804 protein-coding genes, 5 tRNA genes, 3 rRNA genes, 1 other RNA gene, 7 pseudogenes, 1 CRISPR repeat array and 2 riboswitches (2 of these 823 running past the window's edge) are annotated in these 922,746 nt (G+C 43.1%); of the genes and pseudogenes, 453 read left to right on the top strand and 367 right to left on the bottom strand.

Annotated features, from left to right (window positions below):
- Positions 1 to 65, top strand: partial view of a hypothetical protein gene (locus JRG66_RS14625; RefSeq protein WP_265163501.1) — the end only. Its footprint begins 2,506 nt before the window's first position; 65 of the gene's 2,571 nt are visible here — the last part of the coding sequence; its start codon lies beyond the left edge, outside the window; the stop codon is at positions 63 to 65.
- Between the two features lie 100 nt (positions 66 to 165).
- Here JRG66_RS14625 and JRG66_RS14620 read toward each other — a convergent pair whose 3' ends face one another.
- The gene (locus tag JRG66_RS14620) at positions 166 to 678 is read right to left on the bottom strand and encodes a GreA/GreB family elongation factor (protein WP_265163500.1); all 513 of its coding nucleotides are present in this window, start codon (positions 676 to 678) and stop codon (positions 166 to 168) included.
- A gap of 74 nt (positions 679 to 752) precedes the next feature.
- Here JRG66_RS14620 and JRG66_RS14615 point away from each other — a divergent pair, with 74 nt between their 5' ends.
- Positions 753 to 1,997, top strand: coding sequence for a glycosyltransferase family 4 protein (locus JRG66_RS14615; protein ID WP_265163499.1), 1,245 nt, complete (start codon positions 753 to 755; stop codon positions 1,995 to 1,997).
- 47 nt (positions 1,998 to 2,044) lie between these two features.
- Here JRG66_RS14615 and JRG66_RS14610 read toward each other — a convergent pair whose 3' ends face one another.
- Positions 2,045 to 3,373: an aspartate kinase gene (locus JRG66_RS14610; protein WP_265163498.1), complete on the bottom strand. Its 1,329-nt coding sequence runs from the start codon at positions 3,371 to 3,373 to the stop codon at positions 2,045 to 2,047.
- Positions 3,374 to 3,471: 98 nt separating this feature from the next.
- Between JRG66_RS14610 and JRG66_RS14605 the strand changes: the two genes are divergently transcribed.
- Positions 3,472 to 4,119 carry a hypothetical protein gene (locus JRG66_RS14605; protein ID WP_265163497.1) on the top strand — a complete coding sequence of 216 codons (648 nt, stop codon included), beginning with the start codon at positions 3,472 to 3,474 and terminating at the stop codon, positions 4,117 to 4,119.
- Here JRG66_RS14605 and JRG66_RS14600 read toward each other — a convergent pair whose 3' ends face one another.
- The gene (locus JRG66_RS14600; RefSeq protein WP_265163496.1) at positions 4,120 to 4,941 is read right to left on the bottom strand and encodes an NHL repeat-containing protein; all 822 of its coding nucleotides are present in this window, start codon (positions 4,939 to 4,941) and stop codon (positions 4,120 to 4,122) included.
- A gap of 127 nt (positions 4,942 to 5,068) precedes the next feature.
- On the opposite strand from JRG66_RS14600, the gene JRG66_RS14595 reads away from it, so the two are divergent.
- On the top strand, positions 5,069 to 5,203 hold the full coding sequence (locus JRG66_RS14595; protein ID WP_265163495.1) for a hypothetical protein: 135 nt from the start codon (positions 5,069 to 5,071) through the stop codon (positions 5,201 to 5,203).
- Positions 5,204 to 5,214: 11 nt separating this feature from the next.
- On the opposite strand, the gene JRG66_RS14590 is transcribed toward JRG66_RS14595, so the two are convergent.
- The 4 genes from JRG66_RS14590 to JRG66_RS14575 all read right to left on the bottom strand — a co-directional run bounded on the left by JRG66_RS14590 (position 5,215) and on the right by JRG66_RS14575 (position 7,096).
- On the bottom strand, positions 5,215 to 5,847 hold the full coding sequence (locus tag JRG66_RS14590) for a CPBP family intramembrane glutamic endopeptidase (RefSeq protein ID WP_265163494.1): 633 nt from the start codon (positions 5,845 to 5,847) through the stop codon (positions 5,215 to 5,217).
- Between the two features lie 68 nt (positions 5,848 to 5,915).
- Positions 5,916 to 6,413, bottom strand: coding sequence for a phosphatase PAP2 family protein (locus JRG66_RS14585; RefSeq protein WP_265163493.1), 498 nt, complete (start codon positions 6,411 to 6,413; stop codon positions 5,916 to 5,918).
- The gene (locus JRG66_RS14580; protein WP_265163492.1) at positions 6,395 to 6,682 is read right to left on the bottom strand and encodes a hypothetical protein; all 288 of its coding nucleotides are present in this window, start codon (positions 6,680 to 6,682) and stop codon (positions 6,395 to 6,397) included. Before JRG66_RS14580 ends, JRG66_RS14585 begins: the two co-directional genes overlap by 19 nt.
- A 12-nt stretch (positions 6,683 to 6,694) precedes the next feature.
- A complete protein-coding gene (locus JRG66_RS14575) occupies positions 6,695 to 7,096 on the bottom strand; it encodes a 3D domain-containing protein (protein ID WP_265163491.1) in 402 nt (133 codons plus the stop codon).
- A gap of 334 nt (positions 7,097 to 7,430) precedes the next feature.
- Here JRG66_RS14575 and JRG66_RS14570 point away from each other — a divergent pair, with 334 nt between their 5' ends.
- Positions 7,431 to 7,859 (top strand): FKBP-type peptidyl-prolyl cis-trans isomerase, encoded by a 429-nt coding sequence (locus tag JRG66_RS14570; RefSeq protein WP_265163490.1) that lies wholly within the window; start codon positions 7,431 to 7,433, stop codon positions 7,857 to 7,859.
- Between the two features lie 99 nt (positions 7,860 to 7,958).
- Here JRG66_RS14570 and JRG66_RS14565 read toward each other — a convergent pair whose 3' ends face one another.
- Positions 7,959 to 8,309: a 4Fe-4S dicluster domain-containing protein gene (locus JRG66_RS14565; protein WP_265163489.1), complete on the bottom strand. Its 351-nt coding sequence runs from the start codon at positions 8,307 to 8,309 to the stop codon at positions 7,959 to 7,961.
- Positions 8,310 to 8,373: 64 nt separating this feature from the next.
- On the opposite strand from JRG66_RS14565, the gene JRG66_RS14560 reads away from it, so the two are divergent.
- The 8 genes from JRG66_RS14560 (at position 8,374) to JRG66_RS14525 (ending at position 15,776) form a co-directional block, all read left to right on the top strand.
- Positions 8,374 to 9,453 carry an acyl-CoA reductase gene (locus JRG66_RS14560; RefSeq protein ID WP_265163488.1) on the top strand — a complete coding sequence of 360 codons (1,080 nt, stop codon included), beginning with the start codon at positions 8,374 to 8,376 and terminating at the stop codon, positions 9,451 to 9,453.
- Between the two features lie 99 nt (positions 9,454 to 9,552).
- On the top strand, positions 9,553 to 10,617 hold the full coding sequence (gene serC / locus JRG66_RS14555; protein ID WP_265163487.1) for a 3-phosphoserine/phosphohydroxythreonine transaminase: 1,065 nt from the start codon (positions 9,553 to 9,555) through the stop codon (positions 10,615 to 10,617).
- A 16-nt stretch (positions 10,618 to 10,633) separates the two neighbouring features.
- Positions 10,634 to 11,584 carry a D-2-hydroxyacid dehydrogenase gene (locus JRG66_RS14550; RefSeq protein WP_265163486.1) on the top strand — a complete coding sequence of 317 codons (951 nt, stop codon included), beginning with the start codon at positions 10,634 to 10,636 and terminating at the stop codon, positions 11,582 to 11,584.
- A gap of 116 nt (positions 11,585 to 11,700) precedes the next feature.
- On the top strand, positions 11,701 to 12,312 hold the full coding sequence (locus JRG66_RS14545; RefSeq protein WP_265163485.1) for a DUF937 domain-containing protein: 612 nt from the start codon (positions 11,701 to 11,703) through the stop codon (positions 12,310 to 12,312).
- Positions 12,313 to 12,315: 3 nt separating this feature from the next.
- The gene (locus JRG66_RS14540) at positions 12,316 to 12,741 is read left to right on the top strand and encodes a DUF6146 family protein (protein WP_265163484.1); all 426 of its coding nucleotides are present in this window, start codon (positions 12,316 to 12,318) and stop codon (positions 12,739 to 12,741) included.
- Between the two features lie 63 nt (positions 12,742 to 12,804).
- Positions 12,805 to 13,122 (top strand): DUF6787 family protein, encoded by a 318-nt coding sequence (locus JRG66_RS14535; protein ID WP_265163483.1) that lies wholly within the window; start codon positions 12,805 to 12,807, stop codon positions 13,120 to 13,122.
- Between the two features lies 1 nt (position 13,123).
- Positions 13,124 to 13,441, top strand: coding sequence for a hypothetical protein (locus JRG66_RS14530; RefSeq protein WP_265163482.1), 318 nt, complete (start codon positions 13,124 to 13,126; stop codon positions 13,439 to 13,441).
- Positions 13,442 to 13,487: 46 nt separating this feature from the next.
- Positions 13,488 to 15,776: a TonB-dependent receptor gene (locus tag JRG66_RS14525; protein ID WP_265163481.1), complete on the top strand. Its 2,289-nt coding sequence runs from the start codon at positions 13,488 to 13,490 to the stop codon at positions 15,774 to 15,776.
- A gap of 69 nt (positions 15,777 to 15,845) precedes the next feature.
- On the opposite strand, the gene JRG66_RS14520 is transcribed toward JRG66_RS14525, so the two are convergent.
- Together JRG66_RS14520 and msrA are read right to left on the bottom strand one after the other, a co-directional pair.
- Complete coding sequence (locus JRG66_RS14520; protein WP_265163480.1) at positions 15,846 to 16,154, bottom strand: hypothetical protein; 309 nt, start codon at positions 16,152 to 16,154, stop codon at positions 15,846 to 15,848.
- A 44-nt stretch (positions 16,155 to 16,198) separates the two neighbouring features.
- Complete coding sequence (msrA, locus tag JRG66_RS14515; protein ID WP_265163479.1) at positions 16,199 to 16,750, bottom strand: peptide-methionine (S)-S-oxide reductase MsrA; 552 nt, start codon at positions 16,748 to 16,750, stop codon at positions 16,199 to 16,201.
- A gap of 108 nt (positions 16,751 to 16,858) precedes the next feature.
- Between msrA and JRG66_RS14510 the strand changes: the two genes are divergently transcribed.
- From JRG66_RS14510 to JRG66_RS14480, 7 genes are all read left to right on the top strand, one after another.
- Positions 16,859 to 19,294, top strand: coding sequence for a DUF5916 domain-containing protein (locus JRG66_RS14510; RefSeq protein ID WP_265163478.1), 2,436 nt, complete (start codon positions 16,859 to 16,861; stop codon positions 19,292 to 19,294).
- A 25-nt stretch (positions 19,295 to 19,319) separates the two neighbouring features.
- The gene (locus JRG66_RS14505; RefSeq protein WP_265163477.1) at positions 19,320 to 19,979 is read left to right on the top strand and encodes an ABC transporter ATP-binding protein; all 660 of its coding nucleotides are present in this window, start codon (positions 19,320 to 19,322) and stop codon (positions 19,977 to 19,979) included.
- Between the two features lie 92 nt (positions 19,980 to 20,071).
- Positions 20,072 to 20,836 (top strand): TIGR02757 family protein, encoded by a 765-nt coding sequence (locus JRG66_RS14500; protein ID WP_265163476.1) that lies wholly within the window; start codon positions 20,072 to 20,074, stop codon positions 20,834 to 20,836.
- 109 nt (positions 20,837 to 20,945) lie between these two features.
- Positions 20,946 to 22,871, top strand: coding sequence for a BatA domain-containing protein (locus JRG66_RS14495; protein ID WP_265163475.1), 1,926 nt, complete (start codon positions 20,946 to 20,948; stop codon positions 22,869 to 22,871).
- Positions 22,868 to 24,130: a dihydroorotase gene (locus JRG66_RS14490; RefSeq protein ID WP_265163474.1), complete on the top strand. Its 1,263-nt coding sequence runs from the start codon at positions 22,868 to 22,870 to the stop codon at positions 24,128 to 24,130. The genes JRG66_RS14495 and JRG66_RS14490 overlap by 4 nt, the downstream gene beginning before the upstream one ends.
- 42 nt (positions 24,131 to 24,172) lie before the next feature.
- Complete coding sequence (locus tag JRG66_RS14485; RefSeq protein WP_265163473.1) at positions 24,173 to 24,499, top strand: magnetosome magnetite crystal formation protein family; 327 nt, start codon at positions 24,173 to 24,175, stop codon at positions 24,497 to 24,499.
- The gene (locus JRG66_RS14480) at positions 24,499 to 25,161 is read left to right on the top strand and encodes an alpha/beta hydrolase (protein WP_265163472.1); all 663 of its coding nucleotides are present in this window, start codon (positions 24,499 to 24,501) and stop codon (positions 25,159 to 25,161) included. The genes JRG66_RS14485 and JRG66_RS14480 overlap by 1 nt, the downstream gene beginning before the upstream one ends.
- Here the strand turns inward: JRG66_RS14480 and JRG66_RS14475 are convergent.
- The gene (locus tag JRG66_RS14475; protein WP_265163471.1) at positions 25,158 to 25,652 is read right to left on the bottom strand and encodes a hypothetical protein; all 495 of its coding nucleotides are present in this window, start codon (positions 25,650 to 25,652) and stop codon (positions 25,158 to 25,160) included. The genes JRG66_RS14480 and JRG66_RS14475 overlap by 4 nt on opposite strands.
- Entirely contained in the window at positions 25,652 to 26,413 is a 762-nt protein-coding gene (locus JRG66_RS14470) for an MBL fold metallo-hydrolase (protein WP_265163470.1), read from the bottom strand. The genes JRG66_RS14475 and JRG66_RS14470 overlap by 1 nt, the downstream gene beginning before the upstream one ends.
- A gap of 119 nt (positions 26,414 to 26,532) precedes the next feature.
- Between JRG66_RS14470 and JRG66_RS14465 the strand changes: the two genes are divergently transcribed.
- Complete coding sequence (locus JRG66_RS14465; protein ID WP_265163469.1) at positions 26,533 to 27,993, top strand: TonB-dependent receptor; 1,461 nt, start codon at positions 26,533 to 26,535, stop codon at positions 27,991 to 27,993.
- A 77-nt stretch (positions 27,994 to 28,070) separates the two neighbouring features.
- Here the strand turns inward: JRG66_RS14465 and JRG66_RS14460 are convergent, their stop codons facing one another.
- Positions 28,071 to 28,547, bottom strand: coding sequence for an SRPBCC family protein (locus JRG66_RS14460; protein ID WP_265163468.1), 477 nt, complete (start codon positions 28,545 to 28,547; stop codon positions 28,071 to 28,073).
- Positions 28,548 to 28,845: 298 nt separating this feature from the next.
- Between JRG66_RS14460 and JRG66_RS14455 the strand changes: the two genes are divergently transcribed.
- Positions 28,846 to 29,691, top strand: coding sequence for a phosphatase PAP2 family protein (locus tag JRG66_RS14455; RefSeq protein WP_265163467.1), 846 nt, complete (start codon positions 28,846 to 28,848; stop codon positions 29,689 to 29,691).
- 52 nt (positions 29,692 to 29,743) lie between these two features.
- Positions 29,744 to 31,237 carry a S10 family peptidase gene (locus JRG66_RS14450; protein ID WP_265163466.1) on the top strand — a complete coding sequence of 498 codons (1,494 nt, stop codon included), beginning with the start codon at positions 29,744 to 29,746 and terminating at the stop codon, positions 31,235 to 31,237.
- Between the two features lie 174 nt (positions 31,238 to 31,411).
- On the opposite strand, the gene JRG66_RS14445 is transcribed toward JRG66_RS14450, so the two are convergent.
- Positions 31,412 to 32,227, bottom strand: coding sequence for an HAD family hydrolase (locus JRG66_RS14445; RefSeq protein ID WP_265163465.1), 816 nt, complete (start codon positions 32,225 to 32,227; stop codon positions 31,412 to 31,414).
- Positions 32,228 to 32,586: 359 nt separating this feature from the next.
- Between JRG66_RS14445 and JRG66_RS14440 the strand changes: the two genes are divergently transcribed.
- The gene (locus JRG66_RS14440) at positions 32,587 to 33,402 is read left to right on the top strand and encodes a universal stress protein (RefSeq protein WP_265163464.1); all 816 of its coding nucleotides are present in this window, start codon (positions 32,587 to 32,589) and stop codon (positions 33,400 to 33,402) included.
- 71 nt (positions 33,403 to 33,473) lie between these two features.
- Here the strand turns inward: JRG66_RS14440 and JRG66_RS14435 are convergent.
- Positions 33,474 to 33,547, bottom strand: a tRNA-Arg gene (locus JRG66_RS14435).
- Between the two features lie 345 nt (positions 33,548 to 33,892).
- Here JRG66_RS14435 and JRG66_RS14430 point away from each other — a divergent pair.
- From JRG66_RS14430 to JRG66_RS14415, 4 genes are read left to right on the top strand one after another with little or no spacing between them, the layout of a single operon-like run.
- The gene (locus JRG66_RS14430) at positions 33,893 to 35,776 is read left to right on the top strand and encodes a peptidase MATCAP family protein (protein ID WP_265163463.1); all 1,884 of its coding nucleotides are present in this window, start codon (positions 33,893 to 33,895) and stop codon (positions 35,774 to 35,776) included.
- Positions 35,773 to 36,822 (top strand): glutathione synthetase, encoded by a 1,050-nt coding sequence (locus JRG66_RS14425; RefSeq protein WP_265163462.1) that lies wholly within the window; start codon positions 35,773 to 35,775, stop codon positions 36,820 to 36,822. The genes JRG66_RS14430 and JRG66_RS14425 overlap by 4 nt, the downstream gene beginning before the upstream one ends.
- A 54-nt stretch (positions 36,823 to 36,876) precedes the next feature.
- The gene (locus JRG66_RS14420) at positions 36,877 to 37,926 is read left to right on the top strand and encodes a glutathione synthetase (protein ID WP_265163461.1); all 1,050 of its coding nucleotides are present in this window, start codon (positions 36,877 to 36,879) and stop codon (positions 37,924 to 37,926) included.
- An 11-nt stretch (positions 37,927 to 37,937) separates the two neighbouring features.
- Positions 37,938 to 38,834 (top strand): M14 family metallopeptidase, encoded by an 897-nt coding sequence (locus JRG66_RS14415; RefSeq protein WP_265163460.1) that lies wholly within the window; start codon positions 37,938 to 37,940, stop codon positions 38,832 to 38,834.
- A 69-nt stretch (positions 38,835 to 38,903) separates the two neighbouring features.
- On the opposite strand, the gene JRG66_RS14410 is transcribed toward JRG66_RS14415, so the two are convergent.
- Genes JRG66_RS14410 through JRG66_RS14375 form a run of 8 tightly spaced genes read right to left on the bottom strand, consistent with a single transcriptional unit; the run spans position 38,904 to position 47,143 of the window.
- Entirely contained in the window at positions 38,904 to 40,076 is a 1,173-nt protein-coding gene (locus tag JRG66_RS14410) for a lactonase family protein (protein WP_265163459.1), read from the bottom strand.
- A gap of 50 nt (positions 40,077 to 40,126) precedes the next feature.
- Positions 40,127 to 40,993, bottom strand: coding sequence for an EamA family transporter (locus JRG66_RS14405; protein ID WP_265163458.1), 867 nt, complete (start codon positions 40,991 to 40,993; stop codon positions 40,127 to 40,129).
- Between the two features lie 11 nt (positions 40,994 to 41,004).
- Positions 41,005 to 41,379, bottom strand: a complete 375-nt coding sequence (locus tag JRG66_RS14400; RefSeq protein ID WP_265163457.1) for a sensory rhodopsin transducer — start codon at positions 41,377 to 41,379, stop codon at positions 41,005 to 41,007.
- Entirely contained in the window at positions 41,376 to 42,563 is a 1,188-nt protein-coding gene (locus tag JRG66_RS14395) for a D-arabinono-1,4-lactone oxidase (protein WP_265163456.1), read from the bottom strand. Before JRG66_RS14395 ends, JRG66_RS14400 begins: the two co-directional genes overlap by 4 nt.
- A complete protein-coding gene (locus tag JRG66_RS14390) occupies positions 42,564 to 42,935 on the bottom strand; it encodes a sensory rhodopsin transducer (RefSeq protein WP_265163455.1) in 372 nt (123 codons plus the stop codon).
- Position 42,936: 1 nt separating this feature from the next.
- Entirely contained in the window at positions 42,937 to 44,532 is a 1,596-nt protein-coding gene (locus tag JRG66_RS14385; RefSeq protein ID WP_265163454.1) for an alpha-amylase family glycosyl hydrolase, read from the bottom strand.
- Positions 44,529 to 46,169, bottom strand: a complete 1,641-nt coding sequence (locus JRG66_RS14380; RefSeq protein ID WP_265163453.1) for an alpha-amylase family protein — start codon at positions 46,167 to 46,169, stop codon at positions 44,529 to 44,531. The genes JRG66_RS14385 and JRG66_RS14380 overlap by 4 nt, the downstream gene beginning before the upstream one ends.
- A gap of 8 nt (positions 46,170 to 46,177) precedes the next feature.
- On the bottom strand, positions 46,178 to 47,143 hold the full coding sequence (locus JRG66_RS14375) for a TIGR03885 family FMN-dependent LLM class oxidoreductase (protein ID WP_265163452.1): 966 nt from the start codon (positions 47,141 to 47,143) through the stop codon (positions 46,178 to 46,180).
- A 192-nt stretch (positions 47,144 to 47,335) separates the two neighbouring features.
- Between JRG66_RS14375 and JRG66_RS14370 the strand changes: the two genes are divergently transcribed.
- On the top strand, positions 47,336 to 47,818 hold the full coding sequence (locus JRG66_RS14370) for a hemerythrin domain-containing protein (RefSeq protein WP_265163451.1): 483 nt from the start codon (positions 47,336 to 47,338) through the stop codon (positions 47,816 to 47,818).
- Here the strand turns inward: JRG66_RS14370 and corA are convergent.
- Positions 47,815 to 48,897 carry a magnesium/cobalt transporter CorA gene (gene corA, locus JRG66_RS14365; RefSeq protein WP_265163450.1) on the bottom strand — a complete coding sequence of 361 codons (1,083 nt, stop codon included), beginning with the start codon at positions 48,895 to 48,897 and terminating at the stop codon, positions 47,815 to 47,817. The two genes, JRG66_RS14370 and corA, sit on opposite strands and share 4 nt — an antisense overlap.
- A 117-nt stretch (positions 48,898 to 49,014) precedes the next feature.
- Here corA and recQ point away from each other — a divergent pair, with 117 nt between their 5' ends.
- Entirely contained in the window at positions 49,015 to 51,117 is a 2,103-nt protein-coding gene (gene recQ / locus JRG66_RS14360; RefSeq protein ID WP_265163449.1) for a DNA helicase RecQ, read from the top strand.
- Positions 51,118 to 51,315: 198 nt separating this feature from the next.
- Here recQ and JRG66_RS14355 read toward each other — a convergent pair whose 3' ends face one another.
- Complete coding sequence (locus JRG66_RS14355; RefSeq protein WP_307726297.1) at positions 51,316 to 52,149, bottom strand: tRNA pseudouridine synthase A; 834 nt, start codon at positions 52,147 to 52,149, stop codon at positions 51,316 to 51,318.
- Positions 52,150 to 52,223: 74 nt separating this feature from the next.
- Between JRG66_RS14355 and JRG66_RS14350 the strand changes: the two genes are divergently transcribed.
- The 3 genes from JRG66_RS14350 to JRG66_RS14340 all read left to right on the top strand — a co-directional run bounded on the left by JRG66_RS14350 (position 52,224) and on the right by JRG66_RS14340 (position 55,469).
- Entirely contained in the window at positions 52,224 to 53,309 is a 1,086-nt protein-coding gene (locus JRG66_RS14350) for an AI-2E family transporter (RefSeq protein ID WP_265163448.1), read from the top strand.
- Positions 53,310 to 54,134 carry a DUF1853 family protein gene (locus JRG66_RS14345; RefSeq protein WP_265163447.1) on the top strand — a complete coding sequence of 275 codons (825 nt, stop codon included), beginning with the start codon at positions 53,310 to 53,312 and terminating at the stop codon, positions 54,132 to 54,134.
- A gap of 162 nt (positions 54,135 to 54,296) precedes the next feature.
- Complete coding sequence (locus JRG66_RS14340; protein ID WP_265163446.1) at positions 54,297 to 55,469, top strand: baeRF3 domain-containing protein; 1,173 nt, start codon at positions 54,297 to 54,299, stop codon at positions 55,467 to 55,469.
- Positions 55,470 to 55,533: 64 nt separating this feature from the next.
- Here JRG66_RS14340 and JRG66_RS15610 read toward each other — a convergent pair whose 3' ends face one another.
- The 3 genes from JRG66_RS15610 to JRG66_RS14330 are packed head-to-tail and all read right to left on the bottom strand — an operon-like array spanning position 55,534 to position 57,267.
- Complete coding sequence (locus JRG66_RS15610) at positions 55,534 to 55,854, bottom strand: lysophospholipid acyltransferase family protein (RefSeq protein WP_307726296.1); 321 nt, start codon at positions 55,852 to 55,854, stop codon at positions 55,534 to 55,536.
- Positions 55,806 to 56,036 carry a 1-acyl-sn-glycerol-3-phosphate acyltransferase gene (locus JRG66_RS15605; RefSeq protein ID WP_307726295.1) on the bottom strand — a complete coding sequence of 77 codons (231 nt, stop codon included), beginning with the start codon at positions 56,034 to 56,036 and terminating at the stop codon, positions 55,806 to 55,808. Before JRG66_RS15605 ends, JRG66_RS15610 begins: the two co-directional genes overlap by 49 nt.
- 19 nt (positions 56,037 to 56,055) lie before the next feature.
- A complete protein-coding gene (locus JRG66_RS14330) occupies positions 56,056 to 57,267 on the bottom strand; it encodes a proline dehydrogenase family protein (RefSeq protein ID WP_265163445.1) in 1,212 nt (403 codons plus the stop codon).
- 34 nt (positions 57,268 to 57,301) lie between these two features.
- On the opposite strand from JRG66_RS14330, the gene aroB reads away from it, so the two are divergent.
- The 4 genes from aroB to JRG66_RS15720 all read left to right on the top strand — a co-directional run bounded on the left by aroB (position 57,302) and on the right by JRG66_RS15720 (position 60,305).
- Positions 57,302 to 58,456 (top strand): 3-dehydroquinate synthase, encoded by a 1,155-nt coding sequence (gene aroB, locus JRG66_RS14325; RefSeq protein ID WP_307726294.1) that lies wholly within the window; start codon positions 57,302 to 57,304, stop codon positions 58,454 to 58,456.
- Between the two features lie 89 nt (positions 58,457 to 58,545).
- Positions 58,546 to 58,887, top strand: coding sequence for a hypothetical protein (locus JRG66_RS14320; RefSeq protein WP_265163444.1), 342 nt, complete (start codon positions 58,546 to 58,548; stop codon positions 58,885 to 58,887).
- Positions 58,888 to 58,968: 81 nt separating this feature from the next.
- The gene (locus tag JRG66_RS15725) at positions 58,969 to 59,487 is read left to right on the top strand and encodes a helix-turn-helix domain-containing protein (RefSeq protein WP_265163443.1); all 519 of its coding nucleotides are present in this window, start codon (positions 58,969 to 58,971) and stop codon (positions 59,485 to 59,487) included.
- Entirely contained in the window at positions 59,442 to 60,305 is an 864-nt protein-coding gene (locus tag JRG66_RS15720) for an IS3 family transposase (RefSeq protein ID WP_307726326.1), read from the top strand. The genes JRG66_RS15725 and JRG66_RS15720 overlap by 46 nt, the downstream gene beginning before the upstream one ends.
- A gap of 75 nt (positions 60,306 to 60,380) precedes the next feature.
- Here the strand turns inward: JRG66_RS15720 and JRG66_RS14305 are convergent, their stop codons facing one another.
- The 4 genes from JRG66_RS14305 to JRG66_RS14290 form a co-directional block, all read right to left on the bottom strand.
- On the bottom strand, positions 60,381 to 60,929 hold the full coding sequence (locus JRG66_RS14305; protein ID WP_265163442.1) for a type 1 glutamine amidotransferase domain-containing protein: 549 nt from the start codon (positions 60,927 to 60,929) through the stop codon (positions 60,381 to 60,383).
- 107 nt (positions 60,930 to 61,036) lie between these two features.
- Positions 61,037 to 62,074, bottom strand: a complete 1,038-nt coding sequence (locus JRG66_RS14300; protein WP_265163441.1) for a YihY/virulence factor BrkB family protein — start codon at positions 62,072 to 62,074, stop codon at positions 61,037 to 61,039.
- Positions 62,075 to 62,157: 83 nt separating this feature from the next.
- Positions 62,158 to 62,637, bottom strand: a complete 480-nt coding sequence (locus tag JRG66_RS14295) for an Lrp/AsnC family transcriptional regulator (protein ID WP_228914785.1) — start codon at positions 62,635 to 62,637, stop codon at positions 62,158 to 62,160.
- A gap of 78 nt (positions 62,638 to 62,715) precedes the next feature.
- Positions 62,716 to 63,879: a M14 family zinc carboxypeptidase gene (locus JRG66_RS14290; protein WP_265163440.1), complete on the bottom strand. Its 1,164-nt coding sequence runs from the start codon at positions 63,877 to 63,879 to the stop codon at positions 62,716 to 62,718.
- Between the two features lie 278 nt (positions 63,880 to 64,157).
- On the opposite strand from JRG66_RS14290, the gene JRG66_RS14285 reads away from it, so the two are divergent.
- Both JRG66_RS14285 and JRG66_RS14280 read left to right on the top strand, forming a co-directional pair.
- A complete protein-coding gene (locus JRG66_RS14285; RefSeq protein WP_265163439.1) occupies positions 64,158 to 64,568 on the top strand; it encodes a helix-turn-helix domain-containing protein in 411 nt (136 codons plus the stop codon).
- Positions 64,569 to 64,599: 31 nt separating this feature from the next.
- Positions 64,600 to 64,974 carry a DNA topoisomerase IV gene (locus JRG66_RS14280; RefSeq protein ID WP_265163438.1) on the top strand — a complete coding sequence of 125 codons (375 nt, stop codon included), beginning with the start codon at positions 64,600 to 64,602 and terminating at the stop codon, positions 64,972 to 64,974.
- A gap of 85 nt (positions 64,975 to 65,059) precedes the next feature.
- Here JRG66_RS14280 and mscL read toward each other — a convergent pair whose 3' ends face one another.
- The 6 genes from mscL to JRG66_RS14250 all read right to left on the bottom strand — a co-directional run bounded on the left by mscL (position 65,060) and on the right by JRG66_RS14250 (position 72,858).
- Positions 65,060 to 65,509 carry a large conductance mechanosensitive channel protein MscL gene (gene mscL, locus JRG66_RS14275; protein ID WP_265163437.1) on the bottom strand — a complete coding sequence of 150 codons (450 nt, stop codon included), beginning with the start codon at positions 65,507 to 65,509 and terminating at the stop codon, positions 65,060 to 65,062.
- A complete protein-coding gene (locus JRG66_RS14270; RefSeq protein WP_265163436.1) occupies positions 65,509 to 68,190 on the bottom strand; it encodes a DNA gyrase/topoisomerase IV subunit A in 2,682 nt (893 codons plus the stop codon). Before JRG66_RS14270 ends, mscL begins: the two co-directional genes overlap by 1 nt.
- Positions 68,191 to 68,673: a hypothetical protein gene (locus JRG66_RS14265; protein ID WP_265163435.1), complete on the bottom strand. Its 483-nt coding sequence runs from the start codon at positions 68,671 to 68,673 to the stop codon at positions 68,191 to 68,193.
- A 1-nt stretch (position 68,674) separates the two neighbouring features.
- The gene (locus tag JRG66_RS14260; protein ID WP_265163434.1) at positions 68,675 to 70,528 is read right to left on the bottom strand and encodes a DNA topoisomerase IV subunit B; all 1,854 of its coding nucleotides are present in this window, start codon (positions 70,526 to 70,528) and stop codon (positions 68,675 to 68,677) included.
- A 323-nt stretch (positions 70,529 to 70,851) separates the two neighbouring features.
- A complete protein-coding gene (gene ychF, locus JRG66_RS14255; RefSeq protein ID WP_265163433.1) occupies positions 70,852 to 71,946 on the bottom strand; it encodes a redox-regulated ATPase YchF in 1,095 nt (364 codons plus the stop codon).
- A gap of 177 nt (positions 71,947 to 72,123) precedes the next feature.
- Entirely contained in the window at positions 72,124 to 72,858 is a 735-nt protein-coding gene (locus JRG66_RS14250) for a class I SAM-dependent methyltransferase (protein WP_265163432.1), read from the bottom strand.
- Between the two features lie 240 nt (positions 72,859 to 73,098).
- On the opposite strand from JRG66_RS14250, the gene cas9 reads away from it, so the two are divergent.
- The 5 genes from cas9 (at position 73,099) to JRG66_RS14225 (ending at position 85,763) form a co-directional block, all read left to right on the top strand.
- Positions 73,099 to 77,262: a type II CRISPR RNA-guided endonuclease Cas9 gene (gene cas9, locus JRG66_RS14245; RefSeq protein WP_265163431.1), complete on the top strand. Its 4,164-nt coding sequence runs from the start codon at positions 73,099 to 73,101 to the stop codon at positions 77,260 to 77,262.
- Between the two features lie 3 nt (positions 77,263 to 77,265).
- Positions 77,266 to 78,162: a type II CRISPR-associated endonuclease Cas1 gene (gene cas1, locus JRG66_RS14240; RefSeq protein WP_265163430.1), complete on the top strand. Its 897-nt coding sequence runs from the start codon at positions 77,266 to 77,268 to the stop codon at positions 78,160 to 78,162.
- A 76-nt stretch (positions 78,163 to 78,238) separates the two neighbouring features.
- Positions 78,239 to 78,583, top strand: a complete 345-nt coding sequence (gene cas2, locus JRG66_RS14235) for a CRISPR-associated endonuclease Cas2 (RefSeq protein ID WP_265163429.1) — start codon at positions 78,239 to 78,241, stop codon at positions 78,581 to 78,583.
- A 118-nt stretch (positions 78,584 to 78,701) separates the two neighbouring features.
- Positions 78,702 to 81,785: a CRISPR direct-repeat array (repeat unit 46 nt; unit sequence CCTGTGAATCCTAAGTAAAAATACAATTCTGAAAGCAATTCACAAC).
- A 598-nt stretch (positions 81,786 to 82,383) separates the two neighbouring features.
- A complete protein-coding gene (gene pta, locus JRG66_RS14230; RefSeq protein WP_265163428.1) occupies positions 82,384 to 84,477 on the top strand; it encodes a phosphate acetyltransferase in 2,094 nt (697 codons plus the stop codon).
- A gap of 98 nt (positions 84,478 to 84,575) precedes the next feature.
- The gene (locus JRG66_RS14225; protein WP_265163427.1) at positions 84,576 to 85,763 is read left to right on the top strand and encodes an acetate/propionate family kinase; all 1,188 of its coding nucleotides are present in this window, start codon (positions 84,576 to 84,578) and stop codon (positions 85,761 to 85,763) included.
- Positions 85,764 to 85,799: 36 nt separating this feature from the next.
- Here JRG66_RS14225 and JRG66_RS14220 read toward each other — a convergent pair whose 3' ends face one another.
- Complete coding sequence (locus JRG66_RS14220) at positions 85,800 to 86,228, bottom strand: RrF2 family transcriptional regulator (RefSeq protein ID WP_265163426.1); 429 nt, start codon at positions 86,226 to 86,228, stop codon at positions 85,800 to 85,802.
- Positions 86,229 to 86,489: 261 nt separating this feature from the next.
- Between JRG66_RS14220 and JRG66_RS14215 the strand changes: the two genes are divergently transcribed.
- Positions 86,490 to 86,996, top strand: coding sequence for a c-type cytochrome (locus JRG66_RS14215; RefSeq protein ID WP_265163425.1), 507 nt, complete (start codon positions 86,490 to 86,492; stop codon positions 86,994 to 86,996).
- 181 nt (positions 86,997 to 87,177) lie between these two features.
- Positions 87,178 to 87,504 carry a four-helix bundle copper-binding protein gene (locus JRG66_RS14210; RefSeq protein ID WP_265163424.1) on the top strand — a complete coding sequence of 109 codons (327 nt, stop codon included), beginning with the start codon at positions 87,178 to 87,180 and terminating at the stop codon, positions 87,502 to 87,504.
- Positions 87,505 to 87,640: 136 nt separating this feature from the next.
- Here the strand turns inward: JRG66_RS14210 and malQ are convergent, their stop codons facing one another.
- From malQ to treZ, 4 genes are all read right to left on the bottom strand, one after another.
- Positions 87,641 to 89,146, bottom strand: coding sequence for a 4-alpha-glucanotransferase (gene malQ / locus JRG66_RS14205; RefSeq protein ID WP_265163423.1), 1,506 nt, complete (start codon positions 89,144 to 89,146; stop codon positions 87,641 to 87,643).
- Position 89,147: 1 nt separating this feature from the next.
- Positions 89,148 to 91,787 (bottom strand): malto-oligosyltrehalose synthase, encoded by a 2,640-nt coding sequence (treY, locus tag JRG66_RS14200; protein WP_265163422.1) that lies wholly within the window; start codon positions 91,785 to 91,787, stop codon positions 89,148 to 89,150.
- Positions 91,784 to 94,210, bottom strand: a complete 2,427-nt coding sequence (locus JRG66_RS14195) for a DUF3536 domain-containing protein (RefSeq protein WP_265163421.1) — start codon at positions 94,208 to 94,210, stop codon at positions 91,784 to 91,786. Before JRG66_RS14195 ends, treY begins: the two co-directional genes overlap by 4 nt.
- Before the next feature lie 70 nt (positions 94,211 to 94,280).
- Positions 94,281 to 96,101 carry a malto-oligosyltrehalose trehalohydrolase gene (gene treZ, locus JRG66_RS14190; RefSeq protein WP_265163420.1) on the bottom strand — a complete coding sequence of 607 codons (1,821 nt, stop codon included), beginning with the start codon at positions 96,099 to 96,101 and terminating at the stop codon, positions 94,281 to 94,283.
- A 192-nt stretch (positions 96,102 to 96,293) separates the two neighbouring features.
- Between treZ and JRG66_RS14185 the strand changes: the two genes are divergently transcribed.
- From JRG66_RS14185 to glgB, 3 genes are all read left to right on the top strand, one after another.
- The gene (locus JRG66_RS14185) at positions 96,294 to 98,273 is read left to right on the top strand and encodes an alpha-1,4-glucan--maltose-1-phosphate maltosyltransferase (RefSeq protein WP_265163419.1); all 1,980 of its coding nucleotides are present in this window, start codon (positions 96,294 to 96,296) and stop codon (positions 98,271 to 98,273) included.
- A gap of 13 nt (positions 98,274 to 98,286) precedes the next feature.
- Positions 98,287 to 101,586 (top strand): maltose alpha-D-glucosyltransferase, encoded by a 3,300-nt coding sequence (treS, locus tag JRG66_RS14180; RefSeq protein ID WP_265163418.1) that lies wholly within the window; start codon positions 98,287 to 98,289, stop codon positions 101,584 to 101,586.
- 939 nt (positions 101,587 to 102,525) lie between these two features.
- Positions 102,526 to 104,508: a 1,4-alpha-glucan branching protein GlgB gene (gene glgB, locus JRG66_RS14175; protein WP_265165460.1), complete on the top strand. Its 1,983-nt coding sequence runs from the start codon at positions 102,526 to 102,528 to the stop codon at positions 104,506 to 104,508.
- A gap of 72 nt (positions 104,509 to 104,580) precedes the next feature.
- Here glgB and JRG66_RS14170 read toward each other — a convergent pair whose 3' ends face one another.
- Entirely contained in the window at positions 104,581 to 105,165 is a 585-nt protein-coding gene (locus JRG66_RS14170; protein WP_265163417.1) for a T9SS type A sorting domain-containing protein, read from the bottom strand.
- Positions 105,166 to 105,384: 219 nt separating this feature from the next.
- Between JRG66_RS14170 and JRG66_RS14165 the strand changes: the two genes are divergently transcribed.
- Both JRG66_RS14165 and JRG66_RS14160 read left to right on the top strand, forming a co-directional pair.
- Positions 105,385 to 106,263, top strand: coding sequence for an AraC family transcriptional regulator (locus JRG66_RS14165; protein WP_265163416.1), 879 nt, complete (start codon positions 105,385 to 105,387; stop codon positions 106,261 to 106,263).
- Between the two features lie 174 nt (positions 106,264 to 106,437).
- Positions 106,438 to 106,851 (top strand): OsmC family protein, encoded by a 414-nt coding sequence (locus JRG66_RS14160; RefSeq protein ID WP_265163415.1) that lies wholly within the window; start codon positions 106,438 to 106,440, stop codon positions 106,849 to 106,851.
- 8 nt (positions 106,852 to 106,859) lie between these two features.
- Here JRG66_RS14160 and JRG66_RS14155 read toward each other — a convergent pair whose 3' ends face one another.
- The 3 genes from JRG66_RS14155 to JRG66_RS14145 are packed head-to-tail and all read right to left on the bottom strand — an operon-like array spanning position 106,860 to position 110,265.
- The gene (locus JRG66_RS14155) at positions 106,860 to 107,543 is read right to left on the bottom strand and encodes an N-formylglutamate amidohydrolase (RefSeq protein WP_265163414.1); all 684 of its coding nucleotides are present in this window, start codon (positions 107,541 to 107,543) and stop codon (positions 106,860 to 106,862) included.
- A 47-nt stretch (positions 107,544 to 107,590) separates the two neighbouring features.
- Positions 107,591 to 108,811 carry a carboxylate-amine ligase gene (locus tag JRG66_RS14150; protein WP_265163413.1) on the bottom strand — a complete coding sequence of 407 codons (1,221 nt, stop codon included), beginning with the start codon at positions 108,809 to 108,811 and terminating at the stop codon, positions 107,591 to 107,593.
- Positions 108,808 to 110,265, bottom strand: a complete 1,458-nt coding sequence (locus JRG66_RS14145; protein WP_265163412.1) for a RimK family ATP-grasp domain-containing protein — start codon at positions 110,263 to 110,265, stop codon at positions 108,808 to 108,810. Before JRG66_RS14145 ends, JRG66_RS14150 begins: the two co-directional genes overlap by 4 nt.
- Positions 110,266 to 110,487: 222 nt before the next feature.
- On the opposite strand from JRG66_RS14145, the gene JRG66_RS14140 reads away from it, so the two are divergent.
- Positions 110,488 to 110,931 (top strand): DUF2267 domain-containing protein, encoded by a 444-nt coding sequence (locus tag JRG66_RS14140; RefSeq protein ID WP_265163411.1) that lies wholly within the window; start codon positions 110,488 to 110,490, stop codon positions 110,929 to 110,931.
- Between the two features lie 61 nt (positions 110,932 to 110,992).
- On the opposite strand, the gene JRG66_RS14135 is transcribed toward JRG66_RS14140, so the two are convergent.
- The 10 genes from JRG66_RS14135 to JRG66_RS14090 all read right to left on the bottom strand — a co-directional run bounded on the left by JRG66_RS14135 (position 110,993) and on the right by JRG66_RS14090 (position 122,762).
- A complete protein-coding gene (locus JRG66_RS14135; protein WP_265163410.1) occupies positions 110,993 to 112,678 on the bottom strand; it encodes a formate--tetrahydrofolate ligase in 1,686 nt (561 codons plus the stop codon).
- 107 nt (positions 112,679 to 112,785) lie between these two features.
- The gene (locus tag JRG66_RS14130) at positions 112,786 to 114,765 is read right to left on the bottom strand and encodes a monovalent cation:proton antiporter family protein (protein WP_265163409.1); all 1,980 of its coding nucleotides are present in this window, start codon (positions 114,763 to 114,765) and stop codon (positions 112,786 to 112,788) included.
- Positions 114,766 to 114,899: 134 nt separating this feature from the next.
- On the bottom strand, positions 114,900 to 115,448 hold the full coding sequence (locus tag JRG66_RS14125; RefSeq protein ID WP_265163408.1) for a 2'-5' RNA ligase family protein: 549 nt from the start codon (positions 115,446 to 115,448) through the stop codon (positions 114,900 to 114,902).
- An 11-nt stretch (positions 115,449 to 115,459) separates the two neighbouring features.
- The gene (locus JRG66_RS14120) at positions 115,460 to 115,930 is read right to left on the bottom strand and encodes a hypothetical protein (protein ID WP_265163407.1); all 471 of its coding nucleotides are present in this window, start codon (positions 115,928 to 115,930) and stop codon (positions 115,460 to 115,462) included.
- Positions 115,931 to 116,074: 144 nt separating this feature from the next.
- Complete coding sequence (locus tag JRG66_RS14115) at positions 116,075 to 117,907, bottom strand: ABC transporter ATP-binding protein (protein WP_265163406.1); 1,833 nt, start codon at positions 117,905 to 117,907, stop codon at positions 116,075 to 116,077.
- Between the two features lie 536 nt (positions 117,908 to 118,443).
- Positions 118,444 to 118,920, bottom strand: a complete 477-nt coding sequence (locus tag JRG66_RS14110) for a hypothetical protein (RefSeq protein WP_265163405.1) — start codon at positions 118,918 to 118,920, stop codon at positions 118,444 to 118,446.
- A gap of 42 nt (positions 118,921 to 118,962) precedes the next feature.
- On the bottom strand, positions 118,963 to 119,307 hold the full coding sequence (locus JRG66_RS14105; RefSeq protein WP_265163404.1) for a hypothetical protein: 345 nt from the start codon (positions 119,305 to 119,307) through the stop codon (positions 118,963 to 118,965).
- A 389-nt stretch (positions 119,308 to 119,696) separates the two neighbouring features.
- A complete protein-coding gene (locus tag JRG66_RS14100; RefSeq protein ID WP_265163403.1) occupies positions 119,697 to 121,583 on the bottom strand; it encodes a S9 family peptidase in 1,887 nt (628 codons plus the stop codon).
- Between the two features lie 127 nt (positions 121,584 to 121,710).
- Positions 121,711 to 122,226, bottom strand: coding sequence for a GNAT family N-acetyltransferase (locus JRG66_RS14095; protein WP_265163402.1), 516 nt, complete (start codon positions 122,224 to 122,226; stop codon positions 121,711 to 121,713).
- Positions 122,227 to 122,363: 137 nt separating this feature from the next.
- Positions 122,364 to 122,762 carry a hypothetical protein gene (locus JRG66_RS14090; RefSeq protein ID WP_265163401.1) on the bottom strand — a complete coding sequence of 133 codons (399 nt, stop codon included), beginning with the start codon at positions 122,760 to 122,762 and terminating at the stop codon, positions 122,364 to 122,366.
- A gap of 433 nt (positions 122,763 to 123,195) precedes the next feature.
- Here JRG66_RS14090 and JRG66_RS14085 point away from each other — a divergent pair, with 433 nt between their 5' ends.
- Complete coding sequence (locus JRG66_RS14085; protein ID WP_265163400.1) at positions 123,196 to 124,479, top strand: dipeptidase; 1,284 nt, start codon at positions 123,196 to 123,198, stop codon at positions 124,477 to 124,479.
- A 234-nt stretch (positions 124,480 to 124,713) separates the two neighbouring features.
- Here JRG66_RS14085 and JRG66_RS14080 read toward each other — a convergent pair whose 3' ends face one another.
- Both JRG66_RS14080 and JRG66_RS14075 read right to left on the bottom strand, forming a co-directional pair.
- Positions 124,714 to 125,424, bottom strand: coding sequence for a TVP38/TMEM64 family protein (locus JRG66_RS14080; protein ID WP_265163399.1), 711 nt, complete (start codon positions 125,422 to 125,424; stop codon positions 124,714 to 124,716).
- Positions 125,425 to 125,427: 3 nt separating this feature from the next.
- Positions 125,428 to 126,294 (bottom strand): SdiA-regulated domain-containing protein, encoded by an 867-nt coding sequence (locus JRG66_RS14075; RefSeq protein WP_265163398.1) that lies wholly within the window; start codon positions 126,292 to 126,294, stop codon positions 125,428 to 125,430.
- Between the two features lie 155 nt (positions 126,295 to 126,449).
- Between JRG66_RS14075 and JRG66_RS14070 the strand changes: the two genes are divergently transcribed.
- The gene (locus tag JRG66_RS14070; protein WP_265163397.1) at positions 126,450 to 128,741 is read left to right on the top strand and encodes a transglycosylase domain-containing protein; all 2,292 of its coding nucleotides are present in this window, start codon (positions 126,450 to 126,452) and stop codon (positions 128,739 to 128,741) included.
- 235 nt (positions 128,742 to 128,976) lie between these two features.
- On the opposite strand, the gene JRG66_RS14065 is transcribed toward JRG66_RS14070, so the two are convergent.
- The 4 genes from JRG66_RS14065 to JRG66_RS14050 all read right to left on the bottom strand — a co-directional run bounded on the left by JRG66_RS14065 (position 128,977) and on the right by JRG66_RS14050 (position 135,148).
- Complete coding sequence (locus tag JRG66_RS14065; RefSeq protein WP_265163396.1) at positions 128,977 to 130,494, bottom strand: DEAD/DEAH box helicase; 1,518 nt, start codon at positions 130,492 to 130,494, stop codon at positions 128,977 to 128,979.
- Positions 130,495 to 130,926: 432 nt separating this feature from the next.
- Complete coding sequence (gene cysM / locus JRG66_RS14060) at positions 130,927 to 131,817, bottom strand: cysteine synthase CysM (RefSeq protein ID WP_265163395.1); 891 nt, start codon at positions 131,815 to 131,817, stop codon at positions 130,927 to 130,929.
- Positions 131,814 to 132,602, bottom strand: a complete 789-nt coding sequence (gene epsC / locus JRG66_RS14055; RefSeq protein WP_265163394.1) for a serine O-acetyltransferase EpsC — start codon at positions 132,600 to 132,602, stop codon at positions 131,814 to 131,816. The genes cysM and epsC overlap by 4 nt, the downstream gene beginning before the upstream one ends.
- A 326-nt stretch (positions 132,603 to 132,928) precedes the next feature.
- Positions 132,929 to 135,148 (bottom strand): FUSC family protein, encoded by a 2,220-nt coding sequence (locus tag JRG66_RS14050; protein ID WP_265163393.1) that lies wholly within the window; start codon positions 135,146 to 135,148, stop codon positions 132,929 to 132,931.
- Between the two features lie 200 nt (positions 135,149 to 135,348).
- Here JRG66_RS14050 and JRG66_RS14045 point away from each other — a divergent pair, with 200 nt between their 5' ends.
- Together JRG66_RS14045 and JRG66_RS14040 are read left to right on the top strand one after the other, a co-directional pair.
- Positions 135,349 to 136,026, top strand: a complete 678-nt coding sequence (locus JRG66_RS14045) for a type 1 glutamine amidotransferase domain-containing protein (RefSeq protein WP_265163392.1) — start codon at positions 135,349 to 135,351, stop codon at positions 136,024 to 136,026.
- Positions 136,027 to 136,035: 9 nt separating this feature from the next.
- Positions 136,036 to 136,944 (top strand): alpha/beta fold hydrolase, encoded by a 909-nt coding sequence (locus JRG66_RS14040; protein ID WP_265163391.1) that lies wholly within the window; start codon positions 136,036 to 136,038, stop codon positions 136,942 to 136,944.
- Between the two features lie 38 nt (positions 136,945 to 136,982).
- On the opposite strand, the gene JRG66_RS14035 is transcribed toward JRG66_RS14040, so the two are convergent.
- Positions 136,983 to 137,702 (bottom strand): SDR family oxidoreductase, encoded by a 720-nt coding sequence (locus JRG66_RS14035; RefSeq protein ID WP_265163390.1) that lies wholly within the window; start codon positions 137,700 to 137,702, stop codon positions 136,983 to 136,985.
- A 249-nt stretch (positions 137,703 to 137,951) separates the two neighbouring features.
- On the opposite strand from JRG66_RS14035, the gene JRG66_RS14030 reads away from it, so the two are divergent.
- From JRG66_RS14030 to JRG66_RS14020, 3 genes are all read left to right on the top strand, one after another.
- The gene (locus tag JRG66_RS14030; protein WP_265163389.1) at positions 137,952 to 138,329 is read left to right on the top strand and encodes a hypothetical protein; all 378 of its coding nucleotides are present in this window, start codon (positions 137,952 to 137,954) and stop codon (positions 138,327 to 138,329) included.
- A 74-nt stretch (positions 138,330 to 138,403) separates the two neighbouring features.
- On the top strand, positions 138,404 to 139,030 hold the full coding sequence (locus JRG66_RS14025; RefSeq protein WP_265163388.1) for a YqaA family protein: 627 nt from the start codon (positions 138,404 to 138,406) through the stop codon (positions 139,028 to 139,030).
- Between the two features lie 71 nt (positions 139,031 to 139,101).
- The gene (locus JRG66_RS14020) at positions 139,102 to 139,977 is read left to right on the top strand and encodes a cation diffusion facilitator family transporter (protein WP_265163387.1); all 876 of its coding nucleotides are present in this window, start codon (positions 139,102 to 139,104) and stop codon (positions 139,975 to 139,977) included.
- On the opposite strand, the gene JRG66_RS14015 is transcribed toward JRG66_RS14020, so the two are convergent.
- On the bottom strand, positions 139,978 to 141,090 hold the full coding sequence (locus JRG66_RS14015; protein WP_265163386.1) for a DEAD/DEAH box helicase: 1,113 nt from the start codon (positions 141,088 to 141,090) through the stop codon (positions 139,978 to 139,980).
- A 215-nt stretch (positions 141,091 to 141,305) separates the two neighbouring features.
- Between JRG66_RS14015 and JRG66_RS14010 the strand changes: the two genes are divergently transcribed.
- Complete coding sequence (locus tag JRG66_RS14010; RefSeq protein ID WP_093112854.1) at positions 141,306 to 141,449, top strand: YqaE/Pmp3 family membrane protein; 144 nt, start codon at positions 141,306 to 141,308, stop codon at positions 141,447 to 141,449.
- Positions 141,450 to 141,588: 139 nt separating this feature from the next.
- Here the strand turns inward: JRG66_RS14010 and galE are convergent.
- Positions 141,589 to 142,616 (bottom strand): annotated as a pseudogene (gene galE, locus JRG66_RS14005) (UDP-glucose 4-epimerase GalE).
- Positions 142,617 to 142,831: 215 nt separating this feature from the next.
- Here galE and JRG66_RS14000 point away from each other — a divergent pair.
- Both JRG66_RS14000 and JRG66_RS13995 read left to right on the top strand, forming a co-directional pair.
- The gene (locus JRG66_RS14000; RefSeq protein ID WP_265163385.1) at positions 142,832 to 143,116 is read left to right on the top strand and encodes a DUF3817 domain-containing protein; all 285 of its coding nucleotides are present in this window, start codon (positions 142,832 to 142,834) and stop codon (positions 143,114 to 143,116) included.
- Between the two features lie 3 nt (positions 143,117 to 143,119).
- Entirely contained in the window at positions 143,120 to 144,406 is a 1,287-nt protein-coding gene (locus tag JRG66_RS13995) for a mechanosensitive ion channel family protein (RefSeq protein WP_265163384.1), read from the top strand.
- 131 nt (positions 144,407 to 144,537) lie between these two features.
- Here JRG66_RS13995 and JRG66_RS13990 read toward each other — a convergent pair whose 3' ends face one another.
- Genes JRG66_RS13990 through JRG66_RS13980 form a run of 3 tightly spaced genes read right to left on the bottom strand, consistent with a single transcriptional unit; the run spans position 144,538 to position 146,742 of the window.
- Positions 144,538 to 144,927 (bottom strand): acyl-CoA thioesterase, encoded by a 390-nt coding sequence (locus JRG66_RS13990; protein ID WP_265163383.1) that lies wholly within the window; start codon positions 144,925 to 144,927, stop codon positions 144,538 to 144,540.
- A gap of 30 nt (positions 144,928 to 144,957) precedes the next feature.
- Positions 144,958 to 145,386 (bottom strand): NUDIX domain-containing protein, encoded by a 429-nt coding sequence (locus JRG66_RS13985; protein ID WP_265163382.1) that lies wholly within the window; start codon positions 145,384 to 145,386, stop codon positions 144,958 to 144,960.
- Between the two features lie 3 nt (positions 145,387 to 145,389).
- The gene (locus tag JRG66_RS13980; protein ID WP_265163381.1) at positions 145,390 to 146,742 is read right to left on the bottom strand and encodes an NAD-dependent succinate-semialdehyde dehydrogenase; all 1,353 of its coding nucleotides are present in this window, start codon (positions 146,740 to 146,742) and stop codon (positions 145,390 to 145,392) included.
- A 160-nt stretch (positions 146,743 to 146,902) separates the two neighbouring features.
- Here JRG66_RS13980 and JRG66_RS13975 point away from each other — a divergent pair, with 160 nt between their 5' ends.
- Positions 146,903 to 147,310, top strand: a complete 408-nt coding sequence (locus JRG66_RS13975) for a glyoxalase (protein WP_265163380.1) — start codon at positions 146,903 to 146,905, stop codon at positions 147,308 to 147,310.
- Between the two features lie 91 nt (positions 147,311 to 147,401).
- Positions 147,402 to 147,854, top strand: coding sequence for a GreA/GreB family elongation factor (locus tag JRG66_RS13970; RefSeq protein ID WP_265163379.1), 453 nt, complete (start codon positions 147,402 to 147,404; stop codon positions 147,852 to 147,854).
- A 3-nt stretch (positions 147,855 to 147,857) separates the two neighbouring features.
- Here JRG66_RS13970 and JRG66_RS13965 read toward each other — a convergent pair whose 3' ends face one another.
- A complete protein-coding gene (locus JRG66_RS13965; protein WP_265163378.1) occupies positions 147,858 to 149,903 on the bottom strand; it encodes an HD family phosphohydrolase in 2,046 nt (681 codons plus the stop codon).
- A gap of 114 nt (positions 149,904 to 150,017) precedes the next feature.
- Between JRG66_RS13965 and JRG66_RS13960 the strand changes: the two genes are divergently transcribed.
- Entirely contained in the window at positions 150,018 to 151,199 is a 1,182-nt protein-coding gene (locus JRG66_RS13960) for an acetyl-CoA C-acyltransferase (RefSeq protein WP_265163377.1), read from the top strand.
- 25 nt (positions 151,200 to 151,224) lie between these two features.
- Positions 151,225 to 151,971: a C40 family peptidase gene (locus tag JRG66_RS13955; protein ID WP_265163376.1), complete on the top strand. Its 747-nt coding sequence runs from the start codon at positions 151,225 to 151,227 to the stop codon at positions 151,969 to 151,971.
- 53 nt (positions 151,972 to 152,024) lie between these two features.
- Here JRG66_RS13955 and JRG66_RS13950 read toward each other — a convergent pair whose 3' ends face one another.
- The gene (locus tag JRG66_RS13950) at positions 152,025 to 153,299 is read right to left on the bottom strand and encodes a tetratricopeptide repeat protein (protein ID WP_265163375.1); all 1,275 of its coding nucleotides are present in this window, start codon (positions 153,297 to 153,299) and stop codon (positions 152,025 to 152,027) included.
- A 22-nt stretch (positions 153,300 to 153,321) separates the two neighbouring features.
- Entirely contained in the window at positions 153,322 to 155,877 is a 2,556-nt protein-coding gene (gene gyrA, locus JRG66_RS13945) for a DNA gyrase subunit A (RefSeq protein WP_265163374.1), read from the bottom strand.
- 259 nt (positions 155,878 to 156,136) lie between these two features.
- On the opposite strand from gyrA, the gene JRG66_RS13940 reads away from it, so the two are divergent.
- Complete coding sequence (locus JRG66_RS13940) at positions 156,137 to 158,698, top strand: ATP-dependent Clp protease ATP-binding subunit (RefSeq protein ID WP_265163373.1); 2,562 nt, start codon at positions 156,137 to 156,139, stop codon at positions 158,696 to 158,698.
- 53 nt (positions 158,699 to 158,751) lie between these two features.
- Here JRG66_RS13940 and hisIE read toward each other — a convergent pair whose 3' ends face one another.
- From hisIE to JRG66_RS13840, 20 genes are all read right to left on the bottom strand, one after another.
- Entirely contained in the window at positions 158,752 to 159,354 is a 603-nt protein-coding gene (hisIE, locus tag JRG66_RS13935) for a bifunctional phosphoribosyl-AMP cyclohydrolase/phosphoribosyl-ATP diphosphatase HisIE (protein ID WP_265163372.1), read from the bottom strand.
- 192 nt (positions 159,355 to 159,546) lie between these two features.
- Entirely contained in the window at positions 159,547 to 160,302 is a 756-nt protein-coding gene (gene hisF, locus JRG66_RS13930) for an imidazole glycerol phosphate synthase subunit HisF (RefSeq protein ID WP_265163371.1), read from the bottom strand.
- A gap of 154 nt (positions 160,303 to 160,456) precedes the next feature.
- Complete coding sequence (gene hisA / locus JRG66_RS13925; protein ID WP_265163370.1) at positions 160,457 to 161,176, bottom strand: 1-(5-phosphoribosyl)-5-[(5-phosphoribosylamino)methylideneamino]imidazole-4-carboxamide isomerase; 720 nt, start codon at positions 161,174 to 161,176, stop codon at positions 160,457 to 160,459.
- A gap of 36 nt (positions 161,177 to 161,212) precedes the next feature.
- Complete coding sequence (locus JRG66_RS13920) at positions 161,213 to 161,569, bottom strand: four helix bundle protein (RefSeq protein ID WP_265163369.1); 357 nt, start codon at positions 161,567 to 161,569, stop codon at positions 161,213 to 161,215.
- Between the two features lie 62 nt (positions 161,570 to 161,631).
- Positions 161,632 to 162,225 (bottom strand): imidazole glycerol phosphate synthase subunit HisH, encoded by a 594-nt coding sequence (gene hisH / locus JRG66_RS13915; RefSeq protein WP_265163367.1) that lies wholly within the window; start codon positions 162,223 to 162,225, stop codon positions 161,632 to 161,634.
- Between the two features lie 42 nt (positions 162,226 to 162,267).
- The gene (hisB, locus tag JRG66_RS13910; protein WP_265163366.1) at positions 162,268 to 163,404 is read right to left on the bottom strand and encodes a bifunctional histidinol-phosphatase/imidazoleglycerol-phosphate dehydratase HisB; all 1,137 of its coding nucleotides are present in this window, start codon (positions 163,402 to 163,404) and stop codon (positions 162,268 to 162,270) included.
- On the bottom strand, positions 163,401 to 164,453 hold the full coding sequence (gene hisC / locus JRG66_RS13905; protein WP_265163365.1) for a histidinol-phosphate transaminase: 1,053 nt from the start codon (positions 164,451 to 164,453) through the stop codon (positions 163,401 to 163,403). The genes hisB and hisC overlap by 4 nt, the downstream gene beginning before the upstream one ends.
- Positions 164,446 to 165,744 (bottom strand): histidinol dehydrogenase, encoded by a 1,299-nt coding sequence (gene hisD / locus JRG66_RS13900; RefSeq protein WP_265163364.1) that lies wholly within the window; start codon positions 165,742 to 165,744, stop codon positions 164,446 to 164,448. The genes hisC and hisD overlap by 8 nt, the downstream gene beginning before the upstream one ends.
- Before the next feature lie 11 nt (positions 165,745 to 165,755).
- The gene (gene hisG, locus JRG66_RS13895) at positions 165,756 to 166,613 is read right to left on the bottom strand and encodes an ATP phosphoribosyltransferase (protein ID WP_265163363.1); all 858 of its coding nucleotides are present in this window, start codon (positions 166,611 to 166,613) and stop codon (positions 165,756 to 165,758) included.
- 211 nt (positions 166,614 to 166,824) lie between these two features.
- Positions 166,825 to 167,640, bottom strand: coding sequence for a prohibitin family protein (locus JRG66_RS13890; RefSeq protein ID WP_265163362.1), 816 nt, complete (start codon positions 167,638 to 167,640; stop codon positions 166,825 to 166,827).
- Between the two features lie 20 nt (positions 167,641 to 167,660).
- Entirely contained in the window at positions 167,661 to 169,691 is a 2,031-nt protein-coding gene (locus JRG66_RS13885; RefSeq protein WP_265163361.1) for a VWA domain-containing protein, read from the bottom strand.
- A gap of 126 nt (positions 169,692 to 169,817) precedes the next feature.
- On the bottom strand, positions 169,818 to 170,564 hold the full coding sequence (gene fabG, locus JRG66_RS13880) for a 3-oxoacyl-[acyl-carrier-protein] reductase (protein ID WP_265163360.1): 747 nt from the start codon (positions 170,562 to 170,564) through the stop codon (positions 169,818 to 169,820).
- A gap of 138 nt (positions 170,565 to 170,702) precedes the next feature.
- Entirely contained in the window at positions 170,703 to 171,575 is an 873-nt protein-coding gene (sucD, locus tag JRG66_RS13875) for a succinate--CoA ligase subunit alpha (RefSeq protein ID WP_265163359.1), read from the bottom strand.
- 64 nt (positions 171,576 to 171,639) lie between these two features.
- Positions 171,640 to 172,050 carry a nuclear transport factor 2 family protein gene (locus JRG66_RS13870; protein WP_265163358.1) on the bottom strand — a complete coding sequence of 137 codons (411 nt, stop codon included), beginning with the start codon at positions 172,048 to 172,050 and terminating at the stop codon, positions 171,640 to 171,642.
- Between the two features lies 1 nt (position 172,051).
- Positions 172,052 to 172,984: a UDP-3-O-(3-hydroxymyristoyl)glucosamine N-acyltransferase gene (locus JRG66_RS13865; protein ID WP_265163357.1), complete on the bottom strand. Its 933-nt coding sequence runs from the start codon at positions 172,982 to 172,984 to the stop codon at positions 172,052 to 172,054.
- A 62-nt stretch (positions 172,985 to 173,046) separates the two neighbouring features.
- Positions 173,047 to 173,613 (bottom strand): elongation factor P, encoded by a 567-nt coding sequence (gene efp, locus JRG66_RS13860; protein ID WP_265163356.1) that lies wholly within the window; start codon positions 173,611 to 173,613, stop codon positions 173,047 to 173,049.
- 12 nt (positions 173,614 to 173,625) lie between these two features.
- Positions 173,626 to 174,411, bottom strand: coding sequence for an acyl-ACP--UDP-N-acetylglucosamine O-acyltransferase (gene lpxA, locus JRG66_RS13855; protein ID WP_265163355.1), 786 nt, complete (start codon positions 174,409 to 174,411; stop codon positions 173,626 to 173,628).
- Positions 174,412 to 174,416: 5 nt separating this feature from the next.
- Positions 174,417 to 175,805, bottom strand: coding sequence for a bifunctional UDP-3-O-[3-hydroxymyristoyl] N-acetylglucosamine deacetylase/3-hydroxyacyl-ACP dehydratase (locus JRG66_RS13850; protein ID WP_265163354.1), 1,389 nt, complete (start codon positions 175,803 to 175,805; stop codon positions 174,417 to 174,419).
- Positions 175,798 to 176,826: a UDP-3-O-(3-hydroxymyristoyl)glucosamine N-acyltransferase gene (gene lpxD / locus JRG66_RS13845; protein ID WP_265163353.1), complete on the bottom strand. Its 1,029-nt coding sequence runs from the start codon at positions 176,824 to 176,826 to the stop codon at positions 175,798 to 175,800. The genes JRG66_RS13850 and lpxD overlap by 8 nt, the downstream gene beginning before the upstream one ends.
- 24 nt (positions 176,827 to 176,850) lie before the next feature.
- Entirely contained in the window at positions 176,851 to 178,080 is a 1,230-nt protein-coding gene (locus JRG66_RS13840; protein ID WP_265163352.1) for an HD domain-containing protein, read from the bottom strand.
- A gap of 39 nt (positions 178,081 to 178,119) precedes the next feature.
- Here JRG66_RS13840 and porX point away from each other — a divergent pair, with 39 nt between their 5' ends.
- The 5 genes from porX to JRG66_RS13815 all read left to right on the top strand — a co-directional run bounded on the left by porX (position 178,120) and on the right by JRG66_RS13815 (position 182,709).
- Positions 178,120 to 179,670 (top strand): T9SS response regulator signal transducer PorX, encoded by a 1,551-nt coding sequence (porX, locus tag JRG66_RS13835; protein ID WP_265163351.1) that lies wholly within the window; start codon positions 178,120 to 178,122, stop codon positions 179,668 to 179,670.
- Positions 179,671 to 179,715: 45 nt separating this feature from the next.
- The gene (gene tsaE, locus JRG66_RS13830) at positions 179,716 to 180,120 is read left to right on the top strand and encodes a tRNA (adenosine(37)-N6)-threonylcarbamoyltransferase complex ATPase subunit type 1 TsaE (protein ID WP_265163350.1); all 405 of its coding nucleotides are present in this window, start codon (positions 179,716 to 179,718) and stop codon (positions 180,118 to 180,120) included.
- Positions 180,121 to 180,483: 363 nt separating this feature from the next.
- Positions 180,484 to 181,077 (top strand): hypothetical protein, encoded by a 594-nt coding sequence (locus JRG66_RS13825; protein WP_265163349.1) that lies wholly within the window; start codon positions 180,484 to 180,486, stop codon positions 181,075 to 181,077.
- Positions 181,078 to 181,128: 51 nt separating this feature from the next.
- A complete protein-coding gene (locus JRG66_RS13820; RefSeq protein WP_265163348.1) occupies positions 181,129 to 182,328 on the top strand; it encodes an alanine dehydrogenase in 1,200 nt (399 codons plus the stop codon).
- Between the two features lie 6 nt (positions 182,329 to 182,334).
- The gene (locus JRG66_RS13815) at positions 182,335 to 182,709 is read left to right on the top strand and encodes a hypothetical protein (RefSeq protein ID WP_265163347.1); all 375 of its coding nucleotides are present in this window, start codon (positions 182,335 to 182,337) and stop codon (positions 182,707 to 182,709) included.
- 40 nt (positions 182,710 to 182,749) lie between these two features.
- On the opposite strand, the gene bcp is transcribed toward JRG66_RS13815, so the two are convergent.
- Positions 182,750 to 183,199, bottom strand: coding sequence for a thioredoxin-dependent thiol peroxidase (gene bcp / locus JRG66_RS13810; protein WP_265163346.1), 450 nt, complete (start codon positions 183,197 to 183,199; stop codon positions 182,750 to 182,752).
- A gap of 32 nt (positions 183,200 to 183,231) precedes the next feature.
- On the opposite strand from bcp, the gene JRG66_RS13805 reads away from it, so the two are divergent.
- Positions 183,232 to 183,894 carry an endonuclease III domain-containing protein gene (locus JRG66_RS13805; RefSeq protein WP_265163345.1) on the top strand — a complete coding sequence of 221 codons (663 nt, stop codon included), beginning with the start codon at positions 183,232 to 183,234 and terminating at the stop codon, positions 183,892 to 183,894.
- A 213-nt stretch (positions 183,895 to 184,107) separates the two neighbouring features.
- Here JRG66_RS13805 and JRG66_RS13800 read toward each other — a convergent pair whose 3' ends face one another.
- Entirely contained in the window at positions 184,108 to 184,692 is a 585-nt protein-coding gene (locus JRG66_RS13800) for an RNA polymerase sigma factor (protein WP_265163344.1), read from the bottom strand.
- Between the two features lie 242 nt (positions 184,693 to 184,934).
- Here JRG66_RS13800 and uvrA point away from each other — a divergent pair, with 242 nt between their 5' ends.
- Both uvrA and JRG66_RS13790 read left to right on the top strand, forming a co-directional pair.
- A complete protein-coding gene (uvrA, locus tag JRG66_RS13795) occupies positions 184,935 to 187,721 on the top strand; it encodes an excinuclease ABC subunit UvrA (RefSeq protein ID WP_265163343.1) in 2,787 nt (928 codons plus the stop codon).
- Between the two features lie 251 nt (positions 187,722 to 187,972).
- On the top strand, positions 187,973 to 189,022 hold the full coding sequence (locus JRG66_RS13790; RefSeq protein ID WP_265163342.1) for a hypothetical protein: 1,050 nt from the start codon (positions 187,973 to 187,975) through the stop codon (positions 189,020 to 189,022).
- 95 nt (positions 189,023 to 189,117) lie between these two features.
- Here JRG66_RS13790 and JRG66_RS13785 read toward each other — a convergent pair whose 3' ends face one another.
- Genes JRG66_RS13785 through JRG66_RS13770 form a run of 4 tightly spaced genes read right to left on the bottom strand, consistent with a single transcriptional unit; the run spans position 189,118 to position 194,609 of the window.
- On the bottom strand, positions 189,118 to 190,581 hold the full coding sequence (locus tag JRG66_RS13785; RefSeq protein WP_265163341.1) for a lipopolysaccharide biosynthesis protein: 1,464 nt from the start codon (positions 190,579 to 190,581) through the stop codon (positions 189,118 to 189,120).
- Positions 190,581 to 191,864, bottom strand: a complete 1,284-nt coding sequence (locus JRG66_RS13780; RefSeq protein ID WP_265163340.1) for a glycosyltransferase family 4 protein — start codon at positions 191,862 to 191,864, stop codon at positions 190,581 to 190,583. The genes JRG66_RS13785 and JRG66_RS13780 overlap by 1 nt, the downstream gene beginning before the upstream one ends.
- A gap of 21 nt (positions 191,865 to 191,885) precedes the next feature.
- Positions 191,886 to 194,306 carry a YfhO family protein gene (locus tag JRG66_RS13775; protein WP_265163339.1) on the bottom strand — a complete coding sequence of 807 codons (2,421 nt, stop codon included), beginning with the start codon at positions 194,304 to 194,306 and terminating at the stop codon, positions 191,886 to 191,888.
- Positions 194,307 to 194,330: 24 nt separating this feature from the next.
- On the bottom strand, positions 194,331 to 194,609 hold the full coding sequence (locus JRG66_RS13770) for a DUF4834 family protein (protein WP_265163338.1): 279 nt from the start codon (positions 194,607 to 194,609) through the stop codon (positions 194,331 to 194,333).
- 105 nt (positions 194,610 to 194,714) lie between these two features.
- Here JRG66_RS13770 and JRG66_RS13765 point away from each other — a divergent pair, with 105 nt between their 5' ends.
- The 3 genes from JRG66_RS13765 to pncA are packed head-to-tail and all read left to right on the top strand — an operon-like array spanning position 194,715 to position 197,660.
- Complete coding sequence (locus tag JRG66_RS13765) at positions 194,715 to 195,611, top strand: transporter (protein ID WP_265163337.1); 897 nt, start codon at positions 194,715 to 194,717, stop codon at positions 195,609 to 195,611.
- A gap of 34 nt (positions 195,612 to 195,645) precedes the next feature.
- A complete protein-coding gene (locus tag JRG66_RS13760; protein WP_265163336.1) occupies positions 195,646 to 197,058 on the top strand; it encodes a nicotinate phosphoribosyltransferase in 1,413 nt (470 codons plus the stop codon).
- Entirely contained in the window at positions 197,055 to 197,660 is a 606-nt protein-coding gene (gene pncA, locus JRG66_RS13755) for a bifunctional nicotinamidase/pyrazinamidase (RefSeq protein ID WP_265163335.1), read from the top strand. The genes JRG66_RS13760 and pncA overlap by 4 nt, the downstream gene beginning before the upstream one ends.
- Before the next feature lie 45 nt (positions 197,661 to 197,705).
- On the opposite strand, the gene JRG66_RS13750 is transcribed toward pncA, so the two are convergent.
- The 5 genes from JRG66_RS13750 to JRG66_RS13730 all read right to left on the bottom strand — a co-directional run bounded on the left by JRG66_RS13750 (position 197,706) and on the right by JRG66_RS13730 (position 200,628).
- On the bottom strand, positions 197,706 to 198,134 hold the full coding sequence (locus tag JRG66_RS13750; RefSeq protein WP_265163334.1) for a hypothetical protein: 429 nt from the start codon (positions 198,132 to 198,134) through the stop codon (positions 197,706 to 197,708).
- A gap of 111 nt (positions 198,135 to 198,245) precedes the next feature.
- Positions 198,246 to 199,817 carry a ribonuclease Y gene (gene rny / locus JRG66_RS13745; protein ID WP_265163333.1) on the bottom strand — a complete coding sequence of 524 codons (1,572 nt, stop codon included), beginning with the start codon at positions 199,815 to 199,817 and terminating at the stop codon, positions 198,246 to 198,248.
- Between the two features lie 51 nt (positions 199,818 to 199,868).
- A non-coding RNA gene (gene ssrS / locus JRG66_RS13740) (6S RNA) lies at positions 199,869 to 199,975 on the bottom strand.
- A gap of 59 nt (positions 199,976 to 200,034) precedes the next feature.
- The gene (locus JRG66_RS13735; protein WP_265163332.1) at positions 200,035 to 200,325 is read right to left on the bottom strand and encodes a cell division protein ZapA; all 291 of its coding nucleotides are present in this window, start codon (positions 200,323 to 200,325) and stop codon (positions 200,035 to 200,037) included.
- Between the two features lie 12 nt (positions 200,326 to 200,337).
- Entirely contained in the window at positions 200,338 to 200,628 is a 291-nt protein-coding gene (locus JRG66_RS13730) for a hypothetical protein (RefSeq protein ID WP_265163331.1), read from the bottom strand.
- A gap of 180 nt (positions 200,629 to 200,808) precedes the next feature.
- On the opposite strand from JRG66_RS13730, the gene JRG66_RS13725 reads away from it, so the two are divergent.
- Entirely contained in the window at positions 200,809 to 202,500 is a 1,692-nt protein-coding gene (locus tag JRG66_RS13725) for a M23 family metallopeptidase (RefSeq protein ID WP_265163330.1), read from the top strand.
- Positions 202,501 to 202,876: 376 nt separating this feature from the next.
- Here the strand turns inward: JRG66_RS13725 and JRG66_RS13720 are convergent, their stop codons facing one another.
- The gene (locus JRG66_RS13720; RefSeq protein WP_265163329.1) at positions 202,877 to 204,025 is read right to left on the bottom strand and encodes a cysteine desulfurase family protein; all 1,149 of its coding nucleotides are present in this window, start codon (positions 204,023 to 204,025) and stop codon (positions 202,877 to 202,879) included.
- Between the two features lie 90 nt (positions 204,026 to 204,115).
- On the opposite strand from JRG66_RS13720, the gene JRG66_RS13715 reads away from it, so the two are divergent.
- Complete coding sequence (locus JRG66_RS13715) at positions 204,116 to 205,072, top strand: hypothetical protein (protein WP_265163328.1); 957 nt, start codon at positions 204,116 to 204,118, stop codon at positions 205,070 to 205,072.
- Here the strand turns inward: JRG66_RS13715 and JRG66_RS13710 are convergent.
- Both JRG66_RS13710 and JRG66_RS13705 read right to left on the bottom strand, forming a co-directional pair.
- Complete coding sequence (locus JRG66_RS13710) at positions 205,066 to 205,614, bottom strand: DUF8465 domain-containing protein (protein WP_265165458.1); 549 nt, start codon at positions 205,612 to 205,614, stop codon at positions 205,066 to 205,068. The genes JRG66_RS13715 and JRG66_RS13710 overlap by 7 nt on opposite strands.
- A gap of 8 nt (positions 205,615 to 205,622) precedes the next feature.
- The gene (locus JRG66_RS13705) at positions 205,623 to 205,835 is read right to left on the bottom strand and encodes a hypothetical protein (protein ID WP_265163327.1); all 213 of its coding nucleotides are present in this window, start codon (positions 205,833 to 205,835) and stop codon (positions 205,623 to 205,625) included.
- A 76-nt stretch (positions 205,836 to 205,911) separates the two neighbouring features.
- Between JRG66_RS13705 and JRG66_RS13700 the strand changes: the two genes are divergently transcribed.
- Genes JRG66_RS13700 through JRG66_RS13690 form a run of 3 tightly spaced genes read left to right on the top strand, consistent with a single transcriptional unit; the run spans position 205,912 to position 208,376 of the window.
- Positions 205,912 to 207,750, top strand: a complete 1,839-nt coding sequence (locus JRG66_RS13700; RefSeq protein ID WP_265163326.1) for a T9SS type A sorting domain-containing protein — start codon at positions 205,912 to 205,914, stop codon at positions 207,748 to 207,750.
- 5 nt (positions 207,751 to 207,755) lie between these two features.
- On the top strand, positions 207,756 to 208,040 hold the full coding sequence (locus tag JRG66_RS13695; protein ID WP_265163325.1) for a DUF2752 domain-containing protein: 285 nt from the start codon (positions 207,756 to 207,758) through the stop codon (positions 208,038 to 208,040).
- A 12-nt stretch (positions 208,041 to 208,052) separates the two neighbouring features.
- Positions 208,053 to 208,376: a CCC motif membrane protein gene (locus JRG66_RS13690; RefSeq protein ID WP_265163324.1), complete on the top strand. Its 324-nt coding sequence runs from the start codon at positions 208,053 to 208,055 to the stop codon at positions 208,374 to 208,376.
- A gap of 168 nt (positions 208,377 to 208,544) precedes the next feature.
- On the opposite strand, the gene rocD is transcribed toward JRG66_RS13690, so the two are convergent.
- Complete coding sequence (rocD, locus tag JRG66_RS13685; RefSeq protein ID WP_265163323.1) at positions 208,545 to 209,789, bottom strand: ornithine--oxo-acid transaminase; 1,245 nt, start codon at positions 209,787 to 209,789, stop codon at positions 208,545 to 208,547.
- Positions 209,790 to 209,966: 177 nt separating this feature from the next.
- On the opposite strand from rocD, the gene rlmD reads away from it, so the two are divergent.
- The 3 genes from rlmD to JRG66_RS13670 are packed head-to-tail and all read left to right on the top strand — an operon-like array spanning position 209,967 to position 212,525.
- Complete coding sequence (gene rlmD / locus JRG66_RS13680) at positions 209,967 to 211,379, top strand: 23S rRNA (uracil(1939)-C(5))-methyltransferase RlmD (protein ID WP_265163322.1); 1,413 nt, start codon at positions 209,967 to 209,969, stop codon at positions 211,377 to 211,379.
- Complete coding sequence (locus JRG66_RS13675; protein WP_265163321.1) at positions 211,376 to 211,864, top strand: DUF6452 family protein; 489 nt, start codon at positions 211,376 to 211,378, stop codon at positions 211,862 to 211,864. Before rlmD ends, JRG66_RS13675 begins: the two co-directional genes overlap by 4 nt.
- On the top strand, positions 211,830 to 212,525 hold the full coding sequence (locus tag JRG66_RS13670; protein ID WP_265163320.1) for a DUF6048 family protein: 696 nt from the start codon (positions 211,830 to 211,832) through the stop codon (positions 212,523 to 212,525). Before JRG66_RS13675 ends, JRG66_RS13670 begins: the two co-directional genes overlap by 35 nt.
- A 1-nt stretch (position 212,526) precedes the next feature.
- On the opposite strand, the gene JRG66_RS13665 is transcribed toward JRG66_RS13670, so the two are convergent.
- Positions 212,527 to 213,687, bottom strand: a complete 1,161-nt coding sequence (locus tag JRG66_RS13665) for a THUMP domain-containing class I SAM-dependent RNA methyltransferase (RefSeq protein WP_265163319.1) — start codon at positions 213,685 to 213,687, stop codon at positions 212,527 to 212,529.
- A gap of 45 nt (positions 213,688 to 213,732) precedes the next feature.
- Between JRG66_RS13665 and JRG66_RS13660 the strand changes: the two genes are divergently transcribed.
- From JRG66_RS13660 to JRG66_RS15680, 4 genes and pseudogenes are all read left to right on the top strand, one after another.
- On the top strand, positions 213,733 to 214,464 hold the full coding sequence (locus JRG66_RS13660) for a class I SAM-dependent methyltransferase (protein ID WP_265163318.1): 732 nt from the start codon (positions 213,733 to 213,735) through the stop codon (positions 214,462 to 214,464).
- Positions 214,464 to 215,132, top strand: a complete 669-nt coding sequence (locus JRG66_RS13655) for a ZIP family metal transporter (RefSeq protein ID WP_265163317.1) — start codon at positions 214,464 to 214,466, stop codon at positions 215,130 to 215,132. The genes JRG66_RS13660 and JRG66_RS13655 overlap by 1 nt, the downstream gene beginning before the upstream one ends.
- A 3-nt stretch (positions 215,133 to 215,135) precedes the next feature.
- Positions 215,136 to 215,564 carry a DUF4268 domain-containing protein gene (locus JRG66_RS13650; RefSeq protein ID WP_265163316.1) on the top strand — a complete coding sequence of 143 codons (429 nt, stop codon included), beginning with the start codon at positions 215,136 to 215,138 and terminating at the stop codon, positions 215,562 to 215,564.
- Positions 215,515 to 215,964: pseudogene (locus JRG66_RS15680) on the top strand (transposase). The gene JRG66_RS13650 and the pseudogene JRG66_RS15680 overlap by 50 nt, the downstream one beginning before the upstream one ends.
- 172 nt (positions 215,965 to 216,136) lie before the next feature.
- Here the strand turns inward: JRG66_RS15680 and rrf are convergent.
- The 6 genes from rrf to JRG66_RS13620 all read right to left on the bottom strand — a co-directional run bounded on the left by rrf (position 216,137) and on the right by JRG66_RS13620 (position 223,331).
- Positions 216,137 to 216,246: ribosomal RNA gene (rrf, locus tag JRG66_RS13645) — 5S ribosomal RNA — on the bottom strand.
- 177 nt (positions 216,247 to 216,423) lie between these two features.
- Positions 216,424 to 219,255 (bottom strand): 23S ribosomal RNA (locus JRG66_RS13640).
- A gap of 253 nt (positions 219,256 to 219,508) precedes the next feature.
- Positions 219,509 to 219,585 (bottom strand) — tRNA-Ala (locus JRG66_RS13635).
- Between the two features lie 242 nt (positions 219,586 to 219,827).
- Positions 219,828 to 219,901 (bottom strand) — tRNA-Ile (locus JRG66_RS13630).
- A gap of 208 nt (positions 219,902 to 220,109) precedes the next feature.
- Positions 220,110 to 221,632 (bottom strand): 16S ribosomal RNA (locus tag JRG66_RS13625).
- The 16S, 23S and 5S rRNA genes sit together here with 2 tRNA genes alongside, the layout of an rRNA operon.
- A gap of 1,045 nt (positions 221,633 to 222,677) precedes the next feature.
- Complete coding sequence (locus JRG66_RS13620) at positions 222,678 to 223,331, bottom strand: DUF4294 domain-containing protein (RefSeq protein ID WP_265163315.1); 654 nt, start codon at positions 223,329 to 223,331, stop codon at positions 222,678 to 222,680.
- A gap of 137 nt (positions 223,332 to 223,468) precedes the next feature.
- Between JRG66_RS13620 and JRG66_RS13615 the strand changes: the two genes are divergently transcribed.
- The 4 genes from JRG66_RS13615 to JRG66_RS13600 all read left to right on the top strand — a co-directional run bounded on the left by JRG66_RS13615 (position 223,469) and on the right by JRG66_RS13600 (position 228,448).
- Positions 223,469 to 224,557: a M42 family metallopeptidase gene (locus JRG66_RS13615; RefSeq protein ID WP_265163314.1), complete on the top strand. Its 1,089-nt coding sequence runs from the start codon at positions 223,469 to 223,471 to the stop codon at positions 224,555 to 224,557.
- 124 nt (positions 224,558 to 224,681) lie between these two features.
- Entirely contained in the window at positions 224,682 to 225,776 is a 1,095-nt protein-coding gene (locus JRG66_RS13610) for a DNA topoisomerase IB (protein ID WP_265163313.1), read from the top strand.
- A gap of 100 nt (positions 225,777 to 225,876) precedes the next feature.
- Positions 225,877 to 227,793: a DUF294 nucleotidyltransferase-like domain-containing protein gene (locus JRG66_RS13605; protein ID WP_265163312.1), complete on the top strand. Its 1,917-nt coding sequence runs from the start codon at positions 225,877 to 225,879 to the stop codon at positions 227,791 to 227,793.
- Positions 227,786 to 228,448 (top strand): 3'-5' exonuclease, encoded by a 663-nt coding sequence (locus JRG66_RS13600; RefSeq protein WP_265163311.1) that lies wholly within the window; start codon positions 227,786 to 227,788, stop codon positions 228,446 to 228,448. Before JRG66_RS13605 ends, JRG66_RS13600 begins: the two co-directional genes overlap by 8 nt.
- 47 nt (positions 228,449 to 228,495) lie before the next feature.
- Here JRG66_RS13600 and acs read toward each other — a convergent pair whose 3' ends face one another.
- A complete protein-coding gene (gene acs, locus JRG66_RS13595; protein WP_265163310.1) occupies positions 228,496 to 230,406 on the bottom strand; it encodes an acetate--CoA ligase in 1,911 nt (636 codons plus the stop codon).
- A 174-nt stretch (positions 230,407 to 230,580) separates the two neighbouring features.
- Here acs and JRG66_RS13590 point away from each other — a divergent pair, with 174 nt between their 5' ends.
- The 5 genes from JRG66_RS13590 to JRG66_RS13570 all read left to right on the top strand — a co-directional run bounded on the left by JRG66_RS13590 (position 230,581) and on the right by JRG66_RS13570 (position 233,340).
- Positions 230,581 to 231,516 (top strand): DnaJ C-terminal domain-containing protein, encoded by a 936-nt coding sequence (locus tag JRG66_RS13590; RefSeq protein ID WP_265163309.1) that lies wholly within the window; start codon positions 230,581 to 230,583, stop codon positions 231,514 to 231,516.
- Positions 231,509 to 231,799 carry a chaperone modulator CbpM gene (locus JRG66_RS13585; RefSeq protein ID WP_265163308.1) on the top strand — a complete coding sequence of 97 codons (291 nt, stop codon included), beginning with the start codon at positions 231,509 to 231,511 and terminating at the stop codon, positions 231,797 to 231,799. Before JRG66_RS13590 ends, JRG66_RS13585 begins: the two co-directional genes overlap by 8 nt.
- A gap of 15 nt (positions 231,800 to 231,814) precedes the next feature.
- Positions 231,815 to 232,150: a hypothetical protein gene (locus tag JRG66_RS13580; RefSeq protein ID WP_265163307.1), complete on the top strand. Its 336-nt coding sequence runs from the start codon at positions 231,815 to 231,817 to the stop codon at positions 232,148 to 232,150.
- 167 nt (positions 232,151 to 232,317) lie between these two features.
- Positions 232,318 to 232,941: an alpha/beta fold hydrolase gene (locus JRG66_RS13575; RefSeq protein WP_265163306.1), complete on the top strand. Its 624-nt coding sequence runs from the start codon at positions 232,318 to 232,320 to the stop codon at positions 232,939 to 232,941.
- Between the two features lie 108 nt (positions 232,942 to 233,049).
- The gene (locus JRG66_RS13570) at positions 233,050 to 233,340 is read left to right on the top strand and encodes a type I restriction enzyme endonuclease domain-containing protein (protein WP_371875315.1); all 291 of its coding nucleotides are present in this window, start codon (positions 233,050 to 233,052) and stop codon (positions 233,338 to 233,340) included.
- A 213-nt stretch (positions 233,341 to 233,553) separates the two neighbouring features.
- On the opposite strand, the gene JRG66_RS13565 is transcribed toward JRG66_RS13570, so the two are convergent.
- Positions 233,554 to 234,081 (bottom strand): porin family protein, encoded by a 528-nt coding sequence (locus JRG66_RS13565; RefSeq protein ID WP_265163305.1) that lies wholly within the window; start codon positions 234,079 to 234,081, stop codon positions 233,554 to 233,556.
- Between the two features lie 258 nt (positions 234,082 to 234,339).
- On the opposite strand from JRG66_RS13565, the gene JRG66_RS13560 reads away from it, so the two are divergent.
- The 6 genes from JRG66_RS13560 to JRG66_RS13535 all read left to right on the top strand — a co-directional run bounded on the left by JRG66_RS13560 (position 234,340) and on the right by JRG66_RS13535 (position 241,283).
- Positions 234,340 to 234,687, top strand: coding sequence for a hypothetical protein (locus JRG66_RS13560; protein WP_265163304.1), 348 nt, complete (start codon positions 234,340 to 234,342; stop codon positions 234,685 to 234,687).
- An 87-nt stretch (positions 234,688 to 234,774) separates the two neighbouring features.
- A complete protein-coding gene (locus JRG66_RS13555; protein WP_265163303.1) occupies positions 234,775 to 235,197 on the top strand; it encodes a DoxX family protein in 423 nt (140 codons plus the stop codon).
- Positions 235,178 to 235,597 (top strand): DsrE family protein, encoded by a 420-nt coding sequence (locus JRG66_RS13550; protein WP_265163302.1) that lies wholly within the window; start codon positions 235,178 to 235,180, stop codon positions 235,595 to 235,597. Before JRG66_RS13555 ends, JRG66_RS13550 begins: the two co-directional genes overlap by 20 nt.
- A 23-nt stretch (positions 235,598 to 235,620) precedes the next feature.
- The gene (locus JRG66_RS13545; protein WP_265163301.1) at positions 235,621 to 236,214 is read left to right on the top strand and encodes a TlpA family protein disulfide reductase; all 594 of its coding nucleotides are present in this window, start codon (positions 235,621 to 235,623) and stop codon (positions 236,212 to 236,214) included.
- Between the two features lie 50 nt (positions 236,215 to 236,264).
- Positions 236,265 to 238,313, top strand: coding sequence for a protein-disulfide reductase DsbD family protein (locus JRG66_RS13540; protein WP_265163300.1), 2,049 nt, complete (start codon positions 236,265 to 236,267; stop codon positions 238,311 to 238,313).
- Positions 238,314 to 239,057: 744 nt separating this feature from the next.
- The gene (locus JRG66_RS13535; RefSeq protein WP_265163299.1) at positions 239,058 to 241,283 is read left to right on the top strand and encodes a TonB-dependent receptor; all 2,226 of its coding nucleotides are present in this window, start codon (positions 239,058 to 239,060) and stop codon (positions 241,281 to 241,283) included.
- 166 nt (positions 241,284 to 241,449) lie between these two features.
- Here the strand turns inward: JRG66_RS13535 and JRG66_RS13530 are convergent, their stop codons facing one another.
- Positions 241,450 to 241,656, bottom strand: a complete 207-nt coding sequence (locus tag JRG66_RS13530; RefSeq protein WP_265163298.1) for a hypothetical protein — start codon at positions 241,654 to 241,656, stop codon at positions 241,450 to 241,452.
- A 274-nt stretch (positions 241,657 to 241,930) separates the two neighbouring features.
- Here JRG66_RS13530 and JRG66_RS13525 point away from each other — a divergent pair, with 274 nt between their 5' ends.
- The 3 genes from JRG66_RS13525 to JRG66_RS13515 are packed head-to-tail and all read left to right on the top strand — an operon-like array spanning position 241,931 to position 244,073.
- Positions 241,931 to 243,211: a Glu/Leu/Phe/Val family dehydrogenase gene (locus tag JRG66_RS13525; RefSeq protein ID WP_265165456.1), complete on the top strand. Its 1,281-nt coding sequence runs from the start codon at positions 241,931 to 241,933 to the stop codon at positions 243,209 to 243,211.
- Positions 243,212 to 243,222: 11 nt separating this feature from the next.
- Positions 243,223 to 243,639, top strand: a complete 417-nt coding sequence (locus JRG66_RS13520) for a GreA/GreB family elongation factor (RefSeq protein WP_265163297.1) — start codon at positions 243,223 to 243,225, stop codon at positions 243,637 to 243,639.
- Complete coding sequence (locus JRG66_RS13515) at positions 243,639 to 244,073, top strand: hypothetical protein (RefSeq protein WP_265163296.1); 435 nt, start codon at positions 243,639 to 243,641, stop codon at positions 244,071 to 244,073. The genes JRG66_RS13520 and JRG66_RS13515 overlap by 1 nt, the downstream gene beginning before the upstream one ends.
- A 413-nt stretch (positions 244,074 to 244,486) precedes the next feature.
- On the opposite strand, the gene JRG66_RS13510 is transcribed toward JRG66_RS13515, so the two are convergent.
- From JRG66_RS13510 to JRG66_RS13500, 3 genes are all read right to left on the bottom strand, one after another.
- Complete coding sequence (locus JRG66_RS13510; protein WP_265163295.1) at positions 244,487 to 245,812, bottom strand: sigma-54-dependent transcriptional regulator; 1,326 nt, start codon at positions 245,810 to 245,812, stop codon at positions 244,487 to 244,489.
- Positions 245,813 to 245,815: 3 nt separating this feature from the next.
- Entirely contained in the window at positions 245,816 to 246,913 is a 1,098-nt protein-coding gene (locus JRG66_RS13505; RefSeq protein ID WP_265163294.1) for a sensor histidine kinase, read from the bottom strand.
- 120 nt (positions 246,914 to 247,033) lie between these two features.
- On the bottom strand, positions 247,034 to 247,180 hold the full coding sequence (locus JRG66_RS13500; RefSeq protein ID WP_265163293.1) for a hypothetical protein: 147 nt from the start codon (positions 247,178 to 247,180) through the stop codon (positions 247,034 to 247,036).
- A gap of 20 nt (positions 247,181 to 247,200) precedes the next feature.
- Between JRG66_RS13500 and JRG66_RS13495 the strand changes: the two genes are divergently transcribed.
- From JRG66_RS13495 to JRG66_RS13470, 6 genes are all read left to right on the top strand, one after another.
- Positions 247,201 to 248,316: an NAD(P) transhydrogenase subunit alpha gene (locus JRG66_RS13495; protein WP_265163292.1), complete on the top strand. Its 1,116-nt coding sequence runs from the start codon at positions 247,201 to 247,203 to the stop codon at positions 248,314 to 248,316.
- A gap of 3 nt (positions 248,317 to 248,319) precedes the next feature.
- On the top strand, positions 248,320 to 248,613 hold the full coding sequence (locus JRG66_RS13490) for an NAD(P) transhydrogenase subunit alpha part 2 (RefSeq protein ID WP_265163291.1): 294 nt from the start codon (positions 248,320 to 248,322) through the stop codon (positions 248,611 to 248,613).
- Entirely contained in the window at positions 248,613 to 249,998 is a 1,386-nt protein-coding gene (locus JRG66_RS13485) for an NAD(P)(+) transhydrogenase (Re/Si-specific) subunit beta (RefSeq protein ID WP_265163290.1), read from the top strand. The genes JRG66_RS13490 and JRG66_RS13485 overlap by 1 nt, the downstream gene beginning before the upstream one ends.
- 389 nt (positions 249,999 to 250,387) lie before the next feature.
- Positions 250,388 to 250,484: riboswitch (adenosylcobalamin-variant (AdoCbl-variant) riboswitch) on the top strand.
- A gap of 132 nt (positions 250,485 to 250,616) precedes the next feature.
- Entirely contained in the window at positions 250,617 to 251,591 is a 975-nt protein-coding gene (locus tag JRG66_RS13480) for a ribonucleotide-diphosphate reductase subunit beta (protein ID WP_265163289.1), read from the top strand.
- A gap of 36 nt (positions 251,592 to 251,627) precedes the next feature.
- Positions 251,628 to 253,322: a ribonucleoside-diphosphate reductase subunit alpha gene (locus JRG66_RS13475; RefSeq protein ID WP_265163287.1), complete on the top strand. Its 1,695-nt coding sequence runs from the start codon at positions 251,628 to 251,630 to the stop codon at positions 253,320 to 253,322.
- 365 nt (positions 253,323 to 253,687) lie between these two features.
- Entirely contained in the window at positions 253,688 to 254,254 is a 567-nt protein-coding gene (locus JRG66_RS13470; protein WP_265163286.1) for a GNAT family N-acetyltransferase, read from the top strand.
- Between the two features lie 219 nt (positions 254,255 to 254,473).
- On the opposite strand, the gene JRG66_RS13465 is transcribed toward JRG66_RS13470, so the two are convergent.
- Positions 254,474 to 255,304 carry an IS3 family transposase gene (locus JRG66_RS13465; RefSeq protein ID WP_265163187.1) on the bottom strand — a complete coding sequence of 277 codons (831 nt, stop codon included), beginning with the start codon at positions 255,302 to 255,304 and terminating at the stop codon, positions 254,474 to 254,476.
- A gap of 8 nt (positions 255,305 to 255,312) precedes the next feature.
- Positions 255,313 to 255,711 carry a transposase gene (locus JRG66_RS13460; protein ID WP_265163188.1) on the bottom strand — a complete coding sequence of 133 codons (399 nt, stop codon included), beginning with the start codon at positions 255,709 to 255,711 and terminating at the stop codon, positions 255,313 to 255,315.
- Between the two features lie 624 nt (positions 255,712 to 256,335).
- On the opposite strand from JRG66_RS13460, the gene JRG66_RS13455 reads away from it, so the two are divergent.
- From JRG66_RS13455 to JRG66_RS13425, 7 genes are all read left to right on the top strand, one after another.
- Entirely contained in the window at positions 256,336 to 256,734 is a 399-nt protein-coding gene (locus tag JRG66_RS13455) for a PEGA domain-containing protein (RefSeq protein WP_265163285.1), read from the top strand.
- Positions 256,735 to 257,156: 422 nt separating this feature from the next.
- Complete coding sequence (locus JRG66_RS13450; protein WP_265163284.1) at positions 257,157 to 258,647, top strand: anti-phage protein; 1,491 nt, start codon at positions 257,157 to 257,159, stop codon at positions 258,645 to 258,647.
- A 274-nt stretch (positions 258,648 to 258,921) separates the two neighbouring features.
- The gene (locus tag JRG66_RS13445) at positions 258,922 to 260,238 is read left to right on the top strand and encodes a TolC family protein (protein ID WP_265163283.1); all 1,317 of its coding nucleotides are present in this window, start codon (positions 258,922 to 258,924) and stop codon (positions 260,236 to 260,238) included.
- Between the two features lie 262 nt (positions 260,239 to 260,500).
- A complete protein-coding gene (locus JRG66_RS13440) occupies positions 260,501 to 261,583 on the top strand; it encodes an efflux RND transporter periplasmic adaptor subunit (RefSeq protein ID WP_265163282.1) in 1,083 nt (360 codons plus the stop codon).
- Between the two features lie 100 nt (positions 261,584 to 261,683).
- Positions 261,684 to 264,941, top strand: coding sequence for an efflux RND transporter permease subunit (locus JRG66_RS13435; RefSeq protein WP_265163281.1), 3,258 nt, complete (start codon positions 261,684 to 261,686; stop codon positions 264,939 to 264,941).
- Positions 264,942 to 265,451: 510 nt separating this feature from the next.
- Entirely contained in the window at positions 265,452 to 265,757 is a 306-nt protein-coding gene (locus tag JRG66_RS13430) for a hypothetical protein (protein ID WP_265163280.1), read from the top strand.
- Positions 265,758 to 265,866: 109 nt separating this feature from the next.
- The gene (locus JRG66_RS13425) at positions 265,867 to 266,088 is read left to right on the top strand and encodes a YgaP family membrane protein (protein ID WP_265163279.1); all 222 of its coding nucleotides are present in this window, start codon (positions 265,867 to 265,869) and stop codon (positions 266,086 to 266,088) included.
- Between the two features lie 402 nt (positions 266,089 to 266,490).
- Here JRG66_RS13425 and JRG66_RS13420 read toward each other — a convergent pair whose 3' ends face one another.
- Positions 266,491 to 266,958 carry a hypothetical protein gene (locus JRG66_RS13420; protein ID WP_265163278.1) on the bottom strand — a complete coding sequence of 156 codons (468 nt, stop codon included), beginning with the start codon at positions 266,956 to 266,958 and terminating at the stop codon, positions 266,491 to 266,493.
- A 428-nt stretch (positions 266,959 to 267,386) separates the two neighbouring features.
- Between JRG66_RS13420 and JRG66_RS13415 the strand changes: the two genes are divergently transcribed.
- The gene (locus JRG66_RS13415) at positions 267,387 to 269,750 is read left to right on the top strand and encodes a GH92 family glycosyl hydrolase (RefSeq protein WP_265163277.1); all 2,364 of its coding nucleotides are present in this window, start codon (positions 267,387 to 267,389) and stop codon (positions 269,748 to 269,750) included.
- Between the two features lie 199 nt (positions 269,751 to 269,949).
- Here the strand turns inward: JRG66_RS13415 and JRG66_RS13410 are convergent, their stop codons facing one another.
- Positions 269,950 to 270,387 (bottom strand): CBS domain-containing protein, encoded by a 438-nt coding sequence (locus tag JRG66_RS13410; RefSeq protein ID WP_265163276.1) that lies wholly within the window; start codon positions 270,385 to 270,387, stop codon positions 269,950 to 269,952.
- A 167-nt stretch (positions 270,388 to 270,554) separates the two neighbouring features.
- Between JRG66_RS13410 and JRG66_RS13405 the strand changes: the two genes are divergently transcribed.
- Complete coding sequence (locus tag JRG66_RS13405; protein WP_265163275.1) at positions 270,555 to 271,583, top strand: M28 family metallopeptidase; 1,029 nt, start codon at positions 270,555 to 270,557, stop codon at positions 271,581 to 271,583.
- A gap of 166 nt (positions 271,584 to 271,749) precedes the next feature.
- On the opposite strand, the gene JRG66_RS13400 is transcribed toward JRG66_RS13405, so the two are convergent.
- The 5 genes from JRG66_RS13400 to JRG66_RS13380 all read right to left on the bottom strand — a co-directional run bounded on the left by JRG66_RS13400 (position 271,750) and on the right by JRG66_RS13380 (position 275,260).
- A tRNA-His gene (locus tag JRG66_RS13400) sits at positions 271,750 to 271,825 on the bottom strand.
- A gap of 63 nt (positions 271,826 to 271,888) precedes the next feature.
- Positions 271,889 to 272,605, bottom strand: coding sequence for a bacillithiol biosynthesis deacetylase BshB1 (gene bshB1, locus JRG66_RS13395; RefSeq protein ID WP_265163274.1), 717 nt, complete (start codon positions 272,603 to 272,605; stop codon positions 271,889 to 271,891).
- A 146-nt stretch (positions 272,606 to 272,751) separates the two neighbouring features.
- Positions 272,752 to 273,582, bottom strand: a complete 831-nt coding sequence (locus JRG66_RS13390; protein ID WP_265163273.1) for an IS3 family transposase — start codon at positions 273,580 to 273,582, stop codon at positions 272,752 to 272,754.
- 8 nt (positions 273,583 to 273,590) lie between these two features.
- Positions 273,591 to 273,989: a transposase gene (locus JRG66_RS13385; protein WP_265163188.1), complete on the bottom strand. Its 399-nt coding sequence runs from the start codon at positions 273,987 to 273,989 to the stop codon at positions 273,591 to 273,593.
- Between the two features lie 98 nt (positions 273,990 to 274,087).
- The gene (locus JRG66_RS13380) at positions 274,088 to 275,260 is read right to left on the bottom strand and encodes a trans-sulfuration enzyme family protein (protein ID WP_265163272.1); all 1,173 of its coding nucleotides are present in this window, start codon (positions 275,258 to 275,260) and stop codon (positions 274,088 to 274,090) included.
- A 129-nt stretch (positions 275,261 to 275,389) separates the two neighbouring features.
- Between JRG66_RS13380 and hutI the strand changes: the two genes are divergently transcribed.
- The 8 genes from hutI to JRG66_RS15675 all read left to right on the top strand — a co-directional run bounded on the left by hutI (position 275,390) and on the right by JRG66_RS15675 (position 283,200).
- Positions 275,390 to 276,625 carry an imidazolonepropionase gene (gene hutI / locus JRG66_RS13375; protein WP_265163271.1) on the top strand — a complete coding sequence of 412 codons (1,236 nt, stop codon included), beginning with the start codon at positions 275,390 to 275,392 and terminating at the stop codon, positions 276,623 to 276,625.
- Positions 276,626 to 277,621: a formimidoylglutamase gene (locus JRG66_RS13370; RefSeq protein ID WP_265163270.1), complete on the top strand. Its 996-nt coding sequence runs from the start codon at positions 276,626 to 276,628 to the stop codon at positions 277,619 to 277,621.
- Positions 277,614 to 277,964, top strand: a complete 351-nt coding sequence (locus tag JRG66_RS13365; protein ID WP_265163269.1) for a DUF1622 domain-containing protein — start codon at positions 277,614 to 277,616, stop codon at positions 277,962 to 277,964. Before JRG66_RS13370 ends, JRG66_RS13365 begins: the two co-directional genes overlap by 8 nt.
- Positions 277,965 to 278,423, top strand: coding sequence for a GNAT family N-acetyltransferase (locus JRG66_RS13360; protein WP_265163268.1), 459 nt, complete (start codon positions 277,965 to 277,967; stop codon positions 278,421 to 278,423).
- A gap of 63 nt (positions 278,424 to 278,486) precedes the next feature.
- Entirely contained in the window at positions 278,487 to 279,287 is an 801-nt protein-coding gene (locus tag JRG66_RS13355; protein ID WP_265163267.1) for an MBL fold metallo-hydrolase, read from the top strand.
- A gap of 227 nt (positions 279,288 to 279,514) precedes the next feature.
- Positions 279,515 to 282,583: a ligand-binding sensor domain-containing protein gene (locus JRG66_RS13350; protein ID WP_265163266.1), complete on the top strand. Its 3,069-nt coding sequence runs from the start codon at positions 279,515 to 279,517 to the stop codon at positions 282,581 to 282,583.
- Between the two features lie 30 nt (positions 282,584 to 282,613).
- Complete coding sequence (locus JRG66_RS13345) at positions 282,614 to 283,114, top strand: response regulator (RefSeq protein WP_265163265.1); 501 nt, start codon at positions 282,614 to 282,616, stop codon at positions 283,112 to 283,114.
- Positions 283,051 to 283,200 carry a response regulator transcription factor gene (locus JRG66_RS15675; RefSeq protein ID WP_371875349.1) on the top strand — a complete coding sequence of 50 codons (150 nt, stop codon included), beginning with the start codon at positions 283,051 to 283,053 and terminating at the stop codon, positions 283,198 to 283,200. Before JRG66_RS13345 ends, JRG66_RS15675 begins: the two co-directional genes overlap by 64 nt.
- A gap of 72 nt (positions 283,201 to 283,272) precedes the next feature.
- Here JRG66_RS15675 and ettA read toward each other — a convergent pair whose 3' ends face one another.
- Together ettA and JRG66_RS13335 are read right to left on the bottom strand one after the other, a co-directional pair.
- Entirely contained in the window at positions 283,273 to 284,961 is a 1,689-nt protein-coding gene (gene ettA, locus JRG66_RS13340; RefSeq protein WP_265163264.1) for an energy-dependent translational throttle protein EttA, read from the bottom strand.
- 113 nt (positions 284,962 to 285,074) lie between these two features.
- Positions 285,075 to 285,545, bottom strand: coding sequence for a DinB family protein (locus JRG66_RS13335; protein WP_265163263.1), 471 nt, complete (start codon positions 285,543 to 285,545; stop codon positions 285,075 to 285,077).
- 101 nt (positions 285,546 to 285,646) lie between these two features.
- Here JRG66_RS13335 and JRG66_RS13330 point away from each other — a divergent pair, with 101 nt between their 5' ends.
- The gene (locus JRG66_RS13330) at positions 285,647 to 286,315 is read left to right on the top strand and encodes a porin family protein (protein ID WP_265163262.1); all 669 of its coding nucleotides are present in this window, start codon (positions 285,647 to 285,649) and stop codon (positions 286,313 to 286,315) included.
- A gap of 156 nt (positions 286,316 to 286,471) precedes the next feature.
- On the opposite strand, the gene JRG66_RS13325 is transcribed toward JRG66_RS13330, so the two are convergent.
- Entirely contained in the window at positions 286,472 to 286,645 is a 174-nt protein-coding gene (locus JRG66_RS13325; protein WP_371875314.1) for a CAL67264 family membrane protein, read from the bottom strand.
- Positions 286,646 to 286,866: 221 nt separating this feature from the next.
- On the opposite strand from JRG66_RS13325, the gene JRG66_RS13320 reads away from it, so the two are divergent.
- Positions 286,867 to 288,495, top strand: a complete 1,629-nt coding sequence (locus JRG66_RS13320) for an acyl-CoA carboxylase subunit beta (RefSeq protein WP_265163260.1) — start codon at positions 286,867 to 286,869, stop codon at positions 288,493 to 288,495.
- Positions 288,496 to 288,507: 12 nt separating this feature from the next.
- Entirely contained in the window at positions 288,508 to 290,151 is a 1,644-nt protein-coding gene (locus JRG66_RS13315; protein ID WP_265163259.1) for a M1 family metallopeptidase, read from the top strand.
- An 81-nt stretch (positions 290,152 to 290,232) separates the two neighbouring features.
- Here the strand turns inward: JRG66_RS13315 and JRG66_RS13310 are convergent, their stop codons facing one another.
- The 6 genes from JRG66_RS13310 to holA form a co-directional block, all read right to left on the bottom strand.
- Positions 290,233 to 291,336 (bottom strand): AMP-binding protein, encoded by a 1,104-nt coding sequence (locus JRG66_RS13310; RefSeq protein ID WP_307726293.1) that lies wholly within the window; start codon positions 291,334 to 291,336, stop codon positions 290,233 to 290,235.
- Between the two features lie 51 nt (positions 291,337 to 291,387).
- Positions 291,388 to 292,332, bottom strand: a complete 945-nt coding sequence (locus tag JRG66_RS13305; protein ID WP_265163258.1) for a CPBP family intramembrane glutamic endopeptidase — start codon at positions 292,330 to 292,332, stop codon at positions 291,388 to 291,390.
- A gap of 8 nt (positions 292,333 to 292,340) precedes the next feature.
- Positions 292,341 to 293,375 (bottom strand): o-succinylbenzoate synthase, encoded by a 1,035-nt coding sequence (locus tag JRG66_RS13300; protein ID WP_265163257.1) that lies wholly within the window; start codon positions 293,373 to 293,375, stop codon positions 292,341 to 292,343.
- A gap of 9 nt (positions 293,376 to 293,384) precedes the next feature.
- Positions 293,385 to 294,065, bottom strand: a complete 681-nt coding sequence (locus tag JRG66_RS13295) for a metal-dependent hydrolase (RefSeq protein ID WP_265163256.1) — start codon at positions 294,063 to 294,065, stop codon at positions 293,385 to 293,387.
- Between the two features lie 70 nt (positions 294,066 to 294,135).
- Positions 294,136 to 295,038, bottom strand: coding sequence for a 1,4-dihydroxy-2-naphthoate octaprenyltransferase (gene menA / locus JRG66_RS13290; RefSeq protein ID WP_265163255.1), 903 nt, complete (start codon positions 295,036 to 295,038; stop codon positions 294,136 to 294,138).
- Between the two features lies 1 nt (position 295,039).
- Positions 295,040 to 296,044 (bottom strand): DNA polymerase III subunit delta, encoded by a 1,005-nt coding sequence (gene holA / locus JRG66_RS13285; protein ID WP_265163254.1) that lies wholly within the window; start codon positions 296,042 to 296,044, stop codon positions 295,040 to 295,042.
- A gap of 60 nt (positions 296,045 to 296,104) precedes the next feature.
- Here holA and JRG66_RS13280 point away from each other — a divergent pair, with 60 nt between their 5' ends.
- The 5 genes from JRG66_RS13280 (at position 296,105) to JRG66_RS13265 (ending at position 299,793) form a co-directional block, all read left to right on the top strand.
- Entirely contained in the window at positions 296,105 to 296,548 is a 444-nt protein-coding gene (locus JRG66_RS13280) for a type I restriction enzyme HsdR N-terminal domain-containing protein (RefSeq protein WP_265163253.1), read from the top strand.
- A gap of 61 nt (positions 296,549 to 296,609) precedes the next feature.
- A complete protein-coding gene (locus JRG66_RS15670; RefSeq protein ID WP_371875313.1) occupies positions 296,610 to 297,011 on the top strand; it encodes a glycosyltransferase in 402 nt (133 codons plus the stop codon).
- Positions 297,012 to 297,016: 5 nt separating this feature from the next.
- Entirely contained in the window at positions 297,017 to 297,601 is a 585-nt protein-coding gene (locus tag JRG66_RS15665) for a glycosyltransferase family 2 protein (protein ID WP_371875312.1), read from the top strand.
- Positions 297,602 to 297,691: 90 nt separating this feature from the next.
- Positions 297,692 to 298,525, top strand: a complete 834-nt coding sequence (locus JRG66_RS13270; protein ID WP_265163252.1) for an OmpA family protein — start codon at positions 297,692 to 297,694, stop codon at positions 298,523 to 298,525.
- Positions 298,526 to 298,668: 143 nt separating this feature from the next.
- Positions 298,669 to 299,793, top strand: coding sequence for a hypothetical protein (locus JRG66_RS13265; RefSeq protein ID WP_265163250.1), 1,125 nt, complete (start codon positions 298,669 to 298,671; stop codon positions 299,791 to 299,793).
- 105 nt (positions 299,794 to 299,898) lie between these two features.
- On the opposite strand, the gene JRG66_RS13260 is transcribed toward JRG66_RS13265, so the two are convergent.
- The 3 genes from JRG66_RS13260 to JRG66_RS13250 all read right to left on the bottom strand — a co-directional run bounded on the left by JRG66_RS13260 (position 299,899) and on the right by JRG66_RS13250 (position 303,187).
- Positions 299,899 to 300,519: an L-threonylcarbamoyladenylate synthase gene (locus JRG66_RS13260; protein WP_265163249.1), complete on the bottom strand. Its 621-nt coding sequence runs from the start codon at positions 300,517 to 300,519 to the stop codon at positions 299,899 to 299,901.
- Positions 300,520 to 300,589: 70 nt separating this feature from the next.
- Positions 300,590 to 300,802 carry a hypervirulence associated TUDOR domain-containing protein gene (locus JRG66_RS13255; RefSeq protein WP_265163248.1) on the bottom strand — a complete coding sequence of 71 codons (213 nt, stop codon included), beginning with the start codon at positions 300,800 to 300,802 and terminating at the stop codon, positions 300,590 to 300,592.
- A gap of 54 nt (positions 300,803 to 300,856) precedes the next feature.
- Positions 300,857 to 303,187 carry an ATP-dependent helicase gene (locus tag JRG66_RS13250; protein ID WP_265163247.1) on the bottom strand — a complete coding sequence of 777 codons (2,331 nt, stop codon included), beginning with the start codon at positions 303,185 to 303,187 and terminating at the stop codon, positions 300,857 to 300,859.
- 185 nt (positions 303,188 to 303,372) lie between these two features.
- Here JRG66_RS13250 and JRG66_RS13245 point away from each other — a divergent pair, with 185 nt between their 5' ends.
- The 3 genes from JRG66_RS13245 (at position 303,373) to JRG66_RS13235 (ending at position 306,132) form a co-directional block, all read left to right on the top strand.
- A complete protein-coding gene (locus JRG66_RS13245) occupies positions 303,373 to 304,992 on the top strand; it encodes an FMN-binding glutamate synthase family protein (RefSeq protein WP_265163246.1) in 1,620 nt (539 codons plus the stop codon).
- A 7-nt stretch (positions 304,993 to 304,999) separates the two neighbouring features.
- Positions 305,000 to 305,521, top strand: a complete 522-nt coding sequence (locus tag JRG66_RS13240; protein WP_265163245.1) for a DUF7935 family protein — start codon at positions 305,000 to 305,002, stop codon at positions 305,519 to 305,521.
- A 95-nt stretch (positions 305,522 to 305,616) separates the two neighbouring features.
- Positions 305,617 to 306,132 carry a rhodanese-like domain-containing protein gene (locus tag JRG66_RS13235; RefSeq protein ID WP_265163244.1) on the top strand — a complete coding sequence of 172 codons (516 nt, stop codon included), beginning with the start codon at positions 305,617 to 305,619 and terminating at the stop codon, positions 306,130 to 306,132.
- Here the strand turns inward: JRG66_RS13235 and JRG66_RS13230 are convergent.
- Entirely contained in the window at positions 306,129 to 306,629 is a 501-nt protein-coding gene (locus tag JRG66_RS13230; RefSeq protein WP_265163243.1) for a VOC family protein, read from the bottom strand. The genes JRG66_RS13235 and JRG66_RS13230 overlap by 4 nt on opposite strands.
- Before the next feature lie 190 nt (positions 306,630 to 306,819).
- Positions 306,820 to 307,959: an MFS transporter gene (locus tag JRG66_RS13225; protein WP_265163242.1), complete on the bottom strand. Its 1,140-nt coding sequence runs from the start codon at positions 307,957 to 307,959 to the stop codon at positions 306,820 to 306,822.
- Positions 307,960 to 308,143: 184 nt separating this feature from the next.
- Here JRG66_RS13225 and JRG66_RS13220 point away from each other — a divergent pair, with 184 nt between their 5' ends.
- Positions 308,144 to 308,503: a SpoIIAA family protein gene (locus JRG66_RS13220; RefSeq protein ID WP_265163241.1), complete on the top strand. Its 360-nt coding sequence runs from the start codon at positions 308,144 to 308,146 to the stop codon at positions 308,501 to 308,503.
- Positions 308,479 to 309,129, top strand: a complete 651-nt coding sequence (locus JRG66_RS13215) for a class I SAM-dependent methyltransferase (protein WP_265163240.1) — start codon at positions 308,479 to 308,481, stop codon at positions 309,127 to 309,129. The genes JRG66_RS13220 and JRG66_RS13215 overlap by 25 nt, the downstream gene beginning before the upstream one ends.
- Here JRG66_RS13215 and JRG66_RS13210 read toward each other — a convergent pair.
- Genes JRG66_RS13210 through JRG66_RS13195 form a run of 4 tightly spaced genes read right to left on the bottom strand, consistent with a single transcriptional unit; the run spans position 309,100 to position 316,098 of the window.
- Complete coding sequence (locus JRG66_RS13210) at positions 309,100 to 309,687, bottom strand: biliverdin-producing heme oxygenase (RefSeq protein ID WP_265163239.1); 588 nt, start codon at positions 309,685 to 309,687, stop codon at positions 309,100 to 309,102. The two genes, JRG66_RS13215 and JRG66_RS13210, sit on opposite strands and share 30 nt — an antisense overlap.
- Complete coding sequence (locus JRG66_RS13205; RefSeq protein ID WP_265163238.1) at positions 309,665 to 310,234, bottom strand: response regulator; 570 nt, start codon at positions 310,232 to 310,234, stop codon at positions 309,665 to 309,667. Before JRG66_RS13205 ends, JRG66_RS13210 begins: the two co-directional genes overlap by 23 nt.
- Positions 310,227 to 312,449 carry an ATP-binding protein gene (locus tag JRG66_RS13200; protein WP_265163237.1) on the bottom strand — a complete coding sequence of 741 codons (2,223 nt, stop codon included), beginning with the start codon at positions 312,447 to 312,449 and terminating at the stop codon, positions 310,227 to 310,229. Before JRG66_RS13200 ends, JRG66_RS13205 begins: the two co-directional genes overlap by 8 nt.
- Positions 312,450 to 312,453: 4 nt before the next feature.
- On the bottom strand, positions 312,454 to 316,098 hold the full coding sequence (locus tag JRG66_RS13195; RefSeq protein ID WP_265163236.1) for a chemotaxis protein CheB: 3,645 nt from the start codon (positions 316,096 to 316,098) through the stop codon (positions 312,454 to 312,456).
- A gap of 553 nt (positions 316,099 to 316,651) precedes the next feature.
- Here JRG66_RS13195 and JRG66_RS13190 point away from each other — a divergent pair.
- The 8 genes from JRG66_RS13190 to JRG66_RS13155 all read left to right on the top strand — a co-directional run bounded on the left by JRG66_RS13190 (position 316,652) and on the right by JRG66_RS13155 (position 325,759).
- On the top strand, positions 316,652 to 317,923 hold the full coding sequence (locus JRG66_RS13190) for a carboxypeptidase-like regulatory domain-containing protein (RefSeq protein WP_265163235.1): 1,272 nt from the start codon (positions 316,652 to 316,654) through the stop codon (positions 317,921 to 317,923).
- 135 nt (positions 317,924 to 318,058) lie between these two features.
- Positions 318,059 to 319,282 carry an exonuclease SbcCD subunit D C-terminal domain-containing protein gene (locus JRG66_RS13185; RefSeq protein ID WP_265163234.1) on the top strand — a complete coding sequence of 408 codons (1,224 nt, stop codon included), beginning with the start codon at positions 318,059 to 318,061 and terminating at the stop codon, positions 319,280 to 319,282.
- Positions 319,279 to 322,299, top strand: coding sequence for an AAA family ATPase (locus tag JRG66_RS13180; RefSeq protein WP_265163233.1), 3,021 nt, complete (start codon positions 319,279 to 319,281; stop codon positions 322,297 to 322,299). Before JRG66_RS13185 ends, JRG66_RS13180 begins: the two co-directional genes overlap by 4 nt.
- A 4-nt stretch (positions 322,300 to 322,303) precedes the next feature.
- Entirely contained in the window at positions 322,304 to 322,954 is a 651-nt protein-coding gene (locus JRG66_RS13175) for a helix-turn-helix transcriptional regulator (RefSeq protein ID WP_265163232.1), read from the top strand.
- A 95-nt stretch (positions 322,955 to 323,049) separates the two neighbouring features.
- Positions 323,050 to 323,718: a helix-turn-helix transcriptional regulator gene (locus JRG66_RS13170; protein ID WP_265163231.1), complete on the top strand. Its 669-nt coding sequence runs from the start codon at positions 323,050 to 323,052 to the stop codon at positions 323,716 to 323,718.
- Between the two features lie 228 nt (positions 323,719 to 323,946).
- On the top strand, positions 323,947 to 324,519 hold the full coding sequence (locus tag JRG66_RS13165; RefSeq protein ID WP_265163230.1) for a pseudouridine synthase: 573 nt from the start codon (positions 323,947 to 323,949) through the stop codon (positions 324,517 to 324,519).
- A 68-nt stretch (positions 324,520 to 324,587) separates the two neighbouring features.
- Complete coding sequence (locus JRG66_RS13160; protein ID WP_265163229.1) at positions 324,588 to 325,442, top strand: hypothetical protein; 855 nt, start codon at positions 324,588 to 324,590, stop codon at positions 325,440 to 325,442.
- Positions 325,439 to 325,759 carry a hypothetical protein gene (locus tag JRG66_RS13155; protein ID WP_265163228.1) on the top strand — a complete coding sequence of 107 codons (321 nt, stop codon included), beginning with the start codon at positions 325,439 to 325,441 and terminating at the stop codon, positions 325,757 to 325,759. Before JRG66_RS13160 ends, JRG66_RS13155 begins: the two co-directional genes overlap by 4 nt.
- A 26-nt stretch (positions 325,760 to 325,785) precedes the next feature.
- On the opposite strand, the gene JRG66_RS13150 is transcribed toward JRG66_RS13155, so the two are convergent.
- A complete protein-coding gene (locus JRG66_RS13150) occupies positions 325,786 to 328,503 on the bottom strand; it encodes a cation-translocating P-type ATPase (RefSeq protein ID WP_265163227.1) in 2,718 nt (905 codons plus the stop codon).
- Positions 328,504 to 328,630: 127 nt separating this feature from the next.
- Between JRG66_RS13150 and JRG66_RS13145 the strand changes: the two genes are divergently transcribed.
- The 15 genes from JRG66_RS13145 (at position 328,631) to JRG66_RS13075 (ending at position 343,131) form a co-directional block, all read left to right on the top strand.
- Positions 328,631 to 329,863, top strand: coding sequence for a M48 family metallopeptidase (locus JRG66_RS13145; RefSeq protein ID WP_265163225.1), 1,233 nt, complete (start codon positions 328,631 to 328,633; stop codon positions 329,861 to 329,863).
- A gap of 40 nt (positions 329,864 to 329,903) precedes the next feature.
- The gene (locus JRG66_RS13140) at positions 329,904 to 332,105 is read left to right on the top strand and encodes a RelA/SpoT family protein (protein ID WP_265163224.1); all 2,202 of its coding nucleotides are present in this window, start codon (positions 329,904 to 329,906) and stop codon (positions 332,103 to 332,105) included.
- 23 nt (positions 332,106 to 332,128) lie between these two features.
- Positions 332,129 to 332,584, top strand: coding sequence for a Fur family transcriptional regulator (locus tag JRG66_RS13135; RefSeq protein ID WP_265163223.1), 456 nt, complete (start codon positions 332,129 to 332,131; stop codon positions 332,582 to 332,584).
- Positions 332,585 to 332,595: 11 nt separating this feature from the next.
- Entirely contained in the window at positions 332,596 to 333,867 is a 1,272-nt protein-coding gene (locus tag JRG66_RS13130; protein ID WP_265163222.1) for an adenylosuccinate synthase, read from the top strand.
- Positions 333,868 to 334,063: 196 nt separating this feature from the next.
- Entirely contained in the window at positions 334,064 to 334,678 is a 615-nt protein-coding gene (locus JRG66_RS13125) for a hypothetical protein (RefSeq protein WP_265163221.1), read from the top strand.
- On the top strand, positions 334,675 to 334,974 hold the full coding sequence (locus tag JRG66_RS13120; protein WP_265163220.1) for a winged helix-turn-helix domain-containing protein: 300 nt from the start codon (positions 334,675 to 334,677) through the stop codon (positions 334,972 to 334,974). Before JRG66_RS13125 ends, JRG66_RS13120 begins: the two co-directional genes overlap by 4 nt.
- 118 nt (positions 334,975 to 335,092) lie before the next feature.
- Positions 335,093 to 335,377: a hypothetical protein gene (locus JRG66_RS13115; protein WP_265163219.1), complete on the top strand. Its 285-nt coding sequence runs from the start codon at positions 335,093 to 335,095 to the stop codon at positions 335,375 to 335,377.
- A gap of 314 nt (positions 335,378 to 335,691) precedes the next feature.
- Complete coding sequence (locus JRG66_RS13110) at positions 335,692 to 336,450, top strand: oxygenase MpaB family protein (protein WP_265163218.1); 759 nt, start codon at positions 335,692 to 335,694, stop codon at positions 336,448 to 336,450.
- Positions 336,451 to 338,102: 1,652 nt separating this feature from the next.
- A complete protein-coding gene (locus tag JRG66_RS13105; protein ID WP_265163217.1) occupies positions 338,103 to 338,915 on the top strand; it encodes a hypothetical protein in 813 nt (270 codons plus the stop codon).
- Positions 338,916 to 339,070: 155 nt separating this feature from the next.
- Positions 339,071 to 339,862 carry a cation efflux transmembrane domain-containing protein gene (locus tag JRG66_RS13100; protein ID WP_211065687.1) on the top strand — a complete coding sequence of 264 codons (792 nt, stop codon included), beginning with the start codon at positions 339,071 to 339,073 and terminating at the stop codon, positions 339,860 to 339,862.
- Positions 339,863 to 340,017: 155 nt separating this feature from the next.
- A complete protein-coding gene (locus JRG66_RS13095; protein ID WP_265163215.1) occupies positions 340,018 to 340,176 on the top strand; it encodes a hypothetical protein in 159 nt (52 codons plus the stop codon).
- A 305-nt stretch (positions 340,177 to 340,481) separates the two neighbouring features.
- Positions 340,482 to 340,676, top strand: coding sequence for a helix-turn-helix domain-containing protein (locus JRG66_RS13090; RefSeq protein WP_265163214.1), 195 nt, complete (start codon positions 340,482 to 340,484; stop codon positions 340,674 to 340,676).
- Between the two features lie 24 nt (positions 340,677 to 340,700).
- The gene (locus tag JRG66_RS13085; RefSeq protein WP_265165454.1) at positions 340,701 to 341,045 is read left to right on the top strand and encodes a DUF4870 domain-containing protein; all 345 of its coding nucleotides are present in this window, start codon (positions 340,701 to 340,703) and stop codon (positions 341,043 to 341,045) included.
- A gap of 205 nt (positions 341,046 to 341,250) precedes the next feature.
- Positions 341,251 to 341,613 carry a hypothetical protein gene (locus JRG66_RS13080; protein WP_265163213.1) on the top strand — a complete coding sequence of 121 codons (363 nt, stop codon included), beginning with the start codon at positions 341,251 to 341,253 and terminating at the stop codon, positions 341,611 to 341,613.
- 1,035 nt (positions 341,614 to 342,648) lie between these two features.
- Positions 342,649 to 343,131, top strand: a complete 483-nt coding sequence (locus tag JRG66_RS13075; RefSeq protein WP_265163212.1) for a hypothetical protein — start codon at positions 342,649 to 342,651, stop codon at positions 343,129 to 343,131.
- Between the two features lie 138 nt (positions 343,132 to 343,269).
- Here the strand turns inward: JRG66_RS13075 and JRG66_RS13070 are convergent, their stop codons facing one another.
- A complete protein-coding gene (locus JRG66_RS13070) occupies positions 343,270 to 344,787 on the bottom strand; it encodes an IS1182 family transposase (protein WP_265163211.1) in 1,518 nt (505 codons plus the stop codon).
- Between the two features lie 253 nt (positions 344,788 to 345,040).
- On the opposite strand from JRG66_RS13070, the gene JRG66_RS13065 reads away from it, so the two are divergent.
- The 8 genes from JRG66_RS13065 (at position 345,041) to JRG66_RS13030 (ending at position 357,453) form a co-directional block, all read left to right on the top strand.
- Entirely contained in the window at positions 345,041 to 346,219 is a 1,179-nt protein-coding gene (locus JRG66_RS13065; protein WP_265163210.1) for an ImmA/IrrE family metallo-endopeptidase, read from the top strand.
- A gap of 9 nt (positions 346,220 to 346,228) precedes the next feature.
- Positions 346,229 to 346,711: a hypothetical protein gene (locus JRG66_RS13060; protein ID WP_265163209.1), complete on the top strand. Its 483-nt coding sequence runs from the start codon at positions 346,229 to 346,231 to the stop codon at positions 346,709 to 346,711.
- 2,151 nt (positions 346,712 to 348,862) lie between these two features.
- Positions 348,863 to 351,157, top strand: a complete 2,295-nt coding sequence (locus tag JRG66_RS13055; protein WP_265163207.1) for an AAA family ATPase — start codon at positions 348,863 to 348,865, stop codon at positions 351,155 to 351,157.
- A 186-nt stretch (positions 351,158 to 351,343) separates the two neighbouring features.
- Positions 351,344 to 352,252: a putative phage abortive infection protein gene (locus JRG66_RS13050; RefSeq protein WP_265163206.1), complete on the top strand. Its 909-nt coding sequence runs from the start codon at positions 351,344 to 351,346 to the stop codon at positions 352,250 to 352,252.
- 155 nt (positions 352,253 to 352,407) lie between these two features.
- Positions 352,408 to 354,183: an RNA-directed DNA polymerase gene (locus JRG66_RS13045; protein ID WP_265163205.1), complete on the top strand. Its 1,776-nt coding sequence runs from the start codon at positions 352,408 to 352,410 to the stop codon at positions 354,181 to 354,183.
- A 147-nt stretch (positions 354,184 to 354,330) separates the two neighbouring features.
- Entirely contained in the window at positions 354,331 to 355,035 is a 705-nt protein-coding gene (locus JRG66_RS13040) for a hypothetical protein (RefSeq protein WP_265163204.1), read from the top strand.
- Complete coding sequence (locus tag JRG66_RS13035) at positions 355,036 to 355,827, top strand: DUF5677 domain-containing protein (protein WP_265163203.1); 792 nt, start codon at positions 355,036 to 355,038, stop codon at positions 355,825 to 355,827.
- Between the two features lie 162 nt (positions 355,828 to 355,989).
- The gene (locus tag JRG66_RS13030) at positions 355,990 to 357,453 is read left to right on the top strand and encodes a TIR domain-containing protein (protein WP_265163202.1); all 1,464 of its coding nucleotides are present in this window, start codon (positions 355,990 to 355,992) and stop codon (positions 357,451 to 357,453) included.
- A gap of 1,547 nt (positions 357,454 to 359,000) precedes the next feature.
- Here the strand turns inward: JRG66_RS13030 and JRG66_RS13025 are convergent.
- Positions 359,001 to 360,518, bottom strand: coding sequence for an IS1182 family transposase (locus JRG66_RS13025; RefSeq protein ID WP_265163127.1), 1,518 nt, complete (start codon positions 360,516 to 360,518; stop codon positions 359,001 to 359,003).
- Between the two features lie 786 nt (positions 360,519 to 361,304).
- Here JRG66_RS13025 and JRG66_RS13020 point away from each other — a divergent pair.
- The 4 genes and pseudogenes from JRG66_RS13020 to JRG66_RS13005 all read left to right on the top strand — a co-directional run.
- Entirely contained in the window at positions 361,305 to 362,675 is a 1,371-nt protein-coding gene (locus JRG66_RS13020; protein WP_265163201.1) for an IS110 family RNA-guided transposase, read from the top strand.
- Positions 362,676 to 362,732: 57 nt separating this feature from the next.
- Positions 362,733 to 363,449 (top strand): FRG domain-containing protein, encoded by a 717-nt coding sequence (locus tag JRG66_RS13015; RefSeq protein ID WP_265163200.1) that lies wholly within the window; start codon positions 362,733 to 362,735, stop codon positions 363,447 to 363,449.
- Between the two features lie 363 nt (positions 363,450 to 363,812).
- Positions 363,813 to 364,763 carry a Fic family protein gene (locus tag JRG66_RS13010; RefSeq protein WP_265163199.1) on the top strand — a complete coding sequence of 317 codons (951 nt, stop codon included), beginning with the start codon at positions 363,813 to 363,815 and terminating at the stop codon, positions 364,761 to 364,763.
- A gap of 106 nt (positions 364,764 to 364,869) precedes the next feature.
- Positions 364,870 to 365,895 (top strand): annotated as a pseudogene (locus tag JRG66_RS13005) (IS481 family transposase); the annotation flags it as partial.
- A 349-nt stretch (positions 365,896 to 366,244) separates the two neighbouring features.
- Here JRG66_RS13005 and JRG66_RS13000 read toward each other — a convergent pair.
- Positions 366,245 to 367,508 (bottom strand): annotated as a pseudogene (locus JRG66_RS13000) (IS256 family transposase).
- Positions 367,509 to 367,543: 35 nt separating this feature from the next.
- Positions 367,544 to 367,735 carry a GIY-YIG nuclease family protein gene (locus JRG66_RS12995; RefSeq protein ID WP_307726292.1) on the bottom strand — a complete coding sequence of 64 codons (192 nt, stop codon included), beginning with the start codon at positions 367,733 to 367,735 and terminating at the stop codon, positions 367,544 to 367,546.
- A 147-nt stretch (positions 367,736 to 367,882) separates the two neighbouring features.
- Between JRG66_RS12995 and neuC the strand changes: the two genes are divergently transcribed.
- The 4 genes from neuC to asnB all read left to right on the top strand — a co-directional run bounded on the left by neuC (position 367,883) and on the right by asnB (position 372,215).
- A complete protein-coding gene (gene neuC / locus JRG66_RS12990; protein WP_265163198.1) occupies positions 367,883 to 369,040 on the top strand; it encodes a UDP-N-acetylglucosamine 2-epimerase in 1,158 nt (385 codons plus the stop codon).
- A 71-nt stretch (positions 369,041 to 369,111) separates the two neighbouring features.
- Complete coding sequence (locus JRG66_RS12985) at positions 369,112 to 369,474, top strand: four helix bundle protein (protein WP_265163197.1); 363 nt, start codon at positions 369,112 to 369,114, stop codon at positions 369,472 to 369,474.
- Between the two features lie 99 nt (positions 369,475 to 369,573).
- Positions 369,574 to 370,278, top strand: coding sequence for an acylneuraminate cytidylyltransferase family protein (locus JRG66_RS12980; RefSeq protein ID WP_265163196.1), 705 nt, complete (start codon positions 369,574 to 369,576; stop codon positions 370,276 to 370,278).
- A gap of 236 nt (positions 370,279 to 370,514) precedes the next feature.
- On the top strand, positions 370,515 to 372,215 hold the full coding sequence (asnB, locus tag JRG66_RS12975; protein ID WP_265163195.1) for an asparagine synthase (glutamine-hydrolyzing): 1,701 nt from the start codon (positions 370,515 to 370,517) through the stop codon (positions 372,213 to 372,215).
- A 74-nt stretch (positions 372,216 to 372,289) separates the two neighbouring features.
- Here asnB and JRG66_RS12970 read toward each other — a convergent pair whose 3' ends face one another.
- From JRG66_RS12970 to JRG66_RS12950, 5 genes are all read right to left on the bottom strand, one after another.
- The gene (locus JRG66_RS12970) at positions 372,290 to 372,964 is read right to left on the bottom strand and encodes an outer membrane beta-barrel protein (protein WP_265163194.1); all 675 of its coding nucleotides are present in this window, start codon (positions 372,962 to 372,964) and stop codon (positions 372,290 to 372,292) included.
- Between the two features lie 402 nt (positions 372,965 to 373,366).
- Complete coding sequence (locus JRG66_RS12965) at positions 373,367 to 373,795, bottom strand: GDP-mannose 4,6-dehydratase (protein ID WP_265163193.1); 429 nt, start codon at positions 373,793 to 373,795, stop codon at positions 373,367 to 373,369.
- The gene (locus JRG66_RS12960; RefSeq protein WP_265163192.1) at positions 373,792 to 374,388 is read right to left on the bottom strand and encodes an NAD-dependent epimerase/dehydratase family protein; all 597 of its coding nucleotides are present in this window, start codon (positions 374,386 to 374,388) and stop codon (positions 373,792 to 373,794) included. The genes JRG66_RS12965 and JRG66_RS12960 overlap by 4 nt, the downstream gene beginning before the upstream one ends.
- A 474-nt stretch (positions 374,389 to 374,862) precedes the next feature.
- Positions 374,863 to 377,331, bottom strand: a complete 2,469-nt coding sequence (locus JRG66_RS12955) for an exopolysaccharide transport family protein (protein ID WP_265163191.1) — start codon at positions 377,329 to 377,331, stop codon at positions 374,863 to 374,865.
- 3 nt (positions 377,332 to 377,334) lie between these two features.
- Positions 377,335 to 378,123 (bottom strand): polysaccharide biosynthesis/export family protein, encoded by a 789-nt coding sequence (locus tag JRG66_RS12950; protein WP_265163190.1) that lies wholly within the window; start codon positions 378,121 to 378,123, stop codon positions 377,335 to 377,337.
- Positions 378,124 to 378,374: 251 nt separating this feature from the next.
- Here JRG66_RS12950 and JRG66_RS12945 point away from each other — a divergent pair, with 251 nt between their 5' ends.
- The 10 genes from JRG66_RS12945 to secA all read left to right on the top strand — a co-directional run bounded on the left by JRG66_RS12945 (position 378,375) and on the right by secA (position 388,688).
- Positions 378,375 to 380,243, top strand: coding sequence for an ABC-F family ATP-binding cassette domain-containing protein (locus tag JRG66_RS12945; protein ID WP_265163189.1), 1,869 nt, complete (start codon positions 378,375 to 378,377; stop codon positions 380,241 to 380,243).
- 110 nt (positions 380,244 to 380,353) lie between these two features.
- On the top strand, positions 380,354 to 380,752 hold the full coding sequence (locus tag JRG66_RS12940) for a transposase (RefSeq protein ID WP_265163188.1): 399 nt from the start codon (positions 380,354 to 380,356) through the stop codon (positions 380,750 to 380,752).
- An 8-nt stretch (positions 380,753 to 380,760) separates the two neighbouring features.
- Positions 380,761 to 381,591 carry an IS3 family transposase gene (locus tag JRG66_RS12935; protein WP_265163187.1) on the top strand — a complete coding sequence of 277 codons (831 nt, stop codon included), beginning with the start codon at positions 380,761 to 380,763 and terminating at the stop codon, positions 381,589 to 381,591.
- Between the two features lie 189 nt (positions 381,592 to 381,780).
- Entirely contained in the window at positions 381,781 to 382,683 is a 903-nt protein-coding gene (locus JRG66_RS12930; protein WP_265163186.1) for an O-methyltransferase, read from the top strand.
- Positions 382,684 to 382,893: 210 nt separating this feature from the next.
- Positions 382,894 to 383,592: an ABC transporter ATP-binding protein gene (locus JRG66_RS12925; RefSeq protein ID WP_265163185.1), complete on the top strand. Its 699-nt coding sequence runs from the start codon at positions 382,894 to 382,896 to the stop codon at positions 383,590 to 383,592.
- A 52-nt stretch (positions 383,593 to 383,644) separates the two neighbouring features.
- Complete coding sequence (locus tag JRG66_RS12920) at positions 383,645 to 383,806, top strand: preprotein translocase subunit YajC (RefSeq protein ID WP_265163184.1); 162 nt, start codon at positions 383,645 to 383,647, stop codon at positions 383,804 to 383,806.
- 82 nt (positions 383,807 to 383,888) lie between these two features.
- Positions 383,889 to 384,089 carry a hypothetical protein gene (locus tag JRG66_RS12915; RefSeq protein ID WP_265163183.1) on the top strand — a complete coding sequence of 67 codons (201 nt, stop codon included), beginning with the start codon at positions 383,889 to 383,891 and terminating at the stop codon, positions 384,087 to 384,089.
- A gap of 201 nt (positions 384,090 to 384,290) precedes the next feature.
- A complete protein-coding gene (locus JRG66_RS12910; RefSeq protein ID WP_265163182.1) occupies positions 384,291 to 384,866 on the top strand; it encodes a cob(I)yrinic acid a,c-diamide adenosyltransferase in 576 nt (191 codons plus the stop codon).
- Between the two features lie 152 nt (positions 384,867 to 385,018).
- Positions 385,019 to 385,240, top strand: a complete 222-nt coding sequence (locus tag JRG66_RS12905; RefSeq protein ID WP_008272287.1) for a DUF2795 domain-containing protein — start codon at positions 385,019 to 385,021, stop codon at positions 385,238 to 385,240.
- An 88-nt stretch (positions 385,241 to 385,328) separates the two neighbouring features.
- A complete protein-coding gene (secA, locus tag JRG66_RS12900; protein ID WP_265163180.1) occupies positions 385,329 to 388,688 on the top strand; it encodes a preprotein translocase subunit SecA in 3,360 nt (1,119 codons plus the stop codon).
- A 295-nt stretch (positions 388,689 to 388,983) separates the two neighbouring features.
- Here the strand turns inward: secA and mazG are convergent, their stop codons facing one another.
- From mazG to ruvX, 5 genes are all read right to left on the bottom strand, one after another.
- Complete coding sequence (gene mazG / locus JRG66_RS12895) at positions 388,984 to 389,757, bottom strand: nucleoside triphosphate pyrophosphohydrolase (protein WP_265163179.1); 774 nt, start codon at positions 389,755 to 389,757, stop codon at positions 388,984 to 388,986.
- Between the two features lie 87 nt (positions 389,758 to 389,844).
- Positions 389,845 to 390,306: a DUF5606 family protein gene (locus JRG66_RS12890; protein WP_265163178.1), complete on the bottom strand. Its 462-nt coding sequence runs from the start codon at positions 390,304 to 390,306 to the stop codon at positions 389,845 to 389,847.
- Between the two features lie 58 nt (positions 390,307 to 390,364).
- Positions 390,365 to 390,955, bottom strand: a complete 591-nt coding sequence (gene def / locus JRG66_RS12885; protein WP_265163177.1) for a peptide deformylase — start codon at positions 390,953 to 390,955, stop codon at positions 390,365 to 390,367.
- Between the two features lie 47 nt (positions 390,956 to 391,002).
- A complete protein-coding gene (locus JRG66_RS12880) occupies positions 391,003 to 391,386 on the bottom strand; it encodes a four helix bundle protein (protein WP_265163175.1) in 384 nt (127 codons plus the stop codon).
- A gap of 37 nt (positions 391,387 to 391,423) precedes the next feature.
- Positions 391,424 to 391,831 (bottom strand): Holliday junction resolvase RuvX, encoded by a 408-nt coding sequence (gene ruvX, locus JRG66_RS12875; protein WP_265163174.1) that lies wholly within the window; start codon positions 391,829 to 391,831, stop codon positions 391,424 to 391,426.
- A gap of 220 nt (positions 391,832 to 392,051) precedes the next feature.
- Between ruvX and JRG66_RS12870 the strand changes: the two genes are divergently transcribed.
- Entirely contained in the window at positions 392,052 to 392,867 is an 816-nt protein-coding gene (locus JRG66_RS12870; protein WP_265165453.1) for a 2,3,4,5-tetrahydropyridine-2,6-dicarboxylate N-succinyltransferase, read from the top strand.
- A 73-nt stretch (positions 392,868 to 392,940) separates the two neighbouring features.
- The gene (locus JRG66_RS12865; RefSeq protein WP_265163173.1) at positions 392,941 to 393,993 is read left to right on the top strand and encodes a glycosyltransferase family 9 protein; all 1,053 of its coding nucleotides are present in this window, start codon (positions 392,941 to 392,943) and stop codon (positions 393,991 to 393,993) included.
- Here JRG66_RS12865 and JRG66_RS12860 read toward each other — a convergent pair.
- Positions 393,990 to 394,811, bottom strand: a complete 822-nt coding sequence (locus JRG66_RS12860) for a glycosyltransferase family 2 protein (protein WP_265163172.1) — start codon at positions 394,809 to 394,811, stop codon at positions 393,990 to 393,992. The genes JRG66_RS12865 and JRG66_RS12860 overlap by 4 nt on opposite strands.
- 64 nt (positions 394,812 to 394,875) lie before the next feature.
- On the opposite strand from JRG66_RS12860, the gene JRG66_RS12855 reads away from it, so the two are divergent.
- Positions 394,876 to 395,883, top strand: a complete 1,008-nt coding sequence (locus JRG66_RS12855) for a glycosyltransferase family 2 protein (RefSeq protein WP_265163171.1) — start codon at positions 394,876 to 394,878, stop codon at positions 395,881 to 395,883.
- A 1-nt stretch (position 395,884) separates the two neighbouring features.
- On the opposite strand, the gene JRG66_RS12850 is transcribed toward JRG66_RS12855, so the two are convergent.
- Positions 395,885 to 396,634, bottom strand: a complete 750-nt coding sequence (locus JRG66_RS12850) for a lipopolysaccharide kinase InaA family protein (protein ID WP_265163170.1) — start codon at positions 396,632 to 396,634, stop codon at positions 395,885 to 395,887.
- 179 nt (positions 396,635 to 396,813) lie between these two features.
- Between JRG66_RS12850 and JRG66_RS12845 the strand changes: the two genes are divergently transcribed.
- Positions 396,814 to 397,950, top strand: coding sequence for a CDP-glycerol glycerophosphotransferase family protein (locus tag JRG66_RS12845; RefSeq protein WP_265163169.1), 1,137 nt, complete (start codon positions 396,814 to 396,816; stop codon positions 397,948 to 397,950).
- 4 nt (positions 397,951 to 397,954) lie between these two features.
- On the opposite strand, the gene JRG66_RS12840 is transcribed toward JRG66_RS12845, so the two are convergent.
- Complete coding sequence (locus tag JRG66_RS12840) at positions 397,955 to 398,737, bottom strand: glycosyltransferase family 2 protein (protein WP_265163168.1); 783 nt, start codon at positions 398,735 to 398,737, stop codon at positions 397,955 to 397,957.
- Positions 398,738 to 398,891: 154 nt separating this feature from the next.
- Here JRG66_RS12840 and JRG66_RS12835 point away from each other — a divergent pair, with 154 nt between their 5' ends.
- The 6 genes from JRG66_RS12835 (at position 398,892) to JRG66_RS12810 (ending at position 404,797) form a co-directional block, all read left to right on the top strand.
- Positions 398,892 to 400,007 (top strand): glycosyltransferase, encoded by a 1,116-nt coding sequence (locus tag JRG66_RS12835; protein WP_265163167.1) that lies wholly within the window; start codon positions 398,892 to 398,894, stop codon positions 400,005 to 400,007.
- Positions 399,991 to 400,560, top strand: coding sequence for an L-threonylcarbamoyladenylate synthase (locus tag JRG66_RS12830; protein ID WP_265163166.1), 570 nt, complete (start codon positions 399,991 to 399,993; stop codon positions 400,558 to 400,560). Before JRG66_RS12835 ends, JRG66_RS12830 begins: the two co-directional genes overlap by 17 nt.
- 99 nt (positions 400,561 to 400,659) lie before the next feature.
- Positions 400,660 to 402,075 carry a CCA tRNA nucleotidyltransferase gene (locus JRG66_RS12825; protein ID WP_265163165.1) on the top strand — a complete coding sequence of 472 codons (1,416 nt, stop codon included), beginning with the start codon at positions 400,660 to 400,662 and terminating at the stop codon, positions 402,073 to 402,075.
- Positions 402,076 to 402,103: 28 nt separating this feature from the next.
- Positions 402,104 to 403,117 (top strand): COX15/CtaA family protein, encoded by a 1,014-nt coding sequence (locus JRG66_RS12820; RefSeq protein ID WP_265163164.1) that lies wholly within the window; start codon positions 402,104 to 402,106, stop codon positions 403,115 to 403,117.
- Positions 403,118 to 403,167: 50 nt separating this feature from the next.
- On the top strand, positions 403,168 to 403,677 hold the full coding sequence (locus tag JRG66_RS12815; RefSeq protein WP_265163163.1) for an IS1096 element passenger TnpR family protein: 510 nt from the start codon (positions 403,168 to 403,170) through the stop codon (positions 403,675 to 403,677).
- Positions 403,678 to 403,738: 61 nt separating this feature from the next.
- The gene (locus JRG66_RS12810) at positions 403,739 to 404,797 is read left to right on the top strand and encodes a nucleoid-associated protein (RefSeq protein ID WP_265163162.1); all 1,059 of its coding nucleotides are present in this window, start codon (positions 403,739 to 403,741) and stop codon (positions 404,795 to 404,797) included.
- Between the two features lie 136 nt (positions 404,798 to 404,933).
- Here JRG66_RS12810 and JRG66_RS12805 read toward each other — a convergent pair whose 3' ends face one another.
- On the bottom strand, positions 404,934 to 405,995 hold the full coding sequence (locus JRG66_RS12805; RefSeq protein WP_265163161.1) for a hypothetical protein: 1,062 nt from the start codon (positions 405,993 to 405,995) through the stop codon (positions 404,934 to 404,936).
- A gap of 89 nt (positions 405,996 to 406,084) precedes the next feature.
- On the opposite strand from JRG66_RS12805, the gene JRG66_RS12800 reads away from it, so the two are divergent.
- The 4 genes from JRG66_RS12800 (at position 406,085) to JRG66_RS12785 (ending at position 411,210) form a co-directional block, all read left to right on the top strand.
- A complete protein-coding gene (locus JRG66_RS12800) occupies positions 406,085 to 406,987 on the top strand; it encodes an ABC transporter ATP-binding protein (RefSeq protein ID WP_265163160.1) in 903 nt (300 codons plus the stop codon).
- On the top strand, positions 406,987 to 407,823 hold the full coding sequence (locus JRG66_RS12795) for an ABC transporter permease (protein ID WP_265163159.1): 837 nt from the start codon (positions 406,987 to 406,989) through the stop codon (positions 407,821 to 407,823). The genes JRG66_RS12800 and JRG66_RS12795 overlap by 1 nt, the downstream gene beginning before the upstream one ends.
- Positions 407,824 to 407,909: 86 nt before the next feature.
- A complete protein-coding gene (uvrB, locus tag JRG66_RS12790; protein ID WP_265163158.1) occupies positions 407,910 to 409,913 on the top strand; it encodes an excinuclease ABC subunit UvrB in 2,004 nt (667 codons plus the stop codon).
- An 85-nt stretch (positions 409,914 to 409,998) separates the two neighbouring features.
- Positions 409,999 to 411,210, top strand: a complete 1,212-nt coding sequence (locus tag JRG66_RS12785) for a phage tail-like protein (RefSeq protein WP_265163157.1) — start codon at positions 409,999 to 410,001, stop codon at positions 411,208 to 411,210.
- A gap of 53 nt (positions 411,211 to 411,263) precedes the next feature.
- Here the strand turns inward: JRG66_RS12785 and JRG66_RS12780 are convergent, their stop codons facing one another.
- Positions 411,264 to 411,710 carry an Hsp20/alpha crystallin family protein gene (locus tag JRG66_RS12780; protein ID WP_265163156.1) on the bottom strand — a complete coding sequence of 149 codons (447 nt, stop codon included), beginning with the start codon at positions 411,708 to 411,710 and terminating at the stop codon, positions 411,264 to 411,266.
- A 221-nt stretch (positions 411,711 to 411,931) separates the two neighbouring features.
- Between JRG66_RS12780 and JRG66_RS12775 the strand changes: the two genes are divergently transcribed.
- Both JRG66_RS12775 and JRG66_RS12770 read left to right on the top strand, forming a co-directional pair.
- Positions 411,932 to 412,177, top strand: coding sequence for a DUF1456 family protein (locus tag JRG66_RS12775; protein WP_168136812.1), 246 nt, complete (start codon positions 411,932 to 411,934; stop codon positions 412,175 to 412,177).
- Positions 412,178 to 412,180: 3 nt separating this feature from the next.
- Positions 412,181 to 412,870 carry a phosphoadenylyl-sulfate reductase gene (locus JRG66_RS12770; protein WP_265163155.1) on the top strand — a complete coding sequence of 230 codons (690 nt, stop codon included), beginning with the start codon at positions 412,181 to 412,183 and terminating at the stop codon, positions 412,868 to 412,870.
- Positions 412,871 to 412,926: 56 nt separating this feature from the next.
- On the opposite strand, the gene JRG66_RS12765 is transcribed toward JRG66_RS12770, so the two are convergent.
- From JRG66_RS12765 to JRG66_RS12750, 4 genes are all read right to left on the bottom strand, one after another.
- Entirely contained in the window at positions 412,927 to 413,262 is a 336-nt protein-coding gene (locus JRG66_RS12765) for a hypothetical protein (RefSeq protein WP_265163154.1), read from the bottom strand.
- 199 nt (positions 413,263 to 413,461) lie between these two features.
- A complete protein-coding gene (locus JRG66_RS12760) occupies positions 413,462 to 413,809 on the bottom strand; it encodes a hypothetical protein (RefSeq protein ID WP_265163153.1) in 348 nt (115 codons plus the stop codon).
- A gap of 404 nt (positions 413,810 to 414,213) precedes the next feature.
- On the bottom strand, positions 414,214 to 415,407 hold the full coding sequence (gene sucC, locus JRG66_RS12755) for an ADP-forming succinate--CoA ligase subunit beta (RefSeq protein WP_265163152.1): 1,194 nt from the start codon (positions 415,405 to 415,407) through the stop codon (positions 414,214 to 414,216).
- Positions 415,408 to 415,510: 103 nt separating this feature from the next.
- The gene (locus JRG66_RS12750) at positions 415,511 to 416,167 is read right to left on the bottom strand and encodes an LON peptidase substrate-binding domain-containing protein (protein WP_265163151.1); all 657 of its coding nucleotides are present in this window, start codon (positions 416,165 to 416,167) and stop codon (positions 415,511 to 415,513) included.
- Between the two features lie 181 nt (positions 416,168 to 416,348).
- Between JRG66_RS12750 and lysA the strand changes: the two genes are divergently transcribed.
- Positions 416,349 to 417,581 carry a diaminopimelate decarboxylase gene (gene lysA / locus JRG66_RS12745; protein WP_265163150.1) on the top strand — a complete coding sequence of 411 codons (1,233 nt, stop codon included), beginning with the start codon at positions 416,349 to 416,351 and terminating at the stop codon, positions 417,579 to 417,581.
- A 139-nt stretch (positions 417,582 to 417,720) separates the two neighbouring features.
- On the top strand, positions 417,721 to 418,167 hold the full coding sequence (locus JRG66_RS12740) for a DUF4168 domain-containing protein (RefSeq protein ID WP_265163149.1): 447 nt from the start codon (positions 417,721 to 417,723) through the stop codon (positions 418,165 to 418,167).
- 59 nt (positions 418,168 to 418,226) lie between these two features.
- Here the strand turns inward: JRG66_RS12740 and JRG66_RS12735 are convergent, their stop codons facing one another.
- On the bottom strand, positions 418,227 to 419,201 hold the full coding sequence (locus JRG66_RS12735; protein ID WP_265163148.1) for a potassium channel family protein: 975 nt from the start codon (positions 419,199 to 419,201) through the stop codon (positions 418,227 to 418,229).
- 125 nt (positions 419,202 to 419,326) lie between these two features.
- On the opposite strand from JRG66_RS12735, the gene JRG66_RS12730 reads away from it, so the two are divergent.
- Together JRG66_RS12730 and JRG66_RS12725 are read left to right on the top strand one after the other, a co-directional pair.
- Entirely contained in the window at positions 419,327 to 420,613 is a 1,287-nt protein-coding gene (locus JRG66_RS12730; RefSeq protein ID WP_265163147.1) for an erythromycin esterase family protein, read from the top strand.
- Between the two features lie 9 nt (positions 420,614 to 420,622).
- Positions 420,623 to 421,309, top strand: a complete 687-nt coding sequence (locus JRG66_RS12725; RefSeq protein WP_265163146.1) for an MBL fold metallo-hydrolase — start codon at positions 420,623 to 420,625, stop codon at positions 421,307 to 421,309.
- Here the strand turns inward: JRG66_RS12725 and JRG66_RS12720 are convergent.
- Positions 421,306 to 422,031, bottom strand: coding sequence for a DUF72 domain-containing protein (locus tag JRG66_RS12720; RefSeq protein ID WP_265163145.1), 726 nt, complete (start codon positions 422,029 to 422,031; stop codon positions 421,306 to 421,308). The two genes, JRG66_RS12725 and JRG66_RS12720, sit on opposite strands and share 4 nt — an antisense overlap.
- Complete coding sequence (locus JRG66_RS12715) at positions 422,028 to 422,813, bottom strand: Fpg/Nei family DNA glycosylase (protein WP_265163144.1); 786 nt, start codon at positions 422,811 to 422,813, stop codon at positions 422,028 to 422,030. Before JRG66_RS12715 ends, JRG66_RS12720 begins: the two co-directional genes overlap by 4 nt.
- 127 nt (positions 422,814 to 422,940) lie before the next feature.
- On the opposite strand from JRG66_RS12715, the gene JRG66_RS12710 reads away from it, so the two are divergent.
- Positions 422,941 to 423,606 carry a hypothetical protein gene (locus tag JRG66_RS12710; RefSeq protein ID WP_307726291.1) on the top strand — a complete coding sequence of 222 codons (666 nt, stop codon included), beginning with the start codon at positions 422,941 to 422,943 and terminating at the stop codon, positions 423,604 to 423,606.
- Positions 423,607 to 423,670: 64 nt separating this feature from the next.
- On the opposite strand, the gene JRG66_RS12705 is transcribed toward JRG66_RS12710, so the two are convergent.
- On the bottom strand, positions 423,671 to 425,191 hold the full coding sequence (locus JRG66_RS12705; RefSeq protein ID WP_265163143.1) for a GH3 family acyl-acid amido synthetase: 1,521 nt from the start codon (positions 425,189 to 425,191) through the stop codon (positions 423,671 to 423,673).
- 168 nt (positions 425,192 to 425,359) lie between these two features.
- On the opposite strand from JRG66_RS12705, the gene JRG66_RS12700 reads away from it, so the two are divergent.
- The 3 genes from JRG66_RS12700 (at position 425,360) to yidC (ending at position 429,278) form a co-directional block, all read left to right on the top strand.
- The gene (locus tag JRG66_RS12700) at positions 425,360 to 425,593 is read left to right on the top strand and encodes a DUF3820 family protein (protein WP_265163142.1); all 234 of its coding nucleotides are present in this window, start codon (positions 425,360 to 425,362) and stop codon (positions 425,591 to 425,593) included.
- 137 nt (positions 425,594 to 425,730) lie between these two features.
- The gene (gene pyrG / locus JRG66_RS12695; RefSeq protein WP_265163141.1) at positions 425,731 to 427,368 is read left to right on the top strand and encodes a CTP synthase; all 1,638 of its coding nucleotides are present in this window, start codon (positions 425,731 to 425,733) and stop codon (positions 427,366 to 427,368) included.
- Between the two features lie 65 nt (positions 427,369 to 427,433).
- A complete protein-coding gene (yidC, locus tag JRG66_RS12690) occupies positions 427,434 to 429,278 on the top strand; it encodes a membrane protein insertase YidC (protein ID WP_265163140.1) in 1,845 nt (614 codons plus the stop codon).
- Positions 429,279 to 429,358: 80 nt separating this feature from the next.
- On the opposite strand, the gene JRG66_RS12685 is transcribed toward yidC, so the two are convergent.
- The gene (locus JRG66_RS12685) at positions 429,359 to 430,333 is read right to left on the bottom strand and encodes a fasciclin domain-containing protein (protein ID WP_265163139.1); all 975 of its coding nucleotides are present in this window, start codon (positions 430,331 to 430,333) and stop codon (positions 429,359 to 429,361) included.
- A gap of 90 nt (positions 430,334 to 430,423) precedes the next feature.
- On the opposite strand from JRG66_RS12685, the gene JRG66_RS12680 reads away from it, so the two are divergent.
- From JRG66_RS12680 to JRG66_RS12665, 4 genes are all read left to right on the top strand, one after another.
- A complete protein-coding gene (locus JRG66_RS12680) occupies positions 430,424 to 431,104 on the top strand; it encodes a toxin-antitoxin system YwqK family antitoxin (protein WP_265163138.1) in 681 nt (226 codons plus the stop codon).
- A 56-nt stretch (positions 431,105 to 431,160) separates the two neighbouring features.
- A complete protein-coding gene (locus JRG66_RS12675) occupies positions 431,161 to 431,547 on the top strand; it encodes a hypothetical protein (RefSeq protein ID WP_265163137.1) in 387 nt (128 codons plus the stop codon).
- 145 nt (positions 431,548 to 431,692) lie between these two features.
- Positions 431,693 to 432,880 (top strand): tRNA 2-thiouridine(34) synthase MnmA, encoded by a 1,188-nt coding sequence (gene mnmA / locus JRG66_RS12670; RefSeq protein ID WP_265163136.1) that lies wholly within the window; start codon positions 431,693 to 431,695, stop codon positions 432,878 to 432,880.
- Between the two features lie 95 nt (positions 432,881 to 432,975).
- Positions 432,976 to 433,920 carry an NAD(P)H-dependent flavin oxidoreductase gene (locus tag JRG66_RS12665; protein ID WP_265163135.1) on the top strand — a complete coding sequence of 315 codons (945 nt, stop codon included), beginning with the start codon at positions 432,976 to 432,978 and terminating at the stop codon, positions 433,918 to 433,920.
- Here JRG66_RS12665 and JRG66_RS12660 read toward each other — a convergent pair.
- The 4 genes from JRG66_RS12660 to guaA are packed head-to-tail and all read right to left on the bottom strand — an operon-like array spanning position 433,917 to position 438,330.
- A complete protein-coding gene (locus JRG66_RS12660) occupies positions 433,917 to 434,465 on the bottom strand; it encodes a DUF922 domain-containing protein (protein WP_265163134.1) in 549 nt (182 codons plus the stop codon). The two genes, JRG66_RS12665 and JRG66_RS12660, sit on opposite strands and share 4 nt — an antisense overlap.
- Positions 434,443 to 434,859, bottom strand: coding sequence for an OsmC family protein (locus tag JRG66_RS12655; RefSeq protein ID WP_265163133.1), 417 nt, complete (start codon positions 434,857 to 434,859; stop codon positions 434,443 to 434,445). The genes JRG66_RS12660 and JRG66_RS12655 overlap by 23 nt, the downstream gene beginning before the upstream one ends.
- Positions 434,859 to 436,790 (bottom strand): LysM peptidoglycan-binding domain-containing protein, encoded by a 1,932-nt coding sequence (locus JRG66_RS12650; RefSeq protein ID WP_265163132.1) that lies wholly within the window; start codon positions 436,788 to 436,790, stop codon positions 434,859 to 434,861. Before JRG66_RS12650 ends, JRG66_RS12655 begins: the two co-directional genes overlap by 1 nt.
- 10 nt (positions 436,791 to 436,800) lie before the next feature.
- Positions 436,801 to 438,330 (bottom strand): glutamine-hydrolyzing GMP synthase, encoded by a 1,530-nt coding sequence (gene guaA / locus JRG66_RS12645; RefSeq protein WP_265163131.1) that lies wholly within the window; start codon positions 438,328 to 438,330, stop codon positions 436,801 to 436,803.
- A gap of 87 nt (positions 438,331 to 438,417) precedes the next feature.
- On the opposite strand from guaA, the gene JRG66_RS12640 reads away from it, so the two are divergent.
- Positions 438,418 to 439,143, top strand: coding sequence for an SIMPL domain-containing protein (locus tag JRG66_RS12640; protein ID WP_265163130.1), 726 nt, complete (start codon positions 438,418 to 438,420; stop codon positions 439,141 to 439,143).
- Between the two features lie 70 nt (positions 439,144 to 439,213).
- Here the strand turns inward: JRG66_RS12640 and JRG66_RS12635 are convergent, their stop codons facing one another.
- Positions 439,214 to 439,369 carry a hypothetical protein gene (locus tag JRG66_RS12635; RefSeq protein WP_265163129.1) on the bottom strand — a complete coding sequence of 52 codons (156 nt, stop codon included), beginning with the start codon at positions 439,367 to 439,369 and terminating at the stop codon, positions 439,214 to 439,216.
- A gap of 62 nt (positions 439,370 to 439,431) precedes the next feature.
- A complete protein-coding gene (locus tag JRG66_RS12630; protein WP_265163128.1) occupies positions 439,432 to 440,559 on the bottom strand; it encodes a hypothetical protein in 1,128 nt (375 codons plus the stop codon).
- A gap of 181 nt (positions 440,560 to 440,740) precedes the next feature.
- On the opposite strand from JRG66_RS12630, the gene JRG66_RS12625 reads away from it, so the two are divergent.
- A complete protein-coding gene (locus tag JRG66_RS12625; RefSeq protein ID WP_265163127.1) occupies positions 440,741 to 442,258 on the top strand; it encodes an IS1182 family transposase in 1,518 nt (505 codons plus the stop codon).
- 123 nt (positions 442,259 to 442,381) lie between these two features.
- Here the strand turns inward: JRG66_RS12625 and JRG66_RS12620 are convergent, their stop codons facing one another.
- The 12 genes from JRG66_RS12620 to JRG66_RS12565 form a co-directional block, all read right to left on the bottom strand.
- Positions 442,382 to 443,878, bottom strand: coding sequence for a P-loop ATPase, Sll1717 family (locus JRG66_RS12620; protein WP_265163126.1), 1,497 nt, complete (start codon positions 443,876 to 443,878; stop codon positions 442,382 to 442,384).
- 514 nt (positions 443,879 to 444,392) lie between these two features.
- Entirely contained in the window at positions 444,393 to 444,677 is a 285-nt protein-coding gene (locus JRG66_RS12615; RefSeq protein ID WP_265163125.1) for a hypothetical protein, read from the bottom strand.
- A gap of 1 nt (position 444,678) precedes the next feature.
- Complete coding sequence (locus JRG66_RS12610; protein WP_265163124.1) at positions 444,679 to 446,346, bottom strand: amidase family protein; 1,668 nt, start codon at positions 446,344 to 446,346, stop codon at positions 444,679 to 444,681.
- A gap of 10 nt (positions 446,347 to 446,356) precedes the next feature.
- A complete protein-coding gene (ftsY, locus tag JRG66_RS12605; RefSeq protein ID WP_265163123.1) occupies positions 446,357 to 447,313 on the bottom strand; it encodes a signal recognition particle-docking protein FtsY in 957 nt (318 codons plus the stop codon).
- 128 nt (positions 447,314 to 447,441) lie between these two features.
- A complete protein-coding gene (locus JRG66_RS12600; RefSeq protein WP_265163122.1) occupies positions 447,442 to 447,594 on the bottom strand; it encodes a DUF4295 domain-containing protein in 153 nt (50 codons plus the stop codon).
- Between the two features lie 7 nt (positions 447,595 to 447,601).
- A complete protein-coding gene (gene rpmG, locus JRG66_RS12595; protein ID WP_093113661.1) occupies positions 447,602 to 447,784 on the bottom strand; it encodes a 50S ribosomal protein L33 in 183 nt (60 codons plus the stop codon).
- A gap of 25 nt (positions 447,785 to 447,809) precedes the next feature.
- Complete coding sequence (rpmB, locus tag JRG66_RS12590) at positions 447,810 to 448,049, bottom strand: 50S ribosomal protein L28 (RefSeq protein ID WP_265163121.1); 240 nt, start codon at positions 448,047 to 448,049, stop codon at positions 447,810 to 447,812.
- Positions 448,050 to 448,744: 695 nt separating this feature from the next.
- Entirely contained in the window at positions 448,745 to 450,004 is a 1,260-nt protein-coding gene (locus tag JRG66_RS12585) for a competence/damage-inducible protein A (protein ID WP_265163120.1), read from the bottom strand.
- Positions 450,004 to 450,342: an Hpt domain-containing protein gene (locus JRG66_RS12580; protein WP_265163119.1), complete on the bottom strand. Its 339-nt coding sequence runs from the start codon at positions 450,340 to 450,342 to the stop codon at positions 450,004 to 450,006. The genes JRG66_RS12585 and JRG66_RS12580 overlap by 1 nt, the downstream gene beginning before the upstream one ends.
- Entirely contained in the window at positions 450,339 to 450,953 is a 615-nt protein-coding gene (locus JRG66_RS12575) for a fumarylacetoacetate hydrolase family protein (RefSeq protein ID WP_265163118.1), read from the bottom strand. Before JRG66_RS12575 ends, JRG66_RS12580 begins: the two co-directional genes overlap by 4 nt.
- Positions 450,954 to 450,966: 13 nt before the next feature.
- On the bottom strand, positions 450,967 to 451,746 hold the full coding sequence (locus JRG66_RS12570; RefSeq protein WP_265163117.1) for a 3'-5' exonuclease: 780 nt from the start codon (positions 451,744 to 451,746) through the stop codon (positions 450,967 to 450,969).
- A gap of 112 nt (positions 451,747 to 451,858) precedes the next feature.
- On the bottom strand, positions 451,859 to 453,175 hold the full coding sequence (locus JRG66_RS12565; protein ID WP_265163116.1) for a dihydrolipoamide acetyltransferase family protein: 1,317 nt from the start codon (positions 453,173 to 453,175) through the stop codon (positions 451,859 to 451,861).
- A 397-nt stretch (positions 453,176 to 453,572) separates the two neighbouring features.
- Between JRG66_RS12565 and JRG66_RS12560 the strand changes: the two genes are divergently transcribed.
- The gene (locus JRG66_RS12560) at positions 453,573 to 454,490 is read left to right on the top strand and encodes an SDR family NAD(P)-dependent oxidoreductase (protein WP_265163115.1); all 918 of its coding nucleotides are present in this window, start codon (positions 453,573 to 453,575) and stop codon (positions 454,488 to 454,490) included.
- A gap of 66 nt (positions 454,491 to 454,556) precedes the next feature.
- Here JRG66_RS12560 and recR read toward each other — a convergent pair whose 3' ends face one another.
- Positions 454,557 to 455,174, bottom strand: coding sequence for a recombination mediator RecR (gene recR / locus JRG66_RS12555; protein ID WP_265163114.1), 618 nt, complete (start codon positions 455,172 to 455,174; stop codon positions 454,557 to 454,559).
- 99 nt (positions 455,175 to 455,273) lie between these two features.
- Between recR and JRG66_RS12550 the strand changes: the two genes are divergently transcribed.
- The gene (locus JRG66_RS12550) at positions 455,274 to 456,731 is read left to right on the top strand and encodes a sodium:solute symporter (protein WP_265163113.1); all 1,458 of its coding nucleotides are present in this window, start codon (positions 455,274 to 455,276) and stop codon (positions 456,729 to 456,731) included.
- On the opposite strand, the gene JRG66_RS12545 is transcribed toward JRG66_RS12550, so the two are convergent.
- Positions 456,708 to 457,070, bottom strand: a complete 363-nt coding sequence (locus tag JRG66_RS12545) for a CoA-binding protein (protein WP_265163112.1) — start codon at positions 457,068 to 457,070, stop codon at positions 456,708 to 456,710. The two genes, JRG66_RS12550 and JRG66_RS12545, sit on opposite strands and share 24 nt — an antisense overlap.
- 323 nt (positions 457,071 to 457,393) lie before the next feature.
- Here JRG66_RS12545 and JRG66_RS12540 point away from each other — a divergent pair, with 323 nt between their 5' ends.
- A complete protein-coding gene (locus tag JRG66_RS12540; protein ID WP_265163111.1) occupies positions 457,394 to 459,760 on the top strand; it encodes a TonB-dependent receptor in 2,367 nt (788 codons plus the stop codon).
- 143 nt (positions 459,761 to 459,903) lie between these two features.
- Here JRG66_RS12540 and JRG66_RS12535 read toward each other — a convergent pair whose 3' ends face one another.
- A complete protein-coding gene (locus tag JRG66_RS12535) occupies positions 459,904 to 460,914 on the bottom strand; it encodes a 3-oxoacyl-ACP synthase III family protein (RefSeq protein ID WP_265163110.1) in 1,011 nt (336 codons plus the stop codon).
- A gap of 130 nt (positions 460,915 to 461,044) precedes the next feature.
- Between JRG66_RS12535 and JRG66_RS12530 the strand changes: the two genes are divergently transcribed.
- Positions 461,045 to 463,510, top strand: coding sequence for a S9 family peptidase (locus JRG66_RS12530; protein ID WP_265163109.1), 2,466 nt, complete (start codon positions 461,045 to 461,047; stop codon positions 463,508 to 463,510).
- A gap of 124 nt (positions 463,511 to 463,634) precedes the next feature.
- Here the strand turns inward: JRG66_RS12530 and JRG66_RS12525 are convergent, their stop codons facing one another.
- From JRG66_RS12525 to JRG66_RS12515, 3 genes are all read right to left on the bottom strand, one after another.
- Positions 463,635 to 464,159: an EF-hand domain-containing protein gene (locus JRG66_RS12525; protein ID WP_265163108.1), complete on the bottom strand. Its 525-nt coding sequence runs from the start codon at positions 464,157 to 464,159 to the stop codon at positions 463,635 to 463,637.
- Between the two features lie 184 nt (positions 464,160 to 464,343).
- Positions 464,344 to 465,651: an ABC1 kinase family protein gene (locus JRG66_RS12520; protein WP_265163107.1), complete on the bottom strand. Its 1,308-nt coding sequence runs from the start codon at positions 465,649 to 465,651 to the stop codon at positions 464,344 to 464,346.
- An 81-nt stretch (positions 465,652 to 465,732) separates the two neighbouring features.
- Positions 465,733 to 466,404, bottom strand: coding sequence for a TetR/AcrR family transcriptional regulator (locus JRG66_RS12515; protein ID WP_265163106.1), 672 nt, complete (start codon positions 466,402 to 466,404; stop codon positions 465,733 to 465,735).
- 220 nt (positions 466,405 to 466,624) lie between these two features.
- On the opposite strand from JRG66_RS12515, the gene htpG reads away from it, so the two are divergent.
- Positions 466,625 to 468,511: a molecular chaperone HtpG gene (htpG, locus tag JRG66_RS12510; protein WP_265163105.1), complete on the top strand. Its 1,887-nt coding sequence runs from the start codon at positions 466,625 to 466,627 to the stop codon at positions 468,509 to 468,511.
- Positions 468,512 to 468,648: 137 nt separating this feature from the next.
- Here htpG and JRG66_RS12505 read toward each other — a convergent pair whose 3' ends face one another.
- A complete protein-coding gene (locus JRG66_RS12505; protein WP_265163104.1) occupies positions 468,649 to 470,856 on the bottom strand; it encodes a tetratricopeptide repeat-containing hybrid sensor histidine kinase/response regulator in 2,208 nt (735 codons plus the stop codon).
- Between the two features lie 270 nt (positions 470,857 to 471,126).
- Positions 471,127 to 471,906, bottom strand: a complete 780-nt coding sequence (locus JRG66_RS12500) for a S1/P1 nuclease (RefSeq protein ID WP_265163103.1) — start codon at positions 471,904 to 471,906, stop codon at positions 471,127 to 471,129.
- 171 nt (positions 471,907 to 472,077) lie between these two features.
- On the opposite strand from JRG66_RS12500, the gene JRG66_RS12495 reads away from it, so the two are divergent.
- The 3 genes from JRG66_RS12495 to JRG66_RS12485 all read left to right on the top strand — a co-directional run bounded on the left by JRG66_RS12495 (position 472,078) and on the right by JRG66_RS12485 (position 475,014).
- Positions 472,078 to 472,890 (top strand): Cof-type HAD-IIB family hydrolase, encoded by an 813-nt coding sequence (locus tag JRG66_RS12495; protein WP_265163102.1) that lies wholly within the window; start codon positions 472,078 to 472,080, stop codon positions 472,888 to 472,890.
- Between the two features lie 62 nt (positions 472,891 to 472,952).
- Positions 472,953 to 474,218 (top strand): DUF819 family protein, encoded by a 1,266-nt coding sequence (locus tag JRG66_RS12490; protein ID WP_265163101.1) that lies wholly within the window; start codon positions 472,953 to 472,955, stop codon positions 474,216 to 474,218.
- A gap of 55 nt (positions 474,219 to 474,273) precedes the next feature.
- A complete protein-coding gene (locus JRG66_RS12485) occupies positions 474,274 to 475,014 on the top strand; it encodes a DUF4369 domain-containing protein (protein ID WP_265163100.1) in 741 nt (246 codons plus the stop codon).
- A gap of 412 nt (positions 475,015 to 475,426) precedes the next feature.
- On the opposite strand, the gene yajC is transcribed toward JRG66_RS12485, so the two are convergent.
- The 4 genes from yajC to JRG66_RS12465 form a co-directional block, all read right to left on the bottom strand.
- A complete protein-coding gene (gene yajC, locus JRG66_RS12480) occupies positions 475,427 to 475,720 on the bottom strand; it encodes a preprotein translocase subunit YajC (RefSeq protein ID WP_265163099.1) in 294 nt (97 codons plus the stop codon).
- A gap of 27 nt (positions 475,721 to 475,747) precedes the next feature.
- Positions 475,748 to 476,200 carry a DUF1573 domain-containing protein gene (locus JRG66_RS12475; protein WP_265163098.1) on the bottom strand — a complete coding sequence of 151 codons (453 nt, stop codon included), beginning with the start codon at positions 476,198 to 476,200 and terminating at the stop codon, positions 475,748 to 475,750.
- Between the two features lie 49 nt (positions 476,201 to 476,249).
- Positions 476,250 to 477,188, bottom strand: coding sequence for a transcription antitermination factor NusB (gene nusB / locus JRG66_RS12470; RefSeq protein ID WP_265163097.1), 939 nt, complete (start codon positions 477,186 to 477,188; stop codon positions 476,250 to 476,252).
- Positions 477,189 to 477,275: 87 nt separating this feature from the next.
- Positions 477,276 to 478,373: a Glu/Leu/Phe/Val family dehydrogenase gene (locus JRG66_RS12465; protein WP_265163096.1), complete on the bottom strand. Its 1,098-nt coding sequence runs from the start codon at positions 478,371 to 478,373 to the stop codon at positions 477,276 to 477,278.
- Positions 478,374 to 478,501: 128 nt separating this feature from the next.
- Between JRG66_RS12465 and JRG66_RS12460 the strand changes: the two genes are divergently transcribed.
- The 3 genes from JRG66_RS12460 to JRG66_RS12450 all read left to right on the top strand — a co-directional run bounded on the left by JRG66_RS12460 (position 478,502) and on the right by JRG66_RS12450 (position 483,319).
- Positions 478,502 to 480,259, top strand: a complete 1,758-nt coding sequence (locus tag JRG66_RS12460) for an ABC transporter ATP-binding protein (RefSeq protein ID WP_265163095.1) — start codon at positions 478,502 to 478,504, stop codon at positions 480,257 to 480,259.
- Positions 480,260 to 480,334: 75 nt separating this feature from the next.
- On the top strand, positions 480,335 to 480,724 hold the full coding sequence (locus JRG66_RS12455; protein ID WP_265163094.1) for a PUR family DNA/RNA-binding protein: 390 nt from the start codon (positions 480,335 to 480,337) through the stop codon (positions 480,722 to 480,724).
- An 81-nt stretch (positions 480,725 to 480,805) separates the two neighbouring features.
- Positions 480,806 to 483,319 carry a M14 family metallopeptidase gene (locus tag JRG66_RS12450; RefSeq protein ID WP_265163093.1) on the top strand — a complete coding sequence of 838 codons (2,514 nt, stop codon included), beginning with the start codon at positions 480,806 to 480,808 and terminating at the stop codon, positions 483,317 to 483,319.
- Positions 483,320 to 483,606: 287 nt separating this feature from the next.
- Here the strand turns inward: JRG66_RS12450 and JRG66_RS12445 are convergent, their stop codons facing one another.
- The 4 genes from JRG66_RS12445 to JRG66_RS12430 all read right to left on the bottom strand — a co-directional run bounded on the left by JRG66_RS12445 (position 483,607) and on the right by JRG66_RS12430 (position 487,111).
- A complete protein-coding gene (locus tag JRG66_RS12445; protein ID WP_265163092.1) occupies positions 483,607 to 485,790 on the bottom strand; it encodes a TonB-dependent receptor in 2,184 nt (727 codons plus the stop codon).
- 54 nt (positions 485,791 to 485,844) lie between these two features.
- Entirely contained in the window at positions 485,845 to 486,141 is a 297-nt protein-coding gene (locus tag JRG66_RS12440; protein WP_265163091.1) for a hypothetical protein, read from the bottom strand.
- A gap of 28 nt (positions 486,142 to 486,169) precedes the next feature.
- On the bottom strand, positions 486,170 to 486,508 hold the full coding sequence (locus tag JRG66_RS12435) for a tRNA-binding protein (protein ID WP_265163090.1): 339 nt from the start codon (positions 486,506 to 486,508) through the stop codon (positions 486,170 to 486,172).
- Positions 486,509 to 486,652: 144 nt separating this feature from the next.
- Positions 486,653 to 487,111, bottom strand: coding sequence for an Mpo1 family 2-hydroxy fatty acid dioxygenase (locus tag JRG66_RS12430; protein ID WP_265163089.1), 459 nt, complete (start codon positions 487,109 to 487,111; stop codon positions 486,653 to 486,655).
- 89 nt (positions 487,112 to 487,200) lie between these two features.
- On the opposite strand from JRG66_RS12430, the gene JRG66_RS12425 reads away from it, so the two are divergent.
- Positions 487,201 to 487,770: a thioredoxin family protein gene (locus JRG66_RS12425; protein WP_265163088.1), complete on the top strand. Its 570-nt coding sequence runs from the start codon at positions 487,201 to 487,203 to the stop codon at positions 487,768 to 487,770.
- A 220-nt stretch (positions 487,771 to 487,990) separates the two neighbouring features.
- The gene (locus JRG66_RS12420) at positions 487,991 to 488,626 is read left to right on the top strand and encodes a peroxiredoxin (RefSeq protein ID WP_265163087.1); all 636 of its coding nucleotides are present in this window, start codon (positions 487,991 to 487,993) and stop codon (positions 488,624 to 488,626) included.
- 127 nt (positions 488,627 to 488,753) lie between these two features.
- On the opposite strand, the gene JRG66_RS12415 is transcribed toward JRG66_RS12420, so the two are convergent.
- Positions 488,754 to 489,686 (bottom strand): peptidylprolyl isomerase, encoded by a 933-nt coding sequence (locus JRG66_RS12415; protein ID WP_265163086.1) that lies wholly within the window; start codon positions 489,684 to 489,686, stop codon positions 488,754 to 488,756.
- A 239-nt stretch (positions 489,687 to 489,925) separates the two neighbouring features.
- On the bottom strand, positions 489,926 to 492,127 hold the full coding sequence (locus JRG66_RS12410) for a RecQ family ATP-dependent DNA helicase (protein WP_265163085.1): 2,202 nt from the start codon (positions 492,125 to 492,127) through the stop codon (positions 489,926 to 489,928).
- Between the two features lie 84 nt (positions 492,128 to 492,211).
- Between JRG66_RS12410 and JRG66_RS12405 the strand changes: the two genes are divergently transcribed.
- The 4 genes from JRG66_RS12405 to lptB all read left to right on the top strand — a co-directional run bounded on the left by JRG66_RS12405 (position 492,212) and on the right by lptB (position 495,263).
- Complete coding sequence (locus JRG66_RS12405; protein ID WP_265163084.1) at positions 492,212 to 493,177, top strand: KpsF/GutQ family sugar-phosphate isomerase; 966 nt, start codon at positions 492,212 to 492,214, stop codon at positions 493,175 to 493,177.
- Positions 493,178 to 494,011 carry a twin-arginine translocase subunit TatC gene (tatC, locus tag JRG66_RS12400; protein ID WP_265163083.1) on the top strand — a complete coding sequence of 278 codons (834 nt, stop codon included), beginning with the start codon at positions 493,178 to 493,180 and terminating at the stop codon, positions 494,009 to 494,011.
- Positions 494,008 to 494,355, top strand: a complete 348-nt coding sequence (locus JRG66_RS12395; protein ID WP_265163082.1) for a carboxymuconolactone decarboxylase family protein — start codon at positions 494,008 to 494,010, stop codon at positions 494,353 to 494,355. Before tatC ends, JRG66_RS12395 begins: the two co-directional genes overlap by 4 nt.
- A gap of 167 nt (positions 494,356 to 494,522) precedes the next feature.
- The gene (gene lptB / locus JRG66_RS12390) at positions 494,523 to 495,263 is read left to right on the top strand and encodes an LPS export ABC transporter ATP-binding protein (RefSeq protein ID WP_265163081.1); all 741 of its coding nucleotides are present in this window, start codon (positions 494,523 to 494,525) and stop codon (positions 495,261 to 495,263) included.
- 90 nt (positions 495,264 to 495,353) lie between these two features.
- On the opposite strand, the gene JRG66_RS12385 is transcribed toward lptB, so the two are convergent.
- Positions 495,354 to 496,127, bottom strand: a complete 774-nt coding sequence (locus JRG66_RS12385; protein WP_265163080.1) for a CDP-alcohol phosphatidyltransferase family protein — start codon at positions 496,125 to 496,127, stop codon at positions 495,354 to 495,356.
- Between the two features lie 246 nt (positions 496,128 to 496,373).
- On the opposite strand from JRG66_RS12385, the gene lnt reads away from it, so the two are divergent.
- Positions 496,374 to 497,963, top strand: a complete 1,590-nt coding sequence (gene lnt, locus JRG66_RS12380) for an apolipoprotein N-acyltransferase (RefSeq protein ID WP_265163079.1) — start codon at positions 496,374 to 496,376, stop codon at positions 497,961 to 497,963.
- A gap of 303 nt (positions 497,964 to 498,266) precedes the next feature.
- Here the strand turns inward: lnt and JRG66_RS12375 are convergent, their stop codons facing one another.
- Both JRG66_RS12375 and JRG66_RS12370 read right to left on the bottom strand, forming a co-directional pair.
- Positions 498,267 to 499,655, bottom strand: coding sequence for an exopolysaccharide biosynthesis polyprenyl glycosylphosphotransferase (locus tag JRG66_RS12375; RefSeq protein ID WP_265163078.1), 1,389 nt, complete (start codon positions 499,653 to 499,655; stop codon positions 498,267 to 498,269).
- A 176-nt stretch (positions 499,656 to 499,831) separates the two neighbouring features.
- Positions 499,832 to 500,845 carry a glycosyltransferase family 4 protein gene (locus JRG66_RS12370; protein WP_265163077.1) on the bottom strand — a complete coding sequence of 338 codons (1,014 nt, stop codon included), beginning with the start codon at positions 500,843 to 500,845 and terminating at the stop codon, positions 499,832 to 499,834.
- A 359-nt stretch (positions 500,846 to 501,204) separates the two neighbouring features.
- On the opposite strand from JRG66_RS12370, the gene JRG66_RS12365 reads away from it, so the two are divergent.
- The 7 genes from JRG66_RS12365 (at position 501,205) to JRG66_RS12335 (ending at position 507,454) form a co-directional block, all read left to right on the top strand.
- Positions 501,205 to 502,086: an SDR family oxidoreductase gene (locus JRG66_RS12365; RefSeq protein ID WP_265163076.1), complete on the top strand. Its 882-nt coding sequence runs from the start codon at positions 501,205 to 501,207 to the stop codon at positions 502,084 to 502,086.
- 171 nt (positions 502,087 to 502,257) lie between these two features.
- Positions 502,258 to 503,022: a ParA family protein gene (locus JRG66_RS12360; protein WP_265163075.1), complete on the top strand. Its 765-nt coding sequence runs from the start codon at positions 502,258 to 502,260 to the stop codon at positions 503,020 to 503,022.
- A gap of 6 nt (positions 503,023 to 503,028) precedes the next feature.
- On the top strand, positions 503,029 to 503,934 hold the full coding sequence (locus JRG66_RS12355; RefSeq protein ID WP_265163074.1) for a ParB/RepB/Spo0J family partition protein: 906 nt from the start codon (positions 503,029 to 503,031) through the stop codon (positions 503,932 to 503,934).
- Positions 503,924 to 504,508, top strand: a complete 585-nt coding sequence (locus tag JRG66_RS12350) for a DUF5683 domain-containing protein (RefSeq protein WP_265163073.1) — start codon at positions 503,924 to 503,926, stop codon at positions 504,506 to 504,508. Before JRG66_RS12355 ends, JRG66_RS12350 begins: the two co-directional genes overlap by 11 nt.
- Entirely contained in the window at positions 504,508 to 505,206 is a 699-nt protein-coding gene (dapB, locus tag JRG66_RS12345; protein WP_265163072.1) for a 4-hydroxy-tetrahydrodipicolinate reductase, read from the top strand. The genes JRG66_RS12350 and dapB overlap by 1 nt, the downstream gene beginning before the upstream one ends.
- A 40-nt stretch (positions 505,207 to 505,246) precedes the next feature.
- Positions 505,247 to 506,812, top strand: a complete 1,566-nt coding sequence (lepB, locus tag JRG66_RS12340) for a signal peptidase I (RefSeq protein WP_265163071.1) — start codon at positions 505,247 to 505,249, stop codon at positions 506,810 to 506,812.
- Positions 506,813 to 506,821: 9 nt separating this feature from the next.
- Entirely contained in the window at positions 506,822 to 507,454 is a 633-nt protein-coding gene (locus JRG66_RS12335; protein ID WP_265163070.1) for a WbqC family protein, read from the top strand.
- Here JRG66_RS12335 and JRG66_RS12330 read toward each other — a convergent pair.
- The 7 genes from JRG66_RS12330 to JRG66_RS12300 all read right to left on the bottom strand — a co-directional run bounded on the left by JRG66_RS12330 (position 507,443) and on the right by JRG66_RS12300 (position 513,708).
- Positions 507,443 to 508,480, bottom strand: coding sequence for an endonuclease/exonuclease/phosphatase family protein (locus JRG66_RS12330; RefSeq protein ID WP_265163069.1), 1,038 nt, complete (start codon positions 508,478 to 508,480; stop codon positions 507,443 to 507,445). The two genes, JRG66_RS12335 and JRG66_RS12330, sit on opposite strands and share 12 nt — an antisense overlap.
- On the bottom strand, positions 508,480 to 509,394 hold the full coding sequence (locus JRG66_RS12325) for a rhomboid family intramembrane serine protease (RefSeq protein WP_265163068.1): 915 nt from the start codon (positions 509,392 to 509,394) through the stop codon (positions 508,480 to 508,482). Before JRG66_RS12325 ends, JRG66_RS12330 begins: the two co-directional genes overlap by 1 nt.
- Entirely contained in the window at positions 509,394 to 510,161 is a 768-nt protein-coding gene (locus tag JRG66_RS12320) for a rhomboid family intramembrane serine protease (protein ID WP_265163067.1), read from the bottom strand. The genes JRG66_RS12325 and JRG66_RS12320 overlap by 1 nt, the downstream gene beginning before the upstream one ends.
- Complete coding sequence (mutL, locus tag JRG66_RS12315; RefSeq protein ID WP_265163066.1) at positions 510,162 to 512,018, bottom strand: DNA mismatch repair endonuclease MutL; 1,857 nt, start codon at positions 512,016 to 512,018, stop codon at positions 510,162 to 510,164.
- Positions 512,019 to 512,318, bottom strand: a complete 300-nt coding sequence (locus JRG66_RS12310) for a hypothetical protein (RefSeq protein WP_265163065.1) — start codon at positions 512,316 to 512,318, stop codon at positions 512,019 to 512,021. It lies immediately after the preceding gene.
- A 111-nt stretch (positions 512,319 to 512,429) separates the two neighbouring features.
- The gene (gene ribH, locus JRG66_RS12305; protein WP_265163064.1) at positions 512,430 to 512,927 is read right to left on the bottom strand and encodes a 6,7-dimethyl-8-ribityllumazine synthase; all 498 of its coding nucleotides are present in this window, start codon (positions 512,925 to 512,927) and stop codon (positions 512,430 to 512,432) included.
- A 7-nt stretch (positions 512,928 to 512,934) separates the two neighbouring features.
- Positions 512,935 to 513,708, bottom strand: coding sequence for a tetratricopeptide repeat protein (locus JRG66_RS12300; RefSeq protein WP_265163063.1), 774 nt, complete (start codon positions 513,706 to 513,708; stop codon positions 512,935 to 512,937).
- A 138-nt stretch (positions 513,709 to 513,846) separates the two neighbouring features.
- On the opposite strand from JRG66_RS12300, the gene recF reads away from it, so the two are divergent.
- The 4 genes from recF (at position 513,847) to JRG66_RS12280 (ending at position 516,658) form a co-directional block, all read left to right on the top strand.
- The gene (gene recF, locus JRG66_RS12295; RefSeq protein WP_265163062.1) at positions 513,847 to 514,926 is read left to right on the top strand and encodes a DNA replication/repair protein RecF; all 1,080 of its coding nucleotides are present in this window, start codon (positions 513,847 to 513,849) and stop codon (positions 514,924 to 514,926) included.
- Entirely contained in the window at positions 514,923 to 515,357 is a 435-nt protein-coding gene (locus JRG66_RS12290; RefSeq protein ID WP_265163061.1) for a lipocalin family protein, read from the top strand. The genes recF and JRG66_RS12290 overlap by 4 nt, the downstream gene beginning before the upstream one ends.
- Positions 515,341 to 515,637 (top strand): DciA family protein, encoded by a 297-nt coding sequence (locus tag JRG66_RS12285; protein WP_265163060.1) that lies wholly within the window; start codon positions 515,341 to 515,343, stop codon positions 515,635 to 515,637. Before JRG66_RS12290 ends, JRG66_RS12285 begins: the two co-directional genes overlap by 17 nt.
- 376 nt (positions 515,638 to 516,013) lie before the next feature.
- On the top strand, positions 516,014 to 516,658 hold the full coding sequence (locus JRG66_RS12280) for a protein-L-isoaspartate(D-aspartate) O-methyltransferase (protein WP_265163059.1): 645 nt from the start codon (positions 516,014 to 516,016) through the stop codon (positions 516,656 to 516,658).
- Positions 516,659 to 516,864: 206 nt separating this feature from the next.
- Here the strand turns inward: JRG66_RS12280 and JRG66_RS12275 are convergent, their stop codons facing one another.
- A complete protein-coding gene (locus JRG66_RS12275) occupies positions 516,865 to 517,284 on the bottom strand; it encodes a nucleoside-diphosphate kinase (protein WP_265163058.1) in 420 nt (139 codons plus the stop codon).
- 165 nt (positions 517,285 to 517,449) lie between these two features.
- Here JRG66_RS12275 and JRG66_RS12270 point away from each other — a divergent pair, with 165 nt between their 5' ends.
- Genes JRG66_RS12270 through JRG66_RS12260 form a run of 3 tightly spaced genes read left to right on the top strand, consistent with a single transcriptional unit; the run spans position 517,450 to position 520,160 of the window.
- Entirely contained in the window at positions 517,450 to 518,466 is a 1,017-nt protein-coding gene (locus tag JRG66_RS12270; RefSeq protein ID WP_265163057.1) for a DHH family phosphoesterase, read from the top strand.
- On the top strand, positions 518,463 to 519,026 hold the full coding sequence (gldI, locus tag JRG66_RS12265) for a gliding motility-associated peptidyl-prolyl isomerase GldI (RefSeq protein ID WP_265163056.1): 564 nt from the start codon (positions 518,463 to 518,465) through the stop codon (positions 519,024 to 519,026). The genes JRG66_RS12270 and gldI overlap by 4 nt, the downstream gene beginning before the upstream one ends.
- Positions 519,027 to 519,041: 15 nt before the next feature.
- A complete protein-coding gene (locus JRG66_RS12260) occupies positions 519,042 to 520,160 on the top strand; it encodes a peptidylprolyl isomerase (protein WP_265163055.1) in 1,119 nt (372 codons plus the stop codon).
- Positions 520,161 to 520,235: 75 nt separating this feature from the next.
- Here JRG66_RS12260 and JRG66_RS12255 read toward each other — a convergent pair.
- Positions 520,236 to 521,698 (bottom strand): annotated as a pseudogene (locus JRG66_RS12255) (aminoacyl-histidine dipeptidase).
- A 488-nt stretch (positions 521,699 to 522,186) separates the two neighbouring features.
- Between JRG66_RS12255 and JRG66_RS12250 the strand changes: the two are divergent.
- The 4 genes from JRG66_RS12250 (at position 522,187) to JRG66_RS12235 (ending at position 528,528) form a co-directional block, all read left to right on the top strand.
- The gene (locus JRG66_RS12250) at positions 522,187 to 522,678 is read left to right on the top strand and encodes an endonuclease domain-containing protein (RefSeq protein ID WP_265163054.1); all 492 of its coding nucleotides are present in this window, start codon (positions 522,187 to 522,189) and stop codon (positions 522,676 to 522,678) included.
- Positions 522,679 to 523,113: 435 nt separating this feature from the next.
- Entirely contained in the window at positions 523,114 to 524,184 is a 1,071-nt protein-coding gene (locus tag JRG66_RS12245; RefSeq protein WP_265163053.1) for a DUF3810 domain-containing protein, read from the top strand.
- A gap of 62 nt (positions 524,185 to 524,246) precedes the next feature.
- A complete protein-coding gene (locus JRG66_RS12240) occupies positions 524,247 to 527,204 on the top strand; it encodes an amidohydrolase family protein (protein WP_265163052.1) in 2,958 nt (985 codons plus the stop codon).
- 10 nt (positions 527,205 to 527,214) lie between these two features.
- Positions 527,215 to 528,528, top strand: a complete 1,314-nt coding sequence (locus tag JRG66_RS12235) for an amidohydrolase family protein (RefSeq protein ID WP_265163051.1) — start codon at positions 527,215 to 527,217, stop codon at positions 528,526 to 528,528.
- Between the two features lie 140 nt (positions 528,529 to 528,668).
- On the opposite strand, the gene JRG66_RS12230 is transcribed toward JRG66_RS12235, so the two are convergent.
- Positions 528,669 to 529,103, bottom strand: a complete 435-nt coding sequence (locus JRG66_RS12230) for a hypothetical protein (protein ID WP_265163050.1) — start codon at positions 529,101 to 529,103, stop codon at positions 528,669 to 528,671.
- A gap of 116 nt (positions 529,104 to 529,219) precedes the next feature.
- Between JRG66_RS12230 and JRG66_RS12225 the strand changes: the two genes are divergently transcribed.
- On the top strand, positions 529,220 to 530,020 hold the full coding sequence (locus JRG66_RS12225; RefSeq protein WP_265163049.1) for a TrmH family RNA methyltransferase: 801 nt from the start codon (positions 529,220 to 529,222) through the stop codon (positions 530,018 to 530,020).
- Between the two features lie 622 nt (positions 530,021 to 530,642).
- Here JRG66_RS12225 and JRG66_RS12220 read toward each other — a convergent pair.
- Entirely contained in the window at positions 530,643 to 531,596 is a 954-nt protein-coding gene (locus JRG66_RS12220) for a 1-phosphofructokinase family hexose kinase (protein WP_265163048.1), read from the bottom strand.
- A gap of 179 nt (positions 531,597 to 531,775) precedes the next feature.
- On the opposite strand from JRG66_RS12220, the gene JRG66_RS12215 reads away from it, so the two are divergent.
- From JRG66_RS12215 to JRG66_RS12205, 3 genes are read left to right on the top strand one after another with little or no spacing between them, the layout of a single operon-like run.
- A complete protein-coding gene (locus tag JRG66_RS12215) occupies positions 531,776 to 532,555 on the top strand; it encodes an MlaE family ABC transporter permease (protein WP_265163047.1) in 780 nt (259 codons plus the stop codon).
- On the top strand, positions 532,548 to 533,321 hold the full coding sequence (locus JRG66_RS12210) for an ABC transporter ATP-binding protein (protein ID WP_265163046.1): 774 nt from the start codon (positions 532,548 to 532,550) through the stop codon (positions 533,319 to 533,321). Before JRG66_RS12215 ends, JRG66_RS12210 begins: the two co-directional genes overlap by 8 nt.
- 5 nt (positions 533,322 to 533,326) lie before the next feature.
- Entirely contained in the window at positions 533,327 to 534,325 is a 999-nt protein-coding gene (locus JRG66_RS12205; protein ID WP_265163045.1) for an MlaD family protein, read from the top strand.
- Positions 534,326 to 534,457: 132 nt separating this feature from the next.
- On the opposite strand, the gene azu is transcribed toward JRG66_RS12205, so the two are convergent.
- Positions 534,458 to 535,015, bottom strand: coding sequence for an azurin (gene azu, locus JRG66_RS12200; protein ID WP_265163044.1), 558 nt, complete (start codon positions 535,013 to 535,015; stop codon positions 534,458 to 534,460).
- Between the two features lie 115 nt (positions 535,016 to 535,130).
- The gene (locus tag JRG66_RS12195) at positions 535,131 to 535,397 is read right to left on the bottom strand and encodes a zinc ribbon domain-containing protein (protein WP_265163043.1); all 267 of its coding nucleotides are present in this window, start codon (positions 535,395 to 535,397) and stop codon (positions 535,131 to 535,133) included.
- Positions 535,398 to 535,608: 211 nt separating this feature from the next.
- Here JRG66_RS12195 and JRG66_RS12190 point away from each other — a divergent pair, with 211 nt between their 5' ends.
- The 7 genes from JRG66_RS12190 (at position 535,609) to JRG66_RS12160 (ending at position 542,181) form a co-directional block, all read left to right on the top strand.
- Positions 535,609 to 536,643, top strand: a complete 1,035-nt coding sequence (locus JRG66_RS12190; protein ID WP_265163042.1) for a response regulator — start codon at positions 535,609 to 535,611, stop codon at positions 536,641 to 536,643.
- Positions 536,644 to 536,749: 106 nt separating this feature from the next.
- Positions 536,750 to 537,217, top strand: a complete 468-nt coding sequence (locus tag JRG66_RS12185) for an Hsp20/alpha crystallin family protein (RefSeq protein ID WP_265163041.1) — start codon at positions 536,750 to 536,752, stop codon at positions 537,215 to 537,217.
- Between the two features lie 180 nt (positions 537,218 to 537,397).
- Positions 537,398 to 538,246: a universal stress protein gene (locus JRG66_RS12180; protein WP_265163040.1), complete on the top strand. Its 849-nt coding sequence runs from the start codon at positions 537,398 to 537,400 to the stop codon at positions 538,244 to 538,246.
- A 19-nt stretch (positions 538,247 to 538,265) separates the two neighbouring features.
- Positions 538,266 to 539,111, top strand: coding sequence for a universal stress protein (locus JRG66_RS12175; protein ID WP_265163039.1), 846 nt, complete (start codon positions 538,266 to 538,268; stop codon positions 539,109 to 539,111).
- Position 539,112: 1 nt separating this feature from the next.
- Positions 539,113 to 539,961: a universal stress protein gene (locus tag JRG66_RS12170; protein WP_265163038.1), complete on the top strand. Its 849-nt coding sequence runs from the start codon at positions 539,113 to 539,115 to the stop codon at positions 539,959 to 539,961.
- Between the two features lie 10 nt (positions 539,962 to 539,971).
- Positions 539,972 to 540,811: a PDDEXK family nuclease gene (locus tag JRG66_RS12165; RefSeq protein WP_265163037.1), complete on the top strand. Its 840-nt coding sequence runs from the start codon at positions 539,972 to 539,974 to the stop codon at positions 540,809 to 540,811.
- Positions 540,808 to 542,181, top strand: a complete 1,374-nt coding sequence (locus tag JRG66_RS12160) for an MBL fold metallo-hydrolase RNA specificity domain-containing protein (RefSeq protein WP_265163036.1) — start codon at positions 540,808 to 540,810, stop codon at positions 542,179 to 542,181. Before JRG66_RS12165 ends, JRG66_RS12160 begins: the two co-directional genes overlap by 4 nt.
- Positions 542,182 to 542,253: 72 nt before the next feature.
- On the opposite strand, the gene JRG66_RS12155 is transcribed toward JRG66_RS12160, so the two are convergent.
- On the bottom strand, positions 542,254 to 542,511 hold the full coding sequence (locus tag JRG66_RS12155; protein WP_265163035.1) for a hypothetical protein: 258 nt from the start codon (positions 542,509 to 542,511) through the stop codon (positions 542,254 to 542,256).
- Between the two features lie 181 nt (positions 542,512 to 542,692).
- Here JRG66_RS12155 and JRG66_RS12150 point away from each other — a divergent pair, with 181 nt between their 5' ends.
- From JRG66_RS12150 to JRG66_RS12135, 4 genes are all read left to right on the top strand, one after another.
- A complete protein-coding gene (locus JRG66_RS12150; protein WP_265163034.1) occupies positions 542,693 to 543,124 on the top strand; it encodes a hypothetical protein in 432 nt (143 codons plus the stop codon).
- A 19-nt stretch (positions 543,125 to 543,143) separates the two neighbouring features.
- A complete protein-coding gene (locus JRG66_RS12145) occupies positions 543,144 to 543,587 on the top strand; it encodes a hypothetical protein (RefSeq protein ID WP_265163033.1) in 444 nt (147 codons plus the stop codon).
- A gap of 369 nt (positions 543,588 to 543,956) precedes the next feature.
- Positions 543,957 to 544,751, top strand: coding sequence for a HipA family kinase (locus JRG66_RS12140; RefSeq protein WP_265163032.1), 795 nt, complete (start codon positions 543,957 to 543,959; stop codon positions 544,749 to 544,751).
- Positions 544,729 to 545,112 (top strand): DUF3037 domain-containing protein, encoded by a 384-nt coding sequence (locus JRG66_RS12135; protein WP_265163031.1) that lies wholly within the window; start codon positions 544,729 to 544,731, stop codon positions 545,110 to 545,112. Before JRG66_RS12140 ends, JRG66_RS12135 begins: the two co-directional genes overlap by 23 nt.
- A 32-nt stretch (positions 545,113 to 545,144) precedes the next feature.
- Here JRG66_RS12135 and wrbA read toward each other — a convergent pair whose 3' ends face one another.
- The 4 genes from wrbA to JRG66_RS12115 form a co-directional block, all read right to left on the bottom strand.
- Complete coding sequence (gene wrbA / locus JRG66_RS12130; protein WP_265163030.1) at positions 545,145 to 545,753, bottom strand: NAD(P)H:quinone oxidoreductase; 609 nt, start codon at positions 545,751 to 545,753, stop codon at positions 545,145 to 545,147.
- Between the two features lie 153 nt (positions 545,754 to 545,906).
- On the bottom strand, positions 545,907 to 547,166 hold the full coding sequence (capB, locus tag JRG66_RS12125) for a cysteate-C-fatty acyltransferase (RefSeq protein WP_265163029.1): 1,260 nt from the start codon (positions 547,164 to 547,166) through the stop codon (positions 545,907 to 545,909).
- Between the two features lie 183 nt (positions 547,167 to 547,349).
- Positions 547,350 to 548,390 (bottom strand): cysteate synthase, encoded by a 1,041-nt coding sequence (capA, locus tag JRG66_RS12120; protein WP_265163028.1) that lies wholly within the window; start codon positions 548,388 to 548,390, stop codon positions 547,350 to 547,352.
- A gap of 87 nt (positions 548,391 to 548,477) precedes the next feature.
- Positions 548,478 to 550,547 (bottom strand): S9 family peptidase, encoded by a 2,070-nt coding sequence (locus JRG66_RS12115; protein ID WP_265163027.1) that lies wholly within the window; start codon positions 550,545 to 550,547, stop codon positions 548,478 to 548,480.
- A gap of 124 nt (positions 550,548 to 550,671) precedes the next feature.
- On the opposite strand from JRG66_RS12115, the gene JRG66_RS12110 reads away from it, so the two are divergent.
- The gene (locus JRG66_RS12110) at positions 550,672 to 551,001 is read left to right on the top strand and encodes a YbaB/EbfC family nucleoid-associated protein (RefSeq protein ID WP_265163026.1); all 330 of its coding nucleotides are present in this window, start codon (positions 550,672 to 550,674) and stop codon (positions 550,999 to 551,001) included.
- A gap of 134 nt (positions 551,002 to 551,135) precedes the next feature.
- Here the strand turns inward: JRG66_RS12110 and JRG66_RS12105 are convergent, their stop codons facing one another.
- Positions 551,136 to 552,164 (bottom strand): threonine aldolase family protein, encoded by a 1,029-nt coding sequence (locus tag JRG66_RS12105; RefSeq protein WP_265165450.1) that lies wholly within the window; start codon positions 552,162 to 552,164, stop codon positions 551,136 to 551,138.
- 136 nt (positions 552,165 to 552,300) lie between these two features.
- On the opposite strand from JRG66_RS12105, the gene prfB reads away from it, so the two are divergent.
- From prfB to JRG66_RS12090, 3 genes are all read left to right on the top strand, one after another.
- A protein-coding gene (gene prfB / locus JRG66_RS12100) for a peptide chain release factor 2 (protein ID WP_265163025.1) occupies positions 552,301 to 553,399 on the top strand; the annotation gives its coding sequence in 2 pieces (ribosomal slippage) (positions 552,301 to 552,363 and positions 552,365 to 553,399; 1,098 coding nt in all).
- An 88-nt stretch (positions 553,400 to 553,487) separates the two neighbouring features.
- Entirely contained in the window at positions 553,488 to 553,832 is a 345-nt protein-coding gene (arsC, locus tag JRG66_RS12095; protein WP_265163024.1) for an arsenate reductase (glutaredoxin), read from the top strand.
- A gap of 261 nt (positions 553,833 to 554,093) precedes the next feature.
- Positions 554,094 to 556,628: a TonB-dependent receptor gene (locus JRG66_RS12090; RefSeq protein ID WP_265163023.1), complete on the top strand. Its 2,535-nt coding sequence runs from the start codon at positions 554,094 to 554,096 to the stop codon at positions 556,626 to 556,628.
- A gap of 106 nt (positions 556,629 to 556,734) precedes the next feature.
- On the opposite strand, the gene JRG66_RS12085 is transcribed toward JRG66_RS12090, so the two are convergent.
- Positions 556,735 to 556,908, bottom strand: a complete 174-nt coding sequence (locus JRG66_RS12085; RefSeq protein ID WP_265163022.1) for a hypothetical protein — start codon at positions 556,906 to 556,908, stop codon at positions 556,735 to 556,737.
- Between the two features lie 194 nt (positions 556,909 to 557,102).
- Between JRG66_RS12085 and fumC the strand changes: the two genes are divergently transcribed.
- Both fumC and JRG66_RS12075 read left to right on the top strand, forming a co-directional pair.
- Complete coding sequence (gene fumC / locus JRG66_RS12080) at positions 557,103 to 558,500, top strand: class II fumarate hydratase (protein ID WP_265163021.1); 1,398 nt, start codon at positions 557,103 to 557,105, stop codon at positions 558,498 to 558,500.
- Between the two features lie 136 nt (positions 558,501 to 558,636).
- Positions 558,637 to 559,038 (top strand): hypothetical protein, encoded by a 402-nt coding sequence (locus JRG66_RS12075; RefSeq protein ID WP_265163020.1) that lies wholly within the window; start codon positions 558,637 to 558,639, stop codon positions 559,036 to 559,038.
- On the opposite strand, the gene hutH is transcribed toward JRG66_RS12075, so the two are convergent.
- Positions 559,008 to 560,513: a histidine ammonia-lyase gene (gene hutH, locus JRG66_RS12070; RefSeq protein WP_265163019.1), complete on the bottom strand. Its 1,506-nt coding sequence runs from the start codon at positions 560,511 to 560,513 to the stop codon at positions 559,008 to 559,010. The two genes, JRG66_RS12075 and hutH, sit on opposite strands and share 31 nt — an antisense overlap.
- Positions 560,513 to 562,042 carry an NAD(P)H-hydrate dehydratase gene (locus tag JRG66_RS12065; protein WP_265163018.1) on the bottom strand — a complete coding sequence of 510 codons (1,530 nt, stop codon included), beginning with the start codon at positions 562,040 to 562,042 and terminating at the stop codon, positions 560,513 to 560,515. Before JRG66_RS12065 ends, hutH begins: the two co-directional genes overlap by 1 nt.
- Positions 562,043 to 562,183: 141 nt before the next feature.
- On the opposite strand from JRG66_RS12065, the gene gcvT reads away from it, so the two are divergent.
- The 7 genes from gcvT (at position 562,184) to JRG66_RS12030 (ending at position 568,153) form a co-directional block, all read left to right on the top strand.
- Positions 562,184 to 563,266: a glycine cleavage system aminomethyltransferase GcvT gene (gcvT, locus tag JRG66_RS12060; protein ID WP_265163017.1), complete on the top strand. Its 1,083-nt coding sequence runs from the start codon at positions 562,184 to 562,186 to the stop codon at positions 563,264 to 563,266.
- Between the two features lie 3 nt (positions 563,267 to 563,269).
- Positions 563,270 to 564,088, top strand: a complete 819-nt coding sequence (locus tag JRG66_RS12055) for a sugar nucleotide-binding protein (protein ID WP_265163016.1) — start codon at positions 563,270 to 563,272, stop codon at positions 564,086 to 564,088.
- 74 nt (positions 564,089 to 564,162) lie between these two features.
- Complete coding sequence (locus JRG66_RS12050) at positions 564,163 to 564,453, top strand: 4a-hydroxytetrahydrobiopterin dehydratase (RefSeq protein WP_265163015.1); 291 nt, start codon at positions 564,163 to 564,165, stop codon at positions 564,451 to 564,453.
- 57 nt (positions 564,454 to 564,510) lie between these two features.
- Positions 564,511 to 565,239 (top strand): YebC/PmpR family DNA-binding transcriptional regulator, encoded by a 729-nt coding sequence (locus JRG66_RS12045; protein WP_265163014.1) that lies wholly within the window; start codon positions 564,511 to 564,513, stop codon positions 565,237 to 565,239.
- Positions 565,240 to 565,482: 243 nt separating this feature from the next.
- On the top strand, positions 565,483 to 566,370 hold the full coding sequence (locus JRG66_RS12040; RefSeq protein WP_265163013.1) for a cation diffusion facilitator family transporter: 888 nt from the start codon (positions 565,483 to 565,485) through the stop codon (positions 566,368 to 566,370).
- Positions 566,371 to 566,506: 136 nt separating this feature from the next.
- Entirely contained in the window at positions 566,507 to 567,235 is a 729-nt protein-coding gene (locus JRG66_RS12035) for an NYN domain-containing protein (RefSeq protein WP_265163012.1), read from the top strand.
- A 75-nt stretch (positions 567,236 to 567,310) separates the two neighbouring features.
- A complete protein-coding gene (locus JRG66_RS12030; protein WP_265163011.1) occupies positions 567,311 to 568,153 on the top strand; it encodes a pirin family protein in 843 nt (280 codons plus the stop codon).
- Between the two features lie 453 nt (positions 568,154 to 568,606).
- On the opposite strand, the gene JRG66_RS12025 is transcribed toward JRG66_RS12030, so the two are convergent.
- The 8 genes from JRG66_RS12025 to JRG66_RS11990 all read right to left on the bottom strand — a co-directional run bounded on the left by JRG66_RS12025 (position 568,607) and on the right by JRG66_RS11990 (position 580,493).
- Positions 568,607 to 570,283: a sodium/sugar symporter gene (locus JRG66_RS12025; RefSeq protein ID WP_265163010.1), complete on the bottom strand. Its 1,677-nt coding sequence runs from the start codon at positions 570,281 to 570,283 to the stop codon at positions 568,607 to 568,609.
- 112 nt (positions 570,284 to 570,395) lie between these two features.
- Positions 570,396 to 571,382: an aldose epimerase family protein gene (locus JRG66_RS12020; protein WP_265163009.1), complete on the bottom strand. Its 987-nt coding sequence runs from the start codon at positions 571,380 to 571,382 to the stop codon at positions 570,396 to 570,398.
- Complete coding sequence (locus JRG66_RS12015) at positions 571,379 to 573,211, bottom strand: DUF885 domain-containing protein (protein WP_265163008.1); 1,833 nt, start codon at positions 573,209 to 573,211, stop codon at positions 571,379 to 571,381. The genes JRG66_RS12020 and JRG66_RS12015 overlap by 4 nt, the downstream gene beginning before the upstream one ends.
- A 120-nt stretch (positions 573,212 to 573,331) precedes the next feature.
- The gene (locus JRG66_RS12010) at positions 573,332 to 575,200 is read right to left on the bottom strand and encodes a CocE/NonD family hydrolase (RefSeq protein ID WP_265163007.1); all 1,869 of its coding nucleotides are present in this window, start codon (positions 575,198 to 575,200) and stop codon (positions 573,332 to 573,334) included.
- A 65-nt stretch (positions 575,201 to 575,265) separates the two neighbouring features.
- Positions 575,266 to 577,275 (bottom strand): protein-disulfide reductase DsbD family protein, encoded by a 2,010-nt coding sequence (locus tag JRG66_RS12005; RefSeq protein ID WP_265163006.1) that lies wholly within the window; start codon positions 577,273 to 577,275, stop codon positions 575,266 to 575,268.
- Complete coding sequence (gene tilS, locus JRG66_RS12000) at positions 577,272 to 578,606, bottom strand: tRNA lysidine(34) synthetase TilS (protein ID WP_265163005.1); 1,335 nt, start codon at positions 578,604 to 578,606, stop codon at positions 577,272 to 577,274. The genes JRG66_RS12005 and tilS overlap by 4 nt, the downstream gene beginning before the upstream one ends.
- A 34-nt stretch (positions 578,607 to 578,640) precedes the next feature.
- Positions 578,641 to 579,951: an anthranilate synthase component I family protein gene (locus tag JRG66_RS11995; protein WP_265163004.1), complete on the bottom strand. Its 1,311-nt coding sequence runs from the start codon at positions 579,949 to 579,951 to the stop codon at positions 578,641 to 578,643.
- Positions 579,948 to 580,493 carry an NADPH-dependent FMN reductase gene (locus JRG66_RS11990; RefSeq protein WP_265163003.1) on the bottom strand — a complete coding sequence of 182 codons (546 nt, stop codon included), beginning with the start codon at positions 580,491 to 580,493 and terminating at the stop codon, positions 579,948 to 579,950. Before JRG66_RS11990 ends, JRG66_RS11995 begins: the two co-directional genes overlap by 4 nt.
- Before the next feature lie 126 nt (positions 580,494 to 580,619).
- Between JRG66_RS11990 and JRG66_RS11985 the strand changes: the two genes are divergently transcribed.
- From JRG66_RS11985 to JRG66_RS15750, 3 genes and pseudogenes are all read left to right on the top strand, one after another.
- Positions 580,620 to 581,969 carry a DEAD/DEAH box helicase gene (locus JRG66_RS11985; protein ID WP_265163002.1) on the top strand — a complete coding sequence of 450 codons (1,350 nt, stop codon included), beginning with the start codon at positions 580,620 to 580,622 and terminating at the stop codon, positions 581,967 to 581,969.
- Positions 581,970 to 582,385: 416 nt separating this feature from the next.
- A complete protein-coding gene (locus JRG66_RS11980; protein ID WP_265163001.1) occupies positions 582,386 to 584,758 on the top strand; it encodes an ATP-binding protein in 2,373 nt (790 codons plus the stop codon).
- A 111-nt stretch (positions 584,759 to 584,869) separates the two neighbouring features.
- A pseudogene (locus JRG66_RS15750) lies at positions 584,870 to 586,401 on the top strand (GH3 auxin-responsive promoter family protein).
- Here the strand turns inward: JRG66_RS15750 and JRG66_RS11970 are convergent.
- On the bottom strand, positions 586,398 to 586,961 hold the full coding sequence (locus JRG66_RS11970) for a TlpA family protein disulfide reductase (protein ID WP_265163000.1): 564 nt from the start codon (positions 586,959 to 586,961) through the stop codon (positions 586,398 to 586,400). The pseudogene JRG66_RS15750 and the gene JRG66_RS11970 overlap by 4 nt on opposite strands.
- 124 nt (positions 586,962 to 587,085) lie before the next feature.
- Here JRG66_RS11970 and JRG66_RS11965 point away from each other — a divergent pair, with 124 nt between their 5' ends.
- On the top strand, positions 587,086 to 589,272 hold the full coding sequence (locus tag JRG66_RS11965; protein ID WP_371875348.1) for a M3 family metallopeptidase: 2,187 nt from the start codon (positions 587,086 to 587,088) through the stop codon (positions 589,270 to 589,272).
- A 51-nt stretch (positions 589,273 to 589,323) separates the two neighbouring features.
- Here JRG66_RS11965 and JRG66_RS11960 read toward each other — a convergent pair whose 3' ends face one another.
- The 4 genes from JRG66_RS11960 to JRG66_RS11945 form a co-directional block, all read right to left on the bottom strand.
- Positions 589,324 to 590,757, bottom strand: coding sequence for a phytoene desaturase family protein (locus tag JRG66_RS11960; RefSeq protein ID WP_265162998.1), 1,434 nt, complete (start codon positions 590,755 to 590,757; stop codon positions 589,324 to 589,326).
- A complete protein-coding gene (locus tag JRG66_RS11955) occupies positions 590,757 to 591,626 on the bottom strand; it encodes an SDR family oxidoreductase (protein ID WP_265162997.1) in 870 nt (289 codons plus the stop codon). Before JRG66_RS11955 ends, JRG66_RS11960 begins: the two co-directional genes overlap by 1 nt.
- A gap of 74 nt (positions 591,627 to 591,700) precedes the next feature.
- The gene (locus JRG66_RS11950; RefSeq protein WP_265162996.1) at positions 591,701 to 591,919 is read right to left on the bottom strand and encodes a hypothetical protein; all 219 of its coding nucleotides are present in this window, start codon (positions 591,917 to 591,919) and stop codon (positions 591,701 to 591,703) included.
- A 180-nt stretch (positions 591,920 to 592,099) separates the two neighbouring features.
- Positions 592,100 to 592,243, bottom strand: coding sequence for a hypothetical protein (locus JRG66_RS11945; protein ID WP_265162995.1), 144 nt, complete (start codon positions 592,241 to 592,243; stop codon positions 592,100 to 592,102).
- Positions 592,244 to 592,457: 214 nt separating this feature from the next.
- On the opposite strand from JRG66_RS11945, the gene JRG66_RS11940 reads away from it, so the two are divergent.
- From JRG66_RS11940 to JRG66_RS11925, 4 genes are all read left to right on the top strand, one after another.
- Positions 592,458 to 593,822, top strand: coding sequence for an MATE family efflux transporter (locus tag JRG66_RS11940; protein WP_265162994.1), 1,365 nt, complete (start codon positions 592,458 to 592,460; stop codon positions 593,820 to 593,822).
- A 117-nt stretch (positions 593,823 to 593,939) separates the two neighbouring features.
- Positions 593,940 to 594,224: a hypothetical protein gene (locus JRG66_RS11935; RefSeq protein ID WP_265162993.1), complete on the top strand. Its 285-nt coding sequence runs from the start codon at positions 593,940 to 593,942 to the stop codon at positions 594,222 to 594,224.
- Positions 594,225 to 594,417: 193 nt separating this feature from the next.
- A complete protein-coding gene (locus JRG66_RS11930; protein WP_265162992.1) occupies positions 594,418 to 595,305 on the top strand; it encodes an aldose 1-epimerase family protein in 888 nt (295 codons plus the stop codon).
- A 420-nt stretch (positions 595,306 to 595,725) separates the two neighbouring features.
- The gene (locus JRG66_RS11925) at positions 595,726 to 596,370 is read left to right on the top strand and encodes a hypothetical protein (protein WP_265162991.1); all 645 of its coding nucleotides are present in this window, start codon (positions 595,726 to 595,728) and stop codon (positions 596,368 to 596,370) included.
- 781 nt (positions 596,371 to 597,151) lie between these two features.
- On the opposite strand, the gene JRG66_RS11920 is transcribed toward JRG66_RS11925, so the two are convergent.
- On the bottom strand, positions 597,152 to 597,628 hold the full coding sequence (locus JRG66_RS11920) for a UpxY family transcription antiterminator (protein WP_265162990.1): 477 nt from the start codon (positions 597,626 to 597,628) through the stop codon (positions 597,152 to 597,154).
- A gap of 1,061 nt (positions 597,629 to 598,689) precedes the next feature.
- Between JRG66_RS11920 and JRG66_RS11915 the strand changes: the two genes are divergently transcribed.
- The 26 genes from JRG66_RS11915 to JRG66_RS11790 all read left to right on the top strand — a co-directional run bounded on the left by JRG66_RS11915 (position 598,690) and on the right by JRG66_RS11790 (position 628,094).
- Positions 598,690 to 600,081 carry a nucleotide sugar dehydrogenase gene (locus tag JRG66_RS11915; protein WP_265162989.1) on the top strand — a complete coding sequence of 464 codons (1,392 nt, stop codon included), beginning with the start codon at positions 598,690 to 598,692 and terminating at the stop codon, positions 600,079 to 600,081.
- Positions 600,082 to 600,110: 29 nt separating this feature from the next.
- Positions 600,111 to 600,587: a hypothetical protein gene (locus tag JRG66_RS11910; protein ID WP_265162988.1), complete on the top strand. Its 477-nt coding sequence runs from the start codon at positions 600,111 to 600,113 to the stop codon at positions 600,585 to 600,587.
- Positions 600,588 to 600,605: 18 nt separating this feature from the next.
- The gene (locus JRG66_RS11905; RefSeq protein ID WP_265162987.1) at positions 600,606 to 600,818 is read left to right on the top strand and encodes a hypothetical protein; all 213 of its coding nucleotides are present in this window, start codon (positions 600,606 to 600,608) and stop codon (positions 600,816 to 600,818) included.
- Between the two features lie 11 nt (positions 600,819 to 600,829).
- Positions 600,830 to 602,119 (top strand): oligosaccharide flippase family protein, encoded by a 1,290-nt coding sequence (locus JRG66_RS11900; protein ID WP_265162986.1) that lies wholly within the window; start codon positions 600,830 to 600,832, stop codon positions 602,117 to 602,119.
- An 86-nt stretch (positions 602,120 to 602,205) separates the two neighbouring features.
- Complete coding sequence (locus JRG66_RS11895) at positions 602,206 to 603,531, top strand: O-antigen ligase family protein (RefSeq protein ID WP_265162985.1); 1,326 nt, start codon at positions 602,206 to 602,208, stop codon at positions 603,529 to 603,531.
- Positions 603,521 to 604,720 carry a glycosyltransferase family 4 protein gene (locus tag JRG66_RS11890; protein ID WP_265162984.1) on the top strand — a complete coding sequence of 400 codons (1,200 nt, stop codon included), beginning with the start codon at positions 603,521 to 603,523 and terminating at the stop codon, positions 604,718 to 604,720. Before JRG66_RS11895 ends, JRG66_RS11890 begins: the two co-directional genes overlap by 11 nt.
- Entirely contained in the window at positions 604,717 to 605,913 is a 1,197-nt protein-coding gene (locus JRG66_RS11885) for a glycosyltransferase family 4 protein (RefSeq protein ID WP_265162983.1), read from the top strand. The genes JRG66_RS11890 and JRG66_RS11885 overlap by 4 nt, the downstream gene beginning before the upstream one ends.
- Positions 605,897 to 606,388, top strand: a complete 492-nt coding sequence (locus tag JRG66_RS11880) for an acyltransferase (protein ID WP_265162982.1) — start codon at positions 605,897 to 605,899, stop codon at positions 606,386 to 606,388. The genes JRG66_RS11885 and JRG66_RS11880 overlap by 17 nt, the downstream gene beginning before the upstream one ends.
- Positions 606,385 to 607,275 carry an ATP-grasp fold amidoligase family protein gene (locus tag JRG66_RS11875; RefSeq protein WP_265162981.1) on the top strand — a complete coding sequence of 297 codons (891 nt, stop codon included), beginning with the start codon at positions 606,385 to 606,387 and terminating at the stop codon, positions 607,273 to 607,275. Before JRG66_RS11880 ends, JRG66_RS11875 begins: the two co-directional genes overlap by 4 nt.
- 5 nt (positions 607,276 to 607,280) lie before the next feature.
- Positions 607,281 to 608,447 carry a glycosyltransferase family 4 protein gene (locus JRG66_RS11870; protein ID WP_265162980.1) on the top strand — a complete coding sequence of 389 codons (1,167 nt, stop codon included), beginning with the start codon at positions 607,281 to 607,283 and terminating at the stop codon, positions 608,445 to 608,447.
- Positions 608,440 to 609,564: a Gfo/Idh/MocA family protein gene (locus JRG66_RS11865; RefSeq protein WP_265162979.1), complete on the top strand. Its 1,125-nt coding sequence runs from the start codon at positions 608,440 to 608,442 to the stop codon at positions 609,562 to 609,564. Before JRG66_RS11870 ends, JRG66_RS11865 begins: the two co-directional genes overlap by 8 nt.
- Positions 609,565 to 611,727 (top strand): bi-domain-containing oxidoreductase, encoded by a 2,163-nt coding sequence (locus JRG66_RS11860; protein ID WP_265162978.1) that lies wholly within the window; start codon positions 609,565 to 609,567, stop codon positions 611,725 to 611,727.
- 138 nt (positions 611,728 to 611,865) lie between these two features.
- A complete protein-coding gene (locus tag JRG66_RS11855) occupies positions 611,866 to 612,252 on the top strand; it encodes a GxxExxY protein (RefSeq protein ID WP_265162977.1) in 387 nt (128 codons plus the stop codon).
- A 149-nt stretch (positions 612,253 to 612,401) separates the two neighbouring features.
- A complete protein-coding gene (locus tag JRG66_RS11850; protein ID WP_265162976.1) occupies positions 612,402 to 612,839 on the top strand; it encodes a hypothetical protein in 438 nt (145 codons plus the stop codon).
- Positions 612,840 to 613,280 carry a hypothetical protein gene (locus JRG66_RS11845; RefSeq protein WP_265162975.1) on the top strand — a complete coding sequence of 147 codons (441 nt, stop codon included), beginning with the start codon at positions 612,840 to 612,842 and terminating at the stop codon, positions 613,278 to 613,280.
- A 109-nt stretch (positions 613,281 to 613,389) separates the two neighbouring features.
- Complete coding sequence (locus JRG66_RS11840) at positions 613,390 to 615,021, top strand: alginate lyase family protein (RefSeq protein WP_265162974.1); 1,632 nt, start codon at positions 613,390 to 613,392, stop codon at positions 615,019 to 615,021.
- An 88-nt stretch (positions 615,022 to 615,109) separates the two neighbouring features.
- Positions 615,110 to 616,327, top strand: coding sequence for a glycosyltransferase family 4 protein (locus JRG66_RS11835; protein ID WP_265162973.1), 1,218 nt, complete (start codon positions 615,110 to 615,112; stop codon positions 616,325 to 616,327).
- A gap of 62 nt (positions 616,328 to 616,389) precedes the next feature.
- Complete coding sequence (gene wecB, locus JRG66_RS11830) at positions 616,390 to 617,508, top strand: non-hydrolyzing UDP-N-acetylglucosamine 2-epimerase (protein WP_265162972.1); 1,119 nt, start codon at positions 616,390 to 616,392, stop codon at positions 617,506 to 617,508.
- A 201-nt stretch (positions 617,509 to 617,709) separates the two neighbouring features.
- On the top strand, positions 617,710 to 618,849 hold the full coding sequence (locus tag JRG66_RS11825; RefSeq protein ID WP_265162971.1) for an MraY family glycosyltransferase: 1,140 nt from the start codon (positions 617,710 to 617,712) through the stop codon (positions 618,847 to 618,849).
- Between the two features lie 166 nt (positions 618,850 to 619,015).
- Positions 619,016 to 619,792 (top strand): polysaccharide biosynthesis/export family protein, encoded by a 777-nt coding sequence (locus tag JRG66_RS11820; protein WP_265162969.1) that lies wholly within the window; start codon positions 619,016 to 619,018, stop codon positions 619,790 to 619,792.
- Positions 619,793 to 619,795: 3 nt separating this feature from the next.
- Positions 619,796 to 622,189, top strand: coding sequence for a GumC family protein (locus JRG66_RS11815; protein WP_265162968.1), 2,394 nt, complete (start codon positions 619,796 to 619,798; stop codon positions 622,187 to 622,189).
- Positions 622,190 to 622,384: 195 nt separating this feature from the next.
- Entirely contained in the window at positions 622,385 to 623,485 is a 1,101-nt protein-coding gene (locus tag JRG66_RS11810; RefSeq protein ID WP_265162967.1) for a hypothetical protein, read from the top strand.
- 23 nt (positions 623,486 to 623,508) lie between these two features.
- Positions 623,509 to 624,219, top strand: a complete 711-nt coding sequence (locus tag JRG66_RS11805; protein ID WP_265162966.1) for an outer membrane beta-barrel protein — start codon at positions 623,509 to 623,511, stop codon at positions 624,217 to 624,219.
- Between the two features lie 55 nt (positions 624,220 to 624,274).
- Entirely contained in the window at positions 624,275 to 625,009 is a 735-nt protein-coding gene (locus tag JRG66_RS11800; RefSeq protein ID WP_265162965.1) for a YjbH domain-containing protein, read from the top strand.
- A complete protein-coding gene (locus tag JRG66_RS11795) occupies positions 624,990 to 626,111 on the top strand; it encodes a YjbH domain-containing protein (RefSeq protein ID WP_265162964.1) in 1,122 nt (373 codons plus the stop codon). The genes JRG66_RS11800 and JRG66_RS11795 overlap by 20 nt, the downstream gene beginning before the upstream one ends.
- 807 nt (positions 626,112 to 626,918) lie before the next feature.
- Positions 626,919 to 628,094, top strand: a complete 1,176-nt coding sequence (locus JRG66_RS11790) for a capsule assembly Wzi family protein (RefSeq protein WP_265162963.1) — start codon at positions 626,919 to 626,921, stop codon at positions 628,092 to 628,094.
- A gap of 126 nt (positions 628,095 to 628,220) precedes the next feature.
- Here JRG66_RS11790 and kynU read toward each other — a convergent pair whose 3' ends face one another.
- From kynU to JRG66_RS11735, 11 genes are all read right to left on the bottom strand, one after another.
- Positions 628,221 to 629,486 (bottom strand): kynureninase, encoded by a 1,266-nt coding sequence (gene kynU, locus JRG66_RS11785; RefSeq protein ID WP_265162962.1) that lies wholly within the window; start codon positions 629,484 to 629,486, stop codon positions 628,221 to 628,223.
- A gap of 116 nt (positions 629,487 to 629,602) precedes the next feature.
- Positions 629,603 to 630,247, bottom strand: coding sequence for an O-methyltransferase (locus tag JRG66_RS11780; RefSeq protein ID WP_265162961.1), 645 nt, complete (start codon positions 630,245 to 630,247; stop codon positions 629,603 to 629,605).
- 246 nt (positions 630,248 to 630,493) lie between these two features.
- Positions 630,494 to 630,775 (bottom strand): Sec-independent protein translocase subunit TatA/TatB, encoded by a 282-nt coding sequence (locus JRG66_RS11775; RefSeq protein ID WP_265162960.1) that lies wholly within the window; start codon positions 630,773 to 630,775, stop codon positions 630,494 to 630,496.
- Between the two features lie 210 nt (positions 630,776 to 630,985).
- Complete coding sequence (locus tag JRG66_RS11770) at positions 630,986 to 633,295, bottom strand: M1 family metallopeptidase (RefSeq protein WP_265162959.1); 2,310 nt, start codon at positions 633,293 to 633,295, stop codon at positions 630,986 to 630,988.
- A 56-nt stretch (positions 633,296 to 633,351) separates the two neighbouring features.
- Positions 633,352 to 633,855 carry a DUF6702 family protein gene (locus JRG66_RS11765; RefSeq protein ID WP_265162958.1) on the bottom strand — a complete coding sequence of 168 codons (504 nt, stop codon included), beginning with the start codon at positions 633,853 to 633,855 and terminating at the stop codon, positions 633,352 to 633,354.
- A gap of 696 nt (positions 633,856 to 634,551) precedes the next feature.
- Complete coding sequence (locus tag JRG66_RS11760) at positions 634,552 to 635,715, bottom strand: sigma-54-dependent transcriptional regulator (RefSeq protein ID WP_265162957.1); 1,164 nt, start codon at positions 635,713 to 635,715, stop codon at positions 634,552 to 634,554.
- A gap of 4 nt (positions 635,716 to 635,719) precedes the next feature.
- Entirely contained in the window at positions 635,720 to 636,613 is an 894-nt protein-coding gene (locus JRG66_RS11755; RefSeq protein WP_265162956.1) for a DUF6268 family outer membrane beta-barrel protein, read from the bottom strand.
- A gap of 63 nt (positions 636,614 to 636,676) precedes the next feature.
- A complete protein-coding gene (locus JRG66_RS11750) occupies positions 636,677 to 637,969 on the bottom strand; it encodes an ABC transporter permease (RefSeq protein ID WP_265162955.1) in 1,293 nt (430 codons plus the stop codon).
- Positions 637,962 to 638,891 carry an ABC transporter ATP-binding protein gene (locus tag JRG66_RS11745; protein WP_265162954.1) on the bottom strand — a complete coding sequence of 310 codons (930 nt, stop codon included), beginning with the start codon at positions 638,889 to 638,891 and terminating at the stop codon, positions 637,962 to 637,964. Before JRG66_RS11745 ends, JRG66_RS11750 begins: the two co-directional genes overlap by 8 nt.
- Positions 638,892 to 639,111: 220 nt before the next feature.
- On the bottom strand, positions 639,112 to 640,233 hold the full coding sequence (dnaJ, locus tag JRG66_RS11740; RefSeq protein ID WP_265162953.1) for a molecular chaperone DnaJ: 1,122 nt from the start codon (positions 640,231 to 640,233) through the stop codon (positions 639,112 to 639,114).
- Positions 640,234 to 640,260: 27 nt separating this feature from the next.
- The gene (locus JRG66_RS11735) at positions 640,261 to 640,854 is read right to left on the bottom strand and encodes a nucleotide exchange factor GrpE (protein WP_265162952.1); all 594 of its coding nucleotides are present in this window, start codon (positions 640,852 to 640,854) and stop codon (positions 640,261 to 640,263) included.
- A gap of 150 nt (positions 640,855 to 641,004) precedes the next feature.
- Between JRG66_RS11735 and JRG66_RS11730 the strand changes: the two genes are divergently transcribed.
- Positions 641,005 to 641,685: a YceI family protein gene (locus JRG66_RS11730; RefSeq protein ID WP_265162951.1), complete on the top strand. Its 681-nt coding sequence runs from the start codon at positions 641,005 to 641,007 to the stop codon at positions 641,683 to 641,685.
- Between the two features lie 36 nt (positions 641,686 to 641,721).
- Here the strand turns inward: JRG66_RS11730 and JRG66_RS11725 are convergent, their stop codons facing one another.
- From JRG66_RS11725 to JRG66_RS11715, 3 genes are all read right to left on the bottom strand, one after another.
- Positions 641,722 to 642,639 carry a TIGR01777 family oxidoreductase gene (locus JRG66_RS11725; protein WP_265162949.1) on the bottom strand — a complete coding sequence of 306 codons (918 nt, stop codon included), beginning with the start codon at positions 642,637 to 642,639 and terminating at the stop codon, positions 641,722 to 641,724.
- 64 nt (positions 642,640 to 642,703) lie between these two features.
- Positions 642,704 to 643,381: a tRNA (5-methylaminomethyl-2-thiouridine)(34)-methyltransferase MnmC2 gene (gene mnmC2 / locus JRG66_RS11720; protein WP_265162948.1), complete on the bottom strand. Its 678-nt coding sequence runs from the start codon at positions 643,379 to 643,381 to the stop codon at positions 642,704 to 642,706.
- Between the two features lie 3 nt (positions 643,382 to 643,384).
- Positions 643,385 to 643,876, bottom strand: a complete 492-nt coding sequence (locus JRG66_RS11715) for a DUF4920 domain-containing protein (RefSeq protein WP_265162947.1) — start codon at positions 643,874 to 643,876, stop codon at positions 643,385 to 643,387.
- A 106-nt stretch (positions 643,877 to 643,982) separates the two neighbouring features.
- On the opposite strand from JRG66_RS11715, the gene JRG66_RS11710 reads away from it, so the two are divergent.
- Positions 643,983 to 645,056, top strand: a complete 1,074-nt coding sequence (locus JRG66_RS11710; protein WP_265162946.1) for a branched-chain amino acid aminotransferase — start codon at positions 643,983 to 643,985, stop codon at positions 645,054 to 645,056.
- Here JRG66_RS11710 and JRG66_RS11705 read toward each other — a convergent pair.
- Positions 645,053 to 646,072 carry a Gmad2 immunoglobulin-like domain-containing protein gene (locus JRG66_RS11705; protein WP_265162945.1) on the bottom strand — a complete coding sequence of 340 codons (1,020 nt, stop codon included), beginning with the start codon at positions 646,070 to 646,072 and terminating at the stop codon, positions 645,053 to 645,055. The two genes, JRG66_RS11710 and JRG66_RS11705, sit on opposite strands and share 4 nt — an antisense overlap.
- Positions 646,073 to 646,227: 155 nt before the next feature.
- Entirely contained in the window at positions 646,228 to 646,611 is a 384-nt protein-coding gene (locus tag JRG66_RS11700; protein ID WP_265162944.1) for a pyrophosphohydrolase domain-containing protein, read from the bottom strand.
- Between the two features lie 50 nt (positions 646,612 to 646,661).
- Here JRG66_RS11700 and JRG66_RS11695 point away from each other — a divergent pair, with 50 nt between their 5' ends.
- Positions 646,662 to 646,850 carry a hypothetical protein gene (locus JRG66_RS11695; RefSeq protein ID WP_265165448.1) on the top strand — a complete coding sequence of 63 codons (189 nt, stop codon included), beginning with the start codon at positions 646,662 to 646,664 and terminating at the stop codon, positions 646,848 to 646,850.
- 67 nt (positions 646,851 to 646,917) lie between these two features.
- Here JRG66_RS11695 and JRG66_RS11690 read toward each other — a convergent pair whose 3' ends face one another.
- Positions 646,918 to 648,957, bottom strand: a complete 2,040-nt coding sequence (locus JRG66_RS11690) for a dipeptidyl-peptidase 3 family protein (protein WP_265162943.1) — start codon at positions 648,955 to 648,957, stop codon at positions 646,918 to 646,920.
- A 164-nt stretch (positions 648,958 to 649,121) separates the two neighbouring features.
- Here JRG66_RS11690 and JRG66_RS11685 point away from each other — a divergent pair, with 164 nt between their 5' ends.
- Together JRG66_RS11685 and crcB are read left to right on the top strand one after the other, a co-directional pair.
- Positions 649,122 to 650,150, top strand: coding sequence for a GyrI-like domain-containing protein (locus tag JRG66_RS11685; RefSeq protein WP_265162941.1), 1,029 nt, complete (start codon positions 649,122 to 649,124; stop codon positions 650,148 to 650,150).
- Positions 650,147 to 650,518, top strand: a complete 372-nt coding sequence (gene crcB / locus JRG66_RS11680; protein WP_307726288.1) for a fluoride efflux transporter CrcB — start codon at positions 650,147 to 650,149, stop codon at positions 650,516 to 650,518. Before JRG66_RS11685 ends, crcB begins: the two co-directional genes overlap by 4 nt.
- On the opposite strand, the gene JRG66_RS11675 is transcribed toward crcB, so the two are convergent.
- From JRG66_RS11675 to JRG66_RS11660, 4 genes are all read right to left on the bottom strand, one after another.
- Entirely contained in the window at positions 650,515 to 651,111 is a 597-nt protein-coding gene (locus JRG66_RS11675) for a DUF1684 domain-containing protein (protein ID WP_265162940.1), read from the bottom strand. The two genes, crcB and JRG66_RS11675, sit on opposite strands and share 4 nt — an antisense overlap.
- Positions 651,108 to 652,511 (bottom strand): hypothetical protein, encoded by a 1,404-nt coding sequence (locus JRG66_RS11670; RefSeq protein WP_265162939.1) that lies wholly within the window; start codon positions 652,509 to 652,511, stop codon positions 651,108 to 651,110. Before JRG66_RS11670 ends, JRG66_RS11675 begins: the two co-directional genes overlap by 4 nt.
- A 119-nt stretch (positions 652,512 to 652,630) precedes the next feature.
- On the bottom strand, positions 652,631 to 652,822 hold the full coding sequence (locus JRG66_RS11665) for a cold-shock protein (RefSeq protein WP_029035283.1): 192 nt from the start codon (positions 652,820 to 652,822) through the stop codon (positions 652,631 to 652,633).
- A 325-nt stretch (positions 652,823 to 653,147) separates the two neighbouring features.
- On the bottom strand, positions 653,148 to 653,762 hold the full coding sequence (locus tag JRG66_RS11660) for a MarC family protein (protein WP_265162938.1): 615 nt from the start codon (positions 653,760 to 653,762) through the stop codon (positions 653,148 to 653,150).
- A 189-nt stretch (positions 653,763 to 653,951) separates the two neighbouring features.
- Between JRG66_RS11660 and JRG66_RS11655 the strand changes: the two genes are divergently transcribed.
- The 4 genes from JRG66_RS11655 to JRG66_RS11640 are packed head-to-tail and all read left to right on the top strand — an operon-like array spanning position 653,952 to position 656,297.
- Positions 653,952 to 654,551 (top strand): DNA polymerase ligase N-terminal domain-containing protein, encoded by a 600-nt coding sequence (locus JRG66_RS11655; protein WP_265162937.1) that lies wholly within the window; start codon positions 653,952 to 653,954, stop codon positions 654,549 to 654,551.
- Positions 654,548 to 655,366 (top strand): non-homologous end-joining DNA ligase, encoded by an 819-nt coding sequence (ligD, locus tag JRG66_RS11650; protein ID WP_265162936.1) that lies wholly within the window; start codon positions 654,548 to 654,550, stop codon positions 655,364 to 655,366. The genes JRG66_RS11655 and ligD overlap by 4 nt, the downstream gene beginning before the upstream one ends.
- Before the next feature lie 16 nt (positions 655,367 to 655,382).
- Entirely contained in the window at positions 655,383 to 655,811 is a 429-nt protein-coding gene (locus JRG66_RS11645; RefSeq protein WP_265162935.1) for a YkvA family protein, read from the top strand.
- 9 nt (positions 655,812 to 655,820) lie between these two features.
- Positions 655,821 to 656,297 carry a hypothetical protein gene (locus JRG66_RS11640; RefSeq protein ID WP_265162934.1) on the top strand — a complete coding sequence of 159 codons (477 nt, stop codon included), beginning with the start codon at positions 655,821 to 655,823 and terminating at the stop codon, positions 656,295 to 656,297.
- Positions 656,298 to 656,398: 101 nt separating this feature from the next.
- Here the strand turns inward: JRG66_RS11640 and JRG66_RS11635 are convergent, their stop codons facing one another.
- Complete coding sequence (locus JRG66_RS11635; RefSeq protein ID WP_265162933.1) at positions 656,399 to 656,863, bottom strand: DoxX family protein; 465 nt, start codon at positions 656,861 to 656,863, stop codon at positions 656,399 to 656,401.
- Positions 656,864 to 657,065: 202 nt separating this feature from the next.
- Complete coding sequence (locus JRG66_RS11630) at positions 657,066 to 660,497, bottom strand: methylmalonyl-CoA mutase family protein (protein WP_265162932.1); 3,432 nt, start codon at positions 660,495 to 660,497, stop codon at positions 657,066 to 657,068.
- Positions 660,498 to 660,638: 141 nt separating this feature from the next.
- Here JRG66_RS11630 and purU point away from each other — a divergent pair, with 141 nt between their 5' ends.
- The 3 genes from purU (at position 660,639) to JRG66_RS11615 (ending at position 662,951) form a co-directional block, all read left to right on the top strand.
- Positions 660,639 to 661,490, top strand: a complete 852-nt coding sequence (gene purU, locus JRG66_RS11625; RefSeq protein ID WP_265162931.1) for a formyltetrahydrofolate deformylase — start codon at positions 660,639 to 660,641, stop codon at positions 661,488 to 661,490.
- 62 nt (positions 661,491 to 661,552) lie between these two features.
- The gene (locus tag JRG66_RS11620; protein WP_265162930.1) at positions 661,553 to 662,257 is read left to right on the top strand and encodes a DUF4197 domain-containing protein; all 705 of its coding nucleotides are present in this window, start codon (positions 661,553 to 661,555) and stop codon (positions 662,255 to 662,257) included.
- Positions 662,258 to 662,765: 508 nt separating this feature from the next.
- Entirely contained in the window at positions 662,766 to 662,951 is a 186-nt protein-coding gene (locus JRG66_RS11615; RefSeq protein WP_265162929.1) for a Lacal_2735 family protein, read from the top strand.
- On the opposite strand, the gene JRG66_RS11610 is transcribed toward JRG66_RS11615, so the two are convergent.
- The 3 genes from JRG66_RS11610 to prfA are packed head-to-tail and all read right to left on the bottom strand — an operon-like array spanning position 662,933 to position 665,728.
- Entirely contained in the window at positions 662,933 to 663,730 is a 798-nt protein-coding gene (locus tag JRG66_RS11610; protein ID WP_265162927.1) for an ABC transporter substrate-binding protein, read from the bottom strand. The two genes, JRG66_RS11615 and JRG66_RS11610, sit on opposite strands and share 19 nt — an antisense overlap.
- Positions 663,731 to 663,790: 60 nt before the next feature.
- On the bottom strand, positions 663,791 to 664,600 hold the full coding sequence (pyrF, locus tag JRG66_RS11605) for an orotidine-5'-phosphate decarboxylase (protein WP_265162926.1): 810 nt from the start codon (positions 664,598 to 664,600) through the stop codon (positions 663,791 to 663,793).
- A gap of 51 nt (positions 664,601 to 664,651) precedes the next feature.
- The gene (gene prfA, locus JRG66_RS11600) at positions 664,652 to 665,728 is read right to left on the bottom strand and encodes a peptide chain release factor 1 (protein WP_265162925.1); all 1,077 of its coding nucleotides are present in this window, start codon (positions 665,726 to 665,728) and stop codon (positions 664,652 to 664,654) included.
- Positions 665,729 to 665,919: 191 nt separating this feature from the next.
- Between prfA and JRG66_RS11595 the strand changes: the two genes are divergently transcribed.
- Entirely contained in the window at positions 665,920 to 666,420 is a 501-nt protein-coding gene (locus JRG66_RS11595) for a peptide-methionine (S)-S-oxide reductase (protein WP_265162924.1), read from the top strand.
- An 18-nt stretch (positions 666,421 to 666,438) separates the two neighbouring features.
- Here JRG66_RS11595 and JRG66_RS11590 read toward each other — a convergent pair whose 3' ends face one another.
- The 4 genes from JRG66_RS11590 to JRG66_RS11575 all read right to left on the bottom strand — a co-directional run bounded on the left by JRG66_RS11590 (position 666,439) and on the right by JRG66_RS11575 (position 671,435).
- Positions 666,439 to 666,816, bottom strand: a complete 378-nt coding sequence (locus JRG66_RS11590) for a GxxExxY protein (RefSeq protein ID WP_265162923.1) — start codon at positions 666,814 to 666,816, stop codon at positions 666,439 to 666,441.
- A 65-nt stretch (positions 666,817 to 666,881) separates the two neighbouring features.
- Entirely contained in the window at positions 666,882 to 668,063 is a 1,182-nt protein-coding gene (locus JRG66_RS11585; protein WP_265162922.1) for an AIR synthase related protein, read from the bottom strand.
- A gap of 116 nt (positions 668,064 to 668,179) precedes the next feature.
- The gene (locus JRG66_RS11580; RefSeq protein ID WP_265162921.1) at positions 668,180 to 670,366 is read right to left on the bottom strand and encodes a glutamine synthetase III family protein; all 2,187 of its coding nucleotides are present in this window, start codon (positions 670,364 to 670,366) and stop codon (positions 668,180 to 668,182) included.
- A 121-nt stretch (positions 670,367 to 670,487) separates the two neighbouring features.
- Complete coding sequence (locus JRG66_RS11575; RefSeq protein ID WP_265162920.1) at positions 670,488 to 671,435, bottom strand: calcium/sodium antiporter; 948 nt, start codon at positions 671,433 to 671,435, stop codon at positions 670,488 to 670,490.
- A 207-nt stretch (positions 671,436 to 671,642) separates the two neighbouring features.
- On the opposite strand from JRG66_RS11575, the gene JRG66_RS11570 reads away from it, so the two are divergent.
- Complete coding sequence (locus JRG66_RS11570; RefSeq protein ID WP_265162919.1) at positions 671,643 to 671,792, top strand: SsrA-binding protein; 150 nt, start codon at positions 671,643 to 671,645, stop codon at positions 671,790 to 671,792.
- 114 nt (positions 671,793 to 671,906) lie between these two features.
- Here JRG66_RS11570 and JRG66_RS11565 read toward each other — a convergent pair whose 3' ends face one another.
- Positions 671,907 to 672,422 carry an adenine phosphoribosyltransferase gene (locus tag JRG66_RS11565; protein WP_265162918.1) on the bottom strand — a complete coding sequence of 172 codons (516 nt, stop codon included), beginning with the start codon at positions 672,420 to 672,422 and terminating at the stop codon, positions 671,907 to 671,909.
- Positions 672,423 to 672,579: 157 nt separating this feature from the next.
- Here JRG66_RS11565 and JRG66_RS11560 point away from each other — a divergent pair, with 157 nt between their 5' ends.
- The 7 genes from JRG66_RS11560 (at position 672,580) to JRG66_RS11530 (ending at position 681,430) form a co-directional block, all read left to right on the top strand.
- Positions 672,580 to 673,065 (top strand): YciE/YciF ferroxidase family protein, encoded by a 486-nt coding sequence (locus JRG66_RS11560; RefSeq protein WP_265162917.1) that lies wholly within the window; start codon positions 672,580 to 672,582, stop codon positions 673,063 to 673,065.
- Between the two features lie 219 nt (positions 673,066 to 673,284).
- Positions 673,285 to 673,761 (top strand): hypothetical protein, encoded by a 477-nt coding sequence (locus JRG66_RS11555; RefSeq protein ID WP_265162916.1) that lies wholly within the window; start codon positions 673,285 to 673,287, stop codon positions 673,759 to 673,761.
- A gap of 115 nt (positions 673,762 to 673,876) precedes the next feature.
- Positions 673,877 to 676,240 (top strand): S9 family peptidase, encoded by a 2,364-nt coding sequence (locus tag JRG66_RS11550; RefSeq protein ID WP_265162915.1) that lies wholly within the window; start codon positions 673,877 to 673,879, stop codon positions 676,238 to 676,240.
- Positions 676,241 to 676,464: 224 nt separating this feature from the next.
- Positions 676,465 to 676,917 carry a universal stress protein gene (locus JRG66_RS11545; RefSeq protein WP_265162914.1) on the top strand — a complete coding sequence of 151 codons (453 nt, stop codon included), beginning with the start codon at positions 676,465 to 676,467 and terminating at the stop codon, positions 676,915 to 676,917.
- Between the two features lie 211 nt (positions 676,918 to 677,128).
- Positions 677,129 to 679,882 carry a PAS domain-containing protein gene (locus tag JRG66_RS11540; RefSeq protein ID WP_265162913.1) on the top strand — a complete coding sequence of 918 codons (2,754 nt, stop codon included), beginning with the start codon at positions 677,129 to 677,131 and terminating at the stop codon, positions 679,880 to 679,882.
- Entirely contained in the window at positions 679,866 to 680,315 is a 450-nt protein-coding gene (locus JRG66_RS11535; RefSeq protein WP_265162912.1) for a response regulator, read from the top strand. Before JRG66_RS11540 ends, JRG66_RS11535 begins: the two co-directional genes overlap by 17 nt.
- Before the next feature lie 68 nt (positions 680,316 to 680,383).
- Positions 680,384 to 681,430: a Gfo/Idh/MocA family oxidoreductase gene (locus JRG66_RS11530; protein ID WP_265162911.1), complete on the top strand. Its 1,047-nt coding sequence runs from the start codon at positions 680,384 to 680,386 to the stop codon at positions 681,428 to 681,430.
- On the opposite strand, the gene JRG66_RS11525 is transcribed toward JRG66_RS11530, so the two are convergent.
- Complete coding sequence (locus JRG66_RS11525; protein ID WP_265162910.1) at positions 681,417 to 682,811, bottom strand: alanine/glycine:cation symporter family protein; 1,395 nt, start codon at positions 682,809 to 682,811, stop codon at positions 681,417 to 681,419. The genes JRG66_RS11530 and JRG66_RS11525 overlap by 14 nt on opposite strands.
- A gap of 222 nt (positions 682,812 to 683,033) precedes the next feature.
- On the opposite strand from JRG66_RS11525, the gene JRG66_RS11520 reads away from it, so the two are divergent.
- The 5 genes from JRG66_RS11520 to JRG66_RS11500 all read left to right on the top strand — a co-directional run bounded on the left by JRG66_RS11520 (position 683,034) and on the right by JRG66_RS11500 (position 687,402).
- Positions 683,034 to 683,107: transfer RNA gene (locus tag JRG66_RS11520), tRNA-Arg, on the top strand.
- Between the two features lie 237 nt (positions 683,108 to 683,344).
- On the top strand, positions 683,345 to 683,530 hold the full coding sequence (locus tag JRG66_RS11515) for a hypothetical protein (protein ID WP_265162909.1): 186 nt from the start codon (positions 683,345 to 683,347) through the stop codon (positions 683,528 to 683,530).
- 204 nt (positions 683,531 to 683,734) lie between these two features.
- A complete protein-coding gene (locus JRG66_RS11510) occupies positions 683,735 to 684,874 on the top strand; it encodes a putative porin (RefSeq protein WP_265162908.1) in 1,140 nt (379 codons plus the stop codon).
- A 39-nt stretch (positions 684,875 to 684,913) separates the two neighbouring features.
- On the top strand, positions 684,914 to 686,524 hold the full coding sequence (locus JRG66_RS11505; protein WP_265162907.1) for a BCCT family transporter: 1,611 nt from the start codon (positions 684,914 to 684,916) through the stop codon (positions 686,522 to 686,524).
- 17 nt (positions 686,525 to 686,541) lie between these two features.
- Positions 686,542 to 687,402, top strand: coding sequence for a universal stress protein (locus tag JRG66_RS11500; protein ID WP_265162906.1), 861 nt, complete (start codon positions 686,542 to 686,544; stop codon positions 687,400 to 687,402).
- A 4-nt stretch (positions 687,403 to 687,406) separates the two neighbouring features.
- Here the strand turns inward: JRG66_RS11500 and JRG66_RS11495 are convergent, their stop codons facing one another.
- Positions 687,407 to 688,090 (bottom strand): site-2 protease family protein, encoded by a 684-nt coding sequence (locus JRG66_RS11495; RefSeq protein WP_265162905.1) that lies wholly within the window; start codon positions 688,088 to 688,090, stop codon positions 687,407 to 687,409.
- Positions 688,091 to 688,352: 262 nt separating this feature from the next.
- On the opposite strand from JRG66_RS11495, the gene JRG66_RS11490 reads away from it, so the two are divergent.
- The 4 genes from JRG66_RS11490 (at position 688,353) to JRG66_RS11475 (ending at position 691,682) form a co-directional block, all read left to right on the top strand.
- Complete coding sequence (locus JRG66_RS11490; RefSeq protein ID WP_265162904.1) at positions 688,353 to 688,709, top strand: hypothetical protein; 357 nt, start codon at positions 688,353 to 688,355, stop codon at positions 688,707 to 688,709.
- A gap of 104 nt (positions 688,710 to 688,813) precedes the next feature.
- Positions 688,814 to 689,317 carry a hypothetical protein gene (locus JRG66_RS11485; RefSeq protein ID WP_265162903.1) on the top strand — a complete coding sequence of 168 codons (504 nt, stop codon included), beginning with the start codon at positions 688,814 to 688,816 and terminating at the stop codon, positions 689,315 to 689,317.
- A gap of 76 nt (positions 689,318 to 689,393) precedes the next feature.
- The gene (locus tag JRG66_RS11480; protein WP_265162902.1) at positions 689,394 to 690,350 is read left to right on the top strand and encodes a calcium/sodium antiporter; all 957 of its coding nucleotides are present in this window, start codon (positions 689,394 to 689,396) and stop codon (positions 690,348 to 690,350) included.
- Positions 690,351 to 690,380: 30 nt separating this feature from the next.
- A complete protein-coding gene (locus JRG66_RS11475; protein WP_265162901.1) occupies positions 690,381 to 691,682 on the top strand; it encodes a dicarboxylate/amino acid:cation symporter in 1,302 nt (433 codons plus the stop codon).
- A gap of 17 nt (positions 691,683 to 691,699) precedes the next feature.
- Here the strand turns inward: JRG66_RS11475 and JRG66_RS11470 are convergent, their stop codons facing one another.
- Complete coding sequence (locus tag JRG66_RS11470; protein WP_265162900.1) at positions 691,700 to 692,758, bottom strand: AI-2E family transporter; 1,059 nt, start codon at positions 692,756 to 692,758, stop codon at positions 691,700 to 691,702.
- Between the two features lie 336 nt (positions 692,759 to 693,094).
- Here JRG66_RS11470 and JRG66_RS11465 point away from each other — a divergent pair, with 336 nt between their 5' ends.
- The 4 genes from JRG66_RS11465 (at position 693,095) to hemG (ending at position 695,766) form a co-directional block, all read left to right on the top strand.
- A complete protein-coding gene (locus JRG66_RS11465; RefSeq protein WP_265162899.1) occupies positions 693,095 to 693,445 on the top strand; it encodes a hypothetical protein in 351 nt (116 codons plus the stop codon).
- 84 nt (positions 693,446 to 693,529) lie between these two features.
- Positions 693,530 to 693,928 (top strand): hypothetical protein, encoded by a 399-nt coding sequence (locus tag JRG66_RS11460; RefSeq protein WP_265162898.1) that lies wholly within the window; start codon positions 693,530 to 693,532, stop codon positions 693,926 to 693,928.
- Positions 693,929 to 693,984: 56 nt separating this feature from the next.
- Positions 693,985 to 695,004 carry an aldo/keto reductase gene (locus JRG66_RS11455; protein ID WP_307726287.1) on the top strand — a complete coding sequence of 340 codons (1,020 nt, stop codon included), beginning with the start codon at positions 693,985 to 693,987 and terminating at the stop codon, positions 695,002 to 695,004.
- Positions 695,005 to 695,214: 210 nt separating this feature from the next.
- Entirely contained in the window at positions 695,215 to 695,766 is a 552-nt protein-coding gene (gene hemG / locus JRG66_RS11450; RefSeq protein WP_265162897.1) for a menaquinone-dependent protoporphyrinogen IX dehydrogenase, read from the top strand.
- 102 nt (positions 695,767 to 695,868) lie between these two features.
- Here the strand turns inward: hemG and hisS are convergent, their stop codons facing one another.
- Entirely contained in the window at positions 695,869 to 697,608 is a 1,740-nt protein-coding gene (gene hisS, locus JRG66_RS11445; RefSeq protein WP_265162896.1) for a histidine--tRNA ligase, read from the bottom strand.
- 124 nt (positions 697,609 to 697,732) lie between these two features.
- On the opposite strand from hisS, the gene JRG66_RS11440 reads away from it, so the two are divergent.
- The gene (locus JRG66_RS11440) at positions 697,733 to 698,971 is read left to right on the top strand and encodes an ABC transporter permease (RefSeq protein ID WP_265162895.1); all 1,239 of its coding nucleotides are present in this window, start codon (positions 697,733 to 697,735) and stop codon (positions 698,969 to 698,971) included.
- Positions 698,972 to 699,039: 68 nt separating this feature from the next.
- Here the strand turns inward: JRG66_RS11440 and JRG66_RS11435 are convergent, their stop codons facing one another.
- The 4 genes from JRG66_RS11435 to rpsF all read right to left on the bottom strand — a co-directional run bounded on the left by JRG66_RS11435 (position 699,040) and on the right by rpsF (position 700,802).
- A complete protein-coding gene (locus tag JRG66_RS11435) occupies positions 699,040 to 699,516 on the bottom strand; it encodes a DUF6495 family protein (RefSeq protein ID WP_265162894.1) in 477 nt (158 codons plus the stop codon).
- 185 nt (positions 699,517 to 699,701) lie between these two features.
- Positions 699,702 to 700,151: a 50S ribosomal protein L9 gene (gene rplI, locus JRG66_RS11430; RefSeq protein ID WP_265162893.1), complete on the bottom strand. Its 450-nt coding sequence runs from the start codon at positions 700,149 to 700,151 to the stop codon at positions 699,702 to 699,704.
- Between the two features lie 12 nt (positions 700,152 to 700,163).
- Entirely contained in the window at positions 700,164 to 700,460 is a 297-nt protein-coding gene (gene rpsR, locus JRG66_RS11425) for a 30S ribosomal protein S18 (RefSeq protein WP_037324607.1), read from the bottom strand.
- Between the two features lie 3 nt (positions 700,461 to 700,463).
- Complete coding sequence (gene rpsF, locus JRG66_RS11420; protein WP_029036470.1) at positions 700,464 to 700,802, bottom strand: 30S ribosomal protein S6; 339 nt, start codon at positions 700,800 to 700,802, stop codon at positions 700,464 to 700,466.
- A gap of 163 nt (positions 700,803 to 700,965) precedes the next feature.
- On the opposite strand from rpsF, the gene JRG66_RS11415 reads away from it, so the two are divergent.
- The gene (locus JRG66_RS11415) at positions 700,966 to 701,676 is read left to right on the top strand and encodes a LytR/AlgR family response regulator transcription factor (RefSeq protein WP_265162892.1); all 711 of its coding nucleotides are present in this window, start codon (positions 700,966 to 700,968) and stop codon (positions 701,674 to 701,676) included.
- Here the strand turns inward: JRG66_RS11415 and priA are convergent.
- The 4 genes from priA to nadC all read right to left on the bottom strand — a co-directional run bounded on the left by priA (position 701,670) and on the right by nadC (position 706,658).
- A complete protein-coding gene (priA, locus tag JRG66_RS11410; RefSeq protein ID WP_265162891.1) occupies positions 701,670 to 704,132 on the bottom strand; it encodes a replication restart helicase PriA in 2,463 nt (820 codons plus the stop codon). The genes JRG66_RS11415 and priA overlap by 7 nt on opposite strands.
- Positions 704,133 to 704,284: 152 nt before the next feature.
- Entirely contained in the window at positions 704,285 to 704,848 is a 564-nt protein-coding gene (locus JRG66_RS11405) for a chalcone isomerase family protein (protein ID WP_265162890.1), read from the bottom strand.
- A gap of 22 nt (positions 704,849 to 704,870) precedes the next feature.
- Positions 704,871 to 705,797 (bottom strand): YihY/virulence factor BrkB family protein, encoded by a 927-nt coding sequence (locus JRG66_RS11400; RefSeq protein ID WP_265162889.1) that lies wholly within the window; start codon positions 705,795 to 705,797, stop codon positions 704,871 to 704,873.
- Positions 705,798 to 705,800: 3 nt separating this feature from the next.
- Entirely contained in the window at positions 705,801 to 706,658 is an 858-nt protein-coding gene (gene nadC, locus JRG66_RS11395) for a carboxylating nicotinate-nucleotide diphosphorylase (RefSeq protein ID WP_265162888.1), read from the bottom strand.
- A gap of 50 nt (positions 706,659 to 706,708) precedes the next feature.
- On the opposite strand from nadC, the gene rlmH reads away from it, so the two are divergent.
- From rlmH to JRG66_RS11375, 4 genes are read left to right on the top strand one after another with little or no spacing between them, the layout of a single operon-like run.
- Positions 706,709 to 707,182, top strand: coding sequence for a 23S rRNA (pseudouridine(1915)-N(3))-methyltransferase RlmH (gene rlmH / locus JRG66_RS11390; protein WP_265162887.1), 474 nt, complete (start codon positions 706,709 to 706,711; stop codon positions 707,180 to 707,182).
- A 6-nt stretch (positions 707,183 to 707,188) separates the two neighbouring features.
- Positions 707,189 to 707,770 (top strand): non-canonical purine NTP diphosphatase, encoded by a 582-nt coding sequence (locus JRG66_RS11385; RefSeq protein WP_265162886.1) that lies wholly within the window; start codon positions 707,189 to 707,191, stop codon positions 707,768 to 707,770.
- A gap of 56 nt (positions 707,771 to 707,826) precedes the next feature.
- Positions 707,827 to 709,653 (top strand): DEAD/DEAH box helicase, encoded by a 1,827-nt coding sequence (locus JRG66_RS11380; RefSeq protein ID WP_265162885.1) that lies wholly within the window; start codon positions 707,827 to 707,829, stop codon positions 709,651 to 709,653.
- 59 nt (positions 709,654 to 709,712) lie between these two features.
- Positions 709,713 to 710,468 carry a carboxypeptidase-like regulatory domain-containing protein gene (locus JRG66_RS11375; RefSeq protein ID WP_265162884.1) on the top strand — a complete coding sequence of 252 codons (756 nt, stop codon included), beginning with the start codon at positions 709,713 to 709,715 and terminating at the stop codon, positions 710,466 to 710,468.
- 117 nt (positions 710,469 to 710,585) lie between these two features.
- Here JRG66_RS11375 and JRG66_RS11370 read toward each other — a convergent pair whose 3' ends face one another.
- Together JRG66_RS11370 and JRG66_RS11365 are read right to left on the bottom strand one after the other, a co-directional pair.
- On the bottom strand, positions 710,586 to 711,116 hold the full coding sequence (locus JRG66_RS11370) for an SRPBCC family protein (RefSeq protein ID WP_265162883.1): 531 nt from the start codon (positions 711,114 to 711,116) through the stop codon (positions 710,586 to 710,588).
- 34 nt (positions 711,117 to 711,150) lie between these two features.
- The gene (locus JRG66_RS11365) at positions 711,151 to 711,807 is read right to left on the bottom strand and encodes a TrmH family RNA methyltransferase (protein ID WP_265162882.1); all 657 of its coding nucleotides are present in this window, start codon (positions 711,805 to 711,807) and stop codon (positions 711,151 to 711,153) included.
- Between the two features lie 122 nt (positions 711,808 to 711,929).
- On the opposite strand from JRG66_RS11365, the gene JRG66_RS11360 reads away from it, so the two are divergent.
- From JRG66_RS11360 to JRG66_RS11345, 4 genes are all read left to right on the top strand, one after another.
- Positions 711,930 to 712,622: an SIR2 family NAD-dependent protein deacylase gene (locus JRG66_RS11360; RefSeq protein WP_265162881.1), complete on the top strand. Its 693-nt coding sequence runs from the start codon at positions 711,930 to 711,932 to the stop codon at positions 712,620 to 712,622.
- A 68-nt stretch (positions 712,623 to 712,690) separates the two neighbouring features.
- A complete protein-coding gene (gene purB / locus JRG66_RS11355; RefSeq protein ID WP_371875311.1) occupies positions 712,691 to 714,028 on the top strand; it encodes an adenylosuccinate lyase in 1,338 nt (445 codons plus the stop codon).
- Between the two features lie 253 nt (positions 714,029 to 714,281).
- On the top strand, positions 714,282 to 714,683 hold the full coding sequence (locus JRG66_RS11350) for a helix-turn-helix domain-containing protein (RefSeq protein ID WP_265162560.1): 402 nt from the start codon (positions 714,282 to 714,284) through the stop codon (positions 714,681 to 714,683).
- A complete protein-coding gene (locus JRG66_RS11345) occupies positions 714,638 to 715,501 on the top strand; it encodes an IS3 family transposase (RefSeq protein ID WP_307726324.1) in 864 nt (287 codons plus the stop codon). Before JRG66_RS11350 ends, JRG66_RS11345 begins: the two co-directional genes overlap by 46 nt.
- A gap of 79 nt (positions 715,502 to 715,580) precedes the next feature.
- Here the strand turns inward: JRG66_RS11345 and JRG66_RS11340 are convergent, their stop codons facing one another.
- Genes JRG66_RS11340 through JRG66_RS11325 form a run of 4 tightly spaced genes read right to left on the bottom strand, consistent with a single transcriptional unit; the run spans position 715,581 to position 717,605 of the window.
- Entirely contained in the window at positions 715,581 to 716,114 is a 534-nt protein-coding gene (locus JRG66_RS11340) for a GFO_1091 family lipoprotein (RefSeq protein WP_265162880.1), read from the bottom strand.
- A gap of 1 nt (position 716,115) precedes the next feature.
- Positions 716,116 to 716,640 carry a GFO_1090 family protein gene (locus tag JRG66_RS11335; RefSeq protein WP_265162879.1) on the bottom strand — a complete coding sequence of 175 codons (525 nt, stop codon included), beginning with the start codon at positions 716,638 to 716,640 and terminating at the stop codon, positions 716,116 to 716,118.
- Between the two features lie 16 nt (positions 716,641 to 716,656).
- Positions 716,657 to 717,109 carry a PG0215 family putative anti-sigma factor gene (locus JRG66_RS11330; RefSeq protein WP_265162878.1) on the bottom strand — a complete coding sequence of 151 codons (453 nt, stop codon included), beginning with the start codon at positions 717,107 to 717,109 and terminating at the stop codon, positions 716,657 to 716,659.
- Positions 717,090 to 717,605: a GFO_1088 family ECF-type sigma factor gene (locus tag JRG66_RS11325; RefSeq protein WP_265162877.1), complete on the bottom strand. Its 516-nt coding sequence runs from the start codon at positions 717,603 to 717,605 to the stop codon at positions 717,090 to 717,092. The genes JRG66_RS11330 and JRG66_RS11325 overlap by 20 nt, the downstream gene beginning before the upstream one ends.
- Positions 717,606 to 717,736: 131 nt before the next feature.
- Between JRG66_RS11325 and JRG66_RS11320 the strand changes: the two genes are divergently transcribed.
- Positions 717,737 to 719,185, top strand: a complete 1,449-nt coding sequence (locus JRG66_RS11320) for a GFO_1087 family putative carboxy terminal peptidase (RefSeq protein ID WP_265162876.1) — start codon at positions 717,737 to 717,739, stop codon at positions 719,183 to 719,185.
- A gap of 72 nt (positions 719,186 to 719,257) precedes the next feature.
- The gene (locus JRG66_RS15745; protein ID WP_265162875.1) at positions 719,258 to 720,721 is read left to right on the top strand and encodes a GFO_1087 family putative carboxy terminal peptidase; all 1,464 of its coding nucleotides are present in this window, start codon (positions 719,258 to 719,260) and stop codon (positions 720,719 to 720,721) included.
- Between the two features lie 70 nt (positions 720,722 to 720,791).
- Here JRG66_RS15745 and JRG66_RS11310 read toward each other — a convergent pair whose 3' ends face one another.
- Together JRG66_RS11310 and JRG66_RS11305 are read right to left on the bottom strand one after the other, a co-directional pair.
- Positions 720,792 to 721,841 carry a YncE family protein gene (locus JRG66_RS11310; protein WP_265162874.1) on the bottom strand — a complete coding sequence of 350 codons (1,050 nt, stop codon included), beginning with the start codon at positions 721,839 to 721,841 and terminating at the stop codon, positions 720,792 to 720,794.
- 3 nt (positions 721,842 to 721,844) lie between these two features.
- The gene (locus tag JRG66_RS11305) at positions 721,845 to 723,683 is read right to left on the bottom strand and encodes a TonB-dependent receptor plug domain-containing protein (RefSeq protein ID WP_265162873.1); all 1,839 of its coding nucleotides are present in this window, start codon (positions 723,681 to 723,683) and stop codon (positions 721,845 to 721,847) included.
- A 31-nt stretch (positions 723,684 to 723,714) separates the two neighbouring features.
- Positions 723,715 to 724,060, bottom strand: a riboswitch (cobalamin riboswitch).
- 58 nt (positions 724,061 to 724,118) lie between these two features.
- Here JRG66_RS11305 and JRG66_RS11300 point away from each other — a divergent pair.
- The 7 genes from JRG66_RS11300 to tnpA all read left to right on the top strand — a co-directional run bounded on the left by JRG66_RS11300 (position 724,119) and on the right by tnpA (position 730,706).
- The gene (locus JRG66_RS11300) at positions 724,119 to 725,264 is read left to right on the top strand and encodes an ABC transporter substrate-binding protein (RefSeq protein WP_265162872.1); all 1,146 of its coding nucleotides are present in this window, start codon (positions 724,119 to 724,121) and stop codon (positions 725,262 to 725,264) included.
- Positions 725,265 to 726,296, top strand: coding sequence for an iron chelate uptake ABC transporter family permease subunit (locus tag JRG66_RS11295; protein WP_265162871.1), 1,032 nt, complete (start codon positions 725,265 to 725,267; stop codon positions 726,294 to 726,296).
- Between the two features lie 91 nt (positions 726,297 to 726,387).
- On the top strand, positions 726,388 to 727,101 hold the full coding sequence (locus JRG66_RS11290) for an ABC transporter ATP-binding protein (protein WP_307726286.1): 714 nt from the start codon (positions 726,388 to 726,390) through the stop codon (positions 727,099 to 727,101).
- Positions 727,102 to 727,129: 28 nt separating this feature from the next.
- Positions 727,130 to 728,530, top strand: a complete 1,401-nt coding sequence (locus JRG66_RS11285; RefSeq protein WP_265162870.1) for a DNA recombination protein RmuC — start codon at positions 727,130 to 727,132, stop codon at positions 728,528 to 728,530.
- A 65-nt stretch (positions 728,531 to 728,595) separates the two neighbouring features.
- Positions 728,596 to 729,141, top strand: a complete 546-nt coding sequence (locus JRG66_RS11280) for an acyl-CoA thioesterase (protein ID WP_265162869.1) — start codon at positions 728,596 to 728,598, stop codon at positions 729,139 to 729,141.
- The gene (locus JRG66_RS11275; protein WP_265162868.1) at positions 729,141 to 730,109 is read left to right on the top strand and encodes a bile acid:sodium symporter family protein; all 969 of its coding nucleotides are present in this window, start codon (positions 729,141 to 729,143) and stop codon (positions 730,107 to 730,109) included. The genes JRG66_RS11280 and JRG66_RS11275 overlap by 1 nt, the downstream gene beginning before the upstream one ends.
- A gap of 162 nt (positions 730,110 to 730,271) precedes the next feature.
- Positions 730,272 to 730,706: an IS200/IS605 family transposase gene (tnpA, locus tag JRG66_RS11270; RefSeq protein ID WP_265162867.1), complete on the top strand. Its 435-nt coding sequence runs from the start codon at positions 730,272 to 730,274 to the stop codon at positions 730,704 to 730,706.
- 129 nt (positions 730,707 to 730,835) lie between these two features.
- Here tnpA and JRG66_RS11265 read toward each other — a convergent pair whose 3' ends face one another.
- The 3 genes from JRG66_RS11265 to rpmH all read right to left on the bottom strand — a co-directional run bounded on the left by JRG66_RS11265 (position 730,836) and on the right by rpmH (position 734,421).
- Complete coding sequence (locus JRG66_RS11265; protein ID WP_265162866.1) at positions 730,836 to 731,228, bottom strand: DUF423 domain-containing protein; 393 nt, start codon at positions 731,226 to 731,228, stop codon at positions 730,836 to 730,838.
- A 78-nt stretch (positions 731,229 to 731,306) separates the two neighbouring features.
- A complete protein-coding gene (carB, locus tag JRG66_RS11260) occupies positions 731,307 to 734,159 on the bottom strand; it encodes a carbamoyl-phosphate synthase large subunit (RefSeq protein ID WP_265162865.1) in 2,853 nt (950 codons plus the stop codon).
- Positions 734,160 to 734,262: 103 nt separating this feature from the next.
- Positions 734,263 to 734,421: a 50S ribosomal protein L34 gene (gene rpmH, locus JRG66_RS11255; RefSeq protein WP_083961569.1), complete on the bottom strand. Its 159-nt coding sequence runs from the start codon at positions 734,419 to 734,421 to the stop codon at positions 734,263 to 734,265.
- 165 nt (positions 734,422 to 734,586) lie between these two features.
- Between rpmH and JRG66_RS11250 the strand changes: the two genes are divergently transcribed.
- Both JRG66_RS11250 and JRG66_RS11245 read left to right on the top strand, forming a co-directional pair.
- A complete protein-coding gene (locus tag JRG66_RS11250) occupies positions 734,587 to 735,102 on the top strand; it encodes a DUF2892 domain-containing protein (protein WP_265162864.1) in 516 nt (171 codons plus the stop codon).
- Between the two features lie 123 nt (positions 735,103 to 735,225).
- A complete protein-coding gene (locus JRG66_RS11245; protein WP_265162863.1) occupies positions 735,226 to 735,951 on the top strand; it encodes a TlpA family protein disulfide reductase in 726 nt (241 codons plus the stop codon).
- A gap of 55 nt (positions 735,952 to 736,006) precedes the next feature.
- Here JRG66_RS11245 and JRG66_RS11240 read toward each other — a convergent pair whose 3' ends face one another.
- Both JRG66_RS11240 and JRG66_RS11235 read right to left on the bottom strand, forming a co-directional pair.
- Positions 736,007 to 736,930 (bottom strand): lytic transglycosylase domain-containing protein, encoded by a 924-nt coding sequence (locus JRG66_RS11240; RefSeq protein ID WP_265162862.1) that lies wholly within the window; start codon positions 736,928 to 736,930, stop codon positions 736,007 to 736,009.
- Between the two features lies 1 nt (position 736,931).
- Positions 736,932 to 737,636 (bottom strand): alpha/beta fold hydrolase, encoded by a 705-nt coding sequence (locus tag JRG66_RS11235; protein WP_265162861.1) that lies wholly within the window; start codon positions 737,634 to 737,636, stop codon positions 736,932 to 736,934.
- 192 nt (positions 737,637 to 737,828) lie between these two features.
- Between JRG66_RS11235 and JRG66_RS11230 the strand changes: the two genes are divergently transcribed.
- Complete coding sequence (locus JRG66_RS11230) at positions 737,829 to 738,128, top strand: N-acetyltransferase (protein ID WP_265162860.1); 300 nt, start codon at positions 737,829 to 737,831, stop codon at positions 738,126 to 738,128.
- On the opposite strand, the gene mtaB is transcribed toward JRG66_RS11230, so the two are convergent.
- The 3 genes from mtaB to JRG66_RS11215 form a co-directional block, all read right to left on the bottom strand.
- Positions 738,125 to 739,459, bottom strand: a complete 1,335-nt coding sequence (gene mtaB / locus JRG66_RS11225) for a tRNA (N(6)-L-threonylcarbamoyladenosine(37)-C(2))-methylthiotransferase MtaB (RefSeq protein WP_265162859.1) — start codon at positions 739,457 to 739,459, stop codon at positions 738,125 to 738,127. The two genes, JRG66_RS11230 and mtaB, sit on opposite strands and share 4 nt — an antisense overlap.
- A gap of 217 nt (positions 739,460 to 739,676) precedes the next feature.
- A complete protein-coding gene (locus JRG66_RS11220) occupies positions 739,677 to 740,849 on the bottom strand; it encodes a GlmU family protein (RefSeq protein ID WP_265162858.1) in 1,173 nt (390 codons plus the stop codon).
- 121 nt (positions 740,850 to 740,970) lie between these two features.
- Positions 740,971 to 741,222, bottom strand: a complete 252-nt coding sequence (locus JRG66_RS11215) for a type B 50S ribosomal protein L31 (RefSeq protein ID WP_265162857.1) — start codon at positions 741,220 to 741,222, stop codon at positions 740,971 to 740,973.
- A gap of 171 nt (positions 741,223 to 741,393) precedes the next feature.
- Between JRG66_RS11215 and JRG66_RS11210 the strand changes: the two genes are divergently transcribed.
- The 7 genes from JRG66_RS11210 to JRG66_RS11180 all read left to right on the top strand — a co-directional run bounded on the left by JRG66_RS11210 (position 741,394) and on the right by JRG66_RS11180 (position 748,388).
- On the top strand, positions 741,394 to 741,924 hold the full coding sequence (locus JRG66_RS11210) for a DUF4199 domain-containing protein (protein WP_265162856.1): 531 nt from the start codon (positions 741,394 to 741,396) through the stop codon (positions 741,922 to 741,924).
- A 10-nt stretch (positions 741,925 to 741,934) separates the two neighbouring features.
- The gene (locus JRG66_RS11205; RefSeq protein WP_265162855.1) at positions 741,935 to 742,894 is read left to right on the top strand and encodes a glycosyltransferase family 2 protein; all 960 of its coding nucleotides are present in this window, start codon (positions 741,935 to 741,937) and stop codon (positions 742,892 to 742,894) included.
- Positions 742,895 to 742,946: 52 nt separating this feature from the next.
- Positions 742,947 to 744,677, top strand: coding sequence for a phospho-sugar mutase (locus tag JRG66_RS11200; protein WP_265162854.1), 1,731 nt, complete (start codon positions 742,947 to 742,949; stop codon positions 744,675 to 744,677).
- A gap of 10 nt (positions 744,678 to 744,687) precedes the next feature.
- Positions 744,688 to 746,511: an ABC transporter ATP-binding protein gene (locus tag JRG66_RS11195; protein WP_265162853.1), complete on the top strand. Its 1,824-nt coding sequence runs from the start codon at positions 744,688 to 744,690 to the stop codon at positions 746,509 to 746,511.
- A 353-nt stretch (positions 746,512 to 746,864) separates the two neighbouring features.
- The gene (locus JRG66_RS11190; RefSeq protein ID WP_265162852.1) at positions 746,865 to 747,410 is read left to right on the top strand and encodes an RNA polymerase sigma factor; all 546 of its coding nucleotides are present in this window, start codon (positions 746,865 to 746,867) and stop codon (positions 747,408 to 747,410) included.
- A gap of 32 nt (positions 747,411 to 747,442) precedes the next feature.
- A complete protein-coding gene (locus JRG66_RS11185) occupies positions 747,443 to 747,952 on the top strand; it encodes a hypothetical protein (RefSeq protein ID WP_265162851.1) in 510 nt (169 codons plus the stop codon).
- Position 747,953: 1 nt separating this feature from the next.
- Positions 747,954 to 748,388 carry a hypothetical protein gene (locus JRG66_RS11180; protein ID WP_265162850.1) on the top strand — a complete coding sequence of 145 codons (435 nt, stop codon included), beginning with the start codon at positions 747,954 to 747,956 and terminating at the stop codon, positions 748,386 to 748,388.
- Positions 748,389 to 748,452: 64 nt separating this feature from the next.
- Here the strand turns inward: JRG66_RS11180 and JRG66_RS11175 are convergent, their stop codons facing one another.
- Positions 748,453 to 749,514, bottom strand: a complete 1,062-nt coding sequence (locus tag JRG66_RS11175; protein ID WP_265162849.1) for a WD40/YVTN/BNR-like repeat-containing protein — start codon at positions 749,512 to 749,514, stop codon at positions 748,453 to 748,455.
- A 74-nt stretch (positions 749,515 to 749,588) separates the two neighbouring features.
- Between JRG66_RS11175 and JRG66_RS11170 the strand changes: the two genes are divergently transcribed.
- From JRG66_RS11170 to purL, 3 genes are all read left to right on the top strand, one after another.
- Positions 749,589 to 750,803, top strand: coding sequence for an RsmB/NOP family class I SAM-dependent RNA methyltransferase (locus JRG66_RS11170; protein ID WP_265162848.1), 1,215 nt, complete (start codon positions 749,589 to 749,591; stop codon positions 750,801 to 750,803).
- Positions 750,804 to 750,985: 182 nt separating this feature from the next.
- Positions 750,986 to 752,827: an endonuclease gene (locus tag JRG66_RS15650; RefSeq protein ID WP_371875310.1), complete on the top strand. Its 1,842-nt coding sequence runs from the start codon at positions 750,986 to 750,988 to the stop codon at positions 752,825 to 752,827.
- Positions 752,828 to 752,958: 131 nt separating this feature from the next.
- Complete coding sequence (gene purL, locus JRG66_RS11155; RefSeq protein ID WP_265162847.1) at positions 752,959 to 756,636, top strand: phosphoribosylformylglycinamidine synthase; 3,678 nt, start codon at positions 752,959 to 752,961, stop codon at positions 756,634 to 756,636.
- A gap of 60 nt (positions 756,637 to 756,696) precedes the next feature.
- Here purL and JRG66_RS11150 read toward each other — a convergent pair whose 3' ends face one another.
- Entirely contained in the window at positions 756,697 to 757,287 is a 591-nt protein-coding gene (locus tag JRG66_RS11150) for a DUF4136 domain-containing protein (protein ID WP_265162846.1), read from the bottom strand.
- A 209-nt stretch (positions 757,288 to 757,496) separates the two neighbouring features.
- Here JRG66_RS11150 and JRG66_RS11145 point away from each other — a divergent pair, with 209 nt between their 5' ends.
- The 7 genes and pseudogenes from JRG66_RS11145 (at position 757,497) to JRG66_RS11115 (ending at position 765,093) form a co-directional block, all read left to right on the top strand.
- A complete protein-coding gene (locus tag JRG66_RS11145; RefSeq protein ID WP_265162845.1) occupies positions 757,497 to 758,675 on the top strand; it encodes a class-III pyridoxal-phosphate-dependent aminotransferase in 1,179 nt (392 codons plus the stop codon).
- A 78-nt stretch (positions 758,676 to 758,753) separates the two neighbouring features.
- Positions 758,754 to 760,532, top strand: a complete 1,779-nt coding sequence (locus JRG66_RS11140) for an AMP-dependent synthetase/ligase (RefSeq protein ID WP_265162844.1) — start codon at positions 758,754 to 758,756, stop codon at positions 760,530 to 760,532.
- Between the two features lie 143 nt (positions 760,533 to 760,675).
- The gene (locus tag JRG66_RS11135) at positions 760,676 to 761,770 is read left to right on the top strand and encodes an SGNH/GDSL hydrolase family protein (protein ID WP_265162843.1); all 1,095 of its coding nucleotides are present in this window, start codon (positions 760,676 to 760,678) and stop codon (positions 761,768 to 761,770) included.
- A complete protein-coding gene (gene mgrA, locus JRG66_RS11130; protein ID WP_265162842.1) occupies positions 761,763 to 762,761 on the top strand; it encodes an L-glyceraldehyde 3-phosphate reductase in 999 nt (332 codons plus the stop codon). The genes JRG66_RS11135 and mgrA overlap by 8 nt, the downstream gene beginning before the upstream one ends.
- Before the next feature lies 1 nt (position 762,762).
- Positions 762,763 to 763,506 carry a sialate O-acetylesterase gene (locus JRG66_RS11125; protein WP_265162841.1) on the top strand — a complete coding sequence of 248 codons (744 nt, stop codon included), beginning with the start codon at positions 762,763 to 762,765 and terminating at the stop codon, positions 763,504 to 763,506.
- A 58-nt stretch (positions 763,507 to 763,564) separates the two neighbouring features.
- Positions 763,565 to 764,143: pseudogene (locus tag JRG66_RS11120) on the top strand (sialate O-acetylesterase); the annotation flags it as partial.
- A gap of 59 nt (positions 764,144 to 764,202) precedes the next feature.
- The gene (locus JRG66_RS11115) at positions 764,203 to 765,093 is read left to right on the top strand and encodes an SMP-30/gluconolactonase/LRE family protein (RefSeq protein ID WP_265162840.1); all 891 of its coding nucleotides are present in this window, start codon (positions 764,203 to 764,205) and stop codon (positions 765,091 to 765,093) included.
- 117 nt (positions 765,094 to 765,210) lie between these two features.
- Here the strand turns inward: JRG66_RS11115 and JRG66_RS11110 are convergent, their stop codons facing one another.
- From JRG66_RS11110 to JRG66_RS11095, 4 genes are all read right to left on the bottom strand, one after another.
- Positions 765,211 to 767,370: a thioredoxin domain-containing protein gene (locus JRG66_RS11110; protein ID WP_265162839.1), complete on the bottom strand. Its 2,160-nt coding sequence runs from the start codon at positions 767,368 to 767,370 to the stop codon at positions 765,211 to 765,213.
- Positions 767,371 to 767,514: 144 nt separating this feature from the next.
- The gene (locus JRG66_RS11105; protein ID WP_265162838.1) at positions 767,515 to 768,981 is read right to left on the bottom strand and encodes a RagB/SusD family nutrient uptake outer membrane protein; all 1,467 of its coding nucleotides are present in this window, start codon (positions 768,979 to 768,981) and stop codon (positions 767,515 to 767,517) included.
- Positions 768,982 to 768,993: 12 nt separating this feature from the next.
- Positions 768,994 to 772,026: a SusC/RagA family TonB-linked outer membrane protein gene (locus JRG66_RS11100; protein WP_265162837.1), complete on the bottom strand. Its 3,033-nt coding sequence runs from the start codon at positions 772,024 to 772,026 to the stop codon at positions 768,994 to 768,996.
- A 155-nt stretch (positions 772,027 to 772,181) separates the two neighbouring features.
- Positions 772,182 to 775,490, bottom strand: coding sequence for a CRTAC1 family protein (locus JRG66_RS11095; RefSeq protein ID WP_265162836.1), 3,309 nt, complete (start codon positions 775,488 to 775,490; stop codon positions 772,182 to 772,184).
- A gap of 342 nt (positions 775,491 to 775,832) precedes the next feature.
- On the opposite strand from JRG66_RS11095, the gene JRG66_RS11090 reads away from it, so the two are divergent.
- The 3 genes from JRG66_RS11090 (at position 775,833) to JRG66_RS11080 (ending at position 782,256) form a co-directional block, all read left to right on the top strand.
- On the top strand, positions 775,833 to 778,034 hold the full coding sequence (locus JRG66_RS11090; protein WP_265162835.1) for an FG-GAP-like repeat-containing protein: 2,202 nt from the start codon (positions 775,833 to 775,835) through the stop codon (positions 778,032 to 778,034).
- Positions 778,035 to 778,158: 124 nt separating this feature from the next.
- Entirely contained in the window at positions 778,159 to 780,645 is a 2,487-nt protein-coding gene (locus tag JRG66_RS11085) for a glycoside hydrolase family 9 protein (protein WP_265162834.1), read from the top strand.
- A gap of 132 nt (positions 780,646 to 780,777) precedes the next feature.
- Positions 780,778 to 782,256 (top strand): vanadium-dependent haloperoxidase, encoded by a 1,479-nt coding sequence (locus JRG66_RS11080; RefSeq protein WP_265162833.1) that lies wholly within the window; start codon positions 780,778 to 780,780, stop codon positions 782,254 to 782,256.
- Positions 782,257 to 782,376: 120 nt separating this feature from the next.
- Here the strand turns inward: JRG66_RS11080 and JRG66_RS11075 are convergent, their stop codons facing one another.
- From JRG66_RS11075 to JRG66_RS10930, 29 genes are all read right to left on the bottom strand, one after another.
- Positions 782,377 to 783,324, bottom strand: coding sequence for an alpha/beta hydrolase (locus JRG66_RS11075; protein WP_265162832.1), 948 nt, complete (start codon positions 783,322 to 783,324; stop codon positions 782,377 to 782,379).
- 147 nt (positions 783,325 to 783,471) lie between these two features.
- On the bottom strand, positions 783,472 to 785,091 hold the full coding sequence (locus JRG66_RS11070; protein ID WP_265162831.1) for a sodium:solute symporter: 1,620 nt from the start codon (positions 785,089 to 785,091) through the stop codon (positions 783,472 to 783,474).
- Position 785,092: 1 nt separating this feature from the next.
- Positions 785,093 to 786,268 (bottom strand): aldose epimerase family protein, encoded by a 1,176-nt coding sequence (locus tag JRG66_RS11065; protein ID WP_265162830.1) that lies wholly within the window; start codon positions 786,266 to 786,268, stop codon positions 785,093 to 785,095.
- Positions 786,269 to 786,287: 19 nt separating this feature from the next.
- A complete protein-coding gene (gene araA, locus JRG66_RS11060; protein ID WP_265162829.1) occupies positions 786,288 to 787,796 on the bottom strand; it encodes an L-arabinose isomerase in 1,509 nt (502 codons plus the stop codon).
- 75 nt (positions 787,797 to 787,871) lie between these two features.
- Positions 787,872 to 788,576, bottom strand: coding sequence for an L-ribulose-5-phosphate 4-epimerase (locus JRG66_RS11055; RefSeq protein WP_265162828.1), 705 nt, complete (start codon positions 788,574 to 788,576; stop codon positions 787,872 to 787,874).
- Positions 788,573 to 790,258 carry a ribulokinase gene (locus JRG66_RS11050; RefSeq protein ID WP_265162827.1) on the bottom strand — a complete coding sequence of 562 codons (1,686 nt, stop codon included), beginning with the start codon at positions 790,256 to 790,258 and terminating at the stop codon, positions 788,573 to 788,575. The genes JRG66_RS11055 and JRG66_RS11050 overlap by 4 nt, the downstream gene beginning before the upstream one ends.
- A gap of 184 nt (positions 790,259 to 790,442) precedes the next feature.
- Positions 790,443 to 792,836 (bottom strand): glycoside hydrolase family 127 protein, encoded by a 2,394-nt coding sequence (locus JRG66_RS11045; RefSeq protein ID WP_265162825.1) that lies wholly within the window; start codon positions 792,834 to 792,836, stop codon positions 790,443 to 790,445.
- Between the two features lie 24 nt (positions 792,837 to 792,860).
- Entirely contained in the window at positions 792,861 to 794,405 is a 1,545-nt protein-coding gene (locus JRG66_RS11040; RefSeq protein ID WP_265162824.1) for an alpha-N-arabinofuranosidase, read from the bottom strand.
- A 170-nt stretch (positions 794,406 to 794,575) separates the two neighbouring features.
- Entirely contained in the window at positions 794,576 to 798,595 is a 4,020-nt protein-coding gene (locus JRG66_RS15590) for a TIM-barrel domain-containing protein (RefSeq protein ID WP_307726285.1), read from the bottom strand.
- 44 nt (positions 798,596 to 798,639) lie between these two features.
- Positions 798,640 to 800,001 (bottom strand): glycoside hydrolase family 43 protein, encoded by a 1,362-nt coding sequence (locus tag JRG66_RS11025; RefSeq protein ID WP_265162823.1) that lies wholly within the window; start codon positions 799,999 to 800,001, stop codon positions 798,640 to 798,642.
- On the bottom strand, positions 799,998 to 802,592 hold the full coding sequence (locus JRG66_RS11020) for a glycoside hydrolase family 31 protein (protein ID WP_265162822.1): 2,595 nt from the start codon (positions 802,590 to 802,592) through the stop codon (positions 799,998 to 800,000). The genes JRG66_RS11025 and JRG66_RS11020 overlap by 4 nt, the downstream gene beginning before the upstream one ends.
- A gap of 19 nt (positions 802,593 to 802,611) precedes the next feature.
- Complete coding sequence (locus JRG66_RS11015; RefSeq protein WP_265162821.1) at positions 802,612 to 804,573, bottom strand: glycoside hydrolase family 97 protein; 1,962 nt, start codon at positions 804,571 to 804,573, stop codon at positions 802,612 to 802,614.
- Positions 804,574 to 804,657: 84 nt separating this feature from the next.
- Positions 804,658 to 805,617, bottom strand: a complete 960-nt coding sequence (locus tag JRG66_RS11010; RefSeq protein WP_265162820.1) for a glycoside hydrolase family 43 protein — start codon at positions 805,615 to 805,617, stop codon at positions 804,658 to 804,660.
- 78 nt (positions 805,618 to 805,695) lie between these two features.
- Positions 805,696 to 806,862 (bottom strand): alpha/beta hydrolase-fold protein, encoded by a 1,167-nt coding sequence (locus JRG66_RS11005; RefSeq protein WP_265162819.1) that lies wholly within the window; start codon positions 806,860 to 806,862, stop codon positions 805,696 to 805,698.
- 33 nt (positions 806,863 to 806,895) lie between these two features.
- On the bottom strand, positions 806,896 to 809,595 hold the full coding sequence (locus tag JRG66_RS11000) for an alpha/beta hydrolase-fold protein (protein WP_265162818.1): 2,700 nt from the start codon (positions 809,593 to 809,595) through the stop codon (positions 806,896 to 806,898).
- A gap of 11 nt (positions 809,596 to 809,606) precedes the next feature.
- Positions 809,607 to 812,105, bottom strand: coding sequence for a glycoside hydrolase family 95 protein (locus tag JRG66_RS10995; RefSeq protein ID WP_265162817.1), 2,499 nt, complete (start codon positions 812,103 to 812,105; stop codon positions 809,607 to 809,609).
- 5 nt (positions 812,106 to 812,110) lie between these two features.
- Positions 812,111 to 813,379: a family 43 glycosylhydrolase gene (locus JRG66_RS10990; protein WP_265162816.1), complete on the bottom strand. Its 1,269-nt coding sequence runs from the start codon at positions 813,377 to 813,379 to the stop codon at positions 812,111 to 812,113.
- Positions 813,380 to 813,470: 91 nt separating this feature from the next.
- Entirely contained in the window at positions 813,471 to 815,027 is a 1,557-nt protein-coding gene (locus JRG66_RS10985) for a glycoside hydrolase family 43 protein (RefSeq protein WP_265162815.1), read from the bottom strand.
- 5 nt (positions 815,028 to 815,032) lie between these two features.
- Positions 815,033 to 816,358 (bottom strand): glucuronyl esterase domain-containing protein, encoded by a 1,326-nt coding sequence (locus JRG66_RS10980; protein ID WP_265162814.1) that lies wholly within the window; start codon positions 816,356 to 816,358, stop codon positions 815,033 to 815,035.
- Between the two features lie 31 nt (positions 816,359 to 816,389).
- Entirely contained in the window at positions 816,390 to 818,324 is a 1,935-nt protein-coding gene (locus tag JRG66_RS10975) for a glycoside hydrolase family 97 protein (protein WP_265162813.1), read from the bottom strand.
- Between the two features lie 23 nt (positions 818,325 to 818,347).
- Positions 818,348 to 819,454 (bottom strand): endo-1,4-beta-xylanase, encoded by a 1,107-nt coding sequence (locus JRG66_RS10970; RefSeq protein ID WP_265162812.1) that lies wholly within the window; start codon positions 819,452 to 819,454, stop codon positions 818,348 to 818,350.
- 541 nt (positions 819,455 to 819,995) lie between these two features.
- Positions 819,996 to 821,234 carry a cellulase family glycosylhydrolase gene (locus JRG66_RS10965; protein ID WP_265162811.1) on the bottom strand — a complete coding sequence of 413 codons (1,239 nt, stop codon included), beginning with the start codon at positions 821,232 to 821,234 and terminating at the stop codon, positions 819,996 to 819,998.
- Positions 821,235 to 821,300: 66 nt separating this feature from the next.
- Entirely contained in the window at positions 821,301 to 823,424 is a 2,124-nt protein-coding gene (locus tag JRG66_RS10960) for an endo-1,4-beta-xylanase (RefSeq protein WP_265162810.1), read from the bottom strand.
- A gap of 27 nt (positions 823,425 to 823,451) precedes the next feature.
- Entirely contained in the window at positions 823,452 to 824,174 is a 723-nt protein-coding gene (locus JRG66_RS10955; RefSeq protein ID WP_265162809.1) for a DUF5627 domain-containing protein, read from the bottom strand.
- Positions 824,147 to 824,482 carry a DUF1735 domain-containing protein gene (locus JRG66_RS10950; protein WP_265162808.1) on the bottom strand — a complete coding sequence of 112 codons (336 nt, stop codon included), beginning with the start codon at positions 824,480 to 824,482 and terminating at the stop codon, positions 824,147 to 824,149. Before JRG66_RS10950 ends, JRG66_RS10955 begins: the two co-directional genes overlap by 28 nt.
- A gap of 54 nt (positions 824,483 to 824,536) precedes the next feature.
- Positions 824,537 to 826,300, bottom strand: coding sequence for a RagB/SusD family nutrient uptake outer membrane protein (locus JRG66_RS10945; protein WP_265162807.1), 1,764 nt, complete (start codon positions 826,298 to 826,300; stop codon positions 824,537 to 824,539).
- Between the two features lie 20 nt (positions 826,301 to 826,320).
- Positions 826,321 to 829,335 (bottom strand): SusC/RagA family TonB-linked outer membrane protein, encoded by a 3,015-nt coding sequence (locus JRG66_RS10940; protein WP_265162806.1) that lies wholly within the window; start codon positions 829,333 to 829,335, stop codon positions 826,321 to 826,323.
- A gap of 60 nt (positions 829,336 to 829,395) precedes the next feature.
- Entirely contained in the window at positions 829,396 to 831,294 is a 1,899-nt protein-coding gene (locus tag JRG66_RS10935) for a RagB/SusD family nutrient uptake outer membrane protein (RefSeq protein ID WP_265162805.1), read from the bottom strand.
- Positions 831,295 to 831,305: 11 nt separating this feature from the next.
- The gene (locus JRG66_RS10930) at positions 831,306 to 834,449 is read right to left on the bottom strand and encodes a SusC/RagA family TonB-linked outer membrane protein (protein ID WP_265162804.1); all 3,144 of its coding nucleotides are present in this window, start codon (positions 834,447 to 834,449) and stop codon (positions 831,306 to 831,308) included.
- A gap of 344 nt (positions 834,450 to 834,793) precedes the next feature.
- Between JRG66_RS10930 and JRG66_RS10925 the strand changes: the two genes are divergently transcribed.
- Positions 834,794 to 835,483, top strand: coding sequence for an NUDIX hydrolase (locus JRG66_RS10925; RefSeq protein ID WP_265162803.1), 690 nt, complete (start codon positions 834,794 to 834,796; stop codon positions 835,481 to 835,483).
- 304 nt (positions 835,484 to 835,787) lie between these two features.
- The gene (locus JRG66_RS10920; protein ID WP_265162802.1) at positions 835,788 to 838,307 is read left to right on the top strand and encodes a cellulase N-terminal Ig-like domain-containing protein; all 2,520 of its coding nucleotides are present in this window, start codon (positions 835,788 to 835,790) and stop codon (positions 838,305 to 838,307) included.
- 175 nt (positions 838,308 to 838,482) lie between these two features.
- Here the strand turns inward: JRG66_RS10920 and JRG66_RS10915 are convergent, their stop codons facing one another.
- The gene (locus JRG66_RS10915) at positions 838,483 to 839,454 is read right to left on the bottom strand and encodes a type I phosphomannose isomerase catalytic subunit (protein WP_265162801.1); all 972 of its coding nucleotides are present in this window, start codon (positions 839,452 to 839,454) and stop codon (positions 838,483 to 838,485) included.
- 174 nt (positions 839,455 to 839,628) lie between these two features.
- On the opposite strand from JRG66_RS10915, the gene JRG66_RS10910 reads away from it, so the two are divergent.
- The 8 genes from JRG66_RS10910 to JRG66_RS10875 all read left to right on the top strand — a co-directional run bounded on the left by JRG66_RS10910 (position 839,629) and on the right by JRG66_RS10875 (position 847,931).
- Positions 839,629 to 839,778, top strand: a complete 150-nt coding sequence (locus JRG66_RS10910) for a hypothetical protein (protein WP_265162800.1) — start codon at positions 839,629 to 839,631, stop codon at positions 839,776 to 839,778.
- Positions 839,779 to 839,945: 167 nt separating this feature from the next.
- Positions 839,946 to 840,386, top strand: a complete 441-nt coding sequence (locus tag JRG66_RS10905; RefSeq protein ID WP_265162799.1) for a MarR family winged helix-turn-helix transcriptional regulator — start codon at positions 839,946 to 839,948, stop codon at positions 840,384 to 840,386.
- A 36-nt stretch (positions 840,387 to 840,422) separates the two neighbouring features.
- A complete protein-coding gene (locus tag JRG66_RS10900) occupies positions 840,423 to 842,828 on the top strand; it encodes a 3-hydroxyacyl-CoA dehydrogenase/enoyl-CoA hydratase family protein (RefSeq protein ID WP_265162798.1) in 2,406 nt (801 codons plus the stop codon).
- A gap of 47 nt (positions 842,829 to 842,875) precedes the next feature.
- Entirely contained in the window at positions 842,876 to 843,223 is a 348-nt protein-coding gene (locus JRG66_RS10895; protein WP_265162797.1) for a four helix bundle protein, read from the top strand.
- Positions 843,224 to 843,267: 44 nt separating this feature from the next.
- Positions 843,268 to 844,461: an acetyl-CoA C-acyltransferase gene (locus tag JRG66_RS10890; RefSeq protein WP_265162796.1), complete on the top strand. Its 1,194-nt coding sequence runs from the start codon at positions 843,268 to 843,270 to the stop codon at positions 844,459 to 844,461.
- 62 nt (positions 844,462 to 844,523) lie between these two features.
- Positions 844,524 to 844,865, top strand: coding sequence for a four helix bundle protein (locus JRG66_RS10885; protein WP_265162795.1), 342 nt, complete (start codon positions 844,524 to 844,526; stop codon positions 844,863 to 844,865).
- A 59-nt stretch (positions 844,866 to 844,924) separates the two neighbouring features.
- Positions 844,925 to 846,745, top strand: coding sequence for an acyl-CoA dehydrogenase FadE (locus JRG66_RS10880; RefSeq protein ID WP_265162794.1), 1,821 nt, complete (start codon positions 844,925 to 844,927; stop codon positions 846,743 to 846,745).
- A gap of 118 nt (positions 846,746 to 846,863) precedes the next feature.
- Positions 846,864 to 847,931 (top strand): mechanosensitive ion channel family protein, encoded by a 1,068-nt coding sequence (locus JRG66_RS10875; protein WP_265162793.1) that lies wholly within the window; start codon positions 846,864 to 846,866, stop codon positions 847,929 to 847,931.
- Here the strand turns inward: JRG66_RS10875 and JRG66_RS10870 are convergent.
- Entirely contained in the window at positions 847,879 to 849,696 is a 1,818-nt protein-coding gene (locus JRG66_RS10870) for a glycoside hydrolase family 15 protein (protein ID WP_265162792.1), read from the bottom strand. The two genes, JRG66_RS10875 and JRG66_RS10870, sit on opposite strands and share 53 nt — an antisense overlap.
- A 95-nt stretch (positions 849,697 to 849,791) precedes the next feature.
- Here JRG66_RS10870 and JRG66_RS10865 point away from each other — a divergent pair, with 95 nt between their 5' ends.
- The 3 genes from JRG66_RS10865 to JRG66_RS10855 all read left to right on the top strand — a co-directional run bounded on the left by JRG66_RS10865 (position 849,792) and on the right by JRG66_RS10855 (position 853,978).
- Positions 849,792 to 852,008, top strand: coding sequence for a bifunctional alpha,alpha-trehalose-phosphate synthase (UDP-forming)/trehalose-phosphatase (locus JRG66_RS10865; protein WP_265162791.1), 2,217 nt, complete (start codon positions 849,792 to 849,794; stop codon positions 852,006 to 852,008).
- A 142-nt stretch (positions 852,009 to 852,150) separates the two neighbouring features.
- A complete protein-coding gene (locus JRG66_RS10860) occupies positions 852,151 to 852,417 on the top strand; it encodes a YtxH domain-containing protein (protein ID WP_265162790.1) in 267 nt (88 codons plus the stop codon).
- Between the two features lie 205 nt (positions 852,418 to 852,622).
- Positions 852,623 to 853,978, top strand: coding sequence for a M28 family peptidase (locus JRG66_RS10855; RefSeq protein WP_371875309.1), 1,356 nt, complete (start codon positions 852,623 to 852,625; stop codon positions 853,976 to 853,978).
- 37 nt (positions 853,979 to 854,015) lie between these two features.
- Here JRG66_RS10855 and JRG66_RS10850 read toward each other — a convergent pair whose 3' ends face one another.
- Positions 854,016 to 854,978 carry an App1 family protein phosphatidate phosphatase gene (locus tag JRG66_RS10850; protein WP_265162789.1) on the bottom strand — a complete coding sequence of 321 codons (963 nt, stop codon included), beginning with the start codon at positions 854,976 to 854,978 and terminating at the stop codon, positions 854,016 to 854,018.
- A gap of 64 nt (positions 854,979 to 855,042) precedes the next feature.
- Here JRG66_RS10850 and JRG66_RS10845 point away from each other — a divergent pair, with 64 nt between their 5' ends.
- The 5 genes from JRG66_RS10845 (at position 855,043) to JRG66_RS10825 (ending at position 859,662) form a co-directional block, all read left to right on the top strand.
- Positions 855,043 to 855,918, top strand: coding sequence for a diacylglycerol/lipid kinase family protein (locus JRG66_RS10845; RefSeq protein ID WP_265162788.1), 876 nt, complete (start codon positions 855,043 to 855,045; stop codon positions 855,916 to 855,918).
- A gap of 155 nt (positions 855,919 to 856,073) precedes the next feature.
- Positions 856,074 to 856,718 (top strand): hypothetical protein, encoded by a 645-nt coding sequence (locus JRG66_RS10840; protein ID WP_265162787.1) that lies wholly within the window; start codon positions 856,074 to 856,076, stop codon positions 856,716 to 856,718.
- A gap of 19 nt (positions 856,719 to 856,737) precedes the next feature.
- A complete protein-coding gene (locus JRG66_RS10835) occupies positions 856,738 to 857,478 on the top strand; it encodes a hypothetical protein (protein ID WP_265162786.1) in 741 nt (246 codons plus the stop codon).
- A 150-nt stretch (positions 857,479 to 857,628) separates the two neighbouring features.
- Positions 857,629 to 858,843 (top strand): bifunctional alpha/beta hydrolase/OsmC family protein, encoded by a 1,215-nt coding sequence (locus JRG66_RS10830; protein ID WP_265162785.1) that lies wholly within the window; start codon positions 857,629 to 857,631, stop codon positions 858,841 to 858,843.
- Positions 858,844 to 859,059: 216 nt separating this feature from the next.
- Complete coding sequence (locus tag JRG66_RS10825; protein ID WP_265162784.1) at positions 859,060 to 859,662, top strand: superoxide dismutase family protein; 603 nt, start codon at positions 859,060 to 859,062, stop codon at positions 859,660 to 859,662.
- 86 nt (positions 859,663 to 859,748) lie between these two features.
- Here JRG66_RS10825 and katG read toward each other — a convergent pair whose 3' ends face one another.
- Complete coding sequence (gene katG / locus JRG66_RS10820; protein WP_265162783.1) at positions 859,749 to 862,010, bottom strand: catalase/peroxidase HPI; 2,262 nt, start codon at positions 862,008 to 862,010, stop codon at positions 859,749 to 859,751.
- A 304-nt stretch (positions 862,011 to 862,314) separates the two neighbouring features.
- On the opposite strand from katG, the gene JRG66_RS10815 reads away from it, so the two are divergent.
- Both JRG66_RS10815 and JRG66_RS10810 read left to right on the top strand, forming a co-directional pair.
- Positions 862,315 to 863,076, top strand: a complete 762-nt coding sequence (locus tag JRG66_RS10815) for a DUF481 domain-containing protein (protein WP_265162782.1) — start codon at positions 862,315 to 862,317, stop codon at positions 863,074 to 863,076.
- A 564-nt stretch (positions 863,077 to 863,640) separates the two neighbouring features.
- Complete coding sequence (locus tag JRG66_RS10810; protein ID WP_307726284.1) at positions 863,641 to 863,901, top strand: GIY-YIG nuclease family protein; 261 nt, start codon at positions 863,641 to 863,643, stop codon at positions 863,899 to 863,901.
- 538 nt (positions 863,902 to 864,439) lie between these two features.
- On the opposite strand, the gene JRG66_RS10805 is transcribed toward JRG66_RS10810, so the two are convergent.
- Together JRG66_RS10805 and JRG66_RS10800 are read right to left on the bottom strand one after the other, a co-directional pair.
- Positions 864,440 to 865,195: a hypothetical protein gene (locus JRG66_RS10805; protein WP_265162780.1), complete on the bottom strand. Its 756-nt coding sequence runs from the start codon at positions 865,193 to 865,195 to the stop codon at positions 864,440 to 864,442.
- A 189-nt stretch (positions 865,196 to 865,384) separates the two neighbouring features.
- The gene (locus JRG66_RS10800; RefSeq protein ID WP_265162779.1) at positions 865,385 to 865,525 is read right to left on the bottom strand and encodes a hypothetical protein; all 141 of its coding nucleotides are present in this window, start codon (positions 865,523 to 865,525) and stop codon (positions 865,385 to 865,387) included.
- Between the two features lie 103 nt (positions 865,526 to 865,628).
- Between JRG66_RS10800 and JRG66_RS10795 the strand changes: the two genes are divergently transcribed.
- On the top strand, positions 865,629 to 866,720 hold the full coding sequence (locus JRG66_RS10795; RefSeq protein WP_265162778.1) for a glycoside hydrolase family 53 protein: 1,092 nt from the start codon (positions 865,629 to 865,631) through the stop codon (positions 866,718 to 866,720).
- A 146-nt stretch (positions 866,721 to 866,866) separates the two neighbouring features.
- Here the strand turns inward: JRG66_RS10795 and JRG66_RS10790 are convergent, their stop codons facing one another.
- Together JRG66_RS10790 and JRG66_RS10785 are read right to left on the bottom strand one after the other, a co-directional pair.
- Positions 866,867 to 867,037 (bottom strand): hypothetical protein, encoded by a 171-nt coding sequence (locus tag JRG66_RS10790; RefSeq protein ID WP_265162777.1) that lies wholly within the window; start codon positions 867,035 to 867,037, stop codon positions 866,867 to 866,869.
- Entirely contained in the window at positions 867,016 to 867,693 is a 678-nt protein-coding gene (locus JRG66_RS10785; protein WP_265162776.1) for a patatin-like phospholipase family protein, read from the bottom strand. Before JRG66_RS10785 ends, JRG66_RS10790 begins: the two co-directional genes overlap by 22 nt.
- A gap of 322 nt (positions 867,694 to 868,015) precedes the next feature.
- Here JRG66_RS10785 and JRG66_RS10780 point away from each other — a divergent pair, with 322 nt between their 5' ends.
- The 7 genes from JRG66_RS10780 to JRG66_RS10750 all read left to right on the top strand — a co-directional run bounded on the left by JRG66_RS10780 (position 868,016) and on the right by JRG66_RS10750 (position 879,141).
- Complete coding sequence (locus JRG66_RS10780) at positions 868,016 to 869,377, top strand: efflux transporter outer membrane subunit (RefSeq protein WP_307726322.1); 1,362 nt, start codon at positions 868,016 to 868,018, stop codon at positions 869,375 to 869,377.
- Between the two features lie 9 nt (positions 869,378 to 869,386).
- Complete coding sequence (locus tag JRG66_RS10775) at positions 869,387 to 870,592, top strand: efflux RND transporter periplasmic adaptor subunit (RefSeq protein ID WP_265162775.1); 1,206 nt, start codon at positions 869,387 to 869,389, stop codon at positions 870,590 to 870,592.
- Positions 870,592 to 873,717: an efflux RND transporter permease subunit gene (locus tag JRG66_RS10770; RefSeq protein WP_265162774.1), complete on the top strand. Its 3,126-nt coding sequence runs from the start codon at positions 870,592 to 870,594 to the stop codon at positions 873,715 to 873,717. Before JRG66_RS10775 ends, JRG66_RS10770 begins: the two co-directional genes overlap by 1 nt.
- 148 nt (positions 873,718 to 873,865) lie before the next feature.
- Positions 873,866 to 875,689 (top strand): mechanosensitive ion channel family protein, encoded by a 1,824-nt coding sequence (locus tag JRG66_RS10765; protein ID WP_265162773.1) that lies wholly within the window; start codon positions 873,866 to 873,868, stop codon positions 875,687 to 875,689.
- A 123-nt stretch (positions 875,690 to 875,812) separates the two neighbouring features.
- On the top strand, positions 875,813 to 877,603 hold the full coding sequence (locus JRG66_RS10760) for a vWA domain-containing protein (protein ID WP_265162772.1): 1,791 nt from the start codon (positions 875,813 to 875,815) through the stop codon (positions 877,601 to 877,603).
- A 141-nt stretch (positions 877,604 to 877,744) separates the two neighbouring features.
- Positions 877,745 to 878,206 (top strand): ankyrin repeat domain-containing protein, encoded by a 462-nt coding sequence (locus JRG66_RS10755; RefSeq protein ID WP_265162771.1) that lies wholly within the window; start codon positions 877,745 to 877,747, stop codon positions 878,204 to 878,206.
- 131 nt (positions 878,207 to 878,337) lie between these two features.
- On the top strand, positions 878,338 to 879,141 hold the full coding sequence (locus JRG66_RS10750; RefSeq protein WP_265162770.1) for a DUF1206 domain-containing protein: 804 nt from the start codon (positions 878,338 to 878,340) through the stop codon (positions 879,139 to 879,141).
- Between the two features lie 140 nt (positions 879,142 to 879,281).
- On the opposite strand, the gene JRG66_RS10745 is transcribed toward JRG66_RS10750, so the two are convergent.
- Positions 879,282 to 879,980 (bottom strand): aspartate/glutamate racemase family protein, encoded by a 699-nt coding sequence (locus JRG66_RS10745; protein ID WP_265162769.1) that lies wholly within the window; start codon positions 879,978 to 879,980, stop codon positions 879,282 to 879,284.
- A 193-nt stretch (positions 879,981 to 880,173) separates the two neighbouring features.
- Positions 880,174 to 880,485: a rhodanese-like domain-containing protein gene (locus tag JRG66_RS10740; protein WP_265162768.1), complete on the bottom strand. Its 312-nt coding sequence runs from the start codon at positions 880,483 to 880,485 to the stop codon at positions 880,174 to 880,176.
- 295 nt (positions 880,486 to 880,780) lie between these two features.
- Between JRG66_RS10740 and JRG66_RS10735 the strand changes: the two genes are divergently transcribed.
- The 8 genes from JRG66_RS10735 (at position 880,781) to JRG66_RS10700 (ending at position 887,666) form a co-directional block, all read left to right on the top strand.
- A complete protein-coding gene (locus JRG66_RS10735; RefSeq protein ID WP_265162767.1) occupies positions 880,781 to 882,175 on the top strand; it encodes an anthranilate synthase component I family protein in 1,395 nt (464 codons plus the stop codon).
- Positions 882,176 to 882,278: 103 nt separating this feature from the next.
- Positions 882,279 to 882,914: an anthranilate synthase component II gene (locus JRG66_RS10730; protein ID WP_265165436.1), complete on the top strand. Its 636-nt coding sequence runs from the start codon at positions 882,279 to 882,281 to the stop codon at positions 882,912 to 882,914.
- Between the two features lie 4 nt (positions 882,915 to 882,918).
- Complete coding sequence (gene trpD, locus JRG66_RS10725; protein WP_265162765.1) at positions 882,919 to 883,908, top strand: anthranilate phosphoribosyltransferase; 990 nt, start codon at positions 882,919 to 882,921, stop codon at positions 883,906 to 883,908.
- Between the two features lie 8 nt (positions 883,909 to 883,916).
- Complete coding sequence (gene trpC / locus JRG66_RS10720; protein ID WP_265162764.1) at positions 883,917 to 884,708, top strand: indole-3-glycerol phosphate synthase TrpC; 792 nt, start codon at positions 883,917 to 883,919, stop codon at positions 884,706 to 884,708.
- Complete coding sequence (locus JRG66_RS10715) at positions 884,708 to 885,355, top strand: phosphoribosylanthranilate isomerase (protein ID WP_265162763.1); 648 nt, start codon at positions 884,708 to 884,710, stop codon at positions 885,353 to 885,355. Before trpC ends, JRG66_RS10715 begins: the two co-directional genes overlap by 1 nt.
- Positions 885,356 to 885,360: 5 nt before the next feature.
- Positions 885,361 to 886,542: a tryptophan synthase subunit beta gene (gene trpB, locus JRG66_RS10710; protein WP_265162762.1), complete on the top strand. Its 1,182-nt coding sequence runs from the start codon at positions 885,361 to 885,363 to the stop codon at positions 886,540 to 886,542.
- A gap of 129 nt (positions 886,543 to 886,671) precedes the next feature.
- Complete coding sequence (gene trpA / locus JRG66_RS10705) at positions 886,672 to 887,439, top strand: tryptophan synthase subunit alpha (protein ID WP_265162761.1); 768 nt, start codon at positions 886,672 to 886,674, stop codon at positions 887,437 to 887,439.
- Positions 887,440 to 887,519: 80 nt separating this feature from the next.
- Positions 887,520 to 887,666: a hypothetical protein gene (locus JRG66_RS10700; RefSeq protein ID WP_265162760.1), complete on the top strand. Its 147-nt coding sequence runs from the start codon at positions 887,520 to 887,522 to the stop codon at positions 887,664 to 887,666.
- Between the two features lie 130 nt (positions 887,667 to 887,796).
- On the opposite strand, the gene JRG66_RS10695 is transcribed toward JRG66_RS10700, so the two are convergent.
- The 5 genes from JRG66_RS10695 to JRG66_RS10675 form a co-directional block, all read right to left on the bottom strand.
- Positions 887,797 to 888,468 (bottom strand): uracil-DNA glycosylase family protein, encoded by a 672-nt coding sequence (locus JRG66_RS10695; protein WP_265162759.1) that lies wholly within the window; start codon positions 888,466 to 888,468, stop codon positions 887,797 to 887,799.
- A gap of 202 nt (positions 888,469 to 888,670) precedes the next feature.
- The gene (locus tag JRG66_RS10690) at positions 888,671 to 892,120 is read right to left on the bottom strand and encodes a pyruvate carboxylase (RefSeq protein WP_265162758.1); all 3,450 of its coding nucleotides are present in this window, start codon (positions 892,118 to 892,120) and stop codon (positions 888,671 to 888,673) included.
- Positions 892,121 to 892,272: 152 nt separating this feature from the next.
- On the bottom strand, positions 892,273 to 893,034 hold the full coding sequence (gene yaaA / locus JRG66_RS10685) for a peroxide stress protein YaaA (RefSeq protein WP_265162757.1): 762 nt from the start codon (positions 893,032 to 893,034) through the stop codon (positions 892,273 to 892,275).
- A gap of 104 nt (positions 893,035 to 893,138) precedes the next feature.
- A complete protein-coding gene (locus JRG66_RS10680; RefSeq protein ID WP_265162756.1) occupies positions 893,139 to 894,194 on the bottom strand; it encodes an RluA family pseudouridine synthase in 1,056 nt (351 codons plus the stop codon).
- Positions 894,184 to 894,771 (bottom strand): PASTA domain-containing protein, encoded by a 588-nt coding sequence (locus JRG66_RS10675; protein ID WP_371875308.1) that lies wholly within the window; start codon positions 894,769 to 894,771, stop codon positions 894,184 to 894,186. Before JRG66_RS10675 ends, JRG66_RS10680 begins: the two co-directional genes overlap by 11 nt.
- Before the next feature lie 153 nt (positions 894,772 to 894,924).
- Between JRG66_RS10675 and JRG66_RS10670 the strand changes: the two genes are divergently transcribed.
- Together JRG66_RS10670 and coaD are read left to right on the top strand one after the other, a co-directional pair.
- Positions 894,925 to 895,902, top strand: a complete 978-nt coding sequence (locus tag JRG66_RS10670) for a D-alanine--D-alanine ligase (RefSeq protein ID WP_265162754.1) — start codon at positions 894,925 to 894,927, stop codon at positions 895,900 to 895,902.
- Positions 895,903 to 895,941: 39 nt separating this feature from the next.
- On the top strand, positions 895,942 to 896,403 hold the full coding sequence (coaD, locus tag JRG66_RS10665; RefSeq protein ID WP_265162753.1) for a pantetheine-phosphate adenylyltransferase: 462 nt from the start codon (positions 895,942 to 895,944) through the stop codon (positions 896,401 to 896,403).
- A 47-nt stretch (positions 896,404 to 896,450) separates the two neighbouring features.
- Here the strand turns inward: coaD and JRG66_RS10660 are convergent, their stop codons facing one another.
- Positions 896,451 to 898,760, bottom strand: coding sequence for a TonB-dependent receptor domain-containing protein (locus JRG66_RS10660; protein WP_265162752.1), 2,310 nt, complete (start codon positions 898,758 to 898,760; stop codon positions 896,451 to 896,453).
- 187 nt (positions 898,761 to 898,947) lie between these two features.
- Between JRG66_RS10660 and JRG66_RS10655 the strand changes: the two genes are divergently transcribed.
- The gene (locus JRG66_RS10655; protein WP_265162751.1) at positions 898,948 to 900,699 is read left to right on the top strand and encodes a M14 family metallopeptidase; all 1,752 of its coding nucleotides are present in this window, start codon (positions 898,948 to 898,950) and stop codon (positions 900,697 to 900,699) included.
- Here JRG66_RS10655 and JRG66_RS10650 read toward each other — a convergent pair.
- Complete coding sequence (locus JRG66_RS10650) at positions 900,661 to 901,290, bottom strand: NUDIX hydrolase (protein ID WP_265162750.1); 630 nt, start codon at positions 901,288 to 901,290, stop codon at positions 900,661 to 900,663. The genes JRG66_RS10655 and JRG66_RS10650 overlap by 39 nt on opposite strands.
- A gap of 7 nt (positions 901,291 to 901,297) precedes the next feature.
- On the opposite strand from JRG66_RS10650, the gene pyrE reads away from it, so the two are divergent.
- Entirely contained in the window at positions 901,298 to 901,939 is a 642-nt protein-coding gene (gene pyrE, locus JRG66_RS10645; RefSeq protein ID WP_265162749.1) for an orotate phosphoribosyltransferase, read from the top strand.
- Positions 901,940 to 901,942: 3 nt separating this feature from the next.
- Positions 901,943 to 902,335 (top strand): SRPBCC family protein, encoded by a 393-nt coding sequence (locus JRG66_RS10640; protein WP_265162748.1) that lies wholly within the window; start codon positions 901,943 to 901,945, stop codon positions 902,333 to 902,335.
- On the opposite strand, the gene JRG66_RS10635 is transcribed toward JRG66_RS10640, so the two are convergent.
- Entirely contained in the window at positions 902,332 to 903,066 is a 735-nt protein-coding gene (locus JRG66_RS10635) for a biotin--[acetyl-CoA-carboxylase] ligase (RefSeq protein WP_265162747.1), read from the bottom strand. The genes JRG66_RS10640 and JRG66_RS10635 overlap by 4 nt on opposite strands.
- A gap of 93 nt (positions 903,067 to 903,159) precedes the next feature.
- Between JRG66_RS10635 and rsfS the strand changes: the two genes are divergently transcribed.
- From rsfS to JRG66_RS10605, 6 genes are all read left to right on the top strand, one after another.
- Positions 903,160 to 903,531 (top strand): ribosome silencing factor, encoded by a 372-nt coding sequence (gene rsfS / locus JRG66_RS10630; protein WP_265162746.1) that lies wholly within the window; start codon positions 903,160 to 903,162, stop codon positions 903,529 to 903,531.
- Between the two features lie 17 nt (positions 903,532 to 903,548).
- Positions 903,549 to 905,600, top strand: a complete 2,052-nt coding sequence (gene ftsH / locus JRG66_RS10625; protein WP_265162745.1) for an ATP-dependent zinc metalloprotease FtsH — start codon at positions 903,549 to 903,551, stop codon at positions 905,598 to 905,600.
- A gap of 100 nt (positions 905,601 to 905,700) precedes the next feature.
- On the top strand, positions 905,701 to 906,312 hold the full coding sequence (locus tag JRG66_RS10620; protein ID WP_265162744.1) for an LUD domain-containing protein: 612 nt from the start codon (positions 905,701 to 905,703) through the stop codon (positions 906,310 to 906,312).
- Between the two features lies 1 nt (position 906,313).
- Positions 906,314 to 907,117 carry a phosphatidate cytidylyltransferase gene (locus tag JRG66_RS10615; RefSeq protein ID WP_265162743.1) on the top strand — a complete coding sequence of 268 codons (804 nt, stop codon included), beginning with the start codon at positions 906,314 to 906,316 and terminating at the stop codon, positions 907,115 to 907,117.
- Positions 907,107 to 907,760 (top strand): phosphatidylserine decarboxylase family protein, encoded by a 654-nt coding sequence (locus JRG66_RS10610; protein WP_265162742.1) that lies wholly within the window; start codon positions 907,107 to 907,109, stop codon positions 907,758 to 907,760. The genes JRG66_RS10615 and JRG66_RS10610 overlap by 11 nt, the downstream gene beginning before the upstream one ends.
- A complete protein-coding gene (locus tag JRG66_RS10605; protein WP_265162741.1) occupies positions 907,729 to 908,037 on the top strand; it encodes an acyl-CoA-binding protein in 309 nt (102 codons plus the stop codon). Before JRG66_RS10610 ends, JRG66_RS10605 begins: the two co-directional genes overlap by 32 nt.
- Before the next feature lie 133 nt (positions 908,038 to 908,170).
- On the opposite strand, the gene JRG66_RS10600 is transcribed toward JRG66_RS10605, so the two are convergent.
- Positions 908,171 to 910,801: a valine--tRNA ligase gene (locus JRG66_RS10600; RefSeq protein ID WP_265162740.1), complete on the bottom strand. Its 2,631-nt coding sequence runs from the start codon at positions 910,799 to 910,801 to the stop codon at positions 908,171 to 908,173.
- 141 nt (positions 910,802 to 910,942) lie between these two features.
- On the opposite strand from JRG66_RS10600, the gene JRG66_RS10595 reads away from it, so the two are divergent.
- The 3 genes from JRG66_RS10595 to murB all read left to right on the top strand — a co-directional run bounded on the left by JRG66_RS10595 (position 910,943) and on the right by murB (position 914,044).
- Positions 910,943 to 911,314, top strand: coding sequence for a DUF1573 domain-containing protein (locus JRG66_RS10595; protein WP_265162739.1), 372 nt, complete (start codon positions 910,943 to 910,945; stop codon positions 911,312 to 911,314).
- A 526-nt stretch (positions 911,315 to 911,840) separates the two neighbouring features.
- Positions 911,841 to 913,031: a pyridoxal phosphate-dependent aminotransferase gene (locus JRG66_RS10590; protein ID WP_265162738.1), complete on the top strand. Its 1,191-nt coding sequence runs from the start codon at positions 911,841 to 911,843 to the stop codon at positions 913,029 to 913,031.
- On the top strand, positions 913,031 to 914,044 hold the full coding sequence (gene murB / locus JRG66_RS10585; protein WP_265162737.1) for a UDP-N-acetylmuramate dehydrogenase: 1,014 nt from the start codon (positions 913,031 to 913,033) through the stop codon (positions 914,042 to 914,044). Before JRG66_RS10590 ends, murB begins: the two co-directional genes overlap by 1 nt.
- A 75-nt stretch (positions 914,045 to 914,119) precedes the next feature.
- Here murB and JRG66_RS10580 read toward each other — a convergent pair whose 3' ends face one another.
- Both JRG66_RS10580 and JRG66_RS10575 read right to left on the bottom strand, forming a co-directional pair.
- Positions 914,120 to 914,734: a fasciclin domain-containing protein gene (locus JRG66_RS10580; RefSeq protein ID WP_265162736.1), complete on the bottom strand. Its 615-nt coding sequence runs from the start codon at positions 914,732 to 914,734 to the stop codon at positions 914,120 to 914,122.
- Positions 914,735 to 914,880: 146 nt separating this feature from the next.
- Positions 914,881 to 915,492, bottom strand: a complete 612-nt coding sequence (locus tag JRG66_RS10575) for a fasciclin domain-containing protein (protein WP_265162734.1) — start codon at positions 915,490 to 915,492, stop codon at positions 914,881 to 914,883.
- Between the two features lie 166 nt (positions 915,493 to 915,658).
- On the opposite strand from JRG66_RS10575, the gene JRG66_RS10570 reads away from it, so the two are divergent.
- From JRG66_RS10570 to JRG66_RS10545, 6 genes are all read left to right on the top strand, one after another.
- Positions 915,659 to 915,865, top strand: a complete 207-nt coding sequence (locus JRG66_RS10570) for a membrane or secreted protein (RefSeq protein ID WP_265162733.1) — start codon at positions 915,659 to 915,661, stop codon at positions 915,863 to 915,865.
- Positions 915,866 to 915,879: 14 nt separating this feature from the next.
- On the top strand, positions 915,880 to 916,980 hold the full coding sequence (locus JRG66_RS10565) for a glycosyltransferase (RefSeq protein WP_265162732.1): 1,101 nt from the start codon (positions 915,880 to 915,882) through the stop codon (positions 916,978 to 916,980).
- A complete protein-coding gene (locus JRG66_RS10560) occupies positions 916,971 to 917,540 on the top strand; it encodes an RNA polymerase sigma factor (RefSeq protein WP_265162731.1) in 570 nt (189 codons plus the stop codon). The genes JRG66_RS10565 and JRG66_RS10560 overlap by 10 nt, the downstream gene beginning before the upstream one ends.
- 128 nt (positions 917,541 to 917,668) lie before the next feature.
- Positions 917,669 to 918,538 (top strand): lipoyl synthase, encoded by an 870-nt coding sequence (lipA, locus tag JRG66_RS10555; protein ID WP_265162730.1) that lies wholly within the window; start codon positions 917,669 to 917,671, stop codon positions 918,536 to 918,538.
- Complete coding sequence (gene gap / locus JRG66_RS10550; protein WP_265162729.1) at positions 918,538 to 919,572, top strand: type I glyceraldehyde-3-phosphate dehydrogenase; 1,035 nt, start codon at positions 918,538 to 918,540, stop codon at positions 919,570 to 919,572. The genes lipA and gap overlap by 1 nt, the downstream gene beginning before the upstream one ends.
- A gap of 29 nt (positions 919,573 to 919,601) precedes the next feature.
- Positions 919,602 to 921,827 carry a response regulator gene (locus JRG66_RS10545; RefSeq protein ID WP_265162728.1) on the top strand — a complete coding sequence of 742 codons (2,226 nt, stop codon included), beginning with the start codon at positions 919,602 to 919,604 and terminating at the stop codon, positions 921,825 to 921,827.
- 83 nt (positions 921,828 to 921,910) lie between these two features.
- On the opposite strand, the gene lpxK is transcribed toward JRG66_RS10545, so the two are convergent.
- Positions 921,911 to 922,746: the 3' portion of a tetraacyldisaccharide 4'-kinase gene (gene lpxK / locus JRG66_RS10540; protein WP_265162727.1), read on the bottom strand. 181 nt of this gene lie beyond the right edge of the window; only the last 836 of its 1,017 coding nucleotides appear in the window; its start codon lies beyond the right edge, outside the window; it ends in the stop codon at positions 921,911 to 921,913.

Raw genomic sequence — 922,746 nt, 5'->3', positions numbered from 1 at the left:
TCGAAATAGATGAATACGGCGATATTGAAGATACGCTCGAATTCACCCTCTCCCCGGCCGAATAATCAATTCTTCTGGAAAGCCGGATCTTCAGGTGACAAAAATGGCATTTTAGGAGGGGATTTTAGCGCCAGTTTTCTGGATAAACATTCCGAAAAAATTGAGTTACTCGTACCTGATGTTTATGATCTCAAGCTCCTGCATGGCGCCGCCCATTTGTACCCGGGCCGTCTCCCCTACTTTTTTCCCTGTAAGCGCTCGTGCAAGAGGTGCCAAAAATGCTATTTTTCGCTGTTTGATATCGGCTTCATCTACTCCCACAATGCTAAAGACCTGTTCTTTGGCCTTTAGCGGCCCAGAGAGCCCTTTAAAAGTAACTGTTGCACCAAACCTCACCTCGTTTTCAGGTTGATCTTTAGACTGCAGGATCCTGGCCGAAGCAAGCCGCTCGTTCAGCAGGTTTAATTTACCATCAAGTACCGCGATGGCGTGGCGTCGCTCTTTCTCGCTGCTTATATCCAGGTTTTTCCTGTCATTTTCAAGCATTTCCCGCTCGTCCAAAAGCTGTTTGTGGCCGGTTGGGGTCACATAATTGGTCACTCCTGTAGGCAAAGACGCCCGTGGCGGTATAAATGGTGCTTCTTCCTGGTCTTCTTCTTTTACAAATCCGCGGCTCATGCTTCAGTTTTTTTAAAGGTCACAAATTAGCGGCACAATTCAAAAAGTCTATTAAATCCTGTTAATTTTGGCACATGTCTCAAAAGAACCTTTTAGTCATTGGCTACGTTTGGCCCGAACCAAAATCTTCGGCTGCCGGCGCGAGAATGATGCAGCTGCTGGAATTCTTTCTTGCAGAAGGTTATGCTGTAACCTTTGCTACCACGGCCACAAAAACCGGATTTATGGCCGATCTTTCTTCCTTCGGAATTGCTTCGGAAAAGATCGAGCTCAACAACAAGAGCTTCGACGCATTTATTTCAAAAATATCTCCTAAAATTGTCATTTTTGACAGGTTTATGATGGAAGAACAGTTTGGCTGGCGGGTGGCCGAAGTATGCCCTGAAGCCATCAGGATCTTAGATACCGAAGATCTGCACTTTTTGCGCAAGGCAAGGCAGGAGGCTGTAAAAGCCGGAAAAGAACTCTCCACTTCAGCTTTGTTCACCGATCTGACAAAAAGGGAGGTCGCCAGTATCTACAGGTGTGATTTGAGCCTTATTATTTCTGAAGCCGAGGCAGAATTACTCAGCAGCAGCTTTGGTGTTCCTGAAAAGCTTCTGTTCTACCTCCCATTTATGCTGAAGAACATTTCCGAAGAAAAGAAAGCTGCACTCCGTACTTTTGAAGCACGAAAGGACTTTATAAGTATAGGGAATTTTTTACATGAACCTAACCGGGATGCCGTAATTCGTTTAAAAACCGTGATCTGGCCACTCATCAGGCAGGAAATGAAGGAGGCAAAAATCCACATTTTTGGGGCTTATATTCCGCAGCAAATCCTGGAATTCCACAATGAGCAGGAAGGTTTTATGGTACACGGGCGGGCAGCTTCAGCAAAGACAGAAATCGCCAAAGCACGGGTTCTTCTGGCTCCTATCAGGTTTGGGGCGGGTATTAAAGGGAAATTTACCGATGCCATGCAGGTGGGGACGCCTGCGGTAACCACCTCTGTTGGCGCAGAGAGCATGGCCCGAGATCTTCCCTGGAACGGATTTATAAGCGATGCCCCTTCAGAATTTGCCAGTGCGGCTGTAAGGCTTCATGATAACGAAGCTGTTTGGCAGGAAACGCAGGAAAATGGCTTCAGGATCCTGAAGGAGATCTTTTCCGAAGAAAAACACCGGAAAAGATTTCAGAATATACTTAAAACCTTGGACAGCGGACTTCAGCAACACAGAAATTCAAATTTCACCGGACTCATGTTACAGCACCATGCTTTGAACAGCACCAAATACCTGTCAAAATACATAGAGGCGAAAAATAGGAATCGCCCATAACAGGCGATTCCTTCCAAACAAATAAACTAACAACTCAAAGTGAGCAACTAGGTTACTTTCAATGTCTTTTCTTCAAAAAGTTTTTGGTGTAAAAGCTGCAGTGCCCTTACTTTATTTTGAGTGTCTACCAGCAGCGAAATATTGTTGCTGCTGCCACCGTAAGATATCATCCTTACGGGCAGGTCGTTAAGCAGCTCAAACAACCTGAAGGTCTCATGGTCATTGATCACGCCTTCGCCTACCACGCAAATAATCGTGTGGTTGGAATCTACCGTGATCTCGCCGTATTCATCTAGTTCGGCAAGAATTTTATCTAGGTTCCCGGTATTGTCTATAGTGAGGGAGATCGCAATCTCTGAGGTCGTGATCATATCTATAGAAGTCTCGTGTTTGTCAAAAACATCAAAGATCTTTCTAAGAAAACCATGGGCCATGAGCATGCGGTTCGACTTGATCTTGATAGCCGTGATACCGTCTTTTGCCGAAATAGCCTTGAGACCCTCTGTATGGTATTTATCTGATATACAGGTTCCGGGAGCATCTGGAGTAAAGGTGTTCTTCAGGTAGATAGGAATGCCTTTTTCCTTGACCGGCGACACGGTTTGCGGATGAAGTATTTTGGCGCCAAAGTAGGCCAGCTCGGCAGCTTCTTCAAAAGTGAGGTGCGTAAGCGCCGAAGTCTGGGCCACATAACGCGGATCGTTGTTGTGGAAGCCGTCAATATCGGTCCATATCTGCACTTCGGTGGCATTCACTGCCGCGCCAATGATGGTGGCCGTATAATCGCTTCCGCCGCGCTTAAGGGTGTTGATGTTTCGGTTGCGGTCAATCCGTATAAAGCCCTGCGTTACGTATACCTCATTGGTAACTTCCCTTTGCAGGCTGTGGTGAAGGAGTTTTTGGACACTGCCAACCTCAGGATTTTCAACATTTGAAACATGCATGAAATTCTTCGCGTCCAGCAGCGTGTTAGAAACGCCTTCCTGCTCTAGGAAATGCGAGAAAATCAGGCTCAGGAACGATTCTCCAAAGGTGATGATGACGGCTTCTGAAAGAGGTTTTTGCTGCAGTGCTTCTTCCAGCTGCTCATACAATTCGAGGAACTGGTTTTCGGCCATACGTTTGGCCTCAGGAGAAACAATTAGCTCTTCAATAAGCTGAAGGTGCTTCAGTTTTAATTCCAGCATCAGGCCATCTGCCTGTTGAGATTTCCCCAATCTTGCGGCCTCGTAGAGCTCCACGAGCTTATTGGTAACCCCAGACATGGCTGAGACCACCACGATCTTACGGTCTTTTTGACCCTGAATAATATTTTTTACATTGCGAATGCTTTCCGCAGAGCCGACAGATGTACCTCCAAATTTTAAAACTTTCATATCCCAAATTGAAGTTGCATAATTACAAGATGAAAAAGGCAGATTAAAAAAAATGACTTCTTTTTCATACCTTTGTACAAATTGTATATTATTTAACAATGAAAACGATAAGTACCTGCGTCCATGATATTATTAAACATCAGCCTTTCCTGGATGATGCCCTTGCCCGCAACATCATTAACTTTAGTTCCCTGGCGGCCGATTTGCAACCGCAGGTGGAAAAAGAAATGAGGAAGCCGGTAAAACAGGGATCTATTATTATGGCGCTGCGCCGGTACCATCCAAAAAGGAGCAAATTCACCTCCAAAAATTTCAGGGAACTGGGAGATATGATCGTGAGATCGGGTATTACCGAATACACCTATTTAAACTCTCAGAACATTATTGCCAGGAAAGCCGAACTTTTGCACGCCATAAAGTACCAGACCGGGATCTTCTTAAATTATTCCAGCAACTTCCAGGAGAGCAACTTCCTGGTCTCTACCAGCCTGCAACCCATGATTGAAAAGATCTTTAAAGAGGAACAACTGGTGAGTATTTCTGAAGAACTTTCGTCTATCACCATTGCCCTGCCCGAGAAAAACACCAAAACCGTCGGCCTCTATTTTTACATTTTTAAGCTGCTGGCCTATGAAGGCATCCCGGTCTACGAAATTATTTCAACCTCCAATTATTTCACGCTTTTCCTTGAGAAGGAGTATGTTAACCAGGCATTTTTGCTGATGAACGAGATCAAAACATCCTGATCATTTCAGGGTGTAGATCCAGACTTCGTTCTGTCGGTTCATGGGTACGTAAAGTTTTTGATCTTTGTTGTCATAGTAGATATCTCCAGAGCTTTTTGCGGTGGTAAGCACTTCTTCAAGCGTTCCCTCCAGGCTTATTTTGTAGATCTTTCCCGAGGCCCAGTCAGAAATATAGTACTCTCCCTCCTCTATTTGCTGAAGCCCGTCGAGGTTCCCTATACCTTTCGAGATTTGGCCGATCTCTTTGGTTTGCCTGTCTACCTGCAAAAAATGCCCGGGTTCTTCTTTTCCCCAGGCCGCAACCAGCAAGTAATCGCGGGTCATTAAAAGCCCGTTAGGATTTTCAAGTTGGTCGCTGTTCAGCCATTCTTCAATTTCTCCCGAAGGTTTCAGAACATAGATGCTGCTTTTGGCCAGGTCTGAAAAATATATGTTTCCGGCTTCGTCTTTTGTAAGGTCGTTCAGGGATTTTGAACCTTGTACAGGAATTTCAGAAATAATTTTTCCGCTTTCCATATCCATTTTCACCAGCCGGTTCACATCGCTAACATATAGGTGGTTACCCGCAATGAGGAGCCCTTTTGGATCGTTTAGCCCGGTAATCCAAGAATGGTCTGTTTTTTTGCCATTTTTGGATACCTTCGAGATAAAACCATCTCCTTCCTGTTTGTCGCCAATGTTGGAAACATAATATTCCTGCCTTTGCTCATCATAGACCACAGATTCGGGGTGACTGAAGCCCTCAAGTTTAAAATCGGGTTCTTTTTGTTGGGCATAGGAGACGCTTCCGAAGAAAATTAAAAGAATTAATACTGGTTTCATGGTTTTTGTTTTCAAGATACTCAAAAATGGCATTTTAATAAAGGTTTATGGGTTTTGATTAAACATATGCTAAACCTGATGGTGGTGGCCTGGCTTCCAATTATTTTTGAAGGAAAGAAAAATTGCTATGAAAAAGATCATTAGAGCACTTTTAGCGGGATGGGGAGCCAAGAAACTGGGAGGAAAAACCGGTTGTGGTTGCCTGGGCACCATCGTGGTTTTTATTATTTTATGGTGGCTCCTGTCAAACCTGGGGATCTAGTGATCTATTTTTCACTGAAAAAAGTAGCCAAAACCTATGGTAAACATAATGAGGCCATACAAATAATGCTCCAGGCTCACATTGAGCAGGCTCCTTGTTTGGTAATAATTGTAAATAAAGATCCAGCCGGCCAGGAAAGTGGCGATTGGCGCTACCCAGTTGGCGTAGATAAAATGTGCCAGGCCAAATACGATGGCGTTACTCAGCATTAAAAGATATTTTTCGGGGACTACCTCATGATACCTGTGAAAAAAATACACCCTGTAAATAATCTCCTGCGGAAAAACGGAAGCCAGCGGGTACAAAAAGAAAGTGACCAAATAACTTTGCAAATTCTCTACAGGATACATAAAAAACAGATCGGGGAATATCCAGAAGGTGAACCACACGAGCAGGATGGTAATTACGATCATTCGGCCTATACTCCTGCCAAGGTATTTCCTGTTAAACCTTGTGAGCACCTGCCGGTCAAAGGCAGGGTCTTTTAGCAGCAGAAAAAGGAAAAGTAGTGCGATGAGCACCAGGGGAATGATCTTGTACCAGCCGTCTAGAAAGGCGGTGGCCAAAAAAGGAAAAAAGACGTAAAAAAGAATGAATTCCACTACCATGTAGGTTGTAGAATTATATATGATCTTTGGGCTCATTTATTACTTTGGTAAAAGATAGAGAAACTGGGGCAGAGATTTTACGGCTCTAAAAAAATTTAAATTGATCAACCGGTTTCCAGGTTTTCTTCCTCTTCAGCTTGGTTCTTCCTCATCTTTTTTTGGCGCAGGAGGTCTATAATATTGAACAAAATGATACAGAAAGCTATCCAGATAAGTCCGGCAGCAAAGCCTCCAATCACATCGGAAGGGAAGTGAACCCCCAGGTAAATCCGGCTTAAGCCAATGAGGAAAATGAGGGATATGAAAACAAGGGTCAAAAAAGTGCGCAACAACCTGCTCATCTTAATCTGGAACACCAGGTAGGTAAGAAACCCGTAAAAGGCCATGGCACTCATGGCGTGGCCGCTGGGATAGCTTAAGGTTTCTACCACCACCAAATGATCTATGGTTGGGCGGGCACGGTTAAAAGCTTCTTTAAGGGCGAGGTTGGCCAGGGCCGAAAGAATTAATACCCCCAGCAGTTGCAGGATGAATTTCTTGTTGCGGAGTTTAAAAAAGAAGAAAATCGCGGCAAGAGTAGTGGCTACGATGTACGCATACACATCCCCAGGTCTGTAACAAACTGGAAAAAATGATTAAGGGCAGGTGTCCTGAAAGAGGTGACATAACTGGTCACACTGTCGTCAAAGGCCGTGATGGTATCTCCCTGAACTTCTTCGGTTAATTCAACGAAAAGGTTCATTCCCAGTGCAAAGACCAGAAAAGCAATAAAGATTAAAAGATAAAAAGGAAAATCAGGATGTTTTCTGGTAACATGGGTTTTAATAAATTCAACAAATTCATCAATGTACTTCTTTGTTACCTGTACCATTAGGTTTATTTTTTATCCTCCCGGCTCAATTTTGGCGGGAAAAGCTATTTCTACTTTTCTTCTACCCCATTTTAGGGCTTTCTCTTTGTTGGCTCCCATATAGATATCGATCTTGTTCTTCCATCTTGGGTGCATTTTGTCGTTCACTATAAACACTCCTTCAAAGCCTTCAATTTTCACAGGTGTCTGGTAGGTAAGTCCTTTTTTTAAAAGGTCTCGCGACACGGCTATAGATTGTACTTCAGGGTTTAAAGTGTCGCCCCAGGCAGTAATCAAAGGGTTACCTTCCCCCTGGTGCTTTGACGAATTGTAGGCCGAAGCGGTTACCGTAATCTTTTGCCAGTCTTCAAAATCCAGCTTTTCACCATCTGTTTCTTCACAACCTGTAAACGCAATTATCATGGTCACAGGCATAAATATAAACTTTAAAATAAGCTTTCCAGAGAACATAATTACCAACATAACAAAAATTAAGGCGTTTTACAATATTCAGCTTCAGTCTTAACCCTACTTTAAGAGAGTTTTAAAATTAGGGATGTAAACTCAATTTTTTGCTGATTATTTTCAGCTGTGCTACATTTTTTCCGAAGAAATAGACTAAAAGCCTGTTTCTTTGGTCGTCCATCTTATTAATGGTATCTTTGCACTTTCGAAATGAGTTATTACTCAGCGCTGTTAAGGTCCTTCCTTTTTATTTTCTGTTTAATTTCCATTTCCCGAATATTTAATTGATAAACAAACATTTATTATGAGTCAGGTTAAAGCAAATGACACTGTAAGAGTACACTACACCGGAAAACTTACCGATGGCCAGGTTTTCGACAGTTCTTTGGAAAGAGAACCAATCGAATTCACTATGGGACAGGGGCAGTTAATTCCCGGGTTTGAAAAAGGTTTGCTCTATATGAAAGTGAATGAAAAGAAAACTATTGAAATTCCTTCTGAAGAAGCCTATGGCGCCCCAAGGGAAGAATTGATACAGGAAGTTGACAAAAGCCAGTTGCCCGACGAAATTAAGCCGGAACCGGGAATGGGCCTTGTGTCTAAAAGCCCCGACGGTCGTGAAATGAACCTTGTGGTAAAAGAAGTAAAAGAGAACTCTATTGTTGTTGATGGTAATCATCCATTAGCAGGAAAAGATCTCATCTTTGATCTTGAAGTAGTAGAGATCAAATAGTTATATTTTCTATATAATAAAAAAAAGCCTGCAAATTTTGCAGGCTTTTTTTATTTGCGTGAAATAATCCAGAATCTTAGATCCCGGATACTGAATTCATTAATCGTGGTGCATAAATTTTTGCTTTGCCGTAAGCTGCTCCTGTGATTCTTCATTGGCAGGATCGGGTACACAACAATCTACCGGGCACACAGCCGCGCACTGGGGTTCATCGTGAAAACCAACACATTCGGTACATTTATCGGGTACTATATAATATATCTCATCGCTAAGCGGTTCATTTGCTTCGTTGGCGTTTGCTGCCTTACCGCTGGGTAATACCACGTCGCCGTTAAGATCTGTTCCGTCTGCATACCTCCAGTCATCTGCTCCTTCATAAATAGCCGTGTTTGGACATTCAGGTTCACAAGCGCCGCAGTTAATGCATTCGTCGGTTATAATAATTGCCATAGCTTATTTTTGTTCTAAATTTGCACAAATTTAAAGCCAAATCAGTTCTTAAACAAATAAGGAGATGACAATCGAGCAGCGTAGAGAAAAGTTGGAAAGCCTGGGACGTTTTTTAAGCCAGTTCAAGAGACAGGGAATTGAGAAAAATGAAAGCCTGCCACACAACGATCCTTATTTTGAAATCCTGAAAGAAAAAATAGAAAGTGCAGTGCACCACAACGGCTGGTTCAGCCTTGAAAATGTGCTTTTTAGCCTTGAGCAATGGAGCGGGGCACTCACTTCTGATAACCTTCAAAAATGGCTTTCGGGCTATGATTTTTCTGAAGTGGAACCAAAAACCGTGGGCATTATTATGGCCGGGAACATCCCGCTGGTAGGTTTTCACGATTTTATTTCGGTGCTGGTGAGTGGCCACAGGGTGCTGGTGAAGCAATCGTCTAACGATAAGCTGCTTTTGCCCGTAATAGCCGATTACCTAAAGGCAGTTGCTCCCGAGTGGCAAAATAAGATCGAACTCCTCCCCGATTCGACTGATGGGGCCTCAAAAATGACAAATTTCGATGCCGTTATTGCTACAGGAAGTAACAATACTGCCCGCTATTTCGAATATTATTTCTCCGGAAAGCCTTCCATCATCAGGAAGAACCGAAATTCGGTAGCTGTACTTACTGGAAATGAGACTTCCGAAGAACTTTTGGCCCTGGCTGAAGATATTTTCAGGTATTATGGCCTGGGCTGCAGAAATGTTTCCAAATTATATGTTCCAAAAAACTATGATTTTAATGCCTTTTTTGAGGCCGTATACCCCTGGAACCCTATTATAAATCAGGCGAAATACGCTAATAACTACGACTATAACAAGGCGGTGTATTTGATGAGCCAGTTTAAATTGCTGGAAAATGGCTTTCTCATTCTCAAAGAAGACAAATCGCTGAATTCCCCCATAGCGACCCTCTTTTATGAAACTTATGAAGATATGGACGCCCTTCAACAGGAGCTTGACAGCAGGAAAGAGGAAATACAGTGTGTGGTTGGGAAGCATGTTGTTGAAAATGAGGTGAGTTTTGGACAAACGCAGCATCCGCAACTCTGGGATTATGCAGATGATGTTGACACCCTTGCTTTTTTAAGCCAAAAAGTCTGAAAAACGGCATTTTTCCGCAGTAAAATTCCCTAAATTATCATTTCAATAACAAGAAAATGCTTTTGATTTTCTCATATTTGTAACTGTTAAAAAACAAGTATGAAAAAACATAATTATAGTGCCGGACCCTGCATACTTCCACAGGAAGTGTTTGAGGAGGCATCACAGGCAATATTAAATTTCAATAATTCAGGCTTATCTATCCTGGAGATCTCTCACCGCAGTAAAGATTTTGTAGATGTTATGGAAGAGGCCCGCAGCCTTGCCCTCGAACTGTTAGGGCTTGAAGGCAAAGGCTATAAAGCCCTTTTTCTGCAGGGCGGCGCAAGCACGCAGTTTCTCATGACGCCATACAACCTGCTCAAAACCAAAGCTGCTTACCTCAATACGGGTACCTGGAGCACAAAAGCCATTAAAGAAGCTAAGTTCTTTGGGGAGGTTGCCGAAGTGGCATCATCGGCCGACAGGGATTTTAAGTATATCCCCAAAGGTTATTTTATACCTTCAGATGTAGATTATTTTCATTGTACCAGCAACAACACGATCTACGGAACCCAAATAAAGGAATTTCCGAACACGCCCAAACCTATGGTGTGCGATATGAGTAGTGATATATTCTCTCGCCAGTTGGATTTTTCAAAATTTGACCTCATTTATGCCGGTGCCCAAAAGAACATGGGGCCTGCAGGTACTACTCTGGTGGTCATAAAAGAAGATATTTTAGGGAAAGTAGAGCGTTCGGTTCCTTCAATGATGGATTACCGCGTGCACCTCAATAAAGCCAGCATGTTCAACACCCCTGCTGTTTATGCCGTGTATGTGTCTATGCTCACTTTAAGGTGGCTTAAAAAGAACGGCGGGATTGCAGGAGTTGAAGAAAAAAATGAGAAAAAAGCCAACCTCCTTTATTCGGAAATTGATATAAACCCGCTTTTTGAAGGCTATGCAGATAAGGAAGATCGATCTACCATGAACGTTACTTTTAACCTGGTGAACGACGATCTTAAGGAAACTTTTGACACCATGTGGAAGGAAGCCGGAATTAATGGCCTTAACGGGCACCGCAGTGTGGGAGGTTATCGTGCTTCCATCTACAATGCCTTGCCGCTGGAAAGTGTTCAGGTGCTGGTAGACGTGATGAGCGAACTGGAAAGAAAAGCTTAAAAAACAGAACTTTTAAATGAAAATTTTAGCAAACGACGGTATTGCTTCGGGTGGAAAAAAACAACTCGAAGCAGCCGGATTTGAAGTGATAACTACCAAAGTAGCCCAGGAACAACTGGCTAATTTCCTCAAGGAGAATGAGATTTCGGGTTTAATAGTACGCAGTGGCACCAAAGTGCGCAAAGATATCATCAACGCCTGCCCTCAGTTAAAAATAATTGGTCGTGCTGGTGTGGGAATGGACAATATTGATGTGGAATATGCCCGCAGCAAAGGCATACATGTTTTTAATACGCCAGCAGCTTCATCGGCTTCTGTAGCCGAACTTGTTTTCGCCCACCTTTACGGCGGAGTGCGGTTTTTGCACGACTCTAACCGGAATATGCCTCTTGAAGGAGATTCCCGCTTTAAGGAACTAAAAAAGAGTTACGCAGGGGGCCGTGAATTGCGCGGAAAAACCCTTGGAATTATTGGCTTTGGGCGTATAGGCCGGGAGGTTGCAAAGATCGCCCTGGGAGTGGGCATGAAGGTGATTGCCAGCGACAGTACCGAAGGGGAAGCAGAGATCACTTTAGAATTTTATAACCATCAGGAAATAAAAATCCCCATAAAAACTGAGCCTGTAGAACAGCTGATAGAAGATTCCGATTTTATCACACTCCATGTGCCTGCTCAAAAAGAACCCATTTTAGGAAGGGAAGAAATTGAGAAGATGAAAGACGGGGTGGGAATCATTAATGCCTCCCGTGGCGGCGTAGTAGACGAAGTTGCCCTTGTGGAAGCATTAGACAGCGGGAAGGTTGCTTTTGCTGGCCTCGATACTTTTGAAGAGGAACCCAGCCCGGCAATTAAAGTACTCATGAACGGAAAGATCTCTTTAAGTCCTCACATTGGTGCGGCTACAAATGAAGCCCAGGAAAGGATTGGCTATGAACTGGCCGATGAGATCATAAAGGTGCTCAAGTAACTAATAATTAGGTGTAAATATTTAAAATGCTTCTGTTAAAGGAAGCATTTTTTTTGGTTAAAACTCAATTTCCGTTTAGGAGCGCATCTTATTTTTCGTAAATTAAAAAGAAAAAGATGGCTTCAATATTAGATTTTTTAGACACTGAAAAAGGAAAGGAATTTATTCAGAAATCAAGTGAAGAAGTAAACGAGTCGCCCAATAAGGTGAAATCGGTGCTGGGGATGGCACTTCCCATGATCATGGGGGCACTTAAAAAAAACACCGATTCTCCCGAAGGTGCCCAAAACCTGAAAAAGGAACTGGACAAAGATAAACATGACGGCTCTGTCCTCGAAAAGATTGGCAGTGGCAGACTTTCAGGTTTGTTGGGAGAAGGTTCGGGGATCTTAGGCCATGTTTTGGGCGGCAGCCAGTCAAAAATAGCGTCGGCAGTGGGTTCGGCAACAGGAATGGACCCGGCTAAAGTGAACAAACTTCTCCAGATGGCCGCACCCGTAGTTATGGGGCTGCTGGGCAGGCAAAAAAGAAAAGAAAACATTGAAAGCAGTAGCGGCATATCAAGCCTTGTAGGTTCTGTGCTGGGAACAAATTCTTCACATGATCAATCTATGCTCGAGACTTTTATGAATTCAGATAAAGGCGGAAAAATTGCAAAAGATGTAGCTGGCAAGATCTTTGGTGATAAAGATAAGCCTAAAGGATTAGGCGATTTCTTTAAAGGATAAGATATGAAAAACCTGCTGTACATAGTTTTTTTAGGACTGGCTATTTATAGCTGCTCTTCTACCAAAGAGCGGAATTTTGATACACAAGCAGCTACAGTTCAGAATGATACCGTTCGAATTGCCAATGACAGCCTTGAGTATGAGATCATTATAATTGATCCCGGCTATTCCTATTTTCTCAATGCCGTGGCACGGCCCGAAGGTTACCACTCGCTGAGTTACCTCGAAAATAAGAACCGGTTTCTGGTTACCGATTACAATAACAGGGTGAGGAGCCCCCAGCTTTACAACCCGAATATTTACGAGATGGAGATCAATTATGACCCCGACATCAACTACGGTTACGACGTGAATTACAAGCTGTACAATTACTTTGTTTACCTCTCCCAAAAATACAATCAGCGGTTTTCGGTACCTACGAGATTGTGAGTCAGAAATGTATAAACCTGAGAGCGGGACGTACTTATTAATATTCTTTTTTATATTTGCCGCATGAACAAATTGAAGCAACGCTGGGGGATTTCTTCCAACTGGCAAATTTTCATTATTTTCATCGTCTTCGGTCTTACAGGTTCCTCATCCCTGTTTGTGGCAAGGCCGGTGTTGGAGTTCATAGGGCTCAATCGCATGAGCTTTTCCGCAGACATTTTAGGGGCAATAAGTTATTACGCTTTACGCCTGCTCATGATATTCCCGGTCTACCAGGTTCTTCTGGTGCTGTATGGCTGGCTCTTTGGACAGTTCAGGTTTTTTTGGCAATTCGAAAAAAACATGCTTTCCCGAATGGGCTTAGGCAGAATTTTGAAGTAATATGAAGCTGTGGCAAAAAATAACCCTGGTGCTGTTTACAGGTTTGATCCTGTTTCCTTCGGCAGTAGACCTTGCGCATATTTTTGCGGGCCACAAACATTACACCTGTAACCATTACGCCGAATCTCATATACATCAGGATAGCGTAGACTGTGATATCTTTCACTTTCAGCAAAATCCTTTCTCATTTCCATCTCCAGCTTCGTGGTCTTTATATGAACCCGAAGTAAGAAGCCTTCACCTAAAGAAGGAATACCTCTATTTGAGTACGTTTCAAAAACTTCATTTTTCGCTGCGAGCACCCCCTGCCCTGGCTTAAAACCTATTGAAGACTTTTTGAATTATAAACGTATTTAAAAATACCCATGAAAAATATCATTTTTGGGCTGCTATTATTAGTGGCCACAACTACCTATAGCCAGTATTCAGCCAGCGGCACAGTCATAGATACCAACACAGGCGGACCCATTGTTGGAGCTGCCATTCAGCTTCAAAAGCCGGAACGCAGTACCATTACCGACCTCTCAGGAAATTTTTCCCTGGATAATTTATCTGAAGGCACTTATTCCATCGTCATCTCTTCGCTGGGTTACGGCACCCGAACCTTTAAGTTTCAACTTCCCGGGGCTACAGGGCTTCAAATCGAACTTGAGCCCACCGCCATAGAGATGGAAGAAATCATTGTCTCTACCCCTTTTCATCAACTGCAAAGCGAGAACGTCATGAAAGTGGAAAGAATGACTGTGGAAAGCCTGGAGCGCGGCGGAGTTAATGGCCTTACCGACGGTTTGAGCCAGATTGCAGGAGTAGAAAGCATAACCACAGGAACTTCTATCGGGAAACCCGTTATTAGGGGTTTAAGTTCTAATCGCGTGCTGGTATATGCCCAGGGTGTTCGTTTGGAGAACCAGCAGTTTGGAGACGAACACGGGCTGGGATTGAGCAGTTCTGGTGTAGAAAGCGTAGAAGTAATTAAAGGCCCTGCTTCCCTTCTCTACGGAAGCGATGCCCTGGGCGGGGTTTTATACCTTAACCCCGAACGTTTTGCACCAGGCGGTGAAACCATTGTTGATGCTCAAACTGCCTATTACTCCAATACTGAAGGTTTTGAAGCAAACGCCGGGGTGAAAACATCTGGCGAAAAATTCAAATACCTGCTTCGCGCTAACCTTGCCACGCACAGCGACTATGAGACCGGCGACGAAAGAAGAGTGACCAACACCCGCTTCACCGAATACGATCTTAAGGGCGGTATAGGATACCGGGATGAAAACTACAAAGGAGACCTGCGCTACAACCTTAACAGTAGCCGCTCGGGCATTCCGGAAGAAATTGGGGTACAGAGCACTTCCAAAAGTAAAATGCTGCCTTACCAGCAGGTAGACAATCATATTTTGAGCCTTGACAATTCTTTTTACTTCAATGAATCCAGCCTTGATGTAAAGATTGGTTACCTCTTTAACAACCGGAAAGAATTTGAAGATGCTCACCATGAAGAGCACGAAGAAGAACATGAGCAAGAAGAAGAGCATGAACATGAGGGGCATGATGAACACGAAGAGCACCCAGAAGGTGAGCCTGCTCTCGAAATGCACCTGGAAACCATAAATTATGATGTAAAATACCATTTTCCGGCCCGTGGTAAATTTTCTACGATTGTTGGAGTACAGGGAATGTTCCAGACTAATGAGAATATGGCCGAAGAGATCCTCATCCCCAATGCCCGCACCACCGATGCAGGTGTTTTGGCCACCACTCATTACCATCTTGACAAAATCGACTTTCAGGCCGGGCTGCGCTATGACTTCAGGAGAATTTCTTCGGAAGCTTATGAAAATCACGATACCGAAACTGAAGTTGCAGCTCTAGAAAGGGATTTTAACAGCTATAACGGTGCTTTAGGTGTAAAAGTTGACCTTACCCCCAACCTTACCTCCAGGCTTAACCTCGCTACCGGATTTAGGGCGCCTAACCTTGCCGAACTCACTTCTTACGGAAGTCACCATGGGACCAACAGGTTTGAAATTGGAAACCGCGATCTGGAAAATGAACAGAATTATCAGTTAGACCTGGCTCTCGAATACAGGAATCAGCATTTCGAGCTTTCTGCCAATGCGTTTTACAACTCCATAAACAATTATATCTTCCTTAATCCTACCGGGGAATTTATGGATGAAAATCCTGTTTTTGAGTACCTGCAAAATAATGCGAAGCTCTATGGTGGGGAAGTTGGATTGCATATACACCCTCATCCTTTAGACTGGTTACACTTTGAAAGCAACTATGAACTGGTTATTGGGGAACAGGACAATGGAGATTACCTTCCTTTAATCCCTGCACAATCTGTCCTGAACACTATTTGGGTGGAACTGGCTGACAAAGAAACATTAAAAGACACATATGTAAGCCTTAGCTTGAAATCGGTTTTTGATCAGAACAACACCGGATTTTTTGAAACCGAGACTCCCGGCTATTCCCTTTTAAACGCCGGAATAGGAACTTCTATAGCTATGGGTACAGCCCGGGTGCAAGTGAAACTTGCCGGAACCAACCTGCTCAACAAGACCTACATTTCACATCTTTCAAGATTAAAACCCGACGGAATTCCCAATATGGGAAGAAATATATCTTTTGGTTTGGGAGTGAAGTTCTAAATTGTGAAGCAAATACAAAAAAGCCGGTTGTTCAAAAACAACCGGCTTTTTCAATTTATAAAAATTCAACTACTTTACTCTAACTTCAATAGGACGCAGTTCTCCAAATTCCTCGTCATTTTGCCATAAGAAAGTATAAAGCCACATAAGTGTAAATGTGGGAATGATATCACTAAATGGCAGTATCTCTTCAATAAAAACCAGAGCAGAGGCTAATTTCCCCTTTTTGCCCGGGTACATGGCCGACATTTTCTTTGCGGCGTAAGGAGCCCACAAAAGATCAAGAAATCCTCCAACTAACGGCACTGCCCCACTTGCCATACCAATAGCGTCGTAAACCAGTCCTTTGATCAATAACTTCTTTTTATTGGTGTTCATCTGTATTTTGCTTTTTACGATCTAATACAAGAAAGGTGCCATTTTTAAGCCTCGGTTTTTACCTTTTGGGAAAAGGTATGCCTGAGTTTCTGCACTTTTGGGTCAATGATCACCCGGCAATAAGGCTGATTCCGGTTTTGGTTGTAATAATCGTGATGTTCCTGCTCGGCCACATAAAATTCTTTGGCGGGGGCGATTTCAGTTACTATGGGATCTTTAAAAGTTTCTTCTTCCTCCAGTTTTTTCACCACTTTTTCAGCAGTTTCTTTTTGAGCTTCAGAATGGTAAAAAATAGCGCTTCGGTAATGGGTGCCCACATCGTTCTGCTGCCGGTTTAAGGTGGTGGGATCATGTGTGGCAAAGAACATATACAGTAGTTCCTCAAAAGTGACAACTTCGGGATCAAATTTTATCTCTATAGATTCGGCGTGCCCGGTTCTTCCGGTAACCACTTCCCGGTATGGCGGGTTTTTAATATGCCCGCCGGTAAAGCCCGAAGTCACCTGTTTCACACCTTCTATCCTTTGAAAGACAGCTTCGGTACACCAAAAACATCCTCCGGCCAAAGTTGCCTTTTCCAATTGTTTTTCTTCCATGTTTTGTTTTTCCAAAAAATAGGGAAAAACAACGAACCTTACAATTATAAAATTTCAGGATTTCGTAACATTGCAATTGCGGTATAAATTTGCCTTTAATAACACCCTATGCTCTGTAAATATCTGCTGTTACCATTATTTCTTTTGATTACAGGCTCCCTTTTTGGCCAACAAACTGAACTTCCGAAGAAAAAAACCTACACCGCTACAAGAATTGCAACCAAACCTCAGGTTGATGGTATTTTGAATGATGAAGTCTGGGAAGATGTTCCCGGTGCGGGTAATTTTGTGATGTACGAACCTGGCGATGGCACACCCTCCCGCAGCACACATCCCACAAAGGTCAAAATAGCTTATACTAATGAAGCCATTTACCTGGCCGCTTTTCTCTACGACCATGAACCTGCAAAAATAAGGCGTGAATTTGCCCAGCGAGATAATTTGCCAACTGCCGATTATTTCTTTTTTGATCTCAACACCTATAATGATGGCGAGAACCAGACGCGCTTTTACGTGACTGCCGCCGGGACACTTGCCGATGCAAAAATGAAAAGGGAGAACGAAGATTTTGCCTTTAACGCGGTTTGGGAAGCCAGGGTATCTACAGATGCCAATGGCTGGTACGTAGAAATGCAGATCCCCTACTCGGCCATTCGGTTTCCGGGAGGTAAAGATCAGTTGTGGAGCATGCAGCTGGGAAGGCATATTAGCCACCTCAATGAGACCTACGTTTGGAATTACATCAACAAGTCGGTTGGCGAAAGCACCCACTATAATGGCATTTTAGAGGGGGTAGAAAATATAGATGCGCCCGTTAGGCTCAGTTTTTATCCCTACATTTCGGGAGAAGTAGACCATATTGACAATGAGACCAGCACGGCTTTTAATGCCGGGATGGACCTAAAATACGGAATTAACGATGCCTTTACCCTGGATGCCACTTTGATCCCCGATTTTGGCCAAACGGCTTATGATGAAGTGGAATTGAATCTTGGCCCCTTCGAGCAGACGTTTGGTGAGAACAGGGCCTTTTTTACTGAAGGAACAGAACTCTTTACCAAAGGAGATCTTTTTTATTCCCGCCGAATAGGCGACACGCCTTTGGGTTTTAATGATGCGCAGGATGCCCGTCTGGAAAATGAAGAAATCCTCGAAAATCCTGAAACCACCAACCTTCTCAACGCCCTGAAGATCTCCGGAAGAACTAAAGGCGGCCTGGGCATTGGATTTTTTAACGCCATCACCGAACGCCAGAAGGCAGTTTACTACAACCAGATTACCGGCGAACAAAGAGAACTAATTACCGAGCCCCTGGCCAACTACAATATTTTTGTGCTCGACCAGCAGTTTGACCAGAAATCTTCTGTTTCCCTCATCAATACCAACGTAATTCGCGAAGGCCATTTTAGGGATGCCAATGTGACCGGCTTTTTGTTTGATGTGTACAACCGCGGCAGTTCCTTTAATTTTTCGGGGGAAGCCAAGATGAGCCGCATCAATTATGCTGAAAGTAACAAGACAGGATTTGCCTCCCAACTGGCTTTTTCAAGGACAAAAGGAAAATTCAGGTATGGGATCTCTCACGAATTTGCCAATAAAACCTACGATATCAACGACCTTGGGGTGAATTTTGTGAACAACTACAGCAACTTCAACTGGGAAGCCTCTTACCGCATTTTTGAGCCCCGCGGGATATTTAACGAGTACAATATCCAGTTTTACGGCGACCACCAGCGCCGCTATGATCCCGATATTGCCGTTACCAATAATTTCGGATCAAGTTTCTTCGGAATGACCCGCGAAAGGTTTGCTTTTGGAGGAAATGTTAACTACAGCACTCCTTTTAAAGACTTTTTTGAACCCCGTCGCGATAATACTTTTATAAAATATCCTGAAAATGCTCTGGCTGAAGCCTGGATCTCTTCAGATTACCGAAAAAGGATCGCCATAGATTCCCGCCTTGGGTACAACAAGTACCTGGGAAGCCCGCACGGGCAGCTCAACTTCAGTTTTAGCCCCCGTTTGAGGATTAGCAACCGGTTTATGCTCATTTATTCCTTCGAGTTCATGGAAGAAAATAACCGGGAAAGTTTTGTAGGATTACTTCCCAAAAATGTCATTTTTGGCACCCGGGATATGAAGAGTATCGAAAATTCCCTGCAGGGCAGCTACAACTTCACCAACAGGCAGGCGTTGAACCTGAGCTTCAGGAACTTCTGGTCTTCAGCAAATTTTGCCGATGACAGTTTTAGTCGATTGCAGGATAACGGCGAATTGGTTTCTTACGATGGTAACCTGAGCGAAGAAAATAATCCCGATGCCAACTTCAACATCTGGAACCTCGATCTTAGCTACCAGTGGCGTTTTGCCCCCGGCAGCGAAATGATCCTGCTTTATAGAAATTCTCTATTTAATGTAGATAAACAGAGCGAACTGGCTTATTTAGAAAGTGTAGACAACCTGTTTAAACAACCCGCAAGACATAATCTTTCGTTAAGACTTGTATATTACCTGGATTACAATAGCATAAACAGTATAATTTAAACCTAATATTGTAACAACAAACACCATGATAGAAGCAAAAAACATCCATAAAAGTTACAATGACCTGCACGTGCTAAAAGGCGTGGATCTGCACATTCCAAAGAGCGAAATTGTCTCTATTGTAGGGGCCTCGGGCGCGGGAAAGACCACTTTGCTTCAAATTCTTGGAACCCTTGAAAAACCCGATCGCAACACCAGCAGTGTTCTTAAGGTAAATGGGGTTGATGTGTACTCGCTCAACGCAAAGGATTTGGCGAAGTTCAGAAATGAGAATATTGGGTTCATATTTCAGTTTCACCAGCTGCTGCCTGAATTCACAGCCCTTGAAAATGTTTGTATCCCGGCGTTTATAGGCAATAAAAATAAGGCTGAAACAGAAAAGAGGGCGAAAGAACTCCTTGGTTTTCTGGGGCTTTCCCAAAGGGCCGGTCACAAGCCGGCCGAAATGAGTGGCGGGGAGCAACAGCGCGTGGCGGTGGCCCGGTCGCTTATCAATAATCCGGGCGTGATCTTTGCCGATGAACCTTCCGGAAACCTCGACTCTGAGTCGGCTGAAAATTTACACCGGCTCTTCTTCGATCTTCGGGAAGAATTCGGGCAAACCTTTGTGATCGTTACCCACAATGAAGAGCTGGCCGACATGGCCGACAAAAAACTGACCATGGTAGACGGTAAGATCATTTAAGTTCAAGGTTCAATCCTCAAATCTCAAATCTTACGTCTCACGTCTCACATCTCACATCTCACGTCTAACATCTCACGTCTAACACCTGGCAAATGAATTCAACAGAACTTAAAGAATTTCTTGACTTCAAGGTTGACCAGTACAACACTTCAGAATTTATAGCAACAGATCCAGTACAAATCCCGCATATGTTCAGCAGGAAGGAAGACATGGAAATTTCGGGATTTTTGACTGCCACAATTTCCTGGGGCAACCGCAAGAGTATATTGAAAAATGCCAATTATTTGATGGAATTGCTGGAATTTGCGCCCTATGATTTTGTGCAGAATCATTCCGAAGCAGAACTGGAAAAGCTTCAAAAATTCGTACACCGTACCTTCAACGGCGGCGACCTTATCTATTTCATAAGGGCGTTTCAGCATATTTACAGGACGCACCAGGGGCTGGAAAATATCTTCAGTAAACATTCAGGTAAATACAGCTTACAGACTGCAATCCATGAGTTTAAGAAAATATTTTTTGAGCTGCCTCACGAGACAAGGACTGAAAAACACGTTAGCGATCCGTTGAAGAATTCCGCAGCAAAAAGGATCAATATGTTTTTGCGCTGGATGGTGAGAAAAGACAGCAGGAATGTTGATCTTGGAATTTGGAACAGCATTTCGCCGGCCCAATTGAGTTGCCCTTTAGACGTACATTCGGGCAACGTGGCCAGGAAACTCGGGCTTTTAAAACGCAAACAGAATGATGCCAAAGCCTTGCTGGAGCTTGATAACAGCCTTAAAAAATTAGACCCGCATGATCCCGTGAAGTACGATTTCGCGTTGTTTGGACTCGGGGTTTTTGAAAATTACTGACCAAAACAGCAGGAAATTCAAAAATCTGGTTCCCTTTGGAAGTTTTAAGGCATAAATAAAAAGCTCTTGCTGCAGCCTTTTTATATATTTGACAAAAGAATGCCTACGCATGTACTTTAAACACCCTGAACTGCTTTACGCCCTGGCTGTACTGGTGATCCCAATCCTGGTGCACCTGTTTCAGTTAAGAAAATTCAGGAGCACGCCTTTTACCAATGTGAGGTTTCTCAAAAAGGCCGTTTTACAGACCCGAAAAAGTTCACGCTTAAAGAAATTTCTGGTACTCTGTACGCGGCTGCTTATGCTCGCATGCCTGGTTCTGGCTTTTGCGCAGCCCTACTTCCCTCCTGCTTCGGGGGCCGTTGAGGAGACCAAAACCCTTATCTATCTCGATAATTCTTATAGCATGCAGGCGCGTGGCAGCAACGGAATCCTCTTAAAGCGAAGCGTGCAGGACCTGCTTGAGAATATTCCTGAAAACGAAGAGGTCACTTTGTTTACCAACACCGAAGAATATCGCGATATTACTGCAGGTTTGCTGCGCCAAAAACTTCAGGAAACCGAATTTTCCCCTTCAGAACTTTCATGGGAAGCGGTAAGTTTAAAAGCCCAAAACCTTTTGGGTGCCCGGAACAACCTTCAGAAAAATTTCATCGCAATTTCCGATTTTCAACATCTTCAGGATTCTGTTGTTCCTCTCAAAAATGGCATTTTGACGCATCTTGTTCAGCTAAGCCCTGAACAGATCGATAACGTGACCATCGACACTGCCTGGATTACCAATGCGGGACTCAACAAAACCAGCCTTGAAATTACTTTATCGGTCATTGGAGACAGGCAGGAAGAAGTTGCCGTGGGAATATACAATGCTAACCGCATGCTTGCACGGAAAACGGTGGATTTGCAGGGGGAAAATACCGGAAAGACCACATTCAACCTGGATACCGATGTAATTCCCTACGGAAGGATTGAAATTGAAGACAACGGCCTTCAGTTTGACAACCGGCTGTATTTCAGTATTAATGAAGTTGCGCCGGTAAAAGTAGTGGTAGTTGGAGATAAAGAAAGTGAGTACCTGCAAAGGATCTTTGGCCCTTCAGAATTTGAACTCAGTATACTTCCGGAAAATAATCTTGATTATAACGCCCTTTCCCGCGCAAACCTGGTTTTCCTGAATGAACCTGAAGAGCTCCCTTTTTCGCTGGTGAGCAGCCTGGAGCAGTTAATGGAAGATCGTGCAGTGATTGTGATCATCCCGCCTGCAGAAGGAGAAATCGAAGATTACAACCTGCTGTTGCGCAAGCTTGATCTACCCCTTTTTGGCAGCTTAAGTAAAGCTGAAAACCTCATTACAGATATTAGTTTTGAACATCCGCTTTACCGGAGTGTTTTCAATGAAAAAGTCTCTAATTTTGAATATCCGGCCGTTCAAACTTCTTATGATTTGAAGCGAAGCCTGCCCGGCATTCTGGAATATCAAAACGGAGCTGCTTTTTTGTTGCAGCAGGACAATATTTTTGTGTTCACGGCAGCCCTCAACCGCGAAAATTCCAATTTTAAGAATTCTCCGCTAATCGTTCCCACTTTTTACAACATTGGGAATACTGCCATTTCCCGCCCGCAACTCTACAACGAGCTGGGCAAACTTCAGAAGATTTCACTTCAGGCCGAACTTCAGAAAGATGAGATCCTGAAATTGTCTTCTTCTGAAAGTACTTTTATTCCGCAGCAGCAAAGCTTCAGCAATAAAGTTGAACTCAGGCTTGAAGAACTGCCGAAAAATCCCGGGCATTACGACCTGCTGCAGGACAAAAAAATTCTGAGAAGCCTTAGTTTCAACGTACCCAGAACAGAAAGCGACCTTGTAGATACAAGGCTGAAGGAACAGGAGGGCATTTTAGTTCACACCTCTGTTCCCAATGCAATTTCCTACATTAAATCGGTCAATGAAGTCAACAACCTTTGGAAATGGTTTGTTATTTTTACCCTTGTTTTCCTACTTGCTGAAATACTAATTCTAAAATTCCTCAAATGAAAATACTTATCAAATCTGCCCGGATCATTGATAATGAAAGTCCGTACAACAACAAAGTGATGGACCTCCTGGTAGAGAACGGGCTCATTGCAGAAATTGCGCCGGTGATCAAGGTCAAAAACCCAGATCTTGAGATAAAATTTGAAAACCTTCATGTTTCGCAAGGCTGGTTTGACAGTAGTGTATCTTTTGGGGAGCCGGGATTTGAAGAAAGGGAAAACCTGAAAAACGGGTTGAGAACGGCTGCTTTGAGCGGGTTTACTGCCATAGCCCTTAACCCCGGAAACGACCCCGTGACCGATAATACCGGGGCGGTAACTTACTTAAAGAACAAAGCTGAACAACAGCCGGTAAGTGTACTTCCCATTGGCGCTCTTACCCGTAAAAGTGAAGGCCGGGATATGGCCGAGCTTTACGATATGCAGCAGGCCGGCGCGGTAGCTTTCGGGGATTTCAAAAAAGCGGTTTCCAATCCCAATCTCTTAAAACTGGCGCTTCAGTATTCCCAGAATTTTGACGGACTGGTAATGTCTTTTCCGCAGGAAGACAGAATAGCACTTAACGGGCAGGTTAACGAGCACGAGAACAGTACGCAGCTGGGCCTTAAAGGAATTCCGGCACTGGCTGAAGAATTACAAATCACCCGCGATCTTTATATCCTCGAATACACGGGCGGGAAACTGCATATTCCTACCATTTCAACCGCAAGATCGGTAGAATTGATACGCGATGCCAAAGAAAGAGGCCTGGATGTGTCGTGCAGCGTGGCCATCCACAACCTTTTCTTTACAGATGACATGCTGCATGAATTTGACACCAATGCCAAGGTGCTGCCGCCTTTACGCACAAAAAACGACGTTAAAGCACTAATTGCAGGCTTAAAAGACGAGACCATAGATATGGTGACCTGCGACCACACCCCTATAGATTCTGAGCACAAAAAAGTGGAGTTTGATAATGCCCTTTTTGGCAGCCTGGGGCTGGAATCGGCTTTGGGAGCTTTGCTTCAGTTGTTCTCGGTGAAGACGGCAGTTAAGCTGCTTACATCGGGCAAATGGAGGTTTGGGCTTGGGGAAGGCGTTATAGATGAGGGCCAGCCGGCAAATTTCAGTTTCTTCAATCCCGAGGGAGAATACACCTTTCAAAAAGAGCATATTTTGAGCACCTCTAAAAACAGCCTGTTCCTGGGGAAACAGTTAAAAGGAAAGGTCTACGGGATCATGGTGGGCCAGGAATATTTGACCATTAAGGGCCTGTAAACAGGCGGGAAATTTGTAATTTTACACAATAAATTATCTCTTATGGACAGTGTAGCCAACCAGGGGAAAGCAGCAGCAATTTGGGCCTATCTTACCATTATAGGCACCATTATTGCATACTTTCTCAACAACGATTCAAAGAACCCGTTTGCCTCATTTCACATCAGGCAGGGGCTGGGAATTCATATTACCTTTTATTTACTCGGAATAATCGTTTCCTGGTTCGATACCTGGCTTATTTCGGCACCGTTTTACCTCTTTATCATCATTTTATGGGGATATGGCTTACTTGCTGCCATACAGGGCGAAAGAAACGAAGTTCCTATTCTGGGAAAGCAATTTCAAAAATGGTTTAGCACAATTAATTAATGGAAGCAGAAACATTCACTTTACATCACTTAGTCAGAAAACCCAAAAAACCTGTAGACAAGGCCCCTTTGCTTATCATGCTTCACGGCTACGGAAGCAATGAAGAAGATCTTTTCTCTTTTGCAGACGAATTGCCCGATGAGTTTTTTATCATTTCGGTGAGAGCACCTTATCCCCTGCCTCCCTACGGAAATGCATGGTATGCGATTCATTGGGATGGCAGTAACAACGGAAAGTTCAGTGATGATGACCAGGCGGTGATCTCAAGGGAAAAGATTGTCCAGTTTTTAAATGAAGTAACCGAAAATTACCCTGTAGATCCCAAAAATGTCACTTTGCTCGGCTTTAGCCAGGGGTGTATCCTCAGCTTTAGTGTGGCGCTTTCATATCCCGAAAAGATTAAAAATGTAGTTGGCCTTAGTGGATATATCAATCAGGAAATCCTGAAAAAAGGCTATGAAAACAATGATTTTTCAAATCTTTCAGTTTATAGTTCTCACGGCACGGCAGACCAGGTGATTCCGGTGGCATGGGCACGAAAGACAGCACCGTTCTTGGATGCATTAAATGTTGACAATACTTATTCAGAATTTCCAGTTGGGCATGGCGTTGCGCCACAAAATTTAATGGAAATTAAAGCATGGCTGAGCAAGCACCTCTAATTTTTGGGGTACAGCACAGCTTTTTCTGAAAACACCTCTACTGTCCCGGCCTCGTCAATTTCAAAACTAACAAAGAGGTCACCCCAGTAAAGACCATCGGTGAAACTTGCGATCGCCCATTTGTGGTTAAGCAGTTTCACCTTATTTATCCTGAAAGGCCCATTCATGCCTTCATAAGGTATGAGGTCATTATCGGCATCTGCAGCATTTCTGCTTATAAGTGCTTCTTCTACCCTGCTTATAACTTTTTGAGGCTCAAGTCCCCTTTCTTCAAGGTAAGAAAGGGCTTCCTCGTTTGAAACCAGCGAAAAGGCACTTTCCTGAGAGTGATTGGTGAGAGCTTCAGCATTAGCCTTTTGCTCTTCCAGCTCCTTTTGCAAGTGAGCAATCTCTTTTTCTTTAGCTGCCAAAACCTTAGAACCATTCATGTAAAAGACCACTGCGAGTAAAGCGGTGAAAACAAACAGGTACATTAAAAAACTCTTGCGCATTAAATTTCTATTTGAAGATTATCGTAGGCCAAAAATACGTTTTCAGGAAGTGTGGCCTGTACTTCTTCATGAAAGCCCAGCAGGTGACTTATATGGGTGAGGTAAGCTTTTTCGGGTTTTATTTTCTCAATGAAATCTAAGGCTTCCTGCAGGTTAAAATGTGAATGGTGAGGTTCCTTCCGCAGTGCATTTAGCACCAGCACATCTACTCCTTTGAGTTTTTCGGCTTCTTCATCTTCTATGGTCTTCGCATCGGTGATATAAGCGAAATCCCTGATCCTGAACCCAAAAACCTGCACGCGGTTATGCATCACATTAACAGGCACAACATTGACCCCTTGTACCGTGAAGGTTTTATTTTCAATAACATGCTCCTGCACACTGGGCGCGCCGGGGTATTTATTTTCTGAAGCAAAAATATATTCAAAGCGCTTGCTCAAAGAAGCCATTACCCTTTTATGGGCATAGATGGGAATGTCTCCCTGCCTGAAGAAATACGGCCTAATGTCATCGAGGCCTATAGTATGGTCACTGTGTTCGTGAGTGTAAAGTATGGCATCAATGCGCTGCACGTTGTTTGAAAGCATTTGCTGCCTAAAGTCGGGCCCGCAATCAATGAGAATATTACGCTGGTCTACCTCTACAAGAACCGATACCCGCAGCCTTTTATCTTTGGGATCTTCGCTTTTACAAACCGGGTGGTCACTGCCTATTACGGGCACTCCCTGCGATGTTCCAGTACCTAAAAAAGTAACTCTCAATGCTCTTAATTTTACCACAAAACTAAGTATTATTTTTTTGTTTAGCCCTCCATTTTAGTACCTTTGACTACAAACTGAGCCATTCCTAGACAGGAATTCATTTGTACAAAAAAACAGCTATGCCAATAACCATAATGGGTGACAGGGAATTTGAAAATGTCCCGTCAATTAAGAGTAAAGCTCTGCGCATCAACCTGAACGAAAATATCTACGGAACTTTTTCTGAAATAGGTGCCGGGCAGGAAACTGTCCGAAACTTCTTTAGGGCCGGTGGAGCCTCAGGAACTATTGCGAAAGCGATGAGTGCCTACGACAAAGACTTTAGTGATGCCATTTACGGTATTGAAGATGACAGAAGGTATGTTACCGAAGAGCGCCTTAAAAAAATGCTCACCCACGAAACCAATCTCATAGAGCAAAGAATATCCCGCGAAAAACACCCCAATAAATTATTTTTCACCTACGCCAATACCGTTGCCACCATAGATTTTGCAAAAAAATACAAAGGCCATGGCTGGGTAGGGATAAAATATCAGGTGCACCCGGAAGAAGATTACAATGAAATCATCCTTCATGTGCGTTTTCACGAAAACGATGCTCGCTTGCAGCAAAACACCCTAGGGATCCTGGGAGTGAACCTGATCTACGGCGCTTATTACAAATATGATAACCCAAAAAAGTTACTCCGCTATCTTTACGATCATATAGATAAAGATCAGATAGAAATTGACACCATAAATTTCTCCGGCCCAAGGTTTGAAAGGGTAGATAACCGCCTGATGAGTTTACAACTGGTTAAAAACGGAATGACCGAGGCGGTAATGTTTGCGCCCGACGGGAATAACGTGCTGCCGGCCAAGATCCTTTACAAAAAGAACATCCTTGCCCTGCGCGGTAGCTTTAGGCCTGTGACCAAGGTGAACATGGACATGTACAAACGCTCACTGGAGCTTTTCCTAAATGAGAACAGGGTTTCAGAAGAGAATACTGAAGTTATTTTCGAGATCACCCTTTCCAACCTTCGGGCCGAAGGGGAAATAGATGAAAGGGATTTTATGGACCGGGCAGAACTGCTTTGTTCCCTAGGCCAAACCGTGATGATCTCAAACTTCCAGGAATACTATAAAGTGGTGGAATATTTCTCTCGTTATACGAAAGAACGCATGGGTCTTGCCATGGGTGTAAACAACCTGGTAGACATATTTGACGAGAAGTACTACAGGCACCTTAGCGGCGGAATTCTTGAAGCTTTTGGTAAATTGTTCTTCAAGGACCTCAAGGTTTACCTGTATCCGTTTAAAGATCGCGAGACCGGAGAGATCACCACCAGTGACAACCTCAAAGTACATCCAAGAATGAAAGAGCTGTACAAGTTCTTCAAGTACAACGGAAAAGTTGTCGATATCACCAACTACGATCCCGAAATCCTTGATATTTTCTCCAGGGAAGTGCTGCAGTTAATTGCTGAAGGTAAAGGTGGATGGGAAGATATGTTGCCCGAAAAGACCACCGCTATGATCAAGGAGCACGATCTATTCAGCCATTATAAGCAGAAATCGGCTCAAAAGATCCAGTCTTAAATAAAGATTTAATAAACTGTAAAAGAACCGTTTAAAATGCGCATTACTTCTCGGGCAGAAGTGTTAAAAATGGCATTTTAGGCGGTTTCTTTTTTGTAGCTGCCAAAAAGTTCTACAAGTTTTTTTCTTCTGAAGTTGAAGATTTCCTCAAGTTTAGGCCTTACCATGAGAGGGTGCACCGCCTGCCCCAGTATTCCGAAGGGCAGCTTGTAATCTACAATATCTTCCATCTCTACGCCCCCTTCTATTTCCCTGAAGAAGTGTTTGTGGTGCCACAGAGCATAAGGTCCAAACCGCTGTTCATCCACAAAATAATAAGGTTCTTTTACATGGGTGATTTCCGTGACCCATTTGGTTTTAATTCCGGCTACAGGAGTTACCATATACTGAATAATTTGTCCGGCATACATGGGCTCATTTCCTCCCGAAGTGATGTCAAAGCCCATATAAGAAGGTGTGATCACTTTCAGGTTTGCAGGACTGGAAAAGAACTTCCAGGCTTCGTCTAAAGACACAGGCAATTTCTGAATGGTATGCAGCTGATATAATTTCATAGTTTTTTAATCAAAAATAATTATTTGTTTCAATTTTATAGCAATTATTTAAACAAATAATTTACCTGCAAATTTCAGAATGCAAGGAATTACATAAATAAAAAATTTGTTGATCAGAGCGGGGAATACCCCGGGAGCCGGAAAATTCAACAGTTGGCATACCGGGTTAAGACCTGCCATATTTTGAGTCATTTTTTCTCAAAATTTTCTGAAAAGCCTTGCTACCACTCTTATAATTGCGTTAATGCTTCAGGTTGTAAGGAGCAAAAATCCGAGATTTGATCAAAACTCCCAAAAGATGAAGAAATCAATTGTTGTCTTAATTTTACTTTTTTGTTTTACTTTTTCTACTTACTCCCAATCATATACAAATTATAATAACGACACCTCCAGATCTCCATACAAGATAAGCTGGAAGCTTGACGCTCCCTGGGTGGGCGTGGGTTTAGGCCTAAACGTACTGGGATTAAAACTGATTCAGGATAAAGATGACCTGAGCCTTGAAGAGTTAAACGACCTTTCTAAAGATGATGTGCCGGGAATAGACCGGTTTCTGGCAGGAAACTATAGTGAAAATGCCGATAAAGTAAGCTACTACCCTTTTTATGGTTCATTCGCTGTTCCTGTAATTATGATGGTAGCAGATAAAAATATGCGCTCCAACGCCGGCCAGATTTCTGTGATGTTTGTAGAAAGTATGGCTACCACCGGAGCTCTTTTTACCATCACTGCCGGTGTGGTAGACAGGGCAAGGCCTCTGGCTTATAACAGCTCTGTACCCGAAGGGGAACGCAGGGAAGCCGGGGCCCAGCGCTCCTTTTTTGCAGGCCATACTGCGGCTACTGCTTCAGCTTCCTTTTTTGCAGCGAAAATTTACCACGACTTTTATCCCGATTCTGCAGCAAAGCCCTACGTTTGGACTGCAGCGGCTTTAGTGCCCGCCTGGGTGGCATATTTAAGAGCCGAAGCCGGAAAACACTTTTTGACCGACAATATTGTAGGTTATGCTGTAGGAGCCGCAAGTGGAATACTCATTCCGGAACTGCACAAAAAGAAAGATCGCAGTATTGATGTAGCACCTACTATGGGAATAGATATAGAGGGCAATGAATACCAGGGACTTTCCCTCCAGTATTCTTTCTAAACCGCCATTCTGAAGGAAATTTTCTATTTTAGGCCTTTAATTATAACCTAAGATGAAAAAAATTTCTTTTTTGGCGGTTCTTCTCGCTTTATTACATGCTGAAGTTAATGCACAAAATGTAAAGATTCCGGTTGATACTACGGTAGTTACTTCCCACAGGGTCAATATTAAGGGGCAAAGAATTGACTATACTGCGACCACTGGAATGCAACCTGTTTGGAATAATGACGGGGAACCCATTGCAAGTCTTTTCTACACCTATTATCAAAGAGAAGGAATAAAGGATGTAAAAAATCGTCCCTTGGTGATCTCTTTTAATGGAGGACCGGGGTCTGCTTCGGTATGGATGCACATTGCCTACACCGGCCCCCGTGTTCTTGAAATTGATCCCGAAGGTTTTCCCATTCAGCCATATGGAACCAAGGAGAATCCACATTCCATTCTCGACATCGCCGATATTGTTTACGTGAACCCGGTAAACACTGGTTATTCCAGGATCATTGAGCCAAAAGGAGAAAAGAAAAGAGACAGGGATCAATTCTTTGGCGTGAATGCCGATGTAAGTTATCTCGCAAAATGGATCAACACCTTTGTTACCCGCAACAATAGGTGGTTATCACCAAAATATTTAATTGGAGAAAGTTATGGAACCACAAGAGTTTCTGGCTTGGCGCTGGAGCTTCAGAATTCCCAGTGGATGTATCTAAACGGGGTGATCCTGGTTTCTCCCACAGATATTGGGATAGATCGTGATGGCCCCGTAGAAGTTGCGAACCGTCTCCCCTATTTCACCGCCGCTGCCTGGTATCACAACCTTCTTCCGCAAGACCTTCAAAAAAGGGATTTGGAAGAGCTGCTTCCGGAAGTTGAGCAATACGCAATAAATGAATTGCTTCCTGCTCTTGCCAAAGGAGGATTCCTGGAGCAAGATAAAAAGGAAGAAGTAGCTTCAACCATGGCCCGTTATTCCGGGATTTCCAGGGAAGAAATCCTTCAGCATAATTTGGAAGTACCATACAGTTACTTCTGGAAAGATTTGCTGAGAGATCAAAAAGGGATGACCGTGGGAAGGCTCGATTCCCGCTATGTGGGCTTAGACCGAAAAGAAGCCGGAGATTCCCCCGATTACAACGCTGAACTTACCTCCTGGCTGCACTCCTTTACCCCGGCAATCAATCATTATCTTAGGAATGATCTTAATTTTAAAACCGATCTTACCTATTATATGTTCGGACCCGTACACCCATGGGACCGAAGCCGCGATAATACCGGAGAAAACCTGCGCCAGGCCATGGCTCAGAACCCTAATTTGGATGTGCTTATTCAGAGCGGGTATTTTGATGGGGCAACCACTTATTTTGATGCGAAATATACCATGTGGCAGCTTGACCCAAGCGGAAAAATGCGCGACAGGTTGAGCTTTAAAGGCTACCGCAGCGGGCACATGATGTATCTTCGAAATGAAGATCTTAAAAAGGCCAATGATGACCTGCGCCAATTTATTGAAAGCTCATTGCCAAAGCCGGGGGCACCCGCAACATATTAGCCGGTTTACTTCTGCTGAAAAGATCGCCTAAAAAGCCATTTTTGACACTCTGGAACACTTACCGGGTGTGCTAAAGCTTTTTAGGCGATTTTTTTATTCTGAAATAATACACAAAAAATAGCAGCAACAGCAATTTCTATTCTTATGAATAATAGCTGAAACTATCAGTAAAACCTATTTCGCAGCTTTGAGCCCATCGAGGAGCTCTTCCAGTACTTTTTCCACACCCAGCTCGTCATTGCTGCCGGCATGATGTGTAGCCACAGCTTTCACTTCTTTGTGAGCATTTTGCATGGCGTAACTGTAACCCGAATGTTCGAATAGCTCCAGGTCGTTCAAATAATCGCCAAAAGCCACAGTTTCTCCTTTTTGAATCTCCATTTGTTCCTGCACGGCAATTAGCGCATTGCCTTTTTGAGCCTCTTTGTGATTAAAATCTATCCAAATTTCTCCGGAAAGTTTCACCTGCAGGCGATCTTCAAAATGCTTTAAATGTGGCAGGGAGTTTTCTTCGGCCCCAGAAAGGTCACAAATCGTGAATTTGAGGAACAGGTCGTCTTCTACCTCCATCAGGTCATCAACTACTTTGTATTTTGCGTAATGATTGAGAAAGGGTTCCATAAATTCGGGCGCTGTACTTTCAATGTAGGCTTGTTCCCTTCCGCAGAGAATGAGGTACTTATTGTCAAGTTTTCGCACTTCGCGAATAAGTTCATGCACTACTTCTTTTTGCATGGGCACAACGTGCAATTCTTTCTCATGCTGCATTACAATTGCCCCGTTTTCGGCTATGTAAATAAGCTCATCCTTAATGGGGTCCATGCGTTCCCTGAGACTGTAGTATTGCCTGCCGCTGGCTACGGCAAATTTTATATCCTGTTCCCTGAGCTCTTTGAAAATTTTTAAAAACTGCGGACTCACCTCGTGTTTGCTGTTCAGCAAAGTCCCGTCCATGTCGCTCACCACGAGCTTTATCTTTGAATAATCCATATTTTACTTCTTGAAAAAGGCAAAAATAAGGGAAGTTTCAGCTAACGCAGAATACCACGCGTTAATTTGTGGTAAAGAGCTTCAGTTTTCTATGGAAATTGGACGGTAAGGCAGGTTTTTTGCCATTTTTAGCAGATTTTTTCAGCAGAAACACTTCCTGAAGAGTATTTTAAAGTCAGTTTCAACATACAAACAGCTTCGGAAATACGGAAAACAGACCGGTTTTTTCAGCGGAAATAAATGATCTCTAAAAGCACATTTTTGGGACCTGATTTTAAAGCCACTATATTTATAACCTGATAATAATCATACTTTATTGGTATCTATGGTCTTACCTTTAAACAGGTAAATTTAAGATCATGAAAAAGATAATCTACGCAACCGATTTTTCGAGCAACTCTGTGGCAGCCCTTAAGTATGCTGCCGAACTGGCCCGGATCATGGGAGACGACCTAATTGCTCTTCATGTTTATCCTTCTTATGAAGTAGATAGACCTAAAGGGGATTTTTTAAAAGATCACCAAAAAGAGCTTCAGGAGTTTTGCAAGCTGCATCTAAAAGAAAACTATCAGCCCCAAGCCATTTCCCCTGCTGTGGTTTCTGGCTCCAGTATAGCCGAAGAGATCCTGAAATTTACCAAAGACCTTCAGGTAAGAATGATCGTTATGGGGGCTTGTGGCGCCAGTAAACTAAAGGATAAACTTGTGGGCACCACCACCAGCGAAATGATTGGAAAATCTTCTTTGCCTGTGCTGGCCGTACCGCCACAATACCGTTTTAAACAGCCTCAAAAGATCCTTTTTGCCAGCACTTTAGACGATCAGGAACTTATTTATCTCAAGGAATTGATCCCTATGGCCCAATCTTTAGAGGCCAATATTGAAGTTGTTCACATTACCCACCGCAAGGAAGATGAGGCACTTCAAAAACTTCAGGATTTCCAGGAAAAAGTGGAACAGGAAATCCCCTATCCTAAAATTTCCTACAGAACGCTTTATTCTTCGGAAGTTTTTGACACCCTGCGAAAAGCCATAGAAAAAGAAGAGCCCGATATCGTCCTAATGCCCGAAAAACGGAATATGAACCTCTTTAAAAGAGGAATTGTAAGGGACAGGATTAAAAGAATGCAATCTTGCAGTCCTTCTCCCCTGCTCACATTCCCGGCCACCGTATAAAAATTATTTGAAATTGAGTTTAAAGGAAAAAGGGGTTAAACCAACAGGTTTAACCCCTTTTTTTGTCTTTGTGATCGCGAGAGGATTCGAACCTCTGACCGTCTGCTTAGAAGGCAGATGCTCTATCCAACTGAGCTACGCGACCATTAAAGCGGTGCAAATATAATGAGCTTTTTAAAAAACACAAGCAAAAATATTATTTAATTCTGCCTTTTTATTTAAGTAAAAGAGCTTCAGCATCTTATTTCAGAAGGTATTTTTTTGCTCCTTCTGTATTTTCCAATTATTTCTTTCAAAAATGGCATTTCAGAAGCTTTGTCCCCCTTTCAGGAATATCTAAAAGTACTACTAAATCTTTGCTAAACTTCAGCTAAACCAAAGGCTTTTATTCTTCAAAAACTCATGAATCGGTTAAATTTACCTGTAAGGCATTTTACCGGGAGATAGAGGACTCAATTTTTTTTGCTCCCAATAAAAGCAAACACAAATTATGGAAGTAAGCACATCTAAAGAAACACAAGCATTTGATGAAAACTCCATTCAAAAAATAATTCAGGAACTTGAGGAAGAATGCGAAATTGAGAAGCATTTACCCGGGGGCGGCTACCTTCATATGAGCGACGAACTTCCTTACCTGGTAATTTACCGGGATCTTGATAAGGATGACGGGGAAAGAGACCAGGCGACCGTTCGCTTAATTCTTAGTGAAGCTTCTTTTCTGGTTATTGGCAATAAAGATTTTGAAGGTTACCAGCGGCTCATGTTTAGCCTGAGTGAAGCTATGTCTTCAAAATTCAAGTCTTTCCTTCTCATTGAGATCTATGCAGGAGAATCTGGCAGCCGCGGATTCAAAATCAAGGGCCCTGCTCAAAAATTATCGACCACTATAAAAGAATTTAAAGAAGAACTGGATGAAATGAATGCGGGTTACCGCGCTTTGAATTTCACCGACACCCAGGTGGAGGATACCCTGGAGCGGCAACCTCCCGGGCAGCAACCTCTTTTGAGCCTGGAACAGTTAAAAGATGCCGGGTGTTTGCTCATAGGGCTTGAAGTGCCACCCGTGTACCGCAGTCGTGAAGGGGAAGAGTACCCCGTTTTCTTTAGAAGTTTTAAAGATAATTTTGTAGTGGCGCTTCATAAGACCATTTACCATTTTATCAGGATTCAAACTTCCAGTGGCGTGAAGAGCTACAGGGCACTGGGACAAAAAAACCTTCAGGAAAAAGTTATTGAAATTGATCGCGAGTTAGCCGAAATAGAATCTTCCTATCAATTTCTATGGCTGGTTTCCCCTTCCAACATCCGGAACATCAAAGACACTTTTTTTAAAAGCGACTATAAAAAAGTACTCAACTACCACTACAGGCTTTTACCTTTTGATCCCGACGTGCTCAAGAGAAAGCTCTACAACTTAAAAATAGAGGAAGTTGATGACCCTGCATTGTCTTATATCTTCCGGGAGAAACGCGAAGAACTCGACCTACAGATAAGCATGCTGACTGAAAGAGGCCTGGATAGCTTTTTCTACAACAGCATGATGCTTTACGGTAAAATAAGCAAAGAGCTGCAAAGGGAAGCTGAAACTATACTCAAAGATGTGCCCGAACAAGAGCAGCAGGATTTTGAAAGCATCCTTAGGGCGGAAGATTTTGAAGTGCTGGCCAATAAGGAATTTGACTATTTCCGGGGGCAGGATGAACATTTTTCCAGCAAGGTACATGTGCGTGATGATGTGAACATCCTCATGGTTTCCCGCGGCGAACTTTACCTGCCCAGTGATTATAAGCTCAATGCCAATGAGACCAAAGCTTTGATACAACACGAGATTGGCACACACGTACTCACCTACTATAACGGCAATACCCAACCTCTCAGGTTACTTTCCATTGGCCTTACAGATTATGACACCCTGCAGGAAGGCCTGGCAGTTTTATCTGAGTACCTGGTGGGTGGCCTTACTGGCAACAGGATGAGAACGCTGGCCGGGCGTGTTGTGGCTGCCTCTGCCAGAATGCACGGGGCCGATTTCCAGGAGATCTTCCGCCTGCTCTATAACGACTATAACTTTACGGCTCAAAGGGCATTTAATATCACCTCCCGAATCATGCAGGGTGGTGGATTCACAAAAGACATTTCGTACCTAAAAGGCCTGGTACAGCTAAAACAACATCTTGAAGAAGGCGGGGAACTGGCTCCCCTGCTCACCGGAAAATTTTCTCTTGAGCACATGCCAATAATCAAGGAATTACAGGAAAGACGGGTTCTTTCTCCTCAAAAACTTACGCCAAGATATTTACATACTGAAGAAACAAAAACCAAACTTGAACAAATCAGGAAGGGAATTCCTCTTTCACAATTGATCAATGCATGAAAATATGTTTTGTAGTAAATAGTGTTGAATCTGAAGGTGCCGGCACCACGGTCTACATGATGCATGAGGCCTGGAAAAGGAATCATGAGGTCTATTTAATGGGGGTGGGCGATTTTAGCTTTACCCAGACCGAAGCTCTAAGCATCATTACGAGATCGCTTCCAAAAAGTTCAAAGCCCGGAACTCCCGAAGAACACCTCGAAATGCTGCAGGGGGAAAAAGCCGCTACAAAAAAACTGGAAGCCAAACAGCTCGATGTATTATTTATTCGGAATAACCCAACTGAAGAAGATAAAGGCAGGCAGTGGGCCGAATCTGCCGGGGTGGCGTTTGGACGCATGGTTCAACAGGAAGGCGTGCTCGTGCTCAATGATGCCTTTGCCCTCTCCAATGCATTTATAGACAAACTGTATTTTGAAGAGTTGCCGGCGCATATTAAACCTGCATCCCTCATCACCCGTGATAAAAGCGAAATTTTAGAGTTTTTTGAAACCCATAAGAAAAAAATGATCCTAAAGCCCCTCGAAGGCTCAGGCGGGCGGGGGGTTTACCTTATAGATAAGAATGAGAAAAACCTAAACCAGATCATAGAAAACCTGTCAGCCCAGGGTTATATCATCGCTCAGCAATATTTACCTGCAGCAAAAGAAGGCGATGTACGCGTGCTTTTGCTTAACGGAAATATCCTTCAGAAAAACGGCAAATACGGGATCATTAAACGTGTGAGTGGCGAGGGGGATTTCCGGAGTAATATTTCCCAGGGCGGAAGGCCCGAAGCCAGTGAGTACACCCATGATATCAAAAAGATAATTGAGGTTATTGGCCCCAAACTGAAAAGGGACGGACATTTTTTTGTAGGTCTCGATGTAGTGAAGAATAAACTCATTGAGATCAATGTGCTAAGTCCAGGCGGCCTCGACGGACTCTCAAAAATTGGGGTAGAGAATTTTTCGGATGTCATTATTGAGGCCATCGAAAGAAAAATTGAATACAAGAAGCATTATGGTTCGGGGATTTCCAACCGCGAACTTGCAACCATGGAATAGAACCTTTTAAACACTTATAAATTAACCGGGAGTGATCCCTTAAATTAATCATGAATGAAAATATGTTTTGTAGTAAATAGTGTCGATACCGAAACCTGTGGTACCACAGTATACCTTATGCACGAAGCCCGCAAACGCAAACACGATGTGTATGCCATGGGCGTGGGAGATTTTTTCTTTGAACAAGACAAAGAATTGTGCATCGACTCTACATATCTTCCTAAGAAAATTGAAACTAAAAGCCCAAAAGAGTATATCGAGCTGTTGCAAAGCAATAAAGCTAAAAAAGAGCGGATTACGGCTACAGATCTTGATGTCCTTTTTATCAGAAACAACCCTACCGAAGAAGGTTCTTCCCGCCAGTGGGCAGAACAGGCAGGGGTAGCTTTTGGCCGTATGGTGCAGCAGGAAGGCGTGCTCGTGCTCAATGATGCCTATGCCCTTTCTAATGCCTTTATAGACAAATTGTATTTTGAGGAATTGCCGGCCAGTATTAAGCCCTACTCTATTATTACAAGGAAAAAGGAAGACGTTATGGAGTTCTTTGAGAACCACAAGAAAAAGATGGTGCTCAAACCTCTTGAAGGCTCGGGAGGCAGAGATGTTTACCTTATCGATAAGAATGAAAAGAACCTGAACCAGATTATAGAAAATCTCTCTAATCAGGGGTATATCATTGCCCAGGAATATCTTCCGGCAGCAAAAGAAGGTGATGTACGGGTTTTACTCCTGAATGGCCGGGTTATGGAAAAAGACGGAAAATACGGGATCATTAAAAGGGTCACCGGCGAAGGAGAATTCCGAAGTAATTTTAATCAGGGGGGTACAGGAGATAAAAGTCCGCTTACCGATGAGATGAAGCGAATCATAGAAATTACCGCTCCAAAACTGATAAGGGACGGATTGTTCTTTGTAGGGCTTGATATCGTAAAAGATAAACTTATCGAGATCAATGTGCTTAGCCCGGGTGGTATGGATCACTTTGAAGAAATAGGCCTGCCCGATTTTTCAGATGTGGTTATCGATGCCATCGAAAAGAAAGTGGAGTACAAAAAACTGTATAAAGGCCAGATATCCAACCAGGTATTGGCAACAATGGAATAAAAAAAGGAAAAATGAAAGAGAAAACCCGAATCATAGGAGAATACACCAGTAATAAAGAAGGGCCTTTACTGTTTGTAACTGCCGGGGTTCACGGTAATGAACCCAGCGGAGTAAAAGCTTTAAAAAAGGTATTTTCTGAACTTGAAAAAACCAAACCTGAAATTAAGGGAACTATTGTGGGTGTCATGGGAAATAAAGCCGCCCTCGATAAAGCGCAGCGATATATTGATGAAGATCTCAACCGCACCTGGACCGAAGAGAACGTGAAAAACCAGGATCCCGAAACTCAGGAACAGCGTGAAATGCACGAGATCATCAACATTCTTGAGGGGCATCCCAAAACTCATTACACAAAACGCTATTTTTTAGACTGTCACACCACCTCTTCAGACAGCCTGCCTTACATTTCGGTACAGGATGTAAACGATAATGTAGATTGGGCCCAGAGGTTCCCCACCTACATCGTGAAAGGCTTCAGCGATATTGTATATGGCGCCATAGACCACTATATGAGCCGAACGGGCTTAACCGGATTTGTCTTTGAGGCCGGCCAGCACACAAGCCAGGCTTCTGTAGACAACCACGAGGGAATGATCTGGCTGGCCTTAAAACATGCTAACGGGCTTGATGTCGAAAAAGTCTCCTGCTATCCCGAATGTGTAGAGCGATTCACCGAAAAGAATGCTCCTTCGCAAAAAACCTTTGAAATCGTTTACCGGCACGAGATCAAAAAAGGCGACAGCTTCAAAATGGAACCCGGCTTTAAAAATTTTCAGAAAATAAAAAAGGGGCAACTGCTGGCCACCAGTAATGGCGGCGAAATAAAAAGCGAGTGGGATGCCTACATCTTTATGCCCCTGTATCAATCACAGGGCAACGACGGATTCTTCATCATTGAAGAAGTATAAAAACACCTGCCAAAAATGCCATTTTTGACAGGGGATAAAAAAATAATTTATTTCAGAAGAGAGAGCCTGTTAGCGGTTCGAAAATTCCAGAGAAACCGGGGTTTTTGCAGCTACAGGCTCTCCTTTTTGTTCCAAAGTTCCATCCTCCCCAATTTTATATACTGAAATATTCCCCGAATCCTGGTTAGCTGCATACAAAAAGGCTCCATCAGGGGAAATGGCAAAATTTCGGGGGGTTTTTCCAAGGGTAGAAGTGAAATTTGGATTGCCAAGTTCTCCTGAAGCAGTATCTACTTCATAAGAAACAATACTATTATGGCCGCGGTTAGATGCGTAGAGGAATTTTCCTGAAGGATGCAAATGTATATCGGCACCCGAATTATTTTCTGAAAAACCTTCGGGAAGGGAAGAAATATTCTGGATGAGCTCCAGTCCCCCGTTTTCAAGCACCTTAAAAGCGCTTACACTGCTGTTAAGTTCATTAATTGAATAGGCAAAACGGCCTTTTTTGGAAAGTGTGAAATGCCTGGGGCCGGCGCCATTTTCCAGGTCCACAAAAGCCTGCTCTCCAGGAGTTAATTTTCCTTCGCTTTCATTGAAATCATAGATCCAGATCTTATCATTGCCAAGATCGGCAATGTAGGCGTGCTCATTATCGGCTGAAACTGTAATTGAATGTGCATGAGATCCTTCCGGATTTTCGAGATCTATTCGCTGCTGCTTTTTCAGAATACCGTTTTCAGCAAGCTTATAAAGCATCACCACCCCGCCTGAATAATTTGCGACCAACACATACTTACCCGATTCGTCTATAGTTACGTGGGCCGGTGCAAAACCTTCCGTAGAGATTCTGGAAAGCTCTTCTAACGAGTCATTTTCAGTGATCTTATAGGAATAAACAAAACCAGATTCGGCATCGCCCCCGGGGCCCAATTCACTCACGGCAAAAAGATATTTGCCGTCTTTGGATGTTTTCACAAACGAAGGGTTGGTAAGCTTTGCTACTGTTTTGCCATTTTTGAGCTCCCCGGTTTCCTGGTTCTGGTAGAGCGTGTAAATGCCTTCAGCCTTTCCGTCTACATGACCTTCTTTCCGGGTGTAGGAGCCTACAAAAATGACGTTCATGTTTTTGGTTTCAGGATCTTTGGGAGCAATATTCTCCGCCTGCTTTTTCCCCTCTTTACAAGAGGCAAAAGCAGCAAGCAGCCCCACAGCAAATAATCTGGTAATAGAAATTCTCATAATTAGGTTTGTTTAAAAATAAAACTTTTTGTGAGAACCCCAGCTTTTATTTAGGAAATGGCAATAATGAAAAGGCCGGTAAGGATGATGCTAATACCTATGATCCTGTTCCTGAAGTTCTTCTTTTCATTCAGAAAGAAAAAGGCATAGAGAATAATAAAAACCGCGCTCGACCTTTTAATAGTGACCACGTAAGGCACCAGGATAAGCTGAATTGCAAACATGTGGGCCAGCACACTGGTGGTCCTAAAAAAACCTACCATGAACAGCGGACCTTTGCGGTTCCTGATTTGTAGCCAGGGTTTCTTTGATTTCCAGAGCAAAATGGGCAGCAGGTAAAGCAGGATCGTAAAATCTTTAGTGAAGGCCCAGAAAACCGGTGAGGTCTCCTCCACTCCTATCTTATCGAGGTTTGCCGTGATACTCCAGATAAACGCCACCCCCAGCATGTATCTCGCACCCTGGTTCTTTAGCAGGGAAACGAAGGGCGCAAATACCTTTTTTGGGTCTTCGCTTAAATTTGAGATGTAAGTTCCCAGCACAATTAGCACAATCCCTATTAAGCCCAGGGTATTGGGGAATTCTCCCAGCATAATAGGGGAAGTAATGAGCATAAAAAGCGGGGTTAAAGTAATAAGCGGAAGCGTTACCGAAATTTCTGATCTCTTAATGGCTTTAAAATAGAGCAGGATCACCATTAACTGAAGCAAGGAACAACTCAGTAATGCCCACAAATAGCGTGTTGATACAGATTCAAATCCGAAGAAATAAACCACCGGGATCAAAAGAAGGCTTTGTACCAGGTGCATCGAAAAAGCCGCCGTGTATTCATCTATGTGATGAAGGTTGTGCTTACTGGTAATATCTTTTAAAGCTTCAGAAATAGCGGTTCCAAAAGCCAGTAAAAATCCTAGCATGCTGTCATTTTTTAATCGGCCGGGAAAGCCATGCTTCCCATGATGCCATTCGCTTGTTGACCGGTGGCCATTCTGCTGAATTGTACCACCACAGGGATGTTCGAACGAATATAGCAGCCATAATTCCTCTCCAGCGCCACTGCTTCGGGGTCTATAAGGTCGTTAATCCTGATCTTGCGGAGTCGTTTTGGCTCAACTTCAACTTCATAATTGCCCACCGGTGCCTGATCTTCATAAAATATAAAGATCCCGATCTTTGCTGCTTCTTCGGAAGTATTGAGCACCGAAATCTTATCGTGGCTGTTGAACTCAGGTTCCTCCCCTGTTGATTCAAACGGAATCCTTCCGCCGGAAAAAGCCCAGTCAAGTTTCCCTATTTTCCTCATTTCTCAAAGTTAAAGAGTTCATTCATATAAGGTGTCAAAAAGGTGCTTTCAGGATCAAATTTTTTCCTGATTTTTTGAAAGCGATCCCAGTGCGGGTAAAGCTCCTTAAGCGTACCGGCTTTTAGAGTGTGCTTTTTTCCCCAGTGGGGTCGGCCGCCGTACTTCAGAAAAAGGGGCTCTATGGCCTTAAAATAATCCCAGAACCTGAGGCCCGCGTTGTGATGAAGCGAAATAGTGACAGATTCCCTCCCACTCATTGGGCTTATAAGTGCGTCATCCTTTTTTATGGTGCGAATTAAGAGCCGCCAGGCTACAGTACGCCTCCATTTTTCCTTTACCTGTTTCCGCACTTCGTAAAAACATTCCATGGCTTTTTCCTGCGGAAGCACATACTCCATTTCATCAAATTTAAGGTCGCGGGAACGCGGCAGGATCTCGTGGCTTGGCCCTTCCCTTTCCAGTTCAGGGCTTCCATAAGAAATATGGGGCATCTTTTCTTTATCGGTATTCATGATCCTTATCTTGCAGAGATCTGTGCGCGGGTACCAGTAAAAATCAAAATTCCGGTTCTTTTTGAGCTCCTCAAAATTTTGCATGCAATCTTTAAATGAAACACAATATTCTTTCCTGTAGAGCTGGTAAGCGGGCTCGAGCTGAAGCCGCATTTTTAGGAAAATTCCGCAGGAACCCATAGAAACCTGCAGGGCCTGCATAGTTTCAGGATCATTTTCGCGGTTTATTTCCACAATTTCCCCTTTCCCGTTAATCATTCTCAGCCCATAAAGCATGGCCGAAAGGTTTGGCAGTTCCTTTCCCGTACCGTGCGTGCCGGTGCCTATGGCCCCGGCCAGGGTTTGAACATCTACATCCCCGGTGTTGTGCATGGCCAGCCCGTATCGATAAAGGTCTTTTCCGGCCTCTTTTACCGTCATGCCGGCGGGCACCGTGGCGCGCTTTGTTTTGAGATCGGGATCTTCTACGCCTCTAAAATGCTTCAGGGAAAGCAGGTAATCTTTTGTGTGCACCAATGGCGACGAGGAATGCCCGGCACCTGCAACCCGTACTTTTTTTCCTTCAGAAGTGGCTTTTTTGACCAGCTCGCAAAGCTGTTCTTCACTCTCGAGAGCAATAATTTGTCCCGGCTTAAAGCTCATACTGCCACTCCAATTCTTAAAGACCTCCATTTATTCTGAATAGGCTATAGTGGTCAAAAGTGCATTTTCTGCCTGCCTGGAATCAAGCCGGGTGTGCTGTACCACCACGGGAACCGAAGATTCGATCACACAGGCATAATCTGTCCCCAAAGGAACAGGCTCGGGATCTTTGAGGTCGTTGAAGCGTAAATGCTTTGTACGCTGCGCCTCAACGCTTACTCTGTATGGCCCCACAGGATCTTTATCTGCAAAGAAAATGGTGAGCTCAACTTCTGCATTTTCATTTGAAGTGTTTAAGATACAGGCCGTTTCATGGCTGGTGAATTCGGGTTCTTTCCCCGTGCCGTATTTGGGGATGTAGCCTTCGGCAATTACCCATGTCTTTTTTCCCAGTGTTCTCATCTCAGTCTATTTTAATTATAAGCCCCTGGTTGGCGGCTATATTCGTGCTTTGTTCAAGATGCACTCCCTCAAGTTCATTATGAGTGGCAATTTTTACTGTCCCTCTCCACTGAAGTTTGGGTGCAAAGGTTTCTTCGGAAGCGCCTAAATTCAGGATCATTAGAAATTTATCAGCATCAAACTCCCGCAGGTATGCCAGGATATTTCCGGTAGAAGGCACCGGAGTGTATTTTCCTATATACAGGGCGGGTTCTTTAGCCCGTAATTCCAGAAGCCTCTTGTGAAACTCGAGCATAGAACCTTTTGTGCCTCTCTGATTTTTCACGTTGATTTCGCGGTAGTTTTCCATAAGCGGCAGCCAGGGATCTCCTGTTGTAAACCCTCCATTTAAAGCGTCATTCCACTGCATGGGTGTGCGCTCGGGATCACGGCTGCGACCCACTCCGGGTTCGTTAAGCGCCTGCGGATCCTGAATTTTTTCCTCCGGAATATTGACGTCTTCCATTCCCAATTCGTCTCCGTAGTAAATAGTGGGTGTTCCGCGAAGGCTCAGCAAAAGCATGGCCGCAATTTTAGCCTGCTCCTTTCCTACCCGGCTGGCAATTCTTGAATTGTCGTGATTTCCCAGCACCCAATTGGGCCAACCATGTTCGGGCAGTGCTCCTTCATATTCGCTTATTGCAGCTTTAATTTTTGCGGCTTCCCAGGGCAACTGCAAAAGCTGAAAATTGAAAGGCAAATGCGCCCCGCGGTTATCTTCACCGTAATAGCGCACGAGCTTGCTAATGGGCAGGTATATTTCACCAATAAGCAGTCTCTCATCATAATCATCTATTACCCGGCGCATCTTATGTACAATCTCGTGCACCTCGTCCTGGTCTGTAGAATAAGCAGGGATTTGCCTGCTATAGGAATTCATGTTCTCATGATAATTGGGGTTGGGCGGGTCATCCCTAAACTGGTCATCTTTGATCATGTGCCACATCACATCTACCCTAAAACCATCTACCCCTTTCTCGAGCCAGAACCTCATCACATCGAGCATGGCTTTTTGTACCTCAAGATTGCGCCAGTTAAGATCGGGCTGTTCCTTCAAAAAAGAATGATAATAGTATTGTCCGGTAGTTTCATCATATTCCCAGCCCGGGCCGCCAAAAACACTCAGCCAGTTATTGGGAGGGCCACCGTCGGCAGCGGGATCTCTCCAGATATACCAGTCGCGCTTTGGGTTATCTTTTGAACTTCTGGATTCCCTGAACCATTGGTGTTCATTAGAGGAATGGTTGGGTACCAGGTCCAATATCAGCTTCATTTCCCGTTTATGGACCGCCTTTAAGAGGTCATCAAAGTCTTCCATATCCCCAAAGAGAGGGTGAATTCCGGTATAATTGCTCACATCATACCCAAAATCGGCCATGGGAGATGGATAGATTGGAGAGATCCATAACGCATCAACCCCTAGGTATTTTAGGTAATCTAGTTTCTCTGTAATTCCGCGCAGGTCTCCTACCCCATCGCCGTCACTATCTTTATAGGAACGCGGATAGATTTGATAAATCACTCCTTTATGCCACCACAAATAATCGCCGTATTTCATAAAAAGTTGTGTTTTTTATGCATCCACCTGTACCCGTATGGCGTTAATTTCACCTTTGGGTTCTTAGGATCAAATTGTTCATATCTTATATTTCCGAAGACATCAACTACATCTTTGAATTCATCCTCGTCTATCTCCAGTTTTACGGTTATTTCTTTTCCTGAAAAATTGTGGAAAGCTATCCCCATCCCTTTTTCCGATTTTGAAAAATGCCCCAGCACGTGAGGGCTCCCGGTATCTATAATTCGATTGCGGCCCCAGCCAAATTCGGGAAATTCTTTGCGGTAGTCTATAGCCTTAGAGATCCAGGTGAGAAAAGAGTCGGGATCGCGCAGCTGGTCACTCACGTTTATTTTCTCATAGCCGTATTCCCCTTCAGAAATGACATTTCTGATGAGGTTTTCAGTAGCCGCAGTAGAGAATCCACCGTTTTTTTCATTAGCCCACTGCATAACGGTACGAACGCTGGAGCGGCCTTCCATAGAAAGGTCCTCTCCCATTCCTATCTCTTCGCCATAGCGCAATACCGGAGTGCCGGGCAGGGTGAACAAGAGGCTGTGCGCCAGCTCCATTTTCTTCCGGTCATTACCCAAGATAGAAGCTAACCTTCGCCTTATACCGCGGCCAAAGATCTGCATGTTCTCCTGTGGTGCAAAGGCCTTAAACACTTCCTCTCTTTCGTTTCGGCTAAGCTTGTCGAGGTTGAGTTCATCATGATTCCGAAGAAAAGTGGCCAGCTGCTCTTTTTCAGTAATTTCTTCGGGCATTCGTTGTAAGGCCCGGGCAAGCGGTGTTGCTTCTTCCCGTGCAAAAGCCAGGAAAGTGAAGTTATTAACATAAAAATTGAAGAGCATGTGCATCTGGTCTTCATTTCCCAGGTATTTATTGTACTGGTTGGGATCAAGGTCAACTTCGGCCAGTAAAATGGCATCGGGTTTTTGAGTTTCAACAAATTCCCTGAAGTTGCGGAAGATCTGGTGCGGGTCACCTTCAAAATCCATCCTGCCTTTTTCCTTGAACATGTGGGGCGCAGCATCAATTCTGAAACCCGAAACCCCCATTTTTAACCAGAAATGCATGATCCTGAAGATCTCTTTTTGCACCTGCGGGTTGGCGATATTAAGGTCTGGCTGATGCGGATAGAAGGAGTGGAAATAATATGCCTTTGCAGTGCGATCGTACTTCCAGCTCGTGCTTTTTTCACCTTCTTCGGCCATCATATTTGGCGCAGGATCTTCGGGTTTTTCATCTACCCAAATATAATAGTCCCTGTATTTTGAGTTCCTGTTCTTTCGCGATTCCTGGAACCAGAAATGTTCAGAAGAAGTATGGTTTACCGCCAGATCTATCAACACCCGTATTCCCACTTCTTCGGCCGCGTCTATTAATTGGGCAAAATGGCCCAGATCTCCCAGGCGCGGGTCTATCTTGTAGTAATCTTTTACATCATAGCCGTTGTCGCGATTTGGAGTGTCAAAAATTGGCAGAAGCCAGATACAGGTTACCCCCAGGCTTGACAGGTAAGGAAGGGCATTCTTTAAGCCTTCAAAATCGCCGGTGCCATCTCCGTTAGCATCTTTAAAAGTTTCAACGTCCAGCGAATAGATCACCGCATTTTTATACCAGAATTTGTTCATCTTTTATACTAATTCTGGTTAAAATTGGGCAATACTTCTTTTTTAAAGAAGTCTATATAATCTTCCTGCTGTTTATTTACATTGTGGATCACAATTTTTTCGAATCCCAGGCTTTCATATTCTTTGATCTTTTCGATAAAAGTATCTGCATCACTCCCTACGATCACATGTTTCTCCACATCTTCTTTCCTGGTATTCTGCCCCATGGCATCAAATTTTTCGGGGCTGTCTATATCGGCAATCACCTTGCTTGGATAGATGTTGTTCTTCCATTGCTCCCATGCCCCATCAAGTGCTTTGTCCCTGTTTCTTGCATATGAGATCTGTACTTTTAACGCCATGGGTTTCTTTTTTCCTCCGCCATTCCTAAAGGCTTTAACCATTTTTTCAAGTTCCTCTTTAGGCTTGGAAATGGTAATCATGGCATCGGCCCATGTAGATAACCAGGCTGCAGTTTTTTCGGTAATGGCTGCGCCAAATACCGTTGGGATTTTAGCAGGTTTGGTGAAAAGTTTTGCACGTTCAACAGTGAACATTCCCTTGTGATTAAGATAATCGTCTTCCCGCCACAGGCGTTGCATCACCTCGACCGACTCTTGGAGCCTTTTATTCCTGTCTCTTTTTGCAGGCCATTTTTCACCTGTAATATTCTCATTGAGCAGCTGGCCGCTCCCCGAACACAAGAAAAACCTTCCCGGAAACATTTGATCTAGCGTAGCTACAGCCTGGGCAATAATCGCGGGATGATATCTCTGGCCCGGCGCATTAACAATTCCAAATTCAAGGTTGGTAGCCTGCATGGCTGCTCCAAGCCAGCTCCAGGCAAACCCGCTTTCCCCCTGGGTGTCACTCCACGGGTGAAAATGATCTGAAGACAACACGGCTTTAAAGCCAGCATCTTCGGCTTGTTGAACCAGTTTGAGCAAATGGCGGGGCGTAAATTGTTCATGGGAAGCGTGATATCCTATTTTCATGACATACGGGTTTGATTTAAGGAGAATTACTGCTTCCTCCTAAATTATAAAGCTTTACACGATATACAGGATTTTTGTTATTAAAAAAAAGATAAAATGTCAGTTAACCTTAACATCATCTAAAGAACATGACCTGCATCATAGCCTTCCGAAGATCATAGGCTTAGCTTTGTATCCTAATTTCAAGAAGCTATGGAAAAACCTACACCTATAAAAAGGCACGAAGCATTGAAGCCGTTAAGCCGCGACCACCACCACGGGTTGCTCTTGTGCTGGAAAATTAGAGAAGGATTAAAAAGAGGTGTTTCCCTGGAGCGCATTAAAAAATACACCGATTTTTTCTTTACTTCTCAACTAAGGCCCCACTTCAGGTTTGAAGAGGCAGAAATATTTCCCCTTTTAGGAGAAGATCACCCCATGGCGCAAAGGGCAATCAATGAACACTCCCGGCTTGAGTCTTTGTTCAAAGAAGAAGCTGGTGAAGCAGGCTTTCATTCCATAGAAAAGGAATTGAACCGGCACATAAGGTTTGAAGAGCGGGAGCTGTTCAGGGAGCTGCAGGAAACTGTTTCCGAAGAAAAGCTGCAGAACATCACCAATAAAGAGGAAGAGATTATCACCCCAGATCCAGACGATTGGGATGATAAATTCTGGCAGGAAACGTCAAAAGCTTAAAGCCACCGCTTTCGCCTAAAATACACCAGCATCGCAAGGATAAGAAACAACATGGCGATCAATAATACCGGGTAGCTGTATTTGTATTCCAGCTCGGGCATGTATTCAAAATTCATCCCGTAGATACCCGCAAGAAATGTAAGCGGAATGAATATGGAAGCCATTATGGTGAGCACCTTCATGACTTCGTTCATCTTATTGCTTATTGTGGTCATGTACATATCCATAAGGCCCCAGGTCATTTCCCTGTAGATCTCAATATTTTCCGAAACCTGCAGCATGTGGTCGTAAAGGTCTCTAATATAATTGAGGGTTTGCTCCTGCACCAGGTCGTGATCTAGTTTTTCAAGACGGCTCACCACTTCGCGCAGCGGGTTTACAGCCCGCCTTATTCTCAACATGGTGCGCTTTAATTCCTGGATCTCAAGTATGGTATCATCTTTTGGCTGCGCGTCAAAAAGCCGTTCTTCCATGGCTTCTATTTTATCGCTCATATCGTCTACCACCAAAAAATAGTGATCTACAATAGCATCTAAAAGTGCAAAAACCAGATAATCTGCCCCCCTGCTCCTTATACGGCCTTTTGCTTTGGAAAGCCTTTCGCGCACGCCGTCAAAGACATCCCCTCCGGCTTCCTGGAAGGTGAGCACATAATTTTTTCCCAGCACCATGCTGATGTGCTCATTTTCCAGCCGCCCATCCTCCCTAAAGTATAGCATTTTTGCCACTATAAAGAAGTAATCTTTGTATTCATCAATTTTTGGCCGCTGGTTGGTGTTTACAATATCTTCAATAATTAGGGGGTGCAGGTCGTAATACTTCCCAATCTTCTCAATTTCAGCCGTATTGCTTAATCCGTCAATATTGATCCAGGTGGTGCGGTCTTCTTCTTCAAACTGAAAAGCATCTCCGGGGTTCTTTGAAGTGATCCTTTCATAATTACCTGCATTATAATCTATTACTTCCAGCAGCGTTTCAACCTGCTCCTTTCGCCCCACGTAAGTGACGGTTCCAGGAGCCTGGTGCAAAGCTTTATTCGATTTTGGCCTTTTGGAGAGGTAGCGGGTTCTTTTAACCATAGAAGTATAATTTCTTTAAAAGTAAGAATTTATGCGTAGCTGGGGCTACTGGTAAAAATCTTGTATTTAACAAACTTCGGCCATTGAGCATTGGCCTGCTTTCATTTTATTTGTAGCATGGTTGAAGAGGCAAAATTACTAGGCACATTAAAGGAATATTTTGGTTATGACAGCTTCAGGCCGCTGCAAAAGCAAATTATAGAAGCTGTTTTTGAAGGTCGTGACAACCTTGTGATCATGCCCACAGGCGGCGGAAAATCAATTTGTTTCCAGCTACCGGCAATCCTGCTTCCGGGTATTACCATTGTGATTTCTCCGCTCATCGCCCTTATGAAAGATCAGGTAGACGGGCTTAGTGCTAACGGAATTTCGGCAGCATTCCTTAACAGCAGTCAGAAAGAAGAAGAGCAGCAGGAAATCTTCCGGAAGATCGGGAAAAATGAGATCAAGCTGCTTTACGTGGCGCCCGAGAGCCTTCAGTACATAGATGCGGTCTTTTCCGCAGGCAATATCAGCCTCATTGCCATAGATGAAGCGCATTGTATCTCAAGTTGGGGGCACGATTTCAGGCCGGCCTATACGCAGCTGGGGTATCTTAAGAACCGCCATCCCGAAACGCCCATCATCGCCCTCACCGCTACAGCCGATAAAGCCACGCGCCAGGATATTTGCGAACAGCTCAATATCCCCAATGCCATGCAGCACCTCTCTTCTTTTGACAGGAAGAACCTGAGCCTGGAAGTACGGCCCGGCACCAAAAAATTTGAACAGATTCTGGCATTTTTGAAAGGCAGGAAGTCTGAAAGCGGCATCATCTACTGTTTAAGCCGAAAGAATACCGAAGAACTGGCCGTAAAACTTCAGGCTAAGGGCTATAAGGCCGAAGCTTATCACGCCGGCCTGTCCCATGAGGAAAGGATCCAGATCCAGGAAGATTTCATCAATGACACCAAAGAGATCATCTGCGCTACGATTGCCTTTGGCATGGGCATAGACAAGTCGAATGTGCGCTGGGTGATTCATTACAACATGCCCAAGAACCTTGAAGGTTACTACCAGGAAATTGGCCGCGCCGGGCGTGACGGCCTGCCTTCCTCTACGCTCCTCTTTCACAGTTATGCCGATGTGGTGCAGCTGCAGAAGTTTGCTGAAGGCTCGGGAAACGCCGAAATTCAGCTGGCAAAACTCGACCGCATGAAGCAATATTCTGAAGCTTTGAGCTGCCGCCGAAAGATCCTGCTGAGTTACTTTGGAGAACTGATTTCTGAAGATTGCGGCAACTGCGATGTATGTAAGAATCCGCCTGAATTTTTTGACGGCACTATTTTAGCTCAAAAAGCCCTCTCTACGGTTTTCCGGCTCAGGGAACAGGAACCCATCTCTACGGTTATAGACGTGCTGCGGGGAGCCCAAAATGCGCAGGTGCTTGAAAAAGGCTACCAAAAGCTCTCTACCTATGGCATTGCCGGCGATGTGGCATGGCGGGACTGGCAGCAGTACATGATCCAGCTGATCAACCAGGGCTACCTTGAGATTGCCTTTCACGATCAAAACAAGATCAGGCTCACAAGCCTTGCCAAAAATGTGCTTTTTGAGCAGGAAAAAGTTTCCCTGGCCGATGTCGCACAGGCCGAATTAAAGAAACAACCCGCGCTTGCCGAAAAAACTTCGGAAAACAGCCTTTTTGAGAGGTTGAGAAAACTGAGACTTGAAATTTCGAGGGAAGAAGACATCCCGGCTTACCTGATCTTTAACGATGTCACCCTCAAAGAAATGGAAAAAGAGCGCCCCATGACCGATGAGGATTTTATGCAAATAAGTGGAGTTGGACGCCAAAAAATGCAGAATTACGGGTACAGGTTCATCAAGGAGATCATCGCTCACAGCAAGGAGAAACGGGAGAAGAAAACCCGAAAAAAAGGGAATACTTATAAGGAAACCCTGAAGTTGTACCGCGAGGGAATGAGTATAGAAGAAATGGCACAGGCCCGAAACCTGGCTGCAACCACTATTTTTTCACACCTCTCTAAACTTTACGAAACCGGCGAAGAGGTAGATCTCAAAAAATATATTTCAGAAGCAGATCTTGAATCGGTGCGCAAAGCAAGGAAAGAACTCGCCAAGCCCGATGCGTTAAAACCCTACTTCGAACATTTTAAAGAAGAAATGGATTATGGTACCATTCGCGTAGCATTGACGATACTGAATAAGGAAAGTTGAAGCACAAAACGAAATACGAGGTACGAGTTACGAAGTTAGAACTTGAAACTCTATACTTTACACTTTAAATCTTAAACAATGAATTTTGAACTTCGTACCTTGAATCTTGAATCTTGAATCTTGAATCTTGAATCTTGAATCTTGAATCTTGAATCTTGAATCTTGAATCTTAAATCTTGAACCTTGAACCTTGAACCTTCAGGTAAAATCCACTTTGTTCAGGATGAGCCCGCTGCCGGGGGCGATGTAGTTCACGGGCATTTTAATATTGGGGTCCAGGCTTTTTTCAAGATCGGCCAAAGAGAGTTCTCCCCTTCCCAGCTGTACCAGCGTTCCCATCATCAGCCTTATCTGGTTGCGTAAAAATCCGGTGCCGGTCACCCTTAGCAGGTAAGACCTTTCGGGAAAGAAACTCGCGGTGATTTTTGTGTTCAGTATTATTTCGCAAAATTCGATTTCCCGTTCCACTACTGTATGAGGCGTGGGTTTTGTACAAAAATTATGAAAGGAATGATGGCCTTCAAACATCCGTGCACCCTGCATCATGAGGTCAATATCCAAATCTTCAGGAAAAGTAGCCATAAGAGGTGCTGCAAACGGATGGCTTTTTCTTCCGAAGGAAAACAGATACAAATATTCTTTCTTTTTTGGATGCTGAATGATATTGAAACCGGCATCTACTTCTTTGATGCTTAAAGCCCTGATATCGGGGGGTAGATTCTGGTTGAACAGCACCAGGAAATCGGCCATATTCTCTAAAGGTTCTTTGTCTATGAACAGCTCAAAAGCCGACTCGTGGGCTGAGACCATGGCGTCGGTACGGCTGGAGCCCAATATCTTGAAGCTTAGCTCTCCCAGCACAAACCTGAGCGTTTTTTTTACCAGGCCTTCAACCGTTTTTAGTCCGGGTTGCCTTTGCCAGCCGTGCAGCCGGTATCCCAGGTACTGAATTTTTATAAGGTAGTAGTAGCGTTGCTGCTTCACAATTACAATTTGTACGAATTTAAAGATAAAACTGGTTTTGGACCCCATGAACAAGAGCTTTGTACCAAGTCTTTAACTTTTAGTTAGAACAGAATGGCTGCAGGTTTTGTATCTTCACTTTCATGGAAAAAACGATCAACTCAAAAGGGAAACAAATACTTCTTTATGTAACGCTAACTATACTGGGATTGTATTTTCTGTTTCAGGGCCTTGCAGAGGCAAGCGGTTTCTTTATTCCATTGACCACTGCGGTAGTGCTTTCTTTACTCATGATCCCACTCTGCCGAAAAATGGAAAATTCGTTTATGAATAGAATGGCCTCCTCGCTGGTGAATACTTTTATCATTTTCCTGGCTTCGGTTGGCTTTTTTGCGATCATTTCTATGCAGGTAAAAACCGTGGTTGATGACTGGCCCAAGATCAGGGAAACCATGGCACCCAAAATTGCGCAGGTAAAGGCTTTCCTGTTTGAGCACACGCCGCTGGAGGAGCAGGATCTCGAAAGTTCAGAAGATGGCGGCAGCCTTCCTTTTATGAGTTCAGACTCCAATGCCGGTCAAAAAGCAGCTTCTTTTCTCAACAGCGCCATCAGCTTTTTTGGCGACTACCTTATTACCTTTATTTACATCTTTTTCCTGCTCAACTACAGGCACAGGTTTAAAAACTTTTTGTTGTTGCTTTTCCCCGATTCCCGGCGGCATGAAGTAAAAAAAGTTATCGAAAAATCGGCTGAGGTCACGCGCAGGTACCTGGTGGGAAAGCTGATCCTCATCGGGTTCCTGGCAGTTCTGTATGCCGTTGGCCTGGGCATCTCGGGTGTGAATAATTTTATTTTAATAAGTATACTGGCCGCCGTGTTAAGCCTCCTGCCCTACATTGGTAATATTGTAGGCTTTGGGCTGGCAATGATCTTCGGGTACCTGGTATCGGGGGAAACCGGCGTACTGGTGGGCATTATCATCACCTTTGGGGTGGCACAATTTGTAGAAAGTTATATTTTGGAGCCTTATATAGTGGGAGACCAGGTAGATTTGCACCCATTTTTCGTCATTTTGGCGGTCATTATTGGGGGCATGGTGTGGGGCATTGCAGGCATGGTGCTGTCTATCCCCATCCTGGCCATTATCAACGTGGTCTTCAGCAATATTTCACCACTAAAACCCTTCGGGTTCCTGCTAAGCAAGGACGATGATGATGAAAAGGAATAAATGGAATTTACCCTAGCCGATCAATTTAAAGGCTTTTTAAGCACTTCCGAAATCTTTGCTGAAAATGCCATTTTTGACTACCCGCTCTATCGAACCTTAAAGGCCATTTCGGAAGAAAATTTTCCTGAAATCCCTGCGCCACGGGCAAGGGTGCTGGGAAAGCGCATGGAACACTTTTTTGCCTGTTATGTTTCGCATTTTACTTCGGAAGAAATCCTGCTACAGAACCAGCAGGTCATTCAGGAGAAAGAAACGCTTGGAGAAATCGATTTTTTGCTGAAAGACACTGCTTCAGAAGAAATTTTTCATATAGAACTGGTCTTCAAGTTCTATATCTACGATCCCGACACGGGTATTTCGGAAAAAGACCATTTAATTGGGCCCAACAAACGCGACAACCTGAACCGGAAACTGGAAAGGCTTCAAAAAAGGCAATTTCCGCTGCTCTTTCACGAGGCTGCTCAAAATGTGCTTCAGGCAAAAGGGATTGATGTGCAGCGGGTGGTTCAAAAAATGTGTTTTAAGGCTTCGGTTTTTCTTCCGAAGAAAATGCGGGCTTCAGCTTTAAGAAATATCAATCCTGAATGCGTGGCAGGTTTCTGGATAAAAGCTTCAGAATTCACTTTTGAAGACTATGGCCAAAATACTTTTTTTAGCCCCAAAAAGAAGTTTTGGCCGGTGCTCCCGGGGCAAAACCACAGCTGGTATTCGTTTGAAGAGATCAAAGTACAAATAGCACCGCTGCTCTCTGAAAAATTCTCTCCCCTTCTCTGGATGAAAACGCTAAATGGCAGCTACCAGAGGCTTTTTGTGGTATGGTGGTAATTCCTTAGCAGAAAATTAACGGCAAAAAGCCTTCTCATTAAGGAAAAATTATGACCAGCAGCCCTACGGCTTTTTTGGCATCTTAGTATCTTAAGTTCACATTTATGAATCGAGGAAAAATGCCTTTTTTGAAGGATTATTTCCGTAAAAAACCGACAGATCATGCCAATTTTGACAAAAGAACAATTTGAGGACTTAGCAAAATTTGACAGCAATCCCTGCGTCTCCATTTTTATCCCTACCGTGAGGGCCGGAAAAGACGTTTTGGAAGAAAAGGATAAGATCAATCTAAAAAGTCAGTGGAAAAAGGCCGTAGAGGAGTTAAAAGCAATGGGATATCCGCAGGATAAAATAGATAAAATGGGGAAACCGGTGAACGACCTGATGGATGACAGTGATTTTTGGCGGCATCAAAGCGACGGCCTGGCCCTGTTTTTGGCCGACGGTTTTTCCCGGCAGTACACTCTCCCCATTTATTTTGAGGCTTTTACCTATGTAGCCGATCATTTTTACTTAAAACCACTGGTGCCAATGTTTAATGGAGATGGCAGATTTTATTTGCTGCACCTACAGCTTGACGAGGTAAAACTGTATGAAGCCACTCAATATTCCATAGGAGAGGTGAAAATTGACGATCTCACGCCCGAAAGGCTTGAAGACCGGGTTGGCTACGATTATGAAGAAAAGAACAGCAAGCACAAAACCCAGAGAAACAGCGTGGGGGCAAACCCGCAGGGCACTTCTACCCAGCACGGCTATGAAGCTGCGACCCGCGATCGCAAAAACGAGATTCTACGCTTCTTTCGCGCGGTGGACAAAGGGATCTATGAAATTCTGCACAACGATAACGTACCCCTTATAGTGGCATGCCAGGATTCACACTTCCCAATTTACCAGGAAGCCAGCCGCTACAAGAACCTGTACCCAAAACCGGTGCCGGGAAACCCTGAAGCCGACCATGACAGTATTTTCGGGCTACATGCCGCGGCCCTTGAAACCCTTGAGCCACACTTTAGAAAAGAAAAAGACGAGAAAATGAAGCAGTTCAATGATTTGAATCCTTCCCGAACTTCCACACAGGTTTCGGAGATCATCCCTGCTATTTTTGAAGGGAAGGTTGATACGCTTTTCCTGCAAAACCGCGAAGACATCTGGGGAGATTACAATGAAAAAATGGCTTCGGTAGATGTGCATGACGAAAAAAGGAACGGCAGTATTTCCCTGATGAACCTGGCCGCTGTAAAAGTGATTCAGCAAAACGGAAAGGCTTATCTTATTGAAAGAGAGTTTATGCCAAACAAAGATTCCAAGCTAAACGCCGTTTACAGATATTAACTTTAAATAACCAGGATTGTTATAAAAAAAGCTGCCCTAAAAGATTTTTTTAGGGCAGCTTTTTTTAGGTGTAACGGGCAACTTTTCCCGTCACTTCTTTGTAGAAATCTTTGATCTTGAGAAAATCCCGATCCTTATCATCTGAAGGGAACAGAGGTTCGGAAACCTTGACGCTTTTACTTCCAAAGTCGAAAGCCACCATTACGATGGGTACTTCCGCTTTTTTTGCGATATAATAAAATCCGGTTTTCCACTCCCCTACTTTTTTTCGGGTACCTTCGGGCGCAATGGCCAGTCTAAATTCTTCTCTCTCCTTAAAGAGGCCTGCAATGGCTTCTACTTTTTCTGGCCGGGAGTTCGGTCTAAAGCCGTACCGCCCATCCACTTAAAGTACCACCCAAAAGGAGGTTTGAAAAGTTCCTTTTTAGCGACATATTTTATATCTACCCCAAGAATCCTGCGCACTAAAAGCCCCAGGTAGAAATCGTGCCAGCTGGTATGCGGCACTACGATCACAACTGCTTTTTTTAGTGCGGGGGGCCAGCTTCCGTAGAATTTCCAGCCCATTATCCTGAAATAGATGAATCTAGCCAGCCAGTTCACTCTCCCTGTTACTCTTGGTGATCTCTCCTGCCCTTCTTTTTCTTTCTTCGTAAAGCAGCCCTAATTCCCTTCCGGTTTGCCCTTTTACAGAGGTATTTTCTTCGGCCCTTCTAATAAGATAAGGCACAACTTCCTTTACCGGGCCAAAGGGCACGAGCTTGGCCACATTATAACCGGCTTCAGCAAGATTATAGCTAATGTGCTCGCTCATTCCGAAGAGCTGGGAAAACCACACCCTGTCGTCATTCTTTTCAATGCCCTTATCTTCCATAACCTGCAGGGCCAGGTAGTTGCTCATTTCGTTGTGCGTACCGATAAACACCGAAATATCTTCTATATGTGCCAGGCAGTAAGTAAGCACGCCGTTGTAATTTACATCGGTTGCTTCTTTGTTCTCACAAATGGGCGACAAATATCCCATTTTTGAAGCCCTTTCATTTTCCTTTTCAAGATATGCCCCTCGCACAACCTTGGCACCCACAATAAAGCCCTGTTCTTTGGCACGGCTGTGCAGGTCTTTAAGATACTGCATCCTGTCCCAGCGGTAGCATTGCAGCGTGTTGAAGATTATTGCCCGTTCTCGGTTGTACTTGAACATCATTTCTTCAATAAGCACATCGGCAGCATCCTGCATCCAGCTTTCTTCGGCATCGGCAAGCAATCTTACGCCCTGTTTGTACGCCTCATCGCAAATCTTGTTCACCCGGTTTTTTACTCGTTGCCACTCTTCTTCCTCTTCGAGGGAAAGGTTGGCATTGGCAGAAACTTTTTGCCAGAGTTCAAAACGGCCAATACCCGTGGGTTTAAAAACCGCAAACGGAAGCTCGTCACGTTTTGAAATAAATTTTACAATATTGGTCTTGCGTTCAATAGCCTTCTCAAATTCACTTTCTTTCTCTTTTCCTTCAACAGAATAATCGAGAATGCTGTGAAGGTTTTTGCTGTACATTTTTTCTATGGTGGGAAGGCAGTCCTTCTCGGTCACCCCGCCACAAAACTGGTTAAAAATGGTCTTTTTGATGAGCCCCTCTACCGGCAAATGTGCTTTAAGAGCAAGGTTGGTCATTGCAGTACCTGTTTTGACCAATAATGGCCGGTCAATCATCTCGAAAAGAAAGATGGCCCGGTTTAATTCTGAATCAGTTTTAAGTTTAAAAGCTGTCTCAGTATCATTAAATATCTTCTGTGTGATCATTTCTTAAAATTGGGTTTACAAAGATAATTATTGGATGGAGATAGTTAGGATTTTTCTCCTTATTTTCGAAGCCTTTAACGTGCATTTATCAAAAGGATCCATGACTAAAACCTCTACAGAATCTCCCGTACTTTTTAACCAAAAAGGTTATGACCACTTCCATGAATTTTTAAGGCAGGAAAACTTTACCAAGATCTTTGTTCTAGTAGACTCCAACACCCATGTTCACTGCCTTTCTTCGTTTCTTCAAAAGCTGGAAACCAATGTTGAAATTGAAGTTTTGGAGATTGAAGCTGGCGAAGAACACAAGACGATAGAGACCTGTAATTCCCTGTGGGAGGCTTTATCTGAATTGGGAGGCGACCGCAGGAGCCTGTTGGTGAACCTTGGCGGCGGCGTAGTGACCGATCTGGGCGGATTTGTGGCGGCAGCGTTTAAAAGAGGTATCGCCTGTGTTCACTTTCCTACTACCCTGCTCTCTATGGTTGATGCCGCGCTGGGAGGAAAAAACGGGGTGAACCTTGGGGCATTGAAGAACCAGGTGGGCATCATTAAAAAACCTGAAATGGTGGTTGTAGACATATCTTTTTTAGCAAGTCTGCCCCCAAGCGAAATGCGCAGCGGACTCGCAGAAATGCTGAAGCACGGATTAATTGCAGATGAAGATTACTGGAACAGGCTAAAATCTTTGAAAGATCTTGATCTTACCGATCTAGAAGATCTTATCAGCGAATCTATTGAGATCAAAGAAAACGTAGTTGCACAGGATCCTTATGAAAAAGGCCTGCGGAAGAGCCTGAATTTTGGCCATACGCTGGGGCACGGGATAGAATCTTATTTCTTGGAAAATCCTGAAAAGCAAAAACTGCTGCATGGAGAAGCCGTTGCGGCAGGAATGGTACTTGCAGCATACTTATCAACAGAACTGGAAGGGTTTCCGAAGGAGAAAAGGGATGATATCAATCGTATTATCACCTCAATATACGGAAAAACCGATTTTACGGAGGAAGATCAAAAAAAGATCATCGACCTGCTGAAATTTGATAAAAAAAATGAGGGGGGAAAAATAAATTTTGTTCTTTTGCGACAAATTGGAGAACCGGTCATTGATCGTGAAGTACCAAATACATTCCTTCTTGAGGCTTTCAGGTATTACCTTGCACCTCAAGAAGATGTAGACGCAGACTAAAAAACATAGTGTAAATTTTTTATTTATTTTAACGGTGGCGGAATAATGAATCCTTATTTTCGCTTAGAAGGAGGCCTTAAAACTTACTTATGAAAAGAATCATTGTTGATTACAAAAAGCTTACCCCCGAGATTTTGGGGCTACTTGTTGAAAAATATCCTGACGGATATGATGATGATCAAATCATCTCTTTTAAAAATGCAAAAAACGAAACGGTTGAAGCTGTAGAGGTAAGAACCGAAGACAGTATCTACCTTGTTAAGGTGAGCACCCGTCTTGAAAATACAATGGCAAATTATGATGAAGAAGATTATGATGATTCCGACTTCAATGAGCCTATTGTAGACCTTCCGGAGAAAAATGAAGATGTAGAGGAAGACATGGACGATATGGATGACGCTGAAGAAGACGAGGATCCTGAAGATCTTTAATCTTAAAAATAGAAACCAAAAAAAGAGGCTGCCCTAATAGAGTGCCCCCAAAAAGTTAGACACTTTATTGGGGGCATTTTTATGAGTAGAAAAATCAAACACGATTACAACTTTAAAAAGGCGGTAGTCAAAGAAGTGGTAAATGAAGGTTTATCAGCCTATGCTGTTAGCTTGAAGTACAACCTGGGTGAATCAATGGTTCGAAGATGGGTTTCCTTTTACAGAGCTCATGGGTCAAAAGGACTGAAGCCAATTAGAAACAAATATTCTCCAAAATTTAAGGTAAAGGTGATACAAAAGATGAAAGAGAATTCTTTATCTTTTCAGCAGACTTGTGTGCTCTTTAAGATTCCTTCTTCGGAAACTTTAGTGAAATGGGTAAAGGTTTATAATGAGAAAGGGCGGGAAGGTTTATCAATAGAAAATAGAGGAAGAATTAAATCTATGCCTAGAAAGCCCAAAAAACCTATGACCAGAGAGGAGCAACTCTTGGATGAGTTAGCTGATCTTAAAGCAGAAAATGCTTACCTAAAAAAGCTTCATGCCTTAGTTCAATCAGAAAAAGAGAAAGAAGAAAAACGCAAATCATCCAGGAATTAAGGCAAGAGCATGCATTAGAAAAGCTACTAAAGCATGCAGGGATGGCACGAAGCACTTTCTATTATCATTTAAAAGCCGGTAAGAATGATAAATACGAAACATTACGTGAGGAGATTAAATCTGTTTATGACTTCCACAAAGGTCGTTACGGGTATAGGAGAATCAACTTGGATCTCAGGAGGAAAGGCTATGTAATTAATCATAAGACTGTCTTTAGGCTTATGCAGGAGCTCGGGATAAGTAGCCTGATAAGGGTCAAAAAATACTCATCCTATAGAGGCTCCGAGGGGAAAATAGCGGCTAATTTACTAAAGCAAAATTTTAAAGCTGATAGGCCTAATTTGAAGTGGGCAACTGACGTCACAGAGTTTAAAGTCAAGGACAAAAAGCTCTATTTATCGCCTGTTATAGATCTCTTTAATGGAGAAGTGCTGAGTTTTACAATCTCCGAAAAACCTAATTTTAAACAGGTAATGGATATGATTAATAAGTGCAGCAAACAGAAGAAACCAGGGCTTATCCTTCATTCTGATCAAGGTTGGCAGTATCAAATGAAGCAATACCAAAATACCCTAAAGGAAAAGAACATCACACAAAGTATGTCCAGAAAAGGAAACTGCTTAGACAACGCTATAGCAGAAAACTTCTTTGGAACATTAAAATCTGAGCTGTATTATCTAAACCAATACACCTCTGTCGAGCAATTAAAACGCGATATAACAGAATACATACAATATTATAATTATGACAGGATAAGACTCAACCTAAAAGGAATGAGCCCGATACAATATCGAGCTCATATAGAAAAATCAAATTAAATTTTAAACCGTCCAACTTTTGGGGGCTAGTCCACTAAAGCAGCCTCTTTTAGTTTAAAGACTATCTGCAAAAGATCAGGCATGCTGGTCTTCGTGCTTCCCTTCTTTAACTTCTTCTATCAGCTTTGAATTAAAGGCCGGAAGATCATCGGGATTTCTACTGGTTACAAATCCTTCGTCTACCACTACTTCCTTATCAACCCAGTTTGCTCCTGCATTAACCAGGTCATCCTTTAAGGTGTGGTAGGAAGTCATTGTTCTTCCTTCTACCACTCCTGCACTAATAAGCGTCCATGGGGCGTGGCAAATAGCTGCAACAGGTTTCTTTTGCTCAAAGAAATCTTTTACAAATTTTTGAACCTCTTTATCTGTTCTCAAATTATCGGGGTTCATAACTCCGCCGGGGAGCATTAGTGCATTATAATCCTTTGCGCTTACTTCACCCACGGTTTTGTCTACGTTGTATTCTTTAGACCAGTCGGTTTTATCCCAGGCCTTGATTTTGCCCTTTTTGGGACTTACAATGTGAACTTCAAAACCTTCATCCTCCATGGCCTCTTTTGGGGAAGTCAATTCTACTTCTTCAAATCCATCTGTCGCTAAAATAGCTACCTTCTTATTCATTTCAATTAATTTTTATGTTCAACAATGATTTAAGTGAAGATAGCCACTAAGCGGGTCTTTCTGTATTAAGAAGCCTATAAAATAGGAAGGGTTAAGGTTAAATTATGCTAAGAAGAACTCCTATCATCTTCCTCTTGTTTTTTGCGTTGTTTTTGACGCTCTTCCTCTTCGTCTACGTGCGACTGCAGGGTATCGAGAATTCGTTTTTCATCTACCAGCTGCCCCCGCTTTTGTTCCAGCCTTTCCAGTTCCTGATAAATAGCAGGTTCGGCATATTCATTGGGCTCAACTTTATCTTTTTTGTGCAGGGCATACTGCACGGTAAATTCGGCTCCAAAGAACACGATAAGGCAGGTGTAATACACCCAAAGGAGGATAAGTACTACCGAAGATGCCCCGCCATAGACCGACCCGGGATTGCTCTGCCCAAAATAGAAACCGATAAGGTATTCAGCAATAAGGAAAAGACAGGTAGTGAGCATGGCACCCAGGTAGGTGGTTTTCCATTTCAATTTAACATCGGGCAGCCATTTGAAAATTGCTGCAAAAAGAGACATGATGATACCAAACGACAGGGCAAAATTTAGCACCTCCATGAGAAAAGTGGTCACTGCAGGTTCTATTGAGGCTACGTAATCTTTAATTGCCGCCAGCACTGCTGATATGACCAGTGAAATGAGAAGCAGCAGCCCAAGAACGAACACCATGCCCAAAGAAATAATGCGGTTAATGACGATACGCTTTACCGTATTTTTCTTTACGGCAATGTTCCAGATGTTGTTCATAGCCGCTTTGAGCTGAAAGAATACCCCTGTTGCCCCAAAAATTAAGAAAGCAAAGCCAAAGATCACAGCCCAGGTAGAAGATTGGTTAAGAGCAGCGTTGGCCACCATACCTTCAATGGCATCGGCCGCTTCCACCCCTATGAATTCTCCTATTTCCTGCGTAATGCGTCCCTGTACCGCCTCCTTTCCGAAGAAATATCCCGCCACCGTCACCACGATAATGAGTAAGGACGGTAACGAGAACAGCGCATAATATGCTATAGTGGCACTTCTGGCCCAGGGGTCATTCCTGTTCCAGCTAAAATATGACTGCTTTAAAAGACTCCAGAAGGAGCTTAATTTTCGTTTTACTAAGCCCATAAACAAAAGGTAGTAAGAATGAAAGTAATAAAAAAACCCTCCAGACAATTTGCAAGGAGGGTTTTTAATAAGAATTTAGTATTCTATAAGTTCTCAAAAATAGAATGCATTAGCCTTTTCTTATCGTTGATGCTTTCTTCCAGTGAAATCATGGTTTCGGTGCGGTAAACACCCTCAATATCATCAAGCTTGAAAATAATTTCTTTTGCATGCTGGGTATCCCTTGCCCTTATTTTGCAGAACACATTGAATTTGCCGGTAGTAACATGAGCTACAGTCACATAAGGGATTTCATTGATGCGTTCCAGTACAAATTTTGTCTGAGAGGTATTTTGAAGAAAAATTCCCACATAGGCTATAAAAGCATAACCCAGCTTCTCATAATTAAGCGTAAGAGAGGAACCCAGAATAATTCCGGCCTCTTCCATTTTCTTTACCCTAACATGCACCGTACCCGCCGAGATATTAAGTTTCTTAGCGATATCAGTGAATGGGGTTCGCGTATTGTCGATCAACATATTGAGGATCTGGTGATCGGTTTCATCTAATCTAAACTTTGCCATATCTAATCTTTTGAAGATTCTCCTTGTTTTTAAACGAAGTACAAAATTAATACAAAATAATTAGATTATAGATAATATTCATTTAATATGAGGCGGATTTATTGATAACTTCTCTTTATTTAACAAAATTACCTCTACTATATCGTTTTCGAGAAGTGCGGTTTCGTCCACTTTTTTCACTGCTTTACCCTCACAGTTAATTTCTAAGTGGCCAAAAAAGTCTAAATCTTCTTTTATAACCTGTACCACGGGTTCAAAATGTATGTCTCCACTTTTTATTTTTTCTGAATATTGTATCCCCACATCAACTTTTTTCCCATCAACCTGCGCATTACGAAGAATAACATCCAGAAAACTCTTCTTGTTCTCCGGAATTTCGAAGTAATCATCTTCTTTTTGCTGAAGAAAATCTCCTGAAGCAATCGCTTTCACCGCTGTAAATAATGACAAAGTAAAATACTTACGGGTGTTTTCCCGTAAATAATCCTGCTGAAAATGCCCGCATTCAAATAAAATAGTAGGCACGTGTTGCGCCTGAAAGTAATCTCCAGTGCAATTAAGGTTAAAACTGTCATCAAACCTTCCTACCTGCCCCGGAATTACCTTTTGCAGCTCGATATTCATGGCCGCAATAATTTTCATTGCCTTTATACGCACTTCAGTGACCGTTCTGGCTTCATCCATAGAAGGTGCCAGGAAAGAGAGCGTAGCAGGCAGATTTATGTCGCCTGCAGCGAAAATGGTACGTTGATCATGGAGATTAAAACAGAAATGAGGTTTAAAACCCTCAAAAGTCTTTCGCAGCACTTTGCTTTCAGGTTCCTTTATGTCTTTGGCATCGCGGTTAAGGTCTACTTTATTCACATTTTCGCGGGTGTAACGGGCTGCACCATCAGGATTAACCATTGGAAGTATCAAAATTGTACATTCCTGAAGGATTTTTTTTACCCCCTCATCATCTCCATAATCCTTCAGAAAATGAAGAAAATCTATTACGCCCTTTGTGGTGGTACTTTCATTGCCGTGCATTTGGGACCAGGCCAGGATCTTCTTTTTACCCGTACCAAAAGTTATTCCTGTAATAGGAACATTAAGGAAAGACCTTCCCAGTTCGGTGATCGTGTAATGGTCTTTTAGATCATTCAGGGCTGTTTCAAGTTTAGGCTGATCAATGTACCGTCCCTGCAATTTATCGAATTTAAACCGCTTATAATTCTTTAGGAAATCTTCAGTTGTCATCATGTTTACAAAAGTAAATAATCCAAAATTTACAATCGTAAACAATAAAAAGCAGGGGTCGTGTCTACTTATGTAAACGAGCTGTTCGCTCCTGTAACTTATGGATTAGGAATAATTCCGTTTACTTATTTTAACACGCATAATTAATTGTTTTTTAGTTACTTAAATGTTATCAACTAAACTATAAATTTAGCTTTAAAATACTATTTTTGAGAGGTATTGGTGAAACCGATTTAATTAATTACTTTTGTAAACAACCAGTTTTTTTATACTTGTTTACAATGGTAAACACCGAGGAATTTACAATTAGACTCAATAGGATCATGGAATATTATGATCTTTCAGCTGCTTCCTTTGCCGATAAAATTGATGTGGGCCGCTCCTCTATTTCACATCTTCTTTCGGGCAGAAATAAACCCAGCCTTGATTTCGTTATGAAGATCATCAATGCTTTTTCTGAAGTGGAATTGTACTGGCTGCTCAACGGGAAAGGAAGTTTTCCGAAGGAAAATCCGCCTGCAAAAATTTCGGAAAAAGAAAAAATCAGGGAAAATAAACCTGAAGTGCAGGACCTTTTTTCCTCTCCTTCCCCAATACCCGAACAGGAACATGCCGCTCCTTCCCTCTCTAAAAAGATAAAAAAGGTGGTGATTCTTTACGAGGATGGTAGTTTTGATGCTTACGAGAATTGAGAAGCATGAAAAAAGGTTTTAAATTTGCAGCATGAGAAATATTCTGCCTGCCCTGCTTCTTCTTTTCTGCCTTAGCTCCTGTTATCAGGCAGAACGCGACTGTGAGGATTTTAAGACCGGTACATTTGAATTTGAATCTTATCTGGAAGGCGAACTTGTAAAAACACGCTTCGTTCGAAATGACAGCATAGAAATTGATTACTTCAGGGGAAAGGCCGACACTTCTTCCATCCGCTGGATCAACGACTGTGAGTATATCCTCTCCAACCTGAACCCGAAGAACAGGGCCGAAGAAAAGCCCATTCACATGAAGATCCTTACCACCAAAGGAAATACCTATACTTTTGAATACGGGCTTGTAGGAGAAACACGGAAGCAGCGGGGCACAGTTGTAAAGGTAGAGTGAGAAGAGTCTTTTGTCTGTAGTCGCTAGACATTAGACGTTAGACATTAGATATTAGAATTAGACGTTATTCCTTATTCCTTAGACCTTAATCCTTCTTTCTGAGTAGTTCATTTTGTTCCTGCAGCAATTTGTTCAGGCTGGTGAGCAGCTCGATATCTTTAGGAGTGGCCACGGTCTTATCTTTAGGGTCTTCTGCTTTTCTTCTAAACCTGTTCATTAATTTCACCACCAGGAATACAGTAAAACCAATGACAAGGAAATCTATAAAAACCTCGATGAGCAACCCATAACCCACAGCTACTTCTTCAATCCCTTCTGCCCCTTCCACACCAGGGACCGCCTCTCTAAGCACGTATTTTCGATCGGCATACTGTATCCTCCCCGTTAGAAGGCTCAATGGCGGCATAATGATTTGCTTAACCAGCACATCTACCACGCGATTAAAAGCGGTACCAATAATGATACCCACTGCCATGTCGATCATGTTGCCCTTTACGGCAAACTCTTTAAATTCTTTAAATAATCCCACAGCCATTATTCGTCAAAAAGTCTTATTTGAGTTTCATCTGAATTATGATTTTCTTTGTGAAGCTTGGTTTCAGAAAAATCCGGCGCCTTTTTTTGGCCTTCCACATGCTCTTCGCCCTGCACTTCCATGTCTTCGGGAGCGGTTTCTTCAGGCTCAATATAAGGCTTCGGATCCAACAGATTCACCTGTTTTACTTTTTCTGAAGTCAGCTGATTTCCAAGGGCTTTAATGCCTTTTATCGCAATGAATTCTTCAAGCTCAATGAGGTCGTTTGGTTTCTGGTCTTTTCCTCTTATTTTGGAGTAAATAACTTCTACTACAGGAAGATAATCTGTAGACACAATTTCCAGGTAAGACTTGGGATGATCTCCAATGAAGTTCTCTTCTTTCTCTTCATTTTCAATGATGAACCTTTTCACGTAGAATTTTTCCTTTTCCCCTTCCCAATAGATCGCGGATACCGGCTTTTTTGGAGACCATTTTTCAAGCACAATGATGTCTTCATCAAATCTTGTAGTAAGCTCGGGTTTAATGGTTTTGGCCACCCCGTTTTGAGTAATGATCAAAAGCCTGTCTTCACCTTTGAACTCCCCGAGAAGATCACCTCTCTCATCTACGTTAAGTCTTCTTACGGTATCGTCAAACCAGATTCTTCTTGGCTTGAGTGTCGACACCCCTTCCTCTTTAAGTTCAATTTTTTTAACGGGATATTTAGTAACTATATTCCCTTTTACTGCCCGGCCTTTAATAGCCATATCGGCGAAATCTACATCAAATTTCAGTTTTTTGATACTTCCCACCTGTCTTAGGTACACCATCACCACTTCGGCCTCCCCGTTTGGATTGGCAGAGAAATACAATACTTCAGAAGCTTTTTTGCCCTGGGTAAGATCGTATTCCCTATCGCGGGTCACCGAGGTCACCGCAAACCTCTTTATATAGGAAGCACCACCTTTACCGTCTTTGTAGATCATGTTATAGATGGTGCGACGGTCTTTCTTTTTAAAGATCGCTACGTGAATGATGTCTTTTCCGATAAATGTTTTGGCATCTACCCGGGTGACTATCATTTTACCTTCCGCAGTAAAGCAAATAACATCATCTATATCTGAACAGTCGGTCACGTACTCATCTTTTTTAAGAGCCGTACCCACAAAACCCTCTTTGCGGTTTACAAAGAGTTTTGTGTTGCGAATCACTACTTTTGTAGCTTCTATATCGTCAAAAAGGCGTAATTCGGTCTTTCTTTCCTTACCGGCGCCGTAGTCTTTTTTAAGTCGGTTGAAGTAGGCAATGGCGTAATCTACAAGATGATCAAGGTGATGTTTTATCTGCGCGATCTCCCCTTCTAAAGCCTCGATTTTTTGCTGTGCTTTTTCCAGGTCAAATTTCGAGATCCGCTTGATGCGTATTTCTGTAAGTCGCACAATATCTTCTTCGGTCACTGCACGCTTCAGGTGAGCTATGTGCGGCTTGAGTCCTTCATCTATTGCCCTAATCACTCCTTCCCAGGTCTCTTCCTCTTCAATATCGCGATAGATCCGTTTTTCAATGAAGATCCTTTCCAAAGATGCAAAATGCCATTGCTCCTGAAATTCGTCCAGCTTCACTTCCAGGTCTTGCTTCAGAAGAGAAAGCGTATGATCTGTAGATCTTCTGAGAATCTCCGAAACCCCCAGAAAAGCAGGTTTGTTTTCAATGATGATGCAGCTCAAAGGCGAAATAGAAACCTCACAGTTGGTAAAAGCATACAGGGCATCTATGGTCTTGTCGGGTGACATTCCCGGCGGTAAATGGATGAGGATCTCTACTTCACTTGAAGTATTGTCTTCAATTTTTTTTATCTTGATCTTTCCTTTATCATTTGCCTTCAGGATAGAATCAATTAAAGTAGAAGTATTGGTGCTAAAAGGTATTTCTTTTATTACCAGGGTGTGCTTGTCGAGTTGAGATATCTTTGCACGCACTCTCACACGGCCGCCTCTCATCCCGTCGTTGTAGTTGGTCACATCGGCAATTCCACCTGTGGCAAAATCCGGGAAGAGTTTAAATTTCTTCCCCTGCAGGTGTTTTATACTGGCATCAATAAGTTCAATGAAATTATGGGGCAGAATCCTGGTGCTGAGCCCTACCGCAATACCTTCGGCTCCCTGTGCGAGCAACAAAGGGAACATCACCGGCAAATTTACCGGTTCCTTCTTTCTTCCGTCATAAGACAGCTGCCACTCGGTGATCTTGGGATTATAAACTACATCAAGTGCGAACTTTGAAAGCCTTGCCTCAATATACCTCGCTGCAGCGGCCCCGTCTCCCGTGAGTATGTTCCCCCAGTTCCCCTGGGTATCGATCAACAGGTCTTTTTGCCCTACCTGTACCATTGCATCCCCTATACTGGCATCGCCATGAGGATGGTACTGCATGGTGTGTCCCACAATGTTGGCAACTTTGTTGTAGCGGCCGTCATCTAGATCTTTCATGGAATGCATGATGCGGCGCTGCACAGGCTTAAAGCCGTCTTCAAGGGCAGGTACAGCCCTTTCAAGTATTACATAAGAGGCATAGTCAAGGAACCAGTCTTTGTACATCCCGGTTACTTTGGTAAGCACCTCGTTGTTCTCTGTATTGTTCAGCTCTTCGTTTTGCTCGAATTGTTCGTCCTGATGATCGTTGTGATTCTCGTTCTCCATTTAAGCCCTCGCTTTATTTTTCTCCAGAATTTTGGCAAGTGACATCTCTAAAGCTTTTATTTTCTTGCCTGTCAAAAAGGTGATATTGTACTTATAATGCCTGTACCCCCTACTGTTCCTTGAATGAATGTAGATGTGCAGGCGCTTGTAAAAAAAATAATTCTCTATTTTAAAATTCTTCAGTTTTGACTTTGGCACTTCGGTCCTTTGTTCACGATAATGCATAAATTGTGATACCAGAACCCCATTGCTCTTAAAATTTATGGTTTCGCCATCGCTGTCAAATTCAAAGGTTTTTCCGACTATAAATATGTAAATCGCCACCAGAATAGCAATCCCATTGGGAATTAAACTGCTGTAGTTGAAGGGAACATCATCATATTTAATTTCAACAGATGCAAACGCATTAGTGATAAAAACCGCCACTACAATAATATAAATTGAAGGGATAATACCGGTTTCTTTCCTGTTGTTGAACTTCATTCTATTCGTTGATAAGATCGAGTTCCACCTTTAGGTTATCAATAATAAACTCCTGCCTGTCGGGCGTATTTTTTCCCATGTAAAAACTCAGAATCTCCTCAATGCTCATATCTTTATCGAGCATCACGGGATCAAGCCGAATATTGTCACCAATAAAATGCTTAAACTCATCGGGAGAAATTTCACCAAGCCCCTTAAATCGGGTGATCTCAGGTTTTCCCGAAAGTTTTGCAATAGCATCTTTTCTCTCCTGTTCGCTGTAACAATAAATGGTCTCTTTTTTATTTCTTACCCGAAAGAGGGGCGTTTGCAGAATATACAAATGATTTTCTTTGATCAATTCGGGAAAGAACTGTAAAAAGAAAGTGATAAGCAATAACCTGATGTGCATTCCGTCAACATCGGCATCGGTAGCGATCACGATGTTGTTATACCGAAGGTCTTCCATAGACTCTTCAATATTCAATGCCGCCTGAAGCAGGTTGAACTCTTCGTTCTCGTATACAATCTTTTTACTAAGGCCGTAGCTGTTAAGGGGCTTTCCTTTTAAACTGAAAACCGCCTGCGTATTCACATCCCTGGATTTTGTAATAGAACCACTCGCCGAATCCCCCTCGGTAATAAACAGGGTACTTTCAAGATAACGTTCTTTCTTGCTGTCTCCAAGATGTATACGGCAGTCGCGTAATTTTTTGTTGTGCAGGCTGGCTTTTTTTGCCCTGTCTTTTGCCAGTTTTCTAATACCCGAAAGCTCCTTGCGCTCACGTTCTGCCTGCAGGATCTTTCGCTGCAGCAAATCGGCTGTTTCAGGATTTTTATGCAGGTAGTTGTCCAGCTGGGTCTTTACAAAATCATTGATGTAGGTTCTCACGGTAGGAAGGTCTCCGCCCATATCTGTAGAACCCAGTTTGGTTTTGGTCTGGCTCTCAAAGACCGGCTCCATCACCTTTATACTAATGGCCGAAACCACAGACTTTCTAACATCACTGGCCTCAAAGTTCTTTCCGTAGAATTCACGAAGGGTTTTTACCACCGCTTCTCTGAATGCAGCAAGGTGTGTTCCTCCCTGCGAAGTGTGCTGCCCGTTTACAAACGAATGATATTCCTCGCTATATTGGGTTTTGCTGTGGGTGATCGCAACTTCAATATCATTCCCCTTCAAATGAATGATGGGGTAAAGACGATCTTCTTCATTTATACTATCGGCCAAAAGATCGGCCAGTCCGTTTTCTGAATAAAATTTCTCGCCGTTAAAAACTAGCGTCAACCCCGGATTGAGGTAAACGTAGTTCTTCAGCATTTTTTCAATATACTCAGAGCGGAACTTATAGTTCTTAAAAATGAGCTCATCGGGCGTAAAGGAAACTTTGGTTCCCCGCCTTCTGGAAGTTTCATCGAGCTCTTCTTCGTTAACCAGGTTTCCCTTTTCAAATTCAGCCGACTTTGAGCGGCCATCGCGGGTAGACTCCACCCTAAAGCTGCTGGAAAGCGCATTTACTGCCTTTGTACCAACCCCGTTGAGCCCTACCGATTTCTTGAAGGCACGGGTATCATACTTTCCGCCCGTGTTCATTTTTGAAACCACGTCCACAACTTTTCCCAACGGAATCCCACGGCCGTAATCCCTAACGATGACCCTTTGGTTCTGCACAGAAATTTCTATGGTTTTTCCTGCACCCATTACAAATTCATCGATACAGTTATCTATAACTTCCTTTAACAGAATATAGATCCCGTCATCTGCACTGGAACCATCCCCGAGTTTTCCAATATACATCCCGGGTCGCATACGAATGTGCTCTTTCCAGTCGAGCGAACGTATATTATCTTCGGTATATTTAGTTTCTTCGATCATAGCTGTTTCCTGCGGTTTCGTGGCTAATATAAGCTTTCCCCAAAAAAGTTGAAACCTTCGGGGGACAAAATAATTAACAATTGTTTCACAAATGTTGGTTCGAGGTTCAAAGTTTAAAGTTCAAGGTTCTGGGGATTTAAAATTCAGGATTAATTTCCGCTTTAAATCCTGTCAAAAATGTCATTTCTGAAAGGTATTTTCTGAAAAGGTCTTTCTCTCCATAAAAGATCTCCTCTACCAAAAAGACCTCGCAGGTTTCAAAAACCTGCGAGGTCTAAAATTTATAAAAGTCTCAGATCTCAGATCTTATATCTCAAATCTAACTACACATTGAACCTGAAATGCATCACATCCCCGTCTTTTACAATGTATTCCTTCCCTTCTACCCGCATCTTCCCGGCTTCTTTAACTTTTGCTTCGCTGCCGTAGCTCACATAGTCATCATACGCAATAACTTCAGCACGAATAAAGCCTTTTTCAAAGTCGGTATGAATTACTCCCGCGGCCTGTGGTGCGGTAGCTCCAATGGGAATGGTCCAGGCCCTTACCTCTTTTACACCGGCAGTGAAATAAGTCTGCAAATTTAAAAGACTATAAGCCCCACGGATTAGTTTGGCCGATCCCGGTTCGTCAAGCCCAATATCCTGTAAGAACATCTGGCGTTCTTCGTAATCTTCGAGTTCGGTAATATCGGCTTCTGTACCCACGGCAAGCACCAGCACTTCGGCACCTTCGCCTTTTACGGCCTCTTTTACCTTGTCTACATATTCATTCCCCGAAACAGCATCGCTTTCATTTACGTTGCACACATACATCACCGGTTTATCGGTAATGAACTGCAAAGGCTTAATGAATTCGGTCCTTTCTTCTTCCGTAAGATCAATGGCGCGAACAGAATTCCCTGCTTCAAGCCCGTTTTTCACTTTTAGCAAAGCCGCCTCTTCCTTTTGAGCATCTTTATTTCCGGTCTTGGCGGCGCGTTTTACTTTTTCCAGTTTCTTTTCGGCCGTTTCAAGATCTTTAAGCTGAAGCTCCATGTCTATGGTTTCCTTGTCTCTCACAGGATTGATATTGCCATCTACATGCACAATATTGTCATTTTCAAAACATCTTAAAACGTGCAGAATAGCATCGGTCTCACGAATATTTCCTAGGAACTGGTTTCCCAATCCTTCCCCCTTGCTGGCTCCTTTTACAAGACCTGCAATATCAACAATCTCAACCGTGGCCGGGATCACCCGCTCAGGGTTCACCAGGGATTCAAGCTTCTCCAGGCGCCTGTCTGGCACATTCACCACCCCAATATTTGGCTCAATGGTACAAAAAGGGAAATTCGCGCTCTGGGCTTTGGCATTTGAGAGGCAATTGAATAAAGTTGATTTTCCTACGTTGGGTAGTCCTACAATTCCGGCTTTCATATAATATTGTTTGATGCTCTTTTGGCGGGTGCAAATATAGGTATATGAAATGGAATTTTAAGCCGCTGAAATGCTTCTGTTATCTTCGGAAAATTTCCACGGAAAATACTTCTTTAAAATGGCATTTTTGGCAGCCCGTTTCCGTAAATGATGTAAATGAAAATTTCTTCGGAAGGTTTAATCTGAATTCCGTCCCACCCGAAGCAGTATTGGAAATTCCACTTCCCCCACTTCGCCAAAACCTTCCCGAAGTTGCGCTCTCACCAGCTCCACCGGATTCTGCTTATGCTCCTTTTCATAAGCCTTAACGGCCGACCAGGTGTTGAGATAGCCAATTAAGCGCTCAAAACTCCATTTTTGCTTCATTTTTATCTCCGGCACTTCAATTTCCTGAAACGGAAACGGTATCGTGCGATAGTTTTCTTCCAGGAAACGCCTTTCGGGTGCCCAGAAAGAGCCAATGATGTTATTGTAAAACTGCCGGATGATCTCATCTGTTTCGGCATTGCTCCTGAAGAGGGCGTATCCAAAAATGCCAATTACCGCATCCTTTTTCAGCACCCGTTTTACTTCGGCATTGAACTTTTCAAAATCAAACCAGTGCACAGCCTGCCCCACCGTCACCAGATCAAAGTGCGCATCGGGAAAAATAGTATTTTCTGCAGCTTGTTTGGTGTAGTGGATATTTTCCTTCTGCACTGCCTGCGACAATTGGCTGATACTAATATCTGTGGCATAGACCTGCTCAAAAAAAGTGGCCAGCTCCCCCGCCACCTGCCCATTGCCCGTACCGCAATCCCAGGCACGGTTCCTTTCGCGGCAAAGCTTCCGAAGAAAGTTGTAGAGTTCTGCAGGATAGCCGGGACGGTACCGGGAATAATCTTTTGAATGGGAAGAAAAAAGGTCTTTCATAAGCTCACGAAGAAATAATTATAGGAATATTAAGAAAATTTTAGTAAATATGTAGCATCTTCAACACCTTCCCTACTGTTTTTTGAAGATCGGAATAAGACTAAAAAAGAAAAGCGACCCGCTAAGGCCGCCTTGGATAATAAAAAAATCCCACGGTGTACGCAGGATTAAGAAAAATCTTCGGCTTATAGCCTTGTTGTGAATTGTCTTTCAGACTGCTAATATAATTATTATATCAAAATGAGCAAAACTTTAGGAATAGATTTAGGTACAAATTCAATTGGTCTTACCTTAAGAGAAGATGAAATTTTTTCTTGGTATGGAGTATATACTTTTAAAAAAGGTGTTGGTGAAGGAAAAACAGGAGAGTTTTCTTTTGCAGCTGAGAGAACAAAACATCGTTCTTCCCGAAGATTATATAATTCCCGAAGATATCGTAAATGGGAGACTTTAAAAGTTTTGTGTGAAAATGATTATTGTCCCTTAGATATTGAAAAGTTGAACAAGTGGAAAAATTATATAAAGGGAATTGGTCGAGTTTTTCCTGTGGAAGATAAAGCTTTCCAACAATGGATCAAACTGGATTTTGATGGTACTGGCACTCCAGATTTTTCAAGTCCTTACCAATTAAGAAGATCCTTAATTACTGAGAAATTGGATTTATCAGTCCAAGAAAACCGATACAAAGTGGGCAGAGCTTTATATCATATATCTCAAAGACGAGGTTTTAAAAGTAGCAGAAAACAAGGTGCAAATGAAAAAACCGCAGTTTATAAAGGGAGTAGTGAAACTAAAACAATTGGGCGGAATGAATATGAAAACTTGATTATTGAAAACGGGAGTTTGGGTGCTGCTTTTGCTTATTTAGAGGATAAAGGGATTCGAGTTAGAAACCGATATACACTTAGATCAGACTATAGAAAAGAGGTTAAGATAATATTAGATTTTCAAGAAATTAAGGACAACGATTTCAGGGATAAATTACTCCTTGAAACTTCAAATGGCTCAATCTTCTATCAACGTCCGCTACGTTCACAAAAAGGCTTGATTGGCAAATGTACACTTGAACCCAATAAACCACGATGTCCTGTAAGCCATCCAAAGTTCGAAGAATACCGAGCATGGTCATTTATCAATAACATCAAATATCGAACAGATAAAGATGCTCCTTTTGAACCAATTCCGTTGGAATTAAAAGAAAAATTGTATCAGGAAAAATTTTTCTTTAAGAGTAAAAGGGAATTTGATTTTTTTGAAATCAGAAAATTTATACAAGCCAATGGTGGAAATAATTGGGAATTGAACTACAGCAAGAAAATGGATAAGGTGTCTGTTTCAAGTTGCTTTGTTTCAGCAAGATTAAAATCAGTCTTTGGTGAAGATTGGAAAAATTTTGAGAAATCAGTTGTTAGAGGGAATAGAAAAGGAGAGAACAGTACAAAAAAATATACGATAGATGATATCTGGCATATCCTGTTTTCATTTGAGGATGAAGAATATTTTGAAGAGTTTTTAATTGACGTACTCGAATTGGAAGAAAATCAAATAAAAGAACTAATAACACTCTTTAATAATTTCCCTATCGGTTATGCCAACTTGAGCTTAAAAGCCATGAACAACATTTTGCCTTTTTTACGGGAAGGAATGATTTATTCTGAAGCGGTGATTTTGGCAAAGATTCCAGAGATAGTCGGAAATGAAGTTTTTGAAGCAGAGAAAGAAATTATTTCTAAGGCTATTAAAGATGAGATAAAAGAAAACAGGTATCAGAAGAAAATCATCACTATAGTAAATAATTTGGTTTTCAAATATTATGCTTTGGATTATCACGATAGATTTGCAGTTGGAGATCCATCTTACAAGTTGGATGATTCGGATATAAAGGATATAGAAACAGCTGCAAAAGAGCATTTTGGAGAGAAAACCTGGGCTAAATTAAATGAGGATTATAGGCACCAAACCTTATGTGAAGTGACTGAAAAGTATCAAGAATTTTTCGCTTCCTTAAAACGAGAGCATTTTAAATCACCTCATTTAGTTAATCAGATAAAACAGTTTTTGGATGATAATTTTGATGTAGGTGAAAAGTTGTTGGAAAAAATTTATCATCCGTCCCAGATCGATATATACCCTAAAAAAGAAGGGCAACAATTCTTGTTAAGTCCCAAAACGGCAGCTTTTAAAAACCCGATGGCATACAAAACACTTTATAAATTGCGGGATGTCATAAATTATCTGATTGAAATCGGAAAAATTGATGAAGAGACGAGATTAGTGGTAGAAATTGCTAGAGAAGCTAAGAATAATTTAGACTATACTAACAAACGGTGGGCAATTAATAAATATCAACGTGACCGAGAGGTAGAAAATAGGGAATTTGCCAACGCCATTTCTGAATTAATAAAAGACCCTGACTTTTCTGGAGTTGCCAATCCGCAAAGCGCTACAGATACAAGCAAGTTCAGATTATGGGCAGAGCAACTGGAAAATTATGAAGACGTTGTCAAGTTAGTAAATACGACTAAAGCTGATGTACAAAAATATAGGCTTTGGAAAGAACAAAACTGTCTTTGCATCTACACGGGTAAAATAATTAAACTGACGGATTTGTTCAATTCTAATAAAGTGGATTTTGAACACACCATTCCAAGAAGTAAATCTTTTGATAATTCCTTAGCCAATTTAACAGTTTGTTATGCGGATTACAACCGAAGTATCAAGAAAAATCAGATGCCAACGGAATTGCCTAACTATGAAATTGAATCTCACGGTTATTCCGCAATAAAACCAAGATTGGAAGCTTGGGAAAAGAAAGTAAATGATTTTTACAATCAAATTAATTTTTGGAAAGTCAAGTCTAAAAAAGCAATGGACAAGAATGAAAAGGATTATGCAATCCGCCAACGCCATTTAAGACAAATGGATTATGATTATTGGAAAAATAAATTGGACAGATTTACCCGTACTGAAGTTCCGAAAGGTTTTGTAAATAGCCAATTAGTAGATACCCAAATTATTACCAAGTATGCTACCCATTATTTAAAAACAGTATTTAATAAGGTAGATGTAATAAAAGGAAGCCAAACTGCCCAATTCAGAAAAATCTTTAGTGTTCAACCTAAGGAGGAAGCAAAAGACAGGGGAAAGCATTACCATCACGCTATTGATGCTGCAGTTTTGACCTTAATTCCTTCAGCAAGAAAGAGGGAAGAAATATTAAAAAATGCATATGAATTTGAGGAAGAAAACAGAGGGAAGCAATATCACGAGAAACCTTTTGCAGGATTTAGTTATTCAATGATTGAAGAAATCCAGAAAAACATTCTTATTAACAACCTTGTTGATAGAGACCAAACTTTAACCCCAGGGATAAAAAAGGTAAGAAAACGAGGGAAAATAGATTGGTTAAGGGATAAAAATGGAGAATTATTACTGGATGAAAAAGGAAATAAAATTCAAAAAATAGCACAGGGAGATTCCATAAGAGGGGAATTACATCAGCAAACTTATTATGGAAAAATAAAAATTGCAGCTAAAGATGATAAGGGTAGTCTACAAAGAGATGAAAATGGCAACATAGTTTACAATCAAGTTGATGGAAAAGATGAGATGTGGATGGTCCTCAGAAAACCCATTGATAATGTCAATTTTAAGAATGATGTTATTGTAGATGCACATTTGGCAGAACATTTAAAAAAACAATTATCTGAAGGTATTAAACAAAATGAATTGAAAGATTTTCAAGGAAATACACTCCGTCATCTAAGATGTAGAGTAAAAGCAGCACGAGGTTATATGAATCCAGAAAATGCCACAATTGTTAAAGAACAAGTTTATAAATCTTCTAAAGAATACAAAAACTACATTTTTGCTGATACAGGTGATAACTATATGTTTGGTCTTTATGAAAATGAAAATGGGCGAAAAATAGTATCTATTAATTCATTTGAAGCAGCACGATTTTCTTTAAATCAAAATAAAGATTCCAAGAGAGATGTTTTTAAGTATAAGGAACCTGTTTTAATAGGTAGAGGTAAAAAGGCAAAAGAAGGGGAACTTATACATATCTTTTTACCAGGGCAAAAGATTTTATTCTTTTTTGAAAATAGAGATGAATTAAAAGATTTAGATAGGGAAGGTTTGAGCAAAAGACTTTATTATATCAAAAGGTTTCACCAAGCGGAAAGAGGTAATATTATTTTTCAACATCATTTGGAGGCGAGAACTGATGATGAATTGTCTAAAGAATATGGAACTCTAGGAAAAAATGGATTTTCAATTGGAAAGTTGACAGACTCTTTTTCTCCACCTAGAATTTTGTTTACACCGAACAGCGATTTATTTACTATAGAAGGTAAAGACTTTGAAATGAACTTAGACGGTTCAATTAATTGGAATTATTAATTAATGATAAAACGCACCCTCTTTTTTTCAAATCCCGCTTATCTCAGTACTAAAAATGAGCAGCTGGTAATTTCCTTTCCAGAAGGGGACAAGGAGGAAAAGCGGGTGCCTATAGAAGATATTGGAATTTTGGTTTTAGAAAATCCACAGATTACCCTTACCAACGGATTAATTACAAAGTTAATCCAGAACAAAGCTGCAGTGGTAAATTGTGATAAGCAGCATCTCCCCTGCTCCATTTTACAGCCTCTGGTGGGCCATACAGAGCAAACAGAACGGTTTACGAACCAATTAAATGCCAGTCTGCCATTAAAGAAAAATCTTTGGCAGCAAACGGTAAGCGCAAAAATAAGCAACCAGGCAAACCATCTTTTCAGGCGTGGAAAAAACCATAAAAAACTTGCACGTTGGGCAACAGAAGTTAAAAGCGGTGATACCGAAAATCACGAAGCCATTGCCGCGGCTTTTTACTGGCAAAACATTTTTGATGTTAAAGGATTTAGCCGATACCAAAAAGGCATTCCTCCCAATAACCTGCTTAATTATGGCTACGCCATTCTGCGTGCCCTAACAGCCAGAGCTTTAATTGGCAGTGGGATGCTTCCAGGCGTGGGGATTTTTCACCGAAACAAATACAATGCATTCTGCCTGGCCGATGATATTATGGAACCTTATCGCATATATGTAGATGAACTGGTATACAAAATTGTGGAAAGCGGGGAAAAATTGGACGAGCTGAATACTTGTTTGAAGGCTGAGCTTTTAAAAATACCGGCTATAGATGTCGTAATTGATGATAAGGTGAGTCCGCTCATGGTAGCTATGAGCCGTACTACCAATTCGCTGCAGGAATGTTTTGCAGGCCTGAGCCGGAAAATATTATATCCGGTTTATGAATAGATCTCGACTCCGCTCGTTCTGACAATTGTCAGGCTGCAATAGAATTAGGCCGAGTATTTTTTTATTAGTCCTGAATATGAAAGACCGTTTTTCACGTTTAAACCAATACAGAAGTATGTGGGTACTTGTATTTTTTGACCTGCCAACGGAAACCCGGACCGAAAGAAAAGCCGCAACACGTTTTCGTAAAAACCTTTTAGATGATGGGTTTGGAATGTTCCAATTCTCTATTTATACCCGCTTTTGCCCAAGTCGTGAAAATGCTGAAGTTCATATAAAACGTACAAAAAATGCACTTCCAAAAAAAGGAAAGGTCGGAATCATGCAGGTGACCGACAAACAATTTGGAATGATAGAACTCTTCCATGGCCAAAAAGAAACGGAAACAGAACAACCCGTCCAGCAACTGGAACTTTTTTAACAGTTATACAAATAAAAATTTCAGGTCGAGCGTAGTTGGGATATCAGTTTCTGCCTTCATTTTTTAATTCTAATATTACACTTAAGATTCAGAATACCAGCTAATTAAAGCAGGTATCCCTGTGAATCCTAAGTAAAAATACAATTCTGAAAGCAATTCACAACCGCTCCATGCATCCATAACCTACGTAGTAACCTGTGAATCCTAAGTAAAAATACAATTCTGAAAGCAATTCACAACAATGCCATTGATAAAGATCTTCCATCTCACCTGTGAATCCTAAGTAAAAATACAATTCTGAAAGCAATTCACAACTAGGGCAGGTGGAAGAACTATCAAACCCGACCTGTGAATCCTAAGTAAAAATACAATTCTGAAAGCAATTCACAACAAGTGATGAGTATTGGAGCACCTGTTGTGACCTGTGAATCCTAAGTAAAAATACAATTCTGAAAGCAATTCACAACAAGCTGACAATCTTCGCCCAGATGAACAATCCTGTGAATCCTAAGTAAAAATACAATTCTGAAAGCAATTCACAACTAGATGAAAGTTCTATCCTCAAGAACTTTGCCTGTGAATCCTAAGTAAAAATACAATTCTGAAAGCAATTCACAACTTGTACCGTCAGGTCTTCTCACTTGAATTACCTGTGAATCCTAAGTAAAAATACAATTCTGAAAGCAATTCACAACAAAGATCTCAAGATGCCGCATTTTAATAACCCTGTGAATCCTAAGTAAAAATACAATTCTGAAAGCAATTCACAACTTGTTCTTTTGAAGGGGTTTACTTGTTTGACCTGTGAATCCTAAGTAAAAATACAATTCTGAAAGCAATTCACAACTACCCGTTACTGATGTAGCATATCTTTCCCCCTGTGAATCCTAAGTAAAAATACAATTCTGAAAGCAATTCACAACAGCATCCTCTGGGCTATCCAGATAATACCTCCTGTGAATCCTAAGTAAAAATACAATTCTGAAAGCAATTCACAACAGCAGTTAATCGGAGGGGTAAAAGCTAAAGCCTGTGAATCCTAAGTAAAAATACAATTCTGAAAGCAATTCACAACCCCTCTCTTCCCCTAACCACTAAAAGCAAACCTGTGAATCCTAAGTAAAAATACAATTCTGAAAGCAATTCACAACAGATTAGTTTTTAGATTAATAAATTTGACTCCTGTGAATCCTAAGTAAAAATACAATTCTGAAAGCAATTCACAACCTTTTTAATGATTTAGGCGAAAATGCCTATCCTGTGAATCCTAAGTAAAAATACAATTCTGAAAGCAATTCACAACAACGTTTTATTACTTCCGCATAAGTGCCGACCTGTGAATCCTAAGTAAAAATACAATTCTGAAAGCAATTCACAACTATCTCCTGACAAAAACTAATAGTAATTAACCTGTGAATCCTAAGTAAAAATACAATTCTGAAAGCAATTCACAACCATTGGCGGGAACATCTGTTCTTCATTATTCCTGTGAATCCTAAGTAAAAATACAATTCTGAAAGCAATTCACAACCTGATATAGTATAAGTCATACCCCCTTTTACCTGTGAATCCTAAGTAAAAATACAATTCTGAAAGCAATTCACAACAGCCTTTAGTGAGTGCTGAAGATATTTATTCCTGTGAATCCTAAGTAAAAATACAATTCTGAAAGCAATTCACAACTCAGTTATTCGGCAGGAGGTTACACCATTTCCTGTGAATCCTAAGTAAAAATACAATTCTGAAAGCAATTCACAACCCTGAATGGTGGGGGTATGAAAAAGATGGACCTGTGAATCCTAAGTAAAAATACAATTCTGAAAGCAATTCACAACCCTTAGAAGATATTAAAAAAGAAGTAGAGCCCTGTGAATCCTAAGTAAAAATACAATTCTGAAAGCAATTCACAACTTTCGCTGTTACATGTAAATATTTTACCTGCCTGTGAATCCTAAGTAAAAATACAATTCTGAAAGCAATTCACAACAAGGAAATAAGTGTATATTTATTAGGCAATCCTGTGAATCCTAAGTAAAAATACAATTCTGAAAGCAATTCACAACAGCAGTCAAAGGTTATGTTTTTACAGTCTTCCTGTGAATCCTAAGTAAAAATACAATTCTGAAAGCAATTCACAACTTTGCTCCTAGCGTAACATTTGATCCCTCACCTGTGAATCCTAAGTAAAAATACAATTCTGAAAGCAATTCACAACTTCAAGAAGCAGAGGAAGTGCATTATTATCCCTGTGAATCCTAAGTAAAAATACAATTCTGAAAGCAATTCACAACTGTTTACCTCTACCTGGGTTTTTTCGATTACCTGTGAATCCTAAGTAAAAATACAATTCTGAAAGCAATTCACAACAGCTGTTTTTTTCTAATACAATATCTCTGTCCTGTGAATCCTAAGTAAAAATACAATTCTGAAAGCAATTCACAACATTCCTGTAATTAGGTTGTCATCTGCGGTTCCTGTGAATCCTAAGTAAAAATACAATTCTGAAAGCAATTCACAACCCAATAGACATATCCCCAACCGCTTTCATTCCTGTGAATCCTAAGTAAAAATACAATTCTGAAAGCAATTCACAACTGTCTTACGATTTTAGAGTTTACAACCAAACCTGTGAATCCTAAGTAAAAATACAATTCTGAAAGCAATTCACAACCTTTGAACGTTGATGGATCTAACATCATAGCCTGTGAATCCTAAGTAAAAATACAATCTTGAAAGCAATTCACAACGAAGGACAAAGAATGTTAGAGGAAGGATTACCTGTGAATCCTAAGTAAATATACAATCTTGAAAGCAATTCACAACACTTACCGGGGGCTGTGGTTATAATTCTATCCTGTGAATCCTAAGTAAATATACAATCTTGAAAGCAATTCACAACTGGATTATCTTCTTGGTCTTTATGCTCAGACCTGTGAATCCTAAGTAAATATACAATCTTGAAAGCAATTCACAACGAGGTGTTATCGTGATATACATTGCCTAATCCTGTGAATCCTAAGTAAATATACAATCTTGAAAGCAATTCACAACACTTTTGCTGTTCTATTAATTCGTTTTCGTCCTGTGAATCCTAATTAAATATACAATCTTGAAAGCAATTCACAACAAGAAGAACAGACGGAAAAAAAGGACAGGCCTGTGAATCCTAAGTAAATATACAATCTTGAAAGCAATTCACAACTATTGCCCAATCAAGTATTTCAAGCTCTGTCCTGTGAATCCTCAGTGAAAAATACAATTTTGAAAGCAATTCACAACCCTGAAGGCTGGCTTCAACCAAATCAGGGCCTGTGAATCCTAAGCTAAAAATACAATTCTGAAAGCAATTCACAACCTCGTCAACAAAGCGTATCATTTGCCTTGACCTGTGAATCCTCAGTGAAAAATACAATTTTGAAAGCAATTCACAACACCCATGTCCTCCACATTCGTGTCCAGAAGCCTGTGAATCCTCAGTGAAAAATACAATAGCTGAAAAACTACCCCCCCATCCTTTAAATGGACTGTATTATTTGTGTATTCGTGGCCTTAGCTCCTGTTTTATTTTTTTAATAGGAAAACAATAATTTAAAAAAGAAACTTTAGAAAAGTAACCCTACTTCAGCCAAAATGCTCACCTCCCAAAAATAGTATTTTTAAGGAGTGTTTTTCCGAAGAAGAAAATCCGGACTAAATGATCTGCTTCAGCTGATTTTCATCAGATTTTCATTACTTTTTGACCTGTAGCGCCAAACAAACTTTTTTATATGCCTTACTTTTGCATCAGAATTTGAAAAACTATGAACAAAGGACTTTATATAGCGACTTTAGAGCCAAACAGCGGTAAATCTTTGATCTCCCTGGGCCTTATGCGGGCTTTGTTGGGTAAAACAGTGAGAGTAGCCTATTTTAGGCCTATCATCAATGAAGAAAAGCCGGGAAAACCCGATAATCATATAGACACGGTTTTAAAATATTTCGACCTTCCCATGTCGTACGAAGATTCTTATGCCTATACCAGGAATGAGGTCATCCAAAAACGCAACGAAGGGAAATCGGGGGAGATTATAGATACTATTATAAGGAAGTACAAAAAACTTGAAGAAAACTTCGATTTTGTGCTGGTAGAAGGCAGTGATTTTTCGGGGGAAGGCAGCGTGTTTGAGTTTGATGAGAACGTGAATATCGCCAAAAACCTGGGGCTTCCGGTAATTATTATCGCCAGCGGTCGCGGCAAGTCCAAAGAAGGCCTTATGGGTAGCCTGCAAATGGCCTACCAAACTTTCATTAAAAAAGACGTGCGGGTAATTGCCATGGTAAGTAACAAAATTGAACTTGCCAACCTTACCATTGCCACCAACGGCATGAGGGAGTTCCTCCCCGATGATGTGGCGGTGTTTGCCCTGCCCCTTATTGACAGCCTGGCCAACCCTACTTTAAAGGAGATCGTGGAAGCTCTCGACGGAAAAGTGCTTTTTGGAGAAGAATTCCTCGACAACCAGTCGGGCAGCTTTAACGTGGGTGCCATGCAGCTGCGCAATTACCTGAAACACCTTAAGAATGAAAGCCTCGTGATCACCCCGGGTGACCGTGCCGATATTATTCTGGGAGCTTTACAGGCCCATATTTCCAGCAATTATCCCCGAATTTCGGGAATAATTCTCACTGGCGGCCTGGTTCCCGAAGATTCTATCATCAAGCTTATTGAAGGCCTTTCTCAGGTAGTGCCTATAATTTCTGTGGAAGAAGGAACTTTTAATGTAACAAATAAAGTAGGGTCTATAAATTCCAATATTTACGCCGATAGCACGCAAAAGATCGAGACTTCCATCAGCACTTTCGAAAAGTATATTAATATAGATCCTCTTATAGAGCGTTTTGCCGGCATCCAGGCCACCGGACTTACCCCGCGTATGTTCCAGTACAGCCTCGTAAAACGTGCACAGCAGCAACGCAAGCACATCGTTTTACCCGAAGGTAACGACGAGCGCATCCTCACAGCTGCTTCGCGCCTCATAGCTATGGATATTGTTGACCTTACCATTCTTGGAGACGAAGAAGAGATCAAAAAGATGGTGATGAACCTGGCTATCCCGATGGATCTGGATAAACTGCGCATCATCAACCCTGCCACTTCCGACTACTTTGACGATTACGTGAAAACTTTTTTCGAGCTGCGCAAACACAAGAACATCAATATGGATATTGCCCGCGACCTCATGAGCGACGTATCCTACTTCGGGACCATGATGATCTATAAAGGCCATGCCGACGGGATGGTTTCGGGAGCGGCGCATACCACCCAGCATACCATTCGTCCGGCGCTTCAGTTCATCAAGACCAAACCCGGCGTATCGGTAGTTTCATCGGTGTTCTTTATGTGTCTTGAAGACAGGGTTTCAGTTTTTGGAGATTGCGCTATTAACCCCAACCCTACTGCGGAAGAACTTGCGGAGATCTGTATCTCTTCTGCAGAAAGCAGTAAAGCCTTCGGAATTGAGCCAAAAATTGCCATGCTCTCCTACTCCTCCGGAAGCTCCGGAAAAGGAGAAGATGTTGACAGAGTTCGCGAAGCCACTGAAATTGTGAAGAATAAACGTCCCGATCTTAAGATAGAAGGACCTATTCAATACGATGCTGCAGTAGACCTCAACGTGGGCCGCAGCAAGTTACCGGGCTCTGAAGTGGCAGGGCAGGCAAGCGTGCTCATTTTCCCCGACCTCAACACCGGGAACAACACCTATAAAGCCGTACAGAGGGAAACAGGTGCTTTGGCCATTGGCCCTATGCTCCAGGGACTCAACCAGCCGGTGAACGACCTTAGCCGCGGTTGTACTGTAGATGATGTTTTCAACACGGTGATCTTAACAGCCATTCAGGCTCAGGGACTTTAATGGTTTAAGGAAATTCAAGATTCAAGATTCAAGATTCAATATTCTGAATAGAAGATTTATAAATTGATAGCTGACATACTCATACTCATTCACATAAAATGAAAAACAACATACTCGTTATAAACTCCGGAAGTTCTTCTCTAAAATTTCAATTGATCGAAATGCCTTCAGAAAAAGTGCTGGCCCAGGGGCTGGTTGAAAGGATAGGACAGGCTTCAGGAAAAATACACTATAAATCGGAAGCTTTTTCAACTTCCGAAGAAATGCAAATCGCAGATCATTCTGTAGCTTTAAAGGAAGTGACCAAGCACCTTATGCATAGTGAATATGGCGTGATACACGATCCTGCCGATATCCCTGCTATTGGCCACCGCGTGGTGCATGGGGGGGCAAGTTTTTCGGATACCGTGATCATAGATGAAAAGGTAAAACAGAAAATAGAACAGCTTTTTTCACTGGCGCCGCTTCACAACCCGCCAAACCTAAAAGGAATTCAGGTGGCAGAGGAGATCTTCCCCGATGCTACCCAGGTGGCTGTTTTTGATACCGCTTTTCACCAGAGCATTCCGTCTCGCGCCAGCAAATATGCCATTCCAAATGAGTTTTTTGAAGAGAAAAAGATACAGGTTTACGGCTTTCACGGTACCAGCCACAAGTATGTTTCTGAAAAAGCCAACGAATACCTTAAAAAGGAAAATACTAAACTTATTACCGTACACCTTGGAAATGGTTGCAGCATGACGGCGGTTAAAGACGGGAAAAGTATAGACCACACCCTGGGCTTTGGGCCTGTAAACGGGCTCATAATGGGAACCAGAAGCGGAGACATAGACCAGTCGGTGATCTTCTATCTCATTGAACAATTTGGCTACACCGCCCAGGAAGTGAGCGACCTGCTACACCATAAAAGCGGAATGTACGGGCTTACCGGTTACAGCGATCTACGGGATATTGAAGAACAGGCCGAAAAAGGTAACAGGCAGTGCCAGTTAGCTCTTGAAATGAACGCTTATCGCATCAAAAAATACATTGGGGCCTATACGGCAGCGATGAACGGACTCGATGCCGTGGTTTTCACCGCCGGAATAGGAGAAAACTCGGATGTTATCAGAAAACTGGTTTGTACAGATATGGATTATCTTGGCCTTGGGCTTGATGAAGAGAAGAACAGCCTGCGTTCAAAAGAGATAAGGAATATTGCCAAAGAAGGATCAAAAGTGGAGATCTTGGTAATTCCTACAAACGAAGAACTGGAAATTGCCAAGCAGACGGTTGCTTTCGTCTAAATTTCTTCTGAAAAATGACATTTTTGAGCGGTGGGGCTACACAAACAGGTATGCCTCTCCGCTCTTTACTTTTGCAGCAAATACGCTAATGTTCTCTTCCAGTTCTTTCCTGAACTTCTGCTTTAGCGGCTGTACCGAAAAATGCACCGGGCAGGGCTGTTCCGAACTGCATTTTTTCAACCCCAAAACACAATCGTCTAACCTGTAGGTCCCGTCAATTATATTCACCACCTCTATCAAAGGAGTTTCAAGTGCTTTGGAAGTAAGGTAAAATCCGCCGGTGGGCCCTTTAGAAGAAGAAATGATATTTTCCCGGGAGAGGGATTGCAATAATTTGGAGAGAAAAGGTGAAGGCAGCTTAATGGCTTCCGCGATTTCTTTCGCTCTTATCTTTTTTTGTTCATTTGAATGTACTGCCAGGTAAAGTACGGCATTCACGGCATATTTACTGGAGCTGGATAGCATATTGTTGTAAGTTTTGAGTCATAAATCTGGATTAAAGGTCAAACGAAGCTGCCAAAATTAAATTAATCCTCCTACATATCATATTTTCCCGGCCTTAATTAAGAGTATTTTATCTCTTTACCTTAAAATCTCTTTACTTCTCCCCTTTCGGCACCCCTTCAAAGATAGATATTTCTTTTCAACAACATTTAAAGGTCTTATTATCTTTTTATCTTATTTTGTTATAAATTTATAAGACTTAACCCCATAACCTCTATTAGCATGAAACTGAAATACTACTTATTTTCAGCCTTTATGGCCGTTTTGCTAACTGCCTGTGGTGAAGAAGAACAAAAGGAAAACATTAAAATACCCGGCCAAAGTACTGCAGTACAAAAAGAAGTGGTACAGGAAGCGGCTTCTACTACTGCTGAAGTAGATAATATGCAAAATAAAGGCGTTGGCCCCATAAAAAATTTAGAGCTTAACGAAGATATAGACACCGCTATGGCCATTCGCGGCGAAGAATTATTCAACAACATGTGTACTGCCTGCCATAAAATGGAGCAAAAATCCATTGGTCCTTCCCTTGCAGGAGTGACTCAGAGGCGTAGCCCCGAGTGGATCATGAATATGATCTTAAACCCTGAGAAAATGATCAAGGAAGACCCCATTGCAAAAAAGCTGCTGATAGAATCTCACATGGCTGTTATGGCAAATCAAAACCTTTCTGAAGAACAAAGCCGTGCCATTCTCGAATATTTCAGAAGTTACGATCAGAAAAATTAGATTCGGGGTTGTACAATTACACCCACTTAAATCAAAATCTGATTTGCTCATAAAAAATTGTACTGCTTAAACAGCAGACTTTAACCCTTTATTGAATATTGTTTAACAGCAATTAGTAGCCTGGAGCAGCTTGATTTGGTAACTTGAATTCAAGATTAAGTTTAACCAAAAACCAAAACCAATGAGAAATCAGGAATTTTTAAATAAGTTATCAAACTGTATCAACCACTGCAACTATTGTGCAGATGCCTGTCTTGATGAGGATAACCTCAAAAAGATGGTAGACTGCATTAGAAAAGATAAGGTTTGCGCCTCTGCCTGTGCTTCGCTTGCCGATATTTTGGCCATTAAAAATGCAAATGCCACCGGCCTGGTGAAATATTGTGAGCAGGTTTGCCGAGATTGTGCCGAAGAATGTGAAAAACACGAAACCCAGCACTGTAAAGATTGTGCAAAAGCCTGCCGTGAATGTGAAGAAGCCTGTAAAAAATATCTTGCAGCAGCTTAATAATCAGGAAATACAAATAGGGGCTGTTTTAGATTCACTCTTATTGATCGAATTTAAAACAGCCTTTTTTATGTAGCTGAATTGAAGCTGAAAAAAACGGATTCCCTCTCAAAAAATGTCATTTTCGAGAGTTTTTTTACTGCGGAATTCTTCCGTACAGTTCATTCTGCCTGTATAACTTTTCTGCGCTCTGCACCGGGATCCCTTCCGAAGTAATTCTCCACGACCAGTTGCCCTTCGTACTGCCGGGCGTATTCATGATCGCTTCGCTGCCCAGCCCAAGAATGTCCTGCAAAGGCAGGATAGCCACAGCCGCCACCGATGCCAAGGCCATGCGGCACAGCAGCTCGTGTACATTGTTTTCAGTGATTTTTTGACCTGTGTATTGCTCCAAATGCTCCCGCACCTCCTTCCCGCTGTCTTTAAACCAGCCTGCAGTGGTGTTATTGTCATGGGTGCCGGTGTACACAATGCTGTTGAACTCGTGATTATAAGGAATATAAGGGTTTTTGCGGTTGGTATCCCCAAAAGCGAACTGCAGCACTTTCATTCCCGGAAATTTAAATTCTTCCAGAAGGTCATATACTGCCTGATCAAGAAGGCCGAGATCTTCTGCTATAAAGGGCATATCGGGAAATTCAGTTTTTACCTGATGAAAGAAATCGGAACCCGGAGTTTCGGCCCATGTTCCGTTTATCGCGGTCTTCTCCCCTGCCGGCACCTCCCAGTAATCGGCAAAGGCCCTAAAATGGTCGATCCGCACCACGTCAAACAGCAGCAAATTTTGTCGCAGCCGCTGTTTCCACCAGTCGTAACCACTTGCTTTAAGCACTTGCCAGTTGTAAACCGGGGTTCCCCACAATTGACCTGTTTTGCTGAAAAGGTCTGGAGGCACACCCGAAATATGTGTGGGTTGTTTCTCCTCATCCAGTTTAAAAATTTCAGGATTAGCCCAGCAATCGGCACTATCATGGTTTATATAAAACGGAACATCCCCAAATATCTGAATGCCGTTGTTGTGGGCTTCCAGAATAAGGCGCGACCATTGTGAAAAGAACAAAAACTGCACAAATTTTTCCCGCTCAATTTGATCCTTTAATTCGGTTTTTGCCTTTTGCAAAGCTGCAGGTTGCCTGTCGCGCAATTCTTTGGGCCAGTCGGTCCAGTTTTTCCTGTCATATTTGTGCCGCAGCGCAAGGTACAGGCTGTAATTATCAAGCCAGTCCGCATGGATTTTTACGAATTCGGCAAAATCAGGATCAACTTTATCCCGGGATTTGAACTGTCTGTAAGCCGCATCAAATATTTCCTCTTTATAATTTACTACAGTGTCAAAAATGACTTTTTCTGAGCTTATTTCAAAAGGTACCGAAAAGTCACTTAAATCAACATAGCCCTCTTCTTCAAGCAGCTGCGGGCTAATCAATAAAGGATTCCCGGCGAAAGCCGAATGGCTGCTGTAGGGAGAGTGATGGTAAATACCGTCTGTGGGGTTGAGCGGCAGGATTTGCCAGTACGAATAGCCCGATTTTTTAAGGAAATCGAGAAACTTAAAGGCTTCGGGGCCAAGATCCCCAATCCCAAACCTGCCGGGCAAAGAGGTGATATGTAAAAGAATTCCGCTGCTTCTTTTTAGTTTCATATTAATGCTTCTGTTTTAAAAGTGCTACCGGAAATTTCTTAAAAAGCTCATGTACATCAATTTCTTCGGAAGAAAAATCTTCTTCAGAAATGACATTTTTGAAACTTCCTTTGATGTTTTCGGGTAAAATTACTTTCAGCTCCTGTTGCAGGTCTTTAAGCTGAAGTTCTTCAGTAAAAAGCTGCGTTACCATCACCGGAACTACCACCAGCACGGTGTTTTCAGCATCTTTACGGGCAAAGGCGAGCACGTGCTCCCTAAGTTCCCCCTTCACCTGGAGCGGAATATAATCGCCATTTTCAAAGGTATTGGGAATTTCCCTGCGCAAAACAAGCGCGCGGTGAAGGCAGTACATTTTGATCCTGCCCGACCGGTAATCCTGCTTCAGGTTTTCAAGATGCTGCCCCAATTCTTCGGGAGTAACCGAATCAAATTCGGATAGGTATTTTTTCCGAAGCTCATAATCCACCGGCCTTCGGTTATCGGGATCTACGTAGCTAAGGTCCCACAGCTCTGTGCCCTGGTAAATATCGGGAATTCCGGGGGCGGTAATCTTCAGCAAAGATTGCGACAGCGATTTTACCGCTCCAAAAGCCGAAACCTTGTGATGGAACCCGCTAAAAGATTCCCTGAAAATGTCATTTTTGAGAAGTTCTTCCAGGAAATCGTAGACCTTATTTTCATAGTCCTCGTCGGGCTGCGCCCAGGACGAATTTTCTTTGGCCTCCCGCAGCACTTTCTGTAAATAAGCCGTAGAACGCTCCAAAAATTCCTCTCCCGGCTCTCCTTCATGTGGCCAGGCACCCACGAGCATCTGAAAAATAAAATAGGTTTCATTTGAATTGGGAACGCCAGGGTCTTTTCTCGCTTTTTTGGAAATATTTCGCCATTCTTCTACTTTTTCAAACCACTCGGCTCCTATTTCACTCAGCACATTGAGCCTCATTCGGGCATCTTCGCCGCGCTTGGTGTCGTGGGTTGCAGTGGCATTTATGGATAGCGGAAAATCTTCAAGCCGCAACTTCATCCTGTCGTGAAAACCGCTAATTGAAAGCCCGAAATTCTCGGGAGAATCGCCTACTTCGTTGTGCGAGATCAATTCGTTATATATATAAAAAGTGGTGTCTTCAACGCCTTTTGCCGCAAGCGGACCCGTGAATTGCTGACATCTTTGCAGGAACTGCAACATATTCTCCCGGTCTTTTCCAGCTTCTCCCAAAAAGATGTTCTTGACCTGCTCCAGTTCCTTTTCCAGCTCGGGTTTATGGGCTGCAGCGGTTTGAAAAGCGGCATCAATGATTTTTTTCTGCCGTTTTTTTAAAGGGTAATCTTCAGGATAGATACGGTAGACCGGGAAGGCGGCCAAAAATGCCCCCAAAGCCAGCCTGTTATTCTCCTCTTCATCCAGAAGATCGAGCTTTAATGCCATTTCCCAGAGGTTTTTGTATTCCCCGCCCATTCGTTCTTCAAGAATAAACTGCTTTTGCTCATAAACCAGCTCATGATAATCGGCCTGCTTTGGGTACAGGGCCTGGTAGGCCTCAAAAAATTCATCTTCCCCTTTCGGGCTGGTAAGCAACTGGTTCACCGTGGCTAGAAAACCGTAGCCGCTGGTCCCCTCTACCGGCCAGTGTACAGGCAGCTTTTCATCCCACTCCAGGATCTTTTCTATGGTGATATAGAAATCGTCTCCCAACTTCTCCCGAAGCCGCTGCAGGTAAGTTTTTGGGTCTAGCAGTCCGTCAACATGGTCTATGCGCAGCCCCTGTACCAAACCTTCCTCACAGAGCTGAAGTATAAAGCGGTGATAGCTCTCAAACACCTCCCGCTCTTCCATGCGCAGGCAAATAAGGTCATTAATGGTAAAAAACCGGCGGTAATTGATGTTCGTCTCGGTTTCTTTCCAGTGGGCCGGCAAAAAATACTGCTCGTCAAGGATCTTTTTCAGCTTTTCTTCGGAAGTGTTGATCTCCTCAACCCTCTTATCTATTTTCTTTCGAAAATCCGGATCTTTATCGTATTCCCGAAGAAAATATTCCTTGAGCTCTTCCCATTTCTCATTTTCTGCGGAAAAATTCCGGAATTTGTTTTCCCAGGCCTCTCCGGATTCTTTTCCGAGGATATTGGCATAAGATCTGGCCGAAGCCAGGTATTCGTGATCAAAATACCTGAACAAAAATCCCCTTTTTGACACCTTAAGCTGCAATTCTTTTTGCTGAAGGACTTCAGCTAAAGGATTTCCCAGGAAAGGCGCCATCACTTTGCCCGATTGCTCCCAATCTATATCAAAAAAATGGTAATGCAGCGATTGCGGGCCTAGCTCAAAAATATCCTGCAACCAGATGTTGTCGCCATCAAAGGCCATGTGATTGGGCACAATATCCTGCAGCCAGGACATGTTCTTTTGCTTCAGCCTGTTGCTCAAATTTCTGAACATATCGAGCCTGCCAATCTCCTTGTTGAGCTTAAACGGGTTTGTGATGTCATACCCATGGCTGCTGCCCTTTCGGGCCTGGAAAAAAGGTGCCGAATAAATCGTGGAAATGCCCAGCTTTTCCAGGTAATCCAAAATCTCGTTGAGATTTTCGAGGGTATACTCGGGGGAAAGCTGGATCCTGTATGTTGAGACGGGATTTTTCATTCGAGAGAGAGGTTTACAGATTCTTCAAGCTGCTGAAAAGCCTGTACCCATTTGCCCGCAACCTCATCGCCTTCTTCACTGCGCTCTAGCATAGTTTGATAATGTTCTTCTTTTATTCCGAAGGTGATATTCTGCGCCTGCCATTTTTCGGGAGACAAGGGCGTATCTTCAAGCATTTGAAGCAGGGAATTGACTTTTTTCAGCAATTTAAAGTCCAGCGGATTTTTCTCCAGTTCCAGCATTTTTTCGGTCAGGCGCCGGTCTGCAAGGAAGTTAAGCGTCACCATATCCAGGTTCGCCTGAATTGAAACTGCCGATTTTATCTGGATCTCCAGTTTTTTAAAGTTGCAGTCTTTCTTTTTTAGTTCCTTTACGAGCCTGTTGTTCACAGCCATCTCTACCGGCAGTTTAAGCCTGGTAGGTACCCGCATGTTGATCTCCTGGAACGTCTTAAGCAAAGGATAAGTCTGGTCATACAACTGCTGCATGGCACCTTCGGCCCCGGTGAGGTTGTTTTCCATGACCTGTTTCATAATATGGTGCTGCTCATCGCGGAACAAATGCCAGAAAGAGTAGTTGTGGTTTCCGAAGTGGGTATCCATAAGGTTGAAGATCTCGTAGATATTTCCCTTTTCAAAATAGAAAGCCATCTTGTTGTGCAGCTCTTCGAGGGCTTCTGTGCCAATGTACTGGCGCACCCCGCCAAAAATATGATGATCTCCCATGTAAAGTACGGCATAAGAGATATCCAGTTTTTCCCAGGTAATATCACTGCGGAACTCGGTGCGGGCAATCATTAACTTTTGCTTTCCGGCTTCATAGTAATGGCTGGCCTTGGTGGTGGCGCTAAAGTTGTAAAGTGTGACCTCTTCGGGGAACTCCTCAAAAATAGAAGAGATCGCGTAGTGGGCACCAATCCTTATCATATCGAGCTCCATGGGCTTTACAAAAAGCTCATATGCTTTATGAACAGTGCCGTATTCTTTGATGTTGCTCGGTATTTTTTTGAGAGATTCCACAAAATCGGGTTCATAGCTGTCGCCGCTTATTTCTTCGGCCAGCTGTACCGCACGTTGGGCATAGAAAATATCCTGCATGGATTCAATGCCCGTTACCTCGTCAAAGAACCAGCCGCAACTGGTGTACATCAACATGGTGTGGTACTGCATTTCGAGTAGCTTGAGCAGCTTCACTTCATCATCTTCAGACAAATTCCCGCCAAAATTTTCTGAAAGAAAATTCCTTACGTTTTCGTTACTCCGGTCGAGAATTACTTTGATGTACTTATTGCGCACTTCCCAGGGATCTTCAGTATACGCGCCCATTTCCTTTTCATAAAGGGCAATCAGTTTTTCGCGCACCTTATCAAAAGCTTCCCGCAGCGGTTTACGCCATTTTTGATCCCAGTCTCCATTCCCACCGGTATTGCATCCGCAGTCGCTGCGCCAGCGCTCCACCCCGTGATAACAGCTCCAGGAGGTATCTTCTATGATTTGCGCCTCATATTCGGGCGGAAATTTTTCCAAAAATTCCCCATAAATGGTAAGGTTCAAATCTTCATCCTCTTCGAGCGAATGCAGGCAATAAGACAGTGCCATTTCCCCGAGTTTATGGTGGTGGCCGTAACTTTCGCCATCGGTGGCAATGTGCACCAGTTCCCTATCGTCATGATTGGCAAATTGCCCCCGGAGCCTGTCGGCAAAAGCTTCCCCGTTGTTCAAAAGCCCTTCAAAAGCAACCGCCTGCGAAGCCGGGCCGTCATAAAAGAAAAGGCTGATCTCATTTCCCGAAGGCAGTTTGCAGGTATAGGCACGGCGGGTGTTCACCTTGGCATCTGTGGCATCTTCCCAGTCTTTCGCACCAATTTTTCTCACCTGTTTTGCCTGGTAGGGCGATAAAATAGTGAACTTAATGCCGTGTTTTGCGAGCGTTTCGAGAACATCGGTATTCACGGCGGTCTCCCCCAGCCACATACCTTCGGGCATGCGGCCGTAACGGGATTTAAAATCTTCTATCCCCCAAATCACCTGAGTTTCCTGGTCACGTTTGTTGGCCAGTGGCATAATAAGGTGGTTGTAGGCCTGGGCCAGAGCCGCCCCGTGGCCCGAAAAAGTTTCCTGGCTCAGTTTATCGGCTTCCAGGATGGCTTCATAGGTCTCGGGGGTTTCGTTTTCCATCCAGGCCAGTAAAGTAGGGCCAATGTTAAAGCTCATCCAGGCATAATTGTTCATAATGGCCTGTATCTTTCCTTCTTCATCCAAAATACGGGAAGCGGAATTGCGCACATAACATTCGGCGTTAATGCGGTGGTTCCAGTCGTGGTAAGGGTATGCCGATTCCTGAATCTCTACCTTGTTAAGCCAGGGGTTTTCTCTTGGCGGCTGGTAAAAATGGCCGTGCACACATACATATTTTTTGCTCATAATGTTTTTTATTAATTATTGATCTGCCACAAAAGCGGGGTCCCAAAAAGGGCATTTTTAACGCATATTTTTAAGACCTGTAAATCACTGCCGCTTCTGCAGGTACAATGATATTTCCTGAATCAAAAAGTTCGTTTGAATCCTTATTTCCACCCCATTTTTTATCTGCAGAAAAGATGAGGGGCCGGGGGGGTATTTTTTCTAAAATTTTTTCTGAATACTCTGAACTTCCGAAGTTATAAATACCGGTTAAGACTGAATTTTCATCCTTTGCTGAAACCTTCAGGAGTTTTTTGTCCTCATCGGCTTCAAAAGTGGCATTTTGGAGGCTAAAAAGCCCGAAAGCCCCTTGTTTTTTCAGCTTTATAAGTTTCTTATAAAAATTAAACAGCTTGTTTTTCTGATCATCTTTCTTAAAATGCCAGTTGAGCTTTGAATTTTCAAAAGTGCTTTTGGCCTGCGGATCGGGAAAATCGACTTCAGAATGAGAGTGAAAGAAGTACTCGAATTCCCTTTTTCGGCCCTCCTGTACTGCTTTTACAAGGCTGGCATCGCCGTGGCTCACAAAATACTGAAAACGATTCTTTTCCCCGAACTCTTCCCCCATAAAAAGCATGGGCACAAATGGCGCGCTGAGCATGGTGGCGGCAGCGAGCTTCTGTTTTTCAAAACTCAGCAGCTCAGCGAAGCGTTCGCCCAGCAGCCTGTTCCCCACCTGATCGTGGTTCTGGATACAGATCACAAAATGGGAAGGCTCAAGCCCGGCAGGAGCATTGCCGATGCTGCGCTTGCGAAAGGGCGAATAAATTCCGTCGTAGATAAAAGCCTGTTTAAAAGATTTGGCCAGGAATTCCATTTTTCCGTAGTCGGTATAATAACCTGCGTCTTCCCCGGTGAGGATGGTGTGCAGGGCGTGGTGAAAATCGTCTACCCACTGGCCTTCCAGCCCAAAGCCCCCGTGCTCATAATCTCTTATTAATTTGGTATCATTGAGGTCGCTTTCGGCAATGAGCACATATTTTCTTCCGGTCTTTGTTTCCAGTGCGTCGGTCTTCTCGCTTAATTCCTTCAGAAAATGCCTTGCGCCCCTGTCGATGATCTCGTGAACGGCATCGAGGCGGAGACCGTCAAGATGGAAACCTTCAAGCCACATGAGCGCATTCTGAATAAAATGCTGCCTCACCTGATCTGAATATTCATCGTCAAAATTTAAAGCACTTCCCCAGGGCGTATGGTATTTATCGGTAAAATAAGGGCCGTATTGGGAAATGTAGTTTCCTTCGGGGCCAAGATGGTTGTAAACCACATCGAGGATCACGCTTATACCCTGGGCGTGGCAGGCATCTACAAGTTTTTTAAGCCCGGCCGCTCCGCCGTAGCTATCCTGTGCTGCAAAGGGGTACACGCCATCATACCCCCAGTTGCGCTCCCCGGGAAACTGGGCCACGGGCATTAGCTCAATGGTGTTTACACCCAGTTCTTCCAGGTGGCCGAGTTTATCGATAACGCCTTCAAAAGTCCCTGTTTTGGTAAAGCTGCCCACGTGGAGCTCATAAATGATCATTTCAGAAAGCTGCCTGCCTTTCCATTCCCTATCCTGCCACTCATGGGCGCTGTGGTCTATAACCTGTGACCACGAATGAACACCCTGCGGTTGGGAAAGGGAAGCGGGATCGGGAAATTCATCTTTTTGATCGAGGCGGAATTTATAGGTGTCGCCCGGGGCAACATTTTTTACTTCTTTACACCAGTAACCTTTATTATCTTTAATAAGATCTTCGGCGTTTTTAGATTTTTCAAATACTACTTCAACAGTTTTGGCAAAAGGTGCCCATACGCAAAATTCAACTTTTTCATGTCCTTTATATACTGCACCAACTTTCTTTCCCATAGGTTTCTTTCTTCCTGAATTTCAAATACACTCAAAGCTAAGAAGGATAAAATGGAAGATTTAATGTTTAATAGTTTTTTAACTAAGGGTGTGCATATACTTGCCTAAATTTAAGTGTTTTAGAATGCAGGAATACCCGAAATCACAGGCATTTCGGGAAATAATCAACCATTTATCCAATAAATATACCCTATGAAAATTGAAGGTCACAAGCGAGTGAGTATAAGAAATGTGAAACCCCAAATTGACTGCGGAAAATATCCTATAAAAAGAGTAATAGAAGAAGAAATAAAAGTGGAAGCCGACATTTTTGGAGACGGGCATGACAAGGTGGACGCGGTGCTGCTCTTCCGCGAAAAAAGAACAGGCAGGGGCCGTGAAAAGAAATGGCAGGAAAAGCCGATGATCTTTGAGGGAAACGACCACTGGAGCGCAACTTTTGAATTGCCCGAAACCGGGGTGTACGAATACACCATAGAATCGTGGGTAGATCATTTTGCCACCTGGCAGGACAGCCTGGAGAAAAAAGCAGCCGCCAATCAAAATCTAAAGACCGAACTCCTCATAGGAGCCGAATTAATGGAAGAAGCCCTTGCCCGCGCCTCTTCCCCCAACAAGAAAAAGCTAAAAAACTGGTTCGACCTATTCAGGGATGAAGAGCATGAGCAAAGAGCTGTGTCTGAAGCCTTGAGTGATTCGGCTTCAAAAGCCATGTATGAATCCCGTAACCGCGACAAGGCTTTTCCTTATGATAAGATACTCGAAGTAAGGGTAGAAAGGAAAAAGGCACTCTTTAGTGCCTGGTACGAATTCTTTCCCCGATCTGCTTCCCCCGAAAAAGGCAGACACGGAACCTTTAAAGATTGCGAGAACATACTGCCTGAGGTGTCAAAAATGGGGTTTGATACTATATATTTTCCGCCCATACACCCCATTGGGCACAGCCATAGAAAAGGACTTAACAACGCTACCGAAGCCGAGGAAGGAGATCCGGGTTCACCCTGGGCCATTGGTGCCAGCGAAGGAGGCCATAAAGCCATACATCCCGAGCTGGGGAGCATGGAAGATTTTACCAGCCTAGTGAAGAAGGCCAAAGACCTGGGGATTGAGATCGCTTTGGATTTTGCCATCCAGTGTTCGCCAGACCATCCTTATGTAAAGGAACACCCGCAGTGGTTCAAATGGCGACCAGACGGTACAGTGCAATACGCTGAAAATCCGCCGAAGAAATATCAGGATGTGCTTCCGGTAAATTTTGAGACTGAAGACTGGGAGAACCTGTGGGAAGAATTGAAAAGTATAGTTGAATTCTGGATAGCTAAAGGCGTGAATGTTTTTAGAGTTGATAATCCGCATACCAAGACCTTTCTTTTCTGGGAATGGTGCATTGCCGAGATCAACAAAAAGCATGAGGGGATAATTTTTCTAGCGGAAGCTTTTACGCGCCCCCGGGTAATGGAGGAACTGGCAAAAATTGGGTTTAACCAATCCTACACCTACTTTACCTGGAGAAATACCAAAGAGGAATTTGAAGAATACCTCACCCAACTTACAAAGACTGAAGTGCGGGAGTATTACAGGCCCAACTTCTGGCCCAATACCCCCGATATACTTCCAATTTCCCTGGAACACAAAGAAGAGCCCTCATTTTTAATAAGGCTCATCCTTGCGGCCACTATGTCTTCCAATTATGGCCTTTACGGACCTGTCTTTGAATTTGGCCTCAACGAACCTTATCCCGGCAAGGAAGAGTATGTGCATTCAGAAAAATACCAGATCTATCACTGGGACTGGCACCGCAATACCCGTATTAAAGAGATGATAAGCATCCTCAACCGGATTAGGAATGAGAACGAGGCGCTGCAAACCACCTGGAATATTGAATTCTGTAAAACCGACAATGATAAATTGATCTCCTATTCTAAAGTAGATAAGGATGGAAAGAACAGGTTGATCATTGTAGTGAACCTCGATCCTCACAATACCCAGTCGGGTTGGGTTGAAGTTCCGCTTGAAAGGCTTCAAATAGACCCGCACGAATCTTATTCGGTGAGAGACCTGTTAACAGGCGCCAGCTATATATGGCAGGATGCATGGAATTATGTAGAGCTGCACCCACGGGCCATACCCGCACATATTTTAAAAGTAGAAACTAAAAAACCAATCCAATAAAAGATAAAAACCGATGATCAAACCACTTCAAGCGAGCGATCAGGAAACCTGGTATAAAGATGCTATTATTTACGAACTTCATATTAAAGCCTTTTTTGATAGCAATGGTGACGGAATAGGTGATTTTGAAGGCCTGCTGCAAAAGCTGGACTACCTGGAAGACCTGGGGGTGACAGCAATATGGCTGCTGCCATTCTACCCTTCCCCCCTTAGGGATGACGGTTATGACATTGCCGACTACTACAGCATTAACCCATCTTATGGAGATCTTGACACCTTCAAAAAGCTTATTGATGAAGCACATAGCCGCGGATTAAAGATCATTACCGAGCTGGTTATCAATCACACGTCAGACCAGCACCCGTGGTTTCAGGAAGCAAGAAACGCCCCCATAGGTTCTCCCGAGAGGGATTACTACGTATGGACCGATGACCCTACCAAATATAAAGATACCCGAATCATCTTTACAGATACCGAACCTTCTAACTGGACGTGGGACCCGGTGGCGCAACAGTATTTCTGGCACCGCTTTTTTAGTCATCAACCCGATTTGAATTTTGATAATCCAAAAGTGCAGCAGGAAGTGTTTGATGTAATTGACTTCTGGTTTGATATGGGTGTGGATGGCTTCAGGCTTGATGCCGTGCCTTACCTCTTCGAGAGGGAAGGCACAAACTGTGAAAACCTGCCGGAAACGCATGAATTCCTTCAGAAGTTAAGAGCGCATGTAGACAAGAAGTACGAGAACAAACTTTTGCTGGCTGAAGCCAATATGTGGCCAGAAGATTCGGCAGCGTATTTTGGGGAAGGCAACGAGTGCCATATGAACTACCACTTCCCCATTATGCCCAGGATGTTCATGTCGGTCAAGATGGAAGACCGCTATCCCATTATGGATATTATTGACCAGACTCCGGAAATTCCGGAGAACTGCCAGTGGGCAATTTTTCTTCGGAACCACGATGAATTGACCCTCGAAATGGTGACCGATGAAGAAAGGGATTACATGTACAAGGTCTACACCAAAGACCCGCAGGCGAAGATCAACGTTGGGATACGCCACAGGCTGGCTCCACTGCTTGAGAACAACCGCAATAAAATAGAATTGATGAACGTGCTGCTCTTCTCCCTTCCCGGCACCCCGGTGATCTATTACGGAGACGAGATTGGTATGGGAGACAATTACTATCTGGGAGACCGTGACGGGGTGAGAACGCCCATGCAATGGTCATCAGACCGCAATGCCGGATTCTCCCATGCAAATCCGCACAAGCTTTACCTGCCGGTCATTATAGATCCGGCATATAAGTACGAATCCATCAACGTTGAGACCGAACAAATGAATTCTTCTTCGCTCTTGTGGTGGATGAAGAGGATCATAAGCATGAGAAAAAAGTACAAAGCCTTTGGTCGCGGAGACATTAATTTTCTCTCTCCCAGCAATGCAAAGATCATAGCATACACGCGGACTTATGAAGATGAAGACATACTTGTGTTGGGGAACCTCTCCCGCTTTCCACAGGCTGCCGAACTCGATCTTGAGGCCTATGAAGGGTATATTCCGGTAGAAGTGTTCAGCCATAACAAATTCCCCAGGATCACCGAACACCCTTACCTGTTTACCATGGCGCCCCACGGTTATTACTGGTTCCAGTTACAAAAAGAGGAAGGCCATGTGGCACAGTCAGAAACGCCGGTATTAAGTATAGACAACTGGGAGCAACTTCTAAACAATAAGACCAAGACCAAATTAGAACAAAGTATTCTTCCGGGCTACCTCAATACCTGTCGCTGGTTTGGGGGCAAATCCAGAGTCATTCAGAGTATCTCTGTGGTGAACAAGGTAGACATACCCGTAAAAGATATCCCTTCAACTTTAATCACTATTGAAGTGAGCTATAATGATGGCCTGCCGGAAGTTTATCAGCTTCCGCTCGGATTTTTAAGTCCGAAACACGAAGATGAATTCAAAGAAATCCCCGGCAAAGGAATTATTGCCAAACTGAAGATAGATGGTGAAGAAGGATATCTTTTTGATTCGGTTTACAGCGAGAACTTCAGAAATGTGCTTTTCAGAAATATCCGAAAAGGAAGAAGGCTGAAGAGCGGCCGCGGCAACCTGGTTTTCTACCACAGTGAAGAAAATCTTGAAGCCGAAGGGAAAAAGGTACACTCCAAGATCCTCAATGCCGAGCAGAGCAACACCTCGCTCATTTTTGACAATAAATACTTCTTAAAATTATACCGAAAACTGGATAATACCATCAATCCAGACCTCGAGATCACCCGCTATCTCACTGAAAAAACAGAATACAAAAACTCCCCCCGATTTGTGGGTGCAATTGAGTACAAACCCGACCCCAGGAACATCATTGTACTGGGAATGATGCAGGACCTTGTGCCCAACCAGGGCGATGCATGGGATTATACAAAAGATGCGCTAAACCGCTTTTTTGACAGGGTACTCACCCTCCCGAAAGACCAGGAATTTGAGCCGGTAGAACATACGCTTAAACCGCTTTCTTACCAGGACCTTTCAGAAAACCTGAAAGAATTAATGGGCGCTGTTTTTCCTGAAAGGATATTCTTGTTAGGCCAAAGAACCGCCGAAATGCACAAAGCACTGGCAGCAAACCCTATGGAAAAGGATTTTGAACCTGAACCATTTTCTCTGCACTACCAGAGGTCATTGTTCTCTTCCCTGCAATCGCTTACCCGAAATGCTTTCCAAAACCTTCAGAAGAGTATAAAAACCCTTCCGGAGCATATACGGGAAGAAGCTCAGGAAGTGCTTGATATGAAAACTGAAGTGCTCAACACCTTTAAAAAAGTCTACGACCATAAGATCCCTATCATGAAGATAAGGACCCATGGCGACTACCATCTTGGGCAGGTTCTATGGACAGGTAAAGACTTTGTGATCATAGATTTTGAGGGCGAACCCGCAAGGTCTTTTAGTGAACGAAGATTAAAAAGATCGCCGCTGCGTGATGTGGCCGGTATGGTTCGCTCTTTCCACTATGCCGCTTACAGCAGCATCATAGAATCTGAATTTGACGATCACAACAAAGAAGGCGACCTAGATATCTGGGCAGAGAACTGGTATTACCTGGTCACCCAAATGTTCCTCAAAGGCTACTACGAGCACGTAGGCGAAAATGACTTTATTCCGCCAAATGAGGACGATACCGAGATCCTCATGCAGATCTTCCTGCTTGAAAAGGCGATCTACGAGATGAACTACGAATTGAACAACCGGCCAGACTGGGTCTTGATCCCGCTAAGGGGAATTAAATCATGTATAAAACAATAAATCATGGCTAAGAAAGAAAACAATAAAAAAGATATAGATAAAAATGTTTCTGACACCGGAAAAGCTCCCAAAGCTCCCGTGGATAAAGGCAAAAAATCTGCTGAAGAATCGGGGGAAGTAAAAGGGCCAAAAGGTGTAGGTAAAAAAACTCTGAAGAAGGCCGAGGCTAAGAAAACGGCTTCAGAGAAAACGGCTTCCAATAAACCTGCTGTTAAAAAAACCACGGCTGTTAAAAAGTCGGGAACTTCAAAAACAGCTTCAGAGAAAAAAACCGCATCAGATAAGGAGTCAAAAAGCACAAAATTAAAGACCGGTCTGCCAAAGACAAAGATGCCCGATTCAGATGCTGCGGCCAGTCCGAAGCCTAAAAGTAAGGCGAAGAAAACTTCCGCAGGAAAGAAAAATGCGGGAACAACTTCCAGGCCTGCCAAATTCAAGGAACCGCTTACTGATGAGCAGGTGCCCGATGTTGCAGCGCCAGCAAGCAAGGTAACCACTACCCCCGAAGAGAGTCCCGAGAAAAAGACCGGAACCAGAAAAAGCAAAAAATCTTCGGAAACAAAAGGCAAAAAATCTGAGGTGAAAAAGGAATCTAAACCGGCTGCAAAAGCAGCAGAAAAGAAACCTGCAAAGAAAATGTCTCGTCAAAAGAAAGTAGAGGGCATTAGTGCCGAAGAGAAAATGAAGTTGCCCAACACTTCGCCTTCCGAAGATCTAAAAGACGCAGCCAAAGACACTGCCGATGCTATCAAGAAAAAAGTCACTCCAAAAGAAAGCACTAAAAATGACCTCGAAAAAAAGGCAAAAGACCTGCTGCCCGATGCTGAAGACATTGAAAACATGAAGGATGCCGCCGGAAGTTTTGCCGAGAAATTAATTCCGAAGGCTGAAAAAGCAAAGAAAAAAGTGGAAGAGATTTTGCCCGATAAAGAGGAAGTAATGACAGCTGCCCAAAAGGCTAAAAAACAGGTGGAAGATCTGGCTACCAACAAGAAAGAAGAGCAAAAATCATCTTCAGACAAGCCTGTTGAAGCTACTTTACTAACCGAATTTGACATTCACCTGTTCCGCGAAGGCAAACATTACCACCTTTACAACAAATTAGGTTCCCACCTTATGGAATATATGGGCACCGAGGGGGTTTATTTCGCTGTTTGGGCTCCAAATGCCGAAAAAGTTGCGGTAGTAGGAGATTTCAATAATTGGGACAGGGATTCTAACCCCATGAAAGCCCGTTGGGATGGTTCAGGGATATGGGAAGTGTTCATCCCGGGTGCCAAAAAGGGCAGTTTGTACAAATATTTTATAAGGTCAAACAACGGCTATGAAGCCGATAAAGGAGACCCGTTTGCTTTTCAATGGGAAACTCCGCCCAACACAGCTTCTGTGGTCTGGGATCTGGAGAATACCTGGAAAGACAAAGTGTGGATGAAAGACCGCAAGAAAAAAGAAGGACAGGCCCGGCCCATGTCGGTATACGAACTGCACCTGGGTTCATGGAAGCGTGTGCCCGAAGATAACCTCAGGTCACTCACTTACTTAGAGCTGGCTGAACAACTTCCTGAGTATATCAAAGAACTGGGCTTCACCCACGTAGAATTCATGCCCGTGATGGAACATCCATTCTTTGGATCTTGGGGCTACCAGATTACCGGCTATTTTGCACCTTCGAGCCGCTTTGGTACTCCACAGGAGTTCATGAAGCTCATAGACAGCCTGCACCAGGCCGGCATTGGGGTGATCCTTGACTGGGTTCCCTCCCACTTTCCTTCAGATTTGCACGGCCTGCATTATTTTGACGGTACTTACCTGTATGAACACGCCGATCCCAAAAAAGGGTTTCACCCCGACTGGCAGAGCTATATCTTCAATTATGGCCGCAACGAGGTACGATCTTTCCTTATAAGCAACGCAGTCTTCTGGTTAGATAAATTTCATGCCGATGGCCTAAGGGTTGATGCGGTGGCCTCTATGTTATACCTGGATTATTCCAGAAAAGAAGGTGAATGGGAACCCAATGAACACGGCGGAAGAGAGAATCTTGAGGCAATTAGTTTCCTTAAAGAATTCAATGAAGTGGTGTACAAGGAATTCCCCGATGCCGTGACCATTGCCGAAGAATCTACCGCCTGGCCCATGGTCTCAAAACCCACTTATATCGGGGGGCTTGGCTTTGGGATGAAATGGATGATGGGCTGGATGCACGATACCCTGAAATATTTTAGTGAAGACCCTATCAACAGGAAATATCACCAGAACACCATTACGTTCAGTTCGAATTACGCATTTACTGAAAACTTTATGTTACCACTATCACATGATGAGGTGGTCTACGGAAAGCAGTCTATCCTCAATAAAATGCCGGGTGACGACTGGAATAAATTTGCCAACCTTCGCACGCTGTATGCCTACATGTACGCACACCCCGGAACCAAACTTTTATTTATGGGCGCAGAATTTGGTCAAACTACCGAATGGAATCACGATTCGAGCCTGGAGTGGCATTTAACCAATGAGAATTCTCACCGGCAAGTCCAGGAGACCTTTAAAGTGCTGAACGAGTTGTACAAAAAGGAACCCGCCCTGTATGAAAAAGCCTTTTCACACGAAGGATTTGAATGGGTTGATATCAAAGATGAAGAAAATAGCATCATCAGCTTTTTAAGAAAAGGCAACGACCCAAAAGACCATATTCTGGTGGTGTGTAATTTTACTCCCGTGCCCCGGGAGAATTATAGGATTGGTGTTGAAAAAGAAGGAAAATGGAAGGAGATCTTTAACAGCGACGATGCCAGCCTGGGCGGAAGTAACGTGAAAAACGAAGGGGAAGTTGAAAGCACAGAACTTACGGCCCACGGAAAAGACAATTCTATATCCCTTACACTTCCACCCATGGGTGTGGTTTACCTGAAACAGGCCTAGTCATTTTTTATTTTCAGAAATAAAACTGCCCCGGAAAATCCCGGGGCAGCTTTTTTAAGTAGTGATTGATCCTTAGTTAATAACTACCTTTTCAATAAATTCTTCTTTTCCCTTGTGAAGTTTCACAAAATATTCTCCCGACGGAACCCTTGAAAAGTCCAGAGATTTCTCAAAGTTCTTAGCGGAAGCCTTGATAGAGGTCAAAACCACTCCATAATCATCTTCCACTATAATGTCTATAGGTTGCTTTTCGGGGTTGGCAACATAAACATTCAGGATCTCTTCCTGGATCCGAAAATGAGGCTTATCTATAGTAAAGGAACTTCCAAGGATTTTTACACCCTCTACAGATTTCTTAATCTTCCAGGTTTTTGTCGCAAATCTTTTATCCACTTTTAAAAAGTAGGTTCCCGGCGGCACCATTTCGAGGTCAAGCCTCTTATTATATTTTCCGCCTGTAACCAGGTCATCCTTGTAAAGAGTAACCCCAAATTGATCTTCAAATAAAATAACAGTTCCCTGATTTAAATTTGTAAGGTCTATCAACAAAGTTTGCTCTCCATTCAATCTTACTTCCTCCTCTTTTTCCATAGCACCTGCATAAAAGTAAGTACAAAGGAAAAAAACAATTGCTGCGATGTGTTTTAGCTTTTTCATAATTTTCACTTTTTTAGTTAATAGATTAAATTTTACACAACAAACATACTCGCTTATTAGGTCTGTAAATAGATCATAATTGGCACAAATATGTCTAAAATTGATATTACTATTATCAACTACAACGTTTTAAGTTAAATATGTACATGTAAAGGGTAATTTTGAAGAAGTAATGTATTTTTACACGAATTAAATTTATTTCAAAATTTTATCCTGTTTATGAATATAAATGTAAAACCCGAACTGGAAAAAATAGAGCCTGCTTTTGGAAGTTCAATTCTGTACAGAACCTATAATAAGCACCACCAAAACAGGAAGCACACATTTTGGCATTATCATCCCGAAATTGAACTGGTCTACGTAAACAAAGGGGCGGGCAAAAGGCAAATTGGGAGCCATATCTCTTACTACCGCGATGGAGATCTTATGCTCATAGGATCAAATCTCCCGCACTGTGGTTTTACCGATGGCCTCACCGGCAACGAAAATGAAACAGTGATACAGATGAAACCCGACTTTTTGGGAGGTAGTTTTTTTGAACTCCCCGAAACTAAGAACATAAAAGCCCTTTTTGAGAAGGCTACAATGGGAATAGTTTATAATGGCCGGTCTAAAAAAGATATTGGGGGAAAAATGGAAGCCCTTGAAGATAAACCTCCCTTTCAACGCCTTCTTGGACTGCTCGAAATTCTGCACCTCATGGAAAAATCCACAGAATACTCTGTACTAAATGCAAAGGGTTTTCTGCTGGAAACCGAACTACAGGACAACCACCGGATCAATAACATTTTCAACTTTGTAAAAGAAGAGTTTCAGCGTTCCATTGGCCTTGAAGAAGTAGCAGGTAAGGTAAGCATGACCGTACCGGCCTTCTGCAGGTATTTTAAGAAAATAACAGGAAAAACCTTTACCCAATTCGTAAACGAATACCGTTTGGTACACGCCGCCAAGTTACTTCATGAGAAACAGGTAAGCATTACCGAAGTGTGTTTTGAGAGTGGATTCAACAATTTTAGCCATTTCAATAAGCAGTTCAAAAAATTCACGGGAAAATCCCCCTCCCATTACAGGAATGAACTTAAGGTAGTTTTAACCTGATTATAGGCTCATTCTTTGTGAGAATATTGTACCTTCAAAAGTCCGGGGGGAATCTTAAAGAAGATAAGTAATTTTCTCGGGCCAACTTGACAAAGTACTGTGAGACCATAGCAGTAACATGTTCGCTACCGCTTTGTTATATAATTTAATACTCTTAAAACCTAAACCAACAGCATGAAAAGAAAAGCAACAGCCGTTTGGAACGGCACCATTAAAGAAGGAAAAGGAAATTTATCTACCCAAAGCCAGGTCCTGCAAAAGACGCCTTACTCTTTCCACACCCGTTTTGAAGATGAAAAGGGAACAAACCCCGAAGAACTCATTGGCGCGGCACATGCCGGTTGTTTTACCATGCAGCTTTCGGCCAATCTCAGCGAAGAGGAATTCAATCCTGTAGAGCTCGAGACAAAATGCGAGATCACTTTTGAAGACGGAACCATCAGGAAGTCCCACCTCATCCTTACCGCAAAAGTGCCTGGAATTTCGCAGGAGAAATTTGATAAGCTGGTAAAGCACGCCAAGGAGAACTGCCCTATCTCCAAACTGCTCAACACCGAAATCACGCTCGATTCCACCCTTAACGGATAAAAGCACAATTACAATTTTAGTTTAAAAAGCGCTTCAAAAATGTCATTTTTGAGGCGCTTTTTCATTGTTCCCTTTTGAACAAAAGCCTGGTTTACCTCGAGCTCTATTCCCAGGTAATGCTGCGAAAATTGTTTGCGCAAATAAGTAGTAAAACCGTCATCCACGCCCAGGTAAGGATAATTGAATCGCACCCTAAGATCTCTATCCTGCTGAAGAATGCTGTTCTTAAATTTTGTGCAAAAATCTGCTTCTGCACTGCGGGCGGGGTCAAAAAGCAATCCTATATCAGCATTCCTTTGCTCCCCGTGCAATTCAGGTGTAAAAGTATGAACCGAAATATGCAGCACCTCATTTCCTGCTGAAATAAGATCCCCAATCCTGCTCTCAACGTAGTTGCGGTATGGCAGATAAAAGTCATCCAGAATTTGCTCTTTTTGAGCCCCCGGAAGTTGTGCCGTGAATTCTGAAAATAGCTGCGCATGCCCCAGGGAACGGTTGGGTTCTACCAGGAGCCGACTCATCATATATTCCTGCCCGAAAACTGCCAGCAGCGAGAGTTTCCTAAACAGGTCTAGTGCTCCGGGATCATAAGCCCGGTGGGTTTCCAGTACTTCCGCTGCTTCTGAAAAAAGGTTTTCATATTCCTGCGGAATTTCATTCCCGGCGTGTTCACAAGTTAATACGAGCTTCATATTTCAGTTTTAAACTCATTAAATCCAGAAGAAAGAGCCAATATCAACTACGCTTCAAAAAACCTGTTTTCCTCAAGACAATTTGCCAGTTCTTGATAAAGCCTGATGATCTCTTCTTCTGAAGGATCCTCTCCAAGAGATTTTAAAATCCTTGTGGAAAGGCTACCGTTCTTCAGCAAGAATTCAATGCTGTTGCGGTGCTTTTCAGAAATATTTTCCTTCACAAGGGAATATATTCTCCTCCAAATATCTTTGACCGAACTCCCGGGCTGCAAATCGAAAATATCGGCAAATGCGGCATTTTGAATAATGCTTGCTTCAGCAGCAATAATTACTTCATTAAAGATGTCAAAAAGGTCATTTTCACTCCACTTTTTTTGATCTTCAAGTGACACCAGCTCTTCGCTCACCAGCAACTTAAGGGCTTCAATAATTAGAACGGCAATGGCGATATCTGCCCCGGAGCATTCCTGCAGGTCTATAACCCGTATCTCTATAGCTCCACGGTCAAAGCGCGCAATGGCGCCGCGGGAATTAAGGAAGTGATGATCAAGTATGTTTTCGGTATCGTGGGGTTTTATAGCCTTGTTGATGGGCTCAAAAATTCCGCTGTAGTACTCCTGCTTTGAAAAAAGCCTTTCCGGAATAACTTTACCCGTCATCTCCGGAATTTCTTTCTGGTTGGTTTTGTACACGTGCATCCGGGTGTCTTTAAAGCCGGTATATTTCCCCTCAAAAATGGGGGAACTGGCACTCAATCCGGGAATTACAGGCAGGAGGATCCTTACGGCCGCGTGCAATTTTTCAAATTCGGCATCTCCCGAAAATGGCAGATTTACATGCATGCTTTGAACGTTGCTCCAGCCATGGCCGCGGCAGTCAAAAATGCGATTGTAGAGCGTATAAATCCTGCTGTAGTTGTGTTGCCACAGCTGCATCTCTTTTTCGGGATCCATGAGTGGATGAGCCGCTGTGGGAAGAAGTTTGGTGTTGAATTCCTTCAGCAGTGCATTGACCTCCCTCACGTTTTCAGCAAAAAGTTCGTCCAGTTGGTCAAGATTGGCGGTAGGGCCGTTGGTTTTTAGTTCTACCACATGAGCCACAAGTTCATTGCTCCACTCTATTTTTCCATTTTCAACATCAGAAGTTAAAGATCCGTGTTTTCTGGTCAACAATTTATCTACAATGGGATTGACCTTCATGCTGGCCGAATTGACCAGCATGTACTCAAGTTCTATCCCGTAAACTTCAAAAAGGTGATAACTCATTCGGCTTTCTTTTCAAGTCGGTTTTTAAGAGCGGTGAGGACTTCAGTATAAACTTTATCTCCATAAAAGCGATCTTCCACTCCAAAATCTATGTTAGGATTATCGTTGATCTCAATGACCAGGGGTTTGCCGTTTACCTCCTTGACGTCAATTCCGTAAAGGCCTTTTCCCATAAGTTTTGCCGATCTAAGGGCAACATCAAGTACCTTTTTTGGCACCTCATCAATAGACATTACATCTGCGTTTCCTTCCTGGTCGTCTTTTTTCCTCGCATTCCAGTTGTAAATCTGCCAGTGGCCTTTGGCCATGTAATAGCGGCAGGCAAAGAGAGGTTTATCGTCAAGAATACCAATCCTCCAGTCGTAATCTGAAGGGGTGTATTCCTGGGCAATGACGAGTTCAGATTTCTTGAGCATCTCCCCTACCAATTTCTCGTACTCTTCGGCTGTAGCTGCTTTTTTTACCCCAAATGAAAAGGTGGAATCGGGCGATTTTAACACCAGGGGAAGACCGGTCTTTTCTACGACTTTATTCCGGTTGTCTTTGTGAACAATGATTGTTTTAGGCGTGGGAATACCCGAATTTTCGAGAGCTTCGGCCATAAAAACCTTGTTACAGCACTTAAGGATGGCATCGGGATAATCAACTATGGCAATATCTTCCTGCTGGGCCTTGCGGGCAAAAGCATAAGCCTCGTTGTTCACCTCTGTACTTTGCCTTATAAAAAGTGCGTCAAAAGACGAAAGCCGGGAAAGGTCTTTTGGAGAAACAAACTCCACGTAGAAATTCATTTTCTCGGCGATCTCTGCAAACTTTTTCAAAGCTTTCGGGTTACTTGGCGGTGCAGGATCATGATCCTGAACGAGGATGGCCAAATCGTACTGAAAAGTCTCATTTTTGGGAGTATCATATCGCTTTTTCGCAAAATACTGGATAGCAAACTGTCTCATGACTTCCCGGTGTTCATTGGGAATCTCAACTTCAGACAAAGCTTTGATAGATTTTATGCTCCACCTGTTGGTGTAAGTGAATTTCACCCTTAAGAACGGAATTTGAAAATGCCGGTGAAACATGGTACTCAATTCCCTGTACTTCTGGGCAACATTTTGACCAAAATAGATACTTAATGTAAACTCTGGTGACTTAATCCCCTTTAAACTTTTCTGAATGAGGTCGTCAAATTCATCTGAAACGATCTTGACAAGCCTGGGTTCCCTTAAATCTACCAGGTTCATCACGGTAGGAATGGCCAGGTGGCCGCGGGCCTCGGCTAAAAGGGATACATAATATCCCTTACTCTGGTAAGAATAATCCTTACATAAATTGAAAATCCGCGCTTTTTTAAGACGGGCATATTCGGGATTTGTAAGATACTCCCTGGCCGAAATCACTTCCATATTTTCAAGGGAAAGGTTCCAGTTATCGGGATTATTTACAACTAAAAATTTCTTCATTAAATGGTTTAAATATATCCAAAGGTATATCAAAAAACTTCTGAAAAACCAGCTTAAAAATAAATTTTCAGCAAGCTTCTTTAAAAGTAAAAATTTTCTGTCTAACAATTTTAACAACCTGGTTTTAATATGGTTAAACCCATTGTGATTTTTGAAATAAACTATCGGCTTTACTATATTAAACCGGAGAACGACTGAAATTTAATTTTAAAGAAATAAGCTATGGCATCACATCTAAGTTTTGACAAATTCGCGAAAGAGGCGTATGATTATGTTAATGACCTGGCCCGCGACCTGGGGCATCCCGAAGAAAAAGAAAGGGTGCTCATAATCTGGCGTGCAGTAATGCATGCCCTTCGCGACCGCATTCATATGGGAGAAGCCATGCAGCTCATGGATCCGCTCCCTACCATCTTCAGGGGAATTTATGCTGAAAACTGGAAATACAATGAGAAGCCTCCAAACACCTTCAGCAGTATAGAAGAGATGAAGGAAGAAGTAAAAAGCCTACAGGCGCAGTACGGGGAAGAAGATTTTCCTTGGAAGAAACCTACGGAAGAAATCATCTCGATTACTATTAATTCGCTCGACCGCTTTTTACAGGGAAAACAACTACAGCATTTAAAAGATCAATTGCCTAAAGAGGTAAAAGAACTGGCAGGTTAAAAGAAAACCTTCCGGCAATGCCGGAAGGTTCTTATAAACTGGAAGAAAACAGATCTTGCCCCTAAACTAGCCCCGAAATATTCCCTTCCAAATCTATATTTATATTTTCTGATGCAGGGTGTGCCGGTAATCCGGGCATGCGCATCATATCTCCGGTAATGGGTATTAAAAATCCAGCCCCGGCAGCGATCTCTATTTCCCGAACGGTAAGGCTAAACCCGGTTGGCCGGCCTAGCAGAATGGGGTTATCAGACAGGGATTTTTGGGTCTTGGCAATACAAACCGGGAGCCCATCTAATCCTAAATTTGAAATGGTTTTTAGGTCACGCCTTGCTTTTGCAGCATATTCCACCCTGTCGGCCCCGTATATTTTCCTGGCAATAGTCTCTATTTTATTCATCACCGAATCTTCCCAATCATAAAGCGGAGTGAAATGGGATTCCCCTTCTTCAATTGCTTCTACAACTTTTTTTGCCAGCTCTAGCGCGCCTTCCCCACCTTTTGCCCAGCCGTCAGATACTGCGACCTTAACACCCAGTTTTTCAGCCAGATCAATAATTACCTGAACTTCTTCATCACTGTCGCTGTAGAATTTATTAATGGCTATTACGGGAGTGATGTTGAACTGCCGCGCATTTTCAAGATGTTTCTCAAGGTTGGGCAAACCTTTTTTCAAAGCTTCCACATTTGGGATGGTGAGCGATGAAAGAGGAACACCGCCGTGGTATTTTAAGGCTCTTATGGTAGCGGTCATTACCACAACTTTAGGAGCCAGGCCTGCGCTTTGGCATTTTATATCAAGGAATTTTTCTGCACCAAGATCAAAGCCGAATCCGGCTTCGGTAACGGTATAGTCTGAAAGGCTCATGCCCATGCGGGTGGCGATCACCGAGTTTGTGCCCTGGGCTATGTTGGCAAATGGGCCAAGGTGAATAATAGCAGGGTTCCCTTCTATGGTTTGAACCAGGTTGGGCTTAATGGCATCCTTCAAAAGCGTGGCCATGGCACCTTCGGCATTGAGATCACGGGCGTAAATGGCTTTTTTATCAAAGGTGTAACCAATAAATATGTTTCCTAAACGGCCTTTTAGATCCTCAAGGTTTTCGGCGAGGCACATAATGGCCATGATCTCTGAAGCCGCAGTAATATCAAATCCGCTTTCCCTGGGAATTCCTGAACCGGTTCCTCCCAACCCTATCACGATATTCCTTAGGGAACGGTCATTTACATCCATCACCCTTTTAAGGGCAACCGTACGCGGATCGATACCAAGATTATTTGTCTTTGACTGGATATTATTGTCTACAAGGGCTGCCAGGAGGTTATGGGCTTTTTCAATAGCCGAAAAATCCCCGGTAAAGTGCAGGTTGATATCTTCCATGGGCAAGACCTGGGAATAACCTCCCCCGGTAGCACCTCCTTTTATCCCAAACACGGGGCCTAAGGAGGGTTCCCTCAACACCACGGTGGTTTTCTTACCCAGCCTGTTCATAGCTTCTGAAAGTCCTATAGAGACCGTGGTTTTTCCTTCTCCTGCAGGAGTTGGTGAAATGGCCGAAACTAAAATGAGGTCTCCTGCTTTTACTTTCTCCCTGTCAATCTTGTTTAGCGGTAGCTTTGCTTTATATTTCCCGTACATCTCAATATCATCTGGATCGAGGCCAAGCTTTTGAGCTATTTCTGTAATGGGAATTAATTTTATTTTGTGGGCTATGTCAAGATCGGTAAGTGGAGAAGTGGTCATCATTAGTCCGTCTGGCTTTTATATTTACAGTTCAAAAGTATAATGAAAGCACAGGCCCAAGAATGATCATAATCAGGTTTCAGCACATTTTTCAAACGTTTTCGCCAGCTTCAGGTAACTGCTTTGTAAAAGGAGTCAATATGTTCCTGGTCGCCACTTACAAATACGAGGTCCTCTCTCAACAATTTGACGTTCGGAAACACTGTTTTTATCATTTGGCCTTTCCGGGAGACCGCGAGTATGTTTACGCCATAATTTTTCCTCACATCTACTTCTTCAATCGTTTTTCCAACTACTGCCCCACTTTCTGCCATAACCCTCACACAACTTATCTTAAAATCGGGGATGGTTGAAGATTTGAAGGTTTGCAGCCGTTTGTGCGACTGAAAGACCTGGTAATTATCGGCTCGTACCGAATCAATTAAATTTTCCAGTTCATCGAGCGGCACAAGGAAATTGGTAAGTACCCGTGAAAATATTTCTATGGAAGTCTCAAATTCCTCCGGAATCACTTCATCGGCACCCAGGGCCAATAAAGTCTCAATCTCTTTCACATACCTTGTTCTTACCACTATGTGAACAGAAGGTGAGATATGCCTGATGTTTGAAACTATGGCCTTGGTTGCCCGCGGATCAGAAATTGCAATGACCACGATACGCGCCTTGTTCACATGTACAGCTTCGAGCATGTGTTCCTGCACCGCATCTCCATAAATTATTGGTTCCCCCCTCGCCTTCTGGTGTTTCACGATTTGAGGATTGAGCTCCAGGATCATGTAAGGAATATCGGCGTATTTCGCGGCTTTGGCCAGGTTTGCGCCATTGATCCCGTAGCCTATTATGAGCAGGTGATCTTCGGGGCCCGGGGCATCCTGTTTTGAAAGGGAAAGGTCCCTGCCGGTTTTATAAGCTCCCGAAGCCGGCGCAAAGGTTTTCAGGATAAAATTGGTGGTTTTTCCTGAAAAAAGGAAAACAAAAGGCGTGAGCAGCATGGTAAATACCGACACCGAAAGAAAATACTGGTTCATTTCCGCTGAAAGTAATCCGCTTTCTATTCCAATCCGGGAAAGGATAAAGGCAAATTCCCCCACCTGGAACAAAGCCATCCCGGTGAGGACCACCGTTCTTACAGGATACTTCAGAATTGCCGCGGTAAGGGATACCACGCCTCCCTTCAGCAAAAAAACAACTACCACCATAAGCAAGATCACTGCCGCATTTTTCATAAAGAAATCGAGATCAAGCAGCATCCCGATAGAGATAAAGAAAAAACTGATGAACAGCTCCCTAAACGGCAGGATGGTGCTTGTAGCCTGGTGGCTAAAATCTGATTCAGAAATAATGAGGCCGGCCAAAAAAGCCCCAAAGGCGAGGGAAAGCCCTGCAGAAGCGGTAATAAAAGCCACAGTGAAACACAGGGTGATGGTAGCCAGCAAAAAGAGTTCCTTGCTTTTTGTTTGTGCAATGAGGTACAAGGCACGGGGCACCAGGTATTTCGCGCCAATATAAGTTAAAGCCAGTACCAGCGCACTTTTTAGAATAAGCAGGAGTACTTCGTTATACAGGTTGCCCGAATTTCCTGCCATTATGGGCGTGATCAACATCATTGGCACTACAATCAAATCCTGAAAAATGAGGATCCCAAGTGCCATACGCCCGTGAGGTGCCGTGATCTCATTGCGGTCGTACAGTATCTTCAACACTATGGCCGTGCTCGAAAGCGAGAACAAAAAGCCCATGAACACGGCTTCATTCCAGGAAAATTTAAGGCCGAAAAATATAAGTGCAGTAACAACAATACTTAATCCCACCTGCAAAAACCCACCAAAAAACACGGTTCGTTTCATGGAAGCCAGTTGTTTGATGGAAAGCTCCATCCCAATGACGAACATGAGCAGGATCACCCCAATTTCGGAAAGGATTTCAATTTGCTCCGGGTTTTCAATAAGCCCAAACCCAAAAGGCCCTATAATAATGCCGGTAACAAGAAAGCCCAGCACCGATGGTAATTTTAACCGCTGTAACAAAAGCACAACAACTACAGAAAAACCAAGCAATACCACAATGTCCTGGAGTAAGGGAAAATGCATTTTTTAGCTGAATTTTAGATTCCTAATGTATTGAATTCTGCCCTAAAATCGGGGGTTTCTTTGTAAGGATTAGACGATAATTTATCCGAAAATTTAGCTGTCTCAAAATTGAGTTCTAAAAATTCTACGGAATTCTATTCCCTTCCGGAAAAAGCAAAATTCTCCAGGATATCCCAGGTTTTTCCGTTGTGCTTAAAGAGCGTAAGCGCTTCAGCCTTAAATTCTGCTGAAAAATCCCTGTTTTTGAACGCCTGCCACACTTTTGGGAACTTCTTATAATCCAGGTCGCGGGTGGCTAAAGTGACATGCGGATGTAAGTTTTCAGAAAGCTTTGGAGGAAGAAAGTTTGTTGCCTTTTGAAGTAAATTTTCATGTAGCCTTTGAAAAGGCCCGTGATCTTCGACATTTATGAAGAGCGTACGCTGCTTAAAATGCCCAAAACCCCTAAGCTTTACAGGAAAAGCTGGCTGTTTGCCCGAAAGTTCTTTAAGAGTGCCTAGAAATGCCTTTTCCTGCTCTTCTGCAAGAGGTACGGGTGGCAGTAAAGTGATGTGGGCAGGCAATTTGAGGGGATGTGCTGCTTCAAACTGCTCTTTGATCTCCAGTTTTATCTTTTTCACTTTTTCTTTCACTTCCGAAGAAGGAACAATGGCTGCAAAATAAAGGGCTTTCGAAAATGCCATTTTTGGAAGGTTTAGACTATTTTGGTCAACAGGGTCCTGCCTTTCATTTTCTCCCACCTGTCACAGGCAGAACCCAGCATTACGCCAAGAAGCAGCCCCCCAAGCGGACTGTAATATTTGAAGCTGGACTCTGTATAAAAAAAGAGGAACAGGAGCAGGATGAGCCCTGTTGTGAGCCCAATGCGCATGCCATACATGGCGCAGTAGCCTTCGGGCAGCAGGGAGAAATTTGTCCTTAAGAATTTTAGGAAGTTCTTGAGGTGTACGCGAAGTTCTTTTTCGGCATTATTTCCTTCAAGATTAAAGTCTTTAAAAATCAACTCCAGTTCATGCTCAACAAGTGCCAGCTGTTCCGGCGGAAAATTCTTGTACTTCAGTTCCTGAAGTATGGTACTAAAACGCTGCCTGATCTTCACCGATTCATTTGTGCCCGGTGCTGCCGTAGATCGATCCAACCGTTGAATAGCCTCTTCTAATCTCATTTTTTGAAAGTCTGCGCTTGTTGCCTGTTTGACGCAGGTTTCGGGAAAAAGTTACTCCTGAAGCAGAACTTTTGTAAAAAAATGTAAATTATTTTAAAAAACCCAGCTTTTACAGGCCTTCAGAAGAAATGAAAATTTTCCGAATTATTTGTAGCCCGCCGCCTGAAGGTTGAAAAGTTCAGAATATAATTTATTGTTTTGCATGAGCTCTTCGTGCGTTCCCAGCTCGAGAACGGCACCGTCTTTTAAAACCATGATCCTGTCGGCAATTCTCACGGTGCTAAAGCGGTGGGAAATGATCACTGCGGTTTTGCCCCGGGTAAGTTTGATAAACCTGTCAAAAGCCTCGGTTTCGGCACGGGCATCGAGGGCCGAGGTAGGTTCATCGAGTATTAAAACTTCGGCATCTTTCATATAGGCTCTCGCAATCGCGATCTTTTGCCACTGCCCGCCCGAGAGGTCTTTCCCCTGTTTGAACCTCTTGCCCAGCTGTTGATCGTAGCCCAAAGGCAGTTCCCCCACCACCTGACTGGCAAGGCTCTTTTCGGCCGCCCCTTCAATGCGATGCTGATCGTTGATCTCAGAAATCTCCCCAATGGCAATATTTTCCCTGAGGCTTAGTTCAAACTTCACAAAATCCTGAAAAATGACCCCAAAATATTTTTGATAGGCCGCCCGGTCATATTGCCTTATGGGAATCCCATCTAGCAGGATATCCCCTTCGCTGGGCTCGTAAAACTGAAGCAAAAGTTTGATAAGGGTGGTTTTTCCTGCGCCATTCTCGCCCACAAATGCCATTTTTTCGCCGGCCTTCAGCTTAAAATTAATGTTCCTTACCACCCAGCGTTCAGATTTTGGATATTTAAACCCAACATTCCTGAATTCAAAGCCGTGCTGAATCTCCTTCGGAAGCGGGTATGAACCTGCCGATTTGGTCTCATGGTAAGAGAGGTCAAGAAATTCAAAGTAATCCTGAAGGTACAAGGCAGTTTCGGTGATCATGGTAAAACGGGTGAAGAATCCCTGCAACTTCTGCCTGAGCCTGTTAAATGATCCCGACAAAAAAGTGAGGTCGCCCAGGGAAAATATTCCGGCAACCGTTCTAAAGATAATAAGCACGTAAGCTCCATAATAGGCCGTGGTGCCAATCACGTTAAAAAAAGAACCCCAGCCGGCCCGCTGCTTCGCAAGCTGTTTGCTTTGTGTGTAATAAAGGTGAGACAGGCCTTTGAACCTGTTCGCCAGATAGTCTGAAAGGCCAAAAAGCTTCACCTCTTTTGCCGTCACGTCACTGGCCCCAGCATACCTCAGATAATCGAGTTCTCGCCGCTCCTGGGTCCAGCTCCTGGCAAGGGAGTAACTGGTACCGCTAAATTTTATCTCGTTGATCATGGTTGGAACAATAGAAACCACGAGCAATATGATAAGCCAGGGCTCAAAAGCCACCACTCCTGCCAGTAAAGTGGCGATTACGATAACATCTTCGGCCTGGGTGAGGATATTCGACATTAGCCCTACACGCCCGGTGGTTTGCTGGCGCGCCCTTTCAAGCTTGTCATAAAATTCAGAATCTTCGAGTTCATCAAGGTTTACTTCGGAAGTTTTTTTAATGATCTTTACTGAAGTATCGATAGCATACTGGTCTCCCAAAAGTGCATCGCTCAGGCTGATACCGCGGCTAAAAAGGTCAGATAATACGGCCAGGGCAAACTCGGCAGCAACCAGCCCCCACAGCCTGTCGAAAGCTTTCACCTCTGCCGCAATTTGCACTACCACTTCATCAATGATCAATTTCCCCACCCAGAGCATGAGCACCGGCAGTACAGCATTGATAAGGCGGCAGAGAATATTGAGAAAAAAAAGCTTCGGGTTTACTCTCCTGATCTCCCTGAAAAATCTCGGTACAAATTTGAGGGAAACTAAACTCTCCCTGAATTTAAAATTATTTGTCTCGAACGATTTTTGGGGTCTGGGCAAGGTTTTAAGGTTTTTGGTTAAATAAGGGCCTAAGCCTGCTCAAAAATAGCATTTTTGAGGCACATTAAATTTGTGAATGAAGATCTCATAGTTGCGGATTTTTGCCTTAATATTTAGAGAGTAAGTATTCACTTTCAGCTCATATTCTTCAGCAAAAAACCTTCCGCTTATGCCATTTTTGAAGAGGTTATATTCAATTTTCTAAGTTTATTCCTTCGGAAATATTTAAATTCTGCAAAAGACTTCAGCAGCTAAACCGGGTTCAGAAAGAACAGGAGAAAATGCGCTTTTTGAAACCTCAGCTTCCTGAAGCTTTCATATTTCAGGAAAAACCTTCAGAAAAAATTATACTGAACAATATAATCCAAAAATCAAACAGGAACTAAGGCCACGAATACACGAGTAATTCTGCACCTTAAAGCTATAGAAGACAGGTTTTCAATTTCTTTAGATATAGGAACTTGATTTGTGAAATAGATTTAAACAGTCTGTCCGTGAGGCAGGCGAAGCCATCCCGGCTCCTTTAACCACTACAATTACTGAACAAAATACCAGCCGTGACTGCCGGCTACCGCCCCAAAAATGGTGATAAGGCTTAGCACAAGTAAAACCCAGTGTGCGCGGTGAATGATCTTAAAGGCCTTTTCGGGGTCTTTTGAAGCGTATTTCCTGAATAAATTGTGCAGCACGAAGGGTTCGAGAATGAATAGAATAACACTAAAAATGAACCATACCAGGATCATGGCGTGTACCCACCAGAATTGAAGGTGGAGCAGTCTTTCCCAGCCGTAGAGGTGCAGCATGTAGAAGCCAGTAATGGCCGTGAGCAGGGTGGTGATTTTTGCCTGCAGGGAAAACCTTCCTTCAATCTTCTCGAAGGTTTCCATCTGCTCTTCTGCCGATTTCATTCTTTTTACCGCCGGGATAATCACCGTGGTAACCATTGCTACTCCTCCTATCCACACTACAACTGCCAAAACGTGAAGTACGCGTGCCAGGGTCAAATATTCCATTTAAGAGGTAATTTTTGAGATTCAAGTTTCAAAAATAGACTTTTACGCCTGCTCTTTCTCGCTATTTAGCCTTTCCCCTTCGGCAAGGTAAAAGTGATCGAGACTAAAGATAAAGGTGGCCCAAATAGTAACCAGCACTACCGATACGCTAAGGCTCACCGGGCGCCCCAGGTAGTACCCCATAAAAAAATCTGTAAGGATTGGCAATGCGGCTGCGGGTAAAATTCCCACCACGGCCAAAAGTATCCTCCTGCGGGCATCTACAACCAATTTTGCACCACAATTCCTGCATTCCCAAGCTGAAAATACATTCTGAAAAAAGTGTTTTCTAAGGTGCAGCCAAAATGAATATTTATAGCCACAGTTAGGACAGGTTCTAGCTTTCATGATTTGTAATTTTTTTCAGGGAGGCTAAAGTATTGATTGTTCCTGTAAAATCTTTCACATATTTAAAAATAATATACTTAACTGAAAATCAATAACCCTGCACAAGATTATTCAGTAAGAAATTTAATTTTCATCCTTATTGTCCTGATTTAAAAAATTAAACAGGAACTAAAGCCCGGAATACATCAATAATTCCGTTGGTTTAAACCTATAGAAGGGTCGTTTTCGATTTCTGAATAAATAGTGAACTCAATATATCAAACAGAATTAAAATTAGCTGTTAACCGGTTTGTTGAACAAAGTCCCGGCTCCTGGTTCTTACAGCCTGCTCAATGGCAAAAAGGCGAAGCGATCTTAACACTTTCCCCAAACAACAATGAATTATTGATCTATTTTAAAGTTTCTTCAAGCCACTTAAAAAATTCCTTTTGCCACACTATGGCGTTCTGCGGACTCAATATCCAGTGGTTTTCCATGGGGAAATACAGCAGTTTGCTTTTTATGCCCCGCAATTGTGCTGCCTGGAAAGCTTCCAGCCCCTGCCCTACAGGCACACGAAAATCTTTCCCGCCCTGCACGATCATGATAGGCGTATCCCATTTGTCGACAAAATTTACCGGGTTAAAATCGGTATAGGCTTTGGGAACTGGATTTTGCCAGTAAGCCCCGCCCAAATCCTTGTTCACAAAGAATAGTTCTTCGGTAGTGCCGTACATGCTGCGGGTGTTGAAAATTCCGTCGTGGGCAATAAAGCTTTTAAACCTGCCCTGGTGCATTCCGGCCAGGAAGAAAACAGAATACCCGCCGTAGCTCGCCCCCACAGCGCCTAGCTTTTCTGTATCTACAAAGCTTTCTTTGCTCAGCGCATCTATAGCCGATAAATAATCCTGTATGTTTTGACCTCCCCAGTCTCCGCTAATCTGTTCATTCCAGGCAACGCCATGGCCGGGCATGCCCCTGCGGTTTGGCGCCACCACTATATAGCCGTTTGCTGCCATGAGCTGAAAATTCCACCGGAACGAATAAAACTGCGATAAAGCCGATTGCGGGCCTCCCTGCAGGTAAAGCAGCGTGGGGTATTTTTTGCCGGCATCAAAATCGGGAGGATAGATCACCCAGGTGAGCATCTGCTTACCATCAGTAGTAGGGATCATTCGGGCTTCAACTTTACTCAGTTTTATGCTGTCGTAGAATTCATCATTCACATGGGTGAGCTGGGTAAGCTCGCCGGTTTTAAGATTGACGGTATATATTTCGGCAGCGTGATTCATGTCGGTTCTTGTAACAACAAGCGTATTGCCCCACTGGCCAATCATTCCGGTAAGATCAAACTGCCCTTTGGTGATCTGCTTTACTTCGAAAGCCTTTTTGGAGAAAGGATCAATTTCAAAAAGCTGCTGATTGCCTTTTACGGGCGCCAGAAAATAGATCTTTTTGCCATCATTGCTCCACAAAAAGCTGTTTACCGTGCCATCCCAGTTTTGGGTAAGGTTTATTTTGCGGCCGTTTCTCAAGACGATAATGTCATTCTTATCAGCCTCATACCCGGGCTCGTCCATTTGCAGCCAGGCCAGGATGCCATTTTTTGAAAAGGCCGGCTGCGTATCATAACCTTTATTTTCTGAAGTAATATTCTCTGTAGAGCCGGTAGCAAGGTCGTACACATAAATATCTGTATTGGTGCTAACGGCGTAATCCTTTCCTTTAAGCTTTTTGGAAACGTAATACACTTTGCTGCCGTCATTGTTCCAGATGTAATCTTCGGGGCCTCCAAAAGGTTGCAAAGGCGTATCGTGAGGCTCGTCTTTCATGATATCTACCTCTTGCCCGGTAGAAGTATTTTGAAGGAACAAATGGCTGTAAAGGCCGTCTTCCCATTTGTCCCAATGCCTGTAGTTTAGATCGTCATAGATATAAACTTCAGATTTTTTGAGTTCGGGGTAGAAATCTTCACCGCTAACCGGCTCCACTTCCACTTCTCTGGGAACAATTCTCCATTCTCCCGTGGGCGAAGTTTTTCCGTCGCTGTAAATGCTGTCAATATTTTTTACCACAACAGGTTTTCCTCCGGTTACGGGTATCATATAAGTTTCTGAAGTGCCTTTGTTTTCATCAAGATCATAAGACCGGGTCCTGAAAATGACATTTTTGCCATCCTTTGTAAGGCTAACGCCCGATACCCTCTCAAGCGACCAGAGCTTTTCGGGGGTCATTACCTGAGCCTGTGCACTAAAGCCGAAAGCGATTAAAATAAGGAGAAGGGAAATATTTTTCATTCTGAAACAGATTTAAAAAAACAGGAAAAATCAGCTTCAGAAGCCATCTTCTGAAACCTGACAAATCATGTGTTAAAAATAAGAAAAAAAGCATGTCCTTCGAGTGAAAAATATAGCTTCAGGAGCTTTAGGGCAGGCGGAATAACAGCACTTTTTCTGTTTCACCCGGAAAGCTTATCTCCTCGGCGCAGCGCATCCCGAGTTTTTCAAGCAGCTTTTGCGAAGCCAGGTTTTCTTTAGAAGTTATGCCCGTCACCTTATAATGAGGCAATTCTTCTCTGGCAAACCTCATGATGCGGCCGGCGGCTTCAAAAGCATAACCCTGTTTCTCAAACTGGGGCAAAAAAGCAAAACCTATATCAAGATCGTCAAAACCACTCCTTGCATTGAGTCCGCAAGTGCCCATTTTGGCGCCGTCGCTTTTGCGAATCACAATGTTATTGGTAAAGCCGAGCTTTTTGAGCTGGGGCAGCATTTTTTCGATTATGTATGCTTCCGCTTTTGAGACACTGTCAAGATCCCGGTCTCCAATAAATTTCAGCCATTTTGGGGAATTGAGAAGCTCGTAGATAAAGGCGGCATCTTGGGGTGCGGCCGGCCTTAGCAGCAGCCTTTCCGTTTCAAATACAGCGAGCGGGTTCATGGAAAAATGAAGGTGATTTTTGCCATTTTTGAAGGGTTTTCAGGCTAATATCTGGTATGGTTTTACACCAAACCTTCAGGTAAAACATCAGCTTCAGAAAAGACTTCAGCATAAAAAATCTTTCTGAACTTAAAAGTTTACCTGAGATGAGTAGAGACCTGTGGTTTGAAATCTTTCAGAAAAAGGTTCAGCCTTTGTAAAGATTCGGTTTCAATAAATTCCTTTTCAATTCGCAAGGACTGGTTATGGGTTTCGATTTTGTAGCTGTTCATATAACGCTTCACCCGGCGAATGTCTGATAAAGCGATGCTCTTCGGAATAATGCTGTGCCTTATAAGGCGATTTTCCTTGATGGTGAGATATTGATATTTCTGGCGGTAGTAAGACGTCCCTGCCTGAAGAATTCCCAGAAAAATCCATAAATAGCTGAATACAGAACTGCTGTTGATATACACAGCAAAAATTCCCAGCCCAATCATGGTAAAGCCATACCCGTAATTGTTCCTGATGACGCTTTTGCAATATCTAATTTTCATGACCTGCAGGTTTAAATGTTACTTCGGACTCCGCAATTCCTGTTAAATTTTTAACAAGGTATAAAGAACAAAATAAATATCCGAATCAATTGGCAAAAACCTGCTTCCGGCTTTTCAGAAATAAAATCAGTTACCGCTATAAAAGCCCCTGAATAAAGAAATTTCGGGCAGGTTGAAAGCTTTCAGAAACCATAAAATAAAAAGTATTTTCCGATTAAACACATCAAAGAGGAACTAGGTTAAATAAATTAAGTTCAATTATAAGTATAGAATGATATTTATTAAATAACATTGAATATAGTTATTAATCAGCGGGTTGGGTAAAGTTCCGGTTCCTGGTTCCTGCAAGAAAGCAAGCCTGCCTCTTTCCGCAGACCTCAAGGAAAATAAAATTAATTAGTATTTTAAGCCACTTAATTCAAACCCAGTTTTTATGTTTTCTAAAAAATTCCTGCTTTTATTTTTCACGGCCTTTGCTGCCAGTGCCCAGTCTAGCGACGATGAACTTCTAAAAAAGGCCCAGCAGATCCACCATGAAGTGATAACCATTGACACCCACAACGACATTAACGTGGATAATTTTACTGCTGAAAAAAATTACACCCAAAATCTCGACACCCAGGTGAACCTTCCAAAAATGGATAAAGGAGGCATAGATGTTACCTGGCTCATTGTGTATACCGGGCAGGAAGAGCTCAATGCTGCAGGTTACGAGACGGCGCACAAACAGGCCATGTCTAAATTTGAAGCCATTCACCGACTCGTGGAAGAACTCGCTCCAGACCAGATTGGCCTGGCCACCAGCAGTGAAGAGGTGAGGCGGTTGGTTTCACAGGGTAAGAAAGTAGCGATGATTGGGGTTGAAAACGGCTATCCTGTTGGAACAGATATTAAAAATGTCAAAAAATTCCACGACCTGGGCGCACGTTACATGTCCCTTTCCCACAACGGCCACAGCCAGCTTTGTGATTCAAATACCGGCGAGGCCAACAATGAGTGGCTGCACAACGGTTTGAGCGATTTGGGAAAAGAAGTGGTAAAAGAGATGAACCGCCTGGGAATGATGATAGATGTGTCTCACCCTTCAAAAGAAGCTATGCGCCAAATGATCGAATTATCAAAAGCTCCCTTAATTGCTTCGCATTCTTCGGCCAGGGGTTTATGCAACCACAGCCGTAACCTTGACGATGAGCAGCTGCAATGGCTAAAAGACAACGGCGGGGTGATACAAACCGTTGCTTTTGATTCTTATTTGAACACTGAAAAGAACAATGCCTACAGTGCAGCGGTGAATGAAGTTTATGCCGAAGTTGGCAAAAAAGCAGGTTTTGAGCTCCTGCCCCGCACTGAAGTAAGGCAAATGGACGAGGAAGAGCGCAAAGCCTACTATGAAAATTTCGGGAAGGTGAGGAAACTTGCCGAGCCAAAAATCCAGGAGTTAAAAGAGGAAGTTCCGCCGGTAGGGATTTCAGATTTTGTAGACCACGTAGATTACCTGGTAAAGAAAATTGGGATAGACCACGTGGGGATAAGTTCAGATTTTGACGGTGGCGGCGGTATAGAAGGCTGGAATGATGCTTCACAGTCGTTAAATGTCACCCTTGAACTGGTAAAAAGAGGCTACACCAAAGAAGAGATCGCAAAACTTTGGGGCGAGAACCTGCTAAGGGTACTCGACGAAGTACAGGCGGTAGCTCAAAGACTTCAGGCGGAGTAAATACTCCTCAGAAGAAAAACTGCCTTGAAAAAGCTATTTTTTGATACCCGAAATGGCTTTTTCAGGCAGTTTTGTTTTTAAAAAGAGATTCCGGAAGTAGAAAATCTTTATTCTTCCGAAGAAACAGGTCATTTTGAAGCTATTTCAGCAGAAAAAAGTGCTGTGCGGATAATTTCAAACAGCTTCAGAAAAAATCTTCTTCAAAAATGCCTTTTTTGAGAGGTTATGATGAATTTAAGCTTTAGAGGTTCTCACTTTTTTATCCCACCACACAAAGCCAATGAATAGTACAAGACTTATTATAGACGTCCAGATGAGTCCGGTTTTGAGGCGTTCGTAATCCCCACCCAGGTATGCGATAAAAACGATCAAGGGCGATATTCCAATCATGGTGGCGCCAATAAATTTCCAGTAGCCCATTTTTAAGACTCCGCCTACAAAACTTATGGCATCGTTGGAAAGAAAAGGGCTTAGCCGCACTACAATCACCGTCCAGAAGCCGTAATCGTCTATAAAATCGGCTATCTTTTTTTCAGTTTTATGGCCCACCAGTTTTTCCACGATCACCGGCCCAAAATAACGGCCTATAAAGTAACCTATACTGGAGGCCATGAAAACAGCCACGAACAAGATACCGGCTCCTGCCCAGGGCCCGTAGGCCAGCACGGTAACTACCATGAGTAATGGAGTGGGAATGACCAGCAGGAACATTTGCAAAATCATGGTAACCACGATCACAATGGGCCCAAACCAGCCGAACTGGGATACCCATTCCCGCGTACGCTGCTTGTCGCCACTGGTGAGTACCTCCCAGGCGGTATTGAGGAATTCCTGCACCTGCGGAATGAAGAAATAACCCAGCACGAGGGCAGCTATAATAGCCAGGGAAATGTACAGTGGGGCTTTGCTCTGCTTTACGGAGGGCGTTTCAATTTGATCGGGCATAAATCAATTAGATGTTATGGTTACGCGGTGAATGGTTCCCGGCTCTCCCTCGCTTGAAATGTACAGCTTGCCCGAAGCATCGAAAGAAAGGCCTTCCGGCTGCGGAAATTTATCCTTGTCAAGCCGGTGTAATTCTTTGGGAGTGCCATCTGGGTCTAAGATCAGCAGCCTTGGCTCCCTTCCCTCAAGCACGTAAATCTCGCCGCTTTCGGGATGAACTGCAATTTCGGAAGGAAAAAAGCTCTCTCCCCTCTTCTCTTCCCTAATTTCGTTAAAGATTTCCTCTTCAAAAGTCAGGGTAAACACAGGGGTTTTATTCACTTCCATAGAAGGCAATTGCGCGGCATAAATGCCTTTTTGATCTTCAGAATTTGGATCAAGAACCTTTACGGCAAGCAGGAGCCTGTTTTGAGACTCGTCATAAAAAAGGCCTTCCATGTCGTTTTCTTCAGTAAAAAAAGTATTGAAGGTTTCCACTTTTGCGGTATTCAAAAAGTCTTCTATGCGGTAAAGCTTTCCGCTGGCTTCAAGAGCGAAGGCAACATCGTCTTTAATGGCAATTCCTTCAAAATCGCCGTTCCCTGTAAATTCAATTTCCTTTTCTATACGTGAGGCCTCTAAATTGTAAATAAAAATCTTGCCCGTTTCATCCTGTACGCAGGCAATTTTGTTAGTTCCAAAAAAGGCAATGCCCGATACCTCTGCGAGTTGGGGTGGCAGCTCCCAGGTTTGTTCAATCTTAACATCGGCAGAGATTTTTGCCTGGTATTCTTCGACCTCTTTTTCGTAAGTAAAAATAAAAACTGCTGCAAAAAGCAAAAGTCCGGTAGTGATAAGGATTACCGTTTTGTCGTGTCCCAATCTTTTCATTGTTTAAAAGTAGAAAATTTCTGCTGCAGCAAAAACATTTTAAACTTTCCTTCAAAAACATTAGCAGGCTTTTAGGAAATCATTATTTCCTAAAGTTTTTTAAACTTGTGGACTTTTTTTTGTAAGTCTTCGTTTCTTTGACAGACACTTAACCTATGAATTTGAAAAACCTGAAATTAACACCTGTAAAAAAATGGGTGTTAGGGATCTTACTAAGTTGTATCGCGATCTTTGGCTTTTTCTTCCTGAGTATTTACTGGGGTTGGTGGGGAAAGCTGCCCAGTACCGAAGAGCTGCGTAACCTCAATCAAAATGAAGCTACAGAGATCTTTTCTTCGGAAGGAAAACTGCTGGGCAAATATTACATTTTTGACAGGCAGCCGGTACTTTACGACGATTTACCTCAACACCTTATTGATGCCCTTATCGCTACCGAAGATGTGCGTTTCTACGAACATTCGGGCATTGATAACCGCAGCCTGCTCCGCGTTTTTTTCAAGACCATTCTCATGGGCGATGAATCTTCGGGCGGCGGTAGCACCATTACCCTGCAGCTTGCAAAAAACCTCTTTGGGCGCAAAGATTACGGGCATTTTGGCATTGTGGTAAATAAAGTACGCGAAGCCATTATTGCGCAGCGGCTTGAAGATATTTACACCAAAAAAGAGATTATAGGGCTCTATTTTAATACTGTTCCTTTTAGCGATAATACCTACGGAATAGAAAGTGCTGCAATGAAATTCTTCAGTACCGGCACCAAAGACCTCACGCTCGATGAAGCTGCCACTTTGGTGGGCACCCTGAAGGCTTCTCATTACTACAACCCCAGGCTTTTTCCAGATCGCAGCCTGCAAAGAAGAAATGTGGTGCTGTCACAAATGAACAAATACGGGTACCTGCCTTCAGAAGAATATGTAAAACACCGCGCCAAACCCCTGGAGCTCAACTACCAGTACTTCAGCAATAACGATGGTGTGGCCCCTTATTTCAGGTCGCAGCTTAAGAAAGAACTCAGTAAAGTTCTCGACACACTGAAAAAGGAAAACGGAGATTCTTATAACCTTTACCGGGACGGCCTGCAAATTCACACCACTATAGATTATGAAATGCAGCAGCTTGCCGAAGAAGCCATGAAAGAGCACATGGCCGCCTTGCAGGGGCAGTTTGAGAAAGCTTACGGAAAAAATCCGCCCTGGAAGAGAAAAGATATTCTGGAAGATGCACTGCAGAACAGCAAACAGTATAAAGCACTCGCTGCTGCCGGCTGGAGTAAGGAACAAATTATGGATTCCCTCCATCGAAAAACCGACATGGAACTGTTTGACTGGGGCCAGAAAAAACTGCTTTCGGCCAGTATAGCCGACAGTTTGCAGCATTACATGAAGTTCCTCAACATGGGGATGATCAACATGGAGCCTTCAACCGGCGCTGTAAAAAGCTGGGTGGGAGGAATAAATCACAAGTACTTTAAATACGATCACGTGTCGCAAAGCCGGCGTCAAATTGGCTCTACTTTCAAACCTGTGGTCTACACTGCGGCAGTTGAAGCAGGGATTGACCCCTGCACCTATTATTCGGTGAGGGAGGTGACTTATGAAGGTGGCTGGACGCCTTCCAATTCGGGCAGCGAAGAAGAAGATCCTTACATGAACTATCCCATGGCCACGGCTTTGGCACAGTCAATAAACACCATTGCCGTAAAAGTGCTTTTTGATGTGGGGCTGGGCAATGTGCTCACCCAGGCAAAAAAGATGATGTTTCCTGAAGACCTCCCGGCCTACCCTTCTCTTGCCCTAGGAACTGCCGAATTGAGCGCCGCCGAACTCGCCAGCTCATTTTCAAGTTACGTGAACCGTGGAAAAGCAGCCAAACCTTATTATCTCACAAAGATCCTGGATAAGTATGGCAACGAAATTGCCAGTTTTAAACCACAAATCGCCTCCCAACCGGCATTTTCGAACACTACACGGCAGGTGATGATCGAAATGATGAAAGGAACAGTGAACTCCGGAACGGCGTCCAGGTTGAGGTATAAGTACAATTTGCCCAACGATATCGCCGGCAAAACGGGAACCACCCAAAATAACCGCGACGGCTGGTTTGTGGGAATTACGCCAAAGCTGGTCTCTGTGACCTGGGCCGGCACAGATGATGCCAGGATTGGTTTCCCTTCAACCTACCTGGGGCAGGGTGCAAATTCGGCTTTACCGGCCTTTGCGCTGCTCCTCCAAAAAATGAATGCCGAACCCGAGTTCAATGATATTACGCAGGCAAAATTTGCAGCTCCTTCTTCTACGGTTCAAATGATGCTGAACTGTGAACCTGAAAAAAGGGATAATTTCCTGGAAAGGCTTTTCACCAAAGGGGATGAACCCAAAAAAGCCAAAAAAGAAAAAAAAGACGGACTCTTCAGTAAGATCAAAGGCCTGTTCAAGAAGAAAAATTAAAGCTGAAAATTGCCCTTTTTGGAAGGAATCAAGACAGCATTCCTCTCAAAAATGGCAATTTTAAAGAGGTTTTTCCGAAGTATTGCTTCGGAAGAGTCTGAATAAATTTATTCTCAGGATCCTTATTAAATGAAGATCAATAATTCCGATGTAAGCAGAAACAAATTCACTTTAACGAAATACAGGATTTAAATAGCCTCCTCCTTCCGAAGAAAACTTCCGCAGGAATAAAAAACTAAAATGCCGCCTGATTGATTTTTTGCCGCAGCTTTCTCATGTAATCTTCCTTAAGCCAGTCGCGGTAATTTTTCGTGCTGTTGCTAATGCAATAGGAATATTTACGGATGCGGTAAGCGATATCTTCTTCGAGTTCTTTAGCTAAAAGTCGGGCATCAAAAACATCTTCACTGTTTTCAACACACATGCTGGTGTGCTGCTCAAGAGAGCGTTCCAGTACAGTTTTTGATTTAAGGCCTTTTTTGATGATATCGTCGTATTCCTCATCTACATCAAAAGACACATCTTTGGTATTGGCGAATTTCTTGCGCAAATCTTTGGGCATTTCATACCTAAAGTTCTGTTCAATTTCTTCGTCGCTAATGAGGTTTTCTAGGAAGTAATCTGGAGACCTAAAGATCTGTTTCCAGTCTATTGGCGCGCTCCATAGCCCAAAGCGGGCTGCATTGTTCCCAAGGTCAATTACGATAAACTCGCTCTTACCCGGCAGCACACGAGACCCGCGACCAATCATTTGGTAGTAAAGGGTGAGAGATTTTGTGGCCCTGTTGAGAATAATAGACTCTACGGTGGGTTCATCAAAACCGGTGGTCAAGATACTCACCGAGGTAAGTATCGCATCAGGTTTTTTCCTGAACCACCTCAAAATGTCTTTTCTGTCCTGTTTGCTGGTGGTATTGTCGAGGTGCCGCACATCAAAACCTGCATTCCTGAAGGTTTCGTACACCTCTTTTGAAGTGTTGATCCCGTTGTTAAAAATGAGCGTCTTCTTCCCCTGCGACTTCTCCATATAAGCATCGAGCAGCTTCTCCTGCATGCTAAAATTGGAGTAGAGTTCTTCGGAAGATTTTACGGTGTAATCTCCGTTGATCCCTACTTTTAAGGTAGAAAGGCCCACATCATAGCTGTAGGTGTTGGCTTTTGCCAAAAACCCTTTAGAAATAAGGCTGCTAATGGAGTCTCCCACGATAAGTTCGCGGTAGTTGTCTTTCATGGGAAGCTTGATGTTTGAGCTCAGCGGCGTGGCCGTAACCCCAAGGATAAAGCACTTATTGAAAAACTTAAAAAGCTTCCTGAAAGAATTGTAATGCGCCTCATCAATAATCACCATCCCCAGGTTATCGAGCTCTACTTTATCGTCGTTAAGCCGGTTGTTGAGGGTCTCAACCATGGCCACAAAGCACATGTATTCATCCTGGTCTGGCAGCTCCTTGATACTGGAATTAATGATCTTATTGTGCACCCCAAAGCCGGTGAGCATTCGGGAAGTTTGTTTGCAAAGTTCGATCCTGTGAGTTAGGATGAGCACTTTTTTGTTGGTACGCTGAATGTATTCCCTTACAATCTGGGAAAAGATCACGGTTTTACCGCCACCGGTAGGCAGCTGGTACAGGAGGTTGTAGCGTTCGGGATGGGCCTCCAACACCTTGAATATCTTATCGATATCCTCTTGCTGGTACTCATAAAGTTCCTTATCTATCTTTTTTTCAACGATCCCGAAAGTATCCTGCGCCATTTAATTGTTCCTTTCAATTGCAATTTTGCAAAAATAATCTAAATAAAGCCTCCTCCAAAAGTTTCTGCGGAAAATTCGGCGGAAAGAATATCAGCTTTTTACAGGTTCCTGATTTCCGAAGGCTTAGAAAGCAGTTTTTTGCCATGTTTTTGCATTTTAAAGGAAGCTACTTCGGAAAATAGCACATTACCACAGCATTTTCCGGGAATTTAGGTGTTGAAGTATCAAAAAAGGGCATTTTTCAGAAGGTTTTTGATCATTTCCGAAGTTTTTTGCCTGATTTGGACGCTATAACCCCCAAAATGAGTGGCAAAAATATATAGTGTATACCAACATTGAAACTTCAGACCATTCAGAAAAAAGAAACCCGAAAAATGCCATTTTTGGCACCCCCGGGTTTCCTGTTCTCTATTTGTTGGCTTTGCGCTTTCTCTATTTCTTCTCGAACAAATCGGATGACAGGTAGCGGTCTCCCCTGTCACAAACAATGCTCACCACCAGCCCACTTTCGAGTTCGTTGCAGAGCTTTACGGCGGCGGCGGCGGCACCCCCACTGCTCATCCCGGCAAAAATGCCTTCTTCTTCGGCCAGCCTGGCTGTCATTTCCCTGGCTTCAGGTTCTGTTACTTCAAGAATTCGATCTACTTTAGTATCATCAAAAATGGAGGGCAAATATTCTTTGGGCCATTTTCTGATTCCGGGGATACGGGCATCATCCCCCGGCTGTACACCCACAATCTGCACGTTCTTATCCTGCTCTTTGAGGTACGTGGAAGTGCCCATAATGGTACCCGTAGTACCCATGGAAGAGACAAAATGGGTGATCTTCTGGTTGGTATCCCGCCATATTTCGGGGCCGGTAGTGGCATAATGAGCCTGCCAGTTATCGTCATTGCCAAACTGGTTGAGCATGAAATAATTTCCTTCTTTCATCCTGGCTTCGGCAAAATCCCTTGAGCCTTCAATGCCTCCATCGGCACTGGTAAGGATCACTTTTGCGCCGTATGCCCTCATGGTCTGTACTCTTTCCGCAGTAGAATTTTCGGGCATTACAAGTTCAATATCGAGATGGAGCAGTCTTGCCACCATAGCCAGGGCAATACCGGTATTCCCGCTGGTAGCTTCAATCAATTTGGTTTCTCGGGTAATATCTCCCCTTTCCAAAGCCTTTTTTATCATGTTATAGGCCGGCCGGTCTTTTACACTACCTCCGGGATTTTGCCCCTCAAGTTTAAAATATAATTCCACAGCCGGGTTCTCCACCAGCTTTTGTGCCCTCACAAGAGGAGTATTTCCTATTAAATCCAGTACTGTTCGATTCATTTCTGAAGATTTTTAATTTTAATTACCGGGTCATGGGTGACAAACGAATTTGCAGGCACCGAGCGGGTGAGCCAGGCATTCCCTCCTATAATGCTGTTTGCCCCAATCACTGTTTCGCCTCCAAGGATGGTGGCGTTGGCATAGATGGTCACATTGTCTTCTATGGTAGGATGCCTCTTTTTATTGCGCAATTCCCTTTCTACATATAAAGCGCCCAAAGTTACGCCCTGGTAAAGTTTTACGTTGTTCTTTATGATAGTGGTTTCGCCAATCACCACCCCGGTTGCGTGATCAATAAAAAAGGAATCTCCAATTTGCGCCCCCGGGTTAATGTCGGTTCCCGTTAATTTATGGGCACATTCGGTCATTAATCGGGGCACGAGGGGCAGGTTCATTTTATAGAGTTCGTGACTAAGACGGTAAACCGCGATAGCAAAAAAACCAGGATAAGAAAGGTACACCTCCTCTACCGAGTTTGCTGCCGGGTCGTTGTTTGCAATGGCAACGGCATCAAGGTTGATCTTATCGAGCAACTGAGGCAGCTTGCTGCAGTAATCTTCCCATATCTCGGAGCAGGATTTGCCTGGTTCCCAGCAAACCAGGTCGCCCAGCTCTTTAAAATCGGCTGCGAGTTTATCGAGGTTTTCCTCTACAGGAGTGTCTTTATCAAATAATGTATAAAAGAGGTTTTGGGTAAACGCTTCAGCCCTGGTCTTTATCCTGAACCTTAGATTTGAATATTGTTTTTGAGCGCTAATTTGCTTTATAATTTCCTGGTGGTCCATAAAATTCTGTTGATCTGTAAAATTACTAAATAGCTGCTCAATGCCGGCAGTGCAGCAAGACAGATTTTTCAGTAAAAAAATTTAACTATAAAAGAAAGGTTAAAAAAACCACTCCTTAAAACTTTGTATCTCAATGTGTTGTAATTTTAATATATTATTAATCAAAAACTTAAGACCATGCCACAAGATCAAAAAAAGCAGAATGAGAAACAGACTAAGAAGAACGAGAAGTCTACTCAAAAATCTGAAAGACAGCAAACCAAAAAATAAACCTGTCTTTTATATCACATCCTTACATGTTTTTAGGCCACCTCGCAAGGGTGGCTTTATTTTTGGGAAGTGGTCATCATTTTATGCAGCCCTTCGCTTACCTCCAGCAGCCATTTAAGCCTGTCGGTAAGAATCTGGACCTCCTGCAATTTCTCCCTTACACCTTGTTGTTCATAACGGTTATCCCTCTCAAGGTCGAGCAGCTCCTGGTAAAGGTTTTCATAGAATACCGCTGCCCTGCCAATCTCTTCGGAAAGATCTTCTTTGGGCTTGGTTTCATTTTTTACTGAAGCTTCTAAATTAACCTTGATGGCCGATACATAGTTCTGAAAATGCGCTGAAGCCTCTGTAGTGGGATGAGACCTGATAAAGGTGCCGAGAGAAACCGCAGCCGAAAGAAATTCCTGATTCAACGATACGATCCTGAAAGTTTCTTCCAGCTGCTTTTTATCGGTCTTTGGCTCCTGCGCCATACGTTGAAAAGCAGCATTCAAATCTCCCATCGCCAAAAAAGCTTTTTTCCTGGCGAGCCGGTATGTAGCCGGTAAAGCAGATTTATGGTTATAAAAAGCTTCTACTTCTTTGAGAAACTGCAGGTTTGCTTTTATGCTTTCACGTATAAAATTCCGGATAAGCGTATACTCCCAGGTAGGCCATAAAAACTTAGCTCCAAAAAACGCCAGCCCGGCCCCCACAACCGTGTCAAGCACCCTGTATTCTATGACCTCCAGTACATTGGGCCGCAAAAGGCTGTAGACGAATACCACGTTAAGGGTAATAAAAGCCGCAGCAGTTTTATAATTGCGCTGTATCATGGAGTGCGCCAGCACCAGGCTTATTACAGCCAAAATTCCGTACACGGTTTGATTTCTTATAACAAAGACCAGGGAAATCGCTACTGCCCCGCCAATAAGGGTACCGTAAAGCCTGTGTTTAAAGCGTTCGCGGGTAAGGGCATATCCCGGCCTCATGATCACGAGAGTGGTCAACAAGATCCAGTAGGCATTTTGCACCGCAAAAATTTCTCCTATGATGTAGCCCAGGGCCATGACCACGGTTAAGCGCAAAGAATGGCGAAAAATTGGAGATTTAAAATCGAAATTATCCTGCAGGGTTTTGAAATTATAATCGGGCGTGGTAAGGAACTTTGCAGCATCTTTCCTTACCAGCTTCAGCTTTTCATCTCCTTTCCATTCTTTCATCATCCTTGTGATGGAAAGCAATTTTTGATGCTGCTTTTCCTTAAAATTCAGAAAATTGCGATAAACAAGCAGCGCCTCACCATCTATGGAAGCTTTTTCTGAAGCCTCAAGTTCCTTATAAGCCTTCCAGGCATTGCGCCTTTTAGCAAGCAGGTCACCTTCTTTGGGGTGGAGCATTTGATTTTGCTGACTCTGTCCCAGCATCCGCAATTGGCCGGCCATTACAAGGCTCCAGTCCTGAATGAGCCTGATCTTGTCTTCATGAGCTGCAAACAGCTCCTTCATTCGGGAAAAATTGACCGGATGTGCCATTCCCAGTTCTAAAATATCAACGAGCTCCATGAAGATGAGCAGCCTTTTTCTCACCATGCCCGACCTTCCGAAATTCTTTCTTCGGGTAATGACAAGTTCTCGAATAATCTCATGTTTCTCATTAATAGAAGTCTGAAGTGCAAAAAGCTCTTTTTCGAGACTTTCGCGCTTCTCCTCTTTCAGGTCCATGAGATGGGACCGTTTTTCCAGGTATTGAGCGGTAAGTTCAAAAACTTCCCTAAGAAGCTGGTCTGTTTCCCGCCTTTGCGTTAAGTAATGGAACAAAAGAGAAAACAAAAGGTACCAAACCCCACCCATTCCAATCCAAAATGCGTGTAAAAAAATATTTCCTTCCGCAGTAACCTGTGTCATGCTCAGCACCACGGCAAATAAGCCCGAAAAGGCAATCAAAGATGCTCTAAACCCAAAGACCGAGATCATGGAGTAGTGAAAGATTTGCAGCACCAGCACCAAAATAAACAAGACCGGGTACGCAAGTGAAAGCCCCGTGAGCATGGTTGCGCCCACGGCAATGGCTATAGAGAACGATACCCCAATCACCCTGCGCCTCAAGCTTCCCGGAACATCACTGGGAGAAGTGAGCAAAACCCCAACTGCCATCGCAATCCCAATTTTAATTTCCCCCAATTGTGAGCTGACCAGTAAAGGAACCACAGCCGCCACGGCAAACCGAATTCCTTTAGAGAATTCGCCTGTTTTTAAAAGATTGTAAAAAGACTGCAGTTGCCTGTAAAGATTCAAAAGAAGCGAAGTTTCTGCAAAATTACATGCTTTAGCATTGCAGGAGCAGCAAAATCGAAGAAAATGAAGTATTGCCAGAGAATTTAACCTTTAATTAGTATCTCAGCTTTGGCTTTAGCGCATGGGCGTTGTAATTTTAAGATCCATCAAAAAGGCCGAAAAAGCAGGCCTTTCCAAACTATAATTTTAAAAAAACAACTATGAAGATTTTAATGGTCTTGACCTCTCACGATAAGCTGGGAGACACAGGAAAGAAAACCGGATTTTGGGTAGAAGAATTTGCCGCACCTTATTATGTACTTGCAGATGCCGGTGCAGAAATTACCCTTGCTTCCCCTAAAGGAGGCCAGCCTCCCATTGATCCTTCAAGTACTACCGAAGATGCCCAAACCGAGGCAACAAAGCGGTTTGATAAAGATGAAGAGCTGCAAAAAAAGCTCTCGCTCACAAAAAAGCTCGAAGATGTAGATGCCAAAGATTTTGACGCGGTATTCTATCCCGGGGGCCACGGCCCACTATGGGACCTGGCAAACGACCTTAAATCTATTGCCCTTATCGAGGCTTTTAACGAGCAAATGAAACCTATGGCTTTTGTTTGCCACGCCCCCGGAGTGCTTGCAAATGTTGAAGATCATAAAGAACCTCTTGTAAGGGGCAAAAATGTTACAGGTTTTGCAAATTCTGAAGAAGATGCAGTTGGCCTTACCAATGTAGTGCCATTTTTGGTAGAAGATAAAATGAACCAGCTGGGAGCCAATTACAGCAAAGGTGACGACTGGAGTTCTTATGTGCTGGTAGATGGAAAACTCATCACCGGACAAAACCCTGCTTCTTCGGAAAAAGCAGCCCGCGAACTGCTGAACATGCTTCAAAAATAATAGCGGCCTATGGCTCAAAAGGAAAAATCTGTTTCTGAAGTAATCAAAGAGCATGAAGCTTCCGGAAGGTATTTTGATGTAGACGGAATTAAAACCTTTGCATTAAAATACGGCCGGGGTGAGCCGGTGCTTTGCCTTCACGGCGTTCCTACTTCTTCTTTTTTATACCGGAAGCTGCTAAGGTCTCTCGAAAAGAAAGGCTACAAAGGAGTGAGTATAGATATGCCCGGCCTGGGCCTTACAGAGCGTCCTGAAAATTTTGACTATTCCTTTTCCAACCTGGCCGATTTCCTTTACAAAGCTGCAAAAGCCCTTAAACTTAAAAAGTTTCACCTGGTGGTTCACGATGTGGGTGGGCCTGTGGGTTTTGCACTTGCTGCAAGACATGCCAACCGCATCATGTCGCTCACCATTCTTAACACCTGGGTAGATGTGGTGAATTTCAAGAAGCCGGTGGTTATGAGACCGTTTGAAAAACGGGTTTTGGGAGAAGCAGAGCTTAAAATGATGAGCCACATCACCTGGCCCGTCATGTTCAAACAAATGGGCGTGGTGAATTCTTCACGCATCTCTACTTCGGAAATGAACGCTTATGTTGACCTTTTGAAGAGGCAGGACAATGGAAAGGCATTTTTAAAGATCATGAGAAATTTTGATCTTTCCGAAGAATTTAGAAATTTGTGTTACAAGGCCGTGCAGTCCAAAGATTATCCGGTGCAGGCCATTTGGGGCGCTAAAGACCCTGCTTTGCAACTGGAAACTTACGGGGAGGAAATAAAAAAAGCAGCGGGATTGAAAGAGATACACACTTTAAGGTCGCGACACTTTCTACAGGAAGAAGCCTGGCTGGGAATAGCCGATAAAGTGGTAGACCTGGCAAAATCGGTTCACCTTAAGACAGTAAAAAAGGAGGTTTAAACCTCCTTTTTTGAAACCCCTGGATTTGTGTATTCCCGTTATTTTTGAGGCGGTTTTGTAGGCCGTATTTCTATTTTACTTGGTAAGGCTCTCTGATTCATCTTCAAAAGATCTACCACCAGCTCGCCTATATCTTCTTTCTGAATTTTCCAGGCATCTTCATCACCCGGGTTGTGGTCATTGAAATAAGTAGCTACAGAACCTGGCATAATGGTAGTTACTTTAATATCGTAATTTCTAAGGTCGAGCATTGCCGCCTGAGTGAATCCGGTCACCCCAAATTTGCTCGCATTGTAGGCAGACCCCCCGGCAAAGAAATTTGTTCCTGCCAGGCTTGAAATGGTAAAGATATACCCCTTGCTTTTCTTGAGCTCGGGTATTGATGCCTTAAGGCTGTAGAATACTCCCGTAAGGTTTGTATCGATTGTTTGCTGCCATTGCTCGGGGGTAAGGTCTTCAATAGAGCCAAAATGCCCCACGCCGGCATTGGCAACTACCACGTCCAGCTGCCCCCATTTGTCGGTCACCTGTTTAATGGCTGCCTGCTGACTTTCAAAACTGCGCACATCGGCTTCTATGCCAATTACTTCAGCTTTTCCGTTTTTGGTAATCTCTTTTGCGGCCGATTCGGCTTCATCTTTGTGACGGCTGGTAATTCCCACTCTCACTCCCATGGATGACAGAGCAGCAGCAATGCCATATCCAATTCCTTTGCTTCCGCCCGTAACGAAAGCCACTTTATTTTCTAAATTCTTCATGGTACTTAATTTTTTCAGCCTAAAACTACAAAATATGTAGTGTAAATGGGGTTTTGAGCCTTTTAAGACTTCGTTAATTCTTCCGAAGAAAGCATGGTTGATAAATTTTAACTTCTAATAGAAAAATCTTTAAAATTACTAACACAAATTACACACAGAATCAATTATCTTTGCCACCTTTCTCGAAGAGACCAAAAATTACGGCTTTTGGGGAAGTTTAGTTTAATCATTCATAAAATACTCTAATCGTTGGAAAATCCTAAGGCACAAAAACTTCTGAATAAAATACAGCGCGACCTTATGCGCAATGGTATTATTACTAATACTATAGTTGAAGATTTAAAGGAGTTGCGGCCGTATGCTGTTGAGGAGAAAAGTCCGCTACTGGCCAAGGTGATAAGGCTTACTTATGAGCACATTGAAACTTATAACACCTTTGATATTCCAATTCCTGAAGACGAACCTGTTGAAGGTTTTGAGGAAGAAACTGCAGAAAGTGAAAATTTTGAACCTGCCGAAAGTCTTGATTACCTGCTATCTCTTATGGCAGAAGCCAAGAATAAGGTCAACGCACTTGAACTGCGTGAATACAGTAACAGCCTGATTGCCTACGCTGAAGAGAATTAACCTTTTATTTTGTTGGATTGGCTCAATAATTGAAAAGATTATCATTGCAGAGCTATTTAATGAAGAAATTGAATATGAAAAAGAAAAATGAGGTTGTCTTGAATAAAAAACCACGCTGGAAATTACTTCACCAATATTATAATTACACAGGATTTTACAAATTTGTAGGCAAAAGTCTCAAAAAGGCCATTTTGCCGGTCATACTTTTTCTTGGTGCTTTGTTTGCCATCAACGAGTATGTCATCAATATTAACAGTATTCTGGTCACCGTTACCGAAACCTATTCTGCGGCAGGGATACTTGCAGTATTCCTGGCTTCGGAATCTATTTTCCTGGGGCTGGTACCCCCCGAGCTTTTTATTGCCTGGGCAGGAAAATCGGCCATGCCGGTAACTTACCTCAGCCTGCTGGCACTGGCCTCTTATTTAGGTGGAATTATTTCTTACTGGATGGGGAAAGCGATCACTAAGATCCCTGCGGTGCATGAGGCTATGGAGAGCAAAATGGCAAAACACATCAAGAATACCGAAAAGTGGGGAGGATTCCTCATAGTGGTTGGAGCTCTTTTACCCATTCCGTTTTCTATTACCAGTGTGGCGGCAGGAATCATCAATTACAAATTCAGGTATTACCTCATGTTTGGCCTGTTAAGATTCATCAGGTTTTACGGCTATGCGCTGGTGATCTTCAAGATCGTCTAAAATATAGGAGCTACAGCTCTGAAATCCTTTTAAAATCCCGTATTTTTGGAAGACAAAAACGGGATTTTTTTATGGGTCACGACCACCACCACCATGGATCAAGTAAGAATCTAAAATTTGCTTTTTTTCTCAATGCTGCCTTTACTGTTTTTGAACTCATAGGAGGTTTTTATGTAAACAGTGTGGCCATAATTTCGGATGCTGTGCACGATCTTGGGGACACCATTTCCCTTGGCAGCTCCTGGTACCTACAGAACAAGTCGAGACAGGGCAGGAATGACAAATTCAGTTTTGGATATAAGCGGTTTTCGCTGCTGGGGGCACTTATCAACAGCCTGGTTTTAATAGGAGGATCTGTTTATGTTATTTCTGAAGCTGTTAGCCGACTCATCACTCCTGAATACTCTGACGCCGGCGGAATGCTCATTTTTGCCATTGTTGGGGTTGCGGTAAACGGTATTGCAGCCTGGAAACTTTCTAAAGGTGCTTCCATGAATGAGAAAGTAGTTTCCTGGCACCTAATAGAAGATGTACTGGGTTGGGTAGCCGTGTTAATTGTGGCTATTGTACTTCATTTTTACGACACCCCCTACCTTGACCCTGCCCTATCGCTGCTTATCACTCTCTTTATCCTGTACAATGTTTTTAAACGGCTCAAGGAAACCCTGTTCATCTTTTTACAGGGGGTGCCAAAAGACATCAACCTGAATGAAATTGAGAAAAAACTACAGGCCATTCCTCATATCTCTTCCCTGCACCACATGCATGTATGGTCCCTTGAGGGTACAGACCATGTGTTTACCACCCACATAAAATTGGAAGACATCAATAAATTCGAGCAGTTACTGGATGTGAAACGGCAGGTGAAAAATGTGCTCAAGGAATATCATTTTGACCACTACACCATAGAAACCGAACTTGACAAAGAAAGCTGTGACCTGATTTAACTAACGGATCTGGGTAAATTTAATATTCAATTCCCTTTCCATCTGGCGAAGTTTCTTAAGCTCATACTGGTTCACAAGAGCCAGTGACAAACCTTTATTACCAGCCCTTGCCGTACGGCCACTGCGGTGCGTGTAGTATTCGGTTTGATCGGGCAGTTGATAGTGTACTACAAAAGCGAGGTTGGCCACATCAATACCTCGGGCAGCTACATCGGTAGAAACGAGCAGCCTCAGGTTCTTTCCTTTAAAAGCTCTCATTACCTTATCGCGGTCTTTTTGGAGCATATCACCTTCGAGCAGCCCTACCTCGTAATTCTTGGCGGCCAGTTGTTTGGAAAGCGTACGGGCGGCCGATTTGGTCTTTGTAAAGATAATGCCACGTTTTTTTCCCTGGCTCTTCAAAAAATATGCGAGAGTATCAAGCTTACTGTTATCGTCACCCGAAACAAACTGGTGATCTATCCCCGTATTTACAGCATCCTGCCTGTCAATAGACACTTTACGGGCATTCTTTTTTACATACCTGTTAATGATCTCATTGAGATCCTGCGGAATTGTAGCCGAGAACAGCCACACATTTCTTTCTTTTGAATAGGTGGCTTCAAGAATTTCGGTAAGATCTTTTTTAAAGCCCATGCTCAGCATTTCATCAGCTTCATCGAGCACAAGGGTTTTAACCTTCCGGATATCAATGGCCTTTCGCTTCATGAGGTCGATCAATCTTCCGGGAGTAGCCACAACAATGTGCGTAGGCCGGTTGAGACGGGAAATTTGAATATCAATTTTCTCGCCCCCGTATACAGCTTCAGTAAAAACTTTTTCGGTGTATTTGGTGAATTTGAAAAGTTGTCGGGCAATTTGCTGTCCCAGCTCACGGGTTGGGGCAAGGATCAAGGCCTGAATTTCATTTTTGGAAGGATCTATCTGTGCGAGAATTGGCAAACCAAAGGCTGCTGTTTTCCCGGTACCTGTCTGTGCCTGCCCCACAAAGTCTACCTCACCTTCAGTTAATACAGGAATTGCAGCTTCCTGGATCTTGGTGGGGTTTACAATTCCCATCTCGTTCAATCCTTTTAAAATGTCTTCTGATACTCCCAGCTCCTTAAATGTCATTGCCTTAAATTTTGTGCGAAGATAGACTTTTCCGAAGGAATTATTTCAGATAACAGGGAAATGGGGAAAAGGAAAGCCGCACGCGGTTTCAGGATTTTATACAGCTCTTAAGAGATTAATTATCTGCATGTTAAATTGAAGCTAAACCAAAAACATGCAGATAATTTTTAATAAATTATTATTAATTTGGTTGTATAACCAATAAAAAAAGAATCATGCTGACAATCATTTTGAATATCCTTTTACCTCCATTAGCCGTGTATTTGAACCATGGAGTAGGGACAACTCTTTTGATAAGCATAATCCTTACTTTAATAGGTTGGTTACCCGGAGTGATTCACGCATTTATTGTAAACTAAATGAAGAGATAAAACTGTCTAAAATGTAAATCCCTTAGGAGCCCAATGTGAGAGATTGGGTTCTACAACTTTCATCGGGAAAGTATCCACAAGTTTGAATTAGCCTTTAAGCTTATATTTTAGACAGTTTACTTTTTTCTCAGCTATTTTCTTCAAGCTTCTGCTGCCATTTCCAAGCGCTTTCCATAGCATCTTCTATATCGTACTCTGCTTTCCATTTGAGCACTTCATTAGCTTTGGTGGTATCGGCGTATGCTGCGGTAATATCCCCTTCCCTTCTATCTGTAAAAACATAAGGCAGTTTCTTTCCTGAAACTTTTTCAAAAGCATTGACAGCTTCCAAAACCGAATTCCCTTTTCCAGTACCCAGGTTAAAAACCTCGTAGTTACTTTCCTGCTCGTTATCTAAAAGCCGCTCCAGGGCGATCACATGAGCCCTGGCAAGATCCATCACATGGATATAATCACGAATGCAGGTACCATCGGGAGTGGGATAATCTTTACCAAATATTGAAAGCTGCTCTCTTTTTCCTGCTGCCGTTTGTGTAATGTAAGGCACCAGGTTTTGCGGCGTACCTATTGGAAGTTCTCCAATATTTGCTGAATGGTGCGCTCCTATTGGATTAAAATATCGCAGGGAAATCGCTCTAAGGTGAGGCACTGCGCTACAGGTGTCAAAAATGATCTCTTCCCCAATCTGTTTTGTATTTCCGTATGGGGACTCGGCTTTTTTGACCGGGGCATTCTCGGTAATTGGCAGCTCATCTGCCTGCCCGTAAACAGTACAGGAAGAACTAAAAATGAACTTTGGCGCCTCTTTTTCCTTTAGTTGCTGCAACAGGTAGATAAGGCTGTTGAGATTGTTCTCATAGTAGAGCAACGGATTCTGAACGCTTTCACCCACTGCCTTGGAGGCAGCGAAATGTATAACCCCGTCTATATCCTGGTATTTTTCAAAGAAATTATTAACTGATTGTTTGTCCCTTAGATCAAGATTTTCAAATTCCGGAGAAATTCGGGTGATCCTGGTAATCCCCCCAGAACCTCGATGGAAGAGTTTGAGAGATTATCAATTATTACTACATCAAAACCCCTTTCCTGAAGTGCTACCACCGTGTGAGATCCAATAAAACCCAATCCCCCGGTGACCAGTATTTTTTTATTCATTTTGCTATTTCTGAGTATCCCGCAAATTAAGAAATTAACCACTATAATTAAGGCTACCAGTCGGGAAATGTTCCGTCATCACCTACACTTTATTATATAATTAAAATTCAGTCAGTAAGAGCTTCCGCAAGACGAAGCATTTAAAGAAATTGTAGATTTCCAGCCTGGTTTTAAGAGCTTTTGGATTATATTTGCAGCTTTAAAAAAACACAGCTATGTCGTTAGAATCACAGGTAAAAATCTTTAAATGGATTAGCATTTTTGAGGGGGTATCATTTTTGGTACTGCTACTTATCGCCATGCCATTAAAGTACATTTGGGAAGCGCCCGAAATGGTGCGTATTGTAGGAATGGCTCACGGTTTATTATTTGTGGCTTACATTTTTGGAGCCTTACTACTCTTCAGGCCGCTACAATGGAAAGTGAAGACCCTGCTTATTGTCTGCCTTAGTTCTGTTTTGCCCCTGGGCCCTTTCTATGTAGAGAAGAAATATCTCTAGAAAATGAAGGAACAAACAAGGGAACTGGGTAATTTCCTAGCGAATTATTTTATTGAACAGGGAATGGATGCAGGTGTAGCTCATTTCCTTAACATGCTTATCAATATTGCCATTGTAGGTATTCTTTGGTATGTGATGCATTACATCACCAAGAAGCTGGTACTAACTTCCTTCCAGAGATTTACCAATAAAACCGTCACTACTTTTGACGATTACCTTGTAAAGAGCAATTTCCCAAGGTACATAAGCAATGTTTTTCCGCTTTTGTTGCTCATCCTCACGGTTCCCGTAGTATTTGAAGACTACCCCCAGCTGCTTTTGGTATTTGAGAACCTGGTAGATATTTATATCATTTTCCTTACCGTTCTTATTGGCCGCAGCCTTGTTCGCACCACCACCAATTACATGAAGCGGCACGAGCGTTACCACGACAAGCCCATAGAAAGTTACGCTCAGATCCTCATCATATTTTTCTGGTCCATCGGGATCATCTTTGTTTTTTCTGAACTCACCGGAAAATCTGTTGTAGGTTTCCTCATTTCTTTAGGTGCGGCTTCAGCGATCATCCTGTTCATTTTTAAAGACACCATCCTTGGATTTATAGCTTCTATCCAGGTTTCAGTGAACGACATTGTTCGCATTGGCGACTGGATAACATTCAGCAAATACGGGGCAGATGGTTTTGTGACCGAAATCAACCTCGCCACGGTAAGGGTACAAAACTGGGACAACACCTATACCACGATCCCTACCTACAACCTGATTTCAGATTCTTTCCACAACTGGCGCGGAATGCAGGAATCTCCCGGCAGGCGCATCAAGCGTTCGCTGAATATAAAACAGAATTCCATAAGGTTCATCAACGATGAAGATCTCGAGAAATTTCAGGAATTTGACCTAATTGCGCCTTATATTAAAGAACGGCAGGAAGAGATCAATGAATTTAATAAAAAGATGGGGGTCAATAAAAAACACCTCATCAACGGGCGGCATCAAACAAACCTGGGGGTTTTCAGGCAGTATGCCCTCTCCTACCTAAAAGCCCACCCAAAGATCCACAAGGAAATGACCATGATGGTGCGGCACCTCCCTCCCACCACCCAGGGAATTCCGGTAGAGATTTACTGTTTTAGCGAAGACAAGAGATGGGAGTTCTACGAAGCTATTACCGCCGATATTTTTGATCATCTCATAGCTGCCATTCCGTATTTTGATTTGCAGCTATTCGAATCTCCTTCGGGTGACGATATTCTCAAGGCACTGAAACCGCTTCAGCCGGGTTCCAAATAATTAGTTTTTTTTCCGAAGTATTCTGCCAGGAACAAGAACCTGTAAGGGTCTCAAAAAAGCAAAAAAACAGCACTCATTCAGTTGAAAATACTGAGCTTGTGCTGTTTTTATGTTTTTGTGAATCGGGTTAACTAATCTTTCAACCTGTCTTTCACGTATTCAATCTTTGTCTTGCCGTGCGGTTTTGCCTTTCCGTTCTCATCAAGAGAAACCATCACAATCCGGTCTATGGTAATGATTACTTCCCGGGTCATTTTATTACGTACTTCCGAGCGAAGGGTTATGGAAGCATTTCCAAACTTCACCACATCCATGCCTATTTCAATAATATCACCTTCCCTGGCAGAACTTTTGAAGTCGATCTCACTCATGAATTTTGTAACAGTGCGGGAATTTTCAAGCTGAATAATGGCATAAAGCGCAGCTTCTTCATCTATCCATTCTAGCAAGCGGCCGCCAAACAGTGTGCCGTTGGGGTTAAGGTCCTGGGGTTTAATCCATTTTCGGGTATGAAATCTCATAGGGGAATCAATTTTAAAAGAAGCGTAAAGTTAATCATTTTGCCCCAGAAAAGCCTCGCGCGCAGCCTGCAGAATTTCGGAATGGTCAAAAGCCAGTTCTGGCAAATCACTTAAGAGAAACCAGCGGGCATCGGCGGCATCATCGTTTCCCTCTACTTTTTCTTCGGAAGTCACTTCGCCCCAAAAAGTGATGCTGATGGTCCTGCCCCTGGGATCCCTTCCGGGTGTTCCAAACGCCTGAAGCTGTTTCAGCCTGCCCACTTTTAAACCTGTCTCTTCTTCCAGCTCTCTTTTTGCGCCATCTTCCAGCGGTTCTTCATCTTCAAGGAAACCTCCCGGAAGGGCCCACTGGTCTTTAAAAGGATCTTTTTTCCGCTTTACCAGCAGCACTTTTGGCCGCCCGTTATTGCTGAAAAATATCACACAATCTGTAGTTACCGATATGTTTTGTCTCGCCATATTTTATTTGAAATAGACCGTTTGAATATTCACAAACTCCCTGATACCGAATTTCGACAATTCCCTGCCATAACCCGATTTCTTGGTGCCTCCAAAAGGCAAACGCGGATCACTTTTTACCAGCTCATTGACAAACACCGCCCCATCTTCAATTTGAGGGATAAGCTGTTCAGCTTTTTGATGATTTTCGGTAAAAAGAGAGACTCCCAGCCCAAATCTGGTAGCATTTATAAGGTCTACAGCTTCTTCATCAGATTTAAAAGTGGTGATCCCAATGGCAGGGCCAAATGTTTCTTCTTTAAAAACCGGCATTTTTGCGGTCACGTCTTTTAAAACAGTAGGTGCGTAAAATGCCTTTTTTCGCACCCCGCCCGTGAGGATCTTTGCCCCCATTTCTACCGAATCATCAACCTGTTTCTCCAGGTCTTTTGCAAGGTCTTCCCTTGCCTGCACGCCTATAAACGTGTCTTCATCAAGAGGGTCTCCCGCTTTTAAGGCTTTAACCTTCTCCAAAAACATTTCGGTGAATTCTTCAGCAATACTTTGGTGTAGTAAAAGTCGTTTCCCGGCTATACAGCTCTGCCCGGTATTCTGAAAGCGCGCCTGGACACAGGTTTTGACCGTTTCCTCCAAATTGGCGTCATCAAAGACCACCAGGGCATTGCTCCCACCCAGTTCCAGCACCGATTTTTTGATCTCCTTCCCCGCTGTTGCCGCCACACTGCCCCCGGCGCCTTCACTACCCGTAAGCGTAACGGCTTTTATCCTTTTATCTTTCACCACCTCCTCCACTTTTTTACTGCCAATAGTGAGGTTTTGAAAACAAGCTTCAGGAAAGCCGGCCCTTATAAACACTTTTTCGATATTCTTCCCGCACATCATCACGTTGCTGGCGTGTTTAAGCACCCCAACATTTCCGGCCATTAAAGCTGGCGCCGCAAACCTGAATACCTGCCAAAAAGGGTAATTCCATGGCATGATTGCCATGACCACACCCAGGGGTGCGTAATTGATGTAGCTTTTTTCGGCATCGGTTTCTATGCTTTCAGGAGCTAGTTGTTTTTCGGCATTTTCAGCATAATATTCACACACCCAGGCGCACTTTTCTACTTCAGCAATAGCCTGTTTAATGGGTTTTCCCATTTCCCTGGTAATTACTTCAGCATATTCCTGCCTGTTTTTCTTTAATTCTTCGGAAGCCTTCAGCATAAGCTTTGAGCGGAAAGAAAAAGAGGTGGTTTTCCACTCTTTGAAGGCTGCCGTGGCTTTTTCAAGCGCTTTGTCAATATCTTCTGAAGTTGATTCTTTATGTTCTTGAAGGGTTTCCCCGTTATACGGATTTTTTGAAAGGATCATAAAAATGGCTTTTTTTAAAGGTATAAAGAACCTCCCGCCGAATGAAATTATTTAAAAGATTTTAACTGAAGTGCAGATTGTTCACAACAGGTGTATAAGTCGCAGAGGGACAAATGAAAATCGCCACATACTTTCGCTATCTTTAAATAAAACCACAGCTATGAAAGACCGCGATGAACTTCTCCTCCAACTAAGGCCTCAAATAGAATCTGCCGTGGTACAGGCCTCTACGCTTCCCGATGAGCAATTTCAAAACCTCACTCTGCGCCCGGTGATCTTACTGCAAAACGACCTGCTGCTGGAAGCTTTCAGGAATTACGTGCAGAAACACAAAAACGTGTTCTACGACATGAGTATTGAAAAAAGGATGGCTTACATTGAAAATGCCGTTCAAAAGGATATGAAATTCCGAAACAGCCTGAAGGGAATGATCATTGGGCAGTTCACCCTAAAGGAATACAGCTATTACATCACAAACTCTTCAGCCCTTAACAAATGTATGATGGATCTGGTGAAAAACAGGTTGCAGAGCAACATCCAGCTGCTTGATAAACTATCGGCCGTATAGAGGTTTTCCGAAGAAAACCTAATTATTAAACTTTTGCTAATTGTTCTTTTTTGAATACTGCGTTGGCTAATTTTAAGCAAAACGAGAAAAAATGAGCATTAACAAAGAAGAATTATTCAATAAATGTCTTGACCAGGTCAATGCTAAAATTGACCAGTATAATGAGAAAATGAATACCATTAGCGGCCAGAACGAGCAGCATAAATTCCACCCCGATTTTGACGAATACGGAAACAAGGGCGAAATGCTGACCGAATATGAAAAGAATGCCGCTTATCTTGACCGGGTGCGCAACATGAAAGAAACCCTGGCCAACCTGGATACCGATCACCGCAGCGAAGTTGTGCGCCCCGGAAGTGTGGTAGAAACAGAAAATGGCTACTATTTTGTTTCTGTACCTCTTGGAGAACTAGACATGCAAAGCGGGAGCAAAGTTTACGCTATTTCAACAGATTCTCCCATCTACAAGGAAATGGAGGGCAAAAAGGCCGGCGATTCGTTTAAGTTTCGAGACGGGGAAGTAAGTATTGTGAAAGTGTGGTAATACCTACTCGGGATATTCTATCCTGAGGTGGTAGATGTTCTTTAGCTTGCGCTTAAGCACCTTTTTCACCTGCTGAATTTCCATAAATGTAATATTTGAATTGAGGAACTGCCCGTCTTCCATTTGTTTGTTGATGATCCTTTCCACGAACTCATCGATCATTTTGGCAGTAGGTTCTTTAATACTTCTGCTAGCAGCCTCAACACTGTCGCACATCATGAGAATCGCGGTTTCTTTGCTAAAAGGCATAGGCCCGGGGTACCGGTAATCGTCTTCATTGACCTGCTGGTCATTCTCCATGGCTTTCTTCAAAAAGTAATAGACCGTGGTGGTACCATGATGGGTACGAATAAAATCTATCACCCTGTCGGGCAGATTTCTTTTCTTGGCGATTTCTATCCCGTTGATGACATGTTCGATAATAATTTCGGCACTTTCTTTTGGAGAAAGTTCGTCGTGGGAATTTACAGAGGTAGTCTGGTTTTCGGTAAAGTAGGTAGGGTTACGCATCTTTCCAATGTCGTGATACAGGGCACCTACCCTTGCCAGCATGGCATTGGCATTAATTTCATTTGCCGCGGCCTCGGCGAGATTGGCCACGTTGAGGGAGTGGTGAAAGGTTCCCGGCGCTTTATCTGAAAGTTCTTTCAGCAGTTTGGAATTGGTATCTGACAATTCGAGCAGTGACATATCTGAGATCAACCCGAAAATCTTTTCATAGGCATAGATCAACGGCTGCACAAAAAGGGTTGCCAAACCACCAAGCAGGAACATGAGAAAAGTTTCGGGTTCTACCTCGTAAATAGCACCTTCCTGAATTATGGTAAAGGCAAAGTAAGAAACAATATACACCAGGGTAATTTGCCCTACGGTAATAAAGAGGTTAGCTCTTTTGTAAAGTTCTGAAACCGTGAGAATGGTTACTATCCCTGCGATAATTTGAAGGAACATATATTCATAGCTGTCGGGCACAATAAAGCCGAGTAGCAGAACGGTGATCACGTGAGTGAAAAGCCCCAGCCGGGAATCAAAAAACCCTTTAATGGTAAGAGGCAGCACACATAAAGGCACCACGTATACGTAAGCCACATTAAAACGTATTACCAGCACGGTGAGCAGCACCATGAGCGTCACATTGAAGAAAATGAAGGTGACTTTTATGTTATTTTGAAAGATATCATAGCGGTATTTCCGAATAAATAACATCAGCATAAGCAAGGCCAGAAAAACGAGCAAAGTATAGCCTACAATTACCCAGTTGTAGTTGGCTTCGCTCCACACCTGTGATTCATATTCAGCTTTAAGGGAATTGAGCACCTGCAGCTTATCCCCTTCCACGACTTCTCCTTTGGCAACAATTATGGTACCCCGTTCAACATTTCCGCGGGTATAGGAAATCTGGTTGTACCTGCTTTCGAGATCGCTCTGGGTAAGTGCTTCGTTATAAGTGACATTGGGTCTCACGCTATCAAAGAAAAGACCTATCAACTCCTCCCGGTAATTTTGAAGCTGTGCCTGGTCAATTTTCCGGTTGAGAAAATCCCTTAGCTGGTTCTGCTTTATTATGCTTTTATAGGTCACCTCGGTAACTTCGTTGCCTTCGCGCAGGTAAATTAACTGATCTGGGCTAAGAGGCACGATCTCCTGCAACACCCCGGCATCGTAGATCTCTTCAAAAGTATTCTGTATAAAATCCTGAAGCCGCATGTTTTCCCTTCGGGTAAGCGTGTCGGGGAAGATGCGCACAAACTGCTCTTCCAGGCTTGCTTCTACCTGCGAGACTACTTCAGCATTATAATCATAATATGGGATATGGGTCTTGTTGATCTCCTCCTTTTCGGCAGCGAGTTCTTCCGGGGTCTTTAAAATGGCAAAATCGAAAGGCGCGTACAGGTTCTCATACTGCCATGGTTTCCCTTTGGGGATTTCGTATTTAAACTTACCACCCTTCGGAAACATATACACAATGATAAAGGTGGTAAGGAGAAATAGAAAAACTTTGTAAAAAAGGTCCTGATTTTTATAAAGACTGTTTATAAATGATTTCATGCCGGGCTATCTCTTATCAAAAGTACTAAAAAAAGCTGGCTGTGGAGAACCCGTTGGTTTCTTCCTTATAAAATGATTAAATTCGCAAAAAGTAAAATCTTAATCCTCTAAACCATGAATAAGGAAGTAGTCATAGTAAGCGCAGCCAGAACTCCCATAGGAAGTTTTTTGGGCAGCTTATCCACCATACCCGCGACCAAACTGGGATCAACAGCAATAAAAGGAGCTCTTGAGAAGATCAATCTCAAACCTGAAATGGTAGACGAGGTACTTATGGGAAATGTGGTGCAGGCAGGTTTAGGCCAGGCTCCTGCAAGACAGGCGGCTTTGGGTGCCGGTATTCCTTACTCTGTTCCATGCACCACCGTAAATAAAGTTTGCGCGAGCGGGATGAAAGCAGTGATGCAGGGAGCCCAATCTATAGCCCTGGGGGATGCCGACATTATAGTTGCGGGCGGAATGGAGAACATGAGCATGATACCTCACTACCTTCACCTAAGAAACGGGCAGAAATTTGGACCTGCCACGATGATTGACGGACTACAGAAAGACGGACTCATGGATGCGTATAATCAACTTGCCATGGGCGTTTGTGCCGATAATTGTGCCATTGAACACGAGTTTACAAGAGAAGACCAGGATAAATTTGCGGCACAGTCCTACGAAAGATCTGCAAAAGCCTGGAAAGAAGGAAAATTTGATAATGAAGTTGTTCCTGTAGAAGTGCCCCAGCGAAAGGGAGAGCCTGTTATAGTAAAAGAGGATGAAGAATACAAAAATGTAAAAATGGACAAGCTGGCTTCTTTACGCCCGGCTTTTTCTAAAGAGGGTACGGTAACAGCTGCCAATGCGTCTACTATCAACGATGGTGCGGGTGCAGTGGTGCTTATGAGCCGTGAAAAGGCTGAAGAACTGGGATTAAAAGTTCTGGCGAGCATTAAAGGATTTGCAGATGCTGCCCAGGACCCGGAGAAATTTACTACCGCTCCGGCCATAGCACTCCCTAAAGCCCTCAAAAAGGCCAAAATTTCTCAGGAAGAAGTTGACTTTTTTGAATTCAATGAAGCATTTTCGGTGGTTGGCCTGGCCAACATGAAAATTTTAGGCCTTACCGATAAAAACACCAATGTGAATGGAGGTGCCGTTTCTTTAGGTCATCCTCTTGGTTGTTCGGGGGTAAGAATTATCATCACCCTATTAAGCGTACTGGAACAAAACAACGCAAAAATAGGTGCTGCAGCCATTTGTAATGGTGGCGGTGGTGCTTCGGCTATTGTTATTGAACGTCCACAATAATTCAGGTTAGAAAGCATCTTTTTTAATGCAATATGCCATTTGTATTTTAGGCACGGTTCCGCTAAGAGCAGAACCTGCGCACACCGCCGAAATGGTTAGTCAGCTGCTTTACGGGGAAACCTTTAAGGTTCTGGAAGAAAGAGGAAAATGGTCAAGAATTCGCACTTCTTTTGAAGACCTTGAAGCCTGGATCGACAACAAACAACTGCTAAAAATCTCTCAGGCGGAATATGACCGGTTAAAAGCAGAAGAACTTCAGCTTTCAGCAGACCTGATGGAGTTTGTCACGAGCGAAGGACAACTTATTCCAATTCCTATTGGATCTGTACTCAACGCCGCTGGCCTTTTAAAACACGAACATTCGGGTGCAGTGACCATCAATGCTCAACCAAAAGAAAGGCTTATAGAAACGGCCTTTTTGTACCTCAATACGCCATTTATGTGGGGTGGAAAAAGCCCTATGGGTATAGATGCCAGTGGTTTCACCCAAATGGTCTACAAACTGAATGGCTATAAGCTTGCCAGAAATGCTGCCCAGCAGGCCCAACAGGGAGAATCACTTAGTTTTATTGAAGAAAGCGAACCCGGAGACCTGGCATTTTTTGACAGTCCCGACGGATCTATTAACCATGTTGGCATTATGATGAGAGACAACTACATTATACACGTAGACGGAAAAGTGCGGCTTGATCGTATAGACCACTCGGGGATATACAATGCCGAACTTCGCCGGCACACGCATAAGCTGAGAGTGATCAAAAAGATCATATAAAAAAAGCCCGTTCAAAAAATGAACGGGCTTTTTTTATATGTTAAGACTCCTGATTATTGTTTTGGAGCAGCAGCTGCATTAACTTCAAGTTCTGCGATCTTAGCTTTCATTTCTTCTGCCTTTTCAGTCTCGTTTAACTGATAGTAGATATTCATCATTGTTCTGGCAGCTTCGATATTATCAGCGTCTTTATCAAGAACTTTTTCCAGGTGCGGAAGGGCATCTCTGTATATCTGCTGACGTTCTTTAGCCAATTCATCATACTTCTTTTGATCGGCTTTGCTCATACCAAGGCTGTTCATCTCTTCTACCAGGGGAGCTTCTTTAGAAAGGATCACAAATGCTATATTGATTCTTGCATTGTGCATGCTAGGATCAATTTCAAGAGCTTTGTTGTAGTACTCTACGGCACGGTCATTTTCTCCTAGTTCTGCTGAACTAACCCCCATGTTATAATACAAAGTGGCATCATTTGGATTTTGGCTTACTACTTCTTCCAGGATTTCCCTGTATTTTGCCATATCCCCCATTCTGTAGTACATGTCTGCTTCTGCCTGCATAAGGCCTGCATCATTAGGATTTGCCTGTTTGGCTTTTTCCATGGCTGCAACAGCCTTGTCATTATCGCCTTTTTCAATATAGATAAGCGCGATGTTCTTGGCAATCTCTCCTTCTTTAGACTCTTCTTTTTTATCCTGAGGATTGATGTAGTTACCAGATTTCACGAAAAGGTCCCTTTGCTCTTTAGAAGCCATTCTCTCTTCTTCGCCGGTTTCCTTATTTACAGCGGTATAAATAGTTTCTTCTCCTGTAAAACCAATGTCCTGAAGCTCCTCATAATACTTTAAGGCCTGGTCATAGTCTTTTGCATTTACAGCGTTTGAAGCCGCATAATAAAGGTATACCGTATCCCGGTTGCTCATTCTATAGCTTGCTTCCAGTTTTTTGGAAGCTTCTGAAAAGTTCTGAGCGTTTTGGTCTTCAATAGCTGCATTTACCAATGCATTACTTACTGCAGCCATTCCCTGTTCTGCCTCGCCATGACCAAGTTCTTTAGCTTTTTTCATAGCTTCTGAAGCTGCCATAAGGTCGGCCGTAGGTACATTTTGTCCGTTACCTACCAGCGCATATCCTCTGTAAAGGTAGAAATCAGCTTTTTCATCTTCGTCAGCGCTAGCTAACTGTGCTTCTGCCTGCTGAAGGTAATTCTTAGCTTCCTGATATTCTCCTTTTTCAACCGCTTTACCGGCTCGTCTAATTTCCTTCTTTTGGGCAAATGATACGACAGTAAACATAGCGAGTGCTGCCGTTAAAATTCTGGTTTTCATCTTTTTTGGTTTTGATTTAAAATTATTCCTCACTATCGTTTGCAATAGTTGTGCCATCCTGATTTTGATCAGTAATTTCGGGGGTTGCGTCACCGGCTACGTCTTCAACATCCTCCTCTTCATTAATCACTTTAGCCACTGCCGCAATAGAGTCATTATTTCTTAAATTGATAAGTCTAACTCCCTGGGTTGCACGCCCCATGACCCTTAAATTAGACACAGAAGTTCTAATAGCAAGCCCCGACTTATTAATGATCATAAGGTCATCAAGGTCTGTTACGTTCTTAATGGCAACCAGGTTACCTGTTTTAGCCGTAATAGAAATGGTTTTTACACCTTTACCACCACGGTTGGTGATTCTGTAGATTGGCTCCCCATCTTCGGGGTCATCTATATAGGTCCTTTTTCCGTACCCGTTTTCCGAAACTACAAGTACTGTTTCTTCCATTGGGTTCTCAATGGTGATCATGCCTACTACCTCATCGGTGTCATCGGCCAGAGTAATACCCCTTACCCCGGAAGCATTTCTACCCATTGGCCTCGTCTTGCTTTCGTCGAACCTTATTGCTTTTCCGCTTCTCAAGGCCAGCATCACTTGACTTTCTCCTGTAGTTAATCTCGCTTCAAGTAACTCATCACCCTCACGAATGGTAATTGCATTAATACCGTTGGTTCTTGGCCTTGAGTATTGTTCAAGGGAAGTCTTTTTCACCTGTCCCTTCTTGGTAGCCATCATTACATAATGACTGTTGATATACTCTTCGTCCTTCAGGTCTTTAGTACAAATAAAAGCTTTAAGCTTATCATCCGGCTCCAGGTTGATCAAATTCTGAATTGCTCTTCCTTTTGAAGTTTTACTTCCTTCAGGAATCTCGAAAACCCTCATCCAGAAGCACTTGCCTTTTTCAGTAAAGAACAACATGTACTGGTGGTTGGTTCCAATAAACAGGTTCTCGAGGAAGTCTTCATTTCTCGTGGTAGAACCTTTCTGGCCAACTCCACCCCTGTTCTGGGTTTTGTATTCGGTAAGCGAAGTCCTTTTAATATACCCTGCGTGTGAAATGGTGATCACCACCTGCTCATCGGGGATCATGTCTTCCATGCTCAGGTCACCTCCGGCATACTCTATGCTTGATCGCCGCTCATCTCCATATTTTTCCTTCACTTCGAGCATCTCTTCTTTGATCACCTCCATTCTACGCTCCTTACGGGCAAGAATATCTTTAAGGTCTTCAATGGTCTTCATGATCTCCTCGTACTCTGCACGAAGTTTGTCCTGCTCAAGACCAGTAAGCTGTCTTAAGCGCATCTCGACTATCGCCTTAGCCTGGATCTCGGTAAGTTCGAAACGCTCAATTAACTTGCTACGGGCTTCATCAGCATTGCTCGAAGCCCTAATTAAGGCAATTACCTCGTCAATATTATCTGAAGCAATAATTAAACCTTCAAGGATATGTGCCCGCTCTTCAGCTTTTCTCAGCTCATACTCTGTACGGCGCACCACAACTTCATGACGGTGCTCTACAAAATGGTAGATCATATCTCTCAAATTCAGCATTTGAGGACGGCCGTTCACCAACGCAATGTTATTGACACTAAAAGAACTTTGAAGCGCTGTGTGCTTATACAGTAAATTGAGTACAATGTTTGGGATCGCATCTCTTTTCAGAATATAAACGATGCGCATACCATTTCGGTCAGATTCATCTCTGATGAGAGAAATACCCTCTATTTTCTTTTCATTGACAAGCTCAGCGGTTTTCTTGATCATTTCCGCTTTATTGACCTGGTATGGGATTTCAGTAACTACTATAGCTTCTTTCCCTGCCACTTCTTCGGTATGGGCCTTGGCTCTTATTACAATCCTTCCACGACCGGTTTTAAAAGCTTCCCGCACCCCATCATAGCCGTAAATAGTACCGCCGGTAGGAAAATCGGGGGCTTTTACATGTTCAATGAGTTCATCTACCTCAATGTCGTTGTTTTCTATATAGGCTACAATACCATCAACCACTTCTGAAAGATTGTGAGGGGGCATGTTTGTAGCCATACCTACCGCAATACCGCTGGCGCCGTTTACAAGAAGGTTAGGAATTCGGGTAGGCAAAACTGAAGGCTCATGGATAGTATCATCAAAATTGAGCTGCATATCTACCGTTTCCTTGTCGATATCGGCCAGCATATCTTCACTTATTTTGCGCATCCTTGCTTCGGTATAACGCATTGCTGCAGGGCTGTCTCCATCAATTGAACCAAAGTTCCCCTGCCCGTCTACAAGCATGTAACGCAAACTCCACTCCTGCGCCATGCGCACCATAGTGTCATACACAGAAGAATCCCCGTGCGGGTGAAACTTACCTAGAACTTCCCCAACAATTCTTGCAGATTTCTTGTGAGCCCTGTTGGATAGTACTCCCAGTTCATACATTCCATATAATACCCGGCGGTGCACCGGTTTCAAACCGTCACGAACGTCTGGCAGGGCACGTGACACAATGACCGACATTGAATAATCAATGTAGGCCGACTTCATTTCATCTTCAATATTGATAGGAATTAACTTTTCTCCTTCAGCCATAAATATCTGTTATTTTGGTTCAAAAATCTAACGTGCCAATTTACGCATTTTACCCCACCCGGGCGCACTATTCATTGAGGTTTTCTTGTATTTTATTAACAAATTTTTAGTTGTGCTTGGTTAATAAGTTCATTACATTCTGCTTTGTTTTAATGATCCAAATTCGTCAATTAGCTTTACTTCATAAAAACAAACTTTATAGAATCGGGTACGGTTTTTGAAACCCGTATAAACATAATCAAGAGAGAAAGGAATTAACATGGATGATAATTTTTCACCAAGAGTAAAAGATGTGATTGCCTACAGCAAGGAAGAAGCCTTAAGGCTTGGCCATGACTTTATAGGCACAGAGCATTTAATGCTGGGTCTTCTAAGGGACGGTGATGGTAAAGCCATTAATATACTTAATGCCCTGGATGTTGACCTCACTCATTTAAGAAGAAAAGTAGAGATTCTTAGCCCCGCAAATCCAGATGTGGCTGTAGAATCTAACGAGAAGAGAAATCTTCACTTAACCCGCCAGGCAGAAAGGGCCCTTAAAACCACATTTTTGGAAGCCAAGCTTTTCCAAAGCACTTCCATTAATACGGCTCACCTGCTACTGTGCATTTTGAGGAATGAGAACGATCCCACCACCAAACTTCTTAACAAGTTAAAAGTAGATTATGACGGGGTAAAAGACCAGTTCAAGTACATGATCACCAATGACGATGATTATATGGACTCCCCTACTGCCGAATCATTTTCAGATGAAGACGCAGGCTCTGAGGATTCCGGGAAAAGCAATCCTTTTGCCGGTACCCCCGGAAAATCTACAAAGAAATCCAAGACGCCGGTTCTAGATAACTTCGGAAGGGATCTCACGGCGCTTGCAGAACTTGATAAACTCGACCCTGTGGTAGGTCGCGAGAAAGAGATCGAACGCGTTTCCCAGATCTTGAGCCGAAGAAAAAAGAACAACCCGCTGCTTATTGGAGAGCCGGGAGTAGGAAAATCGGCCATTGCCGAAGGCCTTGCCCTTAGAATTGTAAAAAGAAAGGTCTCAAGGATCCTTTTTGACAAACGCGTAGTAACGCTAGACCTTGCCAGTTTAGTTGCAGGAACCAAGTACCGCGGCCAGTTTGAGGAAAGGATGAAAGCCGTTATGAACGAACTTGAGAAGAATGATGACATCATTCTCTTTATCGATGAGATACACACTATAGTAGGTGCCGGTGGCGCCACAGGTAGTCTCGATGCCAGCAACATGTTCAAACCAGCACTGGCCAGGGGTGAAATTCAATGTATTGGCGCTACTACGCTCGATGAGTACAGGCAGTATATTGAAAAAGACGGTGCTTTAGAACGCCGTTTCCAAAAAGTGATCGTAGAACCCACCTCTATCGAAGAAACTATTGAAATACTCAATAATATCAAAGATAAGTACGAGGAACATCATAATGTCACCTATACCGATGAAGCCATTGAAGCCTGTGTGAAACTGACAAGCAGGTACATGACCGACAGATTTCTGCCAGATAAGGCTATAGATGCGTTAGATGAAGCCGGATCCCGGGTTCACATTACCAACATTGACGTTCCAAAACAAATCCTTGAACTGGAGCGCAAGCTTGAAGAAGTACGTGAACTTAAAAACACCGTGGTTAAAAAGCAGAAATACGAAGAAGCTGCCAAACTGCGCGATGACGAAAAGAATATAGAAAAAGACCTAGCCCAGGCCCAGGCCCGCTGGGAAGAAGAATCTAAACTGCACAGGGAAACAGTAACCGAAGATAATGTTGCCGATGTGGTATCAATGATGACCGGCGTCCCGGTTAACAGGATAGCACAAACCGAGATCAACAAACTGTACAAGTTACCGGAACTTATTAAAGGAAAAGTGATTGGGCAGGATGATGCTGTTGGTAAGGTGGTGAAAGCCATCCAGCGTAACCGCGCCGGCCTAAAAGATCCAAACAAGCCTATTGGTTCCTTTATCTTCCTCGGGCAAACCGGGGTTGGTAAAACCCAGCTGGCAAAGATCCTTTCCCGCGAGTTATTCGACAATGAAGATGCTTTGATACGCATCGACATGAGTGAGTACATGGAAAAATTTGCCGTGAGCAGATTAATTGGAGCACCTCCGGGATATGTAGGTTACGAAGAAGGCGGACAGTTAACCGAGAAGGTACGTAGAAAACCTTACGCAGTGATCCTGCTCGACGAAGTGGAAAAAGCCCACCCCGATGTGTTTAACATGCTCTTGCAGGTGCTTGACGACGGGTATTTAACCGACAGCCTTGGTCGCAAGATCGACTTCAGGAATACCATCATCATCATGACCTCCAATATTGGAGCAAGAAAGCTGAAGGATTTTGGACAGGGAGTTGGATTTGGAACTTCTGCAAGAAAGAACCAGATGGACGAGAATGCCCGTAGTGTTATTGAAAGCGCCCTTAAAAAGGCCTTTGCGCCCGAGTTTCTCAACCGTGTAGACGATGTGGTGATCTTCAATCCACTTGAGCAGGAAGACATCCACAAGATCATAGATATTGAACTCGAAAAACTCTTCGGAAGAATTGGAGCTTTGGGTTACGATCTTGAACTAAGTTCAAAAGCCAAAGATTATATTGCTGAAAAAGGTTTTGACAAGCAGTATGGAGCGCGACCTTTGAACCGGGCCATTCAAAAATATATTGAAGACGCCCTGGCCGAAGAGATCATCACTTCCCATATTTCTGAAGGAGACAAAGTATTTATGGATCTCGACGAAGAGAAGAAGGAATTGACCATAAAGGTTGAAAAGGCCAAAAAGGAAAAGAATTCCGAAGACTCGAAGTAAAAGTTGATTTTAAATACCATAACAGCCTGTGAATCAAATCACAGGCTGTTTTTTTATTTGCTGTGCCTGGAGCTCAAAATACGTGTAACATCGCTAAGCCTGTAGCCTTTTGCCTGCAACAATATTAAATAATGGAAGAGCAGATCGGCACTTTCATTGAGGAACAGGTCATCATTTTCATCTTTTGCCTCAATAACAACTTCAACAGCCTCCTCTCCCACTTTTTGGGCAATTTTGTTCATTCCGCTTCTGAACAATGAAGCCACGTAGCTCTTTTCATTTTCAGGATTTGACCTTCTGTCGGCGATCACCTCTTCCAAAGTAGCCAAAAATGTCATTTCTGAAGTATTATTTTCTCCCCAGCAGGTGTCGGTTCCCGTATGGCAGGTTGGCCCTTCAGGATTTACTGAAATGAGTAAAGTATCATTATCACAATCCACCTTCAGGTCAATCAAATGAAGAAAATTACCACTTTCTTCCCCTTTGGTCCAAAGTCGCTGTTTGCTACGGCTGAAAAATGTCACTTTTTTGGTCTCTTTTGTTTTTTCCAGGGCTTCTTCATTCATGTACCCCAGCATCAAAACATTTCTGGTCTCCGCATCCTGAATGATCGCAGGAACTAAACCGTCTTTATCTTTACTAAAATCTATTTTCATTTCTATATATTTTTTTTTTAGGATTTCTATTCGTATTGGAAGCACCAAATTCCAATAACCAAATTCCAAATGATGTTTTTCTGCGTTCTTTGCGAAGATCTTCGCGGCCTTAGCGTGAAACTCGCCAGTCTTTCATTTTTCTAAAGAGTTTATTTAATTTCATTCTGAACACTGAACACCGAACACTGATCACTAAATCCGAACTTCAATCCCCTGCTTCTTCATTTCCTGCTTAAGATCCCTGATCTCGATCTCTTTAAAGTGGAACACACTCGCCGCCAGTGCAGCATCGGCTTTCCCTTTTGTAAATGCCTCGCAAAAATGCTCTTTATTCCCTGCCCCACCTGAAGCAATCACAGGAATACTCAGCATTTCAGATATTTTCTCCAGGGCTTCATTGGCAAAACCGGCTTTTGTACCATCGTGGTCCATGGAAGTGAAGAGAATCTCTCCGGCCCCTCTTTCCTCAACTTCTTTTACCCAGTCAAAAAGGTCAATTTCTGTCGGTACTTTTCCACCTACCAAGTGCACCAGCCATTTTCCTTTTACCTGCTTGGCATCAACAGCCACAACAATGCACTGCCTGCCAAATTTTGCTGCCAATTCATTGATCAACTGCGGATTTTTTACCGCCGCCGAATTGATCGCCACTTTATCGGCTCCATTCTGAAGCAGCACATCCACATCTTCTACTGAAGATATTCCGCCGCCAACAGTAAACGGAATATTTACGGTGGCCGCCACTTTTCGAACCAGTTCTGCCAGGGTTTTTCTTTTCTCTTCGGTGGCTGAAATATCCAGGAAAACCAGCTCATCTGCGCCCGACTTTGAGTAAATCTCTGCCAGCTCCACCGGATCCCCTGCATCCCGAAGACTTACAAAATTAACCCCTTTTACCGTTCGTCCGTCTTTAATGTCAAGACAGGGAATTATTCTTTTTGTCAGCATTATTTTAAATTATTGATATGAGATTTGAGACGTGAGATTCTTTTTCACAAATCCTGCCTCTTATTTTAATATTTCAGATTTGGTGCTGGTGCTTGGAATTTGGTGCTTGGAATTTGGTTCTTGGAATTTGGTGCTTGGAATTTGGTGCTTAAATTTATAAAACAAACTCTTCCAGTTGCTTTAAACTGATCTTATTTTCATAGATCGCCTTCCCTAAAATTGCTCCTTCGCAACCTATTTCCTGCAGTTTAGGAAGATCTTCAAATAGGGATATTCCTCCCGAAGCGATAAGTTTTATGCCGGTAATTTCCTGCAGTATCTTTTGATATAATCCAAAAGAAGGGCCCTGCAGCATTCCATCTTTAGCGATGTCAGTGCAGATCACATACTGAATTCCATTTTCAAAGTACTTCTGAATAAAAGGAATCAAGTCCTCTTCCGACTCTTCCAACCAGCCACTCACTGCAACTTTTTCGTCTTTCGCATCTGCACCTAAAATGATCTTTTCACTGCCGTACTTCTCAAGCCACGAAAGAAAAACATCCCGGTCTTTAACCGCAATACTGCCGCCGGTGACCTGGGAAGCTCCGCTGTTAAAGGCGATCTCCAAATCTTTATCCGATTTGAGCCCGCCGCCAAAATCAACTTGAAGGCCAGTTCCCGAAGCTATTTGTTCAAGCACCTTATAATTTACGATATGTTTTGACTTGGCGCCGTCAAGATCCACCAGGTGCAAATATTGTATGCCGTGATCCTCGAATTGCTTCGCCACCTCCAGCGGATTCTCATTATATATTTTCTTTGAATTGTAATCACCCTGAGAAAGTCGAACACACTTTCCGTCGATGATGTCTATTGCTGGAATGATCCTCATTTGAAGTTAGATTTTAGAAGTTAGAGTTTAGAAGTTCTATCTCTCCTTTTGATTTCTTTTGGCCGTATTTATTGAAGCTACAACAATAGAAATTATTTCATTCGCTTCAGAATGCAAAGCTTTTACTTCCTCCAAGTCATGATCAAGTATTTCAAGAAAAAGCTCAAGAAAATACATACTTTCATCTGCTTCTTCCTCAACAATTTTTAGTTTATTAATAAAATCAGCTGTTGACTTTGCCCTCTGAGCTGCCCGGTAGTTTGCTCCTACAGAACTCGAACTTCTGATGAGTTGATTTACATACGCATTATACTCTCGCGAATGAGGAATCTTGTGACAAAACTTCCAGCAATCAACAGCAAATTCCTTTGTCCTTAATTTTAAATCTTTCATTGACTTAATTTTATACTCATTTCGTACTTCTAACTTCGTAAATCTAACTTCACTTTGTACTTCTAACTTCGTAAATCTAACTTTAAAAAGTTTTCAAGAATTTTCTCCCCCGCTTCACTGCTCTTTTCCGGATGAAATTGTACTCCGTAAAAATTATTTTTTTGTAGCGCCGAAGAATAATTTACTCCGTAGTCACATTTGGCAATGGTTTCAGAACAAATGGGCGCGTAAAAACTGTGCACCAGGTATACAAACTCATTTTCAGATATCCCCTCAAAAATGTCACTTTTGAGCTCTTTTATCCGGTTCCAGCCTATGTGCGGCACCTTCAAGTTTTTTTCAAAATGAATTACATCCACATCAAAAATCCCCAAGCCTTCGGTATCACCTTCTTCCGAGCGATTGCACATCAGCTGCATGCCCAGGCAAATTCCCAGCACCGGCTGCTTCAGCTGCGGAATTACTTTGTCAAGACCGGTGCTCTTCAGCTTTTTCATGGCTGAACTCGCCTCTCCTACTCCTGGAAAAATGACTTTATCTGCCGACTTTATTTCGTCGGCATCACTGCTCAAGATTCCTGTGTAGCCCAGCCGCTCCAAAGCAAATTTTATGCTCTGTATATTCCCCGCGCCATAATCTATAATTACTATTTTCATTTCTTTTAATCTAAAGTCTAAGATCTAACGTCTAGCGTCTAATTACAGCATTCCTTTTGTTGACGGCAAAATCATCTTTTCAGCATCCCTTTTTACAGCGACCTTAATTGCTTTCGCAAAAGCCTTGAAAATTGCCTCTATCTTATGATGTTCATTAGTGCCCTCAGCTTTGATGTTCAGGTTGGCTTTAGCACCATCGGTAAAAGATTTAAAGAAGTGATAGAACATCTCCGTAGGCATTGCCCCAATCATTTCCCTCTTAAAATCGGCTTCCCAAACCAGCCAGTTTCTTCCGCCAAAGTCAATCGCCACCTGCGCCAAACAATCATCCATGGGCAACGCAAAACCATAACGCTCAATGCCGAGTTTGTTTCCGAGGGCTTTCGAAAAAACCTCGCCCAAAGCAATCGCCGTGTCTTCTATAGTGTGGTGCTCGTCTACTTCCAGGTCGCCTTTTACAGCAATATCCAGGTCCATCTGGCCGTGACGGGCAATCTGATCGAGCATGTGGTCAAAGAATTTAATTCCGGTGTCGATCTTGCTTTTCCCGGTACCGTCCAGGTTTATGGCGATAGAAATATCGGTTTCATTGGTTTTCCTGCTAATGCAGGCCGTGCGTTCTTCCAGCTTTAAAAAGCTGTAAATATCTTTCCATGAACTGGTTTCCAGCCGAATAAACTTTTTCAGCTCATCTTTTTTTACTGAAATTTCAGCACTTCCCAATTCTTCATGACCCGTGATAAAAATTCCTTTGGCGCCCAGGTTTTTTGCCAGCTCCATATCGGTTAGCCTGTCCCCCAATACAAATGAATTTTCCAGATCATATTTTTCAGTATCAAAATAGGCTTTTAGGAGTCCGGTGCCGGGTTTTCGGGTGGGTGCATTATCTTCAGGAAAAGTGCGGTCAATCACTATTTCTGAAAATTTCACTCCTTCATTCTCAAACGCTTTCAAAATAAAATTCTGCACCGGCCAAAAGGTGTCTTCCGGGAAAGAATTTGTTCCCAAACCATCCTGATTGGTGACCATCACCAGCTCGTAATCAAGTTCTTTTACTATCCTTGGCAGATACTGAAAAACTTCAGGAAAAAACTCCAGTTTTTCAAAATGATCGAGTTGATAATCTTCGGGCTCAAGAACCAGTGTGCCGTCACGATCTATAAATAATACTTTTTTCATGCTTCTAATTGCCTTAATTTCTTTAATAATTCCTGATTTTCTTCGGGAGTGCCCACGGTAAACCTCAAAGTGTTCTCGCATAACTGCTGACTGCTTCGGTTGCGCACCACCACACCGGCTTCCAGTAATTGGCGGTATTTCGCTGTGGCATCCTCTACCCTCACCAGCAGAAAGTTAGCATCTGACGGAAAAATTTCCTTTACAAATGCCATTTTTGAGAGGTTATCCTGCAGTAACTCCCTTTCCTGAAGAATAAGTTGCACCTCGCGGTTCACCTCTTCAGGTTTTGAAAGCCGGTCCAGGGCTCTTTGCTGCGTGAGCTCGTTTACGTTGTACGGAGGTTTGATCTTGTTGAGCAGGTTGATAATTTCTTCGGAAGCATAGCAAATCCCTAGCCTTATTCCCGCCAGGCCATAAGCTTTGGAAAGCGTTTGCGTGATCACCAGGTTTGGAAATCCTTCCAGCCGCTGAAGCCAGCTCTCTTCGGCTGAAAAATCTATGTACGCCTCATCAATAACTACAAGTCCGTTAAAATTCTTCAGGATTTTCTCTACGGAAGCTTCGGAAAATGAATTCCCGGTGGGGTTGTTGGGTGAGCACAGGAAGATAATTTTGGTATGTTCATCAACTTGTTCAAGAATGGCTGCAAGATCGGGCTGAAAATTGCTTTTTAGCACCACTTCCCTGTCTTCAATTTCATTCAGCCCCGCCAATACCTTGTACATGCCATAAGTTGGCGGCAGGGTGATCACGTTATCTACCTGCGGCCTGCAAAAGGCCCGAAAGATCAAATCCAGTACCTCGTCGCTGCCGTTGCCCAGCAGAATTTTACTCGCAGAAACCCCTTTTTGAGAGGCCAGCACTGCCTTCAGCTTTCCCTGCTGCGGATCGGGATAGCGGTTCACACCATTTTCAAACGGGTTTTCATTGGCATCCAAAAATGTCATTTTTCGGCCGTCAGTTTTGTATTCGTCGCGTGCCGAAGAATAGGGTTTCATCTTTAGCACATTTGGACGCACCAATTTTTCCAGGTTAAAACTGCTATTCATTGTTCAGAGTTTTTAATTTCTTCAACCTTAAAGCCACCGCATTTTTGTGCGCCTGTAAACCTTCAGCCTCTGCCATTAATTCTATGGCAGGCCCAATGGTTTGGATACCTTCCGAAGAGATCTTTTGGAAAGTAATGGCCTTGGTAAAACTGTCGAGGTTTACGCCGCTGTACTGCCTGGCATAGCCATTGGTTGGAAGCGTGTGATTGGTACCCGAAGCATAATCCCCCGCACTTTCGGGCGTATAGTTGCCAATAAATACAGAACCGGCGTTATTGATCCCGTCCACAAAAAAATCAGGATTCGAGGTACAAATAATGAAATGTTCGGGCGCATATTTATCGATAAGTTCAAGGGCTTTTTCCGAAGAACTCATGTAAATGAACCGGGAGTGTGCAATGGCTGCCCGGGCAATTTCCTTCCGCGGAAGTTCTTCCAGTTGCTTCTCAATTTCTGAAGCCACCTGCTCCAGAAGCTCTTTTGAAAGGGAAACAAGCACCACCTGACTATCGGCACCGTGTTCGGCCTGCGACAGCAAATCGGACGCTACGAAAGCAGCATCGGCAGTGTCATCGGCAACTACAAGTAACTCCGACGGTCCCGCAGGCATATCTATGGCAACATTGTATTTGGTGGCCAGCTGTTTGGCAACCGTAACATATTGGTTTCCGGGGCCAAAGATCTTATAGACCTTTTCAATACTTTCTGTACCAAAAGTCATTGCCGCGATCGCCTGGATCCCGCCCACTTTATATATTTTCTGAATACCGCAGACTTGGGCTGCGTAAAGTATCGCTGGGTTCACAGAACCGTCTTTTGCCGGCGGAGTACACAAAATTACTTCTTTACAGCCAGCAATTTGCGCAGGTACGGCAAGCATCAAAATAGTGGAAAACAAAGGCGCAGAGCCTCCCGGAATGTACAAGCCCACTTTTTGAATTGAGCGTTTTTCCTGCCAGCATTCCACTCCGGAAACAGTTTCTACTGTCACCCTTCCTGTCTTCTGCGCAGCGTGAAACTTCCGGATATTTTCTTTGGCAAGGCCAATGGCGGTTTTAAGTTCTTCAGAAAGGCCGGCTGAAGCATTCGCGATTTCTTCCGAAGCCACCTCAAAATTATCAGAATTAAAGCCGTCAAAAATCCGGGAATAATTCTTTACCGCGGCATCGCCACCAGCTTTTACTTCCCTGAAAATTTGTTCTACAACCTGCTCAATATCTTCTACAGTCTTAGTGGGGCGCTCTAATATTGCTTCCCATTCCTGTCTTTGGGGATCAAAAAATTTCTTCATTTTTACGGTTTTTAGAGTACCATTTTTTCAATGGGTGCAACAAGTATACCTTCGGCACCGTTTTGCTTTAATTCATCTATCACTTCCCAGAACCTTTCTTCTGAAATCACCGTGTGCAGTGAACTCCAGCCCTCTTCGGCCAGGGGAAGTACCGTTGGGCTTCTCATTCCCGGCAACAATTTGATCACGGCATCGAGTTTTGAATTGGGCACATTCATTAAAATATATTTTGAATTTCGGGCCCGTAGAACAGATTTGATCCTGAACTGCAATTTCTTTAAAACCTCCTCTCTTTCCGAATCAATTCGCGGAGAAACTGCCAGTACTGCTTCACTTTTCAGCATCACTTCCACTTCCTTGAGATTGTTCTTAAAAAGGGTGCTTCCGCTGGAAACTATATCGCAAATTGCATCGGCCAGGCCTATGTTGGGAGCAATTTCAACCGAGCCGTTGATGATGTGAAGATCGGCTGTAATTCCCTTTTTTGAGAGGTATTCTTTAACGGTATTGGGGTAAGAAGTGGCAATTTTTGCTCCCTGCAGATCTTCAATCCCTGAATATTTCACCGATTTTGGCACGGCCAGGGAAACACGGCATTTTGAAAATCCCAGCTTTTCTGCCATGATGATGTCTTCTCCTTTTTCTACCAGCACATTCTCGCCAATGATTGCGGCATCTACCACCCCATCTCTAAGGTACTGCGGAATGTCGCCGTTGCGCAGATAAAAAACTTCAAGAGGAAAATTCCCCGAAGCCGCTTTGAGCTGCTCCCTGCCATTATCTACCGAAATTCCCGCGTCTTTAAGGAGCTTTAAAGAATCATCGTGTAACCTACCCGATTTTTGTACTGCTATTCTAATTCTGTTCATTTTGGTTGTTTTTATGTTCAGGCAGACCAAAGGGAATAAAAAAACCCGTTTGAGCTGCTCAAACGGGTTTTTGAAATATGAGTTATACACATACCAATCTCACCTCGCAAGAGCGAATGAATGAGAATGATGATGATGTAGTTGTTTTGCTTTCATTATGTGAGACAAAAATAAATTTTTATTTCAATTTCAGGAAATAAAATGTAAAAAATTAATTACCTCCTAGAATTAGCGGCATTCCATCTTCTCCCGAACCTACAACCACAACCTTCGCATTTGGAGATTTGGCAAGCTCTAAAGTTGCCTGAATCCCTTTTTCGCGCAATACCAAAGGTGTCAACGAAGCATCGAGAATTCTGTTTGCACGGGCTTTACCTTCGGCGTCAATTCTCTGTCTTTCGGCTTCCTGTTCGGCTTTTGTCAACCGGAATTCATATTCGAGAGATTCCTGTTCCTGGCGCAGTTTACGTTCAATAGCCTCTTTTATGGTTGAGGGTAAAGAAACATCCCTCACAAGAACTTCATTAATTTGCACATATTGATCTTTAAGTAGTTTTTGAGTCTCTTCAAAGATCTCCTGCTGTATAGCCTCTCTTTTACTTGCGTAAAGCTGTTCAGGATTATATCTACCAACTACAGCACGGGCTGCAGAGCGCACTGCGGGTTGCAACACCCTTTGCACGTAAGCCTCACCTCTTTCTTTATGCAGCGAGCCCAGATCTTCATAATCTGGCTGAAACCAAATGGAGGCATCCAGTTTAATTTCCAGACCATTTGAAGAAAGAACCTGCATTTTTTCATCCAAAGACTGTTGACGCACTTCATAAACAAAGATCTTGTTCCACGGAGCTACAAAGTGAAATCCTTCACCAAGCGGGGGTTCATCTGTTACCACCCCACCACCAAAGGTTTGATAAAGCACTCCTGCTTCACCCGAGTTGATAGTGACTGTAGATTTGGCAACGAGAATAATTAAGATAATTCCTGCAAAGAGAATTGGCAGGCCAATTTTGGGCAATCTGTCCATAAGTAATAAATAATAAGAATTTAAATAAGGCCGTAATACTTCCTTAGGAACCACTCTGCGCCAAGCGCTAAAACAATGATCCCCAGCAGGTATTTCCAGTCGATCAAAGATACGTCCTTTTCACGGCTTTTTTGAATTGTAGCGTAAGAATCGTTCGATAATAAATCCTGCTTTAGCTGTTCAAAATCCTGAAGAAAATAAAGCTGTTCCCCTTTTTGATCTGCAATTTGCCGCAGCTTTTCCAGGTTTGCCCTGCCAAATTGTTGCTCTACATCAAAATCGAGGATCCTGAAACTGCCAGAGCGGGCTAAGCCCCCGGTAGTTTCCCGAACGCTGAAATTGTAATCTCCGGCAGGAAGACTGCTCAAATCTACCTTATAAGAATTGCCTTTAAGCAGTAAGGGGATTTGTCGCTGCTCATTTGTTTGTTGATTTTCCAGGGCAATTTCAAGCCGTGCACGGGGATCAAAAATGAAACTTTGATCAAAGTAATCTGCCGAAATTACAACTTCTTCACTGCCATTGTACAAAGGCTCATACTGCACCAGCAACCTGTCCTGCCTGCCTTTTGATGCCAGTAACTGCACCATCTTTCCAATAAGCTCATCAAACTTCTCAAAAGAGCCGGTTTTCCGAAACACCAGGCTTCGCCAGCGCCAAATGTCAGCTCCAAAAATATAAGCAACTTTAGAATTTCCGGCAGCACCCACGCCCATTAAAGGAACATCTGTTTCCAGGCCCTGGACCTCTCTGTACAACAGCACATCAAGATTTTCAGGAGCATTAAAATCTCCGAAATTGCCTTTAAGCGGCGGAAAATCCTGATACCCGATATCTTCAGTCTGAAAAGCTTTGAAGTTCTCACTCCAAATGGGAAAGAATTCTTCTGACTGACCGGTAAGCTCCTGGTCAAAAAGATCCTGCTGGCGGTTCAGGAAATTCCAGTCTGTTTCTGGGCCTGTGATGAGGAAATAATTTTGGTTTTGGGACTGGAGCAGGTCCATTAAAGTTTTAAATCGCGCATCGGGCTGGTACAGGATGACAAGCTGGTATTCTTTTGCATCTTCAACTTCAGCAATAGGTTTCAGCTCCACTTCCCTTTGCCGGTTAGATTCAATGGCGTTTTGCAGCGCCCCCAAATCGGGGTGTAGAATCGAATAAGCAATAAGCACTTTTGTGCGTTCATCAATAACTTCCACTGCAAATTCGCGGGTATTGTTGAGCAGGTTTTTCTCAGCATCAACAGCCTGGAGCCGCACGCTGTAATTATGAACCCCCACGGCACCTGCCATAAGCTCAACTCTTATTACTTCGGAATTATCTTGAGGCGAAAATGAAAGCTGCTCTGAATGCAGCACTGAACTTCCTTCCAGAATTTCCAGTTTTGTCGCTGCGGAAGATTTTCCGGAGTAATTCAGTATGATCTCCACCGGAAATCGGTTGTTCAAAAAGGCATATTTATTAACGTTGATCCTGGAAATCCCCAAATCCTCATAATTCAGCGTATCGCCCACCACCACCGGAAGTACGGGCTGCCGGTAACGCGCGGCCACAAAAGCCATTTCTTCGCCTAAAGTCTGATTTCCGTCAGTAATAAGCAGGGTTGGGGCCACCTGCTTTTCATAAAGTGCCGAAAGGCCATTGAAAACGGCAGGAAGATTGGTTTGCGGGGCATCAAAGGAGAGCGAATCGCTCTGTTCAAGTTCTTTTCCGAAGGAAAAAAACACAATGTCAAAATTTTCCTGCAATTCCCGGTCGCCGCGGATAGCTTCAGCAAAATTCCTGACCTCTTCTCCTGCTCCAAAAGTTGCGATGGAAGAGGAATTATCTACAGCGAGTACCAAAGCAGGTTTTTCAGTATAATACCGGGTACTGTTCATCTTTGGATTGATAAGCAACACCAGAAGTGCAAAGGTGGCCAGAAAACGAAGGCCTCCAAAAATGGCATTTTTGGCACCCCGCTTTTTTGTTTTGTAGAAATACTGGAACAGCGCCACTACCAAAGCAAGCACAAAAGAAAGGAGAATAAGTAAAAATGTTGAAACCGGCATTTAATAGTTTAGAGAAAGAAAAGTACGCAAATAATGCCAAGAGAAAAAGGCTGCTTAAAAGTTCATTCCCAAAAATGCCCTTTTTAAGCAGCCTTAATATTAAATATTCAATATTCAATATAAAATTTAGGTAAGCATTCCGCCATCTACATTTATAACCTGGCCTGTAATGTAGGCACTCAGGTCACTGGCGAGGAAAACACAGGTATTTGCAATATCTTCGGGTGTTCCGCCTCTTTTTAAAGGAATAGCCTCTCTCCAGCCCTCTACAGTTTTTTCGTCGAGTTTTCCTGTCATTTCAGTCTCAATGAAACCCGGGGCGATAACGTTGGTCCTGATGTTTCGGGAACCAAGTTCAAGGGCCATGGATTTAGAGAAGCCAATCATTCCGGCTTTTGAAGCGGCATAGTTTGCCTGCCCGGCATTTCCTTTTACCCCAACCACACTACTCATGTTGATGATGCTTCCCTGGCGCTGTTTAAGCATGCTGCGCTGCACAGCTTTGGTCATATTAAATACAGATTTAAGGTTGACATCAATTACTTTGTCAAAGTCTTCTTCGCTCATTCGCATAAGGAGATTGTCTTTGGTAATACCGGCATTATTTACGAGTACATCTATGCTTCCGAAATCTTCAAGAACGTTTTTCACAAGTTCTTCAGCCTCTTTGAAGTCGGCTGCATTTGACTTATAACCTTTTGCTTTTATGCCCAGTTCCTGAAGTTCTTTCTCGAGCTGGATGGCAGCTTCGGCAGAAGAACTGTAAGTAAAAGCGACATTGGCACCGTGTTTTGCAAAAACCTCGGCTATTCCTTTACCAATCCCTCTACTGGCACCGGTAATGATAGCATTTTTTCCTTCTAATAATTTCATGATTAATTATCTGTTTTCCTGGTGTGGATTAATTTCTTTCAAATATAACAAAAGAAGTGGTGGGGACTAAAAAACCTCCGAAAACTGCCTTTTTTGACAAGTTACGGAGGTTTTTAATGATCTTTAAGCGGGAAATAATTATCCCATCACTTCTTTAACTTTCTTGCCAATTTCGGCAGGAGAATCAACCACATGGATTCCATTCTCTCTTAAAATGGCTTTTTTAGCCTGTGCTGTATCTTCACTTCCGCCTACAATTGCGCCGGCGTGCCCCATTGTTCTTCCTTTTGGCGCAGTTTCTCCGGCTATAAAACCAACAACTGGCTTCTTGTTGCCGTTCTCTTTCACCCATCTTGCGGCATCGGCTTCAAGCTGACCGCCAATTTCCCCAATCATTACGATACATTCAGTCTCATCGTCGTTCATTAATAGCTCTACAGCCTCTTTTGTAGTGGTCCCAATAATTGGATCTCCCCCAATCCCGATGGCAGTAGTAATTCCAAGCCCCTGTTTTACCACCTGATCGGCAGCTTCATAAGTAAGGGTTCCCGATTTTGAAACGATCCCAACTTTACCTTTTTTGAATACGAAACCGGGCATGATTCCCACTTTGGCTTCTCCCGGAGTGATCACTCCGGGACAGTTTGGACCTACAAGACGACAATCTTTATCTTTAATATAATCGGCAGCTTTAATCATATCGGCAACCGGGATACCTTCGGTGATCGTGATGATTACCTTGATACCTGCGTCTGCTGCTTCCATAATGGCATCGGCTGCAAAAGCCGGTGGCACAAAAATAATTGAAACGTCGGCCCCTGTTTCTTTAACAGCATCAGAAACGGTGTTAAAAACAGGCTTTTCAAGATGTTTTTGACCTCCTTTTCCGGGGGTAACACCACCTACCACATTCGTTCCATACTCGATCATCTGGCCGGCGTGAAAAGTACCTTCACTTCCGGTAAATCCTTGTACAATTATTTTTGAATCTTTATTGACTAAAACGCTCATAGTTGATTATTTGATTTTTCAGTTGCAAAATTAGGTTTTTATAAAAGAAACCTAAAGGGTTTTATTAATTAATTGGAAGGAAAGAATCCAGATTCTCAGGGCTGTCATCTGCCTGCTGACTGATTTGATGGCCTTTGTACATTTTCCCGTCCTTACATTCCCAAATAGAAATAAAATGAGCCATAGGAAGTTCTTCATCGGGGTTCTCTACAGTTCTCACATAATAAGTAAAGCGGATGGTAACCGTATCCCCATCGCTTAGGAGGTGACTAATATCGGCCCGCAGATGATCAAAAGATTGAGAAAGTTCCTTAGACATGCCGGCTATTTCTGAATAACCCAACTTATGGAAGCCGGCGCTACTGTTCCAGAACAGTTGTGCTTCGGGATGAAGGTAATCTTTTACAGATTCAGGATTTTTGTAAAAATCTGATGAATAGAATTTCGCAACGCAATCTTTAGGTGTTAAGCTCATATCAACCGTTTATTTTTTCCATCAATTTAGGCAATCGGCGCAAAAGTGCCAACTCTTTAAGCCACTCGCGAGACTCCATTGCCGGATTTCCCGAATATACGGTATTTTCTTTAGTTGATTTTGTGATCCCGGCCTGCCCCATCATTACACCGCCTTTTTTAACTACAATCCCGCTTCGGAAGCCAACCTGCCCCCAAACGGTTACATCATCTTCAATAACCACTGCGCCGGCAATGCCCACCTGCGAAGCGATAAGGCAGTTTTCTCCAATTACCGTATCGTGCCCCACCTGGATTAAGTTATCAAGCTTGGTTCCCTTACCAATGGTGGTGTCACCGGTCACACCTTTGTCTATAGTGCAATTAGCACCAATATCCACGTTGTCTTTGATCACCACTCTGCCACCCGATATAAGTTTATCGTAACCTTCGGGACGTTTCTTGTAGTAAAAAGCATCTCCCCCTAAAACGCTACCTGAATGTATGGTAACATTATCTCCAATAATAGTGTTATCGTAAATACTTACGTTGGCATGAATAAGACAGTTCTTACCAATTTTCACATTGTTCCCCACAAACGCGCCCGGTTGTATCACACTTCCTTCTCCCACTTCTGCGGAAGCAGCCAGGTTTGAAGTAGCCTTTTCAAAAGGCTTAAAGTACCTGGTAAGCTTATTGAAATCCCTGAAGGGATCATCTGAAATCAATAAAGCCTTTCCTTCAGGACATTCCACTTCTTTATTAATAAGCACAACGGTAGCTGCGGAATTCAGGGCTTTATCGTAGTACTTGGGATGATCTACAAACACAATATCTCCCGGTGTTACCACATGGATCTCATTCATTCCCAAAACCGGAAAATCTGCCGGCCCCACAAATTCCGAAGAAATAATGGTAGCGATCTGCTCAAGGGTGTGCTGTTGGGGAAACTTCATTTAATTAGATATGAGATGTGAGATGTGAGATTTTAGATTTGAGATTTCCTGACTACAGAAAACTACTCCTTTATTCTTTCCTTATAGGTTCCTTTTTCGGTTTCGATCTTGATCTTATCCCCTTCATTGATAAAAAGCGGAACGTTAACTTCGGCACCAGTCTCTACTGTCGCAGGCTTGGTAGCGTTGGTTGCAGTGTTCCCTTTTACTCCGGGCTCTGTATGGGTTACTTCAAGAATCACACTTGCAGGCATCTCTACAGAAAGCGGCATTTGATCTTCGGTGTTAATCAGGATCGTAACCACTTCCCCTTCTTTAAGAAGCCCCGGTGCATCCAGTGCATTTTCCGTAAGGCGAATCTGGGTGTAATCTTCGGTATTCATGAAGTGGTAGAATTCCCCGTCGTTATAAAGGAACTGGAACTTATGGGTTTCTACCCTAACGTCATCAATCTTGTGACCTGCAGAAAAGGTATTTTCAATCACCTTTCCGGTAGTCACACTTTTTAGTTTTGTTCTTACGAAAGCAGGACCTTTACCGGGCTTTACGTGAAGGAATTCAATAATTTTGAAGATATCGTGGTTGTATCTTATGCACAACCCGTTTCTAATATCACTTGTACTTGCCATTTTTGCGACTTATTAATTTGTACTAATATATCCTTTCATGATTCCGCGCTGGGAATTTTTGATAAATTCTAAAATATCATCTCTTTCGGAAGTTGCTTCCATTTCGGCTTCGATGATGGCCACTGCCTGGGTATTGTTGTAGTTCTTTTGATAGAGGATTCGGTAAATATCCTGGATCTCCCTGATCTTTTCCGTAGAAAAACCACGGCGTCTCAGGCCTATTGAGTTCACCCCCACGTAAGACAAGGGCTCCCTACCCGCTTTTACGAAGGGAGGAACATCCTTACGCACCAATGAACCACCGGTTACAAAGGCGTGACTCCCTATGCTGCAGAACTGCTGAATAGCAGCCATACCTGCAAGCACCACATAATCGCCCACATTAATGTGACCGGCCAGAGTACTGTTATTGGAAAAAATACAGTTGTCTCCCACCACACAGTCGTGCGCAATGTGACAGTAAGCCATGATCCAGCAATTACTGCCAATCTTGGTCTTCATCCTGTCGGTTGTACCACGGTTAATGGTCACACATTCCCTAATTGTGGTATTATCGCCAATTTCGGTAAGTGTATCTTCGTCATTAAATTTTTTGTCCTGAGGAACAGCAGAAATAACGGCACCGGGAAAAATATTACAGTTCTTTCCGATCCTCGCCCCTTCCATAATAGTAACATTCGATCCTATCCAGGTACCTTCACCTATAACCACGTTGTTGTGGATGGTGGTAAAAGGCTCAATCACCACATTCTTTGCAATCTTGGCTCCGGGATGAACGTATGCTAAGGGTTGATTCATAGTTTTTATTTTTGTTTTACAATTTGAGCCATTAAAATGGCTTCTGTCACGAGCTTGCCGTTAGCATAAGCATATCCCTGCATTTGGCATATTCCTCTTCTTATTGGCGCCAGTAGTTCCAATTTAAAAATGAGTGTATCACCCGGCACTACCTGTCTTTTGAATTTTACATTATCGATCTTCATAAAGAAAGTGAGGTAATTTTCTGGATCGGGCACAGATTTTAGTGCCAAAATCCCGCCGGTTTGCGCCATAGCCTCTACCTGCAGCACGCCCGGCATAACAGGTTTCCCCGGGAAATGCCCTACAAAAAAAGGTTCGTTCATAGTGACATTTTTGACACCCACCACAGTATCTCGGGTCAATTCTATGATCTTGTCTACCAGAATAAACGGAGGGCGGTGAGGGAGTATGTTCATGATCTCATTAACGTCCATCAAAGGCTCTTTGTCAAGATCATATTTTGGAACATTGTTCCGCTTTTCGGCTTTGATGATTTTAGAAAGCTTTTTAGCAAACTGGGTGTTCACGTAATGCCCGGGTTTGTTGGCAATTACTTTTCCACGTATACGCGTTCCCACCAAAGCCAGGTCTCCTATCACATCCAGGAGTTTATGCCTGGCCGCTTCATTTGGATAATGCAGCGTAAGGTTATCAAGAATCCCGTTAGGTTTGACTGCGATATTGTCTTTTTTGAAAGCCACCCTTAGTTTATCCATAGTCTCGGGGCTTAGCTCCTTGTCTACATAAACAATGGCATTGTTAAGATCCCCTCCTTTTATGAGCCCATGCTCCAATAGGGTCTCAATTTCATGTAAGAAACTGAAAGTTCGCGCATTTGAAATTTCAGATTTAAAATCGGATAACTTCTGAAGAGAAGCGTTTTGAGTACCAAGCACTTTAGTACCAAAATCTACCATGGTAGTCACCTGGTAATCATCGGCAGGCATCACAAGGATCTCACTTCCGGTTTTTTCGTCGTGGTAACGAATCACATCAGTCACCACGTACTCTTCCCTTTCACACTCCTGTTCTTCGATACCGGCTTCCTGAAGGGCTTCGATAAAGAACTTTGAAGAACCATCCATAATAGGAGGTTCAGCAGCATTGAGCTCAATAAAGATATTGTCTATTTCAAGACCCACACAGGCTGCGAGCACGTGTTCTGAAGTTTGTATAGTTACCCCGTCCTTTTCAAGGTTGGTGCCCCTTTGAGTGTTAACCACATAATTAACATCGGCTTCCACCATAGGATTCCCTTCAAGATCTGTTCTTACAAAACAGAAACCGGTATTGTTTGGAGCCGGTTTAAATGTAAGAGTGACTTCATTACCTGTGTGAAGCCCCACTCCCTGTAAAGAAACTTCTTTACTTATGGTGCGTTGTTTAGCCATTATCTGTTTGTTTTTTTTCTAATTTGGTTAAGCGGTCTTCTATTTTGGGTAAATTCTTAAAATGTACGTAGGCTTTATTGTATTCACTATAGCCAAATGCCGGGGAACCCTGAATCATTTCCCCGTCTTTGATATTGCGGCCAATCCCCGACTGTGCCTGGATCTTCACCCGGTCTCCAATTTGCAGGTGCCCTACAATACCAACCTGCCCACCAATAAGGCAGTTTTTTCCAATTTTTGAAGAACCAGCAATGCCGGTTTGGGCAGCTATAGCTGTGTTTTCTCCAATTTCAACATTATGGGCGATCTGGATTTGATTATCCAGCTTCACGCCTTTTCTTATGATGGTAGACCCCAGGGTAGCCCTGTCTATGGTGGTACCGGCACCAATATCTACATTATCTTCTATAATAACGTTGCCTATTTGTGGCACTTTTGAGTACACGCCATCAGCATCTGGTGAAAAGCCGAAACCATCGGCTCCAATAACCACCCCGCCATGCAGCACACAGTTATTCCCGATTATGGTTTCAGAATAAACCTTAGCCCCCGGAAAGATCGTGACGTTGTCTCCAATCTGAACATTGTCTCCAATGTAAGAGTTGGGAAAGATCTTGACATTATTTCCAATTTTCACTTGCTCGCCTAGGTATGAAAAGGCCCCCAGATAGAGGTTTTCCCCGTAACTAACAGATTCAGAAATAAAGCTTGGCTGCTCTATCCCAGATTTGTTCAGTTTCACCTGATTGTAGTATTCCAAAAGTTTTGAAAAAGCAGTATAAGGATCTTTCACCTTAATAAGAGTGGTAGAAAGCCCCTCCTCTGCTTGAAAATTTTCACTAACTATGGTAATAGTGGCCCTGGTGGAATAAATAAAAGAAGTGTATTTAGGGTTGGCTAAAAACGTGATGGAACCTGCAGTCCCTTCCTCGATCTTTGCAAGCCTGTCAACCTCTGCCCCGGGATCTCCTACTACCTCGCCCCCGAGTATTCCTGCTATTTGAGTTGCTGTAAACTTCATTCTGGCAAAAATAAAAAAAATGAGTTAATCTTTTGGTTTTGGATAACAGATATAAAATTTGGTCACCGGCCGGGAAAGTGCCTTAAGGTTAAAATGGTCTGAAGCCTTGATAACATCGGTTATTTTTCCACTTTTAAAGAGGATATGAATCTTCTCATCTTCCCTTTTATAGGCCAGGTTGCTAATGTCTCCGCTAAACACAAAATACGCTGCTTCTTCCCGGCTTATTTCAAAGCGCGACATCACTTTTTGAAGCTGGCGTTCCACTTTTTCTTCAGAAACCGGTTTTTTCTTCAGCTTGATCTTTAAAAGATCCCGGTTAATGATCATTTGACATAAGCTGCTCAATACAAAATCTTCATCATTCGCCCATTCTTTCATTGCCGAAAGTATATCGTAATCATCAAGTCTCGCAAAGACCTGTAAGATTTCTTCGGAAAAATTTTCGGCCGTGACCTGTTGTTTTAAAAAGTAAGTGAGCGCAGTGCTCGCAAATAAAGTGCGCCCCGACTGAACAAGTTCTTTCGCCCGCTGAAGCACCCTTATTAACAACTGCTCGGCCACCACGCCGGTTTTGTGCAGATACACCTGCCAGTACATGAGGCGGCGCGCAAGCAGGAACTTCTCAATAGAATAGATCCCTTTTTCTTCAACCATCAGCTCATTATCAACCACGGTTAGCATACTAATGAGCCTTTCGCTATTGATGTTCCCTTCGGCCACCCCGGTGTAAAAACTATCGCGCTTCAGGTAGTCAAGGCGATCCATATCCATCTGACTCGAAATTAACTGGCAAAGAAACTTTCGGGGATATTTTCCGCGGAAAATCTCTATAGCCATAGTTAATCTTTGGTTAAACTTCCGGTTCATTTCTTCCATGAAAAGGAACGAAATAGTCTCATGGCTCACCCCTTCAACTATGCTGTGCTCCATGGCGTGAGAGAAAGGTCCGTGGCCAATATCGTGAAGCAGGATGGCGATTTGCAGTGCCTCCTCCTCTTCCGAAGAGATCTCTACCCCCTTCAGCCTCAACACCCTCACCGCTTTTTGCATCAAATGAAGGCAACCCAGGGCATGATGAAAACGAGTGTGGTGTGCGCCGGGATACACCAGGTATGACAAACCCATTTGAGAAATACGCCGCAGTCTCTGGAAATATTTGTGCTCCATGATATCAAAAAGGAGCTCATTGGGAATGGTAATAAATCCGTAAATTGGATCGTTTAAAATTTTGAGTTTGTTTCCTGGAAGCAAATCTTGTCCTTTAATATTAATCTCAACAAAGATACATATATGAACGATATCAAAATATTATGGGTAGACGATGAGATCGACCTGCTTAAGCCTCACATTCTTTTTCTTGAAAGCAAAAACTACAAAGTCTACACCTGCCAAAGCGGGACCGAAGCTTTAGAGGAAATTGAAAAAGAGAATTTTGATATAGTCTTTCTGGATGAAAATATGCCTGGATTATCTGGGCTGGAAACGCTTTCAGAAATAAAGGAAAAACAGGCGAACGTGCCGGTAGTGATGATCACCAAGAGTGAGGAAGAATATATTATGGAAGAAGCTATAGGCTCAAAAATAGCAGATTACCTCATAAAACCTGTAAACCCAAACCAGATACTCCTTAGCATCAAAAAAAACCTTGATCATTCCCGGTTGATTTCTGAAAAAACCACTTCCAGTTATCAGCAGGAGTTTAGAAAGATTGCAATGGATATGGCTATGATCAATTCTTTTGAAGGCTGGGCAGAATTGTACCAAAAACTCATTTACTGGGAACTGGAACTTGAAAATATTGAAGATACCGGCATGTTTGAGATCCTGGAATCCCAAAAAACCGAAGCAAACCTTCAATTCTGCAAGTTTATTGACAAAAACTATCCCGGCTGGTTTGAAAAGAATGCCGATGCCCCTACCATGTCACATACTCTGTTCAAAGAAAAAATACTTCCCGAGCTAAGCAAAGACCAGCCCACGCTACTGGTGGTAATTGATAATTTAAGGTATGACCAATGGCGGGCGTTTGAACTGGTGGTAAATAATTACTATAAAAAGGAGTTGGAAATACCATTTTACAGCATTTTGCCTACAGCAACCCAGTATGCACGCAATGCAATCTTTTCGGGGCTTATGCCCAGTGAAATGGAGAAGCTCCACCCCGATCTCTGGAAAAATGATACAGACGAAGGCGGAAAAAACCTTCACGAAGCCGAATTCCTTCAGGCACAGCTAAAGAGACTGGGCAGCAACGTTAAACATGAGTACCACAAAATAAGCAGCCTTAAGGCCGGAAAAAAACTGGTAGAGAACTTTAAAAGCCAGAAAGAAAATGACCTTACTGTGGTAGTTTACAACTTTGTAGACATGCTCTCCCATTCAAAAACTGAAATGGAAGTCATTAAAGAATTAGCCTCCACCAACAAATCATACCGGTCGCTCACTCAAAGCTGGTTCAGGAATTCCCCCCTTCTGGAAATCATACAGCAGGCACAAAACCTGGGGTTCAAATTAATAATGACGACAGATCACGGAACTATTAATGTGAAAAATCCATCTAAAGTTATAGGCGACAAACAAACCAGTCTTAACCTGCGGTACAAAACCGGAAAAAGCCTTACATATGAAGAAAAGGATGTTTTGGCTGCACCTAACCCCAAGAGCATTCACCTACCAGCTATTAATATGAGCAGCTCTTTTATTTTTGCTAAGGGCGACCTTTTCTTTGCTTATCCTAATAATTATAACCATTATGTAAGCTATTACAGAAATACTTTTCAGCACGGAGGGGTTTCTATGGAAGAAATGATCATACCATTTTGCGTCTTATCTCCTAGGTAACAATAAATTAACTATCTTTACAGTCCCAAATCATAATACTTTTGAATGGAAGTAACCTACCTTCTGTCTGAAATTGATACTGTTGCACGAAAACTTCTGGAAAAATCCGGAAGCAAGACCCTGTTGTTCTATGGAGAAATGGGGGCAGGTAAGACAACATTAATAAAGGCGCTTCTCAAAGCCCTGGGCGCCGTAGATACTGGCAGTAGCCCAACTTTTTCCCTCGTAAATGTATATGAAACAGAAAACGGAACGGTAAATCATTTTGATTTTTACCGAATCAATGATGAATCTGAAGCCTGGGACATGGGTTTTGAGGAATATCTTGAATCTGGCAACTGGAATTTTATTGAATGGCCTCAAAAAATTCAAAATTTCATAGAAGAAGGACACCAAAAATTGGAGATTTTAATACTGGAAAATGATTTAAGAAAGTTAAAGTTTTGTTAATTTAGCTCAAAATTTACACGTGATTAAAAACAGACCTGTGTAAGAATTTTCTTTCGCATTTAAGGTTTGATTAACAGATCTGTATTATATTGTAGTAATTAACCGAATTAATAATTATTTTAACTGGATTGTTTAGAATCTAATATTTTAAAAGTTTGAAGAATTTTCTTTCAAAAAGGCGGCAAAAGTACGAATAATGCACTAATTATTAGCGGTTTAGTTTTTTCTAGGTTTGTATCAACAAATCGAAACACACACAACCTTAAAAAAACTATATCATGAAAATTAAAGCCCTTTTCCTAGCCGTATCTATCTTTGGAGCAACTTTCTTTGTAACTTCCAACACAGATAACGACAATAAAAATGAAGTCAAGAAAACCGCTGTCGACAAAAGGCTCATCCGGGTTCCTACTCACGGGTAGTATTATAGCCATAATTATAGCATTTTCACCTTATATTTTTTATCTATATGAAATTTTCCCAAACGGCCCCGTTTGGGAAACTTCTTTTTTTACCTATGAGAGTAAATACTATCAGGATGTTTTAACCGCTGCGTGGACTTATTTAGGTAAAATTACTCCTCTCATTTTACTTTTAATCTGGTTTTTTACTTGTAAACACTGGTGGTATCATGTTATATTAGTTCCAATTGGAATGTATTCTTTTCAGTTAGTTGCAGTAGTATACGATGATGTATATCTCCATGAACAATTTTTTGCCGATACTAATCAACTTGTATATCTCGCACCTTTTTTTATTTTAATCCTCTCATTAGTCTACCTCATTAGAATTAAAGTTTTTGATCGTATTTATGGTATTGACTTAACAGAGATAGAGCGTGAAAATATATCCCCTTTTTCTCCTTTTTCAGATAAAGAATATGAAGAAATAAGATCTTTTAGAGAAGATACTTCAAACGATGGGGAAATTCAGGAAGAGTATTACGTTAAACTCTAATTCTCTCACTCCACAAAAATGTCGTAATTTTATCTTTGTGACCAACAGATTATGACAGAGCAGCTATCTCCCTTTACCAGGGAACAACTTATTCCGCAGGAAGAAACCCTGGAAGTCTATAAGCATAAAGGCCAGTTATTTATTGGCATCCCTAAAGAAAATGCTTATCAGGAAAAAAGGGTTTGCCTTAGCCCCGATGCCGTTGCTGCAATGACAGCTCATGGCCACAGGGTACTCATAGAATCAAATGCAGGGGAAGGCGCAAAATTCAGCGACAAAGATTATTCTGAAGCCGGAGCTGAGATCACCAAAGACACAAAAAAGGTCTTTTCGTGCCCCATGATCCTAAAAGTAGAACCTCCTACCCTGGAGGAACTGGATATGGTGAATCCGCAGACCACCATCATTTCTGCACTTCAGCTTAAAACCCAGAAGAAAGATTACTTCCAGAAGCTGGCTTCCAAAAGAATTACGGCCCTGGCTTTTGAATTCATCAAAGATGACGATGGCTCATATCCGGCCGTTCGGGCTCTTAGTGAAATTGCCGGTACGGCTTCTATTCTTATCGCATCTGAGATCATGAGCAATAATCCTGCTGGCAACGGGCTAATGTTCGGGAATATTAGCGGGGTGCCACCTATTGAAGTTACCATTCTTGGAGCTGGTACGGTAGGCGAATTCGCCGCCCGATCGGCACTCGGACTGGGTGCAAATGTCAAGATCTTCGATAACTCCCTTACCAGGTTGCGCACCGTTCAGGCAAATCTTGGGAGGCCCCTGCACACTTCTACCATTCAGCCCAAAAACCTTATCAAGGCTTTAAAGAGAAGTGATGTGGTAATAGGTGCCGTTAGAGGAAAGAACCGCTCCCCTATTTTGGTTTCCGAAACCATGGTAGAGCACATGAAAAAAGGTGCCGTTGTTATTGATGTAAGCATAGATATGGGAGGTTGCTTTGAAACCAGTGAGATCACCACTCATGACAAACCTACATTTGTAAAGAACGGAGTGGTTCATTACTGTGTCCCCAATATCCCTTCCCGATATGCCAGAACAGCTTCTCTTTCTATAAGTAATATCTTCACCCCTTACCTCTTGCATATCGCCGAACAGGGTGGCCTTGAAAATACTTTGAGGTTTGACAGAGGTCTGCGAAATGGTTTGTACTTTTACCACGGAATATTAACCAACAAATCTATTGCTGAATGGTTTGATCTTTCCTACCGGGATATCAACCTGCTTATTTTTTAATTCTCCATGAAATTTATTCACAGACTCGGTTATTACCTCGGAGGTTTTGCCATAGGATTGATCATACTTGCTTTTTTTCTAAGTGGAAAAAAAACTTCCTGCGCCTATGGGCCCGACGCGCGTGTTTTAAAAAACATTCGGATAAAAGAAAGGGCTTATTCCCGGGAAGCCATAAATGAGATTGAGAGGCTGCAAATAGATACAGCCTCTATCACAAAGGTGCTTAATAAGGGAGATGTCGACTTTAGCCGCAGCAATACCGATCTCGATTCCTGTAAAACCTACCTGGTTACCGGAACTGTGGATTCAGGCTATTTGGAATTGCTGTTTGAGAACTGCGATTCCATTGCTACCCTTCAGAAGATCTGGAAGAAAGAATAACCTGCATTATGTTATTCCTTATCCATTAAACCTTTATCAGTTAAAGGATTTGCCCTGCGTGCTCTTTGGTTTTTACTTTAGATATAACATCTGAAATCACTCCCTCCTCATCAATAACAAAGGTGGTACGGTGAATTCCGTCATATTCTTTTCCCATAAATTTCTTTGGCCCCCAAACTTTAAACGCATTAATGACTTCTTTACCTTCATCTGCCAGCAATGGGAAAGGCAGGCTGTTCTTCTCTTTGAAGTTCTGCTGGCGTTTGGGAGAATCGGCACTCACGCCCAATATTTCATAGCCCTGAGCCTGAAAAGCTTCATAATTGTCCCTTAAGTTACAGGCCTCGGCAGTACAACCCGGAGTGCTGGCTTTAGGATAAAAGAAAATAACCAGTTTTTTTCCTTTATAATCTTCTAAAGTATGTTTTTTTCCTTCCTGGTCGGTCGCTGAAAAATTAGGTGCTTTATCGCCTGGTTGAAGTGTTGTCATAATTAGTACTTTTGTTTCAAAGTTACACATTAATGACCAAGCAGGAAAAAGTTCAGTTCGTCATAGACACTTTAGCAGATATTTATCCTAATATCCCAGTTCCTTTAGACCATAAAGATCCTTATACTTTATTAATTGCCGTACTACTTTCAGCGCAGAGCACCGATGTAAGGGTCAATCAAATCACTCCACTTCTTTTCGCCAGGGCCGACAATCCATATGCGATGGTAAAACTTTCCGAAGAAGAGATAAGGGAGATCATTAAACCTGTAGGCCTGTCTCCCATGAAAGCCAAAGGAATTTACGGCCTTTCACAGATTCTTATTGATAAGTATCAAGGAGAAGTCCCAGCCGATATAGCCGCCCTGGAAGAGCTGCCGGCAGTTGGGCATAAAACCGCCAGCGTAGTGGTCTCTCAGGCATTTAACATCCCTGCTTTTCCTGTAGATACTCACATTCACCGACTCATGTACAGGTGGAACTTATCTAACGGAAAAAATGTGGTACAGACAGAGAAAGACGCAAAACGCCTTTTTCCGAAGGAATTATGGAATGAACTTCACCTGCAAATCATTTGGTACGGCAGGGAGTATTCCCCGGCAAGAGGATGGGACCTTGAAAAAGACATCATCACCAAAACCATAGGCCGCAAAACAGTCCTGGAAGCATATCACAAAAAAAAGATCCGCCGTTAGCAGATCTTTCTTGTTAATCAATTTAAAATTGATTCAAATTCCAGGTTCTTATAAGTGTTTATTCTTAAAGCCTTGGAGTAGCTTAAAAGGAAGCTTATGGTTTCCTTTTTTGGGGTCATTGTTTTCAATTTTTTTCGAGAGTAAAGTTTCGCCATTATTGGTCATTTAAGGTTATAACCTAATAACGGCCAGTCTTTAATCTTATTGTGCTAATTAGTTAGTTAAAACTAAATTGTGTTTTTCAATGACTTTTCGAAGGTTTATAAGAGCATACCTCATTCTTCCCAGTGCCGTGTTGATACTTACCCCGGTTCTTTCAGAAATTTCTTTAAAGCTCATGTCCTTGTAAATCCTCATCACCAGCACCTCAAGCTGATCTTGCGGAAGTTCCTTGATCAACTCCTGAACATCTGCTTCAATCTGGTCTTTTATAATCTGTTTTTCGGCATTTAACCCCGAATCACAAAGTACCGAGAAAATATTAAAGTCGCCACTATTCTCAAACTTGGGCATTCTTTTATTTTTTCTGAAATGGTCTATCACCAAATTATGTGCAATACGCATCACCCACGGAAGGAATTTTCCTTCTTCATTGTATTTCCCCCTCTTCAGAGTTTTGATCACTTTAATAAAAGTATCCTGAAAAATATCTTCAGCAACATCCTTATCAAAGACTTTTGAAAAGATAAAACTGTAAATACGTTGTTGGTGACGATTTATAAGAATTGAAAGGGATTGTTCATCTCCTTCCATATAGCGCTTCACGAGAAAAGCGTCATTTGCCTCGGTGTTATCCATAAGAGTTACTTTTTCAGGCTGTTGGGGTGGCCTGGGGTTAGTTAATACAAGTTCAAAGTAACTTTATGCAATAGGCAAAATAGTTTTAAATTATAATGGCAAATATAAAAGGAAAATTTTCACTAAAGCAAATAAAAGGTTAACGTTTTTAACAAGTTAGCACAGAAACAGTTATTATCTCTAAGTCACAACTCAAAAATTTGAAGTTTAAGTACCTTTGCGCTCACAACATGAATTTAAATATGCAAGTAGACATCTCAGGAGTAAATCCAAAAGAGAATATCATTATAAAAGGTGCACGCCTTCACAACCTCAAGAATATCAATGTAGTAATTCCGCGGAATAAGCTGGTGGTTCTCACCGGGCTTTCGGGTTCTGGGAAATCCTCTCTGGCTTTTGACACTTTATACGCCGAAGGTCAGCGCCGGTACGTGGAGAGCTTGTCGTCTTACGCCCGCCAGTTTTTGGGGAGGCTGAACAAACCCCAGGTAGATTCCATAAAAGGGATTGCCCCGGCTATTGCAATTGAGCAAAAGGTGAATTCCACTAATCCGCGTTCAACCGTGGGAACTTCTACGGAAATATACGATTACCTGAAACTTCTCTTTGCCCGAATTGGAAGAACCTACTCCCCTGTGTCGGGAGAGGAAGTGAAAAAAGATACGGTAACAGATGTTGTGAACTATGTGAGATCTTTCCCTGAAGGCTCAAAAATGCTGCTTTTGGCCCCCGTTCATGTAGAACAAAGCCGCACCCCAGAAGAAAAACTGAAGGTGCTCCTGCAGCAGGGCTACAGCCGTATAAAATACAAAGATGAAGTATTGCGCATCGATGAAGCCGAGCTGTCAAAAATAGCAGAAAAAGACCTCTTTCTTGTGGTGGACAGGATTGTGGTCAAAGATGATGAAGACTTCCTGAACAGGCTGGCAGATGCAGCTCAAACTGCCTTTTTTGAAGGGAAAGGAGAGCTATTTATTGAAAATCTTTCAGATAAGAAGATAAGACAGTTCAGCAATAAGTTTGAACTCGACGGGATGAGCTTTTTAGAGCCGAATGTGCATCTTTTCAGCTTTAACAACCCTTACGGAGCCTGCCCAAAATGCGAAGGATACGGGGATGTTATTGGTATTGACGAAGATCTTGTCATTCCCAATACCGGATTATCAATCTATGAAAATGCCATTTTTCCGTGGCGTGGTGACAGCATGAGCTGGTACCGAGATCAATTGGTAAACAACAGCCACAAATTCAATTTCCCTATCCACAAACCTTATTTTGAACTCACCCAGGAGCAAAAAGATCTTATCTGGAATGGGAACCAGTATTTTGAAGGCTTAAATCAATTTTTTGCCTTCCTTGAATCTAAAGCTTATAAAATCCAAAATCGTGTGATGCTTTCCCGCTATCGCGGAAAAACCAAATGCTCTGTCTGCAAAGGCAAGAGACTCAGGCCAGAGGCCAATTATGTAAAAGTTGGGGGCGCCACCATAACCCAACTGGTGGAAATGCCCATAAATAAGGTAGCCGATTTCTTTGACCAACTGGAGTTAAGCGAGTCAGACGCTACTATTGCAAAACGACTGCTTACGGAAATTAAGAACAGGCTCGGATTTCTTTCAAAAGTGGGGCTCACCTATCTCACTTTAAATCGAAAATCAAACACACTTTCGGGAGGAGAGTCTCAACGGATTAACCTGGCCACCTCCCTGGGAAGCAGCCTCGTTGGGTCTATGTATATTCTAGATGAACCCTCTATAGGCTTACATCCCCGAGATACCCTGAAACTCATAGAAGTCCTGAAATCTCTGCGCGATCTCGGAAACACGGTAATTGTGGTAGAACATGATCAAGATATCATGAAAGCTGCCGATGAGATCATAGATATTGGTCCTGAAGCCGGAACCAACGGCGGAGAGGTGGTCGCTGCCGGTACGTATGGAGAGATCCTGAAATCAGACTCTCTTACCGCAAAATACCTCAACAACGCCCTCGAAATTAAAGTCCCCACCAAAAGACGCGATTATAAGCATTATATAGACATCATTGGTGCCCGGGAGAATAACCTTAAAAATATTGATGTTCGGTTCCCGCTGGGTGTGTTTACGGCGGTTACGGGAGTTTCAGGGAGTGGAAAAAGTACACTGATCAAAAAGATACTTTACCCTGCCATGTGCAAGGAAATTGGCGGATATGGAGAAAAAGCCGGGCAGTTTACCGGGATAGAAGGAAAATTTGCGAATGTAACTACGGTAGAATTTGTAGATCAAAATCCTATTGGACGTTCCTCGCGCTCTAATCCGGTGACCTATATCAAAGCCTATGACGATATAAGGAACTTATTTGCCAACCAAAAACTAAGTGATATTCGTGCTTATAAACCCAAGCACTTCTCTTTCAATGTTGATGGTGGGCGATGTGAAACCTGTAAGGGTGAAGGCGAAGTAACCATAGAAATGCAGTTCATGGCCGATGTACACCTGGTTTGTGAAACCTGTAATGGCAAGCGGTTTAAAAAAGAAGTTTTAGAAGTAAGTTTTGCAGGAAAAAATATCGATGACGTGCTGAGTATGACCATTGATGATGCCGTTGCTTTTTTCTCCGAAAACGGAGAAGACAAAATTACTGCAAAGCTAAAACCCCTGCAGGATGTGGGTCTTGGGTACGTGCAACTGGGGCAAAGCTCTTCTACCCTTTCAGGCGGGGAAGCCCAGCGGATAAAATTGGCCTCCTTCCTGGTAAAAGGTACTTCCAAAGAAAAAGCTTTGTTCATTTTTGATGAACCTACTACTGGTTTGCATTTTCACGATATTCAGAAATTATTGAAATCTTTTAACGCCCTGCTGACAAAAGGACATTCTGTCATTGTAATAGAACATAATATGGATCTCGTAAAATGTGCCGATCATGTTATTGACCTGGGACTTGAAGGTGGCGAGGCAGGAGGCAAGCTCATTGCAGCAGGTACTCCCGAAGAAGTTGCTAAAAATAAAAAATCATATACAGCTCCTTTTCTTGCTGAAAAACTGTAATCCATAGAATTATATTTTAACACTAATAAGAATCTAATTTAGAATCTTGGCACAGCCTTTGAATCAGAATTATTGATTGCAAGAGTAATGTTTACATAATTAATTTGTAATTAATAATTTTTGGTTGGTTAGTTTGGAAACCCCGTTGAGCTTAATGTTCACGGGGTTTTCTAATTTATGGCACGCAGTTTGAATACAAACTAACGTACTTCTATTTCAAGTGCGCAGGTTTAACCTCAAAATATTTTACCATGAAAAAAATTTACCTCTTATTGACCATGCTGCTCGTTGGGGTTTCTTCACAAGCTTCTCCTGCAGCGCAAACAAATTTTGGACATAGCGCATATCAGGATGCGTTCATCTTTATAGAAAGAGGAGTTGAATTTGCCATTTTCCCCGACGGACAATTCGATTTCTTTTTTAATCCGCAGGGAAACTTCAACAGGGTTTCTCCTCATGTTAATTACAGCTATAACGCCGGTTATAATTATGGGCCCTTTGTTCAGTATGATGATTACGGGGCGGTGATACAAATTGAGAATGTGCCGGTTTATTATGATTACTACGGAAGGATAGTGCAGGCCGGCAGGGTTCAAATACGATATAATGCTTTTGGAATGGTGAACAGGGTGGGAAACCTGCTGGTACATTACGACCCTTACCACAGGTATAGCCATACTTCCGGATTTATAAACAACACTAATATTCGTTACGTGTATAGACCATGGCACGACTATTATATGAGGCCCCATGCCAACTTCACTGTAGTTTACAATCAGCCGTACCGCCTGCATTATGAACCATACAGGATGAAGTACAATGCCTATAAAAAGTATTACCACAAGAATCATTTCAATAAGGGTTCTTTTCAGAAGAGCTATTACAAACCCGGAGACAGGGTTACCTCCTATCACCGCGGAAGAAGAACAGAAGAGCAAAAGCAAACCAGGATGCAAAATGCAAATTCTGCAAAAGCAACTGTCGCTGTGCCTCAGGCAAAAAATGATTACAGGGAAACACAGCGGACTTCAGTAGAAAGGGAAAGAGCTGCAGAAAGCACAAGAACTTCAAGAGTCAAAGCTCCTGCAGTTCAACAACCCGAAATGCGAAAAAGCCGCACAGAAAATCGTGCTGTTCGAAGTGCAGAGCGAACCAGAAGCAATGCTTCCGTGAACGCTGCACCGCAAAGAAGTGTACAAACCCAGAACAGAACCAGAAGGTCTGCGACCGTTAATCCTTCGGCAGAAGTTCAAGCTCCCGCCCGCAGCCCGGAATCCAGAAGTTCTCGCGGAAGAAATTAGAAAATTTAATTTGGTTGGTTAGTTGGTGAATCTCCGGTTGCTTTTTTGGCTCCGGAGATTTTTTTTAAAATCTTACCAGACTTCTGCTGTACAAACTATTTCTGCTTCAGTTTCAATGTCCTTTCAATGATCCTGTTAATTTCAGGAGAGAGTTTTAATGAATAGATCACCAGCACATAAAGTAAAGCAATGATGCCCGACTTTAAAACGATGTTGACCATCGGGTGCCATGGAAATTCCCAGAAATAGAACCCTAAGCTAAACCCTAATATAAGCAGTAAGCCATAGCCCGTATCTCTTGAGAACGGGTGAATTTTAAACTTTCTGAACACAATGATCAGCTTTACGCTGTTGTAACAGGCAAAAGCTAAAAAAGTAGCCAGTGCCGCTCCTAGAAGTCCGAGTCCCGGAATTAAAACAATATTCAGTACAAAGGCCAACACGGCAAGAAAAATGCCTATTGCCAGTACCAGCCGGTAATAGTCGGAATTAAAAAGAATACTGTTGTTGTTTCCCAGCAGGTTGTCGTAAAGTTTTACCGTGCTAATCAAGATCACAATCGCGTAGCTAATCTGGTATTCATCGGGAATGAGCGCATAAAGCTGAGAAATGTTCGTAATAATAAGCAAAAAGATGAGGCCGCTTATAATCAACAGGTTCAGGGAACTTTTTTCGTAGAGTTCCAAAAGTCCTTTTTTATCCTTTTTGTTGAGCAGCGTGGCCGTCATTGGGTAGGTAATTTGGTGCATGGCCCGTGAAGGCACAGCGATAACCGAAGAAATATAAACCGCAATTCCATATACCGCCACCATTTCTATGGGCAGGAACCTTTCAATCATCACTTTATCCAGGTCGAGTAAAACCATGGCTACCGAACCTGCAATAAGGATTAAAGCGGAATATTTCAGGATAAAAGATCTATTCTTCGGAAATGAAAAACTGAGCTTCGGAAAATACAGGCTAAATGCATAGAACATCATAAGGACCAGCCTTAAAATGAAAACCACACCTACGGCATAAACAAAATCTTCCACCGAAAGATATCCGAAGTAAACGGCTAAAAGAAGCAGAGAGATACAGCCCCTGTGAAAAACTTCCTTCATAAAATTTCCGAAAACACTTTTATAGGCCACTTTTGCCCAGGCGAAAAAAATCTCGAAATATGAAGTTGCCAGGCCAATGACAAAAATGAGCCAGATATAAGGCTTTACAAGCCCTTCCCCGTCTGAAAAGTAGTTGAGGAGCAGGTCATAGGAGAAGTAGCCAGTCACCCCTAAAATAAGGGAAATCCCCAGCGGCAGCCACAGGATCACGCTAAGCAGCCTGTCTTTTTCTTCTTTGGAATTGTAAAAAGTGTAAAATTTCACCAGGGTATTGTGCATCCCAAATGCCATTAACGGCCAGATAAGATTTGCAGCCGACAAAAGGAACCCTACAAGTCCGTAATATTCGGGAGTAAGAAAATTCGTATAAAGAAACAAGGTGTTAACAGCGCCTATTCCAAAACCCACGTAAGTGGTAGCAAGGTTTTTGGCCGACTGGCTTAAAATAATTCCCATTAAAGCTGCTTTATTTGGTTTGCCAGTCTCCTTGTAAGTGCGCGCCTGCTGTACTGCTGCAGTCCTACGGGATAGGCCTTTAATTCGCCTTTTTTGAAGAGTTCATATTGCTCCAGAATATAGGCCTTAATTTCCCTTTTTTGAGGGTATAGAAAATACGATCCGGTATTGGTTTCTTTAATGATCTTTTGTACATCGGCATCTACCGGCCCCACCGCAAGAATAGGCCGTTCACTCACCAGGTATTCAAATAATTTCCCCGGAATTATCCCCCTGGTCTCCTCAGTGTCAATCTCTATGAGCAGGAGCAGCTGCGAACTTCTTTGCAACTGCAAAGCTTCTGAATGAGACACATAATCTTTCAAAACAAGCCGGTCTTTTAAATGCCATTTTTGAATACTCTCCAAAACCGGCTCTCCCACAGCTCCAACCAGTTTTAGCTGAAAATCTCTTGCAAAATCCTCATTTTCTAAAATCAATTCGTAAAACGCCTGCCACAGGTTCTCCGGGTTTCTCCCTGAAAGCAACGAACCTATGTGGGAAATACTAAATTTCCCATCCAGCGGAAGCTTCTCAACTTGCTCAACATCATATCCATTGGTGATCACCTCTACAGGCCGGTTGGTTTTTGAAAGAAATTCCTTTTGCGTGGTAAAACTGGTGGTAATAATTTTATTTGCCGCCTGCAGCACCTCTTTTTCAAGCTTTTCATGTTTTTTTCGCGAAGCAGGAAGCAACTTCAGTTTATAGTGGTAGCCTATCTGCGTCCACGGATCCCTAAAATCGGCCAGCCAGTTTACGCCCAGCGCTTTTTTAAGCTCCAGGCCAATAAGGTGCATGCTGTGCGGCGGCCCGGTAGTAATAATCGTGTCAACCTGATGCTCCTTCAGGTATTCTGAAAGAAATTTTACCGAAGGTTTTATCCAGAATTTCCGGGCATCGGGAATAAAAAAGTTTCCGCGAACAAACAGCATGAACTTCTGCAAAAAACCCTGCTTCTGTTCCTTCGGAATAATTCCGGAGCTAATCCTTTCCGTATCCTTTTTTGACAGCATTCCGGCGACAGCATAGGGCTCAAAAATGGCATTTTTAAGCACCTTTAATTCTGAAGGAACTTCGGCTTCAAGTGAAGGGTCTTTTAGAGGATAATGCGGATTCTCGGGAGTATAAATTATAGGCTCTATGCCATTTTCAGGAAGGTATTTTGCAAATTTAAGCCACCGCTGCACCCCGGGGCCACCGGCCGGGGGCCAGTAATAAGTAACTATAAGTACTTTTTTCATAGCCCTGCTTAAAATGTCAAATTATTTTCGTCTCAGCTTCCAGTAAAGGCCCCCAAGCAATAAAATCGCCAAAAGAACTGAGCTGGCAAGAGCAATTGAACTTCCTGTTTTCACTACCTGCGGTTCAAACCTGAAGCTGATCTCGTGTTCTCCTGCCGGTACCATTATTGCCCGCAGCACGTAATTTGCCCTAAAATGCGGAACTTTCTCACCGTCAATATAAGCCTGCCAGCCGTGCGGATAGTAAATTTCAGAAAATACTGCCATACGGTCTTTTTCTGCGGAAGAATTGTATATCAATTCATTAGGCTGATAAGAAACCAGTTCGATACCCGCCAAACTATCGGTTTCAAATTGCTTTTTTGGAAGGAATTCAGCAAAATCATTGTCTACAACCGCCACGCGTTTGGTGTTGATCCCATCAAGCGCTTTAATGGCCTCATTGGCATTTTCAACCATTTCCACTTCCTGAATAAACCAGGCATTGCCATTGGTCTCAGGGTTTTGCTGTGCAACCGCCCCTTCTTCCGTAGGAATAATGAAATATTTGGTATTGAGCATATTGAGCACCTGCAGGTTGTTCTGCGACAAATAAAAATCGTAAAGCTCCTGCATCCTGCCCGGCTTCGCGGCATGGTAACCTCCTATAGAATTATGGAAAAACGAAGTACGCGCAGTATTAAAAGGACTTCCGGAAAGGTCAAAAACCCTGTAATGGCCCTCGTCCCTCATAATCTCCCTATCGGCTTCAGTTGCCTGGAATGGCCTGTTCACCACGCTGGATCTCACAAAATCTTCGCTATCCACATATCTTTTCCCAACACCTACCAGGTCAAAAAGTATGAGCAGCCCAAGTCCCAAAAATGCCATATTCCGGTTGAGTTTTTGTTTCAGGAAAAACCAAAGAACAGCAGCGGTGAGCAGTACATATATCAACGATCTAAGGGCATCGGCCGTAAAGACAGCTTTCCTGTCTTCTTTTAAAGCCCGCACAAACTCTGGCCCCAGTTGCTGGATCAACACACCATCGCTCGCCCCGGTAAAACTGAAAGCGCTTCTTAACAGCAGGAACAACAAAGCAATACCGCCGGTAATTATTGTGGCCCATTTCAACGAATAAATTTTTCTTTCTGAAGATTCTTCTCTAAAGAACAATCGGGAAAGACCGGCAATTGCGAGCACCGGAATACACAATTCTAAAATCACCTGAATTGAAGACACCGCCCTGAACTTGTTGTAAAGCGGCACATATTCAATAAAAAAGCGCGTGATGAATTCAAAAGGGTAATTTTTTCCAAAAGAAAGAATGAGTGCCAGCAAAGAGCCGCCAACCACCCACCATTTAAGCTTGCCCCGCACCAGGAAAAGGGCAAACACAAACAGGAAAAGCACGGTGGCGCCAATATAGGCCGGGGCACCCACAAAAGGCTGATCTCCCCAGTACGTGGGGGCTGCTTCGGCAAATTGTGCCGCCTGCACCGGGTTAGCGCCCAGCTGCAGCAGCTGCGAATAAACAGCAGAATCTGTGCCCAGGTTCTCTGCGCTCGAACCTCCCATAAAACGCGGTATGAAAAGGTTGAAACTTTCCAGAACCCCGTAGCTGTATTCGGTGATGTAATTATAATCTAGTCCGCTGGATTTTTCAGGAGTACCTTCGGGGCTAATGGTAAGGCCTGTATCTCCGCGGGTACTAAAATCGGCATATTCCCGGGTCGCCATAAGGTTGGTGGCGTTGGTACCAATAGCCAAGACCACTGCAGCTACCATAACCCCCAATGCCTTGAAGAATTGAGGTAGTTTCTTTTTCCTGAAGGCTTCAGCCAGATATACAATTCCTATAACAATCACCAGCAGGAGCAGGTAAAAAGTCATTTGAAAGTGATTCGCGCTTATTTCAAGGGCCATTCCGAAGGCAAGCAATAGAAACCCGAGGATATATTTTTGCCTGAAGCAGAGCAGGATGCCACCAATCACCCACGGCATGTAGGCAATGGCATGAGCTTTGGCATTGTGCCCCACTCCCAGGATAATGATAAGATAGGTGGAAAACCCGAAAGCCAGTGCTCCCAAAAATGCCAGTCTGTAATCAATTTTCAGGACCAGCAGGAGAATGTAGATCCCCAGAAAGTACAGAAACAGATAATCGGCCGGGCGGGGCAGGAATCTCAAGGTTCTGTCCAGTTCCTTTATATAGTTATGCGGGTAATTTGCGCCCAGCTGGTATGTGGGCATTCCGCCAAAGGCAGCATCGGTCCAGTAAGGTTCTTCGCCTGTCTCGGCCCTAAATTCGTTTTGTTGCCGCGCCATCCCAATGTACTGCGCAATATCACTCTGGTAGATTTCCTTTCCCTGAAGTACAGGATAGAAGTAGGCAATAGAAATTACTATAAACCCCAGGAAAACAAAAATGTGAGGCAATACTTTCTTTAGGGAAAAATTCATACGAAGAGAGTTTTGGAGCGGAAATTAGTCAATTTCTTCATAATCGATATACTCGCCCACGTCATTCTTTGACTTTCGGGTAGTTTTCGGCTTTTTGTCAATGCTCACCTCGCCCTGTTTCTGTTGTGGTTCCCTGCCCATATCGAACTGGCTAAAACGCTGCTCGAACTTCTTTCCAATCTTCTTTAAGACCCAACGCAGTAATAGTGGGCCAAACCAGCGTATTAATAGTTTTAAACCAAAGTACACGAGGAGGACGATTAACACCACCCTCAATACCTGGGTCAATGAAGCTTCATGCATTCTAAAAGTTTTGGTAAAATTACTATTCTAGGCAAAGAAAACCATTGGTGCAGCCGAAAAAAATGAGAAAATCTCTATATTTGATCATCACCAATCAGCCCCAATATGAGGATCTACCTGACTTTTTTTCTCTTTTGTTTCTTCGGAAGTTTTAATGCCAGTGCTCAATATACTGAAACCATTAATTCAAACCGGCCGGGAAATTCCCAGGGTGCGTTTGCAGTAGGGCCAATGGTACTACAAGTGGAAGCCGGGGCCAAAATGGGGAATGACAACCATGAGCTCCTCCAAACCGATACAGATCTTTGGGGAATAGACTATGCAGTAAGGTTCGGGTTTCTCTTTGAGGAACTGGAGATCAACCTGATGGGCTCTTACCTCAACCAGACCACAAACTATGTTGTGGGAGCCAGTACCGAAACCAGCGAAATAGCCAACTTTGATTCTAACGCCATAGGTGTAAAGTACCTTATTTACGACCCAAATAAAGACGCAAAAGAGAAGAAGCCAAACCTTTACAGCTGGAAAGCCAACCAGCGTTTTGACTGGAGCCTTTTAATTCCCGCAGTTTCAATTTACGCCGGGGCCAATTTTTCTTTTGGGGATAACCCGTACCTCTATGAAGGCCAGTCAAAATTCTCACCCCGCGCTGCCGTGATCTCACAAAACAACTGGGGCCCCTGGGTTCTGGTTTTAAATGCAATTGCCGACAGGATTGGCGATGAATCGCCTACTTATTCGGGTATTGTCACCCTCACCCACTCGTTTTCCCCAAAATTCGCGATGTTTGGAGAATTCCAGACCTTGATAAGCGACATTTACAGCGACGAGATTGCCCGTGGCGGGTTTGCCTATCTTTTTCATAAAAACTTCCAGGCCGATATTTCGGGGCTTATCAATTTTAAAGACACTCCTTCCAGGTGGCAGGTTGCTGCCGGTGTCTCTTACAGGTTTGACTGGCACAAGCAGGATCAATACCTGGAAGCTCAAGACGAGCTATAACGCATAAATCAACATAAATTTAAAGCATCTTGGCATGATAGATATAAGCGGTACTTATACAGATCAGTATCAGCTCACCATGGGGCAGGTCTATTTTAGTAAAGGCGAAGCCGAAAAGACCGCCATATTCGATTACTTTTTCAGGAAATTACCTTTTGAAGGCGGGTTTGCCATCTTTGCTGGACTCGAAACTTTACTCGATTACCTTCAGGACTTAAAATTTTCAGATAAAGACCTGGAATTTCTAAGCACCCAGAATTTCTCAAAAGAATACCTCGATTACCTGAGAAGTTTTCGCTTCCGCGGAAAAATCTTCAGCATGAAAGAAGGAGATGTGGTATTTCCCGGGGCGCCGGTATTGCGGGTAGAAGCCAATATCATTGAAGCCCAGATCATAGAAACCCTCTTGTTAAATGTGCTGAATTTCCAGACGCTTATAGCCACAAAGGCAGCAAGAATGGCCATCCAGGCAAAAGGCAGGATGCTCATAGATTTTGGGTTGAGAAGGGCCCAGGGTTTTGGGGGCTATCACGCCAGCCGGGCAGCTGTTATTGGCGGTTTTGAAGCTACGAGCAACACCCGCGCAGGAAGGGATTTTCACATTCCTGTATCAGGAACAATGGCGCATTCCTTCATTCAGAGTTATGAGAACGAGCTCGATGCCTTCAGGGATTTTGCTGAAATTCATCCCAAAAATGCCATTTTACTGGTAGATACTTACGACACCTTAAAAAGCGGGCTTCCCAACGCAATTAAGGTAGGAAAAGAAATGGAAAGCCGCGGCCATAAGCTCAAAGGAATAAGGCTTGATAGCGGCGACCTTGCATATCTTTCAAGAAAATCGAGGGAAATGCTAGACAAAGCCGGGCTGGATTATGTGAAGATCTCGGTTTCCAATCAGCTGGATGAACACCTAATCAAGAGTTTGCTGGATCAGGAAGCGCCCATAGATATCTTTGGAGTGGGAACAAGCCTGGTTACCGGAAAACCCAATGCCGCTCTCGACGGGGTCTACAAACTTTCTTATTTTAAGAACAGGCCCAGGATCAAACTTTCAGAAACTATTGCCAAGGTCACCCTTCCACATCGCAAGCAGGTATACAGATTGCTTGATGATTCGGGTACTTTTCTTGGTTCGGATGTAGTGTGTGTGGAAGGTGAAAAAAATCCTGAAATGATGTATCACCCTTACGACCCGCTAAAATTCAGGTTCGTTGGGGAGGTTGAAAAGGAAGAACTTTTGAGCCTGGTGATGGAAGATCAAAAGAGGGTTCACAAAAAAACCAGCATCAAAGAAATTAAAGAATTCAGCAAAAAGCGCCTGGATCAACTTCCTACGGAATACAAGAGGTTCTTTAATCCGCATATCTACAAAGTTGGGATAAGCGGAAAACTCAGGGATGAAAGAAACTCACTGATTGAAGAACACAAAAATAAAAGGTCATGAAAACACTTGTTATTGTAGATGCACAGGTAGATTTTATGCCGGGCGGGGCACTCGAGGTAAAAAACGGTGACAGCATAGTACCGGTGATCAACCAGATCTTACCTCAGTTTGAACTCGTGGTGGCCACGCAAGACTGGCATCCAAAAGAGCATAAGAGCTTTGCAGTGAATCATCCCGGTAAAAAGGAATTTGAACAAATTGACCTCAACGGCCTGGAACAAAAACTGTGGCCTGTACATTGCGTGCAGGGCACCAAAGGAGCCGATTTTCACCCCAATCTCGAAATAAAGCCTATAGAAGCCATTTTCAGAAAAGGAATGGACCCTGAAATAGACAGCTATAGTGGCTTTTTTGATAACGGACATAAGAAGATCACCGGCCTTGGCGGATATTTAAAGGAAAGAGGTGCTGTTGACCTCTACTTCTGCGGACTTGCTGCGGATATTTGTGTATATTTTTCCCTGCTGGATGCCCTGAAAGAAGGTTTTAACGCCACGCTTATTGAAGACGCTGCCGTACCCCTGCTCCCGGAAACATTTGATAAGATTAGAGAAGATATTATTGGGAAAGGCGGAAGAGTTATTCACTCAAAAGCACTCTGAAAATAACATTTTTGGCACCCATAATTCATAACTCTTAACTCATAACTAACGACGGTGCCACTTTCGGGTGAACCACCATACGGCAGCCTGCAGGAAACCGGTGAGTACCAATGAGCTGATAATATGCTGCAACGCATGCAGCACCCCAAATGAGTAAGCATCCCCGAATTTATTCGGTAGCTCATACCGGGCCACCAGCTCCTGCGCCAGGTAGCCCAAAAAGCCAAAAGCCACCACTAAAAAAGCATAGGTAAAACAGAAAAAGAAGTTTTTCTGTTTTGTCCACTTAAAGTAAACAGAAGCCGACACCAATACCAGCCAGCTCACCCAGATGCTTACCTGGTAATGCGAAATAGCTTTGCGGGCTTCCTGCAGCCCAACCTCCCCTATATCTCCAACTGCACTAAATAGGCTAAAGAGAGGATATAGCAGAATAACCAGAAAAAGGAATTTCAGAATATTTTTCTTTTTCATCACAGGTCTTAAGTTGGTAGTTTTAAGGTACAAAAAGATAATTATACTCAATAAAAAACTCCCGACTCTTTTTTGGAGCCGGGAGTTTCTGAAATAGGATTCTTGTTTATTCTACTTTGCGATGTTCACCGCACGGGTCTCACGAATTACGGTAATCTTCACCTGCCCAGGATAAGTCATGTCTGTCTGGATCTTTTGGGAGATCTCGAACGAGAGGTTAGCTGCTTTTTCATCGCTCACCTTTTCGCTTTCCACAATCACCCTCAACTCCCTACCGGCCTGAATGGCATAGGCTTTTTTCACGCCGCCAAAACCAAAGGCGATATCTTCAAGATCTTTTAACCTCTGAATATAAGAGTCGAGCACCTGTCTTCTTGCGCCCGGTCTCGCACCGCTAATGGCATCACAAACCTGCACAATTGGAGATAGCAGTGAAGTCATTTCAATTTCGTCATGGTGGGCACCAATGGCGTTACACACTTCGGGCTTTTCACCGTATTTCTCGGCCCATTGCATACCAAGGATCGCGTGCGGTACTTCGGTCTCTGCATCGGGTACTTTACCAATATCGTGAAGTAATCCTGCGCGTTTGGCCAGTTTTGCATTTAAGCCCAGTTCTGCAGCCATGACACCACATAACTTCGCAACCTCTCTTGAGTGTTGCAACAGGTTTTGACCGTAAGAAGAACGGTACTTCATACGTCCTACGATCCTGATCAATTCGGGGTGCAGGCCGTGGATTCCAAGGTCGATCACGGTTCTTTTTCCTACTTCTATGATCTCTTCTTCTATTTGTTTGGTGGTCTTTTTCACCACTTCTTCAATACGTGCCGGGTGAATCCTTCCGTCGGTCACCAGCTTGTGAAGCGAGAGGCGGGCAACTTCCCTTCTCACCGAATCAAAACATGAAAGTATGATAGCTTCAGGAGTATCATCTACAATGATCTCAACGCCTGTGGCAGCTTCTATGGCACGAATATTTCGCCCTTCCCTACCAATAATCCGGCCTTTTACATCATCGCTTTCCAGGTTGAAAACAGAGACGCAGTTGTCTATGGCTTCTTCGGTACCAATACGCTGAATGGTATTTACTATGATCTTTTTCGCCTCCTGCTGTGCAGTAAGCTTCGCTTCTTCAATGGTATCCTGCACAAGGGCCATGGCATCGGCTTTTGCAGTATCTTTTAAAGATTCTACGAGTTGCGCCCGGGCATCTTCCGCAGAAAGCCCCGAAATTACTTCAAGTTGCTGTACCTTGCTTGCGTGCAGCTTATCTATCTCTTCCTGCTTTTTCTCAAGAACATCGTTGCGGTGGTTGTAATCGGCAATCTTTTCTTCGAGGTCCCTGTTCAGGTTCTTGTTTTTGGCGAGTTCACTGGACACCTGGGATTCTTTATCCCTTACCCTCTTTTCGGCATCGGCAATTTTCTTATCACGGGATAAGATAACCTTTTCGTGTTCAGACTTTAATTCAATAAATTTCTCTTTAGCCTGAAGGATCTTGTCCTTTTTAATGCCTTCAGCTTCCTGTTTGGCTTCTTTTAAAATCCCGGCTGCCGATTTTTTAGCTCTTTGAATGATCTTGGAAGCGTTCTTCTTCTCCAGGAATTTTGCCAGGCCAAATCCAATTGCAAGCCCCAGGACAAGTGAAATAATAGTGATCGCTATAGTTAGTGTATCCATTAGTTAGTTTTTATGTAAAAAAAAAAGCCTGTATTAGTCGTTGATTTGTATAAACTCTTTAAATCAAGTTTAGGGCTAACAAGCTGATCAAGGATCCGCTCAAAGGCGGCTTGCTTTTACAACTTAAACTCACCCTTTTTAAAGAATTGGTGTTGAGTTTATCAAAATAAATTAACTAATACAGGCAGTAACCTTTATTTTATAATTCAAAGAACAGTTAAACCAAGTGTTTGTCTAGCAGGTCATTGAGCGCTTTCAATTTATCTTCAGCAAGAAGTACTTCACTGCTGCGGTCAATTGATTTTTGCTCGGTTTGGGCAGCAAACTGCAAAGCGCACATCGCCAAAACATCCTGCTTATCCCTAACGGCATAACTCTGTTCAAATTGCTTAATCATGAACTCTATTTTTTTTGCAGCTTTTCTAAGCCCCTCTTCCTGCTCTGGAAGAATGGTCATGGGGTAAACCCTGTCTGCAATAGAGATCTTTATTTTAAGCTGATTCGACATTTTTTTATTCTTCTATTCAGAGAGGTGAACAATACATTGATCTATTTCCCTGATCAAGCTATTTATTTTAAGCTTGGTTTCTTTTTTATAATCATTACTGCCCAGCAAGGCGTTGGCAGCTTTAAGAGTTTTTACCCTGTTTTCAGAAGACTCCAGATTTTCCTGCAACTTCTGCTTTTCAGATCTTAAAGAAATTAGTTCCTCCTGAAGGCTTTGTTGCTTCTGCTCCAGTTTTTTATAATTCTGAAGCAATTTCTCAATCCTACCTTCAAGAATATCAACTATTTCTGTTAAATCACTCATTAAAGCTAAACCTGCTGCTTACCCTCACAAAGTTAATATACCTGCCGAAATATCCCAATATTTTGAAGTCTATTTTAAGCGGGACTTTAAAATAATTTTAACTTCCTCAAAAATAAGGGTTTAATTTTATGCCCGGGTTTGGTATCTTTAACCCGCTATTAAAAAGTAAAAATTCCCTTCATGAAAAGCATATTTGCCCCTCTCCTACTCTTAACCGGTTTTATAGTATCGGCGCAGGTTTCCAACGTGCCAACAGATTATTTTGACGATCCGCTTCAGGTACCTCTGGCCCTTGCCGGCACGTTTGGAGAACTGAGGTCCAACCATTTTCACAGTGGCCTCGATATCAAGACCCAGCAAAGGGAAGGGCTGCCTGTTTATGCTTCTGCAGAAGGTTATGTAAGCCGGATTAATGTCTCTCATTACGGCTACGGAAAAGCACTTTACATTCAGCACCCCAACGGCTATACTACGGTTTACGCACACCTGAAGAATTTTTCTCCCAAAATAGAGGCATATATCAAGCAGCTTCAGTATAAAAATGAAAGCTACGAAGTGGAAGTGTACCCTGCTTCTTCAGAAATACCCATTGAAAGAGGGGAATTAGTAGCCAACAGCGGGAACACCGGTGGCAGCGGCGGCCCCCACCTGCATTTTGAAATAAGGGATGGCGAGCAGCGGCCAATGAACCCGCTTATGTTCGGGATTGAACTCGAAGACTCCCGCGCCCCAATTGTTTCGGGGGTTTACGTGTACCCGGCAGGAGAGGACGCACATGTAAATGGTTCTGCCGCCCGACAAAAACTCAGGCTTATCCCCCAGCAGGACGGTTCTTTTAGAGCTGAAAAAATTGATGCCTGCGGCCAAATAGGTTTCGGGATAACCGCTGTAGATCAGCTCAATGCAGCCCCCAACCACAACGGGGTGTATAAGATTGAGAGCAGCGCTAACGGTGAAAAGCTGTTACAGCTGAACTTTGAACGGTTCTCGTTTGCAGAAACCCGCCACCTCAACCAGTTGATCGACTACGGGTATTACGCAACAAACAACAGCCGCATTCAGAAGCTTTTTGTAGAACCTTCAAATCCGTTGAGCCTTTACAGTCACCTTAACAATGAAGGATACCTCAATGTGCAGGACAGCCTGTCGTATAATTACACTATTAAAGTAAGCGATTTCTCGGGAAATGAGCGAATAGTTCACATTCCCATTGAAGGTAAACATCGCAACGACATCAAAGAAGACCCTTCCAAAATTACCGACTTCTTTGTTGCTGCAAGTGAAGGAGCCCAGTTTGAAGCCAAGGGCATAGATGTTTACATTCCTGAGAACAGCCTGTATAATGATATGTATCTTGATGTTAGCTTTGAAGATGAAAAAGTAACGCTCCACGAAGATGTAATCCCCATTCATACAAACATCAGCATAGGCTTTGATGTTAGTAAATACAAACCCGAAGACCGGGAACAGATGTTTATTGCCCGGCTCAACAAATGGGGAAATCCTCAATATTCGGGCACCACGAAAGACGGCGACAGGTTCACCACCAAAACCCGCACTTTTGGCACCTATACTCTGGGCAGGGACGTGAAAGCTCCTGCCGTAACACCTGTCAACTTCAGGGACGGACAGTGGATATCAAACAACAAAGACCTGAAAATTAAGATCTCAGATGATCTTTCGGGTATTAAAAGCTACCGGGCAACAGTAAATGGAAAGTTTATTCTGATGGAATATGAATACAAAAGGAATTTACTTACTCACGATTTTGCCGACGGGGTGGTTACTGATACCGAAAATCATTTGAAACTGGAAGTGGTTGATAACGTAGGAAATACCACCGTTTTCGAAAGCACGTTCTTTAGAAAGTAATTTTTCAGCTGAAGTATTTTTCCGGCTTTTCCTGCATTGGCGGCCTTTCACGGAAATTTAAAGCTAACGGTTAGACCTGTTGGTTCCAAAAATGTCATTTTTTATCCTCTTTTAATTTCTGAAAAAGAACTTTTTCAATACAAGAGCTGAATGGAAAAATCAGGTGCAAATTAGTTTCTCCGGCTTAAACAGGATCTTCAGCATAAAATGCTATTTACAGAAATAACCAGGGAATGTTTGTTCCAGCTGAAAAATGAGTTGCAAATGCCATTTCTGAAGGAAAAAAGCTGAAAAATTCAGGCACTTGCTGATCATTTCAGGACTATAGGCAAATGTTTCTTAAAACCCGAAAACTCAAGACTAAAAACTGCTTTATCTATTTTTCCATGAATTCCTTCAGCACATTTACCACGTATTCTACCTCTTCGATGGTATTATACCTGGAAAATGAGAACCGCAAAGAGGGCTTTTTAAGGTCTTCAGCAGGCAAAAAGGCGTTTAGCACGTGGCTGCCCTGGTCACTTCCGCTTTGGCAGGCACTGCCTTTAGAGCAGGCAATCCCGTGAAGGTCAAGCTGGAACAAGAGCATTAATGCCTTTTCCTGAGACATGGGCAAACATACGTTGATAAGCGTGTAAGTACTATGGTCAAGATCGTCACACTCCCCATTGAATTTTACCCCGGGAATCTCTTTTTTTAAAAGGTCTGTAAAATGCCTTTTTAGAGAGGTAATGTATTCACGCTCTTCCTGCAGGTTTTTATAAGCCAGCTTTAATGCTTCTTCGAGCCCCACAATGTTGTGTACGGCTTCGGTCCCGGCGCGGAAACCCCGCTCCTGCTCGCCTCCAAAAATGAGTGGCTGCAAACCGCTGTTCTTCCTGATATAAGCAAACCCAACCCCTTTTGGGCCGTGGAATTTATGGGCGCTCACAGCCGTAAAATCTACTTTAACTTCAGAAAGATCTAGCTCATAATGCCCAATAGATTGTACGGTATCGGAATGAAACAATGCGTTGTGGGCATTACAAAGCGCGCCAACTTTGGCGATATCTAGCAAATTCCCTACTTCATTGTTCACATGCATGAGGCTTACCAGCGTCTTTTCATCTGAAGATCTCAGGATTTCTTCCAGGTGCTTCAGGTCTACTCTTCCGCAGTCATCAAGATTTACGTAAATAATTTCAGTCCCAAAAACATCATGAAGTTTATCAAGCGTATGAAGCACGGCGTGGTGTTCGATCTTTGAAGTAATAATGCGCTTCACGCCCAGGTCCCGAACAGCCGAATTGAGAATAAGGTTATCAGCTTCTGTTCCGCCCGAGGTAAAAATGATCTCCGAGGCCGCCACGTTGAGGATCTTCGCCACTGTTTTACGAGCCTGTTCTATAAGGGTTTTTGCACTGCGGCCAAAGGTGTGAGTTGAGGAAGGATTTCCATAAACATCGCGCATTACCTGGGCCATTCGCTCTACCACTTCTTCGCGAATCTGCGTAGTTGCGGCATTATCAAAATAGACTTTTTTCATGGTCCACAAAAATAACAGATTTAAAATAATTTAAGCTTGTCTCGGTTAAATTATATATTACTTTTAATTTTGCCCAAAACCCGTCTTTATATGAAAAAGGTCTTAAGTTTAATTTTCACAGCCGCCTTGCTTACCGCATGCAACGACGGGGATATCATTGTGACCGATTTTAATTTTGAAGACCCCGACCTTAGCTGGTGTGGAGATAACCAGTCACAGGTATTGTATAAAATCAACAATACCGATGTAAACGAGGCAATTGCGTTTCGTTTTAACCTCGATACTGAAACCGAGCAGGTTTTCCTTCCGGAAGAAGGCCGTCTTAGCATTACTTTGAACGGCAACACCAATGAAATTGTATATCGCGTTTTTGACGGGGAAGTAAGCGGTAGTTATTTCTGCAACGAAATTCCGCCCGTATCCCCAAAAGTGGTACGGGAATTTAAAAGTACCACGGGCGGAGAGGTGATCATCACTTCTACAATTGCCAATGCCACCGATCATGACGGTGACGGAATACCTTCGGCCAGTGAAGGAATGGATTCCAATTTAGACACCGACGGAGACGGAATTCCCGATTACCTCGATATTGACGATGATGGGGATAACATCCTTACCCGAATAGAAAGACAGGTAGAAGCTGAAAATTCAGTAAATTCCTATCCAGATTCCGACAATGATGGAGTACCCGACTATCTGGATGCCGATGATGATAACGACGGAGTACCCACCAGGAATGAAGACTGGAACCTTAACCTGAATCCCGCCGATGACCAGGATGAAGATGGCTTGCCTTACTATTTAAACCCTGATATCATAGATTCTTTTGAAGTTGAAGATTACAATGAAAATACTATTTCAAGAAGCTATAGATACCTCTTTACCGTAAACAACCTCACCCTGGTTAACCAGGGAGAAGACGGCGAACAAATTCGCCTTGAGAATTATGAATTGGGCGTAATCACCTCGCCTACCAAAACTATCACAATTCAGCCTACAAACGGCGAAGATGATGAGAACGGCGAAGAGGAAGGAGAAGGTCAGTAATTCTGAAAAATATAAACTTCGGTAGCGCCCAGGCCGTATTTCTGGTAATCGGCATCATAGAATTTGATGTTCTCGTACCTGTGAAAAAGCGTTTCAAGCTCAGCCCTTAACACACCCTCTCCTACTCCATGAATAAACACAATTTTTTGGATGCGTTTACTTATCGCAAATTCAAGTTGCCGCCGGGCAGTATCCATTTGAATGTTGAGGATTTCATAATTTGAGAGTCCGCCGGTCTTAGGAACGAGTTTGCCAATGTGAAGATCAACCTCCATGGGTGGCTGATTGCGTTCTTTTGGCTTCAGCCTTACAGATTTCCTCTTTTTCGAGGCTTCCTTTTCTTTAATTACTTCGGAAAAATTTTCAACTTCAGGAGGAAGCATATCGGGCAATGCAGCTTCAATTTTAACCAGGTCCTGTGCGCTGAAAGACATTAAAAAACCTTCCGAAGTTTCTATCTGCACCTCAGATCCTGAAACTGAAAGCACCTTTCCTTCCATATCTTCATCAAGAACCGCTACTTTATCCCCGGCTTTTAACATCACTACAGCTAATTTTGATTTTCAGTATCTTCATCTTTTTTATGGTCATCTTTGGTCTCAATCCAAAAATTGGTCGCCCGGTAAAGCCCAAACATCAACATCACCAAACCAACGATCATTACATAAACATTTCTCTCTTCCCCCGAAATTTCAAAAATGAGTAGCATGCCACCAATTATTATGACTGCAGAATTGATAAACTGAGATGAAGGCTTGTTCATAATTATTTGTTTGCCAGTTGATTAATATCAAAAAAGAGTAGTACCTTGAATCGTCAAAGCTACAAATTTCGGGAAAATGAGAAGATTTCTACTGGTTACGGCATATTTATTTGCTCTTCAACCAATTTTTGGCCAGTTGAACATCGCTCCTTCCGGCAACGGGCACCACAGAACTTATGTGTATGTAGAAAAATCTTTTCTGTTTGTAGGAAATGACGTTAGGCTGATGAAAAACCCTTCCGCAGTAAATGAAGCTTCACTGTACCTGCGCGATAAGGCCGAATTATTGCAGGGGCAACAACAAAACAAGCCAAATTCCGGCACCGGAAGCATCTCAGTTTTTGCAGAAGGCAGCACCAATGCCTACGACTATAATTACTGGAGTTCTCCTGTAATAGCTCCCGAAAATGGCTTTTTTGGCATCTCTCTTTTACAGGTTCCCGTGTCAAGCATTGTAAGCCGGCAAGCACAGCTCACCACTGCGCTTAACGGCACTGCAAACCCGCTCGCCATCTCTACCCGCTGGATCTACACCTACCAGGGCAACGGGTACTCAAGCTGGAAATTTGTTGGCGGCAACACGGTCATCCCGCCAGGTTACGGTTTTACCATGAAAGGTACAGAAGGAAAAGATCCTGTGCTTATTAATGGAAGGGCGAATAACCCGGGGAACTCACAGCGATATGACTTTAGGGGCAAACCCATTTCGGGCACCATAGATATTCCGGTGACGCCAGATGCTTTTGTACTTGTAGGTAACCCATACCCGTCAACCTTTGACCTGAGCCTATTCCTGCTCGAAAATTCCGGCAGCGGCACTCTTAACACCAACTGCTACGGAAATGTTCTGCGGAAAAATGTTACTACAGGTGTGGCTTATTTTTGGGATTCTAAAGAAAACGGCAGTTCTCATAACCTGGAAGATTATATGGGCGGCTACGGAGTTTTTAGTCCGGTTGACCCCTGTACCGACGGTATTTATGAACCTCCGGTTTTCAAAACCGTCAAAAATGTTGAAGACGGCAGCACAGGAAAACAGGCTTACAAAAAATTACTCCCTGTGGGCCAGGGTTTTATGCTGAAAGGCGCCCAGGCAGGCAATATTACATTTAAAAATTCCCACAGAAAGCCTTTGATTAAAGCCTTGGTGCCCCACAGCCCGGCACCTGAAGCAGTTATGAAAGATCACAAACATACTTCTGAAAAGAGCAGCCTTTCACGGGTACAGCTTAAGGTTTCTGTAAATGAGCTTTACGAAAGAAGCCTGAGCCTGGCCTTTTGGGCCGGGGCAACGCCAGAAATTGACGCAGGTATGGATGCCCAGGCTTTTGAACTGGCACCTACAGATGTAGGCTGGCTGCAGGGCGATGAATGTTATGTTATTGATGTACGGCCATTTGATATTTCTGAAGAAATCCCGCTGTTTATAAAAGTTGAAGCAGGACATCAAAAAATGACATTTTCACAGGGAATTTTTGAAAATGCAGCAGTTAATGAACTTTATATTCGCGATACCCTCACAAATGAATATTTTTCTATTAAAAAAGAACCCTTAACTTTAGAGCTGCAACCGGGACTTTATCACGGGCGTTATAAAGTTGCTTTTGCAGAAAAAATAGCTCAGGAAGACCTGCCGCAGGTGATATTTGATGACGAAGAGGTGCATGTAAAATTCAGCATCCATCAGAATAACCGGCTGGGAGCACTTAAAATCATTGGCAACGATCTTTTCCCGGTAAAGGCGGTTGAAATTTTTGACCTGCAGGGGAAGAGAATGTGGTATCGCAGCAACTTTGACAATAGAAGGTCGGTTGAGATCACCACCCGCCCCTGGGTAAACGGCGTGTACATCGTAAAGGTGATGGATATGGCTAATCGCAGAACAACAAAAAAGATATCGGTCTATAACAATTAATGGATATGGAAGAATTCATGCTCCCCTGTTTAAACAAGCAGCTTTTTGGCATTGATTGTATGGGTTGCGGGGCACAACGTGCGCTGGTGCTCGTTTTTCAGGGAGAATTTACTGCAGCCTTTAAGATGTTTCCTGCCATTTATCCTATCCTGCTGCTCTTACTTTTTCTCTTCATCAATTTATTCTTCAAGTTTAAAGGAGACTGGTACATCAAAGCCGGGCTAATTATCTTCAGTGCAGCTGTGATTATAGGAGCTTACCTTTATAAAATGAGTTTTTTGATCAACTAACCAATATAAATTATGGAAAAACAAACCTTACCAAATTCAACTTTAATCCTCGTTTTTGGAATCCTGTCAATTCTTAGCTGCTGTTGCCATGGAATTCTTGGGCTCATCTTCGGAATTGTTGCCCTGGTACTGGCAAAGACCGCCCGGCAAACTTACCTGGCCGAACCCGCTCTTTACGACGGCTATAACAACGTAAAAACCGGAAGGGTACTGGCCATAATCGGAATTATCCTATCAGCCATATACCTGGTAATCAATATCGTCCTAATTGCTATCTACGGCTGGGACGGGATGGAAGAAATGTCAAGGGAATGGATGAGAGTCTATGAAAATTAATGGGCAGTAGGCAGTGTTGAGCAGGCAGAAAATTTTTGCTGCCCATTTGCTGAACCTGCCTGGTCGAGCAGAGTTGAGACCATAAAACCTGAACGATAGATTCAAAAAAAAAGCTGCGAAAAATGGCATTTTTCGCAGCTTTTTTTTTGAATCTGGTTTTTCTATCAACTATTTCTCGAACTCCTGTAGCGTTTTTGTGATAATATCCACACAATCCAGCAATTGTTCTTCATTCATTACCAGCGGTGGGGCAAATCTAATAATGTTGCCATGGGTTGGTTTTGCCAGCAGTCCGTTTTCCTTCAGTTTCATGCAAATATCCCAGGCTGTGGAGCTATCTTCAGAATCATTGATCACTATGGCGTTAAGCAGGCCTTTACCTCTCACCAGGTTCACAATATTTGAATTCCTGATGTAATCGTTCATTTTTCTTCTGAAAAGATTTCCGAGTTTTTCGGCATTTTCAGCGAGCTTTTCATCTTTGATCACTTCAAGCGCGGCCATTGCCACGGCACAGGCCACAGGATTTCCGCCAAAAGTGGAACCATGTTGCCCGGGTTTGATCACGTTCATCACATCATCATTGGCCAGCACGGCTGAAACCGGATAAACCCCGCCAGAAATGGCTTTTCCAAGGATCAATACATCAGGCTTAACATTTTCATGCTCTACGGCCAGAAGTTTCCCGGTACGGGCAATTCCGGTCTGTACTTCATCAGCAATAAAAAGCACGTTGTGCTCCTCGCAAAGTTCTTTGGCGCGGGCCAGGAAACCTTCAGAAGGTACGTAGACCCCTGCTTCTCCCTGGATGGGTTCTACAAGGAATCCGGCGATATTGCTGTTATCTTTAAGCGCTTTTTCAAGAGCTTCAGTATTATTGTAAGGAATTTTTACAAATCCGGGGGTGTAGGGGCCAAAATTCTTGCGCGCCCCCTCGTCATTAGAAAAAGAAATGATGGTGGTAGTCCTTCCGTGGAAATTATTTTCACAAACAATGATCTGGGCTTCGGCCTCCTCTACTCCTTTTTTCTCGTAGGCCCACTTACGGGCAATCTTAATGGCAGTTTCAACCGCTTCGGCCCCTGTGTTCATGGGAAGAAGCTTATCAAAACCAAAGTATTCGCTCGCGTACTTTTCATACCTCCCTAAAATGTCATTATGGAAGGCCCTTGAAGTAAGGCTAAGTTTTTGGGCCTGCTCTGTCATAGCGCCCACAATACGCGGATGGCAGTGCCCCTGGTTTACTGCGGAATAAGCCGAAAGAAAATCGTAATATTTTTTGCCTTCAACATCCCATACGTGAACTCCTTCGCCTTTTTCAAGCACAACGGGCAGCGGGTGGTAATTATGCGCCCCGTATTTGTCTTCAAGCTGAATGGCCTCCTGGGAAGAAATTTTTTCTGAAATCTTCATTTTCATTTTGTTTTCAATTACTAAATAAGCAATTCCTGCTTTCCGGAAATACCAGCAAAAAAGGGTATTTTGAGGAGAGAAATCATCCTGAATTCAGAAGTCGCAAATTACTAAATGTTTCCTGATTTTTTAAAGCCCGCGCCCAATAATTCTTGGCATTTATCCTATTTTTGCCCCATGGCGAGAAAGAACAGAAACAAGGAATTTAAAAACCTCGAGGTCATTGATGCCGGGGCAAAAGGTAAAAGTATAGCCAAAGCCCCCGATGGCAAAGTGATCTTTATTGGAAATGCAGTGCCCGGTGATGTGGTAGATGTGCAGACCACCAAAAAGAAACGCGCTTTTTACGAGGGTACGGCAACCAAAATACACGAATTTTCAGACAAACGGGTAGCGCCGCCCTGCATACATTTTAGTGTGTGCGGAGGCTGCAAATGGCAGTTTATGGGTTATGAACACCAGTTGTTCTACAAGCAAAAAGAAGTGACCAATAATCTTACCCGCCTTGGGAAGATTGAGCTGCCCGAAGTAACTCCCATTCTGGGCAGTAAGGAAATCTATTTTTACCGCAATAAAATGGAGTTCTCTTTTAGTGACAGCCGCTGGCTAACACAGGAAGAAATTCAAAGCGGCAAAGACATTGAAGACAGGAATGCGCTTGGTTTTCATATTCCGGGCATGTGGGATAAAATCCTTGATATTAAGGAATGCCACCTGCAGCAGGCACCCAGTAATGGCATTCGCAACGCAATCAAGCAATTTGCCATTAAGAATAACATTCCTTTTTTTAATACCAGAGACCAAAAAGGCATGCTGCGCACCTTGATGATTAGAACTTCTTCTACGGGTGAGATCATGGTGCTGCTTCAGTTTTTTGAAGACAATAAAGCCCAGCGGGAATCACTTCTTAATTTTGTTGCTGAAGAATTTCCGGAGATCACCAGCCTTCAGTATGTGATTAATTCAAAAGGCAACGACACTATTTACGATCAGGAAGTAATTTGCTATAAAGGCCAGGACCACATTTTTGAAGAGATGGAAGGCCTGAAGTTCAAGATCAATGCCAAGTCTTTTTACCAGACAAATTCGGCCCAGGCTTACGAACTTTACAAGATCACCCGCGACTTTGCCGGTTTAACGGGAGATGAAGTTGTTTACGACCTGTACACCGGCACCGGCACCATAGCCCAGTTTATCGCTGCCAAAGCCAAAAAGGTCGTAGGGGTTGAAGCCGTGCCCGAAGCCATTGAAGACGCAAAGGAAAACGCCCGGAACAACAACATCTCCAATACCGAATTCTTTGTGGGGGACATGAAAAAGGTGTTTACCAGCGAGTTTGTCAAAACTCATGGAGAACCCGATGTGCTCATTACCGATCCTCCTCGCGATGGCATGCACAAAGATGTGGTTGCGCAAATAATTGGTATCTTGCCACAAAGAATCGTGTATGTGAGTTGTAATTCGGCAACCCAGGCAAGAGATCTCGCCCTGCTCGACGAACATTACAAAGTAACAAGAACACAGGCAGTAGACATGTTTCCGCAGACATTTCATGTAGAAAATGTAGTTTGTTTAGAAAGAAGACAATGAACAGGTTCCAAAAATGGCTTTTTTTAGCCGGTTTTATTTTCATCAGCTTTGGGTGCCAAAGAGACGATATTTGTCCTGAAGGAACTGATACCACTTCCTTACTGGTCATTGAATTCTACGATCCTTTAGACCCCACGCGTTTAAAGGCGGTATCAAACCTCACGGTGAGGGCCAGTGGCATGGAAGAAGTGCTGGTGGAATCCTCTACTGTAAACACAGTGAGCATTCCGCTTAGAACCAATGAGAATTTTACTGAATATATTTTCACTGTAAATTCAGGCAGCGACGAGGAAAATTCAGATACAGTTACTTTTACTTATTCTCCAGATCCCGAATACCTGAATCGTGCGTGCGGCTACAAAGTAAATTTCAACAGCCTTGATGTGGCAATTCACGACGATGAAGATAACTGGATACTTTCAGAAACAATTATACAAGAAAGCGTTGAAAATGAAACAGAAGCTCATATTTATTTTACTCATTAGTTTTTGGTTTCATTCATCAGCAGTCTTTGCCCAGCAAACGGCAACAGATACGGTTGATGTGCGTGAAAAATACGGGCTGCGTGTGGGAATTGACCTCTCCAAGCCAATAAAAATGTTTATTGAAGAAGATTACCAGGGCCTGGAGGTCAAAGCCGATTACAGGTTGTACGAGAATATTTACCTGGCCGGGGAAATTGGAAATGAACAACACGTGATCTCACAGCCAAACGTGACAGCTTCGGCAAAAGGGAGCTACATTAAACTGGGGGGCGATTACAACTTTTACCAGAACTGGACCGGCATGCAAAATATCATATATATAGGATTGCGCTATGGTTTTGCTTCCTTTTCTACCGAACTGGAGGAGTATTCTATATACAACCGAAACCCATATTTTGAACCCGATATTAGAGCTGAAAGCCGTGAATTCAATAACCTTACCGCCGGCTGGCTTGAGCTACAGCTGGGAACAAAAGTTGAAGTTTTAAATAACCTTTACCTGGGGGTGCACGTGGAGCTTAAAAAGAAGGTCAACGAGACTAAACCGGGGAATTTTGACAATCTCTACATCCCCGGGTTTAACAGAACCTACGACGGAAGCAGCCTGGGTGTGGGCTACGGCTACTCCATTTCTTACTTGATCCCTCTCTACAGGAAGTAAATTAATTGTCCTGTTTTTTTGCCTTTTTGGAACCTTCGTAGATTTCATATTTCAATAACTTAGATTCGAGGGCACCGTTGAACAATTTGATCTTTCGGGAAGGCCTTAAGCCTACATGCTTAATGGCTTCGAGGTTTGAAGTAATGAACCAGGCGTGAGTTCCAGGGTAACTTTGCTTCAGGGTGTCGCCAATTGCCTTGTAAAATTCGGGCATATCTATACTGAGGCGTTCCCCGTAAGGCGGATTAAACACCATGTGCAAATGCCTTTCGGTTTCCTTTTCAGTCTTAAAAAAATCTTCGTGCCTCACTGAAATAAATTCAGAAAGATTGGCATTCTCAATATTATCTTTGGCTTTATGAACCGCTGAAGGTGCTTTGTCGTAGCCTTTAATCGTAAAATGGAAATCGCGTACCTTCTTCAAAACCGATTCCTGAATTTTTTCAAAAAGGGCTTCATCCCAATCTTTCCACTTTTCAAACCCGAATTCTTTTCGGTTTAAATTTGGAGGAATATTACAGGCGATCATTGCTGCTTCAATGAGAATGGTACCACTCCCGCACATTGGGTCTATAAAGTCGCACTGGCCGTCCCAACCTGAATGCAACAACATGCCTGCCGCCAAAACTTCATTGATAGGTGCAATATTGGTAGACGATTTATAGCCGCGTTTGTGCAAGGATTGCCCCGAACTATCAAGCGAAACTGTACAATTCTTTTTTTCGATATGAATATTGATCCGCAGGGAAGGATAATCCAGGTCAATGCCCGGGCGTTCCCCGGTCCTGTCCCTAAATCGGTCTACAATTGCATCTTTCGATTTAAGAGCCACATATTTGGAATGACTAAATTTTTCGGAATGCACGGTAGCATCAATAGCGAGGGTCTGGTTAGCATCGAGATATTTCTCCCAGGCTAGTTTATTGACTTCCCGGTAGAGATCATCTTCAGAAAAAACCCTGAAAGTGGCAATCGGTTTTAGCACCTTGATCGCAGTGCGCAGGGAAAGATTAGCTTTATACATAAAACCTTTATCTCCGTAGAACGAAACAGACCTCACGCCTTCCCGTACATCTATAGCTCCCAGGTTTCTCAATTCTTTGGCCAGTAATGGTTCAAAGCCAAAAAGAGTTTTGGCCACCATTTGATAATTATTTCCCATTTGTTATTTTCTGTGAGAGGCAAAAATACACTAATTTTGCAGGATATGGAATTAGCAGCAAATAGATGGTTTTCTTCGTGGTTTGATACTCCATACTATCATATTTTATACAGGAACCGGGGCGATGAAGAGGCACAGCAGTTCATGCAAAACCTCGTGAACTTTTTGAAACTTCCAAAAGGTGCGAGCATCCTTGATTTGGCCTGTGGCAAAGGAAGACATTCCGTTTACCTCAATAAACTGGGGTTTGATGTTACCGGGGTAGACCTTTCTGCTAATAGTATTGCGTATGCCAAACAGTTTGAGAACGAGAATCTGCATTTTCATACCCATTGCATGTGTAAACCTCTGGAAGAACAGTATGACGCTGTATTTAACCTTTTCACCAGTCTGGGGTATTTTGAGGATGAAAAAGAGAACCGGGAGAGTTTTATATCTATCAAAAAAGAGATCAAAGCAGGCGGCTGGGGAGTTATTGATTTTATGAACGTGGTTAAAGTGATCAATAACCTGGTGCCTTCCGAAGTAAAAACCGTACAGGGAATTACGTTCAATATTTCCCGAAGAGTTGAAAATGGATTTATTATTAAGGATATTGAGTTTGAAGATGAAGGGGAAGATTATGCCTACACCGAAAAAGTAAAGGCTTTTACTTTGGAAAACTTCCTTTCTTACTTCGAGACCGCCGGGATCAAACTGGTTCATACCTTTGGGGATTACAACCTGCAGCCATACGATCAAATAAATTCTGACCGACTAATACTTGTCTTTAGATAATGCTGTACATGCTGCCTTTACTAGCGGTGGTAATAGGATATGTTATCTCGCTCTTTTTAAAACCCTCCTCTTCTACCGGTTTTCAGTTACTGCTCTCGTTTAGCGGTGCATTTCTGCTATCGGTAACAGTATTTGAAATGCTGCCAGAAGTGTACGAGTCTGGGTTTGATAAGGTGGGGCTATTCATCATGGCAGGACTACTCTTGCAAATTTTCCTGGAATTTCTCTCTAAAGGTGTTGAGCACGGACATATGCACCACGGCGAAAACTCGGTTAAGTTCCCCTATTTACTGCTTTTGAGCTTATCACTTCACGCCCTGCTCGAGGGGTTTCCGTTGAACCAGAGCAGCGATCTTTTACATGGCGTTGTGATTCACAAAATTCCAGTTGCAGCAATACTGGCGGCCTTTCTATTCCATTCAAAAATAGCAAAATTTAAGGCTTTTCTTTTTCTGGCGATTTTCGGCCTGATGACACCGCTGGGTAGCTGGATTCACGCAAATTTTATGCTTTCTGAAGAATATTCGGCATACATCAATGCGGTGGTGATTGGTATTTTTCTACATGTTTCTACAACAATACTGTTTGAAGCCTCTAAAAACCACAGTTTCAACGCTACAAAACTTGCCGTGGTAATTTCGGGAATATTATTAGCATATTTTCTATAGATCATGTACAGCCGTGCTGAAAGCAAAAAGATTCGCCAGGAATTCTGGACCTGCTTCGGAAAAAGTTATCCCCGAAAGTGGCTTTTGTACAACACCAAAATTAAAGATCTTTCCTTAAAATTCACTTTTACGCGAAAATTTGCTGAAGTCTCTATAGATCTTGATGCTCCTGATGAGATCATGAGACAATATTATTTTGAAAAGCTGCAAAGCCTCAAAACTATTTTAAAAGATGAGTTTTTACCTGAAGTAGTTTTTGCTGAAGAATATGAACTCGAAAACAGGAAAATCATTTCCCGCGTATACGTAAGCAAATACGGAGTAAATATTCACAAAAAAGAAGACTGGCCACAGGTGATGGCCTGGCTAGCCCAAAACATGGATGCCCTGGAAAGGTTTTTCCTGGAGTACCAGGACTTTATCGAACAGTAATATACTTGAACTTTATTTGCTCTACAAAGCCGCCTCCAACTGGACAAAGAAGCAATCTAAACGCGCAGAAATTCTCTTCAAAGAGTACCCTGATATTCATAAAGCTTATTCTCTCGTGAATAACCTGGAAACATTTTTAACCAGACTAAAGACAAAGGTGTCGCTTTGACAAAGCTAGCGCATTGGTATAGAGAAGTGGAAGAATGTAGATTTAAAGCCTTAAATACTCTCGCCAACAGTATCAAACAAAATTCAGTCGATCTTAAATTACTTCCATAACAGAAGTACAAATGCCTCTGCAGAATCATTCAATGCAAAAATCAAAGCTTTTAAAAGCCAATTTAGAAGAATAAAAAATATCGAATTCTTCCTGTTCAGATTAACCACAATTTTTGCCTAATTCCCAAGTTTTGATCATGATCCGTGTTGGCCGCAGGCCGGTGTGGTGCATGCTTCCGGGAAGTTATTGGTAACCCGGCACGTATTACAAATCCGCGCCATCGGGGAGTGGTGTGGGATAGTTTTAGGGTATAAAAAAACCCTTCATCAAATAAATGATGAAGGGTTTAAAAGAAAGGCGGCGACATACTCTCCCACAAGATAGCAGTACCATCTGCGCTAACGGGCTTAACTTCTCTGTTCGGAATGGGAAGAGGTGAGCCCCGTTGCTATAACCACCTTAGATCGTTAGTATGGCAGTGTTCAGTGATCAGTTGGCAGTAGCCTTTTGATTACTTACTGGATGTCATACCTAATGAGTTGACATAATTGGAAAATAAAAATTGAGATTAACATGTCTTTTAAGCAAAGGTCATTTAAAGCTTTAGGTTTTCCTTTCCGGCCCTTGCGAGCCGGAAAGTGCACTAAGCTATACGGATTATTAGTATCACTCGGCTGTGACATTACTGCCTTTACACCTGTGACCTATCAACGTGGTGGTCTCCCACGATCCTTTAAAGAAATCTCATCTTGTGGTGGGTTTCGCGCTTATATGCTTTCAGCGCTTATCCCTTCCCAACGTAGCTACCCAGCAGTGCTCCTGGCGGAACAACTGGTACACCAGAGGTTGGTCCAACTCGGTCCTCTCGTACTAGAGTCAGATCCACTCAAATTTCTAACGCCCACTGTAGATAGAGACCGAACTGTCTCACGACGTTCTGAACCCAGCTCGCGTGCCACTTTAATGGGCGAACAGCCCAACCCTTGGGACCTTCTCCAGCCCCAGGATGTGACGAGCCGACATCGAGGTGCCAAACCCCCCGTCGATGTGAGCTCTTGGGGGAGATCAGCCTGTTATCCCCGGAGTACCTTTTATCCTTTGAGCGATGGCCCTTCCATGCGGAACCACCGGATCACTATGCTCTACTTTCGTACCTGATCGACCTGTATGTCTCTCAGTCAAGCTCCCTTATGCCATTGCACTCTACGCACGGTTACCAAGCGTGCTGAGGGAACCTTTAGAAGCCTCCGTTACTCTTTTGGAGGCGACCACCCCAGTCAAACTACCCACCAAGCACTGTCCTTCCAATGGAAGTTAGGCTTCAAACAAGTAAAGGGTGGTATTTCAACAATGACTCCACAACCCCTGGCGAGGCTGCTTCAACGTCTCCCACCTATCCTACACATCACTTGTCCAAAGTCAATACTAAGCTATAGTAAAGGTTCACGGGGTCTTTTCGTCCCACAGCGGGTAATCGGCATCTTCACCGATACTACAATTTCACCGAGCTCATGGCTGAGACAGTGTCCAGATCGTTGCACCATTCGTGCAGGTCGGAACTTACCCGACAAGGAATTTCGCTACCTTAGGACCGTTATAGTTACGGCCGCCGTTTACTGGGGCTTCAATTCAATGCTTCGCAAAAGCTAACATCTCCTCTTAACCTTCCAGCACCGGGCAGGTGTCAGACCCTATACGTCATCTTTCGATTTAGCAGAGTCCTGTGTTTTTGATAAACAGTCGCCTGGACCTTTTCACTGCGGCCCACATCTCTGTGGGCGACCTTTCTCCCGAAGTTACAGGTCAATTTTGCCTAGTTCCTTAGCCATGAATCTCTCGAGCACCTTAGAATTCTCATCCCAACTACCTGTGTCGGTTTGCGGTACGGGCTGCTTTGCTCGCTTTTCTTGGAAGTCGATATTCAGGATTATCACCGCCGCCGAAGCTTGGGTGTACTATCGGGGTGTTACCACTCCCTTCAACGCACTATTCCGTCAGTGCGCACCTAATTCTCGCCTCCGTCACTTTTAACGCAAAGCAGGTACCAGAATATTAACTGGTTGTCCATCGACTACCCCTTTCGGGTTCGCCTTAGGCCCCGACTAACCCTCAGCTGATTAGCATAGCTGAGGAAACCTTAGTCTTTCGGTGTGCGGGTTTCTCGCCCGCATTATCGTTACTTATGCCTACATTTTCTTTTGTAACCGCTCCAGCAACCCTCGCAGATCACCTTCTACGCTGTTACAATGCTCCCCTACCACTCACAACTTATGTTGTAAATCCATAGCTTCGGTAGTATGTTTATGCCCGATTATTATCCATGCCGAACCGCTCGACTAGTGAGCTGTTACGCACTCTTTAAATGAATGGCTGCTTCCAAGCCAACATCCTAGCTGTCTAAGCAGTTCAACCGCGTTTTTTCAACTTAACATACATTTGGGGACCTTAGCTGATGGTCTGGGTTCTTTCCCTCTCGGACATGGACCTTAGCACCCATGCCCTCACTGATTAACAACATTTTATAGCATTCGGAGTTTGTCAGGAATTGGTAGGCGGTGAAGCCCCCGCATCCAATCAGTAGCTCTACCTCTATAAAACTAATTAATCGCTGCACCTAAATGCATTTCGGGGAGTACGAGCTATTTCCGAGTTTGATTGGCCTTTCACCCCTACCCTCAGGTCATCCCAAGACTTTTCAACGTCAACGGGTTCGGTCCTCCACTATGTGTTACCACAGCTTCAACCTGCCCAAGGGTAGATCACACGGTTTCGCGTCTAACACTACCAACTAAAGCGCCCTGTTCAGACTCGCTTTCGCTACGGCTCCAGGTCTTAAACCCTTAACCTCGCTGGCAACGTTAACTCGTAGGCTCATTATGCAAAAGGCACGCCGTCACCCAAAAGGGCTCCGACCGCTTGTAAGCGTATGGTTTCAGGATCTATTTCACTCCGTTATTCACGGTTCTTTTCACCTTTCCCTCACGGTACTGGTTCACTATCGGTCTCTCAGGAGTATTTAGCCTTAGCGGATGGTCCCGCCAAATTCATACAGGGTTTCTCGTGCCCCGCACTACTCAGGATACCACTATGGTTTATGATCTTTACCTATACCGGGCTATCACCGTCTATGGCCGCTCTTTCCAAAGCGTTCTAGTTCATTACACAACCAATGTCGTGGTCCTACAACCCCAGCAGGCCCGTAAGCCTACTGGTTTGGGCTAATGCGCGTTCGCTCGCCACTACTAGCGCAATCACTATTGTTTTCTTCTCCTCCGGGTACTTAGATGTTTCAGTTCTCCGGGTTCGCCCTCCTTGCGGAGTAACATACCTTCAGTATGCTGGGTTGCCCCATTCGGATATCTGCGGATCAACCTGTATGTGCCAGTCCCCGCAGCTTTTCGCAGCTTATCACGTCCTTCATCGCCTCTGAGAGCCTAGGCATTCCCCATACGCCCTTATTTAGCTTATGTGCTTTTACCTAATATGCTCTTACAAGTTATGAGTTATGAGTGCAGAGTTATAAAACTCCCTTCCCAATCCCTCAAAACTTAAAAATATAATTTGCTCTATCTATAATCTTACAACTATAGAAATTTTTATGTTTCTCGTATTCTTATTTTCCAATATGTCAATGAACGTTTTCTGATTGTATATTGTATAATGTCTATTGTATAATGACCTTATCGATCAATATACAGTATACAATTTACAGTATACACTCAAGTGGTGGAGAATATCGGAGTCGAACCGATGACCTCCTGCGTGCAAGGCAGGCGCTCTAGCCAGCTGAGCTAATCCCCCGTTTTTTTCAGTTGGCAGTGATCAGTATTCAGTAATCAGCCTTCACTGTACTGCGTACTGCTTAACTGCGTACTGTAAACTGGTTGCCCAACTTCTAAAATTTCCTTCAATAATTCTCAATGAACTTCGTACCTCGTATTTATACCTTCGTACTTTAGTAGTCTCAGGCAGACTCCCTTCGATGCGGCACTACCGTGCCTTACTCAGGATAAACTTCTCGTCTGCTTTCGCCTACTTTTCAGTAGTCTCAGGCAGACTCGAACTGCCGACCTCTACATTATCAGTGTAGCGCTCTAACCAGCTGAGCTATGAGACTGCAATTTTATTGTATAGTGTATACTGTCTATTGTATATTGAAATGACCTTTACAAGATCCCTTTACATTATACATTCTACAAAATACATTATACAGTAAAAAATTAAATTGACAGTGAATTAAGACCAAAAGAAGTCTTTTACTTCATTTGTAAAAAGGCTCCTTATGTCGTAATTGTGTTTTGCCTTATAAGAGGCAAAAGCTCTAGAAAGGAGGTGTTCCAGCCGCACCTTCCGGTACGGCTACCTTGTTACGACTTAGCCCCAGTTACCAGTTTTACCCTAGGCGGCTCCTTGCGGTGACCGACTTCAGGTACCCCCAGCTTCCATGGCTTGACGGGCGGTGTGTACAAGGCCCGGGAACGTATTCACCGCATCATGGCTGATATGCGATTACTAGCGATTCCAGCTTCACGGAGTCGAGTTGCAGACTCCGATCCGAACTGTGATAAGGTTTATAGATTCGCTCCTGGTCACCCAGTGGCTGCTCTCTGTCCTTACCATTGTAGCACGTGTGTGGCCCAGGACGTAAGGGCCGTGATGATTTGACGTCATCCCCACCTTCCTCACGGTTTGCACCGGCAGTCTGGCTAGAGTTCCCGACATGACTCGCTGGCAACTAACCACAGGGGTTGCGCTCGTTATAGGACTTAACCTGACACCTCACGGCACGAGCTGACGACAACCATGCAGCACCTTGTAACTTGCCCGAAGGAAAAGGTGTTTCCACCCCTGTCAAGCTACATTTAAGCCCTGGTAAGGTTCCTCGCGTATCATCGAATTAAACCACATGCTCCACCGCTTGTGCGGGCCCCCGTCAATTCCTTTGAGTTTCATTCTTGCGAACGTACTCCCCAGGTGGGTTACTTATCACTTTCGCTTAGCCACTCAACCCTCAATTAGGTCAAACAGCTAGTAACCATCGTTTACGGCGTAGACTACCAGGGTATCTAATCCTGTTCGCTACCTACGCTTTCGTCCATCAGCGTCAGTAAATTATTAGTGATCTGCCTTCGCAATCGGTATTCTATGTAATATCTATGCATTTCACCGCTACACTACATATTCTAACCACTTCATAATTACTCAAGGTATGCAGTATCAATGGCAGTTCTACAGTTGAGCTGCAGACTTTCACCACTGACTTACAAACCCGCCTACGGACCCTTTAAACCCAATGATTCCGGATAACGCTTGGATCCTCCGTATTACCGCGGCTGCTGGCACGGAGTTAGCCGATCCTTATTCATACGGTACCGTCAAGCCTCTTCACGAAGAGGTGTTTCTTCCCGTATAAAAGCAGTTTACAACCCATAGGGCAGTCTTCCTGCACGCGGCATGGCTGGATCAGGCTCTCGCCCATTGTCCAATATTCCTCACTGCTGCCTCCCGTAGGAGTCTGGTCCGTGTCTCAGTACCAGTGTGGGGGATCTCCCTCTCAGGACCCCTATCTATCGTAGCCATGGTAAGCCGTTACCTTACCATCTAGCTAATAGAACGCATACTCATCTTTTACCGCCGAAACTTTAATCATTCAAGTGATGCCACTAAATGATACTATGGGATATTAATCCGGGTTTCCCCGGGCTATGCCCCCGTAAAAGGTAGATTGTATACGCGTTACGCACCCGTGCGCCGGTCGCCACCATCCGAAGACGTGCTGCCCCTCGACTTGCATGTGTTAAGCCTGCCGCTAGCGTTCATCCTGAGCCAGGATCAAACTCTTCATCGTTAAATCTTATATACTTTAACAACTACTAAAGGAATTCCTCTTTTTCAAGACCATTAATGATCCATCAAAGCTCAAAACGTTCTTCTAGTCTTAATTCTTATTTTGCATTTGTTGCTAATTAAAACAACATACGCGCTGTCAATTCAATATGTCAATGAACTCGAACCCCTCCGCCTTTCGGCACCTCCCCTTAGAAAGGGGAGGATCATTCCGTATAATTGGAAGGATCGTCTTGTGAAATAAAAGGAGTTGAACCTTTTCTATTACTACCCTAACCCGGGATTTCTTTTCAATATTTTTTCTGAACTTTCGCTCTCTCTCTCAAAGCGGCTGCAAATGTACAAGCTTTTTTAAAACTGGCAAGAAAAAAATTTTATTTTTTTTCAGCACCCCTGAAGTTAGCTTTTCGCAAAAGAGGATGCAAACTTACAACCTTTTTACCCCAACTTCAAAATGTTTTTTAGAGAACTTTTTCGACTTTTTCTTACAACTCAAGGTTGCCTCTAAAAGCGGATGCAAAGATAAAACCAATTTCCCTTACAATCCAAGATAAAATTCAAAAAAATTTCAGAGAACTTATTTGCTTTGATCCTTTGCTACATCTAGGCTCAGCCATTGCTCCCCCTACTCCGTCACTCCCTCTCAAAGCGGCTGCAAATATACAACCGAATTTCAATCCCGCAAGCCACAAACTAAAATATTTTAAGCTTTTTTTGACATTTTAAAACTCCCTGAAACTAAGGTGCTGAAAATGACATTTTTGAAGTCAGAGTTAAGAAGTGAGAATTTAGAAGTAAAAACTAAGATTGGGTGTCAGAAAAGGTATTGCTCCTAATAGTACATCCAAAAAATTCTAAAGTCGCACATCTACTTTCGTACTTCGTTTGCGTTAGCGGGTGAAGCGGCAGCCCCCGATAGCTATCGGGGCTACAGCGGAACACGCGACCCGCCTTTGCTAAAGCCCCATCGGGCCCACCACTAACGAACAAACTACCGAATATACTAAAACAGCTAAATTAAAAGGCGGGGAACGCCCAGAGGATGATCAGGATTTTCGGTCTCGTTTTGCAGGGGAAGACCATTTATCTGTAAGTTCAAGAAAATTATAGTCGAGTGCAGAAGGCTGCCTCTCTAATTGATTGCCCTGAAATGCCCTTTGCAGAATGTCTTCTATATAATAGTCTTCCTGGTTCTGTGCGGGGTCAAATTCTTCTTTCAGGGAAATATCAAAAAAGCTGGCCGTGGTATTATACCAAAATGCCCGCCACCCGCTCTTGAGCTCTTTTACCAAATCAAAAGCCGTCACGCCGGTTTGCCTGTGGATCAACTTTACCAGAATCTGGCCCTCGGTGCGGGTCAACTTCTTCAATTCGGCTGAAAACTGATTTTCAATATAATTCTGAACTATCTTGGTGTAGCGCTTTCTATCGCGTTTCGACTTGATTTGATCCAACCGGCTGTTGAGTTCTACCAGTCTTTCGGAAGCCAGTTTGGCATAAGGATAAACTTTTATCGTCTTACGTCGCAGAATGAGATATTTACGCCGTTCAAGGTCATTATCAAACTTAAGCCTGCCTAAAATAAGTACTTCATCAAGATCAATATGCGAACGTGCAATTGTATCTCCCTCTATTATATAATACTCATACTCCACACTGTCCTGCACCGGCTCCACCTGGGAGAGAACAGGAAAACTCATTAAAAAAAGGAAAATGAACCAAAGTTGCTTCAAAATATTCGTTTTCAACATGTGAGCTAAAATCATTCCAAAATTACATTATCTATAAATTGTCAGCTCTTCAAATCTTCCTAAATTCGTGCAAAAGATTAAAAATAATGAGTCAGGAAAAAATTCTTACCGAAAAGTCGATAGATTTCTTAGAAAAATATTTGAATAATGCAGCCCCTACAGGTTACGAATGGGAGGGCCAGAAGCTGTGGATGAACTATTTAGAACCTTATGTTGATGAATTCATCACAGATACTTACGGTACAGCTGTTGGCGTGATCAATCCGCAGGCCAAGTACAAGGTAGTTATTGAAGGGCATGCCGATGAGATCTCGTGGTATGTAAATTATATTACCGACGACGGACTTATCTACGTAATCCGTAATGGCGGAAGCGACCACCAGATCGCGGCTTCAAAAAGGGTGAACATCCACACCAGGAACGGGATCGTAAAAGGGGTTTTTGGATGGCCCGCAATTCACACCCGCGATAAAGAAAAAGAACAGGCGCCAAAACTCGACAATATTTCTATAGATGTTGGCTGCTCTTCTAAAGAGGAAGTGGAAGCTCTTGGGGTACACGTGGGCTGCGTGATCACCTACCCCGATGAGTTTTTTATTCTGAATAAGGACAAATTTGTATGCAGGGCACTCGATAACCGCATTGGAGGCTTTATGATTGCTGAAGTTGCACGCCTGCTGAAGGAGAACAAAAAGAAATTGCCTTTTGGTCTTTACATCACCAATTCGGTGCAGGAAGAAATAGGCCTTAGAGGTGCCGAAATGATCACCCAGCGCATTAAACCCAATGTTGCCATAGTGACCGATGTTACCCACGACACCACTACCCCAATGATCGAGAAAAAGACCAACGGCCTTACCAAAATTGGGGATGGCCCGGTAATTTCTTATGCCCCGGCCGTTCAAAACAAGCTGCGCAACCTTCTCATCAAAACTGCTGAAGACAAAGAAATCCCATTCCAGCGTATGGCTTCTTCGAGAATGACCGGGACAGACACAGATGCCTTTGCCTACAGCAACGGCGGCGTGGCATCGGCTTTGATCTCGCTCCCATTGCGTTACATGCATACCACAGTAGAAATGGTACACCGCAACGATGTGGAAAATGTGATAAGGCTGATCTATGAAAGTTTACTGCAACTAAAGGACGGAGATACCTTTAGCTACTTTGAATAAAGTATCCAAAAATGACATTTTTAAGCCTCCTTTTTCTAGGAGGCTTTATTTTTTTCTGAAGTTTTCACATTTCTTTACAAGGACGGCAGAGGGATGAAAACTATATTTAGGAAAAAAAAATCACATGGTGCTTTCTTCAGATGAAGTAAAATCACTCATCTCTAACCCCGATCTTGCTGCCGAAAAAGCCAACCTTCAGTATATTTCTGAAGAAGAGCTGTGCATAGAACGCCGAAAAAGGGGTAAAGGATATCAATACCTGCACGAGGGAGAGCCGGTGAAAGATGAAAACGCGCTTGAAAGGATCAAAAAGCTGGTGATCCCGCCGGCATGGGAAAAAGTAAGGATATGCCCTTACTCCAATGGTCATTTACAGGTTGTGGGGCTTGATGCCAAGCAACGCAAACAGTACATGTACCATCCCGACTGGACAAAAATTCGAAATCTCACGAAGTTTTACAAAATGATCTCCTTCGGAAAAGTGCTGCCTAAAATTCGGGCGCAGGTAGATGAAGACCTTGACAAAAAGGGCATGCCGCAGGAAAAAGTGCTGGCCCTTATCATAAGGCTTATGGAGGAGACGCATATTCGCATTGGCAATGAATCTTACGCCAAACAAAATAAATCTTACGGTTTATCAACCCTACGGAGCCGGCATGTGAAGATCTCAAAAGGAAAAATGCAATTCAACTTTTTAGGGAAACGCGGCATTGAAAATACGGTTTCCATACACGATAAGAAGCTCATAAAACTGGTGAATCAATGCGAGGAAATTCCGGGTTGGGAAGTTTTCAAATATATTGGGGAAGATGGAAAAAAGCACAGCATTGATAGCGGGATGGTTAACGACTACATTCAGGATTTGAGCGGCGCCCTTTTTTCGGCTAAAGATTTCAGGACCTGGAGCGCCACAAAGATCTTTTTTGAAAAATTACGGGAAATTGGTTTTACCGAAGAGGAAAAACAGAACAAAAAGAACATTCTTGAAGCTTATGACGCTGCTGCCGAAGCTTTGAACAACACGCGCAGCGTATGCCGCAGCTATTACGTGCACCCACATGTGGTTCAGCTTTACGAAACCGGAGATATAGTCCCCTATTTCAAAAAGGTGGAAAGAAAACGCACTTCCAAGCCAAATCTCTCACAAACTGAAGAAGTGCTCCTCGAATTGCTCAAAGACTTTGAAATAGAACTGGAAGAAAAAGAAGCTATCTCTTAATCTGACTTCTATTTTTCTGCTGAAAAATTCCTTCTGAAATTTCCTGAAAAAAGGCTTCAGCATAGAATATTCCACCTATTTCTTTTGCTAAATTAGCTGTATGAAAAACACCATTGCAGCCAGGATAGCCGACTTCCTGAAGAATTTTCCGCCCTTTGACCTGCTTCAGAAAGAACAGCTTTACACCCTTGCCAGCGAAGTAAAAGTGATTTATGTGGAAAAAGGCAGAAGCATTTTTAAAGCCGGAGAAGAACAGCATCAGTATTTTTACGTGGTCAATAAAGGAGCGGTTTCAGTATTAAAGCCCGAAAATGGCATTTTTGAGACCATAGATAAGTGTGATGAAGGTGATATCTTTGGGTTGCGGCCTTTGTTCGCCAAAGAAAATTACCTACTAGAGACACTCGCCGATGAAGAATCTATCCTGTATGGAATCCCTATTGATATCTTTAAACCCATTGCTGAAAACCATCCAAAAGTAAGAGAATTCCTATTGCAGAGCTTTGCTTCCAACACCAGGAATCCATATGCTTCAGGAGATAAAGGCAAACTCCTCACCTCAATTACACCGGCAACCGGCACTCAAAACCTCTTTGAATTACAACCCGCCCCCATTACACGAAAAGTGGTCACCGTTTCTCCTGCCACTACTATTCAAAAAGCAGCCCAGAAAATGAGATCCAGAATGGTAGGCTCACTAGTTGTTGTAGAAGACAACATCCCGGTGGGGATAGTTACCGATGAAAATTTCAGGGATCTGGTCGCTAACGGAATGAGCCTGGAAGCTGTTCCTGTTTCAGAAATTATGAGTTCTCCCGTGATATGCTATTCAAAAGGCATCACCATTTCGCAGGCCCAGCTCACGATGATGAAGCACGGGATTGACCATATTTGTATTACTGAAGATGGTACGCCAAACACCCGGGTGACGGGAATTCTTTCTGCTCATAACATCATGCTGTCTGAAGGGAACAACCCTTCCATACTTATGAAGGCTATTCAGCGGTCCAACAGCACCAATGAACTCAAGAAGATCCGGAATAAAATTACTTTGTTGTTAAGAGGATACCTTGAAAGCAATATTCCCCTCAACCTCATCTCAAAGATCATTTTTGAGCTGAATGACGCCACCATTAAAAGGATCATCGAAAGGTGCATCAAAAAAATGCCCGCTCCTCCCCCAACCGACTTTGCCTGGCTATCGCTAGGCAGCCAGGGCAGGAAAGAACAGCTCCTGCAAACCGACCAGGACAATGCCATTATTTTTGCAGATGTCGCAGCTCAGGATCATGCCGCCACTAAAGCATATTTCCTCGAACTGGCAAAAAAGGTAAATAAACGCCTGAGTATCATTGGCTATGAATATTGCCCGGTGAACACCATGGCGAAGAATGAACAGTGGTGTAAAAGCCTTTCAGAATGGAAAGAACAGGTGGCACAATGGATTACTAGTGCAGGAAGCGACGAATTGTTACTGAGTTCAATCTTTTTTGATTTTGACATTTCTTACGGAAATGTTCAAGTATCAAATGCATTGTCTGACCATATTTTTGAATTGTCCCGAAACAACAAAAGGTTCACTTCGGCGCTTGCTGAGGCTACTTTAAGAAATCCGCCGCCTCTTGGTTTTTTCAGGCAATTTGTAGTAGAACACGATGGAGAAAACAAAGATTCTTTTGATATTAAAAAGAGGGCTATAACTCCGCTTACCGATGCGGGAAGGCTTTTGATACTTTCGCACGAAGTAAAGAATTTGAGCAATACTTCAGAAAGATTTGATAAACTGGCACAATTGGAGCCCTCTAACAGGGAACTTTATCTCGCCTGCTCATTTGCATCTAAAGCCCTTCTGAAGTTTCGTACCAAGCAGGGCATCAGGGAACGAAATAACGGCAGGTTCATTAAACTGGGCCAGCTTAGCAAGGAAGAAAAGATGAAACTAAAAAGGTGTTTCAGAAGTTTAAAAGAAGTGCAGGACCTAATAAAGGTTCGGTTTGAAGTCAAGGCCTATGTTTAATTTATTCAAAAAGGAAAGGCCAAACTATCCTGAATTCTGGAAGGCTTATGAGGCGAAATTCCAGGAGGAACTGCCTGCCTTGGTGTCTCAAACTACTTTTGTAGTATTGGATACAGAAACAACCGGTTTTGATTACAGAAAAGACCGCATCCTGAGCATTGGCGCAGTAAAACTTCAGGCGAACGAATTAAATGTTTCTGAAACATTTGAGCATTATCTTCAGCAGGAAAAATTTAACCCCGAAGCCGTAAAGATCCACGGAATTCTGAAAGAGGAAAAAGCTGAATGCCTTTCTGAAGAAGCAGCCCTCAGGGCATTTTTAAAATACATTGAAAATGCAGTGCTTGTGGCACATCATGCTAATTTTGATATTAACATGATCAATTCGGCCTTAAAAAGAATGGAGCTTCCAAAATTGAAAAATCAGGTTCTCGATACAGGATACCTTTACCGGAAGACGCTTTTAAATTCAAACCTTATCAATAAAGAGAAAAAATATACTCTCGACGAAATTGCCGAAGCTTTTATCATAGATGTAAAAGACCGGCATACGGCTATTGGTGATGCATTCATAACTGCAATAGCTTTCCTAAAGATCCTGGGGAAACTCGATAAAAACAAGGAGATGAAATTAAAGGAACTTCTAAAGCTCTGATCCTTAAAATCATCCCCCTGTTCATTTGATAATTTTTCTAAGCCAATTTAATCATGCTTAGCTTCGGCCATAATCTCATCTACAATTTCAGGGTTGAGCAGCGTTGAAGTATCTCCAAGATTATCGGTGTCATTAGAGGCAATTTTTCTCAGGATTCTCCTCATGATCTTACCGCTCCTGGTCTTTGGAAGTCCGCTCACAAACTGGATCTTTTCAGGTTTGGCAATTGGTCCCAGAGTCTGAGAAACGATATCCTTGATTTCTTTTTCCAGTTCTTCCGAAGGCTCCACTTTGTCATATAAGATCACGTAAGCATAGAGCGAATTTCCTTTAACATCGTGAGGAAAACCAACTACTGCACTTTCTACCACGTGTTCATGTTCATCTATCGCATTTTCTATAGCGGCAGTTCCCAGGTTATGCCCCGAAACAATCACAATATCATCTACCCTACCGGTAATCCTGTAGTTGCCAGTAGCATCGCGATAAGCCCCGTCACCGGTAAAATATTTATTTTCAAAAGTCGAAAAATAGACATCTTTATAGCGTTGATGATCTCCATAAATAGTACGGGCTATAGAGGGCCAGGGGAATTTAATGGCCAGCCTTCCTTCAACAGGTTCGGTGGTGTTGGGAATCTCCTCCCCTTCATTGTTCATTAGCACAGGCTGTACGCCCGGTAGTGGCAGCGTGGCAAAAGTTGGTCTTGTGGGCGTAATACCGGCAAGGGGCGATATCATGATAGCCCCGGTTTCGGTTTGCCACCAGGTATCTACCACAGGGCAGTTTCCTTTCCCAACATTATCGTTATACCAGTGCCAGGCTTCCTCATTAATTGGTTCTCCCACACTGCCCAATACCTTGAGGGAAGAAAGGTCATGGTTTTCCACAAAATTTAGTGGTTGTTTGGCCAGAGACCTGATGGCAGTTGGAGCCGTATAAAAATGAGTGACCTTAATTTTATCTACAATATCCCAAAACCTTCCGTAGTCGGGATAACTTGGAATACCTTCAAACATTACGGTTGTAGCACCAGAAGCCAGAGGCCCGTAAATAATATAGGAGTGGCCGGTGATCCAGCCAATATCGGCAGTACACCAGTAAACGTCATCTTTTTCTAGCTGAAACACGTTCTGAAAGGAGTAAGTGGTGCCCACCATATAGCCGCCAACGGTATGAACCATACCCTTGGGTTTGCCCGTAGAGCCCGAAGTATAAAGTATAAACAACATATCTTCGGCATCCATAACTTCTGCCGGGCATTCTTTTTCGGCTTTTTGCAGCTCATCAAACCAAAACTTATCGCGTCCTTCTTTCATAGGGGTTGGCTCCACAGTACGGCGATAAACGATCACTGTTTCCACCCCGGGTGTTTCCTCAAGGGCCTTATCGCACATCTCCTTCAAATTCACCTTTTTGGAACCTCTGTAGACCTCATTTGCCGTGATGAGCATCTTACAATCTGAATCATTGATTCGCCTTGCAATGGCAGAGCTGGAAAATCCGGCAAAAACAATAGAATGAACAGCACCAATACGGGCACAGGCAAGCATGGCAATGGCCAGTTCGGGGATCATGGGCATATAAAGGCACACCCTGTCCCCTTTTTTGATCCCATTGTTCTTAAGCACATTCGCAAAGTGGGAAACTTTAACAAAAAGCTGCCGGTAAGTGATGTAGCGTGATTCTTCATCGGGGTCGTTAGGTTCCCAAATGATCGCGGTTTTATTCCCCAGGGTTTCCAGGTGACGGTCAAGGCAATTTTCGGTGATATTCAACTTTCCGCCCTGAAACCATTTTACTTCGGGTGTTTTAAAATCCCATTCCAGGGTTTTATCCCACTTTTGTTGCCAGGTAAAGGTAGTTGCTACTTCATCCCAAAAAGCTTCAGGATCTTTTATACTCTTTTTGTAAGCCTTTTTATAGTCGGCAAAGCTGCGTAATTGTAGATTTTCCATTTTTTAAAATTAGGAAAAGGAACTTCAAAAACAAATAAATTTTCAGGAGGGTACTCAAAAATGACATTTTTGAAAGGTATTTTTCCGAAGGAATAAATGAGAGAGGCCTTCGCTGTTTTTTCTGAAATATGTATCTTTAAGTAAGCACAGGATTTTTAAACTTCAGAAAAACCTATGGAATTTATCGACTATTACAAGGTTTTAGAGCTGGATAAGAATGCTACTAAAAGTGATATTAAGAAGGCTTACCGGAAGCTGGCCCGAAAGTACCACCCCGACCTCAACCCGAATGATGCCGCTGCCCAAAAGAAATTTCAGCAGATCAATGAGGCGCATGAGGTGTTGATAGACCCCGAAAAGCGGAAAAAATACGACCAGTACGGCAAAGACTGGCAACATGCCGAAGAGTTTGAAAAAGCGAAAGCCCAGCAGCAGTATCAGCGGCAGGCCGGTGGCGGTTTTGGGGGAGGCACCGGTGGTTTTGGAGGTGCGGAAAGTTTTAGCGGCGGCAGATTTGAAGGAGGGGATTTTTCAGACTTTTTTGAATCTATGTTTGGAGGAGCTGCGGGCGGAAGGCAGAGAACCACGCGTTTTAGAGGGCAGGATTTCAACGCCGAGCTGCAGCTTAACCTCAGCGATGTTTACAAAACCCATAAACAAACCCTTAACGTAAACGGAAAGAACATCAGGCTCACCATTCCTGCAGGAGTGGAAAACGGGCAAACCATAAGGATTAAAGGCTATGGCGGCGAAGGAATGAACGGCGGCCCCAGCGGGGACCTGCTCCTAACTTTTTGCATAAATAATAACAGCTCGTTTAAACGCGAAGGCCAGCATCTTTATAAAGACGTGGAGCTGGATATCTTCACGGCTATTCTGGGAGGAGAGCTCATGGTAGATACTTTTGACGGAAAGGTAAAACTTAGCGTAAAACCCGAAACTCAAAATGGTACTACCGTAAAGCTGAAAGGAAAAGGATTTCCGGTATATAAAAAAGAAGGCAGATTTGGCGACTTGTTTATCACGTATAAACTGAAGATCCCAACAAACCTGAGTGCCCGGGAAAAGGAACTTTTACAGGAACTGAAAAAACTGCGGAAAAATGGATGATCGATATATTTCAATAATAGAATTTTGTAACTGCCATAGACTGGAGTACTCGTTTATACATTCGCTCACAGAGCACGGACTAATTGAGACCGTGATTATTGAAGAAAATGAATATATAGAACAGGAACAAATAAGGGAACTGGAACGTATGATGCGCCTGCATTATGACCTGGATATCAACCTGGAAGGTATAGAGGCCATAAACCATTTACTTGATCGGGTTTCCCGCCTACAAAAAGAAGTGAGGCAGCTGCAAAATCGCCTCAAACTATATGAAGACTAATCTTTAAACCTACTTATGAAATTAGCACTTATTATTTTTACGGGAGTTACTTTATTATTATCGCTTCAAACCTGCAACAACAGCCAGAGTAAGCAGGATAATCAAACTTCGGCTGAAGTGAATGAAAAAGCCATGGAGGTTACCGGCACCATCAAGGAGCAGGGAATTACTTCTTACCAGTATGGCACCCATACCATTACTATTGCAGGTGATAAATTTTACGCGCTAAAAAGTGAGGCTGTAAACCTGGATGATTATTTAGATGAAGAGGTTACTATAGTTGCCAAAAAAATTGAAGGCTACCCATTATCTGGAGGCCCCGAATATCTTTTAGTGTTAGAGGTAAAGTGAAGGTATATTTTACGAAGTTAGAAATACGAATTTCAGTTGGTTCCAGGAGGTCCGGGATGAAATCCTGAACAAGAAGAGCAATTAATAAGAAGTCATTGTATGAAATAAAAACGGGTATGTAACATTCTAGAACAAATGCATCTAAAGAGAAAATAAATATTTTAAAAATGAAACAAATTTTACTTTGCCTCAGTTTATTAGTTCTAAGCCTAAAGGCTTTTCCCCAACAAAGTTTCAATATCAGTATAAAGGGTAATGGACAACCGGTACTGATATTCCCTGGTTTTACCAGTACCCCGGAAGCATTTACTACAATTATTGACGTTTTGTCTGAAGATTATGAAGTACATGCTTTTACCTTTGCCGGTTTTGGAGAGGTGCCTCCAATAGACTTTCCCTGGCTGGAGACAATTCAACAGGATGTTCTACAATATATTAACGAAAATAATCTAAATAACCCTATAATAATTGGTCAAAGTATGGGTGGTACTTTGGGGCTTTGGCTTGCCACCAAAACCCCTGAAATCTCCCAATTAATATTTATTGGTGCCCTTCCTGCTATGGGAGCTTTGATGATACCAAATTATGATAGTTCAGTTATTCATTATGACACACCATATAACCAACAATTACTGACTATGGATACCACTGCATTTAAGGCAATGGCATTTCAAATGGCCAGAAGAATGTCCTTAAATGAAGAGCAACACGAGAAAATAGCCACCCGGATAATTCAGAGCGATCGCATCACAGGAAATTGTAGTCCTGGCAATAATGTTCAACCTGGATAAGATCGATATTTCAATAGTAGACGATAGGTTCCAGGCCATTGTAAAGGAAAAAGGCGACGAGAATATCAAAGTCGAACTGCTGCCAGGATCATCAACGATGAGATTCGGGTGCGCATGCCCAAGAACATCCGCAGGATGCGAAAGCTGAAAGAAGAGCTGGAAAAAGTGCTGAGCAACTACCACAGAAATTCACTGGATTCCATCGCCGCCATCAAGCATTTGCTGGACCTCGCCAATGAATTTCAGCAGGATGACATCAGGACCAGGCAACCCGGTTTAACAGAAGACGAACTCGCTTTTTATGACCTAGGAGAAAGAACTTTTCTTATTTTAAGGAAAGTTCTTTTGAATAATGCAGGTTTTGGTTATTTTAGAAGACCCGGTACCTCCCACTTCTAAACTGGAGGAGTTGATACTAATGGTAAGTTTGCATTAATAAAAGGTACATTTCTGTGAGAAAAAAAGGAATCTTAAATTAAATGAGAATAACCCTTACAAATTGTCATTTAAAATAGTTGGTAGTTATTTATGGCAAAACATTCTAAGGAATGTAGCTTTATGAAATAAAAATGGCGGACTTTTGAGCCCGCCATTAATTAAAATACCATCTTTTTAAAATTTGTACCCCAACCCAATCGTCAGAGAATTAACTCTTGATTTTACATCACTGGGCATCCCCTCTACATCTCCAATCCGGTTTGTTAGCTCCAGGGAGTAACGCGCCTGCAACTGAAAATCTTCTGTGATATCGAATCCAGCACCAAATGTTACATCCAGACCAAAAGCATTTATTTCATCTCCTGTTTCCTCCAAAATAATACTGGCCTGGGGTCCTGCCAAGAGATTAAATGCAGAGTCGCCAACATAATACTTAGCCAAAACAGGGATGAACAAGATACCTTCAGAATCTTGGACTTTCCCATAATTTACACCCGGTTGCAGAGAAAAATCGGAAGACAAATCAAAATCAGCAAATGCCCCAAGGTAAAAACCAGATTCGCTAACCGAAGCATTGAATCCTTCATAGCTTGAAGAAACATTCAAGTTTAAATAACCAGCAGTCAATCCAAAATCAGCAGACTGAGAAAAAGCCTGGGCGGACATAAAAATTCCGCAACATAAAAGAATTATTTTTTTCATAAAGTTGATTAGATATTCAGTGAATATAATAATTTTTTGTTAAAAAATTGACTCAACGGGAATAATAAAATATCTATATTTTTTAAGATTTTAGGATTGCAAATAATGAATTATGAATAGTAAAAGCTATAAAAACAATCATTTAGGAGCAATATTCAAATAAATTTATTTATTTACTTCTACCTGGTCACTCCTATCTTTGAGTTATGTAACTTTTGTAACATTGAAGTTTTTATAAAAATCCTAATTTTGCCCTTCATGGGTTTTAAAAACTTCATAGCGGCTTTTCTTATTCTTCTTTTCCTTGGAAAGATTGTGTCGATAGATGCTAAATTTATAGGGGTCATTTTGGAGGCTTCTGAAGTCACCTTGGTAAATAAGATGTGCCTAAAACAGCAATTAACTGAAGGGTCACATAGTGAGTTCACACACGCCGATATTACATCTCATGTTGAACTTGATTATCTATGTCATGTCTCCTTTGACTTTAGGCCTGAAGAAGAGTTCAAAACACTCACTGCTAAACACTTCAAAGAAAACAGTTACCACCCACCAGAGATTTTTCCAATCTCCCGCGATAAATTCTATCCCCCTCCAAAGGTTTAAGTTTATTTCCTAATAATTTTTCCGGCTAAAAATCTGGTATTTAACCGGTTTTACAGCCATTATCTCTTCATTTTATTAAAGACCATAATGACCACTACAAACTTAGTGAGCAGTCGTTCGGTACAACTTTTCCGCGTGATGTTAAGCGGGATATTCCTGGTGGCGAGTTCAAGCCATCTGCTCAGGTTGGAACAGACACTGCGACGAATAGAAGAAGCCCATTTTAAAGGTATAGCCTATTTTTTTGGAGAACCCAGTTTTATGGTAATCGCCTCCGGAATAGTAATGCTCCTGGCTGGAATAAGTTTATTTATCGGATTCAGAACCCGATGGGCAGCATTAATTTTACTTGTTGTACTTATTCCTATAACATTAACTATTCAGGTAGGACAAATTACGACTCTGGGGCCATTATTTAAAAACATCGCCATTATGGGCGGGCTCATTTTCTTCATAATCAACGACTTCAATAAACCTAAAAAAACAAATCATGAAAAATATTTTTTATAGCAGCATATTAATCATGCTTGCACTTTTTACAATTAGTACCCAAGCTCAAACAAGGGCTTCAGGGAAATCGAATTATGTGGTTCTCACCAAACAAATCCCTCAATTAAAACCTATTCTTTTAGCAGCACAGGAACTAGCTAAACAAGATGGACATCACTTTGGTGATTTCCAGGTAGTAGTTTGTGGTAAGGCTGTTCAAAACCTCACCAATGAAGAAATGGTGAAGGATTTCATCTCACAGGCCGGGCAGGCAAATGTCACCATAAATGCATGTGGTTTTTCCCTAAAGAAGTTTGGAGTAGATCACGAAGAACTGCACCAGAGTTTAAAGGTGGTGGAAAACGGGATTCTATACAACTTCGAATTACAAAAGAAGGGCTACTTAAGTATTGAACTATAAAATCAATCAAAAACGATTTTCTCATGAATAAGAAACTAAAAAAGAATTTAATAGAATACGGAATTATAGGAGCAGTCATAATTGGACTTTTTGTCACCGGCCTCCACACAGAGGTATTTGGATTCCTGCAACGCGGTATATTGGCTACCGGAATTATGGATCCAAAAATTGAAGATAAAGCTGATATTGCTTCGGTAACTCCTGCCAAAGGAGCAGTTCTGGACCTTAACCTGATAAATTCCAAAGGTGAAAAAGTTAATATGGAACAGTATCGTGGAAAAGTTATTTTTCTAAACTTCTGGGCCACCTGGTGTCCTCCATGTATTGCTGAGATGCCTGGAATTAATAAACTTTACCAGGATGTGAAAGACGATAATGTCGAATTTATAATGCTCTCGGTAGATCAAAATTTCGAGAAAGCTAAAAAGTTTAAGGAAAGAAAAGGATACGATTTTGAGATCTATAGAGCTGCAGGACCAATACCTCAAATGTATTCTACGCGCAGTATTCCCACTACTTATGTGATCGATGCCAATGGCAACCTTGCACTTACCCATCTAGGGATGGGGGATTTTTACACAAAAGATTTCAAACAATTTTTAACCGAGCTTCAATAGAGAAACGGCTACCCTAACCGGGTAGCCTTTCCTTTAATCAAAAAGAATTCATGAAAAAAATATATTTGAGCCTCCTGCTGGCATTAGTCTCATTTCTTCCTCATGTAGCACAGGTGCAGGAAGCACCAGAATGGCAGGTTAAGGCCGATAATGATAATGCTGCACCTCAAGATGAAGTTACTCTAACATTTACTGCCAATATACCTCAAGACTGGTATATGTACTCTAGTGATTTTGATCCCGACCTGGGGCCAATGCTTACAGAATTCAGTTTTGATCCTTCCGGAAAATTTGAACTTTTTGGGGAGATCATACCGGTAGATCCCAAAAAAAAATATGAAGAAATTTGGGAAGGGGATGTCACTTATTTTACCGATAAGGCTGAATTTCAACATAAAATCAAACTTATTGATAAAAACCCGATAATTTCCGGAAGGGTAATTTACCAGATCTGTTCAGATGTTACAGGGCAATGTATTCCTTATGAAACTGAATTTTCCATCAACCTTTCGGGAGAAAAAGCGGGTGCAGCAGCAAATGCCGCAAACCTTTCTAACTCTTCAGGTCAACCTCCTCTTAAAGAATTGGAGCCCTTTACCAACACCTTCGAACCAGTGGAAGAAGAAAAAGGATGGATGGGATTGATGGCCTTCTACCTCATCTCGTTTGGAGCAGGACTGGCAGCCCTGCTTACTCCCTGTGTTTTTCCAATGATCCCCATGACCGTTACATTCTTTACAAAATCCAGCGGTAGCCGCTCAAGGGGAATATTGCATGCGGCTATCTATGGTGTTTCTATCATAGCTATATATACCCTTGTAGGAACGGTTTTCGCTTTAATATTTGGAGCTGGTTTTGCCAATTTTCTAAGCACCCACTGGTTTCCCAATCTTTTGTTCTTCACAATTTTTGTATTATTTGCTCTCTCTTTCTTTGGATTGTTCGAAATAAGATTACCAAGTAAACTGGTCAACAATATTGACAACCAAGCAAATAAAGGCGGTTTAGCCGGGATATTTTTTATGGCCTTTACCTTAGTTCTCGTTGGATTCAGCTGTACAGGACCTATTGCAGGAACTATTCTGTTAGAAGCTGCCAGTGGCCAGGCAATTAAACCCTTAATAGGTATGTTGGGCTTTTCTACTGCCTTTGCTATTCCTTTCACGTTGTTTGCGATCTTCCCCGGATGGCTGAGTTCCCTGCCTAAAAGCGGCGGCTGGCTTAATACTGTAAAGGTGGTTCTTGGATTTCTAGAACTCGCGCTCGCGCTTAAATTCCTGAGTATGGTAGACCAAGTTTATCATTGGAACCTCCTGGACCGTGAAATTTATCTGGCCCTATGGATCGTGATTTTTACTCTGCTCGGATTTTACCTTTTAGGAAAGATTATCTTTCCGCATGAACAGAAATCGGACAGTACTTCTATTTCACGAATTCTCAGTGCAATTCTAGTATTTAGTTTTGTAGTTTACCTTATTCCCGGACTCTTCGGTGCACCTTTAAAAGCACTCGCAGGTTACCTGCCGCCAATGAGCACCCATGATTTCCAACTCGTGAATTCAGAGGTGAGTTCAAAACAGGGAGCTGTTACCACAGGATGTGAACGGGCGAAGTACGATGATTTCCTCGAACTGCCCCATGGTATCAAAGGATATTTTGATTACGAACAGGCGCTTACCTGCTCAAAAAAACAACATAAACCTATTTTTATAGACTTTACCGGCCATGGGTGTGTGAATTGTCGGGAGATGGAAGCCGCTGTATGGAGTGATCCTGCAGTCTTAAAAAGGTTAAAAGAAGACTACATCGTGGTCGCCCTGTATGTCGATGAAAAAACAGAACTCCCCAGAAAAGATTGGTATATTTCTGTTTACGACAAAAAAATAAAAAAGACCATTGGTGCCCAAAATATGGATTTCATGATCCAGAAGCTTAATGCAAATGCGCAGCCTTACTACACGCTGGTTGGAGACAATGAGGAGTTACTCTCTCCTCCAAGAGCCTATGATCTAGACGTACAGGAATTTGTGGAATTTCTGGATGCCGGAAAAGCCAACTATGACGAAAGTTTGAACAAATCAGCAGCCGAATTTTTGTAATTGGCAGATAAGTGAAAAATCATCTTCTTAATAAAATAACAACCCGCATTGGTATTATTCTAATGCGGGTTATAATAAAATTCCAGAAGATTATATTATTTACTTCAAGCTGAATCAGAAAAGGCCTCAACTATTAAACAAAAAGTAATGGAAAATCCTGATGATTTAGAAAAACTACTTTATAGTGTCCCTAATACCATTACTAGTAACTACTGCAAAACCATATTCAGGGATATTTCCCTCATGCATTGAATGGTCGTTCAAGGGATTTTCTTACTTTTTTCGAATTCAGCAACAGTCCTGCAACTGAAGTTACGCCCTACAGATGTTAAAACTAGAAGAGGTTTAAAAAATTGGTCCATATGGTAGAAGTTATAAGATTTTTTTAAAAAAAGTTTTTAAAGGCGAGTTTTGGGTTGAAATTTGTCTATTAATATAGTTAAATTAAAGTTAAAGGTTACAAATTCGGTTACAGTAAAAATCCAAGACTTGGGAGGATACAGAAATAGAGGGGTTTCTGAGTTTTTGGATAGTTCCTCTTTCTCCGCAAAAAAAATCCCGCAACAGAAGTTGCGGGATTTTTGCTTTTTGGGTAGATCAACCCTCCAGACCCTCGCCCGCAATTAACTTCCTGAACTAAAACCAGCTAACCATTTTTATAAAAAAATCTTTCAGTTTTCCAGAATTTTACTCTTTGTACTACAAAGAATGTGTTAAAATTGCAGCTTTAAAAATACCAGTTGCATGTACCTTTCTACCCCCTACAAAATCCTCTTTCTTTTATTTGTAAGCTTTAGTTTTATATCCGGAAAAGCTCAAACCATAACGGGAACTGTAATTAACCATAACAATTCCCCTGTTGCTGAGGCATATATCTATAACCTGAACAACGAAAATCACGCCCACACTTCTTCCCTGGGGCAATTTTCCCTGCAGGCCAAAGCCGGGGATTCCATCCGGGTGAGCCATATTGGCTATAAAAGCTTCACATTCACAGCCCTTACAGGTAAAAATACCTTCGAGTTGCAGGAAAAGCTCAACCTCATCAACGAAGTTGTTCTCACCCCCGGACTTAATTCTCTGGAAGTGTTCAGCAAAGTAAATATTAACATCAATCCGGTTACTTCCTCCCAGGATCTACTCCGAAAAGTCCCGGGTTTGATCATTGGGCAACATGCAGGTGGTGGAAAAGCCGAACAGATTTTTCTGCGGGGTTTTGATATTGACCACGGGACCGATATAAGCATTGGAGTAGACGGAATGCCGGTAAACCTCGTCTCTCATGCGCACGGCCAGGGTTATAGCGATTTGCATTTCCTGATTCCTGAAACAATTGAAGGGGTTGCCTTTGGAAAAGGGCCTTACAATACTGAAAAAGGCAATTTTGCAACTGCAGGTTTTGTATCCTTTAAAACCAAAGACAGGCTTGAGAACAACCTGATTAAAGCCGAAGCAGGACAATTCAATTCACAAAGGCTGTTGGGAATGTTCAGCCTGCTTAATAAGCAAAACCACAGCCTTTACCTTGCATCAGAATACCTTGCCACAGACGGCCCTTTTGAGAGTCCGCAGAACTTTAACCGCATCAACCTTATGGCAAAATATGCCGGTAAGGTAGGGCCAGCCAATTCTTTAAAAGCTAGTATCTCAAAGTTTTCCAGTACCTGGGATGCCTCGGGGCAAATTCCGCTAAGGGCGGTTCAAAGCGGCATGATCTCCAGGTTTGGCGCTATAGATGACACCGAGGGGGGCGAAACTTCACGCACCAACCTTATTGTGGAATACGATCATCAAATAAATGAAAAATCTTCGGTCAGGAATAAAGTTTACTATTCAGAATATGATTTTCTGTTGTTCTCAAACTTCACTTTCTTCCTTGAAGACCCCGAATTTGGTGACCAGATAAAACAACAGGAAACAAGAACCATGCTGGGGTTAAATTCTGAATACCACAACAGGTTTAATTTTAAAAAATGGTACGGCGACCTGCAGGCGGGAATCAGTTTGCGGAATGATCAAAGCGAAGAGAACGAACTGTCTCACACCTACCAGCGCCTTTCTACCCTCTCCTACTTCAGCCTGGGCGACATTAACGAGACCAATCTTGCCGCTTATATCAATGCTGAACTGCACCTCGGAAAATGGACCATCAACCCCGGAATTCGGGTTGATCACTTTAATTTTGAATACTACGATCGTCTCGCTCCCGAATATTTAACACTTTCTGAAGAAAAGAGCATTATTAGCCCAAAACTCAACTTTCTTTATAACGCAAAAAATAATTTACAGCTCTACCTGAAGGCAGGTAAAGGTTTTCATTCTAATGACACCAGAGTGGTAGTGCGAAAAGCTTCAGAAAATATTTTACCCGCAGCTTACGGCAGCGACCTGGGAATGATCTGGAAACCGGTACCAAATATGATGATAAATACAGCTTTTTGGTACCTTTTTCTCGAACAGGAATTTGTTTACGTGGGTGATGCCGGTATCTTGGAGCCCAGCGGCAAAACCGAACGTAAAGGTGTAGATCTTAGCCTGCAGTACCAGCCCTTAAACTGGCTGTACGGGAACCTTGATGCCACATACACTGTTGCCCGCGCCCTAAACGCTCCTGGCAACAGTAATTACATTCCCCTGGCACCAGATTTCACCCTTACAGGTGGTCTTAATGTAGATTTAACTTCGGGGATTTACTCCGGAATTTACATGCGGCACCTCTCCTCGCGCCCTGCCAATGAAGACAACAGCATAGTGGCCGAAGGCTATACGGTTTTTGACTTCAATCTGGGATATGAGTTTCAAAAATGGCATGTTGGAGTGAATATTCAGAACCTCTTTGATACTGAATGGAATGAAACCCAGTTTGCAACAGCATCCCGACTTTCTTTTGAAACAGAACCTGTTGAAGAAATCCATTTTACCCCGGGAACATCATTTTTCTTAAAAGGGATCGTCAGTTATACATTTTAGGGGTCAATCCTGAAATTATGCTTGCTCATACCTCTCAAAAATGGTGTTTTGCGACTAATTTCTGAATCAACTTCAGAAGAAATAACAGCACATCTTTAGAATAGTGCATACAGCAGATTACCTGCTTGTAATAAAAGAAAATCTGAACATTTTTATATAAAGGGGCTCAAAAATGCCATTTTTGAGCCCCTTTATGTTGATATTCCAAAAGGTATTTTCTACCCCAACCTTCCGGGCAACCTCCTTCAGGTATTTTCTGAAAATACATCCAGCTTATAGAAAGTTGCACTTCTAAAATGCCTTTTTTGACACCGGTACAAATCTCCCCGGCCGGGTAATTCCCCCTCTCCCTGCCCTTCCTCCACTTCAGCATAAAACAAATCTATTTTACTGATATTTAGATCAATACACAATTCAGTTTCAGAAATCATTGAAGTAGGCACAGGCTTTGTCTTTTAGGAGCAAAACAAAATTTGAAACTACTATGCTGCTAGAAAAAACAATGATCGACTCTAAAGAAACAGAGCTGGCCCACAGTTTACCACCCGAAATCCTGAAAGGCCTCTGCTTTAACTGTGATCATAGAACAGATTGCACCTGGAAAGAAGAAAGAAAATTTAATTGTGAACACTTTAGATAAGACAAAAATGATTACTGCTAAAAAAGATACCAAACAAAGCATGTTTAAAACTGTTCAGCAACAGTTCAATAAAACAGCCGATTTAATTGATCTAAACCCCAACATCAGGAAAATCCTCGCTATCACCAATAATGAACTCATCGTGCATTTTCCCGTAAAAATGGACAATGGTGAGGTGGAGATCTTTACCGGCTACAGGGTGCAGCACAACAATGCGCTTGGGCCTTACAAGGGCGGGCTGCGTTACCACCCCACCGTAGATGTAGATGCCGCAAAAGCCCTTGCAATGTGGATGACCTGGAAAACCTCTCTGGCCGGCCTGCCTTATGGCGGCGCTAAGGGCGGAATTCAAATAGACCCCAGGAATTACAGCCTGCCCGAGCTGGAGCGCATTACCCGCAGGTTTACGTATGCCCTGGGCGAGAATATTGGGCCCGAGCACGACATTCCCGCACCCGATGTGAACACCAACGCCCAAACCATGGCATGGATCGCCGATACTTATATGTCGACCAAATCGCCTTCAGAACGTTCTCAAAATCAGCACGTGGTTACCGGGAAACCCATTGGCTCGGGCGGGCTTGAAGGTCGCGACAGGGCTACGGGGTTCGGTGTTTTCCTCTGTATCAAATTGTACTTTGAGGCCCGTGGAGAAAGCCTTCAGGGGAAGACATTTATAGTACAGGGTTTTGGTAACGTTGGCTACTGGGCCTCCCATTTTATGGTGAACGAAGGCGCAAAACTCATCTCTGTACAGGATGCGCATGCTACTTTATTTAATGCTGAAGGTATTGATGTTGAAAATCTGTTTGAACACTCAAAGCCAAGAAAAGGTTCTATAAAAGGATTTTCTGAAGCTAAAGAAATTGATCCTGAAGATTTCTTCGGATTGGCCTGCGACGTATTGATACCCGCAGCTTTGGGCAACCAGATCACCGAAGATAACGCCTATAAGATCCAGGCAAAACTAATTGCTGAAGGTGCCAACGGCCCTACCAATGATGAAGGCGAAAGCATTCTTTTGGAAAGAGGGATTCCCATCATCCCCGATATTTTGTGTAATTCGGGGGGCGTGATTGGAAGCTATTTTGAATGGTTGCAGAACCGAAATGGCGAACTGTGGCAGCTGGACGAGGTGATGCAAAAAATTGAGAAGAAGATCACGCAGGTATTCAAAAATGTTTCTGCTGAAGTTGATCAGCGAAAGGTAGACTGGCGTACTGCGGCATATATCATCGCCATTGCCCGAATTGAAATGGCCTATGTACAACGCGGAATTTTTCCATAAATGAGAAAGCTATGAAATACTCGCATATCATAATTGAAAAGAAAGAGTTTGAACTTTTAAAAAACCTGATATCAACAGAGTCTTACTATAAAGACAAAGCTTACAAGTCTTCCCTCAACAAACTTAAAAAAGAACTGGAAGATGTAAAGATCGTGGATAACAACCAGATGCCCGAAGATGTGATTCGCATAAATTCTCTCGTTACCATTCAAAGTCCGTGGAATGTAACGAGAACCTACCAGATCGTGGTGCCGGAACAAAGCGACATCAGGAACAACAAAATCTCTGTGGTCGCCCCAATGGGCCTGGCCCTTATTGGTTATGCACAGGGAGATGAAGTGGAGTGGGAATTCCCCATGGGCACCAAAACCATACAAATCCTGGAGGTAGAACAAACCGGTAAAAAATTAAAACTTGAAGAGCTGTAATGAATGAAATGAAAAACCACTATAGAGATGAGGAAATTTTAAAGCTCAATATGAGTTCAGAACTAAAGCTGTGGGAAGAGAATATGAGCTTCATGGAGCAGGAAATCGGGTTCTACTTAAGGTTACTCCAAAAGAGTTCCTTCTTTAAAAGCGAAAAAAATGTAGAAGACCTGAAATTCCTGGTAAAACAGCTGCAGGACATTCACGAAATGAACAGCCAAAACTCCAAACTGCTCAGGGAGTATAAATTAAAGGCCGAAAATATTCGGGAATGTGATGATGTTCAGTGTGAAAACCAGTACGTTCAGGAACACCTGCATGTAAAGAGTTCTTTTCAGAAGCATTTAAAAAGGTCTCAGATCGTTAAAGGTTTTGTGTTTAAATACATACTCGAAAACATGCAGGAAGTTCAGCATTCCCGGGAGCATTTTTAAAAAGTACCCTGGCAAATCAACTTCAAAACAGCTCATTAGATCATGAATAACAGGTTTAAAATTAAAATCATCTTTCTGCCTTAAAGCACCTTTTCAACCCGGGAGCTGTCCCGAGGGGTATATCCCAGTGTAAAAGGTGCATCCCAGCAAACAAGATGTGTAATTTTTAAACCAAAATCATGAAAAAAGGAAATTTAAGACCTTCAAGCATAGATTTGAAAGCTAAAAAGCAGGAGAAAATCCAAAGGAAACTCGAGGAAAAAAAGTTGAAAAAAAGAAAGTCGAAAGTTTAGAAGTTTAATTAGCTCTTTTTGGGGTCTGCCGGCTGGCAGACCCTTTTTTATTGCTGAAAGTTAATTCGGAAGAAAAAAACTGCCCGCCACCTTAATGACTCCCCCTCAAAAATGCCGAATTTACTTCAGCTTTTGCCGTAGGGTCTTGCGGTCAATCTGAAGGATTTCTGCGGCCCTGGTCTTGTTGCCATCTACCGAAGCCAGCACCTTTTGAATATGCTCCCGCTCTGCTTCCTTCAAAGATTTTTGCACATCAGCTACCGCAGCAGGTTCGGCTAATTTTATATGCTTCGGAATTTCTTCCACATCTATATTTTTATCGCACAAAATAATGGCCCGCTGCACTACATTCTCAAGCTCCCTGATGTTGCCCGGCCAGGAATACCTGGTGAGCAGTTCAATGGCCTTATCGCTTATGCCAGCAAAGGGTTTCTTGTATTCAACTCCGTATTTTTTAATGAAATTCTGAACCAGGGGAAGTATATCTTCTTTTCTTTCCCTTAGCGGCGGGGTGGTGATGTTCACTACATTAAGCCGGTAATAGAGGTCCTGCCTAAAACTGCCTTTTTCCACCATCTGGTAAAGATCGCTGTTGGTCGCGGCGATAATTCGCAACTCAATTTTCTCTGACTTCTGCGCCCCAATCCTTCTCACTTCTTTTTCCTGTAAAACCCTCAAAAGACTGGTTTGCACATTTGCGGGCGCCGTTCCTATTTCGTCTAAAAAGATGGTTCCGCCTGCCGCTGCCTGGAAGAACCCCTGCCGCGAACCTCCTGCTCCTGTAAACGCCCCTTTTACGTACCCGAACAATTCAGATTCCAGTAAGTTTTCGGGAATGGCGCCGCAGTTTACCGCAATAAAGGGGTTGGCCGCATAAGCGCCTTTATAATGTATTGCCCGCGCCACCAGCTCCTTCCCTGTTCCGCTTTCGCCCTGTATAAGTATGGTCGCCCGGTTATCCTTTACCCGCTCAATAACGTCTATCATTTCCTCGAAACTTTCCGAAGAACCTATCATCCCGGCATAAGCACTGGTCACCGGCTTCTCTTTTTTAATGTGGGTGGTTTCGCTTCTTCTATGCTGAAGGCTTTTCTCAATAGCCGATTTTAGTTCGGCCTGGGTGAAAGGCTTTACAAGGTAATCAAGCGCGCCAGACCGTATGGCCGAAATAGCCCCATCTACCGAAGGGAATCCGGTGATGACCAGTTTTGGCATTTTCGGATAGTGTTCATCGGCGTATTTTATGAGCTCGATCCCATTCACTCCCGGCATTTGCAAATCGGTGATGAGAAGGTCAATCCGCGACGACTTCAGGATCTCTATGGCCTCTTTTACAGAGATTGCCCGGTAGGTGTGAAAATGCAGCGCGCTAAGGTTGCGATGAATCAATTCGAGCATGTCATAATCATCATCAACAATGAGTACGTTTTCTTTATGAAGTGCCATATTCTAATTTCTAAGAGGTATACTTATTTGAAAAATGCTTCCCTGCGGCTGGTTGTCTAGCGCCACTATGTTGCCTTTGTGGCTTCTAATAATGCCGTGCACCACACTTAGACCGAGCCCAGAACCATCGCCTATGGGTTTGGTGGTGAAAAAAGGTTCAAAGATCTTCGATTTCAGCTCTTCCTTAATCCCCGGGCCCTCATCGGCGATCTCAATGTACAGGCTGGCCTCATTCCTGTACAGTTTTACTTCAATGGCAGAACCCTGGGGCGAAAAATACAGCGCATTAATCAAAAGGTTGAACAACACCTGGGTGAGCTGAATGGGGTCCAGCTGTGCTTCAATCCCTTTATCTGCCACTCTAAAATGGCATTCTACGCCAGCTTTTTTAAAGTTGGGTTTTAGCAGCGAAAGCGCCTGTGCCACAATGGGCTGGATTTTGATGATCTTCATCTCCTGCGGAATTTCACAGGCAAAGAACATCAGTTTTTTCACCACTTCCCGCGAGTAGATTGCAGCTTTGATTATTTTGCCAATATCCTTCTTGGTCTGTGAATTCTCTGCCCGCTCTTTAATGAGTTCGGCAAACCCCAGAATGTTGCCCAAAGGCGTGTTGAGCTCGTGGGCTATGCCGGCGGTAATTTCACCCAAAATAGCCAGGCGGTCGTTGCGGTGAATGCTGCGCCTTAACAGCTCTTCCTGTTCCTTTTGCTTTATTTTTTCGTAAAAGGAGCCTACCTCATGGGCGGCTTTTTCGAGCAGCTTTTGTTCTTCAGGCAAAAAGGCCGTTTCCCTGTGTTTCTCCTGCGGATAATAGATCTTTATGGCACCCTTAACTTCGCTAAAAGTGTAAATGAAAGCCTGTTGCGCCACATTTTTCTGCGGAATTTTTCCGGTGCTGTGCTGAAAACCGTTGAGTTTCAATTCTACTACGGCGTCTTCAGGAAATCTCCAGGCCTGTTTCAAAACCTCCGAAATCTTCTCCAGCGTGGCTGAAATCTCGCCTTCGTGATCGCGAATTACTGAAGATATTTCATACAAACAGCTGAGCTCTTTGATCCTTTCCTGAAGCTCTATTTTGGTTGAAATGGTACCGGGCATCTTAAAAAATATAAACAGGGATAAATCATCAAAGATAAGATTTTTAAAAGCAGGAAAGAAGATCTGTACCCCCTGTAAAAATCGCGTTTCCGGTACGATTTATTTCGCTGCAAAGCTGGTTCAAATCTCCCCGTCAGGGAAAAAATGAACCGGCAGCCCTTCCGAAGAAATAATAATCCCGGCTTCAGGAGCTCTTGTTCTCAACGCATTAAAAAACACGTGCAGCTTCCCTCCTCTTCGGGGTACGGGTTTTGTTTTCCTGTGCACTTAATTTTTTTCACTCACTAATGAAAACAATAGGTTTAATAAAAGAACCGGCTTTTGAAACGCGGGTATGCCTGCTCCCCAAAGAAGTAAAGCGGCTTATTAAAGACTTTGGCATCAATGTACTTTTTGAACCCGGTTTTGGAAGACAGGTCAATATTTCTGACCAGGAATACAGAGAAGCAGGAGCCACAGCCAGGCCGGCCCATAAAATTTTTTCTGAAGCTAATTTCATCACTTCCCTTAATTCGGTTTATGAGGGGCAGGAAATTGGGCAGGAATGTGAGTTCCTGGGCATCTATAACTTCGGATATTTCCCGGGGCGAACGGAGGTTTACCTCAAACCCGGAATTTCGGTAAGCAGCCTCGATCTTCTTCCGCGCACCACCATCGCGCAAAAGATGGATGTGCTCTCCTCAATGGCTTCCCTTAACGGCTACAAAGCAGTGCTAAAAGCTGCCGAGCTGCTTTCTGAAAGCATCCCCATGTTCACCACTGCCGCCGGTACTTTAAGGCCTTTAAAGGTGCTGGTGCTGGGTGCCGGAGTGGCCGGCTTACAGGCTATAGCCACCGCAAGAAGGCTGGGGGCCGTGGTAGAGACTTTTGATGTTCGTACAAGTGCGGGGGAAGCCGTAAAAAGCCTTGGCGCAAAATTTATTGAGGTTTATGGCAGTTCTGAATCTGAAACCGCAGGGGGATACGCAATAGACCAGACGGCAGAATATCAACGCAAACAAAAAGCCCTCATAGAAAAACATTTAAGAACCGCCTCAATGGTGATTTGCACTGCAAATATCCCTGGAAAACAGGCTCCTGTGCTCATAGATAGACCTGCCGTTGACAATATGCTGCCCGGTGCCGTGATCATTGATCTGGCCGCCGAACAGGGAGGCAACTGCGAACTAAGCTCCAGCGGAAAATTGCTGCAACACCAGCAGGTCAAAATTCTTGGGGATTCCTGCTTATCGCGGCAGCTGCCTGTTTCGGCATCGGCCCTGCTCTCCAACAACTTCTACAATTTCATACATCACATGTGCACTTCCAAGCGCACAGAAGATCACCTGTTAAAGGCCTGTTCGGTGATAGAGAATGGAACTATTGTACACAGGAGTTTGCAACATCATTTAAAAAATATCTAAACCATGGAAACCATTACTCTTATTTATATCATAGTTTTTTCAGTCTTCCTGGGCGTCGAGATCATCTCGAACGTTCCTGCCGTTTTACACACCCCCTTAATGTCGGGCTCAAATGCCATTAGCGGTGTTATTGTGGTGGGAGCCATTCTTATGATGCTGCATATAGACCCAACAGATTATCTAAACCTGTTTATTGGCGGGCTGGCCATTTTCCTGGGCACCTTAAATATCTCGGGCGGCTTTTTTATCACCTCAAAGATGCTGCGCATGTTCAATTCCAAAAAAAAGAATAAATAATGGAAAATATTTACCTCCTGGGTTACCTGGTTTCCATCTCATCCTTTTTGCTGGGCCTTAAATTTATGAGCTCGCCAAAAAGGGCAAAATCGGGCAACCTTATAGCTGCCTCGGGCATGATCCTGGCACTCGTTCTTAGCCTAACATCGGGAATTACTTCCAACATGCCCGCCGGCAATCTTTACGTGCTCTCTTTCGCGGTCTTTGCCGGCAGCATTGTGGGCAAAAAAGTGGCAGGCAGAGTAGAAATGACCCAAATGCCCCAGATGGTTTCCCTGTTCAACGCTACCGGTGGGGCCTGCGCCTTATTAATAGGAATTGTGGAAGCCTCACAAAATCCTGCCCCGGCCCTCGTGCAGCTCTGCCTCTTTGCCGGAATTTGTACCGGTGGCACCGCAGTGACCGGAAGTATCACCGCCTATTTTAAATTATCGGGGAAAAACCTGAAAGTGAACAGCAGCAGCTTGGTTGTCCTTAAATGGGCCACTTTAGTGCTCCTTTTGCTCCTGCCCGTTTTAGTGCTTGTCAACCCGGGAATAATAAGCCTGGAAGTGGCCGTTTACATTCTTGCGTTCTCGGCTTTGGCTTACGGGTTCCTCCTGGTTACGCCCATTGGTGGTGCCGATATGCCCGTGGTCATTTCTTTCCTGAATTCCATTACCGGAATCGCCACCGCCTTCGCCGGACTCGTTTACCACAGCTACGTGATGATTGTAGGCGGAATTTTGGTGGGCGCAGCGGGCACTTTGCTCACGCTCTTAATGTGCAGGGCAATGAACAGGTCTTTTCTGAAAGTGCTCTCGGGCAACTTCAAAAAAGCGGCGGCAACCGGGGCTGTACGGGAACAGCATATCCAGGAAATTGCGATCCCCGAACTGGCCTATGAGCTCACCTGCTACAAAAAGATCGCCATTGTGCCCGGCTACGGCCTGGCCGTGGCGCAGGCGCAACACCTGTGCGGGCAGTTGCAGCAGTTGCTCGAAGCCAGGGAAATTCAGGTAGATTTTGTGATTCACCCGGTGGCCGGGAGAATGCCGGGCCACATGAACGTGCTGCTTGCCGAAGCCAACATCGACTACGCCCATCTCAAAGAAATGGACGAGGTTAATGAAGACATGGAATCTTACGACCTCACGCTCATTATTGGTGCCAATGACGTGGTAAACCCTGCGGCCGAAAATGACGAGGAAAGCCCTGTGTATGGCATGCCTATTATCAAATCTTACCTCAGCAAAAAAGTGGTGGTGATGAAAAGGAGCATGGACACCGGTTATGCAGGGGTGCAAAATGGCCTTTTTGAGCTGGAAAACTGCTTCCTCCTCTTTGGAGACGCAAAAAACAGCCTCACCAGCCTGGTAGACCAGCTCAAACTCTTTTCTGAATAGAAAAAATGCCAAAAAATCCTGCCTTTTTCAGTAAAAATATTACTGCTGAAGGGCAGGATGCTTTTCCAGGCTTTGATTACTTCGCAAAATGTAAAAAATGGCACCTGGGCGTACAAAATTTTCTTTTTTTACAATGCTGCTTCAGTTTTTGCTGAAATTTTTGGGATTTCTGAAACCACCGGAATCCTTCCGCAGAAATCAGTTTTAAAAATGCCATTTTTGGCACCCCTTGCTGAAGCATAACAACTTCATTTACAGCAAACCCGCTGCCGGCAAAGCTTTGTATCTATATTTTTAAAATCTGACGTTGTGAAAAACTGTGTTGATAAGTAAACGCGGCTCTAAAAGTTTGCTGCCTGTTTCTTTCTAATTTTACATTGAATAGTTGATCTGGATATTTTCTAGGAGGGGAATCATGTGAAAATCATGAGCTGTTGCGCAACTGTCAGTAATCATTAGGTTACAAGCCAGAGTACCTTTTTCAGATCGATGACTTTGCTTTCGCATAAAAAGTAATTGTCATGGAATTCTACAGATTGGCCTGTCTTATTTCGGGGCCCTTGTCTTCTCTTCCATTGGTTATTTTTTAGGCTTTTGTTTAATCAAAATGAATAGGTTATGAGCATTTTTGAAAAGAGAATAAACTACAAACCATTTGAATATCCCGGGGTCCTGGATTTTACCGATGCCATAAACAAGGCGTTTTGGGTACATTCTGAAGTAGATTTCACAGCCGATGTTCAGGATTTTCACTCCTATCTTTCAGACGGTGAAAAAGATGTGGTGAGAAAGAGTTTACTGGCCATTGCGCAAATTGAAGTGGCGGTAAAATCTTTTTGGGGCGACCTTTACAAGCACCTTCCAAAACCCGAATTCAACGGCCTTGGCAGTACCTTTGCCGAATGTGAGTTCAGGCATTCGCAGGCGTATTCAAGGCTTCTTGAGGTTTTGGGCTACAACAACGAATTTGCAAAGGTCATTGAAGTGCCGGCCATTAAAAGCCGAATCAGGTATTTATCTGAAGCCCTGGAACACACCCGGGCAAAAGACCATAAAGATTACGTGTCTTCGCTCATCCTCTTTTCTATCCTTATTGAAAATGTCTCCCTCTTCAGCCAGTTTGCCATCGTGCTTTCGTTCAACCGATTTAAAGGTGTGATGAAGAACATCAGCAATATTATTGCGTGGACATCGGTTGATGAGCAAATTCACGCCAATGCCGGTATCTATATCATCAACCAGATTAGGGAAGAATACCCCGAGTATTTTGATGAAGAAATGATTCAGAAATTAACTAACAGCGTGAAAAAATCCATAGAAGTTGAAGCTGAGATCCTCGACTGGATCTTCGAGAACGGAAAACTGGAGAATATCGACAAAAAGAACCTGATGGATTTTATGAAATTCCGCGTAGATGACAGTTTAAAGAGCATTGGGATGTCTAAGATCTACAACGTGAGCGCAGTAGATTATCAACCCATGCTGTGGTTTGAGGAAGAGGTCTTTGCCAACAGCCTTGACGATTTCTTTGCCCGAAGGCCGGTAGATTACACCAAGCACGATAAAAGTATTACCGCAGCCGACCTGTTTTAAGTAAGCCCGAATTCCCGAATTAAAACTGAAATTACCATGACAACTAATGTACAAGCCCAGCCTTTGATTGGCGACGAAACCAGGAACGAAAGACTCTGGTGGCTAAACGACGAGAGCCAGCAAATTCTTAACCGCGGCTATCTGCTGAAAGGTGAAACCGTGAAATCGGCCATTGAACGTATTGCCAATGCTGCTGCCAGGAGATTGTACAAACCCGAGCTGGCCGAAGCATTTATCGAAATGATAGAGCGCGGCTGGATGAGCCTTAGCTCCCCCATTTGGGCAAATATGGGAACCGAGCGCGGGCTGCCTATTTCGTGTTTTAATGTATACGTGCCCGACAATATTGAAGGCATTACCCATAAGCTTGGCGAGGTGATCATGCAAACCAAGATTGGCGGCGGAACTTCGGGGTATTTCGGGGAACTGCGAGGCCGTGGCAGCGCCGTGACCGACAATGGGAAAAGCAGCGGGGCCACCAGTTTCATGAAGCTCTTTGATACCGCGATGGACACCATTTCACAGGGTGGCGTGCGCCGGGGCGCCTTTGCGGCCTATCTCGATATTGACCACCCCGATATTAAAGAATTCCTCGAGATCAAAAACATTGGGAATCCCATTCAGAATTTGTTCAACGGCGTGTGTGTGCCCGATTACTGGATGCAGGAAATGATTGACGGCGACATGGAAAAGCGCGAGATTTGGGCGAAAGTCCTGGAAAGCCGCCAGCAAAAAGGATTGCCTTATATTTTGTTCAAAGACAACGTGAACAGGTTTAAGCCGCAGGTCTACAAAGACAGGAACCTCACCATACATTCCAGTAACCTGTGTTCAGAAATCGCTTTGCCTTCTACCGAAGAAGAATCTTTTATTTGCTGCCTTTCTTCAATGAACCTCGAATTATATGACGAGTGGAAAGATACTGAAGCCGTAAAACTGGCCGTGTATTTTCTAGATGGCGTGCTGCAGGAATTTATTGCAAAGACCGAAGGCAATTACTACCTGTCTTCGGCAAACCGATTTGCAAAGAATCACCGTGCGCTTGGTTTGGGAGCCATGGGCTGGCATTCTTATTTGCAGAAGAACAGGATCCCGTTTGAAGGCATGCGTGCCAAGGGCCTTACCCATAAGATCTTTGAAGACATTAGCACTAAAGCCACCAAGGCGAGCAGGGAGCTGGCCACCATTTACGGCGAACCAGAAATGCTTAAAGGCTACGGGCTCAGGAACACCACTTTGATGGCCATTGCGCCCACTACCTCATCTTCGGCCATTCTGGGGCAGACATCGCCGGGAATTGAGCCTTTCAGCAGTAATTATTTTAAGGCGGGGCTTGCAAAAGGGAACTTTATGCGGAAGAACAAGTACCTGAAAGAGCTCCTTCAGGAAAAAGGGCTGGACAATGAGGATACCTGGAGGAGCATCATGCTGCACCACGGCAGCGTGCAGCACCTGAATAGTTTAAGCCAGGAAGAAAAAGACGTTTTTAAGACCTTTAAGGAGATAAGCCAGTTAGAGATCATCCAGCAGGCCTCCGTACGCCAGAAGTTTATAGACCAGGCGCAGAGTTTAAACCTGAACATCCCGGCAGGGCTTCCGGTGAGAGAGGTGAACAAGCTACTGATTGAAGCCTGGAAACTAGGTGTAAAAACATTGTACTACCAAAGAAGCCAAAGCGTTTCCAAGGAATTTGTATCAAATATTGTAAGCTGCTCCAGCTGCGAGGCGTAGGTGTTTCTAAAAATTCCTTCTGAAAATGGCATTTTCAGAAGGAATTTTTAAAAGCAGCATCTTAAAGGTCTTCATAATTACCTTATCAATTATATTGTATACAGTAAAAAAGCCTGGAATTTGATGCCTGCACTAGTGAAATTTATGAAGTTGATGTCTTTCCGAAGGAGCCTTTTAGCGACTGAAAAATCTCTGCTTCCTGCCTCTACATTATAAAATATTCAATATTCAATATTCAATATTCAATATACGCTATACAATTAAAATGGCCACTGGTGCCTTTAACTCAAACCCGATTATTTTCATTTTCAAACCTTCAAATCCTCCCATCTTCAAAATCAGATTAACCTTATCTTTATCCTCCTATGATCAACGAGCAGTATTTTCAGGAATTCCCGGAGCTGAAGACATCTCGGCTCTTTCTTCGGAAGCAGGAGTTGAAGCATGCGGCTGCGCTGCAGCAATTGCGGTCTAATGAGGATGTGATGAAGTTCATGGATTCAGATAAACATGAGGATATAGAGACTTCCGAAGCTTTTATCCGCAGAAATCTGAAGAGCTTTGAAAAGAAAACCGGATTTTTCTGGGCGATCACGGCAGCTGTATCCGGGAACTATATGGGAGATATCATTTTAAGGAAGATCGACAGGACCAATGCCCGGGCAGAGATCGGCTACACTCTTCACCCCGACTACTGGGGCCACGGCTATATGAAAGAAGCCATGCGTGAAGTGATCTCTTTTGGGTTTAACGAGCTCGGGCTGCACAGCATCGAAGCCAATATCAATCCCGCCAACGAAACCTCCCGCGCCCTCCTCTTAAAAATAGGTTTTATGAAGGAGGCTTACTTCCGGGAGAATTATTACTACAATGGAAAGTTCCTTGACAGCGAGATTTATTCTTTACTGGAAAAAGATTTTTTAGTGAAGTAAGGTTTCACCCAAAGCTCTCAAAGTCAAAAAAAAAGAGCACAAAGAAAAGGTTCCAAAAATGTCATTTCGAAGGAGCATTTTTGCGACTGAGAAATTTTAATTTACGACCGTCTAAAGTCTACCGACTAACTTCACGCAAAGAACGCAAAGATGCCGCAAAGAGTGCAAAGAGATCTTTATTCCTAAACTTCCCTGATTAGTGTTGACCGGTTTTAGATATTAATTTTCATTATCAAAAATAGTAATAATTGGTCTTTCTTCTGTTTTGAGGGTTGACCAATAACTAATGAACTCTTCAGGGTTTCTTTTCTCTAAATGATCATGGGATCTTTTGGTGTTATAATTTTTTACTGCTTTGTTCACCTGGTTCTTGAGTTGGCTAAAGGATTGTGGCTTCCAGTGATCCAGATACTCCTCTTTTATTGTTCTATTGATCCTCTCGGCATATGCATTGTCCTGAGCACTTAAGGCCATACTTATAGTGGTCGTATTTGATTGTAAGAGTTCAGTATAAGATTTGTACGTATACTGGCTTCCTCGATCTGAGTGATGGATCTTAGGAGCTTTGTTTTGTTTTAAAGCCATCTTCAAAGCTTTTAAATTTGCTGTCCCTCTCATATGATCAGAGACTTCATAACCGACTATTTTCTTGGTGTAAACATCAATTATAAATACTGCATAATAAAATTTGTCTCCTACCCGATAGTAAGTAATATCGCTTTGCCATACTACCGAAGGTGCATTGATCTTTATTCCTTTAATTTTATTCGGATAGTAGATATTACCGGCAATGGTTGTGCGTCTATAATTCTTCTTTCTTTTGAGACGATAACCTAATTGCATAAAAGTCTCTACAAAACGATCTCTCCCAATAAAATCAGGCTTTAAAGTATAGTACATTTTTTCCACCCCACAACCAGGATGATCTCTACGAATATCATCAGCTTCAGACATTAATTCCATCAAACGATGATCAAAAATTCTTTGTCTTCTAGCATATTGATGGACAGCTTGTTTACTGATCCCAATGCCTTCATAGAATTGATTCATGGAATAACTCACTTTTTCTTTGTTTTTCCTGAACCAGTTGATTGTGGGGTGCTGTAGTTTTTTTTAATGTCGATATCGAGTTCTGACTTAGCCAGTTCGATCATCTTTTCTAAATAATCCAACTGTATCTGTTTACGCCCTAAAGCTGCTTCCAGTTCCTTGTTTTTGGCCTCCAGCTCTTGCATCTTTTTACTGCTACTGTCTTTCATTTCTACAACTCTATAACCTTTCTCGTTAAAGGTAGAAAATTTATGAATCCAGTTATAGATCATAGACCGTGACATTCCGTGAAGCTTAGACAGTTGAAATACACTGTACCTGCCACTTTCATAATCATTCACAATTTGTCTTTTGAACTCATCGGAGAATTTCCGATGTTTACTGAGCAATCGAATATTTGACTTCATGTAAGTTGATTTTATGGTCAACCTATATCAGGGACGTACATCCTGAACACTGATCATTGACCACTGATCACTTTTTCCCGCAGATCACGCAGATATTCGCAGAACAACCAAACCCGACAGTTCGAGTAAATCCGAACCTGCGAGAGCAGGGGCGATTTGTATCGAGAACAAGGTTTCACACAAAGCTCTCAAAGTCAAAAAAGAAGAGCACAAAGAAAAGGTGCCAAAAATGTCATTTTGAAGGAGCCTTTTCGCGACTGAGAAATTTTAATTTACGACCGTCTAAAGTCTTACCGCCTAATTTCACGCAAAGGCCGCAAAGCTCATCCGCAAAGAGCACAAAGAGATTTTTATTCCTGAACACTGATCACTGACCACTGATCACTTTTCCCCGCAGATCCCACTTTCTAAGATCATACTGACTGTTGCTTAAAAAACATGATTTCGAAATTATATATTTACGGTTTTCCGTAAATGCTTTACAAAAATTTGTGATAAATTAGCATTTCTTTAGGAGGATTATCCCTACAAAATCTTCTCATTATTTTTGTGGAGAAGACCCACATAAAAAACGGGCGATACCCGAAAAGCCTATGAGTAGGGAAACTAAACCAATTCATTATTATGAAAAGAATTTTATTATCACTTTTTGCCTTATTATTTATAGGTATGACTTTCACCAGTTGTGCTACGTTATTTGGCAAAAAAACTCATCCTCTTACTTTAAGTTCAGATCCCGATGGTGCTGAAGTCTATGTAAACGGATTTAAAATGGGAGTTACTCCGGTAGAATTGAATTTGAAAGCTGACAAATCCTATACCATTGAATTTAGAAAAAATGGTTTTGATTCAGTGACCAGAGTGGTAAACACTAAAGTAGGTGCAGGATGGGTAGTTCTTGACGTTCTAGGTGGTGTAATTCCGGTGGTGATTGATGCAGCTACAGGTAACTGGAATAAACTGGATCAGGATGCAGTGAACGCTGCTTTGATACAGCAAAAAGAAGTTGCTGGTACCAGATAGTTATAGAAGTATTTAATTTTATAAGCCTTCCTACTTCGGAAGGCTTTTTTATTTTGCCATCTCTTTAATACCTGGAAATTTTTTACTTCATCTTTAAATTCCGCTTTGGAATTTGGGGCTTGGTTATTGGGCTTCTTTACAACTACCGTTTACTGTCTAAAGTTTACTGTCTATTTCCTGTTCATTGGTTAACTGATCGTTGTTCATTTTATTTACGGTTTCCCGTAGCTGCTCCTTAACAGAATTTTAATAATTTTACAGAAGCGCCAGTGTATCGTTACCCTCTTTAAAAAGAAATAACGATTATACACTGAGTGGAAAACCAGAAACCAAACGCGAAAACTGTAAAATGTTGTGCGTAAAACATGATCGCGCTAAAGGAAATAAATAGCCAGATCGTTAGATAAAATTAGTTAAAGAACATGGAGTTATACGAAAGACTGAATTTTAAAAAAAATCCATTTTCAACTTTTTCTGCTGAACAAGAAAGAAAGTTCCTTGACGACGTTTTTATTTATCCCAATAACTACAATAGTCTTCGTTCGGACATTATTGAAAATAGAAGTAGATTCATTATAGGTGCACGAGGAATAGGAAAAACAGCTCTTATTTACAAGCTTAAACGAGAATTAGAAGAAAACTACGTATTTGCAGTCCTTATAGATGATTTCGAAGGTATTCCTGTAAAAAACAACAAGAAGCATTTTCTTAAACTAATGATTACAGAAACAGTTAAACTGTTTTGTGCAACTCTTTCTAAAAACCCCAATCTTCTTAAAAGATTAAACAAAAAGGATAAAGAAAAACTGGCATTTGTAATAGCGGAATTTTTTAAGAGTCTGAGTATCCGTGAGTATGAAGAATACTACAACAAGGCAACTCAGTATAAATCCCGTAATAGGCTAAAAAATATTTACAACCAGATATTTCATAAGCCTATAAATCTTTTGATTGGAGGTGGCCTCGAATTAGCTTCAGATTTTGTACGCAAGTCATTTGGACTTCCTGATACTAATCCCAGTGGTTTGTATAAAAACTACTTACCGGAAATTGAACTTGAAACTATAAATAAATCTGACAACCCAAGTGAATTTTTAGAAGATGCCAAGGCCCTTAAACTCATTTGGTTTGATTTGGCTAAAATTATTAATAAATCTGGATTTAAGACAACCACTATTCTTTTCGATAGAGCTGATGAATATATTGAACTTGGGCAAGGAATTGACTCAATTACAACATTTCTAAAAGAACTTTTAACTGACACCACTATATTGTTATCTGAGAATTACTCTATAGTGATTGGACTATGGGATGCTACAAAAAGTGATTTTGATGAACTAGGGGTAAGATTTGATAAAATCAAGCCGTTCAACATTAATTGGTCCTATAAAAAACTGAAAGAGATACTCTCAAAACGTATAAAACACTTCAGCAATGATAGGGTACAACTGAGCGACATTTTTTCTGAATCCGATATTAATGATCTAATAGAATTAAGTGATAACTCTCCAAGATACCTATTTCGACAACTATCAGTGGTTTACGATACTCAAAACAATATAAATTCAGAAGCCTCTACCATTTCAAAAGAAGCAATTCAAGAAGGGCAATTAACATATTGTAAAGACTTTGAATTTTATGCGGTATTTCCTAGCAAAAAAGGTTCAAAAGAGGATATTTTGGTTAATGTGAATCGAATTCTCAAAATCGGTAATGAGGAGATTAAAACAAAGGATTATATTGATGTAGCAAAGGTGAGTACACCCACCGCAATAAGCTATATCAAGATTGTTCAAAATTATGGCTTAGTACATTACGTCGGTGAGACTGAAAACGGTGCTAAGACATATCAAGTTCAGAATCCAATCATAAAATTCTTAATTAGAAGAGGAGTAAGAGAAATAAATAAATAGATAAATATCCAGAATAATGTCTAAAGCACAGACAGGATTCACCACAAGTTTCAGAATCTACTCCAGTCTATCTGAGTAGATAAGGTCGCAGCTTTAAAAAGCCATACTTTTCTTAGTAAAGGCAGATGAAGACTTATTATTTTTGAACATCAAACTTGCAATGTCTTCCTCACTGTCACCCACCCTTCTGTAACAAATGCTACACTGGTAGGTAACAAAAGTTACTGACCACCGCCTTCTCTAAGGGTACTTTTGCTTCATCAAAAATTAAAAGATGAAGAGAACAAGAACCCTATTCTTTCTACCCGCACTGTTTTTTGGTTTGCTCCTGCAGGCCCAGGAAATGCTTTCTATAGGTAAGGAAGAGGTGCTGGAAAGAGTGCAGGAGAACAACAGGCAGCTCAAGATCTCCCAACAGGAGTTTTTGGCAGCCCGCGCACAGTACCGGCAAACCAACGCAGTCTTTTTACCCAACATAAGCGTCTCCCACACCGGGATGACCACCAATAATCCGCTTATGGCCTTTGGTTCCAAACTGAACCAGGAGCGTGTCACTCAAATGGATTTCGATCCGGCACGGCTCAATGATCCCGACCGTATTGACAATTTCGCTACGAAGGTGGAAATTCAGCAACCGCTGGTGAACCTTGACGGATTCTGGGAGCGTGGCGCTGCGAAGAACAAGATGCAGGCCACCGAGCTGCAAAGTGTTCGCACCGGGGACCACATGAAACTCGAAACCGAAAAAGCCTATATGCAGCTGCAGCTCGCCCATAAAGCGGTAAGTGTACTGGGGCAGGCGCTGGAAACAGCCCAGGCGAACCTGAGACTGGCCGAAAATAACTTCAAGCAGGGCTACCTGCAGCGATCGGATGTGCTGGCCGTGGAAGTCCGCGTGACCGAAGTGAACAACCAGCTACAATACGCAAGGAGCAACGTGCAAAACGCGAGCGATTACCTCATGTTCCTCATGGGCGAATCAAAAGATGTGGTGTTGCTGCCAAAGGATTCTTTGAACGTGGAGATGTATGCAGTTAACGCTCCTGCCCTGCCCGGTGACCGTGCCGACATCAAAGCCATGGAACTGGCAGCCGATGCGCGAAAGAAAATGTACACGGCCTCAAAAATGTCATTTTTGCCTCGCCTTAATGCCTTTGGAAGCTATGAGCTGTATGACGATAAGCTCTTCCAGGGGGACGCCAACGGATATATTGCCGGAGTCGCTTTGACCTGGGACCTCTTTGACGGCAGCAAACGCTTCGGAAAGACCCAGCAGTCAAAAGCCGAATATAAACAGGCAGCACTGGAACTGGAACAACACGTACAACAAAGTCAGCTGGAATTGAATCGCGCCGTGCGTGCCTTGGAGGATGCAGAGAACAAGCTGCAGCTCACCAGCCTGGCACTGGAGCAATCCAAAGAATCCCTGCGAATAAGAAACAACCGATACGAGCAAGGCCTTGAAAAAACAACAGATCTTTTAGGTGCTGAAACGCAGTTTTCAGAAAAACAACTGGAGTATTATCAGACGGTTTATGAATATAACTATGCAGTAGCATATTTAGAGTTTTTAACTGAGAGTGTGGAGTAAAGAGTGGACAGAGGACGGAGGACAGTGAACTGGAAAATTCCAAGCACCAAGCACCAAATTCCAATATCACTCTAAAAATGCTTTTTCGGTTCCCTTTAGGGCGGGGCAAAACGAAAAAGAGAATAAAACAAGAACACCCTTCTCCCCCCTATGAAATACGAAGGTAGAACTACGAAGTTAGAAGTCAATCTTGAATCCTGAACCTTGAATTTTGAATTGAACAGACCTTGAACATTAAACATTAAACCTTGAACCAAAAAAGATGAAAAAAACCATATACACACTAGCATTAGCTTCCCTGGGATTATTCGCGACGAGCTGTGGAGGCGATGATAAAAAGCAGGCGGTGAATGAAGGTCCCGTAGTGCCCGTGCAGGTTGAAACACCCACAGGGGCGGGAGACAGATTTCTCACTGCCAGCGGAAAAATTGAAGCGGTGAACAGCGCCAACCTCAGCACCCGCATGATGGGTTTTATTGATGACATCCATGTGAATGTGGGAGATAAGGTGAATAAAGGTCAGCTGCTGGTATCCATCAACAATGCCGACTTGCAGGCGAAACGCGCCCAGGTCAATGCGGGTATCACCGAAGCTGAAGCCGCCTACAAGAACGCAAAAAAAGATTACGAGCGTTTCAAGGCACTTTACGAGGAGCAGTCGGCTTCCCAAAAGGAGATGGATGACCAGACCGCCCGGTTCGAGATGGCGCAGGCCCGCCTGGAGGCAGCCAAACAAATGAGAAATGAGGTGAATTCACAATTCGCTTACGTGAACATACGTGCTCCTTTCAGCGGAGTCATCACCAACAAATTTGCCGAAAAAGGCACTATGGCCAATCCGGGTCAGCCGCTTTTAGCCATAGAGGCACCGGGGAATTTTGAGGTGACTGCGAGAGTTCCGGAATCGAATATTTCGAAGATAGAAACAGGAACTAAAGTGGACGTGATCGTGAAGTCTGTTGAACAGGAGGTTCCCGGTACGGTGGCCGAAGTAAGTACTTCGGCAAGTAATACCGGCGGACAATATTTAGTGAAAGTGGCTCTTGAAGACACCGAAGCCGATCTGAAATCGGGGATGTATGCGACAGTGAGGTTTCCGGTGGAGAAGCAGGAAAGCACTGCTGAGGCGGTGATGATCCCCACAGAGGCCATCGTGACCCGCGGAGACCTGAAAGGAGTTTATACCGTGAGTCAGCAGAACACCGCCATGTTAAGGTGGCTTAGGCTGGGACGAACATACGGAGACCAGGTAGAGGTGCTTAGCGGATTAAATCCTGATGAGGCCTATATAGTTTCGGCAGACAGAAAATTGTTCAACGGAGCCAAAGTTAGTGTAAAGGAGTAAGACCTGCGTGAGGGATAGAGGCAGCTACCGAGTAGCGCCGAAAGCCCGACCCGCCGAAGCCAAAGCGAAGGCGGGGCACGCCCAAATTGATATTAAAAATATGAAAGAAGGATTAGCAGGCAAGATTGCCAAAGGCTTTATAAATTCGAAACTGACGGTGCTGCTCATGATCGTATTCATGATCGTGGGAGTTTATGCGTCGTTCTTAATTCCGCGCGAGGAAGAGCCGCAGATCGACGTGCCCATGGCCGACATTTTTGTAGGTTACCCGGGTGCCAGCCCTACCGAGGTGGAACAGCGCATTGTCAAGCCCCTGGAAAAGATGGTTTCGAATATTCCGGGTATGGAGTACGTCTACTCTACCTCCATGGAAGAACAGGGGATGTTGATCGTGCAGTTCTACGTGGGCGAGGATATTGAACGTTCTTATGTGAAGCTCTACAACGAGCTCATGAAGAATATGGACCAGTTCCCGCCGAATGTTACCCAGCCGCTGGTGAAGACCCGGGCTATTGACGATGTGCCCGTACTGGGGCTTACGCTGTGGAGCGAAAATTATGATGATTACCAGCTGCGCCAAATTGCCAATGAGCTGCGCCACGAGATCGAAAAGGTGGAAGATGTTTCTATTGTAAAAACCATTGGCGGCCGTAACAGGCAGCTGCGCGTGGTGCTCGACAAAGACAGGATGGCTGCCAGCGGAGTGGATATGCTAGGGGTTGCTGAAAAGATCCAGGCTTCCAATCAGCAGCTTTCCTCCGGAAGTTTTGACCGAAACGACAGCGAAGTTCTGGTAAGCACCGGAAGCTTTCTTGAATCTCCGCAGGATGTGGAGAACCTTATCGTGGGTGTGAATAACAATCAGCCGGTTTACCTGAAGCAAATTGCAATGGTTCAGGACGGGCCGGAAATCCCAAAGTCATACGTGACCTTTGGATATGGACAAGCAACAGATACTTCGGAAAATTATCCCGCAGAATATCCTGCCGTAACTTTATCTGTAGCCAAACGCAAGGGAGCTGATGCGATGAAGATCGCCGATGTGATCCTGGAAAAAGTGGAACACCTGCAAACAAACCTTATTCCTGAAGATGTACACGTGGAAGTGACCCGTAACTACGGCGAAACCGCTTCGCACAAAGTAGGAGAATTATTGCTGCACCTTATAGGCGCGATCATAGCTGTGACCCTTGTTGTGATGCTGGCCATGGGTTGGCGCGGCGGACTGGTAGTATTCCTTTCGGTACCTATCACCTTTGCCCTTACGCTGCTCAGCTATTATATGCTCGATTACACCCTGAACAGGATCACCCTTTTTGCCCTGGTATTTGTTACAGGTATTGTGGTGGATGACTCGATCATTATTGCCGAGAACATGCACCGGCACTTTAAGATGAAGCGCCTGCCCTTCAAACAGGCCGCACTCTATGCCATTAACGAGGTAGGAAACCCTACTATCCTGGCGACATTTACGGTGATCGCTTCGGTACTGCCAATGGCATTCGTAAGCGGATTAATGGGACCTTACATGAGCCCGATGCCGATTGGAGCTTCTATCGCGATGATCCTGTCACTGTTTGTGGCACTTACGATAACACCATATTTGGGTTACATCTTCCTGCGTGAAAAAGAGAAAAAAGGAAAGCCTGTAAAAGAAGCTGAAAAAGGTATCGAGGATTCGATGATCTATCGCATCTACAGGCGCTTTGAGGAGCCGCTTATAGACAATAAGAAGATCCGCTGGGGATTCCTTGGCTTTACTGCCTTCCTGTTATTAGGATCTGTAGCCCTGTTCTTTACGGAAGATGTGGCGGTGAAGATGCTGCCTTTTGATAACAAGAATGAATTCCAGGTGGTGATCGACATGCCCGAAGGAACAACTTTGGAGCGTACAGCCGTAGTGACCAAAGAGGTAGGTCAATACCTGAACCAGAGTCCGCAGGTAGTGAATTACCAGACATACATTGGTACTTCTGCGCCAATTACTTTTAACGGACTCGTACGTCACTATGACCTGCGTGGAGCGAGCAACACTGCCGATATTCAGGTGAACCTGCTGCCGAAAGGAGACCGTAGCCTGCAGAGCCACGATATTGCAAAACTGCTGCGTCCCGATATTCAGGCCATAGGAGAAAAATATGGAGCCAATATCAAGCTGGTGGAAGTTCCGCCCGGACCTCCTGTGTTGTCCACCATAGTCGGGGAAGTCTACGGACCTGACTATGAAACTCAGATCGCACTGGCAGACAGCATACAGACCATACTTCACAACACTGATGACGTGGTGGATATCGACTGGATGGTAGAAGCCGATCAAAAAGAATATGAATTTGAGATAGATAAGGAAAAGGCGATGTTGTACGGGATCGCACCTCAGCAGATCGTTTACACGCTGAATTCTGCTTTGGGAGAAAGAGCCATTACGCAGTTGTATGATGAGGAAGCTACCCAGCGGGTAGGGATCGTGTTGACTTTGGATGAAGAGGAGAAATCCTCTGTACAGGATATCATGCAGATCAACATCGCTTCCCAAAAGGGACAAATGATTCCTATTGCCGACCTGGTAGAGCCAAAAGAAGTGATCAGGGATAAGAGCGTCTACCGGAAGAATCAGAAGCGCGTGGTGTATGTGCTGGCCGACATGGCGGGAGAACTGGAAAGTCCGGTTTACGCTATCCTCGGAATGGAAGAAAAACTGAAGGAGATCGAATTGCCTGCAGGTTATGAGATCAGTGACCTATATATGGGGCAGCCGGAATATGAAGATGACTACACGGTGAAATGGGATGGCGAATGGCAGATCACCCTGGAGGTGTTCCGTGACCTCGGAATTGCATTTTTGGGAGTGATTGTGATCATTTACATCCTCATCGTAGGCTGGTTCCAGAACTTCAAAGCTCCTATTGTGATGATGGTGGCCATTCCGCTATCCCTGATCGGGATCGTACTTGGCCACTGGATCATGGGCGCTTTCTTTACCGCCACTTCCTTCATTGGAATGATCGCCCTGGCCGGGATCATGGTGCGGAACTCGGTGCTGCTCATTGACTTCGTGAACCTGCGACTGGAAGACGGAATTCCTTTGAAGCAGGCCGTGATCGAAGCCGGAGCCGTGCGGACCACTCCTATCCTGTTGACTGCAGGTACGGTAGTGATCGGAGCTTTTGTAATCCTGTTCGACCCGATTTTCCAGGGACTGGCCATCTCGCTGATGGGAGGAACGATTGTTTCCACTTTTCTGACGCTTTTAGTAGTGCCGTTGGTGTATTATATGATCGAAAGGAAGAAGTATGTGGATAGGGAGAATACTGAGCTTATTGAGAAACGGGAAACTGAGGTGTCGAGTGCAGAGTTATGAGTTAGGAGTTAGGAATTGTGGACAGTGGTTTTAAAAGTACCAAATTCCAAGCACCAAATTCCAAATTCCCCTAAAGCTCCTCTCCCTTTAGGAGAGGCGGGGGTGTGGGATGACTGAGATAAGATCTCTTTCTGCTTTACCCCTGCCCTATCCCGAAGTGTCAGGAGGAGGCGGAAAGTGTAGCAACAATGAAAGAACAATATGAAATACTGAACATGTCGTGTAGTTTCTTTTTTGTAAGTGTAGTGCTTTCCCGGCGTTAAAAATTTTTGAAGCCTTGGAGAAAATTTAGCCGGGGAAGCACGGTTCCAATTTGCGGGAGCAAAATTGGAAACACCTATCAAAAAAGTGTCCTTTTTTTGGTTCGTTTTTATTGCATCCGACGACCGAAGGGAGAGGAATGCACAACAAAAAAATGAACAATTACGAAAAGAAGGAAATTACTAACGACCAAAGGGAGTAAAAAGAACTTGATGCTCTCCTAGTAAATAAACCATAAACACTAAAAAAATGAAACTACTAATAGTTACCAGCGTAGTCGCCTTCCACAAAGACGTACTTAAGCTGTTCATAAAAGCAAATATTGAAGCCTTTAGTTCTTCGGAAATTGATGGCTACAAGAACGGAAATTCCCTGGTCGCGACCCAGAGCTGGTTTCCGGGGGATAAGGGCGGCAATGAATCTGTCATGTTGTTCTCCTTTACCGAAGAGGAAAAGATAACCCAGCTTTTCAGGTACCTGAAGGAGTACAATGAAAAACTGGAAACCAATAATCCCGTGCGGGCAGTGGTCTTACCCATTGAAAGATCAATTTAAACAAGAGACAAGAAACAAGACTCAGGGAAGTTCATGTTTTTACCGGGAATTTTTCTTGAACAAAAACAAACAACAAACCATGAACAACAAACCATAAACATTAGAAATTATGCTAAACAGAGTCATACGTGGCATCGCCGGTACATTTATCCTCATCAGCCTTTTACTGGCTGTATATGTAAATATCAACTGGCTGTGGTTTACGGCCTTTGTGGGCGTCAACCTTTTACAGTCTTCCCTTACAAAATGGTGTTTGATGGAAGATATCCTGAAAAAATTCGGCATTAGGGATGAAAAACCACAACAAAACAATTCGCAGGTCAATAGCTAAAGTTTATTCTGAAGTTTTGCAGCTGAAATTTTTCTGAATATGACAAATTGCATGAAACACTCACGGCCGCCTTCCTATTTTTATGAAGAAATTGATAGATAGTAAACAGGACTTTAAGCCATGAAAGCAAAACTCAACAAAGAATGGCATGAAAAGCACAAAATGCCCGAGAATCCAACAATAGATCAGCGTATTGAATGGCACCTGGATCATGTTAAGAATTGCAGCTGCCGCAAGATACCCGGTAAGCTTTCCGAAGAAATGAGGAAAAGGGGGATTAAATTCTGAAGTTAAATTCCGCTTTTCTTTAAGCTGCAACAAAACATCAGCCTTCAAAAATGCCATTTTTGAAAGGTATTTTGGAGTAATACCTAATGTACTCACGTAGCCTGCTTACATATTTCAGAGTTCTTCTCCGGTCATGGGATTTCTTAGCACAGGAATTTCCGAAGTAGTCTTCTTGAAATATCCATTGGCCACAACGGCATGGCCAAAGCCGCAACCTGAATTGTAATTATCGGTTTCCTCATGTACCTTCACCCCTTCAGGGTCAAACCTGAAAGTGATCGTACAGGACTCATCAAATTCAGGGGTTCTGTAAATCGCGACTTTATTTTCAATACTTAAGGTGTCCATAAAAGCCCCATAATTGTAAGCGGGTGCGCCCTTATTGATCATAAACGTCATGGCAACCTTGTCTGCAGCTATTTGTTTAACCTGGATTTCCCCGAAATACCCTTTAATATCATCAGCCGATTCTGGATCAAAATTCCCGAGTTTATAAGTTCCGCTGGGATCAAATGTATCGACATGAGAACTCTTGCAGGAGATCAAACTTAGCATCAGCACAAGAGATAGCAGCTTTTTCAAATTTTTCAGGTTAGTTAAAGGGATTTAGTTTTCCTGCCTAAATGTAATTTTTTGCACTGAAAAAAATATCTGTTAGGATATAAAATATCGTTAACATTCACAGTGTAATTGATGTAAACTTCAGGAACAGGCGGCGCAGATTTCTGAAGAACTGGAAAAACGCCTGCTATAAACCCAGCTGGAAGTTGATGATCTCATTAAGCTCAAGGAAAAACTGAATCGGCTTTTTACAAAGTAAAAATACCGGTGCCCTTAGTCTCATTTTTGTAACTTTGACCTGCCCCGGAATGTTTTGGCTTTATTTTCAGCATAAAAACCACGGGTCTTTGAAGCCTCGTGCTTCAGCTAACCTATGTCTAACCAAAAAGGACCTGCTAAAAATTTTTCTTACTTCCTTTCCATGAAACGGGTCCAGAAACAGCATCAAAATGAGAAAAAAATTGTCAGGCTCAAAACTCCTTTTGGGTGGGGTTTTAATAGTTTCCGCAGTTTTACTGCACTCCTGTAAGCAATCATCTGCCCGTGAAACCGGTAGTAACAGGCAAACTGTGCTAAAGGATCTTGCACAATATGTGGACCCTATGATAGGTACGGCAAAGATGGGCCACACCTATCCCGGGGCTACCCTGCCATTTGGGAGTATTCAGCTGAGCCCCGACACCGATACCATTCCCTATGCCGTTGATGGCAAGTACAACCCCGATGTTTATAAGTACTGCGCAGGTTACCAGTACGATGACGAGACCATAGTTGGCTTTAGCCACACTCATTTTAGTGGGACCGGCCATTCAGATCTTGGGGATTTTCTCATCATGCCCACCACCGGAGACCTCAAACTTAACCCCGGAACAGCTGCTGATCCCGATAGTGGCTACCGTTCGAGATTTTCTCACGACAACGAAACTGCCGAACCCGGTTACTACAGCGTCTTGCTCGAAGATTACAACATCAAAGCCGAGATGACCGCTACCAGCAGGGTGGGAATGCACCAGTACACCTTTCCGGAAGCTGGCAAATCGCACATTATATTAGACCTGGTTTCGGGCATTTATAATTATGACGATAAAAATGTGTGGACTTTTGTGAGGGTCGAAAATGACACTCTGGTGACCGGTTATCGCCAAACCAATGGCTGGGCCCGCACCAGGAAAGTGTATTTTGCGCTCTCCTTCAGCAAACCCATAAACAACTACGGAAGGGAACGTTATGACAGGCAGCCTTACAACGGATTTTGGAGGAAGTTTGACCAGGATGAGAATTTTCCGGAGATAGCCGGGGAAAAGATCAGGATGTACTTTGATTTCGACATGAAAACAAATGAAAAGCTGAACATCAAACTGGCGATCTCACCGGTTAGTGCTGAAGGAGCCTTGCAGAATATGAAGAAGGAGATGCCGCATTGGAATTTTGAGCAGGTAAAAACTGAAGCCCGGGAAATCTGGAACAAAGAGCTCAACAAAGTAATTGTAGAGACTGAAAAACCTGAAGATATGGTCAATTTCTACACGGCCATGTACCACGCCTTTTTAGGGCCAACAGAATATATGGACACCGACGGAAGGTACCGGGGAATTGACATGGGAATCCATAAGGCAGAAGGTTTCACCAACTACACCAGCTTTTCCCTTTGGGATACGTACAGGGCCTTACACCCGCTTTTCAACGTGCTCCAGCCCAAAAGAAATGCCGATATGGTAAAAGCCATGCTGGCACATTACGACCAGAGTGTGCATTCCATGCTGCCGGTGTGGTCACACTACGCCAATGAAAACTGGTGCATGATAGGCTACCACAGTGTTTCGGTGATTGCAGATGCCATTGTAAAAGGCAATGCTAATTTTGACCAGGAACGGGCACTGGCTGCGATGGTGCAAACTGCAAAAACAGGTTATTACGACGGCCTGCAATATTATATGGACATGGGTTATGTGCCCGAGGACAAAAATGGCGCCTCGGTATCAAAAACCCTGGAATACGCTTATGACGACTGGGCCATTGCACAGGCCGCAAAAAAATTGGGCAAAAATGACATATTTGAAGAGTTTATGAAAAGGTCTGAAAATTATAAAAATGTGTTCGACCCAAAATCGGGCTTTATGAGGCCCAAACTTAGTGACGGCAGCTTTAAGAAAGAATTTGATGCTTTAGACACCCATGGGCAGGGCTTTATTGAAGGCAACGCCTGGAACTACAGCCTATACGTGCCTCACGCCCCTGCTGAAATGATTGAAATGATGGGCGGCAAAGAAAGATTTTCTCAGCACCTCGATTCCCTGTTCACCATGGAGCTTCCCGATAAATATTTCGAAAACACCGAAGATATCTCGAGAGAAGGAATTATCGGAAATTACGTGCACGGTAACGAACCTTCCCATCACGTGGCTTATTTGTATAACTGGACAGATACTCCCTGGAAATCCCAGGATAAGATCAGGATGGTTTTAAAGGATCAGTATCAAACCGGGGCCGACGGTTTGGGCGGAAATGACGATTTTGGCCAAATGAGCGCCTGGTACATTTTTAGTGCTTTAGGATTCTATCCCGTGGCACCAGGTAGCGAAGAATATGCCCTGGGTAGCCCTGCCATTAATGAGGCTACCATAAATCTCGACAACGGAAACACCTTTAAGGTCACCGCCCAAAATCAGAGTGAAGAAAATGTATTCGTAGAAAAAGTAGAACTAAACGGGAAACAACTACAAACTCCATTCATAAAACATGCTGAAATTATGAAGGGAGGGGAATTAAAATTCTATATGGCGAATACTCCAAACCGGAAGTTATATGAATAATTTTTTTGGCTTTCCTCTCAAAAAGGGCATTTTTTAGCTGTATTTGTCGAAAGTTCTTACATCTTTTGTTAAATACAGGTTAAACCACGATCTACACATTTCTCTATACTAAGAAATGATTTATTTTGGTTATAAATATTTGCCTGCAAAGGCACTATAAGTGAGAAGCGTATCCCCCTACTGTACTCTTCTCACTTTTTTATTTAGTCTCTTTGGTCATTTCATTTTCAAGAAAGAACCTTATCACATCTGTAGTGGTCACAATCCCGGTAAGGCAATCATCATCTACTACAGGCAGGGCGTGAAATTCGTGTTCCAAAAATAATTTGGCCGCATCGGCCACGCTGTGATTTGAAGAAATATACTCTACCTTCTGCGTCATCACCTGCTCCACCGTGAACATTTCATATACCGCAGTTTCAACATCATCCCCTCCGCCATCGGTTGCATCGGCAAATGAGATCCTAAGCAGGTCGTTAAGACTAATCATCCCCACTATATGCTCATTCTCTACAACGGGAAGGTGCCTTATATGGTTTTTCTTCATAAGAGATTCAGCTGTCGAAAGATTGTCAGACAGCGATAGACGCAATATATTCTTGGTCATTATCTGGGAAACCGGAACATCATTTTTCATGGGCTTTTATTTTAAAGCAGCTACTTAAAAATACAACAATTCTGTCTCATTCTGAATTAAGGACGGGGAAATCTTTATTGAAAAATGCTTTGGAATTAGGCGCGGAATGGAAGAATTCTTAGAAATCTCTTATATTGCCATCTTTATTTTAATCCCTAACATTTAATATGAAAAAAGTTTTATTGTTTTCTCTTGCTGTAAGCCTCATTGGCTGTAAAGCGCAGCAGTCACGAGACATTTCGGAAGCCAACCCAATGGAGTATGCCAGCACCATCACTTCCAAAGAATTAAAAGATCACCTGTACACCTTTGCAAGTGACGAATTTGAAGGAAGAGAAACAGGAGAGCCTGGCCAGAAAAAAGCTGCTGAATATCTTAAAAATGAATATCAGAGTCTTGATATCGCCTCTCCTATTGGCAATGATGATTATTATCAGGAAGTTCCCGGAAGTTATTTCACCCGCGGAAATGTAAAAGATACCGAAAATGTCCTGGCCTATATCAAAGGAAGCAGTAAACCTGAAGAAGTACTGGTGATCTCCTCCCATTACGACCATGTGGGAATTGATGACGAAGGTAGGATCTATAATGGTGCCGATGACGATGGCTCGGGCACGGTTGCCATTCTCGAAATTGCTGAAGCTTTCAAAAAAGCCCAGGAAGACGGGTTTGGCCCTAAGCGTTCTATCCTGTTTTTAAACGTAACCGGCGAAGAAAAAGGATTGGTAGGTTCAAGTTTTTATACTGAAAATCCTGTGTTCCCTCTTGCCAACACGGTAGCCAACCTCAATATTGATATGATTGGGCGTATAGGAGAAGACATGGAAAATGCAGGTGACTATGTTTACCTTATAGGAAGCGACAAACTTAGTACAGAACTACATGAACTAAGCGAAGCTGTAAACGAAAAATACCTCAACCTCAACCTGGACTATACTTTCAATGATGAAAATGATCCAAACAGGTTCTACTACAGAAGTGACCACTACAACTTTGCAAAACACGATATTCCAATCATTTTCTATTTTAACGGAGTACATGAAGATTACCACCGTCATACCGATACTCCCGATAAAATTGAATATGACCTCCTGGAAAAAAGGGCTAAACTTGTTTTCCTTACCGCCTGGGAAATTGCCAACCGCGAAACCCGGCCTTATGTTGACAAACCAACTTTGACTGAAGCAGGAGAATAACTGTTACTGGTAAAGTTTTATTTTCTATAATTACCCAAACCTAACAGGTTTCAAAAACCTGTTAGGTTTTTTTATTCTGTCTCTTCACCCACCCCTCTGCAAGGAAGGGATGTTTATAAAAACCCCTTAAACAAAAAAAGCTTCCTGTTTTCACAAGAAGCTTTATGGGTGGAAGATGGGGTTCGAACCCACGACCTCTGGAACCACAATCCAGCGCTCTAACCAGCTGAGCTACGACCACCATTTTAATCGGATGCAAATGTAGTATAATTCCTTTCTTTTACAAAAGAAAAAAATTGAATTTTTTACAGGAGGTCAAACAGCGAATCTACCGCCACATGTCGGTTCACATTAAATCCTTCAGCATATTCTACATTAATCAGCCTGCCTAAATCCCTGGCCCTGTAGGTGATGCTGTCAAAAAAATTACTGCTTGAGATGGGAGTTTCAGGCTCCTTACTGTTCTCGTCCCAAAACTGGGAACGATAGGCTTTAACAGAGGCTAACTTCTTGTCCATAAAGCCTGTAACATCTACCACCACATCTGGGGTGAGGTTTTTCCATTGTATGTAGTGAAAAACATTCTTTGGACGCCATTCTTGCTGCGAATTTCCGTTGTGAATGGTTTCAATTTTACGCAGCCCGCTTAAAAAGCAGGCATCCGCTACCAGTTTTGCCCCTTTTCCATGGTCAATATGCCGGTCATCTATCGCATTGCACAAAACCAGTTCGGGCCTGTACTTCCGCAGCACTTTTATGATCTCAAGCTGATGGGATACGTTATTCACAAAAAAACCATCACTGAATTCCAGATTTTCTCGCATGGCCAGCCCAAGGATCTTTGCCGCATCGGCAGCTTCTTTGTCTCTTATTTCGGCCGTGCCGCGGGTTCCCAGTTCCCCCCGTGTAAGGTCGAGTACACCCACTTTTTTGCCCCGCGATATTTCTTTTGCAAGAGTCGCCGAGCAACTCAGTTCCACATCATCGGGGTGCGCTCCAATGGCAAGTATATCTAATTTCATTTTTGTAATCTTTCTTGTTTTGTTCGTGAATCTTTGGCCACAAATACACGAAAATTTTTTATTTACTCTTCTCTATTTTAATCAGCCGGAGCTTTTTTCAGTAAACTTTCTAAACTTCCCTGATTAGTGTTGACCGGTTTTAGATATTAATTTTCATTATCAAAAATAGTAATAATTGGTCTTTCTTCTGTTTTGAGGGTTGACCAATAACTAATGAACTCTTCAGGGTTTCTTTTCTCTAAATGATCATGGGATCTTTTGGTGTTATAATTTTTTACTGCTTTGTTCACCTGGTTCTTGAGTTGGCTAAAGGATTGTGGCTTCCAGTGATCCAGATACTCCTCTTTTATTGTTCTATTGATCCTCTCGGCGTATGCATTGTCCTGAGCACTTAAGGCCATACTTATAGTGGTCGTATTTGATTGTAAGAGTTCAGTATAAGATTTGTACGTATACTGGCTTCCTCGATCTGAGTGATGGATCTTAGGAGCTTTGTTTTCTTTTAAAGCCATCTTCAAAGCTTTTAAATTTGCTGTCCCTCTCATATGATCAGAGACTTCATAACCGACTATTTTCTTGGTGTAAACATTAATTATAAATACTGCATAATAAAATTTGTCTCCTACCCGATAGTAAGTAATATCGCTTTGCCATACTACCGAAGGTGCATTGATCTTTATTCCTTTAATTTTATTCGGATAGTAGATATTACCGGCAATGGTTGTGCGTCTATAATTCTTCTTTCTTTTGAGACGATAACCTAATTGCATAAAAGTCTCTACAAAACGATCTCTCCCAATAAAATCAGGCTTTAAAGTATAGTACATTTTTTCCACCCCACAACCAGGATGATCTCTACGAATATCATCAGCTTCAGACATTAATTCCATCAAACGATGATCAAAAATTCTTTGTCTTCTAGCATATTGATGGACAGCTTGTTTACTGATCCCAATGCCTTCATAGAATTGATTCATGGAATAACTCACTTTTTCTTTGTTTTTCCTGAACCAGTTGATTGTGGGGTGCTGTAGTTTTTTTTAATGTCGATATCGAGTTCTGACTTAGCCAGTTCGATCATCTTTTCTAAATAATCCAACTGTATCTGTTTACGCCCTAAAGCTGCTTCCAGTTCCTTGTTTTTGGCCTCCAGCTCTTGCATCTTTTTACTGCTACTGTCTTTCATTTCTACAACTCTATAACCTTTCTCGTTAAAGGTAGAAAATTTATGAATCCAGTTATAGATCATAGACCGTGACATTCCGTGAAGCTTAGACAGTTGAAATACACTGTACCTGCCACTTTCATAATCATTCACAATTTGTCTTTTGAACTCATCGGAGAACTTCCGATGTTTACTGAGCAATCGAATATTTGACTTCATGTAAGTTGATTTTATGGTCAACCTATATCAGGGACGTACAAACTGATCACTGAGCACTGACCACTGAGCACTGAATACTGAACACTGAGCACTAAACATTACAGCCGTACATCAACCTTATCTTTCCTCGTTTCCTCCAGGGCCTGTTCAATATCGGCAATAAGGTCTTCGGCTTCTTCGATACCTACCGAAAATCTCATCAGCTTATCACTTATTCCCTGTGCTGCGCGGTCTTCGGCAGTTAGTAGGGCGTGGGAAGTTTTGGCAGGTGACAGAATGGTCGACTCTACCCCGGCAAGGCTCATAGAGGGTTTGATAAGCTTCAGGTACTTCATGAACGCCTGAGAATCTAGATCTTTCAGTTCAAAAGACAGCATTCCGCCAAACCCGTGCATTTGTTTCTTTGCCAGTTCATGCCCTTCATGAGAAGCCAATCCGGGATAATAGACCTTCTTCACCCACTCATTCTTTTCGAGGTATTCGGCCAGTTTTTGTGCATTTTCATTCTGTGCCTTCACCCTTAGCCCCATGGTCTTCAGGCTGCGTTCCAGGAGCCATACGGTGTAGTCGCTAAGGCTTCCGCCGAAATTCTTGGCCAGCTGAAAGATCCTGTCGATTTTTTCTTCCGAAGAGATCACGGCTCCGGCAAGAATATCGCTGTGCCCGCCCATGTATTTTGTAGCCGAATGTATCACCACATCAATCCCAAAATCGATCGGGTTCTGGTTTACGGGCGAAGCAAACGTATTATCGATCATACTCACCAGCCCCCGCTTTTTTGCGAGCTTTGCCACGGCTTCAATATCAGTCACCGTAAGTAAGGGGTTAGACGGGGTTTCAATATAGACCACTTTCGTGTTTTCCCTAAGCTCGTTTTCAAAAGCTTCCGCAGAAAGATCTTTTGCAAAGGAATATTCGATGCCAAATTTCTCAAATTCCTCAACCACCAGGTTAGTCGTGCCGCCATAGAGCGTTTTTTGCAGCACCACATGATCTCCCTTCTGTAAAAAGGCAAAAAGCGAAGTGCTTACCGCAGCCATTCCGCTGCCAAAGATAAGCGCAGCTTCCCCATGTTCAAGCGCGGCCATTTTTTGCGCCAGTGCCTGCTGGTTGGGCGTGTTAAAATAACGGGGGTAGCGTTTCACCTCCACATCTTCATACGCATAAGAAGTTGACATGTACAGCGGGGAAACAGCCCCGTTAAATTGTTCGTCTTTTAGCTCGCCCACGTGGGTACAAATGGTATTGAGACCGGGTTTTTTCTGAGTCATAATTGTTGGAAAAAATTCTTCTCCAAGATAAAAATAATTACTGAAAAAGACGGGCTGCCAAAAATGCCATTTTTGAGACTCCTCTTTGGCCGGCCCTGTAGGTTCTCATCACTTTTTTATCTTTACGATATGAAAACCATCTTTAAGAACATCAAACAGCTCGTACAGGTAAGAGAGAAAACTCTTAAACCTTTAAGCGGCAGCGAAATGAAGCAACTTCCCGTGATAGACAACGCCTGGTTGCTCGTGGAGGACGGGAAAATTGCCGACTTCGGAAAAATGCAGGATCTTCCCTCTTTTGAAGGAGTTTCTGAAGTAGATGCCGCCGGAAAATTCCTGCTGCCGGGCTGGATCGACTCCCATACGCACCTGGTGTACGCCGGAAACAGAGAACAGGAATTCATAGACCGCATTAACGGCCTCACTTATGAAGAAATTGCCGAAAAAGGCGGCGGAATAGTAAATTCGGCCATAAAACTGCAGGAAACTTCTGAAGAGGAGCTCTACCTGCAATCGGCCAGGCGGCTGGAGGAAGTGATGAAGATGGGCACCACGGCCATTGAGATCAAATCGGGTTACGGTTTGACTACTGCTGCCGAACTCAAAATGCTGCGGGTGATCAAAAAGCTGAAAGAAAACTATAAATTGCCCGTAAAAGCGACCTTTTTGGGCGCCCACGCCATTCCGCCCGAATACAGGAATGATAAAGACGGTTATCTCGACCTGCTGGTCAACGAAATGATCCCAAAAGTAGCCGAAGAAAGCCTGGCCAATTACGTGGATATTTTCTGCGAAAAAGGCTATTTTTCAGTAGAAGATACCCACCGTGTCCTTGAAACCGGGCAAAAATATGGTCTCAGGCCCAAGATCCATGTGAACCAGTTCAATGCCATTGGCGGCATCAAAGCGGCAGTGGCGCATAATGCCCTTTCTGTAGACCACCTGGAAGTGATGCAGCCCGAAGATATTGAGGCTTTAAAAGGCAGTGGCACCATGCCGGTAGCACTGCCCTCCTGCTCTCTTTTCCTCGGAATTCCCTACTCCCCGGCACGACAAATCCTCGATGCCGGACTGCCACTTGCCCTGGCCACCGATTACAACCCCGGAAGCACGCCCAACGGAAACATGAACCTGGTGATCTCACTGGCCTGTATAAAGATGAAGATGAACCCCGAAGAAGCCATAAATGCCGCTACCATTAACGCGGCTTATGCCATGGATATTCTCGACACCCACGGCAGTATCACCAGGGGCAAGGCCGCAAACCTCATCCTCACCGAAGAGATCCCGTCTTACGGCTTCCTGCCCTACTCCTTTGGCGCCAACCACATCGACTCGGTCTACATCAACGGAAAAAAGCTCTAAATGAATAGGATAAAATTTTATTCTGAAAAACAGGTTTCAAAGCTGATCTCCACCCGGCAGGGAGAAACCAGGCTGGGAGAAAAAATTAAGGTGGCCACGAGTTTTGAAGACGTACAAAAATCGGGAGCAAGATTTGTCATTTTTGGGATCCCTGAAGATATTGGCGTGCGGGCAAACTTCGGGAACCCCGGAACTTCAAACGCATGGCAGGCATTTCTGAAAACATTTCTGAATGTTCAGGAAAACCAGTTTAATTCGGGAGAAAATATACTGCTTTTGGGGGAGATCAATACTTCCGAAGTGATGCAAAAAGCCGGGAACATTGATGTTTCAGACCCCAATTACGTGCAAAAACTGGGCGATCTTGTAGAGCAGCTGGATTCCGCAGTAAGCGAACTTGTCAAAAATGTCATTTTAGCCGGGAAATTCCCTGTGGTCATTGGCGGTGGCCATAACAATGCCTACGGAAACATCAAAGGTGCGGCCGAAGCTTTGGTCCATGCCATCAACGTGCTGAACATAGATGCGCACACCGATTTGCGAAGGCTGGAACACCGTCACAGCGGCAACGGCTTTAGCTACGCCCTCAAATATGGCTTTTTAGAGAAGTATTCTGTTTTTGGCCTGCACCGCAATTACACTCCGCAGTACATTTTCGAAGCAATGGATGCTTCCGAAGCACTTCAATACAGCCTGCTTGAAGAGCTTCCGAAGCATAAGCGAAAAATGGCATTTTTGGAGCAGCTCGACTTTGTGAAAGATAAAAAATTTGGCCTCGAACTGGATTGTGATGCGGTGGCAAACTTCCCCAGCAGCGCTGTTTCGCCTTCGGGCCTTGAGCTTGATGAGGCCCGGGAGCTGTTAAGGGAGGCTGCAAAAGAACTAAATTGTTGCTATCTTCACATTTGTGAAGCTGTGGCAGCCGATAATTTCCCTACCGGAAAGGCGCTAAGTTATTTAGTAACCGATTTCTTAAAAGAGAAAGCACATGCATGAAACTGTACAACATTATGTGGAATGGGCCGCGCTGGGCATTGAAGTTGCCGGGGTTCTGGTCATGATCATAGGGCCAATTTTTGCACTTTGGCGCTACTTTTTTGACCGGCACGAAGACGGCAGCTCTTACCGCACCTTTCGCCACGATTTGGGAAAGGCCATTTTACTGGGTCTCGAATTCCTGGTGGCCGGCGATATTATTGCCACGGTGAGTACAGACCCCACAATGAACAATGTGCTTGTACTTGGCGTAATTGTGCTCATAAGAACTTTTTTAAGCCTTTCTTTGCAGGTGGAGCTTGAGGGGAAATGGCCCTGGCAAAAGCGGGAAATTGGAGACTAAATGGAAATTATATCTTTTGAACAACAGTATGCCGAAGATTTCAGGCAACTTAATATTGAATGGCTGGAACATTATTTTTGGGTAGAACCTCATGATGAAGAAGTTTTGGGAAAGCCGGAAAAATACATTATTGAACCGGGAGGCAACATCTTTTTTGCCCGTGAAAACCAGAAAATCCTTGGTACGGTGGCTTTGATGAAAATGGACGAAGGGGTTTTTGAACTCACAAAAATGGCGGTAAGGCCCGATGCCCGAGGAAAGAAAGTGGGACAAAAACTAATGCAGCACACGCTAAATTTTGCCAGGAACAAAGCCTGGGAAAAGCTCATTATTTATTCTAACCGAAAGCTGGAAAACGCCATTCACATCTACAAAAAGTACGGGTTCAGGGAAATTCCCATTGGGGAGAACAATCCTTATGCCCGCGGCGACATTAAAATGGAACTTCCGCTTTCTTAAAGTAGTATTAAATTTAAGGGAGAAAGCTTCAGTTTTCATTAGCTTTATTGGAAACTGAATTTTATGAAACGTATTTTACTATTCGCCATGCTGGCCGGTTCGCTCTTATCATGTAAAAATGAAAACCGCGAAATTCCCGCCGTTACGGGAGAAGACGTGCTGGAAGGAGAAACAGCCGCCGCTACAGATACTGCCCAAATAGACATCAATCCCATTTCGCATGCCACTGCCGTGATCAACTGGGGCGAAACCACCATTTACTTAGACCCGGTGGGAGGCGCCGAAGCATTTGCAGGTATGGATGAAGCTGATTTTGTGCTGGTGACCGACATACACGGAGATCACATGAGTGCCGAAACCCTGGCTGCCCTGAACCTTGGCGACACGCCAGTAATTGCCCCGCAGGCCGTAAAAGATGAGCTGCCCGATTCTTTAGCCACAAAGATCAAAGTGATGAACAACGGAGAAAATATAAGCCAAAACGGGATTGCTATTGAAGCCATTCCCATGTACAACCTGCGCGAAGAGGCCAAACAATTTCACCCCAAAGGCCGCGGCAACGGATATGTTCTTGAAAAAGACGGACAAAGACTTTACATAGCCGGAGACACCGAAGACATCCCGGAAATGAGAAAGCTCGAAAACATAGATCTTGCGCTGGTGCCAATGAACCTGCCTTACACCATGCCGGTTGATGCAGCCGCAGATGCCGTGATAGAATTTGCACCCGAAAAAGTATATCCGTACCACTTTCGCGGACAGGATGGAAAAGCCGATGTTGATAAATTCAAACAACTGGTAAACCAAGGCAACAGCGAGGTAGAAGTGGTGCTGGCCAACTGGTACCCCGAAGATGAATCTTAATTTTTCACATTAGATTTCAAAATTTAAACCCGCTAAAAAAAGCGGGTTTTTTCATTATTGAACTTCAGATGATCATTGAAAAACGCCTTTTTTGAAAATCTTCTTTGCTTTTACTTTACTTCGGAAAAATGCAACAGCTTGTATTTCAATAATTCAAAAGAAGAATTTTCATAAATATTTTATAAATTCCTTTTAAAAATACTTAGTTTTAGAGCTCAGGGAAAAGTATGGGGAAAACTTTACATCTAATTTTTATTGCCTTTATTACCTGTGCCGGCTGGGCGCAAAATTTGGAGTTACCTACCGGTGACACGCTTCGGGTTTCGCAAATAGCCCAGAAGCAGGACCTCTCCCAACTCAATGTTCTGCAATTTGATTTTGATGAAAATGGCTACCTGTGGGCAGGCACCGAAGACGGGCTCAACAGGTTTAACGGTTATAACATGCACACCTATTCCCAGGGTGCCGATGGAAACACCGGCCTTACCGATGATCACATCCGCGGGCTGCTTTACAGGAACGACACGCTGTGGCTGGGTACCAATACCCATTCGGTGCAGGCCTATATTCCGTCGCAGGACAGGTTTATCCATTATAGGGAGCACGAAAAAATTGCCGCCGATGCTTCCCTCAGTTTTACCCACGGCATTTTTGAAGTCAACAGCCGGTATTTGCTGGCAAGCACGCTCAAAAACTGCATTCTTATTGACAGGCGGTCAGGTGAGGTTAGCATCCTTCCCCTGCCCAACCCGGCGGCCAATGATTACGTGCTGGGCCTCATCAATCATTCCGAAGAAAACATCTGGCTGGGCACCTACTTTAATGGTATACTGAAGCTTGACCTTCAGGAAATGAAGGTTGCAGATATGCCTGAATTCGATTTGCTGGACAATAATCCGGTGCACGCATTTCAGAAAACAGCCGATAATAACATTTTAATAGGGAGTCAAAAAGGGCTTTTTGAGTACTCTTTCTCTTCGGAAGGCCTGGAGCTTATTGGGGAACCCCAACAGGAATCGGGCATACGCTGTTTCTTTGACTGGAACAAAGATTACTACCTGCTGGGCGGCACAAAGGGCCTGAAGTTTCTCAATAAACATACTTATGAATTTAAACCAGTGGTGCTGGCAGGTTTTGAAAAGGAAGTATTCTCACCAGTAGAAATACTTCAGATAAAACAGGATGCCAGCCGGGGCGTGTGGATGGGATCACAGGGAAAGGGCATGTTCTACTATCACCCGGCCCGCCAAAAATTTATTCCGAAGCGCATTGAACTAAAAAATGAACCGGAAAAAGATTTTATAAGCATCTTCAACTTTTTGAGGGAAGGCCAAACCCTCTGGATGGCTACTGCCATAGGCTTTGTGAAACACGATTTGGAGTTGGGAACCTACGATCTATACCGCACCAATAAATTGGGGTATACGCTGGTGAAAGATTCGCAGGGGCAAATTTGGGGAGGCGGATTTGACCAGGGGCTCGAGAAATACAACCGCCAAAAAGACCATTTTAGAGAGGTTACGCCACTTACCGGGATCCCTGACCGGGATGTGGCCGAGATCATTCCGCTGTCTAAAGACAGTATGTGGGTAAGCACCTGGGCCAGCGGAATATATACGGTTAACCCGCAAACCCTGAAGGCTCATCCGGTAAAGATCAACGGCAGGGACCTTCACAGGTCGCGCGCTTCGTTCATTGGCAAAGACGGGACCATCTGGCTGGGAGCCGATGACGGGCTCTATAGAATTTCGGGCAACGAAACCCGGAAATATTCCCATAAAAAAAATTCCGAAGCATCACTTAGCAACGACAGGGTATTTAGTATTGCCCAGGACGAAATGAACAACCTCTGGGTTGGCACTGCCCAGGGTCTTAACAGGCTCAATCTGCAGACAGACGAAATCACTTCTTACCTGGAACAGCCGGGGCTGCCAAATGATTTTATCTACGGCGTGCTCACCGATAATAACAACGATATTTGGGTAAGTACAAACCGCGGACTTTCAAAATTTGACCGGGAAACTGAAACTTTTACCAACTTTACAGAACAGGACGGGCTACAGAACAACGAATTCAATGGCAAGGCCGCTTATAAAGACAGCCTGGGCTACCTGTATTTTGGGGGTATGAACGGCTACAATAAATTCCATGCCGACAGTATACCTGTAAATACCCACGCCGGAAGAACGATTATTGAAGAGGTAGAGCTCTTTGGAACGCCCATTAAACGTAATGTTATTTATACCGACACACTTTCTTTTGAACACGATGAGAACGTAATTACCTTTAAATTCACGGCACTTAATTTTTTGCTTCCGCAGAAGAACACTTACCAGTTTAAGATGCTGGGTTTTGATAAAGACTGGCGCCCGGTAACCAAAGAACGCAGTACCACTTACACCAACCTCAACCCCGGCACGTACACCTTCCTGGTAAAAGGCAGCAACAATGATTTGCAATGGGGAGCACCAGATTCCCTCGTGCTAACCATAAAAGCCCCCTGGTATAAAACTGCCTGGTTCAGGGCTTTTGCCATTCTCTTCTTCCTACTGCTTATCACCGGGATTTACCTGTACAGGTACAACCTGAAAAAAGCTGAGAACCTGCGCCTTCACCAAATGGTGGAAGGCCGCACTGCCGAGCTCAGGAAAACAAATCACGATCTAAGTGAGGCCATGCACCTGGCAAAAGAGCAAAAAAACAACATTGCTTTTTTGATGCAGGAACTCAACCACCGCGTAAAGAACAACCTCCAGCTCATTGCCAGTTTGCTCGATATCCAAAAAGAGACTATTCAGGATGAATTGGCCAGGAATAACCTTCAGGCGGCTCAAAACAGGCTGTTTACCATTGCTGCCATTCACGATTTGTTAGGTGCCAAAAAACCTGGTGAAAATTTTAAGCTGGATGAATTCGTCTCCAGCCTCGCCAGGGAACTCGTGAGCTTTATGGACGAGGGGGTATATTTAGATTTTAACCTGGAAGTGCTGGAAGTACACAAAAAATGTATCACCCCCCTGGGCATTATTATCAATGAACTGGTTACCAATTCGCTGAAACATGCTTTTCCGGACCATAATGACCACAACAAGAAGATCGAAATTTCCCTTTCCCGGAAAGGCGAACTCATAAGGCTAGATTATAAAGACAACGGCATAGGAATCCCTGATAATTTCAAAGATGAAAATTCCCTGGGCTTTAATCTTGTAGAAAACCTGGCGCGACAGTTAAAGGGCAACCTCGAGATCCTGAAGGTACCCGCAGGAGCCCATATTGTTATCCGATTTAAATGTTAAGTTTCACCGCGTTCTTAAACCTAACTGCTTATGAATAAAATCCTGATCATTGAAGATGAAATCATTATCGCCGAAAGCTTGCGGATTTTTCTAAAAAAGAATTCTTACGAAGTCTCTATTTCTTCAAATGTAGATAAGGCCATTGAAAGCCTGCAGCATGAGAGCTTTAGTGGGGTAATTTGCGATATCAACCTGCAGGACAGAATGAATGGTATTGAGATCATTCAGAAATTTCATCAACTTGATCAACACGGGCCGGTCATTTTCCTTACAGCCTATTCCAATCCGCAGGTCATGGAGCATGCCGAAGAAGTTAGCCCCTATGCCTATATTCTGAAGCCATTCAACAATCAGCAGTTACTCACCACCCTCAACCTGGCACTAAAAAACCGTGAAAATTACATTCAGCCCGCACAGGATACTTCAGTAACCGAAAAACTGAGCAAACGTGAGGTGGAGATCCTGCAATCCCTTGCTACAAGACCAACAAAGTTATTGGAAAAGAACTCTGTATCTCCAAATTTACCGTAGATACGCATGTGAAGAATATCAAAGAAAAGCTTCAGCTCAACAAAAAAGGGGAATTGATAAGGTTTGTACTTTCCAACCGGTTATAAATCAATAAAAAAATATCCATTATCAACTGAAGCTTCAGTTAATAATGGATATTATAAAAATCGTGCTAATACTTAGCGTACCAGCTTTTTGTATTTAATCCTTTTTGGAGTGACATCCCCAAGGCGTTTCTTTTTGTTCTCTTCATATTCAGAGAAGCTGCCTTCAAAGAAATACACTTCAGAATTGCCTTCAAATGCGAGGATATGGGTACAAACCCTGTCCATAAACCAGCGGTCGTGGGAGATGATCACCGCACAACCTGCAAAATTTTCAAGACCTTCTTCCAGGGCTCGCAGGGTGTTTACGTCAAGATCGTTGGTAGGCTCATCCAGAAGCAGCACGTTGCCTTCTTCTTTGAGGGTCATGGCCAGGTGCAGGCGGTTTCTCTCCCCACCAGACAATTTGCTCACCTTCTTGTTCTGCTCACTTCCGCTGAAGTTAAACCTGCTTAGATAAGCTCTCGAATTCACCTGGCGGCCACCCATAAGCACCAACTCCTGCTCATCGCTAAAGTTCTGCCAAATGGTCTTTTCAGGATCAATATTGGTGTGGCTCTGGTCTACATAGGCGATCTTTGCGGTATCCCCCACTTCAAAAGTACCTTTATCGGGTTTTTCTTCTCCCATGATCATCTTGAAGATCGTGGTTTTACCGGCACCGTTTGGTCCGATAATTCCAACAATTCCGGCTTGCGGTAATTTAAAATTAAGATCGTCGTACAAGAGCTTGTCATCAAAAGCCTTGCTCACCCCTTTGGCCTCAATTACGTTTGTTCCCAAACGCGGGCCGTTGGGAATATAGATCTCCAACTGTTCGTCCATTTGTTTTTGATCCTGGCTAAGCAGCTTGTCGTAATTGTTCAAACGTGCTTTTTGCTTTGCCTGCCTGCCTTTGGGTGCCATTTTTGACCATTCCAGCTCCCGTTCCAGGGTCTTCTGGCGTTTGCTCGCCTGTTTTTGCTCCTGGGCAAGGCGTTTGGCTTTTTGATCAAGCCATGAAGAATAATTCCCCTTCCATGGGATTCCTTCCCCCCGGTCAAGTTCAAGGATCCATCCGGCTACATTATCGAGGAAATAACGGTCGTGCGTTACGGCAATCACCGTTCCTTTATACTGCTGAAGGTGTTGCTCCAGCCACAGTACCGATTCGGCATCAAGGTGGTTGGTAGGCTCATCCAGAAGTAATACATCGGGCTCCTGAAGCAATAAGCGGCACAATGCTACCCTTCTTCGTTCCCCTCCCGAAAGTACCCCAATCTTCTTATCAGGATCGGGCGTTCTAAGCGCATCCATGGCAATTTCGAGTTTGGTATCCAGTTCCCACGCATTGCTGGCATCAATCTGGTCCTGCAAGGCAGCCTGCTTGTCCATAAGCTTCTGCATCTTATCGGGATCTTCGTAGACTTCGGGAAGACCAAACATATCGTTGATCTTGTTGTACTCTTCAAGAATGGCTACGGTCTCGGCTGCTCCTTCCTTTACCACTTCAAGTACCGTCTTTTCGTCATCAAGTTTTGGCTCCTGTTCAAGGTATCCCACCGAATAGCCTGGTGCAAACACCACATCTCCCTGGTAATTCTTTTCTTCCCCTGCTATAATCCTGAGCAAGGTCGATTTTCCCGAACCGTTGAGACCAAGAATCCCGATTTTTGCCCCGTAAAAGAAACTCAGGTAAATATTCTTGAGTACCGGCGTATTTGCTGACTGGTAGGTCTTTGTAACTCCCGACATCGAGAAAATTACTTTCTTATCATCTGCCATAAAATGCTGTTTTCAGTTTATTATTTCGAGGTTCTGGCACAGAACTCCCGGTTTATTCTAACAGACAAATATCATAATTTTAGAATTGATTTTATGCCTGCTTCGGAATATTTTCAGGACGAATGAAGCCCCAGGTGCCTTAAGAGAATTAAAAGCTGCCCGCTGTGATAGGTCGTGTGCTCAATAACCAGCAGAACTTCCCTTAACAGCGTATGTTTTTTACCTGAAGGCACAGTGTCCATAAGATCTTTTTCTTCGGAAAGTATAAGTGTGGCCAGCATATCCCTCTCCCTGAAATAAACGTCTACCAGCTCCTTCCAGGCCTTCTCATCATTGGGCCTTGAATTTGCTGGCCAGTAATCTTGCGGCCATTCGGGGGCTTCATAATTTGCCTGTGTACAATAATCAAGAATATCTTTTTGGGTAAATCGAATATGAGAAAAAAGCTCATAAAACGAATAAGGTAAACCTGCCGGTCTTTTCCCAAGTTCCAAAAAAGGTATTTTTTCAATCATCTTTTCTATCGGCATAAAGGCTTCGCCCCCTTTTAAATGCTTCACCAGGCTTTCTTTCATTTTTTCCATAGAATGAACTGAATTTGAATTCCTTTAAAATTACTTATTTATGGGTATTGCAGCCTCATTTTTAATGAGATATCTTTCAGAAGTAACATAATATTTGCGCCATGAAAGTATTTACCACCACCCCACTCTTCTTTTTAGCCCTGGCTACTTTGCTTTTTCACACCGGTTTTACACAGGCGCAGGAGCGGCTGCCGGAAGAAAGGGATTATAAGGTAAGACCAATACGCCTGGGGGTAAAAATAGGGTTTCCAAACATCGTGGGCGGAAATGTGGAATACGTAACCCCGCTTTTAAACGACAGGCTTTCTGTAAGCTTGGATTATTCGACCATAGAATCTGATTGGTTTTTATCTGAAGAAGAATCTGGTAACACCGAAACTACAGATCTAAGTTACTCCTACATTGAAGGCGGATTAAATTACTATATTTTTAAAGCAGGAAAAGGCCTCTATGCAGGCGTGAGCTATGGCCAAATGAAATTTGAAGGCCAGACAGATGTCAATGAAAACGGCATGAATGGCACCGGGTATATTGATTACAACCACAGTTCCTTCAATGTAAAACTGGGTGCAAAGCTGGGCGGCCTGTTCTACTTTCGGCCAGAAATTGGCTACTCCTTCTCCTCTCTTCCCAAAACCATAGATTACCAGGTGAGGTATCCCGATGGCACCACAGAGAGGGATATTTACGATTTTGAAGAAGAATTAGCTTCGGCAGATATAATTTTTAAAGGCTTGATCGCCAATATTGGTTTCGGATTTTCCTTTTAAATCAAAGCCCAAAGCTCTGCCAGGCCAAAATACCTGCTACTGAAGGTTGCTTCAAAAAAGACAGGATGAATCTTCAGTTCAAAAAGTTATGGTTTGATCTGTTAGGTTTTTTGTTTCCGATTTCTTCAGGAAAAATCCCGGGAGAAAATACCATTTTTAAACCCTTCCCTTTAAAGCATTAAAAGCCCAAGACATTACAAAGAAGCCAATGCCTACGGTAGAGAAGCCAATTGCGTGGTCCCTGTACTTGAGTACCCCGAGTAAAACCAGGGCAATACCTATAAGGAGCATGCAAAATGATGCCCATCCAAAAATCGTGTTCTTATTCATTCCCATCTTGTGCAGCGAGTAATTAGTGTTGTGGCAGTCTTTGCCAAAAGGCCGTAAAAGTAGTATTGTAAAATGACCTCTTCTATGACAAAGATCGCATTTTTATATGTTTTTATAAGGATTTTTAGTTGCAGGGTTTTTGTATTTTAGCGACCATTGATAAATCTACACAGCTTTTTAGAGGGTAGATGTGTAACCACAACGACTTTTAGATCTTATAAATGGATATTGAATTCAACAAGAACGAAGACCACAACAAACTTTTAGTATCAGAGCTTAAGCGGCGCCTCAAGGAGGTAAAGTTGGGCGGCGGCGAAAAACGCATTGCAAAACACCACGCCAAAGGCAAAATGACCGCCCGCGAAAGGGTAGATTATTTGCTTGACGATGCCCGGGAAGCTATTGAAATTGGGGCTTTTGCAGGAGACGGCATGTACAGGGAACACGGCGGTTGCCCCAGTGGCGGCGTGGTGGTGAAGATTGGAAAGATCTCTGGCAAACAATGTATCGTGGTGGCTAATGACGCCACCGTAAAAGCCGGTGCCTGGTTTCCCATTACCGCAAAAAAGAACCTGCGCGCACAGGAAATATCTATTGAAAACCGCCTGCCCATCATTTACCTTGTAGATTCGGCCGGGGTTTACCTCCCCATGCAGGATGAGATCTTCCCCGATAAAGAACACTTCGGAAGGGTCTTTAGAAATAACGCCATTATGAGCAGCATGGGCATTACTCAAATCTCTGCCGTGATGGGAAGTTGTGTTGCCGGCGGGGCTTACCTGCCAATAATGAGTGATGAGGCCCTTATTGTAGATAAAACCGGAAGCATCTTCCTGGCCGGAAGTTACCTCGTAAAAGCCGCAATTGGCGAATCTATCGACAATGAAACCCTGGGTGGCGCTACCACCCACAGTGAAATTAGCGGCGTTACCGATTATAAATCCAAAGATGATAAAGACGCCCTCAATACCATTAAAGGGCTTATAGATAAGATTGGGGATAACGACAAGGCCGGCTACAACCGCAAAGACCCGGTGAAACCTGCAAAAGATCCGGAAGATATCTACGGGATCCTCCCAAAGCAGCGCAACGAACAGTACGATATGCGCGAGATCATTGCCAGGCTGGTAGATAATTCTGAATTCCAGGAGTACAAGGAAGGTTACGGGCAAACCATCATCACCGCCTACGCCCGAATAGACGGTTGGGCCGTGGGTATAGTGGCCAATCAGCGCAAGATTGTCAAAAGTGCCAAAAAAGAGATGCAATTTGGCGGGGTCATCTACTCAGATTCGGCCGATAAAGCCACCCGCTTCATAGCCAATTGTAATCAGAAGAAAATTCCGCTGGTCTTTCTTCAGGATGTCACCGGATTTATGGTGGGCAGCAAGAGCGAACATGGCGGCATTATCAAAGACGGGGCAAAAATGGTAAATGCCGTAAGTAATTCGGTGGTCCCAAAATTTACAGTGATCATTGGAAACTCTTACGGGGCCGGAAATTACGCCATGTGCGGAAAAGCTTACGACCCCCGCCTCATTTTCGCCTGGCCCAGTGCCGAACTTGCCGTGATGGGCGGCACCCAGGCCGCTAAAGTGTTGGCCCAGATTGAAACTGCAGCCATGGAGAAAAAAGGTGAAAAAGTAGACGCCGAAAAGGAGAAAAAAGTTTTTGACGAGATCAAAGCCAGGTACGACAGGCAGACTTCAGCGTATTACGCTGCCGCCCATTTATGGACCGATGCGGTAATAGATCCCCTGGACACCAGGAAATGGATTTCTACAGGAATTGAAGCCGCCAATAATGCTCCTATCGAAAAAGACTTTAACCTGGGTGTGATCCAGACCTAATACCTTTCAAAAATGCGATTTTTCACCTCCTTTATTTTTATTCTACTTCTTGCAGCTGTACCCCTACAGGGCCAGGTGCTTAGCAATAAATCTCAATTCACCGAAGCCGATACCCTGCGCGGGTCTTTAAGGCCCCAACGCGCATATGATGTTTTGAAGTACAACCTGCAGGTAAAAGTGGTGCCCGAAAAGAAGTTCATTTCAGGGTATAACGGGATCAGTTTTAAGGCTGAAGAAGACCTGCCCGTAATGCAGGTAGACCTCTTCAGGAACATGAAAGTAGATTCTGTTGTCTTCCGCGGAAAAAAAATGGAGTATAAGCGGCGGCATGATGCTGTTTTTATCGATTTAATTCCGCAGGTAGAAAAAAATGCGGTAGACTCTATCCTGTTCTATTACTCCGGAAATCCGATAGTTGCCAAAAATGCCCCCTGGGACGGCGGATTTGTCTTCGAAAAAGACCGGCAGGGCAATCCATGGATCGCGGTTGCGGTTCAGGGAACGGGAGCCAGCCTCTGGTACCCAAACAAAGACCACCAGAGCGATGAACCCGAAGAAGCCCTTATTGGAATCGCTGTTCCCAACGACCTCATGAACGTGTCTAACGGGCGTTTCCTCGGAAAGGAAATCCTCGACAACGGCTATACCCGCTGGAACTGGAAGGTGAACAACCCCATCAACAACTACAACATTGTGGTGAATATTGGCAACTATGTTCATTTTAAAGACAGGTTCCGCCATCTCGACCTCGATTATTACGTGCTGCCCTACAACCTCGAAAAGGCCAAAAAACAGTTTGAAGAAGTGAAATTTATGATGAACTGCTTCTACGAAAAATTTGGGGCTTACCCCTTCGAAGAAGACGGTTTTAAACTGGTGGAAACCCCTTACCTGGGCATGGAGCACCAAAGTGCCGTGGCCTATGGCAACGAGTACCAAATGGGGTATTTGGGCAGGGATTTAAGCGGCACGGGCGTGGGCCTTAAATGGGATTTTATCATCATCCATGAATCTGGGCACGAGTGGTTTGGCAACAGCATTACGGCAAAAGATATTGCCGATATGTGGATCCATGAAGGCTTCACCAGTTATTCTGAAGCAGTTTACATTGAATGCCGCTGGGGTAAACAGGAAGCCCTCGATTACCTGCAGGGCATAAGGAACAACATTGCCAACAGCACAAAGATCATTGGCACGTATGGCGTGAACAGTGAAGGCTCTGGCGATATGTACTACAAGGGCGCCAACCTGCTAAACACCATTAGAAATATCTATAATAACGACGATTTGTGGTGGAAAACCCTAAAAGATTATACTGAAAGTAATCGCCATAAGATCATTAGCACCAAAACGACCGAAGATTTCTTTAACGCTGCCATAAAGTACGACCTGCAGCCTGTTTTTGACCAGTACCTGAGGTATGCCGCTCTGCCTGAATTGCAGTTTAAGCAGAAAAAAGGCCGCATTCTCTACAGGTGGCAGGCTGATGTTGAAGGCTTTGATATGCCGATAGATGTTGTTATTGACGGAAAAGAGCTTCGCCTCTATCCTACGGAAAAATGGCAAAAACTTGAACAGCAGGTAAATTCTCCTGAAGCAGTACAGGTGCAGGAAGATGAGTTCTACATAAAACGTCAAAACCTGAAGCAGGCTTAAAAATGCCATTTTTGACACTTCAGTAAAATAAAAGTCGGGATTTGGTCCCGACTTTTTTAGTAAACAGCTTCCGAAGAAAAATTAATCGACCCTGCTTTTAAGGGTGTTGGCGCGATGGATCTTGCCATTGGCCGTTTCCTCGAATTTTTCAACGAAATAGATCTTCTTCGGGATCTCATATTTCCCCAGCTTTCTGCAGGCCCTAATCTCCCTTTCAAGGTTGTTGAGCGCCACTTCTGAAAACTGACTTTCTACCATCAAAACCAGCTTTTCGCCCAGTGCCGCATCGGGCAGGGAAGTGATAAAGAACCTGTGGGCAATGATTGGCGCCAGCTTGGCTTCAATCTCTTCGGGATGCAGCTTCACACCCCCCGAATTGATGAGGTTGTCTATCCTGCCTTTCCACACAAAGCTGTTTTCAGAAATAAGTTCCACCACATCATTGGTTACCAGCCGGTCATCGGTGAGTTGCGGGGCTTCGATCACCAGGCAGCTGCGGTCATCTACATCAATTTTTACATTGGGAAGCGTGGTAAACGGCAGCGGTTCTTCTGCCTTTTTGGCCTTTGAATTTATATGGCGGGCTGCAATGTGAGAGACTGTCTCGGTCATGCCGTAAGTTTCGTAAACTTCGGTATTGATCCCCTGCACGAGATTGCGCAGGTTGCCCGATACAGCCCCGCCGCCAACGATCAGTTTTTTGATAAGGTGCAGCCGGCTAAGGGAATTATCCAGCTGAAAAGGCGTCATGGCACAAAAATCATAGGTCTTGAAAATGCGGTCTAACGGATTGGCTTTGGGAAGTTCAAGATCCAGCTTCCAGCCCAGCAGCATAGCCCGTACCAGCATCATTTTCCCTGCAATAAAATTCACCGGAAGGCAGTGCAATGCGGTAGTGCGCGGCCCCAGCTCAAAATATTTTCCCGTGGCCCGGGCACTGTTGACCATTTGCTGTTTTTTAATAGGAATTCTCTTTGGAGGCCCTGTAGAACCTGAAGTCTTCACCTCAATATATTCCTTATCGTTGAGCCAGTCTAAAAGAAAATTTCCTGCCTGGCCTTCATAGGGCTCGCCTTCTTTTATGAGGCTGTAAGCCACAGCGGCCAGGTCTTCATTGCTATAGTGGAGCCCGTTTAGCCTGAATTCGGGATGGGTTTCGGGTAAGCTGAATTTGGTTTGCATCATTTCGTCATATTTAACGATCAAATGCTAAAGTTAACGAATTGTTCAGAAAAACTAAATTTCTTCGGAATAGTTTATGGGTTCTGGTTTAGGTACCTTTCCAAAAAGCCTTTCCTTCCAGTTGTTCCATCGGTAAGTTTTGGCCATTAAAAACAGGAACACCGGATATACAATTACAATGGGCAAAAGAACGTCAATTCCGGCCTGAGGATCGGATACATCTTTTAATACCGAGTTGGTTTCAAACGCAGTCCAGTCGGCTGTGACCAATAGGGCACCCACAAGGTTGTTCCCGGCGTGAAAACCCAGTGCCAGTTCCATGCCTTCATCCATGAGGGTCATGATTCCGAGCAAGAATCCGGTCCCAATGTAGTACACCATAATAATGTACCCCATTTTTTCCACTTCAGGATTGAACAGGTGAAGGCCTCCAAAGATCACCGAAGTAATGACCAGGGGCAGCCACCTGTTGCCAGCCAGCACCCCAATTCCCTGCATGAGGTACCCGCGAAAAAGGTATTCTTCAAAGCTTGTTTGCAGCGGCACCATGATTAGGGCAATAGCTGCGAGAATGAGAAAAGGAACCATGTCAAAATTCCACAGGTAGTCTTCGGGCTGCATGTTATAGTCAATGAGCGTGGTAACAACCGTAAACACAGCCACAATGCTGAAACCAAAGAAAAACCTGCCCCAGTCTACTTTTCTGCGTGAAGTGGTCACGTCTTTGATCTTTTGCTGATGCAGGAACTTCACCACAAAAAACAGGGCAGCCAGGCCAACGGCAAAAGACAGCAGCAAGAGGAAAAAATTGAGATTGGAGTCGAGCACCCTCATCAATTCTCCCTGTGATAAGGTAAGCACATCGGGGCCGGCCTCGAGAATTATGGCACCAAACCAGGGTATGGCCCCAAAGAGCTGCCATCCTAAAAAAATGATGATTAGCCCTATTACATAGCGCCACCAGTCGGTCTTGGCCTTAAATGCCTGTTGTATGAACATAGTTGTTGTTATAGATTAAAATTCCAGCTTTTGTTGGGGCGGTACCACAATTTTCCATGCTCCACTTCAAGAGGGGCCTCAAAATTATTGGTGTACAAAGCTCCTGTGCCAAGCCCCTGCGGCATAGGATTGTTAAGCCTGTAAGTGTACTGTGCAATGGCATTTAAGCCCACGTTACTTTCAAGCGCACTGGTAATCCACCAGCCAATATTTAGGTCGCCGCTAAGCTCAATCCACTCATTTGTGCCCTTAATCCCGCCAATGAGGCTGGGCTTAAAAATGACATATTGAGGCTGAATTTTTTCCAGCAGCGCTTTTTTTTCAGAAAATGTTGTTACGCCAATCAATTCTTCATCGAGGGCAATAGGCAAAGGCGTTTTTTCACAAAGAACGGCCATTTCTTCAGGCTGGCCCTGTTTGATGGGCTGTTCTATGCTATGGAGTTCCAGCTCACTGAGACGCTTCAGTTTTTCTAATGCTTCGGAAGGTTTAAAAGCCCCGTTGGCATCTACTCTTACTTCCATTTCTTCGGAAGTGAATTCCCGCCTGATGAAGCCTAGCAACTTTATTTCGGTTTCAAAATCTATAGCGCCAATTTTCAGTTTGATACACCTGAAGCCCTCTTCGATCTTCTGAACAATCTGCTCTTTCATGAATTGCTCCTCCCCCATCCAAACGAGTCCGTTGATTGCCATGGAAGCATTTCCGGAAGTAAATTCCGAAGGAAATAAAAGAAACGGATCCTGTGCCCCTAAAGACCTGAAGGCCATTTCTACCCCAAACTGTATGCTGGGAAATTCGCGAAGTTCCTCCCAGAGCTTTTCTTTGCCCATGCCTATGTTCTCGCACACCCACTTCAGCTTTTCTTCATAGCCCGGACGATCGTCGTAGCTAAGGCTTCTTAAAATGCCGCACTCTCCAATTCCTGTATTTCCGTTTTGCTTCAGAATAAGGAACCAGGTTTCCTTTTGCGTAAGAACGCCCCGGGAAGTACCGCTGGGGCGTTTAAAATTCAGAATATACTTGTGATAACCTGCCTGCACCTATGTTGTTTAAAGTTCTATACTTTCTCCTGCCTCAAGCAGCATAAGGTCTTTCCCTTTTTCGTAGAATTTCCTTTTTGCCTCTTCATGGTCAATTTCAATGTAGCCAAAAGTATCATAGTGGCAGCCCAGAATCTTGTCGCACTGCACAAAATCGCTGGCAATAATGGCGTCGTCTACCCCCATGGTGAAATTATCGCCAATAGGCAGAATGGCCAGGTCGAGACTGGTGTGCATGGGGATGAGCTTCATATCCATTGTAAGGGCGGTGTCACCGGCAATATAAATGTTTTTGTGCTCGCCTTCAATGACAAATCCGCCGGGCTGGCCGCCGTAACTGCCATCGGGGAAAGAGCTGGTATGAATGGCATTTACATACTTTACGGTTCCAAAATCAAAGCTCCATTTTCCGCCGTGATTAAGAGGATGTACTTCCAGCCCCTTGTTTTCGTAATAAGTAGCAATTTCAAAATTACTGATGATCACTGCGCCGGTACGTTTGGCAATGGCTTCGGCATCCAGCGTGTGATCCTGATGCGCATGGGTTAGCAGGATGTAATCGGCCCTGAGGTCATCAATATTCACTTTCCCTTTCACCTTCTCGTTACCCGAGATGAATGGGTCTACCAAAAGGTGGATTCCCTTAACTTCTATTGCAAAAGTGCTGTGTGCGTAATGAGTAATTTTCATAATGTGATATTTTCAAAACAAAATACGAAATCCTGCCCGAAAGACCTTCCAAAAATGGCATTTTTGAGGCTTATAATATTTGGCCAACCCCAAAAAGGACAGCCAGTAAAAAAGTGCCTAAAGCGAGTTTTTTAAGTTCGGGATCGAGCAGTATGGGGTTTTTGTTCTCCATGATCCTTTTAAGGTGAAGCAAAAGCGGCACAAAAGCTATGAGGTACAGGAGATCGTCTATACCTGTAAAAGAAAAAGCCGAATAAAGTATCATACAGGCAAAGGCTGCCAGCAGGAGAAAATAGTGGTAATGCTTTGCATGGGCATCTCCAATTTTAACCACCAGGGTGTTCTTTCCGGCTTTGGCATCGGCAGCGCGGTCTCTCATATTGTTAAGGTTGAGCACGCCGGCACTTAGAAACCCAATAGTGGCGGCCGGCAAAAATACCCGCCAGTCCCATTCCATGGCGTAGAGAAAATAGCTCCCGTACACTGCAACAAGTCCGAAGAACACGAACACAAACACGTCGCCCAAACCTCTATATCCGTAAGCCGAATCTCCCACTGTATACTTTACTGCTGCTGCTATGGCCCCAATCCCCAATGCCAAGAACACCAGCCCGTAGAACAGGCTGCGGGTGCCAAAAGCCAGATAAATAAGGGTAACGGCAAAAAGAAAGGTAATGATGCCGGTAACGATCATTCCCCAGAACATTTCCTCCCGTGTCATCATTCCACTTTGAAGGGCACGTTGCGGCCCCACCCTCTCTTCATTGTCGGTACCTTTTACAAAATCGCCATAATCGTTGGCAAAGTTAGAAAGTATCTGCAACCCAAGGGTGGTGGCCAATGCCAGTGCAAAGATCACGAAGTTGAATTCATCCTGGGCCACGGCTATAGCACTCCCAACTAAAATCCCCGAAATGGAAAGCGGAAGCGTTCTTAACCTTGCCGCACTTACCCAGGTATCTAAATTTGCCATACTAATTGATAATTTTGACAAGCAGTTCCTTCAAAAGGTCAGCCTGTGGTACGTTGGCTGCTCCTACCCCCTTGCTCTTCACATCGGCTTCCCGCAAATAGGAAATAATACTGCTCACTTTCTTCATGTTGTAATTTCGGGCAGCAGTGGCATAGTCTTTCACAAAAAAACGGTTGACTTTTAGTGCCCGGGCCACGTTGGCTTCAGACTGGTCTTTAAGGGCGTGGTACTGCTGTAACTGCACAAAGAAACTGAACAACATTCCCACGGTCATCACCATAGGATGGTCTTTCTCGTTCTGCGAAAAATAGTTGATAATTCGGTGTGCCTTCAGGTTGTCTTTAGTCCCAATTGCCTTTCGCAGCTCAAAAATATTGAAATCTTTACTTATTCCTATATTTTCTTCGATAAGCTCGGGCGTAATGCTGGTTCCTTTTGGGGCAATAAGCTGAAGTTTCTTCAGTTCATTATCGATCTTATCCAGCTGATTGCCCAAGAACTCCAGCAGCATTTGAGCGGCCTTGGGGGCCATTTGGTAGCCGCGCGTGTGCATCTCTTTCTGGATCCAGTCTACCACCTGGTTCTCATACAGCCTTTTATTTTCGTAGATCACGCCGGTTTTGGCAATCGCCTTGTGCAGCTTTTTGCGCTTGTCGAGTTTTTTGTACTTGTAATTAATGACCAGCACGGTGGTGGGCTGCGGATTTTCGGCGTAAGGCAGGAGTTGCTCAATGCTACGCGAAAGGTCCTGGGCTTCCTTAACAATAATCACCTGCCGCTCGGCCATCATGGGAAAACGCTTGGCATTGCCAATAATATCATCAACACTCACATCGCGCCCATAGAGTACCATCTGGTTAAAGCCCTTTTCTTCTTCGGGCAGCACGTGGTCTTCAATATAATCTGAAATCTTATCAATAAAATACGGCTCTTCTCCCGTTAAAAAATAAATGGGTTTAATATCCCCTTTTTTAATGGCAGTCACTATATTTTTTACGTCATCCATAAAGCTGGTTTTGGAGAGGGACTAAAAGAAGTTTCTTCTGAAAAAATCTTACTTTTGGGCATGCATTCACTAAACTTCCCCCGGTACTCATTTCGGCTCAAAAATAGCGAAAATAAAATAGCTGTTTTTGATGAGCTTCGGAAAAAATTTGTTTTGCTCACGCCCGAAGAATGGGTGCGCCAGCACGTGGTGCAGTTTCTTCTTCAGGAAAAGAAATTTCCGAAGAGCCTGCTCAATGTTGAAAAACAGGTGAAGCTGCACGACCTTATAAAAAGGTATGATGTGCTGGCCTATAAACCCAATGGTGATATTCACCTGGTGGTAGAATGTAAGGCGGCCTCTGTCCCTATTAGCCAGGACACCTTTGACCAGATTGCGCGTTATAACCTGGCCCTGCAGGCCGATTACCTGATGGTCACCAATGGGCTTAAGCACTATTTTTGCCGGTTAGACTATAAAGCCGAGAAATATCACTTTTTGCCCGACCTTCCGGAATGGGCTTAAAAAATGCCATTTTTGAAACCCCGTAAAGCCTCAACCTTATAATTTTCTTTAATTTGCACCTGTGAAAGTAGCAGTGGTCATTCTTAACTGGAACGGAAAAGCTTTATTGCAGCAGTTCCTGCCTTCGGTGGTTCAAAATTCTCCTGAAGCCACCGTGTATGTAGCCGATAATGCCTCTACCGATGAGTCGGTGCCATTTCTTCGGAAAGGTTTTCCGCAGGTAAAGCTTATTCAGAATAAAACTAACGGCGGGTTTGCCAAAGGCTATAATGACGCCCTTCAACACCTGAAAGAAGACATTTTTGTGCTCCTCAACAGCGATGTAGAGGTAACTGAAGGATGGTTACGGCCATTGCTGGCTGAAATGGAGCAGGATAAACAGCTGGCTGCCCTCCAGCCGAAGATCTTAAACTACCGGAAAAAAGACTTTTTTGAGTACGCCGGGGCTGCGGGGGGTATATAGATGCCATGGGCTACCCCTACTGCCGCGGCCGTATTTTTGACACGCTTGAGCAGGACAGGGGGCAGTATGACGATACCAGGGAGATCTTCTGGGCTACCGGGGCCTGTATGGTGATACGTAAAAATGCCTTTTTTGAGGCAGGTGGGTTCGACGAAGATTTTTTTGCCCACCAGGAAGAAATAGACCTTTGCTGGCGGCTTCACAATAGCGGCCTCAAAGTAAAAGCAGTGGGCGCCTCTAAGGTTTACCATCTGGGAGGAGGCACTTTGAATGCCATGCACCCGCACAAGACCTTTCTAAATTTTAGGAACAGCCTGTTTACGGTGGTGAAAAATGCCCCGCAAGACAAAGTTTTCCTCATAATATTTCTACGTTTACTTCTGGACGGACTGGCGGGGGTGAAATTCCTGTTTCAGCTAAAGCCCTCACACACAGCAGCCATTGTAAAAGCGCATTTCCAGTTTTACAAAAAGGCACGAAAAATGTGGAGAAAAAGAAGGACATCATCAAAAAAGACAAAATATTATAACAATCTGTCCGTTGTATTTGGATATTATCTACAGGGAAAGAAGGAATTTAAGAGACTTTAAATTATTTTAATTATGTACTGTTTAAATTTCGGAATGACCTTAGATTTTGTATTTTTGAAACGTTAACATTTAATCACACAATTAAGAATTATGAAAAAATTCATGCTTTTATCGGCAACTGCTGCGCTCCTTTTTTCTTCCTGTGTTTCTCAGAAGAAATATGCCGAGCTTGAAGCTCAACAAAAGGAGACTCAGGACAAGTTGAACACAGCCACGGTTAAACTTAACTCCTGTTTAGACGAAAAAGAAAGATTGAACCAACAAATTAGCCAGTTGAGCAACCAAAATACTGCGCTGTTGAACAACGTTGGAGATCTTGCTACTTTGTCAAAGAAAGAAGCCGAAAACCTTGAACGCTCTTTGGAAAGTATTAAGGAAAAGGATATCAAGATCCAGCGTATGCAGGATGCCATCACCAAAAAAGATTCTGTAACACTTGCTTTGGTTACCAGCCTTAAAGGTGTTCTTGGAAACATGAGTGATGAAGATATTCAGATCAATGTTGAAAAAGGCGTTGTTTATGTTTCTATTTCTGACAAACTTCTTTTTGAAAGCGGAAAATACAATGTATCTGACCGTGCTAAAGAAGTACTTGGAAAAGTGGCTACTGTTGTGAAAAACCGTCCTGACATTGAATTTATGGTAGAAGGTCACACCGATGACAAGCCTATCAGAAATGCCGTACTTCAGGATAACTGGGACCTTTCTGTTAAGAGAGCAACTTCTGTAGTTCGCGTATTGCAGGAAGAGTTTGGTGTTCAGCCACAAAGAATGACTGCTGCGGGTAGAAGTTACTACGTTCCTGTAGCTTCAAACGAAACTGCTGAAGGTAGGGCCAAGAACAGAAGAACCCGTATTGTGATTCTTCCAAAACTTGATCAGTTCTACAACCTTATTGAAGAAGGAATGCAGACTGCAAAGTAAGCAAACCCATAACCATACTTTTGAAAACCCGGCTTAGAGCCGGGTTTTTTATTTTTAACAAATTAATCTTCAGCAAATTAGACTTATAATAATATTTTTTTATTAGCTTCAGCACCTAATAAAAATCAAACTAAACTAAAATTATGCTGAAAAATTTCAACAAGATTGCCCTGCTTACGCTGTGCGCCGGGTTCATGAGTATTTCGTGTGAAAAAGAGCACGAAGTAGAAGAAATTATGAATGTCGATGCTGCAGGCGTGAACGCAGTTCAGTCGGCACGAACGCTAAGTGCAAACGCTACGCTCAATCCCGATTTTAAGCTTGAGCCTGTTGCTTATGCCGGTCACAATTTAAGGAATGAGGTATTTAAAATGGATGCTGTAGCGCCATCTGAATGTGCACCCACAGCTTTCAATCAGGAAATTAATAAGGTGATCCAGCCCTTCTTTTCAGACCCGCTGGCGTTAACCTACTACTCCCTCTACCTTGACCTGAGCTTCTATATGGCGTACCTCGATACTTCTGAACAATATTTTGGAGATGAAGGTCAATACACCAATTTTGTGAGAAAAAGAGTACGTGAGCTTGAAAAATTCTGGGGAATGCCTGGTGAGATCAGGGTGAACGGGCAGCATACTGCAAGTTTGAACGATCGTGAAAAACTCGCCGATCTATACATGATCGTTGGTGTAAACGTAGAAACAAGAGAAGATGCATACGCAATTGCCGACCAGCTTCTTGCCATCAATGAAGCTTCTCCTGTGCTTCCTGAAAGCCCGTATTTTGCCATGGACGGTTTCGCTACAACAGGAGACCTTATCGTAATTGGAGATGGGATAACATCAGTACTTGCCAATACCGGGATTGCAGAAGACATTGTATGGACCGGGATTTTAGCTCATGAGTGGGCCCACGAGATCCAGTTCAATAACTATGCTGAATGGTACCCCAACGGTGCAGACGAAGACCCGGCAGCCGCTACCCGCCTTACCGAACTGGAAGCCGACTTTTTAGCTGCATACTATATGACGCATAAAAGAGGTGCAACCTACAACTGGAAAAGAGTGGAGCAGTTCTTTGAGCTGTTTTTCAACATTGGAGACTGCAGCTTTGCCAGCAGCGGGCACCACGGTACGCCACTTCAAAGAATGGAAGCAGCCCGCCTTGGGTATGAACTGGCAACCAGCGCGCAAAAGAAAGGGCATATCCTTTCTCAGCAGGAGGCCCACGAAGCTTTTATCGCCGTATTTGGAGATATTTTTGAATAAGAAAAAAGTTTAAGCAAATAATAAAAAGAGGCTGTCCTGTTTTGGACAGCCTCTTTTTATTTATCGCTTTTTTTTCAAAAACTTAATGGTCCCGGCCGCAGTTCTCTAAAGGATTTCAATACTGCCCTTACCTTCCCTGATCACTTCAGGTTCGGGTGTGGTAAGGTCTATCACGGTAGAAGGTGTATTATCCCCATACCCCCCATCTATCACAATTTCAACCTGTTTATCCCATTTTTCAAGAATAAGTTCGGGATCTGTGGTGTATTCCAGAACCTCATCATCATCTCGAATTGAAGTGGAGACTATAGGATTGCCAAGGCCTCCCACAAGCGCCCGACAAATATTATTATCGGGAATGCGTATCCCCACCGTCTTTTTCTTTCTGAAAACTGCCGGCAGGTTATTATTTCCGGGAAGAATGAAAGTATACGGCCCCGGAAGGTTTCTTTTTAGAATTCTGAAAGTCTGGGTATCTATCTGCCTCACATAATCGGAAAGGTTGCTCAGGTTTTCACAGATAAAAGAAAAATTGGCCTTTTCAAGTTTCACTCCCCTGAGCTGCGCAATACGTTCAAGAGCGGCATTATTGGTTATATCACACCCCAAACCGTAAACGGTATCTGTAGGATAAATGATTAAGGCACCGTCTTTTAAAGCTTCTACTACTCTTTTAATTTCTTTGGGATTTGGGTTCTCTTCGTAGATCCTGATTAATTCTGCCATAGTTCTTCTGGTTTAAATGCTTCAAAAATTACAAAAAATCGACGCCTTTTTGTAAGGGTTTTAGAGAAATTTAGTCATTTCTTTCCACCTCACTTTCGAGTTTTAGAACTTCATTCCCGTTTTCCTGCTGAATGAACAAGGCTTTATTTCCGGGGGTTCCCTTGCGGGTCACCCTTGTACCTTTGATAGTGTGCGTAATTTCGTGATCAAAAGTGTTCTTCACTTTTCCGTAAGCTGTACCCTTGCCCCACTTCCATTTTACTGCTGTGCCTTCTCTTATCATTTTTTATTTAAAAATAAGAAGAAGAAAACACCCAACCCAAACAATAACAATTACTTAACCCTGGTTGAGCAATTTAAGTTTGGCAAAACGCAGCAGTAGTTTTTTTATGCCTCCCGTTTCAAAGTTGATCTCAGCTTTTTTATCCTGTCCCACTCCTTCTATGCTCAATACTTTTCCTTTACCAAAACGCATGTGCTCTACTTCATCACCGGCCATGAGCTTAATGACCTCCCCGGTTGAAGCCGAAGCTTCGGGAGAAGTTGCCGGCCTTAATTTTCTCAGTTTCTGCAGCTGTTCTTCGGTAGGTTTATGAGAGGGCGGCGGAGTGCCGTTCACAGGTTTGGTCTGGCGGAATTTACTTTTATCAACTTCCCCAAAAATATCGGTATCAATAAGGGGTTTGTACTTATAGTCATCCTGCGGAATCATGAACTCCAGGTACTTGTCGTCTATTTCCTCGATGAACCTGCTGGGTTCGGCATCTACGAGCTTTCCCCAACGGTACCTCGATTGGGTGTAGGTAAGAAAAGCTTTCTTTTCGGCCCTGGTAAGCGCCACATAAAACAGCCTGCGTTCCTCCTCAAGCTCAGAACGGGTGTTCATACTCATCGCCGAAGGGAAGAGGTCTTCCTCCATTCCTACAATATACACATAAGGGAATTCGAGGCCTTTGGCAAGGTGAATGGTCATCAAGGCAACGCGGTCGTCGTCACCCGAATCTTTATCCATATCGGTAGCCAGGGCCACATCTTCCAGGAATTCAGTAAGGGAACCGGTGGCATCGGCCAGTTCTTTTTGTCCTTCCACAAAATCCCTTATCCCGTTAAGCAGCTCCTCGATATTCTCTATCCTGGCAATACCTTCAGGGGTACCGTCTTTTTTCAGTTCCTGTAAAAGTCCGGTTTTCTTGGCAACAGTTTCAGCAATGGTAAAGGCATCAGAGTTTTCATTCATGATCTGGAAGCTCTTGATCATGTTGATAAAGTTCTCCAGCTTACTTTTGGTGCCCCGGTTGATCTTCAGGTCAATCCTGTCAAGGTTTTCAATAACCTCATAAATTGACCTTTTGTAGTGATTGGCGGCAATGGTAAGCCTGTCTATCGTGGTTTGTCCAATTCCCCGCGCCGGATAGTTGATAACCCGCTTAAGCGCTTCCTCATCTTTAGGGTTTATCACCAGTCTTAGATAAGACAGCACATCTTTAATTTCCTTGCGCTGGTAAAAGGAGAGTCCGCCATAAATCCGGTAAGGGATATCTTTTTTCCGAAGGGCATCTTCCATGGCCCGGCTCTGTGCATTTGTGCGGTACAAAATGGCAAAATCGCCGTTCTTCATTTGGTGCTCCATCCTGTTCTCAAAAATAGACCCTGCCACAAAGCGTCCTTCTTCCCCATCGGTAAGCAAACGGTTTACCACGATCTTGGGGCCGTCTTCATTTGCCGTCCACACCACCTTTTCAAGCCGTGTTTTGTTCTTTTCTATAATCGAATTGGCCGCCTCGACAATATTTTTGGAAGACCTGTAATTCTGCTCCAGGCGATAGGTTTGTACGTTGTCGTAATCTTTCTGAAAGTTGAGAATGTTATTGATGTTTGCACCACGAAAAGCATAGATACTCTGCGCATCATCGCCCACCACGCATATATTCTGAAATTTATCTGAAAGGGCCTTTACAATAAGGTACTGCGAGTGGTTGGTATCCTGGTACTCATCTACCAGAATATACCTGAATCGGTTCTGGTATTTCTGAAGCACATCGGGGAAACGGTTGAGCAGCTCGTTGGTCTTAAGCAGCAGGTCGTCAAAATCCATGGCTCCTGCCTTAAAACAGCGATCTACATATTCCCTGTAAATTTCCCCCAGCCTTGGCTTTTTAGACATTGCATCGGCTTCCATTAATTCAGGATTCTGAAAGTAGGCTTTTACCGTGATGAGGCTGTTCTTATAAGACGAGATACGGGAATAGACCTGCTTGTACTTGTACACGTCTTTATCGAGCCCCATTTCCTTGATAATTGCTGAAATAAGTCGCTGGGAATCCTGGGTGTCATAAATGGTAAAATTGGAAGGGTATCCAAGTTTATCGGCCTCGAACCTGAGCATCTTGGCAAAGATGGAATGAAAGGTACCCATCCAGAGGTTTTTGGCCTCGCTGTTCCCAACAATCTTTGCAATTCGGGTTTTCATTTCCCGTGCTGCCTTATTGGTAAAAGTTAATGAAAGGATATTGAAGGCATCAACTCCTTTACTCATAAGGTAAGCAATTCTATAAGTAAGCACCCGCGTCTTCCCAGACCCCGCTCCTGCAATAACTATCATAGCGCCATCTTTTTGCAATACCGGGGCCCGCTGGGCATCATTCAATTCGGCTAAGTAAGATTCCAATAGTAACTTCTTTTAAGGGGTGAAAATAGCTAAAATGAGGCAAAATAAGAACCCTGTATCCATATCTTTTTAGCCCCGGCAAATTGCTGCTGAAAAACTATTTTACGAATATTTTAAAAGAATTTATTTTGGAGGAGCTGCTTTATAAGCTAACTTTTGATTTTTTAGGAATTAAAGCGGTTTGTATGGAAAATATTTTCGATTTCCTGGGAAATATCTCCTGGTGGATGTGGCTCCTAATCTTCATATTTTTAGTGGTTATTTATGATGTTTTTATCAATAAAAAGCACATCATCCTCCACAATTTTCCTTTGGTGGGGCATTTCAGGTATATGCTAGAAAGCATTGGCCCCGAATTGCGACAGTACATTGTGGCCGGGAACCGGGAAGAACTCCCTTTCAACCGCATAGAACGCGGCTGGGTCTATGCATCTTCCAAAAATGTCAATAATTATGAAGGTTTTGGGACAGATCAGGACATCAATGCCGTGAATTACGTCTTTATCAATAATGCGGTGGTGCCGTATTATATGCCCAACAAGCACATCAACAGGGAAGATCCATATTTTGTGGCCTGTGCAAAGGTGATGGGCGAATATCACAAGCGCCGGCGACCTTTCAGGCCGGCTTCGGTCATTAATGTCTCTGCCATGAGCTTTGGTTCCCTTTCTGCCCGGGCCATAGAATCCCTCAACCTGGGCTGTAAGAAAGCCTATGCTTACCACAATACCGGCGAAGGCGGTTTATCTCCTTATCACAAAAAAGGAGCCGATATTGTCTTCCAGATTGGCACCGGCTACTTTGGAATACGGGATGAAAACGGAAATTTCTCTATGGAAAAACTGGTAAAGCTGGTAAAGGAATACCCCAGTGTAAGAGCTATTGAAATTAAACTTTCGCAGGGTGCCAAACCCGGAAAGGGCGGCGTTCTGCCTGCCTCCAAGATCACCAGGGAAATTTCAGAAATAAGGCATGTTCCCATGGGAAAAGACGTGCTGTCCCCACCCGCTCACAGCACTTTTAGCAACATGCAGGAGCTGGTAGACTGGATAGAAGAGATTGCGGAAGAAACCGGCCTTCCGGTAGGAATAAAAGCCGCTATTGGTAAACTCGATGAATGGCGGGAACTGGCAAGTATTATGGCCGAGACCAACCGCGGACCCGATTTTATTTCCATCGACGGCGGTGAGGGCGGAACCGGGGCGGCCCCGCCAAGTTTCGCCGATCATGTGGCCCTGCCCTGGATCTACGGCTTTACCGATGTCTACAAGATCTTTCAGGCGAGAGACCTCACCAACCATATCGTATTTATAGGAAGCGGCAAACTTGGATTTCCTGCTAAAGCGGCTATGGCTTTCGCCATGGGGGTTGACTGCATTAATGTGGCCCGTGAAGCCATGCTCAGCGTGGGGTGTATTCAGGCGCAGTCCTGTCACACCAACACCTGCCCAACAGGAGTGGCAACGCAAAACCGTTGGCTACAGGCGGGGATCAACGTCAAAGACAAGTCGGAAAGGGTGAATTACTACTTCAATAATTTCAGAAAAGAATTGCTGGAGATCACCCACGCCTGCGGATATGAACACCCCTGCCAGTTCACTATGGATGATGTGGAAATTAACCTGGGCGACAGGTTCATTGCAAAAACTTTAGCCGAAACTTTCATGTACAACAAGTCAAAAGTTCCTTTTGATTCTGTTGCTACTTTGGCAGGATGTCCTAACTTAGGCGGCTCGTACAGAAAAGGTAAAGAAACCGATGTGAAAGAGGTAGAAACTGAAGACACTTCGGTAGCCGATCAATAGTTGACCAATGACAGAAGATTCCATTTTAGAACTGCTGTTCTATCTTTTACCGGCAGTGGTTGTGGGCGTGATAGCCTTCTATTTTTTCAACCTGCACACCCGCAACGAAGAACGGCGGCGGCGGTATTTGCTTCACAGGGAAGCTCAAAAACAGGCCCTGCCATTAAGGCTGCAGGCTTACGAGAGAATGGCACTTTTCCTGGAGCGCATTGCCCCGGGCAACCTCCTTGTAAGGGTAAAACCTTCAGGAAGTGAGAAAGAAGATTACGCCAGCCTGCTCATTAAATCTATAGAACAGGAATTTGAGCACAACCTGGCGCAGCAAATCTATATTAGTGAAGCGTGCTGGAATGTGATCAAGGCCTCTAAAAATGCCACGATAAACAATATCAGGAAAATTGCAGGCCGGGAAGAGATCACTTCGGCAAATGACCTGCGACAACAAATCGCAAATTCCCTAATAGATCAGCAACCGCCAAGCGAAACAGGCCTGGCGTACATCAAAAAGGAAGTTGGGAGCCTGTGGTAACGCCTTACGGCTATTATGCTTAAAAAATTCAACTTTCTAATGTTCCTGAAAAAACACTTTTTCCTACTCAAGCTTTCATAAATACTTTCTTCGGAATGAAAAATAACATCTTTAAAAAATTCTTCTATCCCGCAATCTGCCTGATTTTCCTAACTACTTCAGCCTGTAAAAACCAGACTGAAAAATCTGCAGTAGCAGATAATGAGCTTGTGGAAAAACACACTGAAAAAGCCAAAACACAAATTCAGCAGGAACCCTGGACGCAACAGCAGCTTCTGGAACCAAAAGAGCTTGCACAAGTACTTCAGTCTTCAGAAGACAGCCTGGTCATTATTAGCCTGGGTGCCGGCGGGATCATCCCGGGATCTAGAGACACCGGCCCTTCGGGAGAAAAAGAAGGCCTCAACACCCTCAAAAAAGAACTGGAAAGGCTGCCAAAAGACAGTGATATCGTGATCTACTGCGGCTGCTGTCCTTTTGACATCTGCCCTAATGTTCGCCCTGCTTTTGCCCTGCTCAACGAAATGAATTTCACCAGCCACCAGTTGCTCAACCTGCGCGATAATATCAAAGTTGACTGGATAGATAAAGGTTACCCTGTAGGGAATTAATTGTTCAGCTCGGCCAGCAAATGGTCTAAATGCAGGGCCCGGGTATACATTTCAAGCGAGCCGTCTTTTTTGCGGGGCCAGTGTTCCCTTGCGCGGTCGTAATAAAGTTCCACTCCATTTCCATCGGGATCATTGAGGTAAAGTGCTTCCGACACCCCGTGATCTGCCGCGCCTGTTAAGGGATATTCTGCATCAATTAGCCTTTTTAGCACCTGTGCCAGTTCTTTTCTATGTTCATAGACTATGGCCGTGTGGTACAGGCCCACCCCTCTTTTTGAAGCTTCGGGCGCTCCTTTACTGTGCCAGGTGTTTAGGCCTATATGGTGGTGGTAACCGCCTGCCGACAAAAATACAGCTGCATCGCCCATGCGCTGTGTCACCTCAAACCCCAGCAGCCCGTTGTAGAACAACAGCGACCTCTCAAGGTTTGACACCTTGAGGTGTACGTGCCCAATACGGGTTGAAGGCGGAACTTTATAATCTTTATTGTTTGACATCTTTCCATCTTTTTGTCCCGGCCTGCCAAAAGTTTTCCACACTTTGTGCCGCCGGTATAAATTTATAGCCACTAATACTTCCCTAAAGATAAGATACAAAAGTTAAACTCTGCTTCTGCTAAAAGCAGCATAAAGCCTTAACTCTCAAAAATGCCAAAAACTGAAGTTTTTTTTCTGAATAAGATCTCTTCTACTCTTCCTGCTTAAACCTGAAGAAAAGCTGTGACACCGGGATAAAGAGGAGACCGGCAAAAAGGAACAGCAGAAAAGAAACTTTGAGGTTAAAGAGGTGGGCAATGTACCCCACTAAGGGCGGCCCCAGCAACATGCCCACAATTCCGTAGGTAGTAATGATAGAAATAGCCATTCCCGCCGAATATTTTTTGGAAGTTCCCGCCAGGCTAAAGATCATCGGGATGATAGCCGCCACCCCAACCCCTACCAGGCTAAACCCTATAAGTGCCGGCCAAAAGTAAGGGAGCAGGATCATTAAAAGCACTCCCGAAGATATAAGGGAAGAACTTAGCAGGAACATTCGGGGCATTCCCAACTTTTCTATAAGCCTGTCAGAAAAGAAGCGTGAGAGTGCCATAAACGTCATAAAAATGAGGTAGCCCAAAGTGAAAATTTCTTCTTTCACCACTTCTTTAAAATACACGCCACTCCAGTCAAACATCCCGCCCTCGCACAAAGAGGCAAAAAAGATGAGCAGCCCCAGGTACAGTATAAATTTATCGGGTTTTCCCAGCCGCAGTTTATTGCCGCCGGTAGCGCGGTCTTTCCGCAGTAAAAATGAGTAAGAAAAAACTCCCAGTAAGATTCCTATGCCGGCTACTATCCAAAAATGCAGCTGCATGGAAAGGTTCAGTTTAATAAGTAAGGTAGAGAAAAGCACTCCCACGAGTCCGCCGGTGCTCCAAAGGCCGTGAAAGGAGCCCAAAATCTTCCGCGGAAATAATTTTTGGAGCGTGAGCGATTGGGTGTTCATGGAGATGTTCAGGATGCGCATGCTAAATGCAAAAACACAAATCCCCATCACCAGGAGCAGCATATTTGACGCACTTCCTATCATCACCAGCCCTACCGCGAAGAAAAAATAAGCCACAATGAGGGGGTTCCTACTGTCAAACCTGGAAACCAGCCAGCCCGAAATTGGCAGCCCAATGAGCGAACTCACCGGCATGGCCAGCAGGAGGTTGCCCAGCTGGGCTTCGTTCAGGTCAAATTGTGTTTTGATGGTGGGAATGCGGGAAGCCCATGTTGAAAAAGCAAAACCCGACATAAAAAAGAAGGCACTAAGTGCGATGCGTTGCTTTTTGCGGGATTCCATATACCTCTTAAAAAAGGCAAAGATGAGGGGAATTTTTGAATGCTGAAAGCCCCTTCGCACTACTTTTTTCAGGAAAAACCGCTTAACATTTCTTAAGCATAGATTAACAAGAGCTTAACTCGCGAAGCCTTTTATTGGGTTGCCCATATGTGGTTTTCTTTCGAAATTGTAAAAAAACCAAACTATGATTTCTATCCAGGTGGAGCAAAATGTGATTTACACCGTCGCAGAAGAAAAACTCACCAATGAAGATTATGACCGGCTCATCCCGCTGTTACAGGAAAAAGTGAGGAGTTTTGGAGCCATAAGATGGTATTTTGAGATGAACGAATTTGAAGGCTGGAGCCTTGGCGCAATATGGCGCGATATAAAATTCGACTTCAAAAATGCCGAAAACATGGAGCGCATTGCCATGGTAGGAAATAAAGAGTGGGAAAAAGAACTCACCCAGCTCATGAAACCTTTCACAAAGGCCAGGGTTAAATTCTTCGAGCTAACCGAAAAAGACGAAGCTAAAAATTGGATCAGGAAGATAGAAATATGAGCACGGGCGACTCCTACAATGCGTGGGCGGCATCTTATGATGCCATGGAAAACAGGACGCGTGACCTGGAGGCCGAAGTGCTGCAAAATACTTTTTTAAACCCCCACTACGGAAATATCCTGGAGCTGGGCTGCGGCACTGGAAAGAACACCGGATGGCTCTCCCAAAAAGCCGATTTTGTAAAGGCCATAGATCTTTCTTCAGAAATGATGGCGAAAGCCCGGGAAAAGGTCAAGGCCGAAAATGTGGAATTCCTCAACGCAGATATTACTGAAGAGTGGCCTGTAAAACCCGGCTGGGCAAACCTCGTCACCTGCAGCCTTGTGCTCGAACACGTGAAAGACCTTTGCTTTATTTTTGCTGAAGGCTCGCGCAGCTTAAAAAGAAACGGGAAATTCTACATTTGTGAGCTGCATCCCGGCAGGCAATATGCCGGCAGCAGGGCGAAATTTCAAACCAAAAGCGGCTACCAGGCCCCGCCGGCCTTTACGCACCACCTTTCAGATTACCTAGACACGGCAAAAGAGCACAAATTCAAGCTGCTCGACCTCAACGAACACTTTGACGATAACGACAGGTCTAAAGTACCCAGATTGTTATCGCTGGTCTTCGAAAGTGGGGTCTAAGCTGTTCTCAAAATGGGTATCGAAAATGTGCTCAAAGAACCTAAATGTGCCTTTGGCCTTTTCAATGGCCAGTTCTTCTTCGGAAGTGGTAAAATGGCAATTTTCGAGCTCTTCTTTAAAGGCTTTCCAGTCCTGCATGTTGTTTTTATCGCCATTAAAGAAGAAATGACGCGGAACTTCAGCTAAAGCAGTACATTTCTGAAGGTTTTTTGCCAAAACCATCCCTCCAAGGGCAGAACCCTCTACCACATAGGCAGCACCCAGGGCTTCAGCTTTAGAATGACATTCAAAAATGCCATTTTTGGCAGGTATGTTCTCAGAAATGCCCAGCTGTGCAAGATCCTGCCTGAGCTGCCTGTGCTTTTTGCCTTCGTAACCAGGCAGAAATTTTTGAATTTCGGATTCCGTTTCCCGGTAAGCGATATAGTTTTGGAGTAGTAAAATTTTGTAAGTATTGAGGTCAATACTGTGGTCCATGATCTTTCGGGCCAGGTTCTTATCCTCGATTTGTTCGTGCAGTTCGCGGGTTTCAGCCTTAAGTTTCTCTATCATCTTCATCTCTTCCGGTTTTAAAATCTTTAATGGCATCTTTGATCTTGCTGATGTTGTCTTTCTGCTCCCTGTTGTCAAGCCTCAGGTTGTCGAGGTAATCGTTGATCTGGTTTATGGCGATCTTGTTCTGTCTTAGGCGCTCCCTTATTTCCTCTTTTTCACTCATGCGAAAGACCACCTGTTTGAGCAGGGGTTTTAATTTGTCTTCCAGGTTGTTCATGTGCCTTTTCAGAATGAACCCCGAAGCTCCTGCCAAAATGGTATTGGCAGCCAGTTCTTCATCGTGAACCGTTCCGGTAAGGAAGATAAATGGAAGTTTGGGATCTTTTTTCTGAACCAGCTGCAGCACTTCAAGACCGGTGCAGGTTGGAAGGTTATAATCGGAAATCACCACATCGGGGATAAAATTGATGAGCTTGTTCCTGCAGGAAGAAAGGTCTTCAACTACCTCAATATGGGGGTCTTCAACAAGTTTTTTTATAGTGCGCAGGCTAATCAAGACATCAGCTTCATTGTCCTCCACCAGTAAAATTCTCAACGGGATCTTAATCATTTGCGTATGCTCCTACTTTTAGGGGCTCAAGATAGAAATAAAATATAGAACCTTCTCCGGGTTTACTTTCAACCCAAATATCTCCTGCATGTTTTTCCACAATCCTCTTTACAATGGCAAGGCCAATGCCGGTGCCTTTAAACTTACTGCCCACGCCCCGCTGGAAGGTCTCGAATATTTTTTTCTTTAAATTTTCGGCTACTCCAATCCCGTTATCCCTCACGTAAAACGTGCTGCGGTCATTGATGCTGGTTACGCCAACTTCTACCACAGGCTTTTCTTTTCCTGAAGAATATTTCAAAGCATTGTTGAGCAGGTTGGACCACAGCTGGAAGAGCATTCTACGGTTGCCCCACATGACCGGCAGGTTTGACTGGATTGTTATACCTGCCCTGGGGAAATTCACCGGAAGGTTAAACAGTTCAAAGATCTCTTTGAGCATAGCTTCGGTATCAACTTTTTGCTTCTCTACCTTCTCAATATGCCCCAGCCTGGAATACTCCAGGATATCGTCAATAAGATCGTTCATTTTTTGGGTAAGGCCGGTGCTCATATCGAGATATTTCACGCCTTCGCTTCCCAAAACTTCGCTGTAATCTTCGCGGAGTATCTTTAGAAAACCTTCCATCCCCCTTACCGGCGCCCGCAAATCGTGTGACAGCCCGTAGCTGAAGAGTTCCAGCTCCTGGTTGGCTTCTATGAGCTTTGCGTTTAAAGCTTCAATCTCCCGGCGCTGGCGCACAAGCAGCACATGGCTTATATTTTCCCTTAAAGCCCGGGCGGTGTTGCGGTCAAGCTCATGCCAGGGCTCAGAAAAACCGGTGAGTTTCTCACTCCATTTTTCAAAAGATTTACGCGGACTAAGTCTTTGTTCCTTTTCGTTGTAGAACACCTTATTCTGCGGATTCCCTCCCCAGGTCACCACCTGCACTACTTCAGGCTTGAACCATAAAATGTATTTATTATCAGAAATCTTTAAGCTGAAAAGCCCCGAGGCTGTTTTCTTGTATTCTTCGGCTTCAGGAAATAAAGCTGAAAGGTTACGGGTCCAAAAAAGGCTTTTTGGCTGCTGCTTTATAAAGTTGTTAAGCAGGCTGTCCAGCTGCTCTTTCGTGGGCGTGTTGCCGTTGAGCTCCCATTGGTTGATATGGAAAATGGCACCCCCGCCACAGTCGATGAGCTCCAGATATTTCACGCTATCCCTGCTAAGGGCTTCAACAATATTGTCGTGGGATTTCATTTGAGCCACCAGTTTACGCCTGATGCTCTCGGCCTGCTCTGAATGGTTCAAAAGACTGCTGGTCTCGTGCAGCGTGATCTCTGTAGACAGCATTTGCGCCAGGAAACGACAACTCTCCCGCTGGTAAAAATCAAGGTGTTTTGCAGTGTTGTGGTGGCAGGCAATAAGTCCCCACAGTTTTCCCTTTACCACGATGGCGGCAGAAAGGGATGCGCCCACGCCCATATTTTTAAGGTATTCAATATGGATTGGGGAAACTGCCCTTAGCGAAGATCTTGAAATATCGAGAGGTTTCCCGGTAATGGGTGAAATTTCGGGTTTTAGGGGCACGGGTGTATAGTGCACGTTGGCAATGATACGCACCCGGTGTTTTAAAAATAATCTGCGCGACTGCTGCGGAATATCGGTAGCCGGGTAGCGCAGCCCCAGCCACGGCTCCATATCGTCATTCTTTGTTTCGGCAATCACCTCCCCGTTCCATTCTTCATCAAAGCGGTAGATCATCACCCGGTCATAGCCAAACATTTTGCGGGTGAGTTTGGCAGCTTCCGAAGAAAGCTGGGCCAGCGATTGCGCTTCCTGAAATTTATTAAGGATCCCGGTTAACTGCTTCTGAAAAAAGAACGGGTCTCCTACTGTAGAAAGCGGCTCAAAATCGAGCACCAGGCTTTCTTCGGAAGTATGGGAAAGGACAAGGAATTTCTTTCCATTTACTTCCACTTCCTGCGGAAGGCTGCCTTCCTCAAAATCATGTCCCGAAAATGGCATTTTTAGCAGGAAAGAAAGCGGTTTGCCCAGTAATTCGTCTACAGGTATTCCGAAGAATTCGGAAGTATTTTCACCGGCCTGGGTGATGTTCAGGTTTGAGCGGTCACAAACCAACAGAACGCCGTGCGCCTGGGATTTTCCTATAATGTGAATAGGTTCTTTGGCACAGTTATCAAGGTTGACCTGTACAGGGTATTGTGCATCCATAAAACTACGCCTTAAGCTTGAAGTAGAAGGTGCTCCCCACCCCTTCCTGAGAATCTACCCAAATGCTGCCGTTGTGCAAATGCACGATTTTCTCTACATGGGCAAGCCCTACACCTGTACCATCATTGCTATCGTGTTTTTTAACGCGGTTAAAGATCGTGAAGATCTTGTCCTGGTCTTCTTTCGCGATCCCCACCCCGTTATCTACCACCGAAAAAGTCCAGAAATCGCCTTCGCGGTAGGCAGAAATCCGCACCTCGGGATCCCTGTCTTTTGGAGTGTATTTAATGGCGTTGCTAATAAGGTTCTGGAAAAGCAGCCTTAGCTCCACCTCGTAACCTTCAAGCCGCGGCAGGTCTCCAATATGGATCTTCGCCCTGGTATCTTTTATCCTTTTGCCAAGGTCGTATTTCACCACATCAACCAGCTCGCGGGTGTTCACAAGTTTCTTCACGCCCTCACGCCCAATCCTGGAATGCTCCAGCAGTGCCCTTATTTGTTCTGAAAGCCTTGTGGAGGCCTGTTTTATATAAGACACATAGTTTTGTCCTTTTTCATCCAGCTTGGGAGCGTAGATCTTGCCTAAAATGTCAATTCCGAATTTGATGGTAGAAAGCGGCTCCTGCAAATCGTGCGAACAAATGGAAACAAACTGCTCGAGGTCGCGATTTGCCCTTTCGAGATCGGCTTTTTGCTCCCGCAGCTGGTCTTCGGCCTTTTTAAGGGCTTCAATTTCTACAAAAGTATAACGAATGGTAACCACATTGTCATCTTCATCCTTTTCGGCAGTGGCATTGAGAATTACGGGCAGGATCTCGCCGGTTTTGGTGAGTATGTTCTGCTCGAGGTTGACAAGCACCCCGTCTTCAGTAAAATCCTTATTCGATTTTAAAGCTTCCACCTGCGATTCTGCATTGTACAGGTCGTAGATCGATTTGCCTATAAGCTCTTCTTTTGACTCGTATTTGAGCTGTTTTACGGTCATTTTGTTGCAATGCACGATCTTGTAAGACTGCGGGTCAACGCTAATGTGCATCACAGGATCTTCTTCGTAGAAACTCTTAAACCTGCGCTCGCTCGCCTGTAATTTCTCTTTAGATTTTTGGAGGCTCTCAATTTCAATGAAAGTGATCACCACCCCGTCTATCTTCTCATTGGAGTCTATGTAAGGGGATATTCTTCGCAAGTAATGCAACCCATCTTTAGAAACTATGGCCTTCTCTAAAGTCTTACCGGTTTTAAGCACCCTTTTGCAACGCTGTAGCAGGTTGCTCCTTCCAATGCTCCCGGTAAAATGGCTTATTGGCCGCCCCATATCAGAATTAAGAAAACTGAAATGATCTTTTATAGCCGGGGTAAATTTGCGTATGCACAGGGAGCCATCAAGAAATATTGTACCTATTTGCGTACTTTCCAGCAGGTTATTAATATCGGCATTAAGTGCTGCAAGATCATCCATCTTCTGGATGTTCTCGGCATTTACGGTATTGATCTCCTCGTTTACGCTCTGCAGTTCTTCGTTGGTGCTTTGCAGCTCTTCGTTTGAAGCCAGGAGTTCTTCATTGGCCGCCTGCAACTCCTCGTTGCTGGTTTCGATCTCTTCCAGGGAAGTCTGCAGTTCCTCTTTGGTTTGCTTCAGCTCTTCTTCAAGATTGGAAACGTATTCTTTGGTTCGCGTGGTAAGCGTAATATTATCTACACTTTCCACATCGTCAAGGTTGAGCTCCTTCTCCAGGAAGGTGATCATAAAAGTGGTTTCGGAATCTACATGGTTTCGCAGGAAAGGCTTCACTAAGATATCAACTGCTTTCTTCTCTCCGTGGTGCTCAAAAGTGGCATCTTTATAATAAACTTTTTGCTGAAGTTTTCCGGCTCTTTTAAGGCTGTTCTGGATAAGGTACCGCAAATCTGTACCCAGCATGTCGAGCAAATTGGTAGAAAACCCGCTCACCGGAAGGTTGGCGTATTTCCTGAATTCGCCAATAGCCTCAAGAATATTGTAGTCTGAATCTACATAAACGCTTGCCGCCTTAAAGTGGTCGAGCACGGTCTCGTTAAAATCGACAGTGAGCTTGTTAAAGTTTGAATTGGCAGGAGCTTTATATGCCATTCCTTTATGTGCAGGCTTACTGCCAGCAACTTTCCCTGCCGAAGTTGGCGTGTGGGAAAGACCCGCTTCGAGCCTGTTATTTGGCTGAATATTTCTGAAAATTTTCCATTTGCGGTCAATTTCAGAAAAATTCTTTTGTTCGGTATGTACGCTTTCACTTGTTCCCAGCACAAGCACACCATCCTGTTTAAGGCTGTAATGCAGCACACTCAAGGCTTTGGTTTGTATTGCCGGCTGAAAGTAAATCAAAAGATTTCGGCAGGAAACCAGATCCATATTGCTGAACGGCGGATTCTTGATCACGTTATGGCGTGAAAAGATCACGGCCCGTCTTAGCTTCTCCACCACCTCATATTTGTGTGGCTTGCTGGTAAAATATTTAGCCAGGAAATCGGCCGGGACATCGGCGGCAATACTTTCGGGATACAAACCTTTGCTTCCTATTTCAAGATGCTTCTCGGCAATATCGGTCGCAAAGATCTTAAGTTCGATATTTTTCCCCTGGCTTTCAATTTCTTCTATAAAGCACATGGCGAACGAATAAGCTTCTTCGCCCGTGCTGCAGGCCACATCCCAAAGCTTGATAACATCCCCGTCAGACTTTGCACTTACCATTTCGGGGATCACCTTTTTCCGGATCACTTCCCAAACTTTGCTGTCTCTAAAGAACTTGGTGACCCCAATAAGGAATTCCCTGTAAAGGATATCAACCTCGCCTTCGGTCTTAGTGAGGTAAGAATAATATTCAGATAAAGAACGGCATTTACACACACTCACCCTTCGGGCTACCCTTCGGGCAAGGGTAGATCTTTTGTATTCCCTAAAATCGAGACCGGTTTTCTCATCAATAAAATTGAGGATCTTGATAAGTTCAGACTGGTCATAAGCCACATCCCCGTCTTTAAAATGAAAAATAGAGGGCGCGGTAAGATAATTATCCAGCTCATTGCCCATTTCTTTGACTGTGAGCACATAATCTACCAGGCCTGTGCCAATCGCACTGCGGGGCATGCCGTCAAACTGGGCTTCATCCGGCTCCTGCACCATGATCATTCCGTCGCTTTCCTTGATGGCACGCGCCCCGCGGGTTCCGTCACTGCCGGTACCGCTAAGAATAACACCAATCGCTTTCTCCCGGTGTTCCCTCGCCAAAGACTCAAAGAACATATCTATAGGCAGGTTTAGGGTAGGATTTTTAGGTTTATCCAGCAGGTGGAGCCTGCTGTTCTTTACTACCAGGTTGTTGGCCGGCGGAATAAGATAGATATGCCCCGGCATTATTTCCATCCCCTCTGTCACTTCCCGTATAGGCAAACCTGTGCTGCGGGCCAGAAGTTCGCCCATCATGCTTTTATAATCGGAAGATAAATGCTGTATGATCACATAAGCACTCTTTGTACCCTGCGGGATATGCTCAAAAAAGGCTTTAAGAGCCTCAAGGCCACCGGCACTGGCTCCTATGGCCACTATTCGTGTATTGGAAGGAGAAGTGGTAGTTTCAGATTGTAAAGTCGGGGAATTCTTGATTTTCTTACTCATAACGAAAAAAGAGCCATCAAAGAATCCTCACTGTTCAAACAAATCGCAGGTAAACTACAAATCATCTCAAGCAGGAATTTTAATAGCCTGTGTTGGAAAAATTATTCGCGGTGAAAATACTTCTATACTACATTTTTTACTGTTAATAATGTGTTAAGTAACTATTCGAGACACAATTAAACCTGCCGAAGAGCCTGATACTGCATGCTACTTTTATATTCGCCCCATGTGTTTAAGATAAAGATTGGGAATCTGGCAATAAGAAGTACAGGTTTTAACCGAAAGTTCAAAAATTGGAAGAGAGGGAGAAAAACCAGCCTTATTCCCCTATTTAAAGCTAATTCTCCTGCTGCCTCTCTTCTTTTTTGACCATATAAAAATCAGAATTAATTCATTTACAATCAACAATATACATAATTTTTTAAGAGCAAACCCCCTCTTTTCATGGCTTTTGGGCTTTCCCCCCGCCACCATCATAAAATCCTGATACAAAATCTTAATAATCAACTAAAATTCAGTATCTTGTATAAAGTATCCCTATAATAATTACGCCATGAGAAATTCAGTTTCACTTTTCGCAAGGCCCATTGTTATCCTGTTCTTGTTCTTTGCTTTGTCTCCCGAAGTTATGAGCGCGTTTCAGCAAAATCTGCAAGATTACACAGAGTACAAGGGGCAGGTAATTAACAGCCAAAATCAGGATCCGCTGGCCGGTGCCTATCTTTCGGTTCAAAACAACAACATTTCTACGGTAACCAACAATGACGGGGAATTTTCTTTAAAGATTCCGAAGAGGCTCGAAAATGTCAATGTGCAGGTGTCTTTTCTCGGGTTTCAAAGCCGTGTGCTCCCTCTGCAATTCTTTCAGCAGGACGATGTAGTGATAGAACTCCGCGAGTCACTCGAAGAGCTGAACGAAGTAAGCATTTTCACCTATACCGATCCTGCCGCCCTGGTGCAAAATATGCTAAAAACCCGCGGCAGCAACTATTTTACCGATCGCACTACCATGACTGCTTTTTACCGCGAAGCCATCAAAAGGGGGCGCAAAAACGTCTCTCTTTCTGAAGCCGTGGTGAAGATCCATAAACAACCTTACGACTCCAACAGCGAAGATGACATTGCCCTGGTAAAAGCCCGCAAAACTGCCGATTATACCAGGCTTGACACCGTGGCCCTAAAGCTGAGGGGCGGGCCCTACAATCCTTTGAGCATAGACCTCATGAAGAACCCCACGCATATTTTTAATGAGCGCGACCTTTCCAACTTTAAATTTAGTTTTGATGATCCTACAAAAATTGATGATCAATACCTGTATGTGGTGAATTTTGAAGAGCTTGACAAAGGTATGCCCTGGTACTACGGAAAATTATTTATTGACGCCAATACCTTCTCCCTGGTCAAAGCTTCTTTCAACCTCAATGTAGACAACCGCCAGGCTGCGACAGATCTTTTTGTTCAGAAAAAACCCGGCGGCACAAAAGTCTACCCGGTAGAGGTGAATTACGACATCACTTACAGACAAAAAGACGGCCGCTGGTACTTTGGCTACGGCCACACCCAGCTTGAATTTGTGGTGAACTGGAAGCGTAAACTCTTCAATTCGCGCTATAAGGTGAACAGTGAACTCGCCGTGACCAACTGGGAGGTCAATCCCGAAAAGTTCAAAAGAGATGACAATTTTTTAAGCCGAAGGGTGATCATGAACGATGATATCTCTGGCTTTGCCGATCTTTCCTTCTGGGGCGAAAATAATATTATTGAACCCGATGAATCTATTGAAAGCGCGATAGATAAAATTCGTGACAAGCTCGAAAATAATTAAATCAATTTCTTGAAACCCCTCTCAAAAATGTCATTTTTAAAGCACATTTTTGAGAGGACAGGTTTTGTCGCAGAAGTCATTAACTTTGCAGGACATCAAGCTTTCCTTACCTTCGGAAGCTAAAAGTCAAACCCAATGAAGATCCTGCATACGGCCGACTGGCATATTGGAAAAAAACTCCATAAAACCGAGCTGGCCGAAGATTTCGACCTCTTTATCAACTGGCTTTGCAAAACCATTGAAGCAGAAGAAATAGACGTTCTGCTGGTCTCGGGAGATATTTTTGATCTTGCCAACCCTTCTTCCGAAGCAAGGCGCCAGTACTATCGCGCTCTGGTAAAGATGAACCGCTTTGACTGCAAAATCATTCTTACCGGTGGCAATCACGATTCGCCGGCCATGCTCGAAGCGCCAAAAGACATCCTGAAAGCCCTCGACATCGACATTATTGGCGGAATGCCCCAAAACCCGGAAGAACTTATCATTCCCATAAAAAATTCCGAAGTAAATACTGAACTGGTAATTGCGGCCGTTCCTTTTTTGCGCGACGCCGATCTCCGCAAATCGGCTGAACCTGAAACTTACGAAGACCGGGTAGAAGCCCACAAAAAGGGCATCCAAAACACCTTTTTTGAAGCGGCACAAATTTGTGAACGCAAATATCCGGCAGTACCCGCACTGGCTATGGGCCACCTTTTTACCGCAGGTATAGAAACCTCAGAAAGTGAAAGGGACATCCAGATTGGGAACCTCGCAGCATTTGAAGCCTCCAGGTTTGGAAGCTATTTTAAGTACATCGCGCTAGGCCATATTCACAAACCCCAGCGGGTAGCCGCGGCTGTGCCCGCTTTTTACAGCGGCTCTCCCCTGCCCCTGTCCTTTAGTGAACGGCGCGATGAAAAAAGGATACTGGTTATTGATACTGAAGAAAGCTGGGAACCCAGGAGCATCGCTGTTCCCAGCTTTCGTTCCCTGCTGAAAATTAGCGGCAGCCTTGAAGAGCTAAGCCTGAAATTAGAGCAGCTGGAAGAAAAAAAGGATCTGGAAAGTTTTATTGAAGTAGAGCTACAGGAAGAACAATATGATGCCCTGAAGATTTATGCCCTCGATGAGCTGGTCTCGGGCTTTCAGAAAGAAGGTTACCGTATTGTGAAACACCGGGCAGCCTTTAAAAACCAGTTGAAGGGGGCAGGCCAGGCTTTTAGTGCCCAGAGACAACTTCAGGACCTACAGCCAAAAGATGTGTTTTTGGAGCTCATCGCAAAGCACGAATATGATGACGGAACAAAGCAGGACATCCTTTCGGCTTTTGATGAAATTCTCGAAGACCTGCATCGGGATGAAAACGCAGAACTATGAAGATCTTAAAAATAGAATTTCAGAATATAAATTCGCTGAAGGGAAAGCATGAGATCGACTTCAGCAAAGCGCCTTTTACGGTAAGCTCGCTTTTTGCCATTACCGGCCCCACGGGCAGCGGAAAAAGCACGATTCTCGACGTGATCTCCCTGGCACTTTTCAACATGGTGCCGCGCCTGGGGAAGATTAGTAAAAATGACATTATCAACAAAGGGGCGCTGCTTACCCGCAACCAGAAAGAGGCTTATGCAAAGGTTACTTACCAGGCCAAAAAAGGCATTTACGCCAGCCAATGGAGCATTTCTACCAACCGCAACAACAACCTGCGCGATTACGAAATGTACCTGTACGACCTGGCTACAGAAAAACCTTTAGATTACAAAAAGTCTGATGTTCCTTCAAAGAATGAAGAGCTCATAGGGCTTAATTACAACCAGTTCATAAAATCGGTACTGCTGGCGCAGGGGGATTTTGCCCAGTTCTTAAAGGCCAAAAAAGACGAGCGCGGGGAGCTTCTCGAAAAGATCACCGGTACAGGGATCTACAGGCAGGTAGGAATAAAAGCCTATCAAAAATTCAAAAAAGTTAATGCCGAAATTGAAGACCGGCAGCGGGAAATAAATGTGCTTCAAAAAGACCTTTTAGAAGAGGAAGTTTTGCAGGAGCTCACTACAGCTCTTACTCAAAAATCGGGCATGTGTGAGCCGCTCGAGAAGGAAACCCGCGAACTGGAAAGGCTTAAAGAACTCAAAAAGAATATTTCTTCACAGCAGCAACAAATTGCAGCACAGGAGAAACTACAGCTCAATGCCACCCAAAACCTTATTGATTTTGAAAAAGAAAAGGGAGAAAAGCTAAAGCAACACGAGCAGGTACAAGGCTTTGCCGGAGATTTACGCAAATGGCAAAATCTGGATGCCGCCTGCAGGGAAATAAAGGAAGAACTTACCAGGCACGCCCGCAGTGTAGAAGAGAATAGAACAGGAATAAGCCGTTGCCTCGACAACATAAGCAGTTTTTTGAAAAAAGAACCTGCTACCGGCGAGATTGAAAGCAGCCTGCAGGATTTCTCCCGCAAAGTGAGAAAACTTCAGCAGCAACGGGATGAAAAACTGAGCCACTACCGCAACCTGCAGGAGCGCTTTGACCTTGAGCTGAGGGAAGTTCAGTTTAAGCTGAACGGTGACCTCAAAACCGAAGAACTGAAGCTGAAGCAAATGAAAGCTGCGGGTGAACACCGGCTTCAGGAACTTCAAGACCAGCTGAAAGAGATAGACCTCAACAAGCTGGAGGCAGAAAGGTCAAGGCTGCGGGAACTCCTTCAGCAGGGACGAAAAGCACAGCAGGAATGGGCGGCCATAGCGAATCTTTCCGCAGAGATTGAAAGGGCAAAAAAAGAGGAAGAAGAACTGCTGGGGCAGGTTGAAAACCTTCCGCAGGAGTTGGCTTCAGCAAAAAAGGAGATGCAACTTCTTCAAAAAGATGTTGAAAACCTTCAGCTAAGAAGGGAGAATGAGCTGCTAAAGTCCAGCCTTGATGAGCACCGGCATAATCTTAGAAATGGTGAAGCCTGCCCGCTGTGTGGCAGCACCGAACACCCTTATGCGGCCCACTTACCTGCCAAAAATGACACTTTACAGGAAGAACTTTTAAGGCTGAAAAAAGAACTTTCGGCCATGGAGAGGCAGGTGACAAGTCGCGAAACCAGCCTGGCGCACCACCAGAAGAGAATTGGCGAACTTCAGGAGCTCATTCGGAAGAACGGCGAAAAACTGGAGGCTCAAAAAAGGCAATTTGAAGAAGTATTTTTGAAGATCAATCCGAAGGGGAAAGACTGGGAAGAATTCTGTAACAACAATGAAGAAAAGATTGGACTGCTAGAGGCTTTTGAGAAGGAAAACCGGAAGCTGAGGGCAGTTAAGACCGGGCTTCCCATACTTCTCGAGATCCAGGAAGTTTTGGTGGATGGGAAAAAGATCAAAGCCGAGCTGGACGGCCTGTACAGCGGCAAAGATATTGATACCGATTGCCTGGAGCTGCAAAATTCGTGGACTTCGCTGCAACACCAGCAGAATTCGCTCGCCAGCCAGGGAAAAGACCTTAACCAGAAGCTCGTCAATAAAACAGCAGAACTTGAAAACCTTGAAAAACAGCTGCAAGCCCATATTTTGGAAACCGGTTGCAAAGATATTCCTGAAGCCCTTCAAAGACTGCTGCCCGAAGCAGAATATTCGCAACTTAGCAGGAAGCGCGAAGCACTCACCTCTCAAAAAGGGCAAATTGAAGCCTCTTTAAAAACCCTGAAAACCCAGCTTACCCAGCTGCAGCAAAAAGACGTGCCCGGCAGTGAAGAGATCCTTACACAAAAGCTGCAGGAAACAAAATCAAAGCTGAACTCTTTACATGAGGAATGTGAAGAATTAAGGCGCAAACTGCGGAATGACAGGGAGCGAAGGGCACAAATTGCTGCGATTGAAGAGGAATTAAAAGATGTAAAAAACAAGATAAAGCGCTGGGAACTGCTCAACCAGCTCATTGGCGACGCCACAGGAAAGAAATTCAACGATTTTGCACAGGACCTTAGCCTCTCGCAGTTGCTCATCTTAGCAAACCGGCGGTTACAGGACCTAAGCGACCGCTACAGGATTGACAAACCCCTGGAAGACGAAGATGACAGCCTGGTGGCCATAGACGAGCACATGGGTGGCCAAAGACGATCGGTAAAGACACTTTCGGGTGGGGAGACTTTTCTGCTAAGCCTTTCAATGGCACTTGCCTTAAGCGATCTGGCTTCGAGAAATGTGGAGATCAACTCCCTGTTCATCGATGAAGGTTTTGGCACCCTTGACCCTGAAACCCTCGACCAGACTTTAGATACGCTGGAGAAACTACAGGCAGAATCGTCTAAGACCATAGGGATTATTAGCCATGTAGATTCCCTAAAAGAGCGTATTGCCACACAAATAAGACTCAGCAGAAACGGCCAGGGCTACAGTTCCCTGGAAGTAATAGGATAAACCAATGACGGTAGAAGAGAAAATTTCTACATATTCAAAGGAATTCGAGAAGCTCCCGGGCGTGACGGTGATCAATGAAATAGAGGGGTTCAAACCGCTTTTCATGACCACAAACGGCCTGAAATTACTGGGCTTGACGCTCAGGGAGCTCATTGCCACAAAAGAGAATTATCAACATCTCTATTTTAAGCCAAAATTTATGGGCGATTACCTTGAAACGCTGGAATCAATGATTGAGCAGGAAGGAATTGAGGAGACCTACACCTTTTTTCACCAGGTAAAATACCAGGGCAGCTATCACTGGTATGCAGCTTCCATAAAGGTTTTTCATGCCGAAGCTCCTTTAAAACCTACTCACACTATCACCTATGCAGTACCACTTGAAGATTTTGAGTGGACCATGAAAAGGGCCGAGCGATTAATGGAAGAAACAGATTTTGCCCGGCAGAATTTTGAAAAGTTCCATACCTTGAGTCGGCGCGAAGTTGAGATCCTGAGCTTATCGGGAAGAGGGATGAGGATGAATAAAATGGCTGAAAAGCTGAATATTTCTATAGATACGGTGAACTCACACCTAAAATCACTTCGGAAAAAGCTGGAAGTTTCAAATTCGATCGAGCTCATAGAATATGCGAGAGCTTACGACCTTTTGTGATAGAGCGAAAAAAATAGCCCCTTTATCGATTTTTGTTAAGCTTTCTTCAAAAAACCTGTGTTTTGTGCTACTTTTAGTTGGAAAACCACCGGGATTTGGAAACAACTTTTGAACAGAAACTGAACATCTTCACTGAATGTGCCGAATTTATTCCGGGAGTAGTCATAGTTCATGAACTGAGGGAAAAAGACTTCAGGACGGTTTACATGAGCTCCCGAGGGCTCAATCAACTGGGGGTTTCTTTAGAAGAACTTTCGGTAATGGGGCCCAAATATCACGACCGTTTCTTCAACAATGAAGACATGGATGATTTCATGCTAAAACTTCGGAAATTACTTCAGAATAAAGACCCCGAAGAGACCTTCACTTTTTTTCAGCAGGTAAAATTCAAAGACCGGCAGGAGTGGGTTTGGCACATTGGGTCAATACGGATCTTTCACCAGGCCGAAGACGGATCACCCTCGCATCTGGTCACGGTTTCCTTTCCCGTTGACCGCATGAAGCATATTGAAAATAAGGCAGAGCGGCTTTTAAAGGAAAATATGTTCTTCAAAGAAAACCTGAATAAATATCTTGGCCTTGGGAAGAGGGCCAAGGAAGTTTTAAGGCTGGTGGCCCTGGGAAAAAGTTCGGCCGACATTGCAAAGGAACTTCACATCTCTATAGACACTGTGCATACCCACAGGAAAAACATCAAGAAAAAGCTGAATATTTCTACCAGTTTTGAATTTACGGAATACGCCCGGGCTTACGATCTTATTTAAGCGCAAAAAAAAATCGGGGCCCCTACACCCCCGATTTTTTACTCCATTGTTCCCGTATTCATTGCTGAATTGACCGGTACAATTTCACGAGCTAAAAGTAATATTTCAGTCTTCTTTCACCAATACCCACTTTTGGGGATTTTCGAGATTTTTATGTTAAAAATTCAGAGACCAAAGCCTTACTTTTGCCCTTTAAAAGCAGAAAAAAACCTTAGCAGGTAATATTTTATGCACAGACACTTCAAAATATACAAACCCTACGGCTTCTTAAGCCAGTTTATAAGCAATCAACGCACCCGCCGCAAGAAGAAGATGTTGGGGGAACTATGGGATTTCCCGGAAGGCACCATGTCTATTGGACGTTTGGATGAAGATTCTGAAGGACTTTTATTACTCACTACCAACGGCAAACTAAGTGCAGAAATTACCGGAAGACATGTAGAAAAAGAATATTATGTACAGGTAGACGGCCTGATTGGCGAAGCTGAGCTTTCAAAATTAAAGAACGGAATTGAAATTGGGATCAACGGAAAGAAATACCTTACCCAAGCCTGCAAAGCAAAGATCTTAGGCACTCCCCCTAATTTCCCGCCACGGGCAAAACCCATTAGGGATGCCCGGCACGGCCCTACCAGCTGGATCTCAATCACCCTCACAGAAGGAAAGTTCAGGCAGGTGAAAAAAATGACAGCGGCAGCCGGCTTTCCCACCCTAAGGCTGGTAAGAGTGCGCATAGGTCAAGAACAACTTGCGGGCATGAGCGCGGGCGAGGTTGTTGAAGTGGGAAATTTCACCTACTAAAGAATTTGACAAAAATCATATTTTTCGTGGGAATTTTGTGGTAAATTATTATTCTAAATCTTTCGGCCATGAACAATATTCTGATCTCTTCAGATATGTCGTCGCTTCCCCGAAGTGGCCTGCTCTACGCCCTTCATCTTATGAAAGGCCGAAAAACAAATTTTTATTTCGAGACCATTTCTGCTAAACAGAGATTGTTTGAAAGGCCGGATTATGACGAATCCCAATTAAATTGTTTGCAGTTTGCCATTAAACAGGAATTAAATCACCTTCAGAAAAAAATCAGGAACTTTTTCCCGGCTGAAGATTATAAGCTGCACATCCTGAATTCGCCCGAAGATCTTCGCAGAATAAAAGCACAATTCTCCCTGGCCATCCTGGAAGCCGGAAATAAGACCTTAAATAATTTGGCGGCGTTGGCCAAACTGTATGCCGGCTTAAAAATGCCATTTTTGGCACTCCCTGATATTGCAAAGCCCAGGCTTCCCAAAAACCTGCTGCTCATAGCAGAGCCGGGCGTTAGGGTTTCTACTGCCACTCTTGCCCCTGTAAAAAAGATCTTCGGAAACTTCAGCTTTTCTCTTGAAATTCATAAGATCTATCCCGGCAAAGTGAATGCCCAACAGGCAAAAATTGACAGCTTCAGGCTAAAAGAACTGCTTAACATATACCATCCTGCGGTGAAGGCTTTTTCTCAGCAAGAATACCGTTTCTCAACCCTGCATGATGCTCAGAATTTTGATTTACGATTGCTCCCTCAGGATGAGCACAGCCTGCAAAGGAAAATGAACAACCCGGCTTTTGCGAATTTTCTTTCCAGTACAAAAGTTCCGGTTTTGATTAGTCCGAAACCCGAAAATGAGGTTGTGCCTGCCTTTAAACGAACCCGTAACACCACCAAATCATCATTTTTGAAGCCATGAAAGTTTTAATCTCCATTCTACTCCTTACACACGCTATTTTACATCTCATGGGAGTTGTAAAAGCTGTTCATGAAGATTTTTTACCTACACTCTCCAGAAGTATCAATAAACTTGAAGGAATGCTGTGGCTTACGAGTGCCGCACTTATTTTTATAGCAGATGTCTATTTTTTAATGGCTTCAGATTACTGGCCCATTCTTGCCATTATAGGGGCCATCCTGTCTCAGTTCCTTATCACGTTGAACTGGCAGGATGCCAAATACGGTACCATTCTTAACCTGCTGATCTTAGGAATTAGTTTTCCTGCGCTAACCTGACGTTGAGATGTGTGGGTTTGCAGGCATCAGAAGTCTTTAAAAAAGATTTTGGTGACCTGTATAATGAATGTTGGTAAAATGCCGGCACTGGCAATCAAAACCCAGTGATTTACCTGCAAAGGCTGCAGGCTCAATACCCCGGCCACTACAGGGATAAAGTAGGCCAAAAGAACCACAGCCACGCAAAAGCCCACGGCCATCCACACATATTTGTTACGGGTCACCTGGTTGTTGAACAAGGGTTCTTTGCCCTCACGCATATTGAGTACATGCAGGAATTGTGCAAAGGCAAGGCTTAAAAAAGCGATGTTATTGTTGACCTCCTCCGTTTCTTCCCAAACAAAGTGGGAATAGAAGTAAGCTCCCGTAACACTTGCAGCAATGAGCAGCCCGTAAATTCCAATCTGCACCCAATTCCACCGACTGATAATTGGTTCTTTAGGATCTTTTGGGGGTAACTTCATCACGTTAGGGTTGCCTTCGCCTATACCAAGTGCAAGGGCCGGGAAAACATCTGAAAGCAGGTTGAGAAACAGCAACTGCAGGGGTAAAATAGGCAGGGTAAAGAGCGAGAAACTTATAAGGGCGATCAAAATGATCTCTGCAAGGTGGTAAGAAAGCTGATAAAGCACGAACCTCCTGATGTTCCCGAAAATGATGCGCCCCTGCTCAACAGCTTTGACAATAGAGCTAAAGGAGTCATCTTTGAGCACCACATCGGCTACTTCCTGGGCTACCTGCGTACCTCTCTTGCCCATGGCAATGCCAATATTGGCTTTTTTGAGGGCCGGCGCGTCATTCACTCCGTCACCGGTCATCCCCACGATCTCACCCATATCCTGAAAATGGCTGATAAGGCGTAGCTTTTGCTCGGGGTCTACACGTGAAAATACCCGGATGCCCATAAGTTCATCCTGGGAGTTTTCCTCAAACTGTTTGTGCAGGTCTTTGCCATGCACAACCGGGTTATGGTGTTCTTCTTCTGAAAAGATCTTTACCTCACGCCCCACATTAGCGGCTGTTGCAGGGTGATCTCCCGTTACCATGATCACCTTAATGCCCGCTGCTTTACAAGTCTCTATTGCTGTTGCCACTTCTTTTCGCGGAGGATCCATAAATCCGAGTAGCCCCACAAAATTAAGGTCATGCAGAAAATCTTCGGCCTCTTCGCCAGCAGGACATTTTTGACTTGTCTTAAAGGCAAAACCAAGTACGCGCAAACCATCGGCGGCCAAGTCATGATTTCGCTGTTTCCAATTCTCCTTTTCATCTTCAGCAAAACCTTCCGGTTTTCCCTGCCTCAAAATTTGTGTGGAGCGGGAAAGAATGGCATCGGCAGATCCTTTTCCGGCTATATAGAAATGGTCGTTTTCTTTGTAAATGGTTCCCATCACCATTGACTCTGAATCAAAAGGATCATGTAATTCCCGGGGCAACTCCTGTAACTGCTTATAAAGTCCGGGCTTGAAATTGCTTACAAAATCGAGCAGGGCTAACTCGAGAGGGTCTCCCTTAGCCGGTTTTTTCTCCTCTGCTGCTTCCGTTTTTTCTTCAGAATTTTCCGGTTTTCCCAGGGAAGCATCATTGGCAAGCACAGAGATCTTCAGCAACTCGTTTAAATTATTTTTTTGCTGCAGATCAATATCTAAAGTGGGTTTATGCCCCTGCCGGTCAACCTTCAGAAGTCCGTCATCAGGGAGGTAAAAGCTGTGAACTGTAAGCTCATTCTTTGTTAAAGTCCCCGTTTTATCAGTAAAGATCACGGTAGTCTCCCCCAATGTTTCTACCGCGCCCAGGCTCTTGATCAAAACATGCTTTTTTGACAGCCTCACCATTCCGCGTGCTAGTGCGATACTGGCAACAATGGGCAGGCCTTCAGGGATAGCAGCAATAGACCAGGCAATAGAGGTTTGTACCAGTTGGTACAGTTCCTCTCCCGCCAGCCAGCCAAATAAGAAAAAGGCAGCTGCCATCACCAGGATCACCCATATCAGTTTTTTGGTGAGCCTGTTGAGCTTCATATTCAAAGGAGTATCCTCCCTGTCCTGCTCCTCAACCAGGGAAGAAATATTACCCACTTCGGTATCCATCCCGGTGGCAAAAACAAGGGCCGTGGCAGTGCCCGAGGTAACCGCGGTACCTTTGTAGAGGATATTTTTGCGATCGGCCACCTGCAGCTCCTCTTCAATTACTTCGGAATTTTTTTCGACAGGGACAGATTCTCCCGTAAGTGGCGATTCATCGACCTTAAGCTCAACAGCTTCTATAATTCGGGCGTCGGCCGGAACAAGGTCTCCGGCTTCCAGTTTAATAATATCTCCTGAAGTTATATTTTCAGCATCAATATCTATTTCTTCTGAAGACCTCAGCACGAGGGCTCTTGCCTTATCGAGGTTTTTAAGGGCATTCATAGATTTCTGCGCCTGAAATTCCATCCAGAAACCAATAATGGTATTTACGACAAGGACAATGAAAATGGCTATTCCTTCAGCAAAATCGCCAAAAATTAGGGCAAGCACGGCAGCCGCAAATAACAAATAAATTACCGGATTATTGATCTGGGACAGGATAAGGTGCCACAGACTTTTTTCTTTAGCCTCCTTTAATTTGTTAGGGCCGTACTGTTTCAGCCGCTTTTGTGCTTCTTTTTTGGAAAGGCCACGGCGGATATCTGCAGGGAGGTCGCCCGCCACTTCCTCTACCGTTTTGCGATAGGCATTCGTGCTGTTTAACCTCTGTTCCATAACATCCTCTAATTATTCTGTTACACTCTACAAGTTTTCCCTTATTCCACTTTCTACCAAAAGTCTTGTTTCCTTATTATTGATCCTTCAACAAAGATTCTACTTATATTAGCCGAAAACAAGAATTTTGACTGCAAATACCCTTTTTTGGATCATCATAAGTATCATTATTATAGACTTTTTAGTCGATAAGATCCTCGATGCGTTAAATGCCAAACACTATAATGATCCTGTTCCCGATTCGCTTAAAGATGTTTTTGACGAGCAGGAATACGAAAAATCACAACGGTACAAAAAAACAAATTACAAATTCGGGATGGTTTCTTCTACCTTTTCGGTGGTGGTATTGTTGCTGTTCCTCTTCCTTGACGGCTTTGATTTAGTTGACGGCCTGGCAAGGTCGGTTTCAGATAATGCCATTTTGATCGCACTGATCTTCTTTGGTATAATAATGTTGGGAAGCGACCTGTTATCGCTCCCTTTCTCCTGGTACCACACCTTTGGAATAGAAGAAAAATTCGGTTTCAACAAAACGACTCCTAAAACCTTCATTTTAGACAAGTTAAAGAGCTGGGGAATGATGATCGTGCTGGGTGGCGGAATCCTTGCCCTCATCGTGTGGTTCTACCAGCTTGCAGGCAATAACTTCTGGTGGTATGCCTGGATACTGGTTGCCGCTTTCAGCATATTTCTGAATATGTTTTACGCCAGGCTTATAGTGCCGCTTTTCAACAAACAGACTCCCCTGCCTGAAGGCGATTTGAGAAATAAAATTGAAGCTTATGCTCAAAAAGAAGGCTTTACGCTCGAAAAAATCTTCGTGATAGACGGCTCGAAAAGAAGTACTAAGGCCAACGCCTATTTTTCGGGTTTTGGGAACGAGAAAAGAGTAACGCTGTACGATACGTTGATCAACGACCTGCAACACGAAGAGATCGTAGCGGTACTTGCACATGAGGTAGGGCACTACAAAAAGAACCACATCATCATCAACCTCGTGATTAGCATTCTAAGCACCGGCTTTACCCTGTGGATTTTATCTCTTTTTGTAGGAAACCCATTACTTTCAGCAGCACTGGGAGTAGAGAATCAGGGCTTTCATATAGGGCTGGTGGCGTTCGGTATTTTATACAGCCCAATTTCAGAAATAACAGGGATCGTGATGAATTACCTCTCGCGAAAGTTTGAATATCAGGCTGATAATTTTGCAAAACAAACGTATAAGGCACAACCTTTGATTAGCGGATTAAAGAAGCTGTCAAAGAACAGTCTTAGCAACCTCACCCCGCACCCTGCCTATGTTTTTGTACATTATTCCCACCCGCCTTTGTACAAGCGTTTCAGGAATCTTGAGGACTAATTAAATTGCCAGTTTTCAATCTTAATCGTATTTTTAGATCATGACGGAAGCCGCTATAGAAAAAGAAAATAAAGACATTGCCCAGCAGTATAAGGAACTTCTGCGCATAAGCTACCAAACCCTTACCGATGAAGATAAAAAGCTCATTCGGCAGGCGTTTGATGTGGCGGTAGATGCCCATAAGGACCAACGCCGAAAGTCGGGCGAGGCTTATATCTTCCACCCCATTGCCGTGGCCAAAATTGTGGCTTCGGAAATTGGCCTGGACGCGACATCTATTGCCGCTGCCCTGTTGCATGATGTGGTTGAAGATACTTCTTATACCCTCGACGATATCCGGAAGATGTTTGGAGATACCGTAGCTCGAATAGTTGACGGCCTCACCAAGATCTCCAACCTGGAACATGACAAGGATGTTTCCCTGCAGGCAGAGAACTTCAGGAAAATGCTGCTTACGCTGAATGATGATGTGAGGGTGATCATCATCAAGATTGCCGACAGGCTGCACAACATGCAGACGATGGATTCCATGCGGACGGACAAGCAGGAAAAGATCGCTTCAGAAACCCTGTACATCTACGCTCCCCTGGCACATCGCATTGGCCTGTACAACATTAAAACTGAACTTGAAGACCTTGGCCTTAAATATACCGAACCTGATGTCTACAACGAGATCCTTCAGAAAATAAGGGAAAGTAAGGAGGAACAGGATAAATATATTGCTGAATTTACCCGCGTTATTGAAGATTCTCTTGATAAAGAGAACCTGCAGTACACCATTAAAGGCCGGCCAAAATCGATCTATTCGATTCGCCGGAAAATGAAGAACCAAAATGTCACTTTTGACGAGGTGTACGACAAGTTTGCCGTTAGGATCATTTACGGCAGCGATCCTGCCAATGAAAAATTCCTGGCCTGGAAGATCTATTCTATAGTGACCGACCATTTTAGGCCCAACCCCACCCGCCTGCGCGACTGGATCTCTTCACCAAAATCAACAGGCTATGAAGCCCTGCACATTACCGTGATGGGGCCAAAAGGCCGCTGGGTAGAAGTGCAGATTAGGAGTGAGCGTATGAACGAGATCGCCGAGAAAGGCTATGCCGCACACTATAAATACAAACAGGGCAACCAGGAAGACGGGCTTGAAGAGTGGGTGAACAAGCTACAGGAAGCGCTGGAAAATTCGGAAGTAAACGCTGTTGATTTTGTAGAACAGTTTAAGCTGAACCTTTATTCTAAGGAAATCTTTGTGTTCACCCCGCAGGGGGAACTAAAATCCCTTCCGAAGGGAGCTACTCCGTTAGACTTTGCCTTCAGCATACATACCGAAATAGGCTTGAAAACCCGGGGTGCCAGGGTGAACGGAAAGCTGGTACCCCTAAGCTCCACGCTCAAAACCGGCGACCAGGTAGAGATCATAACTTCAGAAAAAGCAAAACCCAACTCCAACTGGCTCGATTATGCCACCACGGCACGGGCACGGGCCAAGATCAAATCTTCTCTAAAAGAGGAAAAAAAGAACATAGCCGAAGAAGGAAAGGCCATCCTCTCAAGAAAACTACGGGCACAAAAAATCCCGTTCAACGAAAAGACCATCAACGAGCTGGTGATCTTTTTCAAACTAAAAACCAGCCTCGATCTTTTTTACCGGGTTGGGGTGGGTACCATAGACAACCAGAAGTTAAAAGATTACGCCGCTTCGCGCAGCAATGCCCTGGTGAGCTTCTTTAAAAGCAAGATCAGGAAACAGGACACCGTTGAGGATATTGACAGGGATGAGATCACTGCTAAATATGACCAGCTGGTGTTTGGCCGCGATGAAGAAGTTCTTGACTACAAACTGGCAAACTGCTGTAATCCTATTCCCGGCGACAGTGTGTTCGGGTTTATTACGGTAAGTGAAGGCATAAAAGTCCACAAAAAAGACTGTCCCAATGCCATTCAGTTGCAGAGCAATTTCGCCTACAGGATCATTCAGGCAAAATGGAAAGATTCTACCCAGGAAGAGTTCAAGGCGGTGATCAAATTAACGGGAATAGACAATATTGGGCTGGTAAATGATGTGACCCGTGAGATCTCCAACAACATGAACGTCAACATCAAGAACATTAATTTTGACAGCCAGGACGGAATTTTTACCGGGAAGGTCACGGTAGTGGTCAAGAACAACAGCCTTTTGAAAAAACTGATTGAACACCTCAAAAAAATAAACGGTATAGATAAGGTGACACGTGAATAATCTTATACCTTTGCACCCATATCATGAGCAAGAAAGTAGTGAACAAAAATGACCAGGCAGTAGTAAAGAATGTCTTTACCAAATACCTGGAAGAGAAGGGGCACCGAAAGACTCCCGAGCGCTTCGCCATCCTGCAGGAGATCTACAACAGCGAAGAACATTTTGACATAGAATCGCTCTACATCAAAATGAAAAATAAAAAGTACCGCGTAAGCCGTGCTACCCTGTACAATACCATTGAACTGCTGTTGGAATGCGGGCTGGTGCGAAAACACCAGTTTGGAAACAACCAGGCCCAGTATGAGAAATCATATTTTGACCGCAACCACGACCATATTATCTTAACCGATACGGGCGAGGTGATCGAGTTTTGTGACCCACGGGTACAGGCGATCAAGCAAACAATAGAAGAAGTTTTTGATATCGAAATAAACAATCATTCCTTATATTTTTACGGAAACAAAAAATCAACCGAATAACCTGAATTTTTATGGCAGTAGACTTACTTCTTGGATTACAATGGGGAGATGAAGGAAAAGGAAAAATAGTAGATGTATTTACCAAAAAATATGACATCATCGCCCGCTTCCAGGGAGGCCCAAACGCCGGGCATACCTTAGAATTTGACGGTCAAAAGCATGTTCTTCACACCATCCCTTCGGGAATCTTTCACCAAAAGGCGGTAAACCTTGTGGGAAATGGGGTGGTTATAGACCCGGTGATCTTTAAAAGAGAACTAGACAACCTTAGCAAAGCCGGGGTTGACTATAAAGACAGGCTGGTGATCTCCAGGAAAGCACATTTGATCTTACCTACCCACCGTTTGCTCGATGCGGCCAGTGAGGCTTCAAAAGGCAAGGCCAAGATTGGCTCTACTTTAAAAGGAATTGGCCCCACTTACATGGATAAGACCGGCCGTAACGGAATTAGAGTTGGAGACCTTGAGCTAAGCGACTGGAAAGAAAGGTATCGCAGCCTTGCCGATAAGCATGAGGCCATGATAAGCTTCTACAACGTAGATGTACAGTACAATCTCGGGGAACTTGAAGCCGAATTCTTTAAGGCTATAGAAACCCTGAAGTCACTGCAATTTATAGATAGTGAAGAATACCTTTACCAGGCTCAAAAAAGCGGAAAAACCATACTTGCTGAAGGTGCCCAGGGATCTTTGCTCGATATAGACTTTGGAACCTACCCCTTTGTTACTTCCTCAAACACTACCGCGGCAGGAGCCTGTACAGGTCTTGGAGTGGCTCCAAACCAGATAGGGGAAGTCTTCGGAATATTTAAGGCATACACCACTCGTGTTGGAAGTGGCCCCTTCCCTACCGAACTTTTTGATGAAGACGGTGAAACTATGGGCCGTGTGGGCAAAGAATTTGGCGCTACCACCGGAAGGGCCCGCCGTTGCGGATGGCTCGATATGGTAGCTCTTAAATATGCAGTTCAGGTAAGCGGCGTCACCCAGCTCATCATGATGAAAGCCGATGTTTTAAGCGGATTTGATACCTTGAAGATCTGTACCGCTTACAATTATCGCGGAGAAGAGATCACCCACCTGCCATACAACATTGAGCACGAGAACGTCACGCCGGTGTACACCCATTTTAAAGGCTGGGAAAAAGACCTTACACAGTTAAGCTCGGCAAACGACCTGCCCTCTGAACTGAAAGATTATATTTCCTTTATTGAAAAGGAACTGGAAATACCGGTGAAGATTGTTTCTGTTGGGCCAGACAGGCTACAGACTATCGAGCTGTAAGAAGTTCCAAAAATGACATTTTTGAAAGGTGTTGCGAAAGCAGCACCTTTTTTTGTGCCTGTATTCAGCATTATTAACGGCTATTTGAATTGAACCATTTATGTGGGTACCGTATTTAAAAAGCTATAGCTCATCCATTTTTCTTCTTGCACATTTAAAACTATTCACTAACTTTGAAATTCAAAGTACTTTATAAATGAAGAAAACTGAAGAAGATTACTTGCAGGACCTTCGGGAGATACGCTCCATCATGGAGCGCTCTACGAAATTCCTTTCCCTTAGCGGAATCTCGGGTGTGCTTGCCGGTCTCTATGCCCTGGCCGGAGTTTACTTTGTGGCCGGTGTCTTTGAGGGTAAACAGCACCTCACCTATCGGTCTGCTTCAGCCGCTGAGATGTGGATTCTTCTGCTCACCGCAATCGTTGTGCTGGTTTTGGCTATGAGTACAGCCGTGATTTTTTCAGTAAAAAAAAGGCGTAAGCGCGGGGAAAAAATATGGAATGCTGCGGCAAAGGCAATGCTCATAAATATGGCTGTTCCGTTGGTCGCCGGCGGGTTTGCAGCCCTCATACTTTTAACCAAAGGCCTGCTCCTGTTCCTGCCACCGGTAACGCTAATATTTTACGGTCTTGCGCTCTACAATGCCGGAAATTACACTTTCAACGATGTAAAGTATTTTGGGGTTGCGCAACTGGTACTTGGGCTCCTGGCCCTGTATTTCACTGCATATTCCTTATTGATATGGGCATTGGGGTTTGGAATATTACATATCATTTACGGCATTTACGTGAATTATAAGTACGAAAGGTGAAGATATCTATCAATGGTTTGCACAAGGCGTTTGAGAGCAGGATTAGGCTTGGCATCATGTCGGCACTGGCAGTGAACAATGCGCTCGATTTCTCTTCGCTGAAGGATTACCTTGAAGTGACCGACGGGAATTTGGCCAGCCATTTAAAAGCACTTGAAAAAGAAGATTTTATTGTAGTAACAAAAGCATTTATAGACCGCAAACCCAACACTAAATACACAATGACCAAACAGGGAAGACAGGCTTTTGAAGAACACCTCACCGCCCTTGAAAACCTGATAAAGTCGCAGAAATAATTTTTTTATTTATATACTTTGAAATTCAAAGTACTTTAAAAAAGCTCATTCGATCCTTCAAGGATCTGTAAGCTGAAAAATATTTTAAACTGAAATATGAATTTTAAACACCTGAGTTATGAAAATCACAAGACTTACAGGAATTATGCTCGCCGCAACAGCAATTTTACTGGTGCCGGCCTTTGCGATGATGTTTACTGAAGAAGTAGACTGGCAGGCAAACGATTTTATTATCGCCGCAATTGGCCTTTTTGGCACCGGTGCTATGATCGAAATGATCTTCAGAAAAATTAAAACTACAAAAAAGCGCATCCTTTACGCCAGCATCGTACTGGGGATGCTCTTCCTGGTTTGGGCCGAACTTGCTGTGGGTGTTTTTGGCACGCCCTTCGCCGGAAGTTAATTTCAGGAAATAAGCAGGCTGTTTATCCTGGCTTCAGGTATTGTTAGATGGCATCAGCTTTGCCTGCGATTTTTCAGTTTAGATTATCCTGAAGATAAAATCTGAAGTTGGAGATTTTCCGCAGAAAACTTTTTCCGAAGTACAGGTTTAAAAATTACTGCGGAAAATGGCATTTTTGAAGCCTCTCCTTCCGTGAGAAATAATTTCAGACCAACAAGTGAAATTCAATGCCTTCGGAATTTGCTGAAATTTTCTCCTAAGAATATAATCGAAACTGGTAAGGAAATTGAGAAAAAACTGAAAAACCCGCAGATATGGAGTATTTTGTGAAGGAAAATTCGATTGTGCGGAAAATTTGGGGAAAAAGTGACACTATTCTGTTCATTTTTGCAGGCGCAGCTGCCGAATTTGCCCTGAACAAAGCCGTAGACTGGCTGTATTTCACCGGAAAACTCCCCGCCAATCCTTTAGGCCGGCTTTTCTCAACAGTGACTTACGCCCGGCAGATTGTATTCTCATCCCGCCCTGCAGCCCTGGCTGCCATTGGGCAGATCAATTCTATACACAGCAAAGTGGAAGAGAGCCGTGGCAGCAAGATTCCGCAGTGGGCTTATAAAGATGTACTGTACATGCTTATTGGCTATTCGATAAGGGCTTACGAGCTTTTGGAGAGGGCTATGACCCCTGCCGAAAAACAGGAAGTTTTTGAAGTATTCACACGCGTTGCAAAAGAAATGCGAATAAAAGATTTACCGCAAGACTACAAAAATTGGCAGGTACGTAGCGCACAGCATTTGGAAGAAAACCTTGAGCGCAGTGAGTACAGTAAAGATCTTTACCGGCAATACAGGAAACGCCTGGGGCCGCTGCGTTACCGGCTGCTTTTGCAGGTACAGGCGCAGGTATGCCCGGCCCGGGTAAAAGAGTTGCTCGGACTAAAGCCCAATCCTTTTATTCCGGTTGCCTTAACCGCATATAAAGTCAGCCGATTCGTACATCTTGACCAGGTTTTAAAATCCCTACTCCTTCCCAGAGATTATAAAGATGATATAAGAGCTTTGGACAGGTTTTAATAGCCCCAACCATTCTCCCTTTCTGCAGTAATTATAAGAAGTACCTATATGGCCGGCTTTTCTATTTCCACCCTGCAAGCATCATGCTGCCAGGCTTTAAAACCACATTATTTAAAAAAGCTACACCTAAAACGAACAGAAAAACCTGTTGTTATCCGGCAATTTTTATATGATAAAAGACTATATTAGTTTTTATATAACGAGTTGCAAACAATGGCTCCTGACCCCACTCAAAACAGATAAAAAAAATAGAAATTCGCTCATCTTCTGGAGATCAAAACGGACAATTACTCAGCCGGATAAAATTAAAAGTGACCGCAGATTTCCACTCAAACGCAAGAATAGTTGTTTTAATTTTCAAGTTTATACTCAAAAAGAATGATTTAGGAACCGATAAAAATAAACGGACTCCACTCAGTCCTAAAATTAATTTTCTCACTGTAGCGGATTAAAAAAACTAATCAAAAAAAAGGCTAAGTACGAGCTCACTCAACTCTGTCGCCACTGATTTGCAACAATAAATAACACAAATTGCGGAATTCCTCTCAAAAATGTCATTTTTGAGTACCTTTAAAATAAAGTCACTAACGGACAAATTTGAATTCCCAAGCCGCAACTTGTGTTATTCGAGACGTTGTACAAAATGCCGCGGACTGAAAATATAAGAGCGGATTTCCAGAAGTAAAATTCAAAAAAAAAGAAAAATTGAATATGCCATTTTTGAGAGGTAAATAAAATTAACTTTTAAATTAAAGATCAGCGGATTCTCACTCTAACGGATTTAATTTAAAAAAAACGAATTTCACCAGATTATTCATCGGAATTACCACTCAGACCGAGGAACTTTGTTCTGAAATAAACAAAAAATATTGAAATTCAATTGAATGATTGGCCTTACTCAGTCGTAATCAGATAAAAATCGAAATTTGAAGAAGTCGAAAATTATTATCTCAAGCAGGAAAATAAAATTTAATATAAATACGGCTTACTCAGACGTGCGGCACATTTGTACAACAATGGTTAACAAAAATGGCTTTTTTGAAGGATAATTTCCTATTTTTAATTCCATAAGAAAGAAATCGTTACGCCGGACAAGTGGAACTTCCCTACTCGCCACTTTCGTTAACCGGGACGTTGTACAAAATGCCGCGGACTGAAAATATAAGAGCGGATTTCCAGAAGTAAAATTCAAAAAAAAAGAAAAATTGAATATGCCATTTTTGAGAGGTAAATAAAATTAACTTTTAAATTAAAGATCAGCGGATTCTCACTCTAACGGATTTAATTTAAAAAAAACGAATTTCACCAGATTATTCATCGGAATTACCACTCAGACCGAGGAACTTTGTTCTGAAATAAACAAAAAATATTGAAATTCAATTGAATGATTGGCCTTACTCAGTCGTAATCAGATAAAAATCGAAATTTGAAGAAGTCGAAAATTATTATCTCAAGCAGGAAAATAAAATTTAATATAAATACGGCTTACTCAGACGTGCGGCACATTTGTACAACAATGGTTAACAAAAATGGCTTTTTTGAAGGATAATTTCCTATTTTTAATTCCATAAGAAAGAAATCGTTACGCCGGACAAGTGGAACTTCCCTACTCGCCACTTTCGTTAACCGGGACGTTAGGCAAAATTTTATAAATGAGCGAAGATTTAAAATTTATAGTTTCAATATTATTAAGCTCCGGAATCGTTTCTTTCGTTATTTGGATATTTAGGAAAAAAATAACGTCAGAAATCGAAAATTCCATTAAGAATAAATATGACTCAAAAATAGAAGGTTTAAAAAATGAATTTGCAACGTCACAATCAATTCTAGCCAATTCCTTAAACACTCAATCAGAAGGAATTAAAGCAACTTATGAGAAAAGATTAAATAGTCTACAGCTTTATTGGGAAGATATACTCCGCATTGAAGAATACATATCACCATTAAACCATTTTGATCCAATAATTTCAAAAAAAGAGTTAGAAAGAATCAAAAAAGAAGGATCGGATTTACCTAAAAAGTTCTTAGGTACAGTTTCATATGCTTTTGAAAAGCTCCAGATAGATAGAACTGTAGTTGAATCAATGGAAAATAAAAAAGAGCTAGAAAAGCTAAGACCATATCTAGGAGAAAAACTATGGTTACTTAGGTTTTATTTCAATTTGTTTGTTCATAGAATAATGCATCTGTATGATACGGATTATCACTCAGGAACAAATTTGACTCATTGGATGAAAGATGAATATTTGAAAAAAAGTTTAAAAGAGATTTTGAGTAAAGAAGAAATTGAATTCATTTATAAGTATGAAAATTCAGGAATCGAGAGAGGTGTAAACATCTTTAAACAAAAGATTTTAAATGAAATATCTCAAACCACTTCGGGAATTTTGGTTGGGAAAAGTACTATAGAAAATGCCATATCATTAAGTAAAATGATAGATAGGGATAAACAAAACTTTGCCTAACACCGCTTCATCGCAAATAACGGGTTTTATCGAAAAAGTGTAATTTTAGAAACCAAGAAATAAAAGGGTTAAGCCGACAAGTTCGCGTTCCTACTCCCGCAACTTGCGATAAGCGAAACCGTTGTAGCCAATGCGAAAAAAAATCAAAATTGTAAATGGAAAAAACAATATTTAAGATAACAAAAATGGATTGTCCTTCAGAGGAAAATCTAATCCGAATGAAATTGGACGGAATTTCGGGCATTAAAAATCTTGATTTTGATATTCCAAATCGAAAATTGACAGTTTTTCATAACGAACAAATCGACCAAATAGAAAAATCGATAAAAGAGTTGAATTTAGGCAGTAAAAGATTAACAACCGAACAAGCCGACCAAATAGAATTTACAGAAAACTCAAATCAAAAGAAGCTTCTTTGGTCTGTTCTCGCAATTAATTTTGTTTTTTTCATAATTGAAATGACGACAGGACTGATTTCAAAATCAATGGGATTAGTTGCTGATAGCTTGGATATGTTGGCGGACTCGCTTGTTTATGGAATTAGTTTATTTGCTGTTGGCGGTACATTAACGAGAAAAAAGAAAGTTGCGAAACTCGCAGGATATTTTCAAATGACATTGGCAATAATTGGTTTTTTGGAGGTAGTCAGAAGATTTATAGCAAATGAAGAATTGCCTGATTTTTCAACTATGATAGTGGTTTCTATTTTAGCACTTTTAGCCAATGCAACTTGTCTATACTTACTGCAAAAATCAAAGAGCAAAGAAGCTCATATGCAGGCAAGTATGATATTTACTTCAAATGATATAATTATAAATTCAGGTGTAATCTTAGCCGGACTTTTGGTAAATTGGTTAAATTCAAGCTTACCGGATTTGATTGTTGGAGCAGTTGTTTTTGTTATTGTAATTCGAGGTGCTATTCAAATTTTAAAACTTGGAAAATAAAAAAGCACTGGCTACAACAATGTATATAAAAAATAGGCGAAATAGTAGTAAATCCAAGGGTTATGACTCTTATCAGACATTGTGCTTAACCGAAAATTTGGTGCTTCGAAATCGCCTACTTTTCATATACGGGACGTTACAAACAAGCTGAAAAAATGAAGAAATTAACAATAGCTGGAATACTGATTTTATTTTTAGGATGTATAATATATCTATTTGCAGTAGATGATATTTCAGGTCTTTCTCGCGCCCTTCTTATCGGTCTAATGATTGGTAGCGCCCTTGCGTTGAGAAGCCAAATAGGAAAAAGTTAATTGTCAGGAAAGGGAACGGACTTATCTTTCCACGTGTTATAAAAAGCCAGTTTGTAACAATGAATAACACAAATTGCGGAATACCTTCCAAAAATGGCATTTTTCCCGATCTTTTAAAGATCGTGTTTAACGGATAAATTCGAGTTCCTAAACCGCAACTTGCGTTATTCGGGACGTTGGCACCAATAAATAACTCAACAAAATCAGCAGATTGACAAGAATGTCGTAAAAATGTCGCAAACAAACCGTTATCAAAAAGACAGCTTCATATATAGTTTTGTCAAAAGATTAAACCAAAACTAACTATGAAAGAAATCGGAAAAAGAATAAGAGAGGTAAGAAAGAAAAAAGGACTATCTCAAGAAGAATTGGCTGAGTCAGCAAAAGTGAATTTAAGAACAATTCAACGAATCGAAAATAATGAAAGTGAACCTCGTGGAAAAACCCTGAATTTAATTTGTGAAGTTCTGGAAATAAATGCTGAGGATATTTTAGATTAGGGAAAACAAACCGACAAGAATTACCTGACTATTTTCCATCTTTCTGTAATAGCATTTTTAGCAATTCCAGTAGGAAATATAATTTTACCTCTTATTTTATGGATGAATAAAAAAGATAAAATTATTGGACTTAAACACATTGGAGCGAACTTATTAAATTTTCAGATAGTTTGGTCTGTTTTCACTTTCATTTCAATTACTGCATTCGCTTTATTTAAGGTTATGCATTACGGATATTACCCAATTCTATTTTACTTATTTATTGGACTTTACACCTTGAATATAATATTGCCCGTAATTTTTGCTATTAAAACAAGTAAAGGAAAAACAGAAAGCTTTTATCCGAACCTAATAAAGTTGATTAAATAACTGGTGCCAACAATGAATAACACAAATTGCGGAAAACCTTCCAAAAATGACATTTTAAATTACCTTTAAAATTAAGTCTTAAACTGACAATTTCGAGTTACCAAGCCGCAACTTGCGTTATTCGAAACGTTGTAGCCAATGCGAAAAAATTACTAACAATTACTCGATAAAATTTTAATTTTTAAATCTAATAAATTACAGAAGTATGGCATTTTTAGGAAAAAAAGACGAAGAAAAAATTCTCTTAGAGATAAGAGGTTTAATTGAAAGTAAACTGACCAATGGATTTACTGACAGGCGTGGCAGACCTGTTGTTGATGTGGAAGCAGTTAATATTATTGAATGGGAAATAGACGAAGACAAATCAAATCGAGATGAATTCATCGTAAAAACTCTTTATTCGCAACCTCGCGTATGGGTAAGTAATGATGATTCTGGCGGAAAAAGCAATGAAAATTTCCAGCTAAAAAATACAAAGCCGATAAAGTTTGTATTTAACGAAGAACACCAAGAATATAAAATTGAAAATGAAGAGGAAATAAATTTTATTAACACTGCCCCATATTAAAGACGACCTAAATAAAGTCCTCCCAGAAACTTATTCAAAAAAGCACTGGCTACAACAATGAATAACACAAATTGCGGAATACTTCTCAAAAATAGCATTTTTGACTACCAATAAAAAGCAGTGTTTATCGGACAAATTCAAGTCGCCAAGCCGCAACTTGCGTTATTCGAGACGTTGTAAACCAGGCAAAAAAATGGCATTTTAGGAAAGTATAAAATTTCTGAAATCTGTTTGAATATTTTTGACGCCGGACAATTGAAACTCACTAAATCCGATCAATCTCTAAAAAATAGATTTTCAAAAGGGAGTTCTTATAAAAACGGAATGATCAGTTTTCAGCGGATTAAAACTAACTAATTACACAACAAGAATAAAAGCCCAGTTTACAACAACGATTAACAAAAATGGCTTTTTTGAGAGATAATTTCCTACTTTTATTTCCATAAGAATGAACTCGTTACGACGGACAAGTGGATCTTCCCTACTCGCCACTTTCGTTAACCGGGAACGTTGCAAACAATGGCTCCTGACCCCACTCAAAACAGATAAAAAAATAGAAATTCGCTCACCTTCTGGAGATCAAAACGGACAATTACTCAGCCGGATAAAATTAAAAGTGACCGCAGATTTCCACTCAAACGCAAGAATAATTGTTTTAATTTTCAAGTTTCTACTCAAAAAGAATGATTTAGGAACCAATAAAAATAAACGGACTCCACTCAGTCCTAAAATTAATTTTCTCACTGTAGCGGATTAAAAGTTAAGAACTGGTAAAAATTAAATAAACCTCACTCAAGGCAAAAAATGATTTTATCACTGTTGCGGATTAAAAAAACTAATCAAGAAAAAGGCTAAGTACGAGCTCACTCAACTCTGTCGCCACTGATTTGCAACAATAAATAACACAAATTGCGGAATACCTCTAAAAAATGGCATTTTTGACTAACTTTAAAGTGAAGTCATTAACTGACAAATTTGAATTCCCAAGCCGCAACTTGTGTTATTCGAGCCGTTGCCAAACATAAGAGAATTATAATGTATAAAATACTTCCTATAATTTCAATATTCTTTTTCAGTCATTTATCATATTCTCAAAAAGATATTTATTTTTTAATAAGTGAAAATGACACGCTCATACACGAACAGATATCAGATAATGCAAATTCTTATACAGGTTACAGAATTTTTTTCGATAAGAAAGTTCGCGTAAAGAAAAACAACACCCCAAGACCTAAAACGAGATCAACTGAAATAATTGAAGTGTGGGAAGAAGATCCTAAATATGATTATTATGTCTTTGAAAATCCTTCTGTCCATTTTAGCTTTATTAAAGAATTGGACAAATTAGTTGACAAAAATGAGCTGAAGGATTTGAATATTATTACTGACCGTAGAGATTTTCTAAAAATAAGTGACTCCGTAAGTTTTGACGGACTGGGGCATACATATTATTTTTTAGAAGAAAGAAAGGACGGCAAATATCTCATGCGCAGAGTTTACCCAGTAATCTTCGAATGAAAATGGAACAAAATACGTTTGGCAACAATGGTAACCGTTGCACAAGCCAATAATTTTTTGAATTCCCGCTACAAATAAGCCGCTTTAAGCGGTTTTTCTTTTATGGATTGGATTGGCTGTGAACGAAATTCAGGTTCCTTAAAATTGAACTGTGAGATTCCTGTAGTAGGTTTTTGGTTGAAGGAGCCAAGCGAGCTGCTCTGCTCCGGATTTCACCTTCTTCGCTTTGAATTTCAGGTATTTTTTGAGGTTGTAAGCAATGGCGGCCAGATGCATACATTTATTTGCTTGCCTGATCCCAATGGTATTCACCTTCCGAAGCCCCAGGAATTCCTTTAGTGTACCAAAAACAGGTTCTACAGTGCTTTGGCGTTTGGCTTTCATATAGCGGCCGCGCCTGGTCTTTACCCGTTCAATGTTCCTATCGTATTCCTCCCGGTAGGCAGTAATGTTGATCCTTTTTTCATGGCTTTTGCCAATGCAGGCCGTTTTTATAGGACAGCCTTTACAATCGGCCCGTGTGGTAAAATAATTGTCCTTTAGATTACCATTTTCCATTTTCTGCTTCCGGAAGGTAACTTTCTTGCCCTGTGGGCACAGCCAGTAATTACCTTCTTTAATATACTCAAATCCTTCAGGCCCGCCTTTGTAGGTCCCGTGCGGCGGGATGTATGTGGTCAGTCCTTTTTTCTCAAAGTATGCGTAATTTTCCCCACTGCTGTAACCGGCATCTGCCAATACATTCTCCCAGATCAAACCTTCCCGGCGCAAGCGCCTGTTGAGTCTTGCGGCAGTATCCTGTAGGTATTTGGTGTCTTTCTTGTCTGCGTGGTATGCCCGTACATCAGTGATAACGTGTGCTTCAATATCTACCGCCAGGTTACACAGGTAGTTCAGTTTTCTGGCCTTCCCGGGTTTGACACTTATCCGGGCATCGGGATCTGTTGGGCTGTAATGGGTTTTGTTGCTGGTGTACTTGCTGCCTTTGTTTTTGGCCCCGGGACGCATGTCCTGGTCCTCGCTCCATTTCTTGTTCCGGCTTTTGATTTCCTGAAGCTCTTTCTTACTTGCTGTGATCTTCTGCTGTTTTTCAGGGGCTTTGTTCCCTTTGGCTTTGCGATCCCTGCTGCTTTGTACACGCACCTTGGAAAGATGCTCCTCCAGGTCTTCTGCCGGGACTTTGATCTCCAGGCTGTCCATGGAAGCATTGGCTTTTACAGGAGCGGAATCAATTGCCTGGGTGTGCCCGGTTACCAATCCGACTTCAATACACAGCTTTAAAACTTTGGTAAAAACTTCCTCAAAGATATCTTCAGGAAAAAGCTGCCGGGTACGGCTGATGGTACTGTGCCAGGGCAGTTCTTCATCCACATCATATCCCAGGAAATAGAGGATGTCCAACCGCATTGCACAATGGTTCATTACCCCACGATCCGTAGTAATGTTCTCTAAATATCCCACCAGGCAGATTTTAAAAAAGACCACCGGATCAATGCTTTTCTGTCCACTATCTCCGTAGAACTTTTGCGTAAGCGGATAAAGAAACTCCAGGTTCAGGGCTTCTTTTAAACGTCGGTAAAAATTTTCTTTTGGGATCCGGTCACTGAGACGGAAGGAAGTGAAGAGTTTTTCCTGATAATTTTTCTTGCCTTGCATATCAGAAAATTAGCATTTTCTGGTATCTTGTGCAACAGGCACAACGTATAAAAACAATGCTTAAATCAGTCTCAAATCAAAACTCCGTGCTCGCTTGCAACGCCTGATTTTCCTGCGGAAAATCATCGCTGGCAATCGCCGCACTGTTTTTATACGGGACGTTCTATGCAATTTTTTACAAAAAAAGTAAATTTACCTTTATTTTCTATTGATTTAAGATATTATAACTATATTTGAGGTAAATTTACCTTTAATGATAAATGATATTTTAAATAAGAGTTTTAATCTTGATGAAGATTTATCGTTTGACAACCTTCTAAAGAAAAAGTTGGAGACAACTGGACTTACAAAAACTCAATTTGAAAGACTTGCGGGCCTGCAAAGGCGAAGTCTTGATGGTATTATAGATAAGACCTCAAAACAAACCGATATAGTAAACCTATTAAAGCTGGGTGAGTTTCTAGGATTAAATCTAGAACAAACTGTTTTGCTGCATTTTAAGGATCGTCCTTCTTTCGAAATTAAAGATTTACAGAATTCTATGGATATAACTTTTATCAATAAATATTTTGACTTAAAAACATTAGCCTCACTAGGTTTTATAGATAAAAAAGATTCCGTAGAGCAACTAAACGAGCGCATTTGCGAATTCTTTGGCTTAGATAGTATTTACGACTATGAACAGGAATTAGGCGAAGCTTTATACAGCAGAACTAAAAGATCTTTCAATGATAAAATGAAAGACTTCTGGATTAAATCGTCCTATAAATACTTTGAGTTAATCGACAATCCGAACGATTATTCTAGAGAAGATTTAATTGATTTAATTCCCAAGATTAAGCCTTATACGCAAAATGTCCAAGATGGATTACTTACAGTCTTCCGTGCACTATACAACATAGGCGTAACCGTGGTGTTCCAACCTATGCTTCCTAAAACACAAATTAGGGGAGCAACTTTTGTCATAAATGATAAACCTTGTATTGTAATTACAGATTTGAATAAGAATTACGCTACCATTTGGTTCGCTTTAATTCACGAACTTCATCACGTATTATTCGACCTAGAATTATTGCAGAAAGTTAAATATCATCTCACTGGCGAGCCTGATCTATTCTTAATACAGGAAGATAAAGCTAATCAATTTGCAAGCGATTATTTGATTTCTCAAGAAAAGATGAGGTATATAGAACCTCTAATAAACAATCACTTGATGGTGACAAGATTCGCTAAAGATTGTCAAGTACATCCATCCATCATTTATTCTCAATTTCAATTTAGACAATCTGAGAAAGGAAACAATTACTGGGGTGCTTTTAAAGATTATTTCCCTGATGTGGAAATGGCGAAGAAGAATCTTTATGTTTCTAATTGGGACGCCCAATCATTAGAGGAAGCTTCAAAAAACATAAAAGAACTATTAACAATCTAAATTTAAAAAATGGCTGATAATCAAAAGAAAAAGGATAGAAAATTATCCAAAGAAGATATTGAAAGATTAGAACTGCTTCAAAAAGCAGATGAAATAAAGGGAGAACAACTTTCGATAGATGTTGACTCGAAAATAAAATTAGAAAATCAAGCAGAACAACTAATTGGACAGCAAATCGATGATCCAGTTCAAAAGTTTCAACTTTATTATAAAGGTTTAAATAAACTTCTCAGAGATAACTTACCTAAAGGTAAGGAGAATGAAGAAGTAAGGAGAATTATCTATGATGAAAAAAACATTTTAATTAACCGTGGGGCAGTAAAAGACGAGAAAGGAATCAGAGGAAGTGATGGAAGAATGGCATATTTAGAAGATTTAGAAATTGCTATTCAGATTGTAGCTGATTGGACAAGAAAAAAAGGAAGCTCTACAGATCTATATATGGCATTTTGGGATAAAAATGAAGAATTAGGATACGGTCATCAACAATAATTCAGCACAAAAACTGCATAGAACAACGCATATCGCAAATGGCGGGTTTTATAGAAAAGAACTAAATTAGTTTCCATAACAAACAAAAACCTTAAGCCGACAAATCCGCATCCATAACTCCGCGCCACTTGTCGTTATGCGAAGCCGTTGCCAAAAATACCACTGACAACCAAGACGTGAAAAAATTTAATCGGATCAATAAAGATTAGATCCCCAAAATTGCCATATTTGAGGTCATTTATAATGGCTCCATAAAAAACATTATTACCAGATTGAATATAAAATGACTGACACGAAAAAATTTCTCCAAAATGAGCCTGTAATCTTGAAAATATTATATGCTTTTGGTTCGGTTTGTTTAATAATATCTTTAATACAAATATTCATTTTTCCAAACTCGATTAAATACGTTCAAGCTATAGGATTTCTGACAATGTTTATATTTATAAGCAGAATGGCATTTAAAAATTTTAAAAGCTAAAAAATAAAGAACATAAATAATGTTGCGGATTTCTCACTCTCACGGAGGAAAAAAGGAGAACGCAGAAATATCCTTTTTGAGAGGTAAGTAAAAAAGACTTTAAAACCGCCCAATGCGTAGCGGATTTGATAAACGGGATCGCTCACTCAGATGGGTGGTACATTTGGCAACAGTGTAAAAAAACAATGCTTAATCCTGTCTCAATTCGAAAGCCCGTGCTCGCTTGCAACGCCTGATTGTCCTGCGAACAATCAAGCTCGCCAGCTCGCACTGTTTTTATACAGGACGTTGTGAACCATAGCTCCGGACACCACTCAAAACGGATAAAAATTAGAAATTTTCAAAACTCCTGGAGATCAAAAAAGGACAATTACTCAGCTGATTAAAAATTAAAAGTGACGGCGGATTTCCACTCAAACGCAAGAATAATTCTTTTAACTTTTAAGTGGATATTCAAAAAGAATGATTTTAGGAACCGATAAAAATAAACGGACTCCGCTCAGTCGCGAAATTAATTTTCTCACTGTTGCGATTAAATATTAAGAACAGATAAAAAGTCAACAAACCTAACCCACTCAAAAACAGATTTTCTACTGTTGCGGATTAAAGAACTAATCAAGAAAAATGCTAAGTACGAGCTCACTCGGCTCTGTCGCTACGGATTCACAACAATAAATAACACAAATTGCGGAATTCCTCTTAAAAATGGCATTTTTGACTACCTTTAAAATAAAGTCATAAACGGACAAATTTAAGTTCCCAAGCCGCAACTTGTGTTATTCGAGCCGTTGTAAACCAGGCAAAAAAATGGCATTTTAGGAAAGCATAAATATCTAAAATCTGTTTGAAAATTTTTGACGCCGGACAATTGAAACTCACTAAATCCAATCTATCTCTAAAAAATAGATTTTCAAAAAAGAGTTCTTAAAAAAACGGAATGATCAGTTTTCAGCGGATAAAAACTAACTAATTACCCAAAAAGAATAAAAGCCCAGTTTACAACAACGATTAACAAAAATGGCTTTTTTTGAGAGATAATTTCCTACTTTTATTTTCATAAGAAAGAACCGTTACGCCGGACAAGTGGATCTTCCCTACTCGCCACTTTCGTTAACCGGGAACGTTGTGAACCATAGCTCCGGACACCACTCAAAACGGATAAAAATTAGAAATTTTCAAAACTCCTGGAGATCAAAAAAGGACAATTACTCAGCTGATTAAAAATTAAAAGTGACGGCGGATTTCCACTCAAACGCAAGAATAATTCTTTTAACTTTTAAGTGGATATTCAAAAAGAATGATTTTAGGAACCGATAAAAATAAACGGACTCCGCTCAGTCGCGAAATTAATTTTCTCACTGTTGCGATTAAATATTAAGAACAGATAAAAAGTCAACAAACCTAACCCACTCAAAAACAGATTTTCTACTGTTGCGGATTAAAGAACTAATCAAGAAAAATGCTAAGTACGAGCTCACTCGGCTCTGTCGCTACGGATTCACAACAATAAATAACACAAATTGCGGAATTCCTCTTAAAAATGGCATTTTTGACTACCTTTAAAATAAAGTCATAAACGGACAAATTTAAGTTCCCAAGCCGCAACTTGTGTTATTCGAGCCGTTGCCCACAAGCTTTAAAAACAAGATTCTAACTCCAAATCAACCATAATGATAACTGAAATTAAAATTGAGAATATTTCTAGTTACAAAGGACCAGTCATTATAGAAGAATTGAAAAAATTAAATTTCTTTTTTGGTAATAATGGTTCGGGAAAATCTACAATAGCTAAATTTCTTTATAATATAAATTCCAATAAATCAACTAATGATGAGTTGAGATTTGAAGATTGTAGCCAATTAGGTTTTAATGGAGAAAATAATGAAGTTTTAGTATTTGATGATGAATTTGTAAAAAGAAACTTCATCAAAGAAGATTTTTTAAAAGGTGTTTTCTCATTGGATGAAGAAAATGATGAGATAGAAAGAAAAATCAAAGAAAAGCAGCTAAAAGTAGAAAAAATTGAAAACTACATTTCTAAAGATCTTAATGATAAAAATGAGAGTTACGAAGTTCAATTAGAAGAACTATACAAAGGCAAGAAAACAGGCATTTTAGACATTTGTTTCCAAAAAAGAGATGTATTTAATCAGTCGTTACCTCTTATAAGGCTAAAATATAAAGGAAGTAAGCCAAATCATTTTAGCCAAGTTGAGAAAGTTTTGAAAGATGAAGAAAACAAAAATTACAAATTTAAAGACCTAAAGAAGGAATATGAGTTGTTTTATGAACAAAACCTAACTAAAGTTCATAACAGCTTCAAATCATCTTCATACCTCAAAATTCGAAGACTAGAAGAAAAAATTAATTACGCCTTAAAACAAATTTTTACTGGAAATAAGGATATCGATATCGCAGAGATGATCGATAGACTGAACCTACAAAAATGGGTAGAAGAGGGACTAGAAAAAATAGACAGATCAGGTAAAAAAGAAAAGTGTCCATTTTGTCAAGAATTTACTATTACCCAAGAACTAATTAAGAAGTTTGACGAATATTTTGATGAATCCTATAAGAAGAAAAAGAAATACATAGAAGGCTTGTTAACTAGATATGAAAGTTTATCCGAGCAAATTATTACTAATTTGAATGCTATTAAAACAGAATTCAATCCAGACAGCCAATTAAGTGATTTAGTTCTGGAATTATCTTCTCATTTTGATTCGCAAAAAGACATAATTCAAAGTAAATTAGATAGAACAAATGAAACATTTGCAATTGATTCTGTTTTCGAATTCAAACCAAAATTATCAAATCTGATTGATGCGGTTAAAACCAACAACGAGATGTTTGATTCGTTGGAGGATAAAAAAGAGAATCTAGATTCTAAAATTTGGAATTATATAAGCTTCAATTCTAAAGATGATATTGAATTCTATTACTCACACAAAAACGAAATTGAATTTAAGAAAGCGGCAATTAACAGATTTAAAACTTATTTATTAGAAAAACTTAGAAATCTAAGACTTGAAATAGAAGGTTTAAGAGACAATACGATTAATACATCTAAAGCAAAGGAGAACATAAACAAAATTCTTAAAGGTGCAGGATTCAAAGGTTTTGAGATTGGTGAAATGCCAAAAAAATCAGAAAAAGAAATTCCAAAATATTACTTGAAGAGAAATGATTCAGAAAGTAATGACGTCTTTAACACCCTTAGTGAGGGGGAAAAGAATTTTATCGCTTTTTTATATTTCAATGAAATATGTAAAGGAACTTTAGAAAAAGACAATAAGGAAAAAAAGAAGATTGTGGTCATAGATGATCCAGTTTCCAGTTTAGATAGCCAAGCATTATTTATCGTTACTACAATAATTAGGGATTTAGCGAAGAAAAAGGGAAGATCCGCCAATGATAAAAAAGAGTTTTATAATCCTCATATAGAGCAAATTTTCGTTTTAACTCACAATATTTATTTCCATAAAGAAGTAACCTTTGCAATGGGAAATAAATTGTGTCAAGAAATTAGTTATTATCAAATTCAAAAAATTTCTGATAAAACAAATATTGAAAAAACTGCAAAAAATGAGATAGATAACGATTACAACTTATTATGGAAAGGTTTACAAAATTTAAAAACAGAAAGAAATCCTGCTAATAATGTTGTTGTAGGTAATTTAATGAGAAGAATTCTTCAAAGTTATTTGAACTTTACAAGAAACACTCCAAAAGAATGGACATTAATAGAAGAACTTGAACAAAATGATCCTAAAAGAATAATTTTTAGCTGCTTAATTTCTCAAATTAATGATGATAGTCACCATTATAATCCTAATGATGATTTTTACTATCAAAGAATGACCCATACAGATATTGAGGACCTCTATGAAGTATTTGAATTAATGTTTAAAGATATTGGTGGTATCGAACATTTTAATATAATGCAGCAATATTCAGAAAATTAAATTTGGTTAGTGACTAATAAAGCCAGTGGGCAACATCGGTTAACAAAAATGTCTTTTTCGAGAGATAATTTCCTACATTTAATTCCATAAGAACAACCCGTTTTGCCGGAAAGTGAAGTCTTCCCTACCCGCCACTTTCGTTAACCGGGAACGTTGTAACACATTATACCAAACTTTACGAAAAATATGTCGAACGAGAAAAATGAAAACAAATTAGTAGGATTATACATTCTTCTTGGAATTGTTTTTATTGTTTGGATTGCTTCTCTTCTTGGTTTAAATCAGCTGATTTCTGACCCTGAAAGAAAAGGTCAATTTGGAGATTCATTCGGGGCTATAAACTCTTTATTTTCGGGGCTTGCTTTAGCTGGAATAATTTATACCATTTATTTACAGAAGAAGGAACTTTCCCTACAGAGAAAAGAATTGAGCGATACAAGAGAAGAATTTAAAACTCAAAATAAAACCCTTTCATTACAAAGGTTCGAAAATACATTCTTTCACCTATTGGAACTACATCATCAAATAGTAAATGCTATTGATATCGATATTTACAAAAACAAACCAATAAGTGCACTGACGTTAAAGTCTGTTGAGCGAAAAGAAAAGATCGAAAAAGACAAAATAACTCTAAAAGGCAGAGACGTTTTCAAATATTCATTTGAACAAGTTAACTATCAGATCAGGAAAGCTGAAAGTGACTTTGATAAGATTTATATGGACTATTGGCCAATAGTTCAAACGGATTTCGGCCATTATTTTAGAAATCTCTACAGAATCATTAAGTTGGTTAATGAATATAAGTTCCACTCACACTCTGAATTAGAGAGTTCGGAAAATCCTCTTAATGATGAGGATAAAACAAACTACACTTTATCAAATTTCAATACCAGATATAAATATACTTCAATCGTTCGTGCTCAACTTTCTGATTTTGAACTTTTGTGGCTTTTTTACAATGGATTGAGTGAAAATGGATTAAAAAAGTTTAAACCTCTAATTGAAGAATATAGTCTATTGAAAAATTTACCTAAGGATAAAATAGGCAATAAAAATCTGAAATTTAGATACAACAAAAAAGCATATAAAGAATAACGTGTTACAACAATGAATAACACAAATTGCGGAATACCTGTCAAAAATGCCATTTTTGACTACCTTTCAAAGACAGTGTTTAACGGAAAGATTTGAGTCACCAAGCCGCAACTTGCGTTATTCGGGACGTTATGTGTTATTAGTATATTTAATTCATGAAATTAAACAAATTATTGTCCTACGGATATTTTCCGAAAGAATTACCACCACCATTCAACTCTAAAGATTTTGGAAAGAAGTCAAGTTATCTGGTAAAAAAATGGGACAAACTTCTTGATGAAAAAAAAGTTAAAAAACCTTCAGAATCTAGAAATGAAGCTAAAAGACGATTCAATAAAGATTATGTCCAAAAATATGGCAGTTCAAAACTAATAGAATACAGTATCGCTAAAGGAATTTTTTCAAGAAGAAAATTAGGAGTTCCTAACCCAAAACAATTTTTAGATTTATCTCAATCTATTTCGGATAATTGGGAAAATATAAAACCAATTTTTGAATTAAGTGAATATTCAGAAAGCTTACCTGTTGAATATAAAGCAAAAAGAACTGTTAGAACTAAAAGTAAAACTTGGAATAATTTCAAGTTTAAACTTATAGAGGAATCGTTCGATAAAAAATTTCAATTAAAATTAGACATTCTAAATTTTTATCCTAGCATTTATACACATTCAATTCCTTGGAGTGTATTAGGAAAAGAAGATGCTAAAAAGTATTTCAAAATAAAAAATAATCGAAAGCATTATTTTGAATCAATTTTAAGTTCTGATCCAAAAGCAAAATTATATAAGTTAAGTGATCAAATTGACACGCTTGTTAGAAATTGCAATGAACGCCAAAGTGTTGGAATACCTATCGGTCCGGATACATCATTTATTTTAGCAGAACTTATAGCATGTAGAATTGATTCTGAAATCAAGAAAAAATTAGAAAATATAGATCATCGAGCATCTAGATACTATGATGATTATTACTTCTATTTTAATAATATAGGTGATGCCGAAACATCTTTAAAAATTATTCAAAAAATAATTTATGATTTTCAATTAGAAACTAATGAAAATAAGGTTGAAATAAATCCACTTCCATTTAGAAATATTGATGATTGGTCAAATTCAATATCTAGTTTTAAATTTGATGAAGCAGATAAATTTGAATTAAGGAACTATTTTTCTCTAATATATTCTCAAATATCTAAGAATAAGAAAAACTCATCATGGATTGTAAGTTATAGTCTGCTCAGATTTGAATACGGAAATGTAAAAATCAAAAAGAAAAATTGGGATATTTTTCTCAACTTCTTACTTCAAACAATCTTGGTTGACCCTTCTAGCATAGATCAAATATTCAAAATCTTACTTTCATATAAAATCTATATAAAGGGCAAAGCAAAAGAAAAAATAAATAGTGTTTTAGAAAAGGTGATTAAAGAACATACTTTGTTAAATCATTCCTTTGAAGTTGCTTGGTCATTGTGGTACTACAAAACTTTTAAAATAAAATGCGATAGAGATACACTCTCGATCGTTCTAAATTCAAATGACAATATTTCCAAATTGATTTGCTTGGATTTAATTAATTCTGGTCTTTACAAAGGTAGAAAACCGGCACTTACAAATTTAATAAAGTCGATAAATGGAAATTCATTATTCGATGATCAATGGTTACTCGCATACGAATCATTTAGAAAAAATTGGTTGAATTTTAAATCCAAAAATATTCTAAGAGATAATGAATTTTTTAAATTTTTAGATTACTATAATATAAGTTTTTATGACCCTGACGAACAAATAAAGATCTCGTTTAGAATCCTAGAATCTAGACCAAGAATATCTGATTTTGATATTGATGAAGAAGAGGATATTTTCGGTTGGTTGATTGATGAAGAAGAGAGTGAGGATGATAGTGATCAAGAAGGTAAAACGAAATACTAACAACACATAACACCGCTTCATCGCAAATAACGGGTTTTATCGAAAAAGTGTAATTTTAGAAACCAAGAAAGAAAATGGTTAAGCCGACAAGTCCGCCTACCTACTCCCGCAACTTGCGATAAGCGAAACCGTTGTGCCTAATTATTAATGAAGAAAAGAGTTTTAAACGATCACAAAAAAGTTGGCAGCAAACTTATACCACCATTGTTGGAGGTTATGGGGGAAAGCTCATATTCCTATGTCAAAAACGGAATACCTGAAATAATCTGGATAAGCTTCTTAAACAAAAATTTAGGACACAGAGAAGGAACACAATTAGCTGTCAATTTTGTTCAAGTAATTGACAAGTTAAAAATCAAAGATAAAGTTCCCTATTTCATTAGCTGGTTTTCAGATTTAAATCCATCTGATATTGATATAATAAAGCAAAAATTGATTGAAGTAAAGCTTTATTCTAAATTAGAAATAGGTTTAGCAGAATTAATCAATGTCTATCCAACTTGCCCTTTAGGAAAATTATTCCCATCCTCTAAACATACTGATAATGACCTTGTGGTGGTCAAAGAAACATTATCATCAATCTATGACAAAAGAAGTAAAGCCGCCGTGTTAACCTTGGCCAATGTTGTCTACTTATTAGCAGTTTGCAATAAAATGAGGATAGCCAAAGGCATTACTACTGATTTATCAAAAGTGTCAGAATATCCTACAACTGAGGAATCAAAAAGGGCTGCAAGTTTTATGAGAGCCACCACTAATGTTTTATTACATAAAGATAATATTCCCAATGGAGAGGAATGGCTTAGAAATTTCTGGAACAGAGGATTAGAATTAGAACCTTGTAACATTTAGATGAAAGAAAAAGAAATTCATATAGGAGAATGTCTTACTACTTACACCAAAAATGTAGATAATGAACTAAGAGATAGATGGAATAGCTGGAAAAAAGATCTTGTTGAAAATCATATTTACGAAGTAATTGGTGGAATACTTGCAAGACAATGTTCGCTAGCTAAAAGTTTTGCATTAAATCTAGGAAATTGGAATGGTGAAATTGGGCCAATCTTATTAAGAACAATGGCAGATAACCATATAAATCTGGAATGGATATTAGTCAATCCTAATGAAAATTCTCAAAAATTTATAATACACGGTTTAGGGCAATTAAAACTTGAACTAGAACACAGAAAAAACAACCTTCCTGACGATAATAAAGAAATTAAAGAGCATTTAAATCATGAGGAACAATTTATTAATTCACAACAATATACCTTTCTTACAGAAGTCAATTTAGGGAGTTGGTCTGGTTTATCAACAAGAAAAATGGCAGAAGAAGCGGGCATTCTTGATTTCTACAATTATGTCTATCAGCCTTTCAGCAATTGTTCACACAGTACCTGGGCTCACATTGTAAAATATAATACTACTTCTAGTCCAAATCCTTTACATAGATTTTTTCGACATCCCGTAATTCATGACAATATTGAACCAGATATAACTTTTCTAAACTTATCAGCAAAATATCTAGAAAAATCTTTTACTGCCTTTGACAAAAAATATGATTTGAACTTAAGTATTGAATCTTCCTATGAAAAATTATTAAAAGATTTAGATGACCTAATGGAGTCATCGAGTAATAACTAGGCACAACATCGGTTAACGAGCAAATAGCGGCAGACCCTCTAAAATGACATTTTTGATTACCTTTAAAAAGATAACTTAACCGGAAAAATCGCGTTTCCCAAGTCCGCTACTTGCGTTAACCGGTGACGTTGTGAGCAATTATTCAGAAAAATTATATTATAAATGAAAGAATTATTAGAAGAAGTTTTTGTTACTGAAGGAGTACCACAATACACTTTTGTAAAACCTCCCAATTACAATGATATATTACTTGATATTAGAAGAAAAGGAAAACCTGTAATTATTGAAGGACAGTCAGGAACTGGTAAAACAACTACTGCAAAAAAAATTATTCATCAATTAGCTGGAGCAATTGATATAACATATTTAACCGCTCGAAATACAACGGATGTAGAAAAAATAGTTGCATTATCTAAAGAAAAAGAAAATGGATATTATATAATCGATGACTTTCATAGACTATCTAATAAATTACAAACTGAGCTTGCTGATATTGCCAAAGTTGCTGCAGAAACACAAGATGAAGAACTACCTAAGTTAATCATTATTGGTATAAATCAAGTTGGCTCATCATTAATTCATATGGTTCATGACATAGCTAAAAGATGTGGAATACATAGAATAGAGCCAGGTAATGAAAAATCTATAACAGAACTAATTCAAATTGGCGCAGAAAAATTAAATGTTCAAATTGAGAGCCCAGAAACTATATATGAAGAAAGTAAAGGAGATTACTGGCTAACCCAATCTTTATGTCAAGCTGTTTGTTCAATTAATGATATCATAGAAGAACAAGAAGATATCAAAATCATTAATTTCGAAATAGAAGAAATTAGAGACAGGATGGTGTCTAAGTTAGCACATTCGTATAAAGAGCCTGTAAAAGAATTTGCTCGAGGTAAAAGATTTAGACCGAGTAATGATCCGTATTTTAAACTATTGAAATTGATTTCTAGTCAGTCTAGTTCAATTGTAGATTTAAATGAATTAGCAAATGCTTATCCGGATTTTAAAGCAAGTATAAATGGAATTAAAGAGAAAAGATTAAATATTCTCTTAGAATCCAAACCTATCTGTAGCAGATATTTCTATTATAATCAAGATAATAAAAATTTTGCTATTGAAGATCCCGCTTTATTTTATTACCTAAAACATGTTGACTGGGAAGAAATACGAAAGGACTGTGGTTTTAGAGAATCGATTGAAGATAAAGAATTTGAGATTGCTATATCCTTTGCAGGAGAAAACCGTGAGTTAGCAAAATATATTGCCGAACAATTAGAGCAAATCGATGTTCCAACCTTCTATGATGAATTATACGAATCGAACTATTTAGGAAAAGCATGGAGTAAAGAATTTGAAAGAATATTTGTACATGATTCTAGATTTGTGGTTTGTCTATTGGACGAAAACCACAAAAATAAAATTTGGCCAACATTTGAAAGAGATTGTTTTCGAAAAAGGGTAGCTCACGGTGAAGTAATTCCAATTTTTTTAGACGATACCGTTTTTGTAGGGATTCCGGATGATATTGTAGGTTTTAAATTTAAATGGAATAGAGATGAAGATTGGCAAAGCGAAGTAGAAGACAAAATTGTTTTTAAAATATGGGAGAGGTTAGAATAACAGCTCACAACAACGTGTAACGCAAATGGCGGGTTTCAAAGAAAAGAACTAAATTAGTTTCCATAACAAACCAACCCGTAAGCCGACAAATTCGCGTCCCCTACTCCGCACCACTTGTCGTTACACGAGACCGTTGCAAACAATGGCTCCTGACCCCACTCAAAACAGATAAAAAAAATAGAAATTCGCTCATCTTCTGGAGATCAAAACGGACAATTACTCAGCCGGATAAAATTAAAAGTGACCGCAGATTTCCACTCAAACGCAAGAATAGTTGTTTTAATTTTCAAGTTTATACTCAAAAAGAATGATTTAGGAACCGATAAAAATAAACGGACTCCACTCAGTCCTAAAATTAATTTTCTCACTGTAGCGGATTAAAAAAACTAATCAAAAAAAAGGCTAAGTACGAGCTCACTCAACTCTGTCGCCACTGATTTGCAACAATAAATAACACAAATTGCGGAATTCCTCTCAAAAATGTCATTTTTGAGTACCTTTAAAATAAAGTCACTAACGGACAAATTTGAATTCCCAAGCCGCAACTTGTGTTATTCGAGACGTTGTGAACCATAGCTCCGGACACCATTCAAAACGGATAAAAATTAGAAATTTTCAAAACTCCTGGAAATCAAAAAAGGACAATTACTCAGCCGATTAAAAATTAAAAGTAACGACGGATTTCCACTCAAACGCAACAATAATTTTTTTAACTTTTAAATGGATATTCAATAAGAAAGATTTAGGAACCGATAAAAAATAAACGGACGCCACTCAGTCGTGAAATCAATTTTCTCACTGTTGCGGATTAAAACTAATCAAGAAAAATTCTAAGTACGAGCTCACTCGGCTCTGTCGCTACGGATTCACAACAATAAATAACACAAATTGCGGAATTCCTCTTAAAAATGGCATTTTTGACTACCTTTAAAGTGAAGTCATTAACGGACAAATTTGAATTCCCAAGCCGCAACTTGTGTTATTCGAGCCGTTGCCAAAAACACCGCTGATAAACAGGACGTAAATAATCAATTTTAAAGAGTTATGAAATTTTTGCCTTACTTAAAGTATCTATTTTTAGTTGTTAGTATTATAATCTTCACCCTTTACATATTTGGCAATAATTATATAAATAAATACACACTTGCATTTGGTTTTATTCTGATTTTCAGTGTGCCAGTTTTACACAGATTTGAAAAGCAGCGGATTTCTCACTCAAGCGAAGAAAAAAAGAAGCACTAAAAATATCATTTTTGAGAGGTAAGAACATCAAAGTTTTAAACTAAAATACAGCGGACTTTCTTACTCAAGCGGAGAAAAAAACGGACGTAAAAATGCCCTTTTTGAGAGGTAAGAAAATATAAACTTTAAAAAGCAAAACGCAGCGGATTCAAGAGCGAAGCGGCTCACTCGGGCGTGCGGTGCATTTGGCAACAATGGTAACCGTTGCACAAGCCAATAATTTTTTGAATTCCCGCTACAAATAAGCCGCTTTAAGCGGTTTTTCTTTTATGGATTGGATTGGCTGTGAACGAAATTCAGGTTCCTTAAAATTGAACTGTGAGATTCCTGTAGTAGGTTTTTGGTTGAAGGAGCCAAGCGAGCTGCTCTGCTCCGGATTTCACCTTCTTCGCTTTGAATTTCAGGTATTTTTTGAGGTTGTAAGCAATGGCGGCCAGATGCATACATTTATTTGCTTGCCTGATCCCAATGGTATTCACCTTCCGAAGCCCCAGGAATTCCTTTAGTGTACCAAAAACAGGTTCTACAGTGCTTTGGCGTTTGGCTTTCATATAGCGGCCGCGCCTGGTCTTTACCCGTTCAATGTTCCTATCGTATTCCTCCCGGTAGGCAGTAATGTTGATCCTTTTTTCATGGCTTTTGCCAATGCAGTCCGTTTTTATAGGACAGCCTTTACAATCGGCCCGTGTGGTAAAATAATTGTCCTTTAGATTACCATTTTCCATTTTCTGCTTCCGGAAGGTAACTTTCTTGCCCTGTGGGCACAGCCAGTAATTACCTTCTTTAATATACTCAAATCCTTCAGGCCCGCCTTTGTAGGTCCCGTGCGGCGGGATGTATGTGGTCAGTCCTTTTTTCTCAAAGTATGCGTAATTTTCCCCACTGCTGTAACCGGCATCTGCCAATACATTCTCCCAGATCAAACCTTCCCGGCGCAAGCGCCTGTTGAGTCTTGCGGCAGTATCCTGTAGGTATTTGGTGTCTTTCTTGTCTGCGTGGTATGCCCGTACATCAGTGATAACGTGTGCTTCAATATCTACCGCCAGGTTACACAGGTAGTTCAGTTTTCTGGCCTTCCCGGGTTTGACACTTATCCTGGCATCGGGATCTGTTGGGCTGTAATGGGTTTTGTTGCTGGTGTACTTGCTGCCTTTGTTTTTGGCCCCGGGGCGCATGTCCTGGTCCTCGCTCCATTTCTTGTTCCGGCTTTTGATTTCCTGAAGCTCTTTCTTACTTGCTGTGATCTTCTGCTGTTTTTCAGGGGCTTTGTTCCCTTTGGCTTTGCGATCCCTGCTGCTTTGTACACGCACCTTGGAAAGATGCTCCTCGAGGTCTTCTGCCGGGACTTTGATCTCCAGGCTGTCCATGGAAGCATTGGCTTTTACAGGAGCGGAATCAATTGCCTGGGTGTGCCCGGTTACCAATCCGACTTCAATACACAGCTTTAAAACTTTGGTAAAAACTTCCTCAAAGATATCTTCAGGAAAAAGCTGCCGGGTACGGCTGATGGTACTGTGCCAGGGCAGTTCTTCATCCACATCATATCCCAGGAAATAGAGGATGTCCAACCGCATTGCACAATGGTTCATTACCCCACGATCCGTAGTAATGTTCTCTAAATATCCCACCAGGCAGATTTTAAAAAAGACCACCGGATCAATGCTTTTCTGTCCACTATCTCCGTAGAACTTTTGCGTAAGCGGATAAAGAAACTCCAGGTTCAGGGCTTCTTTTAAACGTCGGTAAAAATTTTCTTTTGGGATCCGGTCACTGAGACGGAAGGAAGTGAAGAGTTTTTCCTGATAATTTTTCTTGCCTTGCATATCAGAAAATTAGCATTTTCTGGTATCTTGTGCAACAGGCACAATGTATAAAAACAATGCTTAAACCTGTCACGAATCGAAAGTCCGTGCTCGCTTGCAGCGCCTGATTGTCCTGCGGACAATCAATCTCGCCCGCTCGCACTGTTTTTATACGAGACGTTGTAAACCAGGCAAAAAAATGGCATTTTAGGAAAGCATGAATTTCTGAAATGTGTTTGAAGATTGTTGACGCCGGACAATTGAAACTCACTAAATCCGATCTATCTCTAAAAAATAGATTTTCAAAAGCAAGTTCTTAAAAAAACGGAATGATCAGTTTTCAGCGGATTAAAACTAACTAATTACACAAAAAGAATAAAAGCCCAGTTTACAACAACGGTTAACAAAAATGGCTTTTTTGAGAGATAATTTCCTACTTTTATTTCCATAAGAAAGAACCCTTACGCCGGACAAGTGGATCTTCCCTACTCGCCACTTTCGTTAACCGGGAACGTTGGGCACAATTCCCCACATGAAGAAACTCCATTAATTTCTTCGGCTAACGGGGCGCAAAATATCACCTCCTGTATTAAATTTAATGTAGACTCTATTGTGTGGCCGCTTTTTAAATTGGTGCTTGGAATAAAGCCCGTGCACAATTCTGGTCGAAATGTAAAAAAGCCCCTGAATTCATGGTTCAGGAGCTTGTTGATAATTTCAGTGGTGCCCCTTTTTGGAGAGCCCGTTCAGAATATTGTTCAAATCAAAGATACATTTCCTTAGGGTCTTTTTCTAAAATATTTAATTATGGGACGAAAAAAGCTTTCTATGGAAATCATTAATCCCAATGCAGCTGGGATTGATGTTGGCAGTCGTTCACATTATGTGGCGGTTGGGCAGTTTGCTGAGGATGTAAAGGAATTTGGAGTCTATGCCGAAGACCTTACTGCGCTTGGACAGTGGATGAAATCAAAAGAGATTACCACTGTGGCAATGGAATCTACTGGTGATTACTGGCAAAATTTGTTTGCAGAATTGATCAAGCAAGGATTTGAAGTTGTCTTGGTCAATGGGAAATTTACCAAACACGCAAAAGGAAAGAAAACAGATGTAAAGGATTGTCGGTGGATCCAGCAACTGCATACCTTGGGACTTCTCTCTGGGAGTTTTCTTCCAGATGAAACTACAGAGAAATTGCGTACTTACTGCAGGCAGCGTGGCAATTGGGTAGATCAGGCGGCTTCTACCACTCAAAAAATGCAAAAATTCCTCAAGTTTTTAAATTTTCGACTTGATGTAGTGGTTCAGGATATATGTGGCCTTACAGGTCTTGCAATTATAGGAGATATCTGCAAAGGAAATTTAGATCCAGAAAAGCTTGCTAAGCACCGCCATTACAACTGTAGAAAGTCAGAAGAAGAAATAGCCAGAGCATTGCACGGTAATAACAGAGAAGATTATCTTTTTGGTCTAAAGCAGGAATATGAAACTTACCTTTTCCTGCAAAAGAAAATTGATGAGTGTGACAAAGAGATGGAAAAGTTCATCAATGCAGAGCTCAAAAAATTTCCTGCTAAAAGAGCACTTAAGACCACCGAAAAACCACACAAAAGGATCAATAAAAATGCTCCTAAAATTAAAAATCTCAACCAGGTAGCCTACCAATATTTTGAAGGTGTGGACCTGTTAGCCATAGAGGGCTTGAGTCATGCTACAGTAGTGTCTATTATGGGCGAGATAGGACCGGAAGGATTTAAGAAATTTGAATCTGCCAAACACTTCACCTCCTGGTTAAGATTAGCACCTAATAACAAGATATCCGGAGGTAAGATCTTAAGCCACAGAATACCAAAAGGTAGTAACCGCCTGAAAATAGCTTTTCGACAGGCGGCCAATTCAATAGGGAACTTAAAAGACACACATCTGTCTAATTTCTTTAGGAGAGTAGCTTTTAGAAAAGGTAGAACTGCTGCAGTTTCTGCCACAGCCCGTAAACTGGCAGTAATAATCTGGAACATGATGGTAAAAAAGGTGCCTTATCTTCCACCAACTGAATATTTATTCCTTGACCAAAAGCGCAAGTTGAAGATGGTGGCACGGCTAAAGAAAAATATAGCTAAATTGGAACTCAAACCAGAGGATCTGGGGTTTTTACCAACTTTAGTTCCAACCAACTAATTTGACGTTAGTCAGAATTAAAGAACTGGGATTCGATTTTAAATGAATAAAATTAAAATGCAATTTCTTGAAACAGAACTTACTGATTGGAAAGATATATTTAGAATTAATAATACATTTTTAAGTCAATTTTTATTTAGAGGTCAAGCAAACAAAGAGTGGAAATTGACTTCCTCCATTGAAAGATTAGTAGATCGGTTACATCCAATTTTGGTTGACAAAGCTGTTATAGCTTTACAAGAAAAATCGATGATCCAGGAATTCCAATGGAAATTTCAAATTTTCGAAAATTCTAATATTCCCGATGCGAATTATATTGAATGGTTATCTATAATGCAACATTATGGTGCATCTACAAGGTTATTAGATTTTACTGATTCTTTCTTTGTTGCAACTTTTATGGCATTATCCGAGAGTTTTTGTGACTCATCAATTTGGGCAATCAATAACCATATTATTACAAGTGATACATTAGATTTATTCAGAAAAGAGTTTCCAAAAAATTCTGTTTCCAAGAAAGAAATTGATGAATACAGCCTTGAATTAGCGAATAAGGCTATAGATAATTCTCTTACGGAGTCAGAACAAAAGCTATTGTTGATCCGACCAAAGAAATGCAATGAGCGCATTTACCGACAACAAGGATTATTTTTGATGCCTACAAATATTCAAAGGCCATTTATGGATAATTTGAGTCCTTTTTTAAACAACAAAGAATCTCAGAATATTCATTTTGAAGAAATAATTGAATTATCTCAGAATAACTTTCGCTAAAATGAAATCACAATAATTAAGATAAATATTCCAAAAAGACTCCATTTACCTGTAATAAGAAATTTAAGAGAAATGAATATTCATTCAGAGCTACTTTTTCCCGGTATTGAAGGTTTAGCGAAATCTTTAAACTATAGTAAATTTAATCTTTAACTGTGCCTAACAGCGCATAACTCAAATAGCGGGTAGTTTAGTGAAAATGGTTATTTTAGAAACCAATTTAAAATCAACAAGCCGACAACTCCGAGTCCTTTTTCCCGCGACTTGTGTTATGCGCGGCCGTTGTGGCCAATTAAAAATTGATTCCCTTTCAGTTTACTTAAAATGATATTACTTTTGATAATATCAAATGATAGTATCGAGATGAAGCCACCCTATGAAATTACTCCTAATATTTTAAAGATTATTACTTCTATTGCTGAGAAGTTAGGTGCTATTAACGCAACCTATTTAAATAAACCTTCTCCTAAATTAAGAAAGGAAAATAAAATTAAAACAATTCATTCCTCTTTAAAAATTGAGGGAAACACGCTGACTGAGGAACAAATTACTGCCCTCATAGAAAACAAAAGAATCATAGGTCCTAAGAAAGATGTAAAAGAGGTCTTAAACGCCATTGAAATATATGAACATTTAGAAAATTATGATCCACTAGATGAAAAATCATTTTTGAAATGTCATAAAGATTTAATGCAAAACCTGATAAGTGATGCAGGAAAATACAGAAAACAAGGTGTAGGCATTATGAAAGGTTCAGTAGTAGAACACTATGCACCTCCATATCAAAATGTACCTTTTTTAATGAAAGACTTATTCCAATATTTACAGACCTCACAAGAAATTGAACTGGTTAAAAGCTGTGTGTTTCATTATGAAATGGAATTTATTCATCCGTTTTTAGATGGAAATGGAAGAATGGGCAGATTGTGGCAGACTTTAATTTTGATGCAGAAATATCCTGTCTTTGAATATCTACCTTTTGAAACCTTGATTAGCAATGACCAAGAGAAATATTATTCTGCATTATCTGTAAGTGACAAGGCAGGAAATTCAACAGCATTTATAGAATATATGCTTGGGGTAATAAACAGATCATTGGAAGAATTACTCAATTTTACCAATAGAACGCTTACTGAGAAAGACCGACTAGAATATTTTTTATCCTTAAATAAAAATGAGTTCACCAGAAAAGATTATATGGAGGTTTTTAAAGATATTTCAGGAGCAACAGCAAGCAGAGATCTTAAGAAAGGTGTAGAACAAAAATTATTTGAAAAAATTGGAGATAAAAATAAAACTCGTTACAAGATATAACTGGCCACAACAATAAATAACATGAAATAGACACGATAAAATCTGACAGTTAAGGATTATATTTAAAGAGTTGAAACAAAAAACATTAACCCTTAAAACTGTCAGAATGAATACAGAAGCAAAGGTAATTAAATCTAAAGTAGGTTTATTACAGTTAGCAGAACAATTAGGAAACGTGTCCCAGGCTTGTAAACTCTTTGGTTATAGCAGGGATAGTTTTTACCGCTTTAAAGAACTTTATGACCAGGGAGGTGAGTTAGCACTACGAGAGCTCAATAGAAGAAGGCCAAATCTTAAGAATAGGATTGAAGAAGAAACAGAAAAAGCAGCAATCCAGATTGCTTTTGATTATCCTGCTTTTGGACAACTTCGCGCTTCCAATGAACTCAAAAAGAAAGGAATTTTTATCTCACCAGCAGGTGTTCGATGTGTATGGTTACGCAATGATCTGGAGACTTTTAAAAAAAGGCTGAAGTACTTAGAAGCCAGAATGGCCCAGGATGGACTGGTGTTGACTGATGCTCAACTAAATGCCTTGGAGAAAGCGAAAGAAGAAAAGAAAGCCCATGGAGAAATAGAAACCCACCACCCCGGCTATCTTGGAGCTCAGGATACCTATTATGTAGGAACCATCAAAGGAGTTGGAAGAATCTATCAGCAAACATTCATTGACACGTATTGCAAAGTAGCCCATGCTAAACTTTATGATCGTAAAAATGCTCTTGTAGCTGCTGATATGCTAAATGATCGGGTGTTACCCTTCTACGAAGAGCAAGACCTGCGACTTTTAAGAATATTAAGCGATAGAGGCACAGAATTCTGTGGCCATAGAGAGCACCACGAATATCAACTTTACCTGGCTATCGAGGATATAGATCATACAAAGACCAAGGCTAAAAGCCCGCAAACCAACGGAATCTGTGAACGCTTCCACAGGACGATTCAGGATGAGTTTTACGCCATTACCTTTAGGAAAAAGATCTACACCTCCATAGAGGAGATACAAGCTGATCTGGATGATTGGTTAAACTACTATAACAATGAAAGAACCCACTCCGGAAAACATTGTTTTGGAAAAACTCCGATGCAAACTTTGCTCGACAGCAAACATTTGGCTGATGAAAAAATGCTGGATTTACAATCGGAAAAACTCGTACCTTTATTAAAGGCAGGTAAAGCGGAAACAGGCTCTGGTGGAGACCAACCTGTCAGGAATAACTTGCCTGACGACTGGAATGGTCAAGGGGCTCCAAACGAGCCCCTAAATCAGGTTTATTCCAAAAGTCAAAATGCCTAAAAAAACTCTTAACTGTCAGACGAGATCGGAGCTATTACAAATAACACAAATTGCGGAATACCTGGGTCTGTAAATTAAACTCTGTCCGATCTATCAATATCTTTGGGATCAACTTCTGGATATCTGGAGTTTATAGCCAGTGGTATCCTTTTACCAAATTTAATATAAAGTTGGGGTCTGTAAATTAAACTCTGTCCGATCTATCAATATCTTTGGGATCAACTTCTGGATATCTGGAGTTTATAGCCAGTGGTATTCTTTTACCAAATTTAATATAAAGTTGCTGAATTGTAAGACTCCAATTATGTAAAGGAGCTGTCCATTTTTTTTCGATGTTCCTTGTAGCCAGGTAGACCAGCTTTAAAAGGGACATATCATTGGTAAAAGCTCCTTTAGTCTTTGTAACCTTACGAACCTGGCGGTGGAATCCTTCAACGGCATTGGTGGTGTAGATGATCTTTCTGATTGGCTCCGTGTACTGAAAATACTGCGAGAGTTCATTCCAATTGCGTTGCCAGCTTTCGATTACTATTGGATATTTCTGACCCCACTTCTCTTCTAAATTGAGCAGTTCATCTTCAGCTACTTCTTTATTTACTGCCCGATACACCTTCTTAAGATCTCGCATAAATTCTTTCTGATCCTTTGAAGCAATGTATTTAAGAGAGTTTCTTATTTGATGGACAATACAAAGCTGTACCTGTGTCTTAGGAAAAACGCTAAGGATAGCATTGGTGAATCCTTTAAGATTATCGGTACAGGCAATTAATATATCTTCCAGGCCACGATTTTGTAGATCTGTCAATACCTGGAGCAAAAGTTAGCACCTTCGCTCTCAGAAATATACATACCCAGCACTTCCTTGTATCCCTCCTTGTTGATGCCAAGAATATTGTAGAGGGCTTTGTGTTCTATCTTCCCATCTACTTTCACTTTGTAATGCATCGCATCAAGCCATACAATGCAGTACAGTGGATCTAAAGACCAGCTTTGCCAGGCTTTTACATCTGGAATAATCCTATCAGTAATCTGACTCAGGACCGTATGAGAAATGTCTGTGTCATACATCTGCTTTATATGGGAAGATATGTCACGGTAGCTCATTCCAAGGCCGTAGAGACCTATGATCTTCTCCGAGAGATTGTCTGCTAAGATTGTCTGGCGTTTCTTTACCAAGTCAGGTTCAAAGCTGCTATGGCGATCTTGCGGGGTATCAATCTCGAAGGACCCAAAACCGCTCTTTATTTTCTTTTTCCCCTTGCCATTGCGTTTATTGCCTGCGGAACGTTCTTCCTCATTAAGATGAGAATCCATCTCTGCTTCAAGAGCTTTTCGATAAAACTCTTAAGCATAGGTGCAAAGGCACCATCTTTTCCGAAGAGACTCTTGCCCGACATAAACTGCTCCAGGGCTTTCTTCCCTAAATTTTGTTGTTCTTCTGTTGTCATGGGTCTGTCTGAATAAAATTATTTAAAATTCTTTTTCAGACAGAGTTTATTTTACACCCTCTAAAATCCCGATAGTACATCAAATGGTCACAGTTGTAGCGGGAAGTGAAGCCTTTATAAAATTTGGTCTTATGCTGGCCGATCCTTTTAACCAGATTTGAAGTAACTCCCACATACAGGACCGTGTGATTTTTGTTGGTGAGGATATAGACATGGGATGTGCGCATATACTAATTTAGAAAAATTACGGCAGATTGCTTCGCTTCGCTCGCAATTACCTCTCCGGCAGGAATGGGCTTCTTCGCAATGACGTTCCTCAACAACATTTTTACTACTTTAGCCTGAGATCTCATAACCCACAACTGACAATTGTAATGCCTAAACGAAAAATCTGCGTCGTAGTTACCGCACGCCCCTCCTATAGCAGAATAAAATCAGCCCTCACCTCTATTAAAAATCATCCCGACCTGGAATTGCAACTGGTGATCGCAGGTTCTGCCTTACTGGACCGCTACGGAAATGCAGTGGATTTCATTGAAAAGGATGGCTTCCACATCGCAGCGAAGGTATTCATGGTCCTGGAAGGAGAAAATCCAACTACTATGGCAAAGACTACCGGGCTTGGAGTTATGGAGCTTACCAATGTTTTTTACAACCTGCAACCGGACACGGTGATCACGATTGCAGATCGCTTTGAAACCATCGCAACTTCCATCGCAGCATCTTATCAAAACATCCCGCTGGTCCATATCCAGGGCGGGGAAGTTACCGGTAGTATAGATGAGAAAGTAAGACATGCCAATACCAAACTCGCCGATCTGCACCTGGTCTGCACCCACGATGCCCGGGAACGGGTAATAAAGTTAGGAGAAGAGCCCGACAAGGTTATTAACACGGGCTGCCCTTCTATAGACCTTGCAAAACAAATTAGCGACTATCCTTACTTGGATTTTGATCCTTTGGAGAAATATGGTGGTGTAGGTGCCAATCTGGATTGGGAAAAAGGATATATCGTAGTGATGCAGCATCCTGTAACTACAGAATATAAGAAATCCAAACAGCACATCATGGAAACCTTAAGAGCAGTAAAGGAGCTGAATTATCCGGCTTTTTGGTTCTGGCCCAATGTTGATGCCGGCTCCGACGGCACATCAAATGGGATCCGATCTTTCCGTGAACTGGAAAAGCCAGGAAACATTCACTTTTTCAAGAATATGAACCCTATAGACTTCCTTAAACTTTTAAAAAATGCAAAAGCTTTAATAGGAAATTCCAGTGCAGGATTACGTGAATGTGCCTATCTTGGAGTACCTGTTGTAAATATTGGAAACCGTCAACACAGGAGGAGCCGGGCACAAAACGTTACAGATGTAGATTACAATAGAGAGCAGATCCTGAAGGCAACGGAAAATGCTCTTATAAGAGAACATTATCCTTCTTCAGAACTTTATGGAGATGGGAATGCGGGAGAAAAAATAGCGGAGATCCTTGCGACGGTCGAATTGACGTATTCGAAGACGATTACTTATTAGAGTTGTCAGTTGTCAGTTCTCTGTTGTCGGTTAATTTTTTTAAATTGGTGAAAACCAGAAAATGATGAAGCATGAAAAGCCACAAGGATCTTGATATTTACAATTTAGCTTTTGAATATGCTATTGAAGTCCATAAGCTTTCCTTAAAGTTGCCGAAGTTTGAATTATATGAACAGGGAAGTCAAGTAAGAAGATCCTCAAAAAGTATTCAGGATGCTATTGTTGAGGGATATGGTCGAAAAGTATACAAACAGGATTTTCTAAAATTTCTCACCTATGCTCATGCGTCATTGTTGGAATGCATTTCCCAACTGGAAATGATCAATGAATTATATACACTTGAGGGAACCCTTGAACTAATAAAGAAATATGATCTTTTAGGAGGGAAAATATTTTCTTTTATGCTTTATGTCGAAAAGAACTGGAAAACATGATCTTCTGTTTCAGACTGTCAGATACTAAGTGACCGGTTAATTTTACGACTTCATAAATCAATAACCCGACCTGACAAACTGATAACCGATAACCGAACAATGAAAATCCTCGGACTTATCCCCGCCCGCGGCGGCAGTAAAGGAATACCCGGAAAGAATATTAAATCTCTCGGCAGAAAACCTTTGCTGCAATACACTTTTGAATCAGCAAAGAATTCGAAGCTGCTGTCAAAGGTGATCCTGAGTTCAGATGATCCTGAGATCATTGCAGTTGCTGAAGAAATAGGCCTCGAAGTTCCATTTCGAAGACCTACAGCACTTGCGGCAGACGATACTCCAACCCTGGATGTGGTAAAGCATGCGCTGAATTATTTTGCTCAAAAAGGGCAAAATTTTGATGCTGTTTGTCTGCTGCAACCTACCACTCCTTTTCGAAGAACAGGTTTAATTGATGAAGCCATCGGGAAATTTATTTCAGGTAATTTTGATTCTCTCCTCTCAGTGAGGGAAGTTCCTGCAGAATTTAATCCCCACTGGTTGTTTGAAGAGAATGAATCCGGAAGTCTACGATTGGCCACAGGAGAAAAAGAAATTATTTCGCGGCGACAGGAACTACCTGTAGCTTATCATCGCGATGGTGCAATTTATATAACAAAAACAGAAGTTCTTCAGAAACAAAATTCCCTGTACGGAAACAATATTGGATTCATTGACACTACCGGAGACCCATATGTGAATATTGACATCCCGCAGGATTGGGAGAAAGCCGAGAGGCTTTTGACTATGTTATCAGATTTTTCATAGACTGTTTAGCGTTTACTATTGGTTTTTTGTTTTTAGTTTTTTATTTGTTGTTCTGAATTTTCTGAACCCATTTTTGGGCTTTCTTTAGGGTGGGGGGCAAAACCAAAAACGGTTGTGCATATTTCTTGTTGTTATACCAAATACAACACTAAATTAGAATTTGGTGCTTGTTTATTGGTGCTTTTCATAGCTTTGAAAAAATTATACAATATTCATTATACTATATACAATAGCTAATGTGTGGAATTTCCGGAATAATTGGGCCAAACACAAAGGAAGCAGAGCTTCAGAAAATGCTTCAGGCCCAAAAGCATCGTGGCCCGGATCATACCGGCAATTTCATCGATCCCGGGTTTGCAGCAATAGGCCATAACCGACTTTCCATTATTGATCTCTCCCCGGAAGCTAATGAACCCTTTGTGGATAATTCCGAAAGGTACGTGCTAACTTTTAACGGGGAAATCTACAACTACAAAGAGCTGAAAGATGAACTAAAATCCTTTTACGGTTTTAGAACAGCATCAGATACTGAAGTACTGCTGGCGGCATTTATTAAGTGGGGAAAGGAATGTTTGCAAAGATTGAACGGGATGTTCTCCTTCGCCATATGGGATTCTTCGGAAAAAAAACTATTTGCTGCACGGGACAGGTTCGGAGTAAAACCTTTTTATTATTCTGAAGTAAACAAACACCTTTACTTCAGCAGTGAAATAAAGACACTCAAAAATGTCATTTTTGACACCCCACCAAACCTAAAGGTCTGGGCAAATTATTTCAGCTTTGGCTCCTACGGTTTGCCGGAAGAGACTTTTTACAATAACATCAAACAATTACCAGGTGGATATTTATTGGAATATTCTGAAGGTCGGGTAAGGCTTGAAAAATGGTATGATTTTGTTTCAAGAGTCCAAAATAAAAGATCTGGAAGCTCTATTGAACAGGCTAAAGCTGAATATCTCGAACTACTGAAAGACAGCATCAAACTTCGTTTCCGCGCCGATGTGCCTGTAGCATTTAACATTAGCGGCGGAGTGGATAGTTCCCTCCTGCTTGCTCTGGTGAATATGTTTGAAGATAAACAGCAGATGCATGCTTACTCTTTTTACACGGGAGATGAACGCTATGATGAGCTTCCATGGGTAGAACAGATGATCTCAACTACACAAAACCCGCTTCACAAAGTACTTTTTTCGGCTTCCGAAGTTCAAATAAATGCAATAAAAATGAGTCGGGAACAGGATGAACCTTTTGGAGGTATTCCTACCATGGCTTATTCTAAAATTTTTGAACAGGCTCATGCCGACGGTGTAAAGGTGTTACTTGACGGGCAGGGAATGGATGAGCAATGGGCAGGGTATGACTACTATCAAACCTCCGGCTCAATCATCCAGGGCACCGGGAAAAATTCTCCTTTCCGAATGCATGTGCTAAATCCCGAATTTGCCGCTTTGGCACAAAAGACAAAATATCCAGAACCGTTCGACAACAGACTGCAAAATCTGCAGTTTCGGGATCTTTTTTATACGAAACTCCCACGGGCACTACGATTCAATGACAGGGTTTCCATGACTTATAGTACTGAGCTGCGGGAGCCTTTTCTTGATTATCGCCTCGTCGAATTTGCCTTTTCACAACCGGAGGATTACAAAATTAAAAATGGGGTTGGGAAATATATGCTCCGCGAGATCCTGAAACCACTGGTTCCCTCTACTATCTCTTATGCGCCAAAACGTCCTCTCCAAACTCCCCAGCGGGAATGGTTAAGCAAGGAACTCAAAGCATTTGTGGAAAAGCAATTGCTACACCTTAAAATTACTTCGGCAACAGATTGGTTTGATCACGAAGAAATTCAGAAAGAATGGAAAAAATATCTGGCAGGAGATAACACGAGTAGTTTCCATGTGTGGCAATGGGTGAACACAGCATTACTCTTATAACCAATAGACTCTAAAAAAGAGAAACCTCGTAGAAATAAATCTAATTAGTTTTCAGAAAAGTCTTGAAATTCTTTTTAGTAACAGGCCCTTCGTCGTCTTTCGTTTAGACCAGGGCCTCCAATTTTGAAGATCACTCCAACAATTATTTGATTTAGTCTGGAATCTGTGAATTCTGCTTCATTGATTTCATTATAACCTTCACCAAAATCTAAACGCTGAACCTCAGCCGAAGATAAAGATCTTTCATATCGTAGATCTAACCCAAATCTTCCAAATTCAACCTTCACACCAGCCTGAGCATTTATTGGTGTGTCTTGAACAACAATAGGGTTCAGGAATTCTTCTCCTTCCAAAGTAGCATCCAGTATATTCGAATACACAGGTCCGGCATAAATATCAATTGGCCCCCAAATGTTATAACCTACTAATAGGGGGATATCAAATTTTTGAACAGAATATATTGAAGTTTCTTCTATAAAAGTGAATTCTGTATCTATTGAAGTGTAAACTACCTCGGGCCGAACAAAAAATTTACCAAAATCAACCTGTAAGAAGATACCCCCATGAAAGCCAAGATTCCCCTCAGCCTCAGAAGTATTTTTCTGAAATGCATAGTTGTTTTGTAGCCCTACAATCTCACCACCCATAGGATGATTAACTCCGGCTTTTAGGCCATAACTAAGTTCTTGAGAAAAGCAAATTGAAACTGTGGTCAAAATAAAAAACAGGCCTAAAAGATATTTTTTCATAAGATTTGGAATATGCGTCAATTGGTTTACAAATAAAAAGGATTTTTTTATATACCCCAATAAATTTGCATTTATCTAACGGAGAAGCTGGAGAATTATTTCATTTAAGACTAAAAGGAGTGGTCGGTAGCTGGTAACGCGTGCGCTCCAGACTCCGCAGCGGGAATGGCTGAGGCAGGAACTAAAGCCTTTTGTATCAGAACAACTTCAGCAATTAAAAACTTCCCCAGTTGCTGAGTGATTTGATCATGAGGAAATTGATAAGGAATGGAGCAAATATTTAGCCGGAGATAACCACACCAGTTTTAATATTTGGCAATGGGTGAATACTTCCCCTCCTCCTTGCCCGGTAAAGGTTTCCCGTAGACTTAACTTTTAATCAATTAAGAGGTGGCATATAAGCTATTTAGAAACTGTTTTTTTTCGAGTGGAATTGACCTGTTTTGCTATCCATTCATAGGTGCTTTTCATACCCTCTTCCAGTGATTGATTTACCTCCCAGCCAATTTGCTCACGATATAGAGAATTTTCAGAATTTCTTCCCCGAACTCCGGTTGGACATACAAATCCATATTTTCGACTGAATTCTTCTCCCTCCAAATTTTTGATAGAAAGGTTTTTTCCAGATATATCAATGGCTATTTGAGCTAACCTGTTAATGGAAACCATTTCTTCTGAACCAATATTTACAGGCCCTTTGAACTCTGAACTCATCAATCTAAGAAGAGCCTCCACACATTCATCAACATGTAGAAAGCTTCTGGTTTGCTGGCCGTCACCCCACACTTCAATCTCACCTCCGTCCACGGCTTCAGCTACTTTTCTCATCATAGCAGCCGGAGCCTTTTCTTTCCCCCCTGCCAGATACCACGGGCTCCAAAAATGTTGTGAAAACGTGCAATGCGTACATTTAGATTATAGTTGCGGGAAAAAGCAAGAAACATTCTTTCACTGAACAACTTTTCCCAACCATACTCTGAATCTGGTTGGGCAGGATAAGCAGATGATTCTGCACAATTGGGTTTATCCGGATCTAGTTGATTAAATTCAGGGTAAATACAGGCAGAAGAAGAATAGAAGATTTTTTTTACTTTTTTTACAACACATTCCTTTGCTACATGAAGGTTGATCAAAGCAGAATTATGCATAACGTTGGCATCATTGTCCCCGGTGAAGATATATCCTGCCCCTCCCATGTCTGCAGCTAACTGGTACACTTCATCTGCTCCTTCGGTTATAACCAGATCAACTGCTCTGGCATCGGTTAAATCACATTTAATAAATTCATGGCAAATTTCCTGGTGATCCCAAAATTCATGATCCTTAATGTCTGCGATTCTAACGTGACAGTTTTCTTCTTTTAACCTTTTGGCTAAATGACCTCCTATAAAGCCACTTCCTCCCAGAATAATTACTCTTTTCATAATGGATTTTTTTGGGTATGTTACTATATTACTTAATTCCTTAATGATTTGAATGTATGTCTTTTAACATATGAATCATACTTCCCCTCCTTTTAAACTACTTCTTTAAATTTATGAGTACTCTGCAACTGTATATTTTCAGTAAGAAAAGACCACCCTCTCTATATAAAATGAATAAAGAATCTGTAAATCCTTTATCTTGAGTATTATCATTATCCTGATCCTTCGGCTAGAAAAATTCAAAAGGGGCATTCTTTTAGGATAGAAAGTGAGGTTTTATACAATGGAAAAATTCAGAAACATTATAAGCCAAATTTACGAAATTTCAAGATTTGGATTCTTCTGTAGATCGTCAAATGTAAAATTGGTAGTCCAACAGATTTAACTCTATCACAGAAAAGAAGAGCTCAGTATAAAACAACACCCTACCAGTGTACAGAGATTAATACTACCGGCTCAAAATATGACCAACTCCTATTCAAAATTCCGCATTATCTCCCTCCACTTCTTTTTCAGCTTGCCAGTCCTTGTCTCCTGCTGGCCGTAGCCTTTCCCGTACTGCCCATAGCCATAGCCGTAACCATAACCATAGCCGTAACCATAGCCATAACCATACTTGGCCCGGTGAACAAAGTGGTTAAGGACGAATGAAATATTCTTTACTTCACCTTTGTTATACTTCTCATTGATCACCTCCAGCATTCCGCGTTTGGTATAGTCCTGGCGAATGAGGTATAAAGTGGCATCGGCATATTTAATGAGGTTGAGCGCATCGGCAACCACACCCACCGGCGGGGTATCCATGACTATGTAATCATAACGTTCCCGCAGTTCGTTCATCAGATTTTCCATTTGCTCGTTCATCAGCAATTCTGAAGGGTTTGGAGGAATCGGCCCGGCCGTGATCACATCCAGATGCGGCACCATACTGGGCTGTATGATTGACTCCAGGGACTCCTGACCTATAAGATAATTCACCACGCCCACCTCGTTATTGATCTTAAAGTCATCAAAGATCTTAGGTTTACGTAAGTCGGCACCCAGCAGCAGGGTTTTCTTTTCGCTCAAAGCAAAAACCGTGGCCAGGTTCATGGCACAAAAGGTTTTCCCTTCCCCCGAAACCGATGAAGTGATCATCACCGTTTTGGAACCACTCACCCCCTGCTTTTTGTACATAAACTGCAGACTGGACCTCAACCCCCGAAAACCTTCGGCAATAGCCGATTTGGGTTTATTGAAAACGGCAAGATTGGTGTCCATCCTGCTCTTCCCAATCATCCCCAGAATGGGAATGGGTGACAGGCGGGTAACTTCCTGGGCATTGTGAACATTGGTATTCAGAAAAACCAGCAGGAATACAAAAGTAAGCGGGATCATTCCCCCCACCATTAAGGCCATGACATAATTTAGCTGCGTATTTGGGCCAATCTGGCCGCCACCGGTGTCTTTCGCAGTGTCTATCACCATCACATCACTCACGTTTGCCGCTTTGATGAGCCCGGCTTCGCTGCGCTTTTCGAGGAATAAATTATAAGTCTTTTCACTAAGGGAATATTTCCTCTGGATCTTCAGCAGGTCCTGTTCTTCCTGCGGCAGTTTTCTTATTTCGGCTTCTGCCAGTGCAATTTCCCTGTTAATATCGCGCAATTCCTGCCGCAGCAGGTTTTGAGAAGAAGACATATTCTCCAGCAAAACGTCTTTTACGGCATTTATTTGCCGGTCTATATCCTGAAAAACCGGGGAATTTTCCTGAAGGGAATATTCATACTTCCGCCTTTCTTCGGCCAAAGAAACAATTCGCCCCACGCCACTCACTATGCTTGATTCTGAAATTCCGGCTACCGATGGCGCCGGCACATCAGAATAATCATTACGTGTTTGCAGGTAATCCTGTAGTGTTTCATAATAAGCCAGCTGCCGCGAAATATCTTCCTTCCTCACATCAAGACCGGTAAGTTTGGTATTAAGCTGACTGCTTTCCGCAGAAATATCTAAAATGGAATTATTGTTCCTGAACCTGTTCAGCTCATCTTCCACCACCTTAAGCTCCATAGCTTTCACGTTCAAGCTACTGTCTATAAACCTGATGGTCTTGGTGGCAAAAAGGTTCTTTCGCTCGAGCATGTTCTGGCTCAACACCCGCACTGTGCCATTGAGGTAATCAACAATTTCAGCTTTATTATCTCCCGTCATGGAAAGGTTTAAAACCGAAGCTCCCTGCGATTGCGGGCTCACTGAAACCCCACGAAACCTACCAACAGTTCCGTCAAAATGCCTGAACTGCACGTAAAATGGCTTATCAATAACCGAAGCTAGTGGCGTAGGCACCAGCTTAGCATTGAAAAATGGCAAATTTATAGGCTCGTTAAATTTGTATTCCCTGCTAAATTCCCCTTGTTCTACAACCACACTCCCGTATTCTTTGGTAGCGTAATTGAAGACTGAAGCGGTATTTCCGGGAAAAGAAGTAGTAAGTGTAAAGGTTTCGGGATCTTTAAACCGAATGGTAAACGTGGTGCCCTGCGCCTGATAGGCTGAAGAATCGGCTACCACCTTAAAAGGAGTAAAGCCGTAGGCATTCACCCGCTGATATTCCCCATCCTGTTGATAAGCAATATAATACTGAAGGCGCTCTACCACCTCTTCATTGTGCGACCGCGACCTGAGTATGGTCATCGCTGTGTTAACCTTGTCTGAAGTGCCGCCCCAGTTAAAGGTAAGGCTGGTATTACTGGTAAAAAAGGGGTTTTGATCGTCTTTTATGGAAATGGAATTACCAAGTTGGTAAACCGGAAGTTTCCTTACATTGTTGTAATAAGCCACTCCCAGACTTATGGCTACCGACAGCAGAATTAACTGCCAGTAACTAAAAACTTTCAGCACAAAACCTTTAAAATCAAAGGTAGAGCCTACATCACTAATATGATCATCTTCATGTGCCATACATCACCGGGTAATTAATAATATTGTTGAAGTTACAAACGCCAGGATCGTTGTAACGGTGCGAAAAGCTTCAAGGCCGGTAGTACCAAGGCCAAGGGCTTTCTGCGGAAGCGGATTCACTATGATAAGGTCGTTGGGCTGAATATAGTAATACGGCGATTTCATCGCGTCTATGCTGGTAAGGTCAATATGGTGCCTTTTCTCCCCGCCCGGGTACTGTCGCACGATTACCACATCGGTCCTGTCGCCAAATTCAGAAATATCCCCGGCATTGGCAATAGCTTCCATAATGGTCACCTGCTCTTTATAAATTACCTGGCTCCCCGAACCTATCTCACCAATGGTGGTATACCGTATTCCCGCCAGTTTTACCGTGACAAAAATGTTTGCCTGCTCCTTGAAATACTTGTCTAAAAGGGCTTTTTCTATCTTCTCTCTCACCTCCTCTACCGTAAACCCAAGTACATTCACTTCGCCCAAAGTGGGAACCCTGATATTTCCATGGGCATCCACTAAAAATCCGTCATAATACAGCCTTTCTTCACCCGTGGCATTTGGGTTTTGCTCTCCAATGGGATTGAACATGCCCACCACGTCCTGGTCTATGGCCTTGACCCTGATACTCAGCAGGTCATTTACCTGTATCCTGTAAGGCTTCTGAATTCTTTCTACAGAAATTAAACTGTCGGTCTCTTTGGCATCTTCCTGCAGATACATTAAGCGTTTTGTGGGCACGCAGGAAGAAACAAAAAACAAAACACTAACAATAACAAGTAATTGCCTGATACTCATTTGGGACTAATAGTTAGAGACAAATATAGGTCTTGAACGTTAATAATAAAATAATTGCACTACTAGTTTGTTAATTACTGTTAATCAAAGGCAGAAGGCTAAAGTAAGGAGTAAGATTTTATACCGGATAGCCCCGTGTGAGATTGGCAGCCCTCAATTTCCTTTTCAAATCTCCAAATTTTCAAATCCCTCTGCTAATTCTTAATTGTTAATTGATCATCGAAATACCTACTTTTGCCAAAAATAACTGCGTGAATTATTTATCTGTAGAAAATGTAGCCAAGGCTTACGGGGAAAGAGAACTTTTTTCAAATCTTTCCTTCGGAATCAATGAAGGAGACAAGGTGGGTTTTGTAGCCAAGAACGGCACCGGAAAAACTTCCCTTCTAAATATTCTTTCGGGCGACGATACTCCCGATGCAGGCAATGTGGTGTATCGCAAAGACATCACTGTTGCTTTCCTTCCGCAGGAACCTAATCTTGACCCAAAACTCAGCATAGAACAAACCATTTTTGCTTCAGATAATGAGATCCTCAAGGTCATTGAACGCTACGAAAAAGCTCTCGAAAATCCTGAAGATTCCGATGCCTATCAAAAGGCTTTTGAACAGATGGATGCACACCAGGCCTGGGATTTTGAAACTACCTATAAACAGATCCTTTTTAAACTGAAGCTCGAAGATCTTCATGCCCTGGTAGGAAGTCTTAGCGGCGGACAAAAAAAACGCCTCGCCCTGGCATCGATGATCCTCAACAAACCCGACCTTATCATCATGGATGAACCTACCAACCACCTCGACCTCGATATGATCGAGTGGCTGGAGGAATTCTTCCGCAAAGAGAACTTCACCATTTTTATGGTTACTCACGACCGTTATTTCCTGGAACGTGTATGCAATGAAATCGTGGAGCTCGAGGACGGGAACCTTTACACATATAAAGGAAACTACTCCTACTACCTAAGCAAGAAGAATGAACGCATTGCTCTGGAGCAAACCAATACCGATAAGGCCAAACAGCTTTTTAAGAAGGAACTGGACTGGATGCGCCGGCAACCCAAAGCCCGCACCACCAAATCAAAATCGCGTATAGACGATTTTTATGAAATAAAAGACCGTGCCTCAAAACGCCGCAACGACCACCAGGTGCAACTGGAGATCAATATGGAACGGCTGGGAAATAAGATCGTCGAGTTCCATAATGTTTCCAAAAGTTTTGGCGATTTACAGCTGCTGGAAAAATTCGACTACAATTTTCAGCCGGGCGACAGGCTTGGCATTATCGGAAAAAACGGAACCGGAAAATCCACTTTTTTGAACATCCTCACCGGCAGCATTCCTCCAGATTCGGGTAAGATCACTATTGGAGAAACCATAAGGTTTGGATATTACACCCAACGCGGAATTGAAGTTAAAGAAGGACAGAAGGTGATTGATGTGATTAGGGAGTTTGGGGATTTTATTCCCCTGAAGAAAGGCCGGCAGATCTCTGCCCAGCAGCTGCTTGAGCGTTTCCTCTTTGACCGTAAGAAGCAGTACGATTACGTGGAAAAACTGAGTGGAGGAGAAAAGAAGAGGCTTTACCTGTGCACGGTATTAATTCAGAATCCCAATTTTCTTATCCTGGATGAGCCTACAAATGACCTGGATATCGTGACCCTCAACGTGCTGGAAAACTTCCTGCTCGATTTTCCCGGCTGTCTTGTGGTGGTTTCTCACGATCGCTATTTTATGGATAAGATCGTAGATCACCTCTTTGTTTTTAAAGGACAAGCTGAAATTGAGGATTTCCCCGGAAATTATACCGATTACCGGGAGTATGAGGCCAGTTCGATTTCTGAGCCTTCTGAAAAACCCGAAGCTCCTTCCGATAAAAAAGCATGGAAGAAAGAAAGCAGCACCAGCGCCGGACTCACTTATAACGAGCAGAAAGAATACAACAAACTGGAAAAAGAAATCCATAACCTGGAAAAGAAAAAAGAAGAAGTACAGCAAAAATTCCTTAAAGACTTAAGCCCCGATGAGATCACTAAAACTTCGGTAGAACTGAGTAAAATAGAAAACGAGATCGAGCAGAAAACCGAGCGGTGGTTTGAATTGGGAGATAAAGCCGCTGGCTAATTCAAAGTTCAAGATTCAAGGTTCAATGTTCAATGTTCAAGGTTCAAGGTTCAAGGTTCAAGGTTCAAGGTGTACGTCCCTGATATAGGTTGACCATAAAATCAACTTACATGAAGTCAAATATTCGATTGCTCAGTAAACATCGGAAATTCTCCGATGAGTTCAAAAGACAAATTGTGAATGATTATGAAAGTGGCAGGTACAGTGTATTTCAACTGTCTAAGCTTCACGGAATGTCACGGTCTATGATCTATAACTGGATTCATAAATTTTCTACCTTTAACGAGAAAGGTTATAGAGTTGTAGAAATGAAAGACAGTAGCAGTAAAAAGATGCAAGAGCTGGAGGCCAAAAACAAGGAACTGGAAGCAGCTTTAGGGCGTAAACAGATACAGTTGGATTATTTAGAAAAGATGATCGAACTGGCTAAGTCAGAACTCGATATCGACATTAAAAAAAACTACAGCACCCCACAATCAACTGGTTCAGGAAAAACAAAGAAAAAGTGAGTTATTCCATGAATCAATTCTATGAAGGCATTGGGATCAGTAAACAAGCTGTCCATCAATATGCTAGAAGACAAAGAATTTTTGATCATCGTTTGATGGAATTAATGTCTGAAGCTGATGATATTCGTAGAGATCATCCTGGTTGTGGGGTGGAAAAAATGTACTATACTTTAAAGCCTGATTTTATTGGGAGAGATCGTTTTGTAGAGACTTTTATGCAATTAGGTTATCGTCTCAAAAGAAAGAAGAATTATAGACGCACAACCATTGCCGGTAATATCTACTATCCGAATAAAATTAAAGGAATAAAGATCAATGCACCTTCGGTAGTATGGCAAAGCGATATTACTTACTATCGGGTAGGAGACAAATTTTATTATGCAGTATTTATAATTGATGTTTACACCAAGAAAATAGTCGGTTATGAAGTCTCTGATCATATGAGAGGGACAGCAAATTTAAAAGCTTTGAAGATGGCTTTAAAACAAAACAAAGCTCCTAAGATCCATCACTCAGATCGAGGAAGCCAGTATACGTACAAATCTTATACTGAACTCTTACAATCAAATACGACCACTATAAGTATGGCCTTAAGTGCTCAGGACAATGCATATGCCGAGAGGATCAATAGAACAATAAAAGAGGAGTATCTGGATCACTGGAAGCCACAATCCTTTAGCCAACTCAAGAACCAGGTGAACAAAGCAGTAAAAAATTATAACACCAAAAGATCCCATGATCATTTAGAGAAAAGAAACCCTGAAGAGTTCATTAGTTATTGGTCAACCCTCAAAACAGAAGAAAGACCAATTATTACTATTTTTGATAATGAAAATTAATATCTAAAACCGGTCAACACTAATCAGGGAAGTTTAAGGTAATAGCAAGATTGGAATTTGGTGCTTGTAATTTGAAATTTATTGATGCTTCTTAATATTTTTTCCTGATAATTGATAATTGTTTATTGCTAATTGTTCATTGTTTTCGCCTACATAAAGTTTCTCCTCCGCTCCACCAATCAGCATGGAGTGCATTCGCCGTTTGTATACGGCCTTGTGACCAGGTGTTTCTATGACAGGAAGAAATATGCAGCTTATGCCCTTCTGAAAAAACACCGAAACTCCCTGCAGAAAAATACAAGAACAATTCATATTACAGATTTTGGTGCCGGAAGCAGGGTATTTAAAACCAGCGCACGTGAAGTGTCAAAAATGGCAAAAAATACAGGCATTTCCCCCAAACGCGCCCGACTCCTTAATAGGTTGGTGAGGTATTTAAAAGCAGATACGGCACTTGAGCTGGGCACTTCCCTCGGCCTGGGTACAGCAGCTATGGCAGCAGGAAATAAGGTCAAGATCATCACTATTGAAGGATGCGCTGAAACAGCTGCGATAGCAAAGGAGAAATTTGAGGAATTTGGATTAAACAATATTCAGCTGAAGATTGGGAGATTTGAAGAAAATCCAGTGGTCCGTGGGCAGTGGACGGAGGAAAGGCCCAAGCACCAAGCACCAAATCCCAATGCTTCCCACACCAAATATCCCCAAACAGTTGGCGCGGATCCGCAATCCGTGATCCATCAACCGACAACTGAGATCCGACAACTGTCAACCCAACAACAACCACAAACCACAAACCACAAACAACAAACCTCTAACTCCGAACTCCGAACTCCAAACTACGATCTGATTTATATCGACGGCAATCACCAAAAAGAAGCCACTCTTTCTTATTTTAAAAAGTTACTTCCCACAGTTCATAATGATAGCGTCATGATTTTCGACGACATCCACTGGTCAAAAGGCATGGAAGAAGCCTGGGAAGAGATAAAAGCCCATCCAAAAGTGAAGGTTTCTATAGACACTTTTCAATGGGGACTGGTTTTTTTCAGAAGGGAACAGGAGAAGGAACATTTCGTAATTCGGGTATGATAAGTTTGCAGTAGGCAGTATTTAGTAGGCAGGGATTTAAAAAGCTGTTAACTACTGGTTGTTTGCCTTTAACTTTACAAAGAGAGAAACGGAGGACTTAGATAGCAAATGAATTTCCAATCTTCAAATATTCAAATCCCCCTTTTGCTTATTAATAAATGTAACAAACTCCCTTACCTTGCGTCTAATTCTAATGAATTCAGATTTTTTATGAGCAGCGTAATCAAGATCAGGCAAATTACCCGGGATTTTCACCTGGGTCAGGAAATTGTAAAAGTCCTTAAAGGTATCGACCTCGATATTGTCAAAGGAGAATATGTAGCCTTTATGGGGCCTTCAGGTTCGGGAAAATCAACCCTGATGAACATCCTGGGTTGCCTTGACACTCCTACTTCGGGCCAGTATATCCTTAACGGAAAGGACGTGAGCCAGATGAGTGACGACGAACTCGCCGAGATAAGGAATAAGGAGATTGGTTTTGTTTTCCAGACCTTTAACCTCCTGCCGCGCACCAGTGCCCTTGAAAATGTGGCACTCCCAATGATATACGCCGGAGCTACTAAAAGTCAGCGAAAAGAACGCGCCGAAAAAGTTCTTGCAGATGTTGGCCTGGCCGACCGGATGGATCACAAGCCAAACCAGCTTTCGGGAGGGCAGAGGCAAAGGGTTGCTGTGGGACGCGCGCTCGTCAACAAACCTTCCATCATTCTTGCCGATGAGCCTACCGGGAACCTTGATTCCAAAACCTCTGTCGAGATCATGAGCCTTTTTGATGAAATTCATGCCGCAGGCAACACCGTAATTCTGGTAACCCACGAAGAAGATATTGCCCGGCACGCCCATCGCGTTATACGCCTTCGCGACGGAATGATTGAAAGCGACGAACGGAAAGAAGTTCTTAGTGTTTAATAATTAGTTGTCAAAAAAAATACCCGGTACCCGAACTCTTAACTAACAAAAAATGTCATTTTTCGATAGCGATACTCTACTCTACATCATCCTTATCGCAGTGTTTCTCGCTTTCTTTTTGTGGAACAGGAATCAGTCGAAAAAGAGACGGGAGCACAAGAAACACCGAAGTTTCAGGAACCGCTACCACGAAAGAAAGAACAGGGAGAAATAGCATCTGCAGCTAACGAATTAACAGTTTGTAAGTACAGGCTAAAGAGATGATTTGGTAAATTATCATCTGAAAACTGTGCGCCATGAATGAATTCTGGAATAACGAACTCTTTTTGTACCTGGCACTGCTATGTGTTTGTGTGGCCTTTTTCCTGTGGATTAGAAGCCGAAAACGTAGAAAAAAAGAGCTGGAATGGCGGCGTTCTCTGGGCAAAAACATTCGGAAGAAATTCGGCAGGAAAAGAAAAGACAAACTTCAGAATTCTTCAGCAGAAAAAAACTAAAACCTTCAGCCTTTATTTTCAATATATTCCCATTGTGTATTAAGGAAAACATCTTAAGGAATACCTGTCAAAAATGCCATTTTTGGAACCTCTTCAGAAAAAAAATCCTAAAGTTTTACTTCTGCCAATCCAATTTTTAAAGCCCTCTTTATTTTCTTACTTTAGGCTCCCTTCAAACAGGAAGCTTTTAAACCAAAAAAGATGAAGATTTATACCAAAACAGGCGACAAGGGAACCACTGCGTTATTTGGCGGCACCCGGGTCCCAAAACACCATATTCGCATTGACAGTTACGGCACCGTAGATGAGCTCAACTCTCACCTGGGCCTTATGCGAGACCAGCAGGTAGATGAACACAGCCGCGAGATCATTATTAAGATACAAGACCGTTTGTTCACTCTTGGGGCCATACTTGCCACCGATCCTGAAAAAGCGGTGCTCAAAAATGGCAAAGAACGCCTTAATATTCCGCGAATTTCTTCGGAAGATATCGAGCTCCTGGAGCAGGAAATTGATAAGATGAACGAAGAATTGCCGCCCATGACACACTTTATACTTCCGGGCGGACACCAAACCGTGTCAGTTTGTCACGTAGCCCGCTGTGTGTGCCGCAGGGCCGAGCGTTTGGCCACAGCTCTCTATGAAATTGAACCTTTTGAGGAGCAGGTGCTGCAGTATCTCAACCGCCTAAGTGACTACCTTTTTGTGCTGGCACGAAAGTTGTCTCATGATTTACAGGTGAAAGAAATCAAATGGATCCCACAGAAGGAATCCTAAATTGATCTGAATCCAATTTCTGCACAAATCCTCTATTTTTAAAGGAATTACAGTAGATAAAACGTTCTTAAAATTAGTGATAAAAAGATGATTTTTTTCTTGACTATCTCGTCAAAAAAATTATTTTTGCAAAAATTTAAACCGATTAACCGATGTATTGGACATTAGAATTAGCATCCTATCTTAGCGATGCACCATGGCCCGCCACAAAAGATGAGTTAATTGATTACGCCATCAGGACGGGTGCTCCCCTGGAGGTGGTCGAAAACCTGCAGGCGATTGAAGATGAAGGGGATTCCTATGATTCAATAGAGGAAATCTGGCCAGATTACCCTACAGATGAGGACTACCTCTGGAATGAAGATGAATATTAAAAGCATACCACAATAAAAGCAGAAAAAAGTCTCAGATTTGAGGCTTTTTTTTTGCTTAACTTTGAAATAATAAAAACCACAAAAACATATGAGTTTTTTAGATACCGTATTGAAAGTTTTTGTCGGCGACAAGTCTAAAAAAGACATAAAGGAAATTCAGCCTATAGTCAACAAGATCCTCGCTCTCGAAAAAGAATTTGAAGCGCTAAGCCTGGATGAGCTACGCGCAAAGACAGCAACTTTCAAGACCAAGATCAAAGATGCACTCCAGGAGGTGAATGAACAGATCACAAATCTTAATGCTGAAGCCGATGCATCTGAAGACATTACCCGAAAAGAAGATATCTACGCCGAAATAGACGCTTTAAAAGAAAAATCTTACGAAATTTCTGAAGGCGTTCTCAACGAGATCCTTCCCGAAGCCTTTGCCACTGTAAAGGAAACTGCCAAACGTTTTAAAGATAACCCCGAACTTAAGGTCACCGCCCTTGCGTATGACCGTGAACTTTCGGCTGAAAAAGATTACGTGAGCCTCGATGGCGACCACGCCATTTGGAAGAACTCCTGGGATGCGGCGGGTAAAGCCGTGACCTGGGATATGGTGCACTACGATGTGCAGCTTATTGGCGGGGTGGCCATGCACCAGGGTAAAATTGCCGAGATGCAAACCGGGGAAGGTAAAACCCTTGTTGCCACGCTCCCAATGTACTTAAATGCTTTAACCGGCAATGGCGTGCACCTGGTAACCGTCAACGATTACCTGGCAAAAAGGGATAGCGCCTGGATGGCTCCGCTCTTCCAGTTCCACGGTCTTAGTGTTGACTGTATAGATTACCACCGGCCAAACTCTGCTTCCCGCAGAAAAGCTTACAACGCCGATATCACCTACGGAACCAATAACGAGTTCGGGTTTGACTATTTAAGGGATAATATGTCCCACTCTCCCGATGATCTTGTACAGCGCCCCCACAACTACGCCATTGTAGATGAGGTAGATTCGGTATTGGTGGATGATGCCCGAACTCCGTTGATCATTTCAGGACCAATTCCCAAGGGGGACGTTCATGAATTTGATCAGTTAAAACCTGCTGTATCCAATATTGTTGAAGTACAGCGAAAATACCTGACCGGGGTTCTTGCTGAAGCTAAAAAACTCATCTCCGCCGGAGATACCGAAGAAGGCGGGTTGAAATTGCTTCGTGTGTACCGCGGACTTCCGAAGAATAAAGCCCTCATTAAATATTTGAGTGAAGAAGGTGTCAAGGCCCTACTTCAAAAAACAGAGAACAAATACATGGCCGACAACAACCGGGAAATGCCGAAGGTTGACGCCGAACTGTACTTTGTGATCGAAGAGAAAAATAACCAGATCGACCTTACCGATAAAGGGATTGAGTTCCTTTCTGGTAAAGATGATCCGGACTTCTTCGTAATGCCCGAAATTGGAATGGAGATCGCCAAGATCGAAAAAGAAGGCCTTTCCAAAGAAGAAGAAGCCGAGAAGAAAGAAGAGCTTTTCCGTGATTACAGCGTAAAAAGTGAACGCATTCACACGATGCGCCAGCTCCTTAAAGCCTACACCCTGTTTGAAAAAGACACAGAATACGTGGTGATGGACAATAAGGTGAAGATCGTAGACGAGCAAACCGGTCGAATCATGGAAGGCCGCCGTTACAGCGACGGGCTCCACCAGGCGATTGAAGCCAAGGAGAACGTGAAGATCGAAGATGCTACACAAACCTTCGCTACGGTTACGCTACAAAACTACTTCAGGATGTACAGCAAACTTTCAGGAATGACGGGTACTGCTGTGACCGAAGCCGGTGAATTCTGGGAGATCTACAAACTTGATGTGGTAGAAATTCCTACCAACCGCCCTATCGCAAGACAGGATAAAGAAGATCTTGTTTACAAGACAAAACGTGAAAAATACAATGCCGTAATTGATCACGTGACCGAACTTTCGCGCGCCGGAAGACCAGTGCTTATTGGTACGACTTCCGTAGAAATTTCAGAATTGCTCAGCAGGATGCTTACCCTTCGAAAAGTACCTCACAACGTTCTTAACGCGAAACTTCACAAAAAAGAGGCCGATATTGTTGCAGAAGCCGGAAACAGCGGCGTTGTGACCATTGCCACTAACATGGCCGGTCGTGGTACCGATATTAAATTGTCGCCCGAAGTTAAGGAAGCCGGCGGTCTTGCCATTGTAGGTACAGAGCGCCACGATTCTCGTCGTGTAGACAGGCAGTTGAGAGGTCGTGCGGGTCGACAGGGAGATCCGGGTAGTTCGCAGTTCTACGTCTCTCTCGAAGATAATTTGATGCGCCTGTTTGGCTCAGAAAAAATTGCGAAGCTGATGGACCGTATGGGGCTGGAAGAAGGAGAAGTGATCCAGCATTCCATGATTTCAAAATCTATTGAGCGCGCTCAGAAAAAAGTGGAAGAGAACAACTTTGGGGTGCGTAAACGCCTTCTTGAGTACGATGATGTGATGAACGCCCAGCGGGAAGTGGTTTACAAGCGCCGTTACCATGCCCTTTTTGGTGACCGTTTGCGAGTGGATATCGCTAATATGATCTATGATACTTCGGAAAATATTGCCGAAACAAATAAAATGGCGAGCGACTTTAAGAACTTCGAGTTTGAGTTGATCCGCTATTTCTCCATGAGTTCTCCTATTTCTGAAGAAGAGTTCGATAAAATGGACGTTCAGAAAATCGCACAGGTGATTTACAAGGCTGCTTATGAACACTATCGCAACAAGATGAAGAACAATGCCGATGCTGCCTACCCTGTGATCAAGCAGGTTTGGGAAGACAAAGGCAACAACTTTGAAAGAATTGCGGTACCGTTTACAGACGGGGTGAAGACCCTGCAGGTGGTAACCAATCTTGAAAAGGCTTATGAAACCGAAGGAAAACAGTTAATTACCGATTTTGAAAAGAACATCAGTTTAGCCATTATAGACGATGCGTGGAAAACCCATCTTCGCAAAATGGATGAACTTAAGCAGAGCGTTCAGCTGGCGGTACACGAACAGAAAGACCCGTTATTGATCTACAAGTTTGAAGCCTTTGAACTGTTTAAGGTGATGCTCGACCAGGTGAACAAAGATGTGATTTCCTTCCTTTTCAAAGGGGAGCTTCCGGCACCAAACCCAGAACAGATACGCGAAGCGAGACAAACCCGAAGAAGGGAAAATGTAGAGACCTCAAAAGAAGAGATCCCGAATATGGACGAAAGGGCTGCACAAAGCAGGGCTGCAGGCCAGGCACAGCAGCGACGCCCACAGGTAACCGAAACCATCACCCGTGAACGCCCTAAAATCGGTCGTAATGATAAGGTGACCATTAAGAATGTAATGACCGGCGAGAACAAGAGCATGAAGTTCAAACAGGCCATTCCGCTTCTTGATAAAGGTGACTGGGTACTTGTTGATGAATAGTGTTTGCTAATTGATTATTGTATCCCGGGAGATTTAGTTAAAACCGTTTTTACCGGTTAACATTAAAACCAGGAATAAAAATGAAGCCGCCTCATTATGGTAAATGAGGCGGCTTCTCTTTTATTTTTCACTCTCTTGATCCCTTTCAAAAGTCATGTAAAGATCTACGTGGGGCCAACATCAAAAGGATTTATGTATCCACTACTCTAGCTTTTCGAGGCAGAAAAAAATCTAATTTGTGATTATGGGAGTCATCAATAACAGCCCCAGTGATCTCAAATACTCAGCCTAAACCCTAGATCCTCTTCGCCTCTTCCCAGTAGACATCCATCTCGGCCAGGCTCATATCCTTCAGGCTTTTGTTCTGTTCTTTGGCTTTAGCTTCGAGATACTGAAACCTCCTGATAAATTTTTTGTTGGTTCGCTCCAGGGCATCTTCAGGATTTACTTTTAAGAACCGGGCGTAATTGATCATACTGAACAGCACATCGCCAAATTCCTCTTCTATTTTCAGCTGATTTTCAGAATGAATCTCGTGCTGCAGTTCTTCCAGCTCTTCCTGTAACTTTTCGAATACCTGCCGTGGCTCTTCCCAATCGAAGCCCACGCCCGCAACTTTATCCTGAACGCGACTGGCCTTCACCAGTGCAGGTAAAGATGCAGGCACACCTTCTAAAACGCTCTTTTTGCCCTCCTTTAACTTGAGCTGTTCCCAATTGCGCTTTACGTCTTCCTCATCATCTACCTTGGTATCGCTGTAAATATGAGGGTGTCTACTTATCAGTTTTTCGCAGATGCTGTTGGCCACATCGGCAATATCAAAATCTTTGGTCTCGCTGCCTATTTTTGAGTAAAAAACAATGTGCAGCAAAAGATCGCCCAATTCCTTTTTCACCTCCTGCAAATCGTTGTCGAGAATCGCATCCCCTAACTCGTAAGTTTCTTCAATAGTGAGGTGCCGCAGGCTCTGCATGGTTTGTTTGCGATCCCAGGGGCATTGCTCCCTAAGTTCATCCATAATAGTAAGTAGGCGGTCAAAAGCTTTAAGCTGTTCCTGTCGTGAATTCATAATGCGATCTTTAAAAAAGGAAAGGTAAGTTTTACACAAATAAAAAACCAACTGCTTTCAGTTGGTTTTTTGTAAATTATTGAAGGTCTATTCCTCTTCGCCGCCTGTATCTTTTGGGGTCTTTTCAGTTTCAGGGTTTTCTTCGGAAGCATTTTCGTCTCCTTTAGAAAAATCGGTAACCCCTTTGCTCACCAGTAAATTGTACCACTGAATGATCTTTTTGATATCGCTGATATACACACGGTCTTCATCATATTCGGGCAAAACCTCGCTGAAGTATTCTTCCAGTTTGGCCTTAGATTCTTTGTGGCTTATAGCTTCCGTCCCGTTCTCTTTATCGTAGATCTTTTGAAAGACCTCACGCAGGGGGATCTCTTCGCTGTAAGTATATATGGCAATCTCGCTGAGCAGGCTCACATTATGGCGCATGCTTACAGATATCTTTTTTCCGTCTAACATAGATTCGGCTACAAATCCGCCTCGGGTTTGGGCCTTAAGTTCATACAATCCAGGTTTTCCTGAAATTGACAACACTTTATCTAACTTCATATTTTTTTAATTTTTGGATGGCAAATATCTTACCTCCTTGCCTAGAAAACAAAAATAATTAACGGCCTTTTTTTAACTCCGGAAACTTCATGCGGTAATCTACCTGTATCTTGCCTTTGGAGATACTGGTGAGTTTTCCTTTTATGAGCCTCTTTTTAAGGCTACTTAGCTTATCGGTAAACAAAATTCCTTCTATATGGTCGAACTCATGCTGAATTACACGAGCAGCAAGGCCTTTGTAATTTTCGGTGTGCTTATTGAAATCTTCATCATAGTATTCAATGCTGATTTCAGGTTTCCTGAAGACATCTTCCCTGATATCAGGAATGCTTAGGCAACCCTCATTAAAAGCCCATTCGTCGCCGTTTTCTTCAAGAATTCTGGCATTGATAAAGACCTTTTTCAGAGAAGCCAGTTCTTCCCGCTCTTCTTCAGTAAGATCTTCGTCTTCGGCAAAAGGAGAGGTATCTACCATAAAAATACGTATGGGAAGCCCCACCTGTGGCGCAGCCAGCCCAACACCATAGGCGCCGTACATGGTCTCCCACATATTTTCGATCAATTCTTTTAATTTAGGATAATCGGCCGAAATATCTTTAGCTTTCTTTCTTAACACCGGATCTCCGTAAGCGGTTATTGGAAGTATCATTTTACTGTCTAAGGTTTAAGGTCTAATGTTTAATATTTGAGCCTGTTTCACGACTCATCGTTATCTCCTTCTGGATTTTTACTCAATGATCTCTGAGCTGTTCTCCTTGAGGCTACAAAAATGGCAGTTAATTCTCTGGCTTCAGCAAGAACCTCTTCATAAGTTCCAATTTTTAGAACCTCTTCTTGCTCAAGAAACTCAATCCAAAAAATGCATTCATCTGCTTCTTCAATTACTATGCTCAATTTAGAGATAAACCCCTTTTTCGTCTGTCCCAAATTTGCCGCCCGGTAATTTGTAGCAATTGAGGTTGAAGCTCGTATTAACTGCTTTTGAACATGCCATTCAAGAGGTCCTTTTGGCAAAGACAGGACCAGTTTCACACACTGATGTGCAAATTTATTTGAACGCTTCTTAAGATCTCTTTCCATATCAACACTAAATTAATCTTTATTCCTTAGACCTTAATCATCTATAAAGGTAACTTTGCAGGATAATTGTGGCGCTTATCTCGTCTACAAGGGCTTTGTTTTGCCTTTGTTTTTTTTTGAGTCCGCTGTCAATCATTGACTGGAAAGCCATTTTAGAGGTGAAACGTTCGTCTACCCTTTCAAGCTTCATCTCGGGGAAATTCTCTCTGAACTTCTTCAGGAATTCCTGGATATTTACTTCGCTCTGCGAGGCGCTGCTGTCCATTTGTTTTGGTTCGCCCAGCAGTACCAGCTCTACATCTTCTTCAGAAAAATATTTTTTCAGAAAAGACAGAAGATCGGCCGTGGGAACTGTGGTAAGCCCCGAAGCTATTATTTTAAGCTCATCGGAAACCGCAACCCCCGTGCGTTTGGTACCATAATCAAGTGCGAGTATCCTTCCCATAATTTGCGGGCAAAGATACGCCTTAATTCGAGAACCCAAAAACCATCAACTCCTTCCCCATCGCTAAAGGCTTCAGCTAATTTGAGTTAAATGTATTACCTTCGCGCAGCTAATAACAGGCACAAAAGACTTTTCAAAAATGCCATTTTTGAAAGATATTTCTACCCGGAATTTGATTCCGGGTAGTGCCAATGAAACAATTCAGGAAAAAATATTGACCATGGAACATTTAAAAGAAATCATAGAAAAAGCCTGGAACGACAGGGAACTTCTCAATACTTCTGAAACCACCAATGCCATAAGAGAGGTGATAGACCTGCTGGACAGCGGGAAATTGCGCGTGGCCGAACCTGCAACCGATGGGTGGCAGGTAAACGAATGGGTGAAAAAAGCCGTGGTGCTTTACTTCCCAATTCAGAAGATGGAGACCCTTGAAGCCGGGATCTTTGAATATCACGATAAAATCCCCCTTAAAACAGGTTATAAAGAAAAAGGGATCCGCGTGGTTCCAAATGCCGTTGCCCGTCACGGTGCTTACATTTCCAGCGGAGTGATCATGATGCCAAGCTACGTAAATATTGGGGCTTATGTTGACGAAGGTACCATGGTAGACACCTGGGCTACGGTAGGCAGCTGCGCCCAGATTGGAAAAAATGTACATTTGAGTGGCGGAGTTGGAATTGGAGGAGTTCTGGAACCATTACAGGCCGCCCCGGTAATCATTGAAGACAATGCATTCTTAGGTTCCAGGAGCATAGTGGTTGAAGGCGTAAAAGTAGAAAAAGAAGCTGTTCTGGGCGCCAATGTGGTTCTTACCGCTTCTACAAAGATAATTGACGTTACCGGCGATGAACCCGTGGAAATGAAAGGAGTTGTTTCTGCACGTTCTGTGGTAATTCCGGGAAGCTACACCAAAAAATTCCCTGCAGGAGAATACCAGGTGCCATGTGCCCTAATCATTGGAAAAAGAAAAGAAAGCACCAACAAGAAAACTTCTCTTAACGATGCACTAAGAGAGCATAACGTGGCGGTATAACCTGATTTTGGAAACGGTTAAAGCAGTTTACAGCAATTAAAAATCCTAACGCAGGAGCCTGCATACAGAGTTCATGAAAATACTTATCATCCAGAACAAAAGAATTGGAGATGTGCTTTTAGCTTCTATTATCCCCAATAATATAAAGAAGAGCTACCCCAATTCTCATATTACTTTCTTTTGCTATGATAATGCAGCTCCTGTTTTGGAAAACAATCCAAACATAGACAGCGTAATTGCGGTTAAGGAAAAGGAACTGAAAAAACTCAAAACCCTGGCCCGTTACGTCCTTTTTATTCGAAAAGAAAAATTCGATCTCATTATAGATCCTTATGTAAAGTTTCAGAGCCAGGTGTTAAGCCTTATAAGCGGGGCAGTAAATAGAGTGAGCTATAAGAAATTAACCCTTCCGTTTGCCTACACCAAACAAATTCCTATACTTAAAGAAAATACTTCAGTATACGGAAAGGCCATTGATGACAGGCTGAACCTCATCACATCTATAGACAGCTCGATCAAGCCCGATCCTTATCCCAAATTATTTTTAACACCTGCGGAAGTTGAGCATGGAAAACAACTGCTGTCCAAGCTCGATGCTTCCCGAAAAACCATGATGATTGGCGTGTTGGGCAGTAACGTGTCAAAATCTCTGCCAATTGAATACACCGTAGAGATCATCGACTTTCTTGTGGCTCACTACAACCTCAATATCCTGCTGAATTACATTCCTTCACAGCAGCCTATTGTAGATGACATTTTGGGCAGGATCAAAGATTCGGATAAGGTCTACCCTGAAATTGTGGGAAAAAATATCAGGGAGTTCATCCAGATCATGCAGCACTGCGATTTGCTCATCGCTAATGAAGGCGGAAGCGTTCACATTGCCAAAGCCCTCAAAAAAGCCACTTTTACCATCTTTTCTCCGTATATCGTCAAAGATTTTTGGGCAACTTTTGAAAATGAACCTCAAAACCGGTCGATACATTTAAAGGAAGTGCGGCCCGATCTTTTTGAAGATCAAAGCCGAAAAGAGATCTCTGCTAAAAGTGAAGAGTTGTACCGGGAATTCACACCCGCTCTTATCCTCCCCCGCCTGAAAACCTTTATGACCGAGAACGGATTTTAAGCTTTTTTAATTCCGTAAGCTGTAGTAGTACGTTTTTCGTCGCGGGTTGTTTTTCGAATGGCCAGGTTCTTATCTATAGATTCCTGGTTTTTATATCCGCGTGCGTGATCAAGGTGAAGGCAAATTGCGCTGTACCTTATCTGTTTTGGCTTGATGCCCAGGTTTACCAGCCTTTCCCCCAGTTCCCTGTCCTGCCCCCCATATTGCATCCTTTCATCAAAACCATTGACTTTCAGGATATCTTCTTTCCAGCCCGAAGAGTTATGGCCATTCCAGGTTGCAGAGGTGGGAGTGAGCTTATTCAGCAAAAAACTTTTGAATCCGCTGGCATCGATCTTGTTGTTCTTAAAAGAAGGTTTTAAGCCATTCTCTTTTAACCATCGCAGGTTGAAACACCTTCCGGTAAGAATATCTTCCTTTTGAATCTTATGAGAAAGGTCCATGGGTAATTTATGATAGCCACCGCTTAAAAAGTAGCCGTAACTGCGGTACTCCACATGCTTCTCGATAAAATCATTTCTCACGATACAATCCCCGTCGCTCATAATAATATAATCGGTTTGGGTAGCGACAATGGCTTTGTTGAGGATTTCAGATTTCTGGAAGCCGCGATCGGGGTGCCACACATGTTTTACGGGGATCTCTGTCTTTGACTTAAAATCTTGAATAAGCTGCCTTGTCTCTTCCCGCGATCCGTCATCGGCAATGACAATTTCAAAGTTCCTGTAGCTTTGAACCGTATAGCTCCACAAGGTTTTTTCAAGCCATTCTTCAGCATTATAAGTACTAAGGATAACCGAGCTGTCTATTGCCTTCATTTCAACTTTATTTTGCGCAAAATTACTTAATTTTGACAACTTCTAAATTGATTCCTAAGAATAGATGCAGGTTCCTATTACCGTTTTAATCCCGACCTTTAATGAAGAGAATCTTATTGCCCAGGCCATCACCTGTGCTAGTTTTGCCGATGAGGTTCTGGTGATAGATTCATTTAGTTCAGACAAGACGGTTGAAATTGCTGAAAGCCTGGGCTGCACCATCCTTAAACGCAGGTTTGATAATTTTTCAAATCAGAAGAACTATGCCATTTCCAAAGCCCGGCATGACTGGATCCTGGTGCTTGATGCCGACGAGTACCTCACCTACGAACTTCGCGAAGAATTAATTGCTGCCGTAAAGAACCCCAGGCATAATTCTTATAAAATGCCATTTAAGAACTACTTTATAAACAGGTTTATAGATTATGGCAGCAACGGGAAGAAAATAAAATCGAGGTTCTTTAACAGGAAAAACTGCAAGTACACCGGCCTGGTACACGAACAATTATTATGCGAAGGTTCTACCGGCGTGTTTAAAGGCAAGATCCTGCATTACACCTACAAAGACCTAAGGCACTTTTTTGAGAAGAAAAATCAGTATTCACAACTACAGGCCCAGCAACTATATCAGAAAAAGAAAAAAACGGGCTATTTTCATCTCGTCTTCAAACCGGCTTACAGGTTCTTGAACGAGTATTTGCTCAGGCTAGGCTTTCTGGATGGTATTCCCGGCCTCACCTCAACAGCAATGAACGGCTACGGCGTGTTGAGCCGTTACGTGAAATTACTTGTCTTAAAAGGAGAAGTTGATAACCCGGAACTGACCGATTACAACAACTTCACCCGCAGCCTTATGAACAGGGCCAAAGAAAAAGGTTTTGCACTCCCAAAAGATAAAAAGATCTATTCCATCAGCTTTTTTACGGCTCCCCTGGGAAGCTTTTTTAAGGAATTCCTTCTGAAAGGCAGGATCTTGAAGGGAAAAGAAGGCTATATCATTAGTTACCTCATGGGCTTTAAGACCTTCAACACGAAGCTGTACCACTGGCTTCACAAGAGGAATATGGAATAACCTATTTTTTGATCTTCAGCACTTTTTTTAGGTTTTGTTTTTTCCGGGCTTTTTCCTGAAATCGCTGAATATGAAACCACATTCTTTCAAAAACTTCTGCTTCACCCTCGGGGACCAGTTTTGAGTATTCATTTGCCATGATCCTTACCATATCTTCATAGGAAGTGATTCGGTGAAAATTCCGCATTCGCTCTTCAAAATCCATTTTTTGAAAGTTCATGCGGTTAAGGTCTACCAGAAAGAATTTATACTCTCCATTGTTTAGCTGAATAAGCGTATTTCCCGGGGAATGGTCCCTGAACAAAATATCATGCTCATGAAGCTGAAATGTAAACCGGGTAAACGCCCGAAGGATCTCTTCCCGCTGCGGGTAATCGGGCTCATGTATGAGTTCCCTGTACGTGAGGTCATACGGAATTTGCAGGCTGAAATAATAACTCCTGCCGTACAGTAACCCCGATTCTTCGGCATATGCTATGGGCGCGGGCGTACCTATACCCCGCTCCAGAAGATAATTTGCATTTTCAAAAGAACGCTTAGCTTTAGATTTAAGAAAATACCTGTAAAGAACCTTGTTAACAGGATTGGGAACTTTAAAAGATTTGACATTCACCACTTCCCCGTTTACCGTAAAGAGTTTTAATTGATTGCGTTTATCTTTGATGGTCTCCCCCTTTTTCCCGAAGTTTTCGATAATCTCGAGCAGTTTATTTACCCAGGAGCGGAATTTTGGAGACAGGATGAGTTTCATAGGTCAGGAATTCTGCTGCAAATTTAAAATTAAATTTCTATCCCCTCTAGTTGACAAATCGGTTTTGTGGCTTCTCCTCTGGACAACTGAATCCTGAAGTTTCAAAAATGCCTTTCTCATAAAACATTTTAGCCGGCTTTTTAAAAAACTTACCTTTAACCCAAAAGAGCTGTTTTAACGTGAAGAAAAAATACAAGGTTGCTTTCCTGTTTTTGGATGAAATCCATCACCTCTACCATTTTATTACTGTGGCAACAGAGCTTGCCAAAGAGCAGGAGGTGCATGTACTCACTCATCCGCAAGTAAATTCACTTTTGTACAGCTCCCTGCAGAGCCTTGAGGCTGGAGAAAAAGTAAAGGTAGAGGAATTAAAGACTTCTGCTTTCAGGGCAATTACCGATAAGCTTAAGGGCAGGGACCTACCGCGGAAAGGTTTCTGGCTCAAGAAGAACATGAAGTACCTGCTGCAGTTTGATGCCCTTGTATTTACCGATTATTTTCACCATTACCTCCTTAAATCACGTCAAAACAGCACTCCCAAGCTTATAAAATTTCCGCATGGCGCACCGGGGCGGGCTTACATTTTCAATAAGAATCAGCTGGACTTCGATTTCCAGTTGTTGTCGGGGAAATTTCAGTTTGAAGAGTATCAAAAAAGAAATTTGCTGGGAAACCACCCAGCCGTGGTGGGATATCCGAAAGCAGACTTCTTAAAGAACAGGACTTCCAAAGATATTTTCAGCAATAACAAGCCTACAGTGCTTTACAATCCGCACTTTGATCCCGCCCTTTCTTCCTGGAAGAAAACGGGTCTCGATGTGCTGGAATTCTTTTACCAGAACAAAGAGTACAATGTAATTTTTGCACCCCACCTGCATTTGTTCCAGAAGAAAAAAGGCGGCGAAGACAGCAGTACAATTCCTGAAAAGTTCTTTAAAAGCGAAAACATTCACATAGACCTGGGCAGTGAAGCCAGCGTTGATATGAGCTACGTCTCCAATGCCGATATATATTTAGGAGATGTTTCTAGCCAGGTCTTTGAATTCATCATCAACCCGCGGCCGTGCATTTTTCTAAATCCGTATGACTTCGCTTATGAAGACGATATCGCCTTTAGGTTTTGGCAGGCCGGGCAGGTAATACAAAGTGCAAATGAACTGGAACAGGCCTTACGTAAGGCCACCACACAATTTGATAGGTTTAAACCTGTTCAGGAGCGCATGAATGAGGAAAATTTCTACAGCGAAGACAATTCTACCGCTACGCAAAGAGCAGCCAGGGCCATCACAGAATTTCTTGATAAAGAAATCAGCTAAAAAATCAAAGATATTTATCGATCCCGTTTTTACAGAAGGTAAGGCCTTTGTCAATGGTCTCCTGCTGTATCTCTTCATTGATACACTTTTTTGACCTGGAACATTCCTTGTGCCAAATATGGTAAATAATCCCGCCGTAGCGCAAACGTTTTCCGTTAACGCCCCTGTTAAGCAACCTTACCACCATTTCAGAATCTTCTTTCCCCCAGCCAGTCATGTCTTCATTGTACCCGTTAATAGCCAGGAAATCCTTTCTCCAGAATGACAAATTACACCCGCGCACCTTCTTTGAAAGCTGGGCAGTTTCCTTATAGAAAGCAGTTAGAAAAGGCAGGTGCAAATTTCGGGTGCGCCTGGAAATACTTCGGGAAAAGAAGCCTATTTCGGTATTTTTCAGCTTAAAGAGCTGCTCAAGGGCTTCTTCCCTGATATTCACCCTGCTCCCAAACAAAAACCTGTTTTCCTTTAGATTATTCAGGTGATCGAGCAAAAAATTGGGGTGCAACATGCAGTCACCATCAATTTGTACGATGTAATCTGCTTCCGATTTTGCCACTGCTTTATTCAGGATACTTGTTCTTCTAAACCCCTGGTCTTCCTGCCAAACGTGTTTGATAGGCAGGTCTTTTTCAATAAATGATTTTATAAGCACGGCCGTTTCTTCGCCCGAACCGTCGTCGGCAAGCAGGATTTCATCGGGCATTTTTATTTGTTCCTGAACACTTCTCAGAACAAGTTCAAGGGCCTGCGGCCAGTTATATGTGGAAATAAGTAAAGAAGTTCTCATACTACACTAGATCAAGAAATGTCATTTTTGTACCTTTCCTGGCGGTAAAGGTAAAATTTTTCCCGTCATACCAGAATCTATAAAAAATTATATATAATCCCGTGCTCCAAGTGCAGTTTCGATAGTTCCCGGGGTTTCAGAAATGGCAATTTTGATGAAGGTCCTTCATTTATCTACTGTTAAAAGCCGGGGCGGCGGTGAAAACCACATTGAAAATTTATGTCTTGAATTAGCTGAAATTTCTTCGGAAGTTAGTAATGTGATCTTGTGTAGAAAAGGCAGCCTTTTCGAAAAAAGCCTCAAAAAAGGCAATTTCAACTATTATTCTTCGGCTGTATCGGGCAGTTTTGACTTCAGGTATATTCAAAAGATAATCCAGTTGTCAAAAAATGAAAAAATCGACCTCATCCACATTCATGATCCCAAGGCGCTCTCTCTTGCCGTAGTTGCCGACCATTTTTTTGCCCTTCCTCCATTTATTTTCAGCAAAAAAACCAGTTTTCCAATCAGGCCGCGTCGCCAGACCCTCCTTAAGTACAATTACCCCAAAATAAAACACATTTTGTGTGTTTCAGAAGAAACAAAACGCGTGAGTTTAGAAACTTTGAAGGATCATGACAGGCTGGAAGTAATTTATCACGGCACAAGCCTCAAAAATAAGGATCAAATATGCCCTTTTTGGATACGCAGGGAATATACACTTCCGGAAACTGCCAAAATTATTGGCAACATTGGGAATCATATCGCTGCCAAAGACCTGAAAACTTTTATTCGCACCGCCGATTTTCTCGTAAATAAAAAAAAACAGAAACACCTGTATTTTCTCCAGGTGGGCAATTTCAGCGAGCTCACCCCTGCCCTTAAGGCGCTTGTGCAGGAATGTAATCTCCAAAACCACCTCTTCTTTACCGGCTTTATTCCAGATGCTTCAGCTTTAATCCCGCAATTTGACATTATGCTTATCTCTTCGGAAAGCGAAGGGGTTCCGCAGGTGATCTACGAATCTTTTTACTATGAAGTGCCTGTGGTGAGCACCAGGGTGGGTGGAATTCCCGAAGTTATTAATGATAAAATCAACGGCCTGTTGAGCGCTGCTTATGACTTTAAAGGCCTGGGCGAAAACCTGCTGTTTTTACTTGAAAATCCGCAGTTAATCCCGAACTTTGCAAAAATTTCCAGGGAAAGATTATTTAAATCCTTCACCAGTCAGATCATGGCTGTGAAAACCCTGGAAGCTTATAAAAACGCACTAAATGGGAGATTACACTGAAGAACTCAACAATGCTTTTAACGTTTTGAAAAGAGGCGGACTAATTCTATACCCTACCGATACGGTGTGGGGAATTGGTTGTGACGCCACCAACCCCGAGGCTATAGACAAGATCTACGCCCTGAAAAAACGCAGTGAGGAAAAGGCATTGATTTGTTTGGTTTCTGATTTTAAAATGCTCAACCAGTTTGTTGAAGAAGTACCCGAAGTGGCATACGACATCCTGAAGTACGCTGCCAAGCCCACAACCATTATCTACGACAAACCCATAAGGGTTGCCGAAAATCTGGTAGGTGAAGACAACACCCTGGGAATACGGGTGACCAAAGATAAATTTTGCCAGCAACTGGTAAGAAAACTGAAGCGCCCGCTGGTATCGACCTCGGCAAACCTTAGCGGCCAGCCTACCCCTGATTGTTTTAAAGAAATTAACCAGGAGATTATAGACGGCGTTGATTATGTGGTGAATTTACAGCAGGCAATTAAAACCCCCAAACCCTCGGCTATTATTAAGCTTGGGAACGACGGGAAAGTACAGGTGATTAGAAAGTAAGATTTTGAAAAGTTTAGACCTAACAGGCTTTAAAAACATTTAGGTCTTTTGAGACTCTTTGCCTTAATCTTTTGGTGAAGTTGAAAAAAGAATAAAAAAGTGAACAATTATAAACAGGCCTTAACCAATAACATTTTTAAAGTAATCTCTCTTGCTGCCAAAGAACTGGAGCTTGAAAGTTACGTTATAGGTGGCTTTGTAAGGGATTACATCCTGCAACGCGGGGAGCACAAGGATATTGATATAGTGGCTGTGGGCAGCGGAATTGAACTGGCGCAGAAAGTTTCTGAGCTGCTTCCGCACAAGCCTAAAGTACAAATCTTTAAAAACTACGGAACGGCCATGCTACGGGCTTATGACATGGAAGTGGAATTTGTAGGTGCCCGCAGGGAAAGCTATTCCGAAGAAAGCAGAAATCCGGAAGTTGAAAGCGGCAGCCTTGAAGATGACCAGAACCGTAGGGATTTTACCATAAATGCCCTGGCGCTTAGCCTGAATGAAGATACTTACGGAGACCTGCTCGATCCCTTTAATGGGCTCCAGGACCTAAGTGCGGGCCTTATTCGCACCCCGTTAGATCCCGATATTACTTATTCTGATGATCCTCTAAGGATGTTAAGGGCAGTGCGTTTCGCCTCTCAATTGCAGTTCAGGATTGAGAAGGAATCGCTGCAGGCAATTATTCGCAACAAGGGGCGGCTCAAGATCATTTCGAGGGAAAGGATTGTGGATGAACTTCACAAGATCCTGCTTTCCCCCAAACCTTCAGTAGGCCTGGCGCTTCTTCACAAAACCGGACTCTTAAGGCTCATCCTTCCGGAGCTCACTGCACTTGAGGGAATAGATGAAATTGAAGGGCAACGCCACAAGGACAATTTTTGGCATACCCTGGAAGTAGTCGATAATATTTCAGAAAACACAAATGACCTCTGGCTTCGCTGGGCTGCATTGCTGCACGACATTGGCAAAGCCCCCACCAAGAAATTTGATGAGAAACTGGGCTGGACCTTTCACGGCCATGAGTTTGTAGGTTCAAAAATGGTATTCAGGCTCTTTAAAAGGCTGCGCATGCCCCTGAACGAAAAGATGAAGTTTGTTCAGAAAATGGTCTACATGAGCTCCCGCCCTATTGTCTTGTCGCAAGATGTGACCGACTCGGCTGTACGCCGACTCATCTTTGATGCCGGTGAAGACATTGAAGCCCTGATGACGCTGTGCGAGGCCGATATTACCACCAAGAACCCGAGACGGTTCAGAAAATACCACAACAATTTTAAGCTTGTACGGCAAAAGATCAAAGAAGTTGAAGAACGAGACCATGTGCGCAACTTCCAGCCGCCGGTATCGGGCGAAGAGATCATGGAAACTTTTAATTTAAAGCCATCCCGAGAGATTGGGATCATAAAAGACGCCATTAAAGAAGCCATTTTAGAGGGGGAAATCCCCAATGATTATGAGGCTGCAAAAGCTTATATGCTTCAAAAAGGAAAGGAAATAGGTTTATCTCCAAATTAAGACATGCTTTACCTTCACATTTACCCCCATGAAAGACAATAAAAAAGTAGTTTACTGGCTGTACACCGGCTGTTTTTTAATCTTTGTAATGGTAGTGGTTGGGGGAATTACCCGCCTTACCAATTCCGGATTATCAATATCCGATTATAAACTAATTACCGGCACTATCCCGCCACTTACAGAAGAGCAATGGATAGAGGAATTTGAGTTCTACAAGCAGTTCCCCGAATACCAGAAACTGCATTACCACTTCACGCTCGAAGATTTTAAAGGAATTTACTTTTGGGAGTGGCTGCACAGGCTTATTGGCCGTTTAATAGGCCTGGTTTTCATCATTCCGTTCCTGTACTTTCTCATCACAAAACAACTTACCAAACCTACAATTTACAAATCTATAGTACTGCTCTTTCTTGGCGGCTTCCAGGGATTTTTGGGCTGGTACATGGTAAAGAGCGGGCTGGTAGACATGCCGGCCGTGAGCCATTACCGCCTGGCTGCCCATTTAACCACGGCATTCCTCACTTTTGCCTACTGTTTCTGGGTGGCTATGGACCTGGTCTATCCGAAGAAAAAAGAGATCAACAAAGGCTTCCGGAACCTGGTTTGGGCCGGAATGGCAGTGCTGCTTTTACAGATCATCTGGGGCGCGTTTGTAGCGGGGCTCGATGCAGGCTGGATCCACAATTTCTGGCCTAAAATGACTGGCGGCGAATGGGTGCACGAGACCGTATACATTGAGCAAAATCCGTTGTGGCGCAATTTCATTGAGGGAAAAAGTGGCGTTCAGTTTGTACACCGCTACCTCGCCTACGGGGTGGTAGCCATCATCTTGTTTATATGGTACAAATCAAGAAATTTACAGCTCACCATTCCGCAGCAAAAAGGTATTAACTGGCTGGTAGGGCTTGTGTTCCTGCAATTCCTGCTGGGGGTGTTAACGCTCATCTATGCCGTGCCTTTGTGGCTGGGCGTGGCGCACCAGGTGGGGGCGTTTTTCCTGCTCACCGCAATGACTTTTACGCTGCATAGATTTAGCCGCTAACTGTAATTTGTCATCTAAAAATGTATCTTTGCAATCCAATTTTTTGACTTATGCTGTATAGATTTAGAATTATCCTTGATGCCGAAGAAGATGTATTTAGGGACATAGAAATTATGGCCGACAATACGCTTGAAGATTTACACAATACCATTTTACAATCTTTCGGGTTTGACGGCACCGAGATGGCTTCTTTCTACATTAGTGACGATAATTGGAACCAGGGCGAGGAGATCTCCCAGTTTGATGTGACCGAAGGTACAGGTTCTGTAAGGGTCATGAACGAAACCACTCTTGATGATGTGGTTTCTGAAGACCAGACCAAGCTCATCTATGTCTACGACTTTCTGAGCATGTGGACTTTCCTTGTAGAATTGGCCGAAATTGCAGAACCCGATCCGCAAATGGATTACCCTAACCTGCTTTTTGTTCACGGACAACTCCCAATGAGCGCTCCCGAAAAAGATTTCCAGGCCGAAGATGATGACCTTGGACTGGATTATGATGACGATTTTGATGTAGACGACTACGACGATCTTTCGTTTGACGAAAACTGGAACTAGACCAGTATTTCCTGTTTCTCAGCTTTTTTTTATTCCGGTAACTTAACCGCATTTTTTCAATATGATCAATCTATATAACGCTCACATTGACTCCCTTTCTATTCACAGGGTTGGCAATAAAAGCCGAAATGAAAACATTTTTCTTTCTGCCCAGCCTTTTCACCTCAACGATGAGATCACGCCACTCATAAAAGAGTATTTCCTGAAGCCTTTTAGGGACAAGGAGGAGAATTACTTCCAGTTTGCAAATGATGTAGATGTAGAATTCAATCCCCTGTACGACATTGCCTGCAAGGTCTTTGATGCCCCGCAAAGCATTCATGAGCAGTCAAAAAAGATCACCACTTTGCTCTTTGAACAATCGGCACACCCGCATATTAAAAGTGGGGAGGTTTATGTTGTATTTTTCGACAACATGATGCTCGACAATGAAAAGACCACAGCCATCGGGATCTTTAAATCTGAATTAAAGCACGATTTCCTTCAGTTCCAGGAAAAAGAAAGCATTCTTGAAATGATCATCCAGCAGGGAATCAACCTGAACAAGCTGGATAAAGGGGCAATTATCTTCAATAAAAATCGCGAGGAAGGTTTCAAGATCCTTTCAGTAGATTCTAATAAATATGACACCAAGTACTGGCTCGAAAATTTTCTGGGAGTTGATGTGCTGGCCGATGAGAATTTTCACACAAAAAAATATTTGAAGTTCTGCCAGAATTTCGCCAAAGACGTGGTACTTCCTGCGGAAGACAAAAAGGAAGAAGTGATGTTCATGAACCGAAGCGTGGATTATTTTGCCAAAAATGATGAATTTGAAGAGACTGCCTTCCTGAATTCGGTGATAGACAACCCGGCTCTCGTACCAGAATTTCAGAATTACAAGACCGAGAAGGCACCAAAATACAAGATTGAAGACCTCACCAGTTTCCCAATCTCTAACACAGCCGTAACTGCCGCGAGAAAATCAATAAAGAACACCATTAATCTCGATACCAACATCCAGATTAAAATGGATTTCATCAACCCCGAATCTGCCGAAAAGTTTGTGGAAAAAGGCTGGGATGAAGAGCGACAAATGTATTATTACCTGGTCTACTTCAATAAGGAACAAAAAAGCTAAGGCTTTCGCCGGTTCAAAGTTCAAAATTTAAGATTCAAAATTAGGATCTTTACTGTTTATAAATCGAAGGAGCTTCAAAATGTCATTTTTGAAGCTCCTCTTTTTTATTATACATTATTCCTTAGTCCTTAGACCTTTAAACGAGTCTTTTCATGTTCACATTCTCGTAATTTCTCTTCACAAAGTCCAGGGCCGTCCTTAAGATCTGGCCCATGTTACGCGCTCTTTTGAACTTCATGTCATTAGAAAAATCATAAAGTTCTTTTCTCAGTTGCTTTACGTTGGCTTCGTTAGAGATTTGATCGTTGAGAATGCAGCGCATTAATTCTTTGTAACGCGATTGGGAGTTAATGATCCTCTTTGCCAGTAATGACCTCTCTTCCCTCCTGTACTGTTCTATCGAATTTTCCTGAAGCTTGTCTGCAACCAGCTGTACCATTTTAAAGTTCTCTTTAAAGAACTGCGGCCTGTAGACTTTCAGGTTTCCTTCAAAGCACTGCTGGTCAAAATCTATAGCCCTTATGGTATAATCTACATGATCAAAATCGTGGGTGGGAATGATCACATAGTTATATGATCGCATATCTCCCAAAAGCCTAACCGTACAACGTTCATTAAACTTTACAAACTGCTTGGCTATCTGGGTTTTCGCCCTGTCATCACAGGCAGGCAGTTCATCTTCAATAAAAACATCTCCGGGAATTCCGGCGATATGCTCTTCAATGAGCGTATCCCGATAGATGAGGAAGTTGATCCTGTGCGGGGAAAGCAAATGTTCAAATTCAAGCCCATAGATACGGGAAGCATCGGCTTTTTTGACGTAGAAATAGGTGAAACTGTCATTCAGGATATTTCTGACCTTAATTCTGAAAGGCTTTGAATTTCCGAAGGTACAGTAATCGATCGCATCAACATTGAGGAATTCCAGGGAATCGTCACTTCCATCGGAATGCAGGATGGTATAGACCTGTTTCAGGCTGTTGTCAATATCGTCCCGTTCATGATCGGGATAGTAGCAGCGGACCCAGAAAGTATCTTCTTCATGCTGATCATAAACCACGATAGAGCCCGAAAACCTTAGCAGATCATCATAAAATACCGGAATTTTTGTGTTGCGATTGTACTTTGCGAGATATTTATGGAACCGGTCGCTAACCGGAAAGCTTGGTTTCTTTTTTGACATTAATTTTTCCCGCATACCCTGAATTTCCTCAAAAATAAGACTTCTTTTTATTTCGCCGTGTAACAAAACGTTAACTTAGTCGTCGAATGTTAAAACGCTTTACTTTGAAGACAATCCTTCGCCTGAATAATCTCACTAAAAGATTTGGTCCCGTTACGGCGGTTAAAGACCTTTCATTCACCATTGAAAAGGGCAATGTTTATGGCATTTTAGGGCCTAATGGCAGCGGAAAATCCACCACCCTGGGGATCATTTTAAACGTGGTAAACAAATCTGCAGGTGACTTTCAGTGGTTTGATGGTTCGCAGAGTACGCATGAAGCTCTTAAAAAAGTAGGTGCCATTATTGAGCGTCCTAACTTTTATCCCTACATGACCGCGGCCCAAAACCTGGAACTGGTGTGCAAGATCAAAAATGTTTCAGCAAAAAATATCGATGAAAAGCTGGAAATGGTGGGCTTACTGGACAGAAGGAACAGTAAATTCCGCACATTTTCCCTGGGAATGAAACAAAGGCTGGCAATTGCTTCAGCTTTGCTCAACGACCCCGAGATCCTCATCCTCGATGAACCCACTAACGGACTAGACCCGCAGGGAATTCACCAGATAAGGGAGATCATCACCCGGATTGCTGCTACCGGAACCACCATTCTCCTGGCCTCCCACCTGCTGGACGAGGTTGAAAAAGTATGCACCCATGTGGTGATCATCCGCAAAGGGGAAAAACTTTACAGCGGCCCGGTAGACCAGATGAACGCCAGCTTCGGATTTTTTGAGCTGAAGGCGACCAATCAGGAAAAGTTACTGGCCCTGCTCAACTCCCACCCTGCTTTTGGCAAGGTGGTCCAAAAAGGGGAAATTATAACGGCATTTTTGGAAGAACCGCTGGAAGCTGAAGCCCTGAACACTTACCTCTTCGAGAACGGCCTTAGCCTCTCCCAGCTCGTAAAACGAAAAGAGAGCCTGGAAGAACAGTTCTTATTGTTAACCAACCAAATTTCTGCCTAATGCTACGTTTACTCAATATAGAATATCACAAACTCAGGTTTAGTAAATCTTCACGGGTTCTAATCACCACCTATTTTATCCTTATTACCTTCATTGCCCTGATTGCTTCCATAGAATTCAATTTCGGAAATGTGAATTTCAGGCTGGCCGATCAGGGGATCTTTAATTTTCCGTACATCTGGCATTTTAACAGCTACATCGCGGCGACTTTAAAGCTATTCCTGGCGATAGTGATCGTTTCTATGATGTCTAACGAATACAGCAACCGCACGATCAAACAAAACCTCATAGACGGCCTGAGCAAAAAGGAATTCGTGCTCTCCAAGTTCCTCACGGTGGTCTCTTTTGCCCTTTTATCAACCCTTTTCCTATTCGTGGTCTCGCTAATTCTGGGGCTTTCCTTTTCTGATTATACCGAAATTTCGATCATCTTTTCAGATATGGAGTACCTGCTGGCCTATTTCATTAAACTTACAGGATTTTTCGCCTTTTGTATGTTCCTTGGAATTCTGGTGAAAAGATCGGCTTTTGCACTGGGTTTCCTGTTCATCTGGTGGATCATGGAAAGCATTGTGAGAGGCGTGATGGAATATAAGATCTTCAGGGATTCCAACATTGCTGAAAACATTGCACAGTTCTTTCCTCTAGAATCTATGGCCCTGCTGGTAAGAGAACCTTTCTCCCGGCTCAACGCGGTACAATCGGCTGCCACGCAGCTGGGTTCAGAGATCACAAAAGATTATTCCATTCACTGGTACCAGCTTCTTATTGTGATCTTGTGGATTGTGATTTTCGTTTACCTTTCCTTTTTACTTCTGAAGAAAAGGGACCTTTAATTAACCTGATTTTAAACTTTTTAGAAACCGCCATTATTTGTTGGTAGCTCCAAATTGGCTATTTTTGCAGGTCAGCAAAAAAGCCTATGAAATTCAAAGTAAAGTCTGAGTTCAAACCTACCGGCGATCAGCCACAAGCAATAAAGCAACTGGTTGGCGGCATCAACAATAATGAAAGGTACCAGACCCTGCTTGGGGTCACGGGATCCGGAAAAACTTTTACGGTCGCCAACGTGATCCAAGAGGTACAAAAACCCACTCTGGTACTCGCCCACAATAAAACGCTTGCAGCCCAGCTGTATTCGGAATTCAAGCAATTTTTTCCCGACAATGCAGTGGAGTATTTTGTGAGCTACTACGATTATTACCAGCCCGAAGCTTTTATTCCATCCTCGGGAACTTATATTGAAAAAGATCTTTCAATTAACGAAGAGATTGAAAAATTGCGGCTCAGTACCACTTCTTCCCTGCTCTCGGGAAGAAGGGACGTGATTGTTGTGGCTTCGGTTTCCTGTCTCTACGGAATCGGGAATCCTGTGGAATTTAAAAAGAACGTGGTCTCTATAGAAAGGGATATGGTGATCTCACGGACAAAGCTGCTCCACAAACTGGTACAAAGTCTTTATTCAAGAACTGAAGCAGAGTTCACCCACGGAAACTTCCGCATTAAAGGTGACACTGTGGATATTTTCCCAAGTTATGCCGATAATGCTTTCAGAATTCACTTTTTTGGGGACGAAATTGAAGAAATAGAAGCTTTTGATCCCGCCACCAATGATGTGATTGAAAAATATGACCGGCTCAACATTTACCCGGCCAACATGTTTGTTACCTCGCCTGATGTCTTACAGGGCGCCATAAAAGAGATCCAGGATGATTTGGTGAAACAGGTGGGCTACTTTCAGGAAATTGGGAAACACCTTGAGGCAAAAAGGCTGGACGAGCGCACCAACTTTGACCTTGAGATGATCAGGGAACTTGGGTATTGCTCGGGTATTGAGAACTATTCCCGTTATCTTGACGGAAGACCCCCGGGAACGCGACCTTTCTGCCTGCTCGATTATTTTCCCGATGATTACCTTATGGTGGTTGATGAAAGCCACGTCACCATTCCGCAGGTGCATGCGATGTATGGTGGTGACCGCTCAAGAAAGGAAACCCTTGTAGATTACGGCTTCAGGCTTCCGGCAGCTATGGATAACCGCCCGTTAAAGTTTGAAGAGTTTGAAGTGCTCCAGAACCAGGTGATCTACGTAAGTGCCACCCCTGCCGATTATGAGCTTCAGAAGACAGAGGGAATGTATATTGAACAGGTGATTAGGCCCACCGGCTTACTGGATCCCGTAATTGAAGTCCGCCCCAGTCTTAACCAGATCGATGACCTTATTGAAGAGATGCAGCTAAGGATTGACAAGGATCAGCGGATTCTCGTTACCACCCTCACCAAGCGCATGGCCGAAGAACTCACCAAATATCTTACCCGTATCAATATTCGGTGCCGCTATATTCACAGTGACGTAGACACCCTGGAGCGGGTTGAAATTATGCAGGACCTCCGAAAAGGCCTTTTTGACGTACTGGTGGGAGTAAACCTTCTAAGGGAAGGGCTCGACCTACCGGAAGTTTCTCTTGTTGCCATTCTTGATGCCGATAAAGAAGGATTTTTGAGAAGTAATCGTTCCCTGACCCAGACCATTGGCCGCGCGGCACGTCACCTGGAAGGTAAGGCCATTATGTATGCCGATAAGATTACCGACAGCATGCAGAAAACCATAGACGAAACCAACTACAGGCGTGAGAAACAGCTGAAGTACAACGAAAAGAACAACATTACCCCCACGGCCCTTAAGAAGTCTTTCGAAAATATGCTGGTGCGTAAAAAACCTGAACCTTACACTTATGAAGTTGCCCCCGATCTCAAAGCAGCCGAAGAAGAAACTGAATACTTCAGCAAACCTCAGTTAGAAAAGCGCATCAGGGAAAAGAGAAAAGCTATGGAAGCTGCAGCCAAAGAGCTGGATTTCATGACGGCTGCCAAACTAAGGGATGAAATAAAAATGCTTCAGGAGAAAGTTAAAGAGGCCTCATAATTTTTTTTACATAACCTTGTAAACCAGTGAGATAATTATTTATATTTATTCCCAATAGTGTCTCCCCGATTTAAAATTTTAACTTGTGTACAAGCTTCTAATTTTGGGGTTCTTCCTGATGCTTTGCTGCGGACAAATAAATGCCCAGGTAGGGATCAACACTTATGAGCCTAAAGCTCAGCTGGACATCTACACCGAAAATCCGAATTCCCCTGAACCTACCGACGGTATTCTTATCCCGCGGATCTCAAATTTCCCTGCGACCAATCCCGGCGCCGAGCAGCACGGGATGCTCGTATTTCTAAGCTCTCAAAAAGGGCAGTTTTCACCCGGTTTTTACTGGTGGGATTCGGTTACCGGCAGCTGGCAGGCTGTGGGAGGCAAGGCTACTTCAGATTTTTACAAAACAGGGACCACCTCCCCCTCCACCAGCCCCGATGAAGCCGTATTTAGAAAAGGTAATGTGAGCATTGGCGGGTCTTCCGCCAATGTGAAGCTAAAAGTGATGATAGACAATATCGAAGATCACAACATTCGCACACCCCTGGAAGTAGAAAATGCCAGCGCTACCACAAAGAACGTGACTTATGGCATTTTAAGCAGTAACAACACAGCCACACAGGATAAGAAATACGGGATAAAAAACTCGGTGAGTGGCGCCGGAATAGGAATTCATTACGGGATTTTTAACGAGGTGAACCAAAACACCAATGAAGATATCTACGGAATTTACAACGACGTGGGGAAGACTTTTGGATCTACAAAAAACCATTACGGCATCTATAATGAAATTGGCACCGAACAGGGCAACGGCTTTGTCTACGGCATTTACAGCACTGCCTTTGGCAATGATCCAAAAAAGGTCTTTGCAGGCTACTTTGCCGGAAGGCTGGGCATAGGCACTGCCGGAAACGATTACGTTCTGCCCGATACGCGCGGGGCAGCAGACCAGGTGCTTACCACAGACGCCAACGGACTGGTCACCTGGAAATACCCCAACTCGGGGACTTATGCTTCAACCGCCTCGGGCACCGGAGCATTTCCCATCCCTCCCGAAGCCTATTCTTTACGCATCAACAACCAGGTGAGCAGTGTTTTAATTCCCGATGCCGCCACTAATAAAGGCAGGCTTATTTACCTGCTCAACTGGCCGGGGAATACAAGAAAAACTTTGGATTTTACAGGGACCAATGATTTATTTGATATTACTACAAACAGCTCGGTGAACAGCATTGAGCCCGGCCAGAAGTACCTCATTCAAAGTGCCGGCAACAGATGGATCCTGCTTGATAAGTAAAAAGCGCCCCCTCAGGGCGCTTTTTAAAAAATCTATTAAACTATGTTCGAGAATTATCCAATCTCGATCATTCTCTTGGGCTGTACCTTCGCGTCTTCACGTTTTGGAAGGTTGATCATCAATACCCCTTCTTTGTACTCGGCCGAAATTTTGTCGGCTTCTACAGTATCAGGAAGGCTAAAGGCCCTTTTGAAGCTGGTATAGCTAAATTCGCGGCGGGTAAACCTTCCCCCGTTTTCCTTTTTCTCATTTTCCTTCTGTTCTTCCGCAGAAATGGTAAGCACTCCATTATCAAGCTCAAGGTTAAAATCTTGTTTTGCCATTCCGGGAGCTGCAAGTTCCAGCCTGAAAGCCTCATCATTTTCAGAGATATTCACAGCAGGAACGCTGGTACCAATACGGTTTATCCCTGAGTTTCCATTGTCCATCCAGTCTGCTTTAAACATATCATCAAAAATAGATGGAAGCCAGTTGTCGGTGTTTCTTTTAATAAGGTTCATAACTTTAATATTTTGAGATTAAACTATTTTAAATTTTCATTCGGTGTAAGTCAAATTAAATACCAATTGCATATTTAAGACTTTATGGCGCATTCTCAATAAAATTATATGTCATTTTGTCATTTTAAGAGGTTCAGGGCTGTTATTTATCTTACAGTTTATACCTCTCAAACTTCATTTTTAAATTCAGGTTGCTTACTTTTACAGCTCAAAATTCACCTATGCCTTTATCGAATAATGATATCTTCAAAAAGCTAAGAGTTGCTTTAAAACTACGGGATGAAGATATTGTTCACATCTGCTCCCTTGTTGATTTCAAGGTTACAAAAAGTGAAATTGGTGCGATCTTTCGAAGTGAAGACCACCCAAAATACATGGAGTGTGGAGACCAGTTTCTGCGGAATTTTTTGAACGGCCTGGTGATCTATAAACGCGGGCCAATGCCCAAAAAGGAAGACAAAAAATAGCCGATGGAAATTGTTGCGGAAAAAAGAATAGTTACGGCTGCCGAAGTTGACAGACTGAATCAAAAATACCGGAAACTCGACCTTCACGAAAGGATCGAGGAACTATACAAGGATTTTAACCTTGCCGAGGTGATGCTTACCAGCTCTTTTGCTGCCACGTCGGCTTTCCTTTTAAAATTATTTTCAGATGTTAACCGAGACCAGCTGGTATATTTTATTGATACCGGATACCACTTCGAGGAAACCCTGCAATACAGGCAAAAACTTACCGATCTATACGGACTCAATGTAAAATCTGTTAGCGCGCTAAAAGAAGAACACGAGTTTACACAAAGAGACAAAACCTGGGAAAAAGATCCCGATTTTTGCTGTCATATCAACAAGGTAAAACCCCTTGACCTGGTCAAGGCAAAGTATACTGTATGGGTGAGCGGACTCATGGAATGGCAAAGTGAACACCGCGCCAGCCTTAACATCTTTGAAAATCGCGGGGATATTTTGAAGTTCTATCCGCTCCTGGATGTTACCAAACAGGAAAGGGATGCGTTTATAGAAAAACACGATCTGCCTTTTCACCCGCTGGTGAAACAGGGATATCATTCCATTGGCTGTTCCCACTGTACTTCGCCGGGGGTTGAACGCTCGGGCCGCTGGAACAACAACCCAAAAACCGAATGCGGCTTACATTTATAAATAAATAACCCGGAGCGATTACTTCCGGGTTATTTATTTAAAATTCAGGAATTTGCTTAGCTCATCCTCTTCACTACAGTGAGTTCGTAGATCTTACCTTTCATCCAGGCTTCGGGCAATTGTTCATTAGACAACTCCTTTAAAATGTACGAATTCACCTCCTCATTAGAAGAAGACACCTGGAGACTCTGGAACTTTTGATCTTCAGAAACAGAAAAGAAAATTGTGACTTCAAGCGGTTCACATTGATTGGCTAATTCCAGGTTCTCAAGCATTCTTTCAATTTCAACAGAAACAGAATCGGGATTTGCGAGGTTCCTGATCTCTTTTGCTGAAACAGATGAAGAAATAACTAAGGCAAACATTACTAGCAACAGATTTAATTTTTTCATGACGTTCGTTTTTAGATTAATTGATGGTTTTTGATGATTGATGATTTACTATAAAGACTTCCTAAAATCCTGATTGTTACAGGTTAGAATAATTTTAACAAAATTTTGGCTGTTCTAAATGTAAGGTCTCTAATTTTGCTGCTCTTCAAAATTTGAAAGTGCATTCATAAAAAAATCCGGGCATATACCCGGATTTTTTTTATCTCGTTGCCTGAACTTTTACCGGCAACTCGTAGACCTTTTCAGAGTCCCACGAATCACCGTGCAGCTTTTGATTGGTAAGGCGCTTCTTCAGGAAAGCATTGACCTCTTCGTTAGGGGATTCAATGAGGAGGATTCTTATCTTTCTGGATTCGGTTACTTCAAAGATCACGGTGGCGGTAAAATCTTCTTCAATGACGAGGCCCGAATCGGAGAGCATGCGTTCAATCTGGTAACTTATTGAACCTGTCTTTGCTTCAAAATCTACAGCAGAGTTGGCACCCGCAAAGGCAAAAGTCGATAAGCTTAGGGCAATAGCGGCTAAAAATAATTTACAAGTTTTCATAGTTGTTCGTTTTAAAGATTAATATTAATGGATTGATTGATGATTGTACTTTAAAGACTGTGAGTCAACTCATTTGTTACAGCTTTTTTTTATTTCTCTTCTTTTATGTGGCTTCGAAGTACTTCGGTTATGCAAAAACCTGCTTTAAAGTTCTTCTCCCCTCCCGCAATTTCTTCTGAAATAATCCCATATAAGCTCGTGATGACCACCGCAGCTTTAGTTTGTTTTCCGGAATAAAAGTATTTAAATTGCCATTCCTGAAGAAAGAAATCGGGTTATGGAAATGTTGCAGAATGTTTATCAAATCTGCAATCTGGAAAGTCTGAAGATTTTTTTCCGCAGGCGATATAAACGAAAAGACCCCGGAAATTTCCGGGGTCTTTCTATTTTAAGTTGCAGTTCTTTTAGGCAAGAACTTCCTGCACTTTATCTGCTGCTTCCTGGAATTCAACCGCACTGTAAACATCAAGCCCACTGTTGTCGATCAATTCTTTGGCAATATCGGCATTGGTTCCCTGCAGGCGAACAATGATAGGCACGTTTATAGTGTCTCCCATGTTCTTGTATGCGTCTACAATTCCCTGAGCCACACGGTCACATCTCACAATTCCTCCAAAGATGTTTACCAAAATCGCTTTTACTTTCTCATCTTTTAAGATAAGCCTAAAAGCCTCTTCCACTCTCTTTGCATCGGCAGTACCACCAACATCAAGGAAGTTTGCGGGTTCACCCCCGGCCTGCTTGATAAGGTCCATGGTCGCCATTGCGAGCCCTGCACCGTTAACCATGCATCCCACGTTTCCGTCGAGATCAACATAGTTAAGGCCAACTTTACGGGCTTCAACTTCAACCGGACTTTCTTCACGCACATCGCGCATCTCTGCGTAATCTTTATGGCGAAAAAGGGCATTATCATCAAGCGTTACCTTGGCGTCAACCGCCATGATCTTGTCGTCACTGGTCTTAAGTACCGGGTTGATCTCGAAAAGAGAAGAATCTGATTTTGCAAATGCTTCATAAAGTGCCATTACAAATTTGGTCATTTCTTTAAAAGCATTTCCGCTAAGGCCTAGGTTAAAAGCGATCCTTCTGGCCTGGAAAGGCAACAGTCCCGTAGCGGGATCAATCTCTTCATTAAATATCAGGTGAGGGGTTTCTTCAGCCACAGTTTCAATATCCATACCTCCTTCGGTAGAATACATGATCATGTTCTTACCTGTAGAACGGTTAAGAAGTACAGACATGTAGTATTCTTCAGGCTCGCTATCGCCGGGATAATAAACATCTTCGGCCACCAAAACCTGGTGTACTTTTTTACCTTCTGCAGAAGTTTGTGGCGTTACCAGGTTCATTCCAATAATCTGACCTGCAATTTCTTCCACTTCCTGTAGGTTCTTGGCAAGCTTTACCCCCCCGCCTTTTCCACGTCCACCTGCGTGCACCTGGGCTTTAATGACATGCCATCCAGTACCGGTTTGTTCGGTAAGTTTTTTTGCAGCCTCAACTGCCTCTTTTGCGTCCTGGGCAACAATCCCGCGCTGAGTGCGGACACCAAAGCTGCTCAAGATCTCTTTTCCCTGATATTCGTGTATGTTCATAATTAGGTGTTTCTTCAGTGTTCGTTAAGGTGCACAAAAGTAACAAATGTTAGAGGAATCTGCCAATCTTTTTAATTTCCCTCTCAAAAAGGGCAATTTTCCCTTATTTTTTTGTCCGCAGCCTGAATTCCCGAAAATCCAGCGGGTCATAATTCCTGAAGTGCCCGTTAAGCTCAATGACCTGTTTTGCCCGGTTCATTTCCTGAAGGATGGGGATGGTAATAGTGAGGTGGTTGATCAAAAATTCCTGCCTTGCCCTTTCTGAAGCAAGTTTCAGCAAAGCGTATTCCTGCTGAAGGGAAAGCCCTATTTTATGAGCCAGCGTATAGCTTTTGAAAGCCGCGACATCCACTTTGGGACGCGGCACTTCCAGGTGAACATAGAGTTCAAAAATGAGGTTTAGGAGCTGCTTTTTTAAGGCTTCGGAAGTATCTTCGCGCTCCGCCACAAATTCCACATTACCACCAGCATACATCTTTCCCGGCTCCTGCTGAAGAAACTCTTTGATCCTGAAAACCCTCGTTCCTTTACAAATAACATCCCTGGCACCGGTTTCATAACGCCGCACCGTTTCCACAAGCTCCATCTCTGTTCCGTAATCGAGCTGGTTTTCAATATAGGTGGGAATTCCAAACTTAATGCCTGTTGCCTCACAATCATCCAGAAGTTCCTTGTAACGGGGTTCAAAAATATGCAGGGGCAGGACCTCACCGGGATACACTACACTCTGTAAAGGAAAAAGGGCCAGCCTGGAAACCATAAATCATTGATTAACAATTGGAAATTACGAAAAAACTTTTTCTCGTCCCTGCTCAAACCTGCTAAATTTGCTGCATTTCTTCCTTTTATAAATAACAATTTGTTAGAATTGGTTAATTTTAGACAGGCGATAGACAAAAGCCGAAAATCCATTTTACTTTTGCGCCCTTAATATTGAATTTATGAACAACCAGGACCTTTTAGAAATTTCAGAAAAATTTGGCAGCCCTGTATATGTATATGATGCCGAAAAGATCATTTCACAGTACAACAGACTTACCAATGCTTTTAGCGGCGTAAAGAACCTTAGGGTGCACTACGCAGTAAAGGCGCTTTCTAACATTTCGGTGCTAGGCTTGTTCCGCCAGTTGGGTGCCGGGCTGGATACCGTTTCCATACAGGAGGTCAGACTAGGCCTGGAGGCCGGCGTAGAGCCCGAAAAAATAATTTACACCCCAAACGGGGTTTCTCTTGAAGAAATTGAAGCAGTGGCAAAGCTTGGCGTACAAATCAATATTGACAACCTCTCCATACTCGAACAATTTGGCACCCGTAATCCGGAAGTGCCGGTTTGTGTAAGGATCAACCCGCACGTCATGGCCGGCGGAAACACCAATATCTCTGTAGGCCATATAGATTCAAAATTCGGCGTTTCCATCCACCAGATACCGCACCTGCTGCGTATTGTAGAAAACACCGGGATGCACATTAACGGCATACATATGCACACCGGCAGCGATATACTGGATATTGAAGTATTTTTATATGCTTCGGAAATCCTTTTTGAAACTGCCCGCAATTTCAAAGACCTGGAATTTATGGATTTTGGCAGTGGCTTTAAAGTGCCTTATAAAGAAGGGGATATTGAGACGAATATTGAAGAATTGGGCGAAAAACTCACAGCAAAATTCAAATCTTTCTGTAAGGAATACGGCCGGGAGCTTACTTTAGCCTTTGAACCCGGAAAGTTCCTGGTAAGTGAAGCCGGAAAATTCCTGGCCAAAGTAAATGTCATCAAGCAAACCACTTCTACGGTTTTCGCAGGTGTAGACAGCGGTTTCAACCATCTTATTCGCCCCATGTTCTACGGCTCCAGGCACGAGATTCACAATCTTTCAAACCCCAATGGCAAAGAGAGATTCTACTCGGTAGTGGGTTACATTTGCGAAACCGACACTTTTGCGAGCAACCGCAGGATTTCCGAGATCAAAGAAGGAGATATTCTGGTTTTCAGCAACGCAGGGGCTTACTGCTATTCTATGGCCAGCAACTTCAATTCCCGCTACCGCCCGCCCGAAGTATTGTGGTATAAGGGCGAAGCTCACCTCATCAGAAAAAGGGAGGATTTTGAAGATATTTTGCGCGGGCAGGTAAAACTTGATCTTTCAGCATTACAAGAAACTGTTCAGGAATAACTTCAAGAAAAAAGCTGTCATTTTTTGCCATTTTTGAGAGAAAAGTGCGATTTTTCTTCAGAATAACCCGAAAAAGAGGTCTTTTTTTGCCTTTTTAAATCATTACTTTTAGGTTTGTGCTAAACCTAATTGAAAAACTATGATTTTACGTAAAATGAAGATTTTTAGCCTTCTATTCTTTATGATGCTGGGCACCTCAACTTTAATGGCACAAACTAATGTGACTGACCAGGAAATAGCGCAATTTGCGGTTACTTTTCAAAAGATGCGCATGATCAACCAGGAAGCCCAGAAGGATCTTAGCGAGCTGATCACCAAAGAAGGGATGGAAATAGCCAGGTTTAATACCATTCACCAGGCTCAAATGAATCCGGAAGCAAAAGCCGCCGACATTTCACCTGAAGAAAAGAAACAATACGATGCCATTATCGCACAGCTCAACGAAATGCAGGCAGGTTTCCGCCAGGAAATGGAAAGTATGATCAAAGAAAGCGGACTTTCATTGGAACGATATGAAGAAATTGCAAACCAGTTGCAAACTGACGCCCAGCTCCAGGAAAGAGTGAGGCAGGAACTTACCAACTAATTTCCGTTAAATATTAAATTCTAAAGCTGCTCAAAAATGACATTTTTGAGCAGCTTTTTTTATTCCTCCTCCTTCAGCTTATACACCTCTTTCCAATTCCAGCCGGCATATTTAAGGCTTGATGAAAACTGCTCGTCTACGGCTTTTTCATTCTTGAAGTAGTATCCGTGCTTCATCCAGTAGCTCCTGTAGGTTTTGAGCTCTTCTTCATTATGCTTTGCAGCCCCGGCATCTTCTAGCCCAAGTTCCAGGTACTTTTTGATCCCATTGAGAATTGCAGTTAGCTTTTTATATTGAACAGACTCCTGCCGCCAGTCGAGCCGAATGATCATAATTACTTCGTGAAGCCTTGCCAGTTGTAAAATAAGGGCCGACTCATGATTCTTGGAAAGAAAATAATTCGCCATGGGAAAGGCCAGGTAACTACTGGCATTTTGCAAAATTTGCTGCCTGAGGTCGCCGGCATTGGAAATAAGGTTTTCCAGATCTTCCTGTTGCTTATAAAAATTAAAGATCTCTTCCACATCTTTCCCCATGGTAGAAATGAGAAAGGAAAGCTGCTTCTTTTCGAGTACCGCATTGATCACGCTCAATAAATAAGTAAGCCCCGTAGTAATTAAGATGAAACCTGAAAAAGACAAAATTCCGGTGAGCACCCTGCTGGTATCGGTGCCCGGTACAAAATCCCCCACGCCCAAAGTAGAGAGAACGTAACCGGTGTAGTAGAACCTTTCGGGGACTGTGGCAGGCACCCCGGTGGTGCCATTCACCACCATGGAATCTTCGGCACTAAAAACCGCGTAGGTTCCTATGAAGAGCAGCAGCATCCAGAGAAAAGTGGTCAATAACAAATGTGTAATTCCGGAAAATTTAAAAATTGACCGGCTGCGGTTTTGAATCATGATACGGTTCAGGATCTGGTTTATAATTCTGGAGAAAATACCAAACCCGTTTCCGGAAAGGGTGGTGTGAAAAAAATCCAGGTAAGTAAATAAAATTATGGCGAGACCAATTACAATTTGAACTGTTTGCATGGTTTCTAAATTAATTAAAACGACCTTAAAAAAGTTTAATTCCGACTTAAACTTTTCTAAAGCCCCTGCTTATTTTTCTATCCGGCCGTTCATTTTCGTAAATTATTGTACAAAATACTGGAGATATGAAACTGGATAAGGAAAAAGAATACATCAAACCTCTGGAAAATGTGCAGCACCTGGACCCGCTCCTGGAGAAAATTGGAAATTCAAGATATGTGCTGTTGGGAGAGGCCAGCCACGGCACCCATGAGTACTACACCTGGAGAGCCGAAATTTCCAAACGGCTCATCAAAGAAAAAGGCTTCGATTTTGTGGCTGTTGAAGGTGACTGGCCAGATTGTTTTGAGATCAACCGCTGGGTAAAAGATTTTCCCGGCACGCCAGATCATATTGCCGATGTGCTGAAAGAGTTCAGGCGCTGGCCAACCTGGATGTGGGCCAACTGGGAAATTGCCGCATTTGCCCAATGGATGAAGAACCACAACAAAGACCTGGATCAAAAAAATAAAATCGGTTTCTACGGCCTTGATGTTTACAGCCTCTGGGAATCTATGGAGATCATAGTGAACTACCTCGAAAAAGAAGATCCTGAAGTTGCCGCCCTCGCACGGCGTACAGCCGATTGTTTTGAACCCTACCGAAAGAACGATTCGTATGTCACAGCCTACCGCGGACTTCAGCAAAAATGCCGCAATGAAGTAGTGCAGCTGCTGAAGGAAGTGAGGCAAAAAGCCTCGCAGTACGAGAATGAACCCGAAGCAGGCCTCAATGCCGAACTTAATTCCCTCGTCCTCAAAAATGCCGAAAAATACTACGAGGCCATGGCTCAATTTGACCATTCTTCCTGGAACGTGCGTGACAGCCACATGGTAGAAACCCTCAACAGGCTAACAGATTATCATGGGAAAGACGCTAAAGTGGTCGTTTGGGAACACAATACACACATTGGGGATGCCAGGGCTACTACTATGGCCGCACAAGGCCTGCACAACGTAGGGCAGCTGGTGAGGCAGCAGCACAGCGAGCAAGGGGTTTACCTGGTGGGTTTCGGCTCTTATGAAGGCAGCGTGGTTGCCGGGGATTTTTGGGGCGCCCCCATGAAAAGTATGGACCTGCCAAAAGGGATTGAAGGCAGTATAGAACGAAAGCTGCATACGCTGGGGGCCGAAAACAAATTGCTGCTTTTTGAGGAAGGCACCCATTTGCACAAAAAACTGCAGGACAAAATTGGACACCGTGCCGTGGGCGTGGTGTACGACCCACACCGAGAGCGGGGCAACTACGTTCCCTCAAAAATATCAAAAAGATATGACGCTTTTCTGTACATTGACAAAACCCGGGGGCTTCACCCGCTGCACCTGCAACCCAATGGCGCTAAAACTCCTGAAACCTATCCCTTCGGAATTTAATTTGTAACTATGAAGATAAAAATTTTAGGCACCCGAGGAAAAATAGAACCTAAAGCGGAAGGACACAGCCGCCATACAGGCTACCTGCTTGATGAAAAGATCTTAATAGACCTGGGCGAAGAAGCCTATCTGGAACATCATCCCGAAGCCATAATCTTCACCCATTTTCATCCCGATCATGCTTTTTTTGTTCCTGAAAAAGAAAAATTCACTCCCAAAATTGCCCTTTTTGGGCCCGAAGCTCACGAACTTATCCCAAATCTAAATGTCATTTCAGGAAAGTTTGAAGTCGAAGGTTATAGCTTCACCCCCATCCCCGTCATTCATGCACTTAAACTGAAATCCCTTGGCTACCTCATTGAAAAAGACGGAAAAAGGATCTTTATCACCGGAGATGTAGCCTGGATAGAAAAAGCACACCTGGCAGGTTTACCGCCCATAGATCTCGTGATCACTGAAGCCACTTTTATGAAGAAAGGCGGGCGCATCAACCGTAAAAAGGACAAAATCTTTGGCCATACCGGCGTGCCCGATCTTATTCGCTTACTATCTCCGCACGCTAAAAAAATAGCATTTTGCCACTATGGCGAATGGTTCTTTGAAAATCCTTCCGAAGAGAGCAGGAAAAAGATCAAAGCCCTCGAAGAAGAGGTAGAACTTATCCCGGCGCATGACGGGATGGAGTTGGAGGTCTAATTTGCCTGTTCAAAGAGTGCTTTTAGCTGCTGTGCATTTTTAGGCGCATGGGCGTGAATATCATTGTTGAAAAAGATATACACCTCATCAACACTGCTGTTGGTGATCTTTTTATGCCATGCCTCGAGTTCAGATCTTGAATAGAGGTGGTCGTACCAGTTTTTTCCCGTTCCGTGGAAACGCAGGTAACCGGTCTTCGCTGTGCTAATGAAATCATCGGGGAACTCGGGGCTGGAAATGGAACTAAAGATGATGTTGTGCTCCTTCAGAATTTCGTAGACTCCATCGTCATACCAGGAATCGTGGCGGAATTCAAGCACATTTTTAAGGCCGGGATCAAGGGTCTTACAGAATTCCCTGAGCTTGTCGTCATTGCGGTGCAGGTTTGGCGGCAACTGCCACAAGATGCAGCCCAGGTTTTTCTTCAGAAGCTTTGCCAGCTCTTCAAAATCTTTCACACTTTCGGAAACTTCCTTCAGCTTTTTGCGGTGTGTGATATAACGATGCCCTTTCAGGGTAAATTGAAAAGCTTTTTCTACAGTCTCTTTCCAGGATTTTAAAGTCTTTTCCCGCGGAAACCTGTAAAAAGTATTGTTGATCTCCACGCTGTCAAAAATGGAGGAATAGTACTCCAACCATTGGCGCTGAGGCATTTTTTCGGGATAAAAAGCCCCCCGCCATTCTTTATAATTATACCCGGAACAACCTATATGCAGCTTCATTTTTGCTCTTTTTGACAGGATGGGCAAAAGTAAGTGCTGCGGCCGGAGACCTTGATCTTTTTGACCTTCCCGTCACAGGCAGGGCAGCCGTCACCTTCTTTTCGGTGTTTGATAAGGTAGGAATCGGGAAAATCCTTTCGCACTCCCTCCTTTTCAATGGCAGTTTCAAGCACCTGCCTCATCTTCTTATACATTTGCTTCTTATTTGCTGCCGTAAGTGTGTTGGTTTTGGTCTTAGGGTGGATCTTACACTGGTACAGCATTTCGTCAGAATACAAATTGCCGATTCCGGCCAGTACATGTTGATCGGTTAACACTCCTTTAATGCTTCCGGTTTTACCTTCAAACAATTCAAGGAATTCGCCTTCTGATAGTTCAAGCGCATCCCGCCCCAGTTCCTTCTCCTGCCTGAAACCTTCAAAACTTTCAGCAATAAAGATCTTGCCCAGCTTCCTTTTGCATATAAACGCCAGGTGATCATTATCTTCAAAAGAAAAGACTATTTCTGAATATTTTGGCGGCTCCTGATTTTTGAAATACTCCAGTTTTCCTGTCATTCCAAAATGCAGCACCAGGGCCTTATCTCCCGTAGTTTCAATAAATAGGTACTTCCCCAACCTGCGGCTACACTTCAATCTTTTTCCTTTAAAAGCCTCTGTAAAGGCCTTTTTTGACGCCTGTAATCCGCCGGTATGTAAAAAATCGATTGCAGTGATTTTTTTGTTGAGCGATGTAGCATCGAGGTAATCTTTGTACAGCGTGATCTCGGGTAGTTCTGGCATAATGCATGATTTTTTACAGTTCCTTCAAATTAGCCAAAATCTGTAAAAGCACCCATCTTTTAAGAAATATTTCAAAGTATTTGATTGGGGATATTATAACTTATCACGGCAGGCTTAAGGAAATACCATGTATAAACCGCTCAAAAAATTACTTGCTTTACTGCTCCTGCTGTCTATATTGGCAGGAAATTGGGGCTGTGCCGCAAAAAAAGACATGAAAGAAGAAAAGATCGTTTACCAGGGCAATAAGATTATCCCAAAAAGTATACTACACGAGGCAAAAGTAGCGCTCTCCTACTACCCCGAACTCAAAGGTGTGGAAATTGAATTTAAATACAAGGAAAGCATCAAAAAATCTTTCATGCAGGCGCAGCCTAAAATTGCCAACCTTTTTAAAGGAAAGAACGACAGGAGCTACAACATCTTTATGAGCAGCAGGTTTCTTATTGAAAAAGAAGAGTTCTCTATGGCCGATGTGCCTTCCGAAGTCTTAATTGGCTGGCTGGGACATGAGCTGGGGCATGTTATGGACTACCGTGATAAATCGGCTATGGGGCTGGTGATTTTCGGGTTTAGGTATATTACTTCGGAAAACTACATCAAACAGGCCGAACGTGCTGCCGATACCTACGCCGTAAATGCCGGAATGAGCGAATACATTCTTGCTACCAAAGATTTTATCCTGAATAACTCCCACTTATCTGACACTTACAAAGAAAGGATCGCCCGCCTCTACCTTTCCCCCGAAGAGATCCTGGTACTTGTAAACAAACTCGAAGAAGAACAGCTGTAAAGGAGTAAGGATTATTGAATATTGAATATTGTTTATTGATTACTCTTGATTTATTGGTAATGGTTCATTGCTTACTGACAAATTCTTCCCAGGCTGCGAATTTTTCTTCATTCATCACCTTTTCCATTTTTACCTGTCCGCCTTTCTTTTTATTGGCTGCGCTCCAGGAAGTAAAAGTATCGGGAGAGGTCTTTACCACCTCAACGCCTTTTAAAGCTTTGTTCCTGGCCACAGCATAGTTTTTATTGGCTTCCTGCAGGGCCTTATCGAGGGCTGCTGCCAGTTCATTTTCATCAACTTCAGCTTCGGTGCCCAGGTACCACTTATGGATGTATTCCCCGTCCTTTTTAACTGCGGCCACAGTAAATTCGGGGATGGTGATGTTGAATTTTTGTTCCATTTCTTTAATGGCATCATTCATTTTGTTGACCGAAAGCTGGGAACCCACCACATTAAGGAAGAATTTTGTTCTACCCGTGATCCTTATTTCAAGACGGTCTACATCGGTGAATTTTATGGTATCGCCAATCACATACCGCCAGGCTCCCGAAACCGTACTAATCAACAGCACATAATCTTTTTCGGGCTCCACTTCTTCCAGCGGGAGTACAGGCGCACCGGCTTTTACGGAACCATCTTCTCCTATGTATTCAGGTTTAAAAGGCACAAATTCAAAGTAAATACCATTGTCTACCACCAGTTGCATGGAATGTGTTTGGGGCCGGGACTGGAATGCCATAAATCCTTCCGAAGCCAGGTAAGTATCTATCACCACCAGCGGCCGGGCCACAAGTTTATCGAAAGCTTTTTCGTAAGGTTCAAAAGCAACCCCGCCCGTAGAATATACCAGCAGGTTGGGCCAGATCTCATGAATATTGGAGGCCCCGTGGTATTCAATAATCTTTTTGAGCATGAGCTCTGTCCAGGATGGGATGCCGGTGAGGGCGCCAATATCCCAGTTTCTGGCCTCTTTTGCGATTTCCAGTACCCGCTCATCCCAATCTTCAATCTGGGAAATCTCCATACCGGGTTTGTAAAAATTACGAAACCAGAAAGGAATGTTGCTGGCACTAATCCCGCTTATTTCGCCTTCTTCGTGGTCTTCCACCTGCTTAAGGTCGGTTGAGCTGCCCAGCATCATGATCTCCTTCTGAAAAAAGTCGGAAGGCAGGTCGTAATTTGCCAGAGAAGCCACCTGCTTGATCCCGGTCTGGCGAATGGCCTCCACCATATCATCGGTAACGGGAATTCTCTTGCTCGATTTACCCGTGGTACCCGAACTAAGCGCAAAATAAGGTGGTTTGCCGGGCCAGGTCACATTTTCCTGGCCTTCGTGCATTTTGCCCCACCACTCGGCGTTGATTTTGTTGTAGTCAAAAATGGGAATTCGGCGGGCAAATTCTGCCTTTATATCATTGGCATCAAGAATCTCTTCAAAACCGTAATGCTGCCCAAAAGCAGTATTTTTGGCCCGGTTCAAAAGGTTTTTCAACACTTCGGCCTGCGCTTCATACGGTTTGGGGTCTGAAGTAACTGCATCGGTTACCTGTATAAGCCCTTTTATTATTGATCCTATTACTGCCATTGATTTCTTTTTGGCTGAAATTACTCAAAAGCTCAAAATTTGCCAGAAAATACAGGCGGAATTACCAAGATTTTAACCTTTAAGAAGGTTGGGGTTACTGCTGAATTTCTTCGGAAAAACTTCAGAAAAAAAGCTTTTCAATTTTGCCATTTTTGAGACCTTAGCGGCATGGACCTCAAACCAGATTACAAAGCCCTTCTCGATCTCGCCCATGCGAAGATGCATTTTGGCAAATACAAAGGCCGCTATCTTTCAGAACTACCTGAATTTTACCTGGTCTGGTTCAGGCAACAGGGATTTCCGAAGGGAAAAACCGGCGATCAACTACAGCAGGTACTGGACCTTAAGGTGAACGGGATGGAAGATATCCTGCGAAGCATTCGGAAAAAATACCCGCGATAATGCCATTTTTGAGGAGTTTCTGAAACATTTTATTCCTTAAAGTTTTGCTAACATATTATCCTGCAAATGGTTTCTTTTTCTTTTCTTCTTTGTAATTTAGCGCCCTGAATAAAAAGACGCACAAACATCTCTCTACAATGGCTGAAACCAAGTATATCTTTGTCACCGGCGGCGTTTCCTCATCGCTTGGAAAAGGCATTATTGCTGCTTCCCTGGCAAAATTACTGCAAGCGCGTGGGTACAAAACCACTATTCAGAAACTGGATCCTTACATCAACGTTGATCCCGGCACCCTCAACCCTTACGAACACGGCGAATGCTACGTGACCGAAGACGGGGCCGAAACCGATCTCGATTTGGGGCACTATGAACGCTTTCTCAACGTAAATACCTCCCAGGCCAATAATGTTACCACCGGCCGAATTTACCAGAGTGTGATTGAAAAAGAACGCCGCGGGGAATTTTTGGGGAAAACGGTGCAGGTCATTCCGCATATCACCAACGAGATCAAAGAGCGTGTGCAGCTACTTGGCAAGAACCACGAGTATGATATTGTGATCACCGAGATTGGCGGTACTGTGGGAGATATAGAATCGCTGCCATACATTGAGGCAGTGAGGCAGCTAAAGTGGGAACTGGGAGATGACAATGCGCTGGTGATTCACCTTACGCTGGTTCCGTTTCTTTCGGCAGCGGGCGAACTTAAAACAAAACCTACCCAGCACAGTGTAAAAACACTAATGGAAAGCGGACTGAGAGCCGATATCCTGGTATGCCGTACCGAACACGAACTCTCTGACGACATAAGGCGCAAGCTCGCACTTTTCTGCAACGTAAAACAGGAAGCCGTTATTCAATCTATAGACGCTTCTACCATTTACGACGTGCCTAACATGATGCTGCACGAAGGCCTGGATACGGTAACTTTGAAGAAGCTAAACCTTCCCGATGATACCACGCCCAACCTCACGCAGTGGAACGAATTTTTGAAGCGCCACAAAAACCCAAAACATGAAGTGACCATTGGCCTTATAGGCAAGTATGTGGAACTTCAGGATTCCTATAAATCTATACTGGAAGCTTTTATTCACGCAGGTGCCGCCAATGAGGTGAAGGTAAATGTGGAGAGCATACATTCAGAATTTATCAACCAAAGCACGATCCAGAACAAGATCTCCCACCTGGACGGGATTCTCGTGGCCCCGGGGTTTGGAGAACGCGGTGTGGAAGGCAAGATTGACGCCGTGCGTTTTGCAAGAGAGAACAAACTGCCATTTTTGGGAATTTGCCTGGGGATGCAAATGGCAGTGATCGAATTCGCCCGAAACGTGCTGCAACTTAAAAAAGCGAATTCTACTGAAATGGATCCCAACACTCCCCACCCGGTCATTGACCTTATGGAAGAGCAAAAGGATATCACCCATCTTGGAGGCACCATGAGATTGGGTTCATGGGAATGTAGCGTTAAAGATAACTCTACAGCGAAAGAAGTTTACGGCAGCAACCAGATCTTTGAGAGACACCGCCACCGCTACGAGTACAACAACCAGTACAGCACCCAGATGGAGTCTCACGGACTAAAAAGCACGGGGGTGAACCCCAAGACCAACCTGGTGGAAATTGTAGAAATAGAAGACCACCCATGGTTTGTGGGCGTACAGTACCACCCCGAATACAAGAGTACGGTAGCCAGCCCGCATCCTCTTTTTATAGCCTTTATTAAAGCTGCAAAAGAATATTCACAGAAAAAAAAGAATGCCAGCCTGGCACAGTAGCCTTTTTTGGCCACAATTTTGACAGGCAATGACTGCGGAAAGATCCGCGTTTATTAATTTTTATAATGGAAGAAAAAAAATTAGATATCAATTCCTTAATCGGTTTCCTGCTTATTGGGGGAATCCTGTTGTGGATGTTGTACATGAATCCTTCGGCTCCCGAAGTGGTGGAAGAACCGGCTAACGATGAGGTTGTAGTAACTCCCGATGCACAGGAAGAAGTACTGCCTTACAATGATGCAGTACAGGAGACAGATTCGGCAGCGGTAGCGCGGGCAGCAGCAAGGCTGGGCGCTTTTGGGTATTCGGCCACCCTGCCTTCGGCTTCAGAAAATACCACTTCGGTTGAAAACGATGTTCTCGCCCTGAGCTTCTCAAACAAAGGCGGATATCTTTCCGAAGCAAAAATGAAGAATTACAAGACCTTCGATTCTATACCTGTATACCTGGTAAAAGATGACAATGCCTCTTTTAACCTGAGTTTTTCAACTACTGACGGGAGAGTTCTAAATACTAAAGACCTTTATTTTGAGCCTACGGTAACCAAAAACGGGGAGAACACCATAGTTTCTATGAAACTAAAGGTTTCTCCGGAAGAATTCCTTGAGTACCGTTACGTGCTGAAACCCGGTGAGTACATGATGGATTTCACCGTACGCTCACAGGGCTTAAATGACGTACTGAATTCTTCGGCCCCTATAGTTCTCGACTGGAAACTGAAGGGTTACAGGCACGCAAAGAGTATTACTTATGAAAACAGGTACACAAAACTTGTTTACGAGTACGATGGCGGGGATGATTCATCTGTAACCGATGGTGAAGACGAAGAAAAGGATATTTCTTATGTCGCTTACAAGCAGCACTTCTTTACCTCTATCCTGCTTACCGACACCCCTTTTGAAACCGGAACTTTCAGGTCTGAAGACCTGGTAGAAGATGAGGAAGTAGACACCCTCTACACCAAGGCCTTTGCCTCAACCATGCCATTGCAGCTAGAGGGGGGAGAACTTAACTATAACATGAACTGGTACTATGGCCCAAGTGATTACAAGATCCTGAATGATTACGACAGGAACCTTGATGAGATCATGCCCTTGGGCTGGGGGATTTTTGGCTGGATAAACAGGTATTTCTTTATCCCTTTCTTTGCCTTTATCACCAACTACATGGGCTACGGGATTGCCATTATTGTAATGACCATTGCCATAAAGCTTTTGCTATCTCCCGTACAGTACAAACAGTACCTGTCTCAGGCAAAAATGAAGGTGCTAAGACCCGAGATCAACGAGCTCAACGAGAAGTACAAGGATAACCCAATGAAGAAGCAGCAGGAAACCATGAAGCTGTACAGTAAAGCCGGTGCCAGCCCTATGAGTGGTTGTTTGCCAGCTTTGATGCAGCTCCCGGTGTTCTATGCGCTTTTTATGTTCTTTCCCAGTGCGTTCCAGCTAAGGCAAAAAGGCTTCCTTTGGGCAGATGACCTTTCAAGTTACGATAAGATTGCAGAACTTCCGTTTTACATCCCGTTCTATGGAGACCATGTGAGTTTGTTCCCAATCCTGGCTTCTATCGCCATCTTCATTTATATGATGATGACTACCGGGCAGACCATGCAGAATGCACAACAGCCGGGAATGCCCAACATGAAATTCATCATGTACCTTTCCCCGCTCTTTATGTTGATCTTCTTCAACAACTATGCGAGCGGACTTTCCCTGTACTATCTAACCTCAAACCTTATCACTATTGGCATCATGCTGGTAATCAAGAACTTCATCATAGATGAAGACAAGATTCACGCACAGATCCAGGAGAATAAGAAGAAACCTAAAAAACAGGGGAAATTTGCACGTAAAATGCAGGAAATGATGGAACAGGCCGAAGAACAACAGAAGAAAAGCAAAAAGTAATTGACCTGGTATATAAATAAGAAGAGCCCGAAAATTTCGGGCTCTTCTGCATTAACTAAACCTATCAACAAATCACTAAATTACATAGCGGGTAATAAAACGGTGTCAATTACATGAACAACACCGTTATTGGCCTGTACATCTGTCACTATTATTTCTGAAGTTCTTCCGTTAGCATCTGTGACCACGGCACCATTGTCAAGATCAATGGTGAATGATTGTCCTGCAAGCGTGGCAACTTCCATATCGTCTGTAAGTGCCGATGATCTTACATTAGCACCGGCAACCACGTGGTAGCTTAAAACCGAAGCCAGGCCATCAGCCGGAATATCAGCTAATGAATTTAATTCAAGTTCTCCCAGCAAAGCTGCAAAAGCTTCATTGGTAGGGGCAAATACTGTAAATGGTGCAGGCTCATCTGTGCCCATTAAAGTACTTACAAAAGTAAAGTCATCTTCACGGGTAAGAGCGGCTACCAAATTGCTGAAAGTAGGGTCGGCAAGTGCAAAAGTCACCACGCTTGGCAAACCAATTACCTCGTCTACTGCATGTATCACCCCGTTGTCTACTTCAACATCTGCAGTAGTCACAGTGGCCACTCCGTTGATCATTACTCCGTTTTCTGTACTAATGTACATGGAAAGGTTTTCTTCGGAAGCACTTCCGGTGGCCATACTTTCAATATAACCAGTAGTAAGATCGGCAGCCATAATTTCCCCCATTTGCACATGGTTAAGCAATACCTGGGTAAGCAAATCTACCGGGACCTGAGAAAGGGAAGAAAATCCGTTGTCTTCAAGAAATGCAGCAAATGCATCATTGTCTGGAGCAAAAACGGTATAATTTTGAGTTCCATCCAGCGTTGAAGTAAGACCGGTAACCTCGAGCGCAGCCTCAAGGGAAGAATAATTGTCATTTGACGCTACAAAGTCGGCTATGGTGTTGGTCTCCACAACCGGAACGGCAGTATCATCGTCATCATCGCTACAGGCTGTAAAAGCCAGCACAAAAAACAGGCCTGCTGTTATTTTTTTTAAGTTCAATAAATGTTTCATTTGTAGTTATTTTTAAGTTACAAATCAAATGTAGAATAAAAGAAGAAACAATAATGTTTAAGTTTAGTTAATTTTTTTTAAACAAAAAATATGAAAGGAATTATAAGAGAAATCAGCCTGTGGTCATTATGCCTCCTGTTTACATTGATAAGCAGGGCTCAGGATGCGCTTAACACCTATGACAGCAATGGAAAAAAGCATGGAAGATGGGTAGAATATTATAACAACAACAAATCCCAACCCAAATATGAGGGCAGATTTGAACATGGAAAAAGAACAGGTTTGTTTAAATATTATCAAGAAGGATTAAAACAACCCGTAGCCGTGATGAACTTTGATCGCGGCTCCGGGTCGGTAAAAGCAAAATACCTGGCACAGGATGGCAGTACCATTAGTGAAGGTGAATTCACAGACCAAAAGCGCACCGGCCTATGGACTTACTACCACAAAGGATCTGATGCCGTTATGATGACCGAAAATTATGTTGCGGGAAAATTACATGGGCAGAAAAAGGTCTATTACGAGAATGGGCAGCTCGCCGAAGAAGCTGCTTACAGCAAAGGAGAACTCAACGGCCCCCGAAAACTGTACTCAGTAAAGGGCGTAGTGCTGGAAGACCTTCTCTATGAAAACGGAAAACTTCACGGCCCGGCAAAGATTTACAACGGCAAGGGAGAACTTTTAAGCGAAGGCCTCTATCGCAATGACAAACACCACGGCACCTGGAAATATTATGAAAACGGATCGTTTAAAGAAGAAAAAGAATTTTAGGCATACCCAGCTCTTTTAAGATTTAATATATTTACACAAACCCAAAAAGAACATTTATGAAAAAGTACCTATTTCTATTATCGGCATTTGCATTGATATTTTTCACCTCCTGTAGCAGCGATGACGACGGCGGCGGAGCTGACGACCCAATCATAGGCACCTGGACTCTCGTTGAAGCCAGCGCCTTTGAGATAGGAGGCTGCACAGAAGAATCTTTTGTTACTCTAAAAAAAGGAAATACCGGAAGTGCCACATTTTATCTCCCCCAGGCTAACTGCACGCCTCAGAGCTCCTCAGGGGAATGGCAAAATCTGGGTAACTCACGTTACAAACTGGCCGTACCGGTTATTGGAGCTGTTGAAGGCGACGTGACCTTTACCGGTGATGATAGCTTTACATTCCAAACTTCCTCAACAGGCAGTTTTTCTTTCGAAAAACAGTAGTAAATTTCTATGCTACCATAAATCAAGCGGCTTACCTAAGTCGCTTTTTTTATATGATGGACCTTAACCTGCAAGTTCTCAAAAGTGACAAATTTTCCGTATTTTTGCGCCCTAATTGAAGACCTTTAAAAGGGAGGAAAAGCGTATGAAAAGAGTAGTTGTAGGTCTATCGGGCGGGGTAGATTCAAGTGTTGCAGCCTATCTTTTAAAAGAGCAGGGCTATGAAGTGATTGGCTTGTTCATGAAGAACTGGCATGATGAAGGCGTAACCATCTCTAAAGAATGCCCGTGGCTCGATGATTCCAACGATGCAATGCTGGTGGCCGAAAAACTCGGAATTCCATTCCAGACTGTAGACCTTAGTGCCGAATACAAAGAGCGCATCGTAGACTACATGTTCAATGAATACGAACGTGGCCGCACGCCAAACCCTGATGTGCTTTGTAACCGGGAGATCAAGTTTGATGTCTTTATGAAGATCGCCCTTTCCCTGGGGGCCGATTTTGTAGCTACCGGCCACTATTGCCGCAAAGCAGAGACCGCAGTTGATGGCAAACCTGTTTACAGGCTGCTTTCGGGAAAGGACAAAAATAAAGACCAGTCTTATTTTCTTTGCCAGCTTTCACAGGAGCAGCTGGCAAAAACGCTGTTTCCTATTGGCGAACTTCAAAAAAGCGAGGTGCGAAAAATTGCTGCGGAACAGGATCTTGTCACTGCGGAAAAAAAGGATTCACAAGGCCTTTGCTTCATCGGAAAAGTAAGGCTCCCTGAATTCCTTCAGCAGAAGTTGCAGCCTAAAGAAGGTGATATCGTGGAAATCCCGGCTTCAGAAGAAAAATTTCAGTTAGAAACTAAAGAATTTCAGAATAAACAGGAAGAACTGGAATTCATGTCCAGAAAATACACTTACCAGCCTTCCGAAGGTAAAAAAGTAGGCCGCCACCAGGGGGCACATTATTTTACCAAAGGTCAGCGTAAAGGACTCGCCGTGGGCGGTACTCCCGAACCTTTGTTCGTGATTGAAACCGATGTGGATGAAAACGTGATCTACACCGGGCAGGGCAAAGATCACCCCGGAATTTACCGGCGCGGACTTTTCATTTCTCCCGATGAAATTCACTGGGTGCGCCCAGATTTGAAGCTGGAAGCCGATGAAGAAATGCGCGTAAAAGCCCGTATTCGTTACAGGCAGGAGCTTCAGGAGGCAAAACTCTACCAAACAGAGAATGGTCTTTATGTCATTTTTGACACCCCACAACCTTCCATCACCGAAGGGCAATTCGTGGCCTGGCACCTGGATGATGAGTTGATTGGATCGGGGGTAATTTCTTAAATTTGAAGGAAAGCCTTTCCCAGGCTTAAAAACCCGAAAAACTAAAACCCTTTCAGGATCCAAAACCCTGAAAGGGTTGAAAACAGAATAACCTCATGACCAACAACAGGATTACCCGACTCTTCAATATACAATACCCTATTATACAGGCCGGAATGATTTGGGCCAGCGGCTGGAAACTTGCCAGCGCAGTGAGCAACGAAGGGGGACTGGGAATTATTGGCGCAGGCTCTATGTACCCGGAAGTACTAAGGGAACATATCCAAAAATGTCAAAAAGCAACCTCTTTTCCTTTCGCGGTAAATGTGCCCATGCTCTACCCTAACCTGGAAGAGATCATGGAGATCATCATTGAAGAAGGGGTTAAAATCGTGTTCACTTCTGCCGGAAACCCAAAGACCTGGACGCCACACCTTCAGGAAAAAGGGATAAAAGTGGTACATGTGGTGAGCAGTGTAAAATTTGCCCTTAAAGCCGAAGCCGCCGGGGTGGATGCAGTAGTGGCCGAAGGTTTTGAAGCAGGAGGACACAACGGAAGGGATGAGACCACCACCTTCACCCTTATTCCCATGGTGAGGGAACAAATTAAAATTCCGCTTATAGCCGCAGGAGGTATCGCGACAGGGCGCGGCATGCTGGCCGCCATGGTTTTGGGAGCCGATGCCGTACAGGTAGGCAGCAGGTTTGTTGCCAGCCACGAAGCTTCTTCGCACCCAAAGTTCAAGGAAATGGTGGTGCAGGCAAAAGAAGGCGATACGGTGCTTACTTTAAAAGAACTCGCCCCTGTAAGACTGCTCAAAAACCGCTTTTTTGAGCAGGTAACAGCACTCTACTCTACCAGCCCCTCCAGAGATCAACTTATAGAACTACTGGGGCGTGCAAGGGCCAAAAAAGGTATGTTTGAAGGGGATTTAGACGAAGGGGAACTCGAAATAGGACAGATTTCCGGCTTAATCCACGATATTAAGCCCGCAGCCGAAATCATACAGGATATGCTAAAGGAATTTAATGAAGCCAAAGCCGAAGTAGCCGGCTTTTAAGAAGAAAATACTTCCAGTTCTTTCAACTCTTCAGCAACATAATTTTGCCACTCAAGCTGGGCTTCTTTCTTCATGCTGTGCCTGGTCTCCCTGTCAAATTTTTGCTGCATGAGCGCCCGCTGCTTTTCAACATCTTGATAGATTTTCTGTAAAGCAGGTTTCACTTCCCTGCTCTTTTTGAAATCGAATTCTGTAAGGGCTTTCCGAAGTTTTCGGGCGTGTAGTTCGGTGATGTCAAAATGCAGCTGCTCGTGCGCCAGGAGATGGGCAGAAGCACTGCCTTTCACCCATGACCTGTGAGGGTTGAAGAACGACTCTACTTCAAAATGGTATTCTTTTCCTAAAACAGAGGTCTTCAGCGACCAGGAATAAGAAATCCCCGAACTGGTATTTGCCGAAAAAGGACTGTTAGGATCTGGCGCTGCCTGAAAATTTTCCCAGGTGAGGGCATTTTCTACCCACCCCATTCTTGCATCTTCTTCCTGCGCCTGAATTCCGAAGGAAACTAACAGGATTAAAAGGCTATTCAGCAATAGTTTTTTCATAGTGAAAACTGATGTCCAGAACGATATCGGGATGCAGACTGTACAGCACCGGACAAGTCTCTGCTGCACGCTCCAGGATCTTCCTGTTTTTCTCGTCATAGGAAGCCGGGAAGGAAATTGCAACTTTTATGCCCGAAATACGCCTGGGATCGGCAGCCATACTTTTGGTGATCGCGGCAGTGGTCCCTTCCACGTTCAACCCCAGGTCCCGGGCTTTGATTCCCACAATGGTGAGCATACAACTCCCCAAGGCAGTAGCAACGGTATCGGTTGGGGAAAAGGCCTCCCCCTTTCCCTGGTTGTCAACCGGGGCATCTGTAATGAAGGTGTTATTGCTTTGAATATGTTCGCACCGGGTTCTCAGGTCGCCCAGGTAAGTTACTTTTGAAGTCATTATCTAACTACTTTTAAGTTAAGGTCTTTTCCGTAAGATAAAATATAGACGGAGTTATTGATATAGCCACCATCGGGACGAAGCTCGTAGCTAAATTTGTTCTCTACATACTGGGTTGCGCTGTCGTTCTTTACAGATTCATAAAGGTTTTCGGCCGAAGCCAGCCTTAACAGCACATCATAGGTCACGTCAAAACCTCTTACCGCTGCGGAATTAGGCACTACTCCATATTTTTCAACGTACTTTTGTATGAAATCCCGGTTCTTTTCAGGATCAAAAGCACGGTCTACAGAAGGGTAATGGAAATTGAGCTTTCCTAAATGGCTGTTCGAAATATTGTCACTTTCAAAAGATTTGTTCCTGTCTGTAGTCAGAAGCGTGATCTTGTAAGAATCGGCAAGCGAATTTAAATATGAAGTGGCATTACTCAGCACCCCAATCTTGTCAGATTCAAGGATGATCCAGTTGGGGCGGGTTTTATCTAAAGCCCCCGCCACCTGCGCCTGGTTGATGTAACCACCTTCTGAAGGAGTTACCAGCCTGGCTGAAGGGAAAGCAGCAGAAAGCCTTCTCCTGGTCTCGCCCGCACTTCCGTCGGCAATGATCACCAGGTTCTTACCTGCCGAATTATCTGAAATAAATGTGATCATGGCTTCCCGCAACATTTCATCTGTAGGCCGGGCCTGCAGGTAATTGTCGAGCGCAGTGATCTGTTTTTTGGAAAGCGGTGAAACCACGGGAATATTCCTTCGTTCCAAACCTCTTGCGGCAGTCTCTACGGTAGACTGTAAAAGTGGCCCAATTACCGCATCAACATCATTAAAGTTTTCGGTATTGAGCAGCAGGTTCACTTTCCCCGGATTCTGTTCAGTGTCTAACACCCTGAGATCTGTAGAGATCCCGATGGTTTTAGCCGAATCTACCGCCATCAAAACACCCGAATAGAAATCAAGCGACAGCTGCATCACCTGGTCTTTCTTGATCCTATCGGCATAATTATCGGAAGTATCGGTCACCACAAGTTTGTTCTTGTTGAAAGGCAACATCAGCACCAGGTTCTTTGTGCTGTAGTTATTCATCTTTCGCTCCAGGTTCACGAATTCTTCAGCTTCATACTCGCCAACACCTTCAGTAAGCTCAATATTCGGGATCTTAAGCACCATGCCCGATTTCAAACCATCGGCCAATGCCGGGTTCAGTGACACCAGCGAATCGCGACTAATTCCGAAGCGACGGGTAAGGCTAAAAATGGTTTCCTGCGGCTGTACCTGGTAGTATTTGAAAAGTTTTCCATCCACATCAACCACTTTCTCCACATTGCCGTTCCTTACGGTGATGACCATCCCGGGCTGCAGGTTCTGCATATTAGGGTTAAGCCGTTGTAAATCGGCAATGGTGATGTTGTATTTTCTGGAAATTCCGTAAAGGGTTTCCTGCGGAAGCACCACGTGTTCCTTCACGCTTAGGTCAAAAATATTTGAAGGAGAGGGTGAAGGGTCGGGCTTCTGCGTTAGCGCAGCAGGGCTGCTTTCAGGAATCCTGATCTTTTCCCCTCTTCTAAGTTCTTCGGAATAAAGATGCTTATTGAACCTTTTAATATCTTCAATGCTCACGTTATATTCCTGCGAAAGGCTAAAAAGGGTCTCTTTTCGCTTCACGCGATGCATGACGAATTTTTGACCTTCCTGCCCTGAAGCCTGGATATTATCCTGAGCCCCAGCATTTATGGGCACTACCAGCTTTCCTTCCGGTTCTATTCCGCGGCGGGCATCAGGATTGTATTTAAAAAGGGTTTCTTCAGAAATATTGTACTGCCTGGCAATCTCCTGTGTAGTTTCCCCTCTTTTTACAATGTGGTATTTGTACTGCTGTGCAAACGCCTGCAAGGCAAACATTTGTAAAAAGAGGAAAAGAACTGCAATTTTTTTCATAGGTCATTGTTTATTCCCACTCAATAGTGGCAGGCGGTTTGGAACTTATGTCATATACTACCCTATTAACGCCCTTAACTCTGTTAATTATTGTATTGGATGTCTTTTGTAAAAAATCATAAGGCAAATTCACCCAGTCGGCAGTCATCCCGTCGGTAGATTCTACCGCACGCAGGGCAACCACTTTTTCATAGGTTCTTTCATCGCCCATTACCCCTACTGAGTTCACCGGTAAAAGGATCGCACCTGCCTGCCAAACCTTGTCATACAGCATCCATTCTTTTAATCCGTTTATAAATATGGCATCCACTTCCTGTAAAATACGAACTTTCTCGGGCGTGATATCTCCAAGGATCCTTATGGCAAGCCCCGGCCCCGGGAAAGGATGCCTGCCCAGCAGCTCCTTATCGATCTCCAGCTCTGCCCCCACTCTTCTCACCTCATCCTTAAACAACATCCTCAAAGGCTCAACCACCTTAAGTTTCATATAAGCCGGAAGGCCTCCCACATTGTGGTGAGATTTTATGGTCACCGAAGGCCCGTTCACCGAAACAGATTCAATTACATCGGGATAAATGGTGCCCTGTGCCAGGTACTTTACATCCTTTATGCGGTGGGCCTCATCATCAAAAACATCGATAAAGGTCTTTCCTATCGCCTTCCGCTTCCCTTCAGGGTCTGAGATCCCTGCCAGGGCTTCCAAAAAACGTGCCGAAGCATCAACCCCTTTTACGTTTAGCCCCATGTGCTTGTACTGGTCGAGCACACTTTCAAATTCATTCTTTCTTAACAGGCCGTTATTTACAAAGATGCAGTAAAGGTTCTTGCCAATGGCTTTATGCAGCAGTACGGCGGCAACGGTAGAATCTACGCCTCCGCTTAGCCCCAATACCACTTTATCGTCGCCAATTTGCTTCTTAAGGTCGGCTACCGTCATGTCTACAAAAGCTTCGGGCGTCCATTCCTGTTCAACTTTTGCGATATTTACAAGAAAGTTTTCCAAAAGTTGCTTTCCATCTGTGGAGTGGTAAACTTCGGGATGGAACTGGATGGCGTAAGTTTCTTCACCATCAATGCGGTAAGCAGCATTTAACACATCGGGCGTACTTGCCAGCCTAACCCCATTTTGGGGCAGTTCTTTAATGGTATCACTGTGGCTCATCCATACCTGTGAGTTTTCAGTAATATGGGCAAACAAGGCTTCACCATCTTTGATCACCGAAAGATTTGCGCGGCCGTATTCCCTTATTTCTGAAGCTTCCACTTTTCCGCCGTTAAAATGCGCCAGATATTGCGCACCATAACATACGGCCAGGACCGGAAGCTGTTTCCTGATCCTGGAAAGATCGGGATGTGGCGCATCTTCTGCTCTCACAGAAAAAGGGCTTCCCGAAAGTATTACAGCCTTAAAACCTGAAAGCTCATTTGGAATCTTGTTGAAGGGGTGGATCTCGCAGTAAATATTGAGTTCTCGAACCCGGCGGGCAATCAATTGTGTGTATTGAGAGCCGAAATCTAAAATAAGGACGTTGTTGTGCATGCGCAAAAATAGGAATTTGAGGTAAAATTAACCCCTGTGCCGACTTATTTTATATCTTTAAAAATAAAATCGTTTACACAACGCCCTATGAAATACATCGCCCCCATTTTCGTATCGGTCGCCATAGTACTGGCTGCCTACATTGCCGGAAATTTTTACCTGAAAAGGGCCACTCCTCCCGGTGTGATCGCAGTGACCGGATCGGGGAGTGAAGATTTCACTTCAGACCTTATTGTATGGGAAGGTACTTTTTCACAAACCAGCATGCAACTGCAGGCGGCTTTCGAGAGGCTTAACGACGACAAAGAAACCGTGAGGCAATACCTTATTTCAAAAGGAATAGACGAGAAAAATATTGTTTTCAACTCGGTTCAGACCACCGAGCTTAGGGAAGCACAATACCAAAACGGCAATTACGTGGGGGAAATCTTTAAAGGTTACCAGCTTCAGCAAACCGTAAAAATCGAATCTACAGATGTACCTATGGTTGAAAAAGTGTCGCGTGAGATCACCGAACTTTTGCAAAAAGGCGTGCAGTTCAACTCCACTCCGCCGCGATATTACTACACAAAATTAAGTGACCTCAAGATCCAGATGATCCAGGCCGCCACAGAAGATGCCCGCATAAGGGCCGAAAAGATCGCCGAAAACAGCGGCAGTGAACTGGGCTCTCTGCGCAGTGCCGATCTTGGCGTTTTCCAGATCATTGGCCAGAACAGCGGCGAAAGCTTCACCTGGGGCGGTGCCTATAATACCGCCGATAAGAAGAAAACAGCCTCGGTGACCATGAGGCTGGAGTTTGAAATCGATTAGAAAAATCCGCACTTATACCTGAAAAATACCTTCTGAAAATGCCATTTTTGGCAGCCCGTACCGCAGCAGCTTATTGTTTCCTGAAGTAGGCTTTCCCGCTTAAAAACAGGAGCACTAAAGGAAGCAGGGCTATGGGGCTGTATTCTTCCCTACCCAAAATGCTCACAATCACAAGAAGTAAAGCAATTGTGGCGATCATTAAATTATCGAAAGTGGTTTTGGTCATTTAAATATTTTCTGATGTTTAAAATTACACTATTTCGGCAATACCCGTTATTTACGGTGAACTTATGTTTCAGCCAATTTTCTTATTTCATTTTTAATATCGACAATACTCTCAAGTCTATTTTTGGATCTTTTATAAAAATCGTCGTAATCCAATTGATTTAAATAATACGGACCTTCATCTGTTTCATAGCAACTCTTCCAAAATTGAAGTGCTATTTTTAAAGTTATTTTTGAAAAATCATTAATTTTTTCTAACCAATCATCTGGTTTCATCCAAATTGGTTCTTTCGTAGGTGAAAAGTGAACAGATGAATTTCTTAGGTTTTCGTATACATTAAAAAACTCGTTAACAAAGAATTCCGTTTGTGCGTTATCTGTAGTAATTAATATTACTTTTTTATCTTTTCTAATTATTCTCTGGAATTTTTCAAGTTTTTGTCGAAGAGAAATATGTCTTCCATTTTTTAAACCTTCTAAAATCTCCTTTTCATTAGGATTCAAACGGTCTATGTTATTTTTTCTATAACTATATCCAACACTATTTACAAATCCTTCTAAAAATGCATAAAATGAAATAATTCCTAGTCGTGCATAAGACGAAATTTCAAATTTAATATCTGATATATTTCTATAAGTATTTTTATCAAATTCGATTCTATCTGCTGCAATTTGTTTTATTTTTTCTTTCTCTGCATACGTGTTTAGTAAATCATAATATTTATGTGCTTCAATAAGAACGTGAAAAGCATCTTTTAGTAGAAAATCTTCTTCTACACCACCAAATCCTTTATGAGCAACTAATCCTATCTTGAAGTGGTAAGGAACGTCTTTGTACAATTTCAACTCATCAATATTCATTAGTTCATTTAACCATCCGAATGTGACTCCATTTTGAAATGGATTTTTATCGTTTTTGAAACAACTATTCCAAGAATCAGCAATTTCATCTACGCTTTTTTTTGGCGGAAATCTTAATTGAAATTGTTCAACTATCTTTGAAAGATAGCTGTCGATTTCTTCAATTTTTTCAGTTATTTCTTCTTTTGGTGATTCTTTAAAGAATGAATGAGTACTAATAACAATATCTTTGATTTTAGACCAATCAGAAATTGGATCTAATGCAGCCATTAATTGAAGATATACAGCTTTATTGAAAGTTAGATTTACTTGTTTTTCTATATTTTTCATCAAGGAAAAAATTGGCTGTAATGTTCTCGGCTAAGAAACGTAGGGCTTTCGGAGCGATTATCTGTCCACCGAAACCGAAGTTTGCTAGGTAAACGAACCTTGCTGAAAGCCTTATCTGCCCTATGTTTTCTTAGCCATTGTGCCTGTTGCACAAGATACCAGAAAATGCTAATTTTCTGATATGCAAGGCAAGAAAAATTATCAGGAAAAACTCTTCACTTCCTTCCGTCTCAGTGACCGGATCCCAAAAGAAAATTTTTACCGACGTTTAAAAGAAGCCCTGAACCTGGAGTTTCTTTATCCGCTTACGCAAAAGTTCTACGGAGATAGTGGACAGAAAAGCATTGATCCGGTGGTCTTTTTTAAAATCTGCCTGGTGGGATATTTAGAGAACATTACTACGGATCGTGGGGTAATGAACCATTGTGCAATGCGGTTGGACATCCTCTATTTCCTGGGATATGATGTGGATGAAGAACTGCCCTGGCACAGTACCATCAGCCGTACCCGGCAGCTTTTTCCTGAAGATATCTTTGAGGAAGTTTTTACCAAAGTTTTAAAGCTGTGTATTGAAGTCGGATTGGTAACCGGGCACACCCAGGCAATTGATTCCGCTCCTGTAAAAGCCAATGCTTCCATGGACAGCCTGGAGATCAAAGTCCCGGCAGAAGACCTCGAGGAGCATCTTTCCAAGGTGCGTGTACAAAGCAGCAGGGATCGCAAAGCCAAAGGGAACAAAGCCCCTGAAAAACAGCAGAAGATCACAGCAAGTAAGAAAGAGCTTCAGGAAATCAAAAGCCGGAACAAGAAATGGAGCGAGGACCAGGACATGCGCCCCGGGGCCAAAAACAAAGGCAGCAAGTACACCAGCAACAAAACCCATTACAGCCCAACAGATCCCGATGCCAGGATAAGTGTCAAACCCGGGAAGGCCAGAAAACTGAACTACCTGTGTAACCTGGCGGTAGATATTGAAGCACACGTTATCACTGATGTACGGGCATACCACGCAGACAAGAAAGACACCAAATACCTACAGGATACTGCCGCAAGACTCAACAGGCGCTTGCGCCGGGAAGGTTTGATCTGGGAGAATGTATTGGCAGATGCCGGTTACAGCAGTGGGGAAAATTACGCATACTTTGAGAAAAAAGGACTGACCACATACATCCCGCCGCACGGGACCTACAAAGGCGGGCCTGAAGGATTTGAGTATATTAAAGAAGGTAATTACTGGCTGTGCCCACAGGGCAAGAAAGTTACCTTCCGGAAGCAGAAAATGGAAAATGGTAATCTAAAGGACAATTATTTTACCACACGGGCCGATTGTAAAGGCTGTCCTATAAAAACGGACTGCATTGGCAAAAGCCATGAAAAAAGGATCAACATTACTGCCTACCGGGAGGAATACGATAGGAACATTGAACGGGTAAAGACCAGGCGCGGCCGCTATATGAAAGCCAAACGCCAAAGCACTGTAGAACCTGTTTTTGGTACACTAAAGGAATTCCTGGGGCTTCGGAAGGTGAATACCATTGGGATCAGGCAAGCAAATAAATGTATGCATCTGGCCGCCATTGCTTACAACCTCAAAAAATACCTGAAATTCAAAGCGAAGAAGGTGAAATCCGGAGCAGAGCAGCTCGCTTGGCTCCTTCAACCAAAAACCTACTACAGGAATCTCACAGTTCAATTTTAAGGAACCTGAATTTCGTTCACAGCCAATCCAATCCATAAAAGAAAAACCGCTTAAAGCGGCTTATTTGTAGCGGGAATTCAAAAAATTATTGGCTTGTGCAACGGTTACCATTGTTGGGAGTAATTAATCTGCAGATCCTTGGATTATTTTTAATTCATTTCGATATAAAAATGGTATCCAATATCTAGGAGATTGTTTAGTACCTTTTTCTTCAAAGAATCCAATTAGATTTAATTCTTGAGCAATTTTTTTTGCTTCCTCCAATTCAACCTTCCAAAGGTTAGCCAATGTCTCGGGAGTATGTTCAGCCTTTTCAGCTTCAAGCTTCTCAATCCAGTTTCTTAGTTTCGGATATTCGGCATAGATTGTCTGTTCTAATCTAACCTTGGATACTTTATCTAATGCTCTTTTTAGGGCAACAGGTGCAAAAAGAGACTTACTATCTCCCTTATCTTCACCAATCGCTACTAAATTGATCTGTTCTGAAATCGTTTCATTAAGCAAATGAATCAATTCTCTCGGGGCAACAATATTCAGCCCATCTCGAACTCTAGAAAGTATCCAGTCAAGAGTACGTGGTTTTTTGGCTCCTTGATCAACTTGATCTGGAAATAATTGGTAGAAAAGAGCTTCTTGTTTATCAAAATCACTTAAAACATCTTCCCTTTCGACATCATAATGCTTAATTATATCTTCATTATTTAGTGCTCTAGAGATTATTAGGTTCAGAAGCGATTCTCTAGTCCATGTAATTGTTACAGTCTTAGTTATGTGACTCGCCTCTCTAAAGCCTTGCTTTGTTATTCTTCTCCATATATCATCTCGAAGGAAAATTTTTAACTCAATATTGCCATATGGTTTTAGATCATTATAAACTATAAATAAGGCTTTTAAAGCATTCGTTTCTAAATCAAGGTTCTCAGAAAACGCTACATCTAACCTATCAATCAAAATCCATAATGAGATTTCATTTTTGATTAGTGTCTCATTAAGAAGTTCATACAAAGATTCAACTGAAACAATTCCAGCTTTTCGTTCCGCTGTATTTGGTTCTCTGAAAGAAACCTTCATGCTTAACCCTGAAGGAAGTCCAGTAGCTTCATTCAAATCAATTCCAGGTTGAAGTGACTCAATATTTCCAAAACTCTTAACATAATCCATACAGGTTTTTAGGATAGACCTTAAGTTAGTTTCAGGCGGTTTTAATCCTGAACTCTCAAGAGATCTTCCAATTTTTTTTATGTTTTCATCATTGATCCCCCAATCAAGGAGAATTGAATTAGTTATAATAAGGAAATATAGTTTCCATAATCGGACAAATTCCTTTTCACTAGTTGGTGGATTTAGAGTGAGGCCTTTGAAAACAGTATTCCCTCTCGGATTTTCAGCAGAAGTAATCAGTACATTCTTATTGAAAAAAAGATCGTCAACCTCACCTTCCAGAATGGAGTAAATAGCACTTTTCCCACTTCCTTTGGGTCCATAAATCACATCAGTCTTGCCGTTATAGACTTGTGACCAAATATGTGTTGATACAAAGTATCCCTTTAGCTTGGTGCTTTCGTCTTCAGCAATTCTTTCACCAAAAGTTAACTTCTCCAATAATTCAAGCTTATCCATATCTGAAAATTTTAATTACTCCCAACAATCTATAAAACAACAAGCTCTTTTGATTATCCAACGTCTATAAGGGATAATAACAAACCCTGCTGCGCCTTCAGTAAAGCTATTAAATATTTGTTAAAGAAGCTTACGGGAATCCGTAAAACAACTCTCATTATCAAGGGTTTTTAGGAAGATAGTTGGTAAATTCCTTACAAAATGACATTTTTGAAGGGTTTTTAGGGGTACCGATGAAATTTCAGGCTTTCAGCCTCAGCTTCAGGGAATTCATAACGTATTCTTAAAAAGAAAGTCCGGTGGCCTTAGAAGAGATTTTAAAAGTCAGACAGGTTTCAGCAAAAGAACAGGCAGATTTTAGGGGAGAATGCATCAGGTTTGCTTCCGGCTAAAAAGAATACTTCAGCAGGGATTGGCCTTCAATATAAAAGCTGAGACTTCCGAAGAAATGCTGGTTTCAGGAATTATTAAGTGCCAAAAATGGCATTTCAGAAGAGGTGCTTCCGTAGCTATTTTAGGCCTGGTTCATGAGTTGCTGCTGCACCCAAACACTAAATGCCGTTTCGTTCACGCGGATGATGATGATAGCTGCCGCGCCAATACCCACCAGCCACCAGGAATATTTTTCGCGCTTTATCTGTATCCCGGCTATGGTTCCCAAAATAAGAAAAGGCAGCATTAGAAGCAGGTTGGGCACGAGCCAGGCACCGCCAAAAATAACGACTGCTTTCATGAAAATAAAAAAGATGCTGTAGATGAGGATGATCTTGGTGAGGATCACCAAATTGCGTTGTGACATATTACCTGTAATTCTTTGGGGGCTTGCGGGCATAGCTTAGCTGCTCAAAAGCATAGCCCATATTTAAAAGCTTATACTCTTCAAAAGCTTTGGCGATAAGCGTAATGCTCTTAGGCTCTCCCGAGGCCTCATAACCTGCAGGAACGGCCAGCGCCGGATATTTAGCCACGGCTGCATAGGCCGCGTGATAGTTGTTAATTGAAGCCACGGCATCAAGATTGTGCTTTTGCATGGGCACATCAAAAAAGCTTCTCCCTTTATCGCGCAGTTGCGCTACAATTTTCTCAAGTTGGGCAGCACTGGTAGTATCGGCCACAATAGCTTCAAAAAGCTGCTGCCCGTAGGGCGCCCTTAGCAGGCTGTCTTCTTTATTATAGGCTACGATCTCATCTACACTGCCAAAGGCCACCTGCTTTCCTGCGGCGGTATTTAAATAGGCCGGAAGATCTTTTTTCATATCGGCATTGAGCAGGCTGAGGAAGTTGTTGAGCGGCACTTCTTCGGCTTCAAATTCCACGATCACGGCCCCGCCTTCCTTCAGGGTTTGAATGGCCTTGTTGTAAATGGAATCCTGCATGAGGGATTTCATTACCCCTATCCTTTTTCCGTTTAAAGCATCAGGAGAAAGAGCTTTTACGTAATCTTCATTTGCCGCCACAGATACTGTGTCTTTTGGATCTTTGCCGGTAAGGGCGTTGAGCAAAATGGCGGTATCGATCACGTATTTGGTCATGGGGCCGGGCGTATCGAGGGTTTCGGAAATAGGAACAATACCGCTGCGACTCAGTAAACCGACAGTTGGTTTTAAACCTACCACCGCATTTTTAGCCGCGGGGGAAATTATGGAGCCGGCAGTTTCGGTACCAACGGCGGCCACTGCATAGTTTGCGGCAACGGCTACGCCACTTCCCGAACTGGAGCCCCCGGTTTCAAATTCTTTCCTTCCGTAGGGGTTTAAGGTTTGTCCACCCACGGCGCTATAGCCCAAAGGGCAGCCATCACAAAAGTAGTAGGCCCATTCACTGAGGTTGGCCTTGCCTAAAATAAGTGCGTTATGCTGCTCCAACCTATCTACAATAAAGGCATTTTTGGCAGGTATGTTGTTGGCAAGGGCAATGGCCCCGGCGGTAGTTGTGAGCCCGGCAGTATTGATGTTGTCTTTTAGAAGCACCGGCATGCCATACACGGAATTCTCGATACCTGCAGGAATTCCGCGCTTATCGAGTTCCCTGGCCCGGTTTACCACATTGGGGTTCAAAGCAATTATCGCATTTAGCGAAAGCTCATTGTTGCTTTCCAGCTCCCTGATGCGGTAGATATAGAAAAGCGTAAGATCGGTATAGGTGAGTCGGCCGTTCTTCACCGCGCGTTGCAGTTCGGGGATGCTTCTTTCGAAGATGAGCGGCTTTAAAGATTCGTACTTCCTGGCAGAAAAATTGGCAAGATCCTTTTCAAAAGGCTTCCATATTTCGTTTTTGTCGAGGTACTTTGAATTAATAAGCCTGAACCTCATTCTTTCGAGCTCGTGAGAGGTCTGCTCCTCGAGTTCGGCAGTTTCATCTTCAGGCTGCCACACCAGGGCCTCCTTAGCCTCTTTGTCTTCTCCCGTTTTTAGGCCACAGGAGATAAAAACCAGCGGGAGCAGACAAAGAAAGAGGAGCTGCTTCATGAACACCGATTTATTTTTTAAAGAAAGAGTCTACGAATTCATATTTATTGAAAACCTGCAGGTCTTCAACGCCCTCTCCCACCCCGATGTACTTCACCGGAATCTGGAACTGGTCGCTGATACCTATCACCACCCCTCCTTTTGCGGTACCGTCTAATTTGGTCACCGCGAGGGAAGTCACCTCGGTAGCTGCAGTAAATTGTTTGGCCTGTTCAAAGGCATTTTGCCCGGTAGAGCCGTCGAGTACCAGCAGCACTTCGTGCGGGGCGTTGTCTACCACCTTCTGCATCACCCTTTTGACTTTGCTAAGCTCGTTCATGAGGTTCACCTTGTTGTGAAGGCGGCCTGCAGTATCAATGATCACCACATCGGCCTGCTGTTTAACGGCACTCTGCACCGAATCAAAAGCTACCGAAGCCGGGTCACTGCCCATGCTTTGCTTTACGATAGGCACCCCTACCCTGTCGGCCCAAACCTGTAACTGGTCTATAGCCGCCGCCCGGAAAGTATCGGCTGCACCAAGCACCACTTTTTTTCCTTCTTTCTGAAACTGGTAAGCCAGTTTCCCGATAGTGGTGGTCTTGCCAACACCATTTACGCCAACTACCATGATCACATAAGGTTTTTTATCGGCAGGCACATAGAAGTCGGTAGCTTCGCCCGAGTTGGTTTCCGAGAGCAGGGCGGCAATTTCTTCGCGCAAGATCCTGTTAAGCTCATCGGTACCCAGGTACCTGTCGCGGGCCACCCGTTCTTCAATGCGTTTAATGATTTTTACGGTAGTACCCACGCCCACATCGCTGCTCACCAATACATCTTCGAGGTCATCGAGAACCTCGTCATCAACTTTAGATTTCCCGGCCACGGCCTTACCCAGTTTGGAAAAGAAATCGTTTTTGGATTTTTCGAGCCCTTTATCAAGGGTTTCCTTCTTCTCCCGGGAGAACATTTTCTTAAATAAACTCATTATACGGTCTGGTCTTTATTTGAACAATTGGCTGCAAATATAAGAGAGCTAGCCGGGGTAAATATACACAAAAACAAAAAGCCGTCCCGATAGCTACCGGGACGGCTTTTGTATATTTTGAAAATAACTTATTTCTTGTTCAGGAAGTCATTTACCATTTCAGGGGCCATAATAGCTTCCTGGAAAGTATAGGCGCCGGTCTTTGGAGATTTAACCATCTTAATAGCTTTAGTTAACCTCTTTGATCCTGTCTGTAATGTTGCTACTGATTTCTTTGCCATGACTTAATTATTTTATTTCTTTATGAACCGTCATCTTCTTTAGGATAGGGTTGAATTTCTTCAACTCCATTCTATCTGGCGTGTTCTTTTTGTTTTTTGTTGTGATATATCTTGAAGTTCCTGGTTTTCCAGAAGCTTTGTGCTCTGTACACTCTAATATAACCTGAACTCTGTTACCTTTCTTTGCCATTTTACTGCGTCTTAAATGTTAAGGATTACTTATTTAAAAAACCCTTTTCCCTTGCTTCTTTGATTACAGCCGAAATTCCCTTCTTATTAATATTTTTAATAGCAGAAGTAGACACTTTTAAAGTGATCCATTTATCTTCTTCAGGGATAAAAAAACGTTTTTTAACCAAATTGGCGTCAAATTTACGTTTTGTCTTGTTCATCGCGTGGGAAACATTGTTTCCTACCATTGCTTTCTTACCTGTAAGTTCACAAACTCTTGACATTGCTCTATACTTTAACTCGTTATTTCAAAACAGGCTGCAAATTAACGATTTTTTTACCTAATAGCCAATAGCAGATGAAAATATTTTTTCTGAAGTTAGTTTTTCAGTTCAACTCCTGAAATCTCCCTCAAAAATGCCATTTTTGGAACTTCTGTCAAAGACCTGTTTTACTTTTCTTCGGAAGACCACCTGGTGAAGAACTGTCTAAGCCGGAAATTTGCATCCAAACTTACTGAAAATGACCTTTCCCCGATGCGGATGGCGCGGATTTGTAATTTGTGACGATTAAAATTCCTGCATCTGTGACAACCCATTCAATTAACAATGAGCAGGAAGGGATTGGGTCGGAAATGCTACGAAGGCTGTAGTATGTAGCCACAGCACCTGTATTTCGTCCCTAGCGGGACGAGTGTAGCCTTACTTCTTTATTTTACCGATATATTGTCCCTAACGGGACATTTGTTTTTTCTGAAATGTAAGAATCCCGATGGCGCCCTTTTGTAATCTTTGCCGCATCTAAGTCAACTGTGATTAAAACAGTCTTAGAAAGTTTAAAAAGCTAACTACTTATAGAAAACCTACAAGCTCAAAAAAAGACCTTGCAGGTTAGCATCATTTTTTAATCCAGAAAACAAGAAAATATTTGTGAATTTGTGGCAAAAAGAACTACGGTTTTCAAATCGCACTTCGTAAATCTAACTTCTAACTTCCCCGGTGATTTCCTTCAGGATCATTTCGAAAGCTTGTTGCACTGTTTGTTTTACCACCTGGTCCCGATTGTTGCCAAAAATGAACTTTTTGGAATAGACTTTCCCGGGTGCGGCAAGGCCAATGTAGACTGTACCTACCTCGGCATCGCTGTCGCCTTTGGTAGGGCCGGCATTTCCGGTAGTTGACAGGGCATAGTCGGTTTTAAAGAATTTCCTGGCGTTTTTAGCCATAGCCTCGGCCACCTCGGCACTTACTACCGAGTGCTTTTCAATAAGCTCTTTTGGAACCTGCAGACGCTCTATTTTCACCTGGGTAGCATACGAGACCATCCCGCCTTTAAAACAGGCAGATGCCCCGGGATGGGTGGTAAATTCGGCTGCAAGGGCGCCCCCGGTACAACTTTCGGCTGCCGAGAGGAACTTCTTTTGAGAAGAAAGCAACTTGCTTATCTGCACTGCAATCTTTTCGTCCTCCTCCTGCTCATCGGCAATAATATCGCCCAAGAGCTCATAAAGCCCTTCTACTTCTTTTTCTACGGAATGTATCAGCTCCTCTTCATGATCTCCTTTGCCTGAAAGCCTTAACCTCACGCTGCCAAGATCGGGCAGGTAAGCCAGTTTGATATGTTTGGGCAAACGATCTTCCCAGGCCGCAAGTTTGTTGGCAATTGCGCTTTCGCCCTCTCCCCTGGTAAGTATGGTTTTGTGGTAAATAAAAGGGCGGTGAAACTTTTCTCTTAAACGCGGAATCACCTCAGCTTCCATAAGGTTTTTCATCTCGTAAGGCACCCCGGGCAGCGAGATATAAACTTTTTGATCCTTTTCCATCCACATGCCGGGGGCGGTGCCATAGGTGTTGTGCAGGGCAATGCTCCCGGAAGGCAGCATGGCCTGCTCGCGGTTAAGGTCAGAAATAGGGGTTTTCTTGTATTTGGAAAACAGCTCTTCTATATGGGCCAGCACTTTTTCGTTGAGCACCAGCTCATCATCAAAAAATTCAGCAAAAGTGTATTTGGTCACATCATCTTTGGTAGGCCCCAGCCCGCCGGTAAGGATCACCACACTTGCCCTTTTTGAAGCCTCTTGCAGCGCGGCAAGAATGTGCTCCCGTTCATCCTGGACAGAGGTAATCTGGTACACCGAAATCCCGATAAGATTGAGTTCCCGGGCTATAAAAGCAGAATTGGAATCTACTATCTGCCCAATGAGGATCTCATCTCCTATAGTGATAATTTCTGCAGTCATTAGAGATCAAAGTCTTCCTTGAGTTCGGCTTCGGCTTTCTTGTATTTGGCTGTGATGATACGTGAGGCCTCGTGCACCTCCTCTTGGTTCTCCCCGGCTTTTGCCCAGCTTTCCAAAATCTTGATCTGTGGCATCAGGCCAAGCCCGAACATCTGGAAGTTCGGCTTCATCTTATGAGCGTACTGATAGGCCTGCTGCGGATTATCTTGCGTCACTGCCTGATTCATCCCTTCAAGGTCTGGCGGAATTTCTTCCAGGAAAGTCTGCACCACCACCCTGACAAAATCCTGATCGCCGCCGGCCATTTCTTCAACACTCTCTAAATTGTAGTTCCTCATTTTACCTGTATTGAGAATATTTGTTGGTCTTCAATAAATCCGCTCAACTCATCATTTATTGCTACACGGCCCACCCCTGCAGGGGTTCCGGTAAAGATCACATCACCAATCTTGAGCGTAAAATATTGTGAAATATATTCAATTATTTCGTCAATTTTCCACAACATATGAGAAGTTCTTCCCTGCTGCACTATTTCGCCGTTCTTTTTTAAGCCAAAACCCACATCGTTAAGGTCTTGAAAATGGGATTTTGGAAGCCATTTTTCCCCAATCACCGCCGAGCCGTCAAAGCCTTTTGCCTTCTCCCACGGCAATCCTTTTTCCTTTAATTTCTTCTGAAGGTCTCTGGCTGTGAAATCTATACCCAAGCCTACTTCATCATAATATTTGTGCGCAAATTTCTTCTGAATATGCTTTCCGATCTTATTGATACGCACCAGCAGCTCCACCTCGTAATGGATATCATCTGAAAAAGGCGGAATAAAAAATGGCTGCTTTTTAAGAAGCACAGCCGAATCGGGTTTGAGAAAGATTACCGGTTCAGTGGGTTTTTCATTCTGAAGTTCGGCAATATGATCGGTATAATTTCGGCCTATACAGATGATCTTCATAAGACATAAAATTTTACTTAAGCTTGGTATTTAGTTTTCGCAATTTGATTGCAGTAAGCACTTTTTTTGTGTACAGCGGAAAATCGGCATTCTGGAACCATCCGAAGTAGCCGGGCTCCTGCTCAAGAATATCCTCAACGCATTTGCCTTTGTGCTTTCCGAAGCTAAACACCTCGCGGCCTTTCTTATCAAAAACGATGAGGCCTGCAATATCTGCACACTCTTTTCTCGAAGTGAACGAAGAAAGCCATTTTACATCATTCTGCAGTTCATCTTCATATTTATCGAGCTGCGATTTAAGGACTTCATAGGTCGCCATGGTATCAACTTCGGCCCCGTGAGCGCCTTCAAGCTCTTTTCCGCAGTAAAATTTATAGGCAGCAGAAAGCGTGCGTTGTTCCATTTTGTGGAAGATGGTCTGCACATCTACAGACAGGGCGTTCTTCATATCAAAATCAACCCCGGCCCGCAGCATTTCTTCAGCCAAAAGCGGGATATCGTAACGGTTTGAGTTGTAACCCGCAAGGTCACAGCCTTTGATCATTTCATAAACAACGGGGGCAAGTTCCTTAAAAGTGGGCTCGTTGGCCACTTTCTCGTTGGTGATGCCGTGTACGGCCACCACGTCTTTTGAGATTGGCACGGTGGGGTTTACCAGCCAGGTTTTGCTTTCGCGGTTTCCGTTTGGAAAGATCTTTAAAACCGAGATTTCCACAATCCTGTCTTTGGCGACATTGGTACCCGTGGCTTCAAGATCAAAAAAACACAGAGGCTTATTAAGCTTCAGCTCCATAGTTTGTAGTTTTGGTAAAGATAATATTTCCCGAAACTTTAGCGGGAAACAATAAAAAAAAGAAAGCCATAACCTGAAAGGCCATGGCTTTTTATCATTTTAGACAGCTGAGTTACAGGTCTCTGTTCTTGTCAAATTTTTCAAGGTACTGGGCCACTCTCTGTACAAACTGCCCCCCCAAAGCTCCGTTCACCACACGGTGGTCGTAACTGTGCGAAAGGAACATCTTGTAACGAATGCCAATAAAATCCCCTTCGGGGGTTTCAATCACGGCCGGCACCTTTCTAATAGCACCCAGCGCGAGTATCCCCACCTGCGGCTGATTAATGATTGGCGTACCCATTACACTTCCAAAAGTACCCACGTTGGTCACTGTATATGTACCTCCCTGGATATCATCGGGCTTTAATTTGTTGAGCCGGGCACGGTTAGCAAGGTCGTTAACGGCCTTTGCCATTCCCACCAGGTTAAGCTGGTCGGCATTTTTGATCACCGGCACAATTAAGTTACCATCGGGAAGGGCTGCCGCCATCCCCAGGTTGATATTCTTGCGTTTAATGATCTTATCACCATCAACAGAAATGTTGATCAACGGAAAATCTTTTATAGCCTTGGCTACAGCTTCCATAAAGATTGGGGTGAAGGTAAGTTTCTCACCTTCCCTCTTTTCAAAAGCATCTTTGTTTTTCTTTCTCCAGTTCCAGATGTTAGTCACATCTACCTCAATAAAAGACTGCACATGAGCAGAAGTCTGCACACTTTCTACCATGTGGTGCGCAATCATTTTGCCCATGCGTGACATCTCGATGATCTCGTCTTCGCCATTCACGCTCACCGGAGTTTTAGCCGGTTGCGGCGCAGCTGCCTGCTGTGGTTTTTGCTGCTCTTGCTGTGGCTGTGCAGCTGGTTGGGATGAACGGTTTTCCAGGTAGCCTAAAATGTCATTTTTGGTGACCCTTCCTTCTTTCCCGCTTCCGGGAATCTGCTCGAGCTCATCAAATGAAATCCCTTCCTCTTTGGCGATATTTTTAACCAGCGGAGAATAAAACCTGTTACTCTCGGCATACTCTGAAGTAGTGATATTTTTAGCCTCTTCCACCCTGCTTTCGGCTGCGGCAACGGCTTCTTCAATCTCGGGCGAAGGCACTTCCTGGTCGGCAACCGGGGTGGTCTCTGCCGCTTCTTCCCCTTCAGTTTCAATAATAGCAATGGTTTGCCCTACCTGTACCACATCATCTTCGTTGAACAATTTTTCAACCAGCACCCCGTCTACTTCACTCGGCACCTCACTATCCACTTTATCTGTGGCAATTTCCAGAACTGCCTCATCGGCCTCAATGGTCTCTCCAACTTCTTTTAACCAATTCGTAATGGTTGCTTCCGCAACACTCTCCCCCATCTTGGGTAATTTTAGTTCAAATTTTGCCATATTCTTATCTCGAAGATGTTTTACTTAAAATTGACTGCGAAATTACTAAAAATTTACCTCAATTAATAATAATTCTTCAGCAGCGAAAATAATCAGGACTCTTTTTGCTTCTGAAAAAGAGCCTGTTTCCCGAGTAAAATTACAATTTTCACTACTTAGTTTCGAAAAAGATACGTTTGTTTTTTAAGGCAGCCTAAACCTGAAGCTTTTGAAGTTACAGAAGAACCGGGCTGCCAGAGGTTCCAAAAATGGCAAAATCCAACTTCTTTTTTAAAAGTATCGCCACACTAAGTAAGACATAAGCCACATCACCTTCACTTTTTATTGGGTACATTTTAGGTTTTTCTTATTACCTCCTTCCCATTCAAATCTCTACTTTAAATAAAAAAGTATAGCAATGAGCGTTAACACAGAAGAATTAAGAGGAAAAACCATAGTGATCACCGGCATTTCCAGCGGCTTTGGGCGCGGTGCAGCCATAGAATTAGCAAAATTGGGCGCCAATGTGGTGGGAGCGGCAAGAAGAACCGAAGTTCTGAAAAGCCTTGAAGAGGAGGTAACCAACGAAGGCGGAAAACTCAAGACCGTTACCTGTGATGTGAGCAACATAGATGATATTAAGAAATTACGGGACACCGCCCTTGAAAAATCAGGCAGTATTGACATCTGGATAAATAATGTTGGCATAGGTGCGCTGGGATATTTTTGGGACATCCCGATAGAAGATCACGCCCGGCTTATAGATGTTAACCTCAAAGGCCTGGTGTACGGTGCCCATGCCGCCATGAAACATTTTGTGGAACGGGACCGCGGGATTCTCATCAATGTTGGATCTATAGACAGTGAGGTACCACTGGCGCTGCAAAATACCTATGCCGCCACAAAATCGGCTGTTCTTAGCCTTGGCCGCTCCCTTACGGAAGAACTCCATTTAAACGGCAAAAAAAATATCAAAATCGCCACCATTATGCCCTGGGCGGTAGATACGCCCTGGTGGAAACACGCCGCGAATTACACCGGACACAAACCCCGGATGGCCGCCATGGATGAACCTCAACCTGTGATAGATAAAATTATTGAAGCCTGTGTGAACCCTAAAATAAAAATGCCTGTAGGGCCTATTGCCAACGCTTCAAATTTCTTTCACCAGATATTTCCAGAATGGACCGAACGTGCTTCGGCTAAAATCGCCGAATACGAAGTTGAAAAAGCCTCACCCATGCCTGCAACAACGGGAAGCATCTATAAACCCATGAAAGAAGGCACGACCGTGGAAGGAAACATTAAGGAACGAATGAAAAAAGAAGACCGTTAAATGCCATTTTTGACACTCCTGCAATTTATAAGGTCATTCAGAAGCCGATAAATAACTGATCAGGTTTTATTGCTTCAGGGAATTCTCAAACGGAATACGGTTGGTGATGCTGCGCCCCAGGGTAACCTCATCGGCGTATTCCAGTTCATCTCCCACCGAAATTCCGCGGGCAATGGTGCTCGTTTGAATGTCAAGTCCTTCAAGCTGCTTAAAAATGTAAAAGTTGGTAGTATCTCCCTCAAGGGTACTGCTAAGGGCAAAGATCACCTCTTTAATTTCCCCTTTTCTGGCTTTTTCTACTAAAGATTTTATGGTGAGCTGTGAAGGCCCAATACCTTCCATGGGGTTGATCTTTCCGCCCAACACGTGGTAAAGTCCGCGGTACTGGCTGGTGTTTTCAATTGCCATTACATCCCGTATGTCTTCTACCACACACACCACCTCACGCTGGCGGCTGCTGTTGGCGCAAATCTCACAAAGGTCGGTATCGCTAATGTTGTGGCAGTTGGCGCAGAACTTTACTTCGGTCTTAAGGTCTACCAGTGCCTTGCTCAATGCCACGGTTTGAGATTCGGGTTGTTTTAAGAGGTGCAACACGAGCCGCAGTGCCGTGCGCCTGCCAATGCCGGGAAGCTGGGACATTTCATTCACAGCCCCTTCCAGTAATTTTGAAGAAAATTCCATGATGCAAAACTACAATTTTTGAAGAGAGAAGTTTAAACAATTTTTATAGTTTAGCAGACATTAATACGGGTAACAAAAATGCTCCGAACTTAATCCTGAATGGAACCTATAACAATTCTCCTGGTCATTGCCGCATATTTTGGAGTGCTGCTTCTTATTTCTTACTTCACCGGAAAAAATGCCACCAACGAAACATTTTTCAAGGCCAACAAACAATCGCCCTGGTATGTTGTAGCTTTCGGGATGGTGGGGGCGTCGCTTTCGGGCGTTACTTTTATTTCGGTGCCGGGCTGGGTGCGCGATTCGCAGTTTAGTTACATGCAGGTGGTACTGGGTTACCTGGCAGGTTACCTCGTGATCACCTTTATACTTTTGCCCATATATTACAGGCTCAACGTCACTTCTATTTATCAATACCTGCAACAGCGTTTTGGCAATGTAAGTTATCGCACAGGGGCTTTTTTCTTCTTTATATCAAGGGTGTTGGGAGCTTCTTTCAGGCTGTTTCTGGTAGCAACAGTGTTGCAGTATTTTGTATTTGATGCCTGGAATGTGCCCTTCTTTGTTACGGTTACCATATCAATCCTGCTTATTTGGCTCTACACGGCACGGGCGGGTATAAAAACCATTGTATGGACAGACACCCTGCAAACCTTTTTTATGCTGGGCTCTGTAGCGGTTGCTATTTATTTTGTTTCTGAAGAACTCAACTGGCAGTTTGCCGATTTCTTTACTGCCCCCAGACTGGAGCCTTACACCAAAACTTTCTTCTTTGACAGTATTCTCGACAGGAACTACTTCTGGAAAGCATTTTTGGGAGGTATGTTCATCACTATTTGTATGACAGGGCTCGACCAGGACATGATGCAAAAAAACCTCACCTGCCGGAATTTAAGGGATGCTCAAAAGAACATGCTTTCGTACAGTTTTGTGTTCGTTCCGGTTAACCTGTTATTCCTCTTTCTTGGTGCTTTGCTCTTCATTTATGCCGGAGAGAACAATATTGCCGTACCCGTAATGGACGGCAGCGCAAAAACCGATCTGCTTTTTCCTGAAATTGCCCTAAGCGGCAGTATGGGGATGGCCCTGCCCGTGATCTTTATCCTGGGGCTTATTGCCGCGGCATATTCCAGTGCCGACAGTGCCCTTACCTCTCTTACCACAAGCTTTTGTGTGGATTTCCTGAATATCGAAAAAAGGGAACTGCGCGATCAAAAAGGCCTGCGCCAGCGGGTTCATGTGGGCATCAGCGCGCTTTTAATAGCCGTGATCATAGCCTTTAAATACCTGCTTGACAGCAACGTGATCGACCTGCTCCTCACGGCAGCCACCTATACCTATGGCCCCTTACTAGGCCTCTTTACCTTCGGAATATTCACAAAAATGCAGGTGAATGACCAATGGGTGTGGCTGGTCGCCATACTTTCGGCCGTGATCACCTTCATTATTGGAAACCTTCCTCCTGAATATCTGGGCGGCTATGTGTTCAATTATGAGCTTCTTATTGTAAATGGTGCCTTCACCTTTCTGGGCTTAGTACTGCTTCGTAGAAAGTAAGATAAGGGTACAGGCCACTTCTACTTCAATGCCGTTCTTTTGAAGGATCCTGAAGAACTCCGGATTTTCGGTGCCGGGATTAAAGATCACCCTTTCAGGCTGAAGCGAAACTATGTAATCATAGTATTCTTCCTGGCGCGGCGGGCCCAGGTATAAAGTGACGGTATGTATATCTTCAAAGGGAACCTTTTCAGTTTCTATAGTTACCCCGGCTACAGTACCCTGCCTCAAACCAATGGCCACAGTGGGCACCTGATTTCGGGTGAGCCTGTTAATGGCTATATTGGCATACCTTGCCGGGTTTGTAGTTGCACCAAGTACAAGCGTTTTCTTTTCCATTTTTTCATCCATTTTTTACTGTAACAATGCTAAAATTTGGTAGTCTTTAAAGTAAGAAATATTTCCCGCATTGAAGGCATTTATAAAACATTGATGGTTAGTGTCTAAATGCCCCGGTGCTAAGCCCCTGCATTAAAAAAATTGCAGGGGCTTTTTCATTTTCTGCAAAAACTTCAGGAAAAAATTCAGCTGTGTTTGTAACAAACCGGTTGCTGTGCAGTCTTTATAATAGTGCCAGGATACTTTTTCAGGAAAACATATGTTTTCCGATTATGTTATACAAGGTATTAGGCTAAATCAATCATCATCAAATCAATCAAAAAATGAAACAGTTAATCGCCATTTTAATTTTTAGCTTCGGAAGCCTTTCCGCAGAAGCAATCACCGATCCTGCAGATCTTGGTACCATCATTGGGCAGGTAATGGACCAGGAATTTAATGAACCTATCCCCTACGCCACCATTAGCGTGACCACGCCCGAAGGAGAAATGGTTACCGGGGCAGTGACTTCTACCGATGGGACTTTTGAAATTGAAAAGCTGAAAGACGGCACTTATCTCTTCAAGGTCCAGTATATGGGGTTTAAAGCCTTTAGCCGCGAGCTGAAAGTGAACAGCGGGAAACGTCAATTCAACCTGGGAACCATTTACCTGGAACCCGAAGTGGCCCAGCTCGACTCTGTAGAAGTGGTGGCAGAAAGGTCTACCATTGAACAGCGCATAGACCGCAAGGTGGTAAATGTGGGAAAAGACCTCACCACGGCAGGGGCTTCGGCCAGCGAGATCATGAACAACATCCCCAGCCTTGCCGTAGACCAGGACGGGAATATCTCCATGCGCGGCAACGACAACGTAAAGATCCTTGTTGACGGAAAACCCACCAATATTCCGGCGGCACAGCTTTTAAAGCAAATACCAAGCAGCTCCATCAAAAGTATAGAGTTGATCACCAACCCTTCGGCAAAATACAATCCTGAAGGCATGAGCGGGATCATCAATATCATTCTGCACAAAAACTCCAATCTCGGCTTTAATGGCAACCTCAACACCGGAATCACCCAGGGCGAGTACACCCGTTATACAGGTTCGCTCAACATGAACTACCGCACCGGGAAAGTAAATTTTTTCACCAATCTTGGCACCAATGGCGGCAAAAGCCAGAATAACGGAAGGCTGGAAAATTTCACGCAGAACTATACCGAAAATATCAGCTTTTTGAACGACAGGGAATCCTACCTCCTCAAGTTTGGAATGGATTACTACATGAACGACCGCAACACCTTCTCGGTGTACACCAATCAAAACCTCTACAACGGGGAACCCGTGGGAAGGGTACGCCTGGATTATGGCCTCAACGACGAAAGGAACCTGATGCAGGAATTTCTTATGGACGGTGAAAACCACACGCAGACCTACAATTTTGTATTTAATCATGATTTTAATGCTGAAGGCCATAAGCTCATCCTGGAAGCCGATCACAGCCTCACAGACGAAGCCGATATGGTACGGTATTTATACACCGGCCCGGGTGCAGGAGATTTTGATTCTTACCGGGATGATACTGAAGAGGAATTGTCTAATTCAACTTTCAACCTGGATTATGAAAATCCGTTTTCAGAAACCTCAAAAGTCGAACTGGGGGCCGAAGCAAGGTTTAGAAGGACCAAAAACGATTACCGTACCACCAGTGAGAATCTTGAAAATACCATGTATGATTATGACAACAATATATTTTCGGCTTATGCCACTTTTGGGCAAAGCTTTCAAAAATGGTCTTACCAGCTGGGAGCAAGGCTGGAACAATATGAAGTAGAAGCGGTTCTCAATGGAGATTTGATCTACGAAACCGATTATTTGACCCTGTACCCTTCAGCATTTGCGTCTTATAAGATTGACGAGATGAAAACACTGCAGCTTAGTTATTCGAGACGGGTAGACCGCCCGGGACTCAACCAGGTAAACCCGGTGAGGGAATTTGCCACCCCAAGGCTCTCGCAGGTTGGAAACCCCGAGCTTGACCCGCAGTTCACAAATTCCGTAGAAATGAACTATACCCACAACTTCAAAAAGGGCAGTTTAACCGCAGGAATTTTTTACCGCCTCATAGAAGATGAAATTAACCAGGCACTGTTAATTGATCCGCAAGACCCGTCGCGATTACTGCTCACCTATCAAAACTGGGAAGACAACAGCGCATACGGCTTTGAACTTAGCGGCAGGTACAAAGCTTTTAGCTGGTGGAGCATTAACCCAAGCTTTGAACTGTACAGCAGTACCGAAAAAGGCGTGGTGGGATCAGATTACAGGGAGGTGGAAAGCAGCATGTACAGCCTTCGCATAAGCCAGAGTTTTGATGTCACCAAAAAACTGAGCCTTCAAACCTTCGGAATGTACCGCAGCAGCACCGAACTGTTACAAATAAACCCCAAAGAATTCTGGTTTGTAAACGCCGGCGCCAGGTATAACATCCTAAACGATAAAGGCACTATAAGCCTTAACGTAAATGACATTTTTGACACCCAGGAATTCGGTTTCCAATCTGATGTGCCTTACTCTCAGGAAGGTACGTTCTGGAATGATTCTCAAACGGTATACTTAGGCTTTTCGTACCGGTTTGGAGGTGGCAAAAACAAAGCCCTTGACAGGAAACAAAGAGACGACAACACCAGCAGTGGTGGAGGAATTTTTTAATACCTTGTTTAATTAGCCAAAAAAAATCCGCACCTGAAAGGCTGCGGATTTTTGACATTTTTGGCACCTGTAAAAAAGTCCTGATTCTTGGCTCTTAACTCTTGTTTCTTGTTTCTTGGCTCTTGCCTCTTGTTTCTAAAAAGCTACCATTTAATCACCGCACTGGCCCAGGTAAAGCCACTGCCAAAAGCGGCCAGCACCACGGTATCACCTTCTTTGATCTTACCTTTTTCCCAGGCTTCGGTCAAAGCAATAGGTATAGATGCAGCCGTGGTATTTCCGTAACGCTGAATGTTGTTGTACACCTGATCATCCCCTAGCCTGAACTTCTGCTGAATGAACTGCGAAATACGCAGGTTCGCCTGGTGTGGAATAAGCATGTCTATATCTTTCACTTCAAGCCCGTTGGCCTGCAATCCTTCCTGAATTACTTCAGAAAAACGCACCATGGCATTTTTGAACACAAACTGGCCGTTCATGTAAGGATAGTAGATGATATCATCGCCCTGCGGATTCTCTTCTATAATTTGCGGAACCCAGTGCATGGTACTTGGCCCTTTTAATGAAAGTTCGAGGGCGTGCTTGCCTTCAGAATGTAAATGGGTTGAAAGAATACCCTGGCCGTTGTGGTCGCTTCGGGTAAGCACTGCGGCCCCTGCCCCATCGCCAAAGATCACCGACACCCCACGCCCGCGGGTAGTAAAATCAAGCCCGCCACTGTGGTTTTCACTGCCTATAAGCAATACATTTTTATACATTCCTGTTTTGATGTATTGATCGGCGACTGAAAGTCCGTAGATAAATCCGCTACACTGATTTCTCACATCCAGGGCCGGGCAGGTCTCAATGTCGAGCATTTCCTGGATTTGCACACCCCCGCCAGGAAAATAATAATCTGGGCTCAGGGTTGCAAACACAATAAGTTCAATGTCATCTTTTGAGATACCGGCACGTTCAATGGCTATTTTGGCTGCTTTTGCGCCCATCACGGCAGTAGAATTGCCATCTCCTTTTTTAATGTGTCGCCGCTCTTTGATTCCTGTGCGCTCCTGTATCCATTCATCATTGGTGTCCATCATTTTGGACAAATCATCGTTAGTAACCACATTTTCGGGCACGTAGAAGCCAAGACCCGCTATTTTAGACTGATACATGTATAAATTTTTAGGCTTTGATAATTTATTTCTATTAAATTTAGCAATTAATAAAAAGTTGCTGCGCAATATAAGAAAGATTAACATTATGACAGTGCAGTGATTTTCAACCTAAATTCAATTTATTCCCATGAAAAGATTTATTTTGAACTTCATTGCCATCTTTTGCTTTACGGGAGCAGGCTTTGCGCAGGAGAACCTCACCTATCAGAAACCGCCACAGGAGATCCTGGAACTTGTAGATGTACCACTGGCTCCTTCTACCCTTATAGACAGTGAGGCGAAAAGAATCGTATTCCTGTACCGCGACCAGTTTAAATCTATAGCCGAGCTTAGTGAAGAAGAAATGCGCCTTGGCGGTTTGCGCATAAACCCTGTGACCAACATTAGCAGCCGCGCCACCTATTACAACAATATTGAGGTGAAAGACATGAAAGCAGACCAGCCTGTACAGGTAAAAGACCTGCCAGAAAATCCGCGGCTCACCAACTTCAGCTGGTCTCCAGATGAGTCAAAAATGGCATTTACGCACACTACTTCGGAAGGAGTTGAACTCTGGATAGCCGATCTACAAACTGCAACCGCACGCAGGCTCACCGGCCCCAGCCTTAATGCCAATATGAGAGATGTGCTCAACTGGTATAAAGACAACTCGGCTATTTTGGTAAAAATGCTTCCGCAGGACAGGAAAAAGCTCATCAACCCCAAAACTTCTGTACCTACAGGGCCAACAGTATCGGTAAGTGACGGGAAAGAAGCCCAGAACCGGACTTACCAGGACCTGCTAAAAAACCCCACAGATGAATTCAATTTTGAACAACTCGCCCGTGCCGAACTGGTGCAGGTCAATCTCGACGGTACAACTTCAAAATGGCTGGATGCAAAGATGTATGACGATATATCTTTTTCCCCCGATGGTAATTATGTGATGGTAAGCCACATTAAAAAGCCATTTTCATACCTGGTACCTTACTACCGTTTTCCTTCAGAAACTGTCATTTACAGCCGTGACGGGAAAAAAGTAAACCAGGTAAATGACGTGCCGCTCACAGAAGATCTTCCGAAGGGATTCATGGCTGAAAGAGAAGGCCGCAGAAACCTCAACTGGAGAAATGATGCCCCTGCCACCCTGGTTTACGTAGAAGCACTTGATGGTGGTGACCCTGAAAGAGAAGCTGAATTTAGGGATGAAGTATTTCTCCTTGAGGCACCTTTTAAAGGAGAAGGAAAATCAATTCTGAAAACCAAAGACCGCTACAGCGGAATTATTTGGGGAGACAAAAATACAGCCATAGCCAACGATTACTGGTGGAATAACCGGAATACCCGCACCTATGTTTTTAATCCGTCTAAGCCAGGGCAGCAGCCTAAAGTTCTTTTTGACCGCAACTACCAGGACCGTTACAGCGACCCGGGCAGTTTTGTGAGAGTAAAAAACAAGTACGGGCAACAGGTGCTAAAAATGGTAAATAACCAGGCGTTTCTTTTAGGCGACGGATTTACCCCCGAAGGCCAGTATCCTTTTGTAGATCGTTTAGACCTTGAAAACGGAGAGACGGAAAGGCTTTACCAGTCAAAGTACAACAACAAAAAGGAAAGCCTTGTTGAAGCTATAGATATAGAGGAAGGAGAAATTCTTGTACGCATTGAAGCTGCTACAGAATACCCTAACTATTTTATACGCGATATTGACAGTGAAGAAGATCTCACCCGGGTGACTGCCTTTGAAAATCCTTTTAAGAGCCTGGAAAATGTGAGCAAGGAAATTATTACTTATAAAAGAGAAGACGGACTTGATCTCAACGGAACTTTGTACCTGCCCGCAGGTTATGACAAGGAGAATCCCGCCAAGCTCCCCATGATCGTTTGGGCATACCCACGCGAGTATAAAGACAAGAATTCAGCTTCTCAAAACACTTCCAATGCAAACGATTTTACCTATCCCTACTACGGTTCTCCGGTTTACTGGGTTAACCGCGGGTATGTGGTGCTTGATGATGCTTCTTTCCCTATTGTGGGCGAAGGGAACGAAGAGCCTAACGACAGCTTTAGAAAGCAACTGGTGGCGAATGGTAAAGCAGCCATAGATGCGGTAGATGCCATGGGCTATATAGACAGGGACAGGGTTGCTGTGGGCGGCCATAGTTATGGAGCCTTTATGACGGCCAACCTGCTTTCTCACTCCAACTTATTTGCTGCCGGAATTGCGCGTAGCGGAGCGTATAACCGTACCCTTACCCCATTTGGATTTCAAAGCGAAGAGAGAAATTACTGGGAAGCCCCTGAAGTTTACTACAACATGTCTCCTTTTATGCATGCCGATAAAATGAAAACCCCGCTCCTGCTCATTCACGGGGAAGCCGACAATAATTCGGGGACCTATCCCATGCAAAGTGAGCGTTACTTCAATGCCTTAAAAGGACTTGGCGCCACCGCCAGGCTGGTGATGCTTCCTAAAGAAAGCCACGGGTACAGCGCCAAAGAATCTGTACTGCACGTGCTTTGGGAGCAGGATCAATGGCTTGAAAAATATGTAAAGAACAAAGAAAAGCTGGAAGGGAAGATTGAGCAGCAATCTCCTGCTCTACAGAATTAATTCTCCCGGAATTAACAATATAAAAAAGCTGTCTTAAAATCCTGACTGTCTTTCTGAACAAATTCAGAAGGCTCAAAAAGGGGATTTTCCAGACAGCTTTTTCTGTTTATTTTTTATTATGATATTATCTTCTATTGAAGGCGTCATAATCGTTGAATTCGTTCTCATCTACAAATCCGTCTTCGTTTATATCCCAATCGTCAAAAGAGGAAATATTCCATTCGTCATTATCTATATACTCATCCTGATTGGTGTCGTACCTCTCAAACCAGGTATTGTTATTCCATCCCTCATCCCACTCATCACTATCTAATCTTCCGTCGCGGTTGGTGTCAAAGGTGCTGTACTCGTCATCTCCAAAAGACTCCCCTATCCCGGTATCGAGACCTTCATCCCACTCGTTCTCGTCGATAAAGTCATCCCTGTTCTGGTCAAAACCCCGGTACGCCCTGTCAGAAAATTCAGCGTTGTCAATATTTCCATCCCGGTTGGTATCCCAGTCGTTGTAGGTATCGTTATTTCTTTCGGTAAATTCGGTTTGATTTAATCTTCCGTCGAGATCGGCGTCAAAAGTGTCAAAATCCTGGGCATAAACCCCTGTCCCTAAAATGCTGCACATTGCGAAAAGAATTCCTTTCATAGTCTTCATACTCATTGTTTTAAATTTAACTTCATTTTTTCCAGACCTTCAATGTAAGCGGTAAATCACCTGATATAAAGCACTTTAAGCTTTTTAACAGCCTTGTGAAAGAATTTAAACTATCAATAACAGGAATAAAAAAAGCCGGAAAAAACATTTTTCCGGCCCGGTACTACAAACAAAACATAAAGCATCAGGAATACTTCCTGAAATTATTGATCTTAACTGTAGCTCCCAAATCGTGTAACAGGTTGTAAAGGCCAAAGAACGTGCGGTTAATGTACAGGAAATGCTTGCTCCCCCGGTTGCCGTTCATTTTTCTCAACTCCTGATCTTTGCTGTATTTTTCACTGAGCCCGGTTATTGGCGCCCAAAATGCCTCATCAGAAAAGTTAAATTCTTCCTTCTGAAAAGGGGCCGTAAAAAGGCTTAACATCTGGTAAAATAATTCTGAAAAGAAGGCAATTTCTTTGGGTGAATCTTCCTTCCGAAGAATTTCGAGTTCAAAAAGCCTGGCATTGAAAAATTCCGGGTCATTGATTTTTTGCCAATCGGCCAGTTCAAAATAGGGCTTGTAAAAATCTTCCGGCACTCGTTTGATGCACCCAAAATCTATAGCGATGAGGTTATTCTCTTTGTCCACCAGAAAATTTCCGGGGTGCGGGTCGGCATGTACGGCCTTTAAGATATGCATCTGGTACATGTAAAAATCCCAAAGGGCCTGCCCCAGATTATTTGCTGTTTCTTTACTGGTATTCCGTTTGGCGAATTCGCTCAGATGAAGGCCATTCATCCAGTCCATTATAATGATCTTTTTGCTGGAAAGATCTTCATAATACTTTGGAAACCTGAGGTGGGGGATATTTTTACAGGCCTCAGACATTTCGATGCTCTGTTGTACTTCCAGAACATAATCTGTCTCCTCGAGCAGCTTTTCTTCCACCTCTTTAAAATACCTTTCTGCACCCTTGCCCTGCAGGTTAAACATCTTTGTAGCTATGGGCTTAACCAGTGCCAGGTCTGAACTTATACTTTCGGCCACGCCGGGATACTGGATCTTTACCGCCAGGTCTTTCCCGTCTTTTTTAGCCCTGTGTACCTGGCCTATACTGGCGGCGTTCACAGAGTCAAGGGAAAAACTGTCAAAAAGTTCATCTGGGTACTGCCCGTGATATTTCTTAAAAGTTTTTCTCACCAGGGGCGCCGAAAGTGGGGGCACGCTAAACTGCGCCAGGCTGAATTTCTCTACATAGGCATTGGGCAGCAGGCTCTTTTCCATAGAAAGCATCTGCGCTACCTTAAGGGCGCTGCCTTTAAGGCTTTTGAGGCCGTTGTAAATATCTTCGGCATTGCTCTCGTCCAGCTGCTCTCTTGAAAGATCGGCATTTAATGCCTTTTTTGAGTAGTATTTGAGGTAATTCCCTCCAAGTTTGATCCCTGTTTGTACCATTTTACCGGTACGGCCAATTTTTCCGGTGGGAATTTTATCTATTGTTTTCATATTTTTAAAATTAAAAACCCAACGGCAGGCATAGTAGGGTTATCCCTGCCGCGGGTAAAAGCCTGACAGACTCCATATGCATCAGGACATTTTTTCTTTCCAAAGGAATTTTCCGAAGTCTAGTGCTCTTTCTAAAGGAGTGTTTTCGTACAGGTCAAAAGCTGTATTTACCGATTTTTCAATGGCCAGGTCGGTGCTTTCGAATTGTGGGGAATTGTCGTTCATCCAAAACTTCAGCAAAAACACAAGCTGGATCCAGGCAGCTTCAGAAAATATGCTTTCTGACCTTTTTACCAGCCTCGCACGGGCTTCCTCATTGCCTTCGCGAATAAGCTGGGTGGCATACGCCTTCAGCTCCCGCCGCAAAGCCCGAAGCTGCCCGGCATTTTTGAACATTGAACCTTCATGCTTCAATGTGAAAAGCACATAGCTGCGGTTGGCGGTAAGCATTTCAAAGAATGTGAAGTACAGGCTGAGCATTTTTTCCCGCGGGTTGAAAGCAGCATACTCGGGGCTCTTTTGCATCACTTTAAGCGTATGTTCAAAAAAACGTTCCCAAATTGCCATTTTTAAGCCCTCAAAGCTTCCGAAGAAATTGTAGAAATCTGATTCAGAAATCTCATGATCTTTAGCGAACTTATACACCGTACCGGGTTCTCTGCCATTTTCGAGCACGTAGTTCATGTACCATTCCATGATACGATTTTGGGTTACTTCTTCCTGCTGTTCCTTTATTTTTTTTGGTCTTGCCATTTTGTAATTCATTAACTGTGATAAATTTACCTATACTGTTTAAATATTTAAAACATTTTTTAAACAAAACTTTGTTAAAAATAAGTTGCCTTATTTATGTCCTTCTTTTAGTCGAAAAACAGGAAGAAAAATTACTCTGCTGTCAGTTTGTCAGCGAAGGTGAGTTGGGTACTTTTTTTGTCCTCTCTGGGGGAATCTAAAAATTAATAAACCAAAATATATGGCAACCGGAAACATTAATGTATCTGTAGAAAACATCTTTCCGTTAATCAAGAAGTTTCTATACAGTGATCATGAGATCTTTTTACGCGAACTGATCTCTAACGCCACAGATGCCACTCTTAAATTGAAGCACCTTACTGCTATTGGAGAGGCTAAGGTTGAATATGGCGAGCCTGTCATCGAAGTGAAGATAGACAAGGACAAAAAACAACTTATTATTAGCGACCAGGGAATTGGGATGACCAAAGAAGAGGTTGAGAAATATATTAACCAGGTAGCATTTTCAGGCGCCGAAGAATTCCTTGAAAAGTACAAGGATACTGCAAAAGACAGCGGAATAATCGGGCATTTTGGCCTTGGTTTCTATTCGGCCTTTATGGTGGCCAACAAGGTAGAGATCATCACCAAATCTTATAAAGATGAGCCTGCAGCCCACTGGATTTGCGAAGGTACTACCGAATTCACCCTGGAAGAAGCCGACAAAAAGGCTCATGGTACAGACATTATTCTTCACATCAACGAAGATGATAAGGAGTTCCTTGAAGAGAACAGGATTGAAGAGCTGCTTGTGAAGTACAACAAGTTCATGCCGGTTCCCATTAAGTTTGGCACCCGCGAAGAAACTCTGGAACTGCCCGAAGATGCTCCCGAAGACGCAAAACCGGAGACCAAAACGGTAGACAATATTATCAACAACACCAATCCTGCCTGGACCAAACAGCCTACAGACCTTGAGGATAAAGATTACAAAGATTTTTACCGCGAGCTGTATCCCATGCAGTTTGAGGAACCTTTATTCCACATTCACCTTAATGTTGATTATCCTTTCAATCTTACCGGGATCCTTTATTTCCCGAAGATGACGCAGGATATGAATATCCAGAAAGACAAGATCCAGCTTTACCAGAACCAGGTTTTTGTGACCGATAATGTGGAAGGTATAGTGCCTGAGTTCCTGACCATGCTTCGCGGGGTTATTGATTCTCCCGACATTCCTCTGAATGTCTCCCGATCTTACCTGCAGGCCGATGGTGCCGTTAAGAAGATCTCCAGCTACATTACCCGTAAGGTTGCAGATAAGCTGAAGTCCCTGTTCAACAACAATAGAGAAGATTTTGAGAAGAAATGGAACGACATCAAGATCGTGATTGAATACGGAATGCTCTCTGAAGATAAATTCTTTGAAAAAGCCAAAGACTTTGCCCTTTATCCAACGGTAGACGAGAAATACTTCACTTTTGAAGAATTTATTGAGAAGATCAAAGACAACCAAACCGACAAAGATGGCAACAAGGTAATTCTCTATGCTTCAAACCAGGATGCACAGCACAGCTACATTGAGACAGCAAAAGAAAAAGGTTACGAGGTACTGTTGTTAGATTCCCCAATTGTATCGCACCTGCTACAAAAGCTTGAAATGGGAGAAGAAAAAATATCTTTTGCCCGTGTAGATGCCGATCATATTGACAACCTCATCAAAAAAGATGAAGAGAAGATCTCAAAACTTAACGACGAAGAAAAAGAGAAGCTAAAATCTGACTTTGAAAAGGTAGTTCCCAAAGAGAAGTACACGGTACAACTTGAGGCGATGGACAGTAATGCTGCTCCGCTTATCATTACCCAACCCGAATTTATGCGCCGCATGAAAGAAATGCAGCAAACCGGTGGCGGCGGAATGTTTGGAATGGGAAATATGCCCGAGATGTACAACCTTGTGGTGAATACCAACCACCCGCTAATTGGGGAAATCTTAAACACGAAAACCGAGAAAAAACAGGAGCGCTTAATCAAACAATCCCTTGATTTGGCCCGGCTTTCCCAAAACCTCCTAAAAGGGGAAGAATTGACTTCATTTATCAAGCGCAGCTTTGATATGATCAAGTAGATTTAATACTTAACAGTTAAAAACCGCTTCTCCTTTCCAGGGAAGCGGTTTTTTTATTGAGTCAGCTAATAGCTAATAGTCATAATTACGTGCTGAAGGTCAGCTTCGGAAAAGCTTGCACCCTGGTCATTGCGCTCCTACTCTGCTTCAGAATCTACGGTAAGCTTAAGATTTCTGTAGATGGTGCTGAAGAAAGTAGGAATGTCATAAGGTTTTACAATAATATCGCTCATCCCCGATATCATGATCTCATCGCGCATTTCCTGGATCTCCACTGCTGTTAAGGCAATTACCGGAATGCTGCTGTTAAACTCCCTGATCCTTTTAGTGGTTTCCATTCCGCTTAGGCCGGGCATATTAACGTCCATTAAAACTAATCCGAATTTCTCGTTCTTTAAAATTTCTATCGCCTCATACCCGTCTCCGGCAACTTTACATTCAAAATGCCTCTTTTCGAGGATCCGCCGGGTCACCACCTGGTTTATTCGGTTATCATCTACGATGAGGGCCTTTTTTAGTACGCTTTCTTCAGACACTTCAGAAGTCCCGGGTTCGGCTAGGCTTTCTTCAGCTTCGGCCTGCTCAAAAAGGATCTCAAAACTAAAGACCGAACCTTCTCCTTCCTTACTTTTCAGATAAATTTCAGAACCGAATAATTTCAGTAGGTTCTTTACAATAGGCAGCCCCAGCCCCGTTCCCTGATAACTATAGTTATTGGCCTGTAACTGGGAAAATTCTTCAAATATTTCCTGCTGTTTATTTTCAGGGATCCCCATTCCCGTATCGCCCACTTCAAAGTAGATAAGACATTTTCCGTTTTCACAACTTTTGCAGTCGGCTTTGATCCAAACCTTCCCACGTTCTGTGAATTTTACTCCATTCCCAACAAGGTTCATGATGATCTGGGAAAGCCGTACAGAATCTCCAATAAGCTTATGAGGAATGTTGTCGCTTAACTGTAGCTCTACCGTATTGTTGTTTTGATGCCGCGTGAACTCGAAAGATTTGACTATGCCCTTCATAAGCCCGTAAATATTAAAGGGCGTATTTTCAAGAGCAACCAGGCGCGATTCCATCTTATTCATCTGCAAGACATCGTTGATCAAAGCCAGAAGATAATCGGCAGAGAATTTAAGCGATTTGAGGTCGCTTTCCAGTTTTTTATCGTTGTTGTCTTCCAGCAACAAAGAAGTAAGGCCCACCACCCCATACAGCGGGGTTCTGAGTTCGTGACTCACCGTAGAGAAGAACCGGCTCTTTAAATGAGACAGCCGCTCGGCCTCTTCTTTTGCCCTAAACAGTTCGTTATTTTTCTCCTTTAGTTCCCAGATGAGCTTCTTTCTTGACCTGTTGTTCTTAACCAGCAGTAAAATGAACAGGAGCATGAGCGTGATGGAAATGAGCATGATGGCGGTAATCTGTTCAGACTTTTCGATTACCTGGTCTTTATACTGCTGTTCCCTTTTGGCGGTCTCCAGGTTCTCCCGGTATTGCTGGGTCTCAAAACGGGCCTGGGCAGCTTCCATTTGCCTTAGTTTTTCCTTTTCAAACAGCAACGCATCGTACTTTACGTATTTTTCCAGCGCCTTGTAAGCCTCTTCAAATTTGCCATTTTTGAACTGCAGTTTCGCATATCCGTCATAAGCGGTAACCGCATCGTAAATGAGGGAATCTTTTTCGGCAATCCTTATTGCTTCCTCGAAATAATCTTTAGCAGTTTCATAATTATTCTTTCCCGAATGGTACATCCCAAAAAGGGAAGCTAACTGAGTATGTATAAAAGGATCATTGTAATCTTCAATGATCTTTTCAACTTTGAGCAGGTATGGGTAGGCTTCATCGTACTTCTTCAAATCAAGATAGGTCCAGCCTTTATTGAGCAAAGGCGTGGCCCTGCTGTCGGGGTCATTTAAGTGAGAAGCGGCTGCTATGGCTTTGTCATAGTAGGCAAAACCCTGTTCAATCGTGTTCTTATTAGAAGTAAATATATTGCCAAGGTTGTTATAAGCCCACCACAACAGGGTATCGTTGTTTACAAGTTCGGCATATTTTAAGGCTTTTTCATAGTTCTGCCTGGCCCTCACACTATCCAGCAGTTCATCATAGGTGATCCCCAAATTGTTGTAACCGTGATAGAGGTTATAGTAATCCTCCTTTTTTTCGGCCAGTTGTATTAAGCGAAGGGAATAGTCAATGGCTTTGCTGTACTCGTACTCGTACATGGCATCGGTAGACAGATCCAACAGCTTCTGAATGCTGTCTACTGATATCTTTTCTTCAGATTGAGAAAAGGAAAATCCAAAAACCAGTATGGCCAGGCAAAGAGAAGCGGTTTTTGCGTTCAATTCTGCGATGTGTTAAGTTCAATAAATGGGGGAGAGCCAAATTATTTATTTTTAGCATCTTATGCAACAGATTTCAAAATATTTCTTAAAAATATTAAAACTCTGTTAAAGCTTTACTTCGGAAGTTTTATGCATAAAAAAAGCTGCCTTAAAAGCAGATTCCGGTTTAGCTGAAGCTATCATCAGAATTTTAAGATTTCAGGTGATAACTTAACTTCAGAAAAAACTGAAATAACTTTCAAGACAGCCCCTGTCTAATGCGGCAAAGTCTTATTTATAGATATCGTTTAGTATCGCTGCCAGCCTTATACCGCCTTTCTGGATCTGGTCATGAACCACTGGAAACCACTCGTACATGTACTGGTAGCCCAGCTTCTCGCCTACCTCAACCGAATCATAAACCCTGTTGGCAAGTTCTTTTGACTCATACATCCAGTCCAGCACAGAACCTTCCTGAATCCTGCTGATCTCTTCCTTTGACAGCCTGTCGGTATTATGGGCAAGTTCGGTATAGCTCATGTCAAAGTCATTGATCATTTCGCTGTCCCAAACCCGGTGAAGGTTTGAACCGCTTCCAAACCATCTTACCTGTATGTCGTTTCCGCCTTTATCTTCACCACGCCCGGCGTGCATAGGCTGGTGTAAATCTCCTAACCAGTGTACGAGCAACTTCAGGTGGAATTCTTTTTCTTCCTTAGAGGCCTTCTTATCTTTTAAAACTGAAATGGCAGTATTAATTCCCTGCACCAGGTCTCCTTCGGGATTGGCCTTTTCTTTGGTATAGGCTGTCTCTCCCGGCTCAAGGTTTACATAATGCCACGGACTGTATTTGCGATAGGCCGGGTCGCTCTTAATATCATCACCATAAGTAGACACAAAAGCCAGGTTCATCCCGTCTAGCAGCTCCCGCACCTTGGCTTTGGCTTTTTTGCTCAAATGCTGCTCTGCCACTTCTCCCGTAGCACGGTGTCCCGTTCTCCCCCAATCATTTTCGGAAGCAAAACTAAAACTGGAAAAAAGAAAGGCAGTAACAAGTAAATAAATTTTCATATAAGTTGAATTTTTGGGTGTGTAAAGATAGAAAAAGGCGGTTACTATTTGAGTCTTCTTCAAAAATCCTGCCCCAATTTGCCATTTTTGGAAAGCTTGTAAAGACTATGCGGAAATACTACTTTTACAAGCCCACACCTTCAGCCCCGGCTGTCGTATTTTTTATACAGAATGAAATATAAGATCATCTTTTCCGATATTGACGGAACCCTGCTGAACAAAGACCGAAAATTATCGCAACTCACCCTCGAGGTCTTTGGAAAACTCCCTGAAGACCTTCCGGTTGTGCTTATTTCTTCCCGAATGCCCCAGGCCATGACACACCTTCAGGAAGAATTGAATATTGCTCACCAACCCCTCATTTGCTATAACGGCGCCCTTATCTATATAAACGGGAAACCTCTGGGCTCTAAAGAAATTCCGTGGAAAATTATTGATGACCTCCACAATTTCAACCAAAACACAGCATGCCACCTTAGCCTCTACAACGGCACCGACTGGTATGTGCCGCAAATGGATGAATGGGCAAAAAGGGAAGAAAACAATACCCGGGTAACGCCGCAGGTCAAACCCATAAACGATGTGCTTAAAGCCTGGGAACCCGCCAAAACAGGAGCTCACAAGATCATGTGCATGGGGACGGCCGAAAAAATAAATGCGGTTGAAAAGCACCTTTTTGAGAGGTATAATGACCGGTTGCACCTGTACCGGTCTAAAGACACCTATCTGGAAGTTACCAACAAAGAAGTTTCAAAGCTTACGGCGGTGAATTACCTGCTAAAAACTCATTTCCATTATTCTTTGGAAGAAACCATTGCTTTTGGAGACAATTTTAACGATTTTGAAATGCTGAAGGCAGCCGGAATGGGAATTGCAGTAGGAAATGCCAAACCCGAAATCCTTGAAATTGCACGGCAGGTAACCCATCATAATACTGAAGACGGGGTGGCCAAAAGCCTGCAGGAAATATTTAAGCTTAACTAATTTTTAATAATTTTTAAGACACTTCTAAAAGTCGTATTTTGCCACCTTTTTAAAGGCAATTTATGGACAATCTTCCCATTTTTACCAATGATGCCATAGTCTTAGGGCTTCTAATGCTGTCATTAGGTTTTGTATTCCTCACTTCTTCCAAAAAAGAAGGTTTCTGGTATAAATTCTACAAAGTGGTGCCGGCACTGTTGATGTGTTACCTCATCCCGGCCATACTCAACTCCCTGAACATAATTTCAGACGAAACTTCCAATCTGTACTTTGTGGCAAGCCGTTATTTACTGCCGGCTTCTCTGGTTTTAATGACTTTGAGCATCGACCTCAAAGCCATTTTTAACCTGGGCCCAAAAGCACTCATCATGTTCTTTACAGGAACCATAGGGATCATCATTGGCGGACCTATTGCCATACTTATCATCTCTGCCTTCTCGCCCGAAACTGTGGGAGGCGTTGGCCCCGATGCAGTTTGGAGGGGGCTCTCCACCCTGGCCGGAAGCTGGATTGGAGGTGGTGCCAACCAGGCAGCCATGCTCGAAATTTTTGAATACAACCCCGACCTTTACGGCGGAATGGTGCTGGTTGATATTGTGGTGGCCAACCTCTGGATGGCCATACTCCTAATGGGAATTGGCAAAAGTGACAAGATCGATAATTGGCTGCGTGCCGATAATTCGGCTATAGAAAGCCTGAAGAAAAAAGTGACCGCCTACGCCGAAAGTGTTACCCGCAATCCTTCGCTCCCAGACCTTATGATCATGCTGGCACTGGCTTTTGGTGCAGTTGGATTTGCCCACTGGAGCGCCGATGGAATTGCAGGTTTACTGTCATCTAACTTTGAAGCCTTTAGGGATAATAAATCGGCTTTATCTTCTTTTGCATCTTCCTTTTTCTGGATGATTAGTATTGCAACCGCCATTGGTATTATGCTTTCCTTTACCCGCGCAAAAGAATATGAAGGTGCAGGGGCAAGTAAACTGGGAAGTGTTTTTATCTATTTCCTTGTGGCCACCATTGGTATGAAAATGGACCTCACCATGGTTTTTGACAATCCGGGGCTTATTGGGATAGGGCTAATTTGGATGGGAATCCACGCCGGCCTGCTTATCCTTGTGGCCAAACTCATCAAAGCTCCTTACTTCTTCCTGGCCGTGGGAAGCCAGGCAAACGTAGGGGGAGCGGCATCTGCGCCCGTAGTTGCGGCCGCCTTTCACCCTTCTCTGGCAACCGTAGGGGTACTACTGGCTGTCTTTGGATATGTAGTGGGAACTTACGGGGCTATTTTGAGTACCATTTTAATGCAGATCGCTGCCGGAAGCTAAGTGACAAAAAGATATTTTTAGCATATTTGCGCACATTCTATTACACCTGATTTAAATGAAAAAAATAGCATTATTAGTGCTTGCCACTCTTTTACTGGCAGCCTGTTCTTCTGAAGAAGAAAAAAACCTCAGCATCACCGGGAAAGTCCAGGGGCTTAAAAAAGGAACCCTCTACCTGCAAAAGGTTCAGGACACCAGCCTGGTCACCCTGGATTCCGTAGCAATGACGGGAAATGAGACTTTTGCCTTTGAAGCTTCCATTGAGAGCCCCCAGATACTGTACCTGTACCTCAACAAAAAAGACAACAACATTTACGATGACCGGGTAATGTTCTTTGCTGAACCCGGGGAGATGATCATCAATACCACTCTTAAGCAATTTGAAGCAGATGCCATTATTGAAGGGTCTGAGAACCAAAAGAAGCTTATGGAGTACCAGAAGATGATGAGCAGGTTTAACAGCCGTAACCTTGAACTTATCCAGGAGAGCATCATCGCGCAGCAGGAAGAGAACGCTGCGTCTCTAGACTCGGCCAATGCTGAATATGACCAGCTGCTAAGAAGGAAGTACCTGTTTACCGTAAACTTTGCGATTAACAACAAAGATCTTGAAATAGCGCCTTACCTCGCTATTTCTGAAGTGTACGATGCCAACATCAAATACCTCGACACTATTTACAAATCCCTTACCCCCGAAGTAAAAGAATCCCTCTACGGAAAAAGTCTGGAGGAGTTTTTGAAGGAGCGCAGGGAACTGGAGAAAAAAGCTGAAGAAGATTCAGCTTCCCAGGCTTAAAATACTTCAGCTAAAAAATAAAGGCTGTCTTTAAAACCCAAATTTTTTCGTCCTGCTGAAATTTCAGAATGACGTTGCAGGGTTTTTTAGACAGCTTTTTTTGTTCCCGCTTCCCAGGCGTGTAAAAATCCTCTCAGAAGCCCCTGCCCCACTTATTTTTTCTGAAATACCCATGCTGCAAGATCCAGGTAAAAGCCTGAAATACCTTTCAAAAATGCCATTTTTCGAAGCTAATGTTGTGAGGCTTCAAGAGCAGCAGCATTAACAAAACCACCTTGTGCTGACTCGCAGAGTTCAATCCAATCACCTTCAGCCATTTCAGAAAAATTTTAGTTAAGCGGGCTTAAGTTTAGAGCAAAAAAAGCTCCTGTGCTGCTGCACAGGAGCTTTTTGATTTTAATTCCTGATGGAATTATTTTGTTTCCTTCGCGGGTTCGTTGAGCTTCTGACTCATTTCCATTGAAATGGAAGAGCGGTCAAAAGTGATCTTTCCGGCTCCGGTTTCTATTATTACTGCATTAAGCTTATCGCTAAAATCAACTATTTTACCGTGCATTCCGCTTTTTGTAACAACTCTGTCTCCTCTTTTAAGTTCAGAAGAAAATTGTTTTTCTTTCTTGGCACGGTTCATTTGGGGACGTATCATAAAAAAATACACCACAATGAACATTAAAATAATTGGGGCAAACTGGGCTAATTGATCCATAGATGGTTTTCTTGCTCTTGGTTATGCTTAAGACTGTGCCTTAGGCTCTACAAAAGCTTTGATTTTAATTTGCTCTTTCCCGGCTTCGGTATTAGCTGTGATATTTACTGTTTTTGTAACCTGGTTTTGACCGCTACCGTTGAACTTAACAAGCATTTCTCCTGTTTCTCCCGGAGCGATAGGTTCTTTTGTCCAGGTAGGAACTGTACATCCACAAGAGCTGGAAGCGTTTGTGATCACAAGGGGTGCTTTCCCGGTATTGGTAAAGGTAAAAGTGTGTTCTACGTTAGTTCCCTGTGCGATGGTTCCAAAGTCATGCTCTGTTTGCTCAAAAGTGAGTTCAGGATAAACAACATCCTGTGAATCGCGCAGTGCTGCTTCTTCTACGTTCTCTGCCTGAACCTTATCAGATGCATTGTCCTTACAGGAAGTGAAATTGAACGCAGCAATTAATGCCAGTAAAAAAATTCCTTTTTTCATGATTTACAATTTATAGTTAAAGTGGATAAAATTAAAAAATTTTGCAGGACTACATAAGGCCTCTGCCCATTTTATTGAGCTTACTGTTCTCACTGTATTCCTTAGATAACTTATCAAGAACTCCGTTAATAAAAATACTACTTTTAGGAGTACTGTATTCCTTGGCAATTTCTAAATATTCGTTAATAGTAACCTTTACCGGGATAGACGGGAATTTCAGGAACTCACAGATGGCCATTTTAATGAGGATAGTATCCAGATCGGCTATCCTTTCTTTGTCCCAATTGGGCGTCTTGCCTTCCATTTCTTTGGCCAGGCTGGTGTCATTAAGCAAAGTTTTTCTGAAGAGCTCCACGGCATAATCGCGGTCATCTGAACTTTTAAAAAGCCTGGTTAAAGCCTGGTCTTTTCCTGCCGATGCTTTCTGAAGCATTTTTACAATGGCTGTATTCACCAGTGGAAGGTCATCAACCCAGGTGATCTTTTTATCTTCGAGATAATCGTAAAGCTTGTCGTTTGGTGCAATGATCTCCCTGAAGATGGCTATGCCAAATTCTTTGTCTTCTTTGAAACTGGAAGTGCGGGTAGCCATGTAGTTTTTGTAAAGATCACTATTCCTGATCTCAGACCACAAAATTTCAACGTATTCGTCGTCGTTCTTCCAGTTATTGAGCTTTCGGCCTTCTAGGGCTATATTGAGCGACCTGTTTTGCTTAAGCTGCGCGATCAACTCATTGTTGACGAACTTGCGGTTGGGGTCTACATCTTCTTCAGAAGGCAGGTGTTTTTGCTGAGCCTTTTCAAGGTAATCTTCGGCATGGTCTTTAATTTCCACGATTAAATCTAACAGTAAAAGATAAAGATCGTACATCTCATCCATACTCTTGAGCAGAAACTTCTCTTCTGTCTTCAGGTTGTCATTTTCGCTCTGGGAATAGGCATACAGAGACTGCATTACTTTAACCCTGATATGTCTTCTGGTCAACATAGCTGTAAAAGAACTTTAAAAAATTAGGGCGAAAGGTTTTTTCCTTTCGCCCGGCAAAAATACTATTTAATTAAAAAATCACTGGGGTTATTTGCGATTTTTTCTGTCGCTGATTCTTTGCTGTGCCACCTTAAGAGCAGCTTCGTGCGTAGAGATGTTGTTAGCTTCGGCTGCATCCAGGATCTCAAGGGTCGTGTTGTAGATATTCTGCGTCTTCTCCATGATCTCTTTTCTTCCGTAGCCCTCAAGTTCAGCATAAACATTGATGATACCTCCGGCGTTGATAAGAAAATCGGGCGCATACACAATCCCCTTTTCCCTAAGAATGAGCCCGTGCTTTGCATCATCGGCCAGCTGGTTGTTTGCAGCTCCTGCAATAATTGAGGCCTTGAACCTCTCAATAGTCTGGTCGTTTATTGTAGCTCCCAGGGCACAGGGGGCGTAGATATCAACATCTGCACCATACACATCATCACCACCATAGATGGTTGCGTTATAGCGATCCCGAACTTCAGTTAATTTCTGCTGATTAATATCACTTATAACCACATTTGCACCTTCCTTAGCCAGATAATCTACCAGGGCTTCACCTACGTGGCCTATTCCCTGTACAAGAACAGATCTACCCTGTAAATCATCGCTTCCATATCTAAACTTTGCTGCCGCTTTCATTCCCATATACACCCCGTAAGCTGTCACAGGAGAAGGGTTACCGGCACCACCTTTAGCTTCAGAGATACCCGTAACATAAGGGGTTACCTCGCGTACGGTATCCATATCGGCAGTTTCCATGCCCACATCTTCAGCAGTGATGTATTTTCCGCCTAAAGAATTCACAAACTCTCCAAACTTCCTCATCAACTCGGGCGTCTTTTGGGTTTTGGCATCGCCAATGATCACGGCCTTACCGCCTCCAAGGTTAAGCCCGGTAACGGCACTTTTAAAAGTCATGCCTCGCGAAAGACGAAGCACATCATTAAGCGCATCCCATTCACTGCTGTAATTCCACATACGGGTACCCCCAAGGGCAGGCCCCAAAACTGTATTGTGAATTCCGATTATTGCCTTTAAACCTGTATCTTTGTCGTTGCAAAAAACCACTTGTTCATGGTCATCAAAGGAAAGCTGCCCAAAGACCGGAGCGGCTTTTTTAAGTTCATTTGCCTTTAGAACATCCACTTTCATTAGTTTAATAATTTAGAATGAATTTCATTATTCGAAATATTTCGAAGCAAAAATAAATAATATTTCATTTTACAAACCTTGTTCTTCAACAAAAATGTAAAATCGAAAAATTCAGCCGGTGCAGCCCTATGAAAGAACTGAAACATTTAAACAAATACTTTTACAAATACAAATGGCACCTCATCGTGGGGATCTTTATCACCATCCTGGCGCGCGTGTTTGCCATTCTCACTCCCCGCTTTATTGGAGAGTCTACCACTGCCATAGAACAATATGTGAACGGGGAAATTACTTCGGAAGCTGTCTTGCGCACCGAGCTTATGAACAACATCCTCCTTATTTTAGGAGCCACCTTAATGGCGGCTTTGTTCACATTTTTAATGAGGCAGGCCATTATTGTGGTTTCCAGGCATATTGAATACGATTTAAAAAATGAGGTTTACCGGAAATACCAGGACCTGTCGCTGAACTTTTACAAAAAGAACCGCACGGGAGACCTTATGAACAGGATTAGTGAAGACGTTTCCAAAGTGCGCATGTACGCGGGTCCGGCTTTTATGTACAGCATTCAAACCGGGATCTTGTTCATCGTGGTGATCCCGTACATGTTCCTGCAGGCGCCCGAGCTCACGCTCTACGTGATCATTCCCCTGCCCATACTTTCATTTGCCATTTACAAACTAAGTGTTGCCATAAACAAGCGAAGCACCATTGTACAGCAGTATTTATCAAAGCTCAACACCTTTACCCAGGAGAGTTTCAGCGGAATTTCAGTAATAAAATCCTACGGCCTCGAACCCCAAACCAACAGCTCTTTTGTAACGCTTTCAAACGAGAATAAAGAAAAGAACATTGACCTGGTAAAGGTACAGGCTTTCTTTTTCCCCCTCATGATCCTGCTCATTGGCGCCAGCAACATCCTGGTGATCTACATTGGCGGCAGGAAGTTTATCACGGGAGAAATTCAGGAGCTGGGGGTGATCGTGGAATTCCTGCTTTACGTGAACATGCTCACCTGGCCGGTGGCCACCGTGGGCTGGGTAACCTCCATTGTGCAGCAGGCAGCGGCTTCCCAAAAAAGGATCAATGAATTTTTAAACGAGGTGCCGCAAATTCAAAACCCTTCTAACGAACCCGAAGACGTGCAGGGTGCCATCGCTTTCAAAAATGTCACTTTTATGTATGAAGATACCAACATAACAGCCCTCAAAAATGTCTCTTTTGAGGTGGAAAGCGGAGAAACCCTTGCCATTATTGGCAAAACAGGATCGGGGAAATCTACCATCCTGGAGCTCATTGGGCGCTTGTATGACGTAGAGCAGGGCGAGATCACCATAGACGGAAAGAACATTGAAAGCATGAACCTAAGGGAGCTGCGAAAGAGCATTGGTTATGTGCCGCAGGATGCCTTTTTGTTCAGTGATTCGATAAAGAACAACATCAAATTCGGTAAGGCCGATGCCACCGAAGAAGAGATTATAGCAGCTGCTAAAAATGCCGCAGTTCACAAGAATATTGAAGGCTTCAGCAAAGGTTACGACACCGTGCTGGGAGAACGGGGCATCACCCTTTCTGGCGGGCAAAAACAGCGTGTTTCTATTGCCCGGGCCATTGTTCACGACCCAAAGATCCTTCTTTTTGACGATTCCCTTTCCGCAGTAGACACAGAGACCGAAGAAGAAATTTTGAACAACCTCTTCAAAATCAGCAAAAACAAGACCACAATAATCGTGAGCCACAGGATCTCCTCGGTCAAAAATGCCGATAAGATCATCATTCTCGAAGACGGCAAGATCACCCAGCGCGGTTCTCACCAGCAACTTATTGAAGCTGAAGGTTATTATCGCGAGCTGTATCTGAAACAACTGAGTGAAAAAGAAATGTAAAAATTTGTTGCGGAATGTTAATTTTTTTTAGATTTTTGAACCTATGATTTACAAACCGTAAAAGATTATTTGATTATGAGCGACAATGGAACGATTGAAAAAGAAGAGATTTTTTCCAAGGTCTTGAGAGCCGGAAGACGCACCTATTTCTTTGATGTTAGGGCGACTAAGGCAAACGATTACTACCTGACGATTACCGAGAGTAAAAAATTCACCAATGAAGACGGATCTTTCCACTACAAGAAGCACAAGATCTACCTTTACAAAGAAGATTTCGCCGGTTTTAATGAGATCCTTCAGGAGATGACAGACTTTATTCTTGACGAAAAAGGGGAAGAAGTAATTAGTGAACGTCATCAAAAGAACTTCAAGAAAGAATACGAAGAAGATGAGCAAAAGAAGGTTGAAACGGCCGCAGCTCCATCTGCCGCTGCTTTTACAGATATTAGTTTTGACGATATATAGGTAAAAAATATACTCCAATTCAAAACCGTCCCGGCAAAACCTGGACGGTTTTTTTATCTTGGGGTGTCAAAAATGTCATTTATGAGAATCTTTATTGTTGCCTTTTTCGCCCTTATCAGCTTTCAAACCTTAGCGCAGGAAGAGCTCGATCTTTCTTATTACCTGCCCCAAAATATCACTTATAACCCTGCAATTCCCACGCCACAGGAGGTGCTCGATTTCGTCCCCGGCGAGTGGCATGCCAGCCATGATCAAATCCTGGTCTACATGCACTTCCTGGCCCAAACCTCCCCAAGGATAAGCATTGAAAACAGGGGTTTTACCTATGAAAAAAGGCCTTTGGTGCTGCTCACCATTACTTCGGAAGAAAATCATAAAAATATTGAGGAAATTCGTCAACAACATCTAGCGCTTACCGAACCCGGATCAGAAAATATGGATATTGCTGAAATGCCCGTGGTCGTCAACCAGGGCTTTTCAATCCACGGAAATGAAGCCAGTGGCGCCAATGCAGCCATTCTCGCTGCCTACTACCTCGCCGCTGCCGAAGGGCCCGAAATTGAAGAACTGCTCAATAATACGGTTATCCTTTTTGATCCGGTGTTTAACCCCGATGGGCTGCAAAGGTTTGCTTCGTGGGTAAACACCAACAAAAGTGCAAATATCAACCCCGATCCGCAGGACAGGGAATACGATGAAACCTGGCCCGGCGGCCGTACCAACCACTACTGGTTTGACATGAACCGCGACTGGCTGCCGGTGCAGCTCCCCGAAAGCCAGGCCAGGATAAAGACCTTTCACAAATGGTACCCCAATGTGCTCACAGACCACCACGAAATGGGATCGAATTCCTCTTTCTTTTTTCAGCCGGGAATTCCGTCACGCACCCATCCTTTAACCCCCGATCTCAACCAGGAACTCACCCGGGAAATAGGAACTTACCACGCGGCAGCCCTTGACGATATTGGCTCGCTTTATTATACTGAAGAAAATTACGACGACTTTTACTACGGAAAAGGTTCTACTTTCCCCGATATTCAGGGAAGCGTAGGGATACTTTTTGAACAGGGAAGTTCCCGCGGCCACGCCCAGGAAACCGATAACGGGATCCTCACCTTTCCTTTCACCATCCGCAACCAGTTCACTGCTGCGCTTTCCACATTAAAAGCTGCCAAAGAAATGCGGGTAAAGCTGCTTGACTACCAACGCAACTTTTACCAGAACGCCCGCAGGGAAGCCGAAAAAGGAGCGTATGTCTTCGGAAACAGCAAAGATGCATCTTCAGCTTATCACTTAGCCGAAATCCTGAAACGTCACAAAATTGAAGTGCACGAGCTGCAGGAAAAATTCAGCAGAAACGGAAAAACTTTTATTCCTGAAAGCAGCTACGTGGTGCCGAAAGAGCAGAAACACCAAAGGCTTCTCGAAGCTATGTTTGAGCGAAGAACCCGGTTTGAAGACAGCCTTTTTTATGATATTTCGGCCTGGTCTTTCCCGCTGGCATTCAATCTCGATTTTACAGATGAAGCCAAAATGAACGTGGCTGGGCAAAAGATTGACAGCCTTACAAGACCTGCGGTAGGCCTTCCGGAGAAAAGTGAGTACGCCTATCTTATGGAGTGGCATGCTTACGAAGCTCCAAAAGCTCTCAATCAAATCCTGAACAAAGGCTTAAGGGCAAAAGTGGCCATGCAACCATTCAATGTTGGGAACAAAAAGTATGACTATGGAACCATAATGGTACCGGCACAAAACCAGAAAATGAATTCAGATGAGATCTACGACTTCTTAAAAGAGGTCGCTAAAGATGCTCATGTGAATATTTCGGCGGTTAGTACAGGCCTCACAGCCGGGATAAACCTTGGCAGCAACCAGTTTAGAGCGCTAGAACCTCAACAGGTCGCCATTGTGGTTGGCGAAGGCATTACCCCATACGATGCAGGTGAGATTTGGCACCTTTTTGATGAGCGCTACGATATGAAGATCACCAAACTCGATCTCAAGAATTTTTCCCGAAACGATCTTAGCCGCTATACCGATATTATTCTTCCCAATTCCTGGGGAAGTGCTGTAGGTAAAGATGAAGCCGACCAATTAAAAGAATGGGTTCGCAACGGCGGAACCCTTATAGGATATAAGAATGCCGCAACCTGGCTGGACAAAAATGAGTTTCTTGACCTCGAATTCAAAGAAAATAAAGTGCAGGCCAAAAATGTCACTTTTGAGCAGCGCAGGGATTTTAGAGGTGCCCAGGGCATTGGCGGGGCCATTTTTGAGGCAGAGCAGGACCGCTCGCACCCCATCAATTTTGGATATAAAGATGACAAAATCGCCCTTTTTAGAGATACCACAATTTTCATTGAAGCCGATTCTACTTCATATAAAAATCCGCTTATTTATTCTGAAAAACCTCTTTTAAGTGGATATATAAGTGAAGAAAACCTCGAACTCCTCCCGGGAACTGTTCCCTTCAAGCACAAGTCACTCGGAAGAGGAAATGTCATTTTGTTTACAGACAACACCAACTTCAGGGCCTTCTGGTATGGTACCAATAAGCTGCTCATGAACGCTATTTTCTTTGGGGATGAGATGTAAAATAGATTTGAGATCTGAGATCTGAGATATTAGATTTTCTATAAAAAGAGGTTCCAAAAATGCCATTTTTGGAACCTCTTTCATTTTTGGGCTAAAGCCCTTTATCATTTTTCTCTTCTATTCCTCCGGCTAAAGCCGGAGGCAATTTAATTATTGTGAGCTCTCATCACACTCCCCAGCCTCTCCTAACAGAAGAGAAGCTGATCTGTTGATGAAAGGGAACAAGTTAACCTTTAGCAGTTTTTCCTATTTTCTCACTTCGTATCTCTAAATTCGCACTTCTAAGTTTATAGATTGATCTTCACCCCGCCATTCACTACAAATCCGTCTACAGGGGCATAAATGTCCCGGAACTGCGGATCAGATATGGAGCCGGTGTAAATGCTGTCAAATCGGGTTTGGCGGGTGTCGGTGAAATTCTCGAAGTTCAGGAAGATTGAAAAATTCTCCCATTTCTTCTCGGTCATTAATCCAAAGATCCAGTAATCCTGCCCGGTCAAACCGCCTTCCAGCTTCTGCTCTCCGAAGTAATAGCTTTCCAGGCCAATCACCAGTTTTTCATGGAGCTCATACACCAGCACATTGTTCATCCGGTGTTGTGCCACAAGTGGCGCCTCATAGGTCTCTCCAAAATAATGCTCATTTACATCGGCAAGAGTGTAACCTGTGAAGAGTTTAAAATTCCCATATTTGAATCTAAAATTCGCTTCCATACCTTGGGTATCCAGGTAACCTTCAGGCTGGCGATACTCATAAACCGGAGTTGGAGTATTGCTGAAAGTTTGCCCCAAAATAAGCGGATCGTTCACCCTGGTATAGAAAAACAGCGTATTAAGGCTAAAATCGATCACCTCAAAAATCTTGGTGCGATAATTAATGTCGAAGTTTGCTCCAAAAGATCTTTCGGCTTCAGTTTCAGAAACATCAATAGGCATTACATTTCTAAACTGTATCCTTTCGGCATCTTCAGTAAAGATGGTAGGGGTTTTATAGCCGAGTCCGCCGCCAAGCCTTGCTGTCCAGGCATCCGAAAATTCGACCATAGCAGAAAGTCGGGGCAGCACAAACCAGCCGTACTCATTCTGGTAATCTGTCCTCAACCCGCTCTCCAGGCTAAACCTATTTGAGATACGCCAGTTGTTCTGAAGAAATGCGCCGTAGGTAATGTGGTTGTAATCTACCACTTCGGAAGCCGCTAAAGGATCCTGAGTAAATTTATCGGAAACCAAATTCAGTCCTGCCACCCATTCAAAGTCCTGGTTTCCGAAGTTATAAGCCACTTCGCTGAAAGAAGCCAGCTGGTCTCCCGAAAAAGTGAAATCGGGTATTTCTATCTTCCGCTCAAAAAAGCTGAAGCTGTTTTTGACCATCAAAGAATGGCCATTCTCATAAAGCTGGGTAAAGCCGGCGCGGGTAGTGACACGTTCTGTATTGTTTCTTTCAAAGTAAGGATCTGCAACCTCCCCACCTTCCAAAAAGGCGATATTTCCGCCCGTTCTTTCTTCAATAACAGTATTGACACCCAGCTCTAAAGTGGCATTTTTGGAAGGGTAATAAAACAGCTTCGGATTCACGGTAACCCGATTCACTTCAGGAATGGCGGTAAGGCCTATATCGGCAGGATCGTAGGGGTCGCTGTAGTTGTAAGAAGCAAAAACAGTAGTTCCAAACTTTCCGAAGGTATCGGAATAGAAACCACTTACATCGAGCCCCAGGGCTGAAGTTCCGTTAAGCAGGAAGTTGATCTCCCGCTCCTCTCCCGGCGTTTTTGACACCAGGTTCACAAGCCCCGCAATCGCGCCGCCGCCATACAGGGTTGACGAAGCGCCTTTCACCACCTCCACCTGTTGCAGGTCTAGCGGCACGATTTGCAGCAGACTCAAGCCTCCCGAAAAACCTGAATACAAGGGATAGCCGTCTTTAAGGAGCTGTGTATATTTCCCGTCAAGCCCCTGGATGCGGATACTGGAATTATAGGAAGTTGCCGATGTTTGCTGGGTCTGTATCCCCGTGGTTTCATTGAGCAGCATGCGGATATCTCCCGGCTTCATGTTGCCCTTTTCGCCAAGTTCTTCGCCCGAGATCACCTCCACCCGGGTTGGAAGATCAGCAATGGTACGGCGGGAACGGGTAGCCGAGATGATCACCTCCTCCATGTGTTCGCCTTCAGGAGAAAGCTCAACACTAATCAATTTTTCTTCGGCCAAAGGGAATTCCATACTGAGTTGCTGGGTGGCAAAACCTATATAACTTACCAGGATCACCTGGATCCCATCAGGAACATCCCCAAGGCTAATCACGCCTTCTTCATTTGCAGTGGCTCCAATACTGGTGCCCTGTACCGATGCGTTGGCCCCGTAAAGCGGCTGATGGGTTTCGGCGTCAATTACTTTAATTTTTAGCACATGCTGTGCGTTTGCTGCCAGTCCGCAAAAAAGCAGGCCCAGCAACAAAAGGATATGTTGTTTCATTCTTGAAATTTAATTTAGAAATAGCTTTTGGGAAAAATTCCCGTGAAAAGATATTTAGCAGGATCTTGGCGGCTGCCAGATGCGGAAAGAAAATTCGAAGGCTGGTCTTTCTACTGCCTCTCGGGTTACACTGGCCGACACCGGTTCCAAAAATGGCATTTCTGAAGGCTCTTCCGGGAGCACTACGGCGTTACAGGTGCCGCAATTTAAAAAAGGAGAACAAAGCTCATCGCCGGGATCGCCCGGTTCCTGTTGTTCAGAAATGGCTTTCTCACTGCAATCATCGGCACAGCAGGGAAACCCGCTTAGCACAAGTATGAGGAGAGACAGGAAAACGACCAGGATTTTCATGCCGCTAAGGTATAAAACTGGAGCAGGATCATCCAATTCTCAGCCCGTTTTCCACTTTAAAGTCGGGTTGAAGCAGCACAATATCGTTCTCTTTTCCCACTGCGCCCAGCACCAGGCATTCGCTCATAAAGCTGGCGATTTGTTTCTTCGGAAAATTGACCACAGCCACGATCTGCCGGTTCAAAAGATCTTCTTTTAAATAGCGTTTGGTGATTTGCGCTGAAGTTTTCTTGATTCCTATCCCGGGCCCAAAATCGATCTTGAGTTGATAGGCCGGTTTCCTGGCTTCGGGAAAATCTGAAACTTCAGTAATGGTTCCAACACGCATTTCTACTTTTTCAAAGTCGTTCCAGGAGAGGTGGTTCATTGTTTTTGGTTTGTGGTTTGTGGTTTGTGGTTCATTTCTGCTTTCATCCGCGTTGCGGATTCCAAATACGCGCCATCGGGAGTCAAGATTCAAAATTACGGATTCAGAAACTTCTAATTTCGTACTTCTAAAGTCTAACTTCAATTATCCAAATATTTTCCTGATCACCCATGCAGGACCTATGAGCAAAAACTGGATATCTTTCAAAAATGAGGGTTTTTTGCCCTCTATTTTATGTCCGTAGAACTGGCCCATCCACGCAAGCGCAAAAATTATAAGAGAGACCAGCCACAAGGGGGCCACAAGAGAAATATAATAATTCCCGGCAATGCAAAATGCTGCAAAGATTAGCACCTTGAAACCCATACTTATGGAAAGCCTGAAGTAAAACAGCAAAACCAGGATCAACACCACCACTGCCCAATTCTCCAGGAAGGGAATATACATTGGGAAAATTTGTGTGAGAGGCCCCGGCGGAATGCTCATTACCAGCCCCACTATTGAAAAGAAAATTGCGGGTACACAGATGTAATGTATGAGCTGATTGGTCTTATTCTGGTGGCTTACGGCATATTCGGCAAACCATTGATCTAAAGTGCGCATAAAATGGTGTTGAAGTAGAACCAAGATAGGAATTTTAAAAATATATAGCCAAAAATTTGTATTTTCAGCACATAAACGCACCTAAACAAATGGCCGAAACCGCTTCAAATACTTTACCGCTGGGAACCCGGCTTATAGATTTTGAATTGCCCGATGCTGTCACGGCAAATCTCTATTCCCTTACCGATGTGCAGGGAGAAAGAGGAACTGTGATCATGTTCCTTTGCAACCACTGCCCTTATGTGAAGCATGTGGTAGATGAGATTGTGCGGGTTGCCAATGACTACAGGGTTCTTGGTTTCGGGTTTGCTGCAATTTGCAGTAACGATGTAGAGAAAGTTCCGGAAGATCATCCAGATCTCATGTGGCAATTCGCCCGAAAACACAATTTTACTTTCCCTTACCTCTACGACCGCACCCAGGAAGTAGCCCGAAATTACAAAGCCGAATGCACCCCAGATTTTTACCTTTTTGACGGGGAGCAAAGACTGGTGTACCACGGACAACTGGACAGCTCCCGGCCCGGGAATGGCCTTTCGGTAAACGGCAGGGAATTAAGAGAGGCTTTGGATGCCCTTTTAGGCAGTCGCCCTGTTCCCGGCCCACAAAAACCAAGTGTTGGCTGCTCTATCAAGTGGAAATACACTCCGAAGGAATGAGGACTGAAGAATATTTTTTTATTGAATATTGAATATTGAATATTTATTGGGAACAATGTCTCAAATCTCAAATCTCAAATCTAATATCTAATATCTAATATCTAATATCTTCTGAAGTCTACAGCTAAAAGATTAACTCATTTTTAACGGCAAAAGAAATTTTAAAGATCATTATTCCTTAATTTTATCTCTCTTTTATTCACATAAAACACAGTTGAAAATGAGCACATTAAGACTTGGAGACAAGGCACCAAACTTTGATGCCGAAACTTCGGAAGGAAAGATCAACTTCTACGATTTTCTTGGTGACAGCTGGGGAATCCTGTTTTCCCATCCTGCCGATTATACGCCTGTATGTACCACCGAACTGGGGGCAGCAGCAAAATATAGAGATGAATTTGAAAAGCGCAACGTGAAGGTGATGGCACTTAGCGTAGACGGCGTGGAATCCCACAAAGACTGGATCAAAGATATCAATGAAACTCAAAACACCACGGTAAACTTCCCCATCATTGCTGATGAAGACCGAAAGGTAGCCGATCTTTATGATATGATCCACCCCAATGCCGATAACACACTTACAGTACGTTCGGTCTATGTTATTGCACCTGATAAGACGATAAAGTTAATGATCACTTATCCTGCCAGTACCGGAAGGAATTTTGATGAGCTGTTAAGAGTGATAGATTCGCTGCAGCTTACCGCTTATAAGAAAGTAGCAACCCCCGCCAATTGGAAATCGGGAGAAGATGTTGTGATAAGCCCTTCAGTAAATAACGAGGAAGCCAAAAAGTTATTCCCTAAAGGTTTTAAAGAAGTGAAACCTTACCTGAGGATGACACCACAACCGGAATAGGAAATTGTATATTGTATAGTGTATAGTGTAATTGCTAAATGAACTTTTAAAGTCTAACGTCTAACATAAAAAAACCTCAGCTCCCACATGGGTACTGAGGTTTTTTTATTGAATTGAAATCAAAATTTTACTTCACCTTTACAAGCTCTACGTCAAAGATAAGGGTGGCGTTTGGAGGAATTACTCCGCCGGCACCACGGGAGCCATAGCCAAGTTGCGAAGGAATAACAAACCGGGCCTGATCTCCTTCCTTCAGAAGTTGAATTCCTTCGTCCCATCCTTCAATTACATGGCCTTTCCCCAATGGAAATTCAATTGGTTGTTTTCTTTTGTACGAAGAATCGAAGACCGTTCCGTCTGCCAACATTCCTTTATAGTGTACAGAAACCGTCTTTCCTTTTTCAGCTTTTTTGCCATTACCTTCAGCGATCATCTTATAACGAAGTCCGCTACTGGTTTTTTCGAAGCCCTGAGCCAGTTCACCCATAAGTTCTTCCTGCTGCTTTTTAGCTGCTGCTTCTCTTTCGGCTTTTGCACCATTGAACAGCCGGAAAGATTCTACTGCATTAAAACTCTTAGCCGATTCACCTTCCCTGATGATCTCAATTTTTTCTATGGTATCACCTTGTTTCACGGCATCTACCACATCCTGCCCCTCAACCACATGTCCAAAAACAGTATGTTTCCCGTCTAACCAGGGTGTGGGCACATGAGTAATAAAGAACTGGCTCCCGTTGGTTCCCGGGCCTGCATTGGCCATTGACAGGATCCCGGGACGGTCGTGCTTAAGATCGGGATGTATCTCATCTTCAAACTGATATCCAGGTCCTCCGGCGCCGCTACCTTTAGGGTCACCTCCCTGGATCATAAAATCGGGGATCACCCTGTGAAATTTGAGTCCGTCATAATAAGGTTTACCTTGAGGTTTAGCCTCATTTTCCAGTTTCCCTTCAGCCAGGCCCACAAAATTCCCAACAGTGCCGGGGGTTTTCTCGTGCTCCAGTCTTATGGTTATCTCTCCTCTTGTGGTGTGGAGTTTAGCGTATAATCCGTCGTTCATGTCTTTGCTTTAAGTTAAAATGCAAAGATAAAGAAATGAATAAGGTTTAATGATTAATGAATAACAAAACGAAGGAGAATTGGGAGAATGTTAAGGAATGGAATAAGATGTCTCCCGCTTGATCCCGCGGATTTTTACAGATGATTAAAAAAATAATGGATTCGCGGCCCATATAGAGGAACAAAAAAGCCGAAACTTTCGCTCCGGCTGTTATTCATTATTCCTTAGCCCTTTATCTTTTAATTGGCTACTTCGCTGATGAATTTGATCCTGTAGAGTCTCAATTCTTCTTCGTCGTAATCACCGTCAAATTCATCTAAGGCTTCTTCAATCTTATCGGTTTGGGCATCGATGAAATATTCATGGATCTCTTCCTGCTGATCTTCATCTAGAATCTCGTCAATCCAGTAATTGATGTTCAGCTTGGTACCACTGTAGACAATGGCTTCCATCTCTTTGATGAAATCGTGCATCTCCATACCTTTAGCTGCTGCTATATCATCAAGCGGAAGTTTGCGGTCTACGTTTTGGATGATGTACAATTTCAACCCGCTGTTTGATCCCGTGGTTTTCACCACCAGGTCATCAGGTCGGGTAATGTCATTTTCATCAACGTACCTGGCTATAAGCTCCACGAACTTTTTGCTGTAAGGTTTAGACTTTTTTCCTTCCCCTACCCCGTGTATATTTCCAAGTTCTTCAACAGAAACAGGATATTTTAAAGCCATGTCTTCCAAAGAAGGATCCTGGAATATTAAATGCGTGGGCAGGCTTAGATCTTTAGCGATCTTCTTCCTTAAATCCTTCAGCATTTTAAGCAGTTCTTCATCTGTACCTCCGCCCGATTTTGCTGCGGAAACTATTCCGTCATTTCCGTCAACTTCATAGATATGATCTTCGGTCATCATGAAAGAACCAGGCTTTTTCAGGAAATCCTCACCTTTTTCAGTGAGCTTCACCACGCCATAGGTTTCGATATCTTTCCGAAGGTATCCGCCAACAAGAACCTGTCGTAGCAAAGCCATCCAGTATTTATCATCTTTACCGGCACCTTTCCCGAAGAGCTCATGTTCATCGGTTCTATGTGACTTAATAACAGCATTAGATTTTCCAACGAGGGTATTTACCACCTCTTTGGACTTGTAAAGCTGTTTGGTTTCTTTAACCGTTCGCAACAAAAGTTCTACTTCAGCTTTAGCTTCGTGCTGTTTTTTTGGATTGCGCACGTTGTCATCCATATCGGCTCCTTCGCCGGTCTTTTCATCAAAATCTTCACCGAAGTAGTGCAGAATGAATTTTCTCCTGGATACCGAAGTTTCGGCAAAAGCCACGACCTCCTGCAAAAGGGCCTGGCCAATTTCCTGCTCGGCTACCGGTTTCCCGCTCATGAATTTTTCGAGCTTCTCAATATCTTTATAGGAGTAGAATGCGAGACAGTGGCCTTCACCACCATCCCTCCCGGCACGCCCGGTCTCCTGATAGTAACTTTCTATACTTTTTGGGATGTCGTGATGTATCACGAAACGAACATCGGGCTTGTCAATTCCCATTCCAAAGGCAATAGTGGCCACCACCACGTCTACTTCTTCCATCAGGAACATATCCTGATGCCGCGAACGGGTCTTGGCATCCAGGCCTGCGTGATACGGAACAGCCGAAATACCGTTCACCTGCAGGGTTTGAGCCAGTTCTTCTACCCTTTTACGGCTAAGGCAGTAAATAATTCCCGATTTCCCCTGGTTCTGTTTTATGAACCTGATAATATCGGCATCTACATTCTTGGTCTTAGGGCGTATCTCGTAATAAAGGTTAGGGCGGTTAAAAGAAGCCTTAAAAGTGCGGGCGTCTGTAATTCCCAGGTTCTTCAGGATATCTTCCTGCACCTTGGGCGTAGCCGTAGCCGTTAGGCCAATAATAGGAATATCATCCCCAATTCGCTTCACAATATGCCTCAGGTTCCTGTACTCGGGCCTGAAATCGTGACCCCATTCACTAATACAATGTGCCTCATCAATAGCAAGGAATGAAATTTTTACGCTGCGTAGAAATTCAACATTCTCTTCTTTGGTGAGGGATTCGGGGGCGACATAAAGAAGTTTTGTAGTTCCGTTGGTAATGTCCTCCTTCACCTGTTTTACTTCGGTCTTGTTAAGACTTGAATTTAAAACGTGGGCGATACCATTTTCCGAAGAAATTCCGCGAATGGCATCTACCTGGTTCTTCATTAACGCAATTAAAGGAGAAACCACAATTGCAGTGCCGTCTTTAATTAGGGCCGGCAATTGATAACATAAAGATTTTCCACCTCCGGTAGGCATTACCACAAAGGTGTTATGGTCATTAACTATACTTTTTATTACCTCCTCCTGGAGGCCCTTAAACTGGCTAAAACCAAAGTATTTCTTAAGTTGTTCGTGTAAATTGATTTCCTGCGAAGTCATTCAATTGTGTTACAATTTTACATACATTTGCATCAAATAAAGATACGTTTTTCTTTACTCCATACAATTTCTAACTCTACAAATTTGACACCTCAAGAAAAAATACTCTCTGTTGCCAGAGAAACCATTTTAACTGAAGCCAAAGCTATAGCAAATTTAGAGCAATTATTAGACCAAAATTTTGCTAAAGCTGTACAGGCAGTATATAATTCAAAAGGCAGAGTCATAATTACCGGAATTGGAAAAAGCGCCGCCATAGCAACAAAGATCGTTGCCACGCTGAATTCTACAGGCACACCCGCCGTTTTCATGCATGCCGCCGATGCAATACACGGCGACTTAGGGTCTATCCTTCAGGACGATGTGGTGATTTGCATCTCAAAAAGCGGGAATACCCCCGAAATAAAAGTGCTGGTTCCCCTCATTAAGAACTTCGGAAATACCCTTGTGGCCATAACAGGAAATAAGGATTCATTTTTGGGAAAACAAGCCGATTTTATCCTGAATTCTTTTGTGGAAAAAGAAGCCTGTCCCAACAACCTCGCACCTACCACCAGCACCACTGCTCAACTGGTAATTGGCGATGCGCTGGCGGTTTGTTTGCTGAACCTTAGGGAATTCTCAAGTCAGGATTTCGCAAAATACCATCCGGGAGGGGCTTTGGGAAAAAAGCTTTATTTAAGGGTGAGCGATATTGCAGACCAGAATCAAAAACCCGCGGTTACTCCAAACACTCCCGTGCCGCAGGTGATCATTGAAATTTCTGAAAAAATGCTCGGTGTCACTGCTGTTCTTGAGGATGACAAAATTACCGGTATAGTGACTGACGGTGACATAAGGAGGATGCTTCAAAAAAGCACAAACATTGCCGGGTTAACGGCTAAAGATATAATGAGCCCTAACCCCAAGACCATAGAGAGCGATGCTATGGCTGTAGATGCGCTTGATGTGCTCGAAGACAACAAAATATCACAGCTTTTGGCTGTAAAAGACGAAAAATATTACGGGGTGGTGCATTTGCACAACTTAATAAGGGAAGGAATTATTTAGATGGCAAAAGTAGAAAAAACTGCCGATGAAATGTCATTTTTGGATCACCTGGAAGAGCTGCGCTGGCACCTCATCAGGGCCACTTTGGCAGTAGTGATTGCAGGCACTGCAGCTTTCCTGGCCAAAGGCTTCATTTTTGACACCCTGCTCTTTGGCCCCACCAGTGCCAATTTCTTTACCTATGATATCCTTTGTCGCCTCTCTACTTTTGTGGGGCTCGAAGGCGGGTTTTGTTTTGAAGACATGCCATTTACCATTCAGTCAAGAACCATGGGCGGGCAGTTCTCTGCCCACGTATGGACCTCGATCACAGCCGGGTTCATCATTGCATTCCCGTATATCATCTACGAGTTCTGGAAATTTATCTCCCCGGCCATGTACGCCAATGAAAGAAATACCGCAAGGGGCTTCATTTTCATCTCCTCGGTGTTGTTCTTTATGGGGGTGCTCTTTGGATATTACCTTGTAACCCCACTCTCTATTAATTTCCTCGGAAAATACCAGGTAAGTGAGGTAGTGCTTAACGAATTTGACATTGGAAGTTACATAAGCCTGGTGCGATCTTCGGTTGTAGCCTGCGGCCTCATCTTTGAGCTACCCATTATTATCTACTTCCTTACAAAAATAGGCCTGGTAACCCCACAATTTCTTCGGAAGTATCGCAAGTTTGCCCTGGTAATTGTACTGATACTTTCAGCAATAATAACCCCACCCGACATTTTGAGTCAGGTAATAGTAGCTATTCCGGTGTTGATACTTTACGAAGTAAGCATCATAATTTCCAGGATTGTCACAAGAAATGAAGCCAGAAAACTAAAAAAACAACAGCCATGAAAAATCAGGTAGAAGAATTCAATGAATATCGCCAAAAAATGAATGACAAGATTCTTGGCGACAACAATAAAGTTATAAAACGCATTTTTAACCTTGACACCAATGCTTACGCCCCGGGCGCACTTGATGTAAAGACCAAAGAGCTGCTGGGATTGGTGGCCTCGGCAGTATTGCGCTGCGACGATTGTATCAAATACCATCTTGAAACCAGCTACAAAGAAGGCTTGTCTAAAGATGAAGTGATGGAAGCCCTCAGCATTGCAACCCTGGTAGGCGGAACCATCGTGATCCCGCACCTAAGAAGGGCATACGAATTTTGGGAGGAGTTGGAAGCTCAAAGCTAGTTCCAGGTTCAAAGTTCAAGGTTTAAAGTTTAAAGTAGTACAATATTGGAGTGAGAGCAGCTACTCTTCGCCCACTGTACACTAATTTTTTATCTTTATAGAAATTTGCACAGTAATTGCAAGCCTAAATACTCATATCTAATATCTGAAATCTCATATCTGAAAAGATGAAGTTATACGCAGAAAATCTTGTAAAATCCTATAAAGGACGGGAAGTAGTAAAGGGGATTTCCCTCGAAGTGAACCAGGGGGAGATCGTGGGGCTGCTGGGGCCAAACGGCGCCGGAAAAACCACTTCTTTTTACATGATCGTAGGCTTGATAAAGCCCAATGGCGGAAGGATCTTTCTGGATAGAGAAAATATCACAAAATTCCCCATGTACAAACGCGCGCAGTACGGGATTGGGTACCTGGCCCAGGAAGCCTCTGTTTTCCGGAAACTCAGTATTGAAGACAACATCATGAGCGTGCTTGAACTTACCAGGCTTTCAAAGAAAGAGCGGCAAATGAAGATGGAATCACTAATTGAGGAATTCGGTTTGGGACATATACGAAAAAACCGGGGCGACCTCTTAAGTGGTGGTGAACGGCGCCGTACCGAAATTGCCCGTGCCCTGGCTACAGACCCGCATTTTATTCTGTTAGACGAGCCCTTCGCCGGGGTTGATCCAGTGGCCGTTGAAGACATTCAGCGCATTGTGGCCCAGCTAAAAAACAAGAATATCGGTATTCTTATCACCGACCATAACGTGCAGGAAACCCTCGCCATCACCGACCGTACTTACCTCATGTTTGAAGGCCGCATCTTAAAAGCCGGTGTGCCCGAAGAACTCGCCGAAGACGAGATGGTGAGAAAGGTGTATTTAGGTCAGAACTTTGAACTTCGGAAAAAGAAGATTTTCCAGTAAATCCCCCTGTCCTTCCAACGAAGGAGGAATCCTCCTGAAACCTTGTGGTTCTTCGCTCCGCTAAAGCTGAATTTTACTAAAGATCTGCGATTAATGCCGCTCAACTACCGGCTCTTCAATAGCCTTATTCGTGAGCATAGACACAACCACATAGCTCACTATAATAAGGGGTACCGCAGCAAACTGCAAAAAGATAAGCAGAACCACACAAAAGATCAAAAAGAGGTAACGGACTTTATTTTCAGCAAAACCCCAGCTGCTGAACTTTAATGCAAATAAGGGAACTTCAGCATTTAACATGAAACAGGAAAACAGCGTTAGTGCACCAAGAAACCACGGGTTCAGAATAATTTCCACTAAAAAAGCCTGCGGCTGAAAAATGAGAATGAGCGGCAGACTTAAAATAAGAAGGGCATTTGCCGGGGTGGGAAGGCCAATAAAGGAATCTGTCTGCCGTTCGTCAATATTGAATTTTGCCAGGCGGTAACCCGATGCAAGGCTCACCAACAGCCCCAGCAAAGCCAAAACCGGAATATTCCATTCCAACAGGTCCTGTCCCGATGTCCAGTCGGTAGGCTGAGCCGCCTCTCCTGGCAAAGCCTGCCTGAACAACTGGAACATCACAATGCCCGGCACCAGGCCGCTGGTCACCATGTCGGCCAGGGAATCAAGTTGCAGCCCGAGTTCAGACTTTACATCGAGTAGCCTTGCAGCCAGTCCGTCAAAAAAATCAAAAAAGATCCCAAGGGCCACAAAGACCGCAGCCATCACCAGGTCGCCCTGCACAGCAAATATGGCTGCAATGCTTCCGCTAAAAAGGTTGACCAAGGTAATGGCATTTGGAATGTGTCTGGCTAGGCTCATGTGGCTTGTTTTCTGTAAAAATAGGAAAAAAAGACTGCTACGGCGATTCAAGGTTCAAAATTCATAATTGAATAGGAGTGTCATTTCAACGAATGAGGAATTTCCAATAATGCACATAAAGTGCTTCACTGCGCAAAGCTGCACTTTTTATGACAATAGTTTGTTCTCGTCAATTATTGCAAATTCGTGCCAACAGGCAGTTCATTGATTATTCCTAATTGCTTAAATTTGTTTTCACACTTCACTATGAAACACTTCCTGTACGCCTTACTCTCCGGAATTTTACTGGCCCTGGCCTGGCCAACTTACGGGTTTCCGCTGTTGCTGTTCTTCGCTTTTGTGCCTTTACTTTACGCCGAACACAACATCAGGATCAATGAGGCACATAACAGGAAATGGAAGATCTTTGGCCTTTCCTACCTCAGTTTTATCATTTGGAATACCATAACCACCTACTGGCTCTATTTTTCCACGCCCTTTGGTGGCATTTTTGCCATTACCGTAAACTCCCTGCTCATGGCACTGGTGTTCCTGCTCTTCCATATCGTGGCAAAAAGGGTAAATTTCAAAGCCTCTTCTTCATTTTTGATAAGTATCTGGATCGCTTTTGAATACCTGCACCTCAACTGGGAATTTTCATGGCCCTGGCTCAACCTGGGGAATGGTTTTTCCGAATTCCCTCACTGGATCCAGTGGTATGAATTTACAGGAACTTTTGGGGGCACACTCTGGGTTTGGCTCACAAACATTGCTCTGCTAAAAATGCTGCTGCTTTACAAACAGCACAAAGCAAAAGAAATCCTCTATCGCGGGTTGTTTAAAAGCGGCCTTCTTATCCTCCTTCCACTCCTGCTTTCTTATGTGATCTTATGGAATTACGAAGAGAGTGAAGAAACGATTGAAGCTGTTGTTTTACAGCCCAATATTAATCCCTACACCGAAAAATACTTTACTTCTGATGCCCGCATTGGAGAATTACTTACCAGTCTTGCTGAAGAAGCCGTGACCCCCGAAACCAAAATCGTCATCGCACCCGAAACAGTTTTCGCCTACGGAACTGTTTTGAGCCGCTTTAAAGATTCTGAAGCCAATTTCTTCACGAGACAGTTTGTTAATAAGCACCCAAAAATGTCATTTTTGAGTGGTATTTCCATGTACGACAGGTTTAGTGATCCGGGCAGGGTAAGAGCGCAAACCAATCAGCTGGGGCATAACGACTGGTACGACGACTATAATTCGGCTTTCATGATCTCTGCCAATGATTCAGTTCATTTCTACCATAAATCAAAACTGGTGGTGGGAGTAGAGAATTTTCCTTATCAGGAGGTTTTAAGGCCTCTCCTCGGAAATGTTATGATAGACCTTGGCGGTACGGTGGCTATGAAAACAACGCAGGAGAAAAGGGCCACTTTTGAAATTACTTCTTCGGAAGAAGTGGGGCCTATTATTTGTTACGAATCGGTTTACGGAAATTTTGTAACCGGATATGTGAGGGAAGGAGCCGATTTTTTAGCCATAATTACCAATGACGCCTGGTGGGGCAATACCCAGGGCCATAAACAGCACCTTAGTTATGCCAGGCTGCGGGCTATTGAAAACAGGCGGGCCATTGCCAGAAGTGCCAACACCGGGATTTCAGCTTTTATCAACGAAAAAGGTGAAATCACTTCAACTTTAGGATATGAAGAACAGGGAGCACTGCGAGGAGAAATAAGCCTCAATGCCCGACTCACTTTTTACAGCCGTTTTGGAGATTACATTGCCCGTATTTCGCTTTTCCTGGCCCTGTTCATCTTTCTTTTTGCCGTGGTGCCCTGGAAAAGGAGCAGGAGGTGAAAATAGTTTGCAGTGCGCAGTAGCGGTGAGCAGAAAAAAACATTATTTGTGTAATTCCTTATTCTCTCTCCCGCCCTCTTCAAAGGAGGACGAACCACACCTGCTCTTCTTAACCCTCGTCACGAATTGCAAATCGGCTCCGGCGGTTTGGGATTTTCAGAAGATGCCCTAAGGTGAGGGAACTAACCTCTATGAAAAAGAACGATCACTCAAATTTAACAAATTGTAAAGCCTTCGTACTCCTGCGAATAGTACTTCTTCGTTAAAACTGCCTACTTGCATTGCTGAGCCCTGCCAACTGAATTACTGTCCTCTAAAAAATATAATTGTACTCAGGGTTTTGATGAGGATGGTGATATCGAGGAAGATATTGCGGTGTTTGATGTAGTAGAGGTCGTATTGGAGCTTTTCGAGACTATCGGCATGGCTGTCGGCATAATCGGTCATCACCTGGGCCCAGCCTGTGAGTCCGGGTTTGATAAAGTGGCGGGTGTCGTAAAAGGGGATTAATTCAGATAATTCCTTTACAAAAACAGGCCTTTCGGGACGGGGGCCAATGAGGCTCATTTCCCCTTTCAGAATATTATAAAATTGCGGGAATTCATCAAGTCGGGAACGGCGAAGAAATTTTCCGAACCGGGTAATACGAACATCGTTCCTGGTAGCCCAAACAGCGCCATGGGGTTCGGCATTATAGCGCATGGTGCGAAACTTCAGGATATTAAAAGATTTTCCACTCCTGCCAATCCTTTCCTGTTCATAAAACAATGAGCCTTTGTTTCCAATCATATTCCCGAAGTAAACAAAAGGCAGCAAAAGCCCCCCAATAATGATCCCCACTATAGAAACCACGATATCGAAAAGACGATGAAAAAACTGGTAAAATTTGTTGTTGTTGCTTCGGCTTAAAGGAAAGAACTGGTAAAAATTTCGCTCGATATGCTGAACCGGAATGCGGTGAGTTTTGTCTTCATAAACCTCGTTAAAATCTTTCACCGGAAAGCCTTTTTTGAGGAGGTAAAGCACCTGGGAGTAAAAACCTTCGGCCGTGGCACTGATATTGGAGATGAGGATTTCATCAATATTCTCTTCCTGCACAGTTTCGGCTAGTTTTTTTCCTGAAAAATCTTTCAGACCCACTTTTTCAGAATTGAACATGTCTGTACCACCCGGATTTACATACCCCACAATATTATAATTGGGATCTGATCTTTGTAAGTGTGAAGCTACCAGCTCAACCTCGAGGGGTTCACCTATGATGAGCACCCGGCGATAAAACCGGGGCGTGGAAATAAGGCTGATATACGCGAACCGCCACAGTAAGAGCGTTAGGAAGATCGTAAGAAAAAAATACAGGATTTGAAGGCGATTTTCGGGCAGTACAGGGGTGAAAACCGGGGTCATTAGGTAAAACAGCACCACAACACAGGTCGCTAAAACCACATTTTTGAGCACCCTGTAGTAACTGCTGGCCTTTTGCAGGTCGTACAGCTCAAAAATCCCACAGAACAGGTTCAAATAAATGGCGAGAACTACTGCCCAATGCCAGGACCTCTGCTCTATATCAAAGTATTCCACATGAAAAAGAATGCCGACCACATACAACGCAAAAAGCACCCAAAAGATATCGAAGATTCGCAGAAATAATTTGCGTTCGGAGATCTCGAAATGCATTTTCTGTTTATGGGGCATGCAGGGATTATTAGGCTGTAAATATAAGGAAGAGTTTGGCTTAGGACTTATGAACTTTGACTTTTTACGGAGATTCTTTCAGGAAAAACTGAACTTCTATTTGATGCGATTGAGAATATATGTGCAGTTATTTCTCTGTTGAAAATTTACTGATCATTGTTAATTGACAAAACTGCCTACTGCTTCAGTATTCCTTTCCAGATTTCCTTCACCCTCTCCCAGTCAAAAGCTTCTACTTTAATCCTCGCTGCGCGGGTTCTTTCCAGAGAATGCTCGGGCCGCTTAAGTATAGTTTTTATGGCTTCTGCCATCCGTTGTGGATCATTGGGTGGAACCAGAACCCCGTCTACGTCTGCAGAAATGAGATATGGGAGTCCGCCCACATTGGTGGAAACAACCGGCAGGCCGAGGGCCATGGCTTCTATCACACTAACTGGAGTGTTGTCAATAGTGGCAGTGTTGAGGAAAATGTCATAGTTTTCTGAAAGCGCCGTCCATTCTTCTTTAGATAGCCTTCCGGGGAAGCGGACAGGAAGGTGATGCAATTTTGCATAACGGATACATTCTTTCCAGGAATCATCTTTTTTAGGGCCTAACATACAAAGTTCGGCATTGGGAAAATCGGGCAGCAGGAGTTCAAGCACTTTTAAAGCCTGCAGCGGATTATAAATCTCTGCAAAGGCACGTACCCAAAGGAGTTTTGGGCGAATCTCTGCTCGTTCTCTATAAAAGTAATCTTTCAGATATATGCTGTTGGGAATGTATCTGACCCGGGTAAAGCCTGCCTGTTGAAATACCGTCTTCATGTAAAGCGAAGGAGCCACGTTCAGAAAAGCTTTGCCAAATATGCTTTTTGAGGCTTTTGGGGAACGCTCCAGCCTGATGAAAAGTCCCCCCCCGTGAAGGATTGGGATATATTTTAACCTGAGGATTTGACAGAGACGTGCTACCGCATAGGCATACCAGAAATTCTGAGTACTGTAGGTATCGATGAGCACGTAATGGGTAGTCCTTCTGATTTTGTAGACCAGATGAAGCATATCGATCAACCGCAGGAGTTTGTTCTTTTTAGCAGAAGCTATTTTTACATCAAAACCTTCTTCTCTCAATAAAGGGGCAAGTGTATCAATTGAGGTGGGAGTGCCGCCCCGGATTGATAGTTGGTTACCTATGTAAAGCAGGTTTTTCATGATAAGAAGCTGAAGTAAAAATAGGGAAGTTTTCCTACTGTTCTTTTTTGCACCGCCCAAAAAAATTTAAGCTTACAAAAATAGGCCGAAATTTATCGTGCAACATCTGAGTTTCCTGAACTCCTGGGAGTAATGTTTACAACAATGCCTATCCAAAATGGCATTGTTGAAAGATAATTTCCTACATTTAGTTCCATAAAAAAGAACCCTTACGCCGAAAAGTGACATCTTTTCAACTTTCCGCTTTCGTTAACAGGGAAGGTTACCGGGTGTCTGTTCTCAGGTATCAGTTTCCGGTTCACCTATATTAACTACTAACAACTAACTATTCTCCATTAACTATTCAACTACTCACTACCATGGATTACACACAAAAAATGCTTCGGGATGATGCTCTAAAAGGAAAAATAATTGTTGTGACCGGAGGCGGCAGCGGCCTTGGAAAAGCAATGACAAAGTACTTCCTGGAACTGGGTGCAAAAGTGGCGATCACTTCGAGAAACCTCGAAAAACTTGAGGGTACCACTAAAGAGCTTGAAGAGCAAACGGGCGGAACATGTTTGCCAGTACAGTGTGATGTAAGACATTACGAGCAGGTTGAAAATATGCTGCAACAAACCCTTGAAAAATTTGGCCGTGTTGATATTTTACTGAACAACGCTGCCGGGAATTTCATTTCCCCCACAGAACGCCTGAGCGCCAATGCTTTTGACACCATTATTGATATAGTTTTAAAAGGCAGCAAGAACTGCACTCTTGCTTTTGGAAAACACTGGATAGATGCAGGTGAAAAGAACAAAGCGGTACTCAATATTGTGACCACTTATGCCTGGACAGGCTCTGCTTATGTGGTTCCCAGCGCCACAGCCAAAGCCGGAGTGCTGGCCATGACCCGTTCCCTTGCCGTGGAATGGGCAAAGTACGGCATAAGAATGAATGCGATCGCACCCGGCCCCTTCCCCACCAAAGGCGCATGGGACAGGCTGCTTCCCGGAGACCTTAAAGACAAGTTTGACCTGGCTAAAAAAGTGCCGCTAAAGCGGGTTGGGGAACACCAGGAACTGGCAAATCTGGCTGCCTATCTTGTTTCCGATTTTTCAGCTTATGTCAATGGCGAGGTCATCACCATTGACGGCGGCGAATGGCTGAAAGGTGCGGGACAATTTAATCTTCTGGAAGCAATTCCGGAGGAAATGTGGGATATGCTGGAACAAATGATAAAGGCCAAGAAGAACAGCTAAACTTTTACATCTTCAGAAGAAAGCCTTAAGATGATTTAACAGGATGAACCCTTTAAAATGCTATTTTTGAAGGGTTTTTTATTAGAGGCCCTGCTAAAAACCTGTTAACAAAATACCTTTCGTAAACCTATAATAAATTGTATTTTTACCCTTTAAATCCAAAATAACTGAATGGGTAAGATCATTGCCGTTGCAAATCAAAAGGGAGGTGTAGGTAAAACTACAACTTCAGTAAACCTGGCGGCATCTCTAGGGGTGCTGGAAAAAAAAGTTTTGCTCATCGATGCCGATCCGCAGGCGAATGCCACTTCGGGTCTGGGAATAGATGTTGAATCGGTTGAGTTGGGAACTTACCAGTTGCTGGAGCACTCCATAGAGGCCGAAAAAGCGATTATAAAGACCGAATCCCCGAACCTCGACATCATTCCGGCGCACATTGACCTGGTGGCCATTGAAATTGAGCTGGTAGACCAGGAAGAGCGGGAATATATGTTAAAGAAGGCTATTGGGCACCTTAGGGAACAGTATGATTACGTGATCATTGACTGTGCCCCTTCTCTTGGGCTGCTCACCCTTAATGCCCTCACAGCTGCCGATTCGGTTATCATTCCTATTCAGTGTGAGTATTTTGCCCTGGAAGGTCTTGGAAAGCTGCTCAACACGATTAAAAGCGTACAAAAGATACACAACCTGAAACTGGATATTGAAGGGCTGCTGCTCACCATGTACGATTCGCGCTTAAGGTTATCAAACCAGGTGGTGGAAGAAGTACAAAAGCATTTTGACGAAATGGTGTTTAAGACAATCATTCAGCGAAACGTGCGTTTAAGTGAAGCCCCCAGTTACGGGGAGAGCATTATAAATTATGATGCCGGCAGTAAAGGTGCGAGCAATTACCTTAGTCTTGCACATGAAATAATAAAGAAAAACTCATAGGAGAAGATGGCGAAGGCGACAAAGAAACAAGCTTTGGGACGAGGACTTTCAGCACTGCTGAAAGACCCTCAAAATGACATTAAATCGGCTGAAGATAAGAATGCAGATAAGCTGGTTGGGCATATTGTGGAGCTTGACCTGGATGCGATTGAAGTAAACCCATTTCAGCCAAGAACAAGTTTCAATGAAGAATCGCTGCGAGAACTTGCATCTTCGATAAGGGAACTGGGAGTAATTCAGCCCATTACCGTAAGAAAATTAGATTACAACCAGTATCAGCTAGTTTCGGGGGAAAGACGTTTTAGAGCCTCTAAACTTGTGGGGCTGCAAACCATTCCCGCCTATATTCGCATCGCCAATGACCAGGAGTCGCTGGAAATGGCACTGGTAGAGAATATTCAGCGACAGGACCTCGATCCCATTGAGATTTCGTTGTCTTACCAAAGGCTTATCGATGAGATCAACCTTACGCAGGAGCAGTTAAGCGAGCGCGTGGGCAAGAACAGGTCTACAATTGCCAATTACCTGCGATTGCTGAAGCTAGACCCTATTGTGCAAACCGGGATGCGCGACGGATTTTTGAGTATGGGACACGGCCGGGCCCTTATTAATATTGAAGACAGCCAGACCCAGCTTGAAGTATACGAAAAGATACTCGCCAGTTCCCTTTCGGTAAGAGAGACCGAAAAACTGGTTAGAAACCTTCAGGAAGGGAAACCTGAAGCCAAAACTTCTGCTTCCACTTCAAGCATTTCAAGGGATGTAAAGAAAAGCATCAGGGAGTTTTCAGAAAAACTGGGAGCCAAAGTAGATGTTAAGGTGTCAAAAAAGGGAAATGGGAAGCTCATTATTCCTTTTACTTCCGAAGAAGATCTTAATCGTATCAAAAGGATCATACAGGGTGAAGATTAAAAACCTCATAGCGTTCTTTATCACCTGTCTCTTTTTCCTGCAAGCCTCGGCACAGGAAGATTCGCTGCTGGTAGACCCGCAGCTGGTGATTGAAGAACCTGCCTACAAACCTTACGACCCGCTCTCCCCTGCCCGTGCCGCATTTTATTCTGCCGTACTCCCGGGACTGGGACAAGCCTACAACGGCAAATACTGGAAGATCCCTATCGTGTATACTGCTTTGGGAGTTGGTATATATTTTTATTTTGAAAATGACCGTCAGTACGACCGTTACCGCAGTGCCTACAAAAGCAGGCTGGCCGGCAATACCAATGACGAATTCTACGATGACAACGGCCAACCCCGGGTATCAACCAGCGGGCTCATAGAGGCGCAGCGGTTTTACCAGCGCAACAAAGAAGTCTCCATTATGGTCACTTTGGGATTGTATGCCCTCAATATTATAGATGCCAACGTTGACGCCCACCTGCAACAATTCAACGTGAGTGAAGACCTGTCACTTAAGCCAAACCTTGATTACGACCAGTTTACGGGAACTACAGGTTACGGCATTACTTTAAACTACAATTTTTGATGAAAATAGCTTTACTGGGTTACGGAAAAATGGGTAAGACCATTGAAAGACTAGCTGTAGAACGTGGCCATGAAATAGTACTAAAAGTGGACAATGATATTGATAACGCCGATCTTCAAAAGGCCGATGTCGCCATAGATTTTAGCGTGCCAAATGCTGCCTTTAAGAACATCACCACCTGTTTTGAAAAACAAATCCCGGTGGTTTCCGGGACTACCGGCTGGCTGAAGAAGTACGAAGAAGCCGTTGAGCTATGCAAAAAGCAGGATGCCGCTTTTATTTATGCATCCAACTTTAGCCTTGGCGTAAACCTGTTCTTTGAATTGAACAGGAACCTGGCAAAGCTAATGAACCGGTTTAAAGAGTACAATGTGGCCATAGAAGAAATTCACCACACCCAAAAACTGGATGCCCCAAGCGGTACTGCCATTAGTTTAGCGGAACAGATCGTCGAAAATTCAGATAAGACCGGCTGGCGGCTGGATGAGGCAAAAGAGAACGAAATTCCAGTAACTGCAAAAAGGATCGAAAACGTACCCGGCACTCACAGTATTTTATATAATTCTGAAGTTGACAGCATTAAAATAGAACATGTGGCCCACTCCCGCGATGGTTTTGCACTTGGCGCTGTTATAGCTGCCGAGTGGCTTCAGCATAGAAAAGGAATTTACAGCATGAAAGACGTGCTGGGCTTGTAACAGAATAGTACTACGGCAGACCAATAAATAAACTACGCTCATGACATTCACAAACTGGATCTTGTTTGTTCTTCTTGTTCAGCTTATCCATTTCGCAGGAACCTGGAAATTATATCAAAAAGCAGGTCGTAAAGCCTGGGAAGCAGCCATACCCGTATATAACGCAGTTGTCTTAATGAAGATCATCAACAGGCCGTGGTGGTGGGTGATTTTGCTGTTCATCCCCATTGTTAACCTCATTATGTTCCCGGTAATATGGGTGGAAACCGTGCGCAGTTTTGGCCGTACTTCTACTACAGATACCATACTGGCTATTGTTACCTGTGGCTTTTACATTTATTACGTCAATTACTTTGGTGATGCCAAATACAGGGAAGGTCGCAGCCTGCAACCCGGGAGCGCCGCGGGAGAATGGATAAGTTCTGTTCTCTTTGCCGTAGTTGCTGCCACCATAGTGCACACTTATGTAATGCAGCCCTTCACCATTCCCACTTCTTCCCTTGAAAAGACCCTGCTGGTTGGGGACTTCCTGTTTGTGAGTAAATTTCATTACGGGGCACGCACCCCAATTACTTCTGTCGCCTTCCCGATGGTGCACGATACCATTCCGGTGTTGGGGATAAAATCATACTGGAACAAACCTCATATTCCTTATTTCAGGATCCCGGGATTCCAGGACATTGATCGCAGCGATATAGTGGTATTCAACTGGCCGGTAGATACGGTGAGACAGTTCAGGGATAAATCGGGTGTACGTTACGACAAGCCTGTAGACAAAAAATCGAATTATGTAAAAAGAGCCGTTGGCCTACCCGGGGATTCCCTTGAGATTATTGACGGAAAAATCCATGTCAACAACCAGCCCCTGGAGCTGCCAGACAGGGCTAAACCCCAGTACTCATACACCGGCACCACAAAAGGGCAGGGATTTGACCCCTATGCCATGTATAAAATGTATGATATTACCGATGCATTTTACCACGACCCCAACACTAACCAGTTCTTCATCCAGTCTTTAACTGAAGAGAATTACCAAAGGCTAAAGAACCACCCCAATGTGGCCTCTATAGAAAGGGTTGTTACTCCGGCGGGGCAAGGGGAATCTATTATCTTCCCGAACAACAACAGGTTTGACTGGAATGCCGATAATATGGGGCCTCTTTATATTCCAAAAGAAGGGGTGACCGTACAAATCACACCTGAGACGGTTGGGTTCTACCGCCAAATCATCGAAACCTATGAAGGCCTGGAAATGGGTCGCGAAAGGGAGATCTCGTTTAGAGGTGACCAGGTACTTTTAAATGGCCAGCCTTTGAACACCTACACCTTTGAGCAGGATTACTATTTCATGATGGGAGACAACCGCCACAACAGTGAAGACAGCCGCTACTGGGGTTACGTTCCCGAAAATCATATTGTGGGCAAACCTGTGTTTATCTGGCTTAGCCTTGACCCCAACGCTTCGGGCCTTAGCAAAATAAGATGGGAGCGCATGTTCACCACCGTAGGAGGGCAGGGGGAACCGGTTTCTTACCTTCCTTACGTTCTTGTGGTGGTAGTTGGCCTGGTAGGGTATAGCTTCTTCAGAAAAAAGAAAGCTAAATAACATTTTATCATGCAAAAACTGCTTTTACATCCTGCGTATTTCGGGCCGGTGTCCCAGTTTGTGGCAATGCTTAATGCTGAAGAGCTTATTTTTGAAAATGAAGACAACTACCAGAAGCAAACCTACCGCAACCGCATGTATATTTATGGTGCCAACGGAAAGTTGCTGCTCAACATTCCCATTAAGCACACCGGCAACAAATCGGGGCATCAAAAATACAGGGATATAAAAATTGAGAATGATTTCCCATGGCAAAAACAGCACTGGAAATCTTTAGAGACAGTTTACCGCACCTCGCCTTTCTTCGAATTCTATGAAGATGAATTCTATCCTTTGTATCACAAAAAGTTCGAGTTTTTAATGGATTTTAATTACCACAGCCTGCAGTTAACGCTAGATTGCCTGCAGCTGGATCTCGAATACAGGAAGACCACAGAATACTTTAGAGAGCCCGAAAACATGATAAACGGGCGTTCCCTTATTGAAGCCAAAAACAGGTCTCCCCGGGCGCTAGAACCCTATTTTCAGGTGTTCCAGGAGAAATTCGGTTTTATGAATGACCTTAGTGTAGTAGACCTTATTTTTAACGAAGGCCCTAACGCCTTAAACTACCTGGAGCGCCAGGAAATCTCACTCCCCTAGCCTGAGGCGTGCACTAATAGGATAATGATCTGAATACGGAACCTCATAATTTTGAAAGGTGAGAATTTCTATAGATTCCTGTGGAAGGATAAAATCTATGCGGAGCGGTAAAATGTCAAAAATCTCGAAAGTTTTTCCGAAGCCATTTCCGGCTTCCTTGTAAGCGTCATTGAAACCTATATCCCGCAATTCCCTATACACATAAGAATAGGCCGTATTGTTGAAATCACCCAGGATAATTGATGGATAAGGGCTGGCCAGTACAGCTTCCTTGACCAGTTTCATTTGACGTTCCTGTTTTACAAACGTCTGACCCATGCCAAAAAGCACCTTTTTTGAATGCTCTTTCTCAATGGTGTTCAGGCTGGGTTTGATCCCGAAAGACTGTAAATGCACATTCACTACCCTTATGGTGTCGCCGTTCTTTACAATATCGGCAAAAACAGCATTGTTGTTGCTATGGGTGGGAAAATCTAAAGAACCCGAATTTATAATGGGATATTTCGAGAACAGCGCAAGCCCGAATTCGGCATTCTCCTCTTTGAGTTTGATATATTTATACCGAAAGCTCTTTGCTATTTCCAGTTCTCCTTTATAGTACTCCTGCATGGCCACCACATCGGGATCTTGTGCTTTTATAAAAGCTGTGATCTTCTGCGGAATATCTACATCTTCGGCCCAGCCGTATTGATTGAACTGCCTTACGTTATAGGTCATGATCTGGAGCACATTATCTTCTACCATGCCGTCTTCTTCCGAAGAAACCTCGTACACAGAAGTAACGTGGTTAAAGCCTATTAAAAGTACCACCAGGGAAAGAATGACCTGCCGCCTCAACCTGAACAGCCAGAACAACAGGAAAATGATATTGACGATAATTAACAGCGGTACCCCCAGGCTAAAAACAGAAAGTAATGCAAATTTTGCGGGGGGAATGTAAGGCAGTAAATACGCAAAAAGCAGCGCTACTGCAAAGAGGATGTTCAGCAAGAACAGGAACCTGTCAAACCAGTTGAGACCTTTCATTAATTGTCTTTTCCTGCGTTGAACAAATAGTCCTTTTCCTGCTTTGTCAGGCTGTCGTAGCCACTTTTTCCAATCTTGTCTAAAATGGCATCTATCCTGGCCTGTTCTTCTTTTTTGTTGCGTATGCCCGCGCTGTTCCTCCCTGAAGTGCTGCCCGTAGATTTCCTTTTGTGAACGGTCTTTAAATTACTCTTTCTGCCCGAGCCGGAATTCGATGAAAACAACGAAGCGATCCAGTCCAGCAGCTTTTCAAATCCGCTTGCAATGTTGTTCCCTTTGCCCAGTTGCCTGGCGTAGAGATACCCAAAACCGGCCCCGCCCAGGTGCGCCAGGTGACCACCGGGGTTGGAAATAGGGATCTGGATCACATCCAGCACCACTAAAAATGCCGCAATCCACCACAACTTGATACTTCCAAGTAAAATAAGCCTTACCCTCATGTGCGGTATGTGCGTGGCTATTCCTACCAAAATAGACATTACCGCAGCCGAAGCCCCTATGAGATAAGATTTCCCCATTCCCTGGAAAGCAGGGAACAAATTATAGCTCGCCATGTAGACCAGCGCGCCGAATATACCTCCCAAAAAGTAGAAATTCAGCAGCTTTTTTGGAGAGAAATAGGTGAGAAAATACACTCCTGAAAAATACAGGATCAACATATTAGACAGCAAATGCCACAGGCCGCTGTGTAAAAAAGCATAGGTAATTATTGACCAGGGTTTGAACAGGAATTCTCCCGGCTCTTTTGGGAAGACCAGCCATTCCAGGATAAAGTCCACCTCAAAGCTGAAGAGGAAAGCGAGAGTCTTAAGAAAGAAAAAAAGCACAAAGGCAATTACATTGACAGCAATGAGCTTTTCACTCACCGTAGCCATTGCGATCTTTGCTCTTATGTTACTCCTGTTACTTCTCATTAATCCCAGCGGTTTTGGTTAAACTGGTTCTTTTTCCAGTACCACATCATAATAAAACCAAAGAGGGCCCCTCCTATATGTGCAAAGTGGGCAATCCCTCCTCCAAATATAGAATATCCCGTTAACCCGGAAAAGAGGTCGAGCGCAATTAATGCCGGAATAAAGTATTTTGCCTTTATGGGCACCGGAACAAAAAGCAGGAATAACTCCACATTTGGGAACATCATTCCAAACGCTACCAGGATCCCATATATTGCGCCCGATGCTCCCACAGCAGGAGTAATATAAGTTTGAAACATGGTTCTCAACACATCCTGATCTACCCCTTCAGGGATCCTGAACTGGCCGCTACTGGCAATAGAAGCATAAGATTCCCGCAAATACTGCTCTACCTCCATACTGCCAAACCCGGCATCGAGAAGGGCACTGTATCCTGCCTGAAAATGATAATAATTCACCAGCGTGTGAATTATGGCCGCACCTATCCCTGCCGAAAAGTAGAAGAAAAGGAATTTATTTTTTCCCAGCACCTGCTCAATGGGGCTTCCAAACGCCCAGAGGGCATACATGTTAAAGATAATATGAAAGATGCTGTTAGGGTCGTGCATAAACATATGCGTAACTACCTGCCAGAACTGGAAATTATCGTTTTCAACAAACCACAGGGAAAATAGCTGATAGGCCTGATCTCCCAAAACCTGGCTCCCTATATAAACTATGACATTAATTATCAAAAGAACCTTTACGGTTTCGGTCATTCTTCCCATTTACATAAACTTTTTATCCAGTTCGTCTACTGTCAAGGTAATAAATACAGGCTTATTAAAAGGCGATAAGCTCGATTCCTTACAGGCAAACAAACTATTCACAATATTTTGTTGTTCCGCGATATTTAGTGCCGTACCCGATTTTACCGCCATTCCCCTGGCGAGGGACTTCGCAAGGGTATCTACCTGCGAAAAAGCCGCTCCCGGCACTTCATTTTCCAGGTCGAGCAGTAACTGCTCCAGCAAAATTTCCACCTCACTTTCTGAAATAAGCGTCGGAATTCCGCTAATCTCCACACTGTCTTTCTTTACTTCTGAAAAAATAAATCCTGTTTGCTCCAGCGAATCCCTGATTTCCTTGAGCAGCTCCATTTCATTGGTGGAAAACTGAATTTTTAGAGGAAATAACAACTGCTGGCTAACAGCCGAAGTCACCGTAATATTTTTCAGTAATTCTTCATAAAGAATCCTGGTGTGGGCGCGTTGTTGATCAATAACCAGTATTCCGCTTTTTAAGGTAGTGACAATATACTTTTTATTAAGCTGAAAAGTAGTGCCTCCCGCTTCGCCTTCATCTTTCATCCCAAACAGGTTGCCGGTAACCTCATCGCTCTCAAACTCCACCTGCGTTCTCCCCTGGTGTATTTCGGTTCCTTCACCCCTAAGCCCGTTGTACAAGCTCTGCCAGCTTCCGGCAGATTTATCTGACCTGTAATTTGGAGTGGTGTACCCGCCGCCCGACTTTTCAGTCTTAAACGGATTAAAATTAGGGTCTACTTCAACTTTTGGGGGAGTGATCTCTTTTTGAGAGAATTCATAAGGGGTATCAAGACTTGCATCCCTGTCAAAATCGAGCACCGGTGCCACATTGAACTGCCCCAGGCTATGTTTTATAGAGCTGCGCAAAATGGTATACAGCGCATGCTCATCGTCAAATTTTATTTCGGTCTTGGTGGGATGTATGTTGATGTCGATGCTTTTAGGGTCAACGTCCAGGTACAAAAAGTAGCTCGGGTAAGCTTTATCTTTCAGCAGTCCTTCAAAAGCTGCCGTTACCGCATGATTGAGGTAAGGGCTTTTAATAAACCTGTCATTGACAAAAAAGAACTGTTCTCCCCTGCCCTTTTTGGCAAATTCGGGTTTCCCCACAAAGCCGTGGATCTTTACTATAGCAGTATCTTCCTCGACCGGCACCAGTTTTTCATTAGTCTTTCCGCCAAAGATGTTCACAATGCGCTGCCGGTAATTGGCCTCGGGCAACTGAAATAACTCACTGCCATTGTGAAACAGTGAAAATTGTATGGAAGGGTGCGCAAGTGCAACTCGTTGAAACTCATCTATCACATGCCGCAATTCCACGCTGTCACTTTTTAGAAAATTTCTGCGGGCAGGGATGTTGTAAAAAAGGTTCTTGACGCAAATGGTGGTTCCCACCGGCGTAACGCAGGCTTCCTGTGAAGTCACCTCACTTCCTTCAATTTTAATGCAGGTTCCCACTTCATCATCCTTCCGCCGGGATTTTAATTCTACATGTGCAATGGCCGCGATAGACGCCAGTGCCTCCCCTCTAAATCCTTTTGTTTTAAGGCTGAAAAGATCTTCGGCCGAATTGATCTTGGAAGTTGCGTGCCGCTCAAAACACAATCGGGCATCGGTAACGCTCATACCCTTCCCGTTGTCGGTGACCTGGATAAGCGTCTTTCCGGCTTCTTTTACGAGTATTTTTATGCTGGTGCCCCCGGCATCAATCGAGTTTTCGAGCAATTCTTTAACAACCGAAGCCGGCCTCTGCACCACCTCACCTGCTGCTATTTGATTGGCGACATGGTCTGGCAGGAGATGTATAACATCTGTCATTTAATATGGATTGCTAAAAATGGATAAATCAAAGTCAATGATCCACAGGAAAATAAGAACAAGAATGGCAATGATGACAAGCACGGTTTTATTGATCTCGCGGTTCCCACGGTGCCGGCTACTTTCGCGGGCTTCTTTCCACTGGCTGCCAAAATCTATGGCATTAGTGGCTTCCCTGTACTTGTTGAATTTAGAATCAAATTTATAAACATTCCCGGTATCCTTGCCTTTATAGTAACGCGGAGTATAATTATACCGATTGTTTTTCTTTGGTGCTGAAAAAATGTTGAGTTTAAGCATTACTTCTTTTTATTTCCCGGAAATATCAAATTTACTGAAAATGCTCAAAATTTCCGAAGGTTAGATGAGCAAACTCAGTAACACAAAAATAATGCCTTAGCAAAAAAGGAGTTAGATTCGGGAATCTTTCCGAAGTTGTGCCATTTTAATAGCCGCTACAGCCGCCTCGGCACCTTTATTCCCGTGTTTCCCTCCAGACCTGTCCAGGGCCTGTTGCCTGTTTTGATCGGTCAAAACACAAAAGATCACCGGGATATCGCTTTGTACATTGAGGTCTTTAATGCCCTGCGAAACCGCTTCACACACAAAATCAAAATGTTTTGTCTCGCCTTCAATCACACTACCAATGGCAATAATGGCATCAAGCATGTCATACGATTCCTGCATTTTTTTACAACCGTAGATCAACTCAAAACTGCCGGGAACATTCCAGCGAACTATCTTTCGCTCGAGCACGTCGTTTTCAAGAAGCACCTTAATGGCACCCTGGCAAAGACTTTCGGTTATTTCTTCGTTCCATTCAGAAACAACAATCCCAAACCTGAATTCCTTCGCGTTTGGGATTTTGTTCTTATCGTATTCTGAAAGGTTTTTTCCTTCTGTAGCCATATGTGTTTTACTGTTGCATTGTCTGCGCCTGCCCAAGATACACCTTTACTCTGTTGGCTTCAACAGAATCTGGGTATTCATTTTGAATTTTGTTCAGGTACTTTTCGGCTGTAGCCCCATCTCCTAACTTGATTGCCGTCACTGCAGCCTTCATAAGGAATTTTGGAGTAGTAAAATTATTGTCGCGCATCTTGGCAGCCTCTTCATAGTAGCTCAGAGCTTCTTCGGGCTGGTCAAGTTGTAAAAATGCATCACCAATAGCACCTTTTGCAAGAGGGGCAAGTATTTGATCGTCACTCTCAAAATCATCAAGAGATTCTATAGCCTGCTGGTACTGGTTGGTATTGAGATATGCCATCCCGGCATAGTAAAGCGCCAGGTTACCGGCATTTGTAGCCCCGTAGTTCTCAATAATATCCTGGAAACCGTACTTACCTTCCCCACCGGTCAAAGCCAGGTTGAAAAGGGAATCGCTTTGTGCCCCCGATGCCTGCAACGCAGTGTCAAAATACTGCTGTGCCATAAACATTTCGTTGGCAGCCTCGGCCTCTTTTGGCTCCTGTATAAACTCTTCGTAAGCAAGATACCCAAGTATGGCTGCGGCAGCAACTCCAATAATGATAAAAATGTACTTTTGGTTTCGGGCAACCCAGGCCTCTGTTTTGCTCGCACCTTCATCGAGAGAATTAAACACTTCCGCAGTTGTAGAATGATCTTCAACAGCAGCCTGCTGCTCCTCTTTGTTATTGGGCTTATATCCTCTTTTCTTGTAAGTAGCCATAAATAAACGTTAATTGAAGCGCAAAAATAGAATTTTTCTTTAAAATTAAAAGGGAATTAAATTGTTTATTTGTGCTAATTTGCACTGCCTTATGCTTAGCTTCAGCGCAACCAATACAGCATTGAATAACAGCTTCTTATGTTTCTCAAAACCCTCTCCTTATTAAATTACAAAAATTTTAGCTCGGCCGAATTTGATTTTGACCGTAAAATTAATTGTATCGTGGGAAATAACGGGATAGGCAAGACCAATGTACTCGACAGCATCTATCACCTCTCCTTCGGAAAAAGCTATTTTAACCCTATTACCAGTCAGAATATCAACCACGAGGCCGAATTTTTTGTGGTAGATGGCATTTTTGAGAAGCACGAACGCCAGGAGCAAATTATTGTTAGCGCCAAACGCGGACAAAAAAAAGTCATTAAACGCAACAACAAACCTTATGAAAAGTTCAGCGAACACATAGGTTTCATCCCCACCGTGATCATCTCACCGGCCGACAGGGATTTGATCATTGAAGGCAGCGAGACCCGTCGTAAGTTCATTGACGGTGTAATTTCTCAAAGCGACAACCACTACCTCAACAGTCTTATTGACTACGGAAAAATTTTGGCGCAACGCAATTCCCTGCTGAAGTATTTTGCAGCCAATAACAGTTTTGACAGAGACACACTTTCAGTTTATGACATGCAGCTGAAGGATCTCGGGAACATACTTTTTAAGAAGCGCAAAGCTTTCCTCGAAACCTTTATCCCCATATTTCAGAAACGTTATGCAACCATAAGTAACGGGCGGGAGAAAGTTTCCATCACCTATAAGAGTCAGTTGGAAGATGGCGATTTTAAAGAGCAGCTGGAGAAAAACCTGCAAAAAGACATGGCCCTGCAATATACCGGCGTAGGCGTTCACAAAGACGACCTGGTTTTTGAAATAGAAGGCCATCCAATAAAGAAATTCGGATCTCAGGGACAACAAAAATCTTTTTTAATTGCCCTTAAACTCGCACAATTCGATTTTATAAAAGATCTGGCCGGGGTCTCTCCCATCCTGCTTATGGACGATATTTTTGACAAGCTCGATGAAAACCGGGTGGCTCATATTGTAGACCTGGTAGCTACAGATGAGCTGGGACAGCTTTTTATAAGCGACACCCACGGAGAGCGTACAGAGAAAGTGGTGAAAAGTACCGCACAAACCTATAAAATGTTTTACCTGTGAAAAATGCCATTTTTGGATTCCTTTTGGGAATGTTCTTGCTTTCATGCAATACCAATTCTTCCCGTGAAAAAGTGGATAACCTCAACGGTTACTGGGAAATAACAAAGGCCGAACTTCCCGAAGGGATCACAAAAGAGTTCAAATATTCAGAAATAGTAGATTTTATTGAAGTAGACAGCCTTAAGGGCTTCAGGAAAAAAGTGCGGCCACAAATAGACGGCAGTTTTGTCACTTCAAATAATGAAGAAACCTTTGAGGTTAAACTTGAAAATGACAGCATAAATTTGTACTATTCTACCCCCTATGCAAACTGGAAAGAAACAGTAATTTCTTCGGAAGAAGATGAACTGGTAGTCATCAATCCAAAAGGGATCATCTATACCTATAAACGATTTACACCATATTCAGGAAACTATGGCCAGGAGAATTAACGAACATATTAGCATAAGCGACGCCCTCAAGGAATTTGTAAGCGACAACAAACTTCAAAAAGGACTCGACAAGGTGCACGTTCGGGAAGTCTGGAACAGCCAGATGGGCCCCGCCATAGAAAAATACACTACTTCTATAAAACTTGACAGGGATACGCTTTACGTACAACTTAGCTCATCTGTACTGCGCGAAGAACTGAGCTACGGCAAAGAGAAGATCGTAAAAATGCTGAACGAGGAACTGGGGCGTGAACTTATAAAAAAGCTTATTCTGCGGTAAGGTTCAAGGCTCAAGGTTTAAGGTCTAAGGTCTAAGGTCTAAGATTAAAGTTTAAGGTTTAAGGTTTAAGGTTTAAGGTTTAAGGTTTAAGGTAATTTACAAAGTAAAAATCTGAATCAAGATTGACGTTCCGCTTTAGGAGAAAATTTCTCTTTCCCCTGATACAGTCTGGACTTTCCTCTTCCCGCTCTTAATTCTGCCACTTACTTTCCAAAAATGTCATTTTCCAGCAACTTTTCTAAAAGCAGTGGGCACAAAATTGCCATCGGTTCCGGTTCCTTCCCGGGATGATATTTTCGGAAAGACTTCAGAAAAACTTTTCAAAAAGGGCATTTTTTACTTAACTTATTACACCTCAATCATTTAAACACAAGCTATGAGCTCTAAACAGGATATGATGGAACAGCAGCTTAAAGCCCGTGGGATTTCAGATGCCGGGGTGCTTAAAGCTATGGAAACAGTAGACCGCCAACTTTTTGTCCCCGAAGACAAGCTGGATAAAGCTTATGAAGACCGGCCTTTGCCCATTGGAAAAAACCAGACTATTAGTCAGCCATACATCGTGGCTTACATGGCGCAGCAGCTGGGCTTAAAAAAAGATGAAAACATTCTGGAAGTAGGTACCGGTTGCGGCTATAATGCTGCTGTGCTTTCACAGCTTGCACATCATGTTTACAGTGTTGAAATTATTGAATGGCTGGCACAGCTTGCGCGCGAGAACCTGGCAAAAACCGGCTATGTCAATATCACTACAAAACATGGCGACGCTTATGCCGGCTGGAAAGAATTTTCCCCCTTTGATGCCATTATTCTCACCGCCGCGCCCCCTTCTATCCCAAAACCTTTGAAAGATCAGCTCAAAACAGGTGGCCGCATCATGGCTCCTGTTGGGAGGTTAGATCAAAAACTGGTGATGCTTTACAAAACCGGGGAGAATGAATTTGAGGAAAAGCAACTGCTGCCCGTGCGCTTTGTACCCATGACGGGCAGGGCCGATAAAGGTGGCAGCTACGGAAGGTAAACCTGAAAAACCTTCAGTAGCACCTGAAGGTTCTTTCAACAGAACCCATAAAAAAGAAGCTGACTCAAAAATGATATTTCGGGCATCCAGAATATTTCAGGTTGAGTTGATCTTCAAAAATGAGGTTTCAACTTTCAGAAATAATTTCAGAATACACTCCTACAGCTTTTGAGGCAGCTTCTTTCAGTATAAATTCAGAAGAGGTCTTAGAACATTTCCCTTCCGGCAAAATGGAAAGCACCTTCAATTTGTGCATTCTCATCGCTGTCACTTCCGTGAACGGCATTTTCACCTACAGAAGCGGCATATTTCTTTCTAATGGTACCTTCGGCAGCATCTTCGGGGTTTGTGGCCCCAATAAGGGTCCTAAAATCTTCAACAGCATTTTCTTTTTCAAGAATAGCGGCAACAATAGGCCCGCGGCTCATAAATTCAACCAGCTCCCCGTAAAATGGACGCTCACTGTGCACTTCGTAGAATTTTTCGGCATCGCGACGGGTCATTTGAGTAAGTTTCATCGCTACAATCCTGAATCCTGAAGCAGTGATCTGCTCTAAAATAGCTCCAATGTGTCCTTTTTCAACTGCATCGGGCTTAATCATGGTGAAAGTTCTATTTCCTGCCATTACTTAGATTTTTAATTTGGCTGCAAAAATAATCAAATCAACCCCATATCCAAGGTACATAGGCTTTTATTCGACTTTATGCCGGGAAAGCCTGTTAAAAATGGCATTTTTGGAACTTCTTTAAGCGCTTTTTGAATCTTCAAATATTCAATATCTTCGCCATCTATGACAAACGAAGACATTTCGAAGGTAAAAGACCTGCTCGAAGGCAAAAAAAAGATCGTAATTGTTCCGCATAAAGGGCCCGATGGCGATGCAATGGGCTCTACGCTTGCCCTTAAGATCCTGCTTGAAGGCCTGGGCCATTACGTGAACCTTATTGCCCCAAACGATTATCCCGATTTTTTGAAGTGGATGCCTTATGAAGAGGAAACGCTCATATACGACCGGGAGACCGAAAAATGCAATAATTTAATTGCTGAAGCTGAAGTCATTTTTACGCTGGATTTTAACCATCTTTCACGCGCTGGCGATATGTACCGCCCGCTGCAGGAAGCCAAAGCTGCTTTTGTGATGATAGACCACCACCAGCAGCCCGATGATTACGCCCATGTGACTTACAGCGATGTCACCATGTGCTCTACCTGCCAGATGGTCTACCATTTTATAGAGAATATTGGGCTAGCACAAAAGATAAGTCCGCAAATCGCCACCTGCCTTTATACCGGGATCATGACCGATACCGGGTCTTTCAGGTACCGCTCTACCACCAGCCTCACCCATCGCGTAATCGCCGATCTTATCGAAAAAGGTGCCGACAATACTTCTATTCACGAAAATGTTTTTGACACCAGCTCTTACAGCCAGTTACAGCTGCTGGGCTGTGCGCTGCAAAATCTGTGCGTGGTAGAAGGCTACCGCACCGCCTACATCACGCTTTCGCAGGAAGAACTGGACAGGCATAATTTTAAAAAAGGGGACACCGAAGGTTTTGTGAATTACGGGCTCTCTCTGGAAGGTATAGTTTTTGCCGCCATTTTTATCGAAAATGAAGCCGAAAAGATCGTGAAGATCTCCCTTCGTTCAAAAGGTACTTTTTCAGTTAACGAATTTGCCCGCCAGCATTTTGAAGGCGGCGGCCACACCAACGCTGCCGGGGGCAAAAGCGATCTCTCTCTGCAAGAGACAGTTGAAAGATTTATTAGTATCTTGCCTGCCTATAAGACAAAACTGGCACTATGAAAATGAAATATGTATTACTGATGACGGGCCTGCTCCTTTTTTCATGCAAATCACCCGAAGCCAGAAGGCCGGTCTCACAGGAAACCGGCTCTTATATCAATGAGGCCGTGGAGCGAAACAGAAAGATTGTTGCCGAAGAGGAAGCCAGGATTCAACAGATCATCAAATCCGATACTACCCGCGAATACCTTTCCTCTGCCAACGGGTTTTGGTACTATTACAATAAAAAAGACACCACCAGGGCAAGAACTCCCGAATTTGGTGATGTGGTGGAATTCGATTACAACCTCAAAACCCTCGAAGGCCGTGACATTTACACCGATGAAGAGATTGTACCCCGCACCTATGCCATAGACCAGGAAGAACTTTTTAGTGGCTTGAGGCAGGGGCTAAAACTTATGAAGGAAGGAGAAACAGTAACCTTCTTGTTCCCTTCCCATAAAGCCTTCGGATATTACGGAGATAAAAAAAGAATAGGATCTGACGTACCGTTGATTTCTACGGTTACGCTTATAGATATTTCAGAAGCACCTGAAGCTAATCAGGAAAATAACAACTAAACAATTAATTTAAACATGAAGAAAATCACTTTTTTACTTTTATGCAGCCTGCTGTTTGCTTTTACTGCCTGTAATGACGATTATCCGGATCTTGAAGACGGAATGTATGCCGAATTCAAAACCAACCAGGGAGATTTTATCGCCGAACTTTACTTTGAAGCAACCCCAATGACCGTTGCCAGTTTTGTTTCCCTTGCCGAAGGCACAAGCAGCATGGCCGAAGAGCAGTACCAGAATAAGCCATTTTACGACGGACTCGTTTTTCACCGTGTAATTGGAGATTTCATGATTCAGGGGGGCGACCCGCAGGGTACCGGTAGCGGCGGCCCGGGCTATAAATTCCCGAATGAGATTGTAGATACACTTACCCATGATTCAGCCGGAATCCTTTCTATGGCCAACTCGGGCCCTAACACCAACGGAAGCCAGTTCTTTATCACCTTAAAAGAAACTCCGTGGTTAAACGGCATGCATACCGTATTTGGTGAAGTGGTAAAAGGCATGGACGTGGTAAACGCCATTGGAAATGTGGAAACAGGCGCAAATGACCGCCCTCTTGAAGATGTGGTGATGCAGGAAGTAAAGATTATCCGCAAAGGCCAGGCAGCCAAAAATTTTAAAGCTGCTGAAGTTCTCACTCAGCAGTTAGCCGATTTTAAAGCTGAAGCTGAAGAAAAGGAACGCCAGATGAACGAGCAGCGCTCTGCCAACGCACAGCGTTACGAGGAATTAAAAACCGATGCAAAAGCACTTGAAAGCGGACTCCAGATTGCATTTCTGAAAGAAGGTGAAGGCCCTAAACCACAGCAGGGAGACACCGTGAGGGTAAATTACAAAGGCTATTTAAGCTCTGGCGACCTTTTTGACACCAATATTGAAACAGTGGCCGAAGAAGCCGGAATGCTCAACGAAAGAAGAAAGCAAATGGGCGGTTATGCTCCTATGCCAATGCTTTACAGCAAAGACGCCCCAATGATCCCAGGATTTAAAGAAGGTGTACAGCAAATGCAGGTAGGCGATAAAGCCGTATTGTACATTCCTTCCCACCTTGGATATGGAGAAAACGGTGCACCACCAGTTATCCCGCCATCTGCCGATCTCATTTTTGAAGTAGAGCTGGTAGATATTCAGTAGAAGAAGGATCCCCACAAAAAAAGCTTCCAAAAATGGCATTTTTGGAAGCTTTTTTATTTAAATGATCCTGAAGAATTACTTCTTCCCGGGAATGTTCTTCAATACTTCAAGCACAAATTCCCAGTATTTCTGGGCAGAGGAGATGCTTGCTCTTTCATCGGGCGAATGGGCTCCGCGAATGGTGGGGCCAAAGGAGATCATGTCCATTTCAGGATAGTTTTTTCCTAAAATTCCACATTCCAGGCCGGCATGGCAGGCAGCAATATCGGGTTCATCGGTATTCATTTTCCTGTAAAGCTCGTCGAGCACCTTTAAAATGGGAGAATCCATATTGGGAGCCCAGCCGGGATATGCTCCCGAGAGTTCCACTTCAAAACCTGCAAGTTCAAAACCGGCGCGAAGGCTGTTGGCCAGATCGGTTTTTGAAGAATCTACTGAAGAGCGGGTCAAACAAAGCACTTCAATTTTGCCATTTTTGACCGTCACGCGCGCCAGGTTGTTTGAAGTTTCTACCAGGCCTTCAATGTCGGGGCTCATCCGGTACACGCCGTTATGGGCAGCATAAAGAGACTTCAGCAGTAACTCCTGCGCTCCAAGTTCCATCACTTTTTGAGGGGCTTCAGTTTCTGAAACCTCAATATGCAGCTTTGGTTCCAGGCTTTTATATTCCTGCTTAATCTGCTGAATGGCTTTCCCTATTTCAGCTGTAAAGTCTTTCTTCTGAATGTTCTCTACCACAACTACAGCTTCACTTTCCCGTGGAATGGCATTACGGAGTCCGCCGCCATTGATTTCAGAAATTCTCATTCCGAAGTTCTCATACCCCCGAAGAGGATGCGGTTCATGAGCTTATTTGCGTTGCCAAGACCTTTGATAATATCCATCCCGGAATGGCCTCCCTGCAGGCTTTTTACCTGCACCCTGTAAGCTATGGTATCTTGGGGCACAGCTTCTTCGGTATAAGTGCGCGAGGCAGTGATATCAACCCCACCGGCACAGCCAATGCCTATTTCATTATCTTCTTCGGTATCGAGGTTAAGCAGGATATCTCCCTTTAGAATTCCGGGTTTTAACCCCATGGCCCCGGTCATCCCGGTCTCTTCGTCAATGGTAAAAAGTGCTTCGAGTGGAGGATGCTGAATGTCGTTGCTTTCCAGAATAGCCATCATGGTGGCCACTCCAAGACCGTTATCGGCTCCAAGGGTAGTGCCTTTAGCCCGCACCCAGTCACCATCAACATACATTTCGATCCCCTGATTCTCAAAATCGAAATTGGAATCGTTGTTTTTCTGGTGGACCATATCGAGGTGAGACTGCAGCACTACAGGTTTTTTGTTCTCCATTCCCGGAGTGGCCAGTTTGCGGATAATCACGTTTCCTACCTCATCAACTTCGGTTTCCAGCCCCAGGTCATTTCCGAATTTCTTCATGAATTCTATGACCCGTTCCTCCTTTTTTGAGGGTCTGGGCACGGCATTGAGATCGGCAAATTTATTCCAGAGTGGCTTTGGTTCCAAAGCCCTTATTTCTTCGTTCATGATAATGTTAGTTTGAATTCTCACAAATATAAGAAATAGTAGAGCATTACGGCCACACCTCCCACCCCGACCTTCGGCCAGACTCCTCCCACCCCGCCTTACAGGCACCCCTCCGGAGGAGGGGATGCTTTGCAAGAAAATTTGGTTTTAAACTATAAGACATCGTTTCCGAAATATTGTATTTTTAAAGGTGGTATTCATCCCCAGCTTAATATCTAACCTTACCAGAAAAATAATCTGCAGAGAAAACGAAAATAATCTGTGAATTAGGGACAAAATTATGAGTAGGGTTCCCATTAACCACCCCGACCTTCGGTCACCCCTCCGGAGGAGGGGATGCTTTGTAAGAAAATTTGGTTTTAAACTACAAGACATCGTTTCCGAAATACTGCAGTTGTTAAGGTGATGTTACTTTCCAACTTGCAGCTGATCCTTATAAAAGCACAATTACTTCTACTGGCTCATCTGAAAATTCATTATCTTAAACCATGATCAATGATAATAATAAAATATCTCATGCTGTGTCCCCTCCCTCGGAGGGGTGTCCGCAGGACGGGGTGGAAAAGAAACCTCCTGTTCTTGCTACTATTGACTCGGTTCCTATATACCGAAAATCTGCTACATATTTGCCTGCAGAAAAAAATCTGAGAAACAGAGCAAGGGCACTGCGAAAAATGGGAAATTTACCGGAAATCGTTTTTTGGCAGCAGGTGCACAAGAGAAAATTTTATAACATAGATTTTGATCGGCAGCGGGTGATTGGACATTATATTGTAGATTTTTATGTAAAAGGTTTAAGCCTGATTGTTGAAATTGATGGAGCCAGTCATAATGAAAAGAAAGAATATGATAATAGGCGGGAAACTTATCTTCAAAATCTGGGGTTACTGGTCTGGAAAGTGAGTGCTACTGAGGTAATGATGGATGTTGAACGGGTTATGGAGAATTTAAAGAAGTTCATAATTGAAAATTATTCATAATAAGGGGATTGCCCACCCCGACCTTCGGCCAGACTCCTCCCACCCCGCCTTACAGGCACCCCTTCGGAGGAGGGGATGCTTTGCAAGAAAATTTGGTTTTAAACTATAAGATATCGTTTCCGAAATATTGTATTTTTAGGTGGTATTCATCCCCAGCTTAATATCTAACCTCACCAGAAAAATAATCTGTAGAGAAAACACAAATCATCTGTGATTTAGGGACAAAATTAAGAGTAGGGTTCCCATTACCCACCCCGACCTTCGGTCACCCCTCCGGAGGAGGGGATGCTTTGTAAGAAATATTTTGGGTAATAAACAAGACATCGGCTCAGGAAGCGAGAAGTTTTAAAGCTTTCCATAAAATTGTCTCATATTTATAAAAGTCTTGGCTTCCGGCTCTTGCAGGTTCATCCCGAAAAACCCTATTTTTGAAAGGTGAAGAAAAAAGTTGCTTTAATTCTCGCCCTGTTTCTACCTGTCCAGATCATCCTAATCAAGCTGCTGGGCAACTATCCTCTTTTTGTAGAAAAATGGTACAGTAACGGAATTTTCCCCGTGACCTCGGTCCTGCTTAGAAGAACCCTCGGAATATTGCCCTTTTCACTGGGGGACCTGCTCTATGCCTTCCTGGTGATCATGCTTGTAAGGTGGTTGGTGATTAGGATAAAAGAAAAATTCAGAGCGCCACAACGATGGATTATAAACGCCCTTGCCGTGCTTTCGGTTATTTACTTCAGTTTTAATCTTTTTTGGGGGTTCAACTATTACCGGTTACCACTGCATGCAGCCCTTGAGATTGAAAACGATTATACTACGGAAGAACTCATAGAACTCACACAAGATCTCATTAAAACTTCAAACGAACTTCATCTCTCTATTACCGGAAATGATTCGGTGATGGTCATGATCCCGTATTCTAAAGCTGAAATCCTGGAATTATCCAAAGAAGGATATCAGAATATTGAAGACGATTTTCCCGAACTTGATTACCATATTCCGAGTTTGAAAAAATCAATTTACAGCCTGCCGCTTACTTATATGGGCTTTAACGGCTACCTCAACCCGCTTACTAACGAAGGCCAGGTAAATACCCGGATTGTCGCCTACAAGATACCCACAACGGCCAGTCATGAAATAGGCCACCAGCTGGGTTTTGCCAAAGAGAACGAAGCCAATTTCCTGGCCTGTCTTACCACCATGAACCACCCAGATGAATACTTCAACTACTCCGGTTACACCTTTGCGCTTAGCTACTGCCTTAGCGAACTCTACCGCCGCGATCCGGAATTAGCTGAAAAGTTTGCTGACCAGCTTAACTACGGGATCAAAGAAAACTACCGGGAAGTACAGGAGTTTTGGGAAAGCCACAAAAATCCTTTTGAGCCCATTTTCATGTATGCATACGATTCGTTTCTGGTAGCAAACAACCAGCCTGGCGGCATGAAGAGTTATAGTTATGTAGTGGCCCTGCTGGTAAATTACCACAAGAGCAGGGGAAAATTATAGCCTTTGGCATTCTCTTTTTTTTGCTAACTTACCCGCTCTAATTTCCAATCCTAAACTATCTTATGAGAATTAAATTACTATTATGCCTGCTGCTTGGTGCCGTCACGGGCCTGCAGGCACAGGAGTATTTTCCTAAGAACGACGCCGTAAAGGCGCAGGAAAATACCAACTTCACGGTACTCAAAAATGCCAAAATTTATGTAGACCCTTCCAGCCTTATTCAAAATGGTATGCTGGCGATGCGCAACGGCAGGATCACCGCCGTTGGAAAAAACATCAAGGTTCCCGAAAATGCGGTAGTCATTGACCTTAAAGGAAAAACAGTTTACCCTTCCTTTATTGATCTTTATTCCAGCTTCGGAATTGAAAAACCAAAAAGCGAAGGCGGCAGCCCCTACAGCGGTAATCCGCAGTATGATGCAGGCCGTGAAGGTTACTACTGGAATGATCATATTAGGCCGGAAACTTCGGCTTTAGAGAATTTCTCCTATAATAAAGATGAAGCTGAAAATCTCAGAAAGCTGGGTTTTGGGGTGGTTAACACCCACATACCCGACGGAATTGTTCGCGGAACCGGAATGCTTATCGCCCTTAATTCCGAAGGCACTGAAGGCGACAGAATACTCGATGAAGAATCTGCACAATATTTATCTTTCGAAAAAAGTGCAAAATCAAAGCAGGTCTATCCTTCTTCTAAAATGGGTGCCATGGCACTGCTGAGACAAACCTACCTTGATGCCGACTGGTATGCAAAGGGCAACGCCGATAATAAAGACCTTGCGCTGGAAGCTTTTAACGAGAATAAAAACCTGCTGCAAATTTTTAAGACCGATGATGTACTTGACGAATTGCGTGCCGATAAAGTTGGTGATGAAATGGGCGTGCAGTACGTGATTGTGGGCAGCGGAAAGGAATTTGAAAGACTTGATGCCATAAAAGCCACAAATGCAACTTTCATTGTACCCGTAAAATTCCCGGATGCATTTGATATGGAAGACCCGTACATGGCCAGTTATGCCATCCTGGGAGACATGAAAGAATGGAACCAGGCACCGGCCAACCTCAAAATGCTTAGCGAAAAGAAAGTTCCTTACACCATTACTGCCCACAATGCCGAAAAAAACTTCAGGGAGAACCTGGTAAAGGCAGTAGCTTACGGGCTAGACAAAAAAGATGCCCTGGCAGCACTTACCACCGTTCCGGCAAAACTTATTGGACAGGAGAACAGCCTGGGGGTCTTAAAAGAAGGTGCCTGGGCAAACTTCATTGTTACTTCGGGCGATTATTTTGATAAAGAGACTACGATTTACGAAAACTGGGTTCAGGGGAAACGAGCTGTGTTTGAAGACATAGACCTGGTGAACCTCAACGGAACCTACGATGTGAAAGTAGGCGGAAATTCATACACCGTAAAGATCAGCGGTGAGCCTTCAAAACCCAAGGCCGAAGTGAGCACCAACAACAGCAAGATAGGTTCAAAGATCAACTACAGCAATAACTGGGTGAACCTGCTGCTCTCTTCCCCCGATACTACTAAAGCTGAATACACCCGGCTTAGCGCGAGAATTTCAGGCAACGCCAAAAACTTCAGCGGAAAAGCCATTTTGGGAGACGGTACACCAACCACTTTTACAGCTACCCGCACTGCAGAAGCTTCAGAAAATAAAGACAAAAATTCCGAAGAATATCCTGAAGTACTTCCCGTAACTTACCCGAACATGGCCTTTGGATTTGAAAGCCTTCCGAAGCAACAGGACGTACTCTTCAAGAATGCCACGGTTTGGACCAATGAAGCTGAAGGCATCATCGAAAACAGCGACGTGCTGGTAAAGAACGGAAAGATAGCCGCAGTTGGCAAGAACCTTAGTGCCCGTGGGGCGACGCTAATAGATGCTACGGGAAAACACCTTACTACCGGAATTATTGATGAGCACTCCCACCTGGCGGCATCGGCCGTAAATGAAGCAGGGCACAACTCTTCTGCCGAGGTGCAGATGGAAGACGTGGTAGACCCCAACGATATTGGTATTTACCGCAACCTTGCCGGGGGTGTTACTACCATGCAGCTGCTCCACGGCTCGGCCAACCCAATTGGAGGGCAATCGGCTATTCTCAAGATGAAATGGGGCGCGAGTCCGCAGGAAATGGTGCTTGACAATTCTCCGAAGTTCATCAAGTTTGCTTTGGGAGAGAATGTAAAACAGGCCAACTGGGACAGTAATTCCCGTTTTCCACAAACCCGTATGGGCGTAGAACAGGTATTTGTAGATTATTTTACCCGTGCCCGCGAGTATGAGCAGCTAAAAAAGAGCGGCAAACCCTATCGCAGGGATATTGAAATGGAAACCATCCTTGAAATCATTAACGGCGAACGCTTTGTGACGGCTCACTCTTATGTTCAAAGCGAGATCAATATGTTGATGAAGGTGGCAGAACAATTTGGCTTCAACATCAACACGTTCACCCATATTTTGGAAGGTTATAAATTAGCCGATAAAATGGCCGAGCACGGGGTTGGAGGTTCTACCTTCTCTGACTGGTGGGCCTATAAATATGAAGTTAAAGATGCCATCCCGCAGAATGCCGCCATTATGCACAATGCCGGTGTAACAGTTGCCATTAACAGTGATGACGCCGAAATGAGCCGCAGGCTTAACCAGGAGGCGGCAAAAAGTGTAAAATACGGAGACATATCCGAAGAAGAAGCCTGGAAATTTGTCACTCTTAACCCTGCAAAACTGCTCCATATTGATGATCGCGTGGGAAGTATCAAAGAAGGTAAAGATGCCGATTTGGTGCTGTGGGATGCTCACCCGCTTTCCGTTTACGCCAAACCTGAAAAAACCATGATTGAAGGCTTGGTGTATTTTGACCTTGAAAGAGACCGGCAGCTGCGCGAAGAACTGGAAAAGCAGAAGAACCTGCTCACTACTCAAATGCTGAAAGCCAAAAACAACGGACTGAAAACCCAGCCGGTGAAAAATTCCGGCAAAGAAGAAATGCACTGTGACACCCTCTAAAATCAGAAACATGAAGAAACTAAAGAAATACATCCTGCCGGTACTGCTCTTTTTCGCAGGTTCGGTTATAGCACAACAAACTCCGGCGCCCCCGCAAGACCGCGCGATAAGCATAATTGGTGCCACCGCCCACATTGGGAATGGCGAAGTGATTGAGAACAGCGTGATCATCTTTGAGAACGGTAAACTTACCACGGTTAGTGATGCCGCCTCCACTAACCGCCAGTATCCCGGCAAAGTGATTGATGCAAAAGGAAAGCATGTGTACCCTGGCTTTATAGCCCCCAATTCCACCCTTGGGTTGGTAGAAATAGATGCCGTGGTACAGAGTGATGACGAAGATGAACTGGGAGAACTCCTGCCCCATGTTCGCAGCCTCATCGCCTACAATGCCGAAAGCCAGGTAGTAGAGAGCATGCGCCCAAACGGGGTGCTTGTAGGGCAAATCACCCCGCGTGGCGGCAGGATCTCGGGCACTTCGTCTATCGTGCAGTTTGATGCCTGGAACTGGGAAGATGCCGCTTTAAAGAAAGATGACGGCTTGCACATCAACTGGCCAAACAGCGTGCGCAGAGGCCGCTGGTGGATGGGCGAAGATCCCGGGATAAAACCCAATGACAGTTATGCAAAAGACCTTCAGGAGCTAAGCGCGTTCTTCAACAACGCCAAAGCTTATCTGGCAGGGCCACAAAACAAGGCCAATCTGCCTTTCCAGGCCATGAAAGATGTTTTCAGCGGGAACAAGAAAGTCTATATCCATGCCGATTCAGAAAAAGAGATCATTGATGTGCTCGCTTTTAAAAAGGAACACAAGCTTGACAATGTGGTATTGGTAGGGGCTTACGACTCCTTTAAAGTGGCCAATCAAATCAAGGCTGCCAATGTTCCGGTACTGGTAGGCCGGGTACACAAGACCCCGCAAATGGAAGACCAGGATTATGATTTGCCTTACAAACTCGCTTACCTGCTCAACCAGGAAGGAATTCTCGTAGGGCTGGAAACCAGCGGTGACATGGAAAGGATGAACAGCCGTAATTTGCCATTTTACGCAGGTACAGTTACCGGTTACGGTCTCAGTAAAGCCGACGCCCTTAAAATGATCACTTCAAACACCGCAAAGATCCTGGGTATTGACGACAGCCTTGGAACGCTGGAAGCCGGTAAAGATGCCACCCTTTTTATTAGTGAAGGAGATGCTCTGGATATGCGCACCAACAAAGTTTCACAGGCCTTTATCCAGGGGCGGGAAATTAGCCTTGAAAGCCACCAGACAGCGTTGGCAAAGAGGTATACTGAAAAATACGGCCAGCAGGAGAAAAAATAATCTTCTGCTAAAATGCCCTTTTTGAAAGGAAAGGCTGTTTAAAAACTCCTGGATCTTTATTTCTGAAGTAACTTCAGAAAGCTATACTACCTGAAGCTGCTTCAGGTGAGCACAAAGACAGTTTTTAAACAGCCTCTTTTTTATATTTTGAACTCTTCCGAATTGAGCACCACCTGCGTGGAAGGGATCACAGGCTTGCTGTCATCTTCCGCAGTAATAAATATCCTGATGGGTTCGTAGGGCGTGTTGGTGCTAAGTTTTCCGTTGTTCTTCCGGTTAATATCCAACCGGCCCAGGTTAATGGTGCCATGGTTTTTGGTGACCATCCACACCACGTAGTGGTTTCGCGAAGGCCTCAGCCTGTCGGGGCTTGCTAGGTTGCTCACCTCAAGCTCCACCTCATAGTTGCTGTTATTGTCTTCATCTACCTTAACCACGGCTTCGGCGGCAGGCACTACATCAGAAACGGGAAACGTAATCTTTTTACTACAGGCACTAATCAAAATAGCTGCAAAAATAAAACTGAGCACCTTAAAAGCATCAGTCATTGGAAGTGGCTTCTTTTTCTTCTCCATAAAAGTGTTTTTGTGTTTTCCCGTTAAATTACCGCTTTTTTTCCAATCTTGAAAATTTCCACCATGCCTTAGCCCCCTATTACTGCACCAAACCCGAAGTTTTTTATCTTTGCTGCATGCAAAAATTTATAAGTAGTTTTCAGAATCAGGCGATAAAGAGGGTATTGCAGTTACAGGAAAAATCGCGCGCCCGCAAAAAAGAACAAGCCTTTGTGGTAGAAGGCCAGAGGGAGATAAGCCTCGCCATAAAAGGTGGTTACGAGCTTAGGGAACTCTATTATACCGCCGATCTCTTTCCTGCTGAAAATGTCAAAAATTTGCTGTCTTCTGTTTCCAGTCCTGTAGCTATCACCGAAATTTCTTCGGAAGTGTACCAAAAGATCGCTTACCGCGGAAGTACCGAAGGAGTGCTGGCCGTTGTGGGTTCCCGCGAACTTTCCCTTCAAAAACTAACCTTCAAAACAAAAAATCCGCTTATCCTGGTAGCAGAAGCCCCCGAAAAACCCGGAAATATAGGTGCCCTGCTCCGCACAGCCGATGCTGCAGCCGTAGACGCAGTGCTTATTGCCAATCCGCGTACAGACCTGTTCAATCCAAACATTATTCGCAGCAGTGTGGGCTGCCTTTTTACTAACCAGATCGCCACCGGCAGCACCTCAAAAATAATTGCCTTTTTAAAGGAACAAAAAATTGCCATTTTTGGAGCTGCATTGCAGGCTTCGGTTCCTTACCATACCGCCAACTTCACCGGTCGCAGCGCTATTGTAGTGGGCACAGAAGCCACCGGCTTGAGTCAGCAATGGCTTGAAAACACCAGCCAAAACATCATTATCCCCATGGAGGGGGTTATAGATTCCATGAATGTTTCGGTAGCTGCGGGCATCCTTATTTTTGAAGCGAAGAGGCAGCGGCGTTAAAATTTAATTTAGTTCGCAGTTCCGAAAAAAACCACCCCGCCCTGCAGGCACCCCTCCGGCGGAGGGGACGAAAAAAAGAATGTTTGTTCTCAAAGTGGAAGATCCTCAAACGAATGTAAACTTCGGTCTTTTCAGTAAGCGCCGCAATTCAGATTTCTTCAGAAAAAAAGATATTCCTAAGAAACCATAGAAAAATCATTGGTGGATTCGTGGCCTGGAATTCTCTAACCCTGCACAAGAAAATCTCTCCTACCTCGCCCTGAAGGCAGCCCTCCGGCGGAGGGGACGAAAAGAAGAATGTTTGTTCTCAAAATGGAAAATCCTCAAACGAATGTAAATTTGGGTATTTTCAGTAACCACCGCAATTCAGATTTCTTCAGAAAAAAAGATATTTCTAAGAAACCATAGAAAAATCATTGGTGGATTCGTGGCCTGAATTCTCTAACCCTGCACAAGAAAATCTCTCCTACCTCGCCCTGTAGGCAGCCCTCCGGCGGAGGGGACGGAAAAAAGAAAGTTTGATCTTAAAGTGGAAGATCCTCAAACGAATGTAAACTTCGGCCTTTTCAGTAAGCACCGCAATTCAAATTTCTTCAGAAAAAAAGACATCCCTAAGAAACCATTAAGACAAAATTGTTCTGCCTTCCCCCGAAGTTAGTTGAAGCAGTTGTTCATAAAGAACCTCCACATCTTCTTTTTTAAGCAGTTCGGTCCCCGGAGATTTTATGGTCGCACTGCCACAGGAAAGTCCGTACAAAATGGCATTTTTGAGAGGCTGGCCTGTAGAAAGGGCGTAAACCAGGCCGGCAACCATACTGTCTCCTGCCCCTATCGAACTCACATGTTCGACCTGCGGGGCAGGATAATGTTTCACTTCCCCTTTTGTAGCCAAAAGCGCACCTTCACCCCCCAATGAGAGCACAATGATCTCTACGGAATACTTTTTAAGGATGTCGAGCAAAGCCCTTTTTTGCTCCTCCATATTTTCTGCCGGCTGGCCTGTAATATCGCGGAGTTCATTTTTATTCGGTTTTAAAAGATAAGCCCCCTGCTCCAGCACTCCCTGGTAAGATTTTCCTGAAGTATCAAGTACAAATTTTAATCCGCAGGTTTTGGAGATAGCAGCTGCCCGGGCATAAAAATTGGGTGGCGCACCCGGCGGAAGACTCCCGCTTGCTACCAAAAAACCGCCTTTTTCACACCGGCTCACTTTTTCGAGTAAAGCTTCATATTCAGATTCGTGCAGCGAAGCGCCGGGAAACCCAAACCGATAGAGATTTCCTGTAGAGGTCTCGGTAACGGCAAAGTTCTGTCGCAAATCATTAGAGATCTCTACAGGCTCTTCTTTAACGCCTTCCTTTTTTAAAAGGTCTGAAAAAAGTTTACCAGTATGGCCTCCTTTGGCATAGACGGCAGTAGATTCACCGCCCAGTCTTTTGATGACCCGCGAGACATTTACTCCTCCTCCGCCCGCATCTATAAGCGGCTTTTCACACCTGAGTTTTTCATTTGGCTCCAGCTTTTTGGTCTTTGAATAAATATCAAGGGCAGGATTAACGGTAAGGGTTGTGATCATGGGCTAAATCTTTTCATTTTGGTTACACTCTAATTTACAGAGAAGTTTTAAAAGCCTGAAACTCTTGGCGTAAATTCTTAATTATTGGCAGCATATTTTAAGCAGCCTTGCTTAAACCTGAGAGATATCATAATTAAATTGATCATATTGAAGTAGTTTTAAGTTCGAAACTTCAGGAAATGGCTCAAAGTTTTACAATGACCAAAAACCTGCGTTCCTTTTTTACTGAAATAGGAGCCCTGTCAAATTTTGCCGGGAGGTTTTTCAGAGAGCTATTTAGCCGGCCGTTTGAATTCAAAGAATTTTTGAGGCAGTGTTACCAGATGGGGAATAAATCCCTGCTACTCGTGGGGGAAACCGGATTTATTCTTGGCCTGGTATTTACACTTCAGTCACGCCCCACCTTAGAGGAGTTTGGGGCCTCCTCCTGGATCCCGAATATGATTAGTATTTCTATTGTTCGGGAAATTGGGCCGGTGATCATCGCGCTTATTTGTGCCGGCCGCATTGGATCAAGCATAGGTGCCGAACTGGGCTCCATGAAAGTTACGGAACAGATAGACGCCATGGAAGTTTCGGGCACCAATCCTTTTAAGTATCTGGTGGTCACCCGAATTCTTGCTGCCAGCCTGATGCTCCCCCTGCTCATACTCTTTGGAGATTTGGTAGCCCTTATTGGTTCGGCACTGGTAGAGAATATTAAGGGGCAGGTCTCATTTTTGCTTTACTTCAATCAGGTATTTGGGGCTTTGGGGTTTCGGGATCTACTTCCGGCTACCGGAAAATCCTTTTTCTTCGGCTTTGCCATTGGCCTGGTGGGGTGTTTTAAAGGCTACAACAGCGGAAAAGGTACTGCCGGAGTGGGCCGGGCGTCAAATTCAGCTGTGGTATACACCAGTATGCTGTTGTTCATCATCGACTTTATTGCAGTTTTTTTAACCCAACTCATCTATGGATAATATGAAACCTGAACCTAGATATACTGCTACCTCCAGGGGAAATCCGGTGATACAGATAAAGAACCTGCACAAAAAATTCGGCGACCAGGTTGTACTGAATAATTTCAATCTGGAAATGTATGAGAACGAGAACCTGGTGCTCATGGGAAAATCGGGTTCAGGAAAATCTGTAATGATCAAATGCCTGGTGGGCCTCATGGAGCCCGACAGTGGCAAGATTGAGGTTTTGGGCAGGGACATTAGCAGGCTTGACCGCACCCAGATGGATGAACTAAGGGCAGAAATAGGTTTCCTTTTCCAGGGCAGTGCCCTTTATGATTCCATGACCGTGAGAGAAAACCTGGAGTTTCCGCTTAGGCGGCACACCAAAAGGATGAACATCACAGATACCGATAAGCTGGTGCTGGAGGCGCTGGAGAATGTGGGACTGGCCAGGACCATAGACCTGATGCCCGATGAACTCTCGGGTGGAATGCAACGCCGCATTGCACTGGCCCGTGCGCTCATTCTTAAACCCAAAATTATTATTTACGATGAACCCACCACCGGCCTTGATCCTATTACGGCAAAGGAGATCATAGAGTTAATGACCAGCGTCCAAAAAAGGTACAAAACCTCTTCCATGATCATCACCCATGATGTGGACTGTGCAAGGGTGATCTCCCACCGAATGATCCTGTTACTGGACGGCACCAACTACGCCCAGGGAACTTTTGAGGAATTATCAACTTCTGAAGACCCGCGAATTAGGGCCTTTTTTAAATAAAAGCGATGAAAAATTCAAATTCACAAAATCTGAAATTAGGAATCTTCGTGATCGTGGGAATTGTAATTTTCGTTACTGCGGTCTATTTTATAGGAAACCGGCAAAACCTGTTTGGAGACAACAGCCTGATAGTTTCAGTATTTAAAGACGTTAACGGGCTGCAACGCGGCAATAATGTGCGGTTTGCAGGGGTTAATGTGGGGACGGTGCAAAGCATTAGTATAGTGAACGACACCAGTATTGCAGTAACCATGAGGATTGACCAGCGAACTATGGATTTAATTCAGAAGAATTCCCTGGCCACAATAAGTTCTGACGGGCTGGTAGGCAGCATGATCGTCAACCTACTGCCGGGAGAAAAAGCTGGTTTGGCACCCGCCCCAGTGACCTCTGGAGATACCATTAAATCTATTAGTAAGATTGCCACCGCCGATATGCTCACCACCCTTAATACCACCAATGAGAACGCGGCCCTGCTCACTGCAGATTTACTGAAGATCACTAACAGCATCAATAAAGGAGAAGGCACCCTGGGGGCTTTGATCAAAGATGAAGACATGGCGGTAAATTTCAAGGAGAGCATTAAAGACCTGCGACAGGCCACCGGCGAAATTACAGGCATGGTTAACAACCTCAATAAAATGACTGCCCAGATCAACTTTGAAAAAAGTGTTGCCGGGGTTTTGCTTAGCGATACCACGGCAGCAAGGCAAATTGAAGGTATAATTTCCAATCTTGAAGTATCTGCCCTTGAAATTGGTGTGATGACATCAAACCTGCAACAGGTTTCTTACGATCTCAAAAATGGTGAAGGCAGCCTGGATTATTTATTAAACGATCCCGGTGCCGTAGAAAAACTGGATGCCACGCTGCAAAACATAGAAGAAGCTACCAAAAAGTTTGACGAGAACATGAAAGCCTTGCAGCACAATATTCTCTTTAGAGGCTACTTTAAAAGACAGGCGAGGTTGAAGGCCGAAGAAGGAACAAGCAAAGAGGAATAGAAAAAGGCTGTCTTAAAAGCTCATTTTTCGTCATTTTTAACCTGGATAATTCAGGTTTGGCCGAAATATTCAGGATAACGAAGCTTTCAGGACAGCCTTTACCTTTTGACTGATTAGAATCTGACTTACTTCCTATTCTACGATAAATTTTCCGCGCATTTGAACGTAATGCCCGGGAAAGCTACAGATAAAATCATAAGTTCCTGCCTCAGAAACCGTAAATTCAATGGTGGTTTCCTCGCCGCCGCCTATCATTTCAGTTTTGGCGATCACCGCATCTGTACCTTCAGGAATGTATTCGTTAGCTGTGGCGGTTGCTGCCTTTTGGGCAAAATCTACCACATCTGTGCCCTGTTTAAGCAGCACAAAATTGTGGCCCATGGCATTTTCGGGCAATTCGCCAACGTGGGTAAGGGTAAGACGCACCTTTTCCCCAGCCTTTACCCTAATCTCGTTAAGGTTGTACTGCATTAAGTCGTTCCCGGTAAGGTTCACCTGAACTACCCCGTCCTGCCGCTGTATGGCTTCCCCATTCTGGCCAGTATTGGTGGCTGTATCTTCTGTGGTTTCAACTGTCTTAAGGCTACCTTCTTCCCCAATGGTGACAGTCTCCTGTTCTTTCTTTTCATTTCCACAGCTCATTAGAACTGCAGCTAAAAAAACTGCAAAAAATCTGCTTAAGTTTTTCATGTTTTTGGTTTTAAATTATAGTTCTTTAGTTTTTTGAACTTCACTCAAAGGTAAAGAATTATAGCAGGTTTTCTTAAAATCTGAAGTTAAGGAAAGTATAAAGCTCTTTACGTTTTTAAAGGATATGCGTCATCTTCCAGCGCTTTAAATCGGGCAGCATTTTGATGGTTTGCTGGGCTTCTTCAATAGTGAGGCCGTCGTGATGCCGTGCCATGTCCAGCAGTTTTTTTTCCATGTCCTGTATGGTGAGATGATGGTCTGTAAATTTTCCATCCTGAAAACAGGTGGAACAGTAGTCACTGTTCCTGCTAAGGTCTTTATTGGTGCCCCTCATTTTCCTGGAAAAGGGGAGCCCGCAGCTTTGACAGATATATGACTCCATAACACACCTTGTTAATTTTCAGCACCCTAACCCGCGTTGCAGAAAGGACTGATCTAAAGATAAAAAGCCAGCACAAAAAAAAAGGCTTTCAGGTCTTAAATATTTCCTAAATATGGTTTTCTGCCGTATCTTTATTTCACAATTTTAATTCGCTGATAATGAGAGTTGTTTTTTTATAACTTCTGAATATATCAGTTTAAATATCAAGCTCATGGAGAACTCAGTCCTCCTTATTGAAGATGATCTTGTTCTCGCAGAAAACACCCGGGAATTACTCGAACTTTCCGGTTACCGGACTTTCCTTGCCCATGAAGGCAAAACCGGACTAAAAAAGGCATACAAGGAATTACCTGACATTATTATTTCAGATATCATGATGCCCGAACTCGACGGGTACGAGGTCTACACTGCACTTCAACAAAATCGCCACACCAGAAATATCCCGTTCATCTTTCTTTCAGCAAAGTCAAATCCGGCCGATGTGCGCCGGGGAATGAACCTGGGAGCCGATGATTATATCACCAAACCCTTTAGCGAAGAAGACCTCATTTTGACCATTGAAAAGCGTTTGGCCAAACGTGCACAGCTGCAGGGAGAAAAGAGCCCAGGCCGCAAGAACCAGCTGCACCTCGAAGAATTTAAGGAATATGTGCGCACCTATGGCGAACAGCTTGAAGCCGACAAGAATGAAGAGATCTTTATGGAAAACCGTATGGCCTGCAGTGTCTACCTTCTTGAACACGGGCTTGTTAAAACCTTTAGGCTTGATGAGTACGGGAAAGAACTCATTACAGCCATCCCTCAAAAAGGGGATTTTTTGGGCTTCTATAGCTATAAAAACTCCACCCACTACCCCGAAAGTGCCCTGGCTTTGGAAAAAAGCATTTTGTACCGGCTTTCTCATGACGAGTTTGTACAAATGCTGGAGCAAAACCGGGATTTAATGCTGGAGTTTGCTGAAGAAATTACCCACAGCCTCGATGTACTTAGAACTCACCTGCTCGAAATGGCCTATGGCTCGGTCCTTAAAAAAACAGCCAGTACGCTCCTGGAATTTGCTGAAAAAATTTCCGGGAACAATACACCTGTCTTGAAGGTTTCCCGAAGTGATATGGCAAGCGTTGCCGGAATTTCTACGGAAAGTTTCATTAGAAGCCTTTCCTGCCTGAAGAAAGACGGGGTAATTGATATTATTGGCCGCGATATAAAGATCCTGGAATTGGAAAAATTAAGAGAAATACATTAGGATTTTTCGCACGACTTTCTTTTTGCAACATGACATTTGTCATTCTCTTAGGCTATAATGTGAGGTAAATTAGAAATAAAAATTACTAACATTAAATTCTAAGGTTATGTCATTAGTAACAACCAAAAAGCGCAGGACTCCGGTGTTGAGTAATGCCTTTATGAGCGATCCTTTCTTTTCAGACTTCTTTGACCGCCGCGGATTTATGAAAAATTTCCTGAATTCAAACGGAGACAGCGAAGTTAGCCCTGCTATGAACATTAAGGAAAAAGAGAAAGTATTTGAAGTTGAGCTGGCCGCACCCGGCCTCAAAAAAGAGGATTTCAACATCACTCTTGACAACGGACTTCTCACTATTTCTGCCGAAAGAGAAGATAAAAAAGAAGAGGAAAAAGAAGGTTTTGTGACCAGGGAATTCAGTTATAACTCCTTCTCACGATCTGTAAGTATCCCAGAATCTATTGATGAAGACAAAGATGTTTCAGCCCAATATGAAGACGGGGTCCTAAAACTAAAATTACATAAGAAAGAAGGCATGGAAGCTAAGAAACCAAAAACCATTAAAGTTTCCTGACCTTAAAGAAGAGACTGCCCTGCGATTCAAAACGATTTTCTTAAAGTAGCAGGCGGGAAGTAAAATGAGAATGAACATTTGAAATTCACCCGCTGCATTACGGGCAGTCTCTTCTCCTGCATGATCGCTGTCATACTTTTATACTGAAACTTTCTCTAACTTTAATAAAAATGCCAAACCATGAGAAAGATTATTGTTCCCACAGATTTTTCAGAAAATGCCTTTAACGCACTGAAATATTCCGCAGAACTCTTTAAGTATGAGCGAAGTGAATTTTATGTGCTTCATGCCTATGCCGATGAAGTTTACAGTTTTGACGGAGTGATTACCCCCACTCTTCTCGAGGAATACAAACAGAGCGTTAAAGATAAAAGCGACAGGAAACTTACAGGGATTCTGGAGCGCATAAGGGGAATATACGCGAACCCAAAACACACATTTCATGCAGTTTCGGCATTTGGGTTGTTAATAGATGAAGTAAATGACCTGGCGGAAAGAGAAAACGCCGACCTCATCATCACTTCTACCCGCGGGCTTACCAATGACAGGCAGCTCACTTTTGGAAGCAACACCCTTCAGATCATAAAATATGTGCAATGCCCGGTATTGAGCATTCCCGAAAATTACAAATTTTCAGACCCAAAAAGAATTTTGTTCCCTACCAATTACCTGCTGCCTTACCAGCGCAGAGAATTGAAACTGGTGGGTGGAATTGCCCGCTCTTTTTGTTCAGAGATCCACATGTTGTATGCTTCGAGAATTTCAGAAATTACCCTGAGACAGGAGGATGTAAAAGAGGGAATACTGGAACATTTGTACGATGTGAATGTGCAACAACATCGTGAAGAAGAACTCGAAAAGACCGAAGCCATCAAAAAATGGATAGACGAACTCCACATTGACCTACTCGTGCTGGTCAATTCCCGTCACAGCTACCTTGAAAATATACTTTACAGTTCCACAATAGATAAAATAGGACTGCATCCAAAAATACCATTTTTGGTACTTCAGAATTTTAGCCGTTCATAAATATTTTAAACCTGTTCCCATGAAAAGAATCCTGCTGCCCACCGACTTTTCCGAAAATGCATATAATGCCGCCAAATATGCAGTACAGCTGTTTAGCAGTGAAGAATGTACTTTTTACCTGCTCAACACCTACACCCCGGTGCTTTATGACAATGAATACCTTGTGTACAACTCCAATCACCCTACACTTACGGAGATTTACCAGGACAAATCAAAAAAAGGGCTTGACAGGGTGCTAAGGCGAATTAAACGGAACTTTAAAAATGAAAATCATCATTTTGAAAAGATCTCTTCATTTAATCTGCTGAATGATGAGATGAAAGAAGTAGTTGCCGAAAAAGAAATAGACCTTATTGTAATGGGTACAAAAGGAGCTACAGGTGCCGAAGAAATTCTCTTTGGCACGCATACGGTTCACGCCATAAAAAAAGCCCGCTGCCCTTTACTGGCCATTCCCTCACATTATGAATACAAGGCCCCAAAAGGGGTACTTTTTCCAACAGATTATGAGGGGGAGATCCCCGGGCTGCTGGGAATCATGAAAGACCTGGCTTCTGTTCATTCCTCCACCATCCATATTCTCCATGTTTATTTTGGTGTAGATCTTTCCTCCAGCCAGGCCAGCAGGAAAAAAGCCTTATCAACAGCCTTTAAAGACATTGCCCATCACTTTTACAGCATTACCGGCAAAAGTGTTACCCGCGCCATTTACGATTTTCAGGAAGAGAATGAAATAGACATGCTGTGCATGGTGAACAACAAACATTCTTTCTTCGAGAATTTGCTGTTTACACCTGTGGTCAACGAAATAGGTTTTAACGTGAAAGTGCCATTTTTGGTAATTCCTTCAAAAAAAAGAAAGTAAAATGAAAACCGTACTCTTGCCCACAGATTTTTCGGCTAACGCACAAAATGCCTGTAGGTATGCGGTTGATATGTACAGGGATCAAAAAGCACATTTTATTTTGCTGCACGCCTTTAAGGTGTTTGATTATTACGAAGACAGTCATTTAACTGCCAAACCCGGCAATGCGGTGATAGTTCGTACCCGGGAGGAGGTTCAGAAAAAACTGGAAAAAGCCAGGGCAGGCCTTGAAAGCATTAAAGGCAGCGCACATAGCTTTCAAATATGCCTCCACAACCTTCTCATCCCCGATGCGATCAAAAAAGAACTTCGGAAGAGAAACACCGATGTGGTTGTGATAGGCAGCCAGGGGCATACGCAAGACAAAGAGGTGATGTATGGCAGCAACTCCCTGAACATTATTGAAGAAGTTGAAAATTGCCCTGTACTAAGCGTACCTGCAAATGTAGATTTTAAAGTGCCCAATGAGATCGTGCTGGCCAACAGCTTTAAAACAGGCCTTACTCCCGATGATCTGGATTTCCTCATTTCTTTGGTAAAGCAGTTTAAAGCGGCCTTGCGAATATTACATATCGCAGAAGAAGGCGGCCTCAACAAAACCCAGCACCAAAACCGGCAGCAGCTGGGAGATTATCTTGAAGATGTAAAGCACTCATTCCACTTTCTGGAATATTTGAGTGTGCCCTTAGGGATCTATTCTTTTACAGAAAGCCGCGGTAGTGGCATGATCGCTTTTGTGAACAAGAAACACAGTTTTTTGGAAAACCTGCTCCTAAACCCGGTCTACAAGAACCTGGCCCATTTTTCAAAGGTTCCGGTATTGGTACTACATCAGCCGGGAAAGGTTTAAAAAACAAAATATGAAGATCGTCACAGCTTCAGGAGAGAGCTCCGAGTTCTCGGAATCAAAAGTAGCCTCCTCGCTTAGACGGGCCGGCGCGCAGGAGCATGTGATCTCAGATATTCTTCACCACCTGAAGGCACACCTCCACCCCAACATTTCGACTAAAGAAATCTACAAGACCGCTTTCAACCTTTTACGCCAGCAGGACGGGCTTACCGCTTCAAGGTATAAGCTAAAAAAGGCCATCTACGAGCTTGGCCCCACAGGTTTTCCTTTTGAAAAATTTATTGGAGCACTGTTTGAAAATAGCGGTTTTAAGGTAAAAGTGGGGCAGACGCTCCAGGGAACCTGTGTAAGCCACGAAGTTGATGTTATTGCTGAAACTGCAGGTGTGAAGATGTTCATGGAATGTAAATTTCACAGTGAACAGGGCAAAAAATGTGATGTAAAGATCCCTCTTTATATCCACTCCAGGTTTACTGACCTTGAAAGCTTTCAGCTGAAGAGTAAAAATAAAGACGATGTCCGCCATGAGGGATGGGTCATAACCAACACGAGATTCACAAAAGATGCAGTTACATACGGCCAGTGTGTAGGGTTAAAGCTCTTAGGCTGGGATTTCCCAAAAGGACAAGGCTTAAAGGAAAGAATAGATAGATTGGGCTTGTACCCCATAAGCGTGTCCACCTTGTTAACTGCCAGGGAAAAACAGTTTTTGCTTAGCAGGGACAACGTGTTGTGCCGACAATTATTAAAAGATGATTTTCTTTTAGACCAGCTGGAAATAAGTAAGAACAGGAAACACAAGATCCTGAAGGAAATGCGGGATTTAATTGCTCCTGCCAATAAACGATGAAAAACTTAGTCAATATCCACTTTTTAGGTGCTGCAGGCACGGTAACAGGATCAAAATTCCTCCTGGAGACTCCCTGGATGAACATCCTGGTTGACTGCGGGTTATTTCAGGGGCTTAAGGAGTTGAGGGAATTCAACTGGAAAGCTTTTCCCTTTCCTCCCGAAAAAATCGATCTTATCCTGCTCACCCACGGGCATTTAGATCATACCGGTTACCTGCCAAAGCTCGTGAAAGAAGGTTTCAAAAATGACATTTTAGGCACCTCTCCTACCCTCGCTATCGCTGAAATAATTCTAACCGACAGTGCCAGGATACAGGAGGAAGACGCCCGGCGTGCCAATGAAGAACATTACTCTGTACATCAACCTGCCCTACCTCTTTATGATGAGAAGGATGTTGAACAAACCATCAGGTTGTTCAAATCTGTAAGAACAGAAGAATGGATAGATATTTCAGAAAAGGTGAAGCTAAGGTTTAGACGAAATGCTCATATCCTGGGAGCTACCTTCATTGAATTAAACCTCAACGGAAAGATCTTTGTCTTTTCAGGAGATATAGGAAGAAAAGACGATCTACTTCTGGAAGCGCCATTACAGCCCCAGTATGCAGATTATCTATTCCTTGAAAGCACCTATGGCGACAGGTTGCACCCTCAGGAAGACGCAGACAGTATCTTGGCCTCAGCCATCAACAATACCATCAGCAGGAGGGGAACACTTATTATTCCGGGTTTTGCCGTGGAGCGCCTGCAAACCCTGATGTATAAAATCTACAGCGGTTACCAGAAAAATAAGATTCCGAGAATACCTGTATATATTGACAGTCCCATGGGCAATGAGGTATTTAAGGTCTTTAGCAGGTATATGTCGTGGCACAAATTAAATACTGAAGATTTCAAGAAGATGAAGAAATTCTTCAGGATCATTACCAGTTATAAAGATACCTGGAAGACCATTGAAGACCCTCAGCCCAAAGTTGTGATTGCCGGAAGCGGGATGGTGACAGGCGGAAGGGTACTCACCTATTTAAGATTTTACCTGGAAAAACCTGAAACCACCGTGCTTTTGGTCGGCTTTCAGGCAGAAGGCACCAAAGGCAGGCAACTGCAGGAAGGTGTGCCCGATGTAAAGATCTTCGGAAAATACTACCAGGTGAAAGCAGAAATAAAGACCATTAACAGCCTCTCTGCCCATGCTGACCAGGCCGGGTTACTGGAATGGCTGAGTGAATTGCAAGCTGACCCCATAAGGATATTCCTGGTTCACGGGGAGAAAAAAGCCGCAGATGTACTACGCGTAAAAATAAAAGACCAGGACGCCTGGCATGCAGAGATCCCGCATCTTGGGGAAACCATAAGCCTGGCTGTTTAAATGAAAAAATCCGCAGCTCTCGCCACGGATTCTCATTAGACATTCTTCAATGCCGGGTTCTATAGAATCAAATTATTCTACAGAAGTAGTATCTGTAATGTCTTCTACTACGTCACCGCCAGTGCTGGTAGTATCAACAATTTCTTCGCTCTCAACAGCCTCAACCTCAACTTGGGTCTCAGGAGTTTCGATCACTTCTACTGCACCTTCTTCAGTGGTTTCAGTAGCTGTTTCTTTACAAGAAGTAAAAGAGAATACTAATGCGATAGCAGCAAAAGTCAAAAAGGATTTTTTCATTTTAAATGAATTATTAATTGTTTGAGGCGCCAAATGTATACTATTTTTTGACACTCAAAACATCCCGATGAAAAAATATTTTAGTTAAAATTTTAGGTGTTTTTTCCTTGAATCCGGGAGCCAGTAATTTCTTCAGCATATTTTTTTAATCTGATATATGTCATCTTGACAAAGGGATTTTATGCTTACCTTAATAACTTAAATACAGCAGATTATGAACCGGAACACCTCCAGAAATTTTTCTGCCAACGAAAAAGAGATAGCACGCCTGTTAAAGGAAAACAGCAGGTGGAAAGAAAGGCTCGCATTCTTTAAAGAGGAAATTAATTTCCTGAACCTGTATCTAAGTGCAGACATCTTTCAGAAAAATATACTCAACCTCTACGAACGGCTGCAGTTGTTCTATGATGAGTTGCAAAATTTTAAACTTGAATGCCTCGATCTCACCACCCGGGTGCATAACCATCGTTATGATATTGAAGGAATACTCGAGTGTGAAGATATAAGTTGCGAAGTCTTCTACCACGAAGAACATTTAAAACTCAAAGAAAGCGTTCTGAATTTCGCCAGGAAATTCAGGAAATTTAAGTTGGAAGTTTATTCTTACACCGGCCGGTTGCTAAGGCGTACCAGTAAAGAGCATTAACAGTCTAAATCTTTTTGCCATGGAAAATAAGGCACATAACTACAGGTACATTGAGTGGAAAACACCCGATGAAATGCATTTCTCCTCCTTGCAGTGGAAATCTGAACTTAACTTCATTAAAGACGAACACCGGTTTTTTGAAGATATGCTAAAAGAATACACCCTGCCCATTATCGAATCCCAGCTTTTTTCCCGCATAAAAGAGCTTATTGAGCAGTTAGACCTTTCCAGAAAAGACCTGAAACTTCTGGAAAAACGCGTTGCCGATCACATCAAGAAACTTCGGGAATTGCTTGAAAACACCAACGAACAAAGAGAGGGCCACGTATACCGGCAAGAACACAAAGAAATTCTCAACGACGTTACCCATTATTCCCGCCAGTACAAGCGGTTAAAAAGGGATATTTTTCAAACCGTGGGCAGGGCCCTAAAACAGCAAAAACAAAAAAGGCTTCTCGCCTAACTTTTTTCAAAAACAATTTTTAATGCAAACACGTCTGCACCACAAACCGGGTGTAGACTTTCCTTTAAATACAGGCAGGGTAAGTTGACACAGCTGCTTCAGGATCCCTTCGGAAGTTGAAAAAGGCCCTGCTGAAAATACATAAGCCAGTTTGATTCCCTAAAAGTTATTTTTATCGTCTTATCCTGAAGTAATATTTTCAGCAAAAGATATATGCTGAAGGATTTTCCTTCCGAAGAAAACAATTTTATGCCCAAGTTCAGGCTGAGGTGTCAAAAAGGCCAGATTTGGGAGATATTTTTGGAATTAGCCAGAAGCTTTGACCAGGAGCTGTAAATGTGCTTCAGAAAAGCTATTTTTGAGGCTTCTATGGGAAACATAAAAGATATACGTACCGTTACTGTTTGCCGTTACATCGCACCGCTACGGGAAGGCGGCTCCCTCCCTGCACTGGCCGAGGCAGATGACGATTTTAAATACGTCCTGAAGTTTCGGGGCGCAGGCCACGGAGTGAAAGCCCTTATTTCCGAATTTTTGGGAGGGGAAATAGCCAGGGCCATTGGGTTAAAGGTTCCCGAGCTGGTTTTCGCCAATCTCGATGAAGCCTTTGGCCGTACCGAAGGCGATGAAGAAATCCAGGACCTGCTTCAGGGGAGCCAGGGCCTGAACCTTGCGCTGCACTTCCTTTCGGGTGCCATAAATTTTGACCCTGCCGTTACTACCGTAGATGAAGCCACCGCTTCTAAAATCGTATGGCTGGATGCCTTTATCACCAACGTAGACCGCAGCTTCAGGAACACCAATATGCTTATCTGGCACCGGGAACTCTGGCTTATTGATCACGGCGCCTCTTTTTATTTTCACCATTCCTGGAGCAATCTCGAGAAGCATGCGCTAAGCCCTTTCAGCTTAATTAAAGATCACGTCCTGCTTCCGCAGGCCACCCGGCTTTGGGAAGCCGACAGGAGTATAAAACTGCTGCTGAACAGGGAAAAAATCAGGGAAATTGTGGAAGGTTTACCACAAGACTGGTTAGAATGGAGAGACACTGAGCTTACTGCGGAAGAACTGCGGGATGCCTACATTAAATTTCTGGAGATTCGCCTTCAAAATTCAGAAACATTTATAAAAGAAGCAGAAAATGCCAGACAAGCACTTATATGAATATGCCACTTTGCGAGTAGTACCACGGGTAGAACGCGAAGAATTTCTCAATGTGGGCGTGGTGGTTTTTTGCAAAGAAGAGAAGTACCTGCAGGTGAGGTATAAGCTGGACAGCGCAAAGTTGCTCAGCCTGTGCCAGGATCTCGACCTGGAACAGCTGGAAAAGAACCTGCAATCGTTCAAACTCATATGTGAAGGCGCGAAAAATGGCGGCCCCATTGCACAAATGGATATTCCTTCCAGGTTTAGATGGCTCACCGCGGTGCGCAGTTCGGTAATACAGACTTCAAGGCCACACCCGGGCCTGTGTACCGATTTAGACCTTACGCTGCAGCGCCTCTTCTCTGAACTTGTGCTCTAACTTTTATAAAAAATAAGGTGCCAAAAATGGCATTATTCGCTGCCTTTTTTCACCCATTTTCCCAGAGTCATGGTGCGCTTTACCTGGTGGGCAACAGCTTTCTTCACTTTATCTCCCATCGCTTCTTTCCCTGCCGTTATACTCACCCCGTAAGGATTTCCGCCGGCATTGAAAATTGCTTCATCGGTATAGCCCGGTGCGGCAACAATAGCACCCCAGTGGAACATGGTTTTGTACAGAGAAAGTAAGGTTGATTCCTGCCCGCCATGCACGTTGCTTGCACTGGTCATTCCGCTCACCACTTTATTGGCCAGTTTTCCGTTAAACCACAATCCGCCGGTGGTGTCCAGGAACTGCTTAAACTGGGATGGAAGGTTGCCATAACGGGTGGGGGCACTAAAAATATAACAATCGGCCCACTCAAGGTCATCCATCGAAGCTTCCTGTACCTCTTTTGTGGCTTCCACATGTTTTTTCCAGTCTTCATTGGCCTCAATAGCTTCTTTGGGAGCCAGCTCCTTAACTTTTCGAAGCCTAACTTCGGCACCCTGGTCTTTTGCGGTTTCTGCTGCCCATTTTGCCAGCTGGTAATTTGTTCCGGTAGAACTGTAATAGATCACGGCTACTTTAATATCTTCCATAGTATTCAAAAATTTTATAATTATTAAATCACTTCGGAAGAAGATAAGTTTAAAATTGTGGTTTTTATACTAAACAAATTATAAAAATGAAAAAAGGAGGTATAAAAAAATCCCCTTTTTGAAGGGGATTTTTAAAGATATGTATTTCAGAAATTATTTTTCCATCGTGGCTGCAACCCCGGCTGATAATCTTTTGTAAGTTCCGTTTTCAAGGCGTTCCCTAATCGCAGAGAAGGCGTTCAAGGTCTCTTCCACATCTTCGAGCGTATGGGCCGCTGTAGGAATTAACCTTAGCAGGATAAGACCCTTCGGAATTACCGGGTACACTACAATTGAACAGAAGATCCCGTAATTCTCCCTAAGGTCGTTCACCAAAGCCATTGCTTCGGGAATACTTCCCTGAAGATACACAGGAGTTACACAACTTTGAGTGGTTCCTATATCGAAGCCTCGGGATTTTAATCCGTTTTGAAGCGCGTTTACGTTCTCCCAAAGTTTTTCTTTAAGCTCGGGTTTGGTCTTGAGCATCTCGAGACGCTTAAGGGCACCAATAACCAGCTGCATTTGCAGGGACTTGGCGAACATTTGGGAACGAAGGTTATACTTCAGGTAATCTATGATCTCACGATCGGCTGCTATGAAAGCACCAGTACTGGCAAGGGACTTGGCAAAAGTGGCAAAATATACATCAATTCCATCCTGCACTCCCTGCTCCTCACCTGCTCCTGCTCCTGTTTTACCAAGAGTACCAAAGCCGTGTGCATCATCAACAAGCAGCCTGAAGTTGTATTTTTCTTTTAACGCCACTATTTCCTTAAGTTTCCCCTGTTCTCCCCTCATTCCGAAGACCCCTTCAGAAATAACCAGTATCCCGCCTCCGGTTTGCTCGGTGATCTTCTCGGCACGCTGCAGGTTCTTCTCAATGCTCTCCATGTCGTTGTGCTTATAGGTAAAGCGCTGGCCAAGGTGCAGGCGAACCCCATCTATAATACAGGCGTGAGCATCAACATCATAAACAATAACGTCTTTTTTAGACACAAGGGCATCAATGGTAGAAACCATTCCCTGGTATCCAAAGTTAAGCAGGTAGGCAGCTTCTTTGTTCACAAAAGCAGCAAGTTCATCCTGCAGCTTTTCGTGTAGAGAGGTGTGACCACTCATCATTCTTGCCCCCATGGGATACGCAGAACCCCATTCGGCAGCCGCCTCGGCGTCTACCTTTCTCACTTCGGGATGGTTTGCCAGCCCCAGGTAATCGTTCACACTCCAGGTTATCACATCTTTACCCTGGAATTTCATCCTGTTGGAAATAGGCCCTTCCAGTTTTGGAAATACAAAGTAACCTTCGGCTACTTCACTCCACTTTCCTAAAGGCCCTTTATCCTTATATATTTTATTAAATAAATCTGCCATTTTGTGTATTTTTCACTTCTGCAAAAGTAACAAATAAATAGCAACTTCAGAATTTGAGTTGGTCAAATGCACTGAAAAACATGCACGTTACAACGCTAATTCTTCGGCAGCACCTGCTGCTTCTGCCATTATTTAAAAATAAGAGAGAATTTGTTTATAATACAGAACTGCTTTGAACTGTACTTATTTTATGAATTCGATTTGATTTTCAGCTTTTTCATTTTTGCTGTCAAAGAAGCCCTGTTCGTTCATCCAGTCATCGCTGTAGACCTTGCTCATATAACGCGAACCGTGATCGGGGAAAATGATCACCACTTTACTGTCTTCGTTAAATTCTCCTTCTTCGGCAAGCTGGCGGGTTCCCTGTAAGGCTGCCCCACTGGTGTACCCCACAAAAAGACCTTCGGTGCGGGCGAGTTCGCGGGCCGTGTGGGCACTGTCTTCATCGCTCACTTTTACGAATTTATCTATACTTTCAAAATCTGTAGCTGTAGGGATAAGGTTCTTACCCAATCCTTCAATGCGGTACGGATAGATTTCTGCGGTGTCAAATTCTTTGGTCTCGTGATATTTCTTAAGCACCGAGCCATAAGCATCGATCCCCAAAATCCTGATGTTCGGGTTCTTTTCTTTAAGGAACCTGGCAGTCCCGGAAATTGTTCCGCCGGTGCCACTGCAGGCCACAAGATGGGTGATCTTGCCTTCGGTTTGTTTCCAGATCTCAGGGCCGGTGGTAAGGTAGTGAGCTTCAATGTTGAGTTCGTTGAAATACTGGTTGATATAGACCGAACCTTTTATCTCATCGTGCATTCTCTTAGCTACTTGGTAATAAGACCTGGGGTCATCGGCAGTTACGTTCGCGGGGCAAACATATACCTTGGCCCCCATTGAGCGCAGCATATCTATCTTATCTTTGGAAGATTTGGAACTCACCGCCAGGATGCATTCATAGCCTTTAATCACACTAACCATGGCAATACTAAAGCCGGTATTTCCTGAAGTAGTCTCAATAATAGTATCTCCCGGTTTTAGGATTCCTTTTTTTTCGGCTTCTTCTATAATGTGGAGTGCTATCCTGTCCTTGGTGGAGTGGCCCGGATTAAAGGCTTCTACTTTTGCAAAAAAGTCACCTTTAAGTTCCTGGGTAACGCGATTTAAGTGAATAAGAGGGGTATTACCTACTAATTGTAATACATTATCGAAAACCTGTAAATCTTCTCTCATAAATTGAAGTTATTTACAATAATCGTGTTTAGAAATTGCATCCCAAAAACGATCACAAACGTCGCAAATTTAAGTCAAATATTTTAATTATTGGTCGATTCCCTCTAAATCCAGAAGAAAAGCGTATTCTTCAGCGACTTCCCACAGGGCTTCAAATCGGCCTGATGCTCCTCCATGCCCGGCTTCCATGTTGGTGTGAAAAAGCAGCTTATTGGAGTCGGTTTTTAATTCCCTCAATTTCGCCACCCACTTTGCCGGTTCCCAATACTGCACTTGTGAATCGTGCAGGCCGGTGGTGACCAGCATATTCGGGTAATCTTGCGGCCTAACATTGTCGTAAGGCGAATAAGATTTCATATAAAAATAGTAGTCGGCCTCATTAGGGTTGCCCCATTCGTCATATTCTCCGGTAGTAAGAGGAATGGTCTCATCGAGCATTGTGGTCACAACATCTACAAAAGGTACCGAGGCTATTATTCCTTTATAAAGCTGCGGAGCCATGTTGGCTATTGCTCCCATCAGCAAACCTCCTGCCGAACCTCCGCTGGCGTACATATGTTCTGCCGAAGTGTAGTTCTCCTCAATAAGGTGCCTGGTACAGTCAATAAAATCGGTAAAAGTATTTTTCTTTTTGAGCAGCTTTCCATCTTCATACCACTGCCTCCCCAGATACTCGCCTCCCCTAACATGCGATATCACAAAGATGAAACCCCTGTCTAACAGGCTAAGGCGCACATTTGAAAAGTAAGGGTCAATAGTAGAACCGTAGGAACCATAAGCATACTGCAGCACCGGATTTTTCCCGTCTCTCTTTAACTCCTTCCGGTGTACCAGCGTCATCGGGATCTTAGTACCGTCCTGGGCGGTGGCCCAAATCCTGTCGGAAACATAATTCTCTTTCTGAAATTTCCCTCCCAGCACTTCAAGTTCCTTCTTTACGTCCTTTTCCCGGGTGCGCATATTAAAATCTACTACCTGGGTAGGTGTGGTGAGGGAATTGTATGTGTACCTCAAAATTTCAGTGTCAAAATCGGGGTTGGTACCTGTAAAAGCGGTGTAGGTCTCATTGTCAAAAGGAAGGAAGTAGGAATCTGTTCCATCCCATCGGCGAATGTGGATCTTGTTGAGCCCTTCGCTCCTTTCGCTCACCACTAAATAGTCTCTGAACAGGTCTATATCTTCAAGCAATACATGCTCACGGTGCGGGATTACTTCTTCCCAATTTTCCATTCCAGGCTTGTGCACGGGGGCTTTCATGAGCTTAAAATTAATGGCCCCGTCTTTATTGGTAAGTATATAAAAGCAATCGCGGTAATGGGCTATTCCATATTCCACGCCCCTAATCCTGGGCTGCACAATATGAATTTCACCATCGGGATCATCGGCGGCAATAAATCTGTATTCTGAAGTAAGGGTACTGTCAGACCCTATAATAATGTACCGCTGAGATTTAGACTTATAAACGTAAGTGTGAAATGTTTCATCTTCTTCAAAGAAAACCAGCTCGTCATCTTTGGCTTTTGTTCCCAGCCTGTGCTTGAATATCTTATTGCTGCGCAGCGTCTCCTCGTCTTTACGGGCGTAAAAGAGCGTTCGGTTATCGTTTGCCCAGGTAGCGCCGCCGGTGGTGTTCTTGATCTTTTCGGGGTATACCTCTCCCGTCTCCAGGTTTTTGACGTAAAGAGTGTATTTTCTTCGGCTTACGGTATCTACAGCATAAGAGATGAGCTTGTTGTTGGGGCTCACGCTCAATCCGCTCAGCCTGTAATAATCGTGCCCTTTGGCCATCTCATTTACGTCAAAAAGGATTTCTTCGGGCGCATCGAGGGTTTCCTTTTTCCGGGAGTAAATAGGATAATCCTTACCTTTTTCAAAGCGGGTAATATACCAGTAACCATTCAGCTTATAAGGCACAGAAGAATCATCTTCCTTAATTCTTTTTTTCACCTCCTGAAAAAGATCTTCCTGCAGCTGTTTGGTATGAGCCGTCATCCGTTCATTATAATCATTTTCACGCGTGAGGTAATCAAGCACTTCAGGGTTTTCGCGCTCTCGCAGCCAGAAGTAATCATCTATACGAACATCTCCGTGTTTTTCAAGTTTTACGGGCAGCTTCTTCGCCCGCGGAGCCTTAATTTCTTGAGCAGCCACTTTCATCTTTCCATTTTAATTTTACCGGCTGCAAAGTTAAGCTTTCTAATAAAGAAAACTTAAAACTGTGTCTATTAGTTCTCTTATTAGACTTTTTAGGTAATTTTGTATTAACAGAAAAAAAGAAATTATGTTTGGAGATATGATGGGCATGATGAACAAAATCAAAGAGACCCAGAAAAAAGTTGAAGAAACCAAAGAAAGGCTTAAGAGCGTGTTGCTGGATGAACAATCGGCCGACGGACTTTTAAAAGTCACCATTACAGCGAGCCGCGAGATCAAAAACATTGAAATTGCCGACGAACTTCTCGAAGACAAAGAGCAGCTTGAAGATTACCTGGTGCTTACCATTAACAAAGCTGTTGCCCGTGCAACCGAAGTCAATGAAGCCGAACTTGCCGCTGTTGCCAAAGAAGGAATGCCCGATATCCCCGGAATGAACGATATGCTGGGCAAATAGATATGAATTTTTAGATTTGAGATAGTAGACGGGAGATTTTAGATTTAAGATAAACTTTAATTCTACCGTCTCCGCTACAGTCTAACGACTAAAAAAAATACCCGTCAAAAATGTCATTTTTGACGGGTATTTTTTTACAGCTTTATCTTATCCAGCACTTTCAAAAATCTCTGGTGCTTTTCTTCGGAATAATCGTGGTGAGTTACTATCCTTAGCTTGCCCTGCCCCATATTGCTTATCCTGATATGCTCCTGCTGAAGGGATTTCATAAAAGCTGCTTCATCTGAAGCATTTTTGAGATAAAAGATCACAATATTGGTTTCTACGGGCTCTACTTCACCAATATAAGTCTGGGCTTTCAGGGTTTTCCCAATTTCTGAAGCCCTTTTATGGTCTTCGGCAAGACGCTCCACCTGATTATCGAGGGCGTAAATCCCTGCGGCGGCCATAAAACCTACCTGCCGCATGCCGCCACCCAGTACCTTTCTCACGCGCATGGCATTTTTCATAAGCTCTTTCTTTCCTATAAGCACAGTGCCCATTGGCGTCCCCAAACCTTTAGAAAGACAAACCGAAATGGTATCAAAAATCTTCCCGTACTCCTTAGGGTCTTCATTTTTAGCTACCAGGGCGTTGAAGAGCCGGGCGCCGTCAAGGTGCAGGCCAAGATTGTGTTCATCGCACACCTTCCTTATTTTTTTGATCTCTTCAAAGTCATAACAGGCCCCGCCACCTTTATTCGTGGTATTCTCCAGGCAAACAAGTGTGGTAAGCGGACTGTGATAAAAGTCGGGCAGATTGATATTTTCGGCTACCTGGGCTGCAGTGATCATCCCACGCTCGCCGTCAATCAATTTACAGGAAACACCACTGTTAAAAGAAACCCCGCCGCCTTCATAATTATACACGTGAGCCCACTTGTCACAAATCAATTGCTCGGCCGGTTGGGTGTGCAGTTTTATGGCAGCCTGGTTGGCCATACTTCCGGTAGGAAAGAACAGGGCTTCATCCATACCAAACATATCGGCCAGTTTCCTCTCCAGCTTATTTACTGAAGGGTCTTCCTTATAAACATCATCTCCCACTTCGGCATTCATAATAGCCTGCATCATTCCTTCAGTAGGCCTGGTAACCGTATCACTTCTAAGATCTATTTCTTTCATCATAAAATATTAAACATTAGACCTTCAGAAATGATCCTTAAAAAATGACATTTTTGAAGGTGCATAAAACTATAAAATATTGGTAAAATAGTTTCCCGGAACCCTCATTAATTCTATTTTTGTTCAAAATTCAAGTATGCTTACAACAGATACAATTAAAGATCTTAAAGATCGCCTGGTTGCGTTAAGGAGGTATCTTTGACGTTGATGCCAAGAAAATAGAAATTTCAAACCTCCAGGAAAAAACCCTGGCTCCCGATTTCTGGAATGACCCAAAGAAGGCTGAACTTCTTCTGAAAGAACTCAATTCTGAAAAGAAATGGGTAGACGATTACGAAGAGGCTGTCACTCTTGTTGACGATCTCGAAGTGATCTACGAATTCTACAAAGAAGGGGAAGCCACGGCCGAAGATGTCGAGGAAAGACATGAGAAGTCCCGAAATCTTATAGAAGACCTGGAGTTCAAGAATATGCTTTCTGAAGAAGGCGATAACCTTAGTGCAGTACTGCAGGTCACTGCCGGCGCCGGCGGTACCGAAAGTTGCGACTGGGCCGAAATGCTGATGCGCATGTATTTGCGCTGGGCCGAAGACAGGGGCTACTCTGTACGGGAACTCAACTACCAGGCCGGCGAGGTTGCAGGAGTGAAAACGGTGACCATTGAAATTGAAGGTGAGTTTGCTTTTGGCTGGCTCAAAGGCGAAAATGGGGTTCACCGCCTGGTGAGGATCTCCCCTTTTGACAGTAACGCCAAAAGGCACACTTCATTTGCCAGCGTTTATGTTTATCCTCTTGCCGATGAAACCATTGAGATTGAGATCAACCCGGCTGATATTTCGTGGGAAACCATGAGATCATCGGGTGCGGGAGGTCAAAACGTGAACAAGGTGGAAACTGCCGTGAGGCTTAGGCACGCACCTTCGGGCATTGTAATAGAGAATTCCGAGACCCGATCCCAGCTTGACAATAAAACCAAAGCCATGCAGTTACTGAAGAGTCAGCTCTATGAAATTGAACTTCAGAAGCAACAGGCGCAGCGCAGGGAGATTGAAGATTCCAAAATGAAAATTGAATGGGGATCGCAAATCAGGAATTACGTGATGCACCCTTACAAACTTGTAAAAGACGTTCGCACCGGCGAAGAAACCGGAAATGTAGATTCGGTGATGGACGGCGACATTGACCAGTTCCTAAAGGCTTTTCTCATGATGATGGGACAGAAAACGGAAGAGTAATTTTTTATTGCCTATTGAATATTTTATATTAATCATTAGTAATTAGGGAATTTGATATTCCTAATTGTTTATTGTTAATTGAAAAAACATGATAAAGATCTACCACAATACCCGCTGCAAAAAATCTCGCGAAGGCTTACAGGTTCTGGAAGAATCGGGCAAAGATTTTGAAGTGCGGGAATATTTAAAGGATACACTGAGCGAAAAAGAAATTGCCGATCTTCTGAAGAAACTGAATATGGCGCCTATTGAACTGGTGCGCACCGAAGAAAAGATCTGGAAAGAGAATTACCGCGACCGCGACCTAAGCGATGACGAACTGGTTAGGGTAATGGCCGAAAACCCGAAGCTCATTCAGCGCCCCATTGTGGAGACAGAACACCATGCCGTTGTAGGCAGACCGGTTTCCAATATCGAGGAGATCATAAAATAAGGAGCATCAAAAATGGCATTTTTGACACATACCGGGACGCGCTTCCCGGTTTTTATTTTTGGTCCTGCCCAAATAGCAATGCGTAAATTTTACAGTAATTTCTGAAAGACGCAGGCTTCGGGCGGCCTGAAATATGCTGAATTCCAATTTTCTTATAGTCAATTTATCGTTAATAATCAATGATTTAAAACTAAAATCAGCTTTTTTCAGGAAAAAATTAAACCATTCCGGTTTTTATCTGTCCAAGAAAAAAAACCAAGTATGATAACGAGCACCTCCCGGCACCGAACCAGTGCCTTAATTTTTTCTTTCTTTTTTCTTCTTTCCATTTCAGCATTTGCACAGCTGCCCCAGTATGAAGTTTCGGGAAAAGTAACCGATGAGCAGGGTACTCCGCTGGAATACGCGACTATTTCCTTTCAAAGCACCAGTGAGCCTTCAAATGTTACGGGAGGGATTACAGATGCCCAGGGGAACTTCAACATAGACGTGCGCCAGGGAACATATAACATTACTGTAGAATTCATCTCTTTTGAACCTAAAACCTTCAAAAACCGCCAGGTGAACAAAGACCTGAGCATGGGAACCGTAAAGCTGGGAATGGCAGCCGGCGAACTTGAAGAAGTGGTGGTAACCGCCGAAACCACGCAGGTAGAAGTGAGGCTCGATAAGAAGATCTACAATATTGGGAAAGACCTTACCACTGCAGGTGGAACGGTGGCCGATGCCCTTAACAACGTGCCATCGGTATCGGTAGATATTGAAGGGGGAATAAGCCTTAGAGGGAACGAAAATGTGCGCATCCTTATTAACGGAAAACCTTCGGCCATGGCAGGATTTGGGAATACCGATGTGCTTTCGCAGCTTCCGGCAGATGCCATTGAGCGCGTGGAGGTGATCACCTCTCCTTCAGCAAGATATGACGCCGAGGGTACAGCAGGGATCCTCAACATTATCCTTAAAAAAGAAAAGACCCTTGGCTTTAACGGATCGGTTTCTGCAAGAGCCGGAGACCCCGACCAGCTTGGGCTTTCAGCAAACCTTAACCTTAGAAAAGATAAATTCAACATCTTTAACACCACCGGGTTCAGGTATTTTGACGCTCCAGGAAATGCCTTTTCAGACACTCGTTATTTGGAGTACACCGATGAAGACGGGAACCTTGTAAACCCTGCTAGCGAAAGGCTTGTGGAAGACCGAAGAATGGATCGCCTCAACCGAAATTTCTACACCAGCCTTGGGATGGAATATTACATCACCGATATGTCATCTATCACCGCCACAGGATTCTACAGGTATGGAGAAGATGAGGATATTACCACCAACCGCAGTACCGAATATTTCGAGGAAGGAATACTCAACACCGTACGTAGAGAAAACCAGGTTGAAGACGACAACAGTTACCAGTTCGCCTTGAATTACATCAATAAATTTGACGACAGCGGGCATGAACTAACGGCCGATATTCAATATGAGAGGGATATGGAAACCCAAACCGGAAACATCAATGAAAGTATCATTTCAAATACCTCTGAACTAGATCCCTTCTACCCGCTGGAACAAACCTTTACTGAAGAAACCCAGAATGAATTTTTGATACAGGCAGATTATGTAAGGCCAATTGGTGAGAATGCCCAGTTTGAAGCAGGTTACCGCGGAAGTTTTGAAGAAGAAGAGACCGATTATCAGCTTTTGCTTGAAAACAGGAACAGCGGAATCCTGGAGGTGAGTCCGCTTACCAACGTGTTCACTTATACCGAAAATGTAAACTCCCTTTATTCACAATACGGGAATAAGTTTGGTGATTTTTCTTTCCTTTTAGGCTTGCGATTAGAAAACACACAACTAAAAGGGAAAATTAATTCTGAACTTACCGAGGAAGAATTAAGAGAAGAGTTTTCAATACCTATAGACACAGATTTTGACAACAATTACCTGGGCTTGTTCCCTACCCTGAACCTCATCTACGAACTGGGAGATCGCGAAAACATCACTTTGGGGTACAACAGAAGGATCAACAGGCCACGCGGCTGGTTTATCAACCCTTTCCCTTCCAGGGCCAGTAGAACAAATATTTTTCAGGGTAACCCAAATCTTGAACCTGCATATTCAGATGCCTTTGACCTTGGGTATTTAAAAAGATGGGACAAACTCACCCTTACCTCATCTGTATACTATCAATACGAAACCGATTCTTTTGAAAGGGTAGAGCAAATCTCTACAGCTGCAGATAGCACCCAGGTGATAAGAACCATCCCCATCAATTTGGCTACCACCACACGAATTGGTGCCGAAGCCGGATTACTGTACAATCCTACCAGATGGCTGCGGTTGAACGGTAGCGTAAACTTCTTCCAGTTTGACACCGATGGCGATTATAATGGCGTTGACTACAGCGCAAAGAATACCAGCTGGTATGGAAGGTTTAGTTCTAAGGTATCGCTGCCGGCAAAAATAGACTGGCAAACCAATGCTTTCTACAGGGGTGCTTCGGAAGGAGCGCAAACAGAAACCAACGGCCTGTTCATGGTAGATATGGCCTTAAGCAAGGAATTGTTCAATGAAAAAGCCTCGCTCACACTTAACATCCAGGATCTACTGAACTCCCGAAAAAGAGATTCATTTACCGTAACCGAAAGGTTTGAGAGAGAGAGTGAATTTCAATGGAGACAGCGAAGCATCACCCTTTCGTTCACCTACAGGTTTAACCAGCAGCGCCGCGACCAGGAAAGACAGGGAAGAGACCAGGGCAATATGAATGGCAACATGGATGATGAAGGAGCAGGAGAGTTCTAGAAAAATTATTCAGGAATAAAAATATAAAAGCCGTCACAAAATGACGGCTTTTATATTTTTTGTAAGGCATTAAACGGCCATAAAAAAAAGGACTTGAAGTCCTTTTTTAAGCTTTTTCCCTCTCCAGGCGTTTCTTCTCTTTCTTTTCGTCGAGCATTTCTTTAACTGCGCCTCCTATCCAGTAAGGGATAATGGCAGTTAAGAATAGCATTACCCAGAACCCGATGAGTAATATAATAAGGAAAGCCAGAAAGCCTAAATATTGATCAAATTCAAACATGTGTCCTATTTTATTGAATCTTTGCCAAAGATAGAAACTCTAAGAAGTTATCGCAAAAGTTTTTATTTTATTTTTTCGGCAGCTGTAAGTTGAAAATATGAGCCGAAATTTTTACTGTTCATGGCCTAATTTTGTCTGGTTTTAAGTGCTTATAATTTATCGAAGATGTAAATTTGTAGTAAACCAATTAAATCATGGAATACAGAATAGAAAAAGATACCATGGGGGAAGTAAAAGTCCCTTCAGATAAACTTTGGGGAGCGCAAACCGAACGCTCCAGGAACAACTTTAAAATCGGTGCTCCCGGTTCAATGCCAATGGAGATCATTTACGGTTTTGCCTATCTTAAAAAAGCAGCAGCCTTTACGAACTGTGAACTTGGGGTTCTTTCGGTAGACAAAAGGGATTACATCTCAAAAGTTTGTGATGAGATCCTTGAAGGAAAGCACGATGACCAGTTTCCTCTGGTAATTTGGCAAACAGGAAGCGGCACGCAAAGCAACATGAACCTCAACGAGGTAATTGCCAACAGAGCCCAGCAACTTGCAGGAAGAACCATTGGCGAAGACGAGAAAGTGCTATCGCCAAATGACGATGTCAACAAATCTCAATCTTCTAACGACACCTTTCCTACCGGAATGCACATCGCCGTGTACAAGAAAATTGTAGAAGTGACCATTCCCGGAGTAAAAAAGCTCCGCAATACACTTAAAAAGAAATCGGAAGAATTCAAGGATGTGGTAAAAATTGGCCGCACCCACTTTATGGATGCCACTCCCCTAACTTTGGGGCAGGAATTCAGTGGATATGTTTCTCAACTTGACCACGGCCTCAATGCCCTTGAGAATACCCTGCCACACCTTTCTGAACTCGCCCTTGGCGGAACTGCAGTAGGGACCGGACTGAATACTCCAAAAGGTTATTCTAAACGCGTAGCCGAATTTATTGCGAAATTCACTGAACTTCCCTTTACCTCTGCTCCTAATAAGTTTGAAGCTTTAGCAGCTCACGACGCTTTTGTAGAAACCAGTGGTGCCTTAAAAACACTGGCAGTGTCTCTTAATAAAATTGCCAATGATGTGAGGATGCTTGCTTCTGGCCCAAGAAGCGGAATTGGCGAGATCCTCATCCCTGCCAATGAACCCGGATCTTCTATTATGCCCGGCAAGGTGAACCCAACCCAGGTAGAAGCCCTTACCATGGTTTGTGCCCAGGTAATTGGAAATGACGTCACTATTAACGTGGGCGGCATGCAGGGGCAATTTGAACTGAATGTTTTCAAACCCGTAATGGCAGCCAATATCCTGCAAAGTGCGCAGTTGCTTGGTGATGCCTGTGCCTCTTTCGACGAACATTGCGCCGCCGGAATTGAGCCAAACAAGCCAAGGATCCAGGAGCTACTCAATAACTCTTTGATGCTGGTTACTGCCCTTAACACCAAAATTGGGTATTACAAGGCAGCCGAGATTGCCAATACCGCTCATAAAAACGGAACCACCCTAAAAGAGGAAGCCGTTAACCTCGGGTATGTTACCGCCGAGGAATTTGACGAATGGGTAAGGCCCCAGGATATGGTTGGCAGTTTAAAATAACAAGTTAACTCCTTAAAAAAGAAGGTCTTCAAAAATGCCATTTTTGAAGACCTTCTTTTTTTTTACCAAATCTCATTAGCCGCTTCATCAACTTCAAAATAAAAATCATAATTTCACCACCTATTCCAAACAAATAATGACAACAAAAGTTGAGTTGAACTGCGGCGTGGTTTGGGTCCATGACAGGATCCTGATCAATGAAATGAACGAAGGCGCCTTACTTGACGTAGAGACCAACAGGAAGATCCTGCAAATTGGCACAGACAGCTTTGGGGGCAATTTTTTCGGCTATATTTCGCACAGGATACACTCTTATGCCGTAAACCCCATGGTGTACCGCGAATCTGCAGAGCACCCGCAGTTAAAAGCAATCGCCGTGGTTTCCGAAAATGCGCTCACCCGCCAAACAGCACGTGTAGAACGGCAATTTTATACCGATAAAAATTCCTTCGAGATCTTTAGTACTCTTGAAGAAGCTGAAGCCTGGATGACAGAGCAATTAAACACCTATTCAAAAGAAAAATCGCTTAAAGGGTAATTCTGAAGGAATTTTTTTGCCTTCTGAACAAAAGGTGCCATCACCACATCCTCTTTCACCAAAGGAACTTCTTTCCTGAATTCTTCAATTAATTTCTGAAGGAGGGGAGATGTCTTATAAGCCCCCCTGTACGAGAGTGCCTGCGAGGCATTATAGAGCTCTATTGCCAGGATGGTGCTCACGTTATCTACCACTTTCACCACTTTTGTTGCGGCATTCGCGCCCATGCTCACGTGATCTTCCTGCCCGTTAGACGACACAATGGAATCTACACTCGCAGGGCTGCAAAGTTGTTTGTTCTGGCTCACAATACTGGCGGCGGTGTACTGCGGAATCATGAATCCGCTGTTAAGTCCCGGGGCATCAACCAGAAATGCCGGTCCGCGCAAACCAGATACCAGCTGGTAGATCCTTCTTTCTGAAATACTGCCCAGCTCGGCCATGGCAATAGCCAGGTAATCTAAGGACAAAGCCAACGGCTGCCCGTGAAAATTCCCTCCCGAAATAATCTTATTGGCATCAGCAAAGATATTTGGGTTATCGGTAACCGAATTAATTTCGGTCTTAAAGCATTTGTACACAAAATCGAGCGTGTCTTTGCTGGCGCCATGCACCTGCGGGATACACCTGAAGGAGTACGGGTCCTGCACGTTTTGCTTTACCTGTTTGGCAATTTCACTTCCGGCAAGGATCTTCCTGATCCTTTCGGCGGTTTTCACCTGCCCGCGATGTGGCCGTACCAGATGCACCAGCTCATCAAAAGGGGCAATATTACAATCAAACGCATCAACCGACAGGGCTCCTATCACATCGGCCCAAATTGAAAGCCGGTTAGACTGAAGCAGGGCGTAAACTCCATGCGCACTCATAAACTGGGTACCGTTAAGCAGTGCCAGGCCCTCTTTAGATTGCAAGGTGATGGGTTTCCAGCCGAATTTCTTCAGCATTTCTTCGGAAGGAATAATTTCTCCATTGAGATAAACCTCTCCTTTCCCAATCAACGGAAGCGAGAGGTGCGCCAGGGGGGCAAGGTCGCCCGAAGCGCCTAAAGATCCCTGTGAATACACCACCGGCAGCACATCTTCATTGTAAAAATCTATAAGCCTGTTCACGGTTTCCAGAGAAACTCCCGAATGCCCGTAGCTTAATGATTGAATTTTCAACAATAACATCAACCTGATGATAGGTTTTGATACCTTCTCCCCTGTTCCGCAGGCGTGAGACATCACCAGGTTCTCCTGAAGTTTTGTAAGGTTTTCTGAAGAGATCTTGACATTGCACAAAGAACCAAAACCGGTATTGATCCCGTAAATGGGGCTTTTGTTCTCTTTCATTTTTTGATCGAGATACTTCCTGGCTTTCTCAATCTGGTAAACAGCCTCTTCACTAAGGGCAAGGCTTTTCTTGTTTTCAATGATCTCCCTTATTTCTTCAATATCGAGAACTGAAGAACTTATATAATGACAATCTCTCATTAGGAATAGTTGGTTTTTTGGGTTTCAAAAAGGTCAAAAATTGCAGCTCCTGTATTTTTTGCAATATCCCCTGCCACCACACCTTCATAGCTGAATCTTTCGGCGGCGATATCTCCGGCTTTTCCATGCAGGTATACTCCCAGGATGGTAGCGCGCAAAGGTTCATAGCCCTGGGCAACAAGCGCACTCAGCACTCCCGTCAACACATCTCCGCTACCGGCAGTGGCCATGCCAGGGTTGCCGGTAGTATTGATAAAAAGGTCGTTTGGAGTTACTGTAAAGGTATAGGTGCCTTTTATAAGCAGGATTACTTTATGTTTTTTGGTGAAAGCCCTGGCTTTATCGAGTTTTTCGAAATCATCTTTCCAGGGGCCAATAAGTCTTTCCAGTTCTTTGGGATGAGGCGTTAAGATACTGCCTTCGGGTAAAAGCTCGAGTAAATCGCCATTTTTGGAAAATATATTAAGTCCGTCGGCATCTATGACCATCGGCTTTTTGTACTTCTTCAGTAGTTGTTCAAAAGCTTCAACAGTTTCTTCTTTTGTGCCCACTCCCACACCAAATGCTATCACATCGGGATCAAGGTCAAATTCGATGTTGGTGAGGATCTCGTTATGCAGATCGGTGATCACCATGGCTTCAGGAAGTGCGGTTTGCAGGATATCATAGCCGCATTTTGGCGCATATACAGTGACCAGGCCTGCACCTGCACGCAGTGCGGCGGTGGCCGTGAGGCAAACACTGCCAATTTTACCATAACTTCCGCCAATAATAAGCGCATGGCCATATGTCCCTTTGTGGGTGAACCTTTGGCGTGGCTTGTAAAGGGCACGTGCTTCGGCTTTCCCAATCAATTCGGCTGCTGCGGGGGCATCTTTTATAAATTCGGGATCAAGGCCTATATCCAGAATTTGAAGGTCGCCAACAAAAGGCGCTGTACCGGGCAGGTAAAATGCCATTTTTGGCACCTGAAAGCTAATTGTGTAACTGGCCCTAATGACCGATTCCATATTTTCTACCGCGGCATCGGCCATAAGGCCCGAGGGCATATCTATGGCCAGCATAAAAGCCCCCGAAGCATTAATGTGCTTTACCAGCCCTGCGACCCAGCCTGGCAGCGGCCGATTCAAGCCCACCCCAAAGATGGCATCGACAACAAAATCGCCGTATTTTATTTGGGGAAGGTCGTCATCAGCTTTGAGAAGAACAGGCCAGTTTTTCGAGAGGTTTTTTACCCGATCGTAATTCACGAGAAAATCCGGCGAGCGTTGATCGCTGTAGTTTACAATATATATAGTGACATCGTAGCCCGCTTCTATCAACTGCCGCCCCACCACAAGCCCGTCCCCTCCATTGTTCCCAATTCCGCAGAAAATTTTAACGGGAATTGGCGCAGCCTGCAGGCGTTTATGGATCTCGTCAAAGACAAGCGTGGCGGCTCTTTCCATTAATTCGGTGGAAGAAATCCCCTGCTTTTCAATAGTCAGTTTATCGGCCTGCTTTATTTGTTTGGCACTAAGGATCTTCATGAATTGCTTTTTTGAAAAAGTTACACAAATATAAAATTTCCTTTGGCCCCAGCCTTTGCCTTATCTATTTCTATTGAAAATTTCCGCATTAACCGCCCTATCCTTACTGAATTTAATAAATTTGCGGAAAATAAATTTTAAATGAAGAATACAGCACTTACCTCTACTCATATAGAACTTGGAGCCAAAATGGTTCCCTTTGCGGGCTACAACATGCCTGTTTCCTATGAAGGTGTAAATATTGAACACGAGACCGTGAGAAAAGCGGTAGGTGTATTTGACGTTTCGCACATGGGCGAGTTCCTTATCACGGGAGAGAACGCCCTGGCCTTGATCCAGAAAATTGGGTCTAACGACGCTGCAAAACTTACCGACGGCAAGGCCCAGTACAGCTGCATGCCCAATTCCGATGGCGGAATTGTAGACGATCTTATTATTTATCGCTTTAACGAAGAGAAATACCTTCTTGTGGTTAATGCTTCCAATATCGAAAAAGACTGGAACTGGATTTCCCAGCACAACACGATGGACGCTACCATGCGCGATCTTTCAGATGAGTATTCACTGCTCGCCATACAGGGGCCAAAAGCCGCCGAAGCCATGCAGTCTCTCACCAATGTAGATCTTTCAGCAATAAAATTCTACACGTTTCAGGTGGCAGCTTTTGCAGGAGCCGAAAATGTGATCATCTCGGCCACCGGCTATACCGGCAGTGGCGGTTTCGAGATATATGTAAAAAACGATGATGCCCAGCGCGTTTGGGACCGCGTTTTTGAAGCAGGAGCCGGTTACGGGATTAAACCCATAGGCCTTGCTGCCAGAGATACTCTGCGCCTCGAAATGGGCTTTTGTCTCTACGGAAATGACATTGATGATACTACCTCCCCAATTGAAGCCGGGTTGGGCTGGATCACCAAATTCACCAAAAACTTTGTTAACTCTGAAGCCCTTAAGGAACAAAAAGAGAATGGGCCAACGCGTAAACTGGTGGGCTTTGAGCTTAATGAACGCGGAATTCCGCGCCAGGGTTACGAGATTGTAGATGAGAGTGGCAAGGTTATTGGCAATGTAACTTCCGGAACCATGTCGCCGTCTCTTGAAAAGGGAATTGGAATGGGATATGTTCCCACCGAGTATGCCACGCCGGGAAGTAAAATTAATATTCAGATTCGCAAAAAAGCTCTTCCTGCCACAGTGGTAAAAATGCCATTTTATAAAGGATAGTTTTTGAAGAAAATTTTGATCTTAGGGGGAAGCGGCTTTATAGGGAATGCCCTTTATAAAGAGCTTTACCCCTATTTTGATACGCACGCCACCTACCGTACCGAAAATGCGTTTTTTGAAAAGAACCAGAAGTTCCACCAGTTTGACCTGGAGCGGGAAAGTATAGGCATTCTCCTGGAAAACCTGCGTCCAAATGTTATAGTCTCTGCCCTGCGCGGAAACTTTCTGGCCCAGGTACACACCCACTTTGAGATCATAGACTACCTGCTGAACAACAAGAATTCAAAGCTTATTTTTCTGTCTTCGGCCAATGTCTTTGATGCTTTCACCAATTACCCGTCTTACGAATACGACAAAACCCTGTCTCAAAGTGTCTACGGAAGGTTTAAAATTAAGATCGAAAATGCGCTCCTGCGACTGCCAAACCACAAATATGTCATTGCGCGTTTGCCTATGGTCTTTGGAGCCAGTTCGCCACGTATTGCCGAGATAAAAAGGCAGCTGCAGGAGCACGAAGCCATTGAAGTTTTCTCAAACGTGGTGGTAAACGCCACTTTTGATACAAAAGTGACCCAGCAGCTGCACTACATCATAAACCGGAACAAACAGGGGGTGTTCCATTTAGGCAGCAACGACCTTATTCACCACAACGACCTTGTGGCCGAGATCTGTGAAACCCTGGGAGAAAAAAAGCCTTTGCTTAAAAACGTCTACGATTCAAACTTTGACCGGTTTCTTGCCGTAATCCCCAAAGACAACCTGCTGCCAAAGAACCTGCAGATCTCGATCCAGGAAGTGGTGGCCAGTACTTTGGTTTCCTAGCTGTTAATATTCTACTAATTCATCTTTCTGCGCGCCGAGCTTGTTTAACTTTAAACAATTAAAATTCAGGAATTATGCAGATTTTAGATGACAATGAGATCAGATCAAAGCTTGAAGAGCTGGAAGGCTGGGAGTATAAAGATGATGCCATTCACACCAGCTTTCAGTTCGAGAACTTTAAAGAAGCATTCTCGGTGATGGTTAGGATTGCTTTTGAAGCCGAAGCCCAGCAGCATCACCCCAACTGGACGAACGTCTACAACGAACTTCAAATTTCGCTCTCTACACACGATGCCGGCGGTGTGACCCAGAAAGATTTTAAACTCGCCCGAAGCATTGAAGATATTATAGGTACAGGCGAATAATCTTTTTTAGGAGCTTGATGTTTTTTCCTATTTTTACCCCTCAATTAATAGATTAAAATGGGAAGAGCATTTGAATTCAGGAAAGCGCGTAAAATGAAGCGGTGGTCTGCTATGGCCAAGGCTTTCACCCGCATTGGGAAAGACATAGTAATGGCTGTAAAAGAAGGTGGCCCCGATCCCGATACCAACTCCAGGTTGCGGGCGGTGATCCAGAATGCCAAGAGTGTTAACATGCCCAAAGACAATATTGAGCGGGCCATAAAACGCGCTTCCGATAAAAGCCAGGGCGACTACAAAATCGTACTTTTTGAAGGTTATGCGCCACACGGTATTGCCGTGCTGGTAGAAACTGCTACAGACAATAATAACCGCACGGTTGCCAATGTGCGTTCGTACTTCAATAAATGCGACGGGAACCTGGGAACTTCGGGCTCGGTAGAATTCATGTTTGACCATACCTGTAATTTCCGCATCGACAAAGATAACCTTGATGCCGAAGAACTTGAACTGGAACTGATAGATTTTGGTGCCGAAGAAGTTTTTGAAGATGAAGACGGAATCATCATCTATGCGCCTTTTGAAGCATTTGGAGCCCTTCAGAAGGAACTCGAAAGCAGGGATATCGAGATCATCTCCTCCGGCTTTGAGTATATTCCGCAGGTAACAAAACCGCTATCTCCCGAAGAAGCCGCCGATGTGGAGAAACTTCTTGAAAAGCTGGAAGAAGATGATGATGTACAGCACGTGTACCACACCATGGAAGAAACAACTGAAGAGGAGGCGTAAATAAGAGGCACTCCCGCAGTTAGCATATATATTCTGAAGTAATTTTAGAATCCTTTAAATTTATATCGCTCCTGAATATTTAGGAAGACAGAAACGAGGCTGTCTTAAAAGTTGTCAAAAATGTCATTCTGAAGGTATTTTTCAGGATCTTACAAACTGATTTTCAGAAGCAAAAAGATTCAGAAATAATTTAGAAAGATAGCATTAGAGCTTTTAAGGAAGCCTCTTTAGTTTCAAAAAATTATGAATACCGATTCCCACCGGCAGGCCATAAAAGCCTCTTACTACAGCATTGCCGGCAATGCCGCGCTGGCCATCATCAAAGGCATCACCGGTGTTTTTGGGAATTCGTACGCCCTTATTGCCGATGCCATAGAATCTACCACCGATGTGTTTTCGAGCCTGCTGGTACTTTTTGGATTAAAATATTCGGCCCGGCCGGCCGATGAGAACCACCCCTACGGGCATGGACGGGTGGAGCCGCTTATCACCTTTGCCGTGGTAGGGTTTTTAGTAGTTTCGGCTACCGTAATTGTGATGGAGAGCATTGAGAACATTCAAACTCCTCATAAAGTGCCCAAACCCTACACGCTGGTAGTGTTAACGGCAATTATACTTACCAAAGAGATCTTTTACAGGTTTATCAATAAAAAAGGGGAAGAGACCAACAGCAGCTCGCTCAAGGCCGATGCCTGGCACCATCGCAGCGACGCCATCACCTCCCTCATGGCTTTTATTGGTATTGCCATTGCCCTCTTTATGGGAAAAGGATACGAAACAGCCGATGACTGGGCGGCACTTTTTGCTTCGGGCTTTATACTCTACAACGCTTACCTTATTTTAAGACCAGCCCTTGGTGAAATTATGGATGAACACCTTTATGACGACCTGGTGGATGAAATTCGCGAGGTCTCAAAAAAGGAAAAAGGCGTGATTGAAACTGAAAAATGCTTTGTACGCAAAACCGGAATGACTTATCATGTAGACCTGCATGTTATTGTAGACGGTGAACTTACGGTCAACGAAGGTCACGAAATTGCCCATAATTTAAAAGACAGGCTGCAAAGGGAGATCCCGGAACTAGCCGATATCCTGATCCACATAGAACCTCACGACACAGAGCATTCTTAAAAATGCCATTTTTGGCAGCTATTTTCCTCTTCAGTCTGACCGGTCTTCCTAAAAAAAACTTAATCCCCGCTGCTTCTCATTTGTGTCGGCATCATTTCCCTATCTTTATGGGATAATCAGGAAATTTAAATTTTTAATGGATACAAGATTAGCGGTATTAATAGACGGTGACAATATTCCTTCGGCCTATGTAAAAGAAATGATGGAAGAGATTGCCAAGTACGGCAACCCTACTATAAAAAGGATCTACGGCGACTGGACCAAGCCACACCTGGCAAAATGGAAGAATGTACTGCTCGAAAATGCCGTTACACCCATACAGCAATACGGCTACACCCAGGGCAAAAATGCGACCGATTCTGCCATGATCATAGATGCCATGGATATCCTGTATTCACAAAAGGTCGACGGATTTTGCCTGGTTTCCAGTGACAGCGATTTCACAAGACTCGCCACCCGCCTTAGAGAAGCCGGAATGAACGTGATTGGCATTGGAGAGAAAAAGACCCCCGATCCTTTTATCGTTGCCTGCGACCGGTTTATTTATATTGAAATCCTGAAAAACCAGACGAAGGAATCGAGTAAGGAGAAAGAGACTAAGAAGAGTGATTATGACAAGATCACCAATAAGGTCATCAAATTAATCGCGTCTACGATCTCTGATGTTGCCGATGATGACGGCTGGGCTTTCCTGGGAGATGTAGGAAGCCTGCTGCAAAAGAAGCAACCTAATTTTGACTCCCGTAACTACGGATTTCAAAAGTTAACCCCAATGATAAGTTCCATAGCCAAATTTGAAATTGAATCTAGGGAAAACCAGGGCCGTGGAAAATATAAACTCATTTATGTAAGGAATAAAGAGTAAGAAATTGAATAATGAATATTGATTATTGAATATTTGACTATCAACTACTGACTATTGACTACTGACTATTGAAATATGAGGACCATTAAAAGAACATATAAAGCAGAGTACCGGCCCATTGCCGATCTCATCACCTATTCGCCTATGCCCACGCGGTCTCTGCGGATGATTGATCCTTTTCTCTTTCTCAACCATCACGGGCCGCAGCGGTATTCACCGGGAAACAATGGGCTGCCTTTTGGGCCGCACCCGCATCGGGGGATGGAAACAGTAACTTTTATCCTTGATGGCGACATTGCCCATAAAGACTCAGGCGGAAACAACAGCGTCATTGAAAGTGGCGGCGTACAATGGATGACTGCCGGGAAAGGTCTTATTCACGCCGAAGTTTCTTCGGAAAAATTCAAAAAGGAAGGTGGGCCGTTAGAGATCCTTCAGCTGTGGGTGAATTTACCGGCGAAGTTAAAAATGACACCACCAACTTACAAGGGGCTTCAAAAAGGGGAAATTCCGGTGACATTTTCCGAAGACAAAAAAGTAAAAGCCCAGGTAATTTCAGGGGATTTATACGGTACCAAAGGTCCTTTTGATACTCCCACAGAGATACACCTAAGTACCCTTTTCTTTGAGCCCGAAGGTGTTTTTAGTACTCGGGTGCCGGCTGAGCACAATATTCTTTGTTACGTGATAAAAGGAGAAATAAAGATTAACGGAGAGATCATCCAGTCCCTTCATCTCGTAGAATTTAATAATGACGATGAAAACCTGCGCATGGAAGCCCTGGCAGAAAGTATTGTCTTGTTTGGTCACGCAAAACCTTTTAACGAACCCGTAGTAGCCCAGGGTCCTTTCGTGATGAACACACTCGAAGAAATTGACCAGGCCTACACCGATTATCAACAGGGAAAATTTGAGTAAGGTTTAAGGAAAGGCTGTTTAAAAATACTTTTTAAACAGCCTTTTTTTCGTAGATATTTAAAAGAGTTTTTTTTTATTTGGGTTTAAATATTTTTTAATCTTTTGCCCCTAGAGCCATTGATGGTATTGTGGTCTGTTCTTTTGTCTGCTAAACCACATGAATTGTACATTCTCCTGCAGGGCCTCCCAATTTTTACTGAGGAATAAATATTCCGAAGGTAAGAGTTAATCACACCCCTCCTTTATAGCTCCTCCTTAAAACACTACCACTTAAAAATTCAACTATAATATTGAAAAACCGGACAGGATGTTTTATATAACCAGATCATCATAGCCGGAAGGAATTAGTCTTAAAAGCTACTTATGTGCTCATGATCTAAAATAATCAGCTATAATTTTTTACAAAAAAAGACCGTCAAATGACGGTTTTTTTATAAAAATTTCCGAAGAAACCTACCAGAAAATAGCGTACAGCATGGTCACGATTAATAAGATCGCAAAGGCACCAATATTAAAAGCTGGTCCGGTTTTAAAGAGTTTTTTCGTAATGATGATCGCCTTTGGATGGGTGGCACCCTTATTCTCGTAATAGCTTAAGGCCACCATAATAGCCATGGTAAGTATCCAGGTGATAAACATCTGGTGCATGAACGGCAGTTCTACAAAAAACGGACTGTCAATCCAGCCTGAAGGGCCTACTTTAAAGTAGAGGGCGATAGGTATAGAGGCCAGTACCCCAAAAATAGCCGCATTGTTGGTCGTTTTTTTCCAGAACAAGCCCAGCATGAACACGGCCAGGATCCCCGGGCTCACTACCCCTGTGTACTCTTGGATGTACTGGAAAACCTGCCCCAGGCTTCTTAGCTGGGGTGCAAGAATCACTGCGATGATTAGGGCTAGAGTAGCCGAAAGCCTTCCTACGGTCACAAGGCGCTTTTCAGAAGCTCCTTTCTGTATGTACGGCTTATAGATGTCCATTGTAAAGATGGTTGCGGTGGAATTCAGCATAGAGGCGATCGAAGAAACGATGGCCGCCGCAAGAGCCGCCAGCACCAGGCCTTTTAAGCCCACAGGCACAAATTCTTTTATAAGCCATGGGAAAGCATTGTCATTGATGATCCTGCCGCCTTCAGCAATAAAAGAAGGATCGGTGTATTCAGGTCCAAAAGCGCCGCCCGGCCCTGTGTTCATCACGTAAGCGATGATTCCCGGCACCACTACGATCAACGGGATTAAAAGTTTAAGGAACCCTGCGAGAATAATCCCTTTTTGAGACTCCCGTAAACTTTTTGCTGCAAGGGTTCTTTGAATAATGTACTGGTTAAAGCCCCAGTAATAGAGGTTTGCCACCCACATCCCGCCAAGTAGAACGGCCAGCCCCGGAAGATCCCACCAGGCATCTTTTCCGCCGGGGGTAATAATCTCTCCTTTTTCAAGGATCATAGAGAATTTTTCGGGAACCTGCTCGTACACGCTAACAATTCCGGAGATAATTCCGCCGTCTTCAGACACGTGTGACAGGCCTATATAGGTGGTGATCAACCCTCCTAAAATGAGAAGAACCACCTGCACAACATCGGTCCAGGCAACGGCGGCAAGCCCGCCATACAAAGAATATGCAGCGGCAAAAAGCGCAAGCCCAATAATTGAATACAGGAAGATAGAACCGTCTCCAGAACCTACAATGGTGTCTAAAGCTGTGGCACCCAGGTAAAGTACCGATGTAAGGTTAACGAATATAAACAGGGCGATCCAGAAGACCGCAAGTATGGTTTTTAAATTTGTGCTGTACCTTACCTCTATAAATTCTGGAATGGTGTACAGCCCTTTTTCAATAAAAATGGGAAGAAAATATTTTCCCACAATGATAAGGGTAATAGCCGCCATCCATTCATAAGACGCAATGGCAAGCCCAATCGCAAAACCGGAACCCGACATTCCAATAAACTGTTCTGCGGAAATATTAGCCGCAATAAGCGAGGTACCTATCGCCCACCAGGGCAAAGATTTACTGGCCAGGAAGTAATCTTCTGAAGTATTTCCCTTGCCACGGGAGACCCAAAGGCCAATCCCAATGATCATCAACGCGTAAGCGGCAAAAATCAGCTTATCGAGTAAAGCGAATTCCATAAGAAAAAAATTAAGGAGAATTAATGCTTACAGGCAGTTCGCACAGGCAAACCTACCTACTAAAATTTTGTTAAATATAAGAGTTTAACCAGAATAAAGGTAAGTTTTACAGTTAAAATTTTGAACCGGCGGTAAACCTCCATGTAGTCTTATTTTCGTAAACTTCTCCCTTTCGCAATCTAACATCCGGAAAATGCTCATGATGAGGCGCATCAGGAAATTTTTGCGTCTCAAGACATACTGCCGCACGTTCTGCCCCAACTTTGGTGGCATACTCCCAGTCTGCAGGTAAATCTTCGGGAACATACACCACTACTGCCGGCTGGTTGGTTTCCACCTCCAGCTTGAGACCCGATTTATCTCCCTCTAATGTTATGTTCTTTCCACTCCCGTTTAGTTTAAAAACGGTATCTAGCGGCACTTCGCCTATTAAAGACGATTCTCTGAAATCAAACTCTGTACCCGTCACCTCGGTCAAATTCCCAGTAGGCACCAGGTGAGCATCTGACTCCAGGAAGGAATCTGCAGGAAGCTGAAGCCTGTGCCCGTTCACATCGCCGCGACCATTCAGGTTGAAATATGCGTGGTTGGTGAGATTCACTACGGTCTCTTTATCGGTTTGGGCGCGGTAGTCAACCTGCACTTCATTGTCTTCAGTAAGTGTATATTTTACCTGCACAGTGAGGTTTCCGGGATACCCTTCTTCCCCATCGGGTGAAATATATTCGAGCAGCACGTATGGGTCCTGCCCTTCTCCCTGCTCTATGAGCTTCCAGAACTTGTATGAAAATCCGTGCTTGCCCCCGTGAAGATGTACACCGTTTTTCTCAAAAAGTTTGTACGTTTCCCCATTGAGGGAGAACTGGCCTTTTGAAATTCGGCCGGCATAACGGCCCACCGAGGCGCCAAAGAATTTTCCACGCTCGTGGTAGATCCCGCTAAGGTAATCTTCAGGCTGCGATGGCCCCACAACTACGTTGATGCCTTTAATTGTTAAACTGAAAATAGTCGCCCCAAAATTGAGGATTTCCAGTTCAGTCCCCTGCTGATTTTTAAGTTTTATGAGTGTTAACTCTACTGCTGTGTCTTTTGTTTTCAAGCTTGTTTATTTTTAACCCATTCTACAACCAGTTCTTCAAGTATGTTGAGCGGGACAGACCCGTTAGTGAGAACCACATCATGAAACTCCCGGATATTAAATTCATCCCCCAACTCTTTTTTTGCATATTCCCGAAGTTCCAGGATCTTGTTCATTCCAATTTTATAGGCAGTGGCCTGTCCCGGCATTACAATATGCCGTTCTACCATCTTCACCGCGTCGCTTTCGGCATTGGGGGAGTTCTCCACGTAATAGTCTATCGCCTCATCTCTCGTCCATTTTTTGGCGTGGATCCCGGTGTCTACCACCAGCCTAATGGAACGCCAAAGCTCCATAGCCAGCCTTCCGAAATCGGAATAAGGATCTTCATAGAAACCTATTTCTTTCGGCACCAGTTCGCTGTAAAGCCCCCAGCCTTCAATGTAAGCTCCATACCCGCCTATTTTCCTGAACATGGGCAGGCTGTCAAGTTCCTGCGCTATGGCCAGTTGCATGTGGTGACCGGGAATTCCTTCATGAAAGGCCAGTGCTTCCATCTGGTAGGTGGGCATTGCCTCCATGTCGTATAGATTGGCGTAATAGGTACCGGGGCGGGAACCGTCTATTGCCGGCTGCTGGTAAAATGCCTTCCCGGCACTTTTCTCCCTAAAAGGCTCAACAGCCTTCACCACAATATCAGCCTCGGGTTGGGTCAAAAAGAGCTCATCGAGACGGGCCTTCATCCTGTTAATGACAGCTTTGGCTTCAGTTAAATACTGCTGCCTGCCTTCTTCTGAATTTTCATAGTAAAACTGCCCGTCTTCGCGCATAAACTGGAAAAAATCTTTCAGGCTGCCGTCAAAGCCCACCTGCTTCATAATATCTTCCATTTCCTTATGAATACGCGCCACTTCGCTAAGGCCAATTTCGTGGATCTCTTCAGCAGATAAATTGGTAGTGGTAGTTCTCTTCAAAGCATTTTCATAAAAGGCTTTTCCCTTCGGAAATTTCCAGGCCCCGTGATCGGCTGTGGCGCGTTGTTGCTGGTCCTTCAGCTTTGCAATAAGATTCTCGTAAGCCGGTTTCATCGAAGTGAGCAGTGCCTGCTGCGCCTTCAGAATCAGCTCATCTTTCTGGCTTTCTGAAACCTCCAGCTTTTCTACTTTACTCCTAAAATCTTCCAAAAGTGTACTTGCTTCAGCCGATTTCTCAAAAGGGCGTCCTTTCAGGAGGTTTTGTGAAGCCTCAACCGTGTGGGCAAACACGAAGGCCGGCGGCATGATCTGGTTCATTTCCCGCAGCTCCAGCCCTTTTATCACGTCTTCCATTACTGAAGGAAATTTGTTAAGCCTCGCGATATAGGCTCTGGCATCGCTCACCGAATCGATTTTGTGCATATTGATCAAAAATGCGGGCAACTGCACATGAACCCCAAACATTTGGTTTACGGGGTAATTGTAAAGCCTGAAATCGTAGTCTTCAATCTCGTTTTCAAGCTGTTGGCGGTAGAGTTTATAACTGAGAGCTGCCTGCCCTTCAAGAGCTTCAGGATTTATTTCATCTTCAAGAAAGGCAAGTCTTTTTTTGGCCTTTTTGAGATCTTCGGCATAGCGCAGGTGCGAAAAATCGTCCCAGGCGTCATAATTTGTTTTTATCCCCAGGCGGGTTTGCAGCATGGGTGAATCTGCAAGATCTTTCTGAAATTCCTCTTCAAAAAAGGCATTTAGCTGTGCTGTTTCCTGCTGAATTTCTTCCGAAGTGATCTCTGCTTCTCCTGAAGTATTCCTGCAGGCAGAAAAACCGGTGAAGATAAGCAGGGAAAGTAGTATTTTGAAGCTTTTGATTCTCATAAGCGCTATAATTTTATGCTGAAAAACGAATGTTGAAAGTAAGAAATTAACTGCAATCGCGCAGCGGCAGGTAGAAAGAAAAAGAGGTGTTAAAAATGTCATTTTTAACACCTCTTAAAGCTATTCGAGTATTGAAAATATGATTTGTGAATCGTGGAAGACCTTGTGTTCCTGTTTCTGGAAATCTTCTTCTTCGGCTTCAAAAATATTGTCGACGTAAGTCTGCGGATTCCTGTCAATTAACGGGAACCACGTGCTTTGCACCTGTATTTGCAGCTTGTGGCCTTTTTTGAAGGTGTGGTGCACATCCTGAAGCTGCAGGTTTACTTCAGTCTTCTGGTTGGGTTCAAAAGGCTCGGGATTCGAAAAACTGTTCCTGAACCTGCCCCTTATAACTTCGCTGCGCACCATCAAGTGATAATTGCTCATCGAGAGATAATCCTGTGTTTCTTCAAAATCTTCGGCATCTGGTGGAAAAACGTCAACTAGCTTCACCACCCAGTCGGCCGCCGTTCCGGTGGTTGCCACCTGCAATTTTGCCAGCACTTCTCCGGCGAGCGTGAGATCTTCCTCTAAAACTTCAGTTTCATACACCAGTACATCGGGGCGGCGTGCTGCAAACCTTTGATCGTCGGTCATATACTTTCGCGGGGTGAAAACCATTTTGATATCTTCAGAATAAGGCACAGGTTTCGCCGGGTCGCTTATGAACGTTTCGGCACCAGTGCTAACAGCGGGAGCAGCTGCAGGCCCTGCAATTAGCTGCTGATTATCACCAAGGTAAAAGGCTTTCTTTTTTGCCATTTTTGGGGGCCAGGCTTCATAGGTTTTCCATTGCATCAAACCGGTATCGAACATGTAAGCTTCAGGAAGCGCGAGCGGTTCATCTGGGTCTCCTTTCAAAAAGTGGTTAAAGAAGATGGTCTCCACTTCTTTCTGGTAATTTTCAGAAATATTATCGCCAAAATACACATTCCCGATAGCCTGCCGCTCCTTTTTGCGGGCCCAATCGCCATGGCTCCAGGGACCCATCACGAGCATGTTGTAGGTATCGCTGTTCTTCTCTATGGTCTTGTAAATATTGAAGGGGCCGTAAAGGTCTTCAGCATCAAATAAGCCGCCCACAACCATTACCGCAGGTTTAATATTGTTTAAATGCTGAATAATTCCGCGTTTTTGCCAGAACTCATCATAATTTGGATGTTCCTTGAGCTGTTGCCAGAAAACATTGTCTTCTCCATAGTATTTATCGAGGTTTTTGAGAGGCCCCGCATCGAGGAAGAACTGGTATTGATCTTTGGTATTGAGCTCCGGGAAAGAATACCAGGCAGTATCGCTGGGCGTACTTTTTTCATAGCCAAAAACAGCAGTAGCCCTCCAGTAGCTCAACATATAGGCGCCGTTGTGGTGAAAATCATCGAAGAAGAAATCCCCGATGGATGCCTGCGGGGAAACCGCTTTTATTGCCGGGTGATTGGCCAGAAGGGAATAAGTAGCGTAAAAACCGGGATAGGAAATACCCCAGAGGCCAACGCGGCCATTGTTGTTCTTTACATTCTTCACTAGCCATTCTACAGTGTCATAAGTATCGCTGGCCTCATCGAATTGCTTTCCTTTTTTCTTCGGAATAAAAGCCCGCATATTGTCGTAAACCCCTTCGCTCATCCACCTTCCGCGCACATCCTGGTACACGAAGATATTCCCCTGTTTCATCAAATATTCATTGGGCCCCAGCTGCGAACGAAACTGCCCTTGGCCGTATGGCCTCGAACTATAAGGAGTACGGGTGATGAGAATTGGATATTCTTTGGAAGTATCTTTAGGCGAAAAGATGGTGGCATGAAGCTTTGTGCCATCCCGCATGGGAATAACCACCTCCTGCTTGGTGTAGTGGTCTTTAACCTCATAGTTGGTCGCGTTTTGTGCAAATGCACGGCTGCCAAGCAGCACAAACAGCACCGGCAGGAAATAAATTTTAATAAATCTCATCTGTAAGCTTAGTTTTGAAGTCCCTAAAGATAGAAATTCCTGTCAAAACCCGGCTGCCAATGAACTTACCGGGCATTAAATTCTTCTACTCCCTGCCTGAGCCAGGCCGCAAACTCTTCTGAATCGGGCGTATAACCAACCGGCTGGTTGAGCATATTCATGTTGTGGTCTAGCAGAACGTAAAACGGCTGGGAGTTATTCCGGAAGTTAAGGGTTTGAAAAGTGGCCCATTTGTCTCCAATGGTTTTTATCTCCTTTATACCGCCGGTAGGTTTCTGGTAATTGAACTTCTGATCTTTGGGCAGCTCTTTGCGGTCGTCTACATAAAGGGAAATGAGCACAAATTCATCCTGCATGAGGTCAAAAACTTCAGGGTCACTCCACACCTGCTCTTCCATTTTTCGGCAGTTCACACAGGCCCAGCCGGTAAAATCGAGAAGAATGGGTTTATTTTCAGCTTTTGCTGCCGCAACGCCTTCTTCAAAATCTTTATACGCCTTAAGACCTAAAGGCCCGTCTGTTTCTTTTTCATAGATACTGTAAAACAAAGGTGGCGGGAAACCACTTAGAAGTTTAAGGTTGGCTGCAGGCGTGTTGGTGAGGCCCGGAACGAGGTAAACCACAAAGACCAGGGTGGCAATACCCAGCAGCAATCTCCCTTTACCCAGTTTCGTTTTTGGCCCATCATGAGGAAAACGCAGCAGCCCGAACAGGTACAGCAGCAGGCCGAGGCCTACCACGATCCAGATGCCAATGAAAATTTCCCTTTTTAGGAGCCCCCAGTGCTGCACAAGATCGGCGTTGGAAAGGAACTTAAATGCCAGTGCCAGTTCGATGAACCCAAGCACAACTTTTACCGAATTGAGCCAGCCGCCGCTTTTTGGCAGTGAATTGAGCCAGTTGGGAAAAAGTGCAAACAAGGCAAACGGAAGCGCAAGGGCCAGGCCAAAACCTCCCATCCCAAAAGACAACTGGGTTGCACCCCCATCGGTAGTAAGGGAACTTCCCAGCAGAGACCCTAAAATAGGCCCTGTACACGAGAAAGAAACCAGGGCGAGGGTTAGCGCCATAAAGAAAACGCCTATAACCCCTCCAAAGCTGGAAGCCTTGTCGTCCATCTTATTGCTCCAGGAACTGGGCAGCGTGATCTCGTAATACCCAAAAAATGAAAAGGCGAAGAAGATAAAGATCACGAAGAAGATAATATTCAATGTGGTGTTGGTAGAAATATTGTTGAGGATACCGGGATCTAGCGAATCCAGCAGGTGGAACGGCAAACTGAGCAAAAGGTAGATCAGGAATATGAATACCCCGTACATGATGGCATTTACCAGGCCTTTTCTGCGTGTTTTCGCGCCTTTGGTAAAAAAGGAAACGGTTAGGGGAATCATTGGGAACACACAGGGCGTGAGCAGGGCGATGAGTCCGCCAATGAAACCAAGGAAGAAAATGGTACTGTAATTATGCTCTTTTTCATCGGCAATATCGACTCCGCCCACTCCTTTTACATCAATATTCAGGGCTTCGGTAAGCCGCTGATCTTTATCTGAGACCTCGAGGTCTGTAAAACCTTCCTCTACCCGATTTTCTCCAATATTGAAGCTGAAGCGTTCTGTTTCGGGCGGCAGGCATTTCTCATCGTCACAAACCGAAAAATAAACTTCCGCAGTGATCAGCAGTTCAGTGGCATCAAGCACCCTGATCTTCTGCTTAAAGACTGCTTCCTTTTCAAAATAGGTGATATCGGCTTCAAAAACTGCATCGTAGAGTGCCGGAACATCAGGCTCAACGGTAGGCCCCACCAGTTCATATTTTTCGGGAGCCTCAGAAAAAGTAAAAGCTGTAGGGATGGGCGCAATGTCAATCTTCACTTCTTCCTGGGAATACAAATGCCAGCCGGGTTCCAGAAATGCCTTAAACACGAGCTGATATACAGAGTCGTTCTCCTGCTCCAGGCTGGCCTCCCACTCTATGGGGTCTTCCATTCCCTGCCCCAGGTTATTGGGGTCAAATATCTGGGCCTGGGCATTAAAAAAACCTAAAAAGAAAACGATTAAAAATAGGGGTGATCTCATGGTGTGTAACTTAATCTCAAAATTTCCCGGGTACTGTCTTCAACGGCAAAGCGGGCATCGGCACGGTAATTTATAACCCAAACAATATCCTGCCCCGAACAGAGTAGCCAGCAATTTTCCTTTTGTGGCAAAGATAACTTCTCATCTTTGAAAAACTTGCTAATTTTTTTCTTCCCTTTCATCCCGAACGGGTAAAAATAATCGCCCTGCTGCCACCTTCTTACCACCAGCGGAAACTGCAACTTTTCCCGGTCAATAAAAATTGTGCCGGCTTCGGTTTTTTCAACTTCTTCGTCCAGTTCAAAATGAAAAGTCCCCATAGGCAGCATCACTACTTCTTCATCTTCTTTGATGGTGTACTTCCTATCATCTTGTGACGGAAGCAGGGTAAGCAGCAAATCTTCCCGATCTTTTATAAGCCTGTGGGTTTTGGAGTAAACGATTTTTCCCGGCTGTGCAGTGAGCAGGCCATGTACATCGTCCCATTCGGTGAAGCCAAAAGTTTTAAAAAGTTCGTACATCACCGCCTTGGTATTGGGCAGGGTCCTTAGCAGTTTGACTTTGAAAGAATATCCGTAGGCTTCCTGCTTTGCCACTTTCGGAAAGATGACCGAAACATAATCTTCTATGAGCTTTGAACTCTGCTGCAGGTGACGGCGTGTATTTTCAAAACTTTCAAGCAACTGCGGATTCAATTCGAGAAGTTTGGGAATCACTTCCAGCCTCACTTTATTCCTGAAATATTTAGTGGAAGCATTACTGCTGTCTTCCCGCCATTGCAGTTGATGTTCCCGGGCATAATTTTCAATGTGCGCCCTCGAAAATAGCAGTAACGGCCGAACGACAAACTCATTCACCTGTGGAATTCCCGTAAGGCCTTCAATACCGGTACCCCTTATAAAATTAATGAGCACGGTCTCAAGATTGTCATTGGCGTGATGGGCCGTAAAAATATGGTCAAACTGCAGGGTTTCGCGCAGCTCCTTAAACCAGTTATACCTTAGCTCGCGCGCGGCCATTTGTACCGAGATTTTTTTCCCGGCCGCATAAGCTTCGGTTTCAAAGCTCTCTATAAAGACTTCGGTTTCGAGGGCGTCGGCCAGTTCCAGGACAAAAGCTTCATCGGCATCGCTCTCGTCACCTCTCAGGTTAAAATTGCAGTGGGCAAGGGCCATTTCCAGGCCTGCCTGTTTGCATAAATGGGCGAGCACAACACTGTCTACCCCACCGCTCACGGCCAGTAGGACCCTACGTTTAAAAGTTTTAGGAAACAGCTCCTGCAGGTGTTTTTTAAAGGCTGACAGCATAAGCTCAAAGATATCAAATTGCATGGGTTGCAGGGCTCTTTTTTCTGAAGATTTCCCTTTATTCCTGCTCCTCCAGCACCTTTTTAAGGGCTGCGGCTTTTACCAGGCATTCCCGGTATTCATTTTCGGGAATTGAGGCCGCTGTAATGGCACTCCCCACCGAAAAAGACACATACCCCGAAGCTGCGTTGTACAAAATGCTGCGAATAACCACGTTAAAATCGAAATCGCCCGAAGGTTCAAAATAGCCCACGGCACCACTGTAGAGGCCACGTTTTGTTTCTTCCAGCTCTTCAATGACCTGCATGGCAGAGATCTTTGGTGCCCCCGTCATACTGCCCATGGGAAAAGTGCTGCGCAGCACCTCAACCGCGGCAATGCCTTCATCTAATTGAGATTTTATGGTAGAGATCATTTGATGCACCTGCAAAAAGCTGTAGACCCCGCAAAGTTCGGTCACCTCAACGCTGCCCTTTTTTGCTGTTTTTGACAGGTCATTTCGCACCAGGTCTACAATCATGATATTCTCTGAGCGCTCTTTAGGATCTTTTTCAAGCCGAAGCGCCAGTTCTTTATCTTTTTCGGCATCAAAAATTGCCCTGGGGGCAGTTCCTTTTATAGGCTGGGAAATCACCTGCCTGTTTTTCTTCTGAAGGTATCTTTCGGGGGAAGCAGAAAGCAGGTAATGATCGTGATTTTTCAAAAAAGCGGCAAACGGGGGCTCAGAAATGGCATTTAAAGCTAAAAATTTCTGAAAAGGATCAAATTTTACAGCTTCAGCATAGAATTCCTGACAAAAATTGGCCTCATAAATATCTCCCCGCTGAATATGCCCCAACATTTCCTGCACTTTCAGCAAATATTCATCTCTTGAGATGCGCGGCTTCAGCCTGACCTCCCTTTCCGGCTCCGGAAAAATTTCCTCCTGAAAATGCCTTTTTTGAAGGATATGCTCCAGGTCTTCTTCCAGCTCATCATCAACCAGCCCCAGGTAATGCAGTTCGAGCTCATTCTTCCTGACGATGATGAGCTTCTTCGGCTGAAAAAAGAACAATTCGGGAAAAAGGAGTCCGTCGTGGTTTTCACTTTTCAGGTGTTCCACATCATTTTTAAGGTCGTAAGTAAGATACCCAAAAATCCAGTCGGCAGTAGTTTCCTGGTATTCCTTCAGCTTGTCAAAAGCTTCCGAAGCATCGGTTTGAATAGCTGTAAAGGCATCTACGGCAAGCAGGGCCTCAAAATTCGAATAGCTGTCTTCATGCCGGTTGCTATCGAGCCACACCACTTCGTTGAACTGGCGTGCCCAGTGCAAGAGCGCCTTTTTTACTGGAAAATCTTCTTTAATTTTGACCTTTTTGGATATCCTCACTGCGCCTCTTTGATATTTTGCGAGAAAGAAGTGACCACGTCTATAATGCCAAGGTCAAAAACTTCGTTAACCACCAGGCCTTTTTCAGAATCAAAATTCTCGTAGAACTGAGGCAGGCTAAAGCTCTCCACCACTTCTCCCCCAAACCTTGGAAACTGGTTTTTACAGTATTCCAAAGCCGAAGCACCCCCTCGTTTTCCGGGCGAGGTGCTCATTAAAAGTATTTTTTTGCCGGCGAGAAAATTCTTTTCCACACGCGAAAGCCAGTCAATAATATTCTTAAAAAATCCCGAAACATTAGAGTTATACTCGTTTACCGCGATAATAAGAGCAGGGGCTTCAACAATCTTTTTATAGAGGAATTTCACGTTTTCGGGAAAACCTTCTTTTTCCCTCACAATGCTGTACACAGGAAACTCGAGCTCGTGCAGTTCGAGCAGCTCCACCTGCTGATCTGAAATACGCCGGGTGACATTTAGAATTAACTGATGGTTGATTGAAGTTGGGCTGCTGGAGCCGGCAAAAGCCAGGATCTTTGTCATAGTAGTAAAATTGGTAGCCAAAAATACAAAATAGGCGCGGAAGAAATAAAGCTGGCATTAGCTTAAACAAAACCCATAGGCTTTCAATAATTTAAGTTTAACTTTGCCACCTTAAAAATTTACCGCGTGACTTTTCAGGACCTCAAGCTTAGCACTCCGCTTTTAAATGCACTAGAAGATCAAAATATCTCCACCCCCACTCCTATCCAGGAGCAATCTTTACCGGTGATCCTTTCGGGCAGGGATATGGTGGGGATCGCACAGACCGGTACGGGAAAGACCCTGGCTTACCTCCTACCTCTTTTAAAGAGCCTGAAATATTCTGAACAAAAGAACCCGCGTATCCTCATTTTAGTACCCACCCGCGAACTGGTGGTGCAGGTGGTGGAAGAGCTTGAAAAGCTCACCAAATACATCAACACGCGTATTCTTGGAATTTACGGAGGTACCAACATCAACACCCAAAAACAGCTGGTTGCCCGGGGGCTGGACATCCTGGTGGCTACCCCGGGAAGGCTTTACGACCTCGCCATTAACCGCGACCTGCAGTTAAAATCTATACAGAAACTGGTGATTGATGAAGTAGACGTGATGCTCGATTTGGGTTTCAGGTTTCAGCTTACCAATATTTTGGAATTAATTCCCGGGAACCGGCAAAACATTATGTTTTCGGCCACCATGACTGCCGATGTTAAGAAACTAATTGAGGAGAATTTCAAGAATCCCGAAACAGTATCGGTAGCTGCCAGTGGCGCCCCACTGGAAAACATCAACCAGGAAGGATTTGAAGTCCCGAACTTTTACACCAAGGTGAATCTTCTAAAACACCTCCTGGCCGATAAAGAAACTTTTCACAAGGTGCTCATTTTTGCCGGAAATAAAAGAATTGCCGATCGCCTTTTTCAAAACCTCGATCCCCTTTTTCCAGAAGAGTGTACCGTAATCCACTCCAATAAGACCCAAAATTACCGGTTGAGGAGCATAAGGCAGTTTGGGGACGGATTTTGCCGCATACTCGTAGCTACCGACGTTATGGCGCGGGGCCTGGATATTGAGCAGGTAAGCCACGTGATCAATTTTGACACCCCCGCATATCCCGAAAATTACATACACCGCATAGGCCGTACCGGAAGGGCAGAGAAAGAAGGGCATGCCATACTTTTCACCACTCCTTCAGAAACAGATGATCTTGAAAAGATAGAATCCCTGATGGATTTAAAGATCAGTTTGCAGCCGCTGCCCCAGGAAATTCCTGTGTCTACAGAGCTCATCCCGGAGGAACAGCCTAAAGCAAATGAAATTTACAATCCGGGGAAAATTTCCGATGAAGATAAACCTGGGCCTGCATTTCACGAAAAGAAGGAGAAGAACAAAAAGGTGAACCTGGGAGGCTCTTACAGAAGGGAAATCAAGAAAAAATACAAGAAACCCAAGACCCGCGGGGACAAAAACTACAACAGGAAAAAGAAAAAATAGCTGCTGATTTCTGCATTTTTGAGGGTTCATTTTAACAGATCGCTTCCAAATAAAAAGTTAAAGCACTGTAAGATTCTACGGGAAGGAAAATTTCTCTTCGGGTGCTCCCGCATTTTGGATATTTAAACATATCTCCTACACAAGAAAGGTTTTTAAAAGCTTCTTTGTCAGAATTCTGACTGCTGCCTCTTCTCCATTTATCTGGTTTACTAGCACTTTTTAAAAAAAATCGGATTTTTTTTCCGAAGGGAAGTCAATGCCTATGCAGCTTCCGCCAAACTGCAACATATTTTCGGTAAAAATCTGGTACCCTGATGGTTGAGGTATCAAAAAATTATCCTAATTTTAACTTTACTCCCCCTAACAGTATTGTTGAAGAAGCAGCACAAAGTACTGCCCTCTCTAAATTTTCATAGATGCAAAAATCTACCTTTATGCCCGATGAAATCCCTATTGGTGCCATGCACAGCCTGTTCCATGCTTTTAACGGACATGAAAACCAGGAATTTCTTTTGTTCATCAGTTCTGCGGAAGATTTTTCGATAAAGGCTGTGAACTACAGGTTTCTTCAGTATTTCAGGGACCGGCTTCCTGCCCTTGAAGAAAATGTTAGCTTTTACAGGGATAAAATCCATCCTGAAGATTATCCGCAGTTTTTACGACTGTTAAGAAGTACAGAAACCCCGGCTGATGCTAAAGAAAATTCTGAAATACTTCGTTTCAAATCTCCGTTTGGACACTGGAAGCGTTTTCATTTTTCTAGTCGCAGGTATGATGGCTTCAAAGAGAACAATGAGGATTTCATCCTTACTCTTGCCAAACCACTTGACACTTCTAGGGTGCAGGGAAGAAGAGAAGTGGGACTGGAAACCGAACAGTTGCTGCAGGAAAGCCTGAACCGCTATCGTGTGCTCGTAAATTCACTCGACCAGGGATTTGGGGTGGTAGAAATGATATTAGACCTCCAGAAGAATCTTGTAGATTATCTTTTTGTTGAAGTTAACCCCGCGTTTGAAAAACATACAGATTCAAGGAATCCTCTGGGCAAAACCATGAGAGAATTCTATCGCGACCACGAAAGCCACTGGTTTAATACTCTTGGAAAAGTGGCTGCTACGGGTGAACCCCTGCGATTTGAAGATTACGCTACTGCTCATCACCGCTGGTTTGATGTCTATGCCTTTCCCATAGGGAGCTCAAAAAGCCGAAAAGTTGCCTGCCTTTTCTCAGATATCACGCCTCGAAAAGAAGCCGAAGAAAAATTGCAAAGGCTAAATGAAGATCTTGAACTAAAGATAAAAAGCCGTACCCGGGAGCTGGAGGAAAACAACGAACTGCTTCAAATGGTTTTTGACACCGTAAAACAGGGCATCTTTGTTATGAAACCCCTCTTTGGCGAGAATTATGACATTGTAGATTTTACCTATGTGCGGGTAAACAGGATCATTAACCGTTACTACAATCAAAACCAGATGGTAGGGCGAAATTTCCTGAAATACAATCCGGGAGCTGCCGAAAAAGGTGTTTTTGAAGCCTTTAAACAAACCATGCTCACCGGGGAATCTTCCGACTTTGAGATTGAGCTCAACCGCAATGGAAAAAACAACTGGTTCCGAATTTCGGGGCGGCGTCAAAAAGGGCTTCTCATCTGCTCTCTCGAAAATATTACACGGGAAAAAACCAAGTCACAAAAATTAAGGGAAAACAGCAGGTTCAGAAAACAGCTGGTAGAGACCTCGCCCGATGTTATTTTGATTTTTGACCTTTATTCTGAAAGGGTGAGGTGCATTAACAGGGATATATCGGCCGAAGAAGGCATGAGTGCCGAGAAAATAAAAGGCATGGCCCTACTGGATATTCTGCCACTCATTCATCCTCAGGACCGGCAGAAAACCCTTGGCTTTCACAGCGGACTCTTACGGGGAGCCGATGACGACCTGCTCGAAGTGGAATTCAGGTTAAAAGCCAGCGAAAAACAGTGGGAGTGTTACAATGCGAGAGGAAAAGTATTTATGCGCAACGAGAAAGGAAATGTAGTGGAATACATCGTGTTGCTGCGCAATGTGCAATCACAAAAAATGACCCAGCAAGCCCTCATAACTGCTGAAAAATTATCTATTAAAGGAGAGATCGCAAGAACCCTGGCCCACGAGTTAAGGAATCCGCTGGCCAGCATCAGCATGTCTGTAGACATACTTGAAAAGATGAACCAGGAGTCGCACAAAAAGAAACTAAAGAATTATACCGATATCATAAAAAGGAGCACTTCCACGTTAAACAACCTGGTAACCGATCTTTTAACGGCATCAAATTACTCCAAGCCCCAAATGAAAAAGTGCTGCCTGGCAAGAACCACCAATAAAGCCCTGCGCCATGCCAAAGACCGTATTTACCTCACCGGGGTCACTGTTCACAAGAGGTACCGCGGCCCTTATTTCATCAATGCCGATGAGGAGAAACTTCAAATTGCCATTCTTAATATTATCGTCAATGCCAGTGAGGCCATGGTACCAAATGAAGGCCAGCTAACGTTGAGTATCAAGAAAAAGAAGAATACCTACTCTTTAACAGTGACCGATAATGGCTGTGGTATGGAAAAAGAACAGCTGGACAGGCTTTTTGAATCTTTTTACACCCGCAAACCCGGCGGAATGGGAATTGGGCTGTGCTCGGTCAAGAACATACTTGATGATCACGGGGCTACAATAGAAGTGCAAAGCGTTCCCAACGAGGGCACCTCTTTTGTACTTACTTTTCCTGTTCATGAAGATGTTAATAAAGGAAAATAAGCAGGTGAAGTTCAAAAAAAGCGATTATTGTGTATCTTCGGCACTTGTAAGAGAGGGGGATTTTTTAGTGAGTCTCCACCAAAAAAACATTACAAAAGTTGATCGCGATATATGGGGATAATTGATTCCATAGGCAATCTGGTGATGAAGAGCCGGATCGAAGACTTAGAAAATTCCATTAACAATCCTCACGAGACTCAGCAACGGGTCCTGCAGCAACTTCTGGAAACAACTAAGAATACTTACTACGGAAGGAAATTCCATTTTAAAGATATTCATAATTACCGCCAGTTTGTTGAGCAGGTGCCGCTTAACAATTACGAAGACCTTCACCCTTACATTGAATTAATCCTGAAGGGGGAAGCAAATGTACTCTGGCCCACACCCATAAAATGGTTTGCCAAATCATCGGGAACCACGGGGGCTACAAGTAAGATCATCCCGGTTTCTACCGAAGGTCTGGAGCAGTGCCACTATCAGGGGGGCGCGATATGCTCGCATTATATATTCGAAACTATCCCGATGCAAAGTTGTTTTCAGGTAAGAACCTATCCATTGGCGGCAGCCAGGAAGGCAAGCAGGCGGGCAGTAACAGCTATTACATAGCCAACATCTCGGCCATTGTCATGAAAAATCTGCCTTTTTGGGCCCAGTTTGGAAGAACGCCAGGGCTGGAAGTGACCATGATGAACAACTGGGAAGAGAAGATAAAAAAGATCGCCGAAATAACTGCCCAGCAGCGAGTAACCAGCCTTGCCGGCTCCCCCATGTGGATGTTGTTACTGCTTCAGCATATCATCAAAGAGAAAAAGATCACTTACATTCAGGATGTATGGCCAGATCTTGAGGTTTTCTTTCACGGATCGGTTTCTTTTGCACCTTACCGGCCTTTGTTTGAGGAACTCGATAAAAATAAAAGCCTGAGATACCTCGAGATCTTTAATGCTACGGAAGGATTTTTTGCCCTCCAGGATCAAAAAGATGACCCTTCCCTCCTGCTTATGCCCAACTACGGAATTTTTTACGAATTTATTCCCGAAAAGGAATTCCTTTCTGAAAACCCGAAGGTGATCCCGCTGAGTGAGGTGGAAACTGGCAGGAACTACTCAATGGTGATAAGCACAAATTCCGGATTGTGGCGTTACAAGATTGGCGACACCATAAAATTCACCAGCACCAGCCCTTACCGCTTTACCATTAGCGGTCGCACCAAACACTGTATCAATGTTTTTGGGGAAGACCTTTTTGCAGAACATGCCGATAAGGCAATTTCACAGGCCTGCAGGGAAACAGGGGCCATTCTGCGCGATTTTACTGCCGCCCCCTATTTCTATGACCGTCGCAAAAAAGGCTATCACGAGTGGATCATAGAATTTGTGAGGTCTCCTGAAAACATGCAGAATTTCACCGATGTGCTTGACAGGGAACTGGGCAGGTACAATGACGATTATGCCGCAAAAAGGAAGAACGACATTGCCATTGAACGCCCCGTGGTGCGTGAAATGCCTGAAGGTACTTTTTACGAGTGGTTAAAAAGAAAAAACAAGCTGGGTGGCCAGCACAAAATACCGCGTCTTTCCAACAGCCGCGAATTTGTAGAAGAACTGCTGAACATAAGAAGTTCGCTGCAGCCCGAGTTTTAATTTTCGGCCAGCAGTTGGTCAAGCAGCTCTTTAAAACCGGAATCGTTCCAGTTTGCCGAACCTTTTTTATTCACTGCTATTTTGCCATTTTTGGAGATCACCATAGTGGTGGGCAAACTGCGCGACTGCAATTTTTGAGGCGCCATATCCAGCGGCTGGTAAACGGGGAGCCTGTAGTTCTTTTTATCTAAAAACTGCTGGAGTTTGGCGGCTTCTTCAGTAGAGACGAAATAAAAATCAATTTTGTCGCCGTACTCGTTATATAACTTCTGAAAAGAGGGCATTTCAGCAATACATGGAGGGCACCAGGTTGCCCACAGGTTTACTACGGCCACTTTCCCGATACTGCTCTTAAAATTTACCGGCTCTCCTTCCAGGTTTATGAGGTTCCAGTTGTAATCTTCCAGAACTTCGCGCTCATCTTCAGCAATTTTTGACGGGCTAAAAGAAATTACGCGGTTTAGGCCCACCTGTATGGGTTTTCGGGTTTGGGGAACCAACAACAGGATAATGACAATAATAAAAAGGATGTTGGACCAGTTCTTTTTTAAAAATTCCATGTGGTAAATTCTAATTTCTAAAAGTAAGCCGAAAATATTTCCTGTCAAAAATGGCATTTTTGAAGCCCCGTCTTTTTTAGGATTATTAGTATCTTGAAGACCGAACAAAAAATGATAATTGAACATGATCCCCATGAAGAAAACCAGTCTTGGATTAATGACCGCCGTGCTTATTTCGGCATGTGGCTCGGGTAATGCTACTGCTCCTGCCACTCAAAATGATCAAGACCCCACTGTACAAAAAACCACTATGAAAAACGATCTTTTACAAGAATGGACCGGCCCTTATGGCGGTGTGCCTGCCTTTGACGAAATGAAACTGGAAGATCTCCAACCTGCCATGGAACAGGCCATGGCCTCACACCTGGAGGAGGTGCTTATCATTTCCACCAACCCGGCCCCGCCAACTTTTGAGAACACTATACTGGCCATGCAGAAGTCGGGAGAGGCCCTAGACCGCGTTTTTACCTACTACGGAATCTGGAGTAGCAATATGTCTTCGCCCGAATTCAGGGAAATTCAGCAGGTTTTGGCACCAAAGATTTCAGAATACTCCTCAAAAATATCACAGAACAAAGAACTTTTTGAGAGGATAAAAGCGGTGTATGAGCAGTCGCAACAAGATCCGTTACCCTCACAACAGCAACGGGCTGTTGAGCTTATGTATGAAGACTTCGCCATGGAAGGGGCCAATCTTAATGAAGCCGATAAAGAGCGATATGCCCAAATCAACAAAGAACTTTCACGCCTGTACACGCAGTTTAGCAACAATGTTTTGGCCGAGGAAGAAAATTACGTGGTGTACCTTGAAAAAGATCAGCTAAGCGGGCTGCCAGAATCTTTTGTAAAAGCAGCAGCAAAAGCAGCAGCCGATCGCGGAAAAGAAGGCAAATACGCCGTGCTTAACACGCGCTCTTCCATGGATCCATTTCTTACTTATTCTGATGAAAGAGAGCTCAGAAAAGAGGTTTGGGACAATTACTATTCCCGTGGCGACAACGAAGACGAATATGACAACAAGGAGGTCATAGAAGAGATTCTGAAGCTTCGCGATGAGCGGGTAGAACTGCTGGGGTTTGAAAATTATGCCCAGTGGAGATTACAGGACCGCATGGCAAAAACCCCCGAAAGGGCCATGGAACTCATGGAAGCCGTATGGCCTGCAGCATTGGCGCGCGTTGAGGAAGAAGTTGCCGATATGCAAGCTGTGGCCGAGGCCGAAGGCAAAGATATTGTGATCGCCCCCTGGGATTACCGCTACTATGCCGAAAAAGTAAGGCAGCAGAAATACGACCTTGAGTCGGATGAAGTAAAGCAGTACCTGCAGCTCGATAAATTGACGGAAGCGTTGTTCTACACAGCCGACAGGATATTCAATTACAAATTCACCCCTGTGCCACAGGGCACCGTACCTGTTTTTCATGAAGACGTAAAGGTTTGGGAAGTGACCCATAAAGATACCGGCAAACATATTGGCCTTTGGTACCTGGATCCTTATGCCCGCAAAGGAAAAAGATCGGGCGCATGGGCATCTCAATACCGCAGCCATGCAGAAATGGATGAACAGGAAGAAACCGTTCTAGCCTCAAACAATTCCAATTTTGTAAAACCTGCCCAGGGAGAGCCGGCACTGGTTTCCTGGGATGACGCCACTACCTTTTTCCACGAGTTTGGCCATGCCCTGCACTTCTTTTCTTCCGAAGTAAAATACCCAATCCTCAACAGCGGGGTAAGGGATTACACCGAATTTCAATCTCAGCTGCTGGAAAGATGGTTGTCTACAGATGAGGTGATCAATCGCTTTTTGGTACATCATGAAACCGGGGAACCCATTCCGCAGGAACTGGTGGAAAAGATCAAAAAAGCTTCCACTTTCAACCAGGGATTTGCGACCACCGAGTTTCTTGCCTCTGCCCTTATGGATATGAAGTTGCACACCACCGATCCTTCAGAAATTGACATGGGTACTTTTGAGAAAGAAAGTCTTGATGAACTCAACATGCCTTCAGAAATTGTCATGAGACACCGCACCCCACACTTTGGCCACGTATTCTCGGGTGAAGGTTATGCTACAGGATACTACGGATATTTGTGGGCCGATGTGCTGACTTCAGATGCCGCGGAAGCTTTCAGGGAAGCCCCGGGAGGCTTTTACGATGAGAATGTCGCTGAAAAACTTGTGAAGTACCTGTTTGCACCACGAAATGCCATGGATCCTGCTGAAGCTTACCGCCTCTTTAGAGGAAGAGATGCAAATATTGATGCCCTTATGAGAGACAGGGGCTTTCCTGTTCCTTCAGATAAAGAATAGCAGGATTTTTGCACAAACAAGAAGGCCGGAAATAGATCCCGGCCTTTTTTTTTATAGCAGTTCTTTAAAATGATCTTTAAGTGCTTTTTGAGCGGCGTGAAAACCGCACATCCCGTGAACCCCGCCACCCGGAGGGGTAGACGAGGAACAAATATACACCCGCGGATCTGGCGTGGAATAAGGGGAAATTCGCGCCACGGGCCGGGTAAACAGCTGGGTGATATCCTGTCTTCCCCCATTGATATCCCCTCCTACCAGATTGGGGTTGAACTGTTCTAAAGTCGCCGTATTCATGGCAGACCGCGCCAGGATGTTCTCTTTAAAGCCAGGGGCAGCACGTTCAATCTGGTTCTCCAGGATCTCCGAATAATTTGTGGTATCGCCATTTGGCACGTGAATGTATGCCCAGGCGGTATGTTTGCCTTCGGGCGCACGAGTGGCATCAAATGGCGAATGCTGTGCCAGGAGCACATAAGGTGTGTTGGTCATTTCTTTGTTGTGTATGCCTTTTTCCGAAGCTTCGATTTCATCCTGAGAAAATCCGAGGTGAACGGTCGCTGCTTTCCGGCATTTTTCACTGGTAAACGGAATGGGTTCACTTAGGGCCCAGTCCATTTTAAAGACACCCGCACCATATTTATAAGCTTCAAGCCGCTTGCGGTAAAACGAATTAAAGTTTAGCCCTTTTATTTTCAGCAGCTGTTTTGGGGTAAGATCAAAGAGATAGGAATAGGCGTTGGGCAGATCGCGAATATCCTCTATCAGGTGATCGCAGTAGATCTCGCCGCCCAGCGACTTATAGTGCTGCACAAGCGCGTCAAAGAAACTGCCTGCCCCGCCTTTTGGAAAAGGCCAGTTGTATTTATGGGCACTGGTGGTGAGCACCAGCCCAAAAGAAGCCGAAATCAAAGTATTTAGCGGGAGCGTGGAATGAGCGGCCGAGCCATAAAAAAACATCTTCGTTTTCTCATTTTTGAAGTATTTGTTCGCAATCATTTTTGCTGAAGGAAGGGCTTTGAGCCCGAACTTCATGAATTGCAAAGGATGATCGGGAATCCCCAGGGGCCCGAGCAAATCTTTGTTCAGTTTATCCCAGTTCTCAAGCAATGGATTAATAAGGTTGAGATAAGCCTCCCGGTCTTCTCCCAACTGCGCGGCCGTGGCATGAATATCTTTGTAACAGGCATATGCTGTGCCGTCTTTAAATGGATGCGCATAGGCAATCTCGGGAAAAACCCACTCCAGCCCATACTGCTGCAGCGGAAGATCCCTGAAGAAAGGAGAGGCCAGCCCCAGCGGCATAATGGCCGAACCTACATCGTGTTTAAAACCCGGCAGGGTTAATTCCTTTGTTTTAGTGGCGCCACCGGGAACTTCTGCCTGCTCAAAAATGGCAGTTTTTAGTCCTTTTTGCTGTAACCTTAGGGCTGCAGCTATTCCGTTGCTTCCGCACCCTATAATTATTGCATCATATTTTTTAGACATTACGGTAAATCTTTTTCCAGGTCGAGGCTGTTGAGGTATTCTTCAAAGGTGATCTCCCCGTTTTTCTCTCCAACCATATCATGAGTAGTGACAAATTTGAAGTAATGAAGCTTGGCCGAAATATCATCATCAACCATTTCGGGCAGAAACATTCCCCATTCGGCTATTTTTTCGGGAACCGGGATCACTCTTCCGCCAATTTTTTCAGCAATCATATCGGCCATTTCCCGGCGGGTGTGAGTTAAAGGGCCTCCCACTTCTTTTAGATCGGGGCCTTCATGTAAATACCCGACCACCACCCTAGCCAGGTCTTTTTGATGAATGCTGTTGGTCCTGGCTTTTCCGTCTCCCACAATGGGAATAACCTTTCGCTTAGCCATAATAGCCAGGTCGTTAAGGCCTGAAAAAAAACCTACCGGCCTTATAATGGTATAATCAAGGCCTGAAGCTGTAAGTGCATCTTCAAACATCTTGTGAGATTTTGCCACTTCATACTCCAGTGCTTTTTCGGCCCCTTTTATAGAGACGTAAATAAACCTTTTTACGCCATTTTTAATGGCATCATCAAGGATGTTGAAGTTGGCGTAAAAGTCGTTTTCCACGAAAGATTTTCCGCGGTTGGTGAATAAACTTACACTTTTCCCAAGGGTAGAAATCACGATAGAAACATCTTTGGTGATGTCTTTTATGCTGTCATTCCCCTCACTGGCATCGGCTTTCCAAATATCCGTAGTATAAGGAGAGACCTTTTTGGCCCCGTCTTCAGAATGCACCAGCACCCTCACCTCTTTTCCCTGCTGGTGAAGCAGTTTGAGTACTTCCAGGCCCAGGGCCCCGGAAGCTCCGGCTAATAGAATTTTCTCCTTCATGACTATGAGCTTTCTTCCTGAAATTAAAGGAAATAATCTGAAGAAGTAATGGAATTTAAAGGATTAACAAAAAATTAGAGCGTTGCCCGGCCTGCTTTCTCCCGTTCCATTTCACGCCGGCAGAATATTCGGAGTTGTTCCTTGGCTTTAGCAAGCGGCAATTTCCTGCGGTGGGCGCAGGTCACTTTATCGGGTTTCTGGGTGTTGATTAATTTTGAAAGTGCAGCTTTTTCTGAAGAGTTCAACAAATCGAGATGAGGCTTCATCAATTTGTAGGTCGTAATGGCATCCATAACTGATTCTTTTCTTAGCAACGGCTAATGTGTTGTTTATAAATATACTAAAAATTGAAGACATGAGGAAGCTCACTTCCTGATGAACTGCAACCGGGAGAGATAAATTAACTTCAGAAAAAATAAGACAAAGGAAATCTGCCCCTCAGAAAAGGGTATTTTCAGGTTGCGGAGTTGCAGTTATCCTACAATTTCCAAAATGACCAGGACTATGGCGAAAATGGCGATCAGGAAGATCATTCCAAGTACAATAGCAATAATCACTTTTTGAGTAGTAGAGAACTCCACCGTATAGTTGTTCCATATATTTGTTAAAGTGCTCATAGCATGGAGCTTAAGTTCGAATCAAACAGCTTACAACTAATTGATTTTCTTAAATTTACAATAATTTACCAGGATTAACAACAGGCTTTTAAAAAATATTTTTCCCCTCTGCGGAAAGATTTCTGCTCATACCGGCCACTTCTTTTCCTGCCGAAAAAGGAATTATTAAAGTTTTAGCATAATAAAGTATCTGCCTGCCGTATTTTTGTCGCACATGAATCAAAAAAGGAAATATACCGAAGGAGGGATCTTTACGTCCCTTTTCCACCTCGCCGTTCCTATAATCCTGGCCAACATACTTCAAACCGCATATCAGCTAATCGATACTTTTTGGCTGGGAAGGCTCGGGGCCAATGCCGTTGCGGCAGTGAGCATCAGCTTTCCGCTGCTGTTCCTGGTGCTGTCGCTGGGTTCAGGCCTTACCCTGGCAGGAACTGTGCTGGTCTCCCAATATTATGGTGCCGAAGATCAAAAAAGGGTAGATTTCAATTCGTCGCAAACCATATCCCTTATTTTCTTTATTTCGCTGTTCCTTTCGGTGCTTAGTTATTTTGCAGCCGCACCGCTTATGAGGCTTATAGGTGCAGGCCCCGAGATCCTTGAAGATTCGGTAAGCTACTTCCAGGTCTCTTCCATCGGGTTTGTATTCCTCTTTATGTTCTTTTCCTTTCAGTCGCTCATGCGCGGCATAGGGAATGTGATGCTGCCGGTGTATATCGTGCTCTTCACCGTTTTTCTCAATCTTATTTTAGACCCGCTCTTCATATACGGGTTTGGCCCCATTCCCGGTTACGGCGTTGCAGGGGCTGCTGTTGCTAGCATCATCACCCAGGCCCTCTCAGCAACCATAGGCCTGTGGATACTTTTTAGGGGCAGGAGCGGAATAAGGATTCATTTCAACCAGATGAAGCCCCACCTTTCTACCTTAAAACGAATTGTCAACCTTGGAATTCCTGCCAGTATAGAACAGTCTACACGTGCCCTGGGAATGACTTTTATGGTGGTACTGGTAACGGGTTTTGGAAGTGAAGTTGTGGCAGCCTACGGGATTGGTGCCCGAATTTTGAGTTTCATCATCATTCCGGCCCTGGGCCTGGCCATTGCAACAACTTCCCTGGTGGGTCAAAACATTGGTGCCATTAAGATCAAACGAGCTGAAAAGGTAGCCAACCTGAGCAGCCAGATCGCCTTTTTTGGCCTTACCGGAATGGGGATCCTCATGTTCTTTTTTGCTGTGCCCATCACCGCCTTTTTTATTCCCAACGACCCTGATGTCATCAATGATGCCGCCTATTTCATTAAGATCATGGCTCCCAGCTTCGGACTTCTAGGGGTGCAACAGGTACTCAACGGGGTGTTTAACGGTGCGGGCTTCACCAAAGCCTCTATGCTCATCTCCATACTCAACCTTTGGATCATCAGGTTCCCGGTGGCTTTTATGCTTTCCCACAAGACCGATCTTAGTTACGAAGGAATCTGGTGGGCTTTTCCCATTTCCAACCTCATTGCTGCCCTGGCTGCTTTTATTTACTTTAAGCAGGGGTATTGGAAGTTAAGGCTGTTCAAAAGAAGGAATTAAAAGCGGTTTTACCGATTCACAATAGCTTAACAATTATCTTTTTTTGCTGTTAAAAGTCTTTTCCTTCCGTTCCAAAAAAGGCATTTTTGATTCGTAATCAACTTAAAATCAGGAAACATGTCACAGTCAGATTCCAAGACCACAAAAGATCATAACACTATCAAGACCTGGACCGAAGAAAGGGACGGGAAACCCGCGGTAGTAGAAAGCACCACAAATAGCAGTAAAGGAGGTGGTTTGCTGCGCATCAACTTTCCGGGTTATGCTGAAGACAATCTCAAAAATATTTCCTGGGAGGAATTTTTCAGGATATTTGATGAAAACAATTTACAGTTCCTCTACCAGGAAAACACCAAAGATGGTGGAAATAGCAGGTTTTTTAAATTCGTGAGCGACGATTAATGGCGTTTTCTGAAAAAAGGGTTCAGTAGGTGTTCCTGTAAAAATTTATTATCAAAACAGAGGTTGATCAATCAGGAAATGAGAGCTGACTTTCCTTCTGAAGCGAACTTCAGAAGGAATTTACTTCCTAATCTAGCATCAATAAGTTAATTTTGATTTTCAATTTTCCTGCTAAGAAAATCAGTTACATTTCATGTACACATTAAAGAACGATCAATTAAGCATTGGCGTAAAAAAAACCGGTGCTGAACTCTGCAGCCTGAAAAAGAACGGAAATGAACCTGAATATCTCTGGCAGGGAAATCCCGAACTCTGGAGTGGGCAGGCGCCCAATCTTTTTCCGGTTGTTGGGGGGCTTAAAGAAGATACTTACTTCTTTGAAGGCCAGAAATACTCTTTGCCACGGCACGGCTTCCTTAGAAACAACAAAAACTTTTCACTCAGAGAACAGCATGAAAATCAACTGATTTTTCAGCTAAATTATTCTGAAGAAACCCTGAAAGTATATCCTTTCAAATTTACTTTCGAAATAAGTTTTACCCTCAAAGCAAATGAAGTACATGTTTCTCACAGGGTTTTTAATCTTGATGAGAAGCCGCTCTACTTTTCCCTGGGCGGGCACCCTGCATTTAATGTACCGCATTACGAGGATGAATCCCTGGACGATTACTTGCTCGAATTTGACCAGGACATGGACCTCAAGAGTTATACCCTGACCAGAACAGGCCTGATCAAAGAACAGACGACCCAGGTGCTCAAAAATGACAAAAAAATCAAGCTTCATAAACACCTCTTTGACCGGGACGCCCTTATCTTTAAAAATATTCCTTCAAAAAGAATCAGCTTAAGAAGTAAGACTCGCGGAAATATCCTCACTGTTGAATATGAAGATTTTAAACACCTGGGAATATGGGCAAAACCGGCAGCTCCTTTTGTTTGCCTTGAGCCCTGGCTGGGTTATGCCGATGTTGAAAACACGAATCAGGATTTTAAAACGAAAGAAGGCATTAACGAATTAATGCCTTCTAGGGAATTTAGAGCTTCTTACACTATTCGAATAGATAAGAAAAATACTTTTTAAATTAGGTCCTGGTTTTCTTTTTGGCGGCTTTGGCAGCACGCTTCTCTTTCAGGCTTAAAACGGGTTCTTTTTTAGCCGAATTTTTCGAAGGTGATTTTTCTTTAGGCATCTTTTTACATATTTAAAGTGGGTTCAAGGTAAGAAAAGGTAAAAAAGAAGGGGGTGAACAACTAAGAAAAAGCAGAAAATCAATATCATTATACACCTGACAACCAATCGTCTAACTGACTCCCTACTTAGGGTTCCTTCTGATAAAATTACTGAAATTTTTTGTAATATTGAGAGTTGCATCAGGAATTTGACTAAGCCCAGCGAAGACATCTTCTTGAAAGCGGTTACAACATCAAAAACCAGCCTTAGACCTGGAAATTTCAGATCAAAGATTATCTGCTTAAGCCTCATATTAACTAAAGAAATAAAATGAAAAAACTTCTCCTCCTCCCCCTCCTTGCCCTCTTAGTCTCATGCAATACACAGGAAAAAGAGACCACTGCTATTCAGAAAATTGCAGAAGCCAATGGTTTTGAATACTGGGCAAATGTTGAAGAGCTCCGGTATACCTTTAATGTCAAAGTTAATGACAGCCTTAGAACCAGCAGGGCGTGGACATGGAACCCCACTACTAATAAAGTCAGTTTAACCACACAAGACAGCACAGTGACCTACAATCACAAAACAGAAGCAGCTGCAAATCAAAAGATTGATCAGCAGTTTATAAACGACCAGTACTGGTTACTGTTTCCGTTTCACCTGGTTTGGGATGAGATGGAATGGGAATATTCAGAAGAGGCTACTGCCCCTATCAGCGGCCAAAAATTGCAGCGAATCACCGTACAATATCCTGGCGAGGCGGGTTACACTCCGGGAGATGCTTATGAAGTTTATTTCGGGGAAGATCATATGATCCAGGAATGGGTATACCTGTCGGGCGGTAGCAGGGAGAATCCTTTCGCCACCACCTGGGAGAATTACGAAAATCATAAAGGAATTCCTATCGCAAAAACCCATAAGAACAAAGATGGAAGTTTTGAGTTATTTTTTACAGAAGTGAGTGTGGAGGATTAGGGATCATTGTCGTACTTAAAAGTTCAAAAAAAATCCCGCTGATCTCGCAGATATCCGCAGAAGAAGATGTGATCATTTCACGCAAAGACCGCAAAGGTTTTCCGCAGAGAAGGTTAAAATATGTTCAGTGGTAATAGGCAGAGATCAGGTTGTTTACATTTAAAATTTCCCGCTGATCTCGCAGATCCAGCCGATAAAATTTCACACTAACCAAACAAAGAATTTCTTACAAATACACCTAGCATGAATAAAATCAGCTGTCTATGAATTAATTCAGACTTATACGGAGCATAAGTATTCCTTAACTAACATCCTCTGCCACTTAAAAAACCGGTGAATTAGTGGCTAAAACAATTTACTTGCATTTCCCGCTGATCTCGCAGATATCCGCAGAAGAAGATGTGATCATTTCAGGCAAAGACCGCAAAGCTTTTCCGCAGAAAACGTTAAAATGTGTTCAGTGGTAATAGGCAGTGATCAGGTTGTTTACATTTTAAATTTCCCGCTGATCTCGCAGATTTCCGCAGAAAAAGATGTGATCATTTCACGCAAAGACCGCAAAGTTTTTCCGCAGAGAAGGTTAAAATGTGTTCAGTGGTAACAGGCAGTGATCAGGTTGTTTACATTTTAAATTTCCCGCTGATCTCGCAGATCCAGCCGATAAAATTTCACACTAACCAAACAAAGAAATTCAAGAAGCTTAAAGAAAATTTGAGTGCCAACATGGTAGAAAAAATTCGTGAATTAGTGGCCTTAGCCCAGTGAACCAATCCTCCTTTAACTATTTCAACACCTCCGACACCTTTACATTCACAATAACTCCGAGGCCAGAAAGGATCAGTTTAAGTCGTTTATTTCCTATTTCCTGAATTTCAGCTTCTTTTCCTTTAAAGCTACCATTAGAAATGGTCAATCTGTCTCCGGGGGTAAGATGGCTCACCTCAATATCCTCTATTGCTTCATCTTTCAGCCATGACCTGATAATATTGATCTCCTCATCTTTTACAACCGCCGGCTTTCCAAGCCAGAATAGATACTGTACTACACCGGGAACTTCAAAGACCCTTGCCCGATCTTTTTCTTCAATGCGCACAAAAACATAGGATTTAAAAAGCGGGGTGCTTACTTTCTTCTTTCGGTCGCTCCACTGCCGAACCTCAGCCACCTGCGGACAATAAGTTTCTATACCTTCCTCCTCCAGGGCTTTTGCCACTTTCTTCTCCCACCTCGGCTTTGTGTACAATGCGTACCACTTCATAAATATTTCTTACTTACAATTAAAATTCTCCTTTCCTCAGGTAGGGGTACGCACAGGCGCAGGGAAAGATGGGAAATACTCCCTAAGCTGCACAAATTTAAGAAAATTTTGATCCCAAATATTTTATTCGTGAATTAGTGGCAAATTTCCTCTTTCCTCCAAAGCGCCACGAATTTACTAATCTGAAATATTCTCTAGAGAGTTCTTTTGGATGCCACATGCATCTTCTGTGCCTGTACCTAATTTATTTCCCACCAAAAAGTGAAATTCTAGCTTTACTTAATTAGTAATTGACTCCCAAATCTTTTAAGGCTTCAAATCATTGAAATAAGTTCTAATTATCTTTACATAATTCATAACCAGTATTTTCTGACATTTCACCTATCTAATATTAACAAAGGTTAACAGGAGAATTTAAAATTTATTAAAATAATTTTAACAATTAGTGTTTAATTTCCCACTTTACAGGTTTGAAGTATCACTTCAACCTAAGTTATTCCACAAAACCACAAGTTTTCCACTATTGTTGAAAATTTTCTTTACGCTTTTAACATTTTAAGTTTGCCTTAATAGAAAGTTAAGAAATATATTTGCCAGTTCAATCCGGTCGGATTGAACTTTATCCGACTTTTCAATCCTTTTGTCGATAAGAGACATGTAAACATGTAACTCAGAAGGGCGAAGCCGTGGGCGCGCAGCGCGTAATTCCGAATTTGAAATTTAAAATTCAGGATTCACTACTGGTTTAAGGTTTAAGGTTCAAGGTTTAACGTTCAAAGATTGATGTTTGTAAAACTCAAAACTGTTTACAACAACTGATTCAACAGTAGACAATAAAAGCAAAACAGTGATGAAGTAACGGAGTGACCAAGTCAATTTACCTACATCATAAGCTCACTACTTTACATCGTCACAAAGAACATGACAGCGTCACAACAAACCATAAACGCTAATTACAAAGAGCCAAAGGCTAATGGCCAATAGCTAATAGCTTTTTAGAATAACTCATAACTCATAACTTGCCTCCGGCACCCCTACCTCCAAGGCACCACGATAAATACATGAATACAGAAACACCCAAAATCGCCGTAATTGGATTAGGCTATGTAGGTCTTCCCTTAGCAAGATTATTTGCTACTAAATATCCCGTCATAGGTTTTGACATCAACGCCAAACGTGTTGAAGAACTTAAGAATGGGCATGATGCAACTTTAGAAGTAGAAGATGAAGTACTACAGGCGGTATTGCTAAAGAAATATCCACTTCCTATCGCAGCCCCTGTTCTCGAAGAAGAACTGGCAATCGCCGGACACTGGGAATCCTCCTCCGCTAAAGCTACGGAGGACAAGCAGGAAACAGGCAACGGGGAACCGGTAACAGGTTTATATATTACTCGTGACCTCGGAGACATCCAGGATTGCAACTATTATATCATCACGGTACCGACTCCCGTAGACAAAAACAACCGGCCGGACCTTACGCCGCTGTACAAAGCCAGCGAAAGTGTTGGGAAAGTTTTGAAGAAAGGAGATATTGTGGTCTATGAATCTACGGTATATCCCGGAGCAACAGAGGAAGAATGTATCCCGGTACTGGAAAAAACCAGCGAACTCAAATTCAACGAAGATTTCTTCGTAGGCTATTCCCCCGAAAGGATCAACCCGGGAGATAAGGAGCACACAGTAGAAAAGATTTTGAAAGTAACATCAGGATCCACCCCTGAAATAGGGGTGGCGGTAGATACGCTCTACAAGAGCGTAATCACCGCCGGCACCCATCTCGCTCCTACCATAAAAGTAGCCGAAGCCGCCAAGGTAATCGAAAACTCCCAACGCGATATCAATATCGCCTTTGTGAACGAGCTGGCGAAGATCTTTAATAGAATGAGCATCGATACGAACGCTGTTTTGGAAGCCGCGGGTACCAAATGGAACTTTTTACCATTTAAACCCGGTCTCGTTGGCGGGCATTGTATAGGCGTAGATCCCTATTACCTGGCGCAAAAAGCGCAGGAGCTGGGGTACCACCCCGAGATCATCCTGGCGGGAAGACGTATGAACGACTCTATGGGAAAATACGTGGCCGGAGAAGTAATAAAGCTGATGCTGCAAAATGATCTTAAAGTAAAAGGTGCCGACATTTTGGTACTGGGGATCACCTTTAAGGAAAATTGTCCCGATGTGCGGAATACTAAGGTGGTAGATGTGGTTCACGAACTGCAATCTTATGGCACCAACATTACTATCTACGACCCCCTGGCTAACCCTGCCGAGGTGAAACACGAGTACTGTCTACAAACAACAAACGAACTACCGAAACAAAAATTTGATGCTATTGTTTTGACTGTGGCGCATAGAGAGTTTTTAGAGATGGAATTAAATACTCTTAAAGATGAAAAGACGGTGGTTTATGATGTAAAGGGGGTTCTTAATACTGTAAATGGAAAACTTTAATTCAAAAAATATAATTCATAATTAGAAAAATGAAATCAATTGTAATAATTGGAAAGAGCAACGAAGGAAAATCCACTACTATTAAAGAAATTTGTAAGAGATTAAATCCCAGTAAGGTCTGGGGATTAAAGCCTGATTCCAACAATTACAAGAATTCTCTTCTTAAAGATGCTGATGTAGAAGATATTCATGATAATACTTTTATTATTAAGGTTAATGAACAAAACGTTCTTATTTCAGCAGGCGCACCCACAGAACAGGAGGTGAAAATAACAATTCTCATAGATATTTGTATAGAACTTGAGATTGAAATCCATCTTGCAGTTGTTGCTAAACGTTCCAGGGAGAGAAAACAAGGCTTTAATACGTTGCAAGAATTGGAAAAATTCGGAGAAGTAATTTTGACAGAAAGAATATCAAAAATTGAGGAAACGAATTATAGAAGTTCACCTGAATGGCTTGACAGGATTGAAAGAATTGAAAATACCGTATTAAGTAATTTGTAAAAAAAAATATTAATAATAATGACTACAGAAAAATACTTGAATGGAAATTGGGAAAATGAAAATAATCCCGAAACGTTAAAACAAGTAATTAAATTTTGGCAGGAAAAAGCTTTACGCGCAGAAATGGAATTACTAATAATAAATGGGAATATTTCTTTAGATGAGTTAGAATCCATAGGTCTAGATTTTCAAAAAATAAGAAATATATTAGATAAAAAAAATAGTAAATAACTACTGCTTTTTTGAAAAATTATATTCCCATCCTATGGATAAGAAATGGCTTAGAAAAAAGGAACGTTCTTAAAATACTCAAAAATAGGAGGAGAAATTATGTAATCTTATCTCAAGTTGGGAATGCAATTATTGGGTTGTTAAGTGGTAAACTTATTGCAGAATTTATTCTTCCCGAACAATTTGGAATTTATAGTTTACAATTTGCGGCATTTACTTTCTTCTTTGGATTATTAATTGCACCAACTTTACGTTTTCTAAAAGCTACTTACACTACACTGTATAAAAAAATAGGAATAGTTCCTTATTTAACATGTTTAGGTGTACTGCTTTTACCACTTTATTTATTGCTAATTACCTTCTTTGAAGTTAATCAAGGAAAAATAGAGAATAAGATATTTTTATACATAATTATATTAATTTTTATTCCATTCAATCTCATTAGTAATTTATTGATTGATCAATTTAATGTTTTAGATAAAATAAAGGAACTCTCCTCCTTAACGGTATTAAAATCTTTTGCAGGCTTATTATTTTTGATAATTATATTTTATTTACTGCCTGCTAATAATCCTGATTACATCAATTTATGGATTATGCAGCTAATCATAGGAATATCTGGAACTCTTTTTTATTGGAGAAAATTTAGTCTTATTGTAAAAAGTAAAAAAGTTTCTTATGTCAAATTTTTTAAGAGACAACTGCGATTTGCCGGTCCATTGATGATTTTGGCCTTTTGGTCCTGGATCAATAACTTTTTTGATCGTTTTGCAATTGAGAATTTTATGCAGATGAAAGATGTTGGCTTATATAATGCCAACTATGGTTTAGGGGCTAAATTTTTCCTGTTGCTACATCCCATTTTTCTAATAATGCTGACACCTTTGGTTTACAGTAACAAAAGTATAGGGATAAAAAAGAAGGCAATAACGAAATATTCTCTCGTTTATTTTTTTATTGGAGGAATTGTTTTATTGGTTCTATTTCATCTCACCGAGGTTATTGGAACCTTACTTCTATCGGAGAGTTATTCTCAAGGTTTCTTCCTAATTTTTTGGACAGCATTGGCTTATCTATTTATGACAGCCACTTTTCTTTATGAGTCAATTTTTTATTATGAACAGAACACTGCATTTATTTTAAAAACCCACTTGGCTGCCGCTATCCTAAATATATGCTTAAATATTGCTCTTATCCCTCTTTATGGGCTGAATGGAGCAATTTGGGCCACTATACTTTCTTCAATATTACGCTTCGGCCTTGTGGTGGTTAATTTTATAAAATTGGAGCATAAGTTGTAACATAGGCAATTTTAAAAATGGCCTGAGGGTCATTCCGGTAATATATTTGAAATGAAGAAAAATAGCTTATTGAACTTAAAATGTCAATGATTTTAAAAAGGAAAAATATTCTTATTGGTTGGTTTTTATTTCTATTAGCTTCATTTGCCTATGAAAAACCTATAGCTATATTATCAAGTATAGACCGATTAAATCCACGACTTTTTGATATTGCTACTTTTACTGCCCTTTTTATTTTACCATACCTGAAAAAAGAAAAAAGCTTCAATCCCCTTTTTTCTAAATATAAAAACCTTATTTTATGGTTTGGAGCTTGTGCTGTATTTTCTCTTGTGGTTTATTCCTTTCCTGTAGAAATCAATCAATACGTAATATTTTATTATTTAAAATACCTACAAGAGTTATTTATCTTGTACGTGGTATATAAAATATTGATGCAGTTTGTTCCAGTTAAGCAAGCTCTAATTGTATTCCTTCTATCAGGACTATTTGTATTTGGTTATTCCCTATATGAATTTTATTATGGAGTCGTGGGAGAAATTGAATTTGCACCGGGGAAATTCATAAACAAGCCGGTAGGAATTATTTGGGGACCCTTTGGAAATACATACTTTCAAATTGCTACTTACTTACCTCTTCTATTTATTCTGCTGCTGGGGTATGCCTCCATATTTACTGGTCTAAAGAGGTATATTTTATATTTAATTTCTTTTTTGATTGCCTGGCCATTACTCTTTACTGGTTCAAGAACCGGTCTTGGTCTTTTGCTAATTACTTTAACAATTTATTTTGTTCTTCGCTATAAATTCAGTTACGGTTTAGTGTTAGTAGCTATTTTTAGTATTGTAGTACTATTCGCCACGAATAATTTAAGTGATAAAAGTTTTCAAACTGTAGAAAGGTTAGAAACTATGGAAAGCCACGATTCCAATTCCTTAGTCGGCAGGTTAACTATTTTCAGTGATTTTAGTTTGGAAAAATATACTTCTGATGGAATTTTAATGCCATTTTTCGGTGGGGGCTTCTACGTCGCACCTATAGATGACAAGTTTAGAATCGGCTACGGTTTTCACAATATTTATGTTTTCGCATTTGAACAAGCTGGATTATTCGGGTTATTTTTTTTCTTATTGTTTTTAAAGGAAGCTTTTAACTATCTGAAAAAAGCATTGAATTTATATTCCGTCAATAGAAAAAGTATTGAATTCGTATTTATAGCAGGGGTCTTCAGCTATTTCATTGCAGAGTTAATTGTCGGTTTAGCCGGACATACCTTTTGGAGAGGCTTTGCTACAAATAATTTTAACACGCTAAGGATTATTGTTCTTCTAATGGCTGTAGCATTATATTTAAGAGTGCAGGTAAAGAAAAAATTAATCTCGGAAGAAGGAGTTACGACTTATGTTGAATAAAACGATTTTATTAGTAAATGATCATATAAGACTTAGTGGTGGGGGAGATGCCGTGATATATTTGGAGAAGAGATTCTTGGAAAGCTGGGGCTACAAAGTTTTTACTATTGGTTTTGGAGACTCCACAGAATCTAATAATGGAAATTATTTAATAGATCTTCCTAAGAATAGTAAGGTTGAGAAATTGAATAAATTTATCACCGGCAAAAGAATTAAAAAGGAGTTTACATCATTAGTTAATGAAATTCAACCAGATTTAATTCACATTCACTTAATTTCTAAATTCCCTTTGTCAATTTACAGCTCAGATGCATTGAAAGGTGTACCAGTAATTCAGACTTTACACGGTCCAAATTTATTCTGTGCAACTTCTTGGGGTGGATTAAAAACTTCTGGTCCTTGCGAATTAAAAATTGATCCTAAATGTTATGTACGCGGCTGTACTAGTTTGATCAACACAGGACTCTACTGGCAATTACAATCCAGATATTGGGCTTCACTTGAAAACAAAATTAGTGCTTTTCATTGTCCATCTTTAAATATTTTAAATACCGCAAAAAGGTTAGGCTTAAGCAACTCCAAATATATTCCGTTGGGAATTGATCAAATCTTCATGGAAGAACCTCGGAGGATCGAGACACTGCGTCCTACTCTTCTTTTCGCCGGCGCTTTGGCCGAACAAAAAGGAGTAAAGTTCCTATTGCCGGCATTAGCAGAAATAAAAAAGGATTTTCCAACTGTCCTGCTCAAAATAGCAGGACGTGGAAATCTACTGTCACTTCTTAAAGACGAAGTAGAACGATTAGATTTAGGTAAACACGTTGAATTTTTGGGTTTTGTTCCACATGAACAGATAAGAGAATTTTATTTAAGTGGTGATATATTTCTAATGCCTAGTATTTGGCAGGAACAATTTGGATTAGTAGGTCCGGAAGCAATGGCCTGTAAACTACCTTGTATCGCTACAAATGTTGGAGGTATTCCAGAATGGTTAATACATAATTACAATGGATTATTAATACCCCCTCAAGATGTCGATGCCATTGTAGAAGCAGTTAAGAAATTACTGTCAGATAAAAATAAAAGATTGGAAATGGGAGAACGAGGTAGAGATTTTGTAATTCAAGAATTCTCCCCGGCAGGATATGAAGAAGGTTTAAAAAATATGATTTCTGAACTAATCTCATGAGAAATTCAAAAATTTTATATGTAATTGGCGGTAGAAGTTTTTCGGAAAATAATTTAGGAAGAAAAATTTCTGAAGTCATAGCTGTGTGGAGAAGGGAGGATGTTAAGGTTGAAGTAATTTGTGGAAAGGATTTAATAACCTCTAAGAATCCTGCTAATTATGGTAGCCAAGAAATTCATGATTCGACCTGGCGCAATAAGAAATATTTACAATACCTAAAAAATTCGTATTCCGAAATAAAAGATCTCTTGCATGATCTAAAGTTATACAGAAAAATCGAAAAGGATTTTTTAAATGAAGAATTAGATCTCATATGGGAACGCTCCTCAAGGCTACACTGGTCCGGATTAAGGTTGGCTCGGAAAAAAAATATCCCTTTTATTCTGGAATGGAAAGATCACTTAATCAATTATAAATCTTCCCTGCTCAAATTATATGCTGAAACTATTGAAAATCGAAAAATTAGAGAAGCGACATACATTGTAGTTGAATCTGAAGTACTGAAGAGGGAATTAATAAACCACGGTGTGAGACCAGATAAAATTTTAATAGCATTAAACGCCGTTAATCCCGAAGAGTTTCGAAGAAATGAATTAGAAGGAAATAAATTAAAAGCTAAACTAGGAATACCTGCTAAAAACATCATTGTTGGATACCTCGGCAGTTATGCTTTTTATCATAATTCAGAATTGTTAATACACGCAGCCAAAAAAATATTAAAAAAACATAAGGATGTAACCTTTCTACTTGTTGGTAATGGGAAAGATTATAATCATTGTAAAAATTTGGCTAGCGAATATGATATTCTAGATAAAGGTTTAATAATGCTGAACGGAGTTGCAAAAGAAAAGGTTCCTCAGATTCTTTCTGCAATTGATATTAGCGTTCTACCAGGATCTACTGATATTATCTGTCCCATTAAAATAATGGAATATATGGCAGCAGGAACTGCTACCATTGCGCCAGATTACCTTTGTAACAGAGAAGTTATAAACAGTGGTAGAAATGGATTACTGTTTACTCCAGAGGATGTAGATGACCTGACAAACAAGATTATATTCCTGATGAAAAATAAGGAAAAAAAAAAGGAGCTCGCTACTGAAGGAGCGGAATATGTAAAAGAAAATCTTTTGTGGGAACACACGTGGGGAAAAGTCTTAAAAAAAATATTGAAGAATGAAAGTTCTTATTAGGTTTTGTTTTCGCGGAATTCGCTCTCTTACACGAAAAATTACCAAATACCTTGTCATCTTGCAAATACAGAACGTTGGTGAAAATTTTATCTGCGACCAAAATGTGATTATCTATAATGGGCAAAATATATCAATAGGGAATAATGTTACCCTTAACAGAGGCGTTATACTACAGGCTTGTGATACGGCAAAAGTTGACTTGGGAAATAATGTAATCATTTCTTATGGTACCAAAATTTTAACTGGAAATCTGTCTCAGACATTTTTAAATAATGTCACACAACGCACCCATAATTCATCCTCAGTATCAATAGGAAATAATGTTTGGATAGGTGCAAATGTTATCATCTTACCGGGAGTATCCATTGCAAACAATTCCATTATAGCAGCTGGAACTGTTGTTACTAAATCCATAGACACGGAAAACGGGATTTTCGCTGGAGTTCCAGCAAAAAAAATAAAAGACATAATATGATTGACAAAGATTCCCTAAAAGGAAGGATTTATCATTTCAGTAAAAATAAAATTACAGATGAAACCTTTCATAAGCTAGCACATTATTACCTCCATCTCAAAAATGGTGTTATTCCTAAAAAAATTAACTCTAGAAGGCCTAAGACTTTTAATGAAAAGATAATTTTTAGAAAGTTGAATAATCGATTTGAACGAGGCCACTTACTCGCTGACAAATACGAAGCTAAGAATATTGTTAGCAATTTAATTGGTCCTGAATATATTATTCCGACTTTGGCCATTTATGAAAAAGTCAGTGATATTGATTACAATTCCTTGCCTAATAGCTTTGTTATAAAAGCAAATCAAGGATCGGGGTGGAATATAATTGTAGAAGATAAAAATTTCTTAAATAAAAAATTAGTTGAAGACAAATTTTCGAGATGGTTAAAAATGGATTATTCCATCTATGGCAGAGAATGGCAATACCAAAAAATTTCGAGAAAGATAATTGTAGAAAAATTTTTAGAAAATAATTTAGAGAAACCTCTTTTAGACTACAAATTCTTTTGCTTCAACGGACAACCACAATTTGTGCAGGTGGATATAGATCGTCACACCGATCATAGGAGAAATTTCTATGATTTAGAATGGAACCTACAGCCATTTTCTCTTCTCTACCCGAATTCGACTAAAAAAATAGAAAAACCAGCCCGTTTCCAGAAGATGATTTCTATTGCAAGTGAAATTGCCAGAAATCTTAAGAATGAAATGGACTTCGTAAGAGTAGATTTGTACAGCCATAATGGAAATATCTATTTTGGTGAAATAACCTTTCATCCAGAAGGAGGGTGTGGGCCTTTTAATCCACCGGAATATGATTATAAATTAGGAACATTATTAAAATAACTAGTTTGAGATTAGGCATTGACGCTTCTAACTTGAGCAGAGGGGGAGGAGTAACTCATTTAGTTGAATTCTTGGAATCATCGAGACCAAGCAATTACCAAGTTGAACAGGTAATTGTATGGGGCAGCAAGTCTACATTAGGAAAAATAAAAGATAAAGAATGGCTTTTAAAGGTCAATTTACCTGTCTTAGAAAAAGCTTTGCCTTACCGAATTTATTGGCAGTCATTCGGACTGGAAAAAGAGTTAAGAGCTAGAGGATGTGATGCCTTATTTGTACCCGGAGGAACCGTCTGGTCAAACTTTTCTCCCACCATTACGATGTGTAGAAATATGTTGCCATTTCAAACAATAGAGTTGAAAAGGTATGGCTTTTCACTTCATACCCTAAAATTTCGCTTCCTGAGAATTATTCAGAAAAGATCCTTTAAAAAAGCAGAAGGATTGATTTATCTTAATGAATTTGCAAAAAAAAATGTTTCAGAGATAGTAGGGAAACCTAAATTCTTTTCTGCAGTAATTCCCCATGGCATAAATGCGAGATTTAAGGGAATAATTCGTCCAAATAAAAAAATTTCAAGATATTCTGAGGTAAATCCTTTCAAGATATTATACGTATCAATTGTTGACGTTTATAAACATCAATGGGGTCTTGTAAGGGCGGTGGAGATTCTTCGAGCAAAAGGATTTCCGCTGGAACTGATCCTTGTTGGTCCGTCATATCCTCCAGCTCTCAAGAAATTGGAAAAAAGTATTGAAGACAGTGACCCTTCTCGGCAGTTCGTTAAGTACATGGGAGCTGTTTCTTATGAGGAATTACATAAAATTTATTCTGAGGCAAATTTAAATGTCTTTGCATCTTCTTGTGAGAATATGCCTAACATTCTATTGGAAGCCATGGCTTCCGGATTACCTATAGCTTGTTCTAACAAGGGACCTATGCCAGAAATATTAAAAGATGGTGGTTTATATTTTGATCCTGAAAATCCATTGGACATAGCAAAGACAATCGAGCAGTATTTATTATCTCCCTCACTGAGAGATGAAAAAGCATATAAATCATTCAATGAAGTAAATAATTATTCCTGGGAGAAATGTGCTGATGAAACGTGGGCATTCATTAACAAAGTCGCAACGACCAACCCAGTAGAAGCTAGAAATCTAAATGAATAATCTTTCCAAGGTAACGCGGTTTTTTTTGATTTATGGTTTTGGAAGAGCTATAATTAAAGTTGCTGGCAGAACACGAAATGTTTTCCTTCATTACTTTTTTCCAAAGCTTTTTTTTGACAAGCGAAAGAAAAGTATTTCTTTAATTGGATGTGGGCAATTTGGCTTTTCTACCATTTCTTATTTTTTACTAAAAAAACAAGGAAATAAATTTTTGGAATGTTTTGATACCGACAAAGAGAATCAAAATTCTACAGCAAATTTCTGGCAGTATCAATCCCAAGATAGTGTAAATAATTTATTAGCTAATCCAGCATGTGACATAGTTTATATAGCTTCAAATCACCATAGCCACTCCTCTTATGCCATTAAGGCTTTAAATTACGGTAAACGAGTCTACATTGAAAAACCAATAGCTGTGAATTATCCGCAGTTCGCAAATTTATTAGATTCAAAGGAAGCAACTAAAAAGGAAGTTTATGTTGGTTATAACCGGCCTTTTTCTAAGGCAATATCACAATTGAAGGAATATCAAGATGAAAAGATCCCTTTAACTTTAAATTGTTTTGTTATCGGCCATAAAATTGAGCAGGACCATTGGTACAGAAACCCAGAAGAAGGGACGAGGGTTTGTGGGAATATGGGTCATTGGATAGATTTAGCTGTACATCTTTTGGCAGCAAGAAATTTTGTTCCAGAGTCTTTTGATATTTCTATTTCTTACACCAGTGAAAGCGAACGAGATGATAATGTTGCAGTAACAATGACTACAGAATTTAAAGATCTTATTACAATAATTTTATCGGCCAGAGAGGAACCATTTGAAGGAATAAATGAGACTATCAACTTCCAATCTGGAAAATTAATTGCGAAAATTGATGATTTCAGAAAAATGCAGGTGTGGAAGGGGAGTAAGTACAAGAATTATTCCTATAAACCCAAAGATGTGGGACATTTAAAAGCCATTAACCAACCTTTTGATAAGGAGAAAAGGAATTTTAATGAAGTAGTTATTTCAACCATTTTAATGTTGGAGATTACTGATATGGTTAAAAAAGGGGAGAGACAAAGGCAAATACAGCCAAAATTAATAAAGGATCAATTACTTGAAAAAGTTTAAATGAAACAAATCATACAAGACCTTAAGCAAGGTAATACCATATTAGAAGAGGTACCTGCACCACAGGTAAAAAGCGGTCAGGTTTTAATAAAAACCAGTCGCACCCTGGTTTCTTTAGGAACGGAACGTATGCTAGTAGAATTTGGAAAAGCCAATTTTATTGCCAAAGCAAGACAGCAGCCCGATAAGGTTAAACAGGTGCTAGATAAAATGAAAACAGACGGGGTGATGCCAACCCTTGAGGCGGTTTTCAACAAATTAAATCAGCCACTACCACTTGGCTATTGTAATGTAGGGACTGTGGTAGCTGTTGGAAAAGGGGTTTCAGAATTCCAGGTAGGAGACCGCGTGGCTTCTAATGGGAACCATGCAGAGTTTGTTTCAGTTCCTAAAAATCTTGTTGCGAAGGTACCGGAGAATGTCAGTGATGAAGAAGCCGCTTTTACTGTAATTGGCGCTATAGGTCTTCAGGGAATACGCCTTATAAATCCCACTTTTGGGGAAACTATTGTTGTTACAGGCCTTGGATTAATTGGGTTGGTTACCTGCCAATTGCTGCAGGCTAATGGCTGTAAAGTGATAGGACTGGACTTCGACCAACAAAAAGTGGATCTTGCCAAGGCAAAAGGCGTTACCGCTATCAATCCTGGAGCCGGTACAGATCCCGTGAAATTCGTACAGGAGCAAACAAACGGTGTCGGTGCAGATGGAGTTATTATTACCGCTTCTTCAAAAAGCAACGAGATCATTCACCAGGCAGCCGAAATGAGCCGTAAAAAAGGGCGAATTGTTCTTGTTGGAGTCATTGGCCTGGATATTCAGCGCTCAGATTTCTTTGAAAAAGAATTGAGTTTCCAGGTTTCCTGTTCTTATGGACCCGGGCGTTATGATGATGACTATGAGCAAAAAGGCATGGATTATCCTATTGGTTATGTACGCTGGACGGAAAAAAGAAACTTTGAAGCTATCCTTCAGGCGCTTTCTTTAAAGCAGCTGGATGTACAGCCTCTTATAACAGAAAGAGTAAAGCTGGAGAATTTTGAAGAGATCTATGGAGATATGAGGAAGCAGGGATCCATTGCTTCTATTCTTGAATTTCCGGAGGATTCTGTTCAAAATTCAAAAGTACAAGTTTCAGAAAGAACATTCAAAGCTTCAGAAGGAATTTTCGGAATTATAGGAGCAGGAAATTTTACCTCCTCCACTATTATTCCGGGAATGAATGCAGCTGATGCCAATTTAAAATATATCGCCAGTGCCGGTGGTCTTTCTGCTAAGACCCTGGCTAAAAAAGGGGATGTTGCTTACGCCTCTTCAGATTATAAAGAAATGCTGAGCGATGAGCAGGTTGATATGGTAATGATCACCACCCGGCATAATTTACACGCTTCTATGGCCAAAGAAGCTTTGGAAGCAGGGAAACATGTTTTTGTAGAAAAACCTCTTTGTCTTTCTATAGAAGAACTGGAAGAGATTTCAACTCTTGCAGAAGAAAAGAACAAAATGGTTGTGGTTGGTTTTAACCGCCGTTTTTCTCCGCTGGCTGTCAAGATGAAAAGTTTATTGGGAGAAGGACCTAAAAATATCGTTGCCACAATGAATGCCGGTTTTATTCCGGGAGATGTCTGGATCCACGACCTGGAAGTTGGGGGTGGAAGGATCATTGGAGAAGCCTGCCATTACATAGATTTGTGTACTTACCTGGCAGGAAGTAAAGTAGTGTCGGTTTGTATGAATGCTTTGGGAACAGATCCTGAAGAGAATACTGATAATGCTTCTATTCTCCTGAAATACGAAAATGGAACAAATGCAGTAATCAACTATTTTGCCAACGGCAGCAAGTCCTATTCTAAAGAACGTATCGAAGCATACAGCCAGGAACGGACATTGGTTCTGGATAACTGGAGAAGTCTGAAGGCATATGGAGTAAAAGGTTTTTCCGGTATGAAAACGAAACAGGATAAAGGACATAAGAAGCAATTTGAATTGCTGGTGAATTCTTTGAAAAAAGGCGGTAAGGCTATTGTTCCTTTTGAGGAAACCTATAATACAACTTTGGCTTCTTTTGCAGCTATTGAGAGTTTGAAGCAAGGGAAATGGATTGGTTTAAATGAGATGAATGCTCCTAAGAAATTAGAAGCGGAAGAAGTGGTAATGAACTAAAAAGGGTTCACGCCAAGAGCGCAAAGGTTTCGCAGAGGCCGCAACGCAATTAATATTTCTTTGCGTCCATTGCGTTTTCCTTAGCGTCCGCTGCGTGCAACTTTACGGGATTCACATCAAATTTTCTATTTTTAATCTATGGAACCAAAAATAGAGAATGAAATTGCCGCAACAATTCTCAACCAGGCATTCAAGATCCATACAGAACTTGGGCCGGGGTTATTGGAATCTGTTTATGAAAAATGTTTGCAATACGAATTGATGCAGGCGGGATATGATGCGAAGGTGCAGGTACCTGTCCCGATGAACTATAAAAGCATAAGTTTCGAAGCCGGATTTAGAATAGATGTGCTGGTGGAAAATAAAGTTTTGGTAGAAGTTAAGTCGGTAGAAAGTCTCGCTCCCGTTCATTTCGCTCAGACGCTGACTTACCTTCGAATGAAGGATCTAAAGTTAGGATTGTTGATCAATTTTAATACAAAGAGATTGAAAGACGGGATTCATAGAGTAGTGAATAATCTCTAAAAAATTTCACGCTGCGGGCGCTGCGGGAAAAAAAAACGATGCGTTCGTTGGGAGATCTTTGCGATCGCTTCGAGAAAGAACAAGAAATAGCAATTGGCATAATATTAGCAATTTAGAATCAAAATTTCTCTATTTTTGATAGCACAGGTATGAACTCAACCTTGGAACATATAGGTAAAGAAATGATCTCCTCCTATTCACATCTTAGTGAAAAGGAGCAGATAGATAATTTTCTTGATGAGATCAACCGGACCAAAAAAGAATTGCGTGATTTAACCAAAGCTTTGAAATCCCTTGATAAGTCAATCATCCAAATCACCTGGTTGGACAACCTCCAAAAAAAGGATGAGATCATTATCAAAGGGATTATTGCGATGGGTAAGGAAGCTAATATACAGCTCACAGCCTTTGTAGAAAAACAGGAAGAACGCGATAGCAAAAATGGCATTTTTAAGAAAGAGCTCGAGGCGCTTAAGGAGGCAATTAATTTACATCAAGAAAGCGTGCTTGAGGTGGAACATATCATTTTTGATCTTCGAAAAAATGATGAATTTCTCGACCTTTGTAAAATGGCCGATGAGCTTTAAATGCGGTTTTTCTTTCAGCAATCTTTTATCAATTCTATTCAAAAACTTCTCAAGAAGAAATCTTACAGAGATTGTGAAGCGGCCTTGATCAAAAGCATTTTTGAACTTTCTGATGAGGAATTGTATGCTATAAGTGAATCCTATCGGTTAAACCCCAGTGGCAGAAATCCAATTACTAAACTACGTGTTGCCGCCGACAAAGGAAAAAGTTCTTCCTATAGGTTATATGCCTTCGTGATCATTAAAAACGGGAATTTCTATATGGGTCATTTATATCCTAAAACAGGCCCAAAAGGTCAGGAGGCATTATCAGCACAGGAAGAAAATGAAGTTATAAAGTCTCTGCTGAAGGATGTGAAATCGAAAAACCTTCAGGAAGTCTTCTTGGATAAACAGAAGAAAAAGATCTGTTATTGCCGGGACAAATCTGAAGTTTGGTAAATAAAATGAAAATTTCACGCAGCGAGGCTGCGAGAAAAAATTTAAACGCTGCGACCGTTGCGTGAAAAAAGAATAGGTGCGACCGTTGCGAAACCGTTGCGGCCGCCGCGTGAAATACACAATGTTCTTTAAAAATCTTAATTTATATTACAACACACTCAAGCACGTAAAGCCTACCCAGCTTTACCATCAGGTGTATTACAGGTTAAAGAACAGGTTAACCAATAAAGCTTATATTGATACTCCTTCCCGGGTGGTTCAACTGAATCTGAAAAAGGGAATTTTATACCAGAACTCGTATCTTGGGAATAACTCCTTCACTTTTCTTAACCTTGATCAGGAATTATCAGAGATAGCCTGGAACTTCAGCGAATACGGAAAGCTGTGGACATATAATCTCAACTATTTCGAATTTCTTCACCAGGAGGAAATGACCAAGGAAGAAGGTCTGAGACTTATTAGAAATTACATTACTGTCGGAGACTCTTTAAAAGACGGGTTGGAGCCCTACCCTATTGCTTTACGCGGCATCAACTGGATCAAATTTCTTGCTGAATATCAAATTCAGGATGAGGAAATTTCCTCTTTCTTATTTAGAGATTATTTAAGGCTGGCTGATAATCTTGAGTATCATTTATTAGCAAATCATTTACTGGAAAATGGCTTGTCGTTGCTATTCGGCGCCTATTACTTCCAGGATGAAAAGCTTTATAAGAAGGCCAAAAAGATCCTAAAGTCAGAACTAAGGGAACAGATTCTTTCCGACGGAGCTCATTACGAATTAAGCCCTATGTATCACCAGATCATCCTGCACCGGGTGCTGGATTGTTACAACCTGGTACAAAACAATTTTTGGAAGGAGAAGGAATTGCTACTGCTTCTAGAAGAAAAGGCGGAATTGATGTTAGGCTGGCTGGGGGAAATAATTTTCCGCAACGGAGAGATTCCAAGGCTCAATGATGCTGCAGACGGAATTGCACCTACTACTGAACAATTATTTGCCTACGCAGAGAAACTGGGATTGAAGAAGAGAAAAATAGAACTATCTGATTCAGGTTATCGAAAATTTACAGATGAAAAATTTGAGGCTATTATTGATGTGGGACAAATAGCACCTTCTTATCAGCCGGGGCATTCTCACGCAGACAGTCTTCAGTTTGTTTTACATTACAAAGGCAATCCAATTATTGTTGATACCGGAATTTCTACCTATGAGAAAAACGAGCAAAGGCAATTGGAACGTTCTACGTGTTCCCATAATACAATTACCATAAACCACCTAAATTCTTCTAATGTTTGGGGAGGCTTTAGAGTTGCGGAAAGGGCACACGTTTCAATCCATAAGGAATCTAAAGAACTGATTGAAGCCTCTCATAACGGCTATCGAAAGTGCGGGATCACCCATAAAAGATCTTTTAATTTCGCTTCGGGAGAACTCGAAATTAAAGATGATCTTCAAGGGAAGGCGAAAAATACTAAGGCTGAAGGGCATTTGCATTTTCATCCAGATGTGCAACTTGAAATCATTGATAACAGGATTATCATCAATGAAAATATACACCTTAAAATTTCGGGTGCAACAGAAATTCGTTTAGAAGAGTATCAGTTTGCAGCAGGTTTAAATAAGCTGCAAACGGCAACAAAGCTTGTATATCAATTTAATAATAAAGCAACAATATTTTTTCACGCCACGAGCGCGACGGTAAACGCAGCGACCGCAGCGCAATCTTTGTCCCGATAGCTATCGGGACCGCGTGAAAAGATTATCTAAAAAAACGCCGCGGCCTTTGCGGAACCTTTGCGACCGCTGCGAGAACCAAAAAAATCCGATGAAATTATTATTCCTTACTGATAACTTCCCCCCGGAAGTTAACGCTCCCGCAAACAGAACCTACGAACATTGTAAGGAATGGGTGAAAAGCGGAGTGGATGTCACCGTGATCACCTGTGTCCCCAACTTTCCCAAAGGAGAAGTTTATCCCGGCTATAAGAACAAATTGTACCAGAAGGAAGTTATCGACGGAATTAAGGTCATCCGGGTTTGGAGTTACATCACCGCCAATGAAGGTTTCGTGAAACGAATACTGGACTATATCAGCTTTGCCGTCATGGCTTTCTTCGCCGGTTTGTTTGTAAAGACAGATCTTATTGTAGCGACCTCTCCCCAATTTTTCACGGCTGTCTCCGGAAGAATACTCTCATTCTTTAAAAGAAAAAAATGGGTTTTTGAAGTCCGTGACCTGTGGCCGGAATCCATAATTGCGGTGGGAGCAATGAAGCGCAACAGGGCTATCAGATTTTTTGAATGGCTGGAGAAGAGACTGTATTTGTCTGCAGATCATATCATTGTGGTCACAGATACTTTTAAAAGGAAAATTTCGGAAAGAGGGATTGACGAAGGAAAGATTTCGGTCTTTAAGAACGGGGCTAACCTCGAGCTGTTCAAGCCACAGGGAAAGAAGGTAGAGCTGGAACAAAAACTGAAACTTCAGAACAAAACCGTATTTGCCTATATCGGCACCCACGGAATGGCTCACGGGCTTAGCTTTATTCTTGATTCTATTAAACCTCTGGAATCTACTCACCCGGAATTGGCATTTCTCTTCATAGGAGATGGAGCCGAAAAGAAAAATCTTCTGAAGCAGGCAGAGGACCTGAAACTTCAGAACGCTGTGTTTGTAGATTCGGTTGGTAAAAAAGAGGTGGTTGATTACTTGAGTATAATGGATGTGGCTCTGGTAAACCTTCGAAAGAGCGACACCTTTTTAACGGTTATACCTTCAAAGATCTTTGAGGCCGCTGCAATGGAGAAGCCTATTTTACTGGGACTTGAAGGAGAGACAAAAGGAATAATAGAGACTTATAATGCCGGAGTTTGCTTCAGACCTGAGGATCAGAATTCTTTTTACGAAGCGATAAAATCTATTACGAACAAAAAGAAATACCAGGAAAACCTGGAAGGATCCAAAAATCTAGTAAAAGATTTTGACCGGAGTAAAATTGCAGCACGCATGCTGGAGTGTTTAAAACAAGTTTATAACAAATAAGGTTTCCACGCAGCGGCCGCTGCGAATACGCTGCGCACGCCGCGTGAAATTAAAGATTTACTATGCTAAAAATTACCATCATCGCAGGAGCACGTCCTAATTTCATGAAGATCGCTCCAATCATTAAAGCAATTGAAAAGGCTAAATCTGTCGGAGAAGTAATTGATTTTCGCCTGATACATACAGGGCAGCATTACGACAAGAAAATGTCGGGCTCCTTCTTTGAACAGCTGGGAATTCCTGAACCCCACGCTAATCTGGAAGCAGGGGGCGGCAGCCAGGCGGAGCAGACTGCTAATATTATGATGCGCTTCGAAAAAGAGCTGCAGGAAAACCCTGCAGGTGTTGTTTTAGTGGTAGGGGACGTCACTTCCACCATGGCCTGTAGTATAGTTGCTAAGAAATCAAATACACAGGTAGTTCACGTGGAAGCAGGAATACGTTCAGGAGACCTAAGTATGCCAGAAGAGATCAACAGAATGGTCACCGATTCCATTACTGATCATTTCTTTACTACTTCAGAAATAGCGAATGAGAACCTGAGAAAAGCAGGAGTTGAAGAAGAACGTATTCATTTCGTGGGAAATACAATGATTGACACCCTACTTTCTAACATTGAAAACTTCATTGATCCACAGATCAAGATCAACGGAGAAAACTTAGAAGAAAAGAATTATTTCGTGCTTACCTTGCACCGTCCTGCAAATGTTGATGAAGAAGAGAAGCTCAAGGATATGATGCAGGCCATTATTGACGGTACCGGAGATCTTCCCGTGATCTTCCCTGTCCATCCACGAACAGCAAAGATCCTTCAGAATTTAGGTATTGAACACAACAGGCTGCATTACGTGGAGCCTCTATCCTACCTGGAATTCAATTATATCGTGAAGAATGCAAAAGCGGTAATTACAGATTCGGGCGGGATTACAGAAGAAACCACTGTTATGGGAGTTCCTTGTTTGACGCTCCGCGACAACACTGAACGTCCTGAAACCATCACTATGGGAACCAATGAACTTGTGGGCACTGATCCAAAAAAATTGAAACCTTACCTGGACAAATTAATGGCCGGAGAATGGAAAAAAGGAGGCGAGATCCCGCTTTGGGATGGCAAGACAGCAGAAAGAATTGTAGAGCGGCTACTGGAAATATACCAGCCGAAATTAGAAGTACGAAGTTAGAAATGCGAAGTTCAACAATTCAGCTTCACGACAGCTTCTGTCATCCAGAGTATTTAAATTGCCATGCTTACAACTAAAGATAAAGGGTAGAAGCTAATAGCTTTTTTAAAACCCATTATACAATATTCAATATACATTATATAATTTTCATCCCCCATTCTCCCCTACCGATTGGAATTCACCAACTAAAACCTTCCAATTATGAACATCCTTGATCAGGAGGTGATCCTGGAATTTTTTCGTACCCATTACGAGCAGTTTATTGCACTCGTTTTCCTGTTAACCTTTGGCCTTACCTTCTATCTTATCCCAAAAGTACTGTGGGTAAGTCAGGAGAAAAACCTTATGGCCAGTGTAAATGAGCGGAGTTCCCACTCTAAGGCAGTACCTACTTTTGGCGGAGTGGCTTTTTATATTGCCATCATTATGGTACTCACTATCCTGCAAAGCCTGAGGCTTACCTATGTGGGGAACCATCTTATTGCTGCCATGACCATACTCTTCATGGTGGGCCTTAAAGATGACCTGGTCATTTCTACTGCAAAAGTGAAATTCCTGGGACAGATCACCGCAGCCTGTTTCCTGGTCTTTTCTCCTGAATTTCAGCTTACCAGCCTGCATGGTTTCCTGGGAATATATGAGATCCCGGTAGTTTTGGGTTACTTCATTACCGGCTTTATTGTACTTGCCCTTATTAATGCTTACAACCTTATAGATGGGATTGACGGGCTCGCAGCCATTGTGGGTATAGTGATCTCCCTGGTTTTTGTTTTTATCTTCTATGCCACCGGGCAGCCATTTTTTGCCCTGGCCAGTATAAGCCTTGCCGGTGTACTCACCGCCTTTCTAAGATTCAACTTCTCAAGAGGGCGAAGAAAAATTTTTATGGGAGATTCCGGAAGTCTTTTGGTAGGGCTCCTGCTGTCTTTTCTAAGCCTTAAGTTTTTAGCTATGGAGCCTTACTCTCCTGCCCTGTCTCAGGGTTATGATCCCGCTCATAGGTTGTTGTTCCTGGCCTGTATATTATTTGTTCCTGCTTTTGACACTTTAAGGGTCATTATTATCAGAAAAATCAAGGGCCAAAGCCCTTTTTCACCAGACAGGAACCACGCCCATCACGTGCTGCTTGATCTTGGCCTCAGCCATAAAAAAGCCAGTTTTAGCCTTGGCCTGCTCAATCTGGTTGTAGTGAGTTTGTATATATCCCTTTCTAACCTGTTAAGCCAGGTATGGCTGCTGTTCCTGGTGGTGCTGCTTTATTCTGTAACCTTTCTTTTATTTGGCTGGTTTAAGGTATTAGGAGCGAGACAGGCAAAGGGATCGGTAGTGGGATCACGATAGTTTGAGGGCCCATGAGGTATGAAGTTAGATTTATGAAATATGAGGAACGAAATTTGAACCTGTAACCCTAAACCCGCAACCTAACCGCCAATGTTCAAAAACTTAACAAATTATCCTTAAAAAAATTTTAACTTTTAAATTAACTTCGCGACCTCTAAATCTAACTATGAAATTGCGTTTACCCCTACTTGGATTACTGGCCTTGCTCCTGGCCAGCTCCTGTGTTTCAGGAAAAAGAATCACCTATTACCAGAACATGGAAGCAGTAGAAAAAGAAGCAGCCGCAGCTAAAAAAGGCCTGCAAATTAAACCTAATGACCTACTCACCATAAGCGTGGCAGCTGAAAGCCTGGAAGCAGTACAGCCTTTTAACCTGCCGGTTGTAGGAATGCCCAGCACGGGAGATGCAACCCGGGTTAGCGGACAACCCCAGCTGCAAACCTATCTGGTAGATTCTGATGGCAATATTGAGTTTCCCGTATTAGGTACTGTACAGGTAGCCGGTTTAAACAGGCAACAGGTGTCAGAACTTATTGAAGAAAGGGTTGCAGAGTACGTGCAAAATCCGATAGTAAATGTTCGTATAGTCAATTTCCAGGTCACTGTACTTGGGGAAGTAAATAAACCGGGAACCTTTAGTGTTCCCGATGAGTACCTTTCTCTTAACAAAGCCCTTGGTTTTGCCGGTGATCTCAGTATTTATGGCAAAAGGGAGAATGTACTTATTATCAGGGAAACCCTGGAAGGCAAGACCTACAACTATGTAGACCTCACAGATGCCGGGCTTCTCAATTCCCCATTTTACTACCTGCAACAAAATGATGTGGTTTATGTAGAACCCAATAATGCCCAAAAACAAAGTGCGGCATATAACCGTAACGCTTCAGTATATATTTCTATCGCCTCGGTGCTTATTTCCCTGGCTATCCTGTTAACCAATTAAGCTATGTCTCAAAACCCTACTCCCAGTTACCGACCCCCGCAGGAAGAGGAAATTGACCTGCGCGAAGAATTCACAAAATACCTGAGACACTGGCCCTGGTTTGCAGCAGGTGTTGTTATCTGCCTGCTGGGCGCATTCCTTTACCTGCGCTACGCTACCCCTGTCTACAATACAGTTGCGACCATTATCATAAAAGATGAAGACAAAAAATCAAGTGGTGCAAATCTTGAAGCCTTTGCCGACCTTGGTATGTTTAATGGGCTGGGCACCAACTCCATTGAGAATGAGATTGGAATTTTAAAATCCCGCCGTTTACTCAATAGCGTAAGCAAGAATCTCCAGTTACACGTTCGCAGTTTTGAAAAAGGCAGCGTGCGCACCAGCGAGCTTTATGACAACCGCCCCTTTAAGGTACAGGTACTTGAGTATAGGGAGGAGCAATTACAGGATCTTGAGCCTTTTGAAGTAGATATCATAGATTCCACATCATTTGAAATAACTAATCCTGCACTGGGTTTTAAAAAGAAAGCTGCTTTTGGTAATTCGGTAGAGCTTCCTTTTGGAGGTATTATTCTCACTCCAAATTTCGAGGCCGGGCGCGAAAAGATGAACAATACCATTTTGCTTAGCTTCGGAAGCCTGGAAGGAGCGGTTGAATCTTATCGTAACCACCTGCAGGTAAACCTAACCGATAAGAACAGTACGCTTATAGAGCTCAGTTTACAGGACCCCGTTCGCCCTAAAGCCCGGGATATTTTAAACCGCCTTATCTATCAGTATAACCAGGAGGCTATTGAAGACAAGAACCAGGTCTCTCTTAATACGGCTGAATTTATTGAGGATCGCCTTGCTATTATTTCTTCAGAACTTGATTCGGTAGAAACCGGAAAGCAGGAATTCAAAACCGAAAACCGCCTTACCAATATTGAAGCCGAATCGCAACTATTCATAGAAAATGCGAGTGAATTTAGAAAAGAACAGCTGGAAGTAGAAACTCAGCTCGAGCTTGCCAACTCTATGATCGATTATTTACAGAAAGAAGGCAGAGACGGGCTCTTACCGGCCAACCTTGGTTTTAGTGAGAGCAGCCTGGTCTCAGCTATTCAGGCATACAACCAGATGGTACTGGAGCGCAATCGTGTTCTTTCTGGCTCTACGGAAAAGAACCCGGTGGTGGTAAACCTCAACACCCAGATTGCCGATATGAAGTCGAGCGTTATGCAGTCTTTGCTTAACCTTAGAAACTCTCTTCGTATCTCCCAAAAAGATCTTTCGGCCAGGGAGGCAAGCATAAATGCTCAAATTGCAGGAGTGCCTTCCAAAGAAAAACAATTCCGGGGTATCGTGCGACAGCAGAATATTAAAGAAGCCCTCTATTTATTCCTGCTTCAAAAAAGGGAAGAAACCAGTCTTTCTTTGGCAGCTACTGCGCCTAAAGCAAAAATTGTAGATGCCGCATACAGCTCAAAAGAGCCTGTTTCCCCTAAATCAAAGATAATATTGCTGGCTGCACTTATTCTGGGGCTGTTGATCCCTTTCCTGGTGATCTATATTAAACATTTAATAAACAATAAAGTACAGAATCGTACTGATATCGAATCGGTCGCAAAAGAAATTCCTATAGTAGGGGAAATCCCGAGGCTTTCAAGGGGTCAAAAAGAGATCATTGAAACTCAGGATCGTTCGGTACTCGCTGAATCTTTCAGGATCCTTCACACAAATTTACAGTACCTCCTGGTAAATACCGAAGCCAAACATGGAGGTAATACTATCTTTATTACTTCTACCGTAAAAGGGGAAGGAAAAACCTTTATAGCTTTTAACCTGGCAGTAACCCTTGCCCAGGCAGAGAAAAAAGTACTTATAGTGGGAGCCGATCTGCGCAATCCCCAGCTTCAGCGCTTTGAGGCAGGCGCAAAAGAATATAGGGGAGTAAGTGATTACCTGGTAAACAATAATCTTGATCTAAAAGAGCTTATACACTCTTCCAGCCTACATAACAATTTAGACTTACTGGTTTCAGGAAGTATACCGCCAAACCCCTCTGAACTTTGGAGACAGGAAAAAACAGCCACTTTGTTCGCGAAGCTTGAAGATATGTACGATTATATTATTGTAGATACAGCTCCTGCCATGCTCGTTACCGATACCTTCCTTATTAACAAATATGCCGACCTCACTTTGTACATTATAAGGGCCGGGTACACAGAGAAAAAGTTGCTCAATTTTGCCGTGGAGGCCAAACAACAGGGTAAACTTACCGATATAGGTTATGTACTTAACGATGTGGAAGCTGCACATTTTGGCTACGGAAATAAATACGGTTATTACTATGCTTATGGGGAGGAGCAACAAGGTTTTTGGGCGAGGCTCCGAAATAAAGCTGCTTTCTGGTAATTACAAGTTAGAGCTAATAGCTAAGCTCTTAGAAGTACCAAAATTTTAAAGTTTTAAATGTAAACCCTACATTATTATTTCAATTATAATTTCGTAAGATTTTTCTTACAAATAATTTTATTTTACTTTTGGATTTTCTTTACATAAATATCATTACAATTTTTTGAATTTAAATGCTAATCCTAAAACCAATTTATGAAAACTACGATTACCCGATTTTCCCGAAGGCTCGTTCTCTTTTCCGGGATGCTGATGATCTCAGCCTTGCTTTGGAACTGTGATACACAGGACCTGGAATTTATTGATCCTTATGAATTTGTAAATGATGATTTTGATGAAATCCCCGATCTGAGTCCGGTAGAGGATGAAGACCCTGAAATCGTGGAACCTGAAGTAGGTGCTGTTCAGGAGTCGGCCGAAACCAAGTCGCTGGTTACCGACGTTCTCAATGCAGGGGCAACAGGTGGCATTAGTCCCGAATCTGAAGAGAAATTGCAAACCCTGCAATCATATACTCAGCAACTACCTGCTTCTGTTAGTCAACAGGCTCAGAACCTAACACCTGCTGACATTTCAGACATTCTAGATCCTGCAAAGGCTCTTAATTCTGACCTTGATCAGCTAAAAGAAAGCTTAAAATCAGCTCCTGCTGAAGTTAAAGCTCTTTTACCAACTATTCAATTTACTACAGACCTTGAAGGTCTTGATAACATGGCTGCTGATTACAGTAACCAACAACAGTCAGTTTTTAACACACTTTCTGGATCTCCCATTGAAACCTTTATGCAAACAGTTAGCGGACCTTGTGCCGAGGCTGCTTATGACGCTTACGATACCCGTTTACAGGAGCTTACAGAACAACGTGATGCCAATTTCTTTACTATAGAAAGTAACTATGCTAGACGCGTTGATGAGGCAGATGCAAGATTAGCGGAAAGACAAAATGCCCAGGCAGAAAGGCTGGAAACCATTAGAACAGAAATGATAGACGCTACCAATGACATTCTTGCTGCTGCCGAGGAGGCCGAGAGCCATGGCGAGACTCAAATAGCAGAACAACTTAGAGAACTTGCACTTTTATACGCAGTAGATGCACGTACAGCCCTAAGTGAATGGAACAGCCTGGTACTTGAACTTCTGGATGTAAAAATGGAGCAGGAAAAAGCTCAGGCCCTTGAAATCAGAGAAGATAAAACTGCTGAAGTAACTGCAGAATTTGCAGCTGCTAAAGCTCAGGCCGATGCTTTGCTACAGGAAGCTTTAAATGATTGCCATAACCAGGGGTCAGGAAATTAATTACAACTAAAAGAATCTTACCAATGAAAAAAAATATATTAGCAATTCTTTGTCTAGGGCTTTTTAGCTTTACAACACAGGCACAGATCAAATTGAACAACATAAGTGTGGGCGCATCTTACTGGCACCGCACTTACTCTGAGCAAAATGAAAAATTCTTCCTGATAAGTTATGAGCAGGATGATGATTTCACTAAAGGCAATGTTATGCCACACCTGGGAGCTGAAATTAACTTATATCAAAACCTTGCCCTTGATGCAAGAGTAGGTTATTGGACTGCCGATTTTGAATCTGAGGGAGTCTTCGGGGAACTGAGGCTGGATGAGAAAATTGAACAGACCATCATACCTGTATCTGCAGGCCTGGTTTATAGATTCCCCAACCTTGTACAGGAAGATTTAAATCTATATTTGGGTGCCGGGGTAAACCGTTATTTCATACAGAACAAAGTAAGCCGTGAGATCACCGGAGGAGCCGGAACCAATGAAGAAGATACCTTTAGCGGTAACAGCTATGGGGTGAATGCCAAAGCGGGCATTGAATACTACTTTACCAGTGCTCTTGGCCTGGTACTTGAAGCCCGTTACAACGCAGGGTATTATAACCAGTCTTTTCAGGCAGTTACCACCGAAGAACCTGTGAATGAAAAAGTTTCTGTACGGGGGTTAGAGGCAGGAATAAGCCTTCGATACCGCTTCAATACAAGTTCTGAGGAAGAGCCTGTAGATGAATAAAAACTGTTATTTAATTTACCTGTCCCTACTCTGCAGCTTTTATAGTTCGCTTTGTATGGGGCAGGTAAATTTTTTAGGAAAACCCGGTTACATAGCCACACCCTCTGCCGGTGTTTTTGAAAACCGTCCATTAGGGTTTTCCTTTTCTTATTTACCCAATGAATATTCCATTTTCACCAATGGGGATAGGAATATTATACATTTCTATAATGTGCGGTTTGGCTTTACTTCTTTTATGGAGGTAAACCTGTCTATTGCCCACAGGCCATTGATGTCTGAAGACATAGGAGTTGGTGATCGCCAACTCGATTTCCGTTTCCGTCTTTTGAAAGAAAAAAAATACCTGCCTGCCCTTGTCCTGGGCTGGACCCCGCCGGGTTCTGTTTCTCCTGTTCTTGCGCACGACTACCTGGTAGCTACAAAGAATTTGACTACAGGCATTGGTCAATTCAATATATCTGCAGGCTACGGTTCACCTTATGTTATTAAGAGAAAAAATGGCGGTGAAGCTTTAGATCTTGAAGTTTTAAAAAAAACTGAATTTAAAGGGGTAAAGTATCTAACAGGATTTTTCGGCGGAATTTCATATAAGCCTATTTCCTGGGGAGGAGCTTTAATTGAATACGACAGCCAGACCTTTAATACAGGAATTTTTATTGCACCTGTACCCTGGTTCATTCTTCAGGGCTATACCTACGAAGGAAAAGAATTTGCTTTCACCCTTGCTGCAAATTTCCCTCTAAATTTTTCACCCCGTGCCCTAAGATCATATGAAAACAAACTGGATTAGCTTTCTGCTATACTTACTTATCATTTCTGGGGGGCAGGCACAAACCATTCAGGAAAAGCTCTATGCAGCAGGTTTTGAAAATATTCAGGTACAGAAAAAAAAAGACAGCCTCAACATCTTTTTTGAACACCGTGAATTTAGAAGCCCCTATCATTCTATGCACTATGCAGGATTGCTTTTAGGACAAGAAAATTTAAAAAACATTTCCTGGATCCCGGTATACCACAACACTCCTGTGGGAAAATACCGTGCAGGTACCTATGAGTATAGTGGTCTCACACAAGATGATCGCCAGTTCTACCGGCACCACAACAACTTTCAGGAAGATTACCGATTTCACTTCAGGGTACATCCTGAACTTTCTGCAAGGTTTGGATACTATAGTGATCCCTTCCAGATAAAACTCAATCTTATCCTGGATAGTAGAATTTACCTGGCTCCCGGGCTCAGTTTACAATCTGGTATAGCCATTCCTGTACAAAATAATCTGGACGCACAAGATACCAGGCTACGCCTGGCCCCTTCAATGCTCCATTATTTCCTGCAACCTGTGAATTTCCATTTTTTTGGCTTAAGCCTTGGTACTTTCTATTATGACCGATATGGATTTGATTTACAGTACAGGTACAATAATTTAAACTCAGCATGGAGCTTTGGTTTGGAAACCGGACTAACTGGTTTCTACTGGATGACATCAGGCAGCATATATTCTGAAGATGCCAACAACTTACATGCCATTGCAGATGTGGAATACAGACTACCTATTGAAAACCTGAGTCTAAAGTTAAGTGCAGGTCAATTTTTATTTGAAGATCTTGGGGGGCGATTAGATCTAATAAGGCAGTTTGGTACCGTAGATCTTGGATTACATGTATCAGCAACTGATGCCGGAGTTACCGGAGGCTTCCAATTCGCTTTCTCTTTTTGGCCCGGAACGCTCCTTCGCTCAAAAAAACTTGAACTAAGAACCACTGAAGAATTCCGTTGGGAGTACAGCTACAACAATGAAGAACCCGTGGCCCGGCGTTACCGTCTAGGTATCCCTCGCCTGGATGATGTATTAAGACAATATAAATCAGATTTTATACAAAACATGAAATAAAAGTCTCCAGCTTATTTTTATTTTAAAACCAGTATTAAGTGGTATTAACACACATTAGCCTCTTCAAATCGCGTTATAATTTTTCCCTTTCCCTGAGCAGCTTTCTTCATTTTCCATCAGCTTAATTCCTCATTTTTCCTCATCAATCTTTAAGCAAAGACCTCTTTTAATTCCCTTCTTAAAGTAAATTGTAATTTTTTTCTCCTGAATAGCGAAGTACATCAATCTATATCATTTTTATCGGGGCCAATTAATTCTATATAATTAAACCGCGTTTAGACAAATACTTATCAACATATTCGTATCGATCTAGAAACACTTATAATCAATAACTAAAACAAGCTTGTGATTAATGTCGCTGATAACGAAAATATTTTCTTTTATTTCCAGGGGCAACCATTATTTCAAGTTTCTGCTTAGCCAGGAAAATCACAGGTGCTTAAAAATTTGATATTCAACAATTTACATGATGTGTTTTGAAAAAATTTGACGCTTTAAAAATACTTTTCTTACAAAGAAAATGTTAAAAATAAGTATATTTGAAAGATTGTATCTTCAGAGAATATCACGGATTGCTAAATGCGCAAAAAAATCATCTTCCTCCTATTTCTATTCGGCTTAAAAAGCAGTTTTATTTTTTGTCAGTTATCAAAAGCAGAATTAGCCCTAATTTCACCTTCTGTTGGCTATACAGATGATTTTAATTATTCACTTGAATGGGACATACAGGCATTTTCCTCTACAAGAGCCAATCTGCCTTTTTGGATGTATGCCAATAATCGTGGATTGTTTGCTAAAAATTCCCGGATGGCGAGTACTCTTACAGGGAGAGCTTCTACATTTCTCTCTTCAGAAATCCAGCTTTTTTTTGGAGGAGGAATAAATTACAATGACCAGATCTCTAATGTTAGGATTGCTGAATTATATACGCATCTAAATACTCCCTGGTTCTATGTAACTTTAGGAAAAAAGAATAGGCCTTTATATTATAATGGACTTAGTGCTTCTAATGAAAACCTGCTGTGGTCAATAAATGCCGCTCCTCTTCCGGGAGTACAACTGGGATCTCATGAATTGACCTGGCCAGTAGGAAACGGCTTTGTTGGTTTACAGCTTTCCTGGGAAGAATTCTGGTTTGGAGATGATGGTTACGTGGAACAAGCCCGTATACATCATAAATTCTTTCGCCTTTTATATAAGCACGATAATTGGAAATTAAGTGCCGGAGTACAACATTTTGCCCAATGGGACGGGTTTTCCCGAAAAGAGGGTCAACAGCCCGGAGATTGGCGCAACTACCTGAAAGTTCTCGCCGGAAAAGAAGGCTTAACAAATACTCCCGCCGGTAAAAAAATTATTGCAAATCACTTAGGCGGGTATGAGGTCTCTTTTACAAGGACAAATCCTTATTTTGATCTTCAATTTTTTTACAATAGTATATTTGATGACCTCTCAGGCCGAAGAATGGAAAATTTTCCAGATGGCCGGTACGGATTCTATTATATTTCTCATGAAGATAATGCCCCTGTACAGTCAGTTTTATATGAATTCTATTACACCATGCATCAAAGTAAAAATTCTCCGGGTTTTCACAAATATGATGACTACCTAAATAATGGAACATATAAATCAGGATGGACTTTTCAAGACAAAGTAATAGGCAGCACATTTTTTACTCTAAGAGATCCTATAGAAGGTATCATCAACAATCGATTTATAGCACATCATCTTGGAATAAGTGGAGTGGTAGGTAACTATTTCTATTCATTTCCATATAAACTACTGTTGAGTTATTCTGAAAATCATGGGCGTTACATAGAACCTTACGACACCCCACAGCATGTTTTCTCTGGGTTAATAGAGGTCCAGGTCTATAAAGGTCTTTTTGATGTCAAACTGCAAACCGGAATTGAACTGGATTCACAGGCAGCTCCAACCTTTGGCGGCGGACTATCCTTAAAATATACTGTTTTTGGAAGTTAGATTTTAGAAGGTAGAAATACTTTTTTTATTTACTTTTTATTTTAGGAAGTTACTATCTGTTGATATTGGCATTTTTTTCTGCAAAACATATTCAAATTAAAAACTCACCTTCTTTATTTTTGATTCTTATTTCTTAAAATAACCCTTCAAAACCTGTCCAAACCTCCACATATCTTCAAATGAACAATAAAAAGCTGCCGGGGCTAATCGTATAACATTCGGTTCGCGCCAGTCGGTCACCACGCCATTCTCCATAAGGTAATGAAAGAGCTCTTTTCCCTGCCCATGTAGAAAAACCGAAAGCTGTGTTCCCCTTTCTTTTGGGGTAATGATCTCAAAATTGGCACCCACTTTCCCGGCGACTTCCTTCAAAATAAACTCCAGGTAAGCCACTATTTTATTCCGCTTTTCTATTAAAGCAGGCATTCCTGCTGACTCAAACAATTCCAGCGAAGCTAAATAAGGAGCCAGGGCCAGGACGGGGGCGTTTGAAATTTGCCAGGCATTTGCATTGGGTTCAGGTTGAAATTGAGGCTCCATTAAAAAGCGGCGTTCTTTGTTATGCCCCCACCAGCCTTCAAATCTCGGAATATCCTCCTGCCCGTGATGCCGCTCATGCACAAAGCACCCGGAAGCATTCCCCGGGCCTGCATTCATATACTTATAGCTGCACCAGGCAGCAAAATCTACACCCCATTCATGTAGCTTCAACTCAACGTTCCCGGCAGCATGAGCTAAATCCCAGCCTACAAAGGCTCCGGTTTGTTTTCCCGCTTTGGTAACAGCCTCCATCTCAAGCACCTGCCCGTTGTAATAATTTACCCCGCCCATCAATACCAGGGCGCACTCCTCTCCCACTTCATTGATCTTTTGCAGAATATCTTCCGTTCTAAAATGCTGTTCCCCTTCCCTTTTCTTTACCTCTACAATAGCTTCTTCCGGGTCTAACCCATGAAACCGTACCTGACTGGCTATCATGTACTGGTCACTTGGAAAAGCTTTTTCCTCCATAATGATCTTAAACCGCTGTGAGGTGGGCCGGTAAAATGACACCATCAATAAATGTAAATTTACCGTTAGCGTGTTCATTACGGTCACTTCCGAAGCTTTTGCCCCGACTACCGGCGCCAGTTTTTCTGAGAACCTTTCGTGATAATCCCACCAAGGCTTCTCTGCCTGAAAATGACCTTCCACAGCCCGCTCCGCCCAATCGGTCATGATCTCATCCACGTAATTTTTTGCATTCTTAGGCTGTAAACCAAGAGAATTTCCGGTGAAGTAGATTACTTCTTTGTTGTTGACCTTCGGAAAGATAAATTTGTTTCTATATGAGCGAAGAGGGTCCTGGTGGTCGAGATGTTGTGCGTATTCGAGGGTGTTTTGGAAGTGCATTGGGAGATTTTTTTCAAAAGTAAGAATTAGTGATGAAGAAATGTAGTGTTGAAGTGACGCAGTGTTTTTCTTAAAGGTATCATTTTACTTCATCACTCCGTCACGTCATAACCACGTCACCCAATTTTTCTGCTAATCGTCAATCCATCCCGTACCGGCAACATGACGGTTTCCAGCCGCTCATCTTCAGCTAAAAGTCGGTTGTACTCCAGTAAAGCCCGGGTAGATTCATCGTCTTTCTTAACCGGTTCCACAACCTTTCCGCTCCACAGCACATTATCGGAAAGTATTACTCCCCCAGGCCGCAATTTCTCCATGATCTGCTGAAAGTAAATGGGATAATTGGGTTTATCGGCATCAATAAAAACAAGATCAAAATGCTCTTTTAGAGAGGGAATGATTTTAGTGGCATCACCCAGATGGGCTTTAATCTGATCTTTCCAGGGAGAGGCCTCAAAATACCTTTTTTGAAGGTCTGCTAATTCCTCATTGATGTCTATGGTATGCAACAGGCCAGTGGGTTTCATACCTTCTGCCAGGCACAAAGCAGAATACCCGGTATATGTTCCTATCTCTAAAATGTTCTGCGGATGGATGAGCTTTGACAACAGACTCAACAACCGGCCCTGATAATGCCCGCTTAGCATTCTAGGCTGCAGGACTTTCTGGTTTGTCTCCCGGTTTAGCTGCTGAAGTAATTCGGGTTCTTTGGCAGAATGGGCTACTACATAGTCATCTATTTCTTGTGGCAAAAAATGCATGTGGAAGTAGGATTTTAGAAGTTAGAAATTAGAAGTGCGAAATTAGCAATTTTTAAAGCCATTGGCTGTTAGCTTTTAGCTGTTGCTGTAAAAGCCGAAATAACTCCATTTTAGCTCAAAAGAGAGGTATCACTAAAATTGATCTAAGGCTGCAGAAATTAGAATAATGGGGACTAAAATTTAGCACTTTAAATTTGCTTCCCAAGTTAAAAACTGACTACACTATTCTGCGCACTGCCAGCTGAATTAAAACCTGCGTTTCACCGATCCCGTTAGCTCCTCAATCTCCTCTTTCACCTTGTCAACCTCTTTTTTTACATCGTCGCCAACCGAAGTATCCATTCCATGTTTTTCGGCACTGCGCATCACTTCAGATTTAATGTCTTCTGTGGCATTTTTAATGCTGCGCATCCCTTTTCCAAGACCGCGGGCGATCTCGGGGATTTTGTCGGCACCAAACACCATCACCAGGATGAACATGATAAAGGCGATCTCGGCACCACTAATGAATAAAGGAAGTGTTTGCATACGTTGCAAATATACTTACTATTCCAGTCACTAAAAAAGTCAGCTTGTTAAAAACTTTTCAGCATTTTACCAGGCGATTTTTTCAGCAAAAACACCTGTTATTTTATAAAATACCGGGGTTTAAGAAACCCAGCTCCATAAAAAAACTCCCCTCGAAAAAGGGGAGTTTCACAATAGGTTTTGGAACAGGATTTCTTCGGAAAGACCAGGCTACCCCTGGGTTCTCTCTTTAAATTCCTGAAATTTATCAACTTCTGCCTGCTGCGGCCATGAATTGTTATTCACGTTCACATCGGCAGTTTCAAGATCGGGATCTACCACAATTTTAGTGATCTCCTTATCGGTCGCCAGAGCACGGCTCACTTCCTGATCATTCTTTCTCCAGATTTGTGCCGGGTAAGTCACTTTTTCAGAAGTGCCATCGGCATAGGTGTATTCAACAATAATAGGCATCACCAAACCACCCGGTTTATTGAAGGTCACCTGGTAAAAATACTTTGGCATTTTCATCTCTGCTCTTTGCTGAGGCGTAAAATTGTCCATTAAATACTCATTCAAAGTGGTGGAATTTTCAGCAGGAGATTTTCCCTTTAAGGAAGCGTCAAATTCTTCGCTGCCTTCTTCAACCACATAAAGAATATCCATAGCCGAAGGATCTTCTACCCCAAAGCGCTGTAGCAATTCGGTACCTGCTTTGGTAGGTTTATCGGTAACGTAATATTTTTTTACGCCTGAAACCCCTATATCCACATTATCTGTAGTATAGAACCAGCCTCTCCAGAACCAGTCAAGATCTACAGCCGAAGCATCTTCCATTGTTCTGAAGAAATCTTCGGGGGTTGGATGCTTGAACATCCATCTTTGAGCATAGGTCTTGAACGCATAATCAAACAGCTCTTTCCCCATTACCGTTTCCCTAAGTATATTAAGCGCAGTTGCAGGCTTTCCATAGGCATTGTTACCTAACTGGTACACATTTTCGGGGTTGGACATGATTGGGGCTATATATTTTTGATCGCCTTTCATGTAATTAACAATCTTTGAAGGCTCTCCCCTTCTTGAAGGGTATTTTGTGTTTGGCGCAATATCATCTGGAAATTTCTCACCATACTCCTGCTCGGCTACATACTGCATAAAGGTATCGAGCCCTTCATCCATCCAGCCCCACTGGCGCTCATCTGAATTCACGATCATTGGGAAAAAGTTGTGCCCCACTTCGTGGATAATCACGCTCATCATCCCGTATTTTACTCGGTCACTGTAAGTACCGTCTTCATTAGGCCTCCCATAGTTCCAGCAAATCATGGGATATTCCATTCCCTGGTTCTTGGCATGTACCGAAATTGCCTTTGGATAAGGATAGGTAAATGTATGATCTGAATACGATTTTAACGTATGTGCAACCACCTTGGTGGAGTAATCTTCCCAAAGCGGGTTACCTTCTTTTGGGTACAGGGAAACTGCCATCACGTCTTTCTCGCCAAGATCTACAGCCATCATGTCCCAGATAAATTTTCGGGAAGTGGCAAAGGCAAAATCCCTCACCATTTCAGCCTTTAACTTCCAGGTTTTTTTCCTGTCAGAAAAGCCTTTTTCGGCCGCCTCTGCTTCTTCCTGGGTTACGATCATTACAGGCTTGTCATAAGATTTTTTAGCCTGCTCGTACCTGCGCATCATTTCTTTTGAAAACACCTCTTTTCGGTTCACCAGTTCGCCGGTTCCGTCAAGAATATGGTCTGCAGGTACCGTAATATTTACCTCGTAATCTCCAAAAGGAAGGGCAAATTCCCCATTTCCCCAAAACTGGTAATTTTGCCATCCTTCCACATCATTGTAAACTGCCATTCGCGGGAAGAACTGTGCAATTACATAGCTGTTGTTCCCATCTTCAGGAAAATGCTCATATCCAGACCGCCCCCTGTCTTCAAGGTGGTTGTTGATATTATACCACCAGGCAATGTCAAAAGTGAACTTTTCTCCGGCCTTCAATGGCTGCGGAAGGTCTACCCGCATCATGGTGTTGTTAATAAGGGTTTTTAAGGGTTTACCGTCAACACTCACTTCGGTAATATTAAAACCTCCGTCAAAAGGCTCCTGCATATATTCTGATACAAAATTCCCCGGCTGGGCCACAGGGGCGATTCCGTTACCATCTTTCAGTTTGGCTACAGATTCTTTAGAGCGAATATTCTGGTCAAGTTGCACCCAAAGATATTCGAGCACATCGGGGGAATTGTTGTGATAGGTAATCGTCTCACGACCGATTAATTTCTGGTTTTTATCATCCAGCTCGATGTCCATTTTATAATCGGCTTCATTCTGATAATAAGCAGGCCCGGGCGCACCACTGCCGGTGCGGTACTGGTTTGGAGTAGAAAATTCCTGGTACAGCTGGCGGAATTTGTTCTCGTTAATGTGGCCTCCATCCCTTTGCTCAGCTTGCTGCTCTGTCTCCTGCGCAAAAAGTGCGGTAGAGAACAAAATAAAAAAAGCTGCAAAGGCAGTTTTAATAGATTTCATATGTAGTTTTTGAGTTTAGGTTGCTAAAATTAACTGAATTTTAAAGTTTCGCAATTTTAATTGCTGAAATTTAACGTCCCGCCTGGGTTGTCGCGCATAAGCAGCAGACTTTTGATCCTGCCTTTATACTCTACTTTTATGACATTTTTTTGCTCCGGAAAAAGGTCTGTCAAAACAGCATTTTCGACACTTATGCTTTTGATCGGCTCCACGTTTTCCACTTCCAGGTATACCAGCAGCTGGTCTTTATCATATTCTTTTCCTATGTAGCTGAAGCTGCGATCCTTTCCATTTACACTTAGGCGGAACTTGTCGTTGAAATACTTCTGTACGTACTCATCTGCGGCCGGGTGCTCGTTCCCTTTAATGAGGGTTAAACTCTCGCTGTAACGGGTTTTCAGAAGATTTTCGAGGTCATCAGCAAAAACGTGAGAAATGATTTGCAGGGAACGCTGCTTTTCATTGTAATCTATGTTCGTTGCGCTAACATAGAATTTATGTGCAGCAGTAAAAGCCAGTAAAGGCAACACAATAAAAAGTAGTAGGCTTGTTCTTTTCATGGGTTCTTCTGTACCTGAAGTTGGCCTGTTTATAACAAAGACCGTTCCACAGCAGGTTGTTAAGTGAGACTGAAGCAAACCGAAAAGGTTTAATGCCAGCTTTTACTTAGAATCTGAAAATTGAAGAAGCCTGAAAAATTGCATGATCATTCGGGTCAGGACCACAATATTGCGCAGCATCTTTTCTGAAACAGAACTTTTCTAAAGATACTCTCCCCCTGAAGAGGAGGAGAAAAAGAAGAAAAAAATGACATTTTTGACACCGCTCCAGGTGGCAAGCCTCATAACCTCATCCGTTAACAAGGTGATTAAAAAGCAGTCAAAAACAACATTTTTAAGAGGAATCCGGCAAATTATGTTATTTGTTACTACTTCGGTTTTTTTAAAATCCTTCTTTAGCTTTTCAGGATCTTGTCGTGTATGTTTAGTAATTACACCTATTTAAACCCCTTTCTTTGTCTGATTCGGGAAAACTGATCTTTTATGATTTGGATGTTCTTATCCAACTCTTTCATAAAGTCGGATTTTACTTTAAGTGACCATTCTTTTCATAAATATTCAAAAAGAGATCTAACCTCTACTCCGCTATTTCTGAAATTATAACTTTTCTAAGTTCTTCTTAGCTGTCCTTAGATGCAGCATCTCAATATTCAATAGTCAATAGTCAATAGTCAATAGTCAATATTCAATCTTAATCTACTTACTGGCAAACAACCTTACATCTTCTTCGCTCACTTCCTGTCCTCCAAGTATGATAAGCCGTTCCACCACGTTGCGCAGCTCCCGGATATTTCCGGTCCAGTTGTATTCTTTCAGAAGGTTTAAAGCATCTTCAGTAAAAGTCTTTTTATTCACGCCCTGTTCTTCGGAAATTTTATCGGCAAAGAAATTCACCAGCAAAGGAATGTCATCCCGTCTTTCATTGAGCCCCGGCACTTTAATGAGGATTACTGCCAGCCTGTGGTAAAGGTCTTCCCTAAAATTATTCTCTTCAATCTCCTTTTTGAGATCTTTGTTGGTAGCAGCAATCACACGAACGTTGACTTTAATGTCTTTGTCGCTCCCCACCCTTGAGATCTTGCTCTCCTGCAGGGCCCGTAGCACCTTGGCCTGGGCCGAGAGGCTCATATCGCCTACCTCATCAAGAAAAATGGTACCGCCGTTGGCGGCTTCAAATTTCCCGGCGCGGTCTTTATTGGCCGAGGTAAACGCCCCTTTTACATGCCCAAAAAGCTCACTTTCTATCAATTCTGAAGGAATGGCGGCACAATTCACCTCGATCATTGGCCCGGCCGAACGATCGCTCTTTTGATGCAGCCAGTGGGCCACCAGCTCTTTCCCGGTTCCGTTGGGGCCGGTAATGAGCACGCGGGCATCGGTAGGTGCCACTTTTTCAATAATATCCTTGATCCTGGTGATGGCTTCAGATTCGCCAATCATCTCATAATTCTTCCCCACTTTTTTCTTTAGCCGGGTATTTTCAACCATCAGCTCTTTTCTGTCGAGCGCGTTTCTCACAGTGTTGAGCAAGCGGTTAAGATCGGGCGGTTTTGAGATATAATCAAAAGCTCCCATGCGCATGGTGTTCACCGCGGTATCAAGATCGCCGTGACCCGAGATCATTACCATGGGAATTTCGGGTTTCAGTTTTTTAGCGGCTTCCAATACTTCTACCCCATCCATTTTTGGCATTTTAATATCGCAGAGAATAAGATCGTAGTCCTGTTCTTTAATCTTTTCTACTCCTTCAAGGCCATCGGCAGCCTCATCGACCTCGTAAGTGGAGTTCTCTTCAGTAAGTATTTTTATCAAAACCCGTCTTATGGCGGCTTCGTCTTCGATTAAAAGTATCTTTGGCATGCTTTTAAATTTTAAATTTTATTCCGCTTCGGCCATAAAAGGTGTTGGTTTTGTTGACCTCATAAACATCATCTTTATTGCCATTTCTAAGCCTGATGTCGTTCATAAGGGTGTGACCGGCGTAGAGGTAATATACTAAATGTTTGGTAAAGTTATACTCATAACCAATCCCTCCCAGCACAATGGTCATCGAAATATTCTCGGCAACCTGCCCTGTGGTTGACATCACCCTGTTATTCTGTATATTAGCAAAAAAACCATCTAATGTTGCAAAGAGCTGCAGGTGGTGTTTTTCATTAAAAGAATATTTGAGGTTTGACTTTGGTACCCCTGCAGAATACGACCAGTTTGGCGAAATTTCCCGGTAGTAGTTCACCACCGGCAACGGGAACGGCATTCCTGAGGTTGTGGAATAATGCAGCCCCAATATCAGCCTCCATGGCCTTAGGGTTTCTTCGCCCTTCTCATCTTTGATAAAAAATACCGAACCGGTGTAAAGCAGATCGTCACTTAGCACCTCTCCCATTTCATAATTTGAAGCCAGCATTAATCCTGCCGTGGCGGCAAACCTCCAGTTCTTCTGCATTTTGAAGGTGTAGCCCAGGCTGGCGCTAAAAGACTGGTACCTGTCCAGCTCATCCCTTTCTAAAACAGGAGCCTTATCATTAAATTTGAAATTGATATTCTCATATTCTACTCCCGGAAAAAGATAACTACCTTCCTTCTTCAGTTTTATGGGAAAGTTGACAAAGGTCCTGAACCTTCTAAAAGAGTTATCTGAATCTGACTGCGGAAAATAGGTATATTCAATTCTGGCCAGGTCGGTGTTTTGTGCCTGCATGCTGATTACACCTGAAACCAGCAGGGCCATAAAAAGACAAAAGCTTAGTTTTTTCATTTTTTGTTTGGGTTGCTGGTGTAAAGTAACACAAGCTTCATGGGGAACCCTCTCAAAAAAATCTTAATATTTAAGCCACTTGTACAAATCCTTGTAGCCTGGTTTCTTGCCGTACATTAATATCCCCACCCTGTAGATCTTGGCCGCAATCCATACCACGCAGGCGATAGTGAGAAAAAGTATGCCTATAGAAATGGCCAGTTCCCACCAGGCAACTCCAAAAGGGATACGCATAAGCATCACAATGGGCGAAGTAAGCGGAATCATGGAAAATACCGTGGAAACCACCCCATGCGGATTCTCGATCACGGCAAAAAAGCCCACATAGATCCCCAACATTAACGGCAAGATTACCGGCAGCATGAACTGCTGGGTATCGGTCTCATTGTCTACCGCTGCGCCAATGGCCGCATATATCGCGCTGTATAAAAAGTACCCCCCAATAAAATAGACCAGAAAGCTAACGAGCAGCAGGAGCATAGGTAAATTTGCAATATCTATCACCAGTTGCTGCAGTTCGTTGTCGCTAATTTGTTCCATTGCCTGCTGCTGCGGACCATGCAGTTCGGCCATGCTCATTCCAGAAATGGCAGTGACCACCGTAAGCATTACCCCTCCTAAAAATACCCAGATGAGAAATTGAGTAATTCCGGCAAAAGAAGTACCCAAAATCTTACCCAACATTAGGTGGATAGGTTTTACTGAAGAAATAATGATCTCTATGATACGGTTGGTCTTTTCCTCGATCACACTGCGCATCACCATGTTTCCATAGATAATAATGAACATCATCAACAGGTAACCGGCTGCGCCACCAAAGAACATCTTTACATAAGTTGACATTTTTGAGGTCTTTTCACCCGAAAAATTCTGAATCCCAATATCTACCTTAGCCCTCGAAGAGGCGATAACATCCAGGTCAATGCCGCGGGCCAGCAGCTGCCTGTTGGTGAGTTTTTCGGCGATGGTTTTCTCTACTTCGCTCAAAAACCCAAAGGCCGGGGCTTCTTTGGCAAAGAACTGGATTTCGGGAAGGGTGTTGGGCTCCAGCTTCGGAATATGCAGCAATCCGTAGTATTCCTTTTCTTTCGCGATGGTCTTGGCCGCTTCGAGATCAATGTCAGAAAGGTCAATAAACTTAACGTCTTCAGAATTATTAAAGTCTTCCACAAAAATTCCGCTTTCATCATTTACCCCAATCACGTGCTGCTCGCCCGAATTTAAGTTAACCAGGTAAGCGATGAGCACAATCATCCCAACCAGGATGAGGGGGCTCAAAAATGTCATTACGATGAAGGCTTTATTTTTGACCCTTGCCAGGTATTCCCTCTTAATAATTAGTTTAAGGTTACGCATTGGTGGTAACGGTTTTTATGAATATATCATTTACTGAAGGAATCACCTCCACAAAATGGTTCACCTCTGCCCGCGAGGTGAGAAAGGTAAGCAGGTCATTGGGCGAAGAGTTGCTTCCAATCTGGATCTGAAGTTTAAGATCATCATTGATGCTCTTAAACTCGGTGTCAGAAATGCGGAATTTCTCTTCCAGTTCTTTCCGAAGCCCTTCAGGCCGGGCCGTCATAAGCCCAACTTCGTAGGTATTCGATTTGTACTGTCTCTTGATCTCGTTCACTTCACCGTCAAGTAGCTTATTCCCTCTATGAATAAGCGCCATATAGTCACACATTTCTTCCACGCTCTCCATTCGGTGGGTAGAGAATAGAATGGTGGCACCATCCCTGCGCAGCTGCAGGATCTCGTCTTTGATCAAATTTGCGTTCACAGGATCAAACCCGCTAAAAGGCTCGTCAAAGATCAGCAATTTTGGGCGGTGCAAAACCGTGACCACAAATTGCACTTTTTGAGCCATTCCCTTAGACAGTTCCTGGATCTTCTTTCCCCACCAGTCTTCAATATTCAACCTTTTAAACCAGTAATGAAGCCGCTCTTTGGCTTCAGCTTTTGAAAGGCCTTTGAGCTGGGCGAGATACAAGGCCTGCTCCCCCACTTTCATCGACTTGTACAGGCCGCGCTCTTCGGGCAGGTACCCTATATGCTGAATGTCGTTTGGCTGCAGCGGGTGCCCGTCGAGCAACATCCTGCCACTATCGGGCAGAGTAATCTGGTTGATAATCCTTATAAAAGTAGTTTTTCCGGCACCATTGGGGCCCAGAAGTCCGAAGATGCTACCTCTTGGAATTTCCAGGGAAATATTATTGAGCGCTGTGAAAGTACCAAATTGTTTCGAGACATTTTCGGCTACCAGAAGGTGGTTCATATACAAGCTTTGTGTAAAGATAAAATTTTGAAAAAAGCTATTTCGCCCTTGGGAAGAATTTAAGATTCTCAAAAATGCGAAAAACGTTATCCCTTAAAATGCAAAACCCACCCTTAATTGACTTAAGGATGGGAAAAAAATTGCTATGAAAAAGAAAAATTTACCACTAACCTGAATTAGTGATGTTCAAATATATGCAAAAGTTTTTAACAAATGCAAATTATGTAAACATATCTTTAACTTTTTCAAAAAATGATTTATCCGATTTTTCCGGCTTGGGCTGAAAATGTTCGTCATTCGCCATACGCTCAAAAAAGTCTTTTTGCTCCCTGTTCAGCGTTTTTGGCGTCCAAACATTTACATGTACCAAAAGATCTCCCTTTCCGTAGCCATTGATGCTGGGGATTCCTTTACCTCTAAGGCGCAGGATCTTTCCTGACTGCACGCCCTCGTCAATCTTGATACGCACTTTCCCCGATACGGCATCGATCTCTCTTGAAGTTCCCAAAACAGCTTCGGAAAGGCTGATGTAAAGGTCATAATGAAGATTGTCGCCCTCGCGCTGCAATACCGGATGTTCTTTTTCTTCTATCGCTACCAGCAGGTCTCCCGGAACTCCGTTACCCGGCGCCTCGTTTCCTTTGCCCGAAACCTTTAGCTGCATTCCTTCAACCACTCCCGCCGGGATCTTGATTGAAACCGTTTCTTCATTCACAACCAGACCCTGTGCATCGGCATCGGCTGGGCGGTTATCTATCATTTGCCCGCTTCCGCCACAGGTAGTACATGGCGTGGCAGTTTGCATGCGGCCTAAAATAGTATTTGTAACGCGGGTTACCTGGCCGGTTCCGTTACAGGTAGAACAGGTTTTATAGGTAGTGCCGGGTGCCTGTACTTTGCGCTTGACTTTTATTTTTTTCTCGGTACCATTGGCAATCTCTTCAAGAGTAAGGGACACGCGAATTCGCAGATTACTGCCTTTAGCCCTGCGCTGGCCGCCAAAGCCTCCACCAAAGCCTGAAAAACCTCCGCCGCCGCCAAAAGCACCGCCAAAAATATCTCCAAACTGGCTAAAAATATCATCCATATTCATTCCGCCACCACCACCAAAGCCGCCATTCTCGAACGCCTGGTGTCCAAAACGATCATACCTGGCCCGCTTGTCTTCATTGCTAAGAACCTCATAAGCCTCGGCAGCCTTTTTGAACATTTCTTCTGCCTTGGAGTCGCCCGGGTTTTTATCGGGGTGAAATTCTATAGCCTTCTTGCGGTACGCCTTTTTGATCTCGGCTGTGGTCGCATTCTTGCTAATTCCTAATACTTCGTAATAATCCTGTTTCATGATATTTTTAAAGTTCTCTATTTAAAGTTACTTGCCGGTCACCACTTTTGGATAACGAATAATGCGGTCGCCAAGTTTGTAACCTTTCTCAACTACGTCAACAATCTTGCCTTTTAATTTATCTTTTGGTGCAGGGATCTGGGTAATCGCCTCATGGATCTCAGAATCAAAGGTATCTCCTTCTTTTACCTCCATTTGCTCAAGCCCCTTTGAACGAAGGGTTTCCCTAAACTTATTATTGATCAGTTCCACCCCCTTGAGCAGCTCCTTGTCCTTTGCTTTGTTGATCTCATTAAGGGCACGATCAAAATCGTCAAGCACCGGCAACATTGCCACAATGACGTCCTGGCTGGCAGTCTTGAACATCTCTACCCGCTCTTTACTGGTACGCCGCTTGTAATTTTCAAATTCAGCAAAAAGCCTTAAGAATTTATCTTTCTCCTTTTCAAGTTCGGCTTTGAGCGCTTCCTTTTCTGAAAGTTCCTCGTTCTGTGGAGTCTCTGTGTTGCCGTCTTCCTCGGAATCAGCTTTCTCTATAGCCTCGTCAAGTAGTTCTTCTACCTGATCTTTTATAACTTCTTCTTCTGAAATATTTTCGTCTTTACGTTCTTTATCGCTCATGTGATACAAATTTTATTCCGTGACACAACTGGCAAAAGTACTGCCAAGAACCCTGAAATGCCAAAATGTCACAGGAAACTTTTAATATTCTTTTAGGAAAAAGGGGCGGTAAAAAAACTAATTTTGCCGGTTAAACAATCAAATATCCAAATGAAAAAAAGAATTTTCAATTTCGTACTTGTTGCCGGAGTTGCCATGGGAACCGTGGCCTGTAAAAACAATAGTGAAAATAAAGTTGAACCGGGTGAAGCCCAGGAAGCAGCTGTAGCGACAGAAGAAGCCGTATCTTACGAGATCGACACTACTGCATCTACTATTGAATGGAGAGGCACCAAACCAACCGGGGAACATGTGGGAACCATAAGCATCCAGGACGGAACCCTTATGGCAACTCCTGAAGAGATCACCAGCGGGCGCGTGGTTATAGACATGAACTCTATTACCGTTACCGATGAAGGTATGGAAGAAAAAGACAAAAGAAGTCTTGAAAACCACCTTAAAGGTACTGTTGAAGGTAAAGAAACCGACTTCTTTAACGTAAACAAATATCCTACTGCCACTTTTGAGATCACTGGAGTGACCGAAGAGAACGGACAAAAAATGCTGCAGGGTAACCTAACGCTTAAAGAAGAAACTAAAAATATCCAGTTCCCAATCAATACAAATCTTGATGGTGAAACAATTAGCCTTGAAAGCGAAACTTTCACTATAGACAGAACAGACTGGGGAGTGAACTACGGGTCAAAATCTGTATTTGACAATCTTGGAGATAATTTTATTAGTGACGAAATGGAGTTGACGATCAACGTTACTGCCAAAAGAGCTAACTAGTATCCTCTTCAAAAATGACAAAAAAACCGGCTTCTTTTAGCCGGTTTTTTTGTTTAGCAGGTCTGCGATGGCAGGACTTAAGTTCACATACAAAAATTCAAAACCTTTTTCCTGAATTTTTGAACTGCTCACCAGCTGGCTTCCCAATACTACCCCCGACATTTCTCCCATCACCGCTTTTAATGCCAGCCCCGACACTTTGGGCAACCAAAGCTTTTTGTTAAGGGCATATGCAATCTCTTTTGTGAGCTCTTCATTGGTGGCAGGATTTGGTGCCACGCCGTTATATACCCCTTCAAGGCCGTTATTAATGATAAAAAGAAAGATACGGGCAAGGTCTTTTATATGAATCCACGATTGCCACTGTTTCCCTGAACCCAGAGGCGCCCCCAGGTTCAACTTCACCGGCTTCATGATTTGAGGCAGGGCTCCGCCGTCTTGAGACAGTACGATCCCAATTCTCACTTTTGCAACGCGCAAATCAAGATCCCCGAATTTATCTGCCGCCCTTTCCCATTTTTGAGACACTTCCCCCAAAAAATCACCGGCCACTACAGTATCTTTTTCCTCGTACATTTTGCTGCGAGAGCTGGGATAAATACCAATGGCACTCGCCGAAACCAGTTGCCCTACCTGGTGAGCATTATGTTCCAAAGTTTTGTGCAGCAGGTTTAAAGAGTCAAGCCTGCTGTTAAGGATCTTTTCTTTGTTAGATTTTGTCCAGGGTTGAAAAACACTGGCACCCGCCAGGTTAATAATTGCCCCCACACCTTCAAGACATTTTACATCGATCTCTCCGGTTGAAGGGTTCCAGTAATAGCCGCGGTAGGTTTCACCCTTTTCTATCTTTCCCTTGCTGGTTGTAAGAAAATTGACATTAATGCCCTGTTCATGGCATAAGCGGGTGATTTCAGATCCTACCAGACCGGTGGCTCCGGTAATGAGAATACGCATTTTTGTTTTGAATTTACGGGATTATCCTTAAATAAATTGCCGGTTTATTAAAGGTTTAACAAGATTAGGGCTTCACCGCCCGCAGCATTTCCCGCTTTCCGGGTGGGCCGGGTAAACGTGTCACCTCAAAGCCTGCCGCCTGCATGGCCCGCCGCACATCTCCCTTGGCAGAATAGGTTACCAGTACCCCCCCAAAGTTTAATGCCGCATACATGTTCCTGAATACTTCTTCGCTCCATAGTTCTGGCTGCACCCGCGGACCAAAAGCGTCAAAATAAATAAGGTCGAATTCCTGAATTTCCGAAATCTCGATGAAGAATTTCTTTTGCTTCTGAAGTCTGAAAAATGGCGAAATTTCAACTGATTTTTCCCAGGGCGCTTCATGCAGTTTTTTAAATGCACCTGCAGCATTTTCACCCGGTACAACTTCAGAATAATCTAAAATTTTGAGTTCTTCGGCCTCCACCGGGTATGCTTCCACCCCAGTATACCAGATTTTCACCCGCTCTTTTTCAGCTTCAAGTAAAGTGAGAAGCGCGTTGAGACCGGTACCAAATCCTATTTCAAGTATAGAAAGCTGATGAGCTTCCGGGGCTTCTGAAAGGTAATATTGATACCCGCTTTTTATAAATACGTGCAGGGCTTCCTGCAGCGCGCCGTGTTTAGAGTGGTAATGCTCGTTCCAGTCGGGCAGAAAAATAGTGGAAGACCCGTCTCCCGTCTTAATGATCTCGCGTTTCAAAACCTATTCTTTAATTTTCACGCCATTGGCAACAAAGGAAAGCGTGATTTCGGGACTGGTGATGGCCTTAACTTCCGCAGGGCTTTTCCCGGCATCCTCGGCGTAATGCCGCCGGTCTTCAACAGACATTTCGGTCACATAAGCCTTTCCTTCCATGATCACTTCCCTGTTCTCAATATCTTTTGGCACAAAAAAAGCGTAATCTTTGAACTTCACCATCACTTCACGCTCATCTTCTAAAGCCACCTTCATCCAACAGCCTTTTTTCTTGCAAACAGAAGCTACATTCCCTTTAAAGGTGACATTTAAGGTATCTCCCGGTTTAAGGCTGTTATAGCGTTCCTGCATCCGTTGTGCCGAAAGCACATTAATGGTTTCAACCTCTTCGCCCACAGAAAAATAAACTTCTTCGACAGCCGTTTCCTTTTCCTGTGAAAAACCGGAAAAGCTTATCATTAAAGAAGATAACAGCAGTAATAACCTGATTTTCTTCATTGTGTTCCTGTTAAAGGTTTATAAATTTCAAATTAAGATAAAATTAGTTAAACCACATCTTTAGAACCTGTATTTATTTAGGTAAATTTGCTTCAAATAACTATCCATGAAAAATATACCTCTCGCAATCGATGTAGTTGAAGCTAAAACTTCAAATATCGATTCGGTTGATTTTGATAACCTGGTCTTCGGAAATGTATTTGCAGATCATATGATGGAATGCGATTACTACGATGGCCAATGGCAAAATCCCACAATAAAACCTTATGGTCCCATTCAGCTGGACCCTTCAGCCAAAGTCTTTCATTACGGGCAGGCAATTTTTGAGGGCATGAAAGCCTTTAAAGACGATGACGACCAGCTGTGGCTGTTCCGCCCGGTCGCCAATATTGAACGTTTCAACAAGTCTTCACAAAGGCTCGCCATTCCCGAATTTCCACAGGATCTTTTTCTTGAAGGTCTTGAAACCCTTCTCAATTTAGATCGTGACTGGGTGAAAAAAGGCTTCGGAAATTCCCTTTACATAAGGCCTTTTGTGATCGCCACAGAAAAAGGCGTTTCAGCTTCGCCTTCAAAATCATATAAATTCATGATCATCTGCTCTCCTGCCAAATCTTACTACAGCGGCGAAGTGCGGGTGTTCTTTGCAGATAAATTCAGTCGCGCTGCCGATGGCGGGGTGGGCTATGCAAAAGCAGCCGGTAACTACGGTGCGCAGTTCTATCCTACCAACCTTGCCAAAGAAGAAGGCTACCAGCAAATTGTGTGGACCGATGCAAATTCTCACGAATACCTCGAGGAAGCAGGAACCATGAATATTTTCTTCAGGGTTGGGGATAAACTTATCACCGCCCCTACCAGTGACCGTATCCTTGACGGGGTAACCCGAAAAAGCGTCCTCAGCCTTGCCGAAGATTTGGGAATTGAAACCGAAGTAAGGCGCATTAAAGTTGCCGAAATTGTTGAAGCGGCCGAAAAAGGCGAGCTCAAAGAGATCTTTGGCTCGGGTACTGCCGCTACCATAAACCCCGTAAGAGGTTTTGGCAACAAAGGCAAAAAATATGAACTCCCGCAACTTGAAGATTCTTATGCTGCCCTTTTAAAGCAGAAGTTGATGGAGATACAGTACAACAAGGCCGAAGATAAATTTGGCTGGAGATATGCTGTGAAAAAGAACTAATTAAATTTTACCGGAACCCGGAGCATCCTGTCATGCTGCGGTTTTCCTGAAGCATTAGCGCGGCTAAAGATCAAATGGCCGCGCTTTTCTTTTGTCTCAAATTCAAGCTGTCCGCTAAACGGCACCCAATCTTCAGTCATCCAGTCTCCCTTGGCTTCCACATATTTTTCAGCCAGCACCTTCCCACTGTTGGTCACCAGTCTTACCGGCGCACTGGCCTCAAAGAACCAGTAGCCTTTTGCCCTGCCTTCTATTTGCAGCGGCGAAATAACGCTAGCATTTCTTTTGGGAGTTTCAACCTCAATTAAATTTTCAATCTCTTCCCGCTCCCGCTTAGGATCGTTAAAATATAAATGTTCTAAAATGCCATTTAAAGCCGACATTTTTTCTTCGGAAAGCTTTCCGTAGAATTTCATGGCATCTCCCCCCATGGGGTCGCATTGATCTATGGCAATGCTTTCACCGGTGCTGCTGCTGAAGCATTCTGCCCTAAAATCACTTACCTTGTAAAAAATATAAATGGCTCCGTACTCATTCCAGCCCGGTGGTGCCGAATTAAAGCTGAGGCTAATGGCCCAGGGCTCCCCGCTTTCCAATAAATAAGCGTAAGAACCGTTTTTATTGATGCTGAACGATAAAGGCAGGTTTCCTTCCCATTCATTTAAAGATTTGCGGGGGCCTCCCGGGCCGTCTACCCCAAAACCTTTAGGCAGCACGGCCATATAAGCTATTGTAGCCTCATTGTGTATCCCAAAAGGCGGCTGCTGATCTATCTCCCTGTCATAAATATTAATTACCGGCGACCCTCCCGGAAGTTGCCCTTCAAAGACTTCAAATCCCTGCGGAATTTGTGTTGAAAAATGCCATTTTTGGGAGGTATAGGATTGCATATTCGTGTTTTGCTCCTCCTGTACAGATTCCTCTCCCAGCGTTGGCGCCTGTGCCTCTCCACTTCCTCCGGAATTGCGGCAGGACAGGAACATCAGGCTTATAAAAATGCAATATATCGCTCTCATTTCTACAAGTTAATAAAATTCGAGCACACCAAAGGGCAGGATGCCCCTCACCCACTTTTTCTTCAGTCTTTTCAGATTAACTTTTCCAGTCAAGGATGCCAAAAGCTGGGAAAAAGGTGCTGTGGTTTCAAAAATGGCAGATTGTGGATATATTTCTATTCCAGTATCTTATCAAAATTAGGACGAAAATATTTTGGCCCTTTTAGCACCTTCCCGTCTTCCCGGTAAATGGGTTTCCCATCTTCGCCAAGTTTGCTCATGTTGCTGCGCTGTATCTCGTCAAAAACTTCAGAAATTTTGTGTTGCAGGCCATGTTCCAGAATAGTACCGCATAAAATGTACAGCATATCTCCCAGGGCATCGGCAATTTCGGGCAGGTCGCCCTTTTGCGCCGCAACAAGGTATTCCTCGTTTTCCTCTTTCATGAGTTCATACCGCAACTGTGGTTTTCCCTGTTCCAAAATGGCAGTTGGCTGCTGTTTTACCCCCAAACCAAAAGCTTCATGAAACTCCTGTACTGCTTTTAAGCTTTTTTTCATCCTAATACTTTAAATTCGCATAAAATTAGAAAAATTAAGGCCCTATGGAAATGTTTAGCACCGGACAATGGATTTTTGCCGGATTGTTCTTCGTGGCTTTTGTCGGGCTGATCATCTTCAGCTATCGTAAAGATCTAAAACTTCACCGCAAATATTATAAAGGCACGCTTTATATTCTGCTGGGATTCATCGCTTTTATCCTGCTTTTATTTCTTCTGAAGACGTATTTACAGCCATAAAATTTCAGCAAAAAAAACCGCCACTCTGTAAAGAATGGCGGCTTGTTGTAATTTGGATCCCTTCAGGTTAATTCTCTAAAGGAAGCACATCAAATTCTTCTGAATATTTAAGCATTTGCTCTTCAAAAGAAGTAGGCTGCACTACTTTTATCGCTGTGATCTCACCGCTCTCATCGGTTTCGGGAACCAGGACAGGATTTACAAATCCGCTGTAAGGAGCCGATTTGAATTGTGCGTTTCTTTCAAGTACCTCTTTGTGAATATCCTGGTCTACTTTCACCCCGTAATTTTCAACAAGGTCTTTTGCTGCCTGGTAATCGCCTTCAGATTTAATTCTTTGGGTCTCTTTTAGCAACTCCCCGAAAAGCTCGCGAAGTGCAGCATAGTCGGTAATATTAAAGTAAGTTTTTCCATCTCTGGTTACCTTCTCAATAATGCCTTTTTCCTGACCTTTTTCAAAAACCCATGCGCTCACCCACTGGCGGTTTCTCATATGGGCCTCTTCAATATCGGCGCCCGGTTCAAGACGAATAAGCTGAGTCATCAACCCGTTTCTAATATATCCGTCGTAAGCAGCTTTACCTACTTTTTCGTGATCGTAAACCAATCCAAGCTCCTCTAGTTTTGGATCCATAAGGTAGTAAAGCCCTACAAGATCGGCACGGCCTTCTTCCAAAGTTGAAGCATAGCTTTTTAAAGTTTCTTTGGTCTCACCAACCCCGGGGTTTAGTTGCCCTGAAGCATGACCCACCACTTCGTGAAGCGCAGTGTGAAGTTTATCGGCAAGCTCGCCGTACTCTTTTTCAAGAGCCACTTCTTCCTCATCGTGCGCAAATTCTTCAAGCCTGCCGCTGCTTCCGGCGTTGTTGTAAGCGTCAATAATATTTCCGAGGGAAACAGATTTACTGCCGTGCTCTTTTCTAATCCAGTTGGAGTTAGGAAGGTTCACCCCAATAGGCGTGGCCGGCGATGCATCTCCTGCCTCTCCTGCAACGATCACGGTTTTGTAAGTGACCCCAACCACAGAATCTTTTTTGTGCTCATCCATCAAAGGTGCATTGTCTTCAAACCACTGAACGTTTTCTTCGAGCACCTGCATCTTTTTGCTCATATCGAAATCTTTGATCTGAACTATGGTTTCATAAGAACCTGTATAACCCAGCGGATCGTTATAAACTTCAATAAAGCTGTTGATGTAGTCTATATTTCCTTCGGTAGCTTTTACCCATGCAATATTGTAATCGTCCCAGGTTTGAAGGTCTCCGGTCTTGTAATAGTCAATTAAAAGCCCAAGTGCGTCGGCCTGCTGTTGATTCTCGGCTACTCCCTGTGCCTTTTCCAGCCAAAAAATGATCTTGTCTATAGCAGGGCCGTACATGCCGCCGCTTTTATAAACTTTCTCTACGATCTCGCCATTTTCCTTTACAAGTTTAGAGTTTAGGCCAAAGGCAAGAGGTTGGTTTGGGTTTGGCGATTTTTTGCCGGCATAGAACTGCTCAACATCTTTGGCAGTAATGCCTTCGCCGTAAAAATTTACTGCAGAACCTTCAACCAGGCCTTTAGACTCGTCCAGATTTACCTTTTTTGAATCTTCATTGTTAAATATCACTTCATAAGCCTCTCCTGTTAGTTCAGTATTGGTCTCGCTAAGCAGCGTATCGAAATAGTCTTTGCTGAAGGCCGGCTTCAGCTTGTCCATTGAGTAATGGTGGTGAATTCCGTTAGAGAACCAAACCCTTTTCAGGTAAGTCTCAAAATTCTTCCAGTCTTCTGTAGTTTTGTCTCCTTCATAGCTGGTGTAGATATTTTCAAGGGCTTCCCTGATCTTCAGGTTGTGTTTGTAGTTCTGGTCCCAAATAATATCCCTTCCGCTAAGGCCGGCCTGCACCAGGTAATAAACCAGTTTTTGCTCCTTCAGGCTAAGGTCTTCCCAGCCGGGAATCTGGTAGCGCAAGATCTTGACATCGGCAAATTCATCTACCTGATAATCAAAATCCCCGGTTTGTGAAACTTCCTCCACAGCAGCAGAATTATCCGAATTGGAATCTGCACAGGAAAAAAGGATTGTTGCCGCAAACAGCAGCATCAAATAAGCTTTAATTTTCATTTTCAAAAGTTTAATTATTAAATGTGTCGGAGAAACTTTCAGGCCAAAAAAACAGTGCTATTTCTTAGCCTGCAGGACTTTCACCATTAGTTAACAAATGTAAGAATTAACATTTTCAAATTATTTATATTAGCACAATAAATACAATAAACCTGCCATCGGCCATGAAGATCTTAAAATACCTTCTTTTCCTGCTGTTAATCCTCTTTATTGCAGGCTCCATTTACATTGCTACCAAAGACGGAGAGTACAGGGTGGAGACCAGTAAGCTCATCAACGCTCCTGCCCCCATGTTGTTCAGGGAAGTAGCCGATCTTTCCAACTGGAAATCCTGGGATGCCTTTACAGGCATTGAAGGAATGGATATGGATGTTGCCGCCGCGACTTCTGAAAGAGATACTGCAATTACCTGGCAGGCCGAAGCCATAAGTGACGGGCAAATAGTGACTACCGCTACCATCCCTTATTCCAGCATTGAACAGGTGCTGCAAACAGAAACAATTACTGGCGAAGCTGAAGGAATGATCACCTGGACCTTCACCCCCGAAGATGGCGGCACCCGTGTTAGCTGGGTGCTTGAAGGTAACCAGACTTTCAAGGAAAAACTGGCTTTTACGGTACAGGACGAGGAACTGGCCGAAGTATTTCTTCCCATTTTTGAGCAGAGCATTGAGAACCTGGAACAGAATGTAATTCGAAAAATGGAAGCCTATTCTATAAATGTTGACGGGCTAACTCAACACGGAGGAGGATATTATATGTACACCACAACTGCCTCGCGCATGGGAGAGGTGAACACGCGTGCCGCCAGTATGATAGAACAGGTTAAGCTCTATATGAACCAGAACAATATCTCGGTGAGCGGGCAGCCGCTTATCATCTATAACCAGCGCGATGACCGCAACGGCACCACTATTTTCTCTGCCGGCGTACCTACCCCAAGCCAGGTGATCACCCCGGCAGGAAGCGAAATTTTGAACGGGTACCTGGAGCCTCAAAAAGTGGTTAAAACCACTCTTAACGGCCATCACAAAAATGCTTCTGAAGCCTGGGAGCGCACCTATCGCTATATTGAAGAAAACGATCTTGTGGTAAACTCTCAGGGGCAGCCTTTCGAAATGTTAATTACCGATCCTACAAAAATTGACAATCCGGCACTCTGGGTGACAGAAATTTACATCCCGGTAGAATGATAAAACAGCTACTACTTGTTTTTCTTGGCGGTGGTGCGGGCAGTGCGCTCAGGTTCCTAATTTCAAAAAACCTCAACACGCTTTCCTCCATCCCGCTGGGTACGCTGCTGGTCAATTTCTTCGGAAGCCTTTTAATAGGTTTTATTATAGGACTGGGAATGAAGCAGGAAACAATTTCCCCGAACACCACTCTATTGCTCGCCACGGGTTTCTGCGGCGGATTCACAACTTTTTCGGCTTTTAGCTTTGAAAACCAGGCGCTGCTGAAGGCGGGCGACTACTTTAACTTCGGAATATATTCTGCCGGAAGTATTTTCCTGGGAATTGCCGCAGTTTTAACAGGGATCTGGGTGTCAAGGCTGGGCTAGTGCTTTGCGTACTTCTTCACCCCTGCCGTAACAGGAACTGCAAGGTGGTTTTCTGCCGGCGGGATTGGGCAGGAATAGCCGCCGCTGTAGGCACAGTAAGGATTATAGGCTTTATTAAAATCCAGTTCCACAACTTTGGTTTCAGGGATGGTTAGATCAAGATATCTTCCGCCTGCGTAAGTGCTCAGCCCATTGGTGGGGTCTGTAAAAGGCAAAAACAGGTAGTCTTTGTATTCTTCAGTTTTTGAGAGCGCCAGGCTCTGGTACACATTCAGCTTAAATTCTTCTCCTTTAAGAGTAAAATACAACTCGCCATACTTCACAAACATTTTCTTTTTTTCTGAAGTAGTAGGCATGGCAAAGGGAACTTCATGAGGTGTTCTCAAAAATTCAGCTTTAAGCCTGAAGCTGGGGTCAAAAGGAAAGAAATCCAGGCTTTTGAAAGATTTTCTGACTTTTTCAGTCAGCGGAGAAGTGGCAGCATCTTTGAATTCAGCATTGATCCCTTCCTGGAAAGCCACAACTACCGAATCCTGCTGCGCAAGTACGCTGCCCGATAACAATAAAAATATAAGGAGGCTTAAAAATCTCATTTTTGAGACCCTGTTTCAGCATCATAAAATTTCGATTCCCCCAGGTAGCTTTCAATAAGCTGATTGTACTCGGGGGTTAGGCGTAAGCCCAAAGTTCCTTCAATGTTGTATAATCCCTGCATGTCTTTATAGCCGTGTTTCAGCATTTCTTCAAGGTAAAAATAAGCAGTGGGAAAATCATTGTCCTGCGCACTCAAAGAAATGATATTTCGGTAAGCATCAAAAGCCCGGGGGTCAAAAATGGTCTGGATCATGTTTGCTATGAGCCTGCTCTCGAGAGGCACACGGGTTTTGCTCATGTCCTGCCGTTTGAGCGCCACATATTCATTTATAAAATCTTTTAGCCGAAGTGCCATTTTTGACTCTGCAGTTTTTTTCTGCGCCAGCGAATCCAGCTGGTTTTTCTGGTAATTCCACCAGCCCAGGTTTTCGAAGTTTGCCGTGCGAATGTCTTCTTCCAGGTAATAGACAAAGTCGTTGAGCAGCCTTGATTCTTTCTGGGAATAGGTTTCCTGCTGACGCTTTTGCTGCTCGTAATTCCTGGAGCGCAACAACTGATTTTGTTTCGAATTTACTTCAGCCATACTGGCAAGGCCTTTGTACTTTTCTTTCATCACCTCCAAAAGACCTTCGGCATTTAAAAGCTGATTTTGGCTCATCAAGCTGTTTACGCGGGCCATATCCTGCCGGTATAACTGCTCTATTAGCTGATTGTTTAAAACCCGGTACCTTTTCCGCATAGATTCGAGCGTAAGAGAGCCTACGGCACTGTAAATGATCTGGGGAACAGGCCATTCTTCATCACCCGAGTAGGTGTAAATTTGCGTGGGAAACCTTAGCTGTGACAGGGCCTCTGCCGTGCTCTTCATACCGGGCCCCGAAAATTGTTCATCTCCCACTACTCCAATAAAAACAAAATTACTTTTGTTATCTAAAAGCTTAAAGTTCACCCAGTGATCCCCCACTGCCACAACGCCCAGGAGATTCTCAAATATAAGCGGCAGCGAGCTGGCTACTTTTCCACCCGTCATGGAACCTACACTGGCAATTTGCCTGGAATCTAAAGGTAAAATACCCGCGACATGCTGTACCAGCCTTGCAGCAATAAGAGCATTGTCTTCCAGGCTGTTTTCTTCATGTATGTCATTTGAGGAAACAATAATATACTCCTGCTCCTCGGCCGTAGAACGAAATAACTGCGCAGCCGGCTTACCTCTTCCCTGGCCGTCAAACACAAAAATCACAGGCCAAAGTCTTTCATTTTGATAGGTGGTGGGAAGATAAAGGGCATAACTGTCGTTAAGGGTATCGGAGACTTTTAGGCTGTCTACTACAATTCCCTTTTTTACCAGGAATTCCTGAGCGGAAACCTGCAGGCTCAGGAACAAAAAAAAGATCATTCTCTTCATGGAATTAAGGTAGTAAAAATTCTAGGATTGACTGCGGAATTTTATTATCAGGCATTAAAAAAGCCTTACAAAACGTAAGGCTTTAAAAATATAAATATCAAAAATTGAGACTAAGCCTGTCTCACGTTTACTGCATTTACACCTTTTCTACCTTCTTCAAGGTCGAAAGTTACTTCGTCATCCTGTCTAATCTCGTCTACAAGACCATTAGCATGTACAAAATACTCATCATTTGACTCTTCGTCCTTAATAAATCCGTAACCTTTTGATTCGTTAAAGAACTTAACTGTACCTTTATTCATTATATAAATTTAAATTGGAGGCGAAGGTACAACTATAAACCCGATAACCTACTAAAAACCAATTTATTATTTATTTTATTCCAATATTGGCCGATTAATTTAATTAAACAGGAACTAAAACCTCGTATATACTAATTATACAGCCTATTTAGAGGTATAGGGGGTAATTTTTCAGCTTCTGAATAAATGTGAGCTTAATTTATAAAATAGACTTGAAGGTCGCTATTAATCAATTTGTTGAACAAAGTCCCGGCTCCTGGTTCTTGCAGCCTGCCTAAAGGCAGGCGAAGCGATCTTGACGCTTTGCCCGGGAACAACAATGATTTTATTCCATAAAAGCAATGTGTATCCCTTCTATAAGCATATTAACCCCAATTATTGCAATGATAAGCCCCATAATTTTCTCTACCACCACAATTTTATTGGCCCCAATGTAGCGCACCAGGTATTCACTTGAGAGAAAAGCGAGGTGATTTAGCCACATCACCAGCGCAAACATGACAAGGATGATCCCCAATTGAAGGTAAGTAGCCGTGGTAGTGAAGTTCATTGCCGTTACTATGGTACCGGGCCCTGCAAGAATTGGGATTCCCAGCGGAGAAATGGAAATTTCTTCGTTGAAGTTAATCTCTTTCTGGTTATCAATACTAGAAACCTGTGCCCGAATCATCTCGAAACCTACAAAAAACACCAGGATGCCCCCGGTGATCTTAAACGCCGGGATGGTGAGCCCGAAAAAATCAAAGATATACTTACCCAAAATGATAAAGCCTGATACTATTACAAAGGCTGTAAAAGTGGCCTTTTTGGAGATCTTCTTTTTGGTAGGCCTGTCGGCCTGGCGGGTGAGGCTGAGAAAGATAGGCACATTTCCTACAGGATTATTGATCGCAATAAATCCTGTAAACACCGCAATGGCAAATACCCAAATTCCTTCCATTTAATTCTTCTGGCGCTAAAGATTACACGCGGTAAAAGTATCTAAAATAAACGGTATGCAAAAACAAACGGCTCATGGTTTGACTTCAATTAAGCAGAAAGCAAGTTTTGAGACTTCTTTAACGAAGGCACAGAAGCATTTTTTGTACATTTTCCAACCTGCGCAATGAGTCGGTAAAATTCAGGGAGCATGAAAAGTTACAATGAAAAAAGAGATTTCAGCAAGACCAGCGAGCCGCGGGATGAGCCGTCAAAAAAGAAGAACGAAAAGCCCATTTTTGTGATCCAGAAGCACGACGCCACCAACCTTCACTACGACTTCAGGCTGGAGATTGACAATACGTTAAAATCCTGGTCGGTTCCCAAAGGCCCCAGCACAGATCCTTCAGTAAAAAGAATGGCGATCCCTACTGAAGATCATCCCATTGCCTATGCCAGTTTTGAAGGCGTGATCCCAAAAGGAGAATACGGGGGCGGCACGGTCATGATTTGGGACACCGGCACCATTGAAAGCAATAAAAAAGATGAACACGGGCAGGTTATTTCTTTGGAAGATAGCTTTAAAGCCGAAAGTATTGAAGTGACCCTGCACGGAAAAAAACTGAAAGGCGGTTATAACCTTGTGGAAATGAAAGGCGGAAAAATGAAAGGGAACTGGCTGCTTATGAAGCAGGATGATGCTGAAGCCGATGCCCGCCGCAAGCCCGTAAGCACTCAGTCTAAAAGTGTCACTTCAGGAAGGACACTAAATGAAATTGCACAGGAAGAAACTAAAACCAGTAGTAAATGACCATTGCCGGTGTAGAAATATCAAAAGCTGATAAGATCATTTTTCCGAAGAAAAAGATCAGCAAAGGCGATATGGTATCTTATTATGAGAGAATCGCCCCGCTGATGCTGCCTTACCTGAAGAACAGGCCGCTTAGCCTACAGCGTTTCCCAAACGGCATTGACAGCAACGGATTTTATCAAAAGAGTATTTCCGATTATTTTCCGGATTTTATCAGGACTGTTAAAGTTGAAACCGAAGAAGGATCGAACACCCAGATTCTTTGCAACGACACCAAAACCCTTGTTTACCTTGCCAACCAGGGCACGGTAGAATTTCACATCTGGTTAAGTAAAAAAGACAGGCTGCGCCAACCCGATAAGGTTATTTTTGACCTGGATCCTTCCGATGATGATTTTGAAAAGATAAAGCAGGGTGCCAGGCTTTTGCGCGAGTTGCTAAAAAAGAAGAACATAGATCCTTCCCTTATGACCAGCGGAAAAAGCGGCTTACATCTATATAGTCAAATAAGGCGGGGAAAAGATTTTGACCAGGTGAAAGAGACGGCCAGAAAAATAGCGGAAGAGGCAGAAGAGCAGCACCCCGATCTCTTTACCACTCAAATAAGGAAAGATAAACGAGGATCAAAAATTTTTGTAGATTATCTTCGGAATGCGTATGCCCAAACAGCAGTATGCCCCTATTCTTTGCGGGCCACTGAAGATGCTGGTGTGGCGACACCTGTTGAATGGAGGGAGCTATCAAAGATCAAAAGTGCTGCGGAATATACCATTGACAACATATTTAGAAGAACCGGACAACTAAACAAAAATTAAATTAAGATTGAACGATATGAAAGACATTAGCCCCGAAGAGGCGAACCGCGCTCTCAACGAACAGGCAGAAAAAGTAGAACAAAAAGACCTTGAAAAGGTACTTGCCAAAGAGCAAAAAATTGAAGATAAATTCCGTAACAATGAATCTATGAGCGGGTATCTGGCCAAAGCCAAGAGCATGTTTGGCCTAATTCGCGATTACTGGAACGGCAATTACCGGCAGGTGCCCTGGAAAACCATTGCTGCGGTGGCAGGAGCTTTGCTGTATGTTCTTATGCCGCTGGACCTAATCCCCGATTTTATACCTCTTGCCGGTTTTCTTGATGATGCCAGCGTGATTGCTGCCTGTCTTGCACTGGTGAGCGATGACCTTGTAGATTACGAAAAATGGAAACTGCAGCAGGATCACGACATCACCCAAAGCGATAAAGAAACCCTGTCTTAGGTTCAGATAATGAAGAAAGAAAAACTTGAAGCAATGCCTTTGTACAAAAAGGCATTGGAGATCCTGGATATTGTAGACAGGATTGTACAGCTGGTGCCCGAAGAAAACCAGTTTACCACCACCGTTGCCCAAAATATGTATGCCGATGCACTGCAGCTGGCACCAAAAATAGCCGGTGCCCAGGAGGTGGATCTCTACGACATCAAAATGGAAAATGCTGCCGTAATAAGGAAGTGCGCCCGCCAGATCTACGTTGGATGTAACGGATTTTTAATGGAAGGCTTCAAAGAAGTGGAATATCTTGAAATGCTGCGGGAGGAGATAGAGAAATTCAGAGTTCTTTTTGCAGAATGGGTAAAGACCTTTGATCAATGGAATTATATCATAGACAGGTGGGGGCTGTTTAATCCGCCGGGAGTGAATTACGACGATAAAGATCCCGATGATGATCTTCCTTTTAACAATCCTTTTGATGAGGAAGATTAGGCACAGCTAAAACATGTTTTTGAAGGGCTGTCAAAAATGGCATTTTTGACAGCCCTTTCCCCTTCTTATCTACCTGAAATTTACTGCTGTTCCAGAGCGCATTATTTTGTAGAGAACCTGTCTGCAGACCAGCGGCCACCGCCTTTTATAATAAGGAACAGGGAACCCAGCCACATAGCAAAATCAGTTCTCATCTCATGAGCCATACTCCAAAACCCGTAGGCTTTTAGCTCCCGCAGCACAAAAGGCCCAAAACTTTCGCCCAAACCAATTGGAATCTTGGTAGTAATAATGGCTACTGTCATAATAATAAAAGTGATCAAAGCTGCGCCCCGGGTAAAAAGACCAACAAGCAAAAGAATTCCCGCAGCTACTTCAAAGAATCCTACCAGGTTCCCGAGAATTTCAGGTTCCGGAAATCCCATTTTTTCGAATCGGCCGGGACCGCGCATGGCGGGATAAAGGAATTTCTGGATGCCTTCCACCAGAAAAACCATCCCCACCATAATCCTGATTAATATCGTTGTGCTCTGAGCGTCTGTGCGAAGAAACTTTTGTGAATTCATTTGGAAGCTGGCATTTGTGTAAATAAAAATACAAAAATTGAAGAATAGCCTGCCTGGATTTAGAAACCCGAAAGGCTGACAAAAGGTTTTCTTCGGAAATGAAATAAAAACCTCGCACAAAAAAACCTCACAGGTTTTAAAAACCTGTGAGGTTTGATATTAAACAGGATACCGATGTCGCTGTCGCTCATCGGTTTTCTGCTTACATATTTCTCCTGTACTGCCCTCCTACTTCAAAAAGAGCTGTGGTGATCTGCCCAAGGGAGCAGACTTTCGTTGCTTCCATAAGCACCTCAAAAATATTCTCATTCTGAATGGCTGCGTTTTTCACCTTTTCAAGGGTTTCCTTTTCCAGCTCTTTTTTGGCCTCATGCAGGTTCTGCAAGGTCTCTATCTGGTTTTGTTTTTCTTCTTCGGTAGCGCGAATCACTTCTCCCGGAGTTACGGTTGGGGAACCTGTAGAGCTAAGAAAAGTATTCACCCCAATGATAGGGAAGTCTCCGTTGTGCTTTAAAGTTTCATAGTAAAGACTCTCTTCCTGAATTTTGCTGCGCTGGTACATGGTTTCCATGGCACCAAGCACGCCGCCTCTTTCGGTGATGCGGTCAAACTCCTGCAACACAGCTTCTTCCACAAGATCGGTAAGTTCTTCTATTATGAATGCCCCCTGGATTGGATTCTCATTTTTAGTCAATCCCAATTCCTTATTAATGATCAACTGAATGGCCATCGCTCTTCTTACTGAAGCTTCTGTAGGCGTGGTAATGGCTTCATCGTAAGCATTGGTGTGTAAAGAATTACAGTTGTCGTAAATGGCGTAAAGCGCCTGAAGCGTTGTTCTTATGTCATTAAAATCAATTTCCTGTGCGTGTAGTGATCTCCCGGAAGTCTGGATGTGATACTTCAACATTTGTGCCCGCGGATTAGCTCCGTACTTGTATTTAAGTGCTTTTGCCCAGATCTTTCTCGCTACCCTTCCAATAACTGCATATTCGGGGTCGATTCCGTTAGAGAAAAAGAACGACAGGTTAGGACCAAATTTGTTGATGTCCATTCCCCTGCTCAGGTAGTATTCCACGTAGGTAAAGCCGTTGGCGAGGGTAAGTGCCAGCTGCGTAATAGGATTAGCCCCTGCTTCAGCGATATGATAACCTGAAATAGAAACCGAATAGAAATTCCGCACATTTTCCTGAATAAAATATTCCTGTACGTCACCCATCAACCTCAAAGCGAATTCTGTTGAAAAGATACAGGTGTTCTGCGCCTGATCTTCCTTCAGGATATCGGCCTGTACCGTTCCACGCACCTGGCTTAATGTTCTCTTCTTAATATCGGAATAAACATCTGCCGGTAACACCTGGTCCCCGGTCACCCCAAGAAGCATTAACCCGAGGCCGTCATTACCTTCCGGAAGTTCTCCGCGGTACTTAGGCTGCTCCATTCCTTTCCCCTCATAGATCTTTTTGATCTTCTGTTTCACTTCCTCTTCCAGCCCGTTTTCCACAATATATTTTTCGCATTGCTGATCTATGGCCGCATTCATAAAGAAGCCAAGCAACATGGGCGCAGGGCCGTTAATGGTCATACTCACCGAGGTAAGAGGATGGGCAAGATCAAAGCCTGAATATAACTTCTTCGCATCATCAAGACAGCAGATGGAAACTCCGGCATTCCCGATCTTTCCGTAGATATCGGGGCGATGGTCGGGGTCATTTCCATAGAGCGTCACCGAATCAAATGCTGTGGAAAGCCTTTTTGCCGGTAAGCCCATGCTTACATAATGGAAACGGCGGTTGGTCCTTTCAGGTGAACCTTCCCCGGCAAACATCCGGGTAGGGTCTTCTCCCTGTCTTTTGAACGGATACAATCCGGCGGTGTAAGGGAATTCTCCCGGCACATTTTCCTGCAGGCACCATTTTAAAATGTCACCCCAGGCCTGGTATTTTGGCAGTGCCACCTTCGGGATCTGCGTATGAGAAAGGGATTCGGTGTGCGTTTCAATTTTAATCTCCTTATCCCTCACCTTAAAGGAATAGACAGGGTCTTTATATTTATTTACCTTCCCGTCCCAACCGGTAATGATTTCCCAGTTGTAGGGATCGAGGTCCATTTTAACTTTATCAAACTCTTTCTTCAGTAGCTTTACCAGCTCTTCATTTTCTGAAGTTGTGGCATTTTTTAGATCATCCTCATCAATTCCATGCTGGTTCAGCTCCACTTTTACTCCGGTAACAGATTCTATGGTCTTATAAATTCCGTAGAGCTTTTGAGCAACTTCAGCCTGTGAGGCCGCTTTCTCGTCATAGCTGCGGTTATTTTCAGAAATTTCAGAAAGATATCGCGTTCTGTTTGGCGGGATCACGAAGATCTTTTCGCTCATTTCTTTGGAAATATGGAAGGTAGAATTGAACTTGCTGCCCGTTTTCTCGTCAATCCTGTCCATGATCTGCTTATAGAGCGTGTTCATACCGGGATCGTTGAACTGGGAAGCGATAGTTCCAAAAACCGGGAGCTTATCTGGGTTCTCATGCCACAGGCCCTGGTTGCGCTGGTACTGCTTCTTTACATCCCTAAGGGCATCTAAAGCGCCGCGTTTATCGAATTTGTTGATCGCCACCAAATCGGCAAAGTCGAGCATATCGATCTTTTCCAACTGAGTAGCCGCACCAAATTCGGGCGTCATCACATAAAGTGAAACATCAGAATGCTCCAGGATCTCTGTATCAGATTGTCCAATTCCCGAAGTCTCAAGCACAATAAGGTCATAATCTGCTGCTTTTAGCACTTCAATGGCTTCAGCAACATATTTGGAGAGGGCGAGGTTCGACTGGCGGGTAGCCAAAGACCTCATATATACCCGCGGATTATTGATCGCATTCATCCTGATACGGTCTCCTAAAAGGGCACCGCCGGTCTTCCTTTTGGAAGGATCAACAGAAATGATCCCGATGGTTTTTTCAGGAAAATCCATAAGGTAACGGCGCACCAGTTCATCTACCAGGGAAGATTTTCCGGCGCCCCCTGTCCCGGTAATTCCCAGTACGGGAATCTCTTTTTCTTTGTTTTCAGAATGAATTTTATCAAGGGTTTCTTTGGCAACTTCGGGAAAATTCTCGGCAGCCGAAATCATCCTCGCAATAGCTCCCGGGGTTTTCTTCTCCAGCTCTTCTACTTCCCCGTTAAGGCTGTCTCCCAGCGGATAATCAGATTTTTTTACCAGGTCGTTGATCATTCCCTGCAGCCCAAGTTCGCGGCCGTCATCGGGAGAATAGATCCTGGTGATGCCGTAATCTTCAAGTTCTTTGATCTCTTCGGGCAAAATTACACCGCCACCGCCGCCAAAGATCTTAATATGGCCGGCCCCTTTTTCCTGCAACAGGTCGTACATATATTTAAAGTATTCGGTATGGCCACCCTGGTAGGAGGTCATGGCAATGGCGTTGGCATCTTCCTGGATGGCGCAGTTCACCACTTCTTCCACACTGCGGTCGTGCCCCAAATGGATCACCTCCACGCCGGTGGACTGAATGATGCGGCGCATAATATTTATCGCGGCGTCGTGCCCGTCAAAGAGCGAAGCTGCAGTTACAATTCTTACTTTATTGATGGGTTTATAAGGAGCTTGTTGTTCCATATTCAATTTTATAGTCTGTTTAAGCACGCAATTTACGAAAATTGAAATAGTAGGTAATTTGAATTACAAATAGCACAAAATCTCTTTCGTATTAGTGCAAATGCTATCAATTATCTACTTTTAAAGACCCAAAAATAAGCGATGTCAAGTTTCATACTACTAATTCATTGTCCCGATAAAGCCGGAATCATTTCAAATGTCACCTCCTTCATTTTTAATCGCAAAGGAAACATAGTTTATATTGATCAATATGTAGATATAGAAAATTCCATATTTGTAATGAGGCTGGAATGCGAATTTCTAGATGCTATAAATATTGATTCGCTTAACAAAGCATTTTCTGAAGAACTGGCAGTGCCATATCAAATGTTCTGGAAAATATATTCAGCAGAAGCTAAATTGAGAATGGCCGTTTTTGTATCAAAATATGACCATTGCCTTTACGATATCCTGGGCAGGCATAAAGCCGGGGAACTTCCCGTCGATATTCCTTTGATCATTAGTAACCACGAACACCTGCGTTCTACTGCCGAAAAATTTGATATTCCTTTTTATCATGTTCCCGTTACAAAAGACAACAAACCCGAAGCTGAAAAAAGACATTTGGAATTGCTTCGTCAGGAAAAAATAGATTTTTTTGTTTTGGCCAGGTACATGCAAATTATTCCCGATAGCCTTATAGCGGCATTTCCAAACCGCATCATCAACATACACCACTCTTTTTTACCGGCTTTTGCAGGCGCAAAACCTTATCATTCTGCTTATAAACGCGGGGTGAAAATTATTGGTGCGACCTCACACTACGTCACCGCCCAGTTAGATGAAGGGCCAATTATTGAACAGGATATTGCCCGAATTTCCCATACCCATTCCATAAAAGACCTTATCCTCAAAGGCAGGGACCTGGAAAAAGTAGTACTGGCAAGGGCGATAAAACTACATATTGACCGAAAAACCCTTGTTTTCAATAACAAGACCATAGTATTTATATAATTTAGACTAAAATTCGCCCGGGAAAAAGCGGGAATTTTAATAGCTACCTTAAAAAAATTATCATGAAAAAATTTTTAACTCTTGTTTTTCTTCCGCTTTTGTTCGGCTGTGCCGAATTACAACAAATAGCCGACTCGCTTCCGCAGGAAGGCACGGGAATATCTAATGCCGAAGTTGCCGCCGGACTGCGACAGGCGCTCGATTTTGGTATTGACAAGCAGGTGACCAAACTGGCACAGGAAGACGGGTTTTTCAGAAATGAACTGGTGCGCATAAGCCTTCCCCCCGAATTACAGAAAGTAGATCAAACCCTGCGCGATATTGGCTTGAGCTCCCTCGCCGATGAAGGGTTACGGGTACTCAATCGCGCTGCCGAAGATGCGGTGCAGGAAGCTACCCCAATTTTTGTGGATGCCGTAAAACAAATCACCTTTACCGATGCCCAGAACATTTTGCTGGGAGACGATGATGCCGCTACCACTTATTTGGCGGGTAAAACTACCGAACCACTTTATTCAAAATTCAACCCCGTAATCACCGCTTCTCTTGAAGAAGTGGGCGCGACACGGGTATGGACTAATATTATTGACCGCTACAACGCCCTGCCCCTCACCAATGATGTAAATCCAGACCTGGCCGATTATGTGACGCAGGAAGCCTTAAAAGGCGTTTACACCATGATCGCTGTGGAAGAAAAAGAGATCAGGAACAACTTCGCCGCCCGTACAACAAACCTGCTGAAACGGGTTTTTGCTTTACAGGACTAGAAAAAATTAGGGTATAAGGGTTAATGTTTAACCCATTTTAGCTGCTCAGAAAGTCTCGATCCAATTGAAGCATTGCTGTTGCAGGTTACGGGTTTTTCTGTTGCAAGTTAAAGTTTCTCTTTTGTCATTTAGAAGGAGCTGTTTTAGCGACTGCGATATCCTTTCAGAAAAGAGGTGTCTAAAATGCCATTTTCAGGAGGTAATATTTCGGAAGTGTTTCTGGTTCAGGTTTTAGTTGCGGATTCCACATTTCTACATTAAGACTTAGGGCAAAGTCACATAAATTGAAATTATTGCTCCTTATACCTTAAGCATTACTCATTGAAAAAGGTGTTATAAACAGCAGTAAAATCCTGTATCCCCCCATAAAACCTCAAATCTATCAGGCTGAATTGTAACTTTTTAACAAGAGTGAGGGGGCTTCTCCACAGTTTTACCATAAAGTTAACTTTCAGTTATGAATTCTTCGAAAAACTGCAGGATATCTTTGCAGTAATAATACAAGAATATGTTTAGATTATTTGAACCCAGATCTACGCTGGAGAGGCTTCGTGAGAAGTATTCCTTTCTTATGCGCCGTTCGTATGAGCTCGCTTTAGTGGATAAGCTAAGAAGCGATATGCTCAATGATAAGGCATGCAAGATCCTCAAGGAGATCCGCCGTATGGAGCAGAATCAGGACAAGATCGCCTGAACTTTCCTGAAATAATTAAAGGCGGCCGTTAAGCGAGAGCCATACCAGCTAAAATATTCCCCGTCCACAATCTGGATGCAGCCCACCCTCACTTCTTTCTTCAAAGCTTCAATATCTTTTTCCTTAAAAGGAAAAGGTTCTGTAGAAAGCAGCAGCACCTCTACCTCCTTTTTTTCTAGCTCGTTAAGGGCAATTTCGGGATAACGGGAATCCTCTTCTAAAAAGGCATTTTTAAAGCGGTTAAGTTTCAACAGGTGATCTATAAAAGTATCTTTTCCGGCCACCATCCACGGATTCTTCCAGATAAAATATGCGACTTTTCGCTCCGGAAATCTTTTTGCATCATCCTGAAAACACTGCTTTTCAGATTTAATTTTTTCAATGATTTCTGAAGCTTTGCAGGCCACCTGAAATATTTCAGCATACTGCCCAATGAGATCCAGGGAATCATCTATAGTGCAGATATCTGAAACATGCACGGGAGCGATCTTTTCGAGCTCTGCCACCATTTCTTCGGTGTTTTCTTCTTTATTACACAGGATGATGTCTGGTTCCAGGGCTGCGACGCGCTCAAAATGCACCTGCTTGGTACCACCCACCACTTTTTTTTCTTTCCGAAGGCATTCAGGGTGAACGCAGAACTTTGTTACACCTACAATTTGCTCCCTAAGGCCAAGATCTACCAGCAGTTCTGTCTGGCTGGGCACCAGGCTCACAATTCGCTTCGGAACTTCCTTCAGCGCAATCTTCCGGTTTAACTGGTCGTAAAATTCTTTCATGCATAAAAAAATGAGGTGCCAAAAGTGCCATTTTTGACAGGTATTCTTCCGAAGAAAATCCTATAAAAAAGCAGCCATTTCCTGCTGCATTTTTTTTGCTTCTGCTGCAGCTGCTTCAGCAAAATCCATTCCTTCCGAAGCATAGATCACGGCTCGAGAAGCATTCACGAGCAGGCCAACATTGCGGTTCATCCCGAATTTACATACTTCTTCCAAACTTCCGCCCTGCGCGCCTACTCCCGGCACCAGCAAAAAGCTTTCGGGGATAATTTTTCGTATTTCCTGCAGGTATTCGGCCTTTGTAGCACCCACCACATACATAAGGTTTTGACCATTATTCCATTTTTTGGAGGTTTTGATGACTTTTTTGTAAAGTTCTTCTCCATTTAGTCTTTGCGTCTGAAAATCGTATGCACCGGCGTTAGAGGTAAGCGCCAGTAAAATGGTGTGCTTATCCTGGTAGGCCAAAAACGGCTCTACGGAATCTTTTCCCATGTATGGCGCTACGGTAACCGAATCAAAATTAAGGTCTTCAAAAAAGGCTTTTGCGTACATGCCCGAAGTATTGCCTATATCGCCCCTTTTTGCATCGGCAATGCTAAAAATGTTTGGGTGATTTTCGTTGAGGTAATTAATGGTTTTTTCCAGTGCCTTCCAGCCTTTTATCCCGTGGGCCTCGTAAAAGGCCAGGTTGGGCTTATAGGCCACAGCCAGGTGATGGGTGGCGTCAATAATTGCCTTGTTGAAAGCGAAAATGGGATCTTCTTCTTTTAAAAGCTGCTTCGGAATTTTGTTAAGATCTACATCAAGACCTATACACAAAAAGGATTTTTTGAGGCGTATTTGTTCGGTAAGCTGGGAAGTGGTCATTGGCTGGAAATAAAAAAGCTGCCGGAGTGCAGCAGCTTTTGTAATTATGTTCTAAAAAACGTCGGAATTCTCTTTCAGTTTTTCTGTGTTTTCTACTAGTTGTAATTCGTCTATGATCTTCTGGATATCGCCATTGATGATGTTCCCAAGATCGTACAGGGTAAGACCAATGCGGTGATCGGTCACCCGGCCCTGCGCATAATTATAGGTACGTATCTTCGCACTCCTGTCTCCGCTAGAAACCATGGAGTTTCGCTTGGCGGCATCGGCCTCCATCTTCTTGGCCAGCTCCTGTTCGTAAAGCCTTGACCTCAACACGCGGAAAGCTTTTTCCTTGTTTTTATGCTGAGATTTCTGATCCTGGCACTGCGCCACCAGTCCTGTGGGAATGTGGGTTAAACGCACCGCCGAATAGGTGGTGTTCACCGACTGCCCACCGGGCCCCGAAGAACAGAAATAATCAATCCGCACATCTTTAGGGTCAATCTCCACATCAAATTCTTCGGCTTCGGGCAATACCATCACCGTAGCAGCCGAGGTATGCACCCGGCCCTGGGTTTCGGTTTGAGGTACGCGCTGTACACGGTGTACCCCGGCTTCAAATTTTAAAGTTCCGTAGACATCTTCGCCCGTAACGTCAAAAATAATTTCCTTGAATCCGCCGCTGGTACCCTCGCTAAAGTCAACGATCTGGTGCTTCCAGCCTTTGCTTTCAATGTATTTGGTGTACATGCGGTAAAGGTCGCCGGCAAAAATACTGGCTTCGTCCCCACCGGTACCGGCGCGAATCTCCATCACCACGTTCTTGGCGTCTTCAGGGTCTTTTGGCACAAGCATCATCCTTATCTTCTCCTCCATTCCCGGGATCTGCTCTTTAGCTTCTTCAAGCTGAAGTTTGGCCATTTCGGTCATTTCGGGATCACTGCCATCGGCGATGATCTCTTCGGCCTCCTTTTTATTTTCGATAAGGCTCACGTACTCTGCGCGAACATCCATCAATTTCTTTAACTCCTTGTACTCTTTGTTCAGCTCTATATAACGCTTTTGATCGGCAATCACATCGGGCTGAATGATCAGGTCATTCACCTCGTCAAAGCGTTGCTTCACAATATTCAGTTTCTCGATCATAACATCTCCTTAAAGTGGCAAATTTACGATAAATCCGTCGGATTTCTGAAAAGGATTTGTGCCGGAGATAAAAATTATTCAGCAAGGCCAGGCTCGATATTACAAAGATTTTTCTCGCAAAGACGCCAAAGGAAAAAACGCAGAGATCAGCAGGTAATTCTAATTAAAGCTTCTTTTGTATCTTTAGAACAATGACTGCAATTAAGAAGATAGGCCTGGGTGGAGGTTGCCACTGGTGTACCGAAGCGGTGTTCCAGGCGGTGGAAGGCGTGGTGAAAGTAGAGCAGGGATACATTGCCTCTCACGCTCCCGCCAATGCTTTCTCTGAAGCTGTGATTGTACATTACCTGCCAAAAATGGCAAATTTGGAGCGGCTTTTAGAGGTGCACCTTCACACGCACAATTCCACTTCAAATCATTCATTCCGGGAAAAATATCGAAGTGCGGTTTATTTTTTCTCTTCGGAAGAGGAAATTGAAATTAGAAATATCCTGAAAAAACTTCAGCAGCAGTTTGAGGAACCACTGGTGACACAGGTTTTGGCATTTGCGGAATTTAAGGCTTCAAGGGAGCAGATACGAGATTACTACAGAAAAAATCCGGATGCTCCGTTTTGTAGGAGGTATATCGAACCGAAGTTAAAATTCCTGAAAGAAGAGTCTTTAATTTCTCGCAAAGGGCGCAAAGGCTAAACGCAGAAAACGCAGATTCTATAGATTATTTACTAATCTATGGATTCCTTCCTTAAGTGTTTTACAATTAAAATTTATAAGCAAACCCAGCTTCTTCTCAGAAAGTTTTAGATATGTTAGTAACTGAGAAAAATGTACTGGCGCAAGATTTTCTAAAGATTTTATTTCAACGATTACCTTGTTTTCGACAAGCAAATCAATTCTATAACCAACATCCATTTTAATTTCCTTATACACGAAAGGCATTGCAAGTTGCTGCTGTACTGTTAAACCTGCACTCTTAAGCTCATAAGCCAAAGCGTTTTCATAGGCAGATTCGAGAAGTCCCGCCCCCACCTTACGATGAAGCTCCATGGCGCAGCCAATAATCCTGAAGGAAATCTCATTTTCTGTCATTCAATTAAGTTACAAAATCTTCGCGGTCTCTGCGCAAAAGCTTTGCGGTCTCTGCGAGAACCGTATTACAAATATTCAAACTCCCCAAACTCACTCCTAATCGTTAGTTTCTTTTCTTCTGAAGCTTCTACCCTACCCACTATTTGTGCATCTACGTTGAAGGATTTGGAGATTGCTATAATATCCTGAGCTACAGATTCATTTACATAAAGCTCCATCCTATGCCCCATGTTGAACACCTGGTACATCTCCTTCCAGTCGGTTTTGCTTTCCTGCTGAATGAGTTTAAATAATGGCGGGACCTCAAAAAGGTTGTCTTTTACCACATGAACGTTATTTACGAAATGTAAGACCTTGGTTTGTGCGCCCCCACTGCAGTGTACCATTCCAAAAATGTCATTTTTAGAGTACTTTTCGAGAATCTTTTTAATCACCGGAGCATAAGTACGGGTGGGAGAAAGCACGAGTTTACCCGCATCTATAGGACTGCCTTCAACTGCATCGGTGAGTTTTCTGGAGCCACTGTAGACAAGTTCATTGGGGATGGAAGCGTCAAAACTTTCGGGATATTTATCAGCTAAGCTCTTTCCGAAGACATCGTGGCGCGCAGAGGTGAGCCCGTTGCTGCCCATGCCGCCGTTGTATTCTTTCTCGTAAGTTGCCTGTCCAAAAGAAGCCAGGCCAACAATCACATTTCCGGGTTTGATGCTGGCATTGTCGATAACATCGCTGCGCTTCATCCTTGCGGTTACGGTAGAATCTACGATTATGGTGCGTACCAGATCACCAACATCTGCAGTTTCACCGCCGGTGGAATGTATATTTATCCCAAAGTTTTTTAGGTCGTCAAGAAGCTCTTCGGTACCGTTGATTATGGCTGAGATCACTTCACCGGGCACCAGGTTCTTATTACGCCCAATGGTTGAAGAAAGCATGATGTTATCTACGGCACCAACGCACAGCAGGTCGTCAATGTTCATGATAAGCGCATCCTGGGCAATTCCTTTCCACACATTGAGGTCGCCGGTTTCCTTCCAGTACATGTAAGCAAGGGAAGATTTGGTTCCGGCACCATCGGCATGCATAATGAGGCAGTAATCTTCATCGCCGGTAAGATGATCGGGCACGATTTTGCAAAAGGCTTTTGGGAAAAGTCCTTTATTGACATTCTTAATGGCGTTGTGAACGTCTTCTTTCCCGGCAGAAACTCCGCGGCCGGCATATCTTTTACTTACTTCCTGGCTCATGTAAATGGATTTGCTGGTCAAAGATAATTAGTTTAGGTTTTTTGACCTTCGGTTTTGTGCAATAAAAAAAGGCACCAAAAAATAAGGTGCCTTAAAAATGGTTTTTTCAGAAGAAATTATCTAGTGAATAGTAGTTCGCGGTACTTGGTCAATGGCCAAATCTCGTCGTCTATCAACAATTCCAGTTTATCACAGTGGTAACGGATGGTTTCAAAGAAAGGCTTGACATCATTGCAATATGCAAAAGCTTTTTCTTCGGCATCTTCAAGTTTATTTGCCTTTTTACGCGCCTCGATCATTTCAGTAATACCCGAATTTATCTTTTCGATTCTTTCTGAAATCTCTTTAATGATCTCGAGTTGCTCTTTTGAGTGTTCCTTGAAATCATCAGCAAAAATTTCTTTTAAGCCGCGTACATTCTTGATAAGGATGTTCTGGTACCTAATGGCTGTGGGGATCACGTGGTTACGGGCAATATCCCCAAGGATACGGCTTTCAATTTGCACCCTCATGATGTATTCTTCAAGCTGGATCTCATGACGCGCTTCAATCTCTATCTCGTTCATCACCCCAAGTTTGCGGTACATGTCTATGGTCTCTTTGTTCACGAGGGCTTTAAGAGCTTCGGGTGTATTTCGGTTGTTTGAAAGTCCGCGTTTTGCAGCTTCTTTTTCCCACTCTTCAGAGTATCCGTCTCCTTCGAAGCGAATATTTTTGGACTGCTTGATGTATTCCCTAAGCACGTTAAAGATGGCATCGTCCTTCTTCATTTTCTTTTTCTTCACAAGGCTGTCAACCTCTTTTTTGAAGTCTATAAGCTGCTTGGCCACTATAGAGTTAAGGGCAGTCATAGGTTCGGCACAGTTGGCTGTTGAGCCTACTGCACGGAATTCAAATTTGTTACCGGTGAAAGCAAAAGAAGAAGTCCTGTTTCTATCGGTATTATCCAGAAGGATTTCAGGAATTTTTCCAACTACATTTAATTTCAATTCAGTTTTCTCGGCAGGGGAAAGTTTCCCGTCGGTCACTTTTTCAAGCTCATCAAGGACTTCGGTTAACTGGGAACCAATAAATGTAGAGATAATTGCCGGCGGCGCTTCATTGGCACCAAGCCTGAAGTCGTTTGAAGCACTGGCAATAGTAGCTCTTAAAAGTTCCTCGTTATCATGAACGGCTTTGATGGTATTGATGAAAAATGTCAAAAACTGAAGGTTTTTCATTGGCGTAGAGCCCGGGCCCAAAAGGTTCACACCGGTATCTGTGCTCAACGACCAGTTATTGTGTTTTCCACTACCATTAATTCCTGCAAATGGCTTCTCATGGAAAAGAACCACAAAGCTGTGACGATCGGCCACTCTTTGCATAATGTCCATAAGCAGCGAGTTGTGGTCTACCGCCAGGTTGGCCTCTTCAAAAATTGGGGCAAGCTCAAACTGGTTTGGTGCCACCTCGTTATGCCTGGTTTTTACGGGAATCCCCAATAGCATACACTCTTTTTCAAGGTCTCTCATGTAGGCCAGAACCCGTGAGGGAATAGACCCAAAGTAATGGTCGTCTAACTGCTGGCCTTTAGCCGGGGAATGGCCAAGCAGGGTTCTTCCTGCCAGCTGTATGTCGGGCCTTGATGTTGCCAAAGCCGAATCTATTAAAAAATATTCCTGCTCCCATCCTAAAGTAGCCTGAACTTTACTTACATTTTTATCGAAGTATTTAGCCACATCGGTCGCAGCCTGGTCAACCGCCTGCAAGGCTCTTAAAAGTGGTGTTTTATAATCTAGCGCATCTCCAGTATAAGAAACGAATACACTGGGAATACATAAAGTAGTTCCATATATAAATGCCGGAGAAGTTGGGTCCCAGGCGGTATAACCCCGGGCTTCAAAAGTATTTCTTATTCCCCCGTTCGGGAAGCTTGAAGCATCGGGTTCCTGCTGTACAAGCTGCCCGCCCCCAAATTTCTCAATTGCCAGGCCATCGCCAATAGTTTCAAAAAAAGCATCGTGCTTTTCGGCAGTGCTCCCGGTAAGTGGCTGAAACCAGTGGGTATAATGGGTAGCCCCTTTAGAAATAGCCCATTCTTTCATTCCGGTAGAGATGTGATCGGCAATTGTGCGGTCAATCTTTTTTCCGGTTGCATTGGCCTCCTTGACACTTTGGTATGCCTCTTTAGTTAGGAATTGTCGCATCACACTTTCGCTGAAAACATTGCGGCCAAAAAGCTCTGAACGCCGTTCGTTTTCGTCGATTTCTAAAGGTTTGCGATTTAAAGTCTCCTTGAGTGCCTGGAATCTTAAAGTTGCCATTTATGAATGTGTTTTAGTGGTTAACGGCAACAAATATATTTAATATTTGTTTACACCCCCTAAAAATTTAGGGGAGGTTTTTAAAAATATTATATTTTATTAAGAAGACCCTGGTTATTTGCTACCCAATAAAAGCTAAACTCACAAAAACAGCATAGCCGGCAAAAAGCAGGAAACCTTTCCATCTGTTCAACGAAAATTTCTTCGGAAGCAAAGCCAGCGGAACTAGAATAAAGGCTATCCCTATCATCCAGAAGATATCGCTGCTTAGAATGGCATCAGATTTGACCAGGATAGGCTGAATTAAAGCGGTAATCCCCAATACCGAAGCAATGTTAAAGATATTGGAGCCAATGAGGTTTCCAAGGGAAATGGCTTTTTCCTGTTTCATAGCGGCAATGACCGAAGCCGCCAGCTCGGGCACACTGGTACCCACCGCGATCATGGTAACAGAGATCACCCTTTCGCTGACACCGAGGGCCGATGCCAGGTCAACAGCACCCGAAACCAGGAATTCCGATCCAAAGTAAAGAGCTGCACCTCCAATAATTAACCAGAGAATTGTCTTAAAGTTTGAAGCCACTTTAAGATCGGGATCTACTTCATCGGGCTGCAGTTCGGGCTTGCGGCGGGCACGACGAATCAGTAAAACAAGATAAAGTACAATGGCAGCAACCAGAATAATGCCCTCAATGCGGGAAAGTACATTGGCCGTAAACAGAAAGTAGTACAATGCCATGGAAAAGAGCATCATCACCGGCCAGTTGAACCTGAAAAATTCCCTGTCTATAACTAAAGGAGAGATCATGGCTGTAATTCCCAGCACCAGGCCTATGTTCGCAATGTTAGAACCTATGACATTACCCAGGGAAATATCCGAAAACCCTTCTAATGCCGCCTGCAGGCTCACCAGCAGCTCTGGCGCCGAGGTGGCAAAAGAGACCACGGTAAGACCAATAACCATTCGGGAAAGTTTCAGCTTTAAAGAAATTGCAACAGATGATCTCACAAGGAATTCACCTCCAACAACCAACAAAATAAAACCCAGGATAATAAATAGTACGCTCATCAATTTTTTTTTGCTAAGATAAAAGATTCTCAGCGAACGCGCCTATTTTAGCTCTTTTACAGAACATCAGCTTCAGTAAAGCTCAACTTTAAAAAAAATTTCAGAAGAAATACCAAGAGGCCCACAACTTAATGAGATGGCAGCACCTGTTTTCTTCTGAAGCAGGAAATTTCTGAAAATTAATATCTTTGATAGAAACCAACCGGCATGAAAAAGACATTTTTCAAGACACTTTCGAAGATCAATAAAAAGGTGCTCCCCAGCTACACAAAGAGACAGCTGGATTTGGCGAAAGCCACAAAAGTTCAAAAGGCTATTATTGGCTGGAAAACCTGGGTGACCAAAAATTCACTCTAAAAGTTAGTTCCAGGTTTAAGGTTCAAGGTTTAAGGTTTAAGGTTCAAGGTTCAAGGTTCAAGGTTTAAGGTTTGAATTTCTTTTTTTACTAAACCACAAACTAATAACCACAAACTAATAGCTAACCAGCGACACGACCTTGTAGGCTTCCAGTTTTTCCTTTCCGTTTAAGAAACCAAGGTCCATTAAGAAGTTGCACTGAACAATTTCACCACCCATTTTCTCTACCAGTTTACAAGCAGCAGCGGCAGTGCCTCCCGTGGCCAGCACATCATCGTGCACCAGTATCCTCTCCCCTTTTTTAATAGCATCGCTGTGCACCTCAAGCGTATCTTCCCCATATTCTAGCGCATAGCTCTCGCGGTAAGTTTCAAAAGGCAATTTTCCCGGCTTGCGAATGGGTACGAACCCGGCATTTAATTCCTGCGCCAGCAAAGTCGCAAAAAAGAAGCCCCGCGATTCAATGCCTACCACCTTATCTATTTTTTCACCTTCCAAAAATGACAAAAAAGCAGCCACTGTTTTTCGCGTGGCAGCCGCATCCTGGAGTAGCGGCGTTATGTCTTTATACACAATCCCTTTTTTGGGAAAATCATGTATGTCTCTAATATAAGTTTCAATATTGAACATAGGTGTGGTTTGCCTGCGAAGATAATAAGAAAAAGGTCTCTCCTGCCAGAGTTGGCATTACACATTTAGTAAAAACGCAACAAAGATTTATTAATCATTTAACTGCTATTGCTTTGTTCGGTCTTTACTTTAGACTGAACCTAAAAAAGCTTAAAAGATGAAAAATTTAAAAGACCTGTTTGAACACCAGCTGAAAGATTTGTACAGTGCCGAAACCCAGCTCGTAGATGCGCTTCCAAAATTGCAGAAGAACGCAAATGACGATAAGCTGAAAAAAGCTTTTGAGAACCACCTTAAAGAAACTGAAGGGCATGTAAAACGCCTTGAAGAAATCTGCGACAAACTGGGCATCAAACCAACCGGCGAAACCTGTAAGGCGATGCAGGGACTTGTGAAAGAAGCTGAGTCTTTTCTCAAAGAAGACACCGAAGAGGATGTACAGGATGCTGGTTTAATTGCCGAAGCGCAGAGAGTGGAACATTACGAAATTTCGGGCTATGGTACGGCCGTGCGTTACGCAAAAGAACTGGGGCATGACGACATTGCTGCCAAGCTTCAAAAGACCCTTGATGAGGAGTACAAGGCAGATAACCTTCTCACCGATATGGCCGAAGACCGCCTCAACCGCAAAGCAAAATCTTGATCGGGCTAGCAAAGCCAAAAAACCGCCTGTACTTTTGCCGGCGGTTTTCTTTTTTCATCCTTAAAATGTCTCAAAAAACACCTTTTTAAGAAACTTTTTGTCGTCTTCTTCTTCAATTGTCAAAAGAGAGTTAAGTGTCTTGTTTTACGAAAACGTTTGAGTAAAATTGCGTAACTTAAAGTATTGAGAAAAGAGATAGAATTTTAGATCAAAACAGTCATGAACAACGGGGAAATTAGAGTACTGACTTTGCGTCGCCTTTTAGACGATAACTTCGCAGGATCGAGGCTACTTCGCGGTTTGGCAGAATCCCTGAACGATGCTTCCCTGAAGAATTACTTTCAAAACCTTGCCTCCCGCCGTTCCCAATTCGCTATTGAGCTGGGAGAGGAAATCCATTTTTATACGGGTAAAAAAGTCCCTGCCTCTTCTACTCACTGGATCAAGAAATGGGAAGAACCTGGCCGTACAGGTAAAAATAAATGTTTGAAGAACGCTTTACGGGCCAAAAAACTAAGCCTTCAGAAGTACCAGGAAGCCCTCTGCCGCATCCATGATGGCAGTTGCCGCGAAGTACTCCTAAGGCACAAAGCCTACCTCGAGAACTGCATCTTCGAATTAAAAGCCCTTAAAAGCCTGCTTAAATACAGTGCGAAAACCGAAGACCAGTTAGATGAGATTCACAGTACTTCCTAAAAAACTGCTATGAAAGTCTGCCATGTGTAAAGCACTCCGTCATTACGGGGTGCTTTTACTTTTACAACTATGCGCGGGTTTTTTTATATTGCCGTTCCAATTCTCAATTTTTACTATGAACAAAAAATATTTCCTCTACATTCTGGCCTTTTTGAGCCTGCAGGCAACCTATGCGCAAACGTCTGACCTTACTGTGGAAAAGATCATGCAGGATCCTACCTGGATGGGTACGTTCCCTTCAAACGTGCAGTGGGGGCCAAACAGTGAATACATCTACTTCAGTTATAACCCCGAAAAAAATCCTGCCGATTCCCTTTACAGGGTCTCCCGTAAAACCCCCACCCAACTAGAAAAGGTTTCATGGCAGGACGAACAAAAATTAATTCCGCAGCAAGGCGATTTTAACCGGGCCCGGAATAAAAAAGTGTACACCCGTGAGGGCGTCCTTTATTTGTACGATCTACGCAAAGAAAAAGAGGAAAAGTTACTGGAACTCAGCGAAAGCCTTTCCAGTCCTCAGTTCCTAAACGATGAGGATAAAATCAGCTTTATTCTTGACAACAATGCTTACGTCTACAACCTTGACACAGGCACACTCAACAAATTGACCAACATTCGCACGGGGTCTCAAAAAGAGCAAAAAGACAGGGAACTTTCGGCACAGGATCAATGGCTACAGGATGAGAACCTGCAACTGCTCGAAGAAGTAAGGAAGCGAAAAGAAAACGAGGATGCCCAAAAAGCTTATCGCGATATGACGGCCAGCCCCGAAGCCTTTGCTTTCTATACTGGCGACAGGCACCTGCGAAACCTGCAGGTATCTCCTAACGCCGAGTATGTTACGTTCCAGCTTATCACAACTGCCGACGCTAAAGATACTGATGTACCCGATTACACCCACCTTTCGGGATATACGGTAAACCTCCCTGCCCGCAGCAAAGTGGGCAGCGCTCAGGCCACTATGGAAGCTATGGTCTATAACCTTGAGAAAGATACGGTTTACAAAGTTGAGACAGAAAACCTTCCCGGCATCAAAAACCTGCCAGATTACGTCAAAGATTATCCCGACAAAGAATGGAAAGAAGAAGTAAGAGAGGTATATCCCAATGGCCCTTGGTTCTCTGCTAATGGGGAAAAAGCCATTATGGTCATTAGGTCCCGGGACAATAAAGATCGCTGGATCGCGCAACTCGATCCTGAAACCGGCAACCTCAAATCACTTGACAGGCAAAGGGACGAGGCCTGGATAGCCGGCCCCGGCATTGGCTACTCATGGAGTGGCGGAGATATTGGCTGGTTGCCTGACAACAAAACCATCTATTTTCAAAGTGAAGAAACCGGTTATTCACATCTTTACCTGCTCAACGTAGAATCTGGCAAAAAGACCCAGCTCACCAGCGGTGATTTTGAGGTATTCGACCCTATGCTCTCCAATGACGGAAAAAGCTGGTACCTCACTACTTCGGAAGTTGATGCCGGCCAGAGGCACTTTTATAAAATGCCGGTGCGTGGCGGCAAAATGCAGCAGCTCACCAGCCTTACCGGAAACAACGAAGTGGCCCTGTCGCCAGATGAGAAATACATGGCGATTAGGTACTCCTACACCAACAAACCCTGGGAACTTTACCTCAAGAAAACTTCTGCTTCAGCCGAAGCAAAACAGGTAACTACAGGCCAGTCTCAAGAATTTCAGAAGTATGACTGGAGAGACCCTGAGCTTGTAAAGTTTGAAGCCAGGGATGGCGCAATGGTCCCTGCACGTTTATACAAACCTTCGGCCACGGCAAACAACGGGGCAGCAGTGGTGTTTGTTCACGGCGCCGGTTACCTGCAAAACGCACATAGCTGGTGGTCAAGCTACTTCAGGGAGTATATGTTCCACAACCTGCTGGCCGATTTAGGATACACCGTTCTCGATATAGATTACCGCGGAAGTGCCGGCTACGGCCGCGACTGGCGCACCGGTATTTACAGGCACATGGGAGGCAAAGACCTGGGCGACCAGGTAGACGGCGTGAAATATTTGATTGCCGAACACGGCGTAAACCCCGAAAAAGTAGGAATTTACGGGGGCAGCTATGGAGGTTTTATCACCCTCATGGCAATGTTCACAGAACCGGACACCTTTGAAGCTGGCGCTGCCCTGCGTTCGGTGACAGATTGGGCACATTACAACCACGGCTATACTTCAAACATCCTCAATGAGCCGGTGAATGACCCTATCGCCTATAAACGCTCCTCACCTATTTATTTTGCTGAAGGATTTGAAGGAAACCTCTTGATCGCCCACGGAATGATAGATATTAACGTACACTTTCAGGATGTGGTGAGACTGGCCCAAAGACTGATTGAACTGAAAAAAGAAAACTGGGAAATGGCCGTATACCCTGTAGAAGACCACGGCTTTACCCAGCCCAGCAGCTGGACCGATGAATACCGAAGAATCCTGAAGCTGTTCAACGAGACCCTGCTCGACTAAACCTGTCAAAAAGGGCAAAAAAGAGGCTGCTTTTAAAGCTGTAAAACCTTATCCTGAATTTATTCCAGAATTTTATCTGACTCATTTTCAGAAAAAAACTTCTTCAGGAAGAGTTCAGGATGACAAAAATGGCTTTTGAGGCAGCCTCTTTGTATTCACACCGCCCCTGCACTTCCAGAATCGGAGTATTTTTCCTACCTTTAATACTCTAATTTATTTCAACCATGAAAAAGATCCTTGTAGCGATCAACATTGAGAAAAATGCCGATCGTTTATTAGCCAAAGCCGAAGAGTTTGCTCAAGCTTTTGGATCCAAGATCTGGATCCTGCACGTAAGTGAACCCGATCCCGACGATTACCTGGGGCTGGAAGCCGGGCCACAATACGCTCAGGACAAACGTGTGGAAAACCGCAAAAAAGAAGGCGAACTGGTAAAACGTATGGCCGAAAGCCTGCAACAAAAGAACATTGAAGCCGAAGCCGTACAACTAAAAGGATCTACGGTAAAAATGATCAAAAAAGAGGTGCAAAACATCAATGCCGACCTGGTGATTGCCGGGCACCACAAAAAGAACTTCTTTTATGATATGTTTGTGGGCAGCATAGGCCAGGACCTCATGGATGAGCTTGATGTTCCTGTGTTACTTGTTCCGGTTAAACACAGATCCAAAAAGTAGCTTGTAAGAAGAAAATAAAGTTTTTAATGAATTTGTAAGAATATTCTTTCATATTAAAATCAGCTTCTGGGTTAAAGTGGATGTTTTTATCGCTTAAGTAGCCAACTTCGTAGTTTTCAATAGGTCGAGGGAATATTTTTTGATTATATTTGTTTCGCCTTTAACAAAAGATTAGGAACAAAGGCAGCTTTTATATTTGTATCCCCCTGCAATGAGAGAAAACTGCTGGAAAGACATTTTTGAGGCTATCCCTCTTGCCTGTCTGGTCTTAAGACCGCAAGAACGGGGAGCATTCATTGTGGCAGAAGCAAACGCGGCTTACCTGGAAATACTGGGTAGATCACGAGAAGAATTATTAGAAAAAGACAGCCGGAAAGTTTTTCTTCCCAATCCCCGCATCAGGAACTACGGGAACGTTTCCTTTTTTGAAATTCTGGAGAAAGTTGCCAGATCGGGTGTGAAAGAAGAGACCAAAAATCTTCGGTACGACATCAAAAGCAAGGACACGGGAGCATTTGAAGAGCGCTACTTTAGTTCCCAAAATGTACCTATAAAGAACGAAGAGGGAAATGTGGAAGTCATTCTGCACTGCGTTCAGGAAGTTACGCTAGAGAACAAACGCAAGAAGCTTGACCGCGAGATTGAAGAAGAACTCAATTTGAGTCGGCAACAATTCAAAAATTTTATTGGGGATAACCCCGACGGACTTTACAGGCTCGATGTACAGGGCAATTTTTTGCATGTTAACGAGAGCCTTGCCCACATGGCCGGCCTGCCGGGAGAAGATTTGATCCATACCAATTTCCGGGATTTTTGCGCCCCTAATCACCGAAAACTCATTAGCGAGCAGTTCGAAAAAGCCCTTGGAGGAAAAGTAACTTCCTTTGAAGCCGATTTTATTTCCGCAGAAGGCAAACCGGGCTTTTTAAAGATTTTTTTGATGCCCATGTTCTTAAAAGGAAAAGTGGCCGAGGTGCACGGCATCGCAAAAGATATTACCCAGCTGAAGCAGAGCGAAAAAGTGATCATGGAAAAAAGCCGTTTTCTCGAGGTGAACGCGGCTTTTGTAAGTTCCCTTCTGGAAAAGGATATCAATAAAGAAGCACTCAAAAAAACCTTCGGAATTATAGCCGAGACCGTTGAAGCCGACAGGATGTACTATTTTGGTGCCGACCCCGACCAGGAAACAGGCGAGATATTGATAAGCCAGAAAGTTGAATGGTGCAGTGAGAATGCAAATCCTCAAATTGATAATAAGGAACTACAAAGAATGCCCTTAAAGAAGATCAGGGAAATCACTGCTCCCCTGGTAAAAAACCTCCCGTTTACTGCCACTTTTGACGAGCTGGCCCCGGGGGAATTAAGAGATATTTTCATTGAGCAGCAAATTAAGTCTATCCTGCTGCTCCCCATTTTTGTGGGAGATTGCCTCACAGGCTTTGTGGGGTTTGATGACTGTACTTCTCAACGTATATGGAAAGAAGAAGAAATCACCTTCCTGAGGAGCCTTACCCAAAACCTCACCAATGCCTTTGAGCGCAATGCCGCTTTGAAGAAGGCAAGGCTTAGCGAGGAAGAACTCAAACTGAGCGAACAGAAATTCCGTGCGCTGGTGCAGGAAGGATCCGATCTTATTGGGATTCTCGACATTTACGGGAACTATTCATTTGTAAGTGAAAATTACAAGAAGATCCTGGGCTTTGATCCGCAGGAGCTCATCGGGAAGAACGCACATGAGTTCATTCACCCCGAAGACTGGCCCAGGGTAAGGAAGCAGTTTTATCATCTAAAAGACCAAAAACAGGTGAAGATCTCACCTTTCAGGTTTAAAGACAAGAACCACGATTACCGCTGGGTACAAACCACAGCCACAAACCTTTTAAAAGATTCTGCCGTTAAAGGAATTGTTGCCAATTCGCGAGATATCACCACAGTAATTGAGCAGGCCAGGGAAATTGAGCATATCAACGAACGCTATCAACTGGCGGCAACTGCCACGCAAGACCTTATTTACGACTGGGACCTCGAGAAAAATGAAGTCACCCGTTTCCACAGAGGGCCGCAGGAGTTGTTCGGGTATTCTGCTGAAGTGGTAAACCGCTACGATTTCTGGAGAAATAACGTGCACCCCGAAGATAAACCGGCTGAAAAGAAAAAACTGGCCTCTATCATCTCCAATCCTGCAGAAGATTTTATCAAAACAGAATACCGCTTCAGGAAGGCCGACGGCACTTATGCCCGCGTGGTAGACCGCGGGTACATCATTAGGGACAATACCGGCAAAGCGGTTCGGCTCATTGGTGCCACCAGCGATATTTCAGAAATCACCACCAAAAAAGAGGCTTTAAAGATCGCCAACAAACGTTTCAAAATGGCCATGAAAGCCACTAATGAGATGATTTGGGACTGGGACATCGCGACCGACTCGGTGACCCGAAGCAAGGGCTACAAAAAGATCTTTGGGTACGATGCCACCCAGGCCACCACGGTTCACTCTTTCTGGCTTAAAAAAGTGGTTGACGAAGACAGGGAAAAGGTGCAACGTTCTCTCGCCTATGCCGTAAACAATACCGATGTTAAAAAATGGAAGCTTGAATACCGCTTTATAAAGGCCGACGGCAGCATTGCCCACATTATAGACCGCGGCTACATTTTGCGTGACAGCAACGGCAAAGCTACCAGAATGGTGGGCGCGGTGCTCGATGTTACCAATTCCAGGAGGCTGCTCCAAAAAGTGCAAAAACAAAACAAGGTTTTGAAGGAAATTGCCTGGGAACAATCTCACGTGGTGCGGGCCCCACTGGCACGCATAAAAGGCCTTTTGCACCTGCTGGAAGAAGAGCTTTTCCAGGAAATGTCAAAAGAAGAAGTTCTTTTTCACATGAAAGAATCGGCTAACGAGCTTGATGATATCATTCGCAATATTGTAGAAAAAACTGAAAAGATTAATGTTGAAGCCAGATAATGCAGGTTGCTTGGAAATTCTGGTAGTTGATGACGATAAGGTAGTTACTTTATTGCACAAGAACAGCCTGAAATCTGCCAGAATTGAACCATCTCCAGTACTTTGCTACAACGGCAGGGAGGCGCTTGATTATCTTCGGAAGAATGACAGGCCCAATAAGCACTTTCTCCTCCTGCTAGACCTTAACATGCCCGTGCTTGACGGCTGGAAAGTCCTGAAACAGCTTAAGAAAAATCCGATGCAAGCCGAAGTTTTTGTGGTAGTGGTAACTTCTTCCATCAATCACCAGGATTTCGCAAGAGCCCAGAAGTATCAACACGTGATACACTATTGCCGAAAACCCCTCACCGTGGCCTGCACCCTGAAGATCAAAAACCTTGAAGCCCTGCGGAAATTCTTTTTCCGCAATGTGGAAGAAAATCAGGAAAACTAGAGCCTGGGTGTCAAAAATGGCATTTTCAAGCTCATTTATTCTTCAGAAATATTTACCTTGAAGCAAAAATGAAGCAGGTAATTACTGCCTTTGCAGGATACGGTTCGGGCGGAAGCATCTATAACGCCCCCATACTTAAGAGCGTAGAAGGCTTTACAGTCAAAAAGATACTCACCTCAAGCCCTAAGAATATTGAAGCCGCAAAAAAGGACTTTCCGAAGGCTGAAATTGTAAGCAACTATTCAAAGATCCTTGAAGATCCCGAAATTGAGCTTGTTATTTTGGTACTTCCCAACCACCTTCACTTCGATTTTGCTGAAAAGGCCTTAAAGGCAGGAAAAAATGTGTTAACAGAGAAGCCTTTTACGCCCCACGTGCGGGAAGCCAATGAACTCATTAAGCTGGCGCATGAAAAAAACCTGCTGCTCAGCGTTCACCACAACCGGCGCTGGGACAGCGATTATCTAAGTCTAAAAAAAGTTGTTGAAAATGGCCTTTTAGGCAGGGTGGTAGAATATGAAGCCCATTTTGACCGTTTCAGGAACCAGGTGAAAAGCGGCTGGAAAGAACAGAAAGAAAATCCCGGCAGCGGAATACTCTACGACCTGGGCAGCCACCTCATAGACCAGGCACTCAACCTTTTCGGACTTCCGCAGGAGATCTTTGCCGATATAAGAACCCAACGGGACGGCGCAACAGTACCCGATGCCTTTGAACTCCTCCTCTTCTACCCTCAGCTAAAGGTCACTTTAAAAGCAGGCACGCTGGTCAAAGAAAAAGGGCCGACTTACCAGGTTTTTGGCACCCGCGGCAGTTTTGTAAAATACGGTGCCGACCCGCAGGAAGAATTTCTGAAAAATGGCATAAGCCCAAAAGACACCCCTAACTGGGGTATGGAACCGAAAGAAATCTGGGGCAGGCTTAATACCATAAATGAAGAAAGGCTCGTGGAAAGTGAACGCGGAAATTACCCGTTCTTGTACCAGAACCTATACAACGTGCTTACCCGCGGCGAAAGCCCCGCAGTAACACCTCAACAGGCACGAGACGTAATTAGGGTTATAGAGGCTGCCCAGCAAAGTCATGATGAGCGCCGGGTGATCACTTTTGGCTGAGAGGTTTTCCCGCTTCCTTTAGTTTCAGGAAATATCTTTTTGCCTCCTTCAGTACACGCGGGGCCATGATGAGCGTAGCGGTCATGGTGGGAATTGCCATCAATGCAAAAAATCCGTCGATAAGGTTGATCATCATACTCAGCGAGGTGGTCGCCCCTAAGAGTATACTCAGAATGTAGAAATAATTGTAGTAATGCTTGTTTTGGGCACCAATCAAGAACGAAAGACATTTGCTTCCGTAGTAAGAATAAGAGAACAGCGAAGAGATACTGAAGATCGCAATACACACCAGCAGCAGGTAGTTGCCGTAACCCGGAATGGAAGCGTTGAAAGCCGCAGCTGTTAGGCTCACCCCGTTCACATCGTGTGTTTGCCAAACCCCGGTAACCAGAATGGCCATCCCGGTAAGGGAGCACACAATGAGCGTATCTATGGCCGGCCCCAGCATGGCAACGAGACCTTCGCGCACAGGTTCGGCAGTTTTTGCAGCACCGTGGGCCATAGGCGCAGTACCTATCCCCGCTTCATTTGAAAAAGCGCCGCGGCGAATTCCCAAAATTATTAACCCGCCCAGCATACCTCCCAAAAATGGCTCCCCTGCGTAATTTTCAGCTGCAAAGGCATCGGTGAAGATCAGTTTAAAGTAGTAAGGCACCTGCTCGAGATTCACGAAAAGGATAATGAGCACGGCCACAAAATAAAGCCCCACCATTACCGGAACCATCTTTGAAACCGTGTTACTTATACGGGTGAGACCGCCGTAGATCACCACTGCGGTGATCATGGCCAGGATGACTCCAATGATAAGGTTTGAAGTAAGCGTAATTTCGATCCCGTTGGGTGTTAACAGAATGTAATTTATGGCCTGGGTAAGCTGGTTAACGTTGAAGACCGGCAAAGCCCCAACAAGTCCGGCAACACTAAAAAATGCGGCCATGATCCACCATTTTCGGCCGAGGCCTTCGGTGATAAAATACATAGGCCCGCCCTGAAGTTTGCCTTCGGAATCTTTTCCGCGGTACATCACTGCCAAGGTATTGGTAAAAAACTTTGTAGCCATCCCAATTATGGCACTTATCCACAACCAGAACATGGCACCAGGGCCTCCAATGGCGATTGCCACTGCCACACCGGCGATATTTCCCATCCCAATAGTGGAAGACAATGCCGTGGAAAGCGCCTTAAAATGATTGATCTCCCCCGGGTCGTTAGGATCATCGTATTTTCCCCGAAGCACCTCCAGGGAATGCCCCAGGTACCTGAAAGGAAGGAATTTTGAAAGTATTAGAAGATATAATCCGCCACCCGTAAGTAAGATTAAAAGCGGAAGGCCCCAAACAAAGGAGGCGAATTGAGCTATGAACTCATCTAATTTTGCCATAAAGCAAATATAGCACTTGCGGGCTACTTTGCAAGTCCGGGAACTTCGATGCCCATCATTTCTTTAGTTATCAGGGACTTTCACCTCTCAAAAATGCCATTTTCAGGAGGTAGCGGATTTTGCTGAATATGCCACTGAATAATTGGGGAAGAAAATATGTTTTATTTAGCGCAAAAAAATTTTTGTTTTTTACAAAATAGCCTATATTTGCACCCGCAAAACGGCCTCGTGGCGCAACTGAATAGCGCATCTGATTACGGCTCAGAAGGTTCCAGGTTTGAATCCTGGCGAGGTCACAGATTTAATCCGCAACACACTGATAATAAAGTAGTTGCGGATTTTTTTATGCTTTTCAATTTTGGCACTTTTGTAAAAATTGGCTCCCACCAGGTTTCTTGAACCCTGTAAAATCAATAAATGATTATATTAGTGGGATTAATGGAATCATTAGAAATAGCAGGTAAGCTGTAAAATTTTAGAATCTTGAAAACCGATTGAATCACCTACCCCAGTACCTCCAAATCTCATCAGCCATGAAGTATTTAAAATTTCTGAAATACCTTTTTTTACTACTAAGTATTATTGTTTTCACTTTATACATTCCAAATAACTCCTACATAAATAAATATCTGCTCGCTGTGGGTTACCTCATGATCTTTCTCGTTCCGGTATTAGATAGATATGAAAAGCGGCAGCTTTCCCGCTCCAGGAAAAAATAATAAGTGCTTAAAATGCTATTTTTGAGAGGGCAGCAGGATCTATAGTTCCAGTAGCTCCTGCTCATAATCAACTCTGTTCCGGCTGACTTAAATTAAATTTCACCAGCAAATCTCTTGGCATTATCTACGTCTTAACAGAATTTTATAGGCTATAACACTGTTTTCTATAGGATTGGTTTTAAATTACAGGAACAAAAGAATTTTATGATTAATTTGGTCCTGAAACCGGCTTTTTTCCTGGTGCTGTGCACCTGCTTTTTTGTTCCTCCCCTTCAGGCACAGGAATCTCCCGAAGTGGATATTGGCGGTGCCCTGCGCTTCAATTACAACCTTTCTTCCTGGAAACCTGAACAAAAAACCCGGGGCGGAGATTTTGGCTATGACCTCTTCAGAATAAATGCCAATGCGGCTTATAAAGGCATTTATCTAAACGCCGAATACAGGTGGTACTCTGATGGCTTTGGAGGTGGCATGCTCAAGCAGGGCTGGTTTGGGTATCACTTCAGTAAAAACAAGGAATTGCAGGTAGGGCTTACACAGGTGCCTTTTGGAATTCAGCAGTACAACTCCAACAACTGGTTTTTCAATCTCACCTATTATGTAGGTCTCGAAGATGATCATGATATGGGCATCAAATATATCTACACGGGAGAGAAAACAGAATATCAGCTGGCTTTCTTTAAAAATGCCGAAGAACTGCGTTTTGGTAATGATTCGGAAATCTCCCATAGCCGGTATTCTTACGATGTGGCCGGAAGAAACAAGGAGATCAACCAGTTTAATGGAAAGTTCATTTACAAGTTCGGCGGAAATGTTTTGCAAAGAATTGGATTTTCAGCACAATACGGCAGCCTTTACAACCTGGACACCGAAGAAAGCGGAAATCATTACGGGCTCGCCCTGCACTACGAGGCTTCTTACAAAGACTGGAACCTCAAAGCTGAAGCCATGAACATTGCCCATAATCCTGAAAACGCAGCCTCCACCCCAGATGATACGATTTTAATGGCTGCTTATGGCGCCGCCTATGAAGTTGCTGCCGATTTTAATATCTATACCCTGACTTTATCCCGCAATGTTCCGGTAAACTGGGGTCCGGTGTCGGCACTTCAGTTTTATAACGATTTTGGATATATGCAGAAGCAGGAAGACGACTTTGAAGATTCATACATGAACGTGACCGGCGTACTGTTAACTGCCGGGAATATCTATACTTATATAGATTACGCCGCCGGGTACAACCACTCCTGGCTGGGAGGAAATTACATTGATGATTTTAGCCGCGGAACGCCCAATGCAAACTGGGAAGCGCGGTTCAACATCAATATTGGATACTATTTTTAAAAGGATCAAAATTTAATTTCAGAAGAACAAAACCTTTATATGGCTAAGAAAATTCTAAGAAGCGACGAGAGGAAATCAATCATGGGACTGGATGTTAACGGTCCGGTTTTCTTTACCTCCTCCTTTTTTATCATCGTAAGCATCACCCTTACACTGATCTTTCAGGAGCAGGCCGAAAACTATTTTAACGAGATTCAGAATTTCATATCAAATACCGTGGGTTGGTTTTTTGTGCTTTGTGTGAATATTTTTCTAATCTTTATGCTTTACCTCGCCTTCAGCAAGTATGGCTACATTCGAATAGGCGGAAAAGACGCCAAACCCGAATTTAAAACGCTGTCGTGGTTTGCCATGTTGTTTAGTGCCGGGATGGGAATTGGGTTACTTTTTTGGAGCATCGCCGAACCTGTCACGCATTTTATGAACCCGCCGCTTGCCGAAGGAGGTACTGCTTTGGCCGCCCAGGAAGCCATGAATTTTACATTTTTACATTGGGGTTTTCATGCCTGGGGTATTTACGCGCTCGTGGGCCTTGCCCTCGCTTATTTCACCTATTCCCACGGTTTACCACTCACCATTCGCTCTGTCTTTTATCCTGTGCTGGGAGATAAGATCTACGGAAAAATTGGAGACATTATTGACATTTTTGCGGTCCTGGCCACCGTTTTTGGGCTGGCCACATCTCTTGGCCTGGGGGTACAGCAAATAGCCGCGGGTTTGTCGCATGTATTTGGTATTAGCAGTGGCCTTGTGACCCAGATCTCTCTAATTGTGGGGATAACTCTTGTCGCCACGATTTCGGTGGTGCTGGGAGTTGACAAAGGCGTAAAGTTCCTGAGCGAATGGAACATGAGGGTAGCAGTGATCTTACTCCTGCTGGTTCTGGTTTTAGGGCCTTCTATCTTTATTTTTCAATCGTTCGTGCAAAATACCGGAAACTACTTCTACAGCTTTTTGCAGATCTCTACCTGGACAGAAAGTTATACGGGCAACGACTGGCAAAATGCGTGGACGGTCTTTTACTGGGGCTGGTGGATCGCCTGGTCTCCTTTTGTGGGCATGTTCATCGCCCGTATCTCAAAAGGCCGAACCATCCAGGAATTTATTCTGGGAGTACTCATAGTACCTTCCCTCATCACCTTTTTCTGGATCACTGCCTTTGGGAGCACCTCTATTCAGCAGGCGTTAACCGGCGATCTTCATGTGTTAAACGCAGTTGAAGACAATGTTGCAACGGCTCTTTTTGTCTTTCTTGAAGATTATCCGTTTGCCGTGGCACTCAATGTGATTGGAGTTATTCTTATCGCGGGATTCTTTGTAACTTCTTCAGATTCGGGGTCCCTGGTGGTAGACAGCCTTACATCGGGCGGAAAGATTGATGCTCCCGTGGGCCAAAGAATATTCTGGGCCCTGGCAGAAGGAGCCGTGGCTGCAGTACTGCTCATCGGGGGCGGTTTGCAGGCACTGCAAACGGCATCTATAGCCACCGGCCTGCCCTTCGCTTTTATCCTTCTGTTCATGTGCTACTCGCTTTACACAGGACTTAGGGATGAACATCAAAAAACCGAAGAGCGCAAAGCCCAGAAAGAATGGGAAAGCTACGAAACCCGGGTAGCAGATATTATTAAAAAACGCGGTGCAGAAAAATAAAAACTTCCATAGAAACCATGACTAAGAATTACAAGAATATACTCGTTGCGCTTGATCTTTCAGACCTCGATGAAGTGCTTATTAAATACGCTTCCTTTATGGCCACGCGATTAAAGGCTGAAAAGGTCTATTTTGTGCATAATATCAAGAAGTATGAGATTTCTGAACTTTTTGAGGAACAGTTGAAGGACATCAATCTTGATAAGCTGATAGGCGACGAACTCAACGAAAAAGTAGAAGAACATTTTAAAGCTGAAGCCGAATTTGAAGTACTAATTTCTGAAGATCCCTACAGCGAATCCCTAATTAAATATGTGGTTGATAAATACGCTATTCAACTAACCATTGTTGGGAACAAAAAGCACGAGAACGGTACCGGGCTGGTAAGCGGAAAATTACTGAGGCTGCTAAGGTGTGATATCCTGGCAGTGCCGCGGGTAGCAAAACCCCAAATTGAAACCATTTGGGCCGGAACCGATTTTTCACCCGATTCCCGGAAGATCTTCAACGTTACCAAAATCTTACAAAAGGAAAATTCTTCCCGGCTTAAACTGGTGCATATCTACAGTGTGCCCGTGCAATTTTCACCTTATGTTTCCCCCGAATCTATGGCGCCAAAAGTAGAAAAACACGTAAAAGAAAAGCTCGAGAAGTTCATCAGGAAACTTGATTATCCAAACCAGATAGAACCCTTGTTTTTCCTCGGAAGGCAATCTGGCGCCGCGCAAAAGATCATCGCCAACATCAAAAAGTCTGACGCAGACTTACTTGTAGTTTCCGATAAGGGAGGCAACACTTTTTCCCCTTTTTCGGTAGGAAGTGTGACCGAAGAACTTTTTAACGAGAATTACGGGGTACCGCTATGGGTTGTAAAATAGCATTTTAGAGGGGGATTCTGGGGTAATTCTGAATCTCCTTTTCTTCCCCATTTTTAAAACTCACCACCCGGCTGGGCCGCTGGTCTTTGGCAATACCTCTTGCTTTTTCTGAAGCTTCATCTTCCCTTTCAAAAGCCTGTATCATTTTCTGGTCGTGATCAAGCACCTGCCACTGCCTTTTTTCCTCATCCCACTGCACCCAAAAAGTTCTTTGAAAAACCGCGAATTCTTTGTCCTTTAAAAGGTTTAGGATAATTTTTCCGTCGCTGTAATTTCCGCCCGGGTAGGTCATGGGTAGCAGGGCAAAAAATATGAAATAAAACGAGAAGTAGGTGAATTGGTAGGTGAACATATTAGTCCCTATCATCTCCTGCTCTACCAGGATCATTACGGTGAGCACCCCTATAAGGTTAAAAAAGCTGCCCCCACCAAAAATGACAACATTGCTCCACCTCCTGTTGATCCTCAAATTCTCGTATGTGCACAGGCCGTACCAGAAATAGTATTTGCGTATCTCGATCATTCCCCACTTCAACACCGGCTTCCCTGTTCCAATAGTGACCTGAATCTTTTTCGCACCCAAAAGCCAGGCAAAAAATACATGTCCCCCTTCGTGCAGAATGGAAATAAGCGGCAGGACCAGAAAGAATGCCAGGAAGAATTTTGGGATATCAGCTATTCCAAACATGATTTACTTGTAGCTCTTCACAAGTTAAGAAATTGGAACCTGGGAAATTACTAAAGGAAATACAAAAGTCTGCACCCTGTTACCTTAGAAAAAAAATTCTAATCAATATTTTAAAACCCGGGTTGTCCGGTTAAACCAACAGGAGCTAAGGCTACCATTTTAATCGTCTCTTTTAGAACTATGAATTTCTCTTCTTCCCGCCTCATAATTTATTTTTGTGATGTTTTTTTAACAGAACTATGTAGTACATTTGATCGTGAAAATGATCAAATGCCTGTTTCTTCTAAACCACAGGATTTTCCTGCTCCTGCTGCTTTTAAGCAGTAGCAGCAGCCTTTTTTCTGAAAATACAACAGGTCTTATTCCGCAGGAAAAACCCCTTCCGCAGGAAGTTTTAGAAGACTCTTTTGAAGAACAGGCAGGCAATCTGTTTGAGTCTATTCTGCCATACCATAAAAACCCGGTCTTTGTAATTGCCGGCGCTGGTCTTGCAGAAGATTTTAATGCCCGCATTCACAACCACACGTTCACCTCCCTAAGCTATATTAAGCGCTCCCGCTATATATTTCCGGGTTTAGGTGTCAAAAAGGTCATTTTTCCTTTCCATGTTTTTCTTTAAAGCTTAAGCTTCAGTTTTTTCCGGAAGTAAACCTTCCGCACACATATGTCACCTTCAGCCGGTAGACAGCATAAATCAATACCTGAATTTTAAACATAAAGAAAATGAAACTGGATATCATCATTGTAGACCTTGCCCTTGTGGCAGCAGTATTTGTTCCTTACCTGCTTTTTATATGGGTTGGGAACAGGGAAGTAAAAAAACTCAAAAATAAATTTTCCGAAGAAGCGAAAAAGCACCAGCTAAGCTTCGACGAGAAAACCAGCTGGAACAATAACATCATGGGGCTGGATAAAAAAAGTGCTAAAATCCTTTTTGTTCAGCAAAAGAAGTCAGGGATTCTTTCAGAAATCATAGCTCTTAAGGAAGTACGGGCCTCGGAAGTGTTCAAAGATGTTCAGACCATAAAAGTCGATCAACGTACAGAAGATATCCTGCAAAAACTGGAGCTGAGATTGAAATTGCACAATGGCAGCGAACAAATTTTAGGCCTCTACGATTGTGAGGAGAATTTTGCACAGGATTATGAGCTGAAACACGCTGAAAAATGGAATGCGATCATCAATTCGCTGGTGGCATTTCGGCCTACCCTCAATTCTGCTGCTTAAATGCATTTGGAGAAGAACATATTTTCCAGCTTCTCTTCTCTTTTTGCTTACTGAACTAATCTTAACTTTTAAAATAATGATACTACAGTTTTTATTATTGATTGCCGGACTCCTGTTATTGATCAAAGGTGCCGACTGGCTGGTGGAGAATGCTTCGGCCTTTGCCCGAAAAAAGAAGGTTTCAAATCTTGCCATAGGCCTTACCATCGTTGCTTTTGGCACCTCGGCACCCGAACTTGTGGTGAACGTGGTTGCGGCTTTTGAAGGGCACGCAGATATCGTTTTTGGGAACGTGATAGGAAGCAACAACTTCAACCTTTTTTTTATACTTGGTGTTGCAGGACTCATTTCCCCGTTGCTGGTACAGCAAACCACGGTTTGGAAAGAGATCCCGATTTCGTTGTTGGCTGCGGTTGTACTTTTTTTCCTGGTAAATAACTTCTTTTTAGATTCTGAAGGACTTCTTGGCAGGGCCGATGCCTTTATCCTGATCCTGTTCTTCCTGGCCTTCCTTTTCTATGTTTATACCCAGCTAAAGCATGTGCCCTCCACTTCGCCCGAAGTGGTAAAAAAAATCTCCAACACCAGGATCTTTGGCTTTATTGTACTTGGTCTTGCCGGCCTTATCATTGGAGGCAGGCTGGTGGTTGAAAATGCCATGGATATTGCATCCAGCCTTGGGGTGAGTGAAAAGATCATCGGGATCACCATAGTTGCCGCCGGAACTTCCTTACCCGAACTGGCAACTTCAGTAATTGCAGCCTTTAAAAAGAATAATGACATAGCTGTAGGAAACATTGTGGGTTCAAACATCTTCAATATTTTCTTCATTTTGGGCTTAAGTGCCCTGCTGAGGCCAATTGGGTATAACACGGTTTTCAACACAGATCTTTACCTGTTGCTTGGCGGTACAGTGCTGCTGTTCCTGTTCATGTTCATGGGCGGCAAAAGAAAACTTGAAAGATGGGAATCAGGTGTTTTGCTGCTGCTGTACTTTGCCTACACTACTTACCTGGTACTTATAGAACTGTAGGTTTTTAGCGCCATAATTTAATTTTGAAGCATGAAGAAAAAGAGAATGCCAATGCACTGGAAGATCCTTATCGGGATGAGCCTTGGCGTTATTGCAGGCCTGGTGTTATCTCAGTTCAACTGGGGGCCGTCTTTTGTGCGCGACTGGATAAAACCCTTTGGTAATATCTTCATCAACGCGCTAAAACTTATTGCCGTACCGCTCATCATCGCATCGCTGATCAAAGGAGTGTCTGATCTTAAAGATCTCACTAACCTCTCAAAAATGGGATTTCGCACGGTCTTTACTTTTATACTCACCACAGTCGCGGCAGTAAGTATTGGCCTGCTACTGGTTAGCCTTATCAAACCGGGCGCTTCTATTTCTTCGGAAACAAGGACAGACCTGCTGTACGGCTATGAAACTGAAGCCTCCACCAATATCAATAAGGCAGTTGCCCGGCAGGACACAGGGCCTTTGCAGGGTCTGGTAGATATAGTCCCTGAAAACTTTATGGCCGCTGCTGCCGATAATCGAAACATGCTGCAGGTGATCTTTTTCGCCCTGTTTATAGGTGTAGGCCTCATCCTTATCCCGGCAGAAACCGCAAAACCGGTAAAAGATTTCTTTGATGGTTTTAACGAGGTCATTTTAAAGATGATTGATATTATCATGCTCTCGGCTCCCTATGGGGTATTTGCCCTGCTGGCAGCCCTAATTATTGATTCTCCAAGTATTGATCTCTTTGCCGCCCTGGGAATGTACGCCCTCACGGTGGTTTTGGGCCTCATCCTCATGCTGGGCGTGTATGGCCTCATGCTCTACCTGTTTACCAAAAGGTCTCCCCTGGCTTTTTACAGGGCAATTGCCCCGGCACAGCTCCTGGCATTTTCTACCAGTTCAAGCGCGGCAACACTTCCGGTAACGATGGAAAGGGTGACCGGGCATCTGGGGGTACCAAAAGAAGTAGCAAGTTTTGTACTTCCCGTGGGCGCCACAATAAATATGGATGGTACCAGCCTTTACCAGGCTGTGGCTGCAGTTTTTATTGCCCAGGCCTTTGGGCTTGACCTCTCCCTGGGCACCCAGCTGGGCATCATTGCCACGGCCACACTGGCATCTATAGGCTCGGCTGCAGTTCCGGGGGCCGGAATGGTGATGCTGGTGATCGTGCTCGCACAGGCAGGAATTCCCGAAGCCGGCCTTGCCCTCATCTTTGGCGTAGACCGGCCTCTGGATATGTGCAGAACGGTGGTAAATGTCTCTGGAGACGCCGCTGTTTCCGGTATCGTCGCTAAGTCTGTAAGCCAGGTGACGGAATCACTAGACGTTGTTCCAAAATTTAAGCCGTAAGCTTCTAACCTGTCGTCTCAATCCTTTTGCTTGCTGAACAGGAAACCCAATGGTTTTAGAACATCCACATGATTAAAGATTACCGTGGCCATAGCCATTACGGGAATGGCCAGCACCATTCCCACCAGCCCCCAAATTGCCCCTCCCATGATCACGAACAGGATCACAAAAAACGGATGCAGCCCCACCTTATCTCCCACCACATAAGGCTGAAGCACATAGCTCTCTAAAAACTGGGAAACCGTAAAGGTGATCACGATCCCCCACAACACATCGAGATTTCCCGAAGTGAGGTAACCAAAGACCATGGCCATGGCAAAGCCAATAATATTTCCTATCCACGGAATAAGGGTCAGGACCGATGCAATAACGCCCACCAGGAGATAATTATGCACGCCCGATAGCCCTAAACCCAAAGAATAAAGCACCGCAAGAATCGCCATTAAGATCAACCTTCCTAAAAGATAATCCTGTACCCTTTTTGCTGAAGACTCAAGCACCTGCCCGGCTTTTGCTCTTTTCTTATCGCTGAAGTAGGAAAGAATAAACTCTTTAAAGTGCCTTCGGTAGTAAAGCAGGAAAAAAATATAAATAAAGGTGATGAGATAGGTGCCCATGAAGTTAAGCGACGACCTCAAAAAAGACAAAGCCCGGGCCGCTTCAATGACCTGTTCTTCAAAAAAAGGGATCGAACCTGAAGAATAGTAATTCTGAAGCGACTCTTTACTTAAAGGTGTGTGCTCGAAAAGGAAACTTTTAAAACTCTCCACTTCGGGGGCCATTGCCTGCTTGATCACCGGCCATTGGTTAAAGAAACTCTGTATTTGCATCGAGCAAAGGGTCAAAAAACCAAGGGAGAATATAAAGATAAGCAGAGTGCCGAGAATAGCAGAAAATCCCCTGTGCCCAATAAGTTTCTCAAGCTTCCTGGCTGCGGGGAGTACTACCAGGGCAAGCACAATAGCCAGAGCCAGGGGTGCCAGAAACCCCTTTGCAGCTGCCAGGCCTTCAAAAAAGAAATAGAGCCCCATTACAAGCATAAAAACCTTAATTCCAATTCTTAATCCCCTACTCATAAATATGGTTTTTTCCTGAAAAGTGCCCTTTTTAAACTTTATTTCAAGATATCATTCAGCACTAAAATGACTTCTGCGCCTGGCAGCCAAATTAAGTTACAAAACCTGGACAAAAGAAGCTAAGCTAGAAAAGGAATCCCTCTTTTATACCTGTTTTACGTTTTATTTAACTGCTTTAATTTCAAATAAATAAGCAATTACACACAAGAAACTGCTGTCCTGTTAATTGAATATTATTTTCCCCTAATTCTTTCTTAAACTTCTTGCAATCGGTCATTCTAGCAGGTAATTTTAAAGGAAATGGAAATTTACTGAACCTGAAAATCTTATCACGAAATGTCATTTTTGACAGGTTTGCTTCGGAAGAAGATCAATAAGAAATTACAGAACATGGAAGAAAAAATAAAAGAACTTGAACAGGTAAGAACTGAAGTTGAAAAGCTGAATGCCAATGATGAAAACTTTTCAAATTCACTGATGCAGCTGCTGGATAGAACCACAAGCCAGTTAAGCGAGGTTGACGACCAGCAGGAAGTAAGCTGGACGGCCAAAAGTTTTGACATCCTCATGCAAATAAGGAACGGCAAAACCCACGGAGACCTAAAAGACCAGAAAGACCTGGCACTCACCTACCTCAAGGAAGCTTTAGATTCTGTGATCATTCGGGAAAAGAATTACCTGCAGTGACCCACAGCTTTCGCTGGCTGTTACCCAAAAATGCCATTTTGAAGAAGTTTTTTAGAAAGAACAAGTTGAACCAAATAAAGAAGCATGAAAAATATTAAAACCCTCCGGCTGGTCTTAAGCCTCAGCCTTATTATGATATTCAGCAGTGTGGCCACCGCCCAGGATATTATGCAGAACTCCAACAATCCGCAGATGGAAATGTCGGCCAAGAACCGGGTCGAAAAATGGGAAAAGGAGCTTTCTTTGCGGGCAAAACAAGCCATTTTGATGGAAAAGAAGTTCGTGGAATTTGACATTAAACGCGAAAAATTACTGGGAGAGAATTTATCTGACGAGCAAAGGCTCAACCGGCTAAAAGACCTGAAGATTTTAGAGACCCGTGAACTCAGGGACATCCTTACCAAACCCCAGTTTGACCGCTACCTGCTCATTTTGCGCGAAGAAGCCCAGGCCACTGCTCCCCCTCAAAACAACGGCAATTAAGATATCTGATTTGCTTCGGAAGAAAACAAGTTTAAAAAGCAGCAAAGGTGTCAAAAATGCCATTTTTGACACCTTTGATCCTTCCGCAGAAAAATTTTACCCTCCCGATTATCATGTCTACATTTGAAGAAAAACCAATGATGCAGAAAAAGAAACTCGAAAAAACCAACTTAGAAATTTCGCCCATAGTTTTTGGGGGAAACGTGTTTGGCTGGACGCTTGATGAAAAGGAATCATTCAGGATACTTGATCAGCTCTTTGAAAAAGGCTTCCGCACTATAGATACTGCCGATTCTTATTCTCATTGGGCTCCCGGCAATAAAGGCGGTGAGAGCGAGGCCATCATCGGGAAATGGATGAAAGCAAGAGGCAATCGGGAAGATCTTACCATTGCTACCAAAGTAGGCTCAAACCCGGGCAAGCAAGGACGGGATGTCTCTAAAGACTACATTTTAAAGGCAGCCGAAGATTCCCTGAACCGCCTGCAAACAGACTGTATTGACCTTTATTTCACGCATTGGGACAATGAAGACACGCCCGTGGAAGAAAGTCTTCGGGCTTATGAGCAGCTCATTCAGCAGGGAAAAGTACGCCATATTGGAGCTTCCAACCTTTCTCCCGAAAGAATCAGGACTTCCTTAAAAAAGGCCGATGAACTCAACCTCCCCAAATACACAGTTTTACAACCGGAATACAACCTGGTAGAAAAAGCTAAATTTGAAGAAGAATACCAACCCATTGCCGAAAAGAACGGGCTGGGCGTGATCACCTATTTCTCGCTTGCCAGCGGTTTTCTTACCGGCAAATACCGCAAAAAAGAAGATTTGAAAGGGGCGCGCGAAGAAATGGTAAAAAACTACTTTAATGAAGAAGGCCTGAACAAACTTCAAATTCTGGATGAGATCTCCAAAAACCACGGTGTTACCAATGCGGCTGTGGCCCTGCGCTGGTTAATGCAGCGCCCCACAGTTACTGCCCCCATAGCAAGCGCGACAAGGGAAAGCCACCTGCAGGCTTTTGAAGAAGCTGTAAAGCTTCGGCTTTCGGAAGAAGAAATGCAACGGCTAAGCAAATAATTCTGTTTTAAACATGTAGCTAAGGGTAAAGATTTGCAGCAGGATTTATTTTTTTCTGAGAAAAATCCTGTTTAAAACCTTCATTTCCGAAGCATTTATTCCTGCGGGATTTTGTACCTTTAAAGAGGAAAATGATCTTACGGACCGGCTTCCTATTTTAAAATTTTCGGGGGAAAAAATACTCTCTTGAAGCTTATGAAACCCATTGCTTTGCTATACTCGACAGTAGATGGGCAGACCAAAAAGATCTGTCAGTACATTGCTGAGTACCTGAACCGGAAAAACCAGCCTGTTGAGCTCTGCCCTATCGACAGCTTTAAAGAGAAAATATCAAGATTTGAGACGCTGGTTATCGGGGCCAGCATCAGGTACGGGAAACACAAGCCTGGAGTAGGGAAATTGATTACTGAAAACCGGCAGGAACTGGAAAAACTGAATGTAGTCTTCTTTTCGGTAAACCTTGTGGCCCGAAAAGATGATAAAAATACCCCCGACACCAATCCTTACCTTATTAAATTCCTCCAAGAAATTAACTGGCAGCCCGATCTTGCTGCAGTTTTCGCCGGCAGCCTGGACTACAAAAAATACGGTTTTTTTGACCGGCTAATGATAAGGGCCATCATGAAATTCACCGGCGGCCCCACCAAAACGCCAGAACCTATAGAGTATACCAACTGGAAAAGAGTTGAAGAGTTCGCGGAAGAACTTTATTCCCTACACGAGAAAAGCAAAGCTGAAATCACAGAGAAAGCCCCTGCTTAACAGAAATACTTTTCAAAAAAGGACTTTAAAAATGTCATTTTTGACACCTCTGGCAGGTTTATTTTCACCCAAAACCTTCAGAAACTCCTGAAAACTTTCCTGTTACCGGTTTATCTTCTCCTTTAGTTCGTCAAGCTTTACTGTAGCCTGTTCGCCGCTCGCCATATTTTTAAGGGTAAACTGCCCGTCTTCCATTTCTTTGGTTCCGGCCAGCACCACAAAGGGGATTTCCCTTTTATTGGCGTGGTTCATCTGCTTTTTCATCTTGGCTTCTTCAGGGTAGAGTTCGGCGGCAATTCCGGCAGCGCGCAAAGCTTTTATGGCTTTAAGGCAATAAAGGCTCTCTTCGTTTCCGAAGTTGATGAAGAGCGCGCGTACATTTCCGGCCACGGTTTCGGGGAAAAGATTTAGTTCTTCGAGCACCAGGTAAATACGGTCAAGACCGAAAGAAATTCCCACGCCGCTCACCCCGCTCATCCCGAAGATCCCGGTGAGGTCGTCATACCTTCCGCCGCCGCCAATGCTTCCCATGGCGACACCTTTGGGGGCTGAGACCTCAAAAATGGCACCTGTGTAATAGTTCAATCCGCGGGCAAGGGTCACATCAAGATCGAGCCGGGCTTCATAAAGCCCCAGTTCGGCGAGTGCGTTGTTGATGAACTCGAGTTCCTCAATTCCTTTTTTGCCAACTTCAGAAGTGGCTAAAATGTCTTTTAGCACCTCGATTTTTTCTGAAAAACTTCCTTGTAAATCGAACACCTTCTGAATTTTTTCAATGGCTTCCGAAGAAATTCCCTTTTCCTGCATTTCTTTCTTTACGCCGGCCTCGCCTATTTTGTCGAGTTTATCTAAAGCCACCGTGAAATCTATAAGTTTATCAGATTCTCCAATGACTTCAGCAAAACCTGAAAGCACCTTGCGGTTGTTCATTTTTATGGTCACTCCTTTTAGACCCAAAGAAGAAAAAACGGCATCGTACAACTGCACGAATTCAACTTCCTGCCACAGGCTGTCGCTCCCCACCACATCGGCATCACACTGAAAGAACTCTCTAAAACGCCCTTTTTGAGGCCTGTCTGCCCGCCACACGGGCTGGATCTGGTAACGTTTAAAGGGAAATTCGATCTCATTTCTATGCTGCACCACGTAGCGTGCAAACGGCACGGTGAGGTCGTAACGTAAAGCTTTACCCGAAATTTTACCACCTAAAAAGGCAGAAAAATTTGGATTTTCTCTTTCACTAATTAATTTTACAATTAATCGATTAATATTTGAAATTGGAAGAATTTTGGCTTCTGGATAGAAATGTAACTGTAAAAGTATTAACTGAGTTGCTTTGCTAATTTCCTCCATCCTTGTTCCAAGAATTTGATCAATCCTTTCACCTATTGGTTCATCAATCTCCTTTAGTTTTTTAAGATAATTACTCCTATAATTAGCAAGTTTAATAGTCAAATCACTTTCTATAGATTCAAGTTGATAACTATCCAATTCAGAAATAATATCGTCAGCACCTCTAAAAAAATTCTTGGGTAATTCATCATATAAATCACTAAAAAAATTGACATCAAACAACTTATCCAAATAAGTCTTTAACTTAACATCAAATTCAGATTTTTCTATGAATTCTCCAGAGTCCAATATTTTAAATATAAGGCGGTCACCTTCCTCTCCATATTTTCCCATCAAGGTATCACTGTTCTCGAAACTTGGGGTCTCGATAGGCTGAAACCCGAATTTTTCGAACTGCTGCCGAATGGTTTGAATTATATAATTTCTTTTTGCTACTTCGGCAGGTGAAAAATCTCGGGTTCCTTTGGGTATGGAAGGTTTTTGGGCCATTTTTGATCTTGTTCTTTAAAGCACAAATATCTGAAAAATAAAAAGAATCCCGCAGGAGGATTTGCCGCAGGTTTTGTAACAACAGCCGAATAAATGCGTCTAACTCCTAAATTGAAACTTCTGTATGTTTCCACTTTTTAAAGAAAATATCCGAATTGCCTTCTTTTCCATTAAAAGTCAGGTATTAAGAACAGTGCTCACGGTGATGATCATCGCCATTGGGATCACGGCCCTTGTAGGAATTTTAAGCGCGGTTTCGGCTCTTGAAAATACCATCACCAGCGATTTTGCTTCTATGGGGACCAATACTTTTAACCTGCAGCGCTACGATTCGCAGATACGGGTGAATGGTGGCGAAAGGGACAGGATAAACCCCATTATTAGCTACCGGGAAGTGAAGGAATTCAGGGATAATTATTTGTACCCACAAACGCAGGTGTCTATATCATTTACGGGAACCTCGAGTGCCGAGCTCAAATATGAAAGTGAAAAAACAGATCCTGAAGCAAGTGTTTTGGGAGTAAATGAGAACTACGTCACCAACTCGGGCCTAAACGTAGAAGAAGGGCGGGATTTCAGCATTTTTGACATTGAGAACAATAACAACGTTGCCATAATTGGGGCCGATGTAAAAAACGGGATCCTTGAAGGAGTGAATCCGCTGGACAAGATCATATCCATCCGCGGCGTGAAATTCAGGGTGATTGGGGTGCTGGAGTCAAAGGGCTCAACTTTTGGGAACAACCAGGACCTAAGGGTGCTTATCCCGCTGCAGGTGGCCCGGTCTATGTTTACCAATGCCAATATCAACTACAATGTGAGTGTGCGGGTAGAAAACCAGGAGATGCTTGAAGGCGCACAGGACGAAGCCATTATCACTTTCAGAAATGTTCGCGGGTTAAATCCGGTGGAAGAGAACAACTTTGGGATTGCAAAAAGTGACGATTTACTCAACCGCATATTTTCCATCACCCAATACCTTAACATTGCAGCCTGGGTGATCTCTATCATCACTATTTTTGGCTCCTCCATTGCCCTTATGAATATCATGCTGGTATCGGTGAGTGAGCGCACCCGCGAAATTGGGGTACGAAAAGCTTTAGGTGCCAAAAAGAACACTATTGCCTTTCAATTTTTTATGGAAACGCTCATTATTGGACAAATGGGCGGAATTATTGGAATTATCCTCGGAATTCTAATTGGCCTGGCAGTTTCCACTTCGGTAGGTTTTGATTTCACCACCCCCTGGATGGCGATAATATGGGCCACGGCAATTACGATCATTGTTGCCGTATTAGCCGGAAGTTACCCTGCCGCCAAAGCTGCCAAACAAGATCCTATAGAATCACTTAGGTACGAATAATTTGAGTTATGAGTTATGAGTTATGAGTTATGAATGATGATTAACTCTGAACTCTTAACTCCAAACTCTTAACTAAGATTGAGGTGTTTCTCAAAGAAGTTATATAAATCTCCCTTTGTAATCACCGCTCCCTGCTGAATGAGCGCAAAGATATCTTTGTTGCGATCGTCACTCATGTTTTTTGCAGAAGTGTATAAAGAGACCCGGTCATCCATTAAATTTTGCTGCAGCCAGGCATAGCCGTGACGGGTGGTAACATCAACGGCCTCATTTTTTACCTCTATGGCAATAAGGTTTATGGTGAGCTCGGTGATCTTGAACAGGTAGATTTGATTGGGGGAAAAATGTTCAAGATATTCAGCTTTATTGAGTACTCCTTCCCACACCAGGTCGCTAAACACATCGAGTTCCTGTTCGGCCACTTCAGGCTTGTCAGCCTTTATTTCCTTCCACTCTTCCCCTGTTATGGACTGGGTAGCCAAAAAGTTGATAAATTCCTGGTGCAACTCTTCAAATTGCTCTTTTGTTAATCGGGCGTACTTCATAGATTCAAAAATTCAAGGTTCAAAATTCAAGGTTCTTTAATCAAAATGAAAGGCTGTAAAAAACTGACATAAGTCCATTTTAGCACTTCAAAAGCCTTACATCTTGATTCCTGGCTCTTGATTCTTAATTAAAAAAAAAAAGCCCACTCCGTTAGAAGCAGGCTTATATTCAAGATGTTCAGCAATTAAGCTTCAGCTACAACTTCAAAGTTGAAGTTGGTAACCACCTCGCGGTGAAAACGCAAAGTAGCTTCATATTGCCCTAAACGTTTGATGTTACCACCTGCAATAGAGATGTATTTCTTTTCGATGTTTACACCTTCTTTTGCAAGAGCTTCAGCAAGATCGGCATCGGTTACAGATCCGTAGATCTTATCACCTGCACCGGCTTTAGCTGTTAACGTGATCTCAATGCCCTGTAGCTTTGCAGCCTGGGCTTTGGCCTCGTCAATTTGTTTTTTCTCTTTGTATGAACGCTGCTTCAAAGTCTCTTCAAGAACTTTTCTGGCAGAAGGGGTTGCCAGTACAGCAGCACCTTGAGGAATTAAAAAGTTTCTGCCGTATCCCGGTTTTACCGTTACCACATCATCTTTAAATCCTAATTTCTCTACGTCTTTCTTTAATATCAATTCCATAATAGCCCCTTTTTATTTTAGTAAATCGCCAACGTAAGGCATTAATGCTAAGTGACGTGCACGCTTAACGGCAACCGCCACTTTTCTTTGATATTTCAAAGAAGTTCCTGTTAAACGACGAGGTAAAAGCTTCCCCTGCTCGTTTACAAAGCTCATCAAGAAATCTGGATCTTTGTAATCAATATACTTAATCCCAGATCTTTTAAAACGACAGTACTTCTTTGTCTTGCTGGTCTCGATATTAAGAGGAGTTAGATACCTGATCTCTCCGTCTTTCTTTCCTTTGGCTTGTTGTTCAATTGATGACATACCTTACGCTTTTTCTTTGTTTCTGTTTCTTCTCTTCTCAGCCCAGGCTACTGCGTGCTTGTCTAACTTTACAGTTAGGTAACGCATCATACGCTCATCTCTGCGGAATTCTACCTCTAGAGGGTTAATCGCTTCACCGGGAGCGGTGAATTCAAAAAGATGGTAAAATCCACTTTTCTTGTGCTGAATTGGATAAGCCAGTTTTTTTAGCCCCCAGTTCTCTTTTGATATCATCTCGGCACCGTTAGAAACAAGAAAATCTTCGTATTTCTTAACTGTTTCCTTTATCTGGTCATCAGATAAAACGGGATTCAAGATGAAAACAGTTTCATAATGATTCATAAAAAATCTACTTTAAATTAAATTGGCTGCAAAAGTAACATTAATCTTTCATATTACAAAAAAGAAACTGACAAGGCAAACTGCTTTTTTAATCGATGAAAGTAGCTTTTTCTTTTTTTTATAAGTATTTTTAGTTATTATTGCTAATGTTAACCTGTAATAAGTGGAAGAAGTTATACTCAAATGCGCGGTCGTCGATGATTCCAGTTTGCAAAGACTTTCTATTGTCAAACTCATTAAAGATCATCCCAATCTCAAGCTCGTGGCCGAATATAACAATGCCATTGAGACCAAGAACGGCCTACTCGACACCGAAGTTGACCTTATCTTTCTGGATATAGAAATGCCTATTCTCTCGGGTTTCGACCTGCTCGATGACCTTCCCAACAAACCTCAAATTATCTTTGTTACCGGTAAAACAAAGTACGCGTTTAAAGCATTTGATTATGATGCGGTAGATTACCTGCACAAACCTATCTCTAAAGACAGGTTCCTTAATGCTGCTTCAAAAGCGATCAATCTTTACCGCCTTAAGCACGAAGGTGCACCGCCAGAAGATGACAATTACATTTTCGTAAAAAGCAACCTGAAGAACCGTAAGGTATTTCTCAATAAGCTGAAATATATAGAAGCACTTGGCGATTATGTGAAGTTTGTGACCGAAAAAGATAATTTCGTGGTACTTGCCACAATGAAATCTTTTGAAAACCAGCTGCCTTCAAATAAATTCCTTAGAATACACAAGTCTTACATTGTAAACCTGGATAAAATTGAACGCTATAACAGCAGGAATATCGAGATCGATAAGCAGCAAATCCCGTTGAGCAGGCACAAAAAGTCAAACCTCATTGAAGCTTTGGCCGCAAATCAATAAGGATCAACATTTATTACCGATTTTACCCCCCTATAAGCTCCTATAGCTTTAAAACTCTGCAGAACCCTGCTAATCAACTGCTTTGTCTTTGATAAAGACTGTCCCTGCGGAATTTTAACCAGGATATTTTTGTAATACTCGTTCCGTATTCTGGCCACCGGCGGAAATTCAGGCCCTAAAACGTGCTCCCCGAAGGTATTTTTCAAAGAAACCGCCAGCCAGTCGGCCCCTTCATTTACCCTTGAATAATCCCTGCCTTTCAGCGTAATTTTAATAAGCCTGTAGAAGGGCGGATATTTGTAATTGCGCCGCTCCTCCAGTTGTTCCTTATACATCTCGTGATAGCTGTTGGTAGATACCTGCTGCACAATTTGATGATGAGGGTTAAATGTCTGGATAAGCACCAAACCTCTTTTTTGGGTCCTTCCTGCCCGGCCTGCCACCTGCAGCATCAACTGGAAACTGCGCTCATGAGCCCTAAAATCGGGGAAGTTCAAAAGAGTATCGGCATTCATAATTCCCACCAGCCGCACATTTCTAAAATCAAGCCCCTTGGTGACCATTTGTGTTCCCACCAGGATATCGATCTTTTCTTCCTCAAAGGCAGTAATAATTTTTTCATATCCCATTTTTCCGCGGGTGGTATCGAGGTCCATCCGGCCAATCTTATGGTCGGGAAACAGGGCTTTTAGTTCGGTTTCTACCTGTTCGGTGCCCAGGCCTTTTGTAGAAAGTTCGGGGCTGCCGCAGGCCATACACTTTTGCTGCATCGCCATGTGGTATCCACAATAATGACAACGCAACTGGTTGCTGTGGCTGTGATAGGTCAAACTCACATCGCAATTGGGGCACTGCGGCGAATGGCCACAGGTGTTGCATTCCAAAATGGGACTAAACCCACGCCTATTTTGAAAAAGGATTACCTGCTCCTTATTTTTCAGGGTTTCTTTAATTTCCTCGAGCAGCCTGTCAGAAAAATGTCCGGTCATGCGTTTTTTGCGATGCTTCTCCTTTATATCTACAATCTCGATTTCGGGCAAAAGCACGTCCCCGTAACGCCGCGACAGGTTCACCAGTTCGTACTTGGAATGGCTGGCATTGAAGTAAGATTCCAGCGAGGGAGTAGCCGAACCCAGCAGCACTTTGGCATCCTGAAGTTTTCCCAGCACAACAGCCGTGTCACGCGCATGATACCTCGGTGCCGGATCATATTGTTTAAAAGTAGGTTCATGCTCCTCATCTACGATGATCAAGCCCAGATCGTGAAACGGGAGAAAAATACTGGAGCGCACCCCAATCACGATCCGCGCCGTCTCCTTGTTCTGCAACACGCTTTTGTACACCTCCACCCTTTCATTCACAGAATATTTGCTGTGGAAGATCAACACCTGCTCCCCAAAATAATCTTGCAACCTCGCAATAAGCTGGGCGGTAAGGGCGATCTCTGGCAACAAATACAAAACCTGTTTCCCCCGGGAAAGGGCTTTTTCAATGAGCTTTACATAAATTTCAGTTTTTCCGGAAGAAGTGATCCCGTGGAGCAAGCATACATCCTGGGCTTCAAAAGAAGATTCAATTTCCTGTAAAGCCTGTTGCTGATATTCGTTGAGCTGCAGTTTTTTTTGGTGGTTTTCAAGATCAAAACTGAAACGGGAAGTTTCAATTTTCAGCTCTTCCAGAATCCCTTTATCTATAAGGGATTTTATTACTGAAGCTGAAGCACCGCTCTTTTTGGCGAGTTCAGAAACTTTTACTGAAGATTTTCCCTTAACCGATTTTGCCGAGATTCCAAAAAGGGCAAAAATTACTTCCCTTTGTTTGGGTGCGCGGCTCAAATCATCGAGCAACTCATGCATGGCCGCTTCTTCTAAATACCTGTCATGAAGTTTTACAAAGCGCTCAACTTTAGGCTTGTACTGCTCGTAAATTTCCTGGTTCACCAGCGCCAGCTTCTTTTCAACTAGCGAATTAATCACCGGGAGCACTGTTTTCTTATCTAGCAGCTGCATGATCTCGTTGATCTTCAAAGACGATTTGGTTTGCAGGGCTTCCATCAGCAAAAATTCGTCGTCGCTTAGGGCATCATCATCAATTTCTGCGTCTTTTACAAGCTGTACTATGGTTTCGCTTTCCAAAAGAAAGGGACCGGGCAAAGCTGCCCTAAGCACCTCCCCTTCCGAACACATATAATAGGAAGCTACCCAACTCCAGAATTTCAGCTGACCCGTAGTAACCACGGGGGTCTTGTCCAGGATCTGTTCTATGGGTTTGGCCTCGTAAACTTCAGGGGCTTTTTGATGTACTTCGGAAACAATCCCGGTATAAATCTTTGATTTTCCGAAGGGAACAGCCACACGCATGCCCGGCTTCAAAAATTGGGCCTCGTCTTGCGAAACGCTGTAAGTAAAATGTTTCTCCAGCGGCAGGGGCAAAATAACATTGATGAAAAAAGGCATTTTTGAGGCTCTTGGTTTGGGCAAAAATATAAGGAATTACTGCAAAAATAAACCATCCTGAAAAGAATGGTTTATGAGATTTTTCACTGTTGTTTAGGGAAAGGACCAGGATCGTTTCGCTTGATCAACACTGAAAATTAATATGGGATTTCTTAGTTTGCGGCTAAGAGGTCATCTTTGAGTCCGTCATCTGCCGGGCGGTTAGACAACCAGATCCCAAAAAGGCCTTTTTTGAAGTCTTTTCCTGTCACCACCCCGCGTTCTTTTCCATTCTTGTAGGCCACCACTCCTTTTCCGGGAAGGTATACCAGGTCAAAAATGTCATTTTTCTGGATATCTTCCCTGAAGAACCCAAGAAGTTTATCTATTTCATTTTGAATGGGTGCGGTATTGCCACCGGTAGAGTTTTCAAAACCTTCGGTCACTGCGTCTACCATTTTGTCGCTGGTGATCAATTTTGAGACAATGTGAAGCCTTATGGCCATGGGTTTATCGGCATTGAGGATCTCCTGTGCATTGTTGTTCTTTTTGTCGAGATAAAGTCCGGCGGCATAAAGGTCTATCCACAGTTTCTCCCTTACGCCGGCCCCATTAAGGTACAGCGTGTGGTCCTGGAAATTCTGAGTGGCAGGAAGTACAACCCCGCCCACCTTTTTTTGCGCCACCGCTGTAGAAGATACCACTACAGCCACTAATAGTAAAAGCAGTTTTTTCATAAAATCGTTTTTAGTTTAAAGTTTACTTTTTGTTCCTTTTCAGCTTCATCAAAGAAGCGTTGAGTTCAAAACCCAGCAACAATATATTAGAATTTATCCATATATAGAACATCAGGATCAATAATGCCCCAATTGAGCCGTATAACTCGTTGTAGGCTGAAAAATTTTCAATATATAACCCAAAGAGATAAGTATTCAGTAAAATAAAGATCGTGCAAAAGAAAGCGCCAATTGAAAAGAAACGGCTTAACCTGCTTTCTTTGGTCCCAAAATAGTAGAGTATCGCCACGGCCAGGTAAATCATCGACGTAAAGATCACGTACCTGCCCAGGTTGGCCCAAATCACTGCATCGTTTACCACCCTTAGCATTTTGAGGTCTTCGGTAAGGTAAGTGAGATATACCCACACTACAACAGTGATGAGCAATAACAGGGCCAGAATTAAAGAAACACCCACTGCAATGATATATTGCCTAATAATAGAGCGGTTCTTTTTGGTATGGTAAGAGAACTCAAATCCCGTAAAAACGGCATTAACCCCATTGGCCATAAGAAAAATGGAAAGCACAAAGACGATAGAAAGTAAGCCCCCCCTTTTCCTGGCTGCGATGTCATAGAAAATATCATTAAAGAATTCGCTGGTCTCGGGCGGGAGCAGGGAATCTACAAAGGCGAGGAATTCCAGCTGAAAGTCGTCTATAAAATCTATGAACGGAATAAGGTTAAGAATAAACAACAGGAACGGGAAAAGCGCCATAAAGAAGCTGAAGGAAATGGCACTGGCCCGGGCCGAAAAAGTGCCTTTTACAATCCCCGCATAAAAAATAATGTAGAGATCATAAAGGGACAGGCCTTCCAGCCCGGGCAGGATTACCTTTTTCGCCCGGCTGGTCCACCAGTGGGTAAAGCCCTTTCTTTTTTTTGCACCTTTTGTTTCGCCCTTAGCCATCTACTACACAGCCTTTAAGCTGAGATCGAGGTTATACACCGAATGCGTCAAAGCCCCGCTCGAAATAAAATCAACCCCACATTCGGCGTACCTTCTGGCGGTATCGAGGGTGATGCCGCCACTAGATTCGGTTTCACAACGGCCATTGATTAGAGCAACTGCTTTACTGGTCTCTTCATAGCTAAAGTTATCAAGTAAAATACGGTCTACGCCACCGGCATTCAAAATCTGTTTAATTTCCTGAATGTCGCGGGCCTCCACAATGATCTTCAGGTTTAAGTTATGCCGCGCCAGGTAATGATGCGTTTTGGCAACCGCAGTTTCTATACCGCCTGCAAAATCTATGTGGTTATCTTTGAGCATGATCATATCATAGAGGGCAAACCGGTGATTTTCTCCTCCGCCTATCTTTACCGCCCATTTTTCGAGGGCTCTAATGCCCGGCGTGGTTTTTCTCGTATCTAAGATCCTGGTTCGGGTGCCTTCAAGTTTATCGGCAAAAGTCCGGGTTTTTGTGGCTATGGCACTCATGCGCTGCATGGCGTTGAGCACCAGCCGCTCGGCTTTGAGAATAGACTGTGAAGCTCCCTCAATGTAGAAGGCAATATCTCCGGGTTTGATACGGCTGCCGTCTTTCATTAAAACCTCCATTTTTATTTGCGGGTCTACTTTTTCAAAAACCCTTTGCGCAAAGTCTACCCCCGCAAGAATACCTGTGTCTTTCACCAGTAATTTTGCCTTTCCCAGGGCATCTGCCGGGATACAGGCCAGGGAACTGTGATCGCCATCTCCTATATCTTCCCTTAATGCATTTTCAATAATTAATTCAATTTCCTTTTCAAATTGTTCTTTTGAAATCATTGGAGTACCTATTTTTGCTAAAGTTACAAAGTAAACACTTAAATTTTACCATGACCATAAAATTGCTGACTATAGGAAAAACCGATGATAAGGCCCTGCAAAACCTCATCGACACCTATGTCAACAGGCTGGGACATTACAACAGGTTTGAATTTGAGATCATCCCCGATCTCAAGAAGACCAAAAACCTATCTGTAGACCAGCAAAAAACTGCGGAAGGCAAACTAATCCTGGAGAAAGTAACCACTTCAGACGTAGTGGTATTGCTTGATGAAAACGGAAAACAATTTACTTCGGAAGCTTTTTCAGAATACATTCAGAAGCGGCTGAACAGCGGCATGAAGCAGCTCATGTTTGTCATTGGCGGGCCCTACGGTTTTTCCGAAGAAGTGTATGCACGAGCCGACGCCAAAATCTCCCTCTCAAAAATGACATTTTCACACCAGATGGTGAGGTTGTTTTTTGTAGAGCAGCTCTACCGCGCCTTTAGCATTCTTAGAAATGAACCCTACCACCATAAATAAATTCTTATGAAACTGGTTTTTGCCACCCAAAACAAAAATAAAGTAAGAGAAATTCAGGCCCTCATGCCCAAAGGTATCGAGCTGCTTTCACTCGAAGATATTGGCTGTAGTGAAGATATCCCTGAAACTTCGCCTACTATTGAAGGAAACGCGGTTCAAAAAGCCGATTATGTAAAGGAAAAATACGGCTTCGATTGCTTTGCCGATGACACAGGGCTTGAAGTTGCGGCTCTAAACGGGGCACCGGGAGTATATTCGGCCAGGTATGCAGGCGAAGAGAAAAGCAGCGAGGCCAATATTGAAAAGCTGCTGCAGGAACTCAAGGGCAAAGAAGATCGCAGTGCCCGCTTCAAAACAGTAATTGCACTGCACTTTGAAGGAAAGCTTCACAGCTTCACCGGAATTTGCTCCGGAAATATCATTTTTGAGAGGAAAGGTTCGGAAGGTTTTGGCTATGATCCTGTTTTTCAACCCGAAGGAAAAGAGCTCACATTTGCCGAAATGCACCTTCAGGAAAAATCGAAGATAAGCCACCGTGCACGCGCAACCCGGCAACTCATTGAGTTTCTTGCTTCCAGGGAGCCATAAATATAAATGTAATAAGCTGCTAACTAATCATTACCTTTGCCGCTTATTAGATATGTATGAATAATTTTGAATTATTAGGATTGAATGACGCCCTGTTACAGGCAATTAAAGACATGGGTTTTGAAAGCCCGAGCGAAGTACAGGAAAAAGCAATCCCAATTTTACTGCAGGAAGACACAGACATGGTGGCCCTTGCACAAACCGGAACCGGAAAAACCGCAGCATTTGGTTTTCCGCTTATCCAAAAAATCAATGTAGACAGCAGAAAGACACAGGGCCTTATTCTGTCACCAACCCGTGAGTTGTGTTTACAGATCACCAACGAATTAAAGAATTACAGCAAATACTTTAAAGGCCTTAATACCGTAGCCATCTATGGCGGTGCCAGCATTACCGACCAGGCTGCGCAAATTAAAAAAGGAGCCCAGATCATTGTTGCCACTCCCGGCCGTATGCAGGATATGGTAAACAGAAAGCTGGTAGACATTTCGGCAATTCAATATTGTGTACTAGACGAGGCCGATGAAATGCTGAACATGGGCTTTTATGAAGATATTACCGAGATCCTCTCGCATACGCCTTCAGAAAAGAGCACCTGGTTATTTTCGGCTACCATGCCAAAAGAGGTTGCCACTATTGCCAAAAAATTTATGCGTACTCCTATAGAAATCACTGTAGGAACCAAGAACATGGGAACATCAAATGTTTCTCATGAATACTATATTGTTAATGCCCGTGACCGTTATGCGGCCCTTAAAAGGCTTGCAGACGCAAACCCCGATATTTTCTCGGTTATTTTCTGCCGCACCAAACGCGATACCCAAAAAGTGGCCGAGCAGTTAATTGAAGACGGCTACAACGCTGCAGCCCTTCACGGCGACCTGAGCCAGAACCAGCGTGACCTGGTGATGAAGAGCTTTAGGGCGAGGCAAATCCAGATGCTGGTAGCTACCGATGTGGCTGCACGCGGAATTGACGTTGACGATATTACCCATGTGATCAACTACCAGTTGCCCGATGAGATCGAAACCTATACCCACAGGAGTGGCCGTACCGGTAGAGCCGGAAAAAGCGGGGTTTCTATGGTTATTGTTTCCAAAAGTGAAGTAAGAAAGATCAAAGGTATTGAGCGTATCATTGGCCAGTCGTTTGAGCGAAAAGAAATTCCTGACGGAAGGGAGATCTGCGAAGTACAGCTGTTCCACCTTGCCAACGAGATTAGCAAGACCGAGATCAACCACGAGATCGATAAATATTTACCCAGCATAGCCGAACTTTTTGAAGGCCTTTCAAAAGAAGAATTGCTGAAAAAATTCTTTTCGGTAGAATTTACCAGGTTCTTCAACTACTACAACAACGCTCAGGACCTTAACGCCAAGGCCTCTAACGACAATTATGAAGACGAAGGTGACAGCACCAGGTTCTTTATTAATGTAGGGGCTAAAGACGATTTTGACTGGATGAGCCTGAAAGACTTCTTAAAGGCAACCCTAGATCTTGGAAGGGATGATATTAACCGCGTGGAGGTAAAAGACAGCTTCTCGTTCTTTAATGTAGCCAGCTCAAAGGCCGAAGAGGTACTTCGCATTTTCCAGGATTTTAAGCACCAGGGCAGACACATAAATGTGGAGGTTACCAAGAAAAGTGCCGGAAAAGAACGCAGCGGCCGCAAAGGCGGGTTCAAAGGAAAAGACAAAGGAGGCCGCGGTTTTGAAAAATCATCAAAAGGAGCCGACAAAGGCAGAAGAAGATCATCTGACGCCCCTTCGGGAGGCCGAAGAAGGTCTGCCGATGCAGCCGGTGGCAGCCGCAAAGGCAAAAAGAGCGGCAGCCGTAGCAGCAGCATTGAAAATTCAATTAAAAGAAGAAGATCAAAAAAGTAATCCTGTAATGCATTTTTGGTACAATTTTTAAGAAGTACAAAAACAGCTTAACCCGTAGCATGAAAAAGTTTTTCGCCCCACTCTTCCTGCTCTTTAGTTTCATGGCATCTGGCCAGGAAGCTACTGTGGTAACAGGAAAGGTACTTAATGCCGCCAACGATGTGCCAATTGAGAATGCACATATTGTAAACCTCAACCAGGTAATTGGTGCTGTTTCGGCTGAAGATGGTCATTTTAAGATCCAGGCCGAAGTCAACGACACCCTGTATTTCTCTTACCTCGGATTTAAATCTATTCGGGTGAGGGTTACCAACGACTGGCTGAAGTATGGTGACGTAAAAGTAAAAATGACCGAACTGGGGATCGCACTTGAAGAAGTGGTGGTAAGCCCGGTTCAGTTAACGGGCTACCTGGAGATTGATGCCAAGAACATTCCAATTTACGAGAATTACCGGTACAGCATTTCGGGGCTCAACCAGGGTTACGAAGGCGGGGAACACAGCCCCAATGCCCTGTCAAGGGCTTTGGGCGCCGTATTTAATCCGGCCGATGCGCTTTATAACATCTTTGGACGCCAGCCCAGGCAAATGAAAAAGCTAAGGGAAATGAAAGAAGATGACGAGATCAGGAATCTTTTGCAAAGCAAATTTGACCGGCAAACGCTTATGGCCGTTCTGGGAATCAACCGGATGGACATAGATGAAGTGCTGCGCCGCTGCAATTATTCGACCGATTTTATTAATTCGGCCAACGACCTGCAGATACTTGATGCGATGAGCGGGTGTTATGAAGAATACAAGGTGTTAAACCGATAATAGAATCTACTAAAAAAAAGAGGGGTGCCAAAAATGTCATTTTTGGCACCCCTCTTTTTTACTATTTGTTCAGGCTACCTGTTTGCTTCAGAGCTCCTGAAAAACTTCAGTGGTTCTTTATTTATTTTTCTCCAGGTAAGTCTTCAGGTTGTACAAACCTGCTTCAAAATGCTTTCCCAAAGCCCGGTCCATTCCGTAGAAAAGCATAATGACCGATGCCGGAAATTTATGTACTCCCTTTACGCCCCACACCATTTTGGTGCGTTCGGGTTCCAGTTCTTTTACGGCGACATAAAGAAGCGACAAAGATTTATAGGGCCTAATAAAGAACAATTGAGTTTCGAAGACCTTACCTTCCTTTATTTTGACCACTTTTTGGATGCCTTCAACATTATTGCGGGCTTTCCAGTAAGAAGTTGCCCCCACTTTCCCGTCTTCACCTTTAAATTTGATCACCACTTTTGGGTCATCAAGGTACCAGGGAATCCATAGCGGCTGTTTCTTTAGCTGGCGAATAAAAGCGTAAACTTCAGCTTTTGGCCGGTTGATCACCACCGTGCGGCTTACGTTGTATTCTTTCTTTGCCCACGCATGTAAAAATGCCACAAAGGTGATAATGCCAATGATGACATAAAAGAAAAGAGTCATATTCTTCTATATAGGGACCTAAATGTAAATAAATTTATTGTGTTGCCTCATAACGCGCGAGAATTTCGGCAGAATTTTTCAAATTCTTCTTTGCCCAGTCGATCTGTTTCTTCACCTGTTCTTCGGGCAAAAGTTGCCAGTTGATATCACTGTTGCGCAACCTACTGCTTAAACTCTGTAAAATTATGGCTGCGGAAACCGATATATTCAGGCTCTCGGTAAAGCCCACCATAGGTATTTGTAAAAATTCATCGGCTTCTTCGAGCACTTCCTGCGAAAGGCCTTTGGTTTCGGTACCAAAGAAAAGTGCAGCGGGCTGTGAAATGTCAAAATCCTGAAGCAGTGTACCTTCATGCGGGGATGTTGCAATAATCCTGTACCCGTTCTTCCGCAGGTGTTTAACGCAACTTTCCGTAGAAGTATAGCGGTTTATATCCACCCACTTTTGCGCGCCCATGGCAATCTCCCGGTCAATCTTTTTGAGGTTCACCTCCTCTACCACATGCACATTTTGCACCCCAAACACATCGCAGCTGCGAATCACGGCACTGGTGTTGTGAAGTTGATACACGTCTTGCGTGGCCACGGTAAAATGGTTGGTGCGTTTTTCAATAACCTGCTTAAAAAGCTCTTTTCTACGGGGAGTGAGAAAACTTTCGAGATATGACAGCAATTTGAGGTGCTCTTCCATGTGGGCGAAAATAGCAAATCCTTAGCGATTTTGCCCTTTTTGAGCCCTGCGGAAATTGATTTTTCCAGGTTATGATTTCTGAAGAAAACTGCTTACATTTTACAGATCAAATCATTTCTGAAATGAAAAAAGTAGTAGTACTCACCGGTGCCGGAATTAGTGCAGAAAGCGGAATTAGCACATTTAGAGACGCCAATGGCCTGTGGGAAGGCCATGACGTCATGGAAGTTGCCTCGCCCATTGGCTGGGAACGTAACCAGGAACTTGTGCTCGATTTTTACAATAAACGGCGGCGGCAGCTCCATACCGTAGACCCCAATGCTGCTCATAAAGCACTTAAAGAACTCGAGAAAAAGTACGAGGTGCACATCATCACCCAGAATGTAGACGATTTGCATGAGCGGGCCGGCAGTAAAAACGTGATCCATCTTCACGGCGAGCTCAAGAAAGTCCGCAGTACTTTTGATGAAGACCTGGTGCTCGATTGGGAAGGCGATCTGGTTGCGGGCGATTTTTGTGAACACAACCGGCAGCTGCGGCCACACGTGGTTTGGTTTGGAGAAGCAGTTCCCATGATGGAACCCGCTATGGAGATCACTATGGAAGCCGATATCCTCATCATTATAGGAACTTCCATGCAGGTGTATCCTGCCGCAGGGCTGCTGCATTACGCGCCCAGCGAAATCCCGGTGTATTTCATAGACCCCAAACCTTCGGTAAGCGAGACCAAACACCTAAAGATCTTTTCAGAAAAGGCCTCTACCGGCGTTCCAAAACTGGTAAAGCAGCTGCTGCAGGATCAAGATAAAACTTAAAGAATAAATACTTTTTACGGTTGAACCTTAAAATGTATCTTTAGCCTTTAAATTTTTAACCAATTTTCATGACTTCTCTTCAGGCAATATCTCCCATAGACGGCAGGTATTCATCCAAAACTCAGCAACTGGCAAACTATTTTAGCGAACAGGCCTTAATAAAGTACAGGGTACGGGTAGAAATTGAATATTTTATTGCCCTGGCCGAACACGGGCTGGCGCAATTGCAGGAAGTAGACGAATCGGTGTTTCCCGATTTGCGCAAAATTTATTCTGAATTTTCTACGGAAGATGCCCGGGAAATCAAAAAGATTGAAGCCACCACCAACCACGATGTCAAGGCGGTTGAATATTTTATTAAGGGTAAATTCGACCAGCTGAAGCTTTCAGCTTATAAAGAGTTCATTCACTTTGGCCTAACTTCCCAGGACATTAACAACACGGCTGTACCCCTTAGCATTAAGGAAGCGCTCGAAGAAGTTTACAATCCGGCACTTTCCAGCCTGCTCGAAAAGCTCGAACAACTGGCTACCGACTGGAAGGATGTGCCTATGCTGGCAAGAACCCACGGCCAGCCGGCCTCTCCTACCCGCCTGGGAAAAGAGATCAAGGTTTTTGTGGTAAGGCTTAAAGAACAGATCAAGTTTTTGCAGAATATTCCCAACGCGGCCAAATTTGGTGGGGCTACAGGAAACTTCAATGCGCATAAAGTGGCTTTTCCGCACATTAACTGGAAGAGCTTCGGAAAAGATTTTGTTGAAGGCTCGCTTGGCCTCCACTACTCTTTCCCCACTACCCAAATTGAACATTACGACCACATGGCTTCGCTTTTTGATGCCTTAAAACGTATCAACACCATTATTTTGGACCTCGACAAAGATATCTGGTCTTACGTCTCCATGGATTATTTCAAGCAAAAGATCAAAAAAGGGGAAGTTGGATCTTCGGCTATGCCGCATAAAGTGAACCCTATAGACTTTGAAAACAGCGAAGGAAATTTAGGCATTGCAAATGCCCTTTTTGAGCACCTATCGGCAAAATTGCCGGTAAGCCGCCTGCAGCGCGACCTTACTGACAGTACCGTTTTGCGCAATATCGGGGTCCCGTTTGGGCATACGTTCATCGGGTTTGCGTCTACCTTAAAAGGCCTCAACAAACTGCTGCTGAACGAAGCCAAATTAGATGAAGACCTTGAAAGGAACTGGGCTGTGGTTGCCGAAGCCATCCAGACCATTTTGAGAAGGGAAGGCTACCCCAACCCTTATGAAGCCCTTAAAGGCCTCACCCGCACCAATGAAAAAATCGATAAAAACAGTATTTCTGAATTCATAGGGCAACTTGATGTTTCTGAAGCTATCAAGCAGGAGCTGCGACAAATAAGTCCGCAGAACTACACTGGAATTTAATTCAGTGGGCAGTGATCAGTAAAAAAAATTTCTGGAACTAAAGATACTCTATAAAAGAAGAGGTCTCAAAAATAGAGTGCCCCCAAAAAGTTAGACACTTATTGGGGGCATTTTTTATGGATAAAAGAGTAAAGTATGACTATAAATTTAAAAGGACTATAGTCTTAGAAGTTATCAAGAAGGGATTATCGTGTTATTCAGTAGGTAACAAGCATGGTCTACAGGTAACAAGCATGGTCTACGTAAGTCATTAGTGCAAAAATGGGTTAGGTTTTATAAGGCTCACGGTGCTAAAGGATTACGACCTATTAGAAATAAATATTCAGAAAAATTTAAGGCGAGAGTAGTTCTGGAGATGAAAGAGAAATCTCTATCTTACCAAGAAACTTGTGTGCTCTTCAAGATTCCAACCGAGGAAACCTTTAAGCGATGGTTGAAGATTTATGAAGAGAAAGGGCCAGAAGGTTTATCAATAGAAAAACGAGGAAAACCTAAATCTATGCCTAGAAAGCCTAAAAAACCTATGACCCGAGAGGAGCAACTTTTGGATGAGTTAGCTGATCTTAAAGCAGAAAATGCTTATCTAAAAAAGCTTCATGCCTTAGTTCAATCAGAAAAAGAGAAAGAAGAAAAACGCAAATCATCCAGGAATTAAGGCAAGAGCATGCGCTAGAAAAACTACTAAAGCATGCCGGGATGGCACGTAGTACCTTTTACTATCACTTAAAGGCCAGTAAACAGGATAAGTATGAGGTTCTTCGTAAAGAAATCAGATCTATATATGATCTACACAAGGGACGCTATGGGTACAGGAGAATCCAGTTAACTCTGAAGAACAAAGGCTATGTAGTGAATCACAAGACTGTGTTTAAGCTCATGCAGGAGCTAGGGATCAGCAGTTTGATAAGGGTCAAGAAATATACTTCCTACAGAGGAAACCAAGGGAAAATAGCGGCTAACTTGTTAAAGCAAAATTTTAAAGCCGATAGACCTAACCTAAAATGGGCAACTGATGTTACAGAGTTCAAAGTCAAAGACAAAAAGCTTTATTTATCACCTATTATAGATCTCTTCAATGGAGAAGTCCTAAGCTTTACCATCTCTGAGAGACCTAATTTTAAACAGGTAATGGATATGATTAATAAGTGTAGCAAACAGGAAAAACAGGGGCTTATTCTTCATTCTGACCAAGGATGGCAGTATCAAATGAAGCAATATCAAAAGACCCTACAGAAAAAGAACATCACCCAAAGCATGTCGAGAAAAGGAAACTGTTTAGACAATGCCGTGGCAGAAAACTTCTTTGGAACTCTAAAATCTGAGCTGTATTACCTAAATCAATATAACACTGTAGATCAACTAAAGCAGGATATAAAAGATTATATAAAATACTACAATTATGACAGAATAAGACTAAACCTAAATGGAATGAGCCCGATACAATATCGAGCTCACGTAGAAAATTTAATCTAATTATAAACCGTCCAACTTTTGGGGGCTAGTCCAAAAATGGCATTTTTGAGACCTCTTCTTTTTTTTGCAGGATAAGGTTTTAATCGAGGAAGCCTTCTAATTTGGGCAATCCGGCTACATCAAGTTCTCCTTTTTCGAAAGACTTCAGGAGTCGTATAAGGGCTTCAGGGTTCATGTCATTCCCGGTAAGGCGGGCAATTCCGAAGCCTTTTTCATCGTCGCTTCCAAAGACGATCAGTTCATCTATGGCGTCTTCTTCACCCAGGTAATAGAGTTCAGCCTTTCTGGTGCCCCCGCCGTAGCGCATAAGCTGCTGGTATTTATCGGCTTTCAGAATAGAAGATAAACGTTCTTTTTCGGTTTCATATTCTTCTTTATTTTCTGTTTTCAGTGGAAATCCGAGGATATTCACTTTCCTGATGGTTTCCAAAGTGGCTTTTTGCTCGGCGTTGAGCGTGGTATTATCGCCCGTTAACAAACTCACCGGTATGTCGAACGCCAGGTACTGGTTGTCGTTTTGGTGCTCTACATAAAACTCCTGCAGGCTGGTCTCATTATTACACGAAGCAAAGCCAAGGCATAGCAGCACCAGTATAAAAACTGACTTTTTCATCTTAATTTGTTTCAACTTTTTCGAGTTCTTCCCCACCCGGAATCTTGAAGTCATTTGCCAGTTTTGACACCTGTGCAAGGTTGATCTCTCCGGTAATATTCAGGATGACCGACATGGGCTTATTTTTGTCCTGGCCTTCCATGAACATAAACAACTGGCTCACATAATCGTCATTTTTGCCGGGTTTGTAATAGAAGCGAACGGTCTTGCCATCTTCAGAAACCCTCATAAGCTCTTCCATACTTCCTTTTTTGATGTAGGAAGCCACATCAAGGGCCATTTGCTGGCGAATGTTCTCTTTGGTTGTTGAAAGAACTTTCATCTCCTTGAGGTTCTCAATAAGGTCAATGTAAGCCTGGGTTTCGGGATCATCGGCATTAAGGTCTATTTTGGTGAGCAACTTGAACATTTTGCTCGTTACCACTACCGCATCTACTTCTTTCATGCTTTCGTACTTATCAAAAGACTGGGCGCCGGAAAGAAAGGGTAGTATAAGTGCCAGTAAGGCAAGGCTGAACTTTTTCATGGTTTTGATTTTAAGGTTACTTTACAATTTTATCTTTGGTGTTATTGAATTCTTCAAGGTAGCCGAGATCCTCGGTGCCGGCATTCATGTACAGGGACATCATTTCAAGGGCTTCTCTGGTCTTTTGCATGGCCAGTTCGGGATCTTCATAGGTGCCAAACTCGCTCACCTGGTTTTCCTGCTGTACCACCACTCCCAGGAAGATCACAATAGAAGCGGCTATGGCCACCCAGGAGTACACTTTTTTCCTGCCAAACCTCAGCTTTTTTTGTTGAGGGGCATAACTTACTTCTTTTTCGAGCTTCTCGGTCTTTGCCTGGTCAAAGAAACAGAACATGGGAATATACTGCTGCAGGTGTGGCGCGACCTCTTCCGACCTAAAGTAATTCTTCAGGGTAGTTTCTTCTTCTCCTGTGGTCTCGGCTTCGAAATAGCGGTCTAACAGTTTTTCAATTATTTGCGATTCCATAGCGGTGTCTTTTAATCATTTCTTCTTTTATTTTTTTGCGGGCCCTGCTTAAGGCTACGCGTATGGCTGTCTGGTTCATTTGGGTCATCTTGGCTATCTCTTCATACTCATACTGCTCTACCTCCCTTAACTGGATTAGTGTCTTTTGTTGTTCAGGCAAATTGGCTATGATCTTCTCTACCCAGTTGAGATCGTCCTGTATCTCCACTTTGTGCTGTAGCGAGGTTTCACCGCATTCATAATTGCTGTGCACAATCCGCAGGTTATTGTTCTGTTTCAGTTTGAGTTGATCGAGACAATGGTTCCTGGTTACCGTCATGGCAAAAGCCTCCAGATTGTTGTAAGAGCTCAATTGTTCCTTTCGGCTCCACAGCTTTAACATTACTTCCTGCGTTGCATCCTCAGCAGCCTCTTTTGAAACGAGTAACCTCAAGGCAAGCCTGTACATCTTGTCCTGCACCGGTTTCATGAGACTTATGAAAGTATGCTGTTTCATTTTGGTTGGGTTGGCGGGCTTTTTTAGGGCTCCTTTCCTTTACGACGGCTATCAACTTTATTTGTTACCGTAAAAGTTTAAAAAGTTTGCTTATTCGTGTTACATTTATCCTGAACAATGTGGATAAAGCTATGAAATCTACCCTGAAATTACTCTTATCTTTTTTTGCAATCATTCTCACCAGTGCCTGCCATGACGATAGGGATGATGTGATTACGGCTTCAGATGAACTCGAGATCAAAAACTTTATCTGGAAAGCCATGAACGACATGTACCTCTACAAGGCCGATGTTCCCAATCTTGTCGATGATCGCTTTGCCTCCCAGGAAGAGCTGAATGCCTTTTTGCGCAGCTTTTCATCTCCGGAAGAACTTTTTTACGAAGGCCTGGTAGCCGATTTTGATGATTTCAGTTTTTTGGTGCAGGACTACAGGGTTTTGGAAAGGTCATTTGACGGCATCAATATTTCAAACGGAATGCAGTACGGCCTGGTGGCTTATCCTCCGGGTTCCCAAAATGTAGTGGGTTACGTGCGTTATGTTTTGCCCAATACTTCAGCCGAAGAGCAGGGCATTAAAAGAGGGGGCCTGTTTAGCGGCGTAGACGGTACAGCCCTTACCCGCGAGAATTATTCCCGGCTGCTGCAACCGCAAAGCTACACCATAGAGCTGGCTGAATTTACTGAAAGCGGAATCGTGGCTACAGGTGAAAGTATAAGCCTCCAAAAAGAGGAATATTCTACCAATCCCGTTTATATCGCCAGTACGCTTGAAACTTCGGAAGGAACCGCCGGCTACCTGATGTACAACGGGTTTACAGGCAGTTTTGATGATGTTTTAAATAATACTTTCGGCTATTTTCAGGCTGAAGGAATAGAAGACCTCATTGTTGACCTGCGGTACAATAGCGGCGGCTCGGTTGAAACTGCCAGTGACCTGGCAAGCATGATCACCGGCCAGTTTACCGGCGAAATCTTCAGCAAAGAACAGTGGAACCAAGATTACCAGAACTTCCTGGAAACTACTGCCCCCGAGAGCCTGAACAACCGTTTTGACGACCAGATAAGAACAGGCGCAGCCATTAACAGCCTTGGGCTTAACAGGGTTTACTTTATCACTACTTTAAGAACTGCTTCGGCAAGTGAGCTGGTGATCCACGGACTCAAACCTTATATTGAAGTAATTCAGGTGGGGGAAAATACCACCGGAAAATTTCAGGCTTCCACCACGCTTTACGATTCGCCCGACTTCCGAAGGAACAGGGTTAATACAGGTCATTCTTATGCGGTACAGCCCCTCATTTACAAAAGCCTGAATGCCAATAATGTCACCGATTATTCCGAAGGGCTTACGCCAGATGTAGAAATTAAAGAAGATTTTACAAACCTGGGAGTGCTGGGAGACCCGCAGGAGCCTTTGCTGGCAGCGGTGTTAAGCCTCATAGAAGGACGCATTCCCCAAATGAGCGTCAAAAATGGCATTTTTGAGGTGTTAGGAGAAAGCAGGAGTTACGACCTACTTCACCAAATGATGTATACCGAAGATCCTGATCTGCCAGGCAGCTCGAAAGTTGAATTTTAACATATATTTTGCATTTTTCTTTGGTACTAATCGCGATTATCTTAGTTTTAGCCACCACTAAACATATTTTAAATGAAGAGATTATTTATGCCGATATTCCTGCTGGGAATTTTTTTCACCTCCTGCTCAAAAGATGACGATGTACAGGAAAAAGAACCTGAAGTCACTCCCGATGCGCGGGATTTCACTGTAGACTTGTTTATGCATCGCGCAATGGCCGATTGGTACCTGTATGAAGCCGAGGTACCCGAACTACAGGAAGGTTATTTCAAAAACCTTCAGGAAAAAAAGGATTTTTTCACAGGTTTTGATGATCCTGAAGAGACCTATGAAAATTTAAAAGCATCTCATGACAGGTTCAGTTTTATGTGGGATGATTATACCGAGCTGGAAAAATTGCTTTACAGCGGGATAGAGAAAACAACAGGGATGGTTTTTGCCTATGGAACGATTGGAGGTGGAAGCGACGCCTTTATCATCACGCGATATGTTGTGCCCGGTTCTCCTGCAGACCAGGCAGGAATTAAACGCGGCGATGTTTTCCTGGAAGTGAACGGGAAACAACTAACATCAGCTAATTTATGGGATCTTCTATCACAGGATAGCTTTAGCGTTTCTTATGCCGAAATTAATAACAATATGATTGGTTTAAGCGGAAAAACAGCGCAGCTTACAAGTGTAGAACTGGCTGAAAATCCGGTGCACCTGGCCAAAGTCATAAAACACAACGGGTTGAATGTGGGCTACCTTATGTACAACGGATTTACTTCAGATTTTGACCCTCAACTTAACGAAGCCTTTGGTTTCTTTAAGGCCGAAGGCGTTGATGAACTGGTAATAGACCTGAGGTACAACGGAGGAGGATCGGTTGAAACAGCCTCAGACCTTTCATCTATGATCACCGGCGGATTTAAAGGCCAGTTACTTGCCGAATTGATTATGAATGAGAAATGGAAAGCCATCTATGAAGAGGAAGCTCCCGAATATGTAAAATTCAGGTTTAATGACAAGATACATACCGGGGAAGCCATTAACAGCCTTAACCTGGGAAGGGTTTACGTGATTGCCACCCGTGGTTCGGCTTCGGCGAGTGAATTATTGATCAACGGCCTTGATCCTTATATTGAGGTAATTCACATTGGTGAGAAAACTGCCGGAAAATACCAGAGTTCAAGAACGCTGTACGACTCAAATCACATCATGTTCGCCAAAGAGAACGTCAACCCTTCGCATAAATATGCCATCCAGCCGCTCATTTCAAAGGTTGCCAACTCTGTAGGAAAAAGTGATTACGAAGACGGATTAACTCCCGATATCAATGCTTCAGAAGGACTGAACTATCTACCTTTGGGAGATAGAGAAGAACCGCTACTAAAGGTTGCTTTGAATGCCATTTCAGGAGAGACTGGCGGGGAAGCTACCACTGCCGCACATAAGAGGATGCTCAATGACAGGTTTAAGATTGAAGGAGAGAGCGACATGTTTCAGCCTACTTACCAAAGAATGTACACCAATGAGGTGCCTGCAAGGAAGTAATTGGACCTGGAAAAAGCTTAAACGAAAAAATCCCGCTTTTGCGGGATTTTTTTATGTACAAATTTCTATGTTAATCATTGAAGTAAAACCCGTTTGGCCCTACTCCAACGTTGATCTTTTTAACAAACTCACCTGAAGTGGTATATACCTCAATAAACCCATTTGAAGCAAAATCACCTGCATCCCCAATATAGATCCTCCCATCTTCTACTTCAAACCCGTACATTTTTCCCCATTGGGAGTTACTGGTATACTCAATAACAGGAGCAGCAGGGCCGGCGGCAGCTCCAACTGCCATTGTATAAACCGCATTACCCAATGTAAAATAAGCTGCACCGTCTTCAACCTCCAGGTTTGAAACTCCCTGCAGGTCTTCTGTAAATATAACCTCTGAAACTTTTTGACCCGTGGTAAGATCAATAGTTTCAAAACTTTCTGTACCCAGCACATACAGGTAATCATTTTCTATCTCCATATCTGTGAGTCCGTCATTGACCTCCAGGGTTTTCACTACTGCGTTTGTAGCTGAATTTATTACAGTTATGGTATTGCCCACTCCATAAGAAGAATTCTGAACATAGATGAATCCGTCTTCGGCCAAAACTTTTGCAGCGGGAGCATTAAGTGCTATGGTACCGGTAACCTCCAGGTTTTTAAGATCTATAACTGCTATGTAATCATCATTGGGCGCATTTACTACTTCAGCCAGGTTTGTAACATAAGCTGTTTCACCAACTACTGCTGCATAATAGGGAACTTTGAGGCCACTGTCTACCTTGCCAACAACTTCAAAAGTATTACGGTCTACCGCGGTGATGAGATTTGACCCGTTAGATATGATATACGCATTCTCCTCGTGAAAGAACATTGACTGGAGAAATTTCCCCAGATCGTCATCGTTATTTGCCTGGTAGATCTCATGTGCTACAGTGCTAAGGTCTTCGCTCAAATATGTTACAGTGCCTGCAGTTTGGGAACCTTCATTGAGTACAAAGATACCTTCGGCATAAGATCCGGTTTCGGGTTTGGGTTCTGGGTTCACATTATCGTCATCGCTGCTACACGAATTAAGGAAAAACCCACCAAGGAGTCCGAACAAGAATAGTTTTCTAAGCTTCATAAATTAAAAATTAAGATTTAAATAAATATTGAAATTAACGCCGGGCATCCAGCGGTCTTCTACGTTTTGGTATGCTTCATCGAAAAGGTTTCTCACCCGCGCCCCTAACCTGTATGAACCTTCACGGCCGAAAGCATAAGAAGTGGACAAATTTGAAATTGTATAAGCTTTCAGGTTGTATTTTGGATCATTGTCTGAACGTGTGAAAACCTCCCCATTAAAAAGGAACTGGTAATCAAAATTCCACCTGCCATAAGTATAACCCGCAGCGGCCGTTGCTTTGTGGTAAGGAACGTAAATTAACTGCTTACCGGTCTTTTGGTTTTCAGATGCTGTATAGGCATAGATCCCTTTAAGGTTTAACAATCCGCTGCCCACTTTTTTCTCCCATCCTAAAAGTGCTTCCAGGCCATAAGACCGCACCTCATCTTCATTATGAGGCCGCCAGTTTCCACCACTTTCGGGCAGCCACCTTATCATATCCTGAATGTCTATGTAATAAGCGGTAAGGTCAAGGCCTAAATTCTGCCATCTAAAACTGTTGCCAATTTCGGCCTGCAGCGAAGTTTCCGGTCTTAAACTGGTATTTCCTCCCGGGTTCCAGTAAAGGTCATTATAGGTGGGGATTCTAAAATTTTTGGAGGCATTCAGCTTCAGGCTATAAAAAGAAGAAAACCTGTACTTTGCTCCTGCTGAAAATAATAGCGGGCTCTCATAATTATTGGTCAGTTCCTTCCGAAGCCCCGCTTCATAAGAGAATTCTTGTGCTGGCTGATGCTTCAGAAGAAATGCTGCGGAAAAAATATTCCGGCTGTTGTCATCAATACCCGAACCCTCGCCAGCTGTATGGGTATTTGAAAGTACCGAAGCTAGCTGAAGGTTTTTAAAACCAAAATATTCCAGGTCATTTCGGGCAATGAAAGTTTCAGCCTCTCCAAAAGAAAAGCGCTTAGAACTCAGATTCTCATAATACCTGTAGCTTTCATCTAAAAAGGCAATCTTGGTAGTCGATTTAAATTTGGAAACCCCTGTTTCCCACTCCAGCAGGTTCCTGCTGTTCACATCCCGGTATTTTGTAGGTGTCTCAGATGGTCTAATGAGCGAAAAATGCCTGTCTGCATGAGAAAAACTGCTGAAGGCCCGCAGGTAATTTTTAGGGGCGATCTTGTAGGCCAGCCCCACATCAAGGCTGTTATTGTAGAACTGCCCATTCAGGTTCTCCCCTTTTTCGGGGTAATCGTAATCATTGTCTGAGCTGTTCCTTGCTCCCGCTACAGACAAACTCCACACTTCGCCCGAGGCCTCTAAACTGTACCTGGCATCAAGGCTGTTATAGCTGCCATACTGCAAAAAAATCTCATTTTTGAAGCCCTGGTTAAACTTAAGCCTATTGTTGAGGTGAACCGTTCCGCCAATGGCTCCTGTCCCGTAAATAACACTTCCGCCGCCACCGCGCAGGGCCACTTCATCGACCCCTGCCGTATTAATTATATTGAAATCTGTCTGCCCGTTGAACTGCGAATTTATATTGATCCCGTTCCACAAAACTGCAGTTTGTGAAGCCGTGGTTCCGCGGAAAGAGGGCGAAGAGACCATACCCAACCCGTTCTGCTTAAAATAAATGGGCGAATTGAACTGCAGGACCTCGCCTAGGGCAGGACGGCTGAGTTTAGTGACGGAATCATCAATTTTAATAAGGGTTTGGCCGGTTGAAAACTCACGAAGTTTAACATCGCTCAAAAAAACCTCTTCGAGATAGTTGATAGAGTCAAGCTGGGCAAAAGAGGGCGTCCAGTGAAACAGGCTCAAAAATAGTAGGTAGAGAATGCTTTTTTTCATCATCCGCAGGCTTTTTTCCCGAAAGCCAAAGGTTTTTAATTAATGAAAAATGGCAGGTCTCCTGGCTCGCGTCCTTTTTGTGAACCTTCCCATCCCATTAGCTGGCAGGACAGTGGTATGAAGTGTACAAAAGGCATTCCGACGCATCGGAACTAAGCTTACAGTTGCGGGAACAGCTCAGGCTTGTTTGAAGGTAGATTTTAGAAGTATGAAGTTAGAAGTAACTCACACTAATAATCGCTTCGGAATTCGAATCACTGTACTTCGTAAATCTAACTTCGTACTTCTAACTTCAAATTCCCCTGATTCCCTTTTAATCGATGTCTTTTCTTTCTGAAACTTCTTCAGAAAACAATCGAACCAAAATTCAAAGCGAAAATAAACATTTTAGGGCTTTTTACTTCAATAATTTTAAATAATCTTACTTTTGAAGTGCCAATGAAGAACAGCCTCTACATATACAGCCTCCTACTCCTTTTCATCTCCTTTGGATGTAGATCTGACAAACAGGAAAAAGCTCCGCTCTTATCCAAACAGGGGGAAGAGATAGCAGTAAAATACGCCTCGGGCCTGCACATCGTTGATTTTAACGACCATATGATCATTAGCGTGGAGAACCCCTGGCCCAATGCCGACAGAACCTACCGGTACCTGCTGGCAGAAGAAGGGGCCAAGGTACCACAAGACGTAAAATTTGACCAGCGGGTGCAAATTCCCGTTAAAAAAATTGTGGTCACTTCCACGACGCATATCCCGGCGCTCGAGATTTTAAATTCTGAAGAACTGCTGGTGGGCTTTCCCGGTTTGGATTATATTTCTTCCGAAAAAACCCGCAAACGCATTGCAGCTGGCAAAATCAGGGAAATAGGCAAGAATGAAGCCCTCAATACCGAAAGCCTGCTCAACCTCCAGCCCGATGTGGTGATTGGTTTTTCGGTAGATGGCAGCAACAAAAGCCTCGACCTGCTCCAAAAAACCGGAATCCCGGTGGTGTTCAACGCCGACTGGACAGAGAATACCCCTTTGGGAAAAGCCGAATGGATAAAATTCTTTGGCGCCTTCCTGGGAAAAATGGATCAAGCAAATGCCTTTTTTGAAGGGATAGAAAAGGAATACCTCAACGCCAAAGAGCTGGCAAAAAAAGCCGAAAACAAACCCGAGGTGGTTGCCGGTGCCATGTACCAGGACCAGTGGTACCTGCCCGCAGGCAATTCCTGGCAGGCCATTTTCATAAAAGATGCCCATGCCAATTACCTTTTTGACCAGACAGAAGGCACAGGCAGCCTTTCCCTTTCTTTTGAAAACGTACTCACCCAGGCCGCACATGCCGATTTTTGGATGGGCCCCGGCCAGTTCACAGCTTATACCGAAATGCTGCAGGCCTCTCCCCATTATGCAAGGTTTGAGGCTTTTGAGAACAGGGATATCTACACATTTGCCAGCGAAAAAGGGAGTACCGGCGGGGTAATATTTTATGAGCTCGCCCCTTTACGGCCCGATCTGGTCTTGAAAGACATGATTTCTGTCTTTCATCCCCAGCTGCTCCCCAACTACACCACTACTTTTTATAAACCCCTGGAATAGTTGCAAAATACCCGTGCCTATACTATCGTTTTATTTCTCCTGTTGGGGGCAACAGTAGCGGCATGGCTTTTAAATATTAGCCTGGGATCGGTAAATATCCCTTTTGAAGAAGTGCTGGCAGTGCTTTTTTCTTCGGAAGCTAACAGCACCAACTGGCATTACATTATTATGGAATACCGCCTGCCAAAAGCCTTTACCTCAATTTTGGTCGGCTCTGGCCTTGCGGTGAGCGGGATGCTGATGCAAACGCTTTTCAGGAACCCTTTAGCCGGCCCGTATGTGCTGGGATTGAGCAGCGGTGCCAGCCTGGGCGTAGCCCTGGTACTTATGGGGGCAACTATCTTTGGAGGTGTTGCCGGTGGGGCCGTCTTTTCTCAATGGAGCGTTGTGATTGCTTCCAGCTTTGGCAGTTTGCTCGTGCTCATGGCGGTAATGCTGGCTTCAGTAAAGCTTAAAGACACCATGGCCATTCTCATTATAGGCCTCATGTTTGCAAGCCTCACCTCGGCGGTGGTAAGCGTTCTGGCATATTTTAGTCCGGCGGCACAGCTGCAGCAGTATGTTTTCTGGTCCTACGGAAGTGTGGGCGATCTCAGCTGGAATGAACTTGGCATCATGAGTTTTTTCTGGGTGTTTGGAGTGATGATTGCCCTCTTCAGCATAAAAAACCTCAACTCCCTGCTTTTGGGGGAACAATACGCCCGAAGCCTGGGCATGAACATTGGCCGAAACCGAACCGTGCTCATCATCTCGACAAGTATATTAGCCGGAAGCATCACTGCTTTTGCAGGGCCGGTAGCCTTTGTGGGCATGGCAGTGCCCCACCTCATTAGGCAGGTGATCCCGGTGAACGATCACCGCATCCTGTTGCCGGCCGTGATCTTTGGCGGTGCCATTCTCATGCTACTCTGCGACACCGTGGCCCAACTGCCCGGCAGCGATCACACCCTGCCCATAAATGCAGTAACTTCGCTGGTAGGCGCACCCGTGGTGATCTGGCTCCTGGTAAGAAAAAGAAAATTCCTCTTCTAAAACTTCAGAAATAGCAGCAGATAAGAAACATATCATCCTTAAAACTGAAAACCTCTCCATAGGTTACAGAAAGAAGCAGTTCGAGAAAACAGTGGCTTCAGGAATTGATATTGCGGTTTCTGAAGGTGAACTGGTGGCGGTGGTAGGCATAAATGGCGTGGGAAAATCGACATTTTTGAGAACCCTAAGCGGGATACAGCCTGAACTTTCGGGGCAGATTGAGCTCAACGGCGAAAACAGAAAAAATATTTCTGCGGAAAGGCTGGCAACCATGATTAGCCTGGTGCTCACCCAACAGCCCCTGTCAAAGAACCTGGGCGTAGCCGAACTGGTAGCTCTTGGCAGGCAACCCTACACTAACTGGATTGGAAGCCTCACCTCTACCGACAAAGAAATAGTGAAAGATGCCCTGGCCCTGGTTAAGATCGAAGAAATACAGGAAAAGAAGTGCCACGAGCTAAGCGACGGACAGTTGCAAAAAGTGCTTATTTCACGTGCCCTCGCGCAGAATACGCCTTTGATGATCCTCGATGAACCCACTTCCCATCTCGACATGTACCACAAGGCACAGGTACTCAAACTCCTGAAAGATCTGAGCCTGCGCACAAAAAAAGCGGTGATCTTTGCCACCCATGAGATCAACCTGGCCCTGCAGCTGTGCGATAAGATCATATTGATGAAGCCAGACGGGGTAGTACAGGACACGCCCCAACAGCTCATTCAAAAAGGGCATTTTGAGAGCATCTTTCCTTCAGACCTTATAGTTTTTGACAGGGCCACCGAATCCTTCAGAATAAAAACCTGAAAATAGTATCTTTGAGCAAACTCAGCTCATGACAGATCCCACTTTTATGGCAATTTGCCTCGCAATCCTCATTTTTGGAGGCCTTTTAGGCTATTTGCTGGCTAATTTTAGGGGCAAAGGCATTCAAAATGTGCTAAAAGAGCGAAATGAACAGCTCAATAATCAGTATCAGGATTATAAAGTCCAGGTTCAGGAGCAGGTGCTGCAGTTAAAAGAGCAGGGAAAGCAGGAAAAAGAAGCCATCAACAGGCAATATTTGGAAGCCTGCCATGAACGTGAAGAAATAAGGGGCAAAAAAGACATTTTAAGCACCCAACTAACCGAAAGGACTTCAGAATTAAAAAACCTTCAGGAAAAACTGGAAGAACAAAAAGGGGAACTGGAAAAACTTCAGGAAAAATTCAGCAAAGAATTTGAGAACCTGGCCAATAAAATCCTCGAACAAAAATCGGAGAAATTCACCAGCATCAACAAAGAAAACATCAATCAGATCCTCTCCCCGCTTCAGGAAAAGATCAAACTTTTTGAGGAAAAAGTGGAGAAAAACTCCAATGATTTTATCGAGCGGCACGCACAGCTGGGCAAGCAACTAGAATACCTGCACGAGCAGAACGTGAAAATTAGCGAAGAGGCGAATAACCTTACCAAAGCTTTAAAAGGCGAGAATAAGACCCAGGGGAACTGGGGCGAATTGATTTTGGAGCGCGTGCTTGAGAAGTCGGGGTTGGTAAGGGACCGGGAATATTTTCTACAGAAATCCCACGAGACCGAAGAAGGCAAAAAACTGCTGCCCGATGTGGTTCTGCATTTACCCGGAGACAAGCGCATGGTCATTGACTCAAAAGTTTCGCTGGTGGCTTATGAAAAATACGTAAATGAGGAAAACCAGGAAAAGCGGGCACGTTACCTCAAAGATCATTTGCGTTCGCTTAACGGCCATATTCAGGACCTTAGTGCCAAAAAATACGAGGACCTCTACAAGATGGATTCACCCGATTTTGTGCTCATGTTCATACCCGTGGAACCGGCCCTGTACCTGGCTCAAAATCTTGACAGTTCTTTCTTTTACACCGCTTTTCAAAAAAATATTTTACTGGTAAGCCCCACCACCCTGCTCTCTGTACTGCGGACAATTGACACCTTGTGGAGCAACGAAAAACAACAACAAAATGCGCTGGAGATCGCCAATCACGCAGCTTCTTTGTACCATAAATTCAAGTTGCTGCTCGATGAACTCGAAACCCTTGGAAAAAGGCTGCGGTCTACCAACACGGCCTATGATGATGCCATGAAAAAACTCACAGGCCAGCAAAACCTTATCAAAGACATAGATCAACTGGAAAGCCTGGGGATCTCCCCCAAGCAAAAGCTGTCTCAAAAATGGCTTTCCCGCGCGAACGGGGAAGAAAACCAGAACCAGTTAAACTAACATTATAAAAGCCACTTCGGTTATATCCCGGAGAATTATAAACCTACTTTACCAAAAGCATTAGAATGACCAAAAAATACAAGACAGTTGCCGAATCTCAGGTAACCATATCAGAACTTATGTTGCCCTCACATTCCAATTTTAACGGAAAAATACACGGGGGTTATGTACTGTCCCTGCTCGATCAAATTGCCTTTGCCTGTGCTTCCAAACACTCGGGGGCCTATTGTGTTACCGCCAGCGTAGATACGGTAGATTTTTTAAAGCCCATAGAAATTGGCGAGCTGGTAACCATGAAAGCTTCGGTGAATTTTGTAGGGAGCAGCTCCATGCAGATCGGGATTCGGGTGGAAGCCGAAAATATCCAGACAGGTGCCCTAAAGCATTGTAATTCCTCGTATTTTACCATGGTTGCAAAAGATGAAAAAGGACAATCGGTCAAAGTGCCGGGGCTTATTTTAAAATCCAGGGATGATATTCGCAGGTTTGCAAAAAGTATCAAGCGGTACGACAACAAAAGGGTGCGCCTCAAAGAATTTACCGAAACCGATTTTGTTTCTGAAGAGCACCTGCACATCGTGGAAACCTATAACGTTAAAATTGAGGTGTAGTGAAATTTAACGGATTCATTGCCGCGCTGCTATTTGCCATCCTCATTTCATGGTTTCTCCCACAAGGCCCCGAAGTATTGCCGCTTAAGCTCATTACCGATGTGGGGATAGGCTTCATTTTCTTTTTCTACGGATTAAAATTGTCTCCTGCCGAGTTTAAAACCGGACTGTACAATTATAAGGTCCACATTTTGGTGCAACTCACTACCTTCATCTTTTTCCCGCTGCTGGCCCTTGCGTTTGCACCATTCTTTGAGGGCGGCACGGGTTCGTCGCTTTGGCTGGCCCTGTTTTTCCTGGGGGCCCTGCCGTCTACGGTAAGTTCTTCTATTGTCATGGTCTCTCTGGCCCGAGGGAACATTCCCACAGCCATTTTTAATGCCAGTCTTTCGGGACTTCTGGGGATCATCGCCACCCCTCTCTGGATGAGCCTTTTCATGGCAGCCTCCTCCCAATTTGAATTTGCGGCAGTGGTACAAAAGCTGGTACTCCAGATTATTTTGCCGTTGATAATTGGTCTATTCCTTCAGAAGTTTTTAGGAGATCTCGCCCGGAAAAATTCTAAAAAGATCAGCCTATTTGATAAGTCGGTCATCGTTCTTATTGTGTACTCGAGTTTTAGCACCGCATTTTCTTCAGAATTATTCAGCAGTGTAGGTCTTTACGACCTGCTAAAGCTGGTCACAATGGTGAGCATATTGTTCTTTGTGGTTTATTTTGGACTGGGAGCAATTTCCCGCTGGTTAAATTTTTCTACGGAAGACGAGATTACAACCAAATTTTGCGGCACCAAAAAATCTCTGGTACACGGTTCGGTAATGGTTAAGGTAATCTTCGGAAGCTCTGCAGCAAACGCCCTGTACCTGCTGCCCATTATGCTTTACCACATCCTGCAGCTACTGGTAATTGCCGTTTTTGCTGAAAAATACCGAAAGCGGCCAGAGAGAGAAGACCTTCCGGTTACATAGCATATGACGATGCCAAATTGTTTTGCTATTTATGGGTATGAAGATAAATGGCTAAAGCCATTATTTTTTATTAATTTCCCTATAGCCCCGGGTTCAAACCCGGGGCTATGATAGCACATAAAAATAAAAACCGTTTTAACGGTTTCATTTTCATTTTTTTAAATGGGGCATTCGTATAATAAAATATGGGTTCATGCCATTTGGTCAACCAAAGACCGGCGTCTTTTAATTGAGCTTTCAGTTGAGGATAAAATTCATCAGCACATCAATCAGCAATTGCGTGAAGCTGGTTGCCCAGTACGGATTATAAACGGCATGCCAGATCACATTCATTGCCTGTTCTTACTCAATCCACAAAAATCTATTTCGGAAGTGATCAAGCAAATCAAAGGCAGTAGTTCACATTACATAAACCATCACAATCTTATACCTCAAAAATTTGCGTGGCAAACCGGGTATGCTGCTTTTTCTGTTTCTGAATCTGTCTTAGAGAAGACTTCTTTCTACATCCAGAACCAAAAAGCACACCATCAAAAAAAGACATTTCAACAGGAATACGAGGATTTTCTGAAACTTTACGGATTGTTCAATTCATAATCTCTCCAGTTGTCACCATTTTTAAATGGTTAAACCATTATAAACTCTCCAGATTATTCTATAGCCCCGGGTTTAAACCCGGGGCTATAATAGCATATAAAAATAAAAACCGTTTTAACGGTTTCAGGATCAAATCGAGGCCACAATTCCCGCTACATTAACGGTAAACAAGATCCAGCCCATTACAAGCAGGAGGCCGCCTAGTGGAGTAACAGGTCCCAAAAATGTCATTTTTCGCCCCCTTGCCGAAGACAACACAAGCCCGTAGATACTGAAGGAAAACAATATCACGCCTATTACTAGAAACCAGCCCATGAAGTTTTGAGATAATCCTTGAAAGGGAAAGATCACTCCCACCAGGATGAGCAGTAAAGCGTGGTACATCTGATATTTGACACCGGTCTCAAAACTTTTGAGCTGGTCGTTATCCAGGTATTTCTTCAGGCCATGGGCGCCAAAAGCACCAAAGATCACTGCCAGTGTTCCGAAAACTCCGCCGCATATTAAAATAAATTCTTTCATAATTCCACATTTTTGAGACCTCTGTAAATAAGAATGCCATCTTAAAAAGATGGCATTCAAAAATAGCATTTTTGAGACTTATTTTGTCAGGTACATTTTTCTCCTGGAGTACAATTCATAGAAAGTATCGTCCCGCAGGCTGTCTATAAATAAGATACTTTCGCCGGTACTCTTCATTTCTGGCCCCAGCTGTTTATTAACATGGGGGAACTTATTGAAAGAGAATACAGGTTGTTTAATAGCGTAACCTTCCAGTTTTGGTTCAAATTTAAAGTCGGTCACCTTACTTTCTCCCAACATCACTTTGGTTGCATAATTCACATAAGGCTGCCCGTAAGCTTTAGCTATAAAAGGCACGGTACGGGAGGCTCTTGGGTTTGCTTCTATGATGTATACTTTGTCATCTTTAATGGCAAACTGAATGTTGATGAGCCCCACAGTATTTAAAGCCAGCGCAATTTTCTTGGTGTGGTCTTTTATTTGCTGAAGCACAAGATCTCCCAGGTTGAAAGGCGGAAGCAGGGCATTTGAATCTCCCGAGTGGATTCCGCAGGGTTCGATATGCTCCATGATCCCGATAATCTGCACGGTTTCACCGTCACAAATTGCATCGGCTTCAGCTTCAATGGCCCCATCTAGATAATGATCTAGAAGCAGCTTGTTATTCGGGATTTTTCTTAACAGGTCTACCACAGTAGCTTCAAGCTCCTGCTTGTTGATCACAATCTTCATCCCCTGGCCTCCAAGCACGTACGAAGGCCGAACAAGAATTGGAAAATCGAGTTCATCGGCAAGGGCCAGGGCTTCATCGGCAGTTTCGGCTACCCCAAATTCGGGATAAGGAATATCATTTTCCTGAAGCAGCTTAGAAAAAGATCCTCTGTCTTCAGCTAAATCAAGAGACTGGAAGCTGGTTCCAATGATCTTTATTCCGTAGCGATCAAGTTTTTCAGCAAGTTTTAAAGCCGTTTGGCCGCCCAGCTGCACGATGACACCTTCAGGTTTTTCATGCTGGATGATGTCGTAGATATGTTCCCAAAAAACAGGTTCAAAATAAAGTTTATCGGCCACATCAAAGTCGGTCGAAACGGTTTCAGGGTTACAGTTGATCATGATGGTCTCATAGCCGCACTCTTTGGCAGCGAGTACCCCGTGTACACAACAGTAATCGAATTCTATTCCCTGCCCAATCCTGTTTGGACCTGAGCCCAGCACCACGATCTTCTTTTTATCGGAAACCTTACTGTCGTTCTCTACATATTTCACTCCTTCTTTAGTCTCTATTTCGGCTTCAAAAGTGGAGTAATAATAAGGAGTTTCCGCTTTGAATTCGGCTGCACAGGTATCAACGAGTTTGTAAACCCGGTTAATGCCCATCTCCTCCCTTTTCCTGTAGACCTCGCTTTCGAGACAGTCTACCATATAGGCGATCTGCCTGTCGGCAAAACCTTTTTGTTTTGCTTCAAGCAGCAGGTCTTTAGGAAGAGAATCTATGCTGAATTTTGAGATTTCTACTTCGAGGGTGTACAGCTCCTCATATTGCTTGAGGAACCACATATCAATTTTTGTGATCTCGTGAATCCTGGTTAACGGAATTCCCAGCTGAATGGCATCATAGATCACAAAAACCCTATCCCAGCTGGCGAATTTCAGCTTCTCCAGAATTACATCATAGTTGGAATACCCTTTGCCATCGGCACCCAGGCCGTTCCTTTTGATCTCGAGCGACTGAGTGGCCTTGTGCAGGGCTTCCTGGAAAGATCTTCCTATTCCCATCACCTCGCCCACAGATTTCATTTGCAGCCCAAGGGTGCGGTCACTACCTTCAAATTTATCAAAATTCCAACGCGGTATTTTCACGATCACATAATCGAGCGTAGGCTCAAAAAGTGCCGAGGTTGATTTGGTAATTTGATTCTGAAGTTCGTCTAGCGTATAACCAATGGCAAGTTTAGCCGCAATCTTGGCGATGGGATAACCCGTGGCTTTTGAAGCAAGAGCCGAAGACCTTGAAGTTCTCGGGTTAATTTCAATGGCCATGATCTCTTCTTTTTCGTCGGGGCTTACCGCGAACTGCACGTTACAACCTCCGGCGAAGTCACCAATATTCCGCATCATTTTGATAGCCAGGTCTCTCATTCTCTGGAAACAGGTATCACTAAGGGTCATGGCCGGGGCAACCGTAATAGAATCTCCGGTGTGTATTCCCATAGGGTCCATGTTCTCGATAGAACAAATAATCACCACGTTATCGTTCTTATCGCGCAGCAGCTCCAGCTCGTATTCTTTCCAGCCTAAAAGGGCTTTATCTATAAGCACTTCATGAATAGGGGAAGCTTCAAGGCCGGCTGTTAACAGTTCATCAAAATCTTCTTCTTTATGTACAAAAGAGGCACCGCTCCCCCCAAGGGTAAACGAAGCGCGTATTACCAGCGGAAAACCAAATTCCTGCGCCACTTCCTTCCCTTTTAAGAAAGAAGTCACTGTTTGTGCAGGGGCCACACCTACTCCCAGGCGTACCATTAACTGCTTGAACTTTTCCCTGTCTTCTGTAATATTGATAGCATCAATATCTACCCCAATCAACTTAACATTAAAATCGTTCCAGATTCCTTTTTCCTCGGCCTCTATACATAAATTTAGTGCCGTTTGCCCTCCCATGGTAGGAAGCACTGCATCAATATCGGGGTGATCTTTTAAGATCTCAATAATAGATTTTGTGGTAAGGGGTCTCAGGTACACATGATCGGCCATAGAAGGGTCGGTCATGATGGTGGCAGGGTTTGAATTTATAAGGACGGTTTCAATTCCTTCTTCGCGCAACGACTTAAGTGCCTGTGCACCGGCATAATCAAATTCACAGGCCTGACCAATTACAATGGGGCCAGAACCAATAATCAGTATTTTTTTGAGGTTTTCGTTCTTTGGCATGAGAAAATCTTTGTGTGGTGTTTGTAAAAATAGGAACCTACAGGGTATAAAAAAAGGCGTTACTTAAAAAAGCAACACCTTTATTATTTAGAGGAATTATCATCTAGTGTTTGTGCCTTTGCTCAGAGGAAACAGATAATTTCTTTCTACCTTTTGCTCTTCTACGAGCAAGCACCTTTCTTCCGTTAACACTTGCCATACGCTCTCTGAAACCGTGCTTATTTTTTCTTTTCCTCTTAGATGGTTGAAACGTTCTTTTCATGATAATTATCTTTAATCTTCTTTGAAATCGCTTTGAAAAACAGCCTTAAGACCTCCTCTTAAAACTGCGGGCAAATATACAAAGAGTTTTTACTTAGGCAAACCCTTATTTAAAATAATTCCCAATTGTTTTTCTTACCTTTGCGGTTTTTAAAATTTACTGCAAATGTTCAATAAAATCTATAAATTAATAATTACTGCTATCCTTGTTATTGTTGCTGTCTGGCAATTTTTTGAAGGCAATATAGGAAATGGGCTTTTCCTATTACTGTTGGCAGGTATATTTATTTTCCTCTATTACAAGAATGAAATGATCCTGATGGCCTTTTTGAGGCTTAGGAAGCAGGATTTTGCAGGAGCCAAAAAATGGCTCGATAAAATAAAGGACCCCGAAAAAGCACTTACTCAAAAGCAACAGGGATATTACTGGTACCTACACGGTTTAATGGTCTCCCAAACCAACATCACACAGGCCGAAAAGTTCTTTAAACGCGCCGTGAAACTGGGACTTTCAATGAAACAGGACCTCGCCATGGCAAAACTCAACCTTGCGGGCATCGCCATGACCAAAAGAAGAAAGAGAGAGGCACAAATGCTGCTACAGGAAGCCAAAAAACTCGACAAACACAATATGCTTGATGAACAGATCAAGATGATGAAGCAGCAGATGAAAAAGATCTAAATTTGCCATTTTTGAAACCCCGCTTCCAAGGAGCTTTTTCCTCTTCTCCTGCTTTGTATTTCAACTATTATACCTGTAGTTAAACGAGTTTATTTTAGCCGGGACGCCGCGTTCTGTAACTTAGTGCAGAATTTGGATTCCCGGCACATGCAGCGAGCTTTACTACTTCTCTTTACGCTATCTTTCTTCTTACTGGCTCATGCCCAGGAGGATGAGATAAGTTTTTCTGAAGCTCTTGCCATCCACCTTCCCAAGTACAACAAACACGCCGATAAAGCTTACCGTGACAAAAATATAGCCCGTGCAGACGAGCTGTTCGACTCTCTGGTGAATTACGGACTTAAAGGTTCTGTACTCGATAATTTCAGGGTAACAAACCTGAAAAAGAAGCCGGTTTATCTCAACGAGTTTGAAAAACCAGTATATCTTACCACCTACGCCTCGTGGATCATTCCCACCGAGGGCGAAATTCCGGCACTCAATAAACTTTCAGAAAAATACGGGGAGCAGATAGACTTTATCATCCTATTCTGGGACAACTTCGAGACCACAAAAAAACTGGCCAAAAAGTACCACAAAAACATAAAGATCCTGTACGTAGATGAACTGCAAAACAACAGCCCGTATGTTGTAAAAATGATGAAGCACTCCCTGGGGCTGCCTACTTCCTTTCTGCTGGACAGCGGTAAAAAAATCCTGGACATTCGAAGAAAGGTCTCCCATCCCTTCGGAATTGAATTCGAAAAATCTTTCGCCCTCAATTACGATTCTTTATCGAGCGCCATTTCCCTTTTATTAATGGAAAACAGCAGCCGTTACATTACTGCTGAAAAAACAGTTTTCCCATAATCCTGAAGGAGAGGGAAACTTATTACATTCAGATTCCACCCCAAAACCCATATCGCTATGGAGCCGGGTAATAACCTTCTTCGGGAAGTTCAATCAGATATTCTTTACGGGACCGGTTATTGAGGTGCGCCTCCCTTAACCACGGATTGTGAATTTTGAGGATCTTGTAATTGATTCCGAAATTCTGGGCGAAGCGTGCAAAATCGGTCACTGCGGTATCTACTTTTACTTTATAAGAAGGGATGTGCTGATAAAGGTCTTTTTGCCTGAAGTTAAACCCGTACTGCTGCGGATTTTCCATGATTTCTTTTAAAGCCAGGATCCTGAAGATATACCTCCCGGTCTCCTCACCCAGGAGCAGGTCGTAATAATCGCTTACATCCTGCCGTTCCCGCTGCCTGTCTACCCCGTAATTACCGGCGTTATATGCGGCGGCGGCAAGCGTCCAGTTCCCAAATCGCTCTTTTGACTTTTTAAAATATTCGGCGGCTACGTGGGTTGATTTTTCAATGTTGTAGCGTTCATCAACATTATCGTTGATCTCCAGCCCATACTCTTTACCGGTGCTCTCCATAATCTGCCAGAAACCCCTGGCCCCTGCAGGAGACACTGCGTTGGTAAGGCTGCTTTCTATCACGGCCAGGTATTTAAAATCGTCGGGCACCCCGTGTTCGGCAAGAATTGGTTCTATTACAGGAAAGTATTTATTTGCCCGCTTAAGCAACAACAAAGTATTGGATTGCCAATAAGTATTTACCAGGAGCTCCCGGTCCATTCTTTCGTAGACATCGGGGATTTCTACCGGCACCTTTTCCCCGGCAAATTCGAGGTCTTCGGGCATGGGCAAAGCATATACATTATAATCATTTGCAATCTTTTTTTCCTGGTTCTCATCACTGGGCGCATCCTGTACCGCATTGATCCCAAGACCGCAAACCACCAGCAGGCTTCCTCCAATAAAAATATTCTTCAGTTTCATTTTAAGTATGTATTTCTTTTTCTTTCTTTTTTTCCAGTTTTCCGGTTGTGATGATCTCTTCAAGGTGTTCGTTAAACCATCTAAACCGGTTAATGATCATCACGTGCGTGCCTCCCGGCACAGTAATACACCCGTCAATATACCGGTAAGGGAATATCTCATCCCGGTCGCCGTGAATGTGCACCACACCCGGGTAAGGCTCCTGCCTCTCCCAGCAAACCATCTGTTCTATCGCCCAGTCGAGATAACGTGTATCGGTGACCGAAAGATACTTTTTGTAAAGCTTGGCTCGTTTGGTCGCAAAATCGCCCAGCGCAATTTTCTCCAAAGCATCTACATGGCGCACCAGAGAGGTGGGTAAAATTTTAAAAGCACCTGTACAGCGGGCGAACCTCATGCGGCGTGGCAATTCATTTTCACTTTTTACGCTGGAAATAATAATTACCCGCCGCACCTTTATAAACTGGGCCATTTCCTGAACAATAACCCCGCCAAAGGATACACCGATAAGCACCGGTTTTTCATGTTCAATCTTTATGCTCAACCTCTTCGTGTATTCCCTTAAACTTTCCTTTGGCTTTGGAAGCACCCAGTCAAGCCAGTGGATCTTGAACCTGTCTTCGGGCAGCCTTATCATTTCAAAAATACTGGGGTTGGCGGCCAGGCCGGGCATACAGTAAACGTGGATAAGTGGGTCTTTCACCATACTTTAGCAGGTTCTACAGCCGTAATGTGCTCAAAAATCGTTAACTTTACATTCAAATTTAAGGGAAATTACGCGCTTCAGATCAAGAATTAATTAAAATTTCCCCCGAAGGCTTCGGCCTCTCAGCCAACATCAAGCTCTATAACTTAAAAAAACGGCTGATATTTTGATACTCTAATAAAAAACATACATATGAACCCTCAGCTATCTGTTAATGACAATGAATTTCTTCGTCAATTTGAACTTCAGGTTGAAGGAGAATTAGCCAAGATTGAATACGCAAACCAGGACCGCAAGATCTTTTTGACCAAACTTGAAATGAGTGATCAGCTTAAGGAAAAAGGCTATCTGGAACCTTTTATAGAGAAAGTTCTGGACATCATTAAAGAACGGGAAATAAGAGTAATGCCTACCAGCCCTACCATTGCGAGATTCATGCGAAAGAACCGCCGAAAATACAAAGGCATGCTGCCTGTAGGCATCAATATCTAGACCACTGCCTTTTCTTCGACATAAGAGAAGCGAACAATTCCATCTTCTCCAATCTTCTGCAGCTCTACCTGGTGCAGGGTGTTGACCAGTGCAGGATCCCACGGAGTTTTCACCTTTACGTAATTCTCTGTAAAGCCGTGAATGTAGCCTTCTTTGTTCTCTCCTTCAAAAAGGACAGTTTTTGTCTTGCCTAATTGGGTCTCATAAAAAGCCCGTCTTTTTTTAGCAGAGAGGCCACGCAACATTTTACTCCTCTTTTTGCGCACCTTTAAAGGAACTACTGCTTCCATTTCTGCCGCCGGGGTATTTTCCCTTTCCGAATAAGTAAACACGTGGAGGTAAGAAATATCCAGCTCGTTCAGGAAATTATAGGTATCAATAAAATATTCATCGGTTTCTCCCGGAAAGCCTACAATTACATCTACACCTATACAGGCATCGGGCATTACTTCTTTGATCTTTTCTACCCGGTCTACGTAGAGTTCTTTCATGTACCGGCGGCGCATTGCCTTAAGTACTTCATTATTGCCGCTTTGAAGCGGAATATGAAAATGAGGCACAAATGCTTTGCTTTGCGCAACAAAATCTATAGTCTCGTTCTTCAGCAGATTGGGCTCTATTGAAGAAATGCGAAGCCTTTCTATTCCTTCTACCGTATCCAGACCTTTTACCAGGTCAAGAAAAGTGTGCTCATGTTTTTTGTTCCCGAACTCACCTTTTCCGTAGTCCCCAATATTAACACCCGTAAGCACAATCTCCTTAATGCCTTTTTCACTTATTTTCTTCGCATTTTCAAGCACGTTTTCCAAAGAGTCACTTCGGGAAATGCCCCGCGCAAGAGGGATAGTACAATAAGTACATTTGTAATCACATCCATCCTGCACCTTCAAAAAAGCCCTTGTGCGGTCCCCAAAAGAGTAAGAGCCTACATAAAAATCGGCTTCCCCGATTTCACAGGAATGTACCTCTCCCATGTCATTTTTGGTGAGGTCGTTAAGGTAATTGGTGATCTTGAATTTTTCGGTTGCACCAAGCACCAGGTCTACCCCATCTACAGCTGCCAGCTCTTCGGGTTTTAACTGCGCATAACAGCCCACAGCTATCACAAAAGCATTTTCATTGGCTTTTTGGGCCTGCTTTACAATGGTCTTGAACCTTTTATCGGCATTATCGGTAACCGAACAGGTATTGATCACATATATATCAGCTGCTTCGCTAAAATCTACCCGCACAAAGCCTTCATCTTTAAAAGATCGGGCAATGGTAGAGGTTTCAGAAAAATTCAGCTTACAACCCAGGGTATAAAAAGCTACTTTTTTGGGATCTTCCATTTCTTCTCATTCACGATTCTAAAGGCCAGGCTTCAGAATTTCAGTTAAATATAACAGCCTCTAAAAATGACATTTTAGAGGCTGCAAAGATACCAACTTTAATTCAATGAACAATTGGCTGAATCAAGGATCAATTTGCGATGATCAATTAGCAGAAATATAGGACACCACAGTAATCAAAACGGGCACCTGAACACTGCATACTGATCGTTTAACATCAATCGCGCCTGTATTTTTTAGTGTCTTCAAAAACCTGCTCCAGGATCGCTTTCTCTTCTTCTGAAAACTCGAGGCCTTTTCTTTCCATGACTTTTTCGGCTACTTCAAAAGCTTTGGAGGTTTGGTAGGTAGTAGTACCGCCGCTTCCGCCCCAACTAAAACTGGGCACGAAATTCCGCGGAAAACCGGCCCCAAAGATATTGGCGCTCACACCAACCACGGTACCTGTATTGAACATGGTATTGATACTGCATTTGCTGTGGTCTCCCATCATGAGTCCGCAAAACTGAAGTCCTGTATGCGCAAACCTGCCGGTGGCGTAGTCCCACAGGCGCACTTCGGCATAATTGTTCTTTAAGTTTGAAGTATTGGTATCGGCCCCCAGGTTACACCACTCCCCCAGCACCGAATTGCCAAGATAACCGTCGTGCCCTTTATTTGAGTATCCAAAAATGACAGAATTATTCACTTCTCCCCCAACTTTGGAATGCGGCCCCACTGTAGTTGAACCGTAAATCTTAGCCCCCATTTTCACAATAGCGTGATCTCCTAACGCGAATGGGCCCCGCACAATGCTGCCTTCCATAATCTGGGCATCAGCTCCAATATAGATAGGACCTTCGGAAGCATTTAAAATAGCACATTCTACCTTTGCCCCCTCCTCTAAAAAGACATTTTCGGGGGCTATTACCTGGTTGGTAGGAGATAACTTCTGACTGCTACGATCCTGTACCAGCAGTTCAAAATCGGCAGTAATAGCTTCTCCATTCAGCCTGAAGATATCCCATGTATGCTCCACAACCACCGGTTTTCCTTCAAGCTCGATATGTTTGCAGTCGTCAAAATCTACCTCCTGTTCTTCGTAGGCATGAAATGCAACGATATCTTCTTCGTGAAAAATCCCTTCGCCGGGTTGCAGGTTCTTTACCTGCTCCACAAGTTCGGGTGTGGGCAAAAAAGAAGCATTGATCATAATGTTCTCTTCCATCTCTACCATTGGCCATTTTTCAGAAAGGTAATCTTCGGTAATTGTAGAAGTAGTGGTGTTTAAATATCTCTCCCATTTTTCCCGAATGGTTAAGATCCCAATTCTAATTTCGGCCACAGGGCGCGTAAAAGTGAATGGCAGCAAATGGGCACGGGCAGAGCCGTCAAAGAGAATATAATTCATCTGTTTTTCTTTTATGGGCCTAAAAGTACAGTTTTTTAAAAAAACACATGAAATTTTAAAAAAGTATAACAAAAAAAAAGCCTCCCTGTAAGGAGGCTTGTAAATTATAATGACGCTAAAATTACTTTTTGAATTTCGCGTATTTGTTCTTGAACTTGTCAATACGACCGGCAGTATCCAGCAATTTGGCTTTCCCGGTGTAGAATGGGTGAGAAGTTCTGGAGATCTCCAACTTCACCAAAGGATAATTCTCACCATCAACTTCAATAGTTTCTTTTGTGTTCGCGGTAGATTTGGTGATAAAAACCTCGTCATTTGACATGTCTTTAAAAGCTACCAATCTATAATTTTCCGGATGGATTCCCTGCTTCATCTCTTTATTCTTTAAAATCTTGTAATTTTTTCGAGCTGCAAATTTAATTAATTTTTCTAAATCAGCAAGTATTTCTTCTCTAATTTTCAGCTATAAAGAAAGCAGCAGCACGAGTGTAACGTTTTGTTATATTTGCTTACTAATCGTAATTAACCAACAAATATAATTACAATGGAAACACAACAAGCAACAGCACGCAAATTTGTTCTTAATTACGGTCTTCTTTTAGGGGTTGCACTGGTTGTTTTAGGCGTTATTATGTACGTCACCAACAACCATATTGCCCCACACTGGTCTTTCTCCATCGTTACCCTGGCACTTCTAATAGCATTTATGGTATATGGAATCAAAGCATTTAAAACGGAAAATGCTGGTTTTCTTAGTCTGGGTGAAGCTATAAAGGTCGCGGTGGGAATAGGACTTATTGCGGCAATTATTGGCGGCGTTTGGTCTATTCTACTCTCTACGGTAATTGAACCCGACTATATGCTGCAGATGTCTGAAATGCAGAGGGAACAAATGGTAGAACAATTCCCTAATATGACCGATGCACAAATTGACGATGCATTGGAAATGAGTGCTACTTTTCAATCTCCATGGATTATCTTTGCCAGTGGCCTTGTACTGTATATGCTTGGAGGATTGATTATAGGATTGATCGCCGGGCTTATCATGAAGGAGAACAGGCCTTACGAAGTATAAACACATTTAAATGCAGTTATCTATTGTCATCCCTCTTCTCAACGAAGAAGAATCTTTAAATGAACTATATAATTGGATCGCATCGGTGATGCGGTCCAATTCTTTTTCTTACGAGATCATTTTTATAGATGACGGTAGTACAGATAATTCCTGGAAAGTCATTAGAAAAATTGCTGCGGAAGATACCGGCGTTAAAGGAATCAGGTTTAACCGCAACTACGGAAAATCCCAGGCCCTCCACGTGGGCTTTGATAAGGCTGAAGGCGACGTGATCATTACCATGGATGCCGACCTCCAGGACAATCCTGAAGAAATCCCTGAATTATATCACCTTATTACCAAACAAAATTTTGATCTTATCTCGGGTTGGAAAAAGAAGCGCTATGATGCCGTGCTTACCAAAAACCTCCCGTCAAAATTGTTCAATGCCGCCGCCCGAAAAACCTCTGGCCTAAAGCTGCACGATTTTAACTGCGGGCTAAAAGCCTATCGCAAAGCTGTAGTAAAAAATATTGATGTTTACGGCGAGATGCACCGTTACATTCCCGTACTTGCGAAGAACGCCGGCTACTCGCGTATAGACGAAAAAGTAGTACAGCACCAGGCAAGAAAATACGGAAAAACAAAATTTGGGGCCGAGCGTTTTATCAACGGTTTTCTTGACCTCATCACCATCTGGTTCCTGTCCAGTTTTGCACGCAGGCCCATGCACCTTTTTGGCGCCCTGGGCGTGCTCATGTTTTTCTTCGGCTTCCTCTCGGCTGTGGTAATTGGTGCTTCCAAACTCTACAAACTCTACCAGGGGCTGCCCAGCATTCTGGTGACCGATAACCCGTGGTTTTACATCTCCCTTACCACGATGATCCTGGGAACACTCCTCTTTCTTGCAGGCTTTTTAGGCGAATTGATCTTGAGAAGCAGCAGGGACAAAGAACGCTATCGCATTAGCGAAACTACAGGAGAGATTTAACGGGCTTTACCACATAAATCCTTATTTTTGTTTCTGAAAAAAAACTTCTGGCATGAGCTATTACGATATAAAAACACGAGCAGAATCATGGTTAAATCCTGAATTTGATAAAGAGACCCAGGCACGCATAAAAGAACTCCTTGAAAAAGATCCCGATGAACTGAAGGAAAGCTTCTACAAAGACCTTGAGTTTGGTACAGGCGGAATGCGCGGTATCATGGGAGTTGGCACCAACAGGATCAACAAATATACCCTTGGTAAAAACACCCAGGGACTTTCAAATTACCTTAAAAGACAATTTCCCGAAGAAGACATAAAAGTGGTTATCGCTTACGATTGCCGCCAAAACAGTCGGGAACTGGCACAGGTGGTGGCCAATGTATTTTCGGCAAACGGCATCAAAGTTTTTCTCTTTTCTGAATTACGCCCTACGCCCGAACTTTCTTTTTCTGTGAAACACCTCAATTGCCACTGCGGAATCGTGCTTACCGCATCACACAATCCGCCAGAATATAACGGCTACAAAGTGTACTGGCAGGACGGCGGGCAACTTGTGCCTCCACAAGACAAAGAGATCGTGGAAGAAATCGCCAGCCTTCAATATTCCGAAGTGAAATTTGAAGCCAATAAAGACCTCATTGAACTTATAGATACTGAAGTTGATAAGGCATTTGTGGAAGCATCTGTCAAAAATGGCAGTTTTGACACCCCTCAGGAAGCCAAAGACAACCTGAATATCGTCTTCACTTCACTTCATGGTACGGCTATAAAGCTCAATCCAAAAGTGCTGGAAGCCGCCGGTTATAAAAATGTAAATATTGTTAAAGAACAGGCAGAACCCGATGGTACTTTCCCCACGGTAGCATCTCCAAACCCCGAAGAACCTGCAGCCCTTAAAATGGCGTTGGAAAAAGCTAAAGAAATCAATGCCGATATAGTTATAGGTACAGATCCTGACGGCGACCGACTTGGAGTTGCCGTGAAAAACCTGAAAGGTGAAATGGAGCTCTTGAACGGAAACCAGACCATGCTGGTCATGACCTGGTTCCTGCTTGAACAGTGGAAAAAACAGGACAAAATTAAAGGCCGTGAATTTGTAGGCTGTACCATTGTTTCTACCCCCATGATGAGGGTAGTGACCGAAAGTTATGGCGTGCAGTATAAAGAAGGGCTTACCGGCTTTAAGTGGATCGCAAAAATGATCAAAGATAATCCCGGTCTAAATTATATAGGAGGCGGCGAAGAGAGCTTTGGGTTTATGGTTGGAGATTTTGTGCGCGACAAAGATGCCGCTACCTCTACCCTCCTGGCCTGTGAAATAGCTGCCCAAATGAAAGCCAACGGGATTTCTTTTTACGAAAAACTGCTGGAGCTTTACAAAGAATTCGGCTTTTACAAGGAAGAATTGATCTCCCTGGTCAAAAAAGGAATAGACGGTGCCGAGCAGATCAAGAATATGATGGTGAGCCTGCGAGACAACCCGCTGTCTGAGATCAATGGCGAAAAAGTGGTGCTGGTTGAAGATTATGAAAGCTCAAAAGCTTTTCATTATGACCTCACCGATACCCGGATTGAAACCCTCGACATTCCGAAGTCTAACGTGTTGATCTATTATACTGAAAACGGGACCAAGGTGGCTGCGCGCCCCAGTGGAACCGAACCCAAGATCAAGTTCTACATCAGCGTAAATGCGCCGTTGGAAAATATCAGCGAATTTGAAAAAGTTGAACAAGAGCTTTCAGAAAAAATTGCTGCTGTAAAATCAGATTTAAAACTGGCTTAAGCCACCCTACATGAATTATTTTAAGAAGATTATGAGGTTCGCGATCCCTTACAAAAGGTTCGCGATCCTCAACATTATTTGCAACGTTTTCTACGCGCTCTTTAGCACCATGTCTTTTCTGGCGCTCATCCCGGTGATCCAGATCCTGTTTGACAAGACCAAAAGAGTGGCTGTAGAACCGCGTTGGGCCGGCCTGGGGAATATTAAAGATTACATGGTTGAATTCTTCAACTACGAGGTTACCCGCCGTGTTAATGAAGATGAAGTCACAGCCCTCCTATTCGTCTGCGGAATTGTTGTAGTTCTGTTCTTCTTAAAAAACCTTTTTGGCTATCTCGCTGCCTTCTTCATCACCTTTCTTCGGAATGGGGTGCTGCGCGATGTGCGTAATGCCATTTACGACAAGATTCTCGTGCTGCCGGTATCCTATTTTTCCGAAAAAAGAAAAGGAGATACCATTTCCCGGATTACAGCCGATGTGAACGAGGTGCAAACATCATTTCTATCTATTTTGGAATTAGTGGTGCGCGAACCCCTTACCATTATCTTTACCATAACGGCCATGCTCATCATGAGCCCCACCCTTACCCTGTTTGTATTTGTTTTCCTGCCCATTTCAGGGTTTATAATTTCGGCAATTGGCAAGAAACTGAAAAGCAAATCGAATCAGGCGCAGGAAGAAAATGGCTATTTCCTCTCTTTGGTAGAAGAAACTTTATCAAGCCTGAAAATAGTAAAGGGCTTTAATGCTGAAGATAAATTCAGGCATAAATTCCACGATTCCACCAATCGCCTTAAAACCATATTAGACAGTTTATTAAACCGCCAGAACCTCGCTTCACCTACCAGTGAATTTTTGGGCATCTTTGTAATTGTTATCATACTCTGGTTTGGAGGGAATATGGTACTGGTTGAGGGAACACTTGACGGTGCCACTTTTATTGCTTTTATGGGGCTGGCCTATAACATTCTTACCCCCGCGAAACAAATTAGCAAGGCGAGCTACAGTGTTAAAAAAGGTAATGCCGCTGCCGAGAGGATCTTTCAGGTTTTAGATACCGAAACCCATATTAAAGATGCCGAAAATGCCATTGAAAAAAGCCATTTTGAAGAGGTAATAGAAATTGATGATGTTTCTTTTAAATATGAAGAAGAAAATGTGCTGAAGCATTTCAGCATTTCTGTGCCTAAGGGTTCTACAGTTGCCCTTGTTGGACAATCGGGAAGTGGAAAATCTACCATAGCCAACCTGGTCACCCGCTTTTATGATGTAAATGAAGGAGCTATTAAGATCGACGGGATAGACATTCGGGAAATGACAAAAAAATCCCTGCGGAATTTAATGGGCCTCGTTACCCAGGATTCCATCCTCTTTAATGATACCATCCGCAACAACGTGGGGCTCGGAAAAGACAATGCCACCGATGAAGAGATCATTGATGCCTTAAAGATTGCCAATGCCTGGGAGTTTGTGAAAGACCTGCCCCAGGGCCTTGAAACCAATATAGGCGACAGCGGTAATAAATTGAGTGGCGGCCAAAAACAACGGCTTTCCATTGCAAGGGCTGTGCTTAAAAACCCGCCAATCATGATCCTCGATGAAGCTACCTCGGCCTTAGACACCGAAAGTGAAAGGCTGGTACAAAAAGCCCTGGAAAACATGATGAAAAACCGGACATCCATTGTGATTGCCCACAGGCTTTCAACCATCCAAAATGCCGATCAAATTGTGGTGATGCAAAAAGGCCAGATCGTGGAACAGGGAAAACACGAGGAGCTACTGGCAAAAAAGGCTGTTTATCAGAAATTAGTAGAGATGCAGTCATTCGAGTAGCAGCTCGTAAACAGAAAAAGAGAGGGGTTCCAAAAATGCCATTTTTGGAACCCCTCTCTTTTTGTAGGATCTATTTTAAACAAAAAAAAATGGATGAGTAGGTCATCCATTTTTCAAATTCCGCACCACTTGGGGGAGTTGTGGTGAAACGGTTCTTAAAATCGGGGGCAAAAAAGATTTACTTTTTCACTTTGTGAAGATACTACAAAAATTGATATAAAAAAATATTTTGTGTATTTTATCCTATATTTTGTGTATTTCATCGATGTTTGAGGTAATCCTTATCCCTTCAGCAATTCGTGTTTTTTAAGGATTTCCTGCTATCTTTATCGGCTTAAAATTACGCTCCCATTTTGAATGCTTCCGAAGAAAAATTAGTCTCCCGCCTCCAGGATCCGGAATCCCGGAATGCGGCTTTTCGGGAATTACTGGAACTTTACCAGGAGCGTTTGTACTGGCAGTGCCGCAATATTGTGAAGAACCACGAAGATGCCGATGATGTGCTGCAAAACACCTTTATTAAGATCTTCAGGAATATTGATAAATTTAAAGGGGAAAGCCAGTTGTTCTCCTGGATGTACCGTATTGCGACCAATGAGGCCATCACGTATTTGAACAACAGGGCCAAAAAGCAACAAATAAGTTCGGAAGAACTTCAGCAACAAATTATTGACAACCTGCAAAATGACGTATTTTTTGAAGGTGATGAAATTCAGCTGAAACTTCAGAAAGCCATTGCCACACTTCCGGAGAAACAACAACAGGTTTTTAACATGAAGTACTTCCAGGAGTTGAAGTATAAAGAAATTTCTGACATCTTAGGTACTTCCGAAGGCGCTTTGAAGGCTTCTTATCACCATGCGACCAAAAAAATTGAAGATTTTTTGAAACAGACTTAAACCTTTGGATGAATTTTCAGTCAAATAATTAAATGAAAAAGAAAGGGTTACCATATAAGAACAAATCTGGATTTAAAGTCCCTGACGGCTATTTCGAGGACTTTGAAGCCCGTATGATGTCTCGCGTGACCGGGGATAAGCAGCATTTTGGCGACAACCCGTTCAAGGTGCCCAGTGATTATTTTGAGCAGCTTAGCGACAGAGTATTTGAAAAGCTGGAAACTCCTCCAAAAGAAGGGAAAATCATTTCTCTTTTCAACAGGAAAACCTGGTCTTACGTGGCCAGTGTTGCAGCAGTGGTGGCTATTCTATTTAGTGCAGTGCTCTTTAACAACAACACTGAGCTGGGTTTTGAAGATCTCAATATTACTGCGGTTGAAAATTACCTTTTGGAGACTCTGGACACCGATAACCCGAACGAGACGAATTATGCACCTTATGAAATAACTGCTTCGGCAAACCCCAATATTGACAAAGAAGCCCTCCTGGAATATTTGAATGAGAATATCGAAGAACCGGCACTTCTACTTAATGAAGATTAACATGAAAAAGATTTTATTCATAATCCTGTTTCTTAATGCCAGTATTTACGCTGTGGCGCAGGATAAGGATGAGCACCGCGAGAAGATAAAAGCCCTCAAGACCGCCTATATTACTGAAGGCATGAATTTAACAGCCCGGGAAGCCCAGCAATTCTGGCCTGTTTATAACGAATATGTTGAGAAACGCAGGCAGCTCTACCGGCAGGAAAGAGCCGAGGTTGAGAACATTGAGTGCATTTCTGAAGATAAGGCAAATGCCAAACTCGACGAATATGTTGCACTGGAACGGGAAGACTACCTGTTAAAGAAGAAATACTACAACGATCTCAAACAAATTTTTAGTGCCCGAAGGATTATGCAGCTAAAAAAGGTGGAAGATGAATTTAATCACAAGATGATGCTGGAGTACCGCCAGCGGAAAGAATCAAAAAAATAGTTGGATTTTTTGGTTGGTTAGTTGAAAATGGTCCGGTTGCCGAAAGGTGCCGGATCATTTGTTTTTACCTGAATTTTAATTTTGCCAGCCTGTTCTTTCCTGCCGCGTAAGCCACGCTGTCATTTAGGAACCTGATGGTGTAAAAACCTTCGGGTGAAAGTTGCTGCCAGCTCTCACCCGCATCTTTAGAATAGGAAATACCTGTAAATCCCACGGCCACTATTTCTTTTCCATCACCACCCGGAATGTAACGTACACTGCTCTTGTAGCCGGGATCCTGGCCATTGGCAATGAGGCTCCAGGTCCTGCCACCATCTGTAGTCACGGCTTTATTGGCAGTATTCTCTTCAGGAGCGGTGTAATCGCCCCCAATGATTACGCCTTTTTGTTCATCATAAAAATCTATAGCGTACCCGCCCTGGGTGCTTTTTCCCTGCACCAGCGGCGTATCGAAAACTTCCCAGCTTTTACCTTTATCGGGCGTAAAAAAGACCCTTGATTTCGCCCCACCTGAAAGTATCCAGGCCTTCTCCCCTTCTACCGCAATGTTTGCATTGCTCGCTGCAAAGGCTGCTTCGCCTTCAACAGCTTTTGGGAGTTGATCACAGGGAAGTTTTTTCCAGCTCTTCCCGCCATCTCGGGTTATGATGATAGACAGGCAATTTTCAACAGGGTCTCCCATCGCTATACCTTCTTTATCGTTCCAAAAGCACATGGCATCATAAAAGACTTTTTCACCTTCTTCCTTATACACCAGTTCCATTTGTCCGCTGTCACCTGTTTTGTACAAAAGTGCCGGATTTGCGACGCTCAGCATAAAAAAATCTTCGGAAGTTCCTGCCACAGCCCTAAATTCGGGAAAGATAGAATCGTACTGCTGCCGGCTTACCCGCACCTCATCTTTAGCCGAATTGTAAATACCATAAGCCCCGTTAGAGCCTGCAAAAGCCACATCGTTACCCATGATCTCAATAGCCCTGATGCTGATGGAATCTTCGAGCAGCATGTCAATTTCAACTTCAGTAAAAGCCTGCCGTTCCCTCACAACTTCCTGCTGCTGTTCACTTTTAGGATCTGATTTACACCCGATTATTACTATAAAAAGAAGAAAACCTATACGCTTCATAACCTGAATTTGAAGGTAAAGATAGATTTTTCCGAAGTTTAAAAAGCTTACCTTTGTGCCTTTAAATGAAATTTATGCGCTTATACAGAAATTTGGTCTTTGCTACCGTTGATGCCCTTAGTGAAATATTTAATGAAGGAGCTTATGCCGATAAGGTGATCGAAAAAACACTGAAACGCGATAAACGTTGGGGTGCCCGGGACCGAAGCTTTATTGCTGAAACCACATACGATATTGTTCGCTGGAAGCGCCTTTATTCTGAAATAGCCGAAGTTAAAGCTCCATATTCCAGGGAAAATCTTTTCAGGCTATTTGCAGTTTGGGCGACTCTAAGAGGAATCGAAATTCCGACTGACTGGAAGCAGATTGAACCTGTTCCCACCCGCCGAATCAAAGGAAAATTCGACGAATTAAGTAAAATTAGAAAGTTCAGGGAATCTGTGCCCGACTGGCTCGATGAAATGGGTGTGCAGGAGCTGGGTGAAGAAACCTGGGAAAAGGAAATTCACGCTCTTAACCAGCAGGCTCCCGTGATACTTAGGGTGAATACGCTCAAAACCACCAGGGAAAAATTAAGACAGGAGCTTCAAAAAGAGGAAATTGAAACCGAATTTTTGGATAGTTATCCCGATGCCCTGCAACTCAAGGAAAGAAAGAATGTGTTTAGGACAGAAGCATTCAAAAATGGCTTTTTTGAGGTGCAGGATGCTTCCTCTCAATTGGTTGCCCGGTTCCTGGGTGTAGAACCTGGAATGCGCGTGGTTGACACCTGTGCCGGAGCCGGCGGAAAGTCTTTGCACCTCGCAGCCTTAATGGAAAATAAAGGCCAGTTGATCGCTACAGATATTTACGGAAATAAACTGAAAGAATTGAAACGCCGAGCCCGCCGGGCAGGGGCTCACAACATTGAGCCACGGGTGATTGATTCTAACAAGGTGGTGAAAAAACTCTACGGAAGTGCAGATCGCGTTCTTATTGACGCACCCTGTAGCGGCCTGGGGGTGTTAAGCCGAAACCCCGATGCAAAATGGAAGCTGCAGCCAGAATTTATTGAGACCATCAAACAAACCCAGCAAGAGATCCTGAAGCAGTATTCAAAAATGGTAAAAAACGGCGGAAAAATGGTATACGCTACCTGTTCTGTTTTACCTTCAGAAAATGAAGCGCAGGTGAAGAAATTCTTGGCTTCCGAAGAAGGAAAAGATTTCAGCCTTGCCAAAGATCAGAAGATCTTATCGAGCGAAACCGGGTTTGACGGTTTTTATATGGCATTACTCGAGAAAAAGTAATTCCACCTCATTAATATTTTTATTTTCCTGCATTTTATTGAATGAAATGCAGGATTTTTTATTTAAACCGTTTCCAAAATGCATAAAAGCTGGGGAATTTTACCATTACTTAATGTAATGAACGGGAAATAAATTTTAATTTTGCGACAATCGAAAAAACCAATAACATTTAAAAAACTAAGATGAAAAAATCATTTTATTTACCTTTTTTGAGCATTCTTTTCCTGATTGGCTGTAGTTCTGATGATGATGATGTAACAACACCTGTAGATCCCGATCCGGTAGAGGAAACTCCTTACTACGAAATCCCGGAAGCCCTTGTAGGTTATTATGAAGGAATAGACTTCTCGGAAGAAAACGAGGAACTTTATGATGACCTGGCGACGCGCACCATTGCCAAGCACACCAACATGCTTGATTACACAGACAGGCATGATTACCTGTACAAGGCAGATGAAGATCCAGCCAAGCCAGACAATGTTGTTCTTATATATACCGGTGAAAGCAGGTACTGGGAAGAATATTTATCTGGAGGCAATTCATATGACCCCCAGACTTTTAATACAGAGCACGTATATCCACAATCTTTGGTAGATAATACCGCAAAAGGAGACCTACACCACCTGCGTGCAGCAGATGTTCAGGTAAATCAATCTAGGGGGAATTACCCTTTTACAGATGGGGAAGGATCTTATGAGTTAATAGACGGCAATAAATTTTTTCCCGGTGATGAATGGAGAGGTGATGTTGCCCGAATGATCATGTACATGAACCTGCGTTATAACGAACCTTTTGACGAAATGGGCGGCCTGGAGCTTTTCCTCGAATGGAATGCCGAAGATCCTGTTTCTACCCTAGAACTTCAACGAAATGAGGTGATTTACGATGCGCAGGGCAACAGGAATCCTTTTATCGATAACCCGCATCTTGCAACAAGATTATGGGGAGGTGACGAAGCTCAAAACCGCTGGAACGGCGAACCTGTAGAAGAAGACAATGAAGCGCCATCTGCCCCGCAAGCAGTGACAGTTTCAGAAGTTGGTTATGAAACCCTTGATCTAAGCTGGGAAGCAGCTACAGATAATGTAGGGGTGGTTAAATATAATATTATGTTAGATGGAGAAAGCATTTCCAGTACTTCTTCGACTTCCACTAGTCTTTCAGACCTCACTCCCGGAACTACTTACTCCATCACTGTTGCCGCAGTAGATGCTGCCGGAAATGTTTCCGAAGAAAGCGACGCAGTAGAAGCTACTACCAATGAAGATACCGAAGCGCCTAGTACGCCTGCCAATCTCACTGTTGGTACTGTCACTGCTAATAGCGTAAGCCTTAGCTGGGACGCTTCTACAGACAATGTGGAGGTAAAGGAGTACGATCTTTTCCTTGATGGAGAATACAATGCCACTACCACAAACACCGAGTTTACCGTTGCTGGATTAGAGGCTGAAACTCAATATTCTTTCACAGTACTTGCAAGGGATATCTACGACAACGAATCTGTACAAAGCGCAGCCGTAGAAGCTACGACCACAGAAGAAACCGGAAATGGCGGTGGAACTTCTGCCGAACTTTTCTTTTCTGAATATGTTGAAGGAGGCGGACTTAACAAGGCCGTGGAAATTGCCAATGTTACTGGCGAAGAGGTTGACCTCTCTGCATATTCAATTCAGAAGCAGGTGAACGGAGATGGAGAATGGAGAGATGCATACGCTCTTGAAGGAACTTTAGCCAGCGGAGATGTATTTGTGGTTATCAATGGTGGCGCAGATATTCAGGCAATCATTGATGCTTCTGATGCTTCACTAAGCGGAGCGCCAGTAGATTTTAACGGTGATGACCCGATTGGATTATTTAAAGATGGCGTTCTTATAGACATGATTGGAGTTGACGGGGACGTTGAGTTTGCAAAAGATGTTACCCTAAGAAGAAAATCGACCGTGACCGCACCAAACACCACCTACACAGAAGATGAGTGGGAAGTTCTTGAAAAAAATACCGTAGACGGATTAGGAACTTACTAGGTACTAATTTAAACCTGTTAAAAAGCCACAAATTCTCCCTTGAATTTGTGGCTTTTTTCATTTTCCACACAATTGTTATCTTCTAAAAAGATGTAAATTTGCTTCCTTACAAACAACACAAAACCCACAGAATGATCTTATTCTTCGGAAATCGTCCAAACAAGGTCTATGCAGTTGAAACGCATAAGGCACTGTCGGCCGAAAACATCGCTAAGTTAGACTGGCTTTTTGGAAACGCACAATATTTAGAAAAATCTGCCCTGGCAGATTTTTTTGTTGGTCCCCGTGCCGCCATGATCACCCCCTGGAGTACCAATGCGGTGGAGATCACGCAAAATATGGGCATTGAAGGCATTCGCAGGATCGAAGAATTTTACAAGGTAGATGAGCATTATCACGATTTTGATCCCATGCTTTCCCAAAAATACAATGGGCTGGATCAGGATATTTTCACCATCAACATAGAACCCGAAGCCATTAAGGAAGTAGACAATATTGCTGCTTACAACCAGGAAGAAGGTTTGGCACTAAACGATGAGGAAGTGGAATACCTCGAAAAACTTGCAGAAAGGATCGGCCGGAAACTTACCGATTCTGAAGTCTTCGGATTTTCCCAGGTAAATTCGGAACACTGCAGGCATAAGATCTTCAACGGGGTTTTTGAAATTGACGGAAAGGAAAAACCTGTTTCCCTCTTTAAGCTTATCAGGAAAACTTCCGAAGAAAACCCGAATGATATTGTTTCGGCATATAAGGATAATGTAGCTTTTTTAAAGGGCCCAAGAGTAGAGCAGTTCGCCCCACAGTCGGCCGACAAGCCCGACTTTTACAAGAGAAAAGATTTTGATTCGGTAATTTCTTTAAAAGCTGAAACCCACAACTTCCCTACCACGGTTGAACCTTTTAACGGGGCAGCAACCGGAAGTGGCGGGGAAATTCGTGACAGGCTGGCGGGCGGAAAAGGTTCCCTTCCGCTCGCAGGAACAGCTGTTTATATGACCTCTTATTCAAGATTGGAGGAAGGCCGCCCGTGGGAAAAAACATTTCCCGCAAGACCATGGCTTTACCAAACGCCAATGGACATCCTCATCAAAGCTTCCAACGGGGCTTCAGATTTCGGAAATAAATTCGGGCAGCCGCTTATTGCAGGTTCTGTCCTCACTTTTGAGCATTCCGAAGACAGAAGGGCTTTGGGCTACGATAAGGTGATCATGCTTGCCGGCGGAATTGGCTACGGCAAAGCAGAACAGGCCATTAAAGGAGCCCCAAAAAAGGGAGATAAGATCGTTGTTTTGGGAGGTGAGAACTACCGAATTGGCATGGGTGGAGCTGCGGTTTCTTCGGCAGATACAGGGGAATTCAGCAGCGGGATTGAGCTTAACGCCATTCAGCGTTCCAATCCCGAAATGCAAAAAAGAGCCGCCAATACCATCCGCGCGATGGTAGAGGCCGAGGAGAACCCAATTGTTTCCATTCACGACCACGGGGCAGGCGGCCACCTCAACTGCCTGAGTGAACTAGTGGAAGATACCGGCGGAAATATTGACCTGGATAAACTTCCGGTGGGAGACCCTACGCTTTCCGCTAAAGAGATCATCGGCAATGAATCTCAGGAGCGGATGGGGCTTATCATTTCTGAAGAAGACCTTAAGCAAATGCAAAGAATTGCAGAACGCGAAAGAACTCCGCTTTACGCAGTAGGTCAGGTAACCAATGACAGGCAGTTCACTTTTGAAAGCAAAACAAAAGGCGACAAGCCTATGGATCTTGCCCTTGCCGATATGTTTGGCAGCTCTCCAAAAATGGTGATGAAAGACAAGACCGTGAACAGGAGCTATAATGATGTTGAATATAATCCTGCCGACCTGCATAAATATCTTGAGCAGGTGCTGCAACTTGAGGCTGTTGGTTCAAAAGACTGGCTTACCAATAAAGTTGACCGCTGTGTTACCGGAAGGGTGGCAAAACAACAAACTGCCGGGCCCTTACAGTTACCACTTAACAACTGCGGGGTGATGGCGCTTGATTATAAAGGTAAGGAAGGCGTGGCAACTTCAATTGGCCACTCCCCCGTTTCGGCATTGATCGATCCTGTTGCAGGGTCACGCAACTCCATTGCCGAAGCACTTACCAATATTGTGTGGGCCCCTCTTGAAAAAGGTTTAAAATCGGTTTCTCTTTCTGCCAACTGGATGTGGCCTTGTAACAACGAAGGGGAAGATGCAAGGCTTTATGAAGCTGTTCAGGGGGTTTCCGATTTTGCGATTTCCCTCGGAATAAATGTGCCAACCGGGAAGGATTCCCTTTCCATGAAGCAGCGTTATGAGGACGGAAATGTCCTGGCTCCGGGAACGGTGATTATTTCGGCTGCGGGGCACTGCGACGAGATTACGAAGGTTGTGGAGCCGGTACTGCAAAAAAACGGCGGCGCCATCTACTACATCAACTTTTCACAGGACGAATTCAAATTGGGAGGTTCTTCATTTGGGCAGATCCTGAATAAAATAGGGGCCGAAGCACCAACCATTAAAGACGATAAAAAATTTGCTGCCGCTTTTAATGCGATGCAGGAATTGATAAGGAAAGATTTAATTCTGGCGGGTCACGATGTGGCTTCGGGCGGATTGATCACTACGCTTCTTGAAATGTGCTTTGCAGATGTTGAGCTTTCCGCAGAATTCAATCTCACTAAACTCGGAGAAAAAGACAGCCTGAAATTGCTGTTTGCGGAGAACGCCGGAATTGTGTTCCAGGCAAAAGATGCTTCCGTAGAAGGCATTTTAAAGGAGAAAGGAATTGCATTCTTCAAGATTGGAAAAGCTACTGAAGGTAAAACCCTGAAGATCAAAAACGGGGATCAAAACCTGAAGTTTGATATTCCAAAGCTGCGCGATACCTGGAGCCGCACTTCGTTCCTGCTTGATGAGAGGCAAAGCGGAATAGACAACGCAACCGAACGCTACAAGAATTACGCAAAACAGCCGCTGCACTTCAGGTTTCCGGAAGGTTTCAATGGGAAATTACCGGCCTCCCCCGGCCCCTCCAAAAGAGGGGAGCGCATTAAGGCTGCCATTATTAGAGAGAAAGGCTCAAATTCTGAAAGGGAAATGGCTTACGCCATGGATCTTGCCGGCTTTGATGTCAAAGATGTTCACATGACCGACCTTATTTCGGGAAGGGAGACTTTGGAAGATATTCAGTTTATAGCGGCAGTGGGCGGATTCTCTAATTCAGACGTACTGGGAAGTGCCAAAGGCTGGGCCGGGGCATTTCTTTACAACGAGAAAGCCAAAGCTGCGCTGGACAACTTCTTCGCAAGAGAAAACACGCTTTCCCTGGGCGTGTGTAATGGTTGCCAGCTCTTCATGGAACTGGGATTGTTACATCCCGATCACGAGGAGAAGCCAAAAATGCTGCATAATGAATCGCATAAATTCGAATGTAATTTCACCTCTATGGAAATTGCCGAAAATGATTCGGTGATGATGCATTCATTGTCGGGTACAAGGCTCGGGATTTGGGCCGCTCACGGGGAAGGAAAGTTCAGCTTCCCGTATGAAATGGACCGATATAAGATCATTGGAAAATACGGGTACGAGACCTATCCTTCCAACCCCAACGGTTCCCACTACAATACCGCCATGATTGTGAGTGACAACGGCCGACATTTGGCGATGATGCCGCACCTTGAGCGCTCTACTTTCCCATGGAACTGGGCATATTACCCAAAAGACCGGCAGGATGAAGTTAGCCCCTGGATAGAGGCTTTTGTCAATGCCAGGAAATGGCTTGAAAAGCAGGAAAAGTAAACTAAAAAGGTCCGGAAAAACTCCGGACCTTTTCTTTTGTAATATCTTAATTTATAAAGATCAATTGTTCAGCGGATACTCCTCAAAAATGGCATTTACGAGACCCCTTATTTCCTGAATATTACTCTGGTTGCTAAGGCTCTCTGATGCCACGCCTTTCCAAACGGTATTTCGGCTTTCGCGGTCAACGAGATTAATCACCACGGTACCTTCTTCATAGGCATAAGTATCGGTATCATAACCAATAATATTGTTGTACCCGGCATATCCGCCGTAGTAGTAATTATTGTAAAGCGGGTTTATTGTGCTCACCCCTGCAGTATAAGGGTAAGTAGCATAAACAGCGTCTGTGGTAGTTTCCAGTTCTGTATCGGTTTCGGTACTAATGAGTACCAGCAAATCGGGATTTTGGCGGTCGAGGTTATAGCCGACTTCCCTCATGTTCATATTTACTGCCTCGATCACTGCCCGGCTCACATCTTCAGAATCCATTGGCAGGTTTTGGGCATTGACATTTGAATTGGGCAGGTACGCAAAAGAGTCATAATTACCAAGATCTTTTGAAGTGGTTTTTTGTGTTGCCACTCTGGGCCCACATCCAAGGATAAGCCCGACAATTAACAACATTACAATTAGATTTAGTTTTTTCATAGCTGTTGGTTTTTAAAGTTTATAGTTTTACTCTCTTTAAATTAATTATTTAAAAACACTGATAATTAATACTTTAACTGAATTATCAGATTTTTAACCTGCATGTAGGAATTTTTCTTCAAATAAGGATACTTCAGCCGTGGGCATTTCACCTTTCTATAACACAATTTGGAGCTGATGATTCTTAACTTAAGAGGAAAAACAGGAAGATGGACAACAAAGAGAAAGACGATAAGTATTTTGGACGTGGAAATCAGGCGTTAGACCTTGAAGTTACAAGGGCAAAAGGCAGCTACATCTATGCTGCCAACGGAAAAAAATATATCGATTTTCTGGGAGGCGCCGGAGTGGGCAATCTTGGCTGGGGCGTTGAAGAAATTGAAGAAGCAATCAGGAAGAAAGACCGTCCGGCGTATGTTTATCCAAACTTTTACTACAGGGGCTGGAGCGAACTGGCCGAAGTTTTAGCCAAACTGGCCCCGGGAAAACTTCAGAAAAGCTACAGGATGACGGGAGGATCGGAAGCTGTAGACGCCGCTTTGGAAATGGCCACCATGTACACCGGCAGAGAAAAGATTTTATCTATTGAAGGCAGCTACCACGGGAATACCATGGGCGCCTTGAGTATTGGAGCTACAAAAAAGAAAAAAGGCTTTCCCAAACTTTTAGAAGGCTTTGAAAAACTGGAGCTTCCATTAAATTCTGAAAAACTCGAGCGGGTAAAAAAACTGCTTTCAACCAAAGAATTTGCCGCAGTTATTATGGAACCTGTCATCATCAACCTTGGCGTTGTGGTTCCCGAAAAAGAATTTATGGCAGGGCTAAACAAAATCTGTAAAGACACAGGTACTTTATTGATCATGGATGAAGCCATCACGGGCTTTGGAAGAACCGGAAAAATGTTTGCTTCAGAACACTTCGATATTGAACCCGACATCTTGGGCATGGCTAAAGCCATTACTGCAGGCCACGCAGGGATGGGCGCAGTAATCACCACTTCAGAAATTGACCGGCAGTTAAGTGGAAAAATTGGATTATATTCGTCTTACGGATGGCACCCGGTAGCTGTAGATGCTTCTCTGGCCGCGCTACATTACCTTGAGAAGAACCAAAAAAGACTATTCGAGAACATAGAACAACTCGCAGAGACCTTCAAAAATGGCATTTCAGAAGTAAATTTCAGAAAAGAGCCGGAGGTGCGAATTAAAGGTGCCGCCATTGGCGTAGAGGTTTATGATGAAGATTATGCTTCAAACATCAAACAAAAGGCCCTGGAGAAAGGCCTGCTGATAAATACCGAGGGATCTTCTCTCCTGTTCCTGCCAAATTTTCAAATGCCGCAGAAAACAGCCCTTGAAGGTCTCAATTTATTAAAATCATGCACCTAAACAGGAGATTTTATAAAATTTATTTGAAATAGATGCTTCTTTTGCTATTTTGCACAGACTATCGTAACAAATCAATAAATGATTGAAATAAAACGACTTTTTGATTTTCCCTATTTCCAGTTGGAAAATGCACCACGGGAAAAATCCCTGGTCACCAAGTACAATGGGAAGTGGGAAGCCCTTTCTTCTCAGGAATATGTAGACCAGGCCAATGCCGTAAGCCGGGGATTGCTGCGACTGGGCATACAGCCTAATGACAAGATCGCAGTGATCTCGACCAGTAACCGGACGGAATGGAACGTGCTGGATATTGGAATTTTACAGCTCGGGGCCCAAAACGTGCCTATTTATCCTACTATTTCTGAAGAAGATTATGAATATGTGCTCAATCACAGTGAATCTATCTATTGCTTTGTATCAGATAAAGAGATCCTTGATAAGCTAAACACCATTCGAAGCAATACCAGTTTAAAAGGGGTGTACACCTTTGATGAAATTGCGGGAGCCGATAACTGGAAGGAAATTTTAAAACTTGGAGAAGACAAGTCTAACCAGGATGAAGTTGAGGCGCGAAAAAAGGCAGTAAAGGAAGATGATCTTGCCACGCTAATCTATACTTCGGGAACTACCGGAAGGCCTAAGGGTGTAATGCTTAGCCACAAGAACATTGTGAGTGATGTACTGCTTAGCTCAGACCGGGTGCCCTTTGAATTTGGCACCTATACCTCGCTCAGCTTTTTGCCCGTATGTCACATTTTTGAAAGGATGATCCTTTATCTCTACCAGTATTACAGCGTTTCTATACATTTTGCTGAATCTATTGACAAGATAAGCGATAACCTGAAGGAGGTGAAACCTCATGTGATCTCGGCTGTACCAAGGCTGCTTGAAAAAGTTTATGACAAGATCATTGCCAAAGGCTCTACAGTGGGCGGCATTAAGCAAAAACTGTTCTTCTGGTCTGTTGAACTTGGTCTGGAATTCGAACCTTATGGCGCTAACGGCTGGTGGTATGAAACCCGGCTCAAAATTGCCCGAAAGCTCGTCTTTTCTAAATGGAAAGAAGGCCTGGGCGGCAGAATTGAACTTATAGTATCGGGAAGTGCTGCACTTCAGCCAAGGCTTGCCCGGGTCTTTGCGGCTGCAGGCATCCCGGTAATGGAAGGTTACGGCCTCACCGAAACCTCTCCCGTAATCGCCGTTAACGATCAGAGAAACCGCGGGTTCAAAATTGGAACCGTGGGGAAAGTCCTTAAGAATGTAGAGGTCAAGATCGCCGAAGACGGGGAAATCCTGTGTAAAGGACCTAACGTGATGATGGGTTACTACAAAGAACCCGAAAAGACCAAACAGGCCATTAACGAAGATGGCTATTTTCACACCGGGGATATTGGAGAGCTTGACAGCGAAGGTTTTCTCAAGATCACCGACCGGAAAAAAGAGATGTTCAAGACCTCTGGCGGAAAATATGTGGCGCCCCAGGTTATTGAAAACCAGATGAAGCAGTCTCGCTTTATTGCTGAATTAATGGTGATTGGAGAGGGCGAAAAAATGCCTGCGGCACTCATTCAGCCCGATTTTGAATTTGTTCGCGAATGGGCAAAAAGAAAACATATAGAAGTAGGCCCGAGTAATGCCGATCTTATTCATAACGAAGAGGTTAAAAAACGCATCCAGGAGGAAGTGGATTTCTACAACCAAAAATTCGGAAGCTGGGAAAAGATCAAAAAATTTGAACTTACCCCCGATGTCTGGAGTATTGAGAGCGAACACCTCACCCCTACCATGAAGCTCAAACGCCGAAATATCATAAAATTATACCAGGACCTTTACGACGGCATCTACGAGAAGTCGTAAAAACCTGAGATAGAAAATTGAAAAATGTCTGCCGAAAAAATTTCCGGCGGACATTTTTTTTAAAATAATATCAGCATTTGAAAGGATCGGTAAATAAGGATCTGCAGGAAAACCGTAAATTAGGGTCTCCAAAATAGCAAAAAATGCGCCTCCATATTTTATTTATTTCAGCGCTACTTCTAAGCAGCTGCAAACTGGAACAGGAAGTTCCAAAAGACAAATTCTTTGAACCTCAAAATGAAAATTTCACCTACTCAGGCCGTATTCAGCCGTCGAGCGAGGGCATAAAGCTCATTGCTTCGGCTTCTTCAGTAAAAGCAGATGTTTATGGCGACACGGTCACCGTTTTTATGAAAAGTGACGGCACCGGGCACCATTACGTGGCGGTTGAATTGAATGAGGAGTACAAAGGCCGCTTCAGGATCACCAAAGACAGCCTAAAATTCGCACTTCCGAAGAAAGATTCGGCCAATAGCCTGGCGATCTACAAAGAAACCGAAGCTTCAAACGGCCTGCTTATCTTCAATGGCTTAAGGGCGCAAAAAATAGGGAAAACTTCCGAAGAAAAGCGCGCAAAAATTGAGTTTATAGGCGACTCCATTACCTGTGGTATGGGCGCCGATACCAGTGAAATTGATTGTGGTGAAGGCGAATGGTACGACCAGCACAGTGCTTATATGGCCTATGGCCCACGTGTGGCGCGCATGCTGAATGTTGATTTTGAAATAAACTGTATCTCGGGTATGGGCATGTACCGAAACTGGAATGACGAAGACCAGCCTGTGATGCCGCAGGTGTACCCCTACCTGCACCTTAATGCAGAACAGGGGCCGCGGGCAGAGATCAATAAAGAGGATATTCCCGATATTGTGAGTATCGCCCTTGGCACTAACGATTTTTCTATGGGTGATGGAAAAAAGGAACGCCTTCCTTTTAAAGAAGAAAGTTTTAAAAAGAACTATATAAGCTTCATAGAAGCTCTTATTGAAGTCTATCCCGAAACTAAAATTGCCCTTATCTCCAGCCCAATGACTGCGGAAAAAGAGGGTAGGGAACTTATCAGGATACTTAAAGACATCAGGGATGAGTTCCCCGAAAAGAGCATTGAAGTCTTTGAATTTGAAAAAATGGATGCTGTAGGTTGCACCGGGCATCCTGGCGTTCACGACCATGAAATCATGGCCGAAAAACTTCTTCCTTTTTACCGCAAACTTCTCAATAATACCACGCATGAGTAATTATACCGCCGCCAAAGACCGTTATGAAAAAATGAGCTATCGCCGCTGTGGCAAAAGTGGCATAAAACTGCCGCTGCTTTCCCTTGGCCTGTGGCACAACTTTGGCAACACCACCAGCTTTGAAAATTCAAGGCAGCTGCTGCGCACAGCTTTTGATAAGGGAATAACACATTTTGACCTGGCCAATAATTACGGCCCGCCTTACGGTTCGGCAGAAACCAATTTCGGGAAGATCTTCAAAGAAGATTTTAAGGCATATCGCGATGAGCTGCTCATTTCAACCAAGGCAGGCTGGGATATGTGGCCGGGGCCATACGGCAACTTCGGGTCGCGAAAGTACCTCATTGCCAGCCTTGACCAATCGCTCAAAAGAATGGGCCTGGATTATGTGGATATTTTCTATCACCACCGCCCCGATCCTGCCACCCCGCTGGAAGAAACCATGGGCGCCCTCGACCAAATCGTGCGACAGGGAAAAGCGCTGTATGTGGGGGTTTCACAGTACCAGGCAGGACAAACAGCTAAAGCTGCCGAGATTCTACGGAACCTGGGCACGCCCTTTATCATCCACCAGCCCCGTTATAATATGTTTGACCGGTGGGTTGAGGATGGCCTTTTAGACACCCTCGAAAAAGAGGGTTTAGGAAGCATCGTCTTTTCGCCCCTCGAGCAGGGCATACTTACCTCAAAATATTTGAGAGGAATTCCCGCCGATTCAAGGGCAGCCATTGAAGGCGGTTATCTAGACAAAAACAAAATCACCCCCAAACTTCTGGAACAGGTGCAGGAACTAAATGAAATGGCTCAGAACCGAAATCAGTCACTCGCACAAATGGCCATTGCATGGCTGTTAAAAGATCACCGGGTGAGTTCGGTTTTGGTGGGTGTGAGTCGGGTTTCACAGCTTCAGGATAATATTGAAGGTTTAAAGAACCTCAATTTCACCAAAGAAGAACTCGAAAAGATTGAAACCATCCTAAAAAAAGAATAACATGCGAAGCTTGGTCTTCTTTATAGCTGTTTTTTCAATGATCCCAGTTGATGCATTCTCGAACGTTTCTTTGCCTTCAATATTTTCAGATAATATGGTGCTACAGCGCAATGCTGAAGTGAAAATATGGGGTTGGGCCAAACCGGGCGAAGTGGTCAAAATTTCGACCAGCTGGGGCAATGATACGCTACAAACCAGGGTGGGAAAGAATGGAAACTGGGAAATACTCCTTCCCACACCCGACATTAGAGGACCGCAGGAAGTGACCATCACGGGCTATAACAGCCTGGTGCTCAAAAATGTGCTTTTAGGGGAGGTTTGGCTGGTGAGCGGCCAGTCTAACATGGAATGGACTGCAGCTGCCGGAATAGACAATGCCGAAGCTGCTATTGCAAATGCAGGTAATGACCAGATTCGTTTCTTCACGGCCTTGAATAGAACTGCCACCTGCCCGCAACAGGACCTCGACGGCAGCTGGGAGGCCAGCACCCCCGAAACCATGAAAAACTTTAGTGCGGTAGCCTATTTCTTCGGAAAAAAGATCAATAAAGAAGTTGGTGTGCCGGTAGGGCTCATCAACTCCAGCTGGGGCGGTACTCCGGCAGAAGTATGGATGCCTTCTGAAGTTATTGAAAACGATGAACAACTCACCAAAGCAGCCAGGATGCTGTCTCCTACAGAATGGGGGCCACGTGACCCCGGCCTGCTCTACAATGCCATGATCGCCCCCCTGGTGCCCTTTTGAACTTGCCGGGGTTTTATGGTATCAGGGGGAGTCAAACACCGATAACGCCGATCATTACGAGCAGATCTTTTTGGCGCTAATCAATTCCTGGCGTCAAAAATGGCATTCTGAACTTCCTTTTTTCTACGCGCAAATCGCGCCTTACGAATATGGAGACAATTTCGCGGGAGTAAAAGTGAGAGATGCCCAGCGCAGGGTCCTTAAAATGCCCAAAACGGGAATGGTGATGACCAGCGACATTGGAAACATTAAAGATATACACCCCCGCAACAAAGAAGATGTGGGGCTGCGTTTTGCCAAGCTTGCCCTCAATGATGTCTACGGAAGGGAAACTGCTGCCCATGCACCGCTTATTTCAGGAATTACCAAGCATAAAAATAAACTTCAGCTTAAATTCAGTAATGCTGAAAAATTAAGCCTGGACAGAGAAAACCCGGCTTCCCAGTTTGAAGTAGCCGGCAAAAATGGCATTTTTCAGCAGGTAGATTTCAGCATAAAAAAGGATTTTATAGAACTGGAGGTGAAAGGTATTGAAGAACCCGTAGAAGTACGTTATTCATGGCGCAACACCGGCACTTCAAACATTTTCAATGAAGCAGGTTTACCGGCCTCCAGTTTTACTGAAGAAATTGAATAGAACCGCAGCAAAATCTGGAAAAACGTTTACCTTCACGGCATGCAAATCAACAATAGTTAATGAAAATTCTTTACACTATTTATGCTGTAATTTTTTTGTGCAGCATTACTGGAAAAGCTCAGGAAAATAAGTTAATTGCCGATGGCGCCGAACTTAAACTGGTGGCCGATGGTTTTGAGTTTACCGAAGGGCCTGCCGCCGACGCTGAAGGCAATGTTTACTTTACCGATCAACCCAACAACCACATTTATAAATGGGATGTCAATGACAAAAAGATAAGCATCTTTATGGAAGAATCGGGCAGGGCAAACGGATTGTTTTTTGATGCTGAAGGCTATCTTTATGCAGCAGCCGACAAATATTCGGAACTATGGCAAATAAGCCCCAGTAAAGAGATTAAAGTGCTGCGGGATAATTTTAGGGGCCAAAGACTAAACGGCCCCAACGACCTTTGGGTGGCACCCGACGGCGGAATATTTTTAACCGATCCTTTTTACCAGCGGCCTTACTGGAACCACAGCAAACAGCCTATTAAAGAACAACGGGTTTATTACATGACTCCAGATAAAAAGGGCTTTTTTATGGCCGCAGACAGCCTTGTAAAACCCAACGGCCTCATTGGAACACCCGACGGAAAATCTCTTTATGTGGCTGATATTGAAGACAACAAGACCTGGAAATACAGCATAGGCAAAGACGGAAAACTGGAAAACAAAAGCCTTTTTACTGAAATGGGTTCAGACGGGATGACCATAGACGAGCAGGGAAATGTTTACCTCACGGGAGAGGGCGTAACAGTTTTTAACAGTGCCGGAGAAAAGATACTTCACATAGCGGTAGATAAAGAGTGGACGGCCAATGTCACTTTTGGCGGTAAAGACAAAAAGACTTTATTTATTACAGCCATGGACTCCCTCTTTAGCCTTGAAATGAACGTAAGCGGCAAATAGAAATCTTTGGGTAAAAAAAAAACAACCTTCAAAAATGCCATTTTTGAAGGTTGTTTTTTAATGGTTCACTCCCGATAGTTGTAAATATTCCCAGGAGAGTTGTTTATTAGAGGTGAATCAATTCCACAAACTGGTTTCTCCTTCTCTCCCTGTGCGGTAATTTTCAATGATATTAACCGCCTCTTTTACCATGGATACAGGATACTTACAGGTTTTATTCTGACATACATAGATCAGGGTTTTTCCTTCTACCCCCTTTTTTTCAAGCAGGGGCAAATTTTCATGCTTTCCACCCATAAAAATGGAAGTTGGCAAATACTCCTGCTGTAACTCGTAATTTTTTTGGCGCGCATTTTCCCCCACAATGGCAATTTCGTAAGCCCCAAAAGCTTTAATGCCCATCAAACTCACCCAATTAGCGTAAAAAGAGGGGTCTTCTACTGTTAAATCATACATCTGGCCCAGCATCTCATCGCTCATAGCCAGATATTCCTTATTCTCTAAAAGTGTTCCTAAAATGAAGAGATTGTGAGCCATCACAGAATTAGAAGAAGGGATAACGTTATCATCCAATTCCATTTTTCGCGCTACAAGATGTTTATCATCATCGGATGTGTAGTAAAACATCCCACTCTGCTGATCCCTGAAATGTTCAATTGCGAAACTGGTAATTTTCTCTGCCCTTTTAAGCCATTCAATATCAAAAGTCACCTGGTAAAGGTTAAGATAAGCCCTGCTTAGCAAGGCATAATCTTCTAAAAAAGCATCAATACTACTTTCACCATTTATGTAACTCCTGGAAATCCTGAAATTAGGGCTGAGCATTTTTGCATTCAAAAATTCGGCACATTTTATGGCATTTTCGAGGTATTCTGGATTTCCCAAGGCTAAAAAAGCATTGAGGTAAGCATCGACCATTAGGGCATTCCAGGAGGTAAGGGATTTGTCATCGACACTGGGTTTATTCCTGTCTTGTCTTGACTTCAATAGCTTTCCTGTTGCAGAAGTGAGTATAGTGTTAAATTCGCTGCTGGACAAATCTGTTTTCCCCGAAAATTCTTCAGGTGAGAACTTTCTAAAAAGAACATTCTTGCCTTTTTCCCAATTTCCGTAAGGTTCAATATTATAATATTCAGTAATTAATTCAAGTTCCGAAGCATTTAAGATATTCCGCAGATCCTCAAGTGTCCAGATGTAATATTTACCTTCTTCCCCGTCGCTGTCTGCATTTAAAGAAGAAAAAAACCCTCCTTCATTATTTGAAAGCTCCTTTTCAACAAACTGGATGCTATTTTCAATTACTTCTTTATATTCTTTTGAGGGTATTAATTTATATGCTTTTGAATACAGGCTAATTAACTGGGCGTTATCATAAAGCATTTTTTCAAAATGGGGAATTAACCATTCGGGGTCTGTGGTATAACGAGAAAAGCCACCCCCTACCTGATCGTATATACCGCCCCTGGCCATATTGTCTAACGTGAGTTTTACCATTTGAAGGGCTTCTTCATCTTTGGTAAGGTAGTAATACTGCAAAAGCGCCTCCCAGCTGACGGGCAGCGGGAACTTTTCTTCACCAAGGTAGCCGCCTTTTTCTTTGTCAAATTTAACTTTCCAGGTATCAATAACCGAAAGGTATTTAGTTCTGGAGATTTCATTCTTTGATCTACTGAGACTGGTTAGACTGTTGGAGCTTTTAATACCTTCGGTTAGTGCGTTTGCAGTCTTCACCAGCGATTCTTTATCTTCCTTGTATACTTTAGTGATCTGCTTCAGAATGTTTTTCCAGTCTTCAGGTGGAAAGTAGGTGCCTGCAAAAAAAGGTTTACCATTGGGAAGTGCCACGACATTTAAAGGCCAGCCTCCACTACCATTTAAGAGCTGAGCAGCATTCATATAAATCTTGTCAATATCAGGGCGTTCCTCGCGGTCAATTTTTATGGAAACAAAATCGCGGTTCATAATTGCAGCTACGCTGGTATCCATAAAGCTTTCCCTTTCCATAACATGACACCAGTGACAGCTGGAGTATCCCACGCTAATGATAACCGGTTTATCTTCGGCTTTGGCTTTTTCAATAGCTTCATCTCCCCATTCGTACCAGTCAACAGGATTATCTGCATGTTCTCTCAGGTAAGGACTGCCAGCTCCTGATAAACGATTTGCTTTAACCTCAGCCTTTGGTTCGTTCTTACAGCCCCCAAAGAAAAAAGTGAAAGAAAAAAGCAAGGCGGTTACCAGCAGAAGTTTATTGTTTTTAAAGAATGCTATTGCCATATTAAAAATTGAATTGGATAAATTTATAGTGTTTTTGAGAAATCTCTTTGCATTCTCTATTGTTAACAACTGCTCATATGAATACCTCTAAATAAAAAAACCCTTTCAAAATTATGAAAGGGTTTTTCGTTTAAAAAAGGCTAATTAATATCCGGGATTTTGATCTGCCTGACTAATAGCATCATTAGATGAAATTTCATCATTTGGTATGGGCCAGAGCTCATTCTTACCAGTCTGGAAACCAAATTCTCCAAGATAATCTGCAGCAAGCCCCCATCTTACAAGGTCTGGAAAACGCACCTGTTCCCCTGCCAACTCAACCATTCTTTCCTGTACTATAGCATCAAAGACCTCTTGCTGAGAAAGATTATTCGGTAAAGGATCCAGTCCTGCTCTTTCCCTAACTTCATTGATATAATCAATTGCCTGGGCCTGATTTCCTAATTCATTTTCAGCTTCTGCCATCATTAAGAGCACATCGGCATATCGTATCACTTTGAAGTTTATTCCTGAAGCCTGATCTTCATTTACGTCTTTGTAGTAATTCTGGTATTTTCTCCAGGCTGCTCTACGCTCCAGAGGAATTTCTTCTATAACCCCTCCTGCAAAAGTATCACCCACTACGTAAAAGTTTTCCTCAAACCTGATATCACCATCTTCATAGGCATCAAGAAGAGCCGGTGAAGGATAGGCGTTGAACCAGTCATTAAACCCATACTCCTGCCCCCGGAAGGTCACTTCATTTGCATCTTCCCCAGAGGAGTTTGAATTCCAGACTGCAGAATTACCAAGATCATCATCAAATTGCACCTCAAAAATAGATTCAGGTCCAAACTCATCCTCTTCCCTGAAGTTTGCAAAATAATCTTCTTCTAGAGAATACTCTCCGTAAATGTTATCAAAAGCATTTAAAGCTGCCTGGTATTGTTCCCTGTATAAATGAGTTTTACCTAACAGTGCATAAGCGGCACCTTTTGTAGCTCTACCATTTTCTGTGTTCTCTTTGTCAAAGAGTAGTTGTGATGCATCATTGAGATCAGCAATAATCTGGTCATAAACCTGCTCTTTGGGAGTACGTGGGAAACCTTCACCACTTTCAGGAACAGAAGTGATTAAAGGAATGTCTCCAAAACGGGTTACTAACATAAAATAATATAAAGCTCTTAGGTATTTTGCCTGTCCGATAAAATTATCTTTTTTATCATCACTCAACAGCGAAGAAGAAATCTCTCTTATTCTTTCTTCATTAGTAATTACAAAATTCGCCTTATTTATTCCTCGGTAACACGAATCCCAGTACCATGCAATGGGAGGATGACTGGCATCAAAAGACCATTCAAGATAGACTCTTTTATCTGCTTCCAGCTGGGGGTTCCCCAAAGCTTCACGAGACATTAGGTCCATTGCGAAAAAATAGGTTCTGGTATATAAACCTATAGTTTGTAGGTTAGCATATACAGCATTTACTGCGGACTGTACCTGAGCCTCAGTTCTAAAATAGGTTTCAGGGGAAAGTCCACTGGGGTTTGATAGTTCAAGGTCTCCTTCATCACAACCATTTATAGCAAATACTGTGATTAAGACTGTTAAAAATATTTTTACTCTTTTCATAATTGTTCTTTTTTAAAATCCTAATTGAACACCGAAAGTTATTGAAGTTGGCTGCGGATACAATCCTCTGTCAATACCAATAGCTCCGGTTCCCTGGAACAATACATTATCAACACCAATTTCGGGATCCAGCCCGGAATAGTCGGTTAAGGTAATCAGGTTCTGCCCACTAACATAAATTCTAAGGTTGGCCACCGAATCTCCAAATACATCTTCATCAAAAGTATAGCCTATGTTTAGGTTTTTTAATCGGGTGTAAGATCCATCTTCTATAAAACGGTCTGAGGCATAAAGGTTTTGTGGAGCACCTAAAGCACGGGGAATGGTATTTGATGTACCTTCACCAGTCCATCTATCCAAAACAGCTACCCCACTATTGAAAAGTCTTGGCATACCTTCTAGGTCATATATATTCGTATTATAGATATCCTGTCCATAAGCTCCCTGAATAAATATGGAGGCATCAAAATTCTTGTATTGAGCACTGATATTAAGCCCCATAGTTAATGTTGGGTAAGGATTACCAATTACGGTTTTATCTGCCGCATTAATGGTACCATCTCCGTTAATATCAACAAAGCGAATATCTCCCGGCTGAATAGCATCCTGATCGGGGTTTGCGGTATACACTGCATCCACTTCTGCCTGGTTTTGGAAGACACCATCAGTTTTTAAACCGTAGAAATGAAATAAGGCTTCTCCCGGTGCAATCCTTGTAAGATATTCATTTTCAAAAAATCCTCCTGTCACCTCTGTTAGGTTTCCAATAGACAAAACTTCATTTTTACTGGTTCCCAGGTTCAAATTTGCTGACCAGGTGAACTCACCATCATAATCGTTATATCCGAAATCGGCTTCAAAACCGTTGGTTTCCACAGACCCCACATTAGAGGCTATGGTGGGGACATTATAACCTAAGCTAAGTGGCAATGGCAATTCATAAAGAAGATCATCACTGCGGTTACTATAATATTCAAGGGATGCCGTAAAGGTATTATTCAAAATTCCGATATCTACCCCTATATTTTTCATGGTTACTTCCTCCCATTTCAGGTTTTGATTACCAAGACCTTCCGCTGTAGTCCCTTCAAGCGCCGAGCCTGCAATTGGGTATAGAAAACTGGTAACCAGTGAGGTAGAATAACGATAATTCCCAATAAGGTCATTCCCTGTGGTACCCCAACTTCCGCGAATTTTAAGGTTGTTAATGTTCGAGTCTTCCATAAAACTCTCTTTTGCTACGTTCCATCCTGCAGCAACAGACCAAAAGTCCCCCCAACGATTATTGGCACCAAAGCGTGACGAAGCATCCCTTCGGAAAGATCCGGCAAGAAGATATTTCTGGTCGTAATTGTAATTCACCCTACCTAAATACCCAATTCTTCTATATTCAAAAGACGCTGAAGACAATCCGGCCTGATTTAAAGATAACTCCTCTACCTCATCTGTAATGTTGTTCTGGCTGCTTGCATCCAGGCTTTCACCATCAATTCTCTGATCTTCTGCCAAAACCAGAATTTCAAAATTGTGCAAATCGGCAACATCAAATTTATACGTTAAACTATTGGTAAGGGTAAGAGATTGATTGGTACCACTATTTTTTGTGATTTGCGCATAATTTATTGCTCCGGTAGACCCTGCACTGTCATCATTAAAAGAAGGAATAAATATGTTATTATTATACTTGTAGTAATCTAAACCTGCCTGACTTTTAAAAACGAGCCCGTCAATTATTTCATATTCAGCAAACAAACTTCCCAGAAGAGTTATTCCTTTATTTTCAGCACTCCCCAATGTTTGCACCCGAACAGGGTTTGCAGCATCCTGACCATCTATTACTGTGTTTGGTCCCTGGAAACCACCCCGGTTATCGGGATTGTATACAGGTAAATAAGGTGCTGATTTTATGGCGTGTTCCAAAACTGATCTACCTCCATCTGATCTTTCAGGGTTCTGAACAGTAATAGCAGTATTTAAAGTTTGCCCTAAACGCAGTTTTCCAAAAGTGAAATTACTATTAGATCTAAAATTAAATCGCTCATATTCAGTTTCTATAAGTGCCCCTTCCTGATTCAGGTAGCCACCCGAGAACCTGTAATTGCTGTTCTCATTACCTCCGGAAAGACCAAGGGTAACACTTTTTAAAACTCCTGTTCTAAAAATCTCATCCTGCCAGTCAGTTTCATTATCTAACATATCGGAGTATTGAGGATCTGTAATGCGCGGCGGAACGGTTTCTGAAATTTCTCTGGCGTATTGTATATATTGATCTGTATTTAGCAGGTCATATCTATTTGAAAGAAATTGCACTCCTGAATAAACATCTAAGCTTAACTGTGCTTTTTCAGAAGCCCTACCCGATTTGGTAGTTACCAAAACCACACCATTTGCACCTCTTGAACCATAAACAGCAGTGGTTGAGGCATCTTTCAAAACCTGTATGTTCTGAATGTCATTAGGGTTAAGGCTACCCAAGCCCCCTGCTATCACCCCATCTATAACATACAACGGGTCGTTGTTGTTAGGTGTGGCAAGTCCTCTAATCCTTACCGCAGGAGAATTCCCTGGTGCACCCGAGTTTATAACGGTTACACCTGAAGCCCTACCCTGTAGTGCCTGCTCTGCCGTAGCTACAGGAAGGCTGCTCACCTCATCTGAATCTATACTTGAAATAGCCCCGGTAACTTCAGCTCTTGACTGGGTACCATACCCTACAATCACCACATCGTCTAATGCCTGTGCATCAGAAATCATATTTACATTGATAACCGATCGGTCATTTATGGCTACTCTTTGGGTTTCGAAGCCAACATAGCTGAAAATAAGCCTGGCATCTGGACCCGGATCCTTTTCTAATTCAAGGGTGTAATTTCCATCAAAATCTGTAACTGTTCCCGTGGTCGTTCCCTCAAGAACCACATTTACTCCGGGAAGAGGGCCGGTTGCATCAGTAACTGTTCCCGAAATGGTTTCCTGGGCCGACATGAATCCAAACCAGAGGAAGCATATCAAAAACAGACTACTTCTTAAGCGATTTCCTATCATTTTAATTGGTTATAAGTTAGTTAGTGATAAATGTATTAAAAACATTTCCAATCCGCAATCGTTTTCGAGTAAACTTTAACAAAAAAATAAGTTTTTTTTTTGTTAACTCCCTCTTAAAGCCCTTGTGGTACGTCTAATAGCTTCTAAAAGTTATATTAATTATTTACTGTAATAAATTGTAAAACATCATCATTTTTAACAGCTACAATTACATTGCTGCCCCCCACTTTCATCCTCAACATATCCTTCACATCACCTGGTATAAACAAACCGCTCTCTGTAGCAGTGGCTTCTTTAAAACCACCCTTACCATCTCCTTTTAAAAACAATCCGTAGCCTGCGTCATTCCGGGTGGTTTCAACTTCAGACCAAAAAAGGTTGCCCGCCACCAAAGCATCCAGGTGCCCATCTTTATTGTAATCATCAATAAGAATTTGATTTATGGATGAAATTTGGGCTCCGGAAGGTAGCTTATGAACAACAAATTCCCCGTCCCTGTTTTCGAGGTAAATACTGGCAAAAGATTTAACCTGGTAGTGCAGGGAATTTTCCAGTTCCTCCCGGGTATAAACATCTTCTAAAGTCGCTGTTGAAAAAGACTGGTAATCTGGAAATTTATTTTTAATGCCGGGAATTTGCTGGGAAGAACATTCCCGGCCTCTTAATGGAAACTTAGTACCATCATTATAGTAACTCAAAACAATATCCTGCTTATTGTTTGCGTCAAAATCCTTGAAGTAAATATCAAAAGTTTCTTCTTTATTCGCTTTGTATTTGTAGTTCTTACCAAGGTTACCCACCACAAAATCCTGATCCCCGTCATTGTCAAAATCAGCAGATTTTACACTCCACCACCAGCCAGTAGTGTCGGCCAGCCCAAGCTCTTCAGAAATATCAGTAAAGCCTTTTTCTGAATTTTTGAAGACCTTAATGGGCATCCATTCTCCCACTACTACTATATCTTCCCAACCATCATTATCTATATCTACAATTTCTGCGCTGGTAGCCATACCAAGAGATTGTAATTCGGGGGCTATATTTTTTGTGATGTCACGAAACTTAGCTTTTCCGTTTTCCCCAACATTTTTGAGGATATAAGATGTGGCAGGTAAAGGATAATTTCCCGGCACCAGGCGCCCCAGCACTAAAAGGTCCTTTTTCCCATCCTTATCAAAATCGGCCTGATAGACCCTGGAGCCACTGGTGAGCATTTCAGGCAGTGCAGATTCATCCCTTTTAAAACTGCCCTTACCATCATTTATATATAGCCGGTCCTGCAAATATTCAGAATCGGGTTTAAATTCGTTCCCACCGCTTACCACATAAATGTCATTATAACCGTCATCATTAGCATCAAAGATAAGGGCACCTAGATCTTCATGCATTTTGTCTTGCTGAAAAGCTGTACTATTTATTTTTTCAAAACCTGAACCCTTTTGAAAATAAAGCCCTGCTTCGTAACCAGAAGCAGCACCAATGAAAATATCATCTCTTCCATCTCCATTTAAATCACCCACCGCTGCACCCGGTCCAAAGGTGGAAGTACGATGAGGCAACAGCACTTCATTTTTAAAATCGTCAAAATCATTTTCAATATGTCGATGCTCCGGGAAAGAAGTTGTATCTCTAAGGGTTGTAAAAAGGAGATTTTTCTTAGGAGTTTCCGCAGATAATTCGGTAGCATTGGCATATTGCATTTTCAACCGCTGATTGGCTTTAACATCTTCCAGGATTTCAGCTTTACCATCTGGCCATACTATCCTGATTTCATCTGCTATATCGGTTTTTGCCAGCCCAAAGTGTAACATAGGCGCAACCGAAGACTGGAAACCACGGGTGAGGGTGAGCTCCTGCATTTGCTCCATCCCGTTCGCTTTCACATAAGCCCGAGTTCCAAGCCCAAAAACATTTTTCTCATTGCCTTCAAATTCTATTTGCACATAATTATTTTGCCCTGCACTGGTATTTTCAAAAAGAGAAGCCTTATCATCAATGTTGTTGGTCACTATCTCTAAATCTCCATCATTGTCCAAATCGGCATATATTACTCCGTTAGACCATCCTTCATATTCAATTCCCCATTTTTTGTTGGCTATTTCAAAAGACAAATCCCCATGGTTCTGAAACATGAAATTATCAATTTTTTCTGAAGGAATACTCAGGCTTTTTTCAAGTTGATCTTCTACGACCCTGGTGTCTTTGAGGCTGTTAAAATAATCGTTGTTATTGATCTCCCTTCGTGTTCCGTTACTAACAAAAAGGTCTTTGTGCCCATCATTGTCAAAATCGGCAAACAGAGGCCCCCAGCTCCAGTCTGTAGAAGAAGATCCTGTGATACGCGACAGGTCGGCAAAAAATGGGTTTTCGTCTTCAAAAACTCCGGTATTGGTTTGCAATACGTTTTGCATGTATTGATAATGAAAACCGGCCTCAACGGTGCTCCAGAACAAATCTGGGTTCATACTCGCCATATTGGCCTTTTTTCTCCTGTTATCTTTTGCCGACATATCTACCTGATAGATATCCAGGTTCCCGTCATTATTAAAATCGGCTATATCTACCCCCATTCCAAAAAAAGAGGTGTGTGAAGTGGCATTTTTAACAACTTCCCTGAAGGTGCCGTCTCCGTTGTTCATGTACAAAAAGTCGGGAGAGCTAAAATCGTTAGAAACATACATATCTGGCCAGCCATCGTTATTGAGGTCGGCCACTGTTGCAGAGAGGGTAAGACCAAAACTTCGCACTCCTGCTTCGTCTGTAACATCTGTAAATTCACCTCCATCGTTGCGCAGTAAGTGGTCTGATTCGAGATCACTTACGTTTTTCATTTTATATTCATAGATGAAATTTGGAGAATCAAACCTGGTTGGCGGATAATTAGCAATGTAGGCATCAAGATCCCCATCCCTGTCATAATCAAAAAAGGTAGTTTGAACACTATTCCCTGGATCATCAAGGCCATACTCCCGGGCCTTCTCCTCAAAGGTACCGTCACCATTATTAATAAAGAGCTGATTATTTTTGGGCTCAAACTTCCCCCCTACAGAAAGGTAAATATCCAAATATCCATCGCCGTTCACATCGGCCATGGTAACCCCAGTATACCACCTGCTATCTCCTGCCACGCCGGCAGCTTTAGTGATATCTTCAAATTCAAGCTCACCTTTATTCAAATACAACTTATTTGGAACCTGGTTTCCTGTAAAGTAAAGATCCTGCAATCCGTCATTATTGATATCCCCAACGGCCACGCCCCCGCCCATATAGATGTAGGAATAGCTAAAATAATTGAGGGAATCACTTTCAGTTAAATTATTACTGAAATTAATAGCCGACTCTTCCGAAGAAACACTGCGGAAAATTTTAGTTTCAGAAGATTCAGAAGTTGCAACCTCTTCCTCTTTTTTACAACTGCTAAGAACAAGCAAAGCAGCAACTACAGATAGTCTAAGAAAAAACTTCATTGAAAATACTATTTTTGGAAGGTATGATTAACATTAATTAACATGCAATGTAAAAAATTCTTATTTTTTTACAACTTGAATTATTCTTTCTAAAAAATAACTGTACATAAACAGCATTATTCTCCTGTTTTAGCACCTCCCATTCCTTATGCATTTGCCAAATAGCTGGTGCAGCCCCATAAATCCTGTTTTCTCAGTTTTGCACTACTCCTACTTTCTCTGCCATAACATGCTACAGTTCGAATTGTATCATATATTTGTTTGAAGCAATATCTGTAAAGTTTTGTTTAATAATCAATTAAACTGCATATTTTTGGAGGTGTAAAATACACATTTTATAACATGAAATATTTAAAAGGCCTTTTTTTCTTCTATTTTTTATGTCTTTTCTCGTGTAGCGATAAGCAGAGCATGCCCGAAATCATTAACAAATCTGCTGAAGAACAATTTTACATTCCCGAAAACATCTATGCTTCTTCCATTAGAATTGCCTATTTTGACAGTCTCTCCAAAGCAGCTCCAAAAAATCAAAAAGAAAAATACAACCTGAGAAAAGCAGATGCCCTGCTCTATGCCGGAAGAACAAAAGAAGCTATTGAGATTCTCGAGAGATTATGGGCTAAGAGCAATAAAAATGCTTTAAGATATCAGCTTGATTTAAACGAAGAAGAAAAAATTGGGCCATTACTTGCCCTGGCCTATATGCGCCTGGGAGAACAACAAAACTGCATACATCACCACAATGCTTCTGCATCGTGCATTATCCCCATAGACCCTGAAGGCTACCACCAGGCTCCCGAAGGCTCCCGAAAAGCAATTGCTCTCTACGAAAACTTATTAAATTACAATTCAAGAGACTACACCAGCCGGTGGCTGCTAAACATTGCCTACATGACCCTTGGTAAATATCCCGACAGCGTGCCTGAAAAATATTTAATTCCTGAAAGTGCTTTTGAATCTGAATACCCTTTAAAAAAATTTGAAGATATAGCTCCAAAACTGGGCCTGAATGTTAATGACCTTTCTGGCGGCAGTATAGTAGATGATTTTAATAATGACAACTTGCTCGATGTGCTTGTTTCCAGCTGGTTCCCATCAGGAAAACTCAATTATTTCATCAACGACGGGCAGGGCGGTTTTATTGAAAAAACTTCAACTGCAGGGCTTGAGGAAGTGAAAGGAGGTTTAAACATGATCCAGGCCGATTATAACAACGACGGATTTATTGACGTATTTATTTTGCGTGGGGCATGGATGGAAAGCCTGGGAAAACACCCTAATTCCCTGCTAAGAAACAACGGCGACAACACCTTTACCGATGTTACCCTGGAGGCGGGGCTGCTTTCTTTTCATCCTACCCAAACCGCTACCTGGGCCGATTTTGATAATGACGGGTGGATAGACCTGTTTATAGGAAATGAATCTGAAAAAGGAAATGTGCACCCTTCAGAATTTTTTAAGAACAACGGCGATGGCACATTTACAAACCTCACCAGCAGTGCCGGCCTGTCAATTAGCAATGAAGAGGAACCGTTCTTTGTAAAAGGGGTAACCAGTGCAGATTATAACAATGACGGCTGGATGGATATATATGTCTCTACCCTTCACTCCACAAGAAATTTGTTGTTTATCAACCAGGGAAAGGATAAAAACGGAAAGATCTCCTTCAGGGAAGACGGGCTAAACCGGGGGTTGCAGGAAAAGATTTCCTCTTTTCCCACCTGGTCTTTTGATTACAACAACGATGGCTGGGTTGACATATTTGTGGCCGGGTACAGAAGAAGCAGCTTTTACAACATTGTGCCCGATATAGTAAGCGATTACCTCAAAGAACCCAACAGGGCAGAAACCATGCGGCTTTATCAAAACATTAAAGGTTCTTTTACCGATGTATCTTCTGAAGTTGGCTTAAATAAAATAGGTTATGCCATGGGAGCTAATTACGGCGATCTGGATAATGACGGGTTCCCGGACATCTACCTAAGCACTGGCGAAGTGAGTTTTGAATCCATTATTCCCAACCGGGTTTTTCGGAATGATGCCGGAGAAAAATTTCAGGACGTTACTACTGCCGGGGGGTTGGGCCATGTTCAGAAAGGACATGCGGTCTCATTTTCAGATATAGACAATGATGGCGACCAGGATATTTATGTTGTGATGGGAGGGGCTTATGAAGGGGATAATTTTTTTAATTCGGTTTACCTCAACCCCTACCAGGATGAAAACAACTGGATTAGCCTTAAGCTGGAAGGAATTAAGGCAAACAAGGCAGCTATTGGCAGCAGGATAGAAGTCACAGTGATTGAAAATGGCTCTCCCCGCACTATTTTTCATACGGTAAGCCCGGGAGGCAGTTTTGGGGCTTCCACTTTAAGGGCACAAATAGGGCTAAGAAAGGCTTCGGAAGTAAAAGAGGTCAAAATACAATGGGCAGGAAGTGGCACTCAGCAGGTATTCAAAAACCTGAAGTTAAACACCTTCTATAAAATAACAGAAGCTAAACCTGAAGCAGAAGTACTGCACCTACAGCCAGTCGCTCTTTAAAAAGCTAAAAATATCACCTCCTAAAAATGCCATTTTTGGAGAGGTATTTTCCCTTTTTCATAAATTATTTAAATGAAAAAAATTAAAAAGTATAAATTTAATTATTCACTGTTTTCTTAGTATTATGAAAATATATCTGCAATTTCTCCCTTTCCTTTTTGTATTAAGTGCATTTGCTCAACAAAACCAGGACACTACTCATGTTTTTCAAATAAATGACCAGGAATATCTCGAAAGACGGGGGGCTAATGTTATGCTGGCCCACGATTTCTATCCCGAAAGCCACCAGGGAGGCGTTGGCCTCATCCAGAATGGAATTAGAGTTGCCACCAATGGCGATCTTCGGTTAGAACCTGCCCCGGGACAGTGGCAGCCTGTTCCAAAGGTGGGAGAAAGACAGGTAGATCGTCAAAAAAGGGAAATTAGCGTTCGCATGAGCTATCCAGATCCTTCAAAAGACAGGCGGGGATTTAACCCCATTATCTATCCCGATCTTGACATGTCTTACACTCTAAAAGTACTTCCCGAAGGCAAATCCTTCAGAATTGTAGTAGATCTAGATGAGCCACTTCCCGAAGAATGGGTTGGAAAAGTAGGTATGAACTTTGAACTTTTTCCCGGCATCCTCTTCGGAAAATCTTACTATATGGGAGATGATTTCGGCATCTTTAACCGGCAGGCTAACGGCCCCGGATTTTATACCGAAGATGGGGAATACCGCCTTGAACCCATGGCTACGGGCAAAGAACTTACCGTAGCCCCCGAAGATCCTAAACAAACCCTTACCATTCGAAATCTCAAGGACAACGAGCTGGAACTCCTCGATGGCCGCGCAATTCACAGCAACGGCTGGTTTATTGTGCGCTCCCTGGTTCCTGCCGGGGCAACCAAAAAGGCTATTGAATGGCTGGTGACCCCCAACGTTATTGAAAATTTCACTTATGATCCCGTGGTACAGGTTTCCCAGGTGGGTTACCATCCTGCCCAGGAAAAGATCGCGGTTGTGGAAACCGATAAAAATGATACTGATATAAAGGACATTAAACTTCTGAAGGTAAAACCTGATGGAGGGTTTACTGAAGTCATCTCCCAAAAACCTCAACTATGGGGTGACTTTTTGAGGTACAGGTACTACCAGCTGGATTTTACAAAAATTACAGATTCAGGAATGTACGTCATCGAATATGGCGATTACACTACTGAACCTTTCCAGATAAGCCCTGATGTCTACAAACGCGATGTGTGGCAACCAACCTTAGAATATTTTTTGCCGGTACAGATGTGCCACATGCGGGTGAACGACCGTTATAAGGTATGGCATGGGCTATGCCACCTCGATGATGCCCGCATGGCTCCCATAAATCACAATCATTTTGACGGGTATATCCAGGGGGGCGAAACCCTCACCAAGTACCAACCCGGAGCACATGTACCCGGATTGAATCAGGGTGGCTGGCATGATGCCGGGGATTATGATCTAAGGATTGAATCCCAGGCAGCTACCGTACAAGGCCTGTCTCATATTTATGAAATATTTCAGGAAGATTATGACAACACCAGCATAGACCAGGAAACCAGAATTGTGGAGATCCTGAAGCCCGACGGCAAACCAGATATTCTTCAGCAAATAGAACACGGGCTACTTTCTATCGTTAAGGGCTATGAATCTCTTGAAAGATTTTACCGCGGCATTATTGTGCCTACCAATAGACAGTACATTTTACTTGGTGATCCCGTCACCCACAGTGATAATGTTCCTTTTTCCAATAAGCCTGAAGATGAAAGTATTCCCATTGGCCTCGAAGGAGCCCCCGATGACCGCTGGGTCTTTACCGAAGACAACCCGCGAAGGGAACTGCAGGCTGCCGCAGGCCTTGCAGCTGCAGCGAGGGTAATGAGAGATTACAACCCCGACCTCGCCCGCCGGAGCTTGAATATTTCCGAAGAGATCTGGAACATCACCAAACCAGACAATGAGCTTCAAAAAGTAATGCTGGCGGTGGAACTTTTGAGAACTACAAAGGAGAAGAAATATTCAGATTTTCTCGTGGCAAACACCAACCTCATTGCTGAAAACATTGCACAAACCGGATGGGTTGTTGGCCCTGCCCTTCCTTTGATCAATAACAGGGATTTTACACAAAAAATACGCACGGCTGTAAAAGGCCATTTACAGACTGTGCAGGAACAGGAAAAAAAAACGCCTTACGGAATGCCCTACGAGCCCGATATTTGGGGTGCAGGTTGGGGGATTCAGGATTTTGGGGTAAAACAGTATTTCTTCCACACCAGCTACCCCGACATTTTTCCTGCAAAATACATGTTTAATGCCATGAACTTTGTTTTGGGGGTTCATCCCGGCGTAAATACCTCTTCCTTTGCCTCTGGGGTAGGATCGAGATCTTTAACCCAGGCCTACGGCGTAAATAGAGGGGACTTTTCACACATTCCCGGCGGAATTGGTTCGGGAACAGCATTAATTCGCCCCGATTTTCCTGAATTGCTCGAATGGCCTTTCCTGTGGCAGCAAACGGAGTACGTTCTTGGCGGTGGAACCACAGATTATCTCTTCCTGATCCTGGCTGCAGATAAATTGCTGAACGAAAAATAGAGCTTTCAAAAATGGCATTTTTGACACCTTACTTTTAAATGTGAAAATCCCTCCGAAGTACAGGGAATTCTTTACTCTTTAGGATTTTTCAGAAAAAAACGTTAAAATAGCTCAATATTAATCATTTATAAAATGAAAAAAGCAGTTTTACTATTAGTGGCATTACTGGTTTGTTATAGCGGCCAGGCAAACCAGATTCCCGGCAATACGCCTGATCCTATAACAAAAAAAGAACCAGTAGGGGTTGAAAACCTGGCTTACAGGTGGGGTGAAATGGCAGTTATTGCAACAGCGAATGACACTGAAAAATTTAAACCCAGGCCAACAATTACTTCCCGTTTCCTCGGCTTAATTTTTACTTCGGTTTTTGATGCCTGGTCCCGGTATGATGATAAGGCAATTCCTGTTTATCTTACCAATACCCAAAGGAGGCCTCTAAACGAACGCAGCCTTAAAAACAAGGAAATCGCTATAAGTTATGCTGCTTACAGGGCTATGAGTGAATATTATTACTCTGATGTGGAGCTATTCAGCAATTTCATGATAGAACTGGGGCTGGACCCAAACAATAATTCTTTAGATCCCACTACTCCTGAAGGCATTGGGAATTTAGCCGCAAAAGCGGTCATTGAAGCAAGAAAAGGAGATGGCTCTAATCAATATGGAGAAGAAGAAGGTTCTAACGGCCAGCCTTACTACGATTACGTCAATTATAAACCCATAAATTCCCCCGATAAAAATATTGACCTCAACCGGTGGCAGCCTAAATATTTTTCAGACGGGAACAACGGGCAGTTTGCTCCTGGCTGCTTAACCCCATTTTGGGATAAAGTAAAACCCATCGCTTTAAAATCGGGCGACCAGTTTCGCCCCGGTCCCCCTCCATTATTGGGTTCAGCTCAATTAGAAAAAGAGGTGAAAGAGGTGATAGACTTACAGGCAAACCTGACAGACCATGATAAGGCATTAGTAGAATTTATGCGAGACGGCCCACAATCTGTTCAACAGGCGGGACACTGGCTCAAATTTTCCCAGGAGGTTTCTGTCAGAGATCAGCATACCCTTGATGAGGATGTGAAAATGTATTTTTATGTTCAAGTGGTTGCCATGGATGCTTTTATAGCCTCGTGGGATGCAAAGATGTTTTATGATTCGGCCAGGCCAAATGCTTTAGTGCACCACTACTACAAAGATCAAAAAATAAAAGCCTGGGGCGGCGGGAACAAAGGAATAATTGAGATGGATGGGACGGAATGGAGACCCTATTCGCCCGATACTTTTTTATGCCCTCCTTTTCCAGGATATGTCTCAGGGCACAGTACAATTAGTGGCGGTTGTGCTGAAGCTCTTAAGCTGTGGACAGGAAGTGATGAGTTTGGATCTGAAGCCAGACTGGTTGCAGGTGCCATGACAGAACCAGATAACTTAGGGGATACTGTAATTCTAAGATTTCCCACCTTCACCGAAACAGCCGAAATGGCCGGAATTTCAAGGGTGATGGGAGGCTACCACATCCAGTCTGATAATATTGCCGGATTGGAACTGGGAAGGAATGTTGCCCGGGAAGCCTGGAGTTTCTATAAAAAACACATCGGGGAAGCAGAAAACTAACTTCAGTTAATAAAAAAGAGTTAAAAGCAGAGCTAGATCTGCTTTTAACTCTTTTTTAATCAGTCAATTAAACATTAAAGAAGAGACGAAAATTCCATTTATTCTCTTCTATTAACTCGTTTATTTTGCAGGTTGGGTTTCTAGGAATTTATTTACCTCCAGCCAGTATATAAACGCATCAAACCAGCGATTACTTGTACGATCTGGGTTTCCAAGGCCAAAGCCGTGCCCTCCGTTCTGGTAGAGGTGGAATTCAACAGGTATTCCGGCTTTGTACCAGGACTCGATCAAACCGAATTCGCCGTTGAAAAGAAAATCATCGGCGGCAAGAACATTGAACATGGGAGGTGCGTTTTCCGGCACTTCTACTTCGTTCAATCCTCCATAAATAGGCCCTATAAAAGCCAGGTCCATCGTTTTAGAATTTAAAGTGGAATGCATGGTGAGCCCTGCACCGGCCGAAAAACCAATCATCCCAATATTGGTAGTGTCTACACCCCACTCCTCAGCACGTTCAACGATCAAGGCATAGGCTGCTTCGGCATCTTCAAGCTGGTTATCAAGGTTCCACCTAGGACGCTCGGGCCGTGCGGCTTCCCCATCACCAGAAGATTCTGCCGGCGGTGTTATGGGGCGGCTCATGTAGTCTTTAAATTCCTCCAGCGATGGAGGAGTTGGGTGAAGCCGGTATTTTAATACAAAGGCTGCTATTCCTTTTTTTGCAAGTGCTTCTGCGACTTCCCAGCCTTCATTGCCCATAGAAAGCCAACGAAATCCTCCTCCGGGAGCTACAATAATTGTAGTGCCGGTGGCTTTATCGGGATCGGGTAAAAAAGGGGTAAGAGTAGCGGTAGTAATGTTTCGTGCCATTGGGTCACCCCACTGGCGAAACCAGGTTTCCTGAGCAGGCTGATCTTCCACACCCCCGGTTCCCAGAGGGATCGCATTAGGTTCCTGGGGTGTTTCAAGAGGGTAAATGGTTCCGTCCTGCGCCCAGCCCGATGCAGCAAAGACAAATAGAATGCTGCAAATGCCAGTCCTGACTAATTTAAATACTGAGTAATTCATAATTATTGGTTTTAGGTTAATAATAAATGATATATGTACTTCTTAGCTGCAGCTTAATTACTTACCTGAACGCAACACTAATTTTATTAGCGCTCAACACTGAAAGTCAATAACTTGGTCTTTACTTCTTCAGATTAGTGCTCTAAATTATTCCCCGCTGAAAAATATCATTACTACTGCCACAATCACTAAAATTATAACAGACACAACGATATCTTTCCAGTTGTAACTGTTCTTGTTATTCTTTTTCTCTTCTTCAGATATGGTTTGAAAAGTGAGGTTATCGGTCTTTTCTTTAGACGGAACAGCGGTGAGGTGGCTCACCACCACAATCAGGATAATACAGAAGAGGAAAAACCATGCTCCAAAAGAAAGGAAATTACTTCCGCCCAGCACGTACAGGAAGCCGTCGGGATCAAGTGAATCCTTTGTGATTTCGAGAACAATTCGCAGCGCGCCGACAATAAGCCCTGTTATTAAAGTAACGAAAGCCCCGGTTGCGTTAATTCTCTTATAAAAGATACCAAGAAGGAAAACTGCGGTAATTGGAGGAGCAATGTATGATTGCACACTTTGTAAATATTCATACAAAACCCCTGAAATGTTTGCCATAATTGGGATCCAGATAATTCCTATAAGCACTATGATTACTGTAGCAATTTGCCCTGTTCTCACGAGTTTCTTTTCGGGGGTATCAGGTTTCAGTTTTTTATAAATATCAACTGTAAATAAGGTGGAACAGGAGTTGAATACTGAAGCCAGGGAACTCATTAAAGCGGCCAGTAATCCCGCAGCAACAAGGCCTCTTAAGCCCGAAGGCAACAGGTTACTCATAAGTACAGGGAAAGCCTGATCGGGGCTGTCCCAATGAAGTTCTCCTCGCATTTTGAGGGTTAGGGCGATGATTCCCGGAACCAGGAAAAGAAATACCGGCAGTAACTTTAGAAGAGCTCCAAAAATGGTTCCTCTTCTCCCCTCTTTAATATTTCGGGCCGTAAGGGCACGCTGTACAATATATTGATCTGTACACCAGTACCAAATTCCAACAATTGTACTGGTAATCAAGAGTGATGGCCAAGGAAAATCTGGGTCTGTAGCGGGACGCCACATATTAAAATATTCTGGGCCCACAGTATCAACCATGCTGTTCCAGCCCCCCACTTTGTCGAGACCAATAAAGGTTAAAGCCGCTGCTCCCAGTACAAGAATGATGGCCTGCAGGGTTTCAGTATAGACAACCGCTCTCATTCCTCCCAAAACGGTATAAATACCGGTTAGGATAACAGTAGAAAGGGCTCCTGTCCAAAAATCTATCCCCAAAAGAGCCGAAACTACCACTCCCCCGGCATAAATAGTTACCGAGATTTTGGTAAGAACATAGGCGATAATTGAGAAGATGGAAAGCACCCAACGGGAACGGGCATCAAATCTTTTTTCAAGAAATTCGGGCATGGTAAACACCCCACTGCGTGCATAAAAAGGCAGGAATACCCATCCCAGGATAAGAACTACCCAGGCCTGAATTTCATAAATCAACATGGGGAGTTTATTCCCGGCCCCGGCCCCTGCTAAGCCCACTACGTGTTCAGAACCTATGTTTGATGCGAAAATGGAAGCCCCAACAACAAACCAACCCACATTTCTTCCTGCTAAAAAATAATCTTCTGTATTCGATTGTTTCTTCTGAATTACCCATACGGCAATTCCCAGAAGAACAGCAAAATAAATACCAATCGAAATCCAGTCAAAAGTATCTAAAGTCTGCATATTATTTTACTGAAAATTTAAAGGAAGTTTTTGATGTATATGTATCTCCCGGCTCAAGAACGACAGATGGGAAATTTTTTTGGTTTGGTGAATCCGGATAGTGCTGCGTTTCCAGACAGAAGCCACTCCTTTTTTCATAATTCCCTTCCCCATACTGAAGCGGCAAAGTTCCATCGAGGAAATTTCCGGAGTAAAACTGGATTCCGGGTTCGGTGGTATGCACCTCCATAAAACGGCCACTTTCCGGATGGTATGCAGAAGCAGCAAAACGCATCCCGCTGTCCTTCTCATTCAGCACCCAGTTGTGATCGTAACCCCCGGCTCTATTTAGCTGCTCGTTACCGGCATCTATTTCTGCCCCTACCTGCTTTGGCTCCCTGAAATCAAAAGGAGTATTTTCAACATCCTGCAGTTGTCCTGTAGGAATTAAGTTTTCTGTCACCGGTAGAAATTTATCTGCGTTTATTACGATTTCATGATCAAGAATAGATTCGGAAAAATCTCCTGATAAATTGAAATATGCATGCTGAGTCAAATTAACTACCGTCTTTTTATCGGTCGTTGCCTCATAATCCACATCTAGAGAATTATCATCATTAAGAGTATAAGTAACAAGAGTCTCAAGCTTGCCGGGGTAGCCTTCTTCCATATCCTCACTTACGTAAGACAGTTTAAGCATTTTGGGATCTGCCTCTTCCACAGTCCATACCACTTTGTCAAAGCCTTTTTCCCCGCCGTGCAAATGATTTTGTCCGTCATTTTGTGCCAGGGTATATTCTTGGCCATCCAGGCTAAATTTTCCATTAGCGATCCTGTTTCCAAAGCGGCCGATTAAAGCTCCAAAAAAGGGATTATCTTCAAGATATTGGTCAAGGGAATTGAATCCAAGGACAACATCTTCATAATTCCCATCGGCATCTGGTGCGGTAAGGGAAGTGATACGTCCCCCATAGGTGATGATCTTCACTTTCATTCCGTTATCATTTTTAAGCGTATATTGCTCAACCTTCTCACCATCGGGTGTTGTGCCATAATCCTCCTTCATCACTTCCTGATCCACATTAGTAGTATCCTCTTCTGAAGTTTGAACTTCTTTATTTTCATTTTTGCACTGTACGAATGCAAGGGCTAAAATCAATAACCCACAACTTAAAAAACTTCTTTTTACAGTATTCATAATTGAGTTGGTTTTAGTTCTACATTCCGTGTTGGAACAGGTGGTAATAGACTTCGTTGGCGTTGATCTTATCTTTGAATTCCCTAACATTTGTTTTTTCATCAATCACCAGTAATTCAATGCCGGCGATATCGGCAAAATCTTCAAGGAATTCGGTTGTCAGGGCCTGAGTGTACACGGTATGATGAGCTCCCCCTGCAAGTATCCAGGAGGTTGCGGCAATATCCAGATCTGGTTTTGGATCCCAAAGTACCCGTGCGACAGGTAAATTTGGCAGATCGGCTTCAGGTTTTACGGCCTCCACCTCATTTACTATTAATCTGAACCTGTTGCCCAAATCGATTAAAGATGCATTAAGAGCAGGACCTTTAGGAGAGTTGAATACCAGCCTTACCGGATCTTCTTTTCCTCCAATTCCCAGCGGATGTACTTCACAGGAAGGTTTGGCATCGGCTATGGTAGGACAGATCTCGAGCATGTGCGACCCCAAGACATAAGATTTTTGCGGACTAAAATGATAGGTGTAATCTTCCATAAAAGAAGTTCCGCCTTCCAGTCCATAGGTCATAACTTTCATGGCTCGCAGAAGCGCAGCGGTTTTCCAGTCCCCTTCGGCACCAAATCCATACCCATCGGCCATTAAACGTTGTACGGCAATTCCCGGCAATTGTTTTAGCTCTCCAAGATTCTCAAAAGTGTCGGTAAAGGCTTTAAATCCGCCTTCTTCAAGAAAAGCGCGAAGGCCAAGTTCAATTTTTGCAGCTTCCTTCAGTGAGTCTCTTTTCTCGCCATTCTTCTGAAGTTTTTCTGAAAGCTTATACGAAGATTCATATTCTTCGAGTAGCTTCTCTACTTCAGCTTCTGAAACTTTATTGATATGCGCCACAACTTCCGAAGAATCATAGCCATTAACCGACATTCCAAACTTCATCTGGGCGGCCACTTTATCTCCTTCAGTAACGGCCACTTCCCGCATGTTGTCGCCAATTCGGGCCACTTTAAGGTTCTGCAGTTCGTCCCAACCCAGTACCACTCTGCACCAGTTGCCAATCTTTTGCTGTACGCGCTCTTCCTGCCAGTGTCCTACAATTACTTTTCTCTTTTTACGCATTCTGGACATCATAAAACCAAATTCCCGGTCTCCGTGGGCTGACTGGTTCAGGTTCATGAAATCCATGTCGATCTTGTTCCAGGGAATTTCAGCGTTGAATTGGGTATGTAGATGGCAAATTGGTTTTTTTAATAAGCTCAAACCATTGATCCACATTTTTGCCGGTGAAAAAGTATGCATCCAGGTGATGATACCAATACATTTTTTCTCGCTGTTTGCCAGCTGGAGGAGGTTTGTAATTTCATCGGGCGTCTTCACCGTTTCTTTGTGAACTATTTTTAACGGGATCTTATTCGATCCGTTAAACCCGTCGACTATGGCTGCGGAATTTTTTGCGACCTGGTTAAGAGTTTCTTCCCCGTAAAGGTGCTGACTCCCGGTTACAAACCAAATTTCCTTTTCTTCTGTACTGATCATCTATTCTGAATTAGGGTAAATATTATTAAAAGACCTAACAGGTTTTAAAAACCTGTTAGGTCTGATTCGTTTAATTTATTTTTGACCGTAATAGGCATTTTTGCCATGTTTACGTTCGTAGTGTTTTTTAATAAGAGAATCCTTTAGCCTGGGGGCTTCGGGATTTATCTGAAGTGTCAAAAATGCCATTTTTGACACCTCTTCCAAAACCTTGCTGTTGTACACCGCTTTGGCGGCATCTTTGCCCCAGGTAAATGGCCCGTGATTGCCTATAAGCACCATTTGAACTTCCTCATAAGAGAGACCTTTCTCTTTAAAGCAGTCCAGTATCTGTATCCCGGTATTGTGTTCGTAGTTCCCTTCGATTAAATCATCTCGCATAGGGGGTGCACAGGGAATATCGGTTGTCAAATGGTCGGCGTGTGTGGTTCCAAAAATAGGAACATCCCGCTGCGCCTGGGCCCAGGCAACCGAATAGGTCGCGTGGGTATGTGCCACTCCGCCTATTTCCTTCCAGTTCTTATACAGAAAAGCATGGGTTTTGGTGTCTGAAGATGGTCTCATTTCCCCTTCCACAACATTGTTATCAAAATCGAGGATCACGATATCTTCAGGTTTTAAATCTTCATAAGGCACGCCGCTGGGTTTAATCGCAAAAACGCCTTTTTCGCGATCTACCGCGCTCACATTTCCGAAGGTATAGATCACGAGATTCAATGCATTGAGCTGCATATTGGCCTCGTAACATTCCTGTTTTAATTCCTGATAAATAGAACTCATTGTCTGCTTATTTTTCTGGTTGCACTTTTTTCGGCGAAGGCGCCCAATTCTTTATACTCCTGCATTAATTCGGCATAAACTTTCACCTCCTCTTTCTTCGGAAGATATTCTGCTTCAAAATCACTGCCCAGGGTTTTACTGGCTTCGATCACGTTTGGATAAAGCCCTGCAGCAACAGCAGCATAAATGGCTGCCCCAAGAGCAGGTGCTTCATCTGAAGCAGCTACTTTAATAGGCATATCCAGCACATTTGCCAGGGTTTGCATTATAAAAGGAGATTTTCTCGCCACTCCTCCAATTCCTATCACGCTATTGATCTTAACCCCTTCTTCTTCAAAACGGTTCACGATCTCTTTAGAACCGAAGCAAATTGCATTGATCAAAGCTTTAAAAATATGGGGGGCTTTAGATCCTAAAGACAGGTTGGAAATGGCACTTTTCAACTCCTGATTAGCATCGGGGGTTCTTCGGCCGTTGATCCAGTCAAGGGCAATAGGCAGGCTCTCAAAAATGTCAATTTTCTCTGCCTCTTCAGAAAGTTTCCTGATAAAGTTCTTTTCGGCTTCTGCTTTTAGTTGCTCTTTTTGTTCTTCGGATAGTATTTCAGAATTATATATAAGATTATCCAGGGGCCAGGAAAGCACATTTTTAAACCATGCCAGCACATCGCCAAAAGCCGACTGCCCCGCTTCCAGACCTATCATTTCAGGTATAACCGAGCCGTCTACCTGCCCGCAAATACCTTTTACGGTCTTATCTCCAACGTTTTCTTTGGAGGATATGATAATATCGCAGGTGGAGGTTCCCATTACACGAACCAAAGTATGCTTATCGATTTTGGCGCCTACTGCGCCCGAGTGTGCATCAAAAACCCCTACGGCAATAACACAATTTGTACTTAATCCTAATTTTTGAGCCCATTTGGCACTTAAATTCCCGGCAACCTCATCGGAGGTGTAGGTCTCGTTGTATAATCTTCTGCGAAGCTCACCTAAATAAGGATCCAGCCTGTTGAGGAAATCTTCGGAAGGAAGTCCGCCCCAGCTTTCGTGCCACATAGCTTTGTGTCCGGCAGCACAGCGGCTTCGTTTAAAAGACTGCAGATCCTGGTCTTCTATGAGCATAAAGGTCATTAGATCACAATGCTCCATCCAGGAATAGGCTGCGTTTTTCACCTTTTCATCTTCCCTGATCACGTGGGTGATCTTTGCCCAAAACCATTCGGAGGAATAAATTCCGCCTTCGTATTTGGTATAATTCTCACCTCCCCAATTCTCTGCCAGCTCGTTGATCTCATTAGCTTCCTTAATGGCAGTATGGTCTTTCCACAACACCATCATGGCATTGGGATTCTCTTCAAAACCTTCAATAAATGCCAGTGGAGTTCCTTCTTTGGTAACTGCAATGGGTGATGAGCCGGTGGTATCTATACAAATCCCTTTTACGGCCTGGCCGTCAATTCCGCTTTTTTCCACAACTCCTTTAATGGTCTTTTCAAGACCTTCAATATGGTCTAAAGGGTGTTGCCGGAATTGATTTATTGCTGCGTTACAGTATTTCTGCTCCTTCCATCGCGGGTAATAATAAGTATCTGAGGCCAGTTCTTTTCCATTTTCTGAATCTACTAAAACAGCTCTCACCGAGTCGGTTCCGTAATCGAGGCCTATAACATAATTCTTCATCTTAATAGTAATTGCTTAAAACAGATACTCAAATATAAGTTTCTTTTCTTTAAGTGTTAGTAAAACACTTATGAATTTTTAACAGAGTTTTTAGTCTTTCTAAATTTACAGAAAGAAATTGTGCTATGGCGATTAATTAATTTCTCCTGTTAATTAAACAGATTTTCCCCGGCAGGAGATTTATTTATTTGTTTTTCAATAACCGAACATCGTAAATTCCTGCAGTACGCGAACCCGGGACTGCTTCAAACTTCAGCTTCAAGATTCCATCGCTTTTTTTCACCATTCCGGCAGGAAGTTTATAATCCTTTTCAAAGAACCTGTTTCCCTCCAGGCCATGGAAACTTTCTTCGGCAATGAGTTCGTCATTAATGAAAATTTTAAAATTACGGCCTTCATCTCCTCCAAAGTAGGTGATCCTAAGCTTTCGTGCCTGTTTCTCCTTATCTATCAAGTTATAACTAAACCAGCCTTCTGCATCTCTCCAATGCCTATCGCGGTGCGTACCTATATTTGAATTTTGGCTTTCTATAAAATGATCGGCTTCCGGTTGTTGTTCGCCGGGAGCGACCCTGTCAATGGTCAAAGCCGCCAGCATCTTTTCTTCCTCCTCCTTTTTCTCCAGTTCCTTCCTTATCTTCTCCACACCTTCAGTAGTTTCCAGAGGAAGGTAAATGGCATACCGTGAGTCATGGAGTTTGTAAAATGGTATAAATTCGAGGTCTTTATATTTGGGGGGATAGATTACTTCTGATGCTGAAAAAGTAAGGTTTTTACCTGGGACTTTCTTCGCCAGGGTTTCAATGTCTTCAGTTTTATCTGAAATGAAATAAGGCACTTCTGAAAGCGGGATGACCTCACCGGCTGCAATATGGCCTCCCCTGCTATCATCGGCAAAAAGCCCGTCCATATCCCCATTCCCTGTTTTAGCTGCCAGTACAATGGGGCCGTATTTCAAAGCCTTGTAATCTGAACCATCGGGAAGTCTTTCAGAAGTAAGCTGCATGGGCAATTTCACATCGACCCTGTCACCATCTTTCCATTTTCTTTTAATGATGAAGTAGTTCCCGGAAGTTGTATTCACCTCCACCGGTTTTCCGTTTACTTCAACATTGAACTCCCCCTGCGAAATCCAGCGCGGATATCTTATTTTCAGGGTTAAATCCTGGGACTTTTTAGACCCGATTAAAAATGATGTGGACTCTACTTCAGGAAAACTTGTTGTTTGAGTAAACGAAAGTCCTTTCTCCTCCCAATTTAAGGTTGACGGGATAAAAAGATTCACATAAAGCTCATTTTCAGAATAGGCATAGATGAATTCATTGTACTTTCCATGATTTTCAATACCCGAACCCACGCAGCACCAGAAACTGGTTTCCGGCTGAGAATACACCCGGTAATGCCCCGGACGCATAGGCGTGAAATAAACAAAACCGCCTTTTTCAGGATGTTGCGAGGAAAGAATATGATTATACAGAGCTTCCTCGTAATAATCTATGTATTTTTCCAAACCTTCTGCCTGAAAGAGCTTTTTGCTCAATTTGAGCATGTTGTAAGTATTACAGGTTTCGGGGCCCTGTACGTCGGTGACCATCGAGGAAAAATCGGTAGTTGGATGAAAATGTTCCCTTACACTATTCCCTCCAATGGCTACAGAGCGTTGGTTCACCACGTTTTCCCAAAAATATTTCGCTGCCTCATGATAATCCTCATCCCCCGAAATTGACGCAACGGTTTCAAATCCAATCACCTTGGGAATCTGGGTATTTGCATGCATGCCATTTAAGACATCATTCTCCTGACTTAAAGGATCAAGCAGCGCCTGCTGAGAAAATTGCCGGGCCAGTTCCAGGTATTTCTCTTCGCCGGTTATTCTGGCTACATCTGCAAAGACCTCATTTAAACCACCATGTTCGGAGATAAGAAGGGACTGGATCTGTTCATCAGAAAGGTTTGCTGTAAGATCGACCATCCAGTCGGTAAAATCGATCAACATTTCCTTAGCCAGTAGATTTCCAGTATGTGTATAAGCATCAAGTAGCCCGGCATATGTCTTATGGATGTTGTAAAGAGGCACCCATCTGCCATTCAGACTAAAACTGGCCGGCTTCAGATTTCCTGACCTAATCTCTGCCCAAAGCTCTTTACTTCCCGGAACACCTCCAATATACCCGGTGCCATAAGCATCCTGCGCCCGTTTAAGCTCCCCAAGCATATATTCTAATCTTTCATATGCATCTTCACTACCTGCAGATGCATACATTTGTGCCAGGGCAGTAAGATAATGCCCTCCAATATGGCCATCCAACCCGGAATTTTCCCAATTGGTGTAACTTTTAGCCTTTGGTTCTAAACCTGCTTCCCGTAAAAAGGGAGCCAGTAATTTATCTGGCTCCAATTCGAGTATGTAATTGAGATCTGTAAGCATTGCCTGTTTAAAAGGCCCTTCTCCCAGCTCTACGTCCTGAAGCTTAAAAAATTTAATGTCGCTCTTATTTTGAGCCCAGACATTAGGTCCAAAAGCAAAAGCTGTTAGAAACAAATAGAAAAGAATATGGTGCCTGTGATCTTTAATCATTAACCCGAAATTTAAATTATTAAATTACTTTTTTGAGGAAAGCACTACCACTGAGAAAGGAGGCAAAACCATTGATAATTTGCCATTTTTGAGACTGAAGTCTTTAAAATCCTTAATGGTTATTTTATCTGGGTCATCAAAAGTATTATGATCCTGAATTTTACCTGATCTAAGGATTTGTCCCTGCATTTTCTTCACATCCAGACCTTCCAGTTCAATTTCCACCTTATGTTCCTTTTTTGCATCTATGTTGACCAGGGAAATGCTGGTGCTTCCGGTCTCACTTTTCGAAGCCGAAACTGAAATGGCCGGTAAGGATTCTCCATTAAAAATATAATTAGGAGAATCAAAAGCCACCGGCAGCAACCGGGCATCGTGGTGCACTGTATACATCTTGAAAACATGATAAGTGGGGGTAAGGATCATTTTCTCCCCTTCGGTAAGTATTTGTGCCTGCAAAACATTCACTGTCTGGGCGATATTGGCCATTTTTACCCTCTCACTATGATTATTGAAGATATTCAAAGTTGCCCCTGCAATCATAGCATCTCTCATGGTATTCTGCTGATATAAAAATCCGGGATTGGTTCCTTCTTCTACTTCGTACCAGCCACCCCACTCGTCTACTGCTAAGTCTATTTCATTTTCAGGATCATATTTTTCCATCACCTCTATATGCTTGGTAACGAACTCATCCATTTTAAGAGCTTCTTTCATACTCTTAAAGTAAATATCTTCGGTATAATTTGTGGAAGGTCCTTTCGCTTTCCAATCAATTACGGCATAATGATGCAATCCTACTGCTTCAATAAGGGATTTCGGAACCTCCCGCATTAAGACCTCGGTCCAATGATAGTCATCACCTGTAGCTCCTGCCGCAATTCTATAGAGATTTTCATTATTTTCCGACGCGTTCATAAAAGTAGCGTACTGCTTATATATATTCGCATAATATTCAGCGGTCATATTCCCGCCGCAGCCCCACATCTCATTTCCAATTCCCCAAAATTTCACGTTCCAGGGTTCTTCCCTTCCATTTTCCTTTCTCAATTTGGCCATGGGACTACCTGCCGGATGGTTGGTATACTGTACCCAGTCGGCAAAATCCTTTACTGTTCCGCTACCCACATTTCCTGATATAAAAGGCTCGGCTCCCAATTCTTCACACAGGTTCAAAAAATTATGCGTTCCAAAGCTGTTGTCTTCGGTTACCCCACCCCACCAGGAGTTTACCATGGTTGGCCTCTCTTCCTGTGGGCCAATTCCATCTTTCCACTGATAAGTATCGGCAAAACAGCCGCCGGGCCACCTGAGGTTCGGGATTTGGATTTCCTTTAGCGCTTGAATAATATCTGTTCTAACTCCTTCTTTATTGGGGATTGCGCTGGTGTCCCCAACATAAAATCCGTCATAAATAGAGCGGCCGAGATGTTCAGCAAAGTGACCGTAAATATGCTTGCTGATCTTTGGAGCATTTTGGTCTTCACGTACGGTAATCTTCGTTTCCTGTGCAAATACCACCGACTGGCACATAAAAAGAAAAATAAATAGGCTACTAATTTTTTTCATGATTTACTGTTTAATTTTTTACTACTCAAAAGTCACTTCTCAAATATTTCAGAGCTGAATTAATTTGTATTTATCTCAAAATCTCCAATCAAATTTATTGGAGTATATATCTTATATAAGCTTCTCTTAAGGTGTACTACATTTTATTTTTGTACACTACACATTGATATTTAAAGATCCACCTGAAGTTTTTCACCATGATACTTAATATTTCTTGAGGTAGATCCCTGTTTTTCTCCCACCAATTTAATATTAAAAACCCTCTCCTTCAGCATGCCCTCAAATTCACCTTTACGGGGATGAATTATTAACTGTTTTTGTTCATCCTTCCATTCAAACTTTATTTCAGAATAGGCACCATCTTCATAATTGTAATTATCCTTTTCATCCTCATATAATATAAATTCACCATTTGCGCCCGGATATACTTTAACTTCCAGATTATTCCAGTCATGTTGAGTAGCATATTGCACTTTTGGTCCTATAGGAAGGATGGAACCTGCACGAACATATAGTGGCATAACATCTATTGGTGTTTCTTTTTCGATACGTTTTCCACCATTGAACTTTCTTTCGTCCCAGTAGTCGTACCAAATGGCACCAGCAGGAAGGTAAATATCCTTTGACTTCACTTCTCCAAAATTTTCTGATTTGTTTACTGTGTACATGGATCTCGTGACCGGGGCTACAAGAATGGATTTTCCAAACATATATTGATCGTTTAAATCATGCACCTTACTGTCACCAGGAAAATCCATTACTAAAGCCCGCATCATACTTGAATTATTATGAGTAATATCCCAGGCAGAAGAATAAATGTAAGGCAGTAGGCTATAACGCAGGTTTATAAACTTTTCTAATGCATCGTAGATGTCATCCCCCTTTTTTCCAAACTGATAGATCTCTCTTGGTGCATCTGCACCATGGGAACGCATCATTGGAGTAAAGGCTGCAAATTGGAGCCACCGGGCATATAATTCCCGATATTCAGGATCCTCGAGCTTGTCTTTGAATTTACTAAGGAAGAAACCTCCAATATCAGTATTCCAATAAGGTATTCCTGTAAGTGAAAAGTTTAAGCCGGCCGGAATTTGTTTCCCCAGGGCATCCCATGAAGCAGTAACATCTCCAGACCATGTGTTGGCCCCATACCGCTGTTGTCCGGCGAAAGCTGAACGTGTCAAAATAAAAACTCTTTTATCTGAAGTTTCTTGTCTCTGATTTTTATAAACTCCTCCCACACTTAACAAGGGATAAGCATTACGAACCTTTCTAAAGGAGCCTAAATGTGTCTGAACATCCAGATCCTCAGGTTTAAATTCAAGGTGGTCAGGCTCTGTTGAATCCATCCACCATCCATCGATTCCCAGGGAATAAAGGCCCTTCCTTAAATGTTTCCAGTAAATATCTCTTGCCTCCGGATCGTAGGCATCATACACCCGAACTCCAGATGGATAATTCATATCTGGTGGCCATGTATCTTTTCCTGATAAAGGCCAGGTTTGAAATTCTAGAAGATCATTACCTGCTTTTAAATCTTTATAGGGTTGGGTCTCAGGACCAAAAGATGACCAGATTGAAATAATAATATGAGCATTAAGATCATGAATTTGATCAATCATCTTCTGTGGCTCAGGAAAATTGGGATTTAAAAACTCCATAGCATTCCAATGATAATTGTCTCCCCAATACTGCCAGTCCTGGATAATGCCATCCAAAGGAACATTTAATTCCCGATATTTTTTGACTACCCCAACCGTTTCTTCCTGGCTTTTATATCGTTCTTTACTCTGCCAATACCCAAATGTCCATAATGGAAACATAGGCACTTCTCCCGTAAGATTTCGCATATTTGCGATTACCCCATCAGAATTTCCTCCGTCCATAAAATAGTAGTCAATCCCATCTCCAACCTCGGATTCAAATTGGGTCCTTTCAGTATTATCACTGAAAGTAGTAGGTGAATAATTATCCCAGAACATTCCATATCCTTTAACCGATTGAAAAAAGGGCACGAAATCCCAGGTGTTACCCTGTATCATTTTAACTTCCTGATTTCTCTGTGACATTTTTCCATTCTGAAGGATTCCAAGTCCGTATATAGCTTCCTCTGGATCTAACTTAAAAGATTGTGAAACGCTGTAAGTATTCTCCCCGGCATCATTGAATTTCACGAATGAGGCACTAATCTCCTGCAGGAGCACCCGCCCCCCTAATCTCTTAAAGGTAATATTCCCATTTCTAAGATCTAGTAGCACCTCAAGATCTTTTGAGCTTAAAGAAACGTAATCACCCTTTTCTCTTGTATTGAAGCTTACATCTACCGGATCCATAATTACTGAAAGACTTTCTTTTTTATAGGAAGATCCCTCAGGGTATTTAATTACCCGAACCAAGTCGGGCTTAAAAAATTGTATCTCAACCTCAATCGAGTCAATAGTTGCAGATATCCCACCTTCAGTTTCTTGAAATGATTGCGCTACAACTCCCGGTATTGCATCATTAGCAGATGTTGCATACAAGCCTAATAATGCCCCGGTAAAACCTCCGGCAACATTAGTGGACAGAATATCTCCGGACACTGTACCACCTAAATTCTGAAAATCTTCTCCTTTCAAAGCATAACTGAACTGATAGTCATCTTCTTCTGCTTCTACTCTCAGCTGAACCTCATCTTTATATTCAATTTCCTTACTGGCCAGTATTTTGGAAGAACCTTTTTCAGTCCTCTCCAACACTAAATAAAATTTGTTGTCTTTCCTGGTTACACCAAATACATAATTAAATTTTTCACTTTGAATAGCTGTGATACCGGCTAAATCTTTTTCAGACTTTGGCTTGTAACTCATAGTAGCAGTAAAGGAAAAATCTTTGTGCTGTTGACGATGAAAAAGTGTAGAGGTAGGTTTAACTTCCTTTATATTGGTTTCAAAAGGGTTAATTTGAAGACCTTTTTTGGTGAACTTAATGAAATCTTCACGAGGCCCTCTTAATCCTACCCAACGGTAATCTAATTTATCAGAACTAAAGTCCTCGGTATAAGTAAAGTTTCCATTTGGGAAATAATCACCTTCTCCGGTTTTATTTTCAACACCTTCCGGCATTTTAAGTTTTGGTTCCATGGGAACAAGACCATTTATAAAAACAGGAAACTTTCCAGACCAGTCTACCGGTAAAATAAAAGTTTCTCTTCCGGTATTTACCCTACCTTTTTCATTTGGGCGTATTGCTAAAAATACCCCCCAGTATTCACCATCGGGTCCTTCAACCAGATCTGCATGTCCAGCCCAGTCTACTTTGTAATCCCGGTTTTGCGAAAGATATCTTTGTGTTAGGATTGGATTTGAGGGTGCAGGCTCATAAGGTCCCATTGGCTTATCACTTACAAATATCACCTCACTATGCCAACCTCCTGTACCACCTTCGGCACACATTAGATAATAAAGACCATCTTTTTTATAGATATGAGGAGCTTCAATCCAGATGGGTTTATCTGCAAGATCGACTCCTCCATCTACAATTATCTTATCGGTTCCCTCAATCACCTGATCTTTTTCCAGATCATATTCCCAAATTTTAATCACGCGATGCCCCTGGTATAGTTCTTCTCCCTGGTTTGGAGCATCATTATGGACTACATAGGCCTTCCCGTCGTCATCAAAAAAGATCGCCGGATCTATACCCTGAAAGTTCAATTTGTACGGATCGCTCCAACCTTGCATAGGATCTTTGGTTTTAACCACAATGTTTCCAAAACCACCGGCAAACTGGGTGGTGATCATATAAAAAGTATCATTGTGAGGGTTATACCGAATATCAGGGGCATAAATTCCGGCACTGATCCCTGTATCAAAAACTTTTAACTGTGTTTTTCTATCCAGAACGTGGCCAATTTGCGTCCAGTTCACCAGGTCATTTGAATGGAAGATTGGCACCCCCGGAAAAACAGCAAAGGATGAGGAAACCAAATAATAATCATCTCCTTTTCGGGCAATTGCCGGATCTGGATACATTCCCTGTAAAATAGGATTATAGAATTCATCCTCCTCCAAAGGATTCTCATTATACACATCATCATTCCCTTCATAAACCGCTTTGGAAAATACAGGTACATTTTTCTGCGCACTACAGCCGGTAAAGACAAAAAGGGCTAAGAGAATGGTGATTAAGAACGGTTGATTTTTTTTCATTTTAAATATTTTTATTGTTATTTCCTTACGTATCTATTCTTAATTTATTTTTCAAATTTCCAGTAATCAAAGTAGAGTATCTCGCTGGGTGCTTTTCCTTTAAAAACAAAATATACATCGTGTATACCGGTTATATTGTCAATATCTACAGTCACTAATTCCCACCTATCACTACCTCCGGTTAATGGCACTTTTAGGGTTCCAATCAGTTCCCCATCTACTGCATCGAGTCTTATCTCCATACTTACATCCCCGTTATGGGTTGTCCCCACCCTGGCTGTAAATCGAGAAGCACCTTGCTCTCTAAAATCTACTTTTTTGACGGTAGAAAAGGCATTGTTGTGGGTAGCCACAATGAAGTTTCCTACAATGTCATTTTCTCTTGACTTCAAACCTTCGGACCAGGCAATGGTTTCTGCTTCATTTTTAATATATGGGTTCAAAGGTTTCAATGGGTCCTCTAATCCCTTAGTCATATTCAATTGCCGGATCGATCCATCTTCATTGAATTTCAATTCCTCCACGGCTACAGAACGGGTAAACCCACCTCCTCCGGGGAGGGCTGCATTGTGATAAAAGAAATAGGTTTTACCCTTGTAATCAATGACTCCGGGATGATTTGTAAAGGCGCCTCCTTCCCTAGGCATCACCACTCCCTGATATTTATAGGGACCTGTGATACTGTTACTTGTAGAATAGCCAATATGTTCTGGTAAAGGTCCGGCGGCAAAAAACATGTAATAGATACCATTTCTTTTGTACAACCAGGGACCTTCTTCATATGTAGTGGGGCGTTGAGGATTTTCTTCCCCTTCGCGTTTTCCAAATGCTTCAATGGTATTAGGGATCTTTTTAATTTCCCCATCATAACTTATCATGTCTTCATTCAGTTTCACATAATAGCATTCGGGGTTTCCCCAAAAAAGATAGGCCTGCCCGTCATCGTCAATAAATACAGAGGGATCTATATCTGCATTACTATTGCTAATCAAGGGTTTTCCTAAAGGATCCAGGAATGGTCCATATGGACTATCGGCTACCGCCACACCAATTCCATTCCTTCCATTCCTGGCAGTTATAGGCACGTACATATAAAACTTACCATGCCTCTCTATGGCCTGGGGTGCCCAGGCATTCTGTTTAGCCCAGTCAAAATCATCATAGGCCAGTACCGTCCCATGGTCTGTCCAGTTGACCATGTCTTCGGTGGTGTACAAGCGCCAGTCGTTCATAGTGAACCAGGTTGACCCTGCTTCATCATGGGAGGTATATAAATAAACTTTACCATTATAAATCAGGGGAGCAGGATCTGCTGTATAATTCGTTTGAATAATCGGGTTTTGGGATATTCCTTTATTATAAACCAAAAACAGGATTAGGCATAATATTACTCTGTTTGCTTTCATATTTTTACTTCTACTTTATTTCCGTTATACTCAATTTGTTTATTTATCCACTCTCCGTCTTTCAACAGGCTGATATTAAATGAACGCTTCTGGAACATCCCTTCAAAATCTCCCTCTCTTTCTTCTATAGTTAACATCTTTTCATTTTCATTCCAGAGAAAATTGATCTCCGAATAAGCACCTTCTTCATAATTATAATTATCGTTTTCATCTTCATACAATGTAAAAGTTGCTTCCGCTCCGGGATAAATTCGAATTTCAAGTTCCTTCCAATCCTTCTCTTCAGAATATTGAACTTCAGGACCTATTGGAATAATGGATCCGGCTTTGATAAATAAAGGAATGATATCTATAGGTGTCGTTCTTGAAATCGTTTGTCCCCCGGTGAATTTTTTATTTGACCAGAAATCAAACCAGTCGCTGGATTTTGGTAAATACACAGGTCTTTCTACTGCGCCAAATTCAGTAACAGGGGCCACCAGAAAAGAATCTCCAAGCATATACTGCATTGACTGGTTCACAGCCTCAGCATCGTCCTGAAAATCCATAACCATTGGACGCATCATAGTATATCCATTTTTAGAAATGTGCCATGATCCTGAATAGATATAGGGAAGCAGACGGTAACGAAGATCCAGCATTTTACGCATATTAGACTCTACTTCTTCGCCAAATTTCCAGGGTTCGGTTTCAGATTGGTACCCATGTACCCTAAAAATCGTATTAAATGTTCCCCATTGGAACCACCTCGTAAGTAATTCCCTGTAATTCTCATCAGTATACTGTGAAGCCCCCGGACGAAAAAATCCTCCAATATCGGTAGTCCAAAATGGCATTCCAGTAAGCGAATAATTCAAGCCGGCAACTATTTGCCTCTGATACTCTTCCCAGGTACCACCAATATCACCTGACCAATTAATTGTTCCATACCTATGTTGTCCTGCAAATGCCGAACGTGTTAATATAGTGACCCTTTTCTCAGGATTGGCTCTTCGCTGTCCTTCGTAAACTGATTCACTCACAAACAAGGGATAAGTTAAGCGGTAAAACTCGCCTGGACCACGATGTGTAATTTCTCCCGTTAACGCATCGTTCTCCGGCTCGGTGGCATCCATCCACCAGCCATCTATCCCATGGGTGAATAGATTTTCATTTAGCGTCTGCCAGTAACGTCTTCCTGTTTCCGGATTAAAATAATCAAGCCATTTCGTCTCAGGGATGAACAAACCTTTTTCGACGTATTCCTTACCTATTTCTGAATTCTTGTCGGGATTAGACCATATGGAAATGGTTAAATGTGCATTTAGATCATGTATCTCCTGAATAAATCCGGAGGGATTAGGATAATTGGTTTCATCAAATTGAGGTACGCCCCAACCACGGTCTCCCCAGTACTGCCAATCCTGCACAATAACATCCATAGGTAATTCCCGCCTTCTGAATTCTTTGACAGTTTCCACCAGATCACTTGCTGAGGTATACCTTTCCCGACACTGCCAGAATCCATATGCCCAAAGAGGGAGCATGGGAGTGTTTCCGGATAATTCACGATAGCTGCCTATAACTTCATCAGCACTATTACCATTGAAAACTACATAATCAAGGGACTTGGCATGAGGAGAGCGAAAAGTAGTAGTATTATCTGCCTTTTTCCAGGACAATTTAGGAGTATTCGAAGACTTACTAACTACCTGTACACTATGTTCTCCTGCTTTTAGGTGTACCGATTTACTTGCTGCGGGAGGAAGCCACAAATTGGAATGGTCTATTATGGCCGAATCATCAATGACTACAAGATGACGACTATCCATATCGCCCAAATCCAACATAAAGATATAATCCCCATCTTCATCTACTGAAAACTTTCCTGAATAAAGGGCTTCTTCCCGGGAGATCTTCTGGGTTCCTGAGGTAGTAGTGATTTCCACCAGGTCTTTCTCTCCACCCGAATCCGCATTTTCCTCCCTGACCAATGAAATTTCATTGTCAGCCGGATTGTATTCTGTGAGGCCGTATTGATGCCATAATATTCCATACCCCTTGCTGGAGTATAGAAAAGGAATAGCTATTTGAGAATTTACCTGTATCAATTTCCGGCTGATATTTCTAAGATTATAATGCCCATCCTGAAATTGTCCCAGACCAAATAAAAACTCGTCTTCGGGGGAATGGAAAGTTTGTTCCACCAGAAATGCCGGTTCTCCCATGACTGAATTTGGTTTCATAATTCGGCTTCCCGGTTTTTCACTGAGAAATATCTCTCCATTTACATCTGAAAAATTAAGAGTCCTCTCTTTCCTATTGTAGGTTACCAGCATAGAATCTGTGCTGATTTGAAGTTGATCCTCTTCATGTGAAAATTGAAAATCTGAAAACGGCTGCTGATTTACTAAAATAAGTTCTTCCTTTTCCTTTATTCCTCCCATTTCCATTTGAACTCTTACAGCATTAGGAGAAAACGGAATGATCTCTAAGACACCATCTTCCAGATTAATGCTAAGCCGATCCTTCTTAAGTTCGTACACCCTCTCCTGAGGTATAGAGGTTATCGGAAAACAAAGAAACAATAAGACGGCTATTCTAAAATTCATTTTTTTCTCTTAACATCTTTTATTCTATAGGAGATAAATAACCTGCGAAGCCGCCCCGACGCAGCAACTTCACACCAACTGAACTATTTCTATCCACTACCTGATAGCTGATGGAAAATTCTTTATCATGATCTCCATCTGCAAATAAGCTTAGCCTGTACTTTTTGTCTTCAGGTAAAAAGTCAAAGCTTAACACCTGGTCCTTTACCTTTTCTTCTCCGTTAATTCCAGCTATATACCAGATTTCCTCTTTTTGACGGGTCATGGTGACTCCCTGCCCGGGATATCCATCCAGTAATTTGGTGTCATCCCAGGTGACCGGTAGATCCATGAGGAACGAAATTATTTCTGCCGGGAGAGATCTATATCCCTCGGGCCTGTCGGCCATGTGCTGTAAAGCAGACTCAAAAAGCACTCCCAGAGCCAGTTCATGGCCATAAGAAGTTATGTGGGGATATTGAGAATTGGTAAAAGTTACCGGTGTGTAATCCATAGAACCAACAACATTCCTTGTGAACGGCAGAATAGTATTATGTACAGGCGCTTCATAAGTGAAATCTGGACCGTTATTGTACCATTCGGCACCGCGAACTCCTTCATAGGTCATAAGATGAGGATAAGTTCTACCCCAGCCTCTGGGCACCAGGCTACCGTGGAAAAAAACCAGCATCTCAAAATCTGCAGCATCTTCCAGAATATCCATATAATAGTTGATCATATCCTGTTTTTCACTTTCGAAAAAATCAACCTTGACCCCGACAATTCCCATTTTCTTTAGTTTGGTAAACTCCTCCACCCTGTTTTCATGAGTTAACATCCTGTCTTTTGGAGTAGCTTCTACCCAGGTGTGATCACCCCCGGAATTGTACCATATTAAAGGTTTTATTCCCTTTGAATGTATGTACTCCAGGGCGTCATCCAAATTACCTCCATTGCCCATAGCATCCCACTCCCAGTCCAGTAAGGTGTAGGGCCAACCCATTTCTACTGCCAGATCAGTAAATTTGCGCACCACCTGGTAATCTTTTGTTCCATGGTTATTAGACCAATAATTCCAGGATACCAGCCCGGGTTTTATCCATTCAGTATTTTCGACTAAAGATGGTGTAGAAACATCATCTACAAGCGTTGAGGAAACAATATCATCCAGTCCGCCAATTATTATTACCCTCCAGGGAGATTTCCAGGGCAGGTTTATTGTAGGTTGGGATTCTCCCTGTTCCCTGCCATTCCAGGCGTCAGGAAATGTGAGCTTGTACTTAGAAGGTTCTTCGTAATTAGTTAGTTTCGTCCCTGCGTAGCTCCTCATTAAGTCAGCTTCATGAATTAAATAAAAGTAAGTGCTGTCTGGCGCCTGAAAAAGAGCAGGATAAGCCCAGTCTTTCTGCTCCCTTGCATCTTTCATTTCCCGGTAATAACCTTCATTTGCAGGATTGAACTTTTGTAGCCAGCGTTTTGAACTATCCGGAATTGTATAAGAGGTCATTTCTTCTTTAATTACATAAGAAGACTTATCTTTTTCAGGAAATTCATAGCGAAAAACCAGACCGTCATTATAAGCACGAAGAATCAAATTCATTTTTGATTTATCGGGCCGCTCAAAAAATACCACTACTTCGTTAGCCGAGTTGGCTCTTTGTAACCTTTTACCGTGTAGGGTAACATAATCATCATTAACTTGCTTTTTCCTCCCGGATCTTATAAACTTCAGCTCTTTTGAAAAATCCTGATCACTGCGCACCAATCCCAAATCAATTTTTGGAATTACTGTTTTAACCTCCCCATTTGTCTCATAGTTAACTTCAAGATACCATTCCCCAAACTCCGCCTGCTCCTCATTCCACAACCTCACACTTATTTGTTCGTTTGGGGAGTTTAAGCTAAGTTTCTGGGAAAACGCACTTGAAGTTAGGAGTATCAAAAAAAGCAGAAAACTATTTTTAATGACTTCTCCCCTTCTATTTATTTTCTTCTCTATCATTCAGGGTATTTATAATTAGAGGTTTGTTTTAATGACCTAATACGGCTGATAATGGAATTCATTTCTTTGGAAGAGAAGCAAAATCTATTCTATAGCTTCTACTCCTTCTTCTGTTTGTTCTACTTTCTGAATAGTACCGTCTTCATTGTAATGCATATAATCTACCGCAACAGAACGGCGGTAACTTCCCCCTGTTGGCAACACTCCGTTATGGTAAAAGAAATAGTCTTTCCCTTTGTACTCAATGATCCCCGGATGAATGGTGAAACTGTTCGGAGCGCTATCTGCTAATATTCCCTGATACTCCCAGGGACCTACCGGACTATCTGAGGTTGCATATTCAATTCTTTCACGTTCTTCCCCCTTGCTGGCATAGACCAAATAATAAATTCCTTTTCTTTTGTAGACCCACGGCCCTTCTATGAAATTCTTGGGATTATCATATTGAATAGGTCCATCTAGTTCGACCATATTATCTTTTAATTTAACAGTTTTAAGGCTCCCGTTACCCCAATACAAATATGCCTGCCCATCATCATCCACAAAGACTGAAGGATCTATATCATCCCACCCGTGTGGGTTATCGGTGGTCATTTCATTATAGATCAAAGCTTCTCCTATGGCATCCTTAAATGGTCCCAATGGAGAATCGGCTACTGCTACTCCTATTGCAGCACCCCCATTGCTCCTGTCATCATCTTTATGAAAAGTGGATACATAGAAATAAAATTTCCCGTCCCTTTCTTCAACCTCAGCTGCATAGGCATCCCCGGTTGCCCAGGAAAAATCTTTGGGAGATAGCTTTGGCCCGTGATTGGTCCAGTTCTTCATGTCTGTAGTAGAAAACACCAACCAGTCTTTCATTTCATAATTGGTTGAAGCTACAGATGCTGTATCATGACTGGTATACAGGTATAAAGTCTCATTATGTACAATTGGTGCCGGATCTGCCGTAAAAGGGGATTTTATAATTGGGTTTTGGGAAAAGCCTGAACCTATTGCCAAAATAAACCCGAAGCCTGTCAATATTTTTTGAATTTTCATAGTATAAATTTTTACCGTTAAACTTTTCTGATCGAGATCTGCTTATTTATTCTTAAGTATTAAATATTTATGATCTAATTATTTTTTAAATATCAACTGAGCGTATTGATATAAACTTCTTCTCCAGGTCAGCCATTCATGCCCGGTTTCAGGTGACGAATAAAAAATATAATCGATATCCTGCTTTTCAAGCATATCACGAAAGGCATTCACTGTTTTAAAGAAAACTTCAGCCTCTTTAGTACCCAGGCTTAAAAAGATCACATCCAGTTTTTCTTCAACATCTTTAGCATTGCTAAAGGCACCATTGAGAAAGGTACCGGCATCCACTTTTTTATCTCCGGGGAAATTTGCTGTTCCACTAAATCCTCCGTAGTAAGCAAAATGATCGAGATTATTCATTATAATGCTCATGGTCTGGCTGGCCCCCATGGAAAGACCGGCTATAGCTCTGTGTTCACGATTGGGAATTGTTCTGAATTTCCCATCAATTTGAGGAACGACTTCTTTTATTAGAACATCTTCAAAAGAAGATCTGGGACGATTTTCTCCAGCCTTTTCCAGGTCTTCGGGTTTATACGCATAGCCGTTGTCCATTACGATGATCATAGGTTCTGCTTTCCCTTCTGCAATTAGATTATCCAGGATAAGGTTTGCATGTCCCTGGGAGGACCAACCGGTTTCATCTTCATAACTGCCGTGCTGAAGATAAAGTACCGGATATCTCTTATCCATATTTTCAAAATAGCCGGGAGGGGTGAAGACAAAATTCCGTCTCCATTCCCTAGTTATTTCAGAGAAATAAATATTCTCAGAAACGCTTCCATGGGGGACATCTTTCAACTCATAAAATTCTTTATCGCTAGCCGGAATTTCAATGCCGCTCCCCCAACGACCGGCGCCATAATAATATTTTGATCCCGGGTCTGGCACTGAAGCACCGTCAATATTCAGCTGGTAATAGTGAAATCCTTCATCCTGGGGAGCAGATTCCCCGATCCACATCCCCTTTTCATTTTTTTCAAGGTCATACTTCACACCGCCAATATCCAGTTGCACCTTTTTTGCTTCCGGCGCTTCAATCTGAACCCGTACCCTTCCTTCTGAATTAACTTTAGGAAATTCCTTTCCGGGTTGGTTTACCACAGAAGGTTCAAAATCTTCCACCATCTTTTCGTCCTCTGTTTGTGCAAAGCAAAAGACACCGGTAAAAAGAAAAGCCATTAATAATAATCGATGTTTCATAATAAAACGTTTTCAGATTCCATAATTGATTTTTTATTCTTGAGCTCCGGTTTTAAACAGCAGGGGTGCAAATCTGTACAAGTCATTTCTCCACACCGGCCAGGTATGTCCTCCCGGGTATTCACTGTAGATATATTTGATGCCGATGTTATCAAATCTCTGCATCATAACCTTATTATTGTTATAGGCAATATCTTCCTTTCCTCCCATAGATAACCAGAATACATTGAGGCCATTATTAATTTTTTCTGAATTCTCACTCATGAATTCATACTGTCCTTTAGGTATTTCATTATCATTCGCAAACCATCCTGAACTGAAAACCCCCAGGTATGAGAATAGATCGGTATTTTGTACTCCTGCATAGAGCGTTTGAAGTCCTCCCATGGAAAGGCCGGCAAGTGCTCTATTTTCTGCATTTCCTTTAACCCTATATTTATTTTCAATAAAGGGGATCAAGCCTTCCTTTAATTCCCTTTCAAACATTCGGAGGCCATTTTCACTAAACCCTGTACCTGGCATATTCCCGTCGGGCATGATCACCAGCATAGGTTCTGCTTTGCCTTCAGCAATAAGATTATCGAGAATTACATTTGTCCTTCCCTGTTGAACCCAACCTCTTTCATCTTCTCCACCGCCATGATAAATATAAAGTGCAGGGTAATTTGTACTGGTATTTTGATCATACCCAGGTGGGGTGTATACATAGAATGTCCTCCAGCTGTTTAAAACCGGAGAAAAGTACTTTTCCATTCTCACATCCCCATGCGGCACATTTTTCAAAGTATAATATTCATCTCCTTTGAAAGGAACCTCAATTCCGCTGGCCATTCTTCCCATTCCATAAAATGCCTCACTACCTGGATCAACAACGGCTACACCATCTATAATAAGAGAATAATAATGTAAGCCTTCGGTTAAGGAATCGGTGGTAACTTCCCATACTCCTTCCTTGTTCTTATCCATATCGTATTTGCGGTCTAAATCCAGTTTTACATCCCTGGCTTCGGGAGCTTTAAGCCGAAAAACGGCACGGCCGTCTGGTAATATCTGGGGATATTTCGAATTCCTCACATTGGTTGAGGCTGGCGTACCCAGCAAGCTGTATTTATTGAATTTTGATTCCTCTACAGGCTTAAACAAGAGTTTTGAGAACATATACAACCCATTCTTCCAGACTTTAAAATCATGACCTCCCGGTTCTAAATAATAAATATGAGGCACATCCTGTTTAACCAAATATTCATGAGTACGCTGACTAAAAGGCAACAGGTTGTCTTCATCTCCGCAGGAAATCCACAAAAGATTAAGTTTTTCCCTGGCTTTTTGTGGCTGCGGAACCAATTCTTCCGGACTCTTGGTATTTGGTGCTGCAGAGAATGCTCCCACCCAGGAGAAAGTATCCAGATTCCCAAGCCCAAAATTCAAAGTCTGACCGCCCCCCATAGAAAGTCCGGCAATTGCCCTATTTTCCCTGTTCTTTATCACCGGGTAATTTTTCTCTATAAATGGGATAAGGTCATTCAGCAGGTCTTTTTCAAAATTTGCGAATGCCGCGACTTTTGTACTGTCAAAAATATTTCCCACCGCACGATCGTCCTTCATTGCCCTTCCATTTGGCATTACCACGATCATAGGTTCTGCCTTAGCATCGGCGTATAAATTATCAAGGATCACCTGTGGATTGCCCCCTCTAAGCCATTCCTTTTCATCTCCTCCAATCCCGTGTAAAAGATACAGAACCGGATATTTTTTATTTTTAGAATATTTTGGGGGAGTGTAGACCAGAGCCTTTCGGTTTGTCCCTACTGTTTTAGATTTATAAGTGACAGTATCGATCTTTCCGCGTGAGATGTTTTCTCTTCTCTGGTCAAAACCGGCAGGAGCCTCTTTTTCCAGACCTTTAAACCTCTGGGCTTCCAACATTTTCTTTGCATATCGCCTACCGAGTTTTCGGTAACCTTCGGGTGTAAAGTGAAGATGGTCACTCATCCCGTTACAACCTTCTGAAGATACTACGTAACTGTTGGGAATCACCTCCGGCAATTTTGCAATGATCTCGTTCATACTGGCACATACACCCCCTTCTTCCTTACTCACCATTTCTCCGGCGAGCAATGGCACTTCTGAAGGATTCAGATTTAAATCCTGCATAAGATTATCATAAACCTTCTTTACCTTTTGGGGCCATAGCGTGTCACCTGTATTTGATTCCCCCTGATGCAGTAAAATGCCCTTTATAACCCCGTCCTGCTGTGCTATTTTAGCCATTTCCACCAGCCGGCCATAAGGATCGCCGTCGTATTGCTTCACCGTGTTTTTTAGCCAGTCGGGCGCAGATTCCACATACGATTTGTAATTCTCCCTGTCAAAAAGTTCAATTTTTGTGCCTCCTACAGAAACATTTACCACTCCAACCTTAATATTCTCCGGTAAATTTTTGATCATTTCCCTTCCGAAGTAATCGGTTGGTGTTAAACCTGTGTTACATCTGGTGAGCGGTGGCTTTGCAGTATACCACTCTCCTTTTTTTCGTCCTAATTCCGGGCAATCTACAGCCTGAAGCACCTTAAACCGGTCATTCAAAGCAACAGTGTCCTGGGGTTCAAATCTGGCATGTCCTTCCATATTTGACTGACCGAAAGCCAGGTAAATATGAAAATCGGAATCCTGGGCAGATGCCTGTAGCATTGCAAGAAAGCATCCAATACAGAGAAGAATTTTAATTTTCATCTTTAAAAAGGTTATTTATCAATTTTAATTATATACTCCCCCCTTTTCGAGGTTGTAAGATCGTATTCATATATTTTTTTTAGCGTCGGCTTCTGCATGTCTATATTGTGAGCAGTAATGGGATCTTTTATTTCTGAAACCTGATAAAAAGGATTAGAATTATCACCATTTGCTTCTTCCAAACCTTCACCTTCTAACGGGCTATATGAACGAATCCTCGCAACACCCCCTAATTGAGATTTAATAAGAATTTTTCCAGGCTTGTTATTCTCCCATTCAAGAGCTACTTCAAATCCTCCCCGAGCTCTTAAACCTGACACCTTTCCTTTACTCCAGGCTTCAGGCAGAGCAGGCAGAATATGAATGGCGCCATCGTGACTTTGTAGAAGCATCTCGGCAATCCCGGCAGTGCACCCAAAATTTCCATCTATTTGGAATGGAGGGTGCGCATCAAAAAGGTTGGGATAAGTGCCGCCTTTTTCGCTGTGGCCTTCCTGCATTGAAGGGGTTAACTGATCTTTAATTAACTTCAGGGCATGATCGCCATCCAGTAATCTCGCCCACAGGTTTACCTTCCAGCCCATAGACCAGCCGGTAGACTCATCGCCCCTGGCCACCAAAGAAGTTTTTGCAGCTTCAAATAATTTCGGATTCCGGTATGGGGAAATCTGGTTGGACGGATAAAGTCCGTATAAATGAGAAACGTGCCTGTGGCTGCTGTTAGGGTCATCCCAATCCTTTATCCACTCCTGTAGTTGTCCCCAACTGCCAATTTGCATTGGAGGCAATTCCTGAAGTTTTTCATTCAGTTCAGCTATAAAATCTTTATCATCTCCCAGGATTTCTGCCGCTTTTGCTGTCTTTGAAAACAGGTCGAAAATCAGCTGATTATCCATCGTAGCTCCATAAGTCAATGAGGATTCAGTATGCGCGGTAGGTGCGTGTTCCGGGGAAATGGAAGGCGATACCACCAGCCAGTTATTTTCCGGCTCCCTGACCATAAAATCCAGGTAAAATTTTGAAGCCTCTTTTACTATTGGATAAACCGACTTTAAAAACTCCTTATCTCCTGAAAAATCATATTTATCGAATAAATGCTGGGAAAGCCAGACCCCGCCCATTGGCCACATTCCCCAATAAGAGCCGTCTATAGCGCCTGTCATACGCCAGATATCTGTATTGTGGTGCATCACCCAGCCTTCTGCGCCGTACATATCTTTGGCAGTTTTTCTTCCGACTTCTGAAAGTTCTTTTACCATCTGAATCAACGGCTCGTGAAATTCAGAAAGATTTGTGATCTCCGCCGGCCAGTAATTCATTTCGGCATTGATGTTTACCGTGTACTTGCTATCCCAGGCAGGAGTTAACTGGTCGTTCCAGATTCCCTGCAGGTTGGCGGGTTGTGTCCCCGGCCTGGAGGAGGCAATTAAAAGATAGCGCCCAAACTGAAAATACAGGGAAACAAGAGCAGGATCATTTCCGGTTTTAAAATTTATGATCCTTTCATTCGTTGGTAATTTCGCAGCTTCAGTTTCACCAAGATCAAGAGACACCCGATTAAAATAGGTTTGGTAATCTTCAAGATGGGTTTTATAGATCTCTGCTGACTTCTTTTTTTCTATTGCTGAAAGATATTCTTCTGCTTTTGCTTCCTCATCGACACTGAGATCTTTATAATTTTTAAAATTCGAAGCGATAGAGATATAAATAGTCGCACTGTCGGCATTCTGAATTTTAAGAGTTTCATTTTCTGAAACTATTTCTCCGCCTTCAGTCTGAATTTTAGAGATGGCCAGGAATTCAACTTTACCTTCTATGCCCTCGAAATCACTGGTTTTACCCTGTAGTTTTAAAGTCCCATTTTCAGCTGAAACTTCAGCACCCCCGGGGCGATCCATTGTAGCTGTGAAATTTAAAGCTCCGGGGTTATCTGCCGTAATTTGCACCACGATCACCTGATCGGGATGGGAAGCGAATACTTTGGTTTCATAACCAATACCTCCAACTGTATAGCGAGTTGTGGTAACCGCAGTCTCCAAATCCAGTTCCCGGTAATATTCAGTGTAATTTTGGTGATTCGGAAAAGATAATTTCAGGTTCCCTGCGGTTTGATAAGGCATTCCGTGGGAAGTTTTGCTTATGAAATGCTGATTAACGAGCTGCTGGGCTTTCCCACTTTTTCCTTCAAACAGAAGTTTTTGCACTTCGGGTAAATAGGCTTTGGCTTCAGGATTGTCATTCCGGTTAGGTTGTCCTGCCCAGATCGTATTCTCATTTAACTGAATGATCTCTTCCTGTGGATCTCCATAAACCATTGCCCCCAATCGACCGTTTCCTAAAGGGAGTGCCTCTACCCATTTTTCAGCAGGCTTATCATACCAGAGTTTTAATTGGGAATCTTCCTGGCTCCGGGACTTCAAAGGTGAGATCAAAAACAGCATTCCCAGAATGACGGAAAACCCCAAACCGGAATAACTACTTGTTGAAATTTTGATCTTACCAATTCTCATCTTTATTATTTTTCAAATTGAACCCAGTTTATCTCTATCCCGGCACCGCTTTTTAGTTGCACTATCAAATCCTGAACAGCGTTTATATCAGATTTAACGGGAACAGAAAAAACATCCCAGTTTCCACCTTTTTGGATGGTGACTTCAGCAATCTCCTGTGCGTTTTCACCGGCCAGTTTCAGCGCAATGGTTCCGCCGCTTAAAGATCTTGCCCGGATTTTGACATTTTTGGGACCTTCAGCTCCAAAATCAATCCGGTTGTATTTCACCCAGGCATCAGGTTTATTTAAAACCACTTTCCAACCCTGGAAAGGATCAAGCCGGTCCAAAAACACCGAAGCAGCTCCATAGTTGCTTTTCGCGCTATAGCGGTCTATCTGAATTTTAGAAGTACCGGAGGTAATTCCCACTCCGCGTTTGGTTGGAATCACTTTTTTAATGTTTCCGTTCTCTTCAAAGAACAAACTATCTGCGCGAATTGAACGATTTTTATCAAAATCGGGCGAAAGGTCATTATCGTGATAAAATAAGTACCACTGATCTTTGTAGTTTACAATGGAATGATGATTGGTCCAGGTTCCCGAAGCCGATTCATCCATAATAACCCCCTGGTGGGTAAAAGGGCCCATAGGATTATCGGAAGTTCCATATTCCAGCCTTTCGGTATTATTGGCCACATGCGGATAAGTCATATAATAAATGCCATTTCTTTCAAAAACAAAAGGCCCTTCAATATGCCCTTTTTGAGGGATCTCTTCAAAAACCTTTATTTCTGAATCCAGTTCCAGCATATTAGCCTTCAGTTTTGCACCATAAATTTTTCCACGGGACCAGTATAAATAAGCCTGCCCATCTTTATCAATGAAAACATTGGGGTCTATGCCTCCCACCCCTTTGATGGGGTTGGGCTGGGGCTTATAAGACCCTTCAGGTTTGTCGGCAATGGCCACCCCTATGGAAAAACCTTTTTCCCCATCTCCGGCGTCTTTGAGTCTGGTGGGAAAATAGAAGTAAAATTTGCCATTTTTGGATACCGCATCTGGCGCCCACATGCTGTAAGCACTGGGATCGGCCCAGGGAACATCTTTTTGATCCAGAATTTTCCCGTGGTCTGTCCAATTGGTAAGATCTTCCGAAGAAAACACGTGGTAATCGGCCATATTGAACCATTCGGCGCGGCCTTCGCCTTCCGGTGGTACAATATCGTGGGAAGGAAACACGTATAATTTCCCGTTAAATACCCTTGCAGTAGGATCTGCCGTGAACTGATCCATAATCAGCGGATTTTGTGCAAAAGCATTTACTGACAGGAAAAATATAATCGCACTAAGAGATATCGTTTTCGGCATTTTTGAATGTTTCATCTTAATTATTTTTTTCAGCTTCAATTTTAAAGTAATCGAAATCTACGTGGCCACCTGCTTCTTTTGTGGCGTAGTTGAACAGGGCAAACCTGTAGCCCATAAAGTGAGGAAGTGTGTATGACATCTTGAGCTCGTTACCTATAGCCTTCCAGTTTTCGCCATCGAGGCTGTAGTAAAATTCTGCTGTATCTTTCCTGTTTTGAAAATCTCCAACGGCCTTAAGGTAAAGCTCCTCCTGTTCTAAAGGAATGCTTTCAACTTCAACAGGCTCTTCGGAAGCTCCATTGACCATAACAATGTGCTTCTTATCATTTTTCATTTTAGCCCCTACAAATCCGAAATTCTTCTGAAGCAATCCCAGCCCGGCAAAATCCCCTTCCTTCATTCCTGAAAGATCAATTTTGGTTATGCCAGAACTTTTTGGACCAATGGTTCTTTGGGTAAGGGTGTTTCGGGTATTTAAAAAGGAAGTATCGACCCTGTCTGTAGTCAACCTGAGATAGCCTTCACGTTCCTTTACAGACCAGTAATCATCCTGCGGATTGTGATTCCATTGCCACACCAGAGGCAGATCTTTATCTCCTAACTTTCTGTTAAAATCATCTGAAGCCACAATTCCCGGGATCAAGCCTTTGCTCGCGGGAAGGTTCAGGGTTTCAGGCACCTTGCCGTTTTCACCTAAAACCGGCCAGCCATTTTCCCATTTTACAGGCACCAGGTAAGGAATGCGCCCAACTGCCCCGTAATCTCTAAATAAATAGGCAAACCAGTCACCTTCAGGCGTGTCGATCAAACCACCCTGTGCCACGCCTTTATCCTGAAAAGCCAGTCTTCCTTCATAAGGCCCGGTAATTTTATCGGCCCGGTGAATGATCACCGTTCTCATCCCGTCTCTTGGCCAGGCGATATTGAACAAGTAATATTTTCCATTGGCCTTAAATAACTGAGATCCTTCGGCAGGTAAAATATAGTTTGATCCGATAGGTTCAGTAGCATTTTCAATCAGAACCCGCTCTGTACCTTCCTTGACTCCTGAAAGATCATCTTTAAGCTCTACTATATTAAGTTTTCCCCCACCCCAAATGAGGTAAGTCTTTCCGTCATCATCAAAAAATAAGGTGTTATCGTGAAGAGACGGGCTAAAAGAAATTTCTTCAAAAGTGCCATTTTCAATATCTTTTGTTTTGAAAATATAGGTTTTTCCTGTGGTGCTCGAAAAAGTGGAAACGTAAAAAGTATCATTATGGTAACGAAGGCTACTTGCCCAGGATCCTCTTCCGTAGGCATTTTCCCCATTTTCCATATTCAGGGCATCTGTATTTCCCAAAGTATCATAAGCGTAATTCACTATTTCCCAGTTTACCAAATCTTTTGACTTCATAATTGGCACCCCGGGATTTACGTGCATCGTGGTGCTGCTCATATAATAGGTATCACCAACCCTGATGATTGAAGCATCGGGAACATCGGCGTGGATAATAGGATTTTGGGCTTGTGCCAAGACATGATGGCTACAAAACAGACTTAAGATTATAATGAGTAGATTTCTCTTTTTCATATTCTTTATTTGAAATAGGGTTTGGCAAATTCTATAAAATAAGGCCAGTTAGGCACCACGGTATGACCGCCTTCGTGTATTCTAAAGGCGATTTTTCCTTCAGATAAAAACTCCCCAACTTGAGGAAATTCAGTTTTTGAAAGTCCCTTTTTATCATAGATTTCATAAGCAGGACTCGCGTGGACTCCGGCTAAAAACATACCCCTGGCGTCTATCCAGTTTCCTTCAACTTTAGGATCGCCACTGCTGATAAAAACCGGGCGTGGCGCTGCAAGCGCAATCAAATGATGTGCATCTACCGGAAGGTCTTTTGTTTCTAAAGGTCCGCCGTATTTTATAAAATTGGGAGCAAACCAGTGATATTCGGAACTGGAGACCAAATTCTCTACCTGTTCCCCAAAATTACGCCGCAGAATCTTTGTACCACCTGCTCCAGCAGAACCTATGAATCCCACAGCAAATCTATCATCGTAGGCCATAGTGAGCATTGCAGCTTTCCCGTAGCGGGAAAGGCCTTCTATAGCTACCTTTTTAGCATTAACTTTTGAATGATTTTCAAAATAATCAAGCGCACGGCCGGCACCCCAGGCCCAGGCTTTTAAAGCGCCCCAATCATCAAGTTTTCGAGGTTCGCCTTTATTCACTAATCCGATAATTCCTTGTCTAAGTCCGGCGCCATTATCGGCCTGATAGCTTGTCGGGATCAGGCTGGCATAACCCCAGTTCTGAGCCAGTAATTGTTCCTGCCAGGGTATTTCCTGCTCAGGCTCAGGAAAAAACCCAGCAGAAAAGTTCCAGTCGAATTTCAAGATTACCGGGACAGGTTTAGTGCTATTTTTTGGAAGGGTAAGGGTCATCTGAATTTTGACCTCAATTTCGGGATAAGCAGCGTTATCTACCACTCCCAAAAGTTCCTCAACCTGCACCGGATACTCGCCAATAACTGAATCTTTTCTGGAAACCACTTGCCAGTTTACAGCGGGAATACTTTCAGGGAATCTCCCATAGACTTCGGTATCAAAATCTTCTTTGATCTCCTGCCTGCGCTTTTCCCATTCAGACACCGAAGTTACTTTTGATCCATCTTTAAAAACCAAAAGTTCGGGCAAGCTATAGTCTGCAACTTTGGATTCATCAGAATTCGCTGCATTAGGATCGTTGGGATTTCCGGAAGGTCCGGGCCGTAAGGAATCTATTCCTAATCCCTTCAGCATTAACTGATGATCATGCGCACTTAAACGATAAATACTGTCCCGCTCCTGCTGAGAAAACTGCGCCACCGATTGATTAACGCAGCTCAAAAAAACCAAGATGACAAATAAATGTTTCATTTGTAATGTTTTTCAGGAGGAGGAACCTGTGCTAATTTGTAATCACGAATCCACCCTGGGGTTGAATGGTCACTTCAAACTTTCCTCTTTTTTGTTTGATTTCTTTCTTTTCCGTTTTCCCTTTTTTAGAATCATTGATAATATTGAATGTATTTCCTTTCAGTTCAGGAAGGGAGAAGCTCAGCTTTTTTGCTTCTTTTGAAGCATTGATCCCGGCAATATACCATTGATCCTTGTGCCTTCTTGCTATTATGCTGTACTCGCCCGGATATCCTTCAATAAAAATGGCCTCATCCCAGGTGGTAGGGATATTTTTCATAAAGTCCACAGCAAATTCCGGAGCGTCTTCGAGGTTATTCGGTGTTAAAGCGAAAAACTGAACCGGCGTTTGGAATAGCACTGCAGTTGCCAGTTGAAAGGCATCAGAGGTTCTTCTAAAGTTTCCACCGTCATTGGTGCGGTTGTAGCGTTCGTTTAGCACAGTACCGCCAAAATCCATACTTCCCACCGTATTCCTTATAAAAGGATGAATGGCAGCACTTCTTGCCTCCTGGTCGTTTGCATACTGACTGAACATTAAATTTTCTGAAGCAAGAACAGCTTCAGTACTTATAAAATTAGGGTACATGATTTCCCAGCCTCTCGGGATTGTGGCTCCGTGAAAGATCATCATTAATCCGTGGTCATTGGCATCGGACATTATATCTTCATAAAGCTGAATGGTCTCCTGTTTATCACCCCCCATAAAATCAACTTTCAGGCCTTTTACCCCGTTTTCCTGCAACCACTGCATTTCCTGTTTGCGGGTAATAGCCCGGTGCATTTTGTGCCGCGGAGTCATTGGGGCGTCGTTGGCCACACCGTTAGAGTTGTACCATAAGAAAACATCTACATTTTTACTATCGGCGTAATCAATAAGCTCTTCCATCCTGTCGTACCCGATATTCTGGTCCCAAAGTGCATCAATCAGGATGTATTCATAGCCCATTTCAGCAGCAAAATCGATGTAAGTTACCTGATCGTCATAATTCATACTTGCATCCTGCCACATGATCCAGCTCCAAACGCCCCGCCCGAACTCATAATCCTGTGAAGCCTCATAAAGTGGTTCTACCACATCAAAAGGAATTGTAGTCTCTACTATGGGTTTTAAACTTTCTCCAACTGTAATAGTTCTCCACGGAGTACTAAACGGAAGGGAGATTGCGGCTCCGGTTGAACCAAAATCGTTATTTTCTGTGGCATCGGGAAAAGCGATCGTATATTCCCCCTCGTCATTGGGATCACTCAGGTGAGAGGCGACATACGTCCCGTCAACTCCTGTTTCAGAAATAAGCACCCAATGATCTTCGGTTTTAAATAATGCAGGAAAGGTATACCCCAGATTATTGACTGAAGCTTTAGTAATATCCTGATCTAAGTAATAGCCCTCTTCATAACTGGGCTTTGTTCGCTGGAAACCCACCATAGATTTGGACTGAGGTGTTAAAAAACTTTTTGCCGTTTTTGGAAAATCAAAGCCGGTAAATTCCTTTGTAACCACATGGGCTATAGTGTCGCTGTATTTTTGAAGATGATATCTAAGAGCGATGTCATTATTACTCACCCGGAAAACCACATCCATTTTTTGCCCTTTTTGAGTGGTAAAAGTGGCCGTTAGTTCCTGTGCCTTATAATTGATCTCCGAATCTTTAAGTTTTTTAGATTCATAACTCTTTTCTACGGAATTGGTCTTACTCCCTTCAAAACTTAAGCCTTCGGAATAGTCTGAAATATTTGTTTTTAGACCCAATCTGGACTTTTCCAGCACCACTTCATTATTATAGAAAACAGAATAGGTGGGAATGCCAGATTTAAGGTTTACTTCTACTCTCAAAGCATCATCGGGGCTGCTAATCGTGGCTTCCTGTGCTAGCACAAATGGAAAAATGCCTAACAGGCCGATAAGTAAAAAGACTTTTTTCATTTCTAATTTCAAATTTTGTAGGGTTATTTTGCCGAAGCTAATTCTATAAGCTCCTTTACGACAGGTTTTGCATTATTTTCACGATCGAATAGCAGCGGATAATCGGTTCTTCCCCGCACCGGCCAGTTATTTTTCCAGGAATTTCCATCGTTTACACCCCAAAGGGCAACTCTTTCAATTTTATCCTGATGCTTCAGGAAAAGCTCAAAAAATTCTACATATCTATTGGTGAATTGCTGCTCCACATCGGCTGGCAAAGCATCAGGAAAAGGATTCATTTTATCTTCATACTCGTAATTATCTGAGATTTCTGCGCCGGCATCGCCCCAGGGGGATGGCAGGACACTCAGGTCCAGTTCAGTGATCATCACTTTCCCCAGATTTCCATAGGCTTCCAAACTTTTTTCAAATTCATGAATATCGGGATGATTTAATCCAATGTGTCCCTGCATTCCTATTCCGTGAACAGGTACACCCTCTCTTTGAAGCTTTTCTACCATTCTTACCACCCCGGCCCTCTTCCGGGGATTGGCCATAGAATAGTCGTTATAATAAAGTACGGCTTCAGGGTCTGTCTCGTGGGCAAATTCAAAAGCCAGTTTGATAAAATCTTCACCTAAAATTTGATAGAACTTGCTGTTCCTATAACTCCCGTCGTCTTCTATAGCCTCATTTACCACATCCCAGGAATGAATCCTTCCTTTATACCTGCCCACAACCGCGTGAATATGATCTTTCATTCTTTGGGCAAGCACTTCTTTAGAAACCGTATTTCCATCTTTGTCGACAAAAAACCAGTCGGGTGCCTGGGAGTGCCATATCAAGGTGTGCCCGTGGATGTGCATGTTATTTTCTTCGCCGATCTTGACAAATTCATCAGCAAGTTCAAAATTGAATTCCCCTTCTTTTGGTTGAATACGGGCACTTTTCATAATATTTTCGGCAACTATGGAATTAAAATTCTCTGTTGCAACTTTAAGTTCTTCAGGCTGCCTTCCCATAATTTGCCAGGCATTGAGCGTTGTTCCAATATGGAAGTTGTTCTCAAAAGCATCCTTTAATTTTACTTCTGAACTATGGTGAGTAGTTGAATCAATTTCTTTACTGCCTTTACAATTAGCAAATGTCAAACTTACACTTATAAAAATAAGAAAAGTTAGTACCCTATTACTCCTCATAGTGTTAATAGTTTAGTGTTTAGTGATTGTTAGAATTTAAATAGTCAAGAAATATATAAAAATTTATCCTTGCTGTTAAAATACTGTAATATAGGAAATTAAAACATTTATTTCTTCTCTGTATTATAAGATAAATTATCTCCACAAAAAATCAATTCTCTCATCCGGCCCAGATTTTGTAATATCTACATATTCCTTGTTTACACTCAATTTCCTGCTCCCCGAAAAAACCAATTCAGAATAAATAAAAATAACTTCTCCCTATAAAAGAAAAAGTTCTCCCAATGCTCATCAAGGCTAATCCACTTTAAATTTTCTCTCTTACACCAGTCAATTAATTTTAAAGCTGCCATCTGGAAAGTAGATGAAACTGGTTCAAAAAAGTATTTTTAATGAGCTCCAAGAGAACTATATTCCATAAACAGAGGTTAGTTAGATTAAACTTCCTCCTTCTACTTTCGATCAAAGGATTTATATATTAGTTTAATTTTTTTTAATTACAATTTTTCAAATTTTCAGCATATTCTGCGAACCATTTTTTCGCCGGATTCGCACATGCTTCGGGATCATTATTATAGGCCACTCCCCCTTGTGGATCTCCGTTATGGATTAAATTTTCGGGAGCCAGCAAATTCCAGCTTACATTGCCACTTTCATCGGCAAGAGCTTTAAAATTGGCTCCGAATCCCCAGGCCCCGGCTTCTCCAGTTACACCGCCTTCACCCCAGGCACTATATCCATCTGGCGCCCAGTCTATCTCTGTAACAGCTATGGGTGCAAAATCTGCAACCGGTTGAATATTTTCATTCCAGTTTTTCCTAAAGGTTCCCGGATCATTATTATCCATTCCCCAGTATCCCGGATAGATATGTACTGAATATCCTATGTTATTCCCCTCAATAGGATTATTTGCGTAGCCTTTATAATGAGATTGATATCCAGAACCGGGAATCCAAATAACATTTTGAAATCCATTTTCACGAATCATATCAACTAGAGGCTGAAAAAACATTTTTAATTTATCAAAATGCGGTTGGGAATTGCTACCCCATTCTCCATTAGTGCCCAGTATGTGAATAGGTTCATTTGCCAGTTCAAACATTAAATGGTCATAAGCCTTCAACTTTTCATGACCTGAAAGATAATTCCATACTTTTTTAAGGTATTCATGATATTCGTCTCCAACATCAATCCTTTCAGGACATACTCCTGGCGGCCTAAGGATAACATACATTCCGCGGGATTTTGCATGCTCAATTAAAGGAATAATAACATTATTAACTCCCTCTACAAACCTGTCAAAATTAAATTGGGAAATATCTTTTTCACCATCTACTTCAGCACCGGGATTGTTTGACCAATAAGGATCTATGTGCAATCGTACCATGTTAAGGTACCAGCCATCATTATCCTTATTGGTCAATTTATCCATTACCTTTTTATTATACTCCAGTGCTCCGTGCACATCATAATTGTTCCACCGCCATTCCCCCACATGTCCGCCGTTAAACCAGGGATTGGGAGTCATAGCCACCCCATGAAGGAGAATTTCTTCTCCACAGGAGTTTTTTAAAAACCTTCCGTCCACATTTAATTGGGAAGTATTCAAGGGCCATTCAAAATCCCCTGAAGTATCTCCCTCTGTCTCATCGCCCCCATCTTCTTCCTCAATGGGATTTTCTTCATTAGCCTCTTCTTCCGGCAGGGGCGAGTCATCAGTTGAACATCTCACCAACACAAGTAGCAAAATGAATAGAAATATTACTCTTTTGAATTGGCTGGTTAAAGACATTATTCCTTATAGATTTTGAAGAGCTTCAGCAAAACTTGCATAAGCCGGTTTTCTGTAAAAATCAAGATCCCAAAGACCCTGTCTTTCGCCAGGCATCCAGTTAGCATCATCAGAACTGTCCTGTACTCCCCATACGGTTACCCCGTATCGCTGATTCGCCGGTACATTTTCAGCATAACTATCCACAACATACTTGTACATTTCGGCTTGTTTTGCTAACATTTCTGAAGTGGGTTCGCTACTATTTACAGCCACATCGAGTTCAGAAACCTTAACCAGTTTTCCTGTAGCCGCAAGTAAACGGAACATTTCATCAATTTTCTCTTTTGAAGAATTAATATTGATATGCATTTGAGTACCGATTCCATCTACGGTAGCTCCCTGACTTTCAATATATTCAACAAAATCAATAATACCGCGGGTTTTATCCAGGTTATATTCAAGATTGTAATCATTGATAAAAAGCAGGTCGTCTGGATTTCCATATTCACGTGCCAATTCAAAAGCTTTAACAGCGTAATCCTTACCTAGATAATCCTGCCAGTAAAATTCATCTGCCGCTAATTCTTTTCCAATACCAGTTTTGAGTTCAAAAGGATCCCCATCATCCATAGGCTCATTTACTACATCCCAGGCCTTTACATAGTCTTTGGAAACTTCCATCATACCCGCAATCCATCTTTCCATTTCACCTGTAATAATTTCTTCCTTTTCTTCAGGTGTTTTCTCTGTACCTCCAGGGTTTACACGTGAAAGCGTTACGTCATCAAGATAAACCGTTCCTGCAAACTGACCATAGTCAATAATAAATCGCTCACGGTCCTCCTTGGTTATTGTTGTCTGTAAAGTATACTCCTCCCATTCTTCCGATACATTAAATGAGCCAAGCGGATCACTTGAATAATCTGACGGCGATTGTATCGCGGCACTAAGAGTACCGGCAGTATTTGCCTTTACTTTAAAATTCAATACATAAGTTGACCCCATTTCCAATGTCGGTAAATCATAGGCAACCTGTGCCTCCCATGGATTCACAGCGGAAGGATTCGTAAAGGTAAAAGCGTATCCCGTATCACCAAAGCCCTCACCTTCTGCTGAGCGCTCCCTGGTAGAGCCATTTCCCCAGCCAGCCCAGCCGTCGGTACCGGTTTCAAAATCAGTGTTGGTAATTACACTTGGATCCAATCCCGGACCACCACCACCTTCTTCGTTATATTTTTTAAGGCTTATGTTGTCAAAATAATAAGTAGTGGCAACATTACCGAGGTTAAAGGCAATAGTACTTGCCCCGGCAACTTCTTCAGAAACTACAATTTTTTTGGTAAAAGTGGTCCATTCAGGTGTGGCGTTAATAGCACCAAAAAAATCCCAGTGTTTATATTCATAAGGTTGTATATGAGCCTGGGTAGCAAAAGATGCGGCCTCATCTGAGCGGACATCCATACTAAGTTCATATTCTTCCCCTACTTCCATAGGCGGAGAAAATTTCAAAAAGAACTGACTATCCCATTCGTTTTCCCGAGCTTCTTCATTGGTCACTTTCAATGCCCTGCCTTCACCGTCTGGGCCTGCTCCGACTGCAGTGAAAGACACGATAGCATTTGCGCTATTCTCATAATTTGCTGCGTCATCGGTTTCAAAGTCAGCATCGGTCACCACCTCCCAGGTTGGACCGCTCCCTGGATTTTTCGTTGGTGCAATAGTGCTGTTTAGATATTCAGCATTCTGGTTTGCATGCCACACAAGGGTATGCCCGTAAACAGACATACCAGCCCCATTTGCAGTTTCGAGAAACTTCTCCACATCAGCCAGATTTAGACTTCCGTTTTTTTGTACCACAGCCCCATGTTTCATTCCATATCCCGGAGTAACTTCTTCAAAATTTGAATTGATCAAACGGTACATTAGCCCTTTGGAATTATATTCTGAAATACTAACTGCTGCGCCCAAAATAAAGTCTGAAGAATCTTCTCCTAAGTATGTCTTTAAAGGCTCGTAACTATTCAACTCCTCCTGTAGTGCTACACTTTCGGGTTTTTCGACCTGAAAATCGAGTGGTTCATAATCTGCACAAGAGGTCACTAAAGATAATCCCAATGCACAGATCCCAATTTTATATAGACTTTTCATTCCATTTAGATCTTAAGTATTAAACAATTATTCGAGTACAGGAGTAAAAAGTTCCATTTCTACACCTCTATTCCTCATCACTAAAGTATCGGATGTGGAAACCTGAATATTTTCCAAATCAACTTCATAATTGAGATAAATGGCATCCCGATCCTGATCTCCCCAACTGTTCTCTTCTCCATCTTTTACGAATTCTCCGCTACCGGTAACAGAAAAATCAGTAGAATTAGTACCAACTGTGATGGTTCCATCTTCATCAAAAGTGAGTATAAGCGGCACTTCGATATTGGTTCCATCACTGGATTTGAAAGTTACCGGAAAAAGAACTTCATTTAAAGACTGAGTAGTAAGCAGTACCACTTCGTCATCAACCACAAACTCTTCACTTCTTACAATTGTTTGATCAAGATTGGAATTCCCATTCTTACCTACAATTACATCTTCTCCTCTGCGAAGGTAATACCCGTGTAATTGATTAATATATTTTACAGCGTACAGTACAAAATCTTTAGGCTGAACAGACCAATCACTTGCCACGGTCCTTCTTCCATCTGCAACTAATGGTTTTCCTGACAAAATAGAATCTGCATTTTGAACATTTGTCATTCTCACCGGAATCACATAATTTCTATGAATGGCCAATGGATCTGCAAAAAAATCTTCGGTGAGTTGAACCTGAACACCGCCTACAATTTTCCCTTTAGGAATTATAATTTTATCGGCTACGATATTATAGTAATTTCCAGGCATTGATAGAATATCCCCCCCCCTTCAAACGCTAATCCATCAACAAGGCTGTTATCTACAGTGATATCAACGGTAACATCAGCTGGATTTTCATAGACTCCCCCGGTAGTAGCCATAATCTGGAATTTCCATTCATTATCTAATGAAGTGTCAAAAATATCTTCCCCCAAGGTTATGGTCCTTACAGGATATTGATGAGCGAAGTAAACCGTCTGGTATTCAAAATCGGGGAATTCCCATTCTTCATTCTCGCATGAAGCGAACAAAATTGAAAAGAATAGGAACAAGGTTATTTTAGTTATATTTTTCATGCGTTTTCAGTTTAATTTTATATACAATTCCTGTGTAACCAATTTGATAAGTTCTTACCACCCCGTATTTTGTGTTAGGCCAAACTTTAATACTTCGCTATACGGGATTGGTCCGTAGATCATATAATCTGAATAAAGTCTGGGTTCAACATTAATGATCTGATGGTTTCCGTCCTCGATCCTGTCTCCTAATGCCATTTCTGAAAGGTCTTTATTCCATCTACGCAAATCCCAAAAACGGAAGCCTTCAAAACTTAATTCTAGTCTTCTTTCATTTCTGATTAGTTCTCTCATTGCATCTTTATCTCCTTTAACAGACTCCAAATAAAGGTCACCTCCATTTGCGCTTAATCCTGCCCGCTCACGAATTGCTCTAACCACATCATAAGCTGAATAGGCATTCCCGCCAGTTCCCATAGGACCCCAGGCTTCGTTGGCTGCCTCTGCATAATTCAGATAAATTTCGGTGTATCGAATTAGCGGATTAATGTGCCTTTGCTGGTTCACACTTTGAGGGTCAAGGTTTACATCTTCCCTTAGCAGTTTCCGAAGATAATAACCTGTACGGGTTGAGGACTCTACTATGTTCAAACCATCAATGGTTCCGCCATCAACTGCAGTAATGATTGTTTCATCAAAAGGCCCCATTTGGCTGCCATTTACAACGATGAACGCAGTAAGACGGGGATCCCGGTTAAGATATGGGTTTGCAGGATCATAACCACTATCGGGATGGTCAATTGGGTAACCATTTGCCATAGGAAATGCGTTGACCAGGTTCTGGGAAGGGTTTACCAGACCATCTCCAAAAAGTGAGGGTGGATAGAGTTGTTCTTCAAGAGTGCTACTTGGTCCTGGCATATTTGTTCTCCACAAAATCTCAGGGGGATTTAAACCGGCAGCAAGATTATCAATCACTCCTCCATCATTGTACCAGGTAAGACCGTCTGGGTCCAGACCTCCATCTCCCCCGTTCCTGTCTAATACATCTGCAGCATAATTAGCCGCATCTGCCCAAGTTGTGGAAGTACCTTGATTAAAGGCAGGGCTCGCTGCAAGTAAAGCCGCCCGTGAACGAATACCCAAAGCAACACGCTCTGTCATGCGTAGACGATTTGTTTTTCCTAACACGCGGTTATAGTCATTCACTACCGCTCCCATATTGGAGTATTTCGCAGGAATTTGATCCTGGCTACCAATGTCTTCGTAATCCAGAGGAAGCAATTCTATAGCCTTTTCTATATCACTATAAATTTGCTGTATACCTTCTTCAAAGGTAGCTCTTTGCAGGTTTGAAAAATCTGTAGAAGCATCTTGCGGCTCTAGCATAATAGGTACTCCCAGAAGCTGTCCCCCTGCCATTCCACCATGAGCCTGAAGCAGTCTATGCATAAAATAAGCGCGTAAACCGTATACCTCTCCTTTAGTACGATCTTCAAACATTTGGTTTACGGCTGGATTTTCAGCGTATGTTACGGTATCTGCCTTAGATAGCATTAAGTTCAAATATTGAATTGCTGCAAAGGAATTTTGCCACTGGTCTACAGGGTTAAAATTTTCAGCCCATTGCCCTGTGGCCATATTAGAATAATTATTATCCTCGTCACTACTTACAGCATCATCTGTAGCCATTTCACTAAATGACCATCCACCGGGCAGCCTGGTATAACCATTGTAGAGCAAACCAAGCGCAAAACTCGGCTCATCCTGAATATCGCTCAGATCCCGATTGTTTTCAATTGCTGGCTCAAGAAACTCCTTTTCACAAGAGGAGAGCACCAGCACAACCGAAACAAAAAACAGTATTTTCTTGTACATAATCTAATTTTTATAATTCATTAAAATAAGGCTTTCACACCAAGGTTGAAAAAGCGCGTTTGAGGAGCACCTCCTATGTTTAATTCCAGGATGTCTCTATTGGGAGCGATTGTTAAAAGGTTAGCACCATTCACATACACTCCAAATTCCTTAAGAAAATCACCACCAACTACACTTTCAGGGAAATTATAAGAAACCTGAACCCTGGCTAAATCAAAACGATTGGTACTGTACGTCCAAAAATCAGAATTCCTAAAGTTATTATTGCCTCCCGAGGTGGTTAGACGCGGGTAAGTGGCTGTATCCATAGTTTCTGGTGTCCAGCGGCCTCTAACCACTTCAGAATATTTATCCTGCCCATTTACCCAGAAATAGTCATTATTTTTCATACCTATAGCTCCGGAACGGCTCACACCCAGTGCAAAGAATGTGAAGTTGTTCCACTTTGCAGTTAGATTAACACCTAAGGTAAGTGGAGCACCAGACCAGCCGCCACGTCCCAGGTATACTTCATCTTGAGCGTTGATCACACCGTCTGCATTTTGATCCTTATATTTTATATCGCCAGGTTGAACTTCTCCAAATGCCGATTCTGGTGAATTGGCAATATCTTCTGTACTCTCAAAAAAACCATCACTTTCCAGACCCCAAATAGCATCCAGTGGTCTGCCCTGCCTGTTCTGGTATTCATCCTCATAAAACTCAGCTCTCCTTGATGCTTCGGTCGTGAAATAAGTCCCTACAAATCCTAAAGACCAGTCTACCTGTCCAATTTGTTTATTAAGGTTAAGGCCAAAGTCGAAACCTGAACGAAAGTCTTCGTTATAATTTACGTAAGGAATAAATGAAGAATTAGGCCAGCCTGTCTGGAAATAATTTGGATATAAGACTGAAAGTTGATCTACAAGACCGGTCATTTTGCTCATAAACACATTACCATTAAAGACAAGTAAGCTGTTGAAAAAGGAAGCATCCAGCCCCAGGCTTATTTCTTCCCGCTTTGGCAACTTCAGGTTGGGGTTTGCACCACGGCGTGAATCAGTACTCTGTGCGGGTGCAGAAAGATCTGCCCACCCATACCAGGCACCATCTGTTTGTGAATAGATAGCTTCATACAGATAGTAGTCAGAAATATCAAGATCTGTATGTAAAATACCTGCCGAAACAGACAATTTTAGATCATCCACAACAGAAGAAGACTTTAAAAACCCTTCCTCACTAATTCTCCAGCCTAAAGCAAGGGTTGGAGAAAAAGCAGTCCTGTGGGTTTCAGGAACCATAGTAGAATACACCATTGCGCCATTAAATTGGGCGTAGTATTTATTACTAAAATCATACCCCAAGTGTAAGCCAAGGTTTGCGTTATTCAGTCCCTGGTAAACCCCAGAGGAAGACCGCTGAAAACCTCCGGCAATTAACATAGCAGAGATATTATGCTCGCCTTTTACCTGGGTTTGATAGTTCAATTGTCCCGAAAACGCCAATGTTTGACGGTATGAACTGTTACTTACATTTAACTCCCCAGAACTGGCATCCTGCCCATACCGGGTTAGACCACTAATTAGGTCTACTCCCGCATAGTTATTCCAGCTCGGCTCAAATACTGCATATTCATTATTATAGGCCTGGCTATATGAAGTAGCGTAATCTATTCCAAACATGGAACTAAAGGTTAATCCTTCAAGAACATTTTGTAGGTCTGCATCCACACCGGCATTAAATTGAAATTGTCTGCTGGTGTATGTGTTGGACCCGCCGGCATATACATCTGCAATAGGATTTGTTTGATCGAGTTGAGTACCTCCTAACAGATACTTTCCATTAATTAGATTATCTGAACCCTCGACCAGGTTCCACGAAATTAAATCATTTTCCTCAAGAAAATTTATGGGAATAAGAGGTGTAAACCGGTTGGGCCTCATAGTAGCGGCACCTCCCCAATAGTCTGTATTAACGCCTACGTTACTGGTAAAAATAGCAGCTAAATCTACATTGGCAGATATGTAATCTGTAAGTTTCATATCCACATTCCCGCGAACATTGAAACGTTCATTTTTGTTGTTCTCTGCCTCTCCAAAATCAAGCAGGGAGCCTTCTCTCATAAAGCCCATATTAGTATAGTACCTGGCTTTTTCATTTCCACCGGCAATTTCGAGTGTACCATCATAAAGACTGTAGGCTTCCTGAAGGTAATCGGAAGAGTAAAAATCCACGTTAGGATAACGGTAAGGATTGTCGCCTACGGCGTGATGGTAAATTTCCTCTTCAGAATATAAAGCTTCCAAACCGTCATTTATCCTTGCTTCATTGTAAAGTGTCATATATTCTGCAGATCCTAAATACTTCGGAAAACTTTTTGGAGCATGAAGACCGGCATTTACTCTTACATTAATCGTTTGCTCTCCAATATGTCCTCCTTTGGTAGTGATAAGTATTGCGCCTTTAGCGGCCCTACTACCATATAATGCAACCGCAGAAATTCCTTTTAAGAAACTGATCTGATCTATAGCAGTAGGTTGTACACTATTTAAATCACGAGGTACACCATCCACAAGCACGAGGTACTCGTTCATTCCCCAGAGATTGCCGTGAAAACCGGGCACTAAGGCTTCCATATTATCCAGAGGGTAGGTGATATAATTCTTATCCAACAATTCAGGTAGGTTTATATACGATATTCCTCCCAGGAGGTCTTCATCGTTTTCTTTTCGATATGCCACCTGAACGAGTTGTTCAACCTCCAGCACTATTTCTTGCAGTCCCGGTGTGGCGGTAACGAATTTCACTTCGTTACCCAATGTACTAATAGATAGCTTGGCATTTGGAGAAACCTGCAGGGAAAAAATGCCCATACTATCTGTCTGGGTGGAAATATTATCCTGCTCACTTGTAACAATAGCCCCTTTAACCGGCAAGCCTTCTTGTGTTCGGATAAGGGTGGTTAGATCAAGTTTGGTGGCAGTTTGTGCGGGAAGTATCACAGGAAATAAAACCGTAATAGCGCACAAAACAATTTTTAGTGTTATATGTTTCATTAGTTGGTGTTTCGACGTTAAGATCATTTAATACTTAAAAGTTATGTCTTATTGATACCGCTACCATCCGGGGTTTTGGTAAAATTCAGGACAGATACTTACATCAGATACTTTTAAAGGCAACCAGTAATGCCTATCAGTGAAGTCACGTACAAGAATAACTTCTTCCTTAAGATTCACTACACGATTATTTCGCGGATTTTCATAATCAAAGGATGCAGGTCTATCAAATTCATGAGAAGTTTTAATGGTATATGGGTATTCAGTCAACAATAACCAACGTCTAAGATCATTAAAACGGTGTCTTTCAAAAGCCAACTCCACGGCACGTTCACGTCTCAATTCTGGTAGAAAATCTTGCGCAGAACCAGTAAATTTGGCATGAACAGGATCTACACCAGCCCTCTCGCGAATGGTGTTCACTGCTTCCAATGCTGTTTTGCCGAAATTTGAAGATTTACCATTTGGTGAGCCATACCCCATTAAAGCAGCTTCTGCGTACATAAGGTAAACATCGGCCAGGCGCATATATGGAACCATAAGGTGAAGAGCATAACCATAATCGTACTCCCTGTCATATTGATTTGCAGTAAGAGGAATAAATTTTTGGTTGACATAACCGGTTCGGCTTCCAAAATTCACATCTCGATAACTTCCTCCAGTATATAAATTTGCATAACGCACTGCATCTTCGTTTACTTCGGGTGGTAATGATCCTTCTACAACCTGCACCCCATCATACAGGATATCGTGATAAAATCGTGGATCACGTCCTTCCCAGGGATGGGCAGGATCATATCCAGATTCAGGATCGGCTTGAGTTATATCTTCTGGAAGAGGCATCCCGTTGGCCATACCATAAAAACTTACATAATTTGCCGTAGGTAAAAATTTGATATCACCTCCTCCTACTACAGAAGGCAGGTACTGCTTACTAATACCCCAGTTGGATCCATTCGCCTCAACATATGGAGATCTAAAAATCGCTTCCGTACCTCCAGGAATAGCCCAGTTTTGGCCGGTAGTATAAAAGTTCTGGCTATATTCATCAAAAGGAAGAAGTGAATACTGGGTTTCACCATTTTCAACCAGAGATAGTAATTCACCAAAGGCAGATGCCGCACGTTGACTATATTCAGTATTATAAGAACGGCTTCCGGTAGATTCATAATTCATCAAAGGACTGGCAGCCCAAAGTAAATCCTTACCTAAATAGCCCAATGCCATTATCTTATTGATACGCAGGCCATTTTTTCCCAAGGTACGTCTACCCACCACAGTATTATCCCAATTTATGGGTAAAAGGTCTGCAGCCCTTCTAAAATCAGCTGCAGCCAATTCTGCACTCTCATGGTAGCTAAGTCGTGGTTCACAAATTTGCTCATCCGAAGGTAAGACTTCCTGAATATAAGGAAGACCTCCAAAATACTGGATCAACTGAAAATGAAACCACGCTCTAAAGAACAATAGCTGACCTTCAATGAGATCCCTTTCTTCCTGAGTAGCATTTGTCATAAGATCAAGATTAGCCAAACCAATGTTTGCTTTCCTGATTCCATACCATGCAAGAGGCCATAACCCTTTGTTCATTCTACCCCCAGACACATTAGTGTTGGCACCATTTTTATCCATCCAGCCGGCACCCCAACCATCATGTTCTGCCTGCCAGCCCCAAAAGTTTCCATCTTCTATCTTCACCCCAAAGTGAAAGGTATTAGCTGCCGATTGTATTTCATCATCTCCCCAGTTAAAAGAAGTCGTCCAGTAACTGGTAGTGAAGTTTGGTATCCCCATATACAGCTCTTCCACAAATCCCTGAAAGTTCTGGAAGTTTTCAAAAGAAGCTTCTTCTGAAACAACCGATTCGGGTGTTCTCTCAAGGTAGTCCTCACAGGAAAACATAAAGAGTAATCCTAGAAGTAAGCTGCTCTTAGCAATAGTTTTTATATATATTTTCATAAAAAATGAATTTAAAATGTAACGTTGAATCCTATGTTAAACCTTTTTACAGTTGGATAAGCTCCCTGTGAAGCCCATCCTGTTCCGGCAAAATTCGATTCTCTATCATCAGGCATATCTGTCCATAATAAAAGGTTGTTACCATTCACATAAACGCGCAGATTTTGAAGCCCAAAGTCTTTTACCATATCATGTGTAAAACGATAGGCTATTTCGGCATTTTTGAGACGGAGATAAGAGCCATCGTAGAAATAACGATTCCCAATATTATAACCCGACACTACCGAATTCCAGCGTGGCATGGGTGTATCGGCATTAGGATTATCTTTAGACCAGTAAGTACCCTGTTCGTAAACCCGGTCAGATTGGCCTGCAAGACTGTTGAATACAACCTGTCGGGTAACATTATTAACTCCATAAAACTGAGTAAATATGCTGAAGCCTTTCCATTCTATACCTACATTAGTACTATAAGTATTCTGAGGTACCCCTGAATATCCAAATGGGGCGGAATCAAAACTGTCAATTATCCCATCTCCGTTGTAATCGAGAATTTGATAGTTCCCTGGTAATTTATTAAGGTTGTTCGTGTTGTGGGGGGTACTTCCATATAATTCATCCCAGGTATTATAGTACCCACTACTAATGTGCGTACGTGCCTGCCCCAAAGCGTATCCTGCATCTTTTTGATAATCGGCTAACAACTGCGGGTCATCCCGTTCCAACACTTCATCCTCTGCGTGAGTCATAGCAAAGTCTGCCCATACATTTAATCCATTATTAAAGGTATGGTTCACACCTAATGTAATCTCGTAACCTTGAGTTCTAACCTTTCCAAGGTTGGCTGCAGGGGCATCTGCCCCAAAGTATGAAGGAATTGCCCTGTCACCTGACATCAAGATATCTTCCCGGTCATCTCTAAAGACATCTACAGACCCATCAAAAAGCCCTTTAAACAAGCCAAAATCCATTCCCACGTTATACTTATATACTGTTTCCCAACGCACAAAAGGATTGCCCACCTGCTCCTGCACATACCACGCGTAAGGACTCAATTCCCCCGCCTCACCTACTAAACCAAGTTGAGAATTGCCTCCATACGCCCATTCATCCATAAACAAAAATCGAGCACCAATATTATCATCCCCAACTTCCCCGTAGGACGCACGCAGCTTTAGCATATCCAGGAAAGAAACAGATTGCATAAACTCTTCTTCAGTAACAGTCCATCCAACCCCTCCAGAGGAGAAGAATGCAAAACGGTATTCAGGTGCAAATTTCTCTGAGCCGTTATAGGCACCATTATACTCAAGCATGTATTTGCTTTTATAGTTATAGGTCGCCCTAAAAACCCAATCTTCCCTATATTCTGGAATACCATTCCCCCTGGCATCTTTCTGGCGGTTCATTAGCCCCATGAGATTGACATTATGATCTTCTGCAAAAGTTTTTGCATAATCAAGTTTCAACTGATAGAAGATTTTACGCCATGCTGCATCAACAGTCCCGCTTGCCGGAGACCACCTTGGCCCGGGATTGTAAAAATCAAGTCCGGTGGTAGAACTAATACCTTCAGCAAGGGTTACTTCACCAGTTTCAGGGTCAATCCATTTTTGCTGAGCATCGTTGTATAAGTCATTTACACCTCTATCGTTTTCGATAAAGGTATTATCGACAGCCAAAGTTCCATTAAATTTCAACCCTTTCAGCAACATACTCAGGTCCTGATCTAACACAAAAGTTGTAGAGATACGAGCCGTGGTTTCTTTCTCCACACCGCTAAGAGAAAGTATGCGCACAGAGTTAAGTCCTTTTTGAGCATTTGGAGCATAGTACCCATAATTCCCATCAGAATAACGAGGCATAAAGAGGGTTGGAATTCCATTATAAGCGGCATCCCAAAACGGATACTCATTACCTCCACCCCAAGGACTCTTACGAACACCATAAGTTCCTCCTAAGTCAGTTCGCAATGTAGTTGTAGAAGTAAGCTGAAAATCTAAATTACTTCGAAAGTTAAGTCGGTTATATTCATACCCAGGATCATACCCTCTACTGTTTTCGAAGTCCCTGAATAAATCGCCCTCATTCTGAAAATCAAGAGTTGCGAAGTATTTTACAAAGTCTGTACCTCCACGAATATTTACGTTGGCGTTGTATGACATTGCATAATCTTTAAACAAAACCTTTTGCCAGTCCACATCGGGATAGCGTTCACGCTCCGCAAGATTTGCCGGATTTCGATATTTATCCCTTATTTCTTCAGGAACTATTTGACCCCAACTGGCAGGGTTTGTTGAAAGCTCATACTCTATAGCCCTATTCCTTACACCTATCGCATCATAAGCATTATAAGTTCCAGGTAATTTTGAAACTACTTTCATCGTAGAATTAAAATTGGCAGTAATCTCTGCCTTTCCTGAAAGTCCTCTTTTTGTAGTAACAATAATAACCCCATTAGCTCCTCTGGAACCAAATACCGCTGTAGCCGATGCATCTTTTAGGACCGACATAGATGCTATCGAGCTAATTGACATATTATTAAAGAATTCAGGGCGCTCCACTCCATCTACAAGAATTAAGGGGGAGGTGCCATTCCAGCTATTCTGCCCCCTAATGACAATTTGCGGTGCTTCCCCTCCTGGCAATCCTGTACTGGCCGATGTTATGAGCCCAGGCAAGGCACCGGTTAGTGCAGAACCCACGTCAGACACCCCTCCGGTACGTTCCAAAACTTCACCTGTAGTCTGAGTTACAGCCCCCACTACAGTTTCTTTTCTTTGTGTACCGTAACCCACAATTACAACTTCTTCCAGCGCATCTTGATCTGGCTCAAGCATCACATTAACGACAGATTGCCCTGCCACTGATTTTTCTACAGTTCCAAACCCTATATAACTAAAAACAAGAACAGCGTCTGCAGAAGATACCTCAATAGAATAATTCCCCTCAAAGTCTGTAGCAGTACCTCTTTCAGGAAATCCTTTTTCAAAAACATTAGCTCCAGGAAGACCAAAACCATCTATAGACGAGGTTACCGTTCCTGTTACAATATTCTGCTGCTGAACCTGATTCTCCAGTTCAACACCAAAACTATCGGCTCCATTGGCCGCGAATAGGGAGCCAGAAAAGAAAAATTTTAATAATACCCCCAAGAAAATATATCTTATCAGATATGAAAATTTAAATAGATGTAAAGTCATATTGGCAAAGTGTTAATTTATGTTTTAATATGAGTCTTTAGAAGCTTCTGCTACAAAACAAGGGCGCGAAAACGATTGAATTATAGTTTAGAATTAACCTCGATTTATTAGTGTGAATTTTACACTTAGTAAAAGTCATAAAGATTTTTAGATTTTCCAAATTTATTTTCACACAATTTTAACTACCTTTAAATTACTAGTACATGAAGATTTAGAGTGATGATTATATTATTAAAATGTAAATATGATAGAGTATGTTAAATAAGTTTTTTAATATTGCTTCTTAAATACAAACTATGATTCACGATTACAGTTTTGAAGATAAAGTCTTGCTGGCTGTAGATTGTATAATTTTTGGTTTTGATGAAGAAGATTTACAAATCCTTCTGATCAAGAGAGATTTTGAACCTGAAAAAGGTAAATGGTCCCTTATGGGAGGATTTTTGAAAAAAGACGAAGATCTCGACCAGGCTGCTAACAGAATCCTTCATCATCTTACCGGAATTAATAATGTCTATATGGAGCAGCTTTACAATTTTAGTAAAGTAAATCGTGATCCTGCAGAAAGAACATTGTCCGTCGCTTACTATGCACTCATCAATATTGCCGAGCACAGACAAGAATTAACAGAAAAGTATTCCGCAAAATGGTTTAAAATATCTGACTATCCCAGTTTGATTTTTGACCATGATCAAATGGTTCAAAAAGCCATTGCCAGGCTTCGTTACAGAACCTCAACAAACCCTATTGGTTTTGAATTGCTTCCTGAAAAATTTACTATGCGTCAACTACAGAAATTGTACGAGACAATCTTAAATGAAAAATTAGATAAAAGAAATTTTATCAATAAAATCAAATCTTTGGATATTCTGGTGAAATTAAAAGAAAAAGATATGGTTTCTTCACGAAAAGGTTCATTCCTATATAAGTTTGATGCAAAAAAATACAATGCAAAAGTAGAAGAAGGTTTTTCCTTCAAATTATAGTATACCCTATATTTTTCCTTGTTACAATTACTTATTATAACAAGGCAAGAGTTCTTAGCTTAGGAGCCGTATCTCCGGGCTTCACTTTTGAAACCAAATTTCTCTCATTCCATACATCCTGCCAGTCTGTTTTAGTAGCCGGAATTTTATATCCTTTTTAATTTACAGGGCCTTATTAAAGCAGCCATAAATCTATAATTCTGAATATTTTACGAACGTGAAATTAAATGTGTTATATTTACACTTCACGTTGTGTATTTATGTAATTTATATTGTCAGGATGAATAGAATCAAAATTTTGTTAGTGCTACTACTAGTATTTGGAAGGTTTATTAATGTTTATAGCCAGGAATTAAAGCTCAACGAGCTCGAATACTTTGAAACACAGGGAGTGAATATATTAGTGTACAATAATTTATTCACAGGAGGTTTCAACGATGAAAAAACTGCAGGCATAGAATTGATTCATCACGGGGTAAGAACGGCTCAGGGTGGTGCTGTAAGATTATCAAATACTCCTGAACAGTGGGATCTGGTTCCGGCAATACCCACCCGAAAGCTAAATCGTGAATCCCAAAGTGTGGAGTCTGTATTGCGCTATGAAGATTACAATTTTGAATCGAGAGTAGTTGTTTCTGCTAAAGGAAAAGGAGTGGAGATCTCTGTATATCTCGATAAGCCTGTTCCCGAAGAACTTGAAGGAAAAGCCGGTTTCAACCTTGAATTCCTTCCTTCTCAGTATTGGTCCAAAACTTACTTAATGGATGGACGAATCAATCGATTTCCCAGATATGTAGTAGGTAACAGCACTACAACACCTCATAGTGAAAAGCTGAAACAATTTAAAGGTTATAAAACTTACGATGATAGAGGAACGGGGGAATATATTGAGCCATTGCCTCTAGAAACAGGGCGCACCCTTCTAATAGCACCCGAAGAACCTTCACGTATGGTGAAAATCCAATCGCATAATGCCGATTTAATGCTTTTTGACGGGCGTGTGCTTGCTCAAAACGGATGGTTTGTAGTGCGAAGCCTTCTTCCTGAAGGAAAAACAGGAAAAGTTTTAACCTGGACTGTTGAACCAAATGCAGTTGAAGACTGGGTAAGAGAACCTAACATAGGATTTTCTCAGGTAGGATATCTTCCTGCGCAAGAGAAGGTCGCTGTGATAGAGCTCGACAAGAAAGACGAACCTCTTGAAAAAGCTTCCATATATAAAATAGGAGAAGACGGTAAGGCTACTGAAGTATTTAGCGGCAAAATAGAATCCTGGGGTGATTATTATAAATACCACTACGTCAAATTTGACTTTTCAAAGGTTGATTCTCCCGGAATATATTATATACAATACGGCAATTTCAAAACCAACAATTTTATCATAAACAATAGCGTCTATGATAAAATCACTGATGCCACTAGCGATATATGGATTCCGATTCATATGAACCACATGTTTGTAAAGGAGGGCTATAGGGTTTGGCATGGAGAACCATTTAAAGACGGTTACCTACAAGCACCCCCAAATACCGATCATTTTGACCTTCATGATCAGGGACCTACCACAGATACAAAATACGAAGGACTGGAATTAATCCCCGGATTAAATGTAGGTGGCTTTTTTGACGCTGGTGATTTTGATATTGAGACACATTCAAACATTAGTGTAGTGGAGAATTTTGTACAGACCTGGGAATACTTTAAACCCTTACGCGATCAGACTTTTGTTGATCAGGAAGCGCGGCATGTTGTTCTGCATCGCCCTGATGGCACTCCTGATATTCTACAGTTTATAGAACATGGAACTTTGAACCTGGTCGCCCAGGCTGAGATCATTGGCCATATGGCACAAACACTTTCTAATTCTGTACTCTATAATTACCACCACCTGGGTGACGCAGCTTCTCTAACCGATGGACTTCCCTATAATGCTGATCTTGGCCCGTACGAAGTAGCTGCTGACGGCCAATCGAGCGGAGTTAAAGATGACATGTGGGCCTTTACCAGCCGTAACCCCAGTCTGGACCTTAGAGCTGCAACTATGTTTGCTGCAGCAAGCCGGGCGCTTAAAGGATATAATGACGATCTTTCTGAAAGAGCACTTTTCCAATCCAAAAGACTTTTAAAAGAGGCAACAGATTTACTGGCTAAACAGCCACAGGATAGCACAAGTAGAGAATGGGCATCTGTAGCAGATATCTCCACAAACCTCCAACTCTACATCTCTACAGGTGAAAAACAGTATGTCGAAAGATTTGAAGAACTTTTATGGCCTGCCCTTGATCGTAACGTGAGTTTTGTAATATTAACCGCCCTACATGGAATACCGCATATGGATGCATCCTACAAAGAAAAGCTGCGCCCCTATGTGGTGAAATATAAAGACTACATCAACGAGCTCGAAAACAGTAACCCTTATGGAGTACCTATTGGCCTCGGCAATTGGGCAGGAAGTGGCATTATCGTAAACTTTGGCACCACAATTAGCTTTGCCAATAAACATTTCCCCGATATTATTGACTCAAGTCATGCTTTCAAAACTACCGACTGGCTGTTTGGAAAGCATCCCTATCACAATTATTCACTGGTGGCAACGCTTGGCGCAGCCCGCCCAAAAGAAGTCTTCTACGGAAATAACCGGGCCGATTTTTCATTTATTCCCGGTAATGTTGCTCCCGGAATATTATTCAGAAAACCCGACCATTTTGAAAATTACGACGACTGGCCATTTCTATGGGGACAAAATGAGGGAACCATTGGCGGAAACACCAGTTACTTGATTTTTGGATCTGCTTTTAAAAACATGATTCTATCAAAAAAATAAAGTAAATACCTAATCTGGTAATTTTCAGAATAAAACTTAAATTTAGATCTGCCCACATCTCCTGGAAATGGCAGGAGTGTGGGCAACTATTCGAAATCAACCTAATTTAATCTCTATACTATTGAATTTTCAGCCATTCCCTTATTCTGATTTTATTTCTCCATCGCCGTAGATGTTATTCCACAAAAACCTCGAGCAGCTCTGCGTCTTCTGAAGTTATTTGCACCTCATTATTTTCAGCCGGAATAAGCAGGGTTTGCCCCTGAACTATTTTTTCTGAATTATCATCCACACTTACTTCAGCTTCGCCACTTACACACATGTAAATCACAAATGAATCGAGCTGAGAATAATCTTTTGCCACTCTCCCCTTCACCGGAAGAAAATTGGTAGTAAAGTATTCACAACTTGCAATGTTGGTCGATTGATTTTCAACCCGCTCATAACCTCTTTTAAAATCATCTTTTCTCTCAAAATCTATTGCATCAAGTGCAAGATCGGTGTGCAGTTCTCGGGAATTCCCTTCGGCATCTACCCTGTCCCAGTCATAAATCCTGTAGGTTATATCCGAAGTTTGCTGAATTTCAGCCAGAAGTACCCCCGCACCAATGGCGTGAACCTTCCCGGTGTTGATAAAAAATGAATCGCCTTTTTGCACTTTTTCAAAGTTCAGCAATTCTGTGATCTTACCAGAGCTAAGATGCTCCAGATATTCTTCTTTGGAAATGCTCTTTTTGAAGCCCACGTTGATCTCTGCACCTTCATCGGCCTGCATAATGTACCACATTTCAGTTTTTCCGAAGGAATCATGGCGTTTTTTGGCGATATCGTCATGCGGATGAAGTTGCACCGAAAGCTCTGTCTTGGCATCAATAAACTTGATCAACAGGGGAAATTCAGCTCCAAACTTCTTAAAGTTTTTCTTGCCTAAAAGTCCATCTTTATACTTCTCTAAAAGGGCATTTAGCGTCTGCCCTTTTAGAGCACCATTTTGCACTACAGAAATATCACCTTTCACACCCGAAATTTCCCAGCTTTCACCAAGATCTTCCCTGCTGCTGTTTTTATTTAATATGTTCTTTAACTTGTTTCCACCCCAGATCTTTTCTTTCAGGATGGGTTCGAATTTTATAGGGTAATTAAGCATTTGTGTTTCTTTTGTTCCTACAAAGATAAAAATTCCACCGGCAGCTTATTCTTCAGCAAAGACAAAAGAAGCCTTTAATTTTTCACGGAAATCCCCCCCTGAATATAAGGAGCGAAAAAGAACAGCGAAAATGGCATTTTTGAGACCCGATACAACCCTTACCTCCTGGGGACTATGGAATTGACCAGTGCAGAAGCCGCATTGCTCATCGATTTTGCCCTGGAGAAAAAACAACTACCAGCCTTGCTGGAAGAAAAAAATGATGCTGCTATAAAACTTTTTCTTCACGATTTTTGGTTTCACTTGAGCAAACGAATGGAATGATCTAATTAGCATTACACAACAACTATTAAAATTGCTGTTAAACATGGCTAATAGCGGCTCTTTTATTGCATTTTTCTAATAAATTTAAGACCCGTGATTAACTACCTGAATAATTTTCTTTCATTTGCTATGCGTGCATAATAAAATTTTCTTAACTTTGAAATTGTATGAAAGAAAAAACCATTGATTACGTCCTTCGCGCGACCTGGATTGCTATTGCCAAAATGTACAATGAAGAGGCCGGAAAAGAAGGAAGTACAATGGCTACAGGCTTTGCTCTTTTGAGTATAGATCCCGAGGAGGGCACCCCTTCTACCTCCCTGGGCCCAAAAATGGGAATGGAAGCCACCAGTTTATCGCGAACCCTTAGAACCATGGAGGACAAAGGTCTCATAAAGCGGAAGAAAAATCCGGTAGACGGGCGTAGTGTATTAATTTACCTCACCGATTTTGGAAAAGAGATGCGCGATTATTCTAAGAAAGTGGTACTTACTTTTGACCAGGCGGTAAGAAATGAAATCCCTCAAGAAGATCTCGATAAGTTTATTGAGGTAGCTTCAAAAATCATGGATCTTATTGCCACGCGTAAAATTTACAATGAATCATAAAAAATCGTTCAGGCGATTATCAAAATAAATAACAACATGAAAAGACGAATCAACAAAGTTGCAGTTATAGGTTCGGGGATAATGGGAAGTGGTATTGCCTGCCATTTCGCCAACATTGGCGTAGAGGTGCTACTACTGGATATTGTTCCCCGGGAACTGACCGAAAAAGAAAAAAAACAGGGTCTTAGCCTGGAAGACAAACAGGTGAGGAACCGTATTGTAAACACGGCGCTGCAGGATGCTTTAAAATCCAAGCCCTCTCCTATTTATCATAAAGACTTTGCCAATCGTATTAAAACCGGAAACCTGGAAGATGATATCTCAAAAGTATCTGAAGTTGACTGGATCATGGAGGTTGTTGTGGAGCGCCTGGATATTAAAAAGCAGGTTTTTGACAATCTTGAAAAACACCGCAAACCGGGAACATTGATCACCTCCAATACTTCAGGGATACCTATTCAACAAATGAATGAGGGCCGAAGTGAAGATTTTCAGAAACACTTCTGCGGAACCCACTTCTTTAATCCGCCGCGATATTTGAGACTGTTTGAAATTATTCCGGGGCCAGACACTTCCGAAGAAGTACTGGAATTCCTTAATGAATACGGTGAGAAATTCCTTGGTAAAACTTCTGTAGTCGCAAAAGACACTCCGGCCTTTATTGGTAACAGGATTGGCACTTACAGTATCATGAGCCTTTTCCATATGGTGAAAGAGCTAGACCTTACTATTGAAGAAGTTGACAAACTTACAGGTCCAGTTATAGGAAGGCAAAAATCTGCCACTTTTAGAACTGTAGATCTTGTGGGGCTTGACACCCTAAAGCATGTTGCTGAAGGCCTTCACAAAGGAGTGCCTACAGATGAAGAACACGACCTCTTTGCCATGCCCGATTATATTAACACCATGGTCGAGAATGAATGGTTTGGAAGCAAAAGCGGACAGGGTTTCTACAAAAAAATTAAAAAAGACGATGGTTCAAGTGAAATCCAGTCACTTGACCTTAATACTCTTGAGTACCGGGCGCAAAAAAAGGCAAATTTTGCTACTCTTGAATTAACGAAAACGATTGATAAGGTATCGGAAAGGTTTAAAGTACTTGTTGACGGTAAAGATAAGGCCGGGGACTTCTACCGAAAGAATTTCGCTGCTATTTTCGCCTATGCCTCCAAGAGAATTCCTGAAATTACCGATGAACTCTACAAAATAGATGACGCCATGAAAGCCGGATATGGCTGGGAACATGGGCCGTTTGAGATTTGGGACGCCATTGGTGTTGAAAAAGGTATCGAGATCATGAAAGCTGAAGGTAAAGAGCCTGCAGCCTGGGTGAACGAAATGCTTGAAAAAGAAAATAAAGGCTTCTATACCGTTAAAGACGGCAATACCTGGTATTACGATATTCCGGCTAAGGAATACAAAAAGATTCCGGGGCAGGATGCATTTATCATTCTGGATAACATCAGGGAGTCTAAAAAAGTCTTTAGCAACAGCGGGGTTGTGGTAGAAGACCTGGGTGACGGTATTTTGAATGTGGAATTCCGAAGTAAGATGAATTCTATTGGCGGAGATGTTCTTGACGGACTCAATAAAGCCATTGATCTTGCTGAAAAAGAATACCAGGGACTGGTAGTTGCCAACACCGGAAAAAACTTCTCGGTAGGCGCCAACATAGGAATGATCTTTATGATGGCTGTTGAGCAGGAATATGATGAGCTCAATATGGCTATAAAATATTTCCAGGACACCATGATGAGAATGCGCTACTCCTCTATTCCAACAGTTGCAGCACCACACGCTATGACTTTGGGTGGTGGATGTGAACTTTCATTACACGCAGATAAAGTTGTCGCTGCAGCCGAGACTTACATAGGACTTGTAGAATTTGGAGTTGGGGTAATTCCCGGCGGTGGAGGCTCCAAGGAAATGACCCTGCGTGCTGCCGATACCTTCCAGAAAGATGATGTGGAGTTGAACCGACTTCGCGAACATTTCCTTACCATAGGAATGGCAAAAGTTTCCACTTCAGCTTACGAGGCCTACGACCTGAATATTCTTCAGAAAGGAAAAGATATCGTAGTGGTAAATCCCGATCGCCAGCTGGCAATTGCTAAAAAACACGCGCTGCTCATGGCTGAAAACGGCTACACCAAACCTGTGAAGAGAACTGATATTAAAGTACTGGGAAAACAAGCTCTTGGTGCTTTTTATGTAGGGACAGATCAAATGTTCGCCGGTAAATACATAAGCGAACATGACAAAAAGATCGCCAACAAACTCGCCTATGTGATGGCCGGGGGCGATTTATCTGAAAACTCTTACGTGAGCGAACAATACCTGCTCGATTTGGAAAGAGAAGCATTCCTTTCCTTAACAGGAGAAAGAAAAACCCTGGAAAGGTTGCAGCACATGTTGCAGAAGGGGAAACCATTGAGAAACTAATCGTATAGTGTATAATGTAGATTGTATACTGTAAAACTGTTGTGATTATGAATTACTTTAAGGAGTTAAAGGTTTGGCACAAAGCAATTTACCTTGTTACGGAAACCTACCTAAAAAGTGCTGCTTTTCCAAAAGAGGAATTATATGGTCTTACTTCACAAATAAGAAGATCTGCAGTCTCCATTCCTTCTAACATTGCTGAAGGTTGTGGGCGCAAAACCAATAAGGACTTTGCCAATTTTCTCGGACTGGCCTTAGGATCTGCATTTGAATTTGAAACTCAATTGATTATTTGCAGAAATCTTAATTTCATCCAGGAGCAGGATTTTGAATACTTCGAAAAAGAAGTTCATCATATTCAGAACATGATTATTAAACTGCAATCTACATTGTAACTACTACAAAAAGGCATTATACATTATACAAAATACAATATACAATGAATAGAACAGCTTACATCGTAAAAGGATACCGAACTGCAGTGGGAAAAGCACCACGGGGGGTATTCCGATTTAAAAGGCCAGATGAGTTAGCGGCAGAAACTATCCAGTTTATGATGGATAAGCTGCCAGAATTTGATAAAAAACGCATCGATGACGTGATAGTGGGAAATGCCATGCCCGAAGCCGAACAGGGACTTAACGTTGGTAGGTTTATCTCTCTTATGGGGTTGAACACTGAAGACGTGCCGGGAATGACCGTAAACCGCTATTGCGCCTCAGGCCTTGAAACCATTGCCATAGCCACTGCCAAAATCCAAAGTGGGATGGCCAACTGCATCATTGCCGGGGGAGCCGAAAGCATGAGCTATATCCCTATGGGAGGGTATAAACCTGTACCAGATTACAAACTGGCAAAAGCCGGAAAAGAAGATTACTACTGGGGAATGGGATTAACTGCGGAAGCAGTTGCTCAAAAATACAAGGTTTCAAGGGAAGACCAGGATGAATTTGCATTCAACTCTCATCAAAAGTCTCTAAAAGCCCAAAAAGAAGACCGCTTTCAGGACCAGATCGTGCCTATTACAGTAGATCAAACTTATGTTGATGAAAACGGCAAAAAACAAACCCGATCTTATACCGTAAACAAAGATGAAGGACCACGAGCCGATACTTCCCGGGAAGTTTTAGGCAAGCTGCGCCCGGTCTTTTCCGAAGGCGGAAGCGTTACAGCCGGTAATTCTTCCCAAATGAGTGATGGTGCCGCTTTTGTCATGGTAATGAGTGAAGAAATGGTGAAGGAACTTAACCTTGAACCTGTCGCCCGACTGGTGAGCTACGCCGCAGTAGGTGTTGAACCCAGAATTATGGGGATAGGACCAGTACACGCTATTCCAAAAGCCGCAAAACAGGCAGGAATTCAGCTGAATGACCTGGAGTTGATCGAGCTTAATGAAGCCTTTGCATCTCAGTCTTTAGCAGTAATTCGTGAACTCGGACTGGATATGGACCGCATGAACCCTAATGGGGGAGCTATTTCTATGGGCCACCCGCTGGGTTGTACTGGGGCCAAGCTTTCGGTACAGCTGTTTGATGAAATGCGCAAACGTGACCTTAAAAACAAATACGGAATGGTAACCATGTGCGTAGGTACAGGACAGGGAGCCGCGGGAGTCTTTGAGTTTCTTTCTTAAAAAGAAACAAGAGGCAAGAGGCAAGAGGCAAGAGAAATATGAGCAGGCACAATTTTAAAAGGATGAAGATTTGGCAAGAGGGAATGAACCTGGTCCAGATTACATATAAAATGGTGAAAACATTTCCCGACATAGAAAAATATAACCTTGTTACTCAACTTATAAGATGTGCAGTTTCAATTCCTTCTAACATTGCAGAAGGAACAAGTAAAAAAACAGATAAACATTTTTCTCAATTTTTGGACAGTAGTTTGGGTTCTGCTTTTGAATGGGAAACGCAGTTAATAGTTGCTTATAACGAGAAGTATATTAATGAGCATCAATTTCGACAACTGGAAACAAAAGTACAGGAACTTCAAAAAATGATCTCCGGTTTTATTGATGGTCTGGATAAAAAGTCCTGACTCTTGATTCTTGGTTCTTGACTCAATACATAAATTTTTAATAATAATATTATAGTAAAATGAGCACACAAACAGATAGCAACAAAAAAGACCTTCTTCGAGGGGGGCAGTTCCTGGTAAAGGAAACCAGTGCAGAAAGTGTTTTCACGCCCGAAGATTTTTCTGATGAGCAGAAAATGATGCGCGAGAGCGTACAGGAATTCGTGAATCGTGAAGTAATGCCCAAAAGGGAAGAATTTGAAAAGAAAAATTACGAGCTCACAAAAGAGCTGATGGAAAAGGCCGGCGAAATGGGCTTTTTGGGAGTTTCGGTGCCTGAAGAATACGACGGTCTGGGTATGGGATTTGTCACTACCATGCTGGTAGTTGATTATATTTCGGGAGCTACGGGATCTTTTTCCACTGCTTTTGGGGCCCACTCAGGAATTGGGACACTGCCCATTACCCTCTACGGAAACGAAGAACAAAAGAAAAAATACCTTCCGAAGCTCGCTACAGGAGAATGGTTTGGCGCCTATGCTTTGACAGAACCGGGAGCTGGTAGTGATGCCAATTCGGGAAAAACAAAAGCCGTTCTTTCTGAAGACGGAAAATACTACAGCATCACAGGTCAGAAAATGTGGATCTCCAACGCAGGGTTCTGTGACATGATGATCGTTTTTGCCCGTATCGAAGACGACAAGAACATCACCGGATTCATTGTAGAATACGACCGTGAGAACCCTAACGGCATCTCTCTTGGGGAAGAGGAAAAGAAACTCGGGATCCACTCCTCCTCTACCCGCCAGGTATTCTTCAATGAGACCAAGGTGCCGGTAGAAAACATGCTTTCAGAAAGAGGAAACGGGTTCAAAATTGCCATGAACGCCCTTAACGTGGGCCGTATTAAACTTGCAGGAGCCTGTCTTGACGCCCAGAGAAGGTCTATAGACGCAGCTGTAAAATATGCTAACGACAGGGTGCAGTTCAAAACTCCTATCTCCCAGTTTGGTGCCATACAGTCTAAACTTGCAGAGATGGCAACTTCAGCCTACGCAGGAGAGTCGGCTTCATATCGTGCTGCAAAAGATATTGAAGACAGGATTTCTATACGTCAGGCCGAAGGTAATTCCCACCAGGAAGCCGAATTAAAAGGCGTGGAAGAATATGCCATTGAATGTTCTATTTTGAAGGTTGCAGCTTCCGAAGATCTTCAGAATTGTACAGATGAAGGTATACAGATCTTTGGAGGAATGGGCTTCTCTGCCGATGCACCTATGGAATCTGCATGGAGGGATGCCCGTATCACCAGGATCTACGAAGGAACTAACGAGATCAACCGTATGCTTTGCGTAGGGATGCTTGTTAAAAAAGCCATGAAAGGCCATGTAGACCTGCTGGGCCCTGCTACCAAAGTGGGGGAAGAACTTACAGGGATCCCATCTTTTGACAAACCCGATTTTTCTGAACTTTTTGCTGAAGAAAAAGAAATGGTCAAAAAGCTGAAAAAAGTATTCCTGATGGTTGCCGGTAGTGCAGTTCAAAAATTTGGGCCACAGCTTGAAGACCACCAGCAATTGCTTTTAGCTTCTGCAGATATCCTTATAGAGATATATATGGCAGAATCTACCATTTTACGAACAGAGAAAAACGTGAAGCGTTTTGGTGCCGATACTCAAAAAGAGCAAATTGCAATGGCAAAATTGTACCTTTACCACGCTGTTGACATTATTACTCAAAAAGCCAAGGAAGGAATCGTTTCTTTTGCCGAAGGTGATGAACAAAGAATGATGTTGATGGGGCTTAAGAGGTTTACAAAGTATGAAAACCAGCCAAACGTGGTAGAGTTGCGCAAGACTATTGCAGAAAAAGTAATTTCAGAAAACAAGTATCCTTTCTAACTTAAAATTTGCATCAATTAAATCTGATGAAGGTCGCCCCGGGCGGCCTTTTTCTTTTGGTATTTTTTTAACAGCTTATTCCCCGTCCATTTTATAGCTTGAAAGGAAAGAAAAAACTATGGGAGACAGCACGAGACACATCCTTTTCTTCTTACTTGCTTTAATCGTTATTTACTTTCTGGTACATTTTCTTCTGAAAAAACTCGGAAAGGATCCCGGAAATATTTTACCACATAATATTGCGAGTAGGTTAAAAGTGCCCATAATTGTACTTTTTATTGCAGTGGCAATCCAGGCGGGGCTCATTAACCGCGAAATCATCACCAATGAAAGCCAGGTAGACCTTTTTCAGCAAATAAGGTCTATACTGCTAATCTTCAGTTTTACCTGGTTTATTGTAGTTGCAATAAGAATAGCCAAAAACCAGTTTTTAAAGCAGTTTGATGTAAACACGGCAAACAACTTACGCGCCCGCAAATTCTATACACAATTTAATATCATTGAGAGGATTGCAATCTTTGTTGTTGTTCTTTTCGCCTTGGGAATAGCCTTAATGACTTTTGACGGGGTGGAAGAAATTGGGGTGAGCATTCTGACTTCGGCAGGAATTGCCGGAATTGTGCTGGGCCTTTCAGCTCAAAAAGTATTCGGAACCATTTTTGCAGGTATCCAGATCGCCATTGCGCAACCCATACGAATAGATGATGTGGTTATTGTTGAAGGGGAATGGGGGCGCATTGAAGAAATAAAGCTCACTTACGTGGTGGTAAAGATTTGGGATAAAAGGCGGCTGGTACTGCCTACCACCTATTTTATTGAACAACCTTTCCAGAACTGGACCCGAAATTCTTCAGACATCCTGGGAACGGTCTATATCTATACCGACTTCTACCTGCCCATTGACAAGCTGAGAGAAGAACTCACCCGTTTACTGAACTCCACCGAATTGTGGGACCGGAAAGTCAACGTCATACAGGTGACCAATGTCACCGAAAAAACCATGGAGCTACGGGCCTTAATGAGTGCCAAAGATGCTTCTACTGCCTGGGACCTACGGGTATTTGTCAGGGAAAATCTCCTCAGGTTTATCAGGGAAAATTACCCCGACAGTCTACCGCGTACACGTCTCGAGATCAAAGAAAAGCTTCCTCGTCAAGAAGGGCCTTCAGGTTCGCTTCCGAAGTGATATTTTGGGAAAAATTCATTGCCGTTTCAATGAGCGCCAAATGGGAATAGGCCTGCGGGAAATTCCCTAAAAGACGTTTGGTTTTAAAGTCAAGGTCTTCACTGAACAACCCGAGGTGGTTGCTGTAAGACAGCAATTGGTCAAACATCTTCATTGCCTTCTCCTTTTCTCCAATTTTGTATAGGCTGTTTATAAACCAGAAAGTACAAATGGTAAAAGACGAAGAAGGAGTCCCAAAATCATCTTTATTTTTATACCTGAATAACAACCCGTTATAGCTGAGTTCTCTCTCTGTGGCCTTTACGGTGCTTATATACCGCGGGTCTTTAGCTTTTATAAAACCGTAATCTTCCATTAACAAGGTAGAAGCATCAAGGTCTTTGGAGCCGTATGACTGCGTGTAGGCCTGCACCTCTTCATTCCAGCCACGATGATATATATCGTCATAGATCTCCTGTCTCAGGTGCTTCCATTTTTCATCATTGATCCCGTTTCTAAGAATCTCCCCAATCTTCACGGCACGGTCTACTGCTACCCAGCACAGCAATTTTGAAAAGGTAAAATGCCGCTCTTCGGTCCTAAATTCCCAGATACCCTTGTCGGGTTGTTTCCAGTGCTCCTCCACAATCCGCACAATACCTCTCACGATGGTCCACAGCTCTTCGCTGTTCTCAAGGCTGGTCTCAAATCTCAGGAATTGCTGGTAGATCACTTCCATCAAAATTCCGTAGATGTCGTTTTGCTTCTGAATGTAGGCGGCATTGCCAATTCTCACGGGCTTTGACCCTTCGTACCCATCAAGGTGCGTGAGTATATGTTCTGTCAGCTCCTTTTCGCCATTGATGCCGTACATAATTTGCAGCTTTTCATTCTTATTGGGAATGAGGTCTATGATAAACTGCAGAAAATGCTCTGCCGATTCCCGGTGGCCAAGGCTGCTCATCACTTTTATGACCATTGAGGCATCGCGAATCCAGCAGAAACGGTAATCCCAGTTGCGCACTTCGCCAATGGTTTCGGGCAAAGAAGTGGTCACAGCGGCAAGCACAGCGCCGGTTTTTTGATAGCTCATAGCCTTTAAGACAAGCGCACTGCGATTTATGGCTTCGTTGTAGTGAGGGAATTTGGTAGTAGACTCGCTCCAGTTCATCCAGTAGGTCTTGGTACGCTGAAGTTTCAAATAAGTCCTTTCCAGGTTCTGTTCCCTCAGTTTTTCGTGATATCCCAGCAGGAAATAAGCATTGTCTTCAAGCGTAATTTCCTCGGCATGCAACACCTTATCAAGGTCGAGACTGGTGTAGAGATAAAGGGAGTCGTAAGTGCCTTTTTTGGTAAAGCTCTTCAGGTAATAAGGATGGTTCTCGGTGAAGGTCTCCTCCCGGGCATAATCAAGCCTGGGCTGGTAATGCACTTTCAGCTTAGGTTTTCCCTTGAGAAGATGAACATACCTCACCACATCTGGTGGCGTGTAAAAATCTCCGTCGTCTTCCCTGTACCGTGGCATAAAATCGATCACCTCAAAAGCTGCAGCTTCCGAAGTAAAAGAGGTACATAAAATATTGGTTTTCCGAAGGTATTTTTGAGTGATGGTATAATCGGGGGACACTTCAAAAGAGAAATGGCCTCCCTTGTTCTTATCAAGCAGCTTTGCAAAGACCGAAGCCGAATTAAAATTGGGCAAACAACACCATTCCAGCGAACCCGATTTAGATATTAACGCAGCACTCTTACAATTACCTATCAATCCATAATCCAGTGTATCCATTTAGTCTTAAAGTTCTTTTAAAAAGGTAGGGCACTTATTTTAAATTTCGGAAATTTAAGCAAAATGAATAAGATAGAACCCGCTTAAAATTTACTATGGGCAAAACAATAATTATCTCTAATCGCCTACCCTTACAAATAAATATTACCGAAGATGAAAAATTAGAAGTTACACCCAGCGTTGGGGGGCTTGCTACCGGACTCAAAAGTTTTCACCAGGAGGGAGACAGCATATGGATTGGATGGACAGGCCTGGCTGCGGAAGATATTCCCGAAGGTCTTGAAGAACAAGTCAAATCTGAAGCCAGGAAACAAGCCTGTGTGCCTGTTTCTTTGACTACTGAAGAAATTGAGAAATTCTACTACGGTTTTAGTAACCGCACCATCTGGCCGCTATTCCACTATTTTATGGAATATACCGAATTTCAGCCCGATCACTGGGAGGCTTACAAACAAGTAAATGAAAAATATGCCGAAGCTGTAGTTGAACGTCTCGACGACGACGATGTGGTTTGGGTGCATGATTACCAGCTCTTGTTACTGCCCGAATACATCAGGAAGAAAAACCCCAAAGTAACCATAGGCTTCTTTAACCATATCCCTTTCCCTTCTTCGGAAGTGTTCCGCACCCTGCCCTGGAGGGAAGAAGTGCTGAAAGGAATGCTGGGCGCCGATCTTATAGGTTTTCATACCTACGATTACGAAAGGCACTTTTTGCGCTCTGTAAACCGGATACTTCGGTATGACATCAACTTTAACAGCGTGAATATAGGAAGCCGCATTGTGCGTTCCGATTCTTTTCCCATGGGAATTGATTATAAGAAATTCCGCACCGCAGCAAAAGAACATTTCAACCAGCCCCGCAGCGAGAATTCCGATATTCAGAAGAAACTCGATTACCACAAATATGTTACCCGCAATACCAAGCTCATCCTCTCTATAGACCGGCTCGATTACACCAAGGGAATAGCGAACAGGATACGGGCTTTTGGCTACTTCCTGGAAAAATACCCCGAGTACCAGGAAAAAGTACGGCTTATCATGCTGGCGGTACCTTCGCGCACCAATGTTCCGCAGTACCAGCTCCTAAAGAGGGAGATCGACGAACTGGTGGGGCGCATCAACGGCAGGTTTGCCACCATAAACTGGACGCCAATCTGGTATTTTTACCGCTCCATGCCTTTTGAAAATCTTATAGACCTCTATACCTCAAGTGATGTTGCGCTCATCACCCCTACCCGTGATGGTATGAACCTGGTCGCAAAAGAATATATCGCCACCAGGACAGACCAGACCGGGGTGCTAATTCTGAGTGAAATGGCCGGGGCAGCGCATGAACTCAATGAGGCACTTATCATCAACCCGAATAATTTTGAGCAGATTGTAGACACCATGAAAATGGCTCTCGAAATGCCCGAAGAAGAGCAGGTGCGCCGCAATAAGATCCTTCAGAAGAGGCTCAAGAGATATAACGTAGAAAAATGGGCCAAAGATTTTATGAAAAGCCTGAAAGAAACCAGAAGTTCCAGAAAAGCATTTAAGGCAATACAGCTTTCAGAGAACGTGAAAAAAGACCTTTTTGACAAGTATAGTGCAGCCCAGCGCCGCATTTTGTTCCTCGATTATGACGGAACTCTTCGGAAGTTTGTCGATAAACCCGAAGAAGCCATGCCCGATCCTGAGCTACTCGAATTGATCACCCGTTTGGGAGAACAAAAAAATACCCGGGTAGTCCTCATAAGCGGAAGGGACAAGGAAACCCTTGGAACCTGGTGGAAAAACGTGCCCATAGAATTAATTTCTGAACACGGCGTGTGGAACCGGCCTGTCAACGAAAAGTGGCAGCTCACCGAAAACCTCAACAACAACTGGATGGCTTCTGTACGGCCGGTGCTTGAAACTTATGTAGACCGCACTCCCGGCACCTTTATAGAAGAGAAGAATTTCTCCCTGGCCTGGCACTACCGCAAAGCAAACCCCGAACTGGGAGAAGTGAGGGCAAACGAACTTTCAGCAGTACTAAAAGACATGATCGCCAATCACGGCCTCACCGTATTGCAGGGAAACAAAGTGCTCGAAATTAAGAACAGTGGCGTCAACAAAGGCAAGGCAGCCAATAAACTGCTGGTAGAAAAATACGATTTCATATTTGCCATAGGAGACGACTGGACAGACGAGTACCTGTTCACCGAACTCCCCGATCAAACGGTAAGCGTAAAAGTGGGACGCAACAAGACTGAAGCCAAATACTACATAGAAGATGTAGATGAAGTACGGGAACTGCTTGAGCAGTTTGTAAGCCTTACCCGCTAAATAACGGCAAAATTGTTAATAATCAGTAAAAATTAATATTTAATTTAAATCAACCTTAACTGTCCTAATCGCTGCAAATCACCTTTATAGACTATCTTAGTAGTTCGATAAAATAACCATTATCAATTAGAAAAATCTCAACATGAAAACAGGAAAAATTTTAGCAGGCATACTTTCAGGGGCCGCTGTTGGCGCCATTGCAGGTTTACTATTTGCACCAAAAAAGGGATCTGAGACCCGTAAAAATATTGCCGATAAAGGCAACGAATATCTTTATGGGGCCAAGAACAAATACAATGACCTCAGCGATAACCTCTCGCACCGGTATGATTCCGTAAAATCAAAAATTAAAGGAAAATCTAAAAAGCTGGAAACAGAAATGAATGGGGATGATAAGATCATCTACTAGATTTTTCCTGAAATAATCCAGAGGCTGCTTTAAAAGCTTAAATATTTAAATATTATATGAAGATTTTTTATGGTGTTCTATACTGCTGCTTATCAGAAATAGGATACCAACAACTTCAGAATAATGTAAAAGAGGCTCTTAGAACAGCCTCTTTTTTTTTGCCCTATTTTTACTATTTTGCCTTTTCAGAAATTAAAAGAGAATTATGCTCAAAAAAGCCATTTTTGCCACCTTACTATTTTGCGGACTATCTTCTTATGCCCAGAAAGCAGCCCCGCCACAGGTAGATATGCGTATCTACGACATCATAGAAGAAGTCTCGGCTGATGAAATCGAAGCCGATATAAGGCGCCTTGCAGGCTTTGGCACCAGGAACACCTTTAGCGACACCGTTTCTAATACCCGCGGAATAGGTGCTGCCCGCCGGTTTATAAAAGCCGATTTTGAAGAAATTTCAAACCACTGCAACGGGTGTCTGGAGGTTTTTTACCAGAAAGACTTCGTCACCAAAGAAGGAAACAACCGCGTTCCAAAAGATGCTTGGGTGGTAAACGTTGGAGCGGTGCAAAAAGGCACAAAATATCCCAACCGCTACATCATAATGAGTGGCGATATAGATTCCCGCGCCAGCAATACCATGGATTTTACCACAGATGCTCCCGGGGCTAACGACAATGCCAGCGGAATGGCAGGCGTTATGGAAGCCGCAAGGGTGCTTTCAAAATACAGTTTTGAGAACAGCATTATCTACTTAGGCCTGTCGGGTGAAGAACAGGGGCTTTTTGGAGGCCAGGGCTTTGCCAAAATGGCAAAAGACAAAGGCTGGGAAATTATTGGGGTGCTCAATAATGACATGATTGGCAACATAGAAGGCGTAGATGGTGTAATTGACAACCGCACTTTCAGGATCTTTTCTGAACCCGTGCCTCCTACCGAAACTGAACGCGAGAGAACCATGAGGAGGTTCTATGGCGGCGAAGTAGACGGAATTTCCCGACAACTTGCACGATATGTACACCGCACCACCGAAACCTATATGCCCGAAATGAATCCCATGATGGTCTACAGGCTGGATAGGTTTGGCCGTGGCGGGCACCACCGCCCTTTCAACGACCTTGGTTTTCCAGGGATCAGGATTATGGAAGCCCACGAGAATTACACGCAGCAACATCAGGATATACGTACAGAAAACGGCATTGAATACGGCGATGTTATTGAACACGTGAACTTTGATTATGCTGCAAAACTCACAGCTGTAAATGCAATAAGCATGGCCAGCCTCGCCTGGGCGCCTCCTGCGCCAAAAGAGGTTGCCATTGGGGGTATCGTTGAGCCTTCAGCAAAATTAAAATGGGAAAAAGTAGCGGGAGACAATGTTGCCGGTTACAAAGTTTACTGGAGAGACACTACTGCCCCACAGTGGCAACATTCAAGGTTTGTTGGCGATGTAGATAATTTTACACTGGAAGGTATTGTGATTGACAACTTTTTCTTTGGCGTCTCAAGCGTGGGAAAGAACGGCAATGAAAGCGTGGTGGTATTTCCATCGGCCACATTTTAAAAAATTACCTCTCCAAAATGTCATTTTTGAATAGGGATCACACGATCCCTATTTTTTTTGAATGCGCAATGGCTTTACCGCTATCGGTAAAATAGCAGGTAGCCACTCCCAGATCTTCAATATTCTCCAGCACCTCCTTAACCTTCGATTTTTGTCTTTTTGAAGTTTGCCGGATATAAATTGCCCTAATGTTCATGGGAAACATTTTTGTGACCCGCTCGTAGAGATGAGGATCCTGCTGTGAATCATCTCCCATAAGCACATACTGAAGCTGAGGATAAAAGGAAATGATGTCTTTTATCTTGATAAATTTGTGGTCATGCCCGCCCCTGCCGGTAAACAAAAAATCCCCAAGACCGGTTTTGATGCTTTTGAGCTTGATAACGGCTTTTGGCAGGCCGTGTTTTCGGGCAAACTGCAAAATGAATTCGTAGAGGTTCCATTCACTGCTTGAAACATAAAAGAACGAGTTGAACTGCCCTTCCTCCTGCCCTGCACGGCTCAAAGCCCGGTAATGTGGCACCACATCATCAAAAACCTCCCTGTTGTCAATATTCTGGGTAAGGATAACGTAGAGTTTCTTGAAAAAATTCTGGGTATGGGAAATTAGAAAAGTATCGTCAATATCTGATATAATTCCCAGTTTACTTTTGAAAGGCTTCAGCAGTTCGCCCCGCTCAACCACTCCTTTTTCTCCTATTTTACAGGAAACGGAATACTCATGCCAGCCGCTGTCTAAAAATCTGTTATACGGAAGGTTAAACCTGAAGTAACCGTCATCTGTAGTTTTGGTAACAACTTCCAGCTCCTTAAAATTCAGCTGCACAGTGGCATTTTTGATGGGGCTGATGGTGAACATTTTATAGACAGATTTTGCATGCCTGTAGCCCCGGCGGTCTATTTCATATTTATCTGGTGCCCAAGATTTGAATACATGCCCAAATACCACCAGTTCCTGATCATTAACATAGCCGCGATAGAGCTTAATGTCCAATTTCATATTAGTTTATTTTTAACTGCCTTTCCTTCCCAAATTAGTTATTTTTGAGCACAAGCTCAATAGAATGGCCGATTTTAGCAGGGTTTTAATGGTTGTCAATCCTATCTCGGGAGGTAAGGATAAATCTGACATTATTGAAGAAGTAGAAAAGCAGGTGTCGGAGAGAAATCTTGAACTCGAAATTTATTATACCTCCGGAAAAGGGGATAAAGAAGCCTTGTTTTCGATCATTGAAGATTACGACCCCCAGCGCATTCTTTCTGTAGGCGGCGACGGCACCATCAAATTAATTGCTGAACTTCTCACCGACGATTCCATTCCCATAGGGATCTTCCCTGCCGGTTCGGCTAACGGACTTGCCGAGAACCTCAACCTTGACGGGAATAATGCTGAATTAACCCGCATTGCCCTGGGAAATAAGTTCAGGTTAATAGACGCGATCCTCATCAATGATGAACTATGCCTACATATTAGTGACATTGGCCTCAACGCAGCTTTAATTAAGAACTATCAGGAAGGAAACATCCGCGGAAAACTTGGCTACCTCATTCAGTCTATTCCTACTCTTATAAAAAGTGATTTCCCATTTCAATTTAAAATAGAGGTTGACGGCAAGGAGATTTCCCGAAAAGCGGTGCTTATCGCTGTGGCTAATGCCAAAAAATACGGCACCGGATCAAAGATTAATCCGAATGGCAGGTATGATGACGGCAAGTTTGAAATTCTGATCTTTAAGGAATTCAATATTCCCCAAATTCTACAAACCTTCAGGGAGCACGTAAATTTAGATGAAGATTTCCTCGAGATCATTTCGGCAGTAGAGGCCAAAATCTTTAGCCAAAAAAATATTCCTTTCCAAATTGACGGCGAGTACAGGGGCGATATAAAAGAAGTAACTGCCCGCATCTCCCCCGTAAAAATAAAAATTGCGGTTCCCTAAAAATAATTCTACCTATCTTCTTCTACACTGGCATTATTGCAATTAATTAAGCGTTTTAATGCTTAATTAACAATACTTTAGGCTGCTATTAATTAAAATGGCTTTCAAAATCAGTAATTTAGATATCAATCTAACTAATTAAAAAAAGAAGAATTATGGCAGAGATCAAGATCGAAAAGAAAAAACCAATTTGGCCGTGGATCATCCTGGTTCTGGTCATTCTGGCAATATTATACTTTTTAGTATTTGCCGATGATGACAATGATGCCGATGATCTACAAACCGATCAGGTAGAAGAAACCACCTGGGATGAAGACCAGGACACCTGGGATGAACAAACAGATACTACCGGATGGGACAACGCCCAAGACACACTGTCTGCAACAGGACAGGGAGTATCGGGTTACCTGGCCTACATCGCAGATGAGTCTAAAATGGGTATTGACCATGAGTATACCAATAATGCCATCATTGAGCTTATGAATGCCGTGCAGGCAAAAGCCGATGAGATGAATTATGACATTAGTGCCGATATGCAGTCGGTAAGACAGGATGCACAGCAAATACAGCAGGATCCCAGCGCGTTGACACACGCAAATAAAATTAAAGACGCCGGGATTAAACTGGCAAATATTTTAGAAAAAATGCAACAGGAGCAGTTTCCTAACCTGTCTGAAGATGTAAATGAATTGAAAACTGCAGCCCAGGACATTAACCCTTCCACTCAAACTCTTGAACAAAAAGATCAGATCAAAGAGTATTTTGAGGAGGCCGGGGATGTTTTAAGAAAAATGAGCTAAACCAAATAAAAGAGAGATTATGACAGATAGAAAAGACAATAGAAAGCACTTATATTACCTCAACGAACTTTCGGACTTTAAAGTTGACAGCGATGACCCAGATGTGAGGGGATGGCCCGTGAAAGACGTTGATAACAGAGTGGTAGGAAAAGTAGACAACCTCCTGGTGAGCAAAGAAAAAAAGAGAGTGGTTTATTTAGACATTGAAGTAGATAAATCCATTATCGATGCCAACCACGATCCCTACGGGAAACCGGCATCGGGCAATGTTCACGAATTCATCAACCGGGAAGGTGAGAACCACCTCATCCTGCCTATAGGGATGGCAAGGTTAAACGTGGATGACAAATTTGTGTACACCAACAAAATTGACCACCGCACTTTTGCTGAAACCAAAAGATATGAAAAAGGTTATGACATTGACCGCGACTATGAAGTAGTTGTGCTGGAATCATACAACCGCGATTTCGACGATACAAACAGTCGGGATTTTGACAGCAACAGCCAAAATAATCTGGATGAAGAAAGAAGGAGGATGAGAGAAGCAGATCGCGATAAAAATCAGGACGCAGAAGGTAAGATAGCCGGTAGAAGCGGCACGCTTGCCGATGACGACCGAAGGACTGTAGATCGCGACCGGGATGCCTTAACCGGAAATGAAACCGGAAAATACTCCGATCGCCGCTCTGGCGGAACAATCCCTGAAGACGATTCTTTCTATGACAGGGGAGAATTTGACCAAACCAAGTATCGCAGATAACAAACCGCATCTGTAAATAGACCAGAGGCTTTTAAAAAGTTGAAAGTATTCCATATTTTGAAAATTCTTGAGAAACCTTCACGGGATCTCCGGTGTAAAATGGAATCTTAACACGCTTTTTAAAAGCCTTTTTTAATTTCTTTTTAGCCCATGAACTACAAAAAAATAACATTTCCCAATGCCGATGGCCTCGAACTTTCAGGTTATCTCGAACTGCCTTTAAACACGCATCCCCACAGCTATGTGCTTTTTGCCCACTGCTTTACCTGCAACAAGAATTTTTTCGCGGTGAAGAACATTGCAAGAGCCTTATCGGCTAAAGGTTACGGGGTACTGCGTTTCGATTTTTCGGGACTGGGCGACAGTGATGGGGAATTTGCCGATACCACTTTTTCGGGAAATGTAGAAGACCTGCTTGCGGCTGCCGAATTTCTTGCTGAAGAATATGCTGCTCCCGAAATGCTCATAGGCCACTCTCTTGGCGGGGCAGCCACCATCTTTGCCGCCAACAAGCTGCCTTCAGTAAAAAGCGTGGTCACTATTGGCGCTCCCTCTTCTCCCGTGCATGTTAAACATTTGCTGAAATCCAATCTCGAAGAGATAGAGAAAAACGGTGTGGCCGAAGTTAACGTGGGCGGCAGGAACTTTAGCATTAAAAAAGATTTTCTTGAAGACATCAATACTCACGACCTCAGCCTTTTTGCACGAGATCTCAAAAAGGGCTTTTTGATCATGCATTCTCCACAAGATGCAGTGGTGAACATAAGCAATGCCGAAACCCTGTACAAAAGCGTAAAACATCCAAAAAGCTTTGTATCTCTAGATGGGGCCGATCACTTGCTTACCAACAATGAAGATTCCAAATATGCAGGGAGCGTAATTGCCGCCTGGGCTTCGCGCTACCTCGAAATTCCCGAAGATAAAGTGCTCCAAACCAGTCACCAGGTGGTAGCCAACCTTGGCAATGATGGTTTTACCACACAAATGCGGGCAGGCAGGCACTATTTTATTGCCGACGAACCTAAATCTTTTGGAGGGGAAGACTTTGGGCCTTCCCCATACGAACTGCTTTCAGCCGGTCTCGCTTCCTGCACTTCCATGACGATTCAAATGTACGCCAGGCGCAAAAAATGGCCTTTACTGAATGTGGAAACCCATGTAGACCATAAAAAAAGCCATGCTGAAGACTGCGGGAACTGTGAAAGAAACACCGCTAAAATTGACATTTTTGAGAGGGAAATTGTGCTTGAAGGAAAGCTTGACGAGCAACAACAAGAAAAATTACTCGAAATTGCCGATAAATGCCCGGTACACCGAACGCTTTCCAACAAAGTTACCATTACCACCCACCTCAGGAAGAAATAGTCGACGTAAACACCAATTTTCGGCTTTGGCAACAGGTAATTTCAGTATTATCTAAAAAAGAAGGTTATAAGAGGATTTTCAGGTTAATTCAGCAAAGAAAGCTTAAGCTTCCGAAGCATTTTTTCTGAATTTCATTGTTAAGCTCTCCTTAAATTTTTGGCTACCAAAATGCCATATTCTAATTTAGTCGATTGTTACTAATTTAAACTAACTAATATGAAACGTATAGGAATATCCGCAGTTTTGGCAGCAGCCTTAGTATTCACCAGTTGCAAAAACGAAAACCAAACCGCTGACGAACGTGTAGACGAACATACCAACCTCACCCAGCAGGAAGAGGAAGCTGGCCCGGGAGATACTTATGTTCAGGATGAACTAACCATACAAGTAGAGCCAAGAAGTGGCAGCAATGTTTCAGGAACCATCACTTTTGTTCAGGAAAACGATGAGGTAACCATGACCGCCGAACTTACCGGCCTTGAAGAAGGCATGCACGCCATTCACCTTCATGAAAACGCCGATTGTTCTGCTGAAGACGGTACCTCTGCCGGAGGACACTGGAACCCCACTTTTGAAGACCATGGGGAATGGGGTGACGAAAACGGATACCACCGCGGTGACATTGGTAATTTTGATGTTAATGCCAACGGCGAAGGTAGTGTGACCTTCACTACAGATGAATGGTGTATTGGATGTGAAGATGAGAAAAAGAACATTCTAAACAAAGCTGTTATTGTACATGCGGGAGTAGATGATTATACTTCCCAGCCTAGCGGAAATGCAGGTACCAGAATTGGTTGTGCAGAGATAAAGATGTAGGTACATCTATTGCTATCAATAAAAAAAGAGGCTGCCCTATAGCATTTAGGCAGCCTCTTTGCAATTAAATCAACACTAAAACTAACCTAGTTTTTAAGATCAAACCTGTCAAGGCTCATCACCTTGTCCCAGGCTTTTACAAAGTCTTTCACGAATTTTTCTTTAAAGTCGCTCTGTGCATAAACTTCGGCAAGGGCGCGGAGTTCAGAGTTAGATCCAAAGATAAGGTCTACACGGGTTCCGGTCCATTTTACTTCCTGAGTCTTGCGGTCACGTCCTTCAAAAACTTTTTGAGAATCATCTTTGGCTGCCCAGGTAGTGGTCATGTCAAGCAAATTCACAAAGAAGTCGTTAGTAAGCTGTCCGGGACGCTTGGTAAATACGCCGTGCTGTGACCCGTCATAATTAGCTCCCAGCACTCGCATTCCTCCTACCAGCACGGTCATTTCTGGCGGAGTAAGAGAAAGCAACTGTGCCTTATCAACCAGCATTTCTTCAGCCGAAGTTGAAATATATTCGCTTTGCTTCACGTAGTTTCTGAAACCGTCTGCTCTTGGCTCCAGTGGTTCAAAAGCTTCAGCATCTGTCTGCTCTTCTGTAGCATCGGTTCTTCCGGGCGCAAATGGAACCCCAATTTCATAACCTGCGTCTTTGGCTGCCTTCTTCACCGCAAGGTTTCCGGCAAGCACAATAAGATCGGCTAAAGACACTTTTTTGTTACCTTTTTGTGCCTGATTGAATTCCTGCTGAATCTCTTCAAGCTTGTTCAAAACCTTTTGTAATTGCGGCGGATTGTTTACTTCCCAGTGTCTTTGGGGCTCAAGGCGCACGCGGGCCCCATTGGCTCCTCCCCGCTTATCTGAATTCCTGAAAGTAGAAGCCGATGCCCAGGCAGTGGTAACCATTTGAGAAACAGTTAAACCTGAAGCAAAGATTTTCTTCTCCAGTGCTGCAATATCGTCACGGTCTATTAAATCGTGATCTACTTTTGGAAGGGGATCCTGCCAAAGTAATTCTTCAGAAGGTACTTCGGGCCCCAGGTATCTTGAAATAGGCCCCATATCACGGTGCGTCAACTTATACCAGGCCCTGGCGAAAGCATCTGCAAATTCTTCGGGGTTTTCGTGGAAATGTTTTGAGATTTTATAGTACTCCGGGTCTTCCCTTAAAGCTATGTCTGAAGTTAACATAAAAGGGGCGTGCTTCTTATCGGGGTCGTGAGCATCGGGGATGACACCTTCTCCAGCCCCGTCTTTTGGTCTCCACTGCCATGCGCCTCCGGGGCCTTTATAGCATTCCCATTCATAGCCAAAAAGGTTGTCAAAGAAGTAATTGCTCCACCTGGTAGGCGTTTGTGACCAGGCACCTTCAAGTCCACTTGTAATGGTGCTTCCGGCGTTTCCTGTTCCAAATTTGTTCTTCCAGCCCAATCCCATTTCCGTGATATCGGCACCAGCAGGTTCTGCCCCCACGTGCTCCACAGGATCGGCTGCCCCGTGTGTTTTTCCGAAGGTGTGGCCCCCGGCGATCAATGCTACGGTCTCATAATCGTTCATAGCCATTCGGCCAAAGGTCTCGCGAATATCCTGCGCAGAACCCAGCGGATCTGGATTTCCGTTTGGCCCCTCGGGGTTCACGTAAATAAGGCCCATGTGAGATGCTGCAAGAGGTTGCTCCAATTTGTTGTCTCGGGCATAACGCTCTTTATTACCTACCCATTCTCCTTCAGAACCCCAGTAAATATCTTCTTCAGATTCCCAGATGTCTTCACGGCCACCGGCAAAGCCAAAAGGCTTTAAGCCCATAGATTCGAGGGCCACGTTTCCGGTAAGTATCATAAGATCGGCCCAGGAGATCTTTCTTCCGTATTTTTGTTTTATTGGCCATAGTAAAAGTCGGGCCTTATCGAGGTTGGCGTTATCGGGCCAGCTGTTAAGAGGTGCAAATCTTTGGGAACCTGAACTTGCTCCTCCCCGCCCGTCACTAATTCTATAAGTACCTGCACTGTGCCAGGCCATGCGTATAAACAATCCGCCGTAGTGCCCAAAATCGGCTGGCCACCAGTCCTGCGAATCGGTCATGAGTTCATGAAGGTCTTTTTTTACTGCCTCCAGGTCAAGGCTTTTAAATTCTTCAGCATAGTCAAAATCCTCATCCATAGGATCGGAAAGATTGGAGTGCTGTCTTAATATATGTAGGTTTAACATATTTGGCCACCAGTCGCGGTTTGAAGTACCGCTTCCGGCAGTTTTGTCTACCGCCCCCCCAAGGAAAGGACATCTGCTGGATTCGTTCACTTCCCAGGCTTTGTGAGTACCCGGTGAATTACGGTGTTCGTTCTGTGCCATATTGATAATTTTTTAGTTAATATCTGAACATAAAAATACAATAATTTGAACTTATACCTTTCATAAAACCATTGGAAAAATTGATTGTTTATCAGAAAAAAATCGATAATGGTTCAAAAAATCACTTATAGAAAATAACTATGAGAAATTATAAATCCATAGATAATACCACCATACAGGCTTAAAATTCACGTGAAAAAGCGATTTTGTAACTGTCTTTCCCAGGCTCTTCTTTTTCCCAGGAGTTTATCCATAAGTTAGTTCAAGTTTTTCTGTTCCCTTAGAAGTTATACATTTGTCTGCTATGATTAGAATATTTCTCTTAGGTCTCTGTAGCCTTTTGCCTTCTATTCTTTCTGCACAATTAGTGAATATTGAATCCAAACGCATGCAGACCGATTCTATAAGGTTTACCCTCAACGCCAATTTTTCTTTCAATCATACTAACAACGACGGCGAACAGGTAAACCAGGTGGACGCATCACTAAGCACACAATTTAAATCGAGAGACCTGGAGAAAATATATTTCTTTCTGGGCAACTACAAGCTCATAGATTCCGAAAAAGGAAACCTGCAAAATGCCTGGTTCCTTCACGGCCGGTTTAATTATAAGTTCAACGAAGCAATAAGATTAGAAACCTTTGTACAGGGGCAGTACAACCAGTTACTCGTGGTAGAGCAGCGAAACCTAATAGGAGCGGGGCTACGGTTCAAATTAGTAAATAAACTGCGGTTCACTAGCTATGCGGGCAATAGTTATATGTATGAAATAGAATTCAGCGAACAATTGGGAACCACCAGTTATAATCAGCGTAACAGCACTTATCTCACTTTATCTTACACCCCGGAATCCCAGAAATTTTCTGTTGCCAATACGTTTTATTATCAGCCGCTGTACAAAGAAATAAGTGACTACAGGATTTTAGAGCAATTCCGGTTAGATATTCCTCTTTCATCCTGGCTAAAAGTGTTTAGCCTTTACAACTATTACTATGATAGTAAAACTCCTTTAGGCACTAAAGAATACACATCCGATCTGAACATAGGGATTGGGATTAGTTTTTAAGGCCTTTGTCATTTCAACAACGGCAGGAATCCGCTGTCCTTCTTGTCATTCCGACGAAGGAGGTATCTCATCACGATGTGCCGTCACGTTCGCCACTCCAATTATCTCCTCACTCATATGAGACCCTTCCTGCGTCAGGGTAGACACACAACAGCGCATTGTTTGTCATTCCAACAATGGCAGGAATCCACCCCCCGTTTGTCATTCCGACGAAGGAGGGATCTCATCACGATGTGCCGTTCCGTTCGCAACTCCAACACCCTCACTCATATGCGACCCTTCCTGCGGCAGGGTGGACAAACAACGGCGGATTGTTTGTCATTCCAACAACGGCAGGAATCCACTCCCCGTTTGTCATTCCGACGAAGGAGGAATCTCATCCCGTTGTGCCGTTCCTTTTGTCATTCTGACACAGCCTGTCTGCCAACAGGCAGGAAGGAATCACTTCCAATTGCACGTCCCTGTAACCAACTCCAAAAAAAATACCCCCCAATAATAAATGAACAGCCTATGTAAAGACCCCAAATTTTTTACTAATTTAATACATTACTAACCAGGTAATTAATGATTGAATACACAGAAGGGATTTACAAATTCTATGTCTATATACTCACCAATAAATATAGAACCACCTTCTATGTGGGCGTCACCAATAGTTTAAAAAGGAGGTTAGGCGAGCATAAAAATTCTATTAACCAGGGTAAAAAAACTTTTGTAGGGCGCTATAACTTATCAGAACTAATATATTATGAGACCTACGGATGGATCCAGCAAGCTATTGCCAGGGAAAAGGAATTAAAGGATGGCGAAAGGAAAAGAAACTGAATTTGATTCGCAGTAGTAATCCTAAAATAGAATCCCTGAATCATCATTTTGAATAAGACAGGTTCTAACAATTCTCACCCTCCTTCTCATTCCAACGAAAGAGGAATCTCATCCCCTTGCGCCGTCCCGTTCGCCACTCCAATTATCTCCTCACTCATATGAGACCCTTCCTGCGTCAGGGTGGACAAACAACAGCGGATTGTTTGTCATTCCAACAACGGCAGGAATCCACCCCCCGTTTGTCATTCCGACGAAGGAGGAATCTCATCACGATGTGCCGCTCCGTTCGCCACTCCAACACCCTCACTCATATACGACCCTTCCTGCATCAGGGTAGACAAACAATGGCGGATTGTTTTGTCATTCCAACAACGGCAGGAATCCACTCCCCGTTTGTCATTCCGACGAAGGAGGAATCTCATCACAAAGTGCCGTCCCGTTCGCCACTCCAACACCCTCACTCATATGCGACCCTTCCTGCATCAGGGTGGAAGTTGTTGGCAACAATAACTGGCACACGACCACTAACCCCCACTTTTTAGTTCACGATAAAATTCGTCCTGTCCAGCCCGGTGTTCCCGTGAACAGGATCATAAGCATATACCAGCAGCTCGTACAATCCGGGTTCCAGTGTAGTTTCCGCAGAAAAAGTACTGGGCTTCTCCCCGGCCTCAAGTTGCAGTTCCTGTACCTGTTTGCCATCCCTTTTCAGCACCGCAGTAACCTCATATTGATTGGCATCCCAGATTCCTCCGGGAGTAACAGGGCAGCCGCACATCATCACCACATTGGCCTTAATGTCAATTGTACTTTCGCTCCCTGTTCGCTCATGGGTTTGGGGAGAGAGTATATCTACCACAAATCCCGGAACCTCAAGCACAAGTCCCTCGCCGCTAATGTCTTTTCCCGGCAACAGCCACAACTGGGTACTGCTCACAACCCGCGCCTGCTTCTTGTTATAGGGCGCAATAGCTTCAACGCTCACAAAAACCGGCTCCTCCAAATCTAAAGTTGCAAGAAAGCCTGCGGTTTGCTTATCGGTGAGCCGCTGGTTACGGCTGTGGGGCTCTTGCATGATAAGCTGTGTATCTCCGGTGCTTCCGGTGGTCATCCCGCTGGCCAGTAGTTCTCCGGTTTCAGCGTTTTTAATGAGGATCTTTGCCCCTCCAATCGAACTGCCAATAAATTTGGCGTCTTTAGATCTAACCCTTACCACAACATCGGTTTCCTGCGCCTGTAGCACCGGCATGATCATCAAAAACACCAGCCCAAGGCTTAAATACATCTTTTTCATTTTTCTCATTTTAATTCTTCTAATTTACGCCACTGTAAGCAGATTAAAAAAACTGCCCTCAAATTCTGAATCATGCCTTTTAAGAGCTGTTTTAAAAGCTCTTCGGAAAAATACCTTTCAAAAATGGCATTTTCAAAGCCTCTTTTTCTGCGGAAATTATTCAGAAGATAATCATCTTCAGCAATCATTTCATCCACTAAAATATCCCTTAGATCGCCCATCTGCCTGAAATTCAAGAATTCCTGAAGCCCGTTTCTCCCTGTAATTCTCTAAAGAGTCTGAAGCAAGATCAATTTCCTGGGCTGAATCTTTAAAAATGTATTTTTCCAAGCTTTCTTTCTGCGGAAAAATCCGGTTTCCTGCTAATTCTAATGCCCCTGAACAGCCTGCAAGCCACTAAAATTGCTAACTTTATGCTCCTGAAGTTATCCGCATGAAAAAACTATTTTGCCTCTTTTTTTTTTTCGCCTTTTTTGCTTCCTGCAGCACAGATGATGATGCCCAAAAAGAACCTGAACCCACTCCTCCTGTTTCAGAAGAGGGGCTGCCGGTGAGAGCAGTAGATATTTCGGCTTTCCCGGAAATTGATGCCGCCGGAACCATTTTTTACAACGCCAAGAGCCAGAAAGAGGATTTTCTTGACATTTTAAAGCAAGCCGGGGTGAATACGCTGCGGCTAAGGTTGTGGGTAGATCCTGCCCGGGGGCACTCTGGTTTTGAGGAAGTGAAGAATTTCTCCAAAAACCTCAAAGCCCGGGGTTTTGACATCTGGCTAAGCCTGCACTATTCGGACGCCTGGGCCGATCCGGGAAATCAGGCCAGGCCTGAAAGCTGGCAGCAGCTTTCTTTTGAAGCTCTCAAAAATCAGGTTTACAACTATACTTTTAGGGTTGTTGAAGAGATCAAGCCCGAATACATCCAGGTGGGAAACGAGATAAATTCCGGGTTCCTTTTTCCGGAAGGAAATATTTCTGAAAATCCCGATCAGTTCAAGGAACTACTGCAGGCAGGCACAAGTGCGGTTCGCGAAGCAAACCCTGCTTCACAAGTCATCATCCACTTTGCCGGACTCGAGAATGCCGACTGGTTTTTTGGCCAGGTCGCCGGTGTAGATTACGACATTATCGGGCTTTCTTATTACCCAGTCTGGCACGGCAAAAATCTTGACCTCCTTGAAAACACGGCAAATTCTCTGGCTTCAAAGTATCAACGCAAGCTGGTGATTGCTGAAACTGCCTATCCTTTTAGCTTAGGTTATAACGACTGGACCAACAATATAGTGGGCCTCGAGGAGCAGTTAGTGCCAGGATATCCCGCTTCAGCAGAAGGGCAAAAAGCCTTTTTGCAGGAAATTTCTGATATTATGGAAACCTCTGACGCCGGCATCGGATTTTCTTACTGGGGCGGCGAACTTGTGGCCTGGAATGGCCCCGAATCTACGGCAGGTTCCCCCTGGGAAAATCAGGCGCTGTTCAATTTTGACCACAAGGCACTTCCGGTACTGCAGGTTTTCAACCAGGAGTAGGCTTTCTAATTCTAGATATTTTTTTCCTTGAAAACCCTTTTTTGTAAAATCAAAACCCTGAAACTTCAGGCTGTCAAAAAAGGTATTTTAAATCAGTTTTATTGAATTTAAAATTTGGTAAGAAAACAAATTTCCGAAGCAACCGCCTAAGCATTTCCCGGGCCGGTTTGTAGTTTTTTTACCGGCAACTCGCCAGATTCTATCATTTTATTAGTGTGCTCGTACCCCACTTTTATGATCTCTTCGATCTTGCTGAAATCGAGCAGCGTATAATTCTGCATCTTAGGCGGGTCTATCAAAAAATCGCACAGCGCCATTTCTGGTTTTGAATTTTGGGTAATCCCGAGATTAATAGCCCGTTCCATGATACTTCGCGGCCCAGGAAAACTGTCTTTTGCCCGGCAAAATTCACGTGAGACCCTATAAGGTACCTGCATTTTTCCCTAATGGCCGAAGCCGGAAGGTTGCACAGGAGACCGCCGTCAACATAGTTTCCTTCCTCGAGCACAATGGGCGCAAAAACCCCCGGCACCGAGCAACTGGCAATCACATAGTCAAAAAGGGCGCCCGTGCTTCGGGTTTCGCCACAGGCCTTGTTAAGATTGGAAAGTGCCAGGTAAAATGGCTTTTTCAGGTTTGAAAAGTCATCTTCAGCTATATATTTTTGCAGGGCCACCTTCATTTTTTCCAGCTTGTAAAGTCCGGTGCGCCTCCACGAAAAATTGGTCATTTTAGAGAAGGTTTCTTCAGTAAGGATATTTTTGATCTTTTCGGGCGAATACCCTGCGGCATAAAGCACGCCCACAACCGCCCCCATGCTGGTACCCGAAATGATTTGCGGCTCAATACCATGTTCGTGAAGTGCCTGCAGCACCCCCACGTGGGCGTAACCGCGGGCACTGCCGCCGCTTAGGCTTATCCCCACTTTGTACTCGTATTTTTTTCTGAAGGGAAAGATCTCCGATAGGTTCAAGTGCTATTGATTTAGGGTTTAGTAGTCGATCAACAGCCTGCAAGATAACATTTTTGCAGGTGGTTATTTAAGAATAATAAAGCTGCACAATAGAATTTATTGCCGAAAACTTACTTTAAAAGACCTCCCGGAAATGACATTTTTGACACCTCTTGCAGCTGTTGCCTGCAAATAAAAAAACTGTAACTTTAGAAATCTTCAAGTTTAAAACTTTGAAACACAGTTTTAAGCGCGAAAACCAAACTTAAAAATAGCCTGTCTGAAACCATATTTATTAAAATATAGCTCCCCTGCCGGTTTAAAAAGCCACGCTGCCCGCCGGCTGTGGCCTGCTATTTTTTTTATTCTCTGGCTCTTTGCCGCCTGTACTCCAAAGCTCAGCCCCGAAGAAGCCCCTATCCCCAAACCTGAGGCATTTAGTGCTTCGGGAGAGATTGAGCTCCCCAACGAATGGTGGACGAGCTTTCAGGATCCTGTACTGGACTCCCTTGTGCTCAAAGCTTTGCAAGAAAACCTGGCTCTGGCAGGAAACTGGCAGCAGTACAGAGCTTCCCTGGCTATTGTAAAAAGGGAAAAATCCTTTCTTTTTCCGCAGATCGACGCTTTTGCTGAAGCTTCCAAAAATGGATTTGAAAACACATTTTCTGAAGAGGTGCAGTTACAAACCGGGCTTGCCGCGTCTTATGAACTCGACCTCTGGGGCAGGATTCGTGCCGGTATACAGGCCGAAAAATATACTGTGGAAGCTTTTCTTTACGATTACCGGGCTGCCGCAATGAGCATTTCGGCCGAGATCGCCAATACCTGGTACCAGCTGCTAACCGCCCGCCGGCAACTACAGCTGGTGCAGGAACAAATAAGAACCAATGAAAATATTGTAAGACTAATTAGGGCACGGTTTGCAGGCGGGCAAATTCGCGCTGTAGATATTCTGCGGCAGGAACAGCTGTTGGAAAGTACCCGAAATCAAAAGATATTCTATGAAACCAATCTCGAGCTACTGGAAAATCGCCTGGCTGTTTTACTGGGCCGCCCGCCTCAGAATATTGAAGATTTTACGGAAGGTCAAATTCCAAACCTGCCCCCACTGCCCCAAACAGGCTTGCCCCTGGAGCTCATTCGGCGCCGGCCCGATCTACAGCAGGCTTACAACCTGGTGCTGGCCGCCGACAGGGAGATGGCTTTTGCAGTGAGGAGCAAATTCCCGGTGATCTCGCTTGATGCCCGTGGCAGTTTTCGGGCTGAAGATGCCGGCAACCTCTTTGAAAACTGGACCTACAGCCTTGCAGGCAACCTGGTGGCTCCCCTCATTTACGGCGGAAGATTATCGGCTGAAGTTGATCGCGCAGCAGCAGTTAAGCATCAGCGGCTGTATGAATATGGCCAGGCTGTGCTTATTGCTTTTGAAGAAGTTGAAAACGCACTTCTTCAGGAAATGAAACAAAAGGAAAGACTGGAGCTGCTGGAAAGGAGGCTCGAACTATCAGAAAAAACTTCGGAACAATTGAGAATAGAGTTTTTAAACGGATTAAGTCCTTATCTTGATGTGCTGCTGGCACTTGATAAGCAACAGCAGTTAGAAAGGGAGATGCTGGCAGCGCGGCAGGAGCTGCTCGAAATACGCGTAGGGCTGTACAGGGCTTTGGCCGGATCTTTTGAAACCCCGGAAGAAACCTCATTATAAATTCAACGTATGAGCACCAAAAAGATCGTTCTTATCTGCGCAGGCATCATTGTAATCGCCATAGCAGTGACTGCCTTTATATTCATGAGCGAACCCACGGCTCAAAAAGAAGGTGCCACCCGCGAAATGGCCATGCTGGTTAGCGTTACCGAAGCCGAGGCCGGTAATTTCTCACCTCTGCTGGTAGCAACCGGCACGGTAGAACCCGTGGAAGATGTTATTGTGAGTGCCCGGGTGGGCGGTGAAGTCGTGAAACGGTCTGAAGCTTTTGTACCTGGCGGATCGGTAAAAAAAGGAGATGTTTTACTCCAGATCGATCCTGCCGATTACCGGAACAACCTGGAGCTGCGCCAGAGTGAATTATTGCAGGCCCAAACCGAACTCGATGTGGAAATGGGCCGGCAACAAGTAGCCCAGCAGGACCTGGAGCTTATAGGCGGCCAAAGCCTTAGCCCACAGGAGCAGTCATTGGTGCTGCGACAACCCCAGTTAAACGCTGTAAAAGCCAGGATCAAAGCCGCCCGTGCAGCGGTAGATCAGGCTAAACTGGATCTTGCCCGCAGTAGGGTTCGTGCTCCGTTTGATGCGCACATCATCACTCAAAATGTGACCACCGGCTCCCAGGTTGCCCCCGGTGAAGATCTAGGCCGTTTGGTAGGCACAGAAGCTTATAGGGTGATATTGAGCCTGCCGGTTTCCCGCTTAAGGTGGCTGCAGTTTCCCAATTCCCAACAGGAAAAAGGTTCCCCTGTAAAGATAAGAAACACTGCTGCCTGGCCAGCCGGCTCTTACCGAACGGGATACCTTAACAGTCAGGTAGGAGCGCTGGACAATCAAACGCGTTTGGCCCGGATACTGGTAGAAGTCCCCGATCCCCTGGCGCAGGATTCGGCTAAAGGCAAGCCCGAACTTATCATTGGCACTTTTGTGGAATGTTTGATAGAAGGCAATGAGATTCCAGATGTGGTACGGATAAATCGCGATCATTTGCGGGAGAACAATCAGGTTTGGGTGATGCAGAACGGGACACTTAATATAAGAGATGTCGAAGTGCTACTGACAGATACTCAATACGCATACATACAACAAGGTTTGAAAGCAGGCGAGAAAATTATTACCACCAACCTTAGCACTGTAGCAGAGGGAGTGGCCGTGCGCACCGAAATGGATAGCACGAGGGGCAGTACACCTATACATAGAGACAGTATACATTAATGGCCGAAAAGAAAACCCATACCCGCAAAGAAGGAATCATCGCCTATATGGCCCGCAATTCTATTGCTGCCAATTTAATGATGGTTCTGCTTATAGCAGGAGGTATATGGACGATGATGCAGATTCAGAAAGAGGTTTTTCCGCAGTTTCAGTTAGATTATGTGAATGTGAATGTACAGTACCCGGGTGCCGCCCCAGCCGAAGTAGAACAGGGAATACTATTACCGGTTGAAGAAGCCATCCGCGGAATTCAGGGCATTAAAGAAATTGTCTCCACAGCCAGGGAAGGATCGGGTGAGGTGGTGATAGAACTCATTGCCGGCTCCAACCGCATGAAGGTTTTCCAGGACATTGATCAGGCCGTGAGCCGCATACGCACCTTCCCCGACGATATTGAACAGCCCGAGGTAAGCCTGCAGCTGCAACAGCAGGATGTAATGGAAATAAGCCTGTACGGCCAGGTTGATATCTGGACACTGCGCCAATTGGGAGAACAGCTGCGCAACATCCTGTTGAGCAACCCCAGCATCACCCAGGTGGAACTGGGAAACGTACCCGATTACTTTACCCACATCGAAATTCCGCGGAACAACCTCCGCAAGTACAATCTTACCCTGAACCAGGTGGCACAAATTGTAGCCGAATCGAGCGAAGATGTTCCTGCAGGAGCCGTAGAAACAGCATCGGGCGAGATCCTGCTAAGAATGAAAGAAAGAAAACAGTGGGCAGAAGAATTCAGGAAGATTGCGATCATTAATTCAGGTTCCGGGGCAAAAGTGACTCTTGGCGAGATCGCCAAAGTAACCGACGGCTTCGAAGAAACCGGATTTCACGGGCAGTTTAATCGAGAACCGGCTGTGAGTTTGAGCATATACAGGGTGGGAAATCAATCTCCCCTCGATATTGCCGACGAGGTTTACAGAATTCTCGAAGAATACCGCCTCCCTCCCGGGGTAAAATACCGCATAGACAGTAATCGTGCAGAAGATTATAACGAACGCCTCTCACTGCTCACCGAAAACGGACTTATGGCGGTGGGCATTGTACTCATCATCTTAACTCTTTTCCTGGAATACAGGCTGGCATTCTGGGTGATGATGGGTATGTCAATATCTTTTATTGGCGGAATTATTTTTCTTCCGCTGGTAGGGGTGAGCATTAACATGATCTCGATGTTCGGATTTCTGGTGGTACTCGGAATTGTGGTAGATGACGCCATTGTTGTGGGTGAAAATGTGTATGAATACCGCAAAAAAGGCCTAAGCCCCATGAAAGCTGCCATTGCCGGCACCAAAGATGTTTCTCGGCCTGTGGTATTTAGTATCGCTACCACTATTATTGCCTTTGTACCATTACTGCTCATGCCGGGAGAAACAGGGAAATTCTGGTGGCCGCTCCCGGTGGTGGTGATCGTGATCCTGGTAGTATCCCTGTTTGAGGCCCTGTTTATTCTGCCCTCGCACCTGGGGCATCTCAAGGAGAAAAGACCAAAAGGCTGGGCCCTGAGACTGGAAAACCTGCAACAAAAATTTGCTGATGCTTTCAACAGGTTTGTAGATAAATACTACCGCCCTCTTCTCGACAAGTCTTTAAAATATCGTTACATCACGCTTACCGCGGCCATTGCTCTTTTGATCATTGTGGGCGGGTATGGCTACAGTGACCACATGGGAATGATCATGATGCCCGAGGTAGCCGCCGATGAAATTGAAGCCGGAGTGCGCTTGCCCGAAGGCACCACAACCTTACAGGCTGCCAAAGTAGCCGAAGAGATCACCAACTCTACCTTTGAAATGTTTGACCAATACGACCTTTTTGAAGTTGCCGAAGGTGTAAAGACAAACGTGAGGGGCCAGAACTTTATTGATGTAGAAATTGTGATGAAACCACCCGATGAACGGGAGACCACCGCAAAAGAGGTAATCGCCCTCTGGCGGGATAATATTGGAGAAATTGAAGGTGTAGATCAAATCACTTTTGAAGCCGAACGTGGCCCCGGGGGGTACCAGCAGGCCATAAGCGTAGATCTTAGCCATAACAACATTGAGGTGCTTGAAAAAGCCAGTACAGCTTTTTCTGAAAGACTTGAAGCCTTTGAGAACACCCGTGATATTAATGACAATTATAACAAAGGTAAGCAGCAATTTGATTTTAAGCTTCTTCCCGAAGGCAGGAACCTGGGGCTAACCTCCAATGAAGTAGGCCGGCAGGTAAGAGATGCTTTTTATGGAGCCCTGGCCATGCGGCAGATGCGAACTACCAACGAGATAGAAGTACGGGTAAAATTGCCTTTGGAAGAAAGGCGGGATATTCAAAACCTGGAAAATTTTCTCATTAGAACGCCCCAGGGCATAGAAGTACCCCTGCTTGATGTGGTGAGAATAGAACAGGATGAAGCTTTCAGCAGCATTAACAGGCGCGATGGCCGGCGGGTTGTGAACGTGGGGATGGACGTTGAACCGGCCAATACAGTGGGCCAGGTGCTGGCAGCAATCCAGAATGAAATATTGCCCCAGTTAAGGGCAGATTTCCCCGGGCTCACCTGGACTTTTGAAGGGAGCCAGGCCGATATGCGTGAATCTACAGATTCCCTGTGGAGCAGCTTTGCCATGGCCATGCTCATCATTTATGTACTTCTGGCCATCGCTTTCAACAGTTATGTGCAGCCCCTTATAGTGATGGCTGCCATCCCATTTGGTATAGTGGGTGCCGTGATTGGCCATATCCTGCTGGGTTATGACCTTTCGCTCGTAAGCTTGATGGGGGTAATTGCTTTGACCGGAGTGGTGGTGAATGACAGTTTGATCATGATAGATTACGCCAACAAAAAACGAAAAGATTGTTCAGTTTATGAGGCTATTCACGAAGCCGGGCTCCGTCGTTTCAGGCCAATTATCCTTACTACGCTCACTACCTTTGGTGGGTTAACACCAATAATCCTGGAAACCTCGAGCCAGGCATATTACCTCATCCCCATGGCCATTTCTTTAGGTTTTGGGATCATTTTTGCCACTTCTATCATCCTTTTGATCGTGCCCTGCCTCTATCTCATTTTAGAAGACGCAAAACTTTATTTAAAACACAAACAAACCGTGAAGCGCAAAATTTCTTCGGAAAATGCCTGAATTGCCTGCCATTTCTAAAAGCTTCCTTAACAGCCTTAACCGCTTCTTGAATTTTCTTATCTTTAGGTCTACACTGTAGAGAAGAAAGAAAAGTTTCCAAAAATGCCATTTTTGGCACCTAATACAGCAGAACCTTCAGCCAAGAACAATGACAAGATCACACTTCAAAAACCTCATTTTTAACAGGAACTATTTCATTTTCTTCAGCTTAATGCTGGGGCTTCAGCTTTGGCCGGCTATGACACTGCAGGCCCAAATTCCCGGAGTTCAGTCTGAAACAGAAGAACCGGCAGAGCCGCAGTGGCCCGATGATGCCCTTGAGAGACGCACGCCCCGCAGCAGTATTGCCGGCTTTATTTCGGCCGTGGCAGAAAAAAATTACGAAAAAGCAGGGGAATATTTTAAAGTTCCCGAAGGTGAAGCTGAAGATGCCCGCAGCGCCAAACTGGCCCAACAGCTGGAAATTCTGCTCAACCAGCGAGGGCAAATCATGCCGTACTCCTGGCTTAGCAGGAATACTGAAGGGAGGCTAGATGATGATTTGCCCAATCACCTCGAGCGCGTGGGGACCATTCATACTTCCGAAGAAAGTTTTGACGTGCTGCTCGAAAAAGTTGAAGGCCCCGAAGGTGGCCCGCTTTGGTTGTTTTCAGATCAAACCATTCAATATATTGAAGAACTCTCTTCACTTGAAGACAACGTCTTGCTCCTAAACCGCATCATGCCCGATATTTTGGAGCGAAATGAATTGTGGGGGGCAAGCGTGGGCCAGTGGCTGGCCATTCTCCTTCTTGCTGCGCTATGTTATGCTCTGGCCTGGCTTATAATTCAGTTTTTTTTATACATCATCCCGCTGGTGTGGAAGAGGGCGCGTACCGAACCTACCTCGGGAGTGCTCCAGGCATTTGCCCTTCCTGTAAAATTGTACCTGGCCGTTTGGTTGTTTGTAATGACTTCAAACGAGATTGGAATTTCAATCATTCTGCGGCAAAGGTTTAGCGGACTCACCATTGTGGTTGGGCTGCTGGCATTTCTTATTCTTTTATGGCGTCTTGCCGAATTCCTCGGAACTTTCAGCACAAATAAAATGAGCTCCCGTGGAAACCTCTCGGGAGTATCGGTTGCTCTTTTTCTGAAAAGAGCAGCTAAAATTGCGATAGTAATCTTTGGTATTATTGCCATTTTAGGGGCAATAGGCTTTGATATCACTACAGGCCTGGCCGCATTGGGAATAGGTGGTTTGGCCCTTGCCCTGGGGGCGCAAAAGACTATCGAAAATTTTGTGGGCAGTGTGACCCTTATTACAGACCAACCTATACGCGTGGGAGATTTTTGTAAGGTGGGCGAAACTGTGGGGACCGTTGAGAAGATTGGGATGCGATCTACCAGGATCAGGACACTTGACCGTACCCTGATCACGATCCCAAACGGCGAATTCTCTTCCAGTAAAATAGAAAATTATGCCCACAGAGACAGGTTTTGGTTCCATCCTACCATTGCCCTGCGGTACGAAACTACCCCCGATCAAATTCGCTACCTGCTCGTTGAGCTCAGGGCCATTTTGTACGCACACCCCATGGTGACTTCCGATCCTGCCCGGGTACGTTTTACAGACCTGGGTGCAGACTCGATCAACCTCGAAATTTTTACCTATGTAAAGGTGAGCACCTTTGACGAATTTCTGGAAGTCAAGGAAGATCTTTTGTTGCGAATCATGGATGTGGTAAACGAAAGCGGAACCGGATTTGCTTTCCCATCGCAAACTATTTACTTCGGAAAAGACACCGGCCTTTCAAAGGAAAAATCGAAGTCGGCCGAAGAAAAGGTGCGCCAGTGGAAAGAAAAAGGCAGTTTGCAGCTGCCCAAATTCGATCCTGAACACATCAAGGAGATCGAAGACAAAATTCCATATCCTCCCGAAGGCTCGGCCGAACAGAAGAACAAAGGCACGGGTACCATTCCGGGACTGTAGATTCAGCGGAGTTTTTTCAGAAATATATACACCACTGCTGCATTAATTTTAGATTGTGCAGCAGTGGCCTGATATTTGTTAAAATTTATAATACTTTACAGTATCCACCTAAATTTTAACCAAATGAATATCATTCTACTCCTCCTCGTCTCCTCTTTTTTAAATATTTCTATGGAAGCCCAAATCGTTTCGGGCACAGTTACAGATGAAAACAACACGCCTCTTCCGGGGGTCAATGTAGTGATAGAAGGCAGTAAAACCGCCACTCAAACCAATTTTGAAGGGAAATATTCCATAGAGGCTGAAGAAGGGGATCGCCTTGTGTTTAGCTATTTAGGCTACAAAACAGCCAAAATTAAGCTGGGAAAAAATAAAGTGGTTAATGTATCTCTTAAACCTGATACTTCGGCACTGGAAGAGAGCATCATAGTATCGGGCGTAAATAATTCACAGCTGAGAATTCGCGGGATGTCTTCTCTGCCGCCACAGCGCGAATCTTATAACCGAATAGAAGAAAACACCTTTAAAAGCGTAAATACTTCCCCGCTTTCCACCTTTTCTATAGATGTAGATAAAGCTGCTTACAGCAACCTGCGTAGAATGATCAATAACGGGCAGAAAATTCCCAAAGATGCGGTTAAAATTGAAGAGATGGTAAATTACTTTGATTACGATTATGCCGAACCCGTGGATGAACACCCCTTTGCCATACACACCAAAGTGGCCGAAACGCCCTGGAACCATGAAACCCGACTGGTGAAAATTGCTTTACAGGGCAAGACCGTAGCCCTAAATGATGTACCTGCATCAAACCTGGTATTTCTTTTAGATGTTTCGGGTTCTATGAATTCTCCCAATAAACTTCCGCTTTTAAAATCGGCATTTAAGCTCTTAACTTCACAACTCAGGGAAGAAGATAAAGTAGCTATAGTGGTTTATGCCGGGGCAGCCGGCGTGGTACTGCCCGCAACCAAAGGAAGTGACAAAAAAGCCATTTTTGAGGCCATAGATAAACTAAATGCCGGAGGTTCAACGGCCGGTGGCGAAGGCATAGAACTCGCCTATAAGATCGCACAGGAGAATTTCATTAAAAATGGAAACAACCGCGTAATCCTGGCTACCGATGGCGATTTTAACGTGGGGGCAAGCAGTGACCGTGCCATGGAAGACCTCATCAAAAAACAGAGGGATACGGGAATTTTCCTTACCGCGCTGGGCTTTGGAATGGGCAATTATCAGGATTCAAAGCTCGAAACCCTGGCTCAAAAAGGCAATGGTAACCATGCCTATATAGACAGCATGCAGGAAGCAAAAAGAGTACTGGGAACAGAGTTTGGCGGCAGTATTTACACCATCGCCAAAGACGTAAAGATACAGGTGGAGTTCAATCCTGCAAAAGTACAGGCTTATAGATTAATAGGCTATGAAAACAGGCTGCTGAATGATGAGGATTTTAACGACGACAAAAAGGACGCGGGAGAGCTGGGCAGCGGCCATACGGTAACAGCTCTATACGAGATCATCCCGGCGGGCGTGCACAGCAACTACTTAAAAGATATTGATGACCTGAAGTACAGCAAGAGAAGCTCAAAATCTTCTTCGGAAGAATTGCTCACTGTTAAATTCAGGTATCAAAAACCTGAAGGTTCCAAAAGTATTTTGATTAGCAAACCTCTTGAAGCTACTGTAGAGCCTATGGATGCCGATTTCAAATTTGCTTCGGCAGTGGCCCTGTTCGGGATGCAGTTACGCGAATCGGAATTTACCAATAAGGCTCCTCAAAGCCTGGTGATCTCTCTTGCCAACGCAGGAAGAGGCCAGGATCGCGAGGGCTATAGAGCCGAATTTATAAGACTGGTGAAAACATTAAGTTCCGGGTCCCATTCCAGTAACGACCTTACAGAAATGGACTAAAACTTCATCATCAACTGATTTTATAAGTTAATTAATAAAGAGAATGGCCTTACCGGCAATTAGCTGCCCCTCTTTTTATACATTCACGTTAAATAACAAGCCTTCCAAATGCCATTTTTGGGAGGTAAAAAAAATTTCACCATGAGTTTTCAGGACAATATAAGATTAGGAAAAACCGAAGAACTGCAGCAACAAATCGAAGCCGATCCGGCTTTAGTGAACCTGAGAGACGCTAAAGGCTTCCCTCCCATTATACTCGCTACATATTTTGACCAGCCTGCAGTAGCCAGGCTTTTGCTTGAAAAAGGTGCCGAGGTAGACGGCAGGGATGCCGCCGGCAACACCGCCCTTATGGGAGTGTGCTTTAAAGGCAATATAGACATCACCAAAATGCTGATTGAAAAGGGAGCCGATGTAAACGCACGAAATTCGGGGGGCACTACCCCTCTTATCTTTGCTGCCATGTTTGAACAACTGGAAATTATTCGTTTACTACTCGAAAATGGAGCCGATAAAACTATGAGGGATGCACAGGGTAATTCAGCTTATGCCTATGCACAGCAGAAAGAGAATAAGGAGTTGATGGCAATTCTTAAAGAATAAGCCTCAGCATGAAAAAAACCAGATAATACGCCTGTTCTTTCATTTTTCGTAAAATTATTCCCTTAAAATTTACATAATTCGTTGGTTTTAAAAAGCTTTTCTTCTAATTTAGAAGGAAACCAACACAAATTATGATAGATAAAAAGATAAAAACCATGGCCCGAACCGGCTTTGTAGCCAAGGGAGTGGTGTATGGAATAATTGGAATATTAACCTTTAAAGCCGCCATTGATATGGGCGGCCAAAAAGCCGGTCAACTACAGGTGCTGGAGTTTCTCGAAAAACAGACATTTGGGAATATCCTGCTTGTGCTCATGGGCCTTGGTTTGGCCTGTTATGCTGCCTGGAGGTTTGTGCAGGCAATAAAAGATCCCGAAAATATTGGAGACGATAAAAAAGGAACTGCAAAAAGGATAGGTTTCTTTTGTAGCGGGCTCCTGTACCTGGGGTTAGGCGTACTCGCCACCCTCAAGGCTTTTGGTATGGGTCGTGGCAGTGGCGGAGGTTCCGGTTCTTCGGGCTCTGTACAACAGTCTTCCTTTCTGGCCAGTGAAACCGGCCTCTGGATTATTGGAATAGTTGGCGCAGGTATAATAATTGCCGGGATTTTTCAGTTTGTCAAGGCCTATAAGAATGATTACTACAAAAAATTGGGGCTGGCCGCTCTGGGCGAGCAAAAAAAGAGGGAAAGTATAAAGAAAACTGCAGAATTCGGCCTTAGCGCAAGAGGTGTGATCCTGGTGATTATAGGGTTCTTTGCTGTTAAAGCCGCTCTTAATTCCAATCCTTCAAATATCAAGACCACGCAGGAAGCTTTTTCCTTTCTTCAGGATTCTTCTTATGGCCCCTGGTTAATGGGAGTGGTGGCAGCAGGCCTTGTTGCCTATGCAGTTTACATGTTCCTAATGGCTAAATACAGAAGATTTCATGCCTAAAAAAATGGGGGATTTCACCTATATGAAAAGAGGAACCTATAGTAGTATTTTTACCCTGCCAATTAATAGATAAGTAATTTATTAAAGGCTTTTGTAAATTTTTAGAGTAAAGAAGAGAGATTGGGGGATCTCTCTTCTTTTTATATATCTGGCTGGTCTTTTTGAAAGATATAATTCACCGCCATTTTCGCGTGCAAATTTGTACTTTGTAACAAAGGAAGATCGGTGTCTTCTTCGTTAACTAAAATGGGCAGTTCTGTACATCCCATGATCACTGCCTGCGCCCCTCTTTCCTTTAGGAGCTGAATGTGGTCAAGAAAAAATGATTTTGCCGACTCCGTAAATTTCCCGCGGGTGAGTTCATGAGAAATATACTGGTGTATCTCGTCCATGAAATCTTCTTCTGGCACAATAACCTCAATCCCGAACTTTTCTTTAAGCCGCTTATGTAAAAAATCGCCCTTCATAGTAGGGCGCGTTCCAAGCAAGCCGAGCTTTTTATAGCCCTTGCTGCTTGCCTCCAGCCCAACAGCATCTGCAATATGCAAAATAGGAATAGAGATTTTATTGTGCACATATTCGTAGACAAGATGTGGTGTGTTGGCACATATCACTATGGCCCGGGCACCGGCAATTTCCAGTTTACGGGCTATATGCAAATAAGTGGTCTTAATTTTATCTACATCATGTTCCCTCATCAATTCTACATTAAGGCTGTATAAAATAAGGGGAGGGTTTGAATGGGTTCCGGTTCGTTTCCCGGCCATTTCGTTGATGAGCCGGTAATACACTATGGTTGAATGCCAGGAGGTGCCGCCAATTAATCCTAAAGTACGCATGAATGGAAAGTTTTTATAAAGGTAATTATATGCTTCCCGGGCAAGGGTGACCAAAGTCATTAAAAGAAAAAAAAGCATCCCGAAGGACGCTTTCTGCTATTTCGAAACCATTTTTGAGCCAAACAGGCTTACGAATTTACCTGAAATATATAGGCCCGATCAAATTGTTTCTTCATCCAGTTTTCAGGAATATTTATTCTGTTCTTTCGCCTTCCCATTGCGAAAATCCGCCAATGAGGTTGTAGGTATTTTTAAAACCTCTTTGATCCATTATAGCGCAGGCCTGCCCGCTTCTGTTACCACTTCGGCAATAGACATAGTAATTCTTGTCTTTATCAAGCTTGTCCAGCTCATTAAGAAATTCCTGGGCTTTGTGAATATCAATAATTTTTGCCCCGGGAATATAACCTTCTTCCACTTCCTGGTCAGTTCTCACATCCAGGATCACAGCATCCTCGTCCTGGGCTGCTTTTTCTCTCCACTCTTCCTGATTTAATTCTTTCATGCTTATTTCTTCTTTAAGTTGTATTCACAAATATAAGGATCACCGGCACTTTTTCAGCTCTTTTTACAGCCTAGATTTCCTCTTAAACTAGAAAAATTTTTCAAAAAATATTTTTTTAGAAAAATTTCCCTTATATATTTGCTATTCAAATGAACCTGATCAATAAAAATAACTGGTGGTGGAAGCACTTACGTCATTCGTCGTGAGCAACACCTCCTGTAATCATATACAAAGGCTTGTCAATCACGACAAGCCTTTTTTTATGGCCAAATTTCAGTAAAATCAAAAGAAACACATGTACCAACTCAACACCACCTATAAAAAGCTTCTCGCCGATACTTTTACGCCCGTAAGTGTATACCTCAGGTTAAGGGATATTTTCCCCAACAGCCTCCTCTTGGAGAGTAGCGATTACCACGGGAACGAGAACAGTTTTTCCTACATTTGCTGCAACCCTATAGCCAGCGTAAAACTCGAAAAAGGGCATTTTATTGAATCATTTCCTGATGGCACCTCTAGGGAAACTCAAATAACTCCCAAATTTGATGTGCCTGCTGCCATACACGGGTTCTCCCAAAAGTTCAAAACCAATGCCCCTCATTTTAACTTCATAAACGAAGGCCTGTTTGGTTACATCGCGTATGACGGGGTGCAGTATTTCGAAAAGCTGGATCTTTCAAAAAAGAAGGATGACCTTGAGATTCCCGAAATCCATTACGCGGTCTATCAAAATATTATCGCCATAAACCATTTCAATAACGAGGCTTACATTTTTGATCACAGCTATTCAGAAAAGAGCAACCTCGAGCAAATTGAGCAGCTGCTAAAAGTGAAGAATTTCTCTTCTTATTCTTTTTCTGCGGAAGGGGAGCCTGATTCAAACGAGACCGATGAAGGTTACCGCCAAATGGTTTTAAAAGCCAAGGAACATTGCCGCCGCGGGGATGTTTTTCAACTGGTGCTCTCCCGAAGGTTTTCCCAGGGATTTAAAGGCGACGAGTTCAACGTTTACCGGGCCTTACGGAATGTAAACCCCTCGCCCTATCTCTTCTATTTTGACTACGGAAGCTTTAAGATCTTCGGAAGTTCGCCCGAAGCCCAGCTGGTGGTCAAAGACGGAAATGCCGAAATTCATCCCATTGCCGGCACCTTTAAACGCACCGGAAATGATGAACAGGATGCCGTGAGAGCAAAAGATCTGGCCTCAGATGAAAAAGAAAACGCCGAACATGTGATGCTGGTAGACCTCGCCCGCAATGACCTAAGCCGAAGCAGCAAACAGGTCAAAGTTGAAAATTATAAGGAGATCCAGTATTTTTCCCACGTAATCCATTTGGTCAGCAAAGTTACTGGTGTGAAAAACTCCGATGTAAGCACCATGCAACTGGTAGCCGATACTTTCCCGGCTGGTACGCTAAGCGGGGCTCCAAAACACAAGGCCATGCAGCTCATTGAAAAATATGAGAATGTAAACCGCGACTTTTATGGCGGTGCCATTGGCTTTATGGACTTCAACGGAAATTTTAACCATGCAATCATCATCAGGTCTTTTCTGAGCAAAAACCACCGACTTTATTACCAAGCCGGCGCCGGGATAGTCTCCGGCTCAACTCCCGAAGGTGAATTACAGGAAGTATATAACAAAATAGGAGCCTTAAAAAAAGCTTTGGAGCTGGCTGAAGAAATCTAAAACCACCCCGCCCGTTGGGCACCCCTTCCTGGAAAGGAGGGGAATGAAAAGAAATAAAAAGATGAAAAATAATCTTGATATAACAAAAAACTCCCTCCCAATTATGGAAGGCCAGGGAGGGGCACCATCTGTCCTCGTGATCGACAATTACGATTCCTTTGTGTACAACCTCGTGCATTACCTTGAGGAACTTGATTGTAAAGTCACTGTGCGAAGAAATGATGAAATCAACCTTGAAGAAATCGAACAATACGACAAGATCCTCCTCTCTCCCGGGCCGGGGATTCCCGACGAAGCCGGACTTTTAAAAGAGGTCATCTCCACCTACGCTTCCAAAAAGAGCATTTTTGGGGTGTGTTTGGGGCAGCAGGCCATTGGCGAAGTCTTTGGAGGAAAACTCATCAATCTAAAGCAGGTGCATCACGGGGTTGCTTCCAAAATAAAATTGTGCGTGACCAATGAACCTCTTTACGACCAGCTCAACAACGAACTGGAGGTTGGCCGCTACCACTCCTGGGTAGTAGACCGCGAGCTGCCCGACTGTTTAGAGGCTACTTCATACGACGAGAACGGAGAGGTAATGTCCCTGCGCCACCGCGATTTTGATGTGCGCGGCGTACAATTCCACCCGGAATCGGTTTTAACGCCCGAAGGCAAGAAAATGATTGCCAACTGGATCAACAGTCCGGTAAAGAGATCTGCGGAAGGAAAAAATGAGCAGCAATCTGAAACCATTTAAAAGCATGAAAGAAATTTTAAACAGGTTGATCAACCACGAAACTATTTCAAAAGAAGAAGCCAGGAACGTGCTCATCAACATTTCTGCCGGAAAATACAACCACAGCCAGATTGCCGCTTTCCTCACCGTTTACATGATGCGCAGCATCACGCTCGAAGAACTGGAAGGTTTTAGGGACGCCCTGCTCGAAATGTGCCTTTCTACAGATCTTGCGCAGTATGATCCAATTGATCTCTGCGGAACAGGCGGCGATGGCAAGGACACCTTTAATATTTCAACTTTGGCGTCCTTTGTGACGGCAGGAGCAGGTGTAAAAGTGGCAAAACACGGGAATTACGGCGTTTCTTCGGGCTGCGGCAGCTCGAATGTGATGGAGCATTTAGGGATAAAATTCAGTAATGAACAGGATTTTCTAAAGCGCAGTATGGACGAAGCCGGAATTTGTTTCCTTCACGCTGCCCTTTTTCACCCGGCCATGAAAAATGTTGCCCCAATCCGTAAAGAACTGGCAGTAAAAACCTTTTTCAATATGCTGGGGCCCATGGTGAATCCGGCATTTCCCAAGAACCAGGTGGTGGGCGTGTTCAGCCTTGAACTGGCCAGGATGTACGCTTACCTCTACCAGAAAACCGATAAGAATTTTACTATTTTACACGCTCTTGACGGCTACGACGAGATCTCCCTTACCGGAAATACCAAAATGATCACCAATACTACCGAATCAATCCTAAAACCCGCCGATCTCCAGCTCAATACCATTGCGGCTTACGAAATTTCGGGAGGGAACACGGTAGAATCGGCCGCAGAGATCTTTATGAACGTGCTTAAAAATCAAGGTACGGCCGCCCAGGAGAATGTGGTTTGCGCCAATGCCGCAGTGGCCATAAACACCGCAAAAAACACAGGCCTGCAAAATGCCTTTTTAGAGGCCAAAGAAAGTCTGCGGTCAGGTCGCGCCCTTTCAGCCCTTGAAAAACTTCAGCAATTAAATTAAAGCTTAGCATGAACATACTTGACAAAATAGCAGCAAGAAAAAGAGAAGAGGTAGCATTTTTAAAGGAAGAAGTGCCTGCAGAATCCCTTCAACTCCTGCCCCATTTTAGCCGAAAGTGCATTTCTTTAAAGGAAAACCTGAAGAATTCCTCCACCGGGATCATAGCAGAATTTAAACGCCGTTCCCCTTCCCATCCTGAAATTAATTTGAAAGCCGATGTGGCCACAGTGACCGCAGGCTATGAAGCTGCCGGGGCCTCGGGCATTTCGGTGCTTACAGATGAAGAATTCTTTGGCGGCAACCTCGACGATCTTGCCATAGCGCGCGAAACAGTTAAACTTCCTTTGCTTCGGAAGGATTTTATGATCGATGAATACCAGGTTATTGAAGCAAAAGCCATGGGCGCCGATGTGATCCTGTTGATCGCAGCCATCCTGAAGCCTGAAGAGATCAAAAAACTTTCAAAAAAGGCAAAAGACCTGGGGCTTGAAGTACTGCTGGAAGTGCACAATGAAGAGGAGCTCAAAAATGCCATTTTTGACAGCGTAGATATGATAGGCGTTAATAACCGAAACCTCAAAACCTTCGAGGTGGACCTGCAAACCAGCAAAGATTTAGCTGAAGAGATCCCTGATAGTTTCATTAAGATCTCTGAAAGTGGGATTAGTGAAACTTCGGCAATTACAGAGCTTCAAAAAAGCGGATTTAAAGGATTTCTTATCGGTGGAAATTTCATGAAGACCCAAGATCCCGGAAAAAGCGCTTCAGAATTTATTCAGAAATTAAAAACCGAAGCCTGATGAACCTGAAACTGAAGATCTGCGGCATGCGGGAGCCCGAAAATATGAGCAGGATCGCGGCTTTAAAACCCGATTACCTGGGGCTCATCTTTTTTGACGGTTCTCCGCGCAATGTTGTTGGAGAAATATTTCAGGTAGACCAAAACATCAGGAAAACAGGGGTTTTTGTGAATGCTTCCGAAGAGAATATCCTGGAAAAGATCAAAAAATACCAACTTTCGGCACTTCAGTTACACGGAGATGAAAGTCCGGAGTTTATTCGCAGCCTGAAGCAGCAGATTTCCGAAGAAATTGAGCTCATCAAGGTATTCGGCATCAAAGAAGACTTTGATTTTGAGAAGTTACAGCCGTATGAAGCTATAGTGGATTATTTCCTTTTTGACACCCGCGGAAAGAACCGGGGCGGCAACGGCATTAGCTTCAACTGGGAAATCCTGGAAAATTATTCTTCAAACACGCCCTTCTTTTTAAGTGGCGGGATTGGGCCCGGTGATGCAGCCGCAGTAAAAGAACTTTACCATACCTTCCAAAAAAGGCAAAAAGAGGAGGTCTTTTATGGCATTGACGTGAACAGTAAATTTGAAACTGCCCCGGCAGTAAAAGACGCCGAAGCTTTGAAGACCTTCAGGGAACGGCTATACAATTAGAAATTATGAGTTATCAAGTAAACGAAAAAGGATATTACGGGGATTTTGGCGGCGCCTTTATCCCTGAAATGCTATACCCAAATGTGGAAGAACTGCGTTCCGGCTATCTGAACATCATGCAGGAAGAGGGTTTTCAGAAAGAATTCCGCCAGCTGCTGAAGGATTATGTAGGGCGGCCCACTCCGCTGTATTTTGCTGAAAGGTTCAGCGAGAAATTCGGTGCCAAAGTCTATTTAAAACGCGAAGACCTTTGCCATACCGGGGCGCATAAAGTAAATAACACCATTGGGCAGATCCTGATGGCAAAACGCCTGGGCAAAAACCGTATCATTGCTGAAACCGGGGCAGGCCAGCACGGCGTTGCCACTGCGACGGTTTGTGCTTTAATGGGCATTGAGTGCGTGGTGTATATGGGCGAGATTGACATTAAGAGGCAGGCGCCAAACGTGGCCCGGATGAAGATGCTGGGCGCTACGGTGGTGCCGGCAAAATCGGGCAGCCGAACATTGAAAGACGCCACCAATGAAGCCATCCGCGACTGGATCAACAATCCGGTAGACACGCATTACATCATTGGTTCGGTGGTGGGGCCTCATCCCTACCCCGATATGGTAGCCCGTTTCCAAAGTGTAATTTCTGAAGAGGTGAAAAAGCAGCTTCAGGAAAAGGAAGGCCGTGAAGCACCAGATCATGTGGTAGCCTGTGTGGGCGGAGGCAGTAATGCCGCCGGAATTTACTATCACTACCTCGACGATGAGAAAGTAAATATCATTGCTGTTGAGGCCGCCGGGGAAGGCATACTTACCGGAAAAAGTGCTGCAACTTCGGCTCTTGGCCGCGAAGGGATTATTCACGGCAGTAAAACCCTGCTCATGCAAACCGATGACGGGCAGATCACAGAACCTTATTCCATCTCTGCCGGACTGGATTATCCGGGGGTTGGGCCTTTGCATGCCAACCTGTTTAGGACCGGTCGCGGGAAATTTATTTCGGTTACCGATGAAGAAGCCATGGCTGCAGGGTTGCAGTTATGCAAGCTGGAAGGGATCATTCCCGCCATTGAAACAGCCCATGCTTTAGCCATTTTTGACAAGAGGAAATTTGAAAAGGATGAAGTGGTTGTGGTGAACCTTTCGGGGCGCGGGGATAAAGACCTCAACACTTATATTGAACATTTTAACTTGTAAGCTTCGTCATCCTGAACTGGTTTCAGGATCTAATGGAAGTTGAAATTCCCGATGGTTCGGGACAGCTTAACGTAGATATAAATCAAACCTAACAGGTTTTGAAAACCTGTTAGGTTTAAATCAGAATAAATGAACAGAATCAAACAAAAACTTCAGGAGGAGCCTTCAAAAAAGCTGCTTTCCATCTACTTTACAGCCGGATATCCTCAACCCGGAGATACGGTGACTATACTCAAGGAACTTCAGAAGAATGGAGTGGCCATGGTAGAAATTGGATTGCCATTTAGCGATCCATTAGCCGATGGCCCGGTGATACAAAGGAGTTCGGAAATTGCGCTGGAAAACGGCATGACCACCACCAAACTTTTTGATCAGTTGGAAAACATCAGGGAAACGGTTGATATTCCGTTGTTGATCATGGGCTATTTTAACCCGATACTTCAGTATGGAGTGGAGAAATTCTGCCGCAAGTGCAGTGAAACAGGCATTGACGGACTTATTATTCCCGATCTTCCGCTAACTGAATACGAGTTGCACTACAAGAGAATTTTTCAGCAGTATGACCTGCTTCCGGTGTTTCTTATCACTCCCCAAACTTCCGAAGAAAGAATCAGAAAGATCGATGAGGCTTCCGAAGGTTTTATTTATATGGTGAGCACGGCGGCGGTTACAGGCGGAACAGGAGGTTTTGGAGACACGCAAAAGGAGTATTTTACCAGGGTGTCAAAAATGGCATTAAAGAACCCTCTTATTGTGGGCTTTGGAATTAAGGATCACGAGACCTTTAGCACGGCGACTTCTCACACCAAAGGTGCCATTATTGGCAGCGCATTTATTAAACAGCTTAGCGAAAAAGGCACCGGCGGCATCGGGGATTTTATAAGTTCCATAAGATAAGCAATGCCTTTATTAACAAGGCTTTAATAGCAAAAAACCATGAGATTTTGTATCTTGAATTGAATTTAAAATTGATAGTTATGGGAAAGATTCAGGATAAACACGATAGCAGAAAGAGACGCAGTGATAATGACCCTTTAAGCGGGGAAATTGGAAACAGGGATATTGAAACTAATGATTTTGACATTGATGAAAAGACCATAAAGGATCAAAAAAACAAAAAATAATGAGCAGGCGGAAAAAAGAGACCAAAACCGGTAAAACTCCGCTGAATACCTTCGGAAAACTGCGGCCTAAACGAGGAAAATTTACCACGAAACCGCAGCAAATAAAAGATCCGCTAGAAAAAGAATCCGTTTAGTCTTTTAAGAACTGACGGTATTGCAAGACCCTGAAATCAATAGTATTGAATTCAGGGTCTTGTTTTTTTAGGTGTTTGTACAGCTCCATACTGCCAATAGCCCTGTTGGCCGAACCTGAAGGCGCAGTGAGCGATACCGTGTTAATGGGCCTGCCGTCAAGCAAAAACTGGTGGACCCGCGGCACATCGTTAGAGATCACTTTAATTTTAATCTTTTCTTCTTTTAATATTCTTCGGAAGAAATATTCGGGGCCATTCTTGCTGTTGCCTCCGGTGAAAAGTAGGGTGTCAATTTTTTCATGTCTGCGCAAAATGCCAATCAGGTCCCGCAATTCCACATGCAGCATCCCCAGATCTGAAGCATCTATTTTTTCGCGCCTGCAGCTTTCCACGGTATCACAAATCCCTATGCCCTTTTTTGCCAGGAAATCTTTTCGCTGTTTTACGGCTTCGGGTGTGTTTTCAAATTTGAGATCCAGATTGAAGATCCTGTCAATAATTTGCCATAACATCCCGTCCCTGCTGCCATAACAGAAATCTACATCATCTTCTTTTAATTGCCTGGTAGTGAACCTGGGCGGCGGCAAGGTACCAACAATGAGTTTGGTGGCATTTTCGGGAATAAATGGTTTGTAAGGATGGGTATGGTGAAATAATTCAGGATTCAAGGTTCAGGATTTAAGATTCAACAAAATTCCAGGCACCAAAGCACCAAATTCCAATCAATAGATGACCTTTTTCTAAAAAAAGATAATTTTATTGGCCTCAGGCGCGACAGGATTGCAATACGCGCAATCTTTAAGTTAGATTTGGAATCTGGTGCTTGAAGTTTGCTGCTTTAATCTCAATTCATATACTAACTTCTCTATACTACTTCAGCACAATTACCAGATCATCTGCATAGACCATGTCGCCTTCTTTGAGCACGATCTTATCTACTTCTCCGGCTGTATTGGCGGTGATGGTAGTTTCCATTTTCATGGCTTCGATCACGAACAGCGGCTGGTTATTTTCCACTTTTTGCCCCGGCTCAACCTGGATGTTTGACAAAGCTCCCTGCAGTGGTGCGCCCACCTGCTTTTTGTCGTCTTTATCAACCTTTTGATGTACTACTTTCTCCACCTTCACAGATTTATCCTTAACCTCAACAGCCCTGGTTTGCCCGTTCACTTTAAAGAAAACTTTAGCCATTCCGTCTTCATCGGTCTCTCCTATAGAAAGGAATTCGATAAGCAGGGTTTTCCCACGATCAAGGTCTACAATGATCTCTTCTCCCGGTTCCATCCCGTAGAAGAAATTCTTTGTAGGCACATTCATCACCCCTCCAAATTCTAAGTGGTGGTTGTAGAAATCGGTGAATACTTTGGGGTACAATTTATAGGAAAGAAAATCGGTGATCTCTACATCCCTGCCCATACCTTCGCCGAAGGTCTTTTCAAATTTGGCAAATTCCTTTTCAAAATCTATAGGTTCCAGGTATGCGTTAGGTCTTTCGGTATAAGGTTTTTCATCCTTGAGGACGATCTTCTGAATTTTTTCAGGAAATCCGCCATATGGCTGACCAAGATCTCCTCTAAAAAAACTTTTCACCGACTGCGGAAAAGAAATATCCTCTCCTTTTTCAAGCACATCTTCAATAGAAAGGTTGTTACTTACCAGGTACTGCGCCATGTCTCCCACCACTTTTGAGCTGGGTGTAACTTTAATGATGTCGCCAAAAAGCTCATTCACTTTGCTGTACATTTCGGTGATCTCGTGAAAGCGATCGGCCAGGCCAAGGCTCTCGGCCTGCGGCTTGAGGTTGGAATACTGTCCTCCCGGAATCTCGTGTTTATAGACTTCTCCTGAACCAGCTTTTAAGCCCGATTCAAAAGGATAGTAGTAGCGCCTTACGGCTTCCCAGTACTGGGAATATTCATTTAATTTATCGGTGTTAAAAGCTCTGCCGCGATCGTGGAACTTCAGCATTTCCACTATAGAATTGAAGTTGGGCTGCGAGGTAAGTCCGGAAAGGCCACCAAGGGCAACATCAACCACATCTACCCCCGCCTCTATGGCCTTGAGATAAGTGGCCGCCTGTATGGAAGAGGTGTCATGAGTATGCAGGTGAATAGGAACATTGATGCGGGATTTAAGGGCCGACACCAGTTCAAAAGCCGCATCGGGCTTCAGGATCCCTGCCATATCTTTAATCCCGATGATATGGGCCCCTGCGTTCTCTATATCTTTACCAAGCTGTACGTAGTAGTCGAGGTTATATTTAGTCTCTTTCGGGTTCATAAGGTCTCCCGTATAGCAGATGGTTCCTTCGGCCAGGCCGTTAGTTTTATTCCTCACATGCTCAATACAGGGAGCGATAGATTCCATCCAGTTGAGACTGTCAAAGATCCTGAAAACATCCACCCCGTTTTCCCAGGCCTGTTCTACAAATTTTTCAATCAGGTTATCGGGATAGGCGGTGTAACCCACCCCATTGGAGCCCCGCAGCAGCATTTGAAGCAATACATTGGGCATAGCCGCGCGTAACCTTCTCAACCTTTCCCACGGATCTTCTTTTAAGAACCGCATGCAAACATCGAAGGTCGCACCGCCCCATACTTCCATACTAAAAACTTCGGGATGGTTGCGGGCAAAGCCTTCAGCCACCTTCTCCATATCATAAGTACGCATACGTGTTGCCAGCAGACTCTGGTGGGCATCGCGCATGGTAGTGTCAGTGAAATGTACTTTCCCTTCGTGCAACAGCCAGCGGGAAAATTTTTCCGGTCCGTATTCCGAAAGCAGGTCTTTGGTGCCTTTAGGGTAGGCATTATCATCTTTAAATGACGGAACGACTGGCTTAATAAACTTCCTCTTTTCAGGTTTTTTTACGTCCTCATTTCCGTTGATGATCACATCACCAAGGAATTTCACCATTTTTGTGGCCCGGTTTCGTGTCTTTTTAATCTGGAAAAGTTCAGGGTGTTCTTTAATGAAATTCACCGTAACATCACCCTGCCGGAAAGTAGGATGGGAAAGTATGTTGTCGAGAAAACCAATATTGGTCATCACCCCCCTTATCCTGAACTCTGCCAGCGCCCTTCGCATTTTGCGACATGCCCCGTCGAGAGTACGGCTACTGGCGGAAACCTTTACCAGCATAGAATCAAAGAAAGGTGACACTTTTACACCCTGATAAATACTACCGGCATCCAGTCTAATTCCGAAACCTGAAGCACTTCTATAGGTTGTGATCGTACCGTAATCTGGTTTAAAATTATTTGTAGGATCTTCGGTAGTGATGCGGCACTGCAGGGCAAAACCATTCGTTTGTATAGAATCCTGACTTTCAATCTTAATTTGTTTATCACTCAGCTTATAACCGCCGGCGATAAAAATCTGGGCTTTTACAAGATCAATATTGGTAATGATCTCGGTAACCGTGTGTTCCACCTGTATGCGTGGGTTCACTTCAATAAAAAAGATCTCCCCGGTGCGGTCTACAAGAAATTCTACAGTCCCTATATTGTTATAATCCACGGCCTTACAAAGTTTAACCGCGTAAATGTACAGGTCCTGTTTCACCTTTTCATCAAGCCCCATGGAGGGAGCAAATTCTATCACTTTTTGATACCTGCGCTGTACAGAACAATCTCTCTCGAAAAGGTGCACCAGGTTCCCGTGATGGTCTCCCACGATTTGAATTTCGATATGTTTGGGATCTTCCACGAATTTTTCAAGGAAGACAGTATCGTCACCAAAAGCATTTTTAGCCTCTCTTCGAGATTCGTTAAAACCGCTTTTTAAATCATCTTCCGAACGTATTACCCGCATTCCGCGGCCGCCGCCTCCCGATGCAGCCTTCAGCATTACCGGATAACCTATTTTTTCGGCTTCCTCGAGTGCCACTTCAACCGTGGTGAGATCTTTTTCGTTACTGCGGATTACCGGAATATCATTTGCCACCGCAACTTCCTTGGCTTTTACTTTATCCCCCAAGGACTGAAGCACAGAAACCTTTGGGCCTATAAAAATGATCCCGTTCTCTTCACATTGCCTGGCAAATTCGGCATTTTCAGAAAGAAAACCGTAACCGGGATGGATTGCATCCACAGCGTTTTCCTTAGCCACTTTGATAATGGCCTTAATGTCTAAATAAGGCTTTAGAGGATCTTTATCGGCCCCTATCTGGTAAGATTCATCGGCCTTGTAACGGTGCAGGGAATAGCGGTCTTCGTAGGTATAAATACCCACGGTTCTTAACCCAATCTCGGTACAGGCTCTAAATATCCTGATGGCTATTTCTCCTCTGTTCGCTACTAAAACCTTTTTAATTTTCATTTTCTGAAGTTGCTTTTTTGGTGATTATGTTTCGCTTCTGAAGGGGCCCAAAAAATGACATTTTTGAAACCTCTCCTAATTTCAGAAATTAAAAAGAAAAAAGCGGTGTCTCACCGCTTTTTTAAATACTTTAACACTTCCTGCTGCTGAAGCTATCTCGTAAAAACCGGCTCGTTCTCATTAGAGGTTTCTTCAGCCGAAAATCTGTAGCCATCCACATCAAAGGCTTTGAGCTGCTCAAGTGTCTGGGCTTCAGACTCAATAAGAAATCTGGCCATAGAACCCCGTGCTTTTTTTGCAAAAAAACTGATGATCTTCAGCTTGCCGTTCTTGTAATCTTTAAACACCGGAGAAATTACCGGCACTTTCAGGTGTGAAGTATCTATGGCCTTGAAATACTCCTGGCTCGCCAGGTTTACAAAAAGTTCATCTTCTTTAAGCTCTTCGTTCAAATAAGCTGTCACCTTCTCCTGCCAGATTTCATAGAGGTTTTTCTTACGGCCTACCAGCAAGGATGTTCCCATCTCGAGGCGGTACGGCTGAATAAGGTCCAGCGGCCTTAAAATTCCGTAGTAACCTGAAAGGATCCGCAAAGAATCCTGCATAAAATCGATCTTTTCAGAAGGAATGGTGTAGGCATCAAGACCTGTATAAACATCTCCGGCAAAAGCATAGACCGCAGGCCGGGAATTTTGTTTGGTATGTTCTTCAGAAAATTGCTGGTAACGACTGTAATTAAGATCGGCCAGTTTATCGCTGATACTCATGAGTTCGCCGATCTCTTTTTTTGACATGCGCGAAAGCTTCCGGTTAATGCCGGCTGTGGTTTCGAGAAATGAGGGCTGGGTTCCTCTGGTTGTGGGTAATTTAGATTCGTAGTCGAGTGTTTTGGCGGGCGATACAACTATTTTCATGGAAATTCTCTTGAGAAATTTTTATTACTCCTCAAAAATATCAAATCCCGACAAGATTTCCTGCCGGGATCGTTTATTCCTTTTGATAGGTGTATCAAAAAAGCTTATTCGTCGATGAATTCCTTTTGATTTTTGGCATAGTTTCGCCAGCGCTCTATACAGTCCTGCATATCCTGTGGGATGGGAGAATCAAACCTCATCCACTCACCAGTTTCGGGATGTTTAAAGCCAAGGGTTTTGGCGTGCAGCGCCTGCCTTGGCAGCACCTTAAAGCAGTTGTCTACAAACTGTTTGTATTTGGTGAAGGTTGTTCCTTTCAAAATCTTGTCACCGCCGTAACGCTCGTCGTTAAAGAGCGTGTGGCCAATGTGTTTCATATGCACCCTGATTTGATGGGTACGGCCGGTTTCAAGCTGGCAGGAAACAAGGGTGACATAACCCAGCCTTTCAAGCACTTTAAAATGTGTTACCGCAGGTTTTCCCTTATCTTCATCTTCACCAAGGTATACCGTGTTTTGTAGCCTGTTTTTGGGGTGACGTCCAATATTGCCTTCCACCGTACCTACATCCTCTTCCACATTCCCCCAAACAAGAGCTATATACTCGCGCTCGCTGCTTTTGTCAAAGAACTGCTTTGCCAGTTTGGTCATGGCTTTTTCGGTCTTTGCAATAACCAGCAGGCCGCTGGTGTCTTTATCTATCCTGTGTACAAGCCCCGGGCGTTCATCGCTGTTTTGCGGCAAGTTTTCGAAATGGTATACCAGCGCGTTAATAAGTGTACCGCTGTAGTTGCCATGACCGGGATGTACCACCATTCCGGCAGGTTTATTCACAATGAGAAGTGCATCGTCTTCATAAACAATGTCCAGCGGAATATCCTCTGGCGTGAGCAGGAATTCATAAGGCGGATGCTCAAACAACACCTGCACCACATCCCCCGGCTTCACTTTGTAATTTGATTTTACCGGAACCTCGTTAACGTGTATATTTCCCTCTTTAGCTGCCGTCTGAATTTTATTACGAGTGGCTTTTTCGATGTAATTCATCAGGAACTTGTCCACTCGCAGGGGCTGCTGGCCTTTATCGGCTACAAACCTGTGATGTTCATACAGGTCGTCATCATTGTCTTCGGGCTCGGGATTATTATTTTCAGAAATCATATTCTTCGTCTTCCAGGTCGTTCAAAATTGGGTCTTGTGCGGTTGCGGTACTATCCTCTTCTTCCATTCCATACCTCCTGGAGCCATCGGCAAGCACAAGGTCAATCTTAGAAGTCTTCATCAGTTTCATTCCTGGTTCGAGCAGCTGGCCACGATGGCGCATTTCGAGCACCACATCTTTGGCAACATCGGGTTTATAGGTAATGGTTCCTATTTCAAACCCCAGCGAACGCAGGGTTGGCTCCACCTGCCTGCGGGTTCTTCGGATTAAATTTTCAGGAATTTCAACTTTTGTAAATCCTGAAGGGTTCAAGGTGAGATATATTTTTCGGTTCTCCTTTACTTCTTTCCCCGGAAGCGGCACCTGATCTATCACAGAGTACGGCGGAAAATCGGGGTTGTAATTGGCCGAATCAAGGATTTCCCGGCGCAGGTCGAGTTCCGAAAGTTGTTCATCAACCCGGTCTAAAGATAGGCGTTCCAGGTTGGGCACGGTGATCCTTTGATCCTGATTTGTAGAAAAATCAAGCCATTGAAGTATAATAAAGGCGATCAAAACTACCGCAAATACAGCCAAAACCAAATGAATCAGAAAGGTTTTGCTAAATAGAAATCGGAAGAAACTCATAGTTTATTTTAAAAGGCAAAGATATAAAATCAGGTGGTTTTGCAGACATTCATTTATTAGTCGCTACTTTTGCTAACGCAAATATTAGGGCGATATTTAATTATGAAGAAAAATGTAGCCATAGCCATGGGCGGCTTCTCCAGCGAATACCGTATTTCAATAAACAGCGGGAATATAGTTTACAAGAACCTCGATCGCAGCAAATACAACCCTTACCGGGTGCATATCCTGCAAAAAGAATGGTTTGTGATTGGGGAAAATGACACGCCTTACCCCATTAACCGCAGCAATTTCACGGTTACCATAGATGGGCAGTTAATCACTTTCGACTGTGTTTTTAACACCATTCACGGAACTCCGGGCGAAAATGGACTTTTACAGGCCTATCTCGAGCTGCTTGACATCCCGCAGACTTCCTGCGATTTCTACCAGTCGGCACTCACTTTTAATAAAAGGGACCTTATTAGCGTGCTCAAACCCTTCGGAATTAAAACTGCTGAAAATTACTTTGTCGATAAAGGAGATGAGGTTGATCCCGATGAAATAATTGCAAAAGTTGGTTTGCCCTGCTTTGTGAAAGCCAATAAAGCCGGAAGCAGCTTTGGGATCACCAAAGTGAAATCACGGGATCAAATCATTCCCGCCACCAAATTTGCCTTTAAGGAAGATAATGAGATCATCATCGAATCTTTTCTTGATGGCACCGAAGTTTCGGTTGGAGTGATCACTCACAACGACGAGATCCTCGCGCTGCCGGTCACCGAAATTGTTTCTGAAAATGAGTTTTTTGACTATGAAGCCAAGTACCTCGGAAAATCCCAGGAGATCACCCCTGCCCGAATTTCAGAAGAACAAACGAAAAAAGTTCAGGAGATCGCCAAATTGATCTATCGAAAGCTGAAGATGAAAGGTTTTTCAAGATCAGAATTCATTTTCCACAACAACGAGCCACATTTTATTGAAATGAACACCAACCCGGGCTTAAGTGAAGCGAGTATACTTCCGCAGCAGGCACAGGCAGCGGGAATTTCCTTAAAAGAGCTGTTTGGCAGTGCTATTGAAGCTGCCTTAAAAGTCTAGGTATCCAAAAATGCCTATTTTAGACTAAATTTTTTCAGCATGAAGACAGCAGTTTTTCCCGGTTCATTTGACCCCATTACTTTGGGACATGTTGACATCATTAACCGCGGATTACCTTTATTCGATGAGATTATCCTGGCAATTGGCATCAACTCCGATAAAAAATACATGTTCTCGCTTGAAGACAGGCTGGGGTTTCTGGAAGAGACCTTTAAAGACGAGCCAAAGATCAAAGTGATGACTTACAAAGGCATGACAGTGGATTTTTGCAGGGAACAAAACGCCGGATTCATTCTTAGAGGCCTGCGCAATGCCATTGACCTCGAATTTGAAAAGAGCATTGGCCAGACCAACTTTAAAATGAGCGGAGTAGAAACCCTTTTCTTTATTACTTCCTCCGGAAAAAGCCATATTTCTTCAACCGTTGTTCGCGACGTAATTCGCAACGGCGGAGACTATCACTTTATGGTGCCCGATGTGGTATCAAGGAATAAGGATTAAGGAATATTTCATATTGAATATTGAATATTCAATATTGTTTAGTTGACCTAAAACTTATATCCAACTGCCAAGCCTCCATAAAAATTCCGTGGCATTCCTGGATAGAAGTAGCGGGGGGCATTACCGCCAAAACCTACAGCATTTGGGATGACCGAAGCTGCATAATTTTCATCAAGCGCATTGTTCACACCCCCAAAAATTTCCAGATCCCAGTGCTGATTTGTTAATGTATTGAACATTTCCAGCGGTTCCAGGGCCAGTTTGAAATGCAGGAGATCATATTGTTTTCTAAATTCGGTATTTGCATCATTCAAAGGCATTTCCCCCTCAAATTGATAGGTGCTGCGCAAGGTTAACCCGAAAGAAGTAACAATATCCAGCCCCGCATTAACGGTTTCCCCCGGCACTGCCGGCAGCTCATTACCCGAAAAATCTTCCTCTTCATCTACAAACTCATCGAATTCAAAAGAATTATAAGCCGCATTGACAAATGTTCGCGCCCGCACAGTTGTTGAAATCGGGAAATTGTAGTTCAGCAGAAATTCTATTCCGTTATGATCGGTCTTTCCGGCGTTGCGGCCAATGTACTGGTCTTCGGCAACACGCTCGGCTACCAGCAGGTTTTCCACCTGGATCGAAAATGCGGCAACTTCAGCATAGAGTCGGTTGTTCAAAAAGTTGCCTTTGAAGCCCAATTCGTAATTAATCCCGGTCTCGGGCTTGAGATTGGTGTTAATCAAACCTTCAGGAGTAAGGGTTTCTGCCACGGTGGGGGTAGAAAAACCATGACTTACCGAAGCGTATAAATTTTTGCCCGGCGCCACTGTGTAAACGGCACCAATCCTGGGGGAAAAGACTTCCTCAAAACTGTAATCTCCCGTCTGGTCTACCTCGTCAGCCTCATAAAGATCGCTCAGCTCGTATGAAGTGGCGTTCAAATTTAATCCTGCTTCCAGTTTAAGCCTTGAAGTCACCTCCTGGTTCCATTGAAGAAAAATATTGTAATAACGCCTGTCCTGCTCGTTATGGCTCAGGTATTCGCCGGGCACACTGCCCCGGTCTTCAAACTGCTCGTACAGGTTTTCAAAAGTGGCAGTATCATACCACTCGTTGTAGAATTCAACGCCAAAACTCACCTGCGCGGGGGCTCCAAAAATGTCCTTTTCAAGACCGAATTTTGTCCTGGCCCCAAGGGCCGACTGCCCTTCATTGAGGATGTCAAACGGCCTTGGCTCATAGGCATCCCTGAAGCTTCCGTAAACGCTGGTAACATTGGAAAAAACTTCAGAAAAACGATATTGATAGGAAAAGCCGAGCAAAGCTTTGTCGTAAGACTCATAACCTTGGGCCGCAGCCCAGTTAAAAGCCGCCGAAGAAGGCTCTGTGCGCAGGGTTTCGCGGTTCAAAGAACTCGGAATAAAGGCTTTTAAACGCACAAAGTTCCCGAGGACCGACAATTCTCCGCGTTTTCCTGCCAGCACCTGTCCAAAAAGGTTGAAAGAATCCCTGTCATAAGCCGAATTATCCCGCCAGCCATCGGTTTCCACGTGGTTATAGGTGGCTGTAAGCTTAGCCGATTTGGAGGCGTGGGATGCGCGGGCCGTAGCACGAAAAAGTCCGTAATCGCCAAAAGTGCTTTTTACCCTGGCCCTTGTTCCCTGCTCCATGGCACGGGCAGGAAAAAGGGTGACCACTCCTCCAAGCCCGGCCCCGTAAATACTAGAAGTAGGGCCCTTAATAATTTCTATTCGCTCAAGCGCGGCAGGATCGAGATCATCGAGCGTGGTTTCCCCTTCGGCACTGGTGATGGGAATTTCCATAAAATACGCCTTCACCCGGTTGGTACTGTACTGCGAGCGGGCGCCCACCCCGCGAATGCTCATTTTATTGGTGTTTAAAGCCCCCTGGTGCACGTTAAGCCCGGGCAGCGTACTAATATTCTGCATCACATTGGTTTCGTCAAACCTTTGCAGCTCCTCTTCGCTCAATACTGCAACCGAGGCGGGGGTTTCCAGTAATTCCTGCGGAATAATGGTACTTCGCAGCACAACTTCAGACAGGGAACCTTCGGAAGGAGCAAGGACTACGAAAATTTCTTCGGAAGCAGCATCGACCTGCAGGCTCATCCGGCCATAACCCGGGGCTTCAAAAATGAGGTTTACAGGCAGGCCTTTCACCAAAAGTGAGAACGCACCTGAAGCATCTGTAAAAACAGTTTCAGAAAAATCTTCCGAAGTAATTTTGACATTTTTGAGGGGTTTATTGCTGAAGGCATCAGCCACTTTTCCGCTTATCTGTTGTGCAGAAAGCTTTCCGAAGAAAAAAATGGCGAATACAAGGAGTAAATGTTTTTTCAAGATATTAACTTATTTAGTGACCGGAACAGGCTGCCAAAAAGGGCATTTTTGACCGCTTTTACTTCCGAAGAAAAGGCGTTTACGAATTTAAGCTTTTTCTCATGTTATGGAAAACCCTGTTTATTCTTAGCATTACTTTATGTTTTTGAAGTTTTTCTTTAAGTTTACCCCGGTTAAAATTCCCTGCATGAAAAGAATACTGGTTTTGGCATTTATTGCCATGGGCCTTGGCTCCTGCGATTTTTCGAACTACATCCTGGAGCAGGATTACGATTTCACCACTGTTTTTGAAGAATCGGGAGGAACAGAGACTGCAACCTACCCCCAGATCATAGATTTTTATGAAGACCTGGCCGCCGTTTACCCCAGCATTAAACTGGAGCAGATTGGCGAGACTGACAGTGGCGAACCGCTGCACCTGGTAACCTACAGCCGCAGTAAATCTTTCGATTTTGAGAGCCTGCGCGAAGATCATGCTGTTGTGATGATCAACAACGGCATTCACCCGGGCGAGAGCGACGGGATTGACGCCACCATGATGCTGTTTAGGGATTTGGCCCAGGATTCTATCGCTCTTCCCGAAAATACGGTAATTGCGGCCATCCCGGTCTACAATGTGGGCGGGGCGCTAAACCGCAACTCCTTCACCCGTACCAACCAGAATGGCCCAAAAGCTTACGGCTTCCGCGGAAATGCGCAGAATTATGACCTTAACCGCGATTTCATTAAAGCCGATACCCGCAACACCCGCAGTTTTTACGAGATCTTCCATAAAGTAGACCCCGATCTTTTTATAGACACCCACGTAAGTAACGGGGCCGATTACCAGTACACCCTTACCCACCTTTTCACACAGCACGACCAGATGGGCGGCGCCCTGGGAAATTATGTCAACAAAAACCTCAAACCTGCACTTGAAGCAGCCTTGAAAAACAAGGATTGGGAGATAACTCCTTACGTGAATGTTTTTAATGAGGTTCCCGAAAAAGGTTTTACCCAGTTTTTGGATACCCCTCGATATTCTACGGGTTATGCCGCCCTATGGCACACGCCCGGGGTGATGCTTGAGACCCACATGCTAAAGCCGTATGACAAAAGGGTTCACGGCACCTATGATTTTCTTCGTTCTATGATAGCAATTGCCGATGAAGACGCCGAACTCCTAAAAAAACTTAGAGCGCAGGACCTTAAAGCCTTTGAGGCAAAGAATAATTATGCATTTGATTTTAAAGTAGACAGCAGTAAGGTTTCTGAGCTTCAGTTCAAAGGATATGAAGCAGAAAGGATAGCCAGTGAGGTCACCGGTTTTGAAAGGCTGAAATATGACACCACCCGGCCTTTTATTAAGCCGGTGGATTATTATGACAATTTTGCCGCTTCCAAAAAAGTAAAAATACCACAGGGTTATATAGTTCCGCAGGCATGGTGGCCGGTCTTAGAGCTACTTGAACTCAATAATGTGGAAATGGTGCCGTTTGAAAAAGACACCAGCATGGTGGTTGAAGTCTACACCATCAAGAACTACGAGACCAGATCAACGGCTTATGAAGGGCATTACCCACATGCTAATGTAGAAGTGGAAAGCAGCAGGGAAAAAGTGAGCATAAGGCAGGGCGATGTTTTTATCCCCATAAAACAAAAAGCCGGAAAATACCTCATGGCCACAATCGAACCCCAGGCCCCCGACTCTTTCTTCAACTGGAACTTTTTTGACAGCATTTTGCAGCAAAAAGAAGGTTTTTCCCCGTATGTATTTGAAGAAATCGCACGGGAATTCCTGGATGATTATCCTGAAATTGAAAATGAGTTCTTAGCTAAAAAGAAGAACGAGCCAGAGTTTGCTTCCAGCTGGTATGCGCAGCTGGACTGGATTCACAAGCAGAGCGAGCACTACGAAAAATCACATTTGCGATATCCCGTCTTTAGAGTGAGCCGGTAAAATTTCTTCAGGGAACAAAAGTTTGATGTTGGCATAAGATTTTTGAAGGGCTTTTTGCGCCTTTTCCATGCTTTTCCATTTCACTTTTTCAATACCCTCACTTTCTTCGGGGATGAGCTCGCCGTCATAATCGGTTCTCATTTCGTACCAGTAAGTGACCTTTAGCCGGTAACGGCCTTTTCTCTGGAACACGTGGTAGGTGGTTTGCAGGAATTTTGAGATCTCGAGGTTTTTCACCCCGGTCTCCTCCTCAACTTCGCGAATAGCACCGGTTTCTATGCTCTCTTTCTTTTCAACCTTTCCTTTAGGCAGGTCCCAGCGGCCGTTGCGATAAATAAAAAGCACCTCATCTTTAGGGTTTAGAACAAAGCCGCCCCCGGCAGTAACCACAGGTAACTTCTTAAAAAGGTGTTTTAGCAGCTTCTCTTTTTTTTGGTGGTAAAGATTAACGTAGAGCCATTTTCCCTTGTTGATCTTTTTGATCACTCTTTTTAATTTAACTTCTTTTAACGGAATAGATACATACTTCTCCCCCAAATCCTTTTCTGTTGAGAGAATAATAGGAATATCATTTACAAAAACTTTATACATTTGCAGTATGATTTTAGACAAGGAAACGGCTCGCAAAACTGCTGAGTTATTATTGCAAATTAAGGCAATAAAATTAGATGCACAACAAGGCTTTAAATGGGCCAGCGGGTGGAACTCTCCTATTTACTGTGACAACCGCATCATCTTATCTTATCCTCCAATCCGCAATTTTGTACGGGAACACATGGCGCGCCAGGTAGAACAACTCTACGGAAAAGCCGATGTTATAGCCGGTGTAGCCACAGGAGCCATAGGGATAGGAATGCTGGTGGCCGAATATTTAAGCCTGCCATTTGCGTACGTGCGCCCCGAGGCAAAGTCTCACGGCCGCAAAAACCAGATAGAAGGAAAAATTGAGGAAGGCCAAACCGTGGTGGTCATTGAAGACCTCATTAGTACAGGGAACAGCAGTTTAAATGCCGTAAAGGCGTTGCAGGATGCCAAGCTTCAGATAAAAGGCATGCTAGCTATCTTTTCTTATGGCTTTGATACCGCAGAACAGAATTTTAAAGATGCGAACATTGAGCTGCACACCCTTAGCAACTACGAGTATTTGCTGGAGGTAGCCCTAAAAACAAATTATATAAACCAAGCCGAAAGCGAACTCTTAAAAAGTTGGAGAAACGACCCGGCGAACTGGAAAAAATAAAAGATGGAACTACAGAGTGACAAAGTAACAGTACAGAAGAATCAGCAGGAATTGTTCACATTCCTCACCGATGTGAGCAATTACGAGCAAATTATGCCTGAAAGCAAAGAGAAATTTGAGGTTAAAAATCAGGATACTTTTGCCTTTGCCCTTAAAGGAATGCCAGAAATTGCTTTACAGATAAAGGAAACCCGCGAACCCGAATACATTAAGCTGGGCTCAACTTCAGAAAAATTTGATTTCTCCCTTGATGTTGAAATTCAGCCTTTGGGAGAAAACCAGAGTGAGGCACAGTTGTTTTTCCACGGAAAATTCAACACCATGATGGCCATGATGGTAAAGGGACCACTAAAAAAATTCATCACTAACCTTTCAGAGAACCTGGCCAGGATCTAGTAACAAAGACTCACCTCTTTCAGGTCAAACTCAGTGACCTCTTCCTTTTCTTCCCTTTGCACCCGCAGTTTTCCCGAAGGGCTAACATCCAGGATCATTCCTGTGAACAGGCTGCCTTGGGCATCTCGAAAAGTAGAAGGCACTAACCTGCGAAAAAGGGCATTTTTATAGGTGTTTAAAATTTCTTCGGAGTTTTCTTCGGAAAGCTCCGAAAATCCTTTTTCAAGCTCCCTAAGCACCACATCAAGCACCTCCTCAAGCCTGAACTCTTTGCCTGTGACAGTCTTCATTGATCCCGCCTGGGGCAAACCGCCAAATTCTTCCTGGTTCACGTTTAGCCCAACCCCAATTATAGATCCCGTTACTTTTCCTTCAGAAATAATGTTTTCTATAAGTATTCCCGCCAGCTTTTGATTAGCTGACAAGATGTCGTTAGGCCATTTTACTTTTAAACGTGGCAGTTCAAATTTTTCAAGGGCCGAAATCACAGAAGTCGCAATGGTGGCACTAAGTACAAACTGTTGCACCGGACTGATATTTGGCCGGGGCAAAAACACTGAAAAAGTGAGGTTTTTTCCACCTTCGGCACTCCAGGTAGTACCCCGCTGCCCCCGGCCCTGTGTTTGTTTTTTTGCAACTATACAGGTGAGTGGCAGGTGAGGATTTTCTTTTAAAAGCTCCCGCGCAAATGAATTTGTGGAGTTGATGGCACTAACTTTGATAAGGTGCATACGAAGGATAGATAATGCAGGCGTTAAATGTTATGAAAACCAAGGTTCAAAAACCTTAAAAAGTAATAACTTTGCGCAAAGAAAATAAATTTAATGATAAAAAAAGAAGCTAACAACGATATACTTATAGCACACATAATCAAAGGAATCGAAGAAGTTAAAGGAAATGACATTGACATTCTTGACCTTAGAGAGATAGAAAATACTGTTTGTGACTACTTCATCATTTGCAATGGAACCTCAAACACCCAGGTGAACGCCATTGTGAATTCCATTCAAAAAACCGTTAGTAAAGCACTCAAAGACAAACCCTGGCATGTTGAGGGTTCAGATAATGCCGAGTGGGTGTTAATGGATTACGTGAGCGTGGTAGTGCACGTTTTTCAGAAGCATATTAGAGAGTATTACGATATTGAGAGTCTTTGGGGGGATGCAAAATCCACTTCAATTGAAACAAATTATTAAGAGTTAAGAAAGAACGCATGGCCAAAGAGCAACCTAAAAATAAAGAGCCAAAGAAACCTAAATTTAGTGCATACTGGATTTATGCTGCTATTATCCTGGTTTTTTTGGGAATAAATTTCTTTAGTGACAGCGGGTTTAATGAACCTGCCAAGACCAACCCTGCTGAATTCCTCACCTACCTGGAACAGGGAGATGTGAAGAAGGTGGTGATCGTTAACCGCAACCAGGCTAAAGTTTTTCTCACCGAAGAGGCTAAATCAAAAGATATACACCAGCAGGCTGTACAGGATGAGTTGTTCCCAGGAGGGGACTCCCCGGCCTACACCTTTGAGTTTGGAGACCTGCAAAACCTTGAAGATGATATAAGAGAGGTAAAAGCTGAAAACAATGTTGACACCCCGGTGGTCTTCGAAACCCATCAAAATGTTTGGGGGGATATCCTGCTTACCCTGTTACCATTTATTCTGATTATTGGAATCTGGATCTTCATTATGCGCCGAATGAGCGGTGGAGCCGGCGGTGGCGCAGGCGGACAAATTTTTAACATCGGAAAATCCAAAGCCAAGCTTTTTGATCAAAATACCGATGTAAAAGTTTCTTTTAAAGATGTGGCCGGCCTTGAAGGGGCCAAAGAAGAAGTACAGGAGATTGTAGATTTCTTAAAAACTCCGGATAAATATACCTCCCTGGGAGGTAAAATCCCAAAAGGGGCACTGCTTGTTGGGCCTCCGGGAACCGGTAAAACCTTACTCGCCAAAGCAGTTGCAGGAGAAGCAAAAGTTCCGTTCTTCTCCCTTTCAGGATCCGATTTTGTGGAAATGTTTGTGGGGGTTGGTGCTTCGAGAGTACGCGACCTCTTTAAACAGGCAAAAGAAAAATCTCCCGCCATTATCTTTATTGACGAGATTGACGCTATAGGACGTGCCCGTGGAAAAAGTAATTTTTCGGGATCTAACGACGAGCGTGAGAACACCCTGAACCAGCTGCTTACAGAAATGGACGGTTTTGGAACAAACACCAATGTAATTGTACTTGCGGCTACTAACCGTGCCGATGTACTTGACAAGGCACTCATGCGCGCCGGAAGGTTTGACAGACAGATCTATGTAGACCTCCCTGATGTTAGGGAAAGAAAAGAAATCTTTGAAGTACACCTTCGTCCGCTTAAAAAAGTGGCCGACGAGCTGGACACAGAATTTATGGCAAAGCAAACCCCTGGTTTCTCTGGGGCCGACATTGCCAACGTGTGTAACGAGGCTGCATTAATTGCTGCCCGTAACAGCAAAACTGCGGTTGGAAAACAGGACTTTTTAGATGCTGTAGACCGCATTGTAGGGGGGCTTGAGAAAAAGAACAAGATCATCACTCCCGAAGAGAAACAAGCCATTGCATTTCACGAAGCAGGACATGCAACCGTTAGCTGGATTCTGGAACATGCCGCTCCACTTGTAAAAGTGACCATTGTACCTCGCGGGCAATCGCTTGGAGCTGCCTGGTACCTGCCTGAGGAAAGGCTTATTGTGAGGCCAGAGCAGATGCTTGACGAAATGTGTGCCGCACTGGGGGGACGGGCTGCCGAAAAGGTGATTTTCAATAAAATTTCTACCGGGGCACTAAGTGACCTGGAAAAAGTGACCAAACAGGCCCGTGCCATGGTAACCGTGTATGGATTGAATGAAAAGGTAGGGAACCTCACCTATCACGATTCTTCAGGCCAGAGTGAATACAATTTTACCAAGCCCTACAGTGAGAAGACTTCAGAATTAATAGACAAAGAGATCTCCAACCTTATTGAAGAGCAGTACCAAAGAGCGATAAGGCTTCTGGAAGAGAATAAAGACAAGCTTACAAGGCTGGCAGAGATCCTTCTGGAAAAAGAGGTTATCTTTAAAGACAACCTGGAAGAGATCTTCGGAAAGAGGCCTTATAAGAGCCGTGACGAGATCATGAACGGCAACAGCCAGGAGAAAAAAGTGCCCGTACAGGAAGAAACAGTTACGGAAAAAACCATTCCCGGCAGCACACCAGGTTCAGAAGCTCAGGACGCTTCGACTTCCGAAGGAAAATAATATACACTTTTAGCAGTAAAAAATCTTAACTTACCCCAATCTGTAAGTTAAGATTTTTTACCTTTGGGTGAAATGCTACCTTGAGTAATCACAAACCTATATGAGTCTATTTAGAAATTTTTTGAACCCTAAATCTAAATCAGACAAAGGTCAGGATAAAGTAGAAAATTCTGACCGTAGCAAGTATATGCCAGATGTTAAACTCCCTACCGATGAGCGTTTTATGCTCAACTTTAAAAATAACGGCGGCAAATTTCTTTATTGCGAGAGTAACGAGGAGTTGATAGAAACATTCGAAAACATCATGTTAGAGAATGATTGGTATGAAAAAGAAACTTGTTGTTTTGATCAGAATCTAAGGGATAAATTTTCCGACCAGAATTTAATATTCACCAATTCGGGCGAAGCAGCCTTTTTTCTTAGCACCTGCGAATACCTTATCGCCAATGACGGGTCTATTCTTATTTCTTCCAACCAAATAAAGGAAAAAAAGCTTAAAGAATTACCCTATAATTTTGTTATCCTTGCCTCTACCAGTAAGCTTGTTGACGCTATTGGAGAGGGCTTAAGAGGCATTAAGTTTAAAAATAAAGACCGTATTCCTTCAAATATTACCACCATCAAGAATTTTGAGAACAACAAAGAAGGGGATTTCATGAGCTACGGAAGTAGTACAAAAAACCTATATTTGCTGCTTCTGGAAGATCTGTAACATGAAGGAAAATATTATTCGGGGTTTATCGGGGGTCATGTATATATCCATTCTCGTGGTCTCCATATTTGCATCTGAATTTGCCTTCACCACACTTTTCCTGTTGTTTGGCCTTATTTGCCTCAGGGAACTACAAAGGTTATTACATTTAAAAAGCTACCTCGGGTATTTTCTCCTTATTGGGTTGTTCTATATTTTCAGCTATATGCGCTGGAGCCCTTATGGCACGTCCCTCCTCTTACTCATCACCATATTTGTGAATCTGTTTCTAGTAAAAGACCTTATGCTGGTGAATAAAATTCCCCTTTTTGAGAAGAAAAAATATGTGATCATCATTTTTTACCTCATTGCATCCCTTATTTTTCTCACGCTCATTCCCAGTTACACCGGAGATTTTACTCCCGAACTGGTAGTAGGGATCTTTTCGCTTATTTGGATAAACGATACTTTTGCCTATCTTGTAGGTAAGAATTTTGGAAAGAAAAAGCTCTTTGAAAGGATCTCCCCCAAAAAAACGGTTGAAGGATTCATGGGAGGCTTGGTCTTTAGTGCGGTTGCAGCTTACCTGGTTTACTTCTTTACCGGTCTCCTCACTATACAGGTGTGGATAGGACTGGCAGTGATTTTAAGCATTTTTGGCACCCTTGGAGACCTCATCCAGTCAAAGTTTAAAAGACAGGCAGGAGTGAAAGACAGCGGCAGACTTATGCCGGGTCACGGAGGATTGTTTGACAGGCTTGATAGTATTATTTTTTCAAGCCCTTTTGTTTATGCCTATTTACAACTAATTAACTATGTTTCATAAAGAAGGATATAAAATAATGGGAACTGCAATGATCCTGCTCATCATTGTAAACCTACTGGCGCAGGCTTTTATTTTCACCTATTGGATTAGAGTGGTGATCCTTGTTGGGTCTATCGTACTTTTCTTTTTGGTCCTTCAGTTCTTCAGAAACCCTAAAAGAACAACCGAACTCAATACCAAACACGTGATCGCACCCGTTGACGGCAAGGTGGTGGTGATTGAAGAAGTCTATGAAAAAGAATATTTTAAAGACAAGCGTCTTATGGTTTCTGTGTTCATGTCTCCCATCAATGTACATGTAACCCGGCATCCTGTTGGCGGTATTGTAAAATACAGCAAGTACCATCCGGGAAAATACCTGGTTGCCTGGCATCCCAAAGCAAGTGAAGAGAATGAACGCACTACCGTGGTGGTTGAAAATGACAGTACCGGCGAGATCCTCTACAGGCAAATTGCAGGTGCCCTGGCCAAACGAATTGTGAATTACGCTAAAGAAGGCGAAGAAGTAGTACAGGGAAGCGATAGCGGATTCATTAAATTTGGATCACGCGTTGACGTTTTTCTTCCTCTGGGCACCACGCTTGAAGTTAAACTGAATCAAAAAGTAAAAGGTGGCATTAGTCTCATTGCAAAAGTTTCCTAACCTTGTAGCCATGACTCCTGAAGAAGTTGACAGGGAATTTTTAAGAGCTTATGAAAAAGCCAGCAGGACTTCCCGGAAGCTCCCCCCAGATCTTATGCTTAAGCTGTACGCCTACTATAAACAGGCTACTAAACACTCACAGGCATATATGCCTTCGGGCAACAGCGATATTAAAAACGCTTTCAAATTAAACGCCCTGCTCCAGGTTAAAGGAATGAGCCCCAGGGAAGCCAAAGAGGCCTATATTGAACTGGTGAGGGAAAACATTGAAGATTAACACAACCTTGCTGTACCGCTTAAATTCCAGACTATTTCAGGCAGTAACCTGGTTTTCATAAAACAAGAAAGCTCGCAGATTCTTCAAATCTGCGAGCTTTTTTTTCTTTATCTCTGAAATTATATTGCGCTCTCTAAGAAAGAGCATTTAAACTTGCGAGTATAGCTTCGATTTTCGCCTCGGCATCGGCTTTTTTCTGCTTTTCGTTATCCACAACTTTTGCGGGTGCCCCATTTACAAACTTCTCGTTAGAAAGCTTTTTCTCTACCGATTTTAAGAATCCGCGGGTGTAATTCAGTTCCTCTTCAAGTTTGGCCTTTTCGGCTTCAACATCAACTGCACCGGTCACCGGAATAAAATATTCATTAGATTTCACCCTGAACGAAAGTGCTCCTTTCACTTGTTCCTGAGTATAGCCCAACGATGAGATATTCCCCATTTTTTCGATAACAGGATCAAAACTACTGCTCAGCTTTTCATTGTTGAGTACCTGCAGCTCAATTTGATCTTTGTAAGAAATATTCTTTTCTTTCCTGATACTCCTTATCCCCGATACCACTTCTGAAGCCACCACAAACTCATCTATAAGAGAAGCATCAAATTCCTCATTTTTGGGCCATGAGGAAATAATCAGGGCTTCTTTTTCATCTCGCTGCTTCATTGATTGCCATATTTCTTCTGAAACGAAAGGCACGAACGGGTGAAGTATCTTAAGGTTGTTCTCCAGGATCTCGGTCACGGCATCAAAAGTGGCTTGATCCACAGGCTGCCCGTAAGCCGGTTTCACCATTTCCAGGAACCAGGAACAGTAATCGTCCCAAACCAGTTTATAAGTCGCCATTAAAGCATCACTTATGCGGTATTTCCTGTAGTTGTCTTCGATCTCGTGCAGGCTCTTTTGGAATTTCGCCCTGTACCATTCCACCGCAATCTTTGCAGCTTCGGGTTTTTTTGCTGTTTCTGAAACTTCCCAGGAACTCACCAGCTTAAACGAATTCCATATTTTATTTACAAATGCCGCTCCCTGCTTGCACAAATCTTCATCAAACATAAGGTCATTTCCGGCAGGAGAGCTCAACAGCATTCCTACCCTTACCCCGTCGGCACCATAAGCGTCTATAAGCCCGAGAGGATCTGGCGAATTACCCAGGGATTTTGACATTTTTCGACGCTGTTTGTCGCGAACAATTCCCGTTAGGTAAACATTGTTGAAAGGCTTTTGATCTCTGTATTCATACCCCGCAATGATCATACGTGCCACCCAGAAAAACAGGATTTCAGGTGCCGTTACCAGGTCATTTGTTGGGTAATAGTAGTTAATCTCCTTATTGTCGGGCTCAAGAATCCCGTTAAAGACGCTAATTGGCCAAAGCCATGATGAGAACCAGGTATCAAGAGCGTCCTGATCCTGCCTCAAATTGGCAGCTGTTAAGTTTTCGTTCCCGGTTTGTTTCTTAGCCAATGCCACAGCCTCTTCAATAGTCTCGGCCACAACGAAATCTTCTTTCCCGCTTCCGTAGTAATATGCGGGAATTTGCTGCCCCCACACCAACTGCCGGCTAATGTTCCAGTCGCGAACATTCTCCATCCAGTGACGGTAAGTATTTACAAATTTTTCGGGTACCAGGCTCACCTCTTTCTCCAGCACGGCATCAAGTGCAGGCCGGGCCAGTTCTTTCATTTTTAAGAACCACTGGTCGCTTAGTTTTGGCTCGATCACCGCTCCTGTGCGCTCACTGGTGCCTACTTTATTGAGGTGGGTTTCAGTTTTCACCAAAATTCCTTTTTCCTCAAGTTCTTTAACGATCTTTTTTCGTGCCTCGAAACGGTCCATTCCTTCATAATGCATTCCGTAGGAATTTAGCGTAGCATCATCGTGAAAGATATCGATCACCTCCAGGTTGTGCTTATCTCCCAACATCTTGTCATTTTCATCGTGCGCCGGGGTTACTTTTAAGCATCCCGTTCCAAACTCAATATCAACATATTCATCTTCGATAATGGGGATCACCCGCTCACAAAGCGGCACAATGGCCTTTTTACCTTTTAAATGACTAAACCTTTCATCATTAGGGTTAATACACACAGCAGTATCTCCCAAAATAGTTTCGGGCCGGGTAGTAGCAATAGTGAGCGTATCATTTGTACCCTCAATTTTATACTGAAGGTAGTACAACTGCCCCTGCTGCTCCTGGTAGATCACTTCTTCATCAGAAAGGGTGGTTCTCGCCTGCGGGTCCCAGTTTACCATGCGATACCCGCGGTAAATGTGCCCTTTGCGGTAAAGGTCAACAAAGACCTTTATTACCGAAGCCGACATATCATCGTCCATCGTGAATTTCGTGCGGTCCCAGTCACAGGAAGCCCCAAGTTTTTTGAGCTGTTCCAAAATAATCCCGCCATGTTTGTGCGTCCATTCCCAGGCGTGTTCCAGGAATTCTTCCCTTGAAAGGGCATTTTTGTCAATCCCCTCAGCCTTTAATTTGGCCACAACCTTGGCTTCCGTAGCAATTGAGGCGTGATCTGTCCCCGGCACCCAGCAGGCGTTGTAACCCTGCAGCCGTGCGCGGCGAATCAAAACATCCTGAATGGTGTTATTGAGCATGTGCCCCATGTGCAGCACGCCGGTAACATTGGGCGGCGGAATTACGATAGTATAAGGCTCTCTTTCATCCACTTCCGAATGAAAATAATTGTTCTTCATCCAGTAGTCATACCACTTGGTTTCAACTTCGCGGGCTACGTAATTTGATGCTACAGACATACTTTGGTGCGGTTTTTGGAATATCTGGGCAAAAGTAATTATAACTTCAGGATTATAAAAGGCGATGCAGCCGATTGCCTTTTTATTTGCTATAATAAACAGATTAGTAGTATATTTACAATTCTGAAAAAACTAAAAACCATGAAAAAATTAATTGCAATTGCCATTTTTGTTTTTGCAGGCTTTGCTGTACAGGCACAGGAAACGGCAAAAATTGAATTTAAGTCTGAAGTAATAGACTACGGCGAAATAGAAAAAGGCAGTGATGGCGTTCGCGTGTTTGAATTTACAAATACTGGAAGTGTGCCCCTCGTAATTACAGACGTTACTTCAAGCTGTGGGTGTACCATCCCCGAAAAACCTAAAGATCCTATCGCCCCAGGAGAAAAAGGGGAGATCAAAGTGAAATACGACACTAAAAGGGTAGGCCCAATTAGAAAGACCATTACCGTTTATTCTAATGCCGATGTTCCTGCCAAATCAATAAAGATCAAAGGAAAAGTTCTGGAATAAAACTTTCCAGAAATGACATTTTTGAAGAGGTTGTTTTAAAAGCTGCCACTCCGTTTTTCTGATGAATTTCAGAAGCACCTGCAACAAAAAGCAGGTTGACGGAAACGGGCTTTTAAAGCAGCCTCTTTTTTATTTTCAGCAGTTTTACAAGCACAAATTGCCATTTTTGAAGGATCTGAAGCTCTACCCTTCTCCTCCTCATAAGTTTTTCTGAAAAAGTTTCAATTTCTCTACTTCGGAAGTAAAAAAAGGCAGCTTCAAAATATTTTTTTTGAAAGGTTAAGCTCTTTCATATTCTCTTTTCGCCAGTTTTGCTGAAGTATTTCAGAAGCACCTCATAATTTCAGCTTTAACCTGAAATTTTCAGCTTTTCAAACACCAATATCACTAAGAAATTTAATCTTCATCACAATTCATCGGCAACTCCTGATGCTTTAAGTGGAATATCCTTCAGAAAGGATAAAAATCTCGAAAAATATTATTCTCAATTTAAAATTTTGCAACTTTGTAGGCCAAAATTTTAGATATGCCACATATTTCCCGTAAAGGGCAGGCTATGCCCGAATCTCCTATAAGAAAATTGGTTCCTTACGCCGAAGCAGCGATCAAAAAAGGCCGAACCATTTACCAGCTAAACATTGGTCAACCCGACATTAAAACTCCTGCAAAAGCACTTGCAGCCGTCAAAAATACCGATATTGAAGTGCTTTCTTACAGCCATTCTGCAGGTTTTGAAAGCTACCGCAACAAGCTGGCCAGCTACTACCGGAACCACAACATCGAAATTTCGGCTAACGAACTTATCATCACCACAGGCGGGTCTGAAGCCCTGCTTTTTACCATGGGCAGTATTTGTGACGCGGGCGATGAAGTAATCATCCCCGAGCCATTTTACGCCAATTACAACGGTTTTGCCACAGCATCGGGCGTTACTGTAGTACCCGTAAAGTCAAAAATTGAAGACAGTTTTGCGCTGCCTCCAATTTCTGAATTTGAAAAGCTCATCACACCAAAGACCAAGGCAATTTTAATTTGCAACCCGGGCAACCCCACCGGTTACCTCTATACAAAAGAGGAGATTGATCAACTGGCCGAGATCGTTAAAAAGCACGACCTCTTTATTGTAGCCGATGAAGTTTACCGCGAATTTGCCTACGACGGTGCAAAACACCATTCTATTATGAGCGTGCCAGGCCTGGAGCAGAACGCGATTATGATAGACTCTGTTTCAAAGCGCTACAGCATGTGTGGAGCACGAATTGGATGCGTGGTTTCCAAAAATGCCGATTTTATGGCTACGGCCATGAAGTTTGCCCAGGCCCGCCTAAGCCCGCCTACTTTTGCACAAATTGCCAGTGAAGCCGCCCTCGATACAGAACAGGAATATTTTGACGAGGTCATTGAGGAATACACTTCGCGAAGAAATACGCTGGTTAAAGGTCTTGAGCAGATTGAAGGCGTTAGAGTGGCCAACCCAAAAGGCGCTTTTTACTGTATTGCCGAACTACCCGTTGCAGATGCCGAAGATTTTGCCAAATGGCTGCTAGAGAGTTTTGAGATGGATAACGAAACGGTAATGATAGCACCGGCTGCAGGTTTCTACTCCACCCCAAACACCGGGACAAACCAGGTAAGAATCGCCTATGTTCTTAAAAAGGAAAATCTTGTAAGAGCCATAGAAATCTTAAAAGAAGCTCTTAAGCAGTACAAAGGCTAATGAAAATACTGTCCAACATTTCCCTGAAGCCCTATAACACGTTCGGGATAGATGTTAAGGCCCGTCATTTTGCAGAAGTAACTTCTTTAGACGAGCTGCGGGAGGTTTTAAAGAACAGCTACGCTTCCGAATTATTTATTCTTGGTGGCGGCAGTAATATGCTGCTCACAAAAGATGTTCAAAAGACCGTGGTATATATCAATCTAAAGGGAATTGAAATCCTTGAAGAGCGGGAGAATGACGTACTGGTAAAGGCCATGGCCGGTGAAAACTGGCATGAGTTTGTCTTGTACTGCATTGATCATTCTTTTGGCGGCCTCGAAAACCTATCGCTCATTCCGGGAAAAGTGGGCACGGCTCCAATTCAGAATATTGGCGCTTATGGCGTAGAGCTTAAAGATAGTTTTGAAAGCTGCACCACGCTAGATGTTCAGACGCTGCAGTTAAGAACTTTTACCCGTGAAGAATGCAGGTTTGGCTACAGGGATTCTGTTTTTAAAAATGAAGCTAAGGGCAGGTACATTATTACAAGCGTTAATTTCAGGCTTAGCAAGAAAAATCATAGGCTGAATACTTCCTATGGCTCCATAGACCAGTTTTTGGAAGAAAAAGGTATAAAAACGCCTACAATAGCCAGTGTTTCTGAAGCTGTTATAAGCATAAGACAGTCTAAACTTCCAGACCCCAAAGAATTGGGCAACAGCGGAAGCTTTTTTAAAAACCCTGTGGTTTCCAAAGAGAAGTTAGAGAAGCTGCATAAGGAATTCCCTGAAGCCCCTTTTTATGTAATTGACGAGCAGCAGGTCAAAATCCCTGCCGGCTGGCTCATTGATCGCGCCGGTTTAAAAGGCTATCGCGAAGGAGACGCCGGGGTACACACAAAACAGGCGCTGGTGCTCGTAAACTACGGAAATGCCACCGGCCAGGATATACTCAAGCTCGCCGAAAAGATCCAGCAGAAAATCTGGGATATGTTCGGGATCGAGATTTCTCCCGAAGTCAATATTATCTAAGAGCAGCAAACATTAAAAAAGGCTTTCAAAAATGTCATTTTTGAAAGCCTTTTTCTTTTTCATTGCCAAATTTCACTACTGCTCGGCAGTGATGGTCAGCCTGTTAATCCCTTCAGGAAGCAGGACTTTATCTATGATAAAACCGGTGCCGTTTTCAATTTCAAAACTTTCGGAGATGTTGGCTTTTTCACCAGTTGCGCCGGTAAGCACAATTTTATCGCCCTCCAGGCTAAATGTGATATTTTCACCTTCAAAAGTAGGCAGCACAAGAGAACCCTTAGCATTTTGAATTTCCTGTTTTAGCTCTTCCTGTGTAAAATCAGCTTTTACCATGTGGTATGGGATCACAGATTCTGGGCTGGTTTCTAAAATGTCATAGCCCTGCTGCCTGTAAACCCTACTGTAAGCCCTGTTACTTGGCGCAAATACCATGTAAGGCCCGTTTACGCTGTCTAAAGTATCTTCCACATTCCAGGTGTTGAGGCCGGTGGCAAAGGTACTTAGCTCAGGGTTTCCTTCAATTGCGTCTACTGTAGCGTTGCGCTGGCGCAGCTCTTTAACACGCTCATCAAAATTTTCTTCCTGCACCTCAGGAGATTGGGTGTCGGCATTATTAGTTTCGTTGTTTTTACAGGCGCCAAGCAGCATAATCAGAAATCCGCTCAACATCATTATATTCCTCATTTTCATAATAATATTATTTTTCGGGTTCATATTTAATCTACTAAAAAAGTAAGGGAGAACCGAGCCATAAATTATAATCCTACGTTAATTATATTTTCTTCTGAAGGAAAATTCTTAACCTTCAGTATAAAAGATCAATGAAATTCTCGCAACTACTCCCCATTTTCACCGGGTTGCAAAACATTATCAATAATATGGTAAACTCCGTAGTACTCGTCCATATTTGAAGTCACAATTGAAGCTTTATTCCCCAGCACATCGGTAAGTACAATTTTGTCTCCTTCAAGGCTGGCCCAGAGTTTCTCGCCCAGAGCAGTTCTAAACTCGTACCTGTCATTTTCTGAAGCCCTGATCCTTTCCCGAAGATAATCTACGGTCATTTCACCTTCTACCATGTAGTAACGCATAAGGTTGGCGTTAGACCTGAGACTGTCATTATCGGGATTCATTTGCCTGGCCGGGATGCGGTCATACGCGGCGTTTGAAGGGGCAAAAATGGTATAGATCCCTTCCTTTCCTTTAAATTCTTCTTCAAGGCCAGATCTCTCAAATTCTTCAGTAAAGGCAGTCAGCTCGTCATCTTCGCGCATTCTGGCGAGCATATAACTTCTCGGCATCGGCCTGTCGGGACTGTTTAATTCATCTTTTTTTTCTTCCGCAGGAAGAATATCTGTCTCTGAATCACTCTTGTTTTCGTTATTTTGACAGGATATTAATCCGGCAAAGAGAAATATGATCAGGATTTTAGGTAATTTGTATATCATATCGGGTATTTTTTAGCATTATATGCAATTTACTATCCTAAAAAACCAATCCCTCCCGCACAGCAATAAATTTTAGTTAAAGTTGTGTAAATGAAGCATTAAGAAAAAAATCTCATTCCCTTCTTATAGTGCTCATTATTCGTTATTTTTGCACCAAAATTAAATTATGGAACTCATATTAATCACCATAGCACTTTTAGGACTTGCAGTTGCCGGGATCGCCATTAAGATTTGGGGAAAGAAAGATGGAAAATTTAGCGGAACCTGTGCCAGTCAAAGCCCTTTTCTCAACAAGGAAGGAGAAGCCTGCAGTTACTGCGGAAAGCTTCCCGATGAAGCCAGAGACTGCAATGAACCACAACCGGTAAAATAATTCCTGCCACTTAAATGCTAAGCATCCTTATTGCCTTTGTTCTCATTGGCCTAATCAACCTGTGTTACTACCTGGGCTTCTTCAGGTTTGCCCTGGCCAAAAATGAAAATCAGCCGGCATATAAGGACCTCCCGGTTTCGGTAATTATTTGCGCCAAGAACGAAGCCGTAAACCTCCGGAATTTCCTTCCTGCAATCCTGTCACAAGACCACCCCGATTTTGAGGTGGTAGTGATCAACGATGCCTCTGTAGACGAGACACTCGAGGTGCTTGAAGATTTTCAGCTGCGCGACGACCGGGTGAAAATAGTAGATGTTCAAAACAACGAAGCCTTTTGGGCCAACAAAAAATACGCAATTACCCTGGGCATCAAAAAGGCCAAAAAGCCTTACCTCTTATTTACTGATGCCGACTGCCGACCCGAGACCGGCCAGTGGCTTAGGGAGATGAGCGCCCACTTTGAAGACCAGAAGAGCATAGTGCTTGGCTACGGCGGGTACTTCATTGAAACCCGCTCCCTGCTCAACAAACTTATCAGGTTCGAGACGCTTTTTACGGCAATTCAGTACTTTTCTTATGCCAGCTGGGGGAAACCCTACATGGGCGTGGGCCGGAACCTCGCCTATACTTCCGAAGAATTTTTTGCCCAAAATGGGTTTGCCACGCATTTGCACATCAAATCTGGCGATGATGACCTTTTTGTAAACGGTGCAGCGAACAGCCACAATACGGCCCTGTGTTACTCTCCCGTGGGCATTACACGCAGCATTCCCAAAACAAGCCTTAAGGCCTGGTTCAGGCAAAAGAGAAGGCATGTTTCGGCCGCTTCCCATTACAAAAAAGAACACCGGTTAATGCTGGGGCTTTTTTACACTTCCCAGCTCCTGTTCTGGATCTTCTTTTTTATCCTCTTAAAAAGCCCTTTTTGGCAGGTAGCTTTATTCTTACTTGCACTAAGATGGATTGTACAGGGCGTGGTTTTTTACAACTCGGGGAAAAAGTTTGGGGAAACCGATCTTTTCTGGATTTTTCCCTTTCTAGAATTGTTCCTGGTTTCGGCGCAATTGGTTATATTTATCTCTAATATTTTTTCAAAACCCACTAATTGGAAATAGAGCCAGACCTGCTTCAGCAACAAATTGAAAAGGCCAAAAAAGGGAAACAAACAGCCTTTAATTATCTTCTGGACCGGTTTTGGAATGATGTTTACGGCTTTCAGCTTAAACGCACCCAAAACGAATATGATGCCGAAGACATCACGATCCAGGCATTTTCGAGAGCCTTCGATAAAATTGACACTTTTGACCCCAAATACACCTTCAAAACCTGGATCATTACCATTTCCAAGAATATTCACGTAGACCTGGTAAGAAAGAAGAACGCTTCGATACGCGCCCGCACCACCGATGAAGAAGATGAGCGCGTACACCGCATTCCCGATGAAACGCCCAGTATAGAAGACACTTTGATCACCGAACAAAACCTGGCCCAGCTGCTCATAGACATCAAAAAACTGAAACCGCACTACCAGGAAGTGATCCACCTGCGGTATTTTCAGGAAAAGAGCTACAAAGAAATCGCAGCCCAGCTTCAGGAGCCCATCAACAACGTAAAGGTAAAGATCTTAAGGGCAAAAAAACTCCTGGCCGAAGTCATCGAAAAAAGGACTTCCTAAATGCCATTTTTGAGACTTCAGCATTCAAAAAGGTCATTTTCTTCGGAAGTTTTTATGCTGAAAAGGGAAAAACACCGCCTGCATTTAACGTTTGTTTTTAGGCATTCTAGTTGTACCTTTGCCCACCTATGGAAACACAGCAAATCCCTACACAAAGAGCGCCCAAACCTAAGTGGTTAAGGGTAAAACTACCTACCGGAAAAAAGTACACCGAGCTAAGAGGTGTAGTAGATAAATACAATCTTCATACAATCTGCACCTCCGGAAGTTGTCCAAACATGGGAGAATGCTGGGGTGAGGGCACTGCCACTTTTATGATCCTCGGAAATATCTGTACCCGTTCCTGCGGATTTTGCGGCGTAAAAACCGGAAGACCCGAAACGCTGGACTGGGATGAGCCCGAAAAAGTGGCCCGCTCTATCAAACTGATGAAGATAAAACATGCTGTAATCACCAGTGTAGACCGTGACGACCTTAAAGACATGGGTTCTATCATGTGGGCAGAGACCGTGAGCGCCATTCGCCGCATGAACCCCGATACCACCCTCGAAACCCTCATCCCTGATTTTCAGGGAGTGGAAAGGAACATTGACCGCATCATCAAAGTAAATCCTGAAATTGTTTCCCACAACATGGAAACCGTAAAAAGGCTTACCCGCGAAGTAAGAATCCAGGCGAAATATGAGCGCAGCCTTCAGGTGTTGAAATACCTGAAAGAGCAGGGAGTGAACAGAACCAAGTCGGGCATCATGCTTGGATTGGGCGAGAAAGAAGATGAAGTGATACAAACGCTGGAAGACCTGCGGGCAGTAAATCTTGATATTGTAACCATAGGCCAGTACCTGCAACCTACAAAACAGCACCTTCCGGTACACGAATTTGTGACTCCAGAACAGTTCAAGAAATATGAGACCATCGGACTTGAAATGGGCTTTAGGCATGTGGAAAGCGGTGCCCTGGTAAGATCTTCGTATAAAGCACAAAAACACTTAACATAATGGAGGGCGCAAGACCTTCAGCAGTATCAAAAGAAAAGATCAGGGTTGGGATCAACGGCTTTGGTCGCATAGGCCGAAATTTGTTCAGGCTGCTCTTAGATCGTGAAGATATTGAGGTGGTGGCCATTAACGACCTCGCCCCCGCCGCCACCCTGGCCCACCTTCTCAAGTACGACAGCATACACGGGGTGCTCAAAAAAGAGGTTTCTTCCAGAGAAGCTTCCGTAGTAATAGACGGGAAAGAAGTACCCGTTTCCAATCACGCCCGTACCGCCCACATTAACTGGAGCCTTCACCATGTAGACGTGGTGGTAGAAAGCACCGGAAAGTTCAAGAAAAGACCTGAGCTTGAAGCCCACCTTCAGGAAGGTGTCAAAAAGGTCATTTTAAGCGTGCCTCCCGAAGATGACTCCATTAAGATGGTGGTCCTGGGAGTGAACGAGCATATTCTGGACGGCACAGAGGATATTATTTCTAACGCCTCGTGTACCACAAACAATGCCGCCCCAATGCTAAAGATCGTGAATGAACTGGCCGGGGTCAAAAAAGCCTATATTACCACGGTACATTCTTACACCACAGATCAAAGCCTGCACGACCAGCCACACAAAGACCTGCGACGTGCCAGGGCCGCCGGGCAATCTATTGTACCCACCACCACCGGCGCGGCAAAAGCACTTACAAGAATTTTCCCGAAGCTAAGCGATGTGATTGGCGGCTGCGGAATAAGGGTACCCGTGGCCAACGGCAGCCTTACCGATATGACCCTTCATGTTGAAAAGCGCACGAGCATAGAAGAAGTTAACGCGGCCTTTAAAAAAGCCGCTGCAGGAAGCCTCAAGCATATCCTGAAATATACCGAAGATCCTATAGTTTCTATAGATATTAAAGGCAATTCCCACTCCTGTATCTTTGATGCGCAAATGACTTCGGTAGTGGGAGATACCTTTGTGAAGATCATAGGATGGTATGACAACGAGATAGGCTATTCGAGCCGCCTCATTGATTTAATTTCCCATGTATCAATTAAATAGTTATATTTATCCACAGTTATTTTGTCCCAATGAAGAACTTTACTCTTTTAATGGTGGCGTTTCTTTACTTTTCCTTTTCCTATTCCCAGGGAAAAAGCCTACAGGAAGTAGATGAAATAAATGTCACTATTGAACAACTGTTGGAAAACGCAGAAGAGTCAATTAACAGTATACATTTTGATCAGGCTCTACGCGAACTTAACACAGCACTGGAGCTCTCAAGATCTATAGACCACCCCAGGCTAATTGCACTTTCCAGCAGCATCCTGGCCCAGCTCTACTACGTGCGCCACGAGCACGACAAAGCCGCTACAGAGCTACAACGGGCCATTTCCATCCAACGGGAAATAGAAGACGAAGAAGGCCTTGCATACAGCTATCTTAACTTCGGAAAGATCTTCACTGCCAAGAAAATTTTTGATCGCGCCACAGAATATTTCGATCTTTCGGAAGCGCTTTATAAAAAACAGGGGGATACTGAAGGAGTTGGCTCTGTAGAGCTAAACCGCGGCATACTTTACCTCAACACCGCCGAGAGGCCACACGCCGCCATTAGCCTTTTAAATTCTGCGGAAAAAAAACTGCGCATCCACAATAATGAGTACGAGCGCAGCCGGGTTCACTATTACAAAGCCCGCGCGTACCAGGCTTCAGGACAACTGCCTGAAGCAATGGCCGAATCTGAGAAAGCCTTAAAAGCTGCCCAGCGCAACAATTTTGCAGGTATGATTCAGCATACCAAGAAGGTACAGAGCGAGCTACAGGAGCAAATGGGAAACTACGAGGAAGCCTTGGCCTTACTTCGGGAGAATAACCAAATCCAGGATTCTTTATACAATCTAAATGCCGAAGCTTTGGCCGTAGACGCCAGCGCCCGTTACGGGGTAGATTCCATGAAGAGCACCATGAACGAGCTCACCCGTAAAAAAGAAGAGGCAGAACGCACGCTAAAAGTGAACAAGCTCACCACCATTTTAAGTGTGGCTTTGATCACCATTTTGTCACTGCTAACCCTGTCGCTGTATAAGAACAACAACTTAAGGGCGCGAGCCAACGATCTACTTCAGAAGAAAAATTCAGAATTGATCACAGCCAAAGAAAACGCCGAAAAAGCTTCCCTGGCCAAAGCCCAGTTCCTTTCTACCATCACCCATGAACTGCGCACCCCGCTTTATGCCGTTACCGGGCTCACCCACCTGCTGCTGGAAGAAAGCCCTACTGAAAATCAAAAGGAACACCTTAATTCGCTAAAGTTTTCGGGAGAATATTTACTTTCCCTCATCAATAACATCCTCGACCTCAACAAGCTGGAAGCTAAGAAAGTTGAAATGCTTGAAAGTTCATTTAACCTGAAAAAGAGGATCACAGATGTTTTGATTGCCCTAAAAAATTCAGCTGAAGACAAGAAGACCCAACTCCACCTGGACTTTGATCCCGAAATTCCGAAGAAACTGAAAGGAGATCCGCTTAAGATCTCGCAAATCCTCATCAACCTCATTGGCAACTCCATTAAGTTTACCGAAGACGGCGACATCTGGGTGCGGGTAAAACGCCTGAGCCAAAAAGACAACAGGGTGCTGTTGAGATTTGAAGTTCAGGATACGGGCGAGGGAATAAGCAAGGAAAAGCAAAAAGCCATTTTTGAGAACTTTACACAGGGTTCTCTCCAGATCAACCGAAAATTTGGGGGAACAGGGCTGGGGCTTTCTATTGTGAAGAACCTGCTCAATTTAATGGACAGCGAAATTCACCTGGAAAGTGAACTGGGCGAAGGCTCCCTTTTCCATTTTGAACTGAAATTTGAAGCGATGGAACCGGCCAGCCCACAGGGTCAAAAAGACAACGAGATCCCCGAACCGCTGTCAAACGATATTATGCACGGTAAGAGGATACTTATCGTGGAAGACAACAAGATCAACCAGATGATCACCCGTAAGATCCTGGAGAAGAACCAGGTGATTTGTGACGTGGCCGACAATGGTACCACCGCGATCACCAAGGTTAAAGACAATGATTTTGACCTTATCCTGATGGATATTCACATGCCGGGCATAAGCGGAATTGAAGCCACCCGGGAAATACGCAAGTTCAATGAAACTATTCCCATCATTGCGCTCACCGCGGTAACCCTGGAAGAAAGCCTTGATGAATTCTACCTCAATGGTTTTAATGATATCATCCCCAAGCCGTATAAGACAGAAGAATTCTTCCAAAAAATAAACAAATATTTAAGTCAGCAGAAAGCCACAATTTAAAAATGTGGCACAAGGTTTGAGTATAGGTGAACTCAGGTTATTGTGAAGATAGTTTGAATTAGCCAAAATATAAAAATGAGACCTTAACGGGTCTCATTTTTTTGTACATACTTTAAAACCAGTTCATCAAAGTCTTCTTTCCTGTGAAGAAAATGGTTTTGTATAGGCAGGTAGAAAATTTTCTCCCTTGAAATCTCATTTTTGAGGCGCATATAGTCTTTTTCGGTAGTGATGATAAATTCCTCGTGTTGCAGTTCCCGCAGTTCAGCTTCTGTAAAATGATGATGATCTTTATAGGCTTTATGTTCAAACTTTAGACCTAATTCTTCAAGGTGCTGCACCATGGGCTGCGGGTTGGCAATACCCGTTACCAGTGTAAAAGGCGTTTTTTGAAGGTCTTTTAAAAAATAAGACCTGTTTCTGCCCATCACCTTTTCACTGTAAGCAATGCTGCTAAAGAAAACTTCCTGCCCTGCTGTGGGTTTTAGCTGCTTAATAATCTCCATTTGCGCTTCCACAGAAAGATCTGCAGGGCATTTGGTGACCACAATCACGCTGGCCCTTTTTGCACCCGATGCCGGCTCCCTAAGGTCACCTGCCGGCAGCACCAGGTCGTTTTTATAGGTCTTTGAGTAGGAAGTGAGTAAAATATTAAAACCTGCCTTTACACTTCGGTGTTGAAAAGCATCATCAAGCAGCAGCACTTCGGGCCTTGGCTTGAGCTTTAGAAGTTCCTCTATCCCATGGCTGCGCTTTTCATCTACGGCCACAGTAACTTCAGGAAACTTAAATTTAAACTGCAGCGGCTCATCCCCTACTTCAGCAGCAGTTTCGGTACCAGTCAACAAAATATACCCGCTGGTCTTCCTTCTGTACCCGCGGCTAAGCGTGGCCACCCTGTAGCGGGTTTTGAGCAGCC

Origin of the sequence: Salinimicrobium tongyeongense, from assembly GCF_026109735.1 — a bacterium.
GTDB lineage: Bacteria > Bacteroidota > Bacteroidia > Flavobacteriales > Flavobacteriaceae > Salinimicrobium > Salinimicrobium tongyeongense.
The sequence above is the reverse complement of the archived record's forward strand: the minus strand, read 5'-3'. Positions and strand labels throughout refer to the sequence as shown.

Coding starts and splice junctions, on each gene's coding strand:
- treS (WP_265163418.1), top strand. CDS start 98,287: ATGATCAAACCACTTCAAGCGAGCGATCAGGAAACCTGGTATAAAGAT.
- JRG66_RS12750 (WP_265163151.1), bottom strand. CDS start 416,167: ATGGTTTCCAGGCTGGCCCTTTTTCCTTTACAGAGTGTAGTGTATCCC.
- JRG66_RS12685 (WP_265163139.1), bottom strand. CDS start 430,333: ATGAAACATTTATTGAACTTAAAAAAAATAACAGCAGGCCTGTTTTTT.
- JRG66_RS11285 (WP_265162870.1), top strand. CDS start 727,130: ATGACAGATCCCACTTTTATGGCAATTTGCCTCGCAATCCTCATTTTT.
- JRG66_RS13825 (WP_265163349.1), top strand. CDS start 180,484: ATGAAGTCAAGAAAACCGCTGTCGACAAAAGGCTCATCCGGGTTCCTA.
- JRG66_RS12715 (WP_265163144.1), bottom strand. CDS start 422,813: ATGCCAGAACTACCCGAGATCACGCTGTACAAAGATTACCTCGATGCT.
- JRG66_RS14610 (WP_265163498.1), bottom strand. CDS start 3,373: ATGAAAGTTTTAAAATTTGGAGGTACATCTGTCGGCTCTGCGGAAAGC.
- JRG66_RS13440 (WP_265163282.1), top strand. CDS start 260,501: ATGAAAAAAACCATATACACACTAGCATTAGCTTCCCTGGGATTATTC.
- JRG66_RS11495 (WP_265162905.1), bottom strand. CDS start 688,090: ATGTTTGGAATAGCTGATATCCCAAAATTCTTCCTGGCATTCTTTCTG.
- JRG66_RS13670 (WP_265163320.1), top strand. CDS start 211,830: ATGAAACAGAAGCTCATATTTATTTTACTCATTAGTTTTTGGTTTCAT.
- JRG66_RS14520 (WP_265163480.1), bottom strand. CDS start 16,154: ATGAACACCAATAAAAAGAAGTTATTGATCAAAGGACTGGTTTACGAC.
- JRG66_RS12640 (WP_265163130.1), top strand. CDS start 438,418: ATGAAATACATCGCCCCCATTTTCGTATCGGTCGCCATAGTACTGGCT.
- JRG66_RS11080 (WP_265162833.1), top strand. CDS start 780,778: ATGAAAAAAGCAGTTTTACTATTAGTGGCATTACTGGTTTGTTATAGC.
- crcB (WP_307726288.1), top strand. CDS start 650,147: ATGATAAAACAGCTACTACTTGTTTTTCTTGGCGGTGGTGCGGGCAGT.
- mnmA (WP_265163136.1), top strand. CDS start 431,693: ATGAAAAGAGTAGTTGTAGGTCTATCGGGCGGGGTAGATTCAAGTGTT.
- JRG66_RS12355 (WP_265163074.1), top strand. CDS start 503,029: ATGGCGAAGGCGACAAAGAAACAAGCTTTGGGACGAGGACTTTCAGCA.
- JRG66_RS13495 (WP_265163292.1), top strand. CDS start 247,201: ATGAAAACAATAGGTTTAATAAAAGAACCGGCTTTTGAAACGCGGGTA.
- aroB (WP_307726294.1), top strand. CDS start 57,302: ATGGAGATAGTTAGGATTTTTCTCCTTATTTTCGAAGCCTTTAACGTG.
- JRG66_RS11795 (WP_265162964.1), top strand. CDS start 624,990: ATGAAAACAAACTGGATTAGCTTTCTGCTATACTTACTTATCATTTCT.
- malQ (WP_265163423.1), bottom strand. CDS start 89,146: ATGAAACTAAAAAGAAGCAGCGGAATTCTTTTACATATCACCTCTTTG.
- bcp (WP_265163346.1), bottom strand. CDS start 183,199: ATGACAACACTTCAACCAGGCGATAAAGCACCTAATTTTTCAGCGACC.
- JRG66_RS10620 (WP_265162744.1), top strand. CDS start 905,701: ATGAGTCTATTTAGAAATTTTTTGAACCCTAAATCTAAATCAGACAAA.
- JRG66_RS13435 (WP_265163281.1), top strand. CDS start 261,684: ATGAAAGAAGGATTAGCAGGCAAGATTGCCAAAGGCTTTATAAATTCG.
- ftsH (WP_265162745.1), top strand. CDS start 903,549: ATGGCCAAAGAGCAACCTAAAAATAAAGAGCCAAAGAAACCTAAATTT.
- JRG66_RS12260 (WP_265163055.1), top strand. CDS start 519,042: ATGAAGAAAATCACTTTTTTACTTTTATGCAGCCTGCTGTTTGCTTTT.
- JRG66_RS12140 (WP_265163032.1), top strand. CDS start 543,957: ATGGGAAACATAAAAGATATACGTACCGTTACTGTTTGCCGTTACATC.
- pncA (WP_265163335.1), top strand. CDS start 197,055: ATGAAAACACTTGTTATTGTAGATGCACAGGTAGATTTTATGCCGGGC.
- JRG66_RS13240 (WP_265163245.1), top strand. CDS start 305,000: ATGACAGAAGATTCCATTTTAGAACTGCTGTTCTATCTTTTACCGGCA.
- JRG66_RS11640 (WP_265162934.1), top strand. CDS start 655,821: ATGAAGAAAGAAAAACTTGAAGCAATGCCTTTGTACAAAAAGGCATTG.
- mgrA (WP_265162842.1), top strand. CDS start 761,763: ATGAGTAATTATACCGCCGCCAAAGACCGTTATGAAAAAATGAGCTAT.
- JRG66_RS13265 (WP_265163250.1), top strand. CDS start 298,669: ATGCTGAAAAATTTCAACAAGATTGCCCTGCTTACGCTGTGCGCCGGG.
- JRG66_RS12960 (WP_265163192.1), bottom strand. CDS start 374,388: ATGAAAAGAGTAATTATTCTGGGAGGAAGTGGCTTTATAGGAGGTCAT.
- JRG66_RS12040 (WP_265163013.1), top strand. CDS start 565,483: ATGAATACCGATTCCCACCGGCAGGCCATAAAAGCCTCTTACTACAGC.
- JRG66_RS13010 (WP_265163199.1), top strand. CDS start 363,813: ATGAAGCCACCCTATGAAATTACTCCTAATATTTTAAAGATTATTACT.
- JRG66_RS11665 (WP_029035283.1), bottom strand. CDS start 652,822: ATGAATAAAGGTACAGTTAAGTTCTTTAACGAATCAAAAGGTTACGGA.
- JRG66_RS13965 (WP_265163378.1), bottom strand. CDS start 149,903: ATGAAATCATTTATAAACAGTCTTTATAAAAATCAGGACCTTTTTTAC.
- JRG66_RS11370 (WP_265162883.1), bottom strand. CDS start 711,116: ATGACTCTTTTCTTTTATGTCATCATTGGCATTATCACCTTTGTGGCA.
- JRG66_RS10595 (WP_265162739.1), top strand. CDS start 910,943: ATGAAAAAATTAATTGCAATTGCCATTTTTGTTTTTGCAGGCTTTGCT.
- JRG66_RS10715 (WP_265162763.1), top strand. CDS start 884,708: ATGAACCTGAAACTGAAGATCTGCGGCATGCGGGAGCCCGAAAATATG.
- JRG66_RS11755 (WP_265162956.1), bottom strand. CDS start 636,613: ATGAAAAAACTAAGCTTTTGTCTTTTTATGGCCCTGCTGGTTTCAGGT.
- rpmG (WP_093113661.1), bottom strand. CDS start 447,784: ATGGCAAAGAAAGGTAACAGAGTTCAGGTTATATTAGAGTGTACAGAG.
- JRG66_RS11125 (WP_265162841.1), top strand. CDS start 762,763: ATGCGAAGCTTGGTCTTCTTTATAGCTGTTTTTTCAATGATCCCAGTT.
- JRG66_RS14080 (WP_265163399.1), bottom strand. CDS start 125,424: ATGCCCGATCAAATTGAAACGCCCTCCGTAAAGCAGAGCAAAGCCCCA.
- JRG66_RS14445 (WP_265163465.1), bottom strand. CDS start 32,227: ATGGATTATTCAAAGATAAAGCTCGTGGTGAGCGACATGGACGGGACT.
- JRG66_RS13365 (WP_265163269.1), top strand. CDS start 277,614: ATGCATGAAACTGTACAACATTATGTGGAATGGGCCGCGCTGGGCATT.
- JRG66_RS14220 (WP_265163426.1), bottom strand. CDS start 86,228: ATGCTATCCAGCTCCAGTAAATATGCCGTGAATGCCGTACTTTACCTG.
- JRG66_RS13550 (WP_265163302.1), top strand. CDS start 235,178: ATGAAAAATATTTTTTATAGCAGCATATTAATCATGCTTGCACTTTTT.
- capA (WP_265163028.1), bottom strand. CDS start 548,390: ATGAGAGAAGATTTACAGGTTTTCGATAATGTATTACAATTAGTAGGT.
- JRG66_RS13430 (WP_265163280.1), top strand. CDS start 265,452: ATGAAACTACTAATAGTTACCAGCGTAGTCGCCTTCCACAAAGACGTA.
- JRG66_RS11515 (WP_265162909.1), top strand. CDS start 683,345: ATGAAGTATTTAAAATTTCTGAAATACCTTTTTTTACTACTAAGTATT.
- JRG66_RS13850 (WP_265163354.1), bottom strand. CDS start 175,805: ATGGCTAAACAACGCACCATAAGTAAAGAAGTTTCTTTACAGGGAGTG.
- JRG66_RS10830 (WP_265162785.1), top strand. CDS start 857,629: ATGAACTACAAAAAAATAACATTTCCCAATGCCGATGGCCTCGAACTT.
- JRG66_RS11185 (WP_265162851.1), top strand. CDS start 747,443: ATGAAAAAGAAAGGGTTACCATATAAGAACAAATCTGGATTTAAAGTC.
- JRG66_RS13200 (WP_265163237.1), bottom strand. CDS start 312,449: ATGGATGCACAATACCCTGTACAGGTCAACCTTGATAACTGTGCCAAA.
- JRG66_RS13140 (WP_265163224.1), top strand. CDS start 329,904: ATGACGGAAGCCGCTATAGAAAAAGAAAATAAAGACATTGCCCAGCAG.
- JRG66_RS14450 (WP_265163466.1), top strand. CDS start 29,744: ATGAAAAAAATTTCTTTTTTGGCGGTTCTTCTCGCTTTATTACATGCT.
- JRG66_RS12190 (WP_265163042.1), top strand. CDS start 535,609: ATGGAGAACTCAGTCCTCCTTATTGAAGATGATCTTGTTCTCGCAGAA.
- purB (WP_371875311.1), top strand. CDS start 712,691: ATGACTTCTCTTCAGGCAATATCTCCCATAGACGGCAGGTATTCATCC.
- JRG66_RS12710 (WP_307726291.1), top strand. CDS start 422,941: ATGTATAAACCGCTCAAAAAATTACTTGCTTTACTGCTCCTGCTGTCT.
- JRG66_RS13970 (WP_265163379.1), top strand. CDS start 147,402: ATGAGCATTAACAAAGAAGAATTATTCAATAAATGTCTTGACCAGGTC.
- JRG66_RS10850 (WP_265162789.1), bottom strand. CDS start 854,978: ATGAAATTGGACATTAAGCTCTATCGCGGCTATGTTAATGATCAGGAA.
- yidC (WP_265163140.1), top strand. CDS start 427,434: ATGGAAGAAAAAAAATTAGATATCAATTCCTTAATCGGTTTCCTGCTT.
- JRG66_RS10835 (WP_265162786.1), top strand. CDS start 856,738: ATGACAGATAGAAAAGACAATAGAAAGCACTTATATTACCTCAACGAA.
- JRG66_RS12075 (WP_265163020.1), top strand. CDS start 558,637: ATGACAACAAAAGTTGAGTTGAACTGCGGCGTGGTTTGGGTCCATGAC.
- JRG66_RS12770 (WP_265163155.1), top strand. CDS start 412,181: ATGGAAATTGTTGCGGAAAAAAGAATAGTTACGGCTGCCGAAGTTGAC.
- JRG66_RS11055 (WP_265162828.1), bottom strand. CDS start 788,576: ATGAGTTCTATTTATCAGGAATTAAAACAGGAATGTTACGAGGCCAAT.
- lepB (WP_265163071.1), top strand. CDS start 505,247: ATGACATTCACAAACTGGATCTTGTTTGTTCTTCTTGTTCAGCTTATC.
- JRG66_RS10635 (WP_265162747.1), bottom strand. CDS start 903,066: ATGCACCTTATCAAAGTTAGTGCCATCAACTCCACAAATTCATTTGCG.
- JRG66_RS11550 (WP_265162915.1), top strand. CDS start 673,877: ATGAACAAAAAATATTTCCTCTACATTCTGGCCTTTTTGAGCCTGCAG.
- JRG66_RS11360 (WP_265162881.1), top strand. CDS start 711,930: ATGAAAAAAGTAGTAGTACTCACCGGTGCCGGAATTAGTGCAGAAAGC.
- JRG66_RS10760 (WP_265162772.1), top strand. CDS start 875,813: ATGAATATCATTCTACTCCTCCTCGTCTCCTCTTTTTTAAATATTTCT.
- lnt (WP_265163079.1), top strand. CDS start 496,374: ATGAAACACTTCCTGTACGCCTTACTCTCCGGAATTTTACTGGCCCTG.
- lpxA (WP_265163355.1), bottom strand. CDS start 174,411: ATGAATCAACCCTTAGCATACGTTCATCCCGGAGCCAAGATTGCAAAG.
- JRG66_RS14615 (WP_265163499.1), top strand. CDS start 753: ATGTCTCAAAAGAACCTTTTAGTCATTGGCTACGTTTGGCCCGAACCA.
- JRG66_RS12740 (WP_265163149.1), top strand. CDS start 417,721: ATGATTTTACGTAAAATGAAGATTTTTAGCCTTCTATTCTTTATGATG.
- hisH (WP_265163367.1), bottom strand. CDS start 162,225: ATGAAAATAGTAATTATAGATTATGGCGCGGGGAATATACAGAGCATA.
- JRG66_RS12550 (WP_265163113.1), top strand. CDS start 455,274: ATGGAACCTATAACAATTCTCCTGGTCATTGCCGCATATTTTGGAGTG.
- JRG66_RS12240 (WP_265163052.1), top strand. CDS start 524,247: ATGAGAATTAAATTACTATTATGCCTGCTGCTTGGTGCCGTCACGGGC.
- JRG66_RS13580 (WP_265163307.1), top strand. CDS start 231,815: ATGAAATTAGCACTTATTATTTTTACGGGAGTTACTTTATTATTATCG.
- rlmD (WP_265163322.1), top strand. CDS start 209,967: ATGGCGAGAAAGAACAGAAACAAGGAATTTAAAAACCTCGAGGTCATT.
- JRG66_RS12950 (WP_265163190.1), bottom strand. CDS start 378,123: ATGAGTATCAGGCAATTACTTGTTATTGTTAGTGTTTTGTTTTTTGTT.
- JRG66_RS11505 (WP_265162907.1), top strand. CDS start 684,914: ATGGCTAAGAAAATTCTAAGAAGCGACGAGAGGAAATCAATCATGGGA.
- JRG66_RS12615 (WP_265163125.1), bottom strand. CDS start 444,677: ATGTCACAACGCAATTTGGTGATCCTCACCAAGATCATCCTCATCTAC.
- trpB (WP_265162762.1), top strand. CDS start 885,361: ATGAGTTATCAAGTAAACGAAAAAGGATATTACGGGGATTTTGGCGGC.
- acs (WP_265163310.1), bottom strand. CDS start 230,406: ATGGAAAATCTACAATTACGCAGCTTTGCCGACTATAAAAAGGCTTAC.
- JRG66_RS10865 (WP_265162791.1), top strand. CDS start 849,792: ATGGGCAAAACAATAATTATCTCTAATCGCCTACCCTTACAAATAAAT.
- JRG66_RS12890 (WP_265163178.1), bottom strand. CDS start 390,306: ATGAAGTTAGATAAAGTGTTGTCAATTTCAGGAAAACCTGGATTGTAT.
- tsaE (WP_265163350.1), top strand. CDS start 179,716: ATGGAAGTAACCTACCTTCTGTCTGAAATTGATACTGTTGCACGAAAA.
- JRG66_RS11455 (WP_307726287.1), top strand. CDS start 693,985: ATGCCATTTTTGACACCTTTGATCCTTCCGCAGAAAAATTTTACCCTC.
- JRG66_RS13130 (WP_265163222.1), top strand. CDS start 332,596: ATGGCAGTAGACTTACTTCTTGGATTACAATGGGGAGATGAAGGAAAA.
- JRG66_RS13870 (WP_265163358.1), bottom strand. CDS start 172,050: ATGAGCTTAACACCTAAAGATTGCGTTGCGAAATTCTATTCATCAGAT.
- JRG66_RS14300 (WP_265163441.1), bottom strand. CDS start 62,074: ATGGGCTTAGTAAAACGAAAATTAAGCTCCTTCTGGAGTCTTTTAAAG.
- JRG66_RS13055 (WP_265163207.1), top strand. CDS start 348,863: ATGATAACTGAAATTAAAATTGAGAATATTTCTAGTTACAAAGGACCA.
- JRG66_RS12835 (WP_265163167.1), top strand. CDS start 398,892: ATGAAGGTCCTTCATTTATCTACTGTTAAAAGCCGGGGCGGCGGTGAA.
- JRG66_RS14150 (WP_265163413.1), bottom strand. CDS start 108,811: ATGAGTTATCACCTTTTTGAAGTTTACGGGATAGAACTTGAGTACATG.
- JRG66_RS13115 (WP_265163219.1), top strand. CDS start 335,093: ATGAAAATCACAAGACTTACAGGAATTATGCTCGCCGCAACAGCAATT.
- JRG66_RS14355 (WP_307726297.1), bottom strand. CDS start 52,149: ATGGGGTCCAAAACCAGTTTTATCTTTAAATTCGTACAAATTGTAATT.
- JRG66_RS11950 (WP_265162996.1), bottom strand. CDS start 591,919: ATGGATGCCATTACGACCTACAAATTGATGAAGCCTCATCTCGATTTG.
- JRG66_RS12490 (WP_265163101.1), top strand. CDS start 472,953: ATGGACAATCTTCCCATTTTTACCAATGATGCCATAGTCTTAGGGCTT.
- JRG66_RS14265 (WP_265163435.1), bottom strand. CDS start 68,673: ATGAAGTTCAACAACAGGAAAGAAACCGGTATTATCCCTTCAATTTAT.
- JRG66_RS12430 (WP_265163089.1), bottom strand. CDS start 487,111: ATGCGCACTTTAGATCAATGGTTTGCCGAATATGCCGTAAGCCACCAG.
- uvrB (WP_265163158.1), top strand. CDS start 407,910: ATGAAATTCAAAGTAAAGTCTGAGTTCAAACCTACCGGCGATCAGCCA.
- treY (WP_265163422.1), bottom strand. CDS start 91,787: ATGAAAAATCCCGTCTCAACATACAGGATCCAGCTTTCCCCCGAGTAT.
- cas9 (WP_265163431.1), top strand. CDS start 73,099: ATGAGCAAAACTTTAGGAATAGATTTAGGTACAAATTCAATTGGTCTT.
- JRG66_RS12325 (WP_265163068.1), bottom strand. CDS start 509,394: ATGAGAAGTAACAGGAGTAACATAAGAGCAAAGATCGCAATGGCTACG.
- JRG66_RS12105 (WP_265165450.1), bottom strand. CDS start 552,164: ATGAAAGAAATAGATCTTAGAAGTGATACGGTTACCAGGCCTACTGAA.
- JRG66_RS11100 (WP_265162837.1), bottom strand. CDS start 772,026: ATGATAGGAAATCGCTTAAGAAGTAGTCTGTTTTTGATATGCTTCCTC.
- JRG66_RS14500 (WP_265163476.1), top strand. CDS start 20,072: ATGAATTCAACAGAACTTAAAGAATTTCTTGACTTCAAGGTTGACCAG.
- JRG66_RS11200 (WP_265162854.1), top strand. CDS start 742,947: ATGAGCTATTACGATATAAAAACACGAGCAGAATCATGGTTAAATCCT.
- JRG66_RS13750 (WP_265163334.1), bottom strand. CDS start 198,134: ATGAAAAAGAAAAATATTCTGAAATTCCTTTTTCTGGTTATTCTGCTA.
- JRG66_RS10975 (WP_265162813.1), bottom strand. CDS start 818,324: ATGAAAAAAGTCTTTTTACTTATCGGCCTGTTAGGCATTTTTCCATTT.
- JRG66_RS12475 (WP_265163098.1), bottom strand. CDS start 476,200: ATGAAAAAAGGAATTTTTTTACTGGCATTAATTGCTGCGTTCAATTTC.
- JRG66_RS12495 (WP_265163102.1), top strand. CDS start 472,078: ATGAAATATAAGATCATCTTTTCCGATATTGACGGAACCCTGCTGAAC.
- JRG66_RS13610 (WP_265163313.1), top strand. CDS start 224,682: ATGGTGCTTTCTTCAGATGAAGTAAAATCACTCATCTCTAACCCCGAT.
- gcvT (WP_265163017.1), top strand. CDS start 562,184: ATGAAGAATACAGCACTTACCTCTACTCATATAGAACTTGGAGCCAAA.
- JRG66_RS11240 (WP_265162862.1), bottom strand. CDS start 736,930: ATGAAACTGAAGAATATTTTTATTGGAGGAAGCCTGCTGGTGGTTTGC.
- JRG66_RS12625 (WP_265163127.1), top strand. CDS start 440,741: ATGCAAGGCAAGAAAAATTATCAGGAAAAACTCTTCACTTCCTTCCGT.
- JRG66_RS12175 (WP_265163039.1), top strand. CDS start 538,266: ATGAAAAGAATCCTGCTGCCCACCGACTTTTCCGAAAATGCATATAAT.
- JRG66_RS14485 (WP_265163473.1), top strand. CDS start 24,173: ATGGACAGTGTAGCCAACCAGGGGAAAGCAGCAGCAATTTGGGCCTAT.
- JRG66_RS13665 (WP_265163319.1), bottom strand. CDS start 213,687: ATGGGAAATAATTATCAAATGGTGGCCAAAACTCTTTTTGGCTTTGAA.
- JRG66_RS12810 (WP_265163162.1), top strand. CDS start 403,739: ATGATCAATCTATATAACGCTCACATTGACTCCCTTTCTATTCACAGG.
- JRG66_RS12115 (WP_265163027.1), bottom strand. CDS start 550,547: ATGAAAGTGGCTGCTCAAGAAATTAAGGCTCCGCGGGCGAAGAAGCTG.
- JRG66_RS13090 (WP_265163214.1), top strand. CDS start 340,482: ATGAAAGAAATCGGAAAAAGAATAAGAGAGGTAAGAAAGAAAAAAGGA.
- JRG66_RS11595 (WP_265162924.1), top strand. CDS start 665,920: ATGACTGCAATTAAGAAGATAGGCCTGGGTGGAGGTTGCCACTGGTGT.
- JRG66_RS13040 (WP_265163204.1), top strand. CDS start 354,331: ATGAAGAAAAGAGTTTTAAACGATCACAAAAAAGTTGGCAGCAAACTT.
- JRG66_RS14505 (WP_265163477.1), top strand. CDS start 19,320: ATGATAGAAGCAAAAAACATCCATAAAAGTTACAATGACCTGCACGTG.
- JRG66_RS12455 (WP_265163094.1), top strand. CDS start 480,335: ATGAGCGACAATGGAACGATTGAAAAAGAAGAGATTTTTTCCAAGGTC.
- JRG66_RS14125 (WP_265163408.1), bottom strand. CDS start 115,448: ATGGCATTTTCGAAAGCCCTTTATTTTGCAGCCATTGTTCCTTCTTCG.
- JRG66_RS12435 (WP_265163090.1), bottom strand. CDS start 486,508: ATGAACCACCTCTCCTGGAACGACTTTGAAAAAGTAGAAATGCGTGTT.
- JRG66_RS11885 (WP_265162983.1), top strand. CDS start 604,717: ATGAGAAATTCAAAAATTTTATATGTAATTGGCGGTAGAAGTTTTTCG.
- wrbA (WP_265163030.1), bottom strand. CDS start 545,753: ATGGAAGATATTAAAGTAGCCGTGATCTATTACAGTTCTACCGGAACA.
- gldI (WP_265163056.1), top strand. CDS start 518,463: ATGAAAATGAAATATGTATTACTGATGACGGGCCTGCTCCTTTTTTCA.
- ychF (WP_265163433.1), bottom strand. CDS start 71,946: ATGAAAGCCGGAATTGTAGGACTACCCAACGTAGGAAAATCAACTTTA.
- JRG66_RS14225 (WP_265163427.1), top strand. CDS start 84,576: ATGAAAAACAACATACTCGTTATAAACTCCGGAAGTTCTTCTCTAAAA.
- JRG66_RS12540 (WP_265163111.1), top strand. CDS start 457,394: ATGAAACAGTTAATCGCCATTTTAATTTTTAGCTTCGGAAGCCTTTCC.
- JRG66_RS12720 (WP_265163145.1), bottom strand. CDS start 422,031: ATGAAGCTGCATATAGGTTGTTCCGGGTATAATTATAAAGAATGGCGG.
- rpsR (WP_037324607.1), bottom strand. CDS start 700,460: ATGTCATCAATTGAACAACAAGCCAAAGGAAAGAAAGACGGAGAGATC.
- JRG66_RS14370 (WP_265163451.1), top strand. CDS start 47,336: ATGGAAAAACCTACACCTATAAAAAGGCACGAAGCATTGAAGCCGTTA.
- JRG66_RS13490 (WP_265163291.1), top strand. CDS start 248,320: ATGGAAACCATTACTCTTATTTATATCATAGTTTTTTCAGTCTTCCTG.
- JRG66_RS12205 (WP_265163045.1), top strand. CDS start 533,327: ATGAAAAATTCAAATTCACAAAATCTGAAATTAGGAATCTTCGTGATC.
- JRG66_RS11210 (WP_265162856.1), top strand. CDS start 741,394: ATGGAAACACAACAAGCAACAGCACGCAAATTTGTTCTTAATTACGGT.
- cas1 (WP_265163430.1), top strand. CDS start 77,266: ATGATAAAACGCACCCTCTTTTTTTCAAATCCCGCTTATCTCAGTACT.
- JRG66_RS12270 (WP_265163057.1), top strand. CDS start 517,450: ATGACAAACGAAGACATTTCGAAGGTAAAAGACCTGCTCGAAGGCAAA.
- JRG66_RS11500 (WP_265162906.1), top strand. CDS start 686,542: ATGACTAAGAATTACAAGAATATACTCGTTGCGCTTGATCTTTCAGAC.
- rny (WP_265163333.1), bottom strand. CDS start 199,817: ATGGATACACTAACTATAGCGATCACTATTATTTCACTTGTCCTGGGG.
- JRG66_RS13155 (WP_265163228.1), top strand. CDS start 325,439: ATGAAAGTTTTAATCTCCATTCTACTCCTTACACACGCTATTTTACAT.
- JRG66_RS11960 (WP_265162998.1), bottom strand. CDS start 590,757: ATGTCTAAAAAATATGATGCAATAATTATAGGGTGCGGAAGCAACGGA.
- JRG66_RS12955 (WP_265163191.1), bottom strand. CDS start 377,331: ATGGCACATGAAGATGATCATATTAGTGATGTAGGCTCTACCTTTGAT.
- JRG66_RS13165 (WP_265163230.1), top strand. CDS start 323,947: ATGCACAGACACTTCAAAATATACAAACCCTACGGCTTCTTAAGCCAG.
- JRG66_RS14135 (WP_265163410.1), bottom strand. CDS start 112,678: ATGATGACCACTTCTCCACTTACCGATCTTGACATAGCCCACAAAATA.
- JRG66_RS12515 (WP_265163106.1), bottom strand. CDS start 466,404: ATGGCAAGACCAAAAAAAATAAAGGAACAGCAGGAAGAAGTAACCCAA.
- JRG66_RS12425 (WP_265163088.1), top strand. CDS start 487,201: ATGGCCGAAACCGCTTCAAATACTTTACCGCTGGGAACCCGGCTTATA.
- menA (WP_265163255.1), bottom strand. CDS start 295,038: ATGGCAAATTTAGATACCTGGGTAAGTGCGGCAAGGTTAAGAACGCTT.
- JRG66_RS12575 (WP_265163118.1), bottom strand. CDS start 450,953: ATGAAGATCATCTGTATAGGCCGAAATTATACCGATCATATTGCCGAA.
- mscL (WP_265163437.1), bottom strand. CDS start 65,509: ATGGCTGTGGGATTATTTAAAGAATTTAAAGAGTTTGCCGTAAAGGGC.
- JRG66_RS10875 (WP_265162793.1), top strand. CDS start 846,864: ATGGGAGACAGCACGAGACACATCCTTTTCTTCTTACTTGCTTTAATC.
- lipA (WP_265162730.1), top strand. CDS start 917,669: ATGGAAACACAGCAAATCCCTACACAAAGAGCGCCCAAACCTAAGTGG.
- JRG66_RS11790 (WP_265162963.1), top strand. CDS start 626,919: ATGGCGAGTACTCTTACAGGGAGAGCTTCTACATTTCTCTCTTCAGAA.
- JRG66_RS12440 (WP_265163091.1), bottom strand. CDS start 486,141: ATGAAAATCCTGGTCGTTTTCCTGTCTCTCCTCATACTTGTGCTAAGC.
- JRG66_RS11875 (WP_265162981.1), top strand. CDS start 606,385: ATGATTGACAAAGATTCCCTAAAAGGAAGGATTTATCATTTCAGTAAA.
- JRG66_RS13585 (WP_265163308.1), top strand. CDS start 231,509: ATGGATGATCGATATATTTCAATAATAGAATTTTGTAACTGCCATAGA.
- JRG66_RS11300 (WP_265162872.1), top strand. CDS start 724,119: ATGAAGAACAGCCTCTACATATACAGCCTCCTACTCCTTTTCATCTCC.
- JRG66_RS14410 (WP_265163459.1), bottom strand. CDS start 40,076: ATGAGAATTTCTATTACCAGATTATTTGCTGTGGGGCTGCTTGCTGCT.
- JRG66_RS14530 (WP_265163482.1), top strand. CDS start 13,124: ATGAAGCTGTGGCAAAAAATAACCCTGGTGCTGTTTACAGGTTTGATC.
- JRG66_RS13480 (WP_265163289.1), top strand. CDS start 250,617: ATGAGCATTTTTGAAAAGAGAATAAACTACAAACCATTTGAATATCCC.
- JRG66_RS12450 (WP_265163093.1), top strand. CDS start 480,806: ATGAGAATCTTTATTGTTGCCTTTTTCGCCCTTATCAGCTTTCAAACC.
- JRG66_RS11145 (WP_265162845.1), top strand. CDS start 757,497: ATGGACAACAAAGAGAAAGACGATAAGTATTTTGGACGTGGAAATCAG.
- JRG66_RS11475 (WP_265162901.1), top strand. CDS start 690,381: ATGAAGAAAAAGAGAATGCCAATGCACTGGAAGATCCTTATCGGGATG.
- ligD (WP_265162936.1), top strand. CDS start 654,548: ATGACCATTGCCGGTGTAGAAATATCAAAAGCTGATAAGATCATTTTT.
- recR (WP_265163114.1), bottom strand. CDS start 455,174: ATGGAATTTTCTTCAAAATTACTGGAAGGGGCTGTGAATGAAATGTCC.
- JRG66_RS14425 (WP_265163462.1), top strand. CDS start 35,773: ATGAAAATATGTTTTGTAGTAAATAGTGTTGAATCTGAAGGTGCCGGC.
- JRG66_RS13380 (WP_265163272.1), bottom strand. CDS start 275,260: ATGACTCAGAAAAAACCCGGTCTCAATACCATTTGTACCCACGTGGGC.
- rpmH (WP_083961569.1), bottom strand. CDS start 734,421: ATGAAAAGAACGTTTCAACCATCTAAGAGGAAAAGAAAAAATAAGCAC.
- JRG66_RS12065 (WP_265163018.1), bottom strand. CDS start 562,042: ATGAAGATCCTTAGTGCCAAACAAATAAAGCAGGCCGATAAACTGACT.
- JRG66_RS12660 (WP_265163134.1), bottom strand. CDS start 434,465: ATGAAAAAACTATTGCTGAATAGCCTTTTAATCCTGTTAGTTTCCTTC.
- JRG66_RS10545 (WP_265162728.1), top strand. CDS start 919,602: ATGAAGAACTTTACTCTTTTAATGGTGGCGTTTCTTTACTTTTCCTTT.
- JRG66_RS12970 (WP_265163194.1), bottom strand. CDS start 372,964: ATGAAAAAATATCTTTTAGGCCTGTTTTTTATTTTGACCACAGTTTCA.
- JRG66_RS11065 (WP_265162830.1), bottom strand. CDS start 786,268: ATGAATACTGTAAAAAGAAGTTTTTTAAGTTGTGGGTTATTGATTTTA.
- JRG66_RS10825 (WP_265162784.1), top strand. CDS start 859,060: ATGAAACGTATAGGAATATCCGCAGTTTTGGCAGCAGCCTTAGTATTC.
- JRG66_RS11320 (WP_265162876.1), top strand. CDS start 717,737: ATGAAATCTACCCTGAAATTACTCTTATCTTTTTTTGCAATCATTCTC.
- JRG66_RS11025 (WP_265162823.1), bottom strand. CDS start 800,001: ATGAAAGCAAACAGAGTAATATTATGCCTAATCCTGTTTTTGGTTTAT.
- JRG66_RS13985 (WP_265163382.1), bottom strand. CDS start 145,386: ATGGCGAGACAAAACATATCGGTAACTACAGATTGTGTGATATTTTTC.
- JRG66_RS14065 (WP_265163396.1), bottom strand. CDS start 130,494: ATGGCGCAGGATACTTTCGGGATCGTTGAAAAAAAGATAGATAAGGAA.
- JRG66_RS12530 (WP_265163109.1), top strand. CDS start 461,045: ATGAAAAGATTTATTTTGAACTTCATTGCCATCTTTTGCTTTACGGGA.
- JRG66_RS11565 (WP_265162918.1), bottom strand. CDS start 672,422: ATGTTCAATATTGAAACTTATATTAGAGACATACATGATTTTCCCAAA.
- JRG66_RS14550 (WP_265163486.1), top strand. CDS start 10,634: ATGAAAATTTTAGCAAACGACGGTATTGCTTCGGGTGGAAAAAAACAA.
- hutH (WP_265163019.1), bottom strand. CDS start 560,513: ATGAGAGATTGTCATTATATAAGTTCTTCAGTTCTCGATATTGAAGAA.
- JRG66_RS12795 (WP_265163159.1), top strand. CDS start 406,987: ATGCTACGTTTACTCAATATAGAATATCACAAACTCAGGTTTAGTAAA.
- JRG66_RS11905 (WP_265162987.1), top strand. CDS start 600,606: ATGACTACAGAAAAATACTTGAATGGAAATTGGGAAAATGAAAATAAT.
- htpG (WP_265163105.1), top strand. CDS start 466,625: ATGGCAACCGGAAACATTAATGTATCTGTAGAAAACATCTTTCCGTTA.
- JRG66_RS11765 (WP_265162958.1), bottom strand. CDS start 633,855: ATGAAAAGAACAAGCCTACTACTTTTTATTGTGTTGCCTTTACTGGCT.
- JRG66_RS11015 (WP_265162821.1), bottom strand. CDS start 804,573: ATGATAGAGAAGAAAATAAATAGAAGGGGAGAAGTCATTAAAAATAGT.
- fumC (WP_265163021.1), top strand. CDS start 557,103: ATGGAATACAGAATAGAAAAAGATACCATGGGGGAAGTAAAAGTCCCT.
- JRG66_RS11810 (WP_265162967.1), top strand. CDS start 622,385: ATGAAAACTACGATTACCCGATTTTCCCGAAGGCTCGTTCTCTTTTCC.
- JRG66_RS13360 (WP_265163268.1), top strand. CDS start 277,965: ATGGAAATTATATCTTTTGAACAACAGTATGCCGAAGATTTCAGGCAA.
- JRG66_RS12920 (WP_265163184.1), top strand. CDS start 383,645: ATGTCATTTTTCGATAGCGATACTCTACTCTACATCATCCTTATCGCA.
- JRG66_RS12145 (WP_265163033.1), top strand. CDS start 543,144: ATGGAAAATAAGGCACATAACTACAGGTACATTGAGTGGAAAACACCC.
- JRG66_RS10810 (WP_307726284.1), top strand. CDS start 863,641: ATGATTGAATACACAGAAGGGATTTACAAATTCTATGTCTATATACTC.
- rpmB (WP_265163121.1), bottom strand. CDS start 448,049: ATGTCAAGAGTTTGTGAACTTACAGGTAAGAAAGCAATGGTAGGAAAC.
- JRG66_RS10570 (WP_265162733.1), top strand. CDS start 915,659: ATGGAACTCATATTAATCACCATAGCACTTTTAGGACTTGCAGTTGCC.
- JRG66_RS12195 (WP_265163043.1), bottom strand. CDS start 535,397: ATGGAGTCATATATCTGTCAAAGCTGCGGGCTCCCCTTTTCCAGGAAA.
- JRG66_RS13820 (WP_265163348.1), top strand. CDS start 181,129: ATGACAGAGCAGCTATCTCCCTTTACCAGGGAACAACTTATTCCGCAG.
- trpD (WP_265162765.1), top strand. CDS start 882,919: ATGAAAGAAATTTTAAACAGGTTGATCAACCACGAAACTATTTCAAAA.
- JRG66_RS11560 (WP_265162917.1), top strand. CDS start 672,580: ATGAAAAATTTAAAAGACCTGTTTGAACACCAGCTGAAAGATTTGTAC.
- JRG66_RS13770 (WP_265163338.1), bottom strand. CDS start 194,609: ATGCATGAAGCTTCATTGACCCAGGTATTGAGGGTGGTGTTAATCGTC.
- JRG66_RS10735 (WP_265162767.1), top strand. CDS start 880,781: ATGTACCAACTCAACACCACCTATAAAAAGCTTCTCGCCGATACTTTT.
- JRG66_RS12760 (WP_265163153.1), bottom strand. CDS start 413,809: ATGAAAACTTGTAAATTATTTTTAGCCGCTATTGCCCTAAGCTTATCG.
- JRG66_RS12850 (WP_265163170.1), bottom strand. CDS start 396,634: ATGAAACTCATCCTGTCTCCAAAATTCCGCTCCTGGGTAAATAAACTG.
- rocD (WP_265163323.1), bottom strand. CDS start 209,789: ATGAAGATTTCAGAAAAAATTTCTTCCCAGGAGGCCATTCAGCTTGAA.
- JRG66_RS12360 (WP_265163075.1), top strand. CDS start 502,258: ATGGGTAAGATCATTGCCGTTGCAAATCAAAAGGGAGGTGTAGGTAAA.
- wecB (WP_265162972.1), top strand. CDS start 616,390: ATGCTAAAAATTACCATCATCGCAGGAGCACGTCCTAATTTCATGAAG.
- holA (WP_265163254.1), bottom strand. CDS start 296,044: ATGGATGACGTAAAAAATATAGTGACTGCCATTAAAAAAGGGGATATT.
- JRG66_RS10745 (WP_265162769.1), bottom strand. CDS start 879,980: ATGCGTACTTTAGGATTAATTGGCGGCACCTCCTGGCATTCAACCATA.
- JRG66_RS12840 (WP_265163168.1), bottom strand. CDS start 398,737: ATGAGAACTTCTTTACTTATTTCCACATATAACTGGCCGCAGGCCCTT.
- JRG66_RS10935 (WP_265162805.1), bottom strand. CDS start 831,294: ATGAAAATATATATAAAAACTATTGCTAAGAGCAGCTTACTTCTAGGA.
- JRG66_RS13035 (WP_265163203.1), top strand. CDS start 355,036: ATGAAAGAAAAAGAAATTCATATAGGAGAATGTCTTACTACTTACACC.
- JRG66_RS13565 (WP_265163305.1), bottom strand. CDS start 234,081: ATGAAAAAAATAATTCTTTTATGTTGCGGAATTTTTATGTCCGCCCAG.
- trpA (WP_265162761.1), top strand. CDS start 886,672: ATGAACAGAATCAAACAAAAACTTCAGGAGGAGCCTTCAAAAAAGCTG.
- JRG66_RS14090 (WP_265163401.1), bottom strand. CDS start 122,762: ATGAAAATTAGATATTGCAAAAGCGTCATCAGGAACAATTACGGGTAT.
- JRG66_RS11385 (WP_265162886.1), top strand. CDS start 707,189: ATGAAACTGGTTTTTGCCACCCAAAACAAAAATAAAGTAAGAGAAATT.
- JRG66_RS13725 (WP_265163330.1), top strand. CDS start 200,809: ATGAAAAGCATATTTGCCCCTCTCCTACTCTTAACCGGTTTTATAGTA.
- JRG66_RS11750 (WP_265162955.1), bottom strand. CDS start 637,969: ATGCGTAACCTTAAACTAATTATTAAGAGGGAATACCTGGCAAGGGTC.
- JRG66_RS13510 (WP_265163295.1), bottom strand. CDS start 245,812: ATGGCACTTCATAAAGAAAACGTACTCATTGTTGATGATGATTATGAC.
- JRG66_RS11235 (WP_265162861.1), bottom strand. CDS start 737,636: ATGGTGAAAGACCCACTTATCCACGTTTACTGTATGCCCGGCCTGGCC.
- JRG66_RS11335 (WP_265162879.1), bottom strand. CDS start 716,640: ATGAAAAAGTTCAGCCTTGCCTTACTGGCACTTATACTACCCTTTCTT.
- JRG66_RS12160 (WP_265163036.1), top strand. CDS start 540,808: ATGAAAAACTTAGTCAATATCCACTTTTTAGGTGCTGCAGGCACGGTA.
- JRG66_RS11890 (WP_265162984.1), top strand. CDS start 603,521: ATGTTGAATAAAACGATTTTATTAGTAAATGATCATATAAGACTTAGT.
- JRG66_RS12330 (WP_265163069.1), bottom strand. CDS start 508,480: ATGAAAGGTCTCAACTGGTTTGACAGGTTCCTGTTCTTGCTGAACATC.
- JRG66_RS13065 (WP_265163210.1), top strand. CDS start 345,041: ATGATAAATGATATTTTAAATAAGAGTTTTAATCTTGATGAAGATTTA.
- JRG66_RS11925 (WP_265162991.1), top strand. CDS start 595,726: ATGAAAAAACTTCTCCTCCTCCCCCTCCTTGCCCTCTTAGTCTCATGC.
- JRG66_RS13590 (WP_265163309.1), top strand. CDS start 230,581: ATGGAATTTATCGACTATTACAAGGTTTTAGAGCTGGATAAGAATGCT.
- pyrG (WP_265163141.1), top strand. CDS start 425,731: ATGGCTGAAACCAAGTATATCTTTGTCACCGGCGGCGTTTCCTCATCG.
- JRG66_RS10910 (WP_265162800.1), top strand. CDS start 839,629: ATGGAATTGACCAGTGCAGAAGCCGCATTGCTCATCGATTTTGCCCTG.
- JRG66_RS11000 (WP_265162818.1), bottom strand. CDS start 809,595: ATGAAAATTAAAATTCTTCTCTGTATTGGATGCTTTCTTGCAATGCTA.
- JRG66_RS12465 (WP_265163096.1), bottom strand. CDS start 478,373: ATGAAAGTGGATGTTCTAAAGGCAAATGAACTTAAAAAAGCCGCTCCG.
- JRG66_RS13125 (WP_265163221.1), top strand. CDS start 334,064: ATGAAGAAAACTGAAGAAGATTACTTGCAGGACCTTCGGGAGATACGC.
- JRG66_RS12165 (WP_265163037.1), top strand. CDS start 539,972: ATGAAGATCGTCACAGCTTCAGGAGAGAGCTCCGAGTTCTCGGAATCA.
- JRG66_RS14400 (WP_265163457.1), bottom strand. CDS start 41,379: ATGAGGAAAATAGGGAAACTTGACTGGGCTTTTTCCGGCGGAAGGATT.
- JRG66_RS11085 (WP_265162834.1), top strand. CDS start 778,159: ATGAAAATATATCTGCAATTTCTCCCTTTCCTTTTTGTATTAAGTGCA.
- JRG66_RS12910 (WP_265163182.1), top strand. CDS start 384,291: ATGAAGATTTATACCAAAACAGGCGACAAGGGAACCACTGCGTTATTT.
- JRG66_RS11490 (WP_265162904.1), top strand. CDS start 688,353: ATGATCAAATGCCTGTTTCTTCTAAACCACAGGATTTTCCTGCTCCTG.
- JRG66_RS12520 (WP_265163107.1), bottom strand. CDS start 465,651: ATGAAAACAATAGATAAAATTCCCACCGGAAAAATTGGCCGTACCGGT.
- JRG66_RS13515 (WP_265163296.1), top strand. CDS start 243,639: ATGAATGAAATGAAAAACCACTATAGAGATGAGGAAATTTTAAAGCTC.
- JRG66_RS12805 (WP_265163161.1), bottom strand. CDS start 405,995: ATGCGGGAAAAATTAATGTCAAAAAAGAAACCAAGCTTTCCGGTTAGC.
- hisS (WP_265162896.1), bottom strand. CDS start 697,608: ATGGCCCAAAAACCTTCCATACCCAAAGGAACCCGAGATTTTTCACCT.
- gap (WP_265162729.1), top strand. CDS start 918,538: ATGGAGGGCGCAAGACCTTCAGCAGTATCAAAAGAAAAGATCAGGGTT.
- efp (WP_265163356.1), bottom strand. CDS start 173,613: ATGGCAAGTACAAGTGATATTAGAAACGGGTTGTGCATAAGATACAAC.
- JRG66_RS14260 (WP_265163434.1), bottom strand. CDS start 70,528: ATGATCGAAGAAACTAAATATACCGAAGATAATATACGTTCGCTCGAC.
- mazG (WP_265163179.1), bottom strand. CDS start 389,757: ATGAATTCACGACAGGAACAGCTTAAAGCTTTTGACCGCCTACTTACT.
- JRG66_RS14210 (WP_265163424.1), top strand. CDS start 87,178: ATGAGAAATCAGGAATTTTTAAATAAGTTATCAAACTGTATCAACCAC.
- JRG66_RS13050 (WP_265163206.1), top strand. CDS start 351,344: ATGTCGAACGAGAAAAATGAAAACAAATTAGTAGGATTATACATTCTT.
- JRG66_RS11325 (WP_265162877.1), bottom strand. CDS start 717,605: ATGAAACAGCATACTTTCATAAGTCTCATGAAACCGGTGCAGGACAAG.
- JRG66_RS10575 (WP_265162734.1), bottom strand. CDS start 915,492: ATGATATACAAATTACCTAAAATCCTGATCATATTTCTCTTTGCCGGA.
- JRG66_RS11615 (WP_265162929.1), top strand. CDS start 662,766: ATGTTTAGATTATTTGAACCCAGATCTACGCTGGAGAGGCTTCGTGAG.
- JRG66_RS12765 (WP_265163154.1), bottom strand. CDS start 413,262: ATGAAAAAATTAAATCTGTTGCTAGTAATGTTTGCCTTAGTTATTTCT.
- JRG66_RS11405 (WP_265162890.1), bottom strand. CDS start 704,848: ATGAAAAAACTGCTTTTACTATTAGTGGCTGTAGTGGTATCTTCTACA.
- JRG66_RS14430 (WP_265163463.1), top strand. CDS start 33,893: ATGGAAGTAAGCACATCTAAAGAAACACAAGCATTTGATGAAAACTCC.
- JRG66_RS14595 (WP_265163495.1), top strand. CDS start 5,069: ATGAAAAAGATCATTAGAGCACTTTTAGCGGGATGGGGAGCCAAGAAA.
- JRG66_RS11825 (WP_265162971.1), top strand. CDS start 617,710: ATGAACATCCTTGATCAGGAGGTGATCCTGGAATTTTTTCGTACCCAT.
- JRG66_RS10895 (WP_265162797.1), top strand. CDS start 842,876: ATGAATTACTTTAAGGAGTTAAAGGTTTGGCACAAAGCAATTTACCTT.
- JRG66_RS11730 (WP_265162951.1), top strand. CDS start 641,005: ATGAAAAAAAGAATTTTCAATTTCGTACTTGTTGCCGGAGTTGCCATG.
- JRG66_RS13465 (WP_265163187.1), bottom strand. CDS start 255,304: ATGAATCAATTCTATGAAGGCATTGGGATCAGTAAACAAGCTGTCCAT.
- JRG66_RS12445 (WP_265163092.1), bottom strand. CDS start 485,790: ATGAAACAACATATCCTTTTGTTGCTGGGCCTGCTTTTTTGCGGACTG.
- JRG66_RS11045 (WP_265162825.1), bottom strand. CDS start 792,836: ATGATTAAAGATCACAGGCACCATATTCTTTTCTATTTGTTTCTAACA.
- JRG66_RS13995 (WP_265163384.1), top strand. CDS start 143,120: ATGAAGGAACAAACAAGGGAACTGGGTAATTTCCTAGCGAATTATTTT.
- treZ (WP_265163420.1), bottom strand. CDS start 96,101: ATGGGAAAGAAAGTTGGTGCAGTATATAAAGGACATGAAAAAGTTGAA.
- JRG66_RS10955 (WP_265162809.1), bottom strand. CDS start 824,174: ATGCCTGGAAATTACTATAATATCGTAGCCGATAAAATTATAATTCCT.
- JRG66_RS10565 (WP_265162732.1), top strand. CDS start 915,880: ATGCTAAGCATCCTTATTGCCTTTGTTCTCATTGGCCTAATCAACCTG.
- rlmH (WP_265162887.1), top strand. CDS start 706,709: ATGACCATAAAATTGCTGACTATAGGAAAAACCGATGATAAGGCCCTG.
- JRG66_RS13535 (WP_265163299.1), top strand. CDS start 239,058: ATGTACCTTTCTACCCCCTACAAAATCCTCTTTCTTTTATTTGTAAGC.
- JRG66_RS14320 (WP_265163444.1), top strand. CDS start 58,546: ATGAAAAGAATCATTGTTGATTACAAAAAGCTTACCCCCGAGATTTTG.
- gyrA (WP_265163374.1), bottom strand. CDS start 155,877: ATGGCTGAAGGAGAAAAGTTAATTCCTATCAATATTGAAGATGAAATG.
- JRG66_RS14560 (WP_265163488.1), top strand. CDS start 8,374: ATGACAATCGAGCAGCGTAGAGAAAAGTTGGAAAGCCTGGGACGTTTT.
- JRG66_RS13455 (WP_265163285.1), top strand. CDS start 256,336: ATGAAAAGAATTTTATTATCACTTTTTGCCTTATTATTTATAGGTATG.
- JRG66_RS12820 (WP_265163164.1), top strand. CDS start 402,104: ATGAAAGACAATAAAAAAGTAGTTTACTGGCTGTACACCGGCTGTTTT.
- JRG66_RS12180 (WP_265163040.1), top strand. CDS start 537,398: ATGAGAAAGATTATTGTTCCCACAGATTTTTCAGAAAATGCCTTTAAC.
- azu (WP_265163044.1), bottom strand. CDS start 535,015: ATGAAAAACTTAAGCAGATTTTTTGCAGTTTTTTTAGCTGCAGTTCTA.
- JRG66_RS11725 (WP_265162949.1), bottom strand. CDS start 642,639: ATGCGTATTCTCATTACCGGAGCCACCGGTCTGGTAGGATCTGAAATC.
- JRG66_RS12370 (WP_265163077.1), bottom strand. CDS start 500,845: ATGAAAAACCTGCTTTACATAGGTAACCAACTATCAATCCGGGGCGGC.
- JRG66_RS13700 (WP_265163326.1), top strand. CDS start 205,912: ATGAGAAGATTTCTACTGGTTACGGCATATTTATTTGCTCTTCAACCA.
- JRG66_RS10915 (WP_265162801.1), bottom strand. CDS start 839,454: ATGCTTAATTACCCTATAAAATTCGAACCCATCCTGAAAGAAAAGATC.
- JRG66_RS12665 (WP_265163135.1), top strand. CDS start 432,976: ATGACCAACAACAGGATTACCCGACTCTTCAATATACAATACCCTATT.
- JRG66_RS11710 (WP_265162946.1), top strand. CDS start 643,983: ATGAAAAATATACCTCTCGCAATCGATGTAGTTGAAGCTAAAACTTCA.
- JRG66_RS10900 (WP_265162798.1), top strand. CDS start 840,423: ATGAAAAGACGAATCAACAAAGTTGCAGTTATAGGTTCGGGGATAATG.
- JRG66_RS11020 (WP_265162822.1), bottom strand. CDS start 802,592: ATGAATTTTAGAATAGCCGTCTTATTGTTTCTTTGTTTTCCGATAACC.
- JRG66_RS11535 (WP_265162912.1), top strand. CDS start 679,866: ATGTTGAAGCCAGATAATGCAGGTTGCTTGGAAATTCTGGTAGTTGAT.
- porX (WP_265163351.1), top strand. CDS start 178,120: ATGAACGATATCAAAATATTATGGGTAGACGATGAGATCGACCTGCTT.
- JRG66_RS13190 (WP_265163235.1), top strand. CDS start 316,652: ATGAGAAATTCAGTTTCACTTTTCGCAAGGCCCATTGTTATCCTGTTC.
- JRG66_RS12935 (WP_265163187.1), top strand. CDS start 380,761: ATGAATCAATTCTATGAAGGCATTGGGATCAGTAAACAAGCTGTCCAT.
- JRG66_RS13525 (WP_265165456.1), top strand. CDS start 241,931: ATGATTACTGCTAAAAAAGATACCAAACAAAGCATGTTTAAAACTGTT.
- JRG66_RS11685 (WP_265162941.1), top strand. CDS start 649,122: ATGAAGATCTTAAAATACCTTCTTTTCCTGCTGTTAATCCTCTTTATT.
- JRG66_RS11480 (WP_265162902.1), top strand. CDS start 689,394: ATGATACTACAGTTTTTATTATTGATTGCCGGACTCCTGTTATTGATC.
- nadC (WP_265162888.1), bottom strand. CDS start 706,658: ATGATTTCAAAAGAACAATTTGAAAAGGAAATTGAATTAATTATTGAA.
- JRG66_RS11670 (WP_265162939.1), bottom strand. CDS start 652,511: ATGATCTTTTTTTTGTTCCTGAGCCTGCAGGTTTCCGCTCAGGAATTC.
- JRG66_RS10980 (WP_265162814.1), bottom strand. CDS start 816,358: ATGAAACATTTATTTGTCATCTTGGTTTTTTTGAGCTGCGTTAATCAA.
- recQ (WP_265163449.1), top strand. CDS start 49,015: ATGGTTGAAGAGGCAAAATTACTAGGCACATTAAAGGAATATTTTGGT.
- JRG66_RS14250 (WP_265163432.1), bottom strand. CDS start 72,858: ATGAAAGACCTTTTTTCTTCCCATTCAAAAGATTATTCCCGGTACCGT.
- JRG66_RS14035 (WP_265163390.1), bottom strand. CDS start 137,702: ATGAAGAATTTAGAAAATAAAGTGGCTTTCGTTACGGGCGGAAGCAAA.
- JRG66_RS14380 (WP_265163453.1), bottom strand. CDS start 46,169: ATGAACAAATTCTGGTATAAAAATGCGGTGATCTATTCGCTGGACGTT.
- JRG66_RS14405 (WP_265163458.1), bottom strand. CDS start 40,993: ATGCTAGGATTTTTACTGGCTTTTGGAACCGCTATTTCTGAAGCTTTA.
- JRG66_RS11590 (WP_265162923.1), bottom strand. CDS start 666,816: ATGACAGAAAATGAGATTTCCTTCAGGATTATTGGCTGCGCCATGGAG.
- JRG66_RS14620 (WP_265163500.1), bottom strand. CDS start 678: ATGAGCCGCGGATTTGTAAAAGAAGAAGACCAGGAAGAAGCACCATTT.
- JRG66_RS13695 (WP_265163325.1), top strand. CDS start 207,756: ATGGAAGAATTCATGCTCCCCTGTTTAAACAAGCAGCTTTTTGGCATT.
- JRG66_RS14280 (WP_265163438.1), top strand. CDS start 64,600: ATGAGAAATATTCTGCCTGCCCTGCTTCTTCTTTTCTGCCTTAGCTCC.
- JRG66_RS13475 (WP_265163287.1), top strand. CDS start 251,628: ATGACAACTAATGTACAAGCCCAGCCTTTGATTGGCGACGAAACCAGG.
- JRG66_RS14025 (WP_265163388.1), top strand. CDS start 138,404: ATGAAAAAGAAAAATGAGGTTGTCTTGAATAAAAAACCACGCTGGAAA.
- fabG (WP_265163360.1), bottom strand. CDS start 170,564: ATGAAATTATTAGAAGGAAAAAATGCTATCATTACCGGTGCCAGTAGA.
- JRG66_RS12855 (WP_265163171.1), top strand. CDS start 394,876: ATGCAGGTTCCTATTACCGTTTTAATCCCGACCTTTAATGAAGAGAAT.
- JRG66_RS13150 (WP_265163227.1), bottom strand. CDS start 328,503: ATGGAACAGAGGTTAAACAGCACGAATGCCTATCGCAAAACGGTAGAG.
- JRG66_RS10995 (WP_265162817.1), bottom strand. CDS start 812,105: ATGAGAATTGGTAAGATCAAAATTTCAACAAGTAGTTATTCCGGTTTG.
- JRG66_RS14350 (WP_265163448.1), top strand. CDS start 52,224: ATGGAAAAAACGATCAACTCAAAAGGGAAACAAATACTTCTTTATGTA.
- JRG66_RS14215 (WP_265163425.1), top strand. CDS start 86,490: ATGAAACTGAAATACTACTTATTTTCAGCCTTTATGGCCGTTTTGCTA.
- JRG66_RS11570 (WP_265162919.1), top strand. CDS start 671,643: ATGAAAAAGACATTTTTCAAGACACTTTCGAAGATCAATAAAAAGGTG.
- JRG66_RS13260 (WP_265163249.1), bottom strand. CDS start 300,519: ATGGCAGAATTAATCAGGATCTACGAAGAGAACCCAAATCCCAAAGAA.
- JRG66_RS11575 (WP_265162920.1), bottom strand. CDS start 671,435: ATGAGCGTACTATTTATTATCCTGGGTTTTATTTTGTTGGTTGTTGGA.
- arsC (WP_265163024.1), top strand. CDS start 553,488: ATGATAAAGATCTACCACAATACCCGCTGCAAAAAATCTCGCGAAGGC.
- JRG66_RS12035 (WP_265163012.1), top strand. CDS start 566,507: ATGGATACAAGATTAGCGGTATTAATAGACGGTGACAATATTCCTTCG.
- serC (WP_265163487.1), top strand. CDS start 9,553: ATGAAAAAACATAATTATAGTGCCGGACCCTGCATACTTCCACAGGAA.
- JRG66_RS12580 (WP_265163119.1), bottom strand. CDS start 450,342: ATGAGGAACTACAATTTAGAGAGTGTTGAAGAAATGGCCGGCGGCGAT.
- JRG66_RS12860 (WP_265163172.1), bottom strand. CDS start 394,811: ATGAAGGCAATAGACAGCTCGGTTATCCTTAGTACTTATAATGCTGAA.
- JRG66_RS14010 (WP_093112854.1), top strand. CDS start 141,306: ATGCTGACAATCATTTTGAATATCCTTTTACCTCCATTAGCCGTGTAT.
- JRG66_RS12045 (WP_265163014.1), top strand. CDS start 564,511: ATGGGAAGAGCATTTGAATTCAGGAAAGCGCGTAAAATGAAGCGGTGG.
- JRG66_RS11220 (WP_265162858.1), bottom strand. CDS start 740,849: ATGAATTATATTCTCTTTGACGGCTCTGCCCGTGCCCATTTGCTGCCA.
- JRG66_RS13320 (WP_265163260.1), top strand. CDS start 286,867: ATGGATATTGAATTCAACAAGAACGAAGACCACAACAAACTTTTAGTA.
- JRG66_RS11095 (WP_265162836.1), bottom strand. CDS start 775,490: ATGAAGTTTTTTCTTAGACTATCTGTAGTTGCTGCTTTGCTTGTTCTT.
- corA (WP_265163450.1), bottom strand. CDS start 48,897: ATGGTTAAAAGAACCCGCTACCTCTCCAAAAGGCCAAAATCGAATAAA.
- JRG66_RS10905 (WP_265162799.1), top strand. CDS start 839,946: ATGAAAGAAAAAACCATTGATTACGTCCTTCGCGCGACCTGGATTGCT.
- JRG66_RS15745 (WP_265162875.1), top strand. CDS start 719,258: ATGAAGAGATTATTTATGCCGATATTCCTGCTGGGAATTTTTTTCACC.
- JRG66_RS14340 (WP_265163446.1), top strand. CDS start 54,297: ATGCCAATTTTGACAAAAGAACAATTTGAGGACTTAGCAAAATTTGAC.
- pta (WP_265163428.1), top strand. CDS start 82,384: ATGAACAAAGGACTTTATATAGCGACTTTAGAGCCAAACAGCGGTAAA.
- JRG66_RS14285 (WP_265163439.1), top strand. CDS start 64,158: ATGGTAAACACCGAGGAATTTACAATTAGACTCAATAGGATCATGGAA.
- JRG66_RS13370 (WP_265163270.1), top strand. CDS start 276,626: ATGAATAGGATAAAATTTTATTCTGAAAAACAGGTTTCAAAGCTGATC.
- JRG66_RS11175 (WP_265162849.1), bottom strand. CDS start 749,514: ATGAAGCGTATAGGTTTTCTTCTTTTTATAGTAATAATCGGGTGTAAA.
- guaA (WP_265163131.1), bottom strand. CDS start 438,330: ATGCACAACAACGTCCTTATTTTAGATTTCGGCTCTCAATACACACAA.
- JRG66_RS14570 (WP_265163490.1), top strand. CDS start 7,431: ATGAGTCAGGTTAAAGCAAATGACACTGTAAGAGTACACTACACCGGA.
- JRG66_RS11115 (WP_265162840.1), top strand. CDS start 764,203: ATGAAAATTCTTTACACTATTTATGCTGTAATTTTTTTGTGCAGCATT.
- JRG66_RS13865 (WP_265163357.1), bottom strand. CDS start 172,984: ATGAAGTTTCCCCAACAGCACACCCTTGAGCAGATCGCTACCATTATT.
- JRG66_RS12335 (WP_265163070.1), top strand. CDS start 506,822: ATGCAAAAACTGCTTTTACATCCTGCGTATTTCGGGCCGGTGTCCCAG.
- JRG66_RS11530 (WP_265162911.1), top strand. CDS start 680,384: ATGAAGCAGGTAATTACTGCCTTTGCAGGATACGGTTCGGGCGGAAGC.
- JRG66_RS12730 (WP_265163147.1), top strand. CDS start 419,327: ATGAAACTGGATAAGGAAAAAGAATACATCAAACCTCTGGAAAATGTG.
- JRG66_RS12545 (WP_265163112.1), bottom strand. CDS start 457,070: ATGGAAAAGAAAACGCTTGTACTTGGTGCAACTACAAACCCGGCAAGG.
- prfA (WP_265162925.1), bottom strand. CDS start 665,728: ATGATCGAGAAACTGAATATTGTGAAGCAACGCTTTGACGAGGTGAAT.
- JRG66_RS10880 (WP_265162794.1), top strand. CDS start 844,925: ATGAGCACACAAACAGATAGCAACAAAAAAGACCTTCTTCGAGGGGGG.
- JRG66_RS12015 (WP_265163008.1), bottom strand. CDS start 573,211: ATGAGAATCAAAAGCTTCAAAATACTACTTTCCCTGCTTATCTTCACC.
- hisB (WP_265163366.1), bottom strand. CDS start 163,404: ATGAAAAAAGTATTATTTATAGATCGTGACGGCACACTGGTTCTTGAG.
- JRG66_RS14545 (WP_265163485.1), top strand. CDS start 11,701: ATGGCTTCAATATTAGATTTTTTAGACACTGAAAAAGGAAAGGAATTT.
- JRG66_RS13960 (WP_265163377.1), top strand. CDS start 150,018: ATGAATAAGGAAGTAGTCATAGTAAGCGCAGCCAGAACTCCCATAGGA.
- JRG66_RS10600 (WP_265162740.1), bottom strand. CDS start 910,801: ATGTCTGTAGCATCAAATTACGTAGCCCGCGAAGTTGAAACCAAGTGG.
- hisF (WP_265163371.1), bottom strand. CDS start 160,302: ATGCTGACAAAAAGAATAATTCCCTGTCTTGACATTAAAGACGGACGA.
- JRG66_RS12235 (WP_265163051.1), top strand. CDS start 527,215: ATGAAGAAACTAAAGAAATACATCCTGCCGGTACTGCTCTTTTTCGCA.
- JRG66_RS12735 (WP_265163148.1), bottom strand. CDS start 419,201: ATGCAAACAGTTCAAATTGTAATTGGTCTCGCCATAATTTTATTTACT.
- JRG66_RS14495 (WP_265163475.1), top strand. CDS start 20,946: ATGTACTTTAAACACCCTGAACTGCTTTACGCCCTGGCTGTACTGGTG.
- JRG66_RS14490 (WP_265163474.1), top strand. CDS start 22,868: ATGAAAATACTTATCAAATCTGCCCGGATCATTGATAATGAAAGTCCG.
- JRG66_RS14015 (WP_265163386.1), bottom strand. CDS start 141,090: ATGACATTTAAGGAGCTGGGAGTATCAGAAGACATTTTAAAAGGATTG.
- JRG66_RS13175 (WP_265163232.1), top strand. CDS start 322,304: ATGACGGTAGAAGAGAAAATTTCTACATATTCAAAGGAATTCGAGAAG.
- ribH (WP_265163064.1), bottom strand. CDS start 512,927: ATGGCTACAGAAGGAAAAAACCTTTCAGAATACGATAAGAACAAAATC.
- JRG66_RS13180 (WP_265163233.1), top strand. CDS start 319,279: ATGAAGATCTTAAAAATAGAATTTCAGAATATAAATTCGCTGAAGGGA.
- JRG66_RS12980 (WP_265163196.1), top strand. CDS start 369,574: ATGAAAATCCTCGGACTTATCCCCGCCCGCGGCGGCAGTAAAGGAATA.
- lpxD (WP_265163353.1), bottom strand. CDS start 176,826: ATGAAGTTTACAGCAACTCAAATAGCAGGAATACTCGGGGGCGAGGTA.
- JRG66_RS12585 (WP_265163120.1), bottom strand. CDS start 450,004: ATGACTGCAGAAATTATCACTATAGGAGATGAGATCCTCATTGGGCAG.
- JRG66_RS11935 (WP_265162993.1), top strand. CDS start 593,940: ATGTCACAGTCAGATTCCAAGACCACAAAAGATCATAACACTATCAAG.
- JRG66_RS12135 (WP_265163031.1), top strand. CDS start 544,729: ATGCCAGACAAGCACTTATATGAATATGCCACTTTGCGAGTAGTACCA.
- JRG66_RS11930 (WP_265162992.1), top strand. CDS start 594,418: ATGTACACATTAAAGAACGATCAATTAAGCATTGGCGTAAAAAAAACC.
- JRG66_RS13315 (WP_265163259.1), top strand. CDS start 288,508: ATGCGATTTTTCACCTCCTTTATTTTTATTCTACTTCTTGCAGCTGTA.
- JRG66_RS13335 (WP_265163263.1), bottom strand. CDS start 285,545: ATGGAAAAAATGAAAGAAAGCCTGGTGAAGCATTTAAAAGGGGGCGAA.
- JRG66_RS13530 (WP_265163298.1), bottom strand. CDS start 241,656: ATGCTGAAGTGGAGGAAGGGCAGGGAGAGGGGGAATTACCCGGCCGGG.
- JRG66_RS14390 (WP_265163455.1), bottom strand. CDS start 42,935: ATGAGAACACTGGGAAAAAAGACATGGGTAATTGCCGAAGGCTACATC.
- JRG66_RS14170 (WP_265163417.1), bottom strand. CDS start 105,165: ATGAAAAAGCTAAAACACATCGCAGCAATTGTTTTTTTCCTTTGTACT.
- JRG66_RS13100 (WP_211065687.1), top strand. CDS start 339,071: ATGGAAAAAACAATATTTAAGATAACAAAAATGGATTGTCCTTCAGAG.
- JRG66_RS12275 (WP_265163058.1), bottom strand. CDS start 517,284: ATGGCAGGAAATAGAACTTTCACCATGATTAAGCCCGATGCAGTTGAA.
- uvrA (WP_265163343.1), top strand. CDS start 184,935: ATGCAAGTAGACATCTCAGGAGTAAATCCAAAAGAGAATATCATTATA.
- JRG66_RS10805 (WP_265162780.1), bottom strand. CDS start 865,195: ATGAAAAAGATGTATTTAAGCCTTGGGCTGGTGTTTTTGATGATCATG.
- JRG66_RS11620 (WP_265162930.1), top strand. CDS start 661,553: ATGAAAAAATTTTTAACTCTTGTTTTTCTTCCGCTTTTGTTCGGCTGT.
- murB (WP_265162737.1), top strand. CDS start 913,031: ATGAAAATACTGTCCAACATTTCCCTGAAGCCCTATAACACGTTCGGG.
- JRG66_RS14395 (WP_265163456.1), bottom strand. CDS start 42,563: ATGGAGGTCTTTAAGAATTGGAGTGGCAGTATGAGCTTTAAGCCGGGA.
- ruvX (WP_265163174.1), bottom strand. CDS start 391,831: ATGGGAAGGATACTCGCACTTGATTATGGTACCAAACGCACGGGGGTT.
- JRG66_RS12680 (WP_265163138.1), top strand. CDS start 430,424: ATGAAAGGAATTATAAGAGAAATCAGCCTGTGGTCATTATGCCTCCTG.
- JRG66_RS13355 (WP_265163267.1), top strand. CDS start 278,487: ATGAAACGTATTTTACTATTCGCCATGCTGGCCGGTTCGCTCTTATCA.
- JRG66_RS14020 (WP_265163387.1), top strand. CDS start 139,102: ATGGGTCACGACCACCACCACCATGGATCAAGTAAGAATCTAAAATTT.
- JRG66_RS13105 (WP_265163217.1), top strand. CDS start 338,103: ATGAGCGAAGATTTAAAATTTATAGTTTCAATATTATTAAGCTCCGGA.
- JRG66_RS11835 (WP_265162973.1), top strand. CDS start 615,110: ATGAAATTATTATTCCTTACTGATAACTTCCCCCCGGAAGTTAACGCT.
- JRG66_RS12630 (WP_265163128.1), bottom strand. CDS start 440,559: ATGAAAAATATAGAAAAACAAGTAAATCTAACTTTCAATAAAGCTGTA.
- JRG66_RS11845 (WP_265162975.1), top strand. CDS start 612,840: ATGCGGTTTTTCTTTCAGCAATCTTTTATCAATTCTATTCAAAAACTT.
- JRG66_RS13080 (WP_265163213.1), top strand. CDS start 341,251: ATGGCATTTTTAGGAAAAAAAGACGAAGAAAAAATTCTCTTAGAGATA.
- JRG66_RS14525 (WP_265163481.1), top strand. CDS start 13,488: ATGAAAAATATCATTTTTGGGCTGCTATTATTAGTGGCCACAACTACC.
- JRG66_RS10740 (WP_265162768.1), bottom strand. CDS start 880,485: ATGAAAGAATTAAATCAGGAAGAGTGGAGAGAAAAAGCAGCCCAGGAC.
- JRG66_RS11010 (WP_265162820.1), bottom strand. CDS start 805,617: ATGAAAATTCAAAAAATATTGACAGGCTTCGGGTTTATTTTGGCAATA.
- JRG66_RS12285 (WP_265163060.1), top strand. CDS start 515,341: ATGGCCAGGAGAATTAACGAACATATTAGCATAAGCGACGCCCTCAAG.
- rpsF (WP_029036470.1), bottom strand. CDS start 700,802: ATGAATCATTATGAAACTGTTTTCATCTTGAATCCCGTTTTATCTGAT.
- glgB (WP_265165460.1), top strand. CDS start 102,526: ATGACAGCTGCCCAAAAGGCTAAAAAACAGGTGGAAGATCTGGCTACC.
- tnpA (WP_265162867.1), top strand. CDS start 730,272: ATGGGGCATTCGTATAATAAAATATGGGTTCATGCCATTTGGTCAACC.
- JRG66_RS12010 (WP_265163007.1), bottom strand. CDS start 575,200: ATGAGATTTATTAAAATTTATTTCCTGCCGGTGCTGTTTGTGCTGCTT.
- sucD (WP_265163359.1), bottom strand. CDS start 171,575: ATGAGCGTTTTAGTCAATAAAGATTCAAAAATAATTGTACAAGGATTT.
- JRG66_RS12570 (WP_265163117.1), bottom strand. CDS start 451,746: ATGGAGCTGAAGCTTAATAAGCCTCTGTGTTTTTTTGATCTTGAAGCC.
- JRG66_RS14270 (WP_265163436.1), bottom strand. CDS start 68,190: ATGGAGAACGAGAATCACAACGATCATCAGGACGAACAATTCGAGCAA.
- JRG66_RS12375 (WP_265163078.1), bottom strand. CDS start 499,655: ATGCCCCATAAACAGAAAATGCATTTCGAGATCTCCGAACGCAAATTA.
- JRG66_RS11965 (WP_371875348.1), top strand. CDS start 587,086: ATGATCCCCATGAAGAAAACCAGTCTTGGATTAATGACCGCCGTGCTT.
- pyrF (WP_265162926.1), bottom strand. CDS start 664,600: ATGACCACTTCCCAGCTTACCGAACAAATACGCCTCAAAAAATCCTTT.
- JRG66_RS11040 (WP_265162824.1), bottom strand. CDS start 794,405: ATGAAAAAAATTAGTAGCCTATTTATTTTTCTTTTTATGTGCCAGTCG.
- JRG66_RS13505 (WP_265163294.1), bottom strand. CDS start 246,913: ATGCCCGGTACCATTTCAACCAAAATAGAGCTTCAGGAAAGGATCAAA.
- JRG66_RS13230 (WP_265163243.1), bottom strand. CDS start 306,629: ATGTCAAACAATAAAGATTATAAAGTTCCGCCTTCAACCCGTATTGGG.
- JRG66_RS10855 (WP_371875309.1), top strand. CDS start 852,623: ATGCTCAAAAAAGCCATTTTTGCCACCTTACTATTTTGCGGACTATCT.
- JRG66_RS15650 (WP_371875310.1), top strand. CDS start 750,986: ATGAAAAAATCATTTTATTTACCTTTTTTGAGCATTCTTTTCCTGATT.
- JRG66_RS12635 (WP_265163129.1), bottom strand. CDS start 439,369: ATGACCAAAACCACTTTCGATAATTTAATGATCGCCACAATTGCTTTA.
- JRG66_RS13325 (WP_371875314.1), bottom strand. CDS start 286,645: ATGAATAAGAACACGATTTTTGGATGGGCATCATTTTGCATGCTCCTT.
- JRG66_RS10990 (WP_265162816.1), bottom strand. CDS start 813,379: ATGGATCAGTTCACGGCAGATCCTACTGCAAGGGTATTTAACGGGAAA.
- JRG66_RS13135 (WP_265163223.1), top strand. CDS start 332,129: ATGAGCAAGAAAGTAGTGAACAAAAATGACCAGGCAGTAGTAAAGAAT.
- JRG66_RS13205 (WP_265163238.1), bottom strand. CDS start 310,234: ATGATTAAGATCCCGTTGAGAATTTTACTGGTGGAGGACAATGAAGCT.
- JRG66_RS13955 (WP_265163376.1), top strand. CDS start 151,225: ATGCAATATGCCATTTGTATTTTAGGCACGGTTCCGCTAAGAGCAGAA.
- JRG66_RS13890 (WP_265163362.1), bottom strand. CDS start 167,640: ATGGACAGATTGCCCAAAATTGGCCTGCCAATTCTCTTTGCAGGAATT.
- JRG66_RS13405 (WP_265163275.1), top strand. CDS start 270,555: ATGAAAAAAGTTTTATTGTTTTCTCTTGCTGTAAGCCTCATTGGCTGT.
- JRG66_RS12880 (WP_265163175.1), bottom strand. CDS start 391,386: ATGGAAAGAGATCTTAAGAAGCGTTCAAATAAATTTGCACATCAGTGT.
- ettA (WP_265163264.1), bottom strand. CDS start 284,961: ATGGCAGATGATAAGAAAGTAATTTTCTCGATGTCGGGAGTTACAAAG.
- JRG66_RS13715 (WP_265163328.1), top strand. CDS start 204,116: ATGAAAAAGGTCTTAAGTTTAATTTTCACAGCCGCCTTGCTTACCGCA.
- priA (WP_265162891.1), bottom strand. CDS start 704,132: ATGCCTTTTTTCATCAATGTTATTTTGCCCCTGCCGCTGGAGAAACAT.
- JRG66_RS11895 (WP_265162985.1), top strand. CDS start 602,206: ATGATTTTAAAAAGGAAAAATATTCTTATTGGTTGGTTTTTATTTCTA.
- JRG66_RS11230 (WP_265162860.1), top strand. CDS start 737,829: ATGAACCCTCAGCTATCTGTTAATGACAATGAATTTCTTCGTCAATTT.
- JRG66_RS10950 (WP_265162808.1), bottom strand. CDS start 824,482: ATGAAAAATATAACTAAAATAACCTTGTTCCTATTCTTTTCAATTTTG.
- JRG66_RS11760 (WP_265162957.1), bottom strand. CDS start 635,715: ATGCCAAAGATACTTTTAATCGAAGACGAAGCCGCCATAAGACGGGTT.
- JRG66_RS11955 (WP_265162997.1), bottom strand. CDS start 591,626: ATGAAGGAGAAAATTCTATTAGCCGGAGCTTCCGGGGCCCTGGGCCTG.
- epsC (WP_265163394.1), bottom strand. CDS start 132,602: ATGGACCACCAGGAAATTATAAAGCAAATTAGCGCTCAAAAACAATAT.
- JRG66_RS12250 (WP_265163054.1), top strand. CDS start 522,187: ATGATCAATGATAATAATAAAATATCTCATGCTGTGTCCCCTCCCTCG.
- JRG66_RS12705 (WP_265163143.1), bottom strand. CDS start 425,191: ATGGCAGTAATAGGATCAATAATAAAAGGGCTTATACAGGTAACCGAT.
- JRG66_RS11050 (WP_265162827.1), bottom strand. CDS start 790,258: ATGAAGAATTATGTTATAGGCCTCGATTACGGAACCGACTCGGTGAGA.
- JRG66_RS13210 (WP_265163239.1), bottom strand. CDS start 309,687: ATGAAGATGATAGAGAAACTTAAGGCTGAAACCCGCGAACTGCACGAA.
- JRG66_RS13270 (WP_265163252.1), top strand. CDS start 297,692: ATGAAAAAATTCATGCTTTTATCGGCAACTGCTGCGCTCCTTTTTTCT.
- JRG66_RS11075 (WP_265162832.1), bottom strand. CDS start 783,324: ATGAATTACTCAGTATTTAAATTAGTCAGGACTGGCATTTGCAGCATT.
- JRG66_RS14465 (WP_265163469.1), top strand. CDS start 26,533: ATGCCAATAACCATAATGGGTGACAGGGAATTTGAAAATGTCCCGTCA.
- JRG66_RS13015 (WP_265163200.1), top strand. CDS start 362,733: ATGCAATTTCTTGAAACAGAACTTACTGATTGGAAAGATATATTTAGA.
- JRG66_RS14510 (WP_265163478.1), top strand. CDS start 16,859: ATGCTCTGTAAATATCTGCTGTTACCATTATTTCTTTTGATTACAGGC.
- JRG66_RS12600 (WP_265163122.1), bottom strand. CDS start 447,594: ATGGCAAAGAAATCAGTAGCAACATTACAGACAGGATCAAAGAGGTTA.
- JRG66_RS13095 (WP_265163215.1), top strand. CDS start 340,018: ATGAAGAAATTAACAATAGCTGGAATACTGATTTTATTTTTAGGATGT.
- JRG66_RS14110 (WP_265163405.1), bottom strand. CDS start 118,920: ATGGAATATTTGACCCTGGCACGCGTACTTCACGTTTTGGCAGTTGTA.
- JRG66_RS11070 (WP_265162831.1), bottom strand. CDS start 785,091: ATGCAGACTTTAGATACTTTTGACTGGATTTCGATTGGTATTTATTTT.
- JRG66_RS11700 (WP_265162944.1), bottom strand. CDS start 646,611: ATGAAAAAAAGCTTAAAAGCAGTACAGGAGTTTCATGAAGCTTTTGGT.
- JRG66_RS13605 (WP_265163312.1), top strand. CDS start 225,877: ATGAAAAACACCATTGCAGCCAGGATAGCCGACTTCCTGAAGAATTTT.
- JRG66_RS12170 (WP_265163038.1), top strand. CDS start 539,113: ATGAAAACCGTACTCTTGCCCACAGATTTTTCGGCTAACGCACAAAAT.
- JRG66_RS11805 (WP_265162966.1), top strand. CDS start 623,509: ATGAAAAAAAATATATTAGCAATTCTTTGTCTAGGGCTTTTTAGCTTT.
- JRG66_RS12815 (WP_265163163.1), top strand. CDS start 403,168: ATGCTGTATAGATTTAGAATTATCCTTGATGCCGAAGAAGATGTATTT.
- JRG66_RS13780 (WP_265163340.1), bottom strand. CDS start 191,864: ATGAAAAAAGTACTTATAGTTACTTATTACTGGCCCCCGGCCGGTGGC.
- JRG66_RS11645 (WP_265162935.1), top strand. CDS start 655,383: ATGAAAGACATTAGCCCCGAAGAGGCGAACCGCGCTCTCAACGAACAG.
- JRG66_RS13345 (WP_265163265.1), top strand. CDS start 282,614: ATGAATAAAATCCTGATCATTGAAGATGAAATCATTATCGCCGAAAGC.
- hisIE (WP_265163372.1), bottom strand. CDS start 159,354: ATGAAAATAGATTTTAGTAAAGATAAAGACGGTTTAGTTCCTGCGATC.
- JRG66_RS11705 (WP_265162945.1), bottom strand. CDS start 646,072: ATGAGAGCGATATATTGCATTTTTATAAGCCTGATGTTCCTGTCCTGC.
- JRG66_RS14540 (WP_265163484.1), top strand. CDS start 12,316: ATGAAAAACCTGCTGTACATAGTTTTTTTAGGACTGGCTATTTATAGC.
- JRG66_RS13885 (WP_265163361.1), bottom strand. CDS start 169,691: ATGCCGGTTTCAACATTTTTACTTATTCTCCTTTCTTTTGTGCTTGCT.
- JRG66_RS10590 (WP_265162738.1), top strand. CDS start 911,841: ATGCCACATATTTCCCGTAAAGGGCAGGCTATGCCCGAATCTCCTATA.
- JRG66_RS14535 (WP_265163483.1), top strand. CDS start 12,805: ATGAACAAATTGAAGCAACGCTGGGGGATTTCTTCCAACTGGCAAATT.
- purU (WP_265162931.1), top strand. CDS start 660,639: ATGTCAAGTTTCATACTACTAATTCATTGTCCCGATAAAGCCGGAATC.
- JRG66_RS10870 (WP_265162792.1), bottom strand. CDS start 849,696: ATGGATACACTGGATTATGGATTGATAGGTAATTGTAAGAGTGCTGCG.
- JRG66_RS14145 (WP_265163412.1), bottom strand. CDS start 110,265: ATGAAGAAATTTTTAGTTGTAAATAATCCCGATAACTGGAACCTTTCC.
- JRG66_RS14155 (WP_265163414.1), bottom strand. CDS start 107,543: ATGAAGCTCGTATTAACTTGTGAACACGCCGGGAATGAAATTCCGCAG.
- JRG66_RS12420 (WP_265163087.1), top strand. CDS start 487,991: ATGAGCACATTAAGACTTGGAGACAAGGCACCAAACTTTGATGCCGAA.
- JRG66_RS12150 (WP_265163034.1), top strand. CDS start 542,693: ATGAACCGGAACACCTCCAGAAATTTTTCTGCCAACGAAAAAGAGATA.
- JRG66_RS14565 (WP_265163489.1), bottom strand. CDS start 8,309: ATGGCAATTATTATAACCGACGAATGCATTAACTGCGGCGCTTGTGAA.
- JRG66_RS12415 (WP_265163086.1), bottom strand. CDS start 489,686: ATGAACGACGGATTATACGCTAAACTCCACACCACAAGAGGAGAGATA.
- JRG66_RS13075 (WP_265163212.1), top strand. CDS start 342,649: ATGTATAAAATACTTCCTATAATTTCAATATTCTTTTTCAGTCATTTA.
- JRG66_RS11630 (WP_265162932.1), bottom strand. CDS start 660,497: ATGGAACAACAAGCTCCTTATAAACCCATCAATAAAGTAAGAATTGTA.
- hisD (WP_265163364.1), bottom strand. CDS start 165,744: ATGAAGAAATTTTTTGATCCCCAAAGACAGGAATGGGAAGCAATATTA.
- JRG66_RS10940 (WP_265162806.1), bottom strand. CDS start 829,335: ATGAAACATATAACACTAAAAATTGTTTTGTGCGCTATTACGGTTTTA.
- JRG66_RS13070 (WP_265163211.1), bottom strand. CDS start 344,787: ATGCAAGGCAAGAAAAATTATCAGGAAAAACTCTTCACTTCCTTCCGT.
- JRG66_RS11780 (WP_265162961.1), bottom strand. CDS start 630,247: ATGCATTTTTTGCCACAAGAAATAGATGACTATGTAGTAGCCCATTCT.
- rsfS (WP_265162746.1), top strand. CDS start 903,160: ATGATAAAAAAAGAAGCTAACAACGATATACTTATAGCACACATAATC.
- JRG66_RS11745 (WP_265162954.1), bottom strand. CDS start 638,891: ATGAACCACCTTCTGGTAGCCGAAAATGTCTCGAAACAATTTGGTACT.
- JRG66_RS11460 (WP_265162898.1), top strand. CDS start 693,530: ATGAAAAATATTAAAACCCTCCGGCTGGTCTTAAGCCTCAGCCTTATT.
- JRG66_RS11365 (WP_265162882.1), bottom strand. CDS start 711,807: ATGGAAGAGCACCTCAAATTGCTGTCATATCTCGAAAGTTTTCTCACT.
- JRG66_RS12025 (WP_265163010.1), bottom strand. CDS start 570,283: ATGGAATTCGCTTTACTCGATAAGCTGATTTTTGCCGCTTACGCGTTG.
- araA (WP_265162829.1), bottom strand. CDS start 787,796: ATGATCAGTACAGAAGAAAAGGAAATTTGGTTTGTAACCGGGAGTCAG.
- JRG66_RS12030 (WP_265163011.1), top strand. CDS start 567,311: ATGAGGACCATTAAAAGAACATATAAAGCAGAGTACCGGCCCATTGCC.
- JRG66_RS11920 (WP_265162990.1), bottom strand. CDS start 597,628: ATGAAGTGGTACGCATTGTACACAAAGCCGAGGTGGGAGAAGAAAGTG.
- JRG66_RS11980 (WP_265163001.1), top strand. CDS start 582,386: ATGCAAAAATCTACCTTTATGCCCGATGAAATCCCTATTGGTGCCATG.
- JRG66_RS11690 (WP_265162943.1), bottom strand. CDS start 648,957: ATGAAAATTAAAGCTTATTTGATGCTGCTGTTTGCGGCAACAATCCTT.
- JRG66_RS11140 (WP_265162844.1), top strand. CDS start 758,754: ATGATTGAAATAAAACGACTTTTTGATTTTCCCTATTTCCAGTTGGAA.
- JRG66_RS13445 (WP_265163283.1), top strand. CDS start 258,922: ATGAAGAGAACAAGAACCCTATTCTTTCTACCCGCACTGTTTTTTGGT.
- recF (WP_265163062.1), top strand. CDS start 513,847: ATGTTTCTCAAAACCCTCTCCTTATTAAATTACAAAAATTTTAGCTCG.
- JRG66_RS14305 (WP_265163442.1), bottom strand. CDS start 60,929: ATGAATAAGAAGGTAGCTATTTTAGCGACAGATGGATTTGAAGAAGTA.
- JRG66_RS13245 (WP_265163246.1), top strand. CDS start 303,373: ATGGAAAATATTTTCGATTTCCTGGGAAATATCTCCTGGTGGATGTGG.
- JRG66_RS11770 (WP_265162959.1), bottom strand. CDS start 633,295: ATGAAATCTATTAAAACTGCCTTTGCAGCTTTTTTTATTTTGTTCTCT.
- hutI (WP_265163271.1), top strand. CDS start 275,390: ATGAAAACCATCTTTAAGAACATCAAACAGCTCGTACAGGTAAGAGAG.
- JRG66_RS13690 (WP_265163324.1), top strand. CDS start 208,053: ATGGAAAAACAAACCTTACCAAATTCAACTTTAATCCTCGTTTTTGGA.
- JRG66_RS14075 (WP_265163398.1), bottom strand. CDS start 126,294: ATGAAAAGATTGGGACACGACAAAACGGTAATCCTTATCACTACCGGA.
- JRG66_RS10925 (WP_265162803.1), top strand. CDS start 834,794: ATGATTCACGATTACAGTTTTGAAGATAAAGTCTTGCTGGCTGTAGAT.
- JRG66_RS13800 (WP_265163344.1), bottom strand. CDS start 184,692: ATGGATAACACCGAGGCAAATGACGCTTTTCTCGTGAAGCGCTATATG.
- JRG66_RS11170 (WP_265162848.1), top strand. CDS start 749,589: ATGCGCTTATACAGAAATTTGGTCTTTGCTACCGTTGATGCCCTTAGT.
- JRG66_RS12940 (WP_265163188.1), top strand. CDS start 380,354: ATGAAGTCAAATATTCGATTGCTCAGTAAACATCGGAAATTCTCCGAT.
- JRG66_RS12215 (WP_265163047.1), top strand. CDS start 531,776: ATGGCTCAAAGTTTTACAATGACCAAAAACCTGCGTTCCTTTTTTACT.
- JRG66_RS13295 (WP_265163256.1), bottom strand. CDS start 294,065: ATGAAAATTACTCATTACGCACACAGCACTTTTGCAATAGAAGTTAAG.
- JRG66_RS11135 (WP_265162843.1), top strand. CDS start 760,676: ATGCGCCTCCATATTTTATTTATTTCAGCGCTACTTCTAAGCAGCTGC.
- JRG66_RS10985 (WP_265162815.1), bottom strand. CDS start 815,027: ATGAAAAAGAGAAATCTACTCATTATAATCTTAAGTCTGTTTTGTAGC.
- JRG66_RS12560 (WP_265163115.1), top strand. CDS start 453,573: ATGAGCGTTAACACAGAAGAATTAAGAGGAAAAACCATAGTGATCACC.
- JRG66_RS11205 (WP_265162855.1), top strand. CDS start 741,935: ATGCAGTTATCTATTGTCATCCCTCTTCTCAACGAAGAAGAATCTTTA.
- JRG66_RS13920 (WP_265163369.1), bottom strand. CDS start 161,569: ATGAAAGATTTAAAATTAAGGACAAAGGAATTTGCTGTTGATTGCTGG.
- JRG66_RS10730 (WP_265165436.1), top strand. CDS start 882,279: ATGGAAGGCCAGGGAGGGGCACCATCTGTCCTCGTGATCGACAATTAC.
- JRG66_RS15665 (WP_371875312.1), top strand. CDS start 297,017: ATGGGCTACCCCTACTGCCGCGGCCGTATTTTTGACACGCTTGAGCAG.
- tatC (WP_265163083.1), top strand. CDS start 493,178: ATGGCAAAAGTAGAAAAAACTGCCGATGAAATGTCATTTTTGGATCAC.
- JRG66_RS12485 (WP_265163100.1), top strand. CDS start 474,274: ATGAAAAAAATAGCATTATTAGTGCTTGCCACTCTTTTACTGGCAGCC.
- JRG66_RS10615 (WP_265162743.1), top strand. CDS start 906,314: ATGAAGGAAAATATTATTCGGGGTTTATCGGGGGTCATGTATATATCC.
- JRG66_RS13615 (WP_265163314.1), top strand. CDS start 223,469: ATGAGTCAGGAAAAAATTCTTACCGAAAAGTCGATAGATTTCTTAGAA.
- JRG66_RS11545 (WP_265162914.1), top strand. CDS start 676,465: ATGAAAAAGATCCTTGTAGCGATCAACATTGAGAAAAATGCCGATCGT.
- JRG66_RS14600 (WP_265163496.1), bottom strand. CDS start 4,941: ATGAAACCAGTATTAATTCTTTTAATTTTCTTCGGAAGCGTCTCCTAT.
- JRG66_RS13710 (WP_265165458.1), bottom strand. CDS start 205,614: ATGTTAAAAGCCGGGGATAAAGTAGCGGTTCTTGATGAAGATATGGAA.
- JRG66_RS13730 (WP_265163331.1), bottom strand. CDS start 200,628: ATGAGTGATTTAACAGAAATAGTTGATATTCTTGAAGGTAGGATTGAG.
- JRG66_RS14415 (WP_265163460.1), top strand. CDS start 37,938: ATGAAAGAGAAAACCCGAATCATAGGAGAATACACCAGTAATAAAGAA.
- JRG66_RS11180 (WP_265162850.1), top strand. CDS start 747,954: ATGAAAAAGATTTTATTCATAATCCTGTTTCTTAATGCCAGTATTTAC.
- JRG66_RS14130 (WP_265163409.1), bottom strand. CDS start 114,765: ATGCATTTTCCCTTACTCCAGGACATTGTGGTATTGCTTGGTTTTTCT.
- JRG66_RS13790 (WP_265163342.1), top strand. CDS start 187,973: ATGAAAAAAATTTACCTCTTATTGACCATGCTGCTCGTTGGGGTTTCT.
- bshB1 (WP_265163274.1), bottom strand. CDS start 272,605: ATGAAATTAGATATACTTGCCATTGGAGCGCACCCCGATGATGTGGAA.
- JRG66_RS12525 (WP_265163108.1), bottom strand. CDS start 464,159: ATGAAGACTATGAAAGGAATTCTTTTCGCAATGTGCAGCATTTTAGGG.
- JRG66_RS12410 (WP_265163085.1), bottom strand. CDS start 492,127: ATGACTTCGCAGGAAATCAATTTACACGAACAACTTAAGAAATACTTT.
- sucC (WP_265163152.1), bottom strand. CDS start 415,407: ATGAACATACACGAATATCAGGGAAAAGAGATCTTGAGCAGCTTTGGT.
- ftsY (WP_265163123.1), bottom strand. CDS start 447,313: ATGAGTTTATTTAAGAAAATGTTCTCCCGGGAGAAGAAGGAAACCCTT.
- JRG66_RS13990 (WP_265163383.1), bottom strand. CDS start 144,927: ATGAGATTTCATACCCGAAAATGGATTAAACCCCAGGACCTTAACCCC.
- JRG66_RS13030 (WP_265163202.1), top strand. CDS start 355,990: ATGAAAGAATTATTAGAAGAAGTTTTTGTTACTGAAGGAGTACCACAA.
- trpC (WP_265162764.1), top strand. CDS start 883,917: ATGAACATACTTGACAAAATAGCAGCAAGAAAAAGAGAAGAGGTAGCA.
- JRG66_RS11150 (WP_265162846.1), bottom strand. CDS start 757,287: ATGAAAAAACTAAATCTAATTGTAATGTTGTTAATTGTCGGGCTTATC.
- JRG66_RS13950 (WP_265163375.1), bottom strand. CDS start 153,299: ATGAAAACCAGAATTTTAACGGCAGCACTCGCTATGTTTACTGTCGTA.
- JRG66_RS11775 (WP_265162960.1), bottom strand. CDS start 630,775: ATGCAAACACTTCCTTTATTCATTAGTGGTGCCGAGATCGCCTTTATC.
- msrA (WP_265163479.1), bottom strand. CDS start 16,750: ATGGAAGAAAAACAATTGGAAAAGGCAACTTTGGCCGGAGGATGTTTT.
- JRG66_RS13785 (WP_265163341.1), bottom strand. CDS start 190,581: ATGGGAATTATTTTAAGCCAGTCGGCCAAAAACCTTGCTACCACTTAC.
- JRG66_RS10845 (WP_265162788.1), top strand. CDS start 855,043: ATGGCCGATTTTAGCAGGGTTTTAATGGTTGTCAATCCTATCTCGGGA.
- JRG66_RS10680 (WP_265162756.1), bottom strand. CDS start 894,194: ATGATTTCTGAAAATAATAATCCCGAGCCCGAAGACAATGATGACGAC.
- JRG66_RS14440 (WP_265163464.1), top strand. CDS start 32,587: ATGAAAAAGATAATCTACGCAACCGATTTTTCGAGCAACTCTGTGGCA.
- JRG66_RS13110 (WP_265163218.1), top strand. CDS start 335,692: ATGGAGTATTTTGTGAAGGAAAATTCGATTGTGCGGAAAATTTGGGGA.
- JRG66_RS14105 (WP_265163404.1), bottom strand. CDS start 119,307: ATGAAAGCTAGAACCTGTCCTAACTGTGGCTATAAATATTCATTTTGG.
- JRG66_RS10690 (WP_265162758.1), bottom strand. CDS start 892,120: ATGAAAATTAAAAAGGTTTTAGTAGCGAACAGAGGAGAAATAGCCATC.
- JRG66_RS10885 (WP_265162795.1), top strand. CDS start 844,524: ATGAAGATTTGGCAAGAGGGAATGAACCTGGTCCAGATTACATATAAA.
- JRG66_RS14160 (WP_265163415.1), top strand. CDS start 106,438: ATGAAAAGAAAAGCAACAGCCGTTTGGAACGGCACCATTAAAGAAGGA.
- JRG66_RS10815 (WP_265162782.1), top strand. CDS start 862,315: ATGATTAGAATATTTCTCTTAGGTCTCTGTAGCCTTTTGCCTTCTATT.
- JRG66_RS12460 (WP_265163095.1), top strand. CDS start 478,502: ATGAAAGAACTGAAACATTTAAACAAATACTTTTACAAATACAAATGG.
- JRG66_RS12905 (WP_008272287.1), top strand. CDS start 385,019: ATGTATTGGACATTAGAATTAGCATCCTATCTTAGCGATGCACCATGG.
- JRG66_RS12395 (WP_265163082.1), top strand. CDS start 494,008: ATGAAAAATCAGGTAGAAGAATTCAATGAATATCGCCAAAAAATGAAT.
- JRG66_RS14420 (WP_265163461.1), top strand. CDS start 36,877: ATGAAAATATGTTTTGTAGTAAATAGTGTCGATACCGAAACCTGTGGT.
- JRG66_RS11005 (WP_265162819.1), bottom strand. CDS start 806,862: ATGAAACATCGATTATTATTAATGGCTTTTCTTTTTACCGGTGTCTTT.
- JRG66_RS12500 (WP_265163103.1), bottom strand. CDS start 471,906: ATGAAAATTTATTTACTTGTTACTGCCTTTCTTTTTTCCAGTTTTAGT.
- JRG66_RS11880 (WP_265162982.1), top strand. CDS start 605,897: ATGAAAGTTCTTATTAGGTTTTGTTTTCGCGGAATTCGCTCTCTTACA.
- JRG66_RS13220 (WP_265163241.1), top strand. CDS start 308,144: ATGATTTCTATCCAGGTGGAGCAAAATGTGATTTACACCGTCGCAGAA.
- JRG66_RS11860 (WP_265162978.1), top strand. CDS start 609,565: ATGAAACAAATCATACAAGACCTTAAGCAAGGTAATACCATATTAGAA.
- JRG66_RS12985 (WP_265163197.1), top strand. CDS start 369,112: ATGAAAAGCCACAAGGATCTTGATATTTACAATTTAGCTTTTGAATAT.
- JRG66_RS14070 (WP_265163397.1), top strand. CDS start 126,450: ATGAATTTGAAAAACCTGAAATTAACACCTGTAAAAAAATGGGTGTTA.
- JRG66_RS10775 (WP_265162775.1), top strand. CDS start 869,387: ATGAGCACCAAAAAGATCGTTCTTATCTGCGCAGGCATCATTGTAATC.
- cysM (WP_265163395.1), bottom strand. CDS start 131,817: ATGAATCGAACAGTACTGGATTTAATAGGAAATACTCCTCTTGTGAGG.
- JRG66_RS15605 (WP_307726295.1), bottom strand. CDS start 56,036: ATGGGCTGGAAATTCTACGGAAGCTGGCCCCCCGCACTAAAAAAAGCA.
- JRG66_RS14345 (WP_265163447.1), top strand. CDS start 53,310: ATGGAATTTACCCTAGCCGATCAATTTAAAGGCTTTTTAAGCACTTCC.
- JRG66_RS13410 (WP_265163276.1), bottom strand. CDS start 270,387: ATGAAAAATGATGTTCCGGTTTCCCAGATAATGACCAAGAATATATTG.
- JRG66_RS12620 (WP_265163126.1), bottom strand. CDS start 443,878: ATGGATAAGCTTGAATTATTGGAGAAGTTAACTTTTGGTGAAAGAATT.
- capB (WP_265163029.1), bottom strand. CDS start 547,166: ATGGCAGATTTATTTAATAAAATATATAAGGATAAAGGGCCTTTAGGA.
- JRG66_RS14580 (WP_265163492.1), bottom strand. CDS start 6,682: ATGGTACAGGTAACAAAGAAGTACATTGATGAATTTGTTGAATTTATT.
- JRG66_RS13975 (WP_265163380.1), top strand. CDS start 146,903: ATGAAAGACCGCGATGAACTTCTCCTCCAACTAAGGCCTCAAATAGAA.
- JRG66_RS11510 (WP_265162908.1), top strand. CDS start 683,735: ATGATTAATTTGGTCCTGAAACCGGCTTTTTTCCTGGTGCTGTGCACC.
- lysA (WP_265163150.1), top strand. CDS start 416,349: ATGAACAACCAGGACCTTTTAGAAATTTCAGAAAAATTTGGCAGCCCT.
- JRG66_RS11800 (WP_265162965.1), top strand. CDS start 624,275: ATGGGGCAGGTAAATTTTTTAGGAAAACCCGGTTACATAGCCACACCC.
- JRG66_RS13760 (WP_265163336.1), top strand. CDS start 195,646: ATGATAGATATAAGCGGTACTTATACAGATCAGTATCAGCTCACCATG.
- tilS (WP_265163005.1), bottom strand. CDS start 578,606: ATGCAATTTGATATCTTTGAGCTTATGCTGTCAGCCTTTAAAAAACAC.
- JRG66_RS13195 (WP_265163236.1), bottom strand. CDS start 316,098: ATGAGTAAGAAAATCAAGAATTCCCCGACTTTACAATCTGAAACTACC.
- JRG66_RS13470 (WP_265163286.1), top strand. CDS start 253,688: ATGATCAACGAGCAGTATTTTCAGGAATTCCCGGAGCTGAAGACATCT.
- JRG66_RS13940 (WP_265163373.1), top strand. CDS start 156,137: ATGGATGATAATTTTTCACCAAGAGTAAAAGATGTGATTGCCTACAGC.
- carB (WP_265162865.1), bottom strand. CDS start 734,159: ATGCCAAAGAACGAAAACCTCAAAAAAATACTGATTATTGGTTCTGGC.
- JRG66_RS12050 (WP_265163015.1), top strand. CDS start 564,163: ATGCAGATTTTAGATGACAATGAGATCAGATCAAAGCTTGAAGAGCTG.
- JRG66_RS12090 (WP_265163023.1), top strand. CDS start 554,094: ATGATAACGAGCACCTCCCGGCACCGAACCAGTGCCTTAATTTTTTCT.
- JRG66_RS13185 (WP_265163234.1), top strand. CDS start 318,059: ATGAAGATCCTGCATACGGCCGACTGGCATATTGGAAAAAAACTCCAT.
- kynU (WP_265162962.1), bottom strand. CDS start 629,486: ATGCACTTCCAAAACACCCTCGAATACGCACAACATCTCGACCACCAG.
- JRG66_RS13620 (WP_265163315.1), bottom strand. CDS start 223,331: ATGAGTTTTCCTGTTCTCTCCCAGGTGGAGCCGGTGCAGGACAGTGTG.
- JRG66_RS11910 (WP_265162988.1), top strand. CDS start 600,111: ATGAAATCAATTGTAATAATTGGAAAGAGCAACGAAGGAAAATCCACT.
- JRG66_RS14455 (WP_265163467.1), top strand. CDS start 28,846: ATGAAGAAATCAATTGTTGTCTTAATTTTACTTTTTTGTTTTACTTTT.
- JRG66_RS12565 (WP_265163116.1), bottom strand. CDS start 453,175: ATGGCAAAATTTGAACTAAAATTACCCAAGATGGGGGAGAGTGTTGCG.
- yaaA (WP_265162757.1), bottom strand. CDS start 893,034: ATGAAAATAGTTGTATCGCCCGCCAAAACACTCGACTACGAATCTAAA.
- JRG66_RS13225 (WP_265163242.1), bottom strand. CDS start 307,959: ATGGAATCCCGCAAAAAGCAACGCATCGCACTTAGTGCCTTCTTTTTT.
- JRG66_RS11675 (WP_265162940.1), bottom strand. CDS start 651,111: ATGAGATTTTTAAGCCTCCTTATATTTTTATTGTTATCGGGCAGCGTA.
- purL (WP_265162847.1), top strand. CDS start 752,959: ATGATCTTATTCTTCGGAAATCGTCCAAACAAGGTCTATGCAGTTGAA.
- JRG66_RS13020 (WP_265163201.1), top strand. CDS start 361,305: ATGGGACGAAAAAAGCTTTCTATGGAAATCATTAATCCCAATGCAGCT.
- JRG66_RS13255 (WP_265163248.1), bottom strand. CDS start 300,802: ATGATAAGAGAAGGCACAGCAGTAAAATGGAAGTGGGGCAAGGGTACA.
- hisG (WP_265163363.1), bottom strand. CDS start 166,613: ATGAACAGAATTAGAATAGCAGTACAAAAATCGGGTAGGTTACACGAT.
- JRG66_RS12675 (WP_265163137.1), top strand. CDS start 431,161: ATGAAAAAGTACCTATTTCTATTATCGGCATTTGCATTGATATTTTTC.
- JRG66_RS11250 (WP_265162864.1), top strand. CDS start 734,587: ATGTTCAATAAAATCTATAAATTAATAATTACTGCTATCCTTGTTATT.
- JRG66_RS10670 (WP_265162754.1), top strand. CDS start 894,925: ATGAAGAAAAATGTAGCCATAGCCATGGGCGGCTTCTCCAGCGAATAC.
- JRG66_RS12650 (WP_265163132.1), bottom strand. CDS start 436,790: ATGAAAAAAATTGCAGTTCTTTTCCTCTTTTTACAAATGTTTGCCTTG.
- JRG66_RS14330 (WP_265163445.1), bottom strand. CDS start 57,267: ATGATCACACAGAAGATATTTAATGATACTGAGACAGCTTTTAAACTT.
- JRG66_RS13560 (WP_265163304.1), top strand. CDS start 234,340: ATGGGTTTTAAAAACTTCATAGCGGCTTTTCTTATTCTTCTTTTCCTT.
- JRG66_RS14185 (WP_265163419.1), top strand. CDS start 96,294: ATGAAAATTGAAGGTCACAAGCGAGTGAGTATAAGAAATGTGAAACCC.
- nusB (WP_265163097.1), bottom strand. CDS start 477,188: ATGTTGACCAGAAGACATATCAGGGTTAAAGTAATGCAGTCTCTGTAT.
- JRG66_RS14045 (WP_265163392.1), top strand. CDS start 135,349: ATGAAGATTTTAATGGTCTTGACCTCTCACGATAAGCTGGGAGACACA.
- JRG66_RS13705 (WP_265163327.1), bottom strand. CDS start 205,835: ATGAACAAGCCTTCATCTCAGTTTATCAATTCTGCAGTCATAATAATT.
- coaD (WP_265162753.1), top strand. CDS start 895,942: ATGAAGACAGCAGTTTTTCCCGGTTCATTTGACCCCATTACTTTGGGA.
- JRG66_RS14195 (WP_265163421.1), bottom strand. CDS start 94,210: ATGAGCAAAAAATATGTATGTGTGCACGGCCATTTTTACCAGCCGCCA.
- JRG66_RS11855 (WP_265162977.1), top strand. CDS start 611,866: ATGGAACCAAAAATAGAGAATGAAATTGCCGCAACAATTCTCAACCAG.
- JRG66_RS14385 (WP_265163454.1), bottom strand. CDS start 44,532: ATGAAATACGGCGATTATTTGTGGTGGCATAAAGGAGTGATTTATCAA.
- JRG66_RS13980 (WP_265163381.1), bottom strand. CDS start 146,742: ATGATCCTTTCAAAAAATCCGTATAACGGGGAAACCCTTCAAGAACAT.
- JRG66_RS14375 (WP_265163452.1), bottom strand. CDS start 47,143: ATGAAAATAGGATATCACGCTTCCCATGAACAATTTACGCCCCGCCAT.
- JRG66_RS11340 (WP_265162880.1), bottom strand. CDS start 716,114: ATGAAAAAGTCAGTTTTTATACTGGTGCTGCTATGCCTTGGCTTTGCT.
- JRG66_RS11110 (WP_265162839.1), bottom strand. CDS start 767,370: ATGGCAATAGCATTCTTTAAAAACAATAAACTTCTGCTGGTAACCGCC.
- JRG66_RS12385 (WP_265163080.1), bottom strand. CDS start 496,127: ATGAGCCTAGCCAGACACATTCCAAATGCCATTACCTTGGTCAACCTT.
- JRG66_RS10790 (WP_265162777.1), bottom strand. CDS start 867,037: ATGGCGCTGTGCGATTTTTTGATAGACCCGCCTAAGATGCAGAATTAT.
- JRG66_RS13775 (WP_265163339.1), bottom strand. CDS start 194,306: ATGAATTTTTCCCTAAAGAAAGTATTGCCTCACATTTTTGTTTTCCTG.
- JRG66_RS13460 (WP_265163188.1), bottom strand. CDS start 255,711: ATGAAGTCAAATATTCGATTGCTCAGTAAACATCGGAAATTCTCCGAT.
- JRG66_RS14165 (WP_265163416.1), top strand. CDS start 105,385: ATGAATATAAATGTAAAACCCGAACTGGAAAAAATAGAGCCTGCTTTT.
- JRG66_RS11215 (WP_265162857.1), bottom strand. CDS start 741,222: ATGAAGCAGGGAATCCATCCGGAAAATTATAGATTGGTAGCTTTTAAA.
- JRG66_RS13655 (WP_265163317.1), top strand. CDS start 214,464: ATGCTGTACATGCTGCCTTTACTAGCGGTGGTAATAGGATATGTTATC.
- hisA (WP_265163370.1), bottom strand. CDS start 161,176: ATGAGGATCATTCCAGCAATAGACATCATCGACGGAAAGTGTGTTCGA.
- JRG66_RS13425 (WP_265163279.1), top strand. CDS start 265,867: ATGCTAAACAGAGTCATACGTGGCATCGCCGGTACATTTATCCTCATC.
- JRG66_RS10890 (WP_265162796.1), top strand. CDS start 843,268: ATGAATAGAACAGCTTACATCGTAAAAGGATACCGAACTGCAGTGGGA.
- JRG66_RS10945 (WP_265162807.1), bottom strand. CDS start 826,300: ATGTACAAGAAAATACTGTTTTTTGTTTCGGTTGTGCTGGTGCTCTCC.
- JRG66_RS11265 (WP_265162866.1), bottom strand. CDS start 731,228: ATGAAAGAATTTATTTTAATATGCGGCGGAGTTTTCGGAACACTGGCA.
- JRG66_RS13280 (WP_265163253.1), top strand. CDS start 296,105: ATGCATTCACTAAACTTCCCCCGGTACTCATTTCGGCTCAAAAATAGC.
- JRG66_RS10765 (WP_265162773.1), top strand. CDS start 873,866: ATGACAAGATCACACTTCAAAAACCTCATTTTTAACAGGAACTATTTC.
- JRG66_RS13415 (WP_265163277.1), top strand. CDS start 267,387: ATGAGAAAAAAATTGTCAGGCTCAAAACTCCTTTTGGGTGGGGTTTTA.
- JRG66_RS13765 (WP_265163337.1), top strand. CDS start 194,715: ATGAGGATCTACCTGACTTTTTTTCTCTTTTGTTTCTTCGGAAGTTTT.
- JRG66_RS13540 (WP_265163300.1), top strand. CDS start 236,265: ATGAAAAAAATATATTTGAGCCTCCTGCTGGCATTAGTCTCATTTCTT.
- JRG66_RS11865 (WP_265162979.1), top strand. CDS start 608,440: ATGAATAATCTTTCCAAGGTAACGCGGTTTTTTTTGATTTATGGTTTT.
- JRG66_RS11915 (WP_265162989.1), top strand. CDS start 598,690: ATGAATACAGAAACACCCAAAATCGCCGTAATTGGATTAGGCTATGTA.
- def (WP_265163177.1), bottom strand. CDS start 390,955: ATGATACTTCCAATAACCGCTTACGGAGATCCGGTGTTAAGAAAGAAA.
- JRG66_RS13450 (WP_265163284.1), top strand. CDS start 257,157: ATGGAGTTATACGAAAGACTGAATTTTAAAAAAAATCCATTTTCAACT.
- JRG66_RS13330 (WP_265163262.1), top strand. CDS start 285,647: ATGAAAGTATTTACCACCACCCCACTCTTCTTTTTAGCCCTGGCTACT.
- JRG66_RS11635 (WP_265162933.1), bottom strand. CDS start 656,863: ATGAATTCACAAAAGTTTCTTCGCACAGACGCTCAGAGCACAACGATA.
- JRG66_RS13720 (WP_265163329.1), bottom strand. CDS start 204,025: ATGAAAAAAGTCTATTTTGATAATGCCGCAACTACGCAGATTCGCGAA.
- JRG66_RS13735 (WP_265163332.1), bottom strand. CDS start 200,325: ATGTCGAATCAGCTTAAAATAAAGATCTCTATTGCAGACAGGGTTTAC.
- JRG66_RS11375 (WP_265162884.1), top strand. CDS start 709,713: ATGAAAAAGTTTTTCGCCCCACTCTTCCTGCTCTTTAGTTTCATGGCA.
- JRG66_RS11380 (WP_265162885.1), top strand. CDS start 707,827: ATGAATAATTTTGAATTATTAGGATTGAATGACGCCCTGTTACAGGCA.
- JRG66_RS12220 (WP_265163048.1), bottom strand. CDS start 531,596: ATGATCACAACCCTTACCGTTAATCCTGCCCTTGATATTTATTCAAAG.
- JRG66_RS13545 (WP_265163301.1), top strand. CDS start 235,621: ATGAATAAGAAACTAAAAAAGAATTTAATAGAATACGGAATTATAGGA.
- JRG66_RS11330 (WP_265162878.1), bottom strand. CDS start 717,109: ATGGAATCGCAAATAATTGAAAAACTGTTAGACCGCTATTTCGAAGCC.
- JRG66_RS10655 (WP_265162751.1), top strand. CDS start 898,948: ATGAAAAGAATACTGGTTTTGGCATTTATTGCCATGGGCCTTGGCTCC.
- JRG66_RS11820 (WP_265162969.1), top strand. CDS start 619,016: ATGAAATTGCGTTTACCCCTACTTGGATTACTGGCCTTGCTCCTGGCC.
- JRG66_RS11485 (WP_265162903.1), top strand. CDS start 688,814: ATGAAACTGGATATCATCATTGTAGACCTTGCCCTTGTGGCAGCAGTA.
- JRG66_RS10700 (WP_265162760.1), top strand. CDS start 887,520: ATGGGAAAGATTCAGGATAAACACGATAGCAGAAAGAGACGCAGTGAT.
- JRG66_RS14095 (WP_265163402.1), bottom strand. CDS start 122,226: ATGAACCCGCTCGCTGTATTTGAAACGGAAAGGCTGCTGCTAAGGCCG.
- JRG66_RS11735 (WP_265162952.1), bottom strand. CDS start 640,854: ATGAGCGATAAAGAACGTAAAGACGAAAATATTTCAGAAGAAGAAGTT.
- JRG66_RS11815 (WP_265162968.1), top strand. CDS start 619,796: ATGTCTCAAAACCCTACTCCCAGTTACCGACCCCCGCAGGAAGAGGAA.
- JRG66_RS13160 (WP_265163229.1), top strand. CDS start 324,588: ATGAACAATATTCTGATCTCTTCAGATATGTCGTCGCTTCCCCGAAGT.
- JRG66_RS13805 (WP_265163345.1), top strand. CDS start 183,232: ATGACCAAGCAGGAAAAAGTTCAGTTCGTCATAGACACTTTAGCAGAT.
- JRG66_RS11465 (WP_265162899.1), top strand. CDS start 693,095: ATGTCATTTTTGACAGGTTTGCTTCGGAAGAAGATCAATAAGAAATTA.
- katG (WP_265162783.1), bottom strand. CDS start 862,010: ATGGCACAGAACGAACACCGTAATTCACCGGGTACTCACAAAGCCTGG.
- JRG66_RS14605 (WP_265163497.1), top strand. CDS start 3,472: ATGAAAACGATAAGTACCTGCGTCCATGATATTATTAAACATCAGCCT.
- JRG66_RS10860 (WP_265162790.1), top strand. CDS start 852,151: ATGAAAACAGGAAAAATTTTAGCAGGCATACTTTCAGGGGCCGCTGTT.
- JRG66_RS11195 (WP_265162853.1), top strand. CDS start 744,688: ATGAATTATTTTAAGAAGATTATGAGGTTCGCGATCCCTTACAAAAGG.
- JRG66_RS13485 (WP_265163290.1), top strand. CDS start 248,613: ATGGAAAATATTTACCTCCTGGGTTACCTGGTTTCCATCTCATCCTTT.
- JRG66_RS12110 (WP_265163026.1), top strand. CDS start 550,672: ATGTTTGGAGATATGATGGGCATGATGAACAAAATCAAAGAGACCCAG.
- JRG66_RS12925 (WP_265163185.1), top strand. CDS start 382,894: ATGAGCAGCGTAATCAAGATCAGGCAAATTACCCGGGATTTTCACCTG.
- JRG66_RS12280 (WP_265163059.1), top strand. CDS start 516,014: ATGAGCTCTAAACAGGATATGATGGAACAGCAGCTTAAAGCCCGTGGG.
- JRG66_RS12915 (WP_265163183.1), top strand. CDS start 383,889: ATGAATGAATTCTGGAATAACGAACTCTTTTTGTACCTGGCACTGCTA.
- JRG66_RS12085 (WP_265163022.1), bottom strand. CDS start 556,908: ATGTTTGAATTTGATCAATATTTAGGCTTTCTGGCTTTCCTTATTATA.
- JRG66_RS11695 (WP_265165448.1), top strand. CDS start 646,662: ATGTTTAGCACCGGACAATGGATTTTTGCCGGATTGTTCTTCGTGGCT.
- JRG66_RS10795 (WP_265162778.1), top strand. CDS start 865,629: ATGAAAAAACTATTTTGCCTCTTTTTTTTTTTCGCCTTTTTTGCTTCC.
- JRG66_RS10755 (WP_265162771.1), top strand. CDS start 877,745: ATGAGTTTTCAGGACAATATAAGATTAGGAAAAACCGAAGAACTGCAG.
- JRG66_RS12830 (WP_265163166.1), top strand. CDS start 399,991: ATGGGAGATTACACTGAAGAACTCAACAATGCTTTTAACGTTTTGAAA.
- JRG66_RS11090 (WP_265162835.1), top strand. CDS start 775,833: ATGAAATATTTAAAAGGCCTTTTTTTCTTCTATTTTTTATGTCTTTTC.
- JRG66_RS10610 (WP_265162742.1), top strand. CDS start 907,107: ATGTTTCATAAAGAAGGATATAAAATAATGGGAACTGCAATGATCCTG.
- JRG66_RS15725 (WP_265163443.1), top strand. CDS start 58,969: ATGAGTAGAAAAATCAAACACGATTACAACTTTAAAAAGGCGGTAGTC.
- JRG66_RS12865 (WP_265163173.1), top strand. CDS start 392,941: ATGAAAATACTTATCATCCAGAACAAAAGAATTGGAGATGTGCTTTTA.
- JRG66_RS10580 (WP_265162736.1), bottom strand. CDS start 914,734: ATGAAAATGAGGAATATAATGATGTTGAGCGGATTTCTGATTATGCTG.
- pyrE (WP_265162749.1), top strand. CDS start 901,298: ATGATTTTAGACAAGGAAACGGCTCGCAAAACTGCTGAGTTATTATTG.
- JRG66_RS11945 (WP_265162995.1), bottom strand. CDS start 592,243: ATGAGCACTTTAACAAATATATGGAACAACTATACGGTGGAGTTCTCT.
- JRG66_RS11655 (WP_265162937.1), top strand. CDS start 653,952: ATGAAAAGTTACAATGAAAAAAGAGATTTCAGCAAGACCAGCGAGCCG.
- JRG66_RS14590 (WP_265163494.1), bottom strand. CDS start 5,847: ATGAGCCCAAAGATCATATATAATTCTACAACCTACATGGTAGTGGAA.
- JRG66_RS14085 (WP_265163400.1), top strand. CDS start 123,196: ATGTTTTCTAAAAAATTCCTGCTTTTATTTTTCACGGCCTTTGCTGCC.
- asnB (WP_265163195.1), top strand. CDS start 370,515: ATGTGTGGAATTTCCGGAATAATTGGGCCAAACACAAAGGAAGCAGAG.
- JRG66_RS11715 (WP_265162947.1), bottom strand. CDS start 643,876: ATGAAGAAAATCAGGTTATTACTGCTGTTATCTTCTTTAATGATAAGC.
- JRG66_RS13520 (WP_265163297.1), top strand. CDS start 243,223: ATGAAATACTCGCATATCATAATTGAAAAGAAAGAGTTTGAACTTTTA.
- JRG66_RS13310 (WP_307726293.1), bottom strand. CDS start 291,336: ATGATGCAAACCAAATTCAGCTTACCCGAAACCCATCCCGAATTCAGG.
- JRG66_RS11555 (WP_265162916.1), top strand. CDS start 673,285: ATGAACAACGGGGAAATTAGAGTACTGACTTTGCGTCGCCTTTTAGAC.
- JRG66_RS12185 (WP_265163041.1), top strand. CDS start 536,750: ATGTCATTAGTAACAACCAAAAAGCGCAGGACTCCGGTGTTGAGTAAT.
- JRG66_RS14480 (WP_265163472.1), top strand. CDS start 24,499: ATGGAAGCAGAAACATTCACTTTACATCACTTAGTCAGAAAACCCAAA.
- mutL (WP_265163066.1), bottom strand. CDS start 512,018: ATGACAGATGTTATACATCTCCTGCCAGACCATGTCGCCAATCAAATA.
- JRG66_RS14100 (WP_265163403.1), bottom strand. CDS start 121,583: ATGAAAAATATTTCCCTTCTCCTTATTTTAATCGCTTTCGGCTTTAGT.
- JRG66_RS11585 (WP_265162922.1), bottom strand. CDS start 668,063: ATGAGCCAGGAAGTAAGTAAAAGATATGCCGGCCGCGGAGTTTCTGCC.
- JRG66_RS11540 (WP_265162913.1), top strand. CDS start 677,129: ATGAGAGAAAACTGCTGGAAAGACATTTTTGAGGCTATCCCTCTTGCC.
- JRG66_RS11105 (WP_265162838.1), bottom strand. CDS start 768,981: ATGAAAAGAGTAAAAATATTTTTAACAGTCTTAATCACAGTATTTGCT.
- JRG66_RS12300 (WP_265163063.1), bottom strand. CDS start 513,708: ATGGCTACTTACAAGAAAAGAGGATATAAGCCCAATAACAAAGAGGAG.
- JRG66_RS12535 (WP_265163110.1), bottom strand. CDS start 460,914: ATGTATCAGTCTAAAATAGCGGGTCTTGGCTTCTACGTGCCCGAAAAT.
- JRG66_RS12230 (WP_265163050.1), bottom strand. CDS start 529,103: ATGGAGAAGAAAAAGAAGCCACTTCCAATGACTGATGCTTTTAAGGTG.
- yajC (WP_265163099.1), bottom strand. CDS start 475,720: ATGGATCAATTAGCCCAGTTTGCCCCAATTATTTTAATGTTCATTGTG.
- hisC (WP_265163365.1), bottom strand. CDS start 164,453: ATGAATAGCAGTTTTAACCTGGAAAAATTGGTGCGTCCAAATGTGCTA.
- JRG66_RS11305 (WP_265162873.1), bottom strand. CDS start 723,683: ATGATGAAAAAAAGCATTCTCTACCTACTATTTTTGAGCCTGTTTCAC.
- JRG66_RS12210 (WP_265163046.1), top strand. CDS start 532,548: ATGGATAATATGAAACCTGAACCTAGATATACTGCTACCTCCAGGGGA.
- JRG66_RS11990 (WP_265163003.1), bottom strand. CDS start 580,493: ATGACAAAGATCCTGGCTTTTGCCGGCTCCAGCAGCCCAACTTCAATC.
- JRG66_RS13675 (WP_265163321.1), top strand. CDS start 211,376: ATGAACAGGTTCCAAAAATGGCTTTTTTTAGCCGGTTTTATTTTCATC.
- JRG66_RS13600 (WP_265163311.1), top strand. CDS start 227,786: ATGTTTAATTTATTCAAAAAGGAAAGGCCAAACTATCCTGAATTCTGG.
- JRG66_RS13650 (WP_265163316.1), top strand. CDS start 215,136: ATGTACAGCCGTGCTGAAAGCAAAAAGATTCGCCAGGAATTCTGGACC.
- JRG66_RS11610 (WP_265162927.1), bottom strand. CDS start 663,730: ATGAAAGAATTTTACGACCAGTTAAACCGGAAGATTGCGCTGAAGGAA.
- JRG66_RS11580 (WP_265162921.1), bottom strand. CDS start 670,366: ATGGCAACTTTAAGATTCCAGGCACTCAAGGAGACTTTAAATCGCAAA.
- JRG66_RS11970 (WP_265163000.1), bottom strand. CDS start 586,961: ATGGAATTTTTAAAAAAGAACTGGTCCAACATCCTTTTTATTATTGTC.
- JRG66_RS11850 (WP_265162976.1), top strand. CDS start 612,402: ATGAACTCAACCTTGGAACATATAGGTAAAGAAATGATCTCCTCCTAT.
- JRG66_RS11940 (WP_265162994.1), top strand. CDS start 592,458: ATGAATCAAAAAAGGAAATATACCGAAGGAGGGATCTTTACGTCCCTT.
- JRG66_RS15590 (WP_307726285.1), bottom strand. CDS start 798,595: ATGAAAAAAAATCAACCGTTCTTAATCACCATTCTCTTAGCCCTTTTT.
- JRG66_RS13815 (WP_265163347.1), top strand. CDS start 182,335: ATGAAATTTATTCACAGACTCGGTTATTACCTCGGAGGTTTTGCCATA.
- JRG66_RS13660 (WP_265163318.1), top strand. CDS start 213,733: ATGGAATTAGCAGCAAATAGATGGTTTTCTTCGTGGTTTGATACTCCA.
- mtaB (WP_265162859.1), bottom strand. CDS start 739,459: ATGGAAGATCCCAAAAAAGTAGCTTTTTATACCCTGGGTTGTAAGCTG.
- JRG66_RS12780 (WP_265163156.1), bottom strand. CDS start 411,710: ATGAACCTTATTAAAAGAAACACCGACAACTGGCTTCCATCTATTTTT.
- JRG66_RS14575 (WP_265163491.1), bottom strand. CDS start 7,096: ATGCCTGTGACCATGATAATTGCGTTTACAGGTTGTGAAGAAACAGAT.
- JRG66_RS12005 (WP_265163006.1), bottom strand. CDS start 577,275: ATGAGATCACCCCTATTTTTAATCGTTTTCTTTTTAGGTTTTTTTAAT.
- JRG66_RS10840 (WP_265162787.1), top strand. CDS start 856,074: ATGGCAGAGATCAAGATCGAAAAGAAAAAACCAATTTGGCCGTGGATC.
- JRG66_RS12700 (WP_265163142.1), top strand. CDS start 425,360: ATGGACCTCAAACCAGATTACAAAGCCCTTCTCGATCTCGCCCATGCG.
- JRG66_RS11440 (WP_265162895.1), top strand. CDS start 697,733: ATGTTTCCACTTTTTAAAGAAAATATCCGAATTGCCTTCTTTTCCATT.
- JRG66_RS11435 (WP_265162894.1), bottom strand. CDS start 699,516: ATGAAGTACGCCCGATTAACAAAAGAGCAATTTGAAGAGTTGCACCAG.
- JRG66_RS13390 (WP_265163273.1), bottom strand. CDS start 273,582: ATGAATCAATTCTATGAAGGCATTGGGATCAGTAAACAAGCTGTCCAT.
- JRG66_RS14140 (WP_265163411.1), top strand. CDS start 110,488: ATGGCATCACATCTAAGTTTTGACAAATTCGCGAAAGAGGCGTATGAT.
- JRG66_RS13385 (WP_265163188.1), bottom strand. CDS start 273,989: ATGAAGTCAAATATTCGATTGCTCAGTAAACATCGGAAGTTCTCCGAT.
- JRG66_RS12965 (WP_265163193.1), bottom strand. CDS start 373,795: ATGATGAGAAAAGTAGCTGAAGCCGTGGACGGAGGTGAGATTGAAGTG.
- JRG66_RS12365 (WP_265163076.1), top strand. CDS start 501,205: ATGGATTACACACAAAAAATGCTTCGGGATGATGCTCTAAAAGGAAAA.
- JRG66_RS14475 (WP_265163471.1), bottom strand. CDS start 25,652: ATGCGCAAGAGTTTTTTAATGTACCTGTTTGTTTTCACCGCTTTACTC.
- JRG66_RS14460 (WP_265163468.1), bottom strand. CDS start 28,547: ATGAAATTATATCAGCTGCATACCATTCAGAAATTGCCTGTGTCTTTA.
- rplI (WP_265162893.1), bottom strand. CDS start 700,151: ATGGAATTGATATTAAAGAAAGACGTAGAGAAATTAGGATTTAAAGAT.
- JRG66_RS13350 (WP_265163266.1), top strand. CDS start 279,515: ATGGGGAAAACTTTACATCTAATTTTTATTGCCTTTATTACCTGTGCC.
- cas2 (WP_265163429.1), top strand. CDS start 78,239: ATGAAAGACCGTTTTTCACGTTTAAACCAATACAGAAGTATGTGGGTA.
- JRG66_RS10640 (WP_265162748.1), top strand. CDS start 901,943: ATGGAACTACAGAGTGACAAAGTAACAGTACAGAAGAATCAGCAGGAA.
- JRG66_RS12655 (WP_265163133.1), bottom strand. CDS start 434,859: ATGACTTCAAAAGTAACTTACCTGGGCGACCTGAGAACCCGGTGCGAA.
- JRG66_RS10650 (WP_265162750.1), bottom strand. CDS start 901,290: ATGTATAAAGTTTTTGTAAATGATATTCCTATTATTCTCTCAACAGAA.
- JRG66_RS13555 (WP_265163303.1), top strand. CDS start 234,775: ATGACCACTACAAACTTAGTGAGCAGTCGTTCGGTACAACTTTTCCGC.
- JRG66_RS12310 (WP_265163065.1), bottom strand. CDS start 512,318: ATGCTTAAACTCAACATTTTTTCAGCACCAAAGAAAAACAATCGGTAT.
- JRG66_RS11400 (WP_265162889.1), bottom strand. CDS start 705,797: ATGGCTAAGGGCGAAACAAAAGGTGCAAAAAAAAGAAAGGGCTTTACC.
- JRG66_RS12725 (WP_265163146.1), top strand. CDS start 420,623: ATGAAGATAAAAATTTTAGGCACCCGAGGAAAAATAGAACCTAAAGCG.
- JRG66_RS14290 (WP_265163440.1), bottom strand. CDS start 63,879: ATGATGACAACTGAAGATTTCCTAAAGAATTATAAGCGGTTTAAATTC.
- JRG66_RS12320 (WP_265163067.1), bottom strand. CDS start 510,161: ATGGGAAGAATGACCGAAACCGTAAAGGTTCTTTTGATAATTAATGTC.
- JRG66_RS13025 (WP_265163127.1), bottom strand. CDS start 360,518: ATGCAAGGCAAGAAAAATTATCAGGAAAAACTCTTCACTTCCTTCCGT.
- JRG66_RS12870 (WP_265165453.1), top strand. CDS start 392,052: ATGGAACATTTAAAAGAAATCATAGAAAAAGCCTGGAACGACAGGGAA.
- JRG66_RS11525 (WP_265162910.1), bottom strand. CDS start 682,811: ATGGCAAAATTAGATGAGTTCATAGCTCAATTCGCCTCCTTTGTTTGG.
- JRG66_RS11470 (WP_265162900.1), bottom strand. CDS start 692,758: ATGAGTAGGGGATTAAGAATTGGAATTAAGGTTTTTATGCTTGTAATG.
- JRG66_RS10750 (WP_265162770.1), top strand. CDS start 878,338: ATGATAGATAAAAAGATAAAAACCATGGCCCGAACCGGCTTTGTAGCC.
- JRG66_RS13305 (WP_265163258.1), bottom strand. CDS start 292,332: ATGTTCATACAACAGGCATTTAAGGCCAAGACCGACTGGTGGCGCTAT.
- JRG66_RS10770 (WP_265162774.1), top strand. CDS start 870,592: ATGGCCGAAAAGAAAACCCATACCCGCAAAGAAGGAATCATCGCCTAT.
- JRG66_RS11280 (WP_265162869.1), top strand. CDS start 728,596: ATGACCAAAAAATACAAGACAGTTGCCGAATCTCAGGTAACCATATCA.
- JRG66_RS13045 (WP_265163205.1), top strand. CDS start 352,408: ATGAAATTAAACAAATTATTGTCCTACGGATATTTTCCGAAAGAATTA.
- JRG66_RS10960 (WP_265162810.1), bottom strand. CDS start 823,424: ATGAAAAGTCTATATAAAATTGGGATCTGTGCATTGGGATTATCTTTA.
- JRG66_RS14040 (WP_265163391.1), top strand. CDS start 136,036: ATGGCTCAAAAGGAAAAATCTGTTTCTGAAGTAATCAAAGAGCATGAA.
- neuC (WP_265163198.1), top strand. CDS start 367,883: ATGCCTAAACGAAAAATCTGCGTCGTAGTTACCGCACGCCCCTCCTAT.
- JRG66_RS14120 (WP_265163407.1), bottom strand. CDS start 115,930: ATGAGATTAGAAGAGGCTATTCAACGGTTGGATCGATCTACGGCAGCA.
- JRG66_RS13235 (WP_265163244.1), top strand. CDS start 305,617: ATGAAAAATAACATCTTTAAAAAATTCTTCTATCCCGCAATCTGCCTG.
- JRG66_RS11660 (WP_265162938.1), bottom strand. CDS start 653,762: ATGGAAGGAATTTGGGTATTTGCCATTGCGGTGTTTACAGGATTTATT.
- JRG66_RS12225 (WP_265163049.1), top strand. CDS start 529,220: ATGCAAAAATTTATAAGTAGTTTTCAGAATCAGGCGATAAAGAGGGTA.
- lptB (WP_265163081.1), top strand. CDS start 494,523: ATGAAGTTATACGCAGAAAATCTTGTAAAATCCTATAAAGGACGGGAA.
- JRG66_RS11310 (WP_265162874.1), bottom strand. CDS start 721,841: ATGAAGCTTAGAAAACTATTCTTGTTCGGACTCCTTGGTGGGTTTTTC.
- JRG66_RS13575 (WP_265163306.1), top strand. CDS start 232,318: ATGAAACAAATTTTACTTTGCCTCAGTTTATTAGTTCTAAGCCTAAAG.
- JRG66_RS12610 (WP_265163124.1), bottom strand. CDS start 446,346: ATGAAGCAGCTCCTCTTTCTTTGTCTGCTCCCGCTGGTTTTTATCTCC.
- dnaJ (WP_265162953.1), bottom strand. CDS start 640,233: ATGAAACAGGATTATTACGAAGTATTAGGAATTAGCAAGAATGCGACC.
- JRG66_RS13060 (WP_265163209.1), top strand. CDS start 346,229: ATGGCTGATAATCAAAAGAAAAAGGATAGAAAATTATCCAAAGAAGAT.
- dapB (WP_265163072.1), top strand. CDS start 504,508: ATGAAAATAGCTTTACTGGGTTACGGAAAAATGGGTAAGACCATTGAA.
- JRG66_RS12995 (WP_307726292.1), bottom strand. CDS start 367,735: ATGCGCACATCCCATGTCTATATCCTCACCAACAAAAATCACACGGTC.
- secA (WP_265163180.1), top strand. CDS start 385,329: ATGAGTTTTTTAGATACCGTATTGAAAGTTTTTGTCGGCGACAAGTCT.
- JRG66_RS14000 (WP_265163385.1), top strand. CDS start 142,832: ATGTCGTTAGAATCACAGGTAAAAATCTTTAAATGGATTAGCATTTTT.
- JRG66_RS14295 (WP_228914785.1), bottom strand. CDS start 62,637: ATGGCAAAGTTTAGATTAGATGAAACCGATCACCAGATCCTCAATATG.
- JRG66_RS12775 (WP_168136812.1), top strand. CDS start 411,932: ATGCCTTTATCGAATAATGATATCTTCAAAAAGCTAAGAGTTGCTTTA.